This window comes from cyanobacterium endosymbiont of Epithemia clementina EcSB (assembly GCF_029919255.1).
In the GTDB taxonomy this organism is placed as follows: Bacteria; Cyanobacteriota; Cyanobacteriia; order Cyanobacteriales; family Microcystaceae; genus Rippkaea.
The window spans coordinates 1960833-2883578 of record NZ_CP123991.1 but is presented as its reverse complement, the minus strand read 5'-3'; the positions used below and the strand labels follow the sequence as shown (position 1 = coordinate 2883578).

General features: G+C 34.5%; 618 protein-coding genes, 11 tRNA genes, 1 other RNA gene, 24 pseudogenes and 1 other annotated feature. Of the genes and pseudogenes, 339 read left to right on the top strand and 315 right to left on the bottom strand.

All coding sequences use genetic code 11. The annotated features are described in order from the left end of the window. The first annotated feature begins 1079 nt into the window (after positions 1-1079). Positions 1080-1697: a Maf family protein gene (locus tag P3F56_RS09640; RefSeq protein ID WP_281152640.1), complete on the top strand. Its 618-nt coding sequence runs from the start codon at positions 1080-1082 to the stop codon at positions 1695-1697. A 2188-nt stretch (positions 1698-3885) separates the two neighbouring features. Here P3F56_RS09640 and P3F56_RS09635 read toward each other — a convergent pair. Continuing rightward, complete coding sequence (locus tag P3F56_RS09635) at positions 3886-4269, bottom strand: hypothetical protein (protein WP_281152639.1); 384 nt, start codon at positions 4267-4269, stop codon at positions 3886-3888. Next, positions 4266-4925 (bottom strand): ABC transporter ATP-binding protein, encoded by a 660-nt coding sequence (locus P3F56_RS09630; RefSeq protein WP_281152638.1) that lies wholly within the window; start codon positions 4923-4925, stop codon positions 4266-4268. Before P3F56_RS09630 ends, P3F56_RS09635 begins: the two co-directional genes overlap by 4 nt. A 137-nt stretch (positions 4926-5062) precedes the next feature. Between P3F56_RS09630 and P3F56_RS09625 the strand changes: the two genes are divergently transcribed. Together P3F56_RS09625 and P3F56_RS09620 are read left to right on the top strand one after the other, a co-directional pair. Beyond that, a complete protein-coding gene (locus P3F56_RS09625; protein WP_281152637.1) occupies positions 5063-5977 on the top strand; it encodes a Sll0314/Alr1548 family TPR repeat-containing protein in 915 nt (304 codons plus the stop codon). A 735-nt stretch (positions 5978-6712) separates the two neighbouring features. Further along, on the top strand, positions 6713-7528 hold the full coding sequence (locus P3F56_RS09620) for a hypothetical protein (RefSeq protein WP_281153796.1): 816 nt from the start codon (positions 6713-6715) through the stop codon (positions 7526-7528). Between the two features lie 2164 nt (positions 7529-9692). On the opposite strand, the pseudogene P3F56_RS09615 reads toward P3F56_RS09620, so the two are convergent. Continuing rightward, positions 9693-10063, bottom strand: a pseudogene (locus tag P3F56_RS09615) (response regulator). 799 nt (positions 10064-10862) lie between these two features. After that, positions 10863-11033: a GAF domain-containing protein gene (locus tag P3F56_RS10615; protein WP_405054795.1), complete on the bottom strand. Its 171-nt coding sequence runs from the start codon at positions 11031-11033 to the stop codon at positions 10863-10865. Positions 11034-12618: 1585 nt separating this feature from the next. Between P3F56_RS10615 and P3F56_RS09610 the strand changes: the two genes are divergently transcribed. Further along, positions 12619-13956: a folate/biopterin family MFS transporter gene (locus P3F56_RS09610; RefSeq protein ID WP_281152636.1), complete on the top strand. Its 1338-nt coding sequence runs from the start codon at positions 12619-12621 to the stop codon at positions 13954-13956. A 635-nt stretch (positions 13957-14591) separates the two neighbouring features. Here the strand turns inward: P3F56_RS09610 and fabI are convergent. Further along, positions 14592-15368, bottom strand: coding sequence for an enoyl-ACP reductase FabI (fabI, locus tag P3F56_RS09605; protein WP_281152635.1), 777 nt, complete (start codon positions 15366-15368; stop codon positions 14592-14594). Positions 15369-15599: 231 nt separating this feature from the next. Between fabI and ntcA the strand changes: the two genes are divergently transcribed. Genes ntcA through P3F56_RS09590 form a run of 3 tightly spaced genes read left to right on the top strand, consistent with a single transcriptional unit; the run spans position 15600 to position 18221 of the window. Next, positions 15600-16277 carry a global nitrogen regulator NtcA gene (ntcA, locus tag P3F56_RS09600; protein ID WP_281152634.1) on the top strand — a complete coding sequence of 226 codons (678 nt, stop codon included), beginning with the start codon at positions 15600-15602 and terminating at the stop codon, positions 16275-16277. Between the two features lie 25 nt (positions 16278-16302). Beyond that, a complete protein-coding gene (locus P3F56_RS09595; RefSeq protein WP_281152633.1) occupies positions 16303-17772 on the top strand; it encodes a DUF3084 domain-containing protein in 1470 nt (489 codons plus the stop codon). A gap of 47 nt (positions 17773-17819) precedes the next feature. After that, positions 17820-18221, top strand: coding sequence for a pre-16S rRNA-processing nuclease YqgF (locus P3F56_RS09590; protein ID WP_281152632.1), 402 nt, complete (start codon positions 17820-17822; stop codon positions 18219-18221). Between the two features lie 1419 nt (positions 18222-19640). Here P3F56_RS09590 and P3F56_RS09585 read toward each other — a convergent pair. Both P3F56_RS09585 and P3F56_RS09580 read right to left on the bottom strand, forming a co-directional pair. Next, the gene (locus P3F56_RS09585; protein WP_405054794.1) at positions 19641-21383 is read right to left on the bottom strand and encodes an ABC transporter substrate-binding protein; all 1743 of its coding nucleotides are present in this window, start codon (positions 21381-21383) and stop codon (positions 19641-19643) included. Between the two features lie 51 nt (positions 21384-21434). Beyond that, positions 21435-22694, bottom strand: coding sequence for a bifunctional folylpolyglutamate synthase/dihydrofolate synthase (locus P3F56_RS09580; protein WP_281152630.1), 1260 nt, complete (start codon positions 22692-22694; stop codon positions 21435-21437). 771 nt (positions 22695-23465) lie between these two features. Between P3F56_RS09580 and P3F56_RS09575 the strand changes: the two genes are divergently transcribed. Beyond that, positions 23466-24647, top strand: a complete 1182-nt coding sequence (locus tag P3F56_RS09575) for an aldo/keto reductase (RefSeq protein ID WP_281152629.1) — start codon at positions 23466-23468, stop codon at positions 24645-24647. A gap of 46 nt (positions 24648-24693) precedes the next feature. Continuing rightward, positions 24694-25611, top strand: coding sequence for a spermine/spermidine synthase domain-containing protein (locus tag P3F56_RS09570; protein ID WP_281153795.1), 918 nt, complete (start codon positions 24694-24696; stop codon positions 25609-25611). A 789-nt stretch (positions 25612-26400) separates the two neighbouring features. Here the strand turns inward: P3F56_RS09570 and P3F56_RS09565 are convergent. After that, a complete protein-coding gene (locus tag P3F56_RS09565; RefSeq protein ID WP_281152628.1) occupies positions 26401-27480 on the bottom strand; it encodes a glycosyltransferase family 4 protein in 1080 nt (359 codons plus the stop codon). A 100-nt stretch (positions 27481-27580) separates the two neighbouring features. After that, entirely contained in the window at positions 27581-28864 is a 1284-nt protein-coding gene (gene glyA, locus P3F56_RS09560; protein ID WP_281152627.1) for a serine hydroxymethyltransferase, read from the bottom strand. 288 nt (positions 28865-29152) lie between these two features. Between glyA and P3F56_RS09555 the strand changes: the two genes are divergently transcribed. Next, positions 29153-29365: a hypothetical protein gene (locus tag P3F56_RS09555; protein WP_281152626.1), complete on the top strand. Its 213-nt coding sequence runs from the start codon at positions 29153-29155 to the stop codon at positions 29363-29365. Here the strand turns inward: P3F56_RS09555 and P3F56_RS09550 are convergent, their stop codons facing one another. Further along, positions 29366-29863: an HNH endonuclease gene (locus tag P3F56_RS09550; RefSeq protein WP_281152625.1), complete on the bottom strand. Its 498-nt coding sequence runs from the start codon at positions 29861-29863 to the stop codon at positions 29366-29368. Between the two features lie 910 nt (positions 29864-30773). Further along, positions 30774-30920, bottom strand: a complete 147-nt coding sequence (locus tag P3F56_RS09545) for a hypothetical protein (protein ID WP_281152624.1) — start codon at positions 30918-30920, stop codon at positions 30774-30776. Positions 30921-30952: 32 nt separating this feature from the next. Between P3F56_RS09545 and P3F56_RS09540 the strand changes: the two genes are divergently transcribed. The 6 genes from P3F56_RS09540 (at position 30953) to P3F56_RS09515 (ending at position 36105) form a co-directional block, all read left to right on the top strand. Continuing rightward, positions 30953-31189 carry a PLP-dependent aminotransferase family protein gene (locus P3F56_RS09540; protein ID WP_281152623.1) on the top strand — a complete coding sequence of 79 codons (237 nt, stop codon included), beginning with the start codon at positions 30953-30955 and terminating at the stop codon, positions 31187-31189. 299 nt (positions 31190-31488) lie between these two features. Then, the gene (locus tag P3F56_RS09535; RefSeq protein WP_281153794.1) at positions 31489-32580 is read left to right on the top strand and encodes a tetratricopeptide repeat protein; all 1092 of its coding nucleotides are present in this window, start codon (positions 31489-31491) and stop codon (positions 32578-32580) included. 34 nt (positions 32581-32614) lie between these two features. Continuing rightward, positions 32615-33196: a thioredoxin family protein gene (locus P3F56_RS09530; protein WP_281152622.1), complete on the top strand. Its 582-nt coding sequence runs from the start codon at positions 32615-32617 to the stop codon at positions 33194-33196. A 27-nt stretch (positions 33197-33223) separates the two neighbouring features. After that, a complete protein-coding gene (locus P3F56_RS09525) occupies positions 33224-34003 on the top strand; it encodes an ABC transporter permease (RefSeq protein ID WP_405054752.1) in 780 nt (259 codons plus the stop codon). 81 nt (positions 34004-34084) lie between these two features. Next, positions 34085-35287, top strand: a complete 1203-nt coding sequence (locus P3F56_RS09520) for a glycosyltransferase (RefSeq protein WP_405054793.1) — start codon at positions 34085-34087, stop codon at positions 35285-35287. Between the two features lie 509 nt (positions 35288-35796). Continuing rightward, on the top strand, positions 35797-36105 hold the full coding sequence (locus tag P3F56_RS09515) for a hypothetical protein (protein ID WP_342637146.1): 309 nt from the start codon (positions 35797-35799) through the stop codon (positions 36103-36105). Between the two features lie 1249 nt (positions 36106-37354). Here P3F56_RS09515 and hisIE read toward each other — a convergent pair. Together hisIE and P3F56_RS09505 are read right to left on the bottom strand one after the other, a co-directional pair. Beyond that, entirely contained in the window at positions 37355-38014 is a 660-nt protein-coding gene (gene hisIE, locus P3F56_RS09510) for a bifunctional phosphoribosyl-AMP cyclohydrolase/phosphoribosyl-ATP diphosphatase HisIE (RefSeq protein ID WP_281152621.1), read from the bottom strand. Between the two features lie 1734 nt (positions 38015-39748). Then, positions 39749-41002, bottom strand: a complete 1254-nt coding sequence (locus tag P3F56_RS09505) for an aspartate aminotransferase family protein (protein WP_281152620.1) — start codon at positions 41000-41002, stop codon at positions 39749-39751. 340 nt (positions 41003-41342) lie between these two features. Here P3F56_RS09505 and tsaB point away from each other — a divergent pair, with 340 nt between their 5' ends. Together tsaB and P3F56_RS09495 are read left to right on the top strand one after the other, a co-directional pair. Next, positions 41343-41984, top strand: coding sequence for a tRNA (adenosine(37)-N6)-threonylcarbamoyltransferase complex dimerization subunit type 1 TsaB (gene tsaB / locus P3F56_RS09500; protein ID WP_281152619.1), 642 nt, complete (start codon positions 41343-41345; stop codon positions 41982-41984). Between the two features lie 13 nt (positions 41985-41997). Further along, positions 41998-42831, top strand: coding sequence for a DNA adenine methylase (locus P3F56_RS09495; RefSeq protein WP_281152618.1), 834 nt, complete (start codon positions 41998-42000; stop codon positions 42829-42831). A gap of 3459 nt (positions 42832-46290) precedes the next feature. Here P3F56_RS09495 and P3F56_RS10610 read toward each other — a convergent pair. The 3 genes and pseudogenes from P3F56_RS10610 to truB all read right to left on the bottom strand — a co-directional run. Next, positions 46291-46428 (bottom strand): annotated as a pseudogene (locus tag P3F56_RS10610) (transposase); the annotation flags it as partial. 542 nt (positions 46429-46970) lie between these two features. Beyond that, positions 46971-47687 (bottom strand): hypothetical protein, encoded by a 717-nt coding sequence (locus tag P3F56_RS09490; RefSeq protein ID WP_281152617.1) that lies wholly within the window; start codon positions 47685-47687, stop codon positions 46971-46973. A 292-nt stretch (positions 47688-47979) separates the two neighbouring features. Further along, on the bottom strand, positions 47980-48876 hold the full coding sequence (truB, locus tag P3F56_RS09485; RefSeq protein ID WP_281152616.1) for a tRNA pseudouridine(55) synthase TruB: 897 nt from the start codon (positions 48874-48876) through the stop codon (positions 47980-47982). A gap of 66 nt (positions 48877-48942) precedes the next feature. Here truB and P3F56_RS09480 point away from each other — a divergent pair, with 66 nt between their 5' ends. Next, positions 48943-49548 (top strand): chorismate lyase, encoded by a 606-nt coding sequence (locus P3F56_RS09480; protein ID WP_281152615.1) that lies wholly within the window; start codon positions 48943-48945, stop codon positions 49546-49548. Positions 49549-49586: 38 nt separating this feature from the next. Here the strand turns inward: P3F56_RS09480 and P3F56_RS09475 are convergent, their stop codons facing one another. From P3F56_RS09475 to P3F56_RS09465, 3 genes are all read right to left on the bottom strand, one after another. After that, positions 49587-49745: a hypothetical protein gene (locus tag P3F56_RS09475; protein WP_281152614.1), complete on the bottom strand. Its 159-nt coding sequence runs from the start codon at positions 49743-49745 to the stop codon at positions 49587-49589. 963 nt (positions 49746-50708) lie between these two features. Continuing rightward, positions 50709-51212 carry a YceD family protein gene (locus tag P3F56_RS09470; protein WP_281152613.1) on the bottom strand — a complete coding sequence of 168 codons (504 nt, stop codon included), beginning with the start codon at positions 51210-51212 and terminating at the stop codon, positions 50709-50711. A gap of 528 nt (positions 51213-51740) precedes the next feature. Beyond that, entirely contained in the window at positions 51741-52904 is a 1164-nt protein-coding gene (locus P3F56_RS09465; protein WP_281152612.1) for a GuaB3 family IMP dehydrogenase-related protein, read from the bottom strand. A gap of 818 nt (positions 52905-53722) precedes the next feature. On the opposite strand from P3F56_RS09465, the gene carB reads away from it, so the two are divergent. Continuing rightward, complete coding sequence (gene carB / locus P3F56_RS09460) at positions 53723-56968, top strand: carbamoyl-phosphate synthase large subunit (RefSeq protein ID WP_281152611.1); 3246 nt, start codon at positions 53723-53725, stop codon at positions 56966-56968. A gap of 299 nt (positions 56969-57267) precedes the next feature. Here the strand turns inward: carB and P3F56_RS09455 are convergent, their stop codons facing one another. From P3F56_RS09455 to P3F56_RS09440, 4 genes are all read right to left on the bottom strand, one after another. After that, on the bottom strand, positions 57268-58710 hold the full coding sequence (locus P3F56_RS09455) for a phosphoglucomutase/phosphomannomutase family protein (protein WP_281152610.1): 1443 nt from the start codon (positions 58708-58710) through the stop codon (positions 57268-57270). A 2157-nt stretch (positions 58711-60867) separates the two neighbouring features. Then, positions 60868-61860: a (S)-8-amino-7-oxononanoate synthase BioU gene (gene bioU / locus P3F56_RS09450; RefSeq protein WP_281152609.1), complete on the bottom strand. Its 993-nt coding sequence runs from the start codon at positions 61858-61860 to the stop codon at positions 60868-60870. Between the two features lie 383 nt (positions 61861-62243). Next, positions 62244-63470: a sensor histidine kinase gene (locus P3F56_RS09445; protein ID WP_281152608.1), complete on the bottom strand. Its 1227-nt coding sequence runs from the start codon at positions 63468-63470 to the stop codon at positions 62244-62246. A gap of 123 nt (positions 63471-63593) precedes the next feature. Next, positions 63594-64346 (bottom strand): response regulator transcription factor, encoded by a 753-nt coding sequence (locus P3F56_RS09440; protein ID WP_281152607.1) that lies wholly within the window; start codon positions 64344-64346, stop codon positions 63594-63596. Positions 64347-64476: 130 nt separating this feature from the next. Here P3F56_RS09440 and P3F56_RS09435 point away from each other — a divergent pair, with 130 nt between their 5' ends. Together P3F56_RS09435 and P3F56_RS09430 are read left to right on the top strand one after the other, a co-directional pair. Next, positions 64477-65223, top strand: a complete 747-nt coding sequence (locus tag P3F56_RS09435) for a creatininase family protein (RefSeq protein WP_281152606.1) — start codon at positions 64477-64479, stop codon at positions 65221-65223. Between the two features lie 693 nt (positions 65224-65916). Next, positions 65917-66807, top strand: coding sequence for a S1 RNA-binding domain-containing protein (locus tag P3F56_RS09430; RefSeq protein ID WP_281153790.1), 891 nt, complete (start codon positions 65917-65919; stop codon positions 66805-66807). Between the two features lie 571 nt (positions 66808-67378). On the opposite strand, the gene pedR is transcribed toward P3F56_RS09430, so the two are convergent. Further along, positions 67379-67741, bottom strand: a complete 363-nt coding sequence (gene pedR, locus P3F56_RS09425; RefSeq protein WP_281152605.1) for a photosynthetic electron transport-dependent transcriptional regulator PedR — start codon at positions 67739-67741, stop codon at positions 67379-67381. A 78-nt stretch (positions 67742-67819) separates the two neighbouring features. Further along, entirely contained in the window at positions 67820-69052 is a 1233-nt protein-coding gene (locus P3F56_RS09420) for a lipid-A-disaccharide synthase-related protein (protein ID WP_281152604.1), read from the bottom strand. Between the two features lie 1197 nt (positions 69053-70249). Between P3F56_RS09420 and P3F56_RS10605 the strand changes: the two are divergent. The 3 genes and pseudogenes from P3F56_RS10605 to P3F56_RS09410 all read left to right on the top strand — a co-directional run. Then, positions 70250-70391, top strand: a pseudogene (locus P3F56_RS10605) (SAM-dependent methyltransferase); the annotation flags it as partial. Positions 70392-70859: 468 nt separating this feature from the next. Then, positions 70860-71708, top strand: a complete 849-nt coding sequence (gene btpA, locus P3F56_RS09415; RefSeq protein WP_281152603.1) for a photosystem I biogenesis protein BtpA — start codon at positions 70860-70862, stop codon at positions 71706-71708. A 48-nt stretch (positions 71709-71756) separates the two neighbouring features. Beyond that, the gene (locus tag P3F56_RS09410) at positions 71757-72734 is read left to right on the top strand and encodes a vitamin K epoxide reductase family protein (RefSeq protein WP_281152602.1); all 978 of its coding nucleotides are present in this window, start codon (positions 71757-71759) and stop codon (positions 72732-72734) included. A 68-nt stretch (positions 72735-72802) separates the two neighbouring features. Here the strand turns inward: P3F56_RS09410 and P3F56_RS09405 are convergent, their stop codons facing one another. The 3 genes from P3F56_RS09405 to P3F56_RS09395 are packed head-to-tail and all read right to left on the bottom strand — an operon-like array spanning position 72803 to position 74007. Further along, positions 72803-73414, bottom strand: coding sequence for a hypothetical protein (locus tag P3F56_RS09405; protein ID WP_281152601.1), 612 nt, complete (start codon positions 73412-73414; stop codon positions 72803-72805). A 51-nt stretch (positions 73415-73465) separates the two neighbouring features. Then, complete coding sequence (locus tag P3F56_RS09400; protein ID WP_281152600.1) at positions 73466-73714, bottom strand: hypothetical protein; 249 nt, start codon at positions 73712-73714, stop codon at positions 73466-73468. Positions 73715-73746: 32 nt separating this feature from the next. After that, positions 73747-74007: a hypothetical protein gene (locus P3F56_RS09395; protein ID WP_281152599.1), complete on the bottom strand. Its 261-nt coding sequence runs from the start codon at positions 74005-74007 to the stop codon at positions 73747-73749. Positions 74008-74215: 208 nt separating this feature from the next. Between P3F56_RS09395 and glsA the strand changes: the two are divergent. The 3 genes and pseudogenes from glsA (at position 74216) to P3F56_RS09380 (ending at position 75864) form a co-directional block, all read left to right on the top strand. Further along, positions 74216-75262, top strand: a pseudogene (glsA, locus tag P3F56_RS09390) (glutaminase A). Positions 75263-75341: 79 nt separating this feature from the next. Beyond that, the gene (locus P3F56_RS09385; protein ID WP_281152598.1) at positions 75342-75590 is read left to right on the top strand and encodes a glutaminase; all 249 of its coding nucleotides are present in this window, start codon (positions 75342-75344) and stop codon (positions 75588-75590) included. Continuing rightward, complete coding sequence (locus tag P3F56_RS09380; RefSeq protein ID WP_281152597.1) at positions 75541-75864, top strand: glutaminase; 324 nt, start codon at positions 75541-75543, stop codon at positions 75862-75864. Before P3F56_RS09385 ends, P3F56_RS09380 begins: the two co-directional genes overlap by 50 nt. Here the strand turns inward: P3F56_RS09380 and P3F56_RS09375 are convergent. After that, positions 75827-76360, bottom strand: coding sequence for a hypothetical protein (locus tag P3F56_RS09375; protein WP_281152596.1), 534 nt, complete (start codon positions 76358-76360; stop codon positions 75827-75829). The two genes, P3F56_RS09380 and P3F56_RS09375, sit on opposite strands and share 38 nt — an antisense overlap. Positions 76361-76792: 432 nt before the next feature. Between P3F56_RS09375 and P3F56_RS10600 the strand changes: the two genes are divergently transcribed. Then, positions 76793-76876 carry a hypothetical protein gene (locus P3F56_RS10600; protein WP_405054792.1) on the top strand — a complete coding sequence of 28 codons (84 nt, stop codon included), beginning with the start codon at positions 76793-76795 and terminating at the stop codon, positions 76874-76876. A 56-nt stretch (positions 76877-76932) separates the two neighbouring features. Beyond that, a complete protein-coding gene (locus P3F56_RS09370) occupies positions 76933-77046 on the top strand; it encodes a pentapeptide repeat-containing protein (RefSeq protein WP_281152595.1) in 114 nt (37 codons plus the stop codon). A gap of 171 nt (positions 77047-77217) precedes the next feature. Here P3F56_RS09370 and P3F56_RS09365 read toward each other — a convergent pair whose 3' ends face one another. The 3 genes and pseudogenes from P3F56_RS09365 to P3F56_RS10595 all read right to left on the bottom strand — a co-directional run. Then, entirely contained in the window at positions 77218-78693 is a 1476-nt protein-coding gene (locus P3F56_RS09365) for a leucyl aminopeptidase (protein ID WP_281152594.1), read from the bottom strand. 2219 nt (positions 78694-80912) lie between these two features. Next, positions 80913-81938, bottom strand: coding sequence for a c-type cytochrome biogenesis protein CcsB (gene ccsB, locus P3F56_RS09360; protein WP_281152593.1), 1026 nt, complete (start codon positions 81936-81938; stop codon positions 80913-80915). Positions 81939-83881: 1943 nt separating this feature from the next. Next, a pseudogene (locus tag P3F56_RS10595) lies at positions 83882-83953 on the bottom strand (pentapeptide repeat-containing protein); the annotation flags it as partial. 512 nt (positions 83954-84465) lie between these two features. On the opposite strand from P3F56_RS10595, the gene P3F56_RS09355 reads away from it, so the two are divergent. The 3 genes from P3F56_RS09355 to accB all read left to right on the top strand — a co-directional run bounded on the left by P3F56_RS09355 (position 84466) and on the right by accB (position 87302). Next, positions 84466-86115, top strand: a complete 1650-nt coding sequence (locus P3F56_RS09355) for a CTP synthase (RefSeq protein WP_281152592.1) — start codon at positions 84466-84468, stop codon at positions 86113-86115. A gap of 53 nt (positions 86116-86168) precedes the next feature. Further along, positions 86169-86726, top strand: coding sequence for an elongation factor P (gene efp, locus P3F56_RS09350; protein ID WP_281152591.1), 558 nt, complete (start codon positions 86169-86171; stop codon positions 86724-86726). An 84-nt stretch (positions 86727-86810) separates the two neighbouring features. Beyond that, positions 86811-87302, top strand: coding sequence for an acetyl-CoA carboxylase biotin carboxyl carrier protein (gene accB, locus P3F56_RS09345; RefSeq protein WP_281152590.1), 492 nt, complete (start codon positions 86811-86813; stop codon positions 87300-87302). A gap of 1783 nt (positions 87303-89085) precedes the next feature. On the opposite strand, the pseudogene P3F56_RS09340 reads toward accB, so the two are convergent. Beyond that, positions 89086-89517 (bottom strand): annotated as a pseudogene (locus P3F56_RS09340) (transposase family protein); the annotation flags it as partial. Positions 89518-90200: 683 nt separating this feature from the next. Next, positions 90201-91496, bottom strand: a complete 1296-nt coding sequence (gene purB / locus P3F56_RS09335; protein ID WP_281152588.1) for an adenylosuccinate lyase — start codon at positions 91494-91496, stop codon at positions 90201-90203. A gap of 163 nt (positions 91497-91659) precedes the next feature. Here purB and P3F56_RS09330 point away from each other — a divergent pair, with 163 nt between their 5' ends. Together P3F56_RS09330 and P3F56_RS09325 are read left to right on the top strand one after the other, a co-directional pair. Further along, positions 91660-91878 carry a hypothetical protein gene (locus P3F56_RS09330; RefSeq protein WP_281152587.1) on the top strand — a complete coding sequence of 73 codons (219 nt, stop codon included), beginning with the start codon at positions 91660-91662 and terminating at the stop codon, positions 91876-91878. Between the two features lie 155 nt (positions 91879-92033). Next, complete coding sequence (locus tag P3F56_RS09325) at positions 92034-92213, top strand: hypothetical protein (protein ID WP_281152586.1); 180 nt, start codon at positions 92034-92036, stop codon at positions 92211-92213. 190 nt (positions 92214-92403) lie between these two features. On the opposite strand, the gene P3F56_RS09320 is transcribed toward P3F56_RS09325, so the two are convergent. The 4 genes from P3F56_RS09320 to P3F56_RS09305 all read right to left on the bottom strand — a co-directional run bounded on the left by P3F56_RS09320 (position 92404) and on the right by P3F56_RS09305 (position 96802). Next, positions 92404-92844, bottom strand: coding sequence for a hypothetical protein (locus tag P3F56_RS09320; protein ID WP_281152585.1), 441 nt, complete (start codon positions 92842-92844; stop codon positions 92404-92406). A 1426-nt stretch (positions 92845-94270) separates the two neighbouring features. Beyond that, positions 94271-94993, bottom strand: a complete 723-nt coding sequence (rnc, locus tag P3F56_RS09315) for a ribonuclease III (protein ID WP_281152584.1) — start codon at positions 94991-94993, stop codon at positions 94271-94273. Next, on the bottom strand, positions 94983-95633 hold the full coding sequence (locus P3F56_RS09310; RefSeq protein WP_281152583.1) for a glycosyltransferase family 2 protein: 651 nt from the start codon (positions 95631-95633) through the stop codon (positions 94983-94985). The genes rnc and P3F56_RS09310 overlap by 11 nt, the downstream gene beginning before the upstream one ends. Before the next feature lie 53 nt (positions 95634-95686). Then, positions 95687-96802 carry a methyltransferase domain-containing protein gene (locus P3F56_RS09305; protein ID WP_281152582.1) on the bottom strand — a complete coding sequence of 372 codons (1116 nt, stop codon included), beginning with the start codon at positions 96800-96802 and terminating at the stop codon, positions 95687-95689. Between the two features lie 929 nt (positions 96803-97731). On the opposite strand from P3F56_RS09305, the gene P3F56_RS09295 reads away from it, so the two are divergent. The 3 genes from P3F56_RS09295 (at position 97732) to fba (ending at position 101653) form a co-directional block, all read left to right on the top strand. Beyond that, entirely contained in the window at positions 97732-98916 is a 1185-nt protein-coding gene (locus P3F56_RS09295; protein WP_281152581.1) for a DUF3086 domain-containing protein, read from the top strand. Positions 98917-98963: 47 nt separating this feature from the next. Continuing rightward, positions 98964-99620 carry a glycerol-3-phosphate 1-O-acyltransferase PlsY gene (gene plsY / locus P3F56_RS09290; protein WP_281152580.1) on the top strand — a complete coding sequence of 219 codons (657 nt, stop codon included), beginning with the start codon at positions 98964-98966 and terminating at the stop codon, positions 99618-99620. A 953-nt stretch (positions 99621-100573) separates the two neighbouring features. Next, complete coding sequence (gene fba, locus P3F56_RS09285; RefSeq protein WP_281152579.1) at positions 100574-101653, top strand: class II fructose-bisphosphate aldolase; 1080 nt, start codon at positions 100574-100576, stop codon at positions 101651-101653. Positions 101654-102575: 922 nt separating this feature from the next. On the opposite strand, the gene P3F56_RS09280 is transcribed toward fba, so the two are convergent. Next, complete coding sequence (locus P3F56_RS09280) at positions 102576-104285, bottom strand: helicase HerA domain-containing protein (RefSeq protein WP_281152578.1); 1710 nt, start codon at positions 104283-104285, stop codon at positions 102576-102578. 1435 nt (positions 104286-105720) lie between these two features. Between P3F56_RS09280 and P3F56_RS09275 the strand changes: the two genes are divergently transcribed. From P3F56_RS09275 to P3F56_RS09240, 8 genes are all read left to right on the top strand, one after another. Continuing rightward, positions 105721-105951 (top strand): hypothetical protein, encoded by a 231-nt coding sequence (locus P3F56_RS09275; protein WP_281152577.1) that lies wholly within the window; start codon positions 105721-105723, stop codon positions 105949-105951. Positions 105952-106686: 735 nt separating this feature from the next. After that, positions 106687-106890, top strand: coding sequence for a DUF3285 domain-containing protein (locus P3F56_RS09270; RefSeq protein ID WP_281152576.1), 204 nt, complete (start codon positions 106687-106689; stop codon positions 106888-106890). A gap of 13 nt (positions 106891-106903) precedes the next feature. Beyond that, a complete protein-coding gene (gene ybeY, locus P3F56_RS09265; RefSeq protein WP_281152575.1) occupies positions 106904-107440 on the top strand; it encodes an rRNA maturation RNase YbeY in 537 nt (178 codons plus the stop codon). A gap of 80 nt (positions 107441-107520) precedes the next feature. Beyond that, positions 107521-108048 carry a diacylglycerol kinase family protein gene (locus P3F56_RS09260; protein WP_281152574.1) on the top strand — a complete coding sequence of 176 codons (528 nt, stop codon included), beginning with the start codon at positions 107521-107523 and terminating at the stop codon, positions 108046-108048. 76 nt (positions 108049-108124) lie between these two features. Further along, entirely contained in the window at positions 108125-108754 is a 630-nt protein-coding gene (locus P3F56_RS09255) for an anthranilate synthase component II (protein WP_281152573.1), read from the top strand. 1986 nt (positions 108755-110740) lie between these two features. Further along, positions 110741-111292: a hypothetical protein gene (locus P3F56_RS09250; RefSeq protein WP_281152572.1), complete on the top strand. Its 552-nt coding sequence runs from the start codon at positions 110741-110743 to the stop codon at positions 111290-111292. 2459 nt (positions 111293-113751) lie between these two features. Further along, positions 113752-114681 carry a LysR family transcriptional regulator gene (locus P3F56_RS09245; protein ID WP_281152571.1) on the top strand — a complete coding sequence of 310 codons (930 nt, stop codon included), beginning with the start codon at positions 113752-113754 and terminating at the stop codon, positions 114679-114681. A gap of 1715 nt (positions 114682-116396) precedes the next feature. Continuing rightward, positions 116397-117611, top strand: a complete 1215-nt coding sequence (locus P3F56_RS09240; RefSeq protein WP_281152570.1) for a DUF790 family protein — start codon at positions 116397-116399, stop codon at positions 117609-117611. Positions 117612-117999: 388 nt separating this feature from the next. Here P3F56_RS09240 and P3F56_RS09235 read toward each other — a convergent pair whose 3' ends face one another. From P3F56_RS09235 to P3F56_RS09220, 4 genes are all read right to left on the bottom strand, one after another. Beyond that, complete coding sequence (locus P3F56_RS09235) at positions 118000-118380, bottom strand: hypothetical protein (RefSeq protein ID WP_281152569.1); 381 nt, start codon at positions 118378-118380, stop codon at positions 118000-118002. Between the two features lie 74 nt (positions 118381-118454). Continuing rightward, positions 118455-118865: a DsrE/DsrF/TusD sulfur relay family protein gene (locus P3F56_RS09230; protein WP_281153789.1), complete on the bottom strand. Its 411-nt coding sequence runs from the start codon at positions 118863-118865 to the stop codon at positions 118455-118457. Between the two features lie 77 nt (positions 118866-118942). After that, positions 118943-119263 (bottom strand): DsrE family protein, encoded by a 321-nt coding sequence (locus P3F56_RS09225; protein WP_281152568.1) that lies wholly within the window; start codon positions 119261-119263, stop codon positions 118943-118945. Positions 119264-120329: 1066 nt separating this feature from the next. Next, complete coding sequence (locus P3F56_RS09220; protein ID WP_405054751.1) at positions 120330-121685, bottom strand: DUF2079 domain-containing protein; 1356 nt, start codon at positions 121683-121685, stop codon at positions 120330-120332. A 734-nt stretch (positions 121686-122419) separates the two neighbouring features. Here P3F56_RS09220 and P3F56_RS09215 point away from each other — a divergent pair. Further along, positions 122420-123760, top strand: coding sequence for a TldD/PmbA family protein (locus P3F56_RS09215; protein WP_281152566.1), 1341 nt, complete (start codon positions 122420-122422; stop codon positions 123758-123760). Between the two features lie 889 nt (positions 123761-124649). Here the strand turns inward: P3F56_RS09215 and P3F56_RS09210 are convergent. From P3F56_RS09210 to P3F56_RS09200, 3 genes are all read right to left on the bottom strand, one after another. Beyond that, positions 124650-124997, bottom strand: coding sequence for a hypothetical protein (locus P3F56_RS09210; protein ID WP_281152565.1), 348 nt, complete (start codon positions 124995-124997; stop codon positions 124650-124652). Positions 124998-125051: 54 nt separating this feature from the next. Beyond that, complete coding sequence (locus P3F56_RS09205; protein WP_281152564.1) at positions 125052-125948, bottom strand: ABC transporter permease; 897 nt, start codon at positions 125946-125948, stop codon at positions 125052-125054. Positions 125949-126112: 164 nt separating this feature from the next. Beyond that, positions 126113-127132: an ABC transporter ATP-binding protein gene (locus P3F56_RS09200; RefSeq protein WP_281153788.1), complete on the bottom strand. Its 1020-nt coding sequence runs from the start codon at positions 127130-127132 to the stop codon at positions 126113-126115. 147 nt (positions 127133-127279) lie between these two features. Between P3F56_RS09200 and P3F56_RS09195 the strand changes: the two genes are divergently transcribed. After that, a complete protein-coding gene (locus tag P3F56_RS09195; protein ID WP_281152563.1) occupies positions 127280-127408 on the top strand; it encodes a hypothetical protein in 129 nt (42 codons plus the stop codon). Positions 127409-127989: 581 nt separating this feature from the next. Here P3F56_RS09195 and P3F56_RS09190 read toward each other — a convergent pair. From P3F56_RS09190 to pgl, 3 genes are all read right to left on the bottom strand, one after another. Continuing rightward, positions 127990-128211 carry a hypothetical protein gene (locus P3F56_RS09190; RefSeq protein WP_281152562.1) on the bottom strand — a complete coding sequence of 74 codons (222 nt, stop codon included), beginning with the start codon at positions 128209-128211 and terminating at the stop codon, positions 127990-127992. A 296-nt stretch (positions 128212-128507) separates the two neighbouring features. Continuing rightward, positions 128508-128747, bottom strand: coding sequence for a hypothetical protein (locus P3F56_RS09185; RefSeq protein WP_281152561.1), 240 nt, complete (start codon positions 128745-128747; stop codon positions 128508-128510). Positions 128748-129422: 675 nt separating this feature from the next. Next, a complete protein-coding gene (gene pgl / locus P3F56_RS09180; RefSeq protein WP_281152560.1) occupies positions 129423-130145 on the bottom strand; it encodes a 6-phosphogluconolactonase in 723 nt (240 codons plus the stop codon). 498 nt (positions 130146-130643) lie between these two features. Here pgl and hpsJ-B point away from each other — a divergent pair, with 498 nt between their 5' ends. The 3 genes from hpsJ-B to nusB all read left to right on the top strand — a co-directional run bounded on the left by hpsJ-B (position 130644) and on the right by nusB (position 133189). Beyond that, positions 130644-131435, top strand: coding sequence for a hormogonium polysaccharide biosynthesis protein HpsJ (gene hpsJ-B, locus P3F56_RS09175; RefSeq protein ID WP_281153787.1), 792 nt, complete (start codon positions 130644-130646; stop codon positions 131433-131435). Positions 131436-131635: 200 nt separating this feature from the next. Continuing rightward, positions 131636-132376, top strand: a complete 741-nt coding sequence (locus P3F56_RS09170) for a DUF502 domain-containing protein (RefSeq protein WP_281153786.1) — start codon at positions 131636-131638, stop codon at positions 132374-132376. Positions 132377-132538: 162 nt separating this feature from the next. After that, positions 132539-133189 (top strand): transcription antitermination factor NusB, encoded by a 651-nt coding sequence (gene nusB / locus P3F56_RS09165; protein WP_281152559.1) that lies wholly within the window; start codon positions 132539-132541, stop codon positions 133187-133189. A gap of 26 nt (positions 133190-133215) precedes the next feature. On the opposite strand, the pseudogene P3F56_RS10590 reads toward nusB, so the two are convergent. The 3 genes and pseudogenes from P3F56_RS10590 to P3F56_RS09155 form a co-directional block, all read right to left on the bottom strand. After that, a pseudogene (locus P3F56_RS10590) lies at positions 133216-133353 on the bottom strand (hypothetical protein); the annotation flags it as partial. Positions 133354-133607: 254 nt separating this feature from the next. After that, positions 133608-134534 (bottom strand): 23S rRNA (guanosine(2251)-2'-O)-methyltransferase RlmB, encoded by a 927-nt coding sequence (rlmB, locus tag P3F56_RS09160; protein ID WP_281152558.1) that lies wholly within the window; start codon positions 134532-134534, stop codon positions 133608-133610. A 322-nt stretch (positions 134535-134856) separates the two neighbouring features. Next, complete coding sequence (locus tag P3F56_RS09155) at positions 134857-136125, bottom strand: DHH family phosphoesterase (RefSeq protein WP_281152557.1); 1269 nt, start codon at positions 136123-136125, stop codon at positions 134857-134859. Positions 136126-136852: 727 nt separating this feature from the next. Here P3F56_RS09155 and P3F56_RS09150 point away from each other — a divergent pair. Continuing rightward, entirely contained in the window at positions 136853-137341 is a 489-nt protein-coding gene (locus P3F56_RS09150; protein ID WP_281152556.1) for a gluconokinase, read from the top strand. A gap of 507 nt (positions 137342-137848) precedes the next feature. Here the strand turns inward: P3F56_RS09150 and P3F56_RS09145 are convergent. From P3F56_RS09145 to P3F56_RS09115, 7 genes are all read right to left on the bottom strand, one after another. Next, the gene (locus P3F56_RS09145) at positions 137849-138088 is read right to left on the bottom strand and encodes a molybdopterin-binding protein (protein ID WP_281152555.1); all 240 of its coding nucleotides are present in this window, start codon (positions 138086-138088) and stop codon (positions 137849-137851) included. Positions 138089-138260: 172 nt separating this feature from the next. After that, positions 138261-138572, bottom strand: coding sequence for a DUF6679 family protein (locus P3F56_RS09140; protein ID WP_281152554.1), 312 nt, complete (start codon positions 138570-138572; stop codon positions 138261-138263). Positions 138573-140026: 1454 nt separating this feature from the next. After that, positions 140027-141397 (bottom strand): glucose-6-phosphate dehydrogenase assembly protein OpcA, encoded by a 1371-nt coding sequence (gene opcA, locus P3F56_RS09135; protein ID WP_281152553.1) that lies wholly within the window; start codon positions 141395-141397, stop codon positions 140027-140029. Positions 141398-141443: 46 nt separating this feature from the next. Then, positions 141444-142973, bottom strand: coding sequence for a glucose-6-phosphate dehydrogenase (gene zwf, locus P3F56_RS09130; RefSeq protein WP_281152552.1), 1530 nt, complete (start codon positions 142971-142973; stop codon positions 141444-141446). Between the two features lie 940 nt (positions 142974-143913). Further along, positions 143914-144972: a class 1 fructose-bisphosphatase gene (gene fbp, locus P3F56_RS09125; protein ID WP_281152551.1), complete on the bottom strand. Its 1059-nt coding sequence runs from the start codon at positions 144970-144972 to the stop codon at positions 143914-143916. Between the two features lie 808 nt (positions 144973-145780). Then, a complete protein-coding gene (locus P3F56_RS09120) occupies positions 145781-146197 on the bottom strand; it encodes a secondary thiamine-phosphate synthase enzyme YjbQ (RefSeq protein ID WP_281152550.1) in 417 nt (138 codons plus the stop codon). Between the two features lie 88 nt (positions 146198-146285). Then, the gene (locus tag P3F56_RS09115; protein WP_281152549.1) at positions 146286-147278 is read right to left on the bottom strand and encodes a ribose-phosphate pyrophosphokinase; all 993 of its coding nucleotides are present in this window, start codon (positions 147276-147278) and stop codon (positions 146286-146288) included. Positions 147279-147554: 276 nt separating this feature from the next. On the opposite strand from P3F56_RS09115, the gene bioD reads away from it, so the two are divergent. From bioD to P3F56_RS09100, 3 genes are all read left to right on the top strand, one after another. Further along, positions 147555-148247, top strand: coding sequence for a dethiobiotin synthase (gene bioD / locus P3F56_RS09110; RefSeq protein ID WP_281152548.1), 693 nt, complete (start codon positions 147555-147557; stop codon positions 148245-148247). 2 nt (positions 148248-148249) lie between these two features. Next, positions 148250-150007, top strand: coding sequence for an arginine--tRNA ligase (gene argS / locus P3F56_RS09105; protein WP_281152547.1), 1758 nt, complete (start codon positions 148250-148252; stop codon positions 150005-150007). A 2404-nt stretch (positions 150008-152411) separates the two neighbouring features. Further along, positions 152412-153218, top strand: coding sequence for a COP23 domain-containing protein (locus tag P3F56_RS09100; protein ID WP_281152546.1), 807 nt, complete (start codon positions 152412-152414; stop codon positions 153216-153218). A 115-nt stretch (positions 153219-153333) separates the two neighbouring features. Here the strand turns inward: P3F56_RS09100 and P3F56_RS09095 are convergent, their stop codons facing one another. After that, entirely contained in the window at positions 153334-154014 is a 681-nt protein-coding gene (locus tag P3F56_RS09095; RefSeq protein WP_281152545.1) for a hypothetical protein, read from the bottom strand. A gap of 697 nt (positions 154015-154711) precedes the next feature. Between P3F56_RS09095 and P3F56_RS09090 the strand changes: the two genes are divergently transcribed. Both P3F56_RS09090 and P3F56_RS09085 read left to right on the top strand, forming a co-directional pair. Then, a complete protein-coding gene (locus P3F56_RS09090) occupies positions 154712-156148 on the top strand; it encodes a cobyrinate a,c-diamide synthase (protein ID WP_281152544.1) in 1437 nt (478 codons plus the stop codon). Between the two features lie 435 nt (positions 156149-156583). Then, positions 156584-158581 carry an iron uptake porin gene (locus P3F56_RS09085; RefSeq protein ID WP_281152543.1) on the top strand — a complete coding sequence of 666 codons (1998 nt, stop codon included), beginning with the start codon at positions 156584-156586 and terminating at the stop codon, positions 158579-158581. Between the two features lie 1326 nt (positions 158582-159907). On the opposite strand, the gene P3F56_RS09080 is transcribed toward P3F56_RS09085, so the two are convergent. Together P3F56_RS09080 and pyk are read right to left on the bottom strand one after the other, a co-directional pair. Then, on the bottom strand, positions 159908-160291 hold the full coding sequence (locus P3F56_RS09080) for a DUF4346 domain-containing protein (RefSeq protein WP_281152542.1): 384 nt from the start codon (positions 160289-160291) through the stop codon (positions 159908-159910). 93 nt (positions 160292-160384) lie between these two features. Continuing rightward, a complete protein-coding gene (gene pyk / locus P3F56_RS09075; RefSeq protein WP_281152541.1) occupies positions 160385-162163 on the bottom strand; it encodes a pyruvate kinase in 1779 nt (592 codons plus the stop codon). 1514 nt (positions 162164-163677) lie between these two features. Between pyk and hpnH the strand changes: the two genes are divergently transcribed. Next, entirely contained in the window at positions 163678-164694 is a 1017-nt protein-coding gene (gene hpnH / locus P3F56_RS09070; protein ID WP_281152540.1) for an adenosyl-hopene transferase HpnH, read from the top strand. Between the two features lie 550 nt (positions 164695-165244). Here hpnH and P3F56_RS09065 read toward each other — a convergent pair. From P3F56_RS09065 to P3F56_RS09055, 3 genes and pseudogenes are all read right to left on the bottom strand, one after another. Beyond that, positions 165245-165421 carry a hypothetical protein gene (locus P3F56_RS09065; RefSeq protein ID WP_281152539.1) on the bottom strand — a complete coding sequence of 59 codons (177 nt, stop codon included), beginning with the start codon at positions 165419-165421 and terminating at the stop codon, positions 165245-165247. A 1213-nt stretch (positions 165422-166634) separates the two neighbouring features. After that, a complete protein-coding gene (locus P3F56_RS09060) occupies positions 166635-166784 on the bottom strand; it encodes a hypothetical protein (protein ID WP_405054750.1) in 150 nt (49 codons plus the stop codon). A 130-nt stretch (positions 166785-166914) separates the two neighbouring features. Then, a pseudogene (locus tag P3F56_RS09055) lies at positions 166915-167202 on the bottom strand (BMC domain-containing protein). Positions 167203-168177: 975 nt separating this feature from the next. On the opposite strand from P3F56_RS09055, the gene P3F56_RS09050 reads away from it, so the two are divergent. Beyond that, positions 168178-169647: a TldD/PmbA family protein gene (locus P3F56_RS09050; RefSeq protein WP_281152538.1), complete on the top strand. Its 1470-nt coding sequence runs from the start codon at positions 168178-168180 to the stop codon at positions 169645-169647. Positions 169648-170165: 518 nt separating this feature from the next. Next, positions 170166-172475: a carbamoyltransferase HypF gene (gene hypF, locus P3F56_RS09045; protein WP_281152537.1), complete on the top strand. Its 2310-nt coding sequence runs from the start codon at positions 170166-170168 to the stop codon at positions 172473-172475. 414 nt (positions 172476-172889) lie between these two features. Here hypF and P3F56_RS09040 read toward each other — a convergent pair whose 3' ends face one another. Then, positions 172890-173021, bottom strand: a complete 132-nt coding sequence (locus P3F56_RS09040; RefSeq protein ID WP_281152536.1) for a hypothetical protein — start codon at positions 173019-173021, stop codon at positions 172890-172892. A 549-nt stretch (positions 173022-173570) separates the two neighbouring features. Here P3F56_RS09040 and P3F56_RS09035 point away from each other — a divergent pair. Next, a complete protein-coding gene (locus tag P3F56_RS09035) occupies positions 173571-173825 on the top strand; it encodes a HypC/HybG/HupF family hydrogenase formation chaperone (protein ID WP_281152535.1) in 255 nt (84 codons plus the stop codon). Between the two features lie 457 nt (positions 173826-174282). On the opposite strand, the gene P3F56_RS09030 is transcribed toward P3F56_RS09035, so the two are convergent. From P3F56_RS09030 to P3F56_RS10340, 6 genes are all read right to left on the bottom strand, one after another. Continuing rightward, positions 174283-175254, bottom strand: coding sequence for a heme o synthase (locus P3F56_RS09030; RefSeq protein WP_281152534.1), 972 nt, complete (start codon positions 175252-175254; stop codon positions 174283-174285). 106 nt (positions 175255-175360) lie between these two features. Further along, positions 175361-176323, bottom strand: coding sequence for a COX15/CtaA family protein (locus P3F56_RS09025; RefSeq protein WP_281152533.1), 963 nt, complete (start codon positions 176321-176323; stop codon positions 175361-175363). A 1026-nt stretch (positions 176324-177349) separates the two neighbouring features. Beyond that, positions 177350-178243, bottom strand: a complete 894-nt coding sequence (gene miaA, locus P3F56_RS09020) for a tRNA (adenosine(37)-N6)-dimethylallyltransferase MiaA (RefSeq protein ID WP_281152532.1) — start codon at positions 178241-178243, stop codon at positions 177350-177352. 3210 nt (positions 178244-181453) lie between these two features. Further along, a complete protein-coding gene (locus tag P3F56_RS09015; protein WP_281152531.1) occupies positions 181454-183166 on the bottom strand; it encodes an ABC-F family ATP-binding cassette domain-containing protein in 1713 nt (570 codons plus the stop codon). A 427-nt stretch (positions 183167-183593) separates the two neighbouring features. After that, the gene (locus tag P3F56_RS10345) at positions 183594-183734 is read right to left on the bottom strand and encodes a hypothetical protein (protein ID WP_342637142.1); all 141 of its coding nucleotides are present in this window, start codon (positions 183732-183734) and stop codon (positions 183594-183596) included. Positions 183735-183784: 50 nt separating this feature from the next. After that, on the bottom strand, positions 183785-183943 hold the full coding sequence (locus P3F56_RS10340) for an SPFH domain-containing protein (protein WP_342637141.1): 159 nt from the start codon (positions 183941-183943) through the stop codon (positions 183785-183787). 3137 nt (positions 183944-187080) lie between these two features. On the opposite strand from P3F56_RS10340, the gene gyrB reads away from it, so the two are divergent. Then, complete coding sequence (gyrB, locus tag P3F56_RS09005) at positions 187081-189006, top strand: DNA topoisomerase (ATP-hydrolyzing) subunit B (RefSeq protein WP_281152530.1); 1926 nt, start codon at positions 187081-187083, stop codon at positions 189004-189006. Positions 189007-191312: 2306 nt separating this feature from the next. On the opposite strand, the gene gyrA is transcribed toward gyrB, so the two are convergent. Both gyrA and P3F56_RS08995 read right to left on the bottom strand, forming a co-directional pair. After that, on the bottom strand, positions 191313-193895 hold the full coding sequence (gene gyrA, locus P3F56_RS09000) for a DNA topoisomerase (ATP-hydrolyzing) subunit A (protein ID WP_281152529.1): 2583 nt from the start codon (positions 193893-193895) through the stop codon (positions 191313-191315). A 2438-nt stretch (positions 193896-196333) separates the two neighbouring features. Continuing rightward, entirely contained in the window at positions 196334-198736 is a 2403-nt protein-coding gene (locus P3F56_RS08995) for an endonuclease MutS2 (protein WP_281152528.1), read from the bottom strand. 1053 nt (positions 198737-199789) lie between these two features. Here P3F56_RS08995 and murD point away from each other — a divergent pair. Then, positions 199790-201142 carry a UDP-N-acetylmuramoyl-L-alanine--D-glutamate ligase gene (murD, locus tag P3F56_RS08990; RefSeq protein WP_281152527.1) on the top strand — a complete coding sequence of 451 codons (1353 nt, stop codon included), beginning with the start codon at positions 199790-199792 and terminating at the stop codon, positions 201140-201142. 9 nt (positions 201143-201151) lie between these two features. Here the strand turns inward: murD and secF are convergent, their stop codons facing one another. The 3 genes from secF to P3F56_RS08975 all read right to left on the bottom strand — a co-directional run bounded on the left by secF (position 201152) and on the right by P3F56_RS08975 (position 204650). After that, a complete protein-coding gene (secF, locus tag P3F56_RS08985; RefSeq protein WP_281152526.1) occupies positions 201152-202075 on the bottom strand; it encodes a protein translocase subunit SecF in 924 nt (307 codons plus the stop codon). 107 nt (positions 202076-202182) lie between these two features. Next, positions 202183-203595, bottom strand: coding sequence for a protein translocase subunit SecD (secD, locus tag P3F56_RS08980; RefSeq protein WP_281152525.1), 1413 nt, complete (start codon positions 203593-203595; stop codon positions 202183-202185). A 71-nt stretch (positions 203596-203666) separates the two neighbouring features. Further along, a complete protein-coding gene (locus P3F56_RS08975; protein WP_281152524.1) occupies positions 203667-204650 on the bottom strand; it encodes an alpha-ketoacid dehydrogenase subunit beta in 984 nt (327 codons plus the stop codon). Between the two features lie 126 nt (positions 204651-204776). Here P3F56_RS08975 and P3F56_RS08970 point away from each other — a divergent pair, with 126 nt between their 5' ends. Then, positions 204777-205529 (top strand): DUF364 domain-containing protein, encoded by a 753-nt coding sequence (locus tag P3F56_RS08970; RefSeq protein ID WP_281153785.1) that lies wholly within the window; start codon positions 204777-204779, stop codon positions 205527-205529. Positions 205530-205697: 168 nt separating this feature from the next. Continuing rightward, on the top strand, positions 205698-206336 hold the full coding sequence (gene hisG / locus P3F56_RS08965) for an ATP phosphoribosyltransferase (RefSeq protein ID WP_281152523.1): 639 nt from the start codon (positions 205698-205700) through the stop codon (positions 206334-206336). A gap of 658 nt (positions 206337-206994) precedes the next feature. On the opposite strand, the gene P3F56_RS08960 is transcribed toward hisG, so the two are convergent. Continuing rightward, positions 206995-208050, bottom strand: a complete 1056-nt coding sequence (locus P3F56_RS08960) for a D-alanine--D-alanine ligase family protein (RefSeq protein WP_281152522.1) — start codon at positions 208048-208050, stop codon at positions 206995-206997. 1507 nt (positions 208051-209557) lie between these two features. On the opposite strand from P3F56_RS08960, the gene glgX reads away from it, so the two are divergent. After that, complete coding sequence (gene glgX / locus P3F56_RS08955) at positions 209558-211684, top strand: glycogen debranching protein GlgX (protein WP_281152521.1); 2127 nt, start codon at positions 209558-209560, stop codon at positions 211682-211684. Positions 211685-212016: 332 nt separating this feature from the next. On the opposite strand, the gene P3F56_RS08950 is transcribed toward glgX, so the two are convergent. Continuing rightward, positions 212017-212214, bottom strand: a complete 198-nt coding sequence (locus P3F56_RS08950; protein WP_281152520.1) for a heavy-metal-associated domain-containing protein — start codon at positions 212212-212214, stop codon at positions 212017-212019. Positions 212215-212551: 337 nt separating this feature from the next. Beyond that, positions 212552-213208 carry an iron-sulfur cluster biosynthesis transcriptional regulator SufR gene (gene sufR / locus P3F56_RS08945; protein ID WP_281152519.1) on the bottom strand — a complete coding sequence of 219 codons (657 nt, stop codon included), beginning with the start codon at positions 213206-213208 and terminating at the stop codon, positions 212552-212554. Between the two features lie 402 nt (positions 213209-213610). On the opposite strand from sufR, the gene sufB reads away from it, so the two are divergent. From sufB to P3F56_RS08925, 4 genes are all read left to right on the top strand, one after another. Then, positions 213611-215053 carry a Fe-S cluster assembly protein SufB gene (gene sufB, locus P3F56_RS08940; RefSeq protein ID WP_281153784.1) on the top strand — a complete coding sequence of 481 codons (1443 nt, stop codon included), beginning with the start codon at positions 213611-213613 and terminating at the stop codon, positions 215051-215053. 75 nt (positions 215054-215128) lie between these two features. Then, a complete protein-coding gene (gene sufC / locus P3F56_RS08935) occupies positions 215129-215899 on the top strand; it encodes a Fe-S cluster assembly ATPase SufC (protein WP_281152518.1) in 771 nt (256 codons plus the stop codon). A gap of 65 nt (positions 215900-215964) precedes the next feature. Then, complete coding sequence (sufD, locus tag P3F56_RS08930) at positions 215965-217332, top strand: Fe-S cluster assembly protein SufD (RefSeq protein ID WP_281152517.1); 1368 nt, start codon at positions 215965-215967, stop codon at positions 217330-217332. An 86-nt stretch (positions 217333-217418) separates the two neighbouring features. Continuing rightward, positions 217419-218678 carry a SufS family cysteine desulfurase gene (locus tag P3F56_RS08925; protein ID WP_281152516.1) on the top strand — a complete coding sequence of 420 codons (1260 nt, stop codon included), beginning with the start codon at positions 217419-217421 and terminating at the stop codon, positions 218676-218678. Between the two features lie 318 nt (positions 218679-218996). Here P3F56_RS08925 and P3F56_RS08920 read toward each other — a convergent pair whose 3' ends face one another. Then, on the bottom strand, positions 218997-220130 hold the full coding sequence (locus P3F56_RS08920) for a branched-chain amino acid ABC transporter permease (RefSeq protein WP_281152515.1): 1134 nt from the start codon (positions 220128-220130) through the stop codon (positions 218997-218999). Between the two features lie 277 nt (positions 220131-220407). Here P3F56_RS08920 and P3F56_RS08915 point away from each other — a divergent pair, with 277 nt between their 5' ends. Together P3F56_RS08915 and P3F56_RS08910 are read left to right on the top strand one after the other, a co-directional pair. Further along, positions 220408-221769 (top strand): nucleoside recognition domain-containing protein, encoded by a 1362-nt coding sequence (locus P3F56_RS08915; protein ID WP_281152514.1) that lies wholly within the window; start codon positions 220408-220410, stop codon positions 221767-221769. Between the two features lie 2683 nt (positions 221770-224452). After that, positions 224453-224662 carry a hypothetical protein gene (locus P3F56_RS08910; protein ID WP_281152513.1) on the top strand — a complete coding sequence of 70 codons (210 nt, stop codon included), beginning with the start codon at positions 224453-224455 and terminating at the stop codon, positions 224660-224662. A gap of 747 nt (positions 224663-225409) precedes the next feature. Here the strand turns inward: P3F56_RS08910 and fabF are convergent. From fabF to P3F56_RS08890, 4 genes are all read right to left on the bottom strand, one after another. Next, positions 225410-226660, bottom strand: coding sequence for a beta-ketoacyl-ACP synthase II (gene fabF, locus P3F56_RS08905; protein WP_281152512.1), 1251 nt, complete (start codon positions 226658-226660; stop codon positions 225410-225412). Positions 226661-226749: 89 nt separating this feature from the next. Then, complete coding sequence (acpP, locus tag P3F56_RS08900) at positions 226750-226998, bottom strand: acyl carrier protein (protein WP_267383754.1); 249 nt, start codon at positions 226996-226998, stop codon at positions 226750-226752. Positions 226999-228503: 1505 nt separating this feature from the next. Next, the gene (locus tag P3F56_RS08895; protein WP_281152511.1) at positions 228504-230762 is read right to left on the bottom strand and encodes a caspase family protein; all 2259 of its coding nucleotides are present in this window, start codon (positions 230760-230762) and stop codon (positions 228504-228506) included. Between the two features lie 220 nt (positions 230763-230982). Continuing rightward, positions 230983-231056: transfer RNA gene (locus tag P3F56_RS08890), tRNA-Val, on the bottom strand. A gap of 140 nt (positions 231057-231196) precedes the next feature. On the opposite strand from P3F56_RS08890, the gene P3F56_RS08885 reads away from it, so the two are divergent. Beyond that, complete coding sequence (locus tag P3F56_RS08885; protein ID WP_281152510.1) at positions 231197-232624, top strand: NADP-dependent isocitrate dehydrogenase; 1428 nt, start codon at positions 231197-231199, stop codon at positions 232622-232624. 1654 nt (positions 232625-234278) lie between these two features. Here the strand turns inward: P3F56_RS08885 and P3F56_RS08880 are convergent. Further along, a tRNA-Thr gene (locus P3F56_RS08880) sits at positions 234279-234350 on the bottom strand. Positions 234351-234376: 26 nt separating this feature from the next. Here P3F56_RS08880 and P3F56_RS08875 point away from each other — a divergent pair. Then, positions 234377-234529 carry a hypothetical protein gene (locus tag P3F56_RS08875; RefSeq protein ID WP_281152509.1) on the top strand — a complete coding sequence of 51 codons (153 nt, stop codon included), beginning with the start codon at positions 234377-234379 and terminating at the stop codon, positions 234527-234529. 502 nt (positions 234530-235031) lie between these two features. Here P3F56_RS08875 and P3F56_RS08870 read toward each other — a convergent pair. The 3 genes from P3F56_RS08870 to P3F56_RS08860 form a co-directional block, all read right to left on the bottom strand. After that, complete coding sequence (locus P3F56_RS08870; protein WP_281152508.1) at positions 235032-235142, bottom strand: FKBP-type peptidyl-prolyl cis-trans isomerase; 111 nt, start codon at positions 235140-235142, stop codon at positions 235032-235034. An 84-nt stretch (positions 235143-235226) separates the two neighbouring features. Then, positions 235227-235358 (bottom strand): hypothetical protein, encoded by a 132-nt coding sequence (locus tag P3F56_RS08865; RefSeq protein WP_281152507.1) that lies wholly within the window; start codon positions 235356-235358, stop codon positions 235227-235229. Positions 235359-235455: 97 nt separating this feature from the next. After that, positions 235456-235779 (bottom strand): phasin family protein, encoded by a 324-nt coding sequence (locus P3F56_RS08860; RefSeq protein WP_281152506.1) that lies wholly within the window; start codon positions 235777-235779, stop codon positions 235456-235458. Between the two features lie 228 nt (positions 235780-236007). On the opposite strand from P3F56_RS08860, the gene P3F56_RS08855 reads away from it, so the two are divergent. Further along, the gene (locus tag P3F56_RS08855; RefSeq protein ID WP_281152505.1) at positions 236008-236490 is read left to right on the top strand and encodes a M67 family metallopeptidase; all 483 of its coding nucleotides are present in this window, start codon (positions 236008-236010) and stop codon (positions 236488-236490) included. Positions 236491-236653: 163 nt separating this feature from the next. Here the strand turns inward: P3F56_RS08855 and P3F56_RS08850 are convergent, their stop codons facing one another. Next, on the bottom strand, positions 236654-238039 hold the full coding sequence (locus P3F56_RS08850; protein ID WP_281152504.1) for an MFS transporter: 1386 nt from the start codon (positions 238037-238039) through the stop codon (positions 236654-236656). Between the two features lie 248 nt (positions 238040-238287). Between P3F56_RS08850 and moeB the strand changes: the two genes are divergently transcribed. The 6 genes from moeB (at position 238288) to P3F56_RS08820 (ending at position 246694) form a co-directional block, all read left to right on the top strand. Next, entirely contained in the window at positions 238288-239460 is a 1173-nt protein-coding gene (gene moeB / locus P3F56_RS08845) for a molybdopterin-synthase adenylyltransferase MoeB (RefSeq protein WP_281152503.1), read from the top strand. Between the two features lie 2006 nt (positions 239461-241466). Then, positions 241467-242270 carry a septum site-determining protein MinC gene (gene minC / locus P3F56_RS08840; protein ID WP_281152502.1) on the top strand — a complete coding sequence of 268 codons (804 nt, stop codon included), beginning with the start codon at positions 241467-241469 and terminating at the stop codon, positions 242268-242270. 80 nt (positions 242271-242350) lie between these two features. Continuing rightward, positions 242351-243151, top strand: coding sequence for a septum site-determining protein MinD (gene minD, locus P3F56_RS08835; RefSeq protein WP_281152501.1), 801 nt, complete (start codon positions 242351-242353; stop codon positions 243149-243151). A 24-nt stretch (positions 243152-243175) separates the two neighbouring features. Beyond that, positions 243176-243448: a cell division topological specificity factor MinE gene (gene minE, locus P3F56_RS08830; RefSeq protein ID WP_281153783.1), complete on the top strand. Its 273-nt coding sequence runs from the start codon at positions 243176-243178 to the stop codon at positions 243446-243448. A 799-nt stretch (positions 243449-244247) separates the two neighbouring features. Next, entirely contained in the window at positions 244248-245684 is a 1437-nt protein-coding gene (gene ffh / locus P3F56_RS08825; protein ID WP_281152500.1) for a signal recognition particle protein, read from the top strand. A gap of 74 nt (positions 245685-245758) precedes the next feature. After that, a complete protein-coding gene (locus P3F56_RS08820; RefSeq protein WP_281152499.1) occupies positions 245759-246694 on the top strand; it encodes a serine hydrolase in 936 nt (311 codons plus the stop codon). Positions 246695-246734: 40 nt separating this feature from the next. Here the strand turns inward: P3F56_RS08820 and P3F56_RS08815 are convergent, their stop codons facing one another. Continuing rightward, positions 246735-247235 carry a CRR6 family NdhI maturation factor gene (locus P3F56_RS08815; protein ID WP_281152498.1) on the bottom strand — a complete coding sequence of 167 codons (501 nt, stop codon included), beginning with the start codon at positions 247233-247235 and terminating at the stop codon, positions 246735-246737. 85 nt (positions 247236-247320) lie between these two features. Here P3F56_RS08815 and csaB point away from each other — a divergent pair, with 85 nt between their 5' ends. The 4 genes from csaB to P3F56_RS08795 all read left to right on the top strand — a co-directional run bounded on the left by csaB (position 247321) and on the right by P3F56_RS08795 (position 252261). Then, complete coding sequence (csaB, locus tag P3F56_RS08810) at positions 247321-248364, top strand: polysaccharide pyruvyl transferase CsaB (protein ID WP_281152497.1); 1044 nt, start codon at positions 247321-247323, stop codon at positions 248362-248364. A gap of 886 nt (positions 248365-249250) precedes the next feature. After that, positions 249251-250759, top strand: a complete 1509-nt coding sequence (gene malQ, locus P3F56_RS08805) for a 4-alpha-glucanotransferase (RefSeq protein ID WP_281152496.1) — start codon at positions 249251-249253, stop codon at positions 250757-250759. A gap of 595 nt (positions 250760-251354) precedes the next feature. Continuing rightward, the gene (gene rdgB, locus P3F56_RS08800; RefSeq protein ID WP_281152495.1) at positions 251355-251924 is read left to right on the top strand and encodes an RdgB/HAM1 family non-canonical purine NTP pyrophosphatase; all 570 of its coding nucleotides are present in this window, start codon (positions 251355-251357) and stop codon (positions 251922-251924) included. Positions 251925-252018: 94 nt separating this feature from the next. Further along, complete coding sequence (locus P3F56_RS08795; RefSeq protein WP_281152494.1) at positions 252019-252261, top strand: hypothetical protein; 243 nt, start codon at positions 252019-252021, stop codon at positions 252259-252261. 102 nt (positions 252262-252363) lie between these two features. Here the strand turns inward: P3F56_RS08795 and folE are convergent, their stop codons facing one another. The 4 genes from folE to P3F56_RS08775 all read right to left on the bottom strand — a co-directional run bounded on the left by folE (position 252364) and on the right by P3F56_RS08775 (position 256512). After that, complete coding sequence (gene folE / locus P3F56_RS08790) at positions 252364-253083, bottom strand: GTP cyclohydrolase I FolE (RefSeq protein WP_281152493.1); 720 nt, start codon at positions 253081-253083, stop codon at positions 252364-252366. A 27-nt stretch (positions 253084-253110) separates the two neighbouring features. Further along, positions 253111-253839, bottom strand: coding sequence for an SDR family oxidoreductase (locus P3F56_RS08785; RefSeq protein WP_281152492.1), 729 nt, complete (start codon positions 253837-253839; stop codon positions 253111-253113). Positions 253840-254181: 342 nt separating this feature from the next. Then, positions 254182-255156 carry an acetyl-CoA carboxylase carboxyl transferase subunit alpha gene (gene accA / locus P3F56_RS08780; RefSeq protein WP_281152491.1) on the bottom strand — a complete coding sequence of 325 codons (975 nt, stop codon included), beginning with the start codon at positions 255154-255156 and terminating at the stop codon, positions 254182-254184. Between the two features lie 1197 nt (positions 255157-256353). Beyond that, positions 256354-256512: a hypothetical protein gene (locus P3F56_RS08775; RefSeq protein ID WP_281152490.1), complete on the bottom strand. Its 159-nt coding sequence runs from the start codon at positions 256510-256512 to the stop codon at positions 256354-256356. A gap of 102 nt (positions 256513-256614) precedes the next feature. Here P3F56_RS08775 and P3F56_RS08770 point away from each other — a divergent pair, with 102 nt between their 5' ends. After that, on the top strand, positions 256615-257238 hold the full coding sequence (locus P3F56_RS08770; protein ID WP_281152489.1) for a DUF938 domain-containing protein: 624 nt from the start codon (positions 256615-256617) through the stop codon (positions 257236-257238). Between the two features lie 2250 nt (positions 257239-259488). Next, positions 259489-260961, top strand: coding sequence for a M16 family metallopeptidase (locus tag P3F56_RS08765; protein ID WP_281152488.1), 1473 nt, complete (start codon positions 259489-259491; stop codon positions 260959-260961). Positions 260962-261012: 51 nt separating this feature from the next. Here the strand turns inward: P3F56_RS08765 and P3F56_RS08760 are convergent, their stop codons facing one another. The 11 genes from P3F56_RS08760 to P3F56_RS08710 all read right to left on the bottom strand — a co-directional run bounded on the left by P3F56_RS08760 (position 261013) and on the right by P3F56_RS08710 (position 271981). After that, positions 261013-261351, bottom strand: a complete 339-nt coding sequence (locus P3F56_RS08760) for a hypothetical protein (protein ID WP_281152487.1) — start codon at positions 261349-261351, stop codon at positions 261013-261015. 2949 nt (positions 261352-264300) lie between these two features. Continuing rightward, the gene (gene rplL / locus P3F56_RS08755) at positions 264301-264702 is read right to left on the bottom strand and encodes a 50S ribosomal protein L7/L12 (protein WP_281152486.1); all 402 of its coding nucleotides are present in this window, start codon (positions 264700-264702) and stop codon (positions 264301-264303) included. Positions 264703-264774: 72 nt separating this feature from the next. Continuing rightward, positions 264775-265344, bottom strand: coding sequence for a 50S ribosomal protein L10 (gene rplJ / locus P3F56_RS08750; protein WP_281152485.1), 570 nt, complete (start codon positions 265342-265344; stop codon positions 264775-264777). A 42-nt stretch (positions 265345-265386) separates the two neighbouring features. After that, positions 265387-265558: a sequence feature (ribosomal protein L10 leader region), on the bottom strand. Between the two features lie 64 nt (positions 265559-265622). Further along, positions 265623-266339, bottom strand: coding sequence for a 50S ribosomal protein L1 (rplA, locus tag P3F56_RS08745; RefSeq protein ID WP_281152484.1), 717 nt, complete (start codon positions 266337-266339; stop codon positions 265623-265625). A 76-nt stretch (positions 266340-266415) separates the two neighbouring features. Then, complete coding sequence (gene rplK, locus P3F56_RS08740; protein WP_281152483.1) at positions 266416-266841, bottom strand: 50S ribosomal protein L11; 426 nt, start codon at positions 266839-266841, stop codon at positions 266416-266418. Positions 266842-266843: 2 nt separating this feature from the next. Then, positions 266844-267461, bottom strand: coding sequence for a transcription termination/antitermination protein NusG (gene nusG / locus P3F56_RS08735; protein ID WP_281152482.1), 618 nt, complete (start codon positions 267459-267461; stop codon positions 266844-266846). Then, on the bottom strand, positions 267461-267697 hold the full coding sequence (secE, locus tag P3F56_RS08730; RefSeq protein WP_405054749.1) for a preprotein translocase subunit SecE: 237 nt from the start codon (positions 267695-267697) through the stop codon (positions 267461-267463). The genes nusG and secE overlap by 1 nt, the downstream gene beginning before the upstream one ends. 90 nt (positions 267698-267787) lie before the next feature. Further along, positions 267788-267860: transfer RNA gene (locus tag P3F56_RS08725), tRNA-Trp, on the bottom strand. 118 nt (positions 267861-267978) lie between these two features. Beyond that, positions 267979-268341: a 50S ribosomal protein L19 gene (gene rplS / locus P3F56_RS08720; protein ID WP_281152481.1), complete on the bottom strand. Its 363-nt coding sequence runs from the start codon at positions 268339-268341 to the stop codon at positions 267979-267981. A 1307-nt stretch (positions 268342-269648) separates the two neighbouring features. Continuing rightward, positions 269649-270077 (bottom strand): phosphate-starvation-inducible PsiE family protein, encoded by a 429-nt coding sequence (locus tag P3F56_RS08715; protein ID WP_281152480.1) that lies wholly within the window; start codon positions 270075-270077, stop codon positions 269649-269651. A 233-nt stretch (positions 270078-270310) separates the two neighbouring features. Beyond that, on the bottom strand, positions 270311-271981 hold the full coding sequence (locus P3F56_RS08710) for a SulP family inorganic anion transporter (protein ID WP_281152479.1): 1671 nt from the start codon (positions 271979-271981) through the stop codon (positions 270311-270313). Between the two features lie 830 nt (positions 271982-272811). Between P3F56_RS08710 and galE the strand changes: the two genes are divergently transcribed. From galE to P3F56_RS08695, 3 genes are all read left to right on the top strand, one after another. Further along, complete coding sequence (galE, locus tag P3F56_RS08705) at positions 272812-273819, top strand: UDP-glucose 4-epimerase GalE (protein ID WP_281152478.1); 1008 nt, start codon at positions 272812-272814, stop codon at positions 273817-273819. Between the two features lie 294 nt (positions 273820-274113). Next, a complete protein-coding gene (locus P3F56_RS08700; protein WP_281152477.1) occupies positions 274114-274404 on the top strand; it encodes a hypothetical protein in 291 nt (96 codons plus the stop codon). A 44-nt stretch (positions 274405-274448) separates the two neighbouring features. Beyond that, entirely contained in the window at positions 274449-274835 is a 387-nt protein-coding gene (locus tag P3F56_RS08695) for a hypothetical protein (protein WP_281152476.1), read from the top strand. A 61-nt stretch (positions 274836-274896) separates the two neighbouring features. Here the strand turns inward: P3F56_RS08695 and P3F56_RS08690 are convergent, their stop codons facing one another. Together P3F56_RS08690 and P3F56_RS08685 are read right to left on the bottom strand one after the other, a co-directional pair. Continuing rightward, entirely contained in the window at positions 274897-275766 is an 870-nt protein-coding gene (locus P3F56_RS08690; RefSeq protein WP_281152475.1) for a fructosamine kinase family protein, read from the bottom strand. Between the two features lie 20 nt (positions 275767-275786). Beyond that, complete coding sequence (locus P3F56_RS08685) at positions 275787-277088, bottom strand: M16 family metallopeptidase (protein ID WP_281152474.1); 1302 nt, start codon at positions 277086-277088, stop codon at positions 275787-275789. A 747-nt stretch (positions 277089-277835) separates the two neighbouring features. On the opposite strand from P3F56_RS08685, the gene clpP reads away from it, so the two are divergent. After that, positions 277836-278480: an ATP-dependent Clp endopeptidase proteolytic subunit ClpP gene (gene clpP / locus P3F56_RS08680; RefSeq protein ID WP_281153781.1), complete on the top strand. Its 645-nt coding sequence runs from the start codon at positions 277836-277838 to the stop codon at positions 278478-278480. A gap of 161 nt (positions 278481-278641) precedes the next feature. On the opposite strand, the gene P3F56_RS08675 is transcribed toward clpP, so the two are convergent. Next, positions 278642-279586 carry a hypothetical protein gene (locus tag P3F56_RS08675; RefSeq protein ID WP_405054791.1) on the bottom strand — a complete coding sequence of 315 codons (945 nt, stop codon included), beginning with the start codon at positions 279584-279586 and terminating at the stop codon, positions 278642-278644. 1268 nt (positions 279587-280854) lie between these two features. Between P3F56_RS08675 and P3F56_RS08670 the strand changes: the two genes are divergently transcribed. Together P3F56_RS08670 and P3F56_RS08665 are read left to right on the top strand one after the other, a co-directional pair. Further along, positions 280855-283107, top strand: coding sequence for a ribonuclease R family protein (locus tag P3F56_RS08670; protein WP_281152472.1), 2253 nt, complete (start codon positions 280855-280857; stop codon positions 283105-283107). Between the two features lie 26 nt (positions 283108-283133). Next, positions 283134-283931 carry a DUF3153 domain-containing protein gene (locus tag P3F56_RS08665; protein WP_281152471.1) on the top strand — a complete coding sequence of 266 codons (798 nt, stop codon included), beginning with the start codon at positions 283134-283136 and terminating at the stop codon, positions 283929-283931. 1372 nt (positions 283932-285303) lie between these two features. Here P3F56_RS08665 and P3F56_RS08660 read toward each other — a convergent pair. After that, complete coding sequence (locus P3F56_RS08660; RefSeq protein ID WP_281152470.1) at positions 285304-286788, bottom strand: site-2 protease family protein; 1485 nt, start codon at positions 286786-286788, stop codon at positions 285304-285306. 536 nt (positions 286789-287324) lie between these two features. Between P3F56_RS08660 and P3F56_RS08655 the strand changes: the two genes are divergently transcribed. Together P3F56_RS08655 and P3F56_RS08650 are read left to right on the top strand one after the other, a co-directional pair. Then, complete coding sequence (locus P3F56_RS08655; protein WP_281152469.1) at positions 287325-287669, top strand: hypothetical protein; 345 nt, start codon at positions 287325-287327, stop codon at positions 287667-287669. Between the two features lie 268 nt (positions 287670-287937). Continuing rightward, the gene (locus P3F56_RS08650; RefSeq protein WP_281152468.1) at positions 287938-288198 is read left to right on the top strand and encodes a hypothetical protein; all 261 of its coding nucleotides are present in this window, start codon (positions 287938-287940) and stop codon (positions 288196-288198) included. 845 nt (positions 288199-289043) lie between these two features. Here P3F56_RS08650 and P3F56_RS08645 read toward each other — a convergent pair. Then, positions 289044-289775 carry a precorrin-2 C(20)-methyltransferase gene (locus tag P3F56_RS08645; RefSeq protein ID WP_281152467.1) on the bottom strand — a complete coding sequence of 244 codons (732 nt, stop codon included), beginning with the start codon at positions 289773-289775 and terminating at the stop codon, positions 289044-289046. Between the two features lie 391 nt (positions 289776-290166). Here P3F56_RS08645 and P3F56_RS08640 point away from each other — a divergent pair, with 391 nt between their 5' ends. Next, positions 290167-290385, top strand: coding sequence for a hypothetical protein (locus tag P3F56_RS08640; protein ID WP_281152466.1), 219 nt, complete (start codon positions 290167-290169; stop codon positions 290383-290385). A gap of 980 nt (positions 290386-291365) precedes the next feature. Beyond that, a complete protein-coding gene (gene msrA, locus P3F56_RS08635; protein WP_281152465.1) occupies positions 291366-292028 on the top strand; it encodes a peptide-methionine (S)-S-oxide reductase MsrA in 663 nt (220 codons plus the stop codon). Between the two features lie 1335 nt (positions 292029-293363). Here msrA and P3F56_RS10335 read toward each other — a convergent pair. Together P3F56_RS10335 and P3F56_RS10330 are read right to left on the bottom strand one after the other, a co-directional pair. Then, complete coding sequence (locus P3F56_RS10335; protein WP_342637140.1) at positions 293364-293684, bottom strand: hypothetical protein; 321 nt, start codon at positions 293682-293684, stop codon at positions 293364-293366. Then, a complete protein-coding gene (locus P3F56_RS10330) occupies positions 293685-293999 on the bottom strand; it encodes an alpha/beta fold hydrolase (protein ID WP_342637139.1) in 315 nt (104 codons plus the stop codon). Positions 294000-295185: 1186 nt separating this feature from the next. On the opposite strand from P3F56_RS10330, the gene infC reads away from it, so the two are divergent. Then, on the top strand, positions 295186-295716 hold the full coding sequence (gene infC, locus P3F56_RS08625; RefSeq protein ID WP_281152464.1) for a translation initiation factor IF-3: 531 nt from the start codon (positions 295186-295188) through the stop codon (positions 295714-295716). Between the two features lie 1913 nt (positions 295717-297629). Further along, positions 297630-298976, top strand: coding sequence for an FADH(2)-oxidizing methylenetetrahydrofolate--tRNA-(uracil(54)-C(5))-methyltransferase TrmFO (gene trmFO, locus P3F56_RS08620; RefSeq protein WP_281152463.1), 1347 nt, complete (start codon positions 297630-297632; stop codon positions 298974-298976). Positions 298977-300535: 1559 nt separating this feature from the next. Here the strand turns inward: trmFO and fmt are convergent. Both fmt and P3F56_RS08610 read right to left on the bottom strand, forming a co-directional pair. Next, the gene (gene fmt, locus P3F56_RS08615; protein ID WP_281152462.1) at positions 300536-301531 is read right to left on the bottom strand and encodes a methionyl-tRNA formyltransferase; all 996 of its coding nucleotides are present in this window, start codon (positions 301529-301531) and stop codon (positions 300536-300538) included. A gap of 1305 nt (positions 301532-302836) precedes the next feature. Then, entirely contained in the window at positions 302837-303661 is an 825-nt protein-coding gene (locus P3F56_RS08610; protein ID WP_281152461.1) for an acyl-CoA desaturase, read from the bottom strand. Between the two features lie 245 nt (positions 303662-303906). Here P3F56_RS08610 and P3F56_RS08605 point away from each other — a divergent pair, with 245 nt between their 5' ends. The 4 genes from P3F56_RS08605 to cimA all read left to right on the top strand — a co-directional run bounded on the left by P3F56_RS08605 (position 303907) and on the right by cimA (position 310989). Continuing rightward, on the top strand, positions 303907-305130 hold the full coding sequence (locus P3F56_RS08605) for a methionine gamma-lyase family protein (RefSeq protein WP_281152460.1): 1224 nt from the start codon (positions 303907-303909) through the stop codon (positions 305128-305130). A gap of 1350 nt (positions 305131-306480) precedes the next feature. Continuing rightward, the gene (nblS, locus tag P3F56_RS08600; protein ID WP_281153780.1) at positions 306481-308427 is read left to right on the top strand and encodes a two-component system sensor histidine kinase NblS; all 1947 of its coding nucleotides are present in this window, start codon (positions 306481-306483) and stop codon (positions 308425-308427) included. Positions 308428-308440: 13 nt separating this feature from the next. Further along, a complete protein-coding gene (locus P3F56_RS08595; RefSeq protein ID WP_281152459.1) occupies positions 308441-308569 on the top strand; it encodes a hypothetical protein in 129 nt (42 codons plus the stop codon). A 791-nt stretch (positions 308570-309360) separates the two neighbouring features. Further along, positions 309361-310989 (top strand): citramalate synthase, encoded by a 1629-nt coding sequence (gene cimA, locus P3F56_RS08590; protein WP_281152458.1) that lies wholly within the window; start codon positions 309361-309363, stop codon positions 310987-310989. Between the two features lie 1445 nt (positions 310990-312434). On the opposite strand, the gene recN is transcribed toward cimA, so the two are convergent. Continuing rightward, complete coding sequence (recN, locus tag P3F56_RS08585) at positions 312435-314195, bottom strand: DNA repair protein RecN (protein WP_281152457.1); 1761 nt, start codon at positions 314193-314195, stop codon at positions 312435-312437. Positions 314196-315182: 987 nt separating this feature from the next. On the opposite strand from recN, the gene P3F56_RS08580 reads away from it, so the two are divergent. Next, on the top strand, positions 315183-315926 hold the full coding sequence (locus P3F56_RS08580) for a lipoate--protein ligase family protein (protein WP_281152456.1): 744 nt from the start codon (positions 315183-315185) through the stop codon (positions 315924-315926). Positions 315927-316981: 1055 nt separating this feature from the next. Here the strand turns inward: P3F56_RS08580 and P3F56_RS08575 are convergent. Beyond that, positions 316982-317164 (bottom strand): hypothetical protein, encoded by a 183-nt coding sequence (locus P3F56_RS08575; protein ID WP_281152455.1) that lies wholly within the window; start codon positions 317162-317164, stop codon positions 316982-316984. A gap of 225 nt (positions 317165-317389) precedes the next feature. Between P3F56_RS08575 and P3F56_RS10585 the strand changes: the two are divergent. From P3F56_RS10585 to P3F56_RS08555, 5 genes and pseudogenes are all read left to right on the top strand, one after another. Beyond that, positions 317390-317657 (top strand): annotated as a pseudogene (locus P3F56_RS10585) (DUF2854 domain-containing protein). A 2121-nt stretch (positions 317658-319778) separates the two neighbouring features. After that, the gene (locus tag P3F56_RS08570; protein WP_281152454.1) at positions 319779-320312 is read left to right on the top strand and encodes a transcriptional repressor; all 534 of its coding nucleotides are present in this window, start codon (positions 319779-319781) and stop codon (positions 320310-320312) included. A 1101-nt stretch (positions 320313-321413) separates the two neighbouring features. Then, complete coding sequence (locus tag P3F56_RS08565) at positions 321414-322976, top strand: glycine betaine ABC transporter substrate-binding protein (RefSeq protein WP_281152453.1); 1563 nt, start codon at positions 321414-321416, stop codon at positions 322974-322976. A 1298-nt stretch (positions 322977-324274) separates the two neighbouring features. After that, a complete protein-coding gene (locus P3F56_RS08560; protein ID WP_281152452.1) occupies positions 324275-324943 on the top strand; it encodes a glutathione S-transferase family protein in 669 nt (222 codons plus the stop codon). A gap of 14 nt (positions 324944-324957) precedes the next feature. Continuing rightward, the gene (locus tag P3F56_RS08555; RefSeq protein WP_281152451.1) at positions 324958-325275 is read left to right on the top strand and encodes a hypothetical protein; all 318 of its coding nucleotides are present in this window, start codon (positions 324958-324960) and stop codon (positions 325273-325275) included. Positions 325276-328639: 3364 nt separating this feature from the next. Here P3F56_RS08555 and P3F56_RS08550 read toward each other — a convergent pair. The 3 genes from P3F56_RS08550 to murC all read right to left on the bottom strand — a co-directional run bounded on the left by P3F56_RS08550 (position 328640) and on the right by murC (position 331576). Then, a complete protein-coding gene (locus tag P3F56_RS08550; protein WP_281152450.1) occupies positions 328640-328984 on the bottom strand; it encodes a YbaB/EbfC family nucleoid-associated protein in 345 nt (114 codons plus the stop codon). Between the two features lie 96 nt (positions 328985-329080). Continuing rightward, positions 329081-330007 carry a UDP-N-acetylmuramate dehydrogenase gene (gene murB, locus P3F56_RS08545; protein WP_281152449.1) on the bottom strand — a complete coding sequence of 309 codons (927 nt, stop codon included), beginning with the start codon at positions 330005-330007 and terminating at the stop codon, positions 329081-329083. Positions 330008-330148: 141 nt separating this feature from the next. Beyond that, complete coding sequence (gene murC, locus P3F56_RS08540) at positions 330149-331576, bottom strand: UDP-N-acetylmuramate--L-alanine ligase (protein ID WP_405054790.1); 1428 nt, start codon at positions 331574-331576, stop codon at positions 330149-330151. Positions 331577-331977: 401 nt separating this feature from the next. Here murC and P3F56_RS08535 point away from each other — a divergent pair, with 401 nt between their 5' ends. After that, positions 331978-332994: a type I glyceraldehyde-3-phosphate dehydrogenase gene (locus P3F56_RS08535; RefSeq protein ID WP_281152447.1), complete on the top strand. Its 1017-nt coding sequence runs from the start codon at positions 331978-331980 to the stop codon at positions 332992-332994. 591 nt (positions 332995-333585) lie between these two features. Here the strand turns inward: P3F56_RS08535 and P3F56_RS08530 are convergent. The 3 genes from P3F56_RS08530 to P3F56_RS08520 all read right to left on the bottom strand — a co-directional run bounded on the left by P3F56_RS08530 (position 333586) and on the right by P3F56_RS08520 (position 336024). Beyond that, on the bottom strand, positions 333586-333855 hold the full coding sequence (locus P3F56_RS08530) for a hypothetical protein (RefSeq protein ID WP_281152446.1): 270 nt from the start codon (positions 333853-333855) through the stop codon (positions 333586-333588). A gap of 790 nt (positions 333856-334645) precedes the next feature. Beyond that, positions 334646-335326: a TIGR04283 family arsenosugar biosynthesis glycosyltransferase gene (locus P3F56_RS08525; RefSeq protein WP_281152445.1), complete on the bottom strand. Its 681-nt coding sequence runs from the start codon at positions 335324-335326 to the stop codon at positions 334646-334648. A gap of 17 nt (positions 335327-335343) precedes the next feature. Continuing rightward, positions 335344-336024, bottom strand: a complete 681-nt coding sequence (locus P3F56_RS08520) for a hypothetical protein (protein WP_281152444.1) — start codon at positions 336022-336024, stop codon at positions 335344-335346. A 1165-nt stretch (positions 336025-337189) separates the two neighbouring features. Here P3F56_RS08520 and P3F56_RS08515 point away from each other — a divergent pair. Then, entirely contained in the window at positions 337190-339907 is a 2718-nt protein-coding gene (locus P3F56_RS08515) for a CBS domain-containing protein (RefSeq protein ID WP_281152443.1), read from the top strand. 2251 nt (positions 339908-342158) lie between these two features. Here P3F56_RS08515 and P3F56_RS08510 read toward each other — a convergent pair. The 3 genes and pseudogenes from P3F56_RS08510 to P3F56_RS08500 form a co-directional block, all read right to left on the bottom strand. Then, positions 342159-342446: a DUF2103 domain-containing protein gene (locus P3F56_RS08510; RefSeq protein ID WP_281152442.1), complete on the bottom strand. Its 288-nt coding sequence runs from the start codon at positions 342444-342446 to the stop codon at positions 342159-342161. 4 nt (positions 342447-342450) lie between these two features. Continuing rightward, entirely contained in the window at positions 342451-342765 is a 315-nt protein-coding gene (gene clpS, locus P3F56_RS08505) for an ATP-dependent Clp protease adapter ClpS (RefSeq protein ID WP_405054789.1), read from the bottom strand. A gap of 184 nt (positions 342766-342949) precedes the next feature. Then, a pseudogene (locus P3F56_RS08500) lies at positions 342950-343201 on the bottom strand (allophycocyanin subunit beta); the annotation flags it as partial. Between the two features lie 984 nt (positions 343202-344185). Here P3F56_RS08500 and glnA point away from each other — a divergent pair. After that, positions 344186-345607: a type I glutamate--ammonia ligase gene (gene glnA / locus P3F56_RS08495; RefSeq protein ID WP_281152440.1), complete on the top strand. Its 1422-nt coding sequence runs from the start codon at positions 344186-344188 to the stop codon at positions 345605-345607. A 356-nt stretch (positions 345608-345963) separates the two neighbouring features. After that, positions 345964-346059: pseudogene (locus P3F56_RS10655) on the top strand (IS982 family transposase); the annotation flags it as partial. Positions 346060-346797: 738 nt separating this feature from the next. Here the strand turns inward: P3F56_RS10655 and P3F56_RS08490 are convergent. After that, positions 346798-348420, bottom strand: a complete 1623-nt coding sequence (locus tag P3F56_RS08490; RefSeq protein WP_281152439.1) for an ArnT family glycosyltransferase — start codon at positions 348418-348420, stop codon at positions 346798-346800. A 324-nt stretch (positions 348421-348744) separates the two neighbouring features. On the opposite strand from P3F56_RS08490, the gene P3F56_RS08485 reads away from it, so the two are divergent. The 3 genes from P3F56_RS08485 (at position 348745) to gcvT (ending at position 353414) form a co-directional block, all read left to right on the top strand. Beyond that, on the top strand, positions 348745-350694 hold the full coding sequence (locus P3F56_RS08485; protein ID WP_281152438.1) for a cation:proton antiporter: 1950 nt from the start codon (positions 348745-348747) through the stop codon (positions 350692-350694). Positions 350695-350790: 96 nt separating this feature from the next. Beyond that, a complete protein-coding gene (locus P3F56_RS08480) occupies positions 350791-350913 on the top strand; it encodes a hypothetical protein (protein WP_281152437.1) in 123 nt (40 codons plus the stop codon). A gap of 1367 nt (positions 350914-352280) precedes the next feature. Beyond that, on the top strand, positions 352281-353414 hold the full coding sequence (gene gcvT, locus P3F56_RS08475; RefSeq protein WP_281152436.1) for a glycine cleavage system aminomethyltransferase GcvT: 1134 nt from the start codon (positions 352281-352283) through the stop codon (positions 353412-353414). 756 nt (positions 353415-354170) lie between these two features. Here gcvT and P3F56_RS08470 read toward each other — a convergent pair. Both P3F56_RS08470 and P3F56_RS08465 read right to left on the bottom strand, forming a co-directional pair. Then, positions 354171-355073: an ROK family protein gene (locus P3F56_RS08470; RefSeq protein ID WP_281152435.1), complete on the bottom strand. Its 903-nt coding sequence runs from the start codon at positions 355071-355073 to the stop codon at positions 354171-354173. 92 nt (positions 355074-355165) lie between these two features. After that, positions 355166-355413 (bottom strand): annotated as a pseudogene (locus tag P3F56_RS08465) (Ycf34 family protein). A gap of 89 nt (positions 355414-355502) precedes the next feature. Here P3F56_RS08465 and P3F56_RS08460 point away from each other — a divergent pair. Further along, positions 355503-356756 carry a CCA tRNA nucleotidyltransferase gene (locus tag P3F56_RS08460; RefSeq protein ID WP_281152434.1) on the top strand — a complete coding sequence of 418 codons (1254 nt, stop codon included), beginning with the start codon at positions 355503-355505 and terminating at the stop codon, positions 356754-356756. A 1506-nt stretch (positions 356757-358262) separates the two neighbouring features. Continuing rightward, complete coding sequence (locus tag P3F56_RS08455) at positions 358263-358994, top strand: GUN4 domain-containing protein (protein ID WP_281152433.1); 732 nt, start codon at positions 358263-358265, stop codon at positions 358992-358994. A gap of 1516 nt (positions 358995-360510) precedes the next feature. On the opposite strand, the gene P3F56_RS08450 is transcribed toward P3F56_RS08455, so the two are convergent. Together P3F56_RS08450 and P3F56_RS08445 are read right to left on the bottom strand one after the other, a co-directional pair. Continuing rightward, positions 360511-362115, bottom strand: a complete 1605-nt coding sequence (locus P3F56_RS08450) for a B12-binding domain-containing radical SAM protein (RefSeq protein WP_281152432.1) — start codon at positions 362113-362115, stop codon at positions 360511-360513. A gap of 100 nt (positions 362116-362215) precedes the next feature. Further along, the gene (locus P3F56_RS08445; RefSeq protein WP_281152431.1) at positions 362216-364099 is read right to left on the bottom strand and encodes a DNA-directed RNA polymerase subunit gamma; all 1884 of its coding nucleotides are present in this window, start codon (positions 364097-364099) and stop codon (positions 362216-362218) included. 2690 nt (positions 364100-366789) lie between these two features. Between P3F56_RS08445 and P3F56_RS08440 the strand changes: the two genes are divergently transcribed. Next, positions 366790-367743 (top strand): glycosyltransferase family 9 protein, encoded by a 954-nt coding sequence (locus P3F56_RS08440; RefSeq protein WP_281153779.1) that lies wholly within the window; start codon positions 366790-366792, stop codon positions 367741-367743. 73 nt (positions 367744-367816) lie between these two features. On the opposite strand, the gene P3F56_RS08435 is transcribed toward P3F56_RS08440, so the two are convergent. Then, entirely contained in the window at positions 367817-369031 is a 1215-nt protein-coding gene (locus tag P3F56_RS08435; protein ID WP_281152430.1) for a homocysteine biosynthesis protein, read from the bottom strand. A 932-nt stretch (positions 369032-369963) separates the two neighbouring features. Beyond that, positions 369964-370665, bottom strand: a complete 702-nt coding sequence (gene trmD, locus P3F56_RS08430; RefSeq protein ID WP_281152429.1) for a tRNA (guanosine(37)-N1)-methyltransferase TrmD — start codon at positions 370663-370665, stop codon at positions 369964-369966. A gap of 676 nt (positions 370666-371341) precedes the next feature. On the opposite strand from trmD, the gene ribBA reads away from it, so the two are divergent. Next, positions 371342-373009: a bifunctional 3,4-dihydroxy-2-butanone-4-phosphate synthase/GTP cyclohydrolase II gene (gene ribBA / locus P3F56_RS08425; RefSeq protein WP_281152428.1), complete on the top strand. Its 1668-nt coding sequence runs from the start codon at positions 371342-371344 to the stop codon at positions 373007-373009. A gap of 1103 nt (positions 373010-374112) precedes the next feature. Here ribBA and P3F56_RS08420 read toward each other — a convergent pair. Further along, entirely contained in the window at positions 374113-374919 is an 807-nt protein-coding gene (locus tag P3F56_RS08420) for a TrmH family RNA methyltransferase (RefSeq protein ID WP_281152427.1), read from the bottom strand. Positions 374920-374956: 37 nt separating this feature from the next. After that, positions 374957-375040: transfer RNA gene (locus tag P3F56_RS08415), tRNA-Leu, on the bottom strand. 247 nt (positions 375041-375287) lie between these two features. Between P3F56_RS08415 and murA the strand changes: the two genes are divergently transcribed. Further along, on the top strand, positions 375288-376619 hold the full coding sequence (gene murA, locus P3F56_RS08410; RefSeq protein ID WP_281153778.1) for a UDP-N-acetylglucosamine 1-carboxyvinyltransferase: 1332 nt from the start codon (positions 375288-375290) through the stop codon (positions 376617-376619). 996 nt (positions 376620-377615) lie between these two features. Here murA and P3F56_RS08405 read toward each other — a convergent pair. Further along, positions 377616-377687 (bottom strand) — tRNA-Cys (locus P3F56_RS08405). A 176-nt stretch (positions 377688-377863) separates the two neighbouring features. On the opposite strand from P3F56_RS08405, the gene P3F56_RS08400 reads away from it, so the two are divergent. From P3F56_RS08400 to P3F56_RS08385, 4 genes are all read left to right on the top strand, one after another. Then, positions 377864-378202, top strand: coding sequence for a hypothetical protein (locus tag P3F56_RS08400; RefSeq protein ID WP_281152426.1), 339 nt, complete (start codon positions 377864-377866; stop codon positions 378200-378202). 64 nt (positions 378203-378266) lie between these two features. Beyond that, positions 378267-380909 (top strand): efflux RND transporter permease subunit, encoded by a 2643-nt coding sequence (locus P3F56_RS08395; RefSeq protein ID WP_281152425.1) that lies wholly within the window; start codon positions 378267-378269, stop codon positions 380907-380909. 1625 nt (positions 380910-382534) lie between these two features. Beyond that, positions 382535-383878 (top strand): 30S ribosomal protein S12 methylthiotransferase RimO, encoded by a 1344-nt coding sequence (gene rimO, locus P3F56_RS08390; RefSeq protein WP_281153777.1) that lies wholly within the window; start codon positions 382535-382537, stop codon positions 383876-383878. 98 nt (positions 383879-383976) lie between these two features. Next, entirely contained in the window at positions 383977-385419 is a 1443-nt protein-coding gene (locus P3F56_RS08385; RefSeq protein ID WP_281152424.1) for a DEAD/DEAH box helicase, read from the top strand. Positions 385420-387295: 1876 nt separating this feature from the next. Here P3F56_RS08385 and P3F56_RS08380 read toward each other — a convergent pair. Beyond that, a complete protein-coding gene (locus tag P3F56_RS08380) occupies positions 387296-387928 on the bottom strand; it encodes a response regulator (RefSeq protein ID WP_281152423.1) in 633 nt (210 codons plus the stop codon). Positions 387929-388161: 233 nt separating this feature from the next. Between P3F56_RS08380 and P3F56_RS08375 the strand changes: the two genes are divergently transcribed. Continuing rightward, positions 388162-390402: a sensor histidine kinase gene (locus tag P3F56_RS08375; RefSeq protein ID WP_281152422.1), complete on the top strand. Its 2241-nt coding sequence runs from the start codon at positions 388162-388164 to the stop codon at positions 390400-390402. A gap of 1283 nt (positions 390403-391685) precedes the next feature. Here the strand turns inward: P3F56_RS08375 and P3F56_RS08370 are convergent. The 8 genes and pseudogenes from P3F56_RS08370 to cobM all read right to left on the bottom strand — a co-directional run bounded on the left by P3F56_RS08370 (position 391686) and on the right by cobM (position 400069). Then, positions 391686-392243, bottom strand: a complete 558-nt coding sequence (locus P3F56_RS08370; RefSeq protein ID WP_281152421.1) for a cytochrome — start codon at positions 392241-392243, stop codon at positions 391686-391688. Positions 392244-393126: 883 nt separating this feature from the next. Further along, complete coding sequence (locus P3F56_RS08365; RefSeq protein WP_281153776.1) at positions 393127-394053, bottom strand: bifunctional riboflavin kinase/FAD synthetase; 927 nt, start codon at positions 394051-394053, stop codon at positions 393127-393129. Between the two features lie 219 nt (positions 394054-394272). Next, positions 394273-395412, bottom strand: a complete 1140-nt coding sequence (locus P3F56_RS08360; RefSeq protein WP_281152420.1) for an AZOBR_p60025 family cell surface glycopolymer formation protein — start codon at positions 395410-395412, stop codon at positions 394273-394275. Positions 395413-396067: 655 nt separating this feature from the next. Then, positions 396068-396813 (bottom strand): annotated as a pseudogene (locus tag P3F56_RS08355) (enoyl-CoA hydratase-related protein). A 153-nt stretch (positions 396814-396966) separates the two neighbouring features. Then, complete coding sequence (locus tag P3F56_RS08350) at positions 396967-397272, bottom strand: hypothetical protein (protein WP_281152419.1); 306 nt, start codon at positions 397270-397272, stop codon at positions 396967-396969. A 64-nt stretch (positions 397273-397336) separates the two neighbouring features. Continuing rightward, the gene (upp, locus tag P3F56_RS08345; RefSeq protein ID WP_281152418.1) at positions 397337-397987 is read right to left on the bottom strand and encodes a uracil phosphoribosyltransferase; all 651 of its coding nucleotides are present in this window, start codon (positions 397985-397987) and stop codon (positions 397337-397339) included. Positions 397988-398071: 84 nt separating this feature from the next. Continuing rightward, positions 398072-399229 (bottom strand): tetratricopeptide repeat protein, encoded by a 1158-nt coding sequence (locus tag P3F56_RS08340; protein WP_281152417.1) that lies wholly within the window; start codon positions 399227-399229, stop codon positions 398072-398074. A gap of 66 nt (positions 399230-399295) precedes the next feature. Then, positions 399296-400069, bottom strand: coding sequence for a precorrin-4 C(11)-methyltransferase (gene cobM, locus P3F56_RS08335; protein ID WP_281152416.1), 774 nt, complete (start codon positions 400067-400069; stop codon positions 399296-399298). 2193 nt (positions 400070-402262) lie between these two features. Between cobM and P3F56_RS08330 the strand changes: the two genes are divergently transcribed. Further along, a complete protein-coding gene (locus P3F56_RS08330) occupies positions 402263-402646 on the top strand; it encodes a hypothetical protein (RefSeq protein ID WP_281152415.1) in 384 nt (127 codons plus the stop codon). A 3194-nt stretch (positions 402647-405840) separates the two neighbouring features. Here P3F56_RS08330 and P3F56_RS08325 read toward each other — a convergent pair. Beyond that, on the bottom strand, positions 405841-406833 hold the full coding sequence (locus P3F56_RS08325) for a ribonuclease III domain-containing protein (protein ID WP_281152414.1): 993 nt from the start codon (positions 406831-406833) through the stop codon (positions 405841-405843). Between the two features lie 189 nt (positions 406834-407022). On the opposite strand from P3F56_RS08325, the gene P3F56_RS08320 reads away from it, so the two are divergent. Beyond that, on the top strand, positions 407023-408012 hold the full coding sequence (locus P3F56_RS08320) for a GntR family transcriptional regulator (protein ID WP_281152413.1): 990 nt from the start codon (positions 407023-407025) through the stop codon (positions 408010-408012). Positions 408013-408635: 623 nt separating this feature from the next. On the opposite strand, the gene P3F56_RS08315 is transcribed toward P3F56_RS08320, so the two are convergent. The 7 genes and pseudogenes from P3F56_RS08315 to P3F56_RS08280 form a co-directional block, all read right to left on the bottom strand. Continuing rightward, a complete protein-coding gene (locus P3F56_RS08315; protein ID WP_281152412.1) occupies positions 408636-409208 on the bottom strand; it encodes a hypothetical protein in 573 nt (190 codons plus the stop codon). 206 nt (positions 409209-409414) lie between these two features. Continuing rightward, positions 409415-410203, bottom strand: a complete 789-nt coding sequence (locus tag P3F56_RS08310; RefSeq protein WP_281153775.1) for an ABC transporter permease — start codon at positions 410201-410203, stop codon at positions 409415-409417. A 236-nt stretch (positions 410204-410439) separates the two neighbouring features. Continuing rightward, complete coding sequence (locus P3F56_RS08305; RefSeq protein WP_281152411.1) at positions 410440-410727, bottom strand: ribulose bisphosphate carboxylase small subunit; 288 nt, start codon at positions 410725-410727, stop codon at positions 410440-410442. Between the two features lie 45 nt (positions 410728-410772). Further along, positions 410773-410892 (bottom strand): hypothetical protein, encoded by a 120-nt coding sequence (locus tag P3F56_RS08300; protein ID WP_281152410.1) that lies wholly within the window; start codon positions 410890-410892, stop codon positions 410773-410775. A gap of 361 nt (positions 410893-411253) precedes the next feature. Then, a pseudogene (locus tag P3F56_RS08290) lies at positions 411254-412574 on the bottom strand (RuBisCO large subunit C-terminal-like domain-containing protein). A 1447-nt stretch (positions 412575-414021) separates the two neighbouring features. Continuing rightward, a complete protein-coding gene (locus P3F56_RS08285) occupies positions 414022-414390 on the bottom strand; it encodes a ribulose bisphosphate carboxylase small subunit (protein WP_281152409.1) in 369 nt (122 codons plus the stop codon). Between the two features lie 36 nt (positions 414391-414426). Beyond that, the gene (locus P3F56_RS08280) at positions 414427-414636 is read right to left on the bottom strand and encodes a hypothetical protein (RefSeq protein ID WP_281152408.1); all 210 of its coding nucleotides are present in this window, start codon (positions 414634-414636) and stop codon (positions 414427-414429) included. A 206-nt stretch (positions 414637-414842) separates the two neighbouring features. On the opposite strand from P3F56_RS08280, the gene P3F56_RS08275 reads away from it, so the two are divergent. The 4 genes from P3F56_RS08275 to nadB all read left to right on the top strand — a co-directional run bounded on the left by P3F56_RS08275 (position 414843) and on the right by nadB (position 422747). Next, positions 414843-416738: an NAD(P)H-quinone oxidoreductase subunit F gene (locus P3F56_RS08275; protein ID WP_281152407.1), complete on the top strand. Its 1896-nt coding sequence runs from the start codon at positions 414843-414845 to the stop codon at positions 416736-416738. A gap of 43 nt (positions 416739-416781) precedes the next feature. Beyond that, positions 416782-418287, top strand: a complete 1506-nt coding sequence (locus P3F56_RS08270) for an NADH-quinone oxidoreductase subunit M (protein ID WP_281152406.1) — start codon at positions 416782-416784, stop codon at positions 418285-418287. Positions 418288-420532: 2245 nt separating this feature from the next. Continuing rightward, positions 420533-420691 (top strand): hypothetical protein, encoded by a 159-nt coding sequence (locus P3F56_RS08265; protein WP_281152405.1) that lies wholly within the window; start codon positions 420533-420535, stop codon positions 420689-420691. A gap of 361 nt (positions 420692-421052) precedes the next feature. Further along, positions 421053-422747, top strand: a complete 1695-nt coding sequence (gene nadB, locus P3F56_RS08260; protein ID WP_281153773.1) for an L-aspartate oxidase — start codon at positions 421053-421055, stop codon at positions 422745-422747. Positions 422748-422752: 5 nt separating this feature from the next. Here the strand turns inward: nadB and P3F56_RS08255 are convergent, their stop codons facing one another. Beyond that, positions 422753-423211, bottom strand: coding sequence for a hypothetical protein (locus P3F56_RS08255; protein WP_281152404.1), 459 nt, complete (start codon positions 423209-423211; stop codon positions 422753-422755). A 995-nt stretch (positions 423212-424206) separates the two neighbouring features. Between P3F56_RS08255 and cobS the strand changes: the two genes are divergently transcribed. Continuing rightward, positions 424207-424992 (top strand): adenosylcobinamide-GDP ribazoletransferase, encoded by a 786-nt coding sequence (gene cobS / locus P3F56_RS08250; protein WP_281152403.1) that lies wholly within the window; start codon positions 424207-424209, stop codon positions 424990-424992. Here cobS and P3F56_RS08245 read toward each other — a convergent pair. After that, the gene (locus P3F56_RS08245) at positions 424969-425409 is read right to left on the bottom strand and encodes a PPC domain-containing protein (RefSeq protein WP_281152402.1); all 441 of its coding nucleotides are present in this window, start codon (positions 425407-425409) and stop codon (positions 424969-424971) included. The two genes, cobS and P3F56_RS08245, sit on opposite strands and share 24 nt — an antisense overlap. Before the next feature lie 245 nt (positions 425410-425654). Here P3F56_RS08245 and P3F56_RS08240 point away from each other — a divergent pair, with 245 nt between their 5' ends. After that, positions 425655-426146: a hypothetical protein gene (locus P3F56_RS08240; protein ID WP_281152401.1), complete on the top strand. Its 492-nt coding sequence runs from the start codon at positions 425655-425657 to the stop codon at positions 426144-426146. A 297-nt stretch (positions 426147-426443) separates the two neighbouring features. Continuing rightward, positions 426444-428276, top strand: coding sequence for a peptidoglycan D,D-transpeptidase FtsI family protein (locus P3F56_RS08235; RefSeq protein WP_281152400.1), 1833 nt, complete (start codon positions 426444-426446; stop codon positions 428274-428276). A 592-nt stretch (positions 428277-428868) separates the two neighbouring features. Here P3F56_RS08235 and P3F56_RS10580 read toward each other — a convergent pair. Next, complete coding sequence (locus P3F56_RS10580) at positions 428869-429054, bottom strand: type II secretion system F family protein (RefSeq protein WP_405054788.1); 186 nt, start codon at positions 429052-429054, stop codon at positions 428869-428871. 780 nt (positions 429055-429834) lie between these two features. Here P3F56_RS10580 and P3F56_RS08230 point away from each other — a divergent pair. From P3F56_RS08230 to P3F56_RS08220, 3 genes are all read left to right on the top strand, one after another. Beyond that, positions 429835-430770: a cytochrome c oxidase subunit II gene (locus tag P3F56_RS08230; protein WP_281152399.1), complete on the top strand. Its 936-nt coding sequence runs from the start codon at positions 429835-429837 to the stop codon at positions 430768-430770. Between the two features lie 144 nt (positions 430771-430914). Further along, positions 430915-432582 carry a cytochrome c oxidase subunit I gene (ctaD, locus tag P3F56_RS08225; RefSeq protein WP_281152398.1) on the top strand — a complete coding sequence of 556 codons (1668 nt, stop codon included), beginning with the start codon at positions 430915-430917 and terminating at the stop codon, positions 432580-432582. 112 nt (positions 432583-432694) lie between these two features. Further along, a complete protein-coding gene (locus tag P3F56_RS08220) occupies positions 432695-433291 on the top strand; it encodes a cytochrome c oxidase subunit 3 (protein WP_281152397.1) in 597 nt (198 codons plus the stop codon). 1125 nt (positions 433292-434416) lie between these two features. On the opposite strand, the gene P3F56_RS08215 is transcribed toward P3F56_RS08220, so the two are convergent. Further along, on the bottom strand, positions 434417-435592 hold the full coding sequence (locus P3F56_RS08215; RefSeq protein ID WP_281152396.1) for a TRC40/GET3/ArsA family transport-energizing ATPase: 1176 nt from the start codon (positions 435590-435592) through the stop codon (positions 434417-434419). A 502-nt stretch (positions 435593-436094) separates the two neighbouring features. Between P3F56_RS08215 and P3F56_RS08210 the strand changes: the two genes are divergently transcribed. After that, a complete protein-coding gene (locus P3F56_RS08210) occupies positions 436095-436277 on the top strand; it encodes a hypothetical protein (protein WP_281152395.1) in 183 nt (60 codons plus the stop codon). Positions 436278-436929: 652 nt separating this feature from the next. On the opposite strand, the gene ilvD is transcribed toward P3F56_RS08210, so the two are convergent. The 4 genes from ilvD to petM all read right to left on the bottom strand — a co-directional run bounded on the left by ilvD (position 436930) and on the right by petM (position 442553). Then, positions 436930-438615: a dihydroxy-acid dehydratase gene (gene ilvD / locus P3F56_RS08205; protein WP_281152394.1), complete on the bottom strand. Its 1686-nt coding sequence runs from the start codon at positions 438613-438615 to the stop codon at positions 436930-436932. Positions 438616-439946: 1331 nt separating this feature from the next. Next, a complete protein-coding gene (locus tag P3F56_RS08200; protein WP_281152393.1) occupies positions 439947-440741 on the bottom strand; it encodes a pantothenate kinase in 795 nt (264 codons plus the stop codon). 252 nt (positions 440742-440993) lie between these two features. Beyond that, the gene (gene thyD / locus P3F56_RS08195; RefSeq protein WP_281152392.1) at positions 440994-441917 is read right to left on the bottom strand and encodes a thylakoid membrane protein ThyD; all 924 of its coding nucleotides are present in this window, start codon (positions 441915-441917) and stop codon (positions 440994-440996) included. 522 nt (positions 441918-442439) lie between these two features. Beyond that, the gene (gene petM, locus P3F56_RS08190) at positions 442440-442553 is read right to left on the bottom strand and encodes a cytochrome b6-f complex subunit PetM (protein WP_281152391.1); all 114 of its coding nucleotides are present in this window, start codon (positions 442551-442553) and stop codon (positions 442440-442442) included. 169 nt (positions 442554-442722) lie between these two features. On the opposite strand from petM, the gene pdxA reads away from it, so the two are divergent. Next, a complete protein-coding gene (gene pdxA, locus P3F56_RS08185) occupies positions 442723-443865 on the top strand; it encodes a 4-hydroxythreonine-4-phosphate dehydrogenase PdxA (RefSeq protein WP_281152390.1) in 1143 nt (380 codons plus the stop codon). A gap of 565 nt (positions 443866-444430) precedes the next feature. Here pdxA and groL read toward each other — a convergent pair. From groL to P3F56_RS08170, 3 genes are all read right to left on the bottom strand, one after another. Then, complete coding sequence (gene groL, locus P3F56_RS08180; protein WP_281152389.1) at positions 444431-446053, bottom strand: chaperonin GroEL; 1623 nt, start codon at positions 446051-446053, stop codon at positions 444431-444433. 144 nt (positions 446054-446197) lie between these two features. Next, positions 446198-446509, bottom strand: coding sequence for a co-chaperone GroES (groES, locus tag P3F56_RS08175; protein WP_281152388.1), 312 nt, complete (start codon positions 446507-446509; stop codon positions 446198-446200). A 1399-nt stretch (positions 446510-447908) separates the two neighbouring features. Next, positions 447909-448520: an alpha/beta hydrolase gene (locus P3F56_RS08170; RefSeq protein WP_281152387.1), complete on the bottom strand. Its 612-nt coding sequence runs from the start codon at positions 448518-448520 to the stop codon at positions 447909-447911. A 121-nt stretch (positions 448521-448641) separates the two neighbouring features. On the opposite strand from P3F56_RS08170, the gene ndk reads away from it, so the two are divergent. From ndk to rpmA, 3 genes are all read left to right on the top strand, one after another. After that, on the top strand, positions 448642-449091 hold the full coding sequence (gene ndk, locus P3F56_RS08165) for a nucleoside-diphosphate kinase (protein WP_281152386.1): 450 nt from the start codon (positions 448642-448644) through the stop codon (positions 449089-449091). A gap of 907 nt (positions 449092-449998) precedes the next feature. After that, positions 449999-450406: a 50S ribosomal protein L21 gene (gene rplU / locus P3F56_RS08160; protein ID WP_281152385.1), complete on the top strand. Its 408-nt coding sequence runs from the start codon at positions 449999-450001 to the stop codon at positions 450404-450406. 43 nt (positions 450407-450449) lie between these two features. After that, positions 450450-450713 (top strand): 50S ribosomal protein L27, encoded by a 264-nt coding sequence (rpmA, locus tag P3F56_RS08155; RefSeq protein ID WP_281152384.1) that lies wholly within the window; start codon positions 450450-450452, stop codon positions 450711-450713. 126 nt (positions 450714-450839) lie between these two features. Here the strand turns inward: rpmA and aroA are convergent, their stop codons facing one another. From aroA to P3F56_RS08140, 3 genes are all read right to left on the bottom strand, one after another. Continuing rightward, positions 450840-452186 carry a 3-phosphoshikimate 1-carboxyvinyltransferase gene (gene aroA / locus P3F56_RS08150; protein ID WP_281152383.1) on the bottom strand — a complete coding sequence of 449 codons (1347 nt, stop codon included), beginning with the start codon at positions 452184-452186 and terminating at the stop codon, positions 450840-450842. Between the two features lie 107 nt (positions 452187-452293). Continuing rightward, positions 452294-454093, bottom strand: coding sequence for an SLC13 family permease (locus tag P3F56_RS08145; protein ID WP_281152382.1), 1800 nt, complete (start codon positions 454091-454093; stop codon positions 452294-452296). Positions 454094-456473: 2380 nt separating this feature from the next. After that, positions 456474-458273: an aspartate kinase gene (locus P3F56_RS08140; protein ID WP_281152381.1), complete on the bottom strand. Its 1800-nt coding sequence runs from the start codon at positions 458271-458273 to the stop codon at positions 456474-456476. A 469-nt stretch (positions 458274-458742) separates the two neighbouring features. Here P3F56_RS08140 and gpmI point away from each other — a divergent pair, with 469 nt between their 5' ends. From gpmI to P3F56_RS08125, 3 genes are all read left to right on the top strand, one after another. Beyond that, entirely contained in the window at positions 458743-460341 is a 1599-nt protein-coding gene (gene gpmI / locus P3F56_RS08135) for a 2,3-bisphosphoglycerate-independent phosphoglycerate mutase (protein WP_281152380.1), read from the top strand. A 24-nt stretch (positions 460342-460365) separates the two neighbouring features. Next, on the top strand, positions 460366-460605 hold the full coding sequence (gene secG, locus P3F56_RS08130) for a preprotein translocase subunit SecG (RefSeq protein ID WP_281152379.1): 240 nt from the start codon (positions 460366-460368) through the stop codon (positions 460603-460605). Positions 460606-460704: 99 nt separating this feature from the next. Beyond that, the gene (locus P3F56_RS08125) at positions 460705-461499 is read left to right on the top strand and encodes a peptidase (RefSeq protein ID WP_281153772.1); all 795 of its coding nucleotides are present in this window, start codon (positions 460705-460707) and stop codon (positions 461497-461499) included. A gap of 440 nt (positions 461500-461939) precedes the next feature. Here the strand turns inward: P3F56_RS08125 and ndhM are convergent, their stop codons facing one another. Continuing rightward, complete coding sequence (ndhM, locus tag P3F56_RS08120; RefSeq protein ID WP_281152378.1) at positions 461940-462296, bottom strand: NAD(P)H-quinone oxidoreductase subunit M; 357 nt, start codon at positions 462294-462296, stop codon at positions 461940-461942. Positions 462297-464878: 2582 nt separating this feature from the next. Further along, positions 464879-465391, bottom strand: a complete 513-nt coding sequence (locus tag P3F56_RS08115; protein WP_281152377.1) for an inorganic diphosphatase — start codon at positions 465389-465391, stop codon at positions 464879-464881. Positions 465392-466023: 632 nt separating this feature from the next. On the opposite strand from P3F56_RS08115, the gene P3F56_RS08110 reads away from it, so the two are divergent. From P3F56_RS08110 to P3F56_RS08060, 11 genes and pseudogenes are all read left to right on the top strand, one after another. After that, the gene (locus P3F56_RS08110) at positions 466024-466521 is read left to right on the top strand and encodes a 2TM domain-containing protein (RefSeq protein ID WP_281152376.1); all 498 of its coding nucleotides are present in this window, start codon (positions 466024-466026) and stop codon (positions 466519-466521) included. 79 nt (positions 466522-466600) lie between these two features. Then, positions 466601-467995 (top strand): YcjF family protein, encoded by a 1395-nt coding sequence (locus P3F56_RS08105; RefSeq protein WP_281152375.1) that lies wholly within the window; start codon positions 466601-466603, stop codon positions 467993-467995. 675 nt (positions 467996-468670) lie between these two features. Then, positions 468671-468901 (top strand): hypothetical protein, encoded by a 231-nt coding sequence (locus P3F56_RS08100; protein WP_281152374.1) that lies wholly within the window; start codon positions 468671-468673, stop codon positions 468899-468901. 206 nt (positions 468902-469107) lie between these two features. Then, positions 469108-469881, top strand: coding sequence for a nickel pincer cofactor biosynthesis protein LarB (gene larB, locus P3F56_RS08095; RefSeq protein WP_281152373.1), 774 nt, complete (start codon positions 469108-469110; stop codon positions 469879-469881). A 1864-nt stretch (positions 469882-471745) separates the two neighbouring features. Next, a complete protein-coding gene (ruvA, locus tag P3F56_RS08090; RefSeq protein WP_281152372.1) occupies positions 471746-472393 on the top strand; it encodes a Holliday junction branch migration protein RuvA in 648 nt (215 codons plus the stop codon). Between the two features lie 888 nt (positions 472394-473281). Continuing rightward, positions 473282-473521, top strand: a complete 240-nt coding sequence (locus P3F56_RS08085; RefSeq protein ID WP_281152371.1) for a hypothetical protein — start codon at positions 473282-473284, stop codon at positions 473519-473521. A 42-nt stretch (positions 473522-473563) separates the two neighbouring features. Continuing rightward, entirely contained in the window at positions 473564-473755 is a 192-nt protein-coding gene (locus P3F56_RS08080; protein WP_281152370.1) for a hypothetical protein, read from the top strand. Positions 473756-474836: 1081 nt separating this feature from the next. After that, positions 474837-475473 (top strand): annotated as a pseudogene (locus tag P3F56_RS08075) (hypothetical protein); the annotation flags it as partial. Between the two features lie 36 nt (positions 475474-475509). Next, entirely contained in the window at positions 475510-476187 is a 678-nt protein-coding gene (locus tag P3F56_RS08070; protein ID WP_281152369.1) for an ABC transporter ATP-binding protein, read from the top strand. A gap of 1925 nt (positions 476188-478112) precedes the next feature. Then, positions 478113-478790, top strand: coding sequence for a uracil-DNA glycosylase family protein (locus tag P3F56_RS08065; RefSeq protein WP_281152368.1), 678 nt, complete (start codon positions 478113-478115; stop codon positions 478788-478790). 128 nt (positions 478791-478918) lie between these two features. Beyond that, positions 478919-478991, top strand: a tRNA-Arg gene (locus tag P3F56_RS08060). A gap of 178 nt (positions 478992-479169) precedes the next feature. Here the strand turns inward: P3F56_RS08060 and P3F56_RS10575 are convergent. Both P3F56_RS10575 and P3F56_RS08055 read right to left on the bottom strand, forming a co-directional pair. Further along, positions 479170-479316 carry a hypothetical protein gene (locus P3F56_RS10575; protein ID WP_405054748.1) on the bottom strand — a complete coding sequence of 49 codons (147 nt, stop codon included), beginning with the start codon at positions 479314-479316 and terminating at the stop codon, positions 479170-479172. A gap of 1543 nt (positions 479317-480859) precedes the next feature. Continuing rightward, a complete protein-coding gene (locus tag P3F56_RS08055; RefSeq protein WP_281152367.1) occupies positions 480860-481306 on the bottom strand; it encodes a pentapeptide repeat-containing protein in 447 nt (148 codons plus the stop codon). Between the two features lie 497 nt (positions 481307-481803). Here P3F56_RS08055 and P3F56_RS08050 point away from each other — a divergent pair, with 497 nt between their 5' ends. The 7 genes from P3F56_RS08050 (at position 481804) to P3F56_RS08020 (ending at position 486958) form a co-directional block, all read left to right on the top strand. Continuing rightward, positions 481804-481974, top strand: coding sequence for a hypothetical protein (locus tag P3F56_RS08050; RefSeq protein WP_281152366.1), 171 nt, complete (start codon positions 481804-481806; stop codon positions 481972-481974). 295 nt (positions 481975-482269) lie between these two features. Continuing rightward, positions 482270-482440, top strand: coding sequence for a hypothetical protein (locus P3F56_RS08045; protein WP_281152365.1), 171 nt, complete (start codon positions 482270-482272; stop codon positions 482438-482440). A 260-nt stretch (positions 482441-482700) separates the two neighbouring features. After that, a complete protein-coding gene (gene petB / locus P3F56_RS08040; protein WP_281152364.1) occupies positions 482701-483369 on the top strand; it encodes a cytochrome b6 in 669 nt (222 codons plus the stop codon). Between the two features lie 127 nt (positions 483370-483496). Further along, positions 483497-483979, top strand: a complete 483-nt coding sequence (gene petD / locus P3F56_RS08035; protein WP_281152363.1) for a cytochrome b6-f complex subunit IV — start codon at positions 483497-483499, stop codon at positions 483977-483979. Between the two features lie 188 nt (positions 483980-484167). Further along, positions 484168-484241: transfer RNA gene (locus P3F56_RS08030), tRNA-Pro, on the top strand. A gap of 531 nt (positions 484242-484772) precedes the next feature. Further along, a complete protein-coding gene (locus P3F56_RS08025; protein ID WP_281152362.1) occupies positions 484773-484931 on the top strand; it encodes a hypothetical protein in 159 nt (52 codons plus the stop codon). A 290-nt stretch (positions 484932-485221) separates the two neighbouring features. Then, on the top strand, positions 485222-486958 hold the full coding sequence (locus P3F56_RS08020; RefSeq protein ID WP_281152361.1) for an Rqc2 family fibronectin-binding protein: 1737 nt from the start codon (positions 485222-485224) through the stop codon (positions 486956-486958). A 746-nt stretch (positions 486959-487704) separates the two neighbouring features. On the opposite strand, the gene P3F56_RS08015 is transcribed toward P3F56_RS08020, so the two are convergent. Beyond that, positions 487705-488277, bottom strand: a complete 573-nt coding sequence (locus P3F56_RS08015; RefSeq protein ID WP_281152360.1) for a peroxiredoxin — start codon at positions 488275-488277, stop codon at positions 487705-487707. Between the two features lie 193 nt (positions 488278-488470). Here P3F56_RS08015 and P3F56_RS08010 point away from each other — a divergent pair, with 193 nt between their 5' ends. Then, positions 488471-488887 (top strand): Fur family transcriptional regulator, encoded by a 417-nt coding sequence (locus P3F56_RS08010; RefSeq protein WP_281152359.1) that lies wholly within the window; start codon positions 488471-488473, stop codon positions 488885-488887. Positions 488888-489661: 774 nt separating this feature from the next. Here the strand turns inward: P3F56_RS08010 and P3F56_RS08005 are convergent. Continuing rightward, the gene (locus P3F56_RS08005; RefSeq protein WP_281152358.1) at positions 489662-489796 is read right to left on the bottom strand and encodes a hypothetical protein; all 135 of its coding nucleotides are present in this window, start codon (positions 489794-489796) and stop codon (positions 489662-489664) included. A gap of 117 nt (positions 489797-489913) precedes the next feature. Between P3F56_RS08005 and P3F56_RS10570 the strand changes: the two are divergent. The 6 genes and pseudogenes from P3F56_RS10570 to P3F56_RS07980 all read left to right on the top strand — a co-directional run. Then, positions 489914-490003, top strand: a pseudogene (locus tag P3F56_RS10570) (pentapeptide repeat-containing protein); the annotation flags it as partial. Then, a complete protein-coding gene (locus P3F56_RS08000) occupies positions 489992-490207 on the top strand; it encodes a pentapeptide repeat-containing protein (protein WP_405054787.1) in 216 nt (71 codons plus the stop codon). The pseudogene P3F56_RS10570 and the gene P3F56_RS08000, both read left to right, overlap by 12 nt. A 39-nt stretch (positions 490208-490246) precedes the next feature. Beyond that, positions 490247-490345, top strand: coding sequence for a pentapeptide repeat-containing protein (locus P3F56_RS07995; RefSeq protein WP_342637186.1), 99 nt, complete (start codon positions 490247-490249; stop codon positions 490343-490345). A gap of 1068 nt (positions 490346-491413) precedes the next feature. Further along, positions 491414-493246: an ABC transporter ATP-binding protein gene (locus P3F56_RS07990; RefSeq protein ID WP_281152357.1), complete on the top strand. Its 1833-nt coding sequence runs from the start codon at positions 491414-491416 to the stop codon at positions 493244-493246. A 626-nt stretch (positions 493247-493872) separates the two neighbouring features. Continuing rightward, positions 493873-496143 carry a heavy metal translocating P-type ATPase gene (locus tag P3F56_RS07985; RefSeq protein WP_281152356.1) on the top strand — a complete coding sequence of 757 codons (2271 nt, stop codon included), beginning with the start codon at positions 493873-493875 and terminating at the stop codon, positions 496141-496143. 90 nt (positions 496144-496233) lie between these two features. Beyond that, on the top strand, positions 496234-496479 hold the full coding sequence (locus P3F56_RS07980) for a hypothetical protein (protein ID WP_281152355.1): 246 nt from the start codon (positions 496234-496236) through the stop codon (positions 496477-496479). Positions 496480-497522: 1043 nt separating this feature from the next. Here P3F56_RS07980 and P3F56_RS07975 read toward each other — a convergent pair. The 9 genes and pseudogenes from P3F56_RS07975 to P3F56_RS07935 all read right to left on the bottom strand — a co-directional run bounded on the left by P3F56_RS07975 (position 497523) and on the right by P3F56_RS07935 (position 505602). Beyond that, positions 497523-498125, bottom strand: a complete 603-nt coding sequence (locus P3F56_RS07975; protein WP_281152354.1) for a DUF4340 domain-containing protein — start codon at positions 498123-498125, stop codon at positions 497523-497525. A gap of 58 nt (positions 498126-498183) precedes the next feature. Beyond that, positions 498184-499812 carry a GldG family protein gene (locus P3F56_RS07970; protein WP_281152353.1) on the bottom strand — a complete coding sequence of 543 codons (1629 nt, stop codon included), beginning with the start codon at positions 499810-499812 and terminating at the stop codon, positions 498184-498186. Between the two features lie 98 nt (positions 499813-499910). Continuing rightward, on the bottom strand, positions 499911-500696 hold the full coding sequence (locus tag P3F56_RS07965; RefSeq protein ID WP_281153770.1) for an ABC transporter permease: 786 nt from the start codon (positions 500694-500696) through the stop codon (positions 499911-499913). A 4-nt stretch (positions 500697-500700) separates the two neighbouring features. Next, the gene (locus tag P3F56_RS07960) at positions 500701-501672 is read right to left on the bottom strand and encodes an ABC transporter ATP-binding protein (RefSeq protein ID WP_281152352.1); all 972 of its coding nucleotides are present in this window, start codon (positions 501670-501672) and stop codon (positions 500701-500703) included. Between the two features lie 1513 nt (positions 501673-503185). Beyond that, positions 503186-503282, bottom strand: an RNA gene (gene ffs, locus P3F56_RS07955) — signal recognition particle sRNA small type. 47 nt (positions 503283-503329) lie between these two features. Then, complete coding sequence (gene gatC, locus P3F56_RS07950) at positions 503330-503626, bottom strand: Asp-tRNA(Asn)/Glu-tRNA(Gln) amidotransferase subunit GatC (protein ID WP_281152351.1); 297 nt, start codon at positions 503624-503626, stop codon at positions 503330-503332. A 29-nt stretch (positions 503627-503655) separates the two neighbouring features. Then, positions 503656-504106, bottom strand: a pseudogene (locus tag P3F56_RS07945) (photosystem I assembly protein Ycf3). A 658-nt stretch (positions 504107-504764) separates the two neighbouring features. Then, a complete protein-coding gene (locus P3F56_RS07940) occupies positions 504765-505409 on the bottom strand; it encodes a histidine phosphatase family protein (protein WP_281152350.1) in 645 nt (214 codons plus the stop codon). A gap of 46 nt (positions 505410-505455) precedes the next feature. Continuing rightward, positions 505456-505602 carry a hypothetical protein gene (locus P3F56_RS07935; protein ID WP_281152349.1) on the bottom strand — a complete coding sequence of 49 codons (147 nt, stop codon included), beginning with the start codon at positions 505600-505602 and terminating at the stop codon, positions 505456-505458. Between the two features lie 820 nt (positions 505603-506422). Here P3F56_RS07935 and P3F56_RS07930 point away from each other — a divergent pair. From P3F56_RS07930 to P3F56_RS07905, 6 genes are all read left to right on the top strand, one after another. Beyond that, the gene (locus tag P3F56_RS07930) at positions 506423-507172 is read left to right on the top strand and encodes a TerC family protein (RefSeq protein WP_281152348.1); all 750 of its coding nucleotides are present in this window, start codon (positions 506423-506425) and stop codon (positions 507170-507172) included. Between the two features lie 110 nt (positions 507173-507282). Continuing rightward, entirely contained in the window at positions 507283-509895 is a 2613-nt protein-coding gene (gene mutS / locus P3F56_RS07925; RefSeq protein ID WP_281152347.1) for a DNA mismatch repair protein MutS, read from the top strand. A gap of 1152 nt (positions 509896-511047) precedes the next feature. Beyond that, positions 511048-511434: a DUF3110 domain-containing protein gene (locus P3F56_RS07920; RefSeq protein WP_281152346.1), complete on the top strand. Its 387-nt coding sequence runs from the start codon at positions 511048-511050 to the stop codon at positions 511432-511434. A 7-nt stretch (positions 511435-511441) separates the two neighbouring features. Continuing rightward, positions 511442-512362, top strand: coding sequence for an N-acetylmuramic acid 6-phosphate etherase (murQ, locus tag P3F56_RS07915; protein WP_281152345.1), 921 nt, complete (start codon positions 511442-511444; stop codon positions 512360-512362). Positions 512363-514601: 2239 nt separating this feature from the next. After that, positions 514602-515525 (top strand): cation diffusion facilitator family transporter, encoded by a 924-nt coding sequence (locus P3F56_RS07910; RefSeq protein WP_281153769.1) that lies wholly within the window; start codon positions 514602-514604, stop codon positions 515523-515525. A 1723-nt stretch (positions 515526-517248) separates the two neighbouring features. Further along, complete coding sequence (locus tag P3F56_RS07905; RefSeq protein ID WP_281152344.1) at positions 517249-518247, top strand: phosphoribulokinase; 999 nt, start codon at positions 517249-517251, stop codon at positions 518245-518247. 186 nt (positions 518248-518433) lie between these two features. On the opposite strand, the gene P3F56_RS07900 is transcribed toward P3F56_RS07905, so the two are convergent. Further along, complete coding sequence (locus tag P3F56_RS07900; protein ID WP_342637138.1) at positions 518434-518670, bottom strand: hypothetical protein; 237 nt, start codon at positions 518668-518670, stop codon at positions 518434-518436. Positions 518671-519164: 494 nt separating this feature from the next. Between P3F56_RS07900 and P3F56_RS07895 the strand changes: the two genes are divergently transcribed. The 5 genes from P3F56_RS07895 (at position 519165) to P3F56_RS07875 (ending at position 526162) form a co-directional block, all read left to right on the top strand. After that, positions 519165-519236 (top strand) — tRNA-Gly (locus P3F56_RS07895). A 108-nt stretch (positions 519237-519344) separates the two neighbouring features. After that, positions 519345-519866 (top strand): hypothetical protein, encoded by a 522-nt coding sequence (locus P3F56_RS07890; RefSeq protein WP_281152343.1) that lies wholly within the window; start codon positions 519345-519347, stop codon positions 519864-519866. Continuing rightward, positions 519857-521119: a glutamate-5-semialdehyde dehydrogenase gene (locus P3F56_RS07885; protein ID WP_281152342.1), complete on the top strand. Its 1263-nt coding sequence runs from the start codon at positions 519857-519859 to the stop codon at positions 521117-521119. The genes P3F56_RS07890 and P3F56_RS07885 overlap by 10 nt, the downstream gene beginning before the upstream one ends. A gap of 488 nt (positions 521120-521607) precedes the next feature. Beyond that, positions 521608-522966 carry a ribosome biogenesis GTPase Der gene (gene der, locus P3F56_RS07880; protein WP_281152341.1) on the top strand — a complete coding sequence of 453 codons (1359 nt, stop codon included), beginning with the start codon at positions 521608-521610 and terminating at the stop codon, positions 522964-522966. Positions 522967-525367: 2401 nt separating this feature from the next. Further along, complete coding sequence (locus P3F56_RS07875) at positions 525368-526162, top strand: PD-(D/E)XK nuclease family protein (protein WP_281152340.1); 795 nt, start codon at positions 525368-525370, stop codon at positions 526160-526162. A gap of 1332 nt (positions 526163-527494) precedes the next feature. On the opposite strand, the gene P3F56_RS07870 is transcribed toward P3F56_RS07875, so the two are convergent. The 3 genes from P3F56_RS07870 to P3F56_RS07860 form a co-directional block, all read right to left on the bottom strand. Continuing rightward, positions 527495-528379 carry a ParA family protein gene (locus tag P3F56_RS07870; RefSeq protein WP_281152339.1) on the bottom strand — a complete coding sequence of 295 codons (885 nt, stop codon included), beginning with the start codon at positions 528377-528379 and terminating at the stop codon, positions 527495-527497. Between the two features lie 1903 nt (positions 528380-530282). Then, a complete protein-coding gene (locus P3F56_RS07865; protein WP_281152338.1) occupies positions 530283-530975 on the bottom strand; it encodes a hypothetical protein in 693 nt (230 codons plus the stop codon). Positions 530976-531067: 92 nt separating this feature from the next. Next, the gene (locus P3F56_RS07860; protein WP_281152337.1) at positions 531068-532246 is read right to left on the bottom strand and encodes a histidine kinase; all 1179 of its coding nucleotides are present in this window, start codon (positions 532244-532246) and stop codon (positions 531068-531070) included. A 296-nt stretch (positions 532247-532542) separates the two neighbouring features. On the opposite strand from P3F56_RS07860, the gene P3F56_RS07855 reads away from it, so the two are divergent. Both P3F56_RS07855 and P3F56_RS07850 read left to right on the top strand, forming a co-directional pair. Next, entirely contained in the window at positions 532543-534132 is a 1590-nt protein-coding gene (locus P3F56_RS07855; protein ID WP_281152336.1) for a glycoside hydrolase family 57 protein, read from the top strand. Positions 534133-535947: 1815 nt separating this feature from the next. Then, positions 535948-537126: a tetratricopeptide repeat protein gene (locus P3F56_RS07850; RefSeq protein ID WP_281153767.1), complete on the top strand. Its 1179-nt coding sequence runs from the start codon at positions 535948-535950 to the stop codon at positions 537124-537126. A gap of 938 nt (positions 537127-538064) precedes the next feature. Here the strand turns inward: P3F56_RS07850 and P3F56_RS07845 are convergent. Next, entirely contained in the window at positions 538065-538862 is a 798-nt protein-coding gene (locus P3F56_RS07845) for a DUF1350 family protein (protein ID WP_281152335.1), read from the bottom strand. A 259-nt stretch (positions 538863-539121) separates the two neighbouring features. On the opposite strand from P3F56_RS07845, the gene P3F56_RS07840 reads away from it, so the two are divergent. Both P3F56_RS07840 and P3F56_RS07835 read left to right on the top strand, forming a co-directional pair. Then, positions 539122-539322, top strand: coding sequence for a cyclic pyranopterin monophosphate synthase MoaC (locus P3F56_RS07840; protein WP_281152334.1), 201 nt, complete (start codon positions 539122-539124; stop codon positions 539320-539322). Between the two features lie 661 nt (positions 539323-539983). Then, positions 539984-540292, top strand: a complete 309-nt coding sequence (locus P3F56_RS07835; protein WP_281152333.1) for a DUF3181 family protein — start codon at positions 539984-539986, stop codon at positions 540290-540292. 231 nt (positions 540293-540523) lie between these two features. On the opposite strand, the gene gloA is transcribed toward P3F56_RS07835, so the two are convergent. From gloA to P3F56_RS07820, 3 genes are all read right to left on the bottom strand, one after another. After that, positions 540524-540955 (bottom strand): lactoylglutathione lyase, encoded by a 432-nt coding sequence (gene gloA, locus P3F56_RS07830; protein WP_281152332.1) that lies wholly within the window; start codon positions 540953-540955, stop codon positions 540524-540526. Positions 540956-541033: 78 nt separating this feature from the next. Further along, on the bottom strand, positions 541034-541642 hold the full coding sequence (gene pyrE, locus P3F56_RS07825; RefSeq protein WP_281152331.1) for an orotate phosphoribosyltransferase: 609 nt from the start codon (positions 541640-541642) through the stop codon (positions 541034-541036). A 538-nt stretch (positions 541643-542180) separates the two neighbouring features. Then, positions 542181-542253: transfer RNA gene (locus P3F56_RS07820), tRNA-Ile, on the bottom strand. A 148-nt stretch (positions 542254-542401) separates the two neighbouring features. Between P3F56_RS07820 and P3F56_RS07815 the strand changes: the two genes are divergently transcribed. Next, positions 542402-542845, top strand: coding sequence for a hypothetical protein (locus P3F56_RS07815; RefSeq protein WP_281152330.1), 444 nt, complete (start codon positions 542402-542404; stop codon positions 542843-542845). A 938-nt stretch (positions 542846-543783) separates the two neighbouring features. Here the strand turns inward: P3F56_RS07815 and recQ are convergent. Continuing rightward, the gene (gene recQ, locus P3F56_RS07810; RefSeq protein ID WP_281153766.1) at positions 543784-545919 is read right to left on the bottom strand and encodes a DNA helicase RecQ; all 2136 of its coding nucleotides are present in this window, start codon (positions 545917-545919) and stop codon (positions 543784-543786) included. 2686 nt (positions 545920-548605) lie between these two features. Here recQ and P3F56_RS07805 point away from each other — a divergent pair. From P3F56_RS07805 to P3F56_RS10565, 6 genes and pseudogenes are all read left to right on the top strand, one after another. Next, positions 548606-549421 carry a glycosyltransferase family 2 protein gene (locus P3F56_RS07805; protein ID WP_281152329.1) on the top strand — a complete coding sequence of 272 codons (816 nt, stop codon included), beginning with the start codon at positions 548606-548608 and terminating at the stop codon, positions 549419-549421. A 728-nt stretch (positions 549422-550149) separates the two neighbouring features. Further along, entirely contained in the window at positions 550150-552840 is a 2691-nt protein-coding gene (clpB, locus tag P3F56_RS07800; protein WP_281152328.1) for an ATP-dependent chaperone ClpB, read from the top strand. Between the two features lie 716 nt (positions 552841-553556). Then, the gene (locus P3F56_RS07795) at positions 553557-553706 is read left to right on the top strand and encodes a hypothetical protein (RefSeq protein WP_342637137.1); all 150 of its coding nucleotides are present in this window, start codon (positions 553557-553559) and stop codon (positions 553704-553706) included. 181 nt (positions 553707-553887) lie between these two features. Continuing rightward, a complete protein-coding gene (locus P3F56_RS07790) occupies positions 553888-554010 on the top strand; it encodes a hypothetical protein (protein ID WP_281152327.1) in 123 nt (40 codons plus the stop codon). A gap of 1185 nt (positions 554011-555195) precedes the next feature. Further along, a complete protein-coding gene (locus P3F56_RS07785) occupies positions 555196-555339 on the top strand; it encodes a hypothetical protein (protein ID WP_281152326.1) in 144 nt (47 codons plus the stop codon). 171 nt (positions 555340-555510) lie between these two features. Further along, positions 555511-556471: pseudogene (locus P3F56_RS10565) on the top strand (pyruvate:ferredoxin (flavodoxin) oxidoreductase); the annotation flags it as partial. 191 nt (positions 556472-556662) lie between these two features. Here P3F56_RS10565 and P3F56_RS07770 read toward each other — a convergent pair. The 6 genes from P3F56_RS07770 to P3F56_RS10315 all read right to left on the bottom strand — a co-directional run bounded on the left by P3F56_RS07770 (position 556663) and on the right by P3F56_RS10315 (position 560962). Beyond that, positions 556663-558351: an NAD+ synthase gene (locus P3F56_RS07770; protein ID WP_281153764.1), complete on the bottom strand. Its 1689-nt coding sequence runs from the start codon at positions 558349-558351 to the stop codon at positions 556663-556665. Positions 558352-558368: 17 nt separating this feature from the next. Further along, positions 558369-559094 (bottom strand): NUDIX hydrolase, encoded by a 726-nt coding sequence (locus P3F56_RS07765; RefSeq protein WP_281152323.1) that lies wholly within the window; start codon positions 559092-559094, stop codon positions 558369-558371. Beyond that, positions 559091-559657 (bottom strand): nicotinate-nucleotide adenylyltransferase, encoded by a 567-nt coding sequence (locus P3F56_RS07760; protein ID WP_281152322.1) that lies wholly within the window; start codon positions 559655-559657, stop codon positions 559091-559093. Before P3F56_RS07760 ends, P3F56_RS07765 begins: the two co-directional genes overlap by 4 nt. Before the next feature lie 36 nt (positions 559658-559693). Beyond that, positions 559694-559819 (bottom strand): hypothetical protein, encoded by a 126-nt coding sequence (locus tag P3F56_RS10325; protein WP_342637185.1) that lies wholly within the window; start codon positions 559817-559819, stop codon positions 559694-559696. Between the two features lie 344 nt (positions 559820-560163). Then, positions 560164-560409, bottom strand: a complete 246-nt coding sequence (locus P3F56_RS10320) for a hypothetical protein (protein WP_342637136.1) — start codon at positions 560407-560409, stop codon at positions 560164-560166. 391 nt (positions 560410-560800) lie between these two features. After that, entirely contained in the window at positions 560801-560962 is a 162-nt protein-coding gene (locus P3F56_RS10315; protein ID WP_342637135.1) for a hypothetical protein, read from the bottom strand. A 776-nt stretch (positions 560963-561738) separates the two neighbouring features. On the opposite strand from P3F56_RS10315, the gene P3F56_RS07750 reads away from it, so the two are divergent. From P3F56_RS07750 to speA, 4 genes are all read left to right on the top strand, one after another. After that, positions 561739-561888: an isochorismate synthase gene (locus P3F56_RS07750; RefSeq protein WP_281152321.1), complete on the top strand. Its 150-nt coding sequence runs from the start codon at positions 561739-561741 to the stop codon at positions 561886-561888. A gap of 997 nt (positions 561889-562885) precedes the next feature. Beyond that, the gene (gene tpiA, locus P3F56_RS07745) at positions 562886-563611 is read left to right on the top strand and encodes a triose-phosphate isomerase (protein WP_281152320.1); all 726 of its coding nucleotides are present in this window, start codon (positions 562886-562888) and stop codon (positions 563609-563611) included. Positions 563612-563698: 87 nt separating this feature from the next. Further along, positions 563699-564538, top strand: a complete 840-nt coding sequence (gene folP / locus P3F56_RS07740) for a dihydropteroate synthase (protein ID WP_281153763.1) — start codon at positions 563699-563701, stop codon at positions 564536-564538. A 43-nt stretch (positions 564539-564581) separates the two neighbouring features. After that, positions 564582-566570: a biosynthetic arginine decarboxylase gene (gene speA / locus P3F56_RS07735; RefSeq protein ID WP_281152319.1), complete on the top strand. Its 1989-nt coding sequence runs from the start codon at positions 564582-564584 to the stop codon at positions 566568-566570. Positions 566571-567092: 522 nt separating this feature from the next. Here speA and trpE read toward each other — a convergent pair. Both trpE and P3F56_RS07725 read right to left on the bottom strand, forming a co-directional pair. Further along, positions 567093-568613 (bottom strand): anthranilate synthase component I, encoded by a 1521-nt coding sequence (trpE, locus tag P3F56_RS07730; protein WP_281152318.1) that lies wholly within the window; start codon positions 568611-568613, stop codon positions 567093-567095. A gap of 1714 nt (positions 568614-570327) precedes the next feature. Then, complete coding sequence (locus tag P3F56_RS07725) at positions 570328-572223, bottom strand: ABC transporter ATP-binding protein (RefSeq protein WP_281152317.1); 1896 nt, start codon at positions 572221-572223, stop codon at positions 570328-570330. Positions 572224-574041: 1818 nt separating this feature from the next. Between P3F56_RS07725 and dnaG the strand changes: the two genes are divergently transcribed. Beyond that, the gene (gene dnaG / locus P3F56_RS07720) at positions 574042-575967 is read left to right on the top strand and encodes a DNA primase (protein WP_281152316.1); all 1926 of its coding nucleotides are present in this window, start codon (positions 574042-574044) and stop codon (positions 575965-575967) included. Positions 575968-577987: 2020 nt separating this feature from the next. Here dnaG and P3F56_RS07715 read toward each other — a convergent pair. Further along, complete coding sequence (locus P3F56_RS07715; protein WP_281152315.1) at positions 577988-578833, bottom strand: lysophospholipid acyltransferase family protein; 846 nt, start codon at positions 578831-578833, stop codon at positions 577988-577990. Positions 578834-579040: 207 nt separating this feature from the next. On the opposite strand from P3F56_RS07715, the gene argJ reads away from it, so the two are divergent. Continuing rightward, complete coding sequence (argJ, locus tag P3F56_RS07710; RefSeq protein WP_281152314.1) at positions 579041-580282, top strand: bifunctional ornithine acetyltransferase/N-acetylglutamate synthase; 1242 nt, start codon at positions 579041-579043, stop codon at positions 580280-580282. 216 nt (positions 580283-580498) lie between these two features. Here argJ and P3F56_RS07705 read toward each other — a convergent pair whose 3' ends face one another. The 3 genes from P3F56_RS07705 to murG form a co-directional block, all read right to left on the bottom strand. After that, entirely contained in the window at positions 580499-580651 is a 153-nt protein-coding gene (locus P3F56_RS07705; RefSeq protein ID WP_281152313.1) for a hypothetical protein, read from the bottom strand. Positions 580652-582550: 1899 nt separating this feature from the next. Then, a complete protein-coding gene (locus tag P3F56_RS07700) occupies positions 582551-582775 on the bottom strand; it encodes a DNA glycosylase family protein (protein WP_281152312.1) in 225 nt (74 codons plus the stop codon). A 1347-nt stretch (positions 582776-584122) separates the two neighbouring features. Continuing rightward, positions 584123-585181: an undecaprenyldiphospho-muramoylpentapeptide beta-N-acetylglucosaminyltransferase gene (murG, locus tag P3F56_RS07695; RefSeq protein ID WP_281152311.1), complete on the bottom strand. Its 1059-nt coding sequence runs from the start codon at positions 585179-585181 to the stop codon at positions 584123-584125. 111 nt (positions 585182-585292) lie between these two features. Here murG and P3F56_RS07690 point away from each other — a divergent pair, with 111 nt between their 5' ends. After that, entirely contained in the window at positions 585293-586060 is a 768-nt protein-coding gene (locus P3F56_RS07690) for a nuclear transport factor 2 family protein (RefSeq protein WP_281152310.1), read from the top strand. 54 nt (positions 586061-586114) lie between these two features. Here P3F56_RS07690 and trxA read toward each other — a convergent pair whose 3' ends face one another. Further along, positions 586115-586438 (bottom strand): thioredoxin, encoded by a 324-nt coding sequence (gene trxA / locus P3F56_RS07685; RefSeq protein WP_281152309.1) that lies wholly within the window; start codon positions 586436-586438, stop codon positions 586115-586117. Positions 586439-587864: 1426 nt separating this feature from the next. On the opposite strand from trxA, the gene pcrA reads away from it, so the two are divergent. Both pcrA and P3F56_RS07675 read left to right on the top strand, forming a co-directional pair. Beyond that, a complete protein-coding gene (gene pcrA, locus P3F56_RS07680) occupies positions 587865-590195 on the top strand; it encodes a DNA helicase PcrA (RefSeq protein WP_281152308.1) in 2331 nt (776 codons plus the stop codon). Positions 590196-590260: 65 nt separating this feature from the next. Further along, the gene (locus P3F56_RS07675) at positions 590261-590746 is read left to right on the top strand and encodes an acyl-CoA thioesterase (RefSeq protein WP_281152307.1); all 486 of its coding nucleotides are present in this window, start codon (positions 590261-590263) and stop codon (positions 590744-590746) included. A 766-nt stretch (positions 590747-591512) separates the two neighbouring features. On the opposite strand, the gene P3F56_RS07670 is transcribed toward P3F56_RS07675, so the two are convergent. Together P3F56_RS07670 and clpS (P3F56_RS07665) are read right to left on the bottom strand one after the other, a co-directional pair. After that, positions 591513-592340: a CPBP family intramembrane glutamic endopeptidase gene (locus P3F56_RS07670; RefSeq protein WP_281152306.1), complete on the bottom strand. Its 828-nt coding sequence runs from the start codon at positions 592338-592340 to the stop codon at positions 591513-591515. A gap of 28 nt (positions 592341-592368) precedes the next feature. Then, positions 592369-592662, bottom strand: a complete 294-nt coding sequence (clpS, locus tag P3F56_RS07665; RefSeq protein ID WP_281152305.1) for an ATP-dependent Clp protease adapter ClpS — start codon at positions 592660-592662, stop codon at positions 592369-592371. Between the two features lie 474 nt (positions 592663-593136). Between clpS (P3F56_RS07665) and P3F56_RS07660 the strand changes: the two genes are divergently transcribed. Further along, on the top strand, positions 593137-593904 hold the full coding sequence (locus P3F56_RS07660; protein WP_281152304.1) for a glucosamine-6-phosphate deaminase: 768 nt from the start codon (positions 593137-593139) through the stop codon (positions 593902-593904). A gap of 44 nt (positions 593905-593948) precedes the next feature. Here the strand turns inward: P3F56_RS07660 and P3F56_RS07655 are convergent, their stop codons facing one another. Both P3F56_RS07655 and P3F56_RS07650 read right to left on the bottom strand, forming a co-directional pair. Next, complete coding sequence (locus P3F56_RS07655; protein ID WP_281152303.1) at positions 593949-594560, bottom strand: GerMN domain-containing protein; 612 nt, start codon at positions 594558-594560, stop codon at positions 593949-593951. A gap of 82 nt (positions 594561-594642) precedes the next feature. After that, positions 594643-595431, bottom strand: a complete 789-nt coding sequence (locus tag P3F56_RS07650; protein ID WP_281152302.1) for an LmeA family phospholipid-binding protein — start codon at positions 595429-595431, stop codon at positions 594643-594645. Positions 595432-596644: 1213 nt separating this feature from the next. Here P3F56_RS07650 and hisS point away from each other — a divergent pair. The 3 genes from hisS (at position 596645) to P3F56_RS07635 (ending at position 600169) form a co-directional block, all read left to right on the top strand. Then, positions 596645-597943, top strand: coding sequence for a histidine--tRNA ligase (hisS, locus tag P3F56_RS07645; RefSeq protein ID WP_281152301.1), 1299 nt, complete (start codon positions 596645-596647; stop codon positions 597941-597943). Between the two features lie 11 nt (positions 597944-597954). Then, a complete protein-coding gene (locus P3F56_RS07640) occupies positions 597955-599190 on the top strand; it encodes a hypothetical protein (RefSeq protein WP_281152300.1) in 1236 nt (411 codons plus the stop codon). Between the two features lie 475 nt (positions 599191-599665). After that, positions 599666-600169, top strand: a complete 504-nt coding sequence (locus P3F56_RS07635; protein WP_281152299.1) for a nucleoside deaminase — start codon at positions 599666-599668, stop codon at positions 600167-600169. Between the two features lie 31 nt (positions 600170-600200). Here P3F56_RS07635 and P3F56_RS07630 read toward each other — a convergent pair whose 3' ends face one another. The 5 genes from P3F56_RS07630 to queD form a co-directional block, all read right to left on the bottom strand. After that, positions 600201-600557, bottom strand: coding sequence for a hypothetical protein (locus tag P3F56_RS07630; protein ID WP_281152298.1), 357 nt, complete (start codon positions 600555-600557; stop codon positions 600201-600203). An 82-nt stretch (positions 600558-600639) separates the two neighbouring features. Beyond that, complete coding sequence (locus tag P3F56_RS07625; protein ID WP_281152297.1) at positions 600640-601389, bottom strand: isoprenyl transferase; 750 nt, start codon at positions 601387-601389, stop codon at positions 600640-600642. A gap of 2442 nt (positions 601390-603831) precedes the next feature. Next, positions 603832-604728, bottom strand: coding sequence for a diadenylate cyclase CdaA (gene cdaA / locus P3F56_RS07620; protein ID WP_281152296.1), 897 nt, complete (start codon positions 604726-604728; stop codon positions 603832-603834). 58 nt (positions 604729-604786) lie between these two features. Continuing rightward, a complete protein-coding gene (gene lysA, locus P3F56_RS07615; RefSeq protein ID WP_281152295.1) occupies positions 604787-606211 on the bottom strand; it encodes a diaminopimelate decarboxylase in 1425 nt (474 codons plus the stop codon). 883 nt (positions 606212-607094) lie between these two features. Next, positions 607095-607502, bottom strand: a complete 408-nt coding sequence (queD, locus tag P3F56_RS07610) for a 6-carboxytetrahydropterin synthase QueD (RefSeq protein ID WP_281152294.1) — start codon at positions 607500-607502, stop codon at positions 607095-607097. Between the two features lie 181 nt (positions 607503-607683). Here queD and P3F56_RS07605 point away from each other — a divergent pair, with 181 nt between their 5' ends. After that, on the top strand, positions 607684-608529 hold the full coding sequence (locus P3F56_RS07605; protein WP_281152293.1) for a M48 family metallopeptidase: 846 nt from the start codon (positions 607684-607686) through the stop codon (positions 608527-608529). 1580 nt (positions 608530-610109) lie between these two features. Here P3F56_RS07605 and P3F56_RS07600 read toward each other — a convergent pair. Next, positions 610110-611456 (bottom strand): Mur ligase family protein, encoded by a 1347-nt coding sequence (locus tag P3F56_RS07600; RefSeq protein ID WP_281152292.1) that lies wholly within the window; start codon positions 611454-611456, stop codon positions 610110-610112. Positions 611457-612786: 1330 nt separating this feature from the next. Between P3F56_RS07600 and polA the strand changes: the two genes are divergently transcribed. Next, positions 612787-615720, top strand: a complete 2934-nt coding sequence (polA, locus tag P3F56_RS07595; protein ID WP_281152291.1) for a DNA polymerase I — start codon at positions 612787-612789, stop codon at positions 615718-615720. A 749-nt stretch (positions 615721-616469) separates the two neighbouring features. Here the strand turns inward: polA and ileS are convergent. Both ileS and P3F56_RS07585 read right to left on the bottom strand, forming a co-directional pair. Continuing rightward, entirely contained in the window at positions 616470-619349 is a 2880-nt protein-coding gene (ileS, locus tag P3F56_RS07590; protein WP_281152290.1) for an isoleucine--tRNA ligase, read from the bottom strand. A 3871-nt stretch (positions 619350-623220) separates the two neighbouring features. Next, positions 623221-623370 carry a hypothetical protein gene (locus P3F56_RS07585; RefSeq protein WP_281152289.1) on the bottom strand — a complete coding sequence of 50 codons (150 nt, stop codon included), beginning with the start codon at positions 623368-623370 and terminating at the stop codon, positions 623221-623223. A gap of 849 nt (positions 623371-624219) precedes the next feature. Here P3F56_RS07585 and P3F56_RS07580 point away from each other — a divergent pair. Further along, a complete protein-coding gene (locus tag P3F56_RS07580) occupies positions 624220-625182 on the top strand; it encodes a septal ring lytic transglycosylase RlpA family protein (protein WP_281152288.1) in 963 nt (320 codons plus the stop codon). Positions 625183-625335: 153 nt separating this feature from the next. Beyond that, complete coding sequence (locus P3F56_RS07575; protein WP_281152287.1) at positions 625336-626874, top strand: bifunctional pantoate--beta-alanine ligase/(d)CMP kinase; 1539 nt, start codon at positions 625336-625338, stop codon at positions 626872-626874. Between the two features lie 15 nt (positions 626875-626889). On the opposite strand, the gene P3F56_RS07570 is transcribed toward P3F56_RS07575, so the two are convergent. Then, on the bottom strand, positions 626890-627885 hold the full coding sequence (locus tag P3F56_RS07570; RefSeq protein ID WP_281152286.1) for a LysR family transcriptional regulator: 996 nt from the start codon (positions 627883-627885) through the stop codon (positions 626890-626892). A 205-nt stretch (positions 627886-628090) separates the two neighbouring features. Here P3F56_RS07570 and P3F56_RS07565 point away from each other — a divergent pair, with 205 nt between their 5' ends. Next, the gene (locus P3F56_RS07565; protein ID WP_281152285.1) at positions 628091-628807 is read left to right on the top strand and encodes an NnrU family protein; all 717 of its coding nucleotides are present in this window, start codon (positions 628091-628093) and stop codon (positions 628805-628807) included. Positions 628808-629816: 1009 nt separating this feature from the next. On the opposite strand, the gene P3F56_RS07560 is transcribed toward P3F56_RS07565, so the two are convergent. The 3 genes from P3F56_RS07560 to P3F56_RS07550 form a co-directional block, all read right to left on the bottom strand. Next, positions 629817-630821 carry a glycosyltransferase family 2 protein gene (locus P3F56_RS07560; protein WP_281152284.1) on the bottom strand — a complete coding sequence of 335 codons (1005 nt, stop codon included), beginning with the start codon at positions 630819-630821 and terminating at the stop codon, positions 629817-629819. Positions 630822-630841: 20 nt separating this feature from the next. After that, on the bottom strand, positions 630842-631813 hold the full coding sequence (locus P3F56_RS07555) for a glycosyltransferase family 2 protein (RefSeq protein WP_281152283.1): 972 nt from the start codon (positions 631811-631813) through the stop codon (positions 630842-630844). A gap of 266 nt (positions 631814-632079) precedes the next feature. Then, positions 632080-632781 (bottom strand): phosphate ABC transporter permease, encoded by a 702-nt coding sequence (locus tag P3F56_RS07550; protein ID WP_281152282.1) that lies wholly within the window; start codon positions 632779-632781, stop codon positions 632080-632082. A gap of 443 nt (positions 632782-633224) precedes the next feature. On the opposite strand from P3F56_RS07550, the gene P3F56_RS07545 reads away from it, so the two are divergent. Then, positions 633225-633416, top strand: a complete 192-nt coding sequence (locus P3F56_RS07545; RefSeq protein ID WP_281152281.1) for a hypothetical protein — start codon at positions 633225-633227, stop codon at positions 633414-633416. Positions 633417-634143: 727 nt separating this feature from the next. Here P3F56_RS07545 and P3F56_RS07540 read toward each other — a convergent pair. The 8 genes from P3F56_RS07540 to cysE form a co-directional block, all read right to left on the bottom strand. Then, on the bottom strand, positions 634144-634548 hold the full coding sequence (locus P3F56_RS07540; RefSeq protein ID WP_281152280.1) for an ArsC/Spx/MgsR family protein: 405 nt from the start codon (positions 634546-634548) through the stop codon (positions 634144-634146). Positions 634549-634554: 6 nt separating this feature from the next. Continuing rightward, positions 634555-635106 (bottom strand): (2Fe-2S) ferredoxin domain-containing protein, encoded by a 552-nt coding sequence (locus P3F56_RS07535; protein ID WP_281152279.1) that lies wholly within the window; start codon positions 635104-635106, stop codon positions 634555-634557. Between the two features lie 167 nt (positions 635107-635273). Further along, entirely contained in the window at positions 635274-635474 is a 201-nt protein-coding gene (gene nifT, locus P3F56_RS07530) for a putative nitrogen fixation protein NifT (RefSeq protein ID WP_281152278.1), read from the bottom strand. A gap of 105 nt (positions 635475-635579) precedes the next feature. Continuing rightward, the gene (locus P3F56_RS07525; RefSeq protein WP_281152277.1) at positions 635580-635891 is read right to left on the bottom strand and encodes a nitrogen fixation protein NifZ; all 312 of its coding nucleotides are present in this window, start codon (positions 635889-635891) and stop codon (positions 635580-635582) included. After that, positions 635878-637011, bottom strand: a complete 1134-nt coding sequence (gene nifV, locus P3F56_RS07520; protein WP_281152276.1) for a homocitrate synthase — start codon at positions 637009-637011, stop codon at positions 635878-635880. The genes P3F56_RS07525 and nifV overlap by 14 nt, the downstream gene beginning before the upstream one ends. A gap of 47 nt (positions 637012-637058) precedes the next feature. Then, positions 637059-637271, bottom strand: a complete 213-nt coding sequence (locus P3F56_RS07515; protein WP_281152275.1) for a DUF2949 domain-containing protein — start codon at positions 637269-637271, stop codon at positions 637059-637061. Between the two features lie 107 nt (positions 637272-637378). Then, positions 637379-637657 carry an Asr1405/Asl0597 family protein gene (locus tag P3F56_RS07510; RefSeq protein ID WP_119260540.1) on the bottom strand — a complete coding sequence of 93 codons (279 nt, stop codon included), beginning with the start codon at positions 637655-637657 and terminating at the stop codon, positions 637379-637381. A gap of 15 nt (positions 637658-637672) precedes the next feature. After that, on the bottom strand, positions 637673-638404 hold the full coding sequence (gene cysE / locus P3F56_RS07505; protein ID WP_281152274.1) for a serine O-acetyltransferase: 732 nt from the start codon (positions 638402-638404) through the stop codon (positions 637673-637675). A gap of 1073 nt (positions 638405-639477) precedes the next feature. Here cysE and nifB point away from each other — a divergent pair. The 6 genes from nifB to P3F56_RS07475 all read left to right on the top strand — a co-directional run bounded on the left by nifB (position 639478) and on the right by P3F56_RS07475 (position 644004). Then, positions 639478-640941, top strand: a complete 1464-nt coding sequence (nifB, locus tag P3F56_RS07500) for a nitrogenase cofactor biosynthesis protein NifB (protein ID WP_281152273.1) — start codon at positions 639478-639480, stop codon at positions 640939-640941. Beyond that, the gene (locus P3F56_RS07495) at positions 640942-641136 is read left to right on the top strand and encodes a hypothetical protein (RefSeq protein ID WP_281152272.1); all 195 of its coding nucleotides are present in this window, start codon (positions 640942-640944) and stop codon (positions 641134-641136) included. A 23-nt stretch (positions 641137-641159) separates the two neighbouring features. Then, complete coding sequence (locus tag P3F56_RS07490) at positions 641160-641588, top strand: hypothetical protein (RefSeq protein ID WP_281152271.1); 429 nt, start codon at positions 641160-641162, stop codon at positions 641586-641588. Between the two features lie 29 nt (positions 641589-641617). Then, positions 641618-642820, top strand: a complete 1203-nt coding sequence (gene nifS, locus P3F56_RS07485) for a cysteine desulfurase NifS (RefSeq protein ID WP_281152270.1) — start codon at positions 641618-641620, stop codon at positions 642818-642820. A 76-nt stretch (positions 642821-642896) separates the two neighbouring features. After that, entirely contained in the window at positions 642897-643787 is an 891-nt protein-coding gene (nifU, locus tag P3F56_RS07480) for a Fe-S cluster assembly protein NifU (protein WP_281152269.1), read from the top strand. Between the two features lie 70 nt (positions 643788-643857). Further along, the gene (locus tag P3F56_RS07475) at positions 643858-644004 is read left to right on the top strand and encodes a hypothetical protein (protein WP_281152268.1); all 147 of its coding nucleotides are present in this window, start codon (positions 643858-643860) and stop codon (positions 644002-644004) included. On the opposite strand, the gene P3F56_RS07470 is transcribed toward P3F56_RS07475, so the two are convergent. Beyond that, positions 643991-644215, bottom strand: a complete 225-nt coding sequence (locus P3F56_RS07470; protein WP_281152267.1) for a hypothetical protein — start codon at positions 644213-644215, stop codon at positions 643991-643993. The genes P3F56_RS07475 and P3F56_RS07470 overlap by 14 nt on opposite strands. A 29-nt stretch (positions 644216-644244) precedes the next feature. Here P3F56_RS07470 and nifH point away from each other — a divergent pair, with 29 nt between their 5' ends. From nifH to P3F56_RS07365, 21 genes are all read left to right on the top strand, one after another. Continuing rightward, positions 644245-645117: a nitrogenase iron protein gene (gene nifH, locus P3F56_RS07465; RefSeq protein WP_281152266.1), complete on the top strand. Its 873-nt coding sequence runs from the start codon at positions 644245-644247 to the stop codon at positions 645115-645117. Between the two features lie 176 nt (positions 645118-645293). Beyond that, positions 645294-646730: a nitrogenase molybdenum-iron protein alpha chain gene (gene nifD, locus P3F56_RS07460; protein ID WP_281152265.1), complete on the top strand. Its 1437-nt coding sequence runs from the start codon at positions 645294-645296 to the stop codon at positions 646728-646730. 140 nt (positions 646731-646870) lie between these two features. Further along, a complete protein-coding gene (gene nifK, locus P3F56_RS07455; RefSeq protein ID WP_281152264.1) occupies positions 646871-648406 on the top strand; it encodes a nitrogenase molybdenum-iron protein subunit beta in 1536 nt (511 codons plus the stop codon). 505 nt (positions 648407-648911) lie between these two features. After that, entirely contained in the window at positions 648912-650324 is a 1413-nt protein-coding gene (gene nifE / locus P3F56_RS07450) for a nitrogenase iron-molybdenum cofactor biosynthesis protein NifE (RefSeq protein ID WP_281152263.1), read from the top strand. A gap of 117 nt (positions 650325-650441) precedes the next feature. Then, positions 650442-651824 (top strand): nitrogenase iron-molybdenum cofactor biosynthesis protein NifN, encoded by a 1383-nt coding sequence (nifN, locus tag P3F56_RS07445; RefSeq protein ID WP_281152262.1) that lies wholly within the window; start codon positions 650442-650444, stop codon positions 651822-651824. Between the two features lie 66 nt (positions 651825-651890). Beyond that, on the top strand, positions 651891-652316 hold the full coding sequence (gene nifX / locus P3F56_RS07440) for a nitrogen fixation protein NifX (RefSeq protein WP_281152261.1): 426 nt from the start codon (positions 651891-651893) through the stop codon (positions 652314-652316). 75 nt (positions 652317-652391) lie between these two features. Continuing rightward, complete coding sequence (locus tag P3F56_RS07435; protein WP_281152260.1) at positions 652392-652865, top strand: NifX-associated nitrogen fixation protein; 474 nt, start codon at positions 652392-652394, stop codon at positions 652863-652865. Positions 652866-653010: 145 nt separating this feature from the next. Beyond that, the gene (locus P3F56_RS07430) at positions 653011-653241 is read left to right on the top strand and encodes a CCE_0567 family metalloprotein (RefSeq protein ID WP_281152259.1); all 231 of its coding nucleotides are present in this window, start codon (positions 653011-653013) and stop codon (positions 653239-653241) included. 1 nt (position 653242) lies between these two features. Beyond that, a complete protein-coding gene (gene nifW / locus P3F56_RS07425) occupies positions 653243-653578 on the top strand; it encodes a nitrogenase-stabilizing/protective protein NifW (protein WP_281152258.1) in 336 nt (111 codons plus the stop codon). A gap of 8 nt (positions 653579-653586) precedes the next feature. Further along, a complete protein-coding gene (locus P3F56_RS07420; RefSeq protein WP_281152257.1) occupies positions 653587-654330 on the top strand; it encodes a HesA/MoeB/ThiF family protein in 744 nt (247 codons plus the stop codon). A gap of 123 nt (positions 654331-654453) precedes the next feature. Further along, positions 654454-654813 (top strand): HesB/IscA family protein, encoded by a 360-nt coding sequence (locus P3F56_RS07415; protein ID WP_281152256.1) that lies wholly within the window; start codon positions 654454-654456, stop codon positions 654811-654813. A gap of 42 nt (positions 654814-654855) precedes the next feature. Next, on the top strand, positions 654856-655197 hold the full coding sequence (locus P3F56_RS07410; RefSeq protein ID WP_281152255.1) for a 2Fe-2S iron-sulfur cluster-binding protein: 342 nt from the start codon (positions 654856-654858) through the stop codon (positions 655195-655197). A 510-nt stretch (positions 655198-655707) separates the two neighbouring features. After that, positions 655708-656061: a hypothetical protein gene (locus P3F56_RS07405; RefSeq protein ID WP_281152254.1), complete on the top strand. Its 354-nt coding sequence runs from the start codon at positions 655708-655710 to the stop codon at positions 656059-656061. Between the two features lie 38 nt (positions 656062-656099). Continuing rightward, positions 656100-656312: a hypothetical protein gene (locus P3F56_RS07400; protein WP_281152253.1), complete on the top strand. Its 213-nt coding sequence runs from the start codon at positions 656100-656102 to the stop codon at positions 656310-656312. 297 nt (positions 656313-656609) lie between these two features. Then, the gene (locus P3F56_RS07395; protein ID WP_281152252.1) at positions 656610-657242 is read left to right on the top strand and encodes a FeoB small GTPase domain-containing protein; all 633 of its coding nucleotides are present in this window, start codon (positions 656610-656612) and stop codon (positions 657240-657242) included. Continuing rightward, positions 657208-658674: a nucleoside recognition domain-containing protein gene (locus tag P3F56_RS07390; RefSeq protein WP_281152251.1), complete on the top strand. Its 1467-nt coding sequence runs from the start codon at positions 657208-657210 to the stop codon at positions 658672-658674. Before P3F56_RS07395 ends, P3F56_RS07390 begins: the two co-directional genes overlap by 35 nt. 1 nt (position 658675) lies before the next feature. Then, positions 658676-658927, top strand: a complete 252-nt coding sequence (locus P3F56_RS07385; protein ID WP_281152250.1) for a FeoA family protein — start codon at positions 658676-658678, stop codon at positions 658925-658927. Positions 658928-659011: 84 nt separating this feature from the next. Continuing rightward, complete coding sequence (gene modB / locus P3F56_RS07380) at positions 659012-660958, top strand: molybdate ABC transporter permease subunit (RefSeq protein ID WP_281153762.1); 1947 nt, start codon at positions 659012-659014, stop codon at positions 660956-660958. Positions 660959-660971: 13 nt separating this feature from the next. After that, a complete protein-coding gene (fdxB, locus tag P3F56_RS07375) occupies positions 660972-661262 on the top strand; it encodes a ferredoxin III, nif-specific (RefSeq protein WP_281152249.1) in 291 nt (96 codons plus the stop codon). 1967 nt (positions 661263-663229) lie between these two features. Continuing rightward, positions 663230-663718, top strand: a complete 489-nt coding sequence (locus P3F56_RS07370) for a hypothetical protein (RefSeq protein WP_281152248.1) — start codon at positions 663230-663232, stop codon at positions 663716-663718. Between the two features lie 47 nt (positions 663719-663765). After that, positions 663766-664017, top strand: a complete 252-nt coding sequence (locus P3F56_RS07365; protein ID WP_281152247.1) for a hypothetical protein — start codon at positions 663766-663768, stop codon at positions 664015-664017. A 2105-nt stretch (positions 664018-666122) separates the two neighbouring features. Here the strand turns inward: P3F56_RS07365 and P3F56_RS07360 are convergent. Continuing rightward, complete coding sequence (locus tag P3F56_RS07360) at positions 666123-667691, bottom strand: photosystem II high light acclimation radical SAM protein (RefSeq protein ID WP_281152246.1); 1569 nt, start codon at positions 667689-667691, stop codon at positions 666123-666125. A gap of 553 nt (positions 667692-668244) precedes the next feature. On the opposite strand from P3F56_RS07360, the gene P3F56_RS07355 reads away from it, so the two are divergent. Next, on the top strand, positions 668245-668493 hold the full coding sequence (locus P3F56_RS07355; protein ID WP_342637184.1) for a DUF1830 domain-containing protein: 249 nt from the start codon (positions 668245-668247) through the stop codon (positions 668491-668493). 2389 nt (positions 668494-670882) lie between these two features. On the opposite strand, the gene P3F56_RS07350 is transcribed toward P3F56_RS07355, so the two are convergent. The 8 genes from P3F56_RS07350 to dapF all read right to left on the bottom strand — a co-directional run bounded on the left by P3F56_RS07350 (position 670883) and on the right by dapF (position 679224). Then, positions 670883-671416, bottom strand: coding sequence for an NAD(P)H-quinone oxidoreductase subunit J (locus P3F56_RS07350; protein ID WP_281152245.1), 534 nt, complete (start codon positions 671414-671416; stop codon positions 670883-670885). Continuing rightward, on the bottom strand, positions 671409-672161 hold the full coding sequence (gene ndhK, locus P3F56_RS07345; protein WP_281152244.1) for a photosynthetic/respiratory NAD(P)H-quinone oxidoreductase subunit K: 753 nt from the start codon (positions 672159-672161) through the stop codon (positions 671409-671411). Before ndhK ends, P3F56_RS07350 begins: the two co-directional genes overlap by 8 nt. A gap of 51 nt (positions 672162-672212) precedes the next feature. Beyond that, on the bottom strand, positions 672213-672575 hold the full coding sequence (gene ndhC, locus P3F56_RS07340; protein ID WP_281152243.1) for a photosynthetic/respiratory NAD(P)H-quinone oxidoreductase subunit C: 363 nt from the start codon (positions 672573-672575) through the stop codon (positions 672213-672215). A 370-nt stretch (positions 672576-672945) separates the two neighbouring features. Then, positions 672946-674358 (bottom strand): MlaD family protein, encoded by a 1413-nt coding sequence (locus P3F56_RS07335; RefSeq protein ID WP_281152242.1) that lies wholly within the window; start codon positions 674356-674358, stop codon positions 672946-672948. A gap of 80 nt (positions 674359-674438) precedes the next feature. Next, positions 674439-675224, bottom strand: coding sequence for an ABC transporter ATP-binding protein (locus tag P3F56_RS07330; RefSeq protein ID WP_281152241.1), 786 nt, complete (start codon positions 675222-675224; stop codon positions 674439-674441). A gap of 1809 nt (positions 675225-677033) precedes the next feature. After that, the gene (locus tag P3F56_RS07325) at positions 677034-677888 is read right to left on the bottom strand and encodes a M56 family metallopeptidase (protein ID WP_281152240.1); all 855 of its coding nucleotides are present in this window, start codon (positions 677886-677888) and stop codon (positions 677034-677036) included. Positions 677889-677891: 3 nt separating this feature from the next. Then, positions 677892-678311, bottom strand: coding sequence for a BlaI/MecI/CopY family transcriptional regulator (locus P3F56_RS07320; RefSeq protein ID WP_281152239.1), 420 nt, complete (start codon positions 678309-678311; stop codon positions 677892-677894). 73 nt (positions 678312-678384) lie between these two features. After that, positions 678385-679224 (bottom strand): diaminopimelate epimerase, encoded by an 840-nt coding sequence (dapF, locus tag P3F56_RS07315; protein ID WP_281152238.1) that lies wholly within the window; start codon positions 679222-679224, stop codon positions 678385-678387. 432 nt (positions 679225-679656) lie between these two features. Between dapF and P3F56_RS07310 the strand changes: the two genes are divergently transcribed. The 3 genes from P3F56_RS07310 (at position 679657) to P3F56_RS07300 (ending at position 681182) form a co-directional block, all read left to right on the top strand. After that, the gene (locus tag P3F56_RS07310) at positions 679657-680331 is read left to right on the top strand and encodes a response regulator transcription factor (protein WP_281152237.1); all 675 of its coding nucleotides are present in this window, start codon (positions 679657-679659) and stop codon (positions 680329-680331) included. 56 nt (positions 680332-680387) lie between these two features. Then, on the top strand, positions 680388-680597 hold the full coding sequence (locus tag P3F56_RS07305; protein ID WP_281152236.1) for a glycogen debranching protein: 210 nt from the start codon (positions 680388-680390) through the stop codon (positions 680595-680597). A 111-nt stretch (positions 680598-680708) separates the two neighbouring features. Further along, the gene (locus P3F56_RS07300; protein WP_281152235.1) at positions 680709-681182 is read left to right on the top strand and encodes a DUF4079 domain-containing protein; all 474 of its coding nucleotides are present in this window, start codon (positions 680709-680711) and stop codon (positions 681180-681182) included. 92 nt (positions 681183-681274) lie between these two features. On the opposite strand, the gene P3F56_RS07295 is transcribed toward P3F56_RS07300, so the two are convergent. Continuing rightward, positions 681275-682408 (bottom strand): glycosyltransferase, encoded by a 1134-nt coding sequence (locus P3F56_RS07295; protein WP_281152234.1) that lies wholly within the window; start codon positions 682406-682408, stop codon positions 681275-681277. Positions 682409-683300: 892 nt separating this feature from the next. Here P3F56_RS07295 and pyrF point away from each other — a divergent pair. The 5 genes from pyrF (at position 683301) to P3F56_RS07270 (ending at position 687064) form a co-directional block, all read left to right on the top strand. After that, the gene (gene pyrF / locus P3F56_RS07290) at positions 683301-684002 is read left to right on the top strand and encodes an orotidine-5'-phosphate decarboxylase (protein WP_281152233.1); all 702 of its coding nucleotides are present in this window, start codon (positions 683301-683303) and stop codon (positions 684000-684002) included. Beyond that, the gene (locus P3F56_RS07285; protein ID WP_281152232.1) at positions 683999-684547 is read left to right on the top strand and encodes a hypothetical protein; all 549 of its coding nucleotides are present in this window, start codon (positions 683999-684001) and stop codon (positions 684545-684547) included. Before pyrF ends, P3F56_RS07285 begins: the two co-directional genes overlap by 4 nt. 527 nt (positions 684548-685074) lie before the next feature. Beyond that, entirely contained in the window at positions 685075-685242 is a 168-nt protein-coding gene (locus P3F56_RS07280) for a hypothetical protein (RefSeq protein WP_281152231.1), read from the top strand. 434 nt (positions 685243-685676) lie between these two features. Beyond that, a complete protein-coding gene (locus tag P3F56_RS07275) occupies positions 685677-685799 on the top strand; it encodes a hypothetical protein (RefSeq protein ID WP_281152230.1) in 123 nt (40 codons plus the stop codon). A gap of 173 nt (positions 685800-685972) precedes the next feature. After that, on the top strand, positions 685973-687064 hold the full coding sequence (locus tag P3F56_RS07270; protein ID WP_281152229.1) for an AI-2E family transporter: 1092 nt from the start codon (positions 685973-685975) through the stop codon (positions 687062-687064). Positions 687065-687177: 113 nt separating this feature from the next. On the opposite strand, the gene P3F56_RS07265 is transcribed toward P3F56_RS07270, so the two are convergent. Beyond that, on the bottom strand, positions 687178-689517 hold the full coding sequence (locus P3F56_RS07265; RefSeq protein WP_281152228.1) for an ATP-dependent helicase: 2340 nt from the start codon (positions 689515-689517) through the stop codon (positions 687178-687180). Between the two features lie 1472 nt (positions 689518-690989). On the opposite strand from P3F56_RS07265, the gene P3F56_RS07260 reads away from it, so the two are divergent. Continuing rightward, the gene (locus P3F56_RS07260; protein WP_281152227.1) at positions 690990-691661 is read left to right on the top strand and encodes an ester cyclase; all 672 of its coding nucleotides are present in this window, start codon (positions 690990-690992) and stop codon (positions 691659-691661) included. A gap of 383 nt (positions 691662-692044) precedes the next feature. Here the strand turns inward: P3F56_RS07260 and P3F56_RS07255 are convergent, their stop codons facing one another. The 4 genes from P3F56_RS07255 to P3F56_RS07240 form a co-directional block, all read right to left on the bottom strand. Next, positions 692045-692179, bottom strand: coding sequence for a hypothetical protein (locus tag P3F56_RS07255; RefSeq protein ID WP_281152226.1), 135 nt, complete (start codon positions 692177-692179; stop codon positions 692045-692047). 1039 nt (positions 692180-693218) lie between these two features. Continuing rightward, entirely contained in the window at positions 693219-694163 is a 945-nt protein-coding gene (era, locus tag P3F56_RS07250; protein WP_281152225.1) for a GTPase Era, read from the bottom strand. 64 nt (positions 694164-694227) lie between these two features. Next, positions 694228-694698, bottom strand: a complete 471-nt coding sequence (locus tag P3F56_RS07245; RefSeq protein ID WP_281152224.1) for a CYTH domain-containing protein — start codon at positions 694696-694698, stop codon at positions 694228-694230. Positions 694699-695469: 771 nt separating this feature from the next. Then, complete coding sequence (locus tag P3F56_RS07240) at positions 695470-695601, bottom strand: hypothetical protein (protein WP_281152223.1); 132 nt, start codon at positions 695599-695601, stop codon at positions 695470-695472. Positions 695602-696590: 989 nt separating this feature from the next. Between P3F56_RS07240 and typA the strand changes: the two genes are divergently transcribed. Next, entirely contained in the window at positions 696591-698384 is a 1794-nt protein-coding gene (gene typA / locus P3F56_RS07235; RefSeq protein ID WP_281152222.1) for a translational GTPase TypA, read from the top strand. A gap of 4363 nt (positions 698385-702747) precedes the next feature. Here typA and P3F56_RS07230 read toward each other — a convergent pair. Further along, the gene (locus tag P3F56_RS07230; RefSeq protein ID WP_281152221.1) at positions 702748-702903 is read right to left on the bottom strand and encodes a hypothetical protein; all 156 of its coding nucleotides are present in this window, start codon (positions 702901-702903) and stop codon (positions 702748-702750) included. Between the two features lie 245 nt (positions 702904-703148). Here P3F56_RS07230 and P3F56_RS07225 point away from each other — a divergent pair, with 245 nt between their 5' ends. Continuing rightward, a complete protein-coding gene (locus tag P3F56_RS07225; RefSeq protein WP_281152220.1) occupies positions 703149-704519 on the top strand; it encodes an AAA-like domain-containing protein in 1371 nt (456 codons plus the stop codon). A gap of 379 nt (positions 704520-704898) precedes the next feature. Here the strand turns inward: P3F56_RS07225 and queA are convergent, their stop codons facing one another. Then, positions 704899-705987, bottom strand: a complete 1089-nt coding sequence (gene queA, locus P3F56_RS07220; protein ID WP_281153760.1) for a tRNA preQ1(34) S-adenosylmethionine ribosyltransferase-isomerase QueA — start codon at positions 705985-705987, stop codon at positions 704899-704901. Between the two features lie 149 nt (positions 705988-706136). On the opposite strand from queA, the gene P3F56_RS07215 reads away from it, so the two are divergent. After that, entirely contained in the window at positions 706137-706526 is a 390-nt protein-coding gene (locus P3F56_RS07215; protein ID WP_281152219.1) for a hypothetical protein, read from the top strand. Positions 706527-707006: 480 nt separating this feature from the next. Continuing rightward, on the top strand, positions 707007-708368 hold the full coding sequence (gene glmU / locus P3F56_RS07210; protein WP_281152218.1) for a bifunctional UDP-N-acetylglucosamine diphosphorylase/glucosamine-1-phosphate N-acetyltransferase GlmU: 1362 nt from the start codon (positions 707007-707009) through the stop codon (positions 708366-708368). Positions 708369-710108: 1740 nt separating this feature from the next. Here the strand turns inward: glmU and P3F56_RS07205 are convergent. Beyond that, the gene (locus P3F56_RS07205; RefSeq protein ID WP_281152217.1) at positions 710109-710525 is read right to left on the bottom strand and encodes a hypothetical protein; all 417 of its coding nucleotides are present in this window, start codon (positions 710523-710525) and stop codon (positions 710109-710111) included. A gap of 1194 nt (positions 710526-711719) precedes the next feature. Between P3F56_RS07205 and psbQ the strand changes: the two genes are divergently transcribed. Then, complete coding sequence (gene psbQ, locus P3F56_RS10560) at positions 711720-711983, top strand: photosystem II protein PsbQ (RefSeq protein ID WP_405054786.1); 264 nt, start codon at positions 711720-711722, stop codon at positions 711981-711983. Between the two features lie 114 nt (positions 711984-712097). Next, the gene (locus P3F56_RS07200; RefSeq protein WP_281152216.1) at positions 712098-713198 is read left to right on the top strand and encodes an NAD(P)/FAD-dependent oxidoreductase; all 1101 of its coding nucleotides are present in this window, start codon (positions 712098-712100) and stop codon (positions 713196-713198) included. A 457-nt stretch (positions 713199-713655) separates the two neighbouring features. Here P3F56_RS07200 and P3F56_RS07195 read toward each other — a convergent pair whose 3' ends face one another. Next, complete coding sequence (locus P3F56_RS07195) at positions 713656-714402, bottom strand: TIGR00297 family protein (protein WP_281152215.1); 747 nt, start codon at positions 714400-714402, stop codon at positions 713656-713658. Positions 714403-717034: 2632 nt separating this feature from the next. Here P3F56_RS07195 and P3F56_RS07190 point away from each other — a divergent pair. After that, the gene (locus tag P3F56_RS07190; RefSeq protein WP_281152214.1) at positions 717035-717244 is read left to right on the top strand and encodes a hypothetical protein; all 210 of its coding nucleotides are present in this window, start codon (positions 717035-717037) and stop codon (positions 717242-717244) included. 1166 nt (positions 717245-718410) lie between these two features. Here P3F56_RS07190 and P3F56_RS07185 read toward each other — a convergent pair. Together P3F56_RS07185 and P3F56_RS07180 are read right to left on the bottom strand one after the other, a co-directional pair. After that, positions 718411-720408, bottom strand: coding sequence for an ABC1 kinase family protein (locus P3F56_RS07185; RefSeq protein WP_281152213.1), 1998 nt, complete (start codon positions 720406-720408; stop codon positions 718411-718413). Positions 720409-720543: 135 nt separating this feature from the next. After that, on the bottom strand, positions 720544-720834 hold the full coding sequence (locus P3F56_RS07180) for a YggT family protein (RefSeq protein WP_281152212.1): 291 nt from the start codon (positions 720832-720834) through the stop codon (positions 720544-720546). Between the two features lie 275 nt (positions 720835-721109). On the opposite strand from P3F56_RS07180, the pseudogene P3F56_RS07175 reads away from it, so the two are divergent. Continuing rightward, positions 721110-721931, top strand: a pseudogene (locus P3F56_RS07175) (aldehyde dehydrogenase family protein); the annotation flags it as partial. A gap of 274 nt (positions 721932-722205) precedes the next feature. Here the strand turns inward: P3F56_RS07175 and P3F56_RS07170 are convergent. Next, positions 722206-722277: transfer RNA gene (locus tag P3F56_RS07170), tRNA-Val, on the bottom strand. Between the two features lie 64 nt (positions 722278-722341). On the opposite strand from P3F56_RS07170, the gene P3F56_RS07165 reads away from it, so the two are divergent. After that, the gene (locus P3F56_RS07165; RefSeq protein WP_281152211.1) at positions 722342-722926 is read left to right on the top strand and encodes a metal-binding protein; all 585 of its coding nucleotides are present in this window, start codon (positions 722342-722344) and stop codon (positions 722924-722926) included. Between the two features lie 9 nt (positions 722927-722935). Here P3F56_RS07165 and nuoK read toward each other — a convergent pair whose 3' ends face one another. From nuoK to nuoH, 4 genes are all read right to left on the bottom strand, one after another. Continuing rightward, the gene (gene nuoK / locus P3F56_RS07160) at positions 722936-723247 is read right to left on the bottom strand and encodes an NADH-quinone oxidoreductase subunit NuoK (RefSeq protein WP_281152210.1); all 312 of its coding nucleotides are present in this window, start codon (positions 723245-723247) and stop codon (positions 722936-722938) included. 31 nt (positions 723248-723278) lie between these two features. After that, on the bottom strand, positions 723279-723905 hold the full coding sequence (locus P3F56_RS07155; protein WP_281152209.1) for an NADH-quinone oxidoreductase subunit J: 627 nt from the start codon (positions 723903-723905) through the stop codon (positions 723279-723281). A 108-nt stretch (positions 723906-724013) separates the two neighbouring features. Next, the gene (gene ndhI, locus P3F56_RS07150; RefSeq protein WP_281152208.1) at positions 724014-724595 is read right to left on the bottom strand and encodes an NAD(P)H-quinone oxidoreductase subunit I; all 582 of its coding nucleotides are present in this window, start codon (positions 724593-724595) and stop codon (positions 724014-724016) included. 36 nt (positions 724596-724631) lie between these two features. Then, positions 724632-725750, bottom strand: coding sequence for an NADH-quinone oxidoreductase subunit NuoH (gene nuoH / locus P3F56_RS07145; RefSeq protein WP_281152207.1), 1119 nt, complete (start codon positions 725748-725750; stop codon positions 724632-724634). Positions 725751-726726: 976 nt separating this feature from the next. On the opposite strand from nuoH, the pseudogene P3F56_RS10555 reads away from it, so the two are divergent. The 3 genes and pseudogenes from P3F56_RS10555 to P3F56_RS07130 form a co-directional block, all read left to right on the top strand. Next, positions 726727-727097, top strand: a pseudogene (locus P3F56_RS10555) (Uma2 family endonuclease); the annotation flags it as partial. Between the two features lie 244 nt (positions 727098-727341). Continuing rightward, the gene (locus tag P3F56_RS07135; RefSeq protein ID WP_281152205.1) at positions 727342-727452 is read left to right on the top strand and encodes a delta-aminolevulinic acid dehydratase; all 111 of its coding nucleotides are present in this window, start codon (positions 727342-727344) and stop codon (positions 727450-727452) included. A gap of 158 nt (positions 727453-727610) precedes the next feature. Next, positions 727611-728426, top strand: coding sequence for a Cof-type HAD-IIB family hydrolase (locus tag P3F56_RS07130; RefSeq protein ID WP_281152204.1), 816 nt, complete (start codon positions 727611-727613; stop codon positions 728424-728426). Here P3F56_RS07130 and panB read toward each other — a convergent pair. From panB to psaB, 3 genes and pseudogenes are all read right to left on the bottom strand, one after another. Then, positions 728423-729196 carry a 3-methyl-2-oxobutanoate hydroxymethyltransferase gene (panB, locus tag P3F56_RS07125; RefSeq protein ID WP_281152203.1) on the bottom strand — a complete coding sequence of 258 codons (774 nt, stop codon included), beginning with the start codon at positions 729194-729196 and terminating at the stop codon, positions 728423-728425. The genes P3F56_RS07130 and panB overlap by 4 nt on opposite strands. Before the next feature lie 41 nt (positions 729197-729237). Beyond that, a complete protein-coding gene (gene bchM, locus P3F56_RS07120; RefSeq protein ID WP_281153759.1) occupies positions 729238-729927 on the bottom strand; it encodes a magnesium protoporphyrin IX methyltransferase in 690 nt (229 codons plus the stop codon). A gap of 147 nt (positions 729928-730074) precedes the next feature. Further along, a pseudogene (psaB, locus tag P3F56_RS10550) lies at positions 730075-731139 on the bottom strand (photosystem I core protein PsaB); the annotation flags it as partial. A 1623-nt stretch (positions 731140-732762) separates the two neighbouring features. Here psaB and P3F56_RS07110 point away from each other — a divergent pair. The 4 genes from P3F56_RS07110 (at position 732763) to P3F56_RS07095 (ending at position 736831) form a co-directional block, all read left to right on the top strand. Next, positions 732763-733308 (top strand): alpha/beta hydrolase, encoded by a 546-nt coding sequence (locus tag P3F56_RS07110; RefSeq protein ID WP_281152202.1) that lies wholly within the window; start codon positions 732763-732765, stop codon positions 733306-733308. A 761-nt stretch (positions 733309-734069) separates the two neighbouring features. Then, the gene (locus tag P3F56_RS07105; RefSeq protein WP_281152201.1) at positions 734070-734318 is read left to right on the top strand and encodes a hypothetical protein; all 249 of its coding nucleotides are present in this window, start codon (positions 734070-734072) and stop codon (positions 734316-734318) included. Positions 734319-735570: 1252 nt separating this feature from the next. Beyond that, positions 735571-736356, top strand: coding sequence for a transporter substrate-binding domain-containing protein (locus P3F56_RS07100; RefSeq protein WP_281152200.1), 786 nt, complete (start codon positions 735571-735573; stop codon positions 736354-736356). 325 nt (positions 736357-736681) lie between these two features. Beyond that, the gene (locus P3F56_RS07095) at positions 736682-736831 is read left to right on the top strand and encodes a tetratricopeptide repeat protein (RefSeq protein ID WP_281152199.1); all 150 of its coding nucleotides are present in this window, start codon (positions 736682-736684) and stop codon (positions 736829-736831) included. A gap of 1370 nt (positions 736832-738201) precedes the next feature. On the opposite strand, the gene trmB is transcribed toward P3F56_RS07095, so the two are convergent. Next, positions 738202-738858, bottom strand: a complete 657-nt coding sequence (trmB, locus tag P3F56_RS07090; protein WP_281152198.1) for a tRNA (guanosine(46)-N7)-methyltransferase TrmB — start codon at positions 738856-738858, stop codon at positions 738202-738204. A gap of 56 nt (positions 738859-738914) precedes the next feature. On the opposite strand from trmB, the gene P3F56_RS07085 reads away from it, so the two are divergent. From P3F56_RS07085 to P3F56_RS10545, 4 genes and pseudogenes are all read left to right on the top strand, one after another. Further along, positions 738915-740009 (top strand): metallophosphoesterase family protein, encoded by a 1095-nt coding sequence (locus P3F56_RS07085; RefSeq protein ID WP_281152197.1) that lies wholly within the window; start codon positions 738915-738917, stop codon positions 740007-740009. Positions 740010-740269: 260 nt separating this feature from the next. Next, positions 740270-741877, top strand: a complete 1608-nt coding sequence (gene guaA / locus P3F56_RS07080) for a glutamine-hydrolyzing GMP synthase (protein WP_281153758.1) — start codon at positions 740270-740272, stop codon at positions 741875-741877. Between the two features lie 158 nt (positions 741878-742035). Beyond that, positions 742036-742173 (top strand): hypothetical protein, encoded by a 138-nt coding sequence (locus P3F56_RS10310; protein WP_342637134.1) that lies wholly within the window; start codon positions 742036-742038, stop codon positions 742171-742173. A 148-nt stretch (positions 742174-742321) separates the two neighbouring features. Next, positions 742322-742498, top strand: a pseudogene (locus P3F56_RS10545) (SAM-dependent methyltransferase); the annotation flags it as partial. Between the two features lie 550 nt (positions 742499-743048). On the opposite strand, the gene hisB reads toward P3F56_RS10545, so the two are convergent. Continuing rightward, positions 743049-743687 carry an imidazoleglycerol-phosphate dehydratase HisB gene (gene hisB, locus P3F56_RS07070; protein ID WP_281152196.1) on the bottom strand — a complete coding sequence of 213 codons (639 nt, stop codon included), beginning with the start codon at positions 743685-743687 and terminating at the stop codon, positions 743049-743051. Between the two features lie 226 nt (positions 743688-743913). Here hisB and P3F56_RS07065 point away from each other — a divergent pair, with 226 nt between their 5' ends. Further along, the gene (locus tag P3F56_RS07065; RefSeq protein WP_281152195.1) at positions 743914-744444 is read left to right on the top strand and encodes a DUF4330 domain-containing protein; all 531 of its coding nucleotides are present in this window, start codon (positions 743914-743916) and stop codon (positions 744442-744444) included. Between the two features lie 806 nt (positions 744445-745250). Here P3F56_RS07065 and P3F56_RS07060 read toward each other — a convergent pair. Beyond that, positions 745251-745907: a DUF4079 domain-containing protein gene (locus tag P3F56_RS07060; RefSeq protein ID WP_281152194.1), complete on the bottom strand. Its 657-nt coding sequence runs from the start codon at positions 745905-745907 to the stop codon at positions 745251-745253. A gap of 243 nt (positions 745908-746150) precedes the next feature. Between P3F56_RS07060 and P3F56_RS07055 the strand changes: the two genes are divergently transcribed. After that, entirely contained in the window at positions 746151-746306 is a 156-nt protein-coding gene (locus P3F56_RS07055; RefSeq protein WP_281152193.1) for a hypothetical protein, read from the top strand. An 838-nt stretch (positions 746307-747144) separates the two neighbouring features. Here the strand turns inward: P3F56_RS07055 and P3F56_RS07050 are convergent. The 6 genes from P3F56_RS07050 to P3F56_RS07025 form a co-directional block, all read right to left on the bottom strand. Next, the gene (locus P3F56_RS07050; RefSeq protein ID WP_281152192.1) at positions 747145-749082 is read right to left on the bottom strand and encodes an FAD-dependent oxidoreductase; all 1938 of its coding nucleotides are present in this window, start codon (positions 749080-749082) and stop codon (positions 747145-747147) included. Between the two features lie 2175 nt (positions 749083-751257). Continuing rightward, positions 751258-751473 (bottom strand): SDR family NAD(P)-dependent oxidoreductase, encoded by a 216-nt coding sequence (locus P3F56_RS07045; protein WP_281153757.1) that lies wholly within the window; start codon positions 751471-751473, stop codon positions 751258-751260. A gap of 210 nt (positions 751474-751683) precedes the next feature. Further along, complete coding sequence (locus P3F56_RS07040; protein ID WP_281153756.1) at positions 751684-752244, bottom strand: gamma-glutamylcyclotransferase; 561 nt, start codon at positions 752242-752244, stop codon at positions 751684-751686. 139 nt (positions 752245-752383) lie between these two features. Then, a complete protein-coding gene (locus tag P3F56_RS07035) occupies positions 752384-753031 on the bottom strand; it encodes a cofactor assembly of complex C subunit B (protein ID WP_281152191.1) in 648 nt (215 codons plus the stop codon). 1599 nt (positions 753032-754630) lie between these two features. Further along, positions 754631-755044, bottom strand: a complete 414-nt coding sequence (locus tag P3F56_RS07030) for a hypothetical protein (RefSeq protein ID WP_281152190.1) — start codon at positions 755042-755044, stop codon at positions 754631-754633. 39 nt (positions 755045-755083) lie between these two features. Further along, on the bottom strand, positions 755084-756649 hold the full coding sequence (locus P3F56_RS07025; RefSeq protein WP_281152189.1) for an NAD(P)H-hydrate dehydratase: 1566 nt from the start codon (positions 756647-756649) through the stop codon (positions 755084-755086). 2783 nt (positions 756650-759432) lie between these two features. Between P3F56_RS07025 and P3F56_RS07020 the strand changes: the two genes are divergently transcribed. Next, positions 759433-760404: a cysteine synthase A gene (locus P3F56_RS07020; protein WP_281152188.1), complete on the top strand. Its 972-nt coding sequence runs from the start codon at positions 759433-759435 to the stop codon at positions 760402-760404. Positions 760405-760701: 297 nt separating this feature from the next. Next, positions 760702-760926 carry a regulatory protein SipA gene (sipA, locus tag P3F56_RS07015; protein ID WP_281152187.1) on the top strand — a complete coding sequence of 75 codons (225 nt, stop codon included), beginning with the start codon at positions 760702-760704 and terminating at the stop codon, positions 760924-760926. A gap of 78 nt (positions 760927-761004) precedes the next feature. On the opposite strand, the gene metK is transcribed toward sipA, so the two are convergent. Both metK and P3F56_RS07005 read right to left on the bottom strand, forming a co-directional pair. Next, a complete protein-coding gene (gene metK / locus P3F56_RS07010) occupies positions 761005-762273 on the bottom strand; it encodes a methionine adenosyltransferase (protein ID WP_281152186.1) in 1269 nt (422 codons plus the stop codon). Between the two features lie 1725 nt (positions 762274-763998). Further along, positions 763999-764871, bottom strand: coding sequence for a tRNA (5-methylaminomethyl-2-thiouridine)(34)-methyltransferase MnmD (locus P3F56_RS07005; protein WP_281152185.1), 873 nt, complete (start codon positions 764869-764871; stop codon positions 763999-764001). Between the two features lie 229 nt (positions 764872-765100). Between P3F56_RS07005 and pyrR the strand changes: the two genes are divergently transcribed. Next, positions 765101-765625, top strand: coding sequence for a bifunctional pyr operon transcriptional regulator/uracil phosphoribosyltransferase PyrR (pyrR, locus tag P3F56_RS07000; protein WP_281152184.1), 525 nt, complete (start codon positions 765101-765103; stop codon positions 765623-765625). Between the two features lie 293 nt (positions 765626-765918). Then, a complete protein-coding gene (locus P3F56_RS06995) occupies positions 765919-767172 on the top strand; it encodes a competence/damage-inducible protein A (RefSeq protein ID WP_281152183.1) in 1254 nt (417 codons plus the stop codon). A 403-nt stretch (positions 767173-767575) separates the two neighbouring features. On the opposite strand, the gene P3F56_RS06990 is transcribed toward P3F56_RS06995, so the two are convergent. The 4 genes from P3F56_RS06990 to P3F56_RS06980 form a co-directional block, all read right to left on the bottom strand. Beyond that, positions 767576-769180 carry an RluA family pseudouridine synthase gene (locus P3F56_RS06990; protein WP_281152182.1) on the bottom strand — a complete coding sequence of 535 codons (1605 nt, stop codon included), beginning with the start codon at positions 769178-769180 and terminating at the stop codon, positions 767576-767578. 248 nt (positions 769181-769428) lie between these two features. Continuing rightward, positions 769429-769656, bottom strand: coding sequence for an ankyrin repeat domain-containing protein (locus P3F56_RS06985; RefSeq protein ID WP_281152181.1), 228 nt, complete (start codon positions 769654-769656; stop codon positions 769429-769431). Positions 769657-769694: 38 nt separating this feature from the next. Next, entirely contained in the window at positions 769695-769784 is a 90-nt protein-coding gene (locus tag P3F56_RS10540; RefSeq protein ID WP_405054747.1) for a hypothetical protein, read from the bottom strand. Then, on the bottom strand, positions 769750-770319 hold the full coding sequence (locus P3F56_RS06980; RefSeq protein ID WP_342637183.1) for an ankyrin repeat domain-containing protein: 570 nt from the start codon (positions 770317-770319) through the stop codon (positions 769750-769752). The genes P3F56_RS10540 and P3F56_RS06980 overlap by 35 nt, the downstream gene beginning before the upstream one ends. Before the next feature lie 497 nt (positions 770320-770816). Here P3F56_RS06980 and P3F56_RS06975 point away from each other — a divergent pair, with 497 nt between their 5' ends. The 3 genes and pseudogenes from P3F56_RS06975 to P3F56_RS10650 form a co-directional block, all read left to right on the top strand. Continuing rightward, positions 770817-771803 carry a permease gene (locus tag P3F56_RS06975; protein ID WP_281152179.1) on the top strand — a complete coding sequence of 329 codons (987 nt, stop codon included), beginning with the start codon at positions 770817-770819 and terminating at the stop codon, positions 771801-771803. 427 nt (positions 771804-772230) lie between these two features. Then, positions 772231-772968: a dienelactone hydrolase family protein gene (locus P3F56_RS06970; protein ID WP_281152178.1), complete on the top strand. Its 738-nt coding sequence runs from the start codon at positions 772231-772233 to the stop codon at positions 772966-772968. A gap of 1128 nt (positions 772969-774096) precedes the next feature. Next, positions 774097-774237: pseudogene (locus P3F56_RS10650) on the top strand (IS982 family transposase); the annotation flags it as partial. Positions 774238-774597: 360 nt separating this feature from the next. Here P3F56_RS10650 and ligA read toward each other — a convergent pair. The 5 genes from ligA to lipA all read right to left on the bottom strand — a co-directional run bounded on the left by ligA (position 774598) and on the right by lipA (position 783714). Further along, positions 774598-776622: an NAD-dependent DNA ligase LigA gene (gene ligA / locus P3F56_RS06960; RefSeq protein ID WP_281152177.1), complete on the bottom strand. Its 2025-nt coding sequence runs from the start codon at positions 776620-776622 to the stop codon at positions 774598-774600. A 695-nt stretch (positions 776623-777317) separates the two neighbouring features. Continuing rightward, a complete protein-coding gene (locus tag P3F56_RS10535; RefSeq protein WP_405054785.1) occupies positions 777318-777533 on the bottom strand; it encodes an MltA domain-containing protein in 216 nt (71 codons plus the stop codon). A 736-nt stretch (positions 777534-778269) separates the two neighbouring features. Beyond that, positions 778270-779148 carry a lipid kinase gene (locus P3F56_RS06955; RefSeq protein ID WP_281152176.1) on the bottom strand — a complete coding sequence of 293 codons (879 nt, stop codon included), beginning with the start codon at positions 779146-779148 and terminating at the stop codon, positions 778270-778272. 338 nt (positions 779149-779486) lie between these two features. Beyond that, positions 779487-780305 (bottom strand): ATP-dependent sacrificial sulfur transferase LarE, encoded by an 819-nt coding sequence (larE, locus tag P3F56_RS06950; RefSeq protein ID WP_281153755.1) that lies wholly within the window; start codon positions 780303-780305, stop codon positions 779487-779489. A 2539-nt stretch (positions 780306-782844) separates the two neighbouring features. Beyond that, positions 782845-783714: a lipoyl synthase gene (gene lipA, locus P3F56_RS06945; protein ID WP_281152175.1), complete on the bottom strand. Its 870-nt coding sequence runs from the start codon at positions 783712-783714 to the stop codon at positions 782845-782847. Positions 783715-783798: 84 nt separating this feature from the next. On the opposite strand from lipA, the gene P3F56_RS06940 reads away from it, so the two are divergent. From P3F56_RS06940 to P3F56_RS06930, 3 genes are all read left to right on the top strand, one after another. Further along, positions 783799-783872, top strand: a tRNA-Pro gene (locus P3F56_RS06940). An 807-nt stretch (positions 783873-784679) separates the two neighbouring features. Further along, positions 784680-784985: a hypothetical protein gene (locus P3F56_RS06935; protein WP_281152174.1), complete on the top strand. Its 306-nt coding sequence runs from the start codon at positions 784680-784682 to the stop codon at positions 784983-784985. Between the two features lie 18 nt (positions 784986-785003). Further along, a complete protein-coding gene (locus tag P3F56_RS06930; protein WP_281152173.1) occupies positions 785004-785132 on the top strand; it encodes a hypothetical protein in 129 nt (42 codons plus the stop codon). A gap of 650 nt (positions 785133-785782) precedes the next feature. On the opposite strand, the gene P3F56_RS06925 is transcribed toward P3F56_RS06930, so the two are convergent. The 4 genes from P3F56_RS06925 to P3F56_RS10305 form a co-directional block, all read right to left on the bottom strand. Then, entirely contained in the window at positions 785783-786496 is a 714-nt protein-coding gene (locus P3F56_RS06925) for an LmeA family phospholipid-binding protein (protein WP_281152172.1), read from the bottom strand. A 50-nt stretch (positions 786497-786546) separates the two neighbouring features. Further along, entirely contained in the window at positions 786547-787512 is a 966-nt protein-coding gene (locus tag P3F56_RS06920) for a succinylglutamate desuccinylase/aspartoacylase family protein (protein ID WP_281152171.1), read from the bottom strand. A gap of 10 nt (positions 787513-787522) precedes the next feature. Then, positions 787523-788428 (bottom strand): 30S ribosomal protein S6--L-glutamate ligase, encoded by a 906-nt coding sequence (gene rimK, locus P3F56_RS06915; RefSeq protein ID WP_281152170.1) that lies wholly within the window; start codon positions 788426-788428, stop codon positions 787523-787525. A gap of 348 nt (positions 788429-788776) precedes the next feature. Next, the gene (locus P3F56_RS10305) at positions 788777-788962 is read right to left on the bottom strand and encodes a hypothetical protein (protein ID WP_342637131.1); all 186 of its coding nucleotides are present in this window, start codon (positions 788960-788962) and stop codon (positions 788777-788779) included. Between the two features lie 235 nt (positions 788963-789197). On the opposite strand from P3F56_RS10305, the gene P3F56_RS10530 reads away from it, so the two are divergent. Next, positions 789198-789407, top strand: coding sequence for a hypothetical protein (locus tag P3F56_RS10530; RefSeq protein ID WP_405054746.1), 210 nt, complete (start codon positions 789198-789200; stop codon positions 789405-789407). A 2286-nt stretch (positions 789408-791693) separates the two neighbouring features. Then, positions 791694-794132, top strand: a complete 2439-nt coding sequence (gene pheT, locus P3F56_RS06900; protein ID WP_281152169.1) for a phenylalanine--tRNA ligase subunit beta — start codon at positions 791694-791696, stop codon at positions 794130-794132. Between the two features lie 977 nt (positions 794133-795109). Here pheT and P3F56_RS06895 read toward each other — a convergent pair. The 3 genes from P3F56_RS06895 to P3F56_RS06885 are packed head-to-tail and all read right to left on the bottom strand — an operon-like array spanning position 795110 to position 797623. Then, positions 795110-796042: an NAD-dependent epimerase/dehydratase family protein gene (locus P3F56_RS06895; protein WP_281152168.1), complete on the bottom strand. Its 933-nt coding sequence runs from the start codon at positions 796040-796042 to the stop codon at positions 795110-795112. A 2-nt stretch (positions 796043-796044) separates the two neighbouring features. Then, complete coding sequence (locus P3F56_RS06890; RefSeq protein WP_281152167.1) at positions 796045-796809, bottom strand: ABC transporter ATP-binding protein; 765 nt, start codon at positions 796807-796809, stop codon at positions 796045-796047. Between the two features lie 7 nt (positions 796810-796816). Next, positions 796817-797623, bottom strand: a complete 807-nt coding sequence (locus P3F56_RS06885) for an ABC transporter permease (RefSeq protein ID WP_281152166.1) — start codon at positions 797621-797623, stop codon at positions 796817-796819. Positions 797624-797800: 177 nt separating this feature from the next. Between P3F56_RS06885 and petP the strand changes: the two genes are divergently transcribed. The 3 genes from petP (at position 797801) to chlG (ending at position 800186) form a co-directional block, all read left to right on the top strand. Next, positions 797801-797995, top strand: coding sequence for a cytochrome b6f subunit PetP (gene petP / locus P3F56_RS06880; RefSeq protein WP_281152165.1), 195 nt, complete (start codon positions 797801-797803; stop codon positions 797993-797995). 26 nt (positions 797996-798021) lie between these two features. Further along, positions 798022-799119 (top strand): Get3/ArsA fold putative tail anchor-mediating ATPase NosAFP, encoded by a 1098-nt coding sequence (locus tag P3F56_RS06875; RefSeq protein ID WP_281152164.1) that lies wholly within the window; start codon positions 798022-798024, stop codon positions 799117-799119. Between the two features lie 86 nt (positions 799120-799205). Continuing rightward, positions 799206-800186 carry a chlorophyll synthase ChlG gene (chlG, locus tag P3F56_RS06870; RefSeq protein ID WP_281152163.1) on the top strand — a complete coding sequence of 327 codons (981 nt, stop codon included), beginning with the start codon at positions 799206-799208 and terminating at the stop codon, positions 800184-800186. Between the two features lie 78 nt (positions 800187-800264). Here chlG and pgeF read toward each other — a convergent pair whose 3' ends face one another. Then, entirely contained in the window at positions 800265-801092 is an 828-nt protein-coding gene (gene pgeF, locus P3F56_RS06865; RefSeq protein ID WP_281152162.1) for a peptidoglycan editing factor PgeF, read from the bottom strand. Positions 801093-801175: 83 nt separating this feature from the next. Between pgeF and P3F56_RS06860 the strand changes: the two genes are divergently transcribed. Further along, positions 801176-801994, top strand: coding sequence for a biotin--[acetyl-CoA-carboxylase] ligase (locus tag P3F56_RS06860; RefSeq protein WP_281152161.1), 819 nt, complete (start codon positions 801176-801178; stop codon positions 801992-801994). Between the two features lie 127 nt (positions 801995-802121). Here the strand turns inward: P3F56_RS06860 and P3F56_RS06855 are convergent, their stop codons facing one another. Next, a complete protein-coding gene (locus P3F56_RS06855) occupies positions 802122-802496 on the bottom strand; it encodes a hypothetical protein (protein ID WP_281152160.1) in 375 nt (124 codons plus the stop codon). Between the two features lie 1085 nt (positions 802497-803581). Between P3F56_RS06855 and P3F56_RS06850 the strand changes: the two genes are divergently transcribed. Continuing rightward, positions 803582-804340 (top strand): circadian clock KaiB family protein, encoded by a 759-nt coding sequence (locus P3F56_RS06850; RefSeq protein ID WP_281152159.1) that lies wholly within the window; start codon positions 803582-803584, stop codon positions 804338-804340. A 163-nt stretch (positions 804341-804503) separates the two neighbouring features. Here P3F56_RS06850 and aroF read toward each other — a convergent pair whose 3' ends face one another. The 6 genes from aroF to P3F56_RS06820 all read right to left on the bottom strand — a co-directional run bounded on the left by aroF (position 804504) and on the right by P3F56_RS06820 (position 808919). Then, positions 804504-805562, bottom strand: coding sequence for a 3-deoxy-7-phosphoheptulonate synthase (gene aroF / locus P3F56_RS06845; protein WP_281152158.1), 1059 nt, complete (start codon positions 805560-805562; stop codon positions 804504-804506). Between the two features lie 312 nt (positions 805563-805874). Next, a complete protein-coding gene (locus tag P3F56_RS06840) occupies positions 805875-805970 on the bottom strand; it encodes a photosystem II biosynthesis protein (protein ID WP_281153754.1) in 96 nt (31 codons plus the stop codon). A gap of 404 nt (positions 805971-806374) precedes the next feature. Continuing rightward, on the bottom strand, positions 806375-806644 hold the full coding sequence (rpsO, locus tag P3F56_RS06835) for a 30S ribosomal protein S15 (RefSeq protein WP_281153753.1): 270 nt from the start codon (positions 806642-806644) through the stop codon (positions 806375-806377). A gap of 119 nt (positions 806645-806763) precedes the next feature. Next, positions 806764-807543: a uroporphyrinogen-III C-methyltransferase gene (gene cobA / locus P3F56_RS06830; RefSeq protein WP_281152157.1), complete on the bottom strand. Its 780-nt coding sequence runs from the start codon at positions 807541-807543 to the stop codon at positions 806764-806766. 41 nt (positions 807544-807584) lie between these two features. Then, a complete protein-coding gene (locus P3F56_RS06825) occupies positions 807585-808403 on the bottom strand; it encodes a sirohydrochlorin chelatase (RefSeq protein ID WP_281152156.1) in 819 nt (272 codons plus the stop codon). Positions 808404-808514: 111 nt separating this feature from the next. After that, positions 808515-808919, bottom strand: a complete 405-nt coding sequence (locus P3F56_RS06820; RefSeq protein WP_281152155.1) for an NIL domain-containing protein — start codon at positions 808917-808919, stop codon at positions 808515-808517. A 240-nt stretch (positions 808920-809159) separates the two neighbouring features. Here P3F56_RS06820 and P3F56_RS06815 point away from each other — a divergent pair, with 240 nt between their 5' ends. From P3F56_RS06815 to P3F56_RS06790, 6 genes are all read left to right on the top strand, one after another. After that, complete coding sequence (locus P3F56_RS06815) at positions 809160-809747, top strand: thioredoxin family protein (RefSeq protein WP_281152154.1); 588 nt, start codon at positions 809160-809162, stop codon at positions 809745-809747. 2 nt (positions 809748-809749) lie between these two features. Next, complete coding sequence (locus P3F56_RS06810) at positions 809750-809974, top strand: hypothetical protein (protein ID WP_281152153.1); 225 nt, start codon at positions 809750-809752, stop codon at positions 809972-809974. A gap of 959 nt (positions 809975-810933) precedes the next feature. Further along, positions 810934-813015, top strand: a complete 2082-nt coding sequence (locus P3F56_RS06805) for an FAD-dependent oxidoreductase (protein ID WP_281153752.1) — start codon at positions 810934-810936, stop codon at positions 813013-813015. Positions 813016-813381: 366 nt separating this feature from the next. Beyond that, positions 813382-813456: a photosystem II reaction center protein T gene (locus P3F56_RS06800; protein WP_281153751.1), complete on the top strand. Its 75-nt coding sequence runs from the start codon at positions 813382-813384 to the stop codon at positions 813454-813456. 182 nt (positions 813457-813638) lie between these two features. After that, positions 813639-814178, top strand: a complete 540-nt coding sequence (nrdR, locus tag P3F56_RS06795) for a transcriptional regulator NrdR (RefSeq protein WP_281152152.1) — start codon at positions 813639-813641, stop codon at positions 814176-814178. 628 nt (positions 814179-814806) lie between these two features. Further along, positions 814807-815808, top strand: coding sequence for a 30S ribosomal protein S1 (locus P3F56_RS06790; protein ID WP_281152151.1), 1002 nt, complete (start codon positions 814807-814809; stop codon positions 815806-815808). Positions 815809-818414: 2606 nt separating this feature from the next. On the opposite strand, the gene P3F56_RS06785 is transcribed toward P3F56_RS06790, so the two are convergent. The 4 genes from P3F56_RS06785 to P3F56_RS06770 form a co-directional block, all read right to left on the bottom strand. After that, complete coding sequence (locus tag P3F56_RS06785; RefSeq protein WP_281152150.1) at positions 818415-821534, bottom strand: efflux RND transporter permease subunit; 3120 nt, start codon at positions 821532-821534, stop codon at positions 818415-818417. 93 nt (positions 821535-821627) lie between these two features. Next, entirely contained in the window at positions 821628-823097 is a 1470-nt protein-coding gene (locus P3F56_RS06780) for an efflux RND transporter periplasmic adaptor subunit (protein WP_281152149.1), read from the bottom strand. 2950 nt (positions 823098-826047) lie between these two features. Continuing rightward, positions 826048-826278 (bottom strand): hypothetical protein, encoded by a 231-nt coding sequence (locus P3F56_RS06775; RefSeq protein WP_281152148.1) that lies wholly within the window; start codon positions 826276-826278, stop codon positions 826048-826050. A gap of 294 nt (positions 826279-826572) precedes the next feature. Further along, positions 826573-826785 carry a hypothetical protein gene (locus tag P3F56_RS06770; protein WP_281152147.1) on the bottom strand — a complete coding sequence of 71 codons (213 nt, stop codon included), beginning with the start codon at positions 826783-826785 and terminating at the stop codon, positions 826573-826575. A gap of 1892 nt (positions 826786-828677) precedes the next feature. On the opposite strand from P3F56_RS06770, the gene P3F56_RS06765 reads away from it, so the two are divergent. The 4 genes from P3F56_RS06765 to P3F56_RS06750 all read left to right on the top strand — a co-directional run bounded on the left by P3F56_RS06765 (position 828678) and on the right by P3F56_RS06750 (position 834837). Continuing rightward, positions 828678-830876: a lytic transglycosylase domain-containing protein gene (locus P3F56_RS06765; protein WP_281152146.1), complete on the top strand. Its 2199-nt coding sequence runs from the start codon at positions 828678-828680 to the stop codon at positions 830874-830876. Between the two features lie 1250 nt (positions 830877-832126). Continuing rightward, positions 832127-833158: a hypothetical protein gene (locus P3F56_RS06760; protein ID WP_281153750.1), complete on the top strand. Its 1032-nt coding sequence runs from the start codon at positions 832127-832129 to the stop codon at positions 833156-833158. A gap of 348 nt (positions 833159-833506) precedes the next feature. Next, positions 833507-834208 carry a helix-turn-helix domain-containing protein gene (locus tag P3F56_RS06755; RefSeq protein WP_281152145.1) on the top strand — a complete coding sequence of 234 codons (702 nt, stop codon included), beginning with the start codon at positions 833507-833509 and terminating at the stop codon, positions 834206-834208. Between the two features lie 227 nt (positions 834209-834435). Beyond that, positions 834436-834837: a hypothetical protein gene (locus tag P3F56_RS06750; RefSeq protein WP_281152144.1), complete on the top strand. Its 402-nt coding sequence runs from the start codon at positions 834436-834438 to the stop codon at positions 834835-834837. An 89-nt stretch (positions 834838-834926) separates the two neighbouring features. Here P3F56_RS06750 and hypE read toward each other — a convergent pair whose 3' ends face one another. Next, a complete protein-coding gene (gene hypE, locus P3F56_RS06745; protein WP_281152143.1) occupies positions 834927-835973 on the bottom strand; it encodes a hydrogenase expression/formation protein HypE in 1047 nt (348 codons plus the stop codon). A gap of 2668 nt (positions 835974-838641) precedes the next feature. Here hypE and rseP point away from each other — a divergent pair. The 7 genes and pseudogenes from rseP (at position 838642) to P3F56_RS06710 (ending at position 843503) form a co-directional block, all read left to right on the top strand. Next, the gene (gene rseP, locus P3F56_RS06740) at positions 838642-839700 is read left to right on the top strand and encodes an RIP metalloprotease RseP (RefSeq protein WP_281152142.1); all 1059 of its coding nucleotides are present in this window, start codon (positions 838642-838644) and stop codon (positions 839698-839700) included. A 43-nt stretch (positions 839701-839743) separates the two neighbouring features. Next, the gene (nth, locus tag P3F56_RS06735; protein WP_281152141.1) at positions 839744-840400 is read left to right on the top strand and encodes an endonuclease III; all 657 of its coding nucleotides are present in this window, start codon (positions 839744-839746) and stop codon (positions 840398-840400) included. A 319-nt stretch (positions 840401-840719) separates the two neighbouring features. Next, positions 840720-840857, top strand: a complete 138-nt coding sequence (rpmH, locus tag P3F56_RS06730) for a 50S ribosomal protein L34 (RefSeq protein ID WP_044106898.1) — start codon at positions 840720-840722, stop codon at positions 840855-840857. Between the two features lie 112 nt (positions 840858-840969). Then, a complete protein-coding gene (rnpA, locus tag P3F56_RS06725) occupies positions 840970-841353 on the top strand; it encodes a ribonuclease P protein component (RefSeq protein ID WP_281152140.1) in 384 nt (127 codons plus the stop codon). Further along, a pseudogene (locus P3F56_RS06720) lies at positions 841325-841736 on the top strand (PH domain-containing protein). The gene rnpA and the pseudogene P3F56_RS06720 overlap by 29 nt, the downstream one beginning before the upstream one ends. A 110-nt stretch (positions 841737-841846) precedes the next feature. Continuing rightward, positions 841847-842980, top strand: a complete 1134-nt coding sequence (gene yidC / locus P3F56_RS06715) for a membrane protein insertase YidC (RefSeq protein ID WP_281152139.1) — start codon at positions 841847-841849, stop codon at positions 842978-842980. A 34-nt stretch (positions 842981-843014) separates the two neighbouring features. Next, entirely contained in the window at positions 843015-843503 is a 489-nt protein-coding gene (locus P3F56_RS06710; protein ID WP_281152138.1) for a Jag family protein, read from the top strand. A 93-nt stretch (positions 843504-843596) separates the two neighbouring features. On the opposite strand, the gene P3F56_RS06705 is transcribed toward P3F56_RS06710, so the two are convergent. The 3 genes from P3F56_RS06705 to P3F56_RS06695 form a co-directional block, all read right to left on the bottom strand. Beyond that, the gene (locus P3F56_RS06705; protein ID WP_281152137.1) at positions 843597-844163 is read right to left on the bottom strand and encodes an RDD family protein; all 567 of its coding nucleotides are present in this window, start codon (positions 844161-844163) and stop codon (positions 843597-843599) included. Positions 844164-844195: 32 nt separating this feature from the next. Continuing rightward, complete coding sequence (locus P3F56_RS06700) at positions 844196-844867, bottom strand: N-acetylmannosamine-6-phosphate 2-epimerase (protein WP_281152136.1); 672 nt, start codon at positions 844865-844867, stop codon at positions 844196-844198. Between the two features lie 363 nt (positions 844868-845230). Further along, a complete protein-coding gene (locus tag P3F56_RS06695; RefSeq protein ID WP_281152135.1) occupies positions 845231-847522 on the bottom strand; it encodes a hybrid sensor histidine kinase/response regulator in 2292 nt (763 codons plus the stop codon). A 110-nt stretch (positions 847523-847632) separates the two neighbouring features. On the opposite strand from P3F56_RS06695, the gene cobN reads away from it, so the two are divergent. From cobN to grxD, 5 genes are all read left to right on the top strand, one after another. Next, positions 847633-851406: a cobaltochelatase subunit CobN gene (gene cobN, locus P3F56_RS06690; RefSeq protein ID WP_281152134.1), complete on the top strand. Its 3774-nt coding sequence runs from the start codon at positions 847633-847635 to the stop codon at positions 851404-851406. Positions 851407-851606: 200 nt separating this feature from the next. Next, positions 851607-851792 (top strand): hypothetical protein, encoded by a 186-nt coding sequence (locus P3F56_RS06685; protein WP_281152133.1) that lies wholly within the window; start codon positions 851607-851609, stop codon positions 851790-851792. Between the two features lie 6 nt (positions 851793-851798). Further along, a complete protein-coding gene (locus P3F56_RS06680) occupies positions 851799-851978 on the top strand; it encodes an SLOG cluster 4 domain-containing protein (RefSeq protein WP_281152132.1) in 180 nt (59 codons plus the stop codon). Between the two features lie 759 nt (positions 851979-852737). Then, positions 852738-852998, top strand: a complete 261-nt coding sequence (locus P3F56_RS06675; RefSeq protein ID WP_281152131.1) for a BolA family protein — start codon at positions 852738-852740, stop codon at positions 852996-852998. A gap of 122 nt (positions 852999-853120) precedes the next feature. Next, a complete protein-coding gene (gene grxD, locus P3F56_RS06670) occupies positions 853121-853444 on the top strand; it encodes a Grx4 family monothiol glutaredoxin (protein WP_281152130.1) in 324 nt (107 codons plus the stop codon). Positions 853445-853510: 66 nt separating this feature from the next. Here grxD and P3F56_RS06665 read toward each other — a convergent pair whose 3' ends face one another. After that, positions 853511-853756 (bottom strand): DUF6761 family protein, encoded by a 246-nt coding sequence (locus P3F56_RS06665; RefSeq protein WP_281152129.1) that lies wholly within the window; start codon positions 853754-853756, stop codon positions 853511-853513. A 288-nt stretch (positions 853757-854044) separates the two neighbouring features. Here P3F56_RS06665 and P3F56_RS06660 point away from each other — a divergent pair, with 288 nt between their 5' ends. Further along, a complete protein-coding gene (locus tag P3F56_RS06660; RefSeq protein ID WP_281152128.1) occupies positions 854045-854854 on the top strand; it encodes a response regulator transcription factor in 810 nt (269 codons plus the stop codon). A gap of 66 nt (positions 854855-854920) precedes the next feature. On the opposite strand, the gene crtD is transcribed toward P3F56_RS06660, so the two are convergent. After that, on the bottom strand, positions 854921-856426 hold the full coding sequence (gene crtD / locus P3F56_RS06655; RefSeq protein WP_281152127.1) for a C-3',4' desaturase CrtD: 1506 nt from the start codon (positions 856424-856426) through the stop codon (positions 854921-854923). Positions 856427-856530: 104 nt separating this feature from the next. Between crtD and P3F56_RS06650 the strand changes: the two genes are divergently transcribed. Further along, positions 856531-857220, top strand: a complete 690-nt coding sequence (locus P3F56_RS06650) for a diacylglycerol/polyprenol kinase family protein (protein WP_281152126.1) — start codon at positions 856531-856533, stop codon at positions 857218-857220. Positions 857221-857919: 699 nt separating this feature from the next. On the opposite strand, the gene P3F56_RS06645 is transcribed toward P3F56_RS06650, so the two are convergent. After that, positions 857920-859053, bottom strand: coding sequence for a DegT/DnrJ/EryC1/StrS family aminotransferase (locus P3F56_RS06645; RefSeq protein ID WP_281152125.1), 1134 nt, complete (start codon positions 859051-859053; stop codon positions 857920-857922). A gap of 2012 nt (positions 859054-861065) precedes the next feature. Here P3F56_RS06645 and P3F56_RS06640 point away from each other — a divergent pair. The 4 genes from P3F56_RS06640 (at position 861066) to P3F56_RS06625 (ending at position 866242) form a co-directional block, all read left to right on the top strand. Beyond that, on the top strand, positions 861066-861743 hold the full coding sequence (locus P3F56_RS06640; RefSeq protein ID WP_281153749.1) for an ATP-dependent Clp protease proteolytic subunit: 678 nt from the start codon (positions 861066-861068) through the stop codon (positions 861741-861743). Positions 861744-861781: 38 nt separating this feature from the next. Further along, positions 861782-862381: an ATP-dependent Clp protease proteolytic subunit gene (locus P3F56_RS06635; protein WP_281152124.1), complete on the top strand. Its 600-nt coding sequence runs from the start codon at positions 861782-861784 to the stop codon at positions 862379-862381. Positions 862382-864150: 1769 nt separating this feature from the next. After that, positions 864151-865515, top strand: coding sequence for a hypothetical protein (locus tag P3F56_RS06630; protein ID WP_281152123.1), 1365 nt, complete (start codon positions 864151-864153; stop codon positions 865513-865515). 151 nt (positions 865516-865666) lie between these two features. After that, the gene (locus tag P3F56_RS06625) at positions 865667-866242 is read left to right on the top strand and encodes a hypothetical protein (RefSeq protein WP_281152122.1); all 576 of its coding nucleotides are present in this window, start codon (positions 865667-865669) and stop codon (positions 866240-866242) included. A gap of 158 nt (positions 866243-866400) precedes the next feature. On the opposite strand, the gene hisD is transcribed toward P3F56_RS06625, so the two are convergent. Continuing rightward, positions 866401-867705, bottom strand: a complete 1305-nt coding sequence (hisD, locus tag P3F56_RS06620) for a histidinol dehydrogenase (protein ID WP_281152121.1) — start codon at positions 867703-867705, stop codon at positions 866401-866403. 1786 nt (positions 867706-869491) lie between these two features. On the opposite strand from hisD, the gene P3F56_RS06615 reads away from it, so the two are divergent. The 3 genes from P3F56_RS06615 (at position 869492) to P3F56_RS06605 (ending at position 871942) form a co-directional block, all read left to right on the top strand. Next, a complete protein-coding gene (locus P3F56_RS06615; protein WP_281153805.1) occupies positions 869492-869647 on the top strand; it encodes a hypothetical protein in 156 nt (51 codons plus the stop codon). Positions 869648-869697: 50 nt separating this feature from the next. Beyond that, the gene (accD, locus tag P3F56_RS06610) at positions 869698-870642 is read left to right on the top strand and encodes an acetyl-CoA carboxylase, carboxyltransferase subunit beta (RefSeq protein WP_281152120.1); all 945 of its coding nucleotides are present in this window, start codon (positions 869698-869700) and stop codon (positions 870640-870642) included. 145 nt (positions 870643-870787) lie between these two features. Then, positions 870788-871942 carry an NAD-dependent epimerase/dehydratase family protein gene (locus tag P3F56_RS06605; RefSeq protein ID WP_281152119.1) on the top strand — a complete coding sequence of 385 codons (1155 nt, stop codon included), beginning with the start codon at positions 870788-870790 and terminating at the stop codon, positions 871940-871942. A gap of 1106 nt (positions 871943-873048) precedes the next feature. Here the strand turns inward: P3F56_RS06605 and ychF are convergent. Next, positions 873049-874140, bottom strand: a complete 1092-nt coding sequence (gene ychF / locus P3F56_RS06600) for a redox-regulated ATPase YchF (protein WP_281152118.1) — start codon at positions 874138-874140, stop codon at positions 873049-873051. A gap of 775 nt (positions 874141-874915) precedes the next feature. Between ychF and P3F56_RS06595 the strand changes: the two genes are divergently transcribed. From P3F56_RS06595 to P3F56_RS06580, 5 genes are all read left to right on the top strand, one after another. Next, a complete protein-coding gene (locus P3F56_RS06595) occupies positions 874916-875833 on the top strand; it encodes a PhzF family phenazine biosynthesis protein (protein ID WP_281152117.1) in 918 nt (305 codons plus the stop codon). Positions 875834-877036: 1203 nt separating this feature from the next. After that, positions 877037-878572 (top strand): SagB/ThcOx family dehydrogenase, encoded by a 1536-nt coding sequence (locus tag P3F56_RS06590; protein ID WP_281152116.1) that lies wholly within the window; start codon positions 877037-877039, stop codon positions 878570-878572. Positions 878573-879270: 698 nt separating this feature from the next. Beyond that, entirely contained in the window at positions 879271-879429 is a 159-nt protein-coding gene (locus P3F56_RS06585) for a hypothetical protein (protein WP_281152115.1), read from the top strand. Between the two features lie 28 nt (positions 879430-879457). Continuing rightward, on the top strand, positions 879458-879670 hold the full coding sequence (locus P3F56_RS10525; protein WP_405054745.1) for a transposase: 213 nt from the start codon (positions 879458-879460) through the stop codon (positions 879668-879670). 874 nt (positions 879671-880544) lie between these two features. Further along, positions 880545-881540 (top strand): N-acetylmuramoyl-L-alanine amidase-like domain-containing protein, encoded by a 996-nt coding sequence (locus P3F56_RS06580; protein ID WP_281152114.1) that lies wholly within the window; start codon positions 880545-880547, stop codon positions 881538-881540. Positions 881541-885025: 3485 nt separating this feature from the next. Here P3F56_RS06580 and isiD read toward each other — a convergent pair. The 5 genes from isiD to dnaK form a co-directional block, all read right to left on the bottom strand. Then, a complete protein-coding gene (gene isiD / locus P3F56_RS06575) occupies positions 885026-885238 on the bottom strand; it encodes a protein IsiD (protein ID WP_281152113.1) in 213 nt (70 codons plus the stop codon). 2207 nt (positions 885239-887445) lie between these two features. After that, positions 887446-887694 carry a hypothetical protein gene (locus P3F56_RS06570; RefSeq protein ID WP_281152112.1) on the bottom strand — a complete coding sequence of 83 codons (249 nt, stop codon included), beginning with the start codon at positions 887692-887694 and terminating at the stop codon, positions 887446-887448. A 1258-nt stretch (positions 887695-888952) separates the two neighbouring features. After that, entirely contained in the window at positions 888953-890146 is a 1194-nt protein-coding gene (locus tag P3F56_RS06565) for a 4-hydroxy-3-methylbut-2-enyl diphosphate reductase (protein WP_281152111.1), read from the bottom strand. A gap of 177 nt (positions 890147-890323) precedes the next feature. Next, complete coding sequence (locus tag P3F56_RS06560) at positions 890324-891211, bottom strand: J domain-containing protein (protein ID WP_281153748.1); 888 nt, start codon at positions 891209-891211, stop codon at positions 890324-890326. Positions 891212-891293: 82 nt separating this feature from the next. Next, positions 891294-893468, bottom strand: coding sequence for a molecular chaperone DnaK (gene dnaK, locus P3F56_RS06555; RefSeq protein WP_281152110.1), 2175 nt, complete (start codon positions 893466-893468; stop codon positions 891294-891296). A 2300-nt stretch (positions 893469-895768) separates the two neighbouring features. Between dnaK and prfC the strand changes: the two genes are divergently transcribed. The 11 genes from prfC (at position 895769) to prmA (ending at position 908403) form a co-directional block, all read left to right on the top strand. Further along, positions 895769-897391, top strand: a complete 1623-nt coding sequence (gene prfC / locus P3F56_RS06550; RefSeq protein WP_281152109.1) for a peptide chain release factor 3 — start codon at positions 895769-895771, stop codon at positions 897389-897391. Between the two features lie 190 nt (positions 897392-897581). After that, the gene (locus P3F56_RS06545; RefSeq protein WP_281153747.1) at positions 897582-897899 is read left to right on the top strand and encodes an HU family DNA-binding protein; all 318 of its coding nucleotides are present in this window, start codon (positions 897582-897584) and stop codon (positions 897897-897899) included. A gap of 377 nt (positions 897900-898276) precedes the next feature. Beyond that, entirely contained in the window at positions 898277-898597 is a 321-nt protein-coding gene (locus tag P3F56_RS06540; protein WP_281152108.1) for a hypothetical protein, read from the top strand. Positions 898598-898624: 27 nt separating this feature from the next. Next, positions 898625-899005, top strand: a complete 381-nt coding sequence (locus P3F56_RS06535) for an ADP-ribosylglycohydrolase family protein (protein ID WP_281152107.1) — start codon at positions 898625-898627, stop codon at positions 899003-899005. A 23-nt stretch (positions 899006-899028) separates the two neighbouring features. Then, the gene (locus P3F56_RS06530) at positions 899029-899193 is read left to right on the top strand and encodes a hypothetical protein (protein WP_281152106.1); all 165 of its coding nucleotides are present in this window, start codon (positions 899029-899031) and stop codon (positions 899191-899193) included. A 365-nt stretch (positions 899194-899558) separates the two neighbouring features. Then, positions 899559-902024 carry an HD family phosphohydrolase gene (locus P3F56_RS06525; protein WP_405054744.1) on the top strand — a complete coding sequence of 822 codons (2466 nt, stop codon included), beginning with the start codon at positions 899559-899561 and terminating at the stop codon, positions 902022-902024. 248 nt (positions 902025-902272) lie between these two features. Next, positions 902273-903400 (top strand): molecular chaperone DnaJ, encoded by a 1128-nt coding sequence (dnaJ, locus tag P3F56_RS06520; RefSeq protein ID WP_281152105.1) that lies wholly within the window; start codon positions 902273-902275, stop codon positions 903398-903400. 101 nt (positions 903401-903501) lie between these two features. After that, on the top strand, positions 903502-903741 hold the full coding sequence (locus P3F56_RS06515; protein WP_281152104.1) for a sulfurtransferase TusA family protein: 240 nt from the start codon (positions 903502-903504) through the stop codon (positions 903739-903741). Positions 903742-903771: 30 nt separating this feature from the next. Continuing rightward, complete coding sequence (gene rsgA, locus P3F56_RS06510) at positions 903772-904899, top strand: small ribosomal subunit biogenesis GTPase RsgA (protein ID WP_281152103.1); 1128 nt, start codon at positions 903772-903774, stop codon at positions 904897-904899. A gap of 923 nt (positions 904900-905822) precedes the next feature. Next, on the top strand, positions 905823-907400 hold the full coding sequence (serA, locus tag P3F56_RS06505; RefSeq protein ID WP_281152102.1) for a phosphoglycerate dehydrogenase: 1578 nt from the start codon (positions 905823-905825) through the stop codon (positions 907398-907400). A 112-nt stretch (positions 907401-907512) separates the two neighbouring features. Next, the gene (prmA, locus tag P3F56_RS06500; RefSeq protein ID WP_281152101.1) at positions 907513-908403 is read left to right on the top strand and encodes a 50S ribosomal protein L11 methyltransferase; all 891 of its coding nucleotides are present in this window, start codon (positions 907513-907515) and stop codon (positions 908401-908403) included. 1588 nt (positions 908404-909991) lie between these two features. Here prmA and P3F56_RS06495 read toward each other — a convergent pair. After that, positions 909992-910417: a hypothetical protein gene (locus P3F56_RS06495; RefSeq protein WP_281152100.1), complete on the bottom strand. Its 426-nt coding sequence runs from the start codon at positions 910415-910417 to the stop codon at positions 909992-909994. Between the two features lie 530 nt (positions 910418-910947). Between P3F56_RS06495 and rpmF the strand changes: the two genes are divergently transcribed. Beyond that, positions 910948-911115, top strand: a complete 168-nt coding sequence (gene rpmF, locus P3F56_RS06490) for a 50S ribosomal protein L32 (RefSeq protein WP_281152099.1) — start codon at positions 910948-910950, stop codon at positions 911113-911115. A 2346-nt stretch (positions 911116-913461) separates the two neighbouring features. Here the strand turns inward: rpmF and P3F56_RS06485 are convergent. Continuing rightward, positions 913462-914751, bottom strand: coding sequence for a D-alanyl-D-alanine carboxypeptidase (locus P3F56_RS06485; protein WP_281152098.1), 1290 nt, complete (start codon positions 914749-914751; stop codon positions 913462-913464). 165 nt (positions 914752-914916) lie between these two features. On the opposite strand from P3F56_RS06485, the gene plsX reads away from it, so the two are divergent. The 3 genes from plsX to fabD all read left to right on the top strand — a co-directional run bounded on the left by plsX (position 914917) and on the right by fabD (position 917967). Beyond that, positions 914917-915969: a phosphate acyltransferase PlsX gene (gene plsX, locus P3F56_RS06480; RefSeq protein WP_281152097.1), complete on the top strand. Its 1053-nt coding sequence runs from the start codon at positions 914917-914919 to the stop codon at positions 915967-915969. A gap of 79 nt (positions 915970-916048) precedes the next feature. Next, positions 916049-917050: a beta-ketoacyl-ACP synthase III gene (locus P3F56_RS06475; protein ID WP_281152096.1), complete on the top strand. Its 1002-nt coding sequence runs from the start codon at positions 916049-916051 to the stop codon at positions 917048-917050. A 41-nt stretch (positions 917051-917091) separates the two neighbouring features. Next, positions 917092-917967, top strand: coding sequence for an ACP S-malonyltransferase (gene fabD / locus P3F56_RS06470; RefSeq protein WP_281152095.1), 876 nt, complete (start codon positions 917092-917094; stop codon positions 917965-917967). Between the two features lie 1046 nt (positions 917968-919013). On the opposite strand, the gene P3F56_RS10520 is transcribed toward fabD, so the two are convergent. Continuing rightward, positions 919014-919145 carry a transposase gene (locus tag P3F56_RS10520; protein ID WP_405054743.1) on the bottom strand — a complete coding sequence of 44 codons (132 nt, stop codon included), beginning with the start codon at positions 919143-919145 and terminating at the stop codon, positions 919014-919016. A gap of 577 nt (positions 919146-919722) precedes the next feature. Next, positions 919723-920391 carry a bifunctional 4-hydroxy-2-oxoglutarate aldolase/2-dehydro-3-deoxy-phosphogluconate aldolase gene (locus tag P3F56_RS06465; RefSeq protein WP_281153745.1) on the bottom strand — a complete coding sequence of 223 codons (669 nt, stop codon included), beginning with the start codon at positions 920389-920391 and terminating at the stop codon, positions 919723-919725. Positions 920392-922746: the final 2355 nt, after the last annotated feature.

Below are 922746 nucleotides of genomic sequence, written 5' to 3'. Positions count from 1 at the left end.
ATATAATCAATACTAATATTGACCATGTTTATTAGCTATTTTATTAACTTAAAAACTGATTATAATTTTCTTTATATCACTTGAGATATTTATGTAGCAGTATAAGTCATTATTAATAATGTTGACTACTCAAACAATTATTATTTTTCATTCAAGTTCAGTTTCAATAAAAAGTGAAGTTAGTAAAGAAAGTATCTAAATAGTTTAGTGACTAATAATATTCTATTTAATTTAAGAGTTGTATAATTAAAAATTATAAATTACATGCTTAATTCAATTAAAATTGATATTTTTTAGACCTAAAAAATATACAGTAATTCATATTTTTTAAGTCTATTATTTTATTGATAGTGATTTTAGATAGATACTAGAAGATAAAATAGTTTCAACAAAAACACATATTTTTACCGACAACTTAATTGGCAATTGATCACTAACAAAATATGCAGTAAATAATATTTTTTAGTAAAAAATATTATTTACTCTTAAAGCCAGACTTAAGATCATAGTATCAGTTTCATAATTTATAAAAAAATAATGTTTAAAAAAATGGGTTTTAAATGGGCGTAGATTGTACTAATTATTGTAATAATTAATAGTTTATTTAGTAAGTTCAAGAAACTATATAAAAACTATTGTACAATGCGAAGTTACATTCCCTGATAAAAAATAATTTCATAACATTACTACTATTTGTATTGGTAGAGAAATTATAATTACTTTTAATCTTTCTGCTGTTCAACATTAAATAAATTAGACTTATTATTAAAATCAAAGAGCAACTCAATACTGTAATACAATACTAAAGATGACAACAATAGTGACAGAAAACAATAAGCTATCGAATAGGAAAAAAACTCTTTTTAGTTTTTAGTCATAATTGGCTTGTTTTGGGGTACAATTTTTTACGCTAGTGTGGTAAAACTCATGAATTATCTAAAATTAGATAAACACTAAATTACACTAAATTACATAAAACTTCTTCAAGAGGAAACTAATTGATATACTTGGTCAATTCTCTACCAATTGGTAACTTTAAATTTTCCTGAAAAAATTTTGTATCTTATTTACTATTAAGAATGGTTTCATCTTTGTTTCTAACTCCTCCCCATTTCGTCCTGGCTTCTGCATCTCCGGCGCGTCGAAAACTATTACAAACTGTTGGGATTGATCCAATTATCCGTCATAGTCAGTTTGACGAATCCCAAATACGATGTAAAGATCCTATCAAATTAGTCCAAATTTTAGCTCACTATAAAGCTAAAACCGTTGCCCCTTATTTTCAAGACTGTCTAATTTTAGGGTGTGACTCTTTATTAGTAGTGCGGGGGGAAATTTACGGAAAACCTAACTCGTCTGAAGAAGCGATAGTCCGTTGGCAAAAAATACGGGGAAACCAAGGGACATTGTATACTGGTCATACGATTATTGATCAAAAACAACAAAAAACCTTGATTCGCTGCGGTATCACCCAGGTTTACTTTGCTAATTTAAATGATGTTTCTATTGAAGCTTATGTTAATACTGGAGAACCACTCAAGTGTGCTGGATGTTTTGCCTTAGATGGAAAAGGGGGTTTATTTATTGATAGAATCGAAGGGTGTCACAGTAATGTCATTGGCTTAAGTCTTCCTTTGCTCAGACAGATGTTAGAAGAATTGGGTTATCAGTTTATACAGTTTTGGAGTAATCCATAAAGTCACTAAAAGTTGAATCGTCCATAAATATGAATAATAGTTTTGGTAGGATGTATATGAATAATCCCTAATGAGGGAAGAAAAAAGTCTATTATTACTACCACATACTCAGAAAACATTAATTAATCAATCAGAACTGATGAGCTTTGAACTAATTGTTGCTATTTCTTAATGTTTTTAGAATATATTTGGTTAGCAAGTTTTTTAAAAAAATTTTTTTGACTTTATTTTTTTGTACAATTTAATTGTAACACCTATCGATACTTTCTTGGCTATTTCTTTATTTTTAATTTGGTTCGATTTATAATATTTTTTATGAACCTCTAAGTAAAACTAATCGCAATATAAAAATATATAAATAATATATTTTTTAGACTGTTATTTAGAAAATAAATATAGGTCTAAGATGTTGTGAGAGCTAACTGAATAGCATAGTGATGCCTGTTTAAATACTATCAATACCTATATTGATTTTTTTTATATCATCACGATTTTAGTATTTAGTGAATAAGTTAGATAATGATGCTGATTAAATTGAATTAACTCCAGTTATTTTTCTAGTTTTTATCTTAACTTAAGGAAGTAAAATTATATTTTTTTATAAGCAGTTACTCAAAAAAAATAAATGATATCATTTATTTTTTTTGAGTAACACAACAATTATTTTAAATAATTACCAATAATACTATTTTGGATATGCCTGGTAAGGAAATTAGCTTAAATAAGCATAAAGAAAGTAGAAATATTGTATTTAAATACAAGAGGATAGAAATTACAGATTGGGTGAAACCATTAGAAGAGGCAAGAAGAAAAACAATCTCTAGTTAAAATAAAGGAAATGGTATCAAATAAAAGTTCATAAAATTGTCGAAAGAATATTTAAATATCAATCTTATTTAGCTCAAATAGTTAAACAAAGTCTTGCGCAAAGAAGTCTTGCTGAGATAGCATAAGAATGCTATCTCAGCAAATTACAGAAAATCTAACAAATTATGATAAGTTTAATCTTTAATTTCTTCTTTCATTTGACTGAGGATATCATGAGGATTTGGCAAAACTTATTGTATTCCATCAATTGTTTCAAAAAACTCATGGACTCAAGGCTCATCTACTAAAGTCTATAATCTTTCTGCTGACTCTAATTCTAGAGAGTAAATTGACAAATGTTACTTAGTAATTTCTTCAGTAATTTTTTTACTATCATGCCATCTGGAATTTTATTGTATAAATAAGACTTTTTTTCAGACATTCCTACATCTTTAGCCAAATGTTCATCAATTAAATTCAGCCATTTTGTATTCACTCTTGGAATTTAATTCCATAAAGTTTATTCCGCTAGTGGTTTGACAAGTTCATAGACATATAATTCTTTATAGTCCTATCTTACTATAGCAGTTGATCTTTCCCCGATTGGAATCCAAACTTTTCCTTTAATTGACTTGAATCTTACTCTGGATTCGTCAAGACACCATATATCTATTGGAGTTTTTAGATATATGTTGTCCAGTTTTTTAAAGTTTTTAAGGTGAATTTTTAACATTTTTTATTTAAAAAACTACTATTTTCTGAATTTTAATCTTCTTTTATTACAAAAGAGTATGAACTTTTCTAAGTAATTTAATCCGCTTTTAGCCTGAACTTTTTTCCGGTACTTTTTTAAAATATCTACAACTAGCCATTATAGTTTTTGTCTATATTCGTCCATATAACGATCTTAATTATAAGTAATAAGCTTATTTTATAAGTAATTTATAAGTCAATAAAAAACTTCTTTTCTGCTTTAGATTATTAATACTTTAGATCTGTATTTTTTAACTGATTCTATTATTAATGATAGGTGGTTTTAATAACTGTATTTGATCTTACCTTTAATAAATTAATTCAAGTAATATAAATTACACTCTGATTATTAAAATACAGAGATACAAAATTATTTTCGTTCTTAATATTTATTGATAACTATCTACTTAGAGTAGTAGCTTCGAGACTCGTGAGATACAGAAGTTTATAGTTTTAGGTAAATTTTTATGTATCATTGAATGAGTTTAAGTCAGGATAATTATCTGACTTTACAAGTGCATAACGATAAAATTAAGTTGATTTAACTTAATAACTTTTAATTTTCATTAACCTGTATTTTTTCTACTTTTTCTCTAGAGTTTTATAACTAGATTTGATGTTGTTAAAGTTATTTTGCGTCACTACAAACCCATTTCCGTAAAGGATGACTCGGTTTGAGTTGCTGGATTTTTTTAAGCTGATTTTTAAGACGAACTTTTTCCCTTGGAGAAAGACCACAAATAATATAGCTACTATGCCAAGTCAAAACAGCTCCAGTGATTGCAATGCAAAAAAATAAACTAAACGTAGGAAGTAAGTTAAAGGCTAATCCATAGCGTAGTGCAACCCAAGTAAAATGTTCATGCCATAATTCAAATTCTTCCCATAATTTCCAAAGAGAAAAAGAACCCAGAGTTAACCAACATAAAATTATAAATAACCAGCGACGATAAAGATTAAGTTGGTATAAACGTTGAACTTGTTGATTGAGTATAGTATCGGAATGTTTCATTGATTTTTTTGGGACTTAAACATAGCAGTATCTAATGATACTAGGTGTCCTTGCTGAATCTCCCAACAACGATCAGCGATCGCAAATAACTCTCCTGGATCATGGCTTACAACTAACAAAGTCCAGCAACTTTTCAGTTTAGCTAACAACTTAGCTAACTGATGGCGCATAGACCAATCTAACCCAGCTGTGGGTTCATCTAAAAGCAGTAAATTGGGTTGGCGAATTAACTGCACGGCTAAAGCTAGCCTACGCTGTTGTCCGCCACTAAGGGCATGGGGAGACTGATTTAGGGGAATATGTTCTAATCCTACTTCTTGCAAAGCAGTTTTGATGCGATAAGGAAGAATTTCTGGATGTCCTAAACGTAATTCTTCTAAGATAGTGCTACCACAAAAATGTCGTTGGGGAAACTGAAAGACCAACCCTCCTAATTGTTGTAATTCTAGGGATGTAAGTTCGTGATCTCTCCAGAAAATTTTCCCTTCGGTTTTTTCGGCTAACCCAGCTATTATTTCTAATAATGTTGTTTTTCCTGAACCACTCGGACCAATAATCAAACCTAATTCTTGAGGAGCAAGTTCTAGGTTAGCCTCCTTCAGAATAGGAGTCAGGGTTGCTGGGGGATGATAAACCACATTTTTAAGATAGAGCATTCAAACAGCAAAGTATAAACTTATACTAAAGACAATTGGAAATTATTCTTTTATTTTGACAGATTTTTGCTAGCATCAATATCAATACTCAGTGTCTACCACTAAAATTATAATTGTGTGTTGTTAGGAGTGAGGCTATGATAGCGCGATTCATTAGAGTTCAACAGATTTCTCTGTCTATATCAGTGGCCTGTGCCGTTGCCTCGAGCATTTGGGGAAGTCCTTCTTTCGCTGGCGATCCCTTCCGTAAGGATAATCCTCGTAACATCGGCGGTCAGACAGAAGCAGCTTTTATCGCCGTCTTTCATGAAGGAGATTATTCTAAAGCTCAAATCTATCTAAAAGAAGCAGTTGAGACAGAAGCCAATGAACCCTTGGCTCATGCTATGCGAGCATCGTTAGCTTATTCTAATGGAGACTTAGGGTCCATGAATACCTATGCCCAACAGACGTTAAAAGCTGCTAAACAACTGATCGAGAAAGATCCCTTACGGGGAAATCTTTATTTAGCTGTAGGACATTTCCTCGAAGGAGCTTATACGTTTAAAACAAAAGGGGCTATTGGAGCAGTCAATAAACTTCCCCAGGTGTTTAGTTATCTTGATGAGGCAGAAAAACAAGCCCCGAATGATCCTGAATTAAATTTACTTAAAGGCTATCTTGACCTGATTCTAGCTGTTAATTTGCCCTTTTCTAATCCAGAAGATGCGATCACTCGTTTTGAACGATATGCAGCCCCTGATTATATGGTCAGTCGTGCCTTATCTGCTGCCTATCGAGATTTAAAAAACTATGATAAGGCTTTAGAATCTATTGAGCGAGCATTAGAGAGTAATACTGAAAACCCTGAAGTTCAGTATCTTAAAGGTCAAATTCTTCTTAATATCGGTATCAAAAATCAAAATTCAGAAAATCTTCAAGAGGCTTTTACCTATTTTGAACAGGCAATGATTAAGGTAGAACAATTACCGATTTCTGTGCAAACTTCTCTGCGCCACGATCACAATAAGGCACAACTGGAAATGGATAAACTAGCGACTAAACCAAATTAATGACAGAATATAACTTTTTTGTATCATTAAAAATTAATCACCTTTTCTTGTTAGTAGAAGTAGTAGCGACCATAGCTTTAACTTTTGGTGTTTATCAGACTAGTAGCGGATCTTTTCCCCAAGGGTTTACTCACTCTACCTTTCTAAATTTAAACAATGTCCAAGTCATCGCTACGCCACTTGTCGCTACCAGAGAACATTATCTGAAGCAACCAATTGAGAATTTTAATATCTTTTTTAGTACTAAAATACTGAAAAAGTTTTTGTGATTGCTCCAGTGGGAACCCGTTATCCTAACAGTATTTTGAAAGGTAGGGGAACTTTGAGTGACACTGAAGTTGCATAGGTGTCCTTTCTGTCCCGCACTATAGATATTAGTCCTTCAAAAATTACCAAAAATATTGAGGTAGAAGATATACCTCCAACAATGGTGGCTAATGTTTGGGCTACAAGGAGATTCTAGTGACCAGAGTTATCGAAAAAATCTGATTTGAAGCGCTTAACCGACTAGTTACGACAACACCAGCAATGTAATGTTGTTAACACCCCGTCGTTTTTTCTATGACGGCCCTTACATACCTGATGCAGTTAAACACGGCAAAATTTAGATTCTCATTAAATTAGAAAAATTTTTAATTTATTGGCACTTATTTACAATACCACCCATCATTATCATTACTGATAATCTCGTCTAACTGATCAATTAGCAACTAATCACCGAACTTATTGATAACTGTGAAAGTCTTTATTTTACTTACTTGTCTAGCGTTCACTCAGGTTTCTGGGGATATATTACTCAGTCGAGGGATGAAGAATTTTGGAATTTTTGAGTTTTCTAACCCCTTAATGATACCTCATTTAATTACTTACATTTTAACTAATATTTGGATTATTTTAGGCATTACTGTTCTAATTATTTCATTAGGTCTTTATTTGACGGCAATTTCTGATCTGGATCTGAGTTATGTATTACCTATTCACGCATCAAGTTATGTTTTGAATGGTGTATTTGCTTGGTTACTTCTGGACGAGAGAATTTCTATAATACGATGGGCAAGTACTTTATTAATTGCTTTTGGTGCATTTTTTGTTGGGTTAAGTGATAGTCAAACTGCCCAAGTTTCTCACAATAAAAATATAACTCCCCAAAATTTTCCTTTATTTCTATTCCCATTGAACGCAGTAATTTCTAAATCTTGGTTAGTAGTTTTAGGAATTTCTTTATCAGATTCTGCAGGAGACTTGCTCTTAGCAATGGGAATGAAAAAAATAGGGAAAATAGAGAACTTAACTTTTCAATCTATGGTTAAGTTAGTGATTAAAATTATTACTAACCCTATGATTATTAGTGGTATTGCCTGTCAAGGAATTGCTTTTTTTTGTTTTATTACTGTGTTGACTTGGTTAGATATTAGTTTTGTTCGTCCTGCAACAGCTTTGACTTATCTTATAAGTATGTTTGGAGCTAAATACTTTTTACAAGAAGATATTAAAGAACGTAAACTAATTGGTATTACTCTAATTGGATTAGGGATATTAGTACATAGTTAATGTTATTATTCTAGTCATTAATTCCACTGACTTTAAGAGATGATACTACATTGATTTATTTTGATCTCTAGATTAAAGTAACGGCGGAAACGAGATCAATTTAGTATTTTTTGGATGGATTATAGTTTTTACAGACAATTTATAAGTTACTGTGTTATTACTTCTTGCTTTTACTAAAGGGACAATTTTTTAAAAGACATATTCTTCAACGGATGGAAGCATAGCTATTCGTAGTGTTTTAGCATACTCTATTATTGTACTATATCGTCTACAAGCTTATGCCTTGTCTTTAAAAATAAAAGCCGTCTAAAGAGACTAATTATAAACCTAATAAATTGGGATTTGTTTGTATCTTTTTGTCCTTTAGAGTTCTTTATTTATTTTATTAATCCAGCTCTTTTGAATTAGCTGTTATAAAATTATAATAAGCAAAAGCCAAAAGTATTGCTTAGCGAAGTCTCCAAAACTCTAAAAACTTAATTCTTATAAAAATAAGGTTAATTATTGCTTGCAGCATTTTAAGGTTTTATTCAAAAGCTTCATCAGCTATTAACAACGATTTAATTGACTTTAGAAAAATCTAATTTTGAGATTTAGTTATTAGTTAAATTATTTCTAATTGTTGATAAGTTTTGGTCAACAATTAAAATTATATTCTATTCTTTCAGTTCTACTAAGTTAATTATTTAATCATAGGTAGTTATCCAAATATTATTTGTCTGTTTTAAGGCACAAAGTCTATAAAAAATCTGGTAAATATGTAAACAATTTATATTTATTTCAGTCAAATAAAGTTGAATAAGTCTCCAGAAATTTAAAATAATTATCAGCAATGAATTATACTACAATAGTATTTTTTTATTAAAAATTTTAAATTTTTAATAAAAAAATTGAAATTAAATTATTATATAATAATATGTATACTAGCATCCTAGAAATAAGATTAAAGATACTTAAACTACAATATTAGAATCTAATATTATCTTTTATTTGCTATAAAAAATAGATTTACATAGTTATATATATAAAAAATATAGGTTATAATGCTAATGCACAAACTACAGCTGAGATATCAGGATTTATAATTTTCTGTAAGTTAACTTAGTAACCTTTTTAACTGTGGAATCAACACCAGGTATGTATACCAATACATTATCTTTTAAAAGAGAAGATGATCGCAGTAAGACTCTGTTTTTTAGTAGCTAACTTTGAGTAGTTAACTATTATTTGCTCGATATATTAGAACAGTTAAATTGCTTCATAAATAAAAATTAATGTGATAAGCTAGGGGCAATTATTAATAATAATCATTATATTTTTTGGTCTTTTAAAATTCATATATCTTAATTAAATTAACTACTTTTTGCCACTTAATTTTTAGTTTTAAATATAAATAAATACAATTCATGTATTTATTTATATTTACTTTATAAGTAAATATCTTTTTTGCAAAGAAATATATTGTTTATATTTTATTTAGATTTTAAATTAAACTTAAATAAGTAACATTTATATTTAAAGTACATTTATAGTTCAATACACTACCAGCTAATTTAATTTTTCGTTATTAATCCTCAATTATGTTCAATTTATTTAGTTTTTCTTGAAAAACCAAATAAATTAATTTTTTTTATTTCCTAGATTTATTAAATTATTTGTTTGTGGTTCATTTATTGATACCAAACTATAAGTAACAACTAACCGGAGACTATAGTCTGATTCATTTAGATATTTTAAACAGATTTATCTTGCAGCTTCGTGGGACATCTCATAATCCAATTCATCGAATTTAAATGATTAAATAAACTGTCATTGCTTTTAATCTAATTGAACTAACTCAATATAGTTTTCTGATAAAACTAATAATTAATTTATTTTCTTCTCTTGATAAAAAACTTATAGTTTAAGCTAAAAAAATATTGAAAGTCTCCTGACTATTCCTATAGTACAATCTGCATAAATAACAGAGTTAATATTCTTACTAAAGGAGAAATATAACTCTTATTTTTACTCAGGAAAGCCACGTTCCGGTAGATTTTTAAGCCTCAAGGAGAATTTCCTGTTTTCTCAGAATATTTTAGCTACCTGCTATAGCAGGGTAAACCTTAACAGACTATGGGAAATTAAAGAATTTTCTACCTTTGGGAAAGAAAGCCTTGAGGTACTATCGAAATTTAAAATTTGCTATTTCTAACCAAAAAGATTTAATTCCTTTAACTAGTTTGAAAAGGTCTTCAATATTTCTAGATTTCATTATGTAACAGTTAACATAAAGTTTGTAACTGGAAAAAGTGTCCCCCTCATTATTATAGGTACTTAAAACTACCACTGGAATTCGTTTTCAATATTGATTGTGATTTCTGCTAGGACTTTTCAACTATCTTCTTGTGGAAAATCAATGTCTAAGATAATCAAGTTAGGATCGAGCTCTTAAGTAAACTCTCCTTGTTATCGTAAATAGTCTATTACATCTATTGCATAGATGCAATAACTCACGACGAGCAACTTGTGAGAAACGGCGCTAGTTTTTAACATTTCTTAGTTTAAATAAACATCAGTCTTACTGTCCTCAACCAACAGAATAATTTTATTAGATTCGCCTGCTCCTGCAATCACGCTCGTTTTCTCCTAGAGGTCTAGTGAAATAGAATGTTGAGCACTGTCTGAATTCTGACTCAACCCAAATATGTTCCCAATGACACTCCAGAATTTTTCTACAAATTGTCAGTCCCATTTCCCTTTCTCAATATTTATTATCGATATATTTTCGTTTAAAAATAACAAAAATTCGCTCATAATATTAAAATTAATGCTAATTTGAACATCTTTTCTTAAGAAGAACTAACTAATAACACTCTGATTTTTGGCTAAGATTATGGATCTCTGTGGTTTTATCGCTAAAGAACTTAACAGCGTTGCTGATTAAACTGAGGAATAGTTGCATTAACTGGGTATGCTCAGCTATACCTGTCAGTAAGAAATTATGGGGAATAATAACCTCTGTTTGATAAATGCATCCCCTCAGGTTAGCAATCGTCAGTTCTAAAGAGATTACTGCTTAAGTCAGTTCAAATTCAACTAACCGCATATGGCCATATATTCACTTTAGAATAAGTTAAAACATCATCAATAAACGTTTTTATCAAGCTAATTTTCTCCATCGCCAAGGTAATAAAGTTACTTATATCTTCATTTAAAGCGTCTGCATAAGGCATTTTCAATAACTGGACATAATTTAGAGACTTAGTTGAAGAGTTTTGGCAAGTTGTGGGTAGTGATGTAGGAAAATTTCTTGAGTTCTGCGTTAGGGTATTTCAATACTCGGGCTAATTCATCAGCTTAACATAGAATAATGTTGGCAATTACCTTTAATTTCAACAGCTTTCCAAGGCAAAGATTTTAATCTAACAGTCTTCTTCCACAAGAGAAATAATTTTCGGGGAGATAACTGTAAAGTTCCTTTGTCAAATTTAGTTTGATACAGATGATCAGGATCGCCCCTAATTGACGGTTTGAATCACTCGTGAAGCAGTTCAACTATTTGATTATTGTCTTAAACAATACACATCAATAGCTTGAAAAAAGTTGAAAAGTAATATTTTTATAGAAAAAATATAGAATTTACTTCACACTTTTCTAGCGACATTCACATTTTTAAGTATTGCTACTATCAATAAAAATTGATCCCTAAAACAGCTAAAATTCAGTAAATTTTTTATGATTTTTTATAAAAAAATCAACTTTGACGTTGGATTAATTAGACAATATAGCTGTAACCCCGCAGTCAGTAAGTTTTTATACTTAGCAAAAAAATAATGAATAAATATATCTTTGTAATCTTTTGTTACTTTTCTATATTAGAGTTCAAATGTTTTTAAATTTTTGTTCAGTTTATTCCCTTGATATAACTTATTCTACAGACAATAAGACTTTTATCTTATCCCCAAAACTTTGTCGTAGTTAGCATGAAATATAACTCAAAATTAGATATTTTTCTTTTAATCAGATTAAATTACATGAATAGCTATAGATAAACCTTTTAAAAAATTATTTTATATTTTTATATTTAGATAGTTAAAGTCAGATTTGTATTGATTTTATTATCTCTTCAAGTGTTGTATCTAACAAACTTTTTATTCAATTATTAAAACCGAATAATATCCATCTTTAAATATATTTCTGATAATTTAATTAGTTTTTATTTAATTTTGTTTATGTTCTATTATTTCTATAATATTTAGTTCTGGACTATGAGTTAGTGGAAAACATAGATATAATCCTTTTTATGCTCATTGTTTCAGTTTTGCGTTAATTTAAATACTCGTATACACCGAGTGATTATTCTTAATAATCACTGTATTTTTTAGCTTTATCTACTTATTTATCTAAAGTGTTTTGTTCTTTCAGGTTCTTTTTCTTTAGAAGATGGATCAATTCTCATCCTCACTTTGATTTGTTAACATCTTTAGCCATTTTTGAAAAAATTACCGTTTCTTCCTAGAGAGCATCTGACTCTTCTATTTTTTTAAAAAATTTAGATAATTGCTAGTTATTATGAGTTTTTCATCTTTTGCTGATAGCTCTTCAAAATATTGAATATCCTCTTCATTTAAAGTTTATTTTTTCCACTTATCAGTGAATAACACAACCTTCCTGTTCCTTAAATAACCTATCTATAAAATGTTCTTATAATTATATTTTTTAATAGTTTTACCCAATCTGCAAGTTATTCAACTTTCCAGCATTTTGTATTCAAAAAAATTTTTTTACTTTTGTTCTTGTTCTAGATAGAATTTTTGGGTCGCAAGTCAAATTTAAGATCGACCTTAACATAGATACACTCATTGAGATTTTGTTACTTAACCTAGTTAAAATAAAGATAAAAAAAAATTAAATGGTCTTAAAAAGTAGAAAACGAGGAATTAATTTTATCTTTTGGAAAAAAGGTAGAAATAATTATTATTTTTACTTTTTTTCCGATTACCTCATCGTCAACTTCAATAGTGTTAAATCACTGACTAAGTCGTCGAGACACAAATTGCATTATAGCTTATCATCTATTTATAGTTAATAAAACTTTATTGATTTTTATGACCATTGCCTTACCCAGACTTAGTCAGATAAAAGACACTTTTGTTAATACGCTTTTGTTAGGCAATGAATCTACCCCCGAACTCTGGGGAATTTTAACTGTCTATTTCGTCCAAGGAATCTTGGGTTTAGCCCGTTTAGCGATTAGTTTCTTCCTCAAAGATGATTTAGGACTGACCCCAGTTCAAATGAGCGCATTGACTGGGATTGCTGCCTTGCCTTGGGTAATTAAACCTGTTTTTGGGTTCATGTCCGATAGTTTACCTATCTTTGGTTATCGCCGTCGTCCCTATTTAATTTTATCAGGGGTATTAGGTAGCGTTGTCTGGATGACCCTAGGAACTATTGTCGATGATCCTTGGTCTGCCACTATTAGTTTACTACTAATCTCCCTCTCTGTCGCCATTAGTGATGTTATTGTAGATTCTTTAGTAGTAGAAAGGGCAAGAAAAGAATCTTTAGGAAAAGCAGGTTCTTTGCAATCTTTAACCTGGGGAACTTCTGCATTGGGGGGATTAATTACTGCCTATCTAAGTGGTTGGTTGTTACAACATCTGAGTAATCAAACGATTTTTGTTATTACTGCTGTCTTTCCCTTAATTGTTGCAATGGTTGCTGGGTTAATTACCGAGAAACCAGTTAATCAAAATTATGCCAATAAAACAGCTTTTAAAAAGTCTCCAATCAAGCAACACTTACAAGAACTCTGGAAAGCTTTCAAACAAAAATCGATCTTATTCCCCGTTGTCTTTATTTTTATCTGGCAAGCAACACCTAATGCTGACTCAGCATTCTTTTACTTTACCACCAATAAATTAGGATTTGGCCCTGAATTTTTAGGGCTAGTTCGCCTAGTGACCAGTATAGCTGCTCTAGTCGGAATTGGACTCTATCAAAAATTCCTTAAAACAGTTCCATTTCGGCGTATTTTAGGCTGGAGTATTGTTATTTCCTCGGGCTTAGGGATGACGATGTTACTGTTAGTAACTCATACTAATCGAGTGATAGGAATCAATGATCGCTGGTTTAGTTTAGGGGATAGTTTAATTCTCACAGTCATGGGAGAAATTACTTTTATGCCTATCCTTGTTTTGTCTGCTCGTTTGTGTCCTAAAGGCATTGAAGCTACCCTCTTTGCTCTACTTATGTCTATTCTGAACTTATCAGGGTTAGTATCCCATGAATTAGGGGCATTATTAACTCAATGGTTAGGGGTAACACAAACGAACTTTGATAGCCTCTGGATACTAGTTATTATCACCAATCTTTCAACTCTGTTACCGCTCCCTTTTTTAGGTTGGTTACCAGCTACCGATCCTAAAATAGAGGAACTATAAATTAATATTTAACCTTCTATAGAAATATAAAGAAATAATATCTTAAGATTTTAAACTAACAGATTAAATCATTGTTAATATTGCTATATAATCCAACTTATCAATTAAATTTACTGAAAAATAATCTCTAATAAAATTAGATTATTATGAATAATTTATCAATTTAAACGGGTAATTATTTAATTAATTTGACAGTAACCTACATATCCATAATTTCATCGGATACCTATGTAAGACAGGTAAAAGAAACTAAAAGCTTGATTTAATTTCTCTTAGAAACTGTTTATGAAAAAATGTTGATAAAACAACTTGTAAAAAAATGTTTGTATATTACACTACCTCAATAGATCACAAATATTGTGATCTATTGAGGTAGACAAAAAAAAGGAAAACCTACAATTTTTGGGTAGTTTTTCCTTTTTACTTTACGCGAAGTTTCGTTCGAGAACAATTTCTTGGACTTCAAGTTATCCCACTGAAATATATTCAATTATTCATACAATTTATCTGTACAGTTAAGATAAACTTCTAATTAGATTTTGTCCCTAGTATCGGGAGGTTCAATTTAAATTGAACCTAGATATTTGCTAATTATCTCTTCCCATTCTGCTATCCAAATCAATGTTGAGGATAAGTCACATCCCCATTATTTCATAGCCAGCATCTACGTAAAGTACTTGTCCTGTAATACCACTGGCGAGATCACTACATAAGAAAGCTGCTGCATTACCCACTTCTAACTGGGTGACGGTTCGCTTGAGAGGAGCAACTTTTTCTACGTGGTGAATCATATCAAGAATACCCCCTACTGCCGATGAAGCTAAAGTACGAATAGGACCGGCAGAAATGGCGTTAATGCGAATGTTATTAGAACCTAATTCAGACGCTAAATAACGCATACTCATTTCCAAACCTGCTTTAGCCACTCCCATTAAATTGTAATTAGGAATCACCTTGACCCCACCTACATAGGTGAGGGTGACAATACTTCCTCCATCGATCATTAAGGGCTTAGCATATTTAGCCATGTTAGCCAAAGAAAAGGTACTAATTTCTAAAGATTTGGAAAAGGCTTCACGGGACACTCCACTAAAATCTCCTGTTAATCCTTCTTTATCTGCAAAGGCCAGACAATGGATAAGAATATCGAGTTTATCCCAAGTATCCGCTACGGCTTGAAAGGTTGCCTTCACTTGAGATTCATTTTGAACATCACAGGGGACAAAAATCGACGGATTTAGGGCTCCTACGACATCCCGGACTTTTTTTTCAAAACGACCCTTTTCGTCCGGTAAAAAGGTCACACCAAGATTTGCCCCAGCTTTATGGATTTGTTGGGCAATACCCCAAGCAATAGAGCGACTATTAGCAATTCCTGTTACTAGCGCGTTCTTTCCGGTGAGATCTAACATAATTATTATCAACAATTGTTCAATTTTTAGCGAATGAAGTCTCCCACTGTTTAAGATGGGTAAGTATAATCTTCACAGAACTGGGAACTTCTCATCCCAATAGGAACATTGTGAAGCAAAACGTAGCAAAAACCTCTGAAGATAGATTAAAGTATTGTGTCTATACTGAAGTTAACAATCACCTGTCTGTTTAATAGAGTCTATACTTACTGCCCTTAATATCAAAGTGTGATGGAAGCATCCTTGTCTCAAGATAAACCCCTAGCAGCTGTTTTTCGCCGTATCGGTGGCGGCACCTATCCCCCTTTCGTTGAAGCCTTTGAACGGGGTAAAACAATTTTTTTTCCAGGTGATCCAGCCGAAAGAGTCTACTTTTTATTGAAAGGAGCCGTAAAACTTTCCCGTGTTTATGAAGCTGGGGAAGAAATTACTGTAGCTTTGTTGCGCGAGAATAGTGTCTTTGGGGTGTTGTCCCTAATTACAGGGCAACGCTCAGATCGTTTTTATCATGCAGTTGCCTTCACGCGTGTAGAATTGTTGTCCGCTCCAATCGAGCAAGTGGAGCAAGCTCTTAAAAGAGAGCCCGATTTGTCTATGTTGATGCTTCAAGGGTTATCTTCACGGATTTTACAAACAGAAATGATGATCGAAACCCTGGCACACCGTGATATGGGTTCGCGTCTTGTTAGTTTTTTGTTGATTTTATGTCGGGATTTTGGAGTTCCTACTTCTGAGGGAATTCGTATTGATTTAAAGTTATCCCATCAGGCGATCGCTGAAGCTATTGGTTCAACCCGTGTTACTGTTACTCGTCTTTTAGGAGATTTACGTCAAGAAGAGATGATTTCCATTTATAAGAAAAAAATTACTGTTCATAACCCTGTCGCCCTCAGTCAACAATTTACCTAACCCATTCAATCATCCTTGATCACAAATGACCAGTGCTTATATCTTAATTGCAGCGATTCTCATTCTCGGAGGCTTAATCGCTGCCTTGGGCGATCGCTTAGGCACTAAAGTAGGTAAAGCTCGACTCCGTTTATGGAATCTCCGTCCGAAGAATACGGCTATTGTCGTAACAGTATTAACCGGAACCCTTATTGCAGGCTCTACTCTAGGTATTTTATTTACTTTTAGTAAGTCATTGCGCGAAGGGCTGTTTCGTCTCGATGAAATCCTCAAACAGTTACGAACGGCTCAGGCCGATTTAGCAAAGGTTTCTCAAGAAAAACAAGACGTAGCCCAAGAATTCCAAACTGCTAAAAAATTACAAAATCTCGCCCAACGACGTCTTAAGTCTATTAACGATAATTTCGAAGATGCTAAAGCTCAACTGAAATCGGTTTCCGATCAAGCAACAAAATTAAAAAAAGATATTCAAACTCTTCTTAAAGAACGCAAGGAACTTTTAGAGAGTAAAACTAGGCTTGACAAACAAATTACCCAACTTCATGAACAGGTTCACGCTAGAGATGAAGAACTTAAAAAGGGTCAGGAAAAAATTGCAGTTCAAAATCGAATTCTTCAACAAAGACAAACTCATTTGCAAGAACTTGAAACTCGTTTTCAATCTTTAGAAAACCAGCAAAATCAATTACAAACTGAAATAGAACAACGAGATAGTAAAATTGCCGAACTTGACAAAGCAATTAATCAAAAAGATTTTGCCTTGAAAAGTAGAGAGTCTCAACTAAATAAGTTAGAATCTCAATTAGAGTATCTTAGAAAAGCAGTTCAAGTTTTAGAGCAATACTATCAAACATATCAAGAATTACGGGAACGCCAAATTGCTATTGTTCGAGGCCAAGTATTAGCTCTAGGGGCCGTTCGAATTGTCTCTCCTAATGCAGTTCTTCAAGTGGTGGATGAACTACTCAGACGGGCTAATGAATCAGCTATTGAGGCAGTTGGTAGTAATGATGTCAAACCATCAGAACGGGTGGTAAAAATCACTAAAGCTCAAGTACAACAATTAACTCAACAACTCAAAGAAGATCAAAATTTTGTAGTAAGAATTATTTCGGCTGGTAATTATGTTGAAGGAGAAAAAGAAGTGAGAGTTTTTGCTGATATTGTAGTTAATCAAAAGATTTTTAATCAAGAAGAAACGATTGCTATGGTTTCTATTGATACCTCTAATATGACTGAAGAAAGTATTCAACAACGTATTGATATTCTATTAGCAGCAACCCAATTTCGTGCACGTCGTGCTGGCGTAGTAGGGAATATTCAGGTTGAAGATGGACGATTAAAAACTATTGTTAATTTTATTGAAGAAATCAGTGCTAGGGAGGAAGGACTAGATGAAATTAAAGCGATTGCGGCCGAAGAAACCTATACTATTGGACCTCTTAAAATTCGCTTAATTGGTACTAAAGATGGTGAGGTTATTTTGGGGACTTAAATAGTTTATAGTTAATACTTGATAGTTAATATTTAAACAAACCTAAAATGATTATTGGATTTGACCCTGGACGAGATAAATGCGGTGTTGCAGTAAGGAATGATCAAGGACAATTTCCTTATCATAAAGTGGTCAATTCTGAAGATGTGATCGCTACTTTACAATCTCTTTGTAAACAGTTCCCAATTACCTTATTAGTGATGGGTAATCAAACAACATCTAAACAGTGGAAAAAGCAATTAAAAAGTAAACTTTCTTCTTCTGTTTCTATTGAAATGGTCGATGAACGTAATAGTAGTTTAGAAGCTCGTGATCGCTATTGGGAAATGTATCCACTTCAAGGACTAACTCGGATAATTCCTCTCGGCATGAGGTTTCCTTCCCGTCCTATTGATGATATTGTGGCTATTGTGTTGATTGAAAGATATTTGAATAGAAATAACTTATAAAGATTGAACTATTAAAAAACTTTTTTAAAATAAACTTTAATACAGTAGGATAGACAAATACAATAATTGTTTTTAGTAGTCAGATACAGTAAAACACTTGCTCACTCTACAAAATAGTAAAAATATTAACTATTTTTTTGATTAGTATCTTATTTTTATCCTAAGTTTGGTTGTTAAAAATATTTCCAATAATAGGCAAATAATTTAGATAGAGACCATCTATAGAAAATATAAGTTAGCTTCACATATTCGTTCACTTAAAACAAAAAGCAAATACCTAAAAAATAAAAAATATTTAAAATTAAGGAGATAGCATTTACTTTGAAAAGTGTCTTAGATGTGGACTCTCAAAAATAGTGAGCTCGCTACAGCAATCAACTATAATTGTAGTCAGAAAATTTTTAAAAAAAATAATAAACTGGGAAAATAAATTCTTCTTGAGAAGAATAATAATTTCAAACGAAGAAAATAGGGGAAACATCTATAAACTAATAAACTAAAGTAATGGAGAACCTAGCCTAGAAATTAAATTTGAGATAAATCTAGCTTTAGTTTATCGTCCTTCTCAATTAACTAAATTTTCTTTATCTACTTAAGAAAATTGTCTGATTAAATTGTGAGATGTTGCTAATCTTATACAAGGAAAAGTTTATAGGAAAATTTAACTAATTAATCAATGTCAAGTTTTTATTTGCTCAGAAAATTTAACTGAGGAGTTTATTTGTTTCTTTCTTCTACACCTGCCAATCCATTGTATATCATTGCAGTTTAATAGTTAAGATATATTAGCCGAGTCATAGTTGTTAAATCTGCCATTGAATACGAAACGAGCAGCCGCGCAGTCATATGTTCATGGTATGCTAGAGAACATATGAGTGTAAGAACAATTACATAAGTAATCGCCTCAAGTGTTTTGACAACAAAATAAGGTATCTCTCCATGTATTTTGCAGTATGTGTTGGTGATGCCCCAGGGAATGATAGTCGATTCTGTGATTGTATCAGAGTCATCATCAAGGAATTGCTCAATGAAGTGTAGTGCGTCAGTCAGTTGTGTTGTTTCTATATCCGACAAATGTTACCTAGCCATCGGTATGGGATATTGAACATAATCAATTGTTTAAAAGCAGTGGACTCAACGGTCAACTTCAGCATATTTGTATCCCAAATTGCAAAGGTAGGGATTATTCTCAATTGTGGCAAGTTGGTCTTGTTTTCTGGACATAAAAACTTAACTTTTCGCATCTAACTATATATTAGATTTCTTTGCTCAAAGTTTTATACAACTTAATTAACTTAAGTTAGATTTAGTTTGAACAAAATAGTTAGAAAAAGTCTTCATTTTTGGATTACTTTCAACCAAAATACATCAATACTATATTTTTAAAATAGAGTGTTCTAATTTTAGTTTTTAACTTTCTCATTCACTCATTTCTTGAACTGAGATATTTTCAATATTCCAAAATGCTCCTCCTAATGGTGAATATTCAATTCCTTCAAAGCGATTTCTAACAGCCTCTAATGAATAAGGGTTAACTAAATAAATAAATGGAAGATATTGCGAGACTAATTGCTGTGCTTTGCTATAGATTTCTTTACGTTTTTCTCGCTCTAATGTTTGTGCTCCTGCCAAATATAATTGTTCAATTTCCTTTTCCCAGTCTGCAACAACCCGTCCAGTAATGAGTTTTTGTCCTACCTGGGGTTTTTGATTAAACATATGTAAGTTGCCATCGGTATACCAAATATTAGGGGCGTGGGGTTCATTCCCACCAGTAAATCCAATGATATGAGCTTCCCAATCCAAGGAATTACTTAACTTATCAATTAATACATTAAAAGCTAAAGGACTAAAATCAACTTGTATTCCCAGTTTTCTTAAGTCCTCTTTAATTTGCGCTCCCATTGCTTCTCGAATTTTATTTCCTGCATTGGTAATTAAACTAAACTGAACTCTATTTCCTTTTTTGTCCAAAAGTTCTCCTTTTTTATTTAAAAAAAAGCCTTCTTGCTGAAGCAATTCTTTGGCTTTATCAAGATTAAACTCATAGCCTTGAATAGACTTATCATAATAAGGAGCTTGTACAGAGATTTGAGTATTTTGAGATGCACCTAACCCACGATAAATATTATTAATGATACGGGGACGATCAATAGCATAAGCAACTGCTCTTCTAAAATTTAAGTTGTTAAACCACTCTGATTTTATCTGGTTTACTAAAGGTTTGCCTTCTCGTTTTCCTTTATTTAAATTAAATGATATAAATGTAGTTCCGTAAGCAGGACCTCCATTATAAATAGTAAAGTTACCTCTATTTTCTTCCCGTTTTAATAAGGGAAAATATTCTGGAGTTATCCCAATAGAATCTAAACTTCCTGAGCGAAACTGTAATAAAGATGTGTCGGTTGATTCCACAATTGCAAAAATGACTCGATCAATCTTAGGAAGTTGATTTCCCTGTTTATCTTTTTTCCAATAAAAAGGATTTCTTTCAAAAATAACTCGTTGACTTGTTATATAGTCTTTTAGTTTATAAGGTCCATTGACAATAATTTTCTCAGGAAGTGTATCGGTTCCCCAAGTTGAAAGGAAAGCTAGATTACCATCACTTCCTCTTTGAATTAATGTTTTTTGTAAAATATGAGCTGGCAAAATCGGAACACTTGCACTATCCAAGAAAGGTGCAAATGGTTCATTTATTTGAAATTCAATACGCCGGTTATCAAGTTTTCTAATCTTAGGAAATGTTCCTTCCCGTCCTATCCGAAAACTATCTCGATAATTATTAGGTATTTCTTCATTGAGATATAAGTCATTATAAGAAAAAACTACATCATCTGCCGTTAATGGTTCACCATCTGACCATTTTAAACCTTCTCTTAAGGTAAAAATAATTCGTAATTGATCATCGGAAATATCCCAAAACTCTGCTAAAGCAGGTTCTTTAATACCAGTGATAGGATTTTCTGAAATTAGTCCTTCATAAGTATATTGAAAGATGCTCGGAGAAGAACTATTAAGCACAGCATTAAAAGTTTTAGGATCACTGATCCAAGAGAAAACTGCTTGATTAGTATTGCCTGTTGTGATACAACTCGTCAGAGGTAAAAAACAGAAAAAAGTGAGAATAAAAGTTAGACCTCGTTTGTACATAAAAGTCACTAAGTTTTGCAATCCCATAAAATTATTCATCTGATGATTTACCCCGACTTATTATTCTATCTTATCAACAGGACCCATAGCTAAAGTTGTCTTAAAAAAGTAACCAATTAAATAAAGAGAACCACAAAGGATAATCGCATGTTCAGAATCGTCAACAGCTCTGTCTAAAGCTTGAAAAACATCAGAAAATATTTTAATACTGCTCAACTGAGAACAAATTTTATTTGCCAACAAAGCTAAGTCTTCTGGATTTGCAGTTTGATGATCAGGAACAGGAACTAAATATAAATTATCTTGTGATCGCAATAAAGCTTCAAAGATTTTATCATGATCCTTTGTAGATAAAATTCCCATTACCCAAGTGATCGGTTTGTTTAATGTATCTACATAATCTCGTAGAGCAGTGGCTGCTGCTCCATTATGTGCTCCATCAATTAGAATAGAAACATCACGCCATTTTGTCCAATGTAACCTTCCCAACCACTGAGTATTTTTCATTCCTTTTTGAATAGCAGCTAATGGAATTTTCCATCCTTTTTTTTGTAATACTTTTAAGGTTGCGATTGCTAAAGCAGAATTCATTAATTGAACTTTTCCTAATAGGGGTAAGGGATAACTAATATCCTGATATCGACCCCAATTCTCTTTGATGGCTATAGCAGGTTTTACCCAAAGTGAAGGACAATTTAACGCTTTAATACGAGCTCTAATAACAGTTTCTGCTTCTGACGGAAGTTGTCCAATAATGGCGGGACATTTGGGTTTTAAAATACCTCCTTTTTCGTAAGCAATATCAGTCAGCGTTGGACCTAGTATTTGCCAATGTTCTCGACTAATAGACGTAATAATTGTAACTAAGGGATTATTACAAATATTAGTCGCATCTAACCGCCCTCCTAATCCTACTTCAATAACAGCAATTTCTACTTTTTGTTGAGCAAAATAAACCCATGCTGTTGCAGTCATTACTTCAAATAGACTCGGTTTATTCTCATAGGAATCACTAAGGCTTTTAATCTTAATAAGAATTCTTTCAAAGTCTGTTTCAGGAATAGGTCGATTATTGATACAAATTCTCTCTGTGGGGTCAACTAAATGAGGCGAAGTATAACGTCCCACCCGATAACCAGCTTCAGTTAATGTAGAAGAAAGATAAGCACAAACAGACCCCTTGCCATTAGTCCCTCCAACATGAATAACAGGAAGACAATGGTGAGGATTATCCAAGGATTTCAATAGGGCTTGAATTCGGTCTAACCCTAGATTCACTCCCATAAATCTAAAAGATTGGAGTAAGGAATTAATAGTCACTGAATTTAAGGATCCATCATAATTTATTAGTAGGCAATAATTATATCAACACTCTTTAAGATCTTTAAATATTATCAGAATAATGTCCCCCCCTAGTTCCCTAGTTATCAACTATTGATTACAGACAGTGAAAGATATTCACAGTAGCAAAATTACATACATTCAACATCAACTTTGGGGAGAGAGCTCTCGATATTTTAGCCAAACCTGTGGAATATTTAGTCTTTTGGAAAAAATAACTTTAGTAAGCGACGAAACCGAAGATAATTTATTACGAAAGGCAAGGTATAGCCCCTGAGAGAAGTTTTTTCTATAAAACACAACAATAATTCAACTGGCCCTCCCCCGGTCAATTCATTGAACCTATAGGGGAGAATTGTTAATTTTTTTTTTAAGAAAAACTCTGTATCTACTTTTTACTTGTCATTACTTGAAGGTCAACAAGTTGAGCATTTAGAATTTTGAGCAAAGTCTCATTATCAAAAGATTTATTGTTGAGAGAGGCAGGGAAATCGTACAATACAATTCGTTAATTCTTTACTTAACAAACTGCTCCTAATTGTGTAGGATGGTGCAGTTTTGTAGCTTTTTTAGACTAGCTATGACAGCAGCATAACAACAAGAGGTTAAAAATCTTATTTTGTAATGATTACGTAGATTTAGTCGAGATAAAAGCTTTTAAAGCTATTAGTTGTAATTTTAGTCTACTCAGTCTAGAAGAGCTAATATTGTTTACAATAAATCATACTATTCATTACCTAAAAAAAAATTATGCAGTATAGACGATTTGGTCGAACTGAGTTGGAAATGCCTATCTTTTCTTGTGGCGGAATGCGCTATCAATATAAATGGCAAGATTTTCCTTTGAAAGATATTCCTGATGATAATCAACAGAACTTAGAAAAAACTATTCGTCGTTCTTTAGAAGTAGGAATCAATCACATAGAAACAGCGCGAGCTTACGGTACGTCTGAAGTGCAGTTAGGAAAAATCTTACCTAAATTACCTAGAGAAAAGTTAATTATTCAAACAAAAGTTGTTCCAGAAGGAGGAGTAACAGAATTTTGCAGTAAGTTCAATCAAGGACTCTCACTACTCAACTTAGAGTATGTTGATTTACTAGGAATTCATGGAATTAATACCTTAGAAATACTCGAATCTTGTATACGCTCAGGAGGCTATATAGAGGAAGCTAAAAAATTACAAAAACAGGGAAAAATAAGGTTTATTGGTTTTTCAACTCATGGCTCTACAGCGGTTATTATGAAAACGATTAATACTGATTATTTTGACTATGTTAACTTACATTGGTATTACATTAATCAAAATAATTGGCCAGCCATAAAAGCTGCGAGAGAACGTGATATGGGTGTGTTTATTATTAGTCCTTCTGACAAAGGGGGTAAACTCTATGAGCCTCCACAAAAGTTGGTGGAACTCTGTCAACCTTTAAGTCCTATTGTCTTTAATGACTTATTCTGTTTATCCTATCCTCAAATCCATACATTGAGTTTAGGGGCCTCTTGTCCAAAGGATTTTGATGAACATTTAAAGACATTATCTTATTTAGGTAATCCTCACGAAATACTAACCCCAGTTCTTCAAAAGTTAGAGCAAGAATGTATTAAAGTCTTGGGAGAAACTTGGTATAGAACTTGGCATATTGGCTTGCCAAGCCAAGGCGAAACTCCAGGTAATATTAATATCCCAGTAATTTTATGGCTGAGAAATTTAGCTCTTGCCTATGACATGATTGACTATGGAATTATGCGATATAATTTGTTGGGAAATGGAGGACACTGGTTTCCAGGTCAGAATGCTGAAAGAGTCAAGGAATTTGATTTAAAACCTTGTTTAGTCAATAGTCCTCATCAGAATGAAATTCCTGAATTGTTAGTAGAAACTCATCAATTATTAGGGGGAGAATTAGTACAACGTCTGTCTCAGCTGTAAGCAATTTGTATTACTATTATTTCGCTTTAACTAGTTAATAAATATGATGAGTACTCAAAAGCATCAACCGGTTCTATGGATGAATGAATATATTACCCCTTGGGATCTTTATATTCATGGAATTAGTCAAATTTTAGCTCATACAATTACTCCTTACCACGAGATGTATATTGTGGAAACAGGAGCTTATGGTAAAGCCCTTATTCTAGATGGTAGATGGCAGTCTTGTAGTATAGATGAATTTATTTACCACGAAGCCTTGGTTCATCCAGCTATGATATCTTATAAGTCCCCGAGAAACGTGCTTATTTTGGGGGGAAGTGAAGGCGCAACATTACGGGAAGTTTTACGATGGAAAAATGTCGAAAAAGTATGGATGATTGATCCTGATGAAGAAGTGGTGGAAGCCTGTCGTCAAAACCTTGTAGAAATGCACCAAAATGCTTTTGATGATCCTCGTGTCGAGTTAACCATCACTGATCCCCTACCAATATTAGAAACTACTTTTAAACAATGGGATATTATTATTTCTGACTTAATAGAACCTATCAATAAACGAGTATCTTGTACTTTATTTACCCAAGACTATTTTAAGAAATTAAAGCAGATTTTAAGTCCTGGGGGATTTATAATGGTCAAAGCTGGGTCTATTGCCCCAGCAGAATTAGATACACATATCTGTTTAATTAATACCTTACGAACAGTATTTCCCTGGGTCCATTCTATTTCTAATTGCATTCCTATTAATGGTTCTTTTTGTGGATTCGCTCTCTGTTCAGAACATTCTATCAATACAAGACCTAATCCTGCTATAGTAGACCAACTATTGGCTGAGAAAACAACAGGAGGTTTGCGTTTTATCGACGGAAAAACTTTATTAGGAATTTTCCAAACACCCACCTATGTTCGTTATGCGATTAAGACTCAAACTCAGATTTATGATCCTTTTAGGAAAGTCACTTAAGATTATTGAGTTTATCTATAAAATTCTGTTAGAATTTTATAGATAAATTGTAATAAAAAGAAGGACTTAAAAATTTAAATTATCTATTGTTGGGTAGAAGATACAAAGGCAAAGTTATAAACTAAAAGCAGTCAATCTATACTGAAATTAGAGGTCATTAATAGTGTTTTTTTATAAAAAGTTTATCCTTATTAAGCAATAATCAACCAATAGGAACAATACAAAAATACCTTGGACTGAGTCTGATAAATTAGTAGCTAATAACTCCCAAAATTTTTACTTTAAATATATTCTTTAACAATAGAGTTAAAGAATTAGACTTTCATTAATCATTAAAATTATGTAGTCTTTCAAGGAACACATTATGTTTAGTATTAGTAATAATATAGAGACTATTTTCAATTATTAGTTTTTTATTAGTTAATCAATATTTTTGATATCTAATTATTAAATTCTTTTAAAGAAAAGTATCAGAAAACCCATTATATTGATTTATCAATGTATTTATTAACAATGAGTTAATTAGTAGGAATATGAGAATGAGTCATCCTTTTACAGAAATTGTATGAGGATAGTTTTCCCCTTTATATCAAAACATCTTTCTATTTAGCTTAGAAGAGAATCTGAATTAATCTACTAATTACATGGTATTCCGGTTTTGAATAATCACTTGCATCGCAATTTTAATCAGACAGCCTTTTTAGTTTAGTTTGCAGTATCTTAAAGTCACTGTTTTTACTTTTGCCGAAAACCAGTTTTCCCTACTCCTTGATTCTCCCACTCTTTTATCTATTCTCGTACTTTACGACTCTTACGCCAAGCCTGCCAGCCTACATATACTAACAAAAAGGTTGACCCGGTTGCAAAGCCCCAACCACTAGGAATATTAGAAAATCCCAAGGCTAAACTTCCCACCCATAACGTCAACGCATAGATAAACAACACCGTCAAACGATGGGAAATTCCTGCATTAATTAAACGATGATGTAAATGACGTTTATCCGCACTAAAAGGAGATTTTCCTTGACTTAAACGTGAGATAATAACCGCTGACATATCCACAATGGGGACAGCTAATACCAGAAAAGGCAATAAAACTGCCGTTACTGCCACCGTCGTCACGGCTGCTATTTTTACTAACCCAATCACCCCCACTCCAGCAAGAGTAAATCCCATGAAATAAGCTCCACCATCCCCCATAAAAATTTGAGCGGGGTTAAAATTGTAACGAAGGAATCCTAACGCCCCTCCAGCTAGGGCTGCTGCAATTAAAGCAGCAGCCGGTTGGTTCATAAATAGAGTTAACACTAACATCACCACTGCAGAAATTCCACATCCTCCAGCTGCTAAACCGTCTAATCCATCAATCCAATTAATTGCATTGGCCATCCCCACTAACCAAATGACTGTCAGCAAAATGCTTAACCCATCGCTAATCTGAATTAAACCGCCAAAAGGAATGGAGAAGAAATCAATACGAACTCCTACTCCCCAAGCAGCACTGGCGACAACTGTTTGGATGATCAAACGGGACAAAGGACTTAAATTAAATAAGTCGTCAGCTAATCCGATGAGGAAAAAACATACCCCTCCTAAGGTGACTCCCCAGATTTCCCATTCTTTATTAGGAGGTAGCCAACCAAACCCCCCTAACCCCCAAACTACCAGCAACGCGGTAATAGTTCCGGTGAAGACAGAGACTCCCCCCAAACGCACCATGGGACGTTCGTGCATCTTTCGCTCATTGGGTTTGTCCACATAACCCGTTTTTAAACCGATGTGATTGATGAGGGGAGTCATCCACCAAACGACAATCATAGCAATCAGGAAAGCAACAATATGGAATAATTCTGCTGGTGGGATGGGCATGAGTTTAGCTAACGCGCCGGGAGTCACATCTGAAAAAGTTTACCCTACGTTACTCTATTTTTGTTAGGGGTGTAAACGACCTTAAGAATCGAAAGGTAAGTTAGGCTAAAACGGAGACGGGGATAGTTAGATGGGGATATAATGGAAAGTGATCGCACAGAGATTTAACCCGATTTAAACAGGTTTGTTTAACCCGTTCCTTTCCTTGAGAAAGGAGATAATCAGCGATAATATTACCAATCTCCTGAAATTCTTCTTCCTTCATTCCCCGCGTTGTTAATGCAGGAGCTCCCAATCGTAACCCACTAGTGACAAAGGGCGATTCAGGATCAAAAGGAACAGTATTTTTGTTGGCGGTAATATTAATCTCACTAACTAAGCGATCAGCTTCCTTACCGGTCATTCCTACAGAGCGCAAATCTACTAACATTAAATGGTTATCTGTGCCGTTAGACACTAATTTAAACCCCCGTGTCATCAATTGATTAGCTAAGGCTTTGGCATTAGCAATAACTTGTCCTGAATAGGCTTTAAATTCAGGTTTGAGGGCTTCTCCAAAAGAGACCCCCTTAGCAGCAATTACGTGTTCCAATGGACCCCCTTGAATTCCTGGGAAGACTGCCTTATCAAATGTTTTCCCTAAGTCAACATCACGGGTTAATATTAATCCTCCCCTGGGACCTCTGAGGGTTTTATGAGTGGTGGTTGTGACAACATCGCAATGGGGAATAGGGTTAGGATGATGGCCGCTAGCTACTAATCCGGCAATGTGGGCAATATCAGCCATTAAATAGGCTCCCACTTCATCTGCAATCGCTCTAAACTTCTCAAAATCAATAATTCGAGGATAGGCAGAACAGCCACATATAATCATTCTTGGGCGTTTTTTGAGGACTAACTCCCTAATTTGGTCATAGTCAAGCAGTTCTGTATCCGGATTGACTCCATAGTGGCATGCTTCAAACCATTTCCCAGAGACGTTAACAGGGGAACCGTGGGTTAAATGTCCTCCATGAGATAAATCCATCCCCATAATGGTATCGCCAGGGTTGAGGAGAGCTAAAAAGACGGCAAAATTAGCTTGTGCTCCCGAATGGGGTTGAACATTAGCATGGGCGGCTCCAAATAATTTTTTAGCCCGATCAATGGCTAACTGCTCCGCGCGATCCACAAATTCGCAGCCACCATAATACCGTTTTTTTGGTAGTCCTTCTGCATATTTATTGGTTAATACGGAACCTTGGACTGCCAAAACAGCTGGAGAAGTAAAATTTTCACTCGCAATTAACTCCAGATGATCCCGTTGACGTTGGAGTTCTAAGTGAATAATTTCAGCCATCATTGAATCACTTTGGGCTAAAAAATCTAAGTTAGTATTAGTCACTGTTGCTTAATCCTTTTTATATTGGAAGATAATGTCCCAGAACCATCCATTATAATAAATTTAAATTTGCTGACAAACTAAGCCAGGAAAATTTAAGAATACCTATAAAAATTATGAAGATAGAGAATTTATAGCTATCCGAACGGGTAATACTTCCATTTAGAGTTGTTTAGAAACTACTGAGAAAAATAGTTAAGCTATGTGGCGATTTAAGAAATTGAGGTTAAGATTCGCTATTTAATCTACTACAATGTATTCAATATAATTGGGGAGCGATGGGTTTTTTATATGTTGGTTATCCTGACTCAAGAAAGTGTTTTATCAGCGCAAACAGTATGTCAAGACTGCCTACTAGCGAATCATCAGGGATTACCTCGCTGGAAACAGGGAAAACTCGGTTGTGGGTCTTCTGTTCACAAAAACTTGGAAAGTCATCAACCGGAACGTTATCAGTGTCAGATGGGCTTTCAGGTCGCCGAGGTAGAAGAAATTTTAAGATGATTAAATTCCAATCACATACTTGCGCCATTTGTGATTGAGATTTCCTCTAGTATATTTAATGAGTTCAAAATGTAAACTGCTATAAGGACGACGGGGAGCGCGGTGCAGAATCATGTTGGCTTCTTTTGGGGTGCGGTTTCTTTTTTTGACATTACAACGAACACAAGCAGCAACTAGATTTTCCCAAGTCTCTTCTCCACCTCGTGAACGGGGAATAATATGATCCAGAGTTAATTGTTCCCCCCGATAGTTGCAATACTGACAGGTATGGCGATCACGTTCAAAAATGTTGCGTCGAGTTAAGGGAATTTCTTTGTAGGGGATGCGAATATATTGACGCAGTCGTATGACTGAAGGCAAAGGAAAGTCACTATAAATTAGCCGTTCATTATGTTCTAATTGCTCAGCTTTCCCTTTGAGTAACAAGATAACTGCTCTTCGCCAACTAGTAATATTGAGCGGTTCGTAGGAGGCATTTAACACTAGAACCTTGCCCATAGGCTATCGAAGAATATCGGATTAATTTACCCCAAATGCTAACATAAAGGATGTCCCCCAGTAAACTAGTTGCTCTTTTCATTTTTCTGGAAGTAAAAAAAATAAAAATTCATCAAAAAACTGAACGGTAAAAATATTACATAGCTGATGAGTCACGGCACGGATAAAAAGTTATGAGTTTTCTATCTGAAGTTAACTTTGTACCTAACTAATTCGGCAAGATCCAACTGCGGATAAACTTAAGATTTCTGGGTTTCTAAATCGTTAAGATGGGCTAAAACCTCAGCATTATGAATGACACTACGTACGTCCAGAAACTGTTTTTGGAAAATTCCTTAAATATCAATTAAATAGGTATGAATTCAAGAAAATTACATCAAAAATAATTCTTATATTCTACTTACTTCGCCTTTTGTATCTACGGATAAAGGAAATTCTAAGACTTTTAAATCAGAGAATCGAGCATGGGAATTGACATCATCTACAATAAGTCTCAAAATATTAGCATTTTTGAGTTTAAATATGCATAATTTAGGCTAAAATTGCCGTGCTTATAGGGTATAATCGGCAGTACTCTCTTTAGAGTAGAAATACAATACCTATACTGTTATTAAAAGTCTGAAAAAGTTACTTTCCCATCCTCGCTATTGGTGGGTAAACTAAAATTAGAAACAGGTTGATTAGGAGAAAGTTGAGGATCACCTAAACCTCAAGCCGGAGAATACCAAAACTCCCACTCACAATGATTAAACTAACGGATTGAAAAAAAGTTGATAAGTCTACCCATTTGGAGATAAAAGTAAGCTCCCCAATGTTTTATTTCTTAACTTTATCGTTAAAAACCATCACCATTTAAGTAAAATCATCTTTTTCCTAAATTTTCTAAAGTTGAGATAAATAATATTAAGATTCATAAGATTACCATGAATATTTTTATTTCTTCCCTACCCTGATCTTTTAACTTTTTTTCCCGTATTTTATCAGCCCCTGGCATCTCTAATGCAAACCATCGGGCCTCGCAGTCACGAGTCTTTCTCCTACCGGCAAACCGGCCCATTCTATCTCTAATTAATAGACAAAATACAAACTTTGTTGCGCTACGTGTTGCAAACTAATCGCCCTCTAAAGATTTCTGTAAGTAGGACCGAAAGCGTAGGAACGGAAACAACTTTAGCTAAAGTAGTTGAACTTGGAGATAAGGTTTTAGCAAGAGTCATAAAATATTTTAGCCATTGTTTAGTAAATATGGTTAGTCACCACGGGGGAGAGGTTCACAAACCTACTAAACTTTGGGGAGAAGTCTTTAGTTTGGAAGAGTTAAAATAGAGGTTATAAACCTATGATCTTGCAATTTTAGCTTTAGCGAATAAAGAAACCTCGACTATTAGGTTGATGGGTTACAACTACTGTCCTGAAAATGCTTTATTTTTTTTAGAATCCTTGAAATAAATATCAGGGTAACTTTTGAGGAAGTTCACTAATTGAACGAGATAGGCTAGTCGCCTCGATATAACCTGACTGTATGAATTGACAAACGTTTTGGTAAATACTGATCATCAAGCAAGTAGGTTAGTATAGTTTACGATTAAAGATTTGTGGATAATTGTCACAAAAATTCTAACACCATGTTTCCCAAGACAACTTTACCCTGGATAATCAGTGTATTAGTGAGTGGCCTAATTTCTCCAGCCATCGCAAGTCCCTTCTCTCCCCAATTTCTTGTCCAGCGATCGGCCCAAAGTAATCAGCTAAAAGAGCTCCTTCGTTTAGGTCGAGAATATGTAGATGCCGAAGATTATAACAATGCTATTGCAGTTTATGAAAAAGCGGCAATCCTCGATGGAAAAAATCCCCGAATTTTTTCAGGAATTGGCTTCTTATACGCAAAGAAAGGGAATTATAGACAAGCTATTAAAGCTTATCAACAAGCTCTTACTCTTGATTCTAATAATGCAGAATTCTACTATGCCCTAGGATTTAGTCTAGCTAATATTAATGATAATGCTAACGCTGCATCAGCTTATTATTATGCCATTCAACTTGCTCCCAAAGTAGCGAAAAATTATATCGGTTTAGGAGTTGTATTGTTGCGTCAACATGACTATGAAGGGGCAGCACAAGCTTATAAACGAGTTATTGCCCTTAATCCCAATAATCCAGAAGCTTTTAACATTATGGGATCTTCTTTGATTCAACAAAAGCAAATTGATGAGGCGATTAAGTATCTTGATAATGCCGTGAAAAGATTCCCTCATAATAGTGATTTAAGATTGTTATTTGCAACAGCTTTATTAGAAAAGGGAGAGGTTGAACAGGCATTTGAAGAGTTGAAACTTACTGAAAAACTTGCTCCAGGAATAGTAAAGATTCAGTTAAAAATTGGTAGACTGTTAGAACAACAAGATAAGCTCGACTACGCTCTCAAAACTTATAAACGCATTACATACTTATATCCTAGTTCAACAGAAGCTCGTGCTGGAGTAGGAAGGATTCAGTTGGCAACAGAAGATTATTTGGGGGCTGTTATTACCTATCGAGAATTGATTCGTATGCTACCAGAAACTCCTGAACCATATTATTATCTTGGCTTAGCTTATAAAGAACGCAAAAGGAAAAGAGAAGCCAAACAAACCTTGAAACAAGCCCGCCAATTATATGAAAAGCAAGATAATACCAAAGGGGTTGAGCAAGTTGATAAATTACTAGAGGAACTGTAAACTAGCTTTAACCTAAAGCTAAAAAATCAAAACTATGGCAAGAACCCCTTCAACGATGTTACCCCTCGGGACAAAAGCCCCCGATTTTCAATTACCTGACGTAGTATCTGGAAAACATATTTCTTTAGATACCTTTGCTGATAAAAAAGCTCTCCTAGTCATGGTTATTTGTCAGCATTGTCCCTTTGTTAAGCATGTTCAAAATGAACTAGTTAAATTAGGTGAAGATTATGTTAAACAAGGGTTAGGAATTGTCGCTATTAGTGCCAATGATATCTCTAATCATCCTGATGATTCTCCTGAAAAACTTAAAGCAATGGCTCAACAATTAAGATTTAATTTTCCTTTTTGTTACGACGAAAGTCAAGAAACAACTAAAGCTTATACCGCCGCTTGTACACCTGATTTTTTTCTTTTTGATAGTGACTTTAAGTTGACTTATCGGGGACAATTAGACGATAGTCGTCCAGGGAATGATATCCCCGTCACGGGTAAAGATCTAAGAGCGGCAATAGAAGCTATTTTAGAGGGAAAACCTGTTAACAATGACCAAAAACCCAGTCTGGGTTGCAGCATCAAATGGAAACCTGGGAATGAACCCTCCTACTATAGTTAATTTCTTCAACAATACGGGAGTCAATTTATGGTGGATGATTTCATTACACTAGATACAACTGACTTGATATGGTCATCTGGCATTATTACTATGGCCATAGTTTTATCAAATTGGCAAAAATTAGAGTTAGAAGGACAATTCATCTTAGCCGCGGGGAGATCACTTCTACAGTTATTAGTAGTGAGTTCGGTTTTATTAGTCATATTTGAGTTGGATAATCCCATCGCTGTTCTAGGGATTTTAGGGATTATGTTAACCATTGCCGCTAAGGCAGCTAGTAATCGCATTACTCATCAAAAACAGAGGTTATTTCCCCTTGTTTTAGGAGCATTACTGGTGAGTAGTTTATTAACTTTAAGTTATGCTCTAATTTTTATTATTCGACCCGATGTTTGGTACTCCCCCCAGTATTTAATTCCTTTAACCGGTATGATTTTAGGAAATGCAATGAATAGTGCTTCTTTGACTGGGGAAAGATTAAGCAGTATGATTGCACAAAATCGCTTGGAAGTGGAAACTCATCTGTGTTTAGGAGCAACACCAAAACAGGCTATAGCTTCTTATCGTAAAGAGGCTATTCGTATCGGATTAATTCCAACTTTAAATCAAATGATGGTAGTAGGAATCGTCAGTTTACCTGGGATGTTTACAGGACAAGTTTTAGCTGGAATTGATCCATTAAATGCTGCTTCCTATCAAATTTTGATTCTATTTATGATCGTTTTTAGTAATTTATTGACTGCTATTTTAGTTACAGAAGGAGTTTATCGTAAATTCTTTAATTCCCAAGCTCAGTTGCTTCTTTGAACTCTATTTACTTTTCCCTCAAACTAAAAGAGTTTGTTCCAAAACTAAAATGTGAATGCAGTACTCATTAAAGTCATGGAGATTACCTTGATAATAACTACTATTGCTATAGTATCATTGATGATATGGTTATATCTGTTGCTTTTTAGAGGCAAATTCTGGTTATCTAATCAAAAAATAGATCCAGAGAAAATATCGTTAACTACTTATCCGTCTGTTTGTGCAGTTATTCCTGCTAGAAATGAAGCGGATGTTTTACCAGTTAGTTTAAAATCATTGCTCAATCAAGATTATTTAGGTGATTTTAAAATCATTCTAGTTGATGATCAAAGTGATGATGGAACGGCAGAAATAGCCCATCAATTAGCCACAACTTTTCATAAAACTGATCGGCTAACTGTTATTTCTGGACAGCTATTATCCTCGGGATGGTCAGGAAAATTATGGGCAATGGAACAAGGAATTAAATACATTAAAGAACAACATTTACACCCAGATTATATTCTCTTCACCGATGCTGATATTGAACATCATCAAACCAATCTACGGGAGTTAGTCGGCAAATCTCAACAAGAAAATCTGGCCCTGACCTCCCTCATGGTTCGTTTGCGTTGTCAAAGTATTTGGGAACAGTTTTTGATCCCTGCTTTTGTTTTTTTCTTTGAAAAACTGTACCCTTTTTTGTGGGTAAATGATCCTCATCATAAAATGGCAGCCGCTGCAGGAGGTTGTATTTTAATTCGTAAAGATATTTTAGAACGGGTGGGGGGACTTGAAATTGTCCGTCAGGCTTTGATCGATGATTGTTCTCTGGCAGCAGCCGTTAAATTAAAGCTACAAGAAATTTCAGAAAACCCTCCTCAAGGAATTTGGTTAGGATTGAGTGAAAAAACTTGTAGTTTACGACCTTATGATTCCCTAAAAACTATTTGGGATATGGTAGCTAGAACTGCCTATACTCAATTAAATTATTCTCCACTTTTACTTATAGGGACTGTTATGGGGCTAACCTTAATTTATATTGTTCCTCCGGTTAGTTTAATTTGGGGTTTAGTTGTTGGCAATAGGTTAATTGCTAGTTTAGGAGGAATTACTTGGCTATTAATGAGTATTTCCTATTTACCAACTTTGCGGTTGTATAAAACCTCGTTATTATGGTCAATTAGTTTACCTGCAATTTCCTTTTTATATTTGTTGATGACGATAGACTCTGCATTACGTCATTGGCGAGGAAAAGGAGGCCGTTGGAAGGGAAGAGTTTATTCAGTTGATCACTTATCTTAAAACTTAAGCCGAAATATTCTGACTGAGCCGATTCAACTCGATCTATTAGCTTCTGAAGAGATAGTAGTACTTAAAAATGATAAAGTAAGTATATTGGAGCTGATTCTGTTGTCGAATAGTGCGTTGTCAATAAGGTTAGTGAACTAATTTTGGAGGCAGTTATGATTAAGACCATTTCTCAGCAAAAAACATCTTTTATCAGTTTAGGTAAAGTTATTTCAAGAACGCTAAGACATCTGGAATCAAGTTGTTGACGAGAGTCTTGAGTCTTGAGTTGATGGTCAAAGCTTTAGCCTGCTTAAATTGATCATATAGTAACGAGTTGGGGTTACCAAATTACGAATAACTCTCATAGTCTAAAATTACTTAAAATTCCTTAAATAAGCTTTGAAATTTTTAAAATATACAGACAGCTTATTATTCCTTCCGAAGAAGATAATCCTTATGATAAGACTGATGCACAATTAAGCCTAAAAAAGAGGATTCCAGGAATATGTACTATCTATATTATGCAATTATATGAACGGGGTCATAAATTCTCTAAGATCACTCATGATAGTCAGTGTACTCAATATTTAGGGTCTCTTGAAGGGAAAGAATGGTTATTAGCAGTTGCTCCTTCCTCTGAAAAAGATTATCCTGACATTACTTGGTTAAAATCCTTTAGAATTCCGAGTAATTGTTTTGTTGATGAGGAAATAGGAACCTGGCACGCCGGACCCTATTTTTATCATGAATTTGTCAATTTTTATAACTTAGAATTAAGTGATACGAATATTATTGAGCACTTTACCTATGGTTTAGAAAACTATAGGTAAAGTGCTCTTTGAAATGGTTGATGATTAAATCGTTAATAGTTGACATTTCTAGTTATACCGAACTGATGATGTAGAATTAACTAGTTAAATGCCAAGTTAAGAAACCTAGGCGTTAAAAATTAACTAAGTTTCTGAATTTATAAGCTTTCCTTTCAATCAACTCCAATTTATTACTAGCGGCTCCTACTGTTCCTTAAGTAGTTGCCTGAAAAAAAACTGGCAATAATTTTCCCAATATAAGTCTAGTTATTCCACGGCTTTTCAATATTAATTAAATTATTTTAATAGTCCTGACACTCAGTGTTTTTTTATAAAAAATATTTTTAAATACTTTTAAAATTGATGTATTTCTGAAGGAAAAAATGATACTTTATACGCTTAGTTTTTTTCTTCTTTGCTTAAATATTCTTTTTCTTAGCAAGAAATATATGTTATAAATGAATTTTATAACATATATTTTTATTTTAAATTGGCATTTTTGAGCTGTTTAGCTTCTGGTTTAAAAGTTTTTTTTTGACTATCTAATTGAGCATTAACTTATTTCATCATATGAAAACTATCTGCTACGATCTCAACTTCTGGCATTAGTTTATTCAAAACATTCTTATCTGGTTTACCAAGGTCTATACTAATCTATTCAATTTTAGTAAAATCTTCTTTTCAAGCTTTCAGCTATTTCAGTATTTCTTTGGATGTTATTATTTATATAATTTCTAGGCTCACTCCTTTATCTGAAAGTACTAATACTACACAATAACTTCTTTGATTTTTACCTTAAATCTTTCAGCATATATTCTTTTCTTTTTTAGAAAACCTAAATTTTGTGTGAATTCATTCCTATACTGATTAGATCTCATTTAACGAGGATTAGTTTTATGATAGACAACTTTCTCTGTCCAAGGTAACCCTCTCATAGTTAATCAATTATTGTGATGAAGTTTTCCAGTGGTTTAAACACAAACAATACAAATTGCTTTTAGGTCTATTTTTTGAGTAAATCAAATTATTCCTATTTCATTTAAACTCTGATAGTGGGTCATGATAATTTATTCTAAATTTTAAATTTCATTAAAGTCAGTTAAGCATTCGATTTTATAAGTATCAATAAAATAAAAACACCGATCCCAATCTAATTTAATCCAAATACAAAACCGGCCATATTATTAGCCATACAACAATTATGCCTAATAACATGGCTCTTGACAAGCCTTTGATTAACACTCAAATTTTGTCTGTATATTTTGAATTTTTACATGACAGGTTTAGCAGAACTGCATTTCTGTCTATCTTGTAACTTACGGTAAACGTCTTTAATATCAACTTGATGATAAGATAAGGCCACCAAAGTATGATAGAACAAATCAGCTACTTCAGAGGCAATTGCTTCTGGATCGTCATCCTTACAAGCCATTATTACTTCGGCTGATTCTTCTCCTATTTTTTTGAGAATTTTGTTGTCTCTCCCATCTAATAAACTGCAGGTATACGATTCCTTAATGGGATTATCTCGACGGTTACAGATTACTTCAAACACCCCTGATAAGGTATCAGCTGGGGGGGCTACCTTTTGACTGTCTACTTGGTGAAAACAACTTCTCTCTCCCGTATGACAAGCAATATCTCCAAGTTGTTCCACCGTAATTAATAAGGCATCACTATCACAGTCATAGCGAATTTCTTTAACCTTTTGAATATGTCCAGAGGTCATCCCTTTATGCCATAATTCCTGTCGAGAGCGACTCCAATACCATGTTTCTCCTGTTACTAAGGTTTTTTGTAAAGACTCTCGGTTCATCCAAGCCATCATTAAAACTGTTCCATCCAAATAATCCTGGGCGATCACAGGGACTAATCCTTGTTCATTGTATCGAATATTATTTACTGGAATGGCATTAGTTGAAGAAAACATCTTGGGTTAGTTAATAACTGTGTTCTTTTCTGGGAAGGACAACCGTTGAATTTCAAAGATTGAAACCAATCTTTTTTATAATCAATAGTTATTATTGACATAATACTTGGTCTTAAGACATAAAATTGTGCACTTTATTAACTTTTAAGATTGTCTGCTCTAACTTAATCCATCTAAAAGAGATAATTAAGTTATATTTTGGTGATTACGATAATAAATTTTATTAGTAATAATGTGATTGCGCATGGACGAATAGAGGAGTGAAAGTCTCATCTATTAAGTTAATCAAAGACAATAATTACAACTAGTGATAAAATCTAAAGCTGCAATCACAAGTGATTTATTAATCACTTGTGATTGTATTAATTTTTTAGATTTAAATAAATTTAACTAAACGCCAATTCTTTAATAAAAAAGGCAAAAAATAAGGGTTAATTAACCTAGCTTAAAAAGTACTTTTATGGGTCAGTTTAATTTTCTTAAAAAATCATATGTATTAACAATATTAACTAGAACACCTATTTTTTGTGTAAGCTAGTACTTATTTCTTGCGGAATAGCATCGTTATCTTATTCTGGCAATTTTTATACGATATCAAGTTTTTTGCCTCGATTAAAGAGATTTAATTTTAGCCATTAAAGAATAGTTATATGTGGTTTTTATTTTTAAATTTTTAGAGATATGTTTAACACACATAAACTAGTTTTGACTTAAAATGCTCTATCTGTTGTTAAGTTACTTGATTACTTCTATTGTTGGTTTCTATGATTTTAATGGGAATATCTATGTAGTACTATCTCATGTTCTGGGGCAATTAGTGTTTTTAATTTCTTCACTTTAACCTATTCAAATAAAACCCGTTATTAAAGATACTTCCCATTGGTAACGGGAAGTATCTTTAATGGGATAGAAATAATTGGGATAGAAATAATTTTATTTATCAAGAAAATAGGACAAATAGCAACTTGTATTTATTGTAGTTCAACCACTAAGAAGCTTTATCACAATAGTTGATTAACTATGAGAGAGTTACCTCGGGCAGAGAAAGCAGTCTCCCTCAAAATCAATCATCGTTAAATGAGATTTAATCAATACGGAAATAAATTTACAGAAGAGTTAAACTTCTTTAAAAGAGAAATAAAATAAGTTCTACAGAACTTAGGATGATAAACTGATAGTGATGAATCTATAACAGGAAACAGTTAAGAAGAAAAATTTAAACGAATGTCAGATATTCATAATTTTAAAGGCTTAAAAATTTGGTAAAAGGCGGAGATTTTACTTAAAAATTCTATTTACTCACCAAAATTTTTCCTAAAGAAACTATATGGTATGGTTCAACAAATTAGAACAAGTATTGTCTCAATTTGAATCAAAATAGTAGAGAGATACGATATAGGGAAGAACACATCAGATACCTAATTATGGCGCAAGGTTAAGTTGATAGAAAACGAGATTTATCTAAACTTTATCTCTCTTGGGGGGAGAAAATTTTGGCTTTGGCAATAAGCAACAGAAAAAGTTTCAGTCGAAATTAGAATCTACTGAAACTTTTTCGTTTCTTTTTCCGATTTCCGAATCAAAGACTTCAACTTTTACCCTCTCTTGGCGATAAGAGTTGAAGGCTGGTTAAATCCTCAGTCACACGCCTATTCGACATTTTCTATTCTCTTTTCCCCGTTCCTTCATCTATATAAGGTGTTAGTCTTACTTGACAGGTTCGATAGAACTCTATTAACTTATTTTTTCTAACACCCGTCCTAGGATTTCTATCGCTTGTTCTACCTCCATTTCAGAAACAATTAAAGGAGGAACAAACCGTAATACTTTGGGTCCTGCTGGGGCCAATAATAACCCATCTTCCATTGCTGCTTTAACAATATCTAGGGACGTTAATTTAATTTCTTGTTTTAATTCTATTCCGTTGATTAAACCCCATCCTCGAACCTCTGTAAATAAAGTAGGATATTTCTGAGTGATCACTCGTAAGCTAGTTCTTAACTGTTCTCCTCTATCTTGAACATTCTGTAAGAGATTTTCTTTCTTAATGGTTTCTAATACTGTCAAGGCTACGGCGGTGACAAAAGGGTTCCCCCCAAAGGTGCTCGCATGGGTTCCTGGACTCAAGACATCGCAGAATCTTTTACACATCATCGCTCCGATGGGAATTCCTCCGGCTAGTCCTTTCGCGCTAGTGAAGATATCTGGTTCAACCTCTAAATACTCGTAACCCCATAATTTGCCGGAACGACCTATCCCAACTTGTACTTCATCCAATACTAAAAGGATATTATTTTCATCACAAATTTTTCGCAACCGCAGAAAATATTCTAAATCTCCTGGACGAACTCCTCCCTCTCCTTGAAGAGGTTCTAACATGATGGCGACTACTCGATTGTTCCTTTTATTTAGGTCAATGATCGTGTCTTCTACCGTTTTGATATCGTTGTAGGGAACGTAGACAAACCCAGGCATTAGGGGTTCAAAATCTTGTTGATATTTAGGTTGTCCGGTAGCAGTAATAGTGGCTAGGGTGCGTCCGTGAAAACTAGCTTTTGCGGTTAGAATTACAGGCTGTTCGAAGGAGTCTAATACCGTATGGGCGTATTTTCTTACTAGTTTAATAGCCGCTTCATTGGCTTCTGCACCAGAATTGCAAAAAAAGACACTATCAGCACAGGAATAATCCACAAGCCACTTAGCTAAAGCTCCCTGTTCAGGAATATAGTAAAAATTCGAGACGTGGTGGAGTTTTTTGATTTGTTGGGTAACCGTTTCGATTAAAGCGGGATGAGCGTGGCCGAGAGTACAAGTAGCAATTCCGGCAACAAAGTCTAAATATTCCCGTCCTTCAGTATCCCAGAGACGACATCCTTGCCCCTTTTCGATAGCGATGGGGAAACGCTCATAGGTGTGCATAACATGGATATCAAACTCATTATAATCGAACGCCTGGGCGGGGGGGTCAGGAAGGAAGGAGTGGCTCACAGTTCGCTCCTAGTAAAGTTAAGTTAAGCTTGATTTACCATTGTAAGTCAAAGTTAGAGAGAGGACTGAGATTTATTTAGATTTTTCCTAAATTTAATCTTTTATTCTTCAGACTAGAGAAATAGAGAAGATAATTTTTTTGAAAATAAAATTCATTGGTTCAAGTAATAGCTAGAAATTAAGGTATATCTTGATGAATCATTGTATCACATAAAATGTTATGATTAACTAAATTATATAAATTGCTGTGTTGATGAATAATTTGTTTGCGCTGTGTCCAGGACCTTAGTATTTAGCCTCCCAAATCCTTAGTCTTAGTCTTGATTATTGTTAACACTATATGTATAACTTGACTTCTTCTCAGTATGGTCTTGCCTTACACACAACTAGCTTTCAGCTTGGACTAATTATTAGTAATTTTTCAAAAGAAATCCGTTCAAAAACTTGGGATGTTGAGCACAAACTATCTACCTATTTACATCAACATTTAGTTGAATTTGTTAGCCATAAAATTTTTGAAAAATTGGCATTCATTGCTGTTGCAAAAGGTCCAGGTAGTTTTACCAGTACTCGTATTGGTGTGGTTACAGCACGGACGTTAGCACAGCAGTTAAATATTCCTCTTTTTGGTATTTCAACTTTAGAAGCTTTTGCTTGGCAAAATAGAGATAACTATTCCGTTGATTCGTTAATTCCTGTTCAAATGTCAGCTTCAAGGGGACAATTGTATGTCGCAATTTATAAAGTAAAAGATCATAACCAAAAATTCATTATTGATCTACCTGATATGGTGATTGATCCTGATATATGGGTGCAAAAAATACAGAGTTTAAAGATTAACACAAAACCTTTAATAATCCCTAAAAAATTAGGGTTTACTGTAACCAGTATTCTCGAATTAGCTTACTATGATTGGCAACATGGAAAACACCCTCATTGGTCAGATGTGATACCCTTTTATGGTATGTCAGTGGTCAATTGATAATTGAAATGATATGATAAAAACATCTCAGAAGAATAGTTTGGTTAAAAGTCCTTTACGCTTTCCTGGGGGGAAATCAAAGGCTATTAAACAAATCATTCAACATCTTCCTAATAATTTATCTAAATATACTGAATATCGGGAACCATTTTCTGGTGGGGGCTCAATGTTCATTTATATTAAACAAACTTATTCTAATCTTGATATTTGGATTAATGATTTAAACCACGAATTATACTTGTTTTGGAAGATCGCTCAATCCGATCTAAAAGAATTAGTGGTTGCTTTGCGTGAAATTAAATTAAATTGTACTGATGGTCGAAAACTTTTCAAAAAATTAACTTCAGTTAACGTTGAAGAATTATCAGACTTTGAAAGAGCAGTTCGTTTTTTTATTTTAAATAGAATTACTTTTTCAGGAACTGTAGAATCTGGAGGATTTTCACATCAATCTTTTTTAACTAGATTTACGGATTCTTCTATTGATCGTCTGAAAAGTTTAGAACCTATTTTAAAAGATGTTAGAATCACCAATTTAGATTACAGTGAAGTCGTTAATGTAGGAGAAGATCGAGTATTTATTTTTTTAGATCCTCCTTATTTGGCTGCCAGTCAATCTAAATTATATGGAAAAGATGGTAATTTACATACTTCTTTCGATCATCAAAGATTTGCTAAAAGTTTAGTCAATTGTCAACATAAATGGTTAATTACTTATGATAACTCTGAAGAAATAAAAAATAACTTCAAAGATTTTAGTATTATTGATTGGGAACTTCAATATGGTATGAATAATTATAAACAAGGAAAAGCTAAAAAAGGAAAAGAGATTTTTATTAAAAATTAACACAGCTGAAATGGTTTTTTTGTAACTAGTTTTAATAAACAATTAAATTTTCTTAAAAATATAGTCTATACTAGTCTCATATAGTAAAAGTCAGAAGTATGATAATCGATTTTCTCTAAAAAGTAGACATTATTTATCTAATTTTTAATTGTCAACTTGCAGCAAAACTTATACCCACATTTGTATTATTTTAAGCACTTTAGTAATATTTATTAAGTTAATAAGTTATTGTCATATCTAAATATTTTCTTTTAACAAAGAAAATATTTAGATATGACAATGTGAATTACTCCTAAGGTTAAGGGGATTTTTTAGGTAAAATCAGAAGGATAATATAATCATAAAATTTGGAAGGTAAGATAAGTTACTCAAGTTATATTATAAATGAACAGAAAATAAAGATCTCAAATTTAAAAAGACAATTTACTAACAGTTAGAAGTTTTAAAATATTTATTTTTAAATCCAAAATAGAGATGTATATCTGAAAAGTCACAGAAATATTATTTAGGAAATTATCTTTATTGCTTAATAAAAGAGAGTTAAAATTAACCATTTTAATTATAACTAGAAGTATAATTAGATCCAATCAAGTCTTATCTATAAGATTTTTAAAAAATATAATTTTTATAAATAAAAATTAGCTGAAGTATTAAAACAAAAAACAAACATAACTTATTCTAACCTTATTTCTTTATATAAATAAAAAATAGTATATTACTATAGCATGTTTTATCTTTGTAATTAAATTGTACTAAACTAAACATTTTTTATTTAATTTAGTTATCTAAATAAGATTAAAAAAATAAAACTACTCACAATTATCTATTGTTTATTTTAATAGAAAAAATAAATTAACTATTAGATAAATGCTTTAAAAAATATTTACCTATCTCAAAAATTTAAAAATTAATTTATAAATTAGATATAATTAATGTGTAGTTAAAATCACAGTATAGTTATTTTTTTTCTTAAAATACACATACTTAAAAATTTAAAGTTGGAATATTTAGATAAATATTAAGTGGAAAGATCTTAGATATTAAAATGGTTAATTTTTTATAAAATTGCTAAAATTAAAAGACAGAAAAATTATTATTTAGTATTGATAGATTTCAATAAAAGAGTGAGTATAGTAATTATATAAATAAGAACTTATAAATAAATCGTAATTTTTATTTGCCCTTAAAATATTAGGTTTTTATTACACAAAATTTATTGTATAAATTTTGTGTAATAAAAAAGTCAAAAGTTAATTTTTTATAAGAAATATTTTAGATGAGAAGATAAAAAAATACTAATAAAAAAATGTCGTATTTAAACAAAAAAACTATTTATTAGATGAAAAAATCAAGGATAAATAGAATGCATACAAGTATACCAAGTTTCTCTCAAAAATGCCCAAATTAAAAGGATAATTTAGAGTCTTTTTTAAAAAAAGAAGTTTATTTTAGGACTATTTAAATCGGCTAATTAGTGTTTAAAAGCTTATTTGTTATATCCGAAAAGCGTGAAATAGTTAGGTATTGGATTAAAGAAAATATTTTCCATAGTGACTAAGTAACAGTATAAGGTTTTAATCAAAAATTGAAGTTAATTGAAATAAGAGCTTATGGGGTTAAAAATAACGTCAATTTTTAACCATAAAGTTATTTAACTTAACATTTAACTAGTTTATTATTTGAGTGATTTTTAATTTTAAAAAATCAACTAAAATTTAGAATAAATTCAGCTAAAATAAGCATGGATGTATTCATAGTGGATGTTTACATCTATGCATCAAAAATACTTGAGCTTGAAAAATATCTGAAATCAAGAAGTAATAAAAGTGTTGTATTAATCTGTGATTTTATAAAAATTACTTACTTATTTTTAATTATGCATTAATAATGTTATTGGTACTTGCCAAAGTAATAGGATCTGGAAAATCCGACCCAACGTCTTATATCTGCATAGAAGTAAAATAGCCTTTGTTGACTTTTTTTATAAAAAAACAAAAAATTTTCCAAATTACTGATACAATATCTCAAATAACTCTAGTCAAATTTAGCACCAATAAATTTAAAGTACTTTATCTTTTTTCTCCAGACTTTGAGCGTGAGCCTCACCCGAGCTCAACCTTGAATATTGTTGTTATTATACTGATAATAACAATCCTCCGATTCTTCACCGTAAAGAAACTTTTATTTCCCAAAACTATCCTTAATAGTAAAATTTTAAACACCAAACTCATATTGAAGAAACATTAGGTTTATTGAGTTTGTCACGTCTCATTGATAAAACATAAGTACTGATACTACAAACCCCGACAGAGGCCTGTGTGGTTATGAATAATTGACTAGCTCATAAAGCAACAAAAGATAGAGAACTAATGGAATATATACTAGAGCAAGTCTTGTTTTATCTCCTTATTGTCTCGATTTTAACTCCACTAGTTGAAGCTCTCTACGAAGGGATTATTTGAAAGCTATCAATAAGTTTATTTCATGTCTAATACACTACTTTTTATTGTGGTAAATTCAGAAAAAATTGCTAGTTCAAGTTAAATTAATTATGTTAACAAACAAATATAAAAGAAATAAATATTTAGATTTTTTTATATAACTTCAATTATTTATTGATCTTATATAAAAGATTTATTAGTTAGACATCAAGATTATGTAAACTTAATTAAGTTAAATTATGGTTAAACATGATGAGTTATCTCGAGACGATAATCCTCTAATTTTAGAGGATTATCAGTATGAAAAATTTACTATCTTAACACAATGATAAAAAAATGAAGTGTATCTATAAATAGTTAAATTTTCTAAAAAAATGTTTCATTATTATTTATAATATAGAATTTAATTTCTTAAACAAGAAAAGTAGTCTATTTCCGAATATATATTAAAAATAATTGATACTTGCATACAAAATAGATGACATTAATTTTAAATATAAAAATCTGTTCAAAAAAGCACCTGTTAAATAAACTTATGGTTTGTATTAAGTCTGTAATCCAATTTTACTAACGACAGTTAAAACTATAGTTAATAACTCTAAAAAACTTAGTTTAAAAAGGTTTTAAAAACACTGTTATCAGTCTCAATTGTTTAGTAACAAAACAACTATATTGATAGTTAAATGAAATGATAACTATCATAAATAAAGACTAAAACAGTTTTTTAAAAAAGCAGTAGAAAAGGCCAACTTACTTTTTGACCTTAAGCTGCAAGAAGGTTTTTTAGGTAAATAGGCATAAGTCATCAATCGAGCAAAAAGGTTAACAAGACAGTTTCAAATATTTCGATGTTTCGCATATACAATATGAGAGATATTTTAAGTTGGTCGTTAACCTTTTCAATTAAAGAACGCTGACTAAGTAAAAATTTACCAATTAGTTTTACTGACTTTTCCTTTATGTTTTATTGATAATGAGTAATTAATTGAAGTCCTTGTTGATATAAGGTCTCAAAGAGTTATTGAGTAATATATTCTCGGTCTTCTAATAATTTGTTGATTAAATTTTGCCTTAACGCAGAAATAGATTTACTGTTATCTGTGTTGCCTGGAGTGAAGTTCAAAGTCAATAATTTACAGTGGTCGTTTACAATTAAATGTAATTCAAATTTTAAATGCTATATAATAGGCTTTTAATACTATCTAATTAAGCCTTAAGAAACTTAGTTTACTCTGGCGTTAGTCTAATTAAAGACTTATGTAAATATGTAAAAAACAGCACAGTAACATCCCTATTTTAGGAGATCAGGAAATTCTTTCTTATAAGGTGGAAATCTGTAATTCATGAAATTCTTTAAAGGTTCAATATGCTGACCAGAAATAAGTGATTTTAATGGTCATAAATTTATCTAAACTCAAACGAAAATGAAACCTTTTTTTCAAATCAATAATGTCAATTTAGGAGTAAAATTAAAATGCCGTTCAAGTCTTTGATAGATAGTTATCTAGAACACAAAATGTTTTTGCAATATCGGGAGAAATTTTATATCCATAGCATCGGACTTCAATCCATAAGGACCATAGCATATAGAATGTCCACTGCCCCTTTTCTCCAAAATTTTCTGTCGAACTCATCTGACGTTAAAAATATATAGGAAATACACAAATAATTTGAGTTCAGTCTTCACAATAGTTTGTGTTAAAAACGTCTATAACTTCCCTTATTGTTCCCTGTTAAAGTTAAATTCGATTCTAGAATAATAGCCAAATCTTGGTTAGGATCAATAGAGATAACCTGAGTTTCACCCCCTCCAATAAGGCCAGCTTCTGGCAAGCCCCATCCGGCCAGGGTCCCTACCGCAGCACCTGCCAAGACTTCTAAAGCATCAATACGGCGATCACCTGTCGTTCCAGCAATAATAGCAGCAGCAGCAGAACCTGCCAAAGTTCCTCCTAAAATTTCCTCCACACTTGCACCTTCATTAATAGTTTCTGTACGAGTCACGACACCAGAACTTGCATAAAGAGGATACCGTTGATTATAAATGATGATTTCTCGTGTAACAAACTGCGCTCCCCCATTAGCTGGTTGTATAAAGCCCATGACCTTACTACCTACTGGAACCAAAAAATTACCGTAGCGATCCCTAATATTGGCTGCAGTTTCAAGGGTTATATCAAGACTTTCTTCGTTGGTAACAAGAATTCTCTCAGCATCTTGGTGTCGGAGGGGAATTCGAGTCCCCAGAGGAATTACTACATCATTAGAAATGGGACCAGAATTATTATTGTTTTCTAGAGAAAACGGTTGAGCTGCCGCCGGTTTAAAGAGATAGATGGGAGTTACTGCCGTTATTCCAATTAATAACGAGATTGCTGTAGCTATTCCAGATGTACCATAACTTAAGTCAAACATGATGTTAAATCTCCTTACGACTCCCGTCTAATAAATAGAGTAATTTATTCTCCATACTTTCGATCCTAGCTTCCCCAATTAAGGAATGTCAGTCCCAAATAACGAACGATTTTTTGGACTAAGTGGAAAAAAGTAGAATTTATCCTAATTAAAGCTAATATCTTTTCTACTTTATTTTCAACTCAAGTAAGTTATTAAAATCTTCGTTAAAAGTTAAGAATTCACTAAACATATAGTCAATTAAACTTATAGACTAATTCAAATAGAAACTGTTTTATAAATTGAAAATTTCTTACTCATTTAAAATAACAACTTTAGGACTCAAAATCTGATAATCATCGAATTTAACAATATTTCCTATGCCTAATAACTTGTTTTCTTCTTGATATACTCTAACAATTCCAGAAACAGATAATGGCGGTAAATCTTGAACAATTTTTTGTCCTTGAAGCCAACGTTTTCCGTTTGTTTCTGATAAAAATATTTGATTCAAATGTTGTAGGGCAACATTTGAAGAAATTAAGCTAAAACTTCCCTGTTCAATCTCTGTTTTTAATTGTCCTAAAGTAATACTTTCGGATAACTTCATCCCACAACTTTCAGTACGAGTTAACCTAGCCAAAGTTCCCCCCAAGTTAAGCATAGTTCCCAAATCGCGGGCAATCGCTCGAATATAAGTCCCTGGACCACAAGTAATATCAACTTCTAATTCGGGAAATTCCCCAGGATACCAACCAACTAAGTTAATTCGCTCAATATAAATTTTTTTTGCCGGAATATCTACCAGTTTTCCTCGTCTTGCTAAATCATACAACCGTTTTCCATCACGTTGAATGGCACTATAAATAGGGGGAGTCTGTTGAATAGTTCCAATAAACTTATGCAGTAGGGGTTCAACTTGTTCTAAAGTTAACATCGAAGCAGATTGGGACTTAACTACCTCTCCTTGGAGGTCATCAGTGGTTGTCTGCATTCCTAGGCGGATCAGGGCACGGTAAGCTTTGTTCTCAGGTAGAAATTGCAATAAACGAGTAGCTTTCCCCACAGCAATAGGTAGAACTCCCGTTGCTAAAGGATCCAGGGTTCCACCGTGACCAACTTTTCTGAGTTTAAGAATTTTTCTAACTCTGGCTACACAATCATGAGATGTAATTTCTGATGGTTTATTTAAGGCGATAAATCCAAACATTCGCTCCTACAAAGGTTTAGTTTTGTTATTATAACCTTAGAAGTTATAAAGTCTTTTTTAGAACCAGTGACAGCAATTTTGAACTCTGATAACAACACAACATCAACTCATCAGTGGCACGCTCTTGACATTATTTGGGAAGGTGGTGAAGAACAAGTCAAACAGGGACTTCCTCATCATCAATTGTCTCCTGCATGGCAAATTCTGTTGTTAGGGGATGGTTCTCCAACTCGTCATTTAAAACTACTTACGACAGAAAACACAGAAGTTGATCTCATTGACCTATCTTCAATTGATAAGAATAAAGATGGCGCGCCGGCGCAGATTGAAAGTGTCCTCGAACCTCGTCTTCGACGACAGGTTTGGCTACGAACAGCATCAGGACAAAGATTAGCCTATGCTGCTTCTTGGTGGAATGCCAATCACATAGACAAATATTTAGAGAATCGCTCCTTACCCATTTGGGAGAGCCTTTCACAGTTATATACGGGATTATACCGTGATATTCAAGGGATTTATCATGGCAATTCCTCTGCTTTAGAAGAGGCGTTTGGAGAAAAAGGCCCTTTTTGGGGCAGACATTATTTATTTTGGCATGATCGCAAACCTTTAACTCTAATTTATGAGGTGTTTTCTCCCTATTTGCGCAAATATTTGGGACCAATCAGTTAAACCCACTTCCGAATTAATAATATAATCTGTCTTGATTTTTATTTTAATCCTTCAATTCCCTCTTTTGCCATTGCTGGCCGCAAAAGACCGTAAGCAACTCGAAAATAACATTCATTAATTCTCCCAAAAGTTTTGCTAGAAAGGACAACAACTTGAGATGTTTCAATTAACTTTTTAACTGAATTAAAATCTTTCATATCGGTATTAATTTTCGTAAAAATATCAAACAACCCTCAGAGAAAATAGAAGTGTAGATATCCCCAGTACTCTTAAGAGAGGCAAGCAAAAACTCTCTGATATGAGCAATCTGTGGTCAATGCTGCTAACAACAGCTTTTACCCATAGTTAAAGCGCCTAATGTGACATATTGAAAAATAATAGGTAGACAAATGAAAATTGTGTCCTGGACTTTTTGACTCCTGCCAAAAATTGACCGAGGGGAAAAATACTTAACCTTATTGTAGCTAAAATATTCATAGGCTTCATCAAAAAAATAATAAAGTCCTCTGTTTTAACTTGATTATTTTTTCTCAAGACTGACTTGTGATAAACTGTCCCTGCTAAAGTTGTTAGAGTAAATAGTAATAACTGTCCGAATTTTGTTCTCAATATGCCTTTCCGGGTTTTATGGATGCAAAAATAGCATCCATAAATGCCATGTTTATCCCAGCCGTTTAAATCATGGCTCGATCACTACAGTAATTCAAGTGAGTTTTCAGATATTTTTTCTTGATCTATATTGCTCTAGAATTGGCTAATAAAGTTAGATTTTACAGACTTTTTATTTCGATTAAATTAGAATATTTCTGAAACATTGTAGTCAAATATATTCCTGTATTTTAGTTATTTCACCACTGTGAGTATCCCCAATTATGGCTATCTTCTCTATAAATACTATGATATGTTTTAAAGAAAAAATAGTCTAGTTATAGACTCTCTTATCGGAATAGTTTGAGGATGCCTTCCACTGTTCTCTAACAAATTGTAGAATCAAGAATAAACAATCTTGTTGTGAGAACAGTGGAAGAGATTATAAGTCGCCCTAACATAAATACCTAGTGCTATAAAATAAGTTAAGAATAGACTCCAGCAAGTCAGATGTTAACAGTGTTGGATAATCCCAGTTGTCTACTGTTCTACTATTTACTATAACTCCACTATCATTGTGAAAACTTTTGTTTTAAACACTCTAACGAAGCCCAACGATTATCAATGGGGGACAGATTTTCAACACAATCAGAAACAACAGGTTGCTGACAATTCTTTCCACATAACCGTCTAAAAGGCATTGCCAATGATAATTGTTCATAAAGCCAGGTTTCAGAATTAAAATGTCCATCAGGAGAAAGGGTTTCCGATAAATCCTCCAAAGAAACTTCTCTTTCTTGGGGAATGTCAGACAAACTTAGGTTTTTATCGAGCCAGACAATTTCCGAAGTATCTACAATAATACGATGATTGTATTGTTGCAAGCAGCGATCGCAGATCAACGTAACAATAGTTTCCCCTTTTACTTTTATATCTAGGAATGTTCCCCCATGACGAATGCTCAGGGTCCCACGAAAAGGCATCAAAGTATCCAAGCCAGGGATAAAATCATCAATAAGAATATTTTGGGTTCTCTCTGTGCGTTGAAGTAAATGAGGAATGTAGAGGGATTGCATCGTGTCAGGCCTCCTATCCGTGGCTATCATCCGCTAATCTTATTGTACCAAGCGTCATACTAAAGGTGAAGAGTAAAAAGTCTAAGCAAGCTAAAGTTTAGTTTAATTCAAGGTTCAAAATACTTAACAAAACCAGTTAATGTATTTTTCTAACAAGATTTATTGTCCTATTCATCTAAAAAAGATGAAATAGGTACAAACACGAGAAGGATCGCCAGTTTTTTTTGTCTTGAACAACTAGTAATCTTAGCTTTTTTAGACTAAATCTGATAAATTTACAGCTAATAACTTCAATAACTGTTATTTTGAATATACTCTATTATTACAAAAACTTGATTTTTATCAAAATCAAATTTTCAGAATCTTGTAAATCTCGCAGAACAAGAATTTCAGCTCTTTTTATGAAAATTTTGTCATAGTTAGTCTAGAAAAGCCGTGATGTCTAACTATCAATGATAGAATTTTCTGAACTCATAAGCTACTCATAACAAAAACTGTATGCTTTACCAACATGGGAGTTGCGATCAATTACTTACCCATACCTAACTGTTGAGCTTTTTGGTACACTTTTCCTTCCGTTAATAAAGACGGTGCAATGACAACTTCAACTTGTTGCATATCTTTGATAGTTTTTGCTCCTAAAGTTCCCATACTGGTTTTGAGTGCACCTAATAAGTTATGGGTTCCATCGTCTAACCGAGCTGGTCCGGTGAGAATTTCCTTGATTGTTCCAGTGGTTCCTACATTGATCCGGGTTCCCCTGGGTAATACTGGAGAAGGAGTCGCCATACCCCAATGATATCCCCGTCCAGGGGCTTCTATAGACCGAGCAATTGGGGATCCAATCATCACCGCATCAGCTCCACAGGCAACACATTTACAAATATCTCCCCCTGTAACAACACCCCCATCGGCAATTACAGGGATATAGTGTCCAGTTTCTTGGTAATACTCATCGCGTGCCGCGGCACAGTCAGCTACAGCAGTTGCTTGAGGAACTCCTACTCCTAACACACCACGGGAGGTACAAGCAGCCCCAGGACCTATGCCTACTAAGACACTAGCTGCCCCAGCTTTCATCAGACTTAGTGCGACTTCGTAGGTGACACAGTTGCCCAAAACCACCGGCATAGGCATTTCGTGGCAAAATTGTCTTAAGTTCAGGGAACTTATAGATTCAGGGGAAAAGTGGGAGGTAGAAACCACCGTCGCTTGAACAAACAATAAATCTGCTCCTGCTTCGGCCACAATTTGACCATATTGAGAAGCTCCCGCTGGAGTCAGACTTACTGCTGCAATGCCTCCGTGGTCTTTTATATCAGTGATACGCCCCTTAATCAATTCCGGTTCGATAGATTTAGCATATAGTTCTTGCATTAACCCCACAAATTCTGATTTCCCGACTGATGCAATGCGATCAAGAATAGGATTAGGATCTTCATAACGAGTTTGTATCCCTTCTAAGTTGAGAACTCCCATAGCTCCTAATTCGGATAGCAATACCGCCATTTTGACATCAACGACGCCATCCATTGCACTGGCGATAATGGGTATGTTTCTTTCAATGCCACCAACAGTCCAGTTAGTCTGTGCTAGACTCGGATCTAAAGTCCGGTTCCCAGGAGCAAGAGCAATTTCATCTATCCCGTAGGCTCGTCGGGCAACTTTACCTCGACCTATCACTATATCCACGAATTTGTATCCCGTTCCCTATAAGTATTAGTTTAGATTATCAAATTTTGAGGGGTTTAGGGGATCGGGTTTTTGGAATTGTTTGAATAACTCCCAGAAGTGTTCGAGCGAGGGAAAATAGAAAATCAAGATAGTCAATGAAACTCAACAAAAATATTGAGCATGAATACTACCTGAATTTTCTTCTAGTCAAGAAATTTGAAGTGAAGATTATCAAAGTTAGGGAGAAGGACGCAATGTAATTGTACACTTACGATAAGTAATTATATTTATAAGTGGCAATAACTATTTTATAAACTGACATAAAAAAGTTATTTCTTAGTTCTTAAAAGACTATTTTAAAAATAAAAAAATAGTCTTTTAAGAATTTCAAAAAATCTTTTTTTATAAAATTTAAGTCTAACTATTAGAGACTAAAAATAAGTATCAGAAACTAACATGTTTATAATGAACCTATTTTAATAGGTATGTAATAGCGCCTATTAAAATGAACATATATATAAAAAAATTGCTTTATAAATAACCAGTTATAATAAGTATATTTCTGACGGAAATAGATATTTTTTTTGTTTTTTCAAATTCATCAAACTTTCTAATGAAGTCATAAAGAAAACTGAAATTAAGAGATCTGTCATTAATATCTAGTTAATTAAATAGAAATAATGATATAAAATCCAAGAAAATCTTGATTTGTGCCTATTACTTATTGCCTTTCCCAAACCCCTTAAACCTGAATAAAGGATTAGGGTAAACATAAAATGCTACAGACAGTAGATACAATAACTTCGGTTTATTCTATCTACTCTACAAAAACGCTTATGCCACGTCGCAACGACTTAAAAAAAATCTTGATTTTAGGTGCAGGCCCCATCGTTATCGGACAAGCTTGCGAATTCGACTATTCTGGTACTCAAGCTTGTAAAGCATTGCGAGAAGAAGGATATGAAATTGTCTTAGTCAACTCCAACCCAGCATCCATTATGACTGATCCTGAAATGGCTGACCGGACTTATATAGAACCCCTAACCCCCGATATGGTAGAAAAAGTCATTGCCAAAGAACGTCCTGATGCGTTGTTACCGACAATGGGAGGTCAAACTGCTCTTAATGTGACGGTGTCTTTAGCCAAAACTGGAGTTTTGGATATGTATAATGTGGAGTTGATCGGTGCGAAACTGTCAGCTATTGAAATGGCAGAAGATCGGGAATTATTTAAAAAAGCGATGGCTAAAATTGGAGTTCCTGTTTGTCCTTCGGGTGTTGCCAGTACCCTCAAACAAGCACAGGTAATTGGTCAAGAAATTGGACCTTATCCCTTGATAATACGTCCTGCATTCACTCTTGGAGGAACGGGAGGAGGTATTGCTTATAACCAAGAAGAATTTGAAGCAATGGTACAATTTGGGATTGAAACGTCTCCTGTGTCTCAAATTTTAATCGAAAAATCTTTATTAGGATGGAAAGAATATGAATTGGAAGTAATGCGGGACTTAGCTGATAATGTGGTCATTATCTGTTCAATCGAAAACTTTGACCCCATGGGAATTCATACAGGGGACTCTATAACAGTAGCACCAGCACAGACGTTAACTGATAAAGAATATCAACGGCTAAGAGATTATTCTCAAGCAATTATCCGCCAAATTGGCGTAGAAACGGGAGGGTCTAATATTCAATTTTCTGTTAACCCTGTCAATGGAGATGTGATTGTCATTGAAATGAATCCCCGTGTATCACGATCATCTGCATTAGCATCAAAAGCAACAGGGTTTCCCATCGCTAAAATTGCCGCTAAACTAGCAGTGGGGTATACTCTCAATGAGATCAACAACGACATCACCAAACAAACTCCCGCATCTTTTGAACCGAGTATTGACTATGTGGTAACGAAAATACCCCGTTTTGCATTTGAAAAATTCCATGGTTCCCCACCCATTCTAACTACCCAAATGAAGTCTGTAGGAGAAGTAATGGCTATAGGAAGAACTTTTCAAGAGTCTTTTCAAAAAGCCTTACGCTCTCTAGAGACAGGACGACATGGCTTCGGTTGCGACCGAAAAGAAACCTTACCCACTCTATCCCAAGTTTGCGCCAATCTACGAACTCCCAACCCTGACCGTGTTTATAGTATATATCATGCGTTGCAACTGGGGATGACCGTAGACGAAATTCACGAATTGACTGCCATTGACATCTGGTTTTTGGATAAGTTAGAAGAACTCAGTGAAAGCGAAAAATTCCTCAAACAAACTCTCTTAACTGACATTACGATCCAAAAAATGCGGTTAATTAAACAACAAGGGTTTAGCGATTACCAAATTGCTTTTGCAACGAAAACTAATGAAGATGAGGTCAGAAGCTATCGCAAGAGTTTGGGCATCATTCCGGTCTACAAGGTTGTAGATACTTGCGCGACAGAATTTGAAGCCTTTACTCCCTATTTCTATTCCACTTATGAACCTTCAGAAACAGAAGTAACTCCTACTGAGAAACAGAAAGTCATGATCTTAGGGGCAGGTCCTAACCGTATTGGACAAGGAATTGAATTTGACTATTGTTGCTGTCATGCATCCTTTTCCCTCAGCGATGCAGGGTTTGAAACCATTATGGTGAATTCTAACCCTGAAACCGTTTCCACCGATTACGATACAAGCGATAGGTTGTATTTCGAACCCCTAACTAAAGAAGATATCTTGAACGTTATCGAAACTGAGAACCCTGTGGGAATCATTCTCCAATTTGGGGGTCAAACTCCCTTGAAATTAGCAGTTCCCTTGCAGGCATACCTCGATAGTCCCGAGTGCCCTGTCCAAACTAAAATTTGGGGAACTTCTCCCGACGCGATCGATACTGCAGAAGATCGGGAACGCTTTGAAAAGATATTACATGATATTGACATTAGACAACCCCCTAACGGAATTTCTCGCAGTTATGAAGAATCGTTAGTTATTTCTTCTCGTATTGGTTATCCTGTCGTTGTACGTCCTTCCTATGTGTTGGGAGGAAGAGCCATGGAAATTGTCTATTCTGATGAAGAATTAGAACGTTACATGACATACGCTGTACAGGTGGAACCTAACCATCCTATTCTAATTGATAAGTTTCTTGAAAATGCGATCGAAGTTGATGTTGATGCTTTGTGTGATATAACCGGAAACGTGGTTATTGGCGGCATTATGGAACACATTGAACATGCAGGTGTGCACTCTGGAGACTCGGCTTGTTCTCTTCCTTTTACCACCCTTTCAGCCACAGTTATTGATACTATTAGAACTTGGACAACTCACTTAGCAAATAGATTGAAAGTTATCGGGTTAATGAACATTCAATATGCTATTCAAGGGGAAACTGTTTACATTTTAGAAGCAAATCTTCGTGCATCTCGCACCGTCCCCTATGTGTCTAAAGCAACAGGACGACCTTTAGCTAAAATTGCCTCTTTACTTATGTCAGGAAGAACTTTAAAAGAGTTAAAAATAACTGAGGAACTTGTTCCACGTCATATCGCTGTTAAAGAAGTAGTTTTACCTTTCCAAAAATTCCCAGAAACTGATACGTTATTAGGACCAGAAATGCGTTCTACTGGGGAAGTAATGGGAATAGATGATGACTTTGGAAAAGCTTTTGCTAAAGCAGAAATTGCTGCTGGAGTTGACTTAGCTACGACCGGAACGGTATTTGTTTCCATGAGTAATCGAGATAAACTTTCAACGGTTTCAGTTGTTAAAGACCTAGTTTCTTTAGGATTTAAAATTGTCGCAACTTCAGGGACTCAAAAAGTATTATCCGATAATGGAATTGAAGATGTAGAAGTTGTTTTTAAACTCCATGAAGGTCGTCCTCATATAATAGATTGGATTAAAAATAAGCAGATTCAATTTATTATCAATACTCCCAGTGGTGAAGAATCTCAGGTGGATGGTCGCTTAATTCGTCGTACTGCTTTGGATTATAAATTACCTGTTATTACAACAATAGCAGGGGCAAAAGCAACTGTTGCAGCTATTCGAGCTTTACAAACTCAACCTCTAGAAGTTAAGGCGTTACAGGACTATTTTTTTTAAAATTATCAGGTGGGCAATACCCGCCTAGCTTAACACAATAAAAGGTCAGAATCTCCAGAGTTGAAAGTTGTAATCTTTTAACACAAGATCAAGCGTAGTTTTAATAAAATCAATGAGTTATTTATCAATTAAATTACTTGAGATTTTAGAGATAGATTTCCTAATAATAGTGTACAGAAATAGTATTTTGTATCCTCTAAATTTTAGTCAGGCTAACTGTCTAATTCTATCATCTGATTTATATATAATTGGTCCGTAAAATGAGTGGCTAAGTAATCCTAATCGAAACTAACGTTAAGTTAAACTGAATTTGCCCAGTCTTTTACCCAATTTAAAATTTGATGGACTTGTTTGGTGGTTATTGATTCACAATATAATCTTAATACTGGTTCAGTCCCACTAAAGCGAATCAATAACCAACTTCCATCATCTAAGCGATGTTTATAACCATCTTTAGTTGAACAATTTAGTACTTTTTGTCCAGCAATTTTAGTTAACGGTTCTTGTTGTAATTTTTCTACTAGTTTTGCTCGAACTTCTATATCAGCTAAGGGTAAATCAAGACGATCATAAACATTATAAAAATTGGTTTTATCTTGTAAATAGTCGTAATATTCACCTAAATCTTTGCTACTTTCCACCATAGCTTCTAAGACATATAAAGCTGATAATAAAGCATCGCGTTCAGGAATATGAGTTCCATAACCAATTCCACCAGATTCTTCTCCGCCAATCAAGCTATCAGTAGTTAACATTCGATCCGTAATATATTTATAACCAATGGGGGTTTCATAAACTGAAAGACCATAAAGTTGTGCTAGACGAGAAGTTAAATCTGAACCACTTACAGTTTTAATAATTTCCCCTGTAAAGCCCTTACGTTTGACTAAATGATCAATTAAAATAGGAATTAAAACTTGAGAACTTAGAAAATTTCCTTGTCCGTCTACTGCAGCAATGCGATCACCATCTCCATCAAAAACTAAACCAACTCTTAATCTATTGTCTCCCTGACGGGTTGAAGTTTTGATAGCATTAAATAACTTCGATAAATAACGAGGCAAAGGTTCAGGCGCACCTCCTTCAAATAATGGATCGCGATCACCGTTAATTTCTTCAATAGCACAGCTTAATAATCGTTTTAAGCCTGTTGCAGCAGCCCCGTGCATCACATCAGCAAACACCTTTAATTTACCTGATGAAATAGCCCCGCGAATGGTTTCGATATTAACTTTTTGTTGTAATCCATGACAGTAACTTTCCCAAGGATCAAAGTAGGTTAAGGTTCCTGATTTACAATTAAAAATAGGAGGATTAAGCAATAAAGTTTCAATTTGCTGGGTTATTTTCCGAGAAACTGAGCCACCAAACGCTCCTTTTACCTTTAATCCTAAATATTTAGCGGGGTTGTGACTTGCGGTTAAGACAATCGCGCCTAAAGAATTTTGTTGTTTAGCTGCCCAACTAAAGGCGGGAGTAGGGGCATAAGATTGGGATAATACCACATCAAATCCTGCTTCTTGTATAGCTTCAGCGGCAACTTGAGCAAATTCTTCGGCTAAAAATCGACGATCATATCCCACAATCACTTGATGTTTTCTATCAGGGGTTCCATAATTATCAGCTAAGATTTTGGCTGCGAGGGGGGCTAACAAAGCGACTCGTTCAAAAGTAAACTCAGCACCAATAACACCACGCCAGCCATCAGTGCCAAATTTAATCGGGTTAACAGAAAAGAGCATAGTAAAGAACCTTTAACAAATATTGACTCCTTTTTAGATTAGCCTCTTGAGTTCTCTTTGAGAACAGTTTAAGGAAGTATTTTACATGTAAATTAATAATATTTACATGTAAAAAATCTAGTTTTCCTAGAATTAGTGTGATTTTTTTTATAATTTTGTATTTTTTTTGGGAAAAAATACAAAATTATAGCTTATTTTTGAGACTTAACTAACCATAGAATTGCCAAGGCATATCAGAAAATTATACTATATAGCAAATTTTTTAGGTTTAATAAATTTGCTATATTTCATTTTATTTAACATATTTTTATAATATTTATGGTAGTTTTTGAGCTTTATCTATTTTACATTGTTCGTCTTTTTTTTCGCCTTTATTCTCTTGTTTTTATTTTTTGAAAGTTTAGGTATTCATTAGTCTGTTTCATAACATCAAATTTACTCGCTACTATTTGACTGTAAGGATAGATTAATTTACCCCTTATAAAGGGTAAATGAATCTATCCTGAATTATTCTAAGATCTATTTATCTTATAAAAAAGATACTATACATTTTCTATTTCTTAGATTTATTTAAACTGACACATAATTATTTTACCTCTTTCAAGAAAGTTATTAAATGAAGTGTTGACTTTGTTATTTCCTGTATTTTTTTATGATTAGTCTACTTACATTTATCTTAAAAAACTATCAATATTTTATATGTTATTGCTTAGGGTAATGTTTCTTATCTTAATTTATAAAAGTTATCAAACTACTCTTTACCATATTCTTACTGTAGATATTTTTTTGTCTATTTATAATATCTAATTTTTTTTTACTGAATATTTCATACCTATTAACTTTATTAGTGATATTTTTGAGTTATATCAAGATTATATTTTATTTGGCAAAACGATAATTAGCTTTTTAAAGCCCATCAACATAAAATACATTAAAAAATAAGTAAAAAGCTAAAATATTTTTTCAAAAAAATATAGATAATAAGATAAATAATTCAGAAGAGCACAATTTCTTTTAAATAAGTGGTAGCTACTATAGTCATAATCTTTCATCACAAACAAAGGCAACACTATCATCGCCATAAACTAGAGGACAGAAAAGAAGTAGATTTTTGTATTGTACATTCAACTTATTCTCAATTATTTTAAGATTATCAATCGTAGCTAATAACTTCCAAAGTTTTTATCATAACTGAATTATGAAATAAATCTAATAAGATTTAAAAACACTGCTCTTATTCTCAATATCCAAGTCAAAATATGACGAAGTTGACAATTATATAAAAGAGTAACCGCCAACAATCAAGATTGCAACTCTCCGTCAAACTCATGTTTAACGGAGAGTTGTAGTGAGAAAGGAGAACAGCAGCTTTATGCTAGAAGCCATATTTATTAACGTCTGGCGCTATGGATATGAAATCTCTTCTCGATTCTGCCGAAGTATTTTATGAGCTAAATTGCTCCTATCAAATCAAAGATTTGAAAAGTAGTTAACTGGTGGTGCACAGCTCTACCGTTATCCCTTCCGTACAGAAAAATCATAGTGGCTCCCCGCCAATGTGGCTTTTATTGAAGACGAGGTACATTTTCAGTCAAGTTAAAAACTTTAACATCTTACTAGAATCTCTAAGTCCGGGAACTGGGATATATCTCCCCGATCACCACTTTTACCTCATTTTTGGTGCCTTTCATAGAATCCCCCAAACCCCCACTAAATACGCCCAAGCTCTTTACCGCTATTGCCCTTACGTCTCTGTACAGATCTAGGAACGATCCCATTTCTTCCTTCAACTATCAAAAAACTAATACCGTTCAAATCAAGCAAAGGGTGTTCGAAAGTAACCGAATGACTCCCCTTATCATCCTCCTGGACAGAGGAGACCGAACTCAATGGGCAGAGAACAATCGGCTCCTAAATCCCCACTGTAAAATCTATTTTCGACTTATTCAAGCCTATTCACATCCAATTATAAGAAAGTAAATATAAATATCAAGAGGAAATAGTTCGCGTAAACTGAACACGAACCATTACTATATCCACGCTTAACCGAGTTGAGCCGTATTGGATCGGATTTATATGATCATATTACATTATGTCTCATATCTCCTATTTAAAAACCAGAATTTTGAATATTGCCTGTCGTTTGATAAAAGTGTTTTATTTCACAAACTTAGGCATTATTTCCGCGGCAGTAAATAGTCCATAAATTCCACGACGATGTAGCGCCATACCTGCCTTAAGATAACCAAAAGCAGGTCCGCAAACGTTGGCCGCCATACTGGTTTCGTCTCCTAGAGCGAAAGTATGAGTGGAGATTTTTCCGTCAAAAGTACGCCCGGTTACTTGAACATTAGTACTTAAAGGTTTTCTGGAGTTACGAGTATCAACTACACCCCCAACTGTTACCCGATCACGATCGCAAACCCCCGCCAGTTCTAGCATAATATCATCGGCGTGTTCCATATTTTCTAAGGTTAAAATCCCATTGGTTTTGTCTAAAAAGGCTTCTACCTCAGCATCACTCATACCCTTGGCTCTTTCTACGTCAAACCCTGGCAAATGAGCGATATCTTCACGAATTGTAGCTCTATAGGCTTCCCAGTTAGCAATACCGACTCCAAAGGAGATTTTAACACGGTGAACCTCGGCGTAACTTTGGGCCGCTATGGTTGCAGCGGCGGTGAGCAACCCAGGAGTTGCCCCACATCCGGTTAAGTAAGTGATTCCGGCTTGAGCTAATTCGTATTGTAATTTGAGTAATTGTTCGACTGCACTGGTACGCTTGAGGGCATCTACTAACACTCCTCGCCACCCTGACGAGATAAATTGCCTAGTAACATCCGCCATAAAGGTATTAGGAAGGTTAGGTAAAGCTAAGAAATAGCCATCAACCGTCTTAGTTTCAAGTAAGTCTTGAATACTTTTGTTACTGAAGGTTCCATAGGGCTCACAATAGCCAATCGACCCCTTTTCGTGATAGGTGGAGATTACTTGATCCGGATCTAATCCCCTCTCACAATAACCATAACCTTTAAGATCGGCGGCCGCTACCCAGGTCATCTCTTGTTTAGGAGTAAGAATTCGGGCAGCCGCTTGTCCTAGTCCCCCAAATCCTAAGACTCCCACTTTGAGCGTGCTATTGATATTCATTATTTGTCTCTTTCACTATTCCATTCATCCTTTATTATTAATGCTGAATGAAGTTATTCGCGATTATCTTAAAAATCTCTCTCATAATTTATGAGCTCAGACCTTGTACATCTTTGAAGATCATCTAAGGAAGAAAGATAAGAGGCAATAGGTAAGAATGACAAAATTTGACGATTACCTCCCTTAATTTGACTATGCACAGTTTAACTATCTGGTTTTATTATATTGATTACAATATCTTAAGGTCTAGGCTGTTGTCCATTTAAATTGGATATAGTCTAAATCATATAAAAACTGTCAATTACTTCCCTACCTCTGAGTTAAAATTGCTAATTTATAACAATGAACAAATATCTTAGGCTCCCCCTATAAAATTGGGTCGTTCAAGTCGGAAACACCACTTTTACCCAAGCTCCGTGGGTATCAGGATGATTTTTAGCAGTAATTGAGCCACCATGAGCATGAACAATCTCTTGGGTAATTGCTAGACCCAAACCACTTCCTTGACGAAGAGATTGAGTATCGTTTCCAGCGCGTACTCGTGAAATATCTCCCCGATATAAACGATTAAAAATGTAAGGTAAATCTGCCTCAGAAAACCCAGAACCGCAATCAATAATATCAACTTCGATAGCTTGATTAATTTCGCATAATTTAAGATGAACTTGAATGGTAGATCCAGAAGGACTATGTTTGAAACTATTGTCTAGTAGATTGAGAAATGCTTGGTATAAACGAGAGCGATCACCCGAAAACTGAATTTCCGAACTGCCATGACAGTCGAGAGTGACTTGTGTTTTTTGCGCTAGGGGATCTAAAGTCTGCCACGCTGACAAAATTAATTTATCTAAAGCTAGGCGTTCATAAGTGAGATTTCGATGAAGATTATTTTCGATTTCACTCAGATCAAGCCAATCTTCGACTAGATGAATTAAGCGAGTGGTTTCCTTCAATAGTTTTTCAACCCAACGACGTTCAGGATTTTCTAGGTGAGTCTGTAACGTTTCAGCCACTAAAAAAATAGAGGTTAAAGGGGTTCGTAGTTCATGGGTAAGATCCGAAAAAGCGCGATCACGCGATTGCGATAGTTCTACTAATGGTTGTTGATTTTCCAAGAAAACTGCCACAGCTTGATTCTGGAGAGGATAGCCTGTCCCTTTGAGGGCAATAGCTCCATTATTTACAAGCACTTGACTGACATAGGGTGTTTTATAAAACACCCACTCTTCTACTTGAGCAGTCTGAGTATTACGTGTTTTTTCAATTAGTTGATCAAGTTCATAGGAACGAACTAACTCGAGGAAAAGACGGACTTGGCCAGGTTGCCAACGATCAATATGGAGCAACTGTCGCGCTTGTTGATTACACCACAGCAATTGATTATCCCGATCAATGTGTAGATAACCAATGGGAGCCAACTCCAGGATATATTGTTGTCGTTGTAATTCTATAGCTTGTTGTTGAGACGTTTCTTGAAGATAAAGAATTTCCCGCCGTACTAGAGACGTTGTAGATAAAGACTTAACTAAATCCTCCGTATCGGGCGAAGCAGTCAATATTTTCTGCAATTGGTATTTGAAGCGGTAGTAACTACACCCCCAAATAACCATCCCTAATAAGAAACCGAGAATAAAGAAAATCAATGAACTGATAGCCTACTGTAAGTCATCTGTTGGCCTTTAATAATCTGTTAACTATTGCTTGACTCCATGTTAATTAATTACTTCATGTAATTAACCAAAGCGATAGCCAAACCCCCTTACCGTAATTAAATATTCTGGTTGACTCGGATCATACTCTAGCTTTTCCCTCAACCAGCGGATATGAACATCAACAGTTTTAGTATCTCCTAAGAAATCAGGTCCCCATACCTGTTCTATTAAGTGTTCGCGAGACCAAACCCGACGAGGGTAGCTCATGAACAAATCTAATAAGCGATATTCTTTGGGAGAAAGGTTCGCCTCCTCACCCCGAATCTCTACCCGACATTCGTTGGGATATAGGGTAACATCGCGGAACTTACGGACGGGAACTGATGACACATTACTAAACCCTTGACGACGGATCAAGGCGCGACAACGAGCCACTAATTCCCGCATACTGAAAGGTTTGGTTAAATAATCATCGGCTCCAACTTCTAGACCTAAAACCCTATCAGTTTCACTGGCTTTGGCACTAAGAATTAAGATAGGGACAATGTTCCCATCATATCTTAGGAGGCGACAGATATCTAAACCGTTAATCTGGGGTAGCATTAAATCTAAAACTACCAAGTGAAACTCCCATCCAGTGTCTGAAGACAGCTTATCTTGGAAGAAATTTAATGCGGTGCGTCCATCGGAAGCGCTTACAACCTCATAACCTTCTTCTTCTAAGGCAATAACAATCATATCTCGAATCACATCTTCGTCTTCGACCACCAAAATTCGATGATGGTTGACGTTTTTTTGGGAAGACAAAGCTTGAGGTAAGTCTAGAGATAGCATGAACAATACTCTTAACGTTGACTCTAGGTTAAGATATACAACAAAGTTAGCCGTTGAGTATAGTTTTTTCTTCTTTCATCTCATAGTCTTCTTAGACATTTAAATTTTTTATGCCACTAATAAATAGTTTATGCTACTAAACTTAAGCACCTGGCCGGAAGTTGAAGATTATCTAAACACCTCTCAAGGACTGATCATTCCCATCGGTTCGACTGAACAACATGGACCGACAGGGTTAATAGGAACTGATTCTATTTGTGCAGAGGTGATCGCTAAAGGGGTTGGGGAAAAAACTCAAGCGATGGTAGCCCCCACCATTAATGTAGGTATGGCATTGCATCATACAGCTTTCCCTGGAACTATTAGTTTGCGTCCTACGACCTTAATTCAAGTCATTGAGGATTATTTAACCTGTTTAACTAGGGTAGGATTTACCCGATTTTTCTTTATTAATGGGCATGGCGGTAACATTGCTTCCCTTAAAGGAGCTTTTTCCCAGGCCTATAATTATTTAGCTCATCTTAATTTTCCTCAAGCGGATCAAGTTCGTTGTCGAGTGGAAAATTGGTTTATGTGTAGTTCTGTATACAAAAAAGCGAAGGAATTGTACGGTGATCAAGAAGGATCTCATGCTACCCCCTCAGAAGTAGCTGTTACTCAATATATCCATCCTGAGTCTGTTAAAAATGTCCCTCTATCTGAAAAAGTAGCATCTGGTTATCCAATCTATGGGGCAGTGGATTTTCGTCGTCATTATCCTGATGGCAGAATAGGCTCAAATCCTGCGTTAGCGACTCCGAAACATGGTCAGCAATTATATAATTTAGCGGTTGAGGAACTTTGTGAATCTTATCTTAAGTTTTTGCAAGATAATTAATTTTTGCGACCCGACCCCCCCCTACAATTGTCTTGGGATTTATTTTTAGGCTCTAAACCATAGCGATATTAGAGACTATATCTGAATATACTCGAGTATACCAAGTATACAAGGTAAAATCGGCTATTATTTATGTTTATCTAGTTATGCCAGTAGAAGAAGTGTCTTTCCTGGCATTTTTGTAGTTAAAGAAATTTTTAGGGTTGATGCCCATGTTTTCTAGGAATGACTGAACAGATTGCTAAACGAAGTTATGTGGAGATCGCTCTAGCTGCTTACCCATGTCTCGCCCCCGAATTTGAAGCCGGCTACACCTCAGGAGATATTAAAATTAGTTAAGTTGACAGACGTGCAACTAAAGTATTAGAACTGCTCAGAGATATTTAAGCTATAACTGATTATCTTTAATAGCCTGTCTAAATCTTAGGAAAGAAGATAAAATCGAAACCATATTAACAATATGATAATATTTCTTACCAAGTTTTCCCTTAATGAAAGAGGTAAATCACCAATTTTTCTGCAATCGACAAGATAGTTATCATAATAGAAGCGGTCAAAGATACTTAGAGCCATGTGTTAGAGTTGTTTAGCACCCAATTATGATCGTGATCAGTGGGTTGTTGTCACCGCGATGACCTAACTGACTGTTTATTGCTTTTCCTTGTTCATTTAATCACCATGACTCCAGAATCTATCCCCTCTAAATCATCCAAGATTGGCTTTTCTATGGATGACTTTGCTAAAGCCCTAGACCAGCACGATTATACCTTTGAAAAAGGACAAATCGTTAGTGGAATAGTGCTTCAACACACCTCCGACGGGGCTTATGTTGATATCGGAGGCAAGTCTACGGGATTTGTTCCCCTAAAAGAAGCCGCTTTAGACTCAACCTCTGATCTAGTTGAGGTTCTTCCTTTAAATGAAGAATGTAAGTTTTTGATTATCAGTGATCAAAATGCTGAAGGTCAAGTTAAACTTTCCGTCCGTCAACTCCAATTACAACAAGCCTGGGATTATGTAGCAGAATTGGTTGAGACTGGCCAAACGGTTCAAATTCTCGTGACTCGAACCAATAAAGGGGGAGTCATCGGTAAGGTTAAAGGGTTACGAGGGTTTATTCCGCGATCACATCTGCTCGAAAAAGAAGATTTAGAGTCTTTAGTGGGTCAGTCTTTAACTGCTAATTTTTTGGAAGTTAATCAGGAGAATAATAAATTAGTCTTGTCCCAACGCCGCGCCATTATGGCAGCACAAATGAATAAAATTACGGTAAGAACGTTGGTAGCTGGAAAAGTAGCTAGAATTCAACCCTATGGAATATTCGTAGATTTAAATGGAGTAACAGGATTATTACATATTACACAAATTAGTGGTTTACGGGTTGATTCTTTAAATACACTGTTTAAGTTTGGCCAAGAAATTCAGGTGATAGTTCTCGATATTGACGAATATAAAGGCCGTATTTCCTTGTCTACTAAAGTCTTAGAAAATTATCCTGGGGAAATTTTAGATAACCTTGATGAGGTGATGACAAAAGCTCCAGAAAGAGTAACACAAGCCTTAGAAAGGCTACAAAAAGAATAAGTTATTGGCAAATTAGTTTGGTGGTTAGAAATCATTTTTTAATAACCGATTAGGAAGAAATAAAGAGGTATTTAATCCCAGATTATAAATCGTAATATCCAGTTGCATCCCTCCGTTTAATTCAAAGGAATTAAGACGATCATTTTCACGACAATTCTAAAAAACTACCTATAGAAACATGTTTTTAGTAATTTTTCTGGTCAAAATGTTTAAAAAATATAAACAAAAATTTTGGGGTTGCCTTTTTATTCAAAAACATCAACAATATACCGTCTATCTAAAACTAATAGATGATTTATCTTGACTACTTCCTAGCTGATTTAATCCCGGTCAAGGTAGAAAACGACGACCTCAAAGATCATAAAGCCTACTCTCTCTTTTTCCTCGTCTGTCTGACGCAAACACTAAATATTGGCCATCGGAGGAAAAATGGAAATACTCTTCTGCTGACCGTGTATTTAAACCTTATTTAAACTTTTGTTTTGAGAGGATAGCAAAATTCCTTTGTTGACAGCTGCTTAAACTCAAAATCAAGATACTAACTATAACCTTCAACCACTTATTAAAGGTGTTAGGAGATCACTTCGTGAATGACATTTACTTGATGAGACATAGGTAAAGAACAGCAGTTAACATCATTAAGACAGACCTTACCCCACTGCAACGCCCAGCGCAACAGTTCCACTCTGTTTTCTGTCTTTGTTTTTGTTAAAGTATTACTAATATGATTGTCGACAGTTCGTTTACTAATTTCGAGCTTCTTTGCAATTTCGAGATTGGTTAAACCAGTGGCTACGAGTTCGAGAATTTCCATCTCCCGACTCGACAGAGAGGCTGCTGTCTGAAACTTCTCACTCACCATAAGTATATTTCCCGTAGTATATTTACTTATCCGCTTATCCCATTGTCCTATTCTAGGAAGATGATTAGACATTAAGGTTCACAAAATTAAATAATTTTCGCAAATTATGGATATCCAAAATCATTTCCACACCGCATACATTATGACCACTTAAAAACAGTCTTTTAAACATTGAGCAATTCGTTTGGCAGCTCCCGATGTCCCAAGTCTTTTGCGTCCATTGTCAGCAATACGCTGTAGTTTTTGAGGATTTTTTAATAAAGAATTAATTACAGTTGGTACTTGTTGTGGATGGTCAACTAAAATAACTGATTCTCCTAGAAGATAGGTTTGTTTTTTAGCAAAATTTAAAGTAAACTGTGGTCCATTTCCAGGGATAGTAATTGCTGGTTTACCTAATCCAACAAATTGCTCTGTTGCTGTTCCGGCCATGGCGATCGCTAGATCAGCCATTTGTAAACAATCTTTATAGGAATGCTGAGTTAATATTAGGGTAGTCTGGCGTTGATTAAAAACTAATCTATGAGGATCATTTAAAGACAATTTACTGGTTATTATAGGTTGACAAATCCAACCTTTAGAAATTAGAAATTGAATGAAACTCTCAAGGTTTAGAGCAGGAGAAATTGCCCCTAAAAAGGTAAAGGTATTTTTATGTTTTTCTTTTATTATTTCTTGAATTGCTTCCAGAATAATTTTCCAGTTCTGTTGTGCTTCTGGACTTCTTGAACCCGGGAGTAGCACGATGGTTAATGAATCATATTTCAGGTTTAAATTAACTGTTGGATTCGACTCAAAACCATCCATCATTGGGTTTCCTAAATCAAAGACTCGTATTGGCCATTGTTCTAAAATTTGGGAGGTCAATCGGTCTCTAGGAAAAACCCCCCGACATCGGGAATGACTCATCAACCAACATTCCCAAGGAAAATACATCGATCCAAACCAACGCGCTAACCAAGAAGTTTGAGGCAACCAATCTTTTTCATCCCGTAAATAATATTCTGATTTAGCAGTTCCAACAAATCCATAATCTGCCCCACTCAACCAAGCAAAAAGCAAGGGAACTATATCACCAACTGCTAGAATTTTACCCCCATTATCTCCCCATTTGTGAATATTTTTATACTGATAAAAAGTTAATTCGATTAGTCCTCCAGCAACATCTCGTAGTAGGTGTTTTGGATTTTTATTAAATCCCCCTGATGGCATTTTTTTGACGTTCCCAATAATAGGAATATTATAATCTTTGTATGCGGATCCTTCTCCTACTAGGGGAAAAGCTGCTATTTGAGGCGCGTTAGATAGCTCTCGTAATTGTTCCGCAATACAAGCTGCAATTACATCTTCTCCATGACCGTTACTGACCATTAAAATTGCCATTATACTTTCGATTATTAGTTAATATTATTGATAGGAATAGTTACAAAATTATACAGTCTTTTTTTTAAAAAAACCTAAATAAAAATCAATGTCAATTTTTATGATCCTGAATCCCTTAAAGAGGTAAAGTAAATTGGACAGAAACTTAAATAACAAACTATATGCTGAAAATGACTTAACAGAAGTATATTATGTTGCTGGTATTAATGTGAGAGTTTACCTTAATTAAAAGTTAACTTAAATTGCGGCAGATATTAATTTTTTTTTAAAAAAGTTAGTATGGACTTCAGCTTTATAATAATTAACACAACAGATAAGATAACTATCTCAGTCTGAAAAATAAACTTAATACAAAGGAGTATGAAAATACTTATAAACTATTACTATTATTTTTTATAGTCTCTAGATTCAATAAATTTTTGATATTGTACACGAGTTATAGGATAAATATCTAGATAATAAGACTCTAAGTAAACTTGATCAAGTTTACTTAGAGTCCTGTTCTTTGACATTATTATTTACTCTTTTAAAGACTCTATTCATAAGTTTTAGCATGAATTCATTTAAAAATTAATTATTGGGAATGTTATAGTTAATAAATCAAAAATAATATAAAAGTTATTGTCATATATTTGCATTTTTTCGAATAATTAATAATTTTAAATTATTAATTATGACGTTGTTTAAAATGACGACGACAATATATATACAAAAAAACACTAAATCACAGTAAAAATATTCGTATCAAAAATACAATTATATTTAATTTATATAGTTAATGACTCTACGTATATCTTTAAGAAAGAATATTTTATAGTACAATTAATGTGATTTAAATGTTAATTAGCATGGCTATAGTTGGCATAAAGTTATTAGTAATAAATAGATATTTATTCATAAATACACTGAAACCTTCTTGAAAGAATTTTTATATTCTAAATATAAATTGAATTATTTCCAGTTTTAAAAACATCTTACGTAGTTGATAAGTATGCATAATAATAGAATATTATGGGTAAGTAACTAGCTGATTTTATTGTATGATACTACCTAAATAACGAAATCAATAACACATAAAAATTATGCTTAAAATGAGAATTATTTTGAGTGATAATCTATCTCTGACTAGAACCGATAATGTTATAACTTAAACAATGAACAAAACTTAGTTTTACCAAAAACACTAATTATTATACTTTTTCTAGTTTTGTTATCCATGTCGATGAATTGTTTATTGATCAACTAACTCAATATATATCGAGAATATCTTAAACCTCAAATTAGTATTCTGGACTTGATGAATGGTTGGGAGTCTCATCTTCCCGATGACCTAGAATTTTCTCGTGCTATAATCAGCAATTTTAGACAGTTTTCTAAGAAACCCCCCCCAATCAAACAATCTCTTTTCTGTGGTTTTTAATCTTATCCAGTTTTCTGTAAACCGTACTATAAAACCTTCAAAGATTTGAGCATAGTTGCTTTAGTCATTTAAAATAACCAATTTCATCGCATTAAACTTTAATATCGCTAAAATAGCACAGGAGAGAGTTAAGTATTTTAAACAGGTTAGCTGGAAATTTAATTTCAAAAAAAGATTAAGGACTCAGGGCGTTGAAGAGTTGGAAGTGTTTCGACAGTGAAATTGTTACATTTACAGAGCATCTCAAATAACTAAGACAAAAGTTAAAAGGTCTACCCTCTCACTTCATTCTCTTCTCACCGGAGGTTCCCCAACTACGATACAATTTGTTATCGGATCTCAATTTCGCAACGGCATCGACCGTAGCCGACCATCAAGGTAGATTCAGTGGACTTGACTCAAATTTTCAACACAACATATCCGGTCATTGGTGTCGTTCACCTGTTACCCCTTCCCACTTCTGCCCGTTGGGGAGGTAGTTTAACCTCAGTGATCGAACGGGCTGAACAAGAAGCAACTGCCCTTGTAGCAGGGGGAGTAGATGGTATTATCATCGAAAATTTTTTCGATGCTCCTTTTACAAAAGACCAAGTTGATCCGGCCATTATCAGTGCCATGACCTTGATCGTTGATCGCATTAAAAATTTAGTAGTCGTTCCTGTCGGGATTAACCTTCTCCGTAACGACGCTATCGGGGCAATGGCAATCGCTTCCACCATTAACGCCCAATTTATTCGGGTTAATGTCCTCACTGGAATTATGGCAACCGATCAAGGATTAATTGAAGGCAATGCCCATAAATTACTTCGTTATCGACGGGAATTAGGGGCTGATGTTGCAATTTTAGCCGATGTATTAGTTAAAAACGCCTGTTCCCTAGGAATACCAAACCTAACTACCGCCGTTGAAGATACCCTTGAACGAGGGCTAGCTGACGGAGTAATTCTATCAGGATGGGCAACAGGACGTCCCCCTAGTCTCGAAGATTTAGAATTGGCCTCAGCTGCCGCGCAAGGAACCCCTGTTTTTATCGGCAGTGGGGCAAATTGGGACAATATCGGGGAATTAATGCAAGCTGCTGACGGCGTAATTGTAGCTAGTTCCCTAAAACGTAACGGTAGGATTAGGGAATCGATCGATCCTATTCGGGTTGCCCAATTTGTAGAAGCTGCACAACAGGTCAACGTATCTAAAGAAAGGTCACAATCTCAGCCTTCTTTAAAATTGACTCTATAGAGTATTGTTAAAATCACTGATATAGACTGAATTTTAACAAATCTTACTATGAGTCGCCGACGTTCTATACCTTGGATTTATCGCTGGTCACGCCCTATGATTGGAGTGATCGCCGTTGCTGGGGCTATTTTGACTGCCTATTTAACCATTACTAAACTGATGGGAGGAGAGGTTTCCTGTGGGGTGGAAGCTGCTAAAACTGGAGCAACAGGTTGTAAAAGTGTTCTGGATAGTCCTTATGCTACAGTCTTTGGTCTACCTCTCAGTTTATTTGGATTTTTGGCATATGTTAGTATGGTAACCTTTTCTCTAGGTCCTTTATTCGTAAAACATGACAAGAATAAACGTCTTAGAAAACAACTTGAAGACTGGACTTGGTTACTTCTGTTGGCTGGGGGAACTTCAATGGCCATCTTTAGTGGCTATTTAATGTATATTTTAGCGACAGAACTGCAAACTCTGTGTTACTATTGCATTGGTTCAGCAATATTTTCCTTATTTTTGATGGGATTGACTATTTTCGGGCGAGAATGGGAAGAAACTGGTCAAATTTTTTTTATTCCTATAGTAGTAGCTATGATCACCCTCGTAGGAACCTTGGGGGTCTATGCCGGTGTTAATGGCCCCACCGCTGATGGTCGTACCCCCATTCCACTGCCGAACACTCAAGCTCAGCCTCCCAATGGGTGGAATATTACTACCACATCAGGGAAAGCAGAAATTGCCTTGGCCAAACATCTAACAGCAATTGGGGCCAAAAAATATGGGACGTTTTGGTGTCCCCACTGTTTTGAACAAAAGCAATTATTTGGTAAAGAGGCTTTTCAAGAAATTGATTACATAGAATGTTCCCCTGATGGGAAAAATCCTGACCCACAGGCTTGCATTTCGGCTGAGATTAAATCCTATCCTACCTGGGAGATCAAAGGACAAATTCTTCGAGGAACTCAACTTCCTAAAAAGTTAGCTGAAATTTCTGGATATGAAGGCCCGACGGATTTCAAATATACGATGCCTGTCCGCTAATTTCTAAAGAATAAACCATTTGAAGTAGAGCTTAATGAATCATATTAAGCCCTACTTTAATCTATGGACTATCCAATTTTAAGGACCGCGATCAAACCATGACCACAACCCCATCCTTGTTGCATTTCATATTCTAAAGTGCTGAGAGCATACCCTAATTGGGGTTCAATAATATTAGCTCGAGGATCACAATACCACATCCAACTGACGTCTGAGATAACTCGATCCATAGTCATTAAGGCAAATTGCAAGGGTTTGGGAAAATCATCCCATCCTTGAAGTTCAGGGAGAGAAAAATCATGAGACAAACGATGCAGGGTAAAATTAATTAAAATATTCCAAGAGTTGATAAGTTCATGTAACAGAGGAGTGATAAACTGATGACCGGGGAAAATGGTTGCATCTAATATCAATTCTTCCAAGTTGGTTCGCAAATAATCTTCATGGAGAGAATTAATTAACCGACGACTCTGCTTAAGTTTAGGATTAAATGCCCGGGTATCGGTGTGACGACCTACTAAGATAGAGCGCTCTACTAGTTTGACTACTTCAAGGTTAATTCCTGTGTTAGAGGTGATTTCTTGGGTTAACTCTCTGACCTCTGCTCCCGTCCAAAAACGAATTGGGAATGACTCAATATCTATTTTTTGACGAACTGGTTCAAAATAAAGATAACTCATATTATACTCACGTACTTTCTCTTCTTCTCACTGAGCATCCCAAAAGTCAGGCTATTCAATCGAATATCTTCCAATTAAGTCCATTACCACCAAACTACCATGTCTACCATGATGACAAATATCTTGTAATAAATGAACTAAATCCTTTCGGGCTAAGTGAGACAATGAGCCGTAGGAGGAGAAATATAGAGCGAAAGGAGCCTCAGTTATTTTTAGATCACCGAGTCCTTCACTTAAGTCAGCCTGTTTGAATCGGACGTGAGGATGATCGGCAAACAAAACTTGTTCCTTTTCTACCATTGCTTGGCTAATATCTAGCCCTAAAAAAAGGGCTATGACATTTTAGTTAAAATGTCATAGCCTTGACCGGCACCACAGCCTAAGTCAACAATTCTGATACCTTGATTATTCTTACGTCGATTGTCTACTAAGTCACTCAAAAAAGGACGTAGTACAATTCGGGTTAATTGATCTTCCCAATAGGTACGGACATTATCATATTTGCCAAATAGATTACCAACATACAGATCGTATTTTCCCTCTTGGACAGCTTGTGTATAGGTTTTGAATCCATTTAATTGCGCTGATTTCATCGATTTTTCCTGATAAACAGTGATTGTCCCCCTCAAGGATGATATGATACATAGCCTGAGAGTTATTAATTCTCTAGGAGCTTACTCCTGTCTAACACCTTTGTCATTAATTTATATCTTTACAAAGATAAGCAAACTGTGGTCAACATGATGATAATTATGAGATTATTCATATATGCTAGATATTAGCAACCCAAAGACCTGGCCGATCTCAGCTACTGAAAAACTGGGGATTAAAGAGTCAGTTTCGGATCTTCTAAAAAATTTATATGATCGCTATTTACCCGTAAAAGATAGACAAAATGCGAACCACATTCGGGAGTTAGCACAAGTTGCTCCCAATCTATTGGGGATTAGCATTGTAACTACCAAGAGGCGAATTTATAGTGCTGGCGAGACAGAAGTCCCCTTTGTGATTCAATAGATTGCTAAACTATTAGTTTATGGAATGGTTTTAGAAGATTGGGGATGAGAATATGTTCTGAATAAAATTGGGGTTGAACTCACAGAAGAACCTTTTAATGACATTATCAATCCCCAAGAAATTCAGGAGCGTAAATATAATCCGATGGTTAATGCCCGCGCAATTGTCACTACTAGCTTAGTGAAAGGAGATACGTTACTTGAACGACAGCAACGCTTATTTGAGATGTTTCGACGGTATATTGGACGAGAAGTAGAAGTTAATCAATCAATTTTTTGGGCAAAAAAAACTCAAGATAATTTGAATCGAGCTATTGCCTATATGATGCTTAATTTTGGACTTATTGACGGTAATCTTGAAGAAGTTTTAGATCTTTATTTTCCACAATGTCCTGTAATGACTAATTGTCAGGATTTAGCTTTGATGGCCGCTACGTTAGCTAATGCGGGGCTTAATCCTATTACATGAAAACAAGCCCTTGATGTAAAGTAGACTAAGCATCTAATGAGTGTAATGTTTACTAGTGGCTTGTATGAATTTTCAGGGCAATGGGCTTATAAAGTAGGTTTTCCAGCTAAAAGTGGATTATCAGGAGCTATTATTGCTGTCGTTCCTCATCAAATGGGCATTGCTGTCTTTTCTTCTCCTCTTGGAGAACATAGCAAAAGTGTACGAGGGGTAAAAATTTTTGAGGAGCTTTACCATCGCTTTCAGCTACATAGTTTTAACACTGCTAGTTCTGAAAGCCCATCAGATAAAAAACAAAAATCTTCGTCTTCTGTCTTACTTCATAAAACTATCTCTATATCCTTTTTTACAAAGTATCTATGAAAAATATTTACCTTTAAGTAAAGGCAAAATTTATGTCAGTGAACCCAATTTAGTTGAGATTGATGCTGATTGGTTTGCGATGTGTTTAGCAACAGTTTATATGGTGGGTGATTGGGAAAAACCCTTTTTAATTCAATCGATTTCTAAAGTTTTTGTCTATGGTATGGCTTTAGAAGATCATGGAAGACAACATATTCTGACAAAAGTGGATGTGGAACCCACGGGGGATGCTTACAATTCTATTATTAAGGTAAAAAAAAAATCTAAACGCCCTTACAATGCTATGCTCAATACAGGGGAGATCGCCATTACGAACTTACTTAATTAAAGGAAGAAGTCCTGCTCATAAGCTTAACCGTGTCTTAGGAATGTATCAACGTTATGTGGGTCGTCGGGTCTATGTAGATACGTCAAGACTGATTTCTGAACAAACTAGCGGTGATTGCAATTGGGCAATTTCCTATTTACTCCGCAATTTTTGCATGATTTCTGGAGAGATTAAACCTACTCTTGATCTTTATTTACAACAATGTTCGGCTATTATAAACTGTCGTGATTTAGCGCTTATAGGGGCAACTCTTCCACCTTATCACAAATTTTAGTGATGGCTTTGAGTTCAGATGCAAACCAAAAATTACCATCTTTTTCACTATAAAAAAGGGGCTTAATTCCAATTGGATCACGGGCAGCAATGAATGTATTTTTATCAACAATGGCAAAGGCAAACATTCCATCAAGTTCTTTTATTGCAGTTATTTTCCTATCTTCATATAAGTATAAAATTACTTCCGTATCACTTTTAGTTAAAAACTGATATTTTTGCTGTAACTCTGGTAACAGTGGGGAATAATTATAAATTTCTCCATTCCCAATAATTGCTTTTCCTTGATCAATGCTGTAGATTCGTTGGTCTCCCCCTTCAGGATCAATGATACTAAGTCTTTGATGACCAAGAATTCCTGAACCATTAGGAACAATAAACATTCCCCTAGCATCCGGCCCTCGATAAATTAAAGCGCCCATCATTGTTTCAATACTTTCTTGTTGGCTTGTTCTCCAAATTCCAGCAATACCACACATATTTTTGTCTCTTGTCATTTATTTTTGAGATGGTTCATCTTGTCTAAAGAAATGGACAAAGGACGATTATCTGCACCCATGCTATCACTACTTTTTTAGAAAAAAGTCAAGATTTTTTTCAACATTTATATGCGTAAAAATATAAAGTTTTATTAAATAGTGTTGGTTCAACCGCGTAAACTATATGAGTTTTGCTAAACCAATTTAAAATTGAGTTATTTAATTTTTTTAAAAGAACTAAGTTATTAGTTTAGAATTGAATTGTCCAATAGTTAAATTCTAACTTTGATTCAACTTAAGTGTTATCTGAAAAGATTTTTCTTTGTTATTAATTTAAGGAGAAATAAAACTTATAAATTTGCAAGGAGGGAAAAGATATGCAAGTGAGAAAATTATTCGCCAATTGTCTGAAAAATTCACGATACCTTAAATTAGGATAACTTAGCGGGACTGAATGTACAAAGAATTAATCTTACCAATGCTGACTTGAGTGGTGCTTTTTTAAAGAAAACGGGTTTGAACAGGGCTTATTGAGTCCAAGCTAACCTAAAAGATTTTGATATGTGTCACTATAATCTAGTGGGGAAAACTTGACAGGAGTCAACCTCATTGGTGCGAATTTCACAGATGCAAACCTGATAAGGGTTAATTTAAATAAAGCTGACCCAATATATGCCAACTTACACAATAGTAACCTAGCCTGAGCAAACCGAAAAGAGATTTATCTAGACGGAGTCTATTTAGTAGACTTAGGCGGTGCAAACCTATATAGTAACGTACCGGTCCCAATTTAATTGCAATTGACTTCACCACCATCAGCAAAATAAACTATTAAGTCCCGCTGCAGGGATTTAATAGTTTATTTTGCTGATTTTCTACTGATGTAAGACCCAGTTAACTAGAGTTTGCACTGGAAAACCAGTCGCCCCAGAATTATTGACTCCATTTTCTTTATCTAACCAAACAGGTCCTGCTATATCAAGATGTGCCCAAGGAGTTTCCTTAATAAACTCTTTGAGAAACAAGGCCGCCGTAATTGCTCCACCAGCACGAGGTCCTGTATTTTTAATGTCTGCAATGAGAGATTTCAACCCCTCAAAATATTTCTCTTCTAAGGGCATTTCCCAGATTTTTTCTCCTGCAATAGATCCAGCTTTCTTTATTTGAGTAGCTAAGGTTTCATCAGTACTCCATAGCCCCGCAATATTATCCCCTAACGCTACAACACAAGCCCCTGTCAAGGTTGCTAAATCAACAATCGCATCCACACCTAATTTTTCAGCAAATACCAAAGCATCTGCCAGAGTTAATCGTCCTTCTGCATCAGTATTATTCACTTCGATGGTTTTCCCATTAGAAGCGGTTAGGATATCTCCAGGGTGCATAGCGCGACCACTAATCATATTTTCGGTTACCGCACAGATAAAATGAACTTCTACATCAGGTTTTAATTGACCGATCACTTTGGCCGCTCCTAGGGTAGCTGCCCCACCTCCCATGTCCATTTTCATGGTTTCAATACCACTCCCTGAGCCTTTAAGGTTAAGTCCTCCAGAATCAAAGGTTAAACTTTTACCGACAATGGCCAGTTTTTTCTGAGGAGTCTTGGACGGTTTATAGGTTAAGTGAATAAATTTCGGAGGTAAATCAGAGGCTTGTGCAACCCCTAAAAAGGCTCCCATCCCTAAATCTCCACACTCTTCGCGCTCTAAAATTTCAATATCGAGTCCGTAGTCCTTGGCAATAGTTTGAGCAATTTCAGCAAAAGTAACAGGGGTAACACTGTTGGCGGGGGCAGCCACTAATTCCCGTGCTAGGATAACTCCAGAACAAATGGTCTGTGCTTGATTGATGGCGTCTTGGTGTTTTCCACAGCCTAAAATCTCTACTTTTTCGAGTTTAAGTTCATTTTTTTCAGGTTCAGATTTAAAACGGTTATCTTGATGCAGTGGTAATATGACTCCTTGCGTGATTGCACTAACCGTACTTGCCACATCATCATTAACTACCGGGAGGTTAATACCCAGGGTTTTAACTTTAATTTGTTTAGCAAGACGGGCAATGGTTGCAGCGCCCAATCTAACGGTATCCAAGGTCAAATCTTCTGTTTTTCCCAATCCCACTAAGATTATCTTTCGAATAGGACTACCACCACCAACGCGAGTCACTGCATTATTACTAGACTTTCCTTCAAATTCTGTTTCTGTAATTAATTCTCTCAAAGTTCTGCTTAATTTCTCATCTAATTCCAGTAGGGTTTCTGTTAATTCCATAGCATCCTCAAAGAGACCCAAAGCTAAGGCATCCCCAGTCCAATCCAATAGTGGTGTTTCTATGCCACGAATATCCATATGCTCCTCTCTAAAAATATTTGCGTAGGTGTATATTGTTGCAACGTCCCGTTTGAAATTCTAACCCAATTTTTGGGTAAAATTCTTTACATAGGTTGAACTGGTTGAATCTAGCCTATTAGTGATTCATTGATGATTGTTATATTTTTAATAGTTAAACATTGACTAATTACACCAAATATGTGCTGTATGGAATGAGGAAAGCAATCGCTATGTATTTGAACTAACTCAAGATCACTCAATAATAACTAAATATTTCAGTATTTTAGTACTTGAGTACTAACTTAATTTTATTTAAAATGCTCTTAAGTAGAATCACTATTAAATTTAAGATCTAATTTTTTTTAGGTCTAATAGCAATTACTAATTCACTCTTTAGTTCTCATTAAATATAACTTAATTAGATTTGACAAAATACTAATTAAGTAAATTAAAAGCGCCTAATATTTTTTGACTGTGAAGACTATAAATTTATTTATTACACCTAATTATTTTAAGATCTTCCGGCAATAGTCGATAACTTAATTAGGTTTTTAAATCGAAGAACTAGACTTTTACTAATTTAGTTTCAGTTTTGATTATCTTGGCAAAACAAGATATAATACCGGAATGGTATCGTTTTTGAAAAAAATTAATATTTTGGTAATTATTTTAAATAGAAAACTGTCCCATTCTCCTCTTCTCCCTCTATGCTTTCAACCGACTAATATTTTCTTTTTTGGCTGTTCTTATTATTAAGACTTAATTTTTGATCGTGTATAAACCGCCAAATATCTTTAGATAAATAATTATCGCCTAAATATTGGGGTTTAGCAATCAAATACAAGGACCAAATAACACCCGTCCGTTGATTTCTTGGTAAGAGTTCCGATAACTATCTGTTGTTTGTATATATCTATCTATCTTATCAGTTCTCTGCTCTTTGTTTTTAGCGGTCACTATTATAGTCTCTTTTGAAATCGTGTGTATTTAAATTCACCTATTGAGGTCTAACTCCTGCGGCATACCCCTTTATGAGTACTCGAAATCTGTCAATAAATCGCTTTATCGAAACTTCAGACTTCTAAAATTATGAAATTCTTGAGTTAGCAAATATTTTTTACTTTTCTCCCAACAGTTTTTAATGGATAAACGAGGATTTAGTTAGTATAAAGAAGCATTGCTCTCTTATTTTAATAATTGTTCTACAAAATTTAAGTTGTTATGCTCTTTCTTAAAGAGAAGGTTTTTCTAATCCGTCTATTTAAACTCCAACCTTCTGATTATTTAACAGTTATTCATGTCTAATTTACCCATGACATTAGGAATTTAGCTTATTAAATTGCGTCAGCTACAACCTAAATCGATGATATTTTTGGGATAATTTCTTAGAGTTTGGGTCTTACAAGTGCTAATTTACGAACATCTAACTTGGAGTGTGTATATTTTTGTTTTTCTCTAAAAGGTAATATTGTTATTAGTTTAGCTATTGAGCTTTATTCTTCTGTTTAAAATTACGCAACGTTCTCTGAATTGTAACTTTCCTTATATTAGATTGATTAGTGGGTTTATTTTAGTCTTCTTCCAACTTATTCTTAATCTAAGATAAATTCCTAAGGAAAGTACCTATAACCTTATAATCTATATATTTTTGGTAAATGTTGTGTATCCAGTCATGAAAAATTAACTGTTTTTTTATAAATTATGTTTAGATATGGTACAGGAAAAGAGAGTATTTTACTAACTAAAATTAAGTTTATTAACTTAGTAAATTTTAGTTTTTATCGAGATATTTCAAAACATATTGAGACAATATTTAGTTGCAGCAAAAATATTTTTTTTCTAGAGTTATCCTACTATAGGAACAAATTAACTGACTAAACCTATTGAAGCTAAAATACTTATCCTATTCTGGAATTTGACCCTGAAGTATCAGAAGTTTTTTATAAAAATTTGACGTAAAAATAACTAAAAGTGAAGAAAAAGTTTTTCAAAAAAATGGCAGCAAAGAAGCCACAAAAATCTAACAGAAATCGATAGCAACTTCAGCACTAAATACTTAAATAACGAACAGATGTTTTATTTACCACTAAATAAATTATGCTTACCAGTAGTCGCCATAGCCAGTCCTCAGATTAAATACTTGTAAAGCTATGGCACGTTCTTAAAAAGATTGAAATGGATCATAGAATCATTCAATTAAGATGATTGATTCTATGATAATTCACTTTTACTGTTTATCAAAAGAACCAACCATAGGAATGTAAACCCTTGCCTAATAAATTAACTCCTAAATAGCAAACCCAGACCACAATAAAACCACTAGCTGCTAAAATGGCGGGTTTGCGCCCTTGCCAACCCCGAGTAATGCGAGAATGAAGATAAGCAGCAAAGACTAACCAGGTAATTAACGCCCAAGTTTCTTTAGGGTCCCAACTCCAATATGATCCCCAAACCTCATTAGCCCAAACTGCCCCCGCAATAATACCAATAGTAAGCAACGGGAAACCTAACCCAATGATACGATAACTGACATTATCTAGGACATCAGCTAGACTGAGCCTTTGGAGGGATAGGAGGTGTAAATCAGCCGCTAAAGCCCGAGAGTCGATACGATCAAGAATTGCTGTTTTTCCACTACTATTTTGGTCAGCCATTGTTATCACAGGGACTTTTCCATTGTTATCAATTTGGGAAAGTTGTAGACGATTTAGCTTATGGCGATAACTTCCTGTCCCGACTGAACTTCCCCGTAATTCTACATCTTGTCCACAGGTTACTATTAAAAAGGTGATTGCCAAGACTGAACCGACCATCAAAGTAGCATAACTGAGCATCATAACGCTAACGTGCATCATTAACCAGTTAGACTTAAGGGCAGGAACCAAAGGAGCTGAAGTCTGCATATCTGATGGTAAAGACAACGCAGCAAAGGCAGTAATGGCCATCGTCACCGGGGTTGTCACTACCCCGACTAACCCACTACGACTTATTTTCTCAGCTATCAGATGAACAATTGTTATGCCCCAGGCGAGGAAAAATAAAGATTCATAGAGGTTGCTTAATGGAAAATAACCTCCTTCGATCCAACGAGCGGCTAATAGTGCAGCCATTGACAGATTGGCCATTGCTATCCCTGTTGTTCCCAAGATAGGTAAAACAGAAACTTCTTGAAAGGCTGCGCCTGTCCAATAAATGAGCATGGTGAAGAATAATATTAAAAATGAAGTATTGTCCAGGAAGTTTTGTAGGGTAATTAAGTCCATATCTGTAAGATCTGCTTAATAGGAATGCCCAATGGTGAAAATTAAGAAACTCACACTGTACGCTTGCGCAACTGGTGAGGAAGATGTCACTTTTTATTTTAAACTGATATATTCAACCTAGGCTGTCATAAAATCTTGAGAGTTAGAAGTTCTCTATGTTGTTATAGGATAACAAGTTATTTGATAGGCTGAGTTCAACTGAAGGAAATCTATGGAAAACTTCAAGTAAGCACTATAGTCTAAAACTTGATTCTGTCGTTGGAAAAATAATAATGCCTAACTCCTTTAAGATCGAATTCACGTATTATAGCTTACTCCACCGTGTGAGACACTATCTATAAATAGTTATTCCGAAAGCAAAGATTTTCGAAATAACAATCATTGATTTTAGGTGACTAACGATCAAATGAAAAAGAGTGTGTAAATATAAACACTTATAGAGTTTACTATTCAAAGTTTAATTTAATCAATGGGGACGAATTATGATGAGTCAAGTAAAGATTTTTTGAAAGAACGAACTCAGGGTTTATTAGATTTTTTATCGCACATGCTTAATATTTTTTAAAAATGTGAAATCAATACATCAGATAACATTTGAATGTTGATTTAATTTAGTTTTTAGATAGAAGTAATACCTGATTTCAGAAAAAGTGTCAATTCCCACTATCATATAATAATATATATAGATTATATAAAAAACTTTTAAACACAATTATTTTTCTAGAAATTTAGAATTTAAAATTGTTTATTTAGGCATAAATTTATTTTATGAAAAATAAAAATATAGAATGAATAATTCTAACCTAGAAATACTATTCTCTTACTTTTAAGAAATAGGATAAGCGGTAAAAAGAATTTAGTTTTATTAGAATTATTCCCATTATTTTTTATTTTTTTCTATCTATAGTTAAAGCCAATTATAAGATTTTGATAATTTTTATAATTGGAAATGATATTTGATTTTTAAAAAATTGATTTATTACTAAAGTATTTCTTTGAAAATGAGGTAAATTAACTAAAATTAACTATTCTTAAAACTTCTAGGTTGGTATGTGCCTATAAACCGAATTTCAGATTTTATGAAGCATTAGAGGTATTGGGGTTATGATTATTAGTTGAAGTCATCGCCACTGTTCCCTAAGATATCCTCATTATTGCAGATGCTAAATACGGAGACGTTAACACTAGCACCATTTTTACACGGACAGTTTTTGAGCAGTGGGGAGTAGATGCTGTTAATTTAAGCCCCTAACACTGGTCATAATTGTGTTGCTCCTCTCCTAGTCTACCCGATAAAAGAGTCTTTGTTTTTCTCCTGGGGCAATCATCTTACAATAAGATCTTACCTATAAGACTCTTTTTTTATTTACAAGTAGTGAAAAAAGCTATTTAGCTGTCTAGGAAAGACTATTATTATTACTCAGCAGCATTTGACAAAGGCAAGTTTGAATGCTAGTAAGATATCTTTCTTCCCATTCTCTAAAATTATCCAAAACAAGATGATTTAGCTTGATAAATTCAGTATATTAACAACTAACTAAATTAATAAACTTCGCAACCAGATTATAAATGTCATATTTTCATCTAAAAAATCGTTACTTAGATTACTGACATAACCCAAAAATCTTGATAACTACTCAATACCAATTGTCTCTACTTGAGCAACAAAAAAATCATGAGTAACTGCTTTAATAGGTGAAATTAATTTGAGCTATTGTTTTCTACTTTTATTATTACTACTTGAATGGGATAAAACGACTGCTCAAGGTTAGTTCAATTAAACCGTGTTTTTTAAGTTAGATTAGTTTTATTTAAGTAATTACCTTTTAAATTAAGTTTTTAAGTTTAGCTTAAATTCAGAAAACTCTTATCTAATAAGAGTTTTCTGAATTGGCTTTCTGTAAATTTTTGGGAAAAAAATATTTTCTAGTTTTAAACTCCTTTTATATTTTTTTGTCTTGGAGATTAGCTCCTGTTAAATCTGCTTCGTTGAGATAAGTTTCACTCAAGTTAGCTCAGCTTAAATCTCAGTTATACTAGTCGCGACTAGTATAACTGGGGTTGGCTCCACTAAAATCAGCATTTATCAGATGGATTATATGGAAGTCCAATTGACGTAATTCAAGATTATGAAAGTTTATTTAATAATCCTAATAGCGTTGACTCATTTCTATAACTTCTTAACTTTGAAACATGATAGCCACTTTTCTATTGATTGTTAACCTAGTTTAGGAGACTCACTTAACTCTTCATCATTCCTAATGTGTCTAAAAAATTTTGCCTAATTTTTATCAATCAATTAATAATATTAAGATTGATTAATCTATTGACTAGATCGAATCGAAACTAATCAACACATAGGATGTAAATTCATTTATAAATATTTTTGTTTTTTTCTTGTAGTTCTAAGTTTGGCTATCTATACAGATACTTAAAACAATCAATTTTTTTATTTTTCTAAAAACTCAGACAACAGGTTAAAATAGCCGGTGAGATAGTGACGTTCGCCATAGTTGTGTAAGTTTTTATGACTAAATTTGTCTTTGTCACTGGAGGAGTAGTCTCCAGTATTGGAAAAGGGATTGTAGCAGCTAGTTTAGGTCGCCTTCTCAAATCACGAGACTATTCGGTATCAATTCTAAAACTCGATCCTTATATTAACGTTGACCCGGGAACCATGAGTCCTTTTCAACATGGAGAAGTCTTTGTCACAGAAGATGGGGCGGAAACGGACTTAGACTTAGGACATTATGAACGCTTTACTGACACTTCTATGTCCCGTCTTAATAGTGTCACCACAGGATCAATTTACCAAGCGGTGATCAACAAAGAAAGACGGGGGGCTTATATGGGAGGAACAGTTCAAGTCATCCCTCATATTACCAACGAAATAAAAGAAAGAATTCATCGGGTGGCCAAAAATACTAATCCTGATGTAGTAATTACTGAAATTGGGGGAACCGTTGGTGATATCGAATCTTTACCCTTTCTAGAAGCTATTCGGCAGTTTCGTAAAGATGTAGGACGCAATAACGTCGTTTACATGCACGTTACTCTGATTCCTTGGATTCCAGCCGCTAGGGAAATGAAAACCAAACCTACACAACACTCTGTTAAAGAATTACGGTCAATTGGCATTCAACCCGATGTACTTGTCTGTCGCTGTGATCGCCCTTTAAAAGAGGGAATGAAAGAAAAACTTTCAGAATTCTGTGATGTTCCCGTAGAATCTGTCATTACTGACCAAGATGCCGGCAGTATTTATGAAGTTCCCCTAATTGTAGAACGAGAAGGACTCGCTCAGCAAACTCTAAAACTCTTAAACCTTGAGCCCCGTCAACCAGATTTAAGTCAGTGGCAAACCTTGATAGACCGAATGCAGTCTCCTACTCGACAAATCGAAGTAGCCTTAGTAGGGAAATACGTCCAGTTGAGCGATGCCTATCTATCTGTGGTAGAAGCGTTGGGCCATAGCGGTATTGCTGTTGAAAGTGAGGTCAAACTGAGATGGATTAATGCTGAAGATATTGAAGAACAGGGGCCAGAGAAATTATTAAATAATGTTAGCGGCATTATTGTTCCTGGGGGATTTGGCATTCGGGGAGTAGATGGTAAAGTTAAAGCCATCGAATATGCCCGTAAACAGAAGATTCCCTTCTTAGGATTATGTTTAGGAATGCAATGCGCGGTGATTGAATGGGCGAGAAATATAGCTCACCTAGAAAGGGCTAATAGTGTCGAATTTGATTCAGAAACACCTAGCCCAGTAATTAACCTTTTGCCAGAACAGCACGATGTGGTGGATTTAGGGGGAACTATGCGTCTTGGACTATATCCCTGTCGTTTAACCCCGAATACTTTAGCTATCTCCCTTTATCAGCAGGAGGTAATTTATGAACGTCATCGTCATCGTTATGAATTTAATAATGCTTTTCGGAGTCTTTTACTAGAAACTGATTATCTCATTAGTGGGACTTCACCCGATGGCCGATTGGTAGAAATTGTTGAATTAACCGGACATCCCTTTTTTATTGCGACTCAATTCCATCCAGAATTCAGGTCTCGTCCTAACAATGCTCATCCGTTATTTTTAGGTTTTGTCAGGGCTGCGGTTGACTATAACTCCGTCTATTTAACTTCCATTAACGGAGATCAACCCTTAATCTCTAGTTCCTAATCCCAATCTCTTGTACAATTAGTCTTGACATTTCTAGGCTCTCAAAGCATTTCATGATTTCTAGTAATGATTTTCGGACGGGTACCACTATTGAATTAGATGGGACAGTGTGGCGTGTTATAGAATTTCTACACGTTAAACCTGGTAAAGGATCGGCGTTTGTGCGAACTAAATTAAAAAATGCACAAACTGGAAGCGTTGTGGAACGTACTTTTCGTGCTGGGGAAACCGTCCCCTCAGCTAACTTGGAAAAACGCACCATGCAACATACCTATAAAGAGGGTGAACAATACGTCTTTATGGATATGCAAACTTTTGAGGAAGCGCGCTTAACTCCAGAGCAGATGGGAACAGCCGTCAATTACATCAAAGAAGAAATGGAAGTTGATGTACTTTTCTGGAACGATCAGGTGTTAGAAGTTCAACTTCCCACGTCAGTGATGTTAGAAGTAATCGACACCGACCCAGGGGTTAAAGGAGATACGGCAACCGGTGGGACAAAACCAGCTATCCTTGAAACAGGAGCGCAAGTTATGGTTCCTCTGTTTATTTCGATTGGGGAAAAAATTAAAGTAGATACCCGCGATGGCTCCTATTTAGGACGGACATAACTTTAAAATATTTGAATTTACCCTGTGTCGGTTGTCATAATTTGGACAACTGCCCTTCTATTGATTTTATGGGATGGATGATTTGTGTCGATCAACTTCAATGAACTTAGAGAACTGTTAGCAGCGATCGCTCAAACAGATATTGCAGAAGTTACCCTAAAAACTGAAACGTTTGAACTGACAGTACGTCGAGGAAACAGCAACATTCCGGTTGCGTCAACTATGTTATCTCCTGCGGCTACCGTTCACCCTTCTCTCGCGACGACAGAAACTTCTACTATGCCCCCTTCACCTGAACCTCTTAAACCCTCTGTATCTTCTCCTATCGACAAAAAGTGGATAGAGATTACTTCTCCCATGGTAGGGACGTTTTACCGAGCTCCTGCCCCTAATGAGCCCCCTTTTGTCGAGGTAGGTGATCGCATTAGTAATGGCCAAACGGTTTGTATTGTTGAAGCGATGAAGTTAATGAATGACATTGACGCAGAAGTAGCCGGAGAGGTCATGGAAATCGTGATCGCTAATGGGGAAGCAGTAGAATATGGACAAACTTTAATGTGGATTAATCCTAGCTAGTTTTTAAGAGGTTTAGAAAACTGACTATTAGGACAGTGATGATATAACCTAACATTTATTGATCTAAAGAAATAGCAGTTGTAGTGACCTGTCCCGAGCCTAATATTTTCTATTCTTTAGAAGATTGTAATTATCTATTTCTTTTAAAAAATAATATTGACACAATCTCAATATTATTTTTAAATATTTCATTCTTTGTGATAATTTTGAACACCCTAAAAACTTTGAAAAAAATGTTCTTTACTATGTTGTTGTTAATAATAAGTTAGTTATTGGCAAATTTTGTCCGATCACCATTGGTGTTAAGTTTCACATAAATGGTGTTAAATATCTCCTGAGTCACTCTTCTATTTATTAGAAGAGTCAAAATTATTAAAGTTGACTTGCAACCCCAAAACTTTTTCCAAAACGAGAACCAGAGTAGAAATATTATGTTTAAATCTAAGAGTATAAAAAGTTATAAAAATTGTAAATTGAGTGAAACTGTCATCTAATTTAATTAGACAAATAACTTTGATTGAAAAAGTAAAAAATAGCTTAAATAGATCTCGAAAAAGAATAAAAGAACTTATGATAGATAGAAAAAAGTCAATATAAGAATTCATCCATTAACAAAAAAAATTAAAAATACAAAAAAATTTTATCTGGAAAGACAAATTAAGCTAAAAAAATACAGCCGATACGAAAAAATAGATACTTAGAATTGATTTTTAATAATGACTCAGTGCATACAAGTAGTTTAGTTAAAGTTAAACTCAAACAATGGAAAGAAAAAAAATATATCTCTGTTTTCTATCAACTTATAGTCCAAAACTAAATATAATAGAAGAAAGATGGCATAAAATATGAGTTTATGAAATTACCAAAAAAATGTTTGAAGATGAATATGAGTTAGCTAAAATAGTAATTGTTATTAAGCCTATAAATATAATTCTATTTACTTGAATATAAAAATATAAAATAATTTACTTGTTCAACGTTTACTGGCGATGACGTGGTCATAATATAGGATTGACTAATGAGATATCAACTCAAGAGACTTAGGCGCTAAAATTGATAAAAAATTGAAATTAATTAGTTTTTTAAAAATTAATTGAAGTAAAATATTAATATTTTATTACCGTTAATCTAGTTATTTGTTGTATAAATAAGCAATAAATTTTTAAATAAAATATGTATTTTTTTCATGCCTATTTATTGGAAATAAATAGGCTTTTGACCAAAACAGTAACAGTTATTTTAATAATCTTGATATCCGTTCTCAGTTCTCATTAAGGATATTCCAGATTTCTCTTTCAATTGGTGTACTTCCGAAAAGACTAGTGACGTTACTATACACCCAGTTTCATCTAACTTCTTATTTTTTTCTTTAATCTTCTTCATTTTTAAGTAACATATATTCACTCTCCATATAAACTCGACATATTTTTTTATTTTTTACTAGTATTTTCTAGCTCTTCAGCTTTTTATTTTAAAATTTTTTGTTGATTATCTAATTCAGTTCCAGTAAACCTATTATGTATAATTATTAATACGATACTAATGTCTTAAAAGCTTAATTTGAAAATTTTTTTAGTTTCTAATAGTTTGCTTGTTATTAACCCAATTACAAAACAAGACTATGTTAGACCTTAGCAAATTTTACCATCCTAAATTTGGTAATACCTATAACTGAGCATTAACTTGTTTCATCAAATTAGATCTATGTACTATTAATTCAGCTTCAATCTTAGTCAAAAATTGTTAACCGTTTCAATGTCCGAGATTTTCTAGTCTGTAATTATTGACCTAAGTCTTTGAGCATTGTTTCTATTTCTTGTTCACTCACTCCATTCCTTTTAGCTATATTTTTCATGTTACTATTTAAGACCTCTTCAATAATTTTTATCTTAAATCTTTCAGTATATGTTCTTTTCTTCTTGACATAACTTAACTCTTCTGTAAATTTATTTCCACATTGGTTACATCTCATTTGACGACGATTAATCTTGAGATAGACGGCTTTTTCTGCCCAAGGCAAATCTCTAATGGTTAATTCATTATTTTGATGAAGTTTTCTAGTGGTTGAACCACAATAAATACAAGTTGCTGTGGGGTCTATTTTTTCGATAAATAAAACTATTCCTATCTCATTTAAAATCTGATAATGGGTAATGCTGAGTCCTTCTAAATCTAGAATCTCATTCATTAAACTGAGTTGAGCATTTGATGCCATAGGTATAAACTAAGTAAAAATATCAGGCTTAACACAATTTAATTTAAACATAAAATCCACTACGATACCATCTATATAGTAACTATATAATGACAGTAGCTTTTGATAAGCTTATTATTGACAATAAAACTCTGTCTTTATACTTTCATTTTTTTTATATTATAGGTTTAGTAAAACTGCGTTTTCTAACAAAGTAAGCTACAAACATTTAGTAGATCTTATTTTCTAAGAAATGATGTTACTATACTGTGTTTTTGCAGACTTACAGAGTAAAAATTGCAGAATTCAGGTTGATGGGTTTTACTTAGATGAGAGTCTGTCAATTGTTCAAGAATCAATTGGAAAGCTCTATAGACAAGGGATTTAATGAATTACTCGTCATCAGATAGAGTAAAAGTTAGTCAAACTAATTGATACAATCTTGCTTGATAAGTGTCTTTTTGTTGAAACAGTTAACGACAAACTCAAAAATATATTTCATATCGAAGATTTGAAATATAGAAGTAGAAGTATTTGGAACTGTTTTGTTATTAAATATTGAGAACGACAATAGTATGTTTAAACATCGTCGAACTCATGTATCAATAATGAGTAGAATTAGAAAGTTTATTATAGCGACATCAAAAACGTTTTGAAGATTTATCTTGATTAAGGTACAAATTTTGAGTCTGGAAAGACAATTCCTAAATTCCTAGTCGTTGATAGATTCGCTCTAAATTCTGTAAATGATATTGAGGATCAAAGCAACTATCAATTTCTTCAGGAGATAAATATTGAGTCACTTGGAGATCTTGCTTAATCAATCCATAAAAGTCGCCATCAATTTTATTCCAAGCTTTATGGGCACATCTTTGAACAATTTTGTAAGCATTTTCTCTACTCATACCCTTTTCTACCAAGGTTAATAACACCCGTTGACTAAAAATAACTCCGCCATAAACATTCATGTTGCGCTTCATATTTTCGGGATAAACTAACAAATTTTTAACCAAATTAGTAATTTCGAATAACATAAAATGGGTTAAGATGCAAGCATCTGGTAACATGACCCGTTCTACCGAACTGTGGGAAATGTCCCGTTCATGCCATAGAGCGACGTTTTCTAAAGCAGCAACGGTATATCCTCGAATAATACGAGCGATCCCAGTTAAGCGTTCTGAACGGATGGGGTTGCGCTTATGGGGCATAGCAGAAGAGCCTTTCTGTCCCTCATAAAAAAATTCTTCGACTTCTAAGACATCAGTGCGTTGAAGATTACGAATCTCTACTGCAAACCGTTCGACGGAAGCAGCTAACAAGGCCAATTGTTGGATAAATTCAGCATGGCGATCACGCGAGACTACCTGAGTTGAAGCGGCATCAGGTTGAAGTCCCAATTTTTGACAGGCAAGGGCTTCTACACTGGGATCGACGTTAGCATAGGTTCCCACTGCCCCTGAAATTTTTCCCACTGAAACATTACTGCGTAGGTTTACTAAACGCTCACGGTTCCGCAAGACTTCAGCTAACCACCCTGCGAGTTTAAAGCCAAAAGTAATAGGTTCAGCATGAATATTATGTGATCTTCCCACCATCACCGTATTACGATGCTCTTGTGCTTGGTAACGGAGAACTTGTACTAAATCCTCGAGACGTTCTAGAATCAAGTTGAGACTAGCTACCATTTGAAGAGCTAAGGCAGTATCAAGAACATCGGAACTGGTTAACCCTAGATGAATATACCGCCCCGCATCCCCTACATACTCATTCACATTGGTTAAAAAAGCAATCACATCATGGCGGACTTCGGTCTCAATTTCGAGAACCCGTTGGAGATCAAAATTAGCCTTGGCTTTTATCTCTTTTACTGCATCTCGGGGAATATAACCCAATTCTGCTTGTGCTTCACAGACAGCGATCTCTACTTGCAGCCAAGTTTTTAATCTATAAGTATCCGTCCATAGTTCCCCCATTTCGGGAATAGTGTAACGCTCAATCACTTGACATTCTACTGAGTACGACCCTTTTATTCTACCCTGTTTTAGTTAAGAGAAAGACACTTCGAACAATACAGGTCAAGATAAATAAGTTAACGTTTGTCCTCTGATTATGCAGTTAGCTTCTGTCATAATCAACATCTTCAGTTCCTGGAAACTATTAGCAATGGCAAAGCCATTCAATACTTCTGGTTTATGGATTTGGCGCTCCTACCGAATCGCTGGCGTAAAAATATTTAGCCAACTACAAGAAGACTTTGAGGTATGGACGATCAATCTATCGGGATTTGAATACTCCGCCAAGTTGAATTTAGCTAGAGGTTATCAGACGACCGGCAGTGCTGGCGGGCAATTTCTAGGAAAGATATGTTGCTCTAATGTTTAACAGCCTGATGTCCGGATGTAGCAATCCAGATTGTTTTTATTTGACAGTGCGAGTTCTTTTAGCGAGCTCCCATTCCAAAAGTCAGATTTAGTACAAAAGTTAATTCTTTCTATTCTTTCAAAACATTGGAGAAGTTATCTTTTCATTCCCAAAATATGTGTAACCCGGTTAATATTAGTAGGATTCTCAAAAAAGTTTATCTTGATTGTATCGCAGTCACTGATTGCTTAATAAAAGAGATTTATCGCCATTTTTGTGAGCGCGGCGCAGTTGATCTATTTACCTATATCGTCAAAACTTCTCAAAGGGAAAAAGTTGATATCTTTATACCGTAGCTAACCCATCTTTGTATGAGGGTTATGGGAAAATGGTGATCCTTGAATTAATTTTCAACAAAGGGAGAAACAGTTTAGTCAGTCAATATCATCTCCAGTTAAAGTTAGTCACCGCCCTTATAACGCAATCCTTAAAAAGGCGTTTTGAAAGACGTAGTTAAACTGCGTAACTCAAGACCTTCTTGTTTCCTTATCTTATTAAATAACTTTTCCATTGGAGAGTGTCATAGGAAAGATTATATTCTCGCCTTAGTAACCTCCAGGTCTCCCCTTCTATTTGCCGTTGTAGATAAATGTCAAATTGATTCTTTTTTTGTTCTTTTACTTGACGAGGAAACATCAATTTAAAATTGTAAGTTCCCTGAAGGTGATAAGTGGATAACTGCGCGACTAAAATTGAGTCGAGTTGCTTAACTTGAATTTGATTAATTTTAAGCTGGGGAAGAGTTGTGTTTAACTGATTGCTCAAACCCTGGAAGTTTTGGGTTAATTGTAAGACAATTGCTTTTTTAACTATCTCTCCATCAGGGGCAAATTCTGTTGGGGGAGTTGAAGAATTACAAGCGACAATTAAACTACTTAGGCTAATTAAAATAGTCGTCAATACAAAATGTAACCATAAACGAATCATATTACATATCTACTAGATAAGGCCCAATTCATTCTTCCATTTTCCCATAACTTCTCCATATATTCTCCATATATTTTAGTCAATTTATTGATACTAACTTACGTTCTCCTGACAGGTATTACTGCTAACCCACATGGAGCCTAACTCTCATCAAAAGTTTAGATCTCCATGATTAACTGCCTCAACGCTCTTGGGTAACTTTTGTGAGTTTAGAAAGCACGAATCCAGTCGATAAAACAAAAACCATTCTAGAGCACTGTTCATTGGCAATAAATTATTGCTGTAATAAAACCCCTCCTGATCCATATAGATTTCCATTAGCGTATTATATAATGACTTCCTAAGAAAGTTGACTTGAGAAAATAAAACTTTTTCGAAGCAATGTTTTGTCCAAACAAATTTATAGGAATTTTAGAATTTTTTCTATAGAAAAGGATATTTACATTAGATAATATATCAAGTGAGTGAATTTAAATAAACGTTAAGAACATAAATTATTTTAGACCTCTGTATTTAAGTAATTTTCAGTTGTACGTATTAAATAATAGATAACGATTAAGAATGACTTATATATCTATTTCTTTGTATTTGCCGTATTTTCACTTTATCTAAAATCTTTCTGTTTTTTAATTTTTTTTATTAGTACATGGAGCAATTATCATCTTCGCTTTTGTTATTTTCTATTTCCAGTCCCCTTTTTAAGAGTTTTAAAGATTCCTTCAAGAGTTAATTTAACTTTTGTCTCTTTTCTAAAAAACTTAGATGATTTACAACTCTTATAATGTTTTTTATTTTTTCTGAAAACCTTTCAAGATACTTATTTTTTATCCTCTTATTTCCAAGTTCTTCTTCTTTTACTTCTCGGAGGTTCCCGCAATCTTTGTCTTCTCTAAAGGATTTATCTATAAAATTGTTTTTCTAATTGTGTTTTCTGATCTTTTCAAGAAAAATGCAATTTCTTTAACTTTTTATCTTCTTGGATTTAAACCTAATACTTCTACTTCTGTTCTCGTGCTGGAGAAAATTTTTAGGTGCAAGTCTATTTTAATAGTTTTTGCTTTTCTAATTTTGTCAACTGAATTCTTAGGCAAGCTGGCGTCTAGAAATCACTCTTTCTTAACCATTCCTATTTTACGCTTATCTACACTCACTTACTTATTTGGCCTGCACAGTTTGTGTTACATGAATGGATGATTTTCATAAATATTTAGATACTCTAACATAAGTCAGACAATTACTCAATGACTGATCATCCAATTTGTCTGCCTTCTCCATAAAAATACCTAAACTCTTGTTAGATGTTAATTGTTAAGAGTGGTTAGTACTTCTTCAATTCAGTCAGAGATTAACTATTTTTTGATTAACTTGCATCGCTCTGTTTCCTTTATAAAGAGAACTTGGGGCTTCAACCATTAGTTGAATTTACTTAAGGATCACAAACATTAACGAACTTAAAAAAAGCTTCTTGAGCCGCAGCTTGTTCAGCCATTTTTTTAGAACGACCTTGACCTGATCCTAATTTACGATCAACGAGCCAAACTTCAGCCAGGAAACTTGGTTGACTAGTCGGTATAGAGTTAAGCTGCTTTTTAACTCTATATTCTGGTAAAAGTTTATACTGAGCCTGAGTCCATTCTTGTAGCGCATCTTTATAGTTTTGACGAGCTGGATCTTGTCGAATTTCTTCAGCTTTGGCTTTTAAAAGATCGTCTAACCAGGGACGTACTAAACTCATGGTTTGGGTACTCAAATATAGTGCGCCTAAAACTGCTTCAAAGGCATCTGCTAAACGAGAAATCCTTCCGGCTTCATCTTTAACTACATGATCAGCCATCAGGAGATAGCGTTCTAACCCAAAACTCTCGGCAAATTGGGCTAAAGTGCGATCGCTGACCATCACAGAACGTAGGGCAGCAAATTCTCCTACGGACTCATTTGGATAGATTTCTAAAAGGATTTCAGCGGCTGCAAGTCTCACTACGGAATCTCCCACAAATTCCAGTTGTTGATAGTTCTTTTCCCTGGAAATGGTGGGATGAGTCAAGGCAAGATCTAACCATGACCAATTAATCTGTGAGGTGTCAGATAACCCCAGTTTTTGCATTAACATTCGTAATTGCTTATTACGCCGAGGATTATTAAAAGTCATGAGAAAACTGTCTTGAAACACTATCGGCTGCTCTAGTATACAGATAAGTTAAAGGCTCGACAATTTTTTGTATTTTAAACTTTTTACCAGCACGTTCCCATAAGTCGGTGTCTTCTCCATAGAGAATATCTTGAAAACCTTGCAATTCAAAAAAGACATATCTTTTGCCAAACAAGGTAGGACAAATGACACAGTTTTGGATATTAACTTTTTGGTCAGGATTATAATAGTCTGTCACCCATGTTTCTTCATTTGCTTTAAATCCACCTACAATTAACTCAATTTCTGGATGGGTTTGAAAAAAGTCTAGTCTCGATTGTAAGTGATTGAAAAGATATTGATCATCACTATCAATAAAAGTTATGTATCTTCCAAAAGAGGCTTTAATTCCTGCATTTCTTGACAGGGCTGCTCCTTTATTTTTATGTTTTAAATAACGAATTTTAGAAAAATTCTTAAGATAAGGATTAACTATTTCAAAGGTATGATCTTGACTGCCGTCATCAACAATAATAAATTCCCAATCTTGATAAGTTTGGTTGAGGACACTTTGAATACATCCTGTTAAATATTCAGCTCGATTATAGGTTGCTAAGATCACAGAAACTTCAGGAATAAAGGGAAAATTAAAATCATTCATAGCTCAGGTATTTAAAAGAAAAATAGTTTTAAATAACTAGCCTTATTGGATAGTTATTTCTCTGCTACGATACAGGTAGTAACGGGATAATCGGGATTACAATTATTGATTTCTTCTGAAGACAGTTCTTCGGTTGCAATACCATGATAACTAGCAATGAGAGCAATGAGGTTACCATAAATATATAATTTCTGCTCAGAGAAATCTTTAAATAAATACTTCATTCCATCGGGTAAAGGTCGCCAGTAATCAACAGGAGTTCCATGGATTCTGACCGCATTGGGGACCATTGCAAAACATTTTCCTCCAATTTTTAGCCATTTATAAATATTCTGAACTGCTATCCAAGGAGCATAGCAATGTTCTAAAACATTAAAAATAATCACTGAATCTACTGATTCTGGTTCGATCACGGAAGGATCATGAACATCTCCCACAATATCTATTCCTAACCCAGGTTCTAAATTCAGAACTTGATAAGAATCTTGGGAATTCACTTCATAAAAATCTCGATCTTTGGGAGTTCCTCCTATTTCTAAAATCTTTCCCTGAATTTCTCCTCTAATTTCTTCAATAAATTGACTAAGATAGTAACGATCAATCGGAGTCCCTCGCGTTAAACCGAATACGTGACAAATCGGAACTAACTTTCTAAGGTTTCCCCAATCTAGAGAATTGATATCTGGTGACAATAGCCCTAAAGCCTCGAGTTTATCAACAATTTGGATGAACTTTTCCTCGCTATCAACTAATTGCAAATCCCTTTTAAGTTTATGTGTTTTAAACAGTTGAAGAAGAATGTTATGATTTTGAAAACTAAATTTACATAATTCAATTTCCTTGCTTTTTTCAATAAAACTACGAAATCCTAGTGGAAGAATTTTTAAACTTTTATTACTTAAATATATTAAAGCTTGAGGAAGATCTTGAATAAGTTTTTGATAGGTAGTTAATTGTGAAATTATTTTTTGATTTAAGTTAGACTTTCTGATAGTTTTAAAAATTTTATAAGCATCTTCTAGAGAAATTTGTTGAATAAATATTTCTAAGATAACTAACCAAGATTGAGCGGGCATTATCTCTGGCTCTTTTTTACTCCAAGCAAAGATTGCATATAATTTGGAATCCTGTGATTGTAAAAATGCACTCGTACTATATTTTTTTTTCATAAAATTTAAGCAGGTAACATTAAGTTCAAGATCAGTCAAATCATTAAATAGCTTAACTAGATACCAATTGTCTTCCAAAATTGATAGACGAGTTGAAGCCGATACTAGGTTTATTGAGCCTAATTTCCACTTTAACCCCATTGAAATACCCAAACTGGGGAGACTGACAATAGTTGAGAAAAACGGTAATTTTTATATTTAAAACTCCATTGTACGCTGTTTTACTATTTTTTATAGTAAGTAGAATCTAGCAGTGTTCTGTTATGAAACAGACAAGTCTATTACTGTAATCTATAATTATCTATGAAATATGTTACTTTTTCCTCCGTTCTCAATAAAACTATTAACTTGCTCCCAGTTATAAAACTTCCTTAGCTTTAATAGGAGTAGCTATAGTTTTGATTGTGGTACAACCTTAGGTTAGTTTATCCTTAGCTTTATTTGATTTGTCTCTGTGCTCTAAAATCGTCAGTATTCGTTTACAGTTTACTCCAATCGCTTTAGATGTTTATCGTTCGGGTCAATTGATTTGCTGATGTCCTTATTTTGAATGGAAAAACTGGCGAATTTTTGGGAATACAATACCAATTTTATTTTCGAGCAGTTAACGATATCTATTTTTTGCCGATTACTTTTAGTTTTCAAAACTTAAAAAGCTGTTTATAACAATACTGTCCTCTATGAAAAGACTACTATTAGTGTATAATTATACAATATTTAGATAAGCTGGATTATCTAGAGAAAATACTATCAGATCAATTTTTGTTATTAATCGGAATTAATGGCTTAATCATAGATCAGTCTGTTTCTAGTATAAAACTCACAATCTAGAATTAGAACATTATTCAACTAGAATAGGTTCGACAATTAACGTCGAACTATTAACATAAAAGTTCCCTTTAAAATTATTGTAAATTTTTAACGATAAAATGAATAGAGACGATCACCAAGTTCCCCAACCTAAGTTAACTAACGAGTCAACTGACAACACTGTCGAGAATGCAGTCGCATTAGAAAACTCAACTCTAACCTCAGAACCAACAAAATCTACTACTTCTACTTACGTCGAAGGGGAAAATGAAGAAAGTGCTCCTGAACCCGAAATGATTGAAGTTTATGACACCAGATTAAATCTAGAAAGTCAAGTTAAAGAGTTAACGGCACAAGTTCAGTCCCTAGAACAACAAAAACAAGGGTTAACTCAAGAAATAAAAGAGCTACAAGACCGTGAACATAAAATGATAGCGGAAAGAATTCAAGATATTGAGCAACACATTCGCTTGATAGTTAAAGAAAGTTTAAAAGAACTCAAACAGCAAAAACAAGCGCTAGAAATTTCCGTTGAACAACTTCAACGTCGTCGGGATAGAATAAAAGAAGAAATGCGAACAACATTTGCAGGAGTTTCTCAAGATTTAGCGATTCGGGTTCAAGGATTTAAGGATTATTTGGTAGGCAGTTTACAAGATTTAGCTGCGACGGCTGAACAGTTAGAATTACCTACTCAAGAAACTTGGAGTTCTTCAGAAACAATCCCTTCTCAATCTTCGAGTTCAGGGAAGGTTCAGTTTATCCCCCAGGAATTTGAGGCGCAAACTACGAAGATTAAGCAAATATTGGATCAATACCGTAAAAACCCTGATTATTATGGATTTCCCTGGCAACTGCGTCGCACTTTTGAGCCAATTCATGCCGAACGGGTACAAACGTGGTTCTTTTCCCAAGGAGGACGGGGGGCTATCCGATCCATGGGGACTCGCCTACAGAATATTTTGATTGCGTCGGCGATTATTTCTGTATTGAATAGTCTTCACAGTGATCGTTCTCGGTTTCTGATTCTAGCTAACAGTCCCGAAAGACTCGGAGAATGGCGTAGGGGATTACAAGATTGTTTAGGAATTTCCCGCAGTGATTTTGGTCCAGAAAAAGGAGTAGTTCTCTTTGAATCTCCAGATGCTTTAGTGCTAAAAGCAGAACGTTTGCTCGAAGATAAACAAATTCCTCTCGTGATTATTGACGAAACCGAACAACAAATAAATCTTTCCCTCCTACAATTTCCCCTTTTGTTGGCATTTGCACCTGATCTTCAACAAGTGTCGAGCTATTCATATTAATTACATAGATCTGTAAACTATCATAACAACGGAATGAATTAGGAACTATGGCTTGGGTAATTAGTGGATTTTTGTGTCTGATGGCTTATTTACTAGGTTCGATTCCTACGGGTTATCTTGTTGGGAAAGTCCTTAAAGGGATTGACATTCGTGAACATGGATCCGGTTCTACAGGAGCGACAAATGTGTTTCGAATACTGGGTAAAACAGCAGCTGTCCTTGTCTTAATTACAGATTTGGGGAAGGCTATCTTGTCCATGGCAATGGTCAAATGGTTTTATATATTAGCCCCTACAGGACTGATTACTTTAGACTGGAAACCCTGGTTAATGATAATGGCGGCGATAGCTGTTGTATTGGGCCATAGTAAATCGATTTTTCTCAATTTGACAGGGGGTAAGTCAGTAGCTGTCGGTTTAGGGGTGTTGTTCGTCCTTAACCCCTTAGTTGCTTTTGGAAGCTTAACTAGCTTTTTGCTAATGCTGAGTTTCTCCAAGATTGTTTCCTTGAGTTCCTTGACAGGAGTACTTGCAGTCAATATTTTGATGATTTGGCTACATCAACCTCTACCCTATTGTATTTTTGCTTTGGTAGCAGGACTCTATGTCATTATTCGTCATAGCGCGAATATCAATCGTCTCCTTGAGGGGAAAGAACCCAAAATTGGTCAAAAGTTACAAAATTCTTCTCTGTCTAAAATCTAAGAACTAGTTTTACTTATTTCTATTTTTGCTTTTTTTCGGTAGGGGACTCTCAAATACTGAATATTCAGACATTCTTATGAAAAACCTACTTTTAGAATTAGGGAGTAGACAAGACACATCATCATAACACAACCCCCTCAGGAAAGGATAAGTAGGCAGCTACAATATAAACTTTGAAAAAGTAACCCATTTCTAATTTTTAGATTTCAACAATTACAATCAACTTTATATTGTTTTAACTAGCGTTTTTTTAGATAGTTGTCTTAATAAAAAACTTATTTTACTGCTTTAAATAAAGCATATTTATATTTAAGTTTCTTGACTACAATTTTACAATTTTTATTTGAATTTTTATGATATTTAGTATATTCTTACTTACTTATATAAGCCTATCTGTCCAATGTATTATACTCAGTTTGAAAGAGCAAATTTTCTGCCTCCTATTCTAGGATTTTATAATGTTTGAATCAACATATAGCCTGGTAAATTATCTAAACTAGATGTAGTTTTAAAAATTTAGTTTATGTTGCTTAGAATCAAAATTATGCAGGATTGGAAAACTACATCTAGTTTAGATCTATAGAGAAGTAAAAGATATTTCTGTGCAAATGTAGTTATCGGATAGTTATAATAACAATCGGTCAAATAGATACTCTCGTTTGGGACAAGCTTGTACAATGAGTTTTCAAGAAATTTGGTAGATCATCACTGCTTATGTGGGAATAGCAACTTCAGAAGTTAAATTCAGACGGCAATCACCTAAATCAAAACCAAAGGTAATTAATTAGGTAATTGCAAACTTGGTATTGACAAGATAATACTAATGTGTAGTGCATAGTGTAAAAAAACGACTCGTCAAAAGGTGCAATCTATCTTAGTATTGAAAAATAAGAGAATTGATTTTCTTGAAGATTAACTCACACAAAACATAAAGATAAATTAGGAGGACATCTATGGCACTCGTCCCAATGCGAATGCTCCTAGATCACGCGGCTGAGAATGGTTACGGTATTCCTGCATTCAATGTCAACAATCTCGAGCAAATCTTAGCAATTATGCAGGCAGCCGACGAAACTAATAGTCCCGTTATTTTACAAGCCTCTCGCGGCGCTCGTAAGTATGCAGGAGAAAATTTCCTTCGTCACTTAATCTTGGCAGCATCAGAAAGCTATCCTCACATTCCCATTGCTATGCACCAAGACCACGGAAATAGTCCCGCTACTTGTTATAGCGCAATCCGCAATGGTTTTACCAGCGTTATGATGGATGGCTCTTTAGAAGAGGATGCTAAAACTCCCGCTAGCTTTGATTACAACGTAAATGTTACTGCCGAAGTCGTTAAGGTTGCTCATGCTGTCGGTGCTAGTGTTGAAGGTGAACTTGGTTGTTTAGGTTCCCTTGAAACTGGTCGAGGAGACAAAGAAGATGGTCATGGGTTTGAGGGAACTTTAAGTAAAGACCAACTCCTGACAGATCCTGATGAAGCAGTGGAATTTGTTGAGCGTACTCAAGTTGATGCTTTAGCGATCGCCATTGGAACCAGCCACGGTGCTTATAAGTTTACTCGTAAACCTACCGGTGAAATTCTCGCTATTAGCCGTATTGAAGAAATTCATCGCCGTTTACCCAATACCCATTTGGTAATGCACGGTTCTTCCTCTGTCCCCCAAGAATGGTTAGACATAATCAACCAATACGGGGGTCAAATTCCTGAAACCTATGGGGTTCCTGTTGAAGAGATTCAAAAGGGTATCAAGAGTGGTGTTCGTAAGGTTAACATCGATACGGACAATCGTTTAGCGATTACAGCTGCTATTCGAGAAGCCTTCCATAAAGATCCTAGCAACTTTGACCCTCGCCATTACATGAAGCATTCTATAAAGTACATGAAGCAAGTTTGTTCTGAGCGTTATCAGCAATTCTGGACTGCTGGCAATGCTAGTAAGATCAAGCAAGAAAGCATTGAGGCTTATGCTACTAAGTACTCTAAAGGAGAGTTAGATACTGGTCTTAGGAAGACTGTCTCTGTATAAAAGTCAAGTGGCAAAATTTTTCATTTGTCATTTAATATTTAACGCTTGGGTAACTCATTAAAGTTGCCCAGGTTCTTGTTATTCTCTTAAAATTGGTAATTGTATTTTATTAACTCTTCCCAAGAAATTTCAATCATTGTGTTAAGATAGCTTTTCAAAGCTAAAGATTTGATCGAGTATATTTACTCAAACCAGTTGGAAAGATATAAAGATAATTAAATGTAATAATGAATGTACTTAGTGGTCAAAAATTACAGTTCTATTGCTAGATAAAAAACTTTGAGTATGGTAGTCTTTCATCGTAGTTGTCTATTTTTTAGATAAACAAATTTATAATGCATTACTGGTTTGCTCAAAATACACAACAAAAAAATAGATTAGTAACGATTTAACGGAAACCTTAGATTAGGAATTTAAACTATTAAAATCAGATAATTAGCATCAAGTTATATCAAAAAAATATTGTCTATTATTGCAAATCAATAATTTAAAAAACCGTAGAAGACATTAATAATAAATAGAAATTAATTCTAGATTATAATCTTGCTGTAACTGTTAATAATTACAGAGAGGGAACTAACAAAATAAAAGAAGATAAGCATAAACTTATTGTTTATTGATCATATTTTTAACTATAATTTCTACCGCATGAAATTAAATTTATAAAAACTATGATAAACCTTTTTAAAAATTTAAAAACTATACTTCTAATTATAAACAAGTAATAAAAAACTATATATATTTATCGTATAAAGTACAAAAGGCTGTTAGATATAGTTAAAAAGCTAGTAATTTTCAATTAAAATGGTAAGTTAATTAATGCTTGAGCTTGATTTAAATACCTAGTCATACGGAATATTTATAAAATATATAGATATATAACCTAACTATATTTTACTTATAAAGTTAGAGTGATTAAATCTCAAAACCCTAAATCTGTTTTGGCAACTTCAGCAGCAATCAAAACCTCTTCATCAGACCATTCTGACCAATCAGTTGCCCCGATTTCACTGTAGAATTGTTGATCATATCCTCGCGTCCTAACAACAACTGGCATGGGGACGGCATGGCCTAAAACTAATGCCTGTTGTTTAGAATCTAATTTAGATAAAACTGACCGCAAATTGTGTCCCCCAGATACCCCTGTAAAAATTGCTTCAATGTCTTTTTCATCATTCAATAAACAGGTGATCCGAGTCCCGACTTGAGACATAACTTCATTATCAATTCCTGATGGTCTTTGATCAACAACTAACAGGGTTACAAAATATTTTCGCATCTCCCTGGCAATGGTACCAAAAATTGTTTGATGAACAATTTTTGAATCAAGAAAACGATGCGCTTCTTCAATGGTAATAACTAGTTGTCTGGGACGATCACTTGGATTTTTACTTTGAAGAAATTTCTCTGATTGTTTGACATAACTGGTATGGATTCGTCGAGCAATCATATTAGTTGCCAGCATATAAGATAAAATGTTTGATTGGGAACCAAATTCAACAACCACGTGTTTTCCTACATTTAAAGATTGTAAAATTTGCGAGATATAATTATGGGAACATGTAGTACGTAAGTACTTTAATTTTTCTAAGCGCATTAACTTCCGTTGCAGGGACATAATTGATCCTGGATGGCCTTGTCTTTCCTGACAAAAAATTTTAATATCTTCATTGGTCATATTTAATAGATTAATAATCCAGGATTTCCCATATTCTTTCTGAAGAATCTCAGCATTATCTAAACTGGCTTCTGAAATGCCTAATTCATATCCAACTAAGCGAATATCTTCAATCTCAATTTGATCAAAACTAAGATAAAGATCTTGAGCATCTCTAACCCCCCTTCGTTTAGTAGACTCCATATCTAGGGTATAAATTTCTACCTCGCCAGAGAACAGTTGGCGTAACCCTTTTACTGTAGAAACCTGTTTACCTTCTCGCATCGCTTCCCAACCGTATTCCGAATGCATATCAAACATCAAATTAACGGCTGCTTGCTTTTTAATAATGCCTGAGATCAACAAACGAGTGAGAAAAGACTTTCCGGTTCCTGACTTACCAAAAACTCCATTACTTCGTTCTACAAATCGATCTAAATCAATGCAAATTGGAACCTCCATATCTAACGGTTTTCCAATAGCAAAATTACGACGGGTGGTATCATCTTCCCAGCCAAAAACACAACGAAAATCTTTTTCTAAAGCTTCATAAACCTGACTAAAATGAGCTGGAATAGTTTTAACTGGGAGTAATTCAATATCACTACTTGTTTTTGCTTCAAATGTTCCTAATGAACTATCCCCATTTTTTGTTTTAGCATTAACTTGTACTTCCTTTTCAATAGGAGTAAACATCAACATCGGGACTAATTCTACCTTTCCGTAAGTTCCACTTCCTGCCAGGACATCGCGCATCAAACTATCTTCAAAACTAGGAGGATGGGAAAGAATACGAGAGTTAGTAGTTCCTAAAGAGACGTCGGTAAGGAGACAGAAAAACCGCGATCTTATTCCCTGAACGACTAAAAACTTACCCACCCGCATTTGCTCGACGGAAACATCAGGATGTAAACGAACCTCTAATCCTTGACTGAGAGAACCTTCAATGACTGATCCTAAAGGTTGTTCTATCATGAGACACAAAAAATAATACAGACATTATAGATAGGGGGTGATCGTATAAATCAACCCTAAGGCTATTGTATCGATGTCTTGTCAAAAAATTGACTGTAATCGATAATTAATAATTGTTTATAAAAAATGAATAAAATTATTACGTGTCTATTTCCTAATTAACTAAAAACCCCTGCCTGGTTACAATTATTGCAGTCGATTAGCGATCTTCTGAGCTATTTTGAAAATAAACACAAAAAGTATGAAGCTATGTTTATAGCGAAAATAGCAAGTTTACCTTCATTTGTATGCAATGTTTAGTCATCCCCAAGCTATTCATTTTTTTACTATTAATGCTTAAAAGTTTAGTGCAGAATTAACTAGTAGTGGTAGTATAATACCTTTGTTAGAAACTAAACCGAGTACCATCATTGATAGTTAAACTTATCAATAGATAGATAAACTATCAATATTGTTTTATAAACAAACTATAAATATGTGGTTAATTTAATTTTTATTTAGCTAAAAATATTGTTAACGACTGAATGAATTAACGTTATATTAATGCTAGTATTAATGTATACTATTACTTTCTAAATCATTAATTAAGCTAAAAATAGTTTTAAAAAATAAACAACCTAACCTTCAATTTTTGACAGATTAAGTTCCCCTGTTAGATTTCATTTTTTAGTTTATTTATTTTTTTAAAAAAAATAAAATAAACTAGATTATTTATTAGTATAAATAATACAACCCTAAAAAATATGAGCTTTTAAAAGTAAAAAAATGAGATTAATAGACGATAAAATTATAAATGTATGGAAAAATAAGATATTATAATATATATATGGAATTAACAAGGGATTAAATAATAAACTTCATCACAGACATCATCTTAACAGATAAACTAATAATCCTAAATAAAGGTTTTAAATTGTAGTTTTTACTGGAATCATAAATTACGAAAAACTAAATCATAAAAACTGTTAAAACTTCCTATTTAATAGCATTTTTAAGAAAAGATATACAGATAGGACTTATAGCCAGACTTAGCTTTAGTAGTGTTGTTATAAGTTCCGTTTAAATTAGAAAACAAATGTTTATCTCTTAATATTTATCGAACTTATCATTGAGAAGATACTTATCTTAAGTCGAAACAATTTTGATCATAACAGTTTTTATAACAAGGCTATTCTTCTTCTAAATCTATTCTTTTTGTAGAGAATCATTTGAGGGAAAAAGCTATCTTTGTATGAGTTATGCTTTAGCTGAATTAGAAATAAAAGTAGTGTTAGCAATAATTTTGTCTAATTATCATGTGGAGTTAAGATGATCATGAAAGGAAAATGAATCATAAAGAACTCAAACGTTGCTAAGTTAGTCGAAACACAATTTAGTTGTTTTTAATTCAAAGCTTAATCTTTTTCTGAAGAGTAAAGGAGACAACAAGGAAAAGTTGAACCTTTACGGAAATCAACGTCTGTTGACCCCTGCTTTATGGAAACTTCTCATTTCAATGATGACCAATTCTAATCCCACTTCCATCACAACAAAATCTTTATTGGTTCACTTTCTAGTTAATGATTGTAAACTTCTTGTCCTTGTTGTTGCAGCATTAATTGTTATTTCTATTTCATCTGTGGTAGGCAGCATCTTTATGGATACTGGTAAATTTAGCAATATTTAGCTTCTACTGTCCTTAAAAATTGTCTTCTAAATTCTTTTTTAGTAATGGTAAAGATGGGATTGGGAATATCTATTTATCAAGGAGTTACCAGTTATTTTCATGATTAGAGTTTATGAATATGCCTTTGATGAATGACTTCTAGAAGCAACTGGACTAACTTTAGCTGCCGTTATCTAACGTAGTTAGAAACTAATTTTACCTTTTACTATCATTTTCAACTAATAACTAAAATAAAGCAAAAAACTTAAAAATTATGAAACAGTGGTGTAAAGAGGTTTTTAAAGACTACGCCATAAAAGTTAATTGCCGAATTTTATCCTGTAATTAACTTTTAAATTTGGGTATATTTAGGAGAGCGTACTCTTATCGAACAAGTAATTAATTATCAGAAAAAATATTAAATGTCTGATGCGGAACAGGAACATAATCGATTAAATCGGCTAAAAAAGACTATAAAATAGTAGATATAGATTAATTAGCATCTTTTCTAAAACATTTAAAAGAGCAAAATATATCGAAACTGGGTATATAAATTTTTAAAAAATTAATTATTATGATTTCTGAAGATAAACTTTTACTCAAAAAATCAGACAAGAGTCTGACTGCCTAGACAATTAACAAATAAAGGACTTTTTAAAAGTCAATTCGTTCTTAGCAACAAACTGTTCCATTATCAAGGAATTACCTCTAAAATTTAAGATGACAATAGTCATTAGAATAAACTCAATAGATTTCATGAGTAATTTACCTCAATCCCCTAAACCTACTGACATCCCATCTTTATCTCCTAATGCCACTCCTAGTGACACACCACCAAGTTACGTCAAACTAGCAATGCGTAATATGGTTCGCAAAAGAGGAACTTCTATCAAGCACTTTGTAGTAACAACGATAGGCTTATTAGGATTCCTTGTTAGCATTTCCTATTTAACTCGTTAAAATCGAGGTTATAATGACATTTTCTTCTTCAAAAACCTTAACGGTTGACCTTTATCTTCAGTATGCTCTTGACTTCAAAGCATCAAATGACTCAGATGTCTCTGATATTTTTACAGAAACTTGGCAACAGTGGATTCAAATTTGGTTAGAAGAACTACACTCAATAACTGCTAAATCGGAGGCTTACGAACTGAGTCTAAGGTTAACCAGCGATTACGAAATACAAACTTTTAATAACCAATATCGCCATAAAAACCAACCCACAGATGTTTTAGCGTTTGCCGCTCTTGAAGTGAAAGTTCCTCAATCATTGGAAAAGATAAGTACTGATGAACCCCTGTATTTAGGAGATATTATCATTTCGGTGGATACAGCTAGAAAACAGGCACGACAAAACCATCATTCTCTAACCGTAGAATTAGCATGGTTAGTGGCTCATGGACTCCTACACCTTTTAGGTTGGGATCATCCAGATAAAGAAAGTTTAGGACAGATGCTCGCACAACAAGAAACTTTGTTAAAACTTGTGGGCCTTCAGCGAAATAATTGATATATTAAATTAATTAAATTGTTTCAATTCCACAGTATTTCCAATAAAATTTAACAGTTCCGTCGTAAAACTTTGAGATAATGAAAACAAATTTACACTTGAATCAATTCTCCCGTCCCCAATTAGCCCCTTCTTCCCTATTGCCTTCTGGTGTTGCTTTCAGGAGCTATCCTAGTCTCCAAACAAGCCCAACTGCAGAATTAGAATTGCATTCCCGACGGCAATCGGCTTGGCAAATTGCCCCTAACTTGTTTTTAAGTTTTAAATATGCTTGGGCTGGCATTTGTTATGCTTTTGAGACTCAACGTAATTTCCGTATTCATACCTTTATGACTGTGATTGCCATTAGCCTAGGACTCTTTTTACAAGTCACTGGTGTGGCCTTGGCTATTGTTTCTTTAACCTGTGCTCTCGTGATGGTTTTAGAGTTATTGAATACCGCTCTAGAATCGGTGGTTGATCTAACTGTGGGACAGTCCTACCATATTTTAGCTAAAATTGCTAAGGATTGTGCCGCCGGAGCGGTAATGGTTGGGGCGATGACAGCAGTTTTGGTCGCCAGTTTTATTCTATTACCCCCTTTGGTTCCTTTTCTTCTTACTTTGTAAGACTTTACGTTAAGGTCAAAGGCAGATTTTGGGTGGAGATTAACTGCTCCCCCAGCAATCCTCAAGGAGAAAAGTATTGATTCTTATTATCGATAATTACGACAGTTTCACCTATAATTTGGTACAGTATTTAGGAGAACTGGGTGCTGAACTTCCCGTAGCTTTAGATATCCAAGTTTACCGTAATGATCAAATTACTATTGATGAGATTCGTTATCTACAACCGAATGGAATTGTGATTTCTCCGGGTCCAGGCCGTCCTGATGATGCAGGAATATCCCTCGCGTTAATTAAACAGTTAGGCCCGACCATACCCATTCTAGGGGTCTGTTTAGGTCATCAAAGTCTTGGTCAAGTTTATGGAGGACGAGTTGTAGCCGCACCTGTGTTAATGCACGGCAAAACCTCTCAAATCTATCATAAGGGAGTCGGAGTGTTTACGGGGTTAGAAAATCCTTTTAGCGCCACTCGTTACCATAGTTTAGTAGTAGATCGAGATAGTCTACCACAAGTATTTGAAATAACTGCTTGGGTTGAAGACGGGACCATTATGGGGCTTCAACATCAAAGTTATCCTAATCTTCAAGGGGTACAATTCCACCCAGAAAGTATCTTAACTCCGTCGGGAAAACAACTTCTTCGTAATTTTTTGGTCAGTTTAGAAAATTTTGACAATCGGGAAATAAACAATAGGAAAATGTTTTAACCGTTTTTGCAACTGCTATAAATTATAAGATGAATAAGTCAATAAAATAAATGATAGATGAAGTTAGATTTTAATTAAAAACTAATTTTTGTAAGTTTAAGAAGTTTTCTCCTCACCCTACCTACTATACTTATAATTAAATTTTAAAACTTATTCGAAGATTTAATTTCTATTAAAATTCATAGCTACACTCTAACGATTTCTTTCTCTCCTTAAAGAGTAGTATTTATCATTAAAACTGGTCCTATCAAAGATAGTTTAATTATTATCTTTTCATGGAGGAAATCTCGTAGGACATCACTAATATTTTTTATCCCTCGAACTTGAGACTCAATTTATGAAATCATTTCTTCTACATCGCTAGGTGCTTCTATTTTAGATAAGTAAAATTAATTTTTGAGATTTTTATATTTGGTCTTGAAAAGTTAGTTATATTTCTCTTAATGCTGACATTACCTCTAAAAGTCATGGTATATTTTATTTTTGATACGCTCAGTTAACCTTCTTTATCATTTCATCATGGTGTATTTTAGTCTCAGTATCTTTTATCTTAAAAATATAAAAAGAGCAGCATATTTTGAATAGGTTTATCATATTTCTTTATATTTACAAGATTTAATAACAGATTCTCAGATAGATTATGATGAATTACTTCTTTAAAAGTTGTAATTATATAAATCAGAAAGCTCGTTCGATAAATTATCTCTAAAGTAGAAATTATCATCAGAATAACTATTAAACATATTGTCAAATTCCTAATCTTTATCTTCTATTTTTGTGCTAATTACTCCTGTAAACCGAAAAAATATGATAAATATTTATAGTATTTTATTTGTTTTGTTGTCTAATTTTTTTACAGTTAAAACTTACTTAAATAGATTATGAATGTCATCAGTTTAATCAGTTTTCGAAGAAATTAGTGTTCTTTTGAAAGAATTAAGTGACAATTGAACATATTTAGTCAGGTAACTTTTTTGATTATTTATGTTTAAGGTTTCTTCATTAAAGAAACTATTAATATTTTTTCTAAAGCTTAAATGTGTTTATTGTAAATAAAAAATTAAGAATACTTGTAAAATTAATTTGTATGAAAAATATCTATTTTTTTGACAAAATTATCAACCCTTTCTGGGCCTAACTGATTTGTTATACGTATTGCCCTTAAGACAACTGTAATATTGGTATCTAACTAAACTTAGGTGATCGTCAATCAATTAAGTAAACTTAAATAAATCTAAAGCTAAAAAATAGTTAAATACAATAATTTTTAGATAAATATCATCCTTTTTTTAGATAAAATTTAGCTTTACTATTGAAAATTTATTTAAAGTTAACCATTTAAAGCTCTTTAGGTAAAAATTGGCTGTCTATTAACGGTTAGCGATTATATCTTTCCTAGATTGATTGCAATAAATTAGTAAAAAAATATTAGTTTAGTTAAATTCTCTTTTTAGTTTTATTAAAATTAGTTAAGCTATTGATTTATCTTTCAGAGATAAAAATTTTTTAATCAGCTCAATCTATCACCTTATAAGTTATAAATTGTAAATTTACCTTTAGAGTAGATTTATTTATAAATATCCAGCTTAAGGTCTAAAAATTTATCAAGAACAGGACTAAAGAGATCATGTAAACAGTTTATCGATGATAGTCAAGTCTCATCTAATAAGTTGGTAAAGGGTCCCTGAAAGGAAAATAATGTCAGATTTAAATAACAATTTGAAATCCTGTATTTCCTCATCGCAGTGAAATTGTCACACAATTTGATTGTTATAAAGGCGGTAAAGATTGTCCAGCCTCAAAACTGCAACCAGGTCACCACTTAAGTCATGTTGTAGGAACATCGTTTTTCTCCGTTACTATCCCCTAACAATTTTGGTGCACATAACATACCCAATATAGATAGGAAGTCAAACTATATATAATCTTGCAAAATAAAGCTGGAACTGTTAAGAATAAAAAGATAATCTTCTTAAAAATATTAGCGTGTCTTCCCACTTTCCGTTAACCTTTCGTATTTCTCCGCTCATCCGTATTACTTTAATTAGTCTTTATTTTTCTCTTACTCTTCCCCTACCCTTTCTTGCAGACATTACATCCGCTTCTGTTCCTCCTCTTATGTTATGGACAGGAATCGTCATGGGCTTCATAGTTTTAGTAGGAGCCTTGAGTGAACGGGTCATTGTGGATGAGGATACTATAAAAGTAACTTATCCGAGTTGGATTCCCTCTTTTTTTCGCAAAGGATGGTCTTTACCTTGGTCAAAAATTAAAGATTTAAAATCACGCACTACTGGCCAGGGAGGACTTGTCTACTATTTTGTCTCTCTTGATGCTCAAACAGCATTTTTATTACCGATGCGAATTGCTGGATTTTCCCGTTTGGTAAATATTGTTACTGAAAAAACAGGAATTGATACCACTGATATTCGTCCCTTATCTCAACCTTGGATGTATTTAGTTTTATTAGTATTAACTTCATTTTTAATGATAGTAGATGGCTGGACTATTGCTACTGCAATAGGTATGGGGCGTTAGAGAAAATACTGTTTCTTAGGTAATTCTTTTTCTTTTTTCTTCCGTAACTGAGCAAAATGGTTTATAGGGTGTGTTGCGCCACGCTAATACACCCTCCAGTTCTCTTGAAATTTACTTTCTAAAAAGTTTCGTAGTCTCTGATAAAGATAAAACATCTCCCATATGAACTAGAAAGTAACAAGGTTAGGTATTGTAAACTATATTATTTTTCAGTCTTATTTACATCAAGGGAAATAGTCGTACCTCAATCAACAATTTTTTATTAAAAACTTTTTAAAAAGTAGGTAACCTGTCAACATACGCTAAAAAAATTAAAGAATAATCTCCTACAAAAAGCTCAAATAAAGCTCGAAAATGATAGAGACATTGGTGAGCATAAAATTGGCGTTAATTTTAAATATATTTAAATAACATTTAGACTTTATTTCTTTAACTTTTAGTCAATTATCTTTCTAATTTTAGTAATAGTTGACAAGAAATATGTTTACTTGTCAACTATTTTAGTTTGAGTAAAATTTGATGCTTTATATTACTGCTATTGCCAATTAATATTCATATTCTTTTAATTAAGTAAGCCTCAAGAAGTATAAAATAGTAAAAAAAGAGTAATAGCTAGATATCAACTTATCTAACAATCTAAATAACTTAATCTAAGGGTAGAAACTATAAAAGTTAACTCGTATCTAAAAATTGACTCCATAATTAGAATAAAAGTAAAAATATTCTGTTGAAATTAAAAATGATGAAAAGTTTAAAAATAAAAAATAGGTTAAACGATAAGGAAATACAACTAGAAATATAATTTATAGAAATAATTTTATACAAATAAAATAAAAATAAAACTTTTCTATAAATAAGAAAATGTAAGTAAAAAAATATATTTTCTTTAAAAGTTATCGCAAAAATACAAAATAATTTATCACAATTGAGAATTACCTAGGATTTTCTAAAAAAGAAAAATGAAACTAACTTTTGGGAAAATATATAATCTCTAAAAAGTGTGGAAAAAAGAAGATTAAAGAATGCTGTGTCATTCAAAAAAGAATAAAAGTATAAAAGTAAATCACTTAGATAAAGTAGATTTTTATTTGTAAAATTAAGTATTATATACTTATATAAGCAAAAAACTATTAAGTAATCTTACATTTCACACTGCAAAATTACTTAATTTGTATAAAAAAATAACGACAAAAAATTTTGGGCAAGTAGGCTATAAGACTAAAAAAATGAAATAGCAATTATTATTAATAATTAAGTGTATATGTTAAACTCCTCATTGATGTAAAAGTAAGATTAACTATATTAACTACTAATTTATTTTTTTAAAATAAAAAAAAGCTGAAGTTAATGAAATTTTAAAGAAATATTTAAGGATCCTAAAATAGGATAGAATGACGGAATTGTTATTTTAACAATTGTAGTTAGTGTTGATAACTATGGCTTTTTTAAATCTAGTTAATGCTCAGTTGAATGTTCTCAATGATATTGAAAGTTATCTAAATATAGAAAATTTATTACAATTTAGTTTAATAACTTAAACTGGTGAGTATCAGAGAATTATAGAAAGACTTTTTGAACATAGAAAAATAAGTTTCTTGTCGTTGTTTATTTGATGATAATGGCTCTATATTCTTCAAGAAAACTTATGATCTATCTAAATATCAGATTGCCAATATTGAAACAAATATCTTGCAAGAAAATACCAGAAAATTTAAATATAATTGAAGATTGTTAATTGATTTAATTGATTTGATTAGGAAGTAGAAATTTTTAAAAATTTATATTTTATTTAGCTATTGCTAATAAAATATAAATATCTTGTATTTTACGTTTATGTATATGTCAGCGGGTTAATTTTAGAAACCAGTGTTAAAGAGAATTAATTGAATATCCTTGTCTGGAAATGTCCTGGTTAGTGATTACTTCTGATTGAGCTTCATAAATGCAATTTGTAATTTAAACATTCTCAATTATCTTAATTGGCGTTTTGATAGTAATTTTGAGGTCAGTTTGTTTGAACACGGTACTAAAAATAGTCAATAATAATTTTTTTCAACCATTCTAAATGGTTTCTTGATTTTAGTCGATGCAATCTGGTCTTTTAACATAACTAAAAACTTTTGCCCGAAGAGAAGCGTGAGCCCTCATCAGACCAGAGGAAAGATCAGCTTATCTTTTCCTTAAATTTTAACTTCACAGACTGGACGAGTTCTATATATAAAATTTTACTATAAGTATTTATTGCCCAAATTTTATTTAGGTTAACAAAAAACAGTAATTTTCTCAAAAAGGGACAGTGGCATTTGTTATTATTAGCGCTCTTACTGGTAAAAGTTAATGATAATCACTATAGAAGTCAGCTAAATTAAACTTGAAAAACCATTAGAATTAATCTATGATTTGAGCAAATGACTTAATACTTCAGCAGACTCAAAATCTTAAATTAGAGGAAATGCCCATTGATTCAAGCCACTCTACATCAGTTAAAAGTTTTTCAGACTATGGCCCGTCATGGAAGCTTTACCCGTGCAGCAGAAGAATTATTAATTACTCAGCCTACAGTATCAAGCCAAATTAAACAACTAACAAAAGTTATCGGTCTACCGTTGTTTGAACAAATTGGTAAACGTCTTTATCTAACTGAAGCTGGAAAAGAATTACTTCAAACCTGTCAGGATATCTTTGGAAAGTTAGAAAATTTTGAGATGAAAGTAGCGGATTTAAAAGGAACCCGACGGGGACAATTAAGATTAGCGGTTATTACCACAGCAAAATACTTTGTTCCTCGAATTTTAGGTACGTTTTGTCAACAATATCCTGGCATTGATATCTCTTTAAATGTCACCAATCATCAACATATCCAGGAACTTATAATGGAAAACCGAGATGATTTGTATGTTGTAAGTGAACCCCCTGATGGCATGGGATTATCAACTCAACCCTTTCTTGATAATCCTTTAGTGGTGATTGCTCCTAGAAACCATCCATTAGCTGGAAAACAGAACATTCCTATCACCAATCTTGATGGTGAAGTCTTCATCATGCGTGAATCAGGATCAGGTACTCGACAGGCAATACAAAAGCTGTTCTATCAACACGGTGTATCTGTTGAAGTACGCCTAGAATTAGGAAGTAATGAGGCGATTAAGCAGGCAATTGCAGGTAACTTAGGGATTTCTATTCTTTCTCAACATACGCTGATTTCTGAGGGAAAGGATAGCGAACTGACTATACTTGATGTAGAACATTTTCCGATCAAACGTCGTTGGTATGTAGCATATTGGGAGAGTAAACAACTATCAGTAGTAGCTCAAGCGTTTTTAGACTATCTACTTCAAGAGAGCACAAAATTTTCTGTTCCTCCTGTTAATCTTTTAGCAAAAGTTTGAGATTTAACGTAAAAAAGACATAGTCTGATTACAAATAATAGGTGTTTCAAAAGCCATACCCATTTAGATAGACGATGTTTTAGCTGGTTTTGTATTTAAGTTGGATTATGCTAGACTTAATGTCTTCACTCGTTTTGCACATATGACATCAAATACTCCACTCAATTTAATCGATAAGATTATAAATTTTAAAATACTCATCATTACTTATGATTAGATATTTAATGAGATAGGAATAGTTTCACTTGTTATCAAGATAGGTTTAAAAGTAACTATTGTCTAATAAGATTAGACTATATAATTAATTTTAATATAGATTTGTATTGTAAAAAAAAGTCAATCTATCTCAGAATTAATTTTTGTTAGGTCAAACACAATCAATGTTTAAATAAATTAAAAGAAGAGTTAAGTCTCTTACAAAGAATTAATAGGACGATGATTCCAAGTTGCTAAAATTAAAATCACTCCTGCTCTAAGAACTCGATAACATTTATTAAGCCATTTAGTTTTATTGAGTATATGTTCGCAATTTTCAAGAAACTACACTAGGTCAAAATTATCATCTTAAACAGAAGTACTAGCTATCTAGAAATTAACTATTTCTATCAATTTTTATTTTTTTATCAGCTCTAGTAGCTTACACAGGAGATAGGAGAATTTCAATCTAATTTGCTTTGAATTTTTGAGCTAAATAGAAAGCGCTTTTTCTGATTTTAGAATTAACATTAATTAGGTTTACTGCTGTTTTAAACCTGAACTAAATTCAGTAATTTTTCAATTAAATATATCTGAAATTGACGACGATTAATTTTATAGTCACTTGTATTATTATACATAATAATAATACATCTGTTCATCCATAACTTGCTCTGGCAGGTTACTAAAAACTTCATAAAATTGAGCTATTCTTTTTAGAAAGCATATGACTTATCTTAACAGGTTTTGTAATTTTAACTAAATTTAAGAATAAAAAATGGAGAGCATAAATCGAGGTAGATATTTCGTCATAACTATGAACTAGATTGGTAAACTTTTTTAGCTTAAAATTAGGCAAAGATAAATAATAGCTTTATATGGATAATTTGGTAAAACTTTATAACAGACTTGTTCTTATCAAGATAGTCATCTTTGAGTGCAGTATTCATATCTTTTTGATAAAAGTTAATTTCTTCATAGAGATAGTTTAATTATTCTTCAATTTGCCTTTGACGACACCATACCCAATAATAATACAGTTTAATCCCTAAAGCTTTTCATACGGAACTACTCTCAATATTCGTTAGAACAATGTTTAACAGGTTGATTCAAACAATTGAGGGCTTTATTGTATTCTTGTAACCTTTCAAGATAAATAAAGTCTTGATCGCACCATTCTGAGTAATTCTTCTGTTGAACCTTTTGGTAGCTGACAACAGCCTTTTTATAGTATTCGAATTTTTATAACTTCATACCGGGTTGTACCAAAGCAAATAGTTATTGGAGTATCCTTACTAAGGCTTTTTGTAACTAATGAACACTCCCCTATCTAGTCTGCAATAGACTTCCTTGCTGATATCAACCATAATAACTATCGAAGTGCTACTTTAGGGGTTAATAGGGGATATTTACTAGTATAGGTTTTATTAGGGTTTTAAGTAAAAAATGCATAATTTATGATTTATTTATCAATGACTGTGTAACAATTATATGTTGTTATTAAACACATATTGAATATTATGTTGCCTTCTGATTTATTAATTTATCGTTATAGTGGCGAGTCTATTTTGCCTAAAAAACTCCCTTTAGATTGTGACGCGCTAACCCTAGCTTCTGAACAAATTGATTGTTTTCAAGATAATCTAGGAAGTACTCAAGAACAACTAAATCATCTCCTTCTAATTCTAGAAGGAGATGATTTAAATTATCGGGTTAAACGAGGGTTGGCCCATCTGTTAAAAAATAATTTTTCAACTTTTGAAATTGTTAGTCCCCTCGAACCAGAACAACTACGACAACTGGTATTTAGTCGCGCTGCAGAATCTCTCCCTATTCCCGCTAACCGTTCCTATCTGTTAGATAACATTGCCAGTCTATTAAGTGATGAATTAAATCGAGAGATCTTACCTAGTGAAATTGAACGGGGACTCTATGCAGACTTACAAGAAAATCGTATCTTAACTGATTTTGGGTCTCCCACTTCAGAAGAATTAATTCATCGTTATAATTTATCACAAGTTCAAGGAATTTTCTATCGTTCTAGTCACATTAGAATTAATGCTTATCGCAATGATCCAGGGGAATATAAATTGCTATTTCGTTATCTTAAATTATTTCAATTAATGGCTTATATCGAAGGAGATGCAGACACAGGATTTACCATTATGATGGATGGACCGACAAGTCTATTTAAAGCTAGTACCCGTTATGGGTTAGCCTTAGCTAAAATGATTCCGGCTCTACTCCATGTTAGTAAATGGAGTCTCGAAACTAAATTACAAATTAAAGATAGTTATACCGGAAAAATTAAAACTAGTCATTTTAGTTTGGATGATTGCTGTGGTTTAGTTAGTCATTATCCTAAAGAAAAAACTTATGATAGTATGTTGGAAGAATCCTTCGCCAAACGATGGGAAAAATTGAAACCCCAATGGCGACTAGAAAGAGAAGTGGATTTAATTCCTTTACGTGGGAGTGTGATGATTCCAGACTTTCGTTTAGTGCATCCCGATGGGCGAGATTTCCTATTAGAAATTGTTGGGTATTGGCGACAAGAATATTTACAAAAGAAATTTTATCAAGTCCAAAATTCCGGTGTAGATAATCTAATTCTAGCTATCTCTGAACGATTGAATCTAGAAAAAGCAGGGGTTAAATTCACAGATACTCCCACGAGGATTGTTTGGTTTAAAGATAAGCTAAACCCCAAAGCCATCTTAAATTTATTAGAATGACTTAATGAATCACCCCATCTATATAGAGCTATTTCATTTTAAAAAGTACCAAAATTTAGTCCAGCTATATTATCGCTTCGGTTTTCAGGAATATTTGTAACGTGTTAGAAAACAGTATAAGTGATTTAGTTCTTCTTTAGATATTATTTATAATAAATATTTTTTTGATATTGTGCAATAAGGGAAGTCTAGTTGATAAACTAGAACCCTAAGTACAGGATTTGCTAAAAAGAAAGGGTCTTTAGGAAAGAAAAAAGATTTCATGTTTTTCCAGCAGACCCTGCAGACCCTAATTAATTAGGTAAATTTGATCAAAACAAAGAACTTAGCTTATTATGAGAGCAAAATAGAAGTTATAGTTTCCGTCAAGCGCGTGTTAATTACTGAATCACCAACGCCAAACTTGTTTATATTGTTCAAACAAATTAGGTAAATCCCGACGAGACAATTTTTCAATTCCACTAAGTAATTTTGTTTGAGGAATACCTCTTTGGGCAATATCTTCTGCGATTGCATACACTTTTAACCCGCTATCAAGAGCTTGTTGTAAATCTTGATCGACTTTGGCTGGACAAGTTTGTTGCCAAGAACCTAAAGTAAACCCATCATTCCCTTGGCCACTAACGGCATAATTAACGGCATTTCCTCGTAACAAAATATCGACTTCGCCACCGGCTGTCTTTAAAACTTGAACTATCCAAATAACCGGATCATCTTGTTCTTCAACGATACAACGATAAGCTGATTCAATAATTTGTAATGCTTTCATACTTAATGCTCCTTAAAGATTCAGAATCCTTTTATCCCTTACCTTACTAAAACTTACTTTGAATAGGTTTTAGCTTATTTTGTGCCAATAACTAATGTTGATGTAGACTCGGTCGCCCATTGCAAAAAATCTTGAGGTCCGCCGCGACGACACCCTTCAATCGCTTCTTGTACACCTCTTTCATCAACACAAAGACCACAATTAATCCAATCAAATTGACAGCCCTTATCTTTTGCTTTGGCTTGCATCGCTGCCACCCAATCTTTAGTTAATGGATGATTTTCTTCTTCGAAAGTACGCCCATGAATACTATTAGCGTGAGGTCTCTGGTGAGAAAAGGCTAAGGAAACTGCTCCTTCATAAGCGAAAACATTAACATTATAACCTTTTTCTAAGGCGGCATCCATCAGCCGAAAAGCTGTGGTTGTTCTCGCTTGTTCAAATGGCGCATCCATTAAGAGAAATGTAAGGGTTGTTGTACTCATTTTTTTAGTTACTAATAAACAGTAATCAGTAGGTAATTTTTGGTCATAGGCTATCGCGTCTAGACCCTTGACTTGATTTATAACCACAAGGTTTTTTGTCCTTGTCCCATAGCATCAGCTACTGAAGATATGGTAGAAACTTGAATACCAGGATTCACTTCAGAAGGCTCAATTCCTCTTTCTTCGAGGGAAAATCTATCTGCCAAGACTTTAACTGAATTGAGGTTGGCTAGTTCAGGGGGAATAATAGTTGAACGGGTGGCTAGTACACCATTTTCTACTAAAAATAAAGTCACTTCGTGTCCTGACTTAGCTAGATCAGATGCCAATTGATAATCGTGTGTAACTTCTGTAGACTCGAAAGGACTTTTTGACTCGATTAAAAAATATTGACCCATGGACCTTTATTGAAAGACTATTGTTTTTGACTATATCTAACAATAGGTTTAAATCTGATGCTATCAGACTAAATTTAAGGCTTTCTTTAACAGTAAGTGGGTGGGCTTAAAGAAGCCTAAGACAGAAAAGTAGTTAAAAAAGGGGTTTTATTGTATACCAAGCTTAAAATCTAACTAATAAAATTAGAAGAGTAAGTACCATGATAATTAATTCTTAATAATGAAAAACCTTCGAAATAACAACGAAAGTATATTTATTATTTAATAATAATACTAAAAAATAGAAAATGCACATAGTATTAATTGCTGATAAAAAGTGTTTTTAGCTAATAAATAAAAATAAAAATATAGTAAATATTTTAAATGAGCAAAAAAATGGTCAAGAAAGATATAATAGTTTTTATGGTCAATAAATATCTAAGTATGTAAAGCCTTAAAAAAGAGATCAAAGTTTATAAAAATAGTAAAAAAATAAATTATACTTAATACTATTAAAATACATAAACCGAATAAAAGTTCCAATTAAATTTTATGAATAAATAGCTTAAAAAGAAAAAATATAAATTTCTTATAAAAAGCAAATAGAGTTAAAAAATACTATAAAAATAAAAAGATGGATCCGTTAATTATTATTGACATGTACTTAATACATATAAGCAATTTAGTTTAAACTAAACTTAAACAATAGAAATCAAAAAATAATATATATACTTTATACTGACTTTGTAGTCTATAGCTAACTCTAATAGGAGAGGAATAGCGTAAAATAAAAGCTCGTGAAATTGCCAGAAGAATATTTGAAGATAAATACAATAAATACAATTTAGCTAAGGTAGATAGATAAAGTACTTATTAAATAAGCTTTTATAAAAAAATTACTAAAGAAATATAAATCTAATTCTAATGATCTAAAGAAATATAAATCTATTTTTTTTTTAGATTTATATTTCTTTAGGTCCGCCTACTTACAAACATACTGGAAATGCAATCCAGCTAGTAATTATGCAGAAATTGAGGTGTTTAGTTACTTCTAATACAAATGCATATCCATCCATAATTAATTTTATTAAGATGAGATGCGTCCAAACAGATAGACTTGTTTTTTTTCATAGATTAATTTAAAATCGGGAATTTGTTCAATTCTTCCTATTAGAGTATCAACTAATTCTGGTGAACTATTCCAACCTGGATGACGTTTATTTAACAATATATCGTCAAATTGTTGAAGATTAATCTCTTGTGAACCTTCAATTGCTAATTCAATTTTAGTCCGATGGGTAACATGGGGGGCAATATTAGCTGAGGTTAACACATTACCGTCTTTTGTTACCTGGGTTAACGCTTCTCTTGTTGCTGACCAAGTATCTATAGATTCAAGATAACGAGAGGTAAAATAGCCAACTTTAGCTAAAGCAAAAAAAGTAACTAATGACCATAAAATAATATATTTAGGTCTTTGTAACCATCCTTGTCCCGCACTTAAAGTTGCAATCACTACTAGAATTAAAAAAGGTAAAATTGGAAGAGAATATTGGTGTAATAAGTCTTTTTGTTCTTTATTTTCAGTTAATAGATTTAAAAATAAAATAGGAAAAGCACCGATTAATGGAGCAAAATATTTAGGAAATAGTCCCCAAATTAAAGGACACAAAAGCAACAATAAATATTCTAAGTTATTTAAAGTAAAGAGATGATTTAGAACAACTTGTGGTTGAAAAAAAAGATTAAAAACAATCTCCTGTAAAGACACTCCTAAAAAACTATATCTAGCAACAGCAGCTACCTGTTCTCCACTAAATTGAGGAATAATTACTTTAGTGGCTAAAACAAACCAAACTATTCCTACACCTAAAGAAATTACCCCAAACTTTATTTTTCTTTCTCCTAATATCAGCCAAACTCCCATTGCTGTTACAGTTAAAGATAAAGCATCCCGACAACTTAAAATAAAAATTAGTGCTAAGCTAAACGCAAAAGTGTTATTTCTTTTTGCAGCTAGTAATGCCCAAAAAAAAGCAGGTAATGTCAATGTTTCGGGGTGAAAATCAAATAAATTTAGGTTAAAAATTAGGGGATAGAGAAGATAAGAAGCCGCGATAACTGTTGCTAAGTTTGAGTTTAAATTTGCGTATCTTGCCAATTGCCAGACTGGTAATGCTCCCAAAGAAAGGGCAATTGCTTGTAATCCAAATAACCAATAAACACTAGGGTAAATCTTATATAATCCAGCAATTGCATAAAGAATAAATGCAGCGTGATCTCCTAATATATGTATACCTCGTAAGGAAACAAAAGGAGTTTTTCCCTGACTAATTAAATAAATACCATTATCAAAAATCGCTAAATCATAAGCAGTAGATTGAAATAAAATATGTCTTAAGCTACTACAAGTTAATAAAACTAAAGTGCTCACTATGATCATAATTATTACAGAATGGTAATTAAAGTTTTTCTGGGTCATTTCTATAATTCTTCCTCTGCCGAAAATAAGAATAATTATTTGATAATAAACTATGTTTATTATCAACACACAACACACCACAATTAGCAAGCAAAGACAAAATTACTATATCAGAATTCTTTAGCCATTGGTCATGGATTGGCAAAGTAGATAATACTAGCCCGCTTTAAATACAACTAGCCGATAATACTTATAAAGATTTTTTTGGTTAAGAATAAAAGCTATTTTTCTCTAAAATGCTCACTTTATCTTCTTTAAAAGGGTGCTAAAACCTCTACCTTGTAGGGAGATTTTGTGGTATAATCACGCACAGTGATTATACCACGCTCATTGCAACGTGGTTAATAAAAACAAAACAAAGCGTCTGGAAAAGTTAAAACTAAAAACCTCTGATCGCAGAAATATGGGAGAAACAGCTAGGAAAGTAACGGAGTTTCCGATGACTTGAGTCAGCCAAAATTGGAAGTAAACAGTAGCGGAGAACATTCCTTAAACTGATAAACTAACTAGACGACTAAAAACACTTGTATCTATGTTTGACTGCCACGAGAGTAGAGATACTTAGGCAGTACGAATGATTGAGTAATTCTTATACACAAGTCCGGGAAAATGTACTTCCTGCATGTGCGTAAAGTATGTTAACTCTCTATATATTATATAGATAAATATATTAACAATCCTTGATAACCCTCAATATGCTGAATATAAAAAAAATTGCCGATTGTGCCAAATTAAGTGCTAAAGAATTGAAAATTGATAGATATGACATTTATGGTTTATCTATCGACGAGACCAGTGTTGAGATTGATAGCGGTGAACCAAAACAAGTCCAAGCATCAAACCGATCGAGCGTTATTGTTCGTGTGTGGAATAAAAGGAAAACAGTTGGAGTGACAACTACTACAGATTTAGACGACGAAGGCATCAAATTAGCCTTAGAAACAGCTAAAGAAGCGAGTGCATTTGGCAGTGAAGACAATACTCCTGAATTCAGTCCAGAAGCTAAAAACCTTATTGCCGGGTTATCCCATAATTCGGTGAATCATGCACCTGTTCCTACTCTTGTCGATACTTTAATCAAGGCCGAAAAAAATCTTTTAGAAGCACACCAAGCTATTATCGGAGTTCCCTACAATGGCTTATCTCAAGAAATTAGAGCGCGGTTTTATCTTAACAGTGAAGGAGCCCTTCGCCAAGAAGAAGGGTCTTATTCATCTATTTACCTCTACAGTCGCACTGAAGAGGAAGGTAAAAAACCGCGAGGGGCTAGTTCAGTTAAAATTGCTCATAGCTTACCAGAGTTAGACATTGACGGCTGTTTAAAAGAAGTGATTAAAAAGACAATTAGTCACATAAATTATAAGTCTATTCCATCAGGAAAATATCGAATTGTTTTTTCTCCTACCTCATTTTTAAGCTTGATTGATGCTTTTTCTAATATCTTTAATGCTCAAAATATTTTAGATAACCAAAGTCTTTCTACCCAAGATTCTTTGGGAACAGAAATTGCTTCCCCTCTTTTATGTCTATGTGATGATGCCCTTCATCCTTTTAATGTTGTAAAAGAAACTTTTGACGGAGAAGGAACTCCCACTCGTCGTGTAGAATTAATTATTAATGGAATACTATCGGGTTTGTTGCACAGTGCTGGAACCGCAAAACGAATGAACGCAAAACCAACAGGTCATGCAAATATTGGCTCAAAAGTTACAGTTAGCTCTCATTTTTATCATGTTTTTGCTTCGGAAAAATATGCCCAAAAATTGAGTTTAGAAGAATCAGATGGAGTTATTTTAATTGATCGTTTACAGGCACTTCATGCGGGAGTTAATTCCTTACAGGGCTCATTTTCTCTACCCTTTGATGGTTGGTTAGTCAATAGAGGAGAATTAACCAGTATTGATGCGGCAACCGTAGCTGGGGATATACAAGATGTATTAAAGTCAATCATTTATATTGAGTCTGAAGCAGAAGTTCTTCCCGGGGGAATTTGTCCGCGAGTTTGGATTAATGAATTATCTGTTACTGGAGAGTAATTAATTGGTCTTTGCCATAAGAGACAGTTTATAGATAAAACATTCATTGAATCTGATGAGGGAGAGTTTACTCTCCGGAATTATAGTTAAAAGGAAGATTGTGGGTGCTAGTTAAACCTAGTAATAGAATCTTATTTCCTAAACGTTCTGTGATTGAAACGGTCAACGACTCTTGAAAATATTTCTTAGATTTCACATTAGAATAATCGCAGTATTTTGGAATTGTTTTGTTTACTTTTTTACTCAACTGATGGCTTACACCTAGTTACCTAAAAAACTTTTTCTTGATTTAGGGTCACAAGATAAACTAACCTTGTTTTAGGCTATTTTCAACAACAATTGCAATCTTAATTATTAGCAGTTGCCATCACTCAGATATCAGATGATTGTCAACCTCGTCAGATTTTGTTTTAAATATTGAGAATAATAACTGTGTTTTGAATTTAGTCAAACTCACGTTGACACGAGAAAAGTCTCCATCTACAATCGAGATGTTTGTTATGAGATTTTATAGGTGTGGATGTTTTTTGGTACTATCTAATTAGTATTAAAACATTGGTTATAAGCTAAAATTTTGTACTAACTTCTTTTTGTATTGAACCAATCTTAGGAATTTTGGCAATAATTTTAACAACCAGCAAACTGTTAAAAATTCGAACAATTTCCACATTAAGGCTTTCAGAACATTAATATGAAGACTTTACATGACTGGTTTAGTAGAATTGAGATAAGGCTCTCCTAGACCGATCATGATAAATCGGCAGCTAATGACTTCCAACACTCTTATTACGACTATGTTCCATAACCCCAAAAACCTGATATCTATCAAAAACAATTTTTTGGAGTCATTTATTATGGTTTTGTCACAGCTACTCTAGAAGGGCCAAAGTTAATTACTGGTCGAATTAGAAAAAGGCTCAGAGGATTCTTGTTGTAATCTTCTTTGTTGGATTAGCTTAAATTCTTGAGCCGCTTTATTGAGATTATTATTCGTATCCTCAGCAAAGTCACCGGCGTTACGACTTCGTTGTAAATTAGAACGGTGCATTAGATCCATTGGATTAAAAATGTTACCAAGTTCCCCAGCAGGATCTTGTTCGTTATTTTGATAATTATTTTCCTCATTAATAACATCAACAGACTGGGCTAATATTATCTGAGGAATTCCGCCCACTGTTCCTAAACTACTAATTAAAATACAAAATAATTGTCTCAAAGGCAGGTTAATAGACATCATTAAGACTCACTTCTACGTACAACCAAACATTAAACATTTCAAATTGAAACTACCCTAAGCGAAACGGCGACGCAACAAAGGTTGAATTGCTACTAATATTAACGCATTAAAGGCTAACAATAAAAATAAAACCAATCCAAAACTTAGGTCCGCCCAAGGCGTTTGTAGGACTAAACTATTCAAAGACCAATCTTCATTGAGGTATATATAACGAATCGTTTCAATGGCATAAGTAAGGGGATTCAAACTGACGATAATTTGTAGCCATTTCGCCATGAATGATAAAGGAGCTAAAGCGGTACTTGCAAATAATAAAGGCAAATTCGTTACGAAAATTACTGCGATTAATTCAATATGACCTGGTAAAGCAAAAGCTAGTCCCAAACTTAATCCCGTTACTCCTAAGACGATAGAAAAGACAATTAGGGAGATTGTACCTAACCCAACTAAGCTTGGCAAACTAGCCCCTAAAATGGCACTAGCTCCCACAATGACTGCCGTTTGAATTAAACTCAAAACAACTATATAGATGGTAGAAGCGGCTACAATCGAATAACGAGAAGCTAATGGGGCAACTAATAAACGATTGAGAAAACCAAATTCTCTGTCAAACATCACGGGTAACCCCGCATTCAATGCGCCTGAAAAAGCAGTAAAAACTATAATACCAGGAGCAAGAAACTTAGCGTAATTAAGCTCTTCTCCAAATAACCCTTGAGGAGCATTGTAAAATAGTGCGCCGAATAAAACTAACCACATAAACGGTTGAATAATACCAGCAATCAAGGTCGATGGACGACGTTGCAGTTGGATGAACAGACGCTTTGTCATAGCAAAGGTTTCTTGAATAAATTCACTAAAAATATTTCCATCTTCATCTATAGAGCTTATTTCTTGTTTTTTCGGAGATAAAGCAGACTTGGCCTTAGAAGGGGTCATAGTTTGACTCATGTGGTTATTCCTCCCTGATCACAATATCTAAAAATTGGCATGCTGACATAAATTTGTACTTAAAAACTAAATTAACCCATTTTTTCTTGTTTATTTTCCGTCTTAGTAAAAAAGTAGAACTTAAATCCAAGATGAGTAATATCTACTCTTAGAGTAGGATAACTTCATTTCATTTGTTGTTTTTTCTCAGCCTTTAGATCTCGAATACTGGCGGACTCCAATTCAGCATCCATCAAAGTTTGACCAGTGGCGGCTAAGTAGACATCATCAAGACTGGGACGCGATTGAGCTAAGCTGAAAATAGGCAGTCCTGACTTTATTAAAGATTGTTCAATTTGACTTAAACAATTACTCCCCATGGTCACCACAAGGTTAAGAGAATTGCCTTGGCAGTGGTTAATTATCACCTCTTCAACAAAGGGCAAATCTTGAAGTAAGGTTTTGGCTTGTCGGGCTTCTTCTACTGGAGAAAACTCCCGGATTTTTAGGGTAACGCGATCACCGCCCACTCTATTTTTTAACTGAGAAGGGGTTCCCTCGGCAATAACTTGCCCTTGATCTATAATCGCTAAGCGATCAGCCAGGGCATCAATTTCTTCAAGGTAATGGCTGGTAATCAAGACAGTAGTGCCGGCTTTTTGCAATTTCCGTAAGAATTCCCAAACAACGAACCGACTTTCTATGTCTAACCCTACGGTGGGTTCATCTAATACCAATACCTCTGGTCGATGAAGCAAACCAGCTGCTAAATCTAGGCGTTTACGGATACCTCCTGAATAGGTTCCAGTCTTGCGATCAGCGTAGTTTTTTAAGTCCAGTAAGCTGATTAATTCAGCAATACGATTTTTGGCTTCTTTTTGGGGAAGATGATAAAGGGCGGCTTGCAGTTCTAATAATTCCCGTCCTGTTAATACTTGATCTAAGGCTACTTCTTGGGACACATATCCTAAGCGGCGACGGGCCGCTTTGGGTCGCTCAAGAACGGAAATTCCCGCTACTTCAATGCTACCACCATCAGGCTTAGCTAAAGTACATAAACAGCGTATGGTAGTGGTTTTTCCCGCTCCATTAGGACCTAATAAGCCAAAAATCTCTCCCGGTTGGACTTTAAAGGAGATGTTTTTAATGGCTTCAAGAGTACCGTAATTTTTTTTTAGGGACTCAATAACAATAGCAGGGATCATAACCGATTGATAATTGGGAAATAACGATGCGAACAACCTCACCACTGTTGCACGAGGTTTTCTTGGCTCAGTTCGGTGCCAAACCAATGTCATCCTCTATGTGCCATCTTTGAATAATAGCCACCTCTTGGGGAATATCTCCCATAGGTGCAAATTCTGACAGTTCTTTCCGTACAACAGATGACTGTGTTTAGTCGTCGTGAACCGATTTTGATATCGGTCCCTTCTCATTGTATTGGAAGTTTGGGAAATGTGGGGAGTGTGAACAGAGACTGATTTCAAACATGGGATGTCCGGTTTATCTTCTTCCCAAGATTAAAAGATCATACTTAAACAACTTTAAAATCAAATATATATTTGATCAAATAATGTTTTTAATCATAAAAATTTTCAAAAAATAAGTTTATTAAAATTAATTTTAGTCAACAGTTAGACTTTGTATTTGTAATAAATTACATCTATATCCAGTCTTTTAAAGATTTTTCTAAAAAAACTAACAACAGTTTAAATTTGACTAAATTAATCGAAGCAGTCAGTCTAATTATGATTCAAGTTCTTCAACTACTTCAACTGATTGATCAACATCTCAAACTTCTATACACTGAAATAAATTATATTCTTTTGCATCAAAAGCAATAAGTTCAAGAAATCATAGTGCCTAATCTTAATAACCTGGGTTCTTCTAGACTGAAGTATGATGAATTCGCTATTAATAACTTCTAAAAACTTTATTTTTACTTTTTGTAACTTTGTTGTAGCTAGTCTATAAAAGCTATCAACTCAAACAGAAGATCAAGTTCTCTGAATGTTCTCCTTAACATAAATTTCCTAATGCTGAGAACTTTGTATCATTGCGGTTAACTGTAAATAGGAGAATAACGTCCTTTGGCTTTGTTCCGTTTAATCTCACTATCTGGAATGTACAAATTATGATAGGTCGCCACTGCTCTAACAATATCTGTACGATCAATTACTTCTATCACCACTCCGGCTAGCGATAAAATGGTTAAACGATAATCATAAGTTAATTCCGATTGTTCAATTACAAGGGAAGGTTTCTGATATAACGGAAATATCAATTAAGGTATGAGAAATCTCGGTCAAGATTTTATTTCTCTACATGTTTGTTCTATATACGGTAAGTCTTCGAGACGAATCAGACCACCACAATGTCCTTCGGAAGTAGCAAATAGGTAATAGAGGTATAGAAATCTTTGAAAATATATCCTTGAGCAAATTCATCGAGAGTAAGATAACTACTGACAACCCAAAACTTACGAGTTATTACTTTGTTGCTAACTATGGTCGTTTTAACTCTATTGTAGACAAGTATTATGTTAATAATTGTTGGAGTTACACATAATAAGTTAACCAATTAAAGCGATCCATACTGGACCTGATGTGTTAGTTGCCAGAATAAAAAAGATCCCTGCAGAGCTGTTGAATGAACCAACAAATTTACTGCTTGTAGCAGCCAAACACCTCCTTCCAAGCGATCATTGGTTATTTTCCAGACAATAGCCTTAAGAATTTGTCCCCCCCCATTAAGAGTTAGTCCTAGAATCAGATTTAAAATCCCTAAAACTAAATTAATTTGGGACAAATCTTCCTTCATATACCCTAAAAATACCTTATTATCTTTTTAATACCTATTTAGTAAGGCTAAAAAAGAGAACACATAAGCATAAACTCAACAAAGGACCGGCGATAGTCATCCAAATAAGAACAGAGTAATAAAATTAAACCTAATACAATATTTTGAGCGCAAGCAACCAGGCTATGCCCTCATTAATGAAGTAAGGCTGAACTAAATAGTGACAAAATAATTAATTAAATTAGCTAAGTTAACCACCCTAAGCTAGGGATATTGTTTGTTAACTCTTAGTTTATAAGACCTTGTTTATAAGACCTTGAGCATGAACAAGAACGATCAAGACTAGAATTAAAAGCCAAAACTTAAGAGGAATCAAGATGCATAGGGATTCTTAAATAAAGAGCTGATTTACCGGTTTTCTTGTATGGATATCAGGCGAGGTGAAGTTAGCTAGGTTCAGTAGATGATTAAGGGGAGTCTGATCAGCCGTGAGCTCGCCGATAGATCATCTACAATAAGAGTTTGCAGAGGGGTGAGAACTAATAGTTCAGTACAAACTATAAGCTATAGTTCCTTAAATGTAGATTATATAACCTCTATGGTAAGAGAAAAATAGCAAAACATTCATGGTATTTACTCTGCTGACCCTCAGAGTTGATACAAAATAGCTTATCGGCACCAAAATGGCTCTTTCTGTTAACTTTTGAGTTCAGCCCCAGCTGCTTGATCAAGTAACCACCAGAGTTCGTCTTGGGGCTTAATAAAACGTGAGGGATAAGTTTTGTCATCGGACTTAGGAGCCATAATTTGAGCTAAAGCCGGACGTTTATTCTCGCCAGCCACAATAAAAATCACACAATGAGCTTGGTTAATCAAAGGGATAGTGAAGGTTAGGCGAGGCTGTCCATCTTTATTACCCACAGTAATTAAGCGATCACGAACATCGAGGGCTGCTGTTTGAGGAAACAAAGAAGCTGTATGTCCATCATCCCCCATACCAAGTAATACGAGATCTAAAGCGGGAAACTCTCCTGGAACAACCTGAAAAAACTCTCTTAATTCAGCTTCGTGAGTTTGGGCATCAACGGCTGGATCACCTGACTCTGTGGGCATAGGATGAATATTTTCTGCTGGAATAGGGACTTGATTGAGCCAAGCTTGACGTGCCATCCGTTGATTACTGTCCGAATGATTACAACTCACATAACGTTCGTCTCCCCAGAAAATATGTATTTTTTCCCAGGGTAAGGATTGCTTAGCTAAGGCTTCATACAATGGTTTAGGAGTGCTGCCCCCAGATAGAGCTAGGCTACATTTTTCTCTGTTTTGAATAGCATTGGTTATTTTTTCCACCGTTAGAGACAGAGATCGTTCAATGAGAGCAGTTTTATTTGGTAAGACTTCAATCAATTTTTTCATTGCTTTTAAATCGCGTTCAACTGTAACCTATGTAGACTCTTTTTGAGCAAGGCTTTTAGACAGAAGGTACAAAGAGACACCGAATCTATGTTTTTCGATGTGATTTCACCGAGAGACAGTGTCAACCTAAAGTAACTGAGGAGAACAAATTTCTTCAAATTCTAAAACCGTTCTCAGTTATTAGCTGTTTTATTAGCTGTTTTGGCACAAACCAATTGGACCACTAAATACTATCATATTGACAGTGATTGTTATCCTGACAAATTTGTACCTAATGTTTTAACAGGATGGTTGAGAAAAGGGTTAACCTGTCAATTCGCCAAAAACATCCATCCATTTTTTGGGGAGAGGGCTTGCCAAAAATAGTATGATTCCGTAGCTATTTTCGGTGTTTAAATTGCCTCTTAATCGTGGTGAACCCTATTATTGTCAGGTATGGCTTAACCTCTTCCATCAATCTCCACTGAATGAATCAACAGCCAAGCAGATAAAATGACGATGAATAACCGTGCCTTTACCTCTCTTTCGCTTAAACTCATTGGAGTAGTTTTGCTCCTATCTTCCTTGTTGGACTATATCACTCTAGCTATTCCTTTAAACTTGCAAAGTTCTCAATGGCAAATTGGATTGCTTACAAGTATTGTTGATCGTGGAATCGTTCCCTTGGTGGGGATAGGGTTAATTTTAGTTGGATATTTTATCGAAAACTTAAACGAGGCTAATCCTCGTAAATCCTCTGAATTCGATTTACGAGTCCCTATTTATATCCTGGCTACCATCATGGGGCTTATGTTTTTGTTAATTGTTCCGCTTCACCTCAATAATCTTAATGAAGCCAAAGTTAATGCCCTGAATCAAATTGAGCAAGGAGCTGGACAGGGGGCTGACCAAATTCAAGCTTTTTTAACTCAGATCGATCAATTATCTAAGAATCCCCAACGTCTTAGCCAACAGATTCAACAGTTAAATCAGGTAGTTGAGTCAGGACAAGTTCAAGGACAATCCCTCAATGATCAACAGCTGGAACAATTACAACAACAACGTACCCAACTCGAACAATTACAGGACTTATCCAAAAATCCAACAGAATACAAAAATCGCATTAATGAGTTGACTGAACAATTAGAAGGACAGTTAATTGATCGACGCAGACAGGCCGAAAATAAAGCTAAAGCTCAAGCTCTTAAGCAAAGTTTACGTATTGGGTTAAGTAGTTTGATGCTAGCCATTGTTTATAGTACTGTTGGCTGGATTGGATTGAAAGTTGTGATGGGGAGCAAAACTTCTTAAATTTCAAGAAGAAAAACCATCATAGCTAAATTTCCGATTATATTTTTGCCCTTTTGACTCAAATACTTTTTTAGCAATCCCTAAAAAGCCTACAATGACTAGACTCAGCACGATTAGTCAGATTGATGTCCCCTAAACTCCGAACAAACTATGATACTATAAGTGGGATTGATTACCTTCTTATTGAAGAGTTTGCGGATGTGCTTCAACGCTTCAAGCAAGATCTAAAAAATGATCTAATTGCCGGTTTGTTAGTGGTGATTCCTCTAGCAACAACCATCTGGCTAACTATTACTGTTGCTAGCTGGGTAGTTAATTTGCTGACGCAAATTCCTAAGCAGCTTAATCCTTTTGACGGGCTTGATCCAATTTTGAGCTACTGTCTTAATTTGATCGTGGGGTTAGCCGTTCCTCTGCTCTGCATTTTAATTATTGGCTTAATGGCCCGCAATATTGCAGGCCGTTGGTTGTTGGATTTAGGAGAACGAATTTTACAATCAATTCCCTTGGCTGGAGCTGTTTATAAAACCCTTCAACAAATTTTAGAAACCCTATTTAAGGATTCTAAAAGTAAGTTTCGCCGCGTCGTCATGATTGAGTACCCCCGTCAAGGAGTATGGAGTCTTGGTTTTGTCACTGGAGCGTTGAGTGCTCAATTACAATCCCATCTTAATGAGCCAATGCTTAGTGTTTTTATTCCGACGACTCCTAACCCTACCTCTGGGTGGTATACCATCGTTTCTGAAAATGATGTGATTAATTTATCTATTTCCATCGAAGATGCCTTTAAAGTCTTGATTTCTGGCGGTATAGTCAGTCCTCATGCTACGGAATCGGTTTCAGTCACCTTATCTCAATCTCATGATCAAAAGTTAGTTTCCTTAGAAAAACCTATCATTCAAGAATCTGCTGATATCATTTCAACGGAAGACGAAACCTAATGAATGGGTATCATAAACTATGCGGTTAATGGTTTATTGTTTGTCATAGCCTTATGAATTTCTGAGTACGAACCTATTGCCCATTGACTACGAGTGCAGTTGTACAGTCTACTTTGGCATTTTTCTTCTTCTCTCACTTTTGATTTTTGATATCATCGTACTATGCCTTCTAATCAGAAACCTCGCCGAATCTCCCGTGAATTGGCCCTGTTGAGTCTTAGTCAAATTAAGGGGAGTTCCGAAAAACTTGAACAAAAAGAGTTTAGTAATTTAGTCTTAGCGGCAATTCGTACTTTAACCACTGAAGGACAAGATAGTTTAGAAACCGCTGCAGCAGAGTTAACACGTGGTCATGAACGATTGCTAAAAAGTGAGACTCGAGCGGCTGATGTTCAAAGTGCAAAAGCCATGGTGTCCGAAGCTATTGAACTAGTTCAAGGAGCTATTAACCGCTTAGTTTATGCAATCGAACTACCCGAAATGATTCAGCTTTCGAATCAATATGAAGTGGTAGAGTATACATTGGAGTTGATCAAGACTGTTTATCGCCGCCGACTCGAAATCGACCAACAGCTTGAGTCTGTCCTTGTAGATTGGCAATTGAGCCGTTTGCCCAGAATTGATCGAGATATCCTAAGAATAGCAGCGGCAGAGATTCTTTTTCTCAATATCCCTCTCAAGGTCTCCATTAATGAAGCGGTAGAAATAGCTAAGCGTTATTCTGACGACGAGGGTTATCGTTTCATCAATGGAGTTTTACGGCGATTAACCGAACAATTGAGAAAATCAATAAGCCCTAAAGACCCCACCTAAAAATTAGGAGACTTTGGAATAGGGAATTAAAGCAATTTAGAAGGACTGACGATTGAAACGAAACATCTCTTGAAATTGTTGGATACTTCCTTTTTCCTTAAAAATTGTTTAATCACTTGAATTTCTTGAGCTCCTTCAGATTGTAAGTCTTTGAGATAACCTCCGTAGCTGGCTCTTGCTAATTCTTTCCGGACAAACGGACCAAAATATTAAATACATTGGGGAGTTTTTGTAATAATTTCTACCCAGTAAGCTAGTCCAAAAAAATTCAAGATTGTAAGCATAGGTTGTTTTATCCTCATTCCCTTTATGACAATTTTGACTGTTTTTGAAGTGCTATTGTAACGTTCTCTTTTTAAGAAAATTTTTAGCGTTTTATTGACTCCTCGCTTTTCATTAGTTTTTTATGGTAGGTGAGTTATGAGTCCAAATTAAGTTCTTTAACTGTAGAGTATGGTTCAGACCCCAGATAAAGCTTAGCTGACCAACGTTGACGATATACCTCGTACATGGTGATAGCCCCTGCTACAGAAGCATTTAGGCTTGGGGTTCTTCCTTCTAAAGGAATGGAGATAAGTTGATCACAAAAGCGTTGAGTTAATAAACTTAATCCATTCTCCTCTGAGCCTATCACCAATCCTATCGCGCCTCGAAGTTCTATACTGTGTAACAGTTTACCCCCCTCAGCTGTAGTGCCATAAATCCAAAAACCAGCTGCTTTTAAGGTTTCTAGAGCTCTACTTAGATTTACAACCCTAGCCACAGGAAAGAATTCTAATGCCCCTGCGGCTACTTTAGTTACAGTAGAAGTCACTCCAGCTGCCCGTCGTTGAGGGATCACTAATCCTTGTGCTCCTAACGCTTCAGCCGTGCGGATTATTGCCCCTAGGTTGTGGGGATCAGCAATGCCATCAGCAATTATGATGACTGGTTCTTTTATACTAGCTTTGGACTGAGAAATCAACTCATCCAGATCTTGATAGGTATAGGGAGCAATTTGGGCTGCTACTCCTTGATGATTTCCCCTGTGAGTAATTTGATTTAGGCGTTGAATGTTAACTTCATCAATTACTGTTCCTTTAGCTTTCGCTATTTGGAGTAAGGAATGAAAGCGAGTATCATAATGGAGTTTGTTCGTGATCCAAATTCGATTTAATTGGCGACCACTTTCTAAGGCCGTAAGAACGGAGTGGCGACCATAAACTAGATCATTAGTTTCATCATCTTCCTGTGGAGTCTTAGGGACAATATTTGCTCTCAATGAAGATTTTTGTTTTCTTATCGTTGGTTTTCTAGATTTATAAGGGTTGTTATTGCTGGAAACTGGATGAGGTTTTTCTGTCATAATCGATGTGTGGAGAAGAATAAAGATATGTCTATACTTTTTAGAAGCAAAGATTCTGGCGCTCAATTTACCCATAAAATAATAGATAGTGAGTTTATTACCATGGAATCCTTCAGAAATAGCTAATAAGATTTGCTCAAGGTGTAGAAAATCTGAACTTTTGATTATAGTCAGTTATATCATTTTTAGATCTAGGGTTACTTTGAACTAATTATAAGAAATGGGCGAAAAGTTGAGGCAGAGCTCGTTTATTATCGGCTAGAAATGGTAATCTGATTAAGATGAAGGTCATCTCGTACCTTCTAGATGACTCTATGAGGGGTCAGGCATGAATCACTTTATCTTCAGGATTTACTAATCTTAAAAGTTTTTGCTTGATTTGGGCGTCAAAGACCTCCCATTTAAGTTTGGTGTAGTTAGTGTTGTCGTTGCTTCCCCCAAGAAAACCAATGGGGATTTCAAACCCACCAGCCATTTCTCTTCCACCTCCATAGTATCGACCTTGACTATTTTTTCCCAAAGCTTCCTTCAGAAATTCATCAGGATCGAGGGTAAGCTTATTGGTTCTCAGAGAACCGATTACTACTTCAATATCATTATCTTGATCGTGGATAATGCCATACACCACAGCAGTATGAATATTTTCTTCTGTGACTAAAAAATCAGCAGCCTGGGGAATTGCATCTCGATCTTCGTAACGTAAATAACCTACTCCAGCAATAGAAACACTGTTTTGAGTCCAACGATTTTTCAGTGATCGCTCAATCACATCCATAACTCGCCGTGAACGCGCTGATTGTAGCACGGCATTAAGTAACTGGGAGTCATAGATACGAGATAAATAAGCTGCTGCTAATAAGTCTTGTTCTTGAGCTTGGAGTAAATTATTAGTATCCGAACGAATGCCATGCATCAAAGCAGTTGCACACTTCACATGAACGTTATCACTGCTATCAAGGTCTAATAGTCCTGCCTGTAGGTATTGAGTAATAATCGTTGCGGTGGCACGAATTTGAGGCCGCAAGTCAAGAAATTCTGCTCTAATGTCCCCTTGTTTGCCATGATGGTCAATAACAACAGCAATGGGAATTTTAGCTTGTTTAACCAACGGCATCAATTGACTGGTATTCCCTTGACTATCCACTAACACGCAACTTTGATAAATAGAAAGATCTCGTTCTTTAAGGGTATTAACACTCCATCGTTTAGCAGGTAGTCCAGTTAACTTAACTAAGGCAATATTTTCCTGATGGGATAGGGTTCCGGCATAGACGATATCACAGTTAATATCATAAGGTTGGGCAATGAGTTGGTAAGCCCAGGCACTTGAGAGGGCATCAGGATCGGGAAAATCCTGAATTATAACAATTTGACATTCTCCTTGATGATGTTCTAAAGACTGTTGTAACTTGTGAGCAAGTTGTCCCGGGAGTACATCATGATTTTTCTTTCCATGACTAGGAATGATAGTTGTTGAACTGTTCTCATCAGAATCCGTGTTCGTTAGCTCAGTTTCCCCCGGAGTCAACTGCGATCTTAACTTTGTCTGCGAGGTCTTATGGTTACTAGGAGTAAGTAAGGTTGATTTCATCTGCAAGTAGTTTAGTGAGAAGAGATGGTTAATAATGGAAGTTAATATTAAGAGGTTCAGAGATTTTTAACTAACTGCGGTCAGAGTCTAGCATTTCATTAGAAAAATTTGGCAATGAGACAACTCTATGGAGTGTAAAAGGCAATTAGGATGGTTAACCGTATATTCAACTACTTTATCGACACACAGAAGGATACCTAGGGTTACTTTCGGGTCTTCCTGTGATTGATCGGCAAGACAAAGTATTTCTAAATCTTTTGACATAAAGATTTAGAAATAAAGATCTAATTTAGATTAGACACATTTTCTAGATTACTCTATCATTTTAACGTGATTTTTACGGTAGGTTTTTTTTGTCATAAAATGGTGGGATTTTACCATAGATCCTTGAATAAGTATCATTTTTCTAGATAATCATTCGATCTTAAATCTTTCTAAATTAACTCATGTTTTATTATCGATAATTTTGTTTACCCCTAAATTATTCTCCAAAAAACCAAATGATAATAATCAAGCATAGAATACTTAGTAAATTCCAGAATAACGACCTAAGGTTATGGAACAAGATAATAGGGATACTTGTTAAAGTATGGGAAAAAATCCAGTTAAATATTAGTAATATTAAGACTAAAACCAGTAAGTTCATGAGTTAAAAAAATTTAGATTAAAAATCATAGCTTAACTAACGCCTGTTAATTTATTTTTTAAAGGAAACAAAAATAATTCTATGATTTATATCATAATGGGTGTATCTGGTTCGGGAAAAACAACTATAGGAAAGCAACTTAGCTTTCAGTTGGACTATCATTTTTATGATGCAGATGATTTACATTCATCAGAAAATATTAAAAAAATGAGTCAAGGAATTCCTCTTAACGACAAAGATCGCCAGCCCTGGTTACTATCTCTGAGTCACTTAATTAATAATCTACAACAACATCAAAAAAATGCTGTTATTGCCTGCTCATCTCTCAAGAAATCCTATAGGCAATTACTCCAAGGTAATCATCAAGATCTAGTTTGGATTTATCTTAAAGGGAGTTTTGAGCAAATTTTGGAAAGACTGAACAAACGAAAAGAACACTTTATGAAAAGTCAGATGCTCAAGTCTCAATTTGAAGACCTAGAAGAACCAAAAAACGCGATCATTCTCGATATTGGTCCAACTCCAGAAAAAATTATAAAACAAATATTATCTAATCTTACTGTTTCCTAAAAATCTAATAAAAATAAAAAATTGTTGGTCGAAAGAAGAGATTTTGATTGAGAAGTAAAATCATGATACTTAAGCTAAAGTCTAAAATAAAATCAATCATAGAACTTCTGATTGATTTTTAGGTAATTATTTATATTACCACAACCAATTGTAGCCACAATAACGCTTCTTCTGCTAAGGCTCTCACTGTCAGGGATAGCCATTATGTTTCCAAAATTCGGCTTATTTTTAAGCAAAAATTCTAATCGATTAATTCATTTAGCTTTCTTCCAAAAGAATAAATGAGAAACTATTGATCGCATTTGCTTATTATGACTGGGAGGTAGAGATTATCCGAACAATCCAAATACTAAGAAGTTAGTCTCTCCCGCAAAATCTTCAAGGAGAAGATTTATCGCATATCCCTCATAAACAATGTCGTATGACATAGGCTACTTACAGAACGAGTTTTACTAACTTCATAAAATAAATGACTTTAATTCTTTTCCACTCAACTTCTAATTTAGATTAAAAGGTAACACGGTGAAAGTCCTTAGTACACCCCTGATAGGAAAGTTTCATCAAATCCGCCGACCAACTAAATATTTTAGGAGTAGCTAATTTCCAGACTAGAAATTCCCAATCCTGGAGATTAACTTGGGGGATATCTCCATAGATTAACGCTGGAAACCTTTCGGCTAAACACGGTCTAGGAGTAACGTAACCGCTCTTATCAGATTTGGATTTTTCGAAAAACTTATTCAACATAAGTTACTAAAGTCATTGACGACAGTGAAATGTTCCCATATAAATCGCGCAGATGTACGACATGGGATTTTCTGGGATTAAGATGTAGAACCGGCCATGATAATCTATCATTCAGACAATCTCATGAACAAGGTCAAGAAATCTGCACTGTATACGAAAGTCCGCGAAGGATTTACTCTTGATTTGATTCGGGAGAATGGGGATGAATTTGTTCCTCGCTAGGACATTCATCAGAAATAGGGAGCTCAAAATTGTATCTTGAAACGGACGCTAGTTTTTGACTCAAAGAACCAATACTCTCGAGTCGAATCATTTCCTCCCAGGAGCTAATCTCGTCATCTTCTTCGGTTTCATAACGAATTGTGACTAAGTCTCCTTCTAGGGAGACTATAGTAGCCCCTTCAATCCAACGCTGTTGGTCCCGCAAGAAAAGACAGACTTCACGACCCTCTGTACAGATTTGATAAATCTTGCGATGTAGCATAGGTCTCTCCTTAGCAGGTAATACATCTCAGTCATAATAATGTCATCTTAACAATAACACACTGACTCCTATCCGTGAGAAGAGAAAATTTTTTGGTTTAGCTAGATAGTTCAGATGAGTTGCTCCCAAAAATAGTCTAAGTAGTTTGAGTCTAATGCTTTCTGGAAAGGTTGCACTCAGCATAATTTCTAAAAGAAGCAATTATGGCTCTTCTAGACTAAGAATAATAGAGTGGCAGTAAATATATCAAGTCAAGAATTTATTGTTATCTGCTATGCACAATATCTTTACATACTATATAAGTGTATCGTTTTCAACGACACATCGTTTTGTGTAATACGTTAGTGCTCAGAAATTTAGTGCTTCATCAGTTTTTAGTACAGAGAAAAATTAATAGTGTAAAAATTAATAGTGTCAATAATGTTTTCTTTTCCTCTATAATTGTGCTGACTATCTTGATGAATTTAAAATTTATGAATTGTAATCCGTCTATAAAACATGGAAACAAAAGTCTGGAGATAGTCCATATAGCATATCTACTTTCATAGAAATGAATTAGCTCAATTTGAGGTATTAATGCTTCTAATCTAGAAAATTAGACTATATAGTTCATATTGAGCAAATACTTTAGTAAATAGATGGCACTTTTTTGTATCTATGTATTTTTATTTTTAAATATTTCTAATTATTAAGAACTGACATTTTTTTTATTTTTTTTCTCTGAACTGCTTCCCATTTCCTGCTCCCAATTTTTAACTATCAGTTAATCATTTTAAGTTGAGTCGAAATGAAAATAGAAAGTTTTGTAAAATACGGCTTTTAGGTACATTATTCGAGCAATAAAAGTAGTATTTAATTTTAAAAAGCGTGGGAAAAAGAAAGAATAAAGTAATTACACAAAGTAAAAAAAGAAAAATAACATATAATTTTTATATAGAAATAAGACAAAAATTTAAGTGATTTTATATCAATAAAAAACCATACAAATAGGTAAGTGAAACTAAAAAATACTTCAAAAATAAAGGAATAGAGATGATAATGAGTTAGTTAACACAACGTTCACACAACTAGTTTAGTTAAAGCTTAACTAAAAAAACAGGAAGAAAAAGAACTATATCTGTTTTAGATATAAACTTATAGTCCAGAACTAAATATAATAAAAAAGAAATAGCATCAAATAAAAATTTGTCAGATTGTCAGAAGGATATTTAAAGTTACATAATCATATTAGTCTAAGCATTACAAAAATTTATTAGAATAGTCAATGAACTATTAGACACTTGCTTTGGACAGAAAAAACTGTCTATCTCAAGAAAAATTATCGGCTAAATGTTTTGCTTTGCAAGGGCTCCAACAATTTATTATACGCAATATACAAACCATAAACAAAGGGCAGTTTTAAAAGATAGCTTTATCTTTAAACTTGCCCTAAAATATTGAGAATAAGTTAACTCTTAAGATTGACTCGCCAATTTAAGAATTTGGTCCACAACTTCCATACTTTCTTTGTAAAGAACATCTTGACCCCACCGTTGCAATTGCTTACTTAACAGGTGGTCAGTTTTTTGATCTGCTAAGGAAGTTACTTGTTCAATACGACAAGCCTGCGCACCGCCAGAAGCTTCCATTCGCATACATCCAGTAGTTCCTGAACACAAGACGGTACAACAGTCTGCTTTAAGATTAGTCGAACTCAACTTAAGACTAATTAAGTCCCCTAAAACTTCACCCCAGTCTGTTAAGGGAACTCCTGATAATTCTACTTCAATGGATTTATTATCACCACTGATAAACTTAACCCGTCGAACATCGTATTCTCCATCTTCGTACTCATAACTAACAGGCTTCCATTGTAAGCGACTGGCGATCCATCCAAGAAACATCAATGCTTGTGCTGGATTGCCCTTTTCATAATCAATAGTTGCCCGATCAATTTCTCTGACAGCATCACGACGTTCGGGAGGATCAAATGCAGCGGAAGTTAACTCTTGCCACGCACCCAAACGAGCCCAGTTTAGATCAGCTAGAAAAACATCATCGGCTAACATTTCAATAGTGTGAGATAAATCTTCTTCAGGATTGCTAAAGATGCTAGAATCGATAATTAAGGTATTTTCTTTGGATACTAGACGCTTAAATAAGCCATATTCAGGAGCAGGTTCAGCTTTCCACCAGACAAAAGTAGATAGCCCGTTAATGGTCAAATCAGAGATAATTTCTCCAATTTTATCCAATGCCTCTGCGGTTCCGCGTAAGGTAATGTACTCACAACAAACTAGGGTATGTTGACTGCGTTTATTGACTGGACAATAGGCAGAAACTTGAGCTTTGACTCCATTATCCTCGCCAACGGTAGGACAAAGGGTGATGATTCGACAAGGATTTGCCGAAGCGATGGTATCGGCAATTCCTGTTCCTTCCAAGTCGGGAGGATATTCTTGAGAAGCCCGTTGCTGTACATCGGTTAATTTTCCTTCAGCTTTGGCTTTGTCAAGTTCTTTTTTTAACCTATCGAGTAAGGTCTGGTTAGATTTCCCTGTTGCCTCCATCTCATAAGCTTTCTGGGCTGATTTAATCGCGGCGATGGTCCGAGGTCCAGCGATGCCATCTACTGGACCGGTATAAAAGCCTAAGGTAGCTAACAAATGTTGGGTGGGTTCAGGTTCATAAACCACAAAGGTAAAAGTGGTTGCCCTAGTAGCAGCTATCCCATCTTTATTGTCGCCGTAATTTTGCCAGATACTGGCTAGTTCAGCTTCAATAACATTAATAGAAACATCCTTTGGGTCTTGTAGGGAAACTAGAGGGGGAGTTTGGGTAGTCATGGTTGGTTCTTCGTTTACATTCTACAATTAACAATTGTTTCCTCAATTACAATCGTCGCCAACGCCGACCATCGCGGTTCAACAACAATTCAGCTTCTTCGGGTTCCCAGGTTCCGGCTTCGTATTGAGGAACGGTAGACGGGTCGGCTTCGCCATCCCAAGCAGATAAAATAGGAGTGACGACACGCCAAGCTTCTTCCACTTCATCGGCACGAGTAAATAGAGTTTGATCTCCTAACATAGTGTCGAGGAGGAGACGATGGTAAGCATCGGCGGTTGCCATACCGAAAGAAGACCCATAGTTAAAGTCCATTTCCACTGTACGGGTTCTTAATTCTGACCCAGGCATTTTGGCTTCAAACCTTAGAGCAATACCCTCATTAGGTTGAATTCGCATACTTAATACGTTCGCATTAGTTTGATGGGCAATAGATTGGAAAATCAGTAGGGGAACTTCCTTAAATTGAATGGCAATTTCAGTAACCTTTTTAGGTAGACGTTTTCCTGTCCGTAGATAAAAAGGAACCCCTTTCCAACGCCAGTTATCAATCATTAATTTCATGGCGACATAGGTGGGGGTAGTGGAATTGGGGTTAACCCCTGGCTCTTCCCGATAGCCAGCAACAGATTTTCCTTTCATCCATCCTGCTTTGTACTGTCCGCGAACTGCCGAGTTTTCTAGGTTGTGAAGGTCTGCGAGGTGTGTCGCTTGCAAGACTTTTACTTTTTCGTTACGAACACTATCAGCACCCAGAGCGTTAGGAGGTTCCATTGCCGTCAGACAAAACAGCTGCATTAAGTGATTTTGCAACATATCCCGTAAAGCCCCAGAGCTTTCGTAATAACCAGCACGATCTTCGACCCCGACGGTTTCAGCCACAGTAATTTGAACATTATCTACAAATTGACGGTTCCAAAGGGGTTCAAAAATGGTATTAGCAAAGCGGAAAACCAGCAAGTTCTGAACAGTTTCTTTGCCTAAATAATGGTCAATGCGATAAACTTGTTCTTCTCTACAAACATTTTGAACAATCCGGTTCAAAACTTGGGCTGAACTTAAGTCTTTACCAAAAGGTTTTTCAATGACAATGCGGTGTTTAACAGGATCACTTAGCATTCCCGTCGCTCCTAGTTGTTTTATGCCAGGAGGGAAGAAATTAGGAGAAACCGAGAGGTAAAAGACACGGTTTCCTCGTGTTCCTCGCTTACTGTCAAGTTCTTCTAGGAAGGCTTTAAGTTTGTGATAGCTTTCTGACTCATCCATGTTGCCACGGCAATAGAACAAGCCTTGGGCGAAATCATTCCAGAGTTGTTCATTGCCGATGCCATCGGAGAATTCTTCAATTCCCTTACGCATTTGTTCCCGAAAAAAATCGTGACTCCAGTCCCGACGGGCGACCCCTACGATAGTTAATCCTGGGGGAAGTCGCCGTTCTTGTTTCATTTTATAGACGGCGGGAACGAGTTTCCGTTGAGTAAGGTCGCCAGAAGCCCCAAAAATTACGAGTATTAGGGGTTCTGGAGTTCGTTCTTGGCGTAGTCCTACGCGGAAGGGGTTTTCTAGCAGCGTTACCATAGAGTTTTCAAATGCTCCTTCGTTAATCTCCAGTGTACCGAAAACTTCTTTAATTTCAGGGAACTTATCACAGAAAATTAAGCTTTGGTCATCATATTCTGTATTCAGATCTCTTGGGAAGAGTGGTAGAAGATAAAAGAAAACACAAAGAAAGCAACTTTTCAATTCTTCCAAATTTTAGCTTTTTCAGACTAGCTGTAGCGATATTTTTGATTAACTAAAGATGAGATTTTTACAAGATTGCGGCATTTTTTTAACAAAAAAAGATAAATATTTGCTGGTATTAAAATATATGAAAAAAAGAGAGTTTGATTTTAATGATATGAAGTCAATCACAATTTCTCAGTCTTGCCAACTTTAATAACTGTTGAAAATGCAAGTAGATAATAATTTCAATATTTTTGTAACCCTCTATAGAAAGGGTTCAAAAATGTTAATTTTTTCCTATTAAAACAAAAGTTAAAAACTTATTTTAGAGTAGTGAACTTTACTCTCACTTGTGTGCGGCTAATTATATTTTCTTTTCTGGAAAAAGAACTAATCCACTGTAAACTGCCTTCCCTGAAGAGAATTAGTAGTAAAAAAAAAATTAAAAAAATCGAGTTCTCTTTTTACTTAAAAACTTTTGTATTATCGTTGTTTCTGTTTTTTAAATGCTGATAGGATGTTTTCATTCCATAAGTTTGAACGAGTTAAGTCTTTGTAAAGTTAGTATTTTAGCTTTTAAAAGTCTGCCTCTCTGCCACTTGGTAAGCTCAAAATTTCCACAAGAACCTTATAGCTCCTAGGTTTCAATTGAAACCTAGGAGCCATAAGGTTCTTGTCTGTTGCTCCCAGAGTCAGGAAAACCCACGTCCGTAGCTTTTTTTGTAACTATCTATGAAAGAAAACAAGCCTCTTTTTATTAGTAAAAAGACTCTATCAGGAATAGACCAAAATATTACGCCTTTGCTGTTTCACTTCCTCGATTTTTGCGATCTTCAATAAATGACTCAACGAGCTTAACATCATCTTTAGAACCGATCACTAATGGAGTTCTTGCGTGTAGTTTATCAGGAACGATATCTAAGATTCTTGTGGTGCCGTCGCTAGCCTTTCCTCCTGCTTGTTCAATCAAAAAAGCGAGGGGCGCAGTTTCATAAAGCAATCGCAATTTTCCTTCAGGTTTTTTTACTGTACCTGGATAAAGAAAAACTCCCCCTTGCATTAAAATTCGGTGTACATCTCCGACCAAGGCTCCACTATAACGAGCGGTGTATCCTTCATGTCGGTGAACATAACGGGTATAGTCTCGAATAGCTTCATCCCACTGCCAAAAATTTCCTTCATTGTTACTGTAAACCGGTCCATGATCTGGAATCTTAATATCTTCTTGAGCAAGGATAAATTCCCCTAAACTGGGGTCGAGAAGAAAAGAGTGAACTCCATGACCAATAGAGTAAACTAACATGGTCGAAGGACCATAGAGAATATATCCGGCCGCTAGTTGTCCTTTGCCATCTTGCAATAAATCCGCTCCTTTTCCATCTTCATCCATTACCTGTTGTTGACGAATGGCAAAAATGGATCCCACGTTCAAATTAATATCCACATTGGAGGAACCATCGATGGGATCATAAAGGAGAGTATAGCGTCCAATAGGACAATTTTCTGGAATATAATAGGGGTCCTCCATTTCTTCAGAAGCGAGACGACAAACTAAGCCGCTTTGCTTAAATACAGAAATAAAGACATCGTTAGCGTAGACATCCATCTTTTTGACGGATTCTCCTTGAACATTGGTTTCTCCCGTAAATCCCAAAACATCAGCCATCAGACCGGCACGGCTAAGGCGACGGGCAATCAGTTTCCCAGCCAAGGCGATGCGGGTCATGATAGCACTAAGATCCTGGGCTTCCGGGGAAAAGCTTTGAAGTTGTTGGAGAATGTGGCGAGAAAGAGTAGTACAGTCACGATCAAGGCTGCATTCTGGAACAACTACGGGCTGGAAGCTAGTCATAATGAAGTCATCCGGTCAAAAGTTAAGAAGTCATAAGTTTGACTTCATCGACATAATATATTGCTTGTCATCGATACTTAAATCAATGATTTTGCTTGTCATCGATCTTAATCAATGATTGCTGCTTTGCCCAATAACTTTAGATTAGCTTCAGGTTATGTCTGGATTATTGATATTGATCAAATCAAAATGAACACAGGAAAAGATTCTAAATTATACTAATAATAGTAATTGAAATAGTAATCGAAGGATCCAACACAAATTTTTATAGTAATTAATCCATTAGTCTTAATGCCTAAAATTCCCAACTATTATTTTAGTTTTTGAACTTCTATTGTCTGTTCTTGAGAGGTAATTATCACTTAGCCTGTAGATTATGTAAACACAATTATTCTCTTTCAAAAAATTAATAAAATTCGAACTATTGTCTGATTACCAAGAAAGTTTATGACAGATAAACGCTTTTTTTTCTAAAAAAAAGCATGTGTTTTCCATAGTCTGATTGATACATTTCTAAATGTGGTTTATTTCTTTGTAAAAAATTTTAGATCGTAAAAATACCATCTTTTTGACATAATCTTCTTTTTTAAGACTATATTCACCTCGTTGCGGTTAAAAAACAGTCTCTAACGATTAGAATATAAATATTTTATTGATACCATAAAACATATGATGTATTTAAGTATGTATTAATAAATACGGGAAATATCGATAGAGTTTTTTAGAGAAGTTTATTTTTTAAGACCTGGTCATAGATTGACTAGCAATACAAAAAAATACTGCTAATCAATCTACTTACATTGTGTATTTAAACTCCACTTATATGAATAATAACATCCCGTGTATGACTGCCTGTTCGGTGTTCCCAAAGATAAATTCCTTGCCAAGTACCTAACACTAATCTACCTTGACTAATAGGAATTTGTTCAGAGGTTTTTGTTAACACTGAGCGAATATGGGCAGGCATATCGTCAGGTCCTTCGGTACTATGAATATATTGTTCTGATTCTGGAACTAATTGGGCAAAGAAATTAGATAAATCTACTAAAACATCAGGATCAGCATTTTCTTGAATTATCAATGATGCTGATGTATGACGTACAAAGATAGTACACAATCCTGTTTGAATTCCAGACTCAACAACCGCTTCTTCTACCTTAGAGGTAATGCGACAAAAGTCTTTTCCTCTGGTCGAAATAGATAGCTCTTTTTGATGGCAATTCATAAATCATTAACCAATAATTAACAATTAATAATCGGCAATTGATAATCAATTACCAATTATTTTAAAGCAAGAAGAAATGACTAGATAACTAGCGGAACATACTACTAACAGAAGTATCTTCATGGATACGCCAAATAGCCTCACCGATCAAGTTAGCAACCGAGAGAACCGTTAATTGTTTAAAACGATGTTCTTTGGGAACGCTAATGGTGTTAGTCACAATAACTTCTTCTAACATTCCACTCGATAATCTAGAAATGGCTGGTTCGGAGAAGACAGCATGAGTTGCACAGGCATAAACTTGTCTTGCGCCTTCTTTGCGCAACAGTCTAGCCCCTTCTAAAATAGTGCCGGCTGTGTCGATCATATCATCGACTAAGACGGCGGTTTTTCCTTGAACATCCCCGATTAGATTTAACACTTCAGCCACATTATGAACTTGACGGCGTTTATCAATAATTGCTAAGGGGGCCCCATTTAATTTTTTAGCAAATGCCCTTGCCCTAGCTACACCTCCCACGTCAGGGGAGACGACGACTAAATCGGAAAGTTGTTTACTAGCTAAATAATTAACGATTACGGGAGATCCATAAACGTGATCAAAGGGGATGTCAAAATAACCTTGTATTTGGGCCGAATGTAAATCCATCGCCAGTACCCGTTGGGCCCCAGCTTCAGTGAATAAATTAGCTACTAGTTTAGCAGTAATCGATTCACGCCCGGCAGTTTTGCGATCAGCCCGTCCATAAGCATAGTAGGGAATGACGGCAGTAATTTGCCGCGCTGATGCCCGACGACAAGCATCAATCATAATCAGCAATTCCATGAAGTGATCATTCACTGGATGAGAACAGGGTTGGATTAGATAAACATCACATCCCCGAATAGATTCTTGAATCTGAACATAGAGTTCCCCATCAGCAAATTTTTTGCGAACCATCGGCCCAATGTTCATTCCTAAATAACAGGCAACCTCTTGGGCAAGAGGAATGTTAGCAGACCCTGAAAAAAGACTCAGGCGATTATTCTCTGACAGTGTTGGCGCTGTCGGATCTAACGTTAATATAGGAGTGTGACTCACAGCAGACTTTTGTCCCTTTAAATTATAGCAAATCCATCATCTCAGGTTTTTTGCTTGCCTGAGTGAGTTTTCTTCTCTACGTACGATCATATCGAACGCTCCCTTTAATAGATATACATGCACAGATAGTTTTTATACTTGAAAGTTTTAGGTAATTTTTCTGAGAAGTTGGCAAACTAATGAGACAATTAAGAAGAATTGTTTTCATTGTTCCCTAAACTTAAACAAAACTGAACAATTATCAGAAAATTTCAAGAGCTTTTTTAGATTGATAGAATGACAACATTGTTAATTGCAGGAACAGATACAGGAGTCGGTAAAACTATTGTTACAGCTGCTTTAGCAGCTTATTGGCAAAAATATTATTCCAATCAACCTTTAGGGTTGATGAAATTGTTGCAAACAGGAAAAGGAGATTACCAATATTATCAACGGTTGTTTGCTGATTTAAGCTTGGTACAAGTAGTGAATCCCTTGTCTTTTCAAACCCCTATCGCCCCACCCATCGCAGCCCAACGTGAAGGAAGATCCATTCCTTTACAAGAAGTTTGGCAAAATTTAGTCTCCTTGCAGCAAACATCTGATTTTATTTTAGTTGAAGGATTAGGTGGTTTGGGATCTCCGGTAACTTGGGAGTTAACAGTGGCTGATTTAGCGAGAGAATGGCGGTTATCGACAGTGTTGGTTGTTCCGGTAAAATTAGGAGCAATCGCCAAAACGGTAGCCAATGTAGCCCTAGCTCGTCAAAGCAATGTTAAACTCAAAGGTATTGTTTTAAGCTGCTCTAAGTCTGTTTCTGAACAGGAGTTAACCGATTGGACTCCTATTGAGTTAATTCAACGATTGACGGGAGTTCGAGTATTAGGAGTTCTGCCCTACTTACCAGATATCAATAATCTCGATAGATTAGCTCAGGTTTCTTCTGATTTAGATTTAGAGTGTTTATTTGATAATTTTTTATTATATTAAATATGATTTCTATTAGCAAACAATTAAACCAATATTTTTGCCAAGCATTAGTTAACGCTTTCGGAACTGATTTTGCTGAAATTGATCCGTTAATAGTTCTGGCAAGTAATCCTAAATTTGGAGATTATCAATCAAATATTGCCCTAGTTTTAGCTAAGAAATTAGGAAAAAACCCGAGAGACATCGCAAAAAAAATTATTGACAACTTAGCTTTGGAAGAGTTAGGAGAAACTCCCACCATAGCTGGACCAGGATTTATTAATATTAGGCTGAAGATAACTTATCTTGAAAATCAGCTTAAAGCAAGTCGATTTGATCTTCGTTTAGGCATAGAAAAAACTGACTTCTCTCAAAAGGTAATTGTTGATTTTTCTAGTCCAAATATTGCTAAAGAAATGCATGTTGGACATTTGCGATCTACTATTATTGGTGATTGTATTGCCAGAACTTTAGAATTTAGAGGTCATCAAGTCCTAAGGCTTAATCATCTGGGAGATTGGGGAACACAATTCGGGATGTTGATTGCTTATTTAGGCGAAGTTTACCCTGATGCTTTAACCACAACAAATGCTTTAGATATTGGAGATCTAGAAACATTTTATAAACAGGCTAAACAACGTTTTGATAAAGATGAAAAATTTAAAAAAACTGCTAGAAACAAAGTAGTTAAACTACAAGCAGGGGATAAAGAAACACGTCATGCTTGGCAATTATTATGTGCTCAGTCACGTCGAGAATTTCAGGTAATTTATGATCGCTTAGATATTAAATTAACTGAACGAGGAGAGTCGTTTTATAATCCTTTCTTGGAAGATATTGTTAAAGAATTAGACAAACAAGAGTTACTGAAAGAAGATGCAGGAGCACAATGTGTCTTTTTAGATGGATTTATTAATAAGGCAGGTGACCCTTTCCCATTAATTGTTAAAAAGTCTGATGGAGGTTACAATTATGCGACTAGTGATTTAGCTGCCTTAAAATATCGTGTTGAAGAAGATAAAGCAGAACGAATTATTTATGTTACTGATGCGGGACAAGCTAATCACTTTGCCCAAGTTTTTCAAGTAGCTAAAAAAGCTAATATAATCTCTGATCAGTTGGAGATTATTCATGTTCCTTTTGGTTTAGTTAAAGGAGAAGATGGCAAAAGATTAAAAACTCGTTCAGGAACAACAGTGAAACTACGAGACCTGTTAGATGAAGCCGTTAATCATGCACGTCAAGATCTTGAAAAAAGACTGGAGAAAGAACAAAGAAAAGAATCTAAAGAGTTCATTGATAAAGTTTCCCAAGTTGTGGGAATCAGTGCAGTTAAATATGCAGATCTAAGTCAAAACCGAACTAGTGATTATGTTTTTAGTTATGAAAAAATGCTAACATTACAAGGGAATACAGCCCCTTATATGCTTTATGCTTATGCAAGGATACAAAGTATTAGTCGAGAGGGAAAGATTGATTTTCAGAAGTTAGAAAAAGATATTGACATTATTCTCAAAGAAGACACTGAAATTGACCTAGGACAATACTTATTAAGATTCAACGAAGTCATTAAGGAAGTTGAAAGAACCCTGCTCCCTAATCGTTTATGTGATTATCTATATGAACTAAGTAAAAAGTTCAACCGATTTTATGAAAATTGTCCAGTCCTTAGATCTGAAAAACTTTTGAAAACATCTCGTTTATTACTGTGTGATTTAACGGCAAGAACCCTGAAATTAGGTTTGTCTCTGTTAGGTATTTCTGTTTTGGAAAGAATGTAACGAAACTTTCAGTCTTTCTAGACTAGCTGTAACAACAGCCTAATAAAATAGAAAAGTTTAAAGTCTTGCGTTCCAAGGTTACCAAGAATTATAAAAACTTATTTTTTGTGATTAAATAAGTTTTTGTAATTATAAAATATGGTCAATAAATAAAAAAATAATAAATTATCTGCTACTTATTTATTATTCTCAGTCTAGAAGAGCTGTAGTCTATACTGTAGAAGTACATTGTTGTGTTATGGTTAATTTCTGAAACTGTAATAAATGTCTTACTTTATCCAATCCACCAACTTTTCTCTCCTCAAAGGAGAGATAGTTTGCAATGGGTTGTTGGATGAAATTTACGTTTTTTACAAAATTTGTTAATACATTAGAAATTAATTTAATTTTTTGAAATATTTATGGTTTCCTATCAATAGTGATATTTTTCGGAAAAAGCCACAAAAATTGCAACTAACTATATATTTAATTCCTGCCTTTGGATTTATTATATCGGTTTAGAATTTGTTAAAAGTGACAAAAATAATCAATGATTATATATCAGCTGTTTATCTATTAAGTTAATAATAGTTAAGGTAACTGCGTATAGTTCATAGTCATTGAGATTTTTACAGAATTATAAGATTATTCAAGTTTAATCAACTGCTTATTTCTAGTTATATTGTCTATTATTTCGAGTTAATGCTTCGTATTTTGCAATAGAAATAATCAGGGTTTAATAGCTTAGTTAAATAAGATTATGATTAAACTGTCTATCAAAAAGTATTTACATAAAAATCGCTATTTTTAATAGTAGAGCTAGATTCATGGATTGGCAATCTTATCAAACTTAATGATAAGATAAATACAAAAATAGTTTTTAAAAGTTTATAAAAAAATAGATATTTTTATATTTTAGTAACTTATCACTTTAATAAAAAGTCACAATGTATTATCTAAAACAAAAAAAATATTGAAAACAACAAGGAAAATAATAAAACTTTGAGTGTTATAATCGACTTTCAAATCGAGGTAACAATATTTAGCATTAATCTTTCTAATAAAAAATACGATTTAAGTTTTTATTAAAATTTAGAGTAGTATCACTAATAAGTTAATTATTAAAATGATGTTCTTCTGTTATTTATTATTTTTAATAATCTTAAATTTTATAAATTAAACTATTTTTATAAATAATTCTTTCTAGATCAGCTTAGGCTTTTTTAACTAAGAATTACTTCAATTTTTAACTTCTATTTAAGACAGGATAGTTAAATAAACTGAAACGATTTAAAAACAAAAAATCTAAATAATTACTTTTAATCATTTACGAGTTTAGACTTGTAAATTATCTTACTCATATCTTTTTATATTATAGGTAAACAATAAATCAAAAAAACTGAAACCTAACTTTCTTTATTTAAGATAGTATAAATTTTACCTTGAAAGACTATACATTTTTGATAAACCTGATAGTTATTATTTTAAATAATCTTCATAATATCTTTTATAAGAAAGAGTATTGATTGTGAATTATATTCATAATTATCCAACATTATTACAGATTGTTTTGAAAAAAATAAAAACCTCAAATATTTTAACAACTTACAATTTAGTTCTTCATCTTTTTAGATCATTTTTTCTTATTTCTTTTAACTAAAAGGGATGAATTTTAACATAAATTATATGTTGTTTTTAAACATATCCCTAAATCTCTAAATTAATTAATAAAAGTTCGTTGAGTAAAAGTCATTCAATAGTGCATTGAGAATGCAAGGATCAATCAGCTTTAACTTCACATCTAATTGCTTCTATAGAGAAACCCTCATATTTTAAAATAGTTACTAATCCATGATAATTACACAAATTTTTTAGTTATTGTCAGAAACTTTAACTTACAAATTTTTTCGAAAATCTTCCGGTATTTGAAAGTCCAAATGACGTCATTATAATCTTAAAACGGATAATGCTAACCGCATCCTAGGGAGGATTATAACAGTCTCATTTTTAGGGAAAAATCGCGCCAAACCAATAAAATTAGCTGACGAAACTATTCTCAGTTTTGTAAGTTACTTGATTTGGAAAAGTAGTTAAACAGGAACTTCGTAAAAACTGTCTAAAAGGATCAATTTTAATTGAGCACAAAAGTTCAGTACAAGCGATTTATACTCTTTCGAACTCTCAAACTTTATGTTTACCGACTGAATATGGTAGCTTAGTGTTTGAAAAAAAATTAGATTAATCATAAATTAAATTAGTTATAAAAATTTACCAAATAAATCATCAATAATAAGTAATTGTTGCGGTAATTAAACTGTCACATTCATATACTAAAAAACATTTAAATAAGGTTAATCTTAGTGTAAGAGGTTACTTGTAATAGGAAACTTTCCACTTTATGCTGACTTTTAGGTAAATTTTAATTATGATAAATTCAGTCAAGGCAAATAGAAATTCTCCAATCAAAAAAATAGGTTTTTCTTTAATTATTGTTTCTGTTCTTATACAATCAAGAGTGATAGCTCAATCTAATAATTATAATACCCCTACAAACTCCGCTGACGTCGTTATTGAAGACGTTGTTATTGAAACTGATCCACCAAATTCTCCCCCTCCTACACCTTTTGATACTAGTTTAGGAAATGAACGGTTTATCTGTCAGTTAGAAAGAGGTAGATATACTGTCATGTACTATCCTCAAAATCAAGATCGTCGGCTTTACCCTTGGGCAATTCCCAGTGAGTTAGGAAGTGGTTGGACAGCACAACGACGTTGTAATGAAATTAGTCGTCGTCTGGAAATGTATCGACCTGATGGATTATTAGAATTAAAAACAGGAAGGGAAAACAATTACGACACTATCTGTGTTACCACTCAACAAAATCGTTCGTGTCGGATTATTTTAACCATTCCTCCGGGTAAAAATCCTGAGATTACCCGCAATGAAATTTTCCAAACCTTAATAGCAGCAGAAGAAGGACAATATACCCAAGGCGTTAATGCTTTTACTGACGGTAATACTAGTGGGTTGATCATCAATCAATTGGGTCGAATTTTTCATGGGAATTTACCCCGACAGAATAATCCATCTCCCTCAAATAATGCCATTGACTTACGACCTTTTCTCGATCCAAGTGATGGGGGAACAGGTTTTCAATTACGGGATAATCCTACTTCTGTTCGAACAAAACCCTCTAGCCCTTGGATGTTGGAGCTAGATAAATTTAGATAGAAAATAGATTCAATTTCTTACATTGATAGTTAAGCCAGATAAATAAAGCCCGCCTAGATAAATTTTTTAAGTCTTAAAGGGGATTAACTACAAGAAATTATGATTATCCCTAGGTTTACTGGGCTAATTTTTGATAAACAGCGGCTCTTAGCTTAATATACAACTGGGAAGAGTCCGAATGGGGAATGAATTGGTGAATCGAACGCTTGGACTTTACTTTTTTGGACTTTGTATTTAATGAAACAAATTCATCAACTGGCAGTTCATTGTCCAAATTCCCATTATTGAAATTAATAGTTGGAGAAGATAATTCCGATTTTAGGGGTATATCTTGAGAAAATTGAGTTAACCTGCGCATTGCTAAAGAATTTAGGTTATTTAATGGTTGAGGCTGAATATCTTTTTTATCCGGTTGATCAACTTTCTTAGTTTCTTGAAACTTTGTGGTTGAAGATTGGGACTCAATTTTGTCAATATTTTCTTGATTAACAAAAACATTACGACAGATCAACCGTTCAAATTCATGAGGAAAGTGAAATGTAGGGTGTCCTCTTCGTTTCCATAGACGGAGAATATGGTCAACAGAAACGGCTTTGTAACGTCCTTGATATAAAGCTTCGATGATTGCCAAACGAATCCAGTATCTTGAACAAGAGGTTAACCAGTAGTCAATATATTCAGCCGGAGAACGTTCTTGCAGATCAAATCCGTAACAGTCTAGTAATACTGCCATTTGGTTTATGGTTTTGTTGTCAGACTGTAGCAAGGATTCCACGGGGTCTATTGAGCAATTCACTTTCAAAGAGGATTATCTCTTGAAGCTAATCAAGTTAATGGTAATTTTATTCTAGAGCATTCAAATTAGAATTTAGCCCCCTTATTTTTTAATAAGTTTGGTTATCCATTAATTAAGCAACTTTAATTAAGTAACTCTGAGTTGGTTCGATAATATACGACAGTATTCGCTTCATTTATTTCAGGTAAAACACATTTAATGTCTTTTGTCAACGCTCAACTTTTAATTCCTTCAAATCCTCAAAGAACTCTAGAGAATCTATCGTCTTAAAAGAGAATCTTTGCAATCTAAATGATTGACATTTGTTCTGAACAAATGAGGGGTGAGATCCAAATAAAGTCGGTTACGCCTAGAAATACTCATCATTATAGTTGAACTGTGGCTAGAAATTATCTAATAAACTAATCCTTTGAAAGTTAAAATATTTTTGTTTTCCTTATCCTTAAGATTCCATTTTTGGAATGAAAGAAGATAATATCAGTCAATATTGCCAAACAATATCTTGTACGATTTACTAGAAAAAGTTCTTGAAAGTGGTACTTAAATGAAGAAAATATGATTTTTACTCCATAGATTGGATATTTTAGTTGATTAATGGATATATATCCACAATATCGACACTGTTATCGAAATAGTTAAACCATTTGTGTAAAAGAGATAAATATGAAGATACAAAATATTTTAGGTAGATGAACAAGTGGCATTAATGATTGCAGGCGATCGCAGTGGCGTAGGGAAAACAACGGTTACCCTAGCACTACTTGCTTTTTTAGCATCCCAAAAACACCGAGTACAATCGTTTAAAGTAGGGCCTGATTATATTGACCCAATGTTTCACTCTGCTATTACTGGCCGTCCCTGTCGTAATTTAGACCCAATTCTAACTTCTGAAACTTATGTTCAATTATGTTTTACTAAACACTGTCAAGGGGTTGAATATGCTTTAGTCGAAGGGCTAATGGGGTTATTTGACGGTATTCCCTATAAAAGGGCAGATAGCACAAGGCTTAAGGGAGCAACCATAAAAACGTCTGAGAAAATAAGCTCACTAGATTATGGAAGTACGGCCCATATTGCTCGACTTTTAAACATTCCTGTGGTTCTTGTGATTGATTGTTCTCATTTGTCGGGGTCAGTAGCGGCGATCACCCACGGTTATAGTTCTCTTGATCCTCATATTAATTTAGTAGGAGTTATTTTAAATAGGGTCGGTAGCAATCGCCACCTTCACCTACTCCAACAGTCTCTAGATACCCTTAATATCCCTATTCTAGGAACCTTACACCGTAAAGATTCTCTAACAATTCCTACTCGACACCTCGGTTTAATCCCGACCACCGAAATGACTCACTTAGAGTCTTTATTTCGACAACTTGCCAACCTGGCTCAAACCGCTTTTAATTGGCAGTATCTCTTCCCATTACTCACCCCCTCACCTCTTGATTCTCTTACCCCCTCACCCGTTCATCCTCTTATTCATTCCTCTCCCATAAAGATTGCCATAGCTAGCGATAACGCTTTCAGTTTTTACTATCAAGACAATCTAGATATCTTACAAACCTTGGGCGCAAAGCTTATTCCCTGGAGCCCTTTAGAGGATGAAAACTTACCTAAAGATATTCATGGTCTCTATTTCGGGGGAGGGTTTCCTGAAATGTTTGCTCAAGATCTTTCAAGGAATTATCGGGTACGAGAAGCGGTAAAAGCTGCGATTGTCAGTCAAATTCCTACTTATGCCGAATGTGGGGGGTTAATGTATCTTTGTCAGCAAATCATTGATTTTCAAGCTCAAAAATGGCCAATGGTGGGAATACTACCAACCACAGCTATAATGAGAAAAAATCTGAACTTAGGTTATCGTCAAGCCACTGCTCTCCAAGATGGTCCTTTGTTGACCATCGGACAAACAATTTGGGGACACGAATTTCACCGTTCACACTTAACTTTTATATCTAAAAATCCCCTATTTTCTGTACAAGACTGGCAATCTAATTCACTTAGAGAGAAAGAAGGATGGAAAATACATCAACTTCATGCTTCCTATATTCATCTTCATTTTGGTGGACATTCTGAGTTTCTTAGAAAATTTTTAGGTCACTGTCTTGATTTTTTGAGGTCAAGTAAGCTAAACTAAATGCAGTTACATATATTTTGAGATAAACCATTTAGGCAATAAGGGAGGTGATGCCCATGACAGACATTAGTGAAAGTATGGGTCTCCTGATCGAAGTAAGCCAGCTGTGCGCCGGAGCTGCTCTCTAGTAGTCAGTTCTAGTACTGTTGCTAGTTTTCCTTCCGGCAGTTAGGTTTCGATCAGAAGACCCCCTCTAAAATAACCCCAATAACCCCAGCTAGTTTTACTCTTTCACACAAGTGAGCAGAACTGGCTGGGGTTTTAACTTTCTTTACTAAAAAAGTTTTTAATATCAAAAAAAATAATCATATACAAATTAAAACAAAAGATAAACTTATTTACATTGTTATCCAAAAAAGCTGTGTATAATGAGATGAGAAGTAAGACTATGAAACTTTTTGTAGTCAATCTATAAGGTGTGAGGAAAAGCTGAAAATGCTTAGACCATTTTGGAAATCATTGTTAGTTAGTCCAGCCCTGTTGGGAATGGCTTTAGCCGTCTCACCCGCTGCAACGGCAGCCGAAACCAAGTTACAGGCTGGAGTTTCTCAGAACGAGACTATAGGTTCTGAGATTGCTCAACTTAAGCAATCTCAGTTGATCGAACAATTAGAAACTTATAGCGGCGAGGATGGAGTAGAAACTAACCAACAAGTAACTAGTGTTAGCGAACTGCGTGATGTGTCTCCTACTGACTGGGCTTATGAAGCTCTTCGTAGTTTAGTTGAACGTTATGGTTGTATTGTTGGTTATCCTGACCGTACTTTCAGAGGTAACCGTGCTACCTCTCGTTGGGAATTTGCTGCGGGGTTGAACGCTTGTCTAAACACCATGGAGCGTTTAATTCAAGAAAACGTCGCGGTTCTGCGGGAAGATATCGATAAACTCAAGCGGTTAATGCAGGAATTTGAAGCAGAACTTGCTGCTTTAGGCGCACGGGTCGATAACTTAGAGGGACGGGTAGCTTTCTTAGAAGATCATCAATTTTCCACTACCACAAAATTGGTTGGGGAGGTCATTTTCGCTGTTACTGGAGCAGGTGGTAGCCGTTCATCCGAGGATAACCAAGCTGTTCTACAAGATAGAGTTCGCTTAAGCTTCAACAGTAGTTTCAGTGGAGAAGACCTTTTAGTAACTCGTTTATCTGCTAGTACGGGAACTGGAAGTAATCGTTTTACTATGAACCAGCCTGATCTACGGGTGATTAACCCCGATACAGGTCAACCTATCGGGATTTCTCTTGAGGAGAATACCGTCATCAATCCTACTGCCACCCAAACCTTTAACATTGGGCCACGGCGGAATGAAGAAGACAATGACGTTGTCATTGACTGGGTTGGTTACTACGCTCCAATCGAAATCTTCAATAACTTCAAGGTTGATACCTACGTATCTGCTTGGGGTGGTAAGTGGTATGACTTCGTCCCTACTTTGAACCCCTTCTTCGAGGATTTCGACGGTGGTAAAGGTTCTTTAAGTACCTTTTCTCAACGTAACCCCATTTACCGAATTGGGGGTGGTGCTGGTGCTGGTGCGAGTGTTCAGCTTGACTGGTTAGATAACGTTCTCGGTCCCACATCTATCAGCTTCGGTTATTTAGCAGGAACCCCCAACAGTCCTTGTGTGAATGGTGATGGTGGCAGTAAATGTAACAGTGGCAAAAGTACTAACCCTGTGACCGGCAAACCCTACGCTGAAAGTGATGGTGGTAACGGTCTATTCAATGGTAACTACGGTGCTTTAGCTCAGATCAATACCAATATTTTTGACAGTGTAAACATTGGTTTCACCTATGTTCACGCTTACCACAAACCCGACAGCCCTATCTTCGGTGAAGGCATTAACAAGGGTCCTGGAATTGTTGGTACTTCCATTGCTAACGGTTCACGTTCTACTCTGAATAATGCTTTTGCTGGTGGAAGCGTAGGAGATCCAGGAACTAGCACTAGCTCCTTTAATGGAAGTGGACGTAACTCTCTAGATGGGTTGGAAGTTAATCCTTTTGACTGGGGTGGTAAAGTCACCAACAGTTACGGTGTTGCTGGGACCTGGCGGCCTTACGAGTGGGTTAACTTCAGTGCGTTTGGTTCATTCCACAACGTTCGCTATCTTGGTCGTGGTATGAGTGGTGAACTTTGGACCGGTGGCGGTGGCTTCGCCTTTCCTGATTTGTTCAAAGAGGGTAACTTATTAGGTGTATTTGCTGGGGTTCAACCTTATCAGGGTGATAGTGATCGTCCCACCACTGCTGGGTATTACGAATTACCTTTGCAAAACCCTATAACAGTTGAAGTATTCTATCGCTATCAGGTTACAGACAACATTTCTCTAACTCCTGGTGTGATTTGGATCTCCAAGCCTGAGCAATTTGTGAATATGCAAGGATCTGACGGTGAGGTCGTTGGAACCCTTCGAGGTACTTTTTCCTTCTAATCTAGTGTAAATTCAAAAAAAAGCCCTGCTAATAACAGCAGGGCTTTTTAACGCTATCTCTTTTATGTAATTCTCTAAAAATTTAAAAAGTGGAGTTGAGAAAGTTTTTTAGCTCGAAGTTAGATCAAGTCAATACTGAACTAGCATGTTTTCAACTGGGTAAAATTTGAGTTTGAGACTTCTGGTATTGTTGAGTTTCTACAAATTGCTTTATGTCAACGCTTTATATCAACGTAAGTTCGACCAAAAGTTATAGAGAGAAAGAAAAACGGTAGCTCTATGCTAGAAACAGCATTTGTTACGATCCAGTGCTACGGACATAAAATATTATCCCGATTCCACCAAAGTTTTTTGTGATCCAGATCACTTCTATCAAAAATTTTAACAGCGTTACAATTTTGTTCCTTAATTGGGAGATTTTCTAGAAACAAGATAATGTTCTCTAACTGTAACAGTTTAAGTCCTGACTATTCAAATTGCTTTTGATAGGTCATAACACTGAACTTTTAGAAAATTTTATAAATTACAGGTTTTTCTCCATTGCAAAAAAGTATTGAACTTAACCCTAGGCAACACAGACGACAATTAACTTTTTCCTTAACTCAGGAAAAAGTTAATTGGTAAATTCTTTAGAAGCTGAGTATATTTTACACAAAAAATATTTAAAAAGCTCTATCAACAAGAACTTTAATAAATTCATTGTTATCAACATAAAACTATGTATAAATTAGTACAACTAATTAACATTAGTCGACTTTATCCAGAGTTTTTTTGATATTACTAGTTAACGACTAAACTGGAAATATATCTCAAACTAAACATTTATAAAATAAAGTATATTTATCTTTTTTTATCGACTAGTTATTTATATATAATTTTCAAAAATATTCTTTTCGTTAAGATAAAAAAATAATATAATCGCACTTTGCGCTACTTTTAAATAAAATCTCAGCCTTAATTGTTGGCGATTATTATTTTAAATAGTTGTTAACTTTTTCATGTGTTTTATATAAATATTAAGAATAACAACTAGGATTTTAAAATTAGTCAAACCTACGTTATTTAAGACCTAAGTTAAAAGAACTTAATGCAAACTTAAAACTATTTGAGTTTAATAAACAATTATCTTTAATTAAGCTCAAAAAATTAATATTAAAGCTTTAACAATTCTGATTTTTTCAATAAAACCTAGGATAATACATCCACAGCGGCTGCAGTTGGTGGTTATAATTACCAACTGTAAATAGAACTTCGCCATTTAGCGACTTAATTAAACCTGTTTATTCCTTAGTTAGGTTGCTTACTTTAGCATATCGTCATTGAATATTAATCTTGTATATACTCCGTCCCATTAATCAAAGCAATTTCAGCACGAATAAATTCGCGCCCTAAATAGGCTGCATGGTCTAACATAGTGACTGGACAAGGTTTAATTTCTTCAAAGATTTTGACACACAATTCTTTAGCTGTTCTTCCCCTATACACTGTCTCAAAAGTACGTTCAACTTCTCCTTTACAGGCAATTATTTTACCTGTTTTAGGATCAGCAGCCAACCCTTGTTCATTAATAACATTAGTAAAATGCTCCGCACAAATTAACTGATCCTCACGCTCAAGATAAATAATAAAGTAGCCCCCAGGATCAAGAGCAATAAAACGTTTTGACAATTCATTATCAACGAAACCAATTTTCTCTAGCATCTGAGTCATTAGGAATTAAGCTCTTTTTGGAATAAGAACACGATTTATTATTCTAACTAATAGAACAAGTTAAGTAAGGTTAAGCAAAAAACGATTAACTACTTAAAATAATTCGTTTCCATTACCTCTAGTTATAGCTCCAGAATAAACATGGCCTTTTTCAGCATCTAAAGTTACGATTGCTCCTTCACGAATAATTTGAGTAGCATCTTTCATAGCAACAATGACAGGAACACCTAACCGAATTCCGATGACTGCCGCATGACTGGTAAGACTAGATTCTTCGGTAATAATGCCTGAAGCTTTTCGCATCATCTCCACAAAGTCAGCATTAGTTCGGGGAACTACTAGAATATCTCCAGCTTTAAAATCTCCCAATTCACGAGGATTTTGGGCAATTCTCGCCCGTCCAGTGACAGAAGCCTGGCCAATTCCTACTCCTTTTCCTAAAATAGCCTTGACCATTTCTATTTTAATTAAATCCGTTGATCCGGAGACCCCTTGAAGGGTTCCAGCTGTCATTACCACTAAATCTCCATCTTGGACTAACTCACTTTCCTGAGCAATATTAATAGCTGATTGGAATGTTTGACTGGGGGAGGGAAAATCGAGAACTAACAAAGATTTGACTCCCCAAACTAACTGTAACTGTCGAGCTACATCTACATGAGCAGTGATAGCCAAAATTGGTCTAGGGGGACGGAATTTAGAAACATTTCGTGCTGTTGATCCCGTTTTCGTCAAGGTCATAATGGCCGCCGCGTCTAATTCCTGGGCAATTTGACTAACCGCTGAAGAAATAGCGTTAGTTATTGATTGTCTGGGATTAGAAGAAGGTTTAATAAAGACAGGTTCTTGTTCCATACGTTCGGCAATAGTAGCCATAGTAGCTACTGCTTCGACGGGATATTTACCTACTGCCGTTTCATTCGAAAGCATCACAGCATCAGTTCCATCGAGAATAGCATTAGCCACGTCCGAGACTTCAGCACGAGTAGGACGGGGATTGTTGGCCATACTATCCAACATTTGGGTCGCCGTAATCACAGGAATTCCCAATTTATTAGCCGTGAGAATCAGGCGTTTTTGAAGAATTGGTACATCTTCGGCGGGTAACTCTACCCCTAAATCTCCCCTAGCTACCATTACTCCATTACAGAGAGTAAGAATTTCTTCCATTGCTTCGATTGCCTCATGTTTCTCAATCTTGGCGATTACTGGAACTGCTTTTCCCGCATTAGCGATTAAGTCCTTAATTTCTAAGATATCTTGGGGATTACGGACAAAACTGAGGGCAACCCAATCGACTCCTTGGTCGAGTCCAAACATCAAATCGGTTTTATCTTTAGCAGTTAACGCTTTAACCGAGAGGTAAACTCCTGGAAAGTTAACTCCTTTATTACTAGAGAGAATACCCCCAACTACTACTCGACAGTGTAATTCTCGACTAACGCGATCAATTTTCTCCACTCGCATTTCTACCTTGCCATCATCGAGGAGAATCTTTGCCCCATTAGGGACTTCATCGGTTAGATGTTCATAGCTAACGTAGCTAATTTCTGAAGTGCATTCAACTTTACGACTAGTGAGAATAAAAGGATCACCATTTTTTAGACTGATAGATCCACAAGTAAATTTACCAAGACGAATTTTAGGCCCTTGTAAATCCTGTAAGATACCCACAGGTTCATTAAGTTCAAAGGCTGTTTGACGAATGAGGCGAATCGTATGTTGATGGTAATCGTGGTCACCGTGGGAAAAATTAAGACGAAAAGTTGTAGCACCAGCTAAGATAAGCTGTCGTAGCACCTCTTTATTCTGAGTAGCTGGGCCGACAGTGGCAACAATTTTAGTTCGACGAAATAGGGGTCGCGGTTGCATAGGGATATCAAGACCCTAGGATTAAGGATCGATCTTGTTCTTAAAAGTTAGTTTTCCTTGACCATTTTCTCACAGATCAAACTAGAAATCATAAAAGTTCCCTATTTTTTTTAGGTAGGAGTTATATGTTGTATAAACGAGCTTGAATATACTACACTGATATATTATGATTTTTGGGACTTAAAAACATTAATATAATTACTAGAAATAGAACAGATAACAGATAGCTGAATATATATTAAGGGTATATCAAAATAATTGATAGCCATTAAAATTATTGCCAAAAAGTAATATAATAAGTTTCATTCATGCTCTTATACTTAGGATATTCACTAAAGTACAATACTTAGTCCGTAATTATTGATTCAAAATATTTGACGACTTATCTCATGAAAAAACTCTTTTTTGCTAAGAAAGAATAATAATTTTATTTATACAGTCTAATGACATAAAATCTAATTTTTATAGATAGAATTATAAGTATTAATTAGACAGCCATAGCAATACTAACTTAAGTAAAGTTATCATTTTTTTACAAAAATATACATTTCTTTTTTTAAAAAAATAATTGTTAAATAACAATCATTAGATGTAAGTCTAAGCAAAAATTGAGCTAATAAAATTGGAATGGTAAAAACTATAAATATTGAATTACGTAAAAATTAACTCTGATAAGAGAACAAAGGCATAAATATTATCTTGAAATACAAGAGAATTAAAAGTAAATATATTATAAATCGGGCAAAGCTTTTATTTTAAAAACTAGAAAAATATTTTATTAATTTATTTTTTTTAAAAAAATAAAAGTTGTCATATTTTCAGGACAGCTAAAAAAATCTATAAAAAAAGAGATATGAGATATTTCAAGTAGTACCTTTAAAAGGTTAAACAACTTGTGATACCTAACAATTATCTAATCTTCTGAAAGAAGAAAAAAATAAATTAACTTACAGAAAAAATAATTTATTTAAAATAGTCAGTAGTGGAAGAAAATCAAAAAGAAGACTATAATTAGTTTTAACTTAAAAATAAAAAATATTTTAAAAATTATTTTTTGTTTTAAAAAAATCAGAATAAATTTTAAACTTAAAATACCAACTTACAGTGAAATATAAATAAGTTTTTTATAAAAAGAATTTATTTATATAAAAAACTTATAATCAGCAATCTTATGTCAATATTTTTTTCGTAAAAAAGTATAAATACGCCAACAAAAAACAACTCAATATTGATTTGATTGACTTAAATAAATATTTTCTAAAGTAAAACTTAAAGTTGACTTTAGCTAAGTGAAAAATATTTCTACTTAACTTTAACTAGAACTAACTGTTTCGGCAAGAATTAAACATTTTTTGTATTTATAAAAAATGTTTAATTCTTGTTAATTAATTTAAAGTTTGCCCAATATACGGCAATTATTTTATCTATTCTAGAGAATTTATATTCTACATAATTTGTCAACTCGTAACCCCTGTGTCTATAATGTTTAGAAATGCAGAGGTGTGAAGAGATTTATGGCTATTCAATTGCGACAAGCACTCAAGGTGGGAACTTATATAATAAGTCAACGTTTATTGGGTCGTCAACGTTTTCCCTTAGTATTGATGTTAGAACCCCTATTCCGTTGTAATCTAGCTTGTTCAGGATGCGGGAAAATTCAACATCCGGCAGAAATTCTTAAGCGCAACTTGACCCCAGAAGAATGCTTTGCTGCGGTAGAAGAATGTGGCGCACCAGTAGTATCTATCCCAGGAGGAGAACCTTTATTACATCCGCAAATTGATGAAATTGTCGAAGGATTGGTACAACGGAAAAAGTTTGTTTATTTATGTACTAATGCTCTGTTATTAAAGAAAAGTCTCGACAAGTTTAAACCTTCCCCCTATCTTACTTTTAGTGTTCATCTTGATGGGTTACAAGAAAAACATGATAAATGTGTTGATCGTCAAGGTGTTTTTGATAAAGCGATCACTGGAATTAAAGCAGCAAAGGCAGAAGGATTTAGAGTGACTACGAATACAACGGTTTTTAAAGGGTCTGACCCTCAAGAAATGCAGAATTTTTTTGATTTTCTCGAAACCTTGAAAACCGATGGCATGATGATTTCTCCAGGTTATAGTTATGAATGGGCTCCCGATCAAGATCATTTCTTAACACGTGAACAAACTAAGACATTATTCCGGGAAATCCTAAGTCCTTGGAAGTTAGGTAAAAAGAAATGGAATTTTAATCACAATCCTCTATTTTTAGATTTTCTATTAGGAGAGAAAGATTATGAATGCACTCCCTGGGGAAGTCCAAGTTATAGTGTTCTTGGTTGGCAAAAACCCTGTTATCTTTTGAATGAAGGTCATTATAAAACCTTTAAAGAACTGCTGGAAGAAACTAATTGGGATAATTATGGTCACAAGAGTGGTAATCCTCAATGTGTTGATTGTATGGTACATTGTGGTTATGAACCAACTGCGGCTGCAGATGCAATAAAACTCGCTAATATGGGCCGTGCTTTAGAAGGTCTATTTAGTGCTTAAAGTTTATCAAAAATAAATTATTAAAGATTGGATGATTTTATGTTAGCCTAGGAGTTTTTCCTAGGTTTATTTTTATATCTATCATCCTTTTTATTTGATGAAAATATCTACAATAGAGACAGTTGAACATAAATAAACAACACCATGTTAAAAACTTTTAAAAGAGTAGATCAACTCTCAACTCATGCAAAAAAATTGTGAAATACTTTAGGATAAAAAGCTAAGGTAAAGTTAGAACCTAATAGAAATGCTCTTAATTGATTTATTTTCTTAACTCAGCAAAAAGAGAATTAAACGTATAACGCTGGACAGATATTTCTCATCTTCAAACGCCTAAATAATCCATTTATCATGTACTTTTTGATAGCAATTTTAGTCAAATATTGCTATCTATTAGGATCTATGTAAGATTTAACCACAATAAATTAATTTGTTTTAGCTTGTGGTAATTTTAATTTAGCCACAAAAAAATAATCGCAGATTGTTACATCAATTTGAAAAATTATTAATTGCAGCCAAACTATTTATTATTAACTATCGATTATCAACTCTAATGTTCAGCTTCACTAATACGTTCGAACTCCCAGTGATCTGCATCAATTTCACTAAGTAACGCTTCTAGTTTTTGTTTAGCTTCCTCTTCTGAAGTCGCTTTAATGGAGAAGCAAGCACTAACAACGACTTCATAGAGTTTATCTGGTTTAAAGGGTTTAATAGTATGTTGCATAAGAGAAAAATTTAAAATTTTATGAAGAATAAGGACAAAATGAGGGACTGTTTTAGAGTCTGCCTTCTCTCTTATACTCCCTAACTGGTGATCAACTCTGCTTAGTTTGTTACCAAGTTGAATGAATAATTATTAATTTTTATTAAAAATAATTGCTAATAAAAAATTATTTGTCAGTAGAGAAACTTAAATAAATATAAACTAAAAAAGTATTTTTTAAAGTGTGATTACTAGATGCCAGCCTGCATAAGAATGGAATTAACAGAGTTAGGAGAGCGAGAACTATTGAAATTGACTCGTTATCCAAAATTTTTTTCGATAACGATAACAAGAGTAGAAATATTTTATTCAAATACAAGAAGACAAAACATTAAAAAAATTGTAGATTGTATAGAACTATCACAAAAGAGAATCAATCAGAAAAACAATTTCTATATAGACTATTCAAAAAACATAAAGATTATAGTCTTATCCAAAAAATAGAACAAAATTTGTACTGATATTAACTAATAATTACTTAAAAGCTAAAAAAGAGTAAAAAGCAAATTTTATTTTAGTAAGGATTTGTATTGGTTTTAAAACAAAGGTTAAAAATAGAAACAATATTGTTGATAACAATAATTGATTAATTAGATTAAAACAAGAAAAAAGTCAAATAAAACTGATTTAAATATCCTCTTTCTTTTTTCAAAAAGAAAGAGGATATAAAGCTTAAATACTTAAACAAAATAAACTTTATTATATCTCTTTTAGTACGCATTGCTGATATAAAAAATTTAAGATTAAAAATTATTAAAACAAAAAATATAAATAAATAAACCAAATATTATAGTGATATATAAAATGAATAAGTTTTAATTACACTCTATCAATAGGCAGTCTGAAAAAGATAATTTTTTTAGAAAAAATATATAAATAAATAGATAGAGTTTAAAAATACAGCAAAGATAAAGAGATAAAGACATTAATTGTTATTGATAATAACCAAGTGCATACAAGTAGTTTAGTTAAAGCCAAACAAAAACAGCAATAATATAAATTATATATTCTGGTATTTTCTTGTCTATAACTAAATTGAATAGAGGAGAAATGGTATTAAATCGTAGTTGACAAAGTTCTTTTAAAGATATTTAAAGATAAATATGCTCTAGCTAAGAAATTTCAATAAAGTCCTGATAAAAAAGATCGCTATAATCGATTGGAAAAACTTCAATCAGGTTGTCATGAAGACGAGGAATAATAACCCAAGAAACTTGAGTTGCTCCTTAGTAATCAGAGCTGCTTTTTCCATGGCATCAACCGCAGCGACAATCCATAGAAAACTCTTTGTTTGAATTGATCCCACGGCAGATTGTGATTGCATAAACTTTTAGTTCTCCTAAAATTTCGGTGGTTAATTAATTAAAATTCTCAATAACTCTAAACTATAAGTAGAAACAGTCAATTCTTAACTATCAATAACGATATGAATTAGAAATATTCAGAGCGAAATTTCAGACCCGAAATTCCTCTACTTTCTCAGTGTAGTCAAGACTTAGAACAGTCAAGAGATTTTCTGGGGGATTGGGTAATGACGTAGTGACTCACTGCATCGCCTCCATAAGAAGCTTCTGTGGTTTTCTTTTCTACTTCTATGGCAAGTTTTACCTCAGAAACAAATCCGCGAATACCAACAATAAATTGTCTACGTTTAGCTTTATCGAAATGAACTAGAGCAATACATCCCCTTTTAACTATTTAATCAGCTGCTAAACAGCAGGAAATCCTATGGTTTTAATGATACTAACAGCTTAAGATATGGTGATTTTTTTTAGCCTGTAATTTTAACTAACACCTTAACAGCTACATTTTAAGCATCGGACAAATCATATCATAGTGGTGTATTTGTGGGCTAATATTTCAATCTAAAGATGAATATTTTGAGTGTTTTTTTGAAAAAACAAATCAATAGACTGTTTTACTAACACTTATCACTTAATAAAACAGGTACATATCAAAAACAATTACATTATTTACTCATGAAAGTTATTGAGTTAAATTTAGTATTTTTGGGAATAAAATTTATTTAAAAAATAGTGCAATAAAAGATCACAAGCATAAATAAATACCAATATAATTATTACTATTGCTCCATTTAAGTTAGGTAGCACATCGCCAACTTTTCTAAGTTAATAAGCAATTAGTATTAAAGTAATTGAAGTAATACCTATTACTAGAATCAAACTAGATTTAGTTCCAGGAAAGCAAATTTATTTAATAAGAGTTAATAATTAGATTTATCTAATTTTAGTCAATTTAATTACCTGTCTTCTTCTTAAGAAGATTTACAAAGTAAAAAAATATATTTTTTCTAGATAATTAATGTTTAAAAAACAATTATCATAATTAATATAACCTTTAAGCAGTGATATGATCAGAAGATATTTTGCTAACTGTTAATAACAAAAAAATATGTTATTTTACCAGACCATTTGATTTGAAAGTAATTAGAAACAGTGGAAAGCAGTTGCGAGGAAAGCGTAAGAAAATTATGTCCAAAATCGAACTGTTAATGTCAGCATTGTTGTAAGCAGATTTATGCATTAGTGAGAGAATCTTAAAAGAAGCTTTGCAGTTGTAAGGGGAACATTGATTCATCAAATCTTCATTAAATCCTTGATAAATACAAGATAAGCTCGTTGAAAGATGAGTTAAACTAACGAATGCGCCCCTACAAATCAGCAATATTATTGAGAGCTAGTTAAGGAACACAATTTATGATACCCACACTATTAACGTCTAAAGAACTCCCCGACCTGACTTATCATTCTAGCAGTGATCACTTTGACCAAAGTTGGCAGGATCCCTTATCCACTTTACTAGGATTGGGACGGGCAGCCGGGGCGGATTTTGTCGAATTTTTTCTTGAACGGGTAAACTATATCAGTTGTTTAGCAGAACAAGACACCATCACCAGCCTATCCCCTCGTCTCTCCACAGGGGCTGGTATCCGTGTATTTCGAGGTAAAGAAGATTGTTATGTCAGCACTAATAATATCTCTTTTTCCGGGCTAAAAGCTGCCTTAGAAAAAGCAGTATCTATTTTAGGGTTAACCTGTCCTTCTCCTAACGCTTATATTCCTGAAATTAACCTAGAAATGATGCGAGACTATGCAAAAGTAAAAGATAAGGAATTTTGGTTAGGTAACTGTAGTTCCATGTCAGAAATGGGTGATATTCTCTTGTCAGCTAACGCAAAACTAGGACAAAAAGCCAATCATATCCAATCTCGTCGGGTTATGTATTTTCGTGACTGGCAGGAAATCTTAGTTGCCGCCAGTGACGGGGTTTTCGCTAGAGATATTCGTCTGACGCAATCTATTGGTCATTCACTATTATGTTCCGATGGGGAACACCGCGCCTCTATTGGTAAACGGTTTGGCAATACCAGTGATCCTGGTTTCCTACGGGAATGGGACTACGATACTTCTGCTGAAGAAGTAGCTGAATCTGCGGGTAAAATGCTTTATGCGGATTATGTAGAATCAGGAAATTATCCCATTATTATGGCTAATCAGTTTGGTGGGGTCATTTTCCACGAAGCCTGCGGACATTTGTTAGAAACTACCCAGATTGAGCATAAAACCACTCCTTTTATGAATAAAAAAGGTGAAAAAATTGCCCACGAAAGCTTAACTGCTTGGGATGAGGGGTTATCCGATCAGGAGTTTGGGACCTTGGACATGGACGATGAAGGAATGCCCACACAACGCACCTTATTAATTGAAAACGGCATTTTAAAGAACTTTCTAGCTGATCGTACTGGATCAGTTCGTACTGGACATCCTCGTACAGGAAGTGGTCGTCGTCAAAGTTATGCTTATGCTGCAGCTTCACGGATGCGAAATACTTATATTGCCCCCGGTGATTATTCTATTGATGATCTGTTTGCGTCAGTCGATAAAGGAATTTATTGTAAACAAATGGGAGGGGGAAGTGTTGGACCTACTAGTGAGTTTAACTTTTCCGTTTCTGAAGCTTATATGATTGAAAAGGGAAAAGTGACTAAACCCCTCAAAGGTGCAACTCTGATTGGAACTGCCAAAGATATTATGACAGAGATTTCTATGTGTTCCCAAGATTTAGAGTTGGCTCCTGGTTTCTGTGGTTCTGTCAGTGGAAGCATTTACGTTACTGTGGGACAACCACATTTAAAAGTTGATAGAATTACTGTTGGGGGACGATAAGTTGAGAAATCATTAATAAGCAACTGGGGATTTTAAATAGAGAAAATATAATCTTTATCCCCATTTATCTTCTAAACTTTAAATTTTTAGTTATCTAGAAAATAACCAGGAGTCTATATATTCTAATAAATAATTAGAGCATAGTGAAAGTAACTCAAAGGAACATAAGAAATGGGAACTTATTCCTTGCTAAGGAACTATTTAAATATAGAAACAACAAATTAGATTAGATAGATGAGAAGTTTAAGACCAAGTCAAACAACCCACACAAAAATTTTACTAAAAAATTAAGATGCTAAGATGCGGCAAATTAAACTCGAAGAAAATATAAAAAGTCTAGAGACAGATTGAGAAGGAAGATATAAAAGTTAGATGATTAAAGTAGACAGGATTTACAAATAGTCAGGTATGCAAGACTTTATAAGTCTTTCGATTACTGTCAGCTTTATTTTAGTCCTGGAAATAGGAGCCGTTGAATTGTTTTTTCTGAACTTTATTCGCCAGTTTCTAGCATACAGATGATTAAAAAACGATTAAAATTACTAATATTTGGGGCAGTTCAAGGGGTGGGATTTCGCCCTTTTATTTATCGACTAGCCACAGAATTAAATCTTACAGGATGGGTTTATAATTCTGCGTCAGGGGTGTCTATTGAGGTGGAAGGAGAATCTGAGATTATAAAAGAATTTTTGTCAAGGGTGCAAACAGAAAGTCCACCGCGATCACATATTCAATCAATAGAAACCACTTATTTAGATTATACGGGGTACACCACCTTTGACATTCATCACAGCGTAAGTGGAGAAAAAAATGCCATAATCCCGGCTGACTTAGCCACCTGCCCCGACTGTTTACGAGATATTTTTGACCTCCAAAATCGACGATATGGCTATCCTTTCACTAACTGCACTAATTGTGGTCCGCGTTATACCATCATTGAAACTTTACCCTATGATCGCCCTCAAACTACAATGAAAGAGTTTTTCATGTGTTCTGAGTGTCAGCAGGAATATGAAAACCCCCATGATCGTAGATTTCACGCCCAACCGAATGCATGTCCCTGTTGTGGTCCCCAATTAGCCCTTTGGGATAAGCAAGGAAACAGTATAGCTACTCAAGACTCAGCCCTTAAAATTGCAGTAAATTCTTTAAAAGAGGGAAAAATCATAGCAGTTAAAGGATTAGGAGGATTCCATCTAATGACTGATGGAAGTAACCCTGATGCCATTAAGCAACTGCGACAGCGCAAAGATCGCCCTGAAAAACCCTTTGCTTTAATGTATCCATCCCTTGAGTTAATTAAAAACCATTGTCATGTTAGTCCTTTAGAAGAAGAATTATTAACCTCTCCTGAATCTCCTATTGTTTTACTCAGACGTAGAGCAAATTATACCAACTTATGGGAGTCTATCGCTCCGAATAATCCCTATTGGGGAGTCATGTTACCCTATACTCCTTTACATCATTTGTTATTTTTAAATATAAAATTCCCTTTAGTCGCCACGAGTGGGAACATCTCTGATGAACCCATCTGTATTGATGAAGGCGAAGCCATACAAAGACTAGGACATATTGCCGATGTATTTCTAGTCCACAATCGTCCCATTCTACGATCTGTAGATGATTCTGTGGTTCGCGTTATGGCAGAGCGAGAAGTAGTTCTCCGTCGCGCAAGAGGATATACACCTTTTCCCATTATTTTAAAGTCAGAAGGCAAAATGCAAAATGCAGAAGTTGAACATTTACCTCCATCCACCTCCATTCTAGCAACCGGTGGGCAGTCAAAAAACACGGTAGCAATTTTACGGAGTAATAAAGTATTTATCAGTCAACATATTGGAGATTTAAGCAATTATAAAACTTTAAGTGCATTTTATCAGGTGATAGACAGTTTAAAAGTACTTTATGACTTTGAACCTAAAATTATCGCTTGTGATGCACATCCGGACTACCTTTCAAGTAAATTTGCTCAGTCCCAAGGTTTTTCAGTAGTTAAGGTCCAACATCATTATGCTCATGTTCTCTCCTGTATAGCAGAAAATGGAATTACTGCGCCTGTTTTAGGAGTTGCTTGGGATGGCACAGGCTATGGAGAAGATGGTACGATCTGGGGGGGAGAATTTTTGTTAATTACTGATAATGGTTACCAACGAGTTGCCCATTTTCGACCCTTTAAATTGCCTGGAGGACATCAGGCAGTTAAAGAACCGAGGCGTATTGCTTTAGGTATACTTTATGAAATTTTTGGGTCTTTTGATGGCTTAAAAATATTTCAATTATTTGAAGGTTTTTCTGATCAAGAATTAAAATTAATTCAACAAATGTTATCTCGCAATTTGAATGCTCCACTCACTTCAAGTGTGGGACGACTTTTTGATGGGGTGGCTTCTATTTTGGGGATTTGTCAACAAACCAGTTTTGAAGGACAAGGAGCGATGGCCTTAGAATACAAGGCCATCGATTATAAAACAGACCAAGTCTACCGCTATGAAATATTAGGAAACGATCTCCCTTTAATTGTTGATTGGCAACTAATTATAAAAGGAATTTTAGATGATATTTTAGAGCATTTATCTATCGAAGAAATCTCAGCTAAGTTTCATAACACCCTAGTTGAAGTAATAATTGAAATTTCCCAAATTATCTCAGAAAAGAAAGTTGTTTTAACAGGAGGATGTTTTCAAAATAAATATTTAATTGAACAAGCAATCAGTCGCTTAAATCAAGAACAATTAATCCCTGTATGGCACCGAAAAGTACCTCCCAATGATGGTGGAATTGCTTTAGGACAAATTATGGCAGGGATAAAGCAAACACTAAACCGATAAAACTTGGTGTTAGCAAGCATTTTTTTGGAAATAATTAACGAGTAATTGTTATTTTTTCATTGTGTTGCAATAACTTACCTAACCTAATATTGTTTTTACAAGGTAAGTATAAAGATTTTAGCAAAGAAAATAGGCAAAAAATATATCGCCACAACTATCAATAAAAAAATATCAGCAAATTCTACTAAATCTTCTTAGATACCAATTTTTTCATGGATTTCTGGAGTGGTTAGGGTTTCAGTCCGTTTAGTAACTCCTGCAACAGGATACATTGATAAAGCAATTGTCAAAATAGCTATTATACTTACACAAAAGCCGACAACCTTGCTTTACTAGCTATATGAGTGTTCCGCAAAGGACCCAGCAAAGCAAGAGGAAATAACTGTGGGCCATACCAATTTTAACCAGCGATAGTTAGGGGATAGTTTTTGGCGATAGGTGGATAGGTTTCTGAATAAACGCGACGAAAACCCTTGAAGAATTAAGAGGAGTAGCGGTGTTGCAGACTTGGGGAGCTCCACCATGCCCAACTGCGTCTATTCTCATATCAGTACTTCACTTCGATGTAAGTTGTTAAACTCTCCTAAAGTACATTCACTGTACCGCTCTCTTTAACCTTTCTTACTTTAGAAGACTTGAGAATCTTTATAATTGCCCTATTGAGCTAAAGTTCCCAGTAATATTTTTGATGTTATTATCTTATCTGTTGCCGAACAATCATAGTGTTAGACTCATAAGTCTATAAAATAATATGCAAATAACGGGTTCCTACCCAGCTGCTTATTTACCTGTAGGTTTAGTTTCCATGCCTGCTGTCCTTGCCTTTGCAGTAATGGAATTTTTATTTATACTATGTTGCCAACGAAGCCTGATTTGATCTTTATCTATCTTTTTATTTATTGGTTCCCCTTATTAAGATAAAAATTGATAATTCGGTTTAAAAAAAGTTAGTAGATCCTACTTGCTAACAGTTTTTTCTCTAAAAAATTAAAGATTTACTTTATAAAAAATTGTTGAGATTTTGGTAGTCTGAAGGCCGGGCAGTCTTATTCTCAGGATTGTTAATGAGTAGTTCTTTGTGGAGGACAATAGAAGATGTGTTTAGCTGTTCCAGGGAAAGTTGTTAGTATCATTGGAGATGAACCTTTAATCAAAAAGGGAAAAGTAAGTTTTGGTGGAGTCATTAAAGAAGTTAGTTTAGCCTATGTTCCTGATGTTGAAGTGGGTAGTTATGTGATTGTACATGTAGGATTTGCTCTCAGTATTTTGGATGAAGAAGCTGCGCAAAAAAGTCTAGCTGAATTTAAAGAAATGGAGACAATTTTACAATCAGATGGCAATAAGTTATGAGTTATGAAAACTATATCTAAGTTTAGGAGAGTACTGGGATGGAGAATTTAAAATATTTAGTGAACTATTTCTCGTTGCTATAGTAATGCTCTCGAAATTGAGAGAATATTAAAAGCACTTGTCAAGGTTAGTTCGATAAATTAGAACTTAGATTATTGTTTTATAAAAAGTAAAAGGTAAGTCCAGCCCAAAAAGTTAATAAAAAAGTCCTTTTCGATGGTTTTTAAGTATATCCTCAAAAAGGAACAGAATCAAGATTCTACTTTAATCTTCGAGAGAAGTAGTCTATATCAAAAAACACTTTGGTAAGTATAGGATAAGATTTTATGTTCATCGCACCAACTCTCAATACACACTGCTTTTAGCATATAAACTTAGTCTTGGAACAAAAAGAAGTCACTGGTCAGAATCCCCTATACCTTCTCAGGGCAGGGTATTCTGACAGGAAAATCCTAAATTATCCGAAGGAAATTAAATTAATCAACGTCTTCAAATTATCTCCGACAGTTGCAATCAATTGATGAGTCACAGCCAGACTATCAAGAACCATTCCTGTGCAGAGAAGCATTAAGTAAAAGATGGAAAATTTAAACAGTGATCGCGCTAATTCTCGATTAAAGGGATCTTGTTTTAACTGCCAAGCTTTTTCGATAAATTTAATCCCTAAAACCACTGCAATCGTACCATAGATTATTCCAGATACTCCTAGGGGATAAACCAAAAGGAAAGTGCAAGGTATAACCAGCAAAGTATACCACCAAATTTTACGTACTGTAGACTCTTCTCCTTCTACGACCGGCATCATAGGAACATTGACCTGGGCATAATCTTCTTTTATCATCAATGCCAACGCCCAGAAATGGGGAGGAGTCCACAGGAAAATGATGGTAAATAAAACCCAAGAGGCCCAACTTAACTCCCCTGTTACTGCCGCCCAACCCACCAGAGGAGGGATAGAACCAGCTGCCCCACCAATGACAATGTTTTGGGTACTATTACGCTTAAGAAAGTGAGTGTATACCAGCATATAGAAAACAATGCCGGACATAGCTAATAAACCACTGACAACGTTGATAAATAAGGCAAAAAGGCAAAAAGATAAGATGGCAAGGATGACAGCAAAAATGAAGGCATGGCGTGAGCGTACTCGTCCAGAAGGGATAGGGCGGGCTCGAGTCCGCAACATTTCATAATCAATGTCACGGTCATAAATGCAGTTCATTACCTGGGCTGAAGCAGCTGCAAGAGTTCCCCCTAATAAGGTAATAAATAAGGTAAATAGATTCACCCGGCCCTCACCAGCAATCCACATGGCTGCGGTGGTGGTGATCAATAATAGGGGGATAATACGGGGTTTGGTTAGCTGATAATAGCTTTTTACAACTTGTAGCCAGTTTTCATTACGGGGGGCAACATCAGTCCCAATCATTAATACACACCAAATTCTGTTGATTTACTTGAGTTTTTGTCAGTTATTGTTCTTGAAGCATTAATGAAAACAGAACTTCTTTGGAAACCTAAATCGGTCAAAGGTTTTAATTCTGACTTCTAACTTCTAACTTCTGTGCAGTCGCACCGCACGGAAGCGAGGAACTTCTGACATCGCGAATGGCTAACGTTGTCAAGGCGACTAACGTACCAAAGAGGGCAGCACCACAGGTATGGTGAGCCACAGTTAAAGGTTCTACTTGTAGATGTAATCGGAAAGTGGCAACCCCTAACAAGATTTGTAGAGCAACCATGCCTCCAGCAACCCAAGCGAGTTTCCGTAACCAGGGATGGAGGGCAGAAGTGCGCCAAGCGATAAACACAACGCTGAGGGTAGCAATAGTAGCTGGAAAAACACCAATGATATGGCTATTCATCACGGCACATAGTTGCGAACCGCCAAAACATTGATGTACCGCCCATCTAGACCCAACTAAGGCTCCTAATAAACATTGCAGGTAGACTAAAGTAACAGCTATGGTTGCTCCCCAACTCAATTTTTTGGCGTTGGTGGTTCCTTGATAGGGTGTAAGACACACAGCAATAATAATAAGGGTTCCTAAGAAGAGCAGGGCGGTTCCAAGATGGGCAGTGACAATATCAAATCGTAGCAATTGAGTCACTGTAAGTCCTCCTAAAACTCCTTGGAAGACAATTAACCCCAGCGCACTTACCGATGCCCAAGGCAGCCATTTGGGGAGTTCTCTGCGAAACCACCATGAGAGTCCGACAAGAACAAGAGTACTCAAGCCAATGAGAGAGGCATCGAGACGATGGAACCATTCTAGGAACACTTGTAGATTCATCTGTTGACTGGGAACCAATTGACCATAGCATAGTGGCCAGTCAGGACAGGCAAGTCCTGCATTCATTACTCGTGTAGCACTGCCCACTGCCATCAAAAGTAGAGTAGCAATGGTGATTTTCCAGATAAGGAAGCGCATCCATTTCTGGACTCGGGGGCAGTCGCCAGTAACTTTAATTTGGGGTTGAAGAACCGAATCTGTCATAGCATTCTAATGCTTTGTTAAACATTTTATGTCTTCACAGTGAGTGTTTACTCTCTTGAAGATAGGTTTGGTTTAAACAGCTAGTCAGATTCTACTGAACAGTCTATCTTTCTTGCATCAATTAGTATAAAGGTTTTGATATATTTCAGATTAAGTTAACAATTGCTTAACATTAATTTACATTAAAAGGATAAATCATTGCTTTAATTTTTTCTCAAAAAAATCTTGTATGAGTTTATGCTAGAGTTAACGTGGGACGATTAACTAAAATTAACTTTTGTAAAAAATAACTCAAATCTTACTTTTTTCTTTGATTCAACGATTAAACTTATAAAAAATCTTAAATAGAGATTAAGGGAGAAGAGAAAAGTTATAAATATCAAGACTTGAAATTAGATCATCAATTATCACTAAAACTGTGAAAACTTTTTTTGTCGAATATACTCTACTCCGACTGTCCAGTTTCCATGAGCATATACAGAATTTTAAGATAATTGACTTATGTTTCATTCCGAAAACTCTATAGATTATCCGAAATTTTAACCGCTAATTGAAGGCGTTTTTTTCTGGTTGAATAAATGTGATAATTTATTTCTACGGATGTTGTCTATTCCCTCTCTATTTTGAATTCTCTGTGATCTTGATAAATGGAAAAGATTCTGGCAAAATTAAAGCAGTTATAAGAAAAACATCTTAAGCAAAAAATAGACGAATTTGACTATTAAATCATAGTTCTCTCTCTTTGAGAGCTCAAGAAAATTGAACTTATTACAATAAGATTGACCTTGTTGCCATTGTTTTGTTGAGAATTAAATTGAACAAATTATTTCTAATAAATTTAGCTTCTTGATCAGTTTTTTAAACAACTATTCCTAAAATTTGTTTCCCTATGAATGTTATTGAATTATTCTGATTTAGATGAGGTAGTCTTTCTTAGAAATGTAGTAAATTCTCAATCCAATTGATAAACAAATAATCATTTAGTTTTACAATATCAAACGATTATCTACTGACTAAAATACGACTTTAGTGAGAGATTAACTTAGACCAAACTTCTTCTACAAAACTGGGTGAATTTATATCAAACCATTCAATTTCTTCATAGGCGCGAAACCAAGTTTTCTGACGTTTTGCGAATTGACGGGTGTGTACAACAATTGCTGTTTTAGCTTCTTCTAAAGACAGATCTCCCTGAAGATATTGTTTGATCTCCGAGTATCCTAGGGTGTTTAATAAAGGTAAATTACAACCGTATTTTTGAATAATTTTTTCAACTTCTTCAACTAACCCCATGCTAACCATGTCTTCGGTTCGTTTTTTAATTCGTTCTTGTAAATATTTTGGCTCACAATATAACCCAATTTGTACGATAGGATAGGATGGGGGATTCTCTCCCTGTTGTTCAGAAATAGGGTACCCTGTGACGTAAAACACTTCTAAAGCACGGAGGGTTCTCACTTGATCATTGGGGTGAATTTTACTAGCAGCAATAGGATCAACTTGCTTTAATTTTGCATAACATTGTGATTGACCTAAAACATTAAATTGTGATCGTAATTGAGGTTGAAGCGCCACTCTAGGAATCTTCAACCCTCGTACAATCGATTTAATATATAATCCTGTCCCCCCTACTAAGAAAGGGGGGGATAGAGGAGAAGCTAGCTTAATTAATGATTGTGCTTGTTCTTGATATTGAGCTAAGGTTAATGTTTGTGTTGGTTCACAGACATCAATCAGATAATGGGGAACTAAGGTTTGTTGGTTCAGAGTTGGTTTTGCTGTTCCAATATCAAATTCTTGATAAACTTGACGCGAGTCGGCACTAATAATAAAAGAATTGAAGCGTTGAGCTAATTGACAAGCTAACCCTGACTTGCCTGTAGCCGTTGCACCACAGATAACAATTAAACGGGTTTGCATAAAAACCTACTAGAAACCTGTTATTATCTAATAATATTCTATCAAGAATAAAAGAATAAGTGAGAGTATCAGGCAGTCTTCGCTAAAAAGAAGTCATCAATAAAAATAAAATTACAATTAACTTCAAGTGGCACTTCTCTTTAGATTTGATGTTGATAATCAACTCTCGTTTCTATATCTAGCTATCTTTTTCTATAAGTTCCTAATCTGTTCCTAAAATAGTGCTTAATTCTAAACTGTTCTAAGATATTTTATATAGTTTTGAATCCTCTCTTACTGGTTTCAACTTTTGTTCTATTTTTAATTTTAACTCAATTCGTACTTATAATTCTTCGAAATGAATAGTTTTCAACAACAGTTCATTTACGTTAGTAATAAATGAACTATTGTTAGTTTGTTGATTACTGTTCTCATACTTACTTATAAGCACACTCGCTGTGTCCCTAGTTCCACTGCCATTGCGTGACATCTTCCCAATTTATTCCTTAGCTTTTAAGTGTGACCTGGACAATAGTAGTTAAAAATGAAGGTTCGACCCAAAAAAATCATAATTTTCAAAACGACGTCTTGATTTTCTTTCTGTTAAAAATCTATGTATAAATACATTACTAGACTGAATAATGAGGACAAAGTATAGGAATAAAAGTTGTCATCAAAATGACAACAATTTAAGATATAAGCTGTAAAGTTTAACTTATATTTTTTTATAAAAATATAAAAATATTGTCTATAAAAGTTACAATAGCTATATCTTGTTTTTGCACACTATCATATTCTATAGACTTTATTCTTTTTATATTTAAAAATTACTCTCTATTTTTTATACAGATAATATTCTAATTAATCTGCTAATTTATAACTTATAAATTTTCCTATTTATTGAATAAGACATCCAGGAATTTTATTCTAAAAATATTTTCTGGAAGACCCACCCAATCTGCATTTCTTAAAACTTTCTGTTTTCTTGCAAATTAAGGTAATATTGCTGTTTTTGTTAAATTTACAGAAATAATTTTTTAGTTGCAAGTTAACCCTGAAATTCTTGCTTTTCTAACTCTGTTAACTGAGTTTTTATACAGGTTATTATCTAGTGATCGTTCTTTAATTTAGCCACTCCTTTATTTTACACTTATTCAGGTCAATTGACTCAGCTCTACCAAAAGAGACTAAAACATAAATATGAGAACAATTATTCGTGTCAAAAGCTAATGTCAAGAAAAGAAATCTCTGAATTTAATCCCAATAAAAATGATAAAAAAAAATGAGTCGTTGCTGGCATCTCAGAACAACTATTGATTCTCCCAAGACCCTCAAGCCTGTTCCTCTATTAAAAAAACTAACTATTTTTCCCCTACCTACATTTCTACACAAGAATTGCTCCCTCCGCAAGGAATGGGTTTAATTGCTGGACAGGGAATGCTTCCTCTTACTCCCCAGAATTCAATATAGGAGCGGTCGCATACAGTAGACATTAGTGTTTAGATTTCCTACAAAGCGGTATTTTAAATTAGATACAGTCGAAATTAGACTATATCATTAGGGTGTCAAGATATTGGCTATTAATGAATAATGAAAAGTAATTTTCACACCATTGAATATCTCATTGTTTAAATAAACGAGCATACCTTAATTTAATATTAAATATTCTGTTGCAACTTTTAATTAAAATAGAAAGTAACGTTGAGATAGAGCCTGAAAGACTCAAGTTCCTCTTATCCTCTAACTTAGAGGATAAGAGGAACTTGAGTGAGTTTTTCTGTTAGTATTGCAGACTATGAATTAATAAACAAAACTCTGTTTAAATTAACTATTGTTAATATTGTTTAAAAATCTGAATTTTAGAAAAAATACACATAAATTAAGGTTTTTGAGCGAAAAACTATTCTCACGGCTCCTTCCTATCCCGTCTATATTTGACGAAATAGCTAAAATAGATATTTATGTGGATAAAGAGGAGTTACGAGCAATTCTTGAATAATTCAAAACTAACCACAACTGCCATCACTTCGTTCAAGATGAAGAATTTACTCAGTGATAGAGGTACATGCATGGGGATACCCGTCGCTTGTTTGTAGAATTTTTAGAACGTTCTTGTATAGCAGAGCTTCCTGTTTTTTTCTCTAATGTTCCGTGATAAAGTCCGTAATACAGAGTTCCTCAATAAGGTAATGTTTGATTTGGATCTTTCATTAGATTTAATCTTTTGGCTTAAAATCGTAAATATTACTTGTTTAAACCTAAATCACACTTTTTTATGTTAAAAACATGGTTAATGACATCATATTACTATCAACTGTCACCTGAAACAATATTCTAAAAACTGAATCTATTTCATTTTCTGCTTCTTTGAAAATTAGTGCCAGGATAAAAATTATTACGGCGACTTCTTCGATGCCATTATAAAAGCCAATCCTGACATCTTAAATAACTGGAAAGCTCGTCTATAGTGTTGTTTTTCTGCTGTCAGTTGTCAGTATTTATTACAATGTATCTTGATGATATTCAACGGTTTGATTTTTACGCCTCTCTAGATTTGGATACACGGGAGTACAGTAAATATTGTTATCGAACAGACCAACAAAACCGCTAGATAAGTTTTTTTATTATTTTAAATAGAAACAATCCTAACTTCTATAAAAAGTTATAAATTTGTGTGCGAAACAATTGGAAATTACGCAAGATTTAAAGATTTAATAATTTTGTACCTCTCGGACGGTTATATAAATTGCTTTTTTCTGCTTCTGATGCGTAGTAATTAGTATTTTTATACTTTGTTAACAAATTTATGTTGATCATTTACCAGAAATTGTTCGTTAAATTTCTTTCAAGTTTAATCTAACACTCTCTATCAAGTCCTCTTGAGAGTATAATTATTAATTACGCTGGTGTTTGAAGTTTTTGAAGAAGATTTTCTTGGTCTCCAAGTAATTGCTAATCAAACCTTACATTAACTTAGCAACAAGTGTAAGGTTATCTGTTTTGCTTGGAGTTAGCTTAATCTACACGAGGTTTTATATCCATAGCACCACACCTCAATAAATACTGCTTCTGGCATCGAGTTGCTGCTTCCCTATTTTCTTATAACTTCCCGTTGAATTTACGTTTATTGATTGAAGTTATATTGATCGAAGCTGTTTTATTGAATGTTACTGTTCCTCGAGGTTAGGTTAAAGAAAAGCTTAATCGAAAATCTTCAAAAGTAAGCGAAGATTATGTCTTGGCTTTCTTAGCCTTCACTTTTTTCTTCTGTTTAGCTCTTTTTTCTGCTGCTTTAGCTTCTTTTTCTGTTTCTATTTTCTCTTTCTCTACTTTTTGTCTTTCCTCTTCTTTCTTATCTAAATAGAAATGATAATCTCCTGGATAAACTATTAATTCTCCTTCTTTAATTTCAACAATTTTATTGGCGACTTGAGAAATAAAATAGCGATCATGGGATACACATAAAACCGTTCCATCATATTTAGATAATGCTTCCTCAAGCATTTCTTTAGCTGGAATATCTAGATGATTAGTTGGCTCATCAAGAATTAATAAATTAGCAGGTTTCAGCAACATTTTAAGTAAAGCAAGTCGAGCTTTTTCTCCTCCACTTAATCCTTCTACTTTCTTAAATACTGTTTCTCCACTAAAAAGAAATCGACCTAACAAAGAACGAATCTTCGTATTAGTCCAATCAGGGACCTCATCATGAATCGTATTCATAACAGTTTTAGTTAAGTCTAATGCTTCGGCTTGGTTCTGCTCAAAATATCCCGGAATAACGTTATGTTTTCCTAAATTTACCTCACCACCATCAGCTTTTTCTAGATTCATAATTAAGCGGAGTAGAGTTGATTTTCCAGCTCCATTAGGACCAAGTACGGCGATACGATCACCTCGTTCTACGGATAAACTAGCCTCTAAAAAAAGAATCTCATTTTCATAACCATGGACTAAGTTTTTAATGATAACAACCTCACGTCCGCTAGTAGGAGCTGGAGGAAACTCAAACTGTAAGGTTTTGATATTAGCAATAGGGGCATCTACAACTTCCATTTTCTCAAGTTGCCTTTCACGACTTTTTGCTTGGGTACTACGAGTTGCACTGGCTCGAAAACGGTCAACAAACTCCTGTTGTTTTTGTCTTTCTTTCTGTTGCCGTTGATACGTATTCTCTTGAATCTCTCGACTAGAATTTTTTTGTTGAAGATAATTAGAATAATTCCCAACATAAGTGCTAGAAATTCCACGCTCTGTTTCAACAATTTTTGTACATAAACGATCTAAAAATTCCCGTTCATGGGAAACAACTACCATTGGAAGATTGAGTCCTTTGAGATATCTTTCAACCCATTCAATGGTTTCTAAATCTAGATGGTTTGTTGGTTCATCAAGTAGTAAAATATCAGGGTCTTGTAAGAGGATTTTACCTAAACTCATTCGCATTTGCCAACCACAACTAAAAGAACTTACTAAACGCTCACTATCTTCAAGCTCAAAGCCCATTTCCGGTAGTATTTTAGCAATAGCCGCATCGAGAGAATAACCATCGAGGGCTTCAAATTCTCTTTGCAATTCATCTAGTTTATGAATTAAGTCATCTAATTTATCAGAATCTGCAACCTCCATCTGGTGTTGAACTCTGGTCAATTCTTGGTAGACTCGATTTGCTTGTTCAAATGCAGTCCAGAATTCTTCATGAACAGTCCGAGTTGGTTCCACCTCGAATTCTTGGGTTAGATAACCAATTTTCAGATTTCCTGGCCGAACTACTTCTCCAGAAGTTGGTTCCACTTGTCCCATAATAATCTTGAGTTGGGTAGATTTACCCGCCCCATTTGCTCCCACTAACCCGATTCGCTCTCCTGGGTTGATTTCCCAAGTTACATTTTTTAGCACTTCTGCAGTTGGGTAAATTTTACTGATGTTTTCTAGTCGCAGCATATGATTGTCCGTATAAATTTTAGATACATAGTGTACTATCTGCAATACAGGGTATAGCAGAACTCAGCAAGTGTTCAAGTCAAAGTCAAAATCTTTTCTAGACCTAGATTTGAAAAAAAGGTATTTCTTAATTTATGCTTTAATTACTTATAGTGCTATTCTCAAAAATAATTGAAACAATTTACCCAGCAGAATGGTAATCAGTTTTTTTCTAGTTGCTGTTCTAATAAGGTGTGTTCTCTCAAACTAATTTCTTATAATATAACGCATCTGTTCTAATATAAAAATATTATTACAATGGTCTATAAACATTACTTTGCTACTTTAATTATTGTCAATAGTAAGCCCCATGTCTGAATAGTTTTGAGCTAAGACAAATTGTAGATCTTAATGGACATAAAATCAGTGCTTATTTTTTGTGAGATAATCACCAAAGCTTGGACAATTCTACTTCTAAACCCATCGCTTTAGCTTTTCGTTGGACTAAATTTATATTAGAGTTCTGTTGACTTTCTGAACTTAAAATAGCTGCACGTTTTTGGGGTTTAGCAACCATTTGTAATTCCATAGAATCTTGAATTGCTTTTGATGGGATAATATCGCACAATTCTACACGGGTTATTTTAAATCCCCAGGGGTCTGTGAAAATGTTTGATTAAGTTCTAATCTACCCATTTCCGAGGCAATTTGAGTTAAAAGTAAATTAACTATAGCAAATTGAAAATTTTCTATTTTATAGAAAGCTTTCTCTATATCCACAATTTGCCAATAAACCACCGCATCAACAGTTATTGTAACATTGTCTTTGGCAATACAAGATTGGAGGAAATATCTAAACCCTTTTCCAAAATCGTCTTTTTATAAACCACATTATCAATAATAATAACAAATACTGCTTAGATGAAATCTTTTATAAGATAACACCAGTAATTAACTACATTAGTAAGCAATTGAGCATGTAGAAGTTTTCAAAATCAATCAAAATCAAGATTAAAATATACAACAACCTACCATATTTTCCATGATAGTTTTAATTGTTTTGAACAGTTTAATTAGATAATTAATACTATGTAAACTTCATAAAGCCTTAAAATACTTAATCTTAATTTATTGTTTAATACTACTAATATTTTTGTCTTACCCTTTTAGATATTGATGATATTTATGCCCAATTGAGGAATAACTACAAAAATAATCTCCTTTTATTTTTATTTTGTGCTCTTAGCTGGATTGTATTTATACTTATTTTCTGGAACTATATCTCCCGAATCAGCAGAAGTATTTGTTAATATTATGCTTAATTTTTTTAGTACTTTATCGTTATTCAATCACATAATAAATACTTATTGTTTTTTTATTTTTTAAATAATAGAAAATCAATATTAATTGAAATTAAATTTAATTAATAGCATCTTATTTTACAGGAAGCTATTAATTTATCAATAGTAATTAGGCTAAATTTTAGGATGATTTTAACCTATTTAAAATAGTGTTAAATAACAAACCATCAAAATTAAGCATATATCTTACTTCCTATAAATAGGAAGTAAGATATATTTTTTTATTAAATTTAAGATTGACTAATATCAGCGACATAATCCTTATGTTTTTAACAAATATAAAAATTTCATGAAATATGAGTAAAATAAAGAACTGATCTTAATGTTTTAACTATATATTTAACAATGTTAATTTCTATTTAAACAAAGTTGCTTTTACTAGATTGATCAATCTTACTTCTAATTCTGTTTTGAGTTCTGGTAGTTTAATAATGGGTAAATTAACTACTTGATTTTGCTTAAATGAGGTGCAGAAAAAGTCAAACTGAGATAATGGAAAAGAAATGACAACTATTTAAGTATTTATAATTTTAGTTTTAAATCATTTTAAATACTTGTTTAACAACATAAATATAATTATCCAATTTAAAAAGTTGTGATATTATTTTAATTGTTAAATAACATTAAGTTCATTGTTACAATTTGTAATTGTAATACTATTTTCTAGTATTTACAGTATGAGACTTCAATAGTGGAATAATGATTAAGATACAAATCAACTATAGTTAGCTTGTATTTAACTTGTATTTAAAATAAATTAATTTATTTAATTTGATACTGCTTTCAGTTAGTTTTTCTTGAAATAGGATTTATCTGGTTACAATGATATTTATTTACTTTCTATAAGTTAATATGCAAAACTAAAGAAAATTGAGCTAATTTAATTAAATTAAAAATAATTTATTTTTAATAGCCACTTTATTTTTTTAAAAAAACGATAATTAAAACCTAAATCAATAGCCTTCTGATATAATTTTTAATTATTGTCATTACCCTCATATTCGAATAAGTAATGGAAAAAGTAAAATCAAAATAATGATTTTAGAATTAAAGTATAATAGCATGTTGACCATTAAGAATGGCTTAATAATATTGCTTACTATGAGAGTAGTTTCAGTTGCGCTCATAGTAAGTAATATTATTTTCTAATGAAATAGTTACTACTTTGTCATGAATAGCAATTACATCTCATTGATGGTTTTAATTTAATTAAGATTAAATACTAGAGGGGTTTAAAAATTTCTACGTCAATAGAAATTTTTGCTCTAAATATAATGTTCATTTTGAGAGTATAAAAACTTAATTCTTTAAAGAAAGAAAACAATAGATTTTGTTATTTATTTTCTTAATTTTAATAAAAAAATATTAAGTTTTAAGAGCCAAGTTATAGTTAAATATAAACATATTTTTCTGTCCACAAACTATGTTTATATTACATTTATGATTTTTTCATATAAATCATAAATGTAAATATATCTTTTGTTACTATAATAGCAACAATAAAATTTACTAGATATTCAAGTCAATATAACAAAAAAATTGCTTTATACAGTTAATTTATAGCTATTTTATGGTTATTTTTTAAAAAAATAGCGAATGATTCTGGGTATATCTTCATAAGAAGACCAGGAATTAGAAATATCAGCAATAATTTATCTTCAACTCTAACGTTGCATATACATCAATAAACTTTTCTATTGATTTTCCATAACCTGTAATAACTAACTACGATTTTAGAGATAAAATTGTAGTTCTTCTTTTTTTAAAAAGATATTGTATAGTTAACTATTAAAAATAATTAATTAATTATTAAAAATAAATAAGACTTTAATTAGTAAATTATAAGTTGTTATTAAAATATTTTTTTAAAATTTTATCTTTTTTTATTAATTTGATATTTTCAGTTTAAAATATTTTTTGTTTTCTCTGAAAACTCAGAAAATACTGGATGTAAGTTGACATATTTTTTTAATTTTGTTTTTATCGTAAATTTTGTATTTACATAATGTTCAATTGTTCAAGGTATACATAAACTTTATACTTTACACAAAAAATATTTCAATCAATAAATTTTAACATCATACTTCTATTTCTGTCCTAGACGATAATTTTTTTTATTTTTTAGCTTAGTTATTATTTGTTTTGCTTTTTTATATTTAAACTTCTTAAGTTTTTGTTTTAAAACAAGTAATATTTTCTATATTCAGACATCTTAATCTATATTCAATAAAATTCATTAAAATAATTAATTGTGTTATTTAAAGTTTTTAAAAATCAGTAGTTGAGCCTATAAATTTAAACTTATCTGAAAATAAGTAAATTTTCCCAATTTATTTTTATAAGTCGAAAATATAGGTCAACAGTTATTGACTTCTACATTCAGTCAAAAGTTAAAATTTTACTCTAAATTTGCCTTTAAAATTATTGTCCACACCCAAATAAAAAACTCTCTCTAAACCTCTCTAAAGCAGTCTTTAAACCTTATGTGTTAGAATTTTTGAAGATTTTGCCATCGAGGGGTTAGAAGTTCCCCTGTAAGCTATTACTAAGCTATTATTATATTGGGAAAGATTCATGACAACAAGTGATTACGGCGCACAACAGATACAAGTCCTTGAAGGGTTAGACCCTGTCCGCAAGCGTCCAAGTATGTATATTGGGACTACTGGACCAAGGGGACTTCACCATCTTGTCTATGAGGTCGTCGATAACTCCATAGATGAAGCCCTAGCAGGCTATTGTACTGATATTGGAGTTGATATAAATCCCGATGGATCTGTCACCGTTATAGATAATGGCAGGGGTATTCCCACTGATCTTCATCCTACTACTGGCAAATCCGCCCTAGAAACTGTAATGACCGTTCTCCACGCTGGTGGTAAATTCGGGGGAGGAGGTTACAAAGTTTCTGGAGGTCTACATGGAGTTGGGATTTCTGTGGTTAATGCCTTGTCGGAATGGGTAAATATTAGGGTTTGGCGAGATAAAAAAATTCATACCCAACGCTACGAAAGGGGAATTCCTATGGGTTCCCTAGAAGCTGCTCTTGATCCTAGTCATCCTACTGGAACCTCTATTTCCTTTTTACCTGATACCCAAATTTTTACAGGAGGCATCGAGTTTGACTATAGTACCTTATCCGGCCGATTGAGAGAATTAGCTTACCTCAATGCAGGAGTTAAAATTACTTTTAGTGATTATCGATCTAAAGAATCTCATATTGAAACCTATTGTTATGAGGGAGGAATTAAGGAATATGTCATTTATATGTGTCGGCAAAAAGAACCCCTACACCAAGACGTCATTTATATTTCTGGCGAGAAAAATGGGGTTCAAGTAGAAGTGGCTTTACAATGGTGTATTGATGCTTATAGTGATAATTTGTTGGGATTTGCTAATAATATTCGGACGATTGACGGAGGGACCCATTTAGAGGGGTTAAAAACAGTTCTGACTCGGACTATGAATAATATTGCTCGCAAGCGCAACAAAATCAAAGATAATGAGCCTAATTTAGGGGGAGAAAATATCCGAGAAGGATTAACAGGGGTGATTTCCGTGAAAGTTCCTGAACCGGAGTTTGAAGGACAAACAAAAACGAAATTAGGTAATACAGAAGTTCGGGGAATTGTTGATTCTTTGGTAGGGGAAATTCTTAATGAATATTTAGAATTTAATCCCCATGTTGTCGACAATATTCTTGAGAAAGCAATCCAGGCTTTTAAAGCAGCAGAAGCAGCACGACGCGCCAGGGAATTAGTTCGTCGGAAGTCAGTTTTAGAGTCTTCTCCCTTACCTGGAAAATTAGCAGATTGTAGCACTAGAGATCCTGAAGAAGCGGAAATTTACTTAGTGGAAGGGGACTCCGCAGGAGGAAGTGCTAAACAAGGACGTGATCGCCGTTTTCAAGCTATTTTACCCCTACGAGGAAAAATCCTAAATATTGAAAAAACTGATGATGCCAAAATCTACAAAAATAATGAGATTCAATCATTAATTACAGCTCTAGGATTGGGCATTAAAGGAGAAGAATTTGATGACTCTCAATTGCGTTATCATCGAGTAGTTATTATGACTGACGCCGATGTGGATGGCGCACACATCCGAACTCTTTTATTAACTTTTTTCTATCGTTATCAACGGGAATTAGTAGATCGTGGTTATATTTATATTGCTTGCCCTCCTTTGTATAAGGTGGAAAGGGGACGCAATCATGTATATTGTTACAATGAGCGAGAATTACAAGAACATCTCCACAGTTTACCCTCTAATGCTAATTACACTATTCAACGGTTTAAAGGGTTAGGGGAAATGATGCCTGCTCAATTATGGGATACCACTATGAACCCTGAAACTCGTACTATGAAACGGGTAGAAATTGAGGATGCTGCCAAAGCTGATCGTATCTTTACTGTCTTAATGGGTGATCGCGTTGCCCCACGACGAGAATTTATCGAAATCTATGGCCCTAAATTAAACCTAATTGATTTAGATATATAACCTCTGTACTGAATGTTCGGTACAGCGTAAATAACAAATGAACATTCGGTACAAATCTCTTGTATCTTTCAGTTAAAATATTTTGTTGAAAACGGACAATTACCCTACACCAAATTAACTTTTTAAAAAAGTTAATTATTCTCATGATCCTTAAGATCGAGTGTGATAAAAAATCAGTAAAAAAATACTAGTCTGATAAGACTCCCCTTCTAAAACAATCAAAGTTAATTAAGCCATGAGATTACTGTCTAATCAATTTAATTTTCTGCTTAATTAATTTTTTAATTACTTAGATAGTTTGATTCTTAAAATCAAGCTTATATTTTGTCGAGTTATCTATTTATTATCTGACAACTATTTAGAAAATATTGATCGGTAGTTTTCGTTCACTCTAGGAATTTATAGAAAGCCACATCACTCGTTATTCGAGCAGAAAAGTGTATTTTATATTTTATTCTATTTAATAGATATTCCCTAATACTACAGACACTTTGTTTTACTTCTTCTGTCTTAGCTTACTCTTGGTAACTCATAATCTTTTTCTCTTGAGTACAAAATCTTTTCTATAGCTTATTTGAGCTAGTTTTTTATCTCTCTTTCTTTGATTTTTTAGTTTTGCTAATATTCCTTATTTTTTATTTTATTTTGCAATATGACTCATTATTAATATGTTCCATTACATAAAATTTTTCGTTACTATTTTGGGCATTAAAAACTATTTCTTTGATGGTACTGTCTATAGTATATTTAAGTATATTCACAAATTTGAACCGACTTCTCTTATTCAACTCAATAACTCTTAAATCAAACTAGATGACCATTATTTTATTACTTATTTATTTCTATTCTAGAATTGGAATATAGGGCTTCTAATTTTTAGATCTACTAATACTATCGCATAATTTTTGCTTTTTTTAAAGAGAATAATTTCATCAAGTCCTAATTATTTTTTTCTCTTCAAAAATATGTTTCTAGCTCTTTTAATAAACTTTCGAGCTATGACTAATTGATTCTATTTCTTTGAGAAGCGATTTCAACACTAGTTTATAAGACTTTTTGAACAACTTTTAAAGCCAGTCTTAGCTGTATAGATTCTTCTCTTTTTTACAAAATTTAGTTCTTGACTGAACACTTCATGACATTAAGTGCAACTAGACTAATGAAGATTTACTTGGATAAACACCTGAATAATCACTTAAGGGGATATCTCTAACTCATATACTGACGATCTTGATAAACTTTATTGGTGCGATTTTAATGGTAAGGAAATAGAACTTTGTTGGTGCAATTATAGCATGATTATTAAATCACAAATGCTTGCTATGTTTTTTTATTTTGTAATAAAAAGATAATTTTTGTTTTTCTGTCAAGTAGTAATTTTATTGAAATTAACTTCAAGAGATAATTATCTTCAGATTTAATTTTGATTATCTATTAATGGTATTTTGCAATTTAGATGACTTCTATTAAAGTTTGAACAGTATTCTTACTCTGTTTCTTGACTGAGAGTATTTATCAGAAAAAAGATACTGTTTTTGTTCGATAATAGATACAGTTATGATAATTTTAATTACTTTTTATCTGTTATAATATCTAACCTTTAGAGAATTTTATTAATTACAGATTCTTCTGCATTGTAAAAAAGTATTTCCTAACCTAGAAAACTATAATCATTTTCTCTACTTATATCCTGGAAAATAATACTACTATGCTATTTATTACAGATTTGCGACAGAAAAATTATAGAAGTTAGTTTTATCGATTTGACTCCGATATAAGTCTGCTATTAGGCTGAGAGTAAAGTACAATGAGTTTTTAAAGGCTTAGTTGGATGAGATCAAAATTCTGTGGGATGGTATTAGGAATTTAAACTGAATTTGATTGTAAACGACTGTGGCAAATATTAACTCTTAAGCTTAAGGCAAAATAGATGATGATAAACTTATCCATGCGTTAAAGACAAATCTAATTCACTGACTATTTAGAAACTGAGAATATATTACTTACTAACTCTTTGAAAAGCTCTACCAACTTCGGAACTCACATTTATTAAATTAGAGTTAATACCAGTTAAAAAGTTGATTTATAACTGGTACTAACCTCAACACTAATTGTTTCTTGAAGTTAAGACAACTTATACCCTAAAGGATTTATAAACAAACTTGTAATTAAAAATTATGATTAACTTTTATTGCTTCAATTTAGAACAACTGCTGTTTTCTCTATAAGAGATTTTATATTTAAGTCGATTCGCCAATGCCTAACTTCTAGTAGGGGTCAACGATTGTTAATCCCTACTCATAAATCTATTCCTCTTCACTTTCGTTTACTTCGTTACTTTCTTCCCCTTGTGCGGCTTGAGGAACTAAGGCAACAGCAGCAATTGCGTCATCATTGTCCAACTTTTGTACCCGAACTCCCGTAGCCATACGGGATTGCAGAGAAATAGCATTAACTGCTTGACGAATAATAATTCCTCGGTTAGACACAATCATCAACTCGTTATCTTCATTCACAATATGCAACGATGCTAGACGATCAGTTTTAGATTTAAACTTAATGGCTTTAACCCCCATTCCTGCCCGATTTTGGAGACGAAATTTATTAACTGGAACCCGCTTTCCATACCCTCCATTAGTAATGGCTAATACCCACGGGCCACCAGTGATTTCTTCGGTTTCGAGTAATTCTTCAGTTTCGAGTAACTCTTCGTCTTCCTCTTCTTGTGTATTCTCCATTCCGGCTATTACTTGACTTGAAAGAATATCCATACTGATGAAGTTGTCGTCTGACTTTAACTTCATGGCCTTAACTCCTCGTGTGGATCGTCCTAGAGGTCGCAATTGCTGGTGATTAGCATGAAAATGAATGGCCATCCCTTGGCGTGTCCCAATAATGATGCTATCTTCTGCCCTGGCTAGTCTTACCCAACGCAGTTGATCTCCCTCTCCTAAAGAAATAGCAATTAACCCGTTGGCGCGAATATTACTAAAGGCGGCTAAGGCTGTTTTTTTGATGTATCCTTTACGAGTCAACATAATAAGATATATGTCCTCGCTAAACTCACTTACGGCTACAACGGAAGTAATTTTTTCGTCTTTGGGAATGGGTAACATTTGGACTATGGGAACTCCCCTAGCAGTTCGAGAGGCTGCGGGAATTTGATAAGCAGGAATACCATAGACGACGCCGCGATCGCTAAAAAATAGTACTTGATTGTGATCACAACAGCTTAAGAAATGTTCTACTACATCATTTTCTTTTATTTTTGCTGCTGCTTTACCCCGTGTTGCCCTACTTTGTGCCCCAAAGGTACTAACAGGCATCCGTTTAATGTATCCTTGTTCTGTAAGAAGAATAATCGCTTGCTCATTAGCAATTAAATCAGTATCAATGATTTCTCCGTCGTCACGGATAATTTCAGTACAACGAGGGGTAGCATGGATAGATTTAATTTGTTGAAGTTCTTCTTTGATAATGGTTTCGATACGTTCACGCTTAGCTAAAATATCTTGTAAATCAACAATTTTTGCCTGTAATTCTTCGTGTTCAGCATGAATCTTGTCAGCTTCTAACGCAGTGAGACGACGTAGTTGCATTTGTAGAATAGCGTCTGCTTGAACTACAGAAAGACTAAATTGTTCAACTAATTCTTCTTTTGCGGTGGCTGTATCAGCCGCTTGGCGAATTAATCGAATAACTGCATCTAAGTTATCTAGGGCGATTAGTAACCCTTTTAATAGATGATCCCTTTCTTCAGCTTTGCGTAACTCGTATTTAGTTCGTTTAGTGATAGTCTCAATGCGAAAATCAAGGAAAACTTGAAGAAAGCCTTTGATAGTGAGTAATTGTGGTTCTCCATTAACCAATGCTAGCATATTCGCCCCAAAATTACTTTGAATTGGGGTTTGTTTATAGAGGTTATTGAGAACAACACGGGGATAAGCATCCCGCTTTAGTTCAATCACAATCCGCATTCCGTCGCGATCACTCTCGTCTCTAATATCAGAGATCCCTTCAATACGTTTATCGTTAACTAGATCGGCAATTCGTTCAATTAAAGCTGCTTTGTTAGTTTGATAAGGCAATTGGGTGACAATGATGGCTTCGCGATCAGGTTTTCCCCGTTGTTCAACGGTGGTAATAGTCGCCACTCCTCGCATGGTAATCGAACCACGTCCAGTAGTATAAGCATCCTTAATACCTGATCTACCTAATATTTGTCCTCCAGTAGGGAAATCAGGTCCAGGAATAATTTTTCTCAGTTTTACTTCTTCTATCTCTGGTTCATCGATTAAAGCTACGGTTCCCTCTATCAATTCCCCTAAATTATGGGGAGGGATATTGGTCGCCATCCCTACTGCAATTCCCGAAGAACCATTAAGTAGTAATTGGGGAATTCTAGCAGGAAGTACGACAGGTTCTTGTTGCGAGCCGTCAAAGTTATCAGCAAAATCAACTGTTTCTGATTCAATATCTCTTAATAAAGCATTTGTTGATAACGATTGTAGACGACACTCGGTATAACGCATAGCTGCAGGGGGATCATTATCTACCGAGCCAAAATTTCCATGCCCTTCAATTAGTGGATTTCGCATGGAAAAATTCTGCGCCATCCTTACCAGTGCATCATAAACGGCGGTATCACCGTGGGGGTGATATTTCCCTAAGACTTCCCCAACCACCCTTGCACACTTTCGAAAAGGGCGTTCAGGAATCAAACCTAGTTCGTACATGGCGTAGAGAATACGACGGTGGACTGGTTTTAACCCATCCCTAGCATCGGGTAATGCCCGTCCTACGATAACGCTCATGGCGTATTCTAAATAAGAACGGGACATTTCATTACTCAAGTCTGTGGGAATAATCCGATCTTGAGAGGCAGTCATAGGGTAATCAACTCCATTAAAGGTTGCAGATTAAGGGAATATTGTCTTAAAAAGAGACAAAAAATGTCTAATTAAAAGCCTAATTATAATTTAGATAATTAGATTTATTTTTATATCCTTTTGGATTTTAACATAACTACACCCCAAATAATAGGTTCTACATAATCTCTTATTTAGGTAAAACTAACACTCTAATGAAGAGATAACGGAGAGCAGATTTTAACTTTTTAGTTTTCTTATAAAATCAATTTCTTATTTGATTAATAATTAATTCATTTTCTTATTTTAAGATAAATAAAATTATTTTTATCTCATTTATTAAGTACTGTTTAATCCTTTTATTTAAAAAAATATTCATAAGAGCTAGATTATATATTTTCAATATATAAAAATAAAGTTAGATTGTTAATTTTAATTTTATTAAAAAATAATTATTATATAGCTAATATCTTAGCAGAATTGGTATTTAAACTCAATTATATTAAACTCAAAACCTTCACTTATTTTATTGCTATTGTATCAAGTACAAATACTAAACATAGTTTTATGGATGAAATTTCAAATTTGAAAATGCTTAATGCTACTAGCTGTTAAATTTAAATGAAAATACAAAAAACAAGTTTTCTCTTTATATTAAGCGAATATTTATTCTATTTTTTAGCATAAAACTTGATAAAAATCATAAATTAAATATGAGCGATTTGTCTTGAATAGAAAAAGGTGTTTATCTCATAAAAGATTATTATTAATTATCATGTAATTAATAATAATAAAAATATTTAATATAATTGAGTTCATTTAAAATGATAGGACAAAAAATAAATAGCTGCATTTTAACATCACTAAAATAAATTAAGATAAGGCAATAATAAATAGAAATCATGATCAGAAATTTAGGCAAAAAAATAAACCAAAAAATTAGGACATCACAATAGTTGGTAATTGATGTAATTGCTGTGATTAAAAGATAAGGAAGTTATTATGTAATAATAGTAGATTTAGATGAAGTAGTGAGGGTTAAAATTATAGAAACAAGAAGATCTAAATAAATAGTATAATAGGCAAAAAATTTGTTTAAATATTTTTTTATAAAAATTGGAAAGGTAAATATAGACATTGAGAAAATTTATAAAAATATAATGAATAAGTTGATTCTATCAGCTACTATACTAGTTTAGTGGATAAATACTATCCAATTAAATTAGTTAATAATAAATTATTTTTATCAAAAACTTTTAACTAGAAGCTAAAGAGCTCACAGATACTATTCCTCTTATAAATGTATTAGTTTAAATAAAATTTAAAAAGATATTGCCTATTGTGACTAAGAAACGACTCAAAGAACAGTAAAAGACATTAACAACAAATTAAAGTTAATTAAAAGGAGATCTTAGAAGTTAAAAAACGTTGTCAATATTCAATTCAGAAGTTTTTTAACTTAGCATGTCACTAGTGAATTTTGTATTAGTCAGTTCGGTATAACCAAAATTTAGATAGGTTCTGTTCTTTATTTACTTAACCTTTTTGTGTTATGACTAAAAGTCTGATACATTCTCTTCTATATTGTCTTTCACATTTTTTTACAATTTTAGTTTTAATTAAAACAGTACTTTTTCTAAATTAGAAGAGAAAAAAACATAATTTATTTTGTGTAAAAGTTTGTATTTTTTCATAAATTTTAAAGTAATACTTATCACTTTTATTGGATATTTTAAGTCTTTAACCCTATTAACATATGACATGTTTTTAATTGTCAAAAAAAAATTAATTATTCTTTATTTACTGTTCTTAATTTCTAATTATAAGTTAACTATTTTTAGTTTAATAAAACCTATACATATTAGTTTTAGGAACTGTGAATAATTTTGTAGCTATAGAATTTAAGGATTAAAGTACATTTATTTTAAATTCTTAAATATCTGTTTAAATAAACTACATTTAAACCAAAGACATAGAAATAATAATTTTTAAAAAAATGTAATTAGAAAAAATATTTTAGAATTAATCATGATTTACTAAACTCATAAAATGAATAAAATTAATCAAAAACTAAGTTTACTTAATGTCCAAAAAATATGTTTTTAATTTTAACAAAACATATTGCTTTATAAGTGGTTAATAACATTAAATAATTACAATATTAATTTTATTTATATATAAAAAAATAATATTTTTTGTAAATTTAGTTAGTTTTATTTGTCTTAGTTAAATAAGAGAATTATGTAGTAAAAAGTTAGTTTTTTTATAAACTAAGTACACAACTATAAATAGATTAGCAAAACAATAAATTTACTTAATAAAAATTAAAGTTAAAAACTATGCTAAGTTAAAATGTGTTATTTGTACGTTGTAATACTTATTACAATTGGTAATCATATATAAATACTTAATTCTAATGGTACTTAGATGTTAGACTAGAATTAACTATTGACAATTAACTATTTCAAATAAGCAATAGTTACTCCTGAACCTCCTTCATTTTGAGGTGCTAATTCAAACTTATCTATTTGGGGATGTAACTTTAAAAATGCATGAACTCCTTGACGTAGTTTTCCAGTTCCTTTGCCATGAATAACCCATAAAACCCCTGATTGAGTAATTTTAGAAATCGCATTTTCTAAATTTGATTCTGCTTCAGCAACTCGACTACCTCGAATATCTAATGTATTTTGAGATGTTCTAATCATCGGAACGGATTGAGATTTTTGTTTTTCCGATGGAGTAACAATAGGAACTTTTTTTCTCGCAGTAACTTCAACTTTTTTCCCATCTAGAGATTCAATCTTAGTAAAAGAAACGATCATTTTCATTAATCCAAAACGAACAGTAACTTCTTCTTGTTCTTCATCTATTGCTAATACATCTGCTGTCTGTCCAAATCTTAGTAATTTAATTTTTTCTCCAACTTTGGGCTTATAAGCATATTTACATTGTTCCAGTTTAGATAATTGACGTTCACCGATTTCTTGTAAAGTGGCTGTAGCTTTTTGTGCTTGTTGTCCCGTTTTTTTTCCCTTTTGCAATTGACGAATAACTTGAGCAATTTCTTCTTTTGCCTGGGCAATTGCCTTTTGAACTTCTTGTTCTTGATATTGTTTCAACGACTGTTCTCGTTGTTGTAACGATGAAGTTTTTTCTAAAATTTCTGTATAAAACTTCTTAGTTTGTTGTAACAAGTTACTAGCTTCTTGTGCTTTTTGTTCCTGTTCTCGTCGTTGTTTTTCTAACCCAGCAATAACTTCATTGATTTCTTCAGAAAACCCTCCAATACGAGTTTTAGCCTCTTCAATAATCTCCATTTGTAACCCTAATCGACCAGCAACAGTTAGGGCATTAGAACGGCCTGGGATTCCCCACAATAGACGATAAGTGGGAGAAAGAGTTTGATCATCAAATTCTACCGACGCATTCTCAAAACGGTCATCTTGGTATTTTAACGCTTTCAATTCTCCATAATGAGTGCTAGCAATGGTAAGTAAAGCATGATAAGCCAAATAATGAAGGAGAGCGACCGCTAATGCACTTCCCTCTGCGGGATCAGTTCCTGCACCTACTTCATCAAGGAGGACAAGGGAAAGAGAGGGGTTGGGAGAGAGAGGAGTTTTCAGAGATTTTAAAATGCGAACGATGCGGCGGATATGACCTGAAAAGGTAGATAAACTTTGTTCAATTGACTGTTCATCTCCGATGTCTGCTAGAATCTGTCCAAACCAAGGTATTTTTACAGGTTCTCTGGCAGGAACAAATAAACCAACTTTAGCCATTAAAGCAGCTAAACCGATGGTTTTTAAGGTGACGGTTTTGCCTCCTGTGTTAGGACCGGTGATTGCTACAACTCGAATTTTTGGATCAACCTGAACATTTATAGGAACGACAGAAGAACCTTGTTCGTGTTGTTGTTGCCAAACGAGCAGGGGATGACGTAGTTGCCGCAGAGTGATCAATTCTCCTTGAGTTGGGTCAATAAATTCGGGAGCATTTCCTTCTAACCATAAGCTATAAAGGGCTTTAGCCGTTGTTAAATCAAGAACAGTAGCTATTCCGAGTAAATGGTCTAGTTCATCGTAAATAGAAGCAACTTTTTCAGTTAAAGTCCGCAGAATAGCTTCTATTTCTACTTGTTCTTGACGTAAATATTGACGGCGTTGGTTACCCCATTGCACGACGGAATCCGGTTCGACATAAAGAGTGGCTCCTGTGCTAGAAGTATCATGAATAATACCTCTAATTTGATCTTTTTTGGGAGCTTTTACAGGAATTACAAAGCGATCGCCCCGTTGGGTAATAACAGCTTCTTGGACTGCTCCCCCTTGCTGGTGGATAATATTTTGGAGTTTCTGATAAATCTGAGCGCGGACATCTTTGAGGTTTCGACGAATCTCTCCTAATTTGATACTAGCGCGATCAGCGACTTTACCTGCTTCGTCAATACAATGGTTAATTTGCTGCTCTAATTCAGGATAAGTCCGAATATCTGCTACTAATTTCTCTAAAATAGGACAATCTTCTTGATTATTAATCATTCGCCGCAGTCGCCTCACCCCGGCTAAAGTAGTAGCAATATTGAGCAATTCCTGTTCAGAAAGTATTCCTCCTAATTTAGCTCGTTCTAGAGAGTCTCCAATATCAGTAATCCCATCAAAAGACCATTGAACTTCTAAATTCTGTTCTAAACGATAAATCTCTTGGGTTTGGGCTAATAATTGCTCACTTTCTTCAATAGTCTCAGGAATCGATAGTCTTCTGGCGGCTAACACTCCTAGTTTTGTCGCAGCAAAGGTAGACAAATGTTGACAGAGTCGAGGCCATTCGAGAAGGTTTAAGGTTTCTTGTTGAATCAAAACTTAACTTAAGAATAGTAAATAAAAAAACTTTTGTTCTTATTATGTAACTAATGTTGTTTATATTGTCAAAATTGACTGGCAAATTTAAGGGCAGTCTACTCAACTATATGTAAAGTACAGACAATTTGGCTACGTCTACGTTCCTTAGCTTAATAAGGAAGCTCTATCTGTCTTAGTGATTAATCTTTTTACTGATGCTTCCCTGACTCAAAATTGTAGCTGCCACCCCTGGGCTCAGGGTAACACGATTATTGTATAGATAAGGAATCATGGGAAAATCTTGCAACGTTTACCTGTTCTTGTATTAATTAGGCTAGGTGTTTCCCCTATTATCCTAAGTGTTTAGTGAAACAGTAGCAATTTTTCTCTTCCTCCACAACAGGTTACTGAATTTGCTGAATAATTGACGACTGCACTAATAGTTTTGTAAATGACTTATAGATAATAATCTTTTTGTTGAGGATTATAAAAATAATGATACAGTTAAAAATAATCTATAGTCACACATAACTAACGAGAATAAAGGATTGTTACTTACACTTTTCTTTTTTAAAAAACTTTTTTAACACGACGATAAACTCTTTTCATAAAAAGTCTATTTTTGATAGATTGCTGATTATAATCCAATGCTTCTTTTTTATCAAAAAGCTTAACAATAAAATCTAAATCTTTTATCTGACAAAATATTAACAGTCAATTATTAATATTTTAAAAGCTTTATGATTACCAAAATCATACATTTAAGTATCTCATATAAAAATAAGATCAACTAAAATTAATCTCATTCGGAGTCAACTGCATTCCATAAACAAATAACTTTATTCTAGAGTCCAAATAACATACTAGTTAGTGAATCTATATTAGAGTAGTACATAATAAATTATTAAACTTTTTAAATTATTTTTTGTTATTTTAACCTTAATTATTGGTAATATACTAGTCACTAATTAGTTAACAAGAAAAAACACTTGAATAGTGTTGCTGAAAAATGAGAATTATTTTGATAAGATCAAGACTACTTTAATCAGAAATAGGTGCAACATTAGGCTTATGGCCATTGCTTATATTATTGGACTGGGAAGATCAGGAATTGCCGCAGCTAGAGTACTGAAAACAGACGGATGGGAAGTTGTTCTGAGTGATTGCGCTGACTCTTTACCCCTGCGACAAACCCAGAGAAAATTAGAACAAGAAGGGATTACGGTTAAATTAGGACATCAACTAACTTTGATAGCGACAAACTCACCTGACTTAATTGTAGTTAGTCCAGGAGTTCCTTGGGATATTCCTTTTTTGGTAGAAGCGCGTGCTCACGGTATTGATGTTATTGGAGAATTAGAGTTAGCTTGGCGATATTTACAGAAGTTTCCTTGGGTAGGAATTACGGGAACTAACGGAAAAACTACCACCACCGCCCTAACAGCGTCAATTTTTCAAACATCAGGACTCAATGCTCCCCCCTGTGGCAACATTGGTCATGCTGCTTGCGAACTCGTTTTATCTTCAGAGAAGTTTGATTGGATTATAGCTGAAGTTAGTAGTTATCAAGGAGAGTCTTTGAGAAGATTATCCCCAAAAATTGGTATTTGGACAACTTTTACGACTGATCATCTTAACCGTCACAAAACCCTAGATAACTATTATTCTATCAAAGCGTCTATCTTACATCGGTGTGAATATCAAATCCTTAATGGAGATGATCCTTATCTACATCAAGTGGGATTACACCAGTGGGCTGACGCTTGTTGGATAACGACTAAAGGAAAGGAGCATTTACTCTGCCATCCTTCTAAAGGAATTTATATTCAAGATAATTGGATAGTTGCTTTTGGAGAATTAATTGCGCCTTTGAATCTCTTTAAAATGGTTGGTTCTCACAATCAACAAAACTTATTAATGGCAGTGGGAGCAGCAAGACTAGCAGGGATTGAAAAAGGGGCGATCGCCCAAGCAATTGCTGACTTTAAAGGAGTTCCTCACCGCCTAGAATTAATTTGTAATGTGCGGGGAATTGACTTTATTAATGATAGTAAGGCAACTAATTATGATGCAGCAGAAGTTGGCTTAGTTTCCGTAAAATCTCCAGTAATTTTAGTTGCGGGGGGAAAACTAAAAGAAGGGGACAATGACCGTTGGATTAAACAAATTAAAAAAAAAGTTTCTACAGTTTTGTTAATTGGAGAAGCGGCTGAAATATTTTCTCAAAGGTTACAAGAGTCGGGATATGAAACCTATGAAATAGTAGAAACTCTAGAAAATGCTGTTAAACGAGGATTAGAATTAGGACAGAAACAGAAGGTAAAAGTCGTATTATTTTCCCCCGCTTGTGCTAGTTTTGATCAGTACCAGAGTTTTGAACATCGTGGTGATCATTTTCGACAACTCTGTCAAGAATTGAGTTGATGATTTGCTTTAAGATTCTACCAAAGAAAATGTACGGTTACGCCACCAAGCTAATAGGGTACTAGCAATAAAAATACTCGAATAAGCCCCGGCAACAAAGCCAATGATCAAGGCGAGAGAAAAATATTTTAGGGTTTCTCCCCCAAACAGGAAGATAGCTAATAACGGTAATATAGTAGTAACACTAGTATTAATGGAACGGGCAAGACTTTGGTTAACGGAAATTTCTACTACCTCGTTGATGGAAATATCAGGCTGTTTTTCTATGTTGTCTCGAATGCGATCATAAATGACTACGGTATCATTGACTGAAAACCCAATTATTGTTAGTAAAGCTACCAAAGATAGACTATCAACTTCAATTTCTGTGATTAGTCCCAACACAGCAAAGATCCCCACTGTAATGAGAACATCATGAAAGAGGGCAATAATTGCAAAGAAGGCATAATCGAATTGAAAGCGAATAGTAAGATAGACGATGATTCCGAGGAAAGCTACTAACAAAGCTAGAATTCCTGACTTAAATAACTCTTGTCCCACTGTTGGACCTACTGTATCAATTTGAACGGTATCAGGGTCAAATTGTCCAATCTTTTCGTTTAAAATTTGTTGTAACTGAGTGCGTTGATCAACGTCGAGATTTTTACTCCTAATTGATAGAATATTCTTTTCTAAAACCTGAATACTACCATTCAACCCCTGTTGAACAAGAATTTCTCGAACTTTTCCTGTATCGATGGACTGGTCACAGGTTCCTTCTGCCATGCAGGCTAATTGTAACTGTAGTCGAGTTCCCCCAATAAAGTCTATCCCTGGACGTACAGGCGAGTTGAAGGTGGAATAGGAAATTACCATCGCAATGATTCCACCAAGAATAAAAAGTGCTGAAACCGACCACCATAAGCGTTCCCATTTAATAATATGTAATTTCATTGTTTGCTCATTAATAAATTAGTAAGATGCAATAGTTTGGGAAATTTATGAACAAAACTTTTTCTTCTTTTCCCTTTAGGTCCTCACTAGTAAATTTGAGGAAAAAATTAATTAACGGTTTTGGGTAGATTGGGACAAAATAGTTCAGGTTTTTTACGAACTGAGGGCAATCCTAATACCGTTAGTAATGAAAGAGTTCGGCTACAAGTAACTGCCGTAAACATACTTACTAATACGCCAATGGCAAGGGTAAGAGCAAATCCTTTAACCAATCCTGACCCTAATCCAAACAAAGCACTGCAAGCAATCAAAGTAGTGACATTGCTATCCAAAATACTCGAAAATGCGCGATTAAATCCAGATTCTACGGAGCGATACAAACTATTTCCAGATCGCAATTCTTCACGAGTTCGCTCAAAAATTAGGACATTTGCATCCACGGCCATACCAATACTTAAGATAAATCCGGCAATTCCAGGTAAAGTCAAAGTAACGCCAATCAAAGCGTAAAAAGCCAAGGTGTATAAGGTGTAAATCCCCAAGGCCAAATTAGCAATCATCCCAGGAAGGCGATAATAAACCGCCATGAAGATTAACACTAGAATCAACCCAGCTACCCCAGCATAAATACTACTTCGGATGCTTTCTTTCCCTAAAGTGGCCCCGACAGTACGGTTTTCCACCACTTCTACCGGAAATGGTAAAGATCCCCCGCGAATTTGAACGGCGAGCTCATTGGCACTATCAACAGTAAAATTTCCTGTAATGACAGCACTACCTCCCGTAATCCCAGTGTTAGCAAACTCTACACCTACAATTGGTGCACTAATCAGGGTATCATCTAGAAAAATCCCAATACTACGTCCAGTTCCTGCCAGATTTTTCGTGAGTTCGGTAAACTTTTTGCCCCCGTCATTATCAAATTCGATGGCGACCTCCCAACTAGTCCCTGTTTGGGTGGGGCTAGGGCGAGCATTGTTAAGGTTTTTTCCTGTTAAATCGACTGATTGAAACAGATCTAAGATGGCAAGGTTCGATTGTTTGATAGATTGAGTTAGCTCGACAACACGTTCGGCATTTTCCTCTAATGTGCCATCCTGTCTTAGAATTGCTAATTCCACTTCTAATTGTCGTTTAGTCGTAAATTCCGCTTGAAACTGGCCTTCAGTTCCTTGTTTTTGTTCACGAAACTCCAATTGGGCGGTTCCTCCTAACACCCTTTCGGCCTGTTCAGAATCAGTAACTCCTGGTAACTGGATAACAATTTTATCTTGTCCCAGAGTCTGTACAATAGGTTCAGCTACGCCCAAAGCATTAACCCTATTCCCTAAAACAACTTTCTGTGCTTCCAAGTCTTCCAGACTGATGTTTTGAATCTTGTCGGTGGGTTTAATTTGAATGGTTAACTGCGCCCCCCCTTTAAGGTCTAACCCTAGTTGCAGGGGAATAGCTACTAAAATGATAATTGCCCCAATAGCTAGGGCGGCGATTAAACCAAGGACTAAACGTTGTTGTTGCATGATGATTCCTTTATGAAGTTAGGAAAGAGGGGCAAACCGCAAAAGATGGACTCCTAGTCTTTCCCTTACATTTAAACCTGCAATGCGATTATTTTCTGCACTGCTTCAACAATTTTAGGAGGTTGAACAATAGTTAGATTTTCTAGGTTGCCGTTGTAGGGGGTAGGGACATCTTGCGATGATAATCGAATGACAGGGGCATCCAGTTCGTCAAAAAAATTCTCATTAATTAGAGCAATCAATTCAGCGGCAATTCCCCCTGTTTTCATACATTCTTCTACAATAATCACCCGATGAGTTTTACTAATAGAATTTCCAATAGTTTCTAAGTCAAAGGGTTTTAGGGAAATTAAGTCAATAATTTCGGGATCATACCCTTCTGGTTCTAATTTTTTCAATGCTTGAAGACAATGATGACGCATTCTAGAGTAAGTCAATACAGTGACATCTTTCCCAGAACGGACGATTTCGGCCTTGTCCAAGGGCACTATATATTCTGTATTGGGAATTTGCTCTTTGAGATTATAGAGAAGAACGTGTTCAAAAAACAGAACAGGATTTTCATCTCGGATGGCTGCTTTAAGAAGTCCCTTCGCATTGTAAGGAGTAGAACAGGCAATAATCTTAAGCCCAGGAACTGCATGAAAATAAGCTTCGAGGCGTTGAGAATGTTCAGCTCCTAACTGCCGTCCTACGCCCCCTGGACCGCGAATGACCATCGGAATTTTGAAGTTTCCTCCAGAGGTATACCGTAACATCCCTGCATTGTTAGCAATTTGATTAAAAGCTAGGAGTAAAAACCCCATGTTCATGCCTTCGATAATTGGGCGTAACCCTGTCATAGCAGCACCGACAGCCATTCCAGTAAAGCTATTTTCAGCGATTGGAGTATCAAGAACCCTAAGATCTCCATATTTTTTATAAAGATCTTTTGTTACCTTGTAGGAGCCACCGTAGTGGCCTACGTCTTCTCCTAAAACAAAGACTGTCTTGTCATATGCCATTTCTTCATCAATGGCTTGACGGAGTGCGTTAAATAATAAAGTTTCTGCCATACATTCACCAGCGAGCGCATTTGTTATCCTATCATTGGAACTCCACATTTTAATCTTTTTGGGAGGCATCGTAACCATGAGGTATTTTTTTAGATTATTCTGTAAATGTCCCCTACTCACTCTAAAATGATTAATCCCCAAGAAATTTACGATTTACTTCTAGATTATGGTACCAACACTACACTTATCCAAGAGGTGATCATCGGTTTAACCTGGACCATCTGTCATGGTGAAGAGATTGGACTGTGTATGAGTCCGGCTATTCCAACACGTACTCTTTCTTGGTCAGGAACTTTAGTTAATCGAACCATAGCAGATATAGCCCCCTGGTTGCGATCTTGGGATGATTATAAAGCAACAATTGGAATGGCTGCAATTAATGCTGTGATCAATTCTCAGTCTAACCTCTCGGAAATGAGTCAGCCCGTTTTTTCATCTGGTCCAGCTAATTTAGCAGTCTTTGAGCATTTCCTCCCCCAATTGCGAGGAAAACGGGTTTCAGTCATTGGATGCTACCCAGGGTTAGACCGTTACAAAACGGAAATGGCAATCAATATAATTGAACTTAAACCAAGGCCAGGTGATTTTCCCGCACCTGCATCAGAATACTTATTACCCGAGTCTGACTGGGTGTTTCTAACAGGGACTTCTATTCCGAATAAAACCTTTCCTCGCTTAGTAGAACTTTCTAGGAATGCCAAATTAGTGTTAATGGGACCGACAGTTCCTTGGTTAGCAGAATTAGCTGAATTTGGTGTAGATTACCTTGCAGGGGTGACTGTTGTTGATCCCAACGCTTTACGACAGACTGTTGCTGAAGGGGGTGGAGTTCGTATTTTTGAAACAGGGGTTCAGTACCGATTGTATGATTTTTCATAACTATTTTTGTGTTTATAAAATCTGTTAACTTTGTTTGAGTTAACACTGTTTTCAGTATTTCATCCATTTTTTTTCCTTAACGAAAGATCATTAAATTTTCTGTAAAAAAGTGTCCTAAACTCAAAAGATATGTGGGACAATCTGGCTACTAATCATAATTAATAGTGTATGTTAACTGTTGCCATCCCCAAAGGTGCACTTTTGTCCGATAGTATCAAACTCTTCCAAGAGATTGGATTGGATTTTAGTGATTTTCTCGACCCCAAAAATCGTCAATTGCAAATTACAGACTCGACTAACACCGCTAAAGGATTATTAGTTAGGGCAACCGATGTTCCAGTTTATGTTGAGTACGGACAAGCACAGTTAGGCATTGTTGGCTATGATCTTTTATTAGAAAAAACTCCCGTAGTTGCGGATTTAGCGGATCTAATTTTTGGCTATTGTCGAATGTCTGTTGCAGTCTCTAAGACTAGCCCTTATAAACATCCTGTAGATCTTCCAGCTCATGGGAAAGTAGCTTCTAAATTCGTTAATTGTGCTAAAAACTATTTCTATAACTTAAATCTACCTATAGAAATTATCACCCTTTATGGATCAGTTGAATTAGGACCTATAACCGGAATGTCAGAAGCAATTGTAGATTTAGTTTCTACTGGAAAAACGTTGAAACAAAATGGCTTAGTGGAAATTGATACGTTGTTTGAAAGTACTGCTCATTTGATTGCTCATCCCCTTAGTTATCGCCTGAATTTTGATCAGATTAATTCTTGGGTTGAAAAGATTAGAAAGATTAGAAAAATGTAGTTAGAGATAAAAATATAGGAAATAAAGCACAATAGTGCAATATTTTATAGCTATATTTTGATCAGTTTTCATTAAATATTAAACCTAAATAAATATAATTATTGTTAATGTAAATTTTTGATTCCGACAGTATCAAGAATTTATACTTCTGTCAACTGTGAATCTCTAATTGCTACACTAATTATTAGAAATATGACCTTTTTCCTTCCCTGCTTAGGTGATAGTTTTGATAAAAATATTACTGAAATTAATAATCTAATTCTAGATATTTATTTTCTCAATTAAATATTGAAACTAAAAATCTAAGAACATTTTCATACACTCTAATTGCCGCATTTTAAAAAATATTTAACTAATTAAAATTTTCTTTTTTCCTCAGAAGATTGTTTTCGATATTTATCGACAGTTAATTTGATCATGGCCAATGTTATAAATCTTTTCTTCTGATTGCCTTTTAAATCAGTAGTGAAAGTATGAGAGACTTTTTGTCAAGTAAATCTTAATAGAACTCTCAGGTGTATTAGATCAGTATAATACACGAAAAACTGCAGGTGTACTGTATATTAGAGTGCAATAAAAATTGCAGTCTATTTTAGACTGTAACAAGAGTAATTTGTCTAAAACACCTTACTTAATGTTTTTTTAAATAAGTAGTCTATCAATTATTTCTTTCCAATGCTAATTGAATCAATTGATCGACTAATTCAGAGAAAGAAACTCCTGTTGCTTTCCACAGTCGGGGATACATACTGAAAATAGTAAACCCTGGAAGGGTGTTAATTTCATTGACAAACACTTCTTGGCTATCTTCTACATAGAAAAAGTCTACCCGAGCTAGCCCTGCCCCATCTAATGCAGTAAACGCAAGGACAGCCATTTCTTGAATTTGAGTAATAATGGGATCAGGAAGTTGAGCAGGAATACATAATTGCGCTTTGCCACTTGTATATTTTGTCTCATAATCGTAAAAATCAGTATTATAAGTAATTTCCCCAATCACCGACGCCTTAGGGTTTTCATTACCAAAAACTGCACATTCAACTTCTCTAGCGATTACTCCTGTTTCAATGACAATCCGTCTGTCGTAACTTGCTGCATCATCCAAAGCTACTTTAAGTTCTGAACGTGATCGCACCTTAGCAATTCCTACAGATGACCCTAAATTAGCAGGCTTCACAAAACAAGGATAAGTTATATTTTTTTCAATTTTATCGCAAAATTCTGAAAAAACAAATGAATTAGACCATATTTTAGCTCTATCTACTGCAATATATTCAACTTGGGGTAATCCTACCTGAGCAAAGATCATTTTCATGGCAATCTTATCCATGCCTACGGATGATCCTAAAACCCCACTTCCTACAAAAGGAGTCTGCATTAAGCTTAACAATCCTTGTATCGTCCCGTCTTCTCCATTTGGTCCGTGAAGAATGGGAAACCAAACATCTACTTCACTTACTTGAGGGGGAAACTGCCATAATTGTTGTGTAGTTGCATCTTTACAGGGTAAGAGAGTTTCTTGATCGAGTATCTGTTGTGCGGTATTTCCTGCTTGCCAAACTCCATTTTTTTGAATATATACCGGTAATACCTCGTATTTTCGGGAGTTTTCTGTGGTGTTTAAGGCAGTTGCGATTGCCTTTGCAGACTTGATAGAAACTTCATGTTCTCCTGATCGTCCCCCAAACAATAACCCTACTCGTAATTTAATCATTGATTATACTCCTTAATCCTTACAAACAAACAGCGATTATACTTTTCAGACTATAGACGACCTACCCTATCTCAGAGAAGTTCCACCACATTAACTAATGGAATAGGGGAGCCAGTTACTTTTATACCCTTAAGGGTTATAACTTATCTCAATAAATCGACTGTACCTTTTATTTAATAGCAGAAAGTTATCCAGGCGATTCATCTCTAAGAATTAATAAGTTGTATAAGAGATACCAAATCTACTAATTATCTTCATTGCTTTTTGCAGATAAAATAAGCTAAAAAAAATATTAATATTTATCAATCTTTTTAAAAATATTTAAGTTGACATAAATCATTCTACTTGCAATCTTAAAAAGAGTTGTTAATTCCTATAGCTATTTTGCTTTTTACTAAAAAAATAATGTAATTATTGCCGACAATTACCTTTTATTTCAATTAATTATTTACCTGTAGTTAATCTTACTTTTAACAAGTATAATTTAGTAGCTACGAACTATAAAAAATATTTCTTATCTAAGAGTTACCCAAACAACAAATATTTATTCTCCCAAAAAAGAGTCTTATTTATTAGAGAAAATAAATTTTAAATAAAAAAATATTTTAATTCAAAAAAATAACTAATTTTATTTATATCAAAAATTGATATTCTAATTTTTATTCAGATAATTAGATCATTTTTTTATTTTGTATAAATCAATGATAATGATTTATGATCTAAATCAACTAGAAGTCTAAGATATATACTCATCCTATTTTAAAAGCTTAAATAGGAAGTAAATGTAGTTATAATAATGTAGTTAAGTACAACTGATAATTATAACAGTTTAAAATAGTCTAATTATAAAAAATTATTCCTAACTACAAAATTTTTGATGATTTTATGATCAAAATTTATCTTTACAGATTCTGTATTTACATGACAGGTTCGTAGAACTAGATATTTTAGGATTAATTTAGCAATTAATGGCTAATTTTCAAGATAAACTACTAAAGTTATGAGCAATTAGGTTTGATCAACGAATCAATAAGACTTAGCTATTTATCGACAAAAAACTAGGTCTCCCTATAAGTAATCAGACAATATCGATAAAATATAATCACCTTTGCCAGACATCAAGGTAACATTACTGCAACGACGTTTTTTCTCGTTTTCTAAACCATTTAGTTAATGAATATATCCAGCATATGGAATAACTAGTGTGAAAAAATACTGGTTTAATTTACTCAACAAAAATTATGTATTTCTCGGACATAAATGATTAGTAATTGCTATATATTTCTAATATGCACCTAATATCCGGAGAAAGTATTATCGCATTTATCCGTCGCTTTATTGAGGAGAAAAGGTTCACTCTAGACATAGATAGAACGTTCAAAACGTTTAGAAATAGATTTTAACGCTACTAAGAAAAATAAACGGACAATACTCCAAAATATCATATTATAATCATGAAAAAAATCGTTAAGTCTTTAACTTTATTCAAATCGCAATGAACCTACTAATGAATATCAAACTTTTGCCAGGAAATCCCTATCCTTTAGGAGCAAGTTGGGACGGAAAAGGAACTCTCGTTGCAATTTTTTCTAAAAATGCAACGAGAGTTGATCTTTGCTTATTTAATAATTGGGGACAAGAAACATCCATACCTTTAGAAGAAGTATCCAATTATATTTGGCATGGTTACATTCCTGGAATAAAACCAGGACAGCATTACTGGTTTCGGGCTCATGGTCCATTTGACCCCACCGAAGGCTATCGCTTCAACCCCAAAAAATTGTTGATTGATCCCTATGCTAAAGCAATCACCTCTGATGTAGAACATAAAGAAGCTATCTTTGGCTATCGTTGGAACTGTGAAGATCAAGATCTAACTGCCTCGGAAATAGATGACGCACCGTGGGTTCCCAAAGCAGTTGTGATTGATGAAAGCTTTAATTGGGAAGAGGACACCTTACTAAAACATCCTTGGCATAAAACCATCATCTATGAAGTTCATGTCAAAGGATTTACAAAACAACATCTAGAAATACCTGAAAATTTGCGGGGAACTTATACTGGACTAGTTCATCCCAATATGATTGCCTATCTACAAAATTTAGGCATTACTGCTGTTGAATTACTCCCTGTTCACCATTTTTTTGTACAGCAAGGCCATCTAATTGATAAAGGATTAACTAATTATTGGGGTTACGACTCCTTAGGTTATTTTGCTCCTCATTCAAGTTACAGCGCCTCAGGAACTCAAGGGCAACAAGTAACAGAATTTAAAAATATGGTAAAAACTCTCCATAAAGCGGGGATTGAAGTCATTCTTGATGTTGTTTATAACCATACAGGGGAAGGAAATCATTTAGGACCAACATTTTTTTTACGGGGTATCGATAACCAAGTCTATTACCGTATAGATGAAGAAAATCCTCGTTACTACGTAGATTTTACAGGGTGTGGTAACTCTCTTAATGTCAGCCATCCTGATGTCCTTAAACTCATAATGGATAGTTTACGGTATTGGGTCTTAGAAATGCACATTGATGGGTTTCGCTTTGACTTAGCAGCAGCTTTAGCGAGAGAACTTTATGAGGTAGGAACTTTAGCTACCTTCTTCGATATTATTCACCAAGAGCCCGTTTTATCGAATGTAAAATTAATCGCAGAACCTTGGGATCTCGGAGAAGGAGGTTACCAGGTAGGACAATTTCCACTACTATGGTCAGAATGGAATGGAAAATATCGGGATGAAATACGGAATTTCTGGCGCGGTCAAGATAGCACCTTAGCGTCGTTTGCTTACCGTTTTATGGGAAGTGCTGACATTTACGAAATTACTGGAAGAAAACCCCATGCGAGTGTTAATTTCATCACGGCTCACGATGGTTTTACCCTGGCGGATCTAGTCAGTTATAACGAAAAACATAACGAGGTCAATGGAGAAAACAACAACGATGGAGAAACCTATAATTATTCTTGGAATTGTGGAGAAGAAGGAGAAACCGATGACCTTCAAATTTTGGCTTTACGAGAACAACAAAAACGTAATTTTTTAACCACTTTAATGTTGTCCCAAGGGGTTCCCATGATATTAGGAGGAGATGAAATTGGGCGTAGCCAACAGGGAAACAATAATGGCTATTGTCAAGACAACGATATTTCTTGGTTTAATTGGGACTTAACGAAGGTTAATCAAGATTTTTTATTGTTTACCCAACAGTTAATTAAGTTTCGTCATCAACACCCTGTTTTTCGACGGTGTAAGTGGTTTCAAGGGAAAGCACTTCACGGATCAGACGCAAAGGATGTTGTTTGGTTTAACTCTAAAGGAGAAGAGATGACCGAAGAACAATGGGAAGAAGAGGGGGTAAGGGCAATTAGTATTTTCCTCAATGGAGAAGTAATTGAAATCACTGATATCGAGGGTAATCAGGTAATTGATGCTAGTTTTCTTTTGCTATTTAACGCTGAAGAAAATACATTAAAGTTCACTTTACCTTCTAACTTAAAAAGTCAATTATGGAAAATAGTAATTGATACTACTAAAACTTATTGGATCGACCAAGAAAAAATGTATCAAGTAAATCAATCAATTACTAGTGTAAAAGGGCGATCATTGATGGTTCTACAGTCTATTTAAAAAGTATTTTGTGATTTAGATTATTGCTATCAATGATTTTAATATTATTGTCATTCTGTTTCTTAATTGAGAACACTTTTTTAAAAAATGCCATTTTTATGGGTCATAAAATATTTCTTACTATACGGTCAGCCATATACACCAATTTCGTAGGTATCAATGGACATTGACTCCTACACATGATATGCAGTCAAACTTCAGAAAATTGGTATATATGGTCGAACAGAACAGGATTATAAATAAAAGAGTGAGGAAAATAACTAACACTCCAAAAAATTTAGATTGGTATACAATAATTGCACCCTTTCAGACTTTTGACGACGAAACCGTAACTAATCTTCAACAGTATGGCCTGTCCCTTCAATAATTTTTCTAATAGTTTCTTCAGAAACTGTAGTTTCAACAGTAACAATTTTTGTAGAAACATCAATAGATATGGCAGTCTCCGGCTTTTCACTTTGGACCGCTTTAGTGATAGTCTTGGCGCAAGCCTCACAGGCAATGCTAGGGACTTTAAATGTAATACTCATGGCACGCTTGAGTCATAATATTTGAGATTATCCCGATAATAACTTAATATAAACCAAATATAAATCCTTGTCAATAATCTCGATAATCTAGGATTTCCATATTAATTAATAACCATTAACTATTGGACAATTATTACCAGTTTGAAGCTGGATATTTTCTACTTTCTTTTAGATAGATATTTTAATAATTGCCAAAAGAGACCAGTAAAATGAGTCAATAATCTATTTTAGGATAAAAGCAATGCTTTATAAACATGTACAGATTTTTTAGGAGTCATAAATTGAGCTCATTCTAACTGATTCGTAATATCAGCGTAGATAGTAATTAACGATTGATTTAATTAGCTTGGATAAAATACCCACAATTGTGTTCTCCTTCATTAATCCAGTGAGTTCTTTCAACGGTGCAATCAGGTAAGATTTCAGCAAACATTTCCAATTCGTGACCGCAAACTGTGGGGTAAGATTCAGCTACTTCAGAAATTGCACAATGATGCTCTGCCAAGATATACCTTTTTTTTAAGGATTGACAACTATTTTTAGGATTAAATAAATGTATCTCTGCCATATAACCTTCTTCTTGCCGCAATTTAACTAATTTACTGACCCTTTCTTCAAGGGGTCCATTACCAATGCGCTGGCGATAGTCTTCAGCTTTACGTTCCCATTGTTTGCGTAAAACTTCTCCTACCTGTTGTTCTCCTACGGTCTCAGTGAGAGTCTTAAGGAAAGAAACCGCAAATTCTCCATAGCGAGTAGGGAAGTGATCACGTCCTTGTTTACTAAGATAATAGATATGTTGGGGCCTTCCTAACCCAACTTGTTGAGATTGATGTTCAATTAAGTCTTCAGTTTCCAAGTCTTTTAGGTGGCGGCGAGTTGCTTGAGGTGTGATTGCCAAAGCTTGGGCTAATTCAGAAGCTTTGGCTTGACCATGTTTAAGCAAATAATTCAGAATATCTTCTTTAGTTGAAGGGGGATGAATAATAGTCATCGTTTCGGTCACTGGCTGATTGAGTGGGACTTAGATAAGCAGTGGTATAGAAACGCTAGGAATATCTTAATCATTAAGGTTTTATTCCTGATGCGCCGTTGCCAATAAATCTTCAAAAATGTGACTTTGACAACAATCACGTTGTTATTCTATTGTAGAATAGGGTTGAGCAATACAAAAATTGTTTTAATAAACACAAGGACTTTTGCGAGAGAACCTCTCTATCTAGCTAGACTCGTCGTTTCGACCGCATGTAATTAAGGCGTGTTTTTAACGATATATGGGATTGCCAAACCTAAAGCATTTGCTTCCGAGTGCGGTACATTTGTCACCCTTGAAGCTGGGGACTCTCTAGATATCCTAAAAAGAAATTATCAAATGGAAACGGAGAACACACAACTTATGAGTGATACATCAGTTAAGATCCTGGTTAACCAACCATATAAATATGGGTTTATCACTGATATTGAGTCCGATAAGATTCCTCGTGGTATCAGTGAGGATGTTATTCGCCTGATTTCTGCGAAAAAAAAAGAACCGGACTTTATGTTAGATTTTCGCCTAAAATCTTACCAACAATGGCAAAAGATGACAGAGCCAACCTGGCCTCATGTCACTTATCCGCCCATTGACTATCAGAATATTATTTATTATTCTGCCCCTAAACAGAAGAAAGAAAAATTAGGCAGTCTTGATGAAGTTGATCCGACTTTACTTGAGACTTTTGAGAAGTTAGGTATTCCTCTATCTGAACAAAAACGATTAGGAAACGTAGCAGTAGATGCTATTTTTGATAGTGTTTCTGTAGCGACAACTTTTAAAGAAAAATTGGCTGAATCTGGAGTTATTTTTTGTTCTATTTCAGAAGCTTTACAAGAATATCCTGATTTGGTCCGAAAATATCTCGGTTCAGTAGTTCCAGCCAATGATAATTTCTTTGCTGCTCTCAATGCAGCAGTTTTTAGTGATGGGTCTTTTGTGTTTATCCCCAAAGGGGTTAAATGCCCTATGGAACTATCTACTTATTTTCGGATTAACAGCGGAGATACAGGGCAGTTTGAACGGACATTAATTGTGGCTGAAGAAAAGGCTTCTGTTAGCTATCTAGAAGGGTGTACCGCACCGATGTATGATAGTAATCAACTCCATGCAGCCGTGGTAGAGTTAGTGGCTTTAGATAATGCTGAGATTAAATATTCTACTGTTCAAAATTGGTATGCAGGGGATGAAAATGGTAAAGGAGGAATCTATAACTTTGTTACTAAGCGAGGTTTATGCAAAGGAGTTAATTCTAAGATTTCTTGGACTCAAGTAGAAACAGGTTCTGCTATTACTTGGAAATATCCGAGTTGTGTCTTGGTGGGTGATAATTCGGTTGGAGAATTTTATTCCATTGCCCTCACTAATAATAAACAGCAGGCGGATACAGGAACGAAAATGATCCATGTTGGCAAAAACACTCGGAGCACTATTATTTCTAAGGGTATTTCTGCGGGCGGTTCTAAAAACAGTTACCGTGGATTAGTAAAAATGGGTCCAAAAGCTAAAGGGTCAAGAAATTACTCCCAATGTGATTCAATGTTGATTGGAGATAATGCCGAAGCTAATACCTTTCCTTACATTCAGGCAAATAATAATACTTCTACAATAGAACATGAAGCTTCAACCTCTAAAATTGGGGAAGACCAATTATTCTACTTTGCCCAACGAGGGATTCCTGAAGAAGATGCTGTCTCTATGTTAGTGAGTGGTTTCTGCAAGGATGTCCTGAGTGAGTTACCGATGGAATTTGCTGCCGAAGCTGATAGACTTCTAGGTCTTAAATTAGAAAAAACTGTCGGCTAATCTAGAATAGACAATGCCCATCTTACTTAAAGTTCAAAACACATAAAGTCTAGTTATTAATTCTTACGAAAGTCAATGAGTGAAGTTATCCTATCAGTTCAAAATCTAACAGCTAATGTTGAAGGAAAACCTATTCTAAAAGGTGTTAGCCTGGAAATGAAAGAAGGGGAAATCCATGCGATCATGGGAAGAAATGGGTCTGGCAAAAGTACTCTCTCAAAGGTCTTAGCTGGACATCCTGATTATGAAATAACTGGTGGAAACATAGTTTATAAAGGGGAGGAAATCCTCGGGAAGAGTCCAACTGAACGGGCAAATCTGGGGATTTTTCTGGCTTTTCAGTATCCTTTAGAAATTCCCGGGGTAAGTAACTTAGATTTCCTGCGGGTAGCTTACAATGCCCATCGAAAATATCAAGGGCTAGAGGAAATTGACACCTTTGATTTTGAAGACTTAGTAGAGGAAAAGCTAGATATTGTCAAGATGAACCCTAGTTTTTTGGAAAGAAGTTTAAACGAAGGGTTTTCTGGAGGAGAAAAAAAACGCAATGAAGTTTTACAAATGGCTTTATTAGAACCTACCCTAGGCATTCTAGATGAAATTGATTCAGGATTAGATATCGATGCGTTAAGAATTGTTGCTAATGGGGTCAATAAATTAGCCACTGATAAAAACGCTTTTTTGTTGATTACCCACTACCAAAGGTTACTTAACTACATTGAACCTCACTATATTCACGTAATGCACAATGGACGAATCGTGAAGACAGGAGGAAAAGAATTAGCCCTTGAACTTGAAGAGAGCGGTTATGACTTTGTCGAGGCAAAACTGTTGGCTAACGCCTAAAAGTATCCCCCAACAACTTAAATAAATTGTTCCATATCTGAATCTTTCATAAGGGAAGTGATTGTATGACAACATCGACCATAAAAAAAAGTGTACGTATTAACCAAATTTGGGAGAATATTCTGTTGGGATTGTCAAAAGAATGTCAATCCCAGGAAGCCGTGGGCAAGCTGCAATTTTTATCAAAATTGAGGGAAGATGCAGTATCCGAGTCCACAAGATTAAACTTCCCTACAAAACAGGATGAAGATTGGAGATTTGTCGACTTGTCTGAATTGTCTAATATTCAGTTTAAACCAACCAGATCGGCTACTACCATTTTTCCAGATAATTTGTCCTCTTTTATCCTACCCGAGACCCAAAAAAGTCAGCTCATTTTTGTTAATGGAGAGTATGCCCCTGAACTGTCAAATTTATCTGCTTTACCTAAAGGGGTATATGTAGGGAGTTTAATGGGACTTCCAGAATCAAAAAAGGAGAAAGTTGTTCATTATTTAGGGAAAAATAATGATAAAAAAGACTTTTTTACCCTGATAAATACAGCAGATCTTTATCATGTTGCCATCGTTTGGGTAGACCCAAATATTATTGTCGATGTTCCTGTTGATTTACTATTTCTATCTGTTCCTACCGATTGCCATAGTTTAATCCAACCTCGTGTTTTAATAATAGCTGAAACAGGGTCAAGTGTTACTTTGGTAGAGAACTATACGGCTATTGCCCAAGAATGTTCTGATATCGCAGAGAATAAACCTTATTTAGTGAATGGAGTCACAGAAATATTCCTGGAAGACAATGCTCGCATTAATCATAGTCGCATTCAACGAGAATTAAGAGATAGCTTTCACATCGGAAAAACTACGATTATCCAAAATAAAGAAAGTCGTTATATTTGTAATGATATTAGTCTAGGTGCCAAACTATCTCGCCACACCCTCAAGGTTTTTCAACAGGGAAAACAAACTGAAACTAACCTGAGTGGTTTAACAATGGTCGGAAATTTACAGATTTCAGATACTCACAGCGCAGTCTATCTTAATTATCCCTATGGAATAATCCATCAATTGCACAAATGTATCATTGATGATCATGCCCATGGGATATTTAACGGTAAAATATCTGTCCCAAAACCAGCACAATTAACCAATGCAAATCAATTAAATCGGAATTTGCTGCTGTCTTCAAAAGCTCGTATTGATACTAAACCTGAATTACAAATTACTGCCGACAATGTTAAATGTTCCCACGGGGCAACTATTAGTCAATTAGAATCTGATGAACTATTTTATTTGCAAAGTCGTGGTTTAAATCAAAACGACGCCCGTAACCTCTTAATTGATGCCTTTGCTACTGAAATTTTAGATCAACTTCCTCTTAAATCTCTGCGTCAAAGACTCACTCAATGTGTCGCCTGTAGGACATTAGAATACTAAATAAATTATTAATTTTCTTAATAACTTATGTAGAAATATTTCAAGATGCTAAAGCCCCTAATTAACTTCTAACGTTTGAATTTGTCATGATTTCTGTAAAAGAAAAAACTCTCGCTGCTCAAGTTCGTTCTGATTTTCCAATTTTGCACCAAGAAATTAACGGAAAGTCTTTAATTTATCTCGACAATGCTGCTACTTCTCAAAAACCTTTAATCGTTCTCGATACTCTGCGTAATTACTATGAAAAAGATAACGCGAATGTTCATCGAGGGTCACATAATTTAAGTGTGCGGGCAACAGAAGCATATGAAGGGGCTAGAGACAAAGTAGCAAAATTTATCAATTCCCAATCACCTCAAGAAATTGTTTTTACTCGTAATGCTACAGAAGCTGTTAATTTAGTCGCTTATAGTTGGGGGTTAACCAACTTAAAACCTGGAGATGAAATTATTATTTCCGTCATGGAACACCATAGTAATATGGTCCCGTGGCAAATGATAGCTCAAAAAACAGGGGCAGTAATCAAGTATGTTTTTCTAACTGAACAAGAAGAATTTGATTTAGATCAGTTTAAATCCTTGTTATCGCGTAAGACAAAATTGGTAGCTATCGTCCATGTTTCTAATACGTTGGGCTGTATTAACCCAGTAAAAGAAATCACTTGTGCAGCTCATCAAGTAGGAGCAAAGGTGTTAATTGATGCCTGTCAAAGCGCGCCCCATTTAGCTATTGATGTGCAGCAAATTGACTGTGATTGGTTGGTGGCCAGTGGACATAAAATGTGTGCTCCTACGGGAATTGGGTTTCTTTATGGGAAGAAAAAAATTTTGGAAGATATGCCTCCTTTTCTTGGTGGAGGAGAAATGATAGGGGAAGTATTTCTTGAGGGGTTTACCCATGGCAAACTACCCCACAAATTTGAAGCAGGAACCCCTGCTGTTGGGGAGGTGATCGCCCTAGGAGCAGCGGTGGATTATTTGACAACTATCGGATTGGATAAAATCCATGTTTATGAAGAGGAGTTGACTACCTATTTATTTAAAAAATTAACAGAAATTCCTAAAATACGGATTTACGGATCTAGGTCCAATTTAGACGGTAAAGGAAGAGCAGCATTAGCTTCCTTTAATGTCGAAGGAATTCATGGGAGTGACTTATCAACTTTATTAGATAATGAAGGAATTTCCATTCGGTCAGGACATCATTGTACTCAACCATTACATCGCCTATTTAATGCCTCAGGAAGTGCTAGAGTAAGTTTATATTTTTATAATACCCTTGAGGAAATTGACAGCTTTATTTTAGTTTTAAAAGAAACGATTGATTTTTTCACTGAGCTCATGTGATAATAGGGAGCAGTCTGCGTTTTTTAGGGGTGGGAAGGTCCCACCTCTTCTCGTTTGTTTTAGTATTTTTACTTTAGTTATTAATAATTGTAAATGTACAAAAAATTTGTGAAATATAATTTTCACAACTCTCCTAGACTAAGTAAAGTGTTACCATGACAACCCAGTGGCTAATAACTTTCTAATTTTTTTTACTGTATTTTATCATTCCATAAGTATAATTTATGTAAAAGTAAAGACTTTAAGTCTTGGTTTGTTAATTTTTTGTTACATACCTTATAAAAGGACCTATTTTACTGACTTTAAAATATTTTCTAATCACTTACCTAGGGTAAGTTCTTCTTTTTTACCCAAAATTCCTTGGGGTCGCCAAACCATTAATATCATTAAAATTAAGCCAATAACCATCACACGAAATGCCCCTGCCTGACTCTGACTTAACATTCCTAATTGAGGCAGAATAAAACGAGTTATGGAATCATAAGCCCAAAAAATAATCGCACCTAGGATTACCCCTGCGTTACTTCCTGCACCTCCTAGAACAACAATAATCCAAGCATTAAAAGTTAATAACGGTTCAGAACTTTTTGGATAAATAGTAGTTAATTGCCAAGCGAAGAAAGATCCCGCAATTCCTGAAATCGCCCCCCCTAACATAAATGATTGCAATTTATAAAATAAAATATTTTTCCCTAACGCTGTGGCAATGTTTTCATCTTCTCTAATTGCTTTTAAAATACGTCCCCACGGGGAATGGACTAAAAGTTCTAATCCTGTATAAATAATGGCTAACGTTAATAAAGCTAATACCATCAATCCAGCTTTGTAAGTATAGTTATAAATAGCAACAGTCCCAGGAACATAAACTAAAATAATGAATGATGTAGTTATAACTCCCCAAATAATCAAATTCAGAGGTTTCCTCTGTTTAACACTTTTTCCTTGAATTCGTTGATATTGTCGCCATTGTTGAGACAGACTATTCCATAATAGCAATTCAGCATAAATTGCTAATAAGGTTAAAACAATAAGCAAGATAAATTTAGTAAATAAATTTGCTTCAAAATCTAAGGGAAGAGGATAGTTTTTTACCCCAAAAGTACCACCTGTCAGCCATTCCTCATTATTGACAATTAAGCGAATTAATTCAGATACACCAATGGTAACAATCGCTAAATAGTCTTCTCCTAAACGCAGTGTCGATAGACCAATTCCTAACCCTAGAATCGCTGAAAAAATCGCTCCAACTAAGACGGCGAAAATAATAGGGAAGCCTTTAATTGTCAAGAGAGCTGTAGTGTAAGCTCCCAAGGTCATAAATGCAACCACTCCGAAGTTAGTAAGTCCTGTAACCCCCCATTGTAGGTTTAAGCCTAGTGCAAAGATGCCATAGAGAGCAGATGAGGTAGTTAGGAAAACAATGTAATCACTGATAGGGAAGAGTTGATCCATGGTATCGATGACTCATAGATAAATGAAGATATGGAGTAATTGTGATTGTACCGTGATCACGAATAATTAAGCACTAACTTCTTTACTAAAGTCTGAAGTGTTTCTAAAAAACATTTTGGACCTCGTGTAAGTCTTTAAAAACTAGCCTTGGTTTTTTAAACCTTACAATTTAAGTCTCGTAAAGTCTCGGATTCGAAATATTTGACGCGGAACTCAAATTGGGGGTAATGTTTTAGACACAGAATTACGTGAATTTTAACTCTTACTCTGATAGTTTATGACCTTTCTGCGTTCTCAGGCTGGACGGCCCAGCGCAATTAACCTTGTTTTTGTAAGTCTTATAGTTATTTCTATTCTTCTAGCAGGGTATACAGGCAGGATGGAAGCTATAACTAAAGCTAGCGTAGACTCAGCCAAAAGTGCTGTTGAATTAGCCGTTGGGTTAATTGGTATTATGGCACTGTGGTTGGGACTAATCCGCGTGTTAGAAGCTGGAGGATTAATGTTAACCATAGCAGAATGGCTTAAACCTTTGATGATTCAGTTATTTCCTGATGTTCCTCCCACTCATCCCGCGATGGGGGCAATGTTGTTAAACATCTCTGCCAATATGTTAGGACTAGGGAATGCCGCTACCCCGTTTGGGTTGAAGGCGATGATTGAACTCGATAAGCTCAATCCCTTTCCAGGTACAGCTACTAATGCTATGTGCCTATTTTTAGCGATTAATACCTCTAGTGTTGCACTATTCCCCCTAGGGGTCATTGGGGTGCGGGCGGCAGCAGGAAGTAACCTTCCGGCTGCCATTTGGATACCAACTTTTTTAGCAACAACAGTTTCAACAGTGTTAGGAATTTCGGTTTCAGTTTGGTTAGGAAAAAGAGACAAGAATTACGCTAAATTCTTGTCTCAACCTTCTCCCCAGACATCTGAGATAAAAGACGAATCTGTTAAAATAGATAGCCTAATAGAAATAGAAGAAAACTCCAATTTTGACCATCTTTTGTATTCTCCTAATTTATTATCCCGCTTTTTTTCCTGGGGATGTTGTGGAGGATTTTTAGGAGCTATTCTTTATCAGGCAATTAATAGTAATAATTTAGGAGAATTTATCCGTCAAGAATTTCTCGCTCATTGGTTACTTCCTGCCTTAATTTTATTAATTGTTGTCTATGGTGTCGGACGAGGAGTTAAAGTTTATGAAGCAGTTACCGAAGGAGCTAAACAAGGGTTTGATATTGCCATCCGAATTATCCCCTTTTTAGTAGCAATTTTAGTGGCCATTGGCATGTTTCGTGCATCGGGGGCAATGGATAAAGTTATTTATTTTTTGAGTCCCTATACTAACTGGATTGGTCTTCCGGTGGATGTATTGCCAATGGCTTTATTACGTCCCTTGTCTGGAAATGGCGCATTTGCTTTAATGACTGAGGCTATAGAACGTGACCCTAACTCTTACAGTGCCTTTGTTTCTTCAATTATTATGGGTAGTACAGAAACTACTTTTTACGTGTTAGCAGTTTATTTTGGATCAATTGGGATTACGAATATCCGCCATGGATTAGTAGCTGCTTTGTTAGCAGATACTTCAGGGATTTTATCTGCTTGTCTGTTTGCTCGAATTTTTTGGTTAGGTTGATATTTTTTGCTCTTTCTGAACTAAATAAATCAACGAGTTTAAATAAGTGTAAAGTGGTTTAAAAAGAGTGATCACTGGATGCCAGCCTGCCCTTCTGATTCTTTCCAGAAAGAGAACAAGATCAAGAATTTTCTATTTAAACACAAGAAAATGAAAAGTTGAAGAAGTTGCAGATTAGTTAAATCTATACTTAAATTCCAATTAAGAAGGTAGTTTCTCGATACTCTTTAAAGAAAAGAAAGACTGTGGGATTCTCCGAGAAGTAGAAGGGAAAAACTTGGAAAGAAGAAGACGTAAAATTTATTGAATAACTTTCAGAAAAGGATAAAAAACTAAATGATGGCTAACAACTATCTAATCATTTAACTGATCTTTAGCTCAATATTAAAGAAGTAAAGTTGGTAAAAAAGGTTGGGATTGTTGTCTAGTCAAGTGTTTAACAACAATCAGTTTATTGACTGTGTCACAAATACAGTCGGAATGAATGAATAATTTTCCCTTAATGATTTATTGGTTAAAATATATTAAAGTTCTATTAATCATGGACGATCATCTGTCATAAGACCCATGGCAATCGTAAGGGATTAAGTTAGAGGGGACTAACGACAGTGAAACTGACCATAGGATTTGTCGCTTAGAAAAATGAGTGTGGGAGCTTAAAAGAAGCCTAGAAAGAATAACAGGATAGAAAACCCGAGACAAAGAAGTAAAAGATGACCTCTGTGGAGATTAGTTCATAATTCTTGATATGACAGAGACCATTTCTAAGATAGAGATGCCATTATCTGAACATTTGGTTAAAGCCTGTCAATTGTTCATCCAAGCGAAAAGTGACATCAGTGGTTCTTCGGCATGCTATCACTTTCTAGAAGACTTTGAAGAAGAATTTCTGATTAAATTTGGGTATAGTGAAGGTCAATGCTCTTATTAAAGATAAAAATGCTAAATATTAGCTATATTAGACCTGTTGTAAATCTACTTATTAGTAGCTACTTTAGCTGGAAATGGAGTAAATGAATTAGATCATCTACCAACGTGGAAAAAGTCGACAGAAGCTTTGATTATAAAGAATTTCTATATTTAAGGAATTAAAAAGTGTTAAACTTGGATAATCAAGCTAGAAATTACGGAGATAAAGGAATATATTGTTTTCCTTTATCTATACTTAAATCTCATCCACAATTGTTAGCTAATTTGCTAAAAAATTATTCAATAGAAATAATTAAAATAGTTAAAAAGATAAAGAGAATTAGAACTATTAAAAATTAGTCATAATTCTGATATTTTTTTAGAAAAAATTTAAATTTACCCCAACATCAAGAAAGAGTGACAAAGTTATCAAATGAGAAGAAAGATGGCTGTTTACCAGATAAGATGTCTTGTAATTCTGCTTTCTTAAAGACTTAAGAAGACGTTTAGTGCTGGAAAAGAAGTTTTTTTATGTAAAAATACTAGATGAAGATGAGAAATTATTTGCTTATAAGATTTAATAAGTTCTAAACAATTATTGTTTAAGGTTGAACTAAGTATCTTAAATATTAAACTGAGAAACAGATAAAATAGAAAAAAGTATATAAAGGTTGTGATATTAGTACTGTCGAGTTCTTTTATTAACAAGTTTGTATCTTAACTTTTATTAAAAACTGATAATCTTTATGAATTTAAATTTAGTTTTTAGGAATTTTTTTTTAAAAAAGTACAATTTATCTGCTCTATAGATTTATTTTTGAAACTAGGAGAAAATTAAAAAATCGATAGTTGTATTGAGTATTATGCTCAAAGTTTTTACTCTAAACTAAGTTAGTAGTGCTTTGTTAGTTCCATTGCTTTCAGTCCAGTTCAGCTGGATTTTATGAAAAAACTCTAAGTGCTTTATCAAAACCATCTAATCAAAAAAAATAAACATTTTTAATGTCATTATTTTATATATACATCAAGATGACTTAAGAAAAGTTTCTGGTCTTAATTTCGTACAACAAAAAATCTTAAAGTTAATTAATTTAGAAAAATCTATTTATATTACCGACTATTTTACCTCGGTATAAAACTGAGTCAGCTTAAGTAGCTCAATTTCAAATTGAGTCAACTTTTCAACCTTTTCCCCCTCTTGCAAAACAAATAAACGAGAGAGAAAAATAAAATTAATTAATTTAGAAAAATCCCATAAGATTTTAAAAAAGGACTAAAAATAGACATGAACAAAAGTGGGTGCGAGGATTTACTCCCTTCCTAAGGAGAAAGAAGAAAAAAACAAATTGGGGAGGACTACGTCTTTTAGAAAAAAATGTGAGCATAAGACTACTAAATTTAAATAAGGAAGATTTTAGTATATAGAGTTAAATAAGTTTTACCTATCTAAAAGTAGGAAAACAGAAAGTAATTCCATAAAGAAAAAAAAGGGAAACAACCAAATATTATAGGAATAATGGAGAGAAAAGAGGAGCAGTTCTGTATTGGAAGTAGTGTTTATTGAGAGCTGGCACTTTAGATATAAAATATTGTCTTGAACTTACCGAAGTATTTTGTAATGTTGTATATCACTTAATATCAAGAACTTTAAGATTATTGTTATTTTATTCCTTAATCTACAGCATTTTTTTCAAAAAATGCCTTTATCTCTCAAAAAAAGACGAATTTGTGACCGTCGTAATCGCTCTTTATAAATTGTGCTCTCAACCCTGTAATGGATAAAATCCATTACGGGTTCTTTCCCATTGCAGAAAAAGAATTTCCTAGTATAGTTAACCAGAATCGTTTTGCAGAGCTTATGCCCTGGGTAATGATTTTACTGTCCTATCTTTTCCAGATTTGCAAAGGAGAAATTTTTGAAATTAGTAGACCTAATTCTAATCAGATAAGAGTCTGTCATCAGGTTCATAGTAAGATAAATTAACTTTTTGAATGTTTAGTTAGATAATAAAAAATCTGTAGGATTACATTATGAATTAAAATTGCACTTAATTGCTACAACCACAGTAAATTATTAATTTTAAAATTAACTGCAGGCAACATATATGACTGTCAATATGTTTCTGATTTAAAGTAACATTCAATTAGTAAATTATTTGGTTACGGATAATATTTTCCTGAAAAACTTTTTGAAAAGCTCTATCAATCAAAGCTTTAAGTAATTCCCAGTAATCAACAGAAGATGAAGCAACAGTTAGTGAAACTGATTAATAAAATTTAATCTTTTAAACGTTCTTCGATTGAAACGACCAACAAGTCACTAAAAAACACCTCTCATATTGAATTTTTAAGAAATATAAGTGGTTGAACTTTTTTGTTAATCTTTTTACTCAACTAACTTCTTATCTATACCTAATCTGGCTAAAAAAACTTTCTCTAAAAGTTGGGCGAAAAGATAAATCCAGTTTATCTCTTGTTATTTTTAAACAATAATTTCAATCTTAACTTCTGCAGATAGTATTTTAGATACTAGTCGAATTTTTCAAATTTAAACTTAAAATATTGAGGATAACAATTGTGTTTTAAATTCTATTTAAACTCCTGTTTTTAAGCAAAATTTTTAGCTTTTATCTATTAAATTTTTGTCATAGTTAGTCTATTTAATTTGTCAATTTCCTGATTGACAATCTCCTTACCGACAGTAAGGAGATTCATCACTTATCCTTCTTGTTTACTGATATTTTTTAAAAGCTAAGGTGACATTATGTCCACCAAATCCAAAGGAATTAGACAGGGCAACTTTGATATCACAAGAGCAACTTTTATGAGGTACATAATTGAGATCACACTCAGGATCAGGATTATCTAAATTAATTGTAGGAGGAACTTGTCCGTTAGCGATCGCCATGGCAGTGGCCACTGCTTCTATGCCTCCAGACCCCCCTAATAAATGGCCTGTCATCGATTTGGTAGAACTAATGAGAATTTTGTAAGCGTGTTTTCCCAAAGCTTTTTTAATAGCTTTAGTTTCTGTGACATCATTTGCTAAGGTACTAGTTCCGTGAGCATTAATGTAACTTACTTGTTCTGGAATCAGTCCCGCATCGGCTAACGCCAGTTTCATCGCTCGGGTTGCGCCGCAACCATCAGGAACAGGAGATGTCATATGATAAGCATCACAAGTCATCCCATAGCCGACGATTTCGGCATAGATTTTAGCTTCACGATCAAGAGCGTGTTTGAGTTCTTCAAGGATTAGGATTCCCACCCCTTCACCCATCACGAACCCATCGCGATCACGATCAAAAGGACGACAGGCCATTGCTGGATAATCATTGCGAGTTGACAAAGCTCTAGCCGCCGCAAATCCGCCTATTCCCAAGGGCGTAATAGCAGCTTCCGTCCCCCCACAAATCATCGCTTTGGCGTAACCTCGTTGCACTAGGCGAAAAGCGTCTCCCACAGCATTAGAACCAGCAGCACAAGCAGTTACCGTACAGCTATTGGGTCCTTTAGCTCCCGTATGGATTGCTGTTAGTCCAGCAGCCATGTTAGCAATCATCATAGGAATCATGAAGGGACTACAACGACTGGGGCCACGGTTAAGGTAGATTTCTTGTTGATCTTCGAGTACCTTTAGACCGCCAATCCCCGTCCCAATTATTACTCCTATTTGGTCTGCATTAAGCTCATTAATCACTAACTGGGAATCGGCTAAAGTTTGTAAACTTGCCGCTACCCCAAATTGTGCAAAACGGTCCATCCGTTTAGCTTCTTTCCGGTCTAAGTAATCGTGGGGGTCGAATCCTTTGACTTCTCCGGCAAAACGGCAGGCATGCTGGGCGGCATCGAAATGAGTAATTAAACCAATCCCATTGCGGCCACTAACTAATCCGTCCCAATATTCCATCAGGTTATTGCCAATAGGGGTTATTGCACCTAGTCCTGTTACGACAACGCGCTTTAATTCTGAATTGGTCATGATCTTCGCTTAAGATATTAGGCTAACTCTGCCCCGCAGATTATAAGGAGAGTAAGGGATGGGGACAGCAACCTCTCCCAAAACGTGGGTTAAGTGGTTGCTGTAACTTTTTCACCGATGTGTTCAACAGCTTTGCCCACTGTGTCAATTTGCTCGGCTACTTCGTCAGGAATTTCAATATCAAATGCTTCTTCTAATGCCATAACCAGTTCAACAGTATCTAGAGAATCTGCTCCTAAGTCATTAGCAAAACTTGACTCCGGTGTTACTGTTCCTGGATCGACTTCAAGTTGTTCGATAACGATACTTTTAACTTTTTCAAAGATTTCTTGGTTCATTAATCCTTAATTTGCCGCTAGGTACCCCTTCCGAGGGTGTCGTCATGGGGAGGAAATGGGGCGGGTGATGCCATTCCCTAAGGTCTGTGTCACTAGTTAATCGGAGTGAGCATTTTCTATATTATCGGTAAATGGTCAGTCGGGGAATAGCTATTTCTCTCAGTTTTCAATGTGAACTTCTTATTCTAAAAAATAGGCTGAGAATGGAAGAGAGAATTTAACTTCCCTATTACCATTATTTTTAATATAGACAAAATTTAACATAGTGTCAGCATTAATTATTGTTGATACTTTTTGACAAACAAATATTTATTTATCAGTAATATACAAATATAGATTTTTTTTTTGCATCATTATTGCAATATTTACGATTATGTTTTGCAGATTATTAATCCTAATTAACACCCCATCATAATCTTCTGTTAAGATACCTTAAATCAAGTTAAATACTTAAATATTTTTAGGTTATAAAAAGATAGTATCTTCTCTCAAGATTAATTTCAATTAACCCAAAATAATCTAATTTTTTAGGCTGATTGTTGGCATTAAACAAAATTGATTTCTAGGGTGTATGTAAGCTTAATTTTTCCTCAGTGATAAGAGTGATAAGGATACCGCCCTGATTGCAAAATCATTATCACAATGTTCGTTATTATCTTTAGCTTTTTCTTAATCAAGAAAGGGATGAATTCCTTCATAAAGATGGATCTCCCAAACATTTGATCTATGTTTAAATCTTTTAAATTACAGTATTTACTATTTTCAAACTCGGAAAGTATGTCTTCTGTAGGCTTAGAGTTAAAAAAACAATAATTTTAAAAAAAAATGCTTAATTTGGCTTTTTATAAGACTTTTTACTGAAAATTATGGCTAGAAATTGTTTAAGAAACTTCAAAGAACGGTATAGGATAATTCCATACTTTTTACCTAATGATACAAGCATAAGCAGTATCTACATCCCGATTATCAATTTCAATAGCAATAAGATCATAATCTGCTAATAAAGTTCAGGGAATTGCTAGCCAAAACCCTAAAGCAATCTCCATAGTAATAATGGTGCATCATCAGGGGATAGAGCAGGAAAGCCAGTGTGGTCCGCCGCTTCAAAACTCCGAAAGAGTTGATCAATCAATGGTAGTCAGGGGGCATAGTCAATTAGGATACATCCTTTTTGTTTTTCTTTGTCTTAATCTAAGGAGCTTCTAAAACAAATTAGAGAATGGCAATCATCTTCCCAAACATTGGTAATTTGGGTAATGTTTTAAAGCCGAATTTTGTCATTTGAGGTAAATGATTTATATGGCTAATTTACGTAGAGAGTCGTAGTTTCTAGTTTCCCATGCAAAAACTAGTTTCTTGTCTTAAGCTCTACATTTAGTGAATTTTAACGGAAACTTCTATATCTAATTAATTTAAACAATTAAAGGAAGAAGTTAAGAGCTAAAGCTCAAAAAAACAATACAGATGAGTTTAATCAACTCTTTCATCTTAACTTAAGTCATCTTCTAAACAACTTGATAGACAAGGCTTAAAGTAGCCCAGGTACTGCTATCAAGAACATAGCTATCTGTAAGTGTTCCTGCCAATTCATTTGAAAAAGCTCTAGAAGTATTTAAGTCTGCTAAGAGTGATTGCGTGATCTTAAGGGGCTCCTCTAGGGTAAATATTTGCCCCTGATCAAGTTTAAATCCTGGAAACTCTGCTAGGGTTTCTAAAGTTTTCGTAAAAGGGAATTTAGAACCGACAATCATCATTTGTCCCCATCCCTGACTACTGGCCAGTGTCCAGTTAAGTCCTTGAGAAGAGAAAGGAATAAGTCTGGTCTCTCCTGGGGATAGATGGGCTGTCTGTTGAGTCTGGTTTTTTTGTTGAGGAGGCAAATAGGCGGTGGTTTGCCCACTGGCATCTACTCCTAAAATTAGATAATAGATAGGACAATCACCTCGATTTTCCAATTGACATTGGAGACGACTTCCTTGTGGTAGTTGAGGTAAATGCTGGAGTTGTAGAGAATCAGGAGCAGAACTTATCGGTGGTGAAAAATCAGCCTGAGTTAGGGTTGAAGATGTTTTAACCGACGAGAGTTTGCGTAAAGTTTGTCGTTGCAGCACTAGAGAAGGATATTTATCAAGATTTTTGAGGGTCACCCCTAGCCCCAATTCCGAAGAACCTTCATTAAGAGTGAGCCGCCACCACTTGATAGCCAAGAGTTTTTTTAAGGCGGGTTGAAGCCTCTCGACGGCTGATTTAATAGCTTCTCCCGATTGACCGAAGGTATTGGGAACTGGGATACCCCCTTGGAAAAAGAGTCCATAGCCTCCTTCTGTTTCTAATTTAGACGAATCTCCCTCATCGAAAATTAATGTCTTTTGTTGTCGTCCCAAGAGGCAGTCAGCTCCTGGTTCTCCTGCAGTAATGATTGACGAGACGATTTTCATCGAGGCAAAAGCACTCGTAGCATCGACTCGTTCAATTCTCTCTAAGTTTTTATCGAGGGCAACAGTAAGTCCTAGAGTTTTAGGAATCACACGCAAGGTTTCTTGAAGTAATTGTCCCTTTTCTAAGGGCGATATGTCAGTTTGGTCTTGTGGTATCTGAAGCAGTCGAACCTTACCAGTTAAGCCATCACAGGAGTATAATTGTACGCTAATGGGGGGTGAAGATTGAGAGCCAACTACCTTAAAGCAAGAATTAAGTCCGTAGTGTTGCATAGCCGATAAAGGCAATCCAGTTAGTTTAATAGTGGCGGTAGTTTTCTCTTCTACTTGTACAATTACCCCCTCAGCCCCCTGGGGAGTAACTGGAAGGAGGTAGTAGGTAAAAAAAGGCTGTTTTTGGTTCGCTTGGAGTTGAGGTTGTTGTTGTTGTCCCCTGATAAGAAACATGTGTTCACTGGCATTTTCTAAAGAAACTATAGTTTTACTGGTGGGGGTTGCTTGCCAGAGACATTGGGTTAGAAGATAAGTAAATAAACCGGTACTAAAGCCATTGCCCATGATTTCGGTGGCTACTTGCTGGTGTTGAGCAGCCCTTAGTAGAGTGCCAACTATTTGTGACGGTTTAGCTTGGATGTTTTTAGCTTTGAGTTTCTCTCTTAATTGAGTTTGAAAGGTTATCTCTTCTGGACTAGGTTGTTGAGCCTCATAAGGAAAAGAACGTCCTTGTAAATTTCCTTCTAGTTCTCTTCCTAAATGCTGATGACTAGTGTCCAAGACCATGGTCAGTTTATCAGTAGCTAAAGACTGACTTAACAGTAGGAGAGTTTCTTCAAGGAGATCGTTGGTTGTGGGAGTGCCTTTAGTTGAAAAAATCCCATCTTTGGGAACTAGACCACGTTTTCGCGTGGACGAGAGAGGGAAAACATCATGAAGGTTTTCTTTGACATAATTGCCATAGCCACTGAAGTGAAACAGCACGATATCGCCTGCTTTGGCCTGTTGAATCAGATGTTCGGTGAAAGCCTGTTCTATTCTTTCACGAGTTCCCTGTTCTTCCGTCAGGGTTAAGATATCTTTACTGGCAAATCCGAAGCGATAAATTAGTAATTCTCTTTGTCGCTCAACATCAGTAACACATCCTTTCAACTTGTAATGACTACTATAGTCATTAATACCTACCAACAATGCCAGTTTACGGGGGGTTGGCGTAGCTAATGTTTGATAGTAATTTTTGATTTTTGGTTGTCTAGAGAACCATTCAAGCCCTGCTTGACTAATTCCCCAGGTGAGCAAGGTCTTTAGAAAAGTCCGCCGATCCCATTCCATTGTTTTTCAGTATGCCGTTAGTGGGACTATATTTCAATAGTCTAAATCTTTTTAGCCTAATATATGGTTTGCATAAGTTCAAATTTATGATCTAACATGAGTAACACAGTACATGTTAACTTAACATGCTTTTTCACAAAGTACCATTGACTCTCGTCCAAAATGTGTCATTCCTGCAAGGAATTTAATATTTTTTTAGACAAGTTTTCTTCAGTAAACATGGACGTAACTGGAATCGAACCAGTGACCCCATCGATGTCAACGATGTACTCTAACCAGCTGAGCTATACGTCCGTACAGGCATTTATCCTAACATATAAGTTTCTAGAAGAGCAATTTCTCCCACTAACTTACATAGATTTCCTTAAGAGATGAAGGAATTGATTCATTGGGGGAGTGTAATTAAAAGACGACATTAAGCATAAAACGATTCTATGTACGAGAAACTAATATCCCCGAGCACTGGTTCTAAAATTACTTATAAAGACGGTAAACCCATTGTTCCCGATGATCCCATTATTCCCTTCATTCGAGGAGATGGAATAGGTGTGGACATTTGGCCGGCTACCAAAAAGGTAATCGATGCTGCGATCGCTACTGCGTATGGAGACAAACGCCAAGTTAACTGGTTTAAAGTCTATGCAGGAGATGAAGCGTGTGACTTGTATGGAACCTATCAATACTTACCCGATGATACTCTTAAAGCTATTGGAGAATATGGTATTGCTATCAAAGGTCCCCTAACTACTCCCATTGGTGGGGGGATTCGTTCGCTTAATGTTGCATTACGGCAAATTTTTACCCTCTATGCGTGCGTTCGTCCTTGTCGTTACTATCATGGTACTCCTTCTCCCCACAAGTCGCCTGAAAAACTCGATGTTATTATTTATAGGGAAAATACCGAAGATATTTATTTAGGAATTGAATGGCGTGAGGGCACAGAAATTGCTCAAAATTTGATTAAATATCTCAATGATGAGTTAATTCCTCTCACCCCTGAACATAGGAAAAAACGGGTTCCCCTTGACGCGGGTATTGGGATTAAACCTATTAGTAAAACGGGTTCCCAACGACTAGTCCGCCGTGCAATGGAACACGCATTACGTCTCCCCAAAACTAAACAAATGGTTACCTTAGTCCATAAAGGGAATATAATGAAGTACACTGAGGGAGCGTTTCGCGACTGGGGTTATGAATTAGCTACGACAGAATTTCGAGATGTCTGCGTTATAGAACGAGAATCTTGGATTTTAAGCAATCAAGAAGATAATCCTAGTATTAGTATTGAAGATAATGCGCGCAAAGTTGAACCTGGTTACGATTCTTTGACCCCCGAAAAGAAAGAAGAAGTATGTGCTGAAGTTAGATCTGTTTTAGAGTCAATTTGGGATAGTCACGGGGATGGAAAATGGAAGAATAAGATCATGGTCAATGACCGTATTGCTGACAGTATTTTTCAACAAATTCAAACCCGTCCCGATGAATATTCTATCCTTGCAACTATGAACCTAAACGGAGATTATCTCTCTGATGCTGCTGCTGCTGTGGTTGGTGGTTTAGGAATGGGGCCTGGTGCTAATATTGGGGATACTTGTGCTATTTTTGAAGCCACTCACGGAACCGCACCCAAACATGCAGGTTTAGATCGAATTAATCCTGGTTCAGTGATTTTATCTGGGGTAATGATGTTAGAGTATTTGGGATGGCAAGAAGCGGCAGACTTGATTAAAAAAGGCATTGGGAACGCTATCGCTAACCGCGAAGTAACTTATGATCTAGCAAGGTTAATGGAACCTCGTGTTGATTCTCCGTTAAAATGTTCAGAGTTTGCTCAGGCAATTATTGATCATTTTATGGATTAGATTAATAATAAGGGTAGGCGTAGCCGACCCTACCTTGTTTTTATCTAATAAGTTGATTCTTTCGAGACCCGAAATTTTTGGCTAAAATATTTTTCAAAGCCTCATAAAGAGAAGTCTTCTTAATAGATCAAAGTTTCTGTTTAAAGACTAACCAAAAGAAAAGAGTAAATTCAATTAAATATCGCTTTCAAAGACGTTTCGGTTGAGAAAAGAGAGAGATGGTACAATCATTCTATTCGAGCCTCACTCATTCATTTTGGTGAGTGAAGTTTATAACCTGCTTTAAAGTCGATAGTTGCCTCAATTGCTAGAAAAATTCTAACATTGGATAGTTAATTTTTGTATTTGCTGATCCATTTTTCCTGTTTAGGAGCCCCTAAGCGGTAGCAATAACCTTTTCATATAATTTATCTGCTAGATAAGTTCTTAGATAATTCAAGTATTATTATCTCCACTAAGTAAGTAGATAAGTCTTGAATAGATATTTAAAACAGTAGTTAAAAAAGAGGTAAAAGTTCAGACTAACTCTCAAAACAATCCGTAAAACTATAATGACAATTGGAAAATAAGATAAAGAAATGAGTAAAAGTCTTAATTTATGTTCAAAAAAAAAGAAAAAAATTTTAAAAAGCTAGATTATTTAGGTAACAAAAATTGCATAGCTCAAAATACTTATATAAAAAATATATTCTGTACACTATAATTATATTTATCTATATAAAAGTTATAAAGATTAAGTTACCTAGCATAGGTATAGTTAAATAAAGAAAAAAATACAGTAATTGTTTTTGACAAGTGATCATTGCATGCAAAATAAAATATTATTCATTTTTATTCTCATACTATCTCAGTCTCAGTTATTGTTATTTTTTTTGAAAAATAATCATATTTTTTAGTTTTTTTATTCTATTTTGTGCAAAATAGTCGTCTTTTATCAAACTCTGGTTTTTGTCAAAAAAAGATGAAATGACTTAAAGGACAAATCTGAGGATGTCCGCTGTTCGTTCAGCAGACATCTTCAAAGAGAATTCCATCAAGTCGGCATTTTGAGATGGTTGGTAATAAACTATATTGATTAGACTGAACTTGTTAATTGTAAGGGTAAACAACTGAGTATAGACTTTTAACCCCCTTTATCATCAATTTTATGCTCCAAAAGTTTCAACAATCGATCTCCAAAGAGTGGGGTTATCTGTGGAGGATAATAAAACTTAACTATCGGAGAAGACTTCTACATAGATCTTAATTGTAGTCTCGATTAAAAATACAATCTAACACCTCTTCAATTGACCCTGCACGAACATCATATGGATATAATTTTAACCAGATAGTCTGTTCTTGAAACTAAGTTGAGAAATGATAACGGGTTAAAGTGGCTCTATATTTCTAAACTAAAATTATCTAATTTTGATTAGCGTTAGGATTGCCTTGTCAAGCTCATTGTAAAAAATTTTGCTTTTCCGTCTTTCCATGATGGAAACCTTACCTATGCTTTTAACCTAGTTGCTGACTTAAAGAGCGTTTAGTCACTAATTTTCACTCCTACGACCTAAATTTCTATCTCTATTTGATTAAAAAAATATACTTTATTGAGATCTCCACTCGGCTCTCAATTTCATGGTAACAAACGAGTAAAGTCCTAATTTTCTCTTAAAGCCGATGAGCGGACTTGAACCGCTGACCGTTCGATTACGAATCGAATGCTCTACCACTGAGCTACATCGGCATTGCCAACTACCTAGTATATCGCAAATGATTAAACTGAACAGCAATAACTCTCATCAGAGCCCTCTATTAGCTGAATCTTCTAATCAAAATCCACTGCCCCTTCTATCTCAACGAGATGCTGAAAAATATACCAGACTTAAAGCAAAATCCCAGGTTCCTTATAAAGGGTTGAGATAGTTTTTTATATCACTTTTAGTGCATAAGGGTTTATTAGAACTTTAGTATTTTTCTCACATTTAGCGGACAGATGTAACGTCGTGGAGAATCTACCTAATTTTAAGCTCAAGATAGGGATTGTAGTGTTAACAATATAGTTATTCTACGTTGAAAAAAGATCTCATCATAATACTTATGTACAAAATGTCAATGATAGAGAAATATATTTTTAACAGATTCAGAGAAATTTTCTGTCCTACCCTGATCTTTCTAATAATGAAGAGACGTCTGGGTAACGTCTCTTCATTATTGGAAAGATCGAGGAACAGTTTAAGGCATTAAACATTTAAAATGTCTATTTAAATAGAAAAAGCTCATTCTCTCTCCAACAATTTTAAATCAAAAACTAAGGCAGCGTTGGAAGAAATAACTTTCACTGCACCCCTTGCGCCGTACCCTAATTTCGGCAGAAATTAGGGTACGGCAACTTCCTTACTTTCATACTCGTTACTCCTCCGCCTTATCATTCAATTACTTGTTCCATAGCGATTTCAAAGGAGAAGGGTAAGCCACGATCACAGGAAGTATCAAATTTTTTCCCATTCTCTAAGATTTCCGTATAGTGTTCTGTCACTAGTCCGGCCTTTGCTTGGAAAATCTTTTATCCCTTCTTTAATTTTGACGTACTTAAGTCCAGAATCAGTTTCAACAGCATTTTCTAGATCCATTGGTGAATTCCCTTGATTGAAGTATTTAAGGCTATTTGTAACAACTCTCCATTCGTTGGAGAAGCGACCGTTGAAAGCTTACTCTCGGTGATTGCCTGTATTTTGTCTGGCGTGTTCAACAAAAATCCTACCGACAACAATAAGCTAAAAATGGCAACAATCTCAAAAATAATGTTAATATTTCAGCATAATTTTCTTTTTGAAATTTATTTGTTTTACCTAACGCCACATTTTGTTTTCTAAATCTCGAATTTGACGTTCTAAACGATCAATGCGCCCACGCAATTCATCCATTTCGGACTGACGAGGAACGCCTAAATCCTGTAGCATATTTCGCAGTTGACGCTCCATTGTACTTTCAAAGTTACCTTGTCCTGCTCTAATCTGTTGCATTATATCCTCAACAAATCCTTGAGCTTCTTCCGAATCGATCCTGCCATCTTTAACCCACTGATCACTCACCTCTTTGATTTTTTCAGCAACTAGTGAGGTTGTGCCGATTCCTACCAACAATAACTGTTTCATCCAGTCATTACTATCCATGAATTTTCATTACCTCCAAAATTATGCTCCCATATTCCTAACTGATAGCCAAAAGGCTCACTGATTGTAACCATACCAAAACTTCGACGACTTGACCTCTCCGTTGAGGATTAAGATTTGGTGAGGTACGTAAAGATGAATAACCAACTAATAATTAGTTTAGAAGTCAGGACTGTATTTTTTTGATTTACACTACAATAATTTTGATTTAACTTAAAACTGAACGTCGTGATTTTAATTACTTTAAACCACCTAAATCAGATTTATAACCACGCTTTGACAATTTATCCAGAAGAATGTTGTGGTTTGCTTCTTGGTATTATTAATGATAATCAAAAACAAATAATTGAAGTTTTCCCAACAAAAAATAATTGGACTCTTGAAGAAAATAAAATTTTACAAAATATCACTAATAATTCTGAAAAATATTTAAGCAAACACAACCGTTTTAGTATTGCCCCGTCAATACTTGTAAAGATTCAAAAAGAAGCCCGTAATCGCCAATTACAGATTATTGGTATTTACCATTCTCATCCTGATCATATAGCCGTTCCCTCAGAATTTGACCGGGTGATCGCTTGGGCTGAGTATTCATATATTATTGTTTCACTTACCTCAAATCAAGTTAATGAAGTTACAAGTTGGCAATTAGATAACACTAAAAAATTTCAACCTGAATATATTAAAATTGTAGGAGTTGGTTACAATTAAACTATTGTCTATTTTAAAGTGAATAAATCCAAAATTATCTAACGACAGTAGATGTTATTTTTTGCTGTATTAGTACGTAGTTAACGTCCATTTATTTCTTTATTTTTAAAATAAAAAATTTGTTAAAACTCAAGATAACTTAGCTTTAAGTATCTTGGTAAAGCTATTTAAAATGGATATTATGAGAACTAAGTTTAAGTAATATTTCTTGGTGAACCTGTCGAGTAATTGGATAAAAATAGGCTAGAACTAATCCCATCAATAAAATCCCTGTGGAAATAGGTCCAATAATAATCCGAATTGCCCATAAAGCTGACTCTGGTTGTACTCCTTCTCCAGAACTAATATACCCTGACCAATCTAAGATTTGACCTACAAAAAACAAGGCTAAAGCAACTCCTATTTTTTGTAACTGTACCACCACTCCGAAAAAAATACCTTCTCGTCTTTCTCCAGTATTTAACTCATCTAAATCTATCACATCCGGCAACATTGACCAAGGAACAATATAAGCGGTTGCAATTCCGATACCAGCCATAACAGCAAGAATGTACAGTAATACTACTTGTCCTGATTGTAAAAAAAATAGTCCTAACTCTGCGATAATTATAGATGGAATACCTAAAAAATATATAATTTTTTTTTCAAGTTTTTTGCTGATAGCATTTAAAACGAATAGCATAAATAATGCTGTACTTTGAACTGTAATAGCCATTTGAGTAATGTGAATTGTTGATAAATCCATACAATTAATTATAAAAAAAGGAAGGATTGATGCAATAGTTTGAACACTCAACCAAGAACAAAGATAAATACCCATGACATATAAAAAAGGACGATTGCTAAATGCTGAGTACAATTCTTTTTTAAAAGATAAAGTAGAAGTTTTGTTGGTTTTTAGATATTTTTGCTGAACTTGATCGTAACGACGATAAGTTCCCCAAACACTAATATATACCATCAGCATTGCGAGCAAACCACAAATTACTCCGATTAATAAATACTGTTGTTTTGTACTATAAATAGTCGCAAAAATTATTTGTGCTAAAGCTAGAGAAAAAATACTGCCGCCAATACTAAAAGCCGAGCGAAAACTAATTAAACTCGTACGTTCATCATACCCTTGTGTTAACTCGGCAGATAGAGTTCCGTAAGGTAAAAGAACTGCTGTAAAAGATATATAAAATAAGAAAGAAACCACTCCGTAATAAATAAATAAAAGTGCCTGATTAGTAGTAGGAGGAACTACCCATAATAAAATCGAAGTTATGCCTAAAGGAACCGCTCCAAATAACATCCAAGGATAGCGTCTTCCCCAACGAGAACAAGTATGATCGCTTAACCACCCAATGACTGGATCATTAATCCCATCCCATACTTTACCTGCCAACATCATCAATCCCGCCAAACCAGGACTTAAACCAGCTACATTGGTCAAGAAAAATAGAAAGAAGAAAATTAAAATATTACTAGGAAGAGAGCCGCTTAATTCTCCAATTCCATAAAAAAATTTTGTGCGGAAAGTTAGTTCTTTTTCTTGACTAATCATAAGTAATTTTAAATTCATTAAAGATTTAATATCTATTAAAACAATGGCTAATGTTAGCCTAGAAAAAAAAATGACTTTTGAATAGTTAAGTCAATAAATGTTAATTATTTTTAATAAAACGGGAGTATAAGCTAAGGTTTTCCTATATATAGATATTCAATTGAAATAGATCTGCTACAATAACTGATTGAGCGCCTATCAAGAAACCAACGTGACGCTTAAGACGCTTAATTAGTCAGGCGACGCCTATGCTAAATCCAAATTTACAAGAAATCGAACTCGATAAAGAAGAGTTTCAAAGATACTCTCGTCACATTATTCTTCCAGAAGTAGGACTAGATGGCCAAAAACGCCTCAAGGCGGCCAGTGTTCTGTGTATAGGGACAGGGGGGCTTGGATCTCCTTTACTCCTGTACTTAGCGGCTGCAGGAATTGGATGTATTGGAATTGTTGACTTTGATATTGTTGATAGTTCTAACTTGCAACGTCAAATCATTCATGGGACATCTTGGGTAGGAAAACCAAAAATTCAATCCGCAAAAGACCGTATTTTAGAGATTAACCCCTACTGTCAAGTGAATTTGTATGAAACTCACTTATCTTCAGAAAATGCACTAGAAATTCTTAAGCCCTATGATGTTGTCATCGATGGGACGGATAATTTCCCGACTCGGTATTTAACTAATGATGCCTGTGTTTTACTTAATAAACCCAATATCTATGGGTCGATCTTTCGCTTTGAAGGACAAGCGACAGTCTTTAACTACCAAGGAGGCCCCAACTACCGTGACTTATATCCTGAACCTCCACCTCCTGGAATGGTTCCTTCTTGTGCAGAAGGGGGAGTTTTAGGGGTACTTTGTGGCATTATTGGAACAATCCAAGCTACTGAAGCTATTAAGATTGTTCTAGGAGCGAAAAATACTCTCAGTGGACGTTTATTGCTTTACAATGCCTGGGATATGAAATTCCGTGAGTTGAAATTACGACCTAACCCTGAACGGCCGGTAATTAATCAACTTATCGACTACGAACAATTCTGTGGAATCCCTCAAGCACAGGCAGTGGAAGCGCAGGAAAAAGCAACTATTCCTGAAATTACCGTTAAAGAATTAAAAGACCTAATCGATCATGTTAAAGATACTTTTGTATTAATTGATGTTCGTAATGTCAATGAGTACGAAATAGCCAAAATTCCAGGGTCAATTTTAGTTCCTTTACCAGATATTGAAGATGGAAAAGGGGTAGAAAAAATCCGCGGATTGTCGCAAAATAAAAAAGTGATTGCCCATTGTAAGAGGGGAGGACGGTCAGCTAAAGCGTTAGGAATTCTCAAGGAAAAGGGAATTGTAGGAACTAATGTTAAAGGTGGAATTACAGCTTGGAGTCAAGAGGTTGATCCTGATGTTCCTCAATATTAATGTTACTGCTGTTCTTCAGATGTCTAATTAAGTAAAAATAGTAGTCAAGTAATCTACCTTTTCTTATATTCAGGGGTAGATTTTTTCTTAAAATTACATTTTTATGATGAATTTTATTGATAAGTAAAATAGGTAAAAAAAATGGTTATTTTAAAATAATGGTATGTAATTAGCTAGGGACATGCTAAGTCGAGAAACTTTGAAGTTAAAAATTGACAAAATTTATGATTTTATAGGTTCTTTTTTAAATTGACTTCAATCTGCTATTAACAACTTATACTATCTATTTAGTTTTTTTTATTAAAATTGGCAATAATTTCTTTAATCCAACACCTAACTTTTACCAGTCTTTTTTACTAAAAAAATGTTTTTTTGACACCAATTATCTAATAATAATAGTTCTGATACCCAGTTGAAGTTGTTCTAAAAAGAATTCCAAATTTTTATTTTTTAAAAAGTGAAGTATTTTTAATAGGACTGGTGAGTTTTTATACACCTAGTTCAATTTAGCTTTATGTTCTTTACTTAAATATTATTAATTTTCAAGCAAAATATTTTTGCTCTTATTTTATCCTGGTAGTTCTTCTTTCTAACTAGTATTTAGGGGGTTTTTAAATTATCTAATAGTTAGTTTCAATTTAATAACTAATAATAACAGCAGTTTATCAAAACTTACAATATTCGTGAGGTTTTTAATATTTATTAATTGTTAAATAACAGTTTTTAATGAAGTTAAAATCAAAAGAATAAGAAGATATAATGCAACTATTATGATAGCTTTTATAAGCTTATTTTCCTTTAATTGCTCCAGCAAAATGATGAGTACTAGCTAGCTAAAATTATATTTTCTAAAAAAATACTGGATCTAAAAGTTTGAGTTATCTAGATGTATGAAGTACCTTTTAAAAGTAAAGTTTTGGATCAAACAATACACAGTAATAATATTAACTTTAACACCTATTTTTTTATAAACTAATACTTAGTTATTGTAGAAAAGCGTCTTTATCTAGATTCTAGCAATTTTTCTACAGCATTAAGTTATTCTGCCTCAATTACTCAATTAAAGAAGGTAATACTCGACCATTAGGTAGGTAATAGTTCTAGACTTAGAGTTTAATATTTTATTGAACTAAATTAAAAATTCGTGTTTATTAGGCAATGAAATTCTCCAATTCTTTAGTACCAATTAAATACTTATCTACTCTATTAATAGTTATGAATATAGTGTTATTTCTGTATGTCTGACTAATTAGAATGACAAAAGTAGTTTTGCTTAAGAAAATAATTAAAATTAGTCGACTAAGTATGTAACTAAAGAAATATCGATAAAATATTCATGATATATCTGTTGTTATTCCTATCAAATAAGAATGATCTAGTATTTTTATCTTAAGTTTGTTAGAATTAACAAATATTTGATAATATAAAGACGATTAAGTTCATCTGACCAATAATAGGGAACTAAGTTACGAATCAACTGTAATTCTTACTATAAACTGTTATTTTTCTATTGAATATTTTCTGGGAAACAAGTAATAGGGATTAATCAGACCTTACGATCTTATGTTAAGTAACACTCATATCCTCTCTCATGATTTTATGCAACATCCAGGAAAACTTCTTCCCTATAAATAAACTTACCAAGATTTATGAAAATTTCAAAATCAACCCAATAGTAATGTTGTGGCTGTTTTCTTTTTTATTTTACGGCGTAAAATTTAACTAGATAGTAAATTTACTTTAATTCAAACTGTGTATGGGAAAAAATACCGCCTTGGTAATTTATACATAATTACCATCCTTCTTTGAAGACTTGAATTCAAAGTTGTTTAGTCTTACGAGGTAAGAGATAAATAAACATTTTAAATGTCAATTCAAGCAACTCTAATCAGATATAGATGATATTTTTTTCTCTTTTGATCATCAATCTTCTATTGAGAAGTTAACCCAACCATGTTAACGGCCTAATGCTAAGCTTAAACTTAAATTTTTCATTCTTTCAACCGATGACCGCAAAGCCAAATATTTCCTCAGAAGGGGCAACCCCCCAACCATCTTCTTCCTCTTCTGGAATTTATTCCCAAGTTCATTTAAAGAGTGAAGGGAAAAAACTCCTACTGATATTACCCAAAATAACTAAAAAGGAACAAGATCCTCTGAAAGATTGGACAGAAATCTTTCAGGCTCTAAAACATTGTCTGACCTATCATCAAGGAACTTGGGCATCGGGAATATCAGTACACTTAGTAGCACAAAATCGTTTACTTGATAGTAGACAATTACAAAGTATTGAGGAGGTTATTGAGAATGTTAATCTGAAACTCAGTAGTATTCACACTAGTCGCCGTCAAACCGCTGTAGCTGCGGCAATTGCTGGTTACTCAGTAGAACAGGAAGTTTGTAGAAAATCATTGTTTTCTGAAAGACAACCGACTTTGTCTCCCTTGGCTGAGCCTCTTTACCTAAAAACAACGGTACGCTCAGGAGCCACTATTCGCCATCCTGGGAGCATTATCATTCAAGGAGATATCAATCCTGGAGGAGAAATCATCGCTGATGGCGACATTCTAGTTTGGGGATGTTTGCGAGGAATTGCCCATGCGGGGGCCAAAGGGAACTCAGAGTGTTGCATTATGGCACTGCAAATGCAACCGACCCAATTACGCATTGCCGAATTGGTTGCAAGAGCACCGTCAGGAACGCCTGAATTTCTCAGTCCTGAAGTTGCTTATATCACTTCCGAAGGCATTCGTTTGAAGCCAGCCCCAAATTTTAACAAAACCCATATTTTAAAATCTAAAAAAAAATAGCGAAGCTAAAAAACTAATAATTCGTCATAATATCGATAAAAGTTAAATTATCATCGGTCATTGAAATTGTATATTAAATTATGAGTCGTATTATCGTAATCACCTCCGGTAAGGGAGGCGTTGGTAAAACTACCATTACTGCTAACTTAGGATTAGCTATAGCCCGTTTGGGGCACAAAATTGCTCTAGTTGATGCAGATTTTGGACTAAGGAATTTAGATTTATTACTTGGACTCGAACAAAGGGTTGTTTATACCTCGATCGATGTTTTAGAAGGAGAATGTTCTATTGAAAAAGCCTTAGTTAAAGACAAACGTCAACCTAATCTGGTACTGTTACCAGCCGCCCAAAATCGGACTAAAGAAGCTATTAGCCCCGATCAGATGAAGCAGCTAGTAGCACAGATGGATGAGCATTTTGATTATATTCTGATTGATAGTCCAGCCGGAATTGAAATGGGGTTTCGTAATGCTATAGTCTCTGCCAAAGAAGCTATTGTTGTCACGACCCCAGAAATGGCTGCAGTTCGGGATGCAGATCGGATAGTCGGGTTATTAGAAAGTGAGGAGCTCGAAAAAATTCAATTAATAGTTAATCGAATTAAACCAGAAATGATCAAACTCAATCAGATGATTAGCGTTGAAGATATTATCGATCTTTTGGTGATCCCTCTTATTGGAATTGTTCCCGATGACGAACGAATCATTATCTCGACCAATCGAGGAGAACCCTTAGTCTTAGAAGAACCTCCTTCCGTTCCAGCTATGGCTTTTAACAATATTGCCCGACGCTTGGACGGTCACACTATTCCTTATCTTGATTTGATGGCGGCTCACGATAACTTAATGACTCGTATTCGTCGTCGCTTTTTTGGTAGTTAAGTCCTTTCTATGAAAATTAAACCCATGATTTTTGACCGACTAGAAAAACTTTTTCCCTGGAAAAGTCTTCCCAAAAGCGGAGAAGAAGCCAAACGCCGACTACGAGTAGTTATTGCCCATGATCGCGCTGGACTAAGTTCAGAAATACTTGAATCTATGCGTCAAGAAATTCTAGAAGTGGTGAGTCGATATGTGGATATTGATCCTGAAGAAATGGAGTTTGTCTTAGAAAGCGATCAACGAATTACCGCTCTTATCGCTAACTTACCTATTCGTCGCGTAAGAAAAAAAACTTAGTTCCACCCCAATCTGATTGAAAAGTTAATTTCTTTTGAATATTGGAATAAATAGAAACTTTAGCCACCTTGGCTATTTCTTAACTTTTCCCTTTCTTTTAAAATTTTTTGAGTTTATCTTCTAACTCGTCAATGGCAGTTAAATTTTTCTAAAACTCTCTCTAAGAAGGTAGGATTGTAGCAATTTTATACTATGAGTTTTTCCATGTTGTTGTTTCTAATTACTATTTAGTATATAAATACTAAATTTCTTTTTTATTTTCCTTCTTCTAGTTCTTTGATTATCCTGCATATTTGTAGATATCTTCCGGGTTATTATCCAGAAATCGTTCCAGTAGGAACTTGATCTTTACCGATAATTTAAAGTGGCTTTCTCTTGATTTAAAGAAAAATTGTTATATTTTACATAATTTAGACTGTATCTTGGTCGATTATGTTTTTTTCAGAAAAGAGTCAACATATTCTACTAATAATAACTATTAACCGCTTGAAAATTCTCAAACAGCTTATGAGGTTTTAAACTCAGTAGAATTAATTATTAATCGATACACACAATAATTCAATGACTATCATTGTCCACTAAATGAACTCCTAAAGATGTTGATAAAAGATCCAAATTATTAAAACGAATAGTAAAAATTTCTTGAACTTATGGGAAATAGAATAAATTTATCGTGTTTTTTCAGTGAATGAACTTTACAGGATTGATGAAGAGCCTGAACTCCATCTAGAATAGGTAGAGATGGAACTCATCCTTGACTATTTACAGTTAGTTATCAACTTCACAAAAACAACACCCTATGTTTGATGCTCTCGCCGAACATTTAGAAGACGCTTGGAAAAAAATACGCGGTCAAGATAAAATCACTGAAACTAACATCCAAGAAGCTCTTATAGAAGTGCGTCGTGCTCTACTAGAAGCAGATGTCAACCTCCAAGTCGTCAAAAAGTTTGTCGCAAATGTCGAAAAAACAGCCGTCGGTGCAGAGGTCATTGCTGGAGTTAAACCTAGTCAACAGCTTATCAAAATTGTCTATGACGAATTAGTTAAGGTGATGGGGAAAAGTAATGTTTCCCTTGCTAAAGCTGAAACATCCCCTACCATCATTTTGATGGCCGGGTTACAAGGAACAGGGAAAACCACTGCTACCGCTAAACTTGCCCTCTATCTTCGTAAAGAAAAACGTAGTTGCTTAATGGTGGCTGCTGACGTCTATCGTCCTGCAGCTATCAACCAGTTAATTACCCTTGGACAACAAATCAATGTTCCCGTCTTTGAACTCGGAAGTGAAGCAAACCCTGTTGATATTGCTCGTCAAGGGGTAGAAAAAGCCAAGAAAATGGGACTCGATACTGTTATTATTGACACTGCCGGACGACTGCAAATTGACGAAAGTATGATGGTAGAGTTAGTCCGCATCAAAGATGCCATCAAACCTAATGATACCCTCCTGGTGGTGGATGCCATGACTGGTCAAGAAGCGGCTAATCTTACCCGAACCTTTCATGAGCAAATTGGCATTACTGGTGCAATTCTTACTAAAATGGATGGGGATACGCGCGGAGGAGCAGCTCTGTCGATTCGTCAAATATCAGAAAAACCCATTAAATTTGTCGGAGTTGGGGAAAAGGTAGAAGCACTACAACCATTTTATCCTGATCGCATGGCATCACGTATTTTAAATATGGGTGATGTTCTGACTTTAGTCGAAAAAGCTCAAGAAGAAATCGATATTGCAGATGTAGAAAAAATGCAGTCGAAAATTCTTGAAGCTAAGTTTGACTTTAATGACTTTCTTAAACAAATGCGCCTGATGAAAAATATGGGGTCATTAGGAGGTCTTTTAAAGATGATTCCAGGGATGAGTAAACTCAATAATATGGATATTGAGAAAGGGGAAACTGAACTTAAGCGAACTGAGGCGATGATCAGTTCCATGACCTTTGAAGAACGAATAAATCCTGATTTATTGGCTAAGTCCCCCAGTCGTCGCCGTCGTATTGCCAAGGGCTCAGGCCATTCTGAAACCAAAGTCGGAGAACTGGTGAAGAATTTTACCCGTATGCGGAGTATGATGCAGCAAATGGGACAAGGAGGAATGCCCGCTATGTCTGAAATAGGCAGCGGAATGTTTGGGGGCATCGGTGGACAAATACCTTCAGGGTTTCGTGGTCATGGTAGTACGAAAAAAAAGAAGAAAAGAGTCAAGAAGAAAAAAGGATTTGGCCAACTTTAAAGGACAGTCTAAAGTGGATATTACTCATTTTGAAATAGCCTAAAATAACCTTTTAGATCTGAAGAGTGATTACAATGGCTTTCTTTAACTCAGACGACGCCTTACAACAGATTGGCAACCAAATTTTAGAGGCTACCTGGTCAGAGTTTCCCCAATTAGCTCCTGATCAATTGGCATTGACTTGGGTTGTTTATGATCCTCCAGTGATTGCTAATACAGGGGGCGCAATCTCTGCCGAAGAATTCTGGAAACATTCCGTCAGAGGATTTAGTTATCGGGGTATTGAACGCATTTATCCGGCAAGTATCGTCAAATTATTTTATTTAGTGGCGATTCATGAATGGCTAGAAAGTAAAATGATTCTCGAGTCAGTGGAGTTAAACCGCGCCATTCAGGATATGGTAGTAGACTCTAGCAATGATGCAACTAGTTTAGTCGTTGACGTATTGACAGGAACTACCAGTGGACCAGAGTTGCCGGCGAGTCCATTTGACACTTGGCAACACCAGCGTAACATTATCAACCGTTATTTCAAGTCATTGGGATGGGAAGGATTAGCTGCCATTAATGTTAATCAGAAAACCTGGTGTGATGGTCCTTATGGTCGGGAACGAGTATTTGTAGGAAAAATAATGGAAAATCGCAATATGTTGACGACTAATGCCGTTGCCCAGTTATTATATAGTATCGTTGGTGGGGTGGCTGTCTCTTCAAAGCGATCACAACAAATGATGGAACTGCTCAAACGAAACCTGACTCCAAAAAATTTCAATATGACAGGGGAAGAAAATCAAGTTATTGGATTTTTAGGAGAAGGGTTGCCTCCAAATGCCCAATTATGGTCAAAAGCAGGTTGGACTAGTCAGGTTCGTCACGATGCAGCTTATATTCAAATTCCTGGATATCAACCTTATTTATTAGTCGTTTTTACGGAAGGACAAGATAGTCAAAATAAAGGGATGATTCCTTTTATCTCTCAAGAAATCGTGATAGCGATGGCTAATCTTTAGAATCTTTCGCCATCAACAAAAGAGGTTATTTAAAAAAAATTTAGGAAATTAATTGAAAAAAATCCTCACCGAGATCATAGCCAAACATTTTTGCCATCGATTGGAGACGAGCGGTGCTAGGAATTTTTCTGTATTTTAACCAATCAGACAAGGTAAATAATTTGTGCATAATAAAAATTTCTAGAGCTTCTGGATTATATTGAATTCCCTCGGTTCGGCTAAATTGATGAGGAACTAACATAGCAAAATAACGGGCTAATTCTCCCCCTTTCCAATTTAAAATAAAAGGTATCCAGGGATAAATTGAGTCCAAACGAACAAACCACAAGCGAACCTCAGGAATTTCTGATAATTCTCTAGGATCAGTAGGACTACGAGGATAATTAATTTCAAAACTTAGAGTTTGTTCATAAGAGACTATTTCGTCCGGGGAAGCCTTTGGCTGTGCTATTTGTATCAAAATCGGTTCAACAATGCTGGTGACAGGAGATAAATCCAATCGTATTAGATGATCCAGTTGTAAGACAATCGTATGAGTCATTCTTTGAGTGTTTCCTCAGAAGCTGTCTAATCTATCGTAGTCTAGTATAGACCTATAGAATTGGTATAAACACCGACATTAAAGTATGAAAAAGGCGGTTATTTGTGGTTATTATGGTCAAGGGAACGGTGGAGATGAAGCCTTATTAGTCTCTTTGTTACAGATGCTTCCGTCTCAAATACAGCCTATTGTTCTCTCGGCAAACCCACGGCAAACCCATAAACGTTATGGGGTTAAAAGTTGTTCTAATCGTTCAGCTTTTGCCATCCTAAAAGTTTTAAAAACTTCTGATCTGTTTATCTGGGGCGGAGGAAGTTTAATGCAAGATGTCACAAGTTGGACAAGTCCTATTTATTATGCTGTATTGATGGCTTTAGCTCAACAAAAAGGCTTAAAAACTATCGCTTGGGCCCAAGGAATTGGCCCCTTACGACGTCCTTTTACCCGTTGGTTAACCCACCAAGTTCTTTTAGGCTGTACAGCTGTCAGTGTCAGGGATGGGGCTTCTGCTAAATTAGTATCTCAATGGCATATAAATCCTTTAATTGCTCCCGACCCAGTTTGGGCTTTGAAAGGAAAATCAATCCCAGGATTGGTAGATATCCCTGCGCCTAGAGTGGCGGTTAATTTGCGGAAACATCCCCAATTAACTCCCCAAAGACTAAAAATTTTGACTAAAGCGTTAATTAATTTTCAAAAAGCTACTAATGTTTGTTTATTATTAGTTCCTTTCCAAGCCTCCCAAGACTTATCAATTGCCCATTCACTTGCTTCACAATTACCTGGTTCTTATCAGATTATTTACTTAGAAGATCCTAGAGAATTGAAGGGATTATTTCGGGAAGTTGAAATGACTATTGGAATGCGTCTTCATAGTTTAATTATGGCAGTGGCTGAAGAATCTCGGTGTTTTGCCCTGAGTTATGACCCTAAAGTTAGCCGTTTGATGGAAGAAATTGATTTACCTGGATGGAAACTAACTGAACTTCCTGATGATCCCAGTATCATTAGCAGCGTGTGGTTAGAATGCTATGCTAATGGGAAAACATTAAACCGAAATCACCTTCAATCTTTAGTGGATCGGGCTTTGATACACCAAGAAATCTTCAAACTGGTTTGTGACTTATGAAGGAGAATTCCTAACGTAAACTTATCCGTTCTTGCTTGGAAAATCACTTTATAAGTATCAGATATATTCAAAATTACTGTAAGGTAGACGACATTAAGAAGTTGTAAAATATACTTTTTGGGATTATATTTAGAAGTTTGTTAAAGACTGATAAAAAAGTATCTTTTTATAAACTATCCTTTTTAGGAATCATCAAGTATCCGATACGGTAAACTATAAACTAGCAAAATATGCTGATCACAAAGACTACAGAAGATATTAATTTTGCCCGAAAAGTAATTTAGTTACCTCTATCTTTTTGTCTTAGACACTAAGATGTTTAGCTATTAACTAAATCTTAAATTTTTTGTACTTTGGATGAAAAGTAGTTTTTTAGGTAATCTTAGGTAAGAAGCATTTATTTCAGAATTGACAAACAAGTATAGTTCACTACAGAAATCTTTTTTGGTGTTCGACTACTAAGTATATGATAATCAAATATTTTTATATTTAAATTCACTTTTTTAGACTTAATTTAGATACTTTATTTGCGCAAGTATCTTATAATTTTTTAATTATCCCTTTCTTTGCCAATGAAAATAATCTTTATTATTTTCATTGGCATCAAACTTAAAATAGTAAAAATATGCAAAAAAAATGTAACCTTTTGGCTTGTCCAAAGAAGATAATAAACATCAAATTATCAGAAGCTAAAATAATTTATCAATAAGGCATTTTTATATTACAGATTTAGTAAAACTATCTTTATCCACAAAGATAATAATCTCTTCTTTTACTTCTTAAAGATAGTAAACTTTAAGAGAAATAGTACAAACTCTAAGAAAAACTAGATTTTATGGGACGATGGGGTCCTGTTGTGTAAGCAGGATATAAAAGTGAGCAATTCATGACATTTTTTCAAAGAGCTAGTGGCATTTTATTACATCCAACATCTTTACCTAGCCGCTTTGGTATTGGTGACTTGGGAGAAGGAGCCTATCGCTTCATTGATTTTTTGGAAAAAACCGGTCAAACTCTCTGGCAAGTTCTTCCTTTAGGCCCAACTGGATACGGTAACTCTCCTTACTTATCTTACTCTGCGTTAGCAGGGAATCCCTTATTAATTAGCCCAGATGTTTTGTACGGGGATGGGTTAGTTAACCAAGAAGATTTGGCTTCTTTTCCAGAATTTCCGACTGATTATGTCGACTACAACCTAGTAATTCAAAGTAAATTTCCTCTTCTAAAAAAGGCTAGTAATGCTTTTAAAACTAACGCTTCTGATGAACTACACCAAAGTTTTGAGACTTTTTGTGCTCACCATTCCTATTGGTTAGAAAATTACGCCCTTTTTATGTCTCTCCATGAAGTCCATCCAGCAAAGACTTGGAGACAGTGGGATAAAGATATTGCTACCCGTCAACCTGAAGCAATACAGCATTGGACAGAAAGATTGGCCGAATCAATTTTTTACCATAAGTTCCTTCAGTTTGAATTTTTCCGTCAGTGGCAAAGGGTAAAAAAATACGCTAATGCTCGCAATGTTAAGATTTTTGGAGATATTCCCATTTATGTCGCTTACGACAGCGTTGATGTTTGGGCTAATGCTGAACTTTTCTGTTTGGATGAAAAAACTCAAGCCGCATCGTTAATGGCTGGCGTTCCACCAGATTATTTTAGTGCTACGGGGCAATTGTGGGGAAATCCAGTGTACAACTGGGAAAAACTTGAAGAAGTCAACTTTAAATGGTGGATTCGAAGATTTAAAAGAACATTAGAATATCTTGATGTTGTTAGGATTGATCATTTCCGAGGTTTCGAAGCTTATTGGGCAGTTCCCCAAGGAGAAACCACGGCTGAGAATGGGGAATGGTTAAAAGCCCCAGGAGAAAAATTTTTTCAGTATCTTAAAAGCGAATTAGGTGAATTGCCCATTGTTGCGGAAGATTTAGGGGTAATTACCCCAGAAGTTGAAGCGTTACGAGATAAATTCAATCTCCCAGGGATGAAACTTCTCCATTTTGCTTTTGACAGTGATCGTACTAATCCTTTCCTCCCTTACAATTACACCAACCATAACTGTGTCGTTTATACAGGAACCCACGACAACAACACTACAGTGGGATGGTTTGCAGAACGTAGTCTAGAAGAAAATACAAGAATTACAGACTATTTGGGTGGTATTTGTCCCCAAGGGATTCACTGGAGTCTAATTCGCTTGGCTATGGGATCTGTCGCTAATCAAGCTATTTTTCCCTTACAAGATTTACTCGGTTTAACGGAAATAGCAAGAATGAATACCCCTGGTTTAGCTGATGGTAATTGGAGATGGCGATATTGTCCTGAAACATTAACTCGAGAATTAACTAATCATTTACGATTTTTAACGGAATTGTATGGACGTATAATTTATTGAGAAACTGAAGATCGGAATGCTTATATTAAAGCTGTTAATCCTAGAGATCGTTTGTCAACAAAACATTAAGCAGATGTATCAGACATAAACTATAGTGTTTTGGATGACTTCTTTCTTTTTTTGTGTCGTAACGCAGGAAAACAGTTCCTTTGGTGTACTGCTTGCTCTAAACCAATACACGCTACAGATCTCTTAAGATATACTGTGTGAACAGTTTTTAATATAATTTAGGCTAAATTTTCTCATTAATAACTTAAACTAAGGTGAGATTGTGCTGTGATCCGTGAAAATAAATGGGCTTTAGGTACAATGCCTTGCTATCGCGTCCCATAATTGCTGTAGATCTACTTTTTTCTTTTTTCTCAAGGACTCTTAAAAAAGCCTCTGGTGGTGTTAAAGATAATAACCTCAAGGAAAATAGAGCTTCGTGACTTCAACGAACCACCAGAAGTACAGAGCAATTCTTGGTGACAAGAAAAGTTCTTGCAAGGGCAATGAACCTCTGCATTGAAAGAAGAAAATCTATTGATAATAGTTCCCTGGAGATCAGTAAACAGTTATGAGTTAATAGTTATTAATCATCCGTTAATTTTCAATGAAAAAACTAATTGTTGCCACAAGTAATCCTGGAAAACTTAAAGAGATACAAAACTATTTAACTGGGTTAGACTGGCAATTACAATTAAAGCCAGATACCTTAGAAATTGAAGAAACAGGAACGACATTTTTCGAAAATGCTTGCTTGAAAGCTTCTCAAGTGGCTAAAACCTTGGGAGAGTGGGCGATTGCTGATGATTCAGGGTTAGCGGTTGATGCTCTAAACGGTGCCCCAGGAATATATTCAGCTCGATATGGTACAACAGATAGAGAGCGCATTGAACGGTTGTTGAGAGAATTGGGGAAGACAGATCAGCGTCAAGGGCAATTTGTGTGTGCCATTGCGATCGCTCGTCAGGATGGTTCAATTGCCTTACGAAGTGAAGGTATTTGTCGTGGAGAAATTCTGACTAGTCCGAGAGGAACAGAAGGGTTTGGTTACGATCCTATTTTTTATGTTCCTCAACACAAACAAACCTTTGCTCAAATGCCGCCAGAGATTAAACGTCAAGTGAGTCATCGAGGTCAAGCATTTGAAGCTTTACTCCCCCACTTGTCTAAAATATGAACTATACTAAGATGGCTGTTGAAAAAACATTGTTGAAAATCATCATGATGCTTATTTTAATTATCGTCTAGTTTTTTGTTAGATAGCTGTTAGCATGGACAAAGATACTCGATTCGCGTTATTAGTATTAGGACTTCCCATTTTAGGCTTAGTTTACTGCGGTGGTATTATTGCGGTTTTAAGAAGTATTCCGTTTGCTAGAGAACATCCTTTAGTGATTGGTTTTGGGGTAATGTTTTTTCCATTTACCCTGGCGGCAACGATTTGGATCAAAGCTTCTGCTAAAGCGTACAAAAAGAATGAGTTTATGATGAAATCAAAAGATAAAAATAAATAAGATTATCTAACTTCGATTTAGTGATGGACTAAGAAAGTGACACAAAAACCCCTTAATTAAGTTGAGGGGGTTTTGTGTCAAGGCTAATACTGTTAGATTATGCTAAAAAAGGCTAGGTTGATGACGAATCAAATTTAGGAACTCTTCGCGGGTTTTTTGTTCTTCTTGGAAGACTCCTAACATCGTACTGGTAACAGTCCAAGAACCTAATTTTTGTACCCCTCGCATCACCATACACATATGAGTCGCTTCCATTACGACTGCTACTCCTTGAGGATCTAAAATTTCTTGGATTGCTTCCGCAATTTGACGCGTTAAGCGTTCTTGTACCTGTAAACGACGGGAATACATCTCCACAATCCGCGCCAGTTTACTGAGCCCGACTACTTTTTGATTAGGAATATATGCAACGTGGGCTTTTCCCATAAACGGGAGCATATGATGTTCACAGAGACTAGAAAAATGGATATCTCGCACTAAAACCATCTCATTGTGCCCCTCGTCAAAAATAGCATCATTGACCAAGGTCTCTAGAGATTGATTATACCCATCAGTTAGAAACGCCATGGCTTCTGCAACTCGTTTAGGAGTTTTCACTAATCCCTCTCGATCAGGATCTTCCCCTAGCGCTTCTAACATAGTTCGGACAGCCGTCATTATTTCTTCTTTATTGGTTTCCTCGGCTGGACGGAAATGCACTTGTTCTCCATTGTGGGTATTACGGTCAGGTCGGCTGGAAACACACTCAACCAGATTAGGGCTGAGATCGTTGAAGCCGTTAGAATTAAGGGAATTGAATCCTTTAGAAGACGCTATTGTCATGATTAAAGTAAAAACACTTATCTGGGCTTACAGAATTCCAGCACTAGGTAAAATAGTCATTTCTTCAATGACAGCTTCTGCTGGCAAGAGTGCCGCCTGAAGAATAGTTTGAGCGACGGTATAGGGGTCGAGCATAGCAGAACGATTCAAATCGGCTTGAACAGTGTCTGTATCCCAGATGGGGGTATTAACTGCTCCAGGGTTGATGGTGATGATACGAATACCATTAGCCTGTTCTTCAGCTGCCAAAACTCTAGAAAAAGCGGCTAAGCCAGCTTTACTAACGCTATAGGCTCCCCATTTAGGGAATGCATTAGAAGCAGCGATCGAAGATACATTAATAATCGTTCCATGACCCTGCTTACGCATCTGGGGTAAAATTCCCCGGACACATTGAAACACACTGGTCAAGTTTAAATCCATCACCTTTTGCCAGTCTGATAGAGAGGTATCTGCCAGGGGATTGGTATAACCCATTCCCGCATTGTTAACAATAATGTCAATCCCTCCAAAACTCTCGGCAATTTGTTGTACTTTTACTGGTATCTCGGTTAGTTGACACAAATCGATCTCGTAGGCTCGAGCTAATACCCCTAGCTCTTGGGCTGCCCTAGCAACTGCTCTTAATTTATCTGAAGGACGGCTGATTAGGGCGAGATCTATCCCAGCCTTAGCAAAAGTCAGAGTGGTGGCTTCCCCAATCCCACTACTGGCTCCTGTAATAATAGCTCGAAGTTGACTTGAGGAAAAACTCATGATGCGTTTCTGCTTCAGTATCTACACTGCCCACTAGCTGAAAGTTGTTAGAATTACACTAAGCTAAGTCTTCAAGCAACTTGGGTAGGTTCAGAGAACAATAGAAATTGATTTGTTAGAAAATCCTCAGTTGCCTAGGAGATGAGACCCTGGATAAGGGACAGTGGCATCCGGGAGAAAACGAGCCGAGCTCGCCTTGCTTTAGATATTTTTACGGATCGTCATCTAAGTAATTATAACACCCCACAATCATCTATAACCTAAATTTCAGGAAGTAAGTTTTAGGTTATAGATGATTGCCTATTCCTCAAAAAGAAGATATTTTTCGTTGGAAATGTTCTCTCAACTCTCAAAAAATTTACCGATTTGTCGATATTTTTGATAGCGCAATTTTCGTCGCTCCTTAGCTGTCATAGAAGAGAGTTCATCAAGAGTATCTAGAAGGATTTGTTTCAAAATAGCTGAGGCCTCTAGCGGTTTCGTATGAGCTGCCCCAGAAGGTTCAGGAACAATGCGATCTACAATCCCTAATTCTTTAAGATTTAAAGCTGTGATTTTTAGGGCTGTGGCCGCTTGGGGAGATTTCTTGGCATCTTTCCAGAGAATTGCAGCACAAGCTTCTGGTGTAGCTACCATGTAGACAGCATGTTCAAGCATTAATAGGCGATCACCTACTCCAATACCTAATGCCCCACCTGATCCCCCTTCTCCAATAACAGTAGAAATGATAGGGACATCTAAGCAAAACATTTCCCGTAAATTATAGGCGATTGCTTCTCCTTGTCCTAATTTTTCAGCTTCTACCCCTGCCCAAGCCCCAGGAGTATCAATAAAAGTCAAAATTGGCTGATTAAACTGATTGGCACGTTCCATCAAACGCATGGCTTTACGATAACCCCCAGGAGAAGCCATTCCGAAGTTACGGGCGACATTGTCTTTAGTGTCCCGTCCTTTTTGTTCTCCTAAAATGGTGACAGGACGACCTCCTAAACGCGCTACTCCTCCCACTAAAGCAGGATCATCGTACCCGCCGCGATCACCATGTAATTCAAACCATTCATCAGTAATTGCCTGAATATAGTCAAGGGTACTAGGACGACGGGGATGACGGGCTAATTGCAGCCGTTGGGATGGGGTAAGGGTACTAAAAATTTCTTGGCATAATTGATTAGCTCGTCGTTCAAGTTGAGCAATTTGTTCAGACACATCAACATTATTCTCTTCTGCAAGCTCCCAAATTTGGCTAATACGGGCTTCTAATTCTGATAAAGGTTTTTCAAAGTCTAAAAGAAAGGTCCGGCGTTCAGTTTTTGCCATTTTTCGTTTTTATCTGTTTAATTTCTATTAACGGTTAGGGATAGAGATCAATATAAGATATTGTTAATTTTAACCTAATTTAGTGAGCATTACGGTTAATGCCAATCTTTTGATAGAACATAGAACTTGACTATCTGTTTTCTTACCTTTTCTAGATAAAATAGATTGGAAATATGCAATGAGAGGTCATTATTTTATGAATTTAACTGGATCAAGATATCTGAATGCTTTTGCCCTTCTAAACTTAAAATGATAGACTGGCGGACGATAACTTCTAAAACTCTTACTATGAGTACATAATACAATTAGAAAAACTTAATTTCATAGGCATCTAGTCTGTCAGTATTGTCGAACGTATTCACGACAAAAATAAAAATTATTTGTCCAAAACTAGAAGTCCTATTTGTATTTTTATGATTCAAACTACATTAGGACGTATAAACAAGTATGATCTTCCATTTTAGATGGAACAATTAAATAAATTTAAATCCAATTTGAAAAAAATGAATATATTTGAAACAGTAAGATCTATTCCAATTGATTGAAATAAGCAAAAGTAATTATAGTTCTACAGAACTTGCCATGTACATATTAGAAATATAAAGGAGAAATTTTATTCCAAATGATAATTCTATCAAAAACTACGATCAGTGTGTATACTATCATAAGTAATGTAAAATAATTTTTATGCAAAACATATAGATTTTATCTCCTAAGTAAAATAAATTACTGATCAATAACTTCAAAGCAATAACTAGACTTTCAGGACTAAACTAAGTACTAATAAAATTAACACCCTATTTTACATAAATAAATCAATATTTGCTGACTAAATTAATAAGTTATGTATAAACTTTTATCTATATAGCTTGACTATCCACTGATCTTATTTAGCTATTGATAATAGCTTAGCATAACTGATATTATAAGCTCTAGTTTCTTTGATTATTCTAAATAAGTAAACTGCCAACTAAAATACTCATAATAGTCGTTTTAAAAACCTACCGGACTCAAGTATCTATAGGATACTTGAGTCCACTCATTAAAAATAACTCGATCAATGAGGACAGTCACTAAAGTATTAGAATTATAAATGGGATTATAATTAACAGGATAATTAAAAACTTTTGAAGAGCTAAGGCAATCCTTAATTATCCCAGTGCCCATGTTACCTCAAAAATATAAGGCGGTAAAAATTTATTTAGAGTTAGCCATAAAGTTCTGTTCCACAATAGTTACATCGATATTTGTTGACATTTCAGCAGAGTTACTAACTTTAGTAAAAATTTTAGAAAACCAGAACATAAATGTTGCTAAGACTCCACTGAATATCAGTCCTGTTGTTTGCTGACTCATTTTATTTTTTTCCTCTCATCTAAATTAATGTACTGTTTTCAGCTACCTTAATGTTATTTTTTTATCAGACATTAAACGTCTATTAAGTTCAAGAGGATTATTATGACTTTCGAAAATGATTTAAGACAGTATGCCCCTGCAACACAACGAAACCGTGATTCTATTTTTGAGACTCTGGTAAGTGTTTTACCTCCCAAAGGGAATATTTTGGAAATTGCTAGTGGCACAGGAGAACACGCCATTTATTTTGCTTCAAAACTAAAAAATTATCAATGGATACCGTCTGAACCTGATGCAATGCGACAAAAAAGTATTGATGCATGGCGAAAGTTTTGTCCCTCTCCTAATTGTCAGTCTTCTATAAATATAGATGTACTAAATCCTACTTGGACTGAAGGATTAAAAAATCTCGAAATCATAGCAATTGTCAATATCAATATGATTCATATTAGTCCTTGGGAAGCCTGTTTAGGGTTAATTAAAGGAGCAGGAAATCTATTACCTTCAGGAGGTATTCTTTATTTCTATGGACCCTACAAACAAGGAGGCAAACATACTGCTCCTAGTAATCAGTTGTTTGATGAGTCTCTTCGAATTCAAAATCAAACTTGGGGAGTTCGTAATCTTGAAGATGTTATTGAAATTTCTCAACAGCAGGGATTGAAGTTCGTAAAAACAGTGAATATGCCAGCAAATAACTTATCTATTATTTTTCAAAAAAATTGACTTCCTGTCTACTTTTGGTATAAAATATACCAAAAGTAGACAGGATAGGGAAAAGAGTCTTAAGTAGTACAAAAAGCGATCAAAAGAAATAAAAATATGACTTACGTTCTTTAGATTTTCTTGACTCTCTAACGTCTGTTGCTTTATGAGTCGGTAAACTATCCATGATTACACAAGCTTATGGCCATAGGCTTGTTTGGTAGTCACTTCTTGTTCATCAGTAAGAAAACTTCTTTGTCTGTCTATCCTTCAAGGGGATAAGGGAACATAAAGCTTGTTAGCGTAATATTTTTTTTAGATTATTGGGAAGTTTTCTATAGACTAGTTTTCCTTTAGTTGTTCTGATAAAGTGACGAATCATGGCTAAATAAACTCTGATTTAATTAATCAAAATTAGCTCTGAAAATTAGAATCCTATCTGTGTAAGGTTTCAGCACATGAAGTGTTTTTTCAGGTTAAGTTAAGTCATTGTAAGAAGCAACATATAGTAGGAATATGAACTTCAATATCTATTGTTTCTGTGTAAGCGAGTACTTAGCTCTTATAAAGGAGTACTGTCATCTTGTTCTAGGAATTGTTCTCTACTATTAGGTAGTTACGCCTTAATTAAATAGTACTTTTCTAAGCTATGAGGAAATCTTTATATACTTTTTATTGCTAACTACGGTCTAAAAAGACGACTAAATTTAACAACTCTGCCAGTTGTTAAATTTATTTATCCTATTGTTAGTCTATATAATTTTAGCGGTAATATCTATGGAGTACGGCCTCATTTTTTAGTGTAACTAATATTTTCTAGTTTCTTTACTTTTATCTGTTTAAATAAAAACCGCTATATAGTCAATAACACTCCATGTTTTCTCTTGAGAGTGGGTCATGAATATCTCGATGTTCTCATTAAGACTTTGCTTTATCAACAAAAAATCGTCTTAAATGTGTAAACTATGATACTAAAGTGCATTTAGAATAATTTGGGTGCAACTATCCTCGGAAATGGACAACTCTTTATGTACGCTTTTCATCCTTACTTAAGTAAGGATGAAAAGCGTACATAAAGAGGTTTTAAAGTTGATATTTTCTATAGTAACTATTTAGATAAAGACCTATTTATCTAAATACTTTGTTTGGCTGTTTTAGCTAAATCATATTCATTTTTAATGATTAAACATTCTTGCAGCAGTTTTATTAAATTTTACTTGATGCCATTGTTTTTCTTGGTTTTGCCGATATAAATTAATTTTTGTATTCACTTTTACTTTTTTTGTCTTAAGCATTTTTACAATCTATATGTTTAAAATCAATTAGCTTTTTAAATTTTATTTGTGAAAGTTATTTGTACTTATATATATTAGAGTATTAGACTCTAAGATAGAATATTTTGAGCTACTCATTAAAGAATTGTTGTTATAACTGCATTTAGTAATAATTCTACTTAATGTACATTCTAAACTTTTTATATCCTTTTATTTAGACATAGTAGCTATACTATGACAACTAATAATATAGAAAATATTTAGCTATAAATATATTTTTTATATTGCTTACTGTCCTAATTATTTCTATCTAATTAAATTAAATATCTAAATAAGTACTTTTAAATAGGTACAATTTTTTTACCTATTTAAAAGTACTTATTTAGCCAACAATATTATTTATATAAAAGCTTTTACTTAATAGATTAAGTAGGATTACAAGTAGTGTTTACTTTTTTAAAAAATTTAAAGATGAATGGTTCTAAGTTAATTAAAAAGCTCATATATAAATATCTTATCACTATTTTAGTTTTTAGTAAAGTTATGCGGAAAAGAAAGCCTCATCATATCTTTGATACCTTTACAATTTGAAGATTTAGATATGATGACAAAATCTCCAACAGCTTTAATAGAAGATCTCAAGAATATACTAATTACTAAAATCAAATCAAAATTTTAGCTACCCCAAAAAATGCTAGTCAGCCTTGACTTAAATTATAGTAACCTCTAATTTAGATATATAAATATAGTTTATCTTTTATGAAGTTATATTTCTATTGTTCTAATTACAATTATTAATCAATAATTGTATTTTTTTTAAAAAAAATTATCAAGTGCAACTAATGTTAGTAGTATTTAATACACTTATGTAGGGGTTTCTTAAAAAATATTTGACATAATTACTGAAGCATGCATAAAAAAGATAGGGACATCGGCTGCAACGAGTTGATGCCTCAATGTATCACAATAAAAAAGATTAACATCACTTAATCTATCTATGACTCAGAACAAACTATTGAAACGTCTTCGCTGGCTTAGCCTGATTTGTATTACCATGTCCTCAGTATTGATGCTGCGGGTTCCCGCGGTCGCCCAAATTCCAAGGCACTATACTGAACTGGAATTCCCTCCTCTCCCTGAAATTACTATTCCTGACTACGAACGCTATGAACTTGATAATGGAATGGTGGTCTATTTGATGGAGGATCATAAGTTGCCATTGATAAATGGAACCGCTATTATTCGTACCGGCTCACGACTGGAACCATCAGATAAAGTAGGATTAGCAGAAATCACCGGAATACTAATGCGAACGGGAGGAACTAAAGATCATCCCCCTAAAGAATTAAACGAACTTCTTGAAAAACGGGCAGCCCACGTAGAAACCAGTATTAGTAATGCATCAGGGAAAGCAAGTTTTAATGCCCTGACTGAAGACATTGAAACTGTCTTTAGCTTATTTAAAGAAGTGATTCGTGAGCCAGCCTTCACTCCAGAACAACTAGCATTAGTCAAAACCCAATATAAAGGAGCAATTGCACGGCGCAATGATAACCCCAAAGATATTGCTAGTAGAGAATTTAGTAAGTTAGTCTATGGCGAGACCAGTCCTTATGCACGAACGGAGGAATACAGCACCATTGATAATATCTCCCGTGAGGATATCATCACTTTTTATCAAAACTATGTGCGTCCCGATGGGATGATTCTTGGAGTTGTGGGAGATTTTAATTCCAAAGCTATGAAGACGTTGATTAGTGAAACCTTTGGAGATTGGAAACCGTTAACTCCTAAGCCAAACATTACAATCCCGTCTGCTCGACAGAAATATACTCAAGGACTCTTTTTGGTCGATCAACCTCAATTGACTCAAAGTAGTGTCCTGGTAGGACATTTAGGAGGACAATTTGATAGTCCTGATTATCCAGCATTGAGTGTCTTGAATGGTGTGGTTAACGGATTTGGAGGAAGGTTATTTAATGAATTGCGCTCGCGGCAAGGACTTGCCTACTCAGTCTATGGCTACTGGAGTGCTGCCTATGACTATTCAGGGATGTTTTATGGCGGGGGACAGACTCGTTCTGAGACCACAGTTCCTTTTTTAGGCTCTTTTATGCAAGAAATTGAACGGATAAGGACTACAGCCATTACTGACGAAGAACTCTCTAAGGCTAAAGAATCCATTCTCAATTCTTTTGTTTTTAAGTTTGAGAACCCCGGTCAAGTCTTATCCCGTCTGATGACCTATGAATATTATGGTTACCACAAAGACTTTATTTTCAGCTATCAACAAGGAGTTAAGGCTACTACTATCAAAGATGTTCAACGGGTTGCTCAAAAATACCTAATTCCTGAAAAGATGATCATCTTAGTCGTTGGTAATAAGGAAGCTATTAAACCTCCTCTTTCTCTTTTAGAGAAAACCATAACCACCATTGATATTACTATTCCTCAATCAAATAAAAGTTAAACATTTGGGGTCCAGGGGGATACACTAAGCACTGAGAGCTTAGCTAAGGTTCTATTCCCCGTTCTCTATTGCCTGGGTTGTGCAATATTGGTGTCTTTGATCATAACCACATTGAAGGATCACAGTTTTTCCTTGTCTGTCTTTTGCCTTACAGAAAACTAGCCCATTTTTATCTTTGTCTTGTCCTTCACATTTCAAAGCGTTCAATTTATTCCCGTGGGAGAAAGTTCTCAGATTTCTGACGGCCGGTCTTCTAATTTCACGGCTCTCTGGAGTTTCTAAGAGGTTATGGAGGGCAATGATAACAATGATGGTGAAAATTATCACTCCAATGATCAAATCAATTAGGGCAAAACCTCGATGTTGTTTCTGTTTAAATTTTGAGGACATTTTATGCTTAATTTGTCATTAACTATAAGTTTCTTATTTTCAGCTCTTATTTTGTAAAAAATTTTAATAAGATTATTACTATAAAAAAATTAATCTCTTGAATTTAGGGTATCTATGGTGGATTTAAATACTATTACCGACAACATAAATTCTTGTCATTCAGTGGAAATTATGAATTTTTTCTGTAAAGGATGACGTAAAATTAGGACAAGGACACTTCGAGATAATTATGACAGAAACTCCCACCTAATATCAATTCTATATTATTGCTTTTTAAAAGAGAATAAGTAAGGGTAAACATGGCTTCTATACAACTGGGAAAGTTAATAATTAAACTAGAATAAGTATTCGTATAGAATAAGTACTCGTATTTGATTCTATACGAATACTTGAAAAATAGAGTCCTGTCATGTTAACTTACTGAGTACAGCTGAGTATAACGAAGAAAATTAGCACTCACTAACTGCCATAGTTTTTTCTGCCAGATTTGTTCAAAAACTAAAGAATCTAGATTCTATCAAGTAAATATAACTGTAAAAAAAATTTCTATATTTCAGTATCTAAAGTAGAGTTTTTATTGTTTTTATTTAAAGTTTATCATACTGAATCAGTGCTATGAAATTAACTAGTAAAATGTAAATTCAGAAACCACAGAAGTTTAAAAAATGAGACTTCTTATAGTTAAGATTTACATTTTCTAAAAAAGCTAGTACTTTTAAGCTTTTTAGTCTTTTATTTAAGAAATAATAATTAAAAATTAAATTTAATATTTAATTAAAGATTAAATAATCTTATTAGATTTAATCTATCTTCCATTACTTCAGCAAGTAATACTAATTAACTGCAAAAATACTACAAAATTTGTCAAAATCTATACTGACCTCTTCTATACTCACTAAATTTTTGTCCGAAGCTTACAGTTATTTTAATATTTATTTGGATTTTTTGGGTTTTATAATTTAAACGCTTATTATTCGTTCTAAATCTACTAATATTACGTGCTAATTTTCTTGTCTTTTAATCATATTATGAGACTTATTTATCTGTAGTTTTTGAACTAAGTTGTTAAAAATTATTTATGTCTTTTATTCAATTACTTCTTTTTTTAAAATTACATTTGTAATGTTAATATTTCAAACAAAAATTTTTGGTTTAAATATTTTAGGATTATGTTCTTTTTTGTCTATTTCAAGATAAATGGCTTTTTCATTCTAAGGCAAATAAATATTTAATAATTAATTCATTAGTTGAATAAATTTTACTGGTGGTTGAAACACTATAAATACAAATTAATGTAAGTCTATTTTTATCTATAAATCAAATTTACTTTGATTTATAGATAAATTATAGATAAAAATACTTATATAGCAACTACGATTTTAAAGAACTTACCATTAAAAATAAAAATTTAATTGTAAATAGTAAGTTGACAACTACATTCTCTAATATAGAAATATATATCTCTTATAAAAAGAAGAGTATAAAGATGAAATTGTCAATGTACATTTACAAGAGATAATATTTTTTTATGAAAACAAATTTTTAATAATCAAGAAAAAAAAATAGATACAATTATATTTATCAAGTATTACTTAGCTCCATATTTTAGTTAATGTTAACCAGAAAATAAATACATCAACAGTTAAAATCTCGTAAAATAAAGAACATAGTATTTACTTATTAAAAGTATTTGATCAATGATAATTGAAACAAATTTCAAGGAAATAAAGCTTTATTCACTGATAATTTTTTTGAAAAATCATCTAACTAATTTTAATTCGAATTAAGACCAGGAGATGAACGAATCTAAAATAGAAGAATAAAATTGTGTCTCAAAAGTTTGAGAAAAAGAAAAGGATTACTTGACAAAGTTTGAATACTCTTATTGGAGTCTAAGAGCAAAATATATAAAAAATAGTTTTTAAAATAGAAAAGAAAGATTTATTAAAAATAAAATTTTAACCCTTTAAAAATTGAACTAAATATAGCCAAAAATAGAAATAAAAATATATTTTTAATATTAACTTAAAGTGGGATTAAAGCTAATTTAAATCAAAGCTAAAGTCCTATTGGAGAAAGACTAACTGCTATAGCCAAAGCTATAAATGGTCATCTATCTATAGATTTATTTTTTATACCACTAATGATAGAAACTTTATTAGATTAAATCCTAAGAGTAAATATAAAATGGCTAAATTTAGTTAATAAACATTTTACTAAAGATATAGAGCTATCTAAAAAAAAATTATTTATAGAAATAAATAGAGGATAACATACCATTTTGGTAAAAAAGTAAAAATTACTTTAATAATTACTAAAGAATATTTGCTAGTTTAATCTTCTCTTATAAAGATTAAGCTAGCAAAAAGATTGTAGATATTAGTAGATGAGCCTCGAGTTTATGAGTATCTTAGAACAATTAATAAAATGTAAGAAGTATTGTTTAATTATTGTAATTTCCTCGTCCAAATAAAAGAATAAAAAAAGAACTTATTATCATTGGTTAAATTTTGTATTTTTATCAAAATAGAATGGCAAGAGGATTCAGTCTTAAATTCTTTTCTTTACAGATTTTTTATATAAACTAATAATGCAGGTAGATCTAATAAAGAACTATTAGAAGTTATTCAAAATATTTTATTAAAAATTTAATTAAAATCTCATTAGTTACTATAAAGTCGTAATGTACAATCGTAGTTATTTTTGATTGAGCTATAATAAAATATATGGAAGCTATACTAATAGATAACAATAAATACTTCGATGCTTTCATTCAAGCAATAAATACTTATCGATAAAGTAATAAACAACAAAAATATAAGAAAAAGTCTAATAGTTCTATTATTAAACTTGGCACTTTTTCTGATACCTGAAAATTTAAACTTCTAACCGGCAAGTAGGGGTTAACAACCGTTAACCCCTACCACATCCAGAGACCAGTCAGAGAAACTATTTTACACTGACCTTAGCACCGGCGTCTTCGAGTTTCTTCTTGGTTTCTTCGGCGTCATCCTTATTAGTAGCCTCCTTAATGGTTTTAGGCGCAGATTCAACCAGATCCTTGGCTTCTTTGAGTCCTAAACCAGTAATAGCACGAACTACCTTAAGAATAGCGATTTTCTTATCGCTAGGAACTTCTTCGAGAATGACATCAAATTCAGTCTTCTCTTCTTCGGGTTCAGCCGCAGCCCCAGGAGCCGCAGCCCCAGGAGCCATCATCATCATACCACCACCCACAGGAGCAGCCGCACTAACATCAAAGGCTTCTTCAATCTGTTTTACTAATTCTGACGCTTCTAATAAGGTCAGAGATTTTAGCTTTTCTAGAATTTCATCAGTTGCAGCAGACATAATTTAACTCCTTGAAAGTAAATAAAAAAAGTGGACAATTGGACAAACAATAGTTTAAATGGAGACAGATGCTTAAGCCACATCGCTATCTTTTTTGTCGGCTATTGCGCTAATGACGCGACTCAAAGAACTTGGTACTTCGTTGATGCCTCGTCCCACAGACGAAGGTACTTCCTTGATACCAACGGCCAGTTTTGTTGCCAGTGAATTGATCGCTCCAGCAAGTTGACCCATCAATTCTTCTTTTGAAGGTAAGTCAGCGATGGCCTTCACTTGGCTTTCGTTTAGGGCTTGGCCTTGCATGACACCACCGCGAAATTCGGTTTTTTTGGTATCTTTTGTAAAGCTTTGATAAGCCCTAATTGCGCCCCCGACATCATCTTTGACGAGGACAAAAGCCGATGAACCTTTAAGAAACTTCATCATCGGTTTCCAGGTTTCGTCTTCTTCGACTGCAATCCGCATTAAGGTATTTTTTGTCACTTTACACACTGATCCTGTTGGACGCAATCGGCCCCGTAGGTCAGTGATGTCGGCAACTGTCAACCCTTGATAGTCAATCACAAAGGCGAGCTGAGCTTCACTCAAGAGTCTCTTGAGATCTGTGATCACTGTTCCTTTGTTTTTATAGGTTCTTCCCATTGATGTTTTCACCTCCTTAAGTTTAGGAACGTTAACTAATTGGCCAAAATAAAGAAACCCCTAGCGTTTTGCCGGGGCTGAGGTCGGATAAGAAGAGGACAAAAAGATAGATTAATCCTTTAAATCTTTACTACTTAACTTTCTTCAGGCCTCAACCTCGGCAGGATATTAAGCAAATTGCCCCTGCTGTCTGCGGCATAAGCCAAACAAGCATTTAGTTGTCTTGGGTCGCTTTTTAACTGAAATTAACTGAGATTTATTTCTCAATCACGATAATCTTAAATATCAGCTAATTTTAGATCCCTTAGTTCGCTAATGTCAACGCCAATGGATGGGCCCATAGTAGCCGAGACAAAGACACTGCGCCAATAACGCCCTTTGGCACCGGAGGGACGCTGACGGTCAATAGTTTCTTGTAAGGCCTTGAGATTGGCCAGCAAATCCTCAGGAGTGAAAGACGCCTTACCAAACATAACATGAACGATACCTGTTCTGTCAGCCCGAAATTCTAATTTTCCCGCCTTAAATGCGACGATTGCACTTTCTAGATCAGCCGTTACCGTTCCCCCTTTGGGAGAAGGCATCAAACCACGAGGACCAAGTATACGTCCTAATTTAGCAACTTTTGGCATCATATCAGGAGTAGCAATCAAAACCTCGAAGTCCATCATTCCGTTTTGGATTTCTTCAATCAATTCTTCTGAACCGTAGATATCCGCTCCCGCATTGTTTGCTTCTTGAACTTTTTCTCCTCTAGCAATGACAGCGACGCGAACTTCTTGGCCGGTTCCTTTGGGTAAAGAAACTGTAGTTCGCAGTTGCTGATCAGCATACTTGGGATCAATGCCTAAACGAATGTGAGCTTCTGCTGATTCATTAAATTTAGCTGTTGCCGTTTTTTTTAGCAGTTGCAGAGCCTCTAAAGGCTCATACAGTTTGTCTTCGTCAACCTTAGCTAGCGCTTCTTTAAAGCGTTTTGAGAGTCTTTTGGCCATGAGTAATTTTCTCCTTGGGTCAATAACGAAGTAATACTTCTCCCCTAAGTTAGTTTTTAGTAATTCAGACTGTCCATTAATCGTTGATGGTAACTCCCATGTTACGCGCGGTTCCCTCAATAATGTTCATTGCCTTTTCAATATCATTGGCATTAAGGTCAGGCATTTTAGTTTTAGCAATTTCCCGTAGTTGATCACGAGTAATGCTGCCTACTTTCTGGTTATTGGGTTGGCTTGAACCTTTTTCAACTCCGGCCGCTTTGCGAATTAATACTGAAGCTGGAGGCGTTTTCAGGACAAAAGTAAAACTACGATCTTCGTAGACGGAAATTTCAACAGGAATTATCATTCCGGCCTGATCGGCAGTTTTGGCATTATATTCTTTGCAAAATGCCATAATATTTACCCCGTGTTGACCTAAGGCAGGTCCTACGGGAGGGGCAGGGTTAGCCTTTCCCGCAGGAAGGGCAAGTTTAATCATTGCAACAACTTTCTTGGCCATCGCTAATTTTGCTTCTCTATTTGGTTAAATTCCAGTTCAACTGGGGTGTCTCGTCCAAAGATGGAAAGTAAGGCTTTAACTTTACTACGTTCTGGACTTACTTCCACCACTTCCCCTTCAAAATCCTTAAACGGACCTGAGAGAACGATTATTTTATCTCCCACTTCTGTATCGATTTTGACGACGGGTTCTTGGACGTCTACCTGTTTAAAGATCCGTTCCACTTCCCCTGGACTCAGGGGGACTGGTTTAACATGACCTCTTCCTCTACCGATGCTACGCCGTTGTTCCGACCCCACAAAGTTAATCACGTTAGGGGTATTTTTGACAACTAACCAAGCATCATCGTCCATGATCATTTTCACCAATACATAGCCAGGGAAGACTTTTTCTTCCCCATGGTGACGAGAACCATCTTTACGGACTTTAACTGTGGGGGTTTTAGGAATTTGGATCCGCAAGATTCTATCAGCTACGTCAAGAGTATGAATCCGTTGCTCTAAGTTTGCCTTGACTCGCTTTTCGCAGCCAGAAGCAACCTGAACAGCATACCAACGAGCTGCTTTTTTCTTTTCTTCGAGTTGTTCTATTTCCGGTGAGTTATCTTGGGCAAAACTCATTAAAATACCTTCCCTGCTCCCCAACTGAAAAGATTATCAACGAGATAAATCACCGTAGCTACTAAACTAACCATCAGGATGACTGCCGCTGATTCACTAAGTAGTTGCTGTCTAGACGGCCAGACAACTTTGGTCAACTCATCCTGAGTATTCCCAACAAAATTGGATTTCTGGGTTTCGTCATTGTTGACTTTTGACTTTGTCTGATCAATTTTTGAGCTTTCCTTTTTAACCACAGTTACCTCTACTTAACTTATAGCAGTTACCCATCATCAGTTTCTGTTGTTATTTCGATCAATAGACAGTTCACTTGACCTACACAAAAACACGCCCTGGAGGACTCGAACCCCCGACATCAGGTTTTGGAGACCTGCGTTCTACCAACTGAACTAAGAGCGCACAGCCTGAGCAATAACTGACAGTTACCCCCTTACCGCCTCTTAATCATAGCGCAATTTGATCATATCTTACGCTTTTTATGCTTTTATTTGTGCGCGTTGTTGGTTGTTGGAAAAATCTATAAAGGGCGATCAAAACGTTGACGAATACGAGTTGCTTTACCGACGCGATCACGTAGATAGTAAAGCTTAGCACGACGGACTTTCCCTCTGCGTATGATTTTAATGTCAGCAATCCTAGGAGAGTGCAATAAAAAGACACGTTCAACCCCTACGCCTTGAAAAATTTTGCGGACAGTGATTGTTTCATTAATTCCACCATTACGCATGGCAATCACGGTCCCTTCATAGGGCTGGGTTCTTTCTTTACCCCCTTCTATAATACGGACTCCGACACGAACAGTATCTCCTACATGAATGGTAGGCAAATTTGTCTTAATGTATTCGGTTTCAATTAATTTAATAGTTTCTTGGGCGTTCATGACCTTAACAAAAACTCACAATTCCTCATTGTACCTCACTTTTTTCAATTAGATACAGACTACCGTAAGATTTAGTAAAAAAATTACATAAAATAATCCTGATATCTTTTAACTAAAAATGCTTTTTAATAAATTATTATTCCGTCTAGATTTTAGCACAATCGTCTGTCAATAATAACAGACGATTGTGCTATTTATGACAATGCACATTCAGTTTGTCTCAAAAAAGAGCAAATTCAACCTAATATGTAATCCGTAAAAAATACAAAGTACTTACTAGTCTATTAGAGTTTGGTAACTAATCTGTTAACGGCGAATGATGGTAGTGGTTTACTGTTCAAGTTAGGCTATAAATGAGGTAAGAAAGTTTCTTAAACAATTCTATTTACCTACTTAGATTCAATGCGTTGAGCTAAACGATTTAATTACTAGTCAATCGACAGCAAATACCTGTAAACAACCACTCATAAATAAATTTCCTTGATTTAAGAAATTAATCCCCAGAATAAGCCAAATTATCAACTCATCCCGACACAACATCAATTAAGCTATTTTCTTCCTGATATTTCTAAGAAAACAACTTCTGACAGTTAACTGTTTCGATAGTTGACGGCTTTTGTTGATAATGATGGTTTGATTACGCTATTTTCCATAAATCTGGCCCGCGTCGTCCAATAAGGCAATAGTCCCTCGTAGCTTGTTAACTGAGAATTTTTTTGTTATTGATTACTCAGGGAAAATTTTAGCCCGTCTTTTTTGCCATTGGGTCAGATAAAGTTGTTAACCAAGGGGCAAATGCTGATTACTTAAAAAAGTTAATCCATAATGCGATTGTTAGACGACAGTATTTTTTATCTCTAACGTATTTTAGCTATTTTTCCTTTAGTAAATGCTTTTTATTCCATAGCTGAGACGGGGTTTCTTGGTAGCAAATAAACTTTAATAGTTCTTGATTTTTTAATTCTAAATCATAAGAGATATTAAGAAATTACTAGATAGAATAGACGAGAATTATTCTCTTTTCTTGAAAGAGATAGAGATCATTAAGCTGAGAGAGAACTGATCTAATGGAATACAGATCTTCTGCTTGTCCTAAGAGATTGTCTTAAGACAATCTCTTAGGACAAGCTATTTAAGGGATTATGTTTAGAAAATGTGGTAGTTTGGTAATTTTGTCTCTTGTTTATACTGTAAAGTACTAAGATTATTTTATTTGTGTGCTGCGCTAATACACTCTAAAGTTCCTTTATTATTTATTGTATAAACAATCTCTGAAATAACTTTAATATGTACTGCCATGATCCATTTTATTTCTGATTGACCTTTCGGATCAACCAATAACTAGTGGAAAGAGCTAAACTTGCCGCAGCTAAAGCAAATAAATCTGACTTTTGATGTTTAATTGGATTAAAAATTATGATCTTTCGAGCAACAGCAATTAAGGCAGTTACAACCACTAACTCTACTTGAACAATATGTTTTCTTAAATAAGCAGTAATATTTTCTAAAAGTTCCAGCGCAATCAAAACATTCAAAAATAGACCAAAAATTTCAATAACAGTTGGACCAAAAAAGCCAAAAGGTTCCTTGGCAAATAAGTCTTTTGAAAGAATCACAACAAGCTCAAAAAGAGAGATAAAAATAACAACAATTAGAGCTAATGACAATATCTTAGAGACAAGATTCTCGATAATGTGAATAAAACCCAAGAATTTTTCATCTTTAAAAAATTTCATAATTATTTTAGATCCATTAAAAATAGTTTATCAACTAGTAGTTATTACTTATAAAAAAAGACAATAATGTTTGAAGAAAAAAATGAAATAAGAATTGCTCCATATTCTAATTTTACATCTACTTATTAATCTCGTTGAACAGAGTGATCTTCTGATGAAACTTCTGAACCTACAGTTTAATCACCTTTGATAGAGGATTTGCGATGAAAAAACTGAACTCCACTTGTATCCATCTACTCATCAAATTTTTTCAGTGTTTCTCCTTTGAGTTTAGCAACCGCAAGATGCAAGGCCGCCACCCGAGTATCAAAGCGATTTTGTAGAGGAATACGTTGAAAAATGTCAAATTTTTGTAACCGTTCTTTAATCTTTAAATTATCTCCAATAATATAAATTTCTATTGATTTCTTGGAGGCCTCATCGATCATTTTTTCAATAGCTAAAGTTGCCGTTACCCCCAATAAAGGTACACCCTTTAAATCAATAATCAGAGCATCATAATTATCTAGAATTGCCTGTCGTTGAGTGATCGCTTTTGCTGCCCCAAAACTCATAGGACCGCTCAAATCTAAGAGCATAATTCGTCTGTTAGCTTCTTCCATAAGACGCCTACTTATATCACATAATAGAGTCTTATCATCCGGTGTATCAATAGCTTTAACCAGATCGGATTGAATATCTGCTAGACGTTGAATAGTTAAAATATTAGCTATACACACTCCAAGACCAACTGCTGTAATTAAGTCGTAAAATACAGTTAACAACATTACCCCATACATAATAGCCGCTGCTTTAATTGAAAGTCTGTGAGCGCGTTTTAAGAATTTCCAGTCAATAATATCAATCCCCACCTTAAGGACAATACCAGCTAAAACCGCTAAGGGAATATTCTTGGTTAAAGGAGCAGCCCAAAGTACTACAATCAGCAAAATAAAAGCCCGACTCAAACCAGATAAAGCGGTACGTCCCCCTGCTTGGATATTAACCACCGTTCCCATCGTGGCTCCTGCTCCAGGAAGTCCCCCACATAACCCAGAAACCAAGTTTCCAATTCCTTGACCGATTAGTTCTTTATCAGAGTCATGGTGAGTTTGAGTTAAGCTATCGGCAATGACAGAGGTTAATAAAGCATCAATACAACCAAGCATCCCTAAAATAAGACCATCCACCAACATTTCATTAATTTTGTCGAGGAAAAAGATAGGAAAATGCAACTGAGGAAGTCCCGTGGGAATTTCGCCAATGATATGGATATCTGCTTCCGATAAAAAGAAAATTGTAATTAAAGTTCCTGTTATGAGGGCAATTAATTGGGAGGGAACAAACTTTTTAAGTTTAGAGGGCATTAAGTAGAGAATAGCCATCGTCAAAAATCCTAAAGCTGTTTCAGCTGGACTTAGGGTAGTGATAAAATAGGGCAATGCTTTCAACGCCTCAATGACTCCCCCTTTTGGGTTTACATGACCTAGAAATGGTCCTAACTGGAGAATAATGAGGATTAGACCAACTCCTGACATAAACCCCGAGATTACCGTATAGGGCATGAGGGTAACGTATTTTCCTAACTTCAACAAACCGAAGATGATTTGAAAGATTCCTGCTAATACAACTGTAGTAAAGGCCATGGCTAGGCCATTTTCTGGATTGTGTGCAATCATCTTGGTCACAATGGCTGTCATCACTACTGTCATCGGCCCTGTAGGTTCAGAAATTAAGGCGGGTGTTCCGCCAAATAGGGCAGCAAACAAGCCAATTAATACTGCCCCCCATAGTCCGGCAATCGCTCCTGCGCCTGAAGCGACTCCGAAAGCTAGGGCCATGGGAAGAGCAATTACAGCTGCGGTAACTCCGCCAAAGATATCGCCCCGTAAATTTCTAAAGTGAATACGATTAGTAATCTGCATATGTTGTTAAGGGTTAATTACATTGTTCTATTTAATTATTTTTTCTAGATTCTTTAATTTATTTTAAGCATTTTTGGACTAGCCTTTTTAGATTTTTATGCAACTTTGAGTTAAATCCTAGAACTATGCTGAGAATCTACCTATTTATTGCCAAAATGTTGGGTATTCTCTAAGACAGATTAGATTATATCAATTACTCTTCTTTATAGATTAAAAACTCTCAAAGAGAGTACAATCTCACTTTTGAAAAAGTCAAGTCTTTAAGACTTAAGTTAATGCTGTTAATCGATGAGCGCTTAAATATCATCAAGGTTAAATAAAAAATGATTTAGGACAACTTAAATATAATTTTTGTAGAGATTTTTTTATTAATTAAAATAAAACGACTGTTATTATTTAAGCCTGTTTTAAACAGAGATGCAACATAAATAGTTTTTTAAAACAGATATGGAGCACAAATCAAGGTATCTACGCTATAGCTAATCAATTTAAATAGCTTTTAAAATAGTAAATTTTGCTGACAAAATTTACTATTTTTTTGCCAACTAGCTTTTATTTTTGTTTTTTAAAAAATTCAATCAGTCATTTCTTTAAAAAATATTTTCTTAAGCATCAATTAAAAGAACTGAATCAGTATGAATTATTAGGAAGCTCTCTTTTGATTGAAAAATTTATAAGATAAATTATCTTCCACTTAAAACTCTTCATAATTGCTTTTCTTAATCAACTTGATACCTTATCTTAAATTAAGAGAGAGAACCATTGAAGGAATAGAGATATTCACTATTGTGTCTTCTGTCCTATTAATCATCAAGTCTTAAGGAGATCTCATGTCCACAAAACCTACCATTCTAGTAACAGGAGGAGCAGGGTATATTGGTTCCCATACTGTACTTGCTCTCCAAAAGTCGGGGTACAACGTAATCATCTTGGATAATCTCAGCGAAGGACACCCTGAATTGGTTGAGGATGTATTACAAGTTGAATTAATTGTTGGAGATACAAATGATCGTCCCGTACTCGATGAACTTTTTGCCCGCCACGATATTGCGGCAGTGATGCACTTTGCTGCCTACATTGCTGTTGGGGAATCAGTAACTAATCCTGGTCGATATTATCGTAATAATGTAGTTGGTACCTTGACTCTATTAGAAGCTATGTTAGCTGCTAACATCAAAAAGTTTGTCTTTTCCTCTACTTGCTCCATCTATGGAATGTCTCAACAAATTCCTATGATGGAGAATCATCCCCAAGATCCCTTGAGTCCCTATGCAGTTAGTAAGGCAATGATAGAACAAATTTTGCGAGATTTTGATCGAGCCTATAATTTTAAGTCTGTCGCTCTCCGTTATTTTAATGCATCAGGAGCCAATCCCCAGGGGAAATTAGGAGAAGATCATCATCCCGAAACCCACTTAATTCCTTTAGCGTTATTAACAGCCTTAAAAATACAGAATTCTCTGTCTATTTTTGGAACGGATTATGATACTCCCGATGGAACAGCAGTTAGAGATTACATCCATGTTGATGATCTGGCCTCAGCTCATGTCCTAGGCTTAGAATATCTTTTAGAAGGGGGGAAGAGTGATGTCTTCAATTTAGGTAATGGTAATGGATTTTCCGTACGCGAAGTAATTGAAACCGCTAAAAAGGTAACGCAGATTGATTTTCCAGTTCAAGAAAGTGATCGTCGTCCAGGAGATCCCCCTATCCTAGTCGGAAGTAGTCAAAAAGCTCGAAATACTCTGGGTTGGAAACCTAAGTATCCAGACTTAGAAACCATTGTTAATCATGCTTGGTATTGGCATCAGAAACGCCATGGAAAAGTAAATAAGTAAGAAAAATTTCTAATTTTTAGAGCAAAATTTCTTAAACTTACAGATTTGTGAAGGGTTTATATTTCTGAATAATAGCTCAAATAGAAAATTGAGGTACTCGGCTGGTGATGCATAGTTTACCTCACAGGCAAGTGAGGTAAACTTAAAACCTGTTTTGCGTAGATTGTACTCAGTGTCAATTTGCCCAATTGATAAACTTGTTAAACTACTACTTCAAAACTAAAAAATCTATCCTTTATTAAGGAAGTAAATTATTATATAATAATAACCTGTTCAAGTAAGGAAATTAATATTATGAGTGATAAAACTGAGCAACTAATCAACATCTTAAAACACATAGGAGAAGCCATAATTGCAACTACAAATACAGTAGAAAAACTAGCTAAAAAAATAAATGATATATCTGAAAAAATAGAACGACAAGAACACCAAATACAACAGCAAGGATATCAAATATTTGCTTTGACTGAATCTGTACAAACCTTAGTGGATAGCCAAAATGAATCAAAGGAGCAGTTGACCCGACTAACTAATATTCTCAGAACTCTAGTAACCAGTACTACTTCTTCTAATCAGTTACAATGATTTTCTCTAAAAAAATATTTATAAATGCTCCATTGTTAGTTATTTTGCTAAATCTAATTTTGGTTAGTTGTTCTGAAAATAGAGTTTCTCAATGTAAAAAAATAATTTCAATTACTCAAGAAATTGCTAAAGAAAGCCAAACTAATCGTAAAACAGAGGATATTCAAAAAGCCTTACAAGTGGCTGACTCTTTTGACAAAGCAGCAACTGAGATGAGAGATTTATCTATCTCTGATGAAAATTTAGTTAAATATCAGCTAGGATTGGCTGATATTTACCAAGGATACGCTCAAACAACTCGGCAATTCATATTCGCATTACAACAAAAGGATATCAACACGGTTAAGTTAATGCAACAGCAACTACAACAATTAGGTCAGAAAGAACCAAAATTGGGAAATCAAATGAATAGTTATTGTCAATCTAAATAATAGTTGATAGTAAGGTAGAACATCTCCCTCAACTTGAGTCTGAACTTCCAGTATCTCAGCATTATTCACTAGTTAGGATTTTTTGAATCATTCGATTAACCTGGGAACCATATCCACCTCCAAACAAATTAAAATGATTTAGAATATGATAAAGATTATAGATTGTTTTCCGTTTTTCATAACCTTTGTCTAAAGGAAAAACCTCATTGTATCCTCTATAAAATACACCTAAAAATCCCCCAAACAGTTCTGTCATCGCTAGATCAACTTCATGATCGCCATAATAAGTAGCAGGGTCTAAAATAACCGGCTCTCCTTCCTGAGTTACCGCAACATTTCCTGACCATAAGTCCCCATGTACCAAAGAAGGTTGAGGTTTTCTATGGGCTAATAACTCCTTAACAATCTCCACAACTTGAGTACATTCAGGAAAATTTCCCCCACGTCGTCTTGCCAACTTCAATTGATAACCAATACGGTTTTCTGCAAAAAAATCTGCCCAACTATCAGTCCAAATATTCATCTGAGGGATAGAACCAATCGTATTGTTTTGTTCCCAACCAAATTTATCAGATCCCTGATGGTGGTGCATTGCCGCCAATTTACGTCCCATCTCCTCCCAAGATTGATTAGTACCTCCATTAAATTCGATCCATTCAAGTACAATATAACTAGCTCTTTCGGCTATTCCCCAACAAATTGGTTGAGGGACACGAATGGTCTTAGTGTTTGATATCTGTTTCAAACCCAATGCTTCGGCCGCAAACATTTCTACCTGAGAAGCTTGGTTAGTTTTAACAAAATAAGTAATGTTATCCCCAATTAAGGAGTAACACTGATTGATACAACCTCCATTGACAGAACGTCGGTTTTTAATCCGAAACTCCCTTTGGATAGCCTTAGAAATATGTTGAGCAATTTGCGTCCACATTTTCGTTTAGTAATTAATAATTATTTATTAGTAGAACGTACTATGGTAATGCCATAGGCATTAGGAGACAAATAATCGAGAGCAGCTTGTTGGATATCTTCTAAACTCAGATGTTGTATACGACTTGGATACGTCAAAGCTGATTCCAAGTCTTGTAACTGAGAATAAAAGTAACCATAAAGATTAGCACGATTGCTCGGACTTTCACTACTAAACACAAACCGATTAGCCACCTGAATTCGTACACGATTCAATTCAGTTTCCGTCACCGATGTTTGTCTAATATGGGTAATCTGCTCAATGATAATCTGCTCCACCTCCAAAATATTTTCTGATAGTAATTGAGCTGAAATATAAAACATTCCTTGAATTTTATGGGTCATATTGCTAACGTTAATACGGGAAACTAACTTTTTGTCTTCGCGTAAGTCCCGGAATAACCTCGACACCCTTCCCTGTCCTAAAATCACTGCTAATACATCCAAAGCATAGATTCGATCTAATTCAATCAACCCAGGAACTCGCCATATCATTATTAAGCGAGATTGCTGTAAACTGGAGTCCTCAAATTCCCGACGTACAATTTTAGTAAAAGGAACTTCAGGTAAAAACTTAACTGCTTTTTTCTCTTGTGCATTTTTTTGCTTAATACTAGAAGACCTACACGTTTGACTAAAACTCTTCGCCACAATATCGATTAACGTTTCTACGGGAAGATTACCCACTGTCACTGCTGTTACTGATTCAGGTTGATACCAAGTTTCGTGAAAATCTCGCATTTGTTGGGCCATTAAGCCTTCAATGATGGATGCCTTTCCTAGCACGCGACGACGATAGGGCAAGACTTCAAAACAAGTCTCCATCGCGCGGTAAAAAGTCTGAAGACGAGGATTATCATTTGACCGGCGGATTTCTTCTAAAACCACTAATCGTTCTCGTTCAAATTCCTCATCAGCAATACTAGGATTGAACACCACATCTAATTGCAATGGGGTAAGGTCTCTGAAATCTTGGGGCACACAATTAATATGATAATGGGTATAATCTTGAGAAGTCGCGGCATTGGTCAGTGCTCCTCGTTCTTCAACTAATCGTTCAAATTCTCCACTTTTGAGACAAGAAGTTCCTTTAAAGACCATGTGTTCTAGAAAATGTGCCATCCCATTAATCTCATTTGATTCTAATGCAGACCCTATTTTTAACCAGAGGTTGAGACTAATCGATTCAACTGGCATCTGTTCAGCAATGATGGTCAATCCATTGGGAAGAGAACGAATTGTGGGAGCATTGAACGCTGAGGTTTTAAGCAAAGTTGAAGTCATAAGTAGTTTTTAAATAACGGTTACATTTATATAGGTATTAAACTTTTTTTACTCGGTAGAACCAAGGGACTATATCGCTAGCTCAATGTAAAAAACAAAAGTATTTTACCTTAAAAAGGGTTACTATAACTAACAAATTAGTGAAATAAAGACATTAATGAAATAAAGACATCTTTTAGATTTTTATAAAAAAAAATTAAAAATACTGAACCGAGTAATTGTATTGATATCGTTTCTATTAGTTCCAATTATGAGGTTTTTTCTGGAACATTATAAACACCAGAAACTTTGTCTTTATTAGCTGAATGAAATTTCCTAGTCAAGGCTAGAATTAAGGGTTTGAAGCAAAAACAGCAATTAGTCTAGAGATGGCTTAGACTCGATAAACGCCGTAAGTGGAAGATACTTGCTTAATTATCTAAAGATAATAGTCTGTTGTTCTGCAAAATCATCTATCAAAACCCAATGTTATTTATTGTCGTTCTCAACACGCTATTTTTCGTTTTTTTTAGCACTTTATCGAATACGCACTAGTCCTAGATTAACTCTAATTAAGACTTATAATTTTCTGAGTGATGAATATACAAATAAATTAAATAGAATTTTGAATGAATATAAATATAGTTTAACTATACATTATTGGCGTATTTGGACTGTAGTTGACAGCAATACAGAGTGTATTCGATAGAGCTTATAAGTGTCTCGTTTAAAAAATAGGAGCTTCAACACACGAACAAACTCGCTAAAATCAAAAGGAAGAAACCAAAAGATAGAGACTCTATGATTCCTACCGTTATTGAAACTTCTGGCCGTGGTGAACGCGCATTTGATATTTACTCTCGTCTGTTACGCGAACGCATTGTCTTTTTGGGACAAGAGGTCAGAGACGAGAGTGCTAACCTTATTGTTGCTCAGTTATTATTCCTAGAAGCAGAAGATCCAGAGAAGGACATTTATCTTTATATCAACTCTCCAGGGGGGTCTGTATCGGCAGGACTAGGGATTTTTGATACCATGAACCAAATCCGTCCTGATGTCTCTACTATCTGCATTGGGTTAGCTGCTAGTATGGGAGCTTTCCTTCTCAGTGCAGGAGCTAAAGGAAAAAGGATGAGCTTGCCTAACTCTCGCATTATGATTCACCAACCTCTGGGAGGAGCCCAGGGACAAGCCACAGACATTGAAATTCAAGCTAAAGAGATTCTTTATCTAAAGCAACTACTCAACGAGCACTTAGCACGTCATACAGGGAAATCCCTTGAGCAAATTGCTCAAGATACGGAACGAGATTTTTTTATGTCCGCTGAAGAATCTCAAGAATATGGATTAATTGACCAAGTGATTAACCGTAGTCCTTCGGCTAGCAATCCTTCCCCTACTCCTGTTAGTTAGGGAATCAGGGGAACAACAAAGATAGGGGTCAACGGCGACGGTTAACCCCTAAGTTAGTTCAGCTAACAAGCGTTACTGAGTGATTTTTTGAGATGGTTCTTTCCATCAATTTTTAGGGAAAGTTAAGCAGGGGTCCGTTTGGATTTCTTTAAAACTATATACTAGGTTTGAGAGGGAGTTGGTAAACTTTGGAGGTAATCAAGAAACTCGAGGAGTTCTTCATCAGAGAGAACTTGACGTGATCGCTTCCCATAAGTTTGAATCAAATATTCGCGTCCTTGTACTTTTGTCCAGCCTAAACGCTTCATTTCTACATTGGAACGGGCAATAATCTCAGAAAACTCAAGAGGTTCTTCAATTGTTGTCAGATGAGATTGGTCTTTAGAAGAGGATACGTCTGGAAGCTCTTGGCTTATGATAGTCGTTGGCGTTGAAATTTTCCCTATCTCTGGGGTTGAAATAAATGTTTCTTGTACTTGAGAAGATCTTGGAGAAACCTCTTCCATAAGTTCAGCTAATTTCTCATTAGGACTAGTAGAATTTTCTTCTACTAACGAGGGTTTAAAAAAAACTTTTTCCACTGGTTCAGTCACAATCTCATTGATGCTAGAAACAGATAATACTTGGACTGAAGATTTGCTTGTAGTTGTCTCAATAAAAGCCGATGGTTTAGAAGAGCTCGCCTCTAGTATAGAAGTTTGGGGAACTTTTACAGAAGTCGCAACCGGAACTTGTTGCTCAGACAATAGTGTTTCAGAGTGGGTTTGAGCAACTACCGAAATGTTCGGAACTTTCGAAGAAAAAGATGATTCATTGGTTTTAACTTTTGTTGCTATTGTGCCTGAATTGTGATTTTCTTGAGTTTGAGAAGTGTTGAGATTATTAGGGTTCCAGGAAATACTATCGAGTTTGAGTAACCCTAAAGCTCGGTTTCTTGCCGCATCTTCAGCTTCCTCAATAGTGTTAGCTCCTGCTAAACCTGTCCCTAAAGTAATTGACCCAACTTTGATTAGGACTCGCACAATATACTTTCCGTGATCAATGGTTACTAATTCACTGATTACACCGCCTTGAGGATAAAGAATTCTGAATTGAGTCAACATAATTTTTGAGCTACCCGTTACTATCTTTGTTTAGTCTATTTGTACTATTTTAGGGGATAAAGATAGGAAAATATTGAAGAAAAACAAGTCAAATATAAACACACCTTGATTTTTATGGATTCGTCAAATCTACAATTCCTCTTTGTGAAAATATTTGTATTGCTGTTAGAAAAGAGATTGCTATATCCGGGTGAACCTACCTCTCATACTGTTAGTCTCAGCGTGGTAAGCCCTGCGTTTGCGTTATAAACGAACGGAATACATTGAGCTGTGGGAATACCTGCAGACCTCAGGATCAAAGCGTGCTCAGAGCTTGATGACTAGACTAGAAAAACTAGACGATGAAATCAAGTCTAATCGACACCTAGAAACAAGCTAGGACATTAAAGGACGAACCCCATTGTCCTAACTGCTGGGGATAAAGTTATCTGGTAAAACCCAGACAACCAAACTAAAAAGTTTAAAACTGGTAGAAAAGCTTTTCCACCAGTTTTAAAAAAATATATTTACAGCTGATGGATAGTCGATGACGCTAATTTTAGAATTATATGGATAGGGATGGATAAATGGCAACATTTTCTATATAAACAAAGTTAGTGAAGCAGTAAAATCCTATGGTTGGATATGGAAGGCTGCGCTGTGTGCTTATGCTAGTTGTTAGGGGAATCTTAAATGAGATGAAAAATCAACACTGACTTTCACTTTCGTCAAAGACAAACCTCGCAAGTGTCACTTAACCTTGGTAAAATTAAAACCTAGATAAGTTTGTGAAAGGGAAGTGTTAACGGATTAGTTTCTCACACTCACCTTGGACAGAGTTGACCTCCAATGAGAGTAGTCCTTCTCACTAGATACAACTCTCACTCTGTTCTCGCAGGACACGACTTTTCAAGTACAAAATCAAAGATACCTAGGAGCAACTTCACTGCTAATATAGTAGATCTCCAACAATAAATAATGCGACAAATCCAGATATATCAAAGGTCGCTTCTTGATTGTAAACAGAGGTCTAATTGGGAAAACTAACTTAGTCATTCTAAAGATTTGAATCTTAAGAATAAAGACGGCAATCACTTAACTGAGCCACGACTTAGTTAGCTAAGTTCCCTAACTAACTAGGCAATCTCCTCATCGAAGAAAGAACTTTTCTTGCTTCATGGTGTCGGATATAGAAGACGTAACCGTTTAGGAAGTTGTCGAGCAACTCCTCTTCTATCATTCCGTCCACCAATAAGATCCACTCACATTTAGTAAGGAAGATTAATAGGTAAATGGAATTTTCAATCGCTACACTTTTGTCCAATTTTACAGATGACAAATTAGTCGCGGCTAAATTTCTGGAGAAAAAGTTGGGGTGTGAAGATGAAGAAAGCATCAAAAAGCTCCAAATTATTCTGGATATTCTAGAAAAAATTGGAGTTTTAGTTAAGGAAAGAGGTAAATATCGCCGTTTTACGGAAAAAAATCTGGTTGAAGCTAAGTTACGCTGTTCAAGCAAGGGGTTTTGTTTTGCTATTCAAGATGAAGAAGACGCTGATGATATCTATATACGAGAAACTCATCTTAGCAATGCGTGGAACGGTGACCGCGTCCTTGTTAAAGTGATTAAAGAAGGCACTCGTCGTCGTTCTCCAGAAGGAGAAGTGAAACTGATTTTAGAACGGGCAAATCCGTCATTACTTGCTCAAGTGAAAAAAGATGATGGAGATTATAGGGCGATTCCTCTCGATGATCGCTTATTGTTTGAACTTTTACTTAAACAAAATGAGACTAGTTTAGAACAAGCAGTAAACCATTTAGTTCATGTGTCTGTAATACGCTATCCGATTGGAGAACATCCCCCCTGGGGAACTATCACCCGTATTTTAGGAAGTGATGCTGAAGAAGCTGCCGATACGGATATCGTCTGTTGTAAACACGATTTACCCCAAGTTTTCCCTGAAGCGGTGGAACAACTGGCGGAAGCTTTACCAAAAACAGTTGATCGAGCTGAAATTGACAGGCGGGTTGATTTGCGTCAACAGTTTACATTTACCTTTGTTGAAGATGAGCAACGAGACCACCCTCCTTTTGTTGAAACAGCTTTTACCCTTGAAAAAACTCCCGATCAATACTGGCAATTAGGTATTCATATTACCGATGTTGCTCATTATGTTACCCCTGATTCGCTTCTCGATAAAACTGCAAAAAAACGAGGAACGACGATTTATTTAGGTAAAAAAGTACTTCCCTTATTGCCAAAGGCTTTAACTGACTGTTGTTGTATTGTCCCAGAAAAAGATTGTTTAACCATTTCAGTGTTAATTACCTTTGATAAAAATGGTCAAATGATTGAATTCGAAATTCAGCCAACAGTTATTAATGTTAATGAAAAACTGACTTATCAAGAAGCTCAAGGTTTATTAGCCAATCTTGACCTGGTGTCTGCCGAACAAGAAAAATTAGCTCAATGTCTCAACCAACTGTTTTTTACCCTTAGTCCCTTAGTTAAAGCACAACGGTTGCAACGAGGAGGGTTTGAACTACAGTTAGAGCCGCGATCACCTTATCAAGATGAAGGACGTTTGGGGGTTATTATTGCTTCATCCAAGGTTCCTGTGCGCTCGCTGTTGATGGAGTTGATAATCCTAGCGGGAAAATCGGTAGCAGATCATCTTTACGCTTTAGGAATTCCCTCCCTTTATTGCGCTCAACCTGAACCCGATTGGGAAGAATTAGAAGATTTACTGAAACTTGTGGATAATTTAGGTATAGATATACAACTGTCTTCCGAAGAGGACATTACTGCTCAAGATTATTACAATTTGACTCAAGGATTTAATCAATGTTCCTCGGTGCGAGTATTAAATTTTCTTTTGAAAGATACTCTAAAATCTGCTAAATATAGCAGTCATTCTGCTCCCCATTTCGGCTTAGCTTATCATGACTGTTATACTCATTGTGTCTCTCCTGGTCAACGATATGGGGATTTACTAGTACAACGTATGATTAAGTTATTGTTTAGTGAAGGACGTGATCGTCGTACCAAACAAACTAAAACGGGGGTAGACCTCCACAGCAGTCGTTGTCACATTGACATTAACTGGAATGTTTTACCTCCTGCGATGCAAGAAAGTCTTGAAGAAGAATTTCACGTATTAGTTTCTCATCTTAACGATCGTGAAAAATTAGCTGAAGACGCAGAAAAAGATCTCGATGGCTTGAAGAAGGCTGAGAAAATGAAAGAACGCACTGGCCAGGTTTTCCGAGGGTTGATTACAGGAGTCCAATCCTATGGTTTCTTTGTCGAAATTGAAGATCTATTGGTGGAGGGACTCGTTCATGTTAGTTCTTTGAAAGATGATTGGTATGAATATCGCGCCCGTCATGGTTGTTTAGTAGGACGAAAAAATCGCATTGCTTATCGTTTAGGGGATGAAGTTGAAGTAGAGGTAAAAAGTGTAGACTATTATCGTCAGCAGATTGATTTAGTGACTGTCGGGGGCGGAAGCTCCGCTAGAAATGATGATTGGGACGATGACTAATTTTAGTTAAAAGTTAATGGTTAACCGTGAAAAATCAAGAACAGGATTTCAACCAAAAAAGTGCAAAACAGGCATTTAGAGGTTTGTTAAGGTTTTTTTTAACGCCTCTAGTCATTAGTTTATTAACTCTATTAAGTGGCTGCGTTCACTATGATGTAAGTGTAGATTTTTTTCAACAACATCGAGGAGAAATTGTACAACATATTAGCTTGGCTGAACAGTTAACTAACTTAAGTCAAACAGAAGTTAATAAATGGTTAGACAGTCTTGAAAAACGGGCAGAAAATCTTCGAGGAAAAGCTAAACGAATATCTCCCCGAGAGATCATTGTAAAAATCCCTTTTGGGAATGGTAAAGAACTGACTGAGAAGTTCAATAAATTTTTTAATACTCCTACGTCTAGGCTAACTCAGTCCCTTAAGGACAACGATTCAGATTTAGTAGACCTTAAAGCTAAAATGTCTTTAAAACAAGGTAATTGGTTATTTCTAGAACAGAATTTACTTAATCTAGAAGTAGATTTACGAGCGTTAGGAGTTTTGTCTAGTCAGGGCAATGTTATTCTTAGTACAGGATCATTAGTGGACCTAGAATTTGCTCTAAAAGCTCCTTTTGGACTTAAAAATATCGTTAGTAATACTTCTTTTGAGAAGAAAACTGATCAGATTGTTTGGGAATTAAAGCCTGGTCAAATCAATACTATTGAAGCCTCTTTTTGGGTCCCTAGTTATTTGGGAATTGGAACTCTTGGAATTATTTTATTAATGTTAATTGGATTTTATGCAAAGTATCGACATTTTCCAGGCATACAACCAGTGAAGTAAAAGATTAAAAGATACAAAAATTTTAATTTGCCGTCAAAGTATGACAGTAATACTATGACCGAAGGACTAATCAATAAAAACTTTAGTTTTTAGGATTATCTGATTTGTGATGATGGAATAGATAATTATTATGAATTTTAAAATAGAGATTGATGATTAATCAATACACCAACAGGTTGTTATGCGTTAATTATTTGCTTTTTATCCCATTTTTAAAAAATTAAACGAATTAATAGCTTTTGGATAAGATTAAGCTAAGTAAGCTCAAATAAGCGTAAAGTAAACATGTGGTTCAAAGAGAGTAAAAATTATTGAGGTTGACTTGTAAACCCGAAATTTTCCCTAGAATGAGAATGAACGCAAGTACAAGTAGTCACCATTTCTTAAAAAGAAAGAAGTCTAAAAAACTAAAAAATATGACAAGGATAAAGGAACAGATAAAGTAATTTTTTTGATAATCATTAAGTACATTCAAGTAGTCTAGTTCAAATTGAATTGAAACAATGGGACAATAAAGAATTGTATCTATTTTTTTATGAAATTTAATAGTCCAGAACTGGATATAATAAAAGGAGAATAGCATTAAATAAAAATTCATGAAATCGTTGGAAGAATATTTAAAGATAAGTAGAATTTAGTTTAAGGTTATCAAATAAGGTATCAATTAAAACTAGATAAATCTAATCCAAATTCCTTAAATATAAAGATATAAAATAATTATTTTTTTGAAATCTATTTAAAGCTACTTGCTCGCAAGTAATTTTTTGAAAAACTATAAGAACTAGGATTAATAATTACCGTATTGCTAATCTAACCGTGGCTAATTTTTAAAAACTAACCACAGTTAGATTAGAGATTTAAGCAGTTATAGAATTGCTCCTATTTTTATCATAAAAGTCGTTAGTTCAGAACAAAGATTAGAGATTATCTTTATAAAAGAGCTGAATACAGTGTTGCCGGTATTCCTGAATATTGAATTGTTGATCCAGATAAATAAAAAGTGACAGCTTTATTTCTAGTAAAGAGATTATATGAGAAAGTCGTCTACCAAAATTAGGAAAGCATTAAGTTTGAAACTTTCCTGAGATTAACTGCGACTGTTGACAATACCTTATGATTTTAGCTTGATAGGAATCAATAAATTAATTTTCATAGCCACTTATTTTTTGGTCTTCTAGCTAAAACTTAAAGGAGTTGACTCTTCTATACTGGGTCTAATAAATTAGCAGCTAATGATTTCTAGAATTTTTATTCTAACTATGTTTTATAACTCCAAAAACTTAATTTTATAAAAAATAAGTCTTTATAAAATTGATAATTTTGTAAAACAAAACTTTCAACTTTCGGTGATTGTTACCTTATCACAGTTAGCTTAGAAAAGCCAGGGAATTAAAGTCGCTAACATAAGAAACAAAATTAATAAACCCCACGCAGCACGGGTATCATCAGGTTCAGTCAACTCATTTAAACTTGGTCTTTCTAAGTCCCGTTGTAGAAAAATAATCACAATTACCCAATAAAGAGGAAGAGAGTTTTCCGGATTAATTAACGTTACAATTCCTAAGACAATTAAGGACACAATTGTAGTCCGCCTTGCAGTTTTTCGTCCATAAATTGCCTGAACAATTCGTCCCCCATCTAACTGACCCGCAGGGAGTAAATTAAGGGCATTAATGACTAATCCTAACCATCCTATAATCGTTAGGGGATGAACATCAATTAATGATTTTTGTAGTTCTTCTCCGAACACCACCCGAGCTAAACTGCTGACTAAAATTGAGCCTTGAAAAAATTGAGTAGGTACTTGAAACAAACTTCCTGGATGGGACAAGACTAATCCAACTGTAAGCAATATTAAAGAAAGCCCCCATCCTACAGCTGAGCCGGCAAAAGCTACATCAAATAAGGCATTTCGGTTAGGCAGCAAGGATTCAAAGCGAGTAATTGCCCCAAACGATCCAATTTGCCAGGTGGGGAGGAAAAACGGGATACTCAGGCGCACATCATAGCGTTTTGCAAGAAGACGATGACCAATCTCATGGGCAATTAAAACTGTCCACAGTCCTAAACTAAGGGGTATAGCTTCTTGATAACGACTCCAATCACTGAACAAATCAAATCCTAATAGAATTCCTGATGCTTCTAAACTAGTTAAAATAGTTCCTACAAACAGGACCAAAGCGACATTTCTCTGCACTAAAGTAGTTGGTCGCGGGTCAACAATACTTGGAAGCACTATCACCACAGGTTTCTCTTCTATTCCTTCAACTAAAAAGAGACGGTACTTATCGGAAAAACGAGCTTTTAATTTTTCTGAAAGGCGATCATAAACTGTGTCAGGTTCCCCTCGCAAATTTCCTTTAAAAATTGCTCCTTCTTGATAAGAAATTGTTTCAGTCGCAAAAAAGGTATTAATGCCAAATATGCCTTTAATAAGTTTAAGATCTTCTTCAGGAATGGATAGAGCATCTGCTACAATTTTGGAGTTAGAATTAGGAGGGAGTTTATTGGATTGATTGACTTGAGACTTCTCAGCTTTGCTTTGTTCTTGTAAACGTTTAGCGGCCTTTTTCTGAAGAATGACATCTTGACCTTCGGCTCTTAGTTTTTTTCCTAAATAAATATATACTGCTAATGAAGTGACCAATAATAATAAAATTGCCACTAAATTAAGATAGATTCCTGCAGCAAATAACCCGAAAGATACTAGCCAGGGAGCCATCAATGCCACCAACTGCAACTGGGCAAAAATTACCAATCTACCATAGAATTTGGCTCGGTTATAACCCCAGGTTAAAATCCCCAAGGCGACCAAAATAATTAAGAGTATAGTAGTTGTCTCAGATGGGTTTAACATAATCTATAAGTGCTTATATAATTGGGGCAGTCGTCTTAGGAGTTATTAGTTAAAACACCAACTATACTGAATTTATACATTTATTATAGAGTACTCAAGCACACCACAATGGCATCGGTGTTTGTCGAGTTTCATAGACGAGCTTAAGCAAAGTTTTTATGGATCTCGGCTGGGTGTCGTCTAAACCGATTAAGACTGTCAATCCACCCCTCTCTCACTCCCTTATCTTTTTAGTCTCAATATATTGATTTGGATTATAAACAGCTTATATCCCAACTTAAACTATAAACGGAGGTAACTTTCATTGACTCCGACAGTTTACTCATAGTATAAAGTTCACTTATTTCTAACAAAAGTTATTAACATTCCCTAAAAACATAGACAAATGAAGTGAAACTATAGTATTCTGTCGTTGACAAGGGGTAAGTAAAGTCGACCTAATGGAGAATTTGCCTTCATTTAGTGAAATCATCTTTTTCAATTGGGGAGTATCTAATAATTATTAAAATATTCTTCGTACTGTTATTTTTTTATCAATGGCGCAACTGACACTAAACTTAGTTCAAGGGGCTGTTAGCTTTAATTTCAGTCCTGAAGCTGCTCAAACTCTTAAGGGAGAAATTGATGAGTTGATGGTAGGTTTTAAAGCTGTTTTGAAGCAGTCTGTCAGTGGTGGTAGTCCTCAGCCTCAAAAGGCTATGGAATATACTCATACAGGAGAGGTTTTCGTTGAACTATTTTGCAATCCTAATATTTATCCAAATCCCTTCGCAGCTAAGGTTTTATTGACGGTCAAGGATGACCGTGTTCGACTGACGACAGAAGCCGAACTAACCCGCGTCATCGAAGATTTGGAACAGTATCTCAAACTAGTTGGTTAGTACTGGGGCTGATTATTAATCAACAAGCAAAAATATTGATTGGGAAGGTTTAGGAATAATGTCGGGAGTAGATCATTGTTGATCTGTAATTCAAGTAATTTAACCTAAACTATCTATTAGTATAAATAAACTATTTATACTAATAGATAATCTGTTACAATTGTTACAGCAAGGCTTTCAAGTGAGCGTTGGAGCTACCACTTCCTTTGTAGAAACTCTTCAAGACCCTCAAAAACGTTCGAAAACTCTTTCTGATATCCAGACTTAATTGACAAAGAAAGCTCAAGAATGGGCTCGAAAAGGGGAGATAACTGAACAAGAAGCCCGCCGCTTAGTGGATAAATGGTTAAATCAACAACAATATCGACAGTCGTCAACTTCCACGAACAAAAATGATGATTACAAGTTAAGCATCTCCTCTGGTGGTAATAAGGATACTCAAGAGACAGTTAAAAAACTAACCGAACAAGTAATTGCTCTGAGAACAGAGTTAGAAAACTTGCGACAGTCTAATCAAAACAATAAGTAGGCTCAGAATATTTTAGTTGCTAGATTCAGATTTCTGAACCAACGATACCTGCAATATGATCACGTAGCAGACAATTGTATCCTTCAAATGCCTACTCAAGACTAATCCATTCCCGCGCTAGGACATAATCGTAATAGTACAGAATGTAGATTGATTGTTATTTACTAATATTACCCTGGTCAACGAGTTGCTTAGCTTAAACTTGAATCATCTCGGTGGAATAAGGGGTGGCACGAAGAATAGGAGGTGTTATAGTTTTCATAAAATCACCAAATAATCATTATTAAGTAGATCAGAAATTATTTGTAATGGCTCCTGGTTCAGGCTTGAGGAACCTAAGATATAAAGCTGTATCAACTACTGGATTTCCTGGAGCCTTGGTTAAATCTTGACCAACCGTATGTTTTTTTATTGTAATTTAAATACATTTTGACCTTTCTCATCCTAAGTCTAGGGGAACACCTCAGTCTTTAATTTTAGTCATTATCCCAGGTTTCGCAGGAAATCGGATCGCCAATTTGATTGCTTAGTAAATAGTCACATCTCTATAATTCTGTTTCCACATACGCCCAACTACGAGGGTAGATATACTCGTAAAGGACATGAATAGGTTAATGACGACTCGCTGTTTCTTTTTTTATAATAAACTGATCTTGTAATGGACAGAGAAAGAGGACTTAAGAATAAGAAGGGTAGCAACACTCATAGCAATTAGTCAATAAAGCCCAATATCTATTATTATCGAAGTTAGCAGTTAGTCAACATAGTTTTTACTGTAACAAAAGCTACAATTTTTAGCTAACATCTTAAACACCCATCAAGAAACAGTTTATAAGACGTTAAATTTAATTACGAAAATTGGGAGGCTTGACGTGAATAATAAGCAGGGAAAAATAAGAAAGTCGAAGGTTTGATTTCTCCCCCAACTCATCATAAATAACTTGCTCCGATTGAGTCGCCCGTTCTACCACCCAAGCGTGCTCCAATAATTTTAACCGTCGTAAAATTTTCCACACTTGGGGGTAGACTGAACTAACTTTCAACAACACCACTACATCAGCCCACCCCAATGTCTGTTCTAAGTCCTCTAAAGTGTAAAGTGCAGGAAGAATAGCTAACCGTTGATTCCTAACCGTTAAAGGAAGGTTTAAAACCGAAGCCGCAGCCATCGGAGAACAAACTCCTGGAACGGTTTCGATTTTAACTGAGGGGTAATAATGAGTGAGCGTTTGGGCTAAATAAGTAAAGGTACTATAGAAGCTGATATCCCCTTCACAGGCAAAAGCCACATCCTTTCCTTGTTGAAGATAAGACCAGACTTGTTCTGCAGCCTGTTTCCAGGCTGCTCGTAATTCCGTTTCATTTTGGACATAGGGAAAAGGCAGGGGCCAAATTTTCTGCTCAGAAGTTAACCACGGGGAGATAATTGTTTGAGCAATTCCGGGTTGATTCTCTACTCCCATGGGAAAAGCGACAACAGATACCTGTTGCAATAGACGCACCCCTTTAACTGTAATCAAATCAGGGTCTCCTGTTCCTACACTGATGCCGTATAAAATTCCGGTTTTTGCTACCATTCGTTTACTTTTGTCTTTTAAAAAGCCGACTGTTCCTTAAGTTCGGAAACAGTCGGTTAAGTCTTAATCCAAAAATGAAAATTGAGCTTTTGCGGCTTAAGAACTGTTGAACTTGTCGTAGGGCTGCAGAAAAAATATAAAATGCTACCTAACTTGTCGCAATTTAAGATAAGTTCAACAACAACCAAAACAAGCTAATCAATCAGAATTTCCTCTTAAGATAGTTTGATAAGTTTAATGAACTTTTTATCTTTACTATTTATAGCTTACAATTGCTTACAAACAAAATCGCAATAAGCCTATTTAAGATAAGTTATTCTTGAGTCTCAGTCAATCGACTATTTGTTCTTTTCCCAGCGTGAACTAAAGCCAATTTCTCATACTGCAGAGAATGATTGATCGATTTTTGGGATTTTTCATTCGGAACATCCCGTACTCCTCACTCAGAAATTCCTACTCTACTAACAGCGATCACGAGGAAATATCTTTGGGAACAATGGAACTCACTCCAATGAGACTCCCTTCTCCTATTTTTACTCTATCTGAAATGATTGCCCCAATACAAACACAGACAACCTTTCTAAAAATTTTATCAATATGGGCGGCGTGAACTGCTGTTAGATAGTCAATGATAACTTAATCTTTTAAGTAAATTATTTTGTCTAGGATCACCATGTAAAATCACTCCATCTTGGATATTAAGGATTCTATGCCACTGATACATTAAATAATGAGACAACTTTATGTTGATTAAATATAATTAACCTCTAACACTTTGAATTACTTATACTATTTATATGTTACAGTTTATATGATATCTTTCTAGATTTAGAATGGTAAATTCGTTGTCTTATTTGTTTTAAACATCAATATAATAAATTTTATATAATACTTAAAATTATACGTAATACATTATTAATTTTTTTAAAAAAATAATTTTACTAATTAAGCTTAGAAAATAAAAAATTGTATCTCTTTGAAAGATATTATTAACCATTTATTTAAATAAATTTACTATAAATATTTATAAAGCAGCGATTTTTAAAAATGTTCTAGAATAGAAATCTTTTACTGGTATTATCCTATCTTTTCCTTAATTTACTCCTTTAAAGAGAATTGCGAGCAATTTTTTTATGTTTTTGCTTAAAAAAATAAAATGTAATTATTTTTTACTGCTATTTTTTAAATCTAAGTTATCAAGTTTTTAATTATTATTAATTTTACAAACTAGCCTAAATTATAAGAAAATCTGCACAAGTTAAATTGAAAATAAAATAAGCCTATAAATTGATTTACAGGACAAAAGTTCTTGTCATTGATTACACTACATTTTTTTAAAAATATCTAATAAATGTCCTGAATATTATGTTACCCATATTAGTGATATCTTTAGATTGTAGAAGTCTAAATAATGAAGAAACAACGTATAGATAAAATTTGCTATTCTCTTGATAGGAGAGTAGGATTTGAGCATGGTTGCTGCAGTAGTTACAATAGATGTGGTGAATGTGGTAATGATTAAGCAAAACTTTGAAGAAGCTATTTTTTCTGTTTAAGATAAAAATAAGATGTTTGTTTGGGTAAAAAACTATGAAACTATTCGGATTCGGGATAAAATCAGCTCTGCCTACTGCTGAGACAGCATTGCCTGGACGGGAAGCGAAAATATCTGTCTCAGCTTTCCACTATGTCCATGGAAATCCTATTAAATCCCCCTTTCCTAAAGGAATGGAAACCGCAATGTTTGGGTTAGGATGTTTTTGGGGAGCGGAACGTAAGTTCTGGCAACTTGAAGGAGTGTATACCACTGCAGTAGGGTACGCAGCCGGGTTAACTCCTAATCCTACTTATCAAGAAGTTTGTACCGGACTTACGGGTCATAATGAGGTAGTGTTAGTGATTTTTGAACCTAAAATTATTAGTTATGAACAACTGTTAAAAATATTTTGGGAAAGTCATAACCCCACCCAGGGAATGTGTCAGGGAAATGATATAGGAACTCAGTACCGTTCAGGAATTTATGTTTATTCCCCTGAACAAAAGCAACAAGCAGAAACTTCTAAAGAAATTTACCAAAAAGCATTAAATAAAGTGGAATATAGCGAAATAACTACAGAAATTTTAGATGCTCCTGCATTTTACTATGCAGAGACTTATCATCAACAGTATCTCGCTAAAAATCCTAACGGTTATTGTGGGTTGGGAGGAACGAATGTTAGCTTTCCTGTTGGTCTTAATAAAACAGTTAATTAAATATTGATTAATCATTTTCTATCAAGTGTTTAGTTAGAGTCAGAGAAGTAAATTACTTATTATAAATCTATATATAACTATGTATCAGTAATAAAATGACAGATAATTGTATTTAGTTAATTACTATCAGACCTTATTTTTAATAGATTAATATAATAATTTACAAGCTTTTAACTTGTGTCCTAATATACAAAAATATATAGGAACAATATAAGTAATCAGTAGTACTGACACGATGCTCTATTTAGATTTGAAAACTAGATCCAAACTGACTATCTATTCAGAATTAAAAGTACTTTATTTTTGGCTTATCAGATTTTATTTTAAATAAAAATAATTTGATTAATCAAAAAAAATAGACAGAATAGTAACTGGTATTTTTTTAAAAAACTAGGCAACTTCATTTAAAGAATAAATTAACTATGAAAAGTTCACCTTAAGAGATTTGTCAAATTACATATAATTGATGTGAAAACAAATTCAAAGAATAGTTAAGTGTTTTTGATAAAAAATATATACTATAAGTATCATAAAAAGATATTAAATCCCTTAGTGTAGATATTGAGAAACTATATAAAAACACTTTAAATAAAAAAGTCTTATATTATAAACTTAAGTAGTAGAATATATATTTAATATACGATAATTAGCTATATGTAAATTAGAGAATCAAGTAAGAACTTTGGTAAATAAATTAAAGATTTTAATATATTAATTAATATTAGTATGTAGCTAAACTCAAAAAATATATTTTTACAAGCCAAGAAGTTAAATTAGATAAATTGCATAAGACTTTACTAGTTCTCTCAAAAAAATATCCATTTTTAAAAAAAGTTTGAATTTTTTCTTGATAAAAGCCAAAATCTAGTTTTAGAAAAAATTATCTACTTCTCCTGATAAATTAGTCAAATAATAGCAGAATTATTTTTAATAATTAAAAGCTTTTTAGCTTAGCATTTTACTATTTAATTCTACATCATCAGTTCGGTATAACTATATATCTTAAAAGAACTATAGAGTGGATTACGCTAGGCTAATACATAACAAGACGTTTCTGAGGCATTACCTAAAAAAGGAGATAAATTACTAAGAATACTGTAGTTACCCTAAATCTACCCATGTAATATTTTATTTAGTGTCTAATATCTAAGAAATATCCTTATCTATTTACTTATATATTAACTGATTCACTGTTTAATATTGCACTCCAACTAAGTTAAATAGAATTAAATTGTTCAGGGCATTAATCGTAAGGACAATGTCCGATTCCTGCTAATTCAATTAAAGTAATACGATGATTTAATTTTGCAAAAATAGGTGCTAGATATGGAGGAATTAATCGATCTTTACGACCATTAATAGCATTTGGATAGTTAACCTGAGTAGAATAGATTTAGGAAAGGGAGCAAGATCGGATTTTCTAGCTCCTTGTACCAACAAACATAATGTTCGAGAAGCCCCTTCGTCATAAATAGGAGTCATTATAATTTCTACCAACTCATCCGTGATTGCTGAAGAATCTTCATAAGCTAATTTAACCAAAGAACGAATGACACTAGGACGGCGTATTATTGTCAACAATCCTTTGAGTAATAATGGGAAAACAACTAAATTTTCTACCGTTGTCACTACTGGTTGCAACCATCGAGAAATCATTTATTGTCGCAGAGAAGTATCAGGTAAACTCAAAATAAGAATTCCTCTCACCAGATCAGGATAATTATCTGCCGCCGTTAAACAAACTAAAGAACCGATTGAATTCTCCACTAAAATTACATGTTCACCAATGAAAGTCTGCCAAAAATAATAGACTAATTCTGTCCACAAATAGACACTGTAGTCCGTGGCTGCTTTTCTTGAGCCACTAAAACCTAATAAATCTAAAATATAAACTGTATGTTGTTCGGCAAGAATCGAAATATTATGTCGCCAATGTTCAATAACAGCCCCAAACCCGTGCAATAAAATCAAAAGAGGATATGGCTCAGAGCTTAAATTTAGAGAAGATCGAAAATAAGCATATCGAATTTGCCAACCGCGCCAAATCCAGTCTCGCTGTTGTCCAATGCGTTTCTCCCAAGATTTGCTCTGAGAAACTTATTTTTGCTGTTATAAATCTTTAAACCCTGTTTATTCTAAAAAAATCATCGAGGATAAGCAAAAGAAAATCAGTATTGTCAAGTTTTTTAAAAGTTTTCATTAAAATCATTGACAATTTTTAGGAGTTACACATTGACAGACCAACTTAAACATAAGATATGTTAAGATGCGAAGCGTTTGCCGAAACTAAAAAAAAAATTGATAGAAAAGAGGAGATAGTTGTCCGAACTATCACGAAGAAATCAACTTCCAATTGTTCTTTAGACTTCTATATCTGTGTTCACAAGTGAACACAGATATAGAAGTCCGTAATTGTTTGTCCGAATATGTTTAAGAATTTGTATCGTAATTAGGAATTAGATTTAACGACAAAAATAGCTAAAATTGACAACTATCAATCAAAAAAAAGGAATTTTAGGCAATTATTAACCTGAGAAATAAAGAAAAATCAGATAATCATTCATTGAAGAAAGTTTGGGTAAGTTTAATTCTGATTTAAAAAACAAATAGACAATATTTATCGATACATATGTTTTTAAAAAGCATCGAAACTTAAATGCAGTTACTAACAATCTATTTCTTCAGTCAAAAAAATAAGTTATTGAATGTTACCTTTAGGTCCTAAAGCAATAATTTGGAACTGAGAACAAAATCTTAGTCAAAAAATCTGAGACGATCTTAACTCACTTTTTTGGTGCTCTGTGAGCTTTTATCAGATTAGAGTTGATAAGGGCTAAAGAGTTGATTGACAATTGGTGTTAAACTAAAAGGAAATTATTCTTTGAGGTCAACCGTAGTTTTGTTAGTTATTGCTTTATCTGTTCTAGATGGTGTACATTTAAAATAATTTGTCAATGCGTGGCTTCTATATTCATCTAATGATGCTCGACATCAGTTAATCAAAGCCCAATCTTGAGATTGACGACCATAAACAAAAAGTAATATTCGTATTTAAGATAGAACCTCGTTAAAAGTTAGTAAAATAAAATTAGTAACTCTATGCACCTATATTCACTTAAGTTCATCCATCTATTTAAGATTACAACAACAAACGCCTGTGATAGATAAAAGACGCTCCCAACGCGATCTCCCAAAAATCAACGAAAGAATTCGTTTCCCTGAAATCCGAGTCATCGATAGCGATGGCGCACAAGTCGGTCTTCTGACTCCTGATGAGGCGTTAACTATGGCGCAAGAAAAGGAGCTTGATTTAGTCTTGGTGAGTGAAACTGCTAAACCTCCTGTCTGCCGAATCATGGATTATGGCAAATATAAATTTGAACAGGAGAAAAAAGCTAGGGAAGCCAAGAAAAAGCAGCATACAGCCGACGTTAAGGAAGTAAAGATGCGCTATAAAATCGGCGAAAGCGATTATATGGTACGTATTAATCAAGCTAAACGCTTTCTTAAGTCTGGTGACAAAGTTAAAGCGACGGTTACATTCCGAGGTCGGGAAATTCAACATTCCAATCTGGCTTTAGATTTACTAGACCGTATGGCTCAAGATCTTAAAGACATCGCTGACATTCAACAAATTCCTAAACGGGAGGGAAGAAACATGATGATGTTCTTAACCCCCAAGAAATAAAGAAAGACTAAGACCTTGTTGACAACTTAGTCACATTTAAGTAATTAAACTCGTTAATTCCCCTCTTTAATCTGAGGGGATTATTTTGTTTTATTGTTACAGTTGGTCGAAATTTTCAGATATATTTTGATATCGTTATCGAATAACAAGGGATTGTTTTTCTGTTAGACTTTGGAGTAATGATTCTTGAGCATTTGATGAAATCTTCTTCTGATTAGACCTTGTCTGGATTTCCAACTATTTTCTTCACTGTTTTATCTCTATCTGTTTCAGTCAATATCATTCTTGATAAATTAAAAGACCATAGTTGACAAAGTATTCTAGAATATTTACAGACTGTTCTGACAACCCATCAAGTAGGAGAATTAGAGAGTATCTAATACCGATATTACTCAGCCGACTTTGTCTGCCTATTTAACATTTTAATTAGTGTTACGCTCTCTCAGCGACGTATTTTTTATATTCGATCCGTTAGCTTTTTCTTTCCAGAATAAATTTACCATTTGATTATGTTCATCCTCTAATATAATTTTTTCTATTTTTTGTCTTTATTTATTCTATAATTGAACATACTTGGAAAGTTATTTTAAGATTCGGGTACAAAATTATTAGGTGTTACTTCTATTAAAATTTTATTACAATTGGTTAGTTTTCTGCCCTTGATTAGGCATTAGCCTGTGGGTGTAGTCTGTTTACTACTTTCCATAAACCTAGACATATCGCACTTTACTTTTTTGTATTTATAGTTTAAGGTTAATAGTCTAATTCTGAATTAATTGGTACGGTTACTGAGAAATAAAGAGAACTTAAAATAGTAATTTTATAATTATAAACCTCTTCAAGTAACACCCAATATATATCAGAACCATTAATTCTTTATCAAGTAACTTGCTATTTTTCAGTCTAATCTCTAGATTGTTTTAATCTACAGAGCTAAATAATCTAAAAGTTAGTTGATTACTATCTCTAAATTACTAGATAATAAATCATTAAAACTTTATCCAGAAAACTTTTATATTGCCTATCAAAATTTAATCATAAAGCCTAAATATATTAGAGTTTTTCCCATTGAGACTTAACATTTTAATTTTGCAATTCTCTACTGAGAAAGTAGAGCAGATTTCTACCGACTAATTTATCTACCTAAAAAGATATTCACTGATGTTTTTTTCAAAAAACAAATGTATTGATTCTGAAATTATTGATTATATTATCGTTGACCATGTTAAGCCTAACTAAGCAGAAACTCTAAAATCCTTATTATAAATTACTTCCAAACTACCATTATTTACTTTAAATATTGAGCAATCTCATCACTCAATATTTTATTATTTCAGTCTCCAGAATAATTGAAGGTATTAAAGGCTATCAAAGAAAAAAATAGCCCTTAAACCCCAGATTTTGGTTGATAAAGTCTCAGAAGGTGGGGAGTATATTAACCTCTTAGATGTCTCGAAGATATCTAGAGCAACCTTTAATTACCCTGGGTTTACCATTGCAGTTGCAAAAGAAAGAATGAGGCATTTTTTTGAACTATTTGGACTTAGAGAAGATTGTTTTGGGGGGATAAAAATGGAAATAACTGACAATAGTTTTCTAATTTTAAAAGATGTCTTATTCTATAAGGAGTATCAAGTAAGCGTCGCATGAAGTGTTGCTATCACTAGATTATTTATGGAGTAGCTAAAAAGGCAAGATTTTACACTATGGAGTAACGGCAGTTAACTATCCTAAATTAGGAAATCATTATTAATAGTTGATAGTTGAATAGTGCTAAATGTGTAGTAATAATAAAAATTAGCCTCTCTAAAATCTTTGATCTTGTAGGGTTGCAATGTCCACCCCACAATGATGGTTTAGCCTCTACCGAACGATTACCACTAAACCAAGTACCTTAGTCAAATTTAAAATATATGTCCATCGTTCAAGTCATTGGAGGAGGATTGGCCGGAACCGAGGCTGCCTGGCAAATTGCCCAAGCAGGAGTTCCTGTTGTCCTTTATGAAATGCGTCCTCACACAACAAGTCCAGCACACCATAGCGAAGAATTAGCTGAATTGGTTTGTAGTAACTCCTTTGGGGCAATGTCAAGCGATCGCGCTTCTGGACTCCTCCACGAAGAATTACGCCGTCTAGGGTCAATCATCATTCAAACTGCCGATCAAAATTCAATCCCCGCAGGAGGTGCATTGGCAGTAGATCGAGGGAGCTTCAGCCATGAGTTAACCAAAACCTTAGCCAAACATCCTCTAATCACTTTAAAACGACTAGAAATAGCTAGAATTCCCTCAGAAGGTATGATTATCCTTGCTACCGGACCGTTGACTACTCCTGCTTTGGCAGAAGACTTACGAAGGTTTACAGGGATGGACTATTTAAGCTTTTTTGATGCAGCTAGTCCTATCATTGTCGGGGACTCCATTAACCGTGATATTGTTTTTTTGGCTTCCCGTTATGACAAAGGGGAAGCGGCGTATCTTAACTGTCCTTTCAATAAAAAACAATATCTGCACTTTCGAGAGGAATTATGTCGAGCGAAACAAGTAAAATTAAAAGATTTTGAACAAGAAACTGCTAAGTTTTTTGAAGGTTGTCTTCCCATAGAGGAATTGGCCAAGCGAGGAGAAGATACTATGCGCTATGGCCCGGTAAAACCAGTGGGACTATTTGATCCTCGTCTAGGAGACTTCCGCGAGCCTGAAAACAAAGGAAAACGTCCTTACGGGGTGGTACAACTACGTAAAGAGGACAAAAATGGTCGTTTATGGAACATGGTAGGGTTTCAAACCAATTTGCATTGGGGAGAGCAAAAACGGATATTTAGATTAATTCCAGGGTTGGAAAAGGCAGAATTTGTTCGTATGGGGGTCATGCACCGCAATACTTTTATTAATTCTCCTCAGTTACTCGAATCTACCTTACAGTTTAAATCTTGTTCTACCCTATTAGCAGCTGGTCAATTAGTAGGGACAGAAGGATATGCGGCGGCCACAGCTGGAGGTTGGTTAGCCGGGACAAATGCTGCACGCTTAGTTCTAGGATTAGATCCTCTTACCATTCCTAAAATGACTATGATGGGGGCGTTATTTGAATTTATTAGTAATGCATCTCCCAAATATTTTCAACCGATGCCGCCTAATTTCGGTATTATCCCGGAATTACCACAAAGATTTCGCAATAAACGAGAACGTTACGGAAAATACCGTGATCGTGCTTTGAAAAATTTAGATCAATGGATTTCAACCAAATTTAGGGTATAATTTCTTCTTTCTCTCTTAGGTTAGGTAAATCTTATAATTGTGATTGGAGGTTGAAAAAAATAGTCACTTAAGGTACTAGATTCTAGTTTAAATGCTTTAAAATAAGATTGCGGTTAACTTTAAAAAATAATTCTATTTAAATAGAAGAAAAATTCATAAATTAACCTTTGAGTTCTTATTTAAGTTGTGATCATCTTGGCAAAATAAGACTAGGACAATATAGTTTATAAAAATTTTTCAACGCCTTGACTTGCTATAACTCTTTTGGATAAACGGTTGTCTTATTTTCCTTTATCTCTGAGTTTTTAACCAAATGTTACTCTCCTTTTTTTACTGAGATCTGTAGATCTTTAGATATTGATATTGTAAAACTTAATTCTTGGTCATGAGATAAATCATCGAATATCTTGAATAAACGGCTATAGTCCAAATATTGAGATTTAATAATCAAGTCTAATCATACTTAGTTATTGATTTCTTTATAAAAATCCAGATAGTTATCTCCTATTTTTATAATCTCCTCTGTTTTGTTAGTTTTTTATCCTTTATTTTTTGCAATCGCTTTATGCTTTTGGACTAGGCCATATTTGAGTTTATTTGTTAATATCTAATTCCTGTCTACTTATTCTTTGTTCTTTTGGATAGAAGTAATTGAGAGGTTATTTTGTTCAATTAGTTAGTGATTATTTGGTTGCAGGTTTCATAATTTATCCTTTGGGCTTAATTACTCACAATGGTATCTCTTCCCAAGGTTATTTTTTACTTTATCGGTCATTAAGTTGTTGCTTATTAGAAAAAAATACTCTCATCTAAAAATGATAAGGAACTGTACCACTATTAAAACTCTGTCCGTCATCTCGAAAAAGATTAGTAGTCTCAATGGGAAGTGTTCTTAGTGCCAGTCTTTTTATTGTAACTGTAGGCTATGGAGCCATGAACACTATCGCTGCAGTAGTGGTCTTTCTACTCTTAGAGTAAGACTTGGTTTAGTAAGCTTATTTATCTTTAACGAAATCTTTTAACCTTAGAATCAGTTCAACTAATTACGATATTTTGATTTAATTTAAGTTTCAATCTAAGGGCAATTATACAGATGATGATTTGTTCAAAAAAGCGATCACTATACGAGCTAGATTGATTAGAAAACCCAAAAATTACGCTAAGATTAACTGAGCCAGTCAGCAGTACCACTCAAGAGTAGAAACAAAGTCTTATACCAACAGAGGTAATTCTAACCTATCCTCATCAAACCCTAGATAAAATCCAACTCGATTGGATACTTCAATCTGGTAATTATTTAGAATTAAAAGGATAAACCTATACGGTGTTTGAACGCCATCATCAATATTAATACAAGGTTGGTTGTCATTTTTTGCGTAAAGTTTTTCTCTATGTCTAATCAACTTAACCACTTAGAGAAAAACTATTGGATGTCCGTTAAATACTGAGGAATATTCATCGCCTTTTAAAGGCATTTTTGGAAAAAATACTTTAAAAAATTTAAACCTATCTTATAAGAAAGAATATCTATACAAGGACATAAATTATCCAAAAGCTCGTTAAATAAATACTTCTCCCACGTTTACATGAGTTCCATTTAAAAAATCCCACCCTGACTGACGGCGTTTCCCCGATAATTGTACTTCTTGTAAGAGAAGTAGTCCTTCTCCTGTCTGTACCACAGGTCCAAAGTTTTTAAGGTTACTCAGAATTTCCCCTGGTTTTCCTTGAAGAGTTGGTAAATTTGTTAATTGTTGCCTAAGGGGTTGAACTGCTGAGGGTAAAGACTCCCAATCAATATCTTCTAACGGAATGGTCGCCATAATTTTCAGGGAGCGATCACGGAAATTAGTGATACAATTAGGATAGAATCCTCGCACTTGGTTATGAATGGCGATTGCGGGTTTAGACCAATTGATCTCATAGTCAGATTTTTGAATTAACGGGGCGTAGGTGGCTTCTGCTGGATTTTGAGGAGTGGCAACGATATCCCCAGCCTCTAGTTTTTGTAAGGTTTCTAACAACAAATCTGCCCCATTTTGAGCTAGTTCTTCAGCAATTTTGTGAGAATTATCTAATAATCCGATTGGTTTCACAAATTTAAGCAATATATCCCCTGTATCCATTCCCTCATCCATTAACATAGTAGTAATCCCTGCTTGTTGCTCCCCGTGATATACACTCCACTGAATGGGGGCGGCCCCTCGATATTGGGGCAAAATTGAGCCATGAACATTAATACAGCCCAGTTTAGGAATAGATAGGATCTCAGGAGACAGGATTTGTCCATACGCCACCACAACAAAGGCATCTGCTTGGGCTCCTCTAAGCTCAGACAGGGTCTTTTGCGCATTTCTGACTCTTTTAGGTTGCCAGACAGGTAAATTATGTTGTAGAGCAACTTTTTTGACAGCAGAGGGTATTAATTGCTTACCTCGTCCCCGTCGTTTATCAGGTTGAGTAACGACTCCTATAACTTCACAATGAGAATGATCTAGCAATCTTTGCAACGTAGGGACGGCAAATTGGGGGGTTCCAAAAAAAATAACCTGCATATAAATGAAGAGGAAAAGGAAGAGGGAGAAGGTAGGAAGAATACTCTTGATGCAATCTTAAAGCCTATTTATCGGTAAAAGGTTAAACCTTGGTGTAGAGTGGGCAGGCGATCATTATTAATCAATCATAACGTCTGATTGAACAATTCGCCGTAACCAATCAGCAAAAAGACTTTATACTGCTCTTAAAATTTATTCGACAAACACTATTTGACAGAGGTTTTTATCTTGTTATCTTAAAGGATAGTTTGTCTATACTCGATGACTGTCAAGGAATATCTAAATTTTTGGCTTGATTAGTGATTAATTAATTGTTAATAGATTTAAGAAAAAATTAGTAAATCAAGAATGCACCTATTGGCCAGTACGATCAAAAATACAATGGGTTAGCCCTATATTACTTAAATGTATTGAACAATATTTCAAGAGATTACACATTACCTAGACAGTAACCAAAGAAGACTTCACTAAAATCGAAGGAATTGAGTTCAAATATAGGCTCAAAATTCTTGAGATCTAATTGCAAATTAACTCTATCGAATCATTCAAAGGACATTTCCAAAAAGACTTTACTTTTGTATTTATGCCGATACTAACTATTCCCCTCTCTTAAAAGAAATTTCTAATCTGCCCCATTCTTACACTATCAAGGACAGGTCAATTTTCAAGACAATAATTTTCAAGACAATTAAGAGATTATCTTAAACATCAATATTATCGGGACTTGTTAATCGACAGAACATGGTCGCCATTGGACTCCTATTGCCAACACAGTATAGCTTTGGTTAAACTATTTTGGCAATAGGACTTCATAGTATACATGCGTCTAAATCATCATCAATTATATCGAAATATTCAATAACAGAGCTTGATTTTCAGTGAATGTTCCGCAGAAACTCTAGATAATTGAAATTATCTAGAGTTTCTGCGCAGAATTACGTTATCGCGGGCTTAAATCTAAATTAGTAGGGGAATTATTAGAGATTTTGGAAAAAAATTACAAATTCAACCCAAACAGTAAAACAACTGCCTCTTTTTAATTGAGTAAAGTCTAAACCTTTGACTAAGTTAGTACCAGATCTATTTAGTATTATCTCAGAGTCTTTATACTTATCCTATTCTCTTTAATCGGATTGCTTAAAATATAGGATTATCCGTCGAACAAGTTTATGGAGAACTATTCCTATTGGAATTTGGAAGGACTAGTAACTAAATTACCTAAAATGGGTTATCAAAGACAATCTTAAGTCAAAAAAAATAGGGTAGGCAATACCTACCCTAGAAAATTCGGGTGATTTTTAAAAGTTAGTTAGTTTCCCGACTTGGAGCTAATTTAACATTGGTTGCTAACCCCAGTGACTGTAATACTCGAATAGTCATCCAAGTAATATCAATTTCCCACCAAGCTAAACCATGACGGGCAGAATATTGATAAGCATGGTGGTTATTGTGCCAACCTTCTCCAAAAGTAAGAAGAGCGACCCACCAACAGTTTTTAGAATTATCGTTAGATTCATAACTTTGATAGCCAAATTTGTGGGTGGCGCTGTTGACAAACCAAGTAAAGTGAAAAACTATTATTAGACGAACAAAAATCCCCCAAATAACGAAAGACCATCCTCCTAAAAGATAAAGGAGTAGTCCCAACGCTATTTGAATCAGAACCATATACTTTTGACAGAATTGATAAAAGGGGTCTCCCGCAATATCTTGAGTATAACGGGGAACTTCATCATCAGCAGTAATTTTATGTAGCATCCATCCCATATGACTCCACCAAAATCCTAGATTGGAATCATGAGGATCATTTCCAGTATCAGAATATTTGTGGTGGAGTCGGTGTAAACCAACCCATCGAATAGGGCCACCTTGACAGGCTAAAGTTCCACAAAAAACAAGAATGTATTCCAGCCACTTTGGAGCTTGAAAACTAGAATGAGTAATCATACGATGAAACCCTAGGGTAATCCCTAAAGCTCCTGTTACCCAATATAGAAAGAATGTAACACCAACTGCTCCCCAACTAAAATTGCTAGGTAGCAAAGACAGTAATGCTACTAGATGAATCGTAGTCATAAATATGATAACTGTCCAGTCGAGGGGAAGTTTTTTAGAGGTAGCAACAGTCATGTAGTAACCTAAATGTAAACGTATTTAGACGAGATTATGCCAGAGTTCGTAATTTAAAAACTAGCTTTTCAATTATGAAGAAAATTGGTCATGAAGATTGAACTAATTATTCAGAGTTCTCAAGAAAACAATCACCTTCGTATTTTACCACAATTGAACTAGCATAGATTTTCCTATTTGACAGAAATAACTATTTCAGCTTTAGAATCAGTAATCAGCAATGAAATTGTCCTTTTGGAGAACAAATGAACAACAGAGCGATTCTAGAAGAGGCCGAAAAAGCACTCCTTCCGATCTTTTCGGAAATCGACGCCAAGGTCAAGCAAAATCTCAAAAAAATCTTAAGTGCTTTTCGCCTTCACCGCGTTGGAGTTCACCATTTTGCAAGTGTTAGTGGCTATGGACACGACGATTTAGGACGAGAAACCCTAGATAAGGTTTTTGCAGAAGTTATGGGAGCTCAAACAGCCCTCGTTCGAGTACAATTTGTCTCAGGAACCCATGCGATCGCCTGTGCTTTATTTGGTATTCTCCGTCCAGGGGACGAAATGCTGTCAGTTGCTGGTTCTCCCTATGACACCCTCGAAGAGGTTATTGGCCTACGAGGAAATTGTCAAGGTTCCTTAAAGGAGTTTAACATCGATTATCGAGAAGTGCCGTTACTTGATTCAGGAACCCTCGATTGGGCAACTTTAAAAACTGTTATCAAGGATAATACTCGACTTGTTCTGATTCAACGTTCATGTGGCTATTCTTGGCGTAAAAGCCTTTCAATTGCAGAAATTGAAGAAATTATTGCTGTCATTAAACAGCAAAACTCTAATACGGTTTGTTTGGTGGATAATTGTTATGGGGAATTTATTGAAACCATTGAACCTACAGCCGTCGGTGCAGATTTGATGGCAGGTTCTTTAATTAAAAATCCTGGGGGAACTTTAGTCACGGCCGGAGGCTATGTTGCTGGACAGAAAGAGTTGGTAGAAATGGCAGCTTGTCGCTTAACTGCTCCAGGAATTGGCACAGAAGGAGGAGCAACTTTTAATCAAAATCGGTTGTTATTTCAGGGATTGTTTTTAGCCCCACAATTAGTGGGGGAAGCAGTCAAAGGAAGTCATTTAATTGCCTATGTTTTTAATAAATTAGGATATCCTGTTAATCCGTTGCCGTTGGTTTCCCGTCGGGATGTTATTCAGGCGATTCAATTAGGTTCCCCAGAGAAATTAACTGCCTTCTGTAAGGCGATTCAAGGCTGTTCTCCAGTAGGTTCCTATTTAAGCCCCGTTCCCGCTACAATGCCAGGATATGAAAGTCAATTAGTGATGGCTGGGGGAACCTTTGTGGATGGAAGTACCTCAGAACTTTCTGCTGACGGACCCCTGCGAGAACCTTACATCGTTTTTTGTCAGGGGGGAACCCATTGGACTCATATTTCTATTGCATTAGAAGCAGCACTTGAGGCGATAATCTAATCTTATGGAAGAGATTACCCCATTTTATTTAATTGGTGAATAATGACAAAGTCATTATTTTAATGTCTGTAGGAGTTACATTTTCTCCGGTTTCCTACAAAATGTATTGTCTAGAATAAATAAAGCAATTATCATATATTGGATTAACTTAAAATTGCTTAATAATGACTATTTTTTTAAAAAAATAAGTAAATTAAAATAAAGGAATTAAATTTTGACTCAAATACTCTAAAACTAAAATAGGGTAAAACTTAACTTTGCGAGATAACTCTCTTCAGATTTAATATCAGTCATCGACTAACTCTTTAGCCCTATTATTTATGTCTTGAATGTCTTAACAAGATATGGTTAAAAAACTGGACGATATCATTTAAAAAAAATTAAAATTTCGAATTTCAAATAAACAATTTTTTCGTTTTCCTCTACTTCTAGATTTTTAACTGACTTGGACTTTCTTAATTTAATTGAGACTTGTCGATTTTTAGCTATTCCTAATTATTAAGACCCAATTCCTGGTCATCGAAAAAATCTTTAAACATCTCAGACAATAGCATGAATATTGGGTTCAGTTACTAAAAAATAAGTGTAGAAGTCTAAATAACACTTAATTTCTGTGCAAAAGTCTCTGCACCCATATTTTAGTTTGATAATCTACTCTTTTAGATCATTTTTCTGCTTCTTAATTTAAGAGAAGTGATTACATACGTTTTTATATAGTCTATATTCAAGTTTATCTATCAATTGCTAACCGGTAGCTTATATGACTAGTTTTAGCTAAACTTCACCTAAATAAATGACAAAAATAAGTGAGTTTAACCTAGAATTCCACCTAAGTCAAGATAAGGCAAGCAAATGAATACAGATGTGAAAAGGAAAACTGACTATAATTCATGTATTTCAATAAAGAATTAATAGTTTTTTCATCAAAGCTCATCAACTAGACTAAAAATATAACTCTAAAGCAGCTATGGCATGGGGTGAGGTCGATAAATTCTTTGTCTAGGGAAGAACCCACTGACTTCCGATGGTATCGTGGAGAATCCCCCGAAGCTGATGAATACCGCATTTATAATGTTTAATCTAAAAAAACTTTACACCTCCCATTCTCATTCATCACACCTCACAGATTATCATCTACAGTAGAGTGTTTTTTATGAAAATTGATGATTATGAAGCATAAGAAGTGAGCATTTTCCTAAGCTTAGAAGTCATTTACAATTTAGAATAAGTTGGTAAAACCAATAGAGATGTAAAACTATTCATTTCGAGTCTATCTTGCTGACACTTTTGACAACAATTCAAGAAATTATTAGACGCTGGTGGTCAGAGTTTACCCTGCAAACCAGATTAATGGCAGGAGCCACTTTAGCTGTTTCTTTGTTCATGAGTGGGTTAACCTTTTGGGCAGTCAATAGCATTCAGCAAGAAGCCCAACTGAATGATACTCGCTTTGGCCGAGATTTGGGGCTTTTGTTAGCATCTAATGTTGCTCACCTGATCGCTGAAGATCACTTAACTGATGTTGCCCGCATTTCTAGTCGTTTCTATCAGAGTACTTCTAGCGTTCGTTATATTATATATGCTGATCGCGATGGTAAAATTTTCTTCGGTATTCCCTATTCCGCTGCAGAAGTTCAAAATTCTCTAACTATTGAACGGTATATTCAGTTACCTAAAACTGATCTAACAAATGCTAGTTTTCCTCTTGTCCGTCAACATCTCAGTCCCGATGGAAAGGTAACTGATGTTTTTGTTCCATTGAAACATGACGGTAATTATTTAGGAATTCTTGCCATTGGCATTAATCCTAATCCTACAGTGGTAAATTCCTCCAACCTTACTAGGGATGTTACGATTGCAGTTTTTGTCGCTATTTGGGCTATGGTTATTCTAGGGGCTGTTTTTAACGCTTTAACCATTACCCGACCAATTAAAGAATTGTTAGTTGGGGTCAAAAATATCGCCGCCGGAAACTTTAAACAACGGATTAATTTACCTTTTGAGGGAGAATTAGGCGAATTAATCTGCAGTTTCAATGAAATGGCTGAACGTCTCGAACGCTATGAAGAACAAAATATTGAAGAATTAACTGCTGAGAAGGCTAAGCTCGAAACCCTCGTTTCAACTATTGTCGATGGGGCTATTCTGCTTGACTCTAACTTAGAATTACTCTTAGTTAATCCACGGGCGCGGCGGATGTTTGGTTGGGAAGGAAAAGATGTAATTGGAACCAATATATTTGAACTTTTGTCCCCAGAATTAACCTGGCAATTGACAACTCCTCTTCAAGAAATGGCTCAGGAAGACGCTCACACAAACGAAGATCAAAATTCCCCCGAATCACTTTCTGAAACTTCTGAGAGTCATCAAGGAGGATCCCCTTGGGAGTTCCGTATTACGCTAACCCAACCGACTCAGCGCATTATTCGGGTTCTCTTAACTCAAGTTTTTGATCAATACCGCGAAACCCTCAAAGGTATTGCGATGACGGTGCAAGATATTACCCGTGAAGTGGAGCTAAATGCAGCTAAAAGTCAATTCATCAGTAATGTTTCTCATGAGTTAAGAACCCCTTTATTCAATATCAAATCTTTTATTGAAACCTTAAGTGAATTTGGCAAAGATCTAACAGAAAACGAACGTAGGGAGTTCTTGGAAACTGCCAACAATGAAACTGATCGCCTCACTCGTTTAGTGAATGATGTTCTTGATCTATCCCGTCTAGAATCCTCAAAAATTTATCATCTTGATCGGGTTGATATCAATCAGGTGGTCGAACAAATTCTACGTACTTACCAACTAAATGCTAAGGATAAACAATTAACCTTAACTCAAGAGATAGAACCCAATTTAACTCCTATCTTGGGACATTACGACCTTTTACTTCAAGTGATGACTAATCTAGTCGGCAATAGCTTAAAATTTACTGAGGCGGGTGGAAGAATCGTGATTCGAGCTTATCAACTGGTGAAAAGTTCTTATAACTCTACTTATCAACCTCAGGTAAGAATAGAAATCGCTGATACAGGAATTGGGATTGATACTGAAGATCAAGAGGCGATTTTTGACCGTTTCTTTCGTGTGGAAAACCGTGTTCATACACTAGAAGGAACAGGATTAGGGCTATCCATTGTTAAAAACATAATCGAAAAACACCATAGTCAAATTCATTTGATTAGTGAGGTCGGCGTTGGAACAACTTTTTGGTTTGATTTAGTGATATATCAAGAAAGTTCCATATCCCTTGAAGAAAGTCAAAATACCAAAGAGTCAACCTCAACTTCTCTTGGAACTTAAGGCTGCTAAAAAAGTGATTAAAATTACAGCTAATAGTCGACAAGAGCGCTATCCGTGGGGACAGTCTACAACTTACTCTTGTTATACGGCGGTTGCGCCTCAGTTTTATTTAGCCGCTGCAGTTAGTGTCTCAGAAAGTTAATCTACCCCCGACCTAACTGTAGAGGAGATAATCCGCAAGAAAAGTTCCTGCCAAAATGAGGGAAAGAGATATAAGCTCCATGGGGGTTCTCCTGCTTAAACTAGACAATAAAAAAATAAGAATGAAAGACCTTTATTTGATGCCGCGACCTGTTAGTGTTGCTAAGCACCTCTTACGATATCCAGTTTATAGGTCTATCTGTTTTTATACTTCCCCCAGATAGATCACCCATTTGGGTTAAATTCTTAAACTCTGTGAAGTCCACCGACAGAAGGAGTTTCCTCAGATGGACTCCATTACCCTAGCCAGTTGAAATGCATATCCCCGGGTTGTACAAAACAATCAATAATGCTAAAAATCTCCAAACGTTTAAGAAAGTTTCGTGATTTAACGATAAATTTAGAGCTGATAGATAGTTGGTAGTACTGATTATGGAAGTATCTGGAGAGGGCTAGATGAATGGTAATATTTTTTATCTAGAAAAGACAGGCTGTATAGCAACACACTATCCTGATGTAGGAAAGCCTGCACCGTATACTTGCGTGAATCATCGAGAGAAATATCAATTTAATTTTGGTCTTTTCATTGTGATCACCACTCCCTAAATTTTGGCTTATCATTGTAGAGCGAGGTGTAGTGCAGTAGAAAAAACACGGCTTGGGTTAGTTTAGTGTTGTGGTCTCAGACGAGTTCTTTGCCTTGCACTGTGATAGTCGGAACTAATCTCGTTTGATTTGATTTGTTTGAAGTTTACAGACATTTACAGACATTTATTAGGTAGTAATAATTATATGGGTATGGCCAATCAAGTTTTGGTTTACGACACCACCCTAAGAGATGGGGCGCAACGGGAGGGAATTGCCCTATCTATAGAGGACAAGCTTAAAATTGCCCACAAACTCGATGAGCTGGGAATTCCTTTTATTGAGGGAGGGTGGCCGGGGGCTAATCCGAAGGATGTCCAATTTTTTTGGAAGTTACAGGAAGAACCTCTTATTCAAGCCGAAGTCGTCGCTTTTTGTTCCACCCGTCGTCCATATATTCCTTCAGATCGTGATCGAATGTTACAGATGATTTTAGCCGCCGGAACTCGTTGGGTAACTATCTTTGGCAAGTCTTGGGATCTCCATGTAACTGAGGGATTAAAAACCACCTTGGAAGAAAATTTAGCAATGATAGGAGATACAATTGAATATCTCCGCAGTCAGGGAAGACAAGTAATTTACGATGCAGAACATTGGTTTGATGGCTATGAACAAAACCCTGATTATGCTTTAGAAACTCTGAAAGCTGCTAAAAATGCAGGGGCTACTTGGTTAGTTTTATGCGACACCAATGGTGGAACTTTACCTCAGAAAGTTAGCCAAATTGTTAAAAAAGTCGTCAAAGAGTTAGATGTAGGTCCTGATAAAGAAACTTTTCCTAAATTAGGAATTCATACTCATGATGACTCAGGAACTGCCGTGGCGAATGGGATAGCTGGAGTGGTAGAAGGGGTGAGAATGATTCATGGCACAATCAATGGGTATGGTGAAAGATGCGGTAATGCTAATCTATGTACCTTAATTCCCAATTTACAGTTTAAAATGGGATATTCTTGTTTAACCGATGCTCAGTTAACGCAATTGAGTAAAACTAGCCGTTTAATTAGTGAAATTGTCAATTTAGCACCAGATGATCATGCTCCTTTTGTTGGACGTTCTGCCTTTGCCCATAAAGGAGGAATTCATGTTTCGGCTGTTCAAAAAAATCCCCTAACTTATGAACATATTAAACCTGAAAAAGTTGGAAATAAACGGCGTATTGTCATTTCTGATCAGTCAGGATTAAGTAATGTTTTATCAAAAGCAAAAACCTTCGGAATTGAGTTGAAAAAAGAAGATATTGCTTGTCGTGACATTTTAAAGCAGATCAAAAAGTTAGAACATGAAGGATATCAGTTTGAAGCAGCAGAATCTAGTTTTGAACTTTTAATGCGTCAAGCATTGGGACAACGAAAAACTATGTTTCAACTTAAAGGATTTCAAGTACATTGTGATATGTTACAAGGACAAGAAATATCTTACAGTAACGCTTTAGCAACTATTAAAGTTACAGTTAATGGAGAAGATAGATTAGAGGTAGCCGAAGGGAATGGTCCTGTTGCCGCCCTAGATAGTGCCTTACGGAAAGCTCTAGAAAATTTCTATCCGGGAGTTGCAGAGTTTCATCTAACGGATTATAAAGTTAGGATCCTGGATGGGGAATCAGGAACATCTTCTAAAACAAGAGTTTTGGTTGAGTCTAGTAATGGCAAAGAACGTTGGACTACTATCGGGGTTTCCTCCAATATTTTGGAAGCCTCCTATGAAGCAGTTGTTGAAGGAATTGAATATGGTTTACTTTTGAAAAATTCGATGGAGGATACAGTAATCATATGAAGTTAAGTTGTATATTCACACAGAATCTTTATCTAAAAAGTATTGGGAGTTAGCCAAGACAGTGAACTAAAGAGACATAAAAAGTTGCTGTTTTCAACCAAGTAGATAAATAATAATATTATTGGATAAATTAGCTAATTATGTCTTAATCAGTTGCTAAATCAATCGCTTTATTGAGAGTTTGATTGAAGCCTCTAGAATTACGGGATTATTGAATTTGCCAATATTCTTTAATTGTAGATTTTTTGTGAGGTAGGGGGGTTAAAAAATTTGAGGAGTGCGCATTAACAAATTAAGTTCAGTATGTATTTCCTAGACTGGAATAGATATAATTTAGCAATTGATAGTTACTGTAACTATCAATTGCTAAATTATATCTAAACTTTTAAATTAATGATATTATATTTTTTAAATTTAAATTTATCAATTTTTAACTATTATCATTATTAAATATAACTCTTGATCATTAAGATAAATTGTGAAACATTTCGGATAAATTATTACATACTGAAGATTGAGACTCAACGCTAAAATACTAAGTATAAGAATCAGAATAACATTTAGCCATTGATTTGTGTGTAAAAGTTCTGATATTTTTTTACTCTTTGATTTTTAGTGATAACTTTATGTTTTTAGACAGACCGTATTTAAGTTTATCTGTCAATGCCTGACTCCTAGATTTATTAAAATATTGCCTACGGTGCAAGAATTAATGATTCTTAAGAAGACATACTACACAAACAACGGTTATGGATTGATAACATTATTTGCCTTGAAGGAGAACTGATTTTAATTGATGAACTCGCTTCTTCTCATGCTCCAAGTTCTACCCCTGAAGTAAAATATTTGATTGTTCAGTTAAAAAAGAACTGTAAGATTATCATCGTCACTGAATAATATACAATAGGCAATCATAACACTAAATTCTACCGTTTTTTTATGTTCAAGAATTAGATCGAGGAAATTGTTATAGCTACTTAATAGTAGCTAAATAAAACAGAACACATTTTTGGTAATCCTTAAGAAGAAATGACTCATAAATATCTTAAAGTATAGTTTTGCTAATTTGTTTAGTTCTGTTAACCCTATCATGTAAAACCAATACTTTCAAGGGAAGGGAAAATGTACTTTCCTTTATATCGTTTTTTGTATTTTTCCGCTAGATTAGCTCTAATTTAGGCGATACCTCTTCCAAGAAAGTAAGCAATACAATACAGTTCTTCTTTAGAAAAATTTTTAGTTTTAAGATAGTATCTTTCGGCAATATCCACGCCTTTTTTCTAAAGTATTAAGTCTTAAAGGTCACTAATATCATTGATATCTGAACATCTCTCTGATTTTTTATATTTACTGTTTTCCACTACCTGTTCTATATTCCTAACTATCAGTTAACTATTCTAAGCTTGGTAAAACTATCTTTTTTATTAGGTGATATCGAGACTAGTTTAACTCTTTTTCAAACGATACGCTTCCGCGTTAACTAACAATGATTGAGCAAATTCAATCGCTTCTTGTTTTGAATGTCCTACTGTTAATTGGGCTAATTCTTCTCGTCTAGTCTGTCGATTATCTAAATTGGTAACTCGAACAACCGTTCTGATTTTTGGTAAGCTTAGTTGCCCATTTTCTGACTTGCTAGTCTTGGGAGATTCCTCAACCATTTGCTTAGTAACTCGAAAATGATTATCCGCCATCGCAGCTACCAAAGGTTGATGAGTCACACATAAAATCTTATATTTACGGCTGAGTTTATGTAATTTTTCGCCAATAGCCTGTGCAACTTTTCCTGAAACTCCTGTATCAATTTCATCGAAAATTAAGGTTCTAGAGCTCTTTTCTGATTTTGCAAAACAAGCCTTAAAGGCTAATAAGAAACGACTCATTTCTCCACCTGATGCTGTACTAGAAAGAGGTTTTATTTTTTCCCCAGGGTTTGGACTAAAATAAAAGACAACTTCATCACTTCCCATTATTGTTGGTAAACAAGGGGTGAGCTGGCAGACAAAGATTACCTTATCCATTGCCAGTGGTTTTAATTCTTCGACTAATTGTTTCTCTAATTTTGTAGCCGCTTTCTGACGTAACTCTGTTAATGTTTTACAAGTTTTATCAAGGGTTTTTTTCGCAACTATAGTATGTTGTTCCAACTGTTCAATAGACTGTTGATCGTCAGTTAATTCTCCTAATTCTTGCTGTAATTTCTGATAATAATTAATTACTTCTTCTAAAGAAGGACCATATTTACGACAAATACGCTTTAACAAGTTAATCCTATCTTCTATCTCTATTAATCTGTCGGGATCAGCTTCTAATTCATCCCAATAACCATTAATTTGTTGTCCTGCCTCTACTACCTGAGTCAAGGCAGATCTAATCATTTCCAAAATCAACTCTATTTCCTTGTCATATTCCGCTATTTTTGTCAAAATTTTTTCAGCTTCTCCCAACTGATCAGCGATCGCAGGTTTTCCAATATCATTCTGATAGAGCAGTTGGTAGGCGTGATAACTCAACTGTTGTAACTCTCCTACATGGGAGAGGCGATCACGTTCTTTGTTAAGTTGTTCAAGTTCTTCGGGATTAGTTAATTTAACTTCTTCTAATTCTCTCAGTTGATATTCTATCGTATCAAGTGTTTCTAATCTTTCTTTCTCTAATTTACGGCGTTTTTCAAGTATTTTCTCCGCAAGCTTCCATTTCTTATAAGCTGAATTTACTAATTCTCGCTGTTTAAGGATATTTATTCCCCCATACAAGTCTAGTAATTCTCGTTGTCGGATAGAGTCCATCAGTTGAACAGTTTGTCCCTGGGCAGTAATTTCCACCAGGCGATCACGCAATTTTCCCATCAGTTGCAAATTTACTACCACCCCATTGATTCGTGAGCGTGACCGCATATTTTCCCCGGTGAGAGTTAGTTCTCTATAACACAATAAAGTTTTGTCTTCTAACGGTTCAATTTCTTGTTCCTCTAGCCACGCTTGTAAAGCGTTATCCATTTCAAAGGTTGCTTCAATAGATGCTTGTTGCATTCCCTGACGAATTAAACGATGATTAATTTTTCCACCCAAAACAATATCAATCGCATCAAGAATAATGGACTTACCTGCTCCAGTTTCCCCTGTAAGGACATTTAACCCTTGACCAAATTTCAAGGTGAGCTGGTCTACCAAGGTAAAGTTTTTAATCTGCAATAGAGAGAGCATTGAATAACCCTAACTTATCAATACCAGAGACTTCTGTTTATCTTAACCTAAGGTGAATATTTCAAACATAAAGGATTGAATTTTATGATACAGTATTCGGTCTAGTCTTAATATATGCCGATAATCTTAGTGTATCGATAATCAGTTTGAGTTGATAATAACAGTTCTTCTAAACTAACTAGAATTAATTTTTTTAAAAAAATCCAAAAATCTTGTTCTATCTAATATTTTTAGGATTTAAAAAACTTCTCCTTATAAAAAAAGATTTTTTATATTTTTATAATAAAGTCGAAATGATAGTTTTATAAATTATCAGCTATTATTTTAGTCTTCTTAGTCAAAAAAACTAACAAATTTCAGGTTAATCTTTGATTTAATGTAAATAATTATCAAATTTATGACACAATTAAATATTTATAGATTAATAATAGAGAATATGAGTTTTTGATAGTCTCAAATATGCTTGATAGATACAACAATAGTTAACAAAATTTAAAAATCAATGAATCATAATTCATTGATTAGGTCTGGTGATTATAAGGTTGGTTATTTCTTAAGCCACAGACAAAAATTCATGATATATTGAAACATTATCAAGGACCATATGGGAAGTCTCTGAGCTTTCAACTGGTCAAAATACTTTACTAAATTTGATGTTGATGTATGCTGAGCTTAAGAGTGCGTAAACTCTCTCTGAAATCTTTCGAAATCACTTCCTGATCATCAATTAACTGATGATCAGGAAGTGATTCATGTCATACTTCCACCTCTTTGAAAAATGAGCCACCCTCCAATTATAAAATATCGTATAAATTTGAAGTAATTCATCAATTTATATTCCCAATTCTGCTTATTTAACCCAACGAGGAGATATATTTTTATTTGATTTTCTAGGAAAGTTGCTTTATCAACACCTTGATCAAAATATTCTTAGTTTTGTTGGAAATATGAGTAGTGATTTACCATTTTTATGGAATAATTAAAATAATGATAAAATGGCGTTTAATTCCTACTTTTGAAGCATCAGGAATGCTACAAATGGCTATTGATAATTGGCTATTTATTCAACATGAAAAAGGACAACATCCTCCTACGTTGCGCTTTTATACTTGGTCATCACCTACAATTTCCTTGGGTCGTTTACAAAAACAATGGCCTTTATCCTGGTATAATTTAAGTTGGAAAAAACGTCCTATAGAACTAGTACGTCGTTCTACAGGAGGACGGGCAGTTCTTCATCAAGGAGATTTGACTTATGGGATAATTACTCCAATTAATAATCGGAGAACTTTAGAGATTTATCAACAAATTTGTCAATTTTTAATTAAAGGCTGGTCATCTTTAGGGATTGATTTACATTATGGGATAGCTAAACGAGGTTATATACATAACCCTAGTTGTTTTAATACGGCGACTGTTTCTGATTTAATTACTTCTGATGGAAGTAAACTTATTGGAAGCGCACAACGAAGGGGAAAACAATCTATATTGCAACATGGGTCTATGGTTTTATCAACCGATAAAACATTATTTAAAAATATTTTTAATCAAGCTGCACCTTGGGGTTTAGGACTCCTTGAACAATTACCTGAAAGTTGTTGTTTAGAAACTATTATTAGTATTTTGATTGAAACTGCTAAACAATGTTTTGATATAGATTTTATTTCTCAACCTTTATCCTCAAAAGAATTGCAAGATGTGATTCAATTATCGAATCATTTAAGATTGTAGCAAATATGATAAACATTTTTTGTATTTTTACTGATATTTTTTTAAAAAAAGAATCTAAATTTGAACTTCATAAAAAGATATTTTTAATATGTTTTAATATTAACCTTTAAATTAAAACTAAAATTACTGAAACTAGAGTAATAACTACAGTAATAAATAGCTCAAACTTAGATTATTTTAAATTGACTAGTTTATTTTTTTTCCTAACTACAAAAATTTTTATTTCAATTTATTTGAGATCACTCTCATGACTAACCTCTATATTAATCAATAATACAATTTTTAGTTAAGCTAAACTAATGATATAGAATTGAATAGTAAAATGTAAGTTTAAAAAACTTTGAAGTTTAAAATTAACGAAACTTTGAAATTTAGACGCTTTCCTTTTAGTCATCCTTTTCGTTAATTTTAATTGATTATTAATTTTTTCTACTATTCCCTAGGCTGTTCTTTGGTAAAAATAGGCATTTTTTTCCAACGTTTAATATTCTAGGGAATTGTTTGACTGTAAGTCAACTTTTATCGTGCTTGCTCTTTTAATTGTATTAGCTTAATTTTTAGTGCGGTTAATATCTAGTAAGTATTTTTTATTCAACTAATTTTTATTTAGCTACTTTTTAATTTGACACTCATTTAAGATTACTTACCTATCAAAGTTTTTATTGCTATCAAAAATTATTTATGCTAAAAAAAGAGAACTTATAATAATCACAGTTTGAGTTATTTGAATTATTTTTATTTGTTTTGATACTCAAAACAAATAATTTTCTAAACTAATTGTCACATTTTTTTAATAAAAAAACCTTTAAAGTACTACTATGTAAGAATTACAGGCTTACAAGAACCTTTTTTACAATTGAGTTCTTAGAGGTATGAAGTACAGTTCAGAAGAGTTGAAACAAATAACCTATTGACTTTTAATTGATTTCGAGAACTTTTCTAAAAAATTAATTTAAAATTCGAATAGGCAAGTAAGAAAGACAATCCTGGAAACGGTTTTTCCGAAATACCATAGGCCCAAGTCTTTTTTGACTTTCGTTTTGCATACCAGTGATTTAATTCATGTTTTTTTCCGGAAAAGTGAATTTAAATTCATCAATTAACTCATCGAGTTCTTCAATAGCCTGCCTGACATCGATACTCAAAATTCCCAAATCTGGTTTATTGAGAAGTTGGACTAAAAATTCCCGCTCACCTTCGATGGCTTTAACCTTTTCCCGAATAGTATCTGGGTTCATTGGTACTTTCCTACAACTAGGAATAATCCTACCATAATCAATCATATCTTTCTACACTAGAACATTAAACTTTTCTACCCAAGAAAAAAGTTGATTTTGTTGTTTGGCGTATCTTAATCTTAATTAAGAGTATAATACGCCAAACAGTCAATCATACGTTCTAAAGAACTTTATTAGTATCAGTGGACTTTATTTAGAGGAAAATTCTTAACAAGAATTGGTTTTGTGGTCTATTTTCAATATAAAATCACATTCGACCTAGCTAGACTTTTTCATGATGTTTCCATTTTACTGGGGAAGTTAGCGTTGAAAATTGCAGAATTGAAACTGACTTTATTAAGGTCAGCCAAAACTACTAGAAGTATTAGCTCTCAGAGAAAAGCAAGCTACCGATACCCAAAACTGGATTTATAAAAATATTACTCGTTATCGTTACGAGGAAGAAGTACATCTTGATGAGTTCCTAGAAAGAAAGATTAGAGTCGAAGTCTGACAGATCAGAAAAGAATTATATTAGTTATTGTCAGAATAGAAAAATTTGCTGCTTTTTTGTTTGTTTTATCTGCTTTTCACTATTGTTTTTCGATAAATAAATTTATTATTATTTTTTGAATTTATCTCTTGCCTTAATTCTACAAAAACTCATGATCTATGGTGTAGATTTTAGAAAATGTAGAGCAATCTGTAATTTATTACAAATGTTACTAGTTTAGTATTTGGGAATACTAATTAGCACTTTCTTTGCGTATGTTGATTCAGTAAACAAACTTCCTGACAAAAATATAAGATAAGGCAACCCTCCTTATTTCTATTAAAGACTATTTAAATGTCTTGTCAATTGAATTTATTTTAATGATTTTGGGCTAGATAAAGTATAATTACTGATATGATAGAATTACTATATCCATTTAAGTGAATAGGAACAGTAATGAATTGTATTTTTTGCAAAAACCAGAATAACTTTCTCCATTATAAAAGGTTTAGCTGCTAAGTATTTAATAATCTTTATCAAAGACAGAAGTCTTCATATTCTTTTACTTTAAAAAAATTAAAAATTGTTATTTTTGCTAATTATTTTTAGGTTAATTACTAACTTTTTTTGCGAAAAAACTTTTAGATAATGAGATGAATAATGACAGCCATCAAGAATAATAACATTCTCAATGTTAGGAGCTAGATTATATATATCAATAATAAGCAAGATAGTATACTTCTAACTATAAAATAATTTCGAGGAATGTTTAGCCAAAAAATATATGGTCTTTTTACTTAAAATAGATCACTAAAATTATGACTATTAAAGTGTTATGACTCATTACCGATATCATAATAAAATCAATTAAACAAAGTTTTTAAATGTAAAAGTCATTGAAAATAAACGTCTCAACATACAGTAGCTGAGCTTAGATAAATCTAAAAAAGAAACATAGTTTAAAAAGAGTGCTTACTAAATACTAACTTAATTACAAATTGAGCTAGGATAAACTTATATAATTATAATAACAAGCGCTATTAAGTTTAACTTGCAACCGAATAATTCCCTTCAGAAGAAAAATAATAACAAAAATATTATGTTTAAATCCAAGAGGATGGAAAATCAATGGAGTTTTAGACTTAGTATGATAATCAAAAAATAGAATAAAAAAATCTAAATAAAATTTAAGAAAGATAAAAATGTAATATTCTTTGCGAAGTAGAAGAAAAATAACTTAACATAAAAAAACAGATAAAATATCCTAAAATTTTTTTTTAAAAAAAATGACTATAAACATAAGAAATAAAAAGTAAAAATAATAATTGGTTTATGTCCTACAAAAAAATCAGAAAAATTCTAGAGAAAAAGATAAATATCATTTAGCTAAGGCAGCTATATAAAACTTTGCTAAAAGTAATTTTTTTAAAAAAATTACTTAAAATTATGTAAACAAAATTTATATTACTTAATGTAAAGAGGTAAAACAACTAACTTTATGAAGGTTTATTAAGAGTTACTTACTTACCATTGGTTAGGTAGAAATTATTGGTGTAATTACTAACATATTAATAGTCTTATTCGTTATTTTTTTGAGTCAATTTAGATTTAAAATACCATTGTAGCCATTTTAATCTTTTTTATTAAAGAAATCTAAATAAACTTCATATTTTTTTTGCCTTAGAAATTAGGTCCAATTTTAATTGGATTTAATATACAGACAGTCCGTCCACAAAATTCGTTCTAATAGAAGGGCTTGATAAGTATGCAAAAAATCTTTATTTAACTAGTCGAGTTAGCCTCAATTAGTTGTTTTACACTTAATTGTTCAGTTAGCTAATTTTAAATTTTATTCAGAAAATTCGTGGGTTCAAAAATATCATTATAAGTTGAACTTAAGAGAGTTAACTCAGTGAACATGGACTCCATGCCTATAATAGTTTTCTTTAAAAAGAAAATTTAAATAAATCAGCAAGTAACTAAACTGGCACATTAGCAATAAAATTTTAATTTTAATTTTTAATTTTTTCTGTTATTACCACTTTTTAAATAAAAAGTGGTAATAAGTTAGAATTATTGCTAATTAGGGTTACAAAAGATTATGATTGTGAATTAGAGAACGTTATTTAAGAGTGATTGATTATGCCTCCCTACACCCCTATATCCCTAAAGGCCGAGTTAAACGCCAGAGGTTGGCGTTTAACTGCCCAACGGGAAAAAATTCTTCATGTCTTCCAAAATCTTCCCAGAGGAAATCATTTAAGTGCTGAAGAACTCTACGAGCTCCTTGAAAAAAGAAAAGAAGGGATTAGCTTGTCAACGATTTATCGCAGCATTAAATTGATGTCTCGCATGGGAATTCTACGAGAATTAGAACTAGCTGAAGGTCATAAACATTATGAACTTAACCATCCTTTTCCTAACCATCACCATCATATGGTGTGCATTCAGTGTAATAAAACTATTGAATTTAAAAACGAGTCTATCCTAAAACACAGCTTAAAACAATGTGAAAAACAAGAGTTTCAGTTAATAGACTGTCAACTTACAGTAATGACGATTTGTCCAGAAGCGATTCGTATGGGGTGGCCATCTTCCCTTCCAAGTAACTGGGCTTGTACTCGTGCTATTTCTGACGATCAGCCTTCTAATTCTATTAACGAAGAATCGAAATAAAGAAGTATAAATTAAAATTTTAAATAACTATTATAAATTTTAATTTAAGTTTTACTAAACAGTTAGGTATCAATATCCTTGAACCGAACTCTCTATTGTTAGAGTGTTATTCATAAAATAATAAATTGACTATTATAGATTTTTCTTTGATGAAAAGAGCTGTCTATATCGAGATTAACTCTAGTTAAATTAAATATAATTAATATCCAGATGAATTCACAGAAAAGTTTTTTAAAAAATTAATAGTGAAGCTAAGAATATGGTTTAAATAAATAAAGTAAGTGGACAATAAATGATGCTTAAAGTTAGATATTAATAAATAGTTATATAGAGGACACCCTCAGACATTGAAACAGTTAGTAGTTGATAAAATTACTGTGTTTGTGCTTAAAGGATAAGAAATAAAAGAGGTTTTTCCAAAAATTAAAGAAGTTATTAAAGAAGTTAATATAAGTTTTGTAAAATCCTATAGATAATATTCTGAATAAATTAGTACCACAGACTGAAGTAGTAGTAAATATATTTTATATAAAAAAGTCAGTTCATGCTTAACTAGATCATCAAAAAACTCTTACATTGGAAGTTAATTTTTGTAAAAATACAAAGGTTAAAAATATTTATGCAAAATAACAGGAAATATGTCTTATTCAGAATTTTAAAAATTTAATAAAAATTTCTATTTTTATTAAATAAAGCATGTAAAATTTCATTTTTTTTTAATCAATTAAAAGAAAAAATGAAAGTATTTTTTGGAAAACATTAAGGTTGATTATTAAGAATATAAAAATCAGTTAATCATAGCATTATAGTTGTTTTTTATGCTCAAAAAGATATAAAATATTATTCATTAGACTTAAGAAATTTTTGTCCATTTTGTACAAGGAACAGCTCAGAAAATAATAGAAAGTATTAATGATATATCAGAGTTGATTAAAAGGAGAGCTTATGGAACTAGAAAAAATATCAATTTTAACTCCGAAGTTTCTTGATCTAAATATTTCCCCAATGAGTTTATCCCAAACTAATGGGATAAACTCATTTCTTTCTTATTTTCTTTTTCCCGTCAACTTTAAATCGTGTCCAACTACTTACCCATTTATAATGACTGATTTTTTCTTAATTTCTTTTAGTTCAGAACTTCCTCAACGAATTGGAGAACATTTAATTCTAGTTCTCATTTCTATGGGTATAGCGATTTTTATAGGTATTCCTCTCGGAATTTTGATAACCCGATATCCCAAATTAGCGAATTCTATTTTTTTTATCGTAAATGCTGTTCAAACAGTCCCTAGTCTTGCCATGTTTGGCTTTTTGATTACCGTTCCTGTGATAGGAGGAATCGGTAAAAAACCTGCTATTTTTGCCTTAATTCTTTATGCTTTACTGCCTATTATTCGAAATACTTATATTGGGATGATAAAAGTTGATAAGGGAGTGAGAGAAGCAGGAAAAGCAATGGGTATGACAGATCAACAGATATTGTTATTGATTGAAATTCCACTCGCTGTAAGTATGATACTAGCGGGAGTAAGAGTCTCTATGGTAATTTGTATTGGTATTGCCACTATTGCCGCTGCCATTGGTGGGGGAGGCTTAGGAGTGTTTATTTTCCGAGGAATTTCAACGCTTAATAATCAATTAATTTTATTAGGGGCAATTCCAGCGGCCTTGATTGCTTTAGTGGCTGATTGGGGAATTAGTTCGTTAGAAAAATCCTTGATTCAGTATGAAAAACCACGATCTAAATCTAAAAAAAGTATTTTAATTATCTGGGGAATCGTGGTAGGAATTTTATTAAGTTTATTTGGAATAATTTACAAGCAGTTATTTTTAGAAAGTCAGGGAAATGAAACAATAGTAATTGGCTCTAAAAACTTTACAGAAAGTATAATTCTAGGAGAATTTCTAGCTCAAAATATCGAGATAAAAACTAATCTTCACGTGGAACGCAAATTTAATTTAGGAGGAACTTTTATCTGTCATGAAGCAGTTAAAAATCGACAAATTGATGGCTACGTCGAATATAGTGGAACTGCTTTTACAGCAATTCTTAATCAAAGACCGATTAGTAATCCTAAACAAGTATATCAACGAGTTAAAGCAGCTTATAATGAAAAATTTAACTTAGAAGTTATGCCCTCTTTAGGATTTAAAAATACCTACGCTATTTTAATCCGTCAACAAGATGCCGAGAAATATAATGTAAAAACTATTTCAGAAGTTAGTAAATATACGCCTCAATGGCAAGCTGGTTTTGGTCATGAATTTTTAGCCAGAGAAGATGGTTATCCAGGATTAGCTAAAACTTATAACTTAAATTTTAACCTTCCTCCTAACGCTGTTGATCTAGGTTTACTATATCGTATTTTAGCTAATAAAAAAGTGGATTTAGTCGCTGGGAATTCTACCGATGGCTCAATCCCTATTTTAAAATTAACGATCTTAGAGGATGATAAAAATTATTTTCCTCCTTATGAAGCAATTCCTGTTTTCAATAAAGAAACCTTCCAACAATATCCCCAAATAAGAACAGTAATTCAACAATTAGCTGGACAGATTTCCACCTCAGCAATGCAGCAATTAAATTATCAGGTAGATGATAAACAAGGAACAGTTGCTGAAGTGGTACATAACTTTTTAATCAAAAAGAGGTTGAAGCCTTGAGTTAGTTTTTAAATAATCACGGTTATGTTGAACCCATTATTGAGTTTTTTAAAAATTAAAATCTTAAAAAAAATATTTAGAAATTGTTTTTATTTATAACAGTTTGTTTGTCATTAAAACTTTTATAAATAAAGCTCTGTTAATAGTCAGCATATTTTCGTTATCCTAAGTTTAATAGAGCCATAATTAATTTTATGGTTAACATGACTAAAACAGTCCATAGAACCTTAACCAGAATTGAGTCAATTTACTATTTTAGTATAGTATCTGGACTTGATTCTTATCTTCTCAGGCAAACGATCACTTTTAATTTTGCTCGAAATTAAACTACAAACTTCTGAGAAGGAACCAAATGGTAATTAGCCGTCTAAAGTAAAACTCTGTCATTAACTTATAAACCTATTGTCCTTTCCTTCACTGAAAAAAGATATACGGTATCAACTAGATGTAACTGTTGTCAAACCAGCTATAAAATGATCGAAGATTAATTAGCCCTCAGTCCTATCGTTGCTACTCATATAGCTTGTTTTAAACTCTTGATTAACTGAAAATCTGTCTTTTTTAAAAAATTACATAAAGCGAAACTTTATATCATTACCAGCATAAATAAACTACAAATTACCTACAAAAATTAAAACAGTTAGGATTGATGATTTTTAAACTAGAATTGTAATCGAATAAACTCAAGACATATTTATTGAAAATTAATGTAGAGAATAAATAATATAGCAGAATCTTACAATAAGTAAAGTCATAGTTTTTTTAAAACTATGACTTTACAACTATTATTTTTAACTTTTATAACTTAATTAAGTAACTTTTTCCTAAAAAAATATTTGTATTAAAATGCAGATAACTTAGTTGATATTTGACTAAATTTTATGCTTAGGATAAGTAGCACAGTACTATATCTAGTCTAGGGTTCTGATTAACTTAAACTCTAAAAGTAACTATTAATTCTCACAAATTTTCAAAATAAAGGTTATATGCTTCTTTCCAAGATTTTAATAATTAAAGATAAATAATAGTTTTTTTAAAAAAAGACATTTTCTATGTCTCTATAGTCACAATTCTATTATTTAAATTAGTAAATTGTGTCAGAAATAACAGTTTTTTAAAAAATGTTATGATAAGGTATCGCAAATAAAGTGTTTTTGAGATATAAAAGGTCAAGCTAAAAAAATTAAGATTGTTTTCTTTTTGAGATATTTAGTTCATTTTGAGATATTTATTTTTTGTGGAATCAAGTTGTTGTCTCGAGTTAATTTTTATGTTTAACATTGATTACTAATTAACCTATGTTATTGTTACAATTTAGTACCTCTCATTATTGCCGCAAAGCTAGATTAGCATTAGGGTTTAAAAAAATTCCTTATCAAGTTAAAAACCTAACACCAGGCTTACATGTACTGAAATTAAGACCTCTAACAGGGTTGACGAAAGTTCCAGTTTTATTACCTCAAAAAGTAGGAGAACCTCGAGCGATTGCTGACTCAACTAGAATCTTTCAATACCTCGAAACCTATCAAAATTATCCTCCATTAATGTTACCTAATGTCAATGAACAAAACCAAGCTTTGTTGTTAGAAGACTGGTTAGATGAGAGCATTGGAACCGCTACTCGTTTTATTTACTATCATTTTCGTGCAGGAGAAGGAAAATCCATTGATCCTTCCTTATTTAGTCAAATGGTAATTAATATTGTCCGTAATCAATATAATATTATCCCTGCTACCGTAAAATTAGCCTCAGAAAGGTTAAAAAATGCCATGAATGTGTTATCGTACTGGCAGTATCAACCTTATTTAGTAGGTAATTGCTTAAGTGTTGCTGATTTGACAGCTTCAGCTTTATTGAGTCCTTTAGGGTTAATTCCTGAGTATCGTCAGAACTATCCCTGGTTGTTTGAAAAGATAATTATAATCCATGAAATATGTGGAGAAAAACTACCAGCAGGGTTGAATTAAATAGAAAACTTTATATGAATTTTCATTTATTAAAATGGTCAATTTTTGTCAATATTATTGGGTTATTTTTAGAGTCAAATTTAGCAGTAGCTTTGCCTCCCCCTGAAGATATACCTGAAGAAATTTTGCGGACAGAAATTGTGACCGAAGGGCGATCACCTATTGACGGAAAACCTTTAACAGCCGGAGAATATGCCGATATAAAAGCGAAATTAGCCGAGAGTCCTTACCCTTCCGAACTTAATTCTAAATTAGAACATATTATCTTTTTATTGAAGGTAAGAAAAATGTTAAAAACATTTTTTCCATTAGATCTTTTAGATCTTTTTTAAAAAGTTCTATAGCACGATGTATGTGATTGAAACCTTGATAAGGTTACAAAACCTTGTAGGTTGATACACTGTTCACCCTGCAGTAATCTCATGATCTTTTGCTATACTACCATATAGTTTTTCGTCAAAAAATTATATTATGTAATGAGGGTAAAACTTGTCTGCTACGTCAGGTTTCACATATAAAGTTTCTTTAGTTTGTAAATATTTTTCACCGAGCTGTTTTTTAGTATTTTATCTCTTTGTGATAAGCTACTTCGGCTCAAATACTAATTTATAATCCGCTTTATAAAGTCAAAAATGATGGCTAAATTGTTTAAAATAACTACGAGATTTCGCAATATATCTGTCATTTTTTAAAAGTAAAAACCAGTTATTTGAGGTTATGAATAAAATTACTTTTTTTTAAAAAACATGTAGCTAAAATAATACCTAGAAGTTAATATTGTAGATTACTAAAACGCAACTAGTCTACGTATAAGTTAACAATTTAGCAGCATATTCTGTCTCCCAGTCTAGATTAGTCATAATTAAGGGTTCGGTTTTTATTTTAAAAAATCGAATATTTATAGGCTTTTTTTAAAACCAAATAATTTTGTTAATAACATTAGTTTTTTTAACGCTGCTATAATTATTTTGGTAATAATAAAATTCTACACTTAAATCAAGAAATACTTATTTTTACATAAAGAGAACTACTTAGATAATGGATGAAAACCTACTAGTAATTATAAAATTTTAAGTATTTTTATTTTTTTTAGAAAAAATTATCATCATTTTATACTAGTAACACATTGAAAGTTTCATTCTTGACCCAGGCTAAAGTCTTTTGTTTCTATTACTATCTATTTGTTGTGTTCGTTTATGTTTAATCAAGCTAATTTTATGAGCAGCTCTCAACTCTATTAACAGATAGCTAGAATTCAGTAAAAATTAAGCTGTCGTTTCACAATTTATTAACTAGCTATACTTTTCTGGAAAACCATGTAGTCGAGCTAAAAGGTCATCTTAAGTGAGAAGCTGACGATAGTTTTCACTTCCGATACTTTTTCTTTTTTCTAAAAAAAAATTCAGTTTGCTTGATAAATAACAGACAAGCGGTGAATAAGAACAGATATAGTTCCTTTATATATTGAACATCTATAATGCTTTTTAAGTTAGAAATTTAGCTTCTGAGTCAAGAGAAGATGTTTTAAAATCGAGTGAAAACATGCGGAATTAATGCAAAAAAACAGATAATTGTTAGTTTTTATTGTTGTTTTCTAAATAATTAGACGCGATTGGTTCTATTAGTGCCTTGAAGGACTGTTTAATAAATTAAAAAGCATGAGTATTGACTGACAATTTCCATGATTAAGTTTTATTGATTTATTTTGTACTATAAATTATTTTGTCTCGATAGTAATTTCGAATATAATTTTTTCCCAAAATATGAACGATAAAAAACGCAATAACTTTGTAAATAAACCTAAATAAGCTCTTAATAATTAAGTTAAATCGGACTAATATTAAGTCGAATAAATTCAATCATATTTTTTAAAAAAGTTAATATTTCTGCTTCAGTGGACTTACTAAAGCAATAGTTTGTTATAGTTCTACTTCTAGGGAAAAATATTTCCATACAAGTCAAGCAGTTTTAGATGAATAAAAAATATTATTTATAATAAAAGTTTATATTAAAATAATAAGTTTGAATTTAAGCCAATTTTCTTTCATTTTTTAAAATTTAATTAATAAAAAAATAATTAAATTTAATTATTTTTTTATTAATTAAAGTAAAGTTTTAAGAGTGAATGCAACATAATTAGTTATTAAATTTAACTAATATTAAAGTATAAAAACACTACTAATAGCAACACCTCATAGACTTTTCTAAGTACAGAAAGCTCTCCTATTAAACACAAACAGTTTAAGAGTCTAATAGTCTTTTAAGCGAAGATATTGACAATAGCATTGATAGAATCGTCTCAAAGAGCAGTTGTTTTCAACAGAGTTAACTCCTACTGAGTTCGTTTGATTTCTATCTTTTAGGCTCCATGAGCACGAGTCACAAGATCAGCTTCAGAATTCCAACTAAATACACTAAAAAAGCTGTTCTTTGCTGTTTTTTAATTAATTTTTATCTAAACTAAACTAATATTGTAATGCAAATAAATTTAGTCGAAAATATTTATAAACTAAAAACTTAATAAGAAGATAAAAATTATCCTAAATAAAAAGTAAATAGAAAATACAAAAAAAACTTATAGTAAGTCTATACAGATAACAATAGCAAAATTTATCAACAAAAATCAAGAAAATAATTAAAAGTGGTCTAGGCATAAAATACAGATACAGATCTAACAGAAGCCGTTCAAGCAACATTTTATAAATGTGATCTTGGTCAAGACGATTTTCTTCTTTTTAAAGAGTCCATATTTCTAGCTAACTAAAGATCATCTAAAACAGACTACCAGAAAGATACTGATTTACTATTAGAATACTTTTGACTTTTCTAGCCTAACTAGAACAAAATCATAATAAATAAAAGCTAAAAATATTACCAAACAAGTTTCCTAAAATTCCAAAAACTTAATCTCCATAAAAGTACAAGTCTTTGGAGTTATAGAATACCTTTAGAATAAGGGTTTTGTAAGTGATTAACCTCTAATTTAGTTTACTTAGGCTAGAAGAGCTATACTTTTTAGTGATCACTTCTTATTAGTTAATAAGAAACAATATTTCACTCTAAACTCTTGAGATAAGATAATACTTTTATATTCTCGCTGTTTTATCTCAGGAAATAGAGTATTTAAAATATTGCCGTGCGTTTTTCCCATTTTCCTGATTTCTTGTTTTGTAACTCTCATAAAGAATGGGAGCTATTCCAAGATAGAAATAACCTAAAATCTGGTAAGCAGACACTTTAGAAAAGTAAATGCTGATTTTATAGATTATATAAAATCTAAAATAGTTTTATATTGATGCTTGTCAGTAATTTCTATAACATTTGAATTTACCACTCTTTCCAAGATAAACCTAGTTAATCTGATTAAAATTGTTACTTATAGAAAGTGGATGACTTTGGTTGTTATCTAGTAACTTATCTATGCTTAATTCAGCTTTTAAAAACTATTTTTAATACTTACTAATTTTTAGTTAAATACTCTTTTTATAGCGATATGATTTGTGACTTCATAATTATCTTAGAGTATTGTAGTTATTGTTTCTTCCTTTTTTCCAACTTCCGATAGTAACTACCTAAACAGTGTATTGTGTACTTCTCAATGACTTCCAACCAATCCAATGAATTAAACAAGAGCAATCACCATTAGGAAATAGCGATTGCTCGGACGAATTTATATAAACTGTAAGCTATTAAGAACTACATTCCTGGAAGATTTAAACCACTGGTAAGTTCTTCCATCTTAGTCCGCATCATCTCGGCAGACTTAGCATAAGCATCCTTCATTGCCTCAGTAACTAATTGAGAAAGGCTATCAGCTCCTTTCTCCATCGCGTCTGGGGTAATTTCAACGCAAAGAGGCTCTTGGTTGCCACTCATGACAACTTTAACCAATTCCCCCCCACAAGCTCCCTCAATTTCCATTTCCTCCAATTGCTTTTGAAGTTCTTGCGCTCCAACTTGAACTTGTTGTGCTTTTTGGAAAGCTTCTTGTAATTCTCTAATTTTGCCTAATCCGAATCCAAATCCTTGTCCTTTTGTCATATCTTTTAAGAGTATTGATTCTAATGATAATGAGCTAGAGCCTAATGGGGAATCCCATTAGTTAATCTTAGTATTCCTGTGGTGTTTGCGATAGTCTTAGGAGGCAGAAAACTCACCTAATATTTTGACTTCTGGTTCCAGTAATAAAGACCAACGAGCTTCTACTTGTTCTTGAGCATGATAAATCAGGCGAAAAATATCCTGTGCTTTAGCCTGACCACAGTTAAGGATAAAATTAGCATGACGATGGGAAATTTCTGCGTTACCAATACGATATCCTTTTAAGCCTAATTGTTCAATTAACCATCCCGCAGCATGAGAAGTGGGATTACGAAACACACTTCCACAACTAGGTTTATCATAAGGTTGAGAACTTTTGCGCTGTTGGAGATTGTGTTGGGTGGTTGCCATGACTTCTTGACGACTGAATCCCATCTCTAATTGAAAGGTGGCTTCTAAAACAAGTTTTTTAGCCCCTTGTAAGGAAGAGGTGCGGTAACTATAGTTAAGGTCTTTGGAGGTCAGAGTTTCTACTATGCCATCAGGAGACACCACCACTGCACTGACCAAACAATCAGCAGCACATTGACGATGAGCTCCCGCATTCATTACTACTGCTCCCCCAACGGTCCCTGGAATACCTACCGCCCATTCTAAGCCACGCCAACCCCGTCTAGCAGCTTGCCAAGCGATTTTAGCCACAGGATCACCAGCTGCTACGGTAACACACCCTGTTTCGGGGTCAAAGTTACGATAACGTAGATAGCGGGTGCTCAGCACCAAGCCATCGATTCCGTGATCGCTAATCAAAAGATTAGAACCTGCCCCCAACAGCATCAGAGGAATATCTTGCTTTTGAAACCATTCAAAGGTGGCCTGTAGAGCTTCCCAAGTACGGGGAGCCACATACCATTGAGCTTCGCCTCCTACACGATAGGAAGTTTGATTAGCTAGAGAAAAATTAGGGAAAATATGACAATTGACTGCTGACAGTCGGATCGGAGAAGATAAAGCTTTAATCATTAGTTTGCTAGTTTAATGGGAGGTCAATTGAAAACGGTGAACTGAAAATCATCTAAATTGTTTCCAGACATAAGAGTCTAAAAAATGGAGTCAAGACTAAATCTCAAAAAAAACTTGAAATCATAAAACTGATAGGATGTTTCAAAAACTAGCGATTACCTGAGGAATAATTTGATTAAGATTCCCAGCACCTAAAAACAAAACTAAGTCTCCAGGTCGCAAAAGTTTAGGAAGAGATTCAATTAAAGCTTCTAAAGAGGGTTGATAAATTACCTTACAATGATGACGTTCAATCTTATTAGCTAAGTCTTGACTTGTGATGTTAGCAACATTAGCTTCCCCTGCACTATAAATATCGGTTATAACAATGAAATCTGCATCTTGAAAAGAAGTGGTAAATTCTTCTAAAAATGTAGCAGTACGACTATAACGATGGGGTTGAAAAACAGCAACCACACGAGAGTTTTGCTCAACTTTAGAACGAGCTGCTGAGAGGGTGGCTCGGATTTCGCTAGGATGATGAGCGTAATCATCAATAAACGTAATGCCATGAGTTTGACCCCGATATTCAAAACGCCGTTTTGCTCCCCTAAAGGTAGCTAATGCCTCAGCAATGATCTTAAACTCTAGTCCCAATTTGCGTCCTACAGCTACAGTAGCTAAAGCATTACTAACATTATGTTTTCCCGGAATGGTCAGACACATTTGTCCCAAAAACTGTCCTCTTTCCCAGACCTCAAACTTCGTGTTCTCAAGACTATAAGTAATTTCTTTAACGATGTAATCTGCTTTTTGATGAAGATCAAGGCTATAGGTAATGGTGGGGTTTAGCTGTGTTCTCACTGTTTCACAGTCAACACATCCTACTAATGTCTCACATTGAGTTTCAAAAATTTGGAAGGTTTTGACTACATCTTCTAGACTTTTGTAGTGATCGGGATGATCAAGTTCAATATTGGTGACAATTCCGATACTGGGAAAATGTTTTACTAAAGAGCCATCGGACTCATCGGCTTCAGCTACTAAGTATTTGCCAGAACCAAAGTGAGCGTTACCTTTCCAAGCATCTACTTCTCCTCCAATGATGATAGTTGGATCGAGTCCTGCTTTGAGCAGCACGTAACCTAAAAGACTGCTAGTAGTGGTTTTCCCATGAGTTCCAGCCACCGCAATACTTTGATAATCCTTAATTAAGGCGGCTAAGACATCAGAACGGTGGAAAATTGGACATCCCCTTTCCTGGGCGGCCCGATATTCTGAATTATCTTGAGCAATTGCTGTTGAAAATATAACTTGGGGTAACTGTTCAGTTAAAATTCCTTTCGGACCCAATTCGTGATCATGTCCATTTTCATTAACCAAAGATGTTGTCAAATTATTGCCTAAAGGTAGGACAGGTTCAGTAAGCTGTCCGTCGCTAGAATAAAAGAGTTCTAGGTTAGTCGCTTCTTGACGACTAAAAATATGCGCTCCAACTTCTTGCAATCTTTTTGTAATATTACTCGATCGTAAATCAGAACCAGAGACGGGAATCTGACGCTTAGCTAGAATATAAGCTAAAGCCGACATCCCTATCCCGCCGATTCCGATGAAATGGAAAGGCCGTCCACTAAAATCAACCGTTTTCACCGTTACATCTCCTGACACACCGCACGATTACAGTAAAAGGTCGTTGCTTATTAATTAAGGGCTATGATATCAAAAACTGACCACTTGGTCATTAATGGCATTTTTATTAATTGCGATATTTGGTACTGTTTTTTACCTGAATCAGGGTAGCTGAAAAGGATTTAAAATTAGATTTGTTCTATATTTTGCCATTATTATCTTGGAAGCTTACTGCTCATGACTAAATTTGTCTAGTGAAAAAAAATGTAATTTAAGGATCGAATTTTTAAGGCTTTACGGTATGATTGGGGTCATTAATAAAAATTTAATGTATCGAGCTTAAGCACAGAAGGAAAAATACAGTGATTAGAGTAGCCATCAACGGGTTCGGGCGTATTGGACGTAACTTTCTGCGATGCTGGTTGGGACGGAGAGATAGTCAGCTAGAATTGGTTGGAATCAACGATATCTCTGATCCTAAAACTAATGCCCATTTACTTAAATATGATTCGATATTAGGTAAGTTAGACGCAGATATTCAAGTTTATGAAAACTCCCTCACCGTTAACGAAAAAACGATCAAATGTGTTTCTGACCGCAACCCCCTAAATTTACCTTGGGCTGAGTGGAGAGTTGATTTGATTATCGAATCTACTGGAGTTTTTCTTACTGAAGAAAGTGCTACTAAGCACTTAGTAGCAGGGGCTAAAAAAGTTTTGATTACTGCTCCTGGTAAGGGTAGTAACGTAGGAACCTACGTGGTTGGGGTTAATCATCAAGACTATGATCATGATAAACATAATGTGATCAGTAATGCCAGTTGTACCACCAACTGTTTAGCTCCCGTGGTAAAGGTTATGAATGACAATTTTGGCATCATCAAAGGTACTATGACCACCACCCACAGTTACACGGGAGATCAACGCATTCTTGATGCTAGTCACCGTGATTTACGTCGAGCGCGAGCTGCCGCCGTTAATATTGTTCCTACGTTCACAGGGGCAGCTAAAGCAGTTGCTTTGGTCATTCCTGAGATGAAAGGGAAACTTAATGGAGTTGCGATGCGAGTTCCTACTCCTAACGTTTCTGTTGTGGACTTAGTTATACAGGTGAAAAAAAGCACCATTGCCGAACAAGTGAATGATGTGCTAAGAGAAGCTTCTCAGAGTTCTATGAAGGGTATTATTTTATACAACGACTTACCTTTAGTTTCCTGTGACTATCGTGGAACTGACTATTCTTCTGTCGTTGATTCTAGCTTAACAATGGTAATTGGTGGCGACATGGTTAAAGTCTTTGCTTGGTATGACAATGAGTGGGGTTATTCTCAACGGGTTGTAGACTTAGCTGAAATCGTTGCTCGAAACTGGAAAGGTTAATTCTAGTTAGGTAGACACGAGGAAGTTAAGAATTGTTATTGTACTGGGCGATAGGGGTAGCTGTTTTTAGTTTCCCTCACTTGATTGTTCTGTAAATTGTTTATGATGTTGAGATTGTCAGAGAAATAAGTCTATAATTTATTCCATGGGATTGAGTAAAATTAATCTTAAAAATTCCATGAATCTTAGGTTAAATGGATACAATTCTGTAGGATTAATTTTTTATTACTCTTATAAAAAAAAGTTTTAACGTGTTTAAAATAAATTGTTTCAGTTACATGAGAAAATTGATATAGTTGCCGTACTTATCTTTATAAGTTCTTCTTTTCAAAAAAACGACATTTTTTATAGTTTAAAAAACTGACATATATCGGATCAAAGCTGAATGAAGTTGTAAATAATTGTTAGTCTGCTTCAGTTAATTGAGAGTCTAACTAGATGTTAAGAATTAGATAATTTTTTTTTTAAAGAATCTAAGGTTTTAAATAGGTAAATAACACTTTATTCTTGAGATTGTTGCGTCGTTTACAATCACGATTTATAAACCTCATTATCGACGCTATTATAAATTTGGTCATTGATCGCGTCTATTTATTCTCTTTCTTCTTTTAATTTTACTGAATAATAATACTTGGGGTTTGCTCTAAGTTTATCAAAAACACTATTTAATATCCAAATTATTACTGAGGATTTATTTAAAATAATTGTGTCAGTTGTCTTACCCCAAAGAACGAGAACTATCATCCTTAGTGTATAGTTATAATTAGCATTAGTATAAACTTTATATAAATATCGAACACCATTGATGAAATCAGGAATTCTCCTTTCTTCTTCTTGAACCTTGCAATCAACTCCTCCCATAAACTAATGAACGACAGAAATAGAAATCATATTTTTTAGGCTATTAAAAGCCTAAAAAATTAAGATTAAAATGGGCTTGTAGACAAGTATAGAGAACATATGAATGAGAACATCCAGGTCCTGTTTTAAAACCGTCTTTTCTATATATCCCTATATTTTCATCTGATATCACCTAATTACGAAGCTGAGAAGATTTTTGAATAAAATGTTTTTCTGATACTTTTGGCGTCACACTATACTATTGATTATGCTAAAAATGATCAATTAAAAGTCTCATAATTTATTTCTTAATTCTTAATTAATTACTGCCGTAGTTGAGGTATATGAGCATTGGATATCTACTTTTTTGTGTATTTTTTTTATAAATCCTAACAAACAACTCACATATTTTTGAATAAACTGCGGTTTAAATTTGTTAATTTGTAAATTTTAACTCTTTTAATCTAAATTTTTGGGAAAATCCCAATTAGCGATAACTTTTTATAGACTTTAGATTTTAAAAGCAATATGTCTTAGTCCGGAATCTTTTGGGCTACTAATCCCAGAAGCAAGACAAAAAAAGTCCACTCGTATCTTGATTTTCTTGCCCTCACATCTAGCTTAGAATACTCTTTTATTCTCTAAAATTTTTATTTTTAAAAAAAGTTAAGTACTTTGGCATAAAAATATTCTGTCTTTTTATAGTTATAAGGAACAATAGCAACATGATGGATTTTTAGAGTTTCTATTTTCTGCCAGTTAATTTTAAAAAAATTTCTTATTATAAATACTATTTAGATATATATATATGTTATTTTCCACGATACCATTGCGCTAATTTCTTCGGAGGAATTCCTAGATAGTATCCTAGAATAATCAGTTGATTAATGAGCGTTGTTTTAATTACTCCTAATTTTTGCCAACGACGGCCAGAAGTCACTACTTTAGCTGACAAAATAATGATTTTTCCTCTTTTTTTGAGCCTTTGTATAAACTCGAAATCTTCCATAATTGGAAAGTTTGTAAACCCTCCTATTTCTCGAAATACTGAGGTCTTAACGAAAATTCCTTGATCACCATAAGGAATCGAACAAAATTGTGATCGCCAGTTAACTAAAATTTCAATTAAACGGAGTGAAAATAGGGAAAGATCGATTTTTAATCTAAAAGCTCCCCCAACAATTTTTGAATTTAAAAAACTATTAAGTATCAGCTGATCATATCCTTGGGGCAATATAGTATCTGCATGAAGAAATAAAAGAATATTTCCTGTTGCCAATAAGGCTCCTTGATTCATTTGTAGTGATCGATTAGCTTGAGTAGACTTTATTATTTTTACCCCCATATTCCGCACTAATTGAACGGTATTATCTTGACTTCCACCATCAACAATAATTACCTCAATAGCTTCATCTTTCTGCAGATTGTTCAAAGTTTTTACAATGACAGTTTCTTCATTTAATACAGGAATAATAATACTAATTTCTATCATTGAATCTTGACATAAAATTATAACTCGTGAATCTTAAGTTCTTGCTTCAGACTAATTTTTGTGTCTTTGCTTAAATTAGGTACTTGTTGCTCGTTGCACGTTGCTAATCCTTCTAAAATTCCTTGACGGACTAATGATTCTGTTTCTTTAGTTAACATTAATTCAAAATAATCTCTAAGCTGCTGGTGGTAATGAGGGTTAAACCACTGTTTCTTCAAAAAATTTGCCAGACTTTGAACAGCAATTAATCGTTTAAGAGGATCAGCACTGGTTAAATCTAATATCCATTGATTAAATTGATTTTCATAACTTTTTTCTCTAACTTGAACAATTTGCCAGAGCAATAGTCCAAGGCTAAATAGGGTTCCTATACCCTGTGTAATACATCCTATAGCTAACCAACGGTTCTCTGCATTAGCCCAGACAGATGCAGCAATGTAGGCTACTATAGCCCCTAAACCTCCACTACTCACTGCTAGGATTAATTTACCTGAAAACCCTTTGAGAAATTCACGGTAGTATGACCATCGACGTTGCCAATTACCCCCTTGAATTTGGTATATTAGTACCATTACAAGAACACCTGTGGTGGTGGCTAGTACTAGTTTCCAATCCCAAGCGACCATAAAGGTTAGACCGGTTGACCCCATTAACCATAATCCCCTTTTACGCCATCTTTTTTGGCTCAGGACAGTCATTATTGAATCCTTGAAACATTTCAACAATGAAGATGAGAGAAGATGCTGACGTTGTCTAGAACGAAATGAAACCTGTGTCACCGAGGTAGCCTAACGAAAAATTGTTCTGATGTTCACTATATCGTTATTGGTCAAGTCTTGCTTTACACTTTAAGGATTTTTACACGAGCTGTTCTGGGATTTTTTCAGGAAGTTTTTTGTTGACAAGTCAAATTACACAGATATAGTTCGGGCGCTAATACCCTAGCGTGACAAAATGTCATTATAAAATACATTTATCATATATGATAAATGTATTGTCAATTTTAAATTCTGTCATTGTTTGTCTATTTGGGGAAAAGACTCATAGCATTTATTTTAAAATAATATTTGTTCAATTGGTGATCTTGTTAATTCAGCGTTAGTGGCTATAGTTCTCGTTGGAACTGGAGTATCAGAATTTTATACAGATATACATAGTAGATCAATAATGATTATAATATTTTAATTTCCCAACTTTATAGATTAAAACTATTTAGACATTCCAATAGGTTATGAGCCGATTATTTATATTTACAAAATATCAAAATCTAACCAATAAAATAAAACTATAAACGCTTTATATACTAAAGAGCTAAAGGGGAATTAGTCGACATTGTATTTTCTTGTAAAAAATAAATATAATTATATTTTTTTCTCATCAATAGAACTAGTGGATAGATATTACATCTATCATCAATTTTTTAAAAAATTGATGATAGGACCTTTCTTGTCTTCTTTTATAAAGAGTTAATTTTTACATGTAAAATACTTATCTAAAATTAACTTTTATAAAAGTTAATCAATCGATTTTTATGATTTTAATTAGAAGAAAGAGTGAGTCGCAGAATACAGCGTTGATAAAAGTTTTATAAAAAATTAGCTACTGATTTGGTATACATCACTATTGGTCTAGAAAAACTAGATTATTAGCTATTTAACAGTTAAGTTGAGTCAAGCTAATTGTTGTGTCTCTACAAATTGAGAAATAAGATAATTAATTAAACTGATTGCTGACTTCAATTGTTTAATAGTAAAGAATTTTATCAATAAATATTTACGTTATGGATTATATTTCAACAATTGAGGTTAAAGATAGATTATCTTTGAATTTATATTCACAAATATAAACACGTTTAAGCCAACTATGGATTTAATTTTATGCCATCAAACCGTAGATTTTGACGCACTAGGAGCAGCCGTAGGACTTTCTTGCCTTAAAACGGATAGTCGAATTGTCCTTACCGGGGGCGCACATCCAGCAGTTAGAGATTTTTTAGCCATTTACCGAGATGAATTCGCCCTAATTGAACTACGTAGTGTTAATCCTAAACAAATTTGTACTCTAATGGTAGTAGATAGTCAAAAATGCGATCGTCTAGGAACAGTATCCTCCTGGTTTGATTTGCCTCACATTAAAACTATTGAAATCTATGATCACCATCTCAACACTACTTCAAATTCAGACATTCCCGCTACATTCACTGAAATTGAACCTGTCGGGGCGACTACAACCCTGATAGTGGAAAGAATGCAACGAGAAAACGTTTATCCCAACCCTATCGAAGCAACGGTGATGGCTTTGGGGATTCATGTCGATACGGGTTCTCTTACTTTTTCCCAATCTACTTCCCGTGATGCCTATGCCCTAGCTTGGTTAATGGAAAGAGGAGCAAATGTAAAAACTATTGCTAAATATTGCAATCTTGGTTTGTCTCCAAAACTACAACAATTATTACAAGAAGCGTTAGAAAATTTTGAAAAAACTGACATTAATGGTTACGCTATTGCTTCAGTTTTATTAACAACAGAAACTTTTATTCCTGGGTTATCTAATTTAGCTGAACAATTAATTAAATTAACCGACAGTGATGCTTTATTATTAGGTCACTTTTATGATAAGCGTCGTAATAACAAACCTTACAAAAAGGGGCACCTAACGGTTATTGGCCGCACCAGGATTGAGGGAATAAATCTTGGTCAACTATTTCAAGTTTATGGAGGAGGAGGACATAAACAAGCTGCTTCTCTAATGTTACTAGAGGTAGAACCTAAAAGCACTTTAGATAAGTTATTGCAAGAATTTATTGCCAAAATCCCCTACCCTCTAACCGCTAGAGATTTAATGTCTTCTCCTGTTAGGACAATTCGCCCAGAAACTACTATAGAACAAGCGCAAAAAGTCTTATTTCGCTATGGTCATTCGGGATTATCCGTCGTAGATGAAAGTGATCGCTTGGTGGGCATTATTTCTCGTCGAGATCTTGATTTAGCCTTCCATCATGGACTTAGTCACGCCCCAGTTAAAGGACATATGGCACAGCATCTTAAAACCATTACGCCTGATACTGTACTATCTGAAATTGAATCAATGATGATAACTAATGATGTGGGAAGATTACCTGTTGTTGAAAACGATAAATTATTAGGAATTGTTACGCGAACCGATTTATTACGGCAAATTTATCAAACTCGAAGAGAAAAACAAAATAGAAATGGTAAACAAGTTTCCTTAGATTCTTGTTTTTTACCTTCTATTAGTCAGCGTTTGTCTTCTCCTATTTGGAAATTTTTGCAATTCGCTGCAAAAGAAGCAGAAAAACGGGGCTGGCATTTATATTTAGTTGGTGGAGCAGTTCGAGATTTTTTTTTATCAGAAGAAGAGGAATTTTTATTACTACAGGATATTGATCTAGTCGTCGATGGATTTCGTCATTCCGCTGACGTGGGAGCTGGGGTTGAATTAGCTTCAACTCTACGAAAAACTTTCCCAAATGCTAGACTATCAGTACATGGAGAATTCCAAACAGCTGCTTTGTTATGGCATAGAGATCCCCAATTAGGGTCTTTATTGGTAGATATTGCCACTTCAAGAATGGAATTTTATCCTTATCCTGCAGCTAACCCCAAAGTTGAAGCGAGTTCTATTCGTCAAGATTTATACCGCAGAGATTTTACAATCAATGCTCTAGCGGTTAGGTTAACGTCCCCAAGGGAGGGGGAATTATTAGACTTTTTTGGGGGAATGTTAGACTTGCAATTACGTCAAATTCGAGTACTTCATGCTAATAGTTTCATTGAAGATCCGACTAGAATTTATCGTGCAGTACGCTTTGCAGTGCGGTTAGAATTTGAAATTGAGCCCCAAACAAAAGCTTTTATCAGCAATGCTATTAAAAGTGGTATTTATGAAAAATTAATAATTAAAAATTATACAGTCCCTGCGTTGAGAACTAGATTAAAAACAGAATTAAAATATATTTTAGAAGCTAATTATTGGAAATCAGCTTTAAAATTATTAGCTGATCTAGATGCTTTACTATGTTTACATTCTAAGTTGGTTTTAGATGATACATTATGGTGGCAAATTCGCTATATTTCTCGCTGGTTAAGATATCTCGATCCTAAAAATAACTTAGAACATTGGTTACTTCGTTTAGAGGTATTGATTAATCGGTTAGAGATAGTAGAGTCTAGTAAGATTGCTCTGAATTTTCAGTTACCCAAAGAGAGTATTCAACGCTTAAAGACATTATCAAAAATTGAACTTGAAATAAAAGAAAAGCTCCTAGAGCTTAATCTAATAAGCGAAATAACTAGACTATTTAATTCATATCGATTGCCTGATTTAATCTTAGTAGCAGTTCGTTCTTCTAAACAAATTCGTCGTACAATTTGGGAATATATTACAAAATGGTCGAATATTCAGCCTCTATTAAATGGCAATGATTTAAAAGCAATGGGTTATAAACCAGGGCCTAAATACAAAATTGTTTTAGATAGTTTATTGAGTTCTACTTTAGATAAGACGATTCAAACTAAAGAAGAAGCGGAAGAATTAGTTAAACAAATAATGAGTGATTAATCGATTGATATCGACTTACAACTCCTCAATTGTTGCTAACTCACCTTCTGTAAACTGAATGACTAGTTCTTACTCGTCTAGAAAAGAAGTTTCAAATGAGGCGATAATATTGTAGCTAATGCCAAGACTAAGAAGTCGATATTTTGGTATTTATTGCTTAAATTTTAAGATAATTTCGATTTGTATCAACGTCACAAACTCCCGCCTAGACGTCATCAATAACTATCTTGTCAAAATTATTTTCTATATCTACATTTTTAGCAGATGCTGTTTTTATATAATCACTTTATACTTCATGCAACTTCGCCACGGTCTAAAAAGCTTGCTTACATATACTGATTTTTGATCGCCACTTCTCCAAATTTTCTTATGGCATCTTATAAACAATCAGAGTAAACACTGTTCACTTGACTCATTAACTACCTTTTCACCATCTTATTTGATCTCTTTACTCATTAGGATGAAGATCATTGGTAAAAATTGAACCCGCAAAGTTTAGCAACTACGTCCCCGGCGTAACTGTGCATTTTTGTTTTTCCCCACGCTCAAACGTATTTAAGCATCTGCGAAGCATGACTTTCAATTATTCAATAAACTTATCTAGGATAGAAACATTGATATGTTTCCCTGATATGCAAAAAATTTCCTTAATTAATTTATATGCTACATAAAAATGTAATCATAACTCATCTAAGTTAATTACTTTGTAGTCTAATGCGCCGCATGATATATTAATTCTACCTGTACAACTAAATAATCCTATTGTTGATATACTTACTTTCTAAATTCTGTGCTTTGTTGAGCTTGTTGCGATTAGGCTTTTTTGTTCAACAAATTTAGGACTAACTGAATTCTGATTCTCATAACCAAGGATAGCTTTATCTCTAAAATAAAAGTCAGTTACTGATTTTTATTTATAATTTTTATCTGTAATTCAATTTACTCTATGGATATCCAGCTTCTATTTAGTTTTATCAGTAAGCATCATTAAGTTATATAAAAACTATACTTGCATATGTACTATACGTCTAATCTAACATTAGATATACAAATATGTTGAATCTTGAATAAATATCAATATATTTATGAGAAAAACTATTTATCGAAAAAAATAATAGTTTCTTTCAAAAAAATAGATATATGTCTTGGTAGATAAAGTTAGAAAAAATAATCACTTTAATCGTTACAGTTTTAATTCAAAAAAAAACAGTGTTAATTTCCAAAAAAATATCTTCTATCTAGGGATTAAATTGCGAATAATTATCCTATTTTTACCAGATAATTAGAATATCAAGTTTAAGTTTACTATTGGTTAGCCAGTAGGACGTTTAAGATGAATATGAATTGACGATAACAGTAACATAAACTATCGAATTTAACTCAGACTCAAATAGTTTAGAAGTGGAGATATTTATTATTTAAAAAAAGAAAATCATAAATACGGCAATTGTTCTTGATAATACCTTAGTATATACGCGTATTTTATAAGTTTAACTTAAATTAAAATAATCTAAAAAATAGATTATTTTTTTAGATGAACTTGTAGTTCATTACTTAATTTAATAGAGTTAAATAACAAAATTACTAAACTAATCTAAGTAACATAAATTATATTTTTAACGTATATATAGTTAATATAAAAATATTAATTTTATTCAACCATATTTAAAATTAATCAGATAAATAATGAAACATAGTTTCATTAATTCACGTTTAACTATTTAAAATTTAGTTTTTTCTAAAATAAAAAATATACTATCTGTAGTAATAGACAGTCATAAACTGAGTAGTGATAATAACATTAAATAAATATAAAATAAGATAAAATTTTTCGAGTTTTAATTCTTCAGTTAACTGTGAAAATTTATAATTTTCTCTAGATCAGGGTAATATTATTACCGGCCCTGAAAAAGTAGTTGTTAGCATAAGGCCAGGGTAAAAAAATAACTGTTACTATGCCCTAGAGTTGAGCCTATGGCTCTTATCAAAAGAAATTAGTAATTGTAGTAAATCGACAATTACCAATTCGTTAAACGAAAAGTCAAGTCGTCAATTGTTACTGACATTAATGATTTTAAAATTAGGTTTGATGTCAATTATCCCATAGTAGGCTTCGTCTAAAATTTGATTGTTGATATCGAACTCGTCGGAGTTCAGTAGTTTGAAAAAATTTAGACATATCTACATATGGAACACTAGTTAACTTAATGTCGCCGACTTATCTGAGAGGTGTTACTTTTTTTATTAAACTCTAATTAAGAACCGTATTAATAGCAGTTTCCAACTCTTGACGACTTAACTTTGTAATGATAAAGATTTCTTGAACTGTTTTTCCTTGTCTAGCAATCACCTTATAACCGCCACGAACGGGAACAGAGATCCGCAATCTTAAATAAGGATAGTGACTTTTAGAACAGCTGATTACCCCAGGAGTAACCGTAACAATTCCAGTGCAATTAATCAGCTTTTCAAGGATAGGAATTAGTCCTTGAAGGTGAGTTGAATGATTCCAAACCAGCCGTCCTTTAGATTTAGGCATAATTTTAAGCTTCCTCTAAAGGAGCCATAGTTAATCCTTCTCGCCGTAACTGCTGATGATAGAGTTCAGCAGGTTCTTGAGGACCGACCCAGACAATTGCCTGTCCCTCATCATGTACTTGGTATGTCAATTCCCAAGCGTGATCACCAGTCATGTTTGGTATGTACTTCATTAAGCAGTTAGCAACATGCTCAAAGGTATTGAAATCATCATTAAGTACTATAACTTTATAGTTAGGGTAAACACTCCGTATAACCTCGGTTGACCCTTTGGGGGTAACCGAGGGGACAGCCACAATTAGTTTCAGTTTAACTCCCATAGATGGTCCTATACTCATTGTTCCTGACGTTCAAACTGGGTGCTTCTCGAATAATTTTAGTTACACTAAGTTTACATCCTAACAATCTTTTTTGATTTAGAGAAGTAATTACTGTTGACTGAGAAATAGTGATAGTGATTGCCTCTAAGAATCTCACTAATTTTTAACGGACTTAAACAAAAATTTAACTAGGATTAAGAATTATGTGCTCGGATAATTCATCGATGAATAACATATCTTTAACCCTAGTATTAGTCACTATCGTTTTGACCATCTCTTTCATAATTTGGACCTCCTTGATTGTTAAGCTAATGGGAACTCTCAAAGAGTTATAGGTTTTGTGCAACCCTTGTAATACCCGTTTATAAAGAACATTGAGAGCATCAGCCGCCAAAGTATAACTGGAATAGGGTAGATAATAGTCTATACCTTGTAAAAAAGCTGAATATAAGTGTTTACTCTAGAAAAAACTAATTCAGATATTTATTCAAATAATTAAAGTCCAGCTTGTTTTAAAAACTCAGGATAATTAGCATTAATGAATGACTACAGCCGCACTGATGCAATTCATACTAAATAAATAGTCCTTAAGCCTATCCATCGCGTCTTAATCCAGATAACGTCCGGTCAGATTATAATTTCTAATCGAATTAGTAACTGCGTCAACAATTTTTTATGGACTACTATGAAGGTTGGTGTTTTTTTTCTAAAAAATTGTCTCATAAGACTGAACTTTTATTAAAATTGACAGCCTAAGTTTTTTCTTTAATTAAGAGATATGTTAGGTTATTGAGATATTTCTTTATAAAAATTTAGTGTTTTGGTCCAAATCGAGTGGAAGATGAATTAAGCAGCATTATGTTTGGCATAAGTTACGGACTTAAAAGCGATTGTCATAAATAAATTACAAAGTTATATTAACAGAGTTAGCTATAAAAATTCTAATTAACTAATGTTATTTTTTTGTTTAAGTGTGTTTATCAAAGCAAAACAACAAAATACCTTCTGTGAGTCAATTAAAGCTTGAAAATTCTCTTTAAAAACACAATATAAAGCTAATGAGATTAAATTGTTAGCAATGAGGTAGAAGGAGCAGAAAATTGTCATTTGCCATTTATTTACAAGGGACTCCCTCGACAGTTCGTACAACAATTTATTGATGGAACAAAATGGGGTTATGAGGATGCTCCACGAAGTACGAAATAAGAGAAAAATAAAAATATTTTCAAAACTTGTCGAATTTACGTTAACATGGTGTTGTTCATTTGTGTCCGACTACTTAGTCAGGCTGCAGAGTAGCTTCAAAACTTTGTATTATCTACAGATTTAAACAAGGATGCCTGTATCATAGAATACAAAATATCTTGTTACCTATCTTTAGGGTTGGTGGTTTGAGGCTTAATAAAATAGGAGTCCGTCCATGGCTAAAACCCCTCAAGAAGTCTTGAAAATGGTTCAAGACAAAAACATAAAAATTATTGACCTGAAATTCATTGATACTCCAGGAGTTTGGCAACATTGCTCGTTCTACTACAATCAAATTGATGAAAGTGCTTTTGTCGATGGAGTTCCCTTCGACGGCTCGAGTATTCGAGGATGGAAAGCTGTCGACGAGTCTGATATGGTAATGGTTCCCGATCCGACTACAGCTTGGATCGATCCCTTTTATGAAGAACCAACCCTCAGTATAATTTGCAGTATCAAAGAACCTCGTACAGGAGAATGGTACAGCCGCGATCCTCGTACTATTGCTGCTAAAGCAGTTGAATTTCTCAACACGACAGGGATTGGCGATACCGCTCTTTTTGGACCAGAAGCTGAATTCTTTGTCTTCGATGACGTTCGTTTTGACCAAACTGAGAATAAAGGGTATTACTACCTAGACAGTGTGGAAGGGCGCTGGAATACGGGACGGGAAGAAGAAGGTGGAAACCTCGCCTACAAACCCAACTACAAACAGGGTTACTTTCCTGTACCTCCAATAGATACCCTACAGGATATGCGGACAGAAATGCTGCTAACTATGGCTGAATGTGGAGTTCCAATTGAGAAACACCACCACGAAGTGGCTACAGGGGGACAAAATGAATTAGGTTTTTGTTTTGCTACCCTCGTTAAAGCAGCAGATTATTTAATGACCTACAAGTATGTCATTAAAAATGTGGCGAAGAAATATGGGAAAACCGTGACTTTTATGGCCAAACCCGTGTTTAATGACAATGGTTCTGGGATGCACACTCACCAGTCTATCTGGAAAGATGGACAGCCATTGTTCTGGGGTGACGGTTACGCGAATTTGAGCAAAATGGCTTTGAATTACATTGGTGGCATCCTTAAACACGCTCCTGCTTTGTTGGCGTTTACTAATCCGACCACTAACTCTTATAAACGTCTAGTTCCTGGATTTGAGGCTCCTGTTAACTTGGCTTATTCTCAAGGGAACCGTTCGGCTTCTATCCGTATTCCTTTATCGGGCTCTAACCCTAAAGCCAAGCGGATGGAATTCCGATGTCCTGATGCCACATGCAACCCCTATCTGGCGTTTGCAGCAATGCTGTGTGCAGGAATTGATGGAGTTAAGAATGAAATTGATCCAGGGCAGTCTTTAGATGTGGATATCTACGATCTCACCCTTGAAGAGTTAAGTAAGATTCCTTCAACTCCAGGCTCTCTCGAGGCAGCGCTAGAAGCACTCGAAAAGGATCAGGAATTCTTAACGAATACGGGAGTTTTCACTAAGGATTTTATCGAGAGTTGGATTGAATACAAACTCGACAATGAAGTTAACCCTTTACGGGTGCGTCCTCATCCTTATGAGTTTGCCTTATACTATGATGTCTAAGCTTTTATCAAATAGTTAAATGTTCATAATTGCTACCTTTATTGGTGGCAATTATGAGCATTTAAACGACGTTAAAATCGAGTATGATGGCTAATTTGGTGGGTTACAGCACGAATAGAAAACTTATTAGTTTCTGTTTAAAATAGCTCTTATGCGTAACCCGCCCTACTTAAAAAATAGTTTGACGGAAATTTGTCGACAGAAAAAAAAGCAATAGCTTAATGAGATGAGTGGCATTTTATTAGATTTTGATGATATAGATATAAAATATTATCTCGATACTACTAAAGTGTTTTGTAATTTAGAGCACTTCTATCCTTGATATAAACAGTGAGTCACAACCGCGAACATTACTTTCTTTTAAAGAAGGTTATACGTTACGGGTTTTTGCCATTACATGCAAAAAAGCATTTCCTAATCTAGTCAGCTATAATCTTTTTGTAGAGCTTATGCTCTGAGCAATTAAAGGAAAGAAAATATGTGGCAGTATTGGTGAATATGGAAGGTGAAAAACCGATAGTCTGCTCAGAACAAAATAAACAAAAAGATAATAGCAGAATATTTGTTCGGTTCGAATTCAGAGGTACTTAGCTAAATAAGATATGTCAGTATAAATTTGTGGATTTTCTATGAAAAGAGAATTGTTAACAAAACTTTTTAAGATTAAAATGACATCGGATAGATATTCTAATGGAAAGAGTAAGAGAAAAACATGTCTCAAGTCTTAGAAAAGATAAAAGATATTGTTGAAACTAGAACAATGATTGACGAGTGATGAGGCTTTTGATAAATTCCCATAATAGATACAAACTACTACTCAAAATTTTCTGAATAGTTTTTGCCTAATAAGTGGATGAAGTGACGACATCAAAGTGTATTTTAACAATTGAATTCTCTAAGGAGTGGTGGAAGAGAGTACTCAAAAATTAGATTTATTTAAATAAAAACTTATGGCTTAACTAATTTTAATAAGTTTATCAAGAGAGTCTTATTAAACTGGTATTTTGCCTACCAAACTTAATCATACTAAATCTCGGAAATTATTATAAATCAACAAATAATTTATACAAGTTATAAGTAGTCGGATATAAAATAAACGGCTTTATACTAAAAAAAATTAATCAAAATGAGAATTACCACTATTTTAAATTTCCTTTTTCTTATGGTTAACTTGAATTATATCCGAAGACTTAATTTTTAGTTCTGGTAACTAAATACCAATTGGGAAAGACTTCATCCAACAGGTCAACCTGTTCCAGGGGAAGTTTTTGCCAAGTTTCTAAGGTAATGAGAAAATAGGAATCAGGTAAAGTATGCCAGTATCGCGAAAGAGTTTCAGCAGTTGTTGGGATAACATGGTGATCGCTATAAAAATTTAAAGTTTGATTTTCTTGGGCTAAATCAGCATATATTACTTCGTGGGAAGGAACCCTATCCTTTAACATCTGCGCTAGGAGTTGAATAGATTGTTGAGACTGAATTTCCCCATTCCAGTAGGGAGAATTTACTAGCAACATCAACGACATATACATTCCAAAAAATAATATGGTGACAAACTGACGATTACGGCAAGTGATGAAAATTGCTGTTGTAACAAAAGTAGAAGCTGCAGCAATCAGGATTAGGATTAAAGACAAGCGATAGGATAAATCATCAAAATTGACAGGAAAATTGAGCCAAAAACTGAAACAGCTTAAACTAACTAACCCAGATAAAACAAATAAAGCTATTCTCCAAAATTTTGGATAAGGGAGTTTGCTTGTCCCATCAAAAACTTCTGCCAATACAAGTCCGCCTGCTAAAGCTAAAGGAGGATAAAGAGGTATTAGATAGCTTATTCCAGGCAAAGGTAACACAGTAAAAATTATTAAATAACTGCCGCCCCAAACTAAAATTAATTTTGCCCATCCCCATATCAAAGATTCTCTGATCAACTTCAGTCCAGAATAGGCAAAAATTAACCATGGTAAAGAAAAAGTGACAAATTGTAGTCCGCAGAGACCCCATAATCCTCGAAACAGTCTTTTTTGTTCTTGAAACGGAACTAGAAAGATTCCCTCAATCGCAGTTGAACCAAACGAAATCCATTGACAACAATACCAGGCGATCGCTGGTATTAACCCCAGGATGATTCCTAGCCAAAAATAGTCACTGTTTAACACTCGTGGGGTATCCCATCCCAGAAAAAGCAAAATAGCAACACTCGTACATAAGCTCATGACTCCCTGAGTGAGGAATAAACACGAAAGACTTAAACCTACCCCAATAGACCAACGGAGATCTCGGCGTAATCGCAAAACGCACCACATTGTGAGGATTTCAAAACAAATAACTGTTCCATCCAACCAAGCTGACCGCCCTTGGCGCACTACAGGAAACAGGGTTAAAAAAATCAAAGCGGAAAACAAAGCTGGCATTCGTTTGCCGAACGCTTCGCGTCCAAGACCATAGAGCAAAGGAATGGAAAAAGCAGTTAGGATTCCACTTGACAAGCGGGTTGTTTCTTCTCCAACCCCTCCCCAAAGGTAAGTAAGAGCAACAAAAAAAATACCTAAAGGGGGGTGCCGATGATAGGATTCACCCCAAAGAGTCGGAAAAAGCCATCTACCCGATAAAAAGTTATTATGTGCCATTTCCTTAGCCATCTGAGCCACTAAACTTTCTTGCCCGTCGAGAAAAGGGAACCCTAAATTAAAACTAAATAGGGGGAAAGCTGCTAAGAATAATCCAGCCCAAACCGAGAATTCTTGCCAGTGACTTTCTGGCGGTCCTTGGTCCTGTGATTTATTCCAAACAAATGTCAGATGATTCATCTTAGGGAGATAAAGGTGATAGATGGGAGACAAAAAGAATACTAAGGTGAATACTAAGATGATCTTAATGTTCCCTAGAAGCTGAACCAATCACGTTTATCGGATTCAATATCTAATATCGGTCCATCATTTAATTTAATTGTTGACTAGGTGACGGCTTCTAGAATCTAAATGTTAGAATACCCAGAGTGACTATGAAACTGTAAAGTCCTATTATTTTAATATTTAAGGAAAATTTGAAGCTGCAATAAGCTATTAATTTGAAGCTAAAAGTCATCGATAGTAATCGTCTCTTTAAACATTGCCGGCCACTGAAGTAAGCCTATGGAAGGATCGTTTCAACTGACCCTGCAAATTGTGATCACTGTTCTTGCTGGCATTACTGCCCAAGTGACCGCTGAATTTTTCAAGGTCCCAAGTATTGTTTTTTTACTACTGTTTGGAATTTTGCTTGGACCTGATGTCTTGAACTTTCTCTATCCTCATCAACTAGGAGTAGGACTAGAAGTTTTGGTTGCCTTATCTGTGGCTATTATTTTATTTGAAGGAGGATTAAGCCTAGAACTGCGAGATTTAGGAAAAGTATCAGGTAGCTTACAAAATCTCGTCACCATTGGTATTCTTGTTACCTTAATTGGTGGCGGCATGGCAGCCCATTGGTTAGTGGAATTTCCTTGGCCGATTGCTTTTCTCTACGCGGCGTTAGTAGTAGTTACTGGACCTACAGTCATTAGTCCCTTACTCAAACAGGTTTCAGTGGATCGTCAAGTAGCTACTCTCCTCGAAAGCGAAGGAGTTCTCATTGATCCAGTAGGAGCCATCTTAGCAGTGGTAGTTTTAGATACTATTCTGAACAGTAATGCCAGTCCGGTAGAAATTTTTAGTAGCGTTCTCCTACGATTAGGGATTGGGGCAATTATTGGAGGACTTAGTGGGGCTTTACTTGGCTTTATACTCAAAAATATTAGTTTTATTTCAGAAGATTTAAAAAATCTGGTAGTTTTAGCGGGAGTCTGGGGATTGTTTGGCCTAGCTCAACTCAGCCGCAGTGAATCGGGGTTAATGGCTACTGTAGTTGCCGGGATTGTGGTTAGAGCTTCCTCCATCCCAGAAGAACGTTTATTGCGGCGGTTTAAAGAACAATTAACCGTTCTTTGTGTCTCAGTTCTCTTCATTCTTTTAGCAGCTGATCTTTCCATTGACAGTATTTTTGCTTTGGGATGGGGAAGTGTTTTAACCGTTCTCATCCTAATGTTAGTGGTCAGACCGATCAGTGTTGCCCTGTGTACATGGAACAGTGATCTTAATTGGCGACAAAAACTTTTTTTAGCTTGGATTGCCCCACGAGGAATTGTTTCAGCATCTGTTGCTTCCCTATTTGCTATTTTACTAACAGAAAATGGGATTAACGGTGGAGAGTCAATTAAAGCCCTAGTATTCCTAACGATTATGATGACTGTCTTTGTTCAAGGATTATCAGCCCGTTGGGTTGCCAAAGCATTAAAGATTAATTCTATAGAGGCTACAGGGGCAGTTATTGTCGGGGGTAATGGCATAGGACGCTTAATTGGAAGGCTCTTTCAACAACAGGGAGAGTCTGTGGTGTTAATTGATACTGATCCTGAAGCATGTCAGCAAGCTGAAGCCGAGGGTTTGTCAGTATTTCAAAGCAGTGGACTCGATCCTGACGTTCTAGAACAAGCAGGGATTTTCTCAATGGGGAATTTTATGGCGTTGACCAGTAATGGAGAAGTCAATCTCGTCTTAGCTCAGCGAGCGGTGGAGGAATTCCAACCTCCTAGAGTATTTGCAGTCTTTCCGAGTAATACACCTAATAATTCTACGACCAACAAAACTAAAGTTAATGCAGCTTTCATAGACCAACAATTAATTAAAACTTGGAATCAATACTTACAGGAAGAACAAATTAAGTTAGGGAAAACTCAGTTTAAAGAACCTGGACTTTCCTTACAACAAGCCCATTTTCAAGCCTTGATTCGATCTGGAGAACTCTTACCGCTGTTAATCAAACGACAAGGAAGCTTACAGGTAGTTAAAGCAACTCAAGATTGGCAACAAGATGATGAAATTATTTATCTACTTCATGATCCTCGTCCCAAACTGCTTAAACGTCTATCCGGTGGTATTAAATCTTCTAAGGAGTTGAAAGAGTTGGTAGTAGAACCTTTACCAGAAGTCGAAGAAGTCCCCATTGCTTCCCCTGTGGATGAATTTACTAGGGAGGACTTTTTTCAACAAATCGTGAACTCTTAAGAAAGTTATCATTTTTGAAAGCATCAAAAATATCAACAGCTATACTATGTTATTGTTTAAGATAAAAGAATCAAAGTAAGAAACTACTCAATTATTATGGATGTTAAATTAGTTCTAGCAATTTTAACAGGTTTATTTGTTGTTTCTAGCCTCTTCTTCGGGACAAAAAATGGATTCTATGATTCTGATGACTACCATGGAAATGGATCGGCTCACTAAAGGACTTTGGTGGGTTTAAGGACAAAGATAAATAACTTTCTGAGCCAGTTTTGTTCTAAACCTTATATCTCCTTTCTTGTTAAGACGGCTAACTGAGAGAGTTCATGAATAAGAAACCTCTAACTTCTGCTTTTTATTCAACTAACGTGTGCTGTTTTATCTGGTGATCGCCGATTGGACTATCCAAAAATCTAACCGTTGAATTATTACCGACTGGTCATCTACCAGAGAAGGTAGCTTTGTTCATGATCCTATCGAGTCCTTCAAGATGTCTATACACTTCTCTATTGCCGTCAGCAAGAAAAATATCTAAAATTAAAGCACATTGATGAATCTTCTGCTCAGGGAGGAAGTGTGCTGTTGTCGGTTTTTCTCCTAGGATTAAGACGATAAATTTTAAAGTTCTTGTGCTCCCATAAACCTTACCAGATGAGATTTAGATATTTGGGTGGATTGCAACATCGCCCACGCCTGTTATGTTTGCTTAGACTTATTACAGCAATTTCTTTTATTAGTTCAAAATCTTACTAAGAAGCAACATTTGTTTTGAGATAAACGTATTTGTTCTGGATTACCTCGTCTAACGTTTTAACAAAGGGATATGTTGGGACAATCTCCTGTATTGTTCTCACAGAGAATGCTGGTTAATCTCCACAAAGAAGGGCATTCGATGTCAAAACCTTAGTCAATTTTGCCGCTGGAAAAACACTAGTTCCCCTTAGAGCCTAATTTCCCTGAGATTTTGAAATTAACATAATTGCCTTTGGTTCAATATAAATATTTAATCTTTTAGCTTTTTAGCTGAACATAGTGACAGCTTTAATACAATAAAACTTATTTACAGTCTATGATTCCATCACACGCATATTGCGTGATAGTTTCGCCACTTATTTAATAACTCTAACTAACTTGTAAAAACTTCACAATCGTTATCAGTTACATTCCCCGTCCGTAGGGACTTTAGTTGAAGTGCCCACGGACGGGGAGCAATTTTTTCGACTGTCTCCTACACCAACAGTTTATGAAGGAGAGTTAAATGAATTAGGGAAGAATATTGTTCTACTTCTGTTCGGAAGACTTTATTAAAATCTCCGGAGAAGAATTGGTTTTGCTGAGTATTTCTTCTCAGCGTGGACTCTTCAATCAAACGTAGTCAAACTCAGAAAGTTAGCAACTCAGGTTGTTGTTTAACATGTCTTCACCATCAAAGCCAACAGCGTTAGAATTCTCACTCTGCTCTCTATATATTCAAAATATTCAAAGTAATTCTAAGGCGATGTTGTCCATTCTTTGACCCCTTAAATTAAGAAGACTAGTAAAAGTCGGTTATAATAATGTTCTCTACATCTTAATTCTTTTATAAAGTCGTGGCTAAATCAGACTCTTCTGTTGATCTCTTACGTACCCCTCTGTATGATCTGATCATTCAACAAAAAGCCAAACTAACAGAATTTTCTGGGTGGGAAATGCCTGTTCAATTTAGGGGGCTTAAACTTGAACATCAGGCAGTCCGTACTGATGTTGGGGTATTTGATATCTCCCACATGGGTAAATTTACTCTCCAAGGACCCCAATTACTCTCATCACTGCAGTCCCTAGTCCCCTCAGATTTAGAACGGTTACAACGAGGACAAGCTCAATATACAGTACTCCTAAACTCGCAAGGGGGAATTATTGATGACATTATTGTTTATAATCAGGGGGAGACGGAAACTAGAAAAGAAAAAGTCATTATTATTGCGAATGCAGGGACAACCCAGAAAGATAAAACCTGGTTTTTAGAACATTTAGATAGAAAAACAATTACTTTTGAAGATTTATCCCAGGAAAAAGTTTTAATTGCCATTCAAGGTCCTCGAGCTATTTCAAAATTACAGCCCTTAGTGAAAGAGAATCTTAGTCAACTTAAGTTTTTTGGACACCTAGAAGGAACAATTTTAGGAAAATCTGCCTTTATCGCACGCACAGGTTATACGGGAGAAGATGGCTTTGAGGTGATGGTTGATCCAGAGGTGGGACAAGAACTTTGGCAATCACTATGTCAAACTGGTGTCACTCCCTGTGGATTGGGAGCTAGGGATACTCTCAGGTTGGAAGCGGCTATGTCTCTGTATGGACAAGATATTGGGGATGGTACGACTCCTCTAGAAGCTGGCTTAGCATGGTTGGTACATCTTGACTCTAAAGGAGAATTCATCGGACGGAAGATCTTAGAACAACAAAAAGCCCAAAGAGTTAACCATCGTCTGGTGGGTTTACAGATGGAAGGACGACATATTGCCCGTCATGGTTACCCAGTATTTTCAGACGGCAACAAGGTTGGGGAAGTTACTAGTGGAACTTTATCCCCCACCTTAGAAAAAGCTATAGCTCTCGCTTATGTTCCTCGTGCTTTAAGTAAAGTGGGAAGTACACTTGAGATAGAAGTTAGGGGTAAACTATATCCGACAAAAGTTGTCAAAAAGCCTTTTTATCGGTCTCCTAATCGACCTTATAACTAAATGTGGCCGGTTCCTTGTGTAAAAGAACAAATATAAACTCAGGGACTCAAACCATCAGCGTTTATTTTGTGCTAACAGTAGCCAGTGTAAAATTTTTACTTTATGATAGTCGGTTAAATATTAGGTTACCTTTAGTAAATTTAATTTGATTAAAATTAGGTAATTTATAGCTAGAATGGTCGTTTTACCCTAAATCAACTTTATTGATTAAATCTATGCTGAGACAAAGTAGTATTATTGGGGTGAGTAAATTTTTATAATTTTATGTTTTTATTTAAAATTTAATTATTGGTACATCCTGCAAGTCTAGTGGAAGAGATTTTCTTTGTTAAAAAATAGGACAAATTTACTCTCAAAATATAGTCTAAGTTTTGATACTTAATAAATTTAATATTTTTTATGGAAATGAAATAATAACATTTGATTACAATTCGTAATTTGAGCATAAGACATGTATTGCAGGTACAAATGTCATAAAATATGTTTTTTACATATTAGTATTAAGAATACAAATTTATTCCAAATTTTGAGCGATAAGATAATTAATAATTATAAAAAAAATATTATTCTTCTGCACCACAGAAAATAACTTTTATTAATCATTTAGTCAGATTGAGTATTTAAATAAATGTACAACAGATTTATTTAAGTATTTTTATGCAAAGAATTAATAAAATTTTAAAAAATAAGAACTATCATCAATAAATGATATATCATAATTCTAATTTTTATTAAAAAGATGTTTTTGAATAAACGTTAACTTGTGAGTTCATCAACCTTTTTCCAAGCCAATTTGGCCGCCCCAATCATTCCCGCTTGATTCCCCAATTCAGCTGAAATTAGTTGTAATCCTTCTCTATAACTAGGCAGAACTCGCCGTTTGATTTCTAAGAGAGTGGCTGGGAAAAAATAAGGGGTACTCGCGCTTACTCCACCTCCAATAACAATTGCTTCAGGGGTTAAAATATATATTAAATTTGCTAATCCTGCCCCTAATAAACGACCATAATCTTTCCAAAATTTTAGGGCTTCTCGGTTGCCTTTTGCAGCTAATTGCCCTAATTCAATTGGTTCTTTCTGTGCCATCCTACGAATCGCTTGGACCGAAGCATATTGTTCCAAAGACCCCTGATTTCCACTTTTACATAAAGGCCCATTGAAATTAAGGGTAATCAATCCCAATTCTCCTGCAGCTCCCAAATGCCCAGTAAACAGGTGTCCATCAAGAATAATAGCTCCCCCTACGCCAGTCCCTAGAGTCAACAAAATCAGATTTTTGAAGTTTTTACCTGCTCCTAGCCAAGTCTCCCCTAACCCTGCACAATTAGCATCATTGGCAATGGTGGTGGGAAGTCCGGTTTCTGTTTCTAACCAATCCGCAAGAGGGATATTTTGCCACCCAGATAGGTTAATAGCCACTTTAGCAATTCTTCCTTGAGCATCAGCAGGTCCGGGGGTCCCCACTCCCAAAGCATGACAAGTTTCACAAAATCTAAGCTGCTTGATAGCTTCCACCATCGTCCTTAAAACTTTCTTTGGAGTAGAGGGTTGGGGCGTTGCAATCGTTAAAGACTTTAAACAGGTACCATCTCTGAGAAACTGCCCTAATTTGATAGCAGTTCCCCCTAAATCAATTCCAATAACTGATTGCTGTTCCATAAATCAGTAGACAGTAAATATGCCATCAATCGGAATTTCGACAGTCGCTAACCTAAGCTTTATCGAAATACTATAGATTAAGACGGACTGATTTATATGAGAATAAGTTCCCCTGGACGTAATTTTAACCACCTACCCGCTTCTTCTTGAAAACTCTCACAGTCGCTCACATCTCACTCCATTTTGATGTAATCATCTTTGAAACGAATGTTAACGTTGATGATAGGTTCAATCGGTTTAAAGGTACATGACTGGTTAAATTTGGTTGTTTGTGCTTAAGTTCCACCCTATAATAGGTGCTACAGCGATTAATGTAATAGCAGTTAACTAAAATACACAGACCCCTCTCTTCTATCCATCTTCTTGTTGTCAATCTGACTCAGGCAAGGCTAAGATAAGCAGTTTTCTAAGTTTATCTTTATTAAGATAATGATTCAGCAAAATGGTTTAACTTGTTTATCGGCAGATTCTTTACCGTTTAGTTTAAAGTGGCTGCCTCCAACTGCTTTTTTAGTGGGGGGCGCGGTTCGTGATGCGTTTCTTAATTGTTCGAGAAATTATCTGGATTTAGACTTTGTTTTACCGGATTTAGCTGTAGAAACTGCCAGAACTATGGCAAATCATTATCATGCTGGATTCGTGATTTTGGATCAAAAAAGAAAAATTGCTAGGGTTGTATTTAAACAAGGAACAGTAGATTTTGCTCAACAGGAAGGAAATAGTTTAGAAATTGATTTAAAGCGGCGCGATTTTACTATTAATGCGATTGCTTATAATTTTCATGAGCAGAAATTGATTGATCCTTTACACGGATTACAAGATTTAAAACAAGGGATTTTAAAAATGGTATCTCCAAAAAATCTTAAAGATGATCCCTTACGGTTGTTGCGCGCATATCGTCAAAGCACTCAACTCGGTTTTACCATTGAATATGAAACTAAAAAAACCATTCGTAAGTTAGCTCCTTTGATTAAGCAAGTTGCGGTAGAAAGAGTGCAAAATGAATTAAGTCATTTATTATCAAATATTCGGGGAAGTGAGAATTTAATTAATGCAGCTAAAGATGGTTTGTTAGATCCATGGTTTAAACAACTAACTGAGGAAAAACTAGATCAACTTATTAAAATTGACCAAGTAGTTTCTTTATTAAAAGAAAAGTTAACCCCAAATAATTTCTGCCAGTTTTTTGACTATAAATTAGATAATTATCAATATTATCCTCTAACTGTTCAACGAGCAAAATTAGCAATTTTAGCTTCTTCTATTCCCAACAAAGCTGAGTCAGAATTAGTTAGTTTAAAGTATTCTCGGGTTGAAATTAGGATGGTAACTAAGGCTCTAAATTATTTACCCATATTGCAAAAAAATCAAGGTAATATGAATTTAAGAGAATTGTACTTGTTCTTTTTAAGAGTAAGAGAATTTTTTCCAGTATTAGCTGTTTTAACTTTAGCAAAGCGGCTAGATTCTTCTGCTATTCTCTCTTTAATTAATCGTTATCTTGATCCTAAAGATCAAGTAGTCTATCCTTGTCCTTTAGTGACTGGACATGATTTAATTGAACAGTTAAATCTAAAGCCAAGTCCTAAAATTGGCGAGTTACTAACAGAGATTCAACTAGCTTGTATTGAAGGAAAAATTTCAACTGTAGAAGAAGCTTTTGAATTAGCTAAAAGAGGCTAAGAGAAATAGTAACTATATTCTCAAAATTAAAATATAAAGTTTTAAATAAACCATGCATACAATAATCTTCGACTTAGACTTTGACTTGGATATATATTTCTATAGTATCAATTCTATTAACTATATAAGCAATATTCTTTATATTTAGTAGCTATCAATAAGAAAATCTAAACTATTTGAAGTAGTTTTAACACTTGTTAATTGAATTATTAAACAATAATTTACCGCCGTTATAGTTAATATTTAGTAACTAAGCTTAGTCTAAATGTAGAATGAAAAGGTAGTTTGAAAAAATCTGGATGTAAATGAACTTAAAAATTTAGTCTAATAAAGACTATGTGAAATTTTTATAAAATACAATCAAGAAAAACAATTTCTATTTCTAGATAGATTATGTCAGGGAAGGAAGGATTTTTATTCTCATCAAGAAGTCGAAGAAAAAAGAACTTGGAACAAAAAATATATCAGATATATCTAAAATTTTTCAGAAAAAAATGAAAATTTTAATAATATATAGAATTGTTCTTCATAACAACTAAGTGCGTACAAGTAGTTGAGTTAAGGCAAAATTAAAACAATAGGAAGGAAACTAATTATATCTATATTTTTTCCTAAGTTAATAGTCTAGAAGTAAATTGAATAGAAGAGAAATTGTACCAAATAAAAATTCATAAAATTGCCGAAAGGATATTTTCAGATAAGCTATGATTTAGCTAAGACAGTTAAACATATTCTTATTCAAGATGGTTACTCTAAACAAGATTAATTGAAGCAATATAAATTTAACTTTGATTACTTAAATATAGAGATACAAAATGATTATCGAAGTAAAATCTAGACTTGTATGAATATTTATATTAGTAAAACCTTCGTCTTCTACCTACCAAAAATATTAATTAATAAGTCGATGAGACTATAGAAAAAATCACCATTTTTTTAAACTTCCGATAATAATTTATCTGTAAGATTTTATCTAAAATCGGCTAACGTATCAAATCAGTTTTTTCAATGCACGACAGCTTAAAAATTAGTCAGTCAAACTAAAGAGTTTAAATAAACCTAATCTTTTCCTATAATTCTCTTGAATTGTCCTTATCTTAATCAGATAATCTGAGGAAAAGTTAGCAGTTAAGTCACTCAACAATTGAGAATAACTAAGTATTTTTTTAAAAAAAGTAGAAATAGTATGCATTACTGATAAGTTGATAGATGTATCCTTTAATTGCTATTTTATTGTAGGCTAAATAGCCAGACGAGCTAAATGTTGTCGCCATGAAAAGATAGATACCTTAGGTATTTTCATTATGAAACAAGTTATGCGTGTTGTATTTGGAAATGTCTTATGAATTAATAAAACCTGAAATCTTAGGAGATGAGATTAATAAAAAAAATTTTTACTTCCTAACCCCAATTTATCTATACATATCTAGATAAACTTTAAACCTTAAGTTAATTAATCTCAATTAGTGATATTAATAGTGAAGGCAAGAGTCGACAGGTGATCTCATGACTGAGCAAAACATCGCTACAGTTTGGAATACAAGTGATAATTTTTCACCAGAGATGAGTAAGTTTTTGGTAAAGTCCACTAAAAAACAGCTTCAGACGATTCCCCAATTAATAAGTATGGGAGAAGCAAGTTGGAAAGTATTGATGACATTTTTGCTGTTATCGGAGATGACAACCCCCAATATAGTGGTAGGGAAGGTGTATCAAGCCCTTTACCAAGTAAACGTACCAAAAATTCAAGAATTTTTACAAATTCATTTTCCTTGTGGGGTTGTCGCTCTCGAGTCAGAATGCAACATTGATTATCAACTCCTCAAGGACTTACTCATCAATCAAAAATTTAAAGACGCTGATACTGTTACACGACAAAAACTATGTGAATTGGCAGGAGAGGCATCAGTTAAGCGTAAATGGGTTTATTTTACCGAAGTTGAACAATTCCCTGCTACTGATTTGCATACCATTAATTCTCTGTGGTGGGTTTATTCAGAAGGAAGATTTGGCTTCTCAGTACAACGAAAACTTTGGCTATCTGTAGGAAAAGATTTTACTAAATTATGGCCAAAAATTGGCTGGAAAAAAGAGAATAATTGGACGTTTTATCCCAATGAGTTTACCTGGGATTTAAGCGCACCTGTAGGACACCTTCCTCTATTAAATCAACTACGAGGAGTCAGGGTTACAGCTTCTTTATTTACTCATCCAGTTTGGGCAAAAAATAACTGGTAACTTTGAATTAAGTTGTTTCTTTTTTTTAGAAGAAGGAATAATTTTTGAAAAACAGAGATTTGCTATGTTTTATCTGAATTTCAATTATTAATTGGGAGTTGTACAAATTAAAAGTAGTATCGTTGAATTGATTGATTGTTAACAACTTGAAATAGAACACCTATTTAGCAAATACAAGAATTATTCGGGAGATTGATTGAGGGAAATTTTTCTTCAAGGCTGATGTTGTTATTGTAATCTATGTTCTAGGACATAATCACTTTTGGCATAAGTTTGATTTATGTCAAAAGTCTAACGTCTAAATCTAAACCTAATTTGCAAGGTAAATAATTTGAATTAAATATCGATTATTTGGAATAATAATCGATTTTGATACTGAATGTAGAACATTATCCACATTTTTTAGTTTTTATGAATCAAATTATGCCCAAAAATAGAGAAATCAATTACACTCTTCTTCTAAAGAAAGACCTTATAAGAGTTATCCGCTTATTTTATAAAAAATATAAAAATAAATTTATTGACAATAAATATTGTCTTTTCGGAGTATTTGTATTCTTTTTATAATTCACTTATTTATATAAGCAATAATCTTATTACTAAGAAAATAATTTACTGTTTAAAGTCAATAAAACTTGTGTTTATATCGATAATATTTTGCCTTAAGATGATTGATTTAATTACGAAGCAATCGATGAAAAAGTTGATAGTTATTCTGTTTATATAGAAATTAAATTGAATTTATAAAAAAGTCATAAAAAAACAACTATTTTTCAAAATTTTATTTAACTATATTTTATTTAACTATTATTTTTTAAAAAAAATAAAAATAATAAAAAAAGGACTTTCTCACAAAAGTGATTTCATGATACTGCGTTAACAGAAACCTGATATAAGAAAATTTAAGTAATAAGAGAAATTAATTTTGCTAAATATATGTAATAAAAACAAGATTTAATTTAATTAAAATCAAGAAAAATTAAATTAGCACTGAGATGCTATCAAGATTTTGGTAAAGCTATCAGTATATCTTACAAAAGATTGAAGTTTAAAATTATCTCTCATCCTCAAGTGAGTATCTCGATAATGCTACTTTTGTCTAAAAATATATTCTATTTTTTCTAGTCAGTAAGGATGGTAATATTTATTGCATAGTTGCTATTAGCGGTTATTCTATTTGTGGGAGGTCGTCTTCTCTGAGTTCTTTGATAAGAAATATAATAATAAAATATAAACCAAACTATTGACTGAAAAGTTTGTTTATCCTAATTCATTCTTATTAAATAGTATGAACAAGTCAATTAAAATATAACTCAAAAAATGTTATTATCATAACAGCAGACAATGCGACTACTTTCTATGTAGACTAATAATAGTCAATATCTTCCAAATGAATATTATTAGGGACACTATACTAGCCACAGCTATTTATATCATTAAATAAACTTTTATAAGTTTACTTAGTAAAACCTAATTGTTGTCTCTTGAGTAAAGACAGGAAAGATAAAAGTAATATTTAAGAATTACTCATCGATTCATCTAAATGTTTCATTAAAGTTTGCTGTGATAAGGGTCCGTGTAAATGATACCAAGGTAATATTTGCTCTTTTTTCCAATCTTTATGAACATAAAAATCTAAGGGAGGTAATTTTCCTTTTAATTCTTTAAATGCTCGTTTATAACTTCCTAATGTATCTCCATAATTTCTAGTTAATTCTAATAACTTTGATAAACGGCGATCACCCCTAGAAATTAAAGCTTGAATCAAGGACCATTTGTAGCTTTCTGGACGAAAATTAATTCCTCTTTTCCCCAACTGTTTCTCTAAATATTTCAGTCTTTCTTTAGCCTCATTATTAACCCCAAACCATTGAAATGGAGTGTGAGATTTGGGGACAAAGGTACTGCAACCAAAGGTTAATCTTAATCCAGGGGCAACTCTTCCAACATCTTCCAACATTCTAATAGTAGCTTCTATATCTGAATCTTTTTCCCTAGGAAGTCCTACCATACCATAAAATTTTATTGCTTTCAACCCCCCTGCTTTAGCATTAATTGCTGCTTGAATTATTTCTCTGTTAGTTAACTTTTTATTAATAATTTTGCGAATTTCCTCTGAGCCACTTTCAATCGCAATGGTGATAGAATGAGTTCCTCTATTAGCTAAAGTTCTAGCCAACTTTTTCGTAACTGTGTTAGTTCGAACTGAAGCAATACTCAGGCGAACATCTTCATATTTAGATTGTGATAAATAATCTAGCAAAATGTCAAATTCCGGATGTTGGGTGACAGATGGACCTAACAATCCAATTCTATTTGTTACTGTCAAACCCTTTTCAATAGCAGGAATTAAAGAACCTTCTAGGCTAGCTGTCCGAAAGGGTAATGTTAAATAACTAGCAAGACAAAAACGACACATTTCAGGACAACTTCTCACTACTTCTACCATATAAATATTTTCCCAAGCAGCCTTTTGTGTAACTACTGTCGAAGTAGATAATATGTTGCCTTGATAGGTTTGTTTTTTGATAATATTTGGAATATCATTACTAATCGGTTCAATCGATTTTACTCCACCATCAAGACTGTAATAAGTAACCTCATATAAACTGGGAATATAAATCCCTGGTATATTAGCTAAATATCGTAGTTTTACTTGACGATCTGCTGTTCTAATTTCTTGATAAGCATCAATAAAACTATCCAATAACTCTTCTCCATCTCCCAATAAAATCACATCAAAAAAGGCAGCAAACGGTTCAGGATTAGCTGTTAATACCGGACCTCCGCCAAATACTAAAGGTTGATGATTACTTCGTTGATTACTATAAAAAGGAATATCGAAAGATTCTAGAAGATTAAGAATATTGATATAATCTAATTCCCAGGAAAAAGAAAAGCCTAAAAGTTCAGGTGACCGTGGTAAAGGTTCATAAATATCCGTAAATAAACGACTGATATCAACATCCGATCTTAACGCCAAAGTTCTCCAAACTAATTGATAGCCCAAACTGGTAATTCCTATAGTGTACTTATTAGGAAAAGCAAAAATAGCAGGTATGGCGTTAGACTCAGGAGATGTGGGAGTAAATAATAAATGTTCTTGGTTAAATACAGTCATTTTAATTTAGAGAATAAATATTAACTATTAAAAGAGTGGTTGGGAATCTAATTCCTAACCACTACATTACAAAAAATCTACTTGTTGAGAAGACAGTCAATTAAATGGCAACCAGTGCATCCCGAATAGTTTTGTTGTAGATAATTCGACCTGGAGTAGTACGAACAAATTGAGCGAGAATTTCCCCATCCTTTTCCCGCGTTCTACGTTCGCGGTAATGTTTGACTAAACTTCCATCATCTAGGATTTCTGTTTTGAGAACTTCTTTATCAGGTTTGAGAGTGACTACTTCTTCATCTGTACCAATACGGAGCCAAATATAGGCATGTAAATCTAATTTTTCCTGTTCGTAAGCTTTTAGCGCGTCATCAAAACTTCCAAAATAGTTACCTGCTCCTTTTTGTGCTTTTGGATTTTCAGCAGTGAGATAATAACATCCTAGTACCATATCTTGAGAAGGAGCCACAATCGGCCTACCTGTTGCAGGGGACAAAATGTTATGACAGGCTAACATTAGTAGTCGTGCTTCAGATTGAGATTCTAATGAAAGGGGAACATGAACTGCCATTTGGTCGCCGTCAAAGTCAGCGTTAAATGCCGGACAGACCAACGGGTGTAACTGAATTGCCCGACCTTCTACTAAAATTGGCTCAAAAGCTTGAATCCCTAAACGGTGTAAAGTTGGTGCACGATTAAGCATGACGGGGTGGCCTGTAATGACTTCTTCCAGTACATTCCATACGCTAGGTTCTTCACGAATAATAAGCTTTTTAGCCGCCTTAATATTATTAACTAACCCTAAACGAATCAAGCGATGAATGACGAAAGGTTGGAACAACTCGATTGCCATTTCTCTCGGTAAGCCACACTGATAAATCTTTAGCTTAGGACCAACGACAATAACTGATCGTCCAGAGTAGTCTACTCGTTTTCCTAAGAGGTTTTGACGAAAGCGACCTTGTTTCCCTTCAATAATATCCGAGAGGGATTTTAATGCGCGATTATTGGCTCCGACAACCGTACGTCCTCGCCGTCCGTTATCAATTAGTGCATCAACTGCTTCTTGCAACATTCGTTTTTCGTTGCGAACAATGATTTCAGGCGCTAAAATTTCCTGCAAACGGGCGAGACGATTATTCCGGTTAATCACCCGTCGATAAAGATCATTGAGGTCGGAGGTGGCAAAGCGACCCCCATCCAGCTGAACCATAGGGCGTAAATCAGGAGGAATTACCGGAATTACTTCTAATACCATCCATTCTGGTCTAGATTCTGTCGCAATGAAGTTATCAATAACCCGTAACCGTTTAATTAATTTGGCTCGTTTTTGCCCTTTACTTTCGAGAATTTCTTCTCGGAGTTTTTCAGCGACTTCATCTAAATTAATTTCTCGTAGTAACCGTTGAATAGCTTCTGCACCAATTCCCACCTCAATTCCTTGCAGTTCAGAGTCTTCAGCGTAGATTTGGTCTTCGATCTCAATCCACTGATCTTCGGTTAAAAGTTGTTTGTAGGATAAGTTACTGGCATTACCTGGATCAAGGACAACATAGGAGTTAAAATAAACAATCTGTTCCACATCCCGCAAAGCCATATCTAAAAGGATACTCAGGTAACTTGGAATTCCCTTAAGATACCAAACGTGGGTAACGGATGCCGCTAATTTAATAAAACCCATACGATGGCGACGCACGCGAGATTCAGTTACCTCTACGCCACACCGTTCGCAGACAATTCCTCGGTGACGTACCCGCTTATACTTACCACACCAACATTCCCAGTCTTTGGAAGGTCCAAAAATACGTTCACAGAATAAACCATCCATTTCTGGTTTTAGAGTCCGGTAGTTAATGGTCTCCGGTTTAGTAACTTCTCCGACCACCACACCGTTGGGAAGAGTTCTTTCTCCCCACTGACGAACGCGTTCTGGAGAGGCTAAATTTATCTTAACGTAGTCAAACTGTGAATCTGCTTGTGGTTTCATACTTTATACTTGAATAAAAGATCAAAAATTCATAGATGGTTAAATCCGGACAAAACTTCTATTCCAGAATAGATAATCCCGCTACAACTTGGGCGTCACAGCACTTTAATCCATAGACTTGTAAATTCTTATAAAGAAAGTACCAGAATTCCTTAGTTATAACAATACTTTTATCTCTAAAACGGAGGATTATAGTTCAACAAATAACTTGTTCGAAGAAAACAGAAATTTGTTACTTTTGGATTATTTCAAGGAAATTAATTGAAAAATAGCCTTCAATTATGGAAACTGCGCCTGAAATCATAGATATTAATGACTGTATAGGGTCACTAGGATACTTTTATAGTCCAGTCTATGATTATACTATTTTTTTTCTTTTCCACCATAATTATCTCTGTTGTGAGGTACCATAGTTTTTTGTTTGAGGAATTTTATACACCGTAAATTTTTGCTATTAAGTCAGTTTTTGGCTTTTTTCCCTAAAAATAAGTTTTTTTAGGAAAACCTATACAATAAACTTTAGAGAAAATATTTGTATTTTTTTGATAAAAGTGAAGTCATTATCACTAATTTTTTCTCGATAATAACTTTGAGTCCATTAAAGAATATTTCAAAGTATGTTTCTTTTTCTTATTCATAGAGTTTTTCAAGTTAAAGTTATTAATAGATGGTTAATAACTTTAACTTGAAAAACTTCGATTTATATTAATTAGTATTTTGTTATGATTTAAGTTAATTCCTAAAAAAATATTTTGGTTTTACTTGAATTAAACTGCTTGTAAGCACTAAATAATTATCCTTAATAAGGACTGTGTTTATTTATTTTAGATCGTATTAGCTTAATACATATTTTTATTTAAAAAAATGTATTTTTTTTTTAAGATTGCCTTTATATAAAGTAAAATAAAAATTTTTACTTGGTTTATATTTTACCTAGCTCATGTATTCCTATGCCCTTTTTTTAAAAAAATCTAAAGTGTTCAATAATCTACTTTTTAATTTTTTTAAACCGATAGTTTTTAACTCTAACTTTTATTTTTTTTATTTTAAGTTTTTTTAAAAAAACTAGTTACATCCGGAATTATTCATTTTTTTTTAGATTTTAAAATTTTCCATACCCTTGTATATAAACATAATATTTCTAGTCTTGTTCTCGTCATTGAGTATTGTTTGTAGTCACGAATAAACTTTGATAATTCTTATTTTTTAAATTCTGTTAACTGAACTTTTAGACAAGCTTACATCTAAAATTAGCAGTTTCTAATTATTTTTATGTTGCACATTTATCTAAATAACAATTAGATTGATCTAGAATTAACTAGTGACATGTAAAGTCAAGAAACTTGAGATTGAAAATTGATATATTTTTTGATTTTAATAAGATCTACTTTTGACTAACTTTAATTTATAGTCAATAGCTTTTACTTTTACTGAGAAAATAGATAATAATTTCTGTAAAAAATACCTAATTTTTATATCTTTTCTGTGGTAAGATGGCACAATAAATATTTTGAATACTAATCCAGTAATCGAAATAGTTCTGAAGATTTAGTTTTATCTATTTTAATAGATTATTAAAAGTGTAAATTTTAATAATTCTATATTTTAGATTAAAAATAATATTTTATGCACATCATTAATTCAGATTTTTATTTTTTACTTCAAGCCTATTCATCTTTAAATAAGATATATTAATTTTTATTAAGCCAATTTTTTTTTTGAACTGTTGTTTATTTTTTTAAAATTCAATTAATTATTTACTTTTTGTTCATAAAAAAGATTTCTTATTAATTTAGTCTGCTTTATTAGATCAATTTATTCACATAGTTATTGAAAAATTTTTGGTATTCGTAACTGAAATCATCATTTTAGTAATTTTTTTCTGTAAAACTTGTAACTATTTTAGTTATTTTTTTATAAAAACTTCCCATTTTTATATTTTTTATGCTCACTCCTTTATTCAAAACTACTAATACTTAATAATAATTAATCTTTTTTGTAAGTACATTAATTCAACTGATTGCCAACCGTTTCAATATCTAAGTTTTTTTATAACTATTGCACTAAACCTTTTACAATCCCTTCTATTTTTTGTCAATTAATCCTAGTTTTTTTACAATATTTTTAGTATTTTTAATTACGTCAATTCAACTTTTACTTGAAGTCTTTTAATACATTTTTATTTATATAGATAAACTTATTTTTTAAAAAAAATCTTTTATGCAAGTTCTATTGAATTAATAATAATTAATCCTAAAATAGGTAGTTTTATTGTTCAATGCAAATCTCTCATAGTTATTTAACTTGTTTAATGAAGTTTCTTAGGAACTAAATTTTTATAAAAAAAATTGCTGCTGGGTCTATTTTAAAAAAAATAAACTATTTTAACTTTATTTAAAATTTGATTAGAAAAAATAGTAGATGATCCTCAATCTAGAATTAGATTTATTAAACGGAGTGAAGTATTTAACACTATAAATATAAATTTAGTCAAAATATTAAAACTAATATTATCTAATTTCTACATGACAGATTTAGACAGCTTCTATAAGCCTAACTTATAGTTAGGGAGTAAAAATGAAATAACTTTTACTGATAAAAAGAATTTATTCTGAACAGATAAGGGATTTAGGGGAATCTTCCCTTAGAATGAATCTGTTGTGCTGTGATTAAGCCGAAGGATCGTGCCTATGCGAATACTAGCCCTGGTTCCTGGGGGAATTGGCGACCAAATCTTATTTTTTCCTACCCTCGAAGATCTAAAAAACCAATATCCAAACGCCACAATTGATGTCATGGTTGAACCCCGTGCTAAATTGGCTTATCGGGTGTGTCCCTGTATTCATGACATTCTCATTTTTGATTATCAAGATCGCAATGGATTAGCTGATTATTTGAACGTCTTGGGTATGATCCGCGATCGCGAATATGATATCGCTCTTAATTTAGGACAAAAGTGGACCATTGACCTACTTTTGTGGTTGAATGGCATTCCTTTAAGAGTTGGGTATCGAAGCCAAACATCCTGGTTAGTATCTAACCCTGTTCCTCTTAAAACAGAACAGTACGCTTCTCATGTTGCCCACGACCTGCTAACCGGTTTTGGGATTCAATCTTCCTGTCCTCCCCTAACAATTGCCGTTCCAACGGAAGATATTGATTGGGCGCGAGCTGAACAGCGACGACTTGACCTAAAAGATAGTTATATGCTGCTCTATAATGGTTCAAGTCAAATTCCTCAAGAGTCCAAAGCTATTTATCCAGTTGAGCAATGGAGAACTATTATCGATGGTATTAAACAAAAACAGCCAAATTTATCAGTAGTGTTATTGCAAGATAGCAATAATTTGGAGCAAACCATTTTGATGCAAGAAAATTATCCCATGCTCAAAGTAACTCGACCTGGGGATGTCGGTAAACTGGCAGCTATTATCGCAGGGGCTAATTTGATCCTCTGTACTGATAGTGATCCTCTTCAGTTAGCCGTCGCGGTAGGGACTTATACCTTTGCTTTGTTTGGACCTACAGACTCAACAAAATTGTTACCATTGGGATCTGAGCGTTATATTGGCATTCAATCCTCTACTGATAAGGTAGCTGATATTCCACCAGAAACTATTATGGTCAAAATGTGGGGAAGCTAGATTCTACATTGAGGAAGGTATCACCATATATACCAAACTATAGAGACGTTGCTTGCAACGTCTCTGCTCCCATCTAATCCAGACTAATACGAGATCCCCATAAATCTTGAGGAATAAAAGCCCGATTTTTTGGTAAAGAAACCACGGGTTCGGTTAGGGTAAACTCTCCTGCTTTAATCCATTGCTTAAGTTCTTGGGCAACTTGCCGAGAACGAGAAATACTGGCTAAAGGAGCAACTCGAACTGTTTTCCCCTCAATGCTTATTTTTCCACTTTTGAGTTGAGCATAACTAACTAAACCAAAGGTAGGACGAACCCGACGGGGAATAGCAAAATCGACCACAGGAGCAACAATTTCCTGATCGTTAACTGCACAATGTTTAATTACGTCGGGAGAAAGAACCGGTAAGGGAATTCCTACTCCCAACATTAAAGACGGGCCATACTTGTGGAAGTAACACCCCCGAACCCATTTGGATGACATTTCTTTAGCATCTCCTATCAAGGCTAAAGTAGCTGCCGGGCCAATAGGAGTTTTATTAGGTAAACGTTTTTGTAAAGGAAAATGTTGAGTCCCTTCCCAAGCAATATAACCAATACCACCACCAAGGAAAATACGGGTTCCGATGCCAATCACTTCTAAGTTAGGATCATTAATTAACGGTCCAATCGCCCCTGGATTAGAATAAACTGCGTTGCCTAATTCTGGTTGCAAAGGGCCAAGATAAGTATAGAGGGAATGATCACCTCCATTAACCCCCACAATAAAATTCTGATATAGGTTGCGCGGATTATACAAATAAAATTGATTAATAGTCTCACGGGTAATAGTGGTCTCAAAAGAAGTTCTAGGATAACAATCAGTCGCCTGGCCAACCGCCCGTAAAGAAACGGGTTGACCAGCAATTAAATCTTCAATAACATGACCCCCGCCTCGTTCTGATATAGCTGTTCCCTGACGATTATCTCCATCAGCTCCTTCTCCAGTAACAGCATAATCAATCATCGCCGTTGCGCCTAAGTATAAATCCACCGCTCCAAATCCTGCATAGGCTGGAATTCCCTCAAGCCAACATTGACGAATTTTAATAGGGGGATCTGTATGGCCTAGGTTAATAATTGCTCCGGAAGATTCCATCGGTTCAAAAGTTCCCGTACAAATAACATCTACTTCCTCAAACGCTTGTTCTACACTACTATCTTGTACTCGTGTTTTCAGTTCTTCGACAGTCCACACCACCACCTGTTGGCGAAGGATTTTTTCATTAATTTCTTGAATAGTACGCATAGCCAATTATATTATGGAAATGGGAGGTCTTTTGAAATATTTTAGCTTTCTTTGAAAAAAATCAACAAAATAGCTCTAATTTATAACTTCAACATTTTATGTATAAGCAACACTTTATATTTGGCGCCACCTTTTTAGTTATAAATGGGATGAAGCAGTCAGATATGAGTGAGAAGAAGTCCTTTTTGTTGATCCCAAAAATGAACAAAGATTCGGCTTCTAACTTGACGGGCTATTCTATTACTTAGGAACTGTATACACAAGGTTTTATCGACGACAATAAAAAAAGGTTTCATCGAACATTTCTGACAGCTATTTTTTGACTGTTAACTGAGTAATTGGATAATAACTAACAAAACTTAATAACTTGTTTAGATACTTTATTTTTTAATAATGAACTTTAAATGAACTAAAAACTACTTAGAAATGAGAAATAGTTCTGTTACTTTCTGATGACTGCCCAGAAAATTTACTAAATTTTTACTAGTCGAGAGTTTTGTGAACAAATCCAAAGTTATCAGTGATAATTATAGTGTTTTAGGACTCATTCTACTTGTTTGCTCTCATTAAAATCATTCACTTTCCCATTCTGAACTCCAGAATAAATTGATTGTAGTTCCTATGAATAAGTAGATACTGATGACCGCTAAAACATTGGTGTTAACTTTTCTTTTAGTGGGAAATGACTCAGGGGACGAATTTCTGGTTATCTGCCCACTATCCTTGTCATATTTCAACTAATTTTATCAAAAAGTTTGCCCAGGAGGTAAAATGGACTAAAAGTGATGCAGTGTGAACGGAACTCTATTTAGGATAATCTCAAGAAAATCTTCAAAAATGTCAATATCAATAGACTAAATTCGATTTAGACTGTTATCATAATTATTGGGGCAGTTGATCAAACCAATTCAATTCAAGTCTTGATCTTGGATTTATTTATTGCCTTGAGAAGATTTTAACCATTTTTCCCACAAGTCAGATCGGCGTTCTTGAGTTCTTTGAAGTTGTTGTTGATAACGCCATTGTTCAATCGCTTGATGATTTCCTGATCTTAACACTTCAGGAACTTCCCAACCCCGAAAAATAGGGGGACGAGTATATTGGGGATAATCGAGTAGCCCAGCTTCAAAACTCTCAGCTTTAAGAGATTCAATCTTACCGACTGTTCCAGGTAAAAGACGAACGACTCCGTTAATTAAAGCTAATGCGGGAATTTCTCCACAGGTTAGAACAAAATCTCCTAAAGAAATTTCTTGATCAACTAAGTGGCGAATACGGTCATCCACTCCTTCATAATGGCCACAAATGAGAATCAATTGATTATACTCAGTGGCTAATTTTCGTAGTAAGGGTTGGTTAAGAGGTTGTCCTTGAGGAGTCAGTAAAATGATATTGGGTTTGGCCAATACGGATAAAGACTCTACTGCCGCAAAAATAGGCTCAGGTTTCAGAAGCATTCCTACTCCTCCTCCGTAGGGTTCATCATCTACGCGATGGTGCTTATCAAGAGCGAATCTGCGAGGATTGACGAGATTAACTCTGGCAATCTCTTTAACCAAAGCTCTTCCTAAGAGTCCCTCTTGAAGAGGGGAAGTAAAAAAATCAGGGAATAAGGTTATAACATCAATTTGCACAAGAATAGTCAATATATTTAAAAAATGTTGTCCGAAAGTCGTCTACCTATGTCGAGATAAAACCAACAGAGAGGATTCTATCATAAGGTAACGTCGTAATTTAACAAGATTTTTATGAATAATCATGTATTAATAATACTGGTTGTTGTACAATGGGCTCAGCATTTGACTTCAAATTAGATTGTTTATTTGTGGTGTACAAAAAGCTGCCGTCTGCACGTTTTCCTCAGTTAAGAGTTATCTACTAATGTAGCAGCCTCCGTATTAGGTTTGTTGTTTCTCCCAGGAACCCCCAGGAGAAAATTGCCGCTCAGGTATTTAACCGCACTCTTCTTAAGGAAAATGATTTTGAATGTGGACGTAATCACGGGGGAGTTGTCGATTCTCTTATTAAAAAAATTTAACGGAACAATCTTGAAGCTCAGAATAAAGCGGTTTTAGGTGAAATTGTGGATATTTAAACAGAATTGGATCGCATGGATAAGAGGAGATTGGTGGTTATCTTCCCTGAAAGTGTCACTCAGGCGATTTCTTCGGTTGAAAACCATAATCCAATTGCAGACGAAGATCTCTAAAGACTTTAGACCATGTCAAGACAACAGATTTTAATAGTTCATTGGTGAAAATGTCAAAATAGAACTATTAACTAAAAACTCTATCAATACTTCAATTGCCTGTGGACGCTTCATCAAACTCAAGTACCAAATTTGATTCTATCGATGCTGCTTTAGCTGATATTAAAGCCGGTCGCTCCGTTGTGGTAGTAGATGACGAAAATCGAGAAAATGAAGGAGATATAATCTGTGCTGCCCAATTTGCTACTCCGAATATGATTAATTTTATGGCAGTAGAGGCACGGGGGTTAATTTGTTTAGCCATGATGGGGGAACGCCTCGATTCCTTAGATTTGCCCCTGATGGTTACAAAAAATACTGATAGTAATCAAACTGCCTTTACCGTCAGTATTGATGCTGCACCCCATTTGGGGGTAACGACGGGTATTTCTGCTGATGATCGTGCCCGTACCATCCAAGTAGCAATTAACCCCCATACCCACCCTGACGACTTAACCCGTCCAGGGCATATTTTTCCGATCCGAGCCAAAGAAGGGGGTGTTCTTAAACGTGCTGGCCATACGGAATCAGCCGTTGATTTATCGAGGTTAGCAGGATTATATCCAGCTGGGGTAATCTGCGAAATTCAAAACTCTGACGGTTCTATGGCACGACTCCCTCAACTGTTCGAGTATGCCCAAAAACATCATTTAAAACTCATTAGCATTGCTGATTTAATCAGTTATCGTCTTCAACATGATCGCTTTGTCTATCGGGAAACAGTCTGTCAATTTCCCAGTAAATTTGGGACATTTCAGGTTTATGCCTATCGTAATGTTCTCGATGGAACTGAACATATAGCGATTGTTAAGGGAGATCCCGCACAGTTTATGGATCAACCGGTCATGGTGCGAATGCACTCAGAATGTTTAACAGGGGATGCCTTAGGATCACTACGTTGTGACTGTCGGATGCAACTGCAAACCGCCTTGAAAATGATTGAGGAGGCTGGGTTAGGGGTCGTCGTTTATTTACGCCAGGAAGGGCGAGGTATTGGGTTAGTTAATAAATTAAAAGCTTATTCCTTACAAGATATGGGACTCGATACGGTGGAAGCTAATGAAAGATTAGGGTTTCCGGCTGATTTACGCGATTATGGTATGGGAGCACAAATGTTAAATGATTTGGGTATTGAACAAATTCGTTTGATTACGAACAATCCCCGAAAAATTGCTGGTCTGAAAGGATACGGTTTAGAAGTAGTAGATAGAGTTCCTTTATTAATTGAATCTAATAATTATAATTCCAGTTATTTAGCAACAAAAGCTGACAAATTAGGGCATTTATTATTAAATACTTATTTAATAACAGTCGCTATTGATTGGGAAATCAAGGAGAGCTCAGCTAAAGAACGTTATGTTAATTTAGAGAAACTACGAAAGTTAGGACGTTCAGCTCAATTATTTTTACAGGAAGAAGTTAGACCTGTCGCAATTGCTTTGTTTGGTAGTCCTTCCTTGATTTTTCATCTAGGGTTTGAACAAGGAAAAATGGTTAATCCTCACTGGTATAGAAACTCAAAACATCCTTATTTACAGGCAATAGCTGAGATCCTTGATGAACTTTCTGGTTGGAAGAGTATCCAACGTCTAGAATTTCTCATTTCATCAGGGGATGATCCAATGTTAGGGTTGCAAGTTCAATTAGATCGTCATACTTTCCCTGCGACTCAAAAACCCTCTCAATATTTGACAAACTTAGAAATGCAAACTATATACAGTTTTTATTAGAAAGAGTATTCTTGAGAGGCTGTGTAAAATACTTAACACTTTAACAGTCCTCTTATCTTCTAAAATGTGGGCAAATAGGATTTTTGTTCAATCCTCACTTCCAACAATTTTGTTAAAAGTGAGGATTGAAACATGAACTCAGACAGCAGGGGATGTTGGACATAGTTAGAACAGAAAAAAATCATTACAATTTTAGACAGGATTAGCCCATTTTTTAGATTTACAGTTTATTAAAAGTCAAGATAGAGTAGCCTTTACCCCCAACACCTCGATTAACTATTAAAAAATATTCCTTTATTCTTGCTTTACTACTGATCAAATTATTTAAATAAAAAATACTATTTTTTCGATAGCTCTTTCTCGAATTTATCTCGTATATGAAATTTTGATAGTTTCTCTTAGGAGAATAACAAATCCTCTATTTTCCAGCTTTTTAAGTAAAAAATTTCCCAAATATAACTTAGAAAGATTTACCTTTTATTTGATTGGAATAGACTAAAGCAGCATTAAAATATAAAAAGGTAGATTTGTTGTTTATCTGCGAAAATCTATGGGTTAGAAGTGTATTATCGCCGTTTTAAACGATTAAAGTCATACTTTTGCGTTGTTATAAAAGTTTTGCCGCTGATGACCAACTAAATGGTATGGTAGCCAACTGCGTTGGCTTGCATTAAACTACATCATTGATTAACCTTAAATTCAGGTTAATCAATGATGTAGTATTTACTATCTGTATGTCCGAGTAAACACGATTGATTCTTGAAGTATTTAAAGTTTATAGTTGACAAAAATGAGCTTAAATAACTATTTATGTATAAAATCTTTTCTACTACTCTAATATGCTAAGATATGGTGTTAGTTCAAGTTGATAATTTTCAATATTACTCAAATTAAATTAGGAACACTTGAAAACATTTAACGGATAGAACCAAGGACATTTGCCGAAAATAAATTAGGACAATTTTAAGAAAAAATAATGGCTTTTCGAGAGTAGCTGTGATGACTTTATAAAAAACCTGGAAAGACTAAAATTATTGCCGTGTAATTTTAAAATGCAGTTAACCTAATAGTTTTAGGAGTTGTTAGATACTGACTTAGTAGACTCAGTTCAGCATAGAAGATATTTTTCTGTTAACTCGTTGTCGTTTTCCTTCATACAAAAGTACAGCACAGGCTATAGCTACATTTAATGACTCGACTCTTTTTCCTAAAGGAATGCTAACAATTTTATCAGCTAAAGCTACTAATTTTTGGGATAACCCTGCTCCTTCATTTCCCAATAAAATTAGAGTAGGTTGAGTCAAATCTATTTCCCAATAAGGTTGGGTTGCAGTTGGTAAAGTTGCAATGACTTGTACACCTTTCTGTTGATAGTTTTTAATGACAGTAGACAAATCAAAACTCACTATCATAGGAATATGAAACCAAGCACCTGCAGAACTTCTTAAGACTTTCGGATTATCAACTTCAACACTGTCATCAGTTAGCCAGATTCCATTAACTTCGGTAGCCACTGCAGTCCGAATAATCGTTCCTAAATTCCCTGGATCTTGTAGTCTTTCTAAGATTAAACCCAACTGAAAATTAGTGATCGCTGATTCTGGCTGTTTAAGGGAAACCATGGTTGCAACTACGCCATCAGGCTTAACAGTAGTTGTCATTGACTGCAGCACTTCTGTGGTAACGAGTTCGATACGTTGCGCCTTTTGAGATGCAATTGTCCATAATTGAGGATTACGAACTTGCCATTGTTCCGTAAAACATAATGTCACCAGGGAACAATTGGTCTGACAAGCCGTCCTTAATAAGTGAGTCCCTTCCAAAAGCAATAGGTTTTGTTCACGCCGTCCCTTAGTACGATGTAACTTCTTGATCTGCTTAACAAGAGGGTTCTTAATACTAGTAATCATTGGGGATCTTTAAATATTTACCTCGATCCTAATCTGATGCGGAACTCGGGACTTGAACCCGAAAGTCCTTGCGGACACTAGAATCTGAATCTAGCGCGTCTACCAATTCCGCCAGTCCCGCAATTTGACGCAGTTGCCTTTTAAGGTTAACTAATTTGGCTAATTAAGTCAAGAATTAAAACCCATAATTATCAATACTCTACTCTTTTTTTGCCTCTTTTGCCAAGTTTAAGCGGATATATTAAGAGTTAACCTAGACTTTTTGGGTTATTTAAGGTTAAATTGTAGACGAATTTTAATTAAAAACTATAATCTTTGTATAGTTTTTAAAAAAAACAATCATAAAGATCAACTTTATCTTAATGTCCATGCTCTCTCATCTTGAAAAACAGCAAACGGTTTTAGAAATTCAGGGTCAAACTCCTCTAAAAGGAGAAGTGATCATTAGTGGAGCTAAAAACTCTGCTCTTGCCCTGATGGCAGGTTCTCTTTTGTGTTCTGGAGACTGTCGCTTGAGAAATCTCCCTTCCTTAGTTGATGTTAACCGCATGACCCAGGTTTTAGCGGCTTTAGGAGTTAAACTTCAAAGAAACGGTAACATTTTAGAGATCAATGCTCGAAGTATTGGCAAATCCCAAGCACCTTATGAATTGGTATCCCAACTGCGGGCAAGTTTCTTCGTTATAGGTCCATTATTAGCCCGTTTGGGCATGACTCGTGTACCATTACCAGGGGGCTGTGCCATCGGAGCCAGACCAGTAGATCTTCATGTACGAGGGTTACAAGCCATGGGCGCTGACGTTCGTATTGAACATGGAGAAGTCCATGCCTGTGTTAAAGGGAGTCGTAATCGCTTAACGGGAGCAAAGATTTATTTAGACTATCCGAGCGTTGGTGCCACAGAAACAATTATAATGGCAGCAACTTTAGCCGATGGGGAAACTATCATTGAAAATGCGGCCCAAGAACCGGAAATTATTGATTTAGCAAATTTTTGTTGTTCTATGGGAGCTAAAATTCAAGGAGCAGGAACTAATAAGATTATTATTTCTGGGGTTGAGCGTTTACATAGTACAGACTACTGTGTTATTCCTGATCGTATTGAAGCAGGAACCTTTTTAATTGCTGGAGCTATTACTCAATCTGAAATCAGTCTATTTCCCGTAATTCCTGAGCATATAGCTTCAGCTATTGCTAAATTGCGAGCTATTGGACCCCAGGTGATTATTGAAGAGCCTAATCGCTTACGTTTAATTCCTGCACCGTTACGGGCAACTGACATTGAAACCTTACCTTTTCCTGGGTTTCCTACTGATATGCAAGCCCAATTTATGGCTTTATTAACCCTAAGTGAAGGCAATAGTGTTATTACCGAAACTGTATTTGAAAATCGTCTGCGGCATGTGGCAGAGCTCCAACGAATGGGAGCAGATATCCGCGTTAAAGGTAACATTGCTTTAGTACGGGGAGTTCCTTTTCTTTCTGGTGCGCCAGTCATGGCAACGGATTTACGGGCTTCCGCTGCCTTAGTATTATCGGGCTTAGCAGCTCAAGGAAAGACCTTAGTACAGGGTTTGCATCATTTAGATCGTGGTTACGATAATTTAGAGAGAAAGTTACGCCAATTAGGGGCTAATCTCCGTCGAGTTAATCTTGCTTCTGAAGAAGAATTAACCTCATATTCAACAGTGACCAATTAGTAGTAAAAAGTAGAAATGTAACTAATGTAGGGTGAATAGTTTTCACCCTTGGTTATTTTGTTAATAGCTATAGATTGGACTCTCAATTAAGAGTTATGTTACATAGTAATTTATCGTCAACATGTTTGTTGATAATTAATGAATGGTGCAACTAAAATTTAAAGAGTAACCAAGCTAAAAAACAGATCGATATGATTGATTTACTTTTTGGAGATCAAGTAACTCATCTATGATTACTGTATTAAAGTCCGTTTATCATGATAGCTTTCTTTTCTTGTCAATCACTTATATCGTCCTGTATTTTTTTAAAAAATAACTTGTTTTCCCCTAATCTTGAAAGTTTAGAGTTTCTTCTAAAAAACAAAGTTATACTATATTCTGTTTTTATTTTGTTAAATATTTACTCAAATAAAGTTAAGTGAATTAGCTTTTTTTGGCTGTGGTTATTAACAACTCTATTGGAAATTATTTTCCTGATACTACAAGGTATAAAATTGCACAATATACTTTTTAGACTTGATACTGGTTTAACTAATGAAATCTTTTATCTGTTGATATCGGTTCATAGATTACACGTCTTGACAGAAGTAATTTTATTGTTATTGATGTATTTTCATTTTTTGATACAAGGTAAATTATACTTCTGATCAACTCGATATTAATGCAGTGCTACTATCCTGGCACTTTGTTGATATTGTTCTGATTATTCTATTTATGCTGCTTCATCTTTAATAGTGTAGAGGAATAAAAAGCGTTAATGGTGTGTCTACAAACAATCTCTGGGAGCTTTTATCTGAGAGCTTTTAATTTTTGAGCATTTCTGATTTTTGAACTAAAATATCCAGGATTTGCTCATATCCATCCACTGTTCGCCATAGATAACATTTTTGTCCATAGCACGGAACAACTTCTCTAGGAAATCAGATAAACAACTAGACGCTACTCTGCAAAATATATATTTGGAGGAAAATTGACTGAACTAAGTTCAACTTTTAAAGGCGGCACCCAGACTTGAACTGGGGGATAAAGGTTTTGCAGACCTCTGCCTTACCACTTGGCTATGCCGCCATTTCTATAGACTCTGTTATTGTATCAAAAATCATGGAGTTTATGCAATTCCTAAAACTGCTATAGTAGAAGATGTTTTTTAACCTCAGGCAAGTGTACACTAAAAGCTAAGGATAAAACCATTTGTCTATTAGTTCGCTTGATCGTCTGGAGTCGATCCTAAATTTATGATTTATATGATGAATAATACTCGCCATATATTTGCTTTGTTAATTTTATTAATAGTAAGCTCAAGCCCTATTGCCCAAAATGTAAGCGCTGCACCAGAGCCCTTTGCAGATTTCTATCAAAAAAATTGTGTCCCGGAAGCACAAGCATCCGGTTTAACCAAGGAGGAATCCAGAAAACTATGTAACTGCACTGTTAATACACTGAAAAGTAAACACACATTCAATGACTTCCAAAATTTATTAGCTAGATATCGTAATAGAGATCCTAAAGCTAAAGAAATTTTAACTTCTTATGGAACAGCTTGCTTTGATGAAGTTCTCGGAGATCTCTTATTTGAAGATTAAGAAATCGTCATTCAAAAAGACGACTTGGTATAACCAAAGGAAATGACAGTCAAGTAGTAATTCGATGAAACAAGCTCTTCGAAAAAGTCTAAATATTTCTCGTTTTGCTATTAAACATGCGCGGCTAACCCTATGTTTTTGGATCATTGTAACAGTTTCTGGTATTTTTGCCTTTATTTCTTTGAAATATGCCTTGTTTCCTGATGTTTCCTTTCCAATAGTCGTTATACAGGCTACCACCCCCTTTAATACTGCAGAGGAAACAGAACTAAGACTAACCAATCCTCTTGAAGAATCTTTGCGATCACTCAACAATGCTGAGTTATTTTCTTCTAGCTATCCTGGGCAAAGTATTATTAATGTGGCATTTGATGCACGATTAAAACTGGATAAGTCCACTAAAATCGTAAAATCTGCTCTCAAACAAGCTAATTTGCCCTCTAATGCTAGAGTTAAAGTTAGGACTCTCAGTATTAATGAATCAGCAGCTATCAGTTATGCTATTCAAAGTGAAACTCAACCTCTGGAGAGGTTAGCAGATATTGCTCGACAAGAAATTATCCCCCCATTAGAAAAATTACCAGGGGTAAGTCGGGTGGAATTATTAGGAGATGGCAATTTTAGGGAAGTCAACGACACTACATCTGATGAGACAAATCCCCCAACACTAGCACGCTTTAATAGAAAAGATGTCTTGTCGGTACGAATAGTGAAGCAAGCTGATGCTAATACCCTTAATGTAGTTAGTCTCACAAAAAAAGCGATAGACGAGTTACAAACTACCTTACCTGATGTACAGTTGATTTTGGCAGAAACTCAAGCTGATTACATAGAGGAAGCTACTCAATCAACCATTCAGGGGTTAATTGGAGCAATTATTTTAGCTATATTAGTTATTTTTCCATTTTTACGAAATTTTCAGGCAACTTTAATTACTGCCTTGACCATTCCTATCTCCTTATTAGGAACTGCTATTGTAATGATGATCGCAGGGTTTAATCTCGAAACCCTTACTTTACTAGCATTGGCACTAGTTATTGGCATTATTGTTGATGATGCCATTGTGGATATAGAAAATATTATTCGTCACATTGACCGTGGAGAAACTCCTAAAAAAGCAGCTATCAAAGGAACTGATGAAATCGGGCTGACAGTAACAGCTTCAACCATTACTATTGCAGCTGTTTTTATTCCTATTGCTTTTATTGGAGGTAATCTTGAGCATTTTTTTAAACCTTTTGGATTAACAGTTTCTGCTGCAGTTTTTATTTCTTTGATGGTTGCTCGAACTTTATCTCCTGTGTTAGCTGTTTATTGGATGAAACCTAGAATAGGATCAACTAAAAAAAAGAGAGTTTTTTTCTTAGTTGGTCCTTATCGTAATTTATTAAATTGGTCTTTGGTAAATCGCAAGACCGTGATAATTATTGCTCTAATCAGTTTAATTTTAGGGCTTTCTTTAATCCCATTCATTCCTAAAGGATTTGTTCCTAAATTAGATCGGGGAGAGTTTAACCTGATTTATACTTTACCGGTTCCTAAAATTCCTCAGAGATTACGTACCAGTTTTAATAGTAATACTTCTTCATGGATTTCTGATTTAGCTCAATCACCAGAACAATTTTTATTACGGATTAATAGTCGTGTAGGAAAAAAGTTTGAGCAGTTAATTTTAGATGATTCTAATGTGAAATCTGCCTATACTATTGCTGGAGTACACGGTGATCCCCTAAAGGGAAAAATATATGTAAAATTAAACAGTAATCGCCAATTTAGTACTAGTGAAGTTCAAGAACATATTAGAGATATTTTACCTAAGTTGCGAGGAGTCACCACTAGTATTGAAGATATTTTATTTGTAGAAACAGGTGATGACAGTACTTTAAAAGTTGCTTTGTTAGGAAATGACTTCAAATCTCTGCGACAAACAGCAAAAAAATTAAAATCTTACATTAAAGAAGTTCCTGGATTAGTTGATGTCAAAATGTCCGGGGAGGATGAACAAACTCTTGTAATTGAACATTTTCAAAGACAAAGAGTTATTTACATAACAGCTAATTTAACAGAAGGAGTTGGATTAGGGGATATTACTAATAAAGTGATTTCTATTACTCAGTCGAACTTACCTCATGATATTAGTTTTGATATTCAAGGAGCATCGGCACAAGTTCGTAAGATTTTTGGTGAATTTGCCGTTGCCTTAATCTTAGCAGTTGTCTGTATGATAGCTGTTTTGTATATTTCGTTTGGACGATGGTTAGAACCATTAGTGGTAGTCCTGTCCTTACCATTGACCCTTATTGGCGCAATGTTGGCTTTATTAATTACCCAGAATGATTTCGGAATGATTTCTTTAATTGGGTTGATTTTCTTATTGGGATTATTAGATAAAAATGCTGTCTTATTAATGGACTATATTAGCCAATTAAGACAACAAGGAATAGATCGTCATCAGGCTATTTTGGAAACAGGAGAAGTACGCCTCAGACCAATTATCATGACGACCACCTCTACAATTTTAGGAATGTTACCTATTGCGTTGGGACTAGGAGCAGGTTCAGAATTAAGACAACCTATGGCTGTGGCTATTATTGGAGGATTAATCACTTCGTCTCTATTAAGTTTAATTATAGTTCCAGTCCTTTATACTTTATTAGAAGATGGATGGATAAAAATAGTGAGTAAAATCTTTAACCCTTTAAAGTAATTAAATTACTTCATGAAAAAAACTAGACTAAGTGATCTACATTCAAAACCAATACAATAACACTTTTTTCACTTAGTTTCTAAGATATTACTTATTACTTATGAAAGTGGACGTCTAACGATAAGAATGAGGTCAAGTTTTAAGATTATATACAGAAATATTTATTAAGTTTTGTGTTTTTCATTCTGTAAGAAAAAATTATTTGTGAAAACTACTTTTGATAGTAAATAATCATAGGGATTGATTTTAGAAACAATACATTGATTAATTTTAAACAAACGCTTATTAAAATTGATTGCAGTATTTTTTTGATTATTAACATCAATTTTGCTGTATCTCTGTATAACATAAATAGATAAGCTTATTCTGTATTAATTCTTCAAGGAATAGAAAAATTGTGAGATTTTTAGATAAATAGGAGAAAAAAATAAAATATTTTCACATAATCAGAGAAAGTAAAACAACTAAATATAATATTATTTTACGAATAAATAATAGGAATGTACGAAAGCAATAAAAGTTTTAATCATGCTACTAACATAGTATGATTAAAACTAAAAAAGAAAGTTTCGTAAATATTTTAGATAAAACAGTAGATAAGACTAAAAAGTACTGCAAAGATAAAGCAATAGATAAGGTTTATTTAGAGCTATTTATTTAGTGGAAATAAAGTTTTGTATACTTGAAGAAAAGTTAGTTATTGTAATTGTTCAGGTCATCGAATTATTAGGAGCTCGATTGAATGAGTGATCAGCAATTTTTTAAAAATTATTTTTTTATAATTAATAGTTTATTTCCATTGTCTGAGTCATATCGAACAAAACTTCGATAATCAGCAAACGAATTTAAACCAGCAGCTTGTCCACAGCTAGTTTTTTTGTTGCTCTACCGACAAGCATAACATTTGATCTTCTCAACAAAGACGAACATCCTAGGTTTTTGGTTAGGCTATATTAACTTACACTGAAAACGGATGAGGAATATTTTAGGGCATTAATGAAATGCGATATATCTTCTCTGACATCTGAAATGATGAGAACCTCTCGATATTAGTTGTTCTAAATAACGACAGAGAAATTACAGTTTCTATTCGGAGGTGATCGATATTGATCACCTCCGAATAGGGACTGTTTAAGCTCATAAAAAAACCATTTACTTAAAGACTGTGAATTCTTAGACTGAAATTAGATCGGGGGAAGTATCAAACAGTCATCATTGCATATCCAGTTGAACAACTAAATCTCCTTACAATTACAGCCACAGGGTTCCCGAAAATATCAGAAAAGTAACAGGAGCCATTGGTAGGATTAGATAATCTTTTGGCTTCGATGTCATTGTCATTTGTTCCTTATAAATCAAAACTATCTTTGAATATCAACAGAAACCATGCAATAAAACTAAATTATGTCTACTTGTAAAATATTTGAAGAAATAGGAGTCAAGAGCCTCTCACAATTTTCTCTAAGCTACTTTCTTTATTAGATAGAATCTGTTAAAATAACTTAACAGATAAATGGGGCGAATCCACACCTGAACTCTAGACTATAGCCATCAGGCTACACAGAAGGATTAGCGTGGTTTATAGCCCAAGTATACAACAATGGGATGTAACCGAACAACAATTCATGGGCAGTAAGCCAACTATTGCGATTTCTCATCTAGGCTGCGAAAAAAACCGTATTGACTCTGAACATATGCTAGGCTTGCTGGGGCAGGCAGGCTATCGAATAGATAGTAGTGAAGAATTAGCAGACTATGTAATTGTTAATACTTGTAGTTTCATACAAGAGGCTCGCCAAGAGTCAGTTCGTACATTAGTAGAATTAGCCGAAGCCAAGAAAAAAATTATTATCTCTGGCTGTATGGCCCAACACTTTCAGGGAGAACTTCTCGATGAAATTCCTGAGGCTGTCGCTGTAATAGGAACGGGAGACTATCAGAAAATTGTTGATGTTATCCGACAGGTAGAAACAGGAAAAAAAGTTAAAGAAGTCTCGGTTAATCCTACTTTTATCGCGGATGAAATGGTTCCTCGCTACCGTACAACCACTGAAGGGGTGGCTTATTTGCGAATAGCAGAAGGGTGTGATTACCGTTGCGCATTTTGTATCATTCCTCACTTGAGAGGAAGTCAACGATCACGTTCTATTGAGTCGATTGTAGCCGAAGCACAACAATTAGCCGATCAAAGAGTAAAAGAATTAATATTGATTTCCCAATCAACCACAAATTATGGATTGGATTTGTATGGAGAACCCAGACTAGACCAATTATTGAGGGCTTTGGGGACAGTAGACATTCCCTGGATTCGGATCTATTATGCCTATCCCACAGGACTCACCCATAAGGTTATTGATGCAATTAGGGAGACCAAGAATGTCTTACCCTATTTCGATTTTCCTTTGCAACATTCCCACCAGGCTATCTTGAAAGCAATGAATCGTCCTTGGCAAGAACAAGTCAATGATGGCATCATTGAACGGATCAGAAAGTCCATTCCTGAAGCCGTATTGAGAACCACTTTTATTGTAGGTTTTCCAGGGGAAACAGAGGAATATTTTAACCATTTAGTTAATTTTGTCAAATGTCATGAATTTGATCACGTTGGAGTATTTACCTTTTCTCCAGAAGAAAATACTCCTGCTTATCAAATGCCCCATCAGGTTCCATCAGGAATAGCCCAACAAAGACGAGAAATCTTGATGCAGATGCAACAGCCAATTTCTCTCAAAAAAAATCAAGATTATATTGGAAAAATCGTTGACGTTTTAATTGAACAAGAAAATCCTCAAACTAGAGAGAAAATAGGACGTTGCTGGCGATTTGCTCCAGAAGTCGATGGACTTGTCTATATTCAAGGAGAAGCTCCCTTAAACGCAATTGTGTCTGTTAAAATCACCTATGCTGATACCTACGATCTATATGGAAAAGTTGTGCAACAACACGATGCTCTAAAAATAGATTCTTGACCGAAAATACACTACAAGCTTTTCCTACTTAGGGAAAAGTTTACTAACCACTTTGTACTAAATTAATCTCGCAGTTAAGTTACTAACTAACATTTCTTATGACCATTTCTTTTAATAGCTTAGGACTCTCTGATAACCGTGTTAATAAATTAGAAACCCTAGGTTTGACGAGTCCAACAGAGATTCAATGTAAGGCAATTCCTTTAATTTTGGAAGGCCATGACATTCTAGGACAATCTCAGACAGGAACAGGGAAGACGGCAGCTTATTCCTTGCCCATTATGGAGCAGATTGATATAAACGATTCCAACATACAGGCACTTATTCTAACCCCAACCCGTGAACTTGCACAACAGGTTGCTCTTGCTATTAAAGACTTTTCTACTGAACGCCGACTCTATATTTTGACTGTTTATGGGGGTCAATCGATTGATAGGCAAATTCGGAGTTTACAACGAGGTGTCCAAATTGTTGTTGGGACTCCAGGAAGGGTTATCGACTTATTAGATCGCAAAAAGCTGGTTTTAGATAATCTAAAATGGGCTGTTCTCGATGAAGCCGATGAAATGCTCAGCATGGGCTTTATCGATGATGTGAAGAAAATTCTAAGACAAACCCCCGACCAACGTAACACTGCTTGTTTCTCAGCAACTATGCCCCGTGAAATCCGAGAATTAGTTAACCAGTTTCTCAGATCCCCTGTTACGGTGACTGTAGACCAGCCTCAAGCTGCACCTGATAAAATTGAGCAACATCTTTATGGTGTTCCTCGCGGTTGGTCAAAACTCAAGGCGTTACAACCAATTTTAGAAATTGAAGTCCCTGAAACAGCCATTGTTTTTGTTCGGACTAAACAGACAGCTTCTGAACTTACCAGCAAGTTACAAGAAGCCGGACAAAGTGTTGATGAATACCATGGTAATCTCAGTCAGTCCCAACGAGAACGGTTGGTCCATCGATTTCGAGATGGTAAAATTAGGATTGTTGTGGCTACGGATATTGCGGCAAGAGGGCTAGACGTTGAGAATTTAAGCCACGTTATTAACTACGATTTGCCAGATAATGCAGAAACTTATATTCATCGGATTGGACGAACAGGCCGGGCAGGAAAAAAAGGGACAGCAATATCTTTAGTTGAAGCAATTGACCGCCGTATGGTACGTCAAATTGAACGGCGAATTCGACAGAGAATAGAATTGTGTAGTATTCCTAATCGTTCTCAAGTTGAAGCTAAGCGACTGGAAAAACTACAAAAGCAGATTCAAGATTCCTTGGCAGGGGAGCGGATGGCTTCGTTTTTACCAATTGTGCGGGAACTTAGCGATGAATATGATCCCCAGGCCATAGCTGCTGCGGCTTTACAGATGGTTTATGATCAAGACTGCCCCAATTGGATGAAGACTGACTGGGAAGTCCCTGAAGCAGGAATATCTAAACCAATTGTTAAGAGTAAAAATCGTAAAGACAATTCCAAACCTCGCCGTAATAACTCAGGGAAAAAATTGGATCGTAAGACAGTCGGCCATCATAGAGGGCGTTAAGAGACGATAAAAACTGAAATAGAGCAGTGTCAAGGATATCTTGTGAACAGTAGAGTTAAGATCAATTTGGCACTGTTTTGTTTATCTATTTCTTAAGGTTTGTGGTGAAGTAAAACAAGACAAAAATCTTAGGACAGTTTTCTTTTTAAAAAAATTGAATGATTAAGTTAGCACTATTAGTTATGTTTATACGTTGCAGCTATAATTTATGCCAAGAAGCGATTATAATAATACGAGAAGGACATTAAAACTTGAAATCTATTGTTGATTTCGAATTTATTCTAATAATTCAGATTTGTAATTAAAAGAGCAAAATTAAGAGGCGATGCTCAGTAGAGTAATGCTGAAACTTAAACAAAGATGGCTCAATTATGGAGGAACAATATTACTCAGCGAGATAGCAAGTTATATGTGTCAAAAATTCAAAAATAACCAGATAACAACTTACAGATATCAAACAAGAAATAAACTAGAACAAGTATTATTCGGAATAAGGCTGGAAAAGATGGCTAAAAATAGAAAATACTCCATATGGTTATAGTCCTAGCAGAGAAGGATGCTAGATTCTAAAATCTGGAAAGAAAAGAGAAGGGGCTAATTAATTAGATTAGTGTTTTAAAAGGGGAAAGAAGTTTTTTTTCATGTAACTGTTGAGAGGGATTTCGATAGAGATTTATTTGAAGCTTGGTCATCCTAAAATTTAATTCTTTAAGGTGATTCTACTTTTCATATATAAATAATCAAGTACATGGTAGAAGAAGCTGGATGTGAACTATGGTATATTTCACCAGACTCTTTATACTTAAACAAAATTGAGAATTGGCGATGTGTCGTAAAAACGATGATGAGAGAGTCCCCGCTCAATCACTCCTGCGAATTTATAATCGATTATCTCTCGATAAGGATCGCAACTTCAAGTTAATTCTAAATCTGTATTACAAATACCTGCTTAGGAAACCTTAATTAAGGTTTTTCCTAAAAAAAGTTCAGGAGTAGGTAAATCTGTGTATATTATTAGCTAATTATTTTCTAGCCAGAGTCCCTTAATGGTGTTAGAAGTTGTTTGAAGTGATATAGAAACTTAATATATAAACAAAACTGTATTCTAAAGTGAAGATTTTGTTAAATGCTATCTGACTCTAACTATAGTACTAAGTCAGCTTTCTAAATATATCGCTATCGCTCAATTTTTTTTGTGATGAAGTTTTCCAGTCAGCATTTTAGTTATATCCTAATTCTGACTGACAATGATATCTACTAGTGTTTCCTTGACTGTTATTTTAAATATTAAAGACTATATAATATCATTTATGGTAAAACCAAGTAAAATTTAATTGTTTTCATAAACTAAATGAGCTAGAGTCCGAACAATGAGCCAAGGTCTATTTAAAATCATTATTCTAATATGGTTAACAGAAGAAGAGTCAGTAAAAATAGGTTTTTATCAATAAGATCCATCGATATTACCAATATTAGAAGACTCTAAAAAAAATTATACTGAGACCAATGAATCGATTTATATTGGAAAATATTATAGATAATTGATTCAAAGATTTGTTTACCATTTTTAAAATTGTTTAAGTACTATCTTACTTGTTGATAACTACTTTTTATATCAACATGATGATTTAGTAACTGCTAAATATTAGTAATAGATAAAACTTCTAAGTGAATATTATCAAACGTGGTAAGGTGATATTTTTAAGTTCTCTAACTACTTTTAGAAGAAGTAAAAATTTATCTATGGGCTTGAGTATTAAATAGGCTTGAGTCTTAAAAGAATTATTTTTAAGTAATTTTTATGCTTTTTTTAAAAAAAGCATAAAAATTAAGTTTTAGCACCTCATTTTTATCAGTAAAAGTTTTTTAATTGTTTTTAAACTAATCCAGAACGCAAAGCAACAACAGCAGCCTGGACTCGATCATCAACTGCTAATTTATTCATAATTCCCCGTACATGGGTTTTAATTGTATTGGCACTCAGATAGAGGTCTTCAGCAATTTCATTATTACTTTTACCTTCAACAATTAACTTTAAAACTTCTAATTCTCGTTCAGAAAGTAAAGCAATATTTTGGTTTAATTCTGGCGTAGGTGGTTTTAAATTATCTAACACTAATCTAGCAATTTGGGGGTCTAAATAAGTTGCGCCATCCTTAGCTGCTTCAATAGCAGCTAATAATCGTTCTAAACTCGCCCCTTTAATACAATAGGCATCAGCTCCACTCGATAGAGCAGCAATAACCTCAGTTTGTAGCGTGTGAGACGTAAGAATTACTACATGAATTTGCGGTGATTTATCCTTAATTTGTTTCGTCGCAGCAATTCCATCCAAGCGAGGCAATCCAATGTCCATAACCACTAAATCAGGCTGTAGATCTAAAGCTTGTTGAACTCCGACATAACCATCGTCAGCTTGCCCAACAATCTCAAAATCAGGATATTCACTGAGAGCTTGTTCTAAACCCAACTGCATGAGGGGATCATCTTCTACAATTAAAATTCGCATTTTAGATTCATCCAACATTTTATAGAAAATTTATGTAACTTGGTCTGTAAATCAAGATATAAATTATACTAAAAAAATTCAGAAGATACTTTGGGGTGCTTTTCCCTGTTTTCTTGGTTTTACTGGGAGTTCACCCAGGTGGAGGAAGTAAAAAAATGATTAAATTAGGCACCCTTTAGATAGCTTAAATTATGGACAGATTAAGCCGCTTTAACAAGGAAAATTAAGTCCCTATGACTTCAGCCCAGACTGCTTTTCGCTCAAATTTAGTAAAACTTGCTTTAGTGGCGATCGCTTACTGGAGTGGGGGATGGTTATGTCTACGATGGATGGGAAGAGCAGCAGAAGCTTCTCCTCTATGGCTTCCAGCAGGAATTGCCCTAACTGCACTGTTGGTTTATGGAGAAAAAATGTGGTTCGGCATTTTTCTAGGAGATGCTATCTTAATGGTTTTCTTCGGGGAAAATTACGGGGTAGCCTTGAGTTCAGCCCTTGGTAGTACCTTGTCAGCGGTTGTTGCGGTTAGATTGCTACGATGGGGGAAATTTTCTTCGAAACTCTCAAGGATTCAAGATATAACGGAATTAATCCTCCTGGGAGCAATGATTGCTCCCTTGCTGAATGCCTCAATTGATACCTTGGTTCAACTGGTCGCTGGGAATCTTTCGTCGGCTAATTTTAGTCAACATTGGTGGTTATTGTGGTTGGGAGATTGTAGCGGAATTTTAGTGACAGCTCCCTTGTTATTACGCTTCAAATTTCATGGAAATCGACTTTTACGCCGCCAAAAACAATTCCGTCTTCTTGAATTATCCATTTGTAGCGGACTGTTATTACTGTTAAGTTGGCTAGTGTTTATTTGTCAAGGTAGTTCTTCGAGTGTACAAGGGGGAGGATTGACTACCGCTCAATATTTAGAATATTTGCCCTTTCCAGTAGTAGTTTGGGCGGCTCTTCGTTTTCAGACTTGGGGAGCGGTGTTGGCTAATGTTTTTGTAGCTATTTTAGCGATTGCGGGAACTCTTAAAGGAATTGGTCCATTTGTTATTCAAACCCCTAACTTGTCCCAAGCGGTTTTATCACTACAAATTTTTATTATCATTGTCAGTGCCACAACGTTACTTTTATCAGTGGCTGTCGCGGAACGCCAAAGAGTTGAAAAACAATTACGAGATGCGGTAGAACGGGACCATCTGCTGGCGGAGGTCGCTTTGCGAATTCGTCAGTCTTTGGATATGGAACAAATTTTTAAGACAACTGTCGCTGAAATTCGAAGATTAATCCATGCTGATCGGGTATTTATTGCGACTCTGTACAATGACGGACGACTTGATGTAGTCGCTGAGTCAGTTACACCTCACTATTCGAGTATTTTAGGAGGAAGTGCAAAGGATGATTTACTGACGGATATTCAATCCCTATTTGCCCGAGGTCAAACTTTCGTGGTTTCTGACATCGACTCTGTTAATTTATCAGAAACTATGGCACAGTATACCCAACGTTACCACATTAAGGCTGCTTTAGTGGTTCCCCTTCATGTAGATGGTCAACCGTTAGGGTTATTAGTAGCTCATCAATGTTCTCAAAGGCGTTATTGGCAAAAAGAAGAGGTTAGACTATTAGAACAATTGGCTGATCAAATGATGATTGCGATGGGTCAAGCAAAATTCTATCAGAAAGTACAGAAACTTAATAGTAATTTAGAAAAACAAGTACAAGAACATACTCATCAATTGCAAGATAAAATTCAAGAGTTACAGCAGTTATATGATATGAAAGCAGTCTTTTTACAAGCAGTTTCCCACGATTTACGAACTTCGATTATGGGCATGTTGATGTTATTAAAAAATCTCCAAAACCGTCAAGGGGAAAATCTTAGTATTTCCCATGGCATTCTTGAGCGAATGATTAAAAGTAGTGATCGCCAATTGACTTTGATTAATGCCCTCTCCAAGGATCATTTTTCCGAAGAATTTCCCTTAAATATGAATATAAATTTGCAAGCAATTTCTCTTAAAGAGATTGTTGTAAAATTAACTCAAAGTTGGCAATCTTATTTTACTCAAAATAAAGCTACTTTAATCTTAGAAATTTCTGAAAATTTACCTTTTGTCTTTGCCGATTCTGATCAACTAAGTCAAGTATTTGAGCATCTTTTAAGTAATGCCCTAAAACACAATACTCCAGGAATTAATTTAGTCTTAAAGGCAGCATTTAATAATGGAATGATCCATTGTTGTTTAATAGATAATGGGGTAGGAATGGAAGAAAAACAATGTAATCAAATGTTTAGATTATACCTTCGTAGTTTACACGATAGACGTAGGACAGGAATTGGATTAGGTTCTTATCAATGTCGTCAAATTATTGAAGCTCACGGAGGCAAAATTGGCGTTAATAGTACCCCAGGACAAGGATGTCAAGTTTGGTTCACCTTACCAATTGCTAAAAGTCAACCTTCTGCTGTTAGTTAATAAATTCAGAAATAAACAACATTAAGAGTAGTTTTAAGAAATTGTAATGGAATAATCTAGAAAAGATATAAATGATAGTTTAAAAACTGAGAGTAATAACAATAAGTATGTAGCTATAAAGAAATGTTGAAATATCAAATTATTTTCCTTTTTTCAAACTAGATGAAATCACTTAGTTCTTGGTTTTCTACTTTTAAGAAAATCCCATAATTATTCTTTTTCTTGAAGAATCTATTTAGAGATTATTTTAAAATTATATTTTTTTATAGTTTTACCTAATCTACACTGTTTTTAACTCTCTGTCCTTTTGCATTCAAACAGAATATTTATATTCTAGTTTTCATTCTGGAGAAAATTTCTGGACTCAAGTAAACTTTGATAATTCTTGCTCTTCTCATTTAATTTCATCTACTTATTCAAAGATATACTATAAATTTTTAATAAATATTTTAGGTTTGTTGAATTGACTGTTTGAGATAATCTCCATATAATCAAGGCAGTAAGCGCACATTAATATAGATAAAAGTTGTCGGTAAGTAGGCTGTTTATTGAGTTATGACTGTTATTTATAAATAACAATTGACAAGATAGATTTTTTTAGATAAAAAATCCTTTTAAAGGAAAATCATTGTAGCTACATAGGTAAAACGCTCAACAATGACCTTTGAAATAGCTACAAAATAGTTTATTTAGAAGTAAGACCTTTCTGAGCAAATGATTCTTAAAAAGATTTACCAAACAATGGAATACAGGTAATAGTGCAGCTGCTAATGTTTATGAATATTCATGGTATTTAGAAAATTAAACTAATTCTTACAAAGACTCTTAGTGTATTAATTATTATCAATAATAAGCCTTTATAAGAGATAAATTTTAAAGCTAGGTGGAACATAAAAATAAACCTTAAAGTTTATAATACTTCTCGAACTTCTTCGAAAATTATGGAAAGAAAGGGAAGCAGTAGCTTTCTGCTAGAAGTAGTATTGATTGAAGTCTAGTGTCATAGATATAAAATCTAGTATCAATCCTACCGAAGTATTTTGTAATATAGACAACTTCTATCAAAAATTTCGTTTTATGTTACTTAAATATCGAGAATAACAACAGTATTTTTGAATCTTGTCGGACTCACGTTATTTTAATTTGGCATTATTTGCCAAACGTTTCATTCAATGTTTCCTGTTTGTTTATATTTAAAAACTATTTAATGATGATCGTATTATGGAAAACATTGCATTAGGTGTTATGCTTGGAACATTGATAGAACTAAAAGATTTGGCTGTTTAAGGTGAGTTTTCCCATTCTGGGGTTAACGTCCGAAAATCAAAATTTTCTACCCCTGGATGACAAATAATACAACTTCCATGAGTAACAGTTTCCTTAAACTTAATCCGAGGATGAAGGATCTTAAAATAACGTGATTGCTCCACATAAAAAGGAATTGGTTCGTCCTTAGCGGGTAAAGTACGGGAAAATGTTTGCAGATAGTCCCAAATCAATAGTTGCCCCAGACGAATTAAATTGGGAACTGAAGTCCCATAATGTTTGTTAGGATTTTCTAATAATTTCTTCCAGGTTTCACTGGGTAAAACTTCTGGAGGTAAAGCAATATGACAAGCTGAACAAGTTTTAAGATAAAATTCCTGTCCTGCTTGATATCGTGCAGGAACACCATCATTAGGGGATGCAGCAATCGCCATCGGTGCACTTCCAGTGAATGTATGTAGAATGGAAGTAATTCCCCAACCAATACTAATAGACCAAAAAGAGATTGCCACTATAACGACGACAGAGAGCAGATTAAATCGAGAAAAGATGGATGACCAAGAAATCTTGAACATTAGTTACTCTAAGCCACAACAGATTAACCATAACTGATCTTAGCAATCTATTTGCCATTGTTTTTCTCTGAAGACCAATCTCAATAATTAGACAGTGGGATATTAGACGGTGGGATAATAGATAGGAGACTCTAAATAAACGTCAGAAAAACTATTTTCTATGTCTATATCTAAATAACTAGAGTTGAATATATGTTTTTTAAACTAAAATTTTTTAGTTAGCTATTGATAAAGATTTTGCTAAATTGCTTTAGCTATAGCATTTTTATCTTAAAACTTAGATTAAATTAATTTTTTTAAAAAAAAATTAATTTAATCTAAAGTATTCCTCTATTAAAGTTTTTTTATTCTAATTTTCATAAAATCAAAAAAAATCTGTTCTTTGAAGAATCTATCTAAAAATTGTTTTTATTTTTGTTTTACAATGGTTTCATCCAGTCTACAATTTGTTTAACTTTTTATACTTTTGTATTTAAATACAACACTTCTAAGTTTTTTCCAGTAACGGAGAGAGTATGTAGCGGTTACAAGTCAATTTTGATAGTTATTACTATTCTGATTTTGTTAGCTGAATTTTTTAAAAGGCTGATATCTAGTTTGCTCTTTTTTAGAAACTATTTTTCTATTTCAGATTTTTTTAAATTTATCTACTAAATTAAACGGACTAAAAATTTTATTCAAGAGAGTTTTAGCTACTCTAAGAACATTTTTTAAAAAAGCGTGTTTCTTACTTAGGAGCTTGACAATGACTACAAAGATGAGTTTATCTTTCCCCACAAAAGTAAGACTGAGGTTATTCCTTAAGATAAAAATTGTGTCTCTCATAGAGATTTTCTTGAGGAGTTCTTTTTAGGGTTTCTAAAATTATCAGAAAATTCAATATTTATTGATGAAAAATTTTTCTAGCCAAACAACAGTCTTCGACTATTTGGTCTTTAAGTCTATCAAGGGAAAGAAATTGTTGCTCAGGACGTAAAAATTGCTCCAATTCAACTGTTAAAGATTGTTGGTATAAGTCCCCTGACCAGTCTAAGATATGAACTTCTACCATGGGAATTTTTCCTGCAACAGTGGGGCGACAGCCAAAATTCATCAAGCCTTTTAGCGGTTCTTTTTGGTTTATTTTCACTCGAACTGCATATACTCCCTGTCGAGGTAACAACTTATCTGGAGGAAGTTTAAGGTTAGCTGTTGGAAAACCAATAGTTCTTCCTAATTGCTCTCCTTTAACCACTGTTCCTATCAAAGAATATGAATAGCCCAACATTTGTTTTGCTTGTGTTACGTCTCCTTCCGCAAGACATCGACGAATTAAAGAACTACTAATGCGCTTCTTTAGACCTGAATAAGTTTCTAAAGGAGTAATATGAACCGGTATTCCAAAAGAAGCGGCAATTTCACTCAAATCTTTGGCTGTTCCTACCCGTTTATGTCCAAAGCGAAAATCTTCCCCGACACTTATCTGTCGAACTCGGAGATGTTTGACCAACATCTGTGCTACAAATTCCTGGGGATTTAAGGCAGCTAATTTTCGGTCAAAGGGTAATCTAACTAATTGTTGTATTTCTAGATATTCTAGCCGTTTGATTTTTTCAGATAGGGGAGTAAGAAGTTGTCGAGTTTGTCCAGTGAAAAACTCTTGAGGGTGCGGGGTAAAGGTAACAACAGTAGAGTAAGAAGAGACTGTTCCAATTGAGGAAAGACAAATGGGTTGTAAAACATTTCTGTGTCCCAAATGGAGACCATCAAAATTGCCAAGAGCGATAACAGTTGGTGTTAGGACATTAGCGGTTGATGAAGTTACCCACACACTTGATTGAGTATACATTGTTGCTGAAATTGAAGCTAGGAGCGATCTAGATGTCAGCCTACTAGGGAGCGCAGTCTAGATCGCTTTCTCAATAGTTTATCCCAGTTTCACTAATTAGCTCTTACTCAAGTCATTAAGAATTAGATTCTCTTTATAACTCCTCTTAAAAAGAAGGAATTTTAAAAGATATAAAATTCATTAATAATAATAAATTTAGAGTTAAGAATGTAAAGCTAAAAAGGCACAACTTCCTAATCCTAAAGCCAAAAATAAAATTAATTTAATTGGAATTTTATTAGTATTAATGCTCAGCAATAAGAAAAAATAAACATCTATAAAAACCCGTGAATAATCTAAATAATAGCTCAGTATTGTCATACTACTCATTACAAACATAGCACTATACAGTATGGTACTCAGTTGAATTAATTGATTATCTTTACGATGATATGCACTAATTATAAATATAGTCATAAAAATAATAATAATCAGAATAAATGAATAAACTTCAAATAAATTTTCTCCTTTAAATCCTCCCATTAATAGAGAAATTAACTTATTGTATATACCCATAAAAGGATAACCAAAATTTGCTTTCACTCTAACCGTACCTGGTAAGTCCAAAGAACTAATATAAATCGTCCATAAAAATGGAGGTATCCAAGCCCATAATAATTGTTTGCTTTGTTCTTTTTTCCTTTGAATAAGACTCGTCAAAAAAATAGCTAGCCAAACTAATAGTAAAGTCTCTCTAGTTAAGCAAGCTAAAGAAATAGCAAAAGCTGTCCAAATTGGTTTGTTATATCGATAACAATAGAATGAGAGTATTAATAATAGACTACTGAGTAAATCAGCAGTTCCTAGAGAAAAAACCATCCAAATACCAGGAATACATAACGTTAATAAAGGTTGCCATTTTTGCTCTTGATTAAATTTAAAATATAAGCTAATAATCCAGACAATACCTATAATTGATAGGTAATTTATGGTAACCATCATATGAGGAATTAAAGTCCGATTACCAAAACTTAAGAGATAGCTAATCAGCGGATATAAAATTCGGCGATAACGATAAATTGGATGATCAAGAGTGGTGATAGTTTCAGGATTTTGCAAAAAAGGATCGAGGGCTAAACTGAGAAATTGCTGTCCATCATAGCCAATTTCCCCTTGATAAATTTTAGTAGTTTCAGGATCAAGAAAAGGAGAGAGCTCTAAGACTGAACCAATGCGAAAAAATCCTGTGATGTTTCCTTCAAATCTAATGAAATATAAATAAAGAATGACTGCGTTTATAACAATAACAGTAATTAGTAAATTAATTACTTTAGGAGATAATTTAGTTGAAAGATATTTCATAGAGAATCAAATTAAGTTGATTGAATCCAAATAAGACTAAAAGCTTAGTACAAACTAAAAAACAAGATTAATTTTCAGAAAAAATTAATCATTTTTATTATTTACAAATAACATGCTACTTATTATACGAATTTTGGGTTAACTTATACAAAAAAATCTTAAAAGTTAGACATAATATCTTCATACAAAAGAGCAAGATTTTATTTAAAGTTAATGCTAGTGAAATATTTTTTAAAAAAATGGGGCATTAAGTGCATTAAATTATGTAACGAATGACTTTTCTTTATTGATCTGAAAAGATTACAATTGTTGCTGTTGAGTACTAATCAAAATATATTTTTCTAAATTGTCTAGGATTCAATAATAAGCAAGTTTATCTCCTCAATCAAATACTCCTGTAAATTCAGAGTTGATATCATCCACATAATATCTTGATTATTATCAAGACCCATCAACTAAAATACTTTAGGTTTTAGAAATTGTTTAAACTATCGTCTAAACACAAAATATGGACTCTTCAGGATGGATTATGTTAATAAACTCGGCAAAAATATATGAATGTCCAATACTTATTCTTCTCACAACTGAGTAATTAAAAACCCTTACCTTGTAAAGCGAAGATACTCCGACTACACTGATCTAAAACTTAAGAATATCAAGGATATTTACGAAAATTAGAGGGAAGTTTTTTAAAAAAAGTGGTTTTCCTTCAACTCCCTTTTTTGTTATACAATAGCGTTCCTTGCTAATTTCTGTAACTTAATTTGACCGTCACAGTCAGAACTAAAAGCAGCTTTTAAGTAAAAAATAGCAATAGGCTTTACCTAGAATTTCAGTAGCCTAAATAATACCTTATTTTTCGAGTTGCTCAACTTATAATACACAATTAACTAACCTCATTTCTAAAGTTTTTTAAGGAGTATATTGACGGTATAATACTAAAGTTTCTAGCTTTTTTCTGTACTATAATGCGGGCTAAATAACTTGCCCGACCCCCCGTTAAAACTTCTAATTTTCGGTCCGTTTTGACCAAAAATAGTATTATCAGCCGCAATATTTAGAGCATAAATTAGATTTAAAACATGACCTCGACTAATGGCATAACCAGCTACCAAAGCAATAACTATTTTAGGCATAGAATGAATTAAGTGTTGTAGCTAAAGAACATTCAAACGGGGAATCCCAGTATTATCTATATATTCCGCCTTTCCCCTAACACTTTGATCGCTCCCTGAATAAAATGCATATTTACCATCGGTATAAGGCCATGCCCCTGTTAAGAACATTGCCCTAATTTTTAGAATCCTCACGGGCATTACAGAAAACATCATAGAGTTCAAAGACTGTTTTAGTACAAAAATCATTACGCCTTTAGGGACAGTTTATGGTGATTTTAGCCATTTTTTCAGACAATACAAGACATCTTTGTAAGATACAGCCAACTGCTAGGTAATTTCCATCGAGTTTAGTGGGGAGAATTTTAGAGAAGATACGAATTGTTAATCTTGAATCTAAAAAAAGCTCAATTCAGTCAATCATTAGCCTTCTTCATTATTAGCCTTCTTCAGTCGATGTTTCTGATTCAAGGGTTTGTTGTCCAACTTGTCCAAATTGCTCTCGTACATCATCAATAGCTAAATTAAGTTGAGCTATCTTATTTTCTAGACGACGACGTGCCATTTCAATATTAGTCTCGGTGTCTAGTTTTTCATCTTTGGTTGATTTGAGTAAGGAAGATCTGTCTTCCTTCGGATTCTTTTCAAGACGTGATCCTACTAGCGCTCCAATGATGCCACCGACCATACCACCAACAATTATTCCTGCCAAAAATCCGCCGCTAAATCCATCTCGTTGACTCATAATTTCTAACCTTGATGATGTTCAATCTCTGAAAAAAACTGGGTCAAATAAACTTTTACTCACTCTATGTTCCAAAAGCACGATTACCTGCATCTCCTAACCCAGGTACAATATATCCTCTGTCATTAATTCCTTCATCAATAATAGCGGTATAAATATTTAGACTGGGGTATTTTTTACTTAGTTTTTGCAACGCAGGTGGAGCTGCTACTACGGAGATAATCCGCATCAATTCTGGATTTGCTCCCCGTTTAGTTATTTCATCCATCGCAACGGTGATTGATCGCCCAGTAGCCAACATGGGTTCTAAGACAATAATTTGGGTTTTGGGGTGAAATTGTTGAGGTAATTTATTGAGATAACAACTAACGTCTAGGATTTCTTCGTTATGAGCTAACCCTAGATGATAGATTGAAGCTAGAGGCAGAAGGGTTTGCGCTCCATCTAACAAGGCTAATCCTGCCCGTAAAAGAGGAACAACGGCGAGGGGGACTTGAGGATCAATCAAGGTGGCTTGAGAGTTAGTAATGGGAGTTTTTATTGTAGTTTCTAAAGTGGGCAGCCAATGGCGAGTCGCTTCGTAGGTTAACCAACGTCCTAGCTCTGTCATTGCTGTTTTAAAAAGGATATTCGGAGTATTAGCATCACGAGCGACCCCTAACCAATGCTTAATCAAAGGATGATCGGGAACATAAACGCGTAGTTGGAAAGTCATGAAGATAAACTAAACTGTTGAAAGGTTCAACCTAAGTCATCATAACCTGTTCTGACAAACATTTATCGATTTAAATATCAACTATTAACTCTTCTCAGATAATTCATTAAGTCGAGATTGAGCTAACTCGAAACTGGGTTCAATTTCTAAGGCTTTACGGTAACTAGTGATCGCCTCTTCTATTCTGCCCAATTTACCCAAAGCACTACCGCGATTGTACCAGCCTTGGTAGTAGTTTGGCTGTAATTTTAACCCTTTATCCCAACAGGTGATTGCTCCTTCCCATTGTTCTAGTCCGTATAGTGCATTTCCCTTAGAATTCCAAGCTTCAAAATCGTCAGCATTGAGAAAAATTGCCCGATCAAAACTGTCGATTGCTTCATGTAATCGTCCTAAATTGCCCAAAGCGCTACCGCGATTATGCCATCCCTGAGAGAGGAAAGGATTAATTGCTAAAGCTTTATCCCAACTGGCGATGGACCCTTCTAAGTCCCCTTGATTAGCTTGTTGCAATCCTTGATTAAACCATTCTTGTTCTGTTTGAGGAGAGTTAATTTGTTTAGGTTTAGCGGCTTCATTTTGAAACCGCTCAAGTAGAGTCTCAATTAGTTGTTCAGGATTGCTTGACTCCATCCCCAGTTGGGGAGCAAGTTGTTGGGCTAAGGTCGCATCTTTGTGTAAACGCTCGCGCAATTCTTCTATAGTTAAGGTTTGAGTGATTTGGTCAGGGGAGTTAGTTTGGAAATGAGAACTATTCTTCTGAGAACTATCTTTTGAGATAATTTGTTTATCGATATCAGGACCTTCATATTCCCAAATTCCACTTTCTGCTTCTTGGCTATAGATTTTTTGGCCAATCTCATAAGACTTTTTGCCAATCATTTCAGTTTCCCGAAAAGATTGGCCCAATTCTCCCAAACGCATCATCCTAGCGGCTAATTGTAGATTAGGGGCTGAAGATGCTATAGCTTTGTCCCCAAATCGTTCTAACCAAGCCACCCAGGGTTTCGATTTTCCCTGTATTCCCAAATCTTCAAAATATTTGAGAACTCGCCCTTCGTGCCAGCCGTGAGCAATACCTTCTAGTAACTGGCTAAACAAAAACTCGTAATCTGTATCTGTCAGAGGACGATTGGACTCTTGCGAGTTTCTATCAATACTGATATTGAATGATCGTTTTCCAAAAAGCTGCCCAAAAAATTCTTTAATCCACTTCCAGATACGTTTTAATAAACCCTGCATGGTAATCTTTGCTATTAACAATTATAGAAATATTTATTGCACCCTTTATTCTAATACTATTTACCTCTAGATTCGTGGACGGAATAAGTGTGAATGTTGAGGATGATAAAGACGAGATCGACTTGAAAAACTAGGGTTTAATGCTGGACTTATTATATAAAGTGTCGTTCGGATTAACTTTTCTTCCCGCGTAACTTCTGCCATTTTTTCTAGGGGAACCAACCAGATTTTCTCGTCTGGCCAGCCAATACGAAAACACACTGCTATAGGGGTATTAGAGGGATAATGGTTTAGTAATTTTTCTTGGGCTGTTTCGATGTGACGAGCAGCTAAATACAAGCATAAACTAGCTTTATGGGCGGCTAAACTGGCTAATTCCTCAGCTTCAGGAACGGCTGATGCACAACCACTAATACGGGTTAAGATAATAGTCTGTACTAAATTAGGGATAGTTAATTCTGCCCCTAACTTAGCAGCCGCTGCTTGAAAAGCACTAATTCCGGGAATTAATTCGAAGGGAATGTTTTTTTCCGCTAGAATCCGCATTTGTTCATGAATGGCACTATAAATGGTTAAATCCCCAGAATGTAGACGAACGACAGCATAATTGTTTTTTACCTGTTCTTGAGTTAAGGTCATAATCTCCTCTAGAGTTTTGCTGCCTGTAGAGATTAATAGAGTATCAGGACGAACATCTCGCAAAATCTGTGTAGGGATTAGGGAGTCTGCGTAGAAGATAACATCAGCTTGAGTAATAATTTTGTGTGCTTTGAGGGTTAATAAGTCTGGATCACCCGGTCCGGCACCGATGAAGTAGACAGCAGGCTTAAGAAGGGTCATTACAAATCAATTGTTATACAATATTGGTTAATGAAGTCGGAACCTCAAGTCTATAGTATTACTGAATCTTTAAGAACAAGATCAGACAACTTGGGATGAGGAGTGTAACTATCGAGCATGTGATTTTTTTGCTGGAGACACAAAGTATAACATCTCGCTTTTTTCTGAAATTATAATACTAAGCTCCCGGAAATTGTATAGTTAATTTTAGTTGTAGAAAATAATATTGTTGACCCAACTAAATTTTATAAAGATAGTTTCTAACTCTTACATCAATCTACTTAAGACAGTCTTCCTTAGTAAAGGCAAATGATTAAATCTATTGCGCATGCGCAATTCTATGAAAAAAACTCTAACCGTGTTTATACAAATGTTTAGTCCTAAATAATTATTAGTCCTTAAATAAGGAACCTTTTATACTTTATTTTTTTAAATTTTATTTAAATTTTACTGATTACTATTTTTATTAAAAAATAATATTCTCTAAGAATATTTGATTTTTATTAATTAATTCTATTTTTTTCTCTTTATGTAAAAAAATAGCTGATTTTTAGTCAATATATATATAATTGTATTTAATAACAATTTTACTAGTCTGTAATTTCCTTGGGTGGTCACTCTTTTGTATTCAAACATAAAATTTATGCTCTTATTCTCCTCCCGGGAGAATTATTTCGTTTTGAGTTAATTTTGACAGCTCTTGATCTTCTAATTATATTAGCTATTATTTAGCTAATATAATTAGGCCTGCTGGTATCTAATTCTCGCTTTTTTTAAACTACTTTTCTCTCTTAATCTTATTAAAGTCGATCTAGCCATAATTTTTTAAAATGACCTAATTATAATTTTTATTGCTACAAGATAAACTAAAGTGACAGTATATATATTCTGGCTATCGACTTAAAAAATGACTTCAATAGTTTCCCCTATTCCTTCAACTAAAGTTCTAATAATGGAGAGTCTGAGTCTAGTTTCTCTGGTGGAGTGACTTCCAGCTTCATCTCCCAGATAAAATTACTCAAAAGTTTTAGCTTGATCTGATAAAAGAATTTCTTTACCGTGGTCGCACACTTGTAACTTTACGGTTTTTTGTACTTGATAGTGTTTAACACTAATAAGGTCGTTAACCCTGGAGCATTCTACTGAATTAGTTATATTAAGGAGAATTTATTTTATAAAATTACTGTTAGTTTTAATAATCAGGGAAATTGATAGGAGCTTAAAATTAATGATACAGTTACCATATGAACGAGTTATCGCCCCCACCTCTTCAAGAAAATTGTTAAAAACAATGAATTCTAAATAAAAGTACATTTGTCCACTATTAGCCCGCGCCAAATTTAATAAATCTTGTATTGAGTCATGTGATCAGCTTCAGAGGCGGCAATTTCGAGAATTTCTTCTTGGATATTGCTGAAACTACTGTACCCCGTCACAAGTTAACGGTGAAACACCCAGACATTACCGTTAAAGGAGTCTGCAACTCATGGAAAATATTACTAACTAACCTATGTCAGTGTTTCCAAACATCAGACGGACAAAGAAGCATTTGATCGAAAACATAATTTGACCATCAGTGATATCCTAAGCTACGTACACTTTATCTAAGTTAGTTCCCTGAATAATTCATTAACGGTGTGACACACATTAACTAGTGACGTCTATTGACTAATGTGAAATTTTAGTTGGAAAAGAACATTAGTTATAAAGACTAAATTGGTTTCTTTTATACTCATTTTAAATGGGGTTAATTGGGTAATAATAGTTCTTTGATTATTTTTAAACCCTAAAAGAATGTCTCTCTTAGGAAGATTCTCTTATGGCTTTTTGTAGATTTATTTCTAGGGACATTATATCGCTGTAGATTTTCACTCTATTAGGAAAATACCTCATAATATGGTGAAATAGTGAATATTCTGTTTATGGGTGATAATCAAAATTTTTTGTACTTACAAACTAATCTGGAGGTTAGTTTAATCTTGGGTTTAAAATAACGTATCACATTCAAAAAAAACTTGATTTATGACGAAAAAAGATAATGTAATAGTGGGCTTATTGTATTTTTTAACACTCAGTTAAATACTTAATGATGAGATCGTAAGTTTTTTCTGAACGTGACCATGACTAATATTTAGGAAAATCGTTAAGATTAGCAGTGAGATTTATCATTCCCTTCGAGATTAGGAAAAGACAATGACAGAACCTTTTAGATTTAGTAATGGTCAACAGGCTAATAATGTAGAAGATTTAATCAAAATCTGCGAGGATTATCCCCAAGAGGGAATTAATTACTTAAACCGAGGAGACTTGGAGAACTGGCTAACTTATATTGGGGAAGTAAATTTTTCTCAAAAGGCTAAACAAGCTAGAGAAGCTTCTGTCTCTGATGAAGAGAAATTAAAGCAGTTTTTAGTAAAAATTCAAAGAAAATCAGAACCGGTTCCCCTTGAACATTCTATAAATACTTCAGCGCAGCCAACCCCAGAACCTACTTCAACTTCAGAATCAAAATCTACCTATCTCCTAGTTCAATGGTTTAAAAATCTATTTAAATGGTTTAAAAACCTATTTAAGTAGACTAAAAAAATGTTAACAACCAGTTAGTTCATATCCCTCGAGGGTCATTAAGAATGAACATAAAGCCCAATCAGTTGTAGCTGTTGAGACAAGGGAAAAATTACCTATTAATCCGTGCTTTTCATCCTTGTCTTTTTAGTTCTGTCAAATTATGCACATATGGTCATTAATATTGACGTCTCGAAAGCCTTATTTGGAAATTATTTTCATTACAGTTTGCTTATTATTAATAATAATGATAAGTTAAGTTATGTCAATATCTGCTGAACTTTTATCATTTTACAGTTTGACGAAAAGCCATAAAAAAAAGGAAAGCAGTAGTTATATACTAGAAGTGAGCTTAGTTAAGATCTGATGCTGTAAATGTAAAATTAAGACGATATTTTGCCTAAATATTTTGTAATTTTGAGCATTTATATCAAAAATATCGGTTTAAATAGCATTGTTATTCTGTTTCTAAATTGACAGCATTTTTTCTTAGATCAATGCTCATTGTTTAATGAGAGATAGAACCACAACTATCATAATCGCTTTTCACGGTTTATGGGATCGAATTTTAAAATAATTTTATGTATTATCAATTTTTATTTATTTAAAAAAAATATCTACTAATCTAGTCAAATATGATTGTTTGGTGGAGTTTATATTCTAAAAAATAATATTTATATACTGTTTCTTACTAACTAATAAAAGAGAAATTATAAGAATCAGTTCCTCCCAATTCTAATCTAACATAATTTTTTATTAGCGTTTTAGTAGAACATACTGAGTTTCAAAAACCCTAGCGACATAAGACCAGAACTCTGTTAGATAACATTAAAAAATTAAACTAAATTTAGTTATCAATGACCGGGGTGTATTATTAATTTTTAAAGTTACTTCAGGATATATCGATAACTGTAAATATATGTCTTAGTTAACGCGTTATTTAATTAATATTTTTTTTGGAGATCAAGGATATATAACTAAAAAACTTGTCATTAAATTTTATTTAAAATGACTTCGTTTTATTATTAGTAATTGACTTTTGAATTAATTAAAAGTTAGTGAAACTATCTAATAGAATCTAACTGAGTAAGTATTTTTTTACTAAAAAAATTAACGACTTAAATTACTGATATTAAGTAAGGAAAAATAATACCTAAATTCAAGAAAGTTATAATTATTGAAGTACTTCTGTATCTTGAGACTTAAATTGAACTGATCGATCAATAATTTTTGTCATTTTTATGACGATATATTCTTAAAGTTATAAATTTAGTAATGAGGACATCACCTAGTAATAAACTATAATACAAAAGCCAATATAAATATTGACAAAATAGCAAAGTTATCAATAATTTAACCTTAAAAATTTTAGTTTTGTTTGACTGAAAAAGCCAACTTTAATGTTGTTACAATTAAATTACATTATAATTAATAGATTTAAATAGGTTAAAATATATTATAAAATAATAATGTAATCAAAATAGCTATTAGAGATTAAATTTTCTTAAATGTAAACTATTGATCTTAATATAGACAGGAAAAAGAATCTTATCTAACTGCATAAAAATAATCAAATTTTATTAACACAAACAATAAAGTTATATTTTTTTATATATAACTTTTTAAAAAAATGTTACAAAAAGCATAAACTATATTTATGATAGTATGCGTTTTTAATAAAAAAGTTGAGTATAAGTAAAAAAAAACAATAGATATAATTCAGTATTTATAGACATTTTTATTTTGATAAATTATCAATCAATATATCAATTATAGTAACTAATAAAACAAAAATTTGACTAATACTAAAAATATGAAAATTTTTTAAAAATTGTAGTACAAAAAATAATAATTATAGAAATAATGATATAGATCATATCTAATACTAAAAGTATTTTGTTATAATGTTGACTAAGTGGACTTTAGCTTTGTCTTTTCAAAGAAAAAGATGATCAATTTTCTAAAAAAAAACTACTTAAAATAGTGTAAAAAACATTGATTTTAAATACTAAATATAGACCTAATTGCTATATTTTTTTATTCAATTTTTCTTTAAAGTTACATGACAGTTAAAGATTTTAATCTTCCAGAGAATTTGAAATTGTTATCAGTATCTTCCATACTATCAATTTTTTTACAATAACTAATCTTTGTTAGAGTTAATTATTGAGGTTAATTATTTGTCAAAAAATGATAAATATATTTGTCTTATTTCTCTAGAGAAAATTTAGTATGTGGGTTTAAAATTATTTCTTAGTAATCTATAAAATTTAATTATTTTAGCTAACTTATTTATGTCCTTATTTCAATAATTTTTTCTAAATCTTCTGAGAAATGATAGAAATTCTCAAAGAGAATTATTCTAGTAATTAGTGATTGTAGTATTTTTTTACTCTCTTTGTCTTCACTATAAAAAATTACTCACAGACTATTTTTTTTAGTAAAAATTGACTATTATTCTAGATGAACATGTTTTTATATTCTCTTTCATGGAAATTATCTTTTAAGTCTTTTAAATTTCCTATATTAAAAATTATCCTTTCTTATAAGGAAAGTCGTTGACACAGTTCAGGTGAGGAAGTTATTTCTGCGAAAAATAAAAATTTGATTATCCTAACTAATGTACATAACTAAGATAAGTTATTAAGAATATGAGAAGAAATTAAAATGGTAATTTTGGACAAATATAAAACTTTAATATGGTTTTAACCCTGTATGTTCTCAATAGGCTCTAATCCAGATCAAAATTTATCTTAAAGTAAAAAAATGTTTTATAAGTAATAATTATAGCTAAACTTAGACAGTGTTTTATTTTCCGTGATACACCGTTAACTCTACTATTAGATTTGCTAGTTAATTGAACTAATTCGAGAACCTCTTAAATGCGGTAACGACAATTACAAGATTTTAGATGATAAAGTCTGACAAAATAGTCTGAATAATCACAAAATTTTAAGTTTTTAGAAAGAGTAAGATTACTAGTAAAATATACTTTTTATTCTCAATACGGAATTCACTATTATTATGCCTAATAAGCGGTTGCCGCCGCAAATGTAAATTTCTCTTGTAGTTGGTTATTCGTCTGGGGATAACATCTCAATTAGAGTTATTTTTACAGCACTACCATAACCAATGAGTATTCTATTTATATTTAGAACTTGACTTCATCTAGAAGAACATAAAAGTCAAATTGTTTAATTATTCTATTAATCGTGATCGCCGACCCTTATTTCATTATCGATTTTCGAAGATTCCATTAGTTCGTGAAAACGTTTACGGCCTTCATTATAATCTTTACTTTCATATCCCATTACCTGACGAATAATCCATTTTTGAGGAACTCCATCTTTTACCAGTAAAGTAATTAATTCACGCCAAATTTCATCTTCATCAATACATTTATTTACCCACCAACTACCTGTTTCTCTAAAGCTTGTTTTACTATTCTGCTGATCAAAGTGAAGATATATAGCAGCTAACAAGCCGGTAAATGATTTTTCACATATTTTTTCGCTTTCAGTATCAATAATTTTCCAATCTTCTAAAGTGAGTTTATTAATGTATTTATTTTGTTGTTCCTTAACTACTAACTTTTTAGCAATTTTACTTAAAAAACTAGGATTAACGTAAGGAAAAAGCTGATAAAAATAGTCGGCAACTATTGCATTAAATAGGGCATTTCCTAAAAATTGGAGTTGTTTCTTGGGGTTTGATCTATCTTGAATTTTCTTCAAGTGATGGGCTAATAATGGAGCGATTAACTGTTTTTTAACCCAATTAGAGGTCTGAGGTAAACCTCGGTCAATATGTATAGCTCCTACTAATGCTTTCAGAGCTTTTTCAAAAGGATTATTTCGTTTAATGCGGAGACGATGTCGTTCATCTTTTGTGGCCAAAAAAGGGAAACTTTCTCCTAACCCTAATCTAAACCAAAGGTTAGTTAACTTCTCCCCTTCTTCTAATTTATCACGCAAAGTAGTCAGTTTGCTTACTGCTAGATAAGAACAGTTTTGATAGAGATAATTCGTAATAATCAACTCCAGAATTTTCTCCCCTAAGTATTCCAGCCGCTCATTATTATTTTCAGACCGGTTGAGTTGTTGAGCGTAAGACGGATGAATCAGAGACTCAAAAAGAAGATCGCTATTTTTGAAGTGAACACCAATTTTATCTTGGAGGGAAGCAGGTTTCCAGTCCATCTTTAATATTGTCCAAACTCATTTTTATTTTCTAGAATTCCAATATATTTATTATATTAGCTTTTATATTCAGTTAAGTATATTTTTGCTATATTTCCGCGAAACTGTTCACGTTAAAATAACGTATCATACGTTAGAATGACCTCTAAAAGTCTATGTCTTGTTGACTCTTTCCTCGACTTGGTTGACATGCTTCAATTTCAAATCCAATCTGATAGTGGTATTCCCTCTTCTAAGCAGTTATTTGACCAGATTCGCTTTTCTATTGCTTCTCGTCAATACCATCCCGGTCATCGCTTACCCAGCACGCGACAATTAGCTACCATTACAGGACTTCATCGCAACACGATCAGTAAAGTCTATCAACAATTGGAGGAAGCTGGTCTAGTAGAGTCTATTGCTGGATCAGGTATTTACGTTAAAGTTCAGGGAAATGAAGGGGGAACACTCCCTGCTTCTCCTTTATTTATTCAATATCCTGAAGCTAGTCAGTTAGTTCAAAAAAGCCTTGATGAGTTGTTGTGGCAAGGATTAACAATTTCTCAGGTTAAGGAATTATTTTTAGCAGCCCTTGACTGGCGTTTACGTTGTAGTGCGCAAGTATTGGTCACAGTTCCTACTAAAGATTTAGGAGCGGGGGAGTTAATCTTACAAGAACTAGAGAAAGCTTTAGCGATTCCCGTACAATTAGTTCCTCTCGAAGAATTAGCTCAGGTTCTAGTTGAAACTAAATCAGGAACCGTAGTTACAAGTAGCTATTTTTTTGCTGATGCTGAATCTATTGCATCTCCGTTGTCCATCCGGGTTATTCCTCTAAATATTTACGATTACAGTCAAGAACTAGCTATTATTAAGGATTTACCTTTAGATACTCGTTTAGGTATTGTTAGTCTTAGTCCAGGAATATTAACTGTAGCAGAAATTCTTATTCATAGCCTGCGGGGAGATGATTTATTGTTAATTTCAGCTCAGGCAAGCGATCATGTTAAACTTAGGGGACTAGTTCGTTCAGCCCAAACAATTATTAGTGATCCAGCTAGTTATCCTATTGTTAAACAAGCTATCCGAGCTATTAGAGATGACATCATTCGTCCCCCTCATGTTATTTGTTCTGAAAATTATATTGGAGATAAATCAATTCAATTACTCAAACTGGAATTAGGATTAGGGGAAGAATGATTAATAGTTACTAAACATGTGACACGCAATGGCATTATGTATATTGAGAATTATTAAACGCTTTAAGGGGATGATAAACATCACGGCATTGATTGTGGTGATGATACTATTATTCAGTCTCGTAAATCCAGTGATACTATAAAACGAACATCATTGCTAACATTTATTAGGAAAAGTTAAGTTTATCCGAGAGAATATTTTTGTGTTATTATCAATGTAAGTTTCTGCTTGGTGTTTATTAAAAATTAATTGTAGTGTTCGAACTAAAGACTTCGTTCCCTTGATTCAAAAAAATAATAGTATTTGTCAAATATATAAATTTTTGGTACAAGTTTTTAAAGAGGCTAATTATCAGAATACTCAACAGTTATTATGGGAAGTTTTAGGAAGAATTTAAATAGTTTGGCATAAAATTAAACTTCAATATAAAAGAGTAATCGTTGAAAGAAATAGTTGACATAAAGTAACGAGAAAAACTGTCAAAAGAAATCGATATTATTTAGCCCATGCTGCTCTTGAAAGAAAGTCAACTCATAAACAAAAATTGATAATTCAACAAAATAATTAGATTTCAGTTAGTAATAATGACGAAAAAAATTTAAAAAAATCTCTTAACATAGGATTTAATTGAGACAATTAACCCATAGAGGAAGACTTCCTTTTGTGATCGCTTTAGCGCAAGCTGAATACCCATTAACAATTGAATAAGATTGACTTTCACTATTATCAATCCAAGTTTGAATCTTTTCAAAATTTGTTTGTTGGTAATCTTCTATTAACATAAGTTTAATAAACGCGTGGTTTAGAAGCTTTAAACTGTTAAGGTCTGACCAACCTATTATCAGTAAATAATCTTGGTGACAGTGATCCATTATTTGGTAGACTACAACTCCTTGATTTTTCTTTAGGGAGTCTTTTCTCAAATCAAAGGTAACTAACTCTCCGGGATTTATATCCTGTGGTATTTGATAAATTCCTGTCTGTCCATTCCAAGATTTACTTTCTTTAAAAGAGAGTTTTCCAGAGCTACTATTTTCAATAATAATGGTTATTATATTGTGCTTTATTTTTTGAGTATTTTGATGGGGAGTTATATTTATTTTTTTCTTTTTAAAGCGAAAAAAATTAGATAAAATCAATGAGGGAGATAAATTTTTAATTTGAGGAAAACGTATAACTTCATTTTTGTTCCACATTTGTCTTAGATCCTCAATATTTTTCTACTTCGAGAATATTAAAATTAAGAGGAGATGTTCAATCTCTTAAAACATAGAAAAATATCTTATCTACTAATGATCAAACTTCAATTCTTAGAGTAAATTTAGGGAAAAAAGTCTAAAATGAATAAATTGTACTAAATTTATAGTATATAACTGAATTTATGACTTAGAAGTCTCTTTAATCAGGCTCCCATTCCAGAATATTGTTTGATTCCCCGTCGCCATAACCAACGATTAACAACAAAGAAGATAATACACCATCCCATCATAATCAATAAACCATGAATAATATTCACAGGTAATGCCATTAATAAGGCTGTTGGAAAATAAGCAGTATAGGGAATAGGAGTCCACATAACTATCTCACGAACTCTATCAGGAAATACATCTAAGGGAGCTGTCATTCCTGAAAGGAAAACATAGGCTAAATTCCAAAACTGTTGAATAGCACTGGCTCTTTCTGTCCAAAAAGCAAACATAGCGAAAGTATATTGAATTAAAAAATTCAATACAAATGCAACAACTATGACTACAAAGGCTAACAGAAAATGGAATAAATCAGGTATCCAAAAAGCTTGAGGATATAACAAAAAAAATAAAATAGTAAAAAAGATAACTAAAGGCAATCGGGTAATTTTTTCTGTAACATGTCTAGCTACATGATGCCAGCCTGGATCAAGAGGATGCAACAATTTAAAAGATAGTCTACCCTCCAAAACTTCTCTCTCAAAATCCCAAACCACCCAAACATTAGTGAATTGTCTTATTTGAAAAATACAAAAAAAATAACGAGCAAACTCAACTGGGCTTAGTCTAAACTCACTTTGGGTAGCTGCTTCTATCCAAACTCCCATTAAGATAATAGGCAACGATCCTGACAAAATCCAAAAAAATATTTCAGCACGGTACTCCATCATATAAGCATAATAAACAGACAGAAAAGTAATTTTTTTTTTAATTATCCAGTACATCATTTAGTCTCATTTAAAGTTGATTAAAAATTAATTATATTGCTAGCTATTTAGATAATAGACTTACTTTTTTTAGTGTTTTACCCTCGTTAATTCATTAGTTAATAATTAATATTACATTGTTTGTAACTGCTACTTTACTCCACAAAAATAAAAAACCTAGGACAAATCTACTATGTCAGTAGATAGGCTTTGAAACACTAACTGAAAAGGTGTCCCAAGTTAGTTTCAAAGAATTAATATCCAACAATGTCAAAACCAATAACACGAATATAGCCATTGGGATACTTACAGCGATATTTACGGACTTCTACTAGAATTTTCTGGGCAGAAGGAGAACTCAACAAAGGTAACTTCCACATTGTCCAAAAATAGGTTGTGGAATCAGGATTTTCTTCAAACTTAACCCCAGGAATAAACTCTTGATCTAGCATATTTTCAATTTGCTTGGCGACTTGTTGATCAGTTAATGGAGGTAGGTAAGAAAGGGTTTCGTAACGACGCTCTTTAGGTAAAGTTTTCATGGGTTATCTATTTTCTTCAATTAACTAATTTAAGGATTATTTGAGTCATTTATCTTCAGACTCAGAGATTTCTGAATTAGGGGTAGAAATCTTTGTTTGAAACTGAATTAGTCGTGTTAATAACTGACGATGGTGTTCCATATTTGCCTGACTAATTCCAGCCATTACTATCTTTGGTAAAAATTCCAGTACCATTTTTGCTAGATGCTATCGTACTGACATAATCCACAATACTCATTCCTTATTTTGAGTTATTAATCTCTCTAAATACACTTCTCTGGATATTATGGGATGAATTATATTGAATCAGCCAAAGAACCTGAGTCGGGTTAGTTTCGGATAAGTGATTGATAATGGTACAAACTGCTTAGTAAGTCAGGTAATTTTGTGAAACTCAAACCGTTTCTTTGGCTACTTATTTATAGTTCATAGATTACTCCTTGTCCAAATCAGGACATAATTGTCAGTTATGAGTATTTTTACATGAGTAATTTTGCTCTCTTCAAAATTAACAACTATTTCTAAATTAGAGTGTGTCCATTACCTCAAATTCGAACTTGACTTCTTTCCAGAGTTCGCAGGCGGCAGCTAATTCAGGACTCCATTTACAAGCTTCACGGATAACTTGATTTCTGGCTGCGCCAGACAAATATCGGCCTTGATTACGGGCTTAAATACAAGCTTCGAGAGCCACACGGTTAGCGGTTGCACCGGGTGCATTACCCCAAGGGTGTCCTAAAATACAACCACCACATTGAAAAGAAGAATCATCTCCAAAAATTTCCACCAAGGCGGGCATATGCCATACATGGATACTACTAGAAGCAACAGGCATGATTCCAGGCATAGGTGCATAGTCTTGGGTAAAAAATATACCACGAGTACGGTCTTCTTCAAGATAGTCTTCACAGATCAGGTCGACAAACCCCATAGTGATGTCTCGTTCCCCTTCTAATTTGCCAACAACAGTTCCAGAGTGAAGGTGATCACCACCAGATAGAGGTACTTAGCTAGAATTCGGAAGTGAATACCATGGTTTTTCTGAGAAAAAATTACTGTGTGCATTGCATGATGAGGGGAGTGCTAATTTATTTGGTAAATTCTGCTCGCTTGAGCATTTCTTTGCAAGTAGCGGCAGTAACGTTGAGATAATGACTTTTACATTGGTTTCCACTTGCACTTTCGTGATTGCGTCTTAGACGAAGAGGAAGCGATTATGCCAGCGCATGAAGGGTTGAGAGTTAATATCATTCGTCATCTTTGGTAAAATCCAAGCCACCGAATAAATATTCATAAACAGCGCGTCCATAGTTTTTAGCCGACAGACTAAGTTTAGGCTTAATAGTACATCCGGATAAAGGACGACCATACTTGTTTAATTTGTCCCGTTCAACCTTGATTCCATGAGGAGGTCCTTGGAAGGTTTTAATTAAGGCAACAGGAAAACGAACATCTTCTAAACGTAATGCTCGTAGTGCTTTAAATCCAAATACTTTACTTACTAAAGAGGTGAGAACGTTCGTAACAGATACCTTCTTCAAATAAATCTAAAGGATAAGCAATGTCGCAAAAATATTGATTATCTTTGTTAGGAACAAGTTCTATGTCATAACAACGACCTTTGTAAAGATCTAAGTCAGTTAAATTATCTGTCCAAACTGTTGTCTAGGTTCCGGTAGAGGATTCTGCCGCAACTGCCGCACCTGCTTCTTCAGGAGGACCCCAACCTGGGGTCCTCCTGAAGAAGCAAGTACAGTGTCTTTCGGGGTATAGTTAGGGGTGTAATAGGTAAGGCGCTAGTCTTGAACACCAGCTTTAAACCCTTATTTAGATTGGGCTTGTACCATAGAATAATTCCTCCATAAATGGCATGATTAATTTCTCATTTATCCGCGTACAAGTTAAATCTGAACCTACCTGTAATAGAGAAAGTATTTTAGAAAGTTATCTTTCCGCTAGAAGTGGTATTTAGCTAACCGTTAATTTACTTATTTATTCTTTAAGTTCAAATTATATCATAGATAGTTATACTCTCTTTATTGCTTATTAATTTTTTTTAAACATTTAAAAAAAGTATAGTTGATTTAATCAATGTATTTCACATATTTAGTTTAATTATTATTTATATTTTTTTATAAATATCCAAGATAACTAATTCTATCACTTTTTAAATATACTAGTTAAGCAGTTTTTAAAACAGCAAAAAAAGAAGAGACAAAGTCTCTATAACACTGACCTCAATTGAGGGTTAGCTCAAACTACTAACTTAGTCAGAGAAGACAGATTTTTAAAAATTAGATATAAAAAATTTTATAAAAGAAATGATTCACTAAAAAAACTCAAATTTTTATAAGAAAGATATTTATTTATTCTCCTAAAAAGATTTAAATAATAGAATTACTTGCTATTTATTCTTATTACTTTCTATCTAAGGTACAACAACTTTTAACTCGATAAAAGGTTGTTGATATACATCTGGAAAATCACAGGATAGTTTTGGTTTATACTGAATAAAAATGAGAGTTAGATTACTCTGTAATCTTGGCACTATCTTCAATTTTGTTTTTTGTTTCTAACTAAATATATTTCCTGCCTTCTGCAAAAAAATTAGCTTTTTTCTCTTTAGTTATTTGTGAATTATGAGGAAAATTATTGCGGTTAGAAATAGATCAATTGTCAACAGAGAGATTAAACCTCAATTAAATCTATTGAAGCTTCATCAATCAAGTCATTATGACTAGGGAAAAACATTTATTCCTAATTTTGTTTACTCTAAAGGTTTAGATATTGCTGCAGAAAATAATCACTAAGTATCATCAATTAGTGAGCCTGCTTCAATGGTTATTACCAGTTCAATAGAAGTATTAATAATACTGGTTGAAAAACAAATACAAGTGTTTTTACCGATTTTATTTTGGCCAATCACTAAAACCCCAGCCCCTAAGATAGCACCAGATTGGATTTCAATATCTTCTTAGTAAGCATTGATTCTGTTTCCCATGCCAATACAAACTCCTTCTCGGATCAAAATTTGACTATTAGGCGCAGCTTGGAGAATAGTTCCTGGTACAATGACTGCACCTTCATGAATAACAACGTCACCAAGTAAATATCTAACTGAGTTGGTGGATGAATAAAAGGTAAATGCATTACTATTATTTAGTAGTCATAAAGGGACAAGATTGAATCTCACCCCTTCTCCCTACAATTAAGGACGTTATAATTATCGTTTCTAAGATACGGCGTTTTGCTTAAGTATCAATACCCAGTAAGCGCACATATTCCCCTTGATGTTCAGCTAAACAAGCTTCTAGAGCAACAATAATATCGGACGGTTGTCCTCAATAGGGGTAAACTCTGCCAGGATTTAGTACGAAAGCGGCGTTTATCTGCGTGTTCTGTGCCAATTTTATATCCTTGGGAAAGTAGTGATCTCACTTGGCTAATCGTTTCAGCGTTTAAAGTAGAACTAGAAGTTGTACTACTAGTTAATCCTTGGCTGCAATGCTTTGTCACTTTTGAACCATTAGATGGAATTTGTGAGGTTTTCTCAGGACGATGAATAATGGTTTTTGATATCCGTTGTTTGACATTGGAGTCAATCTCGATTAAACACACATCTCCACTATGTTCAGATAAAAAAGCCTCTAATGCTCGTATCACTTTCGTTTCTCGCAATACTCTCAATAGCAAGACCGGTCAACCAAGATTTAGTCCGAAAAAAGCGTTGACTGGCAAATTGTGCCCTACTTTATAGCCAGATTGGAGTAGGTTTTTGACTTGGAAAACAATATCCTCTGGCAAATGACCATTACCATTGCCGTCACTTGCACCATAACTATGGCCATTATTACTATGGTTTTTAGTGGTCGTGGTGTGAGCCGGAATTCCGGTGGTGTCTTTGAACATTGCTAAAGGTTAAAAACTGTTTTTAACCTTTAGCAATGTTCAAAAAACTTTCCAGAAACCCACCCAGTAATACATCACAATCAATAGGTATAGATTTGACTTTATTTTACCAAAAAATAGCAGCTTCCTCGTCATATGAGGTAGAAACTAGGCATGAAAACTGATATGCTCTATAAGAGTAAAGACCCTTAAATAATCTACTTTAGATGAGCAGTTTTATTGTACACAGTAGTTGGTTGATCCCGATTTACGGTCTAATCGGTTCGGTGTTAACCCTGCCTTGGTCTTCAGGAATTATTCGTCGCACAGGACCTAGGCCAGCGGCCTACCTGAATTTGTTAATGATAGCATTTGCTTTTATTCACAGTTCATTGGCTTTTTCTATTATTGGGCGAGGCCAACCTGAACAATTAATATTTCAATGGCTTCAGGTAGCTGATTTAGATTTGTCCCTAACTATAGAACTGTCTCCAATTAGTTTAGGGGCGTTGGTATTAGTCAACGGCATTAGCCTACTTGCTCAATTCTATGCTCTGGGTTATCTGGAGAAAGATTGGTCTTTAGCCAGATTTTTTGGATTGATGGGGATATTTGAAGCTGCTTTAGGCGGAATTGCTCTTAGTGATTCTTTGTTGCTGAGTTATGGTCTTTTAGAAATTCTTACTCTATCTACCTACCTTTTAGTCGGGTTCTGGTATGCTCAACCATTAGTAGTAGCCGCGGCCAGAGATGCGTTTTTAACCAAGCGTGTTGGGGATATTATTTTATTAATGGGATTGGTCACTCTTTCTAGTTATGGAGAAGGGTTGACCTTCTCTGAACTAGAAACATGGGCAATTAGCTCAAATTTAGCCCCTTTAACGGCAGGATTATTAGGAATATCGTTGATTGCTGGTCCTACAGGTAAATGTGCCCAATTTCCGCTTAATTTATGGCTTGATAAAGCGATGGAAGGGCCAAACCCTGCCGGAATTATGCGAAATTCGATAGTAGTTTCTGCTGGAGCGTATTTGTTGATTAAATTACAACCGGTGTTCACTCTATCCCCCGTGTCTTCTGACGTACTAATTATATTAGGGTCGGTAACAGCAGTAGGAACCTCGTTGATGGCGTTGGCACAAATTGATATCAAACGAACCCTATGCCATTCTACCAGTGCTTATTTGGGATTAGTCTTTATTGCAGTTGGATTAGGTCAAGTCGATATTGCTTTATTATTAGTTTTTACCCATGCGATTACAAAAGCCTTATTATTTATGAGTGCAGGAGCGGTTATTTCAACGACTTATAATCAGAATATAACAGAAATGGGAGGAATTTGGTCACGTATGCCCGCTACTACTACCAGTTTTATAACAGGTGCTGCCGGATTAGTTGCATTGCTACCCTTAGGGATGTTTTGGACATTACAACGGTGGTTTAATGGGGATTGGAATGTCCCTGGATGGTTGTGTGCAATTGTACTATTTGTAAATTTGTTATGTTCTTGGAATTTAACCCGTGTCTTCCGTTTAGTGTTTCTAGGGAATCCTCAACCTAAGACCCGTCGAACTCCCGAAGTTTCCTGGCCAATAGCTTTTCCGATGGTGACGTTAACCCTAACAACTCTAGTTTCTTCTATTGCTCCAATTCGCTGGCCATTTTGGTTATCAGCTGTGTCACCTTTGACTGATAAAGACATTATCATTGTTCAATGGGCAATACCCCTTTCAATTGGATCAGGAATCATTGGTTGTCTCCTTGGAATTGTTAGTCCTCTAAGAAAGTCTTGGACTAGGCCGACTCAATTCTATCTGCGGTTTTTTCAAGATTTATTTGCCTATGATTTTTACCTCAACCGTGTTTATGAAGTAACGGTAGTGGCAGCAGTAGAAAGAATATCTTATTTGACTATTTGGTTTGATCGCTATGTAGTAGATGGGGCAGTTAATTTAGTGAGCCTAGCTACTATTTTCAGTGGCAATATTTTAAAATATAATACGTCTGGACAATCACAATTGTACATCTTGACTATTTTAATTGGAGTGAGTTTATTGATGTGCTTTGTTCTTAGTGAAGAATGGGGAATGATAATAAATTATTGGTCATCAATACTTTATTGAAGTCAGTTCAAATTTTTAGTAACAGTAAGGAGTCGATGTATTAATGGTACTCAGCGCCTTGATTTGGATTCCATTAGTAGGGGCTATCTTAATCGCTTTTTGGCCAGGAAAGTTAAATTCAGTCCATTGTCGCCTGTTGGCTATGGTGATCGCAAGTATACCTCTCATTATCAATATTATTCTCAGCTTCAATTTTGACCCTACTAATCCAAATGTCCAATTTACTGAGTATTTACCTTGGATTACGAGAATTGGGTTAAATTATCATTTAGGGGTTGATGGACTATCATTTCCTCTAATTTTTCTCAACAGTTTACTGACCTTAATCTCAATTTATGCCAGTAGTCAAACTATTAAGCGATCACGATTTTATTATGTTTTGATTCTAATTCTTAATAGTGGGGTAATGGGAGCATTTGTTGCCCAAGATGTGTTACTCTTTTTCCTCTTTTTTGAGTTAGACATTATCCCATTGTATTTTCTTATTGGAATTTGGGGAGGAGCAAAGCGGGGTTATGCCTCGATGAAATTTCTTCTCTACACAACAGTTGCAGGAATTCTGATTTTGACTTCATTTTTAGGATTAGCATGGTTCTCAGAGTTATATAACTTTGATTATGAGACACTACGCACCCATACTTTACCTTTGTCAACTCAATTAATTTTACTGGCTCCCCTTATTATTGGTTTAGGGATTAAAATACCCATTTTTCCTTTCCACACTTGGTTGCCTGATGCCCACGTTGAAGCTTCGACCCCTATTTCAGTTTTGTTAGCAGGAATTTTATTAAAATTAGGAACTTACGGGTTATTGCGTTTTGGGATAGGATTATTTGTCGATGCTTGGGTATTTATTGGTCCCTGGTTAGCTACATTGGCCTCTATAAGTGCTTTGTATGGAGCGTCATGCGCAATTCTTCAAAAAGATATGAAAAGAGTGGTCGCCTATTCTTCCATTGCTCACATGGGCTATGTTTTATTAGCTGCGGCGGCTACCACTCACTTAAGCATTACTGCTGCTACCTTTCAGATGGTCAGTCACGGGTTAATTTCTGCCCTATTATTTCTGTTAGTTGGAGTAGTTTCCGAGAAGACCGGAAGCCTTGATGTGGACTTTTTACAGGGGTTGCTTAACCCTCAACGGGGTTTACCGATTACGGGAAGTTTAATGATTTTAGGAGTAATGGCCAGCGTTGGAATTCCAGGGATGGCCGGTTTTATTGCAGAGTTTTTAGTATTTCGCGGAAGCTTTCCTATTTTCCCGATTCAAACTTTATTATGTTTAGTTGGAAGTGGTTTAACGGCAGTTTACTTCTTATTGATGGTTAACCGTGTCTTTTTTGGTCGGTTAACTCCTGAACTAGCTCAATTACCCCGTGTTTTATGGTCAGAAAGAATTCCTGCTTTTGTCTTGTCTTTGTGCATTGTGGTTTTGGGACTTCAACCTTCTTGGATGGTACGTTGGAATGAAACCCAGGTAGGTGTTTTATTAACAGGAAAGCCAGACATCGCTGTTGTTATGCAGCAGTGGCGAGCGGAAAGAAAATAGAAATAAAAAATATCGAGATATTTAGCTTAATTAATCAGTTTTATTGGTTTGCATAGACTAAGTCTGACAAATTAGCAGCCAAGAACTTCTAAAACTATTATCCTGACTGTCTTCTATAACCATAAAAAATAAATTTTTATAAAAACTAGATTTTCGGAATTTTAGAAACCTTGCAAAGCAAGATTTTTAACTTTTGTTGATTATGATTTTGCCACAGTCGATTCAGCAGGTCCGTTTTATTTTATCTCCTTAGACCTATGAGTGATTAACCTTGAAAAAACAAAAAACATTAAAGAAGTAAATCATTTTTTATTTCTATATTGTGAGCAATTCCCCTGAATTTATATTACTTTAATTTTTTAAAAAATTAACTTCTTTAAGCAAGAATTTTTGGACTGCCTTAGCTAAATCATATTCATCTTCAAATATATTTCTGGCAGTTTTACCAATTTTTATTTGATATCATTCTCCTCCTATTATATTTAGTTCTGGATATAAACTGGTAAAAAATATAGATCTAACTATTCTTATGTCTATTATTTTAGTTTGACTTTAACTAAAATAATAGTATATCCTTCTAGGAAGAATTATCGTATCTGTTCTTTTGTCTTTACAGTATATTTAGGCTTAATCTGTTTTTATCTCTAAAATTTTACCAAACTTTGTTTTTCAATCGAGTGTGATAAATCTGTAAAAAAATATAAGTTTAATAAAATTCTCTTTCTAGAACGATAAAAGTAAGTTAAGTCATAAGCTTATTTTTTAATTAATTTAATTTTCTGATTAATATCTTCGTCCACTCCTTAGAAAATTAAATTATCGAAACAACCTATAATTTTACGATCTATCTACTTATTATTTAGCTATTTTTCTCAAAATTTTGCTCAGCAATTTATGTTAATTTCAGAAATTTATTGTAAGTCTCCTCACCTGTTATTTGAGTTTTTAAAATATACCTTATTTTCTTTTTTATTCAAGACATCTTTCCTAGGACTAAGGAAACTTTTGTGATTTCTTCTATTTTAGCTGTCTCTTCGTCTTTTCATAAGCTCGTTTTTTTTGAGTTGCTTCGACACACTGACCGATTGTAACGAGCTAAACTCCGGTTTCGTAACCAAAAATTAAGTCTAAAAGTTTGAGTTGTTCTAGTTTTGTAGAATGTTCTTGTCTTAGAGTTTGAACTCTATGTGTGTAAGCTACTACGGTATGAAGTATTTTTTTGTACTAAACGATACATAGTAGAAGCATTAATTGTCACGTCTATTTTTCTGTGTAAGTGAATCTTTAATCTTTATAGATGTAGCATAATCATTTTTTCATAGAAATTGTCATTCTTTAATTTTATAGTTTTCAAAAACTATAAAGCAATCTTTTTATACTTTCTAGCACTTCATATTGTCTAAGTAATTGACAAAATTATCACTAACCTAAAAATACCCTACAACTAGCATATTTGATTAATTTTATTGTTAATTTCTATGATTTTAGTGGGAATCTCTATGGAGAAATGTTTTATTTTTGGGGGCAACTAACATTCTTTTTGTTTTTTACTTTAAATCTATCCAAATGAACCCCACTATCAGCAATAAATTTATTCTAAACATGTGATCTACAGGTTTTAAATTTTCACTCCATTTCCGAGTTCTTTCTTGCTGAGAGTGTCTTAGTTCTCCTAAAATTTGATCAAAACGGCTTTCTGTCTCTCAATTTACCAACAGAGTAATCCACTACCGTTTGCAAAATTAACCCTCTTATGTCTTAATCTTGAATTAGATTCGGTCTTTATCTTAGGACAGCCTCGGAAGGAGTATTACTTATGGAAGTAAACGAACTAACTTCGATAGAAATTCCCAATTATTTGGGAATTTCTATCCTCGAATATGAAGAAGAATAAAAATGGGCTGATTTAAAATCGAGTTGTCCTCGAATCAAAGCGGAATTAATCAGTCTTAAAAGCTACCTTACTCTAAGGTAACAAAAGTAAATACAATCACGATATCATAATAAACAAAGCAACTTAAGACCATTGTTAACTTTTTTAAAACTATTACGGACTCAGAATTTATATTAGTTAGTCGGCGTTGTGCCCTACACCCCTAATCTGGCAAGAATTCGAAGCTATCGGATTTATTTCTGGCATGAAACGAACCGAATTTATCTTAACCTGCTTTTATTAATGAACCAAATTTTTTGCGTATCTTTCAAGAAGGTAAATTATCTTAGTTTTTTAAGAGGAATTAAATTAATGAAAACCTTAGTTCGTATTATCGTCACTTTAGTCGTAACAATTAGTTGTTTAGTTTTTGTTAAACAGGCATTAGCTGCGTCTACTCTCTACCTAGTAGATACAAAGTTCATCCCATATGCTCAAAAGTTTAATTTCAACAACAGCAATATTCGTTAGTTGCGGGAATTAAGTTGTTTCTATCCTAACCTAGCCAGTAATATTATGTTAACTTTCCCTATTCTAGAGGTAAAATAGGTCTTAGGAGTCTCTGGACTCAGTAAAAAATCAAAAAAACGTTTACAAAGCAACTCAGACAAATGTGTACTAAATCTTCCTGCTAGTGAACCGACTGAAGGAGATGATCGCTTAAGCCCAACTCTTTACTAAACTTTACTAAAAAAAAATAATCATTTTTTCATGAATTAACTCTTAAATGAGTATTTTTTTGAGTTATTCAATTTTAAAAACAAAATGAGAGAAGGCTGTGACTAGGACAAAAAAGTTAAAATAAAGAAAAATTTATAGACAACCATTTTTTATTACTTTGATATCATCAGCTAATTCTATTTCTGCTGACCTTCTGACAACCCAATTTGATATTTTAGTGGTGGGTTCAGGGGCAGCTGGACTCTATGGTGCCTTGTGTTTGCCCCCAAAGTATCGAGTTGGATTAATTACCAAAGATACGTTAAAAACAGGAGCCAGTGATTGGGCGCAGGGGGGAATTGCAGCAGCGATTGCTCTTAACGACTCTCCACAGTTTCATCTAGAAGATACCCTCAAAGCGGGTGTTCAGTTATGTGATTATAGTGCTGTCGAATTCCTTGTTAATGAAGCTCCTAGCGTGATTGATTCTTTAGTGAAAATGGGAGTAGCATTTGACCGAAAAAATAGTCAATTAGCCATGACTCTAGAAGCTGCCCATTCTCATCCTCGTGTGCTTCATGCGGCAGATACTACAGGAAGGGCAATCGTTGGTACTCTCACGGAAAAAGTGTTAGAACGCTCTAATATTACAATTATTCCTCAAGCAGTTGCTTTAAAATTGTGGCTTGATTCTCTGCAAAAAGAATGTCTAGGTGTCAGCGTTCTATATCAAAGACAAATTCATTGGATTCGTTCATCTGCAGTAATTTTAGCCACTGGTGGAGGCGGTCGAGTTTATGCTCAAACTACTAATCCTACTGTTAGCACAGGGGATGGTGTGGCCTTAGCTTGGCGAGGAGGAGCAGTTCTAAAGGATCTAGAGTTTTTTCAGTTTCATCCAACAGCTTTAATTAAACATAATGCTCCTCATTTTCTTATTAGTGAAGCAGTGCGGGGAGAAGGAGCGCACCTAATTGATCACCAAGGGCGACGCTTTGCTTTTGATTATCATCCAAATGGGGAGTTAGCTCCCAGAGATGTAGTTAGTCGTGCTATTTTTAGCCACTTACAAAGGACTACAGGAGATCCTGCCCATGGCTATGTTTACCTTGATTTACGCCCTATCGAATCCGAACAAATTCGCCGTCGTTTTCCCAATATTATTCAGGTCTGTCGAAATTGGGGAGTAGATGTGTTTAAAGAGCCAATTCCTGTGGCTCCAGCTGCCCATTACTGGATGGGGGGTATTCGCGTAAATCTTAAGAATGAGACTTCTATTAAGAGACTCTATGCCATTGGAGAAACTGCTAGTACAGGAGTTCATGGAGCGAATCGTTTAGCCAGTAATTCTTTGTTAGAGTGTTTGGTGTTTGCAGCTCAGTTATCCAAAATCGAAGTGAGTTCACCACAGGCAATTAGTTCAGACAAAATTTCGGTTGTAAGGAAAAAAGGAGAATGGACTACAGAAATAGAATTAATTAAGAAGATTAATCGAGATTTACCAATTTTAATCTGGAAAAATGCGGGTATTTGTCGGGAGCAAAGTTTATTAGAAACGGCTTTAGATCAAGTTAAAGATTGGCGAGAACAATTAACGCATATCGACAGTAGCCAATATGTGCTGAACTTAGAGCCTGGCCAACAGATAGTTTTTGACTCCCCCACAGCACACACTCATCTACGAACCTGTGCAGAAACCTTAAATTTATTGGATATTGCCTATTTAATTTTAAAAAGCGCCTTGTTTAGAACAGAAAGTCGTGGAGGACATTATCGAATTGATTATCCTAAATCCTCTCTTCAATGGCGGGTGCACACCCTAATCTGCAGTCATCAATCTAGCACTAATCAAGTTGAATCAGTGTAATTGTTTCAAAAAAGACAATCATCATCTTTGTTGTCTGACTGAACATCCCATTTAGCAGCCAAAACTTGAGTAACCATGGCTTCAAGAGTAGCAGCATCTAGATTAAAATTCAATTCTGGAGTTTGAGAAGAGTGAGTAATGGGAATTAATCTTAGACAACGATGATCTTGCATTAGATCAAAGTAAGTCTTCTGAGTAGGTGAACGGTGTAATTTTAAATAATCGAAGCTTTGGACATTAAGATAGAGAGAGCGATTAGCAATGATAGTACCCTGTTGAGGATCGCTAAAAACTTCAACGACGCATCCCTCCCCCTCACTCTGTACTTCTTTATCAAAGGTATGAATATAATGAACACGGCTTAAATCATTGAGAACTCGTCGCATATCTTCGTTGTTGATGATAACACCAACGTCAATAATGCAAGGAGCAGGTAATGGGTGTGAGGTGTGGTTATGACTCATGAAAAATTGCCTACGGATCGACCATTAATCCAGCCTAATGGTAGATAATTAATGGGCGGTGATGTATGAGTAAGAGAAATTTCTTACCATACGATCTTAACCCAAGATCCCATGACTATTCCTTAAAATTTTGATGAGAGATAACTCAAGGCAGTCTTGTCTTCAAATTGTTACCTACTTTATACTTATGCTAAGTAAACAGCTTTAAATAATTTTTTAAAAAGTAAATTATTTCGTATATTTATAATTAAGTAATTAGAGTTTTATTTATATAAACTTCATTGATTTTTTAGAGCAATTTCCTTGTTCAATACTTTGTTGAGGTAGCTGATAAAGCATGTTTGTATACTATGTACATTTCTGACTGTTTAATCAATTATTATTTGATATTTTTTATACTCTCATATTCAACTTTGTTATTGACCATGAATTTGTGGAAGTTATAAATATAGATTTTTTCTATAATCTTAGTTTAGGTTTAACTAAACACCTTGTAAGAACTGAGTCATTATTAAAATAATTACTGTATCTATTCCTTTATTATTACGGTATTTCTGAGCTGTATTTGCTTTTTTTTAAAAGAAATATTAGCTATAATGGATAGTGATTTGATCATTTTTCTAGAGGTATTTAACATTTTTTTTTAAGAGAAATCACTTTAATTTAAATTCTTAGAGAATTTTATAATTATTATATTTTTAAGAAATCTACCTATAAATTAGTTTTCTAAAAAACTAATAAGTTCACTCAGTCTGCAATTTATTTGAATTTTTTGATAGTTCTGACTCGTCTAACTATGTCAGCTAAATTTTTTAAAAAACTGGCATCTAGTACTCTCTTATTTAAGAGTATCCTTCCCATACTTACAGACTGATTTAAATGTTAGAGGTAAGTTGGTAAAATAGTTACGATTCCCCAATTACCAACAATACAAGTAAGTTTACTAACATTGAAAGAAATTATTTCGGTCAATACCCAACAGTATCTAAATCTAAATGGTCAAAAAAATAGTTCAACATCTTAAATATGATCTGAAAACATTTTTAGGCGCGATTACATTTTATACAATTATTCCCCTTCCTTCCCAATGGCCACAGTTATTTCAACAACTAGCTCGATGGTCTCCATTACTAGGAATATTACTCGGAGGAGGGTTGGGACTAGCAGATGTAGGCTTAAACTTTTTAGGATTTCCCATAATCATCCGTAGTGCTTTAATTGTCGCTGTTTGGCTTGTTTTAACGGGAGGATTACACTTAGACGGAGTCATCGATACAGCTGATGGATTAGGGGCAACTGATTCTACTCGTCGGTTAACAATCATGCAAGATAGTGTGGCTGGAGCTTTTGGCGTAATGGCTGCGGTAGTTGTATTGGGGTTAAAAACCATTGCTTTAAGTGAGATAACCAGTTATCGTTGGTTAGTGTTAATGATAGCCGCAGGATGGGGACGATGGGGACAGGTAGCTGCTATCACTTTTTATCCTTACCTAAAACCTACCGGTAAAGGCGCATTTCACAAACGGAGCATTCAATTACCCCAAGATCTGTTTTTAGGATTAGGAAGTTTATTAACCCTCAGTGGATTGTTAATTCTATTCAATGTTCATCATTGGTGGTTGGGAGTTGAGGTAGCTGTGGTTGGGAGCAGCATTGCCATTATTACAGGGTTCTGGTTTTATCAGCGTTTAGGTGGACATACAGGGGATACCTACGGTGCAGTGGTAGAATGGAGTGAAGCCTTAATCTTGAGCATCCTAACTCGCTGGTTTGTTACGTAAGTTTTTGACCGGACGTAGGCGATCTAATTTAAGGGTAAATTTCCCTCCTCCTGTCTCTCCAAAGGCACGAATTCGGATGATATACTTTCCACTTTCAGTAATCCGAGCAAACAACAGGGAATTAGTAGAACCATCCGGTCCGTCATCATTTTCCGCAATGGTGGACCCATCAGCTGCTAATAGTAGAACAACGCTATCAAATTCCTCAGACATCAAGTCAATTGCTACCTGATCTCCATGTTCAAGTTCCACCAAATAATCGCGCGCAAATCCTCCTTCTCCAGTGGGAATATCTTGAGTAGAAAGGGTGTCCATAACTTTATTATTGGAAGCTAACGGAATAGGATTGTATAATTGCGGCTGTCCTTGAACAGGTAGAATATAAAATCTGAAGTTAAGGAAGATAGTTGTAAGCATCACAAAGCCAAACCAACATTTTCTCGAAAAATAGACCATAAAAAATCACAGAGATAATCATTAAACGGATTAGTATAGACTCTATATATGATATAGTCTTCTATTTCAGAACAGTTGGGTCATTATGCAACATAAAGAAGGTTATCCTCGTCTCTCATACGAGACTCCATAAGGATTAATCACCGATATCGATTTATCGAAATTCTCTTAAGTCACTTTTATCCAATTTAAATGTCAACTAGATTATGATTGCTGCACGTGATTATCGACCCATTCCTAAATCCTCACGTTTGAAGAAATCACGGAGAGCTTCACCGACTTATTCATTGGTTAATTCCAGAAAAATTGCCAAAATGTCGAGTAATCAGGATAAGGTATATTATTATTTACAATTTCTGTTATTTATCAATAAAGTCTCTGCTACCTTTGCTTTTTTTCTAGTAACTTTAACTTTAGGTGTTTATGGATGGACAGTTCGGGTGCCGAGCCTCTGGAGTCAAGAGTTTAGAAAATTAACTAAGCTACAACAGGAGGAACGCTATTTAGTTGGGGCTAATGAGGTCTTAAAACACCAATTAGCTCAACAAGCCGAAAAACCAGAAGTTGGCTTAACTCAACTCCATCCAAAAGATCTAATTTTTCTCCCGGATGTTAAGGTTGTCCCCTTATCTGTTACTGATGCTACAATTTCCAATCAGGGAACCCCTTGGGTGGCTGAAGCTCCTATAGCTTATTAACTTAATTAACGTAGCTGTTTTGATACTTCAATAGGTTGAGTTAAGTGTTATAAATAATTACTGAACTGTCATGAGTATCATCAATATTCACTATTCACTGTAAATATAGTAAATATAGTCAAACATGATTGTTTGTGGTAGACTATCCAACCAGACTGACTAGGTTTTTAGGGAGTCAATGATATATAGAAATACCCAAACCCTATCCGTGAAGTTGGGAGATTTTTATTGTAATAGCTTAAAGTACGGAGAATATAAAAATTGCTCATTTCCTAATACCAAACTTCCCACAACTCAATGAGTAGATCTAAATTCAAGCGGTTTTCATCTAGATCTAAGTATCCAAACAGGAAAAGTCGTTTCCCTCGAAAATCAGACTCGTCTAACTATAGACTCCGACGCTCTCCGCCAGCTTCTGGTTCTAAAAAAAGGACGGCTCTACCCCAGTTAAGACTCTTATTAGTGTGGGGAGTCTTAATAGGAGCAATGATTGGCCTAGGGGTTAAACTATATCAATTACAGATTGTTCAAGCACCAGAATTACAAAAAAAAGCGCGATCACAACAAACGGTTAATTTAAGACCTTATATTCCGCGACGATCTATTATTGACAGTCAGGGTAATGTTTTGGCGACTGATCGCCTTGTCCATATTCTTTATGTCCATCCTATTCAATTTAAAATAACTAAAGAAGAAGTGGCTGCTCAACTTAGTCCTATCTTGGAAGATAAAACCCCACAACAACTAATTGAGCGGTTTAAACAGCGTGATACGGGCATCCCCATTGCTCGTGGCTTAACAGAAGGCCAGGCGGCTAGGATTGAAAAATTGCGTCTGGATGGGGTGGAATTGAACGAGTCTTATACTCGCTTTTATCCTCAAGAAAAGATGGTGTCTGAGGTGATCGGCTATGTCGATAGTGATCGCCATGGCCAAGCAGGAATTGAACGCAGTCAGGAAAAGCTACTAGAACGGGATTTACTAAGTTTATATGTGCGTCGTACTGCTTTAGGGGAGATTGTTCCTGCTTTTTTACCCCAAGATTTGCTCAAATCCAATGATCTGCGGGTGCAGTTAACCTTAGATATGCGGATACAGAGGGCGGTACGGGTTGCTCTTCAACAGCAATTGAACAAATTTGATGCTAAACGGGGAGCGGTAATTATTATGGACAGCACTGATGGCTCGTTGATATCTTTGGTATGTGAGCCAACTTTTGATCCTAATAAGTACTATAAATCCAGAATAGAACTATTCAAAAATTGGACGGTCACTGATCTTTATGAACCAGGCTCGACTTTCAAACCAATTAATGTTGCTTTAGCCCTTACAGCAGGAGTGATTCAGCCAAATACTGTGATTTACGATTCTGGAGCGGTTCAGGTGGATGGTTGGAATATCTACAATGCTACTAGAACAGGACATGGAGCGATTAACATTGCTGAAATTCTGCAAACCTCCAGTAATGTAGCTATGGTTCATATGATGCGGCAATTAAATCGTAAAGATTACTATCAACGATTACAGCAATTGCAAATTAATAAAAAAACAGGCATTGATTTACCAGGAGAAGTGAGTGGTTATCTCAAAAGTGAGGAAATCTTTACTAAAAGAGGAATCGAAGTAGCTACAGCCTCTTTTGGCCAAGGTCTATCCTTAACTCCTATCAAGTTAGTTCAATTACATGGGGCATTGGCCAATGGGGGAAAGTTAGTGACTCCCCATCTAGTTCGCGGATTAGTTGATGTTGATGGTCATCTGCACTGGAAACCCAAGCATAAAGTTACACAGATTATTTCACCTGATGTAAGTCGGCAAGTAGCAGAGATGATGGAAACTGTGGTTACTGATGGGTCAGGGAAAGCATCTCAAATTTCAGGGTATCGAATTGGAGGTAAAACAGGGACTTCTCAAAAAGCGGGTCCTAGGGGAGGGTATTTATCTAATGCGAAGATAACAAGTTTTGTAGCGATTTTACCAGTAGATAATCCTCGCTATGTTGTTATGACAGTGGTAGATGAACCCCAAGGAGCAAATACTTATGGCTCAACGGTAGCCGCGCCTATTGCGAAAAGGGTAATTGAGGCGTTAATTTCTCTGAAAGGAATTCCTCCCTCTCAGTATAATTAAGCATTATATCCATATTTTATCAAGAAAAAGTAAATGGTTATACTAAAAATATTTGAGAATTTTTTCTTTTTTTCTATTACGTAAACTATTACGTAATAGAAAAAAGCTACTGTTGATATTATCAGTTATATTGCTAAATATATGTGACTAACACGAAGATATTAACCTATTCATAATTGTTATTGAGTGTCATTTAACTATTAAGCTAACAACTCAATAAATTGTATAAATATGGAGACTATATATAAAAACTAAGGTTTCTGACTCTAGCTTAGTTTTCCATTGTGGATTACATATAGTTATGACTTCTTCAACAGTAGGAGAACTTAATTAACTTTTCTTGAGATATCGAAAGTTACAAACCTTAACAAGGGGTAAAGAAATAGTCATTAAATTGTTTACAGAATGACGTAATTCAAAAAATATATTTAAATGGGGACCATGCTGTTTAAGTAGGGCGATAGTATTCAAGCACCGCTATACTCATATCAATAGAGTTTTGTAATTTGATGATTTAACAGTCATAGCAGAACAGATAAGAGATGAGAGATAAAACCAGTAATTTTATCAATTAATTAATTAATAGTACTTCTTAAGCAGGTGCGTTGAATATTTTAAAGATTGGAATTATCGAGATCATTTCGACGATAACCATTATTATCAAAGGGTTAAGAAAACTTGTTAGAACTTTGATAGCTTGCTCAACTTCATCTTCATAAAGATCTGCTACTATCATCGTCATTACATCAAATTCTCCTATTTTTCCTCCAAAACTGATTAGTTTAAGTTGTTAACTGGGGAGATATATAAGCTCATTTCAAAGCTACACTTACAATGGTAAAACCACTTTTAAATATCAATAAAATTGCTTTCACTAGGCTGATAACGTTCAATTAACTGACAATAATTAACTAATAAAACTTAAAATATTTAAATTTTAAGTTGAAGATTAATATTTTTTTATGAATTTATAGGTTTTCTTTTTAATCAACTTAAATGTATTATTAATATCTTCTAATTGTTTCTGATTAAAATAGACAATAGGTTTTCAGAACACGACACTAAATTACACCATGGCTTTCTAACTTTAATAAGTAAAAGTTACTATTAAGTCTATTTTTTCAAAAACAAACTATTTCTATCTCACTTAAAACTTGATTATTGGTAATAATGGATATCCATTTTAATATTTCATTGATTTAACTGAGTTAAGCATTTAACTCTATAAGTATAGATCAAGTAAAAATGTTGTATTAATATGATTCATATTAGATGTACAATATACTTATGTCGTCTATAGGTAGAGTATTTGTCGCTTTTTTAAAGTTAAATTAAAAAATAAATTTTATTTTTTAATTTAACTTTTCACATAGGAGGTTTGATGACATCATTTAATCTGTAGTTAAACTAAAATTTATAACTCACTAAACCTCTCAGCCTATTTAAAATCTAAAGAAAAACAAAAGATTCGTTGAAGATCTCATAAAGATACCCACTATTTGGGAAAGGATGTTTTACCGTTGATTAAGTAGCGAATTGTATATCCTTATCAACTACCGTGAAGATTCCCAGTAGCATCATCACTCTGATTGTTGGTGTCGTAATCACTCTAATTAGCCTCTGGTATGGTCAACATCACGGACTTATGCCAGTGGCTGCTTCTTACGATGCCACACAAGTAGACGGCATTTTCAATTTTATGATTAGCATTGCCATCGGCCTCTTTTTACTAGTGGAAGGGACCCTTGTGTTTTGTCTGATTAAATTTCGCCGTCGTCCCAACGATCAAACTGACGGGCCACCTATCGAAGGCAATGTCCCTTTAGAAATTTTTTGGACAGCCATTCCTACCGTTATCGTTTTTATCCTTGCTCTCTATAGTTTTGAGGTCTATAGCAATATGGGGGGACTTGACCCCGTAATTTCTCGTGACACCCCACCTCAGCAAATTGCGATGGATGGTAATCACAAGCAAGTTGCTTTAGGAATTGGAATCTCTGCCAATGAAAGCGGAGAAATTGCTCCCCTCATGGTGAAAGTTCAAGGAATGCAATATGCTTGGGTTTTTACCTATCCTGAGACGGGAATCACTTCAGGAGAACTTCATGTCCCGAAAAATCGCCCCGTCCAATTAACTATTGCTGCAACTGATGTTCTCCACTCTTTTTGGGTTCCTCAATTACGTCTTAAACAAGATGCGATTCCTGGACGAGATGCGATGTTAGCATTTACCGCGAATCGTGAAGGAGACTATCCCATTGTCTGTGCTGAATTATGTGGAGCTTACCATGGTGGGATGAGAGCTGTTCTCCACGTTGAAGATGAAGAAACTTATGCTCAATGGGAAGAAACTAATAAACCTATTCAAAAAGCGAGCTTGGATGAAACAGTAGCAGTTAATCCCAAAAGTCTCTCTGGGGGAGAGTTTCTTCGCCCCTATGCCCATGAAATGGGCATCCACAAAGAAACCTTAGCTCAAGTACCCCATCCCTAAAGGATTAGGCAGAAGACCAAAGAGACAACCTTGAGTACAACAACTTTTTGGCCTTAATGCATATTGCCATATACCTTATAACTCATCATCCTTAACTTGGGCTATTCCATTTCTAAGTCATTGTAAAGTATCATTCAATTTCCTATGACAACAGTAGTCGCGTCAAACCATACGGCACATAAAGAAAGGAAGTGGACGGATTATTTTACCTTTAGCACCGACCATAAGGTGATTGGGATCCAATACCTCGTTACTTCTTTTGCTTTCTACTTCATCGGTGGGGCTTTTGCGGAAGTCATTCGTACAGAATTAGCCACCGCCGACCCAGATTTCGTCACCCCGGCCTTATATAACCAAATTATGACCATCCACGGAACGATTATGATCTTCTTGTGGATTGTTCCGGCTGGGGCTGCTTTTGCTAATTATCTAATTCCCCTCATGATCGGGGCTGAAGACATGGCTTTTCCCACCCTCAATGCGGTGGCGTTTTGGTTAACTCCTCCAGGGGGTATCCTCTTGCTAGCCAGCTTTTTTGTTCCTAATGGGGCCCCTCAGTCTGGTTGGACTTCCTATCCTCCCTTGAGTTTAGTTAGCGGGGTTTGGGGGGAAGAAATTTGGATTTTGAGCGTTTTATTGGTGGGAACCTCCTCGATTTTGGGGGCAATTAATTTTGTTACCACCATCTTCAAAATGCGGATTCCGGATATGGATCTCCACAGCATGCCTCTGTTTTGCTGGTCGATGTTAGCGACATCAGCCCTAATTCTACTTTCTACCCCTGTTTTGGCTGCGGCATTAGTACTTCTCTCTTTTGATCTTATTGCCGGAACTTCCTTCTTTAACCCCACAGGAGGAGGAGATCCAATCGTTTACCAGCATATGTTCTGGTTCTACTCCCATCCGGCGGTGTATATCATGATATTACCTTTCTTTGGAGTTATTTCTGAAGTATTACCCGTCCACTCCCGCAAACCGATTTTTGGCTATCGAGCGATCGCTTACTCGAGTTTAGCCATCAGCTTCTTAGGGTTAATTGTTTGGGCGCACCATATGTTCACCAGTGGAACACCAGGATGGTTACGGATCTTCTTTATGGCAGCTACTATGCTGATTGCTGTTCCCACAGGGATTAAAATCTTTAGTTGGTGTGCAACCCTTTGGGATGGAAAGCTCAATCTCAATACCGCCATGTTGTTTGGAGTTGGGTTCATTGCAACCTTCGTCATGGGTGGCTTAACAGGAGTTATGTTATCTTCTGTTCCCTTTGATATCCATGTCCATGATACTTATTTTGTAGTAGGACATTTCCATTACGTCCTCTTCGGTGGGGCAGCCATGGGACTGTTTGCTGGATTTTATCATTGGTTCCCTAAAATGACGGGGCGGATGATTAATGAACCTCTGGGTAAATTGCACTTTATTCTCTTGTTCATTGGGTTGAATATTACCTTTTTACCTATGCACAAATTGGGGTTAATGGGAATGAATCGTCGTGTTGCCCTTTATGATGTGCAGTTCGAACCCATCAATTTAATTTGCACCATTGGGGCTTACATTCTAGCTGTTTCTAGTCTTCCTTTTGTTATCAATATCCTTTGGAGTCTGAATAAAGGCGAAAAAGCCGCTCGTAACCCCTGGCGTGCCTACACTCTAGAATGGCAAACGGCCTCTCCTCCCATCATTGAAAACTTTGAAGAAGAACCAATATTATGGGCAGGTCCCTACGATTACGGTACAGATTCAGAAGTTATCAATGGGGAAGAAACTGTCGACAACATGTTAGCAGAAGTCGGTTCTCAATCGAGATAATGCTCATGAACAAAAGCGATCACGGTTAATCTTTACAATACGTGATCGCTATTCTTTTCATTCTTTTTGTCTTAGATTTACTCTGTCACTATTATTCCATCAAACAATAGTTATGCAAGGATCAGCAATTGAACAGTCACAAGGAACTGTTAACCTTCACAGTGGTCATCCAGACCATCGATTTTTTGGGATTGCCCTTTTTCTAATAGCAGAAAGTTCTATTTTTTTGGGACTATTTGCTGCCTTTATTATTTATCGCACGATCATTCCTGTTTGGCCTCCTGAAGGAACGCCGGAATTAGAATTATTATTGCCTGGGGTTAATACAATAATTCTGGTTGCTAGTAGTTTTGTGATGCATAAAGGTCAAGCTGCTATCAAGAAAAATGACGTTTCTGGGTTAAAGTTCTGGTTTAGAACCACGGCCGTTATGGGTATTGTCTTCCTTATCGGTCAGATGTATGAATACTTCCATCTAGAGATGGGATTAACCACTAATTTATTTGCCAGTTGTTTCTATGCTTTAACTGGATTTCATGGACTTCATGTTACCTTTGGTCTGTTGTTAATTCTAGCAGTGTTATCGCGTTCACATGAAGAAGGACATTATTCTAGTGAGTCCCATTTTGGGGTTGAAGTAGCAGAAATTTACTGGCACTTTGTGGATGTAGTTTGGATTATCCTTTTTACATTGGTTTATCTTTTGTAAAGTTTAGGATAATCTTAAATTTGTTTTAAATAACTGGGTTCTGAGAATTTCTTGGTGACCCAGTTTTTTTATTTTTTACTTTAAAGTTAAATTAACAAGAAAAAAGAAAAATTAAGTTGTTTCGCCATACAATTATTATCGTTTTAGTTATTCAAATTAGTATTTTAGTTAAATCAAGAAATTGAAGTAATTTTTGAAAGTTTAGTAGTATTATTGATAGAGATATATATTTGTTTACATCTCATTTTCCAAGTTCCAACAAACTTATCAATAACGGCAGTCAGAAAAAGAGTTATGACTGATTTATTTGAATGAATAGTTAGGCTATTAGCCACGATATTGATAAAGGTAATATTTATTAATCAATATTAATTGAAGTGGATAAATTAGTGTTTAATGTTTCTAACACTGATAGAAATACTAAACTTTTTATATATTTATGTACAAGATATGAGATAAAAATAGTTTTTTTAAAAGTTCAATTAGTATTGAAAATAGGAGCAAGAACTTGCATAATTTAGAATGTCTTGATTAGCTTATATTGCGTATTAACCATTTTAGTTAAAAATAAAGGATAGCACGTAGGTTTTCGTTAAATTACCAATTTTATAGATGTAAAAAAGTTTTTATATTACTTTTAGTTTAAATACATCATAGCTGTTGAGAAATTGTCAATACTAAATATTAGTAAACATTTTAAAAAAAACAAAGAGAATTAAAACAAAGAACAAAAAACTAAATTAAACCAGTTATGTAAAAAACTCACCATTGTAAAATAAATTTAGAATTTTTTTTAAAAAAACAATAATTAGGTTTAGATTGAAGAATCTATCGTTTATTTTTACCCAAAATAATTAAAAGAATAGTGAAGACATTAATCATAAATTGAAGTTGACTAAAAGTAAAGTTTATGGGTTTAGCAACTTCGTTTATTCTCAACTACAAAGTTTTTTGACTTGGTATTTTACTAGTTAAATCTATATCATAAGTTTAGTATACCCTAAAGATTATCAGAAAAATAAAAACTAAAGAAGGAGATTATACTCAATCTTTAGTTGATCATAATTTTATCTGTCAATTTAGTAAAAATAGCTAAAATTCGGATTATTTTAGGTTTGGTTTATATTAGGGAGAGAAGCAAATTTTTAGGTAATCGTTTTCTATTTTTGCTCCTGAAGGTTTTAAAGTAGCTAAAGCTTGAGGTAAAACTAAATTTCGGCGATGATTACCAATGCGAATATTTAACTCATCTCCTGTTTTATGTAGTTGAATTTGTTCTTTAGGTATTCCTGGTAAATATAACTCTAAACTGTAATTTTCAGCATTTTGAACTACCTTAAGGGTATTTTCCTTGTAATAAACCTGAGTAGGATTTTCGTCCTTATATAAGGTTAGTTTTAACCTTTCTAAGGCTTCTAACCCACACATTTCCTCAGAATAAAGAGGAACTTCTTTTACAGGTAAAGGATAAAAATTCTTGTGAATTTCTTCTCTGTAAATCTGTTGATTTTCTTTCCATCTTTGAAAAAAACTATCCGTCACCGTATCAGGAATAATGCGGTTAGCTACCACTAAATCTGTAGACACATTATATAAACTTAGATAAGCATGGGCACGTAATGATTCCTTAATCACCATTTTTTCAGGGTTAGTAACTAAACGGACTGTAGTTTGGCTATTATCAGTTAAGACCTTTTCTAATGCCTCAATTTGCTCATAAAATTCATAGGGTGCGTCCATTACTTCTTTATCAGGTAAAGAAAACCCTGCAATGGGTTTAAATAAAGGTTCTACCAACGGTCTTAAGACGACAGACATTCCTTGCAAAGGCTTGTAAAATCGTCTCATATACCATCCTCCTACTTCAGGGATACTTAACAGCCTTAAAGCAGTTCCTGTAGGAGCTGAATCAATGATTAAAACCTCATACTCCCCTTCATCATAGTGGCGTTTCATACGCACTAACCCAAAAATTTCGTCCATTCCAGGTAAAATTGCTAATTCTTCAGCCTGAACACCATCAAGTCCTCTTGCTTGTAACACTTGGGTGATGTAGCGTTTAACTGCACCCCAGTTGCTTTCTAACTCCATGAGTGCATCCAATTCAGCTCCCCAAAGATTAGGACAGATTTTACGAGGCTCGTGCCCCAATTCTAAATCAAAACTATCGGCAAGGGAATGGGCGGGATCAGTACTTAAAACTAGAGTTTTATAGCCTAATTCTGCACATCGCAGTCCAGTAGCGGCCGCAACGGAGGTTTTACCAACTCCTCCTTTACCAGTCATAAGGATTACACGCATGGGTTCTCTAAGAGAGTTTACATTACTTATCTTTATTATGAGGGATTGAGAGAAAAATGTTGCTTAATTACACCCCAACGAAAAAAATTCTAATAATCGGTATGGGAGATGATCAGTTTTTTTTATTCTGAGATAGCAATTTACAGTTTTCAAGAAAGAGGAGTTGTCCGATGAAAAATCTATTCCGTATGGAAGTTATATTGAAAACTATAAATTTTATGTAAATAGAGATTAATCTCTTTAAAGTTGAGAGTTTTTTTTAGATCGAATCTATATAAATTGAATAAGTTTATTGACAGGATATTTTTGACAGTCAGTTTTGATGACTTCGAGAATATATAGTAAGATTATTTACTTTGTTTCGCAAAAAATAAGGTTAAAAGACACCCTCTATTTTAATGAAAAAAAACCTATTATAGATTGAGTAACCTAAACTTTGCCATTTACCATTATTCGCCCTACCCCAGGACCAACAACCACCCAGTAAATTCAAAAATTAATTTTGATCCATCCTCAAGAAATTACGGTAAAAAAAATAAGTAATCGCTTAAATTGTCCTGTTTCAGGAGTACAATTTTGTTTCAAAGCTCGCTTAGCTATAATTACTTTTACAGCTAAGCGAGCTTCTGATACCCAAGAGTGGATTTATTATCCTACTTCTGTTTTTTTACTTAAATATAATTAAAATGAATCATAAACTCATTTTTTAACTTTACTAAATTAATCTAATAGTTTTTGTGGTCATCTGTATCCAAGGTTATATTGAAAATAAGGTAATTTTTTTTCATTTTTCTAAAAATCGAAATTTAACTTTAACACTATCCCAGATAACTTTTAACTGAAACCTCAAATATTCTCTCCCAATGCAGTATAACAAGCAGATTGTCTTTTCTATGGCTAGTTTAGCATTAATTGCTGGAATACTAATTTATGGTTATATTTTATAATCATTTTTTTCTGGAAAAAATAAATATTTTACTAAAAATAAATAAAAAAGTTAATTATTTTTAGCTCTTATATTTAATTTTTAAAAGTTCAAACAGTTTACTTATCTCCAGAATAAATATAGACAATTCCTTGCTCATCGTAAGCCTAACATTTAGAGATTATTTGTCAAGTCAATATTCAAAGAATTTAAGGATGTTTCATCATAATGTAATGAAACATCCTTAAATTCTTGAGTATTATGCGTTACAGCGTAATAAAATTTCAAGTTTTATCGCATCACTAGAGTGATGCACTCTAGTTAGTGTTTTGGTTACAAACAGTCTCTTGTTGACCAATTAGATCCAAATATATAGTAAAAAACCGGAAGGGAGCATTGCCTACCCTCTAATTTAGAACATATCCAAATCTGTAACTGCCCCTAAACTACTCGAAGAAACTAACCTAGCATACTTGCCTAAAACTCCTCGTTGATAACGTGGTTGTGGCGCGGTCCAATTCTGACGACGTCGGACCAATTCCTCCTCGGAAACATTCAACTGCAATAACCGTTGTTCAGCATCAATCGTAACACTATCTCCTCCTTCTACTAAGGCAATAGTTCCCCCAACAAAAGCTTCTGGGGCCACATGACCAACCACTAACCCATAGGTTCCCCCAGAGAAACGACCATCTGTAATTAAGCCCACCGAATCCCCTAACCCTGCCCCGATAATTGCTGAGGTTGGGGCTAACATTTCCCGCATTCCAGGGCCTCCTTTAGGACCTTCATAGCGAACGATAATGATATCTCCTGCCTTAATTTTTCCTGTTAAAATTGCATTCAAACAGTCTTCTTCCGATTCAAAAACTTTTGCGGGCCCAGTAATTTTTGGATTCTTGACTCCACTAATTTTAGCAACAGCTCCTTCCGGGGCTAAGTTCCCCTTGAGAATCGCTAAATGACCTTCTGTATAAACAGGCTTATTCCAAGGACGAATGACATCTTGATTCGTTGGTGGTTTGTCAGGAATATCTTGTAACACTTCAGCAATGGTTTGTCCTGAAATTGTCAAAGCATCTTCGTGTAATAATCCGTGAATTAATAACATCCTCATCACTTGAGGAATACCCCCAGCTTGATGTAAATTCATGGTAACGTAGCGTCCCGAAGGTTTTAAATCACACAATACGGGAACCTTTTTCCGAATGATTTCAAAGTCATCCAAAGTTAATTCAACCCCAATCGTATTAGCAATAGCTAATAGATGTAATACCGCATTAGTAGATCCTCCTACTGCCATAATTACAGTGATGGCATTTTCAAAGGCTTTACGGGTTAAAATTTGACTTGGCAGAATTTGATTACGGATAGCATTTACCAGAAAAAAAGCGGATTTTTCCGTACTATCTGCCTTTTCTGTATCTTCAGCGGCCATCGTGGAAGAATAGGGTAAACTCATTCCCATCGCTTCAAACGCTGATGACATAGTATTGGCTGTAAACATTCCTCCACACGAACCTGCCCCAGGACAGGCATTACGCTCAATTGCTAATAATTTATTACTATCTATTTTGCCTGCACTGTATTCTCCTACCGCTTCAAAAGCACTAACAACGGTTAAATCTTCTCCTTGATAGTGACCAGGTTTGATCGTTCCCCCATAAACAAAAATACCTGGAATATTCATCCGGGCGATAGCAATCATTGCCCCAGGCATGTTTTTATCACAGCCCCCAATGGCAAGGATCCCATCCATACTTTGAGCATTACAAGCGGTTTCGATGGAATCAGCAATCACTTCCCGTGAAACAAGAGAATACTTCATCCCTTCAGTTCCCATAGAGATACCATCACTAACAGTAATTGTCCCAAACATTTGAGGCATTGCCCCGGCTGTTTTTAGTCCAGCTTCGGCTCGTTTCGCTAAGTCATTAATGCCAATATTGCAGGGAGTGATGGTACTATAGCCATTGGCTAACCCCACGATAGGTTTAGTAAAGTCATCATCTTTAAACCCTACTGCCCTTAACATAGCTCGGTTTGGGGTTCGTTGACTTCCTTGAGTAACGGTACGGCTTCTGAGATTATCTGACATTTATAAGGTTCTCCTAATAGGGATAGCACTTTCTTTATTGTCTATGGTTGGTTAAAGGTCGAGTTGTTAAACTTTACAAAAATTTCATAGTTGTGTATATCCTTCGCAATTGTATCTTAAATTGTCTTTAATTGAATGTGAGTTCTAGAATAGTTAAAAATAAGGTTGTTATTGTCAACATATAAGTCAAAATAAGACGATATTGGCAATTATATGAGATAGCAATTGTCAATGCTCGAGACCAAAACTTTTGTTAACAAACAATAGAGGACAAGAGTAGTTTAGCTTCTAAGTCTAACTCGAGAGGAGATTTTTGAAGTAAGTATAAGCCGTCAGTCGAACAAAAAGTTCTAAACACTTCAATTGCTCAAATATTTAATTTAAGAGAGATTTTTAAGTTGGTTATTCACCATTTCAATTTTAAAATACTTACAGTATAAAAATTTATAACTCAGTTTCACTTACTTTTATCTAATTTTCATAATTTTACAATTAATTTTTGTCTTAACTCTGAAGCAGTGTTACTGTTATCTATGTTACCTAACACTAACTTAAAAACTAATAATTAACTGTATTCGTTAAGAATTAAATTTTATTTAAACTTGTAATGCTATCCAACAAAAATTTGATCTCATCTCAGTAAATATTTAAAAACTTATGATTTCCTACTAAACGCCTGATTAAAGACTTTTTTTTGAAACAAAATCAATAAAACTAATTTTTATATTTTTTACTTTGCAAGTATACAAAATACAGTACAGTAACATTATTCTCCAGTCCATAAGCTCCATAAGATGATTATAGACTACTAAATAGAAAATGTTTCTTAATGACAGGAAAATTCTGCGACATTTAAGATTATTTAAAAGGTTAGTTTTCTGATCTGAAAAATATATTTTAGTTATCGCATATTCAAATAATATATTTTAAATAAGTACTTATTTAAAATATATTATTTGAATTAATAGACAAGGTAACAATACTATTCATCAATTAATAAAAGTGGTCTGGACCATAAGATAGTTCGGTAAAATTAAGACGATATTTTATATACATAGCACCAGACCTCAATAAGTGCTGCTTCTAGCATAGAGCTGCTGCTTCCCTGTATGGCCCTAAAGTTTTATCTAACTCACATTTGTTAAATCTTTTTTCCTGTAAAGATCGAAACTAAGATAGTTCAATTTTGTTATACATAACATCTTCCGGATGAGATGATTACAATAGCTTAAAAAATAGCAATATTTTCATATATTAGTCACTTCTATAACCTTATTATTAATAATTTTTATTGACATTGTTATTTTACTCATTAAAATGACAATGTCAAATCAGGTTTGAACTTTTGCATAATTATTAATTCTACACAAAAAAAATACTTCTCTAATTCCCCAGAAAATAAGATTGCTATCTTGTTTTAAGTTATCTAAAAACTCATCATTATCATCTTTTAGATAATTTATGATTTGTTGCGAATCTCCCCCTGTTATAATCACTTGACTGTCGGAAAATTTTTTTGACCAATCCTTAATAAATGTTTTAATTACTGCTAGGATAGCGTAGACAACGCCACTTTGAATTGCCTCAGAAGTTGTCGTTCCCCAAGGGGTGGGTAAACTCATCGGCAATACTTCTTCAGATAAAGCAGCTGTATTATTAGCTAGGGACTTTAACTGTAACCTTAATCCTGGTAAAATTGCTCCTCCAATTAAAGCCTGATCGCCATCAACTCCTGTAAAAGTTAAAGCTGTTCCTGCATCAATTACCAGACAAGGAAACCCATAAGTTTTCCCTGCACCCAAGACCGCTAAAGCACGGTCAATTCCTAAAGTTGGATAAAGTTTTTGTAGAGGTATATGTACCTGAGTAATAATTTTTATCTTTGGATAAGTTTTCCATAATTGGGTTTGGGAAAGAACCACAGAAGTAAAATAAACGGGTAAATCATCTGGTAATTGTGGAAGCAATAAATGTTTAGGTAATTTGTTGGTTGTAATGGGTTTAGATAAATGAGGAGTATCCCAAGTTATTTGCAGTTTATCTGTTTTAAAATACCCCCAATGGAGACGGGAATTACCTACAATTACAGCAAAATACGGGTATGAATTTGAAATATTAATGTTCATATCATCACTAAATACTAGATAATTAGACTCTTCAGTATTCCATTATTCAGTAATTTATGATTTTATCTGAAAAATATTTCACAATAAAATTGTATGATTTTACTGACTAAAGAACAGCTAATTTTTTTTATTTTTATTTCCAAAGGAAATTTTTTTTAGAACTTAAATGAGAACTCTAAGATGAAATACAAGTCTATCCTTTTATTTGTACTCTTAGAGTTATTTTTATTCTTTCAGAACTATTGACTTTAGTTAAACTCGAGGCACGATATCCATTAGGGCTTTTTTCAAGTTCGGATATTGATATTCAAATCCTATAGATTGAGTTCTTTTAGGTAAAACTTGTTGCCCTTCTAACACCACTTTTGACGCGTCTCCTAACAAGAATTTTAAAACAAAATCTGGAATAGGTAGCCAAGAGGGGCGATTCATAATTTCCCCTAAAGTTTCACACAGTTCATTCATACGAACAGGATGAGGAGAAGTGGCATTTAATACCCCTTCAATATCATTCCGCTTAAGGGACTCAGTGATTAAATTAACTAAATCATCCAGATGAATCCATGAAAACCATTGATCGCCTTTTCCCAATGGTCCTCCTGCAAACAATTTGAATGGAGGAATCATTTTTGCTAATGCGCCTCCATTACCCAAAACAATACCTAGGCGTAAGATAACTAAGCGAACACCTACTTGTTTCACTTTGTTAGCTTCTGTTTCCCATACTTGACAGACTTGAGATAAAAAATTATCTCCAGGGTCACTATCTTCATCGAAGATACCTATTTCACTTGTTCCATAATAACCAACAGCTGAAGCATTCACTAGAACCGATGATTTAGCCTCTGCTTGAGTAATAGCTTCGACAATTTTTCTGGTTCCTAACTGACGACTTTCTAGAATAGCTTTTCTATTTTCTGCGGTCCACCGTTCCGCGATGGGTTCCCCTGCTAAATTTACTACTCCGTCACAACCAGAAATAGCTTTTTGCCAATCTCCTGATTCTGTTGGTTGATAAGCAATAATTTTTAAATTAGGAAATCGAGAGGTAGGATACAGTCGTTGAGCGCGATTAGCATTACGAGTAAAAATCAATAATTGATGCCCATCATTCTCTAGTTTTTCAACTAGTCGACTACCAACAAATCCAGTGGCTCCGGTAATGGCAATTTTCATAAAAAAAACAGGTAATAAAATAACTAAATTTCTAACTAATTTGTAGTATTTTCGTAATCCATACTATTAACTTCCGCATAGAAATATTCCACATATTCCACGTTCCTAATGATTATCTTGTTCAAGATTACAATGCACACGTAACTCATTGTAACCCATCCACTTTATTCCTAGCTCAAATAATTTTTGAGTGAGAAAAGTAAAATTTTAAATTAAATCTTCAGGATTAACCAAGCGCAAATTTATATAAAATTGTTACCAAAAGCTTCTAAAATTGTTAAAGATATTTTTAACTTTTAAATATTATTTAAACACTATGGATAACTTTCTTTTTGCTATAGCGTAGACTGAAAATTACTCAATCATTCTTGAATTTTTAAAAAGATTAAATAGCTGATATGAGAATTATTATTCATCAGTAATAGACCATAATAATAAACTATAAAATCTATTTTTTAAAGCTCATAAAAATGAGGGATAATGAAAATATTGGTTTTCTTATCCCTCAGTAAAAACTGAAAGTTATTCAGCCCCTCCTCCTTGAATTTTAAGGAGAAGGAACCCCCAAGCTAAACCAACTAACACAAGAACAATACATAAAATTGCTCCGTTGAACATCATACTTTCTGCACTCATTCTAATTACTCCTTAACGAATCTATAAATACCATTTTCGTGATTTTAGCTGCCAACAAGTCCTCTAATCTTAGTCGAACATAATTAGCAGATAAAGATGCTCACAAACCTTAAGCTAAAATTGACTCATTCATCGATATCATTGTAGAACATCAAGGTGACATTGTCAGATGCAACATCTTAACTTGACAACATCATTAACAGCTAAAACTATCAACGAACCTAACTCCTACTGTCCTCATTTAGCCGTAACTATGGGTGACCCTGGAGGAATTGGGGCAGAAGTTATCCTGAAAGCGTTGGCCGATCCTTCAATCACTGAAAGTTGTCGTTTAACAGTGTTTGGAACGCGGTCTATCTTACACAATACTTATCAAGTATTGCAGACTACTGGTGAGTCATTAGCCGATCCTGAGTCTTTGTCTGTGGTGGATATTCCTCTCGATAGGACAACCTTATCCCAGATAACCTTAGGACATGGAAATCAAGCTAGTGGCAGGGCAAGTTTTGCTTATTTAGAGACGGCTACTGACCGTACCCTAAAAGGTGAGTTCCAAGGTATTGTAACCGCGCCTATTGCTAAGTCTTGTTGGAAGGCGGCAGGACATGATTATCCTGGACAAACAGAGATATTAGCCCAAAAAGCAGGTGTAGAGAAGTTCGGTATGTTATTCATCGCACAATCACCCTATACAGGGTGGACATTACGAACCATATTAGCCACTACTCACATTCCTCTATGCCAAGTTTTTGCTACTTTAACCCCTGAATTAATGACCTTAAAATTAGAATTATTAATCAACTGTTTACAACAAGATTTTGCTATTAAAAATCCTAAAATTGTTATTTCTGGACTGAATCCTCATAGCGGGGAACAAGGACAGTTAGGAACCGAAGAAAAAGACTGGTTATTCTCTTGGTTAGAGACTCAACAAAAGCAACGTAAAGATGTTGAATTAGTAGGTTTAATGCCTCCTGACACCATGTGGGTTAAACCTGGAAAAGCTTGGTATGGAAATCAGTTAGAGTTAATGCAAACAAATAATACTTTAAGTAACCGCTCAATTTTAACTATGACCGACTTAGGAGATGGTTACTTGGCATTATATCATGATCAAGGGTTAATCCCTGTTAAATTAATGGCTTTTGACCAAGCAATTAATACCACTGTTGGGCTACCATTTATTCGAACTTCCCCTGATCATGGAACTGCTTTTGATATTGCAGGTAAAGGAATTGCTAAGGCTACGAGTATGAAAACAGCTATCAAATTAGCTTCTAAATTGGCTTATTTTAGGTTTACTAAACGATAGTTTTTGCTTTGTTTATATAAACATTTTCTTTAACAGAAGAGAAAGTAAAAACTATTCTGCAGTCTTGCACATTATTTATTGTTTTGCTTTTATAATTTTCCTGATATTTTTATATTTATAAAATTTTTATGTTAGAAAAGTCAATTTAAGTGGGAGACTCTATCAACGTTACGTTAGTTCGACAAAAGTTTGTGGAACTAACGAGAAGCAGCAGCTCCATACTAGAAGCCACATTTTATTGATATCTGATGCTATGTATATAAAATACCGTCTCAATCTCTAGATCACTTCGACCAAAGATTTGAACAACATTGTTACTCTGCTCCTCAATTGATAGTGTTTATTCGAGAAGAAGATTACGTTTTCGTTTGAGAGTAGATAGAGTGATGACTCTTGTAATTGCTTTTTATGGGTTAGGATATGAACTTTTAAATAATTAAATACATTATAGGTCCTTTCCCATTCAGGAAAAATACTTCATTTACAACAGCTCAATAAGTAGGTGGGTGTAAGCAAAAAAGGTGGGGAACACCCACCCAACTGAAAATATCCGACAAATCTGAACTTAGTAATCAAAGTCCCCGCCACCAGGAGCGGCGCCTTTGTCTTTCTCAGGTTTATCCACCACAATACACTCTGTGGTCAGGATCATTCCGGCAATAGAAGCTGCATTTTGCAGTCCAGAACGGGTAACTTTAGCAGGGTCAACTACGCCGACGGCGATCATATCAGAAAAATTACCCGTGGCGGCATCATAACCAACGTTAAACTCTTTCTCTTTAACTCGTTCAGCAATAACAGCACCATTCTGACCAGCGTTTTCAGCAATACGCTTGAGGGGAGCTGTTAAAGCACGAGACACGATCGTTGCTCCGATTAATTCCTCAGCTATTAGGTTGCTAGTAGCCCACTTTTCTAATTGGGGGGCTAAGTGAGCCAGAGTTGTCCCACCCCCAGGAACAATTCCTTCTTCAACAGCTGCTTTAGTGGCGTTGATAGCATCTTCTAGGCGAAGTTTGCGATCTTTCATTTCTGTCTCGGTAGCTGCTCCTACTTTGATTACAGCCACCCCACCAGACAGTTTAGCTAAGCGTTCTTGAAGCTTTTCTTTGTCATAGGAAGAATCGCTATCGTCAATCTGACGACGAATTAGCTCGCAACGGGACTTGACCGCTGCTTCGTTTCCTTCGGCTATAATGGTGGTGTTATCTTTGGTTATGGTTATCCGGCGGGCAGTACCGAGCATTTCTACCTTAGTGTTCTCTAACTTGAGCCCAGCATCTTCACTAATTACCTGACCGCCAGTGAGCACGGCGATGTCTTCCAGCATCTGCTTACGGCGGTCGCCGAACCCAGGAGCTTTAACCGCCGCAACTGTTAAAACACCCCGTAAACGGTTAACCACTAGAGTAGCTAGAGCTTCTTTCTCAATGTCTTCAGAAATGATGACTAGGGGTTTTCCTTGGCGAGCAACTTGTTCTAAAACAGGAACTAAGTCTTGTACTAAGGTAATTTTTTTGTCGGTGATTAGAATACAAGGATCATCTAATACTGCTTCCATACGTTCGGTGTCGGTCACAAAGTATGGAGAAATATATCCTTTGTCGAAGCGCATCCCTTCGGTAATTTCCAATTCTGTAGTCATGGACTTTCCTTCTTCAAGGGAAATGACTCCCTCTCTGCCCACTTTGTCCATGGCGTTAGCAATCATCTGACCCACTTCTTCATCATTCCCCGCAGAGATAGCCCCCACTTGGGCGATGGCCTTGGAGTCTTCAATGGGTTTAGCGTATTCGGCAATTTTTGCAACTAAGAATTCTGTAGCTTTATCTACACCTCTTTTGAGGGCAATAGGGTTAGCTCCAGCAGCTAGATTGCGTAAGCCTTCTTTAACAATAGCGTGAGCAAGAACAGTGGCGGTGGTAGTTCCGTCCCCAGCTACGTCATTGGTTTTGGAAGCAGCTTGACGAATCAAAGATACCCCGGTGTTTTCAATATGATCTTGCAGTTCAATTTCTTTAGCGATGGTGATTCCATCATTAATGATTTGAGGTGCACCAAATTTCTTCTCGAGAACCACGTTCCGTCCTTTAGGTCCTAAAGTAACAGCAACGGCCTCGGTGAGAATGTCCATACCTCTTTCCAGAGCGCGGCGCGCATCTTCGTTATAAACAATAGATTTAGCCATAGATTATGCCTCTTTTGAGTAACCTGTTAGTAAACAAACAATGGATGTCAATCTTCGTGCTATAGGTGGAAGTAGCTTTTGTCTTGCCTACCCTGACTGACTTTTCAATGAATCGACGGGGAATAGATTACCCTTACTTCAAGCTTAAGCAACTGCTGCTAAGATGTCTTTCTCGGATAACAATACATAATCCTCGCCACCGAGTTTGATGTCAGTTCCAGCATATTTGGAGTAAAGAACTTGATCACCTACTTTTACTTCAATTTCAGAACGGCTACCATCATCATTACGTTTACCAGGGCCAACGGCGACGATTTCACCAATTTGGGGCTTTTCTTTAGCAGTTTCGGGGAGTAAAATTCCTCCAGCTGTCTTTTCTTCAGATGCACTGACCTTTACAAACACGCGATCACCAAGGGGCTTAACGGTTGAAACGTTGATACTGATTGCTGCCATGTATAAATCCTCTAGGATTTGATTTAAGGTTAAATCTCAGGAGATGATGTATCTTAAAAAATAGCACTCTCACCTCATGAGTGCTAATCTAGCGAAATAGAGGTGATCGTGGCAACAGGTGGTTGTGTACGGGTTCCCGAACTGACCTAAAAAGATGCTTGATTGACTATCATCTGTTGTATTGTCGTAACAAAATATTGTGGGAGACTATTTTTTCTTAAATCTTGCAACTTTAAGCTAGGATATAGTCAATTTCAAGTTTTCTCATTAAAAATTCTGTGAGTGGTACTAGAGTTAAATGGTTATTACCTGAGCTCTAAAAGCTTAAAGTTCAATCATCTCACTTTTTTCTTGGGAGTAGTGGAAGATTTCTGCTAAAAACACTAATTCTATCATTATCTCGTCTCTTTTCTCATTCGAGTCTAGAAATTACAATCTTTACTTTGTTAGTTATTCGTTCAGTAGCTAAATTTTCGTTCGTAACATACTTTTTTTACAATCCTTGATTATTCTATCTATTTTTTTAGAAAAGTGCTACAGGCATATTGTAGAGGGCTGATAGAATTTATTTATGCACAATTTAAAAGTCTTTAGTTTCTATTTCCTAATCTAGAGATGTTTAATCAATTCTATTGATTTTAAATTAGTGTTAGAAACCTAAATAATTTTAGATTATCCTAAAAATAGGACAAAATAGAAAAATAGATAATAACTTTCACTTATTAAAAGTTATTATCTATTTTTCTATTTTTTGACTGCTATAGCTTATACACAGGAATAAATTAACACGTAACACTTAATCTAAAATGATAAATATTTTTTGTTTGTCATCTGTATTGCTAAAAAAAATTATGAGTCAACAGGAAACTGATAAAAGGAAACGCGATAAAATATGTTAGTTAGGATTAGATCCACTTAGATTCTAATTTCAACTCAAATACTGTAAGTGTTTCTCCTTAAGAAGATTGGATGAAATAAAATTTTATTGCTGATATGTAATAGCCTCTATATTTAACTTATTTTAATATCGATATATCCTTTTTAAAATACTTATGAATAACGATCAATTTAGAGATAGTATTAATGGCGCACTAGTTTTTAAAAAATATGATTAAAAAGTAATTTTAAATTATGCCGCTCTTATTAGAGAATAGATTTAAGCCAATAATAGTATTAGATATTTTATTGATTGTGTATGATTGTCTTAAAATGTTAATGTCAACTAAAAGTATCTATTTACCTGAAGGTAAATAGATACTTTTTAAGTCTGTAATGATAACTCTTATACTTAAAAAGTATCCATTATCTATTAAGTATTTATTTAGAATTTTTTATTCACTTTCTTTAGTTTATTGTAAATATATTTTATAAATAAATAGAGTTTTATTAAAAAATAAATTCAACATTTTTTTTGAATAAATTGTTGGAGAATAGCCAGAGTGATAGAAGAAATTTCATGACCTCCATTAAATTCATGGTATTCAACCATTGCACCGATATCTGTTAAAGCATCTTTAGCTTTACGGGCAGCTTGGATTGGAACTACCATGTCTTGTATCCCATGTACAATTAGAATAGGAGAACAAGGAAATGGGGTAGTTTGAGGTTGAAAATGTAAATAGCCACTCAGACTACAAATACCAGCCAGAGGCAATTGTAAACCAACATCAAGGGACATTGCCCCCCCCTGAGAAAAGCCAGCAAGAACTGTCCGAGATAGGGGAACTCCCGTCTGATTTTCTAAAGAAAATAACCAATTTTGCAAAAGATTTTGACTTTCAGATAATCCCTGACAGTCTAGGGTTTCTAGAACGTACCAAGCTCGTCCTCCAGGAACTTCAGGGTGGGGGAAGGGAGCATTGGGGAAAATCAGCTGACAATCTCCCAAAGATAGCATTGAAGCTAAAGGAGCTAAATCTTTGGCATTAGCTCCCCAACCATGCAACATAATTAAAAGAGACTGGGGAACTTTTCCAGCAGTGGGTACGATGGAAATAGCATTTAAAGACACTAAGGATAACTCCTGTTCAAAAAGATAGTTCTATCTATTATTGATCCTTGTTAGCCCAGAAAGGTAAACTAATTAAGTGTTTTACAGACATTCTTATCAGGCAAGCAAAAAGGAGTTAGCCTTGGAACAGACATTTATTATGGTCAAACCCGATGGAGTACAACGTGGCTTAATTGGCGAAGTCATCAGTCGTTTTGAAGCTAAAGGCTTTACCCTTGTAGGACTCAAACTTGTGCAAGTCTATAAGGAATTAGCTGAAGAACATTATGATGTTCACAAAGAACAGCCTTTTTTTAGCAGTTTAGTTGAATTTATCTGTTCTTCGCCAGTGGTAGCCATGGTTTGGCAAGGAAAAGGGGTAGTAGCTTCTGCTAGAACTGTTATTGGAGCGACAAATCCCCTAACGGCTGCGCCAGGAACCATTAGGGGTGATTATGGGATAAGTATTGAACGTAATCTAATTCACGGTTCTGATGCCATTGAAACTGCTCAAAAAGAAATTAGTCTCTGGTTTAATAATAAGGAATTGGGCAGTTGGGAACCTACCATGAAACCTTGGTTGTATGAGTAGTTGAAGAATCTGTTTACCCTTGTTTTTAATTGATTTATCAATGAACCCGCTCACATGAAAAGGTTTTGCTTCTCCCTTTCGTGTGAGCGCCGTTATGTTTTTGGGAATGAATCTTTTTTCATTGGATATTAGTGATGGCATTACTGTTGATGTTTTGAAAAAACATGTTCAGAATTAAGATAAAGAAAAGTCTCATAAATCCTAACTTAATTTTTATCGTCACTACGCAATAACAAAATAACATTTTTATAAATTTATTTAACAGTTATTAACTGCGCATGTTAAATACGAATGATAGACTTTATTGATAGGATGGACAAAAAAATATAATTCAAGATCTTTAGTAATAAAGATTTAAAAACTGTGAAATATCTATTTTTATAGATAAGTGCTAATTACTGGATTTATCAGTAACTAAAATATTAACGTTTTTAAACATTAATATTTTTTAAAATTTAAAATATGTAAAAAATGGGTATCATTTTTCTCTCAATACAGACTAACTCAACATCAAGTTTGATAAGATGTTTAGTTTTCTCTGAGTAATTTTAATCCTGTCAGGTGATTATGGTTATTAGCCAAGAATATTTCTTCAAGAAACAGCAAGTAACTTAAATAATTATCTAAATTTATATGAATAGTTAAGATCTATTAAAAGTAAAAAGATCTCTCACTTACAAAAAAGGTGAATTCTAAGGATTTTAATTAATCATTGTTTAGTTATTCTTCTCATTTAGAAGATTGACATAAATAGTTAAATCCTAGACAATGGTAGACGGTGTGTCTAAATCATCCATGCTCGGATCAGGTTAAGACATCAATATAAAAGCAGAATAAACAAAGATAAATAGGCAAGACCTAACTCTGCTACCTGTACGGCAACTAAGAAAAGGATAATCTATTGAGTATGAGTTACGCTATCGTTGAAATGGGTGGCCAACAGATTCGTGTTGAACCTGGTCGTTTTTACGACATTAATTATCTCGGAGTTGACCCTGACAGTTCCTATACTGTTGACAAAGTTTTATTAGTCAACGATGAGGAAGAAATTAGAATAGGACAGCCTTTTATTGAAGGTGCAATCGTTGAGGGAAAGATCCTGGAACATCGGCGAGGACGTAAAATTATTGTCTATAAAATGCGTCCTAAGAAGAAAACTCGGAAAAAAAGAGGACACCGCCAGGAATTGTCTCGCTTGATGATTACCGCTATTAAGATTGATGATAAAGTCATCGCAGAAGACTCAGAAGGTGTACCAGTGGTTGCGACGGAGATTACTACCCCTGCGGTGAAAAGCGCCACTGAAGAAGAATAGACTTTTAAAATGGAAATAACTTCATATAGAGGATAGAAAAAAAATGGCTCACAAGAAGGGAACAGGTAGTACACGAAATGGTCGTGATTCAAGAGCGCAAAGACTTGGGGTTAAACGGTATGGTGGTCAAATTGTTAGAGCCGGAAATATTCTGATTCGTCAACGGGGAACCAGAGTTCATCCAGGGAATAATGTTGGTCGTGGTAGTGATGATACCCTCTTTGCTTTAATTGATGGAATTGTCACTTTTGAACATAAAACCCGTAGTCAAAAAAAGGTAAGCATTTACCCTGTAGCGACTGAATAAGCCGTCACAGAGTAAAACAACGGTATCGGCAAATCGCTCTAACTATAACTTTGGTTAGGTCTATGTTTGTGACGATAGATATGTTAATAATTAGTTGTAGGGTGGGTGTTGCTCATCCTACAGTCTTTATCTAAGCAATTGTTGTAGAGTAGTTACAAATTTGGGGTAGGAAACTGCTACCGCTTCCGCACGATGAATGGTAGTTGGTCCTTTAGCCATGAGGGCGGCGATCGCTAAACTCATAGCAATGCGATGATCTGTATAACTATCTAATTCATACCCTGTTAAGGGAGTTCCCCCAACAATTTCCAAGCCATCGGGTAATTCCGTGATCTTAGCCCCCATACGGTTTAATTGGGAGGCCATGGCTGCTAAACGATCACTTTCTTTAACCCGCAATTCTGCTGCGTCTTTAATAATAGTTGTCCCTTGAGCAAAAACTGCTGCTACCGCCAAAATAGGGATTTCGTCAATCAAACGGGGAATAATCCCTCCTTCAATGACACAAGCTTTCAGAGAACTTTGTTTCACCCGTAAATCTGCCACAGGTTCCCCTGTAACCACCCGTTGGTTTTCAAGGGTGATGTCAGCTTCCATCATAGCCAATACTTCTAAAATACCGGTCCGAGTTGGATTAACCCCTACATTTTCAATAACTAATTCTGACCGTGGAACAATGGACCCAGCAACTAACCAAAAGGCTGCAGAACTAATATCTCCGGGAACTACTACTTTCTGTCCAGTTAAGGGGGTTCCTCCGGTAATGGTTACACTGTGGGTCGATGGATCAATATCTAAAGTTGCTCCAAAGGCCTGTAACATTCGTTCGCTGTGATCCCTAGATAAAGCAGGTTCAGTCACCGTGGTTTTCCCCTCAGTCATCAGTCCTGCTAGGAGAATACAAGATTTAACTTGAGCTGATGCAATGGGAGAATGGTAATGGATGGGGGTTAGATCGTGTCCTTGAATGGCAAGGGGGGCTAGAGAATTGTTATTTCTGCCCCAAATTTTTGCCCCCATTTTCTGTAAGGGTTTAACCACACGGGACATGGGACGTGATCGCAAAGAATTATCTCCGGTGATGCAAAAAAAACGACCTCGATGGGAGGCTAGTAACCCTAACATTAACCGCATGGTTGTTCCTGAATTGCCAGCATCAAGGACATCTAGAGGTTCTTGCAAATTTGCTAGTCCTACTCCTTTGACAGTGATGCGGTTGCTATTGAGGGGAGAAATTTCAGCCCCCATTCCTCGAAAACAAGCGGCAGTGCTGCGGGGATCTTCTCCTAATAATAATCCTTCGATAATAGTTTCTCCTTGAGAGATCGCTCCTAATATTAAAGCGCGATGGGAAATTGACTTATCCCCAGGGATTTTAAAAATTCCTTGTAAAGCTAATTCTGAAGACTGGAAATCAACAATTAAATCTTGGTGATTAGCAACTGTTTTGAGAGTAACAAAAGAAGATGACATAAGCTGGATAATTGTTTACTGGCAAATATTTACTAGAGACGTTAAAATATATGTAATAAACTACATGATTTAGTACAAAATTTAACTGTTTCATCCTGCTCCAGCAGTTACTGAATTTCAAGACCGTATAAACGCATAATTAAAATGGGAACAAAAATAACCATCATTAGATTTATTGGTCCACCAACTCTTACAAAATCTAAAAAGCGATAGCCTCCTGGAGTGTATACCATTGTATTAGTTTGATAGCCAATTGGGGTTGTGAAACTGTTAGAGGCAGCAAAGGTTACGGCAAACATAAAAGCATAAGGATTTAGGTTTAAGGTTTCAGCAACTTGAACTGCAATAGGAAACATCAGAACAACAGAAGCATTATTCGATAAAACTTCCGTAAGTATCGAGGTAATTAAAAAGAAGAATGTTAATATCCAATATCCTGATATATTTCCTCCTAAATCAACTAAATGATTAGCTATCCATTCAGTTGCTCCCGATTTATTCATAGCGGTTCCTAAAGGAAGTAATCCTGCCAAAAGAAAGATGACATCCCACCGTACAGAACCATAAATTTCTCCCGGTTTTAAACAACGCGTAAAGATCATCATTAAAACCCCTGATAAACTACTAACTAAAATTGGTAATAAATTAACAGCACTTAGGATAATTACACTACCTATAATTACTAAAGCAGTCCCAGCTTTATCTTGCCTGATTGTTTCTAAATTTCGTTCTTCTAATACTAACATTTCCCGAGTTGTTTGCAAACCAATAAAACTTTGTTTAGGACCCTGAACTAACAATAAATCTCCAAATCTTAGAGGAACTTTTCCTAATCTTTCTCTGACTAATTCTTCCCCTCGCCGGACTGCTAGAACCGTAGCATTATAACGCTGACGAAATCTTATATCTTTTAAGGTAGAACCAATTAAACTGGAGTTAGAAAGAATTAATATCTCAGCTACTTTCTCTTCGCCTGTGTTGATTTCTTCTTCAATACTTTCATTGTTAAATTGAACGTTTGGAAAAATTTCAATTCCTTTCTCATCCTTGATCTTGAGTAAGTCTCCTTTGTTTACTCGAACTAGTAATATATCACCTACTGAAATGATTTTATCAGCTAACGGTTGAGGAAAACGGGTATTATTATGAATGATTTCAAGAACATCTAAATCAAACTTTCTCTGAATTTCACTTTGATGAAGAGTTTGTCCAACTAAGCTTGAACGAGGTGTAATAACAACTTCACTAACGTAATCTTTAAGGTTATAACTTTCCCCCAATGAACTACTACTAGGAGGTTTACGGTCAGGTAAAATTTTAGGAGCAATAATAACTAAATAACTTAAGCCAATCATGAAAGTTATTAGCCCTAATTTACTAAATTCGAATAACCCAAATTCTTTGTATCCTAATTGTTTAGCTAGTCCGCTAGCTAAAATGTTAGTTGAGGTACCAACAAGGGTTAACATTCCCCCTAATATTGAACAATAAGACAAAGGAATCATTAATTTAGAAGAAGAGATATTTCGCTTTTTACTCCACTCTTCAATCATGGGCAAAAACATAGCAACTACAGCTGTATTATTAATAATAGCTGTGATTGGACCTACAATAATTCCGATTATAAAAATATTTTGATTAGTACTTTTTCCGCCCCACTTTATGAGCCAATCTTGTATTACTTGAAGTGCACCAGTGCGAGTAATTCCAGCACTTAGAATAAACATTGCCATGACAGTAATAGTTGCAGAATTTCCAAACCCAGCAATACCCTCTTCAGGAGTTACTATTCCTGAAAGCATCAGAATTACGACAATAGTAATAGCTGTTGTATCAGGAGGAAATCGTTCACAAATAAATAGAATTAATGCCAAGACAACAACCCCTAATGTGAAAACAATTTCCATAGTATTTAATGGTTAAGGATAAAGATTAATTAAAAGGACTAAAAGCCTTTATATTGATAGCTAGTTATTCTCAAAAAATTATCAATAATTTAGTAAACTGCACCATTTTAATCACGTCTATAATTTCAGACATTATTAATTTTAAGTAAAATTTGTTAAGTTTACCCTCAAATCTTCAAACTTTTCAGTAAATTTTCCTCTTATAGAAAAATATTAGGACAAATTCTTTCATTTTAGGAAAGGCGAATAAGATGGTTAAATCTACTAATTATCGTCCAATCAAGATTGATTGTAGTCACTCTTGATCTAAATCAACTTTCATGTGATCATCTTTTTGTTGCTTCTCCAGTAATTGTTAGGAACAGGGACGCGCAAACACGATGGAAGTTATGATCTTGTCCCTAAACATATGGCCATACAATTGGGGTGAGGTCATTATTTTGGTTTCATTTCTATCTCTTGCCATTACACCTATCAAAATACTAAGCGAAAAAAAGTATTTACTGTCAGTTTTCTCAAAACTGCTCAAGTCATCCTCACTAGTTTAACAGCGTCCCCTAACTACGAAAATAAGACTTAACTAGCAGTTAACACTCCATCAAAGTTTAAAGCAAGCTGTATGAATGGAGTTTTATTAGAATAGGTTTATCTTTTCCTTGAATGTTAGTCAGAGCGAATTGTTAGTTGGTTTGAGAGAGATAGCCCAGTCCTTAGTGAAGATATGTCTGTCCGAGTCCTCAACACTGCTTTACAATGGTGCAATCGCGACGATTAAGATATTTTTCTAGGAGTTTCTCTATTAGTTTATCTTTTTCTAGGATCTTAAGCTACTATTGACCATAGTTAATTCTTTCCCTTCCGGATTTATTCAATAGTTGAAAAGATACTAATATAGTATGAGTAGAAATATTGACTCTAATTTCAAATTATGTCTTTTTATAGATTAATTTCTAACATTGCTCAACAAATATGGGACTGTATTTACAGTCATTAGGGAAAAATAATCAACCTTTTAAAACAATTAGTCCTCGTGGATTTTCCTTCACTTTACTATCGGAGTTTTTCTCAAGACTCCGATAGTAAAGTGAGAATCAAAACAAAGTACAAGTTTCATCTTAGAGTTATTTTTTGTTATTCAACAATTATTTACCTTCAATAAACATGAAAGAAGAATTACTGTTAATTTAAGGACATAGAAACCATTGATACGGGTGTAATATTCAACATTATTGTCCCTAAAAACCAGGCTATTATTAGTTTATACATCTTACACAAGAAGATCTCCAGGCGATGAAAAAGACCATTTTAAGGTTGGAATCAGCTGCTTCTAGCACTCAATAATATTATTTATAAATTTTTTGTTGGTGACAAGAAATTTATAAATGCCTCTTGATTGAAACAGTTAACGACCAACTGATAACTTATACCTAGTTACCTAAAAAAAATTTTTCAGTTTAGAATAAAAAGTAAACTGAAAGAATTTTATGCTATTATCTTAACAAAGAGCTAAATTTGACTAAGATAGTTGAATTATACTCATCTTCAAATATCTTTTTAAGAATTTTATTAACTTTTATTTGATGCCACTTCCTTTTCTTTTCTATTGAATCTAGATCTGGACCATAAGTTAGTAAAAAATATAGATATTCTTCTTTCTCTTTTTACTGCATCTATTTCTTGCTCTTTGCCATATTATTCAGCTTTATTTTCCTTTTTTCTATAATTATCTATTTCTTATTTTTTTATACATAGTATTTTTATTACTCACTTTTGTTACTTTGTATTTACAGCCTTTTTCTTGAAAAGGAACAGATCATTACTGAAGTTAATCTAACTTATTTTAGGGCTTTTAAACTCTTAGAGAATCATTGGCTATTGCAAGTTATTTAATTATTTTAATGATAATTATTTAAGATATTTTATGTTTTCTTCTTTACAAGTTCTTTTTTGATCTCTCGGATAATCTAACATTTTTTTTAAAAAAATGTTAGATAGATTTGTCCAATCTAGACTTTTTAAAATCTTTGCTTACTTATATTTAAGGATAACATTCCTGCTCTTTATTTTTATTTTGTAGTGAACTTTTTTATGAAAATTAAACTTTAATAGTACTTGCTTCTCTAACGCTATTAGCGTAATAATTACAAAATTTTGTATCTTGTAATCACTCTTCTGCTCTTTGTTTAACTATTTTTATATAAAAAATTTAGTTAAGCTCATCTACCTCAATTGTAGATAATTAGCTTCATATAAACTTAAGTGGATTAATTCAATTGATTGAATAGTATTAATTTCTTTCTAAGAAGTGCTTTAGATAGAAACCTAATAGTCAACTCAATAATTTAGATTTGTGCCGTTATTACTTCAATCATCTAAATTATTAGACAGAGACTTCCAAGGTTTCTTGTTCTGCTAAGCCAAAAGCCTTGTGCACTGCTTTTAAGGCGTGAATCCCTTGCGCTTTAGCCACTACACAACTGATTTTAATTTCTGAGGTAGCAATCATTTTAATATTAATTTTTTGTTTAGCTAAAGCTTCAAAATATTTAGCCGCTATTCCAGGTTGTCCAACCATACCTGCTCCAACAACACTCACTTTAGCAATATCTGTATCAATAATCACCTCAGTAAAGCTATCTGAAAGGATTTCTAGGGAAGTCTGGACAGCTTGTAAATCCTCCTGGGCAACCGTAAAGGCAATGTCGCGGGTGGGGATTCCATTAACAATGCGACAACGTTGAGATTGAATTATCGTATCGACACTAATATTTTTGTCGGCTAAGGCCCCAAAAATTTTGGCCGCCATACCCGGGCGATCTTGAACATGAAGTAAAGCAATTTGAACTTGTTTAGTGTCAAGGGCGACTCCTCGAACAGGAGAAGAGACTTTAACGGTTTGAGAGACTACCGGAATTTTAGACAACTTGACACCAAATGCCTTACACAAAGCATCAATGGCACGAGCACCGTTGTTGGGGGAAATGACACAACTTACCTTTACCTCAGACGTAGCAATCATTTCAATATTAACCTGAGCATCAGCCAGAGTTTTAAACATCTTAGCGGCGATTCCTGGCCGTCCAATCATTCCCGCCCCCACAATGGCAATTTTAGCTGTCGCTTTTTCTATCAGAACTTCGGCTTCGTCACTGTTAGTTGGAGAATGTCTTAAGGCAGGAGCGATCGCTTCTGCCACTGCTTCGGCTTTATTTAATACTTTTCTGACCACCGTAAAGGCAATATCATTACTATTGTTTTCATGAATGGACTGAATAATCAAGTCCACATCTACCTTTTGATTAGCAATTTCCCCAAACAACTGCGCCGCCACTCCAGGACGGTCAGGAACTCGCAATAGGGCTATTTTAGCTTGATCAGGGTCAAATTCTATTCCGTCCACTGCTTTAGTTAGTTCCAACCCATCAATGGATCTGGGTTTAGGAATAGGAGAAATAACGCGAGTTCCAGGGGAAATACTCCAACTTGATCGGACTACTAACGGAATTCCATAATTTCGTGCAATTTCCACCGCCCTTGGATGGAGAACCTTAGCTCCTAAACTGGCTAACTCCAACATCTCATCACAGGTGATTTCGTTCATTAATTGGGCATCAGAAACCAAACGTGGATCGGTGGTTAAAATGCCAGGGACATCAGTATAAATTTCGCAGCAATTCGCCTTTAATGAGGCTGCAATAGCTACTGCAGAAGTATCTGATCCTCCTCGTCCCAAGGTAGTAATCTCTAAATCAGTTCCATTACTAATCCCTTGAAATCCTGCTACTACGACTACTTCACCTCGATCTAAATGCCGTTGAATGCGATGGGGTTTAATTGATAAAATGCGAGCGCGACTATGTTCAGCTTCGGTAATAATTCCAACTTGCGCCCCAGTTAGAGAAATTGCTGGCTGACCCAATTGTTGCAAAGCCATACTCATCAAAGCAATAGACACCTGTTCTCCTGTTGACAACAACATATCCATTTCTCGACGACAGGGATCGGGGGTAATTTCTGAAGCTAATTTGACTAATTTATCAGTAGTTTTGCCCATAGCTGAAACCACAACTACTACTTGGTTGCCTTTTTGGGCTATTTTGTGGATGCGTTGTGCTACTGTCTGAACTCGTTCTACGGAACCTATGGAAGTTCCACCGTATTTTTGGACAATTAAGTTCATAATTATTATTTAGAATTGGAAAAGAGAAATTAATTAAATTGATAGAGTCTCCTTAGCCCTTAAGGGTAGCAAATTTAATAAAAGTAAGTTGGGCATAAACTTTAAGAAACTGTTATTAAACGAAACATCAATTTAGGATCCTTAGGTCAAATACAGTTTTTTGGATAGTTTCTCTTCTTTTTTTCTACCGTAATGTACAAAAAATTTTTTTGTGTTATTTATGATATACCCTATAGTTCTCATATAATATACTTTATGAAAAGTCTATAAAGGTATGTTAATTAATTTAAGATATGTCGCAGATTTGATCAACGATGAAATTGATATTTTCTGGTGAAAATAGTTAAAATAAGCAAATTTATTCCCTAAAACTACCCAGGAAAAATGTTAAAGAATAGGCAGATTTCAAAAGTCAGTGGTATCATCGATGTGCATAAAATTAAAAATTAAGTTAGGTGAATAATTAATCATGGCAAAAGCACCTGTATCTCCAGTGGTACTGGTGGTCCTAGACGGCTGGGGTTATCGTCCATGCATGGAAAACAATGCCATTGCTCTAGCAAAAACTCCAGTAATGGACTGCCTTTGGACTACTTATCCCTGCACTCTAATTCAAGCTTCCGGGGAAGATGTCGGTTTGCCCCAAGGTCAGATGGGTAACTCAGAAGTGGGACATCTAAACCTTGGGGCTGGTCGCATAGTTCCTCAAGAATTAGTTCGCATCTCCGATTCAGTTAAAAATGGCTCATTTTTAAAAAATCCTCAGTTAGTAAAAATTTGTCAAGAAGTTCGTTCTCGTCAGGGAAAACTACACTTAATCGGTTTATGTTCCGAGGGAGGAGTCCATTCTCATCTCGATCATCTGTTGGGGTTATTGGATTTAGCGAAAGAGCAAACCCTTGAGCAGGTGTGTATTCACACCATTACTGATGGCCGGGATACTAATCCTATTGAAGGGATAAATGCCATCCAAAAACTTGAGTCTTATATCAAGAAAATTGGATTGGGGCGTATTGTTACTCTTAGTGGTCGTTACTATGCGATGGATCGTGATCGCCGTTGGGATCGTGTAAAAAAAGCCTATGATATCTTAACTCTAGATGGTATAGGGGATGGCCGCTCAACCGTCGAGGTGATTAAAGATTTCTATAGTAGAGGTATCACCGATGAGTTCATTCTCCCAACTCGCATTGCCCCAGGCGCGGTGGAGCCTGGAGATGGGGTGATCTTTTTTAACTTCCGTCCCGACCGATCACGGCAAATGTGTTATGCTTTGACCTCAGCTGAGTTCGATGGATTTGAACGGGAACGAATTCGTCCCCTGAGTTTTCTTACCTTTACTCAATATGATCCTAATCTCCCTGTTAAAGTAGCTTTTGAGCCCCAAAACCTCAATAATATTTTAGGGGAAATAGTGGCTCGTCAAGGATTAAAACAATTTCGCACTGCGGAAACTGAAAAATATCCCCATGTCACCTATTTCTTCAATGGAGGAGCGGAGAATCCCTTTGAGGGAGAAGATCGAGAGTTAGTACCGAGTCCTATGGTAACCACCTACGATAAAGCTCCAGCAATGTCGGCGGAGACTGTTACGAACCGTGCCCGTATTGCTATTGAAAAGGGGATTTACACTTTGGTGGTAATTAACTATGCTAACCCTGATATGGTCGGTCATACAGGCAATATAGAGGCAGCAATTGAAGGAGTGGAAACCGTTGATAATTGTTTAGGACAGTTGTTGACTAGTATTAGTAAAATGGGAGGAACCGCCTTAATTACCGCCGATCATGGTAACGCTGAATTAATGCGTGATGAACAAAGAAATCCCTGGACCGCCCACACCACTAATCCTGTTCCCCTAATTGTAGTTGAAGGAGAAAAGCGGAAAATTCTTGGACACGGAGGAGTTGTTGAACTCAGAGATAATGGACGACTAGCAGATGTTGCCCCAACTATCCTTGAAATCTTACAATTACCACAGCCAGAAGAAATGACAGGGAGATCATTGATTCAACCTATTGCAGTTGAGTTTAAAACTAATCGTACTCCTATTTGGCTTTCTCGTTAATTGTTTCTTTATCATTGAATCTTTATGAATCTTCGACAACTACTACAAGTTATTTGGGTGGTTTCTGCTGCTTTATTGATTGTCTCTGTCCTTTTACATAGTCCCAAAGGAGACGGTATTGGGGGTATTGGGGGACAAGCGCAATTGTTCACTAGTGCTAAAAGTGCTGAAAAAACCCTCAATCAAATTACTTGGACGTTGAGTACGGTTTTTGTTGCCCTAACTATTGTTTTGAGTGCAGGATGGTTAGATCCATCCCCTTAGATAACCAGACTGATTAGATATTGACAGTCGGTTAACTAAGGGGGTGGAAATCTGAAGTGGAAACTCTTTTCTTGTTTAGATTGTAAGCTAATGGAACGGATAACTAATATTTTCAATCAAAAAAAGGGTTTTTGCTGGAAATATCGGAAATATCCTTTTTTGTTGGGGCTGACTTGTATCGCTATATTAGTTGTATTTTGGGTTCAACCCTTGAATGCTCAAAGGGATGACTTAGAAAGGTCATTACCCCCTTTACAAGCACATCCCCTCCCCTTAACTCTAATTGAGTGGCAGGATCCCAAAAACTCAGGGGATTATTTCGACAAAATATCATTGAGTCCTGCGGGCTATTTAATTTGGTCGCAATTTCCTATCAAATTTTATTTGGATCGTCCTACTAATCTCAATGATCCTGCCGCCGCAAGTACCCGTCTTTTTCTACAGTGGGTAGACGCTGTTATGGAAGCGATCACAGAGTGGCAAGACTTTTTACCTCTGGTAGAAGTAAAAGATCCAAAATTAGCAGATATTGTTATTGAAAGAACTGAGCCTCCCCTAGATGCCAGCTTTGACCCTGAAACTGGACAATTAACAATTCCTAGGGCGCGATCAGCCCAAACTAATTATAATTTTTATCTGACTCAGGATAATTCTCCTATTCTGCGCCATCGTATGACTATTAAGATTAGTCCCGGTTTAAGTCAATTATCGACCTTATCAGCCTCCCGCCATGAACTTGGCCACGGGTTGGGAATTTGGGGACACAGCGATCAAGAAACCGATGCCTTATATTTTTCTCAAGTCCGCAGTCTTTCTCCCATTTCTGTAAGGGATGTTAATACACTGAAGAAAATCTATCAGCAACCCACGAGACTAGGATGGAAATTACCCTAACGAGTAAACTTTCAGTCGTATCCACCTTCATACTCGCCTTACGGACTGCGCTGAGAGGTTTGACTGTCCACTTCTGATGGCACTAGTTTCTAAGGCTGCGACTAAATGCTTGGTCCTGACAAGAAATACTTAAAGAGAAGTTACCTACTCTCAGATACCAGTTTCGATTTCAGGATATTGCCATTAGCTGTATCAATTAAGATGAGACTGTTGTTAAGCAGTTACCAAGTTACTTTCATGCTATGGTTGGTCTTCTCTACGACTGAAGGGAGCGCTTTGCATCATGCCTAGTTCAAAAAAGGGGGCATAGTTTGGCAGTTCCCAATTAGACTGTTTTCCCTTCCCCAGCAAGCTCGCAGGTGGGGAAGAGAAGACATTGTCGTTCAAGCTATTGAATAGTATCTGTCTAGAATCTCTATCAGCTTGAGCTGAAGAAAGAATTAATGATAATTCCCTTCAGTCTTTGGACTTTCTATTTTAGGGAGTCCCATACTATAGTTAAGAACACGACTTCCGAGATTGTAACTAATATCCCCTTTCTGCAGCAGAGAACGAATAAAATGTTCCAGGTTTGAACCAATGTGACGGAGATTATAGTCAGTTAAATCTTCTCCACTGTAGGATTCCACTAAGACATCAAATTTTCGATAAACTTTCTGCAGTGAATCCTCACTCCAATTGAATTCATTATCGGGATCGATATCAAGAGTTAAGACATTATCACTAGGAACCAGTTCGCTGTTTTTAACTTCAGCCGTATAGAGACGAATATGACGAGTAGTAGACTTTAAGAGCATAGCCTTGAATGCTAGTAGAACGTTGACAACACTTGAGATTAAAATTAATTCACTTTCACTCTTAAGGATAACAGAAGATTATAGGCAAGAGCTTAGTCGAGTATGATTGCCCAGCTCGACTGCTCATAGAGATTACTAATGATTGGACCGCTTTGATGATAGTAACGGGGCATTGACTTAGAGTTTAAATTTGAGCTTGACAACTAAGGTAGACGGCTCTATGCAGGCTTAAATTGATGGTTTTTCTAGACTAGCTATGACAATGTTTTAATAAACAAAGGCTGAAAGTTTGAATTTTATATATTAAGAACCATTAAGGAAACAGTAAAACGTTAACTCATACTGAAAAAGAGGAATATAACTTAGTCTAGAAAGCTAAAACAAGGCTCAAAACTAACATCTCTATTAGTTTGTTAAGATTCGACACTAATTTTTATTCTGTTGAATAATATTTCAACATTTTCTGTTTAGTTTATAGTTAATTGACTTTTTAAATTTTCTAATTAAGAATTAGAAAATTATCTACTTCTAAAATATTTAGTCTTGAGTGTGATTCAATATTTTTTGTAACTGCCATGATCAATTCATATTTATCTTCATAATTCTACCTGTTAATTCCTTTTTTTTATTATTTACAGTTAGCTCTTAATTCTGTGTTTTTTTAGAAAATTAAGTAGGCAATAATAAATATACATAAACTGTATTTATACAATTAAGTCATATATATATGATTGCATAGCTTCTATAAATAAGTCTTTAATATTTGACTATTTTTGTCACTCAATTAAAATTATTTAATCATTTTTAAGTTTCATTAGCTTGCTAGTAAATAAACTTAGCATAAAAATCACATTATAAACTATTTAAAGCTGGTTTATATTTATTTTTTAAATTTTTAAAAAACTACATAAATTTATTTTTTTGATAAGTAAAGTAAATAATATATTGCCAGAGAACTAAATATATCTAAATATATTTAGTTCTATTAGATCTGTATAAATAATTATTTTTTTTATATAAATAAGACTTTTTTATTAAAAAAATACAGAAAAATAATGATTACTATACAAATAGTATATTCATAGGACTTACATCTAAGTCAGATTCTTCTTAACTAAGAGATATTTGATTAAAATTAAACATTAATTATTAATTTTAATCAAAAAATATTATTTTTTAAATAAAATTAACTGCTCTTTATTATTAGATTTTAGATGAGATAGTAATAGTTTGATTTTAACAAAAATGGACTTAATATCCACTTTTATTTATTAGAGTGCAACAACTAAAAATTTTATAAAAAGAATAAACACAATATTAGAAATTGAACTCTAGAATAGAAATCTATTTATTTTAAAATAAATAGATCGTCGTCGAATCAGATGTGAGCAATATAAAAATCTTTTTTAAAAAGAGGTGGGCTAAGTAAAAAAGAATTTAATTTACATTAAAATATGTTAAATTTATGATTATAAAATCGGTCAATAGCAAGATTAAAATAATTGGCAATGTAGAAGTTGCTGGATTTTTAAGAAATGAGAGTTATTATCTAATTTTTATAGATTAAGCTCAAATAGTAAGTGTATAAATTATATAAATAATAAAAATGAGAGAGATAGTAAAGTAGTTAGTTTGATTTTTACGAAAAGATTGTAGATAAGTTAAAAAAAGTTTGTATAGCTATTTAAAAAGTACATAAAAATTTTGTAGGATATCGATCTGTATAAATTTTTTAAAAAAGAATAAATAAATATTCATCAATTAGATAATTAAATAAACTATTTGAAATTAGAGTATAGAGGGCTTTTAAAAAGCTAATAAGAAAATTAAAAAATAGGTCAAATCTAAATAAAAGTAAATATATCTACTTTATAAATTGAGTGACTTTAAGTAAACAATAGAAAACTGAACTTAATTAGGTGTATAAAATATCATCAGTCTTCTCGAGGAGACACCAATTGTAAGAAAAATTTATGACAATTTTTAGAAAAAATTACATCAAGTGTCAAGACTGTTGAAATTAGCTAATTTTTATTTAAAAGCTATTTAACCTCATCATTATCCTTCATAATAGAAATATCACCATCTTATACTGACTTTTCAAAAGAAAGTAGACTTACAGATATAAGATTTTAAATAAAACCAATTACCATATTAATTAGAGAACAGTCCGATTGAATCAGACTTAAGACGCTTGTTACACTTTATCAAATAATTTAAAATTACTTAAAGTCCAGTCTTAGTTATTGGGATAATTTGTTGTTAATTATCCGGGTAAACTTAACAACTTAAATATAGAAAATATCGAGAATATACCTTTAATAAAAAGAGTAAAAGTATAAGTTATTAATGAATCTCGTAGTTTTTATGAAATTGTTTATCTTTAGGTAAATTTTATTATGCTATAACCGGAACAGTTTGCTCTATTTATTTTTTAATATTAAGGATTTATTTGAGCAATATAACAAAGTTAATTAATTAAATAATATGTTCTCTAAGAGTTTGCAGTTAAACAAACCCCGCACCTTCTATGGGCAGGGAGTATCAATCAATCACCGAGTTTTAGGTGAAGTACTTAGAAGTTATTTACTTCCAGCTTTTACACATTCTTCAACAAGAGGAAGTACAGCTTCAATATCCTTCCATCCAAGAATTTCTGTTACTTTCTTCTCCAAATTCTTGTAGGTACGGAAAAATTCAGCAATTTCATCCAAGCGATGAGAAGCAACATCTTTGAGAGATTTAACTTGAATGTAGCGGGGATCTTTATCGGGAACGCAAAGAATTTTTTCATCACGATCACCTCCATCGATCATTTCTAACAAACCAATAGGACGAGCAGCAATGATACACCCGGGAAAAGTCGGTTGATCCATTAACACCATTCCGTCCAGAGGATCACCATCATCAGCTAAGGTATTAGGGATAAATCCATAATCATAAGGATACTGGACTGATGCATAAAGGACGCGATCTAGCGCAAAGGCATTAAGATCCTTGTCAAACTCATATTTATTTTTACTGCCTGCAGGAATTTCAATCAAAACGTTGATTAAACCAGGCTTAGGTTGGGCTGGAATGAGGGATAAGTCCACTAATTCTCTCCAAATTCTATACAACAAAATCACAATTCACCTCAGAAGCCCCAAGAAAGTATTCTAAAGGCTTGAACGCACCTGCAACTAAGCAATATACCCGCCAAAAAAAAGACGGTTCTAGCGTTCTCTAGCTCACCATTCTACAATGAAGATGGAACATACCAGAAAATAATTTGGCTCTTTTAAACTGAGAATGATAGACCAGCAGCCAATAACTTTTAAAATTATTATTCTGGGAATATTTCATAAATCTAAACACTTGTTTTTTAGAGAAATCAAGTGTTTGGAATCCTGGAAATCCTGTAAAAAGAAACTTTTGGGGTTTTACTATTGCGACTTTTCATAGTTAAGCTGGAAAAACTAACAATTTTTGTGGGCATGACAAGCATTATAGGTTAGGAAGTAATTTTAACTACTGAGCAACAAATATTCAAAAGTACTAAATGTTTATTAAGATCCAAAAAGCGGGTGCATATTATAAAACAGGGTCAGTTTATGATTCTAATCATAAACTGACCCTGTTTTCAGATTCAAGATAAAATCTAAAGAGGTTTGGCCTGGCTGATTTTCCGGTGACAATCATAGTCAGACAAGCTGGTTCACTGAGTTGAGTCTAAAGTAAGTAAATTATGTCAACTTCTAACGTGCAACCCCCTGAATCCTACAGTCACAATGATGTCCAAGAAATTCTTCACCTAGCGATCACTCGTACAGCCGATGGTTCAGAATTGTCAAGAACGCAACTGTGGGAAATTGCCACTGAATTAGACATTGATCATGACTCTCTGAGATCTGCTGAGCGCGATTGGCTTAATAGTAAGATAATCGAACGTAAACGACAGGAATTTGATTATTATAGGCAGGAAAAATTAAAACAAAAGGCTGTTCGCTATGCTATTGTTAACGGATTTTTTTTGATGATAAATTTCTTTAGTTCGGGGACTTTATCTTGGTCGTTGTATACTCTCTTACTCTTAGGATTGCCCCTGTCTCTAGATACTTGGAAAGTATTTCAAACAGAGGGAGAAGCTTATGAACAAGCCTTTCAACGTTGGAGTCTTAAAAAACAGATGAAAGAATCCCTTTCGGGTCTTTGGGATAAGTTAAAAAAGGCATGGCAATCTTGAAAAAGTAAAAAACATCGAAAGAGGAAATAGATTATAAAAAGTACAATTTTTAAGGAAGGGTTGCTTGAGGAAGTTAATAATGAGAAAAGAAGTTAACAAACCAATTCTAGTGGTAGGCGTCGGTATTTCATTCATATTATGGTTTTATAATAGCTTTAGTCAACAAATTCTAGAAGTAGGAGAATGGGGAATACTTAGCGCAATATCCTTGGGTTTAGGGTTTTGGTGGAGGCAAAGACAAAAAGAAATGAAAAATAAGCCATTGCCAGTAACACGTTTAACTGAACAATCAGTTAGAGATGTAATTACTCAAGGAGAACTAATCCTTAACACCTTAGCTACCGAAGCACCAGATTGTGATACTTCTGTCTTTAAGCAACAATTAACTCAATTATCTTTAGGCTTTGAGCGTCAAGAACTAACTATTGCCCTAGCAGGAGGCCAAAAGGTTGGGAAAACAACTTTAAAGGAAAAACTATTAGCTCAAGATCTCTCTAAGAATATCTCTTTGATAGAGATAGAATCTTTGTTTAAAGAGATAAAAATACCTGAGATAAAAGCGGACCTAATTTTATTATTAATTACCGGAGATTTAACCAATTCTCATTGGAGATTTTTACAAAAATGTAACCAAGATCATCAACGATTTATTCTGGTTTTTAATAAAAAGGATCAGTATATTCCAGAAGAAAGAGCGTTAATTCTAGAACAAGTACGGCAACAACTCAAATCGATGATTGCCCCTTCTGATATTATTGCCATTAGTGCCGCTCCTCAAGCTCTAAAAGTTCGTCAGCATGAAGAGAATGGGATAATTAGGGAGTGGACTGAATCCCAACCTCCTGAAATTAATCCTTTGAGTGATCGCTTAAAAATCATTTTAGAACTCGAAAGAAAAATGTTAGTCTGGGGGAGTCTATGGCGTGAAGCAGTATCTCTTAAACAAGAGGCTAAAGCAAATCTTGATAGCATAAGACGCGATTGCGCTCTACCCATTATTGAAAAATATCAGTGGATTGCAGCAGCTAGTGCTTTTGCTAATCCTGTAGCTGCTTTAGATTTGTTAGCTACCGCCGCTATTAGTTCTCAACTAGTTATAGATTTAGGGGGAATTTATCAACAGAAATTATCTTTTTCTCAAGCACAAGCTCTTTCAATAACCATTGGTAAATTGATAGTTAAATTAGGATTAGTTGAACTATCAACTCAAACTATTGGCAGTTTTCTCAAAAATAATGCTATTACCTATATTGCTGGGGGAACAATTCAAGCAATAAGTGCCGCCTATTTAACTCGTTTAGCTGGATTGAGTTTAGTTGAACATTTCCAAGAACAAGATCTTGATTCATCGGCAGTAGAAGAGATAGATCTAACTCAATTTCCTCAAAAAATAAGGCGGGTATTCGAAAAAAATAAACGCACTGCCTTGGTCCAAAAATTTATTAAGCAAACCTTACCCCATCTATCAAATTAATCTTAACTTTTGCCGTAAGGTCGTAAGTTACGTATAAGTTATCATTTCAAAGACTTCTAAGTTAGATATTTAGGAATTAAAACAATCATTTTTCTGAGTAGATACTAAAGAAATAGTTTTTCTTAGGGTCAGGAGATGTACTCTGACTTATTAGTTTTGCTTTTTGCCTGCCACTAAAACTTAGTGTATTTCACAAGTAAAATAATTACTAGAAGAATGTCAAGCTTTGAAATTAATAAATATCCTTGGTTGTTTGGCTGTGAATCTATAGATGTTTTTCTCAGATATCGGACAGCTTTATGAAGAAGAGCTTCTACGGACGATTATGTTTCTAAGAGATCAAGGTATTTCAATATAGATGGCCTTATGGAAATTTTTGTGGTGGATGGGAATACAGTCAAGAGCTAAATACCTTAGTCCATTGACTGTGTTATTTACTCAGTCAATATTGTTGTGGTTGATCTCCCACTAAAGGTATAAATTTAAGGAAAGATTTTTTGTAAAAAATCAATCATAGGGTTACTAATATTGAGTTCTAATCTTTTATTTCTAAATTTAGATTATATTTTTACCCATACGATGATAAGTTTGGTCTTTTTTGCTAGTCCTATTGAGGAGAATTTACACTAATGGCTTAATCAACAATTTTAGAAAATTATTATTTTTGGTAAATTGATGCAACCGATTGTATCAGTTAGGGTATTTTTTGTGAGTAATACTCCTAACTATGTTCCTCAATGTGGGAATATTATTGTTTTTACCCAATCAGAAACTATTAAAGCTAATAATTCTGAATTGGCTGATTGTCACATTAAGCAAAAGCTAGTGGTAGGCAAGCATGGAGAAGCTCTTTATGTGGTTAATCAGAAAGTTTACCTGAAAAATTATCTTTTGAATAAACCTTAAATTGCTGAACTGCTTCAATATCAATTAAGCCCTCAATTAACTCAGGCTATTAATTACTTAATGTTAGAATTTGATCGAAATAAGAGTCTATACTGTATGCTCCCTAGATTTTTACCTAGGTAGGTAATTGTAGAAAAAGCCTATAAAATTGCTTGGCCTCTGAGTCGTATTCAATCGTTTAGATAGTTTAAGGAGAATTTAAAACCATGAATCCAAATGCACTCCAGTCTCTTCTACAGGCGATCGCCATAGGAGAAGTTAGTCCCGATCAAGGCTTAGAAAAGCTCAAATATTTCAGTTTTGAACCGGTTGATGAGTTTGCAAAAATTGATCATCATCGTTATTTAAGAACAGGGTTTCCTGAAGTTATTTGGGGACCAGGAAAAACTCCTGAACAAATCGCTCAAATTATGCTTACGATGGCATGTAATTCTCCTGTGGTTATGGCAACTCGTATTGAGGCAACGGTGGCCGAACAACTCAAAGACCAAGTGCCTAATTTAATTTACTATCCAGTAGCTCGTATTTGTGCCTTGAAAACTTCAGAAATCCCTTCGATTAGGTTAGGAGTAGTTGGGGTTCTTGCGGCAGGAACAGCCGATTTACCCGTAGCTGAAGAGACAGCTATTACCGCGCAACTTTGTGGGTTTGAAGTACGACGGTTGTGGGATGTGGGAGTAGCAGGTATTCATCGTCTATTAAGTAACCGTGAGTTGATTAATCAAGCAGATGTGTTGATTGTGGTGGCAGGGATGGAAGGGACTTTACCTAGTGTGGTAGCCGGAATGGTTGACTGTCCAGTGATTGGAGTTCCAACTAGTGTAGGTTATGGAGTAAGTTTTGGGGGGGTTTCCTCATTATTGACAATGCTTAATTCTTGTGCGGCAGGGATCGGAGTCGTGAATATTGATAATGGCTTTGGCGCTGCGATTTTAGCTGGAAAAATTTTACGAACCGCTAACCGTTTAATTCACAAATAAAAAATTATATCAAATTGTAATTTTTAAAAAACTATTAGAAAATTAGTATGATGTATGGCTTCCATAAGTTATAGATTACTTAGATAAACTTATCAAATATGGATTATCTAAAAATGTAAACTTATCGACAAGAATAAAGAGTAAAAAAATAATAGATATAGAAGAAATTGTCAAAGATGGGAGATAACTATCGGAATTGTTACGAACAAATAGACTAGATAGCTAAGTATCAGTTAGATATCTACCTTCAATATTTTGTCGTCGAATTAAAATATTTAAGCAGTAATTTTTTTCAAGATACTTAACTATGTATCTCGGAACTGGCAATTAAGTTTTAATATAAAAATAACTAAAACTTGATAAGTATCAGTTGATAACTTATCAAGTTTTAGTTAGTTAAAAGCCCATAAAAATAGAAAAATAAGGATATTATGTCTATTACATAATTTGGCAAAGTTAATGTATTGATAATTTTAAAGAAACGATGTAGTGCTATTTTAGATTTTGTTTTAATAAGATGATCAAGACTGAAACGAGGTTAGTAAAAGTTTATTTTTAAAATAAAAAACAACTCATCAGATTATTGAATGTTATCATCGAGCTTAAAAGCAATTATGTCAAATCAATTTTGAGTTAGTCCAATACATAGTGAGCGCTTTATCTATCCTAGATAATATATCTTTAACATAATTTGTCAATGTATAACTCCTAGATAAGACTTTGAGAACTGAATGATTTAATAGTAAACAATAGCAATGAAACAGTCAGATATTACTTTAATGAAGTCAAATTGTAAAAGTTTAGACTATCTTTGGTAAAAGTCTAAATATTTTATAAGTTTATCTTATCTATTTTAAGTCAATTTAACAAGCAAAATAATATCTACACTTCTAACATTATTTGTTCTTACAAAAAAATCTATACTAATAGTGGACTTATTAGTTATATTTAATTTGACAAAATATATATATAAATAAATAATCACTATATTGCTAGGTTTTGTCCATTTTTATAAGCAAAGTAATTTTGGAAAAATCAATAATCAAAAAACACGTAAACACATAAAGAATAAGATCTAGAAACATTTGAGATATTTAGTTTTTTGTTTGTGACTCAGCTAGATCATCCTATAGTAGAAAATAATGGTTCTGTAGCCTTTTTCAATAAATATTCAACTCAATATTAAATTGCCTATAGGACTAAAATTGTTTATGCAACAGAGCGAGCACTTCATTTATACTTTAATTTCTGAAAAAATCTCTATAATTGTCTGATGCTTTAATTGCTTCTATAGAGACTCGAATCTATTTTGCCTTCTCTAAAGAGGACGTTAATATTCACTGGGCAAATTTTTAAATACAAGATTGGAACTGGAAAAAGTTTGTGCAATCACTAGTTATTTTCAAGATCTACTGTTACAACTAGAATATGAACAAAGTTATTTCTAAATCGGTTATTATTTTACTGGAACAGCTACAATAGGAGTAATTTGTTACCTGGCATTAATATGCCAGTATTACACATACTAAAATCGTCTATAATTCTATTTATACTTTGATATTTTACCAATTAATGGAGATAGAAGATCATTTATTCAACATTTGTGTAATAGATTGTAAATTAAACTAAAATAAACTATTATATTGCATTTTTTTAAAAAAAGTGTGGTATTATTTAGTCAACGCATAAATATAATTATGCGAACAGTGTTAAAGTAATTAAATTATTTTCTATCATTTTATTCAAGGACATTATGTATAAGTATTTAAGAAATATACCATCCCTCATGCTTTTTTAAAAAGCATGAGGGATCAAGCAGGTTTATAAAACAATTTATTAACACCTAAATTATTAATAATAAACTGTGTTAAATTATCTCAAAGGCAACCTAGTTGAAGTAATTAATAATACCCCAAATAGAATTATACTGATCTTAGAAGTTAATCATATGGGTTATGAAATGCAAATATTATCACGATTTGCCCGACAATTAGTTCAAAATAAACTAGAAAGTATTCAAGTTTTTACCCATCTACAAATCAGGGATGATTACCCCATTTTATATGGTTTTGCCACTGTGGCTGAACGAGAATTATTCCGTCAATTAATGAGTGTTAATGGGATTGGTGCACAATTAGCAATTACCCTAATTGATACCTTAGGATTAGAAGAATTAGTGCAAGCAATTATTAATGGCAATATTTTGACTCTATCTAAAACCCCAGGAGTCGGACAAAAAACTGCCGAACGGATTATCTTAGAACTTAAAACGAAACTATCTCAATGGCGAAAACTATTAGGTATAACCTTATCTTCTCCTATTGAAATTCCGTCTTTAGAGGTGCTAGAAGATTTGGAAATGACTTTATTAGCATTAGGTTATACCAATAAAGAAATTAATCAAGCTGTTTCTACTCTTAGTAAAGATAATCAAATGTCAAAAAATAATAATAGCGAGGAGTGGATTAGGCAAGCAATCATTTGGTTAAGTCAACATGAAAAACTTACATAGAATTAATTCCACATCAATTTTTTTATTATTGCCATGTCCGTAAAACTTAAATATGAGCTGTCTAAAATAGAAAGTAAAAGTAACTGCTAAAAATTTTAAAATTTGTCCAAATAGGAAATAGCTACCGAAACTCTTAAGACATTACAAATAATCAAGTATAATTTTTCCATTTTTTTGATGAAATCAATTATTATTTTTTTTATCTTAAAAGTACTATTTTTTCTTTAACAAAATTCGCAATTTATACCATAACAATAAATTACATTTCATACTAAAGCGAATGTTAGTTAATTTAACACTTATAAATAGATAGAGATAAGAGAATCATTTGTTGATAAAAATTAAAAAAGTAAAAAAATAAAATAAATGATATTGTTTGATTTTATCTTTTATTTTGCTAAGACAATTAAGACTAAAACAAAATTAGTAAAAGTCTATTTATTCAAATGAAAACTATTTATTGGGTCATTGAATATTACCATCAGACACTAAAGCAGTTAGGTAGAATAAACTTTGAGTCTGTCTAACATCAGAACAAACACTTTATCTATTCCGGACACATATATCCTAGGTAATTTGTCAATAACTCACTCACCGAAGAGTTAACATATCTCAATACAAAGATAGACAATAGAGAACGACATATCTGATAAAATCAAATAGGAGTTTTAAAAAATAACTCTTCTAGACTAGCTGTAACAACACCATAACAAACAAAAGCCAAAATTCTTACTCTGTAAGACTTCCAAAATTCTAAAAACTTGGTCTTTAGAAAAATTAAGTTTTTAGGTTTACAGAATGGAGTTGGAATAATAGTTTTAGGAGTTATTAGCTACTGATTGATCGTACTCAGTCTAGAAGGACCAGGAAAACAAACTATAAAGATATATGATTCCTTCTCAGTTACATCAAAATACGCTTGAGTTGCTTCTGTCTTTTGTTCTTCCTTATGGCTGTTCTTTTTCCGTGATCTCTGATTCCACGTATCGCATTAATTGCCCTGATTATGAAATTGCCCATAAAGTCTGGGAAAACCGAGTTAACTGTGTTTTTCCTTTATTTAAATCGGGGGAAGTGCTTGAGGTGGTAGCATCGAATTACTACGCAAGAAGCCATCCTAAAATCTAAATACTTAAGAAGTATGAAAATTAACCGAGAGTTGGTAAAATAATGGGTTGTATTACTACTGTTATCGCCGTTTTTGGTACTGGTTTTGTAGCAGATTTTGCTTCAGTCAATGATATGACTATGGAAGAGATCTATCAAACTTTTTTTGGAGAGGTCTTGATTGCCTCTACTAGTTATATATTTTCGATGTGGAGATTTATTTATCTAGGTTTAATTGGTTGCACTATTTATTAAATTTTACCCATTATTTATATAGAGAACATTTCCGTCTACGTAATATAGTTTACTGTTTAGTTATTAGTAATTTAGCTTAAACTACATGGGGACTTTTGTTAAATGTTTCTGTTTTGGTGCCATTTATTTGTGTTGTCAGCAGTAGCAATGTTTGTAGTTTTAATTTTCCTAATTTATCTTTATCTTAAGTTAAAGATTATTCTGAAATTTATTCCCTTAAAATCATGAGAGTTGGTAATTTTTTTCGTTAGTGTTTGTCTTAGCTTAATGAGTATTACTAGGATTATTAATGTTGCATTTGTATTGAATGCTATCTAATGAAATAGATGATAGATAAGTTCTCATTGTAGATAAATATCATGATATAAATTGCTACTATATTAACCACAACTATCCAATTAAGACGTAAAGATTTAGTTTATTGCGATGTTTCTATTGGAACTTTATAGGAATAAATATTTATTATTTTTTTTATAAAAAAGTTTTTTATTTTTTAGCCTTACAGATAATTTAAGTTGTTTTCTCTCTAGCTTTTTTAGATATTTATACTATTTTTAAAGCCAAATATATACAGCCAATACGGCTAATTATTTGTTAGTTAATTTATAGTTAATGGACTTATTTCTTTTTACAAAAAAACATTAATAAATAATTAATGCCAATTAAAATAGCCAAAATACATATTAATAGGTAGTAATGTAACCTATAACAGATTAAATTCTTTTTTTGCAATCTAAATTTTAGATTTAGAGTTAAAATAGGAGTGCAATAAAAACATTTATATATAAAATAGCCATATTTTACAAAATTATTATTGAGCTATACTTGGTTTGATAACAAAAGAAATAAAAGAAATTTTGAAAATTATTAACAAGATAATTTTTCAGATTAATTAAAATATTTGACCTTTAATTAATATTAAATGATAATCTAATTTAGAGGATTACAACTACCTCAACCTAGAAAAGCAAACTGATTTATTCTGTAAAATCTATAATCTCCTTAATTCACTAGTCTTATGGTAATTTGTTTGAGGTGTCTTTATAAAGATTAACGGAAAACATCGGAGAATCCCACTTGGGGAGTCGAATTAGGCAGCTATGTTTATTTAAACCGATTACAACCTCAACATGCCGTCTAGATTGGGACGGTAGCGTTAAGGTTTTACCCTTCTTTGGAGATGCTTCACTATGGATTGAGATTGCTCCAGAAATCGAATTAATTTCGTTACAGATGTCACTTTAAAGTCTACTGTAGTTTATCTTGGAGTGCAATTTGTCAAACGTCTTTATAGACTTCTCAAAATTCATTCCACTAATCAAGGAGAGGTAAAAGCTGCAAGAAAAGCAATTTTAGGTGCTTTAGGCGTTAATCAACACGATTGTTTGAACCCTAAGGTGGTTTCTAGTCAAATTATTTGTAACATCGATTCGTATCAAGCATAATTAGTTAATTGCAACCGACTGGGACCAATGTTATTAGCAAGACAAACTCTTTATGTTTTGGAAGTTCGACTAGCTACTTATACAGCGTTAGCAGCTAATGAGGCAGAAAAAGTCGCTTTAATTAATATTCTTCAGGTTTCGACTATTGGGAGTTTTGGTCGGTTATATTTAGAAGGAGAATAACGAGATATTATTGCACGTTTCCAAGCAATATTAGCTCCTATGGAAAGTGTTCTTGGAAGGGTTAAAGATAGACAAGAAAAAAATGAATAACTATCACCATTAAGTAACTTCTACATTTAATAAGTTATGAACTCTGAATCAACTCCATTATTAAAATTATCCAAGGTTAGTTTAACTGATATCAGGGAAGAGAATAAATTATTAACTAATATTTCTTTTCAAGTGAATCAGAGTGATCGCTTAGCAATTGTCGGTCCTTCTGGTGCTGGAAAAACTACTCTATTACGGCTAATTAACCGTTTACAAGACCCTACATCAGGGTTAATTGAATGGAACTCTCAACCTCTCTGCAATCTTTCTATTGTTAAACTACGTCAACAAATTGTCCTAGTTCCTCAAGAGCCAAAATTATTAGGTATGACTGTCGAAGAAACCCTTGCTTATCCTTTAGTATTACAACAGTTATCTAAACTAGAGATTGAACAAGCAATTGATACATGGCAATCACAACTTTCTATCCCTGATGATTGGTTAACTCGAAATGAATTGCAATTATCTTTAGGACAGCGACAATTAGTAAGTATTATGCGTGGCTTAATGATGAAACCTAAACTTTTATTGTTAGATGAGCCCACCTCAGCTTTAGATAGCGATCGTGCTCAGCAATTAATAGAAACTTTAATTAATTCAAATCAAAAAGAGCAAACTACTATGATTATGGTAACCCATCAAAAGAAATTTGTTAAACAATTTGCCCAAGGTGTTCTAACATTAAAAGGAGGACAAGTTCAGTCCATTTCCTAGTTAGATTATCTAGGAAAGTATTAGGCAAAATTTGGCTTTACCTAACCTGTCATTTAAAAATGAAAACCATAAAGTGCAGAGTCTGATTATAAATCATAAGTTTATTAAAAGCTATATCTATTCTATGGATGTAATTGTAGCAAGTTTTCTATTTAAACTAAATTCTGCTAGACTCAGCATTTTCACTTGATTGATACTAAATGAATGAGATTCTAAATTTGGAAGTACTCACCATAACCAATTATCAGATTTGAAATGAGATAGAGATAATTTGATTTATAGAAAAAATATATCTAACAACAACTTGTATTTATTATGATATAACTACTAAAAAACTTTACTACAAAAAAAATATGTATAAGTTTTTTTTTAAAAAATAAAAAAACTATCTGTTTAAAGTTTAATTTCTATTAAAAATATGTAGTTAATATATAAAAAAGGTCATAAAAAAACTTAGTTTTTCTTAAAAAGAAATCTGTTAAGGTTAAATAAGAGCAAACATATTTTAATTAAAAATCAAGAATTTTTATGGAAAAACAAGAATTAAATTTGACCAAGTATAATGCCACTAATCTCATCAAAAATGAATAAATTTAAAAAGGAATTTAGAAAGTTTTTTGGCAAAATTAAGACTAAGTATCAGAACTATTGAGATTGAGTAATTGATATTATAAAACTTATTTATTAAACCTATAAAACTATAAAAATTAGACTAATTATTGATTAGATAAATTATTTTTATATTCTAACTAGGGAACAACTAAATAAACAGTAGGAGGTATTAATCATAAATTGAGTTCTATTAGAAGGAGAACTTATAAATTCTGAAATTTTATCGATTTTTAATCCTAAAGTTTATTGACTTGACATTTATCTAGTCAATTAGACATTATGAGTTCGGTATAACTCTAAATTTTAGTGAAGATAACGTTTTTTTTAAAGAAGAGCATTTAATAAAGATTCAGACGAGATATTTATACTTAAATTAACTTAGCTAATTTTAGCGTCTCTTAAAAATATTAATAACATAATAATTTATTTATAGACTGTAGGGTAGATAAATATATAATCTTATCTTAAGTAATCATAAATACCATAGAATTTTTGTCAAAATTACAAAACAATTGTACTTAAATTAATAAATTCAAATTTTTAACTCTTGTAGAACTCGTGTTTATAAATACAACTAAGGTATTTATTCAGTTAAACTACTAACCACTGCCTCAGTATTAGACGTGCCAGTTTTTTAGACATAAGTGTTCGTTCATCAAGAATAGATGAAGGAAGCCTAACGAGAATTTGTAGCTTATCTAGTAAGAATACGTCATTTTTATCTAAAATTAAAATAAGTAAGCTTAAACAAATTGAATATGGTTAAAAAAGAGCAATCTCTAGGTTAGAATCTCGCTAAAAATTTAACTTAAAAAATTAGAAGAGCGAGAATTATAAAAATTGACTTACAACCACAAAATTTTCTTCAAAACGAGAATAAAAATAGAAGTTTTTTAAAAAAATCCAAAAGGATGGAAAGTTAGATGAATTAAAGATTGTATAAAACCATTAAATAATAGAAACTTACTAACAAGCTATTAAATTGATTTTCCAAGCAATAAAAGACTCTTTATATTCTTTGGTAAGTGAAATTAAAATAACTAAGTAGTAGCATACAAAATGCTAGAAATAGGTTTTTATTCAAAAAATATAGGTTAAATTGCATTACACTTTCAAAAAAGTGTTTGTAGATAAATAGTTTTAAAATAGACTAATTTTAGTTAAAATAGACCACTTTAATTACTTAAATATGAAAACTTAAAATGAGTTGCTTTTTTAACATTTGTTTAGAGTTATCTGCTTTAGTAGCAAAGTTGACTGGTCACAAATAATGCTATCGTACTGATTGCTGTAACCACAGATTAAGTGAATTAATGTCAGATATTGAAACCTTGATCATCCAGATTCATCAAGAAGCTAAACGAAAACCATTTCCCATTGATATCTCCGTTTATGAAGCGGCTGATAAAGATCCCACTCAACCTATTTTGTATGCGGGAAACCTCAAAAGTCAGATCTGCTTTTTTGGACGGGATCTTGGACGAGATGAAGTCCACACAGGACAACCTTTAATTGGTGCCGCAGGCACTTTAGTTCGTAAAGGGTTTTACGCGGCGATACATCATCAACAGGCGAAAACTCAACAAGAGTTGCAAAGCGTCTGCGCTCGCGTTCTTCTCACCAATACTGTCCCCTATAAACCACCTGGCAATAAAGCTTATATTACTGAAGTTAAAAATCGTTTCCGTCCCTTTATCGAAAAATTATTAGTCATTCATTGGCAAGGAAATCAAATTATTACTTTAGGAACCGAGGCGTTTAAGTGGTTCATTCCTTATGGAGATAAAGGGGAAGTCAATGAATTTTTCCAACGGAACGATCGCTATGAAAATAAATTACCTGTCACTCTCCACGCGACCGATACTTTGGGAATACAACACCAACGACAAGTTACTTTACTCCCTTTACCCCATCCATCTCCTCTCAATCAGAAATATTATGCCAAATTTCCCCAAATGTTACAGAAGAGGCTGAATGAATTTGACTTTTAATCCCAAGCTAAAGAATCTTGTAGGAAACTGTATCATAAAACGCTAAGTTTTAAAATTAATGACTTTTAAAGTTGACGTTATCAGTAATAGAGGGTATACAATTATGAGGCGGTCATAATGAACTTCATGGGTGTGTAGCTCAATGGATAGAGCACCGACCTTCTAAGTCGTAGGTTACAGGTTCGAGTCCTGTCACACCCGTTACGGTTATTTTTTTTGTAAAAAAAGTTAAACTAATGATAATGCTACGTGGTTTATTGATTGATCGAAGCTTTATCCAAATCTAAAGGATTTGAGTGCTTGCGATAGTATTCTTAGACATGGTTTTCGCCCGATATCTCTGGTGAACTGTTAACCAGCTTTATAAAAGCCAACTAATTTAGCAATAACAATAGCAAGACAAATTTGTCCCCACTAGTACTTTGACATTGGTTAAAGTACTAGAAAAAAAATTAGTCGGAGCCATGTCTCCATAACCGAATCTTGTTAAAGTAGTGAAATAAAAATAGACAAGATTACTTGTCATGGTTACTTCTGACACTGAAGAGGAAAAAATATTTTAAAACCCTTTTATATATGAAAACGAATAAAACTCCTAAGACAAAATAGACATAGGTTCTCCTTCAAATAACATTCACATTGACTTTTTCTTATAAAAAATTTCAAACTAAACAGTCATAGTAATAAAAAAAATAAAAAATAACCGAACAAGTGAGATGAATTGATTCTTACGTTAAAGAATACGGTAAATATAACTTTTCCGACAGAGATGGACCTAAACACTGCTCAAGTATTGGTGCGGAACGAAGCTTTCAAGGAGTGTCGAACTTGTTTTCTGTAGTGAGCTAAGCAGGGGGGAAAATAGATAGACAGTCTCGGAAATATTACCCTGATTTATCTTGGCTACTTCGACAAAGGGGCACACGGAGAATATCTTTACGATAAAAATTTTTTTTTATGATTAAATCGATCACTATTACTACTATCTAGAATAAAACGAAAGATTTGTCAGGGAGAGATTTCGTTAGTCTGTTTGGAGAAGCTAAATATGCCATGTGAATTTAGCTTTATCCTAATAAATTAGCTTCTAGGGGACTAACCACAATTAATATTGTTGATATTGTCGATGGAAAAAATTCTGATACCGGCGTAGGAAGAATTAGACAACAACTCTATCCACCCAAGCAACAACCTACAATGGTAGCAGACACTAAAGATATGATAGTGAAGGTGGGAAAAGATGACATTTAAATCCGCATTTCGAAATTCCTTGAAGAACAGCAAGACGCTAAGAATGTGAGATGAGCTGAACTATAAATAGAAAACTACGATACATTGGCTAATGTGGATGGCAACCCTGGAGTCGCTTTATTTATCAATCGCCTGGAACTAATGCTCCAAGAACTGTATAAGCTGCTACGATGATGGCTGAGAAATTGGAACCGAGTTTTTTTTTCTGGGTTAAAAGTTGTTATTAGTCTTAAAATAATACGTTATTTGTTAATGCTTTGATTAAAGATTTAGTTATTACTTTCTTACAAGCAATTATCCTATTGATCCTGGTTATATTGATTTTCTTACAGTACTGTCACACTACCATCATTCTAAGATTTATAACTTATCTAACCTAGCCTGTATGCCTATATGGACAACAGTATAATTAACGAATAATAGATTCCGAGTTCATTGTATAAGTCAATCGAAGCAATGTTAGTCGCAATTTCAACAATTAACTCTGTTGCCATGTTTATCCATTCTTAAATGCGATCCTATATAAACAATCCCGTTTGTTAGTTTTGATATCTTTATAACGACGTTTCTCAAATTGAGCATAGGTTTATCTATCACTGTCTTCATCATAGGGCAATTATTAAAGCTAGCCCTACTGTAGCTTGGGGTCATGATATTAACGTTGGAACTTACGACATCCTCACAATCTAAACGCAGTTTAGATTGTGAAGATAATACGAGACACACATAAAACTAATGTCTACATTGTTAGCCAGGTTAGCCGGCGTTTTTACTGACATAAACAACTATGACAGCTAAATTTTCCTGGTTTGCTGTTTTTAATCAAAGGCGGGGTCTTGCCCACCAATCCCAATACCTGTGTCAAAGATTTGAGCGCTAGTTAAATCTAAGTTGTTCATGGACGCACCCGTCACATCAGCATCGTAAACCATTGCTCGGGTGAAATTCACATTATCTAAATTCGAATCGTTTAAACTGGCATTAGTAACCATCGCCCCGGTTAGGTTAGAGCCATCGAGGTTGGCCCCCGTCATATCCGCCCCTTCCAGGTTAGCTTCGATTAGGGTTGACCCTGACAGATTAGCATCCCTTAAATCTGCGCCGATTAAATGAGCATATCTTAGGTCTTCATTTGAGAGGTCGCACCCCATACATTCATTAGTCGTTAGCAACTGTTGAATGTGAGCTGGATTCCCTGCTAGAACCGGACTCGTTAACATGAGGGGAGCAGCGATAGCCAGCGTTACAAAAATGTTCCGTCTCATAAAATTTACACTTCTCATTTAGTATTTTTTTAATGTTCTTTTAATGTTCTTTCTCTGCTACTAGGATAGAAAATATAATGGTAAAAAACTTCCCCCAATTGGATTATTTTTCCTTATCGTTTTTTTCTCCATCGTTTTGGTAACCATTCTTCAATAGAGAGTAGACTAATATTTCAGAATATACAAGAAAAAATTAAAACATTTTATGGTCGGCTTTAATAATATCTTTTTAAATTTTTAGAAGTTAGCTGTATTTTAGTGATAGCTATAGGAATTGGGGCATTAGCTTTGTGTTTACGTCAACCTTGAATCATGGCGTTTATTATTGACGCACAAAGTCTAATTATTGGCCGAATTTGGAATTACTTCATTGTTGTTTGTTATTTGGTTATAATTTGGCCTCCACAAAATTTATGCGGTGGAGCCAGTAGCAGGGATGGAACAAATTTTATGTAGCTATTATCTTAATTTTTTCAAACACCACATTCATTGTTAAATTGTTTTCTGATCAACGTAAAATTAATGCCATACACGGACAAATCGTCCTAGGGATATTGACCGTTAAAGATATTAAAGTTGTCTTTGTCATGATTGCTCTAACAGTTTTTAGTCGTGATGAGCAGTCATCATTAGAACAAGAAATTTTGACAGTATTCTTGAAGGGATGAATTATCTTTCATTTTAGCAAGCTTGAGAGTTAGTTTAAATCACATTAATGACGATAAATCCCAATATTTTAGGGTTGATTGCCATAGTTGGATTTAATTACTATAGGGGCGTTTACTTATATATAATATATACTTATATGTGATTACGAACTCTCATACCATTTATAAATATGATGACTGGATTAGTCCTTATCCAACTTAGAAAGACTGACTCATCATTCTAAACGGAAATTGAGAGATCTAGACGGAGTAGATATTCCTACAGTGAATATTATTTTATTTGGTTTAAGACAATATGGCGAAAAGTCTAAAATTTGCCTCTACTTTGCCATTGTATGAGCCGATGTATGAGCCGAAATGGGTAGTCAGTATCTTGTCTGGACAAAATATCGGACTAAATTTAGTCCATACCCTACAACATCGACAATTTCAAGGACAAATTGCTTTAACTATCTATACCCAATAGTGAGATAAAAATTCTCAGAGAAGCGGTGCTGATCTAGTTTTGTTGTTACCCTTTCAGGATGCAGCCAAAGAATCATCAAAAACACTAGTTTTGGATAGTGATTGCAGTGAACACAATGGAAAGTAGTGTGTTAGATTTTCTAATAAGGTGTTTTGTTTTCTCCATGTCGCTAACATTGACTCCCTCTATGGGGCATCTCACTGAAGGAGTCAAGCAAATCAACCCTTGATCATTTATTACGATAGCGAATTATAGCTTCAATGTTCTCCAAACAAGTTACAGATTCTCCCATTTATAAGTGGTTCGATGAGCGCCTTGAAATTCAGGCAATTTCCGACGACATCACCACTAAATACGTTCCTCCCCATGTAAACATTTTCTACTGTTTGGGTGGGATTACCTTAGTTTGCTTCTTGGTTCAGTTTGCTACTGGATTTGCCATGACGTTTTACTACAAACCAACTGTTGTTGAAGCCTTTTCTTCAGTCAAATATATTATGGACGAGGTTAACTTCGGTTGGCTGATCCGTTCAGTCCATCGCTGGTCTGCCAGTATGATGGTATTGATGATGATCCTCCATGTCTTCCGTGTTTACTTGACTGGTGGCTTTAAAAAGCCTCGTGAGTTAACTTGGATTACTGGGGTTGTTTTAGCTGTTATTACCGTTTCTTTCGGTGTAACAGGCTACTCTCTTCCTTGGGATCAAGTTGGTTATTGGGCGGTTAAAATAGTTTCTGGTGTTCCTGCAGCTATTCCCGTGGTGGGCGATCAACTGGTTGAACTTCTTCGGGGTGGTGAGAGTGTAGGACAAGCCACCTTAACGCGTTTTTACAGCTTACATACCTTTGTTTTCCCCTGGCTTATCGCAGTCTTCATGCTGCTGCATTTTTTAATGATACGCAAACAAGGGATTTCTGGTCCTTTGTAAAGTGCTCAAGGGTGGCCAGTGAACAGTTAATTAATTAACTGTAAATCTTTGGTGATTAAAGACTGGTCACTAATGCCTAGACACACATCCTGTTGATCCTCAGTTTTTATAAGGAGAAATCTATCCGATGGCAACTGAAAAAAAGCCAGATCTTAGCGATCCTAAACTACGGGCAAAACTAGCCCAAGGCATGGGTCACAACTATTACGGTGAACCCGCTTGGCCTAATGACTTGCTTTATATTTTTCCTGTGGTGATTCTTGGAACCATAGGACTACTAGTGGCGTTAGCGGTTCTTGACCCCGCTGCGATTGGTGAACCGGCTAATCCTTTTGCCACTCCTTTAGAAATTCTACCGGAGTGGTATCTCTATCCTCTTTTCCAAATTTTACGGATTCTTCCCAATAAATTATTAGGAATTGCTTGTCAAGCAGCAATTCCTTTAGGTTTAATGTTGATCCCTTTTATTGAAAGTGTCAACAAATTCCAGAATCCCTTCCGTCGTCCTGTAGCAACTGCTATGTTCCTCTTTGGAACTTTTGTTGCTTTGTGGTTGGGTGCAGGTGCAACTTTCCCCATTGATAAGTCTTTAACCTTAGGATTATTTTAGAAAGTCTGACGGTTTTTTGATAGATGCCTGAGGTTGGTTCTACGTCTTGTGTCACAAGATAAATTGGAGGTGATCGCAGGCATCTTTATCTAAAGCCTTAGGAAAGGTCACGGCGAACAGAAATTTTTCTTTCAGTAAAAGGTTGCATTATAATTGCAATATGATCTACAATTGGACTCTGCAGATAGCGGGGCGTAGCGCAGCTTGGTAGCGCACCACTTTGGGGTAGTGGGGGTCGTGGGTTCAAATCCCGCCGCTCCGATTTCATCGGAAATAATAGCTCTATATAATGATTTCAATTTAATTATTTATTAATCGTTGGCTAATTCTTTGTCAAACCCTAGGTGCTTCTCTCATATTTCAAGCTTGGACAAGATGCCTTTTAGGGATAAAGGGGATCACTGTAAAAGTTTTTGCTAATGCTACCAATGTGAGGATCATTGAGATGATTAACTATTGGTTTAAGAAAACTTAAGACTTGAGACTTATTGCTATTGATAGTATAACTCCACGAAAATATGTATAAGTTTGACGGAATTTTTTAAAATGGTTGTTATTCTTGATATCTCAGTCAAGAGATAACAGAGCTGAGTTTTAACTGAAACAGTAACTATCAACAATCAAAACTTTAATTTTTTTAAAAAAATCAGGACGTAAAGCTAGCCTACTCTTTGCTCCCAAATTGAGAGAATATTTTTTATGTAAATTAAGTACAGGCAATTAGTCCGACAAAAATCGAGATTGTGTGTGACCGAACACAGTTCAAATACCTCAACTTAGGAATAGAACAACAATGCTGTTCAAATCTTTGATAGAAGTCAGTCATCTACATCACAAAACGCCTCGCCAAGACCAGGACGAGATTCTACATCCATGGCACAAAACTTCAAGAAATACTGTTTTCAATATGGAGTCTAGAGTCGTTGCTTCCGTTTCTCTCTATAAATCTTAGTTAAACTCACGTTGCAAACATAGAGAATTCAATAACACTTAGCCGTTAATTTTTCAGTAAGAGTTGCGATAACCATCTTCTGTTTTGACTACTCTTTTCGCCCTATCAGTTTTTTGCCCGTTATTTTTTTTACTCGTTATTCTTAACGACCGCTTTATATTTTTATAGGTTGTATATTATAAGTTTATCTTGTCAATACATAACTTTTAGGTTTTTTGTAGTTGGGGTAAATTAAAAAATTCGAGACAATGGGAACTTGAGCAATTATTTATTTTTGTCGTTGAGACACTATGCAATCTTTTGATGTAACAACCCTAACCGCCGTTTGTCAAGAACTCCAAACCCATTGGATACCCTCTCGTCTTGAACAAGTTTATCAACGTGACCGTCACACTATTTCTCTTGCCCTACGAACTTTCGAAAAACGTAGTTGGTTAACTATTTCTTGGCATCCTCAGGCTGCTAGACTTTGTATTGGTGATCCTCCGCCTCATACTCCTGATACCTTTACTTTTAGCGATCAACTACGCCATCAACTCAATGGATACGCCCTAACTTCTCTAGAAATGATTGCCCCCTGGGAAAGAGTTGTTAATTTACAATTTGCCAAACGCCCTGGCGAGTCCCCTATCTGGCATTTATTTTTAGAAATTATGGGTAAATACAGTAACGTTATCCTTACCGACGCTAAACAACAGATTATTACCGTTGGGCATCAAGTAACTGCTAATCAATCAAGTGTGCGTACTGTTGAAACCGGACAACCTTACGAATTTCCCCCTACTTTAACAGGAACTTTACCCAGATTAGATGAACCTTACAAATGTTGGCAAGAAAGAATTAGTCTCATTCCTAAGACATTAAAAAAGCAAATGTTGAATAGTTATCGCGGGCTAAGTCCGGTAGTTGCTCATTCGATAATTCAAACAGCCAATTTAGACCCCAAACAGTCAACGGATACTCTAAAATTATCCGACTGGAATCGATTATTTTGTTTGTGGCAAACCTGGCTAACTATTTTAGTTACAGCAGATTTTAAACCTGGATGGACTGAGGAAGGTTATACCGTTTTAGGATGGGGAATCGTAAAACCTGCTTCTGAGATACAAACCCTAATTAATCAATACTATCAAGATCAAACTAATTATCAATCTTTTCAACAACTACGTCATCAACTGTTGCAAAAACTCAGTTCTCTTCTTAAAAAACTGCGAGTTAAAGCATCTAACTTTATTCAAAAACTACAACAATCTACCGAAGCTAGTCAATATCGTCAACAAGCAGATTTATTGATGGCGTATTCGCATTTATGGCAACCAGGAATGAAGTCTATTTTTTTAAAAAACTTTGAAACCGAAAAAACGATTGAAATTAACCTAAACCCTACAAAAAACGCTGTCCAAAACGCCCAATATCTCTATAAACAACATCAAAAACTCAAACGGGCTCGTAGTGCTGTCGAACCCTTATTAACTGAGGTTAAAGGGGAAATCGACTACTTAGAGCAAGTCGAAGAAAGTTTGAATCAATTAGATACCTATGACTCTCCTCAAGATTTGCAAACTCTCGAGGAAATTCGAGAGGAACTCATTCAACAAAATTACCTGAAATCTTCTACTCAAAGTAATTCTAGTCATTTAGATGAATCTCAGCCTTATCAATACATCACCCCATCAGGGTTAGAAGTCTGGGTAGGTCGTAATAACCGACAAAATGATCGCTTAACTTTTTGTACTGCAGGAGATTACGATTTATGGTTTCATACGCAAGAGAGTGCCGGAAGTCACGTTTTATTGCGCTTAGAACCAGGGCAAACACCTAATGAACTAGACTTACAATGTGCCGCAGATTGGGCTGCTTATTACAGTCGTGCTAGATTTAGTGAGCATGTCCCTATTGTTTATACCGAACCTAAATATGTTTACAAGCCTAAAGGATCTAAACCAGGAATGGTGATCTATAAGCGGGAAAAATTACTATGGGGACAACCGCATAAAACGCAGATTTATCTAAAAAATCAGGGGTAGGCAAAAAATCAATTATTTCTACAAATAATGAAATAACAGTATTTAATCTTACAATCCTTCCACGGTTAGTCGAGTTGACGTCTTGATAACACACAACTATTATTCAACCAAAATTTCCGAAAGGATCAACAATAAGACTATTTAGAGCTACCAGTGATTGCGGTCACTGGTTTTCTGTTTAATTAACTTTTTAATCAACATTTCCCTCGACAACATTCATTAAACTGATTAGTTTTTATTTATTTAACTGATCAGTCTCGACTTATTAAATTAGTCAGTTTTGTACTCAAACATCAGAGTTCAGTTCCAACAAGGATTAGACTCAAGAAAAAAAATTATTTTGGGCTAGGGAACTAATATTTTTACAGTAGGGGTATAGTATTTATGGAACTACAGATTACCATTGATGTACTCAGGGTTAATAAGGCTCATGTCAAGGTATTCAAGCCATAAAAGCCACTTCTTTTTATTTCTGACGTGAACACTCACTCTACAAAGGTTAACTAAAGCACTCAAAGCCAATAAAGATCAAGGTTTTAGGGATTAGAAAAGGTAAATTAGCATCTACTTCAAAGATGTACCATGAATAAGCAGTTAAACTACCTATATAACAGAACTGAATTCCGTGACAGCGCTGGAGAGGACTGAGAAGCCTACTCCAGTTTTTTATTTTTTTCGAAAATAGGGGCGAATAGTTATTCCCCCCTACTTATGGATTTTATACAAATTTTAGGTTTGATTATTGATTAACCAACAAATGCTTTACGCGGTTCAGAAACACCCTTAGATTTTGTTCCTTTAAGATAAGCTAACATGGTGTCAGCGTCAGATACTTCAAAGGGATCAGTAGGACAATTATCGGAGAATTGAGGTTCTACGAAGATTTTTTCAATCTTGCAGTCGTTAACCATCATGGAATAACGCCAGGAACGCATTCCGAACCCCAGGTTAGACTTATCAACTAACATTCCCATTTTACGGGTAAATTCTCCGTTACCGTCGGGAAGTAAAAATACGTTGGCAGCACCTTGTTGTTTGCCCCATTGGAACATAACAAAAGCATCATTAACGGACAGACAAATGACTTGATCTACTCCTTGTGCTTTGAACTCCTCGTATAACTCTTCATAGCGAGGTAAATGGTTAGATGAACAAGTGGGAGTAAATGCTCCCGGTAAAGAGAAAACAACGACTTTCTTACCGGCGAAGATCTCTTTGGTGGTTAGATCTTGCCAACGGTAAGGGTTGGGGCCAGAAACAGACTCATCACGGATGCGAGTCTTAAAGACAGCATGGGGAACTTTTTCGATGACAGCCATGTTTTTTGTTGCCTCATTTTATTAGATAGTGTAATTGTATACAGTTTTTGCTGTAACTTCGTATAAGAATAATTCTTATATAAGAATTTGTCAAGAGTTATAACAATTTATATTTGAGAAAAAGTTACTATATAAAGTTGACGCTACAATGGGAATCGTTACAATCTGGGTAAATTAAAGTCTCAAAACAAAAATGGGTGTTCACAAAAGTGAAATTGTGACAATCTTAAAATCAAAAGGATTGAGGATAACACCTCAACGCTTTGCCGTCTATGTCAATTTGCGATCACGTGGAGATCATCCTACAGCCGAACAGATTTTGACGGATCTTAATAGGGAGATTTTTACCTCTTCTCAAGCGACAGTTTATAGTGCTTTGCAGACCCTAAGAGAAGTCAATTTGATTCGAGAAGTCTTGTTACAAGAGGGAGTCTCTCGATATGATGCAAATGTTTCTCCTCATCATCATTTCCATTGTCGGCAATGTGAGAAAATAGAAGACGTCGACTGGTATGCTTTCCAATCCATTAATCTAAATTCTCTTCGTGCCGGTTTAACCGTAGACAGTTACGAAATTACGGTTCAGGGATTATGTGAAAACTGTCAGTAAATAAAGTTAATTGTCCGTTCGGAGAAGTTAACATACCAAGACCGGTATTAAAGGGTGTATTAGCCTAGCGCTAATACACCCTTTAATTATTCCAAGATGTACGTAAGCTAAAGTATTAAATAAAACATAGAATCGAACAATTTAATTTTTGAAATGTTTCTAATACTTGTATTTTCCAAAACTCTTTAGCTTTTCAGATAGCCCATATTGTAAGTTCATCTGTCAACGCTTAACTCCTGAGACCGTTAAAGTGCAAATGTAGATTTCACCATTTTTTGTAATGTTTAATACAAATATTTAAGTTATTAATTAACTTCTGAATGATTTTCCCGTAACAAACTTATCTTTTTTTCACCTTGATGATTTACCTTCTTTATAATTATCCTTTGCATTGTAATGAAAGTTTGATAAGGTTGTCAGACAAGACTTTTATGATGGTTGCGATCATCTGAGCCAAAAACTGATTTTCCGATGTCGGTGGAATGACATCCTGGAGCTTCCAGGGTTAACCCTGATTCTTATTTCTCTAAATTAGCAAAATTAATTGACACAAACTTGATTCTTAAGAAAAGTTTGGTATTTCTTTAGAAAGACTGCGAGGAGAAGTAAAAATTATGATTAATCTCCCCTAGGAAACAGCGAGCACTATAAAAATTAGAGTGTATAATCTTTCAATTCATTAAGTTTTTCTACCAAGGTTTCATTAGCAAATATAGTGTTTGCCAGAGTCAGTGAGCTTGTATAAGGTGAAAAACTTTAACTTGATCCTTTCGTCTAGGATTCTATTCCTTGATAAGCTAACTGTAATGTAGAGTTAACAGAGGAATGGTGTTCATCACAGACGTGGGACACCTTGCCTTGCTGTAACAAGGCAACAAAAAATAGTGAACATGGCGGCAAAACAATCAAACAATTGTCCCTAATCTTGGAGAAATTAATTTAAAGGGTGGAGATTTACAATAAACATATCTTTTAGGTGTTAATTTAAGTCTCTCATACCTCTAAAAGACTAAACTTAATTACGCTAATCTGGAAAAGTCTGGATTAGCTAATGTTAACTTTATTGAATCTGATCTTAGTTATGTCAACTTATCTCAAGCTAATCTGATCGAAGCTAATTTACGCCAGGGGAATTTAATTAGGGCTAATCTATCTCAACCAAATTTAATTGGGACATCTCTACGAAATGTCTATCTAAGAGGAACTAATTTTAGCCGAGCGCGACTCAACCAAACTAATCTAAGTGAAGCTGATGGAGTTAATGCTAACTTTTATGAAGCAGATCTCAGTCAAGGGACTTTATACGGAGTAAAGTTATAAGGAGCGTATTTTTATCGAGCAAATTTGTTTTAAGCACAACTGATTCAAGCTTATTTATGTAATTCCTATTTATTAAAAGCTCCTCTACGAGGGGCTATTTTCAAGGGAGCTAAATTAGATAACACTTCTTTAAAATAAGTTAAATTTTTAAAGAAAATTTAATAGATACTACAAATAGTCTTATAAGTTAATTATCTATGCATAACTAATTGTATTTTTTCAATCAAATTCAAGAAAAAATACTTACTGTCAGTCGTTATTTTTTGTGTTATTAATTTAGTTACTTATCAGCTGATTAACGTAAGAACAAACTTTAATTTCTACTATCCATTAAACTTATTTTTAAAATGTTTTAGTAGTAAATATTTTTTGTATTTTATTTTTGTTAGTTTTGATCTATGAAAATAGTTACAAGTTAATTATCTCGGATAAAAATATCTTGATAAGATTACTAAAATTGCTTAAAAAATAAAATTTAATTAGTGCATTATCCTATGTTTAAATTCAGCTGATAATGTTTTTATGCTTAAAATAATTTAGAATTTTAAAGTTTATTTTTTTATATTTTTTACTTTAATAAAATTAAATTTTTACTTTTTATAGAAGCTATGCTATCTTTACTCTTGAATTTTTAATGACATTTTTCCATAAAAATATATTAAACATAATAGTAACAATAAAAATTATTGGTAGCAATTATATTGGCTATTATTAGCACAGTATTAATTACTCTTAAGCTTGATAGAGTAATATTTTTTATTAAAAACTTGTACTTCCTCTATGGCGATGGATATTTATAGAGAAATTATTTTCTTAAAAAATCAATCATATTAGTTTACAGAGTAACTCGTATTTTTAGCTATTTTGTTTTTTTTGTTTTTATAATGACTGCTAATTTTTTTCTTAAGAAGATTTTTAATGCAGTTCAATACATTACAATAATATAATTACTATTTATTTTTTAATAAAAATGTATTTAAACTAAAAAATCTAGTCTTTTAAGATTTTAAAAAAGTTGATGATGAAAATTATTTATATTTCAAGCGATAACTACTAATCATTAATTTATTAGTAAATTTATTCCTCATAAAATAGTATTTTACTAACTGATATACCTGTTTTTTTATAGATACATCCTACTTGAGATAAAAGACATAAACTAAAAGCGTGTGTTACCTTAATCATAAACTCCTAACTATTAATTCTATGGCTGTTTTCTCACCTATAGGTCAACAAAAAAACTTGAACCGTCTCAATAATAATAGAATACTTGTCCTGAGACTAGTTCCTTATCTTCGTCGCCATATCTATTTATTGTCACTGGCGATGGGGCTACTTATACCATTGGCTACTGCCGGAGCGATACAACCTTTAATTATCGGACAGGCCGTTTCTCTTTTACGTCAGGAGTCTGCATGGAGGTTTTTAAGAACCCTTTCTATAGAACAAGGCATAATATGGCTGAGTATACTATTATCAATCACGGTTATTATCCGTGTTTGTTGCGCTTCTTTTCAAGGATACCTTGTTCAAAAAATTGGTCAAATAATTACTGCAGACATACGTAAAGACTTGTTTACACATGTTACCTCATTAGAAATGAGTTTCTTTAATCGTACCCCAGTAGGACGCTTGGTAACACGATTAACCAGTGATGTTGAAGCATTAGGAGACGTATTTTCTAGTGGTGCAATTGGTGTTTTAAGTGATGGTGTTTATATTTTCGTAATTATTATCACAATGATTACAGTACAAGTAAAATTAGCATTAATGTTAGTTTTAATGATGATTCCTGTTACTGGATTAATCATCTATTTCCAAAGTCAATATCGGAAGGCAAATTACAAAGTAAGAGAGGAACTTTCTAAACTAAATTCTATTTTACAGGAAAATATAGCTGGAATCGACGTTGTTCAATTGTTTCGTAGAGAACTTTTTAATTCAGAATTATTTCGTTCTGCTAATGAACGATATCGTAAGGCAGTTGATAAAACAATTTTTTATGACTCGGCTGTTTCTGCAACCTCAGAATGGATTAGTTTAGTAGCGATCGCAGGAGTTTTATGGTTAGGAGGAGTTTTTATTGTCGATGAAGTGATTACCTTTGGTACTTTATCTGCATTCATTCTTTATGCACAACGTTTGTTTAATCCTTTGCGTCAACTAGTTGATAAGCTAACTATATTTCAAGCTGGATTTACAGCCATAGAACGTATTAGTGAGTTGATGAATGAACCCATTGAAATTATTGAACTTGAAGATAAAATCCATTCTTTATCAAGTTTTCATCAACGGAGTACAAGTGGCGAAATTTGTTTTGAAAATGTTTGGTTTGGTTATAACAAAGATGAGTATGTTCTCAAAAATTTAGATTTTACAATTCATGCAGGGGAAAAAATTGCATTTGTCGGTCCTACTGGAGCTGGAAAAAGTTCTATTATTCGTTTACTATGTCGTCTCTATGATCCCATTCAAGGAAGAATTCTTATTGATGGCGTAGATCTTCGAGAGATTTCTAAAACCGAACTACGTCAATATATTGGTGTCATCTTACAAGAAAGTTTTCTTTTTGCAGGGGACGTTATGCGTAACATTGTTTTAGGAGAAGATTATTGTTTTGAACAGGTGCAAAAAGCAGCTAACATAACTAATATCGAGCAATTTATTAACGAACTTCCTCAAGGCTATAAAACTCAAGTTCGGGAAAGAGGAGCAAATTTGTCTGGAGGACAAAAACAATTATTAGCATTTGCTAGAGTTGCTATTCGTAATCCTCGCATTTTGGTTTTAGATGAAGCTACTTCTAGTTTGGATGTGAAAACAGAGGCATTAATTCAAGATGCGTTAGATCATTTATTAAATCAGAGAACTGCCGTTATTATCGCTCATCGACTTTCAACTATTAGGGATGTAAATCGTATTTTTGTATTAAAAAAAGGTGAGTTACTTGAATCAGGAAATCATCAAGAATTATTAAAAAAAGGCGGATTATATAATGATTTATACAAGTTGCAAATGATGAAAGATAAAAATAGTTAATAGTTATTATTGTAGTTTTAAGGTGTAATTGCTTTATACAATTTAGCTATCTTTAACTAATTTAAGTAAGAAAGAATTATTCTAAACTCTTAGCTTCTGAATTTTTAATTTAATAGAAAATCTACACCAATCAGTAAAAAAATATTCGCTATACTTACCATTATCAATGCAGCACTTTATCTCAAAATTAGTGAATTCGCCCAACAAACAGGTATTTTCTACAGGAAATTTGTGCTATTACAGCGACTTAAGCCTTCTTGAACCCGTAAAAAGAGGTGAAAATGGCTATTATAATTACATTATAGAAGTGAATTAACAGGTTGAATTTGTGAAAAAGCCCAATTTCTTAGCTTTATACTCAAAGAAATCAAGTAAATTTTCGGTATACAAGATACGTAAAAATACCTTGTGATTTAGTACAAGGTTTACTAGATAGTAAAATAAAGGAACCAGTGATGAACATTAAGCAAATGACCCTTTTAAAAACTGAATTAGAGCGATATAAAACTGACTGGATAACTTTTTTATCCTTGGTCTAATTCGCCAAAATTTTCCCTTTAATTTCGATTAAATCGTCAAATATCAAACATCAATACTTTCTAGAAAAATCTAAAGCTATAATTCGAATGGAAACTTGTCATTTAAAACTACAAGGAATGAGTTGTGCCGGTTGTGCTTCTGCGATTGAAAAAGTCATTCAAGAAGTAGAGGGAGTCACTCTAGGAAACGTTAATTTTGCAATCTCTCGAGCAACTGTAACCTATGATCCGACAAAGACTAATTTATCAGTTATTCAACAAGCAGTAAGAAACGCGGGTTATGATGCTTATCCTCTTTTAGAAAAAACGGACGAAGAAGATTTAGAAAAAATAACGACAGTAGCACAACAACAAGAATTAATCCGTAAATTTGTTGTCGGTTCTATTATTAGTATCTTATTAATCATCGGGGGTCTCCCGATGATGACAGGATTAGAAATAACTTGGATTCCTCCTTTTTTACATAATTTCTTAGTCCAATTTTTATTAGCAACTCCAGTTATTTTTTGGGTAGGTAAAGACTTTTTCGTCGGGGCTTGGAAGTCCTTTAAATTTCATTCTGCTAATATGGATACCCTAGTTTCTTTAGGTACTGGAGTTGCCTATTTATACTCTTTATTTATAACTGTGTTTCCAAATATTTTTAAATCTCATGGCATTGCTACAGGAGTTTATTATGAAACCGTTTCTGTAGTTATCACCCTAGTGTTATTAGGAAAACTTTTAGAACAGAGAGCTAAAGGAAAAACCTCAGAAGCGATACAGAAATTAATAGGCTTACAAGCAAAAACAGCCAGAGTAATTTGTAATCAACAAGAAATAGATATTCCCATTGAACAAGTAGTTGTGAACGATGTTATTTTAGTACGTCCTGGAGAAAAAATTCCTGTTGATGGTGAGGTGGTTGAGGGAGAATCTTCCATTGATGAATCAATGATAACAGGAGAACCTATCCCTGTTAAGAAAAAAGCAGGAGATCAGGTGATTGGGGCAACCATTAATAAGACAGGAAGTTTCAAATTTAAAGTAACAAAAGTAGGAAAAGATGCAATGTTGGCACAGATTGTTAAGTTGGTACAAGATGCTCAAGGAAGTAAAGCTCCAATTCAACAATTAGCTGATCAGGTAACCAGATGGTTTGTCCCAGGAGTGATTGCCGTTGCCATTGCGACATTTGTCATTTGGTTTAATACAATGGGGAACGTTACCCTAGCCATGATTACAACAGTGGGAGTTTTAATTATTGCTTGTCCCTGTGCTTTGGGTTTAGCAACACCTACATCCATCATGGTTGGAACAGGAAAAGGAGCAGAAAATGGTATTCTAATTAAAGGGGCGGATAGTTTAGAATTAGCCCATAAATTAAACACTATTGTTCTTGATAAAACAGGAACAATCACTCAAGGAAAACCCAGTGTTACTAACTATATTACTGTTAATGGTGTGGCTAATAGTAATGAACTAGAACTCTTAAAACTTGGGGCTGCTCTAGAAAAAAAATCTGAACATCCTTTAGCCGAAGCAGTGATTAATTACGCTCAATCTCAACAAGTAAAGATCCCGTTCCCTGAAGTTAGAAATTTTGAAGCTGTTGCCGGAATGGGAGTTCAGGGGAAAGTTTTGGGGAAACTAGTACAAATTGGTACACAAAGATGGATGGATATGTTAAATATTAATACTCAATCTTTGGATGCCACCCGTCAACAATGGGAAAGTGAAGCCAAAACAACTGTTTTAATAGCTGTAGATGGACAAATTGAGGGACTAATTGGTATTGCAGACGCAACTAAACCTTCGTCATTAGAGGCTGTTAAATCCTTGCAAAAAATGGGTTTGGAAGTAGTGATGTTAACAGGAGACAATCAGAAAACGGCAGAAGCCATAGCTTCCGAAGTAGGTATTCAAAGAGTTTTCGCCCAAGTACGTCCTGATCAAAAAGCTAGTATCATTGAACAAATTCAACAAGAAAAAAATAGCCGTAAACAACAACCGAAAATTGTAGCAATGGTTGGGGATGGGATTAATGATGCACCTGCTTTAGCAAAAGCTAATGTGGGAATAGCGCTGGGGACAGGAACAGATGTGGCAATGGCTGCCAGTGATTTAACATTAATTTCTGGGGATTTACGGGGTATTGTCACAGCAATTCAACTGAGTCATGCCACCATGAGGAACATCAAAGAAAATCTCTTTTTTGCATACATTTATAACAGTCTTGGTATTCCTATCGCTGCCGGGATTTTATATCCTTTTTGTGGTTGGCTATTGAATCCTATGATTGCAGGAGCGGCAATGGCTTTTAGTTCTTTTTCTGTAGTAACAAATGCTTTAAGATTACGAAACTTTAATCCAAAATAACTCATTAAAGTGAGATAGTCATTTTAAATTCAGTTTAAACTCCAGTTCTTTACTTAATTTATGTACTTGATCTTAACAAGGAGTCTCTTAATGAACAAGATAAAAGTAACTTTTTTTGCCCTAATAGGTCTTAGTTTAGTATTAGGAAATATTTCTGTTTCTTACGCTAAGATAAAACCTAGAGAAACCAATAGTCAATTTTATCGTCTCGAACAACCCTTGCCATTAAAGATCCTAGTAACATTGGGGGGAATAGGATTAATTGGAACAGAAGTTTGGTGGTTTTTATTCAGTAGAACAAAGCCTTTTAAAAAAAATATTAATAAACATACTTAAGAAGTTGTAGTCAAGGTTAATTTATGACTTTTTATAAACCTATCGAACTTACTTTATTTAGAAGTAAGTTCGATAGGTTTATAAAATTGAGACACTAAGTGAGTGAGCTTAAATCAATGTAGACCAAAAAAGTAGTTGAAAAAGAGCAAGCACTAGATATCAGCCCGCCTGAAAATTCATCTAATAGAATTAGAGGAGCCAGATTTATAAAAGTTAATAGATGTTCCAAAAAATATTCTCCAGAACAAGAATAAGAGCAAAAATTTTATGTTTAAATAGAAGAGCATTACAAGGTTTAAAAAAATCAAACTAAGTAACAGGACCGTAAAATACAATTATAGAAACGGTTTATAGATAAATATTTATTGTAGAAGAAAAGTTTAGTTAAAATTTAAGATAAACAGGCAGATAAGGATTATACATATATTTTCCTGATTTTTAACTTAATACCAAATCTAATAAAAGAGAAATTATTTTAAATAAGATCTAATGCAATCAATAGAAAAATAACCGAAAATTAATATAATTTAACCAAGGTAGTCAAATAAAGTTTTTCTCGAAATAGTTAGTATAAAAAACATCATTTCAAGTAAAATAGAGCTAGGTTTATTTACTTAAATACAGAAATAAAAAATGATTTATATCTTTAGTATTTTTAAATTTAACTAATTACTTTTGTTGAAAAATAATAATATTTTATTTTTTTTATAAATGGGTATAATTATTTTTTATTTAATTTAATAGTTGTTTAGAATGATATTTACTATTCTAGGTTAATTAGAATTTATTAATTTTTTATTCGTACTGTATTCCATTACTCCAAAAAATTAATTACTATAAAAATAGGTTGTTGAAATTATGGCAAGCTTGTAAAGCAAAACTTTTAGCTTTTTGTTCTTTGTCTACAAAATATTTGTTTTTAATTAACTCTTAAACTTACAGTAACTTTTTAGTCCTAGTAAAAGGATATTTTTTAAAGTGTTTAACTATTTTAATAGTTTATTTTAAAGCCTTTTATTCTCTAAACTTAATTGACTATTTTTTTAGTTTATCTCAGTATTTTCTGATCTTTTTGATGATTCATTGTCATTTATTTCCAACCATTCATCTATTTTTCTGTCAATTGCATATTGATAGTTTTTAGAAACTAAACTAATAATTAACTCTGCTGTATCTTGATTATCAGAATCTATTTTAGCATATAAAAAACTATCACTAAAATCAGAATTTCCTAAAACTATCTGATGTTTACTCCCATCATTTAGTATTACTTCTATAGTTGCTAATGGCTTATTCAGACCATAATCTTTTTGTTGACTAGTGGAAATTGTAAAACGGCGTTCACTTTCTCCAGTAACTAATAGATTAATTAAAAACGAAATAGTAGCATCGTTAGCAGTCTTTTGTTTAGGTTGAGTCATTTTCCAAAACTTTTTATCATCTTCAGTTCGTTGGAATTTTAAAGTATTTTGTTCAGTTTTAATAGTGATATTTTTTATGTCTTCTTCGGTGAAATCAAACAATTCATTATTGTTTGATTTAATTTGTGATTGTTGTTTTTGAAATTTAATTTCATAAATATATACCGCAGTGCATAAAAAGACAGCAGCGCTCAATAAACCCCAAGTTCTTTTCTGTAACTTCATAAATTTTCTAAACTATTAGATCCTAATTTACGATTAAATATTTTATCTAATCTATTTTTCACCGCCTACGTAACCAAGTCATGAAACCGGCAATAACCCCTCCTAATGGGAAAAATACTAATGTTAGAAAAGTCAATACTCCTGCTTGTAACGGAGTTAAATTTATCCGACGATTTTTCGCTTCTTTAGGACTGATTGATAAAGATTTATCATTTTTACTCACTAACCATTGAACTGAATTTAAAAATACATCGCCATTAAGTTGTTGATTAAATAAATTATTAGTAATGAACATTGAATTACCAATTATAACTAAACGAGATTCAATTTTATCAGAATTTATTGGTGTCATTTTTTCATAACTTTCTTTAGAGATGGAATTATTTTCTTGAGTTTCCATTATTTCTGAAGGAGAATCTTTATCTAGTTGACTAGAAGAAGGAGATAGTTGAAGTCTCTGCTTTTTATCTGAATCAATTTGACGAATTAAAGCAACTCCTAAATCAAACGGACCGGCAATGTCTTGAGTTTCATCAAAGGTAAACTCTTCAGATTCTACGTTACTTTCAGCCCACATTTGTTCCCCGGCAACTAATAGAGAAATTGCCTCTATATTTTCTACTTTGATAGTATCAATAGGACGCGCTAATGGATAGAACGAAATTCCGTTCTTAAACTCTTTTGTAATGGGGTGATTTCCATAGGTATTAATCAAAGGAGTTACTGGACCCAACCCGATTAAATTTCCTCGTCCTGAACTATCTATTACAACACGATTATCTAGTCGAACTCCCCATTTTTCTAGGATAGTTTCTAAACCTGTCTCAATATTAGGATTAAGTAACAAAAGAAGATTTCCCCCTTGATTCGAATAAGTCTCTAATGCTTTAACTTCTTGTTCAAATAATTTGCGTTGAGAACCTGCAATAATTATTGCATCTGCATCATCAGGAATCTTAGAAGACGTTACCAAATTAAGCGGTTCAACATTATATCCCTTGTTTTTTAAACTGTTAACAGCTATAAAAATACTGTCCTCGTGAGATTCTTCTAAAGAATATTCTCCATGTCCCTGAAGGAAATAAACTGTAGGAATATAATTGCGCTGAATTTTTTCAATAGCATTAGTTAGTTTTATCTCAGACAAAGGTTCCTGAGTATTAAATTGAATCAAGGTTTGTACTAACTGTCTTTTATCTCTATATTCTAGGTATACATCTCCTAATGAATTAACATTAAATTGTTTGGTTAATCCAAGGTTAGTATCAGGATCTATAAATTCAAATTTAAACTTTTTATTGTAGCGGCGATAATTTTCTAATAAGTCTTTATCTCTAGGATTAGGGGCTTTTACAAATAACCATACTTTGACAGGTTCATCAATATTTTTAACAACGTTTTGAGTTTGGGAAGAAATAGTAAAAAGTCGATTTTCTGTTAAATCAATGGGGGTTAAATAACGAACTGCTAAGAAATTAATTATTCCTAAAATAATTATTAAAGAAAAAGTGGAGACCAAAGCATTAGTCCCTGCTTGGCTTGATCTTCTTTGCCAGAAACTTCGTCGAGCAATCAATAAATAGGATAGCCAAATGATAAGGAAAACACTTCCAGTGATGATCAAACTAACATATAGAATTGACCCACTTTTGGTCATAGATTCTGCGATTAAACCGGCTACAGTCATAATTAGTCCTGGAATCAATAAATATTTCAAGACTTTGTGGTATTTAAACATATTTTGTCGTTTCTATTTCATTGAAAATACACGGATTACAGTAAATTCTAACTTCGTTGAAATCTAAAAATTTCTATGGATTGAGCCGTCAGAAAAATACCAATGAAAATATAACTTGCAAATAGAACTAAACTACTAGGTTCTAAAACACCTCTAACGAGATCATTGTAACTATCAAAAAGAGAAAGATGCGATAAAATACTACTAAAAGGTTCAATTATACTATTGGCTACTAAATCTATAATCCAAAGGAAAAGAATTAAAATAAATGTCAAAATATAAGCCAATATAGAACTATCTGTTAAAGAAGAAATAAACATCCCTAGTGACAAAATAGCTGTAGAAATAAAGAATAAAGACAAGTGAGTTAGGAGAATAATTTGTAGACTAACCGGAGGACTAGCAGCACTGAAGACAATAGTTTCCCAGATCCAGATAGGAACCATCAATACGATAAGAAGGCTAATAACTCCTAAAAGTTTACCAAAAGCAACTACCCAATTATTCACTGGAGAAGTGGCTAAAAGTTCTAAAGTTCCTCGCTTACGTTCTTCGGAATATAATCCCATAGACAATGCAGGAAGAAGCACTAAAAACAGAGAAATAATGACTCCTGAAAAAGTTTCTAAAAATTGACTAGCAACATCAACAGACCGGGAAATTTGTCCACTTTGTTCGAGAAAGCTAACATCTTGGGTCAATTGATCAAGAATTGCATTAAAAAAGAATCCTGAAATAAACCAAAAAAATGCTGCAATAATATAAGCAAAAGGAGTATAAAAATAACTTTGAAATTCTTTACGAACAATGGCAGTTAAATTAGATAAAATCATATATTTATTGGTCATTGACTACTTCTGATTCTTCGGTAAGCAAATTTAAGAACACATCCTCTAATGTAGGACGAGTACGACGCATTTCATATAAGGCTAACCCTCGGTCAATAATTAAGGCTGCAATATCTCGTCCCGGTTCTGTATTTAAATCAGCTGTTAAATGAACTAAATAGTGATTTGATTGATCATTTCTAGCGTTTTTTTTATCTCTAATGGTAACGTTATAAACACCTTTAATCTCTTCTAATAGGGATTTTATGCTATAAATATCCCCTGACACTTCCAGTTCATACCCACCACTTTCGGTTAATTGAGACATTAAATTGTTTGGGGTATCAATGGCAACTATTTTTCCTTTATTAATAATGGCTACGCGATCACAAGTCATACTAACTTCAGGTAGAATGTGAGTAGACAAAATAATAGTATGTTCTCCAGCCAGACTCTTGATTAGATGGCGAACTTCAATAATTTGTTTCGGATCAAGTCCGACGGTAGGCTCGTCTAAAATAATAGCTGGGGGATCGTGAACGATCGCTTGAGCAATTCCTACTCTTTGTTTATACCCTTTAGAAAGTTTACGGATCAGTACTTTACGTTTATCTTCGAGTTGACAGCGTTCCGTCGACCATTTAACTCGTGAAAGGCGATCTCCGGCTGCTATTCCTTTAATTCTTGCCACAAACATTAAAAATCCTTCTACTGTTATATCAGGATATAAAGGAGGGTTTTCGGGAAGATATCCAATACGCCGTCTCACTTCCATTGACTGTTCATGGACGTCATAGCCACTAATTTTAGCAGTTCCACTGGTGGCGGGAATATATCCCGATAAAATCCTCATGGTGGTAGTTTTTCCCGCACCATTTGGGCCCAAAAAACCGAGTATCTCTCCTGTTTTAACAGCGAAGTTCACATCTTGGATGGCAGCGGTGGAACCATAAATTTTAGTTAGGTGTTCAACTTCAATCATAGGGAATGAACGATAAAATCACATCAAATATCAATTATGCCGTAGATTGTATCAAAAATACGATAACTTCTATGGAGAAACTGTCAGTTTAAGGAATGAGTGATCAACTAGAGGGAAACTAGATTGTATTCTCACACTAGGATGTTTCTTCTTTAAGGAGATCATTAATCTGTTTAGTTGTCAGGGGAGCACTTAAATTTCTAGAATCAAAAGATTCTAGAAACTAGAAATAACTTAAATATACTTGCATAAATAATTTTTAAATTACTCAAAATATGCTGATAATAAAAAATATTTTTATTGATATCAATCTATATAACTTAAATAAGTAACCTTCAATAAGAATAAGTAAAATTAAATAAACCTATGCTCAAAAAGTAATTTTTAATTTAAAAAGCAATTACTGGATACTAAATTGTCTAAAAAATTAGCTAATACAATTAATAGATAAAACCTATTAAAGTTTACTTATAACTTCAAATAACTCTCTAAAAAAATAATAATGACTCACAATCTTATGCTCTTATATAGAGCATCAAAAAACTAAAAAATTTGCAGATTATATTGTTCACTATCAAACGTAATTATAATTTTTTTTTTTGAAACCCCTATGTTTTTTTGACAAAGTAAAAGTGCTAGCAATAGAGAAGAATAAAAGTAATAACGAGGATTAATACATGTCCTAAAAAACAGAAAATTTTATCTAAAAAGGTATCAATCTAAAAAATACGGCAAATAAAAACATAGATATGAAAATTATCCTTAATAGGAATTGAGCGCACATAATACATAAGTAATTTAGTTAAAGCAAAACTAAAATAATAGGAGAAATAATAATTATTTCTATACTTTTTATTAACTTATAGCCCGAAGATAAAATTCAATAAAAAAAATAAAAATAAAAACTTATAAAATTACCAGAAAAGTGTTTAAAAATAAAGTTAATTTAACTAGAACAGTTAAACAAACTCTTTATAATAGCGGCAATATAGATATACAAAACTATTTGCGTTTTTGATGTTTATCGAGAGCTGCCTACTTAGTTTATCGTTAAGGTAAGGATATTAATCATTTTTAGTTAAAAACTGCAATCGATAATTATTCTCGTTGTGTTATTGGGTTTAATCTAACGCTTAATGTCCTTAGCTCTTAAGTGGTTGTTTTAGCTTTACAAAATGCAATCTTACTTAAACAATATTAGGTCAAATTATTTAGTTGAAATTACGATTAAATTAGAATTTGTTAGGCATTGTAAAACCTCTTTTCAACATCCTCAATTAAAGATGTCTAATTAACGTTATGAGATTTGGAGACTCTCATTGTTCACTTTCTTATAAAGAGGAGCAATTGAAGTATTAACTCAAAAATAGAAATGACAAACTACACTCATCCTCAGCCTCAGGAGGTAAATCAAAGGTTCATTCCAGGAATGATGTCTGAGTGCATATTAAGACATTTGATTAAATGAAATCAATTTGTCACTGATGAAAAAATATATTTCCACACACGTGGCGGGGGCCCGGAGTCCACGCCTATTGCAAGCATCCCGTATTGCTGCTACCTTCCGGTCCTGACAAGATTTGGGCGTTGCAATCGCATGGGTCCGAGCTAACTATCAGCATAACATACAACTTAGAAATTTAGAGTTCTATACAGATTATTCTTCGTCACTTTTCAAAATTTGAGGAACTCGGAAGAAGTCTCCTTCTTTTTCTGGAGCTTCTTTTAAAAGGGATTCGCGGTCACTGTAAACAGTTGAACTATCGCTACGGGTAATGTTACTTAATTCGATTGCCCTAGTAGTTGGGGGCACATTTTCGGTATCAAGTTTGCTTAACTGATCAAAATATTCCAAAATGCTATTTAATTGAGGGGCAAATTCTTCTTCTTCTGTAGGAGTTATATTTAATCTTGCTAAATGAGCGATTTTTTGAACTTGTTGCCGATTAATCATTTATTTTTTCTAGGAATTAGGAATACTCATTAGAAAACAACGTTCATTTCTGAAGGTCCTAACATTTTAAACCAATTTTGAACTTCAATGTGATTATTGAAAGCTAAACAGATCGCTTGTTTACAACATTAAGTCGTTTTATTAACCAAAGCTTCTGTTTCTTCCCCTCGTTCTTTAGCTTTTTCTCCCTTGTAGTGATAAATAACAGCGATGTTATCTTGGGTTAAGAGCAACATATTTTGCATAGTATTCCAAAGCTTTGGCTTGCTCTCCATTGCTGGCATAAAAAATTATGTTAGTCTTGTAGAAGACATAGCTACGACTGTCAGGAGCTGCTTCCAACTTGAGAGCTTCATAGTAGTTATCTAACGTCTCGGTATATTCTCCATTTGCTTAAGTGGAAATTACCTCACGGTAGTACATAAAAGTTTCTTTGGCTTTTTTGCTGGTTGGTGAGATTTGGATAAAAATATCAGCCATTACCGTAAAGTTTTCATCAATGAAGTTATCATTACGTTAAGTTCTAGGCATTGTCTTGAGTCTCAAAATATTAACGATTAGGCATTTTAACTTAGTAATCCCAAATAATGTTAGCTACTGGAATCCAAGGATGATTTCAGTATATCAGTGAATTATTGCCAGCCATAATGGTGCACAATTGATAAAAAACATTATCCAAGTTGAATCAAACTAAGTATAATTTAACAGATAAATGTAAAACACAAGAAAGATTTATCTTGGGTTTTGTTACTCTTTTACCGAACAGCGTCGAAGACTACCCAACCAACAAGATTGAGGAAACTGAAGGCTCCGCGAAGCTAATAGCACTAAAATATGTATTTTCTGAGTTGATAAGCTATTTTTTCTAGAATATTTATCGAAAAAACGTCTCAGCATCATTCTAATAACCGCTTCACAATTAATATTCAATTCAGTTGTCATTGTATTGAGTTAATTTAACATGAATTACCGAAACACTATATTTAGCATGTTTCAGTTAAAACACAGAACTTATTTTAACACTCCCCATATCATGGTTATCTCTGTTGAGAAATTTGTTGCTGATGGTTAAATTTTTTCTTTGTATTTTTATCTGTTGTACACAAGTTCAGCAACACCACTTTTTTAAAAAAATTTTTTAAAGAAAGCTAATTTTACTCTCTGTTTTATGCAAATGGGAAGTGTCACCATTTAATTTCAATTGCCAGCGCTCATCTTCATAAACGACTTTAACTAAACAGCATAAAGCAGCCCTAATTTTAGGAGTTCCTGGCACTAATCCCCAAGTAGTTCCTAACACCGATACCCCATGACCAACTAATAAGATATTCTCGGGGAATTCAGCAATTAATTGCTTAATAATTTCTCCTGTTCGTTGCATTACTTTAGTTTCAGTTTCAGGATATTGAGGGACACATTTTGAGTGGTAATGCCAATTGATACGAGGATATTCTTTATCTAAATAGTCGGGAGGATGTATTTCTGGATGTTGACTCATCCATTCAGGATTGTGCCATTCAGCGAGTCCCGCTTCTAGTTTAATCTCAATATCAAGAATTTCCGCTATCTGATGGGCAGTTTGAATAGTTCTTAAAAAAGGTGAGGCAAAAATATGGACAATATTTTCTGATTTTAGTCGTTTTCCTAATTGTTGAGCTTGCATAATTCCGTCTTCAGAGAGAGGAGGATCGTAAGGACGTTCAGCCGTATTAAACCACTCAGGGTTAACAAAATCTAGACGATTCCCATGTCTAGCGATCCAAACAGTTTGATTAGAATTCATCAGTTTAATTTTTCTGTATAATTCCCAATTTATTGACCTATAATTCCTAAAAAATTAGGTCTATTTGCAATAAACTTAATTTTTTAGGTAAAGAGTTGTTCTTATTGTTTACCTTTTTATACACGGCTTTAGAGGCAATTAATTCTAAGGTTTCCCTCATAGTTTTTTGAAGTTTTTCAGCAATTAAATTCATAGCTAGTTCCTTGTTCGAGATGCACATTGTAGGAGTAGACGATAGCAGCCCTATTTAATAGTCTAAAATAACACGCACTAATTTTATGAGGAACTGTTTCTGCATCTCACAGGCGACATAGCCAATACCTAATCAATGAGAACATCTTCGTAATTAGGAAATCAATGACACTACAGTACGATTATCTGCTAAGTTACACAATTTTTTCAACATTTCCACTTTCACCAATGAGGTAGAAACAATCAAAAAGCTTTGCTCTATGAGTAGAAATCTGAGTTTTTAATGGTTTTAATGGTTTAAACCGACTTCCAAAATAAGTTACCCAAAAGTAGATTTCTTCCCAATCTCGACGGGCTAATACAGCAGCTACTGTATCAGGAAAATTACTTTTAGACCTGACAGATTTTCAAATATGGAGGTACATTCTAGGTTGAAAGATTAGGATTTAAAGGTAATTTTAGGGGTAGCTAATTCAACTAAAATACATCTTATTTAGTTTTTGAGAGCTAGTATCGTCGCTTCTCGAGCTTGAATAATAGCCACTTCTAAACTGGTAGGTACTGCAAACTAAGCACAATTGCTAATACATTAAAATTTTCTGAACTATTGTTACATAGTTCCTAAACCTATTTCAGGCTTAAATCGCTACTGGACCTGTTACACTTTGTCTCTTCAGTTTCCCTCCTTAGTTTCCCTTTTTACTTTTCCGAGAGAAGATCCTTTATGATGAAACAAGGGTCAAATTAATATCAATTTGGTTCCAGCTCAATTTTGTGCTCATGCCCTCATTGAATAATCTCAATTTAGTAAATATTTTTTAATGCTAGACCAGATCGTCGATTCTTCCCTTATATTTAGTTTCAAAACCATCCTGATATTTTTAGTTCTCGTTATTTTAGAGGCTGTTTTATCTGCAGATAATGCTATTGCCTTGGCTGCTATTGCCCAAGGATTACCGAATAGGAAATCACAAAAATATGCTTTAAATTTAGGCTTGGTTTTCGCTTATATTCTACGAATGGCCCTAATTTTAACAGCGACTTGGGTAATAAATTTTTGGCAATTTGAGCTATTAGGAGCCTTATATTTACTGTGGTTGGTGTTTAATTATTTTATTTTCCAAAAAGAAAAAGAACATCATCACAGTTTACAATCTCAATCGTTATGGCAAGCTATTCCTTCAATTGCTATCACAGATTTAGCATTTTCTCTTGATAGTGTTACCACTGCAATCGCTATTGCTGATGATCTTTGGTTAATTCTTTTAGGGGGAACAGTTGGGGTAATTACCTTAAGGTTTTTAGCAGAATTGTTTATCCATTGGTTAGAAGAATATACTCACCTTGAAGATGCAGGTTTTATTACTGTGGGATTAGTTGGAGTTAGACTTTTAATACGGGTAATTAATACTGACTTTGTCCCTCCTGAATGGTTAATGATTAGTACTATAGCACTGGTATTTTTATGGGGATTTTCTAAACGATCTTCTGAAACAATAGAACCTCACAAAGTTGCGATGGAAGACTTAGAACTTAAGGAACACGAGGAGCGTGAAAAAATTTCCTCGTAGTAACAAACTTATGACCGATACTACCCAATAAGAATATAGAGGGAATAACAAAGTTGTACTCCGAAACTCCAAAATACTAACTCTGAACTAGATGACTGACCATTTCAATTATGACCATTTCTCCTGATCCTAATTCTCAATCAAAACTTGGGACAAGCAAATCTCCTCATACTAATTATTGTCATCTTGACTTCCAGAAATTAACCCCCATGTATCAGCATTACGTGAAGGTTAAATGTCAATATCCTAATGCTTTATTAGTGTATAGGGTAGGAGATTTTTTTGAGTGCTTTTTTCAAGATGCCGTAATAATTTCCCAGGAATTAGAATTAGCGTTAACTAGTAAAGATGGAGGAAAAGAAATTGGTCGAGTAGCCATGACAGGAGTTCCTCACCATGCCTTAGAAAGATATAGTCGCTTGTTAATAGAAAAAGGTTATGCTTTGGCTATTTGTGACCAAGTAGAAGACTCTTCTCAAGCAGTTGCTCAAGGGCGCATGGTAGAAAGAAAAGTGACTAAATTACTCACTCCCGGAACTCTAACAGATGATGGGATGCTACAAGCCAAGCGGAACAATTTTTTGGCTGCTATTGTAGTAGAGAAAAAACATTGGGGACTTTCCTATTCTGATATTTCAACTGGCGAGTTTTTTACTACTCAGGGACAAGAATTAGCTAATTTAAACCTGGAATTATTGCGTCTACAACCCTCAGAAATTTTAGTTCCTAGTAATGCCCCTAATTTTAATAGTTTATTGCGTCCTGGAGAACAATCGGAATATCTAATTGATGGGTTGCCAGACTGTTTCTGTTATTCCTTGCGATCACAAATTCCTTTTACTTTAGATAAAGCCAAATCCCAGCTTTTGATCACTTTTGGTATTCGTTCCCTCGAAGGAATGGGATGTGAACATTTACCCCTAGCAATTCGAGCCGCGGGAGGGTTATTAGAATATATCGAAGATACCCAGAAAGTCCATCAGATTTCTCTACAACCCCTACGAACTTACAATCAGGTTGATTTCCTAATTTTGGACTATCAAACCCGTCGTAACCTTGAAATTACCCAAACTGTAAGGGATGGAACCTTTCATGGTTCTTTATTATGGGCTTTGGATCGTACTTGTACTGCTATGGGAGGCCGAGCTTTACGTCGTTGGTTGATCGAACCTTTACTAGATATCAAAGGAATTAATGCCAGACAAAATACAGTTAAAGAGTTAGTAGAAAATCCTTCATTGCGCCAAGATTTGCGTCAATTATTACGCAGTATTTATGACTTAGAAAGGATTACCGGTAGAGTAGGTTCAGGAACGGCAAACGCGCGGGATTTGTTATCATTAGCAGAGTCTTTAGTACGGTTAACTAATTTAGTAGAATTAACTTCTCAAGGCACTTCTCCTTATTTTAAAAAATTGCAAAAAATTCCCCCTGGATTAGAAAAATTAGGTAGATATATTATTGACCATTTAGTTGAATCTCCTCCTCTTCATTTAAAAGATGGAGGTGTAATTCGTGATGGCATTAACAGTGACTTAGATGCCATCCGTCATCGTCTTGAAGATGATCGTCAATGGTTAGCTAATTTAGAAGTTACAGAAAGACAAAAAATCAGAGTATCTAATCTAAAAGTTGGTTACAATAAGACTTTTGGTTACTATATTAGTCTTCCTCGTAGTAAAGCAGAACTGGCCCCAGATAATTACGTTCGTAAACAAACGTTAACTAATGAAGAAAGGTACATCACTGCTGAATTAAAAGAACGGGAGACTCGTATTTTAACAGCACAAGATGATCTCAATAAGTTGGAATATCAAGTTTTTACAGAATTACGTTCTAAAGTAGCTAAAAAAGCCCAAGAAATTCGTGATATTTCTAAAGCGGTAGCGGCTATTGATGTCTTATCAGGGTTAGCAGAAATAGCAGTTTTTCACGGATATTGTTGTCCCGAAGTCATCGAAGGAAGAGTAATAGAAATCGTCGATGGAAGACATCCGGTCGTTGAACAATTTTTGGCAGCAGGTGCATTTGTTCCTAATTCAACCTTGATAGGTAACAATCAAGACAATGATGCTCCTGATTTAATTGTTTTAACTGGCCCCAATGCCAGTGGAAAAAGCTGTTATTTAAGACAAGTGGGACTGATTCAATTGATGGCACAAACTGGAAGTTTTGTTCCGGCTACAACCGCAAAATTAGGAATTAGTGATCGCATTTTTACTCGTGTAGGGGCAGTAGATGATTTGGCTACAGGACAGTCAACCTTTATGGTGGAGATGAATGAAACCGCTAATATCTTAAATCACGGAACTGCTAAATCTTTGATTTTATTAGATGAAATAGGACGAGGAACTGCTACTTTTGATGGACTATCTATTGCTTGGGCAGTCGCAGAATATTTAGCAACAGAAATTCAAGGAAGAACGATTTTTGCGACTCACTACCATGAATTAAATGAATTAGCATTTATTTTTTCTAATGTTGCTAATTATCAAGTGACAGTACAAGAATTACCCCATGAAATTATTTTTCTACACCAAGTCCGTCCAGGAGGCGCAGATAAATCTTATGGGATAGAAGTAGGAAGATTAGCTGGATTACCTAATTCGGTCATTAAACGAGCCAAACAAATGATGGATCAGATTGAAAAACATAGTAAAATTACCTTAGGAATACGCCAAGGAACCCAAAAATTTAGTTATTTAAAAAGAAAAGAAGAATAGGGATCAATTGATTAAACAATTAAAGATTTAGATTAGAATTCTAATTTTAAATATTTAATAATAATTGACCTAACTGAAATTTTTAAAATTTATTAGTTCTGATTTAAATAAAATTAAAAAAAGGTCGATTAGACTGAACTGATCATCTAAAATTAATCAATGAAATGCTAAGTCAAAAAACTTTATAGTCAAAAATTTATAAGGTTCCCAAATCTATAAGTTCTCTTTTTAAGAGAACTCAATTTACTGTTAACATTTTACACTGTTCCTCAGTAAAAATAGGCAATCACTTTTCCAAATGTAAGGACTCTAATTGTCCACAGCTTTTTCAGGACAATAAATAGTATTTTTCCTACCAATCAGCCAATATTAATGATACCCAATACCCAATGCCTAATTTGAGTTATTCTTAAAAATTGTCCCAAATTTCTATCCTAATTGGTAAAGTTTTATATACCCTGTTTAATTTTATTTTCGTTATTTGGCAAAATAATCATACGTTCCTTATCAGTAATATTTGTGGTTGTTCTATTGTCTGTAAACATAATTCATGAGATGATTTATATATCTGTAATTTTAGCTCAATTGTCTAAGTTAAAAATTGTTAAATTTTTAGGTAAAAATAACAGCCAATAGCTTTTAAATAAAATTAAATAAAGTAATTTTATTTACATAAAAAAAGCTTAATATTTTATCTCTACATATAAAATTAATTATTTTTATCAATAAACTCTAAACTAATAACAATCTAACCCCCTAAAAAAATATTATACCTAATACCTATTATTAGGTATAATATATAGAAATTTATGTTAGTGAATGTGTAATTAATATAACAAATTAATATGATTCATATTAATTTGTTATATTAATTTGGTGTTAAATAACAGCGTAAAAAATACTTTTAATTGAATAAACTTATATTTTATTTCAAGAATAAATAGACTCTTTAATCTCTAAAGACTTAGCCTTGTATTCTACTAATGTTTCTGCGACTTGCTAAACTTTAGTAGTAGACTTAGAGCTAAAGCATTTAAAGAGATAAACCCAATTTAAATCCATAAATTAACATTGAGTCGGCAACAAGAACTAAGTTGTTGTAGAATCAGGCTTGAACCTAATATTAATATATTGAAGAAAGGAGGAGTTTGTATGGCCAAAGTGTATGTTCTACTGTACAATGCTCGCACCGAAAACGAAGGAATTCACACTGTTCAAATGGGTGAGCGCACCAAAGTTTTGATGTTTGAGTCTGAAGACGATGCTACCCGCTACTCCTTGCTACTCGAAGCTCAAGATTTCCCCTCCCCATCCATCGAATCTTTAAACTCAGAAGAAGTAGAAGAGTTTTGTCGAAAAGCAGATTATGATTATGAATTAATTAAAGAAGGAATGTTAGCCATTCCTCCGGAAACAAATGTAGACACTGATTGGGAAAATGAAAAAATCTCCCAAAAAAACGCTCTGCCAGAAACAACTTATGACATGTCTTCTGACGAACTCGACCGTATTCGTCGTCAACTAGAAAGGTTAATATAACGAATCTATGGATTATTTAGAAAAACGAGACCATCTATTAACCGAACAGATTAACCCCAATAGTCGCAATTTAGACCAGTTAAGTCCCTTAGAGTTGGTCGATCTGTTTAATAGAGAGGATGCTCAAACCCTCAAAGCCATTGCCCAAGCAAGACTGAAATTAGCTCAAGCCATTGAAGTGAGTGCAAAATCTTTAGGTCGAGGAGGACGATTATTCTACATTGGAGCAGGGACTAGTGGACGGTTAGGCGTCTTGGATGCAGCAGAATGTCCCCCCACATTCTGTACCCATCCTGACTTAGTACAGGGCATTATTGCCGGAGGGGCTGCTGCATTGGTGAGAAGTTCAGAGAATCTCGAAGATCGTAAAGAAGATGGAGCTTCTGCGATTGCCCAACGCCAGATTGTGGATAAAGATGTGGTTGTGGGAATTAGTGCTGGAGGAACCACCCCTTTCGTTCACGGTGCGCTAGAAGCTGCCAAAAAGCGTGGCGCAACCACCATTGCCATGACTTGCGTTCCTGCTGAACAAGTCCCTATAATTGTCGATATTGATATTCGCTTGCTTACTGGTCCAGAGATTTTAGCTGGTTCCACTCGTCTGAAAGCTGGAACAGCCACCAAGATGGCCTTGAATATTTTGTCTACAGGGGTGATGATACGTCTTGGGAAAGTTTATGGGAATCGTATGGTAGATGTTTCAGTGACTAATCGAAAACTCCATGATCGCGCTCTCAAGATGTTAGAAGATCTCACGGAGTTAAATCGTGAAGAAGCCGAAATTTTGCTAGAAAGTAGCGGTAAACGGGTAAAATTAGCCTTGTTAATGCACTGGAAAGCACTAGATGCTCAACAAGGACAACAGTTATTAGATAACCATCAAGGAAACCTCAGAGAGGCGATCCGCGTTTACAATCAAAGTCAGTAGAAATTTTAGAGTAGTAAAAAAAATTAACAGGAATTTTAGAACTAATTAACAAAATATAGGGTCAAATTTTCGATTGATCGTTTTGTCTCTTAACTGCCTCAATTGTAGCTTTGTTTCTAGTGATTATCAGTGGTTATAGTCCACAAAACTTAGTTAAAAACTCAGAGAAATATACTCAATCAGGATTAGCAATTTTCAGTATTCCAACTATCTTTAACTATGTCATTAAGCAAATCTTATGTTATATTCTTGGTTGTCTATATACAAAAATATTAAAAATTAATGAGATTACTGTAGAGGTATAACTAAAATACGTTAAATATGGGGGAATTTCTGAATACAAAAGAAGAACTGTCTTCATCCTTAATTCAAAACTTAAGTAGTCTGATGCAACTGATTTGTTTGCTGACGTATTATCTTTACTTGTCGCGACTAATCTTGCCAGTCCGTAAATTACGTTCAACGATAATCTCCACTGATAAATCGGGTAATCTTAGGTTCTTTTCTACTTGATTAACAAATACTCTTACCCAATAAATTGTTAGTGATGGTTACTATGATTTTATAAGTTATAAACCTGATAAAATATTGATTGTCGGAAGTAATCTGTATTATTAGCGTCAGGATAATCACCTTTGCCCTAAATTAAATAGGTTGTTGTACTAATAATCAAATTAAGTAGTAATTAATTATTAAGATTTAGATTAAAAATCAGATATATTAGATAGTTTAACTGTTTTGATAAAATCACTGAAATAGAAATAAATAGGCTTATAAAATATAACTGCTGATCTCAAGATTACATCAATAAAAATGGAATGTAAAACTGCTTTTTGGGGAAAATAAATATTAAGACTATTAAGACTATTAAAATTAGCTATATCGATCGCATGGCTTAGTGTCAAAAAATATTTCTGTATAAATTATTAGATAATTAAATATTATATTATATTTTTTTTGTTAAAACAAGCTTATAGAATAGTAGGAAATACTAATAATCGATTGAAGTTGATTAAGATAAAATCGCATAGATTTTAAGATATTTTTAATTTTTAACTTCAAATTTTCTTTCCTTTATATTTGATGAGTTTATTCTATAAAATCAGCTTTAGTATTATTATTTAATAGAGGAAAAATAACATTTGATAAAAATTAATTAAATTATAAAAAGTATGTTTGAAGTCAATACAAGTTAACCAAGGCAATTAAATACAATATTGGCTAAAATAGTCATTTTTTTAAAAAAATAACTATTTAGATATACCAATCTACTTATTTGTCTAAACTAAACTCCTAAATGGAAGCACAGAGCAATACCAGAGATTAAATTAAGCTATTAGGACATCTCAAGTTGGTGTGTAATACCTACGTTAGTTATTGAATAAATAATAAGAATACTGACCATAATAATCTCCATAAACTTCGTTTTTAAATAGCTAAAAGTAAAGACATCTCTTGTATTTAACAAATAAATTTATAAGCCTGTTAGTATCATGTAAATATGGCATATTAATTAATTAGAATTATTACCATAAGATTACAGGAAAGAAGAGTTTTACTAAGTTTAAACACTATAGTAGTTCTGTTAGTTCTAATTTAATAGATTAGAATTTTATATACATAAAAGTAAATTTACTGACGGATTTAAAGCTAAAAAATTAGACTTATGGAACAGTCAAAAACATCTGTTTGTTATTTATCACAACAAATTAACGGATATAAGTTGTAAACCGTAATTAAATCATGATTTAAGAGACAAAGAAACAGTACTGTGGGCAATTAACTCTCTTAAAAGAGAGTTAAAAAATGAAAAAAGTACAATATAGATTATCAGAACGTTTGTGTAAAGAGAAACAAACAGTCTAATAACTATCAGAATAGTAATTGATAACTGTAAAGTTTCTTCTTAAAATGTCAAGACAATGTAAAGACAAGGCAATTAAAAATGCGTTGGCGTTATTTCAGATCTAATTAATCCGATATGTTACGAAACTTTGAAAGGAAAAAACTTGGTAAAAAACGGTAAGTTTTTCGAGTACTTCTCGAAAACTAAAAATTTTCTCATTACAACAGAGTTTAACAGGGTGGTGTGTCAATTCTTTCTTTGTTACCTAGCTTGTTAAAGTATTATCTCCGTTCTTTAGCTAGTTTTCAAGGAAGTGCAAAATCTCAGTATAATAAAACTGAACAAAGGTCAGAAACCTCTGACTCGAAGACTTGGACACTTTATTTAACCTCCGTGGTACAAGATAACCATTCTCAAGTTCGTCAGGTCTTACTCATCACCCTGTTTCTCAATCTGTTTGTGGTGGGGTTAAAGGCTACAGTAGGCATTATGACTAGTTCGTTAAGTTTACAAGCGGATGCCATTCATAGTATTACAGATAGTGCCAATAATATTTTGGGGTTAATTGCCAATAGTTTGTCTTCTCCTCAACCTAATCGTCATCACCCTTACGGACGTCAGAAATATGAAGGAGTAGCTACCTTGGGAATTGTAGCTTTTTTGGGCATCGCCTGTTTTGAAATTCTTCAAGGTACAATTCAAAGAATCTATTCCGGTGGTCAAGAAGTTAGGGTCTCTGAAGCGCAAATATGGATTTTGTTAATTGTTTTGGGCGTTAACATTTTTGTCGCTTTTTATGAACGTCGTGTGGGAAAAAGGTTAAACAGTCCGATTTTAGTGGCGGACGCTTATCATACCATGAGCGACATTTGGGTGACAATTATGGTACTAGGAGGGTTAATCGGAATTTGGCAAGCAAGACAATTAAATTTACCGCAACTTCAGTGGCTAGATGCTATATTAGCTTTTCCTGTCGCCTTTTTGGTGTTTATCAGTGGTTGGCAGGTGCTGCGAAGCAATGTACCTTGGTTAGTAGATGTTATGGTGATTGCTCCTGAAGCGATCCATGAAATTGTGATGGGAGTTCCTGGAGTACTCAACTGTCATGATATTGCTTCGCGGGGACTTTTAGGACGACAAGTGTTTATTGAAATGCATTTGGTGGTAAATTCTCCAGATGTGGAAGGTTCTCATTATATTACAGAAATAGTAGAAAAGAGATTAGAAGAACGTTTTAGTCCAGTACGAGTGGTGATTCATATCGAACCCCCCGATTATCAGTCTTCTGAAATTAGTTTTGGGACTGAAATTTCTTAGAAAGTGCGCAAAAAAACACATTGAAACTCCTGTCTGCAGAGCGAATTCTTATGTATACTCTGAGCTGGATCTTAGTTCTTGTGAAAACACTATTACCGGTCTGTTTAATCACTGTAATTTCTAGAGCAATATCATGTAACCTTCTATTTCTTATTATTTCTGAAGTAGAGAACTTTATATCATTAGACTTTATATCATTAAAGACTCTATCTAAATATTTACTTTTTAGTGAAAATAGATTAACCTTGCAACTGTGTGATTTATACCGAGGTTTTCTTTCATATAGGATGTAAGTACAAACAGATTTATCGAAATTAGTTTTTAATGGAAAAGTAATTGTTTAACTATGGTGAGAGTAAATATAATTTTAATGGTACACTTACTATCGAGTTATTCATTGTAACTTCGAAATAAGTCAGCGATCTTTTTTAGAAGATACATAATGTTTTCAGTTATATACAGTTTAAGAAGGTATTTACTCATGATTTTGAGGTAAGGTCAGTTTGAAAAACAGATTAATCCCACTTAGTCCAAATACGATTTTTCGATTTAATGGAATTAAATAGCCAACTAGTTCTAAAATAATCAGTATCCTTACTATTGGATGAGCTTCTGCTTTTACCAGGAGAACATTTTCGTTTTTTTCTTTGAAGATTTTAGGATTAATTTCAGTTATATCTCTGAAACTGGCTTTCATCCATCCTAATTTATCAACTAAGACTCTCAGATTTTCTGAGGGATAATGCTCAGCTTTAAAAACTCATTTTTATAAGGCAAGGTAAAGTAAGCAGTTTCCATAGGTTTGAGAAAATTCTTGAAAAATGTCTGACAAACTTCCCCAGGAACCATCCGAGCTGAAGATTATCGCTATAATTCCTGTTGTTTAATTAAAATCTCCCAGGGATTCTAATCCAGTAAATTCTCCAATTTGTTATTCTCGCAAATTTTTTTCTAATTTTGATTAAGAGCATTAGTGTAGACCAGTAGAGATGTCAATCTTTTTAGCAAGAAAACAATATTGAGCATCAGACAACAAGTTATGTAACGACTCAATATTATTTAATATATCTTTTATTGAGAGAACGTTACGGATATCTTGTGTCATCTAATACTGAAAGAATGATAATTTAACCTTGTGACTAATAAATTTTGAATATGCTATTTTAACTTTAACTAAAAAATTAGAGCTAACTTTTTATATATTTCTCTCTAAACAAATAAAGAATGGTTTTCGGAAGAATTGGTTTTGTAAAAAGGAATATGATTCTGGTATGATTCATAGTCTGTATTTAATTCTCTTTTAAGAAATTTTGAGGCTGTAAGAAGTCATTTTTAACTCGAAAGGGTAGGAATTGCTTATGATACAATTCAAACATTCTGACACGGCAAGTAGATAGCTAAAACCAAACTAAATAGAAATAAAGTTTTGAGCACACCGTATTTACGCTATCAGAACGAAGGGGCAGTTTGTCGTCGGAGTGTAAGACTTCTTGTGTCTCTTTGCACAGCAAGCAGACTTCTGAGTTAAAGACCAATTTTAAAATCACAAAGTTTAATGTTCGGTAGTTCACTACCATATACTTAACTTACTCGAACTTGTCAGGGTCTTCTAGAAAAAAGATTAATCCACAGTTCACATATTAAAGTCTCATTGTTTGGAGCATTTAGATGACATGGGAAAGAAGCCAAGTTAATAATTGGTGTTTTGCATTTAGGGGGAACTATGTCCACTCAGCCAGATCGCGTGGTTGTTATTGGGGTCGCCGGAGATTCCGGTTGTGGTAAGTCAACTTTTTTACGTCGCTTAACAGATTTATTTGGTACAGAATTTATGGTAGTCATCTGCCTAGACGACTACCATAACCTTGATCGCCAAGGGAGAAAAAAAGCCGGATTAACAGCCTTAAATCCTAAGGCTAATAACTTTGACCTAATGTATGAGCAAATTAAAACTCTTAAGTCAGGCAAGGGCATTGATAAACCAATTTATAATCATGAGACTGGAATAATTGATCCATCAGAATGGGTAGAACCAAATAGAGTGATTGTCATTGAAGGGTTACATCCTCTCTATGACCAGCGGGTTCGTGAATTAATTGACTTTAGTGTTTATCTTGATATTGAAAATGAAGTTAAAATAAATTGGAAAATCCAGCGCGATATGGCCGAACGGGGTCACACCTACGAAGACGTACTAGCCTCGATTAACGCTAGAAAACCTGATTTTAACGCTTATATTGACCCGCAGAAACAATACGCAGATGTTGTTATCCAGGTGTTACCGACTCAACTACTTGAAGATCACGAAAGTAAGCTTTTACGGGTACGTTTGATCGAAAAAGAAGAGATCGCCTATTTCGAACCTGCCTATTTGTTTGATGAAGGGTCTACTATTGATTGGCGACCCTGTGGTCGTAAACTCACTTGTGCCTATCCAGGGATTAAGATGTACTACGGACCCGATAATTTTATGGGAAATGAAGTCTCTATCTTAGAATTAGATGGTCAATTTGATAATCTTGAAGAAATGATTTATATCGAAAGCCATCTGAGTAAAACTGGGACAAACTATTATGGTGAAATGACAGAGTTGTTACTTCACCATAAAGATTATCCAGGTTCTAATAACGGAACAGGTTTGTTTCAAGTGTTAGTAGGACTTAAAATGAGAGAAACTTATAAAAAAATAACCGCTGCTACCGAGGTTTCTATTCAAGTATAATTTCGGCTAAGCTAATTTAAGGACAGCCCAGCTGACCTCCTTGTAACGATAGCGGGTGGCGTACAGCCTTATAGTTGAGGTTTTGTCTCAAGCCCAATTGCTATTTCCTCTTATAACTTTTTAAGTTGATCTCCCTAAAATTCCCCCTTCTGACCTTTTAGTCGATATTAACAACCAGATTAAATATTACTGGGAGGAGTCGGATGTCGTATGAATCTGTTTGAGTAATGCACCCAGTCCCTTTTCATAGTTGGAAGCGATCGCTAAAAAAGCTCCAGCTAAAAGATAAATAGGAAAAGGAAGCATAAACCCCTGAAACCACTGAAATAATCGAACGAAAACAAAAAGAACACCAACCGTTATAATCCAGACTCCCATATGGGATACCTCCAGCCAATCACTACGACATCTTGATACTATCACAGGTAAACAGCATAGGATTCTCAGTTAATTTGGTCCATTAAGTTTTAGACCATTACTGACCGAAAACCCCGTCTAGAATCCCCTCGAAAAGCATCTGTTCAAGGTCGACTGACCAACCGACAGTAGACTGAAGTGTTGTTAAAGTTTTTAGTAATTCGAATTAGCCTACTATTAAACATGCTATCGTCCTTTATTGAGTTCAACTGGGTAAAGTTTTTTCACCGTAAAAAATGTCTTAGAAAGAATTTACCAGCCATTCTTAAAAATACAGAATTCTAGAAAGTTCTAAGTAAGAAACACCAAAAAACACTTTACGCATATTACCACCAAGAATCATGACACAATACCGTTACTCCTACTTTAGTCTAGAAAACTAGATTCTACGCGCTTGAGCTGTGGGATGTAGTTTTTAGTATCCTAAACTAAAGGCAGTTCAAAAAGAGTTGACAAAGTCTTATTGTTTATGAAACAATAAGACTTTGTCAGAAGAAGTTGCGGGTATAGCTCAGCGGTAGAGCGTCACCTTGCCAAGGTGAATGTCGCGCGTTCGAATCGCGTTACCCGCTTCGGAAAGTCTGAAAAAACATTGCAAGACAAAGCTCAACGACTGCTGACCTTCTAAGATTAGTGACAGTCATTAACTATAGCCTTGAGGGAGAGGGGGAGTAAAGGGGTTGATTAAGCGAAGATTTAGTGTTAGTGTCCAAGAATTGGGGACTTTACTATATACACATGGCGCAAATTTTGGAGCAACTCAACTGACGCTTGTGCAACCTCAAGAGCCTACAAAAATTGATTTAAGTAATGACTATTCCTGTCTCTGTCGGCGGCGAGGTCCTCTCTTCCCTATTATTCTTACTAAGTTTTTCGGACGTGATCGGTGTCATCCAATATTTGTATTCGAAGAAAATGGACAGATTATTGAACAGCTGCCGTCGAGCAGCCCGTGTGAGCGATCTTGGCGTTGGACAGATTATTTCTGCTGGCTAGGCGTGTTACCTAGCTTCGGAGACGATTATTTACGAATAACATCAGGGATGATAGTAGTCCTCAATTGGATGGAGCTGGTTAGTACTACGATTGCTCGCCAGTCTCAGTATGGTAATCTGAATTGTTCTTATGGGACTATTAGTAACGTTATCGGCAATAATTTTTTTGTTAGCCTATCGGCGTTGATGCAAACTCTATGGCAATAGAAAGCTCTCCTAACGTACTTCTGACATCTGTTCAACGGGCTCATAATGCTTTTCTCGCCCTGGAAACAATTGATAGTATTCATCGTAGCCAAGGCATCCGTGCTATGGCTCAAGGAATAAACCAAGCCTTTGATGACATTTTGGAGGCTAATACACTTGACCTCGAAATGAGCAGGGAAATGGCAGTTCCGGATCTTCTAATTGATTGGCTCAAATTGACCCCTGAACGACTTCATCAGGTAGTCTCTATTTTAGAACGTTTAGCTGAAGTCCCTGACCCAATTCGACGAGTCTTTCACGCACCCTATCCCCTAAGTGCATCCCAGACCTATTGTCAACTAATGCCCTTAGGAGTCATTACCTTGATTTACGAAACTTTTCCTGAATTGGGGGCAATCACTGCTGGTTTTTGTCTAAAAACAGGCAACAGTTTAATATTAAGAGGTTGTGGATCATCTACTCATTCCAATGCCGTTATTGCTGAAATTCTCCAAGTTGCCCTTGAGCAAGTCAAATTACCGAGGGGATGTCTGGAAGTTCTTTCAGGGGATGAGGGGGCTTCCATTCAAGATTTAGTAACCCAGGATCAGTATCTTAGTTTAGTGGTGCCCTATGGTCGTCCTAGTTTAGTCGATCAGGTAACTCGCTTAGCGACGGCCCCTGTACTTAAGTCAGCGATGGGAAATTGTTATCTTTATTGGTCTCCCACAGTAGATTTAGATTTAGTACGATGGGTTATTCTTGATAGCCACGCTAGCGAACCTGATCCTGTTAATGCCATTGAAAAAGTTTTAATTAGTCCCTTACACAATCCATCTATTTTAGTGAGGTTATTCAACACTCTACGAGGAAAAGGATTTCAATTACGTGGTGATGGAGACTTATCAGCAGAGTTTTCTGATTATCTCAATCCTGTTAAATCGTCGGAATGGGGAAATCCTTATCTTGATAGGATTATCGCTTTTAAGGTAGTTAATGATTTATCTGAAGGAATTGGCTGGATAAATCAATATAGTAGTGGCCATGCCGATTGTCTAGTGACAGATTCTTACCCAGAAAGTCGTCAATTTGCTATGGAAGTTGACAGTGCTCTGGTTTATATTAATGCTTCTCCTCGTTTTTCTCGTTATCCCAAGCAAGGAGAATCCCTCTTTCTAGGAGTCTCCAATCAAAAAGGACACCATAGAGGCTTGATTTCTCTAGAAACATTTACAACCCTTAAACATGTGGTTCAAGGAAATGGGAAGTTATAAAAAAAAGATTATTGAGGGGTTCTCTTATCATAATAATCCCCGCTAATTGAACCATGAATGGGATGCATCATTAAAATATGAGCCTGTTGTTGAGTAGACATAATTTGCATCTTCAATTAATTGTTATGGTTTGTTGTTTTATTTGATTAACCTTCCGTACTGGAAATATCGCATATATAGTAAGTTTTATTGATTTTGAGGTCACTGTTGAGATGGACAAGACTAACGGAAAAATAACTAGTATTAACTATTGGTTGCAGTTTAAATACGATTAAAATAGTGATAGTTATCGTTGTTGTAATTATTAGTTTTTTCTAAAATAGGATTAGAGATTAGTGAACGGTGCTCGTCTATGGTAGTCCTTTCCTTTAGTGAGATATAGAGGTTGCTAGTTTTCATAGAATCATCGAATGGAAGATAAATCAAGGTGTACCTTAGTTAATTTTTAAAAATCTGTAGTATTTTTGTTCAGAATTGAGAGAAAAATTATGCCACTACCTATTGTTGCTATTATCGGACGGCCTAATGTGGGCAAATCAACCCTAGTTAATAGATTAGCAGGAGATCAACAGGCTATTGTCCATGATGAGCCAGGAATTACTCGTGATCGTACTTATCGGCCTTCTTTTTGGCAAGATCGGGACTTTCAGGTAGTAGATACGGGAGGATTGGTATTCGAAGATGACACCGAATTTTTGCCGTTAATTCGAGAACAAGCTATGGCAGCTTTAAATGAATCAAGTGCAACTATTTTTGTTGTGGATGGACAAACTGGACCCACGGCTGGCGATCATGAAATTGCAAGTTGGTTACGTCAACAATCCGTCCCTGTGTTGTTAGCTGTCAATAAGTGTGAATCTGTGGAACAGGGAATTATTCAAGCGGCACAATTTTGGGAGTTAGGGTTAGGAAATCCTTATCCAATCTCAGGAATTCATGGTAGTGGGACAGGAGAACTTTTAGACGATTTAATTTCCTATCTTCCTCATTCCGAAGAATTAACCGACACCAATGAAATTGGTGTAGCAATTATTGGCCGTCCTAATGTGGGAAAATCTAGTCTTTTGAATGCTTTCTTAGGAAAAAAACGGGCAATTGTTAGTCCTATTTCAGGAACTACAAGAGATGCGATCGATACGGTGGTTGAAGAGAATGGACAAAGCTATCGGTTAATTGATACGGCGGGAATTCGTCGTAAAAAGAATGTTGAATATGGAGCAGAATTTTTTAGTATTAATCGTTCTTTTAAAGCTATTTGCCGTTCTGATGTTGTGTTATTTGTGATTGATGCGATTGATGGAATAACGGAGCAAGACCTAAAATTAGCAGACAGAATTATCAATGAAGGTCGCGCAGCTGTAATTGTAGTTAATAAATGGGATACTGTTGATAAAAATTCCTACACTATTTATGAGTATAAAACACAGATATTTTCTCGACTTTACTTTATGGAATGGTCTCCTATTATTTTTGTTAGTGCAATGACAGGTCAACGAGTTAACAAAGTTCTCAGTTTAGTTCAAAGTTCAGCTGAAGAACACCGTCGTCGCGTGAGTACAGCTGTAATTAATGAGGTTTTGCAAGAAGCAGTTGGTTGGCATTCTCCTCCTACAAATCGTCAAGGAAAACAGGGAAAAATTTATTATGGAACCCAGGTATCAAGTCAACCCCCAACTATTGCTTTATTTGTCAATGATCCGAAACGGTTTAACGACAATTATCGTCGTTATATTGAAGGTCAATTCCGTCAGCAATTAGGTTTTCCGGGAACTCCTATTCGTTTGCTATGGAGGGGAAAGAAAGTTCGAGATCTTGAACAAACTGTTAACCGAGCAACCAAAGTATAGAGAGATAAAAATTACAATTCAAAAAAAATCTATTCTTTACCTTGCCGATGAAGGTTAACTTATTTAAATCTAAATAAGTTAACATTGTTGATTAGAAGAGTATTAGTTAATACTAGAAAGTAATTAAACCTAAACAAACAAAATATAAGTAATGTGTTCAGTAGATTGAGGAATAATATTTGTCCACTAATTATTAAATATCAATTTAATAGTAACATAATGTCAAGGGAAAAAAATTAACTAAAGAGAGGAATTGTAGCAGTAAAGTTAATCGGTTGAATGGCACAAATATTACTCGTTCCCCCAACTATGTAGATAAAAATAATTAAAAATTATATAATTAATTGCCATATAGACCGAAGCAGAAATTTTCTTTAATTTCTTATCTGTTACTGACGTTTAAATAAGTGCTTAAGATTTTGCTATTATTTAAACTTTGGTATTCTTTAATCACTACCTCTTTATCATAAGATCACTGATTGTACAGGACAGACTCGCAGATTGTTTAAAGTATAATCTGAATGCGTTGATTTCAGAGTATTTTCTTATAAGTACTGAAGTTATAGTTTCAATCTCAAATCTAAATAATTAGTATATTTATCTAACTTATTTTATCTATTGAACAAAAATTATTTTCGGTAATTTATTTATTTAGAAAAATTAAAGTAGTATCTACTTTGGGATTAATTTATACTTTTTAACTTAACCATTAATCAAGTTATTCAATACTCTGTAATCAGCAATAAATGCTGTTAATTTAGTCTATTTTAGAGTTTTGCTAAAAACCAGATAATTACTTCAATCAACATCAGGTAAATTAGCTATGATTAAAGTAGAATTACTGAGATTGATTTTTTCTGAGTTAACTTATCTAAGATTACTATTAACTAAGTGTGAATCTTAGATGACAACTACTGAGGTTAACTTATTTTGGATCAACTTTACTCAAAAAAGAGTAGCCTTAATAAAGGAAAGTCCTGCTTAAATTAGTTTTGCGTATAAAAATGAGTATCTTGAATATTCGCACATTTAAGATACTCATTAGTGAAATTAAGCTAACTAAAATTTATAGTTTAAGAATCAAGAATAATGTGATGATTATGATCACGCCGTTTATTCTATAACTGTAAACTATATTTTAAGAGATTTATGTAGTGTGGGTTGGCTATCTTATTATAAGGTTTATTGTAAAACTTAATGTTTATTGATAAGGACACCGAATAGTTTAGATGGTTTATGTCTAGTTGAAATGACATTGAACCTGTGAATTCCAATACTATATCAAGTATTGCTATTGCAAAATATCTATATTTTTATACGATACTAAGATTTCAAATTGAATATGCTAATTAATAGCAGAACATTATTTTTACCTATTAAGTTATCCTCAAATCTATTTTGTATTTTTTATAAAATTTTCTAAGAACTGTTATTCTAAGTTAGACTAAAAAATAGTACGATTCAGTTTAAATACAAACAATTTATAAAATTTAGACTTTGTGACATGTAATTAAGAATGGAAATTATGCCGATGGTGATAATTTAGTTTATTGTTTAAACTTGAAACAATACTAAAGTTAAAAATATGAAAAAATCACTTAACAGTGTATAGACCCATTTAAAATTGAAGTCAATTTTTTTTATTAGCTTGTTTTATTTTTTATTTTTTAAAAACTTGACATCTAAGATGACTCTTTCTTATTAGTTTTAAATCTTTTAACTAGAACGAAATTAATAAAAACATATGGGAGATTAAAGAAATGCAACTGTGACCATAGAATAACTTTTACTTAATAAAACTTATTATTAAGTAATCTTGCACTTTTTATCTTGATTCAGTCCAAGTATATTTATTATTTAGCTTAAATTTTTTCCATATTTTTTAGGTCTTTCTTGACTACTATCCTGATGGAGGTCGAAAATCATTAATTCTCTTTCGTCTTAAAAGTAATTTTCAACTCTCTTACTCTTAAGGAAGTTGAGCTATGACAATATGACTCTAATAGTCCCTTTCTGAAGGTTTAATGATCAATGATAATGACTTTGGTTTTTTAAAGTAGAAGAAGTCCACCGAGGATTGGTTGTATAAGTCATAGTAATTAAAATATATAATTAATTATTAATGAGGATTTATGTGAGATAATTATTAATTAATTTTAAAAAGTTACAAGGACAATTATTATAGAATTTATCTGTTGAAGGCTGTTGTCTTTTATCTTAAAAGTATAAGAGATATAAGAGAGAAAAACATTAGCAAGTAAGCAGTTTTAGTGATTAAAACAGCATCCATTAAGTCATAAATAGAAGCTCAGATACTAGTAAATTAGAGGTATCAATCCCTAAATTTAGTATATTTCTATTTTGGAAGTTTTCGACGAAAAATCATCAATTTTTGGATCTAATGAAAGATATTAGTTTAATTCATCTATCTCAATCCCATTTGAATTTATTAGAAACTTGTCCTCCTCAATTCCAACGTGTTTATCTAGAACAGTTGGGTACTCCTTTAAGTCCAGAAAAACAGGAAAAATTATCTTGGGGAAATCAATTTCACCAACTAATGCAACAGCATGAATTAGGATTATCAATCGAGTTGCTTGTGGCTAAAGATAAACAAATGCAAAACTCTTTAAACGCATTAATTAATGCTATCCCTAGCCTGAGAAATCCTTCTAAAAATAGTTGGAAAGAAGCTGAACACTGTCGTAATCTTGAGTTTCAAGGATATTTATTGACCGTTATTTATGATTTATTAATTGCTGAGCCAGAAAAAGCTGAGATTTTAGATTGGAAGACTTATCTTAAGCCAGAAAATCCAGAAAAATTAGCTAATCATTGGCAAACTCGACTTTATTTATATGTGTTAGCAGAAACTTCTGACTATTCCCCTGAACATATTTCTCTAACTTATTGGTTTGTGAAACTTCCGACAAAACCTCAATCTTTAACTTTTTTTTATGATAGAGATAAACATAAAAAAAATCATGAAGATTTAACAATACTTTTAAACCAACTCAAGAATTGGTTCAATGAATATACTCAAGAAAACATTAATTTTCCTCATCTTGCCAATTGTCAAACAAGCTGTCCTCATTATCAGCTATTGGGTTCTGAGCAATCTTGGGAGAAAAAACTAAATGAAGTAAAAAAAGATTGGCTATCTATATTTAAAGAAATTCCAGAAGTTTCTCTGTAATAAAAATTTCTAATTACTGATAGTTAGAAATTTCAGGAACAGCTAGTGTAATAAAATATAAGCTTCCGTTAAAAAATGCTGATAAGTTATGCTTTATACTAGTTTTATTTGTACTATACACTTGAAGTATAAATAATAATTTTTTTTAGATAATTTCTAAAGTTAGAATTTTAACTTTTATTTTTATAACTTTAGCTAATCTAGCTAATCGTTATTTAACCTTTACTTAATTATCCTTATCTAGGATAATTATTTCAATACTTATTAAGTTATCTAAATATGATATTTATTAGAAATAACTTAATAAAAGTTACTTCTAATAATCTATTTTTCTGAAAACTTTAGCTTCATTTAAATTGATATCCCTTAAATTTATATCTTTTGAAGTATTTGTTTCAATCAAGACTCCATTTAAATACATTAGCTAAATTATATTTATCTTTAAATATCCTTTCGGATTTTTTATTAGGTTTCATTTTGTGCCATTTCTTTTCTATTATCCATTAAATTTAGTTCTAAATTATGAGCTAGTAGAGTGTATAGAGATAATTTTTTTCATTTTTACAAAAATTTAATTACTGTACTCATTTCTTTATCTTTTTAAGATTTATTAACTTAGTCTGAGTATTAACATAAGCGCATTAACATAAGATTTATCTACTTTTTTAGACTCTTTTTTTGATAAAGATTTAACTATGTCCTAATTTTCATTCTTTTATATTTACAATTTCTCTAAAATTTTTGTAATTTATTGCCTAAATAAATCAAATTCTTTTTTATTTTATGATTAGATAATCGTTAGTTACTATAAGTTTTCATTCTCTTTTAAGAGCTCTTAAAGAGACTTTATCTATTCTTCGTTTTAAGTTTTTTAAAAAAGAAAATATTGAGTAGTGAGTCAACTTTTGTAATGCTTATCCTTCTATATTCTATTAGCTAGATTTTCAAAAAAGTTCGTATTCAACAATTGTTATTTTTAAACTACTTTTCTATTTCATACTTATTTAAGTTTACCTACGTATCAAACAAATAACAATTAATGAGATAAGCCTCACTCAAAATGCACATTTTTTAAGTCAGAATCTACTTAAACCAGCTTAGTCTAAAAAAGCATTAATTCAATTTATATTTTTTAATATTACTCTCAAATAAATAGTCAGGTAAAGTCCACATTGCGAAAGTTAGCATTACGAGTAGCATTACGAGAAAAAATCCTGCCTAAATTGGCTGTGTGTAGATTAGTACCTTCTAAAGTTAACTTCAATTAGATTAGTTTTTCTATGGAAAAAATATTACTGTACATTAATCTTCTAAAACTTCCCCTATTGATAATTAAGGTAGCTTACTTAAAAACTCTTGAGTTAATTTAATAAAAGCTTTGGAACCGCTAGAATTCGGCATAGCTGTCACTACGGGACGAAAACTATCAACTGCTTTAGCCACATTAACATCCATAGGAATTGAAGTATCAAACAACTGATAAGGGTTAAAATCCTGTTGAACCCTCTTCATCACGCGGTTATAATAACGGCTGAGCAGGCCTCCTCCTGATGAAATAAACACAACGCCCAATAAATTTAGATTTAAAGGATCAGTTTTTTGATGACTTTCTTTGAGTTTAGCAATGCGTCGTTCTAAAAGCTGTATTCCAACCACTGATAAAGGTTCAGGACGTGCGGGAAGTAAGTAATAATGGCTAGCAGCTAAACCACTTCGAGTTAACAGATTGTAACCAGGAGCACAGTCCATTATGATTAGGTCATAGTGTTCAATAACTGATGTAATAATTTTCTTGATCAAGACTCTTTCAAAGTGGTTCCACACCGTCTTAAAATCAAGATTACCAACAATTGATGCCTGTTTGTGTAGAGTTTCTGAGACAACATATTCGTCATAAAGTTCCAAGTCTCCTGGCAATAAGTCCAACCCTTCTATATTGCAAATATAGGGTTGGACTATATCGTGAACATCTAGTTTACTATAGGGATTTGGTTGAACAATGTTATTAAGTAAATAGCTCAAAGTGCGACGTTTTCTTCTAGTTTTGGCAAACTCATGAGGTGACATTAGACTGAGGGTTGCACTAATTTGAGAATCTAAGTCTAACACCAGTACCCGCTTTCCATGATATTTAGCCAAACAAGTAGCTAAATTAACTGTCAGGGTTGTTTTACCGACTCCCCCTTTCATGTTGACGGTACTAATCACTAATCCCATTGATAAAATTCCTTGTTGAGTGATAGAGAAAATAAATACTTCGACTAGGATTAGTGTATCAGAATCGTTAGGGATTAACGTTTTTATCCTTAAAAAGGATTAAAATCAATTAATAAAGGTTATAATCAACCAACTAATTTATTGTTTTTAATTTTGGTTTGAATTATTTAACTATTTTCGTAACTGTCCCGCGGCTATTTCGCATCCTCCTAATCCGGAAGCGAAAGTAATCACCGCTACAATGTCCCCCTACTGACAAATCAAATACTAGATTTACAATATCGGGAGCCAGTCTAATCTATTGCAGAGTGCCATAGTAACGACAAAGATAATAATAGAAATCAGAGCTGTATTACTAAGAAAATTGATTTAAGGAGTCCAGTCCCTGAACTAATAATCACACTGAAAGCCAGATTGGATGAGTATAGCTCCAAGTACAAAATGATAGTCTTTAGAAACACTTGAAGTCAAATCAGTAATATAAGTACCAAAAACAGTTCTAAGTATCTCTATTTACAGTAGATCAATCAACGGCTGTTAAAGCAACCACCAACATTACTACTAAGATGTGATTTTCATAAATCCTAAGAGGAGTTTACTAGAAATCGTTAACTGAGTTTCGCTTACTCTAGATTCTATGGCTGTTGTTTCAGGTGTAAAAGAGACGATCTCCAACTTAATTAGTCCCAACCATTGCAAAATCAAAATATTGTTAGACTCAACACTAATTTGAGAATACTACCGACCATTTCCCACGGAAATTATTTACACCCATAAGCAATTGCTAAAAATACCGTTATCGTAACTAATTTAGGTAATAAAGTTCAATATTTGATTAAATAGAGCAATTGCTGACACTAAAATAATGGCAATTTACAGGACATTGAGAGCGATTCTAGCCACTAGAATTAGGATTAGGGTATGATAAAACAATAGTTTTCAAAATTTGTGAGATAGATTATCCCTACTGTTGAAAAAAATCTATCTCACAAATTTAGCCCTAACTTGATTGACTCCTGTGACTGATAAAAAATTTGTGACAACGCGCTGCACCATCTGAGCAGTGATTCCAATCAAGTGCCCCAATAAGTATTGCCAGTATTGTACTACGTATAATCCTAAAAAGATACATCGTCAATGAGCCCCTGAACGGAGACCAATGTTTCCTCTATGAGGGCACTAAGGATCGACAGTAAAAATAGAAGAAAGATAAACTCATGGAGAACATTACCAATAGTATTTTATCAAGATCAGTTGATTATCTTGGTCTGGGACTTCTGTCGATGACCGTAATCATTCATCAATACCTTAAGTCAACTAGAATCATGAAGTCGCAATCATTTTAGTTGAAGTGGCAAATCCCCAAGCAACACCCAGTAAAATTATAGCCCTGATAAATTTTGCTAAAAGGCTATAACTTCTACGATTAAGACATCGAGTAGTTATGACACCTATTGTAGATTGAGACTGTTTAAACACGCGACACTACTGCAAACAAGAGAACTGTCAATACACAAATTCACCAATTCCTAATTCGTTTGTCAATGGGGATTAATGCATCTTCTTATCGACTGCCAATCTAGTTAGTAATTCTGTTATAAATGTTAGCTTATTTAAATAGTTTATATAGGTTACTTATAGCAAACGGAGCCATAATTAAGCCCACAAGTAAAATGGGAATGGACTCGATCAAAATAAAAAAGTGTTTTTCCAAAACAGCAATAATTTTGTTTCGCGTTGCGGGAGAAAATTTCTAGAATTGGACTAAAATTTGGGGTATCAGTTGATGCATAGCTGAAACCTATCTAGGATTTTCTAGAATTATTTATAGCTTTTAAATAGCGAAATTATTGACTATATTCTTCTTTTCAAGATTTGGATAAATTTAACTTATTAGAACTCATTAGGTTGTTACCTGTACGATAGGTTTTTGAGTAAGACAATACCAATGACAAATAAATAAATCTGGTTGTTGATATCTTAGAGAAGCGATAGCTGGAGCTGCCGGAAATGGCCAGAGTCGGTCAAAAATAATTTCATTTCTTAATAAGCGAAACTGGACTAGATAGACTGAAGGGGAAGCATCAAGGGAAGTTAGTAACTCCTGAGCTAGAGAGTGAAGAGATTTTTCCACTTTACGCTCCAACTCAACTGGTTGCTCATAAGAATTAGGAATTGCTCCTTCACCAATAACTGAACCATATAACATTTGTTCACCTGTCACAACGATAGGCAACCACAAATCTCCCAACCAAGAATCTCGAATACTGGTTTTATATCCTAAATTTTGTTCAACCCATTGTCGTAGTCCTGGGATGTTTTTACAAGCTTGATAAAGTTTTTGCACAGGAAACAAAAATTTGGGAGGAATTTCAATGGTTAGGGGACAGTAAATGAGATTAGAGTTCTTCTTTGAAGAAGCCAAGCTATTAGACCACAAGGAAGCCGCTGAGATAACCTCAACCTCGGTTGAGTCAGAATCAGCCGAGATAGCTCTTTGTAGAGCTGTTACCATAGTTCTTGTCGCAGGGGAACCTAGAGAAATAGCTCCTTGTGCGTTTACCTCAGCATTAACAATAATAATAACCTTGTGCATTTCGAGATTTAAAATACAGCGATATGTTGGCAGGCTTAGGGGGTTAAAAGCCCAAAATCTTCATCTATACACCTTAACTTTTAGGGTATTTATTAACGACAGACGGGTAATGTAAATTGAAAACAGCTACCCTGATTAAGAACACTATCGACCCAGATTTGTCCATAGTGAGCGCGAATAATTTTTCGGCATAAAGATAAGCCTAACCCATAACCCTCTTTTTCTTGATCGCGCTTGAGGCGGAAGTAACCTTCAAAAATTTTCTCCCGCTTCCCTTTTGGAATACCTGGCCCTGTATCACAGATACTGACCTGAACTTTCTGAGTAGTGCGATGGAGAATTGAAACAGTGACCTTTCCTCCTGAGGGAGTATATTTAATTGCATTATCTAATAAATTGACGATCACTTGGCGAATCAATTTTTCATCAGCATAAACTCGGGGGATATCTTGGGGAATATCCCTAACTAAAACTAAGGACTTTTCTTCAAATAAGTTAGTATACTGTTCAAGAATTTCTTTACATAACTTTTGTAAAAAGACATCATGACAATGAACAGCTAACTCCGTTTTCATTGTTTGTGATGCTTGTAATATATCCGTAATTAAACGGTTCATAATACGGAATTGTTTTCGGGCTTGCTGGTAGAGCTCTTCTTTCAATTCTGCGCTACGTTGGGGGTTTTGATGATTTTGAGCGAGTTCGAGAGTTTCGACGGTGATAGACGCAGCTGTCAAAGGACTTCGCAAATCATGGGCAAGCATAGCCAAAACTTGATCTTTGAATTTTAGTTGTCGTATAAGTTCCTCTTTTTCTTGATTGAGGTGAAAAATTTTATCGGATAACCGCATTAGTTCGACCGAATGACCTAGGGAGTTAATGGGGTTGGGAGAGATGAGTTTCTGGGTCTGTCCATTGTTACTAGCGTCAGGACTACTTTCTTCGAGAGCTAATTGCCATCTCGGCCACCATTTCCTAAGTTGGTTAACAATATTGCTTCCCGCTAAGGTTTGTCTGGGTTCTGGAGACACTTTCACTAAGGCAGGCGTAGCCACAAGACGAAAATGTTCCACTAGGTGGGGCTGTTCAGGAACTTCAATGACTTGCAGTTGATATGAAAAGTCCGCTTTCAGCTGTTTAAAGTAATCTTGGATTTTTTCAATGTGTTCATGGGAGCTTGGACGCTCATCGACAAACAACAAAAGCTGAATCGACGTCGATGAAGATATGTCAGATCCAAATGTTGTTTCAAGGTTGGTAGGTTCTAGCACTGGAAGTCAAGACTATAGGCTTACAAGGTAAACAAGTTGATCGGTAACAGGACTTGAAGACACCGAATTGGATTGATTCTAATGTCTATTGGCACAGTTAGACAATTAAGCCAAAAAGCCAAATTTCTCCGACTGAGACCCATCAGATAAAAATAATCGAAGAAGGCGTGCTAAATATATAAATAGTTTTTTTCATGCCCCTTCTATTTTAGAATCTAAAGATAGTATAAAAACTATGATACTCGCTCTTAAAGTTCAACCGAAAAAACTTAAATCATAAAATCTTCGGAATTATTATGGCTCTTGGCTATGTTGCCCTCGTCCTTCATGCTCATTTACCTTTTGTCCGTCATCCAGAAAGTGACTATGTTTTAGAGGAAGAATGGCTCTACGAAGCCATTACAGAAACCTACATTCCCCTCCTTTATGTTTTCGAAGGGTTAAAACGGGACGGAATTGACTTTAAAATGACTATGAGCATGACACCTCCCTTGGTTTCTATGCTTAGAGATCCCTTACTCCAAAAACGCTACGATGCACATCTAGCTCGGTTACAAGAACTGATCGAAAACGAAATTGTCCGCAACGAACATAACGGACATCTTCGTTATTTAGCTGAATACTATGCTAAAGAATTTGCTCATATTCGGGGAATTTGGGAATCTTACAAGGGCGATTTGCTCCTTGCTTTTAAACAATTCTTTGATAGCCATAATCTGGAGATTATCACTTGTGGTGCAACCCATGGCTATTTTCCTTTGTTGAAAATGTATCCCGAAGCAGTCTGGGCACAAATTAAGGTAGCCTGTGAGCATTATGAGGAAAACTTTGGCCGTTCTCCTCAAGGAATTTGGTTACCTGAATGTGCCTATTATGAAGGAGTAGAACGAATATTAGCCGATGCTGGCTTACGTTACTTTTTAGTAGATGGTCATGGGATCTTACATGCTCGTCCTCGCCCCCGTTACGGAACCTATGCCCCTATCTTTACGGAAACTGGGGTAGCAGCTTTTGGTCGAGATCATGAATCTTCTCAGCAAGTCTGGTCTTCTAAAGTAGGTTATCCAGGAGACCCTGAATACCGAGAATTTTATAAGGATTTAGGTTGGGACGCTGAATACGAGTATATCAAACCTTATATTATGCCTAATGGTCAACGGAAAAATATAGGCATCAAATACCATAAAATTACCAATCATCAGGCAGGACTTTCAGATAAGGCTCTCTATGATCCTTACTGGGCGCGAGAGAAGGCTGCAGAACACGCGGGGAACTTTATCCACAATCGGGAACAACAAATAAGTAATTTGGCGGCAATTATGCAACGTCCCCCTATTGTCGTTTCTCCCTATGACGCAGAGTTGTTTGGTCACTGGTGGTATGAAGGCCCTTGGTTTATTGATTATCTTTTCCGTAAGGCTTGGTACGATCAAAACACTTTTGATATGATCCATTTAGCGGAGTATTTACAGGGCAATCCTACTCAACAAGTCAGTCGTCCTTCTCAGTCGAGTTGGGGTTATAAGGGGTTTCATGAATACTGGTTAAATCATACCAATGCCTGGATTTATCCTCATCTCCACAAAGCGACAGAACGAATGATTGAACTTAGTCGCCTAGAACCTTCTGATAAGTTACAATGGAGGGCGTTAAATCAGGCTGCACGAGAATTACTGTTGGCTCAATCTTCTGACTGGGCATTTATCATGCGGACAGGAACCATGGTTCCCTATGCAGTTCATCGTACGCGATCACACCTGCTTCGGTTGAATAAAATTTATGATGATATTAAAGAACAAAAAGTCGACTCAGGTTGGTTAGAAAAAGTCGAGAAGATTGATAATATTTTTCCTAAAATTAACTATCGAGTCTACCGACCTTTATAAGTTTGATTTAAAATACAGTCCGAATACTTGACATATTCTGAAAATACTTCAGTCTGCTCTCGAGCAGTCGGTGTACTTTAAACAAATACTTGGAACGGATAAGTATAGAGATAAGTCTTGCGTTTTTTGTTATAAATACCTGAAAACTAGACGAGTATGATGAAGTAAAAATTCCACGTTGCTCACCTGCACAAGTTTCATGACATAACTACAAGTAAAGGTTAACAACTATTGACTTCTATTTAATACTTTCTACCTTTTGCACAGCAGTATGGTTGATTGATTTTTCCTTGTTTTAAATAACTAGAGATGGTTATCATTATCGTCGTTTACCTCCAAATTGTCTAAACTTAATGAAGTATTTACCCTTAATGCTTGCTCATTCAACAAGTCAGCAATATGAGGATATGCCTAATCTGCTGCCATTTAACAAAATTTAGGATATCCATTGACATAAGGTATTTTCACGGAGGTAAGATCAAACTGTTTCCGACGGAAACTTTCAATAAGATGCTCAATATATAATATGATTTTATAGTTTTCTATTGCAAGTCTAATGGGCATAAATACTAATGCTTTCGCCTCTAAATTAATCAAATTTCTAGAAGCTAGATATGCATTAGGTTGCGTCCATCAATTCTAGAAGTTAACCTTTTTGCTTTATTGAGACAACCATGATTTATCAAAATCATCACAATTTGGGAAGGAAGATACTTTTTAGATAAATTTTTTGCAAAATAATTGAATAGCATTTGGTCTATCAAACCAATATGGGTAGGTTTCTTATAAGAGGAATATTCCCTGACGCATTATTTACCAATTTAATAGCAATTCCACTGGGAAAAATAGAATCGACTACTAACAAAGTAGTAAATAAAAATCTTATCAAATTCTTAGATTTGAATGACTTCTAAAACCTCATGAGTAGAAAGAGTTCACAAAAGTTAAATGCTTTAAGAACCTAAATGCGATGGTTCCACTTTTATCGGAATTTTTCCTCAATGCAGGCTCTTCTTTGTTTAAAAGCTGGTTATGAGAATAAGTTAAATAATCATGTCGACGTTGCTATTTATCAGGATTAGATATAGCTAATAATTTAGCCATGGGGAGATAAACTCAGGTGGTAACCAGCGTAAATTTAGTAGTTAATTAAGCTTAATATTTATTTCGTTGTAATCAGCAAAATCTTCACAACTTTCTACTTCTCCGTACCACATCAACAACACTGCTACGCGGTCATCTGAAATTAAACTGGTCATGGAACGTCGATGTTGTCTTTAGGGAATCGCTACCATAACTCTAGCCTCGACTATATATAAAGCTTTCAATCTGATTTGTAATTGAGTAAGAGCTCAAACCCCTATGGTAAGTTAGATTTAAACTTAAAACTGTTACCAGCTTAATCTTCTCTATCGGGAGATAAACTGAAAATAATCTAGCAATATGGAAGACATTGGAAAATCTTAACTACGGTAAAGAGAAAAAAGAAAAAAAGGTATATATTCATAGAATATTAACACCTAAGACAAATTAGGCAATAAAACTTTATTAAAATTAATACTTATTGATATTAAAATTGAAGATAAGTGTAACAACCCAATAACGGAAAAATGACAAGAGAGGAAAATCTCAATTAAGTATGTAAATACTTTGCTAGACTTAGATAAATTTGTTCTGGATGGTACTCGACTAAAGGTTAATCGCGCTCGAGTTTATAATAAACAAATTGTCTTTTATAGAAAAGCCAAAATTAATCAGTTTCCCCAATATAAAATAGTTAAAAAATTAGGAGCTATGACAAAACTCAGTCTCTGCATGATTGTTAAAGATGAAGAAAAAAACTTAACTACATGTCTAGAAAGCGTTCAAGATATTGTAGACGAAATGGTGGTAATGGATACCGGGTCGACTGATCAAACAGTAGAAATTGCTCAAAAATTTGGGGCAAAAGTTCCTTTTTTTACATGGTGTAATAATTTTGCCATTGCTCGTAATGCAGCCCTTAGTCATGTTACTGGGGATTGGGTCTTGATTCTAGATGCTGACGAAGTATTTAACCCAAAAATTGCCTCTCAAGTTAGAGAAGCAATCGCTGATAAAAATAATTTAGTTATTAATTTAGTCCGTCATGAAATTGGTGCGTCTCAGTCTCCTTACTCTTTGGTATCCCGGTTATTTCGGAAGCATCCGGCAGTTGAATTTTCTCGTCCTTACCATGCCATTATTGACGACAGTGTTACTGAGTTATTAAAATGGGAATCTCAATGGAAAATTAGAGAACTTCCGGCAATAGCAGTGTTTCATTATGGTTATCATCCTGAAACTGTTGTTTTTTTAGATAAATATAAAAGGGCGCGACAAGCAATGGAAAGTTTTATAAAAGACCACCCCAATGATCCCTATATTTGTAGTAAACTTGGCGCACTTTATTTACATATAAACCAAGAAAAAGCAGGAATAAAATTACTAAAGCGAGCATTAAAATCCAATAAGGCTAATACTCATATTTTATTTGAGTTACATTACCATTTAGGTAATGCTTACACAAGGCAACAAGATAATGATAAAGCTATTAAACATTATCAAAAAGCTCTAGCTCAAGAAATAATGCCTCCCTTAAAATTAGGAGCTTACAATAATTTAGGTGTTGTTTTACAAGCTATGGGAAATTTAAAAAGTGCATCTAAAGCTTATGAAACAACTATACAAATAGATCCTAGTTTTATTACAGGATATTATAATTTTGCCATGATCCTTAATGCTATGGGTAAATTAGCCGATGCAGAAGTAATTTACGATAAGTTATTATCTTTAAGTCCAAATTACGCTGCTGCTTATCAGAATTTAGGGGTAGTTTTATTTAAATTAAAAAAAATACTTAAAAGTACAGAAGTATTTAGAAAAGCAGTTAGTCTTTACGAGGAGCAAAATTGTTATAAAGAAGCTGAGGAGTTGCGAAGTAAACTAAAAAAAATAGGGCTTTGGAAAGAATAAAACTCAGAAGATAATTATGGCTATTTTAGATTAGTTGTAATAAAATCTTAACAAGTAAAAGCTAAAAGTATTGCTTTGTAATGTTTCCAGAATGACAAAACTTGTACTTCTATAAAAATCAAGTTTTTGGTAGTTGTATAACATATTTTTAATCATAATAAAAGTCTTATAAGTTTTAGCCACTAATTTACTAGATTTAGTCTGAAATAGCTATAATTGTAGTATGTTCCAACAGTTTGTTATCTGTAAAATTCAGAAAAATAAATTCGATAATTTTTACTACTGTTTCCCATTATCTTCAGCTTTAACTCTTATCGCTAGAATTGTTCACTTTGGCAACTAAAATGGGACTAATACCATATGAATGGTATTTTTAAACTTCTTAATTTTTTGGGTAATATAAAAATTTTTAAAATGATCTTATTCTAATTCTAGTTTAAGACTCGAACATATCATTTTCATAGGATCAGTGACAAATTGAAGAGAATAGTGCAATAAAAAGCAGGATAAATGGGTTGTATCTTCACAAGAATAAGTAGAATCATCTTATGAATGTGAGTTCTCAGATTTATTTCCAAGAAAAGGGGTATTTACTGATTGAGTCTCATCGGGAACACCATGTGGACCATACTAGTATATTTGCCTTTTTTGTATTTGGTTAGCCTTTGTGGTCAACTCCGATCAGATTCATGCTCGAGTTATAAATCACTTCATTAATCAATCAAGTTTAGTGTTGGTTGTCTTAAGCCAAAGTGAGTAGATCTAAAGAAGTTTTATTTTAGTTCTTCGATGACTTAAAAGTTTCTTTTAAGCAAACTCTCCAATGACTGTGTATCCTCTTACTTTCTCAAACTTTAATTCGAGTAATTTTAACATTTACAGTTAATTAATAGCTAAATAATATTTCATATATTGCATAGCTTAATAAATATAAGATTTTATGGTAAATTTATAGTTTTTTTTAAAAATATTTGTTCAGGATTTAGCCAGTGTAAAATTTCCTGTTTCAGTTTACCTAAATCACTAGATGAATTACATTGTATCCATTGTACTACTGCATCTAAGGGAGAAAAAACATCTCCCGTTTGCCACTTAAGTTCTTGTCCTAAAGGGGTTAAATGGTTCCCAGAAAGAAGTAGTAAAGCAACCATATTTGAAAATTTTTCTTGTAGCACAGGGTTAAAGGTTAAGGTTTCATCAATATCATCTTTTTTAAATTTGATAAGTAGGTTGCGACGAATTTTATAATTTTTGGCAATAAGAATCTGAGTTTCCTCTGGGGAAGGGGTAAATTCTAAATTTAACGAATTGTCAATGTCGATCTGTTCGAGAAAGGGAATGGCACGACGCACGGGATAATTATTCAAAGAGATTAGAATATTCCCGGCTCTTTCAACTTCAAATAAACTCCCAATTAATAAATGGAGTTTACACCCCATACTGTGTCCCATGCCATAAATTGGTAAATAACGTTGTTTAAGGAAACTTTTGGTCTGGAGACGCTCTAAAATATTCTCAAAACGGTTAAGAACACTACGGGCGACTGCCAAGTGATCTAAAGTATTAACAAATGGAGTAGCGATTACAATACAACCTGACTTGCCTAACTCTTCCAATAGCCAACGATAGGTAAAATCAGGAGCAGTTCCGAAAAAAGCTCCCCCTAGAAAATGAATCACCATAATTGGATGAGAGGGAATCAAGACTGAATTCCCAGATATTTTTTGCCATTTCATCTTAATTCGCAGAGGAAACTCTTAAATAATCTCAAAATAAATACAAGTTCTCTCGTTAAATTTACTTGCTATTAATGACTATAATATATCAACTCTTAATTTTTCCTTTTTTCATCTTAATTATCAAGAAAAAACTCAATTTTCTCCCTATAATCAAGTGTCTACGTATGGATTATTCCAGAGTACTTTGACTGCTATTGAAGCAGGAATGCCCCCAAAGGAGCAGTTTTAATAACAGCTAACTTTATTCTTCTGTGTGATGCTCTTTTCCTGTATTGAGGTGACGTTAACTTTTGATAAAATACCACCAAGGTATCAAATTCGAGCCATCCTCATTACCAAAGCAGAAACCGGGGGAGAAATAACAACTCTCATTACCGTTTCTGTGGCTACTTTAACTATTAATCATATGACAAAAGTGTTAAAAAAATTATGTCAATCTAAAATATTAGATTTTTAAGTAAAATAGGCTGTAAATAAGGTTCTTATTTTTTATAAAAAAATATATAAATTGGTGACTAGTCTACTTTTAATGATAAAAAAATATATTTTATAGGGGTTATGCAGGATGTTAATCTTATAGTTAAGTGACTACTTACCCGCATTTATAAACTATGTTTTATAAACATTTAAAATAAAACCCTTACAAATTAATTTAGTTTCAAATAGTTGAAATAACAAGATTTTAATATATAAGTTTATTTAGATCTCATTATGAGATCTAAATAAACTTATAGTTGGTCTTTATTTAATTGCTTGTTGGAAATATTTTTGACGGTATTTCTATTTGTAATAGTATTTATCTATATCTGTATTTTTCTAAGAGCAAGGTGGAGTGGTTATGTTAATTTAACACTTGAAGTAGCTTTCCACAAATTTAGTAATCTTGGCATAGATATCGGTGTCAACCTCCTTTAGTGAATCAATGCAGATACTAATTGTTCTACAATGAACCAAGTTTCGCAAAGAGCAGAGTTTTTGACTTCTCTGTGGAGTTTATGTGAATTAACTTAATTAAACTTATCAATATATCCATTAACATGTACAGCGATATTAGCGATAATGTTGTCAGGTCATCTCACTTAATATCTAGGTGGTCGCTGTTCGTTCTGAAGAATCTTATGACTAATTTAACTACTACCCAAGCAATTGAAACCATCGCTGCCAAAATTGGTGAGAGCGTCTATATCGATATCACAAAATGGCATCTTTATCTTGCAGAAGCCCATCTCCATACCAAGGTGGCGGAAAAGGTCTATCCTCTCATAGAAAACCACGAATTAAGCGAAGAGAAAGTATTATCCATTCTTCGTGATATCAAGGTTCCTTTAGGAGGAGGAAAACTCGAAGTTTCTCTAATGGATTTATTACCGACCCAATGTCAGGAAACTTTAATAGATCTTCTTCAAGAACATCAACGTAATCAATAATCAAGTGTTTAATTATTTGTAAAACCTAAAAATCTTGTTTTTTACAATAGGAACTGTATTAATAATACAATTGAATCCAGTTGTGAAAACCCATTTAAAGAGAGAGGGTGGTCCGGAGAATAAAAACCGAGAGCTATAACGAAGATATAGAAAAAAAAGTATCCAGACAATAAGCAATGTCAGGAACTACCCCACCTTACGCAAAAATCCAAGACAATTTATCAATTGTGATTAAGGGTTAGCATCGCCTAGGGCGGCTTTTTTTTGGGTTGAACTGTGGGAACTTAATTGAATTAACTCGATCTTATAACCAGTGGGATCTTCAACAAAAGCAATCACTGTTGAACCATGTTTCATTGGTCCTGGTTTGCGGGTAATATTCCCTCCAAGTTCTCGGATTTTTTCACAGGTTTCATAGATATCATTAACCCCTAGGGCAATATGTCCGTAGGCATTTCCGAGCTCGTAGGAATCCACACCCCAATTATAGGTTAATTCAATGACTGTATTTTCAGACTCATCTCCATACCCTACAAAGGCTAAAGTGAATTTGCCGCCTGGATAATCTTTTTTGCGAAGTAATTTCATCCCTAAAATATCGCAATAGAACTTGATCGATTCGTCTAGGTTATTAACCCGCAGCATGGTGTGCAATATCCGCATGGGCAATTTATGCTCCTTTGGTTGATACTTCCTCATTTCTATCTTAACCGTGATATCGCACTGTTAACTATTGACTATTCACCATTGCTTTTCTTGATAAACTTTCTGAAGTTCTGTAATCGAAAAGATAGCTTTAAACTCCAATCCTTGGGACTCGCAACAAACAGCCCCTCCTTGTTCACGATCTACGAGAGCAATAATTCTATCAACTTTATAACCCACAGCTCGCAACCGTTCTACCGCCAGCATAGCAGATTTACCTGTCGTTACTACATCTTCTAAGACCACGACTTTAGCTCCATCTTCGAGGGTTGGCCCCTCAATATAAGTTTGTGTTCCGTGTCCTTTAGCCTCTTTACGGACGATTAGAGCAGGAATAGGACGGTTTTCATAGGCAGAAACCGTACTAACACTAGTAACAATGGGATCGGCTCCCAAAGTTAACCCCGCCACTCCCTGGGTATCTTCAGGCAGCATAGATAATAACAATCGACCAATCATCACAGCCCCCTCAGCCCTCAGAGTTACTTGTTTTCCATTGATATAGTAGGCACTTTTTTGTTGGGAGGATAACAAAAAATCACCTTCAGCGTAGGCATGATCAACGAATAATCTTAAAAGATATTGACGCAACACAGATAAATCAGCTATTCCGACACAAGAGGTATTGATAGAATTAGATTGCATAGAAAAAGCCTAAGGAAAAATTATCAACAATGATGTCTCTAGATCTGAAATGTTGCGACTTGAAAGCTAAACACTTAAATCCTTAGCTTGAACTTTCACTAGAATTAAGCTATGCCCTAGCTAAGATCTTTGACAACTAAATTACGGGTCAATATTTCATTGAACCATACTTTTGATAAAGTTAAAACCTCTCGACTGATTTTAAGTTTAATTTGAGGATTACCAAACAACCTCACAACAAATTTAGAGTATGGAACAATTACGGGATGCTTCTTTTCTTAACTGAAAAATATCAGGCGTTAAAAAAGGTAATTAAGGGTTAACGACAAAAAAAACTTTGAAACTGCGTACTGGGAAGCCTTGAGGTAGAAAATTGCATATTTTGTCACTTTTCCCCTGAATCTACCCAGTGCTGTTAATACCTAGATCCAGTATAACCTCTCTTAATCTATTCTATGAACTAATTATCTTTATGCTGGAATTAACATCGTAATGCAACAACCCCCCATTACTTCTCAGAAACTCGAAAGGGTTCAAGTCCAGGGTGCAGGAGTTGAACCTGCCTTGGGCAAATTATGAGTTTGCTGCCTCAACCGCTCGGCCAACCCTGGATGTCCCCCAGTTTATAAGAAGTCAACTGCTCGGTTGACTTGCCTATCGTTAGGGTATACCTTTATTATAGCTCGCACAGGGGTCCTGAGTCAGCGTTATTTAACGTTTTTCTTTCGTCTTTTTGATAGATTAACTCAATTATTGATTATGACAATCTCAATTGGTTCTACCATTAAATGGACTGTACTACTTTTGTTGGTTATGTCTGGAGTTAGTACAGTTAGTGCTTATATTGCTTATAAGGCTGGATATAAAGCCTTACAGGGAGTTGATCAACCAACAGCTAATCCAGCTAAAAAGTTAACAAAAGTTAAAAAATCATCAACTCGACCTACTGAATTTGAACCAGTCGACGAGAAAATGATCTTAATCAAGGTTTATGATCATATTCATGCTCAAGATAAAAAATCTAGTTCTGAGTTATCTTCAGAAAAAACTAAGAAAAAAAAATTTGAGAAGACTTCGCAGAATCAACCAGATTTCTCTCAATCTAAAAATGTATTAGTAGGCAATTTCCCTATTAAGATTGAAGATGGCGGGGTAATCTTGGAAGTTACTGAGTTTAATAATGAAAGGGCAATATCTTATTAAAAGTTAAAAGGTTTATACGATAATCTAGTGAGTTCTAATTATAAGAAGATTAACCTAAAACTTACTTCACAAATTCCTTCCAATCCCTCTTGGAGGTAATTTGTGAAGTAAGTTTTAAAAGTAGTGAAAATCTTCTAGCTAGAAGGCTAGGCGATAGTTATTTATTATAAAATGATTAATTATCGCCTGGTCTACTCTAAATTGAGGTTTAGTATTTATTTTCATAAATAGAAATTTTGGCAATCCTACTCGTCTTCATAAATTTTACCAGATACATCATATGGTTTTGTTAAAAGTCCAGAATGGAAGCAAAACAAATTGATAAAACTAGCATTTATTTGAATTTATAACCCTTAGTCTGAAAGTTTACCCATAAGCAGTTATGTAAGTTATTCATGGCTAATAAAGACATTGCGATGGGACGCAATTAAACAGGAGAAGTAACTGTTATGCTCCCAGTTGGTGATGAGAATGGAGCAAAAGAAGCGAATTATATTACCGAGTTAAATATCTGGAATCTTCAAATTTAGCTAGGTTAAGTCTTTAGTTATTCGATAGTTTTAAAGCTACTGAATGGAAATTATCACTCTCCTAATGTAGCCTGAGTAAAGCTAGAACATCATAGTAGTTAGACATCTAAACAGCAGAAAAATTTTCTCCTGTATCTTGACTTTATGATTGAACTCCATTCTAAAAGCGATCATTTTAAAGCCTTTATAAATAGAGAGGTAAGAACACCTTGCCAGTATCCTAAAGACAGGATTGCTGATCAATTTCTACTGTCAAAACGGCTGAGAGCTACTTATCCAATCGGAACCTAGATATCACGAGTCTTTTTGCTCTCCTTTTAAAGAAGAATCTACTGCCAGGACAAAATCTGGTAATCGAATAACATAAGTCAAGTAAAAATAGTTGATTCTTAGAATTATCTAAGAGTATCAAAGTTCTTGTTCCCTTCGATACCAAGCTCTAACTAATTTAATTTCATTGTAGCTGTAATTATCTCCTAAATATTTTTTAATAGAAGTTAAGGTGCCGTCCCCAATTTTCTTGATGGCTTGAATAATAATATCTTGTCTAACTGGAAGAATTAATTTATCGATATCTACTGGTTGTCTTGTTTCAATCAATTCCGAGAGGTGAGAGTAAATAGTACTTTCTTTCAACCCTCGCATCTTAGCGATTTCTGCCGTATCTAATCCCTGTTGGTATAGCTCTAAAGTAATCATATTACTTGAAGTTGGTAGAGTATTTGGATAAGCTTCTTCTCGAAGAAATGACATAATTTCTGATAAAAATTTTTCTCCGTATTGATTCTTTTTAAAGTCAGTTACCCCAGAAATTTTAGAAAATTCTTGCATGTTTTTAGGTTTTAATTGCGCCATTAATCTTAAACTTGAATCAGCAAAAATAACATATGGAGCTATATTATGGCTGTCCGCCAATTGTTTCCGTAAGTTTCTTAACTTCTCAAAGAGTAATTCAATTTTATTAACTTCAGATTTATTATATATTGGGGCTTCTAAGGCTATTTTTTTATCAACTGAAATCTTTACTTTTCTCTGTTTTTTTAAAACTTTCCAACTCTGTTTGTTAAGTTTTAATACAGGAAATCCATCGCTAGTTTCATCTAATAGATTTTGATGAATTAAAGACCGTCCAAGCATTTTCCATTCAGCTAAACTTTTATCTTTTCCAATACTATAAGTTGACAAAAGATGATGACCATATTGTTCAATTTTACGCTTTTTCGATCCCCGCAAGACATCAATAATATGATTCATGCCAAATTTTTCATTACAACGAACAACACAAGAAAGAAACTTTTGTGCTTCAATTGTCCAGTCTTCTATAGGTTTTGGGTTAAGACAATTATCACAGTTACCACAGTTTCCTAAAAATCTTTCCCCAAAATACTGTAAAACAATGGTGCGACGACAGTCAACGCCTTCAGCATAGTCTACTACTTGACGTAACTGCTGACGGGATACTTTTCGTTCTTGAGAAGAGGTTTTTTGATTAATTATATATTCAATTTTTTTGAGGTCAGATAAACTAAAAAACAAGGTACACTCTGCTGGTTCTCCATCTCTTCCTGCTCGTCCTGACTCTTGATAATAACCTTCTAAATTACGGGGTAGATCATAATGAATAACGAAGCGAACATCAGGTTTATCAATGCCCATTCCAAAGGCAATAGTTGCCACTATCACTTGTACATCATCTCGGATAAAACGGTTTTGATTTAACCGTCTTGTCTTATCATCCATTCCTGCATGATAGGGCAAAGCATCAATTCCATCGTTTTGTAAATGAAGGGCAATTTCATCTACTGAACGACGACTGAGACAATAGACAATTCCTGTCCCTTTTTGTCCACGAATATAGGTAAGTAATTTATTATAACTATGGCGTTCTTTAGGTTTTACATCGTAGTAAAGGTTAGGACGATTAAAACTGGAAATATGAATTCTTGGTTGTCTTAATCCTAACTGCTTGATGATATCTTCTTGTACCCGATTGGTTGCTGTTGCGGTTAAAGCAAACATAGGAACTTGAGAGTAACATTTACGAAGTTGTTTTAATTGTCGGTATTCAGGACGGAAATCATGTCCCCATTCAGACACACAATGAGCTTCATCAATTGCAAAGGCAGAAATTCCAATTTTTTGAGAAATAAAATCTAAAAAAGGGGTAAATTTTTCATTTAATAACCTTTCCGGGGCGATATACAGCAGTTTTATTTTCCCATGAACAATTGCTTGTTCACGAGACCGCATTTCTTGAGAACTAAGACTACTATTAAGAAAAGTTGCCCCAATGCCATTATCTAACAGAGTGTCTACTTGGTCTTGCATGAGAGCAATTAAGGGGGAGACTACCACACTTAAACCAGGTTTGAGTAAGGCAGGCAGTTGAAAACAAAGGGACTTTCCCCCCCCTGTGGGCATGATTACTAATAAGTCACGGTTTCGTAGAGCTTCTTCGACAATTTCTGCCTGTCCAGGGCGAAAACTATCATACCCAAAAAAATGTTTTAAGGACTGTCTGAGAGAGTTAGATTGATACATCATCATAGAAAGAATCGGAAGGAGTTACTATTGTTTCTCCCAACACTTCAAGTTAACAAGTTAATTTATCTAGAATGAGCTTTTTTTGTTCTATATTTTATTTATGATCTTTGATCATACTACCTTTAACTGTTACATTAAAGCTAATCTGAAATATCAAATCACCCTTTGTTAGTTAACGGTTGGCCTTAAAAAATAATCTAGTAGCGGTAGGAATGGTACCGGCTAAAAGAACAATTAACGCCCAAACTTGATTTTTTAAGTTTCTTTTACTTTTTCTAGTCACTTGTCTATTCCCTCGACTAAGAAAGTTGAGGTCATTACTTCCAGCTTAAAAGCTATTACATCTTTTTGGAGAGGTTTTCACTTGTGATTAACTTACTTTTAGTTTCTATCTAACTTATCTTTAATACACTTAAGAACTTCTGCGATTGAATAGACAACAGTAGTCGATTTACCCATGAGTTACACTCCTAATTAAATTTGTTGTTATACAAATCTATACAATCAAAAGGAGAGGGTGAATCTTATAAAAAAATATTTTTTAAATAAACTGATAAGATTTAGCAATAGCCATTTAATTTTCTAAATTAAGTCTTTAAGCACGCCATCATAGTAAAACTAATAAACCTAGATAGAAACCAAGAGTTAAGGAACGATTAATACTTGAAACTTTAATTAAATCTACTCTATTATTCCAATGTAATAAAGTACAAAGATTCATAATCTTACCCTAAAAATTATTTTTAATCAATGTATTTTTAAAATTAGTGATATCATATTACTTATCTAGAAAGGTGTAAACAACATTTTTAAAAGTAGCAATTGCCATAGTAAAGATTAAAATAAATAAGGTTAATTGCCAGACTACAGGAGAAATAAACTCTGTTGCTATTAATGCTTTATATAAAAGCAGAAAAGTTCTATTTTAATAAGAACTTACTGCACTATAAAAGACATAAAGCAGTTAATCTCTAAAAAATGCTTTGAACGCATAGAGGTAAAATATTAGTAATTGAAATAGTTATAAGTATGACTCCTATTGCTAACATTTTTTTAGAAATAGCAGTTAATTCTAAAACAATAACTTCTATAAAAAAGTGCCATTAATAAGACTAGTACTATAAAAAAACTAAAAAATATAGAATTTTTTTAAAAAAATAAAAAAATAAATGACCTATAATAAAAAATTTTAAATATGCTTAGTACTATACTACTAGTAAGTAGTTTCTTAAAAAATATTTTTCTGTTTAAAATCGACCTAAAATTAAAATAAGCACAAAGTTAAATCATTAATTAATAGTGCTACTACCATTCGTCGTTTAAAAATCAACTAATTTTTGATTTTTTGGCAAAATTTTCTTATATCACAAGTACTATTTAAATTATCAATATTATTTTTATTTATATAAATAATATTGACTTAAACGTAATTTATACTTGATCATGGTAGCAGTTACTACTGAGACTTTTACCTGTACCTAACGAAGTATCTGGGTGTAGTTGCTATTAGATTTATTTAAGTAAAATGGACAAGTATTGGCTAAAATGATTTAAATAGAAAAACAGCTTAACTCTAGGAGCATTTATCTTTTTTTAAAATTTATCTAAAGACAATTCTTTCTTTAGATAAATTAGTTTAATTAATTTTTTTTGAGATTTAGTTTGAGTTTGACTTAAAAGATTTTTTATTAAAGATAAAATATAGAGAAAATTATAGGAATAAAAGAAAGCAGTAGCTCCATATTAGAAGTTACTTTTATTCTTTTATTAAGTTTTAGTTTTATAGATATAAATCCAGATTGTAATTTTAACAAAATCTTTTATTACGCATATCACTTCTGTCAAAAAAATGAATATTACTGTCATCTTATTTATCAACTGGCAGCATTTATTGAATAAGAAAGTACTGTTATTGTTTGAGAACAGATGAAGTTATGATAACTTTTAAAAAAGTTCTTTCAAATCAAATTAAGTTAACTTAATTTGATTTGAAAGAACTATGTCATCAGTATCGCAATTCAATAAATTTAGTTTTTAAAGACTTAATTCAATTAATTTAACAATTAATGGAAAATTATGTAAAATAGCATCAGAAATGTAAACTACATTGGTTTATAAACTACTGCAGTAATTCATGAACTTTTAAATAAAATTCAGACAATAAAAATAACCATGAGCATGTTCTTTAATTGACGCAGTTAGTTAATAAAATGTTTAAAACTAGAAAATATATCGCTCAAATAGTTTTCATGAAAGATCTATTATTTAATAAAATAAATTGATTGCTGTCTATAAAAAAATAAAATAAAAATTAGTAAAGCTAGTGAATAAAAATCAACTTTACGTAACTTATGTTAATTTAAATTGTTTTGACCAAAACAAGTTTGCTATTCTGTGCAACTTCACAAGATTATCTAAATATAGATACCAATATCTGAGAAATCCTAGTATCTTTAGCTATTAAAATCTGACCTTGAAGAACTTCTCCCAACTATGATGACAATAGATATTAGTTGCGCTAATATCTAGCATTGAACTTTATCTATCAACTGTAATTGACTCATACCAAATTTTTATAAGCCTTGCAATAACTAGAAACAAACTTGTGTAAGCAAGGAGAAAAAAAGAGTAAAGTTAGGTCAATAAACAAAATAAACCATTGAAAGGGTGTTTGAGGAGATCTCTTATGAAACTGTCGATTGTTATTCCTGTTTACAATGAAATCCATACTATAGAAAGTGCTTTGACCAAAGTAGCTCAAGCACTTCCAGCAATTTCTAAAGAAATTGTTCTAGTTGATGATGGATCGACTGATGGAACCAGAGAATGGTTAGTACAAACCTTTGGACAAGTAAGTAGCCAAATGGTGAAAATTAAACTTGATAGTAATCAGCAATTAATAGTTCAAGAGGAAATCGAATGCGAAACTCATCATCCTCAATCAGAAGTAGCAGCTTCTGAGTCTTTGTCTGTCGGTGTTCAAGTTATCTTCCATAAACGCAATCAAGGTAAGGGGGCTGCCTTACGAACAGGGTTTAAAGCTGCCACAGGAGAAGTCATTCTGATTCAAGATGCCGACTTGGAATATGATCCCCAGGACTGGAAACGGATGTGGCGATTAATTGAGGAAGGGTGGGCTGATGTGGTTTATGGATCCCGTTTTTATGGTGAACCCCATCGGGTTTTATATTTTCATCACCTCTTAGGTAATCAGGTTATTTCTAACTTTATTAATTTACTTTGCAACACAACTTTAACAGATATTGAAGTTTGTACAAAAATGTTCCGAAGGGAAGTGTTGGATGATATAAAATTGACTTGTAATGACTTCGGTTTTGAAGTAGAATTCACCGTCAAAGTAGCTAAGTCTCGCCGTCGTTGGCGTTTATATGAAGCAGGAGTTTCCTATTATGGGCGATCTTATGCTGAAGGTAAAAAAATTAATTGGACGGATGGGGTAAAAGCCCTCTGGTACACTATCAGATTTTGGGCAACAACTTAAAGGAGATAGAAATTTAAGAATTGGTAAACTGACACAGCTAAAATAGTGCATATGGTGCATAAAACTCTAAGTTAGTAGCAAGCAAGCTTCGGCTTAGGTGTATTAACAGAGCTAAGACCTTGCTACTAACTAAATGTTTTGGCTATGTCAAACTAGCAGGAGAGTTAGAGAAATTTTATCAATGGGACAGGAACTAAGATAATGAAAAATTATGAAAGTTGATTTATGTTGTGAAGAAAATTTTGCCAAAAAAATTTGTTGATCTTCATTACTCGTTTGATAAAGTTTTATATGCAAAAAGATGTACTAAGTAACTAAAAATTGTTTGAGAACATAACAGACTTTAGAGAAATTAGAACAATTACGTCGTTGTCTACCTGATGCTATTAAAATAGTTTATCAAAAAGCGAGACTGCTTACAATTAAAGAAAGAAAATGGACCCATGATAGAAAAGTTATTAAGTAAAAATAATCAGAAGATTCTAATTATTTTCCAGACGGATAGTCAAAAATTTGTTTAATGAAGATTGATATCCTATTGGTTAGGTTTGATGAGAATCCAATTTAACTACATCCTTAATGAAACTTGACAAGAGCGGAAATTTAGGATAATCCTCTTGCCTACCGCTCATTATACTACCGATTAAAATAAGGGTATTGGGATAAGTTGAAACCGTATTGTCATCAACTTTTGCCTTTTGCCTTACCCGCAGGGAATTAAGCCAATAATGCAGCCAACTGATTCAAGTAAGTTTACAGAACAAGCCTGGGACGCGATCGTCAAATCGCAAGACGTAGCCCGGCGTTTTAAAAATCAAACCTTAGAAGTCGAACACGTTATTTTAGCCCTGTTAGAGCAGGAAAAAGGTTTAGCTATTCGTATTTTAGAAAGAGCTAATCTAGACGTCCTCCGATTACGACAACAGTTAGAAGTTTTTAGCAACCGTCAATCTAAATTAATCACTGTCGATCAACTTTACTTAGGACAGGGCTTAGATTTGATGTTAGATCGCGCTGAGGCTTCTCGTGGAAGTTGGCAAGATAAATATATTTCGGTTGAACATCTGTTGATGGGGTTTGCTGAAGATGAACGCATTGGACGGCGTTGCTTGAAGAGTTTTCAATTTGACCCCCAAGACTTAGAAAAAGAGATAAGAGCGCTTCGGGGGTCACAAAAAGTTACCGAACCTAACCAAGAAGATAATTATGAAGCTCTAGTAAAGTATGGACGAGATCTTACCGAACAAGCAAAAAAAGGAAAACTTGACCCTGTAATTGGCCGAGATGAAGAAATTCGTCGTGTAATTCAGGTTCTTTCCCGTCGATCAAAAAATAACCCTGTCTTAATTGGAGAACCAGGAGTCGGAAAAACTGCGATTGCTGAAGGGTTGGCCCAACGTATCATTAACGGGGACGTTCCTGAGTCTCTCAAAAATCGTAAATTAATCTCTCTAGACATGGGGAGTCTCATCGCTGGGGCAAAATATCGAGGGGAATTTGAAGAACGTCTACGAACCGTAATGCGAGAAGTCACTCAATCTGGGGGAGAAATTATTCTCTTTATCGATGAACTTCATACCGTTGTCGGGGCAGGTTCTCGTGAAGGAGGAGGCATGGATGCAGGCAACCTCTTAAAACCCATGTTAGCCCGCGGAGAATTACGCTGCATCGGTGCAACAACTCTTGATGAGTATCGGAAGCATATTGAACAAGATCTTGCGCTAGAACGGCGTTTCCAGCAAGTGTATGTCAAACAACCGAGTGTGGAGGATACTATCTCCATTCTAAGGGGACTCAAAGAACGCTATGAAGTCCATCATGGGGTCAAAATTACTGACTCAGCATTAGTGGCTGCAGCCACTCTTTCCCATCGTTACATTACTGGTCGCTTTTTACCCGACAAAGCCATTGATCTTGTAGATGAAGCCGCAGCTAAGTTAAAAATGGAGATCACCTCCAAACCTGTTGAACTAGAAGATGTTGATCGCCGTTTAATGCAGTTACAAATGGAAAAACTTTCCTTAGAGGGAGAAGAACAACGAGGAATGTTAATCATTGATCGCGCTTCCAAAGAACGCTTAGAAGGCATTCAAAAAGAAATAAAAAATTTAGAATCTACTCACGAACAACTCGCGTCCCAATGGCAGTCAGAAAAGCAGATACTTGATGATATTAATACTCTCAAAGAAGAGGAAGAACAGCTACGTCTTCAAGTTGAACAAGCAGAAAGGGCTTACGAACTGAACAAAGCCGCCCAACTAAAATACGGTAAACTAGAAGTGGTTCAACGGCAACGGGAAGCCAAAGAAACCCAACTTCTTGATATTCAAGCGCAGGGCAAAACTTTACTCCGAGAACAAGTCTCCGACTCTGATATTGCTGAAATTGTAGCCGGATGGACAGGTATTCCTACCAATCGTTTGTTAGCGACAGAACGTCAAAAACTTCTTAAACTTGAAGGACATTTACACGAAAAAGTTATTGGACAACAAGAAGCTGTAGCCGCTGTTGCTGCCGCTATTCGCCGTGCTAGAGCTGGAATGAAAGATACTTCCCGTCCTATTGGTTCATTCTTGTTTATGGGTCCTACGGGGGTGGGTAAAACTGAATTAGCTAGGGCATTAGCCGCTTTTCTCTTCGACTCAGAAGAGGCAATGGTTCGCATCGATATGTCTGAGTATATGGAAAAACAGGCTGTCTCTCGATTGGTAGGGGCACCCCCTGGATATGTGGGGTATGAGAAAGGGGGACAATTGTCTGAAGCAGTCCGTCGCCGTCCCTATTGTGTAGTGTTGTTGGATGAAGTAGAAAAAGCCCATTTAGATGTCTTTAATGTTCTCTTGCAAGTCCTCGATGATGGACGTATTACTGATTCCCAAGGACGAGTGGTAGATTTCCGTAACGCTATTATTGTAATGACTAGTAACATAGGAAGTAACCACATACTCAACCTTACACAGGGTGACACAGATTATGAGGAAATGCGTAAACAGGTTTTGCAATCATTGCGTAAACATTTCCGTCCCGAATTTCTGAACCGTATCGATGATCTGATTATTTTTCATACTCTTAAGAAAACAGAGTTACGGCAGATTGTGCGTCTGCAAATCAAACGAATTGAAAAATTACTTAAAGAACAAAAAATTAGGATAAAGTTAACTGACTCAGCTCTAGACCATATTGTTAATTCTGGTTATGATCCAGTCTATGGAGCGCGTCCTTTAAAACGGGCTATTCAACGAGAATTAGAGAACCCCATGGCGACAAAAATACTAGAAAATAGATTTGTTTGTGGTGATCAAGTCATCGTCGATTGTCATAATAATAACTTAGAATTTCGTAAAAAACAATCAGAAGAAGATATTGTTACAGTCGAACCTGAAGTCATTTTTCCTAAGAGTTCTCAAACAGTTTTGTAGAAATAGTTTTTTCGAAAAAAGGAAGATAGAACTTGTAGAATTATTAGGCTATGCTAAACAATATAGTAACCTAGCGGTTGCCTAGGACATTCTAAACTATTGTTTCAATGCAACAGGAAACAGAAAAACATTCTAACTGTTTTGGCTATTACTCTAAATGATAGAAAAAATTTAGATGACTCTAATTTAATTTTTTAAAAAAATTACGTTTAGGGTTGGTAAGGATAGTCGTAGACTGGTTATGCCAATTTATTCTCTAAGAATTGTCTGTATCTTTTGCTGAAAGTCGTTGAAAAACTATTTTTCTTTTTTATGATTGTTTATGTATGTTTTAATCTTTATTAAACTAAACGTCTTAAAAAAAGATAATAAATTCTCTAAACTCTTTGATTATGTTAGAGCATAAGGATAGAGGCATAATTACTGAAGTCCCGATTTATGAAAACATGAGGGACTTCAGTTCTAAAGGGCTTGCCGCAAGCTTTAAATTAATTTAATAATAAATTCTCCTTCAAGTTCTTTAACTTACCTTCAAAGGGGTGGTTATTTTTACTGATAACTCATAAAGTATCACTTATTCATCACAGAAATTTTTTCCTCTAATCAACTGATTGTCGGACTTAGAGAACAAGCACGAGAACACTATAAACACTCAAATCTATACGACTTTCGATGGAAACTGAGCGGTCACTAAAGTTATTTATTACTTCAACGAAGTGCTCTCCACCTATCCCATTATACCCTGCTCACCTAGGGGGGAATTAGCAGATACTTGGGCTTCTCAAGGAGAATTAAACTTCCGGGTAACTGTACCTTCTGTTGCCGAAATGCAAAGCAAGGGATGTGTAGTAGGAGTTATTAATTGAGCGTTGTAAACGGGGCGTTAACAATCAATTTACTGCTTTCCAGAGCTTATTATTGATAGATTTCTAACCTCTGCAAAATAGCAGGGGAATTCACGTCAATGATACATTATATCACAGCGCGATCTCTGGCTACCTAAGCGTTATTTATTTTTGGCGATTTTATCGATTACATTATAGTGAGATGATAGCTACCTGTGGGACCGGGGTTGCGTTGTTAAGTTCTGTATCTATGCAAGAAGTGCAATATTTAGTTTTTACCGGAACAGTAGCTAGTTTTGAAGCGTATGTTCCTAATAATATTTAGATAGGTTTCGGACTTCTTATGAAGTGCAGAAGGTGTAGTTATTAGAGGATAGTTTCTTGCGATCACTGATTAAAGATAAATAGATGATTGCCTACCGTGAACGAGCGTTAATTCCTGATAGCCAGATTAGTAGAAAAACTGCTTAAAACTTTGGTATTTACTTCTAATTGAGAGAAAATAACCGATTTTATGATAACCATCTCAAAATTATACAAAAATCAATGGATAAATTTACTTAATTAAACAAAAATATTATTTGTTTGACTATCAGGTAGTCCTGAAGCAGAAAAAGTTATTATTTTGATGGGTTCTAGTGCTAAAACCGCTCATGAAACAGTAGATTATTTATTAAATCTAGGAGAAATAGTTGTGGTTTTCAAAACCAGGTCATATCGTCTATTTAAAGCAACAAAACTCATTGAAATATTGCCAAGAACAGTACAAAAAAGCAATATTAGACCGAGCTAAAAACCCTATATCGGTTGGAGAGCTTTTCTATTTAGATGTTGTTACTTCAGTTCAATAAAGACTATGTGTATCAGATGATAATATCAAATTTAAAATTTTGAATTTTAAAAGAGTTCTTGAAAGACGTTATGAACTCTTTTGTTAAGAAATTAACTTCATATTAAATATTATGAATAATGGCTCTACTTTTGTTAGCAAAGATAATTAGAGTTACAATTTTCCGTATTTTTTTGCTGAAAATTGCTCTGTTATCAGAGTAATTTTCTATGGTTTAGGCTCAGATTTAAATGTAGGTAATCTAAAAAATAGATTAAAATTATTTGGTAATTAACTAAAAAATACGCTTAAAAATACTTTATTTATAACTTGAATTAGATCTGATTTTATAACAGCTTTATTTTTTTATATAACTTTTTATAAAATTTGCTAAAATAACTTAGTTAATAACGCTAACTCTGTCACGTTTAATAAAATAAATTTATTTATAAAATAAAATGTTTATAACTAGCAATTGACAGCTTAATATTTAAGCTAAACAGTTCCTATAGATTTGGATAAAATATAGTATTATTTTTCTCGTACTGTTCAAGAACAAAATATCAATAAGCGACTGAAAGTTTATACCATCAACACTCTTGATAAGAAGCTATCGAGCAAATTAAAACATACATCTGCAAAACTTACGGTAAAAAAGGCGAATAAATTGTACAAATGAATATGAAACCGGTTGACTCGGCGTTAGATCATTTTCATCAAGCAACCAACATTGAACATCCGATCTCCAATATCACACTTGCATTTACCTATGATGTATTAGAAAAAATAATAGCAAAATGGGAACCCCGCAAGGTTATCCAATAAATACTTGTATAGGACCTCATTGTTTGTATTCAATATAATGAATGTGTCTTAGTGTGTCCTTATGCAGTCATTTGGTTTAAAGTGTATGAAAAACAAGCATTGACCAATGTGCTCAAATGTACTGAAAACCTTTAACACTACTTATACAGAGGATTTAGACTAAAAAAAACTGGATTAAAATTTACGCTCCAAGTCGTTACGGATGACTGTACCGTGTGTATTCTGCAAAAAATAAATCTAAATCCAAGTTAAAAACAATAAATATGGCTCATCAATTACTAATACAGGAGCACGCTCGAAATACGTTAAAACTCAACAAAATTAGTCATCAACAGATGCAAGAACCCTTGTTTGAGTTTTCGGGTGCTTGTGCAGGATGTGGAGGAACTCCTTATATGAAATTAGCCACCCAATTATTCGGTAATAGCATGGTAGTCGTCATAAATGCGACCAGATGTTCTTGCATCCACAGGGATAATTTACCAACTACTCCTTGAAATCATAACTAGGAAGGACGCGGACCTGCATAGTCTAATTTTTTATTTAAAGATAATGCCGAATTTGAACTAAGCTTTCGTGTCTCCATTGATAGACAAAGAGAATTTGCCTCTGAGTTAGTTAAAAGTCTTACAGGTGAAATAGGAGAAAGTTTAGCAACCGACATTTTAAATGCACAGCAAACTTACGAAGCAGATATCGTTAAACAACGAGAACAAATTTCTATCTTGAAGCAATGGCTAACCCAGTTAAAGCAGAGTAACTTAGATAAGACGATGCAGCAATAAATGATTATGTTATTGTCTATCATAGACTATTTGGTTAAAAAGAGTGTTTGGATTATAGGCAGTATTTGGGCTTATAATATTAGCTACGGTGGGTTAGACTATGTGTTAGCCAGTGGTCAAAACGTTAACATTCTAGTCATAGATATGAAGGTTTATTCTAAACATACATGGAGGGATAAGTGTCTAAGGCTACCCCTTGGGCGGCGGTGGCTAAATTGTGGCAAGAAGAAAACTCTCACCTAAGTAAAGACTTAGGGTTAATGGCTACGACTTATAATAAAATTCATATGGCGAGTGTCGTTATGGATGTGAAAAATGAATATAGTATCAAGGCATTCTTAGAAGCATAAGCAAAAAAAATATGTTAACAATAGCGCATTATCAAGATAGTTAATCAAACAAAAAGAATTGCAAGGTTGATATTTATAGTTCTCGAAAAGACGTTAACTTTTTAGATAACCCAATAACTATAGGTCATAGTTAGATTCTCTCTAAATTTATCTCAAACACAATAGAAGGATTGTATTCTTAGCTAGAATCAATCAATTCTCCAACGATTTGCAATAGGCATTTTCCAACCTGTTCCAAATGCTCTATCAGTTACTCTTAATCCTGGGGAAGCCTGTTTTCGTTTAAATTCAGCACGGGTAACTAATTTTATTACTTTATCGGTAGTGGCTAAATCAAATCCTGCTTCATTAATTTGACTAACTGATTGATGGCGATAAATTAATCGCTCTAAAATTTCATCAAGTACCTCATAAGAGGGTAAAGAGTCTTGATCGGTTTGATTAGGTTTTAATTCCGCACTAGGGGATTTAATTAAAATATTATGGGGTATGATTTCTTTATCACAATTTAGCCAACGACAAAGGGAAAATACACGGGTTTTAGGCACATCTGAAATAACAGCTAACCCTCCATTCATATCACCATACAAGGTGCAATAACCCACCGCCATTTCTGATTTATTCCCAGTAGATAGTAGAAGATGACCAAATTTATTGGCAATAGCCATCAATAAATTACCCCGAATGCGAGATTGAATATTCTCTTCAGCAATACCAAATTCTGTGCCCTTAAATAAGGGGTCTAATAGAATCTTATAAGACTTCATAACATCCCCAATAGGTAACTTATGACTGTTAATACCTAAATTTTTAACTAAAGCTTCAGCATCAATAATAGAATGGGGAGAACTATAAGGGGATGGCATAAGTAATGCTAATACATTTTCTTTCCCTAACGCTTCTGTAGCAATCGCAGCAACTAACGCAGAGTCAATTCCCCCACTTAACCCTAAAACAACCTGAGAAAAACCACATTTTCTCACATAGTCTTTAACCCCTAAAACTAAAGCTAGCCAAATTTCTTCTTCCTCTATTTTTATTTCATCATTTTTTCTTGATAAAGAAAGATCTTTATCTTGGATTTTGAAATTAATAAAATCAATATTTTCCTCAAATGCTTTTAATCGCAAGACAATTTCACTATTTTTGTTTACAGCAAAACTATTTCCATCAAAAATTAGGTCATCATTTCCACCAATTTGATTAACATAAATAATAGGAATATTATAGTATTTACTGCTATATTTTATCATCTTTTCTCTTACCTTTTGCTTGCCGATACTATAGGGAGAAGCAGATAAATTTAGAATAAAATCAACCCCAATTTTAAGCAAATCCTCTAGTGGATTATGCTCGTAATATTTATTTCCCCAAAACTTTTCATCATTCCATAAATCTTCACATATTGTAATTCCAATTTTTAAAGGAGTAGATGACTCGGAATCAGGGAATAATTCAAAATAATTACTTTGTCGTCCCGGTTCAAAATAGCGATCTTCATCAAAAACATCATACGTCGGTAAAAGCCTCTTATGAAATATCTTTTTTACCTGACTATTTTCTAACCAAGCAATACTATTAAAAAGAGGTTTTTCTCCTTTAAGATAAGCATCAGGATTAGAAGTAACTGTTCCTACTAAAATAGCTAATTGAGAGGGGGACTTCTCAGCTAAATTTTGTAATTCAATGGAAAGGGACTTAATGAAACTAGGATCGAGGAGTAAATCACGTGGAGGATAGCCACATAAAGACAATTCAGGGGTTAGTAAAAGCCTAGCATTTTTATGAGCGGCAAATCGAGCTGCTTCTACAATTTTTTTGGCGTTATTGGCTAGATCTCCAATAGTTGGATTAAGTTGAGCAATGGCAATTTTCATCATCAATCTTATTGAATTTAAACAAATACAAAAGGTTTATCTTTAAAGGGGGCAAATGCTTCAGCATCGAAGCGGTATAAACTGGCAGGTCTTCCTGCACCTCTAGAGACTTTTTTTTCAGTATCTATCAGAAAACCTAATTTTAACAACCGAGATCTAAAATTAGAATAATCAGCAAAATTTTCTCCTAAAATAGTTGTATAAACTTGATAAAGATCATTTAAAGTAAATAAATCTGGTAAAATCTCAAAAGCAATAGGACTATATTCAAATTTATTGCGTAATCGTTGATAACCATAATTTATAATTTGATTATGATTAAAAACTAATTGAGGAACCTTTTGAATCATACACCAAGTAGTTAAATTGTAATTATTAATGCTTAAAAGTTCTGCCTCCTCAAAACGAACTAAAGCAAAATAGCTGACAGAAAGATAGCGGGTGCTAAAACTATCAAGAGATACTATTGGATCTTGATTTTGTCTTTCAAAGGTGTATAATTGTTCTAGATATAGATTATTAACTCTAATTTTTTCAGACAATATTCTTTGGGAAGCCTCTTCTAAAGATTCCCTACTTTTGACTAAAGTTCTAGGTAAACTCCATTGATTATTAAAGAGTTTTTTCTGGCGTTTAACCAATAGAACTAAGAGTTTATGATGGTGAGAATCGACGGAGAAAATCACATTATTTACTCCGACTTTAAAAGCGGCTAAAATAAGTCTATTTTTCTCTAAATTCATCGGTATAATTGCTCTTGACAAATATATTCTTGAATGGTTTGAATCAATACACTTTGATTCTGGGTTTCTCGATAAGCAGTAGAAGAAACAGCAGGGGCGTTGAGATCAGCGATCTGATAGTTTCCTCCTAATTTCTTTAAAGCTATTAAATCCTTTTGAGCAAGGTCGTATCCAGAACGAGGGACAATTAAAAGATTGACTTGATCTAGTAAATCTTCAATATGATACCAACGACGAATTTGATTAACTAAATCAGACCCGATTACCAAACTATAATCAGGTTTGTTGCCCCAAATTTCCTTAGCTTTAGCTAAACTTATTAAACTACATCGATGACTTAATTTCTCACTAAGATAAATATTGTTTCTTGGGAGATTGATATCATCAATTAATAACTTCAACATTGCCATACGATGGGACCAAGAAGTTTGATGAGTTTTAAAGGGATTATCTGAAGTCCAAACCCCAACCCAATCATAGTGAGTGGATAACCAACGGAGAATTGATTGATGTCCGGCGGTAGGAGGATCAGCACTGGTTCCAAACAAAGCAATTTTTGTCATATGATTAATAATTAACGCTCAACTATTCACTATCAACTAACCTAAAGATTGATGCAACGATTCGAGCTCATTGGAGATTTTAACCTCAATTGGAGTGGGTTGACTAAGATGACGAGTCGCAGAGGATAGACTCTCAACTGATCTTTGAGTTCGTTGACGAATAGTCTCTAAAGATTAAGGTTGAAATAAGGATTTTCCTTATTTCAACCTTAATCTTTAGAAGAGGAGTTTCCGCTCTCTCAATTGAGACATTGACTAACTTTAAGCAATCACCTTCAATTATGCCCTCATTGTAGGTCCGAAAAACCTGTTTTCGTCTTGGATAGGCGGCTTTATAGCTAGATTGTTTCATGGTAAGAGTTTCATTGATTTCCACTAATTTATAGACTCCGTTGAGAGATTTGCCGGTGACAGGGTTGGTTCCAAGTCCATAACCCTCAATAGAGGCACCCGCTTCTTTGAGACTGGCAATTCCCCATTCATCAAGATCACCACTGGCAAAGATCTTAAATGTTGGGTAACAGTAATCGCACTTTTTGGGATAAGATGACTAAATCTTCCGAATCTAAGCTAACTCCTGTTATCTTTAGGGTTCCTTTATTGACTTTTTCCACTAACCTTTCCGCTACCTTAACTGCATCATAGGTATCAAGTAATAAAGTAGTTTCTGAAAAATAAGAACTAAAGGCATGAAAAGTTTTATTTTTATTCCCTGATACAGCCTTGATGGCCATGATTAAAAAATGAGCCATGGTTCAACTAGGTTTGCACCCTGATTTCAGAGCTATTAACACATTAGAGGTGGCGTCTAACTCTCCAGCTAAAGCTGCTCTAGCCGCCTATACAGAGCCTTGAGGACTAAACGCACCTCTGGTTCAAATTCTCATAATAAGGCGCTTTTACTCACTATATTGCGTATTTTAGCGGCTTTAATAATAATTAAACTTTGATAATTGAGGAGTTTAAAAGGTAGGCTTCTACTGGTTGAGCTTACCACAAAAGTACTTCTATCCACAATAGGGGTTTATGCGCAAACACTGCCGTTCCTTCAAGCAGTGTCCAAACTCCCCCCGGAAAGTCTCTTGAAGCTAAAATTGACAAAAATTTAAGGGGATGACTGAAAATTATGATTTTATCTAAACTTTATAATTGCTCTTGACTAAAGTGTAGGTTTTCTAAAAAATTCAAACCCCGAGCAAGTCCCCTGTCAATTGAATAACCAAAAGATTCTAGGAGATAATGTATCAACAGTTCAAAACTTGCTCGACGATTAGCAAGTCTTTCTCCGGTGTAACAAGCAACCATAGTTAGCTCGTAATAATTTATCAATAAACTGTAATTATTAGGAAGATAAAGTAAGCCACAGATAGCATCCTAATAGCTTGAATACATACTTTACCTTCGTTGATTAGATTTAGTTTTGGAAGCTTTATTATTTTATAATAAAAATTGAAAATATCCATCTCAGTTAGAATTTTAATCCCTAAAAATTCTTGGCAATTGTTAAGATTAGCTTTTGTTAGGACAGAAATAAGGAAATGGAAAGTACATCGTAGTACGCTTTAATAAATCCAACGCGCTCACTATATCTATGAACTATCTTACAATGCCTAAATTGTCGGAGTGGCTCTATTCATGATTGGACTCGTTAGTTTTATCAGGGTGGTCATGAAATCCTTTAATGTTTAAGTTTGTATTTTTTAAAAAAAGTTAAGTTGATACTCTAACATTCCTTTCAGAAATTGATGGATTAAATCAACTGATTCAGTAGAAAAAATTATTTTTTTAGAGTATTGTTAACAACAAGAACTACTATGTATAGTTAGACTAAATTCTTTAGAAATCAATCTGGCTAACATTTTACTTTATAAAAGTATATAAAAATACAAAGTACATTCTTATAGGTTAAATTTTTATTACAAAATTGTTCAAGTAATTAAATTTTTCTTTTACTATATAAAATATAGAGGAGATAAAAAAAGCTCTTCTAACCTAAAAAACATATAAAAACTTAACTCGCTAAGTTTTTAATAAAGTTCGTGAGATTTAGTGAAGTTCGTGAGAGTTGAGAGGTAGATACTATGAATATCAATAGAATGTTGCAAAGTTTAGTTCAATATATTGTCGAAGGCTTTTCTCGCATTTTTAGTCCAGTTAAAGATGAATGTCCCAATATTGGAGTCCAACCGTTCGATTCTGCACTCTATCAGGAAACATCAGATAGAGTATAAAGTTTAAAGAAGCAAACGCTCTGAACAGAGTATTACTAAATTTTAGGTTTGGTAATACTCTGTTCAGACTGGGATTACTGAAAATAAATGTGTAATGATGTTCTTCAGTCCATGCATACTTTACTAAAATGCATGTTAGGTATGTTTTGGCTTAGATAGTCTTTGTTTAAAAGTAGTGGTATCTCCCTTGAGATTTCACATTTGGGGCATCTAATTTAGACTAGTTTATTAGTCAAAAAAACTCGGAAGAAATACTGCCAGGATGAGTTTTTTGAGTTTAGATCATCGCTAAATTAGAAAATACTAGATTTTTTAAGTAACCTAACGTAAATAATCTCTACTATCCATCCATATTATAGTAGAAATATTAGTCATCTTCCTGTGATACGATATACGATAATAGTTAAGTATATAAAACGATAAAAACTCCATAACGATGATCCTTAGTTAGTTATTAAATACCGTCTAAAACTCGAATACTTCTCTTTAAGTCGCTGCAAATAAACGCGACGGTCAAACTTTTTTCTGATTTGGAACGAATCTTCTACTGTAAACACAGTTTTCTAGGGTCTGTTTTTAAACATCATTATTCAGAATAATCTCTTCAAAATATGCCATGCTGGTATCTAGCTGATTTTTAAGATTTTAAATTCGGTAGAGCTAAGAAAACATAATTGTTTTAGTTAGAAAATTATGGTCTTTTTAAGAAAAAATCTAGGGTTAGGTTCATTTTAGCTTTTAATGAAAAGATTAGTAATAAAAAAGATGATGATTAAAATATAAAAATGTTTTTTTATGTAAATAGTGTAAATTAATTTTTATCTCAAGTCTTTTAAAAAAAAGACTTAAAAACTGATAAAGGTGATTATGAGTCATGTTCCTTAAGACATTCTCTCCTTCCCCAAACTTTGCTCTCATGTACTCTTCCCTCCGATCCCCTAAAGGCATTACACTAGAAGACTGCAAAAGACGTTGAAATTAATTTTTAGAGATAGCTGTGGGAAAAATTGTTATTGCGGGTAACTGGAAAATGCACAAAACTCAGGAAGAAGCTCTAGGGTTTTTGCAAAAATTAGAATCGAATCTCGAAGAAGTGAACGGAACAAGGGAAGTGGTTTTGTGCGCTCCCTTTACAGCTTTGGGTGTCATGTCAGAAAGTCTCTATGATGGATTGATCCATTTGGCGGCACAAAACATTCACTGGGAAGATAAGGGAGCTTATACAGGAGAGATCTCTGGTGCAATGCTGACGGAGCTTGGAGTAGATTATGTGGTGGTTGGCCACAGTGAACGTCGTCAATATTTCGGTGAAACTGATGAAACAGTCAATCTACGAGTGATAGCCGCCCAACGCCACAGATTAACCCCTATTCTCTGTGTGGGGGAAAGTAAATCACAACGGGATGCAGGGGAAACAGAAACCGTTATTGTTAATCAAGTAAAGCGGAGTTTAGTTAATGTAGATCAAAGTAATTTAGTCATTGCTTATGAACCTATTTGGGCGATTGGGACTGGAGATACTTGTGAGGCGACTGAAGCTAACCGCGTTATTGGTATCATTCGCTCTCAGTTATCAAATAAAGAAGTTACTATCCAATATGGAGGATCAGTTAAACCTTCTAATGTTGATGAAATTATGGCGCAACCTGAAATTGATGGCGTGTTAGTGGGAGGAGCTAGTTTAGATCCGGTAGGATTTGCACGCATTGTTAATTATCAATAAATCACTGAGTCTATTGGAAATCAGGGGGCGCAAGGACCGTCCCCTTATTTTTTATGGAGTAGTATGCTGAAAGCATCTGAATCTATCATGGCTGATTTAAAACTAAGACAACATTCTTTTTCTTGGGGAAAAAGAACCTATATTATGGGAATTCTTAACGTAACCCCTGATAGTTTTAGTGATGGGGGCCAGTTTAATACTTTAGAAACAGCTTTAATTCAAGCTAAAACCCTCATTAATTCAGGGGCAGATATCATCGATATTGGGGGACAATCAACACGGCCAGGGTCTCAACAAATTCTTTTCGAAGAAGAATTAAATCGTGTTATTCCTATAATAAAACTCCTACGTAGGGAAACATCTATTCCTATTTCGATTGACACTACTAGAGCATCAGTCGCTGATGCTGCAATCGAAGCAGGTGCAGACTTGGTCAATGATGTTTCTGGGGGAACTTTTGACTCCCAGATGTTTACAGTGGTGGCTAAGTTAAAAGTCCCTATTATCTTAATGCATATTAGAGGGAATCCTCAAACTATGCAACAATTGACGGATTATACTGATTTAATAGGAGAAATTAGTAAATGGTTAAATAATCAACTAAATTTAGCTATAAAAGCTGGAATTAAGCGATCACATCTCATCATTGATCCTGGTATCGGTTTTGCCAAAACTTACTCACAAAATTTAGAATTATTACGGCGTTTATCAGAATTTAGGAGTTTAGGCCAGCCTATACTAGTAGGGGTTTCTCGTAAGCGTTTTATTGGCCATATTTTGCAAAAAAATAACCCAAAACAACGACTTTGGGGAACTGCCGCGGCCTGTTGTGGAGCGATCGCCCAATCAGCAGATATTTTAAGGGTTCATGACGTAGCACAAATGGTAGATGTAGCGCTAGTGGCTGATGCTATTTGGCGACGTTAATGCTTTTCAATAACTCAGTGAATTTAACCCCAGATTAATTCTTATGAAAAAATCAGAAATTTCTTCAAGATGGACGATTGAAAATAGTAGCAACCTGTACCAAATTGATGATTGGGGAGCTCCTTATTTTTCTATTAATGCTGATGGTCATGTGGTCGTTTCTCCTCGAGGGAATAAGGATGATTCTCTAGACCTATTTGATTTAGTTAAATCTTTACAAGAAAAAGATATTAATCTACCTTTATTGATTAGATTTCCTGAAATTCTAGCTGATCGCTTAGCTCGATTAAACAACTGTTTTAAAAATGCGATTGACCATTACAATTATTCTAATCATTATCAGGGAGTTTATCCTATTAAATGCCATCAAAATCGTCGGATCATTGAATCAATTATTCGTTATGGAAAACCATATCAGTTTGGATTAGAATCAGGTTCTAAACCAGAATTAATGATCGCTTTAGCCACCCTAGAGCCTAATTCCAGTGTATCCGATAATTCCTCGATCATTGTTTGTAATGGTTATAAAGACGCAATCTATATTAGAACTGCTTTGTTAGCTGTTCGTTTAGGATACAAACTGGTTATTGTTATTGAACAGTTAGAGGAACTTTATTTGACAGTACAAATAAGTGAAGAATTAGCGATTGAAGCAAGCTTAGGGATACGAGTAAAATTAAGCACCAAAGGTTCAGGCCGTTGGGGAAATTCTACAGGTGATCGCGCTAAATTTGGCTTAGATATTCCTCAAATTTTAACGGCAATTCAATATCTAAAACAAAAAAATATTCTATTCTATTTAGAATTTCTTCACTTTCATATTGGCTCACAAATTTCTTCTATTAGTGTTATCAAAGATGCTATGCGTGAAGCGAGTCAGATTTATGTACAGTTGGCAAAAATTAATCCAAACATGAAATATCTTGATGTGGGAGGAGGTTTAGGCGTTGATTATGAAGGCTCTAAAACTAACTCTTATGCCTCAAAAAACTATAATATGCAAAATTATGCTAATGATATTGTGGCCGAAATTAAAGAAGCTTGTGAAGAAGCTGGTGTTGCAGCACCTATTTTAATTAGTGAAAGTGGGAGAGCAATTACTGCCCATCATTCCGTTGTTATTTTTAACATACTCCATACTAATAATGTTTCTAGTATAGTTCCTCCTCCTCGAGAAAAAGAGGAAAATTTGATTGTTCGTAATCTTTGGGAAACTTATAAGTCGATTAATCCTAGAAATTACCAAGAAATGTATCATGATGCCATTCAATTTAAAGAAGAGGCTATCAGTTTATTCAATTTTGGTTATTTGAGCTTAATGGAAAGAGCGAAGGCAGAGCAATTATACTGGGTTTGTTGTCAAAAAATTTATGACATGATTCAGCATCAAGATTGTGTCCCCGATGATCTTGAAGACTTAAAGAAAAGCATGGCCTCAATCTATTATGCAAATTTATCAGTTTTTCGTTCTGCTCCTGATGCTTGGGCAATTAATCAACTGTTTCCTATTATGCCCGTTCACCGTCTAAATGAAAAACCTACTCAACGAGGAACTTTAGCCGACTTAACCTGTGATAGTGACGGAAAAATAGATAGGTTTATCGATTTACGAAACAGCAAATCTGTTTTAGAATTACATCCGCTTCAGCCATCAAAAGTGAACAAAGATAATAATTTATTTCCCCTACCGTTCTCTAATTCTGAATATTCTATGAAAGAACCTTACTATTTAGGAATATTTTTAGTGGGAGCATACCAAGAGATTATGGGTAATTTTCACAATCTTTTTGGTAATCTCAATCAGGTTCATATTGTCATCAATTCAAAAGGATATGAGATTGAACATTTTGTTCAAGGGGATACGATTGCCGATGTATTGAACTATGTTCAATACGATACAAATAAACTAAGCCAACGAATTCGTCAATATACTGAGCAAGCTGTACAAGAGGGTCGTATAACTCAAAAAGAGTCTGAGATTTTATGGCGTAATTACGAAGAAAATCTTGGACTTTATACTTATTTAGTTTAATTAAGTAAATACACGGCGTAAATCTCTTTTGAAAGACTTTCATTCTAAAAATTACCCTATAATTCCTTTTTTCAAAAAAAGGATAGAAAAAAAAGTTTCCTGATTGGAAATATTATGTTAGGATGAAAGGCGGTTGGTTACTTAAGCTGCACTCAGCAAAGTCCACCAAGGGGGCGTGGCGGAATGGTAGACGCTACGGACTTAACAAAGTTGAGCCTTGTTAGAGAAATCTATCAAGTGACCGCTCTCAAACTCAGGGAAACCTAAGTCTGGAATATAGATAAGGCAATCCTGAGCCAAGCCTCGGAATTTTCGAGGAAGGTGCAGAGACTCGACGGGAGCTACCCTAACAGGTAAGGCTGAGGGTAAAGAGAGAGTCCAATTCTCAAAGCCAAACTTCGGCAGTAGCGAAAGCTATGGGAGAATGAAAATCCGTTGACCGCAAGGTCGTGAGAGTTCAAGTCTCTCCGCCCCCATTGGGTTTGAACGAAAAACCGATTGGTTCCACATTAATCCGGTGAGTTAGCTTAAGCTACGAATCGCTTCTAATAACCCCTTGGCTTTGTTCAGAGTCTCTTCGTACTCCGTTTCAGGGTCAGAATCAGCTACTAGCCCGGCTCCTGCTTGGACTGAGACAAGGTGTTGGTCCTTACCCAAAGGGCGGACAACCATTGTCCGAATAGCGATTGCAGTGTTTAACTGTCCTTCAAAATCATAGTAACCATAAACTCCTGAATACGGTCCCCGTCGTTGAGGTTCCAGCTCGTGGATGATTTCCATCGCCCGTATTTTTGGCGCACCACTCACCGTTCCTGCGGGAAAACAAGCTTTAAGCAAGTCCCAAGCAGTTTTATCGGGAGCCAATTCCCCTATTGCATTACTCACAATGTGCATTACATGGGAATAGCGTTCAATCACCATTAACTCATCAATGGTAATACTTCCTTTAGCGCAAACTCGGCCTAAATCGTTACGTCCCAAATCGACTAACATAACATGTTCCGCTATTTCCTTTGGATCTTCTAATAATTCTTCCGCTAACGCCTGATCCTCGATGGAGGTTCTTCCCCGTCGTCGAGTTCCAGCAATAGGTCGTAAGATAGCTTTGATTTTATTTTCACTGCGTTCGGCTTTAACCATCACCTCTGGACTTGAGCCAATAATTTGCCAATCTCCAAAATTGTAATAAGCCATATAAGGGGAGGGATTAATCAACCGAAGAGAACGATAAAGGTTGAAAGGATTATCAGCATAAGTCGCGCTAAGACGTTGGGAAACCACGACCTGAAAGATGTCCCCTGCGCGGATGTATTCCTTCGCTTTGAGGACATTTTCACAAAAACGTGATCGCCCCACGTTACTATCATATGCTGAAAGATCTGACTCGGCTAGTTTAGGATTTAATTCTAGAGTTTTTGCTTCCACGGGAAGGGGAAGTTTTAATTTTAGGACTAACTCAGTAACACGATCACAAGCTTTTTGATAACTTTCTTCCAAGTTAATGTTTTCTCCCCGTAAATCAGCATAGGCAATTGCCCAAATTTTACGCTTCACTTGATCAAAAATCATTAGGTTATCCACTTGCATCCATACCCCATCGGGTAAGTCGTCTTCCATTAAAGGATAAATAGGAACACGAGGTTCAATCCAATTAATCAACTCATAACCCCAAAATCCAAACAATCCTCCGATACCGGATGGAAGTTGAGGTAAGGTAACTGGACGAATAGAAACTAAACATTGGGTCAGTATGTCAAATGGATTTCCCTCGAAGACCTTAACTGAATTATCTCGATGAATTTGAGTGGTTCTATTAGCCTTGGCTTCTAAAACCCAAACCGGATCACATCCTAAAAGACTATAGCGTCCGAGGTTTTCTCCCCCTTCTACCGACTCCAATAAAAAGCTGTAGGGCTGACCGCCACAAACCTTATACCAAGCTGATACGGGAGTTTCGAGATCTGCTCCCCACTCTTGATATACTGGTACAAAATTGCCTTGTTGCGCTAAGGCGCAAAATTCTTTAAAATTGGGGAGGATCATGGGCTAGTCAAAAGTCAGAAGTTGTCTATGAACATTATCTCGTGACTTAGGCACTGAAGACAACCGTCTATTAGATGTGGACATAATGCAAAAGGTTAGATACGGTCGCCTGTTACTTATGGATCACTTGGATTAAATAATGTTAGGATGTCGAGCTTGAAAGCAATTTCCTTTAATGGATAATGACCAGTAGTCCAACTTACTTAACCCTATTAAGAGTTTTTATTTAAATAAACTCATAATAGGGAGGGAGGTATTAAAGCTCGTAAGTAGCTTTACCTAGAAACCTCGGGTTTGTTACTTAGGTCTGTTAAGAACAGTAATGATCTCTCATCAATTTTTGAAGTCCTACTTGTTTCGATAGTTCGGTCTAAATTTCTTGAAATAAATTAAAATACTCACATAATTGCAACATGATATGGACAGTAACTATTTTAAAGTCTTAAAATAGATCTAACAGAAACTTACGTTAAGTTTAGCAAAAAAACAAGAGTTATATCAAAATAATGAATAAATTTTAGAGGTTTCCTTTAGATATAAAAAACTATCTAGTGTCACAAAGTTTATTTTTTGTACCCAAATAATTGTGGAATAATTAAGTTTTAAATTAGAGAAATGACTACCAACTTTAGAATTTTCTTCTTTAGATAAAATATGAGAATAGCTATTTATTGATGTTATTTTACTCCTCTAAGTTATGGAATAATTGATCTAATTTGTATATAATAAGTTCGGCAACTGATAATGGTCTAAGACTAGGCTATTTTCTATAAAAATTACTATTTTTAGATTAAATAACCGTTTTTTTATTCCAGAAGTAGGAAGGATAATAAAAAGACTTTTACTTCGAGTTTTCTTCTATTAACTTGAAAGGTCTTTATCCTATACTAAAAAATTAACCTGAACTAAAGATAACTTATTACCCCTAATCCTTAAAATCTTTAGGGGTAATCTTTAAGGGGAATTATAAAGTTCAATCGTTGCAATTAATTATTTAATATGGGCGATCACCCCTTTAAAGGTAATGCTTTGGGGATTAGTATGTGCTCCAAAATATCCGCCGTTTCTAGCCTAATAAGCGATTTTAGACAGATAAATAAAAGATTTATTCAAAACGACAACACCGATATCAGAGACAGTCTCGACTGATAAGATTTTTCCCAGCAAAGCAACCTTCATACTTGGCTGTGGTGTAGCACTGGTACCGTTTAACTTAGGCTCACAACAAAGTCCTACGACAAAGTCTTACACGTATGATAAATATTATATTAACTCTTAAAGCTTTCTAATGTTGCTGAAGGTATTGTCTATGATTAATCAATTTTCTTTGTTTAATAAATTTCCAATATCTGATTTTCAACCCCCGAAAAAATAAACTCCACGAGCTCGAAGAATTTTCTTTAATTTCTACTCGCCTAAGAGAATGGTGGAGCGAATCTAAAAATGTCCAGGACCACGTCTAAATCTTCTTTCTAAGACAATTTACCAATAGCTGCTTCAAGGATAATCATATAGGACATATAAGATCACTGAAGCAAATATTATGCAACATAAAGTTGGACGACAGACTTCGTGCTGACTTCTCATCAGTAACTTTATCAAAAAAGAGAATATGAATAACGCGCCATATAAGGAGTCAATTTAGCTTAAAAATAAATAATGTGTTTACGACCTAATCTTTCTAAGAAGTTTAATACCCTTCTCTTTAACAAATTTAACTCCCTAACCAAAAAGGTTCTTCGGGAAAATGGGGAATTGAATTAATTAACTTTTGAGTATATTCTTTGGCAGGACTATTAACAATAATGTCAGCAGATGCTAGTTCTTCTATTTTTCCTTGATTCATTACCATAATACGATCACTCATAAACCGTACCACACTTAGATCATGAGAAATAAAAATATAAGTTAACTGTAATTCGTGTTGCAAGTCCTTTAATAGATTTAATACTTGTGCTTGTACCGATACATCTAAAGCCGACACGGACTCATCACATATTATAAACTGAGGATTAAGTGCCAATGCTCTGGCAATACAAACTCGTTGTCTTTGTCCCCCCGAAAATTCATGGGGATAGCGGTTACGCCAATTAACATCTAAACCTACTTTATTTAAAAGATAAGCCACCCGTTCTTTTCTCTGCTTAGCATTTCCTCCAGTTTTATGAATGACCATCGGTTCGCCTATAGCCTGACCAATGGTCAAACGAGGGTTAAGAGAATTATAGGGATTTTGGAAGACAATTTGCATTTCTCGACGTAAATGACGCAATACTTTGCTACCACTAGGATATTTATGGATGGGATGTTTTTTAAAGTGAATTTGTCCTTTTGTCGTGGGAATTAACCGTAAAATTGTCCTTGCTACAGTGGATTTTCCACAACCGGATTCCCCTACTAGTCCTAATGTTTCCCCTGGATAAACCTCAAAGCTAATGTCATTTACTGCTTTAAAACTATCTTTTTTTTGTCCAAAAAATCCAGATTTACCAAACTCAACTGTTAGGTTATTAACTCTTAATAATGGTTCAGTTTTTTGTAATAAGCCTACTAAACGTTGCTGTTTTTCTTCAGGAGAAATTATTCTATACTTTATTTTTTCAGATTGATTATCTTCTTGAGAATTAGTCCTATAAGGTCTTAGAAAATCCCCGACAGTCGGTAGTCGATCTAATTGAGGTTCTAAACGAGGACGACAAGCTAATAACCCTTTTGTATATTCGTGTCGAGGATGATAGAAAATTTGATCTTTATAGCCTTGTTCAACAATTTTTCCTTGGTACATTACTATGACTTTGTCAGCAATTTTATTTATAACACCTAAGTCATGGGAGATAAAAATCATTGACATATCTTGATGTTCTTCACTTTTACATAAATCTCTCAGTAATCTTAAAATTTCTGCTTGAACGGTAACATCAAGAGCTGTAGTTGGTTCATCGGCAATGAGAAGAGTTGGGTTACAAGAAATTGCCATTGCAATCATTACCCGTTGTAGTTGTCCACCTGATAGTTCATGTGGATAACGTTTTAAAAAAGCTTCTTTTTCCTGAGTAATATAATTATTTATTTGTTTGTTAACTGAGCCGGATATATCTTGTTTTTTAGGTAAAATTTTAGTCAGATATTTCTGTTCCAATCGTTCATCACTGGGGAGAACTTGAACCTTTTGGAAAAGGGCAATTGCCTGATTTTTTGCCTGTTGATTGGTAATATTGTTTTGATGAAGTTGAATGGCTTCTGTTAATTGATAGCCAATAGTATAAACCGGATTAAAAGAGCTCATGGGGTCTTGAAAAATCATGGCAATTTTTCCTCCCCTATAATCTTGCCATTTTTTAGAATCCCGTTTAAGTTCGCTAAGTTTTTCTGGAGTTTCAGCCGAATAAAAATTAATTTCTCCTTTAGTAATTTGACCAGGAGTAGGGATTAACCCCATAATTGCTAGAGAAGTGATGGATTTTCCCGAACCTGACTCCCCAACAATGCCTAAAATCTCCCCCCGTTGCACTTGAAAACTAATTTCATTTACAGCAACAACAGGGTCAGATTTTTCCTCTTGAGGAAACTCAACACGAAGGTTACAAACGTTGAGAACAGTATCACTCATAACTCCTGGTCCATTAGGTCTAAGACTTATTGTAATGGATTCTTTCTCAAATGAGGAATAATTAAGTTAGCTTTAGTTGGGATTTTATTTTAAATTGAGATCTTAACTGATGTTAAATGTCTTTTTGATGAAAATGCTAATAATATTTAAAAATCAGGTTATTATCAGTTACTTTAATAAGAATTAAGCTCATCGTTTTAATCTTAACAATTAGTAATCTTGTCGTAAGATGGCTAGCAGAATTGACTTAATAATAACTGAACTTACTGGAAAATTTGCTTTCCTATTAGAATAGATTGTCCCTACATTATAACCACCAAATTACATGAACATAGATCACAACTATAAAGAGGCAATCATTTGCATTAAATAAACTAATTAATTAACCATTTATTAGGCTTATCTAAAAAGATCTTAAGTGAATAAAAAGTTAAAGCATTTGAAAATGACCATAATGCCTTATTTTCATAGTTTTTAAGCTATGAAAATAAAGTTTAAATATAGTTTATTTATTTCGTATAGCATGACGTAAAAATGTTAGATTTATTCTTTAAATTGGCTTTAAATTCTAAAAATTAAACTTTGAAAGCAAATTTTTAAATAAGTCTTTATTCCACACCGCTAACAGTTAAATGAGCAAAGATTATTCCTTATTTTAAAGCACTAATCTAATTAGCCTTTTTCATTTCTCTTTGAAATCCTAAAACACAGCACTCCTCTCCCCTGGAACTATAACCATATATAGACAATTTTATTTATCATAGAATACAGCCTTATTTAAATAAGATCTTCTATTTTTAGAAATTTATTCCAGTTTTTTGGGGAAAATTGTTATAATTTATGTGTTATTAACATTCGCATTTTTTTAGTTATTCTTAATTTTAAGTACGTATAACTCATTATTATGTTGAGTGTTTAGTAAAATTATTTTCTATAATTGGGCTATTTTTGTCTGAATTGTAAATTATCTTGCTTGAGAAAAAAACTTTAACCTTTGTTTTTCCTCAGTTTTACTATGTCTTCCTTTTTTATGAGTGATTATTGTCGTTTTCATGTTAGGTAAATAAAATCTGTTAAATAATTTGCAGGTATTAAAAGTTAACCCTAATAAGGTTTTGGTTAAAAAGGTTACTTCTAGAGTGGCTATTATTGCTATTAATTAAGTAACAATATATTTTTGTCATTGCTTTTTTAAATAAAAAAATAGATATTTTATATCTTTAGTAACTATTTTTTTAAAAAAATGAAATTATATTATCCTAATCAGGATTTCTCTTGACCAGTTTAAAGCAGCAGTTAAAATAATTAAATTATATTTAATTATTTTAGTTTTCTGTATAAGTTCCATATATATATTATTTTTAATAAAACCTAAATCAATAAGTATATAAAACTTCACAATTGATTTTATAGAAAACAAATATTGTAGTTACAATCATACTATTTAGCTATAGCTGAAATAGTATGATTGTAACTAACAATGAAAATAGCTACTATTATAAATAGTGGTAGCTTTTTTGGTAAAAACTTATTATTTAATCTGTTTAGAAGATAATTTTTAGATATTAACTCAGGCGAATATAGAAATATACACAGCTTTTTTTTATTGTTTCTCCATAACAGCTAGACTAAATAAGTCAGTTTTATTTCATAAAGTAACCAAAGAATATACAATATAGAATTAGTCAAGATAATTTTAGCATTTATGTATCCTAAGTTTATAAAGATAGTAATTATTTTGGTAAATTGTCTAAGTAATGGGCAATTTAAAAATTAAGTTATACTTGGACTTAAGTTATTTAAGTTCTTGTCTAATCAATGAACATTCCTCATCTTCATCCTGACACTCTTGAAAAGGTAAAACAACGAGTTGATATTTATGATGTCATCTCAGATTATGTTGTTCTTAAAAAGAGGGGTAAAGACTATGTCGGGTTATGTCCTTTTCACGATGAAAAAAGCCCTAGTTTTAGCGTTAGTATCCATAAACAATTTTATTATTGTTTTGGTTGTGGTGAAGGGGGAAATGCCATTAAATTTCTTATGGAAGTGGGGAAACAATCTTTCAGTGATGTGGTTTTTGATTTAGCAAAACGTTATCAAGTTCCTATCAAAACTCTTGAACCAGAACAAGGTAAAGAATTACAACGTCAGCTATCTTTAAGAGAACAACTTTATGAGATTCTTGCCCTAACGACTAGTTTTTATCAGCACGCCCTTTGTCAACCCCAAGGAGAAACTGCCCTTAATTACCTTAAACACGAACGTCGATTAAATAAAGAAACAATACAGCAATTTAAGTTAGGATATGCCCCTGAGGGATGGACAACTCTCTATTGCTATCTAATCGAACAAAAACGCTATCCAATTGCTTTAGTTGAGGAAGCAGGGTTAATTTCTTTGAATAAAAGCGGAAGCGGTTATTATGATCGGTTTCGTAATCGCCTGATTATTCCAATTACTGATCTTCAAGGACGAGTAATTGGGTTTGGAAGTCGAACTTTAGGATATGAACAGCCAAAATATCTTAACTCTCCTGAAACCACTTTATTTAAAAAAAGTAATACTTTATTTGCCCTAGATAAAGCTAAAAATACCATTCGTTCTTTAGATAAAGTGGTGGTAGTAGAAGGGTATTTCGATGCAATTACCCTCCATACTGTAGGAATTACCAATACGGTAGCGTCCTTAGGAACTGCTTTGAGTAAAGTACAATTGAAACAATTACTTAGATATACTGATTCTAAACAGGTTGTCTTGAATTTTGATTCAGATCCAGCCGGAAAAAAAGCAACACAACGGGCAATTACTGATATTGAGTCATTAATTTATTCCGGACAAGTACAATTACGAATTCTGAACTTTAGAGATGCTAAGGATGCAGATGAATTTTTAAAATCTAATCCAAATTCAGTTGAAACTTTCTATAAATTAATTGATAATGCGCCCCTTTCGGTTGACTGGCAACTTCAACAATTATTAGTCAATAAAAATCTCAAAAAAGTAGAGCATTTCGAACAAGTTGCACAAGAAATGGTTAAGCTATTGAACCGCATCGAAAATAGTAATAAACAAACCTATTATATTCGTCATTGCGCTGAAATTTTGAGTCAAGGAGATACTCTATCCTTACCGCTTTACATTAAAAATTTACAAAGACAAATTAAGAAATCTAATTTTCCCTCCACTATCAAAAATTCCTCATCTTCAGGAATTAAAAAAATTCCCTGTACTGAAGATACCTCGCTCCAACAAGCTGAAGCATTGTTGTTAAGAATTTATTGTCACTGCCCTGAATATCGTCAAGAAATTTTTAATTTACTTGAAGAGAAAGATCTAATTTTTAGTGTATCTGAATATCGGTTTTTATGGGATAAGATATTAGATATTCAAGGAGAAATAAACGATACATCTAATAGTCTTATTTCCTTATTACAAGAGAAAATTTTACAGTTTTCTCACTCGATGGCTCAATTTAACCATATTTTTTATCTTAGTCAGAATCATCAAGAAAATATTCACAGAAGTCCCTTGCAAATTCACTGTGCATTAATTTTTATGGAAAAAGCTAAATTAGAAAAGTATAGGAACTATTCCTATAAAAGGTATAAAAATATTGACTCTAATGTTGATTTAAAAGCGCAACAATATTATCTTAATGAATACTATATTAGTTTAATTAAAATTAAACAACTTGAATCTTCTTTAAGTTTTTCTAACCTAGAAATTTACGATCGACATTAACTGAATTAAATAAGTGGCTAACTAAACTTTGTTTCAAGTTGATGCTAAGTTGTTTTAAACAAAAAAACTAGACCTCTTACTAAAAACTTAATTAATTGAATAGAATATATAGTCTAATATTAATTAGATTATAGAAAATAAATAATTTAAATACCTTTAAAAAAGTAAATATGCTATAAATTTACACTAATAAAATTGTTTTTTATCAGTGTAAATTTAAATAAAGTTCAAAAATAATATCTCTATTAGTTAGCGTATATTCTATAGGTCTTAAAAAGAGATAAATAAAATTTAGATTGTTATGTTTAATTTTTAGTTAATTAACTCTATTTTTTCAGAAGTAAATAAATTTATTATTTATTTCTAAATCATGTCTTTTTAAGTAGAATTTCATAATTTATTTTACTATTTAGATTTAAAATTCAAAAGAAAATTGACTACTAGCTACAAATTAAAGCCTGATTTATCTAGATATTTTAAACGGATTTTTCTGACAGTCTAGAAAAGTATCCCATAATTCTATTAATTTAATTTTTTTTACTAGATAAATTGTTGTGCTAAATATCACTATATTACATATCCCTATATGATAGGGTTCTAAACCTTCTACCCTATTGTTAACAATCTATTTAAGTATTTTTTAAACCTTGCTAAACTAAAATATTTTTTCTGCTACAATGTTCGAAACATTCTAAAATGAAGAGACAACATTAACTAATTAGATTGTGCCTAGCTCTAGGTAAAATATTTAAATGTCCATTGTTACAATAACTTTTAAAGTTGTAACATACACTAATATAGTAGTACTTGATTTATCTACAACTTCTTTATCAAAAGAGACCTATATAAAATACTTTAATTCTAAAAAATTATTAAATATATACATTGGTAAATAAACCTAAAGATAGGCTGCTTAAAAAATATAAAATAATTACTAAAATCAAGAACAAAACTAATCTAATAAAAGACATTTGCTGGAACTATTTTTAACAAGTAAATAGTTAATTATTATTTGCAACTTTACACTATCATCTTTAATACCTAGATCCTAGGATCTAGACTATTTTTCTTTATAAGAGATGTTTAATAATTTATCTAATGACCAAAAATTATATCTTATATATATAAATGATTACAGGTTAGTATGTCTAGATTCAAAAATAATAGTATTAGTTGTTTAAAATCTTCTGAATCAAGAAAAAGATAACAATAGTTTATTTAAACTAGTTCTAAAAAGTTAAAGTTACAAAAAAATCAAATTAATATTGTACTGTATCAGGATAATTAAGATTTAAACGAAGACTGAAACAATAATATGGAATCAAGAAATTTATAGTCAGAAAAATTAAGCTAATTTAAACTATTTTTTAGTAATTTGTGAGTTTTTATCGAGTTATAGTTAATCTAAGTTAAAGAGTTAATTGGAAATTAGTTAGAAGTTAAAGTTAAATTATCTTTTGAAGTTAGTTGTGGTTTTACTTAGAAGTATGTTAACTATAACTGAGTATCTTTATCACTGAATATATTTAGTAAATACTGAATAATTTTTAGTTATTCAAATACATAGTTATTATTTTATTTCTTTATCAAAAAGAAATTTGGAATAATTCTATATATTACAGATTCTTCTCTATTTGAAAAAAACCTTCCTAATCTAGTAAGCTATAATTTTTTTGTAAAGCGTATGCACTTGGTAATCATGTCACTGTGTTACTTTTTTCCAACCAGCAAAGGAGAAGTTACACAAATTATTTTTATCTATTCCACTCAGATATTCTAGCAATAAAAGTAATCAAAATTGTTCAATGAACCTTTGTTCTTCACTGATTACTCATCCCTATTTATCTAACAAATCTTATCTCGATTTTTGGTTAAAAGAAAAGATAAACTAGTTTTATCTCCTACTGTTTTTTGATAGACAGAAATTGTAGTCTTGATTGTTGATATAGGTCTGGAAAGTTGCTCTAACGAAGTACACTGTAATCGGCAAAAGTAGCTTAACTTGTCTAAATATAACTAATCAATTTTGACTATCAATTACCAATTGGTCCAAATGCTGTTGCATCTGTGATCGCACTAACTCATAACAGGCATCAACGTAAAAGCGATCACTAGCTGCCTCTCTGCCATAGCGTTCAAAAATAATGGGAGGACAGACACGAGTATGGATAGCGACAGGAAGGGGAAAATTAGGAATGGGTCCAATGCCAACGCCCCAAGGCAACCCTAAATAGATGGGAAATACTTCAGGATCAATATTAAATATCCAAGGTAATATTCCCCATTCGTTCAATTGCTGAGCTTGTTGATAACAATCTCCCAATACTATCAAAGTTTCATGTGATCCTACAGAAATTACAGGTATAATGGGGGATTGTTCACGCAATGCTAATTTAATGAAGCCTTTACGTCCAGCTAACATAATTTTATGGCGATCTGTATAGGGACGAAACACATCTTGCGCCCCCCCTGGATAGACTAAAACACTAGCCCCCCGTTTTAAAGCAGCAATTCCTATTTTAGAATGGGCACGAACTGCTCCTACTTGCACGGCGAGATTGGCTGCTGGTGGATTAATGCTCCAGACAGACTGGTGCATTAACCCATAGGTAGGACGCTCAATGCCAAAACGACAGAACCAATCATACATCATCATAGATGTATCAGGAGAAGCTAGTCCCCCATTGTGGGATCCTACCAACAGTAAAGGACCTTTTTCAGGGATATGATGCCAACCGTCAGTCTTTACTCGAAAATAGTATTTATAAAACCATTCCCAATAGGGCATCAGTGAAGCGATAAACTTTGGATCACGCTCATCAAGTGACCAACCTTGTCTACATTGGGTACTGTGTTTTGTCTTCATCTAAAGAAGTTTTGTCTTCATCTAAAGAAAATTTATCTAAATGCCACCCATTCTAGTCTAATAAGTTGCCAGACTTTCACGGCAATATTCCTAAATGATGTTGAAACGAATTTTCAAACTGATATTTTCAGATCGACTTAAAATCTACTTGCTATAATCAGCTCTTAAACTAACCTCAATAATAGGTAAGGAAAATAGGTAAATACTATGATGGACTGGCAGGTGATTAGTGGCGGAATTACCGCTCCCAAGGGTTTTAAAGCAGCCGGAATTGCGGCAGGGTTAAAACCATCGGGTACTCCCGATTTAGCTCTTATTGTCTCAGAAACTGAGGCAATCGCAGCTGGTGTATTTACCACCTCCCAAGTTCACGCTGCTTGTGTGGACTACTGCCGTCAACGTCTCCAAGCCAAAGCCAGTAGTCGTGCAATTATGTGCAATTCCGGACAAGCCAATGCCGCCACAGGGGAACAAGGGTGGCAAGATGTCCTAGAAAGTGCCTCTCTCCTAGGAGATGCTCTCAACATTTCTCCTAACGAGATTCTCTTAGCTTCCACAGGGGTGATTGGTCAGAACATTCGCATGGATCAAATGCGTCAAGGCATTCCAACTTTAGTTGATGCCCTGTCTGACACTGGAGGAGATGCCGCTGCTCAAGCAATTATTACTACTGACTCAGTACCAAAATCCATCGCCCTAGAAACCATTATTGATGGTCGTCCAGTCCGTATTGGTGGTATGGCTAAGGGCTCAGGAATGATTCATCCTAACATGGCGACTATGCTGTCGTTTATTACCTGTGATGGGTTAGTAGCCACTCCCCTCTGGCAAAAAATGATCACCCAGGTCGCTAACGAAAGTTTTAATCAAATTACGGTAGATGGGGATACTAGTACAAATGATTGTTTCATTGCCTTGGCTAATGGTCAATCTCGCACCCCTACCATTACGGAAATGAGTAAAAATGCCGAGAAACTACAAGCAATGCTGAAGGCAGTCTGTCAGCATTTAGCTAAAGCGATCGCTAGAGATGGAGAAGGAGCAACTTGTTTGATTGAGGTGCAAGTTTCAGGTGCACTAGATGATAAAGATGCACGGCGTGTGGCTAAAACCATTGCCGGGTCATCATTAGTCAAATCGGCAATTTTCGGACGCGACCCCAACTGGGGACGTATCGTGGCGGCTGCCGGAAAAGCCGATGTTACTTTCCGTCAAGAAGATTTACAAGTAAAATTGGGTGATTTTTTGATGCTCGAAGGCGGTCAGCCCCTAGAATTTAACCGACAAGAGGCGAGCAATTACTTGAGACAAGCAGCCGCAGGGGCCTATCTTCAAGAAGACACGGTCCTAATTTCAGTACGTATTGGCAATGGCTCTGGACAGGGGACTGCCTGGGGCTGCGATTTAAGCTACGAATATGTCAGAATCAACTCGGAGTATACAACGTAGAGCCCCCTGTCATCGAAGCAAGTACGCACAATACGAGCTTTTTAAGATTAAGATGTCGCTGTTTTAGTAGTCTCTTGTAGATATACAAAATGTTTCTTATTCATCAGCCCTAATTTGACTATCCTTTAACCCCGTACTTACCCCATTGGCGCCAGACCAAGCACGGGGCTCTCCTGCAAAAGGCTAGACTAAACTCTATCCTTAACCGTCAAACAATTATTTGGCCTTTTCGGTGGCAAATGCTCGATTATTCCAGTGACCTTCCGTCGTACTGTTTAAGGTCTGTACAGTACCCACAAACAGCCGCACCCAGACGAAAAAGGTAGCTACAACAATCAACAGTTTTAGGGACTTGTGAGTCATGGTCATAGTCATCCTCTACTTCTGTGACGAAACTTTTGTGACGAAATCTACTCATTCCATTTAATCAGGCAGGAGCCTCAATCAACTTCCCCTCAACAGATGAAGTTAATTTCATCCATTTGGAGGATGGTCAATGTGCAAAAATGGGAATTTCGGAATCTGCCTGAAATACGGGGAAAGAAATTTCTATTTTCTAAAAAATTGTGTATTTTAATTAATGTTGAGTTTAACAAAGTTTAAAAAATCGTTTTTATTCTCAACATTTAATTCAAAAATACGACAAGACTTACGATTATCTATAAAATAGTAACTTTAATAATGTCTAAGACAAAAATAGTTGTAAAAACCTAACCTAAAATTAGGGCTATCTTATTTTTTGACTTTAAATCGAAAAAAAGTTTTTCTTAAGTATAAGCAACTAATTAAGTAAAAAGGTTAACAGAATAATTACAAACACTTCAATTTCTCAAATGTTCAATCTGAGAGATATTTTAAAATCAATCGTTAATCGTTTCAATGAAGAAAAGTCGATAAAGTAAAATTTATCCATTAATTTCATAGACTTTTGCCTCATCTTTTGTTTATAAAAAGGAATCAATTGAAGTCTTTATATACAAGGATTTTCGGGTAGTTCTTAAACAAGACGTCCTCGGGATCTAAACAGTCTCTGATTAAACCTTATCTCAACTGAAGACCTAGTTTACGGTGATCTATATTCCTAGATTTAACCTAAAAATTAATAGCTAACTGCGGTCGTTTATAATCAAACAATATTTAAATTTATAATGCCATTCAACAGAATTTTAATTTTGTCCAACCAGACATTCAAAAACTAAGTGTGCTTCAGAGTACTTCGTCATCTCTAGAGCGTGAAGTACTTCAGCAAGATCAAGACTAGATTTTATCTACATAGTACCAGAGCTTAATAGAGGCTACTTTCAGTATGGAGGTTCTGTATCCATCTGTATCTCTAACTTTTAGTCGAATTTACATTTTATTAGAAAAATAATTTCTAGTTTAGTTAATAAGTCAAATAAAAATCTTAATTTGGTATCGTAATGATTTACGTCTTTACGAGAATTAACTATTAATTAAGTAGATTAGACAACGAGCTTAAATTATCCTTTTTTATCGTTTCGATTAGTAAAAAAATCAAATAATTTATTTTAATTTTTATAAACCAAGTTGATTTCTCGGTTATTTTGATTTTTAATAAAAATTAAAAATCAAAATAACTACCATGATTGAGTAATTTATAGTAATTTGTTTTAATTCTCATTAAATAAGTATTTTCCAGAAAATTAAATATCTATTCACAAATAGAGTCTATTTTTCTAGAAAAAAATTCAAAAAGAGTGTTTTAGGAACTTTTTTTCAGAATTAACGCCTATTTGCAAGAAACTTATAGTCATTTTTCTGTTATGTAGAGGTTTCTTATTTATATAGTTTTTATGTCTACATCCTTGTAAGAGCTCTTCAATTATTCTTTCTTAAAGATTGAATAAATATTTAAGTATATGTTCGGTTCTTAAAAAAAGAAAACCTATTCTGTGAATGTATTTACATATCAATTATATTTAATTTGACGACAATGTATCTTGAGATGGATTGAACAAAAATAAAACACCAGTTGCTGTTGAGTCTTTTTTAAAAAAGGAATGAAACTACTTTTAGTCTTTTCAATAAATAATTAACTCTGATATTTATTTACTGTTGTAAATAAAAGATTATATATTTAATCTAGATTAGATATATAATCTTTTAGCTTTGTAAAGCAAGGTTATAAAATTTGAAATAAATAGATAGTTTATATGATTTATTTTTATTAATTTAAGTTGATTTAATACAACTTATTATCACAATATATATTCAATATTATAGGGATAATAATTTTATTTAAACTTTTTATAAAAAGTTTAAATATTGTACTGGGACAGGATCAAGACTGTGCCATAAATACCAAGTTACTACCGTTCGATAAGGTCTCCATTGCTGAGACAAGTCCATAATATCAGCTTTTGACAGAGATGGTTTATTAACATAATGATAGTTAATCGCATTAATCAATGCTAAATCAGCAATGGGGAAAATATTCAGATCGATTCGATGTAAATAAAAAATTAGAAACATTTCAGCCGTCCACTATCCAATTCTTTTAATAGAAATGAGTTATTGAGAAACCTCTTTGTCACTCATATGTAACCCTAAATTAGGGGTAAGAGTAGCATCTTTGAACCCGTTAGCAACATTGATAATATAGTTGATTTTTTGACGAGATAATCCCCATTCTCTTAATCGAGTTTTGTCTATGTCTAAAATTTTATATAAAAAAATTTGGATATTTAATTCTAGTTTTTGCTAAATAGACTCAGCCATATTAACAGGTATTTGCTGTCCAACAATTGCCAGTATTAAAGTATAGAAATGACTATGATAATTCTTTATATTTTCATCACAGTAAGTGGTAATTTATTGGAACATAATCTGATCTCTATTAGACAAATATATGATTGCATCTTGCAAGTAGTGAGGAGAATTTCTAAATTTTTTAAAAAAAAATAAAAACTAGTATTTTCTGAAGAAATAAGAGTTCTTCAGTAGAAATTTTCTTATGAAGAGAAAAACTAAGTTTACCTAAATAAATCAATAACATAGTTATTTAAGAATAAATTTTTTAAAAAAATACTTTTGTCAGTGCAATCCTAGCACTCAGTAGTAAATATGCCAAAGCTTTTACCTTGTTTAAGGTTAATATAAATATTACATTAAGAAGTACTTTCCAATATATTCATCTACAACTTTTTTTTTATCACTTTATAGTTAAACAATCCTTAGTATTGTCTAACTCATTTTCCTTATCCTAGATAGTGTTTAGATAAAAGTCAGACTGCTTGTGTCACTCTTGATTGTAACCGTTGATAAAATTAAGTATTTTCACTGTGAATAAACCTCAAAACTTTTCATTGCTTTATTTTTTTATAAAAATTAAAATATTCACTTTTACTTTAGTATTAGGGATAGCAGTCATTATCTTAACTTTATCGCTTTTAAATATTGCTACAAAAATAATTTATGAGATCCAGATTATCTTTGAAAAAGAGATGGATTAGCTGAAATCAATATAGTCATAGTTTAAAACGGATCATAGCTTAGTATTAGCTTCTCTTTGTTAATCATTGTTACAATGATAGTTTTAAAAGTTTTTCCTTTTACTTGTCTTTCTTAGGAATATATTTGGTTAGTCCTTTTACTCACAGTCTATTTATCTTTTCTATTCCAATGATCAACCATTTGCGAGGAGTTCAGATTGATTAAAAATTCCAAGCTTATCGAATTATTTAGTATAATCATATTTTTTATAGTATAAATATACTTAAGTTATCAATTTTTTTCTAGTGTGTAAATTCACTTATGTCTATTACGCACTTGTTTGACAACCTCCACAAGTAAGAAAACTAACAAAGATAACAACTTAGGTTAAACGTTAGTAATGAGCATTTGTTCAATCATTTTAGTTAATTGTTGGGCACTATCAAAAATAGCTAAAGTTCCTGCTTTATTTGCCATTTTTTGAAGTTGCTCACAATCTTTTAATAATTTTAACACTGAATTTTCTAAGATTTCAGGCGTTAATTCTTCTTGACGATAAACTAACGCTGCCCCTGCTTTTTCAACAATCTGAGCATTATAAGCCTGGTGATCTTCAGCGGCAAAAGGATAGGGAATTAAAATGGCTGGAGTTTGGGTAATAGCTAATTCCGTTAAAGTTCCTGCACCAGCTCTACTTACCGCTAAATTCGCCCGTTGTAATAATCCTGCCATATTATCATAAAAATGTACAGGGAAATAGTGGGGATGTTGTAAATTTGAACCATCAGGATCATGTGTTCCTGTTAAATGAACGATATATGCTCCCTCAGACAACCAAGAGTGAGCGCACTGACGAACTAAGTTATTAATGGAGACAGCTCCTTGCGATCCTCCTACTACTACAATTAAGAGGGCATTGTCAGGAATGGGTAAGTCTAAAGGTTGGGGACTGTAAAATTGTGATCTCACAGGAGTGCTGACCCATACTGTCTTGGCTCTGGGTAAATACTGCGCAGTTTCTTCAAACCCTAAAGCCACTCCATCGCAAACTCGACTTAACAGACGAGTTACTTTCCCTGGAATGAAATTAGATTCATGGATTATTGCTTTAATGCCTGACAAACGAGCAGCTAAAATAGCAGGGGCAGCAATATATCCCCCCGTTGTGAACACCATATTAATTTGATGTTCTTTAATCAGTTTTTTCACCTGAAATACTGCCTTCACCAGTCTGAATAAGACTTTTAAAATTTTAATGGGATTACGACTTTGAAACCCTTCTACATCAATAATATGGAGAGGATAGTGAGTGCCGACCAGAGTTTGTTCTAATCGATCATGAACTCCTAACCATTCAATATGATAATTTGGTAAGCATTCAGCCAAGGCTAATGCAGGAAATAGGTGACCTCCGGTTCCACTTGCAGCAATTAATAGACGAACCATATTATTGATGAGTTAGAGTTGGACAGGGAAACTACCATAAGTATAAATACGCTAGAATAGAACTGGATCCTGTATTTTTAACAATAGGATACTTGAAGGTGATGTAGACGGATGATTCAATTGCGTTGGTTTCTCTTTTTAATGCTCAGTGTGGGATTAAGTTTAGGCAGTATCCATGTGCCTAGTGCAGAAAGTGCCGATTCAGTCCCTGATACTTTGAAAAGTTTAATTGAAAAAATAAACACAGCCGCCAACAGCCGTGATAGTCAAAAGTTGATGGCTTTATACGGCGATCAGTTTGCCACAACTGATGGGTTAACAGCTGAGTCTTTTTCTAAAGCACTAATATCTTTGTGGGAAAACTATCCTAATTTACAATACACTACCAAACTTCAGTCTTGGGATAAAACAGAAAAAGGATGGACGGCCAAAACCCTAACTATTATTGAAGGAAGTAGTGAAAAATTAGGTCGAGTTGTCCAACTTAAAGCTACTATTAAAGCTTGTCAAACATTTCAAAATGGAAAATTATTGCATCAGGAAATTTTAACCGAACGGACTGAACTCAATTCTGGGCCGAACCCTCCCAAAGTGGAAGTAAAACTACCCGATATAGTGCAGGTAGGAGAAAAGTTTGACTTTGATGTCATTGTCCAAGAACCACTCAACGAAGATCTCTTAGCCGGGACAGCTATTAGTGAAAGAGTAGATAGTGATCGCTATTTAGACCCAGGAGTAATGAAATTGGAATTGCTGCAAGCTGGTGGACTGTTTAAAGAAATCATAGCTTCAGAAAAACCGGAAAACAGATGGCTTTCTGCCCTACTAGTCCGTAAAGATGGTATAACTTTAGTGACTCAACGAGTTCGTTTTCAATAACAGAAAACACAGGAGGATAAAGACACTACAATGTCTTTTCCCCCTACCAATCTCTTAGAGATACTTTTCAATAGTGTTGGCTAAAGTCGTTTTAGGAACTGCTCCAACTACCATATCCACTCGTTGGCCCTCCTTGAAAATCATTAGAGTAGGAATGCTACGAATGCCATACTGACTCGCAATTTGAGGGTTGTCGTCGGTATTGAGTTTGACGACTTTAACTTTACCTTCATACTGTTCAGCGATTTCTTCTACTACTGGAGCAACCATACGACAAGGGCCACACCAAGGAGCCCAAAAATCCACTAGAACCGGAATATCGCTGTCTAAAACGTCGTCTTTAAACTTTTCATCTGTAACTTCGGCTGGCTTTGACATAATAAAGAATTCCTTTAATTGCTTGCGCCCTTCTAGAATACTCTAGAATTCTACCATAATGAAAACTATCTTGATTTACTTCAAACAAAGAGCCTTTTTAATTTTATAAATAATTTATTTCTTTATTGATTGGAAACTTAATATTTTTTGAAATGAAAGAACATCTCTTTGGGATCTTAGACAGATAAGAAACCGCCCGAACAACGCCCGGGCGGAGTGTGGTGTGAGGAGTGAACGGAAACATTTGTCTCCGCTGCCTCTATTGTAGATGACAATTTGCATTTTGATACAGCTTTTCTGGCATAGTTAAGGAATTTTTTAAGAATTAAAATATTACCATGGCATAGTTAAGAGTAATGCATTGACAAATTACGTTATATATGCATTATTTTGAATATATAAATTAATTGCTGTAACATTGGAATAACTCAAAATCATTTAATAATAAACAAATACCTTAAGAAATAAAGGGAATAAATTTTAATTTAAATGTTCATATGAATGTAAATGTTTACAAAATAAAATCATGACTAACTTTAAGAAATAATTTTATTTTGATTAGAGATGTACTATTCACGTCCCATCAACTCTGACTTAAACTTAATAAAAGCTTACAAAGCACTAAAAAAGTAAATCATAATTACCTCATATTTTCTGAGTATAAATTTATCAATTTTAACTTTAGCTTTATTGATTCCACATAACTGCCTTAAGACTCTATGAGTTGTTTGTAAGTTAAGCACTAGTTTTTGTTAACTCTAACTAAGTTTTAGTCATTTTAAGAGTAAAAAGTATCGTTTTATTGAAAAATAAAGATATCATTCTTCTATAAAATTAGTCTCTAATTAAGAGCAACTAGAACTTTTCAATTGGTCTAGATAGAATAAAATAATCAGATGATTTTTTTTAAAAAATTCTATACTCATTGCTTGAACTAAAATAGTCAATATATTACTAAAATACTCAATTTTTGATTACTATGAAGTTTTTCCTAAAAAACAAATGTATTATCAATACTTAAAATTTTACTGATAAGATCAATATCTTATTTGACTTTATTTAATAGATCAATAGCTTTATAATTTGATCTTAGCTAGAAATAGTTCACGCTGTCATGAAATAAATCGTCAGACGTTTTAGATAAAAATACAGTATTTTTGTTTAAATTTAGCGATTTAATAGTGATTTTAGAAGTCTAAATTAGACGTAACTATTGATTCCCTTGTAAAAGTCCTAATAACTATCTATTTTTTGAAAAATATTCTCTGTCCTATTCGGACAGCTTATATTTAGGTTTATCTGTAAACGCGTAACTCTTAAACAGGTAATTTCACATTAATTTTAAAATGGTAATCGCTGTTGTTTGATTTTAAGAGAGTCTCTCAACTAAGATCTTTTATAGATACATCTCCTTAACTGTAACTCCATGACTGTTAATAATGACTTTCTTGATCAACTTAATACCTCACAACGTCTAGCTGTTGAACATTTTTGCGGACCTTTATTAGTGGCAGCTGGTGCTGGTTCAGGCAAAACCAGAGCCCTTACATATAGAATTGCCCATCTGATTAGTCATTATCATGTTGAACCAGACTCCATTCTAGCTGTTACCTTTACGAATAAAGCGGCTAGAGAAATGAAAGAACGAATTGAGAGACTATTTGCTCAGGAGATGGCTATTAAAAATTATGGACGACGGTTTGCTATTCTTTCTGAACATGAACAGAAAAAACTCATTTCACGGGTTTATAAAACAACTACTAAAAAGATTTGGCTTGGAACTTTTCATAGTTTATGTGCAAAAATATTGCGCTTTGATATCAATAAATATCAAGATGAACGGGGACGAAAATGGCAGCAAAATTTCTCAATTTTTGATGAATCAGATGTACAAAGTCTAATCAAAAATATTGTGACTAAGCAATTGAATTTAGATGACAAAAAATTTGAGCCTCGCTCAATACGCTATCATATTAGTAATTTAAAAAATCTAGGATTATCTCCTGATAAATATCTTCAACAAGACTCTTCTTATAAAAATCGTGTTATTGCCGAAGTTTATAATGAGTATCAATTACAATTAGCGACTAATAATGCCTTAGACTTTGATGATTTGATTCTAGTTCCCGTTAGACTATTTCAGCAAAATGAATCTATCCTTGGCTATTGGCATAACCAATTTAAACATATTTTAGTTGATGAATATCAAGATACTAATCAAATTCAATATGAATTAATTAGTTTATTAACAACTAATGGGGAAACCAGAAAAAGTGAATGGAATTGGCAAAATCGTTCTATTTTTGTTGTAGGTGATGCTGATCAATCTATTTACAGCTTTCGCATGGCAGACTTTACCATTTTGTTGAATTTTCAATCAGATTTTGGAGATGGTTTACCCGATGAAGACACCCGTACAATGATTAAATTAGAGGAAAATTATCGCTCAAGTCAAAATATTTTGCAAGCAGCTAATTATTTAATTGAAAATAACACCCAACGCATTGATAAAATTTTGAAAGCCACACGAGGATTGGGAGAATATATTTATTGCTATAAAGCAGATAATGAACAAATAGAATCAAAACTGGTAATTGATAAGATACAAAATTTACTAGAAGAAAATCCTGAACTAAATTGGGGAAACTTTGCAATTCTTTATAGAATTAATGCTCAATCTCGTCCTTTTGAAGATTGTTTAATTCATAATAATATTCCCTATAAAATTGTAGGAGGATTTAAATTTTATGATCGCCAAGAAATTAAAGATGCTTTGGCTTATCTGCGCCTAATTGCTAATCCTGCAGATACCGTTAGTTTACTAAGAATTATTAATACACCCCGTCGGGGAATTGGCAAAACTTCTATAGAGTCTTTAGTTAAAGCAGCCCAAGCATTAGAAATCCCTCTTTGGGAAATTATTTCCGATACGACTTCCGTTAATACTCTAGGAGGAAGAGCAGCAAAATCAATCAACAATTTTTCTAAAATGATTAAATATTTTCAAGAAAAAATCACTAGCTTATCAGGGGCAGAAATTTTTGATCAAGTAATGCAAGTTTCTGGCTATATTGACAATTTAAAACAGAAAGGAACTGAGGAAACTAATAATCGCTTAGAAAATATTTCTGAGTTATATAATGCTATTCTACAATTTCAAGAAGATGAAGAAGACATTAATTTAGAAGGATTTTTATCTAATGTTTCCCTCTCGTCTGATCTTAATGATTTAAAAGAAGAACAAGAGAAGGTATCTTTAATGACCCTTCATTCAGCTAAGGGATTGGAATTTCCTGTAGTATTTTTAGTTGGGTTAGAACAAGGATTGTTACCTCATGTCCGTAGTTTAAATGATCCCCTGTCCTTAGAAGAAGAACGTCGTTTGTGTTATGTTGGATTGACTCGTGCCCAGGAACAATTATTTCTAACCTATGCTCGAGAACGGTTTGTTTGGGGATCAAAAGAAACTAAAATCCCATCACAATTTTTAAAAGAGTTACCTTCAGATTTAATTAAAAGTAATCTTTCAAAAACTTTTAAATATTATCATCAATCCAATACATTTCAAGCTAAAACTATTCAGATATATAATCAACAATGGTCAGTGGGAGATCGTCTGATTCATCCCAATTTTGGAATCGGAGAAGTGACTCATATTTTAGGATCAGGACAAAAAATGAACTTAGCCATTAAATTTTCAGAACTTGGACAAAAAATCGTTAATCCTAGAGTGACGTCAATGGAAAAAATTGATTAAACTAATAACAAGCAAACACGATAAGATTATCGATAACTTTAGTCCATAATTGGAGTTAGTTTAACTTGTCTTCCCAATCTCAACCCCAATTACCTCCCAACGCAGCGATCGCTCCTGAAAACATCCTGCAAGCGACCACTGAGCAGTGGTTTGAGTATGCTGTGCGAGTTCAACCTCACCATACCGACTATTCAGGAACGGTTTGGCATGGAACTTATTTAACTTGGATAGAAGAAGCTAGAGTTGAATATTTGCGCTCTATGGGCATTGACTTTGCAGAACTAGTAAAATTAGGCTTTTATCTTCCTGTAATTGAATTATCTCTCTGTTATCACCATTCTATACAGTTAGGACAGGAAGCGATCATTAAAACTCGGATAAATCAAATTGCTGGAGTACAGATGAACTTCGATTGTCGCATGGAATCTCCAAATACACAGGAATGTTATGTCACTGGAACGGTAACTTTAGTGGCGGTTGATCGTGAACAAGGAAACATCATGCGTCATCTTCCCCCTACGGTTAGGGATGCTTTAATCAATCTAATTTAGTGATTCTGATTTTAGAGCAGGTCCAAACTCAGAACTATTAATATAGCTTCCATGAGTATGACCTGACAACCGTAAAGTAACTCGCCATCGTTGTAAAATTACTGCTGAGTCTGGATTGTGATACCACACCTAATGGGGGACACAGGATAGCAACTAGCTCATAACGAATTCTAGGCTGAGTTAGTGTAACTAAAAATCAGCAAATTTCACAACCGGTAAACCGTCACCTAATAGGGTAGCAATTTAATTACTGTAATACCAATACTGGTTAATGCTTCGGTTAGTTAAGATTTAGCCTAGCTTAGCCAGTTCATCAATGGTATTAAGTTTATCTGTGATATAGTCTTCAGTCAATAGTACCAGCTCAGGGTCCTTGTGATTACTAACTGTGGTCGTCTTAGCGAATAAGTTTTGATATAAACGTAATTTGTCGCAGTGCAAGTTTGAAAGCTGGGTGATTTTAGTTACTACTAAGGACGCGGATAAGTCAGTAACACAGTATTCAAACGTTCTACTATTAGGGTTAAAGCAAAATTGACTGTAGCATTATATTAATAATCTCACAGAGAAGAAGAACACTGTCTATAAAATAACTGCAATATTTCGAAGAAACTAAATATTGCAGTTATTTTATGAAGAGTAAACAAACAACAGTCAATAGTTCTGCTTACAGAAATTTCTGAATTTATGATAATTGCAGTCAATTTTAAGTTTAGTTATCTTTAAAAGATAACTAAACTATCGTGTAATTAAACTATCTATATAATTAATTTATCTTGGCTTTTCTTCTTATCCAAAGACTTAAAATTCCAAGAAACAACAATCCCATCACTCCGGCAATAGGATTATTATCAATTCCTGTGATCCAAGGAGATATTTTGTCTGTGTAGTCTAAAAGTTGACCCACATTTAAGATATAAAACCCCCACACTAATCCTCCATGTAAACCAATGCAAATTCCTAAACGGTTTCCATGGCCACGTTTAGCCCAAACTAAGATTAGTCCTAACAATAATAAGGCAGGAAATTGCGGAAAAGTTCTAACAACTTCTGTTAACGGTTTAACGAAATGCAATCCGGCAAAAAGTAGAGAATCAACCCATAACACAGTTGACGAAATATAATTTCGGTTTAACTCTTCTAATAACCACCCCCGAAACAATAACTCCTCAGCAAATGCAATGCCTAAAGCACTTAACAATCCTTCAAAAATTACCTTAATAATTCTTAGAGAAGGGATAGAAAAATTGACCCACCCTAAAATTGATTCAACAATAAACAAACTTAAAGTAAATCCTAAGCCAAGACTTAATCCTTTGAAAAATTCTAGTCTATTTTTTTTGCTTAAAACTAATCCATATTGCTTCCACCAATAAAAATTACGATAAATATTTCTATTCCAAATAAATAACAGCCCAATAAACTCTAAATATAATAATCCCATACTAACTATCGTTGTCAAATTTGGGTCAGATCTAAGTGCCAAATAGATGGGAATTGCCACTGGAATCCACAGTATTAATAATATGACAACAAAAATCCCCAGCCGAATTGGTGCTGGGCAATGACTAATACGAGTAAGATCAGATTTCAAGGGTTAAAAGTTGCAGCTACAAAGACAATTAATCATCTGGTTCGATAGTGCTAGTCAACCCGTGATTTTTAAGAGTTTCACAATAAAACTCAGCGTGTTCCAAAGCACAGGTAATAACTAAAGCCGTCCCATTATTATGAGCTTCCATCATGATACCAACTGCTCGTGCTTGAGTCATCCCTGCCACTGTCTGCGTTAAAGTCTGAACGACGTACTCCATAGAGTTAAAGTCATCATTATGGAGTAAAACGCGATAGCGAGGAGCTGGCTTTCGAATACTTGTACTAAATGGCGATCGCCTTTCGATTACTTCAGTAGACACAGAGTTCCTCCTTTCGTTGAACTACCCTTCGAAAGATCCCAATCATACAGGACGTCAGTCAATTTCACTATCCGGGACATCAAGTATTAAGAATAAACCTAAATTTTAGTATACCTCACCCATTGAACAAATGCTATCGACGAATCAAGACTGATTAGTTGCCTTGTTTGTTGGATGATATCGATCATAATCTGATTCCCTTAAAAATAACAGCGAACCAATGATGTTTCTATCTTAAGCATAAGTCCAAAATTACGGAGCGTAAAGTGAAGTTTAAAGAAGTTAGACAATCTCAAATCTTTGGACTCAGTTCCCCTCAAACTGATGTCAATTTAATTCTTTACGAATTTTAAAATATAAGGTTATCTTTTAAGCGATCTTGACTACACTCCAGATATTCCCCAAAAAAACAAGTGAATTCTCAAATTTAAGTTATACGCTAGAATGAAAGTAGAGAGCATTTTACAATTCTTGATGGAATCTAAACATCAATTTAAGGTTGATACCCTTTCAGTTTATATTTCTAAAACTGAAAAAGACTTGGCTGAAAGATCAGCAGAAATTACTCAAAAACACTTATCGAAAGTATTAGAAGAAAAGGAGGAAGCGAGAGTAATATTGGCAACAGGAAACTCACAGTTGCAGTTTCTTGATGCTTTGATTGCTACTCAGAAAATAGATTGGAATCGTATCACCCTATTTCATCTAGATGAATATTTAGGCATCCATGAAAAACATCAAGCTAGTTTTTGCCACTATCTACAAAATAAAGTAGAAAAGCGAGTTTATCCGAAACAATTTCACTATATTCAAGGAAATACTCTAGAACCTGTTGAAGAATGTGATCGTTATACCGAACTTTTACAAGAACACCCCATTGATTTATGTTGTTTAGGAATTGGAACTAATGGACATTTAGCTTTTAATGAACCTGCTGTTGCTAAATTTGATGATTCTTATTGGGTCAAATTAGTTCGCTTAGATGAGGAAACCCGTCAAGTACAGGTTAATCAAGGACACTTTTCTCACTTAAATGAAGTTCCAAAATATGCCATCACTCTGACTATTCCCATGATTTTGTTATCTCGTAAAATTATTTGTCTTGCACTTGGAAGAAATAAAGCAAAAATCGTTGAAACGATGCTTACAAAGCATATCAACACCCATTGTCCAGCTTCAATTTTACGGAAACACTTGGATGCAGATTTATTTTTGGAGCAAAACTCGGCTCATTTACTTTAAGAATAGATACTTCTAATTCTTCAAAATAGTTAAGATAATCAAAACTACAATTCAAAGTTTTCGTTAAACCATTGACGGGTTATTGGTTGTTCAATTTCTAATCCTTCTTCTCCTAAAACTTCCAAAGGTCGTCCGTCTATTGTTAACCAAACTTTGGTGTTAGGATCAAGACTGGTAGCTGTGTAGAGAATTTGGGCTAAACGGCCTGTCATGGACGCGCTACCACCTCCTGTAATAAATTCTCGGGATAAATCAACTTTTACTCCTTCTTTATCTACAGTAAGGTTTAACAACTCAGTTCCTTGAGGAATTGTGGTGATTTGTTTAAGTTTTGTAGAACCTGCTAATAAACTTTCTAGAGCAGTTTTTAATATCTCTTGATTGTTACTTGATTTTTCGACAATCACTGGACTTGCTGACAATTCAAAACGGTCACCTTTATCATTTAACCAGTAAACTTCTCCCAGCTCTATCTTAATATTATCTTTAATTATTGGGCTTTCAGTAGAATTTTTGGTTGAGTCGTTGGATGTTTTTAAAGTGTTTATAGACCACCAGGTTACTATGCTTCCCGTCGCTAAAATAGCAACTATGATTCCACTAATAAATCCAATAGATAAACGATTTTTTTTATGATTGTTATGGCGATTATCCATAGTTATCTCCTGTTTTTATCTTTGATAAAAGTTTATAGTGTTTGTTAATCAGGTTACCTTACCATTCTTTAGATTTTTCCTCTTATTTTAACGGTTCTAAACGAATAAACGAGACAAGAGCGAGACTTTCCTCATCTACTTTGAATTTGAGTAGTCTAGCAATAATACCTTGTCCTTCTAGGACAGCTAAATCAAATTGCTGAAAGCGACCTAAAATTTTTTTTGATAGAGTTCTATCATTTAATTCACCCCTCGGATCAAGGACTTGGATTGATCGTCCATCTTTGACTTTAAATCCTGCTTCCAAGTTTAGTGCTATAGTTTCAGGGGGATTTTCCTCATCAGACTTTTTTAATTGCTGTAATTTTACTTTAATTCCTAGGCGATTTTTAGGTTTAAATTCAACATTAAGGGTTAATATCTTAAATTTAGGAACTTGTTCAGGAACTATACTATTAATAGTTTTTTGTAATGTTTCTCTGATTTTATCCGATTTTAGAGCTTGATTAATATCTTTTTCTTTAATAATTAAACTTAATCCCCCTTGTAATGGTTTTCGTAAAGACTGTCTAATTCCTTTAATATTATTAGTTTGTAGATTGTTGATGTTAACATCAATGGAATCAGTTTCTAGTTCAAGAGCTTCTATTCTAAAATCTTCAATCGGTTCTATACCTCGACTAGCAATACGAACCCGATCAATTTTTCCTTGAGTTGATTGGTAACTAGGAGTATTATCAATTCGGACTGCCAATTCTTCAACGTCATTGACTCGAGAACGAATAGTATCAGCTACAACTGTATCAACTACTAGGCTAACAGGAGAAAAAACCATTAACAAACTTGACAAAAAGACTGTAAAAAATTCCATATTTTATTATAAATAATTCCTATAAATAACTGATTTTTTTATAAAAAAAGTTATAGCTTTATTGCTATAAGTTGTTAGCATCACATAATGACGTATCTCCTTTCGGCAATAAAAGAGGAGTGCTCACTTACTGAACTCAGTTTACAGAAAAAACTCGGGAAGGGGCAGGTCTTTTTGAAAACAAATACAGGAGACATTAGCCGTAATCTCATTATAATCTTAAGCAGTCATAAACTTGGAGGATTATAAGTCTTCTAAACTAGTTGTGATAAAATTTTAATCAATGAAAGCTGAAAGTCTTGTTTTGCAAGGTTTTAATAACTCCAAAAACTTGATTATTAGAGTTGTTAAGTACAATTATGATAAAAGTTTTGGAAGTTATTAGTTACTGACTTGTAGTACTTAGTCCGAGTAGTAGGACGTAAGTGAGTAGTATTATGTTAACCAGTGAGTGTTACAGATCTAAAAGTAATCGCTACAAATAGATACTAGAATAGGCTAGCAAAATTAATTACTATAACTCTAATTAACTGATATTATCTCCTCGTCTTAGGTTTTTTAAAAATCGGAGAGAAGGGGCTCTTATTCTGGATGAAGTAAAGCTGAAAAAGTTCCTCAAAGAGGAAAGGATAGAGCTAGTAACATTAGATTTTCAGTAATACGTTAGAATGCGAGGAAAATTGCCATTCATTTGAAATAAGTTTTCTCGACAGTTCTCAAAACCATTGATAGATGGAACAAACTTGGATTAATTAGATTATTAGATTCTCTGCAAAGCTGTGTAAGCAATCTATTTCAAATATCTAGATAAATCAGACTTAATGCTCTGGTCATTCGCTAATTGCAGTTTACTTATTCCTTAGAATTGTGAACAAATCATATAAAACAAAAGAAGATGGACATGATTATATGGCAGTTACATACGCCATATTAACTATATTTAGACATGGATGAGCAGTGGAGAGGGTTCTCATTATAGGTTAGAAAACTAAAGAAATTGATTAACTAAAAAATAAACACAGAAATTTAAATTAAATTTAATTAAGCTTTGTTATAAGTGCTTAATATAGTGTTTTTATTTATGTCTAATTACTCATTTATAAAAGCCTATTTAACTAGAAATAAGTAATCTGTTTTATTATGGTGACGGCTAATTGCTTTATAATAATTTGCGTTACATTAGCGTAAATTTCAAAATTTAAGTGCAGCCCCAATGGGTATAATTCAAACAGTACCAGGAACACGAGATATCCTGCCAGCAGAGATTGGATACTGGCGATATGTAGAAACCGTCACTACAGAAATTCTTGGTAGAGCAATGTATCAGGAAATTCGCGCCCCCATTTTTGAGCAAACGTCTTTGTTTGAACGAGGTATAGGAGAAGCTACCGACGTGGTTGGCAAAGAAATGTATACCTTCAAAGATAGGGGGGATCGTTCTTTAACCTTGCGTCCAGAAGGAACGGCCGGCGTAGTTCGTGCTTTTTTACAAAACAACCTCTACGCCATAGGAGGAGTACAAAGATTATGGTATAAAGGACCAATGTTTCGCTATGAACGTCCTCAAGCTGGCCGTCAACGGCAATTTAATCAAATCGGTCTAGAATTATTCGGTAGTGGCGATCCTAGAGCAGATGTGGAGGTGATTGCCTTAGCAACGGATATTCTCAAAACATTAGGACTACAAAATTTAAAATTAGATCTGAATTCTGTCGGTGATCGCCGTGATAGACAAAGCTATCGAGAAGCCTTAGTTAATTATTTTCTTCCCTATAAAGATGAATTGGATCTTGATTCTCAAGATCGTCTAGAAAGAAACCCTTTGCGCATTCTAGATAGTAAAAATGAACGGATAAAAGAAATCAATCAAAGTGCCCCTAATATTATCCAGTATTTGGGGAATGAATCCCGGAAACATTTTGACCAAGTTCAACAATTTTTAACAGACTTAAATATTGATTATCTACTCAATCCTTGTCTCGTGAGGGGTTTGGATTACTATACTCATACCGCCTTTGAAATTACGTCAGAGGATCTTGGCGCACAAGCGACGGTTTGTGGGGGAGGTCGCTATGATGGTTTAGTGGCTGAACTAGGTGGACCTAATATCCCAGCTATAGGATGGGCGATTGGAATAGAACGCCTAATAATTCTCCTAAAAAAAATCCAAGATACCCCAAATACATCTCCCGATTTCTATATCGTGTCTAAAGGTGAAAAGGCTGAAAGCAAAGCCCTGATTATAGCCCAAAAGTTACGTCATGAAGGGTTAACTGTAGAATTAGACCTCAGTGGCGGTGCTTTTGGGAAACAATTTAAGCGAGCTGATCGAAGTGGAGCGGTTGCTTGTCTTGTATTGGGAGATACGGAAGCTGACACTCAAACCGTTCAACTTAAATGGTTAGCCAGCAAAGAACAGAGCACTTTAACCCAAGAAGAATTAATTAGTCAAGTTGAGGAACTTAAAGAACAGTTGGCCAGACACATATTAAACAAACGGGTAACTATATAGAGCAAGTAGCAATGAAACCTTGGGAATTTCTGATTCAAAAAGAAGGCGATCATCAATGGGTTTCTATTCCCACATCAACCTTCAAAATTGAACCAGGTATTTATCGTCTTCTTGCTAATTCTAATCACCTTGATAGTAATCTTGAAGTTCGCATTAGTCATCAAACCCAAACCGGTGAAGATTCCAGGCATAATACTCAACACTATTCTCGTCACGTCAATCTACAGGGGTTGGTGATGATTTTCTCATTTAGAGAATTATCTGCTGGAATTCTGGAAATATGCTGTCGTAGCGATATCATGTCAGAACTGCTTGGTAAAACTTGGCAAAAAACTCTAAAACTTCAGATTTTAGATACTGTGACTAACCAAAATCCTTTTGATGCGCAAATCGACTATTTCAGAGATCCTATTCATGATATTTCTATAGAAGAAGAAACAAAAGATTTATCTCAGTTTAATCATTCCAATAAATTGGAAATTTGTAGAACTCCCTACATTAACGACTTCTCTAATGAGAAAGCCCAGTTTTATCTACATAAATTGAAGAAATTGGTACAGGAGAAAGTAGAGCCGTTACTCGATAACTATAGGACAAATTATCAACAAAGCTCAAAGAATTTTCTTGAGTTATCTTCATCGGACAAAATAATAGCACCAACTCTCCAGCTTATACTAGAGCAAGATACGTTTCAAGGCAATCCGGACGAATATATTTCCATTTTAGGAAAAATTGAAGTGCAAGATTTTGGAGAAGAATTAGCCTTGACAGCGCAACTTTGCTATCAATTAAGACATCCTTATACTGATGAGATAGTTATGAAAATAGACTGCAGTTTTCATGAAAAAACTTTACCTTATACGTTTAATAAAACATTAGTTATTCCGGACAAACTAGAAGGTCTTCCGTATTTGTCAGGAGAAGTTTTACTACAAACCATAACAGGAGTTACTATTACTCACTACCCCTTTCAAATTTATAGTAGGGAACACTACCCGGTTAATTATACTATTGAATTATTTAATACTGAACATAAATCGTTTTATCAATTTGACTTCAAAGTCATAGGAAGGACCAAGACCGAATCTACAGCTATTGAATTACCAGTCACTGCTAAACATACTCAAACATCAACTGAGCCTTTATTTTCATATAATCAAGGTTTACCCCCTAAATTAGAGCGTAATTCGGGATTGTTAAAAGCAGAAATAAAGTCTTTAAATCTACCACCAGTTATCTCTAACTAAAAATAATCTAGTCCTTATTTTCTTAAATAGAACTTTGTCCTTAATAGGGAGCCTGTATTTTATCAGAAATAGTTATTAATAAATATTAAAATCTATCTAGTATTTTTCACTTAAAACTTCAATATTGCTTTAATAAAATCAATCTATAGATTGATTTATACAGTATAAATTTATTCAAAGTTAAAAACCCTAAAAAACTTAAGGTCAAATATTTAACTTATAAACTAAGTACTGCCTTACCTTAAAAGATATATAAATGTTCATTGTCAAGATTTAGAGTGGGAAGTTTACGCCGTTCAAACTCAGCCTGATAGTTTTAAGATAGCAGTGTATCTGACAAAAAAATACTGTTGAACTGCTTTTCAATTGTTAAGATCTAAGTTGGTAAACGTTTAAGTTTATCCAAGCTGTTGAAACGTTTCTTGAAACAGCTTGAGTCTTTGTCTGTCTTCGTCTCTTATTGTTCTCCATTTTTGTGTTTCTCGTTCCGTTGCCTCAATTGATTACCCAAACCCTTTATCAAACTCATCGTTATTGGATAGCAAAGGCACTCATTCTTGGCCAAAAGGCGGGAGAAATGGGAGAAGTCCCCGTGGGGGCTATTATTGTTAATAGTCAGGGTAATTTGGTCGCCCAGACAGCTAATTGTAAAGAAACAAATCAGGATCCCACTGCTCATGCAGAAATCATGGCCATCCGCATTGCTGCTCAAACATTGCATACTTGGAATTTAAAGGACTGTACTCTCTACGTCACTCTTGAACCCTGTCCTATGTGTACTGGAGCAATTATTCAATCTCGCTTAGGGTTACTCGTTTATGGATGTGACGATCCTAAGTCAGGAACCATTCGTACAGTACTGAATTTGCCTGATAGTTACTGTTCTAATCATCGTTTAGCCGTTATTTCAGGCATCTATGAAGATGAATGTCGTCAACAGTTACAAGAATGGTTTGCGAAACGACGACAACAAGTTTGATAAAAGATAAGAAGTTTACAATTAACAATGATTATCCCAATTTATTCATTTTCTTTAAAAGCCAATTAGTAGTTAATTTAGGGATATTTTTATGAACCCAATAAAAGGCAATGCAGCGAAATCCAGGTCTAGAAAACTTAGCGATTAATTTCATTAATTGATTAAAGGGACAAATAGAAAACTTCTTATTGATTAATTTAACTGAACCAACATCATAAAGACAATCAATAATCATCTTAAAAGTTGCCTCTTCTCTTTCTATTAAATTTTCTATTAAAAGTAGTATATTTTTCTTCTGCTCAGCTTCTAGTTGCTCAGATTCTGATAGTTTAGAAAGATTTTTGATCACTTCAATAGAATTTTGTCTATACTGGCGAGAGGTTAACATAAGTAATTGAATAACGAACAGCTTGCAGTTACTATAAACTAGATATAGTATTTTCACTAGAGATAAAACTCTTTTGCTTGAACTAAACTTTTCCAAATCGCCGTTCCCGTTTTTGATAAGCTAATAAAGCCTTATAAAATTCCTCTCGATTAAAATCTGGCCAGAGAGTTTGAGTGACATAGATTTCAGCATAGGCTAATTGCCAAAGGAGAAAATTACTAATTCGCATTTCCCCACTTGTACGAATTAAAAGATCGGGATGAGTAGTTCCCGAAGTATATAAATGGCGTTCAAATAGAGATTCATCAATTTCTTCTGGCGCTAAAAGACCTTTTTGGATTTGAATAGCAATTGCCTGACAAGCCTGGATAATCTCTTGACGTCCACCATAATTGGTGGCCACTGTGAATTGAATCCCTGTATTGTCTTGAGTATCGTTCATAGAACGGGTGATCTCTAATTGTAAGGAAGGAGGAAGAACTTCTAAATTTCCCACAAAAGAGATCCTAACGTTTTCTTCCATCATTTCTCGCAGTTCACGACGTAACACCCGTTCAAATAGAGTCATCAAAAATTTTACTTCTTCAAGAGGTCTTCCCCAATTTTCCGTTGAAAAAGCATAAGCAGTCAATGCAGGAATTTTCCAGTCACGACAACAACGAAGTAAATCTTTAAGGGTATCAACACCTCGTTGATGTCCCATTATACGAGGAAGTCCGCGACGCTTAGCCCAGCGTCCATTACCATCCATTATTACCGCTACGTGTTTAGGAAGACGGACCTGATCGAGATCGGTGGGTAAATCCTTTGAGACAATGAGTTTAAGAGTCATTATTATCTGGCAGTTTATTGTATTGGATCTTATTTCCTCGTACTTTGAAAAACCTTTTGAGGGGTGTGTCTACGTATTTATATGAAAGAAGTTATTCTTTATTACCAATTTGTTTTTTGCCATATTGTCAACTATTTTGCTTTAATCTATTTCTATAGATTTACCACAGTGGTAATGGCGATTATTTTAGACTAGCCCATAAGGCTTTTCCATAGTATATTATCATAATGGCTTAAGTTGTTTTGCTGACAAGTATAGTTCTACTAAACCTGTCATGTAAAAATTACAAACATAAAGACAAAGTTTTATTATCGACAATAGGCTTGTCAAAAGCCATAAGTATTATACAGAGAGTACTCTAGACAGCTTTCTATTTTAATTAAGTTATGCCGAACTCAATATTCTTACCTGATTTATACTTTATCTACGGTATCAAATGTTTAACTCAGTTCAATGAATTGGATTCTAAATTTAGAATGAATAACTATTACCTGTTATCAGCTTTTAAATGGAATAGAAATAGTCAATTTTTTCGAACAAATAGATTAAATATTAATTTGTATTGATCATTTTGTAGCTATTCAGTAAACTTCTTCAAAATAATAAATTGACTATAAAAACTCATGAACTTAATGTTTATCTATTAAGGTCTATAATCTGTCTGTTGGCTCTAATTTTGAAAAGTAATCTGGCTTCTCTAGTAATGTCTAAAAACACTTTTTTATTTTCAAAATAAATACAATCTAGGATAATCTTATATCAAGAAAACTTCCATAAAATTTTTCTATGTTTTTGGATAAATATTTGTTGCTTCAACTCAGTTATTTCATGTTTATTTTTAATATTTAATTAAACTTTTTTTAGGTTATAAGTTTAACAAACTAATACACATATTACATCAACAGCACTAGTTTACCATAGCAGTCAGTCATTATTAAATGAGAATCTAAATTTTTGTTTATGATTCACTTTAATTCAGCTCTAAGTTGATTTTTTAAAAATTACTTTTAAAGATAAATATAAATCAATCTTTTTAAAAAAATCTTTTATTTTCCATATTTTAGTCTTACCCCTTGATAAAGGTATCTAAGCTTTTTTAAAAAATTTAATTCTTTTTAGTCTTAGACTTTTTAATTTTTTTCTATCCAACAAGCCATTTTTGGCATTCGTCTATCTGCTAGTCTTAATTTCAATTGATAAACTAACTTTTAAATTAGTTTATCAATTGAAATTTCTTGGTTATCTTTACCTCAAATTATTATGATTAATTTTTTAACCACTTTTTTCCTAAGTAATTATATTGTTTGAATTTTTTTTACTATAATCAAAGTTTATTACTGCAAAGAGCGCGCTATTTTGAAGATCTCTTTTTGAGATAGCTTTTAAAGTAATAGAGTTAAATAATTTATTTTAAACGTCGTCTTTATCTAGACTGTTTTCTTCTTGTTATAAGTAAGTCAATTTCCACAACTGTATTTATGCTGAAATAATTAGAAGCTTTGCAAGAGTTCTAAGTGAAATTAACAAGGTTAGTATAAAATTTTAAAAAATTAATTCTCTTAGATAAGAGTCAATAAACTAATTGAATTAATTTAAGTAATAGCGAATAAATAACATTTAATAAAAATAGTTAATTTTGGATAAAATAATATAGTAGAAACTATTAAATAGTAAAATAAAAAACTTTTGATCAGAAGTGAAAAAATGTTTAAACAAGAGCAATTATATAAAAAAAAGAAACTTTAAGTAAACAATACAACAAAGATTAAAATTAAATGAAGTGTACAAAAAATGTACACTTCATTTCAAAAATAGAGCAATTTAAATGATAAATTTAAAGCAAATTTTTAGAAGAAATTGTCCTAAATATCAAGACTCTTAAGTAAGATTAGCTGATTGACATCAAAATGTTCATTCACCGGACAAAAAAATTGTTAAATTATTTAACCATGCGTTGAGTTAGAGATATTGTGATCTATTTTGATCAAGGAAAAATTTAGGTAATAGTAGAATTTATTGATAAAAAATTAAATTGAAGTTAATTAATAGAAGAGCACATATACACAGAAAGTTTATCGATCTTTAACTTCAATATTTCCTAATTTGGTATTTTACTGGTTAGTTCTACATCATCAGTTCGGTATAACCACAACTATCAAATTGGCTGATTCAGGTATTAATACTACATAAGTTTGTTTGCTTGTACCTGTTAGTTGAAGTTTGATCAATTCTTAGAAAAAATTTTTGGCTTCACTGAACTTTTGACGCTAGAAAACTATAAGGCTGCAACATAGCATTATTTAGCAAAAATGTTAATAACAAGTAGACTATTAAAAACTTAAATGATTCTTGTATAAAGCTTTTAAGGCGTTAATATCAGGGTTTTATATGACAAGTTCGGTAGAACCTGATTGCTGGGTGTTACTAACTTATCAGTTATGATCACTTCCGATCATTTTGAGATCTCGAAGAAGCAAGTAAGTTTCGTATTTGTGAGCCAAGAGTACGACTTACAAGTCCCAAACCAGGTGCCACAGACTCTCGCTCGACAAGTAGAGAGAATTTTTCTTCGAGAAGTTCTTTTAACTTACTACTAGTCAGGGGACGATCAAGCGTTCCACCTTGGGCTAAAGAAATCGAGCCTGTTTCTTCAGAGACCACTACACATAAACAATTACCGACCCGTTCTGTAATGCCCATTGCTGATCGGTGTCGGGTTCCTAGTTGTCGATGGGCAGTTCGTTCGGATAGGGGTAAAATCACTCCTGCTGATACAATACGTGACCCACGAATAAAAATAGCTCCATCGTGTAAGAGAGTTTTCGGCTGAAAAATTGTCTGAAGTAATTCTTTCGAGACTTCGCCATTGAGGGGAACCCCTGGATTCACAAATACTCTTGTATCCACAGAAGCGATTGTTTCTAGCACCATTAATGCTCCTGTCCTATTTTGAGAAAGTTCTTTAACTGCATCAACAATTTCATCAACTACACTATCGGGCTTGGGAGTTGGACGTCGTCGTTGAAATAATTGCAGCATTTGTCCACGTCCCAATAATTCAAGAAATCGTCGGAATTCTCCCTGAAAAATTACTGCCATAGCAACAGCAGCCCCCAATACTAATTTATCCAGGACAACTTCGAGCAGCCTAAGTTGGAGCCTTTGGCTGATCACTTGTGCCAGCATTAGAATAATTAACCCTCGCACTATCCAGAGAGTACGACGTTCCCCAATGGCGAGAAGAATTAAATAAGTCAGCAGTAGCACCAATGCAATATCAATGCCATTGTGGATTAGCCCAGAGGGTATCCAGCGAGGGCCAGGAGTATCACCCGACATGATGGAGGATGGTAGAGATTAAGGATCAATCAAAATAACAAGCAATGAGGGACTTAATTTAAGACAGTAGCCTTTCAGGGAGGCGATCTTGACGAATTAGGTCATCAGGGGTTTCTCGTTTGATCACTAGATTAGCTTCTCCATCTTTAACTAAGACAGCAGCTGGTCTAGGCAGACGATTGTAATTAGAAGCCATACTATAGTTATAGGCTCCTGTTCCCATCACTACCAGAATATCCCCTGGTTGGGTTTGAGGCAACTGAGTATTCTTAATCAGGATATCTCCAGACTCACAATGTTTGCCCGCGATAGTGACAGTTTCTGTGCAGGTTTCTAACATTCGATTAGCTACTACCAGACAATAGAGCGATTGGTAGGTAATGGGACGAGGATTGTCAGACATTCCACCATCTACAGCCACATAGGTTCGCAGTTGAGGAATTTCTTTTCGACTGCCTATAGTATAGCCAGTGACACAGGCTGATCCTACTAAAGAACGTCCTGGTTCAGCGATGAGTTTAGGGTAGGGTAATTGATAACTATCACAGGCTTTCATTACAGATCGGCTTACTCCTTTAACCCATTGTTCTATACTGGGGGGATTGTCATCTTCCGTATAGCGAATGCCCAAACCTCCGCCAATATTCAATTCTTGTAAGACTAATCCATAACTTTGGGCTTTTTGAAACAACTCTACCATAAGTTCCCCTAAATCTTGATGGGGTTGTTCCTCAAAAATTTGAGAGCCAATATGAGCATGTAACCCCCGGCAATCAAGGCATGGTTGTTGACTAATATAGGTAAAAACGGTATCAAGCTGGTGGAGATCAAAGCCAAATTTGCTGTCTATATGTCCTGTACGAATATACTCATGGGTATGACATTCAATTCCTGGGGCTAAGCGCACGAGGATGGGAATACTCATGGAAGCAGTTTCATTGCCTAGTTTAGCTAGAGTCTCTAACTCAAGCCAATTGTCAACAATAATAGTGCAACTAACCTCAATAGCTAGTTTTAGTTCTGCCAGGGACTTATTATTGCCATGAAAGTAAATCTGTTGGGCAATTTGTTCGGAAGTACGTCCCATTTTCTCTAAAGCATTGAGGGTAGTATACAGTTCTCCCTCCGATACAACATCAAACCCTAACCCTTCACTAGCAACAATACTGGCAATGGCTAGGCAACTCCAAGCTTTGGAGGCATAAATGACTTGAGAAGGTCCTTGATAGTGACAGTTAAAAGCTTCTCGATATTGACGACAGGCACTTCGGAGAGTTACTTCATCGAGAACATAAAGAGGAGAACCAAATTGTTTAACTAGGGTCTTAAGATCGCAACCGCCAATTTCCAAGCAATTATGATTATTGAGCTTGGCGGTTAGGGGAAATAATGACTGGTTTGGTGATCGCTCACCCTGTTCTAGAGTTTCTCTCTCTAAATAGTATTGCCCTGAATGGCTTTTCCTTTGCTCTGTCGATAACATAGTTCACGGTTGATCGATGGATATTAATATTTAAAGTTTAGTCTTAAGTAAGACTAAAGGAAGAAATTTAACAAGCGTCTTCTCACATAAACCCCCCAGAGGTTTACAATCTAATCGACGCTAAGACTCCCTGTATCTAGTCTACAATTGAATCTCTTGTGTGGTTGTTGGGATTTTATTAACTTCTTACTATCTAGCCCTCTTCGTATGCTTTATCTTATGTCCTCCCCAGTAATTCTTCCAAAAACTTTTCATTAGGTGTATTACACTGCATCTGCTCTTACTCTTAAGAGTAACGTAAGAATTGCCCTTACGAAGAAGGAGCTTGGACCTCCTTTAAAATTAGCTAGTAAGAAGAGGGAAAGCCAGAACATAAAAATTATCTGCAGTTTAGATTAGGAGGAGAAGTACTCGATTAGAAGGTTTGTTTTAATTTGACTATTTTTGTATCACTTATATAACTTAGCTAAATCGTCAAGCTTGGTGTCAATATTGAGGATAACTTATCAATAAATGTACTTAATAAAACTTCAGCAAGTCCATTTTATTGTCCTCGCGTAGCTATTTTTATCTTAGTAATTTATTTTTTAACTAAAAGATCTGGGGGTTAGAATAGATAAGGAACTTCCTGACACTGATCTCTTGATTTTGAAGATATAGAATTAACTAACTAAATCAAAGAATTATAAAATTTTTCTTTGATTTATAGTTTTTCCTCACAGTAGAGGACCATCTTGAGTTAAGAAACATGAGTAAAGAAATAGAGAATAATACAAAACAATCAGTAACTAAATAACACAGATACAAGAAACAGGTTTTTAATAGTAATTAAACCTGTTTTTTTATCAAGCTAAACCAATTTGTAATTTAACTATCAGTTTGGTCAATTTCCTTTAGTGAATCTCGCTCCAGCAGTGCAAGTTTCTTGAATTTCTACCCCTTGCAGTCCTTGCAGTCCTGCTAATTCAAGTTTCTCAAAAATCCATTTGGCGATCACTTCGCAGGTGGGGCTTTCTAGTTTCATAGTTTCGTTAAGGTAGTAATGATCTAAAAACTGCTCCAATAGGGGGTTTAAATACTTCTTGATATCTTCAAAGTCAATAACCATCCCTTGTTTAGCCCCTTCTTGAATCAAGTTATCGCTTTTAACGTAAACCCGTCCTATCCAACTATGACCATGAAGACGACAACATTTACCGCCGTGGTGGGGCAACCGATGGGCAGCCTCAAAGCGAAACTCTTTATAAATTAACCAATTATCAATATTCATATCAATGAGTGGGACTTTCATTAACGTTGATTGTAAAGAATAAACAAGATCAAACTCGTGATAGACATAATTTTACCTTGATCAAATTCAGAGTAGACAATACAGTAGGTGTAACACCTGAACCATTATGAACTTAGTGAAGAGCAATAATACTAGAAATAACTGATTCCTTCACTTTATCTAACTTATTAGCTTACTTAAAATGATTAGAGTTTTTTTTCGTCGCCATCGCTCCTGGGTTTATTTTTACCTTTCTTTCTTAGTGATAACCTTCGTTATTCTAACCAATATTCAACCAAGTTATAGTCAGTCTTGGTTAAATTTACTTTTCCAAGGAGTACAAGTAATTCAATTCACTACCATGTCTGATTCCCAAGAAGTGCAACTTGCCCAACAAATTAATGATGAACTGATTCGTTCGGGTCAGTTTCGCATCTCCCAAAACCCTCAGTTAAATCAAACTATTAAACGTATTGGACAACGGTTAGCCCCCACGAGTGGACGTCCTAACCTTCCTTATACTTTTCAGGTAGTTGATGATACATCTATCAATGCTTTTGCGACAATGGGAGGGTTTGTTTATATTAATACGGGGTTAATTGCAGCCGCAGAAAACGAAGCCGAATTAGCCAGTGTAGTTGCTCATGAAGTTGCTCACATTACTGCTCGTCACTCTATCACTCAAATGCGCGATATTGCTCTTTCTCAAGGGTTAATGTCAGCGGCTGGGTTAAGTGAAAATACAATTGTTCAATTGGGAGTACAATTAGGGGTCAATCTTCCTCACAGTAGAAAGGACGAATTAAAGGCGGATCAATTAGGTTTAAGAAACTTGATAAGTGCTGGATATGCCCCCATTGGGATGGTCACTTTTATGCAGAAATTAATGCAAAACAATGGACCTTTTGCTGCTGACTTTTTAAGTACCCATCCAGCTACGTCAGATAGATTGAGAGCATTAAACAGAGCCGTTGATGATCAACGACCATATCAAGGGGATGGTCTAGACAATCAAGCCTATCAACAAAATGTTCGTCGTTTTTTGTAAAAGTGTAGCTTAACTAAATAATTAAGATAATCATCAACTGCCTACTTTGTTCTGTCATCTATTTTCTTAAATTCTTTAAAGTTTACATGGACAGACTATAGATAGAGTTTATTTTTGACGAAACATAATAATCTTGTTCACGTTTTGATTTGCTTCCTCATAGAATTACTTTGTAACGGAAGATTTTTCACCGCATTACTGCTAAAAATTTTCTTCTCAACAAAATAGCTTTAATTCTTAATGTTGCCATTAAGAATTAAAGCTATTTTGTACTCTTCCAAAAAATTTGAGTAAGTTCGTATATACCCTGCACTTCCGTTGATGTATTTTTTTAAGTGAATTTATTTCTGTGATAATGATCTCTACCTAAAACTATTTAGTAGTTGAGATATCGATTAGTTCTAGTACTTAATATGTTTTTAACTCTTGTGCCACGAGCTAAACAATATTGACCGGCAAAATAAAAAGATAAATAGCTATAAATAAATGTAAACAACTTTTTAAGCTCTTTTTAAAAACTTATCGAAAGATCTAAAAATCACTCTATTTATTAAGTAATTTATCTAAAAATTATAGTTATACTAAACCGATAATGTAGAGTTAACTAAATTAAATGTAAGGTCAATAAACTTAAGAATTAAAAATTTATAAAATTTCTAGTTCTACCAGCTCTCCTCTTAATCAACTTCCATTTATTACTAATTTCTTCTACTATTTTTTTAGTTATTTTTTTGTGAAAAAAGATAATAATTTCTCTTGATTAAATGCTCAACTTAATTATTTTCTACTTTTTTAGATACAATAAATAAGTTTGTGACACTAATCAGTTAATCTCAATAGCCCTGATATTTAGTTTCAGATTTTTTTAAAAATTGTTCTAATTTTTTATGAATACTAAAAATGTCTAATTTACTTTATTTAAACCTAATAATATTTTTACTCTGCTTTACTCTTATATAAATTTATTTATACCAGGAAATTTTGAACCTTCTATCAGCGGTAAACTTCTTTCTATTCTTAAAACTTAGTTGTCGTTTAAATAGCTTTTAATTGCCAAAAAGTTATTGTTATTTTTATTTATTATCGAAGATAACTATAACCTTTTTATTTGAGATAAAATAGAAATTTTTGTAGTTTTTTTGTAAACTTTTTATTTTTAAAAAAACATATTTTTAATAAAAAAATAGGATTAAACGTCTCTTGTTGAGATAACTAAGCAACATTTATTTAGAGAATAATAAAGAGATTAATATTTTCTTTTTTTCAAAGAAAATATTATGGATATATGTCACATTTTTGAAGTAAATTAACTTAATGATTGATTTTTATCTTTAATTTTTTTCTGAGTAAAAGTTAAATAATTAGTATTTTGACTATATTTTATTAGAGTCATGCTCTAGTTTAGATCACAATGAATATGATTGAGTTCGTACTCACTTGTATCAAGATAAGATGGCAGCAAACGTGTTCCATCCTATAAATTAGGTTATGGAGAAAAGGCTAACTTAAGTAAATTTTTAAAAATTAAATTTCATTATTCAAATTTTTATGAAAAAAGAAGATTAGTTTGACTAATTTATTCAGAGAATTTGACGACCTATTAAAATACCTCGTACTTCTAACATAGCAGAATAAGTAGGGATAATATGCAAGGTTCCATTAGAGGGAGTTAGAGTTAAAGCAGTTTTAATAGCTTCTTTTAAGTCCTCTTTTACAATTAATTTAACTGAATTTTGATGATTAGTAAGAGTCTCTTGGCTATATACTAATCTTAGTGCCATGTCATAGACACGATCTCCACTAACAATTAAAGTCCCTCCTAGATTAATTAATTTTTCCGTATCTACATCCCAAATCCAAGAAACATCGGTTCCATCGGGTATGCGATCATTTAAGACCATTAAAGTTATAGAAGCCTTTTCCGTTACTTTTAAGTCATTAACAGTACGTATTATCTCATTCATTCCTACAGGATTTTTTGATAATAAAATGCGGATATTTTTGCCATCAATAGTCAATTCTTCTGACCGTCCAAAAGCTGCTCTGAAGTCTTTAATACTGTCAAAAATATGTGCCATCTCAATTCCTAATTCTTGAGCAACTAATCCAGCTGCCAAAGTATTATATTTGTTGTAAACTCCAACCAGGATTTGTGGCCAAGCTTTGCTAGAAAAGGCAGTTTTACTTTTCGTAAATCCACAACTAGGACAATTGAAATCACCCAAATGAGAGAGATAAATCCCTTGATAATCGAGAGTATAACCACAATTAGGACAGTAAATAGAATCAACTGCGTGAGGAATTTCTTCAAGATATAAGTCTGGCTCACTTAAGCCAAAATAACGTACTTTTTGCGATAATTGCTGTCCTAAATGGGAGAGAGTTGGATCATCCGCATTGAGAATAACAGTAGTGTTAGGAGGAAGGAGAGCGAACGCCCTTAGCCATAGTTGACTAATAGTATCAACTTCTCCATAACGATCAAGTTGATCTCGAAACAAATTCAACCCTAAAATTATGCGAGGTTGACATTCTTTAAGTAATAAAGATACGATATTTTCATCAACTTCTAAAATTGCATAGTCGACTGTCAATTGACCAATTAAATTGGTATTATTTAACAGAGCAGTGACCAAGCCATTAATTAAATTAGCCCCAGTATCATTATGAGCAACTTTTAAGCCTTGGTTTTCAAGGATGGTTCGTAATAATAGGGACGTGGTAGTTTTTCCATTGGTTCCTACTACCAGAATAACTCCTTGTTTGACCTGTTCACACAGCAAGGATAATAGTTTGGAATGAAAGCGACGGGCGATTGCTCCAGGTAGAACGCTGGCCGCCCCTAAATTCAACAAGCGAACTACAGCGGTGACTGTCTTAGCGACTGCCACTGCTAACCCTAAACGAATACGGTCAACTTGATTCATCAGTCTTTTACAATTAATATCTATCTGCTCTCTGAATTATGAACGATTAGAGGGAAATTGTTAAGAGCATTGGAATCAAGACCTATTTTAAATCTTGTGAGCTTCTATAACACTCGGTATTATGAATTAGGATATTAATAGAGTTATAAAACTGTATAGTTCAATCCACTGTCTATCTCACAGTGGTATCAGAAGATTCTCTTCATACTGCTTTTTTTCAAAACTCATTATACCGAACTATTTAATGTAGACTAAACTGGTGAGATTTTTAATCGAGAAATTTCGGAACTAGAAAATTTGCTAATTTTTTAGTTCCATGATCTCTCTTCTTCATAAACTTTAATTCATTATTAACGTCTTACTATTGTTCCTTTAGTTTTTTAGTCTAAAACAGGTAATTTTTTCTCTAAACTCAACGCTTAACTTAATCAGTTTATAGCTTTTAAGCTACAATAAATATTTTTTTTGATACCAATCAGCTGATTTCAATAATTTTGATAAAAAATCATAAAAAATTCTTTTTTATGAAATGTACTTTTGAGAAAACTAATTAATTTTTATAGGTCCATATATAATTTAACTTTTCGGTTGAACATTTTCTAGAAGTTATCTAAATTAAGCCTTAACTCATTTCATCAGATAGAATCTATCCGTTATCACTTCAGCTTGTGAAATTAACATGAATTTATTCTCAATATTCTTGTAGATTTTTAAAAATCTAGATTAATCTTTTCAAAATTAGTCAAAACTTTTTTATGCCAAAATTTTAGTTATTCTACTATTTTTTCAGATTTCTTTATTTCTATAGTGACTACACTCATTAATTTATATAAATCAGCAATACGTCATTACTTTTTTTTCTTTAATTACAGCAATTTTATTAGTTACTAACTATTTCGATTTCTAAGATTTTTATATTTGTAATTATTTACATATTTTTTTAGCATTATTTCTATTTCTTCTTTATTAAGAAAGCTATATTTTTAATCTTATTACTTAGATGTCATAAATATAATTATAATGGAGATGTTGATATTAACGTAATTTAATTACAACACAAGATATCTAATAATATTATTCATTTGATGAATATAGCCTTTAATAAGTTTTTTATTAAAAAATAAACTTTGTATTTATATTTTCAATCTTTACTTAATATGTTGATAAAAAATATGTTAAATTAACTAAGCTGTAAGAGTTTAAACTGGTGATTTAGTCATTTATTTAAGCTAATTTTTATATTTTTTATAACTTATTAAGTCAATCTAATAAAAATTATCCTGAAAAAAAATACGTTAAAATTAAAAGAGACCAATATACATTTTTTATAATGCAGGATCAGCAATCTTTACCACTTTTTATTCTTATTGATGGTCATTCTCTAGCGTTTCGGGCTTATTATGCCTTGGCTAAAGCTAGACATGGTCCTCTACATACTTCTACAGGAATTCCTACTAGTGTTTGTTTTGGATTTTTAAATTCGTTAATTCAAGTTATTACAGATCAAAAACCTCAATATCTAGCCATTGCTTTTGATCTACAAGAACCTACTTTTCGCCATAAAGCTGATGCTAACTATAAGGCAGATCGTAAAGAAACTCCTGAAGATTTTATTCGTGATCTTGAAAATCTTCAAGAATTATTAAAGGCTTTAAATATAACAATTGTAACTTATCCCGGTTATGAAGCGGATGATGTGTTGGGAACTTTAGCTAACCAAGGAAGTAAATCAGGATATCAAGTTAAAATTCTAAGCGGTGATCGCGATCTTTTTCAATTGGTTGATGAAAGTAAAAATATTAGTGTTTTATATTTAGAAAGAAATGCAGTAAGAAGTCTATCATCTGAAGGTTATACAGAATTTAATTCTAAAGCTGTAGAAGTAAAACTAGGAGTAAAACCAACTCAGGTGATTGATTATAAAGCGCTATGTGGAGATAGATCGGATAGTATTCCAGGAGTTAAGGGAATTGGAGATAAAACAGCTGTAAAATTTTTAAAAAAATACGGTAATCTGCAAGGGATTTATGGTAATTTAGATCAGATAAAAGGTGCGAATAATAAAAAACTAAGAGAAGGAATGAAAGATGCAGAACACTCTCGTCATCTAGCTGCAATTATCACTGATATCCCGATTGAAATTGATTTAACCCAGTGCAAGTTAAAAGGATTTAACCTCTCTTCCCTGCAAATAATATTACAAAGACTAGAACTTAATAAGTTTTTAAAAGAAATTAATCAGATAAAGAATATTTTTGAGATAAAAGAACAAGTTTTTCACTATTCTAATCAAGATATCTTCAAAAAAAAGCACGAAAATAAACCTAGACAACTATCTTTATTTCCCGGTCAAAAGTTAGTTGAAAGTTCTGCTGAATTAATCACTAAAGACAATCTTAATTCATCTCAAATAAATCCTGAAACTATTACAAATTTAGAGCAGTTAAATAACTTGGTTGACCGACTTAAACAATATATAGGATCTCAACATTTTATTGCTTGGGATACTGAAACAACCTCATTAGAACCTAGGGATGCAGAATTAGTGGGAATTGGTTGTTGTTGGGGTCATAAAATCACAGACATAGCTTATATTCCTACGGGACATACAAACGGTATCCAACTTAAAAAAAAGGTAGTTTTAGAAAAATTACGACCAATTTTTGAAAACGAGCAATATGCTAAAGTTTTTCAAAATACGAAATTTGACCGTTTGGTTTTATACCATCAAGGAATTAAACTAACCGGTGTGGTGTTTGACACGATGTTAGCCAGTTATGTTTTACATTCTGAAATGAGTCATAATCTGAGTGATTTATGTCATCGATATTTACCTGAAATTATTCCACAGAGTTACAAAGAATTAGGGATTTTAAAAGGGAAAACTATTGCTAGTTTAGATATTAAAACTGTTGCTAATTATTGTGGAATGGATGCTTATATTACTTATTCGTTAGTCAATAAATTACAAGGAGAATTAAAATCGATTGAAACTTTAAAAAAATTACTCATAGAAGTAGAACAACCCTTAGAATCTGTCTTAGCAGTTATGGAAAATACAGGAGTTCGTATTGATACCAATTATTTGCAGGAACTGTCTCAACAATTACAACAAGACTTGGAATCGATTGAACAACAAGTATACCAAGAAGCAGGGGAAAAATTTAATTTAGGTTCTCCCAAACAACTTGCAGAAATTTTATTTGAAAAACTAGACTTAAATCGTAAGAAATCCCGTAAAATCAAAATTGGGTATTCTACTGATCATGCTACCTTAGAAAAACTACAAGGAGATCATCCGATTATTGATTATATTTTAGAACATCGTACTTTATCCAAATTAAAATCAACTTATGTAGATGCTTTGCCTGCATTAGTTCGTGATGATACCCAACGAATTCACACTAACTTTAATCAAACAGTGACAGCAACCGGAAGGCTATCTTCTTCCAATCCTAACTTACAAAATATTCCCATTCGTTCTCAATTTTCTCGTCAGCTTCGTAAAGTATTTATTCCAAAAGAAAATTGGTTGTTAGTGTCAGCAGATTATTCACAAATTGAACTGAGAATTCTAGCACATTTAAGTCAAGAATCTGTCTTATTGGAAGCATACCAAAATGGTCAGGACGTTCATACTGTAACGGCTAAACTTTTATTTAATAAAGAAACTATTACCCCAAAAGAAAGGAATCTAGGTAAGACAATTAATTTTGGGGTTATTTATGGAATGGGTGCTCAAAGATTTGCTAGAGAGGCAGGAGTTACAGTCGCAGAAGGAAAAACATTTATTGATAAGTACCATCAGCGATATGCTAGGGTATTTGAATTTTTAGAAAAAACAAAAAAAGAAGCAATTACCAAGGGGTTTGTAACCACTATCTTAGGAAGAAGACGATACTTTAATTTTGTTACATACAGTTTGCAAAAGCTTAAAGGGACTAATCCTAAAAATATTAATTTAAACGAGTTACATCTAAATTATACAGATGCTAGATCATTACGTGCTGCGGCTAATGCACCAATTCAAGGATCAAGTGCTGATATTATTAAAGTTGCTATGATTAAAATACAGAAAATTTTAAGTCATTATCAAGCCAACTTATTATTACAAGTTCATGATGAATTAATTTTTGAAGTTCCTCCAGAGGAATTGGATGAATTACAAGAAAAAATTAAAAAAACTATGGAGAATGCTCTTATTTTAACAGTTCCTTTAGTGGTTGATATTTATTCAGGTAACAATTGGATGGAAGCAAAATGAATATTATGGGCAATTATGATAAGTTATTTTCTTATAAAATAAAATCGACATAGTTATTAGAGTTAAATTAACTACGATATAGAATTTATTACTCTGTTGAAGTATAACGAAGAAAGTTGTTTATTTAAAACCTAATTAAGATATTTTCTAAAAATTTATCTAAATACAATAAAATTTTAGCTTACTTGATTCTATTAGCTGATTTTAACTATTGATCAATATTAACTAGTTTTAAATATTCGTTAAGAGATTGAATTTTATGTTTTTTTAGCAAAACCAATTATTTATCTATAAATAGATTTACTCTGTTTAATTTTAGTTTTTAAACTAACTTTTGATGTTTATTTATTGAATATATTCTGCAGTGTTTAATTTTTAAGACATTATTATTCTCTAATAACGAGAATTTATAAAATTTATATTTGTCTATTTATTATATTGAATTTTAAACCCTATAAAATAGTTAGTTTAGACGCACTATGAGTCTTATAATTCTAAATTAATTTAGTAAATTTAACGGACTATTATCAATTTAATAAAACATTAATTTTAATTACTCAGTATGACTATTTTTCCTGATTAATCTAATTTTTTAAAAAAAGTAATATTAAAATATTTGCAGTTTATATTTAATTGATTCAAAAAATATCTTTCCTCTTTTTTATTAGTAGTATTTTATAGGTTAATATTTGTTTTATTTCCCCTAAAAATAAGGTGTGCTAACTCGATTAACGCACCTTAAGTAATTTTTAAAATTTACCCACTAATGCAGCGTTACATCGTTCACAAATGGTTGGATTATCAGTAAATTCTCCTACTTTTGTTGAGTAGTTCCAGCAGCGATCACATTTTTGTCCATCTGCTTTAATCACCCCAACAGAAACTAATTTAGACTTACTTTGATACTCTGTTTTTTGAATATCTTCAATACTATCAACTAATTCTACTTGAGAAGCTAATAATAAATAGCGCAATTCATCTACTTGATTGCTCGTTAAAATATCATTAGAATCAAACAGTCTTAAATGCTTTCTCAAGTCTTGGTCCGACACATAAAGTAGCACCTTTGCATCCAGAGAAGACCCTACTGCTTTCTCTTTTCTAGCTTGTTCCATTACTTGATTGACTTCACTACGGATCAGCTGTAATTTTTCCCAGAAATCTCTTAATTCTGGTCGTTCCCAGTCTTCTTTTAGCTCTATCCATCCTGACTGAAAAACAGACTTATATGAAGTCTTATAGGGCAAAAATTGCCATATATCTTCAGCCATATGACATAATACGGGAGCGATCGCTTTAGCTAAATTTTCCAGGATGACTTTCAACACCGTTTGACAACTGCGGCGACGCAATGCATCAGGATGGGAAATATAGAGTCTGTCTTTGGCAATATCCAGATAAAAATTAGATAGATCTACGACACAGAAATTCTGAACTGTTTGAAAGAAACGAAAAAATTGAAATTTTTCAAACGCATCAGTTACCTCTGCAAAAACATCAGTGATGCGGTGTAGCATATATTGATCTAACTTTGGCAATTCTAAGTAAGTAACTGTATCTTTCTCTGGGTCAAAATCATTTAAGTTACCTAATATAAATCTGGTTGTATTACGTATTTTTCGATAGGTATCTGACAGTTGTTTTATGATATTTTGACCAATAAGTACATCAGAAGAATAGTCAACAGATGATACCCATAAACGTAGTACATCGGCACCATAAGGGGGGTTTATTTTCTGATCTATTCCTCCATTTATAATTATAAAAGGATCAATAATATTTCCCAAAGATTTACTCATTTTATACCCTTTTTCATCTAAGACAAAACCATGGGTTAATACCGTTTTATAGGGAGCAATTCCATTCACAGCAACACTAGTTAATAAACTTGATTGAAACCATCCTCGATGTTGATCGGTCCCTTCTAAATAAATATCTGCTGGATACTTTAATTCTTCTCGTTGTTTTGCTACTGCTGCCCAAGAGGAACCAGAATCAAACCAAACGTCCATTGTATCAGTTCCTTTACGATACTTATGCGCATCTTGGCTATATTTATTTGGTAGCAATTCCTCAACAGAAAGTTTCCACCAAGCATCAGAACCTTTTTCTAAAAAAATAGTTTGTACATGATTAATAGTCTCTTCTGTTAATAAAGGTTTGTTAGTTTCTTCGTTATAAAAAACGGGAATAGGAACTCCCCAATTACGCTGACGAGAAATACACCAATCTGAGCGATCACCCACCATATGAGTAATGCGATTTTCTCCTTGTTGTGGAATCCAATTAACAGATTTTATTGCCTCTAAAGCAGCTTTACGAAATCCTTCTACTGAGGCAAACCATTGTTCTGTAGCACGAAATATCGTTGGTTTTTTTGTCCGCCAATCATAGGGATATTTATGTATATAAAGTTCTTCTTTTAGTAGAAATCCTCGATTTTTTAATTCATTAATAATAGCTCTGTTAGCATCTTTCAGAACATTTAATCCTGCAAATTGTCCCGCTTCTTCTGTAAAGTTTCCTTGCTCGTCTACTGGAGATAAAATCTTCAAGCCATACCGTTGACCAACCATATAATCTTCTTGTCCATGACCAGGTGCGGTATGGACTAAACCTGTTCCTGATTCTGTAGTAACATAGTCCCCTCCGATGACAATTTCACTTTCTCGATCATACAAAGGATGGCGATAAACAGTATGTTCTAAAGCCTTTCCTTGAAGAGTTATTTTAACTTTTAGGGAAGTTTCAAAAGTTTCCGATAACTGTTCCACTAAATCGGCTGCAACAATGAGGTATTGATAGTTACAGATATCAGAAGTTAGTTCAACAACAGCATAGGTTAGATCGGGATTAAGGGCAACAGCTAAATTACCAGGAAGAGTCCAAGGGGTAGTTGTCCAAATAGCGACTCCCAAGTTAGAGAGAAACGGACCTAAAATCTCTTGAGCAACTTTCGAAGATTTAGTAACAGGAAACGCGGCAAAAACACTCTGGGAAGTATGACCTTCAGGATATTCTAATTCTGCTTCAGCCAATGCAGTCCGAGAACTAGGACTCCAGTGAACAGGTTTAAGTCCTCGATATATATAACCTTTAAGTGCCATTTCACCAAACACCCCAACCTGTGCGCCCTCGTATTCAGGAGTTAGGGTTAAATAAGGGTTTTTCCAGTCTCCCCAAATTCCATATCTTTTAAAACTTTCTGCCTGTTTCTGTTGGGTTTTAAGAGCAAAATCACGGGCTTTTTGGCGAAGTTTAAGAGGAGTTAAACTCTCCCGTTCTTTGGATTTCATACTTTGCAACACTTTTAATTCAATGGGGAGTCCATGACAGTCCCACCCTGGAACATAGCGAACTTTATGACCCCGCAATAGCTTGTATTTATTTATGATGTCCTTGAGAATTTTGTTTAATGCATGACCCATGTGAAGAGACCCATTAGCGTAGGGTGGTCCATCATGGAGAATGAATAGTTCTCCTGGATTATTGAGCGACATATGTTCATAAATTTTGTTTTCTGACCAAAATTTTTGTAATTCTAGCTCACGCTTTACGGCATTAGCGCGCATACTAAAGTCAGTCTGGGGTAAGTTGACGGTATTCTTGTAGCTTTTGGGTTCTGTCACTGCGATAATAACAATTTCTGTATTAGGTTACTATCTCTAATGATATTACAAGGGAAAAGTTATCTATATTTATCAAACTTAATCTCTTAAGTTGTGATGAGGCGGATGTATATCCTCTTAATAATTAAATCGATACCTAACCTCTGAAATCAGACTAAACTCTATATATCCAGCTTTTATTAGAGTCTATGGAATTAAATAAAAGAATAATTGTGTCTTCTATATCCAAATAGAATGTTTGTATTGTATCTGTTTGTACAAACAATTATCTACCTTTTCATCTTCATGTCATCAAGGTTATGGAATGTTAAACGTTTTTTATGGCCAAGATAGATGGAAATTTATAGATCTTTTTGATTTAACGGAGGAAAGGCTTTTAAAAAACATGTAAACAAGAGAATTGGGAAAACTATCTAACCATTCTGAATTACAGAGTCAATCAGCGTATCGCCATAAGCAAGTAAAATAAACTATTTTTAGATTTAATGGATAGCAATACACTTTTTTCTCTTAACCTAATTCATAAATTAGCTAGTACAGAAGTCACTTCATAGAAAAAGATAAAAGCCTTGAAAAACAATGAAAAAAAAAGAAGGATGCCTGGGAAAAAATATTTTTATCTAATCTAGATTAATTTTTAATATAGATTAATAATTATCTATTTTAGACATGACGTTCATTATCAACTTAAATTATTTATGATATTGAATGTTAATTCAATTGAATTAACATTCAATATCATAAGGTAAATACCTTAGTTAAGATAAACAGAGAGCAGATAGTAAGCAACTTATTATTAGTTATAATAACTACTCTTTTCATTCTATATAATCAGTTCTTATTTAAAAAAACTGATTAAGCAATCGCAAGCTAGATAAATATGAACAATATAGCTATCATTTTTAATGGTTAAATTAAAATATAACAATTTAAGAAATATATAATATAGCAACTGTAAACAATCAAAATTACAATAGGTGTTAAAGAACAGCAGGAGGGAAGACTAGCTTATCTTATCACTCAAAATTAAGATTTTTTTTGTATAAATGGATATAAGTAATTAATTAAAAAGGCTAATTAAATGTTTTAAAAGCTTTGATATTTTAAATATTTAATCTGAATTAGAATCTAAAGTTAATAGTTAATTGTTTAATTTTTTATAAAGTCTATAAATTAAATTTATTTAGTTTATAGATTTTATATTTACTGTTTTATAAACATTAATTTCAAGTAATTAATTAAAGTTTTTGCAAAAGATTCCTTGGTAAAATATTTTATTTTCCATAATTTTTAGTTAAAAATTAACTTAATTAAATAATCTATTCATGTTTAAATATGTTGCCTATAGTTAACTTTAAATCAATAACTTAGCACCATTATTTACTACTAAAAATAGTCTAATTTTCTAATCAAATTCCATAGATATTGAATTTACAAAGCTAAATATTCAACGACTAATTATGCACCACTTAAATTGAGATAAAAGACTTTTATCAGATTAATAGATTCAGTATAATAACATCATTTTTTAAAGTATAAATTCTACAAAATAATTGTAACTGACTGGATTAGAAAATACTGTTTTCCCATAAAAAAACTTCACCATATAGAATTATTCAAATATTCAGTATTATAACTCACAAAAAGTAAAATTTTTCTTCTAGATTTTCTGAAATTATCTTTTAAAGAAGACATTCTTGATAAGATTGGTGACGTTTTATAAACCTGATTTGATTTTACTTTTTGTTTTTTGCTTAAATATTATTAATTTTTTAGGAAAATATATTTTCTCTTAATTTAACCTTGACATCTTTTTCAAAAAACTAGTATTTTAAAGATCTTTATATTTTTGTTTTGTGGCTTTTTTTTGATATCTAATTGAGCATTAACTTATTTTATTTAATGAAATATGATTACTACTACTTCAGCTTGTGGTATTAATTTATTTACCTTATTTTAATAAAGTTTTCCAGGAGTTAAACTAACTTCTTCAATTTTTATTGAAACTTATTTTTCCAAGTTTCTAGCTATTTTGCTATTTCTTAATATTTGGTAAGTTATGCATAACTACATAAGTAATTAGTAATAGTTAAAACAAAAATAATAGAAAACAATATCTAATAAATAATTACAATTAATATAATTTTTTAAAAAAAATTATTGAGGCATTTTCTATAAGGTCGTTTTCCTTTAGTTATTATAGAAAATAAAAATTGACAATAAGATATAAGATAAACTTTAATTTTGTCAATAAGACTAGCTGTTAAAGAAAATAATTTTTAATTATTTTCTTTAACAGCTAGTCTTATTTCAAATAAAATATTTTTTGTAGTTCTATCTAAATATTTAGATAGAACTACACATGTGATAAATATTAACTTTAATATCTATTTTTTGCAAGTGAGTACTTAATTATTGTAATATAATTTTATTATCATAACTGTTTCGTGAGATTAAGTTGTTATATTTTACTCGAAAAGAGTTTGTCTAACATAATGAGTTTTTTTATTCTGTTCATCACATTTTAATATCTAAAATCTTAATTAATAAAACTATGATTAATTTTAATAAATCTGCTAGTTATTGAGTTAATTAACTGATAATAATTTTTAGTCTCTATAATTTTAGTGAAAATATCTATAGAATACTACTTCATTTTTAAAAATCTTCACTTGAATCTATTAAAATTAAATCTGCTATAAACATTATTATATTTTTTCTAAGTTTTTTTGTATATATTTTTTGCTTCTTATTAGAACTATTAGAACTTAGCTATTCTGTGAATTTATTTACACATTAATCATATCTCATTTAACGAAAATTTTTCTTGCAAATAGATAAATTTGTCTTGAAAATAAAAATCTAGATTGATTTTTTTAAAAAATAACTATTATTCTGTAGTTTAAAATTTGACAATAAGTAAAGATAAATTTTTCTAAAATTAAAATTCTATTAGTTAAAATCAATTGGTATCTAATACTATTAAGACTAATTGATTCATAACATTGAGTTAAGTTTAATTTGATCAAGAAACAAAAAGTATTAAAGTGTTACCCATATAGCAATTATCGAAAATTCGCAAAGAAAGATTTCTTTATTTATTTAGGTTCTGTAATAGCAACAGATGATCAATAGACAGTTTGATTTTATAACTAAAAATTACCTAATATGTATTTTTTTCTACCTAATAATATTTACATCTTAGGTAACAATCAATATTTTAAACTTAAAATATTGATTGTGTAAAAATATCTTTTACATCATTAAAAAATGATATCTAAAAAGCAAAAAAAAGCTAATAAATAATAAACATTTAATAAATATTTTTTTATCTCAAGGCTAAATACCTAATTAACAACTACTCCAAAAAACTAGTTTTATAACTAATTATTTTTTTTAAAATACGTAATTTAGTAGTATTCTTGCATAGTATTTCTATTGATAAATTATATATTTTTTAGTCTAAAAATTTTAGTCTATTTATTTAGTCAATAATTTTTTGTCTTCTCAAGATAAATCTCTTATTTATTTTATTCTCATTTCTTTAAAGTTTAATTTTTCAAGATTATTGATATTGACTATTTTATAGTATATAGAATTTTTATTTAAACAATAGTCCAACAATTTCAACTGACTCATCCCACCACAATACCTTTCTAATTCCTCCTACTGTGGTTAAAGTTAAGTTAAAAACTAAATTAGGATAGTCTTCTCGACTATCCTAATTTAGTCAAAGCTATTTTTAAGGAAAGGAATATACCCAATTTTTGTGATTTTAAGCAGAAAAATTGGGTATATTCGTATTGTTTTCTGTTTCAGTTAATCGAATCTAGAGCTAACTCATGAGCTATCAATACTTGCCATCCTGGGTCTAAAGCCCGAATATAAAATGATCATCCTGAGATTTCTTGTTGGGGGTGATCGTTATCTTATCAACCATAATTCGGTTTAGTGGTAAGGTCCTAACGACAGTATTGATTTGTTGAAGGAGCACAGATAACCCTTGATTTAAGGTTGCCATTATTTCGATAATCTTGTTTGAGCTGTTCTTGATCAATATCTTTTATAACTATTTTAAATTCTAATAATTGAAGTTGTAACGATAAAAAACCTTAACTTAAATGACCTAATTATAATTATTTTTTGTCTGCAAGAATAGTCTCTTTTAAAGGTTAAATCAACTTAATCATTGATAATTATCTCTTAAAACTTCTTAAGATTTGTATAGCTTCTCTACTATGGAATTGTCCATTTATAGAACAATAAATGAAACAAATAAAACTAAAAATTTGTTTAACTTAAAATAAGGTAGTTTAATAATATTAACTTTTATAAAAGCGTCGGCTATTACCATCTTAGTTATAGCTCTTATAAGAAGTTACAAGAGCTATAAGTAGTGGAAGAGACAAAGTCACAGAAACAATAGTAACGTAGATTACATATAACTTAAAAAGTACCAAAATAAGCCACCATATTTTCAATCTCTAATACTTTTTATAAGTAAGACTTATTCGTTGTTAGTTTTTTAATGAGTTTAAAAAAAATTAAAATTAGAGCTACTTTAAAAAAATCTGTCAATGACTTATTGAAAATAATAATTAAACCTTCTAAGAATGATTTGATTTTTTAGAGATTGAATGAGTGGTAAAGCCTTCTTATCTCCTTAGATTGTTCAGCAATTAAGTATGACGCTCATCGACAATACTGAGTCAACTTGACTGACTTGACCACAATAATTGATCAAGTCGTTAATATAAAAATTTATTGATAGAAATCTACATAACTAATTATTAGAAAACACTCCCTAAAAAATTCGTGTTACCGTGTAACAGTTTAAATAAGTGTAAAGCAGTTCCGTGAGGAGTCAACATTGCCAAGTTCACTGAATTATCAAGGACTAGCAGCTATAGTATTAGCTACCAGTTTAGGGACACCACTCCTTTTATGGGGATCCTTAAATAGCTCAGTAGCGTTTTATTTGAGAGATCAAACTAATGACCAAAGAGAACTACCAAGGAAGGGGGCGATAACAACAATAGAAAGTTTCGATGAAAATGCGATAGTTACTCTCCATCCCCATCAGTGGAAATCTAAATTAGTTGTAACACTCAAAGTACGAACAATATCTATTCTCACTTTTATTGGGACAAAAACCGATCTTATCAAAATCAAAAACAGCGAAAATAGTTTTGAACAAGTCCAGGCTAACATCGATGTTATGAACCGGGCTAAAGCTGTTGCCAAACACCTAAACGAAGTGAGTCACAATGAACAATTTAACTCCGAAAATATCACTATTAGTACAAACGCTAAAGATAAATCCTACACAATCAAATTGAGTAATAAAGAACTTGTTACCATTGATGGTCAGACGATTTTATCCGACACTACTAACAATTTGGCAGCCGATGCGCTACAAGCTACAAATCGCCTACGCCGGTTGATGGGAGATGCCCTTCCCTTAAATGCAATTGCTAATATCCCCTCAGCTGCTCCAGAAGCGACAATAACAGGGGTTAAAGGACAAGTAACTAGTCTTCGTAAAGGAATGGCATCTTGGTACGGACCTGGATTTCACGGTCGCTTAACTGCTAATGGAGAACGGTACAATCAAAACGGTTTAACAGCAGCTCATAAAAATCTTCCTTTTGGAACGAGAGTTCGAGTGACTAACCTTAATAATGGTCGTTCAATAACCGTCCGTATTAATGATCGTGGTCCCTATGCCAGCGGACGGATAATTGATTTATCAAAAGGCGCAGCCCGAGTTATCGGTTTAATGGGAAGTGGTATAGCTCCAGTACAAATCGAAATTTTGGCACGTTTAAAATAATAATTGGTAATGAGTGAATAAAAACTTTTCCAATTACCGCAGCACACATTAAAGTGTTTGATATCAGTAAAAGCAACAGAAACCTTGGTGCAGTCAACTTTTGCTTCTTAATTTTATGTGTCCTAATCTACTCGTGATGACCTAATAATAAAAATGCGTATTTTTAAAACCGTGGCCGGGTTACGTGCCTATTTAAAAAATCAACCCTTTGAGCGATCTTTGGGCTTAGTTCCCACGATGGGAGCTTTACATCCTGGCCACATCAGTTTAATTTGTCGCGCTGTCACCGAAACTGATCTTGTGGTAGTTAGTATTTTCGTTAATCCTCTTCAGTTTGGGCCCCATGAGGACTTAGAACAATATCCCCGACAATGGGAGCAAGACTGTCAACTATGCAAAGAATTAGGAGTAAAGGTAGTATTTGCACCCACACCCCAAGAAATGGGCATGAAGAATAATCTTCAGAAGCCTACCACCACGGTAATCCCACCTCTGTCAATGATCTCTTCGTTGTGCGGAGCCTTTCGTCCTGGACATTTTCCAGGAGTTGCTACTATTATCACGAAACTATTGATCATTGTGAGTCCTGATGTCGCTTTTTTTGGAGAAAAAGATGCTCAACAACTCGCAATCATTAGGCAGTTAGTTAGAGACTTGAATTTACCAGTTACTATCAAAAGCTGTCCCATTGTCAGAGAACCGTCAGGACTAGCTTATAGTTCCCGCAATCAATATTTAAGTCAAGAAGAACGAAAACAAGCCTTAGCTTTGTTTAAAGGGCTCAAAAAGGTACAACAGGCTTTTGATGAGGGGGAACATACTGCAAAACAACTGCTCGATATTTTTCAGCAAGAATTGGGATTAAATCCTGGGGTTAAGATACAATATGTTTCCCTAGTAGATCCTGATACTTTAACTGTCCTAGACAAAATTGAAGATACTGGATTATTGGCAGTTGCAGCTTATGTTGGCTCAACCCGTCTAATTGATAATGTCATTCTTCGGGTTCGTAAACCTATTATTGCCATTGATGGACCGGCTGGTGCAGGAAAATCTACTGTTACCCGTCGAGTGGCTAAAGCCTTGAATTTACTTTATTTAGATACGGGAGCCATGTATCGGGCAATTGCTTGGCTGGTTAAACGTTCAGGAGTTTCTACTGATGCTCCTGAGGCGATTGCAGAATTAATTTCTCAGGCCACCTTAGAATTTATCTTCACAACAGACGACACACTTCCTCGTCTTAAGATAAATGGAGAAGATGTCACAGAAGTGATTCGCACTCCCGAAGTAACTGCCTTAGTCTCTGAAGTTTCTGCACAACGTGCTGTCCGGGATAAATTAGTCCGTTATCAGCAACAATTGGGGAAAAAAGGAGGAGTAGTTGCAGAAGGACGAGATATTGGAACCAATCTTTTTCCTGATGCCGACCTTAAAATTTTTTTGACAGCTTCAGTGGCCGAACGCGCCAGGCGGCGTTGGCAAGACTTTCAAGATCAAGGACACAATAGAATTACCTTAAAAGAACTTGAGCAAGAGATTGAAAAAAGGGATTATCTAGATAGTCATCGTTCTCTTGCTCCCTTACGTCAAGCCGTTGATGCTATTGCCATTAATACTGACGGGCTGACGATAGAAGAAGTCACTGATAAGATCATTTATCTTTATCATCGTTACAAAGCCTCACGTTGATTAATCATCCTTGAATTAGATTTTAGAGGCGGGTTCTTTTAACGAATTAGCAGCATTAGGGGAAATAAGTTCGAGATCTAAGGCTTCTTTATAGGTGGAGAATTCTGGTAGTATCTCCGTAATGAATGCTTCAGCTGCTTTTGAACGATAACGAGTTGGGTTGGTAATTACAGACAGAGTTCGCTGGACTTCTATATCTTTAATACGGCCAACATGAAGTTCTTTCATTTCCAATTCTTTCTTAACGGCTGTAATAGAAACAAACGCGACACCCAATCCTGCTTGAACCGCGTTTTTTATAGCTTCAATTGAGTTAAGTTCCATCTCGATTTTGAGACGTTTGGTATCGATATCACAGCGATTTAACACCTTATCTATTACTTTGCGAATGGTTGACTGGGAGTCCAAACCAATAAAATCAAGGCGGTATAAATCCTCTTTTTGAATCGTTTCTACCTTAGTCAAAGGATGGGAAACCGGTAAAATCAATGTTAATTCATCTTCAGCATAAGGACGGACTCTTAAAATTTCTTGAAGTTCAGTCGGAACTTCTCCCCCAATAATCGCTAAATCTACCTGTCCGTTTGCCACCCCCCAAGAAGTCCGTCGGGTTGAATGAACCTGGAGTTGCACTGAAACATCAGGATATTTTCGGTGAAACAAACCAATCATTCTAGGAAGAAGGTAAGTTCCCGTAGTTTGGGATGCTCCTACAGTCAGAGTTCCCCCTTGAAGATTTTGTAGATCTTCGATAACTCTACAGGTCTCTTGACATAAGGTAATAATTTTTTCGCTATAAGACAGCAGAAGATGTCCAGCTTCTGTCAATCGTGCTTTACGGCCACCTCGATCAAATAAGGGGACATTGAGTTGTTTTTCTAAATTTTGAACTTGGAGACTAACAGCTGGCTGAGAAACATATAAGGTGTCTGCCGCCCGTTTAAAACTCCCCTCAGAGGCGATAGCCTTGAGGATGCGGAGTTGATCTAATGTAAAGGGAATGTCTACCATAGGTTTATTAAAAAATAGGCAAGGAGTTAACCGAGAAGGCCATCTGAACTATTAACTTAACTTTGATGACGGGATGTCCTCAATAGGGGACACTTATCCCTACTGAGAACGACAGTAACATACGATGGGGATCAAAATCCTTTAGTATAGTTTTGATAGAGGTCTCAAACCTGACTTATTTTTTTAATCAAAAACAAAAATATTAATGAGTTTATCAACCTGGTTGACACCAAGTCATGGAATTATTTTGGGATTACTCTTAGGATTTGCTATTGTCCATAGTGGACTAGCAGCATTACGTCCTTGGGGAGAAAAAAAAATTGGACCGAGACTCTATCGTATTGTGTTTGTCTTGGTCAATATTCCCCTAGCGGTAGTTTTAATTATTTACTTTTTCAATCATCGTTATGATGGATTGATTCTATGGCAATTTCAACGATATCAGGTGGTTAAAGCTCTTGTTTGGCTTTTCAGTTTCATATCTTTTTTATTTCTGTATCCAGCTACTTTTAATCTTCTAGAAATCGCGGCAATCTCTAAACCCCAAGTTCATCTTTATGAAACAGGTATTCTTCGAATTTGTCGTCATCCTCAAATGGTTGGTCAAGTCATTTGGTGTATTGCTCATACCCTATGGCTAGGAACTACCTTTACTTTGGTAACATCATTAGGGTTAGTTACTCACCATTTATTTGCCGTGTGGCATGGAGACTATCGCCTCGAAAAGCGCTATGGAGAGGCTTTTATTGATGTTAAAAAACGGACTTCTATTGTTCCCTTTTTAGCTATTTTTGAGGGTCGTCAAACTCTAAAATTGCAGGAGTTTTTTAAACCAGCTTATCTAGGAATTCTTATTTTTGTGGGGTTATTATGGTGGAGACATCCTTGGTTAATACAAATGACCTCTCAAGTGAATTGGTGATTATTGATAGTGATTGAACTCGTTTCTAAACTATTTTCTAAAAAAAAGTAAAGACAATATTTTCTAGAATTTATGTTTTTTTCTATCCAATGCTTTAAAAAGATTAAGCTTAAAGGAGTGCAATGAGCTAATAAAAATTTTATCGGAAGTCGGATTCTCAAGAGCTGATTTAAAAGACTCTGATTCAAGTAATTATTTCTTAATTAAGGATAAAATAAATGGAGTAAAATTAAGAAAATATAATTTTTTTAACGCTAATTTTAGGTGAGCATAAGTTTAATTTGTTTGGATTGAAAAGAGAATAGGTTAAACAAGCAAATTTTGAACAAAAACAATTTATTCTCTAGTTTTTTATTGTGATTAGAATGAGAGACTACTCCTCAGAGAAGGAAAGAGGCCTACTAAAAAAGATAATTAACCCTGAATTTTTCTGCTCACTAGTAACGCCTACCAAAGACAAGGGAAATCTTTCCCAAAATTGAATTCTTCACCCATTCATCCCGGCTTAAGCATATATTTTGAGGGTAACAAAAGTCTATTAATTCAGACTTATTTTTTTCTATAGCAACATTAGGATAAGCTACAGCAGCTGCCTAAGCGACTTTATTATTCCAGGTTGAGTTATATAAAAGTAAGTCTTGAGCTAGTTGATTTAACTACTGATTCGGGGTATGGGTATGACGACTGAGCACGAGAGGAATTATTTCATCTTTACAAGTTTTGATAATCATATTATTCATCTGCGGATTCTTTCATGGTTTCTCCTGCTTAAGCGATTACAATTTCAATAGCTTCCTGTAACCAAAAGAAATTAACAGTTTAACTAGAGTAAGATTGACTTTTTTTAAAAAAATTATTGGGTTATTATCCAACACCCAGAAGAGCTTTATAAAGAAGAATTACCCAACATTTCTTTTGATTTTCATATAAAAGATTTTGAATAAACATTAAGTTTCTAAATCGTCTCTATGCTCATAATTTAATCCTAAAGATAGTTAATTTTAAATGGTTAGTCTTGGTGGTTACCTATGATTTCTCTCACCCTATAAATTGGACGTTTCTGTGATTCATGATAGGTTCGCATTACTAATTCGGCTAGCAATCCAAAACTCAACAACTGTACCCCAGTTAACACTAATAATACTGCTAAAATCAGCAAGGGACGGTGACCAATACTCTGCCCCAATGCTAATTTTAGAAAAATAAGATAACTCCCTAATGTTATCCCTAAAATAGTTGAACCAAGTCCAAATAATCCAAAAACATGCATAGGGCGAGTTAAATATTTCTTAATAAAGAAAACCGTTAATAAATCCATAACAACTCGAAAAGTTCGTCCTAACCCATATTTACTTTTCCCGTAACGGCGGGGGTGATGGGAAACAGGCAGCTCCGCAATTTTTGCTCCTTCAATATGAGCTAAAGCAGGTAAAAATCGATGTAATTCACCGTAAAGATTCATATCAGCGACTAATTCTGAACGATAGGCTTTTAAAGAACACCCATAGTCATGAAGATTGACCCCTGTTACTTTACCAATAATCCAATTAGCAATCTTAGAAGGAAGCAATCGAGTTAGGGTATTATCTTGTCGATTTTCTCGCCAACCATTGACTAGATCATAACCCTGATTTAACTTATTAATCAATCTCGGAATATCGATAGGATCATTTTGTAAATCTCCATCTAAGGTTACAATAATTTTTCCTTTTGCATATTTAAACCCGGCTGCCATTGCCGGTGTTTGTCCATAATTTCGACGTAAAATAATTGCTTTAAAGTTATTAAATTTTTGAGTTAATTCACTCAAGATCTGAGAAGATTTATCCTGAGAACCATCATCAATACAAATTACTTCATAAGATAAATTACAATTTGCTAAGATTGCAATAATTCTTCCAACTAACTGTTCAATGCTTTCTTCCTCATTAAAAATAGGAATTACAATTGACACTTCAGGAGTTGAAAAATTTTTATCAAGAGTTAAAGTCTCAGTAGGAAATGAAGGTTTCATCTAGATTCTCTGGGAAAAAATTAATCTAATTCTAGTAATGAATGAGATAAATATGCCATTCGTTTTACTTCACGACGACCCCTGGCAACCGAGTCTAAAATCATGCCACAGGTCAAGCTTAAAAAAGCTAGCAACATCATAGAAGTGGCTAAAATTGCAGTAGGAAATCTAGGAACTAACCCTGTTGCTAAATACTCCCCAAAAATAGGCAACCCTAAAAGAATTGAGATTAAAGCGAGAACAATAAAAACTAGTCCAAAAAACAAAAATGGTCGTGCTTCTTTAAATAAAAGGATAGCCGTCGCTAAAACTCGCCAACCATCCGTAAAAGTCTTTAACTTACTTTCTGAACCTGGTGGTCTGGACCCATATAGTGTATATTCTTCAGCAAAAGGAATCTTTAATTCTAAAGCGTGTACAGTAAATTCAGTTTCGATTTCAAAGCCACTCGATAGGGCCGGAAATGATTTAACAAAACGTCGAGAAAAAACACGATATCCTGATAACATATCTTTGAGTTGAGCCCCAAAAAGCAACTTAACCACACCTGTCAAAAAAAGATTTCCCTCGCGATGGCCTAAACGATAAGCTTCTTTATCTTCAATTGTAGAACGACGCGCACCCACTATCATATCAAGACGGTTTGTAATAAGTTGTTCAATGAGTCCTCCAATAGCAGAAACTTCATAAGTATTATCTCCATCGACTAATACATAAATATCTGCTTCAACATCAGCAAACATTCGTCTGATAACATTTCCTTTTCCTGGCTGTGGTTCACAGCGAATAATGGCTTTAGCGGCGTGGGCTCGTGCTATAGTGTCATCGGTAGACCGATTATCATAAACATAGATTGTCGCTTCTGGTAATTCTTGACGGAACTGTTTCACTACTTGAGCAATCGTTAATTCTTCATTACGACAGGGAATTAATACAGCAATTTTGTGATGAGTTAAAGGAAGTTTTGGGGATTTAATTCTGTGGTCTAACATAATGTTTGTAATCTTTTAAACTTATTTCATGAGTATACTTCCACTTTTAATTGAAGTTCCATTGTCTGGATTTTTATGATTATAATTTTAATTGGGTTTTTTATAAAATATTTTTTTGTTTCTTCTTAAAAAAGGAAATCTAGTTCAATTGTTTGTTAATAACACAGTCTCTAAGATTATTCAAAAGAAGAAAGTATTGAGTAAGTCCTTAGCTGAATAATTATTGATCAACTGATGACCTTAACATATTGTTTATAATTTTGCAGCTAACGTTTACGTCGTTGAACCCGATGAGGATGATGTCTTTTATACGTTTTTTTACCTTTTACTGCCCCTAGTTCATCACTCACCTGAGTAAAAACATCTCTTCGTAAATAGGGATATTCTCCTAACCAAAGATTATGTTGTGGGAGATAAACATCTGTAATTTTATCAATTATACTTAAATCTGACTGTTTTGATAAAACTACCATTTCTGCTATGTCTCCAGGGTTAATGACTTTATAAATTCGTTTAACTGGAGCTTTTATTCTAGCCCTGAACTGTTCGTTATCGCCAACTTCGAGATTAATTCGCCGTTCTCGGTTCTCAATAACAACTAATTCTCCGCGCTTGTTGACGGTTTGTTCTTCTCTAACAATTTCTTCTGTGAGATAGACATCTAATACTCGTCCTTGCCAAAATCCACTATAGGGAAAGCGACGATAACTGCTATTCTGTAAGTTTGCCCAGTAAATAGGACTCCACAGCCAATATAGTCCAGCAATAATGTCGAAAATAAGTTTAATGGTTACGCTTCCTGAACCTAGAAGTTTTCCAATTAGCCAGAAAGTAGTGAGAGCAACCACAGAGATCAATAACCGTCTTAAGACGTCCCGCGCTTTTCCCCAACAAGATGCATATTGTGTTCCCGTCGCAATAGCGGGAATAATTTTCTTAAGTGCTTGGCGAGTTAGAGGGATCAACATTTAAGTTTTGATAATTGGAAAATTATACAATTCCTGAACTAATTATTAATCTTAGATCGGTCCCAAGAATTAAACTGTTGTTTGAATAAGTGATTAACTCAGGAGAAATCCAATCTCTTTTAAAGATAACACTTCATTGAACAATCTATTTCACTTCAATCTAACATTAAAATATGATTTACTGATCTAGCTTAGTAATCATTATTTATACAATGTTTTGTGGAGTATGGAAAAGAGAATTTTAGTTGAAATAAATAATAATGTAATGAATTACACAGAATTATTTTAAATGTAACTAACGTTATATAAAACTAGCTAGATTTTCTACATAACTCCCCTTAAGTAGACAGTAAAACTCCGTACTCTTCTAGTATGTTGGGACTGACATCCCCCTTAAACTTTTTATAAAATAAAGGTAATCACAACAAGGTAAATAACTCACGATGTTAACGACTACTACCGAGATTATTAACCCCCGTAATTACATTATTGCTGCTACTAGTGTAATGTTTCTTAGTGTAGGATTAACAGAAGTTTTTAAAGAGACAACAACGATCGAACAAGATCTCTGTTACAATTACAAACGTGATATTAGTGCGGAATTAATAATTTATAATCAAACATTTGCTCGTTAGTTATATTAGTTTTAAAAATTGTTATATGATGACTAATGCAAAGGGTGGAGATATTAATTCAGCAGAGCGGGTCTTATCTATAAATTTAAAACATAATTTAAGCGTTATTGTTTGAAAATTCTATGTCAATAACAGTACTAAAAAGCTCTCTTGTTTAGCCCTGCTATTATGTCTTTGTCTATCAATAAGTAGACTTTTATATAAAGTCAATGTACATTGACTTCAATTGAAGATTGAACACTTTATATAGCTTTTATTCAACTTGGTTAACTTAATTTTGTTGAGTTTTACTATAATTATCTGTTTAGATTTCCATTTTTTAAAAAAGTTAATTTAATAGTTTTTAAAATTCTTATTTTAACTGTACTCTGCGACCTTAAGAACTTGACTTGTATAAAACTAAGTTGTTGATGTCTTCTAAACCTTGTAAAACAAGACTTTTATGCTTTGTTTATTGAAATTATTTGACAGTTAGCTCAGTAAATTTTATGTCTCTAAATTTATTCTAAACAAATTTATACAATGCATAAATAATCATAGCAAAAAACATTATGAGCTACGATCGTAGTTTATATAAAAATCAATAGTGTAAAGTGTCAAAAATTGGATTATTGAGCCGCTTAAACCTATCATTGCATTCTAATTTTAAATTTATTGGACTCCTTTTTTAGAAAATAAAAAAAGAGATGTGTTAAGTAACATCTCTAACTGCTTTATAAATAGTTAATTATTTGTGAGTATTAGGACAAGTTTCTAAATCCTCTATTTCTAGACTCAAACTATTTAAGCCAATCCAAGAGTCAATTTGTTCCACGTCAAATCCTACTTGAAAAACTTCTTTTACTTGAATAAGAGGACGACGAATCAATAGAGGATCAGCTATCATTAAATGAAGTGCTGTTTTCTCGTCTAATTGTCTTGGAATAATTTCTCCTGATTTAATTCGAGGTGCGGTAGGGTTGAACCATTCTTGAACAAGTCGATCACCAAAAAAAGGTCGTAATTTTTCCAAAGTCCAAGAGGTTGTTAACAAGTTATGAACATCTAGGGTATGACCTGCATTTTGGAGAATTTTTTTTTGCTTTGTATTGTTAATACAACCTGGTTTTTCGTAAAAAATAACATTAGCCATTTTTTCTTAGTCCATAGGAGCTAAATAATGATCACGAAGAAGATTTGCAATATTCTGAGGTCGGGGATTGCTGCATTTTTCTTTCCCAGGCATTAGAATTATATTGGGTGCTTTTTTGCAGCGTTTCTGACAACTCGTTTTTTGGATGGTTACAGAATCTTCTAACCCCAAACGACAGATAGTTTTTTGGAGTGCTTGATAAAGTTCTTCACTACCATTTTTAGCACAATCAGATTTATTACACAAAAGAATTTTTCCTTTTTTTGGACAACTCGGTGATCGATCTAAGCTATAACTCAATCGATTTACCTGAAATGCCTTGAGTTTAAAGTCATTAAAACTACCCTTAAATTTTTGTTTTCCTACAACCTGAATCCAATCACCAACAGCTAAACCATATCCTAAAGAACCGCGTAATTCCTTATCCAATTTAATATGTAACTCTTGGTCATTGAGCATTAATCGCAGAGACTTTAATTGGCCATTGGGTTTATTGATAAATCCAAGGAACTGGCCCTCTAATTGAAATGATAAAGATTGGTAATGCACTGAATCCATGACTAAATCCTCAATAATTTAGAGTCAATAATTCAGAGAACAAGAAAGTGAAGATAAAAACGAGACAAAAGAAAGAAAGAGATATTTTAACCTTCTTCTCTTGCCCTTCACTTTTCGTATTCTCTAAAGGAGTTACCTCTGTTTTATTCTCCAAAAACTAACAGTAATTACAGCTTTGTCGCTTCCATAGTTTGGGGTAACTTAGTATCATCAGTCAAGGTAGGAAACTTTAAATCCCAACCATTAGCCAAGGTTAAAACTTTCCCCCCATCTGCGGGGGTCTCGTTGACCACCACTTCCTCTAGGTCTTTTTTAGGAACGTAGACGGATAAACTACCCGCATCATTACGACTTAAAATAACTTTCATGAAATGACTCCTAAATAACAAAAAATGATAATCTAACACTAATATAGAAAGCAGAATTATAACTATTGAAAAATAGTTATAATTTTAACTTTTCTAGTGTATTACTCAATAGCTACTCGTTTCCGCTTTGCGACGTTCGAGGATTTCAGGATCCTCGGCTGATTCTAATTCTTTGCGGCGACATCCTACAACAAAGCCACTATCAATAAAATGCACCGCATAGATATAATAACTTTGTAGATAGGTTCCAATACCAACTACGTAGCCAACATCACCCTTTTTCGCTAAAGTTTGGCCAAGTTCTTTACCCGGAAATGTACCATCATTACGAATCATTTTCCGTAAGCGGACTTTTTCCTCCATTTGAAAAACTGGAGGATCGTTGAGTTCGATTTCGCCAGGATTATATAATCCCATGAGATATTCTCCTATGAGGTACTAAATTAAGTAATTCATCTACTGTTAAACTTCGTTTCATCTGAACTGACAAACTGCGCACCGCATCTAAGACAAATTGGGCTTCTTCACGATCTAAAGTAATGCCATGTTGTTTTAGCAAATTAGCAACTAGATGTCGTCCAGAATGCTTACCTACCACCAATTGTCTTTGCCAACCGATTTCTTCTGGGGCAAAGGGTTCATAGGTTCGGGGATTCTTGAGAACTCCGTGAGCATGAATACCTGATTCATGAGCGAAGGCATTATCTCCTACTACAGCCTTCCAAGGAGGAAGAGTGTGACCCGAGGCGGCAATGACCAATTGGGACAATTCCCTTAAATGACAAGTATTAATGCCCAAGTCCACCTGATAGAGATGCTTGAGGGCCATAATTATCTCTTCCAAAGCCGCATTCCCTGCCCGTTCTCCCAACCCATTAACGGTAGTATTTACGGAAGTAGCTCCCGCCTCGAGGCCAGCTAAAGCATTTGCTGTAGCTAAGCCAAAGTCGTTATGGGTATGGATCTCTACGGGGATTGATAACTCTTTGACTAAGTCACCGACTTTTTTCGTAGTGGTGACAGGATTTAGAATACCTACCGTATCGCAAAATCGAAAACGAGATGCTCCCCATCCCTGAGCAGCACAGGCAACCTCTAGCAAAAATTCTTCTGAAGCTCTAGAGGAATCTTCTGCTCCTACAGAAACAAACAAACCGTTATCCACGGCAAATTTAAGGGTATTCTCTAGACGGGCAAAAACTAGAGAGCGATTACCTTTGAACTTAGCTTCAATTTGCACATCAGACACGGGAACGGAGATATGAACTCGTTTGAGTCCACAAGCAAGGGAAGCTTCCACATCGGAGCGTACCGCTCGATTCCAGCCTAATAAGTCAGCCTTTAACCCTAGCTGGGTGATCTTAGTAATGGCTTCCGCTTCACTTCCTCCCATGGCCGGAATTCCTACCTCCAATTCGGGAATGCCCATAGCATCCATCAAACTAGCCAGAGATATTTTTTCTTCGGGAGTGAAAACAATACCAGCCGCCTGTTCTCCATCTCTGAGGGTGGTATCGTTAATACAAGTTTTGTCCATGGCTTAATGTCTCGACAACTATAGGTAATAACTTGCTAAGATGATGGTCAAGGGAACTGGAATTGAATCTGAGCATCAAGCCAGTCCCAAATTCGCTGAAGTTGTCCTCTAGAAATCAATCCATATTGCCATAGCAACATAGGAATAGGATCTCCTGGTTGTCGGCGATTGTTCAGAGCAACCGCTAGGTCATCGGAGGAAAGAGATAGTTCTTGTTGTAAAAACTGAGTGAATTCGTTAGAGATTGGATGGTCTTCCATGACAGCACTAAAAAACTAGTTATTCCGCAATCAGCCAACAGAGCTAGGTCTCAACGAGTTAAGGGCGTAAAAAACAAGACGGAAAAACAACAAGATGAAAAATATTCTCAACTGTTGTAGAATTGAGTTGAAAGGATATCCGCCGCTTCCCAGCAACGTCCAAGCCAGTCCACTAATTCTTGACGGGAGGCACTCGCTTGGTAGACGGTGCTACGCAGAAGAATGGCATCAATGCCGTGTTCAATTTCCACCCACAAAGACCCGTCATCGGGACACCAACAGGGAATCATCAGTTCTTCAAGGCGACGATGGAGTAACCAGCGTTCACATCGAGAAACCTTCGCAACTTGGCTGATCAACGCATCGGGACGAGATGATCTAATCATAATGGTAGAGTAGGGTTAGGATAGGTTTTGTATCTTTTGTTCCAATTGCTCAATTCGGTCTAACAAGGTCCGAATAACTTGTGCTTCTACATCGGGCAACTTGCCATGTTCCAAAGGACAGCCACGACCACTGCGGGAAATAATTCGACCTGGCACACCAACTACAGTACAGTCGCTAGGGACATCTCTTAGAACAATCGAACCAGCTCCGATACGAACATGATCACCGATAGCAATATTTCCTAAAACTTTAGCTCCCGCTCCCACCACCACGTTATTGCCGAGGGTAGGATGACGTTTACCGAGTTCTTTTCCAGTACCGCCTAGGGTAACGTTTTGATAAATTAAACAATAGTCACCGACAATGGTAGTTTCTCCGATAACTACCCCCATGCCGTGATCGATAAAAATTCCTTGTCCGAGAGTTGCCCCCGGATGAATTTCAATACCTGTAAAAAATCTACCTAAATGGGAAAGAAAGCGTGGAAGAAAGGGTATTTCGTAATGCCACAGCCAGTGAGAAATACGATGTAAAACTAAGGCGTGTAACCCGGGATAGCAACATAGCACCTCTAACCAATTGCGGGCGGCTGGATCACGGGCAAAGATAATTTGAAAGTCTTCCCAAAGAGTTTTTAACGGTAATCGAGTCGGATGGGAAGGTGCCGACAAAGTCGTGACCGAGATGTTTGGGGGATTATCTCGACCCTCAGAACGGTTGTCTCTAAGCGGGATGGATCCAAACATTGAATTCCGTGATTCTACATAGACCTAGTTGTTATGCTTATACCAAGTTACCCTAAACTGTCTAAGACGATTGGGGTGAGTCAAATTACTTAATATTAATCATTAGTGTACTCAAAATCTTAGCAAGCTTACATTTTCAATGTTTACACCGTTAATAATTTTTTTTTTGAGTATGGGGTACTAGTATTTCTGGTGCATTGTTTATGTATTTATAGGTAGGGGTAAAAGCATTTATGTACTCAATCTAAACATCAATCAGGGTAAGGATTTAACCCCTATAAAAAGAAAATTTAAAGACATCATCTAAAGAACTCAAGAATTGATCGTTAGTTAACGGTTAAATCCCTTATGAAATAAGGGATTTAGAGATTTTGATGTACAAGAGTTAGGGTAGATATAAGTTAAAGTCAACTTTATCTTAAAAAAAGTGTTACGTTAGATACAGAATTGAATTCCGTAACAGCACTGGAGGAGCTTCAGAAGGCTTACTCCGGTTTTTTATAGTAGTAGAGGAGTAAAAAAAGATAACAAAAAGAGACCCAAATATGCGGGGAGGAAAGCAAAGCGGAAAAAATATATCAACATATATCAACTTTTTTTGCTGGAAAGTCTATTGTCTTTTGTTCTCGGTCAAGGATAATTGAGTACAAAATACAAGAGAAATCACGAAGAGCTTAACCATCCAGGAATGGGCCTTAATTCTTTTCCAGTGAGGGTTTTGTCCTGAGTACATAAATGATCGTATCCCCTAAAAAAAATACTTAGACCTAGTAGTAAAAATACTAGCACCATGACCCCATAAAAAAAAATAACATGTGTCAGTATAGCGTGGGAAAGCAGTTTCAGCATTTGAGTACTTTTTAATAAACTTAATAAATCCCAACTCAGCTGTCTAAATCGAGAACTGCTGAAGAAGGTGGTATAACTTGCATAGACACCAAGGACGAAAATTCATCGTTTTTGACTCTTGTTGTGATAAGTTCCAGCAAGCAACTGAAGCACCAAATGCTCTTAGAAATGCTCTTAGATGCTCTTAAGTCATTTTTTAGCCACCTCTTACTCCACGGAATTCAATGTTACAATCAACCGGTCTAACTAACTCTGACTCATCAGCGGCCAAGACAGCAACCCCGTCTACCCCAAAAGTTTCGGTCCCATGCGGCTGCGGTCCCTCTGCCTCTCAAGCAGCTGTTCCTAAAAACATTCAGGAACGGATTGCTAAACACCCTTGTTATAGTGAGGACGCACACCATCACTATGCTAGATTGCACGTGGCAGTTGCCCCTGCTTGCAACATTCAATGTAACTATTGTAACCGAAAGTATGATTGCGCTAACGAAAGCCGTCCGGGAGTAGTTAGTGAAGTTCTAACCCCTGAAGAAGCTGCCCACAAGGCCTTAGTCATTGCTGGAAAGATTCCTCAAATGACCGTGTTGGGCATTGCAGGTCCCGGTGATCCATTGGCAAACCCCAAGCATACTTTCCGTACCTTTGAGCTGGTAGCTGAGCAAGCCCCTGATATTAAATTGTGTCTGTCAAGCAACGGCTTGATGTTGACGGAGTATATTGATAAGATCAAAGAACTAAAAATCGATCATGTTACCCTAACCATTAATATGATTGACCCCAAGATTGGGGAAAAAATCTATCCTTGGGTACGTTACAATCGTAAGCGTTACAAAGGAATTGAGGGTGTCAGAATCCTTCATGAGAAGCAGATGGAGGCTCTCGACGCCCTTAGAGAGGCAGACATCCTTTGCAAGGTCAACTCGGTCATGATCCCTGGGGTTAATGATCAACACCTGGCAGAAGTTAACGAGGTTATTCGTTCTAAGGGTGCATTTCTTCATAATATCATGCCTTTAATCAGTGCGCCTGAACATGGAACTCACTTTGGGTTAACCGGACAACGCGGTCCTAGCCCGAAGGAGCTTAAAGCGGTTCAAGACAGTTGTTCTGGCAACATGAAAATGATGCGTCACTGTCGTCAATGTCGTGCAGACGCAGTAGGACTCTTAGGAGAAGACCGTTCTCAGGAGTTCACAAAAGACAAATTCCTTGAAATGACACCTGAATATGATCTAGCTGCCCGTCAAGAAGTCCACGAAGGTATCGAGAAATTCACCGCCGAGGTAAAGGCTGCTCAAGCCGCCAAAATTGCTAAAACTGTCAAAAAAGGTCCTAAGATTCTCCTAGCGGTAGCAACTAAAGGGAACCGTCTAGTAAACCAACATTTTGGCCACGCCAAAGAATTTCAAATCTTTGAAGTTGATGGTGCAGATGTTAAATTCGTAGCTCATCGCAAAGTCGACCATTATTGCCAAACTGGGTACGGCGAGAAAGCAACTCTCGAACATATCATCGAAACTATTGCTGATTGCAAAGGAGTGCTCGCTTCTAAGATTGGTCTTTGCCCTCAAGAGGAATTGCGTAAGGCTGGTTTAGAACCCTTTGAGGCTTATGATGTTATTGACAAAGTGGCCCTAGATTTTTACGAGCAGTTTACACAGTCTAACGAATCGATGGGAGTATTGTAGATGATGAATTCTGTTATTATCACTCCTGTAAGAGCTTCTGCCGTTTCCTCGGTAACTGCTGTGGGTCATCAGTCTAGTGATAACACTCAAAGTACCTGTTATAGTTGCGTCGATGACCACCGCATTCCCCCCTGTGCTGGGTTTTCCCAAGATTACAGTTGTTTACCCAATTTAGGCAGCGACCGGCAGGCCTAAATTGAACTAGCAAGGGTAGTGTCATGAGTTATGTCATAACATCTGAATCTATTGTCCGTAATCGCTGTAGTGTTGGATGTCCCACTAATGCTACCTCCTTCGATCAGGGTGTTTTGCTCATCGACTCTACCACTTGTAACCATTATCGGGGCTGCTACAAGTCCCTCCAGTATGCTGCTGTACGTCCTGCCGACACAGACTGTTCACCCAGTAACCCTCGCGGTTCTTTAGCATCAGACCCACCACAGGCTGATTATTGGGAGAAGTGGTTCAGTCGTTATAAAACTTTACTAAAATGGCTTGAAATCAAATCAAGGCAAGCCCTATCGGGAACACTGGCTTCGACGTCTATTCTCAAAAATGAGCTCTCTTGTTATTCCAAGGCGCGATTGGGATTTAACTCAGATTTCAACATCTGTCTGCTTCCTTTTACTGAACTGCTAGTTGCTTGATCACGGAATTTATTTATGGGTACTTTGCGATGAAAGACTGTGTATATCTCGACAATAACGCTACTACACAAGTTGACGAAGAAGTTCTCGCAGCCATGCTGCCCTATCTAACCACTTATTATGGTAACCCATCTAGTATGCATACCTTTGGTGGGCAAGCAGGACTCGCGGTTAAAACCGGTAGAGAACAAGTTGCTTCCTTGTTAGGTGCAGAACCTTCTGAAATCATTTTTACTAGTTGTGGAACTGAAGGAGATAATGCCGCCATTCATGCTGCCCTTCTAGCTCAACCCAACAAACGTCACATCATTACCAGTAAGGTCGAACACCCGGCAGTTCTTAATCTCTGCAAAAGTTTAGAACGTAAAAACTATACTGTCACTTACCTATCGGTTGATGATCAAGGGCAGTTAGACATTTCGGAGTTTGAGGCATCTCTGACCCAAGACACAGCGTTAGTCACTTTGATGTATGCTAACAATGAGACCGGCGTTATTTTTCCCATAGAACAAGTTGGACAACTGGCGAAGAAGTACGAAGCAATATTTCACGTTGATGCGGTGCAAGCGGTAGGAAAAATCTCCCTCAATATGCGGGAAAGCACCATTGATATGTTGACCCTTTCTGGCCATAAAATTCATGCTCCCAAAGGCATTGGGGCTTTATATGTGCGTCGTGGTACGAGATTTCGCCCTCTACTAATTGGTGGGCATCAAGAAAGGGGTCGTCGTGGAGGAACCGAAAACGTCCCTAGTATTGTCGCCCTAGGAAAAGCGGCTGAGTTAGCTGAGTCGCATTTGATTATGGGAACCGGGGAAAAGGAGTTACGAGATTATTTAGAACAAACCATACTAACAACTATTCCCGATACCGTGCTTAATGGTCATGCCGTGCAAAGGCTCCCCAACACCTCAAATATTGGCTTTAAATTTATCGAGGGAGAAGCTATTCTTTTATCCCTAAATCAACATGGTATCTGTGCCTCATCTGGTTCTGCCTGCACCTCCGGGTCTTTAGAACCGTCTCATGTATTGCGGGCAATGGGACTTCCCTATACAGTGCTTCACGGCTCTATTCGCTTTAGTTTGTCTCGTTTTACCAGTCAAGATCAAATTCAGAAGGTACTTGAAGTGCTGCCGGGAATTATTGATCGCCTCCGTGCCTTGTCTCCGTTCACTAGCGATGATGCCGGTTGGCTCGTCGAACGAAAACAGGCAGCCTTAGCTAAATAGTAAATATTCACTAGAAAATGACTATAGACTCTTCATTAGTATTAACAAATATCAACAATTCACGCAGGAAAAAACAATGTGGGACTATACAGACAAAGTTATGGAATTCTTCTACAATCCTCGAAACCAAGGAACGATTACGGAGAAAAAGTCAGGAGAAGCCATTACAACTGGGGAAGTGGGAAGTGTTGCTTGTGGTGATGCGCTGAGATTACACCTGAAAATCGATGAAAGTGCTCAGATTATTTTAGATGCACGATTTCAGACATTTGGTTGTGCCTCGGCAATTGCTTCTTCTTCCGCATTGACGGAATTATTAATAGGCAAGACTTTGGATGAAGCTCTCAACCTAACTAATCAAGAAATTTCTGAGTTCTTGGGCGGATTACCTGAAGAAAAAATGCACTGTTCTGTCTTGGGACAAGAAGCGTTAGAAGCAGCCATATCTAATTATAGAGGAATTCCATTAAATAATCATGAAAATGACGAAGGAACTCTAGTATGCCGTTGTTTTGGGATAACTAATTCTAAGATTCGCCGCATTGTTCTTGAAAACGGTTTGACCACTGCTGAGCAGGTTACGAATTATGTCAAAGCGGGTGGCGGTTGTGCTTCTTGTCTTCCCGATATCGACGATATTCTAGCCGAAATTGTGGAAGAAGAAACCATAGCAGTAGAAGCAGCAACAGAAATTGTCAGATTTAAATCCAAAATTGCCCCTACCACATCTTTAACAAATTTACAAAAAATCACCCTTATTCAACAGGTTCTTGAAGAAGAAGTTAAGCCAGCCCTAGCACAAGACGGAGGGGATGTAGACTTGTTTGATATAGAAGGAAATTTAGTAAAAGTCACCCTCAAAGGAGCCTGTGGTTCCTGTGCGAGTAGTGCAGCCACCTTAAAAAATGCAGTCGAGGCCAGATTACGTAATCGTATCTCTCCAGAATTAATCGTCGTTTCTGTATAACAACATAGAACAAACCATCAACGACTCACTTATTTAGACTCACTTATTTACTATCAACTACCCAAAGCCCATGTTATTAACTAAAACAGGTCGAGAGCGATCTCCACCAGAGACATCGCTTCTCGCCAGACGTTTAGAGATAACCAACTATCAAGGATGGTCTACGAGCATAGTTTATCTACTTGCTCAAAACACAACCTTAACTAGGTTTGGTTAAACCCTCTGTAACGCCACCTCGTGAGTGAAGTTTTACAGCTTTTGCTCTTCTCGGGGGAAGCTTTTCTTAACCAAGAGTTAGCTTCTATGTGGAAGAAATCCCGGACCTGACGTAAAAATTGAGGGTTCGATGGGATATTATTCCCACTGCTAACAATCAGTTGGCTAATCATTTTTACGTCAGAAACGGTTAAAACTTCCCTATTGTACACATTTATTGTCTAACAAGCGAGAGTCAACAATGCGTCAAATTGCATTTTACGGAAAAGGCGGTATCGGTAAGTCTACTACTTCTCAAAATACCCTTGCTGCACTCGGTGAAAAAAACCGGATCATGATTGTTGGTTGTGACCCCAAAGCAGATTCTACCCGTTTGATGCTACACACCAAAGCACAAACCACTATTCTTCACTTAGCAGCAGAACGGGGAACCGTTGAGGACATCGAACTCGAAGAAGTATTACTCGAAGGATACAAAGGAATCAAGTGTGTTGAGTCCGGTGGTCCTGAGCCTGGAGTTGGATGTGCTGGTCGTGGGATCATCACTGCTATCAACTTTCTTGAAGAAGAAGGTGCTTATGAAAACCTAGACTTCGTATCCTATGACGTATTAGGAGACGTTGTTTGTGGTGGTTTCGCTATGCCTATCCGTGAAGGAAAAGCACAAGAAATCTACATCGTTACCTCTGGGGAAATGATGGCGATGTATGCTGCTAACAACATCGCTCGTGGGATCCTTAAGTATGCTCACACCGGTGGAGTTCGTTTAGGCGGTTTAATCTGTAACAGTCGTAACGTTAACTGTGAAGCTGAGTTAATCGAAGAATTAGCTCGTCGTCTTGGAACTCAAATGATTCACTTCGTTCCTCGTTCTAAGCAAGTACAAGAAGCTGAGTTACGTCGTATGACTGTTATCGAATACTCACCTGATCACCCTCAGGCTGATGAGTACCGTCAGTTAGCCAAAAAAATTGAGAACAACACTAACTTGGTTATTCCTACTCCTATCTCCATGGAAGAACTCGAAACCTTATTGGTTGACTTCGGGATCCTCGGTGGTGAAGAGGAGTACATAAAAGCTATCCAAGCTGACCAAACTGCGCCCACAGCTTAGGCTTAGTCTCGCTTAGTCGGAATAGAGGAACACCAAGGCAAAAGTGAATAGAGAATAGTAATTAGGGAAATAATCAACAACTATTAACTATTGATTCACAATTAGTCCTTTTGCCTTACCTCTTTTTTCGATGATTCCTAGATTCCTAATACTTTACGACTCTATAGAGGAACATCATGGCAACAGTAGAAGAGAATAAGAAGCTCATTAAGGATGTCTTAGCGACATACCCTGAAAAAACTGCTAAAAAACGTGAGAAGCACCTCAACGTTTACGAAGAAGGTAAAGATGATTGTGGAGTAAAGTCCAACAAACAGTCCCTACCCGGTGTAATGACCACTCGTGGTTGTGCTTATGCTGGATCAAAAGGAGTTGTTTGGGGTCCTATCAAGGATATGATCCACATCTCTCACGGTCCCGTTGGTTGTGGTTACTATTCCTGGTCTGGTCGTCGCAACTACTACATCGGAACTACCGGGGTTGATACCTTCGGCACCATGAACTTCACGTCTGATTTCCAAGAACGGGATATCGTTTTTGGTGGAGACAAAAAGCTCAGTAAAATCATTGACGAAATAGAAGAATTATTTCCCCTCAATGGTGGTATTTCTATTCAGTCAGAATGTCCCGTTGGATTGATCGGAGATGACATTGAATCTGTTGCTCGTGCTAAGAGTAAAGAGATTGGTAAATCCGTTGTTCCCGTTCGTTGTGAAGGATTCCGTGGGGTTTCTCAATCCTTAGGACACCACATCGCTAACGACATGATCCGTGACTGGGTTTTCCCCGCTGCGGACGCAGAAAACGCAGAATTTGAAGGCACCCCTTATGATGTTGCCATCATTGGTGACTACAACATTGGTGGAGATGCTTGGTCTAGCCGTATTCTTCTTGAAGAAATCGGACTCCGCGTTGTAGCTCAGTGGTCTGGTGATGGTACTTTCACTGAAATGAAAGCCACCCCTAAGGTTAAGTTGAATCTCATCCACTGCTACCGTTCCATGAACTACATCAGTCGTCACATGGAAGAAAAATACGGTATTCCCTGGTTGGAATATAACTTCTTTGGACCTACCAAAATTGCTGAGTCTTTACGCACCATTGCTGAACGTTTTGATGAAACTATTCAAGCGAAAGCTGAAGAAGTAATCAAAAAGTACCAGAAACAATGTGATGACGTTCTGGCTAAATACCGTCCTCGTTTAGAAGGCAAAACTGTCATGATGATGGTTGGTGGACTGCGTCCTCGTCACGTTGTTCCCGCTTTCCAAGACTTGGGTATGAAGATGATTGGAACTGGGTATGAATTCGCCCACGGTGATGACTACAAACGTACAACTAAGTATGTTGATGATGCGACCCTCATCTATGATGATGCGACCGCTTATGAGTTCGAAGAATTCGTCAAAAAACTTAAGCCTGATTTAGTGGCCTCTGGGGTTAAAGAGAAGTATGTCTTCCAAAAGATGGCTCTTCCCTTCCGTCAGATGCACTCTTGGGATTACTCAGGACCTTACCATGGTTATGATGGCTTCGCTATCTTCGCCCGTGATATGGACTTAGCTCTTAACAGTCCCACTTGGGGATTAGTTGGCACCCCTTGGAATAAATAGAGGGATAGAAAAAGACACGGGGGACTAAGGAAAATACGAGAGACTAGAAATATTTTGTTCTATACCTCCCCAACGCCCCCTCCCTTTTAAAAGGTGCCAATCGATATTCAACCCTACCCATACAGGAGTTACCAAAGAAAATGGCTCAGAATGTAGATAATATTAAGGATCACGTTGATCTGTTCCACCAGCCTGAGTATCAAGAACTGTTTGAAAATAAGAAACAGTTTGAGGGAATGCCTTCTACTGAGAAGGTTCAAGAAATTGCTGAGTGGACAAAAACCTGGGAATACCGCGAAAAGAACTTTGCTCGTGAAGCCCTAACCATCAACCCCGCTAAAGCTTGCCAACCTCTTGGTGCTTTATTAGCTGCCGTCGGTTTTGAAGGAACTCTTCCTTTCGTTCATGGTTCTCAGGGATGTGTGGCTTACTTCCGTACCCACTTAACCCGTCACTTTAAAGAACCTGTTAGTGCTGTTTCTTCTTCCATGACTGAAAACGCTGCTGTTTTCGGTGGATTAAAAAACATGATTGAAGGTTTGATGAACGCTTATGCTCTTTATAAGCCCAAAATGATTGCTGTCTGTACTACTTGTATGGCAGAAGTTATTGGGGATGACTTGGGTGCATTCGTAGAAACTGCTCGTCAAGATGGTTCTATCCCTGACGATTTTCCCGTACCTTACGCTCATACTCCTAGTTTTGTGGGTTCCCACATCACCGGTTATGACAGCATGATGAAATCCATCCTTTCCACCTTAACTCAAGGTAAGAAAAAAGGAACTACCAACGGGACCATCAACTTCATTCCCGGGTTTGAAACCTATATGGGTAACCTTCGGCAACTCAAAAGCTTGACGGCTGCCATGGGAATTAATGCTGTCATTTTAGGTGACACCGAAATGTACCTTGATTCTCCAAACTTAGGAGAATTCAAGATGTACCAAGAAGGAACACCCTTAGATGCCGCTGCTGACTCCATCAACGCTGAAGCAACTGTTACCCTTCAAACCTACACCACTCCTAAAACTCGTGAATATATTGGGAAAGAGTGGAAACAAAAGGTATTTACCTATCTTCCTTGGGGTATCAAGGGTACTGATGATTTCTTGATGGGCTTGTCCAAATTGACTGGAAACCCTATCCCCCAAGAACTTGAAATCGCTCGTGGACGTGCGGTTGACGCAATGACCGATACCCAAGCTTGGGTACACGGTAAGCGGGCTGCGGTTTACGGAGATCCTGACCTTGTAATGGGCTTATTACAGTTCATGTTAGAAATGGGGATCGAGCCTGTTCATGTTTTGGTTCATAACAGTACCAAAGAATTCGAAATTGAAGCTAACGCCCTTCTAAAATCTAGCCCCTTCGGACAACAAGCCACTGTTTGGGGTGGTAAGGACTTATGGCATCTTCGTTCTTTACTGTTCACTGAACCTGTTGATTTCTTAATTGGTAATTCCTACGCCAAGTATCTTGAGCGTGATACCAAGACTCCTTTAATCCGTATTGGATATCCTATCTTTGATCGCCATCATTTACATCGCTATTCCACCATTGGGTATGAAGGTGCTATCAACCTACTCAACTGGATTGCTAATGGGGTTCTTGAAGCGTTAGATCGTAAGACTGATACTCCTTCTGTGACGGATATTTCTTTCGATTTAGTTCGTTAATCACAGAGAAATCTGAAAACAAGGGAGATTTAGGAAGATTCAGGGAGTAATCACTCCCCCCTCTCCTCTCCCCTCCCTTTTTCAGATAGGTCTGGGAAGAAAGTTACGGTAACTCGAACCCATTCTTTCTCAACTTCTGACAAATGGTATGGTTCGGTTTTTTCTGTACTTTGAGGCGTTGGATAGAGTTAATGGAAGTCAAACAGGCTAAAATTACTCACACTATGGGTCAGTTCCTTATGCCTGTTCCTTTGAACGGGACATTTTTGTATTTGGACGTACTTCAGCTTCATATTCCTTATATAAACTCAAACCTAACTGGAGTTTGTGGACTTACACATCAAAGCTCTCACCTATCTTTCCGATGTCTGTGGTGAAGATGCAAATAAATGTGAATGTGTTTGTTAGTGAGAAGGCAAAAGACAGTAGCTCGATTTCATCCTCACCCACTCACCTCCTCTTAACTAAGATTGGTCATTGGTAACAAGAATAGGCGGCAATTAACATGAAACTCACGAAAGGCAAAATATCGGAACTACTTACCCAACCTGGTTGTGAACATAACCATAACAAGGAAGGTCAAGGAAAAAATAAGTCCTGTCAACAACAAGCTAAACCTGGGGCGGCTCAGGGAGGTTGTGCCTTCGACGGAGCGTCTATCGCTTTAGTTCCCATTACAGATGCGGCTCATTTAGTTCACGGTTCTATTGCTTGTTCGGGTAATAGTTGGAATAGTCGTGGCAGTCTCAGCAGTGGACCCATGACCTATAAAATGGGATTTACCACGGATATATCAGAAAACGATGTTATTTTTGGGGGCGAAAAAAAGCTTTATAAGGCGATCACCCAATTAATAAAACGCTATAATCCAGCAGCTATTTTTGTTTACTCTACTTGTGTTACTGCTTTAATTGGAGATGATCTGGATGCAGTTTGTAAAGCTGCTACCGCTAAATATAAAACCCCTGTTATTCCTGTTCACTCTCCTGGTTTTGTGGGTAGTAAAAACCTAGGTAATCGCCTCGGTGGAGATGCATTGTTGCAATACGTTGTCGGAACCCGTGAGCCAGAATATACTACCGATTATGATATTAATTTAATTGGAGAATATAACGTTGCCGGAGAAATGTGGGGTGTTTTGCCTCTATTTGAAAAAGTCGGTATTCGAGTAATGGCAAAGATCACAGGAGATGCGCGTTATGAGGAAGTGTGTTATTCCCATCGCGCTAAACTCAATGTAATGATTTGCTCCAAAGCGTTAATTAACATGGCGACAGCAATGGAGGAACGTTACGGCATTCCTTACATTGAGGAGTCATTTTACGGCATTGCAGACATGAATCGTTGTTTACGCAACATCGCCGCAAAATTGGGTGACCTTGCCTTGCAACAACGAGTTGAAGAATTGATTAAAACTGAAACTGAGCAATTGGATAAAGCATTAGCCCCTTATCGTAATCGCCTTAAGGGTAAGCGAATGGTTCTCTACACTGGAGGGGTAAAAAGTTGGTCTATTGTCTCTGCAGCACAAGACTTAGGAATGGAAGTAGTGGCAACCAGCACTAAGAAAAGCACAGAGGAAGATAAAGCAAAGATCAAAAAACTTTTAGGCAAAGACGGCATTATGATCGAAAAGGGCAATGCAACGGAGCTATTACAGATTGTAGAACAGACGAAAGCGGATTTATTGGTAGCAGGGGGTCGCAATCAATATACTGCACTCAAAGCGAGAATTCCCTTCTTGGATATCAACCAAGAACGTCATCATCCCTATGCCGGCTATGTAGGGATGATTGAAATGGCTAAGGAATTAGACGAGGCGGTGCACAGTCCTATTTGGCAACAGGTCCGTAAACCTGCTCCCTGGGAAATTTGGCAGCAGGAACACGAAGGCTTACTAAATCTCGAAGCGGAATAGAGAGTAGTGAATAGTATAGTGAAGATCATAAAGTTCTCCAGTTAGTAACTGCCAACTATCGGTCCCCAACTATTAACCATCAACGCTTAACTATCACATGCTTAACTTTTAACTAAAATGACAACTGTTGTTAATACAAACAAATCCCTGTCTGTTAACCCCCTCAAAATGAGTCAACCCTTGGGCGCGTCCTTGGCGTTTTTGGGATTAAAGGGAATGATGCCTTTATTTCACGGGGCGCAAGGCTGTACCGCATTTGCCAAGGTTGTCCTAGTACGCCATTTTCGTGAAGCTATTCCTCTGTCAACCACTGCTATGACAGAGGTAACGACTATCTTAGGGGGCGAGGAGAACGTTGAACAGGCAATTTTGACTATTGTTGAGAACAACAACCCTGATATTATTGGGTTGCTCACTACAGGACTAACAGAGACGCGCGGGGATGATATGAAGCGCATTCTCAAAACCATTCGGGAACTTCACCCGGAACTGGAAAATTTGCCCATTGTTTATGTTTCTACCCCGGATTATAGCGGCTCTTTACAAGATGGTTTCGCCTCTGCGGTAGAGCAAATTGTCGCCTTAGACTATAATGCCTTCCCTAGGGAAGCTTCTCTGAGTTCGGTGGTCTATCCCCAACCTCAAGTTAATATTTTGCCTGGTTCTTTTGTATCTCCAGGAGATATGGAAGAAATTAAGGCAATTGTTGAAGCATTTGGCTTGACCCCTTTAGCTATTCCCGATCTATCAAGATCTCTTGATGGACATCTTGAGGACGGATATCAAACTATCACTGGAGGGGGGACAACAGTTGCTCAACTAAGATCATTGCCTCGTTCAAGTTTTACTCTAGCAGTTGGGGAAAGTATGCGCGGAGCAGCTAAAATATTAGAGGAACGTTTTGGGACAAAGTATGAGGTGTTCCCTCGTTTAGCTGGTCTAGAAGCGGTTGATAGCTTTTTGTGGCGTTTGTCTCAAATTGTTACTTCTCGTTGTGATCACCATTTCCCAATTATTCCCAATATTCCTGCGTTATTCCAACGCCAACGCCGTCAACTTCAAGATACTATCCTTGATACCCATTTTTATTTTGGAGGTAAAAAGATAGCTTTAGCTCTTGAGCCAGACTTACTCTATCAAACTGCTTGGTTACTCAATGATATGGGGGCTAAGGTTCACGCGGCGGTTACTACCACTAAGTCCCCTATTTTAGAAGATTTACCTATCGGTACTGTTGCCATTGGCGACTTGGAAGACTTAGAAGATTTAGCAGCTGGGTCGGATTTAATAATCACCAATTCCCATGGAACTGCTTTAGCAAAACGCTTAAATGCTCCCCTATATCGTATGGGCTATCCAGTCTTTGATCAATTGGGTAATGGTCAACGGTGTTTAGTTGGATATCGCGGAACAATGCGATTTCTGTTCGATGTTGGCAATATTTTGTTAAATGAAGAAGCTAACACCCCTCATAATCCATCAGTCTTAAGTCATAATTGATCTCTTTGCTTAATGGCTTTTCAAAAGTTTTCACTAATTTCTTTTAGTTCTAAGAGGAGGACTACCATGAAAGTTGCATTTACTACCAGTGATAGAGTTCATATTAATGCCCATTTTGGTTGGGCGAAGGAAATTGACGTTTATGATGTTACACCTGAAGGGTTTAGTTTTGACAAAACTCTAGAATTTTCGGGAGACTTAAAAGAAGATGGTAACGAAGACAAAATAAATCCTAAAATTGAAGCCCTCAAAGGATGTACCATTATCTATGTTGCTGCTATTGGTGGTAGTGCAGCGGCTCGATTGATTCGCAGCAATGTTACCCCAGTTAAAGCCAGAAGTGAGTCAGAAACTATTGAGGAATTACTAACAGAATTGGTAAAAACCTTAAAGGGAAATCCCCCCCCCTGGTTACGCAAAGTTCTTCAACAAGAGTCTAAACCTTTGAACTTTGAAGATGAGGACGAAGGGGAAATTTTAGTTAATGGTTGATAGTATATAGTGGATAGTTTTGATTTCATTATTAACCATTAATTCTCAATTGTTAATTAACATCAGGGAACTGCTATGAAGACTACAACTAATTCAGAACAGTCAACACTTTTGGTTTCAGATAATCCCTTCTTACAAGAGGTAGTTCGACAAATTCGAGCCTACGATCACTATGGGGTTTATAAAAGTTGGACTAATGAATTAGTCCTCGGACCTTATGTAATTAGTAAACAACAAAAACGGGAAATTTCTCTAGAGGGAGATATCGATCCAGCTACTAAATTAAGAATTCTTTGTTTCTATCGTGCTGTTGCCAGTTTAATTGAGAAAGAAACAGCTCAGTTATGTCAGGTGATAGTCGATCTAAATAGTGAAGGATTTGGTTGGGCTTTGGTCTGGAGTGGTCGCTTAATGACGGTTTGCCGAACTTTAAGAGATGCTCATCGCTTCGGGTTTGACTCCTTAGAAAAATTAGCAGCTCAAGGGGAAAAAATTACTCAATCAGGGATCGAAGTTGTACAGCGTTTTCCTGAAGTCGCAAGATTTTAACCATTAAAATCTATCAAGATTTGTTCTCTTAAGCCAAGAGTTTTTGACGAATCTTTATCAGAAGTAGCTGTTTTGATTTTTCTGAACAATAATTAAGTGAAAATTGTTCATTGCTAACGGTTTATTAAGGAAGAGTTGAGTGAAAATGGGAGAAACAACAACCACTAAACCAACGCCAGAAGCTATAGAAGCTCTCAAGAAATCCATCAAACGACTCAATTCCAGAGCTGGTCAACAAAAAATGGATTTGCACGATCTAGCAGAAGGTTTACCGACAAATTACCAAACCTTGCTAGAAATGGCTCAGAAGACTTATGATATTTATTTTGAACTAGATCAACTGAAAAAACGACTCAAAACCTGGGAGGAACTCTAAAATGGCTGGTACAGAAAAGACCTATGAACAGTTTTCTAAATTAACTAATGCAGAAGACTTTTTGGAATTCTTTGAAATTGAATATGACCCCAGTTTTGTTAATGTTAATCGTCTTCATATTTTGAAGCAATTTTCCATTCTTATTGCTGCCGTTGATAAAGCGTTTCCTAATATCAGTGAATCGGAAAAATTAGCTAAGTATGGTGAAGCTTTTCAAGAAGCTTATGAGTTGTTTAAAACTTCTAGTCCTCTGGAAACTAAGCTATTTAAGGTCTTCAAAGACGCCCCTAAAAATGTAGTCTTACTTGACGATTTAGCTAAAGAAACTGAGGTTTAAGAAACATTATGGAACTGACCCCCATAGAATTAGAACGCTATTCTCGTCAAATGCAATTAGACGGCTTTGGTGAGAAAGGACAGAAAAAACTAAAATCTACTACTGCTATTGTTACAGGGGTAGGAGGGCTTGGCGGAACTGTCGCCCTTTACTTAGCTGTCGCGGGAATAGGCAAGTTAGTTCTAGTTCGAGGGGGCAATCTTCGTCGGGATGACCTAAATCGTCAGATTTTGATGACTGATGATTGGGTCGGAAAACCGAGGGTATTCAAAGCCAAAGAAACTCTTTCAGAAATAAATCCTGATGTAGAAATTGAGGCTATCCCTGAATTTGTGACCTCGGAAAATGTCCATAACCTGATGAAACAGGCCGACATTGCCATCGACTGTGCCTTTGACTTCAACGAACGTGAAGCCCTAAATGCCGCCTGTGTGCGACGAAAAATTCCAATGGTAGAAGCGGCCATGAGTGAGATGGAAGCTTATTTAACCACGGTTATTCCCGGGAAAACTCCCTGTTTGTCCTGTATTTTCCCTGAAAAACCGACCTGGGACCGTTGGGGATTTGGAGTGTTAGGGGCTGTTTCAGGAACCCTAGCTTGTTTAGCCGCCCTAGAAGCGGTGAAACTGATTACGGGACTAGGACAGCCATTGACAGGTCAATTATTGACCATGGATTTTGCAAGTACCACCTTTGCTAAACGTCGTCCTTATCATGATCCTGACTGTCCAGTTTGTGGTAATTTTACCTGAAAAACTTGACTGGGACAATCGCCCAAAACGCACTTATAGGGAGTGAGTAGTGAATAGTAAACAGGGAATACAGCTTTATAGTCGGCAACTATATAACTATCAACTGAAACGTGGAGATAAATTATGACAGTTAGTTTAACTGAAAAAGCAGCTTTTAGACTTCGTCCCTTTTTAGAAGGGGAAGAACCTAAAGCAACTGGAATTCGTGTTGGGATCAAAGATGGCGGCTGTAGTGGCTATGAATATACCCTCAATCTAGTCAAACAGCCAGACGTTCAGGATATCCGTTTTGAACAGAAAAATGTTCCTATTTATGTTGATTCCCAGAGTTTTTCTCTTCTTGAGGGGGTAGTAATCGATTTTGTGGACAGTTTAACCCAAAGCGGATTTACCTTTACCAATCCTAATGCTGGAGATACCTGTGGGTGTGGCAAGTCTTTCTCATCAAAAGATTGTGGTAGTAAAGCCACCCCTTGTAGCTAATTCAAGTTTCCAATTACTGTTCTTAAATGGAGGAGAACACACATGACCACTACTTACAAAGTTCGTCTCATGAAAGTTGCCAAAAGAAAAAACAAAGAGACGGGCAAGAAAGAGGAATTTGCGGAAATGGACGTAACTTTAGAAGTCCCAGAAGATCAGTATATTCTGGACTTTGCTGAAGAAAACGACATCGAGTTACCTTCTTCTTGCCGCTCGGGAGGTTGTTCTAGCTGTGTTGGCAGAATAGTAGAGGGAGAAATTGATCAAGAAGATCAAAGCTTTTTGGATGATGAACAAGTTGAGAACGGATGGGTGCTTCTTTGTGTAGCTTATCCTCGCTCTGATTGTACGATTAAAACTCATCAGGAACCTTACTTAGGGTAAGTTATCATCTTTTCTAGTTTTATCCTCATCATCTGCTGTTGAAGTCGTAGTTTATTCTTAAATTCTGCGACTTTTTCCCCCTTCTATCCTTTTTTAAGAGTTATATATTATGGACACGATGCACGTTTTGCTGAGGTTCGGCTATGCTCAAATGGAAAACATTTGTCTTCAAAACAACATTTTGGATGATGGGAGAGATTTTGCTCAACTTGTTGGGTCTGGATAATGTAGCCGACTATAGTGAGTTTCTTTTTGGACAAGAATTAGAATTATCTCGCAAAAATCATAAAACTGTTAAACTCTCTTGCCTTAAGCCTAAGTTTTGTCCAAAAATAAGTGAAGACTGTCCTATTAATGAGATAGCTTTCCAATTTTCTGAGTATCCCCTGAAAGATTGTATCAGTCATAAGGGTGTATTTTTTAACAAATGCACTAAAATCAAAAACCATTGCATTAAAGCTTCTCTATTCTCTGACCTATCTCATAGTTTAAAATGGAGGGATTGTAGCAGTGATTCGTGAAAAATTACTTGAAGAATATGTTTGTCTTGTTAATAAGTATTATCCTCATATTTCTTACTTATTGAGTTGTTGTTATCTAACCGTTGTTGATAGTTGGGCGGAAAGACAAGATAAGTTTTATCATTATCTTGCCATTTATTATTCTGCAAGAACAGGAAAAAATATTCTTTTGTATCAAAAAGAGTTAAAAGAACTTGCCGAAAATTTAGGATTAATTGAAGTTGTTTGTCTAAATGCAACAAGAATTGTGAGAGATCCCCTCTCTAATCTTAAAAAGAAGAATCCTAGACTCTGGTTAGAATTGTATTGGATTGCCACTAATATCGAGCCTCAGATAGACTAGATTAAATCACTCTAATAGTATTGAGGTGAATTAAAATTATGGTTATTGTTTACTTTTTATTGTTAATTGTCGGGATCACTGCTAGTTGGATTAGATTAAAAGGTCAAGACGAAATTCATAAACTAGCAGCGATTATGGCAGGAAGTTTAGCTATATTTTTACTGTTCATGATGACTTCAGCTATTCTGAAATTGATGCTAAGTGTTTGGATTATTTGGTTTTTTAAACCTGGTCAAATTGTAGAAGAATAATTCCAGTTAGAGATAAAAGAATCGATGAAATTAATTAACTTAATTATATTAATTAATATTACCGATATGGTTATGCTACAAGTTGAGTGGGTAATGCCCACTTTTTCTTTATTTATTAGGTTTTAACTTTTATGTTGGCATAAATTTTATGTCCAATTATTACCCCAATATCCACAAAGATAGATTTTATTTTGCTATGATTTTCTCTTAAAAAAGATTGGTATTGTGTATCTCAATTGACTGTTTATAAAACAAAAATTAACTATCCTGAGAATAGGCTTCAGTTAAATATAGAAAATGACGTGCAATGACTGTCGGAATTATTGCCAAACATCCCCAGGTAAATTAACAGCTATCTGGGATCGTTTTTGGAAAAACAATCAGTTCAAGAAATCCTCTAACTCTTTAATTCCTACCCGAGCTACTATTGCTTTAGTCGGTTCTCCTAATGTGGGAAAAAGTCTTCTATTTAACCTGTTAACAGGTAGTTACACAACTGTTTCTAACTATCCGGGGACAACCGTTGATATTTCCCAAGGTCAGGCAATTATTGCAGGACAAACAGTGTCTATCATTGATACTCCCGGGATGTATTCTTTGATTCCCATGACAGAAGAAGAACAGTGTTCTCGGGATTTTTTATTGACAGAATCGATTGATTTAGTCATTCATGTCATTGATGCTAAACATCTCAGTCGAATGTTAGCTTTGACATTTCAACTCATGGAAATTCAACTCCCGGTTTTATTAGCAGTTAATATGCTTGATGAAGCTGAAAAATTAGGAATTTGGGTCAATGAAAAACAATTAGAAGCCTCTCTCGGTATCCCCGTTGTCACCCTATCAGCTTACAAAAAAAGAGGCATTGAAACGTTAAAAGCCAAGGTCGGTAATTATGTCACCACTCCTGCGCTATCCTACAGCTATTGAAGAAGGGCTGACAAGAATTGAGTCCCTGCTTACACAAGATCATCAAGGGTCTTCTAGTTCGTGTAAATATCCGATTGCGAAGCGCAGTTTAGCCCTATTACTTATTCAAGGAGATCCTGTTTTTTGGGAAAAGGCCAGAAAACTAGAGCCCCATTTTCCAGAAATTAAAACTGTTATCGATTATGTTAGATCTCAGTTTAGTGATCCTCTAGTGTTGGTAGTTGCAAAAAGTCGCTATCAATTATCTAGGAAAATAGCAGAGTCATCGGTGATTAATATAAAGAAAAAATCCCAGGAAAGTGAGGAATTTTTTCACCAGTTAACTGTGAATCCCATTACTGGCTTTCCCCTAGCAATAATAATTCTTTATTTGGGAATATATCAATTTATTGGCAGTTTTGGCGTGGGGGTATTGGTCAGTAATCTCGAAGTTTTTTTTACTGAAACTATTAACCCTTTGGTTAATCAGATAACTGCAACTCTTTTCCCCTGGACGATTTTGCAAAATTTGATTGCTAATGAGCATGGCATTATTACCTTAGGATTAAGATATGTTATCGCTATTATTTTCCCCATTGTAACCACCTTCTTTTTGATGTTTTCTCTATTAGAAGATAGTGGTTACCTACCTCGACTTTCTCTATTAGCTGATCGCTTGTTGAAAGCTTTAGGTTTATCAGGACGTTCTATTACTCCTCTAGTTTTAGGATTAGGATGTGGAACTATGGCTACTCTGGTTACCCGTACCTTAGAAAGTAAACGAGAAAAGGTGATTGCTACCCTATTATTAGCCTTAGTTGTTCCCTGTTCGCCTCAATTGGGAGTTATGTTGGGATTACTGTCTCAAAGTCCTACTGCTCTAATTATTTGGGTGGGAACGATTAGTTTTATCTTTGTTATTGTAGGGTTATTAACTGCAAAAATACTACCTGGTGATAGTGCCTGTTTTTATCTAGAAATTCCCCCATTAAGGATGCCTAACGTTCAGTACATTTTAAGCAAAACTTATGGAAGAACTCTATGGTATTTAAAGGAAATTATTCAAATATCTATTTTAGTATCAGTATTAATTTGGTTAGGAAAACTGTCTGGAATCTTTGAAATATTGCTCAAGGGGTTAGAACCAATTATGATTTGGTTAGGACTTCCTCCAGCGACCTCCGCCATTTTTCTCTATGGATTTTTTCGTCGAGACTATGGGGCGGCAGCTATGTTTGATCTTCATCGTTCAGGTATTTTGATAGGTCGTCAGTTGATCGTAGCGGCAGTTACCTTAACTCTATTTATTCCCTGTCTGACTCAATTTCAATTAATTTTAAAACAACACGGGCTCAAAATTACTCTAGCAATGACAAGTTTTGTTATTGTACTTGCCTTTTTAATGGGGTATTTGCTCAATCAACTCTTATCCATTCTGGAGGTCACGTTCTAAAATGTTTGCCCAAAGTTTTACCGTTGAATCTTTAGCTCTAAACCTTCTTAAAGAGAAGGATACAGGGATTATTACTAAAGTCAGAAAAAATGATGAGAATCTCCTACGAAAATTAATCGCTATGGGTATTATGCCTGGACTTCAGATTACCTTAGAACAACGATTTCCTTCATATATTATTAAAATTGGAGGAATGCGAATTGCGATTGATCGTACCTTAGCCCGTGCCATTTATGTAAGACGAACTCGGTAGAAGACATTGCCCACCTCTATTACTTATGAGGTGGGCAATGTCCAACTACGGGTAAAAAGTAAAAAGCAAAAGGCAAAAATCATGATGCATCTTGACCTTTCCCCAGTATGGATTTCCTTAAAAACAGCCTTAACAGCAACACTGATTGCCTCCTTTTGCGGTGTGATTGCAGCCCGTTGGATGTTCAAATATCGGGGAGTAGGGAAAGGTTTAATTGATGGATTATTAACTGCTCCTTTGGTACTGCCCCCCACGGTAATCGGGTTTGTCTTATTACTCTTATTAGGCAAACAAGGTCCGATTGGACAATTGTTTGCTCTATTGAATATCAGTATCATTTTCACCTGGTATGCTACCGTTATCGCCTCAGTTGTTGTCGCCTTTCCATTGATGTATAAAACCATGTTAGGGGCCTTCAGACAAATTGACACCAATTTGTTAGCTAGTGCTAGAACCCTAGGAGCATCGGAAGGGCGAGTTTTCTGGCAAATTTTACTACCCCTAGCGAAACCTGGTCTTATTGCTGGGATTTTATTGGCTTTTGCCAGAGCGTTAGGGGAATTTGGGGCAACTTTAATGTTGGCTGGTAGTATTCCAGGGAAAACTCAGACAATTCCCATTGCCATCTTTTTTGCTGCGGAAAGTGGAGCAATGGATCAAGCATTGGCTTGGGTTGGGGTTATCCTAGTGTTGTCCCTTAGCATCATGAGTATTGTTAATTATTGGTCTGACGGGCAGCCCAAACGAAAAAGCAAAAGAGTAACCTCTTTAAAACAACCCAACTTGTTAAGGGAAAATCTCGATCCTCATACGTTAGGTTTAACTTGGGATACTGCGGATTATCCGGTTCCGAAAGCGCAAATTAAGCTAATTGTTGATATTCAGAAGCAATTGCCTGGATTTTTGTTAGATGTTTCTTTTCATACCGATGGACTTCCCTTGGGGTTATTAGGGGCTTCTGGGGCAGGAAAAAGCATGATTTTACGCTGTATAACAGGGTTAGAAACTCCCGATCGCGGTCGGATTATCCTTAATGGCCGAGTTTTATTTGATTCTCGTCAGGGGATTAATATACCGATTCGTGAGCGTCGCGTAGGTTATTTGTTCCAAAATTATGCTTTGTTTCCCCACCTCACAGTTAATCAAAATATTGCTTTTGGTTTACCTAAAGGATTATCGGCAAGTGTCATTCGCGCTAGGCTTAAAAGGCATTTGAGCAGTGTTCAATTGGATGCGTTAGGAGATCGCTATCCAGCGGAACTTTCAGGAGGACAACAACAAAGAATTGCCCTAGCCCGTGCCTTAGCAAGCGAACCGGAAATATTACTACTTGATGAACCATTTTCTGCTCTGGACACCTACTTACGAGATCAACTCGAAAAACTTCTTAGGACTAGTTTAATTCGTTATTCAGGTGTTACCTTATTTGTTACTCATAACCTGGAGGAAGCATATCGAGTTTGTCCTAATCTTTTGATTCTCGAAGGAGGAAAAATTATTGCCCAAGGACCTAAACAAGCAATTTTTGAACATCCCCAAAGCTTTAGAGTAGCTCAATTGACCGGCTGTAAGAATTTCTCCCGTGTCAGACAAGTTGCCCAACGCAAAATTACGGCTATTGACTGGGGATGCACCCTCGAGGTATTTGATTCCATTTCCCCGAATTTAGTCCATGTCGGGATTCGCGCCCATCAACTGACTTTTCCCGATATTGAAAAATTTTCTACCCTTCACCACACTAATATTTTTCCCTGTTGGTTAACCACCATTAGTGAAACCCAACATCGGATGACCCTTTATTTGAAGCTGAATTGCGCTCCTACCAGTCCCTACGATTACCACTTACAGGTGGAGGTATTGAAGGATAAATGGCAGCAACTCAAAGATCGCCCTTTTCCTTGGCGGGTTCAGCTTCATCCGCAGCGTCTGCTGCTATTACAGAATTCAAGTGGATATCATACCCTTGAATACTCGTCTAGTGAACCTTTACCGTTAACTAGCGAGGATCACTCAAAGCCAAAATCATCTTAAAAGGAGAACAAATATGGCAACTGCAACTGCTTTAACTTTTGGTGGACTTGAATGGATTCCCCAATTTGTTGACTCTATCAACAAAGATACTTGTCTGGGTTGTGGACGTTGTTTCAAAGTCTGTGGTCAGAAAGTATTAGCCTTAATGGGGGTTAATGAAGACGGAGAATTCGTTGACGAAGATGAAGACGAGGACGATATCGAACGTCAAGTTATGACGATTGCTAAAAAGGAAAATTGCATTGGTTGTGAAGCTTGCGCTCGCATCTGTCCCAAAAATTGCTATACTCATGCTCCCGCCTAGGACAGTTTTTTGTCGGGTTGCGCCCTAGGGCGCAACCCTAACTTTTAGTTGAGATTATTCGTGTCTAAGTTAATATCTGATGATCTAAATTCAAAATATTTAGAACGTAATTACTCGATGGATTGGGTAATTAGCTCTTCAGTTTTCTAAAATTGGTTCATTTTTGCAATAGAGAGCTTCATAAATTTCTTATTTAAGAAAGTAAAAGAATCTTTTAAATCGTACCTTTTATTGAAAAATTCTCCGACTAAAGTAGTACCGAGACCTTGAAATAGTTTGTCTAACCTTCCCAAAATCCTGACAAATTAAGTTCCTAATTTAGAATTTAGGAGTTGTGGTGCAAATTTATACATAATGAAGAAAAATGATTAGCAGGTTCATTATAAAGATGATTTTAGTCGGGTGGAGCAATATTCATCTAATCTAGATCTGATACAAGCAACTCTATATGAGAAAATGAAGTTGGCAAAACTTTTTAATAGACAAAAAGTATTTTACTTTAAAAAAAGCAAGAACAGAGACAATAAAATATACTAACTCTCAATCCTAACTAAGTAAAAATCAACATATTACTTGCGACTTTAGTATAGATCTAAATTAAAGTTTTTTACAGTAAAGAAGCATTAAAAAAATCAAATTATTCATAATAATATAGTAAATAGCATGTTAGTAGAAATGCTTATAGTACTTAATTTATTTAATAACAACTTCTATCGGGTGTGTTGTAAAAAAATAGCGCCAATTTTAAAGTCCTAAAAACTAAAATTAATTAACTAATACTAACTAATAATTTAATATTAATGCATTCATTTTCATTACCTTTTTACATTAGATATGTATATAGTTAAAAATAAAATTTTAATTTTTTTAAAAAATTAAAATTTTATTCAGACTTTTTAGTCTGGCTTATTCATTAATAATAAGACGTTATTACAGAGAAAAATGAGTGGGATTAAAGTAATTAGTATTTTTGATAAATGCTGTTGTATGTTTCCAACAATATATTTTATATTTAATTCTTAATTTTTGATTATGTTATTATCTTTATTCTCGACTTTCTGTTTTATTCTACAACTGACTTGTTTTTTAATTACTCAATTAATTTTGTAATTATGAGTCATAAAAAATAGCGATAAATCACGATTTTTTTAGGTTTATTAAAAATTTTTACTGCAGATTAATTTACCATTAAAGAAAACTAAGTTGTTTTAAATGACGCGCTGTTTCTGTTCTAGAGAACAAAACATACTAATTTAGTTTTAGGTTTTGTTAGACTGAAAAATTATCACTTCATACCTTTGTTTCTGTAGATAATTTTTAAAAAATTTATTTAGTTATTTATTTTATTCAAAATTTAAGTTTATTCCTAAAATTATGTTTTTTTTAAAAAAATATAAAACTATATTGAATATCTTATCTATTTCAACCATTTTTATATTTTCTAAAAGGTTTCAAAAACGGTTAAAGTCTGAAGGGACTTTAACAAAAAAATTTTAATATTACATTTTTGTTATTTTCTATTTTTATTAAAACTTAATGCGATGAAAGAGACAAAATTCGAAGTCATGACCATGTCTCCTATTGTATTAATAATATTTAATTCTTTCCTTTTATCTAGTAAATCATTTAATTAAATTAAAATACATCAAATTAACTCTGACGGCAAGATGTCAATATTTAACTCTCTTCCTGCGTTTTATTATTTTCACCATAAGTATTTATGCTGGACTTATTTAAAAGGAGCACTAATTTTCTATCTTAGATAGAGAACTAGTGCTCCTATTTCCTGTATGTCTAGAATTACTAAAATCTTTTCATTAACAAATTTTTATGTGTAAAAATAGTATAATAAACTCTACCCGACAATCATTTTAAAATATACGTTATAAACGGTTTCTAATAGAAAAGATTTTAATACTTCCTTTTAGTCAAAATGCTAAGATCATAATATGATTTAAGGATACATTATGGTGGTAAATCAAAATCAACTATCCTGGTACGAAGTATCAGAAGATGTAAAAACTTTATTAATTTTAGCCTCTAACAATTGGGAAAATACAATACTTGCAGAACAATATATATGTGAGGCCCTAAACAGAGCTGAAAATAACCTTGATGTTTTAACAGGAGCTTATCGTTTCTTTTTTTATAAGAAGAAACCTGAAATTGCCCTTGAGATTGCAAAGAAAATCTTAAAAATCATCCAAGAGACAGAAAATCTCCCGCTACAATGGGAGCAACTAAAGCCTATATTAGTCAGTCGTCAGTATGATTCACCTATCCGACTTTACCTAAATGCCTATGCAGCGCAAGGATTTATTTTAGCTAAACTTGGGCAACTCGAGAAAGCCAAACTAATAACCAAAAGGGTAAAAGAAATTGACAAAAATAGAGAATTCTGTGCTACAACAGTATTTGAAATTTTAACAAAAAACCCTGACGAAGACGACGATTAAGTGAGTTAAGTCTAACCCCGAATATTTACCTAAGGAGAACCATTACCATGACGGAATCTCGTCGACAGCAATATTTTCAACTCATTGAAGATTTAGTCGGTTGTCCCAATGGACAAGAACCGGACGTGTTAGATGCTAACAGCAGTTTAATTGATGCAGATTTTGTTCAAACCCTAATGGAAGTTGCCACTGCGCAAGCCCATGAAGGAAATCAAGATGGAGCAAAGTTCCTGATTTTTCTTGCTCGTCAGTTATCTAAACAATTAGGGTTGTATCCTGAAATTGTGACTGAAAGTTAGATCTCTTTCTAAGAGACAAGTTTTTTGGAAATTTAGACATTTTTAAAAAAACTTGTTTCTTAGCCAGGCAGTGAAGTAATTTTGCTGTCTTGATTTGTTCCTATAGAATCTTAAAAGTCTATACTTCTCAATTATTCTTTGATTTTTAGACAACAGTTTTGAATAGAATTGAAAATTAAAGAATAAGGGGATAAAAATGCAACTTGTGCCTTTATACATTGAATCACTTCTCTAATTTTTTTTACTTTATGAATCGGTAAATTGTTGATGACCAGATAAGTACTCGGCCATAGTTATAATGTCAGCACTTCTGTTTCATCAGTGAGAAAGGCTTCTTTATTTGTCCATAGTTCAAAAGTAAAAGGGGTAAAAAACTCTAATTTAGCGAGCGTTCCAATTAACGTAATATTTTTAACTCGATATATTTAGTCATTTTCCATAAGCTCGTTTTCCTTTAATTGCTCTGGCACACTGACGAGTGATGGCTAGCTCAACTTCAGCTTTGTCAATAAGACTAAATCTGAAAGTTTGAGTTGTCCAAGTATTATACTAAACATCCTCGTCTCGACGGTTGACCCCTATCTGTGTAAACTTTTAATATATGAAGTATTTTTTAGGGATTAACTTTATTTTTCAGACAAAATGACATATGGCAGTAATACTAATTACAGCACCTATTTTTTTGTATAAGTAAATACTTAGTTCTTACAGATTAACATCGTTATCTTGTTCTATAAATTGTTTTATTTCAATAAAATGGAGTTCTACTCAGCCATGAGGTAATAGTTTTGTCAATCTTTTTCTTAGATATTAGTAAAGTGATGAAAAGGACAAAACTATTACTGACTTGAAAATACTCTGCCAGTTAAGATCAACTTAAGTTGATTGATTAGTCTTATTGTTAGTTTCTATGACTTGAGTAGGAATATTCATGAAATACAACTTAACTTTAAGAAATAAAAAAACACTATAAAATCTGTAGATTGACGAACATGAACAGAACTGAAAGTAGTTCATTAGATAGAAACAATTTGTATTGAAAGAGTTTAGTACCAAAGAGAATAAAAGCACTTAAAAAAGCTCAGATACTATTCCCAGAGTCAGAGACCAAAACATAGAAAGGAAAAGTATCCTGAGCAAGAGAAATTTTTGATGAATTTCTCTTTATAAGTTAAAAAAATTAAGAAAACATCCAGAATTTAAAATAGATATATTATTTGTTGATGAACCTAGAGTAGAATTTAAACTAATCAGAAGAAAAGTTTGGAGTCTCATTGGGGAAAGACCAACTGCTATGGTAAGACAGAGCTATAAATACCCATATGTTTATGGATATTTATAGCCACTAATCTAAACAAATCTTATAGAATTAAATTCCAAGAGTAAATATAAAATTGCTGAATTTAATTGATTAACATTGAGCTAAAGATGTAGAGCTATCTGAAAAAAAAGTCTTATTGATGGAAGATAATAGCAGCTAATTTTATAGTAAAAAGAGAAAAATTTATTCAGGAGTTACTAGAAAATGTTTGCTAGCTTACTCTCCAAAATTAGAACCAGTTAAAAGATTATCAACGTTAGTAGGTGAGCCTTGGGTTAATAAGTATTTTAAAATGATTAGTAAAATGGAATATTGTTTACTAAATGAGTGTAATCTCTTCAATGACATAAAAGAAGCAATATAAAAGAATAAATTGAGAATTAAATTAATCAAAATGAGTTGAATTAATGTCTATTTTTTTGTTTGTAATCGTTGACCCAAATTATTAGCATTATTTCTATTTCTTATTTACTTAAAATATCTAAATTAGCTATATTTTTGGTATCATCATTTTAATACCTATTAAATAATTTAAATCCTAAGTTTTTAAGAAAATATTCGATTTTATGTTTTTTTCTATTTTTAAAAATTTAATTTTTCTGCAAATTTGTTTTCATAACTAAAAAATAGTTATTGATTTAAATAATGACAGGCTCATAGAAGGGGTACATCGTCATATAAAAAGTATGATACTAATTCTGATAAGATTTGAACGACTTAATCTATACTACCTTGAATGATAACTGGTAAAGTTTTAGGTATTTACTCTACATTAAGTTACAAACTAAGCTAGTATAAACTGTTTTTTCTTTTCTTCGAGAGGAGCAGTTAAGGCCTCTTCTAAATCAGCTTTTCCTAACTTTTTTTCTAGAATTTTTATAACTTCCTGTCCAAAATTATTAGGATTTTCTTCCCATGCTTGCAGACAAACTTCTCCGAAAAATGATCCCAAAGGTTCAGGATTCCAAAGTAACTTCTTGGCTGTCCAAGGCATCAAACTCATAGGATTATATCCAGGTTTAAGAATATTATTTTCCAAAGCATATTCTTCGAGATGAGTGTGGGGTTGTAATCCAATAAAGAAAATAGCAGGTTCTACCTTATCAGCCCCAAAAATATTTTCTAATTCTCGATGATAAGCAATGGTTTGTCGGATGGTATCAAAAGTTTCATCAATTACATTAAAAGAATAATTAACTGATACCATATCATTGAATCCTGCCCTTTTAAGATCACGACAATTTTGCAAAACTGTCCGTAACTTGTAGCCCATTCGCATCTTGCGAACTAATTTTTGTGACCCGCTAGTGATACCAATTTCAAAATAATTCATCCCTGTTTTAGCCATCAAATCGCATAGATTTGGGGTTAAATTATCTGCCCGAATATAAGCTGCCCAATGAATATCTGTCATCCCAGAATCAAGAAGTTTTTGTAAAAATTCTTCGGTGTTTTCAATGAATTTACGGGCGGGAATAAACTGAGCATCAGTAAACCAGAAATTACGAATTCCTCGGTCATAAAGTTGGCGCATTTCCTTGATCACTTCATCAGCCGGGTTGATCCTAACTTGTTTTCCTTCTACTACTGTATAGACACAATAGCAACAGTTATGGGGACAACCTCGCTTAGTTTGTACTCCGATGTAAAAGTCATTTTCTTGAAAATAATAGTCAAATTCTGTCCAAATACTCTGAATATATTTGTAATTACAAGCAGTTTTTTCAATAGGTGTTGGAGGTTCATGAATTAATTTTTTGCGGAAATCATTCTCTCCAACAACATAACAACGCTCCTCCAAAAAATCTTTCCCTTGCAACAGTTTTTGAAGCAAAGTCTCTCCCTCCCCCACCGAAACAATAGTCCCCTTGGGAAGCTCTGATTTTAACTGTTCATAAAAGACACTTATTGCACCGCCTCCTACAACCAGACGTGCTTCTGGATGATATTGTTTTGCCTGTTTAAGTCCACGCCGAATTAGACCTATATTTCGCCATATTTCGCTGTAGTAAGCAATAGTTACTTTTAAGCCGCCTAATGCTCCTCGTAAACGAATTAGAGGGTTTTTAGCGTAATAAAACTCAAAAGCATTTTGCAGGGGATTGCCTCCTCTACCACCAACGGGTGCATAAATTTGGATGTCTCGCCAAGAAAACACTAGCAAAGTTGGTTTAAACTTATCGATACAATTATCTAAAGTTTTTTTAAATTCTAATGGTGGAATTGTTCCAAAATCAAGGATTTTTTGCTTAATTTCAGGAAAAAGTTTATGTACGTAATCAGATAAATAGACGACGCCAATAGGAAAAATGGGATTACAGGGGAGACGAACATAGAGAATACGCTGTGTCATTGTAAAATCCGTCTTAAACATTAGTTTAGCAGAGTTAGTCGCTCACAAATGGGGGATTAAAAACAGTTTAGGCTAAACAACAATAAACGATCCTAGGATCACCTCAGTTTATAAATAAATTCTTTAAGAGCGATGATTACTTTGTAATATATCTTTAACCTTAACGAGATTATGGGCAGATAGCAAGGGGAATTTAAATTTAAGTAATTTAAGTATAGTAGAGTGTGAATTCAACTCAGCTAGTATTAAAAAAATATTTATTTAAGTTAAGAAAGATAAAGAACTTTAACTAACGATTTTAAAAAAATTTTTTCGTATTTTGTCTAAGTTGGAAGTATATTATTTCTGTAAAATGTCCTGGTTTTAGGATAGAAATATTGAATGTAATCTTAATTGCAGCCAGTTGGAATCGCTGAATGTTAGGGGATAGAAGGAATGAAGAATCGGATTTCACATTGCCTCAATTACTATTACTCTGGACCAGATCCTTAATTCTCTTCCAACCGGCCAAAGTAGAATTATCCTTTGTTTCTATGTGAACGCGATAAGTTGAATTCAAGTTGTTCTGATTACAAATGTTCCGAATTGGTATTTTAAGGGAGTTATCTTTTCTCGACAACGGCTGATGTTTAAAGCTGTGCTTCAAGCATTATATTCATACCGGAATGGTCGTAGTACACTAGTATATGATGATCATCATATACTAGTGTACTTAATTATGATGAACTTTGAACAAATCTATATTGCTATTGCTTTTCCATTAATTATCAGTGTCATTAATAAGAAATTAGCAAGTAAATAGGAGGAAATTTATTCTTTGTAAGAATTTATAGCTATTGGAATGTCTGCCGGTTTCGAGAGACTTAGAGGTATCAATTTGGATAGTTATACTTCTGCTAAGTTGCTAGGAAATATTGCTATTATTTTTATTCTCTTTGATAAGAAAACTGATAGTCAATGACAAACGATCCTTCCTATTTTTTTGTATAGATTAACCATATCGACTGTCGGATATTTTCTCGCAACGTTTATTTTGGAGGCTTTCACTTGGTTAACCCTGGTTTTTTTATTTCTATACAAAAAAATAGTAAATTAAGACTAAAGAAAAATTAACAGCCTCTGTTGGAATTAGAGTTAAGCAATAATGATCTCAAGTCCTTGAGGATCAATTATTAAATTAAGTATTTCTTCAGTTATTTCATTGACCATGGGAATCTTAATAAGGTACGGGTTTAAAATAGGAATAAATTGAAATAGCTGTTATTTTGAATAGAAATAGTTTTCTTATGATATATGCAGCTAGAGTTGTTTTCGGAAATTGCTGATCAGCTCATAAAGATACCATTACAGGCTTACAGAAAATCGCTTGGTTAAGATAAATTATAATATTTGTATTATTAAGACTTTTGGTCTTTCCTTTTTAACTTTGACCGATTGTACCAGTGGCTATTGTCTGTCATTACTTTATTTTTAAGATAAGTCGCTCATCCTATAAGTGTTTTAGCGATAAAACTATAACTGCTTATAAAAACACTATTTTTTGTGTATTTTTTGATTATTTGAATTTCAGTCTCTTTCCAAGGTATTACTAAGACTCCAATAGGAAAATAGCTAATATTAAAAGCTAATGATTCAGTCTAGTTTCTTCAAAGGTTAAAAAATATAGCTTTTTTAGACTGAAGTATGATGGATTAGCATTTTACAACTTCTAAAACTGTTATTATGATCGCATTCTGTCACTCTAAAAATATAGTTTTAATATAAGAAAAGTTTTGTAATGTTGGAAACATTGTACAGCAATACTTTCAGCTTTTATTTATTACTATTTTGTAATAGCTAGTCTAGAATAGCTAAAAATCTCTCGAATAATTTAATTACCAACGACAAAAGATTTGTAACACATTTTCCATGCGACCAGACCAGGATTCTTCGATATGTTGACCACTTATATCTTCAAGGATATATAAGTTTTTATTTTCCCGTTACTAAAAGTCTCTAAATTAATAAATCGTGCATTTCTCGAACTTTTACAGTTACCTTTTTAAAATAAAAGAATTATGAAATTCTTACTGCCAAATAAGTTCCCAATCTCAATGAATTTTCAATCGAGTATTTGGATCTTGTAAAGTATTTAATACTTTTAACAAAAATGCAGAATATTCTAGAGAATATAAAAAATATTCTGATAATTTAAAGACATAAAAATAGATACTTAAATTAATTCTAATTAAAAATTAGGGAGATAAACTAGTAACTGAACGAATTTTATAAGGGATCTGGCGGCAGTATAAAAAGTAGCTAACCTTCCATTAGAAGACCATAAGACCATTCTCTTGTAAAGATCGCTGAGAGTACGACGATTAGCCTCTACAAACCATTTAACATCATTAGCAACGTAACTAGAATCATGCTGCTCTAGTCCTCCCTATTTCTAAACCCAAACAGGGGCATGAGTATACTCATAATCGCGGTTAGTTGGGCAAATAGCAAGTACAATAACTTTATGAATTTGATTACTCAGATATAGTCACGTAAACATTTCTGCCATATTCACAGGTTTTATTATAGGAATCTCCAGTAAAAAAGGCGGTATGGCTATCATTACATATCAATAACGGGATACACTTTTTGACTGATCTCATAATTTTTTAGGATTAAAATCATGAATTTGATTAGTTTTTTCATTAGAACCTCTTACCTAAAAATAATCATTAGGGATGAAAATTCCTCCCCAATTACCGTGATCATGAAATCAACATAAGCAATTAACAAAGATAATTTTCTGTTTCTTCGATTAAGACTCGTTCTTTCTATACCTTCAATTACTTTTTTAAACTAAGCAATAGAAATTGAGGTCCTCTCTTCAATGTTAAATTGAGGGGTATAACTTCGACTATCAACACAATCAGGTGCTCCAGGACAAGGAGCTAATTTTCCATATTTTACATCCAGATTTATAGGAAAAGTTTTGGAAAAATTAAATATAATAAATATCTTTTATAGTGAGATATTAAGTTTTAGTAATGAGAAAGTTCATAAGTTTATCCTCTACTTCTTGCATCTTTCTTGTATCTATATTAATAGATAATATTAGTTTTGATTTAAAGAGTTATTTTTTTTACAAATTCCCCTTCTAATTGTTAGATAAACTGAACAAAACAGAAGGGGATTGATAATCTGTTAATGAAACTTTAATAAGCGTCTTGCAACTCGTAAAAGTCTGGGGAAACGTAATCTTTTCGTAATGGCCAACCCACCCAATCTTCAGGCATTAAAATCCGTTTTAGATCAGGATGTCCTTCATAGATAATGCCATACATGTCATAACTCTCCCGTTCCTGCCAATCTGAGGCTTTCCAGATCCAGTAAACTGAAGGAACACGGGGATTATCCCTAGGCAAGAAAACTTTAATTCGAATCTCTTCAGGGCGATCACTATTATCAGCAACCTTAATGAGATGATAGAAACTTACTAACTCTCTTCCTGGCCCTAAATCAAACGCTCCCTGACATTGAAGATAGTTAAACCCGTAGGCATAGAGCGCAGTAGCTAGAGGAATCAAGAATTTTGATTCAACCTTAATCAGTTCTACACCTAGATGATCCGGCTCAAGGGTTTCATGCTCAAAGCCATTTTTCATTAACCAACTGGAAACTGGTCCAGTTTCAACAAGGGCTGTTTCTTTAGTTTCAGGAGCATTATCTGGCTTATCTTCTTCAACCACGTTCAATTTCCTCCTTTTGTTTCTGGGACGCTAAAGCGGGGAGAACAGGCATACCGATCGCATCAGTTAATTCTTTGGGGGGAGCCTGACGATTCTCAGTTTGTAGATACTTACCAGTTAAAATTGGGTCAACCGCTCTCATATTGTGGGTTGTACTATAGTAACGGTGAGTTTGCTCCATTAGCGTTGTTCGTTCTTGAATGGTTTCGTTGGAGATTTTTTTACGAAGTTTGATGATTGCATCAAAAATAGCTTCTGGACGAGGAGGACAGCCTGGAATGTATACATCTACAGGAATTAACTTATCAACCCCTCTCACGGCTGTTGTAGAGTCGCTGCTGAACATTCCTCCTGTAATGGTACAAGCACCCATAGCAATCACATATTTGGGGTCGGGCATTTCTTCATAGAGACGCACCAATGCAGGAGCCATTTTCATCGTGATAGTTCCAGCGGTGATAATTAAATCCGCTTGTCTAGGACTAGAACGTGGAACTAGACCAAAACGGTCAAAATCAAAGCGAGAGCCAATTAAAGCAGCAAATTCGATAAAACAGCAGGCTGTTCCGTACAATAGTGGCCAAAGACTTGATAAACGCGCCCAGTTATGGAGATCATCTACGGTAGTAAGGATGATATTTTCTGAGAGGTCTTGAGTAACTTGACTGCGAGCAATAGGGTTAAGAATTTTTTCTTTTTGTTGCTGCTCAATGGCAGCTAAATCGAGGGTAGTATTAGGACTCATGGTTTGATAATTATCAATGAACAATGAACAATTCCCAATTGATCGCTGATGCTAGGACCATTCGAGTGCGCCTTTGCGCCAGGCATAAACGAGGGCGATTACTAGAATCGCAATAAAAATTAGGGCTTCCACAAAAGCTAACAGTCCCAATTGATTAAACGCTACTGCCCAGGGGTACAAAAAAACGGTTTCTACGTCGAATACGACAAACACCAACGCAAACATATAATAGCGAATGTTGAATTGAATCCAAGCAGCGCCGACTGGTTCCATTCCTGACTCATAGGTAGTGACTCTTTCGGGGCCTCCCCCACTGGGACGCAAAAGTTTTGAAGCGGTGAGGGCAAGAATGGGGACTAAACTAGACGCCAGTAAAAATCCGAGTAAATATTCGTAGCCATTGAGGACAAACACTGTTTTTTGGTAACTCCTCTCAATACAAAATAAAATCTGCTAAGGTTAACCAACTCCCATTATAAGGGCAATATTGCGATAGGTTTTCCAAAGTATGGTTAAAAAAAAGGTAAATTGATAGTAATCCCTTTAAGAAACTAAGGAGTTAGATAGAGTTCTTCAACTTTATTTACCCAATTTTGTGTCATTCCAATAGCAATTGATATCAAAGCCCTTTCTTACTGTCGTTAGAGTCCCTCCATCACTTATTTTAGAAATGGATATAGAGATTGGTTAGGATTCCAGGAAGAATTAAGCAGAAAATTTTAATAGTTCTAATGAACTATTAAACATAATTATTAATCCTCAAATTTAAGTTAATATTTAAATTTTATTCTTCTTGGATTTCTTTTGAATTCTTCGCGGGAGAAACTATCTCAAGGGAATTATTTAATTGTTTAACTGATGTTGTAGCGGGAGACACAAGAAAAACTCTAGAAATAGGTTTTCCAGGGAAAAAACTTTTTTCTTGATTAGGTATTTTTGAATTAGATAAACGCCTTTGTACATCCATGTTATATTCTAACTGTGCTGTTACTGATTCCATCAGTTGAGCGGTATATAGTTGTTGTTCAAATTGATTAGTAAAAGAAACCAAGTTACTTAATCCATTCATTAACTTACGCACATTATTTCTAAAAGTAGGATCTCCGGTCAGTTCTTCTACATCTGAGGTAATTTTTTGGGCATTTTCAAAAGTAACTCGTGCTGAATCCAAGGTTTTTTGAACAGTTAAAATGACTTGAGGATCACTAATAGATTTTGAAACATCTCGCAAATTTTCTGACATTTCAGCCGAATTAGCCATTAAAAATTCTAAATCTCTGGCAATTTGTTGGGCGTCTATTGAATTGAGTCCTTGATTCACTTTATTAACAGTTTTTCCTAGATCAATGGCAACGGTTCGCACTTGCTCACTAGTTTTTTCCAAACTATTTAACGTGTTAATAACAGTTTCCCTACTTTCTGCCACTAACCCATCTAGATTAGCTACTAAGTTTGCCGTATTATTAATCACTCGATTGAGATCATTACGGTTTTCAGCGACTACTGTATTAACATTACGCATTACTTGAGAGGCATCCTGAGCCGCCTGATTAATACTTCCAATCGCCTCAGAAGTGCCTCCAACTTCTTGACGGGCAGTTTTAGAAAAAAGACTTATTTCATCGGTTAATTTAGCAACTTTGCTCCCAGCAACGGAAACACTAGCAAAAGCATCACTGAGATTTTTGACAAATGCAGGATCACTATAAGCATTACTAAGTTTAGTTAACGATTCTACTAATTGAGAACCGGTTTCTCCTGTAATCTCATCACTGTCACAAATAATCAGACTTTTGTCGGGACACTCAGCACTGGTGGGGTCAATAGCTAAGGCTTGCTCAGACAAGTTTATCGATGGGGTAATATCGACTGAAGCTTCCCCAATAAGTCCATAGCGGTTAATCTGTATTTTAGAGTTCTTGGGAATCCGTAAGTCAGTAGAAGAAAGTTCAAGCAATACCTTGACCCCATTGCTTCTAGGTTGAAGTCCAGCAATTTTTCCTACTGCCACCCCTCGATAACGCACAGGAGCCCCAATTTGTAGACTACTTACATCTTTAAAATTCGCCTGAATTTGATAGCTTTTTTGACCCAAGACTCCCCCGCGTAACCAGATCACCAGTCCTCCAAACAGAATTAGTCCCAAGAGGGCAAATAAACCCACCGAGCCTTCTTGAATGGTTCGCATTCGTAGCATGGTTTCTCCTCACTTTATCTAAAAATATGAAGGACAATTACTTAGATATGTTTCATTGAATAAATTTCCTCCTATATAGCTTAATCGATGACTCGAATTGGGCCTTGAACACTAGCACTGAAAAATTGTCGCATCAGAGGGTTATCATTACTATCGATCTCGTTAACTGCGCCTTCCCATCGGATTTTACCGCCATAGAGAAAAATTACGCGATCAGCAGTCCGACGAATAGTACTATCTTGGTGGCTGACCATAACATACGTATCACATCCCCCAGGGATCTTTTGAAGACGGCGTACTAAATCTTCAATAACAGTGGAGGAAATCGGGTCTAATCCTGCTGTTGGTTCATCATAGAGAACAATTTCAGGGTTATCAGCTGGATTATCAGGATCAGCAATCAAAGCCCTAGCAAAACTGACTCGCTTACGCATTCCTCCAGAAAGTTGAGAAGGATAGCGAGCAGCCATTCCCTGTAACCCCACCATCGCTAATTTTTCTTCAACTAATTGACGAATTTTTTGACGAGGGAGTTTAGAATGTTCGTAAAGGAAAAATCCTACATTTTCATCAACATTGAGGGAGTCAAAAAGGGCTGCTTGCTGGAAGACGAGAGCAATTCGCATGGGTTTATTCCCATCATCGATCAGTCCTTTGCGTAGTTTTCCTTTGATATAAATTTCTCCGGCATCTACCGGGAGCAATCCAGCTATAAGCCTTAAAATTGTTGATTTACCAGTTCCTGAGGGTCCAATAATCACAAGTGCCTCCCCTCGATAAATCGTCAAGTCAATTTGATCTAGAATGACTTGATCACCAAAGGTTTTACTGACTCCTTTAAGTTCAATTAATGGTTCTGTTGCCATTGATTAGATACGATCCTAGAGTTGAATGACTCACTGACCTGTCGTAGAAAAGACTAGGAGTTGACCCTATTATGACTCACCTCATGATTGACTGCTAGGAGCTGTCGTCAATATACAATTAGGTAGGTTTAATTAGGATGTGCTGAGTTGATTGTGAATTAATAAGGTTAAACTAGGTGGGTTATCTCTGTTGGTTAAATTATTATTGCGTCAACCTTAACAACAGAAGATCTATGCCCTTACGCTGAGGAACTTTCTATACTTAAATCTCAATATGAAGAATATTCCCTTCATTTTTTGATAGAAGAAAAAGCTATGGAAACTTAATTTAGAACATAAACTTAAAGCACATGTAAAACAAACTTATAAATTTATTGAGGGAGGTTCAGTCAGCACGATAGATATTCCAGAACTTAATTTTGATATAAAGACAATCAACATTAAGCAAACACAATTATTATGTCCCTTTAGACTAACGCAACAGTAAATTTTTAGTTTAAGATCTTCTTTTTTAATTCTTTTTGTATAAGTTGATTATTTTAAATTAGTCTAGAATAGAAACCCTTTTTAAAAAAGCTATCACTATATACTGGCTTGCCTATAAATTAGGCTAACAGAATTAGTAGACAATAACTATTAAAGTCAACTCGTGATCCTAAGATTTACTCCAGGACAAGAACAAGAACAAAAATATTATGTTTAAATCCAACAGAATAGAAAGTTCTAAAAGTTATATATTTGGTGAAACTATCAGATAGTACAATTAGAAAAAAATTTTTTATATATATTATTTAAGCAAAAGAAAAATTGTTTTCTTTTTTGAAAGATGGATAAACAAGAATTTAAAGGAAAAATATTAAATATCCTTAAAAGTTTTCAGAGAGCGATAAAAGGACTTATAACATTAAACAACTATCTAAGTTTTAAAAAAAGAGTTTGAAACAAAAAGAAAACAAGTAAGGGTGAGAATTAATCCATATACTAAAAAAACAAAATAAATTCAACTCTAATTTCTTAAATAAAAATAAAAAATAATTTATAATTGTTACGTCTATTTAGCGCTGCCTACTATAGCTAGAAAAATATTAAATAGCATTTATTCAGATAAATTAAAGTTTTTCTAGTTTTAAACTTCTACAATAGATGCTTTCTACAATAGATGTTAAAAAAAAATCTAGCGTTATTGTTGATACTTACTTATTATTTTGTTATCTAAAATTAGATAACAAAATAATAAGTAAGTATCATAGTTTTATTTTAAACAAAGAATACTAATTTTATTCAGGTTTTAAACACTTTTAAAAATCTGAAAAGATTTAATACGAATAACAGTAATATAAGATGGTGTTCTATTCTAAAATAGAATTGCTTTAATTGCTTAAATATTATTAACTTTCTTGAAAGTTATGGAACTTTCACATAATCCTTTTAGGAAATAGTTAATAAAGAAAACACTTACGTTTTTTCTTTATTTAAAGGATAAAATCTTAATAAAGAAAAAACAAATAAATATAGAGATATGCTTCCAAAGACTGTAAATTTTTATAAAAAATACAAAATATATTAGATAATAAAAAGAGTGAAATATATCGAAAGAATTATAGATTCTATACTATCTTGAAATACTAGAAAATTACTATTCGTCAACTTTGTAAAAATTAGATTCTCAATTGATTAGAGATATAGCGAGAAAGCCTGTATAGTATAGATAATACTGGAGTATTTTATTCGTGTTGATAACAAAAGGCTAACAAAAAAATTAATATCTTGACTTCATTTAAAAGTAAAATATTTCTAATATTTACTAATCTAGCCATGAAAAGGAATCAAACTTAACGGAGTTAAAGTTAATAAAATATAACTCAACTTCCAAGAAGTAATAACTGGATTTGTTGACTCACTTAATAAGGCATCAATTCGTTCATTTAAACGACCAGAAATAACTTTGTCATGGAAGGCTACTTCCATAACTCCTGTTGTTATATTTTCTGAAATTACATGTATTTTTTGAGCAACAATTACCAATGATTCAGCAATTAATAAGGGATCAACCTGTTGAGAAGCTCGTTTATCAGCCCGAATTTCTCGTAACAATAACAAATCTTGCCACAGCTCATCGGTCTTGGGCAACCAAGGACTAATATAACCTAGCCAACCTAATATAAAAAACCAAAAAGTATCTCGGTACTGAGTATGAGCCTCTTCATGGGCAACAACTGCACTTAAATGGTCCTTATCTAGGGTATCTAAAAGCCCTTTACTAATGACCAATTTAGAATTCCAAAAACCAACCTGTGCGCTGTAGGGTAAAGAAGTGTCAAGAAGTCTTACAGTTTTTCCTTCGATAATTTTTTGAGGATAATTATTGGTTGTTTGGATAGATTGCCACCCTTGAAAAGCTAATTTAACGATAGAAGTGGTAGTAAAGATAAGAAAGCCTATTGCGAATAAGTAACCATACCAACTAGACTGCCATCCTAACATTTTTCCGTGACATCCCATCACCATGACTGCGATCGCAGTCATTAATAATAGCAAAGGAGAAAATACAAAACAAAACAGTGATCGCTGCCAGCGAGTTGTCCAAGGGATATGAGATAAGGGAGTATAAAGACGAATACTCCAAGCCAAAATTAAGGCTACTACTATCATTAATAAGTGCATAAATTAAGTCTCCTCCCGTTGACGACGAATAGTTTGTAAACGAGACGCGATCGCATCTAACTGTTCTAGACTAGCTGTATCTAAACTATCCGCAAAAGCTGCCACGATATCAGGATTGCTAATGGCTAAAAATTGCTGCAATTGCTCATAAGCCTGTATGGCCCGCGCTTGTTCGCGAGATACAAGGGGATGCCAAGAAAAAGCTCGCCCTTTTTTAGAGTATTTTAGCCATCCTTTTTGGGTGAGACGATGTAAAACGGTCGTGACAGAAGCATAAGCCAACTCTCGTTCAGGATCAGATAAAATGCGATCATGAATCTGCTTTACCGTTGCCGTTTCTAAGTCCCAAATAATCTCTAAAATTTCGGCTTCGAGATGACCGAGGGAAAGTTTTTGGGGTCGATAGTCAGGTAAGGGAGACATAAGTCTATTTCTTTCTTCTAAACTGTCTTTTATCTTAACATTTCTGAACTTATTACATCTTTAAAAATTACTTTTAATAGCTTCCCGTGAACACCAGTTGAGCCGGGCCAGTCATATAGAGTCGATTATCGGCTTCAGACCATTCAATCATAAGACATCCTCCTGGTAGTTCTACGGTACAGTTGCGATCACAGTTTTCGGTCAACACTCCAGCCACCACGGATGCACAGGCTCCTGTTCCGCAGGCTAAGGTAGCCCCTGCACCTCTTTCCCAAACCAGCATTTTCAGATAATCAGGACGAACTACCTCAATAAATTCGGTATTAATGCGCTCAGGAAACATCTGATGGTATTCAAATTCAAGTCCCAAGATAGCTAAATCAATTGCCGATAGGTCTTCAACAAACGTAATACAGTGGGGGTTGCCCATACTCACACAGGTGACTGACCAGAGTTTTCCGGCTACAGCTAAGGGTTGATTAATCACTGTTTCGTTAGGATTGCCTAAAGTGGTGGGAATTTCATGGGCCAATAGATAAGGGTTTCCCATCTCTACTCTCACTTGTCCTTCAGCTTCTAAACGAGGGTAAATCACTCCAGTTGGGGTATGAATAGAATAAGTTTTCCCTAAGGTTTCTCCCCCTTCTAGCTGAGCAATGAAATGGGCCAGACAGCGAATCCCATTGCCACACATTTGGGGTTCAGAACCATCAGGATTAAAAATCCGCATAGTGTAGTCGGTCTTGCCTGTTCCGGGTAGAGCCAAAATCACCCCATCTGCTCCGATTCCAAAATGGCGATCACACATTTTAATGGCCTGCTCTGGAGACACTAACGGTGAATTACTCAAACGATTATCAATCAAAATGAAATCGTTGCCCAATCCATGATACTTAGTAAATTCAATAGCCATGTTTAATTCCCCATTAATATCAATAATTATCAATCAATTAGGGAACAATCGACAATGGTTTCCTGATTTACAACTGAAAAGATTAACTAATTGCTCTTTTACAAAAAAAATGCCCGAATTGATGTAGGGTTACCTAGTGTCGGTCTAGTAATGAAATCTTGGTCGGTACTGGTCTTATGAGTTGGATAAAATCTCCAGTTTCTCCAACTCATAACGCGAAATAAAGCATTTTAAATTTTGCTACAAACCCTTGTTTCGATATAAACTCAAAGTCTAAAGTTATCTAATGTCTCTTTGATTCAATCAAAGATCACTGAGCGATTTCCCTCAAGGCTTTTCTGTAGATTTTTCGCCACCAATGGTAAAATGGACCTATAAATTAACCACTTCTAGATTGTTAGCAAGAGTTAAAGATTAGACTGCTTTGTATTTATGCCATTATTAATCTTAATAGCTGATGATGATCCAGGGGTTCGATTAGCTGTCAAAGATTATTTAGAACTTTACAGTTATTCTGTCATAACTGCCCGAAATGGACAAGAAGCCTTGTCTCTTTTAGGAGCCTATCGTCCTCATCTGTTCATATCTGATATTAAAATGCCACAAAAGGATGGCTATACTTTGGTTCGCTATCTACGGCAGTTACCAGAATTCCGTCTTTTACCAGTGATTTTTCTTACAGAACGAGATAGTACAGGAGAACGAATTCAAGGGTATGAGGTGGGGTGTGATGTTTATCTGCCCAAACCCTTTGAAATGGAAGAACTCAGGGCGGTAGTCCGCAATCTTTTAGAACGAACCCAAATAATCCAATCTGAATGGGATTTTTCAAAACGAAAGTTTTCTGGAAACCAAAAAAATGATTATTATCAAGAAACAGCGGCTAACAATCAGGATATTCCCAATTATATCCACTTTACTCCACGGGAAGTTCAAGTTCTTAACTTACTGACAACTGGGTTATCTAATGGAGACATTGGGCAGAAACTACATTTAAGTCCCCGAACAGTAGAAAAACATGTTAGCAGCTTACTTCGAAAAACCGAAACCAATAACCGCGCTGAATTGGTGCGATTTGCCCTCGATCATCACTTAATTGATTCTTGAAGGGTAATAAACTAATTGATGATAGATATCAATAAACATTGGGATATTTTTTAAATATGACAATTTGGGTTAATGAACAAATCGATCCCTGTGGGATTGTTTATTCTTGTATTGCGTGTTGTGATGAAGCAACAGCAGAAGAATGCCACCAAACTTGGCTTAAGGACTTAAGTGAGCAACACAAACAAGAAGGTTGGGTTGCCACCCTCAGAATTGTAGACTCTTGGGATGAAGTCCCGGTTAATGCTCTCAAACTAAGTGTTTAATTTCAATTGTTTTCATTGCCGTTAGTTGTGCTCACTTTCCGTGCAGATTGTGATAGGTTAGGTAGTGAGTTAAGTTACGTCAAGTATTCGTTTTAGGCAGAGGAACCATCCATGACAGCAGATATTCCAGAACTTATTAAAGTCTGGTCGCAGTTTGGCCATCCCATTCTTATGTGGATACTATTCGGGTTGACCATTTATACTTCATATTTGGGCATTCAATGGCGACAAACTCGGACAGCCGATAAAGAAGTTAAAAAAGAATTACTACTAAAAGACTTTAAGACTCGACACTACCAACTGAGCTCATTACTATTGGCCTTAATGGTAATGGGTAATATGGGTGGAATGGCCATTACTTATATTAATAATGGGAAATTGTTTGTCGGTCCCCATTTATTAGTCGGGTTGAGTTTGACCGTAATGATCGCTGTTTCCGCTTCCCTTTCCCCTCTAATGCAAAAAGGTCATGAATTAGCCCGTTATACCCATATCACCCTTAATATTTTTATTGTTAGTCTGTTTGGTTGGCAAGCAATAAGTGGCATGGATATTCTTACAAAAATTATTGATAGAATGTCTTAATTAGTTTTTGTAACTTTAATCTTTGTTTGTTTTGAATAACCTTTGTAGAGACGTTTGCTCAAACGTCTCTACAAAGGTTATTCAGAGCTAATCTAAGCTGCAGTTAATAAAGACTCTTTATGAAGAATCTTTTGATAATAGTTGCGTAACTGGCAAGTAGCCGCTCCCCAACCCCAACGTTCTGCCTCAAGACGAGCATTTCCTCGTAGTTTTTCTCGTTCTTCTTTGGCCGCTAACAAGCGTTGAGTTGCGACAATAGCCCCATCAGCATCAGCAGGCTCAAATAAATATCCATTAACCCCATCGGTAACAATATCGGGTATTCCCCCAGAATTAGCCGCTACGACGGGACATCCTGCGGCCATTGCTTCTAATAAGACTAACCCTAGGGTTTCCGTCTTTGAAGGGAAAATAAATGCATCTGATGAAGCAAACGCAGCAGCTAATTCTAATCCCTGGAGATAACCTACAAAATTTGTCTGAGTCCCTGCAAAATGAGTTTTCAACGTCTCTCGATGAGGTCCATCCCCAACAACAGCTAAACGAGCGTCAGGAATAGCTTCCAGAACAGGTTTAATATTCTCAATTTGCTTTTCTGGGGAAACTCGTCCAACATACAACAATAAAGGATATTCAGGATGTCCTTCTGATAACCGTGATCGCATTTGTTGAGAACCTAAATGGGGTTGAAACATTTCTGTATCTACCCCCCGTTGCCACAAGTCAACTCGCTCAATACCATGGCTGACTAATTCATTCACCATGGCGGTTGAGGTACAGAGGTTTAATTGTGCCTGATTATGTCCTAATTTTAATAATTCCCAGAGTAACCCTTCTAATGATCCTAATCCGTAATGTTGTAGATATTGAGGTAAATGGGTATGATAGGAAGCAACAAGTGGAATATTCATTGTTTTAGCATAATAAATTCCCCCTAATCCTAAAACAGCAGGATTTACCACATGGACTAAATCGGGTTTAAATCGTTCGATTGCCTTGCCGACAGTGGGGGTAGGAATGGCTAATTTTAATTCTGGGTACAGAGGAAGAGACACTCCTTTGACTCCATGGACTTTGGCTCCTTTGTATTCAGTGACACCTCCATCAGGACAGAAAACTAATACTTGATCGCCGTTACGCTGCAAATGTTCAACGGTATGACGCAGACGGGTTACAATTCCGTCAATTTTAGGCAAAAAGGTCTCTGTGAATAAGGCAACTCGCATAAGATTCACTATTCGGGGACAAGTAGTAATATAGGCGATCGCGGTACATCCAAGTAAGTGAGCTTAAATAAGTGTAAAATACACAAGAGAGATCAAGCGATCATTTAGATGCCAGCGTGCCTAAAAATTCAGCTAATACAATTAGAATGGCAAACACTATCAAAATTTACTGGCGATCCAAAAATTTTCTCCATGACAAAAGCAAAAATGTTGTGTTTAAATCCAAGAGAAGAGAGAGTTAAAGAAATTGCAAATTAGGTAGAACTACCATGAAATGAAGTTGGAAGAACGATTTCCAAATAAATTATTCAAAAAAAAATTGCTGTATTCTCCAAGAAGTAAAAAAATAAAGTAATTCCACAGAGTCAAAAAAAAAGAAAAAAACTAAATATAATATTAAGTATACAAACAGAATAAAAACTTTTATTATGCCCTATAAATAGGGAGCTATCACTATCAAAAGAAACTTTTATCAAAAATTTTAAAAAAGAGGTTAATTAAGCTAAAAATTATGGAAGAAATAGATATAATTTATTATTAATAATAACTCAGTGCATACAGGTAGTTTAGTAAAATTAAAATTTTAAGAATAAGAATAAAAAATGTTGTATCTATGTTTTTTAAAAACTCATATCCCAGAAAAAAAATATTCTAGAAAAAGAATGGTATTAAACAAAGTATTGTGCAAAATAGTTGCCATAAAAATATAGATTAAATTAATAACAATTAGAATCTAAGTGCTTAAAATATAGAATTATTAAATGATTAGCTTTTTTACGTTTATTTAGAAACTATTATCTAGGTTGGATTAGAAGGAGAGGAAGAGAATAATAAACGACAATTCACAACTTTTAAGATTAGTATATTAATTACATTGATGTCATCTAACATAATGTCACCGGCTAATCAGATTATTGTTCCCCTAGATGTTCCCAATTTAACTGAGGCGATCACGCTTTTAGATAAATTGCCTCAAGTCAGTTTTTGGAAGGTAGGACTGGAATTGTTTGTAGCTACTGGACCAAATATTCTGACTATTCTCAAAGAACGAGAAAAACGCATTTTTCTAGACCTCAAATTCCACGATATTCCTAATACTATAGCGGGGGCTTGTCGTAGTGCCAGTGAATATGGGGTAGATTTCCTTACCCTTCATGCCACAGCCGGACGAACAGCCCTACAAGCGGCTACAAAGGCTATTAGTAATACTGAACCTCGTCCCCAATTATTAGCCATAACTTTGCTGACCAGTTTAAATTCACGAGAGTTAGATTTAGATCTTAAAATTTCCCTGGATTTACCAGAATATGTCCTCCAGATGGCTATTTTTGCCCAAAAATTTGGTGCTAATGGAGCGGTTTGTTCTCCTAGGGAAGTGAGTCAACTACGGCAGATATGTGGGGAAGATTTCTTGCTTATTTGTCCAGGGATAAGACCAAGTTGGTTTGATAATGGAGATCAGCGACGGGTAATGACTCCTTCGGAAGCAATGAAAGCGGGGGCAGATTATTTAGTTATTGGCCGTCCTATTACAATGGCAAATGATCCAATAGCAGCATGGGAGAAAATTTGCGAAGAATTAGAAATGGTATGATGAGACGAACATTTATAGGACTGTTAATGACAGTAGGTTGCTTAAGCCAACTATCAGAAGTTTATTCTCAGAACACTCCTCAGTTAACCTCTTGCCCATCCGATCTTCAAAGGTTGACTGAGTTGATGTTGAAGGATTTACCCAGTTACGCTAACAGGGTGATTCAACGAGAAAGATTACGTGATCGCCCTTTTCCTCCATCCCTATATGTTTTAGTGGCAGGGAGTCCAGAATTTGAGCCGTTACCCCTGACTAATCTGCAATATCAATCTGTTCTTGAAGATACAGCTCAACAAGTCTTTTTTACCACCTTGGAACGTCAGTATGGGGAAGAAAGTCTAGTTAATCTAGAAAATTATTATTGGCTATTTCTGACTCAAACAGAAAAAGGGTGGCGAGCAGTGATATTATTCACCCAATTAGCGTCTCTTAATGATGGAGGTCTTCCCTTACCTCCTAAAGACGCTAGTGATGGGCCAATTGGGCAAGGTATTCGTTTATGGTTACGAGATTGCCGTGCAGGAGCCGTGAAAATTGATGATTAATGAGAATTGACAATTAAAATTAAAAATTAGCTTTTTTATCTTACGAGAAAATCCGTCTGTTAAAAAAGTTGTCTCATTGCCTAAAATAATTAGAAAATTGGTAGTAATCAATATGACTTTAAAGTCTAATACTTAACCAGAAAAGGTTTACCATGTTTTAATTATTTGGAGCTAGCTCCGTGAGATTAGCAACAGCTATTAGTTGACAAAAACTGGGTGTAAACAGTAGTTTAGTCATCGATGAAATTTGTGAATTTTATCAAGTAGAAAACCTCCACTTTTAAAAAATACTGGTATTTCAAAAACCTTTAAGGAGAAATTGTTCGGAAGATTTCTTTAAACTTTGAAACTTGTTTGAATCAGTATGAGAAAGGTTGCCTTTCTATTCCTTGGTATCAGTTGCAAACAACCTTAAAAAAATTCTTACCGCCAGAATTGATTAAGATAAACAATCGTTGTGTGAATCTAGAAAAAGAGTACAATTATATCAAGATTAGTTGTGTATCAGATACAATCAGAGACTAATTATGGAAAATGAGAACAAAAGAGAACTTAAAAAGTTTAATGCTCTAGAAAATAAAAAGTTTCAAGCAAAGTCAATGAGAGTAGCGGATGGAATTAATTCAGAAGTTTTTCAGGTTGTTTACGAGAATAAAAAAATGAGTCAATGGGCAAAACCTCAGTATTACGATTGAACAGAGCCCCGTTGCCGTTCCTTTAATAATATTTTCGAGTCTATTTCAGAGGAAATGAAACCTAAATATCTTCAAGAACAGTCAATAGCAATAGTGACTAGTTATGAAGTTAAAAAGTATATAACATTAAATAATTCACCCGAGATTGTTTCAACTTCTTTCAAGACCAACCATATCTATCAATTATTTTTTTCATAGTTCTTTAACCTTAAACTATTTGCATCATAAACCAGACGATGAGCTGATAAGATTGATGATGCAAAGATTAGAAAAAGCAGCCCTTATATTCAGTTATTCAGCAATTAGTCAGTTTATCTAATTTTGAAAACCTGCTAAAGTGTTCTTATTATGTTCATCTAGCTAATATTGCAAATTATAATCACTCAATTTGGAGCAGGAAAAGAATTGTTTTAGTAAGAAATACAGCCCATGGAATGTTTCCTCATTATGGACTAAGAAGCACACAATGGTTAGAAGACACGGCTGTTATTACTCCTTTAATTGCTAATGTAGTTCATGCAAAGGGGCTAGGTGATGAAATATTCACCTCTAGATAATAGACTAAATATTAACAAATTCGCCGTCCGTTCATGGAAAAAACCCAAGAGGCAACGATGGAAAACCATCACTGGTCACAACAACAATAGAATGATCATGGTGGGATGATCTATATTTCTAGCTTAGAATACCTCACTAACTACTTATAAACCGATTTAAGTTGAATAAAACTATGATACATAAACGAATAATTGCTATTTCTCCGTCTAACTTACTATTACTAGTAGGTTCTGGGTTTATGTTGATTCTACTATGGCAACTGCGAAATCTTTTGGTGATTTTGATGATCGCGGTGGTTATTGCTTCTACTCTAGCTCCTCTGGTAAAAAGTGTAGAAAAACGAGGGATTCCCCCCTGGCTAGCTGTGATTTTTGTCTATTTAGGCTTATTAACCTTGATAACTGGAATGAGTTTAATCCTAGGTCCAACAATTATTGCCCAAATTCAACGGTTGTTACAGAAATTACCTGTATATTTAGATATTTTAGAAACGGAATTCCAAAACTGGGTTACTAGACGGGGTTTTACTCAACCTGAAGTCCTCGATTTCATTAATCAACTGTTAGATCTTCAGTCTCTGGTGTCTTGGACATTGAGCTACAGTCAAAAATTCCTCATCGGTGTTGGTGGTGTGACGCGGGGCATTCTGGGGGGAGTTTTCAACGTAATTGTAGCCGTTTTGCTCTCTGGTTATATGTTATCAGGGTCAAAAAAATTAATTGGGGGCATTGTCAATTTATTTCCTCACCCTTGGGATGAACGTTTAGAAGCTCAGGTAATTCCCATTAGTCAACGGATGGGAGGTTATATTCAAGGGAGGCTTTTAGTCTCGTTTATTTTGGGGTTAGTTGTTAGTTTAGGGCTAAGATTCCTGGGTATTTCCGAGTTTGCTCTAGGTTTAGGAACTATTGCTGGAATTACTAATCTAATTCCCTTTTTTGGTCCAGTTTTAGGCTCAATTCCTGCCTTGATTGTAGCAATTGCCCAAGGGGGGTGGGTGTTTCTTTGGGTTCTGTTGCTATTTTTATTTATTCAGAATGTGGAAACCTATGTGCTTGATCCTCTGTTAGTAGGATCTTCGGTCAATGTTTCTCCTCTATACCAATTATTGGCGGTGTTGAGTGGGGTTCAAATTTTGGGAATTTTGGGGGCATTAATTGTTCCTCCTTGGGTAGCTGGTGCAGGAGTTTTACTGCAAAACCTTTATTTAATTCCTAAATTACAAGCTCAAGGACGAGCCATTCCCCTCTCAGAACCTAAATAAATCCTTATAATTTCTGCTTCTTAAAAAAGATTTTAACGTATTTGCATAATGCTATAGACAATTTAATTATTATCATAGTTGATAGATTTAAGGAATGTAAACCGGGTAAGTATTTACATAATTGATTCAGGAAATTGTTCCTTCAAAATTGGTATAATAGGACAAGGAACTTTCGGTTGCAAATTGATTGTTTTATTCCCTTGAAAAACATTCCAACGAAAAGGGCCCAGATGGGCAGCAGACATCCATAATAAGCGTTTTGCTCTTGTCATTGCTACATAAAGTAAGCGATATTCTTCGGCTTTCTTAAGTTGTGCCGCTTCTTCCCAAGCTTTCTTAGGTTCAGATATCTCGCTGACTAATTCTTGGGTGATATGTTGTCCGTGAACTGCTGATCGAATTTGAGCACGAGCTACTTCTGCAAAAGCAAAATCTCCTAGAAATTTAGCCGCAGTAGGAACCCAAGGACTACCAGGCAAAACATCTTTATGTAAGAAAGGAATAAAGACATAATCCCAATCTAATCCTTTGGCTTTGTGCATAGTAATGATTGTCAATTGATTGGCTTTTGTGTAACGATCTTCATTGTCTTCTTCTACTTCTTCAAACCCTTCAATACTGACAATTTCTTGAAGGGTTTTGATAGTTGTTTTTAAGGAATTATTTTCTATAATTTGTCGATTAATGCGATCAGAAAGTTTTTGAACTGTAGCTAATTCTGATCCTGTATATTTAAGAGTCATTCCTAAAAATGGTATAAGTTGATAGGATGGTAATTCTAATTTAGCCCGTAAGAGATTACAACAGTAACGACGCGCTTGTAATACTTCTTTTTTTTGTTTCTTAATTAAGGGATTAGGATAGAGAAAATTTTCTGGATAGGTAACTAATGTATTGAGATCTTGAGTCGCAATTAAATCTCGTTTTTCTAAAATTTCTAAGGCTGATTTTAAATATTCTGCGGAATGAGGACGATCAATAAAACGTAATATTTTAAGGATTTCTTCAGGAATTTTAGAGAATCGCTCTACTTCTCCTACTTCATATATTTTAATTCCGTGAGCTTTTCTTAAATGAGCTAGATTTGCCGCTAAAAATCGACTTTGACGATTTTCTCTAACTAAAATAGCTGAATTATGCTTGGGATTGTTTTTGAAAAGTTTTACAATTCTTTCTTCTATTAATTCTACGGTTGTATATATATCTTTTGGTGTATAAATTTCTAACCCTTTTCCCACAGATTTAGGGTTAAGCTGAAGATCATTTTTTTTGACTGGATAAATATACTGTTGACGAAAAGGAATATATTCTTTAGTCAAAGAAAAACTATTTTTATTTGACTCGAGGTTTTGCCTATTTTTTGTTTCATTTATCCATTGACTGTTAACCCAACTTAGAGTAAAATTAGCTGCATCAATAATAACTTTACTACTACGTCCAGCTTGATTCATAATGGCTAAATTATTTTGAGCTTCACAGCGTTTACAAAACCAATTAAAATAAATAGGATCAGCAGGAGTAAAAGTAGAATTAATCGCTTGATTAGGATCACCAACTCGAATCAAATTAGGTGGATTGTCAGAATGATTAGAATCTTGAGCTAATAAGTTAATTAGTTTTTCTTGAAGGGGGCTAGAATCTTGAGCTTCATCTTCAAGAACGGCAAAAGTTTCTTGTTGCCAACGATTACGAATATTTGTATTTTCTAAAACTCGTAAAGATGCTAAAGTTATGTCGTCATAATCAATAAAATCTAGTGATCGCATCACTTTTTCATACTGTTTATATAAACCTGCTCCTATTCCTAAAATATTATAATGATCTGCCGAATATTTGCTTAATTGTGCTATCTTTTGGGGAGAAAGTCCTGAACTTTTAGCTTCACGGATAATAATGTGAGCTAGTTTAGGTAAAACTTCAGTACGTAATACCAATTGACGACGTAGTCTTTCCGTTTCTTCTCCATCAAATTGGAATCCTTGTAATAAAACTTGGTAGTGGTGAGGGTTGGCACTAATCCACTCTTCTACGGAAGTCCGAATAATATGATGACTAGGGGTAGGAATAACAATGGTAGCGGTGTCTAAGTTAAGCTGAGATAACTTAGGATTATGACTAGCAATATTAAGTGCTAAACCGTGTAAAGTTTGTACCATAAAACCTGTTTGAGATAATCGTAATTCTTTCAAACATTTTTTAATCTTAGCTTTAATGCCAGCCGCTGCAGAACGGGTATAAGTCACGATAATCAGTTGTTTTTTAGGGTGTAATTGATAGCGTCCGATCATGATAGTCGCCGCTACTGCCAAACTATGAGATTTACCGGCCCCAGGAACTGCAGATATTGCCATTTCTCCCCTTTCCCAATCTGCTAACTGTTTTTGTCCAAGGCGCAAACTATTGCGGAGTTGTTGTAGTTTTTCCGAAAGGTCTAGGTTTAATAAAATAGTCATGTTGAAGTTGTGAACAATTTACTTATTATCAATTTCTTATGAGTTTTTTGTAGTAGTTAAAAACTTCATGAATTAATATTTCATTATATTTTAGTAAAAACATCCTGGTTCTTAGATTGTATTTATTTTTTTTAGCTCATAATTACTTAACTAAATCAATATAATTAAATTGAATCTATAGCCATCTTAACTAGGTTTCTCTTGGTTAAAATAGAGGAAAAAATTTAGAAATTTTAATTTTGCATCCATCTCTCTGTTACTTTATCATGACACTAAGATTATCTCTATAAATAAAACTAACTTCTAGAAGATAAACTTCGTTAAATAATAAATATTCTGTGATTTCTTAAAGATAATTTCAGATACGGTAGATTTTATCTAAAATAGAATTAGAATGAAGTAACTGTTATTACCAAAGAATGGGAATGCTCTAAGTAGGTTAAACAATAGGAGACTTAAACAATGAAACTTTTTGGACTGTGTCCTGCTCGAAGTAAAACATTGTTCTGGACGGGTGTTGCTTTGACAGTAAGCGTTATTTTGTAACCCAGAAACAGACAGGAAATAACTTGTCTTCTGACCTTGATGGCTTTATATGTCTTTGGTTCCTTTTCGGTGCCAATTCCCAGGTTCAGAGAATGGAGGTAATTTCATTATCTTAAATTCCGATGTTAGTTTTAGTTAGCTTAAATGGAAAACAAGCTAAGAACAATGCTTAGCTTGTGAAATTAATTAATTGTTATGAGCAAAGGGTTTAGAACTTCACCTGAGTACTCTGAGTGGTATTCAGGTAAATGAGCTTAAACAAGTATAAAATAAAAAAGTGTTTTAAAAAAGCGAGTGCTAGATACCAAACTGCCTAAAAATATAGCTAACGGAATTGGAAGAACTAAAACTATCAAATTTTACTATTAAACAGAAAATTATCTATTTATCTGGCATAATAGAGAGGGGCGAAAGCTGCTAGTATGAAAATTAAAATAATGACTGTAAGTCAAGGAAATTCAAGACTGACCATAACCAATAGTAGTGAATACTCAAATGTATAATTTTTATTATATCTCTGTAACGATTCGTAATCGTTAGTAGTAATTTTCTACAAAAAATAGTTACTAGAAAACCATAGGATTATATAAATTTAAAACAGACACATTTACCAAAGGCTATATGTGTCTGTTTTACAGATTTCCTGTTCTTAATAATGATAAAAAAATATATATATTTTGTAGACTAGGTTAGTTACAACTTTAATTTTTAGAAGAAATCAGTTGTACTTTGTCAAGTAACCTACTAGATTAATTATTGGAACTAAAAAAGTTGGCATTTTTATTTTTATGTACGATTTAAGAATCAAAAAAATTAATATTTCTTATATAAATATTTTAATCTAAAATTAATAATTATTATAGTATCTTTCTAATAGACTCTTAGAGAAGGGTTTTGGCTTAAAATCATACGAAAGGAGAACTTAAATGGATTATGACTCAGATAAATTACCAATTTGGGTACAAGACCGCGATACAGTGATTGCTAATGATGAAGGGGTGCAATGGCGCAACGGCGAACGTCCCGATTATTCCTATACTAATCAATTTCTCAGAGTAGAAAGCCAATTTAATCATCCTGAGGGGTCATTAGAAGCAATTGTTGAAAACTTGGTGAGAACTTTTGAAATGGAAGCCTCTCATAAGACTAATCCAGAACAATGGTTATCAATCGTAACCGATAAATTTCGGATGAGCAGCAATGGCGGACAGTTTTATACAGCCCAAAAGGTGTCCGAGCAAGGAACTTACAATTTATTTATTGATGATGGTGAAAAGTACAGTGCTACGGAAGAAACTTTTGAATCTTCCTTTGAACTATTTCATAAGGCTTTTCCTAATGGTTTTCTTTGGGAATTAACTGAAGTGTTATCAGGACCACCTAATATTACTTTTAAATGGCGACATTGGGGAACATTTAATGGTCCATATAAAGATCACCAACCCACAGGACAAACTATCGAAATCGTGGGTTTAAGTATTGCTAGGGTCACAGATGACTTAAAAATTTTAGAAGTTGAGCATTATTTTGATAATAGTACTTTTCTCCAGAAATTAACCTCTGGTTGTCCTTTTAATCATGGCAAGGAAAAGGGATGAGAATCTGTCGTCAGTCAAGTCAAGTAATAAATCTTTACCCTAAGGAGAGATATGTAATGCTTAACCTAAAACCTTAATTCAATTTACCTGGTTTGATAGCAATTCCTGGTTAATAGGAATCGCTGGACAACGAATTTTTCTCGACTCTTTGTTAGAGTTTTTTAAAATATTTAATGGACTAGAGTCGATGTTTGAGGAGATAGAATCCACATTTTATCTTATCGATTAGCCCACTGACCTAATTTTACTTTCCCAGGAGTTAGAGGAGCATGCTAGCCTCTCCATTTTTGAGGAAATTGATCCAGTAAAATAATTAAAGCTATACAACTCAATAGAGATTTATCTTAGTTATCTAATTGATAAGAAGTCGCTAATTTATAGGTCTATAAAAACCGAGATCGCACAGCTTGGTCAAATTTAAGCTTTTTAATAAACCAAAATTTTTGAGTATTCCCATAATTAATGGAAGTGAATTGACCTAACCAGAAATCTAAAATATCTTGATAATAGTTATTCATTAGTCACGATTAACTATTAATTTACTCAACTTTTTAATCACAATTTTTACAAATGGCGGATGTCAAACAGGGAGATAAATATCGACCAATATAGTTTTGCTATTAGCAGAAAAAACACCCAAAAAACTAATTATCATTTAATGGATTAAAGGCTAAACGATAATATTTTTCTTCAGGGGTAACACCGCTCATAAATTGTTCTTCTGATCTTTCCTCACAAACAATATAAATAATTAATAGGGAGATAAAATCCAATCATATTGTTAGGACATTCTGACATCCCTTTCTCTAGAGATTCTAGAAATAAACTAATTGTTTGTTCTATGGCATTAGAGCGAAATTTTCTACATTTTCTTGATTATTCTCTACCGGTGAAATTAAAGCAAGATTCTTTATTGCTAAAACAAATATATTGCTCTCTTTTTAAGATAGCTACCTCTTTATTTTCTACTTCAAAATAGCTTCATAAATGTGGAGCATCTTGTTCAGGATTGATTTATTCAAGTTGAAACCATTTAACTGATTTAGGTTGATTTAAATAGAAATTAATACTACCCTGAGTATTGGATATCACTCCAATAACTAATACTTCGAGAGTATCACCTACTTCTAAACTTCCTAGTTTATTGCAGTGAAAACAATAAAAACAACGGCTACTCTGAACTAAGTCAGATGAATAAGTAGCTAATAATTCTCAAAACTATTATAAGGATTGAATTCTTATTGATAAAGAGAGTTAAAACTAGCTAGTAGAAACAGGGGTTCGATCATTCATAGGTTTTCCTACTTGGGAAATTATTTGATATTGTAACCCTTGAGAAAGATCTAAAATGCTGCTATGACTCTAACTAGGTTTCCGAACTCTTTGCTGATAAAATTTTGTCCACTAGCAACACAAGTATATAAACTTTTGGCGGAAACAGATACAATTTCTACGGCCATACTCAAACTAGCTAAGAAAAAATCTATCGGGATAAAGAATCTGTCTGAATAAAGATATAATCATCAATAAATTTTTATTTTTATTAAAAATAAAAATTTAAAATTCAAGATGATAACCAAATTCTGACAAACGTAAACTTGATTGTCGCCATTTTGGTTCTACTTTTACAAAAAGTTTTAAATAAACTTCTCCCATAATTAGTTTCTGTATTTGTTTTCTTGCAGCACTTCCTATGGCTTTAAGCATATTCCCCTTTTTGCCAATAATAATCCCTTTTTGGGAGTCCCTTTCCACATTAATTGCGGCAAAAACACGAGTTAGATTAGAAGTTTCTTCAACTTTTTCAATAACAACTGCAACAGAATGAGGAATTTCTTGGCTAGTTTGCTGTAAAACTTGTTCTCGAATTAGTTCCCCCATAATGAAGTGTTCAGGTTGATCAGTCACTAGATTGGGTGGGTAATAATAGGGACCAGGAGGAAGGTAATTTATCAATGTCTTTTGTAACGGCTCTAATCCTTCTCCAGTTAACGCTGAAAACTTTATAACTGGCCAGTTATAAGGTCGAGCTAGAGTTAAATAACTTTTATCTAAAGGATGGTAATCTGAGGGTTGTTGATCCGTTTTATTGAGTCCTAAAATAACTGGATTAGTGGAAGTTCCTAAGAGTTCAGCAACATAGTGATCACCTCCTCCTGCTAGGACAGAACTGTCAACAATAAAGAGAATAATATCAACAGAGTTAATTGCAGATTTAGCATTTTGTACTAGAATTTTTCCGAGTTGATGGTGAGGTTTATGAATTCCTGGAGTATCAATTAAAATGATTTGTGCTTCTTCAACGGTTAAAATTCCTCTTAAGCGGTTACGAGTAGTTTGGGATATAGGAGACGTAATTGCAATTTCTTGTCCTACTAATTGATTCATTAGGGTTGATTTTCCAACGTTTGGACGACCAATAATCCCGACAAAACCAGACTTAAATCCTGCTGGGGCAGTCGGAATAGTTGATAGGGAAACTAGCTCAGATTCATAATTCATTTGAGAGATAATAAAAAAAGGTAAACAGTCTATATCATTATAACTAACAACTTATTATGAAAATTTATTTCCAGATTAAATAAGGATGTTTTGCTAAATTAACATTATAAAATCTTAAATCTTGGGTTACCTCTTCACCAATCCAAGCTGGCAACTCAAAATATTGATCCTCAGAACTTAATTCTACCTCCGCTAAAATTAATCCTTCATTTTCTCCCTGAAATTCATCCACTTCCCAAACTAAATTTCCCAAGTCTATTCTGTATCTAATTTTTTTAATTAAAGGATGATCACATAGATTTTCTAACATTATTTCTGCATCTTCTAAAGGAATAGGATATTCAAATTCTTCTCTAGTAAACCTCTTAGTTTTTCCTTTAAATGTTAAGAAAGCACAATCCCCCACAATTCTTACCCGAACAGTAGTCATTTTATTCTGGGTTAGAATATACCCCTGTCGGTATATTTTTCCTGGTCCCCAGGAGCGCCAAGCATCTCCTTTAACTAAAAATTTGCGCTCAATTTCAATAGCCATAAAATTAAAATTTTCTCCTGATATCAATTAGCAAGTAGTGTTTAAAAATAAAAATAATTCAATCATACTACGTTTTTCATATAGATGAGGTTTATATTGGTGAGCAGAGGAGGTGATTAAGATTATATTCAATAAGTAATTTTGATTATTGCTAGATAAGAGTTTATAGAGATTTTCAATTAGGTAGTTTATAAAAACAGCAGTTGGGGAAACTAGCCAGTTATATCTTCGTCGTTTGCTAAATCAATCGCTTTATTGATAGCTTGATTGAAACCTATAGAATTTCGTGATTTGTTAGTTAACAAATATTCTTTGATTTTTGTACCAACAGTTTTCAACGGAGTTGAAATCAAGAATATAAAAATACGACTTGTGCTCCTATAGATTCTATCATTTCTATGATTTTTGTTCCTTAATAAGCTTGTCAATTAATCATAACTACACAAATACCTGTCGATATTTATGATATCAAAATTTATATTTGATCATTTATAAAACTTTTTATTTTTGTCCACATTTTTTTCAAAAAAGAAATGATGTAGCAAACACTCAAATAAAAATAATACCTTTTCTTAAAGATTAATATATTTTCCGTGAACTCGTTTTCCTTTAGTTGCTTTAGCAAAATAGATAGTTATGGCTAGGGAAACTCCAGTTTCATCAATACAAACTAAGTCTGAGAGTTTGAGTTATCCAAGTGTCGTCGAATATTTATACCCCAAAGTTTTAATTTTATCTATGTAAACTTCTTAAAATATTCAGTATTTATTTTCAGCTTAAATTAAGTTGTTGAAGCAAACGATACGTGCCAGTAATATAAACTTCAATACCCATTTTTCTGTGTAAACGAGCACTTAGCTCTTGTAGAGGAGCATCATTATCTTGTTCTAGCAATTGTTCCACAATATTAAGTTGTCTCTCCTTAATTAAAGGGAATTTTCCTTGGACATGAAGGAATGGTCATATACTGTTTGTTGTTTCCTAATATCTAAGGAGACGATTGACAAGAACTAACTTAAAACACTCCGCTAGTTGTACAATTATATTGTATTGATTGGTCTTATTACTAGTTTATACAGTTTTAGTGGAAATATCTATAAAATACAGCTCCATTTTTTAGTGCAACTAATGCAACTAATATTTTTGGAATTCCTTCACTTTAATCGATGAAAATAAAAATCGCTACATTGAGAATCTTCTTTATTAAACTGAATTAGGTATTTAATATTATAGGTACAAATTAAATAGGAGTGTTCAGTTTAACATAATTTAATCTAAACATGAAACCTACTAAGTATTATTTCTATGATGAATTCTTTCGATAAATCTGTTATTAACAATAATATTTTCTATTTTTAGAATGACAGGTTTTGTATTATTTTTTGTACTGAAAGTTGGATCAGTCAAGTACAATTTAATATTTGAGTTTTTAAAGAGGTTTATTATACTAAAGTTTGCTAATAACTATTTAAAAGAAACTGTATTTTTCTAATTCTCATCCAGTCTTAAGTTGACGTCAGTTCTCCAAGTGTTAAACACACAGTTGTCATTTTCAATATTTAAGTTAAAATGCGATAAGGTTAACAATTACTATCAAAATAATAGCTGCCAACAACTAAGAACGTTATAGTTGTTTAAAATAGCGGTAGACAAAGGCAGTATACCCCCTAGAGTAGGCACTATTCTCAACGAGAAAACCTTAATTATGACGTCTTTTCTTCACACTAATTGATTATACCCTAATTTATTACTGATTGCTTATTATCTATTTCCTAAGTATATTTCCTAAAACTTAACCGACTGCTACCATTATCATATAAGCTAGCATGTAAGCTAGGACCGTTAAAAAATCTATAGTAACATTTCTAAACTTTTTTACCATTTCATTATCTATGTCTCTGCCCATTCGCAACGTTGCCATTATCGCCCACGTCGATCACGGTAAAACTACCCTGGTTGATGCCCTTCTCAAACAGTCCGGTATTTTCCGCGAAGGGGAAGAGATCCCAGACTGTGTAATGGACTCCAATACCCTAGAAAGGGAACGAGGAATCACCATTTTGTCAAAAAACACCGCAGTTCGCTATGAAGATACCCTAATTAACATTGTCGATACCCCTGGTCACGCAGACTTTGGGGGAGAAGTGGAACGGGTTTTAGGGATGGTAGATGGCTGTATTTTAATTGTGGACGCCAATGAGGGTCCAATGCCCCAAACTCGTTTTGTTCTCAAAAAAGCCTTAGAAAAGGGATTACGTCCCATTGTGGTCGTTAATAAAATTGACCGTCCCCAAGTTGACCCCAATATTGCCGTAGATAAAGTCTTTGATTTATTCGTGGAACTAGGTGCAGATGATGATCAATGCGATTTTACGACCCTGTTTGCCTCGGGTTTATCCGGTTTTGCCAAAAATAGCTTAGAAGATGAAGGGGTAGACATGGAACCGCTATTTCAAGCAATTTTAAACCATATTCCCCCACCGGCTGGCGATCCAACTAAAACTCTACAATTACAAGTGACTACCCTGGACTATTCTGAGTATCTAGGGCGGATCATTATTGGTCGCATTCATAATGGGGTGATTAAAGCAGGTCAACAAGCGGCTTTGATGAAAGAAGACGGCAGTATGGTTAGAGGAAAAATTAGTAAATTACTCGGGTTTGAAGGGCTGCAACGGGTGGAACTTGAAGAATCAAGTGCTGGTAATCTGGTGGCAGTGGCTGGGTTTGCAGATGCTAATATTGGGGAAACCTTGACTTGTCCCAATGAACCCCAAGCTTTACCTTTAATTAAAGTTGACGAACCTACCCTACAAATGACTTTTTCTGTCAACGACTCTCCTTTTGCTGGACAGGAAGGAACTTATGTTACCTCACGACAAATCCGTGATCGCTTAATGCGAGAATTGGAAACCAATGTTGCTTTACGAGTTGAAGAAAACGAGTCCCCCGATAAATTTGAGGTATCCGGACGGGGAGAATTACACCTCGGTATTTTAATTGAAACCATGCGTCGGGAAGGTTATGAATTCCAAGTCTCCCAACCCCAAGTTATCTATCGGGAAGTGAATGGCCAACCCTGTGAACCCTTTGAATATTTAGTCTTGGATATTCCTGAACAAGCAGTTGGAGCTTGTATTGAACGCTTAGGACAACGTAAAGGGGAAATGAAAGATATGCAAACTGGAATCAACGGACGAACTCAATTAGAGTTTGTGGTTCCAGCCCGTGGTTTAATTGGGTTTCGTGGAGATTTCATCCGTATCTCACGGGGTGAGGGGATTATGAACCATAGTTTCTTGGAATATCGTCCCATTTCTGGAGATTTGGAAACTCGTTACAACGGAGTAATTACTTCCTTTGAAGAAGGAGTTGCAACATTCTATGCGTTGAAAAATGCCGAAGATCGCGGTATCTTTTTTATCACCCCTGGAACCAAAGTGTATAAAGGAATGATTATTGGAGAAAGTAACCGTCCTCAAGATGTGGAATTGAACGTCTGCAAAACCAAGCAATTGACCAACCATCGTTCTGCAACTGGAGATGAATTAGTCCAATTACAAGCCCCCGAAGAAATGAGTTTAGAAAGAGCATTAGAATATATTGGGGCTGATGAATTAGTAGAGGTAACGCCTGAATCTATTCGTCTACGGAAGATGAAAACTAAAAAATTAGCCAAACGCTAAATTCTAAACTTGAAATACTTGAAATAATCTAGGGTGGGCGATGCCCACCTTTTTTACTGCAAAAACTTTAGTGTAGTATTATTCGCAAAGCGAGACCGCTTTTTGAGAGAAAATTGTGGGTTTTCAGTCCAATCATCCACTCAGTTAAAGAACGACTTTGTATTTATTTGTTGTTGTTTTAATTCTAAAAATGCTGTGATCTAATACACAGTAATGCAGTGTCAAAGTGTTTGTACTTGAATATAAATTACAAGCCAAAACTACATCAAATAGAAGCTATCTATTAATCAAGCAATACAGGCAACTAAATTCGTCCATAATAAAGTGCTTCATTATTGGGTAGATCATCCTGGAGTTAGCAAAACAGAATCATTCAAATATAACATTAGGCTTATAAAAGAGTTTAAATTTGTTTATGATCGTAACTCCCATGCTTGCCAAATTATGGTTGAAATAAATTTAAGAGTAATCTCTTATTTTGATAATACTTGCCAGAAAAAGGTCAAAGAAAAAAATAGGATATCTAAAATTTTTAAAAAATTATTGCTCAGGAGAGTTCAACTTCTTTAAATAAAAGCTATCAGATGATAAATTTTATATTATTTTAATGGATAAAAAGAATATTGGTCAATTTCAATTAATATGGTAAAAAACATTAATTATTATTAACCTAGGTATATTAAAAGAGTTAGAATAAGTAACAACTTAATCCTCAACCTCAAAAGATGAAAAAAGAGTTAAACAATCTAGTAACTCTCATCAATATAGACAAAAAATTCGTTTATTACAAGTGTGAAACTCCACTTAATAAACATAAGTTTTGTAGAAAGTTTAGAGATAACAAAAAGCAGCATTTCTTGAAGTCTAGTATTATGAATTTAATGTCAAGTTATGTTGTAGGAACTTAGGTACAATAAAAGAAAAATAATCTAGATTAAAACGATACCTAAAAAAAACTTAATTTAGCTTTGCAATTTAGTTGACTTAAACCCCAAAAATAGTTCCTTAAAAAGAAAAAAATATGTAGATTTAAGAGGATAGTATTTACCTTAAAAAATATCAATATTTCAGGGACAGACTCTTAAAAAGAGAGTAGTTGCTGTAGTAATCTATTTAATTAGAGCGAATAAATTCCGAACAAATATAATTAAATAAAAGAATAGATTGTTAGGATGTCAAAATAAGAATTTTAAGCAAAGAGAAGAAAAAAATCTCTATTAACTGATTAACTACTTAAGAAATTAGCTCACTAATTAAAATTAAAACCAGCACATTGGCAAACAGGGAAAAGACTGAAAGTAGCTCGTTAGATAGAAAACAAAAATTGTGTTGAAAAAGTTTGGGACTAAACAGGATGGGATTACGTGAAAAAGCTCAGATATTCTTGTCAGAGTCCGAAAGCATAACACAGCAAGAGAGAGCCTCTAAAAAAAGAAAGATTCATGAAAAACTAACCTTCAAAAATCTAAAAAATCGAAAAAAGATAGACAAAAACTAAGATAGATATATATTTTTTTGATGAACCTAGAGTAGAATTGAAACCAATCAGAAAAAAAGTCTGGAGTCTAGGAAAAGACCAACTGCGATGAGAAGTCAGGGCTATAAATTGTCGGTCATACGTCTACGAATTTGTCAAACTACTAAAGAGAGCAACTTTATGAAATTAAATTCCAAGAGGGAATATAAAATGGCTGAATTTAGTTTATGAACATTTGGCTAAAGATGTAGGGTTATCTAAAAAAATCTTATTTATAGAGAATAGTAACAATAGTAACAATAGTAACAATAGTAACAGACGACATCGTAGCAAAAAAGTCTAATTTTTTTTAGAAATTACCAGAAAATCTTTAGAAACTTATTCTCCAGAATTAGAACCAGCAAAAAGATGACAGAAATTATGTGGATTATCTTTGATACTATCAAAGAAGTATTACTAAATTATTGTAATTAACTCAGTTAAATCAGAGAAAACATTGATAATTTAACCAATAATAATGAGTTAAATTTCCTGTAATTTTTTAGAAGGGTATGGCCGTCGGATTTAGTATATCTCATCTCGAGCTTACCGAAGTATTTTGTGAGATAGATCACTTCTATCAAAGATTTGAACAGCATTTTGGGGAGAAAAAAGATGTTGCTCTCGTTTAAAGAGAGGTTAAGTGATGCCCTTATCATTACATTTCATAGGTCAGGATATCGAACCTTTAAAACATCTTATAAATTACGGGTTATTCCCAATTGTAAAAAGTATTTCCTAATCTAGTCAGCTAGAATAGTGTTGTGGAGCTTATCCTCTGAGTAATAAAGTTACTGTCCTATTTATTTTCTATTCATAAAGAAAAAATTACAGTAATTATTTGCTATTGATTATTCTCTGATAGAAGTTTTAATCAGTCTTGCAGTCGGACATACCAAATTTTTAAAGGTTTAGTGAGATGGGACTAAATTATGTGTGATGGCATTGGGAATTTAAACTGCATTTAATTGTAAATAACTACGGGTAATTATTTGTTTTTAAGTTAATTTAAGGCAAAATAGATGAACGCAAACCAGTTTATGAGTCAAGGAAAAGTTTAATTGGCAAATTATTGAGGAGCTAAGGATATATTTTTTACGAACTCTTTGAAAAGCCCTATTAACAAGGACATCAATTAATTATCTGTCATAAATAGAGTATGAAGCAAAAGTCAGTAAAACTGAGTGATCAAATATTACTTAATAAGCGTTTTTTGATTGAAACAATTAACGATTAGCTTAAAAATGTCTCTTAGATTGAACATTTTAGAAAATAAAGTATTTGAAACTGTTTTGTTAATCTTTATACTTGACTAATATCTTATCTCCGTCCACTTAAAAACTTTCTCGTGATTTAGGGTTAAATAGCAGGCTTCCCTTGCATATTGATATTTTTCAACAACCATTTTAGTCTTTGTTATTGGTAATTACTATTTCAGCTAATCGTGTAATTAGTCGTACTTTAACTTAGTAATCAAGAATAACAATCGTATTATTGAATATAGTTTAACTCACGTTTATAAAGTTTAAATATAGAGTAGTTTGTGAACTGTTAAACGTTAATAGTATGATAAAAAATTTCATTCAGCTAAGTCGATAAAAGGTGTAAGATAAACCTATTTTAGACAATTGCTAAATATTTTTGATATAGATATGGCAAAATAACTATAGCGGTAGATCCTCAGAATACTTTTCATTATTTTCTTAATTGTAGTTAAAAAGTTCAGAAGTATTTGTTAACTAGAATCTATAATTGTCCTTATTGTGGTTATCTCAAATGTAGAGATTGAAATGCTGCCTTAATCATTTTGCAAAAATGATTAAGTAGGTTGGGGCGCAGCCAAACTCAAGCGTTAGGATAGACTCCCTCTTAGTCGGCTCAAAAAATACTACTGGTTGATGAAGAATCATTAAGTGAAGTGTATGAACGGATTGACAAATTAAGTTAAACATTTGTTTACTGGAATAGACAAAGTGAGCACTATGTATTTGAAAAACTAAAAACTATCTCTTAGTTCAAAAACTATATAAAGATAATTTTTCTTAAAAAAAATTATCTTTATATTTGACACTAATTATTAATTAACTCTTTTACTCTTATTGAGAGTAATCTGATAAAGTTTTGCAAAAAACTAAAAAGTTAGTTGAAATCATCTAAAATTTTTTGACTATAAATTTACTGATTTCACATAGTTGCTTTAGGACCAGGTGGTAACATTCAGTAATTCAATAAGTTTTTTAAATTTTAAAAAATCAACTCTTACTAACATCGTTTAAATCTTAATTATTTCAGCAAAATAAAAGATAATATCGAGCGATATCGTTTTTGAAATGTTTTTAAATACTTTAACTTTCAACAAAAGTACCATTTTCCTCTATCGATAACTTTCAAACGACTGGTAATCTCATTTATTGATTGGGACCTATCAATTTTTAGCTATTCCTAATCATGAAATTTAATTCCTAGTCACTAGATAAATCGTCAAACGTCTCGAATAAATAATCATAGCTTTAATATTGGGACTTAGCAATAAAATAATGAGTATAGAGGTCCAAAATGATACCCAGCCCCAGATTTCTTCATAAGAGCTTCAATAGCTATCTTTTATGTTGACAAACTCCTCTATTTTCTTAGTTTTCTACCCTTTATTTTTAGCGACAGCTAAATATTTTAAGATAAATCATGTTTAAGTTCATCTATCAATAAGTAACTCCTATAAGCCAAACTAGGAAAAAATATCTTATGAAGGTTTTGACCTTGCTTAGATAACTTAGGGAAAAAGCCAGGAATCTGCCTAGCTTTTTGATAAATATTTTTGAGTAGACACTTCAGGAGTTGCGATATTTTTTAACATTCATCATCCTTGTCTCCTCCACAATCATTGTTAGTAATTACATTTCCAGGCATAATATGAGGAACAGCGACTGCTATGGTTTCTATGCCAACAATGGTGAGTAAGACGATGGCGGTTCCCAAGGCTAATTGACATTTGATAGGTTTCATAGTTAATTTTCTCCTGGTCATTCACACCAATTTGGTTAGTTTTGAGTATCTTTAATCCTCCACTTTTAGGATAAAACGCCTTACACCGAATGTCAGTCCCACAATTGAATTTTAAGGCTGAGCAACATAGAAGTAAAGCGAAAATAGTAGAATTAGGAATAAGTATGTATTAGAAACTACACTTGATACTAACGGTCATTTTTGCCAGTGTAAATACTAGATTTAATATCCTTAAGACAACCGCCATGAAACCAAAAGGCTGGGATCAATTCCTCAAAGAAGTAGCCATCGATCAAAATCTAAAAGGAAGACTTCGAGAAATCTTTTTAGTTCGGTTTGCTTATGAAAATTGGCGTAAACCGGATACAGAGGTTTGGGAACTAGCTGAAGCAGCCAGTCATGAGACATATAAGAAACAAATGACCGAACTCTACAGTTGTTTTGCCAATGATCAGCCTAATGGTTGCCCTGAATTGGATCCTCGTAGTAAAGGTCCTGGGAAGTTCCAAGTTTTACGAGAATGGCTCAAAGATATTAAATATCCTGATTGGAAACAAGCATCAGCAATGCCAACGTTTTCGAGTCTTCCGATAATTGATCTCCAAACGCGCATAAAAGTTGACTCTCCTATTTATATTCAACGTCCTCCGGTTGAAGTAGATAGTTGCCAAGAAATTCTTAAACCTGGTGCGTTAATTAGGATTAAAGCCCCTGAAAAAATGGGGAAAACATCCCTTCTTAATACTATTCTCCTCTATGCTGAAGCTTCTGACTGTCGCAAAGTGTATCTTAATCTTCGTGGTGCAGAAGGAGCAATGTTTACCACCTTAGATAAATTTCTTCGCTGGTTTTGTGCGAACATTAGTCGAGAGTTAGGCATTAAACCTGAACTCGATGATTATTGGGATGAGGAATTATTTGGTAGTTTAGTAAGTTGTAAAACTTATTTTCAAGATTATTTATTAGAACAGATTAACCGCCCTATAGCGTTAGGTTTAGACAATCTTGATCGCATCTTTGAATATCCCAATATTGCTAAAGATTTTTTACCTATGCTTCGCTATTGGCATGAAGAGGCCAACAATTTAGAAATTTGGCAAAATCTTCGTTTAGTAATTGCTAATTCTACAGAGGTTTATATCAAACTTGACGCTAATCAATCTCCTTTTAATGTGGGAAGACAAGTCAAATTACCTGGGTTTAAGCTAGAGCAAGTATTAACTCTCGCTAAATATTATGGATTTAGTTGGTCAGAAGATAAAAAACAACAAGAGTTTGCGAAATATTTAATTGAAATGGTAGGAGGACATCCCTATTTAATTCGTCTTGCTTTTGATGCCCTTACCTATAAGAATATTCCTCAGAATAAGCTCTTAGAAGAAGCCTCGACCCAAGGAGGAATTTACGGGTCGCATTTACGCCGTCATTGGAATAATTTACAATCTTCTCCTGAGTTAGCTGAGGCCATGAAACAAGTGGTTAAAACTGAAATGGGAGTACAGTTAGAACCATCTGTAGCTTATAAATTAGAGAGTATGGGACTAATTAATTTAGTAGGAGATGAAGCCCAGCCCAGTTGCAAGCTATATCATAACTATTTTCTGGATAATCTTTAAACTCTAATTTTAGAGAGTGGTATCAGTTTATTTTTTGGCTTCTTCTAATGCTTGGTGCCAATACCAAGCATTTCTAATTTTTAAGTTTTTTTTAGGACATTTGTGTTCTTACTTATGCCCATTATCTTTAACTAAAGAGATCCTATTTATAGTTTTTTCGTAAAAACCACAAAACCCCAAAGTATTTCGTAAAAAGCTATCTCTAAAACTAACAAAATAAATATTTATAAAAAAAATAAATCAGTTAGATTGTATAGATGTGTAAGTTAACTCAAAATAAGATGTTTTAATTAGCAACTCTTAAAAAGTTGCTAATTAATTTAAAAGTTTTATCTGTAGAATCAGTTACTAATTAGTGAGATTAACCATCAGGTTTAAATTACTGGATTATAATTAGCATCCCATCTCCAAAAGAATAAAATCGATAACGTTGTTCAATTGCTTCTTGATATAAATTCATCAATCTTTCCCGCCCTATCAAAGCACTCACTAACATTAATAAACTAGATCGCGGCAAGTGAAAATTCGTAATCATTCCATCAACTACTTGCCAGGAATACCCAGGATAAATAAATAGATTAGTCTTGCCTTGAAATGTAACTAACCCTTGTTCACCTTTAGTTTTAGCTATTTGTGCTGCCCCTTCCAAAGATCTAACTACCGTTGTTCCTACTGCAATCACCCGTCCCCCATTCTTTTTTGTCTGAGCAATCATCTCCACAGTAGTCTGGGGAACTTCCACCCATTCCGAATGCATATCATGTTGGGTAATATCTTCTGCCTCCACAGGACGAAACGTTCCTACCCCCACATGGAGAGTGACATAAGCTTGAGCAATTCCCTTGTCAGTCAACCTTTGTAGCAACTCTGGAGTAAAGTGTAATCCTGCTGTGGGAGCTGCCACCGCTCCAGGTTTTTGAGCATAAATAGTTTGATAAAGATCGCAGTTATCTTCAAAATGGGTTATATAAGGAGGTAGAGGAATCTTCCCCAGGTGTTCGATCGCTTGCCAAAATAAGTCCGGTGAAGATATCTCAAACTGTAACAATCTTCCCCCTGTTGCTGAATCAACTTTAAGTACCTTAGCTTTTAAATAGAAGGGACTTTTTGTATTTCCTTCTGGGGAGTTGGGGAACCAAATTTCCGAACCAACTTTAAACCGTTTTCCTGGTTTAACTAAGGCCAACCAACACAACGGGGCTTTTTCCTCTAATAGCAAGATCTCAACAGGTGCGCCTGTCGTTTTATGTCCATAAAGTCTAGCCCGAATGACACGAGTATTATTAAGTACTAATAAGTCTCCTGGCAATAACCACTGGGGTAACTCTCGGAACACACTATGAACTTGAGTCGTCAAGTAATCAACTACCAATAGTCGAGAACTATCTCTAGGGGTAACAGGTTTTTGGGCAATCAACTCAGGTGGCAATTGATAATCGTAACTCGATAATAAACAGTCATCAGTCATAGGAAAAACAAAAATCTGAAGAAATTGGGTAGTTTCCCCCATTGTAAAACGTCTAAAATGGGGGGTAGTCCCCTATGAGAATTGGTCAGATTGTTGTCACCCTAGAATACACAGGATAATTAATAAGCAGATAACTTAGAGAGGGACATATGGACTATATTTACTTTCTTGGTAACGCAAGCTTAACCTTACGGGCCATCGAATACTTACAATCCACGAACAACTGGCCATCTTGTTCGATGACAGTTATTCATCAAATTAATGGTTGGATCGTTAGGGTTAAGTTTAAACAGCCTTTAACTCCTTACCAACACGAGAACTTTAAGGCATTTATGAATGAAATCGGCATCCCCTACGAACTTGAAATCCGTCTTCAAATGGTCTTCTGGAGTTTAGAAACGGGACAAGCTCCAATCGATGTCATGCGTCGTTATCAAGTGGCTATTGTTTCTCATGGATTTCCCGATATTAATGACATTGAGGCATTTCGACAACAGTTCACTCAAGGCTTAGGTTATTGTCCAGAAACTTTAGCTTAATTCGTCAGGAAATTTGGGTAAAAATCCTTTAGTAGAACGATGGCTTTGTATTAGACTATCAAGTAGGTTAAGTGACCCGCCAAAGACAATACATTAAGCAAGACAGCTTTTAGAGTAAAGTCCAGTTAACCTAACTGGTAGCGCGGACAATGTCAATAAGACTGGAAAAAAGAAGATAGGGAAATGGGTGTGAGAACTCTTAGGATCAAAAAACACATAACTCTTCCGTTTGAGACCTTAACATGGAAGAATCGCAGGGCTTGCAAAGATAACCTGTGGAGTGAAGGTAAGACCATAAAGCTCAAAAGCTCATTGTGGATAGAGGCAGTTTTGTCGAAGCAGAAACATAAATTGTGAGGCTTAGGATTTACTCCTGTTTTACGGCGTGTGAAGATGTTGAAACCATTCCTATTAATTAGGAACAAAAGGGTCCACGACACGGTATACTCCACCCAGGGATATTGATTAACTAGAAAAGTAATGGTAGCCGTAGCAATTCTCGCAGCAGGACGTGGAACACGGATGAAGTCAGACCTTCCTAAGGTACTTCATCAAGTGGGGGGACGTTCATTGGTAGAACGGGTACTTGAAAGTTGTTACCTGCTCAATCCATCTCGAAAACTCGTCGTTGTAGGTTATGAAGCTCAACTAGTTCAAGAGTCATTGCATCAAGTTGACTTCTTAGAATTTGTTGAGCAAAGGGAACAATTAGGTACAGGTCATGCTATTCAACAATTGTTGCCTTGTTTAAAAGACTTTACCGGAGATTTATTAGTCTTAAATGGAGATGTGCCCTTATTAAGGCCTGAAACATTAGAAAATTTACTCAAGAGTCATCAACTTCATCATAATGCTGCTACATTACTTACAGCCCATTTACCTGATCCAAAAGGATATGGACGAGTATTTTGTGATGGTGACAATTTAGTCAGACAAATTGTGGAAGATCGTGACTGTAACACCGCCCAAAAACAAAACCATCGCATTAATGGAGGTATTTATTGTTTTAATTGGCCAAAATTAGCCGAAGTACTGCCTAAACTCTCTCCTAATAATGATCAAGAAGAATATTATTTAACGGATGTGGTTAAATATCTATCTCCTGTGATGGCAGTAGATGTGAAAGATTATTTTGAGATTAGTGGAATTAATGATCGTAAACAATTGGCTATGGCCAATGATATCCTTCAAAGTCGTATCAAAGATTATTGGATGGCTAAAGGGGTAACCATGATTGCTCCTGATAGCATCACTATTGACGATACCGTTGAATTGCAACCTGATGTTGTGATCGAACCCCAAAGTCACTTAAGGGGAAATACTGTTGTTGGGAAAGGGAGTCTCATTGGCCCAGGAACTCTAATTGAAAATAGTAAAGTTGGTGAAAACGTAATAGTACTTTACTCAGTCATCATTGACAGTCAAGTGGCTGATGGATGCCGTGTTGGCCCCTATACGCATTTGCGGGGTCAAGCTAAGGTGGGAGAGTCCTCTCGTATTGGTAATTTTGTGGAAATTAAAAAGTCAATCATTGGACAAAAAACCAATGTGGCTCATCTTTCCTATTTAGGGGATGCAAAGTTAGGAGAAGGGGTTAACGTGGGGGCTGGGACCATTACTGCTAACTATGATGGGGTACAAAAACATCCGACTATTATTGGTAATGGAACAAAAACTGGAGCTAATAGTGTGCTTGTGGCTCCAGTGACGTTAGGGGACAATGTCACTGTGGCTGCTGGGTCTGTTGTCACCGACAATGTCCCCGACCAAGCGTTAGTCATTGCTCGAGAACGGCAGCGAATTATTAGGGATTGGAAAATGAGTATTAAGAAGAAAAATTAGTAATTTATTGTCCTCAATGAGATAAATAATAACTGACATAAAATTCCTTGGGCTAGAAGCTCTACTTTTTACTTGTGAGTAGTTAGACTTCAATAAACAACACCGTGTCAAGAAACTAGAAGAAAGTAGGTAAATTGTCAACTCATTCTGAACAAACCGAAAAGTATCCTAGGATAAGAAGCTAAAACAAAGCTCAAAATTAGTATGATATAGATATTGGTAAGTGTGAGTTTGACAGTTATTTTGACCTGATTAAATCAGATTTAGTCTTTTTTGTTTAATTTTTAGTTAATCGACTTTTCTTCATTTTTGATTCTTAACAAGAAATCTCTTCACTTCTAAACTATTGGGTGCTAAGCATAATTCGATGGCATCTATCACTGCTATCGTCAATTCGTATTTATCTTCCAACATTCTACCGGTTAATTCATCTTCTTTTATTCTTTGTCATTCTTACTCAATTCTGTTAAATTATTGGGCATAAGTAGGCAAAAAAATATATAAATCCTGTTTTCTCCGTCTTTTATACTGTCCTTTTGTTTACTCTTTGTTTGACAGGGAAAGAACCAACTACTGATATTTTTTTTAGTATTGTATTATACAATTTTATTTTTTGTTTAGAACATATAGGGGGTCTCAATTAGGTAGCTCATGATAACAGCAGTGAGTAAACCAGCAAATTATGTTTTCATTGGTTGCTGAATCAATTTCTTTATTGATAGCTTGATTGAGTACTCTAGAATTAGGAAATACTTAAGTTAGCAAATATTTTTTAATTTTCGATCAACAGTTTTCAATCAAATTGAAATCAGGAAAATATGGAAATAACGACATAAATTTTTCCTCTATAGATTCTATCTGTTCTCTAGACTTTTATGGCTTTATGAGCTTGTAAATTATCTACGACCATACAAATCCCTAATTAGATTTTTGATATCAGCACTTCTGTTTCATCAATGAGAAATGAGAAAAGCTTCTTTAAATTTTTTTATCGTTCAAAAGTAAAAGAGACCAAAAAACTTGATGTAGTGAGCGATCTAATTAAAGTAATATTTTTTCCCAAAATATTTGTCCATTTTCCATAAACTCGCTTTCTTTTAGTTGCTCTGGCAAAGTTACGAGTCATTGCAAGCTCAACTCAGATTTCGTCGATAAAAACTAGGTCTGAAAGTTTAAGTTGTTCAAGTATCGTCTAATATTCCCATATCAGAGCCTAAAGCCTATCTATGTAGGGTTTTACAAGGCATTCTGAGTTAAGTTAAGTTTTTATACTAAACGACACGTAGTAAATATTTTTTCGTGTAAGCAAGTACTTAGTCCTTGTAAAGGAGCATTGTTATCTTGTTCTAGCAATTGTTCTACAACACTAAGTTGTTCTGCTTCAATTTAAGGAAGTTTTCCTAAGCCATAAAGGAATAGTCATATATTTTTGTGCTGCTTCCTAACGTCTAAGGAGTGATTTTTAAAATCATAACTGACTTGAAAACGCTCTGCTAGTTATTGAGTTGATTGATCTTATTTTTCAGTTTCTATAAAAAAGTGGAAATATCTATGGAGTATGGCTTCATTTTCTAGTATGACTAGACATCTTTTTGATTTCTTTACTTTAATCTATCCAAATGAAAATCGCTTTGACACCGTGGTGTCGGGGAATTGCTTAAGGGGAAGGAAGTCTATAGCTTTTGTGGAGTGTAGTAATTAGTTTCCTTCAAAGGATTATGAAGACAGAATCTCGCCATTTTAATTAAATAACTCAAATACTTGACGACAGAAACATTTAAGCTTTTCCACTACATCTGCGGCTGGTTGATAACTTCCCTCAAATTGCCAATCATCCACTGTTGACAGTCGCCAGGCCTCGCCTTGATGATTAAACGCTGCTGTATCGACTCCAACTAATCTTTCAAAGTCATCTACGGGATCTTGATGGAAACGAATTTGTACCAACAAACTACGACTTTGGAAACGGGGACTCCATCCAGGTAAATGGAATCCGATGTCAATGGAATCGGGATCGACTAATTCAAGGGTATCAGGATCGTTATACCAAGGGTTAAGGTCTGCTTTGGCATCGGGAAAATGCGACTTAAATAGATGGACAATGACTGCAATCTTAGTAGTCACTTCTAGTCCTTGTGCTTTTTCCGACGCGTTCATAGTGTAATCTCCTCTCACATAACAAATAGACTAACAGGTTTTAATCAGGTCTTAGATGGTAAATTTAATGAATGAATTTGTCTATTCTATGCCACAATTTTAATAAGTTTCTCCATAGATAATGACAATAAAATTAAAAATTCATGACAGAGTATTCCTTAACCATTGGTTTTCCCGAGTAATTTTGTCGGGAGGTTTCCCCAATCTAATGAGACTGAAAAAGCCTCTGTTATTCTTCTCCATGGATTATTTTTCCATAGCTATACTGACTTACTTAATACTTAGCGAAAAAAGACATTCGAACGATCGCCCCTAATGAAATTGGTTTTGGAAAATCCGCTAGACTAGATAAGAGCAAGTTTACCTATACCCCAGGCTTAGTAGTTAGACGTTAAAAGTATTTATTGAAGTCTTAGACCTTAAGCAATTATCTATACATCGTCCAAGGTTTTCTAGTCTCGGTGGAAATATAATATGCCTTTGCTTACCTTAGGAAAATTGATTGCTTGATCATCTTGAATACTCCCATTTTACCTGATGTGAAATTACCATAGTTTATGAAACAGAGGAAATTCCTCTTATAGTGGATGTAGTGACTCAAAATATTCTAATTATCGATTAAGATCTCGAAAAAAGAAGTGAATTGATCGTGTCTGATAAAAAATTGGCAATGTCTCGACAACTGTAAAAGTTCAGCTGTGGGACGGTCTTTGCTAGCCACAACAATGATGGCTATTCGAAAAGGGGTTAATAATTGGGGTTGTTATCACCTTGATTGTTTGGTAAATGGCTACTTCCTAACTATTTTTAGGGGTTTCTGAAAGCTTAGCAGCTACTTATGATATCGTGGTATTGCTCAGTCCAGATGAGGCTAAACACTATTCTCAAGAACATTGAGCGCAAGAAGTGAACAATCAAATTGTAAACTTTTTATGCCGTAAGGCTTCATAAAGAGTCTAATTATTGGGAGAAGCGATAAATGAGTTTAATTGTGAATAGTAGCAATAGAATGATGTCAAGTCTTAGGTCGATTTTATCGATGGTCTTGATGCTCGGGACCGTTTTTTAGTAAGTTAGAGTGGTCTTCAAGCGTCTATTTTTGCCACCTGTTCTCCCGAAAAAATTAAGCAACCGCAAGTTTTGATTGGACCGATTGCAGAAGCATGGAGAAAAATGTCAATTTTAAAATAGTTCATTTCTAACCAAAATTGGATAGATACCCGAACTTATATTGATGGACCTTTAAGCGCACTTAGCCAACAGATGAATAATTTACACTATTCTCTGTTGCACAAGGAACAAAAAACTGCTTCTAATCTAATGAAGAAGTTTTTTAAAAATTTTGAACAGATTAATGTAACGGACATGAATCGTGATAGATTAGCCGCTGAAAATGAATACTATCAAGCTGTTTGTGACTTTAATACTTTCTTATATCTGATTCCTAAATGTAGCTAAGTTAGTTAATGGTTAACAGTTAATAGTAGTCGGTTTCCTGTTTTAATTATTGATATAATAACCACTTTTTTATGCTATCGAAATCTTAATTTAATCCTTTATTGTTGAGTAACAATGATTCATGTAGCTGTTATTGGAGCAGGTGTTATCGGAGCAGCAATTGCTTATGAATTGAGTTTGGTTAAAGGGTTAAGAATTACCTTAATTGATAAACAAGTCCCTGCTTCAGGTTCTACGGGAGCAGCATTGGGAGTTTTAATGGGGGTTCTTAGCCGTAAAACAAAGGGAAGAAGCTGGAAACTTCGTCAAACTAGTCTAGAACGCTATGAAACCCTAATTCCTGAATTAGAAATCCTTACCAAACAAAGTATTCCTGTTAATCGTCAAGGAATTTTGATGTTAAGATTTGCAGAAGAATCGATAGGAGAATGGGAAAAACTAATAACAATTCGTCAGTCTCAAGGCTATGACTTAAAAATCTGGGATCAGGAAACTTTAAATAGAAAATGTCCTCACATTGACAATCATAGGATTGTTGGTGCAATTTATTCCCCTCAAGATTTACAAATTAATCCCCAAAAATTAACACAAGCTTTAGTTAAAGGAGCCTCTATAAATGGGGTTAACTGTAAGTTTGGGATTGAGGTTAAGAATATTATTTCTAATACCTTAAAGGACTCAAATGTCCGCCAATGTTATAAAATTCAAACCACAGAAGGTAATATAAAAATTGATGAGTTAGTTATAGCTGCTGGGTTGGGATCAACTCCCCTGACCATTACGTCTAGTCAACCTCTAGACATTCGACCAGTTTTAGGTCAAGCATTACAAATTAAGCTGAATAAACTGCCAGGAAATAAAGACTTCCAACCGGTCATCACAGGTAACGATGTTCACATTGTTCCATTAGGAAATAGAGAATATTGGATCGGTGCAACGGTAGAGTTTCCTGACGAAATGGGAGAGATTATTTCACGGCCAGAATTATTAGAAAAAGTTAAAAGAAAAGCGATTAGTTTTTGTCCTACTTTACAAGATGCTAAAGTTATAAAAACTTGGTTTGGAAAACGTCCTCGTCCCCAAGGTGAACCTGCTCCAATTATTCGAAAATTACCTCATTATAGTAATATTTTATTAGCTACGGGACATTATCGTAATGGGGTTTTATTAGCACCAGCAACTGCATTAGCTATTCGAGAATATTGGTTTGGCTGAACTTTTCATGTAAAACTAACACTTTAAGAGGAGGGAATAGAAAGGAGAAAATATTTGATTGCTGTAATCTTTATTTAGCAAAAATAAACCTTAAGAGCCTCTATAACTGGAATCAGTATCGATGGTTGAGTAAAGGTATATAATTTACTCTTTTTACTCATAAATCAGCCGAAGTAAAATTTTATATTTTAAGTAAAAAAATAAAAGAAAATCATACAATTAGCTTCTATTTTTTAAAATAAAAACGTTTTAAATGCCAACAAAAAATCATTTTATTAATTAATTTAGTTCGCTACTTGATGGATTAGAAAAATTTTGTTACATTCGACAACTTAAAAAGTATGATATTGAACTGATAATTTAAGCTGATAAATTCAGCAGAACCGATTTTATCATCATCAAAAGTATAGATAAGACACGTTAAATACTATAAACGATACTCCTGATCACACAAACGTTAAATAAACTGAGTCCACCCCCAAGCAGCAAAGATAGCGACAAACGCTCCAATAAAAGTATTAAAAACATTAACAACTTCATTAGTCATCCAGTCTGATTTTTCCTGTAAAGTTGCCCCAATTAAACTTTCTAAACTAGTAGCAATAAAAGCAGAGAAAATACACAAAAACACTCCCGCTAGATTAATCAAGCCAATACCCCAAGCTAATAAAGCAATTACCCCAGAAGCAATCACTCCTGCCAAAGTACCCTCCAAACTGACGGCTCCTTCAGTTCCCCGTGGCACAGGTTTGAAGGTAGTGATTAAAAATGTGCTTTTCCCATAAGCTTTTCCTATTTCAGAAGCAGTTGTATCAGAAAGTTTGGTACTAAAACTAGCAACATATCCTAAAATCAATAATTCTTGCCAAGAAGAATCAAAAAATAAAGTCATTAAAGCACAAAGTATAGCTATTAATGCTGACCCCCAAATGTTTTCTGGACCTCGCATTCCTGACCGTTTTTCAGCAATTCCGGCTGCTTCTTTTTCTGCTATTCCGATGCGGGTTACTGCTGAACCCACTAAGAAGTAAAACATAATGACGGTGTAACCTTGCCATCCGAGTGTTCCCCAAACCAAAATCCCTAATACCCAAGCATGGAAGTATCCAGCAATAGTTAATAATTTTTTAGGGACAATAAGGGCAATGACGATTAAAAGCGAATTTAGACCATTAGCAATGAACCAAGAGTTTGTAATTTCCATCTTAATTAAGAGTTAATAATTAATGGTTAATTAATTTAATTTAATCTAATTTTGCTTTCTTTTGCTAATAGAGCTTTTCCATACATATAGTGGCTTCAGTTTGACTAGAAAGTCTGATTGGAACGTTTAAATAACTTTCTCTGATTTTTCTCTAAGTTTCATTTCTTATTTTTAGTACCCTCCGGCAGTATTCACTTGAATTAAAGGAGTTATTCCTAATTGCTACAGTTCTTGATAACTTATATTTTCTATTTTAGAGATTGCTTCTAGTGATCTCTATAGAGATTCTACCTCATTAGAGGGTTTAAGTTCTAAGTTGGAAGTTAAGTTAGGATAATTAATTAGAAAATATTCTCCAGACTTTAAGAGAAGATAATAATCTAAATTTTTTAAAAAAAATAAAAATCAAGTTACTTTACTTTTAAGATGTTTCATTATTGACAAAGTTTATTGAAACTAGACTTCCCGTATTTGAAGCCTCACCAGTTAACCATCAATCTCTTAAACTGTCGCTGTAAATTCCTGATTAATAATTTTTAATACGGATTCTACTTAGTGATTTTAATACTAGAGTAGACTCCAAAGATATAACCACTTATCTTGATTATTTAACTTCACTGGCTAAAAAATCGGCAATACTATTTCTAACTTTAATACAAAAAAACTATTTCATCCTTTAAATAGATGAATTTAAATATATATAAAATAGAAAAGTTTTTTTAAAAAAGTAATTTTTATATGTCAACCTGCTTAAGAATCGAGCTAATCAAATTAGAAAAGCAGGTACTATCAAAGTTTACTCTTGACCCAGAGATTCTCTCTAGAAGGAGAATAAGGATAGAGATTTTATGTTTAAATGTAAGGTTAGAGAAAGTTTAAAAGAATTAAATTAAGTAACAGAAAAAATAAAATTTATAATAATAACTTTTTTGCAAATTGTTTATAGAACAGAATAATTGTATTTTTTCGAACAGTAAAAAAAAGAACTTGGTCAGAAAAAGATATAAATTATTTTAAATAGCTCTTATAAAGAGATGAAACAACTTATCGATGGCTAACAATTATTTAAAGCTTTAAAAGAGTAAAACTAACTCCCGGAAGAATGCGTAATATTTTAACAAAGAGCGGGAAATGGAAATAAACAAAAATGAGTACAAGAATTAATCCTTTATGTTTTAAAGAAAAAATGCTAAAAAAGTAGATCAGAAAATGCTGCATCATTCAAAAAAGAATGGGAATTTAAAGCTTATTTACTTATATAAAGTCTATTTTTTTAGGAAAAACAGTAAGATATACTTATTTTTAAGTTTAAAAAACAAACGTAATTACACAGAGTAGGAAAAAGAAACCAGACTAAATATAATAGAAATATAAAAAATAAATAAGAATTTTAATTCTGTTTTACTGAAAAAATAAAAATAAAAATTTTACAAATATTTTTTATCAACAAAGTAAAATAAAGATAAAAAACAATGAATATAAATGCATTTATGCATAAAAGCAGTAATTATTATTGATAATTATTCAGTGCATACAAATAGTTTAGTTAAACTCAAATAACGGCAAAAAAAGTTATTATTATAATTTAATTATAGTATTGTAAATTGCAATTCAATTGTTTGAATATAGAGAAATAAAATCATTGACTTTTTGAAAAGTAATTTATAGCTACATACTTAGATAAGCATTGATAAATTTAAAAATAGATTTAATTCGAGAAAAAGATCTTTTTTTATAAAAAATCTAACTTCAGATACTATACAATCAATTAAGAATTTTATTATTTTATTTTTATTTTAATGACCTATCGCAATTCAGTACCAACAGTTCATATTCTTAATGAACCCATTGTAAACTCAAACAACTAATTATCTTAATAGAACGGAAAATATTACCCATAATTGGGCGTTATCTAGAGAATTTGTAGGCCATATAAAAATGGGAGAAACAGTTACCCGACGGGAAGCCCAAGAAAAGATAAATCTAGCAATAGAACTTATTGAACAATTTTATTGTTACCTTTATCCTAACTAAGATTTAAGTTCACTTAACTTTAAGTCATGAATGCAATAATTATTGACATCATTATTATTTAATTGTCCAAGTTAAACTTTAAAACAAGTTAATTCTCTAGTATTTAGAATAATCTAAAATAGAGGAAATAAGCTACAGTTAACTAACTTAGTTCATGATAAAAAAATTAAAAATAAGAACAAAAATAATCTAAATATCAAACAACATCATCTAATTAAATCAACTGATTAAAAATCCCAATTCCTCCATATCACTGACAATTCTTAAAATTCTTATTGAAAAATATAAAAAGCAATTTTTCAGTGTTCAAGGTTACATGTAACCTACAGGTGAAGTAAGTGTTGTTTTCATCGATAAAAATAATGGGTACTTCCGACGGACAATTTTATTTAGGTTATCATTTTATAGTCAATCTAAATTATTATTTAATTCTACAAGAACTAGACTAAAAGATTAAAAAAATATCAGTAAAACCGATTAACATGAAGAGTTATTGATAACAGTTTTTAACTGTTTAAATCACTCTAAGTCAATGGATAGATATAAAATTTAAACCATAGAAATTAACTTTATAAAAGATGGGAAACTGGATTAGTTTATGAACTTTAAATTATTAACTAATGGTCATTATATTGAAACAACAGGGTTATTCTATCCCCAACAAGGTCAAGAGAAATATTATATCGTCTTAAAAACTTACAAAAAGAGTAATATTATTGTTTATCGCCTGATGACTTTAGGAATTTTATGGCGAAACATCGATTATGTTTTTATAGTGATAATAAAACTAATACTGTATTATATTTAATGGGAGCGTGATTATAATTTTGAAAATTAGAGTGAACTTGTATTCAACACTATTTAGAGGAAGTAGAGACAATTTATAAACGAGAAAAAAATATTTTTAAGTAAGAAAAGAAACCAGTAATACTAAGTACAACGGCTATACTCTCCTAAAAAAAATAGGAAATTTAACCTAAAATAATAAGTTTAATTATTAATTACTTCTTTGATTTGACTGAAGATGTAACAACGATTTAGCAATATTTATTCCATTTCATCAAATATTTCAAAATACTCATTAACTCAAAACTAATAAACTAAATTCAGCCATTTTATATTCCCTCTTGGAATTTAATTTCATAAAGTTGCTCTCTTTAGTAGTTTGACAAATTCGTAGACGTATGACCGACAATTCATAGCCCTGACTTCTCATTGCAGTTCGTCTTTTCCTAGACTCCAGACTTTTTTTCTGATTGGTTTCAATTCTACTCTAGGTTCATCAAAAAATATATATCTATCTTAGTTTTTATCTATCTTTTTCACGTAATCCCATCCTGTTTGGTCCCAAACTTTTTCAATACAATTTTTGTTTTCTATCTAACGAGCTACTTTCAGTCTTTTCCCTGTTTGCCAATGTGCTGGTTTTAATTTTAATTAGTGAGCTAATTTCTTAAGTAGTTAATCAGTTAATAGAGATTTTTTTCTTCTCTTTGCTTAAAATTCTTATTTTGACATCCTAACAATCTATTCTTCTATTTAATTAGATTTGTTCGGAATTTATTCGCTCTAATTAAATAGATTACTACAGCAACTACTCTCTTTTTAAGAGTCTGTCCCTGAAATATTGATATTTTTTAAGGTAAATACTATCCTCTTAAATCTACATATTTTTTTCTTTTTAAGGAACTATTTTTGGGTTTAAGTCAACTAAATCACAAAGCTAAATTAAGTTTTTTTAGGTATCGTTTTAATCTAGATTATTTTCCTTTTATTGTAAGTGAGTTCCTACAACATAATTTAGTATATTTTATAATTATAGTGAGTCTATTGCTCTGAATCTTTCAATTATTTGGACGATCTAAAAAGAGTTAAGTTTGACACCTAAATTTAGTATTAACAAACGACTGAAGTGCGTTAAATCAACTGAACACACCCGACAGTTATTTTAGAGATTTACTTAACCTAAAGTCTCTAAGAGGCCACAGGTAAAGATTTTTTAGTTGAAGATACAGAACTTTTTTTGTCTTGAGGTTGATCCAACTCTAAAAGTAAATTACGAATTAGACTAGCAACTGCTTTTTGCATTAATCCTTCAACAATTTTTTGTCCCATCTGTTGAATTTCTGGTTTAACTAATAGTTTTGTAACTATGGGAACGAGGTGCATGGGATCGAATCCTGGAGTGTCCTGAAGAATTTTTAAAATATTTTTCAGATGTTCTGTTGTCTGACCATTGTTTCTTAAGTCTGGAGGAGTTTCTTGAACGGCTAAACCTACTCGTTTTCTCACTACTGTATAAGCATTAAACCAGGTTTGACGACCCAATAAATCGATAGTATGAATTACTCCATCAATGAGACGTTCCCGAATAAATAATCCTCGTTCGGAGAAGAGAAACTCAGTAGCTTGATCGAGAACTCTATCAATATCATAGTCTTGAGAATCTTTAGCATTTCTTAATAAATTTTCTAAACGACTCCATCGGAAATTTCCATCTTGAAATAATAAATTTTTGAGGGAAGTTCGTAATTCTTGAGATGGATCAGTCAGGAGTCGTTTCGCAATATAAGGATAAGCTTTGCTGAGTACTTTAAAGTTAGGATCAATGCCAATTGCAATTCCTTCTAATGTTACCATTGATCGAATAATCAAAGCATAATAAGCAGGAACACGGAAAGGAAATTCGTACATCATTGCAGACATCTGATCAGTAATACTCTTGAAGTTTAACTCAGCAACACTTGCTCCCAAAGCATTACCAAAAACTTGACTTAAAGCTGGAATAATTGGAGATAAATCTGTATCGGGTTGGAGGAAGTCTAGCTTAACATAATCATAAGCTAATGATTCAAAATCACGATTAACTAGGTGGACAACGGCCTCAATTAGACCATAACGTTGATAGGGCTTGATGTGACTCATCATACCAAAATCTAGATAAGCTAATTGTCCATTGTCCATAGCTAATAAGTTCCCAGGATGAGGATCAGCATGAAAAAAACCATGTTCTAATAACTGACGCAAAGAACATTGAACCCCGACTTCTATCAGATGAGTTGCATTAATTCCTTTGGCTTGAACTTTTTTAATATCGGTTAACTTTGTTCCCTCTACCCATTCCATTGTTAATACACGTCTTCCCGTATACTTCCAGTAAATTTTAGGTACATAAATTTCAGGTAAATGTCCATAAAATTCGGCAAATTTTTCGGCATTTTTTCCTTCTTGAACGTAGTTAATCTCTTCAAAAATACGGCTAGCTAATTCGTCTGTAATAGAAACTAAATCTGAGCGAATGAATTTAAATACTTGCTGCGCCCAACTGGCTAGATTTCGCATTAGATAAATATCTAATGTTATGCGTCGAATTAAATCAGGACGCTGCACCTTTATAGCTACTTTTTCTCCATTTTTTAATTTTCCTTTATACACTTGTCCCAAGGAAGCTGCCGCCAAGGGTTTGGGAGAAATTTCTGCGTAAATCGCCTGGGGAGATTCTCCTAATTCTTCTTCAATAAAACGGTAGGCAACCTCATTAGGAAAAGAAGGAATGTGATCTTGTAAGGAGGTTAATTCATCAAGATAATTGGGGGGAACTAAATCAGGACGCGTTGATAGAGCTTGTCCAATCTTAATATAAGCAGGTCCTAATCTGGTCAGTATTTCCCGCAACTGAATTGCCCGTTTGCGGTTATTTTTAGGGTTGATCCCCCTTAATTTATCCCACCATAAACCTAAAAAAAACCAGGAAGATTGTGAAGCAATACTAATCAACCTATGTAAAACTGCTAAAAAACGTTTACTGTAATACTCCTCAATACTCTCTGGGTGATAACTCCAACTTTCAGGGGAAAGATCGCTAATGGGACCTAAATCTTCACCATGGCTTTGGGAAATATGAATAGGTTGGGCTTCAATGGTAATTAAATCTGGAGACTCAACAACTGGTGATACAGTAAATTCAGGCATAGGAGCAATAGGCTAGTAACGTCAAAAAAAACTTTTGTAAATTATTGTAATCAAGTTTTGTTAGTATAACCGAACTAGAGAAACCATTTAAAACCGGAGCTTTTAGTAGCCTACTACACTAAAAATATTATTTGTCTAATGAGTTTGTAAAATCATCGTGATTAATCCTTGCTGTCCTAGTAAAATTTCTCGTAAAAAACTAAAAATCCCTACCCAAATAATCGGACTAATATCCACACCACCCAAAGGAGGAATGACCTTACGAACAGGAGTTAATAACGGTTCCGTAGGACAAATAATTAATGTCCAGGGAAAATGATTTAATTCTACTTTAGGATACCAAGTTAAAATAATTCTTATAATAAATAAAAAGGTCATTAAAGCAAAAAATATGCCCAACCCCCAACTTATGATGGTAATATTCATAGTCACAAATTATAGTTTGTATTTTTAATTATTCAAATACGAGCTTTCAGGACCATCTTTTAACTGAATATAATTTGGCTAAAAAGATAGGCATTACTCTGTATAAATTATATCCTACTTTTTCTAAGTCACCCCTTTTTATTCAACTTAGCCAGAAATATTCAAGAAAGCTTGACCTTCTCATGATATCTTACACTGATCAACTTTTTTAGTTGTGTCAGTCAAGTAGCACTATAAACTAAGAAGGTTGAATTGCTTTTTTTAAAAATAAGTTAATAAGCATTCAGACAACAACAACTCCAATTGAGGATATAATCCAACAGCAAAGGGCATTGTTGGGAACTGGCCGGACGAAATCAGTAAACTTTCGTCTAACGCAACTAGAAAATTTGAAGCAAGGAATCATTGATCATCAAGAGGCAATTGTTGAAGCCACTAAAGATGATCTGGTCCGACCCGCATTTGAGGCCTATTTTTAAATCGCAATTCTAGGAGGGATTAATCTAGCTCTTCAAAACCTGAAATCTTGGATTAAACCCCAACGGGTGCCAACCCCTGTTGATCAATTCCTAGCTTTATCTTGGGTTCAACCAGAACCTCTGGTGGTTGTGTTAATTATCAGTCCCTGGAACTATCCTTTTCAACTAATGATTTCTCCTCTAGTGGGAGCGATCACAGCTGGAAACTGTGCTATTCTCAAGCCTTCTGAACAAGCCCCTTGCTCTTCCCAAGTGGTGGCTAATCTGATTAAATCCACTTTCGATCCTTACTATGTCTCTGTTGTAGAAGGAGACATTAAGGTTAGCCAACAATTATTAGCCCACAAATTTGACCATATTTTTTTCACTGGAGGAGCGTCTGTTGGACGCATTGTGATGAAAGCGGCCGCGAAACATCTAACACCAGTTACCCTAGAATTAGGAGGGAAAAGTCCCTGTATTGTCGATGACAATATCAATGTGGATTACGCTGCTAAGCGAATTGCCTGGGGCAAGTTTATCAACGCCGGACAGACCTGTATTGCTCCAGATTATTTATTGGTAAACTGTCACATTAAACCAACTCTTTTGAAGAAACTTAAAAAATTTATTATCGAACAAATTTTTATTTTTGTTGAAAACATATAATAAATTCTAGACATTTATTATATTTTCTTTGTTTGTACTCTTGTTATATCGGCTCTCACTCATGTGAAAAAAGACGAATCCATTGAGTCTCACTTATAATCTTCTCCGTCTTATCACTTAACTTAAAAACAAACCAGTGAGTTGCCGATTAAAACTTGGAGATAATTCCTTCATAAAAGATAGGAGTGTGTCAGATGTGTTAAAAATTTTTTCCTTCCAGAAAGAGTCTTATTAGTCAAATTGATGGGCGATACTGGATTTGAACCAGTGACAGCCTGCTTGTAAGGCAGGAGCTCTACCGCTGAGCTAATCGCCCCAACTCACTCTTATGAGATGATAACATATCTTTTGACAATTAAACAACAAAAATAGATTTTTTTATGCCTTCTGGCCGTACCCACGATCGTATTACGTTTTGGAGTTTACCTCTACTGGTTGGGTTCACCTATCTCTTCAGTGGTAATAGGAGACTGACGTTATTAATTGCGGGGTCTTATCTCTTCAGTGGATTAATGTTTGGTCCTGATCTCGATATTCACTCAATTCAATACAAAAGATGGGGAATAATTCGAGGGATGTGGCTTCCTTACCGATATCTCATCAAACATCGTTCTCTTTTCTCTCATGGATTTCTAATTGGGACCATTCTACGTTTGTTGTATCTTTTGACCATTTTAATGTTGGTAGCCATAATTGGGATAGTGATCGTCCAGTTAATTTGGAGGTTTGACTGGAGTTTGCAACAGTTTATCCACAAGGTCATACAATTAATGATCACTAGATATTCCCAAGAAGTTATCATCTTGGGGATAGGATTAGAATTAGGGGCGATGAGTCACACCATCAGTGATTACATCAAATCAGCGATAAAAAAGCATCAGAGACAAACGCAAAAGCGAACCAAAAACAAAAAAAATTCCCGACGGAGACGTTCATCTGGTTCGGGAAGATCTAAGGTCAAATAAGACAAGTTTTTACCATTTGAGAAGATTAAACTGTTCCATATCAATGGTGTCACGATTGCGATAGATAGCCAGAACAATCGCTAACCCAACAGCTGCTTCAGCAGCCGCAACAGTAATCACAAACACAGTAAAAACTTGACCTTTAATTTCCACCGAATCAGAGAAATTTGAAAATCCCATAAGGTTCAAATTAACTGCATTGAGTAATAATTCAATGGACATTAAAACGCGAACTGCATTGCGACTAGTAACTAAACCATAAATGCCGATACAGAATAGAGAAGCAGCTAATAGTAAGCAAAATTCTAATTGTAGTTGCATAATTTTTCTTGAAGGATTACTGATGACTAACTTACTGTTTACTTCCTTTAGATAAGGCTAATTCTCGGGCTTCTAACTCACTAGGACGTTCGGGTAATTCGAGAGCTGTCTCAATTTCTTTGTGAGAGGCTAAGGTTTCTGGAATTATATCACGACGAGCTAGAATAATTGCCCCTACCATCGCGATCAAAAGTAACACAGATGCCAATTCAAAGGGAAGCAAAAAATCACTAAAGAAATGTTTACCAATCTCGACAATTGTATTATCAATAACCTGAGAAGAAGGGGGATTAATTGACCACGGAGTAACAAGAATCATGGTTGTTAATAAAATAAATATTCCCCCACAAACTAAAGCAGTTAAGCCTTTGCGCCTCCAATGTCTAGGTAAAGTAGAAAAGTCTTCTCGCTTGTTAACCAACATAATAGCAAACAAAATTAAGACATTAATAGCCCCAACATAAATTAAGACCTGAGCCACCGCCACAAAATCAGCATTTAGCAGAATATAAATACCAGAAATACTGATAAAAACTCCCCCCAATAAAAAGGCAGAGTAAACAATGTTTGACAGTAAAACAACCCCTAGAGATGTCCCGATAACCATTGTTGCTAAAATAGCAAAGGAAACAATTTGAACGCCTTCCGCTAAATTCACTACTGTTAATCCTCCTTAATTTAGTTAATCTTAGTTGATAGTTGATAGTTAATAGTTAATAGTTAATAGTTAATAGTGTTCTTTTTGTACTATTAACTATTAACTATTTTACTCGCTCTCTTTGACAATTTCTTCAGGGCGCTTTCCTGCTCGTTGACTTCCTGAGGGTAAATCATGAGGGTCAAACACCCCTTTAGGCAGGTATCCCAACTCCCGTAAGGGAGTTACCATTGAATCTTGAGTTACTTTATAAGGCAACCGTCCGAGGGCAACATTATCATAATTTAGTTCGTGACGATCGTAGGCCGCTAGTTCATATTCCTCTGTCATGGATAGGCAATTGGTGGGACAATACTCAACACAATTACCGCAAAAAATACAAACCCCAAAATCGATACTGTAGTGTTTGAGTTCTTTCTTCTTAACAGTTTTGTTAAATTCCCAATCTACTACCGGAAGGTTAATTGGACATACCCGAACACAGACTTCACAGGCAATACACTTATCAAATTCAAAGTGAATTCTTCCCCGGAATCGTTCTGAGGGAATAAGTTTTTCATAGGGGTATTGTACCGTAACCGGACGGCGACGCATATGGTCAAAGGTAACAGATAGCCCTTGACCAATATATTTAGCCGCCTCAACACTCCCTTTAGCGTAATCACTGACTTGTTTGAGTAGGTTAAACATGACACTTGATTGGTAGTTTTTAACAAAAAAAAGGGATTAGCCGCCAAAAGCGACAGGAAAGGCAAGTTTTAGGGCTGACGTGAATAAAAGGTTAACCAAAGAAACAGGAAGTAAGAATTTCCAACCTAAATCCAATAATTGGTCAATACGAACCCTGGGAACTGTCCATCGTATTAAAACAGCGAGGAAGATCAAGAAATAGGCTTTAAGTACGGTCATCGTGATTCCTAAGGAAGCGGTAATCACCTGCCACCAAGAATTTGTCTCGTTTACCCCAATCCAACCAGCTAGTTTTTCAAGAGGTACGGGAAAATCCCACCCTCCTAAGTAGAGAATGGCAAAAACCAAGGCCGACAACACTAAGTTAACGTATGAGCCTACATAGAATAAACCAAACTTCATCCCTGAATATTCAGTTTGATATCCTGCCACAATTTCTTCTTCTGCTTCAGGAAGGTCAAAAGGTAGCCGTTCACATTCAGCCAACGCCGCAATCCAAAAGATAATACATCCTACAGGTTGCCGCCAAATATTCCAACCTAAAATGCCATATCCTGACTGTTGCTGCACAATGTCAATAGTACTGAGACTGTTGGACATCATGACAATTGCTAAGACGGATAAAGCCAAGGGAATTTCATAACTAATGGACTGCGCTGCTGCCCTTAACCCTCCAAGAAGGGAATATTTGTTGTTAGAAGCATATCCCGACATGAGTAAGCCAATGGGCGCAATACTGGATAAGGCAATCCAGAGGAAAATTCCCACATTTAGGTCTGTAATCACCAAATTTTGACCAAAAGGAACAATTAGGTAAGAAACAAACACTGGAAGTACCACTAACACTGGCCCTAGGGTAAATAATAAAGAGTCTGCTTTAGCGGGGATGATGTCTTCTTTAAATACCAATTTGATGCCATCAGCTACAGGTTGAAGAACCCCTAAAGGGCCTGCATATTCAGGTCCGATACGTTGTTGGGCGGCGGCAGAGATTTTCCGTTCTAACCATACCACTACTAATACCCCGACGGTAGCTCCAATAATCATTAAAAATGAGGGTAAGGGAATCCAGAGAGCTTTGGCTAGCCCATCAGGAAGTCCCATTTGCTTGAGAGATTGAATAAAACTGCCTTGTAGGTCGATTCCTGTGTTCATCTTGATTGATACAAGTTGTAGGTTTAGGTCTGTTGATTGATACTTGACGTATCTGATGATCTTCGTCTGCTGGCTATTTTGTCAAGATTTTCTCTAACACCATTGCCTAGTATATCGCTGTCTGTAAGATAGCTTCGGGAATTTTATAACAACTTCTACTTATAGTCGTCATAGACTGAATAAGATGGGGAGTTTGTTATTTAATGCTTACTTAAAATTTGAAGTAAACTGAAGGAAAATCTGTAGACCTGTAAGATTTACGATGTGGGTAATTTGGTCATTCTACCGGCAGTAAAAATAACAGTTATTAACAGTCATTAAATTTCCTAACGGAGAAATCGCGTATGTTCAAGATTCTAAGTTGACTGAACATTTACTGTCTAGAACATACGGAGATGGGAAATATAAAGCAAGACTGCTACGTGCTGTTGAATTTAATAAAGCATAGATGACAAAATTTATAAATTTATATTTATTATGGTCATACAAGTACATTATCAACACTTATGGATACTATAGATACTGAAATATTACGAGTTTAAATGAGGAGCACAATAGTATATAAAAAAACTATACCATTGAAGAGACGTGTATTTACTAGTGATTTTCAACATTTCTTGCAAAAGAACAACTATCAAATGTATTATTTTCCTTGAGCTGAATGGGAATGAGCTAAAAAAAACTGACAATAAATTGTGATCTATAAAATTGAATTAAGAGAATATAAGTAGGTAAAATTTAAAAGTAATTGAAAAAGAGTGATCGTTTAGATGCCGGCCCATACGGAAAATTCAGCTAACACAATATAGATAATATAGATATTTTTTTAAAAAAAGTTAATTTAACTTTCAAAAGATGTTTCTGGAAAGAAATGAAGGAAGATGGCGACGTTGTAACTGAAGAGTTTGTTAAACATAAACATGTTAAAGTGATCTTACTTTACTTGCGAAATTGATTTGAGTTCTACCAACTTGTTATGCTCTCATTTCGACTTGATGTTGTCGTTGTTAATCGAGATGCACTTAGTCAAGAACTGCTTCGGTTTGACCATTTGAGCAATCGATTTTAACTTTAGACAGTTCGATTTGTGGCAGAAGTCATCAGGAGTGACTGGCAAAATGATTATGCTCGTAAGAAAGTTGAAGACTACGCAGTTTTAGGCATTCGGGAATATTCGATTGCAGACTATGTCCGGATTAGAGGAGACTCAGAGATTTTGGAAAGCCCAAACAACTCACTCTATCTATCTGTATTTTATTAAATGGAGTATATGAAATACAGCAATTCAAGTGTAATCAGACCATCTCTTCTCAAATCTTCCCCGATTTAAAATTGACGGCGTTTTGAAGGCTTGTAGATTAAGTCAAGGGTTATAGGAGGGCGTGTGATTGACTTTATGGAGCATCTTACTGTACTAACCCTGCAAGTTGGGTTAAGAAAAACTCGAACAATCGATCAAAACTAGAGAAAATAAGTAACTTGGAAAATATAGTTAAACAACGGGTATCATAAAACAATACAAGGTATCTACACAATAGCTTGAGATGCCCTTTTGGATTGTCTAACCCAAAACACCCCTAAGCTTTTCAAGATGACCCTTATTGACTCTGATGCTTTTCACACTTTCGCTATTACCGTCGGGACATTGGTATTCCTGTCTATTGTCTTATGGGCGGTTTGGTTTGCTTTCAGAATGGACTGACAGCTACATATATACAGTCAAGATTAATGGAATATTAGTCTTGGTTGGGTTCGATGGTTATTGATTTATGAATAATCCATAGATTACCCCGCAATGGTTATGTCGACTTTCCAAGCAAGATTTTCTTTCAGAAAACAAGAATTAACTGGGAATAATTTGTGAACATTCGTTTATTGATGCTGGATATTGATGGAACAATTGCAGGTGAATCAAATCAGGTTACTGAGCTAGTTAAACAAGCGATCTCTAAAGTTCAAGCTAACGGGGTTCAAGTTGCTTTAGCGACAGGCCGGATGTATCATTCTGCGTTGCGCTTTCATCAGGCTATCGGTTCCCAATTACCGATTATCGCCTACAATGGGGCATGGGTTCAGTGTCCCACAACAGGGGCTCGTCATAAGCATTTTCCCGTGTCTACGTCCGTCGCTCTACAACTTTTGGAATATTTTGAGCGACCTCAATGGAACCAAGAAATTGAGCTTCACTGCTATATTGACGACCGTTTATACGTGCGTAATGTTACTCCTCGTACCCGAGCTTATCAACAGCGATCAGGTATAGAACCTTTGGTAGTAGGCGATTTACGAGATATTCTTGATTCACCAACTACGAAGGTTTTAGCTATTGGTCAACCTCAGTTAATAAATAAACTTCTCAAAGATTTACAAAAAGTTTACTCTCGTGATCAACTTTATTTAACCCAGTCTACTGAAATTTATTTTGAAGCTACCCATCCTCAAGCAAGCAAGGGTAATGCCACTCGTTTTCTGGCTGAGGAACTATTGGGATTTGAAGCCAGCCAAGTTATGGCCATTGGGGATAATTTTAATGATACTGAAATGTTAGAGTATGTGGGGTTAGGGGTGGCTATGGGGAATGCACCTATGGCAGTACAGAAGATAGCTAAGTGGGTAGCTCCCAGTGTAGAACAAGATGGAGTTGCTATTGCGATTAAGAAATTCTTATTAAATTAGGGAAATTCCCCATCACGTACTTCCCTAGAAAACTCTTTTACTGCTTCAGTAATAATCTGCCGTAAATTAGTATAAGATTTAGCAAAAGGAGGTTTTTTTTCTGATAATCCTAGTAAATCAGCAGTAACCAATACCTGACCATCACAGTCAGAGCCAGCGCCAATACCGATGGTTGGTATAGGAAGTTTACTAGTAATAATCTTAGCTAAATTGGACGGAATATGCTCAAGAACAACTGCAAATGCCCCCGCCTCTGATAGGGCGATCGCTTCCGAAATAATTCGTTTTTCGTCAGTTTCAGTCTGTCCCTGTTGACGATATCCTAAGCAATGCACTGACTGGGGAGTTAATCCCACATGACCCATCACTGGAATACCAATAGCCGTCAATTGGGCAACCGTTTCCACTACGGCCGGGTGTCCTCCTTCGAGTTTTACCGCTTGAACCTCTGTTTCTTTCAATACTCGCCCCGCCGTGTGAATAGCTTGGCTAATACTTTCTTGATAACTTAAAAAGGGCAAATCACATACTACAAAAGCCCGTTTTACTCCACGTTTCACCGCTCCTCCATGGTGTAACATCTCCTCAAGGGTCAGGGGTAATGTAGTTTTATGTCCCAAAGCCACCATTGCGAGAGAGTCGCCCACTAGAATAATATCAACCCCTGCTATGTCCAGGAGTTGAGCAATGGCGTAATCCCAAGCAGTGAGGACAGTTAAGAGACGGCCCTGCCGTTTGGCCTCAATAAGGCATTGAAGGGTAATAGCCATAGTCAACAAATATAAGTTAAAAATTAAGTGAGATTGAGAAATTAACTTCGGGTCGTCTCTAGAATTCGAGAGTAATAAAAATGGGTACTGGTCATAGCTTCGCGTTGAACTCTTAGACCATTGTTTTCTAGAATAGCAATGACATCCTTTTCTCTATGCTGATAAGCACGAGTAGTTTTACTAGGCCCTGGAAAGAATTCGCCAATTTTCTTGAGGATAGTTAAACAAAGGTTTTTAGGGGCAAAACTAAGGATTAGACGAGACGTTGCTAACGAGGCAAGATGGGCAATCATTTTAGCTGCATCTTCAGTGGGATAATGAATCAAAACATCAATACAAATGACGATTTGATATTGACCCGACAATCCCTCTAAGTCTTGAACCGCAAAGATAACATTACTGGTATCTTTCAAGGATTTTTGGGCTCTTATGGTGGCTTCCTCCACCATTTTCGGGGAAATATCACTGGCAAGAATTCTAGCCCCTGTCCGAGCTAAGGGAATGCTTAAACTCCCCACACCACACCCCGCGTCACAAATAGACAAACTGCTGATGTTTTCTTCAGCCTTTAGCCAGTCTACCACAGTATCAATAGTTTGCTGATGTCCGCGACGAATGTCCTTTTGAACTTTATTCACCTCTCCATCCCCATAAATCCTGCGCCAACGGTCAAACCCAATGGCATTGAAATAGTCTTTAACAATTGCTTTATCGTCGATAGTGTTCATCAGTGTGAGATAGTCTGGAATTATCGAGGGCAGATTCCTTATTGTACTAGTCAGCGTAGGTATAAACCGCTTTTACCATTCACTATTTAACAAGGCTAGGAGTAACCCTTAAAATTTCAATTGAGTTTCTCCTAATTCTTTCTCCGGTTCAGATTCTTCAACAATATCCGCCCCCACATACATATATACAAATAAGTAATTATTGCCACTGTTAATAGCGTCTAACCAACCGGGTGACTAGGCTGTACCGGTAAAAGCTAAGCTATCAGGATTAGACAGTAAGACATTAAAGCCATACATTGCTTTGCCAGAAGCCGCTTAAACAAACTGAGCAAATACAGGTTCAGGTAAGATTTGCTTTTTAGGAGTACCGAAAGCAACCATTAAATTGTTGTGAATATATAGGACTAAGGTGTGAAACCCAAGCAATAAAAACACTCAACTCAAGTGAAAGCTCAGGACCTCTTTGTGTTCCAACATCCGAGACAATACGTTATCTTTGTTAGCTTGAGGATCGTAGTTACGAACGAAGAAAATAGCACGTGAGCAAACGTCCCAACCATTAAGAACCCAGCGATGTACTGGTAATGGGTATAAAGAGCCGCTTGGGTGGTGTAGTCCTTAGAAAGGAAGGCATAGGATGGTAGGCATACTTAATATATGTTGTGTGTGCTACCAAAGAAATGATAACCCCTAAACTTGCCAACGCTAAACTTAGTTGGAAGTGAAGAGAGTTATTAATAATGTTGGTATAGCTCTTTTTGACTAGCCCCTAGCACACCACCATCCTTCGGGGGACGATGGGTGTTGAAAACCTTTTCAAGGGTGTGACCTATATCCCAGTTAGTGCAGTACATATGGCCAACAATAATGAAGAAAACTGTGATCGCCAAATGATAATCAACCGTATCAGAGAGCCATAGTCCACCAGTGACAGTGTTTAACCAGCCCTTAAAGGTTAAACACTGTCAGAATAGACTCCCCAATTCAAGCTAAAGAGGGGGGTTAGCCCTTGGGCAAAGCTAAGATACAACTCAGCCATCTTGCTGAGGTAGAGAAATTCATGGGGTAAAGAAATATCCTTAAGGGGGACTCCCGCATCCGACAACTTCTTTTACCGGCGAATAGACATGAATCTGGTGTCCGATCCAAGATAGATAAAGAGCCTAACCCCAGTAATCCTGCTAGGTGGTGGTTCATCATTGATGCCACGTTTCATTACCACTCAAACTTAAGAGTTCTTTTGTGGTAGTTAAACCAACCCGCAAACAACCTCAAGCCAGTCATGACTAAACCATCAATGGCTGTACAGAGTACAGTTGATAACTATTAATGCAACTGGAAGCTCTCCATAGGTAAAAGAAACCAGAGGTTATCTGAATACCGTGGAAACCTCCACCTACATCTGCATTGAAAATCCCTTGACCTACGAGCAGCTACACCACTTGTCTACTAGACTTAATAGCGGCTAGATTCGTCAGCCAAGCTTCATAATTAGAAAAATGAGCGCTATGGAAGTACATGTCGCTTAGCTAAACAAAGACAAAAGCTAAGTGACCTAAGTGTGCGCTAAAAGTTTTGCGTGATATATCTTCTAAATCACTGATTTAACTGTCAGAATTGTGTACATAGGTATGAAGATTCCAAATCCAGGTGGTGGTTTTGGGTCTTCTAGACGAAGTGCGCTTAAAATGTCCGGGCTTACCCGACTTCTCGAAATAAGTACTAACTGGATCATTATCTACTGTATGGGGTTCCTATCCATTTGAAGATAGTGCTCTGCAAGAACAGTCAAAAATAAAACCAATTACTCTCCTTTTTCAGGTTAACTGATTTGCCCTTTCAGTTGGCTTTGAAACAAATGTATCTTAAATCAAGAGTTGATGATACGTGGTCACCCCCTACCCCCATCTATGTTAGAGATGCTTAACAATGATTAAAATCTATCCAGTCCTTAATTCTAATCGTTGATCGGAGTTCGAGCTCATTGAAGCTGATATAAGATCAAGTTAATTATAGTTTTTTTCATAAAGAGTAATAATCTGTCCCCAAATCGTTATTTTTTTACCATACTTTTTCACAGAATTTTAATAAATAATTTTTTTCATGAAAATTAGACACAATATAAAAAACATTTAATGAGCTAAAATTATGTTTTAGTAAAATATTTATGACTATAAAATTCTATCTGCAGGAACATTTTTCCTGTTGGTAATCACTGACTATAGTTAGATATTACACTTAATTAAATTACTATTTTCCCTAATTCAATCTGATTTAGTTTTTATCTTTTTTAGAAAAGTAAAATAATAGATCAGCTTTCTCTTAGCATGTTACCTTAGCTAGTAGTTTAGCCATCGGCAATATTTTTTTAAAAAAAGTTAATAATAAACATTTTGTCAATTTAGCTAACTTTGTAATTACCGCCACCTTAACTTTAACCGAAGATGCTTGGATTTACCCTACATAACAAGTATTTGCTATTATGTTTGGGAATGGGAAACATTGTCGTAAAACAAGTTAAACAGTAGGAAACTTAGTTACCTCTCTGATGGTCCGCGTTAGGCTAGAAGCCTTATGTGATTTTTGGTTAATATCAAGTCTTGATATACCATAACGGTGGAAGCTAAACTAAGAGATTTAGTTAGATAAAGTGTGTTTTATTTTTTTAGGGAAATGACTACGATTGGGGATTCTAAATAAAAAATATCGAAAGTTAAGGCAGAAGATAGATTTAACACCTCACTAAAACAAGAAGTATCAATATACTACTAAATTTTTGTTTTTTTTACCTGATGTAAAATATATATTAGAAATTATTGAATTTAATTAATAGTGATGAAAAAGTTCATAAAAGTTAGTCTAGTCTATAAGTTAAGCTTAAACTTAATCTTAGGAAATTTTGGAGCACTTTATTCTATTCTACCAGTTAAAGCAGCTGATAAAGTTATACTAAAATATAGTATTTTACGAGAGTCAGTCTGTATTTCTGAGTTAAGTACCTTGGCTAAAACAGGGGAGGTCTCTTCTACCCTAAATTCTTATCTCAAGATAGCAAATAAACAACCTGAAGATTTACGCCGTATCCTCAATCAAAATGTGGATGTCGACCCTATATTTTTATCCAAAATTCTAAAAAGTTTTGCTGGAGATTTCGTATTAGCTCAAGTTGGCCAAGTAATCCATACTCCCTCAAGACGAGCCAATCGGGAATCATTAAGAGGGGCTTTAATAACTTCTGCACTCTCTAATCGTAATATTCAGGTCATCGAAATCTTAGAAAATTACCCAACTTCTGAAATTCATGTAGATGGTGATCGCCTGGCTGATATTTATCAACAAATTGATGCAATAGTAAGTCATATCCCGCATCTTCCCTTTTAATTTAGCAATTCTTATACTAGTAATGATGGATGGAGTTTACTGTTTAAGAAATTAGTGCTCTCAGTCTTTTCCTTAACAGCGATGATTTATGTCCAAAAATCAACAAAAAAACTACTAGTGTGCGTTAGCTAAAAAAGATTCGTCCGAATCTCCTAGACTTAAGGTGAAGTTAAGGTATTATTCAGATCTTGGTTTGTTGTTAATAGGAGAATTTTTAGGCAATTATTTTAAGTTACCGCTTTTTGGGGATAGATTTTCTATTTGAGACAGTCGCCGTTTGGATTGTTCTTCACAATTACGGTATTTTTTGAAAAACTATCGTAGAATTTATTGGTAGTATCTGAACTTATCTGTTGTGAGAACATTCCTACGCTATTATCATCTTGACCGCAGAGACGGTTTTTGTTTCTTTGTTAGTGTGCCGTCGTTCTAATTTAGTTCTACTCGATAGCCTGTATTGGATATTGATCTGGTTTTCATTAATTGGAATATTTTACGGTTAAATTTTACCCGTTTCTAGTTTACGAACATGGTTGATTATATTCAAACTATTATTTAAAGATGAAATTAAAATAAGATTAGAAACTGTTACTATCCCGAATTTAATATCAATTTGATGTGCAGTTACTCCAAAATCTCCAACAAGAACTCAGCAAATAGGCCACTATCAATTTTTCTGAATTAGAAAACAAAATTAAACTTATAAAATAGATATTTCTTCCAAATTTTAGTATGTTTACATCATAGATAGTCAGGGAAATATGCTCCAAGCTTATCCTCAGGTTAACCATAAAGGTATGAGGATAAATTTAACTAAGTTCTCAAATAGTAAGACACGCACTCATCAGCGCGATCTCAAAATAACGGAAGTTTACTGTGATCGCGCTGACAATCTTCTCCAGATTAGAATTAAAGTACTTATTTTTAATGGTTTTGAAGAAGATTTTATTGGAATTATTTATGTTCTTCTTATATTAAAGAGAATCGACAAATTAGTCAATGAGAATTGATCTACTTCAAGGGTTAAACTTATCTCAATCGATAACAAAAATCAGATTATTGCTGATGGTAGACGAAAATAACAAAATAAGAAATTATCTAATTTTTTTAAAAAAATAAATATATTCAACAATTAATAGTAGTACTTAATAAAGTAAGTAAACCTGAGCTCAGGCTCTCTTGGCGGTTAATCATTTGCATATCTGCTATTCTATACGGAAAAATTCTAGTAATTATAGCTTTTCTAGGCTGAGTATTATAAATTAACAGATAATAATCTTAAAAGTTATTATTCCAGTAGTCTACAACTTTAAAAACAATAGTTTCTGTCTTGATTGATTAAGATTATGCTATGTTGGTAATTATATTAATTAGTTTGCTTGTCTCAATAGTCTTGAGTAACTACTTAGCTTCTACTCTATAAAACTTAAATAAGTAGCTCTAAATGAGCGCAAAAAAATAAACATCTATATTGAGGTAATTAATATCTAATTAATATTGCCATACTTTCTATTGTTACGGCAATTTTATGAAATTTTATTTTTTTTATTTAATGCTGTTTACCTTTTATTAAATCTAACTGTATACTATAAGTAAATGATAGTTCTTGCTCTTCTAATTCTGTTAGCAAAATTTTTGGAAAAGCTGGTATCTTGCGCTCACTTTGTTAAAAGTTTTTTATAAACTAAACTTATTTAAGTTTATCTATTATTTGGCTCAACTTAATACTGATTTATTCGACTAAATTTTAAGCACCTACTAAACATTAAAAAATATACTAGATACTAAGCCCTTAGAAGACGTAGCGGTCTAAAGATGTTCAAGTATACTTAAATGGTTAAATAGTGACATAACCAGTTTATAAACAATTGATTGTTTAGGAAAATTTGGAGTAGAATAATTCACAGTTATTATGTCTAAAACCAATACAGAAGAAACTTTAAAGGCTGTTCAACAGATTGTGATTATAGCCAAACCCTAAGATAGGGCAAGATAAAATTACATTCACTGTGGTATTGGTGTCATTACTTATACTTCACGAAATGAAACTATTGACTCAGTCGACCTACGGCCAGATAAACATCTGTATTATTTTATGCTAAAGATCGAAAGCATAATCAGATGGTTGCCCTTACTTAAGATTAAATTAACTAGTTAGGGGGCAATTAAACTGCTAGGAAAAAATTTATGGAAGAAATTGAAATAAACAATTAGCTTGATTAAGATAAGATGGCGACTTGCCTTTATCTCCAATCAACTTTTATGAGAAAAGTTTTCTTAACTTGTCTAATTAGCTTTCTTCTCCCCTTTGGAATGAGTCCGGCTAGAACAGTGGAATTAGACGGAATTCTGCGTCGAGGTAAACTAATTATTGCCGTTAAAGATAATGTTCGTCCTTTAGGGTTTTCTCCTCAAAAAGGACAGCTCCAAGGATTTGAAATTGATGTCGCTCGTCAGTTAGCTGAAGAATTACTCGGTGATCGTCAAGCAGTTATCTTACTACCTGTTACTAACCAAGAACGTCTACAAATGATGATTGATGGCAAAGTTGACTTAGTGATTGCCAGGGTGACAGTAACAGCCTCTCGCAACCGTTTAGTTGACTTTAGCCCATATTACTATCTTGATGGAACAGGAATTATAGCCAAACAATCTTATCTAAAAGGGTTACAAGGATTAGCTAATGGAAAAATTGCCGTTCTTAGAGCCTCTAGTTCCATATCTGTTATTCGTGAGGAATTCCCTCAAGCACAACTGATTGGAGTCAATTCCTATCAAGAAGCCTTAACATCATTAGAAAATGATGCCGCCGACGCCTTTGCCGGGGACAATAGTGTTTTAGCGGGGTGGGTACAAAATTATCCTTCTTATCGTCAGTTTCCTGTCCGTCTTTCGGCAGAAGCTTTAGGAGTGGTGATGCCCAAAGGTTTACAGTATAGTAGTTTACGAGATCGCGTAAATCAAGCGATCCTTCGTTGGCAAAAGTCGGGTTGGTTACAAAAACGGGCGGCATTTTGGGGACTCCCCTCAATAGTTAATAGTAAATAGTTAATAGTTAGTTCATTTATTCTAATACCAATTGTCTATAACGTTAAATCTTATCAATTAAATTCTTCTAATAGTTTATTTATCTGGTGTAATCACTTTTCTGGTAAAATTAACAATTTTTGTTCTATTTCAGATTATTAGAACCCGCCGTACAGAGAATCGCTTTTATAAGTTTCAAGAGAAGTTGCCAAAACAAAGTAGATCTCCTCCAGAGTATTATAAATTTGGTAGTCTTTTCTTAGATAAAAAGTTATATATCCAGTTTATAAAACTTGTAAAAAAGGCATTGAAATGTAAAAAATAAATTTAATCTGAAAACCCAGCTTTGATTTATAATGTCCCAGGTTATGTTTATTTTACTCAGGAGCAGATAGACTTAGTCATTCGTAACTATGAAGAGGCAATTCAACTTTATGAAAAATATGTGATAGCTTTTAATCATTTAGCTAATGCTAATAAAAAAACAACTGATTAGTCAAGTAGTGGAAGCCTACAAATAAACCTTGAAATATAAACCTAAAAACAATATAACAAAGTGTCGCTCTAAGGCGTTTAAAAAGTGTTTAGTTAAGCTGAAATTATTATGAATTACTTCTAGTTGTCAGAGAAAATTTTTGTTTTTATTCTCCATAAATTTAATTTCTTAAAACTGAAGGCTTTATAAAATATTTTAATAAGCTCTTCAATAAAAAGAATGATAGCATGAATAGCCAAAAAATCATCAGTTAGCTAATTATTTCCTAAATTGAATCTGGAATCTGTCTAAGCCTCATTAGCAATTCTATTTCCTCAAAGAACGATTGTATTTAGTATTCACGTAATATTTTTTAGATTTTCGTTCTATATTGAGTTTATTCAAAATAAAATCAGAAATTATAGGATGTGAATTAAGAACGGTCTCTAGTTTCTAAAAAACTAAACATCTATAATTTTACTGAATTTCATATTCTAATTATGTAGATATATTTAACACTATATATCTTGATGCGCTTCTCCTGATAAAATCTTAAACCAAGAAAAGGATAATTTAGAAGTATTGTAGGAAAGGCTAAGTTCAGCACGTTGTTCTCAATGAATTTCTAATGTCCCTAATGTAATTACTTTATAAAAAAATCTAAATTACTGACAGATAAAACTAATGCTGCATTCTATATTCTATTTTTTAGATAAATAGAATATAGAATGCAGCAGAAGACTGAACTTTAATATAATTATGTAATTATGCAAATAAACTAGATATATCACTAATTTTAGGCTAAGCCTAAATTACTCCATTGCTGACTGCATAACCTAAATTTAATTCAGTTAGTTTATATGCTAAATATAAAAATGTTTGTTTAGATTATTTTTTCTTGTATTGACCTTTATCTAAAACTAAACTTGTCTATCTTAACAGTTCATAAATTCAAGTATTAAAATCTAATTATTTGGTTAAACCACAACTAATTCATTCTTTTAGCTATATACAATATATCATCAAGAATGACATTGTTTTTGGATAAATAAGGAACTGGCTCTGTAAAAAAATCTTTTTTATTTTTTTAAAAAAATTGTTGATTACTAAGAAAATAAAAAAATCAATAAATAATCTAAATAATCTAAATAAATATTCCAAAAAACTTATTTATCTTACAATAGCTACTTTTACACCATTAAAATCAATAATTTGAGTAGTAAAATCAAGTAATGGGCTAAATTATATTTTTTTGTGAATTACTAATTTAGATCAAGATATTTATCCCCTCTTACATAAGAAAATAATTTTTGTTCATCCATTATGAATGAGTTTTAAATGTGTTGACATAAAAAAATCTAGACTTATTATTGATTGATTTTTTTCTGCTATTAATAGAGAGAAACTAGTTTATTTAAATTTTTTAGCAATAATCGATAAATATATTTTCCCTTATTAAGAGAAGCAATTTCTCTTTCTGTAGCAATATCAAATGGGTTTTTGGGTAACCAATTTTCTGAATGTTGTTTTACAAAATTAGGATGAGCTAAAAATCGTTCCCCCATTTCTTGAGCAACTATCTTTATATCAGATTGTAAAAATACTGTTCCTCCATCGGCTAAATATTGTGCTAACGTATCGACCAATTCGGCTTGCACAACTCGCCGTTTTAGGTGACGATGTTTAAACCAAGGGTCTGGAAATTGAATTGTCACCCATTGAAGAACATCTGGGCGTAAAGAAGCAAGTAAAGGATTCAAAAATAGGTTAATATTACAAAAGAGGAAATGAAGATTTGTCAATCCTAAGCGATCGCGGTGCTCATTAGCTTCTGTCACTAACGGTTCTCGAATTTCGATTCCTAAGAAATTCGTCTTTGGATACAAAGAAGCCATTTTAAATAAGAACTTTCCCCTTGCACATCCAATATCCAAATGAAGCGGTTGTGCGTAGTTGCCGTAAATATCTTCCCAATGAGGAAGTGTAATTGGTTGGCGGTACTTACCACTAAGTGGATTAACGTGTTGACGAACACGAACTCGTCCCAAAATGAATTCCTCCTATACTTTTCTATAAAAAGAAGACTCTACCATCGTTATAGTGTATGAAATTTCGCTTTGCCATTATCAGTGATCCCCATTTAGCAGTTCCCTACACCATAAACCATGACCATACCCGCTTTTCTATAGTAGAAATTGGTATTTTAGCTATAGAAAAGGTCTTTAGTCATTTAGAAGAACTTGATCTTGATTTTCTTTTAATTCCAGGGGATTTAACTCAGGATGGGGAGCCTGATAATCATTCTTGGTTGCAACAACGTTTGGCGATCTTACCGTTTTCAGTATATGTCGTTCCTGGTAACCATGATGTTCCTACCTTGTATTCAACACAGAACACCATTGGTTTTCAAGAGTTTACCAAGTACTATCGTTTTCATGGTTACAGTGATAGTCGTCAATGTTACTATACCCATGAAGTTTTGCCAGGAGTACAATTAATTGGCCTTAATTCCAATCAATTTAATGACGAAGGAAAACAATTAGGTTGTTTAGATGAAAAACAATTAACTTGGTTAGAAAAATTACTTCCTCAACTTAAAGACCAATTAGTTTTGATAATGATTCATCATAATGTTATTGAACATTTACCAAGACAGGCAAATCACCTCCTAGGTAAACGCTATATGTTGGACAATGCCCCTTTGTTATTAGACCTATTAAAAAATACAGGTTGTAGGCTTATTTTTACCGGTCATTTGCACGTTCAAGATATCGCTTATCATAATAACATTTACGAAATTACGACGGGTTCTTTGGTTAGTTATCCCCATCCCTATCGAATTATAGAAGTTGAACGAACATGTCAAAGAGATATTAATCTTAATATTAAATCCCATCGAGTCGATAGAGTCCCTGGTTGGGAGAATTTAACCACAATGTCTCGTCAGCTACTTGGAGAGCGCTCTTTTCCTTTCATGCTCAAATTATTGACTACTTCACCCTTTGAAATATCTATGAAAGAAGCTGAAAAACTAGTTCCTCATTTAAAATATTTCTGGGCTGATATTGCTGAAGGAGATAACTTATTTGATTTTCCTGAATTTCCTACAGAGATTCGCCATTACTTCCAAAAATTTGGATCAGTTAAACCGGATGGAACCCCTGCCCTAATCGATAATTGCGCACACCTCGAATTATAAAAAAACAAATGATTTTCAACTAGATAATTTTAATGTATCAATATAAAGACTACTCTCAATTTCGATTAAGATCGAGGTTTAAAACAACTTGTAATGGTAGAATTAACGATTAAAACGGTTCAAACGCAACTCTTGCTCTTGATTATTGTCATCTAAGAAAAATAAATTGTTAGCGCACTTTCCAGTCAATTTTAGCAACTTGCAACTGTTAGTCCTTATTGTATAGAATCTCCCTAAACGTGACTACCCAAACGCCTGATATAACCAAACCAACAGAAACTTTCTTAACGAAGCCCGTTGAAGAAAACCTAAATCGCCAAATCCTAGTTATTCTGGACTTTGGTTCCCAATATTCAGAATTAATTGCTCGTCGTGTTCGTGAAACAGAAGTTTACTCAGAAGTTCTATCTTATCGGACTACAATTGAACAAATAAATCAGCTAAATCCTCGAGGAATTATTCTGTCAGGAGGTCCTAATTCTGTCTATGACAGCTGCCCCCCTCAATGTGATCCCGAAATCTTTCACCTAGGTATTCCTATCCTAGGAGTTTGCTACGGAATGCAACTTATGGTTCAACAATTAGGAGGGCAAGTAGAAAGGGCCAAAAAGGGAGAATATGGTAAAGCGTCCCTACATATCGATGATCCCACAAATTTACTCACCAACGTTGAAGAAGGTGCGACCATGTGGATGAGTCATGGTGACTCCTGTACTCAACTCCCCGAGGGTTTTGAAATTTTAGCCCACACCGATAATACTCCTTGTGCGGCGATCGCCGATCATCAAAAGAAACTCTTCGGGGTTCAATTTCACCCAGAAGTTGTTCATTCCGTGGGGGGAATTGCCCTAATTCGCAACTTTGTATATCATATTTGTCAATGTGAACCGACTTGGACAACCGAAGCCTTTATTGACGAATCTATTCGAGAGATTCGCGCTAAAGTCAAAGATAAGCGAGTTTTGTTAGCTCTCTCTGGTGGGGTAGACTCTTCCACTTTAGCTTTTCTTCTCCATCGCGCCATTGGAGATCAACTGACTTGTGTGTTCATTGATCAAGGGTTTATGCGAAAAGGAGAACCCGAAAGATTAGTAGACATCTTCAATAAAGAGTTTCATATCAGTGTTGAGTATGTAAACGCCAGAGAAAGATTTTTGGCACAACTTAGAGATGTCACTGATCCCGAAACCAAACGACGTCTCATTGGACACGAATTTATTCAAGTTTTCGAAGAAGAATCAGATCGCCTTGGACCTTTTGATTATTTAGCTCAAGGAACTCTCTACCCTGATGTGATTGAATCTGCTGACAGTAATGTTGATCCGAAAACGGGGGAACGGGTAGCTGTTAAAATTAAAAGCCATCACAATGTAGGAGGACTTCCCAAAAATCTCCGCTTTAAATTGGTAGAACCTCTGCGGAAACTATTTAAAGATGAAGTTCGTAAACTTGGCCGAGTGATAGGCTTACCTGAAGAAATTGTCCGCCGTCATCCCTTTCCTGGCCCTGGGTTGGCTATTCGGATCCTGGGGGAAGTGACTTCTGAAAGTCTTAATTTAATGCGGGATGCAGATTTCATCGTGCGTGATGAAATTACTAAAAATGGGATGTATCATGAGTTGTGGCAAGCATTTGCTGTACTTTTACCGGTGCGAAGTGTGGGAGTCATGGGAGATAAACGCACCTATGCTCATCCTATTGTTTTACGGTTGATTACCAGTGAAGACGGGATGACTGCCGATTGGGCTAGAGTCCCCTATGACTTACTTGAAAGTATCTCAAACCGCATTGTGAATGAAGTTCAAGGGGTTAATCGTGTTGTTTATGACATTACTTCTAAACCCCCTGGAACCATTGAATGGGAGTAAAACGCTATGCTATGTGAAGGCAAAAGGGAAAAAAGGTAAATTCCCTTTCACCCCCTCTTCCTTATTTTTTAAAAGACCTATTGGTAATCTCAGGAAAGTTCCGGTTGCGTCGTTCAACTTCTGTATAAAACCTATTCCTTTCTTACTAAACTCTTATTATGATGAACTGCCACCTGGGTATAATTGACGATGAAATTGGACGGCAACTTACAATTTCGGTACCGGAACAAAATTTTCTAGACAAGATATTCGTATCTTACGATACAGGGTGTGGAACAGGGGTAAAAACGGAGTAATTATGCTGAACCCCGATACTGACATTGTAGGAATTAATTTGAGTAAAAAAGCCTTAGAAATTGTCTAGGAACGTTTTTTAAAGTCAGAAGTTGCTGCTAAAAACAAAGTATCTATTAATTTTAACTATTTAAAATTAAATGGTTAAAATTAGAAAATGTCGCACAACTACCAGGAGAACTCGCATTAATTGATTGTGTGGGGGAACTTTAATATTTATCTGATCCTATCGCTGGAATTCAAGCATTATCTAAAAAACTGGTCCCAGGAGTAATCTTTCATATTTTTGTTTATGCAGAATTGGGACGTTGGGAAATTAAATTGATATAATAGACGGTTGCTTTCCTTTGAGGAGACAAACAAGAAGACTACAAAGATAGGGTTTTTGTAGTCCGAAAACTTTTGGAGTTACTGCATTAGTTTTTTAAATCCTCAATATTAGGAATTAGAAAAGGAAACTGAGAATACTGAAGAATTAATAAAATAGTTAAATTATTTAAGTAATCACCAACGATATTAGTTGACATAATTACTTGCTCCAGAGAATATTACCCATTACAGATTTTTCTTAGGAAGGCCATCGTTAATAAAAATAGATTGGTCAAAGGATAAGTTACCATTAACCACAATTCCTTGACTTTGTCTGTATCTCTATGGTTGGCCTAGTCAGAGTTTACTCAATTATGATTATCAGTTCGTTGATTTAACCGATGTCGATTTAACAGATTTAGAATACTAGTTTCTGCAAGAGTGTCACGGAAAGACGTTTAAAGAACTATTGATTAATCTTTCTTTGGACTTAACAGCAATCAGGTCATTACAAAAACGGGGATTGCTTATCAAAAATCATTAGTTATTTTTGATAAGCAATAAAATATCAAACTAACATTCCCTTAGAACTAGGAACAGTATCGGAACGACGGAGATCAATTTCTAAAGCCATCCGCATTGATCGCGCAAATGCTTTAAAAGTTGCCTCGATAATATGGTGAGAATTCATACCATCTAATTGACGAATATGTAGAGTCATTTGGCTATGATTAACCAATGCTACAAAAAATTCACGGACTAGTTGAGTATCATAGGTCCCTACTCGTTGGGTGAGAATTTCTAACCCATAATTTAAATGAGGTCGTCCTGAAAAGTCTAAAGCTACTTGAATTAACGCTTCATCTAAAGGGGCGATAAAATGTCCAAAACGGGTTATTCCCTTGCGATCTCCTAACGCTTCAGCTAATGCTTGACCTAGAGTAATGCCTACATCTTCATTTGTGTGGTGATCATCAATTCCTAAATCTCCTGTAGCTTTTACCTCTAAATCAATTAACCCATGAGAAGCAATTTGATTAATCATATGGTCTAGAAAAGGAATTCCCGTTGCTACATGACAAATTCCCTGACCATCCAAATTTAGGGACACTATCACGTCGGTTTCCTTAGTAGTGCGTCTGACGAAAGCACTCCGAGTAGAGAAAGGAATAGAAACGGGAGATTGAGGGGAAGATTGGGGCTGCATAGATTCAACTTAACGGTTCGCTCTTATTGTTTAGGATATCAATCCTAAGGGAATGTGGGTATTTTTAACCTGTCGATGCGTCTGCTTAGTAAAAGACAGTCAAAGACTATGGTAGAATTGTTTTGGTTGGTAACATGTTAGCCTAGATATCTTAGAGCAAGTTAGAGCAAGTTTTTATAAAAATTCTTGATTTGTGTCTAATTGTACTCTAAATTGACTATTTATTATGAAGCTATTAGATTCTAAAGGACGTTTATTTACTAAAGTTAGTATTTTGGATATTGGTGCGGCTTTGGTTATTCTCCTGGTGATTATCGGTATTTTTATTGTTCCTGGGAAATCAGGGGTGAGTACCATCGCGCAAGCATCAAAGAAGCCTATCGAAGTTGATGTTATTGTTCGAGGTTTAGGAGTGCGTAATCCTGAGTCATTGATACAGCAATTTGAAAACAAAAAAAAGACTAATATTGTTATTCGTAACCAACCAGCGGGGGAAGTTGATGTTAAAAACATTCAGCCCCTTCCACGTACAACAGTAGTTCCTCAACCTGATGGATCTGTTAAAGCACTTCCTGATCCTAGACCAGAAGTCGTATTTTTTAAGGATATGATTTTGACTTTAGGAGGAGAGGCTCAAATTACGGACACAGGGGCAGTGTTAGGGAATCAAAAAGTTAAAATTGGTACGTTAATTGAGTTAGAAGGAAAAGATTATAACTTTAACACTAGTACTATTGATGTACGGATTCTCAATTAAAACAGTCTGCTAGCTACAGCCGAGTGGAACTTCCAAACATCGCTGTTTTTAATTTTTGACTCAACGAGTCCACTTAAATTAAATGCTTGACAGTATGTAATTGTTTCTTATTTTGTCTGTGGTGTTTTTTATCTGCTTCTGAAAATAATTTTTCGTCAAAAAAGAGAACATTCTCCATGTTGTGGTGATTTTGTCAATGGCACAGAATCTGGCAGTGATGAGGTCGAAGTAAAGGAGTTTTTCTTAAAACTCCATGAGATTGATGAGAAATAATTTTTTTTCATGTTCTTAAAACTCTATTTCTACCGTCGATACTATATTACATACTCAAAAAATGACTGCCAGACTTAGTAAAAATCTGACTAAATAGTAAGGTAAAGTTTAAATGGGGGTCAATATAAAGTCATTAGGTCACAATTGACTTAGAGATTATTGATAAGACCAAACTTCCCCTTAACTTTCATGTTGACTCTCAATTCAACGTTTGTTGTTTAAGTCAAGTTTAAAATCATGTTGAATCTAGTGGAAACTGTTCAACTTTTTAAATCTTAACCGAAAGCAACCTATTCTCCTGGTGAGGTTCTTTTAAATTCTGGAGACAAAGACCATCTGTATGTATGGCGTGGTTGAAAAGGAGAAAGTAATCGAAACAATTCATAAAGCGTACGATAACTGTGTTTTTTAGCTCAAAGTTGTTCTTGATCTAACCTAATACCTTATATCCAAAACTATATCTGAATTTAAAACCAATTTTTACCTCGTGAAATTGTTATGTCCTGAATAATTTTTCTATATTTGCTTCAAAATTATCCTCCGAGTTTATATTTACCAATTTCTAATAAATCTCTAATCCCTGTCATACCTTGTGCCATAAATAATAACAAAGCGAAACAATTTAAAATAATGTGAACACTGCGCCAACGATTAGAGCAATCTTGATAAATCTCTTCAAGAATAGCCAAAGAAAAAATCATCAGCAAAGCAGCTAAAATACCAAAATAGAAATGAGACATATACCATTGATTATCTCGACGGAATACTCCATCTTGAAATCCTAAAATCACTAGTCCTATTCCAGTTAAAGTAGCAAAAACTCCCCGCCAGTGTTTCTGTCGTGTTTTCTGAAGAATTACCAAAGCAGCAATTGTAACTACAAATATTATTAAAATAAAAAGAAAGAGAAATAAGTTACTTGACCAAAGTCGGTTGTTAATAATGTTTTCCCCAATGGGATATGCTAATCCTAACAAACTAACTCCGACTATCGAACCTGATAACCAACGTCCCATTAAAACATGCTCTCGTCCGACTACTGGAGAAATGTTACTTTTTTTCTTATTTAAAGTTTGTAAACGTCTTTGACGAGTTTGCTCAGCAAAATAAGACACAATACCAATTAAAGGAAAAACAAAAATAACAGCAATCACTGGATGAATAATTAGGAGAAAATCAACTGGCTTCATAACTTCTTCTAGAAATAATTCTGGTGCAGTCTAATAATAGATATTCGATATAGTAATCGATTCTTACTCTCCATATTCTAGTACGTGACGCTTAAAATTAGATGAGATAATGAGATGATTGAAGTTAAGAATATTAATCATAGAAACCGGAGAGAGAATACTCTCGTTATTATCCCTGTTTGGAATGGATAAGCTACCATCATTGATGGTATTACCTCTCTAGATAGTTTAAGGTTAAAGAACATGCAAATCGTAGCTAATGGTAGTAGCGATCATAGTTCAATTCTCACTAAACAAGCAGGGGTTGAAGTCATTTTTAAAACCATATCTGGCTATAGAAAAGCGTATTGGACAGGGTTACACAATTTATCCATAGTCTTTATTACCAGAACGAGATAACTATGATCTTAATTTTGGGCACTAGGAATTTTATATAGAAGGGTCCCCAGTATAAAGATTGAGAAGTCAACTTGTTAGTTTTTCTACTAAATTAAAATAGAATTATACTTACCCTGATTTAGGTCCTTTGTGCCTAATTGCCGTTTTGCGGTAGAAAGCCTTTTAATCGAAGATCTAAGGTTAGGTTGAACGGTAGAAATTCAAGTAAAAGCCATTTAAATCAACTATTGCTTCTTCCTATGTATCCAGGGGATGGCGTCTGGTGATATCCTTGGGAAGGATGCTGACAAACTCTGGAAATTCAGTAGTTGGACATAAATAAACAACATTATGTTAATAAATATTAAGGAAACAGATAAACTATTAACTCATACTGAAAAAAATAGAGAATTTGCTAGCACAAGACACTTAAATAAAAGTATGAATTAATAGAGACATCAATTAACGTAAATCTGATGCTAATTTTTAACTGACTTGAATAATATTTAAACTATAAAACTTAGTTTAAAGTCAGCCAGCTTTACTTAATTTTATTTTTAACTGAACTAAAATTTCTAAAAAATTTTAGTTCAGTATATATTGTCTATTTTGTATATCGTATTATTCTTATAATTTATGTTTTATATTATCCTTGGATAATTCCCTTTTCTTTAGCCATATAAAATTTTGGAATTAAATTAATAGGTTTATCCAGATGTATTAATTTTTCTTGGAAAATCCTAAAGCATTAAGAGAAACAGGTTAGAGATTAAATGACTAAGAAAAATTATTATTATAATAGATTTTCTTTTTGTTAAAATTTTTATAAAAAATATAGAAATAAAAAAAATAAAAAGTTCTAGATTTTGAGTAATCCTGACGGTGCAACTGTTAACAGTGTACGTCTTTGTAACCCTTCTTGATGTAAAATTTCATTAGCTGCTAAAAGTCCACTACTTACTGCACGTTCCATTAAACCACAGGGAAAAGGCATCTTAACCCAATCTCCAGCAAAGCATAAATTTTTGATTTCTGTTGTAGTTTTTGGACGATTATTATAACTGTTAGGAGGATAACCTGAAAAATTATTCTGGTTAACTAATTCCCTATTTAAGCAGTTAGCTCGTTTTAATTCTGGAACAATTTCATATAATTCTTGTTCAAACGCTGTCAAGAGAGATTCTTGATTTGGAAAATCCTTTTCTTTATAACAATAAGCATGTAACTCTATTACACTTCCCCCTGTGCGTTTTGACCACTCAATAAACTGATTTTGAATATGGTGATAAAGAGTAATACTATCGGTTAGTTTATATCCTGAAATAGAGGTAAAATCACTATATTTCCAGTCAAAATCTTGGTCAAACCAAAACCGTCCGACAGCAAATGGATCAGCTGTTTTTAAGGTTACTACTTGTTCAGTAACTTTTGGATTAATATCTCCTTCTACCAACCCCCATAATTGTTTGATTCCAGGAACATCGGTAGCCATAACATAATAATCTGCTTCTAGCATTTTACACTCTTTTGAAGATATAATAGAAATACCAATTAACTGAATTGATGTTTCCTTCTGCTGGTCTATTTTATAGTGAGGTAAATTTTGTTTTGCAGGACCTTTAAATACTTTGCCTTGAGCGTTATATAACGTTCCATGACAGGGACACAAAAAAGTTCCATCCGTTTGTCTACTTACCGTACAACCTTGGTGGGTACAAGTTAAAGAAATTACTTCTTGATGATTTGAAGTAGCAATAAAAACTCGATCACCTGCACCATAGTATGTTACGTGACTATTAGTCAAATAATCATTACGTTCTACCCAAAAAGGAACTTCAGTTTGCGAGTTTCCCTGTTGATAAGTTAGAGAAATAATTTTTTCGTTGTTACAGACAATTTGATTAACAATTCCTTCAGGAACAACTTGTCCCCCATTTTTTTGAATTGCTTTGATAAAAGGTTGAACTAAACTTGTTCCCATGTCATCTTTAGTTCCACTAAAAGCTAATCCTTCAGGATTTCCAAAAAAATAAAAATGGAAAAATTGTAATAATTCTCCTGCACTTAAAATATCAGGTGCATTTAAAGTAGATTTAGCAAAGGGAAGAAAATATAAGTCATAAATTCCTTGGGGAAACCCTTGTTTCACCCATTCAGTTACGGACATATTATCAAATTTTATAAAAGTTTTAGGAATTTGAACTCCTGTAATAGCTCGAAAAACTTCCCAGTGGGAGGGTTTTAGTAAGTTGATTCCCCATTGAAAACGATTAGAAGACCAAAACCAAAGATCAATAATATTCCAGGGAAAAGTTGAGTGACTTGGATAAAAATTTTCTGGTTGATAAAAATTGTCTTTAAAGACAACAGAATAAAACTCTAACGATTGAAATTGATTTGTAATTGACAATTCTTTAGCAATACTATTCAGGTTATAATACTGGGGAAAAAAACCGTGAAATCCATGTTCCATTTTGAAAGTTTCATTACCTACTTGAACTGTCCAACTGGCAATTTTACCTCCTAGATTAGGTGATCTCTCTAATAAAGTTACTTGAAACCCTCGTTGACTTAATTCGTAAGCACAAGCTAATCCTGCTAAACCTGCACCAATTATGACTACAGATTTAGGTTCAGTTGGTCGAGAAGGTAAACTTAAGTTGTCTTGTTGATAGATAAAAGGTTGGAGTTTACTAAAACGAGAATAGCCTAATATTGCTCCAGGTATTGCAACCCCTAAAAGTTTCAAGACAGCACGACGAGAAAGTTTAGGGAAGATAAAAGAGTTGGAAACCATAACAATAGAATTTAACTGTTTTATTAAATTCCTAGGAAAACGTTTTAAGAATATAATATCATTATTACCCCAAATTAGGATAATTAACCATACTTAATCCTCCTAATGAACGAAAAGGCGATCTCTTAAGACTTTAATCCTAACTATTTTTGCAAAGACTGTTTAAGTTTTGGGTCTATCCAATAATAGATATGAATGACTTGTACTGTCTCCGATATGTATAAGCTGTTTTGCGTTTTAATCGCTTGTTATAAGTCTGATAAAACCAAGATAGCTAAATTACTATTCATTCCTAAGAGGAATGAATAGTAATTTAGCTATGAAAAATCAAGAAAATTGAATATAAGCTCAGTTATAGCCCCCAATGGAAACTGTTGCTGTGGCGATTGTTTCCATCATTCCAGGAAAAAATACCTAAATAAAAGTGTAAACTCTCGAAATACCATATTATTTCAATAATATAGGAGTATATATCATGATAAAAGTAAAATTTCTATAAAAATAGATATGACGCCTATAACTCCTGCAAGCTTATGCTCAACAAAGATCTCGGTTAGAACTACCAGACCTGAGGAAAGCTGTCTAATCGGCTACCCCACTGATAAATTTTGTGGCAATTAGCCAATGAAACTGATTAACCATATCAAATTCTAAAAAAGGGAATAATTACTAATTCCTCCCAAAAAATCAAACTTCCTACTTCAAGGAAAAACTAACTTAAAGGAATCCAGAACTCTTTAATGTGTTCTAGTTCCAAAAAATTAGGTATAGTTAAGATTTTATCCTAAATAATTGTTAAAAAGGAAGCACAAGGAGACAGGTGCAAAACCTTTAAATTTCTCACAGAAGAAAATCTGTTTTTGGAATGGTAGAATCACAGTTTAGCCAGTCCTGCCGTGATCGACTGTAAAAGAAAACTGAATTGAGATGATAAATTAATAAAAAAATACCAACTGCAATCGCCCGAGCAAAATTATTCGCTAGAGATTTATTATCTAATTTCCAACAAAAAGTCAAAATAATCGCCGTAACTATAGGTGATACTAAATCTGGTTGTTATACCATTTTTAAAACCTCCAAAAAATTATTTCATTTCATGAATTACTGCAAATTACTGATTAAATCAAGACTTATCTACTAACGTCCATAATCTTTCTGTTGACCATAATTCTGGAGAGTAAGCTGGAAAATATTCTCTAATGATTAGTTCAGTAATTTTTCTCTTTTTGCTATGATGCCATCCGCTATTATCTTTTATGATTAAAAAAATTTTTAGATAGCCCTACATCTTTAGGCAAATGTTCATCAACTAAATTCAGCCATTTTGTCTTCACTCTTTGAATTTAATTCCGTAAGGTTTTTACCGTTAGCTGTTTAAAAAATCCATTAATTGACTCCGATTCTACTCTAAGTTAATAAAAAAAATATCTTTTTTTCAATTTTTAGATATTTTTTTTTATTGTTCAACTTTTAAATATAAATTCTTCTTATTTAAGAGGCTCTTCTTCCTGTCCATATTCCTCAATATTTATCAACTTTCTAGTCTTAATTTTAATTAGCAGGTTAATTCTTTAAGTAGTCTATTAGTTAATAGAGTTTTTTATCCTCTTTACTTTCAGTTCTTATTATTAATATTTTAAACTTATTCTTTTCTCGATTCATTATATTTTCTCATAATTACCTGATCATTATCAGAATCTATTCCTACAGAGAGCTCACTATTTTTGAGAGTTAATCTCTAAAATACTTTCCAAAGTAAATATCATTTTCTTGCTCCTACATTATTTTAAATTTTTAGCTTCGTATCTTAGTTAAAGTTAACTAAGATACGGAGCTAAAAAAGATTTTATAGACATCGTTTTATCTAGCTCGTTGCTCTCTTATTTATTAGATAGTTGGTTTTCACGACTCTCTTTAGTATAATTACCCTAGTAAAAAAGTCTCAATTAGAGGAAATTGTTAAAATGAACAGTATCCTAAACTCAGCACTAAAATAGTCAAAAAAGCAGGAATTATAAAATAAAATCCGATAACTAATCGACTAATTTATTAGCCTAAAAGATAACCGAATTCCTGCTTTTTAAAATTCCTGTCGTAACCCTTCTATCAAAGTGCAAACCACAGATTTGCTCACTGCATAAACCCCTTTTTTCAAGAAAACTAATGATTACTAATTTAATAAAAATTAACAACATAGCCACCCTTATCCTCCATATCCCCAACCACTTCACAAGTGCAAATACACAAAGCCAATACATTCACGTCTAGTATTTCTCGACATACTTGGGTCTCGTAACTAATCAAAGATTCTTTGTGTACTAACCAGTCATTATTAAGCAATACATCTATACCACCCCAAGTTTGACTGATTTTCTCATAAAACTGTAAAATACTGACTTTTTACTTAGATAAACTTAATTTTTTAAAAAATTAAGCCCCTAAACTTTATAATTCTTCGGCTAATTGCCGTAAATTTTCTTAAATACGGGCACAAGCAAATAGCTAAGTAATAGCTGCCAGTCACTAAACAATGGGTGATTGCCTTACCCATGCCACTAGATGAGCCGATCACTAAGGTAACTTTGGGAGATAGTTTTTTACTCACGAACAATTTGCAAGGATAACCTCTCGACTTTGTTGTAACTGGAGTTGGTGCATGTGGTTAAATAACCACCAACAATATTCCTCCGATAACCCACAAGTTACCGCTCCTCGCAATACTACATTTAAATACCAATCATTGGGGGCTAATTCTTGAGGTAGTTTATCAATAACGACATAAGTTCGCACATTTTCATAGAATTTTCCTTCACTGTGAACATCAATATATTCGTGACGATATCCATTGCGGTGAACCTCTTCTCGAGCATCGAGGTGAGCGCTAAACCGCCAAGGAAGATGATATAAAACTCCTTCTACGCGAGAGTTTGGATCACGAACTACATCCAATGCCCCACAATTACGTCGTAGGGAACGACGATAGAATCCTAACCGGTATCCTTTCAAGATAGCGGTTCCAACCACATATTGATAGGTGTTTTCGCCAAAAGTTCGTTTTAAGTCTACAGGACACATACAAGACCCGTAGGCAAAATAATAAAATGATGTTTCCGGCAATACTTGAGGTTGCCAATGACTTCCTTGATGATAAGGATGAGTCATAGAACCTCTTAGATCTGATAGGGTTCGGACTTGGGGTAAGGGGTCAGGGGATAGGTTCATCGGATGTTTTCTTAGAAGGTAAATAGCGGTTGACTTGTCTTTACTGTTCCCTAGCTAAAATGATTGACAAAATACAGACCTATTGCGAGTAGGTTTGTAAGGTATCTGCTAACTTGTCAGCGATTCCCTTAATCCAACTTTCGTCCTGTTTAGTATAACTTCGGGGGACATTTGCTCCCAAAATCAACACCCCTTGGTTTCCTATAGGTTGACATATCACTCCCTGAGTATTTTCAGGGAGATAATCAAACTCGACGCGTCCTGGATAAAGAGGCAAATTAACCAGGTAAACTGGCTTTTCACTTGCCAAAACTCTTTCTAAAATCTTGCCCGGAATCACTTGAGAGTTAACGCCTAAAATCCCTCGTCTCAACACCACTATCCCCTGATAGTAAACCACCAAAGATTTGGTAACGGTATTAGTTAATACTAAATAGGAGGCCCAAGCAAGTTCTTTTTTGATTTCTTTTGGTAAATCGGGAGCCAATTCGAAACCTTGTTCTCCAACGAGGGTAACAGCATCAGGTGATCGTGGTTGAACTTGGTGCCAGATTAACCCTACTAAAATCAAGACCCCATTGAGAATAACTCCTACTACATCGGAACGAGACTGAGATTCCGTTAGGGTCAATGTAGTAAAACGATTAATGAATAAGAGGATACTGCCAAGTCCTCCCGCAAAAAAGGGCAGTAATCGCAAAATTATATTCGGATCTGATTTGTTCATTAACTAGGCTGAAATAAAGATCAAAAAAGAGAATATATCAGTACTCTCTCATATCTTTTTCTATTAATCCATTTTATTGACAGATAGATATCTCTTCCACATAAAGCAATTTTGGCTAATTGCTTTCCTCAGTGATGCTTTATGTGATGTAATTTGGTTACGTTGACTATTTTTGAGAAGCTTCTCCCCTATTGACTTGGTGGGCTACATAGGTTCACAATACATAATTAATTAAGCTTTAACAGCTTTTAGGAGTTACGCATCGAGAGATCAGGTTAAATATAACAAATCTAAAAACATAAATCAATCGCTAACAATAAAGACTAAAAAACTTATAAGTATATCTGTTTTTTAAAAAAAGATAGCTATTAAAACTATAACAAGTAAATCAACGACCAAGTATAATTTAGACTTTTATACTTATCTTTATTGCTATTGCTAAATTTAAGCATTTAGTTTGTATGTTTTTTCAAGATATTTGACGATTTATCTAAATAAACAAGAATTAGGTTTGATGATAGGAACAGCTAAAAATCAACAATTCTCAATAAAAAAACGAGAGTACCAGTTGATTGCAAGTCTAGAGATAAAGAAAAACAGGATAATCATTTATTTAAAAAACTTGTCCCAACTCTTTTGAATAAATGAATAAAAGCTAATATCGTACGATATTAGCTTTTATTTCTCTTTGGTTATTAATATATAAACAGAGTTAATAAAAGTCTATTTTTTAATAAAAAACGACTAATCTTGTTATTAAATGTTACTATTAGGTCCAGAATCAATTATATCAAATCAATAAAATTAAACTATGAAACATGAGGCGAACTTTACTCACTTTTCTAGTACTTTTTAGCTCTTATCAAATTAGCCTTAATAAGGGCTAAAGTTAATTTTAAATTGGCATAAGGTACAAACAGAATCATTCTCTGAGGTTAATTTTAATTAAATTTTTAAATTTAATTAAAATTAATATTAAATATCCTTTTTTCTAGTTCTGCAAAATCTGTTACACAAAATTATTAATATTAACGTCTTACAGACCTTATTCGGGAATAGTTTACTGGCAATTAAATCATTGTCAAGTCAGGTTATACAAGAATTCTACTGATTGTTATTATCCTAAGTTAGGTAGAGTTTTATTGATCAATACATTTAGTTATTTTTGAGAAATTTTAAGTTTGTTTAATCTTAAGATCGTTTTTAGCTGTATTGCGAAATCGTTCTAGGATATCAGTATATAACCGGATTGATACTACTTGATAGCTAGGTTTCGTTGTATTAACTTGACGTCGGGTTCCTAAAGGAGTTAAAGAAAAGAAAATATAAAATATTTTAAAAAGCTCTCATAAAAGTATGAAATAATTTATAGTAGTCAATTTTAAACAAGCTTGCAGTCCGGAATTAAACATAATGAAAGAGGAATGGGATCACATCAAAGCTCATAAAATTGCCAGATATAGAAAGATGTTTGACTATGAATGTGATTTAGCTAAGTCGGTTAAACAAAGTCTTACTCAAAGTAGTTACTATAAAAAATATCAACTAAAGCAATACGAATGTAACTCCAATAACTTAAATATAGAGAGATAAAATAAGTTATTTTTTCTGAGGATTATAGGCTACATCTAAAGCAGCCATAGTAACTTGAGCAGGATCAGTAGTAGTTTTAGCAATCTGACTTTCACCAAAACGCACTCGACCTAATGAAAAATACTGAAGGGTTCCTAAATTAACTAGACGATTTAAAAAATCACTGAGTTCAGTTTCTAACCAAGGAGTTAGGTTCCGCTGCAAGAAAAACCATCCAGAGATTAAACTTGTACGTAGTCCCAGTAAAACAATTCCGCCCCCCCACATCAAAACGCGGTGATGCCAGAAAGGAGTTTTTGCATGAAGTTTGGAGGGATAATGTAACTGAGGTTCCCGTGTTGTGTCTGAATGGGAGGGGTCTGTCCTCATGACTTTTCTTTTCACGCCACCAGTGGCTAACCGCGTTAACGATTTCTTCAACTAAATTATAGAGTCTTCTTAATAGAGTTTTGTTTCTTCTCAATTATTCCAATTCACCTGGTGCAGATAATTGGACAGAGTAACAGCATCTACCCCTAACTCAGTACGTTCTTTTGCTGCTAAAACAGCCGCTTGAGCGTGCCACAAAGCGGCTGTCGCCACCATTTTTCCCCCGTCTATCTCTTTCTCATGAAAACTAGAAATAGTTTGCCCTAGTAATCCCCCGATCAACCCAGTTAAAATGTCTCCACTACCTCCTCGTGCTAAAGCGGGAGTACTCTGAGGAATCAACCAGACATGACCATTAGGGTCAGCGATCACCGTTTTAGCACCTTTAAACAAAATGATTGCACCACTTGCTTTAGCCGCAGCTTGAACAGCCGCTATTCTATCTCCGCCAGGATGCTCAATATCAGGAAACAGCCGTTTAAATTCCCCTAGATGAGGGGTTAAAACCGTAAGGCTGTTTTTCTTTGATAAAGTGTTAATAGTTCCTGATTTAGCTAGGATATTTAACCCATCTGCATCTAAAACTAGAGGACACGATGCTGTTAATACTTGTTCGACTACCGATGTTGCCTCCAAGGTTAACCCCGGTCCACAGGCAATGACATCATAGTTATCAAAGGCTGTGGCTAGGGGGGGTAATCGGGCGATCGTCCCAGTTTCGGTTTCAGGACACTCAATAATTAACGCATCGGGTAACTGACTGACTAACAAAGGTTTTAGGGACTCAGGAATGGCAATCGATAGCATTCCCACACCACTACTACGCGCACCTAAGCCTGTCAAGATACTACCTCCTGCATAGCGACGAGAACCACAAATAAGCAACAAATGCCCCTGTTTGTATTTATGGGTTAATAAGGGACGGCGCAAGGGTAAAAATTGTCGTGCTAGGGTTAGAGTCAGCTGTTTTATGGGGGCAGGTTTGGGTAAAATTGCCCAGACATCTTGAGGAGGAATACCAAAATCAATCCGTTCTGCTTTGCCAATGTAGTCTAGGGCTTGATCTTGAAAATAAATTGGTTTCCACAGGCCTAAACAAAAACTATAGGTGGCTTTGATAGCTGTTCCTAAGACTTCTCCTGTATCCGTATGTAAGCCAGAGGGAATATCAATACTAATGATGGGAATAGAGCTTTGGTTAATAATATCTACAGCCTTGGCAATATTTTCTGAGAGTGATCGTGTTAAACCAAACCCAAATAAGCCATCAATAATCAACTCGCATTTCTCTAAAAATTTAATGTCTTGATAACAGGTGATTCCTAAGTTATGAGCATAATTTGCATGTTGTAAAGTTAATTCTTTTAACTTAGAAAAAGGTCTATATAAACAAATATCATAACCTTGTAAATACAATTCTCTAGCTATAACTAAAGCATCTCCACCATTATGTCCAGGTCCAACTAAAACTCCTATTTTTGAGGTTTTAAACAGGGGATAAAGTTCTTGTATTCGACGAGCCAATAAAATTGCTACTTTTTCCATTAAGGCTGCTACAGGCATCCCGTTCTTAAAAATCAGGGCTTCAATTTCCCTCATTTGTTCTGCCGTAACAACAATACTATCTAGTAGTTTTAGTTGATCAGTTATAGACATTTCAGTTTTTATCTTGAAATAGAATTTTAAGAAAGTTGTTTATTCCAAACCTGTAATCTAATATTCAAAGATATAAAGACAGAATTTGCTCTCAAACAAGAAGTTTATTAACAAACATGTTATACCTATATAATTATAGCAGAGCTTGTATTTAAATTAAACCATGCATGCTAAACTAAAAAATTTGACTGGATTTATATCCATAGCATCAAATCTTCAACTTAGTTAAACAAATGAAATTCTAACTTCAAAATCAATCTCTATTACTGATTATCAAAATTTTAATGGTCTAGAACTATTTCGACTTATCAGAAAATATATCTACAATGTAAGCTTATATTTATTGTAACTAAAATACCAAAAAACTTTGTAAGGAAAGTAAATTAAATAATGATATATTTACAGCTTTTTTAAAATTTAAAAAAGTATCTACTGCAATATATAAAGTAACTGCTATATATTGAGCTAACTTAAAATTATCAAACAATGAATAAATATATCAAAAAATATGTAATTTATATCAAACTTTATTTTCTGTAAATACAATTTCAATTATTTTGGATGAAAAAATTCTATTTTTAAATAGTTGTTAATTTACTATTTATTTTCTATAAAATTTACTAAGTAAAAGCTTAATAACAACCAAAGTAATAAGTCAAGATTACCTGAGATTATCTGGACATATATTTATTAATTTGACATTTTCTAAAAAAATGTCAAATTAATAAGAAAAAATAAGTTTTTTAAAACAAGATTTTTATGAGTCTATTTGAGCCTTAGTTATTTTGTCAAAAGAATTGGTCTTTAAACTTTTTTGAATAAACGATTATTCTATTTTTTTATCTATTAAGTTTGAACAGAATAATACTTTCTTTTCTTGATTGAAACTTGTCTTTTCTTTTGTATTCCTTTTATTAAACCTAATTTATTATCATGAGATAAATTGTAAAACACCTCGCATAAACAATTACAGTCTAAATATCAAGAGTCAGTAACAATACAGATTTATGAATTTCAATTAACCTTATTTTTTTAAAAAAAGATAAGGTTGATTTCACTATTGTCTTTACTCTTAAAGTTTGCATATCTAAGCTTTTTTGTCAATACCTAACTCTTAAAATTAACCATCAGAGATTTGCCTTGAGCATAAAGAGAAAGCCATCCACATTGATTCAATTGTAATTAAATACAATTGAATCAATGTGGAAACAAATTTTAATAAAAATTAAGCTTTTTTTGAAATAAAAGAATATTTTTTTTAAAAAAAAAATAAAAAATATTGAAGGAGTCTTAAATAGTAAAATTAAGAATGTAGCTAAAAGGAATGGAGTTAGTGGACAAGAAATGGAAACAATACTCAAATATTTAAGTCAAGAATTATAGAGACAAAAATATTAGACATTGAAACGGTTAGCAATTGACAAAATCACTGTGATTAAAAGATAACAAAATTATATTATATTATAATGTTTTTTGTTAGACAAATAAGTTAATATAAAAATTATATAAACAAGAAAAGTTATAGAATTTTATTCTAAATAAATTAGTACTTTAATTTAAAATTAAATAACCTATAAACACTAATAAAAAGTAAAATTAAACAGATTTTACTAAAGAACAACAAAATTAGTATTTTCTTATTAAGAACTATTTAAATTAGCAATTTAAAACGATTTCTGATTAAAACCTAGATTAGGTATCAGGACTATTATAATTAGCTGATTGGTATCAGCAAGCTTATTTATTAGCCTACTAAAATAGATGTTTAAAATTAGGCATTAATTGGAGTAATTATTGCCTGTTTCTATCAAAGATAAGTGGAATGTATAGATAATAAATCAAAGTCGATTAAAAGGAGAATTTATGAACTTATAAGCTCGGTTAACTTTTAATTTAAAAGTTTTTTGAATTTGTATTTTACTAGTTCACTCTACATTATTAAGTTTGGCAATATTAGTACATAATATATAATTACTCTAATTGGTCTTCAATGTAGCTTATACTCAAGGCTTCTACTCTATACCAAATAGAGAAACAATATTCCAAATAATTTCTTTTACTGCTCTGAAGTTCACTGCTATTATGTAGTAATTTTTAAAAAATATTTAATGGTTTTATATTAAATTTATTCTCAGTCTTCTACTAAAACATTACATCTCCTTGAAAATAACCTAAGGAAGAGAGATAAGAGGCAAAATAAATTAAGTTTGATGCTTACTCACCTGAATTCAATTATAAATTGTTTATCTATCTAATTTTATTGTACTGGTACGAGATCTGAGTTTTGTAATTTTTCGTCTTCCTAAGGTTTATCGATAGTCTAAATTTATAAAAAATTTAAGTTTTTAAACTGACTAATAATCTATTAGAGCAGAAAGGTTGCGCTATTTAAGAGTTCCTTATAAACTATAAAAAGTAGATTTTAGAAATGTATAGAGTCAAAGTTTCTTAGTTTTTTAAAAAATTGGTTAGCATCCTCATCTAAAAACATTCTTTTTTGAGAAGAGCATTTTTTAGGTTTTAATATGATGTCTTATCAGAGTTGGGGTACAATCGTCAACTCATACCAAACTTTTTTTGTTGCCTTCAGTGGCTGTTTTCTCCTCAAACCAAGATACTGAGTTAGTGTAACACAGAAAATCAAAGACTCCTGTAAAACTTAGATTTATCTATTGATTTCCTGATACTATCAAAGATAGTATTGACGATCAGACAAAAGAGAATAACGATTAAATCAACTAAAAGAAATCGCTATCTGTTGTCATTTGACGAAATAGAGGATTATGGATATTAAAGACGGCTTTGTTGGGACAGTTGGCAATACACCCCTAATTCGGTTAAAGAGTTTTAGCGAAGAAACCGGATGCGAGATTTTAGGGAAAGCCGAATTTCTCAATCCAGGGGGTTCTGTTAAAGATAGAGCCGCCTCATATATTATTAAAGGCGCAGAAGAAGAAGGCTTGCTCAAACCTGGGGGGACGGTAGTTGAAGGAACAGCTGGTAATACAGGGATTGGGTTAGCCCATATTTGCAATGCGAAAGGGTATAAATGTTTAATTGTGATTCCTGAAACTCAATCCCAGGAAAAGATTGATCTTCTCAGAACCTTGGGGGCTGAAGTTAAAACTGTCCCTGCAGTTCCTTACCGTGATCCCGACAATTATATTAAAGTTTCGGGGAGACTAGCTCAAGAACTAAATAATGCTATCTGGGCGAATCAATTCGACAATATAGCAAACCGCTTAGCCCATTACGAAACAACAGGTCCTGAAATTTGGGCTCAAACCGATGGAAAAATGGATGCTTGGGTATCTGCTACCGGAACTGGAGGAACTTATGCAGGGTCTGCCTTATTTTTTAAAGAACAGAATCCTAACATCAAATGTATCGTTGCCGATCCTATGGGCAGCGGACTCTATAGTTATGTGAAGACTGGGGAAATTAGAGCTGAAGGAAATTCTATTACCGAAGGAATTGGGAATAGTCGCATAACTGCCAATATGGAGGGAATTCCTATTGACGATGCTATTCAAATCAATGATTGTGAAGCTCTTCGAGTCGTCTATCAATTATTGTATCAAGATGGTTTATTCATGGGGGGGTCAGTTGGCATTAATGTCGGTGCGGCAATCGCTTTAGCCAAAGAGATGGGACCTGGTCATACTATTGTAACAGTGTTGTGTGATGGAGGAGCCAGATATCAATCTCGTTTGTACAATCAAGACTGGTTAGAATTTAAAGGACTAGTTGATTAAATTGAAGATGAAAATTTATTCAGCAAGAGTTGACCTAGTTAGAACAATTAAAAGTTGATAAATGACCCGAAAATAATCATTACCAGTTAATTTAACAGAAGGATATTCCCTTTACCTAATAGGAAGGTAGCAAATTTAATCATAAAACTCAAAAAATCGTCAAAATAAAAACTTTAGCCACAATTATATTTCATGGCTTCTCCTACTAATGAATCATCAACTAATATTTGATGACTCACATCTTCTAAAGCTAATATTTTTAGTTAAGTTCTTCTAAAATCTTGATTAATCATTGATATGAATTCTTCAGAAATTACGGTGGGTTGCCAAGTTCTCTTGAGTGTTAGTCCTCCCTATCTAAAAACGGCTGATCCCATGCCCATGTTACGTCCGGCTGATATTTTAGAAATTGGGTCCCAAGGCATCGTTATTGATCGCCGTCCGGGAGATTATTGGGGGGTTCGTTTTAGCAAAGGAGTTTTTTTAATAGAAAGTCAGTACCTCGAAAAACTTGTCCCTTGAGCTAACTGAGTTAGATTAAAAAGAGAAAAGGGTACAATGACTCTTTTCTCTAATCACTCTTGACGAATTGAACTCAATTTAAATCCCAACTGTAATCCCTGATAAAGGACTAGCAAAAGTATCTTTGAGTAAAGCAACTTTATCGGTCGCTTCCCAAGGCAAATCCAGATCAATTCGTCCAAAATGTCCATAAACTGCTACATCTTGATAGAAACGACCGCCTCGTTTTAGAGGAAATTCTCGTAAGTTGAAACTTTGAAGAATGCCTGCAGGACGTAATTCAAAATGTTCTTTAACTGAATCAAGAAGTTTATCTTCATCAACTTTAGCCGTGCCAAAAGTATCCACGAGGATGCTCACAGGGCGGGCCACTCCGATAGCATAACTTACTTGAACTTCACACTTGTCTGCTAAACCAGCAGCAACGATATTTTTAGCCACATAACGACAAGCATAGGCCGCAGAGCGATCTACTTTTGTCGGATCTTTACCAGAGAAAGCACCGCCACCGTGACGAGAGTAACCACCGTAGGTATCGACAATAATCTTACGTCCCGTTAATCCAGCGTCTCCTTGAGGACCTCCAATAACAAACTTACCCGTCGGGTTGACTAAAAAGTTGAGGTCTTTACTAGGTTTAATCTGAAAATCGTTCAAGACAGGTAAAATGACAGCTTCCCATAGATCGGATTTAATCTTTTTTTGAACCTTATCGTTGTCTGTAATCGAGTCAATAATTTCAGTATGTTGAGTAGAAATAAGAATGGTGTCAATCCCCACAGGTTTTCCATCTTCATAGATAATTGATACCTGGGTTTTACCATCAGGACGTAAATAAGATAGTTCTCTCATTTTACGTACCGCAGCCAAGCGACGAGAGAAGCGATGGGCTAGACTGATGGGTAAAGGCATTAATTCAGGGGTCTCATTACAAGCAAACCCAAACATTAACCCCTGATCGCCGGCTCCAATGCTATCTAATTCGTCACTACTAAGAGACTGTCTCTGTTCGTGAGCTTCCGTTACCCCTTGGGCAATATCAGGAGACTGCTCGTCTACAGCAACTAAAACAGAGCAACTATCAGCAGAAAATCCATTATTAGCATCAGTATAGCCAATTTCAGCGATTTTTTTACGAGCTAACTCGACAAAATTAACATGAGCTTTGGAGGTGATTTCCCCAGTAATTAAAACTAAGCCTGTGTTAACGACCACTTCTGCCGCGACGCGACTGCGATCATCATGGCTAAGCAAAGCATCTACAATAGCATCTGAAATCTGGTCGCAGATTTTATCAGGATGACCTTCGGTTACAGATTCGGAAGTAAACAGATAACGACAAGACAATTTTACTTACCCTCTCTTAGCAACGATAATGATAAAGATGACGCTTTATAGTCTACAACTATATATGAGAATTTACTAATTAGGATAATTGAATTTGATTAAGTTTGAGAATAGTAATATATACTTTTTCCAAATGACTAGCTCAGGAATTATTCCGATAGATTCCAACAGTTACGGTAGCTCCTCCTTGCTGGGACATGGCAGTATACCCATCATAATCTTCTATCATTAAAGTAGAAGTAGGATAAGTTTTCAAACATTAACAAGCTTAGATAAATAATTAGAGATTAGATTTGGTTCAGATTTTACTTAAAAAAAGCATTAATTGAATATATTTAGACAGTTCATAAAACTTGATTAAAGTTTTCATCTTGTAGATATAATCCGCTGATAAGATTAATGATTTTGGACCAATCCATTAGAGAACTTTGATTATTTATAAGCTCCCTGTAAATAGGTTATTATCAAGATAATTTTTAGGTCGAGATTTATCAGCTTTTTCAAAGAAACTATAGGCTATTTCTAAAGATTAAAATCAACTTCATCAGGTTTCTGCAATATAAGTAGCAACAGCAATTTTATTTTCGTGATACCTTAATCTCACAGCCATCAGTCGAGTGTAATTAAAGATGTAATTTTGGACACCAAAAGCAATTAATGACGAATCACCAAGCCCTGGGAGTTTAGCATCAATTAAACAGGTACGGAGAATACCTAATTTCCGTAAATAATTTTAAGATTCGTCTATAACTTCATTTTTATAAAAGATAAAGTTTGGATATTTTAATATTGAATATGGCCATAGTTAACGGTTCCCAAAGTTTCTTTTATTGATTTTCCGATGAGGGTAATTTTTCCAAAAACTAGACTTTTTAAAAATTAGAGTACTCTTACAAATCCTTGCTAATTTATTGGCAAATTATTATGGACTACAATACAAGTAAATACGAGTTTTACGATATTTAAAACATAGTTATCTTTTTACTTAAACATTGAGTAAAAATACGATAATTTTGACAATTATTTTGAATAATAAACCACAATGATCAAGACAACAATAGCTATTTTTTTAAAAAAATGGTCAAGAAAAAATATATTTTTTACCTCAATCTAAAAAAGATTTTTAAAAAAAATGAGCATAAGCATTCAGTCTAGTAAAATAATTAAGAAAAGAAATCAAAATGTTTTAATGTATTAGATATCAAACGTAAGAGATATTTTAAGTTTTAGTTGTTAACTGTCTCAATAAAAAATACTTGTATGGTAAAAGCAATCAATTATATTGATTGCTTTTACTTCATATCCTGTTGATTAAAAATAATTAATTTAAGTACTTTGTTAATATAATCTTTCAAAGAGCTCTTGAACAAGATATCCTTAGTCTCTACATAATTTGTGAATTAAATATTACGTTAACTCACAAACAATTTGACGATATCTGTGTTGCCTGGAGTTAAGTTAAAAAAAAATATTCACCACAGTTGTATACTGTTTAATTTAGTTTAAATGCCTAATGTCATATCATAGAATTTTGGACCTATCTTACCCAGTCTCAGATACTCATATCTTTTAGCTTAATTTAGTATTAAACTTTAATTAAATTAAAAATATTTACTATTATCATATCATCTAAATTAATTTTCTAGTATCTTTGAAAAAGATAATTAACTTCTCTCAAATTTTTCACTGGAACTACGAGTAAATTTGAGGGTGCTATTAATTAAATTACTGTGAGTTTTGCACTAACTTTGTCCATCGTTTTTTCCAACGACTTGTAGATTCTAAGTCACTACTAACTTGTTCTGTACGTCGTCGCTGATGAATTACCATCGCAGAATCTCGAAGACTGGGGTCGCGATAGGGAATAGCGGCACGAGTTTTTAAGTGTTCTTGTTCTTGTAAAGACAATGGACATAAGTCTTGACAATTGAAACTTGCTATAGTTCCAGGCGACCGCCGTCCCACCCCTCTAGTGGGAGCCACAGTTAACCCAGCTAACTGTAAAGCAGTTCTCACTGCGGCAGCACTTGAATAGGTTCCCAACCTTCCTTGCGGGTGTAAACATCCTGATACAAGTTTAATAAACTCTAGAGTCCATAATTGGGGACATTTTGGAGGAGAAAAAGGATCAAGAAAAATCGCGTCGGCTTTAAAACCAGACTGATAAAGAGTCTGGATGGTATTTCGAGCATCTCCTATTAATAAGTTAGCTCTCAATCGTGGTATTTGTATCTCATGATTTTGGGCGAGTTGTGTTAAGGAGTCTCTGATAAAAGAAGGCCATTGTTTAAGTAAATGGTAAACACCGGACTGATAAGGGACATCAATGTCAGATTCTAAAGCAATTAATTCGATGTGACACTCTTGATTAATTGACCAAATTCCTTCTAAAGCTGCTGCACTATTGTAACCGAGTCCATAGCAAACATCGAGAATTTTCAATGACTTGTAACGTTTTGCTTTCTCTTTGAGTTGACAAGGATCGACAAATTTTTGTTCTGCTTCGAGTTTTGCTCCAGAATGGGAATGGAATAGTTCTTCAAATTCCTCAGAAAAAAAAGTATACGAACCGTCGTCAGTAAGTTGGGGGGTAAACATAATTAAGGTAGGAGGTATAGAGAGATAAGAAAACAGTTTGACATTTGACTTTTAACTTTTGTGAAGTCGCGCTCGTAGCCAAGCGAAAGCGAGAAACTTCCAACTTAATAAACAGGAGTGTAGAATAAGATTCTAACTTCCGTAGTAAGTTAATTTAAGATTAAGTTTCTACTGACTTCATCACTTTAAGTGATCTTCTAAAATGGAGGACGAATATAGGGGAGAGGGTATGGTCAAAAAAATACTGACTACGGAAAAAATACGCCGCATCATCACCCGTTTAGCTTCTCAAGTTATTGAAAAATCGGGGGATCTTTCCGAGCTAGTACTTTTGGGTATTTACACCCGAGGGGTCACTCTAGCTTATCTGATCGCTCAGCAAATTGAGATGTTAGAAGATGTTAAAGTCTCAGTGGGAGCTGTCGATGTGACATTTTATCGTGATGATCTTGATCGTATAAAAACTCGTACTCCTGCTAAAACTAAAATTCCTTTTGATTTGACGGGAAAAACAGTGGTCTTAGTAGATGATGTCCTTTACAAAGGACGGACAATCCGGGCGGCCTTAAATGCGGTGACGGAATATGGACGACCCGAAGTCATTAGGTTATTAGTTTTAGTGGACCGTGGCCATCGAGAGTTACCTATTCATCCTGATTTTACTGGAAAAAAACTTCCCACAGCTTCCCAAGAACAGGTTAAAGTGTATCTGCAAGAAACTGACGGGAGGGATGCCGTAGAGTTAATTGGGTAGTAAACTACCTCACAAACCAGACAAAAGGAAAGTATGATAGCTATTTTATTAGTTATTAACAAGTGTAATATTTATGGCTCTTCTAGACTGAGTATGATAAGTTGGTAGCCAATAACTTCCAAAACTCTCCTTCCGGGTGTGTCCTGTAACTCAATTTTTTTATATAGATAAAGCTTTTGAAATATTGAAAACCTTGTAGGACAATACTTTTAGCTTTTATTTATTGATTTTCTATAACAGCTAGTCTAGAAGAGTCATATTTATTAAATTTTAAGGACTTAAGTTAAACCATTATGAGTGCAGAAATTATTTGTGTGGGGACAGAATTGTTATTAGGAGATATCCTCAATACCAATGTTCAATTTTTGGCCAGAGAACTTGCCAATTTAGGAATTCCTCACTTTTATCAAACCGTTGTTGGTGATAATGTGACCCGTTTACAAGATGTTATTAAAATTGCTAGTCAACGGGCTTCTATTTTAGTGTTTACAGGAGGGTTAGGGCCAACACCTGATGATCTCACTACGGAAACCATCGCCCAGGTGTTTGAGACTCCCTTGGTAGAACATCCCGAAATTATTAGAGATATTAGTCAAAAATTAGCTGCACAAGGGCGAATTATGGCAGATAATAATCGTAAACAAGCTTTACTTCCTAAAGGGGCTGATATTTTGCCCAACTCTTCTGGAACTGCTCCTGGACTTTTGTGGCAACCTCGTCCCAATTTAACCTTAATGACCTTTCCTGGGGTCCCTTCGGAAATGAAGCGTATGTGGAGCGAAACGGCTGTTTCTTACCTTAAAAGCCAAGGTTGGGGTAAAGAAATTATTTACAGTCGAATGTTGTATTTTAAGGGCATTGGCGAGTCAGATTTGTCTGCAAAATTAGCTCACTTCTTCGAATTATCCAATCCTACAGTAGCTCCCTATGCTTCTTTAGGAGAAGTGCGTTTAAGAATATCTGCAAAAGCTCAATCAGAAATAGAGGCAATTGCGCTGATCGAACCAATTGCCCAAAAGATCCAGAAAATAGCTGGATTAAACTATTATGGGTCAGATGAGGATACCTTGGCTTTCGTAGTTGGAAATTTATTGAGGCAAGCAGGAGAAACGGCAAGTGTCGCTGAATCTTGTACAGGAGGCGGTTTAGGTGCGATGTTGACTACAGTTTCAAGAAGTTCAGACTATTTTCTTGGGGGAATTATTGCCTATAAAAATCAGGTAAAAATAGATTTATTAGGGGTTAATTCCAAAGATTTAGAACAATATGGAGCTGTTAGCGAACCAGTAGCGCAACAAATGGCTTTAGGGGTTAAAAAACGGTTAGGGACTTCCTGGGGAATAAGTATTACAGGAATTGCCGGTCCCGGGGGAGGGACAGAAATTAAACCTGTGGGATTGGTTTATGTTGGATTAGCTGATAATCAAGGAGGAGTGGAGAGTTTTAAATGTCAGTTTGGGGCAATGCATGATCGTGATACCATACGATTTTTAAGTAGTTCTGCTGCTTTAGATCAATTACGTCGCAGATTGTTACTTAGAAATTAGTTTAAAAAAGCAAAAAAAAGGAGTGCCTAAAGCACCCTCTATCATAGTCAAATTTTTAACGGAATCAAAGTTTATTCAAAGAGTGTAGCAAAATATGTTAGTTAAAGCTGCTAATTCAGATAATTGGTAGTCACAAACTAGAGTTACTGGAATCATAATGTTTCCAAATTATACTTGTTTACCCTCTTTATCAGGGATGAATGAAATGGCAAAAGCTGCTATCAATAACAGGCCGTTAGCAAAAAAAAATTGAACTATTATTATATTTTATGTCAAAATCTAATTGTTATGAGTGATGCGATTAAACTTTGTTGCGTGAAGTTTTATAAAATAGTCTTTCTAACCGATAAAAATCAATAATGTTGAATAATATTTAGTTATATAACTCAATATTATAAGTTTTTTAAAATGGTGTTTTTGATTGTAAATGAAAGGTTTGTCGGAGATAAGGATGTTCAAAACTGAGTTCCCTAGCGTGCAAATATAAACGACTCACATCCATACAACACCCATAAAGGCGATCGCCTAAGATAACCCTATTTAGTCCTTGAGGATCGGCTGTATGAACCCTAATTTGATGAGTGCGCCCGGTTATAGGAATAAATTCCACACGAGTATAGTTTTCGTCTTTTTTGATAACTTGGAAATGGGTGACACTGGGTTTGCCTCTTTGCCAGTCAACTTTTTGACAGGGACGACTGCTAGGATCTCCCCACACAGGTAAGTCAATTGCTCCCTGGTTAACTGTGACACAACCGCTTACAATACTTTCATAAATCTTGTGAACTTGTCTATTTTGGAATTGTTTACTAAGTTGGCGATGAGTTTGGTGATCACGTGCGAGTAAAAGAATACCTGATGTTTCTTGATCTAATCGATGAACTGTCATTAACTCTTCGTCATTAGGAAATAAATTACGCAACCGAATTAAAACACTATCAAATGTATGATAATAACGACCAGGAATTGACAGTAACCCTGGCGGTTTATTAACAGCAATTATCCATTGATCTTCGTAGATTAAATCAGGATTATAATTTGCCTTTTTAGGTATAGACAAATTAGGTAAACCAGAAAGGAGAAATCCCATTAACGGTTGACAGCGTTCTGCACAAGCTGGATAAAATTGACCTGGAACTTTATCTCCATTTTTAGAAGGAATTCCCCACCAAAATTCAGCCATAGCTAACGGTTTTAAATGATTAGTTGCGGCATAATGTAGTAGTTTAGGAGCGCAACAGTCTCCTGTACCTGCTAGTAAACTGGTTGGAATTAATTCTCTAAGTGAGCTTAACTTTCCAGTAAAATTCTTAATAAGAAAAAAATCATTTATCTTCGTTTGTAATTGACTAGATATTTCTTTTCGTTGCTTTTTTAATTCTAAAATTATAGCATTTTTTTGAGCAATTAATTGCTGTAATGGCTGTAATTCTCGATTGCGTTTTTGCTTTAATTTTCTTCTTTCTATCCCATCTCTTTGACTTTCTATATTTAACTTTTCTAATTCTTTATTTAAAACATCTCCCGTTAATTTATTTAGTAATGCTTGACGCTGATGGTGTCTGTTTTGTTTGCGCTTCTGATGATTAGTAGTTAAATAATTGAGACAGGTTTCCCATTTTTGGGATAGAACTTGATACTCTTCTCTTTCAGGGAGTTGTTTTAATGTAAAAATTTGTTGTTTAATTTGGTCTAATTTTCTCAAAGTTTGGATTTCTTCAAGAGCTAATTTGTCTCTCCCTGGAATAGAAGGAACCCATCCCTCAATGGTATTTTTTCCCCACAGAAGGCCAGAGAAGGCTCTTAGTATTTTTTGTTCTCCTAGAAAATTTTCTGCTAATAAAACCCCATACATTTTACCTTCATGATTATAACGATTATCTTTGGCTAATTCTGTCATTAATTCTCTAGCAATCAATTCTATGATCTGGTTACGAGGTAGTCTTAAAAGTTCACCACTTTCAGGACAAAATCCTTCATACCAATAGGAAATTAGCGATCTATTCACAGATATGTACCTAAACAAGACTAACTGCGGGCTCTATAATGCTCACCCTACGAATTTTATCTTAGTTTATATTGAACGCTTCTATATGCTTTTAAGTTTTTGATTCAGCCTTTTTTGATTCAGCCTTTTTAAAAAATTCAACAACTTTTGTATAAGGATTCAATTCAGCTAACATTAAAGTCGTATAGCCGCCGTTATTTTTAATATCAAGATTAATATTTTTTGCATTTAACAAAGATTTTACGGTATCAAAAGGACCTCGATATGTCAAGATCGCGGCGCTCAGCCGCTATCATTAACCCTGTATGTCTATTGAAAAAAGGACTATTGGCAGCCACACCTCCTTTTAGTAAACTCTCTACAATATCACCACAATCTTGACTAATAGAAATCGTTTCCTCTCCCCCTGGTTCTGAACTTGCGGGTTGGTTTCGTATTTGAGCAATTGATTGACAATTAAAGGGTAAGTTTGTCAAACTGCCAATAACAAGGGTGTATCTCCGAATTTATTAGCTTAATTAACATTAGCTCCTACTTCTAATAGCACCTGAACCGATTCTAAATGCCCCTTAACGACAGCGTAATGTAAGAGTATTTCTACCATCTTCATCTTGGATGTTAATTTTCGCTTTGGGAGCAATCAAAACCTTTAGAATATCTGCTTGTCTCTCAGTAGCAGCCAACATGACAAGAGTTTCTTCGTCTTGGTTGGGAACGTTAAGATTATGACAAACAGGCATCAGTGTTTTAACTGCTTCAATATTACCTTTTCGGATAGCAAGAATTAAGCTTTCTGTAATGTCTAAAAAATTGGCTCCTGTATCGAATAAAGCTAAGATACTTTCTTGATGATAGTTTTTAGCCGCTAGATTCAGGGCAGTATCTCCATTTTTGTCTTTAAGGTTAACTTCAGACCCTGTTGCTATTAAGGTTTCAACAATGGCTAAATATCCTTTATATGCTGTAATCATCAAAGTCGGACTGCCATCTTCATTGGTTTGATTAACATTTGCACCAGCTTCAATTAAGTCTTCAACGAGGTCTAAATGATTAGCCGTCGCCGCTAATATCAAGGCACTAATCCCTGATGGAGGTCGTTGTTGATTAACCAAAGCCCCTTTTTCTAAAAAATGATCTATTATTTAGGCAATCGCCTCGCTGTGCCGCATACATCAACACATTTATCTTATGACAATCAGTAGCATTGACTCGTACGCCTTGAGCAAGTAAGACTTTGACATCGTCTAAATTATCTTTGCAAGCCGCATTTACCAACTAAAAATCTAAGTACAAAACCATAATATTTTTCTAACCTGATTCTCTTATTATGCTTAGATTCCATTAAATCGTAAACACTAAACAAGAATCTTACCGGTAAGGTAGATCAATCGGCGACAAATCAGAGTAGATTGATTATTAATGATTTTGCTCATGATCAAAGCAACGCGCCACAAATGCTAAGAGAGAAAAAGTCTTTAAGTTACTTATCTTAGTTACATCATTATATATTTTTTATGAAACTATTTAGTTACAAGTGTCCATTCGAACAAAAATCAGTCTGATAATGTTAAGCACAGGGTAGATTGTTTACAGACAATCTACATTATTACCCTATATCAATTAGAGATACATTTCCATGTCCGAACTTAGTTATGATGTTACCCTATTTATCAGTCATGTTCTCAAATCCTTGCCTTTTCTTCTGTGGGGAATTATTGTTTCGAGTGGTTTACTGGCTTTTGTTGATGAACATCAATTCGTAGCCAAGTTACCGCAAAATCGGATTTTAGGTGCGATTGTTGGCAGTAGTTTAGGGATAATGATTCCCGTAGGACAATACGGTAATATTCCTGTAACGCGGAGATTATTGTTACAAGGTGCTTCTATTCCCCTGTCCATCAGTTTTTTAATAGCTTCCCCAACGATTAATCCTTTTGTGATTTGGGTGAGTTGGAGAGTGCTTGGCAATTATCCAAGACTTCTTTTCTTACGCATTTTGGGGGCTTGGCTCATTGGTATTATTTTGGGCTTGATTTTTAGTGCTTATGCCGATAAACCGTCTGTAAAATCTGCAAATCTATCTCCCTTGGCAATGTACTCAACTTTACTCCACTCAGGTACTTTACTACGTTCTCGTAATACGCCCCAAACTCTCCATAGGACAGGAAGTTTAATTTATGATTATCAAGCTAATTCAGCGATTCCTAACCATTTATGGGGGCGATGCTTGTTGTTTTTGGATAATCTTATTAAAGAATTCCTTGAACTCGGTAGTATCCTCTTATTGGGATGTGCTATCACTACCGTGGCTCAAGTTTTTTTACCTCAAGCACAGTTATTAACATGGGGACAAACTCCCGTAACTCAAATCCTAGTAATGTCCCTTTTTAGCTTAGTTCTATCTTTCAATTCTTTGTGGACTCCCTATTTTATAAACCCTCTGACTAATAATTTTCTATATGGGTCAAATTTAGTTTTTTTGTTGTTAAGTTCTCTAATTAATCTTAAAAGTCTTAGCTTGCTTTTCACTACGATACGCCCTAAAGCAGCAATTTACATATTAATTTTAACCGCACAATTAATGATTTTATTGTGCTTTATCCTTAATTTTTATTTAAGCTAGACTCAAAAAAAACTGCATAATATTTTAAATCAATAGACAAAACTTGCTTGATATTCGAGATGTAGAGTTTAGTATCAAAAATTAATTTTTTGTTTATGAAGATACTGAATCAACAATTAAAGATAAAAAAAATTTCCATATTAGACAGCCGGTAAGGTTAAACCAAAAGTTCAAACAATGACATTTGTGCTAGTTTATATTTCTCTCTTTAACTGACAATAGCAACAGCCAATCTAGACGCTTCAAAGTAAATAAAAGACAGCAAGGCATCTAAATCAAAAATTCAGTGCAACTCTAGACAATTTCAGGCAAAAGAGTGAGTTTCTAAACTACTATAATCAGGTTGCTATCACTATTTAGGTTTTTTAAACATTAAAAATAAAATAAATCGCTAAGATAGTAATGGCAAAACCTAATTGTTGGAAGTATGCAGGTCAAACGTCAGAATGTTAGTCTTCTTGTAGAAGATAATGCAATGAGAGTCTATATTGCTCGTCCGGATCAGGAAGGAACTTTCCCGGGAATTCTATTCTATAGTGATATTTATCAGTTAGGAACTCCTATCACCCGGCTAGCTGACCATTTAGCTGGTTATGGTTTTGTAGTGGCTGCCCCAGAAATTTACTACCGTCAGTTACCTCTGGGGACTATCATTGAACCAACAGATCTTGGACGCATTCAAGGAAATGAGGCGGCTCGAAAAACTTCAATAAGTGAGTTTGACTCCGATGCTTGCGCTGTTATTAATTTTTTGAGTAATTACGAAGCCGTTTCCTCGCAACAAATTGGGACGATGGGTTTTTGTATTGGTGGACATCTGGCTTGTCGCGCAGCGTTTAACCCTTTGGTTAAGGCATCGGTTTATGTTTACCCTACTGGAATTCACAATGGTAAGTTGGGACGAGAAAAGGCAAATACCATTGCAAGGATGGGAGAGCTTCAAGGAGAAGTTTTACTAATTTTCGGAACTTTAGATTCTCATATTCCAGAAGATGGCAGAGTTATCATTAGGCAAACTTTGGAAAAACAGAACATCCGCCATAAAATTTTGGAGTATCAAGCCAATCATACCTTTATGCGAGATGATGGTTATCGGTTTGATCCGGTGGCAACAGATGAAGTTTGGAGAGAGGTTATCACATTTTTCCAGCCTATTCTGTCCTAAATTAGGATATTAGCTTCTTTTGTCTTAGAAACTTTTATTAAACAAAAAATTAAGTAGGGTAGGTTAGGTAAACTATAGTTTTTTGGGTAATTTCTCTTTCCCACAACTTACCAAGATAGTTTTCCTGGTGTATTAGCATTGCTTAATACACCCCACAGTTCTTGTAAAACTTACTTTACAAACAGTCCCTAGGATTATTTATAAAATAACCTTTAATGACACTTAGAGTAGTACTGTATCCAAAAACTCTAAAGATACTTACTACCAACATATAAGTTTGTTATTTACTTCTTTAGTACGAAAAAACTTAATGAAGAAAATTAAGAGAATTAATCTTCAAATCTATAACATCACACATTATAGTTAGAGAACTGATAGGATTGCAAGAATTTGTACACCGATGCGCTGCCCACCCCACTTATTATATAAATTATGATCAGGGGGGTTTTTCATTTGCCATACTAATTCAAAGTGAAAATAACCTATTGCTAATAAAATTGTGAGACTATTTATATTTTCTAAAATATTTGTAAAGATTTACAGTTCACTAACAATCACAAAAGATAATTATTATCCTCTATATAGGAAATATTCTCGTAACGGATTATGACAAAATCTACGATTATTAATTTATGCTCTGTTATAAAATTGCCTCTTATATAAAAGATAAAAATAGTTTCCTTTAATTTTTAGAAAGAGTTATCAAAATCAGCAATTTTTATCATTAAGATGTCGATATAGAGAGAAAGTTGTTTTGATTACAGAATCTTAAATTCTAAATGAGTCTAGTAGAAACCTTATATCTTTTTAGCTTTTTTCCTAACGTCTGTCATTTACTGGATGCTCTCAAAGAATGTAAGATTGGTAAAATTTATCCCCATAAATTTGATGAGCGGCTTTGGGAGTTAGGACTTAGACAAAAAAATAAAAAATATCACAAAGAAGCTATAAGGATAGAAATATAAGAGAATATAGATTACTTAAAACTTTTAGAAAATACAATAAAAAAAAATTCTAGATAATTTTTTTTAAAAAAAGAAGTGTAAGATTAGCCACAAGTCAAGGACAATAACTTGAAATAAAAAAGATATTAAATATATTTAAGAGCTCTAATAAGAGGATAATAGTTTTATGGAGCTTATGCCCTGGAGAATCATGTTACTGTGCAGTTTTATATCAATAAACAAAGGAAAAATAACAGGAATTAGTTTCATTTACTCTACTTCAACAAAAGTCTGTCATTATCCTTGCAGTAGAGAACACTTAGTTTCTAAAAGCCAATTGAATGGGACTAAACAAGCTTTCTCTCAAAAAGCTAAAAAGGTAAGTTGACCTTGCCTCCTGCTGTTTTTTAAAAACCATTGTAGTACTGATTGTAGCGGTTACTATTTTAGACAAGTGTAAACTTTGTAAAATTTTGACTTATATATTTAAAATAATGCATATGTTTTTAAATTTCGTCGAATTTACGTTTACTCAAAAAGTTACTAAAAAAATATCAATTAAAGTAATTTAAAGAAAACTCTAATCATTTAATTATAAACATATGAAGTTATTTTTTTTGTAAATTTATTTAGAGATAAAAGTTTATAATAAATTATATTTTCATCTTCTTGATTATCGATAATTTTACTCAAGTAATTTTAATAATTCTTTTTCAGTTAATAAACTAACTCCTAGAATTTGAGCTTTCTTTAGTTTTAATCCTCCGTTTTCTCCAGCAACTAAGTAATCAGTCTTACGACTTACTGAACCTGTTACTTTCCCTCCTTCTTTCTCAATCAAATCCTTTGCTTTACTCCGTGTTAAAGTTGGTAACTTCCCAGTTATAACAAAAATTTTGTCTAAAACTTTTTTTCGTGTTGATGCTATTTTTATTGTTGGATCATAAGAAGTTTGTAACTGTATTCCTACGTCTTTTAACCGTTTAATTAAAATTAAGTTTTCAGGAATATTAAACCAATCATAAATAGATTTAGCGATTTCTTTTCCTACTCCATAAACTGAACTTAAAGACGCTACTGATGCTTGGGATAATTGTTCCGCAGTATGGAAATTATTAGCTAATAATTTAGCCGTAACATAACCCACATGGCGGATGCCCAACCCATAAAGAACTCGTGCCCAAGGTTGCTTTTTACTATTGTCAATAGCGGTAACTAAGTTACAAGCAGATTTTAGACCTATGCGGTCTAAAATAGTTGTATTTTCAGGTGTTAAATAATACAAGTCAGCAATAGATTTAACTAATCCATTATTAACTAATAAAATGATAATTTTTTTTCCTAACCCCCGAATATCTAAGGCATCACGGGAAGCCCAGTGAACTAAACTACCCCGTAAAATAGCTGGACAGGAAATATGAATACACCGTGTCACCGCTTCTCCCAAAGGACGGACTAACATTGAACCACATTCAGGACAATGGCTAGGCATTTCATAGGATTGGCTATGGGGGGAGCGTAATTCTGGTAAAACTCGTAGGACTTCAGGAATAATTTCTCCTGCTTTACGAATAATCACCGTATCCCCCACACAAATATTCAACTCAGCTAGGCGATCGCGATTATGTAACGTTGCGCGTTGAACAATGGTTCCTCCCAAATGGACGGGCTCCATAATTGCCATAGGGGTAACAGCCCCTGTCCTTCCTACATTAACAACAATGTCCTTAACCATAGTGAGGGCTTCTTCGGCGGGATATTTGAGGGCGATTGCCCATCTGGGGAATTTTTCGGTAAATCCCAATTGTTTTTGTAGTCTAAAATTATTCAATTTGACCACCACCCCGTCAGTCATATAGGGTAAGTAGTGTCTGGCGGTTTCCCAATGACGAAAGTAATTAACAACGGTTTCTAAAGAGGGGCATAATTGGTGATGAGGGTTAACTAAAAACCCCTGATTTTTTAACCATTCTAAGGATTCCCATTGGTTATTTAACGGATTGTTTTGAGGCAAATGTAAAGTATAAGCAAAAAATTTTAACCGTCGTTGACTCACTACGTTTGGATCTAACTGTCTAAGGGTTCCGGCGACAGCATTACGGGGGTTAGCGAAGGGATTTTCTTTTACTTCTCCTCGCTCCAGATTTAGGCGCTCAAATTCATCCAGGGGTAAAAAAACTTCGCCACGAACTTCAACTATAGTAGAAGAATCATGTAAAGCTAATTTTAGTGGAACAGACCGAATAGTCCGCACATTTTGGGTAATATCCTCTCCTGTTTTTCCATCACCTCTGGTAACACCTTTAATTAGCAATCCATTTTTATAGGTTAAAGCTAACGCTACTCCATCAATTTTTAATTCGCAAACATAGTCGATATTTTCATTATTTCTGACTTCAGAATAACTTTGCCAGCGTTCTTGCCATTTTTTTAATTCATCGAGGTTAAAAGCATTTTCTAGACTATAAAGAGGGATGTTATGGGGAACAGATATAAATTGAGAAGTCGGTTTATCTCCCACTCGTTGGGTAGGACTATCGGGGGTAATTAATGACGGATGTTGACTTTCAATATTTTGTAATTCTCGATAGAGTTGATCGTAAATCGAGTCTTCTATAATGGAGTGACCGAGGACATAATAAGCATAATTAGCTTTTTGTAGCTTTTCTCGTAATTTCGCAACTCTCTGTTGTATTTCTGGCGTTACCACCTTAGTTTTACCTCAAAATACTAAGAAAAATAGTCGTTCTAGACCAAGAATAATAACTCAGTAGCCAATAACTTCTAAAACTTTCATCATAACTGTATTCTATAACTCCAAAAACTTAATTTTTATAAAAATTAAGTTTTTGGAGTTATAGAAACCTTGCAAAGTAATATTTTTAGCTTTTATTCATAAAAATTTTGTCATAACCAGTCTACAAAAGCCAGAAAAATCAAAGCTGAATGAACAAAAATTATTCACATAACCTAGTATTTAGTCGGTAGTTAATAATTAAGTAAGACTTAATTATTAACTACCCCCACGCGATTACCAGTTGTTTTTCCTGTACGATAAAAATATCTATCTGTCCAGGCTTTTTAATAGGCATATTCCATTTTCTACTCTAGAAGACAACAACGGACTAATTTAGTAATTATTTTCCCCATTTTCTCCAAGTAAGAAATGGAAGTTTGGAGCAAGGCAATGCTTTAGGAGACATCAAAGACTTATCAGTAGTAAGTGGTATCGTTTATATCATCGTTCAGCTTTCACCGGAACACAGAGACTGCCCTGGACGGAAGAAAATAAAGCAGTTATTAAGAAGTAAATAACCGCTTTATTATTGAAAATTTTTAGTTAAAAAGTCAATTGTTTCTTGGTAAGATCAATTTTTATAACTTCAACCCCATATTATCTACAAATTATTTACTAAAACTGACGTATGGATAATCTGTACTGCCATCATAACCAATACTTATAGTAGTCTTATCAGTTAACTTTAGTTTGGCTGATCCTTGAACCGGTACTAAATGAGCTTCGAAGCAATCGCTCATCAAGACTAATTCATTTCCTCTGAGCAGACTTGCCTTTTCTAACCTATTTTTGCCTTCTAATTCGGGTCGATTTGGGTGGGAAATTGATTATTAATCAAGGTCTTTTCGTTTGTAATGTAACGGATAAAGATATTGGGAGGTGGTTGACAACTTACTCGATAAGTAGGTCTAAAATAGCCCGTAAACAAAACAATTCTCTGATTATCATTACCAACAAACTAATAAAGAATAAATCCCTCTTGAACTACCTTTTATAATTTTTGGGAACTTTTCAATAATTCTTTAAATCGGATCGAAGATCGTTGAACGCGACCGCGGATAATTTCGAGGACGGAATAATTTTGATAAACTTCTTGAGCATTGAGATCTTTTAAACAGAAAAAAATGTTCGAGTTTATACCTAGTGGATTAATTTCCTACTAGACTACGAGGGTAGTCTATACTAGCTTTAGCGAGTAAGGAATCTAATTATTATTCAACAATTTAATTGCTAGTTTGGGAATAATGACTGTGAGTATTCTAGACATGTCCATGCTCGAGCATGGATAAAAACTCGTCCAAATCTAGCCAATTTATTTATCGGTAAATCGCTATCCAATTCCTTTAAACTAGAGTATAAAAACAATTAGACCCGCTCTTGTCTCATTCAACAATATAGCGAAACTTACATATATTAATCAATTTACTAGGGACAAATCTCGAGCTTCTTATCAAGAAGCTATCCTATGATAAAAAGCTGTATAAACAAAGTTATCATAAAATTATTGGTTAACAAAAACATTTGATAGGTATCTGTCCATAGTTTTTATTAAAGAAAACCCTAAATTGAGGAAGGAACTAAGACTCCTAAAGCGTGCGGAACCACCCGAAACGCAGCCGGAGTTTGGCTCGTGATTTCTCCATCGGTATTAATGGAATGGGCTTTACGGGTATAAATTTCCATTGTTTCTCCTTCAATAGTTCGTACCCACGGTAATACCCCATGTTGTCCTTGAGGAAGTCTCCATAGCAGAGGGAATATTTGCCACCAATAGTTCAATTCTAGACTATAGAGATCTAACCTTTGGTCATCGATAGTTGCATCCTTGGCAATTGCCATTCCTCCTCCATAAAACCGCCCGTTACCCACCGCAATCTGGATGGTTTTAACACGGACCGATTTGTCATTAACCACAATTTCAGCATTAAAAGGACGAGTTTGTCCAATCACTTGCAACGCGGTCATGGCGTAGGCTAAAACACCCCAACGGCGTTTTGCTCCTTTCGATAACTTTCCAGTTATATCTACGCTTAGTCCTAGACTTGCTACGTTAAAAAAATGTTTCCCATTGACGCAACCGAGATCAATATATTTAAGTTGGCCTTGAGCAATCACTCGACACGCCTGTTCAACTGCAAGAGGAATTTTCAGGGTGCGAGCTAAATCATTAGCAGTTCCTAAAGGTAAAATTCCCAAAGGTAGTTTCATATCCACTAAACTATCCACTATTGCATTTAAGGTTCCATCTCCCCCCCCTACAATCACCAAATCTATACCATCTCTGTGACGGCGCATTAATTGGGACACATACTCAGGACTTTTAACTGGAACGGTAATTAACTCAAAACCTAGGTCATTTAAGACATCCACCGCGTGAGCGAAGCGGTTTCGACCTTTGCGAGCATGGCGATTAATTAGGAGTAATGCCCGTTTTGTCATAAGTGTAGGGCTGAGTTAGTAAATTATTAATAGTTTATAGCAATTCTATTCGCAGACGAATGTCTGAACGAGATAATGTATATTCAGGAACAGAAAGTGCACTCCACTCTAATACTGTTCAGTAGATAGTAATTTATACTACAATCCTGCAAACCATTATTTTTACATTAATTATTATCGAGGTTATTTATGAATAAATCGGAGAAATATGGGTATTTTCTCTACTAAAAGTCACTTACTTTTAGATCTTGCTTAAAAGAGACTAATCTTTTTTGTAAGCAAAATACGGAACTAGTTGAGAAGTGACCGTACTGACTTTTTTGAAAATTTGGGGGTTCTCATTTAGGTGTAATTGCGGTTAAAACTTGATTTAATTTTCCACTACGATGACCTTCTAGGTCCAGGGTAACATACATAAAGCCATAGTTTTGAAATTGAGTGACTAATTGAGATAAATTAGTAGTAAGAACAAATTCTTTGATCTGGTCTGGTAGTAATTCAATTTTAGCCGTATCTCCTTGGGAGCGAACCCGAAAATTTTTGTAGCCTAACCTGCGTAAGTAAATCTCTGCCCGTCCGACCCGTTGCAGTTTACTAACCGTAATTTCTTCCCCATAGGGAAAGCGGGAACTTAGACAAGGTTGAGCGGGCTTGTTCCACCAAGGAAGCCCTAATTCTTTGGATAATTGCCGAACATCAGCTTTAGTGATACCTACTTCCGCAAGAGGTGATCGTACCTCTCGTTCTTTAGCTGCTTGAATCCCAGGGCGATAATCGTAAATATCATCAGCATTTACCCCATCGACTACGTAGGGATATCCTCGCTGTGAAGCTAGGGGTTTTAAGGTATCGTGGAGTTCACTTTTGCAGAAATAGCAACGGTCAATGAGGTTGGTAGTATAATTAAAATTATCTATTTCGTGGGTTTCTACCCACTCATGGGCAATGCCTATGGCAGCTGCTTGGGTTTTGGCATCTTCTAACTCCTCAGGGAGTAAAGAAGGAGAGACTGCCGTTATTGCCAAAGTGCGTTCTCCCAAGACATCATAAGCCACTTTAGCGACCAAGGTACTATCAACGCCTCCAGAATAGGCAATTAATACTCGTTCCATCTGACTAAAAAGAGTTTTAATTTGTCTTAATTTTGCTTCAATCATCGTCATGATATTTTTACTGTTAAGATCTTTCCTGTTCTCTAGGTTAATTGGTAATTGGATAGTAAGGCAACTTCCTTAAGTTGAGCTAAATTACATGACACGATTGATCCTAACCTTGTCCATTTATGACGACAACTTGGGTGACTTTGAACTTGTTAGAGGGGTTAAGATAGATTTTTTATATCTTCTTTTTATAAGATTAGTGTTTGTATCAATGTGAGAACTAATATAGTCTAGCTAGATTTTACTTTCATATTTATTGACTTTTTGGGTAAGCTTAACAGCATTAATATTACACGGTAGATTTGGAAAATTTGTTTAATTGAACGTCGAGCTACTATACGAAAACTAGTACTATCACCAATATCAAGAATTATGGATAGTCAGTCTTACTAAAAGAGAAACGTAAAAGTAAAAAAGAAAATTTTTAATTCTTAATAATTGCCTTATAAAAGACAATAATTATTGTATAGAGAATCTCCTAATTTTTTTGTATTTAAATTAAATTGTACTAAACTCAACATTTCCACTTATTTTATACCTATGATGCAAAATTCTGAACTCGGTTTAATTAAAAATATTTAAAATTTAGAATAATTCATCATTACCCATCATTAGATTTTCAATAAGATAGGAATAGTTTTATTGATCTAAAAAACAAACCTAACAGTAATTTATCTTTATTGTAGTTTGAGCATCAATAAATTTTATCAAAATAAAAAACTGATTATTAGAGATTTGCATTAGGCAGATCAAGCTCTCTATCTCAAGATAGATCGTCGTAAAATGAGATGTAATCAATATGTTTTCACTTTGACAGAAGAGTCAGCTTTTTTTTAAAAAAAATAAAAGATACTGAAAGATTTCAATCTAAAATTATTAGAGAGATTGTAAATAGTTAAATTTAAAATCTAGACCCGAAAAGCGTGGTAAATAAATTATAGATATAAACAATACTCAAAGATTTAGATAAAAAATCACAGATGGAAAAGTTTTAGGGCTTAAAACTTTTTTTTAAAAAAAATACTGTTATTTAAACAACAAAAAATATAATATAGCATTAATAATTTGAGACAAAAAAAGGGTAAAAAATACAGAAATAAGAAAATTGAGAATGGTTACAAGCTTATATAAAACAGATTTTTTAAAAATCAAAAATAATATTATTAATCTTAGTAAAATCTATCCATCGTCAATCAAGTTACTATAAAAATATAGGATAATCATAAAAAATATACAGAGAATTAAGTTTATACCTAAGAGAATATCCATCATAATATCTAAAAAAAAGAAGCTAAATAGCTTATTTGTATATCTATCAAGAAAAAAACATAATTAAACACGGAAAATATTGTCATTTATCTTGACCTAAATAAAATAAAAAGAATAAAATTATCGTAGCTAAAAGGCTGCGTATTTTAGATATAAAAACAGAAAAATAAAATAATTACATATTTTATACAAGGGATATTAGAAGGCGTTAAAAATTAATCTAAGTTGATTAAAATAAAAACTTATAAATAAAAATATTTTTTAAAGTTTTAAAATTTAAGTTTCTTAAATCGGTATTTAACTAGCTTAATATACGTCACCATTTATGCATAAATAGGAAATTTTGTTTTTAAAATTTGACATTAACAACAGAATATAGATGACTGGCAAAACTCTACCTAACAAGAGACTAATAAATATATTTAGCTCCTCTTATAGACTTGAATTAATAAAATAACAGAAAAAATACCAGTTTAATAAAACTATTTTTATAAAAAAACAAAGAAAGTTAGTTCGTCCATAAGCTTGTCTTTTAAGATATTTAATTTTATGATTGATTACTTTTACATTTTTCCGAGATTAAATTGGAAAAACAAGCTATATTATATGTTGTAATAGCTAGATAATGTTCCTTATCTCCTAAGATTAGGATACCTTGTTTCTACTTTTTATATCGTAGTTTTTTGATTAATTAAAGAATATTTACTATTCATTTTTTTGCCAAGTTTTTTTTGTTAAGTTTTCTTATTATTCTTTTTTAAAATTTTCTTTGGTGGACTTTCACTTAATCTGTTTTATGCCATTAAATCTGTCCTCTCCCATTTGGGAATTGGGAATCATTTATTTGACGACATTTGTATACGACATCCGCAATCCATACTAACTTATTCTATTTAACTCAACAACTCTGAACCTAAACTAAAAAAATATCCTGCTATTATCTCTTTATTTCTTTTTTCTCAAAAGACAATCGGTTTTCAATTTCCTATATATACTAAGATTGCCGTATAGTTTACTCTTCTTTTTTTATCTAACTTGTGTTCATAGTTGTGTAAAAATTTACCTAGATGTTATTCTAGGTTTTATAAACATAAATATCACTAGATTAGTTAGTTTAACAAATTGAGATCAAATCTCAACTACGATAGAAAAAATAACAGGACATAGGGACTAATTATAGTGTTACTAATACTAATCACCTGCGTTAGTTTAATCGGATAGCAAACCCAGAGGTAAAGATTTAAATATTTTGGTATAAATTGAGTTTTTAGCGGGGATATTGTTTCATTAACTCTCGGACTTGTTCGGCATGGTAAGAACTACGAGTTAAAGGAGAAGACACTACTTGTAAAAATCCGATAGATTCGCCAAATTTGCGCCAGTCATCGAATTGGGTTGGATTAATGAAGGCGTGAATGTCTAAATGCTTGGCAGAAGGTTGTAGATACTGTCCAAGAGTCAGAATATCACAGTCAACTTGGCGTAAATCTAGCATAACTTGACGGACTTCTTCATCGGTTTCCCCCAAACCTACCATGAGGCCAGATTTCGTATAAATTTGGGGGTTCAATTTTTTAGTCTGTTGCAGAAGTTGGAGTGATCGTTGATAATCTCCTTGGGGGCGAACTCGTCGATATAAACGAGGAATAGTTTCTGTATTGTGGTTAAGCACTTCCGGTTGTACTTTTAGAATAATAGCTAAACTTTTCCAATCACCACATAGATCAGGGATAAGTACTTCAATAGTTGTCCTTGGAGAAATCTTCCGGATTTCTTCGACACAGCGTACAAATTGAGAAGCACCTCCATCGGGCAAATCATCTCGGTTAACTGAGGTTATTACCACATGATTAAGGTTAAGGTGTTTCACCGCTTTAGCCAAGTTTAGGGGTTCAAGGGGCTCTAAAGCTTTAGGTTTTTTCTCAAAGTCAATGTTACAATAAGGGCAGGCACGAGTACAGGCTGGCCCCATGATCAAAAAGGTAGCGGTTAGTGTCTTAAAACATTCCCCAATATTAGGACAAGATGCTTCTTCACAAACAGTATTAAGTTCCAAATCTCGTAACGTTTCCTTGACGCGGCTAACTCGTTGCCATTGGGGGGCTTTTACCCTTAACCATTCTGGTTTAACCGTCACGTCCTACTTGCTCCTATGATAGTACTATCTATACCAGTGTATCTCAAAGAATATGGTAGTATATGTTGAGGAATCTATTGCCTACGGGATGTGGCGCAGCTTGGTAGCGCACTTCGTTCGGGACGAAGGGGCCGCTGGTTCGAATCCAGTCATCCCGATTTGTTGTATACATTTTTAAATTAAATGTCATTGTTCATTGATTGTTATCGCTCTTTAACACTTGAGAGTTGTTACTTGTACGGAAGTTTCACCATCACAGAAAACATTAGTAAAAAAAGCTTCAGTTGTTTTCACTTGAGATTTAGATAATTAATATAATTGTTTCAAGGCTCTGTGATAGGATTTAATTTTCCTACAAATGAGGGATCTAATTCTCTAGAATCAAAACAATTCCAATTCATAAATTCGGATTTTTCATATCGGAAAGTTATATAGTAACGACAACTTCTGTTATTTGATAATATTCCTTAACACTTTTTCTATCAAATCTATAAAATTTAAATTTTCTTAAAATTTTCTGAATAAATTGCTTAGCTCATATTTTTATCTAAGTAAGAATCTATTGGTACTATGACAATAGATATCCAAAACTTCAGCAAAATGTATAAAAGTACATATTTTTACTCTCATGGTAGATAATAACAAAATTTACCCAGACTCAATTTTGTTATTGAGAGTTTACTCTAAATTATTATGATTTTTCTCCTTGTAATAAAAGTTATGATGTTTTTGTTTTAAAGTTTCGTCACAAGAGTAATAACCGCGATTTTAGATCAATGCTAGCTTAAAAATGGACTCGAAAAATGATTAGTTTAACCAATGGTTATCCCGAAGTTCAGGAGCGATAATCCTAATATAGCATTAATAGAGCGGTCCGTTGAGCTCATTTCCCCCGACGTTGTCATAGACAGCACTGAATGAGAAAGATAATTGCAAGCGTCGCTTCATTAATGTTACGAGGACTTATGAACAATTTTCATCCCCATTTCAATTCTACAAGTGCGGAATTAGAAAAAGTAGCTATCAATCGATTTCGTAAATTGGTTAGAGTATTACCTTCTCAATGCCATATTTTTCGAGAATCTTGGGAATTGTCGACAGTTGTCTGTCTAGATTGTAGTCAATGTCCTGATTTCCTCAACGAATTATCCTCCTCTGAAGAGGAGATTATTCAAGCGATTCAACAATTAGGATTAGCTAATACAGTCTTGTTTCGCATGGGAAATAAGTTAATAGGATGGAAAGCAATCACCTCATCACAATCAACTTAAGAGTTTTAGACATATAAAATGGGGCAAGGGTTTGATCATTATCAACATGATATTGAGAAAGTTGAAGGCTTTTTTGTAGGAGAAGTGCGAGTATGTCTGGTGTACACTAATTCGGTATTAATGGCGATCACCCCGGCTTTTTTATAAGAACAGATTTAGAGATTGCAATAAAAATGCTCGGCCAATGAAGACTGCTTTACCTAGATATTTTTTAAAATCGATGATACTCATACTTGGCTACATCAGCTTACCGTTTCCTTTTATCTTCTATACAGTCAATCATGCTTTGTATGAAGGTTTAATTTAATCCGCAAATACTTCCCAATCTATATGAAGTCACTTAGGATATCAGTTACGTTTACAAAAACCTCTTATACAAATAATTTTGAGTGTAGTGATCAATTAATTATTTTATTTTTAAATATCACAAAGTTTATAGATATTTAAAAATAATGTGTCTAAAAAGACTAGGGCAAAGCAGTTCTCTCTTGTTATTAATTATTAATCAATAATCTAATTAAGATAAATTTATCTATGGATTTTGTAATAAAAAGCAAATAGTTATAAATTTTTGTCAAAATTAAATTGATTAATTAAATTTATTTAAAAATAAGAAACATAAAAAATCTATTCTTCAGTAGTAGAGCTGCTGATAAGGGACTTTTATTTCAATAAATAATCAAAGATTTTAGAATCTTAATAAAATTTAATTCTGCTTATTTATCCTAAAAAAGTATTTTTTATAAAAAATAATTACGATTAATATCGCGTTTAAGGGTAAAAACCATTGTTGATTATTAAGGGCGAATTAACAATTGCGCTTGACAAAATAACTGATTATTTCCTAAATTTAAGGACTCAATCACCACATCTGAGCCTAAATCTAATTCTAATTTATCTAAAGAATTATCAATTAAGTCCGATAGTCCTTCCATTTTAAGGAGAATTAAGCGTAAACTTTTCGAAGAAATTAATTCTAATTGTCCCTCAATAATAATCCGTGTAGATACTTCATTTTTAGTGACTAATCCTTGTAATGTAAAACTTAATTGACTTAAGGTTACCCCCTGCCAAGTAATTTCATAATAGTCTAAAATCTGCCGAGGATCACTAACGCCTTGATATGCTAGTAAAGCGATCAATAATTCTTGAAAAGCATCACCCAATAAAGAAGAAGTTAAAGATGCTTGTAAATCGTTTTCACTTAATTTAACTTCCCCCCAAATTTGGATCGGTTCGAGTAATCGCAAAGGTTTTCCTTTAATCACTTGACCAATATTGATGCGGATATTTTTTCCTGTAAGATCTACTTGACCTAAATGTAATCCTTGATAAATCGCACCTTTAGTCTTAAGAAGAATTCCTGGAATATGCCCTCCCAAAATCTGGGAATCACTTCCTTGAATCTTCATTTGTAGGGTATCTACGTGGTCGACTTGGGAACGCAACCATAATTGGACTGCAGGAGAGATAAGCTTACTGATAATATTACTGGGTTGACGAATCCACATAATGATTGATTAAATTTCTTAGTATCGACTTCTTGTTATAACGTAATAACTCAGTTAAGGATAGCTAAATGAATAATTCCATCACCCTGACTAACCAAAGGATTTTGAGTATATCCAATCACGATCCCATTAACACTGGCACGAATCTTGATGCTACTTTCACCGAAAGCGTCGGCAATAATTCCCAGCTTCTGCTTTTTCAGGACTTTTTCTCCTAACCCTACCTCTAAGCGAAAAATTCCACTACGGGATGCTCGTATCCACTTAGATTTATCTACTTCTATTGATATGACTGGCATTCGTTCCGGAGAAAACTGATACATTTCTAAATACTCCATAACTCGCTCAATTCCTTCGACTCCCATTCGAATAGCCTCTACATCAAATCGTAAAGCTTCACCCCCTTCGTAAAGTAGTATCGGAATACCTCTTTTCGTCGCTGCTTGTCTTAGGGAACCATCACGAGTCATCGCATGTACAAGTAGGGGTGCGCCAAATGCCTGGGCGCAGCGACGCGTTTCTGAATCTTGAAGGTTAGCGCGAATCTGAGGGAGATTAGTCCTATGCATAGAAGCCGTATGTAAGTCGATACCGTATGTGCTGTGGCTAACAATCTCTTTCATAAATAGGTATGCCAAGCGTGAAGCAAGAGAACCACTTTTAGATCCGGGAAATGAGCGATTTAGATCTCTTCTGTCGGGTAAATATCGGGATTGTCCAATCAGACCGAAGACATTAACAATAGGTACAGCAATTAAGGTGCCGTGTAATAGTTGTGGCTCAACATTTTTAACCACCTGACGGATAATTTCTACCCCATTGAGTTCATCCCCATGAATAGCCGCACTGAGCCAAAGTTTGGGTCCTGAGTTTAAGCCATTGATTACTGTAATAGGGAGAGAAACCCAGGTTTGGGTAGGTAAGCGTGCAATAGGAAGTTCTAAACGACGACATTCTCCCGGTGCGATCGTCTCTCCTGCAATTTCAATGAATTCTGACTCCAAATTTTCTGTCAATCTTGACCTCTTAATATTGAATGCGACCACGGTTTTTTCCCGAGGTGGTATTTTTTGCCAAAAATTCTATAATCTTTCCTGCTACGTCTATCTCTGTTGTCTTTTCAATTCCTTCTAACCCTGGGGAAGAATTGACTTCCATTACCACCGGACCCCGATTAGAACTAATCATATCTACTCCAGCAATTCTCAACCCCATTGCCTTAGCAGACCGTACAGCAGTACCTCGTTCTTCTGGGGTTAACTTAATTTTCTCGGCCTTCCCTCCTCGGTGTAGGTTTGAGCGAAATTCCCCGTCTGCGCCTTGTCGTTTCATCGAGGCAACTACTTTGTCCGCGATAACCAAACAGCGAGTATCTGCGCCCCCAGCCTCTTCAATAAATTCTTGTACTAAAATATTGGCATCCAATTTCCGGAACGCTTCAATAACTGACTTAGCAGCTTGGTAAGTTTCAGCCAATACCACGCCAATTCCTTGGGTTCCTTCCAGCAATTTAACCACCAAAGGTACACCGCCGACAATTTCAATTAAGCCGTCAACATCTGTGGTAGCATGAGCGAAGCCCGTAACAGGTAATCTAACTCCTTCACGGGCAAGAATTTGTAAGCAACGGAGTTTGTCCCTAGAGCGAGCAATGGACTGGGATTCGTTGGCACTAAAAACTCCCATTATCTCAAACTGTCTTACCACTGCAGTTCCATAGAATGTCCTTGATGCACCAATGCGGGGAATAATTGCGTCAAAGTTTTCCAGAGGTTGACCTTGATAAACTACTGAAGGTTTTTGAGATGCAATGTTCATGTAACAACGTAGGTAATTAACAACACGCATTTCATGTCCCCGTTCTTCTCCAGCTTCTACAAGACGCTTGGTAGAATAAAGAGAGGCATCTTGAGATAAAATAGCTATTCTCATATTGTTTTCCTCAGAAACTTTGCATAAATGATTTTCCTGCGTTCACCATAAGGCTTTCTCACATTGCTTGACAGCCCAATAGCATCCAAAAACCAATCACATCTCGATTAGTTAAGGTTAGTTCAATGAGCCATTGCTAATCCCCCAATTTCACTACTGTCTCAATTACGACCCGTGATTGAGGATGTCTTGTCGAACTTCTGACTTTTCTATGTTCTAACATTTCAACCGAGCTTCAGCACTGATAGTTTATTTCGTATCCCGTTGATAGGAATGGACCTTGAATCAAACCATTTCTTTTTAATTTTGAGTAAAAATTTCGATAGCAAAAGCTTGAAGGGCAGACACTCACGTTCCTGTCCCAATTTTTGCCTTAATTTCCCTAATTCTCAGTTCTGTTAATGCTATTTGCTGACGCCAACCAATCACTGACAATTGATGTCTTTGGTGAACCATTAATGTTTCTCCTGGATAATCTGGTTTGCTTAACTGGTAATTCTTAATTATGAGAATGATAATGGTTTTAGATGTCATTATTCAAGAAATCTTATGGTGGTTTGTGTCCAAACTAGTTTTCCAGATTTAACAATAACTTGTCTTAATCTTAGATCGAGTATCAGATAACGATAGAAAACAGTCTAGAACGCTATGATGGAGAGATTATCCTCGTTGAGGAACGTTCAGAAGCACATAGTGTTATCGCTAAACTTCATTGATTTATTTAATATTTTTGCTTAGAGATATAGATTTTCGTTTATACAATAGTGATTTGCGAGTTTGGATTGAGGAATATCAATGTGGGACTTATGTTGATTTGATTGTTGTCAACAACTTCCCAGATTCCAATGGTGATCGCAATGATAAAATTGTTAATCCTCTGTTCATTGTTGAAGTTATATCTCCCTCTACTGAGACTTATAATCAAGAAAAAAAGTTTAGAAAGTGTCGCTACTTTTATTTTTTTGTGAATATCTACTAGTTAGATAAACTCTTATCTTGAATAAGATTACAACCATGCTCTTAATAGTAAGTAATTGCTGCCAATCACAAGTTTACTCTATTGCTGAACAGGGGACTGTACTTGACAGTTTAAACCTAAAATTTCCTCTGATTGAAACGTATTGCCACATCCATTTTTAAGTTTATTTTTTCAAAGAACAATCATATTAAATATGATTGTTCTTTGAAAAAATAGTAAGATTATTGTAGTAATTTACTATAATCAGGGTAACAGTAACATCTGATATCAGTGAACTAAAATTTATGTTTTTAAGGTAGAAAGAATTTATTCTGTAGTGTTAGTAGATTTAGATAAAGAAGTTACTGTAGGAATTATAGAAACAAAAAAAATCAAAAAAATATACTAATCTCTAAAGGTTTAACCCAAACGTTTAGAGATTAGTATATTTTTTTGAAAACCCCATAAGAATGTTGTTCATCAATTAATACCACAGGCTGAAGTATAACACTACGCATCATGGTTAAAATACTGATATAATTACAAAACTTTGTAAGTAAATTACCACCTTACAGTAAGGTCATTGCTACAGTAGCAAATAAATTTCGTATGATGTAACAAGTTGATACTCAAGATAGATAATCGAAGGAAAATTTTTAAATGAGAGGCTCAAGAGCTTAAAAGTACTAGTCACAAATAAAAAATCTTGTCAGGGTTAAATAAAAGAGAATGTGTTTGACATACAAGTAAAGAAGATTTTTTAAAAAGCAGAAAATAGAATCAAAACAAATGTATTGAACTTAATTTTTTTTCATATATATACCGATTAAAAGATATATTTATAATATTTTTGAGGTAACCTAAGACTAGGTATTAGGATTATTTAAATTTGCTAACTAATCTAAAAAAACTATGGTATAATCAGGCGTTAGATTAGAGAGATTATTGACTATTTTGACCAAAGAACAGGAAAAGATATCAATAATAAATTGAGCTGTATTAAAAGCAGAACTCATGAAATGATAAATTTTGTCAATTTTCAACTCTAAAGTCTATTAACTTAGCATTTCATTAGTTAATTTCACATCATCAGTCCGGTAAGATCATAGTTTTACTATTAAATCTACAAGAACAGGAAAATAATTCCAATAATTTTTTTGCTAATTGGTAAGTTTTTAGTTTTGTACAAAAAATATTATTTTTCGTTACCAGAAGATTTTTTCATGTTTTGCTTTTTTAGTCATAATATTGACTAAAAAATTTTAATAGTGATCTTTAAAATTTGCTACCAATAAATAGTTTATACATCAATAATAACAGTTTTCTTGTAACTTCTACATTATTTCAGTTACTATTTAGATTTTTAGCTTACCTACTTAAAATTCAGTTAAGAATCTGTGTATTATTGGCAATTTTAAATCTTCGTTGTTCAATTATTCGGTCTTTGAGAATTTAGATTAGTATTTCTTGCTGTTTCATAGAAACGGTTATTACTTCAGCGAATATGTAATCTAGATAATTTAATAATAGCATTCTATACTTCATCGCCTTACATTGTGTCATATAATCAATTTTTTTATTTTTTTCCTAAAATAACCCTGGAAAAGGGTAAAACACAAAGGCGATAGAGTTAGCAAAATTATAATCTTTGGTTATTTGATTAGAATTATACTCATTTGCCCACTCGATTGAAAGTCATTACCACCGAATAACTCCAATTGTTCTCAGCTACTATCTCGGGTAAAGAATTTATTCATCTAGGAATATTTCTTTTTCCCATCGTAGAAATCAAGACAATAATATTTAGCAACGTTATTTTTTTACGGACTATTCATCATAAACATAATTTACACAGATCTTTGGATTATACTGACTTTAATACTGTTAACTAAAGTTAAGTATCTTGTTCTAATTTAAAAATAAAAAAATAAATATTAAATTTAATTTTCATGTAAAAATAACTAATTATAAACATATAAAAAATATCTTTTAACTAATCTTAAAGTAGATGAAATCACACTGGATTATACGCTGCAAACTAAAAAATAATTTTCTCTTGAACAAAAAGTACAGATATTAAATATGCTACTATTAGCTAATATAATTCTTTTTCTACAAGAAATCTTATTAGAAGTAGAAAAGAGAATGAGTTTAAACTAATTTGTGTTTATAACTAAAAATAATAAGTGTTTTCAGATTAAATGCACCCAGTTATAAACGATCATCTCTTTAACTACAAGATAGACCACAGAGAAGGTAAACTAAGAACTGGTCACGATCGTAGACAACAGATAAAATTAAAACACCATGAAGATTTCGGTCAACTGGCTAAGGGAATTAGTAAATATAACCCTCTCTCCTGAAGCATTAGCAGATATTTTAACCACAGCAGGATTGGAGGTCGATCAAATAGAAGATCGTCGTCAATGGGCAAATGGAGTAGTTATTGGCAAAATCATTGATTGCCAACCCCATCCCAACGCAGATAAATTAAGCATCTGTAAAGTAGATATTGGTAGGGAAACCTATTTAAATATTGTCTGCGGTGCACCTAATGTAGCATCTGATAGCATTGTTCCTGTGGCTACCATAGGAACTTATTTGCCCAAAATTGACCTGAAAATTAAACCCGCAAAACTTCGAGGAGTTAAGTCTGAGGGGATGATCTGTTCCCTTGCTGAAGTTGGTTTATCCAATAAATCCGCTGGAATCCATATTTTTGAGGATGATGCCCCAGAATTAGGAGCCGATGCTCGTCCTTTGTTAGGATTAGATGATGTCATCCTTGATATTAGTCCTACTGCAAACCGCGCAGATGCGTTGAGTATGGTGGGAATTGCGCGGGAAGTTGCAGCATTAACAGGTGAAGAATTAAACTTGCCAGAATCTCCGAAAGTTTCCTTCCCTAAAAAGTCCTCCTATTCCCTCAAAGTTCAGGTATCAGACGGAAATGTTTGTTCTGCATATATGGCAACCGTCATTGAAAACGTGAGAATTGCACAGTCTCCTAAATGGTTGCAAAACAGACTTGAAGTAGCAGGAATCCGTCCCATTAATAATGTAGTGGATGTAACAAATTTAATTTTGTTAGAATGGGGACAGCCTCTCCACGCATTTGATCGAGATAAACTGGAAACCGTTGCAAAAAAAACACCGTTAACGTTAAGGGTACGATTTGCAACAGAAAAAGAAACATTAAAAACCCTAGATAAGCAAGAAAGAAATTTAAAATCTGTTAATTTAGTTATTGCTGCTAATGATCAACCTGTTGCTTTAGCGGGAGTTATGGGAGGATACGAAACCGACGTGGACGACACTACTCAAAATGTTGTCCTTGAAGCCGCTTTGTTCGATCAGCTGACAATTCGTCGTTCCTCTCGTTGCCAGAGTCTGCGTAGCGAGTCTTCTGCAAGATATGAAAGGGGAATTAATCAATCTGAGTTAGAAATAGCGTGTAATCTTGCGATTGATCTAATTGCCAAGTTAGCAGAAGGAACCCCCGTTACTCAAGTTATAGAAGACAATCGCCCCGATTTGTCAACCGAATCCATTCTCCTAAGATTAGAACGGATACATCAAATTTTAGGGCCAATTAAAAAAGATGGTACAACGGCTAATGTGACAGCAATAGATGTAGAACGTATTCTAGTCAATCTAGGATGTGATTTAACCCCCGTCAAAGACAGAAATAATGTTTGGAAAGTTTCGGTTCCTTCCTACCGGTATCAGGATCTAAAACGGGAGATTGACTTAATCGAGGAGGTAGCGCGTCTGTATGGTTACGAGTATTTCTGTGATGAACTACCTGATAAAACCGAACCTGGAGGACTCTCTTTTGACTATCAGGTTCAACGTAAGGTTCGAGAAGTGTTGCGCGCGGTAGGGTTGACGGAAGTTGTCCAATATTCATTAGTTAAACCAGAAAAAGCGGATATTATCATTACTAACCCCTTATTTGCTGAATATGCAGCGTTAAGAACCAATCTACTTGATGGTTTAATTGATGCATTTACTTATAATCAGTCTCAAGGAAATGGTGCATTAAATGCTTTTGAAATTGGGCGAACTTTCCGTATAGTTGAGGGAAAATATCGAGAATTTGACGAAGTTGTGGGAATTATGGGTGGTGATATGTTCCCTCAAGGACGGTGGATTAACAGCGGAAAGTCGGTTCTCATGAGGTGGTATGAAGCAAAAGGTATACTCGAAAGTGTCTTTGTCAGGTTAGGGTTAGACGTAATCTACCAACCCTATGATAGCGATGAAAGGTTACATCCTGGCCGGACTGCATCTTTATGGGTTGGTAAAAAACAATTAGGAATTTTCGGACAATTGCATCCTCAATTACGACAAGAAAAAGATTTGATTGATGCAGTATATGCTTTCACACTGAATTTCAACGTGTTGTTAGAAACGTTGGGACAAGAGGAGTTGATAAACCCTGTTTTAAGTCCCTTTTCTATCTATCCCGCAGTGGAACGAGATTTAGCCTTTTTTGCGTCCTTAAAAGTTTCCGTTGCAGACTTAACTCAAGTGATGAACAAAGCAGGAGGGAATTTACTTGCAGGGGTTGAATTGTTCGATCAATATCAAGGTGAAAATGTTCCTGAAGGAGAACGGAGTCTAGCCTTCACTCTAGTTTATCGTGCAGACAATCGTACTTTAACTGATGAGGATGTTGAACCGGTTCACGACAAAATTCGCAACGCTTTAGTGAAGAAATTTGAGGTAACACTTCGGAGTTAAATGAATCTAAATGTTGGGGTTCAACTATAGATGATAGGGTTTTTCATTGTTTAAGTTGACCCTATTAAAACTCGAAAATCATTACGATTCCCAATCAAATCTGGATTGATACTAATATTCTATCGTTATAGTTAAATGCTAAAAAAGTAACATTATAATAAACTGCTAACATTGCTTAGTGATTGACGCTTTAAAATCAAATATCGACTAGTCGTAGTTTCTAAATATGAGCAGATATTAAGAATAGAAATAGCTATATTGGTTTAATTTTAGAGAATATTGATAATGTGATTAATATTTTTTGCCGTTGCTAAATTATCAGAAACTATTTTATTTTGAGTGCTCCATATCAATAGAGCCTGACGATGACTTTTCCATTGAATTATGAGTAGTTTTTCTCTATAAATAAATATTTTTAGTCCACTATGTCAACGATCCCAAATATTGGCTAAATGCGAAAATATTTTTATCAAGTAACTTATAAATATCGCTTTATTTGCTCAGATTTATTCTTGTTTTATATAAAGACTTAAATTTTGAGTAAAAAATATGAGAATAATGGTTATAAAACAATTATTATACTTGTGTATTTCTATTGATCATTTTAATAATATTTCTAAGCGACCACTTATTTTAAAAATCACAAAGATGAATATTGCATTTTTATGATTACTAGGGCTTAAGTTTCTATTGAATCTAAAGATGAGAGAACTTTTAATCAAGCTATACAATTATTCAACTATTTTAAACTCATAAATTAAAAAGAAGATAACTAAAAAAATAATGAAAAAATTACAACGCGGAAGTCGCACAATGTAATCTAAGCAGCGAATACCCTTCATTATAATCTCAAATTATTAACCAATAATACTAATAACTTTTAGTTTAAACAATATTTATTGATTAAGATTATTTATACTCTTTTAGCTTGATTTAAAAAATGAAAAAGGGAGTTAATAATAACTCCCGCTTAAGCTTTAAATGTTAGAATAGAGAGTGTTTCGCAAAATTGTATAACCTTTAATTAACTCTTTAATCCCGCGTCCTAAAGACCAATCTGTTTCAAATCCAGTATTAAGAATCCGAGCATTGGAAACGATATAATCTCGTTTGTCAGGGTCTTCCCCAATAGGAGCTTCTAAATAAACAAACTTGGGCATATATTTTTTGATTTCTGCGCACAACTCTAACTTTGATAAGTTAGCATCATCGAGTCCCACATTGTAGGATTTGCCTTTCATCGACTCAAAATTTTCAATTCCATGGATAAACACCTTAGCCACATCCCGAATATGAATATAATTTCGCTTAAAATGCCCTTCGAAAATCACTACAGCACGATCATAAAAAGCACGGTAAACAAAATCATTAACTAGGAGATCTACTCGCATTCGAGGAGACATCCCAAATACTGTAGCTAAACGAAAAGTGATACTATTTCCCCTCTCTAAAACTGTCTTTTCTGCATCCACTTTGGTGGTGCCATAGAGAGAAATAGGACGCAAAGGAGATTCTTCAGTGCAATACTTACCTGATGTCCCAATACCATAACCGCTATTAGTAACAGGCATCAAAATGCGTTGTTCTGGACTTGCTAAGTCACAGATTAGTTTAACCGCTTCATAATTAATGGTTTTGGTTCCTACCTGATCTCGACCACACAGAGGTGCACCTACCAATGCAGCTAAAGGAATGATAACATCCGTCTCCCGAAGCAACTCCTTGATGGTAGATTCATCACGACAATCGCCACGGACTATATTAAATGTATCGTATTGACAACAATCAGCCAGGCTATTTTGGCGGAACATAAAATTGTCCAAAACTGTCACTTCATAGCCTTTTGCCAATAAAGTTGGGGTCAGAACCGACCCAATATAACCCGCGCCTCCAGTGATTAATATTTTCATAGTTATTGATATAATCCTATCTCTTGATTTTGTTGAACTGACGTTAGATAACAATCAATTGTCTCATCCGTGTCACCCTCAAAGCGAATTTTACCGCGATCTAACCAAATAGCGCGATCACAAGATTGTTTAATAAACTCCAATCCATGAGAAACCACCAAAATAGTAGTGTGATGGCCCCATAATTTATCCATCCGTCTTTGACATTTGTGCTTAAAGCTTTCATCTCCTACTGAAAGGACTTCATCAAGAATTAACACATCGGGTTCAATATCAGTAGCAATGGCAAACCCCAAACGAGCTGTCATTCCTGATGAAAGGGCTTTGACAGGAGCCCAGGCATATTCCTCTAACTCAGCAAAGTTTAAAATGGATGCGACCCGCTTCTTCATATTTTTGCGAGAGAAACCTAACATGACCCCATAAAGAATGACATTATCAGTTACGGATAATTCCGCATCAAAGCCTGCTCCTAATTCAATTAAGGGAGCAATTTCTCCCTTAACTCTGACCTGCCCTGTAGACGGCTGTAAAATACCACAGATAACTTTGAGCAAGGTGGATTTCCCCGAACCATTAGCTCCAATAATGCCAACTTTTTCCCCCACTTTCACTGTTAAGCTAATTTGGTCGAGAATCAACTTTCTTGAGGGTTGGCGATACTTCCCTTCTAAAAAAGACAGAACAGTTCTCTTCAAATCATAAGAGAACTCCTCTTGGGTTCTGCGGGATAAAGAAACTTGATCGAGTCTAATCACTTCCGTCATGTAATTTCTAGAGCAAGTCCATAAATTGGTTTTGCCAGGCACGAAAACAAGTCCACCCTAGCATTAAAAGAATAATTCCATTGAGAAATGAATGCCCAATTAACATCAAATCAGGCAAAGTCCCTGATAAAGAAATTTGACGAATACTTTCAATAATAGGAATTAAGGGATTTAGTAGTAAAAAGGATTTCACCTTAGTGGGAACGATTTCGGCCGGATAGAATACGGGCGAGCTGATCCAAAGTACAAAACAAATCAACTCATAAAAATAAGGCAAATCTCGAAAGAACACAAATAAAGCACTTACTAAAAATCCGACCCCCGTACAAACTAGACTTAAAGCAATTAGGGGAAATACTAACGCCACCACATTAATAGGATTTTTGTTAATTAGTAAAGTGACTATTGCTAATAAGGGTAATGGACCCATCACAAATTGAAAGATATTAGCCACAATCATTGAGACAGGAAAAATAGAGATAGGAAGTCTGATTTTATTAAGCAAAGGCCCATTTCCTACCACACTGCCTAGAGCCTGATTGGTAGCTGCCGAGAAAAAGTTAATCACAATCAGCCCTGTAAACGCTGCCAGAACATAGTTTAAGGTAGAATTATTATAGTATCTGGCAAAAGCCGTCCCAAAAATTGCGGCATAAAGCCCTGTCATGATCAAGGGGTTGAGCAACGACCAATAGACTCCTAAAAACGAACCTCGATAACGTCCTTTTAAATTGCGTTCAACTAAAATATGGAGTAGCTCTAGATATTGCCTCAGAGGCAACCATTTCGGGCTAGCTTGTGCCGATAAGCTCATAATGGAAATCGGAATGATAAATCATGATTTAAAGGGGTATTGTATTCAATGTCAAGACCTTTGTCGAGTCGTTTATTAGTAGACACCTAGATTTTAACTGATTTTTTAAGATGAACATAGGGCCGGATTCGGCTAAACTAAGAAATGTTTCATTACTTTGATTGAAATTAAGTGAACATGAAAATCGGGCAGAAAGTTCAAGTTTACCGTCTTCGGGATCGAGTATCCAAAGATATCGTTAATAAACTAGGTCAACAAGGAACCGTTAAGGACTTTAAAATGACTGATGGTAGTGGCATTGGGGCAATTGTTCAGTTTACTGATAAAACTGCGGTTTGGTTCTTTGAAGATGAATTAAAACCGGTTGAATAACCAAAAAAGATTAATTAGGAATTCCCATGACTTTGATTTTGACTTTTCTAGGTAAAGGCGATAGTCATCAAAGTTCAGTGTCGATCGCAACTGCCCAAAAACTATCCAAATTAGGGTCACGGGTTCTCTTGGTGGGACAAAACCCTGGACCGACTTTGAGCACTCTACTTGAGACCCCTGTGAATGCTTCCCCAACAGAAGTATCGCCTAATTTGACTGCGGTTAAGTTATCCTCAACTTTGCTGTTAGAGAAAGGATGGGAAAAAGTTAAAGAATTAGAATCCCAATATTTACGGTCGCCGACTCTGAAAAATGTCTATGGTCAAGAATTGGGTATTTTGCCAGGGATGGATAGAGCTTTATCCCTCAATGCCCTATGGGAATATTACCAAAGCGGTAAGTACGATGTTATTATCTACGACGGTGACAGCCCTCTAAGTACCCTACGGATGTTTGGAATTCCAGAAATTCTCAGTTGGTATCTACGGCGATTTGTTCAGGTATTGAAAGAATCAGATGTGGGGAAAACACTTTCCCCCTTTATTCAACCAATCACTAGTGCAATCTTAAATGTCTCTTGGACGGCCGATGATCTTACTCAAGGACCTACTAATCGCGCCAATGATATCTTAGGGAAATGGAAAAAGGCTTTGGCTGATCCTAGCCGTGTGGTAAGCTATTTAGTGACCACTGATGATGAATTAGCGATCGCTCAAACCAAATATTATTGGGGTTGTGCTCAACAGGTGGGGTTAATGGTCAAAGGAGTTTTGGTTAATCAAGGTCAAGTTAGTGATTCTCTGTCCCAAGAATTCTCTCCTTTATCAGTGACATCTATTTCCAGACTGACAGGAACAAATTTGCAATCTCTACAGGATACTTTACCGGATTTTCTCGCTGATTCTATGCCCCCCCAACCTATTACGGTCGATGCAGTTTCTAGAGAAGTTAGAGTATTTTTACCAGGATTCGATAAAAATCAAGTTAAACTGACTCAATATGGGCCAGAAATTACCATTGAAGCAGGAGACCAAAGGCGAAACATTGACCTGCCTGTGCCTTTACGGGGACAACCTGTTAGGGGTGCAAAATTCCAAAATCACTATTTGATTATTTCTTTCTAATTCCATGGGCGTATTCCAGATACGCCCATGGTCAGTTTCTTAGTGAATTCATTATTAAATGCCATTGTATTGATTCATAATTGCTTATGTCTGAATTTTCTATATCTGATACTGAAGATGAGAGGAAGAACACCCGTCAACTACTAGGGATGAAGGGGGCAGCTCCCGGGGAAACATCGATTTGGAAATTACGACTGCAATTGATGAAACCGATCACCTGGATTCCCCTGATTTGGGGCGTAGTCTGTGGCGCAGCCTCGTCAGGAAAATATGTCTGGACGCTTGAAAACGTCCTTAAAATAGCCACTTGCATGTTGCTTTCAGGACCATTGATGGCTGGCTACACTCAAACTACCAATGATTTTTATGACCGCGAAATCGATGTCATTAATGAACCCTATCGTCCCATTCCGTCAGGGGCAATTTCTGTTCCTCAAGTAGTCACTCAAATTTTAGTGTTATTAGGGGTAGGATTAGTCCTAGGATACGCTTTAGATATCTGGGCAGGTCATAAGTTCCCCACGATGTTTTCTTTGACCCTAGGAGGCGCACTTGTGGCTTATATCTACTCAGCCCCTCCCTTAAAATTGAAACAAAATGGCTGGTTAGGAAATTATGCCCTTGGTGCAAGTTACATCGCTTTACCTTGGTGGGCTGGTCACGCTTTATTCGGAGAGTTAAATTGGACAATTGTGGTCCTAACCATGTTCTATAGTTTGGTAGGTTTGGGCATTGCGGTCGTTAATGATTTTAAGAGTATCGAGGGTGATCGTCAGCTAGGGTTAAAGTCCCTCCCGGTTATGTTCGGAATAAATACGGCAGCTTGGATTTGTGTGATTATGATTGATGTCTTTCAAGTCGGGGTTGCTGGCTATCTAATCTATATCCATCAAAACCTCTATGCGGCCATATTGTTATTGTTAGTGATTCCTCAAATTACCCTCCAAGATGTGTATTTTCTGAGAGATACTCTGCAAAATGATGTCAAATATCAATCTAGCGCACAACCATTTCTGGTTTTAGGAATGTTGGTTACGGGGTTAGCGTTAGGTCGTGGAAGGGTTTAAGTGACTAAAATCTTTTTTACTCGCCTTTTACAACAGACGAAGTAATACCAGAAAGTCTTCACAATTTTATTATTTCAGCTAGTCCCCACAAACAATTCCTGACCATTGGACCTTCTTTTGTTTAGTCCGTCGATAGGAAAAGAAATCATCGGGTTCTTGATAGGTACAATGAGGAGCGATCGCTATTTGGTCTTTCCTAACCCCTAATTTGTATAACTGCAACTCGTTAACCCGTCGTACATCTAGCCTCACCCGTCCAGGTTTTGGATCAGGTAAGATTGGAGAGTTAAACATAGTGCGTAAAGCTTCTAAAATTTCTTGGGGACTGTTTGTTTCTTCTTTTTTGAATAGACTTGACCCCACTTCGGCTGCTACCTGTTCCGAGACTTGATAAACTTTCCCTGAGATAGCTGGCCCCATGGCAATGCGGAGATGCTCTAAGGTACTCCCAAAATGTTGAAAACAAGCGATGGCTTCAGGAACAATGCGCTGTGCAGTGCCTCGCCATCCTGCATGAATAGCTGCTACTCGGTGAGTCTTAATATCTCCAACTAACACGGGGGTACAATCAGCACTAGCAACCCAAATAGCTTGATTACTATCATCAGTGATTAATCCGTCAGCAGAGGGAAAGGGCTCTTCTAGAGTCCCTGTTGTCATTTGTGTCTCAATTTCTCTTGGAGTTAACACCCGACGGCCATGAACCTGCTTAACCCGATAGGTTGTTGCTTTTGGGTGCAAAACTTTTGTTAAATCTTCAGGAAGACGGGGGTAAAACTGTTGGGTTAAAAAGCCATGTTTCCAATCTTGGAGCAAAGTACAAGTTAAATAGGGGAGGCCATCCCATTGTTGCCATTGCCAAGTGGGGGTTTGGGTTTGGCGATCACCTCTTAAGGAAGACACCACAGCTATTACCTCAATTTTTGATCTTGGGTCAATTTTATCAAATTACAGAAGTTAGAACTGTTATATTGAGATTGGACAATTCCATGGCTATCAATCAAGATAAACTATACAAAGAACTCATCCAACTATCAAGTACTTCCCATTTTTTACCACAGAATCTCTATTGCTTCAAAAAAATTCCTTCGACCAATGAAATTCTTTGGGAATTTCTAAAGCTAGAAGACAATCTGCCAATTGTGGTGATCGCCTCTGAGCAAACTGCAGGACGGGGACAATGGGGACGTACTTGGCAATCTCCTCCTGGGGGACTTTATCTATCTGTTGCTATTGCTCCACAGATTTCGGTTAAGAATGCTTTCCATCTGACCCTATTGAGTGCCTGGGGTATTGCTGATCTTTTACAGAAACATCAGATCTCCGTCAAATTAAAGTGGCCGAATGATCTCATTCTCGAAGGTCGGAAATTAGGGGGAATCAAAACTGAAATCCGTGTCCGTAATGGGTATATTACCCATGCAGTGATTGGGGTGGGAATCAATTGGTCTAACACTGTCCCCCCAATAGGAATTACTTTACAATCTTGGGGTAAAACTCAAGAGTTTTGTTCTATTTCCTGTTTAGAAAAACTTGCGGCTATTACCCTCACCGGAATTTTTAGTGGTTATCAATACTATCTTGAGCAAGGCTGCGGTCATTTATTAAACAACTATCTTGAATTGCTTGATAGCTTAGGGCATTCTGTAGAAGTTGAAGGTATTAAGGGAACAATCGTTGGCGTAACACCCCGAGGAGAATTGCAGGTGCGTTTACAATCTCCAGGAGCTAAAACACAGATTAACTTGCCCCCCAAGAGTATTTCTTTAGGGTATAAGGACATGCTATCTCGCGGTAATGATAGTTAAGATAATAAACATTGAATATTGAAAAAGACACAGAAAAACCGGTATCCGCCGGGCCTAACTGACGTATGACAAATACGTTCAGTTAGGCTAATTACTATCTAAAGACTATCCGATAGGATTCTAACCCTTAATCAACGACATTACAGGTTAAAGGACAAGAAGCATACACTGAACTATGAGACGGTCTGGCTTCGCCATGCAGCCATCTGAGCCAGCTGACTTCTTGAGGATGAACCCCTTTCAATGTCAAGATAGCTGCTCCTAAAAGAATAGCTAATAGATTAGCTCCAATCAGAGAACCAGCTACCAGTAAAACTGCACTAACAGGTAACACAGACTGTAGGATTACCGACCCTAATGCTCCCACGGTTGCCATTAAGACAATCAAAGGAAATCCCACCACCAACAAACAAACTGTCAGAGTAAAACTCCATATCAAAAAACTTTTAACAAAAGTTAACGAATAATGTCTCCCAAAACTTGACCTTTGTGTGATTTCCATAAGACTTTCCTCCAGAGTAAATTAGTAAAACTATTTTGAAATATAGTGCTTGAGATTCAGTATAGATAAACTGGGGAAAAAATGAGCATCTTGAAAAGAAAATTTACATTTTTAGGTTGTTTTATGTGGTAGGTATTGAGATTTATTGCAGAAAAACAATCTTGAAGTTTCAAAATATACAATTGATATCGATTAATCTCAATATTCTAATTCAGACAGAATCAGTATAGAAGTTGATCTGTACTCTAAGTGATCGATCTCCCACAAAAAAAATTGACTCACTCAAAAGTTACTTAAAAAAAAATTAATAAAAAATTGATGAAGTGTTTATATTTCTTAATGTAAACCAGTTATTTTCTAAGAAACCAGGAAGATACTTGAGTAAGTGGAATATCTATTACAAGTTTAAAAATGATCGCCATGAACAGAACCCAAAGTATAGGACTCTGATTAACTAATGTCGTCTATCCGTTTAAGAGTGTTCTTCAAGTTGTAGCAGTAAGGTATCTTAAATTTTAGTTGAGTAAAGCTCAAAAAGTTTTTCAAAGAAGAAAATATAGAGCTAGTGGGATTAGATTATCAGCAATAGGGTGGAGAAAATTGCCATACATCTAGAATGGGTTTCCTCAATAGTGTAATAGTTTATCGATGGAACAAATTTCGATTAATAGGATTATGGGATACTCTGTGAAGCTGTAGGAGAAATCCATTGAGAATGTATAGCTGTTCACCATGATATTTTGCTCAATACGGAAACTTTCAAAAACTACATCATTTAAGGTAAACATGACAAAATTACAGAATTAATAAAGGGGTGATGATATGATGGCATAACTACCAGTAATTAGTTTTTGTTTAATCTCTATAAAGAAAGGCAAATCACTGAAGATATAGCCTTAGAGGACGCCTCCATTCCTAATAAAATAGTCATAATGTTACGACTTAAAATGTTGAGTGAGTATTACTCAACAGGATGAGGATGCAAAATCATCTATTCGATAGAATAGAGTTGATAGTTTACTACCATCTTTATCTTTACTTTGTTGTCAAAATTTAACAATTTTGACCCAGGAACTTCTAACTCTATGATGACTCCTGTCGTTCCAATAGAATTTTTTAAAGGCATTGCCCTTTTCACCCCCGGCGGAGATCTAATTTATTGTTGTGATCGCACAAAGCAAGTTAAATGGCACTCTCATTTATGTGTAGCTTTGCAGGAATTATTGTATTTACCTGAACCTCCTCATTTTTTAATTCCTGGTTATACAGCTACCATTGATTGTTGGTTTTCTAAGACAGACGGCAAGGTTAAAACCGTTGCTGAACTTTATCCACCCCTAAGACGATATCAACCCCTATTGAATTCCGTCTTTGGAATGACTGACTTAACTTGGCAGATAGCAACCTGGCAAGAGGAAGCTTGTAACCCAATTATCTTAGAAACCTATAGAGACGAATTTCCTCAACTGTGGGACAATCATGATTTGATTGTGTCTTGGGACCATTATCGCAACCAAGAGTCCCAACATCAGTTAGTTTTTTCTGTATCAGATGAGACAGATCATACAACAATTAATCAAGGATATATTTTGCGTCTTTTTGTAGCGGGAAATAGCACCACGACAAAACAAACCTTAGAAATTATTCATAGGTTGCTCGAAAAAGAATTAGAACATCCTTATACCCTTAAAGTTATTGATATTTCTAAACACCTAGACCAAGCCGAAACTCATCACATTTCAGCCACACCAACTCTTATTCGTGTTTGGCCTGAACCGGTGAGGCGAATCATTGGAGAGTTAGAAGATCCCTCTAGAATATTACAACTTATTTCAAGTGTTTAATACTTAACTATTTTTAGATAAACTACCTTACTGTATAAGCGGATGAGATTCTTAGTGGCACTACACTATACTCTCAATTGAAGGCAAAGTAGGGACTGATGGTCGTTAGCCCCTACTTTGCCTTCATAGAAATGGATAATTCATCCGTGAGTTATTTGAGTTATTAGCCAACAACGACTTTAGGTTTATTCCAACGACCCACTGTATTGCCCATTACGGACAACTCCTGCATCAAGCGGTCAAATCTTTCTGGAGTTAAAGATTGGGGACCATCAGATAAAGCCTTAGCCGGGTTAGGATGAACTTCAATCATCAAAGAATCTGTCCCGGCCGCGATTGCCGCAGCCGCCATGGACGGCACATAGTCTGATTTTCCAGTTCCATGACTCGGATCAATCATTATCGGCAGATGGGTTAAAGACCGTAACACCGGAATAGCTGACAAGTCTAAAGTATTACGGGTATATTTATGCTCAAAAGTACGAATTCCTCGTTCACAGAGAATAATATTACTATTTCCTGCTGCTAAAACATACTCAGCTGCCATTAACCAATCATCGATAGTAGCCGCCATTGCTCGCTTCAATAACACAGGTTTATCCTGAGAACCAACTTTTTTTAGGAGAGCGAAGTTCTGCATATTTCTAGCTCCAACTTGCACAACATCAGCGACTTCGGCTACCTTATCCACATCGGCAGTGTCCATAACTTCGGTAATGATTCCGAGTCCACTAGCTTCTCGCGCGGCTGCCAATAATCCTAGGGCGCTCTCTCCATGACCTTGAAAGGCATAAGGAGAAGTCCGAGGCTTATAAGCTCCTCCTCGCAAAAACTTCGCTCCTGCAGCCTTAACTTGCATAGCAGTTCCGATGATCATTTCTTCATTTTCCACAGAACATGGACCGGCAACCACCACTACAGGATGATTTTTACCAAAGGTTATTACTCCATTAGGGGTATTAACCAACACTTCACTATGATGGCCATGGCGAAATTCGAGACTCGCCCGTTTGAAAGGTTTACCGACTCGTAACACTTGTTGAATCCAAAGACTTAATTCTTCAATGCGAGAAAGTTCAAGAGTAGCTGTTTCTCCCACCAAGCCAATCACAACTTGTTGAGCACCTGTAATTTTTTCCGGGGTCAAGTTGAGCTGTTTGACTTCTTCAATAATGCGTTCAATTTCAGCTTCTGGAGAACCTGATTTCATAACAATGATCATTGCTGTATTCCTCAAGGTGTCAGTAAATATTTCCTTTTTGGTGCTTGAATTAATGTTAGTTTAGTAAATTTATCGCGTCGCACGAAGTACATTTATGCTTTCGTGCTAAAGACAAAAGAATCCTAATAACCTCAGTTATCACTACGACACTATAAATATGTTACAGTCTTCTATCGTTGAACGATCATACAAAACCCACCTCTTTTAGCATCAATTTAAACACAACTATATTCCACACGCCAAGCATTGACAGTGCGAACAAAATTCGTGGTCAAATCTTGCTATCGCCACCAACTACCCATTCTCTATGGTTTACCCTAAGAAGTCGATAAAGATGCCGTAGCTCAATCCCAAGACCCTTAACCCAAAGAACCCCAAACTCACTGTACCAACAACTACGGTGGGAATATCGAGCCGGTTATAGCTGACGAGCCAATAAAAAATTAAAATGAGGAAATTCCTAAAGTTGTGGGAATTTCAGAAGAAAAGCCGTTCGTCACATTATCTGTCGACTGACATTATCAGGAATTGCCTTGAAGCCGGCATCTTTTGAATTTTATGGAGAGTTAGTGAGAGATCTGGCGAAGAAGTTGACCCCTAAGTTGAGGAAGTTTCAAAAAATTTCCTCTTTTTTTGGCGAGGTTCAAAGGGTAAATAATTTTGGGCAGATTTAGAAGCTATAGGTCTTTTTGAAACTTAAGAAAGTCGTTCAATGAGAAGTTATGAAGTATGTCTTTAGAACAGTTTAAGGACATACTTCTTGTCCTTTAGTCTTCTAGAAGATGCTTGATAAGTCATAAAGAGAGCTTAATCTAGCGACGGATTCCCAAGCTTTTAATGAGAGCTTGATAACGGTTTGTATCTTTGCTATTGATGTAGGCAAGCAACCGTCTACGACGACCAATCATTTTTAGGAGTCCTCGACGAGAAGCATGATCCTTAGGATTTTTTTGTAGATGTCCGGTTAATTGACTGATTCGCTTCGTTAGTAAAGCAACTTGTAAATCAGGAGAACCTGTATCGGTCTCATGGACCTGGTAGGAACTCATCAGCTCCTGTTTTTCATTAGCTGTTAAACTCATCGCACAGAAATATTTATTAAGGTTGTGGTTGCAGTCTATTATAATACCATTCATTTTCTGAATTCCGTAATATCCAACCACTGAGATCGAGGAAAAGACTTAGATGTCCTTAACAATTACTATAAATAACTAGGACGGGAATGGGATAAAACTGAATGAAGATTAACGATTTGACCAATGAGAGCGATTGTTGGAGCTCCAATTTGTGTTTGTTGAATTTGCTCGATAATGGTTCCTAATGTCCCGATTAATTCTGTTTGTTCGGGTTGAGTTCCCCAACGAATCAAGGCAATTGGGGTGTCAGAACCTAAGCCTCCTGCTTGTAATCGCGCCACTATCTTGGGTAAATTATAGATGCCCATATAGATTACGATTGTTTCTGAACCTTGGGCAATGGCGGACCAATTTACTTGAGGACGATACTTTCCTACCGCTTCATGGCCAGTAACAAAGGTGACTGAAGAACTATACTCCCGATGAGTCACAGGAATTCCCACATAGGCCGGTGCAGCGACCCCTGCGGTAATCCCCGGAACTACCTCAACAGGAACCCCACCTTGAATTAAATCTTCCATTTCTTCCCCTCCCCGACCAAAAATGAAGGGATCGCCCCCTTTTAGTCTCACCACAACCGCATGGGTATAGGCTTTTTCAATTAAAAGACGGGTCGTTTCTTCTTGTAATTTTGAGTGACGACCCCGCCGTTTTCCAGCATGGATTTTCTCAGCGCGATTACTAATCATAGCCAGGATCGGAGGACTAACCAGCGCATCATAAACGACAACATCAGCGTGTTCAAGGAGGGTTTTTCCTTTAAGCGTTATTAGTCCAGGATCACCAGGACCCGCTCCGACTAAGTACACTTTTCCTAAACAAGGTTGGCGGGGGCTGTTAGTCATTCTTTTAAATTCTGGTGTATTGAAACAAAATATTCGGGTAATTAACCTAGATTTGCTTGGATTATCTCTACAATCAATCCGGCTAACTCGGGGGTAGCTCCCAAAGGACTGCCCATCTGAAGTTTAATCTGAGGTACAGTTGACTGTAATTGTTTAACTTGTTGGGCAATGGCTGTGGTGATTCTCCCTGCAAACAGAAAATAAGGTACGATGGTGATACTTTTCTTTCCCTGCTCAACTAGAATGTTAACTGGGTCAGTTAAACTCGGTGAGACAGACCAGTAAGCTGGCAGTGCTTGTAGATGGTGAGCGATGGCCTCAATGGGTTGATTACCTCCTCCATAGCGACTTCCATGAGCTATCAGAATTTTCCCAATAGTAGCAGCCTCTTCGAATTGACGGGATAAGAAGAAGGTTAGCCTACAATAATGGCTACCAAGATAGGGCATCACTTCTAAGTCCATGGTTTTCCCTAGATGCTGTTGGGCGATCGCCACCTCCTCAGGTATATCTTCCCTAACGTGAACCCCGGGCAGTAAAAACAATGGGATAATCTTAAGATTTTGAATGCCTTGGATTTTAGCCTTCTCCCCCAATTGTTGAATCCTCTGACTCAAGGACAGGGAAGTTAGTTCTAAAGGAGCAGTTTCGATAAGTGGTGAAGAGATAGATTGGAGTAGAGCCGTTGATCCTCTCACAGAGTTTTCAACTGTCCCATTTTTAGTCGAGAAAGACCGAGAAATCTTTATCAGTTGTTTTAGACTTAACTGTTGTTTAACTATATGAGCTAGTTGTTCGACAGCAATCTGAGGACGAGGAGCTCGGCTGCCGTGAGTAACGAGAAGATAAGCTGAGGTCATTATGGATTTATATAAACTAAGAAACTTCCCGTAATTATCTTGAACGATCACAGCGGTTAATTTTCTAATTAAAGTCAACAGTTTGTAAATAAATCCTATTATTTAGCGTAACTAAAAATTTGTAGAAATGGCCTGAACTGGACAGGCAGGGAGGCATTGTTCACAAACGACACAGCGTGATCGCTTAAACGTTAAGTGAAATGTCTGAGGCTCGAGGGTTAAAGCTTGAGTAGGACAGACCCCAGTACACAAACCGCAGTCTACACAACTGTCTTCATCAATAATAATTTCCCGACTGGCTAAAGAAACTCCAATTTCTTGCGCTCTCATCCATTCGAGCGCTGCTTCGATCGCATCGATATCCCCTAATAATTCTAAAACTAATTTTCCTACTTGATCAGGGGCAACTTGGGCGCGAATAATATTAGCCGCAATGTTAAAATCCTTAGCGAGACGGTAAGTCACTGGCATCTGAACTGTTCGCCGGGGAAATGTAAGGGTCACTCGTTTTTTCATTATATATTTGGGCGTTTTTATAGATTTACTTAACTTATAATCTTATTTTCTTCAGTATAGATAATCTTTGATCAATTTTTTTGGCTATTTTGTTTGTCTTTAATTTTTATTTATTCGCGTTATCTCATCATAACTCAACTGATCAAATAGCTCGTTATCTTATCCTACGAGAGTAAAATAAGATAACGAGCTATTTATAAAACAAAGAATCACTCATAAGTTAAGTTATCTAAGAAGACTATGTCTGAAATCAATAATGTCGGTCGAGTTAGGAATTTTTTAATTGCTTTTGTTGGGATCGCTCTTAGTGCAGCTATTTTTTTTGGGTTTCAAACTCAAGCTAATTATATGTCTTTAGAAGTACAAGCTGAACAGTCTGTTCCCCTAACAGTAGCTTATAATAATGGAAAGCCCACATTGACCGAATTCTATGCTAACTGGTGTACCAGTTGTCAAGCCATGGCTTCAGATTTAGCAGAAATAAAACAAAAATATGCTGATTCTGTAAATTTTGTCATGCTTAACGTAGACAATAACAAATGGTTGCCCGAAATTCTACGCTATCGGGTCAATGGAATTCCTCATTTTGTTTTTCTCAATGGTGAAGGAGAAGTGACTGCCCAGACCATTGGAAAACAACCGTCGTCAGTGATGAAAGCTAATTTAGATGCTCTTCTTGCTCACAAAACCTTACCCTATGCCGCCTCTACCGGTCAAACATCAATCTTCAATGTTCCTGTTAATACCCCCTCATCAGGTCAAAGTGATGCCCGTAGTCATGGACCGCAGGTGAATCAAGAAGTTATAAACTTAGAAATTAACAGTTGAATATGACAGTTATTGTTGAACATAGTATTCTGACGGAGAATTATTATCTTTTGTTGGCAACGGGAGGACAGACGGCTCAGATATTGAGTCCGTGTCTTTTCTCAAAAATTAATTTATTACCGGTGATGGTAACTGTATGCGACCACAATGATAACATTTCTGGATTTCCGGACATTGAAGTAATGGTAACAACAGTTGACGACAAAATGAAAGATGGATTTGATTGATAGAATCACAAGTATAAAAAGATTGTTTAAGAAATTGTTTGGAAAGTGATTTAGAAAGATTTTTTTTAAAAAATTAAAAATCTAACAAGAGTATAGCTATTTTGATAAATATATAAATTCAGCCAGAACTACCATAGGTATAAGCTCATATAGAAACAAAACTTGTGCCTGAGTGTTTTAATTGAATTTAGCCAAAGATTCAAGAATATGTTTAGTTAATTCTCTATCCCAATCTTTGGATTCTAAAAGGGACAAATATTCACCAGTAAAATCAATAAGTTAAATTAAGCAAAACGATAGACTAGCCTTAATTTAACTTATTGTATTTTTAGCAACATTATTTTTTAAAAATTAATCCTTTGCAAGCGTCTTTTAAGAAAAAAGCTCTTCTAGACTAGCTATGACAAAATAATAACAAATAAAAGCTGTAAGTTTTACTTTGCAAGGGTTTCAAAATTTTAAGAACTAAATTTTTATAAGAATTAAGTTCTTGTGCTCATAGAATAAATTTATGATAAGTTATTTGGGAGTTATCAACTACCATTATATAACACTAAGTCTAAAAAGGACAAAATTCTAACCAAGTAATGAATGTATTCTACCTTAGACTTTGATCCAAATAACAATAATTACCTTTGGGATAATTAGTGGTTTCTTTATAAACTTGATAATCATAACCTCGCAGTACTTAAAGCAACAAGCTTTCATTATAAAAAAGAGTTTTATCCGTAACTTAAAAAAGAATAAAAGTCAATAAAGTTAATATGGAAACTGAAGTTAGCATACAAATTTTTAAAAACATATATTAATCTATCTTAGATTCAATCAAAATCTAGAAAAAACATTAAAGATCTCGATATTTTCTGTTACTTTTTCTAGACTCAAGGGACAGTAATGCTTAGAAATTACTGTTGTTTCACGCCTTTTCAAACTCCTTAAATAAGTAGCAGCATCTAATGATGGGGAAAAGTAACCGAACGCAATCACTAAGGTCAAGATGTTTTCAGCAAGGAAAAGACAGCAAAAATAAAGGACTACAGGGTATTGTAGTGTCTTTATTCTTAAGTGTTCTCTGTGGACAATCAGTTTTATCAACTGTACCAGCGATCGCCGCATCACCTCGTGACCCCGATGAAACCATAAGCTGTGATTTACTGATTGTTGGAGGAGGACTCGCAGGGGCAGCCACCGCCTATGAATCCTTATTAGGGGGACGAACAGTATGTCTGACGGATATTTCCGACTGGGTAGGAGGACAAATATCATCTCAGGGAAACTCCGCCCTCGATGAAGGCAAAAAACAGCGATCATTACAGCTTTTTCCTAAGGGATATCAACAGCTACGAAACGCGATCACTAGTGGTTACGGAACCCTCAACCCTGGAGACTGTTGGGTAAGTGAAAGCTGTTTTCTCCCCAAGGATGGACATAACATAATGTACCGACAGTTAAAAGAAGCTGAACGCCTAGGAAGAGGACAGCTCAGATGGTTCCCCGCAACAGTTATTAAAGACTTAGAATTGAGTAAAGATGGAAAACAGATCCAACAAGCCGTCGCTATTCAACACAACAATGCGATTGGAACTCCTCCCCTCAACCATGAACCCCTATCTGCTATCATAGACGACGCTTATAGCTATCAAAATTCTCAACGGTTAACTAAAAAGATTGTTCGTTTTGTTCCTAAATCTCAAAATCCATCCCAAAAAGCTGATTGGTTTGTCATCGAAGCTACAGAAACAGGAGAAATTGTTGCTTTAGCAGACATTCCCTATCGGGTTGGGTTAGATCCTCGTTCCCATCTCAACCCTTCAGCCCCCAACGAGCAAGGTGATCCCTATTGCACACAAGGGTTTACCTATACCTTTGCTATGGAACATACCAAGGAACCCCAACCTCAATATAAACCAAATTTTTATGAGCAGTATGCTCCCTATTACGGTTACGATTCCAATCGGAAACTAGCTTATTTCGATTTAATCTTCACCTATCGACGCATTTGGAGTCCCGAAAAAGGAAAACCTATTCGCGCTGGACGGATGACTGTTAACCGTCCCACTCCAGGAGATATATCCATGCAAAATTGGTTATGGGGTAATGATTATCGCCCTGGGACTCGTTATGACAACTTAGTTTATACCCGTAATCAATTACAAGACAGTGGACAACTACAACCTGGGGGATGGAAAGGGGGATTACGTCAAGAAACCCTGAGAAAAGGGGAAGAATTAGCCAAAGGTTTTTACTACTGGTTGGTGGCAGGAACCACTGACTCACGCCTCGGATATGGAGTCAAAAAACCCCATCCTAACCATCGATTTTTAAAGGGGTTAGATTCGCCTATGGGAACTGCCCACGGGTTGTCTAAATACCCTTATATCCGGGAAGGAAGGCGCATTATTGGGCGACCTTCTGTTGAGCACAAAGATGGGTTTAGCATTAACGAAATTGATATTTCGACAAAAGATTATTGGCAAGATTTTTACCGAACTAATTTACCCCGTCCCATGTATAAGGATGTTCGGGACACCATTGCCAAGTTAGAATCAAAAATGGTCAATATTAGTATTAATCCTTCTTATCTAGTTACTCAGCGTACCCATGCAACCGTTTATGATGATTCAGTAGGAATTGTTAACTACATGATTGATTTCCATCCCTGTATGGCATTTTCCCCCCCCGAAAGACCTAGTAACCGCGAGCGCCAAGACGTACGCATTGCCCACGGAGGATCTCATCCAGCTCAAATTCCCCTACGATCAATGATTCCCCAAAAAATAGATAATTTAATTGTGGCTGGAAAAAGTATTGCTACGAGCCATATTGCGGCAGCAGCTTATCGGGTACATGGGTTTGAATGGTCTGTAGGAGCAGCTGCTGGAAATTTAGCCAATTTGGCTTTAGAACGCAATACTTTACCTTATGAGTTTGTGGACAATTTACCTGATCACGAACCTTTGTTACAGGAATTGCGTCAAAGACTTGAAATGAAAGGAAATCCTACTACTTTTCCTCAGACTTTGTTATCTGATGCTCATTAGAATAGATAGTTAGCTTTTCAGTCTTTTGGTTGGCATTGCCAACCAAAAGACTGAAATCAAATCTTTTAAGATTCTATTAATCGTTGGTACTTTTTACAACAATGTTGATGTTTCAAGCTTTTTAAGTTTAATTGAAGGATATTGAAAAATAAAGTAGCAATATCACTATTACAACACAACAGTATTGCCTTGTCCAATACTGTTGTGTTGTTTTTTGTTGGGAAAAATTTATCCCAAAAAATAGAGGTCAAGAGAAATATATTTCTCTTGACCTCTATTTTTTTGAGCCAAAATACTCAACTTTTTTGATACACTGGGAACGCAGGCAATTTTAGAAAACCAATAAAATGAAAAGTGCTGCTTATTATGGTTCTTGCTATAGCTATAGCTTTATTCTTTTTTACTATCGCCTTTCGGGCACCCCCTCGTATTGAAAAATAAATTTCAGTTATCTATTCTGTCAGAATCAACTGCTGTTAATATACCTCTGAGTCCCTGTTTTCTTTCTTCCTTTCTATAGAAGACAGATATCAGCATAGCTCGTTCTGCTTGGATTGTTCATTTGTTACTGTACCGTTGGCTAGCTTATTGTTCATTCAATATCCGTTATTACGAACAGTTCCATGCAATGTCCTTACTGTCAACACATAAATAGTCGTGTTTTAGAATCTCGCTCCTCTGAAGGGGGACAAAGTATTCGTCGTCGTCGTGAGTGTTTAAGTTGCAAACATCGTTTTACAACTTACGAACGAGTAGAGTTCGTTCCCATCATTGTGATCAAACACGATGGGAAAAAAGAATCCTTCGATCATTCTAAATTATTGCGAGGGATGGTGCGGGCTTGTGAGAAAACAGGAATCTCCCATCACAGACTAGAATCGATTGTTGACGAGATCGAGGCTCAATTGCAGCAGCGTCCTCGACGGGAAGTAACTAGCCAAGAAATTGGTCAATTAGTGTTAGATTACCTTCGTCAAGAAAATGAAGTAGCATATATTCGCTTTGCATCTGTCTATGGTCGCTTTCAAGGCATTAAAGATTTTGTGTCCACTCTAAAGCAATTTCGGGAACAAAAACCCCAGTCAGAAACCCTTTGGTCAGAAAACAATCATAATACTGCTGATAAAAGCACTTCCTCATCTTCTATTATGACTCCCTCTTAGAAGCCGGTTAAATAAAAACAATGCTAAGATTGAAGATGTACCGTAGGGAGTACGGAAACTTACGCTCATGGGAGGTGCTCATTTAGGGGCGGCTAGATAAAAAATAGTACGTCGAGCATGACATCACTTCGGTAAATGGTGAATCATATCAAACCATTGCGAGGTGAGCCTGGGAAGCTTCAGATATAGCGTCCGCATGGCGGAGCCTTCGGCTGTGCTAATTCTGGAGCACTTCAGAATCAGGGGTCTATTTCTGTAAACATTAATGGATTAGACCGACTCCATCGTCTAATCGTTCTCAAGGCATAAGTCTAAGAGAACCGTATTGGCAAAAAGGTGTCCCGTCATAGCCATTTTCTTCTCCACTCAATCCATAAGGTATAGTGGTGATCTGCTCAGTATAGACTTTTATGACTCTTTGGAAATTATGATGAAACTAATCCCCAATGGCTCAATATTAGGGGTTAGGGGTGTTATAGTTCATCCTGTTCGGGTAAAACCGACAAAACAAAAGCATCTCATATTCGATGATGTTTTTATCAACTATAAATCCCTAAAAGTTAGAAACTGTACACTAAAACAAAAACTAACATTTATTGGAGATCAGGCATAGGATAACCTAAGGTACATGGTAACTCAGAAAACAACAGCTACTCAAGATATTGGCTTCACTCACGAGGATTTTGCGGCACTTCTCGATAAATACGACTACCATTTTAATCCCGGAGACATTGTTCCTGGGACAGTTTTCAGTATGGAACCGAGAGGTGCGCTCATCGATATTGGTGCGAAAACTGCTGCTTACATCCCCATTCAAGAAATGTCGATCAACCGAGTTGACGATCCTGAAGACGTTCTTCAATCGAATGAAACACGGGAATTTTTCATCCTGACCGATGAAAACGAAGATGGACAGTTAACTCTTTCTATCCGTAGGATTGAGTATATGCGAGCTTGGGAAAGAGTTCGCCAACTACAAGCCGAAGATGCCACCGTGCGCTCTAATGTTTTTGCTACAAACCGAGGGGGCGCGTTGGTACGCATTGAGGGGTTAAGAGGGTTTATCCCAGGCTCTCACATCAGCACCCGCGAAGCTAAGGAAGATTTGGTTGGTGAAGACCTGCCATTAAAGTTTTTAGAAGTCGATGAAGAGCGCAACCGTCTGGTATTGAGCCATCGTCGTGCGCTGGTTGAGCGTAAAATGAACGGTTTAGAAGTGGGTCAAGTGGTAGTGGGCTCAGTTCGTGGAATCAAACCCTATGGGGCATTTATCGACATTGGGGGAGTTAGTGGGCTGCTGCACATTTCTGAAATTTCCCATGATCATATCGATACCCCCCACAGCGTCTTTGGGGTCAATGATTCACTCAAAGTCATGATCATTGACTTAGATGCAGAAAGGGGTCGAATTTCTTTATCGACCAAGCAACTTGAACCCGAACCTGGTGATATGCTGAAAGATCGGGATTTAGTTTTTGAAAAAGCAGAAGAAATGGCTGAGAAATATCGCCAAAAACTCATAGCTGAAGCGGAGGGAAAAACAGAACCTGAAGCTCAAGAGGAAGAGTTAGATATTCCGTCAGCTTCAGAATCAGAAGAGGAATTAGCCACTACTGCAAGTGAACAGTAATTGAAATTATAATTGTGCTCAACATCAGTGACCGAGGGGTAATCCCCTCTTTTTTTGGCAAAAAAAAATATAAGATTTTAGAATTTGAAGTATAGAATTTGGTAAAAGAGAACGTCTAAATAGAAAAGTATCCTCACTAGGGACGTAAATTTGAGGAGATTGAAACACACTATTATTATTCTCAATATTTAAGTTAGAATGTAACGATGTCGACGATTGTTTAAAATGGTAACTGTCAATAATAACTCCATGCTAGCAGCAGTATTTATTGAGATTTGGTGCCATCAATATAAAGTATCGTCTTGATCTTACCGAAATATTTTATGGTCTAAGGTCGCTTCCATGTTATCATTCTATTCCTTGACTGACAGCATTTATTGGAGAAAAAAGATTCCATTCTTGTGTCAGGATATTGAGCCTTCAAATAATTTGATTCATTACAGGTTCTTTCTCATTGTAAACAGCATTTTATAATCTAGTCTAACTAGAATCGTTTTCTAGACTTATGCCCTGGACAGTGATGTTACTATGCTGTTTTTTGCAAATTTACAAAGAAGAAGTTACAGGAATTAGTTTTACTGATTCTACTTTAATAGGAGTCTGTCATCAGGTTTGCAGTAGAGCAAATCTAGTTTTTTAAGGACTAGTTGGATATGGCTATAATTTTGTGAGATGGCATTAAATATTTAGACCAAATTTAATAACGACCGCCGTGAATTATTCACTTTTAAATTAACTCTAGTCAAAATAGATGATGGTAAATCTATTACTAAATTTACGCAAGATTTAATTGAAAAGTTATTTGGACACCAAGGATATATTGTTCAATAACTCTTTATAAGAAAAGATAAAGCAAAACTTAGTGAAACTAATTGATAAAATTATTTCTATGAAACCTGACATGTAAAAATATAAAATATAAAAACAAAGTACGATTACTAATCCTAGATTTACCGAGAATAATAATCATTATATAAATAATATAATAGCCAGCATTTTTAAAAAGTTTAAACTCAGTACTTTTGCTTGATTTATACTAATTGCATTAAATATTAAATTTAGTTGAATATATAAGATTTAAAATTTAGAAATACTTACTATTAGCCATTACCAGATTTAGGCTTAAATATTAATAATTTAATTCCTAAAAATAGCTCCAACAATAACTTATATTTATTGTGATTTAACCAGCAGTAACTTTGATCAAAAAATAAATTAATTATGATAGATTTGCTGTAAGGATAAAAAACTGTCTGCCTAAAGATAAATCGTTCTCAAATGAGATGTAATTAATATAAAAAAACAAAATAGCTATATTTTAGAAAATAATATATACCAAAAGCTAAAAACAAAAATTATTAAATGATGACAGTAAAAACATAGCTAACATACATGGAGTGCGTAAAAAAATAATAAAAACAAGCATAAAAAATGCAACTAAATAATTAAAATCAAAAAACTTAAGATATTGAAATTATTATCATTTAATTACATCTATGTAATTAAATGATAATAAATCTGTTATGTATTGTTAGTCTATTTATAGAATAAAATAAACGTAAAAATTATGGGAATAGGAAAAATAGCTGCAAGTTTTTTTAAAAAAATAACCTTAAAAAAGTAATATTAAATGTCAAAAAAAATATAAGTTTGTTGCTATTTAATTATTAAATACTCAGTTAAACAATTAAATATAAATCATAAATTCAAAGAATAAAAAAAATAATTTATTAGTAAAAACTACTTATTTGCAATAAAATCTTATAGCTAAATAAAAATAAATACATTATTGTTCAGTATAAATAAATTAAACTAAGGAAATAACACATCTATAGCTATCTTTATAGATGTGTTATTTAAAATAGTAATCTATATCAATTTTTAATACGAGTTAAAGCTCGATTTCATAACTATTGAAGTTAGCTTATTGGTGTCATAAGGCTGATTCATTGCATCCCAAAAGCTTTAGTATAATTAGGTGTGTAATCATTTCTTCTTGCTAAAGAACAACTCAAGAAATAGTAGAAGATATTAATAATAAATTGCAGTTTATCAAAAAAATAACTTATTGATTCAGAAATTTTGTCAATTTTCAACTTAAAGTTTCTTGACTTGGCATTTTACTAGTTAAATCTACATCATCAGTTCGGTATGACCATGAAGTTACTTCGTAAACTTTCTTTGATTTAAACGATTAACGACTAAATTAAACATTTAAGAAATCAAAGTGTTTGGAACTTTTTTTACCTTTTTGTCCAACTGATTACTTGTATATATTTACCGGAAAAATCATACCTTGATTTAGGGTTAAAAGATAAGCTAGCCTTGAGCTCCTGCTGTTTTAAAACAAATTACAATTTTTAGTGTTGGCAGTTACCATTTCAAATAATCATTAACTTTATCGTGTTTTGACTTAAATATTGAGAATAAAAATTATGTTTTAAAATTTCGTTGTACTCAGGTTACAAAAATGCGTAGTACTATATCTTTTTTATATCACTCTTGGTTATTTTAAAGAAAGCATTTAGTTAACGACAAATCAGTATGTTATCCCAGTCTGACAGAAAAGGGTTGAATCCAATCGGTAAGCACTACCTACTTAATATTTATTGTTTGTGAGATAAAAATTCTTCAATTCCTATTTTGATAACTATATAGAGAATAGGAACTAAAAATAAACTCAAAAAAGAAGCAATTAACATTCCGCCAAAAACTGCTGTTCCTAAAGATTGACGACTACCAGAACCTGCTCCCGTGGCAACTACTAGAGGAAAAGTTCCTAATAAAGTTGAACAAGCTGTCATTAAAATCGGTCTTAATCGCTCCTGTGCTGCTTCAACTGCCGCTTTAACAATAGATAATCCTTGATCGCGTAATCGGTTAGCAAATTCTACAATTAGAATTGCATTTTTACTGGCTAATCCAATCAACATCACTAATCCAATTTGACAGTAAACATCATTAGAAAGTCCCCGTAACCATTGAGCTGTTAATGCTCCCAATATTGCCAAAGGAACGGATAAGATAATAATCAAAGGATCGACATAATTTTCGTACTGGGCCGCTAAAACTAAAAATACAAAGAGTAATCCTAAGCTGAAAATGGTCGGGGCTAATCCTCCTGATTCTATCTCTTCTAAAGAAGTTCCTGACCATTCATATCCGAACCCTTGGGGAAGAACTTGTTTCGCTGTATTTTCCATGGTTTTAATAGCTTGTCCTGAACTTACTCCAGAGGTAGCCGATCCATTGATTTCTACCGAACGATATAAATTATAGTGAGAGATGGTTTGTGCCCCAGTACTCGGAGTAATAGTAACTAAATTCGACAGAGGAATCATTTGATTAGTAGCTGAACGAACGTAAAGTTGTTTAACATCGTCAGGATTTGACCGGAATTGCTGGTCAGATTGCACATACACTCGATAGGTTCTTTGTTGTAAGCTAAAATCATTGACATAACGGGAACCCAAAGCAGTTTGTAGAGTGCTAAAAATATCATCAATAGAGACTTGAAGAGAGTGTGCTTTATTTCGGTTAATTTCAATTAATAACTGAGGTGTATTGGTAGAAAAACGACTAAAAACTCTAGTCAAATCTGGTTTTTGGTTAGCCTGTTCTAGAAACTGTATCATCACCCCGACCAAATCGTTTAAATTGTCACTACCGCCAAGATCCTGTAATTGAAAAGTAAATCCCCCAAAATTGCCTAAACCCTGGATAGCTGGTGGATTAATCGGAATAATTTGAGCTTCAGGAATTTGAGAAAAAGCCCCCCAGAGTCTGCCGATTACTGTTTGGGCAGAATGTTTAGGACCTTTACGTTCGGCAAAGGGTTTGAGAGGACTAAAAATAACCCCTGAATTAGTACTATTGCCACTAAAGGAAAATCCCCCCAGAGTAAAGGTAGCTTGCACTTCAGGTTGAGCTAAAATAATTTTTTCAATTTTGCTAATTACCTTGCTAGTATATTGTAGAGATACCCCTTCAGTCCCTTGAATAAGGGTGATAAAGTAGCCCTGGTCTTCGTCTGGTATAAAGGAGGTAGGGATATAAAAGTAAAGCCAAGTCGTCACTCCAATTAAAAGAATAAATACTCCAACTACGAGACTTTTGAGATGAGAGAGTCGTAACAGTAATCGCCGATATCTTACTGTAACCCAATCTAAAATACGATTAAATCCCGCAAAAATTGCCCCAACCCATCCTGAAAATCCTTGTCCTCGGCGCAAGATTAAACCGCATAAAGAAGGGGTCAAAGTTAAGGCTAAAAAAGTAGAGATGACGATAGAGAAGGCGATGGTTAAAGCAAACTGTCGATATAATGCCCCTGTTGTCCCAGAAAAGAAAGCCACCGGTACAAATACCGCCATTAACACTAAGGATGTGACGATGACTGCCCCTGATAATTCTCCCATAGCCTTACTTGCCGCCTTTTGAGGTGGCACATCTTCATCCTCAATATACTTGCTAATTTGTTCAACGACGATAATGGCATCGTCTACTACAATGCCTGTCGCTAAGGTAAGGCCGAATAGAGTCAAACTGTTAATAGAAAAATCAAAAACTTTAACAAAAGCAAAGGTTCCAATTAACGCCAGGGGAATAGTTAGGGCAGGAATTAAAGTTGTTCGCCAATTTTGGAGAAATAAGAGAATGACAAGGATTACCAAAATTACTGCTATTAACATCGTTTTAACTACTTCAGCTAAGGACTCTTCTATAAACTGAGTAGTGTCAAAAGCGATAGTGTATTGTAAACCTGGGGGAAAAAATGTTGCCAATCTATTCATTTCTGTTTTAACTTTTTTGGCGACCTCTAGAGCATTTGCCCCTGTAGACGGATAAATTCCTATTCCTACTGCAGATTGTCCTCGAAATCTCAGAAAAGAGCCGTAATCTTCTGCCCCTAATTGTGCTCGTCCTACGTCTTTAAAACGAATTAATGCACCATTTTCATCAGTTTTTAGCAATAAGTCATTAAATTCTTCAGGATTTTTGAGTTGGCTAACTGCTCGTAAATCAAGTTGGTATTCCTGACCAGGAGGGGCTGGTTCACCCCCAATTTTCCCTACCCCTACTTGTAAATTTTGCTTTGATAAGGCATCAACTACATCTTGGGTGGTGAGTCCTCGACCAGCTAAACGGACAGGATCAAGCCATAAACGCATGGAATAGCGACGTTCCCCAAAAATGCGGACATTCCCTACTCCATTGAGACGTTTGAGGGAGTCTACTAAATAGCGATCAGTGTAGTTACTTATAAAAATATTATTGTATTGATTGTTATCACTGAATAATCCAACTCCCAATAAAAGATTATTAGAATCTTTAGTGACTTGTATACCTGTACGTTGAACATCTTCAGGGAGTCGAGATTGAACGATTGAGACTTGATTTTGAACATCAACTGCTGCTAAATCTTTATCCTTTTTACGATTAAAAACAGCGGTAATATTGCTAGTGCCACTATTACTACTACTTGAGGTTAAATACTTAAGACCTTCAACCCCATTTATTTGTCTTTCCAAAATACTGGTAACAGCATTTTCTACAACTTCAGCATTGGCACCACTATAGGTAGCACGAACTTGGATTTTAGTGGGGCTAATATCGGGGAACCTTTCTATGGGTAAGTTGAACAAGCTAATACTTCCCACCAAGAAAATAATTAAGGCGCAAACAGTAGAAAAAACAGGGCGTTTAATAAAAAAGTTAACAAACATAAGATTGTTTGGCTCAAAAGCAGAGGATTAGAGGCAGAAAATTAACTGGTTAGCATAGACGAATATCAACTATTAATTATTCACTTTCGCTATCTATTTGCTATCTAAGGGTTGAATAACGGCCCCGTCTCTTAATCGAAGAATTCCGGCGGTGATAATTTTTTCTCCAGCTTTAAGTCCATTGAGTACCTGATAGTTATTACCTTGTAAACTACCAAGGATAACTTGTCTTTGTTTAGCGACTAATTTAGGCTTATCAGACTTAAAAGATTCATCAACCTGAGCAACAAAAACAAAGGTTTGTGCCCCCAAATGAGACACAGCGTTTGCGGGAATTAATAAACCAGGGCGTTTGTTCCAAATTATTCTAGCTTCAATAAATTGATGGTTAAGTAAGTTTTGTTGAATGTTATTAAAAGTTGCTTTTGCTAAAATTAATTGAGAATTAGCAGTTACATAGGGAGAAATAAAGCTAATTCGACCTTTTAAGGTTGGTTTTCTCGAAAGATCTAAAATTTCTACTGGTAAGCCTAATTGTAGTTGAGGAACTTTTTCTAGGGGAATAGATAAATTGAGTTCTACAATCTTATTGGCGGTTAAGGTGGTGAAGATATCCCCTTGTTTTATATAGTCCCCTACTTTAACTGGTATCTCCCCAATTATGCCGGATATAGGAGCAATAATTCTGGTTTTATTGACGTTAACTTCGGCAATTCTTACTCGTGCCAAGTTTTCTGCTACATCGGCTTCAGCTTGGGCGATTACTTCTAATCTCGCTCCCCGTTTAAGTCTTCTTAAATTTTGCTTGTGTCGTTCCACCACCGCAGCTAATTGATTAATATCAGATTGACGATTTTCGATCAGTTGAGCCAAACGACCTTTAGCTTGTTCAACTTCGGCTTTGGTGCTACGGGCTTCAGTAGTGTATTCTTGAAATTCATCGGTGGAAATAGCCCCTTCTTTTTGAAGATTATCATATCGTTTAACTCGTTGTTGAGCTAATTGTGCTTTGGCTTCGGCTTCTTCGAGTTGAGCTTGGGCTTGAGCGATTTCCTCAGGTCTGGCTCCTCCTTGGGCATTAGCCAAACGAACCTCAGCTTCTTGAAGACTAGCTCTAGCTTCGGCAAGATCTTCGGAACGGTTCCCTGCTTGCAGTTCTGCTAATCGCGCTTTTTCTCTAGCTAATTGGGCTTTAACTTCAAGTAATTCTGCATGCCAGTTGCTGCTATCTAAGTCGATAATTAATTGTCCTTGTTGAACATAATCACCTTCTTGAACTAAAATTTGACTAATTCTTCCCTCTATTTCCGGTTTAATGACAACCGCATCCCTAGCTTCAATAGTTCCGATAACTTTTGAGGTATCTTGAATTGTTTTTTGGGTAAGGGTAAGCAATTTAACGGGTGTGGGAAGTTGAGCCGCTAAAGACTCTAGGTTTTCTTGGGTTCCCCGACTGGTAAGCCACAACTTCATCCCTAACCCTCCTCCCATAAAGAATAAGAGTAAACTCAAAATCATAGGCCAACGCCTTAATTTTGGAATAAATTGCTTGGGATTAGACATCTTTCTAGAATAGGTGTGGGAATTAGTTTTTGCAGGAGACTTAGGGGAAGTTATTTAGATTAACTTTTACTAATAGCCAATTTTTATGGATATTCTTTGCTATTTTCCACTATATTAGTGTTATGTTGCAATGTTGGAGTTAGCCACTCCCAATTTTTTACTAAGTTAATCTGTCCATGGTTATGGCTTGAAGCAATAACTAAAATCCTCTATGAGTATTTGTATAAGCGTGAATCATGGTGTGAGCTGTTGTTTATTGAAACGCTTAGAAGAACGAGGGCTTCTATAGTGACAGACTCCGTAAAAGACAAGGAATCATCCCGCAAAATTTATAGCTTGACTGATAAGAGACGAAGGTGATGATAATAGAAAATCAAAAACCCTCTCAAGTAGAGTTGAGTTTATGTTCGTTCTCACTTAACGATTAGGTTTTTCCTTTTTAGTTATCTTGAGTTATTCAAAAGACTGTTTTTTTGAGAAAAAAGGTAATATTAACATGTTTTTTTATAGAAAATATGTTAATACAAGTAGTTTATAGAGTAGTTCTGTCAATTTTTTGTTTGGCAAATGTACCTTGATTTTACAAAAAAAATATATTAAAAATGGATAAATTGCTTTTTAATATCCACTTAAATGAGCTTTTTTAAAAGTTTATTTAAGTGGATTATCTCTTAATAAATTGAGTTTATACAACTACTAATCCAATTTATTATTTTGTACATAAATGTTACATCTAATTTAGTTTTTTTATCAGTGAAATAAAACTAAATAGTAAAAAAATGGTTAAATTGAAGTATGTAAGCATTCTCTTTTTTAAAGAAGTACAAAACATTAGCTTAATAAATATACCTACAATTTAGTTACTTATTGAAGTCATTTTTTAAAAATATATTTTATTTAGCCATAAAAAACGTCAAAAGTAACTAATTACTAATTGTCCGTTTTATACAATTTGGTATTTGATAGATAAAATCTAATAATGAAAAAAACTTGAATATTTTTAGCGGCTTTTATCGTTGTTAATAAGTGACAACTATAAAAGCTCAGAGTAATTTGTCAAAAACAAAAAAAAGAAAATGTTTGAGTAAAATAGAATAAATCATTAGAGTATTCCGTAGTTCTTAATAGAGAGACTATTTATAGTAATTTTTTTAAAAATTTTATCTACCAAAAATAGCTAGGTTTTATTCAAAAATATTTGCGAATTATTATTTTATTAAAATTAATTAATTAATTAATTAATTAAAGGTGTTGATATTTGAATATTATTGACTGACAAAGAATTATATAAATATAATTGTAGTTTTCATATAAATCGATATTTATTTTAGTAATAAACTGATAAAAGAGTAAGCCAATAAAAATTTGTAAAAACTCTAATAGAGTACTCTTGATTCTTGAAAAAAACGACAAGCAACCAGGTTAAAATGCTGAAAATCATCTATTTAATAATAGTATTTTCTCTTTGAGAGATTGCATTATTTATCTTCTAAGATAAATAGTATTGTTATTTATCGGCGTAGGTTTCTACTTTATCATATATATGATTTAAAATTTCCAAATTTTTACTGCTACTCAAGAATAAATCATTCTAATTTAAGTTCTTTAAAATTCTTTGCTAGTTAGTCATCTTAACTATGCTTTACTTTGATATTCTTTTGATTCTGGGGTTTTCCATTTTTTTATCGAGTAATTAGCATGGTTAAGATTGGTTCGGTTAATGATATACTTAACCCATCGATTATTATTGTTACTGCTATCGTTACCTACTATAAACTCCAACTCTGTCAGACATTTTTAGAGTAATAGAGGATGAAAATATTTCTATTACAGAATTTTATCGGAATTTTGGAAAATAAACTTATAAACTTGTTTTTTTCTCATTTTAGCCTTTGCTACCGCTATTATCTTTCCTTAGTTACCAGGATTTAATTCTTCAGCTTTCCAAGAAGTTCCGATGTCAATTGGTATGTTAGTCACCTTTAGAGGGGAAATACCATTACTAACTTAATTAGGGTCTTCATTGTTATTTACACTCATGGGTCTCAAATTTATGAGCGCATTGGAAACGTGTTGAGTTAGTCTTGGAAAGAATTATTTTATTCACGCGAATTTGCACTAACGCTAGCGATCATTATCGCCATTTCCAATACGATAATGATCGCTAGTAGTGCTATCGACTATACAGTAACTTTAAGAAATATTGGCAACCCCTTAATTCTTAATTAAGATCATATTTATTCTGAATAACATCAAAACGCTCAGAATAATTGTTGTACGAACTGTCGAGGAAGCCCAATTTAGATAAATAAAATGGCAATTTTCTGCACCTTTGACCCCACTGCTGAGAGTTTAATTGCACTAGCTCTATCTTTTGTTCTCCTAGAAACTTTTCGAACTTTACTTAGCTTAAACAAAGTTTTCTCCTACTTAGATTTGAAAAAGACCCTTATAATGAGGAAACAAAACTCGTTAATCAAAGTTCTTATAACCAACTATACCAAAACTTTTCGGTACCGATTTGCGATGACTACTTCCACGCCTGCAATGCAGGCTAGCATAGTGTTGCTTATGTATATGCAACTATTTAGCCATTATGAAAATTTTTAAGATAAACTTCTAATCTGTCACCTCAGCTGTTCATCATCTCAATAGTTAGTTAATACTGCTTGATAAGTAAGAAACAGTCCCAATCCGTGAGTTTAGCTTAGCAAAATGGAAAAAACAGCTTTTATATTCGTACCGTAACCCTAAAATAAGTAGTTTACATTCACAATAGCTTACTACCCATCTTCTTTCTTTTTATAATTTGGCTGGATTTCACTCATCTAAAATCAAAAAGCAAACATGATTGATAGCTAAATTCTAAAAAGAAACCTGTTGTTTGTTTAGGGACACTCTATTCCTAATTAACCGTCTTATGGAATTGTCTTAGCATCATGCAGAGATGCTAAGACAATTCCATAAAAAATCGCGTTGAATAGGAGCCACTTTCGTTAACATTGTCAGGGTTAGATACCATGGACAACCAACCAATACTGGGAATATAAAAATCAAGCCGAACATAATTATAATCGGGTGTTAAGGGAAGATTGCGAGTTAGACGACAAGCCGGACACTTATAACTTCTCATCGTACGACAGGCAATTCCATCGAGTCGGAACAATACAAGTAAACGCATATTTACCTGATGGATTTATCCCCCGTCTCAAGGCAATATTAGGGTTATCAATATGGAGTTTAATGCCATAGAAAAAGTAATTGTAGGCATAGTTGCAAGTACTATAAACTTTTCAGGGGAGATTAGTTTTTCGTTCAGCCGTCTCAGCAGTAGCCCTTTTGATCATATCAGTCTCCATGGCTAACTTGTCATCATCAATAAAGATAACTTCGCCATAGTCCAGGAGAAATTCTGGTATATTCTCAAAGTTTTGGGCAGACTATACTTGAGACTGAATACTTCCATTATTACTTTCTAGCCAAAAATACAACGAGTATGTTCTGTGAGGATATCAAACTTAAACACCGCCACCCGTTGCCCATTTTCCACTACTTCTGTAAACTGGACTCCGACCGCTTCAGCCTGTCTAACTTTCTGGCGATGGGTTTCGGCAGGGAGAGCAATGCGCCATTCTAAATTAGTTAACTTAATAAGATCAAAGGGGGCTAATTCTTCGACATAAGACATTTTTATAAGATAACAATTAGACAGAGCGTAGTGACTTTCTATTTTCTCCTAAAAATAAATGGAAGAGATAAAGCTTTGATTAACATAGAGAAGTTAATGGTTATGATCAGCGTTAGGATTATCCTGAATATAGGGTTTATAATTAACATAGGCCAAATCGAAGTATTTTGTAATCTAAATAACTTCTATCAAAGACTTGAATAGCATTGTTATCCTGTTCTTCAATTGACAGTATTTCTGAGGAAAAACGATGTAAATATCATTTGATAAGAGGGAAAGTTATGACCATTATAATTAATCTTTTTATTGTCCAAAATATTTAAATTTTTAATCAAATTACTTTGTCGTTTTTTTGCTAATCTACAAAAGAGAAATTACAGAAATTAGTTTCATCGATTTTGCTCCGATAGGAGTCTTTCATTAAACTCTCAGTAGAGTACACCAAATTATAAAAATCTAATTGAATAAGACCAAAATTTTTAAAGGTAACATTAGGAATTGAAATTAACCACACTTGATCATAAACCACCACGGCAAATCATTAATTTTTAAATTAATTACCGGTAACATAGATGACTCTAAACCTGTTTCTGAGGTAACATAATATATCATGAAGTAAATAATTTACCGAATAATATCTAGCTTAATAACTCTCTAAAAAGCTTTATTAACAGGCACTTCAATTAATTACTAATCATCAACAGAAGATGAAACAAAAATTTAGTGAACCCGATTGGTGAAATGATTGACGATCAACGTAAAACTATATTTCATATTTGATATTCGAGAAATCAAAGTGTTTGCAACTATCTTGTCATTTTTTTATCTAAATTTACCTATTTTTTAAAAAAAATAAATAGAAAATTAATTTTAAATTACCTTTTATTATGTATTTAAAATACTTATAAAATTCTACATTTACTAGTCAATAGAATCGTCAATTCTATCATTTTTAAACTTATTTATTAAAAATAATAATTATAGTTTCTAATACTAAAATACTCATATTTACTAAGTACTGAACCTTGATATAATTTCTACTTAAATGTTATCCACTATAGGAGTTATATATTAATGAATAATATCAAATATTAACTGTCGAAATAGATAAAGTGCTCACTATACACTACAGTAACTTAAAATTGTTTAATAAAGATAAAATCTATTAGAAGATAAGGCAGATTTTAGTTAAAAAACTCTAAAATAAAGCAAAGATAAACTCTTTAGCCTTCATTAAGGCTAACTTAATAAAAGTTGGCAAAGCACTAAAAACATCTTAGATTAAGAATTGCAGCCTTAATGTTAAAATTTAGCGGTTAAACACTAAATATAGAGCTCAAATGACTTATACTTGTTCATCTCTTTGTAGAGATTTTTATGACTGTCTTTTATTCTAAAAATCTCCTCTATTTTATCAGGTTTCTACATTTTTAAGGATCACTTTATGTTTTCAGACAGTACTTCAATTACCCGGGAATTAATTATAAGTATCCCAAAACAAAGTCTGTCCCAGATTCTAAGTATGGGCAAACTGTAAGGGTTAGCCTTCAATAGTGTTGTACTGAAAGTAGAGATTTTCTGGCTTAACAGTTTTGTGAAGATACGCGGTATAATCGCCCAATTTACTTTTAAACTCCAGAAAATATCCTGTAAAACTTTTATCGGGAACGCAGATAAAAAGCCTGTAGAGAACTGATGACAGTCCGTTCTCTACCCACTATTCCCAGTAACTGAACAGAGTTACTGAGAATAGTGGGTCTTTAAATAAACAAAACTCGGTGATCTCATTGAGAGATGCACGGCAATAATAGATAGATAATCTCTATGCAAACGTCCCCAAATAAACCAATAAGGGTTAATAATATATATTTAACTGTTGTTCGGGGAATGGAATGCTCAAGTCACTCAAACAAAAAAACTTCCTCTTTGTTGGTTTAGGAATTCTAGGAATCACCATCGTTGGAACCATTCTCCTAGTTCCTAAAACAGTAGAATGGTTCGAGCAAAGGCAACAAACACAGATTGAAGAAGCTCTCAAAGAAGATCCTAATAAACCCTCTATTGTCCTGACTTTAGCCGAGATTTCCTCAGAACAAAGACAGCAAAAACTGCAAGAAATTGCTGAGTCTGATACTCTCTCTTTAGAACGCAGTCGCGGTCGTTATTTATTGGCGATTGATTTACTTCAAAAGTATGAAGGTGGCCCGGCTTTACGTCAACTTGAAGGATTAGACAAAGAATATCCTGTCCTAATTCCTTATATCCTCCTCAAACGGGGACGGGGTTATGAACTTACCAATGAAATAGATAAAGCTCAAAAAGCCTGGAAAATGCTGGTTGAAACTTATCCCGATGTTTTGGTTGCCGCAGAAGCACTCTACAAATTAGGAAAATATGATTCCCAATATTGGGAGCAGGCGATTGAAAAATTTCCTCAACATCCCAGTACTCAAAAGATTATCCATCAACGTTTTCAAGAAAACCCGGAACAACCTCAATTGTTAATTCTATTGGCTAAATATGATGCCAATACCACTAAAACTAACCCGATCCGTGATCGCTTAGTTCAAGACTATGCTAGTCAATTAACTCCCGAAAACTGGCAAGTGATCGCTGATGGCTATTGGACAACTAACGACTATAATAAAGCCGCCCAAGCTTACAAAAAAGCCCCGGCTACTCCTCAAAATCTCTATCGCATTGCTAGGGGACAACAGATTCAACCCAACAGTGATAGTGAAAATGAGGTAAAGGCAGGCTATCAACGCTTATTATTAGAGTTTCCTAAGGCTCCGGAAACAGCAATAGCCCTGAAACGACTCGCCAGACTATCTCAATCTGGAGCCGCCATTAGCTACTTTGACCAAATTATTAAACAATTTCCTGATGAAGCGGGCGATGCTTTATTAGAAAAAGCCAAATTATTAGATGGTATAGGGCGCAAAGCTGAGGCAGCTAAAAGTAGAGAAACCTTACTAGTTCAACATCCTAAGTCCGACGCAACCGCTAAATATCGTTGGAGTGTGGCAAAAACGGCTGCTGAGCAGGGAGATGTCCTCAAAGCCTGGACTTGGGCGCAACCTATCACCAGTAATAATCCTAACAGTTCCCTCGCTCCCAAAGCGGCCTTTTGGGTAGGTAAATGGGCGCAACAGTTGGGGCGATCACAGGATGCTAAAACCGCTTTTGAATACGCTGTTTCTCATCATCCTCAGTCTTACTATGCTTGGCGATCAGCAGTTCAGTTAGGCTGGAATGTGGGAAATTTTAATACCATACGTCAAACCTTACCCACCGTCGCTAAACCTGATATCCGTTCGGTTCCTCCGGCAGGTTCGGACATGTTCAAAGAACTCTATCGTCTAGGACAAGACGAAGATGCTATCACTTTATTTAAAGCGGAAATGAATGATCGCTCTCAATTAAGTGTCAATGAATCTTTTACTGATGCTTTACTGAAACTCGTACAAGGAAAAAACCTACAAGGAATTAATCAAGTTTGGAGTCTTCAAAATAAAGACGGACCTGAATCAAAAACTCAATTACAAAAACTTAGAGAAACCCCAGAATATTGGCATGCACTTTTTCCTTTTCCTTTCTATAAGACTATCATTGATTGGTCTCAAAAACGTAAAATTAATCCTTTGTTAATCACCTCTTTAATCCGTCAAGAATCCCGTTTTGAACCAGAAATTACCTCGCCAGTGGGAGCAAAAGGATTAATGCAAGTGATGCCAACAACAGGTAAATGGGTAGCTAATAAAATAGCCCTGAAAGACTATTCTTTGAGCAATCCTAATGACAATGTTAATTTAGGAACTTGGTATTTAAACCACACCCATGAGACCTATAGTAATAATTCGTTATTAGCTATTGCTAGTTACAATGCTGGTCCTGGCAATGTTTCAAAATGGAGAAGAAGATATCAGGTTAGTGATCCTGATGTATTTGTAGAAAAAATACCCTTCCAAGAAACAAAAAGTTATGTAGAATCTGTATTTGGCAATTACTGGAATTATCTTCGGATTTATAATCCTGAGATTGCCAAATTGTTAGTCCAGAAAACTCAGAGAAAGTTTCTTCGAAAATAAAATTTAAGTATTTTCCAAAGAACTTTTTCTGAGTTAACCTTCAAATATTTAGTTAGGTGTATTTCAGGACTGAAATACACCTAACTAAATATTTGAATTTTTATGTATTATGGAAATAACAGCTCTTCTAGACTGAGTCTAATAAATTTAGTGGCTAATAACTTCCAATACTGAGAGACTTGGTACAGGGAAAAACCGAAAACCGTAGATAGGAGAAAGATAAAGTGAGATAAGCATGTATAGTGAAAAATAAATTTTGGCAGGCAGTATTTTTATACTATTGATTTATTAAACATTCCATGTAACTTTTAATTGAATTGATTAGTTCAATGTTTATGGTTTGATTTAGAGTAGCAACTAAAACTTATTTATGATGATTAAAAAATTACTCAGTTGTTATTTATTATAGTTTAATATTTTCTTGTTTTGTAACGATTACAATAAATATTTATTTATTTTCATATTTTAGACCTTCTCTATATAGTTAGCTATTGTCGATTTGCGGAACTTGTGACCTGAGAATGATGTTGTTGTGCTGTTTTAGACAAACTCACAAAGGATAAATTACAGGAACTAATTTTATCGATTCTACTCTGATGTGAATCTGCCATCTATTTTAGAGTAAAGTATACTTAATTTTTAAATGCTTAGTTGTATGGATCAAAAATTATTTAAAATAATATTAGTAATTTAGACTACATATAATTATATATTACTGGGCTTAATTATGAAATTTTAGGTTAATTATAAGTAACATAAATAAACTTTTAAAAAAAAACAAAAAGATATGTCGAATAAATTAACAGCAATTAATACAAAAAGTATTTTTATATTGAAATAGTTAACAACTAGAAAAAAATATTATTAATATTAAATGTTTAAGAAACAAAAATACTCAACACTGTTTTATTCACTTTTTTGCTGACTAATAGATATTACTTTTTAAACCCTGAGACAAAGAGAAGTTTTTAAAAAGTAAGCTATCTTTGACTTTTTCTATTTTGAAAGAAAGATTAGTCTTGATTCTTGGCGGTTACCATTTTAGATAATCATCAACTTTATAGTATTTTAACTTAGATATTAAGAATAACGACCATATTTTTTAATCTCATCAAACTCACATTACAATTAGTCAATAATTTAACGAAATGCCAATAACTCTCAACTCAGATGATATGATAAAGGACTCTAAAACTCAATTATCATGATTCCACTCATAAACAACTGAATCAGTGACACCTAAAATCGATATGAGCGCTGTTCCTTCTTCTCCTGATAAAATTATCGATGCCCTCGAAACCCCTATAGGATTTAACTTCCAGCTCCCAGATCCTGAAGACGAAGCCATTCAGGATCTGGACTTTCAGCAACAGCTAGATGCTGTCTGGAAGGTTTGTGATCACTTTGACTTACAAACCGATATTTGGCGGGGGCGTATTTTACGGGCTATCCGTGATCGTGAAAAAAAAGGTGGAGACGGCCGAGGGACAGGATTTCTCAATTGGCTTAAACAAAGAGAAATCACTAAAAGTCAAGCTTATGCTCTCATTCAACTTGCTAATAGTGCAGATACCCTGTTGGCAGAAGGACAGCTGAATCCCAACTCCATCAATAATTTTAGTAAACGGGCATTTATCGAAACAGCTAAATCTGATCCTGAAGTGCAAAAATTGGTTAGTGAAGCTGCCCAAAATGGTGATCACATCACCCGACGAGAAGTTAAACAACTCTCTGATCAATGGACAGCTATGAGTTCAGAATTACTTCCAGATAAAGTCAAAGAGAAAGCTTCCGAGGGAATTATACCCGTCCGTAATTTAGTCCCTTTAGTTAAAGAAATGGAAAAGTTACCCGATAGCCACCTCAACGTAATTCAAAAGGAAGTTGCCGAAAGTCCCGATGTTAATACTGTTAAACTTCTCACTTCAGAAGCACGAAATTTGGCAAAATATCTCGATGCGGCCGCCCAAGTACAAACCCTTAAAAATCGCTCAATTGACCTAGAAATGGCGTTAGAAGAGGCATTAAGATTGAATTGTTTGAGTACGACTGCTGATTTGGTCAAACAAGCCACCCAACTTGAACAAACCGTAGTGAAACTCTATACCACTTGGAAGCGAATAGGGAGTCTGGCTGATCGGCTGTATGTGGATACGGGAGCGAGTAATCCTAACTTACGATCAATGTTAACTTGCCTGGAATCTTTAAACAGTGAAGTTATTGAGGTGCAACTAGATGATGCGGGGGAAAAAATAGTCCGTTTGAGAATGATGACTGAATGATAGCGGTTAACCGTGATATTCTTCCCGATAAGTTGCATAAGCTTACAGCGCGGGCTTTACTACCTCACGATAGAACTTAAAAATATGGGTTTTTAGCATTTGATTTCAGTAAGAAAGAACTACTCAATTTGTATTGGTGTTGTAACTTGCTAACATTAATTTTGTGACCAATGATACGGTTTGTCCCAAGATGTTACAAGTCAAAATCTATGAGCTAGAGACAAGACACACAGGCAAAGTTAGGGTAAACTCAAAATGGTCGTTATTCAAAGAATTAGTTGATCCGGTGAAAAAATATTGAGAGTAGGAAAAAAAGAAACGTTATTTATCTAAAAATCTTAGTCTTTTATGAAACAATCAACAACTTATCAAGCCAATCACCACAAGTTGTTGCAGTTAATGCAGCAAGCGCAAATATCTGATTTTAGTCAGTTGACCGAAATTTCTAAGGTTTCCCAATGGCAGTTAAATCGCCTCCTAGTGGGTTTACTGCCTAAAATGTCTATTGAAAATCTATTAAGATTATCCAACGTGTTGAAAGTTCCCATCGAACAATTACTGAGTGAATTTTGTGGAGATCAATCTTTGTTGGACTCCTTAAGCCTTCCCAAACTTGAAACTCAAGCCCTTAATCTATCAGACTTAGAGAAAGTTAGACAAGAATATCAACAATTGCGACAGCAATTAAACGGAGAAAAAGAAACCCTAGAAAAAAACTTTCAAAAATCTAGTTTAGAAGCCCTAGAATCTTGGCTTTTACAATGGCCAACGGCAGCGATGATTGCAAAAAAAAATCCTCAACTCTCTGCCGTGAAACTATTACCTCTAGTTAAACCGATTATCGAGTTACTTAAACAATGGAACGTTGAAACAATTGCAGTAGTAGGAGAAAAAGTTCCCTATGATCCTCTATGTCATCAATTATTAGAAGGAAGTGGTTATGTTGAACCTGGAGAAACTGTCATAATTCGTTACATTGGCTATCGTCATGGGAAAAATTTGCTATATAAGGCAAAAGTAAGTCCAGTCAAGAAAGTACCAGCCAGTTAAAAAAAAATAGTAATTTAAGGTTTTTTTAACAAAAAGTGATCAACTACGTTAATTTAATCTTAATAGGAGACAATTATATCAAATTTACATGACATTGAAATAAAAAATGGTAATTCCGTAACATTTGATACTAACTTTGGTGGACAAATTTTTCTATCCTTATGGTCAAGAAGTTGTGTAAGCATCGTTGTGGTCGCTCTTCTGAGTTAAATTAGTGATATTAATCTATGGCTTCCCAAGCAATCCTCCGTCTCCTCGAACAATATCCGCAACTCGGACCGTTCATTGAAGAAGGTCGTTTTTTGATTGGTTATACCAATGGTAGTGCTAATGGGAAGCAAGTTCCTGTTTTTCTTTTGCGCTCTCCTTGGACTCAGTTTTGTATTCAAGCAATGGCTTGTGATTCACTGATTTCTGGAGCAGTTTTGGTAGTGACAGATGACTCTCAATGGAGTCACGAAAGCAACTGGAAAGCCTATAACTTCACCATGGACAGCCCATCGCCGAAGAGTTCTCGTAGAAACTTTAGACAAAGACGCAGTTTCTCTGCCAAGTCTGTCCCCCCATTGGCAGCAATGGCCGCAGAAATAGCAACCGAAGAAACGAAAAAATCTCCTGTCTTATGTTAGGTTGTCCGTTAATATATCAAAGGGTTTGGGGCGAATAACCGTAGACGTTGACACTCTTCGAGAACGCCCCTGCTCGCATGCTCAGGATATTAACAGATTCTGGGCAATTGCTCTCCGCTTAACATATCAACGATACGACTGGCTCCAATTTTACTCTCTAAAGTAACTAACCCCATGCCTGGTCCTCTTCCTGTAACTTGACCAATAATGCAGGGATCTTGCTGATGTGCTCTCATAATTTTCATAGCAGTATCTACAGAGTCTTGAGGAATAAACGCCACAAACCGACCTTCATTAGCCACATAGAGGGGATCAAACCCTAATATTTCACACGCCCCCTGGACATCTTCACGTACCGGAATAGCGTTTTCTTGAATATTAAGAATAACCCCTGCACCCATTGCAATTTCATTTAGGGCACTGGCTAAGCCGCCACGGGTAAGATCTCGTAGGCAATGAATGTTTGCCTTGGACTCTAACATAGCTAAAACAACAGAATTTAGAGGAGCGCAGTCACTTTCAATGGTCGTTTCAAATTCCAGCCCCTCTCTTACTGCCATAATCGCGATACCATGGCGGCCTAAATCTCCACTGAGCAGGATAGCATCTCCTGGTTGAACACTTTGGGCTGCAATTATTTGATCATGTTCGATTATACCGACCCCTGCGGTATTGATAAATACCCCATCTCCTTTTCCTCGATCAACTACTTTAGTATCTCCAGTGATGATCTCAACTTGAGCAGTTTGAGCAGAATTCTGTAGAGACTGAACAACCTTCCAAAGGATTTCCATCGGCAGTCCTTCTTCTAAGATAAACCCCACACTAAGATAAAGAGGACGCGCCCCACTCATAGCTAAATCATTGACAGTTCCGTTAATAGCTAAACTACCAATATCTCCCCCAGGAAAAAATAGAGGATGAATAACGTAGGAGTCGGTAGTAAAAGCAATTTTATTAGCGTTTAAATCAAAAACAGCAGAGTCATGTGGAGGAGTATTTTGAGTCATATTAAAGACAGGAAAAATCATCTTTTCAAGCAACTGCTGCATCAATTTTCCCCCTCCTCCATGAGCAAGTAAGACTTGAGGATATTGATCTAAGGGGATCGGACAAGTTAGGTTAAAATCAGTCATAAGTGATTAAGAAATCGGTAATCAGAAATTAAGACAAAATGTCAAATATAACGTACTACTTTGCAAGTAACTTTATTACTCAAATAAGCTATAAAAATTAACTCTCTATTTTAGAGAAGGTTAGACAGATTAGTGCTTAACTCAATTGATTAGACTCTTTTAGCCTAGCTATACATTGTAATAAACAGAGTCATAATAAGAGTTTTGCGAGTTATTAGCTACTCATTTAGCAGACACAGTCTCAGTATAGCACTACGCAAAAAGATTAGAATAGTTTCCTGTCCATAAGACAGTAACAAAATAGCAAAAATAGTGCTGCACTTTGTGCTAGCTACTTATAGTTCAAATCTACGCCAAAAAGTCATTTAGGCAGTACAAAAAAGGCAATTTTATTTGTTTAAAATTAGTTCTAATACTTGAAATATTTTAAATATATGCTTAAAACAGCAAGTAAAAAGGAGATTGCCAATAAATCTAATAAACTCAGAAAAGAAGTATTGCAGAAAAAACTAGAGAAAATTTCTCTTAACAGAAGGCTAGATGTAGATGAAGTTAGATTTAATAACCGGATAAACCATCTATATGGTAATAGTCTTATATAAGAAATATTTTAAGTTAGAAAATATAAAAACAAAATAGTCTATCATCAAAATAAAAAAAATTACTATTCCAATTATTAATTGGTTGTCATAGAGATTTATGTAAAGTTTGATTATCTTAAAACTTAACTATTCAATGGGAACCGGAAGAGATCATTATTTTAGATAAAACTAATTTCTATAGGGAAAAGCTTTTAGAAAAGAAAATATAATGAACTGGACGTCAACTATAATATTTTCTCCCTGACTCTCCAGAGCTAAACAAAATTAAGAATTAATAGTTTGTTGTAAAAACTTGAATCAGAAAATATTATCTAAAGTCTAAGCCGTTAGAGAATGTGTAGACACTACTTTCAAAGCTTACTTAACGTTTTTGCGTCTTGCTATAGTTGGACATAAATAAGAAGCACTATGCTGATGTATATTTTAGTTTTAAAAGTGATCGCCACAAAAATATTTAGTTTTTTATTTAGTATTAAATTTAAGTTGACTAACTTTTTTATTGATCTCGAGTTTTTTTTACTTATCTTCCGATAAAAAATCAACTTATGAGTCTAATTTAATAGCTTATTTATTTTTTTATTTTTTATTAAGAAAATGTGTTTGTCTATATTTAGATACTTAAAATAGTTAGTTATTTTAATAAAGCTTGTTTAAAACAGGTAGCACATGCTTTGAAATAAATATATGGGAATGTATTAGATAATTTCCATAGAAAATCATCTAATACATTCGAGTAAATAGATATTAACAAACGTAAAGCATATATTTATTGTCTCTATATTTTAAAAATTAAAATATTAGTTTGTATTTATTGTATTAACTACATAGAAATACTTTTTTCTAATTCTAGAGAAATATTTTATATAGAAGATTATAAATATGTGTATAAAAACTTCTTTTTCAAAAACTTTTTTACTTAATTACATATTCTTTATAGACAAGATAATTCCTAAATATTTGCAAATTTTCTAAATATCTGCTTTTTAAAAATATATATAAATTTTAATATTGACTTTTCTAACTTGCCATATCCATCTTTTTGTCTTATATTTTTTTTCTTAATGACTAGTTATTTAAAATCTATTTACTGAATATTAAACCAATTTTGCAATTTATTTGATTTTCTAATATCTTGTTTTTTGACATTAAATATATGCTTTCCTTGTTGCTTACAATATTTTTTATTGCGAGTTAAATTTGATATTTTTTTAAATTCTAAATTATGTTATTTTAATTTTTAAACAGACTATCATCTAATAATTACTGTTATTAACTGTTTTTTTATTTATTCAGATTAACTATTTATTCAAAATAAAAGCCAAATTTTATCTAACTAAAATTAGTAGATTATGTAAAAGATTTGAATTTAAATTTAATAATTTAGTATTATATATTTTCTATTAGTATCCCTTGATTATGTAATAGAGTTGTATAATGACAACCTTAATTACTATAAAATCTGATAAGAATTTATTTTTTTTCTAAACACAAGTCAATAATCTAAATTAAAATAATAGTTTTTTAGATAAAGTAAATTACTTTAATATAAATCAAAAAATTTTTTACTTATCCCAATAAATCTATAAAAAATGAGATGTAAAGTACATATTTATGATTTATTGAATTTAAATTTATTTAAAATCTAATTCCTGTGTAATCAATCTACAAATATTAGGTTTGATATCCGCTTATATCGTATTACGACAACAAAAACAAAATAAATAACTGCATAATAAATATTATAGAAAGTCCTATGGTAGGTATCAAAGGTAAAAGAATAATTCTTTAGTAGGTCCTTTATTTTTAAAATAAAAACGATACCAGTGTTTTTTGGTGATTACTTAATATAAAGCAAAAAATTAAATTATTACATCGAATTAATATTGAGATATTGAAGTTCAATTCTTATTGGGATTAGTCTTGTAGGATGGGCGGTACTTTGATTATCCGATCTTAACTATGCTTTGCCCACCCTACTTTCGTTGCTTCCTTTGTTCGAGTGTTCCCCACCACACCAAGTACACTACAATGAAAAAAGTTAATATTATCTGTTTAGTCTAGAAACTATGTCAGTATTGGCAGCGATCACAGTTTTAGCGTTATTAATTGTCGTTCATGAATTAGGTCATTTTGCCGCCGCAAGATTCCAAGGAATCAGAGTTAACCGCTTTTCTATCGGTTTTGGTCCAAGTCTCGTCAAATATCAAGGGACTGAAACCGAATACGCTATTCGTGCTTTTCCTTTGGGGGGGTATGTAGGATTCCCCGATGATGATCTCAATAGTGAAATTCCCCTAGATGACCCCAATTTACTTCGTAACCGTCCCGTATTTGACCGGGCCATTGTTATCAGTGCAGGGGTAATTGCTAATCTGGTTTTAGCTTATTTTCTTCTAGTGGCGCAAGTCGCTACTGTTGGTATTCAAGATATTCAATCTGGACTAGCTGTTCCTACTATTGAACCCGCATCCGCAGCAATGGAAGCAGGAATGAAATCGGGAGACATCATCCTTAAAGTTAACAACACTCCCTTAGATGACTTCCCCGAAGCGACTGACTTCTTTATTGAAAAAATCCAAAACTCTCCCAATCAACCTCTTCATTTTACGATTGAACGGGATGACAAAACTTTATCTGTTACTGTTACCCCAAAATCTAATGACCAAGGTCAAGGAAAAATTGGGGTAGGACTAATTCCTAATATACACTTGAAAAAGTCTCAAGGACTTTTTGATGCGTTTGCTTACAGTGCGGATGCTTTTCAAGATTTAGTGACTCTAACTGCTAAAGGATTTTGGCAACTTGTGAGTAATTTTCAAGAAAACGCTAAACAGATAGCAGGTCCAGTCAAAATCGTCGAGTACGGTGCTAATATTGCCCAAAATAATGCGGGAAATCTCTTCCAATTTGGCGCGCTAATTAGCATTAACTTAGCTATTATCAATATTCTACCTTTACCTGCTCTTGATGGCGGTCAATTAATTTTTTTAATGGTAGAAGGACTACGAGGAAAACCTTTACCGAATAGATTGCAAGAAGGCATCATGCAAACAGGGTTAGTTTTACTCCTTAGTTTAGGATTATTCCTTGTTGTTCGCGATACTGTTAACTTAGCCTTTTTCTAAGAGTTATTTTAGCAAGTTTGATTGTAATTATTTAGATAAAAACATGAGCATTCAGCACAAAGGGAGAAACAAAAAACAGCGAGCATTAGGAATATTAACTCTTCTGAAACATATTTATCCCGATGCCACTTGTAGTTTGGTTTATGACTCCCCTGTGCAGCTTTTGATTGCCACGATTCTATCGGCACAGTGCACTGACGAAAGAGTAAATAAAGTTACTCCCAATTTATTTTTAAAGTTTCCTGATGCATCATCCTTAGCTCAGGCAGATCGAGAAGAATTAGAAGCATTGATACGTCCGACAGGATTTTATCGAAATAAAGCTAAAAATATTCAAGGTTCCTGTCAGAAAATCGTTCAAGAATTTGATGGAAAAGTTCCTCAAAAAATGGAAGAGTTACTGAGTCTACCAGGAGTTGCTCGTAAAACTGCAAACGTAGTTTTAGCACACGGGTTCGGACTTAACCTAGGCGTTACAGTAGACACCCACGTTAAGCGTTTAAGTAGACGTTTAGAACTGACGAAAGAGACGAATCCTGTAAAGATTGAAAGAGATTTAATGAAGCTATTGCCTCAACATGATTGGGAAAATTTTTCAATTCGTATCATTTATCATGGTCGGGCAACTTGTCGTGCTAGAAAACCAAATTGTCTTGATTGTCAATTGGCTCATTTATGTCCTTCTGTGGTAGATAGATAGATTAAATTGAAATTAAGTGTTACCATAGCCAACGTCTAATTCTCAGAATTATTGTAGTAAATCGTTAGATTTTCTGATGTATAATTCATAATTTTCTAAAAGAGGTTAATTCCTCCATAAGTTCAGTGGAAGAACAGATAATTTTTAGGGTGAGGTCTAAGATTGTCATTGCACCTCACCTATGTTAAGCAATTAAACTGAATGTAGGTTAAAAAATCACTTCCCGAGTCTTTACTTCTCTAGCTTTTAAAGATAAAATGGGAGGCCGTGTCTTTATAAGGCGTCAAGTAAACGGTAGCGTTGTCGGAGGAATAAATTTGTGACTCAGCGTACCCTAGGAGGAACCAATCGAAAGCAAAAGAGAAAATCAGGCTTTCGTGTGCGGATGCGAACTCAAAACGGTCGTAATGTGATTCAGGCTAGAAGAAAAAAAGGACGATACAGGTTGTCTGTTTAACCCTTGTCACTCTTATTCCAAAAGAGGTTAAAGTATTCGACGTTAGATCAAAATTAAACGTCGCGGGTTGTCGTATAAGTTATTGTTAACCCAATTCTAACCAGTTAACATAGTGGGATTACCTAAAGTTCATCGGCTAAAGAAACCCAAAGATTTCCAAGCTGTTTATAAACGGGGCCAACATTATAAAAGTTCTCATCTTTTGATGAGAGTACTATCAAAAGACCATCAAACTATGACCCCGATCCCAACTCAGTTTGGTGTCTCTGTTAGCCAAAAAATTAGTAAAAAGGCGGTGGTTCGCAACCGTCTCAAACGGCAGATTAAGGCAGCAATTAGCTCCTTGCTTCCCATAGTTTCCCCTGGATTAAAAGTAGTAATTACAGTGCGGCATAGTCAAAGTGAGTGCAATTATGAGTATTTTTTGCGAGAATTAAAGCAGTTGTTAATTAAATCTGATATCGTCTATGGACATACGAGAGAATACCTTTTATGAAGAAGGTCCTCATATTGGGGACTTTATCATTAATATTTTATTAGGATTTGCAGTTACTTGCTTCCCTCTAAAGGTTGGGGCTATAGTCAGAGCTATTTGGTTACGTTACTGCATTACAAATCATCAGATTTCAGTCACAGATGGTTGGATGAGATGCGATCATATCGACATTGTCTATGACGAAATCACCAACACAGTTAAAATCCCACGGGGAACAATCAAACTATTGGATGAAATTCTTGTTACACTCCGAGATAAAATTCGTCTGGAGTTGAGGTCAGTTCTTGACTTGCGTAAGGCTTATGACTATAAGTTATGATTATATGGCTGAAAAAGTTGTGACTAAGACAGGAAACTCTGTTGAAGCAATTATCAGCAGATAGATTTTAAAATTAGACCAGGTCAGAGGCTCCTTAACCTCTTCCTTTATTACCAATATTCGGTAAAGTAAACTACAGATAACCCTACAGCGAGACCGCTTGGATTAAGACGAATGGACTTTGGTGTCGGATTTATTTCCACAAACATTATGCTGCCAATCCTGGATTTCTTCTACGGGATTGTGCCTAGCTACGGTTTTGCGATTATTGCCTTAACCCTAGTAATTCGCTTTGGACTGTACCCCTTGAGTGCTGGGCAAATTCGCAATATGCGAAAAATGAAGATTACTCAGCCCCTAATGAAAGAACGACAAGAAGAAATTCAGCGACGCTACAAAGACGATCCTGCGAAACAACAAGAAGAAATGGGAAAGGTGATGCAGGAGTTTGGCAACCCTTTAGCGGGTTGTTTACCCTTGTTGCTACAAATGCCCATTCTCTTTGCTTTATTTGCCACCCTACGGGGATCGCCATTTGCCGACATTAACTATGCAGTTGATCTCCAAATTCTGCCTAGCGAACAAATTGAGCGTGTTGTACCTCAACCTTTTACGACGAAACCTAGTAACATCTACATTAGCGATGCTCTTCATTACCCCATTACGGCTTTATTACCTGGAGGGACTAAATTAGCTGTTGGGGAAACAACTAGAGTTCAATTTCAAACGACTGAAGGTCAGTCTCTTATGAAATTGCTCGCTGAAACCCCTGAAAGCGACATTGAGCCAACTTTTGAAGTTATAAAAGGCTCAGAACGAGTTAAAATAAACGAAGATGGAACGATAGAGGCTTTGGCCCCTGGGGAAGTAACTATCCAAGCCACTATTCCGGGGATTGCTGCCAAGACAGGTTTCTTATTTATTGAAGCTTTAGGACGAGTTGGCGTTATGGGGGATGATGGAACTATCAACTTAGACATCCTAGCCATGGTTTTGTTCTTTGGTGTTAGTATTTATCTAAATCAAGAATTATCCGGTTCTTCAGGCGGAGGAGCGCAACAGCAACAGGCGGTGAATAAAATTACTCCCGTAATTTTTAGTGGAATGTTTCTCTTTTTTCCTCTACCGGCAGGGGTGTTGATGTATATTGTTGTGGCCAATGTTTTCCAGACCCTACAAACGGTCATTTTGATGCGAGAACCTCTACCAGAGAACCTACAAAAATTGGTTGCACAGCAAGAAAAAGCTGAAAAAATCCAAGAAGCTCTTCCCTTTGAGAAAAAAAGCTCTAAAAAGAAAACGTCTTAATTTGTTAGTTAACAATAGGTTACAAATTGTCAAGATGGAGCGAGAAGTCCACTCAGGTAAAGCTTGGCTCGAAACCCTATTAACATTAATGGGGTTAACAGCACAAGTTAAGGTTCAAGACAAGAAAAGTCACTCTGATGAGTCCCCCGAATCCTGGCTGACGATTGATAAAACTCAGCTGACTCCCCAACAGACTAATATCCTCTTAAGGGAACAAGGAGCAGGGATAGATGCGATTCAATATCTAGCTAATACCCTCATTAATTTGAGTGTTGAACCCAGAGAACAACAGAGATATACGGTTGAACTCAATGGCTATCGTCTCAAGCGTCAGGAGGAACTTGTCACCTGGGCGCAGGAGGTGGTTCAACAAGTACGACAGACCGGACGGGAGGTAGAAATGTCCCCCCTCTCATCGGCAGAACGCCGTCAAATTCACACTTTATTGAAGGATGTGGAAGATGTGGAAACAGAAAGTCGTGGACAAGAACCTGATAGGCGATTAGTGGTCAAACTTCGATAAGTTGTTTATTAGTTAATAATATTCTAGATTCATCAGTCCGCTTTTGCGGACTTTGTTTTTGAATATATTTGTCTGCTGCTGTATTTTCTGTTTTCAATCATCTCTATACTTATCTCTATCTTGAGAACTTCTGATCTTACCTTTGATGATAGACTGAAGTTTTTTTAAGCGTAAATCTAAAGAAAATCCTCGATTAGTTTGTACTACAATCGTACCAGCTATTTGATCATGAAATGCTTGATTTAACTCTTGATCTCCAAGGGCTATTCCACAATCTACTAATAAGGGCATTGTTAATAACAACATTGATAAACCGTTACGAAAACTCATCCTCATTCCGATCATTGCCAATAAAGCTACAACGCCTAAAATACCTTCCCGTTTGGCCAATTCAATTAACCCTGGAATTTTACTGAACTGGACATCAATTACTTTCATGTCAAACGCCCAACTTCCTAAACTTTGCCCCTGATTTTTTTCTACTAAAATAACCCGTGATGTTAGCCAACAAATAACAAAAATGAGTCCTTGTAAAATCCCTCGAAAAAACGAACTGATAAACCAAATGGTCAAAAAGTCTAGGACAAAAGCAAAAGCCCTACGATCAAGAGGAACTTTAGGGAACCTTCGATAAATAGCTGATTTATTATCGGAATACATAATTTAAAATCAGTTAAAAATTTAATATTTAATTAATTAATGAAAACAGAATTAAAGGCTTTAACTTTTAAATCGATCCCTGTAATAGCTGTCCCGACAACAACACTATGAGCTCCATATTCTAAAGCTTTTTTTGCGTCCTGAGGGTTACTAATTCCTCCTTCACAAATAATAGGAATATCTAATTGTTCAACCATTTCTTGCAATAAAGAATACCCAGGAGGAGAAAAACTTTCTGTCTCTCTAGTATATCCATAAAGTGTAGTTCCTACATAGTCTGCCCCTGCTTTACTTGAAGCGAGCGCATTTTCGATAGTATCCACATCAGCCATGACTAATGTCCCTAATTCTTGATGAATTTTCTGAATCAAATTCACCATAGTTTCTCCTTGAGGACGGTTTCGGAGGGTTGCATCAATAGCAATAATATTAGCCCCTGCGTTAGCAATTTCTACCGCATCGGAGAAACAAGGAGTAATGTAAATATCATACCCTTGATAGTAACGTTTCCACAAACCAATAATTGGGATATTCGGCAATAATCTTCGAACAGCTTTAACATGGGATGGAGTATCAACTCTAATGCCTTTTGCTCCTTGATTAATAGAAGCCTTAGCTATAGCTGCTATAATTTCTGGGTCATGTAAGGGAGAATCTATAGGAGACTGACAGGAAACAATAAGACTAGACTGAGGTATTTTCATATTTTTTTTTGTTCACTGAAGTTTTTTTAGTTATTTTATATGTTGATATTACTTACTAATTTTTAGGATTTTAAAACCTAAAGTGCAACTAAAACTTAGTAAACCAACAACAATTACCAATATTAAATCGATTAATAAAATTATTTAACATGATAATTAATTATCAAAAATTCTTGGTTGTTTCAAAATTAAATCTAAAGCCACTAATCAAAAATTTTACAGAGTAAATATTGAGAAATATGGAAATAATTAAAATAAGAGGAGAGATAAGCTACATTGTTTATATATTAAATTGCTTTTACAAATGATAATAGTGACTAAATATTTTATATATAGATGATATATATATAAAAAAATAACAACTTATATTGACTCATCTTCCTCATTATTTTCATTAGACATTAAAGCATTAATTCTTTTTAACAAAAGATTAGGTTGAATAGGTTTTAATAGATAATCATCAATTCCCCTTTGAGAAATATCTGTCCAATCTGTTGAGGATATTTGATGGCTCAGTAACAAAACTTTGATTGATTTAGTATTCGGTAACTGTTTAAGGGTGTCGCTAATCTGATAAGCATCGGTCAAATCTTGATCTAAGATAACAGCAGTTGGCTCCAAAAGTTCAATGGTCTTAACTGCAGTAGCACTATCTATCAACCAAATAAATTGATAATTAGCTGCCGTTAATAGTTCTCCTACCAATGTGGCAATTTCTTCATTGCTTTCAATCAAAACAATATTTCTATTCCCTTTAAAAAATAATTGATCACGCTTTAATTTTCCAGATAATTTAAGTTGGCGTTGGGGTTGATTTGGCAGCCTAACTGTAAAGATTGATCCTTTTTCTAAAATAGATTCCACCTCAATTGTTCCTCCATGAAGTTCAACTAATTGTTTAGTTAAAGCTAACCCTAGTCCAGTTCCTCCATAAGTACGTTGCCGAGAGGTTTCCAACTGTTGAAATGATTCGAATAAGAGAGGAATTTGGTTTTCAGCAATTCCAATTCCCGTATCTTCTACTTGAAAACTCCCTTGATTTCCTTCCCGCCAAATCCTTAAGGTAACTGTTCCTCCCTCCGATGTAAATTTTAAGGCATTATTCAATAAATGATAAAGAATTTGTTGTAGTCTTTCAGGATCGGTAAAAAACTGATTTTCTTCTTGACCTTCTACTTTTAATTCTAAAACTAATTTAATATTTCTCCGATTAGCTTCTTTTTTAAATTTTTGATAGGCAATTTTCGCTACACTTTCTAAGTTAGATTCTTGAATAGATAAAACATATTTACCAGCTTCTAGCTTAGAAAATTCTAGTATTTCATTAATTATTTCTAACAGATGTTTTCCACTATCTTGAATAGTCTGAAGATATTGTCTTTGTTTATGTAAAGGGAACGATTTATTTTCTCCTGACCAATGTAACAATGTTCCTGACAATCCAATGATACAGGTTAAGGGAGTCCGTAATTCATGACTCATATTCCCTAAAAATTCACTTTTAGAGTGGTTCGCTGCTTGGGATGCTAATAAAGCATCTCGAAGTTCTTTTGTTCTTTCAACAACTCGCTGTTCAAAAGTTTTCTTTTGTTCTTGAACTTGGGTATATAATTGAGCTTGATAAATAGCGACCGCCAAATGTTCTCCAATTTGTCCTAAAAAGTTTTTTTCACTATCAAACCACTGTCTTTTTTCAAAACATTGATGAACGATTAGTAGCCCCCAAAGTGTCTCTTCAACAAGAATAGGGGCAATTAACTCAGACTTTATCCAATATTTTTCGAAAAATTGTGTTAGACAAAATGATGAAGAGCAAGCTTGATCTACGTCTTCTATAGCTAGAATCGAACCTCGACGAGACTTTTCCTGATAGCTAAAAATATAGAAAAAACAATTATCTTCAGCAGTAACATTTAAAAGAGAGGGAATTCTAGTAAAAAGTTTAGATTCGTAGGTGACACACCCCCAATTTTGATTGGACTTAATATCTGACGAATGATCGGATTTGTCATAACCAAATTCATAAATAACTGACCTATCAACTTGAAGAAAACTTCTGAGTTCTCTAACTGCCGTTTCTAGAATACTTGATAAATCTAAATTTTGGTGAATTTGAACAATGATTTGGTTTAGTAATCGTTCCTGGGCAATTTTCTGCCGCAGAGTATCCTCTAGTTTATCAAAATCAGGAGCTCTATAAATTTTTTGAGAATCATTGATGGAATCTGGGGCTAAAATATCGAATAATTGGGTGATAAAGATCTTTTCTAGGAAACTCGATGAAATCTGTTGACTCAAAGAAAATTGCGTGAGAAGCTCCCATAAAATAAATGAGGGGGCAAGATTTTGTTTGAGATCATTAATAAAATCTGCAATCATCTGTCGATCCCAAATAATACTTGCCTGATAACATAAGGTGGTGGTATCAAAGGTTCCCCGTAATAAAAGACTCAATTCAGAAGATAGTAATAAGGAAAAATGTTCTTGCGCTAAACTCCTGTCAAGATTAGGAATTTCTGCTAGGATCATCTCCTGTGTAATTAATGTTCCATTTATTCCCTCCATTGCTGCAAGTTGTCGCCAGAGAGAACCTAGTTCTTCAAACACTCTAATGGATAGAGTTCGGCGTAACATAGAGACTTGAAAACGAGTCATTAATCTTGGAGACAGTTAGAGACAACGCAGGTAAAACCATTGATCTAGAATCTACCTAATTCCCTACGCCATACCTGAAACCTAATAATTTTTAAAGATAAGGAGTTTCAATGCATCGAATTGCTGCTACCCCAGGAGGCTGGAATCCTGATAACGAAGGTGTAATCTTTGTTGAACAAAACCCGGCTCCGATTATTTTCCTTAGTGCAGCCGATACAGATATTCAAACCCTGGCCTATGCTATTAAGCATTTACCGACTAATTTCCCCGCAATACGGGCCGTTAATCTTCTACAATTACAACAACAACTGAGTATCGACAGCTATGCTGACACAGTATTGTCCCAAGCTAAGGTTATTGTTTTACGATTATTGGGAGGTCGGTCTTATTGGTCTTATGGATTAGAAGTCGTTAAAGAAATAGCAATTTCTCTAAAGATTCATCTCTTTATTCTACCAGGCGATGATCACCCTGATCCTGACTTAATGAGTCACTCGACAGTTTCTTTAAGTCACAGTAACCAATTATGGCGGTATTTAACTGAAGGGGGCATAGAAAACTGGGTAAATGCTCTAAAATTTATCTGTGATATTTATCAAAAAACATCCTATCATCCTCCCACTCCCCAACCCGTTCCTAAGTTTGGTCTATACTCTTGGCAAGATTTAGATAAGACTTCCCTTAATTCTTATCCTAATCTTGCCTTACTTTTTTATCGTTCTAATTATTTAGCAGGTAATTTACTCGTTATTGATAATCTTTGTCAAGCCTTAGCAAAAAGGGGCTTAACTTCTTGGCCAATCTTTGTTTCTTCTTTACGAGATCTGGAAGTTCAAGGAAAACTGATTGACTATTTTAAACAATTTAAAAATAACCCAATTCAATTAATTCTGAATACTACCAGCTTCTCTTTAGCTAAAATAAATTCTGACTCAGGAAACATTGATAATTTAAATCTATGGAAAAATTTGAATCTTCCCGTCCTACAGGTAATTTTAAGTGGGGGTACTTTTGAACAGTGGCAATCGAGTTATCAAGGATTAAACCCCCGTGATGTTGCGATGAATGTTGCCCTTCCTGAAGTGGATGGTAGAATTATAACCCGCGCAGTTTCTTTCAAATCGGTTCAAGCTTGGAATAAAGACTTAGAAACCGATGTTGTGATTTATCAACCTATCGGTGATCGCATTAATTTTGTCGCTGACTTAACTCAGAATTGGATACGGTTAAAAACTACTCCTATCGCTGAAAGAAAAATTGCCTTAATTCTCGCTAATTATCCTAATAAAAATGGTCGAATTGCCAATGGAGTGGGGTTAGATACTCCGGCAAGTTGCCTCGAAACCTTGAAGGCATTAAAAAAAGCTGGATATCAGGTTATAGATATACCAGAAACAGAGGATAAATTAATCGAACGGTTAACCACTGGAGTTACTAATGATCCCGAGGGAAAAGAATTAAGACCAATTTATCAATCCCTTTCTAAATCAGACTATTGTACTTATTTTCAAACCTTACCTCATTCAATTCAGACCCAGATTGAGCAACGTTGGAAAACTTTTTATCAATCCCAATCTATCTCATCCTTTCATGTTCCTGGTATTCAATTGGGAAACATTTTTGTTGGCATTCAACCTTCGAGGGGGTATGATTTAGACCCTAGTTTAAATTATCACGCTCCTGATTTAGAACCTACGCCTCATTATTTAGCCTATTATCATTGGTTAAAACATCATTTTAATGCCTCAGCTATTATTCATTTTGGCAAACATGGTAACCTAGAATGGCTGCCTGGAAAGAGTCTAGCTCTTTCTGCTAATTGTTATCCCGAAATAACTCTAGGAACACTTCCTAACTTTTATCCATTTATTGTTAATGATCCAGGAGAAGGGTCTCAAGCAAAACGTCGTTCCCAGGCTGTTATTTTAGATCATTTAACTCCTCCTTTAACCCGCGCTGAACTCTATGGGGACTTAGAAAAACTTGAAACCCTAATTGATGAATATTATGAAGCTCAAACTCTCAATCCCTCTCGCCTAAAAATTATCAGTGATCGCATCACTCAACTGATCAACGAAACTTGTCTCAATCAAGATCTAGGTATTGACTTAACCACCAACACTTTAAGCCAATTTCTAACCCTTGCAGACGGCTATTTATGTGAATTAAAAGAAGCCCAAATTCGGGATGGTCTACACATTTTTGGACAATGCCCCCGACGCCCTCAACTCACAGGATTAACCCTAGCCATTGCACGTTTTCCTGACCTCAATCGCCTAGGATTAACCACCGCGATCGCTCAAGACTTAGATCTCAACTTCTTCCCCCTAACCACTTCTCCCACAACCCCATTTTATCCCCCCTCTTTTTCTCCCTCGGCGCCTCCACATCTGTGCCTAAAACTAAAACAATGTCGTACTACTGGACAAGCTACAGAAGTTCTAGAAACCTACGCGAGCGAAATCATTGATTCTCTTATTCTCACTCCCCAAACGCCTATTTCTTGTACCCTCAACGCCACTCGAACCGAACTTCAATGGATACAAACTCGTCTCCTGCCATCCCTTTACCAAACCCCTCAAGAAATTACTAATCTTCTTAAAGGACTTAACGGCGAATACATTCCTAGTGGAGCTGCTGGCGCGCCAACCAGAGGACGGCCAGACGTTCTCCCCACTGGTCGTAACTTCTACTCAGTCGACATCCGTGCTATTCCTACTGAAACTGCTTACAATATTGGAAAAAAAGCTGCAGAAACAGTTATTGAACGCTACACTCAAGAACATGGAGAATATCCCAAAACTTTAGCGATTTCTATCTGGGGGACTTCTACTATGCGAACTGGAGGAGATGATGTAGCGCAAGTGTTTGCTTTATTGGGTGTTCAACCAATTTGGGATGGGTTATCTCGTCGGGTTGTAGGCTATGAAATCCTTAGTCCATCAGTCTTAGGAAGACCACGTATAGATGTAACGGTTCGGGTATCGGGCTTTTTCAGAGATAGCTTTCCCAACCTTCTACAATTGATGTACAATGCGATAAGTGGAGTGTCAGACCTAAAAGAAGAAAAAGAAATTAATCCCTTAGCTGCCCAAGTTAAAGAAGATAAAGTTTTTTGGGAAAAAAAAGGGTTGACCGAAGATAAAGCCAAACTAAAGGCTCAATATCGAATATTTAGCTCAAAGCCTGGAGCATATGGGGCAGGGTTGCAAGGGTTAATTGAGGCTCAAAATTGGAAAGATGACGCAGATTTAGCAAAAGCCTATTTGAATTGGAGTTGCTATGCTTATGATAAAGATGGCATCGGTCATGGGGTTCCAGAAGTATTTGAAAAACGCTTGAAACAGTTACAAATTGTCTTACATAATCAAGATAATCGGGAACATGACTTATTAGACTCTGATGACTATTATCAATTTCAAGGAGGACTAACTGTTACTGTTAGATCATTAACCAATAAAAATCCTGAGACGTATTTTGGAGATAATTCTATCTCATCTAATCCTAAAGTTAGGTTATTAAAAGAAGAAATAGCTAGAGTTTACCGTTCCCGTGTTATTAATCCTAAATGGATTGCCGGTGTGATGCGTCATGGCTACAAAGGAGCATTTGAAATGGCAGCTACAGTTGACTATTTATTTGCTTATGACGCTACGGCTAGGTGTGTAGAAGATTTTATGTATGAAGGAGTGGCTCAAGCTTATTTATTAGATGAAACGGTTCAACAGTTTATTTATAAAAAAAATCCTTGGGCTTTACGGGACATGGCCGAAAGGTTATTAGAAGCAAATTTAAGGGGATTATGGCAAACTGTAGAGAAAGAAACTTTAAAAAAATTACGAGCTATTGTTCATCATGCAGAAGGAGCGATTGAACAAATATAGGGACAATTAGGATTTTAACAATTTTCTTAACCCTTACGCCTTTTTTCTGTATTTATTCGTTTAACTACATCCATCTACTTAATTAACTCTTGTGTCGACCCAAGAAAAATTATAAATAGTTTAATGGCACCTGGGGAGAACGCAACCTCTATTGATCCAAAAAGTGTCTATCAATTAGAAAAATTAATTGCTCAATAGGTATGGGTATTATTAACAGGAAGAAGAAACGTCGGAGTCATGAATGTAGTAGTCAAGGAACCAAAGAACTGGAAAGTTTAACCATCGGAATTCTTCCTTATAATGCCGATGATATTGCAGTTGCAGTTGATATCGCAATTATAATTGACTTAAGGAATGCTGCGCACAATATTAGTGTTATTTTTTGAGATGTAGTGATTGCCTGTGGCATGAAATTAGGAACAACTTCCGAGATCGTGTTAACCCAAAAAAAGGGGAAATCCGTAATTTTGTTAGGTGACCATCTTCTAAGTCAGCAATTGTTTACTGGTTTATCTGAGGAACTTGTTTTGATTGCTTCGAGTCCTAAACGAGTGATTAAGTCAACTTACTAGCTGAGTGAGAATCTCTAACAAAGTTGTGGGGAAGTAAACCCAATCTCATTAGAGATTATTCGTGAACTCACGGCGTGAAAGTATTATCTGGACTTTAATTTAGCTGGTGTATTCTACAAGAAATATCAGAGATTTGAATTCTCTTTGTCAGTTTATTATAATTAGATGTACTATTATGCACGGTATATAAAATAAAAATCAGATAAATTATCCCTTATTGATTATGCTGTTAGTTAGCAATAAGAATTTTCCTAAACTTATTTCGGACTTTCCCCAATTTACTACCCAACCTACTTCTCAACCTATTCTTCTCTAATTTTGAGCTCCCTGATGTTGCTTATCTCATTCAGTCTTATCCCTAGAGTATAAAGTCCAATCAAAATAGGGATCCTGTAAAACTTTTTAGTTTCAATGCTAAAAAAATTTAGCAGAAACTAGTTCCAATCGTATTAGAAATCTTCCTACCTTAATTCTTTTTGATCAAGGATCGACTTTGTATCATATTTATAAATTTTGTGGGCGAGACTATATTCTTAAAACTTTACAAACAATTCGACTCAATCAATTAGCAAAAACTGCTTAACTAGTCGATTAACTTTTGATAATTGATTAAGAGAAGAATAATCATGCACTCGTAATCTCCACTTTGTTATGAACCTATTAATCAAGAAAACATGACATTTAGTCACAGATAAAACAGCAAGAATTAAGTCACTATAATGATAGTGTCGGTAATAAATAATCGTTAAGGAATCCTCAATGATTGGACTTGAACAAGTTGAAGCTATGATTAAAGAGCGACTCCCCGATGCTCAAATAGTAATTAGAGATATAAAAGGGGGAGGAGATCATTTAGAAGCCTTGGTTGTTTCAGCTGAATTTGAAGGAAAAACCAGAGTCAAGCAACATCAATTGGTGTACAGCGCGCTCCAAGAGGCCCTAGACTCAGAAGCTATTCACGCCCTAGCTTTAAAAACTTACACCCCCCAAACTTGGGAAACGGCACAATCAGTTGTCTAACTTAGAGTCTAAGCTAGAATAAACGGCAATTAGGATTAACTTCCATTGTTTAATCTCATCATTGATTAGTTTACTATCTATATCTTCACCGTCAAAATTTGTCATTTATTTTTGGAGTGTTTATGACACCAGAACTTAAGAATCGTCTTGATCAGTTAATCAACAGCCACAAAATCTTAGTTTTTATGAAGGGAGCTAAGTTGATGCCCCAGTGTGGATTCTCTAACAATGTTGTTCAAATTCTTAATACCCTAGGGGTTTCTTATGAGACGGTTGATGTTCTCGCAGACCATGACATTCGCGAAGGAATTAAAGAATATTCTAATTGGCCAACTATTCCTCAAGTCTATATTAATGGGGAATTTGTTGGCGGTTGCGACATCATGATTGAAATGTATCAAAATGGTGAATTGCAGCAAATAGTTGAATTAGCCTTAGCTTCTTAAATCAAAGACTAAGGGGAAACGAAAATTTATAACAATCTCTTTTCCCTTAGTTTTTGATTTATGGAATTAATAGTAATCAGGTTTAGTTTGTAGTGACATTCCAAAGTTAGAGGGATCGCGTAAAAAACGCCACGCCTCTTCCTCCAAACGGTAAACTAAGTGAGCTTCGAGGGTACTAGAGTGACGTAAACAGGCTAGATATCCATCCATGTAAGATTGGACTTCGTCAAAGCGACCACCTCGATGCCATAAGTCCACCATACTGTCAGTTAGCTTTTGATAATAACGAATCGCTTGAGTATCTTGAAGCATGAAGAAATGACATAGAGAGGGTTTATAGGAATTTAGTAAACATCGGAGAAAGCCCTATCAATTATTATTGAAGACTTTCCACAATTGAGCATTAATCTTATTGTAACCGCTTTATTTTTTTAATTTTGCTGTTAATTAAATATGTATCCTGAAATCAAAAAAAATAATCTTGAGTAATTCTTAAGATTTTCTTAGGGACCGGATGAAAATGTCGTAACAGATGTTACAAATTCTTGACATTAGCTCTGTTAGCCTAATGGTGTTTATTTTATAGGGAATCAAACTAAGGTGAATCTGATTTATATTGCTATCGTTGAGGGAAATCCTCATCTGCGATCGCTTTTGGGTTGGCACTTACAGCAAGCGGGTTATATGGCTCAGCAATGGGCAAATCTCCAACAAGCTCGTCATGCTTTTGTCCATCGTTTGCCGTCCTTAGTTATCCTCGACTCTGATTTGCCTGATGGAGATGGCATTGAATTGTGTCAATGGTTACATAATCAACGACAATCCCTCATTCTAATTCTATCTGCTCGTACTAGTGAAAAGGATATTGTTAAAGGACTTAACTCCGGAGCCGATGACTATCTAACCAAGCCCTTTGGTATGCAAGAGTTTATGGCTCGGGTTGAAGCCCTAATTAGACGTTTACGGGTGGCTTCTGCTCCCCTATATCTCGACTATGGGGATTTAAAAATTGATTTAGTTCAGCGTCGAGTCCAGTACCGAGGAGATTTTGTTGACCTAACTCCCCAGGAATTCAGTTTGTTATATGTTCTAGCTCAAGCAGAAGGGAATCCCTTGAGTCGTTCAGAACTGCTACAACGAGCTTGGCCTGAAGCTATTGATAATCCGCGAACAATTGATACTCATGTTCTTTCCCTACGAAAGAAAATTGAAACTGACCCTAGACAACCGAGTCTCATTCAAACGGTTCGTAACGTTGGCTATCGATTCAACCCAGAGGTACTTCACGACTCCCCGTCGACATCTCCGGCGGCACCACCGATTGGCACACAAGTGAATCTCCACAGTCATAACCCGACAAGTTCAAATAAAACCAATCCTCGTCTATCCAATACATCTTCAATGAAGTAAGGCATAAGACAAAAGTTCTTTCTTTATTTCCCTTGTATCCCTACACTTCCCTACAAGGAAAAGGAATTACTCACTCATCTCGATTTGTCGGACAACGGTTAAAGCTGAATAGCTAACCCCTGCAGTTCCTTCCCCTGGATGAGTAGAATCTCCTACTAACCAAAGATTATTTAACGGAGTTCGGGTTGCGATGCCAAAAGGTCCAAAAGTAGAGACACGCTGACCAACACCCCCAACAATACCTTTATCTCTAGCGGTAAATCGAGCAAATGTGCAAGGCGTCGCGGCTTCTTGGTGAATAAGAGTATCTGGAGTAAGATAAAAATAGGAACTTAAACGGACAATCGCTTCTGAAGTATATTGTTGTTTTAGAGCCTGATAGGCTTCTGGGGTTTTATGAAACCAAATTTGAGGGTCAGTAAAGGATGAAGCAATGATGGTAGCTTTTCCATTGGGAGCACGTCCATCCCCCGGTTCACTTACTGAAATAAACAAAGAATTATTTTCACTAATGGGTTGATTATCATCATAAAGAAATTGTAAATGGGAAGAACAGTTATCTGGAATGGCCTGACGATCAACCCCTAAATAAACGACAAATGCCCCTGATGGTCGAGGTAGTTTTTCTGTGCGATTTTGATAAAGTTTCCAGAAGAGAGACGAGGAAATATCTAATAACTTGATGAGATTTTGAATCGTAACATTAGCAACGACATGATCAGCGGTTTCTGTGCTGGTTTCTCCAGTTTTCTGATGACGGATAGTGACCTGTTTAACGCGATTATTCTGGGGGTGAATTTGTTCGATACTGTAGCCAAGTTTCAGTTTTCCCCCATGTTTTTCCAATGCTTCTACTAGGCAATCACTTAACACTTGCATACTACCCTGAAAATGATACAAGCCTTGCGGAGCTTGGGAAACCGCTAAGACAGTGGCTGCATATAACAAAGCAGTTTCATCAGCATTCACCTGAGAATAAAGCTTTAATTGCAAGTCCAGAAAAGTTTTAAGGCGTTGATCATTGGCTAACCCATACAAGCGTAAGACATCCCCCACTGTCATCAAAGCAAAGGGAACAGTGACAAAAGTGTCTAACCGCAGTGCAGAAATTAACTGCCAGAGATCCCAGATGTTGCGAGGAGGTAGCACTGGCTCTCGTCCTTGAAAGTTCCAACTAGCACGAAATAATTTAGCCATCAATTGCCAAAAAGGTTCACTTCCTGGGAATTGTTTTTGTCTTTCAACTTGCCATTTCTTAGGATCTCGCCATACTTGAATGGGTTCAGTTTCCCGTGGTAAAAACACGGCACAAGCTGGATCACACGGAGTAGCAGGGGGAATATCTATCCCCAATTCAGCAAAAATTCGTTGATGAATGCCTCCAGGTTCTAATCCTGCCACTTGAGTCGCTCCTACATCAAAGTTAAACCCCCGCCGTTTGAAGGTGGATGCGCACCCGCCAGGAACCCTTGCTTGTTCATAGACAGTTACATCATAACCACGACAGGCGAGTAATGCCCCTGCGGTTAATCCTCCAATTCCAGCACCGATAACAATAATGGAGTGTGACATGGTTATTTAATTTACATTTCTTAATATTATTGCTTGATTATTGTAGCGTTTTAATCCGATGGGCAAACTACAATTAGTTAATCGGTCAAATTTATCTCACGTCTTTGTCTAAATTACTCCCTAAATTGGAACTTCTTTCATCTGTCTGGTATCCCCTAAGTTTGGTCCTAATTTATTTAGGAACTATAATTGGTCTAGCTGAAAGAATGAACCGTTTAACGGGTGCTGATGCCGAGTTTACCCGTAAAGTTGTTCACATTGGTTCTGGTAATGTCATTTTAATTGCTTGGTGGTTTAAACTGCCGCCATGGTTATTGTTAGTTGCCTCATTGATTGCTAGCTTCATTGCGCTAATTTCTTATTTTTTACCGATTCTTCCTAGCATTAATAGTGTGGAGCGTAAAAGCTTAGGAACATTTTTTTATGCGGTGAGTATTGGGATTTTAACCTATTGGTTTTGGATAGTAAATAAACCTCAATATACTGCTATTGGCATTTTAATAATGGCCTGGGGAGATGGAATGGCAGCAATTATTGGTAAAAGATTTGGTCGACACCCTTATCAAATTTTGGGAATCAAAAAAAGTTGGGAAGGCTCACTAACAATGATGGGCGTGAGTTTTTTTGTTACCAGTATTATTTTATTTTTTACAGGAGAGTCTATTAATTTAATTCTTATAACTTCTTTATTAGTTTCCGTTATAGCAACAGGATTGGAAGCATTTTCTAAATGGGGACTTGATAATTTAACAGTTCCTTTAAGTAGTGCAATTGTTGCTTTTTATTTAACGTGAGTTCGAAGAAGTTTAAAAGCACAGTTATTATTCTCAATATCTTAATCATCTGAGTTAAATATGTTGATAATTTTATCAAAAAATAACCGCTAACAATCAAGACTTAAATAGTTATTAAAGAACAGCATGAAGCGATTCTAACCTAGATTTTGACCATAAATAGAAAGAAGATTTTTGAGATAGGTTAGGTATGGACAATCAGTCGGGCAGAATAGCTTGTTCAGATAATAGTTGGTTTAGGCTTAAAAATATTACCTAATTATTATAGATGTTGGGAGTGAGTGCCTACCTCAGCAGTTATTCAAAAATCCAATTCTTTCAATACTTATCAAAATTAGATTAATGTTAAGCTAATTTAAGAGCAATTAAAGACTTAGTAAGTTGTGCTCATTACTTGTTCTTTTCATATATAAAACAAGGTCTTTACATATAAAAAGTAGAAGGCTGATATAATCAGTAGTACCAATAGCAGCATCTAAAGATTATTTTATAACTAACAATAATAATTGTAATGAGAAAAGGAGTTTAGGAGAATTCATTTTAGATGTGTTATTCTATACACATAATGTGTCTAAGATAACAATAGTTATTTAAGGTTAGCTATAACTGTTAGGGAGATGGATTAGGAATAAGTTTTTGATAAAAACTAATACTTTTATCCGCACCGTAATCCATCCTACCTAGATTAACTTTAATCTACTAAATTAACTGTTTAACTAACGCTTCTCCTACAATTTGAGCTTCTTTTTCTGTCATTCCCGACGTTAACGGGGGACAAATATGTTTAGGACACCAATATTCAGCACGAGGGAAATTTTGACCGTCACAAACTCCTTTAAAAACTGGTTGTAGATGACAGGGAATTTCGTAAACTGTTCCCCCTAAAAAGATATTTTCTTCGGCTAATGCAGCTTTAATTTCCTGAGCTGTTTTTCCGTCAGGAACATGAACAATTAATTTATATTGACTGGCATTATCCATGTGATCTGTAGACACAAATTTGAGCCCTGCTTCCCGTAAAGGGGCAGTAATTAACTGATAACATTTTTGTCGTCTAGCTAACATTTGGGGCAATTTAGCCAGGTGAATTCGACCTAAAACTGCGTGAATTTCTGTCATACGGGTACTATTGCCAAAATCTGTATGTAATCCTCCAAAGTCCATTCCCCGTTTTCCTTGGTTTCTTAGTGATCGCGCAATATAATCTTCCTCCTCATCATTTAAGGTGATCATCCCTCCTTCAAAAGTTGTCATTACTTTCGTCGGAAAAAACGAAAACGCCGCGCCATCTCCTAAATTTCCTGCCTTTACTCCATTAATTTGACTTCCATGAGCGTGGGCTGTATCTTCAAGGACGAAAAGTCCTTTTTCACGACAATATTCAATAATATGGGGAAATTCTGGAGAAATAACTCCACCAATATGTACCCAAAGTACCCCAGAAATTTTAGGAGTTGCACCTTTTTCTACAGCTTCTTGTACCATCTGTAAAGATGGGGCAAAGGTTGTTTCGTCCATATCGAGGTATTGAACCTGTCCCCCTAGACGAACGACAGCAGCAACAGTAGCGAAATTAGTATTGGTCGGAACTAATAACGTCGTATTTTCAGCTTTTTTGAGACGTAGGAGAATTTCTAATCCTGAAGAACCACTATTAACAGCGATCGCGTATTTTGTCCCTACATATCTAGCAAAGGCTTTTTCAAATTCTAAGGTATTCTCCCCTAAGATCAGTTTACCGGATTTAAGAATTGTTTTAGATTGTTCGGCAAAGAACTCAATTTCATCTTCTGTAATATCAAAATAAAAGGGTTTAATGGGTTGTTTTGTCATGTTGCTAATAGGAATTACACTAACTCAGTTAATTTTAAACCCAAGATTAGGAATTGGAAGAGAAGAAGACGGGAAAATCAAAAAGAAATTTTAACTTCTAACTTAGCTACTTCTCAAAAGACTGTCCCAGATCTTCGATCATAGTTACAGATATAAAGCAAGGCAATGGTTAAGCTGCAAAGTAAGATTTTAGAAGTTATTAACTACTAAATTATCAAACTAAGTCAAGAAACCTCAATATTTTTCATAAGATATATCAATTTATTTGGCTTTTCTTCAAATGCTCGAATAAGCATAACAAGCTTCTACTGCTTTTTTATGAAGTTTATGTCTACTATGTTTTCCAAAAGTATTGCACTTAGTCTCCATTTTAATTTTGTAGGGTTATGGCCCAGACATAACTTCTGTAATCATGACATGGGCAAATTTCTTTTCCTAAAAGAGCCGACACATACAATGTATTTTACAATTCTTTTATAGAAATTTTTATTTGGATAGATGAAACTAAAGCAACATAAAAAATGAAGCTGTACTCAATGAGATCTTCCCACTACAATCATAAAGATTAACAATAAGACCAATCAATCTAATAACTAACAAAGTATGTTCAAGTCAGTTATAGTTTTTCAATCGTTTCCTTGGAGGTTAGAAAGCAACAGAAAGCATAGAACCACTCCCTTATGACGGAAGAGAACCTCTTTGAATTAAAGCAGAACAACTTAACCTCGTAGAACAATTGCCATAATTAAGCTAAAGATACTACTCTACAAGAACTAAGTACTCAATTGCACGAAAAAATAGACGTTACGGGTAGTATACCTACTATGTTTTATCTAGTCTAAAAACTTAAGTAGATCAAAAAAAAGAACACTGCGTACTCTGAAAGCTTACACATATAGAAATCAAACTTTCAGACCTAGGTTTTTACTGACAAAACTAGAGTCCATCTAGCCATGACTTATCATTGTGCCGGAGCAGCCAAAGAAAAAAGAGCTTATAGACAATGTCCTAATAATAGAGAAAAAAATATTATGTCAATTGGAGCGCTCTCTGCATCAAGTTTTTGGTTCTATTTTACTTTTAAATGATGGACAAATAAATAAGATTTTTATACTTCTGCAACAGACATGCTGATTCTATGAATGTGGCTAGCTAGAGGCTTGTATGGTCATAGATAATTGATCAGCTCATAAAACAACAAAATGTAGACAACTGATGAAATATATAGGAAAAAAAGTTGTATTTTATATCCTTATTTTTCTAATTAAAATTCTATCAAAAACTTTTATATATAAAATATATGCAATATCAAGAATATTCTAATTCTATAGGTCTCAATTATGCTATCAATATAGCGATTAATTTAGTGATTAATTAAATATAATTAACTGGTTGACAACAGTAGTGTGTAATCTCTTACTAAGTGATTTTGGACAAACTTTTTTAAAAAAATCTTGTACCATACATCTAAAAAAAATAGACTTATATTGCCTTAAATATACATTTTTTTATTTTCCATTTTTTTGTATTTAAAAATATCATTTATGACATCTATTGATAGCTTTTTAGAACTGTTTTTTTACTTAAAGCTTGCTTAAATTATCAATTTAAATTTTGTAAAAAAAATAAAACTAGCTTCCAATTTTTAAGTAATATTATTTTTATAAATTAAGACATAATACAAAAATCAATATTCTATTTTAAGTTTAAATTCCAGACAAAATTAATCCATAAAAACTTATAGAGGTGATTAAAGTTATTGTCTATATTTTTTTTTACTCATTATGTTTCAAGCTAATATTTTAAAAATAAGGTGAGTTCAACGACGGTCTATCCCTGAAGTAAGTTAGAATCAGAGGCGGAAGCCATAATACCACTACGAGTCAGGCAAAGGGCAAAAGGCTTGGATATATGTACAAGTTTATTACTTTTAGCTACTCCCTAATCTTCATGCGTGGTGTTATGTATCCCAAGCAATGGGACTATCAACATACAAAACTAACAATCGACCAATGGAGATCAAAGCCGTTCAATCTGCTTACTACGGAGACACTAATTTCCGAACGCCTCCCCCTGATTTAGAATCCCTAATACTAAAAGAACGTATTATTTATCTGGGAATGCCTCTATTTTCTTCTGATGACGTAAAACAACAAGTCGGAATTGATGTCACTCAATTGATTATCGCTCAACTGTTGTATTTACAGTTTGATGATCCAGATAAGCCCATTTACTTTTACATCAACTCTACGGGTACTTCTTGGCATACCGGAGACGCTATTGGCTTTGAGACAGAAGCCTTTGCCATTTGCGATACCATGAATTATGTTAAGCCTCCCATCCACACCATTTGTATTGGCCAGGCCATGGGAACAGCAGCGATGATCCTCTCAGCAGGAACTAAAGGTTGTCGAGCAAGTCTTCCCCACTCTACCATTGTTCTCAACCAAAACCGATCAGGAGCTAGGGGTCAGGCTACCGATATTCAAATTCGGGCGAAAGAAGTGTTGTCTAACAAACAAACCATGTTGGAGATTTTTTCTAAAAATACGGGGCAACCTGTAGAGAAAATCTCTAAAGATACTGATCGCACTTTCTATTTAACCCCTGAGGCCGCGAAAGAATATGGCTTAATTGACCGGGTCTTAGAAAATTCCAAAGAATTGCCTAAACCTTTAACTACTGTTTAGTCAATTGTTGTTCACCTTTACCTTTGAATTAATCGCTTATGCCTCTTGGTGTTCCTAGTGTTCCATATCGTCTTCCTGGTAGTCAATACGAACGATGGATTGACATTTATACCCGTCTGAGTCAGGAAAGAATTATTTTTCTCGGTCAGGAAGTGACTGACAGTTTAGCGAATCGCATCGTCGCCTTTTTGTTATACCTCGATTCAGAAGATGCCGGTAAACCAATTTATTTGTATATCAACTCTCCTGGGGGTTCCGTCACTGCAGGGATGGCTATTTACGACACAATGAAGTACATTAAATCTGATGTGATTACCATTTGTGTTGGGTTAGCCGCTTCGATGGGAGCGTTCTTATTGGCTTCCGGAACTTCAGGAAAACGTTTAGCCCTTCCTCATGCTCGTATTATGATACACCAACCCATGGGGGGAACAGGAAGACGACAAGCTACAGATATTCAAATTGAAGCCAATGAAATCTTGCGAATTCGTCGTCAACTCAATCAAATTTTAGCAGATGAAACTAAACAAACTCTTGAGAAAATAGAGAAAGATACAGACCGAGATTATTATATGTCAGCAGAAGAAGCTAAAGAATATGGTCTGATTGATAAGGTCATTGATGAACGTACAATTTAGTTAATTGGTTACGTTTGTCATTATTCTGTTCCCTCATGATAGCTACTATTTTGGGGGACATTTAAATTTAGGAATGCTGTCGTTATCCTCAATATCTAAGTAAAAATACGACTAAGTTAGCTCTTGATTAGTTTAAATTTAATAAGTGCGAAATAGAAAAGTAGTTAGAAAAGAGTGATTCAAAAATGCCCTCCAGAATAAGAGCAGGAATATTATGTTTAAATGTGGGAGGATGGAAAATAAAAAAAATTACAGATTGGGTAAATTTTTTAGAAAATACAGTTGCGAAAGTAATTTATAGATGAATTATTTAAGTAATAAATAGAAGAATAGTGGTCTTATTTTATGAGAAGTAGAAATTTAAAGAACTTGGAATGAAGAAGATACAAAATATTTTAAATCCCTCTCAGAAAATGATTAAACAACTTATAATAGCCAACAATCATCTAAGATTTTTTAAAAAAATCTAGTTAACCCTAGGAAGAACTATTAACTCTTTTACCAAAAGGTCCGGAGATCGAAACGAATAAAAGTAAGGGCGATAATAGATCCATGTTTTATATAGTTTTATAGAAAAATAACTACTATGTCTATTTCTTTAGATAAAGAGGCAGATTAAAGTTTTAAAAACTACAAATCAAAAGAAATAGACATAGTAGTTATTTTTGCTAATGACTCAGTGCATAAGTAGACAGCTTTAAATCATTTAAATCAACTTTTCTTTAAAAATTGTGCATTCCTTTATTTGAGTAATTAAAGTTAAATTTGTGTTACGTTAATTAACGTCTTTTATCTAAGTTTTCTTAAAAATACTTTTGGGGACTGCCTTGGCTAAATTATTGTAACTATCAGATCATTAAGAGATAACCTTAAAAATTGAATTAAAGTATCTGATAATTAACTTCTCTCGAGACTTGTAATTTTTAACTTAGCATCTGTTAATTATAAATTAATATGTTCTTTCTGTTTCTTAAGGAAAAAGGTACTTAAGTATAGGTAAAAATTAACTAAATAAAATGTAATCCAACTATGTTGCTTTTTTTGAAGTTCTTAAGAGTTTTCAATAATTAGGTTATCTGCGAAGAAGTAAGAAAGTCTGTCTCTCTTAAAAAAAGAGCCAATTTTTTGTAAGAACGATGATAGATAATAGTGATCAATTTTCTGATTACGCTCATTTTCTTATTGTTTTTTTTACCAAAACAATTATACAAAGTAGTCAGAATCTACTTTTTTGGCTTAATTTAAACTATAATTTCTATTTTTAGTAGATATTTTTAATGGTTTTAGTCTATTTTTATACCTGTATAATTATCATTATTTACTGTGATTATTGATATTTGAAACTAGAATTACTTTCATAAACAATATCAATGCTATCTGTATAAGTTAAATCTATATTAAATAGATCAAATTTCTATATTTTTTAAAATGTTCTTTAAAATGGGTTGCAATATACAATAAAACTTATAACATTTTGAACAGTTAATTATGATGCAAGAACAAGAACTATATTAACTATTTATGTTCTCGAATGTAATTTGAGTTTAACCCCTGTAGAGTGCCATAAATTAGGTTACCTATTCTAAGTAAAAATTACGACATCCATAGAACCAGCAAAAACTTGTATTGAGATCAAACTTTAGGGTTAAGATTAAAACCGAGTTATCATTCACTCATTAATGTAATGTTGTGTGTATCTTAGTCATACAAGAAAAACACAATCTCAAGTCTTAACAGATAAACTGCTACAGTCTAAGGAGAAACCCCTTGTGTTTTGGTTTAAAAAGCGATCACTTTTCATAAAGTCCCTTTGCCTATCGTTCCTTATACTCTTCCTTAGCTGGGGATTAATCAGCTGTAAAGATCACCTAGAAACATCCCAATCTTTATTAGAACCGCTTTCTGAAGCTATCGTCACCAAGAAACTGGCAGAAGTATCCCCTCCACCCGTTATCCAAGAATTATACAAAACTCTAGATCAATATCAGCCCCAAGTTGACATTATTAGTCCCGAAAATGATCGCGTTTTTTCTGAGCCTAGCATCGTTGTCAAACTCGATGTCAAAGACTATCCCCTGTTCAAAGACCCTGAGTTAGGACTTGGCCCCCATCTTCATCTAATTCTCGACAATGAACCCTATCGAGCAATTTACAGTCTCGATGAACCGATTATTTTAGAAAATCTAACTCCAGGAACCCATACACTACGGGTGTTTGCCTCAAGGCCTTGGCATGAAAGCTTCAAAAACGATGGAGCCTATGATCAGACTACATTTTATATTTTAACTAAAACGGAAGACAACGCTCCAGATATGTCTCTTCCCCTCCTCACCTACAGTCGTCCTAGGGGAATTTATGGCGCACAGCCAATTATGTTAGATTTTTACCTAACCAATGCTCCGTTACATTTAGTAGCACAAGAAAATGCCGATGATAAAGTGGCTGACTGGCGTATTAGAGTAACCATTAACGGGGAAAGTTTTTTGGTTGATACATGGAAAGCTATTTATATTCAGGGGTTTGAGGAAGGAACGAACTGGGTTCAATTAGAATTTCTTGATGAACAAGGAAATCTAGTGAACAATGCCTTCAACAATACAGTTCGACTTATTACCTATAAACCAAATGGTCAAGATACTCTGTCTAAATTAGTTCGAGGAGAACTCTCGGCTGAACTTGTCAGATCTATCGTTGATCCTAACTATAAGGCTAAAATCGATCCTAGTCCTCTAGTTGAAGAAGCTCTTACACAGGAGGTGAAACCTTCTAACAAAGAAACCACTCCTTCGGACGAAGATCCTTTATCAACCCCGGAAAAAATGACGACGATCTCAGACTACTCCGTTGCTGTGCCTGAAGCACCGGGAGAGTTTTCTGAACTTTCTCTTGGGGAGAGAAAACTATCACGTAGTCAAGACACAACCATTGAAGAGGGGAAAATAGAATCCAACACAAAAACTGACGAAAACAAATTATTGAACTCTCGAAAGAAAATCACTCGGATGTCTTCTGATGGTATATTTTCTCTAGGGAGAATACCTCAATGGCGTGACATTGTCTCAACTTTTTTTGGACAGGTCAATGATTATATATCTCAATATTTAGAAACCCTCAAAACTAGACTAAATTCTTAAAGATTAGACAAACTTTCCGGTAATTCCAGGATTGATGCCAAAGACTTATAAATTTATCTTTAAATTTTGAGGTCTATTCTAAGGAACTGAATTATGCTGATAGGCGTCTACGGATAATTTGCCCATAAAATTTAGTTGGAGTGAGGTTATCGTGTTTTTTAAACAGTCCCATTTATTAGCAGGATTAGCAGTAGCTGCCATGTCAGCTTTATCTATTGCTCCTGTGCAAGCAGAACCCACTAAGGGCGAAATTTTGATTAGTCAATTGCGCGGTCATGAGCTCGAAGATCCTATCGAAGTTTATCAACAAGACTGGGTTAAGTTCAAATTTGAAGACTATGCTATTGGACGTATCCGGGGTGTGACTGGTGATGTAGCTCAAGTACAAACTATATCTCCTCCCTATGTTCAAATTGGGGATGATGAGGTGTGGCGTATCACTACTCGTCTTCCTAAGCGTTGGCCAACCTTGGTGGCTGGCTCTGACGTAATCATGAAAATAGTTGATAACAAATGGGTTATCCTCAGTGATGATGTAGAGGAATTCAAGTTGCTCTATGATTATGCCATGCCCGCATGGGTTTCTCGTCTAGACTTAAGGGAAGTAGCCCTCATTGAAAGAACCGACGTTGATTGGGATCGTCCTGATGTTAGCTTACCGCCTTTGGCGCCTAACAATTCTGTAATTGAACCGGTAGAAACGGATCCTATTCGGGGTATGTGGTAAGGGTTTGTCCTGACGGAAGTTAGAATATTTGGTGACAAGAGCAAAACATAATTGCAATCAATAGCGTTACTCTATCAAGACGAGATCGGGTAACGTTATGATTTTGTTGACGGTCCGAGTTAACTTTAAGTTTCCTCGCTGTTCTGGGAATTGAAGACTTATAAAAGGTTTTCTCGTTCTTCAACCGCCATTCTGTGGGCGGGAAACTCTTCGTAACTAGCTAAAGTTTGAGCGGTTTGTTTGATTTTATCAAAGCCTTCAGACGTTAAATAAGCTACTGTCGAGCGTTTGAGAAAATCAAACACGGATACAGCCGAATAAGACCGGGCAAAGCCTCCTGTGGGCAATACGGCATTAACGCCAATAGCATAGGTAGCAGCCGAAGAGGGAGTATATTTTCCTAATAAAATTTCCCCAGCATTATTGATTTTTCCCAGTAAACTGAAGGGATCTGCTACCAATACTTCTAAATGTTCGGGGGCATAATCGTTAATAAACTGAATTGATTCTTCTAAACTTGAAGTTAATACAATTCCCCCATAAGCAGCTAATCCATTTTTACAAAATTCTCTGCGCCATTGAGGAAGTTTTTCGAGATATTCTAAGGCAAATTTCTGGGCTTTTTGAGCAACCGTTTCACTGTGGGTAACTAATAATGCTGCCGAGTCCGAACCATGTTCAGCTTCAATTAATAAGTCCACAGCAGCTAATTGAGGATCAGTAGTTTCATCAGCTAAGATAATACCCTCACTCGGTCCTGCAGGAAGTCCCACATCTACTTTACCGACTAAAATGCGTTTAGCAGCCGCTCCGTAAATGCTACACGGTCCGATAAGTTTATCGACTTTAGGGACAGTTTCAGTTCCCAAGGCAATTGCTCCCAATGCTTGGATTCCACCGAGTTTATAGACATCCTTAACCCCAGCCATTTCGGCCACCAGTAAGGAAATGGGTTCTACCTTCCCTTGTTTATTTGGAGGAGTGCAAACTACAATCTTTTCTACCCCTGCTATCATAGCCGGAATGGTCAGCATCAACATAATTGAGGGAAACGCCCCACGACCCCTAGGAACATATAATCCTACCCTAGGAATGGGGGTAATTTTTTCTCCTGCAAAAATGCCGTTATCAATTTCAGCTAGATGTATCGGTTTTGGCATTTGTCCTTGATGAACAGCTTGAATGTTGCGAAATGACTGTTCAACAGCAGTTTTAACATCTGGTTCAACTAACCCCCGTGCTTGGGCAAATTCCGCTTCTGTCACCCTAATGTTCTCTACCGATGCCTCTGGATAGTCGAACTTACGGGCATATTTAATCACTCCGGCATCTCCAGTTTGGACGATCGCATCAATTACCTGCTTAGCAATAGGCAGCATCTGATCGACATCAACTTCTGCTCGTCGGTGCAAGGCAGCAAGTTCTTCGGAGGTTAATTGAGCAAGTTTAAGAATTCTGACCATGATCGCTACTCCTAAATGCTGCGTCGTCTCTTCATTATAAGCTCTGATTATATCTAGTGTTAAGAGATAATATTGGGTTTCCTTCCATAAAAACTCTGGACAAGTGCAAGATAGTGCAAGATTAAGCTATCTGACAAACTTAAGAAATTTAATTATAGTTAATCCTCTCATAAACTTATTAATTAATCGCCACTATTTGCTATTATTGTTTGGTTTGTCTCAGCTTTCGGCACTTATGCATGTTAGTAGTTTTATTAACGTTATATTCATCATTCGCAAGAAAGACTTTCCTTGCTCGACTCCCCATATCATTGAGAAAAATGTTATGAACGTTGTCATTAACGAGGAAACTCCGAAAATGTTCCAGTGTTAGAATTAACATAATTGTCAGGTCCTTGTAGTTGGTGTCGGACTTCTCTTCTATATTAAATGCATTATCCGTTGGTAGGAGTAGTAACCAGACCAGTGTTTTTTCGGATCTCTTGGCGGTTTTGCTCAGCCAATGTGGGTTACTCTCTTTTGAGTAGTTAGTTAATCGCCCCGTCCTTAATTGATTAAGTGCCATGACCTTATCTAGAGTTTTAACGGAATCAAGGTTAGTGTTGAGATTAGAATTTGACGTTATTTTGGGTTGGTAGACGTCAAATATTCCCTACTTAAGGACGTAAATCAGTGGAGCTGTGTTGGGAATTTGGATTATGCTAAACTTCTAATTTAGAATCAACTAGTGGAGTATAAACTCCAAATTTTACTGAAATTTATTGTTATTAATACCTGTTTTGCTTTAGTTATTCCTGAGTCAAAATAGGCAATAATTTCCACAATTCCATGCCTGATTATTCCACGGTTTTTTGGCGACAATATACAATACTAGTCATCTAATTCCTATAGTCCTGATATCCAGTATGAGTTTTCCTTGTAAATTTTCTCAGGTCCCTTTTTCTTTTTATTGATACCTTGTCGGAAAAATTGGTGACGTTTTATATACCTGGTTTAATTGAACTTTTTATTCTTTGTTTATATTTTTTTAAAAAAAAGTATATTCACTCTTAATTTAACTAAGATATATTTTTTTTTGATAAGCATTTTTAAGCTATTTAACCTCTTATTTAAGGGGGTTCCTTGTATGAGCCAATTGAGCATTAACTTGTTTCATCACATCAAGTATATCTGCTATCGGTCACACCCTTATGGAGTTTTCCAAGAGTTATACTAATCTTGCTCAAAACTCTTTTTCCTTAATCTCTAGTTATTTTACTATATCTATCAACACCAACATGATAACTTCCTTGTCCACCAATCACAACAATTGGCAATTGATGCAATTGTTGTGATTGGTGGCTTTAGTTTTTCGGTTATTAAACTTTTGTCGGAAACAATTTTTCCTTGAATAAACCTATGTATCGGAGCGATTTTAGCTATTTTTTGAGAAAATATGATGGTATTATTAGCAATGGGGCGGAAGACGGAGAACATTGCCATTTATTGAAAATGGGTCTCCTAAACAGCCCGCACAACAATTAGTCGATCAAACAAACTTGGAACAATAGGATTATTAAGATGCTCCGCGAAGTGGGAGAAAAAGAAAAGTGTTTTTAAATCTCGACGAACTCGCGCTAACATAGCGTCGTTTATTTATATCTAACTACTCATTATATTATTTCGTTAAGGTCAAAGATTAACTTTTAAAGACTAATGACTCCTGATAAAATAAGCTCTGTATTTTAAATTACAGTAAAAATTGTTAGTTCTCGTTGGGAAGCTGAGTTAATGCAGTGAAGGTTATGTGCAGCAAAGGTTAGTCGTGTATGATATATCGAGTCGTGTAATTGAAATTGGTATTCGGGTCTATTGTGGCCAGAGTTCTCAAGCTAACCTACAAGTTCGTCCTCCTAATCAGTGGACGGCTTTGTTATTATTAAGTTTACCTGAAGAAGATTAAGTCTACAGTAGATCACAACTTTATTAGTTAATTTAATTACTGAAATTTATATGTCTCTATTAGACTGGTTTGCTAACCGAGAAAAATCTGAACCCATTATTCAAAAAACACAAGAACGGGAAATTGCTGATGGATTATGGACTAAATGTGTTGCCTGTGATGTTCTTACTTATACGAAAGATCTTCAAGCCAATCAACTCGTTTGTGCTGAGTGTGGTCATCATATGCGGGTAGATAGTGACGAACGGATTGCTCAGTTAATCGATGACGGGACCTGGAAACCCCTCAATGAACATCTAAAACCCACTGATCCCCTAAAGTTTTTTGATCGCAAACCCTATAGTGATCGGCTCAAAGATACTCAGGAAAAAACCGGACTGATTGATGCAGTACAAACAGGAACGGGATTAGTCGACGGTTTACCCTTAGCTCTCGGTGTAATGGATTTTCGATTTATGGGGGGAAGTATGGGCTCAGTGGTTGGGGAAAAACTTTGTCGTTTAATTGAATATGCTACCCAAGAACGATTACCCGTTGTCATTGTCTGTGCTTCGGGAGGGGCACGGATGCAAGAAGGAATGTTAAGTTTAATGCAGATGGCGAAAATTTCTGGAGCCCTAGCATTACATCGGGACAAACAATTACTATATATTCCTGTGTTAACGCATCCTACCACTGGGGGAGTCACGGCCAGTTTTGCTATGTTAGGGGATGTTATTTTAGCTGAACCCAAAGCAACCATTGGCTTTGCTGGACGACGGGTTATTGAACAAACCTTACGAGAAAAACTCCCTGAAGGCTTTCAAACCTCTGAGTATTTGCTCAAACATGGCTTTGTTGATGCGATTGTTCCCCGTACTCAATTAAAGAAAATCTTAGCTCAGTTAATTAGTCTTCATCAGCCTTTTTTCCCTGTCCTTCCTCCATTGAAAGGGGAAACATTATACTCAGAATCGGAGCTGTCACTCAAAGTTGATAGACAACAAATTTCCTAGGAGATGAACACAATCCATAAGAATACTCTTCAAAGAAGATGGTAAACTGTTGTATCAGGCACAAATTATCAAGATCAAATGGTTTAGAAAGCATCAAGATCTGGTATTTTTACCGAAAATTGGCAAAATAATTTATTGAGTCAGTATGAAAGTTCTGGTTATTGGCGGCGACGGTTACTGCGGTTGGGCAACCGCGTTATATCTTTCCAACAAAGGATATGAGGTTGGGATTCTCGATAATTTAAGTCGGCGATATTGGGATAGTAAATTAGGGGTAGATACCTTGACTCCCATTGCCCCAATTCAAAAGCGTATCCAACGCTGGAAGGATTTGACGGGGAATGGCATCAATCTGTTTGTGGGCGACATTACCGATTATGGTTTCCTGAGTAAAACTCTACGCCAGTTTGAACCAGAGGCGATCATTCATTTTGGAGAACAGCGATCAGCCCCTTATTCGATGATTGATCGTGAACATGCGGTTTTCACTCAAGTGAACAATGTAGTAGGAACCTTAAATATCCTCTACGCGATTAAAGAAGACTTTCCCGAATGTCACCTCGTCAAATTGGGAACCATGGGAGAATATGGAACCCCGAACATTGATATCGAGGAAGGGTATATTACCGTCGAACATAATGGACGCAAGGATACACTACCCTATCCCAAACAACCTGGTAGTTTCTATCATTTAAGTAAGGTCCACGATAGCCACAATATTCACTTTGCCTGTAAGATTTGGGGCTTAAGAGCGACTGATTTGAACCAAGGGGTTGTTTACGGCGTTCTTACCGATGAGACGAGGATGGATGAGACGTTTATCAACCGTCTTGATTACGATGGAGTTTTTGGGACAGCGTTGAACCGTTTCTGTATTCAAGCAGCTATTGGTCATCCTTTGACAGTTTATGGAAAAGGGGGACAAACCAGAGGATTTTTAGATATTCGGGACACGGTACGTTGTGTAGAGATTGCGATCGCTCATCCGGCTGATGCTGGTCAATTCCGAGTATTTAACCAGTTTACTGAACTATTCAGTATTATGGATTTAGCCCTGATGGTTAAAAAAGCTGGTAACTCCTTAGGGTTAAATGTAGAGATTAATAACTTAGAAAACCCCAGGGTAGAATTAGAAGAACACTATTTCAACGCTAAAAACACTAATTTACTTGATCTCGGATTGCAACCCCATTACTTATCTGATTCTCTCCTAGATTCTTTGCTGAACTTCGCTCAGAAGTATAAAGGTCGGGTTGATAAAGAACAAATCTTACCCAGGGTATCTTGGCACAGAAAATAAGAGCAATCGATTAAATAAGCGATGTAAGGTGGGCGATGCCCGCCTTATACTGGTTGTTGAGAAAATTCGATATTGAACTTTTTCAACCACTACTTCTTCATATTGGCGCTCTTGGGTCAATAACTCTCTAATAGTTTCTTTGGATTTATTTTTAGAAGAAGCTTATTTAGCTTTTATTGCTTGATTAATCATTTTTTCATGGACTTTATTCATCCGTGAAATGTTTCTCGGCTATCAGTTCTCTGACTTTGTCTTCGGTTCTCATCATATACTTCACCCATTGTCGATTAACTCAGCTACTTGTAGCGCGACGTATTTCTAGAAACTTCGTAGCACAGTTAACAGAAAATTTCAGGAAGTTGAGAGCCGGAGGCTCTCGGTGGTACTTATGGTGAATTATAAAATTGGTTCCGTTGCAAAAAGTAGTCTATCGATAATCACTGAGTAAGTGAACTTAAACAAACATAAAGATAAAATCGAAGAGTGGTTAGAAACGAGCGATCACTAAATGCTAGCTTTCCTAAGAATTCAGCCAACAGAATTAACAAAACAAGCACTATCGAAATTGACTTGCGATCAATAAATTCTCTCCAGAAGGAGAATAAAGGCAAGAATTTCATGTTTAAATTCAAGAAAATTAAAAGTTAAAGAAATTAAAGAAATTGCAGATTGGGTAGAATCATTAGAAAAATAATTCCTGGATAGATTGTTCAAGAAATATAAGAAAAGAAGTTGATAATAGACAACAAATATTTAAATTTTTTAAAAAAGAGAGAAGAGTTAAATTAACTTTCGGAAGAATCTGTAAGATTAAAAAAAAGCTAAAATAGGCACACTCTAGTAACTTTGAGTACCAAACTACAAAATATCCTATTTCTGAATCTTTTTCAAGAATTACACACTATTTACTCATATTGTTTATTCTCTACTGATTGAGAAGTCTATATTTTGATCATATTGCGACCGCTTCCCCCCGTAGAGTGTATTAATAATATATGATCCCCTAAATTCTCGTTCTTGTTCAAACCTAATCTCCGGTGGATTATGCGATTACCGATTTAGTCTCAAGTAATATAAATGATTATTACTATTTTCCAAAATCATAATTAAACATTAAATCTAAATAATAAAACATCTCCTTCCTTAACCTCATACTCTTTTCCTTCACTGCGAACTAACCCTTTTTCTTTAGCTGCTGTCATGGTTCCACAGGTGACTAGATCATTATAAGCGACCGTTTCGGCCCTAATAAATCCTTTTTCAAAATCAGTATGAATGATTCCTGCTGCTTGAGGAGCTTTCATCCCAGCGTGAATTGTCCAAGCTCGAGTTTCTTGAGGTCCAGTGGTTAAATAGGTTCGTAATTGTAATAACTCATAGGTGGCTTTAATTAAAGATTGCAGTCCCCCTTCAGTCACTCCTAATGCTTCTAAGTAGTCTGCTTTTTCTTGACCAGGAATCTCTACTAATTCCGATTCTACCTGAGCAGAAACAATGACGACTTTGGCATTTTGCTCTTTCGCTGTTTTTTCAACTTGTTTAACCCAGTCATTCCCCGTAGCTAGGTCATCCTCAGAAACATTAGCTGCATAAATAATGGGTTTTCTTGTTAGTAATCCCAAAGACTTAATCAACTCTTCTTCTTCTTCGGTTAAGTCTACGTGACGCGCCCCAACTGCTTCATTAAGTGCGGCGATAATTTTCTCTAAGGCAGGTATTTCTTCTTGTCCTTCTCTCTTCCCTTTAACTTGTTTCCGAACTCGTTCTAAGCGTTTTTCCGTTTGGTATAAGTCTGCTAAAGCTAATTCCAAGTTGATGACTTCGATATCTCTAGTAGGATCAACTGAACCAGATACATGAATAATATCATTATCATCAAAACAACGAACTACATGGACAATAGCATCTACTTCCCGTATATTAGCTAAGAATTGATTTCCCAAACCTTCCCCTTGACTGGCTCCTTTGACTAAACCAGCAATATCCACAAATTCAATTCGGGTGGGAACAATTTTTTCGGATTTAGATAACTTGCCTAATACTTCTAAACGTTCATCGGGAACCGCGACAACTCCTACATTCGGTTCAATAGTACAAAAGGGGAAGTTGGCTGCGTCTGCTTTAGCATTAGCAACTAAGGCGTTAAATAGGGTAGACTTACCAACATTAGGAAGTCCAACGATTCCAGCTTTTAGCATAAACTAATTATATAATGAACAATAATCTATTGAGCAGTTATATATGTTTATAACATAAAAAACAATCACTATAATATCTTAAGGTTTTTCTTCTTATCTAGAAGGCAAAACTTATGTACGAACGAGTAATTTAATAGTTTACTCTTTATTTATTTTAATGCATTAATTTATTATTTTGAATAGTTGTAAAAACATAATAAGAAACACAAGTTAAAAGGCTTGCTTTGCAGAGTTTTTAAGATAAAAAATGTCTATAAAAAATGCAAGTAACTTTACAATTTATGTAATCAATAACTTTTTTTTGACAAAGTCTATTTGCTAATTTGTTAGCAAGTAAGTATAAATTGAGTTTTGTTCCGATAAATTTACATATATTCACATCAGTAAATTTGGAAAAGTGAAATTTTGTAGAGTTAGTTATTTCTGCGACAAGCGATTCTCAAACAATTCTAGGTTACCGAATCTAATTTTTAAAATTTACCGGAAATATTTAGATTCGGGATTGGAATAACTATCGCAAAATTTTTGAAAAAGACAGGTTAATAGATAACCCAATGTAAAAAATCTTCTTTGAACAATATTGAGTTGAATCTAGGGGAGTCCAACTGCTTTGTTAAGACTTCAAGTATAGTGGAGAAAGATTGGGAAGAGTTGATAAATGAATCTGAAAATATTATGTATTCAATAGATCAAATTGAGTTTGATAAATCCGAAAATACCTTAATAGTCAAAATTATCCCAATTAATTGAATAAAATAGAAATAATTAAGCCAAAATGAAGTATAAATTTTATACAGCTGATGTGTTTACTGATCAAATCTTTGGGGGAAATCAGTTAGCTGTTTTTCCAGAATCTCAAGGTTTAAACACTCAACAAATGCAAAAGATTGCCGCTGAATTCAACTTTTCGGAAACTGTTTTTGTTTTTCCGCCTCGAACTTCCCAAGGAACCAGAAAACTCAGGATTTTTACTCCTGTAACCGAACTTAATTTTGCTGGTCATCCTACTATAGGAACTGCCTATGTTTTAAGCTTTACTGGAGAGATTTCTATTTCTGAAGAAAAGCAGACTATTCTTTTAGAAGAAGGGATAGGATTAGTACCTGTTTCAATCAAACTTGAAAGAGGAAAACCAGTTTATACAGAATTGAAAGCTGCTCAACTTCCAACATTTAATGATAACTCCCCCTCGGTAATGGAATTAGCTTCAATTTTAGGGTTAAAAATTGCTGATTTTCGAGACGATAAATATTTTATCCAAGGAGTCTCTTGTGGAGTTCCTTTTTTATTTGTTCCCCTTCATAACCGAGAGGCATTAGGACATATTCAATTTAACTGTGATTGCTGGCAACATATTTTGGCGAATCATTGGGCCCCTTCTGTCTACGTTTTTTGTTTTGATCCTGAAAGGGAAGGATCGGATCTGCGATCACGGATGTTTGCTCCTTCGATGGGAATCCTCGAAGATCCCGCCACTGGATCAGCAGCAACAGCGTTAGGAGGCTATTTAGCTATCCGGGAGGAGATTTCCGATGCAACCTTAAATTGGCGAGTTGAACAGGGTTTTGAGATGGGAAGGCCGAGTATTTTGGAGGTAATTGCAAAAAAAACACAAGGAAAAGTCAGAGAAATTAAAGTTGGAGGATCGTCGGTTTTAGTGAGTGAAGGCTCAATGAATATTCCTGATCTCTAAAATATAATTTTAGGATAAAGAATACTTCTCTTACTTGAGATTAAGGATTAAAAAGTTCATCTTCAATGCATATCTACTGTTCTCCTAAATTCATTAAAACTTGATTTAATTCAACAGATTTATTGTAATATTCTTTGAGAGATAAACTAGGTTTGCTTTTTTGTAAGTAGGTGAGCTCAAATAAGTGTAAAATACAAAAGCATTGTCGTAAAAAAACACACAGAAAAATAAAAAAGTAAGTTTTAGTCTCTGTGTGGTATCCAGTAAGTTGTATTTATATACAAGTCGAAAAAGAGAAGGCAATTCTACAAAGTAAAACAAAAGGAAAACGAGCCAGTATAATGACAATATTCGAACTGAATAAAAGTTTTGATTTTACTTTTTTAAAAAACAGCTTACAAAAGAAAAGTTTTGTAAAAATCTAATATGAAGAGCTATATCAAGCTGAGAGACACTGTAAATGGAACTGTTTATAAACAAAACACTAAGTTAGTATGCGTCAGGCAAACTACGTTTTTTTAGGTAAATTTTCTTTTTTTCTATTATGAGGAAACAGGGAAAATATTTTAATTTTCTAGTTTTTTGATATGACTAATAATTTTTTTACTTTCCTCTTTTAGTAAAGTAAAAATTGTTTCTACTTCCTTCCCCGAACATAATCTTATCTTTTTAGATAAAATCAGACGAGTTCCTTTATTCATTAACTTAACCTTGTACTAGATTCATAAATCTAATATATTTTCTCCCAATGTAATCTCCGCGTCACTATACCATTTTAGCCAAAATTAAAATAATAATTCTTCTAATCTGTTGAAATATACCATATAGTTCATCTTGAGGAAAAGATGATTTCTAATTTTTTTCTCTTAACCGTTTCTCGTTCCTTGTTCCTGATTCCCAAACGTTAGTCTACCATCCTAATACGTTGGATGTAATCAGTTTTATTAATACACACAGAGATTATAAAAAATAATACCTCTTTAATGTCACATCTAAATGATTTAAATGCATAACGTCATTCATAATATCAGGATTTTTTTAAAAAGGTTAACATAGAATCATTGTGGTCATCATCACTGATTGTCTCTGGTCAAGACTATTAAGCGTCCTGTCAGATGATTAACTTTTAATATAGAGTGATACTTCAAGAAATAAGGTTTAAAATCAAACTTAGAGTGCCGTTCATTATAATAACTTTATTTTATGTCATATCAGCTAATTTCGATTGCTACCCATTATCACGAACGAACCAAATACCATCCTGAAACTATTGCCACCAAAAATAAAGGACTAGATTGGTCAAAACAACCCTCGGTTTCTAAAAAATATAAAGTTGGTAACTCGTACGATCTTACAACCTATTTATCAGACAAATACTCTCAAGATGAATTAGCCCAACAATGGCGACGTTTATCTCGGTTACTCGCTTGTAGTTATGGCGTGACGGCTAAAGTTGCTACCATGGGAACCCCTTTATATTTAAGAACCGCTCCTTCAGCCGGAGGACTCTATCCGGCTGAAGTCTATCTAATTTCTCGGGGAACTTCTTTGTTACCTTCAGGTTTGTATAACTACCAATCTAACACTCACTCCCTCATTAATTTTTGGGAAAGTGATGTTTGGTCTGATTTACAAGAGGCCTGTTTTGAAGATTTAACTTTAAAAGATACCCAACTAGCTATAATCACAACAGCGATTTTTGAGCGGTCAGCTTGGCGATATGAGGATCGAGCTTATCGCAGAATAATGCTGGATACAGGGCACTTATTAGGTAATATTGAATTAGGTTGTGCTATCAACCAATATCGTCCTCATTTGATTGGGGGATTTGTAGATCAGATGATCAATCGTATATTATATCTTGATTCCGATCAAGAAGCTGCCATTACAGTTATTTCCCTCCAGGATATATCCAACGGTAATCACATTTCCTTTAATCCTCCAAAAACAACTATTTTTCCCTCAGAAATTCATACCGATTATCCTCCTATTGATGACGGGGAATTACTTTCTTATTTCCATCAAGCAACTGAAATTAGAGACCTAGAACTGTCTCTATCTTCAACTTTAATCTCGGACCCATCACATTTAGAAGATAAATATAATTTTCCATTTTGTTTGAAAGTTTCTACTGAAACATCACCTATTGACTGGAATAAGGACCTAATTAACTTAGAAAACACCATTTTAAAACGGCGATCCACTCGTGCCTATACAGGAGAAAATCTAACCCTAAATGAACTTAAATCCCTACTAAATTTTACCTATCAATCTCAAGATTATAAAAAAACAGATTTAGACCCTAATCCCGATTATTTTGATTTGGAGTTGATCGAAACGTTTATCGCTATTTCTGGGGTTACTGGTTTGGAAGAGGGGTGTTATTATTATGCGCCAAAAGCACAAGAATTAAGACAAATTCGCTTTAAAAACTTTCGACAAGAACTACATTATTTATGTTTAGGGCAGAACCTAGGACGAGATGCGGGGGCCTTAGTTTTTCATACAGCCGATCTTCAAAAAGCTGTTGCTAAATATGGTGATCGCGCTTATCGTTATTTACATTTGGATGCAGGACATCTTGGACAAAGGCTAAACTTAGCCGCTATTTATCTAAATTTAGGGGTGAGTGGAATAGGAGGATTTTTTGATGATCAAGTCAATGAAGTCTTAGGAATTCCCCCTGAAGAAGCGGTTCTTTATATTACTACTTTAGGACGGCCACAACGGAGGAACTAATCTTGAAAGGAAAAAGTAGATAGAAATTATTCTAATTTCTTTCCTGTCTTCCTGTGTCTACTTCAATCCTAAATTAGGGATTCAAATTGTGGACAGTATATCCCCGACTAACAGGAGGAATAAAGATCATTTCATCTCTATTTAGTTATTTCATTTATTTAACTTAAGATGTCCTTTAATCAATCTTTCTAAGACCTTTTTGATTATTGTTTACTCGGAAAAATTAAGTCTTAATTCATACATGATGTAGGCTTATTATATAACCTGTAAAAGGTTTAATAGTGACAGTAATTAAAGACTGGTACATAAGGAAAAAAATAATAAATTATTGACAATCAAGCAAAAGTACGACTGAGTAAAAATTATTAACTTTTCTGCTAAGAAATGTATAAATTATGTCAAGCCTAATATAGAAACTTAGTTAATAATTGGGGTAACTGATGGCTAATCAAATTAAAGATTCGTAAATTTTGGACTAAAATAGGCATAAATAAAAAATACAGAATCCAATATAAATATCAGTTTACTTTATACTTGATAATATAATCCTATTATTTTAGTTATCTTTTCACCTAGCAAAACTTAACCAAAGTCAATTGATAATTTGTTTTTATGTTTAAGGGTGACTTCCTGGGATTAGTGATTTATTGATTTATGGTAGAACACCGAGTCGTTCAAGAATTTATTCTCAGAAAGTAGTGCAGTTAGAAAAGAAACGAATCCAAGAAAGCACAGAAGAACTAAAAGCTTGGTTAAAAAGATTCACCAAACAGGCTAAACATAAAAGTTTAGATGTATCAGCAAATGATGGTTATGGGGATAGCCAACAAATTTGTTCCCTAAAAAGCTTTTCTTAGTGATCAAACAGATGTTGATACCACAACTATGTCCAGGAGCCTGTGTGTTCATAGAAAATTTACCGCTCACAAAGCCACAAAAGTTAGAGAACTGATGGAATCCGTAGGAGTAGAACTCATATTTTTATCTCCTTATTCCCCTGATTTTAACCCTGTTAAAAACTGTTGGTCGAAAATCAAGGAATATTTGCAAACTCAAGAATACCTAAATTATAGAAGCCTTAACATAAGCTATCAATGAAACAAGCGATTGATTTAGCCACCGGTAAATATATAACTTGCTAATTTACTCACTGCTTTTATTGTGATATACCCAATTTAAAATTGCTATTAATAGCTAACATTAAAGTGGAGTTTAAGTATTTAATTTTTTTTAAATAGGATTAATGATCTTATCACATGAAAACTTTAATTTTTGTTGATTAAGTAAGGACGATAAATTATCGTATATCTTTATATAACTAAGGTTTGTATTCATGTCTACCAAACTTAGTTATTATTTTTAATAAAGGAATATTGATTGTAAATCAATCAAATTTAACCTATAAAATAAGCTTAATTAGTTTACTAGAATATCTTCTCACTCAAAAAGTTTTAGCAATTAACACTAGCAGAAATTTTAGATGGAAATCAAGCATATTTAATAAATACCGTGGAGAAGTTTTTCATGAGCCCTCTTTAATCCTTAAAAAAGTAGATATATTTTTTTGATGAATTATTAATCATTAAAATTACCCAATATTAATACTAACAAAAATAAATATTAATTTATAATATTTTATTTATATAAGCTAAGAAATTTAGTTAATTTTCCCAGGAAAGTTAATGATTGTTTTTATGTTACTTTAACCTTAGTAATTTAACTTTCAATCCTTACTTTTAAGGTAAACCTATCATCGACTATTATTGAAATTCTATTACTAAAAAATACAAGTATATTAAAATTTTGTGGTAAACAATGGGACAAACTAAGTTTTTTTCCCTATCGTTAATGAGACTAACTATTGGTTGAAAACTAATGAAAAATATGCTAATAATACAGCAAGAGCAATTACTGTTCAAGAAGTGAAAGACAGTTAATCATAATCAACCTAAACGTGAGGAACAATGTTACAGTGAATCCTTTTATTTTGTCGATTTTAATATTTTTTTTAATAAATAGTGAGCCTTGGTTAAATAATGTCAATAATAAAAAAAAATTAGTCTTTTTGGTAGTATCAGTACTAGAAAACACGGATTATAATAACAAATTAAATGACATTATGGTGAAATTCTATAAAAGAAAGCTTTATCAGATTGAATTAGAAAAACAGTTTAAAGACATTGTTGATTCACTAAATAATCATGATTTATTTAGTGAATCAATGGAGGAAATTATGCAAATAGTTGCAAAACAATTTCTGGGATCAACTTATAAAGCAGGTTTATTAGAAACTTTTAGAAAAGAAAAATTATTCATTTCCTTCAAAGAGTTTGATTGTGTTTTGTTTGTAGAAACTGTTTTGGCTATTGCTCGTAATATTACTCTAAATGATAGGGGATATAGAACCTTTACTAAACATCTACAAGAGCAACGTTATATTAATGGTTTTATCAATGGTTATTGTAGTAGACTACATTATTTTTCAGATTGGATTAATGATAATCAAAAGCGAGAGAATGTCAAAAACATTACGGCGGATTTAGGAGGAATTCAATTCGACAAAAAGCTTTATTTTATGAGTCGGAATAGAAATCTTTATCCTGAGTTAGCAACTAATGAAAATAACTATAAATGTATAGTAGAAAGGGAAAATAAAATCAATAAGACAGTTTTAAAATACATACCTAATGATAAAGTAAAGCAAATTTATTCTAAGTTAAAATCAGGAGATATTATTAGTATTGCCACTAATATTGATGGTTTAGATGTTACCCACACGGGTTTAGTTTATCAAACTGTAGAAGGAAATATCGGTTTTATTCATGCTTCTCCTGCGGGAGAAGTCACCATTGCTAGAGATTTACAAAACTATGTAATAAACGTTAAAAATTCTGTTGGCATTATAGTTGCTAGACCGGTTGATATTCGATTAAAAACTAGAAAAATTGATAACAAACAGCCTACTTAAATTAACTGAAACCTATATTTACAGCATACCATAAGATAAAAAAATATACTCAGTTAAATTTTAAGATAATTGACTTTATTTTAGACTAACTTGGAGATTTTAATACAAAAATACTATTTATTTGCAACCGCCTCTAATAAGAGATATCTAAAAGTAATTAATGATAAATGTTATGGTAATTTTTTAAAAAATACAAATTATTTACAAAGGCTTTAGGTTGATCATTATTTTTGAAATTTTATCATTAGTATCAATTCTAATCAATTGAAAGGAAAAGCTAGAACTAAAAGTGAGTGAAAATAATCTTAAATACAAGAAAAAGCATTTTTATTAACTTCTTATGTAAGAAGTTAATAAAAATATAAAATTTGATAAAAGAATAAAATTTTTCTATAGAAAACATACTTACTTTATTTATATTTCTGGCAAACGATACTTTAAAAAAGTTTAATAAGTTAGATTTTAAATTTAGAAGATATCATAATTTTATCGGATTTTAAATAGAATATAAATATTTTTATTTATCGAAAAAATAGACTCAACAGTAACTTATATTTATTGTGGTTCCATTACTAACAAAATCTATCAAAATAATGAATCAACTGTCAGAAATTCGTCTTGGGCATAGAAAGCTTTCTTCCGCGCGGAGAGCCCCGCACTATAAACGAGTAGGATTTATCGAACCCTAGGTATCCGCCGCAATGTTTTAGCATCAGAATAAAAGCGGAATCAGGACTTGACGAAGAAACTAAAATAGTTAATTCTAATCGATCTCTGGAAACAGCCTAAAAAATCAAAGAAAGCACGAAGCCGATTAGAGATAGATTCAGATCCGCCTGTGATCGAAGAACACCAAGTTAGAGATTTTGGCAGTAAATTTAAACTCAGTTAGACGAGACGAAAAGGCTTTACTACTAACTCATATCTTTCCTCCTGCTTCGCCTAAAGAGTTGTCAAGAATATTTGAGAGAAAAAACTCAACTATAGTTCGATATTTTCAATGGATTTATCTCGTAATTGCATCAGGAACAAAACAAGTTATTAATTTAACTAAATTTCCCAAAACCTTAATGAACCGATTGCCATAATCGTTACATTTCTCTGAATAATCGAGATCAGAAAAATAGTGAAACTTTAACGTAAAAATTGACTCTAATACCTGGAATATTATAAGGCAAATTACAATAAAGAAAGTCTGTTAAATATATTTTTATAATAGCAGGTCTAAAGCATAAATTTAAGAACTTTCTAGTGTTCAAATTTGGTAATAAAAGTAATAAATTCTTGGACTACTTATACTTTCTTTTTCTCTACGTCTTGCTTAATAAAAGCTGTTGTTGCTACAGTTTCTATAGCTAGATTAGTCTGATAAATTCCTATAACAGTTAGATTGACTTAATTAAGATTATTTTCTTTAATAAAAGGCAATGGTTTCATAAGCTATAGCAATATTTAAATTATTATGAGTTCTAATAAGAATTTTTTATAGTTTGATTTTAGTAAAACGATGAGAATAATAAACTTATTTTTTGACAGTGTTAAATAAAAAAAAGTAAAATACCGAAGTTATTGTGCTTTTTAAAATTATAAAAACACAATAAAATTAAGCATAATTACAACGAGTAACATCAGTTTTTCAAAAGTTAACACTTCCCAGGTAACTTTATATCTAAATTTGCCCTAATTTCTGGCTAATATAGCCTCTTTAATCTTTTTAAACTTAAAATTACCATTACAAAATACAACTTGTACCCTTTATATCCAAACAATTCCGACCCAAAATTCTTACTAATGGGTTAAGGTTCATTATAATAATGAGCGCTTGTATTTTTGTTTTTCTCTCGTTATTATAATTATGTTAACAATTAACCGGAGGCAGAAATAACAAAGGTTGAGTTGAAGTCATTATTCCTGTCAGTTTAGTTATTAACTATATATTAGAAAATTTGTAATTTAGGATTTCAGTTAAAATTAGGGTTGTTTCAACTGTTTTTATAAGGCTTGTAAAGGTTCTGATAATTCTATTCCACTAATAACTACAAAATTTTGTTTTATCTATCGCAGTTGAGTATTAACTATTATTAATAATATGAAAGCGATAATTTTTTTACTTAGTATTTAAATTTAATGTATTTTTTTTGTTAGTAAACAGTCCATTGTTACTGACGTGTAACATAATAAATATTCTATTCTAATAGAGAGTCAATCACATTGATTATAGATTTTATTGTGATAAAACTCTAACTTAAAAAAACGAGGGTCTAATCTTACAAGGTTTTCAGGATTTAAAAAACTTTATTTTTATATATATTGGATTTTTGTGGTTACAGAACACAGTAAAAATAATAATTTTGGAGGTTATCAGCCACTAGTTAATTAGATTCAGTCTAGAAAAGCCTAAATTCTTAGCTAAGATACTCAATTATTCTTAATATATTTAATTTCTTTAGTTAATAGATTTAAGCTTTAAATATCTTCTATTTTAGAGATATTTATTGTTTTTAGTTTGTTTGGTAATTGTTTCAGGCTTCTGGCTGGGTCTTAAACAATATGATGGAGGTTAGAAATTTAAGCTTGACGGAGATCTTCTCCGGTTTTTGCTAATTAAAGATCACGCTTTAAACTACTCGAGGTGATTTTGTTTTTCAATTCTAGGGGTTTATTTTACAAAAATACAAACTATATATATAGAAAATATAAAGTTTAAATTAACCTATTTTTTATTTTTAAAATATTAACTTATGAGCATAAATCAATAATAATTAAGTTATTTTTTAATTGAGTTAGCTTCCTTTTTAATACTATTCTCTAAGGATTTATTAGAGCTAAAATTTTATAGTCCTCAATGTTCTCAATAAAAATTACTGAATTAAAAACAACAACTATATTAGTGATTATTAAAAATAAAATCAGAACAACTAAAGCAATCTAACCAGTATAAAAAAGTAATAATGTAATAGAAAAAATTAGTTTTTTTACTATAAAATACTTGTCTAAACTCCTTAAATATTAAAATATTTACTACAATTTAGCTCTGAAGACTATGATGTTTTGTTTTCTCAAAAAAACTTAATTAAAATATTTATTTTAATTTCAAACAATTAGGTTAAAACCTATTGAATACTTAATAGTAATTAAGACAAGTTTTTTACTAGATCTAAAGTCACTTTTTGGCAATTATTATTGAAGCTAATTCCAAAAAATATTATAGTCTGAATACTCTCAATTCGTTAAAATAATTAACCCATGAATGGCATCACAACGAGGACTATTTCTTAACTAATCTTTAGCTTTTAAAACTAGATTATACAAGGCTATTCTTTCTTCTAGTTTATTTTAAAAATTACTAATTTGCTTAAAATTAAGGGGACAGAACTTAGAAATAGTAACAGAAAAAAGAAAAGAGATAAAAAAAGCCCACACTACGATTGTAGTGCGGGGGCTACCTAATAGTTATTAAATTAAGGTGTTAATGCCTAAAATGATTAGGCTTCATCATAGGCTTCAATGTCAAGTAAATATAGATAGGGTTCAGCCAATTCTTGACATTGAAAAGCAATCGCTCTGAGTAAATGCCAGTCATTGAGGGCGTCAAAGGGGTTACTATAATCATCTTGTTCTAACCGCTTAGCCAAATCTGCGACCTCCTCTTTCGTTAACGCCGAAATGTCTGGCCGCCTTGCATTTAAAACTGTCATTCCGCACCTCCTGATCAATCCGCACTCTGAATTTTATAGCAGTCGAAGTGTAGGTCAGGATAGACTCTTTGTTCTAAACTCCAACAACAAGTAGAGTTCCACTTGTGAACTTGGTATAGGGGTCTCAAATAATCCTTGACTCTGATGACTTTTGCTATGGATCCCCCTCATTCTACTGTGATCTGAGAAATCTTCCCATAAATTCAATTAAGGAATTTTGATATCTTAATTAAAGTCAAATCTCATTTTTTTCTCAAGGTCCTTATTCGACTAAGGTTTTAGGAACTTATAGAGATCCATTTCTATTTAAGGCATTGGGCAATATTTCAAGATTTCTTAAAAATTATTATCAAGCAATTTAAACTATAAAAAAAACTAATCTTAACTCAAAAATACTAAATTTTTAGGATTTATAGTCCAATATAATCTGCCATGTAAAAATTTAGAATAAAGTTTAATTATCAATAACAGGCTTATCAAAAAGACTTAATCATATAAATGCTGTTATAGTAGATTTTATTGATAATTAAATTATGCTAAGTTCAATGTTTTTACATAATTTATACATATACTTACTGCATAAAATGTTTAATTTAGTTTAATCAATAAGGTTATTAATTAGAAAAACTTACCATTTTTATAGTAAATTATTAAAATAAATAATTGTTCTTGAAAAAAGAAATAGATCCAAAAGCAACTTATATTGACTCTGCTTCAGCTACAAAAAAACTTCACCAAAATCAAAATAATAAATAAACTATGGGAGATTTGTTTTGGGGAGAGAAGAACGTCTCTATTAAAAGAATGCGTCGTCAGACCAAATGTAATAAATGTGAAAATAAAATTAAAAAATAGTTAAGTTAACTTAAAAATAAAAGAACAGATCCTGAAAAATTCAAGGTATTTAAGGTCAAAATTGTTGAAGAAGTCTTAAATAGTGAGATAAAGAATATAGTTAAAAGGAATGGAGTAAGTTAACAAAAAATAAAAAAAATTCAGATATTGAAACAGTTAGCAATCGATAGGATTGCTGTGGTTAAAGGACAAATAAGTTATTATGTAATGTTGGTAGATTTAGATAAAGAAGTGAGCGGAGAAATCATAGAAAAAATAACGTCCAAAGAAATAGTAAAATAGTTGTAATTCCCGGATAAAAAAGCTTTAATTGAGTTAGTATACATCTTGATTAACCCTATATGTTGTTAATAAATTGCCACAAACAGGAGTAGCAGCAAACAAATGTAATACTCAATCTGGTTCGAAAATCTACTTATAATAAAATACAAACAAACATGGTACGCTAAGGCTATAAATGGTAATGTGTCTATAGATTTATTAGACTATCGACAGGAACCTCCCTATTAAATAAAACTACAAGAGTGAATAGAAAATAGCTAAATTTAGTTGGTGAACATTTGGCTAATGATATAAGACTTTTTTTAAAAAATTATTATTAATAATAAGATAATCGCAGATCGTTCCAGTCCAAAAGAATAAAATTTTTTCCAGAAATTATCTATTAGGATATTTGCCAACTTACTCTCCAAAATTAGAGCTAGCATAGAAATGATGGAAGTTAGTATATGAGCCTTGAGTTCATGAGCATTATAAAATATTTGATGAAATGAAAGGGATTTTGCTGAACCATTGTAATTTTTTCAGTAAAATGAAAGAAGAAAGTAAAATTTAAATCATTACTTTTAGTTAAACTTCCTGTGATTTGTCTAGAGGATATAGCCATCGTATTCAATACCATCTGATGAAACCAATTAATGTTTGATTACATCATCGGAAGAATCCCCTTCAATGATAAGCTAAATAACTTAAAAATTTTAGTTAAACAGAAAAAATATTGTCATGGTTAAATTAAGAGCAAATATTTTTTAGATAAAAATGAATAAGATTAAAACAAAAAACAAAAAGCTAAATTAAATCAGGGCTATAAAAACTAATTAATTAGCTTAAAAATAAACCAATTGAAAGAATATTTCAAGATAATATGAGAGTTTAAACTAGGCATTAGGACTATTAAAATTAGCTAATTGCTATCGAAAAACTTATTTAGTGTACCCCATTGTACATTAATAAAAAATTATAGTAGAGAAGTTATTATTTATTTTGATAAAGGAAAAACTCAAGAAACAGTATTAGCTACTTTTTTCTTACTTGTTGTGCTTTCTTCAACATCTATAAAGTTCATTAATTAATTATTTTAGTAATCTTTCTGAAGTTGTCCCAATGATTAATAAAATATTAATATTTTCTTGTGATAGTCTTTCTGCGAAAAATATAACGTATCTACCAACGGGAGAGTTACCTTGAAAGTTAGCAGCAATATTATTAATTTTAAACTTAGTTAATAAATCTCCTGCCCAACCTATTTTATCTCCTAATTTAATAGGTTGAAGACTCACAATCCCAAAACTAGAAGTTGTCCTTAAGAGAATCTCTAGCAAAAAGTTTCTATATTACTTAATTAAAGATTTCAATTTACTCTTAATAAGTTAATAAAGTTGTTGAATAATTTATATTGAACTTTGCCGGCTTTAAATTTTTGTTGCTAAAGCATAAATTTTAAACTACTCTAACTTAGACAGAGCAGATTTAAGAGCAATATGTTTTTATAAACATGGGGATGTTTGTTATTTTTAAATTTTAATTATTTTGTGATAAACTAATTTTTGCAATTTTAATTGATTTCGTTTTATCTAATTAATTAAATTTTCTATCCGTGATATTAAGACGATAACTTTATGATAAAAATATTTTTTATATTACCCAATATTATCATTTAAAAATAAAAAATTATAATTAGTTTTTTTCTGAATTAAGAGAAATAATTAAGTAGAAGTTTTTAAAAAAAATTTGTAGCTTAATAGAAGTTTCTCTGATAGCAACTTTAATTCCAAAAATATCTTTTAGAATATGATGTGGTTTCAGGATATTAATAGGACAGTCTACTCTATAATATAGTTTGCTTTGTTTGAGAAGAGCTAGGCGATTACTGTAATAAACGGTTAAATTAATAAACGGTAATCATGGTTAAGTTGCAATTACGTCGAAGTCTCTTAAATAATTCTAATGATTGAGATCGATAATAAATATCTAAATAGGTGGTGCATTAATTTAATAATTAAACGAGGTATATTGTGCTAATTTAAAAGCCCAAAATACTCATTGTTTTTCTTTTTCTGATAAATTAGTTATGAGGTGATAACGATATTTTTCTAATTACGTTTTCTGAATTATTTTGGTCACTGTTTATCAATCTTCTGTATTCAATTTTTATTGCCACTAAGGTTAATAGAAAGTTAGTACTAAATTGACTAATTGGGACACGGTTAAACTTATAAAATAAAAATAATTTTTTAAAGGAAAAAAGGCATCTTTTTAAGAAGAAAGTTAGATGCTAAACCCCGAACCAATTTACTATCTAATAAAACCGTTATTTCCGATGTAGTTAATGAGCAACTGGATAGATTAAAAGAGCTTTATTTTTTAATCTATTTGATCCTACTAAGTTTAGCTATTATTCTCTTTTTATAGTTCAATTTATGTCACCAATCACTTATCTTAATTAAGAAGCTATTAGTTAATGTGCTAGAGTATTAATTTGCATCATCAAAAATGTCTCCTTAGTTATCAGTGAAAACTGATAACTAAGGAGACATTAGTCGAAAATAATAAAAACAATCACTAGTTTTGAATAAATGTTTAATTTTTAGTGGTGCAGATTTTCTTGATAACCGCCTCTACAACAATATCGGGAGTAGATGCTCCAGAAGTAACACCAACCATGATAGAACCGTCTTGAAGCCAGTTTTCCTTCAGTTCTAAGTCTCTCCCTAAAGGTTTATGTTCAATAGTATTGTTCAGGTTGATACGAGTGGCATTATCAATATGATACGAGGGGAGTTGTTGTTCAATGGCAATTTCTTGTAAATGAGTGGTATTAGAAGAATTAAACCCTCCAATAACTACCATTAAGTCTAACTTTTTCTTAACTAACTCTAACATGGCATCTTGACGTTCTTGAGTAGCATTACAGATTGTATTAAAACTCATAAAATGGTCATTTAGAGTAGCTATTCCATATTTTTTAATAATTGTTTTTTCAAAAATTTCACTAATTTGTTCTGTTTCACTTTTCAACATGGTTGTCTGATTAGCAATCCCCAATTTTTCTAAATCATAATTAGGATTAAATCCTGGTGAGTGGGCATTCTTAAACTTATCTAAAAAATCTTCTTTGTTTCCTCCATTAAGAATGTAATTACAGACGTAATTTGCTTGTTCTAAATTTAAGACGACTAAATAATTCCCTGCAAATGAACTGGTAGCAACAGTCTCTTCGTGAAGATATTTGCCGTGAATAATGGAAGTATAATGACGTTTTTTGTGCTTTTCTACAGAATTCCAAACCTTAGAAACCCAAGGACAAGTAGTATCTACAATGGTACAACCTTTATCATTTAAAAGTTGCATTTCAGTAACACTTGCTCCAAAAGCTGGCAAGATAACTACATCTCCTTTTGCAACTATAGAAAAGTCTTTATGATTATTAATCACTTCGATAAAACCTACGTTCATTTCTAGAAGTCGTTGATTAACAGAAGGATTATGAATAATCTCATTAGTAATCCAAATACGTTTATTAGGAAAATGTTGACGAGTTTCATAAGCCATCGCAACAGCCCGTTCAACTCCCCAACAAAATCCGAAGGCTTTTGCTAGGTGAATCGTTACTTTTCCCTCTTGCCATCGATAGTTATTTTGACGGATTTGTTGAATCAGAGAACTTTGATACTCTGCGCTCATAACGCTCATGATTTCTGACCCATGGCCAAATCCTTTACGGTGATAATGTTCGGACTGTTGCAATGAACGTTTAAAGATTTTAGTATCCATCAGGCTTGATCTATATGTTCTAACAGAGAGTGTGATTTTAGTTTAAGCGGACATTTGCAAAATAGCTTTATTTTCTTCTATAGATGCCTCGATAACTCCAATAAATCTGATATAAATGAGATTATTAATTATTTTGGATTTAAACTGGCTAATTAATGAGCAATTTCGATAATTCGTTTAAAGAAAATCCCGGCGCGGATTAAACGTTTCTCTTTCGCGGATTTTTTGATAAAGTTCTAACTCTTCTTCATTAATTTCTGAGGGAATAGCAATCTGAATTTCTACTAATTGGTCTCCTCGATTACCATTGCCATCAGGATATCCTTTATTAGCTAAACGTAACCTTTGACCGGAACGGACTCCTTTAGGAACCTTCATTTTAACCAACCCATCAATGGTTGGAATTTCGATGGCTTCCCCTAGAATAGCTTCACTAGGAGTAACGGGAAGACGACAAAAAATATCCGTTCCTTGTAACTCAAAATACGGATGAGTTGCTAGGGAAATTTTTAAATAAAGATCTCCCCCATCAAGTCCCTGTCCTTTGAGGCGAATTTTTTGCCCATTAATCATTCCTGAAGGCATTTCTACTTCTAATGACCGCCCATCTTCAAGGCGAATACGTTCGCGTCCACCCTGATAAGCCTTTTCTAGGGGTAAATTTAACTTAGCTTCTACATCCCGTCGTCCTGAATCAGAAGGCTTAACGATTTTAATCCGTTTGCTGTTTCCTGGGCTAAAATTTTTAAACTTCCAGAAATCGGAGTCTTGACGATAAGAATTATTACTACCATTACCGTTACGGGGGATTGTATCCCGTCCACGATTAGAACGGCGTTTCCCTTTGCCAAAGAGTTGTAAATCGTATTCAGCGCGTCTGGTCTGATCTGAGAGGGTATTATAGGCTTCATTAATATCTTTAAACTTCTCCTCAGCAGTTTTATCCCCTGGATTAACATCAGGATGGTACTGTCGTGCCAATTTCCGAAAGGACTTCTTCACCTCCTCGCTAGTAGCATTTTTTGGGACTCCTAGAATGGCATAATGGTTGCGGACTTGCTGCATATAATCAGTTATCAATAAATATGGTAGACATTAAACAGTTAGGTTCAAAAAAAACTTAGTAGCGAATGACTTATCGACTAATTTAGAACCAATCATCCTCCTCTTCATCCCAATCATTCTCAGCAGGAATAAGACGAGACTTATCGCGGGCATAGTACCTTTCGGACTCAGTTTCAGGATATCGTTTATCTGACGGAGATGGCTTACGACTTAATGGGGAACGATAGGAACGATTTACTCCCCAATTCTCATAATCGTCATAGCTATCATAGTGGGGTGATCGATAGTCTTGACGCTCATCATAACGAGAAGAACCATAATCGTCTTGATGATAATCATCCCGATAGCTGGTTCGACGACGGGGAGTATACGGAAGATCATCTTCAGGTTTTCCCGTTAATGTCTTACGAATAGAGTTGAAAAAGCCTTCATCTTCCTCGTCATATTGTAAACGAACTTCTCGGTTAAGTTCGTAGAGGACATCTTGCAGATCAGCATGGGCGCGATCAAGACGGCATTCATCGTCTTTATCAAGACTATCAATAATTTCAGCATTCAAAGACTCGATTTGACGGCGATAGGAACTGGTGAATTGAGTCCCAAAATCAAGAGTAACTTCCTTTAGTCGGCGTAATGCTTGATCGGTTAAGGCTTTAGCGCTGTTGCGTTTCTCCACTCGTTCCCGTCGTTGGCGATCGCCTTCAGCAAATTTGGCTGCTTCTTGAATCATTCTATTGACTTCTGCATCATTGAGGGTGGAAGTTCCTTGAACGGTAATGGTTTGCTCCCGCCCGGTGGTGCGATCACGGGCCATCACCTGTAAAATTCCATTAGCATCAATATCAAATGCCACTTGAATTTGGGGAATTCCTCTAGCGGCTGGCGGAATCCCGCTTAATTTAAACCTGCCCAAAGATTTATTATCCTTAGCCATTTCCCGTTCTCCTTGAACCACATGGATTTCCACCATGGTCTGATTATTTTCTCCAGTAGAAAAGGTATCCGAACGTCTGACCGGAATTGTAGTGTTACGAGGAATTAATTTTTTAGCAACACCGCCGATGGTTTCTAACCCTAAAGATAGAGGAGTCACATCAAGTAGTAAGATGTTCTTAACTTGCCCTTCTAAAATGCCTGATTGAATGGCTGCTCCTACTGCCACCACTTCATCAGGGTTAACATTTTCGTTAGGTTCTTTATCAATAAAACTTCGTACCAACCCTTTGATCATAGGCATTCGAGTTGCCCCCCCAACTAATACCACCTCATCGATTTGAACAGGGGTCAACTGTGCATCATTGAGGGCACGTTTAATAGGACGACGGAGACGACTCACTAAGTCTCCACAAAGATCTTCAAATTCAGAGCGAGTCAAACGGGTTTCGATGTGTTTAGGACCATCTTCAGTGGCGGTGATAAAGGGTAGATTAATGTCGGTTGTACTAACCCCTGACAGTTCAATTTTGGCTTTTTCTGCGGCTTCTGTTAGGCGTTGCAATGCCTGTCTATCTTTGCAGAGGTCTACCCCTTCTTGTTCAACAAATTTTTCGGCTAACCAGTCGACAATACGTTTATCAAAGTCATTGCCTCCTAGTTGGGTATCCCCACTAGTTGCTCTAACTTCGAGAACTCCATCCCCCACTTCGAGGATAGAGACATCAAAAGTTCCTCCTCCCAAGTCAAAGACTAAGATTTTTTGCGAGCGCTGTTTATCTAACCCGTAGGCTAAAGAAGCCGCCGTTGGTTCATTGAGAATACGGTGAACTTCTAAGCCAGCAATGCGCCCAGCATTTTTAGTCGCTTGACGTTGAGAGTCATTAAAATAAGCAGGAACGGTAATTACTGCTCCTGTGACTATTTCTCCTAAATAACGTTCAGCTTCCTCTGCTAATTTCCGTAGAATCATCGCGGAGATTTCTTCGGGAGCAAATTCTTTTCTGAGGCGAGGACAGCGAATTTTGATATTATCGTTGTCGTCTCTACGAATGGTATAGGGAACTTGTTTCGATTCAGGTTCGAGCTCGTCATATCGACGACCCATAAACCGTTTGACCCCAAAAAAGGTGTTTTGAGGGTTGAGAACAGCCTGTCTTCTAGCTAATTGTCCAACGACCAATTCTCCATCTTTATTAAAACCCACTACTGAAGGGGTTGTCCGCATCCCTTCTGAACTGGCTATCACTACTGGCTTTCCGCCTTCCATGACGGCTACCACAGAGTTAGTTGTCCCCAGGTCAATGCCGACTACTTTTCCCATGCCTCTGTTTTTCTCCAGCTACTCCAATTAAGTCTTGAGTCTTCATTTATTCGAGATACCGCGTACGCCAAAAGCGTGCCATCGGCTACCGTGTCTCACTGACAATATTCTATCTCAATGTTGTGAGAGGTCTTCCGTTAAACCGTCTGAGGAGTTTAAGGGAATCGGTAACAGTTAACGGGAGGCATTCTAGAGAGCTTTTTCTAGAAGTTAAAGACCTATATAGAACTAACTTCACATGTTTTGACATCAATGTCTAGTAGTTATTCCTAAAGCTTAATCATTCAATATAGGTGTTTACAAGTAAACAAAAAATAGATAAAAGTCTGGCTAAGGAAGCCGAAAAGTCAAAAAGATAAACTGGCCAATGCTCACCGCACTCTTAAAAAGAATAAGTTTGGTCAGTTAAAAACTATATATTTCTTTTAGACCAACTTAAACAATATATTACAATATATACTATACAAAAGTTAATGATTATATTTTAGTTATAAGTTAAAAGCCTAAAACAGTGAGAGTCATTGCTCAAAATTTTTAAAAAAATTGTTGTATAAGATTGGTAATATTTTGTACTTTTTATTTGTTATTTGTTTTTTTTAAAAAACAAATAACCTAACCATATACAATAAAAATACCCAAAATATATACAGTGTTTACAACACAAATAGCATGATTTTTCGCAGTATTTTGAACTTTTCTACCATGAGAAGGTAGACATATACCTCTTTGATAAACTGGTAGTTATTTTTTAAAAGTTATAAATTATAATTTCTATCTTTGTATGCAGAATAATTGCATTTATAAATGTAAATAGTTAGTTGGCTATCTTTTTATTTAATAAATACTTTAAAAAAGAACTGGTTTTTAATCAAAAATCTTACAGAGTAATTTTAACAGTAAATTATTCTATAAGTCAATTTTTTAAACCAGAAGCAAACTACAAAAATATTTTTATAGTTTGCTTCTGCTAGATACTAGACTGCTTAAAAAATAAAATAACTAAATTTTAAAAAAACTTTACTAATTAATTAGTAAAGTTTTTTATACAAAAAAATAAAATAAATAGATTTCTTAAAAATTCTTTAAAAAATCTATTTATTTAAAAAAAATTAAAGATAAATAAATTCTAATAATCTAAGATTAAATCTTTTTGAAAAGTAAAGAAAATATACTAAAAAATATATTAAGTATATTTAAAAACTTTTTTATAGAAGTATTAAAGATTAATACTTCTATAAAATTAATAAAAATTAATAATTGTCCAAGTTTTTTAAAAAAGCTCTAAATAAAAAAAGTTAGTTAAGTATAATTAATTATTAAATTTATTTTGAGTTGTTAGTTATGCTCTGCTCAAGAACTTTATAAAAAGATCTGAAAATTCCTAAATTAGATAGTCAAATTTATTAAAAATATTTTTTATCTAAAATGTTTAAATAACATATGTTGTTTAAACATTTTAGATAACACTAAGTATAAATAATGTTTATTGCTAATTTTTTTTTAATAGCTTGAAAGAATATTCTTAGTTTCCTGGATCATTAACAACTTAACTTGTAGTTAGTAATTCTGAATCATTTTTTAGTCATTAAATATCACAATAATTTTCAAACTTATTTAAGTAACTACTTCTAATTTAAAAAGATAAAAATTAGACAATATCTTGGCTATAATTGCATTGATTGCAAAAGATAAAATATAGACCTCATAGTAATTATTTTTTGTTTAAAATAATTACTATGAGGTCTATATTTTGGACAAAAACGTATCAAAATTTTTCTTTTTGTAAAAGAAAAATTTTGTAAAAGCACTAGTGGTAGAAAGCACGAATATAATTTTTTGATGTTAAGCTTCTGTAATCAAATTCTGATCACCCAACTTTTACGATATTTATATACCGTAGAATAGTTATTCATGATCATTAATTTTCACTCCATAAATACGAAATATTAAACGCTCTAAACTATTAGTTAAATGGGGGCGATATTGTGGAAAATTTTCTAGGTAAAGACTCTGATCAATACTAATCTAAATTAACATCAGCAAAAATCAGATTAAAAGTTTATGACCATCTCTTTCAGTTTATGTGAAAGTTTCATTAACATTAAAAATCAATACTTTAAGTTAAGTAATTCATAAAGTTTAAATATAAAAAACCATGATTAATAATAATACTGTTAAGTTGCACTGTTAATTGGCTAGATAAGTCAATAACCGTTGACCTTTCCTACCGGCTTCTCAGAGGAGGTTATATTATGAGGGATGAAGATTAATAGCCTTAGTTGAAGAGACTCCCATAAAGAATGTCCAGCGAAATTCAGACAGAAATCGAAAAAGCCGTAGAAAAACGACGTAACTTTGCTATTATTTCCCATCCTGATGCAGGCAAAACTACCTTAACCGAAAAACTTCTACTGTACGGAGGAGCAATTCACCAAGCAGGAGCAGTCAAAGCTAGACGAGACCAACGTAAAGCTACCTCTGATTGGATGGAAATGGAAAAACAGAGAGGAATTTCAATTACCTCTACCGTCTTACAATTTGAGTATGGAGACTTTCAGATTAATCTACTAGATACTCCAGGTCATCAAGATTTTAGTGAAGATACCTATCGTACTCTAGCGGCAGCCGATAATGCTGTCATGTTAATTGACGCAGCAAAAGGGTTAGAACCCCAAACCCGTAAACTATTTGAAGTATGTCGTTTGCGTGGACTTCCCATTTTCACTTTTATCAATAAACTTGATCGCCCAACAAGAGATCCTCTGGAATTGCTCGATGAGATTGAACAGGAATTAAAACTACAAACCTATGCCGTAAACTGGCCGATTGGAACCGGCGATCGCTTCCGAGGGATCTTTGACCGTCGTCAACAAGCTGTACACCTGTTTCAACGTCGCGCACACGGTAGCCAACGTGCTCACGAAACTGCCATTAGGCTTAGTGATCCTAAAATTGAGGAATATCTTGACCAAGATCTTTATTATCAGCTTAAAGAAGAATTAGAAATCCTCGAAGAATTAGGAGCCGATCTCGACTTGGAAACACTCCACTCCGGCCAAATGACTCCTGTATTCTTTGGATCGGCTATGACTAATTTTGGAGTGCAATTATTTTTTGAAGCGTTCCTAGAATACGCCCTAAAACCTGAAAGACGGAATTCTTCTGTAGGAGTGGTAGAGCCCACATATCCTGAATTTAGTGGCTTTGTATTTAAATTACAGGCTAATTTGGACCCAAAACACCGTGATCGCGTGGCCTTTGTACGAGTATGTACGGGTAAATTTCAAAAAGACATGACTGTCAGCCATGCTAGGACGGGAAAAACTGTTCGTCTGTCCCGTCCTCAGAAATTATTTGCACAAGATCGATCTTCCATCGAAGAAGCTTATAGCGGAGATGTTATTGGGTTGAATAACCCGGGAGTGTTTGCTATTGGGGACACAATTTATAACGGCAAAAAATTGGAGTATGAGGGAATACCTTGTTTTTCTCCAGAAATATTCGCCTATCTCAAAAATCCTAACCCCTCTAAATTTAAGCAATTTCAAAAAGGTATTCAAGAATTACGCGAAGAAGGGGCGATCCAAATTATGTATTCCACTGATGACTTTAAAAGAGATCCGATCTTGGCTGCCGTAGGACAATTACAATTTGAAGTCGTCCAGTTTCGGATGCTCAGTGAATATGGGGTAGAAACTCAATTAGAATCTCTTCCCTATAGTCTAGCCCGTTGGGTAACCGAAGGTTGGAAAGCCCTAGAAAAAGCCGGAAAGATTTTTAATACTATTGTTGTCAAAGATAATTGGAGTCGTCCAGTATTACTTTTTAAAAACGAGTGGAATTTGCAACAAGTTCAAGAGAATAAACCAGAATTAGGATTGACTACTATTGCTCCTGTAGGAGTAGGTATTCAACCGAGTTAAAGGCCAAACTTTTGGGAAAAATCATGATTTATAACAGTCAAGTAAAAACATCTCACTATAGAGTGAGATGGGATAAAAAGCTATAAATCAACCATAAACCGAGGCAACTAGGGAAAGAAAACAACGTTGTTTTTATCCTTTATATTGTGATCTCAGAGCAATTATTCAGCTATAATCAGCCTCAGTCAGAATTGCCAATAAAGTAACGATGAATAAAGAAGATCTAGTCAACATGATCGCTGCCAAGACTCGCATGACCAAAAAAGATACGAGTCATATTCTGGATGCGCTTACAGAAACCATTATGGAAACCGTCGCTTCAGGAGATAAAGTTGTCTTGGTTGGGTTTGGAACCTTTGAACCAAGAGATCGTAAAGAACGTAAAGGAATGAATCCTCAAACTGGACAATCTATTACCATTCCTGCTACCACAGTTCCTGCTTTCTCTGCGGGGAAAGTGTTTAAAGAACAAGTTGTCAATCCCGAAAAAGCGACTGACCTTTGCTAGGTATAGGACCAACGGACCCAATGTATCGATCTCAAGTGATGTTCTTGGGTCTTATTACGTCTAATTTTACATCCTCAGGTGCCGTAAACAAGGTGATTCGTAAACCTCACGATTTAGGTTTCCATCTATTAGTAACTGTCTCTACCCGTAACTTAATTTGTTGAAGTTGGGGATGTTTTCACTACACCCTATGCCCCACACCTTATCTTCATCTACACTTTAATCTTTCCGTCACCCCGTGAGCTATTGAAATCACGCTTTAGGAAATTCTGAAAAAATCTATATTGATAGCCCAACCTGGGATGGATTTATCATTCAATATGCTCAAATAGTGCAATTAGTTTAATCTTCAGAGTTTATCAATCAATTATTGAACAATGCGTTACTCACTCTTAAATCGTTTTCAAGGAACCTTCATAGGGAGTTTAATTGGTGTAAATATTGGACATACTTCCCCATTACACCCTTGGTGGCTTTTTCTAAGTCAAGCAATAACAAAGCGGTTGACCCAAAAGGGAAAGCTATCACCTGAAGATTGGTCAGCAATTACCGGTGAGCAATCTTTTTTCACAAATACAAATAATTGTGAGTTACCTAACACAGGGGAAATTGTCTTGGGGACGTTACCCTTGATAGTTTTTTTCCATGATGCTCCTAGTCTATTACGGGAGCAATTACATTGCTTAGTTGTCAAATAGCCACTATTTTCAGAAACACTACAAGAAATGATGGTTTGGGGAGAATTACTTGCCCTTATTTTGAGAGAAAACCTCGATATTAAGAGCAGACTTTCTCAACAACTAAATCATTATCACAATCAACCTAATTCTCGTTTGAGAGACTCCTTAAAACAAGTAGAGTCTTTCTTGAAACTGAGAACTCCCCTAAGACAAGTAATTGACTATTTTCATCAACCAATACTCTTAGAACAATCAGCTTTACCCTTAGCAATTTATTGTTTTACAGTTACACCAGAAAATTTTTCAGTGGCGGTTCTTAGAGCCGCCACTCAAACCAAATCTCAGCTTGTTACCACCTTAGTAGGAGCATTAGCCGGAGCATACAATAGTTGTTTCGGTATTCCCCCCACTGGCAGTCAGCTTTAAGAAGAAAAGGAAACAGTGAATTAATGAACCAGAAGATCATTCCTACTTTATGGGCAATGTGGACTGGGAGCAACTCTCGAAGTCAAGTTGAGCTAAACTTTAACATTAGTGTGGTTAACTCGCCTTGGGTCATACAAAAACGCTCATCTATGAAACTCGTTTCCCAAAAAGAATATTGGCTCTTCTAAAGAAGACTATAATAAATTAGTAGCTAATAACTTCTAAAAATCTTAACCCAATTGTATTCTATAACTCCAAAGACTAAATCTATATAAAAATAAGGTTTTTGGAATCTTAAAAGCCTTGCAAAGCAAGACTTTTATCCTTTGTCTATGTATGATTTTTTTACAGCTAGTCTAGAAGAGTCATAATACTTAAAACCAAATCCATTTCCAGAGAGAAACAGTAAAGTAGTTAAAGACGTCAATGGTTCAATTGAGATGATTTTGTCATGGCAAAATTTCAAGGTGGATCTACCCTAGTTTAATTTAGTGGCATATTTCTTAGGGCTCTCTATTACGCTCCTAATATCTTTTCAGCGACCTCACATACGATGAAAAAGCTTCAATTTTTTACCCAAAGCCTAGATAAATGGCGTAAAAACTACCAAAATTTTGGTTTTTCGCTTTTGAGGAAGATTGATGCTTCACCTATGCCCCACAAGTCTCAGTCAAACCATACTTCTAATTTTTTTCAAAAATTGCATAGCTCATCATCCTTGAGAAAAATTCACCCACCCATGATGTGGGGGTTAGCGATTATATCTTTGACTAGTGTAATTAGTTATCGCTTCTACAATCAACCGAAACTAGCTGTAGGAACTGTTTCTCCAGTAACTATTATTGCTCCTGGGGACGGAACTTTTGAAGATTTCAAAACTACTGAGGAAAAACGAAAAGAAGTTCGCACTGGGATCATTCCTGTATTGCAACGGGATGTCAAATTAACCAGTCAGCTGGAATTGACTGTGAAAGAAGCGTTAGTCAGTATGCAACAATTACGAAATATAAGTAATCCTTTTCCTGTAGCTAGTGTTCAACAGCTTCCCTTGCCTACCCAACAAAATTTACGAGCTTTTTCTGAACAAGACTGGCAAAAAGTTTTAAATGTGGCTAAAGTCCAGTTAATTCCTAATGATATTGACAATTTCCCAGAGAAAATATCCAAATTATCCCCTGATTTTAAAAAAGTCTTAACTGAGCTTAAAGACTATCGGCAAACCACTACGGGAACAGAATTCCAAACCTTTTTAGAAAAGATGAGTCAAGCTCGTCAACGGTATAGTAAGGCTAAATCAATTTTATCTGGTGTTAGAAGTCCTTACCTATCATTAGAAATAGCTGTTGCCTTTCTCAACTTAGATGAGCCTACTTGGAAAAATACTCAAAAAGCACTACTCAACACCACTGAAAAAATTTTGATTCAGGGGATTCCGGCCGGAATCCCCAATAATCTTTTGCAAGATGTTCTTGAAATACAATTCGATCCGTCAATACCTTTTTCTAGCAAGATAATGGGGCAAAAACTGCTCATGTCTGTTTTTCAAAATCAACATAATTTAACGGTAGATAGAGAAGAAACTAAGAGGCAGGCTGAACAAGCGGCTCAAGCTGTAGAACCGGTAATTGTTGAAATTCAAGAGGGAGATGTCATTGTCAAAGCCAATGAAACGATCAGCCAAGCAGATTTTATCTTACTCGACAGCTTTGGGTTAAGTCGCCGTGGCATAAATTGGTTAGGACTAGGGATTTCTGTGATTCTAGTAGCAGGAGGAGTAACAGTTTTTTGCATGGTGACTCGTCATGTTCATCGTCCAATGCGTCGCCGCGATCATTTTTTACTGTGTTTATTAAGCTTCAGCACCCCCTTTCTGGCAATTTTTAATCTAGGTTATACTAATTTGCCGGCTGTCGGATTATTGACAAGTAGTTTCTATGGCCCTACCTTAGCAGTTACTCAAGTTTTATTGTTAAGTGGTTTATCGACATTTACTGCAGGAACAGTAAATTGGAGTTATGTTTTAGCAGGAACGGCAGGAGGATTATTAGCGGGGGTAATGGCTGGACGACTCCGTTCACGAGATGAATTAGCCCGTTTAGGAGGAGGGGTGGGCATTGTTCAAGGAGGCCTTTACTTTCTCATTTATTTAATTATCGCACCGGTGGCGGGGACAATTTGGTCAGCCGTGTTGCCGGGAGCAATTATTTATGGTCTATCTGGGTTTCTCTGGAGTGTCATGGCTTTAGGAATTTCTCCTTATCTAGAACGTTTCTTTGATTTGGTGACTCCCATTCGGTTAGTAGAATTGGCTAACCCTAATTGCCCTTTGCTCAAACGATTATCGACCGAAACGCCGGGAACGTTTCAACATACCCTATTTGTGGCTTGTTTGGCCGAAGCAGCAGCTAGAGAACTTCATTGTAATGTCGAGTTGGTAAGGACGGGAACCCTATACCACGATATTGGGAAAATGCACGACCCTTTAGGATTCATTGAAAATCAAATGGGTGCGCCGAATAAACACGATGAAATTAACGATCCCTGGCAAAGTGTGGAAATCATAAAAAAGCACGTTGCCGAAGGGTTAGTCATGGCTCGTAAATATGGTTTACCACGAGTGATTCGAAATTTTATTCCTGAACACCAAGGACAGTTGTTAATTTCCTATTTTTATTATCAGGCTAAACAACAGGCAGAAAAAGACGGAGAAAAACTAATTTGTGAAGAAGAGTTTCGCTATGAAGGTCCCACTCCTCAGTCACGAGAAACTGGGATTGTGATGTTGGCCGATGGCTGTGAGGCAGCGTTACGATCTTTGAAAGAAGCTACCCCAGAAACCGCTTTAGCCATGATTCATAAAATTTTTAAAGCTCGATGGCGAGATAATCAATTGAAGGATTCAGGAATTAAATATGAGGAGTTGCCTATCATTGCTGAGGTGTTTGTTAAGGTTTGGCAACAATTCCATCATCAAAGAATTGTGTATCCTAAAGCCGCTTTAGAACCTCAGGGAAAGTGAACTGATAGGAGTTTTTGGCTTACTCTATATTCTTTTGATTTTATAACAAGTCAATTATTTAAAATTTTCCTTAACAAAACATTAAAATGTATGTAAGGAGTCGAAAAACAAAACTCTTAATCTTCAACCTACAGACCCTTAAAACCTGAAGACCAAAACCTGATGATGTTTTCTTGGCGATAGTTTGCTAAAGTAAAAATCGAGCCTATCTCTAAACCCAATAGCCCAATAATTGCGATCAATGCCCTATGTCAGGTGACTACTACGAAATCCTTGGTGTCCCCCGTAATGCCAAGAAAGAAGAAATTAAACGTGCCTATCGCCGTCTAGCGCGCCAATACCATCCCGACATCAATAAAGAATCGGTGGCAGAAGAACGTTTCAAAGAGATTAACCGCGCTTACGAAGTCCTATCAGAACAGGATACCCGTGCCAGATACGACCAATTTGGGGAAGCCGGAGTTAGTGGTGCTGGAGCCGCCGGATTTGACTATGGTGATATGGGGGGCTTCGCTGATATTTTTGAAACTATCTTTAGTGGTTTTGGTGGTGGAGTAGGAACCGGAACAACTCGTCGTGGTCGTGGTCCTAGCAGAGGAGATGATCTCCGACTTGATTTAAAACTCGGTTTTAGTGAGGCAGTATTTGGCGGCGAAAAAGAAATCCGCATTCCCCATCTAGAAAACTGTCAAGTTTGTAATGGTAGTGGAGCTAAACCAGGAACTGGATCTAGCACCTGTTCCACTTGTGACGGAGAGGGGCAGGTCCGACGGGCAACCCGTACCCCCTTTGGAAGTTTTGCTCAAGTCTCCGCCTGTCCGACTTGTAACGGGTCCGGAGAAGTTATTGAAGAAAAATGTGAAGCTTGCGGGGGCAGTGGCCGCAAACAAGAAACAAAAAAACTCAAAATTACAATCCCTGCTGGTGTTGATAATGGAACCCGTCTACGGGTGTCCAAAGAAGGGGATGCAGGAATGCGAGGAGGAACCCCAGGTGATCTCTATGTCTACCTATTTGTAGAAGCTGACAAGGAGTTCACCCGTGAAGGAATGAATATCCACTCAGAAATTACTATCAGTTATCTACAAGCGATTCTAGGTTGTACCCTCAAGATAAATACCGTTGACGGTCTTCAGGAATTGAAAATTCCTGCCGGGATTCAACCTAACACAGAACTAATGCTTGAAGATCGAGGGGTTCCTAAATTAGGTAACTCTTCCATTCGAGGGGATCATCTGATTACTGTAAAAATCTCAATTCCTACTCGCATCAATACCGAAGAACGAGAACTTCTCGAGCAACTAGCACACATTAAAGGTAAAAATCATGGTAAGGGTGGTTTAGAAGGCTTTTTAGGTAGTTTATTTCATAAATAAACTCATTAACCTGGGTTCGGTGTTAAGAGTTGGGAATTAGGAGTCATAATTTTTTTAAATCAATTAGAGACGAGTGAACGGCCAACGAGGGTATTCTAAAAATGAATCAAACAACTACCGAGATTCCTTTACTAGATTTACGAGGAACTCCATGTCCCATCAACTTTGTTCGCACTAAACTAAAATTACAACAGATGTCCCCTGGTTTATTACTAGAAGTATGGCTTGATCCAGGGGAACCCATTGAACAAGTCCCTGATAGTCTGACCATAGAGGGCTATCATGTTAAAACTATTGAAGCTCGTCAGGACTTTTTTTCCTTGAAAGTCTATCGTCTCTAGAGTGAGTCATTATCTATAGTCTATTATTTTGTGAGTGATTTTATCTATTGTGATGTTACTCCCCATTCGACCCTGTCTCGACCTTTGGGGACAATAATTGCCGTGCAAGCAAATTTCTATCAGGTTCGCTTGGATCAACCTTCTGAAGCAGTTAATTATGAACCATCTTTCTCCTTATTATGTACTCGACGCACTCGTTTAAAGAAAATTGGTCAAAAGGTGATGGTAGGCGATCGTGTGGTCATCGAAGAACCTGACTATCAAGATGGACAGGGAGTGATCGCTCAAGTTCTTCCTCGTAAAACAGAACTCTCCAGACCACCTGTAGCCAATGCTGACCAAATACTCGTAGTGTTTTCTTTAGAAAATCCTCCCCTCGATCCCTGGCAATTAAGTCGGTTTTTAGTGAAAGCCGAGTCAACATCTTTATCCTTATGTTTGTGTTTAAACAAGTTAGATTTAATCGTTGAAGATCAACGGAAAAAATGGCAAAAACGTATTGAACAATGGGGCTATGACCCTTCTTTTGTTAGTGTGATAAATCATCAGGGTTTAGAGGACTTAAACACTCGTCTACAAGGCAAAATAACTATCCTAGCAGGACCTTCAGGGGTCGGTAAATCTAGTTTAATTAACACTTTAGTTCCAGAAGTTTACCAAAGGGTAGCCAAAGTTTCAGGAAAACTCCAAAAAGGTCGTCATACCACCCGTCATGTCGAATTATTTGAACTTCCAGGGGGAGGATTTTTAGCAGATACGCCTGGCTTTAATCAACCTGATCTTGACTGTGGTCCTCAGGAATTAGTTTTATATTTTCCTGAAGCAAAGCGACAACTTAAGACGGGCCATTGTCAATTTAACGACTGTTTGCATCGGGGAGAACCTGATTGCATCATTAATGATGATTGGGAACGATACGAACATTATTCAACCTTTCTGGAAGAAACCATTAACAGAAAAGAAACTAGGAAAAAAATAGGAGAGCAAGAATCGAATTTGAAGTTAAAAATTAAAACTTCGGGACAGGAATATTACGAACCTAAGTTAGAAAGTAAAAAATATCGCCTTCGTTCCCGTCGAGACAAACACCAGACTTTACAGGGATTATATAATCAGCAAAGCTTAGCAGAAATTGCTCAAAGAGACGAAGACTTATAAAAACGTATACGTACAAAATGGATATAGAGAATGTAAATACTCGTTCGATAGCTATCTCTTAATTCTGCAATCTCCTTTATTTTCTACTGTTTATTTCTAGTGTCTACCTTATGGTTTCATGATGTTTATAACTTAGCTTAGATTTGTCACTTTTTAAAGATAGGACAGAAGAGTCTTTTTTACAAAAAACAAAAAACTTTAGGATAATTTGACAAACATAAATAACACTATTAAATGTTATAAAAAAGTTCTAAAAACTTTTAGAAATAAATCAAGAAATAAATACAAGAGATAAAGAAGTAGAAAATTTGAAAAAGATATCAAACTTAATTTGAAGACTAAACAACGATTTGAAGAATCAATAATTAAGCATTAAGAACTCAGCGTTAAAAGCAATAACTTGAAGTTTCCTCAGAGCAGGTTAAAAATTTAGTATTTAAAGTGACTGAAGAGATGTATGAATAGAATTTTTGGATGTAATGAAGTAAATTACCTTGTAACTAGCATAAAATCAACTAGAAGACAAATAAAAACATAGAGCCTCAAAGAAATCGCAGTCGACCGGTAACCATTGAAGGACACAGCATAAGTTGCTCAAGATAGCGAATAAATTAGTCAAGTTGCGCTACATCTCTAAATTTATCAAGATGGGAACTTTGCGTTGCGTGTGTTATTCGGTGAATTTTGTATTAAAGATTAAGTGAGTAAATCAGTTAATGAGGTATGGTAAATGAGGTGAAATAATGAAAATAAAGTTAGGGAAGGAAGTCACCTTAAGGTAACTGAATTTTCACAAAATGAACCTTAATTCGTGAAACCTTGTCCTCAAAAGGTTTTAGAGTCGAGGTCATGGTAGCGATAAGCTACTTCAACAAAAGACTAAACAAGCATCACCAATAACTGCGATCTAGTATAGAGTAACCATGGCAAAAGTTCTTGTATCCGATACCATTGACAAGGCTGGAATCGATATCTTGTCTCAAGTGGCGCAAGTAGATATCAAAACCGGACTTCCTCCAGAAGAATTGGTCAGAATTATTCCCGAATATAATGCCTTAATGCTTCGTTCAGGAACCCAAGTCACCCAAGCCATTATTGAAGCAGGAACACAACTCAAAATCATCGGACGCGCCGGGGTTGGCGTTGATAATATCGATGTTAAGGCAGCTACTCGTCAAGGCATTGTGGTGGTTAACTCCCCAGAAGGGAATACTATCGCGGCCGCTGAACACGCCTTAGCCATGATGTTATCCCTATCTCGACACATTCCCGAAGCGAATCGGTCGGTTAAAGCTAAGAAATGGGATCGAAAAAAGTTTATTGGGGCTGAAGTTTACAAAAAAACCTTAGGGGTTATAGGGTTAGGAAAAATTGGTTCCCATGTGGTTAATGTAGCGAAATCCATGGGCATGAAATTATTGGCATTTGATCCTTTTATTTCTAAAGAACGTGCTGATCAATTGGGTTGTACTCTGGTAGATCTAGATTTACTTTTTGCTGAATCCGATTATATTACTCTCCATATCCCTAAAACTCCAGAAACTGCCCATCTAATCTCCACAGAAGCATTAAATAAAATGAAATCCACGGCTCGCTTGATTAATTGTGCCCGCGGGGGAATTATTGATGAGCCTGCCTTGGCTGAGGCGATTGCCAATAAAAAAATTGCCGGAGCTGCCCTAGACGTCTTTGAAGAAGAACCCCTCGGAGAATCTAAACTACGAGAGTTGGATAATGTGATTTTGACTCCTCATTTAGGAGCTTCTACCGCCGAAGCACAGGTGAATGTAGCCATTGATGTGGCTGAGCAAATTCGAGATGTGTTGTTGGGACTACCTGCCCGTTCAGCCGTTAATATCCCTGGACTTACTCCTGATGTCATGGAAAAATTGCGCCCCTACTTACAACTGGCCGAAACCTTGGGAAATTTAGTCGGACAATTGGCAGGAGGACGCATTGAACGGTTAACGGTAAGGCTTCAAGGAGAATTGGCAACTAATAAAAGTCAGCCCCTCGTCGTTGCTTCTATAAAAGGGTTGCTATCCAGAGCTCTACGCGAACGGGTTAATTATGTTAATGCGGCTATCGAAGCAAAAGAACGAGGAATCAGAATTATTGAAACCCGTGATGCAACAATTCGGGACTATTCTGATTCTCTCCATCTAGCAGCCCAAGGATCGATGGGAGAACATTCCGTAACAGGGGCATTACTCAGTGACGGAGAAATTCGCATTACCGATGTGGATGGGTTCCCAATTAACGTTCCCCCCAGTAACTATATGTTATTCACTGTACACCGCGATATGCCAGGGATTATCGGTAAAATTGGTTCTCTGCTTGGTAGTTTTAATGTGAATATTGCCAGTATGCAAGTAGGACGAAAAATCGTTCGCGGGGATGCGGTAATGGCTTTGAGTCTTGATGATCCCCTTCCTGATGGACTACTGACAGAAATTACTAAAGTAGCCGGCATTCGAGATGCATACACAGTTAAATTATAGTGTCGACACTCTCCATAGAAGATTTCCGTTTTGATCCAAAATCCTCTAGTAACACTTAAGATATAGTCATATCGATAATTTACTATTTTTCGGTCACTAACTTAAATCTTTAATGTCAATGAGCTGGTGGGAAATTAGCATCCTTTGTCACCCCCATTTAGAGGAGTCTATTTTTTGGAGGTTGGATCAATTTGGCTGTTCGGGCACTGCTAGGGAGATTAGGGAAAAATCTTATTTAATTTACGCTTATATTCCTAAAATACCGGAAGTTTCCCCTGATTTAGCCGCTATATCCCTATTGCTACAACAGGATGCTTTGCTTTCAGGATTTCCTCCACCATTAACCAGTTGGAAGTTGATTGATGAAGAAGACTGGGCTAGTAGCTGGAAGGAATATTGGCAACCGACAAAGGTAGGTGATCACTTTCTGATTTATCCGGCTTGGTTGACCCCACCCCAAGAAAGTGATCGCTTCATTCTGCGCCTTGATCCAGGAGCAGCTTTTGGCACAGGAACCCATGCCACCACGCAATTATGTCTAGAATCTTTAGAAATGCGTTTGTCAGACTCAAGCAGGGAAACCATTATTGCTGATATTGGCTCTGGATCTGGTATTCTCTCAATTGGGGCGATTTTGCTAGGAGCAGCTAAACTTTATGCTGTGGATATCGACCCCTTGGCAATAAATGCTGCCCGTAATAACCGCCATCTCAATCAAATTCATCCGTCTATTTTAGTGATTAACCAAGGTAGTGTTCAAGAAATTTTAAACTTAGTTCCCGAAGGCGTAGACGGTATTTTATGCAATATCCTAGCCGAAGTTATTGTTGAGCTTATTCCTCAACTGACGGCTTTAGCTAAACCTAACGCTTGGGGCATTCTCGGTGGCATTTTACTTGATCAGTCTCAGGTGATCGCTGATATTCTCGGACAGTATGGCTGGGTTGTAACTGCTCTTTACAAACGACAAGAATGGTGTTGTATTCAAATTCGACGAAATTAGTTGAAATGCGAAGAACAATGATAGGCATCAATGGAAGATTATTTAGGATAACCTTTATCTGTCTCATTAATCTTCCATTCTACTTGTTTTTACTAGCCCTGTATCCCTAAAATCCACAAACAGAATCTAGCTTAACCGGACAGATTCAACTGTTTTAATAATCATTAATAACTTGCAATTTTTCTGAATTTTTTCGGCAAAGATAAGAAAAGATATTGTAAATTTCATCATTCGTTAGTATATCAGTCGGTAGTTTTAAATAAACGATATAATCTTATATCCCTCTATAATTTAAGGAATTGAAGTTAGATTTATAATTTTTAAATTGATGTCATTTTAAACATCCTTCCGAAAATTTCATGGACTTTTTATTCAAAACTACTACTCTTTTATTAGATTCAGTTCTGACCTATAAGTTGTCTAAAATATAGATATAATCCTTTTTATCCCAATTGTTTTCAGTTTTGCTTTAACTAGACTACTTATCTGCGCGGAGTCATTATCAAAAATAACTTTAGCTATTATAGCTATAATAGCTAAAGTTATTTGATCTTTTTCTAAAAGCCCTTGAAAAATATTTCATATCTTCTTTCTTGCAAGTTTTTTCCCCTTACTGGATAATCCCTGAATTTTTCAAGAAAGAGAAGAATTTATCCTATAAACTGTTTCTCTCATTATATTTTGTAATAGTCCTACCCAATCGGCAATTTCTTCAACTTTTCATATTCTTGAATATAAGCATAACATTTATACTTTAATTTCAGTTCTGGATGTAATTTTTAGATTGCGAGTCAACTTTTATAGTTTTGCTCTTTCAATTCTATCAGCTGAATTTTTAGACAGGCTGAGATCTAGCGATTGCTCTTTTTAAACTACTTTTCTATTCTACACTTATTTCAGTCTATCTACTCAACTAGTGTTTAGCAAGAAAAAAAGAGTATAAACAATTTCATCCACTTTACTTCTTTAAGAAAGTTGATTACTTGTGTTGAAATACCTCATTTCTCTAGCAAACTCATAGCTAGTTTTTTACGTTTCTACTATCACAATCAATTATTATAACTATGATTATGATCTTAGTTCAGACTAAGCCAACAGAACTAGAGAATAAATGGACGAATTGATCATAAAAATATTAGATTTAAGAACAATTATTGACACAATTTGTACCGAAACATGCACAACAATCAACACATGGATAAAATATATCTAGAGATCCTTATCTTCACACTAAGTTTAGAATCAATTTAACAGTCCTTCCCTTGTTGACAGCTTACTGAGTTGACTTTTGCCACTATGTAATTGGGCAATATTCTCGTTGATCTTCTCGATCAACGAGAATATTAGGCTTAATTTGACGAGCAAGTTCAATAGATTTATTAAACTATAATACTCGATTAACGCCAACTAAAATTCTAGTATGATTTGGAATGTGACAATTTTCAGAAATGGTTTTAAAGGTAAACTATGTCCTTGAATAACTTTTTCTAGATAGAGTTAGAGGAAAGTTAAACTTTCTAAAATTTAGAAGATCATAGCAGAAAAAACGTTAATCACGTCAAGAAAACCGATTGTTTATATCTCCGATTTAGTTTTTTCTAGGTGGATTAGAATGTGGAAGAAAAAACATAGGAAGAGGAGGATGTAGGTAGGATGGATAAAGTGAAGCCGGACACACTTTTCTTTTTACAGATCTTTTAACTGACTCCGAGGCTACGGTGAATGATGTAGGGTTGATCGATGGTTGAAGCAATAGAGATAAACGGTTGACGGCTAAACTGGAACTAACAACAATAGAAGTCTCTCTAGAGAGCCCAGAAAAGGTGTGGGTATTTCCCATAGAGGAGAAACATTCTTGAAAATAAATGTCTAAATTAGTTAAAGCGAGACAGCTGCCATAGTAATACAGAGCTTCTAATAGGGCATAAGTCTTCAAACCCGGACTTTGGAATCCATCACCAAGGCAACTCCTTTCTGTTTTACTAATGCGATCACCCTTTTTTAAAGTCCTCAATCTTCGTTAGCTTAAATACGATATAACAATAATCAGTAGTCGTTGGGTTTTAAGTTGCAATTCATTGTTCAAATAGTGATTACATCTCCAAGATTTTTTCAGGATAGCCGTTGATGGAAATGAGATAATCCTTTCCATGATAACTAATTCCATAACCCTAAAAAAAACAATCAAGCTTGAGTTGGGACGGTCAATTTTCTAACTATTGATTAGGTTTCTCTATGTTACCATGGACGAAATGCTGTCCTAGTTTAGGGGAAGTATCTATTAATGAGACTAGTTGATCATCGGGGATCTCCGCATTAAGATATTAATGCGATAAAGAGTTTCAGCACTGGCTTTACAACCTTGTAACGGTAGCCAATGCTGATAATGATCGATACTCACGTCCATTTCTCAAAAATTTCTTAAGACCCCTACAACTTCACTCAACACCAAAACTTACATCACTCAACTTCCGTTGACCAGACAAATTTAGACCAGACCGATTAGAATAAAAAAGTTGTTTAATTTTTCAATAATCACGAACTATGGCAGTCCCAAAAAAGAAAACCTCTAATCTCAAGCGCGATCAACGCAAAGCACATTGGAAGAAACAAGCAGCTAAAGAAGCCCAAAAAGCTTTATCTTTAGGCAAATCTGTCCTTTCTGGACGTTCTACCTTTGTCTATCCCCAAGACGAAGACGACGACGAATAATATGTTAAGGGCACCCGACTGTCTATCTCGTTTCTGGAGTTCGAGATACTAAAGAAAATTACTCTCTTCTAGTCGTGTGCCTGATTTTTTCTTTGAAATATGACATAGTTACCCTAAATTTACTGATTAAGAATCTCTTTAATCCAAAAATACTCTCAAGACAGCGATGGAGTTCTCATGATTGGGGATATTTACTCGATTTTTCGGTCCAAATTGTTATGACTCAAATTAAATATTAATGGACAATTGATCATCATCACCAGGCGATTAATACAGGATGTTTTGATGAGTGATCGACTTATTGAATTGTTAAAAGGTAGAATTATTCTGATGTACCTATCAGTAGAAAGGCATGGTTGTTATAATCCGAGATGTGCTAATCATCTAAATAACTTATGAGGAAATAGTCCTAAAATTCGGCGGACAAAACTATTACCTTTATCAAAAAATTCAAACCCTATCCTAGATAATGCTACAGTTAAATCGTTAAGATTTAAATACTTAAAATATCATCCCTACGCTAATGATATTTTTTTAAAAATTATTTTTTTTGGATAACTTTGAAGAGAAATTTTAGAGAAAAATCTACTTATGTAGGAGTAGTAATAAAGTAATATTGGGTAGTTAATTGAATTAATTGTTAATTAAAAGTTTTGTGATATTTTATGCTCATGGGTGTCTATTTTATCTATAGTGTAAGGCTCAAAATATAAAGACAAAATTTTATTATCAATAATAAGTTTATGAAAAGCAATTATTCTTACATAGATACTACTTTAGTCAGTTTTATGTTTGAATTGGATTATTTTAAGTTAAACGTTTTAACTTAATTGATCCCTATAGCATCAAATATATAGCTCAGTTTTATTAATGAAATAAAACTTTTAGAAGGACTAGCTATTACCAATTATTAATCTTTTTTTTACGATGAGATAAAAATGGTTTGTTTTATCGGAAAAATAGACCAAATAGAGGGTTATATTTATTGTGGTTTAACTACTAGGAAACTTTATTACAAGAATAGAAAAACTATTAAAGATTTGTCTTGGGCAGAGAAAACTTTCTGTGTCAAGATTAACAGTCGTCAAATTTAGAGAAGAACTTTGACTGGAGAGCAAAACTATTTAAATTAGTTAATTAATATCAAAAAACTTATTTGTTATAGCCAGAACAGTAGAATAATTAGGTGTTGAATTGAAGAAAATATTACCTATTTTTATCTAGGAATAGTGTAAGTTTTTCTTTAAATTAGATTTAATTTAAAGAAAAACTTACATTTCTTAAAAAATCGTCAATTCTTAACTTTTAAATTTATTTATTTTACATTTTACTTATAAATTTTATATTATAAGTTCGACCTAATTAATCAGGATAGTTGCCCTGTCAAATCAACCTTTACAGAAAAAATTAAAAAATTACTAGTACTATTATTAGTGTCGAACAAAAGATTGTGTTTTTTATGTAAAATAAAATTGCCATATTTTTAATACTCAATACTTTTGAAATGAATCGTAAATTTTCTACTAAATATTAGTCAATATGTATTACTTATTATTCCAGTTTATTTATATTTTTTAAATAAATTAAGTATAAAAAATAAAATTTTAATTCTTTTCAATTATTTTCTATTATTTATTTAGATAAATAGTTACTAAAGTTAAAGCTAAACTTCATTTTAAATGAGGTTGCTAAAACTAAACACAAATACGGGTATAAAAAAGTTAAATGACTAAAACTAGTTCAATTGTTTCTAGATTCTAAATAGAAAAAGATTCCATGTATTAAAAGAGCTGAAGAATGAACATCTTTTACTCAAGAAAAAGTAGAGCCTGAGTGACGAGAAGAAAGATAAGAGGTTAAAAAAGTATCCCCAATACTTAGGAAAGATGTATCAAGTAAAAGACGAAATAAGAGAAATTTTCGAAAGTAAAATAATGAGTAATGAGGCTTCCTATAAACTTCTATAATATACAGTTTTCGTCCATTCTAGAAGTTTATAGAAGAGTTGTCAGGTAATAAGCATGCAGATTGATAGATTGTAGCTAATTTCGGCAATCAAACCTCTAAAGAAGTTGTAGAAGAGATCAATCAGAAAATCAAATTAATTAAAAATAAAGCTTATGGCTGAACTAACTTTGAAGATTTGGGAAGGAGAGTCTTGTGAAACTGGTATTTTCTCTACTAACTTATCCCACTCGATTTAGGAGAGCTAGTAAATTTTTCTTATCTCCTAGTAAAAAAGACAAATTTTTGGGGATACTTTTACACGAGTAAATCTCCTTAAATAGCTTAACCCAATTATTTGTTTAATTTTTACTAAATGTACAAGTCATTGAGCTTAAGAATTTAACTTTTGGCTTTTAACTTATTGCGTTGAGGATCACCTAAATAGAGTTTAGTTTGCTGAGTTGATGAAACATTAGTCAGTTGCAAATGATCAGCTAAACGCTGTAATAATCGATCCTGTTCAACCCGAAAGCGCTCAATGTTGTAGCCATGATTAATGATAGAAAACCAAACTTGACCTCGCTCTTTTGTAGGTATCACCCCCGCTAAGGCACTTACTTGAGCTAAGGTCCCCGTTTTAACTGCCACCCCATATGGAAGATTGCGCCATTTTACCGTTCCAGTGGTGTCTCGTCCAGCCATTGGAAAAATGTCTGTGACATTGATGGAATTTCCTTTCAACTTCTTCTGAATACCAATTAACATAGCCACAGATGCTTGAGGAGAGATGCGGTTTTCGAGTCCCAATCCTGATCCATTAATCAATTGAATTTCTTCGAGGGGAACATGAGCCGCTCTGGCGGCTTTTTGAGCTACTATCTTTGCCCCTCCCAGCGATTGTGCTAAGCTCTCAGCCATGGCATTATTACTATGGAGATTCATTTGTTTAAGGAGTTCAGCCAAAGTTAAAGACTGGTGACGGATTAGTAATTGAGAACCTTTTGGGAGATTAGATTGAACTTGAACCTTACCCGTGATCGCTACTTGGGGACGAGGAGTATTGGGAAGGAAGTTTTGATACTGTTGTTCAACAATTCTACGCCAACGAGATTTATCTAAGCCTACTTTGAGCAGTTCCCCTGAGGTTTGGGGATCAGATTTAAAATTCATCGAAAAATTATTAACAATGATTAAATTACCTATTACTTGACGAATTCCCAATTTGTTTAAGTGATTACCCAGCGTGATCGCTTCTTCCCAAACAAATAAGGGATCACCGCCTCCTTGAATTACCAAATCTCCTGTTAAGACTCCATTTTTGAGAGAACCTACCGTATAAATTAGAGTTTCAAAACGATGATCGGTTTCCCAAGTTTCCAAGGCAGCAATAGAGGTGGCAATTTTAGTCAGGGACGCAGCAGACAAAGGAATATTAGACTGATTCTGTCCTAGATAAGCCCAATCTGATTGAATCCAAACCCCTTGTCTGTCTAGAGAGAAACCTAAGGCTGTGATGTTTTGGAGATAGTCGGCCACGATTTTTTCTACTATAGGATCAGGAGTGGTGGGAACATCAAAAATTTTTGCCTGTTGCCAGGCAGCTACCATCATTGGCTGCAAAGGTTCTGGATTAAGCCCTAAAACATTTATCAACAAATTAGCAATGGCCAAACCGAATAGTTCTTGCATTCTGAAATCACCTCACGTCATGCGATAATCTGGGTAATGTTAATTTTCTTGATCTTTACTTTTTTATCATTATTTGTTTAGCCTATTGTGAAATTGCGAATTCTTTCTGTTCGGATTTTTCAGGGCTTCTGTTAAAATTTTGAAGGTTTCTATCACTTTGATTCAATGGCAGCAACCCCCGCAAGAATTGCAGTAGACGCTATGGGAGGGGATCACGCCCCTGGTGAAATCGTCGCTGGAGCGATCCGAGCTTCCGAAGAGCTAGATGTGACCGTTTTGTTGGTTGGCGATCATCAACAAATCCAAAACTCCCTAAAACACCATGCTCATGCCCCTAATATCGAAATTGTCGAAGCCGATGGGGTTATCGCTATGGACGAAGGACTCAAGGGACTTAGACGTAAACCAAAAGCATCCATTAACGTAGTCATGGATTTGGTTAAACAAAACCGTGCTGATGCGGTGGTTTCGGCGGGACATTCAGGGGCTGCCATGGCGGCAGCTTCCCTCCGCTTAGGCCGCATCAAAGGCATTGATCGTCCCGCAATTGGGGCTGTCTTCCCCACCCTACTAGCGGGTAAATCCGTGATTATTTTAGATGTAGGGGCTAATGTGGATTGTCGTCCCAAATATTTGGAACAATTTGCCCTAATGGGGACTATTTACAGCCAATATGTAATGGGAGTTGACCAACCCAAGGTAGGTTTACTCAATATTGGCGAAGAATCTAGCAAGGGCAATGATTTAGCTTTAAGAACTTATGAATTATTAGAAAAAAACAAAAAAATCCCCTTTATTGGTAATGCAGAAGGAAGAGATGTCCTCTCGGGCCAGTTTGACGTAATTGTCTGTGATGGTTTTGTTGGGAACGTTCTACTCAAATTTGCAGAAGCTGTTGGAGAAATCCTCCTAAAAATTATGCGCGAGGAATTACCTCAAGGATGGCGTGGAAAAATTGGCGGTCAAATCCTTAAGCCAAACCTGAAGAAGCTGAAACAACGTATTGATCATGCTGAACATGGGGGTGCATTATTGTTTGGGGTCGCCGGGATTTGTATTATTAGTCATGGTAGCTCCCAAGCTCCATCAATTTTTAATGCGATCCGCTTAGCAAAAGAAGCCATTGATCACCGAGTTATTGAGCGTATTCAAGCTGATAAGTCTACTGGTATCGATAAGATGGTGGATAGCTCAGCTATAGTAAACATTCAACCGTGATAATGGCACTAAAAGACTTTTAGGGGAGTATTCTCCCCGATAATCACAAATATTTTAGGGAGACCCAAGGAGTAAATCGTTGAACGCATCAGGAGCTAAAATTGCAATTACGGGCTGTGGTTCATTCACACCAACCCAGGTGCTCACTAATGATGACCTTAGTCATCTTGTTGATACCTCCGATGAGTGGATTCGGACGCGTACTGGAATCGGCCGTCGGCATTTAGCTTCGCCAGATACATCCCTTAGCGATATCTCGGCTCAAGCAGCTCAAGGAGCAATTACTATGGCTGGTCTAACTCCTAGAGATATTGACTTAATTGTCTTAGCGACTTCTACCCCTGATGACTTATTCGGGAGTGCGGCTAAAGTACAACACTTATTAGGAGCTTCTAATGCGGTAGCTTTTGATTTGACGGCGGCGTGTTCGGGCTTTGTTTTTGCCTTAATCACTGCCGCTCAATTTATTCGGACTGGGGTTTATCAACGGGTAGTAGTGATTGGAGCTGATGTTCTTTCCCGTTGGATAGACTGGTCAGATCGTAACACCTGTGTTCTCTTCGGTGACGGAGCAGGCGCAGTAGTTTGTCAAGCAACCCTTCATGAAGATCGCTTGTTAGGGTTTGATATGTATAGTAATGGTCAGCAACATCATTCCCTTAATCTTTCTTACGAAGGACAAGAGAAAATCCTTAAAGATGAAGTTACTATCAGTCAAGGGACTTACCATCCCATCACCATGAACGGAAGAGAAGTTTACCGTTTTGCTGTAGCTAAAGTGCCAGAAGTTATCGAAAGGGCCTTATTTCGTGCTAGCATTTCCAGTGACGACATTGACTGGCTGATCCTACACCAAGCCAATCAGCGTATCATGTGTGCGGTGGCTCAACGGCTCAAGATTCCCTTAGAAAAGGTCATTGCTAACCTAGAAGAACGCGGTAACACGTCAGCCGCATCCATCCCCATTGCCCTTGATGAAGCTGTCAGAGACGGGAAAATTAAAACGGGGGATGTCATCGTTAGTTCTGGTTTTGGGGCCGGTTTAACCTGGGGCGCAGTAATTTTTCGCTGGGGAATTTAATTACCTTTAATTAATTTTTGAAGATTTATTGAAAATAACAAATGAAAATAGCGTGGGTATTTCCGGGACAAGGATCGCAAACCGTTGGGATGGGAGTAGATTTACAAGATACTCTCATCGGCAAAACTAAATTTGAACAAGCACAGCAGATTTTGGGTTGGTCTGTGGTGGAAAAATGTCAGGGAGATGAGGAAGAATTATCTCGTACTCTCTATACTCAGCCTTGTTTGTATGTAATTGAAAGTATTTTAGTCGATTTACTTCGAGAGAAAGGTCAAACACCAGATTTGGTGGCAGGGCATAGTTTAGGAGAATATTCGGCCTTGTATGCGGCGGGAGTATTCGATTTTGCTACCGGATTACAGTTGGTTCAACATCGCGCCCAGTTAATGGATACAGTCGCTGGGGGGAAAATGGCCGCCTTGATGAAGTTTAATCGAAGTCAATTAGAACAGGTGATCGCAGCTAACCCTGATGTCGTATTAGCTAACGATAATAGTGAACAACAGGTGGTTATTTCGGGAACCCCTGAAGCAGTCAAGGTGGTTCTCTCTCAGGTTAAAGCTAAACGAGCCGTTCCCCTTAAAGTGTCTGGAGCATTCCATTCTCCGTTAATGAAAACAGCGGCTCAACAATTTGAGACGTTATTGACTGCTTATGAATTTACTGATGCTCAAATTCCGGTACTTTCTAATGTTGATCCTACTCCTACTCAGTCAGGAACAGTCTTAAAAGCTCATTTGACTCAACAGATGACTAGTTCTGTTCGTTGGCGAGAGATAATGTTGCAATTGCGTCAAGAAGAGATTAGTCAAGGGATTGAGGTTGGTCCAGGAAAGGTGTTAACGGGCTTAATTAAGCGTACTTGTCCCGATCTAGAGTTGGCTAATGTCAGTGGAATCAAAGACTTGCTCTGATCAAAATTAATCAATGGAGAAGTGGTTGAGCTCAACTAAAACTACGGCTAAATTTTTGTATCAGAGCAATTCTAATTTGACCATTTTGACTCGTTTGCAATACTTTACCGCTATTTATACCCAGACAAGTTAACCAACTTTCTCCATGGACCCAGATATCTATACAAATGCAATGGTATTAATTAATAGGTTTGTAATTTTAGCTCTCCTAGATTGATTCTGAACAAGTTGGTGGGAAAAATATCAGTTTCATAAGATTCTGTTTCTAACATTATCAAAGTTAGTTAAGCCATGCGCTTGTCTTTATGATCAATTTAATTTTTTGATTTATCTCTACTACTACTACTACTACTACTACTTGGGAGGTTCGAGCATAAAAATAAGTTTTAATTTTATTAATACATCTACTATTTGATAACTATTTTAAAAAAAATAATAAGCAGTTTCTGTCTATTATAGTAATTTATTGTAACCCTCATTACTCATTACTTAATTTTCAAAAACTTTCTTATTTTCTCTTTTATTTAAAGCATTTTTCTGAAGAAAAAGATACTTTTTAAACATCCTCTATATTATATTTATTTTTGTCACTTACGGTTAATTTTTTTTAGTAGAGAATATTTACTATGATTTATCTTGGTTAGTTTTTATCTTTTGTTTTAGTTTTTAGTTTTTCTGTTGCTCTTTTTTTAGACTTTCTTTTGCAGTCTAACTCTTCATTGAGCTATTTCATGACACGAAATATATCCACCACTATTTAGGTTTTAGAAAATATTTCTTTAAATAAACTTTGATAGAGTATCCATAAATACTGAATTCTTCTATTTAGCTTAAAATACAGGTAATGGTGAGATATTTTAAATTTAAAACCTCATTTATTAAACTGAGTTGATATTTAATGCCATAGATATTAATTAAATTAAAATGTCAAATCTGGTATGATTGAATGTAAACGCAAAACCTGATTAAATGTTATTCATATAACAACTATAGCTTTCAACAAGCCCATTTTTAATTATAAAACCTTATCTTGATATTTTTATTGTTTAAATAACAGGTTCGGGATAAAAAAAATAAACATTTTTATATCTCGAATGTTTAATCTGAGAGAGATTTTTACATTTATCGTAAATATTTTTAATCAAAGAACGTTTACAACGTATGATTTTATCAATCAATTTTATCAACTTTTACTTTATTTTCTGTCGATGCCGAGTTATTCATTGAAGTCCTTGTTTATAGGGCCTTTTAAAGAGTTATTGAGTAACGTATTTTCGGTCCCCAAATAACTTACCAATTAAATATTTTGCTAACTTAGAAATAAGTTTACCGTCATTTGTATTGCCTAGAATAAACTTAAAATCGAATAATTAACTTTGGTTGTTTATAATCAAATGCTGTTTAAAAGTAAAATACTATACCATTAAATTTTAATCTCTAAATATATCAATTGAGAAACAGCATTGCCATGCTGTTCAAATTCTTGATAGAAGTCATCTAAATCACAAAACATTTCGTTAAAATAGAGATAAAATTTGTACTCAAAATATCAGAACTCAATAAAGGTTTCTTTTAGAAGATAACTACTGCTTTCCCCTTCCTCTATAAATTTCTGTTAAACCTACTTCGAAAAGAATAAAACTTTTTATGGTTGACTAGCCTTTCATATGCTCTCTGTTGTATTTAACTTTAACTAAAAGTTGACTAAACTTTCAGGAATTATCTTTGAAAAAAAACTGGTGAAACAGCAATTTCTTAGATGGAAGAAAAAGGCTTTAGTTGTTGTAGCAATATTTGAGCTTTTTGAGTGATGACTTCCCAATTTTTGTTTTTAATAGCATTCTTGGGAAATAATTGACCAGATAACCCTACTGCAATCGCCCCTGCTTGAATAAAGGCCGCAGCATTGTCGAGGGTTACGCCACCAGTGGGAATAAGCGGAATAGACCCCAAAGGACCTTGTAGCCCTTCAATATAAGGGACTCCTCCTATCGCTTGTACAGGAAAGACTTTAACGCAACTAGCTCCCAATTGCCAAGCGGTGATAATTTCCGTAGGAGATAAAGCGCCAGGAATTATAGGAATCTTGGCGTTAATGGCAGTTTGAATTAATGTGGGGTTGACGTGAGGTGTAAAGCAAAATTGAACCTTAGCTGCAATCGCCTCTTGTAGCTGTTCGAGGTTTAAAACCGTCCCTGTTCCGATGGTACAGTTAGGTAATTCCTCGCAAATTTGGCGAATTAATTGGATAGGTCTTTCACTATTCCAGGTAATTTCAATTAGACGAATTCCACCAGCAGACACGGCTTTGGCCATATCTAAGCCAAGATTTAAATCATCAGTGCGGATGACTGCAATAGCCCGATGTTGTCTGAGCAAATCTTGCCAAGCTAGTGAAGAGTTTTTAGAAGAGTCTGAAGAGATCAAATTTTTGTTTGAGAGATAATTAATTTTCCCAATCTAGTTTAACCATTACGCGCACTTAATACAAGGAAAATATCTAAATTAGAATAAATCCTCAAATCAAAATTATGTCAGTTTTTTCTAAAAAAATCCTTTATATCCCAAAAGGATGTCTCAATTAGAATAAAACGCGATCCTGCAAAATCTGCCATGTAAAAGTTAAAAATACAAAGACAAAGTTTAATGTTCAATAACAGGCTTATTAACAACCATGATAATTATTTTGCTGATACTATATAGCCAAAAAGATGCGGAACAATCAGGCGTTATACTGGACAAAATATCACCTATTTTTACCAAGTAACAACCCAACGAATAATAGAAAAAATTCATAATAAATTAAATTTGATTCAAAGGAGAGCTTATTGATTCAAAAACTGACGAAATTTTTGAATCCAAAGTTTCTTGACTTGGTATTTCCCCAGTTCATTTTACATTATTGATTTGGTAGATCTGAAAAAGCTGACGACAAAAGTAAACATAAAAATGGAGAACTAACACGTCGCTCCTTAAACTAGTTATCAATTTAAGGTTAAAAGTAAATTTTATAATTATCAATATTTTGCAGCCAAGTGATTTTTTCTATTTTTTTAGGTGATACTTCGAGAAGTTCCTCTCCTAGATTTTGACCATTAGTTTAAATAGTAAATGTACTGGTTATATAATTACAATATTAGTAAGTTTATATAGCAATTTATGCTGCTTTTAAATGAGAAAAATTTTAATTATAGAGATGTAAAATCTACTTATTTAAACTGAAATATATAAAATAAAATTTTTTATAAAAACAAACATAACATTATGTTTTATAACTTTATAATTATGGACTTATATAGTCAATAATACTGCTTGTTGCATTAATTAAGCTTTATTTTATTTTTTAATCAATAAGTAAACCGGAAATTATATTAGTTTTAGTTATATCAATACACTCAAATTTTCTTAAAATACAAAAAAATATTAAATCAATTATTTTTAGTGTATGGAGTCTATGATTGAAGACTTGCTTAACTACTTTTGCACCTAGAATACAATAATTTTTGAAAATATAGAGAAAATACTTCTCATAATTTAAACTTTATTTATTCTCATTAATAAAATCTATGATGAGTCATGCAGAGATTAACACCAATATTTTTTTGAGATTTAATTAGGTTTTGTTGATTGAACTTTTATATAAATCTCTATTAATAAATATTTTTTGATAACTGTGTTATCGTTCTATTGGCTCTATTAATATTTTCTTGAACTAGCTTATGAACTTGTGTCAAAACTTTTTTGCTTGTTTTTAGTCTACTTTAGATAAATAACTAAAAAATCGTATTCTAATACCGGAAGTTACTTTTAGTAAGATTAGTTAATTAATTAACTAATCTTACTAAAATAGGAACTATTTGTGCGCCATTTGGATTTATTTTTTTTATTTTCTTTGTATAGATTTTTTAGATAAAAATATACTTTTTTTAGATAAATAACATGAAAAATATGTATCTGAGCTGCTGGGGAGTTTTCTTTACTAGTTCTTAACTATTGCCATATATCTTACCATAGTCATCATTAACATTATTGAAGAATCAATAATGTTTAACTTTGGTTAAAATTTCCGAAAAGTATAAAATTAATGATGTATATAAAATTCTTGAATTAATACCTTTAGAGAATAGACTTCAACGTCTAAATCAACTATTCTATAGACTTATTAACCTTAATTGTTAAAAATTATCTTATCAGTACTTCACAAAATGGCAATGCATTTAATAAAACAAAACGTGAACTACTAGTATTATTAGTTTCTTTTTTAAACATCTTTCTAATTGTTATAAAACTTGTTAAGTATGATTGGATTATTAATATAATCATACTTAACAGTTGCGGATTAATAAATTATTTTAAACATTATTTTTCTAGGATGAATAAAATAGTTACGATAATATATGGTAACTATTTTTTTATAAAAAACTTAAATTTACTTAAATTACTAATTTTTTTAGATTTAATGTCAATTATCAATCAACTCTTCAGCTTTCATTAGCTCTAGCTTTATAAAAGCTTATAAAATACTAAAAGAATAAGCTTCTATTCTCTCAAATTTTATGACCATAAATAAACTATATTTCAAATTGAAATAACTAGACTTTCATTAATTTTATTGAAGTCTTAATTATCTTTATAAGATAAATATAAAATTGAACAATATTTTTATAAGAAATTTTTTAAAATTGTTAACTTAATTCTTTTTAAAAAGAAGCATTAAGTTAACAATTTTAACATTCTTCTCTATCTCTAAAATTTAAAATTGCTGGTACTTTTAGAAAA

Coding starts and splice junctions, on each gene's coding strand:
- P3F56_RS07855 (WP_281152336.1), top strand. CDS start 532,543: ATGGCTCTTGGCTATGTTGCCCTCGTCCTTCATGCTCATTTACCTTTT.
- P3F56_RS09400 (WP_281152600.1), bottom strand. CDS start 73,714: ATGGTAGAAAAGGAACAAGTTTTGTTTGCCGATCATCCTCACGTCCGA.
- P3F56_RS07690 (WP_281152310.1), top strand. CDS start 585,293: ATGATTCAATTGCGTTGGTTTCTCTTTTTAATGCTCAGTGTGGGATTA.
- rdgB (WP_281152495.1), top strand. CDS start 251,355: ATGAAAAAACTAATTGTTGCCACAAGTAATCCTGGAAAACTTAAAGAG.
- fdxB (WP_281152249.1), top strand. CDS start 660,972: ATGGCAACTGCAACTGCTTTAACTTTTGGTGGACTTGAATGGATTCCC.
- P3F56_RS07625 (WP_281152297.1), bottom strand. CDS start 601,389: ATGACTCTTAAACTCATTGTCTCAAAGGATTTACCCACCGATCTCGAT.
- P3F56_RS08820 (WP_281152499.1), top strand. CDS start 245,759: ATGGCTTTCTTTAACTCAGACGACGCCTTACAACAGATTGGCAACCAA.
- opcA (WP_281152553.1), bottom strand. CDS start 141,397: ATGACTACCCAAACTCCCCCTCTAGTTTCCCTACAAGACCCAAAGGAT.
- nifW (WP_281152258.1), top strand. CDS start 653,243: ATGGCTGGTACAGAAAAGACCTATGAACAGTTTTCTAAATTAACTAAT.
- P3F56_RS08300 (WP_281152410.1), bottom strand. CDS start 410,892: ATGGCTGGAATTAGTCAGGCAAATATGGAACACCATCGTCAGTTATTA.
- pcrA (WP_281152308.1), top strand. CDS start 587,865: ATGACTGTTAATAATGACTTTCTTGATCAACTTAATACCTCACAACGT.
- prmA (WP_281152101.1), top strand. CDS start 907,513: ATGTCAATGAGCTGGTGGGAAATTAGCATCCTTTGTCACCCCCATTTA.
- P3F56_RS10345 (WP_342637142.1), bottom strand. CDS start 183,734: ATGGAATTACAAATGGTTGCTAAACCCCAAAAACGTGCAGCTATTTTA.
- P3F56_RS09035 (WP_281152535.1), top strand. CDS start 173,571: ATGTGTTTAGCTGTTCCAGGGAAAGTTGTTAGTATCATTGGAGATGAA.
- P3F56_RS07395 (WP_281152252.1), top strand. CDS start 656,610: ATGACGTGCAATGACTGTCGGAATTATTGCCAAACATCCCCAGGTAAA.
- P3F56_RS08700 (WP_281152477.1), top strand. CDS start 274,114: ATGAGTGATAAAACTGAGCAACTAATCAACATCTTAAAACACATAGGA.
- P3F56_RS09565 (WP_281152628.1), bottom strand. CDS start 27,480: ATGCCCATCCCACCAGCAGAATTATTCCATATTGTTGCTTTCCTGATT.
- rplL (WP_281152486.1), bottom strand. CDS start 264,702: ATGTCTGCTGCAACTGATGAAATTCTAGAAAAGCTAAAATCTCTGACC.
- rpmA (WP_281152384.1), top strand. CDS start 450,450: ATGGCTCACAAGAAGGGAACAGGTAGTACACGAAATGGTCGTGATTCA.
- P3F56_RS07310 (WP_281152237.1), top strand. CDS start 679,657: ATGCCATTATTAATCTTAATAGCTGATGATGATCCAGGGGTTCGATTA.
- P3F56_RS10305 (WP_342637131.1), bottom strand. CDS start 788,962: ATGACATCTAAAACCATTATCATTCTCATAATTAAGAATTACCAGTTA.
- P3F56_RS08400 (WP_281152426.1), top strand. CDS start 377,864: ATGATGAATAATACTCGCCATATATTTGCTTTGTTAATTTTATTAATA.
- P3F56_RS06890 (WP_281152167.1), bottom strand. CDS start 796,809: ATGACGGAAGTGATTAGACTCGATCAAGTTTCTTTATCCCGCAGAACC.
- nusB (WP_281152559.1), top strand. CDS start 132,539: ATGCCTTCTAATCAGAAACCTCGCCGAATCTCCCGTGAATTGGCCCTG.
- pgl (WP_281152560.1), bottom strand. CDS start 130,145: ATGAAAAAATTGATTGAAGTCTTACCAAATAAAACTGCTCTCATTGAA.
- P3F56_RS09325 (WP_281152586.1), top strand. CDS start 92,034: ATGTGTAACCCGGTTAATATTAGTAGGATTCTCAAAAAAGTTTATCTT.
- P3F56_RS09220 (WP_405054751.1), bottom strand. CDS start 121,685: ATGATCATAGTGAGCACTTTAGTTTTATTAACTTGTAGTAGCTTAAGA.
- grxD (WP_281152130.1), top strand. CDS start 853,121: ATGACACCAGAACTTAAGAATCGTCTTGATCAGTTAATCAACAGCCAC.
- P3F56_RS07200 (WP_281152216.1), top strand. CDS start 712,098: ATGATTCATGTAGCTGTTATTGGAGCAGGTGTTATCGGAGCAGCAATT.
- P3F56_RS08240 (WP_281152401.1), top strand. CDS start 425,655: ATGATTGCTGCACGTGATTATCGACCCATTCCTAAATCCTCACGTTTG.
- murC (WP_405054790.1), bottom strand. CDS start 331,576: ATGTCGGCTTTAGCTTATATTCTAGCTAAGCGTCAGATTCCCGTCTCT.
- P3F56_RS06825 (WP_281152156.1), bottom strand. CDS start 808,403: ATGACCTCAGCTTATCTTCTCGTTACTCACGGCAGCCGAGCTCCTCGT.
- P3F56_RS09395 (WP_281152599.1), bottom strand. CDS start 74,007: ATGAAATCAGCGCAATTAAATGGATTCAAAACCTATACACAAGCTGTC.
- cysE (WP_281152274.1), bottom strand. CDS start 638,404: ATGTTTGGATCCATCCCGCTTAGAGACAACCGTTCTGAGGGTCGAGAT.
- plsX (WP_281152097.1), top strand. CDS start 914,917: ATGGCAGCAACCCCCGCAAGAATTGCAGTAGACGCTATGGGAGGGGAT.
- P3F56_RS09205 (WP_281152564.1), bottom strand. CDS start 125,948: ATGAGTCAAACTATGACCCCTTCTAAGGCCAAGTCTGCTTTATCTCCG.
- P3F56_RS08350 (WP_281152419.1), bottom strand. CDS start 397,272: ATGAGTCAACGAGATGGATTTAGCGGCGGATTTTTGGCAGGAATAATT.
- P3F56_RS08360 (WP_281152420.1), bottom strand. CDS start 395,412: ATGAAATATCTTTCAACTAAATTATCTCCTAAAGTAATTAATTTACTA.
- P3F56_RS07330 (WP_281152241.1), bottom strand. CDS start 675,224: ATGGCAACAGAACCATTAATTGAACTTAAAGGAGTCAGTAAAACCTTT.
- P3F56_RS07560 (WP_281152284.1), bottom strand. CDS start 630,821: ATGAAACCTTCATTTCCTACTGAGACTTTAACTCTTGATAAAAATTTT.
- P3F56_RS08525 (WP_281152445.1), bottom strand. CDS start 335,326: ATGATAGAAATTAGTATTATTATTCCTGTATTAAATGAAGAAACTGTC.
- prfC (WP_281152109.1), top strand. CDS start 895,769: ATGTCCAGCGAAATTCAGACAGAAATCGAAAAAGCCGTAGAAAAACGA.
- clpB (WP_281152328.1), top strand. CDS start 550,150: ATGCAGCCAACTGATTCAAGTAAGTTTACAGAACAAGCCTGGGACGCG.
- P3F56_RS07260 (WP_281152227.1), top strand. CDS start 690,990: ATGGATTATGACTCAGATAAATTACCAATTTGGGTACAAGACCGCGAT.
- P3F56_RS06685 (WP_281152133.1), top strand. CDS start 851,607: ATGGGTATTATTAACAGGAAGAAGAAACGTCGGAGTCATGAATGTAGT.
- P3F56_RS08145 (WP_281152382.1), bottom strand. CDS start 454,093: ATGGAAATTGTTTTCACATTAGGGGTTGTTGTCTTGGCATTAATTCTA.
- P3F56_RS07835 (WP_281152333.1), top strand. CDS start 539,984: ATGACTAATTTAACTACTACCCAAGCAATTGAAACCATCGCTGCCAAA.
- trmFO (WP_281152463.1), top strand. CDS start 297,630: ATGTCCATCGTTCAAGTCATTGGAGGAGGATTGGCCGGAACCGAGGCT.
- P3F56_RS08575 (WP_281152455.1), bottom strand. CDS start 317,164: ATGAACCCAGATACTATTCGGGAAAAGGTTAAAGCCATCGAAGGTGAG.
- P3F56_RS07385 (WP_281152250.1), top strand. CDS start 658,676: ATGTTTGCCCAAAGTTTTACCGTTGAATCTTTAGCTCTAAACCTTCTT.
- P3F56_RS06535 (WP_281152107.1), top strand. CDS start 898,625: ATGATGGTTTGGGGAGAATTACTTGCCCTTATTTTGAGAGAAAACCTC.
- P3F56_RS09405 (WP_281152601.1), bottom strand. CDS start 73,414: ATGAGTTATCTTTATTTTGAACCAGTTCGTCAAAAAATAGATATTGAG.
- P3F56_RS08015 (WP_281152360.1), bottom strand. CDS start 488,277: ATGGCTGTCATCGAAAAAGTTCCCCATGCTGTCTTTAAGACTCGCATC.
- P3F56_RS08330 (WP_281152415.1), top strand. CDS start 402,263: ATGACAGAACCTTTTAGATTTAGTAATGGTCAACAGGCTAATAATGTA.
- P3F56_RS09295 (WP_281152581.1), top strand. CDS start 97,732: ATGAATAGAGACGATCACCAAGTTCCCCAACCTAAGTTAACTAACGAG.
- P3F56_RS07040 (WP_281153756.1), bottom strand. CDS start 752,244: ATGACTCATCCTTATCATCAAGGAAGTCATTGGCAACCTCAAGTATTG.
- P3F56_RS07280 (WP_281152231.1), top strand. CDS start 685,075: ATGGAAAATGAGAACAAAAGAGAACTTAAAAAGTTTAATGCTCTAGAA.
- truB (WP_281152616.1), bottom strand. CDS start 48,876: ATGTTTGGATTTATCGCCTTAAATAAACCATCAGAAATTACATCTCAT.
- P3F56_RS08440 (WP_281153779.1), top strand. CDS start 366,790: ATGCGAATACTAGCCCTGGTTCCTGGGGGAATTGGCGACCAAATCTTA.
- P3F56_RS09435 (WP_281152606.1), top strand. CDS start 64,477: ATGCTACTAAACTTAAGCACCTGGCCGGAAGTTGAAGATTATCTAAAC.
- pyrF (WP_281152233.1), top strand. CDS start 683,301: ATGTCACCGGCTAATCAGATTATTGTTCCCCTAGATGTTCCCAATTTA.
- P3F56_RS07400 (WP_281152253.1), top strand. CDS start 656,100: ATGGTTATTGTTTACTTTTTATTGTTAATTGTCGGGATCACTGCTAGT.
- P3F56_RS08850 (WP_281152504.1), bottom strand. CDS start 238,039: ATGATTAGTCAAGAAAAAGAACTAACTTTCCGCACAAAATTTTTTTAT.
- P3F56_RS08380 (WP_281152423.1), bottom strand. CDS start 387,928: ATGCGAATTTTAATTGTAGAAGATGATCCCCTCATGCAGTTGGGTTTA.
- P3F56_RS09310 (WP_281152583.1), bottom strand. CDS start 95,633: ATGAATGATTTTAATTTTCCCTTTATTCCTGAAGTTTCTGTGATCTTA.
- P3F56_RS07410 (WP_281152255.1), top strand. CDS start 654,856: ATGACCACTACTTACAAAGTTCGTCTCATGAAAGTTGCCAAAAGAAAA.
- P3F56_RS08485 (WP_281152438.1), top strand. CDS start 348,745: ATGGAAGGATCGTTTCAACTGACCCTGCAAATTGTGATCACTGTTCTT.
- P3F56_RS06805 (WP_281153752.1), top strand. CDS start 810,934: ATGGGGAAAAGTAACCGAACGCAATCACTAAGGTCAAGATGTTTTCAG.
- typA (WP_281152222.1), top strand. CDS start 696,591: ATGTCTCTGCCCATTCGCAACGTTGCCATTATCGCCCACGTCGATCAC.
- P3F56_RS09230 (WP_281153789.1), bottom strand. CDS start 118,865: ATGAGTACAACAACCCTTACATTTCTCTTAATGGATGCGCCATTTGAA.
- minC (WP_281152502.1), top strand. CDS start 241,467: ATGACCGCAAAGCCAAATATTTCCTCAGAAGGGGCAACCCCCCAACCA.
- modB (WP_281153762.1), top strand. CDS start 659,012: ATGCATCTTGACCTTTCCCCAGTATGGATTTCCTTAAAAACAGCCTTA.
- P3F56_RS06955 (WP_281152176.1), bottom strand. CDS start 779,148: ATGACAAAACGGGCATTACTCCTAATTAATCGCCATGCTCGCAAAGGT.
- P3F56_RS07975 (WP_281152354.1), bottom strand. CDS start 498,125: ATGAAGTTACAGAAAAGAACTTGGGGTTTATTGAGCGCTGCTGTCTTT.
- pyk (WP_281152541.1), bottom strand. CDS start 162,163: ATGCAACCGCGACCCCTATTTCGTCGAACTAAAATTGTTGCCACTGTC.
- P3F56_RS09570 (WP_281153795.1), top strand. CDS start 24,694: ATGAGTACTCAAAAGCATCAACCGGTTCTATGGATGAATGAATATATT.
- P3F56_RS06775 (WP_281152148.1), bottom strand. CDS start 826,278: ATGCGTTTACTTGTATTGTTCCGACTCGATGGAATTGCCTGTCGTACG.
- P3F56_RS07415 (WP_281152256.1), top strand. CDS start 654,454: ATGACAGTTAGTTTAACTGAAAAAGCAGCTTTTAGACTTCGTCCCTTT.
- P3F56_RS08375 (WP_281152422.1), top strand. CDS start 388,162: ATGACTTCAGCCCAGACTGCTTTTCGCTCAAATTTAGTAAAACTTGCT.
- accD (WP_281152120.1), top strand. CDS start 869,698: ATGTCTCTATTAGACTGGTTTGCTAACCGAGAAAAATCTGAACCCATT.
- ilvD (WP_281152394.1), bottom strand. CDS start 438,615: ATGTCAGATAATCTCAGAAGCCGTACCGTTACTCAAGGAAGTCAACGA.
- P3F56_RS06810 (WP_281152153.1), top strand. CDS start 809,750: ATGACAGTTATTGTTGAACATAGTATTCTGACGGAGAATTATTATCTT.
- P3F56_RS08770 (WP_281152489.1), top strand. CDS start 256,615: ATGACTTTCGAAAATGATTTAAGACAGTATGCCCCTGCAACACAACGA.
- P3F56_RS08645 (WP_281152467.1), bottom strand. CDS start 289,775: ATGGTAGCAAAAACCGGAATTTTATACGGCATCAGTGTAGGAACAGGA.
- P3F56_RS08255 (WP_281152404.1), bottom strand. CDS start 423,211: ATGAGTCATAACCACACCTCACACCCATTACCTGCTCCTTGCATTATT.
- P3F56_RS07640 (WP_281152300.1), top strand. CDS start 597,955: ATGAAACCTTGGGAATTTCTGATTCAAAAAGAAGGCGATCATCAATGG.
- nifN (WP_281152262.1), top strand. CDS start 650,442: ATGACAACTGTTGTTAATACAAACAAATCCCTGTCTGTTAACCCCCTC.
- P3F56_RS08070 (WP_281152369.1), top strand. CDS start 475,510: ATGAACTCTGAATCAACTCCATTATTAAAATTATCCAAGGTTAGTTTA.
- upp (WP_281152418.1), bottom strand. CDS start 397,987: ATGACTTTCCAACTACGCGTTTATGTTCCCGATCATCCTTTGATTAAG.
- P3F56_RS09100 (WP_281152546.1), top strand. CDS start 152,412: ATGATAAATTCAGTCAAGGCAAATAGAAATTCTCCAATCAAAAAAATA.
- P3F56_RS07420 (WP_281152257.1), top strand. CDS start 653,587: ATGGAACTGACCCCCATAGAATTAGAACGCTATTCTCGTCAAATGCAA.
- P3F56_RS09060 (WP_405054750.1), bottom strand. CDS start 166,784: ATGCAATCACAATCTGCCGTGGGATCAATTCAAACAAAGAGTTTTCTA.
- P3F56_RS07295 (WP_281152234.1), bottom strand. CDS start 682,408: ATGCGAGTTGCCTTATTCACAGAGACCTTTTTGCCTAAAATTGACGGA.
- hypF (WP_281152537.1), top strand. CDS start 170,166: ATGATTAAAAAACGATTAAAATTACTAATATTTGGGGCAGTTCAAGGG.
- nifU (WP_281152269.1), top strand. CDS start 642,897: ATGTGGGACTATACAGACAAAGTTATGGAATTCTTCTACAATCCTCGA.
- P3F56_RS08510 (WP_281152442.1), bottom strand. CDS start 342,446: ATGCCTAAATCTAAAGGACGGCTGGTTTGGAATCATTCAACTCACCTT.
- P3F56_RS07515 (WP_281152275.1), bottom strand. CDS start 637,271: ATGGAAGACCATCCAATCTCTAACGAATTCACTCAGTTTTTACAACAA.
- serA (WP_281152102.1), top strand. CDS start 905,823: ATGGCAAAAGTTCTTGTATCCGATACCATTGACAAGGCTGGAATCGAT.
- murG (WP_281152311.1), bottom strand. CDS start 585,181: ATGGTTCGTCTATTAATTGCTGCAAGTGGAACCGGAGGTCACCTATTT.
- P3F56_RS07715 (WP_281152315.1), bottom strand. CDS start 578,833: ATGAAGACAAAACACAGTACCCAATGTAGACAAGGTTGGTCACTTGAT.
- fabD (WP_281152095.1), top strand. CDS start 917,092: ATGAAAATAGCGTGGGTATTTCCGGGACAAGGATCGCAAACCGTTGGG.
- gatC (WP_281152351.1), bottom strand. CDS start 503,626: ATGATTAATCGGCAACAAGTTCAAAAAATCGCTCATTTAGCAAGATTA.
- ndhI (WP_281152208.1), bottom strand. CDS start 724,595: ATGTTTAACCTACTCAAACAAGTCAGTGATTACGCTAAAGGGAGTGTT.
- queA (WP_281153760.1), bottom strand. CDS start 705,987: ATGACTGATGACTGTTTATTATCGAGTTACGATTATCAATTGCCACCT.
- aroF (WP_281152158.1), bottom strand. CDS start 805,562: ATGATCATTGTTATGAAATCAGGTTCTCCAGAAGCTGAAATTGAACGC.
- P3F56_RS10320 (WP_342637136.1), bottom strand. CDS start 560,409: ATGGCTCATTTTTTAATCATGGCCATCAAGGCTGTATCAGGGAATAAA.
- rimO (WP_281153777.1), top strand. CDS start 382,535: ATGGGCAGTAAGCCAACTATTGCGATTTCTCATCTAGGCTGCGAAAAA.
- P3F56_RS09210 (WP_281152565.1), bottom strand. CDS start 124,997: ATGATGTCTATTAACCTGCCTTTGAGACAATTATTTTGTATTTTAATT.
- P3F56_RS08385 (WP_281152424.1), top strand. CDS start 383,977: ATGACCATTTCTTTTAATAGCTTAGGACTCTCTGATAACCGTGTTAAT.
- P3F56_RS08480 (WP_281152437.1), top strand. CDS start 350,791: ATGGATGTTAAATTAGTTCTAGCAATTTTAACAGGTTTATTTGTTGTT.
- P3F56_RS06695 (WP_281152135.1), bottom strand. CDS start 847,522: ATGACTCGTTTTCAAGTCTCTATGTTACGCCGAACTCTATCCATTAGA.
- P3F56_RS09535 (WP_281153794.1), top strand. CDS start 31,489: ATGTTTCCCAAGACAACTTTACCCTGGATAATCAGTGTATTAGTGAGT.
- P3F56_RS08970 (WP_281153785.1), top strand. CDS start 204,777: ATGATTAATCCCCAAGAAATTTACGATTTACTTCTAGATTATGGTACC.
- P3F56_RS06970 (WP_281152178.1), top strand. CDS start 772,231: ATGCAGGTCAAACGTCAGAATGTTAGTCTTCTTGTAGAAGATAATGCA.
- speA (WP_281152319.1), top strand. CDS start 564,582: ATGAAAAAATCAGAAATTTCTTCAAGATGGACGATTGAAAATAGTAGC.
- P3F56_RS08960 (WP_281152522.1), bottom strand. CDS start 208,050: ATGATTAAATTACGAGTAGGGTTATTGTTTGGGGGACGATCAGGAGAA.
- P3F56_RS08885 (WP_281152510.1), top strand. CDS start 231,197: ATGTACGAGAAACTAATATCCCCGAGCACTGGTTCTAAAATTACTTAT.
- P3F56_RS08895 (WP_281152511.1), bottom strand. CDS start 230,762: ATGGAATGGGATCGGCGGACTTTTCTAAAGACCTTGCTCACCTGGGGA.
- P3F56_RS08320 (WP_281152413.1), top strand. CDS start 407,023: ATGCTTCAATTTCAAATCCAATCTGATAGTGGTATTCCCTCTTCTAAG.
- P3F56_RS09085 (WP_281152543.1), top strand. CDS start 156,584: ATGCTTAGACCATTTTGGAAATCATTGTTAGTTAGTCCAGCCCTGTTG.
- P3F56_RS07785 (WP_281152326.1), top strand. CDS start 555,196: ATGAAACCGGTTGACTCGGCGTTAGATCATTTTCATCAAGCAACCAAC.
- P3F56_RS06895 (WP_281152168.1), bottom strand. CDS start 796,042: ATGAAAATATTAATCACTGGAGGCGCGGGTTATATTGGGTCGGTTCTG.
- rplA (WP_281152484.1), bottom strand. CDS start 266,339: ATGGCCAAAAGACTCTCAAAACGCTTTAAAGAAGCGCTAGCTAAGGTT.
- P3F56_RS08100 (WP_281152374.1), top strand. CDS start 468,671: ATGCAACCGATTGTATCAGTTAGGGTATTTTTTGTGAGTAATACTCCT.
- P3F56_RS08220 (WP_281152397.1), top strand. CDS start 432,695: ATGCAAGGATCAGCAATTGAACAGTCACAAGGAACTGTTAACCTTCAC.
- P3F56_RS09155 (WP_281152557.1), bottom strand. CDS start 136,125: ATGAAATCAACCTTACTTACTCCTAGTAACCATAAGACCTCGCAGACA.
- P3F56_RS07365 (WP_281152247.1), top strand. CDS start 663,766: ATGACGGAATCTCGTCGACAGCAATATTTTCAACTCATTGAAGATTTA.
- P3F56_RS09555 (WP_281152626.1), top strand. CDS start 29,153: ATGTTGGTTATCCTGACTCAAGAAAGTGTTTTATCAGCGCAAACAGTA.
- P3F56_RS09445 (WP_281152608.1), bottom strand. CDS start 63,470: ATGGTTATTTGGGGGTGTAGTTACTACCGCTTCAAATACCAATTGCAG.
- rpmF (WP_281152099.1), top strand. CDS start 910,948: ATGGCAGTCCCAAAAAAGAAAACCTCTAATCTCAAGCGCGATCAACGC.
- galE (WP_281152478.1), top strand. CDS start 272,812: ATGTCCACAAAACCTACCATTCTAGTAACAGGAGGAGCAGGGTATATT.
- P3F56_RS09305 (WP_281152582.1), bottom strand. CDS start 96,802: ATGAAAAAAAAATATAGTACGAGTGCATTTTTACAATCACAGGATTCC.
- minD (WP_281152501.1), top strand. CDS start 242,351: ATGAGTCGTATTATCGTAATCACCTCCGGTAAGGGAGGCGTTGGTAAA.
- P3F56_RS09015 (WP_281152531.1), bottom strand. CDS start 183,166: ATGCTGCGACTAGAAAACATCAGTAAAATTTACCCAACTGCAGAAGTG.
- P3F56_RS09515 (WP_342637146.1), top strand. CDS start 35,797: ATGCAATTATATGAACGGGGTCATAAATTCTCTAAGATCACTCATGAT.
- P3F56_RS06770 (WP_281152147.1), bottom strand. CDS start 826,785: ATGTCTTATGTCGAAGAATTAGCCCCCTTTGATCTTATTAAGTTAACT.
- P3F56_RS07985 (WP_281152356.1), top strand. CDS start 493,873: ATGGAAACTTGTCATTTAAAACTACAAGGAATGAGTTGTGCCGGTTGT.
- miaA (WP_281152532.1), bottom strand. CDS start 178,243: ATGCAAACCCGTTTAATTGTTATCTGTGGTGCAACGGCTACAGGCAAG.
- P3F56_RS09530 (WP_281152622.1), top strand. CDS start 32,615: ATGGCAAGAACCCCTTCAACGATGTTACCCCTCGGGACAAAAGCCCCC.
- P3F56_RS07025 (WP_281152189.1), bottom strand. CDS start 756,649: ATGTCTATAACTGATCAACTAAAACTACTAGATAGTATTGTTGTTACG.
- tsaB (WP_281152619.1), top strand. CDS start 41,343: ATGTATAACTTGACTTCTTCTCAGTATGGTCTTGCCTTACACACAACT.
- secG (WP_281152379.1), top strand. CDS start 460,366: ATGAATCTTCGACAACTACTACAAGTTATTTGGGTGGTTTCTGCTGCT.
- P3F56_RS08765 (WP_281152488.1), top strand. CDS start 259,489: ATGACTCAGAACAAACTATTGAAACGTCTTCGCTGGCTTAGCCTGATT.
- P3F56_RS09225 (WP_281152568.1), bottom strand. CDS start 119,263: ATGGGTCAATATTTTTTAATCGAGTCAAAAAGTCCTTTCGAGTCTACA.
- P3F56_RS06850 (WP_281152159.1), top strand. CDS start 803,582: ATGATGACTCCTGTCGTTCCAATAGAATTTTTTAAAGGCATTGCCCTT.
- P3F56_RS07255 (WP_281152226.1), bottom strand. CDS start 692,179: ATGAATAACTATTATCAAGATATTTTAGATTTCTGGTTAGGTCAATTC.
- P3F56_RS08265 (WP_281152405.1), top strand. CDS start 420,533: ATGAAAACCTTAGTTCGTATTATCGTCACTTTAGTCGTAACAATTAGT.
- hisG (WP_281152523.1), top strand. CDS start 205,698: ATGTTAACTGTTGCCATCCCCAAAGGTGCACTTTTGTCCGATAGTATC.
- P3F56_RS08685 (WP_281152474.1), bottom strand. CDS start 277,088: ATGACTTCAACTTTGCTTAAAACCTCAGCGTTCAATGCTCCCACAATT.
- P3F56_RS06875 (WP_281152164.1), top strand. CDS start 798,022: ATGACTTTGATTTTGACTTTTCTAGGTAAAGGCGATAGTCATCAAAGT.
- nifH (WP_281152266.1), top strand. CDS start 644,245: ATGCGTCAAATTGCATTTTACGGAAAAGGCGGTATCGGTAAGTCTACT.
- efp (WP_281152591.1), top strand. CDS start 86,169: ATGATTTCTAGTAATGATTTTCGGACGGGTACCACTATTGAATTAGAT.
- P3F56_RS07585 (WP_281152289.1), bottom strand. CDS start 623,370: ATGGCAACCTTAAATCAAGGGTTATCTGTGCTCCTTCAACAAATCAAT.
- P3F56_RS07600 (WP_281152292.1), bottom strand. CDS start 611,456: ATGAATCAAGTTGACCGTATTCGTTTAGGGTTAGCAGTGGCAGTCGCT.
- P3F56_RS06635 (WP_281152124.1), top strand. CDS start 861,782: ATGCCTCTTGGTGTTCCTAGTGTTCCATATCGTCTTCCTGGTAGTCAA.
- P3F56_RS09030 (WP_281152534.1), bottom strand. CDS start 175,254: ATGATTGGGACTGATGTTGCCCCCCGTAATGAAAACTGGCTACAAGTT.
- P3F56_RS08325 (WP_281152414.1), bottom strand. CDS start 406,833: ATGGACTGGAAACCTGCTTCCCTCCAAGATAAAATTGGTGTTCACTTC.
- P3F56_RS08200 (WP_281152393.1), bottom strand. CDS start 440,741: ATGAACATTAATATTTCAAATTCATACCCGTATTTTGCTGTAATTGTA.
- dapF (WP_281152238.1), bottom strand. CDS start 679,224: ATGGCTATTGAATTTACTAAGTATCATGGATTGGGCAACGATTTCATT.
- P3F56_RS08690 (WP_281152475.1), bottom strand. CDS start 275,766: ATGTGGACGCAAATTGCTCAACATATTTCTAAGGCTATCCAAAGGGAG.
- P3F56_RS07265 (WP_281152228.1), bottom strand. CDS start 689,517: ATGACTATTTTATTAAACCTAGACCTTTCGGAAAAACTACAACAACTC.
- P3F56_RS08915 (WP_281152514.1), top strand. CDS start 220,408: ATGACCTTTCTGCGTTCTCAGGCTGGACGGCCCAGCGCAATTAACCTT.
- P3F56_RS09635 (WP_281152639.1), bottom strand. CDS start 4,269: ATGAAACATTCCGATACTATACTCAATCAACAAGTTCAACGTTTATAC.
- P3F56_RS07190 (WP_281152214.1), top strand. CDS start 717,035: ATGAACTTTAAATTATTAACTAATGGTCATTATATTGAAACAACAGGG.
- P3F56_RS08235 (WP_281152400.1), top strand. CDS start 426,444: ATGAGTAGATCTAAATTCAAGCGGTTTTCATCTAGATCTAAGTATCCA.
- chlG (WP_281152163.1), top strand. CDS start 799,206: ATGTCTGAATTTTCTATATCTGATACTGAAGATGAGAGGAAGAACACC.
- P3F56_RS08860 (WP_281152506.1), bottom strand. CDS start 235,779: ATGGATAGTAATGACTGGATGAAACAGTTATTGTTGGTAGGAATCGGC.
- P3F56_RS07435 (WP_281152260.1), top strand. CDS start 652,392: ATGAAGACTACAACTAATTCAGAACAGTCAACACTTTTGGTTTCAGAT.
- P3F56_RS09525 (WP_405054752.1), top strand. CDS start 33,224: ATGGTGGATGATTTCATTACACTAGATACAACTGACTTGATATGGTCA.
- folE (WP_281152493.1), bottom strand. CDS start 253,083: ATGACAATAGCGTCTTCTAAAGGATTCAATTCCCTTAATTCTAACGGC.
- P3F56_RS09550 (WP_281152625.1), bottom strand. CDS start 29,863: ATGGGCAAGGTTCTAGTGTTAAATGCCTCCTACGAACCGCTCAATATT.
- hpnH (WP_281152540.1), top strand. CDS start 163,678: ATGGCTATTCAATTGCGACAAGCACTCAAGGTGGGAACTTATATAATA.
- P3F56_RS06645 (WP_281152125.1), bottom strand. CDS start 859,053: ATGACAAAACAACCCATTAAACCCTTTTATTTTGATATTACAGAAGAT.
- P3F56_RS07935 (WP_281152349.1), bottom strand. CDS start 505,602: ATGAATTTAATTGCTGAAAAACTTCAAAAAACTATGAGGGAAACCTTA.
- P3F56_RS08270 (WP_281152406.1), top strand. CDS start 416,782: ATGGTACTCAGCGCCTTGATTTGGATTCCATTAGTAGGGGCTATCTTA.
- petP (WP_281152165.1), top strand. CDS start 797,801: ATGAAAATCGGGCAGAAAGTTCAAGTTTACCGTCTTCGGGATCGAGTA.
- P3F56_RS07325 (WP_281152240.1), bottom strand. CDS start 677,888: ATGCACTTATTAATGATAGTAGTAGCCTTAATTTTGGCTTGGAGTATT.
- gloA (WP_281152332.1), bottom strand. CDS start 540,955: ATGCGGATATTGCACACCATGCTGCGGGTTAATAACCTAGACGAATCG.
- nblS (WP_281153780.1), top strand. CDS start 306,481: ATGGCAGGAGCCACTTTAGCTGTTTCTTTGTTCATGAGTGGGTTAACC.
- P3F56_RS07705 (WP_281152313.1), bottom strand. CDS start 580,651: ATGACCATGACTCACAAGTCCCTAAAACTGTTGATTGTTGTAGCTACC.
- P3F56_RS08045 (WP_281152365.1), top strand. CDS start 482,270: ATGGCGAAAAGTCTAAAATTTGCCTCTACTTTGCCATTGTATGAGCCG.
- P3F56_RS08910 (WP_281152513.1), top strand. CDS start 224,453: ATGGATAAAATCCATTACGGGTTCTTTCCCATTGCAGAAAAAGAATTT.
- polA (WP_281152291.1), top strand. CDS start 612,787: ATGCAGGATCAGCAATCTTTACCACTTTTTATTCTTATTGATGGTCAT.
- P3F56_RS07035 (WP_281152191.1), bottom strand. CDS start 753,031: ATGAACAAATCAGATCCGAATATAATTTTGCGATTACTGCCCTTTTTT.
- hisB (WP_281152196.1), bottom strand. CDS start 743,687: ATGCAGCCCCAATCTTCCCCTCAATCTCCCGTTTCTATTCCTTTCTCT.
- P3F56_RS08795 (WP_281152494.1), top strand. CDS start 252,019: ATGGACAAAGATACTCGATTCGCGTTATTAGTATTAGGACTTCCCATT.
- P3F56_RS09440 (WP_281152607.1), bottom strand. CDS start 64,346: ATGCTATCTCTAGACTTACCTCAAGCTTTGTCTTCCCAAAAAAACGTC.
- P3F56_RS07335 (WP_281152242.1), bottom strand. CDS start 674,358: ATGCTACGAATGCGAACCATTCAAGAAGGCTCGGTGGGTTTATTTGCC.
- P3F56_RS06995 (WP_281152183.1), top strand. CDS start 765,919: ATGAGTGCAGAAATTATTTGTGTGGGGACAGAATTGTTATTAGGAGAT.
- P3F56_RS07630 (WP_281152298.1), bottom strand. CDS start 600,557: ATGTTAACCTCTCGCCAGTATAGACAAAATTCTATTGAAGTGATCAAA.
- P3F56_RS08570 (WP_281152454.1), top strand. CDS start 319,779: ATGCCTCCCTACACCCCTATATCCCTAAAGGCCGAGTTAAACGCCAGA.
- nifB (WP_281152273.1), top strand. CDS start 639,478: ATGTTACAATCAACCGGTCTAACTAACTCTGACTCATCAGCGGCCAAG.
- P3F56_RS06595 (WP_281152117.1), top strand. CDS start 874,916: ATGAAGTATAAATTTTATACAGCTGATGTGTTTACTGATCAAATCTTT.
- P3F56_RS09495 (WP_281152618.1), top strand. CDS start 41,998: ATGATAAAAACATCTCAGAAGAATAGTTTGGTTAAAAGTCCTTTACGC.
- sufB (WP_281153784.1), top strand. CDS start 213,611: ATGAGTGATACATCAGTTAAGATCCTGGTTAACCAACCATATAAATAT.
- P3F56_RS09260 (WP_281152574.1), top strand. CDS start 107,521: ATGAAAACAAATTTACACTTGAATCAATTCTCCCGTCCCCAATTAGCC.
- nuoK (WP_281152210.1), bottom strand. CDS start 723,247: ATGCAACTACAATTAGAATTTTGCTTACTATTAGCTGCTTCTCTATTC.
- ccsB (WP_281152593.1), bottom strand. CDS start 81,938: ATGGACTTAATTACCCTACAAAACTTCCTGGACAATACTTCATTTTTA.
- rseP (WP_281152142.1), top strand. CDS start 838,642: ATGTCAGTATTGGCAGCGATCACAGTTTTAGCGTTATTAATTGTCGTT.
- P3F56_RS07390 (WP_281152251.1), top strand. CDS start 657,208: ATGTCACCACTCCTGCGCTATCCTACAGCTATTGAAGAAGGGCTGACA.
- P3F56_RS07990 (WP_281152357.1), top strand. CDS start 491,414: ATGGCTGTTTTCTCACCTATAGGTCAACAAAAAAACTTGAACCGTCTC.
- P3F56_RS06530 (WP_281152106.1), top strand. CDS start 899,029: ATGAACCAGAAGATCATTCCTACTTTATGGGCAATGTGGACTGGGAGC.
- P3F56_RS06590 (WP_281152116.1), top strand. CDS start 877,037: ATGTCATATCAGCTAATTTCGATTGCTACCCATTATCACGAACGAACC.
- larE (WP_281153755.1), bottom strand. CDS start 780,305: ATGATTGAAGCAAAATTAAGACAAATTAAAACTCTTTTTAGTCAGATG.
- P3F56_RS07575 (WP_281152287.1), top strand. CDS start 625,336: ATGCGTATTTTTAAAACCGTGGCCGGGTTACGTGCCTATTTAAAAAAT.
- P3F56_RS07065 (WP_281152195.1), top strand. CDS start 743,914: ATGAAGCTATTAGATTCTAAAGGACGTTTATTTACTAAAGTTAGTATT.
- P3F56_RS08435 (WP_281152430.1), bottom strand. CDS start 369,031: ATGCGTACTATTCAAGAAATTAATGAAAAAATCCTTCGCCAACAGGTG.
- P3F56_RS06790 (WP_281152151.1), top strand. CDS start 814,807: ATGGTAACTCAGAAAACAACAGCTACTCAAGATATTGGCTTCACTCAC.
- ffh (WP_281152500.1), top strand. CDS start 244,248: ATGTTTGATGCTCTCGCCGAACATTTAGAAGACGCTTGGAAAAAAATA.
- rplU (WP_281152385.1), top strand. CDS start 449,999: ATGAGTTACGCTATCGTTGAAATGGGTGGCCAACAGATTCGTGTTGAA.
- rlmB (WP_281152558.1), bottom strand. CDS start 134,534: ATGACAGAAAAACCTCATCCAGTTTCCAGCAATAACAACCCTTATAAA.
- murQ (WP_281152345.1), top strand. CDS start 511,442: ATGGATTATTTAGAAAAACGAGACCATCTATTAACCGAACAGATTAAC.
- P3F56_RS08530 (WP_281152446.1), bottom strand. CDS start 333,855: ATGGGAGGAGTTGATTGCAAGGTTCAAGAAGAAGAAAGGAGAATTCCT.
- P3F56_RS09065 (WP_281152539.1), bottom strand. CDS start 165,421: ATGCAACATACTATTAAACCCTTTAAACCAGATAAACTCTATGAAGTC.
- P3F56_RS07510 (WP_119260540.1), bottom strand. CDS start 637,657: ATGATTAGATCATCTCGTCCCGATGCGTTGATCAGCCAAGTTGCGAAG.
- P3F56_RS08245 (WP_281152402.1), bottom strand. CDS start 425,409: ATGCTTACAACTATCTTCCTTAACTTCAGATTTTATATTCTACCTGTT.
- yidC (WP_281152139.1), top strand. CDS start 841,847: ATGGACTTTGGTGTCGGATTTATTTCCACAAACATTATGCTGCCAATC.
- P3F56_RS09630 (WP_281152638.1), bottom strand. CDS start 4,925: ATGCTCTATCTTAAAAATGTGGTTTATCATCCCCCAGCAACCCTGACT.
- bioU (WP_281152609.1), bottom strand. CDS start 61,860: ATGAATATCAATAGCACGCTCAAAGTGGGAGTCTTAGGATTTGGGGGA.
- murA (WP_281153778.1), top strand. CDS start 375,288: ATGCTCTCTCATCTTGAAAAACAGCAAACGGTTTTAGAAATTCAGGGT.
- gpmI (WP_281152380.1), top strand. CDS start 458,743: ATGGCAAAAGCACCTGTATCTCCAGTGGTACTGGTGGTCCTAGACGGC.
- P3F56_RS08215 (WP_281152396.1), bottom strand. CDS start 435,592: ATGCGTGTAATCCTTATGACTGGTAAAGGAGGAGTTGGTAAAACCTCC.
- P3F56_RS08085 (WP_281152371.1), top strand. CDS start 473,282: ATGATTCCTTCTCAGTTACATCAAAATACGCTTGAGTTGCTTCTGTCT.
- P3F56_RS09640 (WP_281152640.1), top strand. CDS start 1,080: ATGGTTTCATCTTTGTTTCTAACTCCTCCCCATTTCGTCCTGGCTTCT.
- P3F56_RS08340 (WP_281152417.1), bottom strand. CDS start 399,229: ATGCAGGGTTTATTAAAACGTATCTGGAAGTGGATTAAAGAATTTTTT.
- P3F56_RS06885 (WP_281152166.1), bottom strand. CDS start 797,623: ATGAGCTTATCGGCACAAGCTAGCCCGAAATGGTTGCCTCTGAGGCAA.
- dnaG (WP_281152316.1), top strand. CDS start 574,042: ATGAACATTCCTCATCTTCATCCTGACACTCTTGAAAAGGTAAAACAA.
- petB (WP_281152364.1), top strand. CDS start 482,701: ATGTTCTCCAAACAAGTTACAGATTCTCCCATTTATAAGTGGTTCGAT.
- P3F56_RS08450 (WP_281152432.1), bottom strand. CDS start 362,115: ATGACTGTATTTAACCAAGAACATTTATTATTTACTCCCACATCTCCT.
- P3F56_RS06750 (WP_281152144.1), top strand. CDS start 834,436: ATGGCTTCCCAAGCAATCCTCCGTCTCCTCGAACAATATCCGCAACTC.
- cobA (WP_281152157.1), bottom strand. CDS start 807,543: ATGACTAACAGCCCCCGCCAACCTTGTTTAGGAAAAGTGTACTTAGTC.
- P3F56_RS09185 (WP_281152561.1), bottom strand. CDS start 128,747: ATGAAGGAAGATTTGTCCCAAATTAATTTAGTTTTAGGGATTTTAAAT.
- P3F56_RS09200 (WP_281153788.1), bottom strand. CDS start 127,132: ATGATCCCTGCTATTGTTATTGAGTCCCTAAAAAAAAATTACGGTACT.
- hypE (WP_281152143.1), bottom strand. CDS start 835,973: ATGACTGATTTTAACCTAACTTGTCCGATCCCCTTAGATCAATATCCT.
- P3F56_RS07770 (WP_281153764.1), bottom strand. CDS start 558,351: ATGAAAATTGCCATTGCTCAACTTAATCCAACTATTGGAGATCTAGCC.
- P3F56_RS08520 (WP_281152444.1), bottom strand. CDS start 336,024: ATGACTGTCCTGAGCCAAAAAAGATGGCGTAAAAGGGGATTATGGTTA.
- P3F56_RS07270 (WP_281152229.1), top strand. CDS start 685,973: ATGATACATAAACGAATAATTGCTATTTCTCCGTCTAACTTACTATTA.
- argJ (WP_281152314.1), top strand. CDS start 579,041: ATGATGGACTGGCAGGTGATTAGTGGCGGAATTACCGCTCCCAAGGGT.
- P3F56_RS09270 (WP_281152576.1), top strand. CDS start 106,687: ATGAGTAATTTACCTCAATCCCCTAAACCTACTGACATCCCATCTTTA.
- sufR (WP_281152519.1), bottom strand. CDS start 213,208: ATGACTATTATTCATCCCCCTTCAACTAAAGAAGATATTCTGAATTAT.
- P3F56_RS07245 (WP_281152224.1), bottom strand. CDS start 694,698: ATGGCTATTGAAATTGAGCGCAAATTTTTAGTTAAAGGAGATGCTTGG.
- murB (WP_281152449.1), bottom strand. CDS start 330,007: ATGATTAAAGCTTTATCTTCTCCGATCCGACTGTCAGCAGTCAATTGT.
- P3F56_RS09410 (WP_281152602.1), top strand. CDS start 71,757: ATGAGTCGCCGACGTTCTATACCTTGGATTTATCGCTGGTCACGCCCT.
- P3F56_RS09545 (WP_281152624.1), bottom strand. CDS start 30,920: ATGGGCCGGTTTGCCGGTAGGAGAAAGACTCGTGACTGCGAGGCCCGA.
- larB (WP_281152373.1), top strand. CDS start 469,108: ATGAATCCAAATGCACTCCAGTCTCTTCTACAGGCGATCGCCATAGGA.
- P3F56_RS07050 (WP_281152192.1), bottom strand. CDS start 749,082: ATGGTTTCCAACTCTTTTATCTTCCCTAAACTTTCTCGTCGTGCTGTC.
- nifE (WP_281152263.1), top strand. CDS start 648,912: ATGAAACTCACGAAAGGCAAAATATCGGAACTACTTACCCAACCTGGT.
- P3F56_RS07300 (WP_281152235.1), top strand. CDS start 680,709: ATGACAGCAGATATTCCAGAACTTATTAAAGTCTGGTCGCAGTTTGGC.
- P3F56_RS08580 (WP_281152456.1), top strand. CDS start 315,183: ATGATAAAATGGCGTTTAATTCCTACTTTTGAAGCATCAGGAATGCTA.
- dnaJ (WP_281152105.1), top strand. CDS start 902,273: ATGTCAGGTGACTACTACGAAATCCTTGGTGTCCCCCGTAATGCCAAG.
- glmU (WP_281152218.1), top strand. CDS start 707,007: ATGGTAGCCGTAGCAATTCTCGCAGCAGGACGTGGAACACGGATGAAG.
- P3F56_RS09590 (WP_281152632.1), top strand. CDS start 17,820: ATGATTATTGGATTTGACCCTGGACGAGATAAATGCGGTGTTGCAGTA.
- P3F56_RS07005 (WP_281152185.1), bottom strand. CDS start 764,871: ATGTTTACCCCCCAACTTACTGACGACGGTTCGTATACTTTTTTTTCT.
- P3F56_RS08975 (WP_281152524.1), bottom strand. CDS start 204,650: ATGGCAGAAACTTTATTATTTAACGCACTCCGTCAAGCCATTGATGAA.
- P3F56_RS06525 (WP_405054744.1), top strand. CDS start 899,559: ATGAAAAAGCTTCAATTTTTTACCCAAAGCCTAGATAAATGGCGTAAA.
- P3F56_RS08670 (WP_281152472.1), top strand. CDS start 280,855: ATGGAATTTTCAATCGCTACACTTTTGTCCAATTTTACAGATGACAAA.
- P3F56_RS10575 (WP_405054748.1), bottom strand. CDS start 479,316: ATGACAAGTAATCTTGTCTATTTTTATTTCACTACTTTAACAAGATTC.
- P3F56_RS08605 (WP_281152460.1), top strand. CDS start 303,907: ATGAACAACAGAGCGATTCTAGAAGAGGCCGAAAAAGCACTCCTTCCG.
- P3F56_RS07660 (WP_281152304.1), top strand. CDS start 593,137: ATGGAATCTAAACATCAATTTAAGGTTGATACCCTTTCAGTTTATATT.
- P3F56_RS09140 (WP_281152554.1), bottom strand. CDS start 138,572: ATGCTACATCGCAAGATTTATCAAATCTGTACAGAGGGTCGTGAAGTC.
- P3F56_RS10310 (WP_342637134.1), top strand. CDS start 742,036: ATGATGAACTGCCACCTGGGTATAATTGACGATGAAATTGGACGGCAA.
- P3F56_RS08020 (WP_281152361.1), top strand. CDS start 485,222: ATGCAATCTTTTGATGTAACAACCCTAACCGCCGTTTGTCAAGAACTC.
- P3F56_RS06975 (WP_281152179.1), top strand. CDS start 770,817: ATGTCCGAACTTAGTTATGATGTTACCCTATTTATCAGTCATGTTCTC.
- P3F56_RS07555 (WP_281152283.1), bottom strand. CDS start 631,813: ATGTTAGACCACAGAATTAAATCCCCAAAACTTCCTTTAACTCATCAC.
- cdaA (WP_281152296.1), bottom strand. CDS start 604,728: ATGTCGGGTGATACTCCTGGCCCTCGCTGGATACCCTCTGGGCTAATC.
- P3F56_RS07185 (WP_281152213.1), bottom strand. CDS start 720,408: ATGCCTGAATTTACTGTATCACCAGTTGTTGAGTCTCCAGATTTAATT.
- P3F56_RS06705 (WP_281152137.1), bottom strand. CDS start 844,163: ATGTATTCCGATAATAAATCAGCTATTTATCGAAGGTTCCCTAAAGTT.
- hisS (WP_281152301.1), top strand. CDS start 596,645: ATGGGTATAATTCAAACAGTACCAGGAACACGAGATATCCTGCCAGCA.
- P3F56_RS06710 (WP_281152138.1), top strand. CDS start 843,015: ATGGAGCGAGAAGTCCACTCAGGTAAAGCTTGGCTCGAAACCCTATTA.
- ychF (WP_281152118.1), bottom strand. CDS start 874,140: ATGCTAAAAGCTGGAATCGTTGGACTTCCTAATGTTGGTAAGTCTACC.
- minE (WP_281153783.1), top strand. CDS start 243,176: ATGATTTTTGACCGACTAGAAAAACTTTTTCCCTGGAAAAGTCTTCCC.
- P3F56_RS07790 (WP_281152327.1), top strand. CDS start 553,888: ATGATAGCTACCTGTGGGACCGGGGTTGCGTTGTTAAGTTCTGTATCT.
- P3F56_RS07055 (WP_281152193.1), top strand. CDS start 746,151: ATGCAAATCGTAGCTAATGGTAGTAGCGATCATAGTTCAATTCTCACT.
- P3F56_RS06935 (WP_281152174.1), top strand. CDS start 784,680: ATGAACAATTTTCATCCCCATTTCAATTCTACAAGTGCGGAATTAGAA.
- P3F56_RS07540 (WP_281152280.1), bottom strand. CDS start 634,548: ATGGCTAATGTTATTTTTTACGAAAAACCAGGTTGTATTAACAATACA.
- P3F56_RS06765 (WP_281152146.1), top strand. CDS start 828,678: ATGCTCAAGTCACTCAAACAAAAAAACTTCCTCTTTGTTGGTTTAGGA.
- moeB (WP_281152503.1), top strand. CDS start 238,288: ATGCTAAATCCAAATTTACAAGAAATCGAACTCGATAAAGAAGAGTTT.
- P3F56_RS08315 (WP_281152412.1), bottom strand. CDS start 409,208: ATGTGGAACAAAAATGAAGTTATACGTTTTCCTCAAATTAAAAATTTA.
- P3F56_RS08395 (WP_281152425.1), top strand. CDS start 378,267: ATGAAACAAGCTCTTCGAAAAAGTCTAAATATTTCTCGTTTTGCTATT.
- P3F56_RS07655 (WP_281152303.1), bottom strand. CDS start 594,560: ATGGATAATCGCCATAACAATCATAAAAAAAATCGTTTATCTATTGGA.
- P3F56_RS08515 (WP_281152443.1), top strand. CDS start 337,190: ATGGATTTAATTTTATGCCATCAAACCGTAGATTTTGACGCACTAGGA.
- secF (WP_281152526.1), bottom strand. CDS start 202,075: ATGAAATTACATATTATTAAATGGGAACGCTTATGGTGGTCGGTTTCA.
- P3F56_RS07285 (WP_281152232.1), top strand. CDS start 683,999: ATGATGAGACGAACATTTATAGGACTGTTAATGACAGTAGGTTGCTTA.
- aroA (WP_281152383.1), bottom strand. CDS start 452,186: ATGTCATCTTCTTTTGTTACTCTCAAAACAGTTGCTAATCACCAAGAT.
- P3F56_RS07930 (WP_281152348.1), top strand. CDS start 506,423: ATGCTAGACCAGATCGTCGATTCTTCCCTTATATTTAGTTTCAAAACC.
- P3F56_RS07870 (WP_281152339.1), bottom strand. CDS start 528,379: ATGGGATTAGTGATTAGTACCGTCAACATGAAAGGGGGAGTCGGTAAA.
- P3F56_RS07320 (WP_281152239.1), bottom strand. CDS start 678,311: ATGTCTCCCTTACCTGACTATCGACCCCAAAAACTTTCCCTCGGTCAT.
- P3F56_RS09420 (WP_281152604.1), bottom strand. CDS start 69,052: ATGGCAATTTTAATGGTCAGTAACGGTCATGGAGAAGATGTAATTGCA.
- rnc (WP_281152584.1), bottom strand. CDS start 94,993: ATGACTTTTAATAATCCTCGGCGTAATAAGCAATTACGAATGTTAATG.
- P3F56_RS09355 (WP_281152592.1), top strand. CDS start 84,466: ATGACTAAATTTGTCTTTGTCACTGGAGGAGTAGTCTCCAGTATTGGA.
- P3F56_RS08310 (WP_281153775.1), bottom strand. CDS start 410,203: ATGTACTGGATAATTAAAAAAAAAATTACTTTTCTGTCTGTTTATTAT.
- P3F56_RS07135 (WP_281152205.1), top strand. CDS start 727,342: ATGACCCTTATTGACTCTGATGCTTTTCACACTTTCGCTATTACCGTC.
- P3F56_RS08305 (WP_281152411.1), bottom strand. CDS start 410,727: ATGAAAACTTTACCTAAAGAGCGTCGTTACGAAACCCTTTCTTACCTA.
- crtD (WP_281152127.1), bottom strand. CDS start 856,426: ATGTCACACTCCATTATTGTTATCGGTGCTGGAATTGGAGGATTAACC.
- fbp (WP_281152551.1), bottom strand. CDS start 144,972: ATGACTAGCTTCCAGCCCGTAGTTGTTCCAGAATGCAGCCTTGATCGT.
- P3F56_RS07475 (WP_281152268.1), top strand. CDS start 643,858: ATGTTATTAACTAAAACAGGTCGAGAGCGATCTCCACCAGAGACATCG.
- P3F56_RS07165 (WP_281152211.1), top strand. CDS start 722,342: ATGCCTTCTGGCCGTACCCACGATCGTATTACGTTTTGGAGTTTACCT.
- P3F56_RS06755 (WP_281152145.1), top strand. CDS start 833,507: ATGAAACAATCAACAACTTATCAAGCCAATCACCACAAGTTGTTGCAG.
- P3F56_RS07980 (WP_281152355.1), top strand. CDS start 496,234: ATGAACAAGATAAAAGTAACTTTTTTTGCCCTAATAGGTCTTAGTTTA.
- P3F56_RS09330 (WP_281152587.1), top strand. CDS start 91,660: ATGGCAAAGCCATTCAATACTTCTGGTTTATGGATTTGGCGCTCCTAC.
- nifD (WP_281152265.1), top strand. CDS start 645,294: ATGGCAACAGTAGAAGAGAATAAGAAGCTCATTAAGGATGTCTTAGCG.
- P3F56_RS07650 (WP_281152302.1), bottom strand. CDS start 595,431: ATGGAATTTTTTACAGTCTTTTTGTCAAGTTTGTTAATGGTTTTTTCT.
- P3F56_RS07100 (WP_281152200.1), top strand. CDS start 735,571: ATGAGAAAAGTTTTCTTAACTTGTCTAATTAGCTTTCTTCTCCCCTTT.
- thyD (WP_281152392.1), bottom strand. CDS start 441,917: ATGAAAATTGCCATTACCGGAGCCACTGGATTTGTTGGTAGTCGACTA.
- P3F56_RS08105 (WP_281152375.1), top strand. CDS start 466,601: ATGAGAAAAGAAGTTAACAAACCAATTCTAGTGGTAGGCGTCGGTATT.
- P3F56_RS08140 (WP_281152381.1), bottom strand. CDS start 458,273: ATGAACTTAATTGTCCAAAAATACGGTGGAACTTCCATAGGTTCCGTA.
- cobS (WP_281152403.1), top strand. CDS start 424,207: ATGGTCAAAAAAATAGTTCAACATCTTAAATATGATCTGAAAACATTT.
- P3F56_RS06675 (WP_281152131.1), top strand. CDS start 852,738: ATGATTGGACTTGAACAAGTTGAAGCTATGATTAAAGAGCGACTCCCC.
- P3F56_RS07205 (WP_281152217.1), bottom strand. CDS start 710,525: ATGAACGCGTCGGAAAAAGCACAAGGACTAGAAGTGACTACTAAGATT.
- P3F56_RS07845 (WP_281152335.1), bottom strand. CDS start 538,862: ATGAAATGGCAAAAAATATCTGGGAATTCAGTCTTGATTCCCTCTCAT.
- P3F56_RS09320 (WP_281152585.1), bottom strand. CDS start 92,844: ATGATTCGTTTATGGTTACATTTTGTATTGACGACTATTTTAATTAGC.
- folP (WP_281153763.1), top strand. CDS start 563,699: ATGGCTGATTTAAAACTAAGACAACATTCTTTTTCTTGGGGAAAAAGA.
- P3F56_RS08055 (WP_281152367.1), bottom strand. CDS start 481,306: ATGAGACGGAACATTTTTGTAACGCTGGCTATCGCTGCTCCCCTCATG.
- murD (WP_281152527.1), top strand. CDS start 199,790: ATGGCCATTGCTTATATTATTGGACTGGGAAGATCAGGAATTGCCGCA.
- P3F56_RS07495 (WP_281152272.1), top strand. CDS start 640,942: ATGATGAATTCTGTTATTATCACTCCTGTAAGAGCTTCTGCCGTTTCC.
- nusG (WP_281152482.1), bottom strand. CDS start 267,461: ATGAGTTTTGCCCAAGATAACTCACCGGAAATAGAACAACTCGAAGAA.
- hisD (WP_281152121.1), bottom strand. CDS start 867,705: ATGGTCAGAATTCTTAAACTTGCTCAATTAACCTCCGAAGAACTTGCT.
- zwf (WP_281152552.1), bottom strand. CDS start 142,973: ATGGTAACGCTGCTAGAAAACCCCTTCCGCGTAGGACTACGCCAAGAA.
- argS (WP_281152547.1), top strand. CDS start 148,250: ATGATTTCTATTAGCAAACAATTAAACCAATATTTTTGCCAAGCATTA.
- P3F56_RS07960 (WP_281152352.1), bottom strand. CDS start 501,672: ATGATTGAAGTTGAACACCTAACTAAAATTTATGGTTCCACCGCTGCC.
- pedR (WP_281152605.1), bottom strand. CDS start 67,741: ATGTCTAATCATCTTCCTAGAATAGGACAATGGGATAAGCGGATAAGT.
- P3F56_RS07490 (WP_281152271.1), top strand. CDS start 641,160: ATGAGTTATGTCATAACATCTGAATCTATTGTCCGTAATCGCTGTAGT.
- P3F56_RS08610 (WP_281152461.1), bottom strand. CDS start 303,661: ATGACTGTTGCTACCTCTAAAAAACTTCCCCTCGACTGGACAGTTATC.
- nifT (WP_281152278.1), bottom strand. CDS start 635,474: ATGAAAGTTATTTTAAGTCGTAATGATGCGGGTAGTTTATCCGTCTAC.
- petM (WP_281152391.1), bottom strand. CDS start 442,553: ATGAGTGCAGAAAGTATGATGTTCAACGGAGCAATTTTATGTATTGTT.
- clpS (WP_405054789.1), bottom strand. CDS start 342,765: ATGGGAGTTAAACTGAAACTAATTGTGGCTGTCCCCTCGGTTACCCCC.
- P3F56_RS07230 (WP_281152221.1), bottom strand. CDS start 702,903: ATGAAACCTATCAAATGTCAATTAGCCTTGGGAACCGCCATCGTCTTA.
- glnA (WP_281152440.1), top strand. CDS start 344,186: ATGGCTAAAACCCCTCAAGAAGTCTTGAAAATGGTTCAAGACAAAAAC.
- P3F56_RS10335 (WP_342637140.1), bottom strand. CDS start 293,684: ATGATTTCTCGATGGTTGCAACCAGTAGTGACAACGGTAGAAAATTTA.
- P3F56_RS08025 (WP_281152362.1), top strand. CDS start 484,773: ATGCTGTTCAAATCTTTGATAGAAGTCAGTCATCTACATCACAAAACG.
- carB (WP_281152611.1), top strand. CDS start 53,723: ATGCCACGTCGCAACGACTTAAAAAAAATCTTGATTTTAGGTGCAGGC.
- gyrB (WP_281152530.1), top strand. CDS start 187,081: ATGACAACAAGTGATTACGGCGCACAACAGATACAAGTCCTTGAAGGG.
- nifV (WP_281152276.1), bottom strand. CDS start 637,011: ATGGACAAAACTTGTATTAACGATACCACCCTCAGAGATGGAGAACAG.
- P3F56_RS07750 (WP_281152321.1), top strand. CDS start 561,739: ATGAATATCAATAGAATGTTGCAAAGTTTAGTTCAATATATTGTCGAA.
- cobN (WP_281152134.1), top strand. CDS start 847,633: ATGCATCGAATTGCTGCTACCCCAGGAGGCTGGAATCCTGATAACGAA.
- P3F56_RS09215 (WP_281152566.1), top strand. CDS start 122,420: ATGCTGAATATAAAAAAAATTGCCGATTGTGCCAAATTAAGTGCTAAA.
- P3F56_RS08065 (WP_281152368.1), top strand. CDS start 478,113: ATGTCAGATATTGAAACCTTGATCATCCAGATTCATCAAGAAGCTAAA.
- fmt (WP_281152462.1), bottom strand. CDS start 301,531: ATGCAGGTTATTTTTTTTGGAACCCCCCAATTTGCCGTCCCTACGTTG.
- P3F56_RS07565 (WP_281152285.1), top strand. CDS start 628,091: ATGAGTTTATCAACCTGGTTGACACCAAGTCATGGAATTATTTTGGGA.
- P3F56_RS06485 (WP_281152098.1), bottom strand. CDS start 914,751: ATGCAAGAACTATTCGGTTTGGCCATTGCTAATTTGTTGATAAATGTT.
- P3F56_RS08660 (WP_281152470.1), bottom strand. CDS start 286,788: ATGTTAAACCCATCTGAGACAACTACTATACTCTTAATTATTTTGGTC.
- P3F56_RS06930 (WP_281152173.1), top strand. CDS start 785,004: ATGGGGCAAGGGTTTGATCATTATCAACATGATATTGAGAAAGTTGAA.
- cobM (WP_281152416.1), bottom strand. CDS start 400,069: ATGACCCTTCTTAAGCCTGCTGTCTACTTCATCGGTGCCGGACCGGGT.
- isiD (WP_281152113.1), bottom strand. CDS start 885,238: ATGACAGTTTTAAATGCAAGGCGGCCAGACATTTCGGCGTTAACGAAA.
- ntcA (WP_281152634.1), top strand. CDS start 15,600: ATGGAAGCATCCTTGTCTCAAGATAAACCCCTAGCAGCTGTTTTTCGC.
- P3F56_RS08420 (WP_281152427.1), bottom strand. CDS start 374,919: ATGATTACTAGTATTAAGAACCCTCTTGTTAAGCAGATCAAGAAGTTA.
- P3F56_RS09475 (WP_281152614.1), bottom strand. CDS start 49,745: ATGAAAGATTTTAATTCAGTTAAAAAGTTAATTGAAACATCTCAAGTT.
- P3F56_RS08815 (WP_281152498.1), bottom strand. CDS start 247,235: ATGACTCATACGATTGTCTTACAACTGGATCATCTAATACGATTGGAT.
- P3F56_RS09120 (WP_281152550.1), bottom strand. CDS start 146,197: ATGAATTGCCATCAAAAAGAGCTATCTATTTCGACCAGAGGAAAAGAC.
- P3F56_RS07865 (WP_281152338.1), bottom strand. CDS start 530,975: ATGCACAAGGTTATTATTATTGTTAATGCTGAGGTAAACGCACAAGGA.
- P3F56_RS07215 (WP_281152219.1), top strand. CDS start 706,137: ATGGACTATATTTACTTTCTTGGTAACGCAAGCTTAACCTTACGGGCC.
- nrdR (WP_281152152.1), top strand. CDS start 813,639: ATGCAATGTCCTTACTGTCAACACATAAATAGTCGTGTTTTAGAATCT.
- der (WP_281152341.1), top strand. CDS start 521,608: ATGCCACTACCTATTGTTGCTATTATCGGACGGCCTAATGTGGGCAAA.
- ndhM (WP_281152378.1), bottom strand. CDS start 462,296: ATGCTCTTAAAGTCTACTACTCGTCATATTCGTCTCTATACGGCTGAA.
- lysA (WP_281152295.1), bottom strand. CDS start 606,211: ATGTTATCGACAGAGCAAAGGAAAAGCCATTCAGGGCAATACTATTTA.
- pdxA (WP_281152390.1), top strand. CDS start 442,723: ATGCAACATCTTAACTTGACAACATCATTAACAGCTAAAACTATCAAC.
- P3F56_RS07360 (WP_281152246.1), bottom strand. CDS start 667,691: ATGACACAGCGTATTCTCTATGTTCGTCTCCCCTGTAATCCCATTTTT.
- P3F56_RS06515 (WP_281152104.1), top strand. CDS start 903,502: ATGAATCAAACAACTACCGAGATTCCTTTACTAGATTTACGAGGAACT.
- P3F56_RS09145 (WP_281152555.1), bottom strand. CDS start 138,088: ATGTTGAATAAGTTTTTCGAAAAATCCAAATCTGATAAGAGCGGTTAC.
- P3F56_RS07085 (WP_281152197.1), top strand. CDS start 738,915: ATGAAATTTCGCTTTGCCATTATCAGTGATCCCCATTTAGCAGTTCCC.
- ctaD (WP_281152398.1), top strand. CDS start 430,915: ATGACAACAGTAGTCGCGTCAAACCATACGGCACATAAAGAAAGGAAG.
- P3F56_RS08275 (WP_281152407.1), top strand. CDS start 414,843: ATGAGCAGTTTTATTGTACACAGTAGTTGGTTGATCCCGATTTACGGT.
- P3F56_RS06860 (WP_281152161.1), top strand. CDS start 801,176: ATGGCTATCAATCAAGATAAACTATACAAAGAACTCATCCAACTATCA.
- pyrR (WP_281152184.1), top strand. CDS start 765,101: ATGGTCAAAAAAATACTGACTACGGAAAAAATACGCCGCATCATCACC.
- P3F56_RS06785 (WP_281152150.1), bottom strand. CDS start 821,534: ATGTTTGTTAACTTTTTTATTAAACGCCCTGTTTTTTCTACTGTTTGC.
- P3F56_RS07570 (WP_281152286.1), bottom strand. CDS start 627,885: ATGGTAGACATTCCCTTTACATTAGATCAACTCCGCATCCTCAAGGCT.
- pheT (WP_281152169.1), top strand. CDS start 791,694: ATGAAGATTTCGGTCAACTGGCTAAGGGAATTAGTAAATATAACCCTC.
- pyrE (WP_281152331.1), bottom strand. CDS start 541,642: ATGCAATCTAATTCTATCAATACCTCTTGTGTCGGAATAGCTGATTTA.
- P3F56_RS09575 (WP_281152629.1), top strand. CDS start 23,466: ATGCAGTATAGACGATTTGGTCGAACTGAGTTGGAAATGCCTATCTTT.
- P3F56_RS07760 (WP_281152322.1), bottom strand. CDS start 559,657: ATGACAAAAATTGCTTTGTTTGGAACCAGTGCTGATCCTCCTACCGCC.
- acpP (WP_267383754.1), bottom strand. CDS start 226,998: ATGAACCAAGAAATCTTTGAAAAAGTTAAAAGTATCGTTATCGAACAA.
- msrA (WP_281152465.1), top strand. CDS start 291,366: ATGAAACTATTCGGATTCGGGATAAAATCAGCTCTGCCTACTGCTGAG.
- nuoH (WP_281152207.1), bottom strand. CDS start 725,750: ATGAACACAGGAATCGACCTACAAGGCAGTTTTATTCAATCTCTCAAG.
- P3F56_RS07875 (WP_281152340.1), top strand. CDS start 525,368: ATGAAAGATATTAGTTTAATTCATCTATCTCAATCCCATTTGAATTTA.
- fba (WP_281152579.1), top strand. CDS start 100,574: ATGGCACTCGTCCCAATGCGAATGCTCCTAGATCACGCGGCTGAGAAT.
- P3F56_RS09490 (WP_281152617.1), bottom strand. CDS start 47,687: ATGTTTGACTTAAGTTATGGTACATCTGGAATAGCTACAGCAATCTCG.
- P3F56_RS08470 (WP_281152435.1), bottom strand. CDS start 355,073: ATGGAACAGCAATCAGTTATTGGAATTGATTTAGGGGGAACTGCTATC.
- rplS (WP_281152481.1), bottom strand. CDS start 268,341: ATGAACGCCCAAGAAACTATTAAATTAATTGAAACCGAATACATTAAG.
- sufD (WP_281152517.1), top strand. CDS start 215,965: ATGACAACATCGACCATAAAAAAAAGTGTACGTATTAACCAAATTTGG.
- cimA (WP_281152458.1), top strand. CDS start 309,361: ATGGGTATGGCCAATCAAGTTTTGGTTTACGACACCACCCTAAGAGAT.
- queD (WP_281152294.1), bottom strand. CDS start 607,502: ATGAAAGTCCCACTCATTGATATGAATATTGATAATTGGTTAATTTAT.
- P3F56_RS06665 (WP_281152129.1), bottom strand. CDS start 853,756: ATGCTTCAAGATACTCAAGCGATTCGTTATTATCAAAAGCTAACTGAC.
- P3F56_RS06780 (WP_281152149.1), bottom strand. CDS start 823,097: ATGTCTAATCCCAAGCAATTTATTCCAAAATTAAGGCGTTGGCCTATG.
- P3F56_RS07110 (WP_281152202.1), top strand. CDS start 732,763: ATGAAAAAGTTCATAAAAGTTAGTCTAGTCTATAAGTTAAGCTTAAAC.
- P3F56_RS06565 (WP_281152111.1), bottom strand. CDS start 890,146: ATGGATACTAAAATCTTTAAACGTTCATTGCAACAGTCCGAACATTAT.
- petD (WP_281152363.1), top strand. CDS start 483,497: ATGGCAACTGAAAAAAAGCCAGATCTTAGCGATCCTAAACTACGGGCA.
- P3F56_RS07850 (WP_281153767.1), top strand. CDS start 535,948: ATGATTGTTAAAGATGAAGAAAAAAACTTAACTACATGTCTAGAAAGC.
- P3F56_RS09025 (WP_281152533.1), bottom strand. CDS start 176,323: ATGACAGATTCGGTTCTTCAACCCCAAATTAAAGTTACTGGCGACTGC.
- P3F56_RS07815 (WP_281152330.1), top strand. CDS start 542,402: ATGACAATCTCAATTGGTTCTACCATTAAATGGACTGTACTACTTTTG.
- P3F56_RS07805 (WP_281152329.1), top strand. CDS start 548,606: ATGAAACTGTCGATTGTTATTCCTGTTTACAATGAAATCCATACTATA.
- P3F56_RS08950 (WP_281152520.1), bottom strand. CDS start 212,214: ATGAGTATTACATTTAAAGTCCCTAGCATTGCCTGTGAGGCTTGCGCC.
- P3F56_RS08565 (WP_281152453.1), top strand. CDS start 321,414: ATGACTGATTTTTTCTTAATTTCTTTTAGTTCAGAACTTCCTCAACGA.
- P3F56_RS06560 (WP_281153748.1), bottom strand. CDS start 891,211: ATGCAGCAAGTCCGCAACCATTATGCCATTCTAGGAGTCCCAAAAAAT.
- panB (WP_281152203.1), bottom strand. CDS start 729,196: ATGGCTATTACCCTTCAATGCCTTATTGAGGCCAAACGGCAGGGCCGT.
- nifS (WP_281152270.1), top strand. CDS start 641,618: ATGAAAGACTGTGTATATCTCGACAATAACGCTACTACACAAGTTGAC.
- P3F56_RS09150 (WP_281152556.1), top strand. CDS start 136,853: ATGATTTATATCATAATGGGTGTATCTGGTTCGGGAAAAACAACTATA.
- P3F56_RS07605 (WP_281152293.1), top strand. CDS start 607,684: ATGATTAGAGTTTTTTTTCGTCGCCATCGCTCCTGGGTTTATTTTTAC.
- nifX (WP_281152261.1), top strand. CDS start 651,891: ATGAAAGTTGCATTTACTACCAGTGATAGAGTTCATATTAATGCCCAT.
- P3F56_RS07430 (WP_281152259.1), top strand. CDS start 653,011: ATGGGAGAAACAACAACCACTAAACCAACGCCAGAAGCTATAGAAGCT.
- trpE (WP_281152318.1), bottom strand. CDS start 568,613: ATGATCCTCCCCAATTTTAAAGAATTTTGCGCCTTAGCGCAACAAGGC.
- P3F56_RS08560 (WP_281152452.1), top strand. CDS start 324,275: ATGTTATTGTTACAATTTAGTACCTCTCATTATTGCCGCAAAGCTAGA.
- P3F56_RS07020 (WP_281152188.1), top strand. CDS start 759,433: ATGGATATTAAAGACGGCTTTGTTGGGACAGTTGGCAATACACCCCTA.
- P3F56_RS08550 (WP_281152450.1), bottom strand. CDS start 328,984: ATGACAAAAGGACAAGGATTTGGATTCGGATTAGGCAAAATTAGAGAA.
- P3F56_RS08280 (WP_281152408.1), bottom strand. CDS start 414,636: ATGTTCAAAGACACCACCGGAATTCCGGCTCACACCACGACCACTAAA.
- P3F56_RS06605 (WP_281152119.1), top strand. CDS start 870,788: ATGAAAGTTCTGGTTATTGGCGGCGACGGTTACTGCGGTTGGGCAACC.
- bioD (WP_281152548.1), top strand. CDS start 147,555: ATGACAACATTGTTAATTGCAGGAACAGATACAGGAGTCGGTAAAACT.
- fabI (WP_281152635.1), bottom strand. CDS start 15,368: ATGTTAGATCTCACCGGAAAGAACGCGCTAGTAACAGGAATTGCTAAT.
- P3F56_RS07920 (WP_281152346.1), top strand. CDS start 511,048: ATGGCCAAAGTGTATGTTCTACTGTACAATGCTCGCACCGAAAACGAA.
- P3F56_RS06820 (WP_281152155.1), bottom strand. CDS start 808,919: ATGAAAAAACGAGTGACCCTTACATTTCCCCGGCGAACAGTTCAGATG.
- nth (WP_281152141.1), top strand. CDS start 839,744: ATGAGCATTCAGCACAAAGGGAGAAACAAAAAACAGCGAGCATTAGGA.
- P3F56_RS07885 (WP_281152342.1), top strand. CDS start 519,857: ATGGCAATAGAAAGCTCTCCTAACGTACTTCTGACATCTGTTCAACGG.
- P3F56_RS07195 (WP_281152215.1), bottom strand. CDS start 714,402: ATGGAAATTACAAACTCTTGGTTCATTGCTAATGGTCTAAATTCGCTT.
- P3F56_RS08460 (WP_281152434.1), top strand. CDS start 355,503: ATGATTCAGCAAAATGGTTTAACTTGTTTATCGGCAGATTCTTTACCG.
- P3F56_RS08920 (WP_281152515.1), bottom strand. CDS start 220,130: ATGGATCAACTCTTCCCTATCAGTGATTACATTGTTTTCCTAACTACC.
- csaB (WP_281152497.1), top strand. CDS start 247,321: ATGAAAAAGGCGGTTATTTGTGGTTATTATGGTCAAGGGAACGGTGGA.
- rplJ (WP_281152485.1), bottom strand. CDS start 265,344: ATGGGAAGAACCTATAAAAACAAAGGAACAGTGATCACAGATCTCAAG.
- ndhK (WP_281152244.1), bottom strand. CDS start 672,161: ATGAGTCCTAATACTACCCTCGATTTAGCTGCCATTGAGCAGCAACAA.
- P3F56_RS07305 (WP_281152236.1), top strand. CDS start 680,388: ATGACAATTTGGGTTAATGAACAAATCGATCCCTGTGGGATTGTTTAT.
- P3F56_RS09365 (WP_281152594.1), bottom strand. CDS start 78,693: ATGGATATTCGTGGCATAGAAACACCACTATTGGATTGGACTGGGGAT.
- P3F56_RS09595 (WP_281152633.1), top strand. CDS start 16,303: ATGACCAGTGCTTATATCTTAATTGCAGCGATTCTCATTCTCGGAGGC.
- P3F56_RS09470 (WP_281152613.1), bottom strand. CDS start 51,212: ATGCAATCCCTCTACATTCCTCATTTACTTCAACGCACAGAGAGAACC.
- P3F56_RS07225 (WP_281152220.1), top strand. CDS start 703,149: ATGAAACCAAAAGGCTGGGATCAATTCCTCAAAGAAGTAGCCATCGAT.
- P3F56_RS07940 (WP_281152350.1), bottom strand. CDS start 505,409: ATGAATTCTAATCAAACTGTTTGGATCGCTAGACATGGGAATCGTCTA.
- P3F56_RS08445 (WP_281152431.1), bottom strand. CDS start 364,099: ATGAAACCACAAGCAGATTCACAGTTTGACTACGTTAAGATAAATTTA.
- P3F56_RS06925 (WP_281152172.1), bottom strand. CDS start 786,496: ATGTGGATTCGTCAACCCAGTAATATTATCAGTAAGCTTATCTCTCCT.
- P3F56_RS07180 (WP_281152212.1), bottom strand. CDS start 720,834: ATGAATATTACCATCATAAGTTGGGGGTTGGGCATATTTTTTGCTTTA.
- rplK (WP_281152483.1), bottom strand. CDS start 266,841: ATGGCCAAGAAAGTTGTTGCAATGATTAAACTTGCCCTTCCTGCGGGA.
- P3F56_RS09240 (WP_281152570.1), top strand. CDS start 116,397: ATGTTGCCTTCTGATTTATTAATTTATCGTTATAGTGGCGAGTCTATT.
- P3F56_RS07275 (WP_281152230.1), top strand. CDS start 685,677: ATGTTTCCTCATTATGGACTAAGAAGCACACAATGGTTAGAAGACACG.
- recN (WP_281152457.1), bottom strand. CDS start 314,195: ATGCTCTCTCTATTGCAGATTAAAAACTTTACCTTGGTAGACCAGCTC.
- P3F56_RS06815 (WP_281152154.1), top strand. CDS start 809,160: ATGTCTGAAATCAATAATGTCGGTCGAGTTAGGAATTTTTTAATTGCT.
- P3F56_RS09385 (WP_281152598.1), top strand. CDS start 75,342: ATGTGTTTAGCAACAGTTTATATGGTGGGTGATTGGGAAAAACCCTTT.
- recQ (WP_281153766.1), bottom strand. CDS start 545,919: ATGATGTATCAATCTAACTCTCTCAGACAGTCCTTAAAACATTTTTTT.
- P3F56_RS08775 (WP_281152490.1), bottom strand. CDS start 256,512: ATGAGTCAGCAAACAACAGGACTGATATTCAGTGGAGTCTTAGCAACA.
- plsY (WP_281152580.1), top strand. CDS start 98,964: ATGGCTTGGGTAATTAGTGGATTTTTGTGTCTGATGGCTTATTTACTA.
- secD (WP_281152525.1), bottom strand. CDS start 203,595: ATGCAACAACAACGTTTAGTCCTTGGTTTAATCGCCGCCCTAGCTATT.
- P3F56_RS07905 (WP_281152344.1), top strand. CDS start 517,249: ATGTCCACTCAGCCAGATCGCGTGGTTGTTATTGGGGTCGCCGGAGAT.
- groES (WP_281152388.1), bottom strand. CDS start 446,509: ATGGCAGCAATCAGTATCAACGTTTCAACCGTTAAGCCCCTTGGTGAT.
- P3F56_RS07105 (WP_281152201.1), top strand. CDS start 734,070: ATGCTCCAAGCTTATCCTCAGGTTAACCATAAAGGTATGAGGATAAAT.
- gyrA (WP_281152529.1), bottom strand. CDS start 193,895: ATGACTGCCTCTCAAGATCGGATTATTCCCACAGACTTGAGTAATGAA.
- P3F56_RS08555 (WP_281152451.1), top strand. CDS start 324,958: ATGAATTTTCATTTATTAAAATGGTCAATTTTTGTCAATATTATTGGG.
- P3F56_RS08010 (WP_281152359.1), top strand. CDS start 488,471: ATGGGTGTTCACAAAAGTGAAATTGTGACAATCTTAAAATCAAAAGGA.
- P3F56_RS08110 (WP_281152376.1), top strand. CDS start 466,024: ATGTCAACTTCTAACGTGCAACCCCCTGAATCCTACAGTCACAATGAT.
- dnaK (WP_281152110.1), bottom strand. CDS start 893,468: ATGGGAAAAGTAGTCGGCATTGACCTGGGGACAACTAACTCTGTGGTA.
- P3F56_RS06540 (WP_281152108.1), top strand. CDS start 898,277: ATGCGTTACTCACTCTTAAATCGTTTTCAAGGAACCTTCATAGGGAGT.
- P3F56_RS09625 (WP_281152637.1), top strand. CDS start 5,063: ATGATAGCGCGATTCATTAGAGTTCAACAGATTTCTCTGTCTATATCA.
- hpsJ-B (WP_281153787.1), top strand. CDS start 130,644: ATGAATAACCGTGCCTTTACCTCTCTTTCGCTTAAACTCATTGGAGTA.
- P3F56_RS09610 (WP_281152636.1), top strand. CDS start 12,619: ATGACCATTGCCTTACCCAGACTTAGTCAGATAAAAGACACTTTTGTT.
- P3F56_RS09080 (WP_281152542.1), bottom strand. CDS start 160,291: ATGACTCAGATGCTAGAGAAAATTGGTTTCGTTGATAATGAATTGTCA.
- rpsO (WP_281153753.1), bottom strand. CDS start 806,644: ATGAGTTTAACAGCTAATGAAAAACAGGAGCTGATGAGTTCCTACCAG.
- malQ (WP_281152496.1), top strand. CDS start 249,251: ATGACATTTTTTCAAAGAGCTAGTGGCATTTTATTACATCCAACATCT.
- ybeY (WP_281152575.1), top strand. CDS start 106,904: ATGACATTTTCTTCTTCAAAAACCTTAACGGTTGACCTTTATCTTCAG.
- mutS (WP_281152347.1), top strand. CDS start 507,283: ATGACCATTTCTCCTGATCCTAATTCTCAATCAAAACTTGGGACAAGC.
- fabF (WP_281152512.1), bottom strand. CDS start 226,660: ATGACCAATTCAGAATTAAAGCGCGTTGTCGTAACAGGACTAGGTGCA.
- P3F56_RS09280 (WP_281152578.1), bottom strand. CDS start 104,285: ATGATAGAACAACCTTTAGGATCAGTCATTGAAGGTTCTCTCAGTCAA.
- P3F56_RS07965 (WP_281153770.1), bottom strand. CDS start 500,696: ATGATTTTATCTAATTTAACTGCCATTGTTCGTAAAGAATTTCAAAGT.
- P3F56_RS08655 (WP_281152469.1), top strand. CDS start 287,325: ATGGCGCAACTGACACTAAACTTAGTTCAAGGGGCTGTTAGCTTTAAT.
- P3F56_RS07545 (WP_281152281.1), top strand. CDS start 633,225: ATGTTAACGACTACTACCGAGATTATTAACCCCCGTAATTACATTATT.
- P3F56_RS07725 (WP_281152317.1), bottom strand. CDS start 572,223: ATGAGTGATACTGTTCTCAACGTTTGTAACCTTCGTGTTGAGTTTCCT.
- P3F56_RS08710 (WP_281152479.1), bottom strand. CDS start 271,981: ATGCAGATTACTAATCGTATTCACTTTAGAAATTTACGGGGCGATATC.
- trxA (WP_281152309.1), bottom strand. CDS start 586,438: ATGTCAAAGCCAGCCGAAGTTACAGATGAAAAGTTTAAAGACGACGTT.
- P3F56_RS09375 (WP_281152596.1), bottom strand. CDS start 76,360: ATGACAAGAGACAAAAATATGTGTGGTATTGCTGGAATTTGGAGAACA.
- accA (WP_281152491.1), bottom strand. CDS start 255,156: ATGGCAAAAACTGAACGCCGGACCTTTCTTTTAGACTTTGAAAAACCT.
- P3F56_RS09050 (WP_281152538.1), top strand. CDS start 168,178: ATGATACCCACACTATTAACGTCTAAAGAACTCCCCGACCTGACTTAT.
- era (WP_281152225.1), bottom strand. CDS start 694,163: ATGAATTATGAATCTGAGCTAGTTTCCCTATCAACTATTCCGACTGCC.
- P3F56_RS08785 (WP_281152492.1), bottom strand. CDS start 253,839: ATGAGTTTTTCCTCAAGTCAACTTCGAGCTATTATTACAGGAGCCAGT.
- P3F56_RS07535 (WP_281152279.1), bottom strand. CDS start 635,106: ATGGATTCAGTGCATTACCAATCTTTATCATTTCAATTAGAGGGCCAG.
- hisIE (WP_281152621.1), bottom strand. CDS start 38,014: ATGTTTTCTTCAACTAATGCCATTCCAGTAAATAATATTCGATACAAT.
- groL (WP_281152389.1), bottom strand. CDS start 446,053: ATGGCTAAATCTATTGTTTATAACGAAGATGCGCGCCGCGCTCTGGAA.
- P3F56_RS08455 (WP_281152433.1), top strand. CDS start 358,263: ATGACTGAGCAAAACATCGCTACAGTTTGGAATACAAGTGATAATTTT.
- P3F56_RS09380 (WP_281152597.1), top strand. CDS start 75,541: ATGCTATGCTCAATACAGGGGAGATCGCCATTACGAACTTACTTAATT.
- P3F56_RS09040 (WP_281152536.1), bottom strand. CDS start 173,021: ATGAGAATAGACGCAGTTGGGCATGGTGGAGCTCCCCAAGTCTGCAAC.
- glgX (WP_281152521.1), top strand. CDS start 209,558: ATGAATATCAAACTTTTGCCAGGAAATCCCTATCCTTTAGGAGCAAGT.
- P3F56_RS06700 (WP_281152136.1), bottom strand. CDS start 844,867: ATGAAAATACCTCAGTCTAGTCTTATTGTTTCCTGTCAGTCTCCTATA.
- P3F56_RS10315 (WP_342637135.1), bottom strand. CDS start 560,962: ATGGTTGCTTGTTACACCGGAGAAAGACTTGCTAATCGTCGAGCAAGT.
- nifK (WP_281152264.1), top strand. CDS start 646,871: ATGGCTCAGAATGTAGATAATATTAAGGATCACGTTGATCTGTTCCAC.
- P3F56_RS10525 (WP_405054745.1), top strand. CDS start 879,458: ATGTCCAGGAGCCTGTGTGTTCATAGAAAATTTACCGCTCACAAAGCC.
- P3F56_RS08925 (WP_281152516.1), top strand. CDS start 217,419: ATGATTTCTGTAAAAGAAAAAACTCTCGCTGCTCAAGTTCGTTCTGAT.
- P3F56_RS08370 (WP_281152421.1), bottom strand. CDS start 392,243: ATGTTCAAGATTTCTTGGTCATCCATCTTTTCTCGATTTAATCTGCTC.
- P3F56_RS08640 (WP_281152466.1), top strand. CDS start 290,167: ATGATTGATCGATTTTTGGGATTTTTCATTCGGAACATCCCGTACTCC.
- P3F56_RS09455 (WP_281152610.1), bottom strand. CDS start 58,710: ATGCTCTTTTCTGTTAACCCGATTAAATTTGGCACTGATGGCTGGCGT.
- P3F56_RS07765 (WP_281152323.1), bottom strand. CDS start 559,094: ATGAATTTAGAGAAAAATAGACTTATTTTAGCCGCTTTTAAAGTCGGA.
- P3F56_RS07840 (WP_281152334.1), top strand. CDS start 539,122: ATGCTCTTTTCCTGTATTGAGGTGACGTTAACTTTTGATAAAATACCA.
- P3F56_RS07060 (WP_281152194.1), bottom strand. CDS start 745,907: ATGAAGCCAGTTGATTTTCTCCTAATTATTCATCCAGTGATTGCTGTT.
- rimK (WP_281152170.1), bottom strand. CDS start 788,428: ATGAGAATAGCTATTTTATCTCAAGATGCCTCTCTTTATTCTACCAAG.
- P3F56_RS07550 (WP_281152282.1), bottom strand. CDS start 632,781: ATGTTGATCCCTCTAACTCGCCAAGCACTTAAGAAAATTATTCCCGCT.
- P3F56_RS08875 (WP_281152509.1), top strand. CDS start 234,377: ATGATTAAACTGAACAGCAATAACTCTCATCAGAGCCCTCTATTAGCT.
- P3F56_RS09235 (WP_281152569.1), bottom strand. CDS start 118,380: ATGAAAGCATTACAAATTATTGAATCAGCTTATCGTTGTATCGTTGAA.
- sipA (WP_281152187.1), top strand. CDS start 760,702: ATGAATTCTTCAGAAATTACGGTGGGTTGCCAAGTTCTCTTGAGTGTT.
- sufC (WP_281152518.1), top strand. CDS start 215,129: ATGAGTGAAGTTATCCTATCAGTTCAAAATCTAACAGCTAATGTTGAA.
- P3F56_RS07525 (WP_281152277.1), bottom strand. CDS start 635,891: ATGGGATTATATAATCCTGGCGAAATCGAACTCAACGATCCTCCAGTT.
- P3F56_RS07970 (WP_281152353.1), bottom strand. CDS start 499,812: ATGACTGTAGCCGGTTTAATCGCAGAATCTATGACCAAAAGTGGGTCA.
- P3F56_RS08080 (WP_281152370.1), top strand. CDS start 473,564: ATGGGTTGTATTACTACTGTTATCGCCGTTTTTGGTACTGGTTTTGTA.
- P3F56_RS10540 (WP_405054747.1), bottom strand. CDS start 769,784: ATGGTAGAAATACTCTTACATTACGCTGTCGTTAAGGGGCATTTAGAA.
- P3F56_RS07700 (WP_281152312.1), bottom strand. CDS start 582,775: ATGTTTCTAATTTTTTATTTACATCGAATCGATCTGAATATTTTCCCC.
- P3F56_RS08715 (WP_281152480.1), bottom strand. CDS start 270,077: ATGAAATTTTTTAAAGATGAAAAATTCTTGGGTTTTATTCACATTATC.
- P3F56_RS06760 (WP_281153750.1), top strand. CDS start 832,127: ATGAGCGCTGTTCCTTCTTCTCCTGATAAAATTATCGATGCCCTCGAA.
- P3F56_RS06855 (WP_281152160.1), bottom strand. CDS start 802,496: ATGGAAATCACACAAAGGTCAAGTTTTGGGAGACATTATTCGTTAACT.
- P3F56_RS07370 (WP_281152248.1), top strand. CDS start 663,230: ATGGTGGTAAATCAAAATCAACTATCCTGGTACGAAGTATCAGAAGAT.
- P3F56_RS08760 (WP_281152487.1), bottom strand. CDS start 261,351: ATGTCCTCAAAATTTAAACAGAAACAACATCGAGGTTTTGCCCTAATT.
- P3F56_RS06640 (WP_281153749.1), top strand. CDS start 861,066: ATGGAGATCAAAGCCGTTCAATCTGCTTACTACGGAGACACTAATTTC.
- P3F56_RS08490 (WP_281152439.1), bottom strand. CDS start 348,420: ATGAATCATCTGACATTTGTTTGGAATAAATCACAGGACCAAGGACCG.